General features: G+C 60.9%; 778 protein-coding genes, 18 tRNA genes, 30 pseudogenes, 5 riboswitches and 1 other annotated feature (2 of these 832 running past the window's edge). Of the genes and pseudogenes, 367 read left to right on the top strand and 459 right to left on the bottom strand.

All coding sequences use genetic code 11. The features are described from left to right. The 6 genes from QYQ99_RS21905 to QYQ99_RS21880 form a co-directional block, all read right to left on the bottom strand. A protein-coding gene (locus QYQ99_RS21905; protein ID WP_302093244.1) for an ABC transporter permease crosses the window boundary here: on the bottom strand, positions 1-445 show its 5' end (the start). 1514 nt of this gene lie to the left of the window's left edge; 445 of the gene's 1959 nt are visible here — the first part of the coding sequence; its start codon is at positions 443-445; its stop codon lies off the left edge, out of view. A 5-nt stretch (positions 446-450) separates the two neighbouring features. Then, complete coding sequence (locus tag QYQ99_RS21900; protein ID WP_302089995.1) at positions 451-1632, bottom strand: efflux RND transporter periplasmic adaptor subunit; 1182 nt, start codon at positions 1630-1632, stop codon at positions 451-453. 109 nt (positions 1633-1741) lie between these two features. Continuing rightward, positions 1742-2083: a DUF3325 domain-containing protein gene (locus QYQ99_RS21895; protein WP_302089994.1), complete on the bottom strand. Its 342-nt coding sequence runs from the start codon at positions 2081-2083 to the stop codon at positions 1742-1744. Next, a complete protein-coding gene (locus tag QYQ99_RS21890) occupies positions 2080-3792 on the bottom strand; it encodes a PepSY-associated TM helix domain-containing protein (RefSeq protein WP_302093243.1) in 1713 nt (570 codons plus the stop codon). The genes QYQ99_RS21895 and QYQ99_RS21890 overlap by 4 nt, the downstream gene beginning before the upstream one ends. A 305-nt stretch (positions 3793-4097) precedes the next feature. Continuing rightward, the gene (locus QYQ99_RS21885) at positions 4098-6284 is read right to left on the bottom strand and encodes a TonB-dependent siderophore receptor (RefSeq protein ID WP_302089993.1); all 2187 of its coding nucleotides are present in this window, start codon (positions 6282-6284) and stop codon (positions 4098-4100) included. Positions 6285-6676: 392 nt separating this feature from the next. Continuing rightward, entirely contained in the window at positions 6677-7066 is a 390-nt protein-coding gene (locus tag QYQ99_RS21880; RefSeq protein WP_302089992.1) for a MerR family transcriptional regulator, read from the bottom strand. Positions 7067-7139: 73 nt separating this feature from the next. Here QYQ99_RS21880 and QYQ99_RS21875 point away from each other — a divergent pair, with 73 nt between their 5' ends. Next, entirely contained in the window at positions 7140-8219 is a 1080-nt protein-coding gene (locus tag QYQ99_RS21875; protein WP_302089991.1) for an SDR family oxidoreductase, read from the top strand. 270 nt (positions 8220-8489) lie between these two features. Here QYQ99_RS21875 and QYQ99_RS21870 read toward each other — a convergent pair whose 3' ends face one another. After that, positions 8490-8882, bottom strand: coding sequence for a Fur family transcriptional regulator (locus tag QYQ99_RS21870; protein WP_003081454.1), 393 nt, complete (start codon positions 8880-8882; stop codon positions 8490-8492). Positions 8883-8951: 69 nt separating this feature from the next. Beyond that, on the bottom strand, positions 8952-10049 hold the full coding sequence (locus QYQ99_RS21865) for a DUF1624 domain-containing protein (RefSeq protein ID WP_302089990.1): 1098 nt from the start codon (positions 10047-10049) through the stop codon (positions 8952-8954). On the opposite strand from QYQ99_RS21865, the gene QYQ99_RS21860 reads away from it, so the two are divergent. After that, positions 10039-11604: an OprD family outer membrane porin gene (locus QYQ99_RS21860; protein WP_302089989.1), complete on the top strand. Its 1566-nt coding sequence runs from the start codon at positions 10039-10041 to the stop codon at positions 11602-11604. The genes QYQ99_RS21865 and QYQ99_RS21860 overlap by 11 nt on opposite strands. Positions 11605-11848: 244 nt before the next feature. Here QYQ99_RS21860 and QYQ99_RS21855 read toward each other — a convergent pair whose 3' ends face one another. The 7 genes from QYQ99_RS21855 to QYQ99_RS21825 form a co-directional block, all read right to left on the bottom strand. Continuing rightward, a complete protein-coding gene (locus tag QYQ99_RS21855) occupies positions 11849-12346 on the bottom strand; it encodes a hypothetical protein (RefSeq protein WP_302089988.1) in 498 nt (165 codons plus the stop codon). A 430-nt stretch (positions 12347-12776) separates the two neighbouring features. Next, positions 12777-18710: a pilus assembly protein gene (locus QYQ99_RS21850; protein WP_302089987.1), complete on the bottom strand. Its 5934-nt coding sequence runs from the start codon at positions 18708-18710 to the stop codon at positions 12777-12779. Between the two features lie 146 nt (positions 18711-18856). Next, positions 18857-19453, bottom strand: coding sequence for a pilus assembly PilX family protein (locus QYQ99_RS21845; protein ID WP_302089986.1), 597 nt, complete (start codon positions 19451-19453; stop codon positions 18857-18859). A 5-nt stretch (positions 19454-19458) separates the two neighbouring features. Further along, positions 19459-20544 carry a PilW family protein gene (locus QYQ99_RS21840; RefSeq protein WP_302089985.1) on the bottom strand — a complete coding sequence of 362 codons (1086 nt, stop codon included), beginning with the start codon at positions 20542-20544 and terminating at the stop codon, positions 19459-19461. Positions 20545-20592: 48 nt separating this feature from the next. Continuing rightward, the gene (locus QYQ99_RS21835) at positions 20593-21105 is read right to left on the bottom strand and encodes a hypothetical protein (RefSeq protein WP_302089984.1); all 513 of its coding nucleotides are present in this window, start codon (positions 21103-21105) and stop codon (positions 20593-20595) included. Further along, a complete protein-coding gene (locus QYQ99_RS21830) occupies positions 21099-21665 on the bottom strand; it encodes a GspH/FimT family pseudopilin (RefSeq protein ID WP_302093242.1) in 567 nt (188 codons plus the stop codon). Before QYQ99_RS21830 ends, QYQ99_RS21835 begins: the two co-directional genes overlap by 7 nt. Continuing rightward, a complete protein-coding gene (locus tag QYQ99_RS21825) occupies positions 21665-22081 on the bottom strand; it encodes a type IV pilin protein (protein WP_302089983.1) in 417 nt (138 codons plus the stop codon). The genes QYQ99_RS21830 and QYQ99_RS21825 overlap by 1 nt, the downstream gene beginning before the upstream one ends. Before the next feature lie 1076 nt (positions 22082-23157). Here QYQ99_RS21825 and QYQ99_RS21820 point away from each other — a divergent pair. Further along, complete coding sequence (locus QYQ99_RS21820; RefSeq protein ID WP_302089982.1) at positions 23158-24138, top strand: AraC family transcriptional regulator; 981 nt, start codon at positions 23158-23160, stop codon at positions 24136-24138. 431 nt (positions 24139-24569) lie between these two features. Here QYQ99_RS21820 and QYQ99_RS21815 read toward each other — a convergent pair whose 3' ends face one another. After that, complete coding sequence (locus QYQ99_RS21815) at positions 24570-25052, bottom strand: GreA/GreB family elongation factor (protein ID WP_302089981.1); 483 nt, start codon at positions 25050-25052, stop codon at positions 24570-24572. Between the two features lie 283 nt (positions 25053-25335). Here QYQ99_RS21815 and QYQ99_RS21810 point away from each other — a divergent pair, with 283 nt between their 5' ends. From QYQ99_RS21810 to QYQ99_RS21800, 3 genes and pseudogenes are all read left to right on the top strand, one after another. Further along, positions 25336-26310 (top strand): Bug family tripartite tricarboxylate transporter substrate binding protein, encoded by a 975-nt coding sequence (locus QYQ99_RS21810; protein WP_302089980.1) that lies wholly within the window; start codon positions 25336-25338, stop codon positions 26308-26310. A gap of 669 nt (positions 26311-26979) precedes the next feature. Then, positions 26980-27941 (top strand): annotated as a pseudogene (locus tag QYQ99_RS21805) (transposase); the annotation flags it as partial. Positions 27942-28413: 472 nt separating this feature from the next. After that, entirely contained in the window at positions 28414-29388 is a 975-nt protein-coding gene (locus tag QYQ99_RS21800) for a magnesium and cobalt transport protein CorA (RefSeq protein WP_302093241.1), read from the top strand. Between the two features lie 422 nt (positions 29389-29810). Here QYQ99_RS21800 and QYQ99_RS21795 read toward each other — a convergent pair whose 3' ends face one another. Together QYQ99_RS21795 and QYQ99_RS21790 are read right to left on the bottom strand one after the other, a co-directional pair. Next, the gene (locus tag QYQ99_RS21795; protein WP_302089979.1) at positions 29811-30392 is read right to left on the bottom strand and encodes an HD domain-containing protein; all 582 of its coding nucleotides are present in this window, start codon (positions 30390-30392) and stop codon (positions 29811-29813) included. Positions 30393-30938: 546 nt separating this feature from the next. Beyond that, positions 30939-31709: an AraC family transcriptional regulator gene (locus tag QYQ99_RS21790; RefSeq protein ID WP_302089978.1), complete on the bottom strand. Its 771-nt coding sequence runs from the start codon at positions 31707-31709 to the stop codon at positions 30939-30941. A 20-nt stretch (positions 31710-31729) separates the two neighbouring features. Here QYQ99_RS21790 and QYQ99_RS21785 point away from each other — a divergent pair, with 20 nt between their 5' ends. Beyond that, on the top strand, positions 31730-32638 hold the full coding sequence (locus tag QYQ99_RS21785; protein ID WP_302089977.1) for a sulfite exporter TauE/SafE family protein: 909 nt from the start codon (positions 31730-31732) through the stop codon (positions 32636-32638). Between the two features lie 237 nt (positions 32639-32875). On the opposite strand, the gene fabF is transcribed toward QYQ99_RS21785, so the two are convergent. Then, positions 32876-34147 carry a beta-ketoacyl-ACP synthase II gene (gene fabF / locus QYQ99_RS21780; protein WP_302089976.1) on the bottom strand — a complete coding sequence of 424 codons (1272 nt, stop codon included), beginning with the start codon at positions 34145-34147 and terminating at the stop codon, positions 32876-32878. Between the two features lie 97 nt (positions 34148-34244). On the opposite strand from fabF, the gene QYQ99_RS21775 reads away from it, so the two are divergent. Continuing rightward, positions 34245-34826: a TetR/AcrR family transcriptional regulator gene (locus tag QYQ99_RS21775; RefSeq protein ID WP_302089975.1), complete on the top strand. Its 582-nt coding sequence runs from the start codon at positions 34245-34247 to the stop codon at positions 34824-34826. 222 nt (positions 34827-35048) lie between these two features. On the opposite strand, the gene QYQ99_RS21770 is transcribed toward QYQ99_RS21775, so the two are convergent. The 3 genes and pseudogenes from QYQ99_RS21770 to QYQ99_RS21760 all read right to left on the bottom strand — a co-directional run bounded on the left by QYQ99_RS21770 (position 35049) and on the right by QYQ99_RS21760 (position 39503). Continuing rightward, positions 35049-36629: an esterase-like activity of phytase family protein gene (locus QYQ99_RS21770; protein WP_302089974.1), complete on the bottom strand. Its 1581-nt coding sequence runs from the start codon at positions 36627-36629 to the stop codon at positions 35049-35051. Positions 36630-36737: 108 nt separating this feature from the next. Continuing rightward, positions 36738-37880 (bottom strand): porin, encoded by a 1143-nt coding sequence (locus QYQ99_RS21765; protein ID WP_326999253.1) that lies wholly within the window; start codon positions 37878-37880, stop codon positions 36738-36740. A 397-nt stretch (positions 37881-38277) separates the two neighbouring features. Beyond that, positions 38278-39503, bottom strand: a pseudogene (locus QYQ99_RS21760) (FAD-dependent monooxygenase). 140 nt (positions 39504-39643) lie between these two features. On the opposite strand from QYQ99_RS21760, the gene QYQ99_RS21755 reads away from it, so the two are divergent. Then, entirely contained in the window at positions 39644-40585 is a 942-nt protein-coding gene (locus QYQ99_RS21755; protein WP_302089972.1) for a LysR family transcriptional regulator, read from the top strand. 200 nt (positions 40586-40785) lie between these two features. On the opposite strand, the gene QYQ99_RS21750 is transcribed toward QYQ99_RS21755, so the two are convergent. From QYQ99_RS21750 to QYQ99_RS21700, 11 genes are all read right to left on the bottom strand, one after another. Then, positions 40786-42732: a bifunctional diguanylate cyclase/phosphodiesterase gene (locus QYQ99_RS21750; RefSeq protein WP_302089971.1), complete on the bottom strand. Its 1947-nt coding sequence runs from the start codon at positions 42730-42732 to the stop codon at positions 40786-40788. A gap of 368 nt (positions 42733-43100) precedes the next feature. Next, the gene (locus tag QYQ99_RS21745; protein WP_302089970.1) at positions 43101-43511 is read right to left on the bottom strand and encodes a VOC family protein; all 411 of its coding nucleotides are present in this window, start codon (positions 43509-43511) and stop codon (positions 43101-43103) included. Positions 43512-44025: 514 nt separating this feature from the next. Further along, positions 44026-44976 carry an ABC transporter substrate-binding protein gene (locus QYQ99_RS21740; protein ID WP_302089969.1) on the bottom strand — a complete coding sequence of 317 codons (951 nt, stop codon included), beginning with the start codon at positions 44974-44976 and terminating at the stop codon, positions 44026-44028. A 105-nt stretch (positions 44977-45081) separates the two neighbouring features. Next, positions 45082-46074, bottom strand: coding sequence for a D-isomer specific 2-hydroxyacid dehydrogenase family protein (locus QYQ99_RS21735; RefSeq protein WP_302089968.1), 993 nt, complete (start codon positions 46072-46074; stop codon positions 45082-45084). Beyond that, entirely contained in the window at positions 46071-47231 is a 1161-nt protein-coding gene (locus QYQ99_RS21730) for an acyl-CoA dehydrogenase family protein (protein WP_302089967.1), read from the bottom strand. Before QYQ99_RS21730 ends, QYQ99_RS21735 begins: the two co-directional genes overlap by 4 nt. After that, the gene (locus QYQ99_RS21725) at positions 47228-48055 is read right to left on the bottom strand and encodes a class II aldolase/adducin family protein (protein ID WP_302089966.1); all 828 of its coding nucleotides are present in this window, start codon (positions 48053-48055) and stop codon (positions 47228-47230) included. Before QYQ99_RS21725 ends, QYQ99_RS21730 begins: the two co-directional genes overlap by 4 nt. A 28-nt stretch (positions 48056-48083) precedes the next feature. Then, complete coding sequence (locus QYQ99_RS21720; protein WP_302089965.1) at positions 48084-49205, bottom strand: LLM class flavin-dependent oxidoreductase; 1122 nt, start codon at positions 49203-49205, stop codon at positions 48084-48086. Between the two features lie 116 nt (positions 49206-49321). Then, positions 49322-50449 carry a c-type cytochrome gene (locus QYQ99_RS21715; RefSeq protein ID WP_302089964.1) on the bottom strand — a complete coding sequence of 376 codons (1128 nt, stop codon included), beginning with the start codon at positions 50447-50449 and terminating at the stop codon, positions 49322-49324. 43 nt (positions 50450-50492) lie between these two features. Then, a complete protein-coding gene (locus QYQ99_RS21710; protein WP_302089963.1) occupies positions 50493-51299 on the bottom strand; it encodes an ABC transporter ATP-binding protein in 807 nt (268 codons plus the stop codon). Continuing rightward, positions 51293-52336 carry an ABC transporter permease gene (locus tag QYQ99_RS21705; protein WP_302089962.1) on the bottom strand — a complete coding sequence of 348 codons (1044 nt, stop codon included), beginning with the start codon at positions 52334-52336 and terminating at the stop codon, positions 51293-51295. Before QYQ99_RS21705 ends, QYQ99_RS21710 begins: the two co-directional genes overlap by 7 nt. A 10-nt stretch (positions 52337-52346) precedes the next feature. Continuing rightward, positions 52347-53375 carry an ABC transporter substrate-binding protein gene (locus tag QYQ99_RS21700; RefSeq protein ID WP_302089961.1) on the bottom strand — a complete coding sequence of 343 codons (1029 nt, stop codon included), beginning with the start codon at positions 53373-53375 and terminating at the stop codon, positions 52347-52349. A gap of 156 nt (positions 53376-53531) precedes the next feature. On the opposite strand from QYQ99_RS21700, the gene QYQ99_RS21695 reads away from it, so the two are divergent. Continuing rightward, positions 53532-54155, top strand: coding sequence for a cysteine dioxygenase (locus QYQ99_RS21695; RefSeq protein ID WP_302089960.1), 624 nt, complete (start codon positions 53532-53534; stop codon positions 54153-54155). 28 nt (positions 54156-54183) lie between these two features. Then, positions 54184-55785: a rhodanese homology domain-containing protein gene (locus QYQ99_RS21690; protein WP_302089959.1), complete on the top strand. Its 1602-nt coding sequence runs from the start codon at positions 54184-54186 to the stop codon at positions 55783-55785. A 66-nt stretch (positions 55786-55851) separates the two neighbouring features. Here QYQ99_RS21690 and QYQ99_RS21685 read toward each other — a convergent pair whose 3' ends face one another. From QYQ99_RS21685 to QYQ99_RS21675, 3 genes are all read right to left on the bottom strand, one after another. After that, complete coding sequence (locus QYQ99_RS21685) at positions 55852-57231, bottom strand: LLM class flavin-dependent oxidoreductase (RefSeq protein ID WP_302089958.1); 1380 nt, start codon at positions 57229-57231, stop codon at positions 55852-55854. A gap of 15 nt (positions 57232-57246) precedes the next feature. Continuing rightward, positions 57247-58206, bottom strand: coding sequence for an ABC transporter substrate-binding protein (locus tag QYQ99_RS21680; protein ID WP_302089957.1), 960 nt, complete (start codon positions 58204-58206; stop codon positions 57247-57249). Between the two features lie 282 nt (positions 58207-58488). Continuing rightward, positions 58489-59649 carry an IS30 family transposase gene (locus QYQ99_RS21675; RefSeq protein ID WP_302089956.1) on the bottom strand — a complete coding sequence of 387 codons (1161 nt, stop codon included), beginning with the start codon at positions 59647-59649 and terminating at the stop codon, positions 58489-58491. Positions 59650-60619: 970 nt separating this feature from the next. Between QYQ99_RS21675 and QYQ99_RS21670 the strand changes: the two genes are divergently transcribed. The 6 genes from QYQ99_RS21670 to mnmC all read left to right on the top strand — a co-directional run bounded on the left by QYQ99_RS21670 (position 60620) and on the right by mnmC (position 70052). Continuing rightward, positions 60620-61687 carry an efflux RND transporter periplasmic adaptor subunit gene (locus QYQ99_RS21670; protein WP_302089955.1) on the top strand — a complete coding sequence of 356 codons (1068 nt, stop codon included), beginning with the start codon at positions 60620-60622 and terminating at the stop codon, positions 61685-61687. Beyond that, positions 61687-64785 (top strand): efflux RND transporter permease subunit, encoded by a 3099-nt coding sequence (locus QYQ99_RS21665; RefSeq protein WP_302089954.1) that lies wholly within the window; start codon positions 61687-61689, stop codon positions 64783-64785. The genes QYQ99_RS21670 and QYQ99_RS21665 overlap by 1 nt, the downstream gene beginning before the upstream one ends. Before the next feature lie 65 nt (positions 64786-64850). Beyond that, the gene (locus tag QYQ99_RS21660; protein ID WP_302089953.1) at positions 64851-66095 is read left to right on the top strand and encodes a TolC family protein; all 1245 of its coding nucleotides are present in this window, start codon (positions 64851-64853) and stop codon (positions 66093-66095) included. Between the two features lie 118 nt (positions 66096-66213). After that, on the top strand, positions 66214-66738 hold the full coding sequence (locus tag QYQ99_RS21655; RefSeq protein ID WP_302089952.1) for a cytochrome b: 525 nt from the start codon (positions 66214-66216) through the stop codon (positions 66736-66738). A gap of 260 nt (positions 66739-66998) precedes the next feature. After that, a riboswitch (glycine riboswitch) is annotated at positions 66999-67091 on the top strand. Positions 67092-67104: 13 nt separating this feature from the next. Continuing rightward, positions 67105-67224, top strand: a riboswitch (glycine riboswitch). A 52-nt stretch (positions 67225-67276) separates the two neighbouring features. Then, positions 67277-67942, top strand: a complete 666-nt coding sequence (locus QYQ99_RS21650; protein ID WP_302089951.1) for a trimeric intracellular cation channel family protein — start codon at positions 67277-67279, stop codon at positions 67940-67942. 163 nt (positions 67943-68105) lie between these two features. Further along, positions 68106-70052 carry an FAD-dependent 5-carboxymethylaminomethyl-2-thiouridine(34) oxidoreductase MnmC gene (gene mnmC, locus QYQ99_RS21645; protein ID WP_302093240.1) on the top strand — a complete coding sequence of 649 codons (1947 nt, stop codon included), beginning with the start codon at positions 68106-68108 and terminating at the stop codon, positions 70050-70052. Positions 70053-70128: 76 nt separating this feature from the next. Here the strand turns inward: mnmC and QYQ99_RS21640 are convergent, their stop codons facing one another. Next, positions 70129-71448: a hemolysin family protein gene (locus QYQ99_RS21640; RefSeq protein WP_302089950.1), complete on the bottom strand. Its 1320-nt coding sequence runs from the start codon at positions 71446-71448 to the stop codon at positions 70129-70131. 284 nt (positions 71449-71732) lie between these two features. Here QYQ99_RS21640 and QYQ99_RS21635 point away from each other — a divergent pair, with 284 nt between their 5' ends. From QYQ99_RS21635 to QYQ99_RS21605, 7 genes are all read left to right on the top strand, one after another. Further along, complete coding sequence (locus tag QYQ99_RS21635; RefSeq protein WP_302089949.1) at positions 71733-73517, top strand: nitrite/sulfite reductase; 1785 nt, start codon at positions 71733-71735, stop codon at positions 73515-73517. 24 nt (positions 73518-73541) lie between these two features. Further along, complete coding sequence (locus QYQ99_RS21630) at positions 73542-73928, top strand: DUF934 domain-containing protein (protein WP_302089948.1); 387 nt, start codon at positions 73542-73544, stop codon at positions 73926-73928. Next, a complete protein-coding gene (locus QYQ99_RS21625; RefSeq protein WP_302089947.1) occupies positions 73925-74572 on the top strand; it encodes a phosphoadenosine phosphosulfate reductase domain-containing protein in 648 nt (215 codons plus the stop codon). The genes QYQ99_RS21630 and QYQ99_RS21625 overlap by 4 nt, the downstream gene beginning before the upstream one ends. 121 nt (positions 74573-74693) lie before the next feature. Beyond that, complete coding sequence (cysD, locus tag QYQ99_RS21620; protein ID WP_302089946.1) at positions 74694-75626, top strand: sulfate adenylyltransferase subunit CysD; 933 nt, start codon at positions 74694-74696, stop codon at positions 75624-75626. Between the two features lie 138 nt (positions 75627-75764). Further along, positions 75765-77138, top strand: a complete 1374-nt coding sequence (locus tag QYQ99_RS21615) for a sulfate adenylyltransferase subunit 1 (protein ID WP_302089945.1) — start codon at positions 75765-75767, stop codon at positions 77136-77138. A gap of 145 nt (positions 77139-77283) precedes the next feature. Next, positions 77284-77613, top strand: a complete 330-nt coding sequence (fdxA, locus tag QYQ99_RS21610) for a ferredoxin FdxA (protein ID WP_003053491.1) — start codon at positions 77284-77286, stop codon at positions 77611-77613. Positions 77614-77649: 36 nt separating this feature from the next. After that, positions 77650-78717 carry an NAD(P)/FAD-dependent oxidoreductase gene (locus tag QYQ99_RS21605; protein ID WP_302089944.1) on the top strand — a complete coding sequence of 356 codons (1068 nt, stop codon included), beginning with the start codon at positions 77650-77652 and terminating at the stop codon, positions 78715-78717. Positions 78718-78853: 136 nt separating this feature from the next. Here the strand turns inward: QYQ99_RS21605 and QYQ99_RS21600 are convergent, their stop codons facing one another. Further along, entirely contained in the window at positions 78854-80344 is a 1491-nt protein-coding gene (locus QYQ99_RS21600) for a nucleobase:cation symporter-2 family protein (RefSeq protein WP_302089943.1), read from the bottom strand. A gap of 531 nt (positions 80345-80875) precedes the next feature. Beyond that, positions 80876-81415, bottom strand: coding sequence for a peptide deformylase (gene def, locus QYQ99_RS21595; RefSeq protein ID WP_003080185.1), 540 nt, complete (start codon positions 81413-81415; stop codon positions 80876-80878). 181 nt (positions 81416-81596) lie between these two features. On the opposite strand from def, the gene QYQ99_RS21590 reads away from it, so the two are divergent. The 5 genes from QYQ99_RS21590 (at position 81597) to QYQ99_RS21570 (ending at position 82162) form a co-directional block, all read left to right on the top strand. After that, positions 81597-81672 (top strand) — tRNA-Asn (locus QYQ99_RS21590). A gap of 45 nt (positions 81673-81717) precedes the next feature. Then, positions 81718-81793: transfer RNA gene (locus QYQ99_RS21585), tRNA-Asn, on the top strand. Positions 81794-81840: 47 nt separating this feature from the next. After that, positions 81841-81916, top strand: a tRNA-Asn gene (locus QYQ99_RS21580). A gap of 47 nt (positions 81917-81963) precedes the next feature. Beyond that, positions 81964-82039: transfer RNA gene (locus QYQ99_RS21575), tRNA-Asn, on the top strand. Between the two features lie 47 nt (positions 82040-82086). After that, a tRNA-Asn gene (locus tag QYQ99_RS21570) sits at positions 82087-82162 on the top strand. A gap of 46 nt (positions 82163-82208) precedes the next feature. Here the strand turns inward: QYQ99_RS21570 and QYQ99_RS21565 are convergent. Together QYQ99_RS21565 and QYQ99_RS21560 are read right to left on the bottom strand one after the other, a co-directional pair. Continuing rightward, on the bottom strand, positions 82209-82523 hold the full coding sequence (locus QYQ99_RS21565) for a hypothetical protein (RefSeq protein WP_003080190.1): 315 nt from the start codon (positions 82521-82523) through the stop codon (positions 82209-82211). A gap of 468 nt (positions 82524-82991) precedes the next feature. After that, positions 82992-84284, bottom strand: a complete 1293-nt coding sequence (locus QYQ99_RS21560) for a TIGR03862 family flavoprotein (RefSeq protein ID WP_302089942.1) — start codon at positions 84282-84284, stop codon at positions 82992-82994. A gap of 213 nt (positions 84285-84497) precedes the next feature. Between QYQ99_RS21560 and trxA the strand changes: the two genes are divergently transcribed. The 6 genes from trxA to QYQ99_RS21530 all read left to right on the top strand — a co-directional run bounded on the left by trxA (position 84498) and on the right by QYQ99_RS21530 (position 93274). Further along, positions 84498-84827, top strand: a complete 330-nt coding sequence (trxA, locus tag QYQ99_RS21555) for a thioredoxin TrxA (protein ID WP_003053480.1) — start codon at positions 84498-84500, stop codon at positions 84825-84827. Between the two features lie 285 nt (positions 84828-85112). Then, positions 85113-86375, top strand: a complete 1263-nt coding sequence (rho, locus tag QYQ99_RS21550) for a transcription termination factor Rho (RefSeq protein WP_302089941.1) — start codon at positions 85113-85115, stop codon at positions 86373-86375. A 232-nt stretch (positions 86376-86607) separates the two neighbouring features. Beyond that, positions 86608-88050 (top strand): efflux transporter outer membrane subunit, encoded by a 1443-nt coding sequence (locus QYQ99_RS21545; protein ID WP_302093239.1) that lies wholly within the window; start codon positions 86608-86610, stop codon positions 88048-88050. 11 nt (positions 88051-88061) lie between these two features. Next, a complete protein-coding gene (locus QYQ99_RS21540) occupies positions 88062-89147 on the top strand; it encodes an HlyD family secretion protein (RefSeq protein WP_302089940.1) in 1086 nt (361 codons plus the stop codon). Positions 89148-89167: 20 nt separating this feature from the next. Continuing rightward, entirely contained in the window at positions 89168-91957 is a 2790-nt protein-coding gene (gene rbbA, locus QYQ99_RS21535) for a ribosome-associated ATPase/putative transporter RbbA (protein WP_302089939.1), read from the top strand. A gap of 189 nt (positions 91958-92146) precedes the next feature. Then, the gene (locus QYQ99_RS21530) at positions 92147-93274 is read left to right on the top strand and encodes an ABC transporter permease (protein ID WP_302089938.1); all 1128 of its coding nucleotides are present in this window, start codon (positions 92147-92149) and stop codon (positions 93272-93274) included. Between the two features lie 239 nt (positions 93275-93513). Here QYQ99_RS21530 and QYQ99_RS21525 read toward each other — a convergent pair whose 3' ends face one another. From QYQ99_RS21525 to QYQ99_RS21505, 5 genes are all read right to left on the bottom strand, one after another. Further along, positions 93514-94719 (bottom strand): acetate/propionate family kinase, encoded by a 1206-nt coding sequence (locus QYQ99_RS21525; protein ID WP_302089937.1) that lies wholly within the window; start codon positions 94717-94719, stop codon positions 93514-93516. 71 nt (positions 94720-94790) lie between these two features. Next, a complete protein-coding gene (locus QYQ99_RS21520) occupies positions 94791-95912 on the bottom strand; it encodes a bifunctional enoyl-CoA hydratase/phosphate acetyltransferase (protein ID WP_302089936.1) in 1122 nt (373 codons plus the stop codon). Next, entirely contained in the window at positions 95909-98227 is a 2319-nt protein-coding gene (locus QYQ99_RS21515) for a DUF3141 domain-containing protein (protein WP_302089935.1), read from the bottom strand. Before QYQ99_RS21515 ends, QYQ99_RS21520 begins: the two co-directional genes overlap by 4 nt. A gap of 183 nt (positions 98228-98410) precedes the next feature. Next, positions 98411-98884, bottom strand: a complete 474-nt coding sequence (locus QYQ99_RS21510) for a phasin family protein (protein WP_302089934.1) — start codon at positions 98882-98884, stop codon at positions 98411-98413. A gap of 87 nt (positions 98885-98971) precedes the next feature. Next, entirely contained in the window at positions 98972-100675 is a 1704-nt protein-coding gene (locus QYQ99_RS21505; protein ID WP_302089933.1) for a PHA/PHB synthase family protein, read from the bottom strand. A 356-nt stretch (positions 100676-101031) separates the two neighbouring features. Here QYQ99_RS21505 and QYQ99_RS21500 point away from each other — a divergent pair, with 356 nt between their 5' ends. The 3 genes from QYQ99_RS21500 to QYQ99_RS21490 all read left to right on the top strand — a co-directional run bounded on the left by QYQ99_RS21500 (position 101032) and on the right by QYQ99_RS21490 (position 104547). Then, positions 101032-101277 (top strand): type B 50S ribosomal protein L31, encoded by a 246-nt coding sequence (locus QYQ99_RS21500; protein WP_003053459.1) that lies wholly within the window; start codon positions 101032-101034, stop codon positions 101275-101277. A 175-nt stretch (positions 101278-101452) separates the two neighbouring features. Then, positions 101453-103177 (top strand): hypothetical protein, encoded by a 1725-nt coding sequence (locus tag QYQ99_RS21495; RefSeq protein ID WP_302089932.1) that lies wholly within the window; start codon positions 101453-101455, stop codon positions 103175-103177. Beyond that, a complete protein-coding gene (locus tag QYQ99_RS21490) occupies positions 103174-104547 on the top strand; it encodes an MATE family efflux transporter (RefSeq protein ID WP_302089931.1) in 1374 nt (457 codons plus the stop codon). The genes QYQ99_RS21495 and QYQ99_RS21490 overlap by 4 nt, the downstream gene beginning before the upstream one ends. On the opposite strand, the gene phoR is transcribed toward QYQ99_RS21490, so the two are convergent. The 7 genes from phoR to pstS form a co-directional block, all read right to left on the bottom strand. Further along, positions 104544-105920, bottom strand: a complete 1377-nt coding sequence (phoR, locus tag QYQ99_RS21485) for a phosphate regulon sensor histidine kinase PhoR (RefSeq protein WP_302089930.1) — start codon at positions 105918-105920, stop codon at positions 104544-104546. The genes QYQ99_RS21490 and phoR overlap by 4 nt on opposite strands. 87 nt (positions 105921-106007) lie before the next feature. After that, complete coding sequence (gene phoB / locus QYQ99_RS21480; RefSeq protein WP_003053455.1) at positions 106008-106703, bottom strand: phosphate regulon transcriptional regulator PhoB; 696 nt, start codon at positions 106701-106703, stop codon at positions 106008-106010. An 18-nt stretch (positions 106704-106721) separates the two neighbouring features. Next, a complete protein-coding gene (gene phoU, locus QYQ99_RS21475; protein ID WP_003053453.1) occupies positions 106722-107423 on the bottom strand; it encodes a phosphate signaling complex protein PhoU in 702 nt (233 codons plus the stop codon). 10 nt (positions 107424-107433) lie between these two features. After that, positions 107434-108210 (bottom strand): phosphate ABC transporter ATP-binding protein PstB, encoded by a 777-nt coding sequence (pstB, locus tag QYQ99_RS21470; RefSeq protein ID WP_302089929.1) that lies wholly within the window; start codon positions 108208-108210, stop codon positions 107434-107436. A 17-nt stretch (positions 108211-108227) separates the two neighbouring features. Beyond that, complete coding sequence (gene pstA, locus QYQ99_RS21465; protein ID WP_302089928.1) at positions 108228-109118, bottom strand: phosphate ABC transporter permease PstA; 891 nt, start codon at positions 109116-109118, stop codon at positions 108228-108230. Further along, positions 109115-110053, bottom strand: coding sequence for a phosphate ABC transporter permease PstC (gene pstC / locus QYQ99_RS21460; RefSeq protein WP_179627128.1), 939 nt, complete (start codon positions 110051-110053; stop codon positions 109115-109117). Before pstC ends, pstA begins: the two co-directional genes overlap by 4 nt. Before the next feature lie 173 nt (positions 110054-110226). Next, on the bottom strand, positions 110227-111258 hold the full coding sequence (pstS, locus tag QYQ99_RS21455; protein ID WP_003080259.1) for a phosphate ABC transporter substrate-binding protein PstS: 1032 nt from the start codon (positions 111256-111258) through the stop codon (positions 110227-110229). A 454-nt stretch (positions 111259-111712) separates the two neighbouring features. On the opposite strand from pstS, the gene QYQ99_RS21450 reads away from it, so the two are divergent. Next, positions 111713-113194, top strand: a complete 1482-nt coding sequence (locus tag QYQ99_RS21450; RefSeq protein WP_302089927.1) for a Ppx/GppA phosphatase family protein — start codon at positions 111713-111715, stop codon at positions 113192-113194. 174 nt (positions 113195-113368) lie between these two features. Here the strand turns inward: QYQ99_RS21450 and ppk1 are convergent, their stop codons facing one another. From ppk1 to QYQ99_RS21425, 5 genes are all read right to left on the bottom strand, one after another. Then, positions 113369-115435, bottom strand: a complete 2067-nt coding sequence (ppk1, locus tag QYQ99_RS21445; protein ID WP_302093237.1) for a polyphosphate kinase 1 — start codon at positions 115433-115435, stop codon at positions 113369-113371. Between the two features lie 471 nt (positions 115436-115906). Then, a complete protein-coding gene (gene glmM, locus QYQ99_RS21440) occupies positions 115907-117241 on the bottom strand; it encodes a phosphoglucosamine mutase (protein ID WP_302089926.1) in 1335 nt (444 codons plus the stop codon). A 37-nt stretch (positions 117242-117278) separates the two neighbouring features. Beyond that, complete coding sequence (gene folP, locus QYQ99_RS21435; RefSeq protein ID WP_302089925.1) at positions 117279-118127, bottom strand: dihydropteroate synthase; 849 nt, start codon at positions 118125-118127, stop codon at positions 117279-117281. A 71-nt stretch (positions 118128-118198) separates the two neighbouring features. Beyond that, entirely contained in the window at positions 118199-120121 is a 1923-nt protein-coding gene (gene ftsH / locus QYQ99_RS21430; protein WP_034367419.1) for an ATP-dependent zinc metalloprotease FtsH, read from the bottom strand. Positions 120122-120367: 246 nt separating this feature from the next. Next, positions 120368-121030, bottom strand: coding sequence for an RlmE family RNA methyltransferase (locus tag QYQ99_RS21425; RefSeq protein WP_302089924.1), 663 nt, complete (start codon positions 121028-121030; stop codon positions 120368-120370). A gap of 32 nt (positions 121031-121062) precedes the next feature. On the opposite strand from QYQ99_RS21425, the gene QYQ99_RS21420 reads away from it, so the two are divergent. Then, complete coding sequence (locus QYQ99_RS21420) at positions 121063-121533, top strand: YhbY family RNA-binding protein (RefSeq protein ID WP_003067342.1); 471 nt, start codon at positions 121063-121065, stop codon at positions 121531-121533. Positions 121534-121595: 62 nt separating this feature from the next. After that, the gene (locus QYQ99_RS21415; RefSeq protein ID WP_302089923.1) at positions 121596-122354 is read left to right on the top strand and encodes a glycosyltransferase; all 759 of its coding nucleotides are present in this window, start codon (positions 121596-121598) and stop codon (positions 122352-122354) included. 107 nt (positions 122355-122461) lie between these two features. Here QYQ99_RS21415 and QYQ99_RS21410 read toward each other — a convergent pair whose 3' ends face one another. From QYQ99_RS21410 to rpsB, 22 genes are all read right to left on the bottom strand, one after another. Then, on the bottom strand, positions 122462-123346 hold the full coding sequence (locus tag QYQ99_RS21410; protein ID WP_302089922.1) for a Kdo hydroxylase family protein: 885 nt from the start codon (positions 123344-123346) through the stop codon (positions 122462-122464). Positions 123347-123392: 46 nt separating this feature from the next. Then, the gene (locus tag QYQ99_RS21405) at positions 123393-123812 is read right to left on the bottom strand and encodes a DUF4149 domain-containing protein (protein WP_302093236.1); all 420 of its coding nucleotides are present in this window, start codon (positions 123810-123812) and stop codon (positions 123393-123395) included. 149 nt (positions 123813-123961) lie between these two features. Continuing rightward, positions 123962-124438, bottom strand: coding sequence for a transcription elongation factor GreA (gene greA / locus QYQ99_RS21400; protein WP_302089921.1), 477 nt, complete (start codon positions 124436-124438; stop codon positions 123962-123964). A 220-nt stretch (positions 124439-124658) separates the two neighbouring features. Further along, on the bottom strand, positions 124659-127910 hold the full coding sequence (carB, locus tag QYQ99_RS21395; RefSeq protein ID WP_302089920.1) for a carbamoyl-phosphate synthase large subunit: 3252 nt from the start codon (positions 127908-127910) through the stop codon (positions 124659-124661). Beyond that, the gene (gene carA / locus QYQ99_RS21390) at positions 127903-129075 is read right to left on the bottom strand and encodes a glutamine-hydrolyzing carbamoyl-phosphate synthase small subunit (protein ID WP_302089919.1); all 1173 of its coding nucleotides are present in this window, start codon (positions 129073-129075) and stop codon (positions 127903-127905) included. Before carA ends, carB begins: the two co-directional genes overlap by 8 nt. 273 nt (positions 129076-129348) lie before the next feature. Beyond that, a complete protein-coding gene (ltrA, locus tag QYQ99_RS21385; RefSeq protein ID WP_302089918.1) occupies positions 129349-131040 on the bottom strand; it encodes a group II intron reverse transcriptase/maturase in 1692 nt (563 codons plus the stop codon). 1068 nt (positions 131041-132108) lie between these two features. Then, positions 132109-132900, bottom strand: coding sequence for a TrmH family RNA methyltransferase (locus tag QYQ99_RS21380; protein ID WP_302089917.1), 792 nt, complete (start codon positions 132898-132900; stop codon positions 132109-132111). A gap of 216 nt (positions 132901-133116) precedes the next feature. After that, a complete protein-coding gene (rnhB, locus tag QYQ99_RS21375) occupies positions 133117-133848 on the bottom strand; it encodes a ribonuclease HII (protein ID WP_302089916.1) in 732 nt (243 codons plus the stop codon). Continuing rightward, positions 133811-135007: a lipid-A-disaccharide synthase gene (gene lpxB / locus QYQ99_RS21370; RefSeq protein ID WP_302089915.1), complete on the bottom strand. Its 1197-nt coding sequence runs from the start codon at positions 135005-135007 to the stop codon at positions 133811-133813. The genes rnhB and lpxB overlap by 38 nt, the downstream gene beginning before the upstream one ends. A gap of 50 nt (positions 135008-135057) precedes the next feature. Beyond that, a complete protein-coding gene (gene lpxA / locus QYQ99_RS21365) occupies positions 135058-135846 on the bottom strand; it encodes an acyl-ACP--UDP-N-acetylglucosamine O-acyltransferase (protein ID WP_302089914.1) in 789 nt (262 codons plus the stop codon). 15 nt (positions 135847-135861) lie between these two features. Further along, positions 135862-136302, bottom strand: a complete 441-nt coding sequence (gene fabZ / locus QYQ99_RS21360) for a 3-hydroxyacyl-ACP dehydratase FabZ (RefSeq protein WP_003053425.1) — start codon at positions 136300-136302, stop codon at positions 135862-135864. After that, complete coding sequence (gene lpxD / locus QYQ99_RS21355) at positions 136302-137303, bottom strand: UDP-3-O-(3-hydroxymyristoyl)glucosamine N-acyltransferase (RefSeq protein WP_302089913.1); 1002 nt, start codon at positions 137301-137303, stop codon at positions 136302-136304. The genes fabZ and lpxD overlap by 1 nt, the downstream gene beginning before the upstream one ends. A gap of 16 nt (positions 137304-137319) precedes the next feature. Further along, on the bottom strand, positions 137320-137826 hold the full coding sequence (locus QYQ99_RS21350; RefSeq protein WP_034367360.1) for an OmpH family outer membrane protein: 507 nt from the start codon (positions 137824-137826) through the stop codon (positions 137320-137322). Next, the gene (bamA, locus tag QYQ99_RS21345) at positions 137826-140141 is read right to left on the bottom strand and encodes an outer membrane protein assembly factor BamA (RefSeq protein WP_302089912.1); all 2316 of its coding nucleotides are present in this window, start codon (positions 140139-140141) and stop codon (positions 137826-137828) included. The genes QYQ99_RS21350 and bamA overlap by 1 nt, the downstream gene beginning before the upstream one ends. 43 nt (positions 140142-140184) lie before the next feature. After that, positions 140185-141555, bottom strand: a complete 1371-nt coding sequence (gene rseP, locus QYQ99_RS21340) for an RIP metalloprotease RseP (protein WP_302089911.1) — start codon at positions 141553-141555, stop codon at positions 140185-140187. A gap of 92 nt (positions 141556-141647) precedes the next feature. Beyond that, on the bottom strand, positions 141648-142826 hold the full coding sequence (gene ispC / locus QYQ99_RS21335) for a 1-deoxy-D-xylulose-5-phosphate reductoisomerase (protein ID WP_302089910.1): 1179 nt from the start codon (positions 142824-142826) through the stop codon (positions 141648-141650). After that, positions 142823-143680: a phosphatidate cytidylyltransferase gene (locus QYQ99_RS21330; RefSeq protein ID WP_302089909.1), complete on the bottom strand. Its 858-nt coding sequence runs from the start codon at positions 143678-143680 to the stop codon at positions 142823-142825. Before QYQ99_RS21330 ends, ispC begins: the two co-directional genes overlap by 4 nt. A gap of 14 nt (positions 143681-143694) precedes the next feature. Beyond that, complete coding sequence (gene uppS / locus QYQ99_RS21325; protein WP_437439082.1) at positions 143695-144384, bottom strand: polyprenyl diphosphate synthase; 690 nt, start codon at positions 144382-144384, stop codon at positions 143695-143697. Positions 144385-144455: 71 nt separating this feature from the next. After that, positions 144456-145016 (bottom strand): ribosome recycling factor, encoded by a 561-nt coding sequence (frr, locus tag QYQ99_RS21320; RefSeq protein WP_302089907.1) that lies wholly within the window; start codon positions 145014-145016, stop codon positions 144456-144458. Positions 145017-145053: 37 nt separating this feature from the next. Beyond that, entirely contained in the window at positions 145054-145776 is a 723-nt protein-coding gene (pyrH, locus tag QYQ99_RS21315; protein WP_302089906.1) for a UMP kinase, read from the bottom strand. A gap of 93 nt (positions 145777-145869) precedes the next feature. Further along, positions 145870-146763, bottom strand: coding sequence for a translation elongation factor Ts (gene tsf, locus QYQ99_RS21310; protein WP_302089905.1), 894 nt, complete (start codon positions 146761-146763; stop codon positions 145870-145872). A gap of 109 nt (positions 146764-146872) precedes the next feature. Next, positions 146873-147625, bottom strand: a complete 753-nt coding sequence (gene rpsB / locus QYQ99_RS21305) for a 30S ribosomal protein S2 (protein WP_034367375.1) — start codon at positions 147623-147625, stop codon at positions 146873-146875. A gap of 226 nt (positions 147626-147851) precedes the next feature. Between rpsB and QYQ99_RS21300 the strand changes: the two genes are divergently transcribed. Together QYQ99_RS21300 and QYQ99_RS21295 are read left to right on the top strand one after the other, a co-directional pair. Then, a complete protein-coding gene (locus QYQ99_RS21300; protein WP_302089904.1) occupies positions 147852-149240 on the top strand; it encodes an amidase in 1389 nt (462 codons plus the stop codon). Between the two features lie 97 nt (positions 149241-149337). Then, positions 149338-150936, top strand: a complete 1599-nt coding sequence (locus QYQ99_RS21295; protein ID WP_302089903.1) for an NAD(P)H-hydrate dehydratase — start codon at positions 149338-149340, stop codon at positions 150934-150936. Between the two features lie 64 nt (positions 150937-151000). Here QYQ99_RS21295 and rnr read toward each other — a convergent pair whose 3' ends face one another. Then, positions 151001-153646, bottom strand: coding sequence for a ribonuclease R (gene rnr / locus QYQ99_RS21290; protein WP_302089902.1), 2646 nt, complete (start codon positions 153644-153646; stop codon positions 151001-151003). Between the two features lie 34 nt (positions 153647-153680). On the opposite strand from rnr, the gene QYQ99_RS21285 reads away from it, so the two are divergent. The 6 genes from QYQ99_RS21285 to QYQ99_RS21260 all read left to right on the top strand — a co-directional run bounded on the left by QYQ99_RS21285 (position 153681) and on the right by QYQ99_RS21260 (position 154988). Further along, positions 153681-153765 (top strand) — tRNA-Leu (locus tag QYQ99_RS21285). Between the two features lie 145 nt (positions 153766-153910). After that, positions 153911-153995 (top strand) — tRNA-Leu (locus tag QYQ99_RS21280). A 143-nt stretch (positions 153996-154138) separates the two neighbouring features. Next, positions 154139-154223 (top strand) — tRNA-Leu (locus tag QYQ99_RS21275). 143 nt (positions 154224-154366) lie between these two features. Then, positions 154367-154451: transfer RNA gene (locus QYQ99_RS21270), tRNA-Leu, on the top strand. Positions 154452-154594: 143 nt separating this feature from the next. Beyond that, a tRNA-Leu gene (locus QYQ99_RS21265) sits at positions 154595-154679 on the top strand. A 224-nt stretch (positions 154680-154903) separates the two neighbouring features. Continuing rightward, a tRNA-Leu gene (locus tag QYQ99_RS21260) sits at positions 154904-154988 on the top strand. Here the strand turns inward: QYQ99_RS21260 and QYQ99_RS28510 are convergent. Beyond that, positions 154944-155300 (bottom strand): annotated as a pseudogene (locus tag QYQ99_RS28510) (hypothetical protein); the annotation flags it as partial. The gene QYQ99_RS21260 and the pseudogene QYQ99_RS28510 overlap by 45 nt on opposite strands. 12 nt (positions 155301-155312) lie before the next feature. Between QYQ99_RS28510 and QYQ99_RS28505 the strand changes: the two are divergent. Further along, complete coding sequence (locus QYQ99_RS28505) at positions 155313-155684, top strand: hypothetical protein (RefSeq protein WP_437439050.1); 372 nt, start codon at positions 155313-155315, stop codon at positions 155682-155684. Between the two features lie 432 nt (positions 155685-156116). Here the strand turns inward: QYQ99_RS28505 and QYQ99_RS21250 are convergent, their stop codons facing one another. Continuing rightward, on the bottom strand, positions 156117-158771 hold the full coding sequence (locus QYQ99_RS21250) for a DUF349 domain-containing protein (protein ID WP_302089901.1): 2655 nt from the start codon (positions 158769-158771) through the stop codon (positions 156117-156119). 215 nt (positions 158772-158986) lie between these two features. Next, on the bottom strand, positions 158987-162895 hold the full coding sequence (locus QYQ99_RS21245; RefSeq protein WP_302089900.1) for a DUF748 domain-containing protein: 3909 nt from the start codon (positions 162893-162895) through the stop codon (positions 158987-158989). Between the two features lie 869 nt (positions 162896-163764). Here QYQ99_RS21245 and QYQ99_RS21240 point away from each other — a divergent pair. The 3 genes from QYQ99_RS21240 to nrdR all read left to right on the top strand — a co-directional run bounded on the left by QYQ99_RS21240 (position 163765) and on the right by nrdR (position 166655). Further along, positions 163765-164598 carry a lytic transglycosylase domain-containing protein gene (locus tag QYQ99_RS21240; RefSeq protein WP_034348900.1) on the top strand — a complete coding sequence of 278 codons (834 nt, stop codon included), beginning with the start codon at positions 163765-163767 and terminating at the stop codon, positions 164596-164598. A gap of 115 nt (positions 164599-164713) precedes the next feature. Continuing rightward, a riboswitch (ZMP/ZTP riboswitch) is annotated at positions 164714-164868 on the top strand. A 35-nt stretch (positions 164869-164903) separates the two neighbouring features. After that, the gene (gene glyA, locus QYQ99_RS21235) at positions 164904-166151 is read left to right on the top strand and encodes a serine hydroxymethyltransferase (protein ID WP_302089899.1); all 1248 of its coding nucleotides are present in this window, start codon (positions 164904-164906) and stop codon (positions 166149-166151) included. A 21-nt stretch (positions 166152-166172) separates the two neighbouring features. Beyond that, positions 166173-166655, top strand: a complete 483-nt coding sequence (nrdR, locus tag QYQ99_RS21230) for a transcriptional regulator NrdR (RefSeq protein ID WP_087081895.1) — start codon at positions 166173-166175, stop codon at positions 166653-166655. 131 nt (positions 166656-166786) lie between these two features. On the opposite strand, the gene QYQ99_RS21225 is transcribed toward nrdR, so the two are convergent. From QYQ99_RS21225 to QYQ99_RS21215, 3 genes are all read right to left on the bottom strand, one after another. After that, on the bottom strand, positions 166787-168622 hold the full coding sequence (locus QYQ99_RS21225; RefSeq protein ID WP_302089898.1) for a bifunctional metallophosphatase/5'-nucleotidase: 1836 nt from the start codon (positions 168620-168622) through the stop codon (positions 166787-166789). Positions 168623-168672: 50 nt separating this feature from the next. Continuing rightward, positions 168673-169770, bottom strand: coding sequence for a chorismate synthase (gene aroC, locus QYQ99_RS21220; RefSeq protein ID WP_302089897.1), 1098 nt, complete (start codon positions 169768-169770; stop codon positions 168673-168675). Between the two features lie 143 nt (positions 169771-169913). Continuing rightward, complete coding sequence (locus QYQ99_RS21215) at positions 169914-170366, bottom strand: CBS domain-containing protein (RefSeq protein ID WP_302089896.1); 453 nt, start codon at positions 170364-170366, stop codon at positions 169914-169916. Between the two features lie 254 nt (positions 170367-170620). On the opposite strand from QYQ99_RS21215, the gene QYQ99_RS21210 reads away from it, so the two are divergent. The 4 genes from QYQ99_RS21210 to QYQ99_RS21195 are packed head-to-tail and all read left to right on the top strand — an operon-like array spanning position 170621 to position 175177. Then, positions 170621-171919 carry an O-acetylhomoserine aminocarboxypropyltransferase gene (locus QYQ99_RS21210; protein ID WP_003076227.1) on the top strand — a complete coding sequence of 433 codons (1299 nt, stop codon included), beginning with the start codon at positions 170621-170623 and terminating at the stop codon, positions 171917-171919. Between the two features lie 15 nt (positions 171920-171934). Beyond that, a complete protein-coding gene (locus QYQ99_RS21205; RefSeq protein ID WP_302089895.1) occupies positions 171935-173434 on the top strand; it encodes a DUF4303 domain-containing protein in 1500 nt (499 codons plus the stop codon). 28 nt (positions 173435-173462) lie between these two features. Next, positions 173463-174272, top strand: a complete 810-nt coding sequence (locus tag QYQ99_RS21200) for an alpha/beta fold hydrolase (RefSeq protein ID WP_302089894.1) — start codon at positions 173463-173465, stop codon at positions 174270-174272. Positions 174273-174289: 17 nt separating this feature from the next. Beyond that, a complete protein-coding gene (locus QYQ99_RS21195) occupies positions 174290-175177 on the top strand; it encodes a PoNe immunity protein domain-containing protein (protein WP_302089893.1) in 888 nt (295 codons plus the stop codon). Here QYQ99_RS21195 and QYQ99_RS21190 read toward each other — a convergent pair. Further along, on the bottom strand, positions 175163-175975 hold the full coding sequence (locus tag QYQ99_RS21190) for an alpha/beta fold hydrolase (RefSeq protein WP_302089892.1): 813 nt from the start codon (positions 175973-175975) through the stop codon (positions 175163-175165). The genes QYQ99_RS21195 and QYQ99_RS21190 overlap by 15 nt on opposite strands. Positions 175976-176227: 252 nt before the next feature. Here QYQ99_RS21190 and QYQ99_RS21185 point away from each other — a divergent pair, with 252 nt between their 5' ends. Further along, on the top strand, positions 176228-176584 hold the full coding sequence (locus QYQ99_RS21185; protein WP_302089891.1) for a DUF962 domain-containing protein: 357 nt from the start codon (positions 176228-176230) through the stop codon (positions 176582-176584). A gap of 134 nt (positions 176585-176718) precedes the next feature. On the opposite strand, the gene QYQ99_RS21180 is transcribed toward QYQ99_RS21185, so the two are convergent. Next, positions 176719-178002 (bottom strand): YihY family inner membrane protein, encoded by a 1284-nt coding sequence (locus QYQ99_RS21180; RefSeq protein WP_302093235.1) that lies wholly within the window; start codon positions 178000-178002, stop codon positions 176719-176721. A 539-nt stretch (positions 178003-178541) separates the two neighbouring features. On the opposite strand from QYQ99_RS21180, the gene QYQ99_RS21175 reads away from it, so the two are divergent. Then, a complete protein-coding gene (locus QYQ99_RS21175) occupies positions 178542-179057 on the top strand; it encodes a DUF2069 domain-containing protein (RefSeq protein WP_326999258.1) in 516 nt (171 codons plus the stop codon). On the opposite strand, the gene QYQ99_RS21170 is transcribed toward QYQ99_RS21175, so the two are convergent. Then, complete coding sequence (locus tag QYQ99_RS21170; RefSeq protein ID WP_302089890.1) at positions 179044-179997, bottom strand: LysR family transcriptional regulator; 954 nt, start codon at positions 179995-179997, stop codon at positions 179044-179046. The genes QYQ99_RS21175 and QYQ99_RS21170 overlap by 14 nt on opposite strands. Before the next feature lie 143 nt (positions 179998-180140). Here QYQ99_RS21170 and QYQ99_RS21165 point away from each other — a divergent pair, with 143 nt between their 5' ends. Further along, complete coding sequence (locus QYQ99_RS21165) at positions 180141-181583, top strand: FAD-binding oxidoreductase (protein WP_302089889.1); 1443 nt, start codon at positions 180141-180143, stop codon at positions 181581-181583. A 69-nt stretch (positions 181584-181652) separates the two neighbouring features. On the opposite strand, the gene QYQ99_RS21160 is transcribed toward QYQ99_RS21165, so the two are convergent. Continuing rightward, complete coding sequence (locus tag QYQ99_RS21160) at positions 181653-182234, bottom strand: hypothetical protein (protein WP_302089888.1); 582 nt, start codon at positions 182232-182234, stop codon at positions 181653-181655. Between the two features lie 243 nt (positions 182235-182477). Here QYQ99_RS21160 and QYQ99_RS21155 point away from each other — a divergent pair, with 243 nt between their 5' ends. The 3 genes from QYQ99_RS21155 to QYQ99_RS21145 all read left to right on the top strand — a co-directional run bounded on the left by QYQ99_RS21155 (position 182478) and on the right by QYQ99_RS21145 (position 185218). Next, entirely contained in the window at positions 182478-183308 is an 831-nt protein-coding gene (locus tag QYQ99_RS21155; protein WP_302089887.1) for a thymidylate synthase, read from the top strand. Between the two features lie 123 nt (positions 183309-183431). After that, positions 183432-183935 (top strand): dihydrofolate reductase, encoded by a 504-nt coding sequence (locus QYQ99_RS21150; RefSeq protein ID WP_302089886.1) that lies wholly within the window; start codon positions 183432-183434, stop codon positions 183933-183935. Positions 183936-184135: 200 nt separating this feature from the next. Further along, positions 184136-185218 carry a metallophosphoesterase gene (locus QYQ99_RS21145; RefSeq protein ID WP_302089885.1) on the top strand — a complete coding sequence of 361 codons (1083 nt, stop codon included), beginning with the start codon at positions 184136-184138 and terminating at the stop codon, positions 185216-185218. Between the two features lie 95 nt (positions 185219-185313). On the opposite strand, the gene QYQ99_RS21140 is transcribed toward QYQ99_RS21145, so the two are convergent. After that, positions 185314-185520, bottom strand: a complete 207-nt coding sequence (locus QYQ99_RS21140) for a putative hemolysin (protein ID WP_034359314.1) — start codon at positions 185518-185520, stop codon at positions 185314-185316. A 284-nt stretch (positions 185521-185804) separates the two neighbouring features. On the opposite strand from QYQ99_RS21140, the gene xth reads away from it, so the two are divergent. Next, a complete protein-coding gene (gene xth / locus QYQ99_RS21135) occupies positions 185805-186581 on the top strand; it encodes an exodeoxyribonuclease III (protein WP_302089884.1) in 777 nt (258 codons plus the stop codon). Between the two features lie 13 nt (positions 186582-186594). Here the strand turns inward: xth and QYQ99_RS21130 are convergent, their stop codons facing one another. The 33 genes from QYQ99_RS21130 to surE all read right to left on the bottom strand — a co-directional run bounded on the left by QYQ99_RS21130 (position 186595) and on the right by surE (position 223463). Then, positions 186595-187422, bottom strand: a complete 828-nt coding sequence (locus tag QYQ99_RS21130) for a hypothetical protein (RefSeq protein WP_302089883.1) — start codon at positions 187420-187422, stop codon at positions 186595-186597. 139 nt (positions 187423-187561) lie between these two features. Further along, entirely contained in the window at positions 187562-189112 is a 1551-nt protein-coding gene (gene ntrC / locus QYQ99_RS21125) for a nitrogen regulation protein NR(I) (protein WP_302089882.1), read from the bottom strand. A gap of 46 nt (positions 189113-189158) precedes the next feature. Next, positions 189159-190268 carry a nitrogen regulation protein NR(II) gene (gene glnL / locus QYQ99_RS21120; protein WP_034376604.1) on the bottom strand — a complete coding sequence of 370 codons (1110 nt, stop codon included), beginning with the start codon at positions 190266-190268 and terminating at the stop codon, positions 189159-189161. Positions 190269-190304: 36 nt separating this feature from the next. Beyond that, on the bottom strand, positions 190305-190820 hold the full coding sequence (locus tag QYQ99_RS21115) for a hypothetical protein (RefSeq protein ID WP_302089881.1): 516 nt from the start codon (positions 190818-190820) through the stop codon (positions 190305-190307). Positions 190821-190999: 179 nt separating this feature from the next. Beyond that, entirely contained in the window at positions 191000-192415 is a 1416-nt protein-coding gene (gene glnA / locus QYQ99_RS21110) for a type I glutamate--ammonia ligase (protein WP_302089880.1), read from the bottom strand. 322 nt (positions 192416-192737) lie between these two features. After that, a complete protein-coding gene (locus tag QYQ99_RS21105; RefSeq protein ID WP_302093234.1) occupies positions 192738-193625 on the bottom strand; it encodes an EI24 domain-containing protein in 888 nt (295 codons plus the stop codon). 14 nt (positions 193626-193639) lie between these two features. Then, positions 193640-194620, bottom strand: a complete 981-nt coding sequence (locus tag QYQ99_RS21100; RefSeq protein ID WP_302089879.1) for a sterol desaturase family protein — start codon at positions 194618-194620, stop codon at positions 193640-193642. Between the two features lie 21 nt (positions 194621-194641). Continuing rightward, the gene (locus QYQ99_RS21095; RefSeq protein ID WP_302089878.1) at positions 194642-195469 is read right to left on the bottom strand and encodes a polysaccharide deacetylase family protein; all 828 of its coding nucleotides are present in this window, start codon (positions 195467-195469) and stop codon (positions 194642-194644) included. 72 nt (positions 195470-195541) lie between these two features. Beyond that, on the bottom strand, positions 195542-196711 hold the full coding sequence (locus QYQ99_RS21090; protein WP_302089877.1) for a beta-propeller fold lactonase family protein: 1170 nt from the start codon (positions 196709-196711) through the stop codon (positions 195542-195544). 280 nt (positions 196712-196991) lie between these two features. Next, positions 196992-197516 carry a phosphoribosyltransferase gene (locus QYQ99_RS21085; RefSeq protein ID WP_302089876.1) on the bottom strand — a complete coding sequence of 175 codons (525 nt, stop codon included), beginning with the start codon at positions 197514-197516 and terminating at the stop codon, positions 196992-196994. A 40-nt stretch (positions 197517-197556) separates the two neighbouring features. Continuing rightward, entirely contained in the window at positions 197557-198933 is a 1377-nt protein-coding gene (locus tag QYQ99_RS21080; protein ID WP_302089875.1) for an adenylosuccinate synthase, read from the bottom strand. Between the two features lie 37 nt (positions 198934-198970). Further along, positions 198971-200119, bottom strand: coding sequence for an ATP phosphoribosyltransferase regulatory subunit (locus QYQ99_RS21075; RefSeq protein ID WP_302089874.1), 1149 nt, complete (start codon positions 200117-200119; stop codon positions 198971-198973). Between the two features lie 93 nt (positions 200120-200212). Continuing rightward, a complete protein-coding gene (locus QYQ99_RS21070) occupies positions 200213-200401 on the bottom strand; it encodes a DUF2065 family protein (protein ID WP_302089873.1) in 189 nt (62 codons plus the stop codon). Between the two features lie 146 nt (positions 200402-200547). Continuing rightward, positions 200548-201438, bottom strand: a complete 891-nt coding sequence (hflC, locus tag QYQ99_RS21065; protein WP_003077535.1) for a protease modulator HflC — start codon at positions 201436-201438, stop codon at positions 200548-200550. Between the two features lie 11 nt (positions 201439-201449). Further along, a complete protein-coding gene (hflK, locus tag QYQ99_RS21060) occupies positions 201450-202841 on the bottom strand; it encodes an FtsH protease activity modulator HflK (protein ID WP_087864539.1) in 1392 nt (463 codons plus the stop codon). Between the two features lie 71 nt (positions 202842-202912). After that, positions 202913-204076 carry a GTPase HflX gene (gene hflX / locus QYQ99_RS21055; protein ID WP_409816731.1) on the bottom strand — a complete coding sequence of 388 codons (1164 nt, stop codon included), beginning with the start codon at positions 204074-204076 and terminating at the stop codon, positions 202913-202915. A gap of 101 nt (positions 204077-204177) precedes the next feature. Beyond that, entirely contained in the window at positions 204178-204432 is a 255-nt protein-coding gene (gene hfq, locus QYQ99_RS21050; RefSeq protein ID WP_012839170.1) for an RNA chaperone Hfq, read from the bottom strand. A 104-nt stretch (positions 204433-204536) separates the two neighbouring features. Next, on the bottom strand, positions 204537-205877 hold the full coding sequence (gene der / locus QYQ99_RS21045) for a ribosome biogenesis GTPase Der (RefSeq protein ID WP_302089871.1): 1341 nt from the start codon (positions 205875-205877) through the stop codon (positions 204537-204539). A gap of 15 nt (positions 205878-205892) precedes the next feature. Further along, a complete protein-coding gene (bamB, locus tag QYQ99_RS21040; RefSeq protein WP_302089870.1) occupies positions 205893-207068 on the bottom strand; it encodes an outer membrane protein assembly factor BamB in 1176 nt (391 codons plus the stop codon). 2 nt (positions 207069-207070) lie between these two features. Beyond that, positions 207071-207748, bottom strand: coding sequence for a YfgM family protein (locus QYQ99_RS21035; protein ID WP_302089869.1), 678 nt, complete (start codon positions 207746-207748; stop codon positions 207071-207073). Positions 207749-207797: 49 nt separating this feature from the next. Next, positions 207798-209066 carry a histidine--tRNA ligase gene (gene hisS, locus QYQ99_RS21030; protein ID WP_302093233.1) on the bottom strand — a complete coding sequence of 423 codons (1269 nt, stop codon included), beginning with the start codon at positions 209064-209066 and terminating at the stop codon, positions 207798-207800. 235 nt (positions 209067-209301) lie between these two features. Further along, on the bottom strand, positions 209302-210582 hold the full coding sequence (ispG, locus tag QYQ99_RS21025) for a flavodoxin-dependent (E)-4-hydroxy-3-methylbut-2-enyl-diphosphate synthase (protein ID WP_302089868.1): 1281 nt from the start codon (positions 210580-210582) through the stop codon (positions 209302-209304). 19 nt (positions 210583-210601) lie between these two features. Continuing rightward, positions 210602-211588 carry a helix-turn-helix domain-containing protein gene (locus tag QYQ99_RS21020; RefSeq protein ID WP_302089867.1) on the bottom strand — a complete coding sequence of 329 codons (987 nt, stop codon included), beginning with the start codon at positions 211586-211588 and terminating at the stop codon, positions 210602-210604. Further along, the gene (gene pilW, locus QYQ99_RS21015; protein ID WP_304349564.1) at positions 211581-212432 is read right to left on the bottom strand and encodes a type IV pilus biogenesis/stability protein PilW; all 852 of its coding nucleotides are present in this window, start codon (positions 212430-212432) and stop codon (positions 211581-211583) included. The genes QYQ99_RS21020 and pilW overlap by 8 nt, the downstream gene beginning before the upstream one ends. A 25-nt stretch (positions 212433-212457) precedes the next feature. Next, on the bottom strand, positions 212458-213579 hold the full coding sequence (gene rlmN / locus QYQ99_RS21010) for a 23S rRNA (adenine(2503)-C(2))-methyltransferase RlmN (RefSeq protein ID WP_302089865.1): 1122 nt from the start codon (positions 213577-213579) through the stop codon (positions 212458-212460). A 132-nt stretch (positions 213580-213711) separates the two neighbouring features. Beyond that, entirely contained in the window at positions 213712-214137 is a 426-nt protein-coding gene (gene ndk, locus QYQ99_RS21005; RefSeq protein WP_003053316.1) for a nucleoside-diphosphate kinase, read from the bottom strand. 122 nt (positions 214138-214259) lie between these two features. After that, positions 214260-215849 (bottom strand): pseudouridine synthase, encoded by a 1590-nt coding sequence (locus tag QYQ99_RS21000; RefSeq protein ID WP_302089864.1) that lies wholly within the window; start codon positions 215847-215849, stop codon positions 214260-214262. Next, entirely contained in the window at positions 215846-217000 is a 1155-nt protein-coding gene (scpB, locus tag QYQ99_RS20995; RefSeq protein WP_302089863.1) for an SMC-Scp complex subunit ScpB, read from the bottom strand. The genes QYQ99_RS21000 and scpB overlap by 4 nt, the downstream gene beginning before the upstream one ends. Before the next feature lie 244 nt (positions 217001-217244). After that, positions 217245-218948, bottom strand: a complete 1704-nt coding sequence (gene ltrA / locus QYQ99_RS20990; protein WP_003053311.1) for a group II intron reverse transcriptase/maturase — start codon at positions 218946-218948, stop codon at positions 217245-217247. Positions 218949-219942: 994 nt separating this feature from the next. Continuing rightward, the gene (locus tag QYQ99_RS20985) at positions 219943-221019 is read right to left on the bottom strand and encodes an RluA family pseudouridine synthase (RefSeq protein ID WP_302089862.1); all 1077 of its coding nucleotides are present in this window, start codon (positions 221017-221019) and stop codon (positions 219943-219945) included. A gap of 2 nt (positions 221020-221021) precedes the next feature. Then, complete coding sequence (locus QYQ99_RS20980) at positions 221022-221882, bottom strand: peptidoglycan DD-metalloendopeptidase family protein (protein ID WP_302089861.1); 861 nt, start codon at positions 221880-221882, stop codon at positions 221022-221024. 13 nt (positions 221883-221895) lie between these two features. After that, positions 221896-222681, bottom strand: a complete 786-nt coding sequence (locus QYQ99_RS20975) for a protein-L-isoaspartate(D-aspartate) O-methyltransferase (protein WP_302089860.1) — start codon at positions 222679-222681, stop codon at positions 221896-221898. Then, positions 222678-223463 (bottom strand): 5'/3'-nucleotidase SurE, encoded by a 786-nt coding sequence (gene surE, locus QYQ99_RS20970; protein ID WP_302089859.1) that lies wholly within the window; start codon positions 223461-223463, stop codon positions 222678-222680. Before surE ends, QYQ99_RS20975 begins: the two co-directional genes overlap by 4 nt. A 124-nt stretch (positions 223464-223587) precedes the next feature. Here surE and QYQ99_RS20965 point away from each other — a divergent pair, with 124 nt between their 5' ends. From QYQ99_RS20965 to QYQ99_RS20955, 3 genes are all read left to right on the top strand, one after another. Then, a complete protein-coding gene (locus QYQ99_RS20965; RefSeq protein ID WP_302089858.1) occupies positions 223588-224565 on the top strand; it encodes an NADPH:quinone oxidoreductase family protein in 978 nt (325 codons plus the stop codon). An 86-nt stretch (positions 224566-224651) separates the two neighbouring features. Beyond that, positions 224652-226259, top strand: a complete 1608-nt coding sequence (locus tag QYQ99_RS20960; protein ID WP_302089857.1) for an alkaline phosphatase D family protein — start codon at positions 224652-224654, stop codon at positions 226257-226259. Between the two features lie 22 nt (positions 226260-226281). Further along, on the top strand, positions 226282-227952 hold the full coding sequence (locus QYQ99_RS20955) for a phospholipase D family protein (protein WP_302089856.1): 1671 nt from the start codon (positions 226282-226284) through the stop codon (positions 227950-227952). A 1-nt stretch (position 227953) separates the two neighbouring features. On the opposite strand, the gene QYQ99_RS20950 is transcribed toward QYQ99_RS20955, so the two are convergent. Beyond that, positions 227954-229333, bottom strand: a complete 1380-nt coding sequence (locus QYQ99_RS20950) for an NAD(P)/FAD-dependent oxidoreductase (protein ID WP_302089855.1) — start codon at positions 229331-229333, stop codon at positions 227954-227956. Between the two features lie 388 nt (positions 229334-229721). Between QYQ99_RS20950 and QYQ99_RS20945 the strand changes: the two genes are divergently transcribed. The 3 genes from QYQ99_RS20945 (at position 229722) to QYQ99_RS20935 (ending at position 231261) form a co-directional block, all read left to right on the top strand. Beyond that, positions 229722-229985 carry a ParD-like family protein gene (locus tag QYQ99_RS20945; protein WP_302089854.1) on the top strand — a complete coding sequence of 88 codons (264 nt, stop codon included), beginning with the start codon at positions 229722-229724 and terminating at the stop codon, positions 229983-229985. Next, a complete protein-coding gene (gene map / locus QYQ99_RS20940; protein ID WP_302089853.1) occupies positions 229982-230788 on the top strand; it encodes a type I methionyl aminopeptidase in 807 nt (268 codons plus the stop codon). The genes QYQ99_RS20945 and map overlap by 4 nt, the downstream gene beginning before the upstream one ends. A 140-nt stretch (positions 230789-230928) precedes the next feature. Continuing rightward, positions 230929-231261: an SMR family transporter gene (locus QYQ99_RS20935; protein WP_034359382.1), complete on the top strand. Its 333-nt coding sequence runs from the start codon at positions 230929-230931 to the stop codon at positions 231259-231261. Here QYQ99_RS20935 and QYQ99_RS20930 read toward each other — a convergent pair. The 5 genes from QYQ99_RS20930 to QYQ99_RS20910 all read right to left on the bottom strand — a co-directional run bounded on the left by QYQ99_RS20930 (position 231255) and on the right by QYQ99_RS20910 (position 234391). Then, positions 231255-231947, bottom strand: coding sequence for an alpha/beta hydrolase (locus tag QYQ99_RS20930; RefSeq protein WP_302089852.1), 693 nt, complete (start codon positions 231945-231947; stop codon positions 231255-231257). The two genes, QYQ99_RS20935 and QYQ99_RS20930, sit on opposite strands and share 7 nt — an antisense overlap. 195 nt (positions 231948-232142) lie before the next feature. Further along, entirely contained in the window at positions 232143-232553 is a 411-nt protein-coding gene (gene arfB / locus QYQ99_RS20925) for an alternative ribosome rescue aminoacyl-tRNA hydrolase ArfB (RefSeq protein WP_302089851.1), read from the bottom strand. After that, complete coding sequence (locus QYQ99_RS20920; protein ID WP_302089850.1) at positions 232550-233488, bottom strand: alpha/beta fold hydrolase; 939 nt, start codon at positions 233486-233488, stop codon at positions 232550-232552. The genes arfB and QYQ99_RS20920 overlap by 4 nt, the downstream gene beginning before the upstream one ends. Beyond that, positions 233482-233877, bottom strand: a complete 396-nt coding sequence (locus QYQ99_RS20915) for a type II 3-dehydroquinate dehydratase (protein WP_302093232.1) — start codon at positions 233875-233877, stop codon at positions 233482-233484. The genes QYQ99_RS20920 and QYQ99_RS20915 overlap by 7 nt, the downstream gene beginning before the upstream one ends. A gap of 181 nt (positions 233878-234058) precedes the next feature. Then, the gene (locus QYQ99_RS20910; protein ID WP_302093231.1) at positions 234059-234391 is read right to left on the bottom strand and encodes a hypothetical protein; all 333 of its coding nucleotides are present in this window, start codon (positions 234389-234391) and stop codon (positions 234059-234061) included. 226 nt (positions 234392-234617) lie between these two features. On the opposite strand from QYQ99_RS20910, the gene QYQ99_RS20905 reads away from it, so the two are divergent. The 5 genes from QYQ99_RS20905 to QYQ99_RS20885 all read left to right on the top strand — a co-directional run bounded on the left by QYQ99_RS20905 (position 234618) and on the right by QYQ99_RS20885 (position 242088). Beyond that, positions 234618-236435 (top strand): glutamine--tRNA ligase/YqeY domain fusion protein, encoded by a 1818-nt coding sequence (locus tag QYQ99_RS20905; protein WP_302089849.1) that lies wholly within the window; start codon positions 234618-234620, stop codon positions 236433-236435. Positions 236436-236743: 308 nt separating this feature from the next. Continuing rightward, a complete protein-coding gene (locus QYQ99_RS20900; RefSeq protein WP_302089848.1) occupies positions 236744-238165 on the top strand; it encodes a YdgA family protein in 1422 nt (473 codons plus the stop codon). A gap of 388 nt (positions 238166-238553) precedes the next feature. After that, on the top strand, positions 238554-240347 hold the full coding sequence (locus QYQ99_RS20895) for a DUF3300 domain-containing protein (protein ID WP_302089847.1): 1794 nt from the start codon (positions 238554-238556) through the stop codon (positions 240345-240347). Between the two features lie 118 nt (positions 240348-240465). Then, positions 240466-241092 (top strand): FMN-binding negative transcriptional regulator, encoded by a 627-nt coding sequence (locus QYQ99_RS20890; protein WP_302089846.1) that lies wholly within the window; start codon positions 240466-240468, stop codon positions 241090-241092. A 114-nt stretch (positions 241093-241206) separates the two neighbouring features. Then, positions 241207-242088, top strand: a complete 882-nt coding sequence (locus QYQ99_RS20885) for a M23 family metallopeptidase (protein ID WP_302089845.1) — start codon at positions 241207-241209, stop codon at positions 242086-242088. A 112-nt stretch (positions 242089-242200) separates the two neighbouring features. On the opposite strand, the gene QYQ99_RS20880 is transcribed toward QYQ99_RS20885, so the two are convergent. Next, positions 242201-242659, bottom strand: coding sequence for a DUF2242 domain-containing protein (locus QYQ99_RS20880; protein WP_302089844.1), 459 nt, complete (start codon positions 242657-242659; stop codon positions 242201-242203). A 436-nt stretch (positions 242660-243095) separates the two neighbouring features. On the opposite strand from QYQ99_RS20880, the gene QYQ99_RS20875 reads away from it, so the two are divergent. Then, entirely contained in the window at positions 243096-243917 is an 822-nt protein-coding gene (locus QYQ99_RS20875) for an META and DUF4377 domain-containing protein (RefSeq protein WP_302089843.1), read from the top strand. A 438-nt stretch (positions 243918-244355) separates the two neighbouring features. On the opposite strand, the gene QYQ99_RS20870 is transcribed toward QYQ99_RS20875, so the two are convergent. Next, positions 244356-244703, bottom strand: a complete 348-nt coding sequence (locus QYQ99_RS20870; protein WP_003053278.1) for a MoaF-related domain-containing protein — start codon at positions 244701-244703, stop codon at positions 244356-244358. A 344-nt stretch (positions 244704-245047) separates the two neighbouring features. Between QYQ99_RS20870 and QYQ99_RS20865 the strand changes: the two genes are divergently transcribed. Continuing rightward, a complete protein-coding gene (locus QYQ99_RS20865; RefSeq protein ID WP_302089842.1) occupies positions 245048-246352 on the top strand; it encodes an MFS transporter in 1305 nt (434 codons plus the stop codon). 95 nt (positions 246353-246447) lie between these two features. On the opposite strand, the gene QYQ99_RS20860 is transcribed toward QYQ99_RS20865, so the two are convergent. Both QYQ99_RS20860 and rarD read right to left on the bottom strand, forming a co-directional pair. Then, a complete protein-coding gene (locus tag QYQ99_RS20860) occupies positions 246448-247443 on the bottom strand; it encodes a diaminopimelate dehydrogenase (protein ID WP_302089841.1) in 996 nt (331 codons plus the stop codon). Between the two features lie 81 nt (positions 247444-247524). Beyond that, positions 247525-248415: an EamA family transporter RarD gene (gene rarD, locus QYQ99_RS20855; protein WP_302093230.1), complete on the bottom strand. Its 891-nt coding sequence runs from the start codon at positions 248413-248415 to the stop codon at positions 247525-247527. Positions 248416-248616: 201 nt separating this feature from the next. Here rarD and QYQ99_RS20850 point away from each other — a divergent pair, with 201 nt between their 5' ends. Next, positions 248617-249384 (top strand): pseudouridine synthase, encoded by a 768-nt coding sequence (locus tag QYQ99_RS20850; RefSeq protein WP_302089840.1) that lies wholly within the window; start codon positions 248617-248619, stop codon positions 249382-249384. A gap of 52 nt (positions 249385-249436) precedes the next feature. Here QYQ99_RS20850 and QYQ99_RS20845 read toward each other — a convergent pair whose 3' ends face one another. Continuing rightward, positions 249437-250456, bottom strand: a complete 1020-nt coding sequence (locus QYQ99_RS20845) for a DHH family phosphoesterase (RefSeq protein ID WP_302089839.1) — start codon at positions 250454-250456, stop codon at positions 249437-249439. Between the two features lie 337 nt (positions 250457-250793). On the opposite strand from QYQ99_RS20845, the gene QYQ99_RS20840 reads away from it, so the two are divergent. Next, positions 250794-251990, top strand: coding sequence for a M20 aminoacylase family protein (locus QYQ99_RS20840; RefSeq protein ID WP_302089838.1), 1197 nt, complete (start codon positions 250794-250796; stop codon positions 251988-251990). Between the two features lie 64 nt (positions 251991-252054). Here QYQ99_RS20840 and QYQ99_RS20835 read toward each other — a convergent pair whose 3' ends face one another. Further along, positions 252055-254340 (bottom strand): GGDEF domain-containing phosphodiesterase, encoded by a 2286-nt coding sequence (locus QYQ99_RS20835; protein WP_302089837.1) that lies wholly within the window; start codon positions 254338-254340, stop codon positions 252055-252057. A gap of 156 nt (positions 254341-254496) precedes the next feature. Beyond that, positions 254497-255447, bottom strand: a complete 951-nt coding sequence (gene ylqF / locus QYQ99_RS20830; protein WP_302089836.1) for a ribosome biogenesis GTPase YlqF — start codon at positions 255445-255447, stop codon at positions 254497-254499. A gap of 123 nt (positions 255448-255570) precedes the next feature. Here ylqF and QYQ99_RS20825 point away from each other — a divergent pair, with 123 nt between their 5' ends. Together QYQ99_RS20825 and QYQ99_RS20820 are read left to right on the top strand one after the other, a co-directional pair. Further along, positions 255571-255795 (top strand): hypothetical protein, encoded by a 225-nt coding sequence (locus QYQ99_RS20825; protein WP_182283576.1) that lies wholly within the window; start codon positions 255571-255573, stop codon positions 255793-255795. Further along, entirely contained in the window at positions 255792-256010 is a 219-nt protein-coding gene (locus QYQ99_RS20820; protein ID WP_302089835.1) for an oxidoreductase-like domain-containing protein, read from the top strand. Before QYQ99_RS20825 ends, QYQ99_RS20820 begins: the two co-directional genes overlap by 4 nt. Positions 256011-256038: 28 nt before the next feature. Here the strand turns inward: QYQ99_RS20820 and QYQ99_RS20815 are convergent, their stop codons facing one another. The 5 genes from QYQ99_RS20815 to QYQ99_RS20795 all read right to left on the bottom strand — a co-directional run bounded on the left by QYQ99_RS20815 (position 256039) and on the right by QYQ99_RS20795 (position 262967). Continuing rightward, positions 256039-257703, bottom strand: coding sequence for a methyl-accepting chemotaxis protein (locus QYQ99_RS20815; RefSeq protein WP_302089834.1), 1665 nt, complete (start codon positions 257701-257703; stop codon positions 256039-256041). A gap of 155 nt (positions 257704-257858) precedes the next feature. Beyond that, positions 257859-259385 carry a glutamate--cysteine ligase gene (gene gshA, locus QYQ99_RS20810; protein WP_302089833.1) on the bottom strand — a complete coding sequence of 509 codons (1527 nt, stop codon included), beginning with the start codon at positions 259383-259385 and terminating at the stop codon, positions 257859-257861. Between the two features lie 317 nt (positions 259386-259702). Next, a complete protein-coding gene (locus tag QYQ99_RS20805; protein WP_302089832.1) occupies positions 259703-260614 on the bottom strand; it encodes an SDR family NAD(P)-dependent oxidoreductase in 912 nt (303 codons plus the stop codon). A gap of 792 nt (positions 260615-261406) precedes the next feature. Next, on the bottom strand, positions 261407-262387 hold the full coding sequence (locus QYQ99_RS20800; RefSeq protein ID WP_302089831.1) for a LysR family transcriptional regulator: 981 nt from the start codon (positions 262385-262387) through the stop codon (positions 261407-261409). 178 nt (positions 262388-262565) lie between these two features. After that, on the bottom strand, positions 262566-262967 hold the full coding sequence (locus QYQ99_RS20795) for a TIGR02444 family protein (protein ID WP_302089830.1): 402 nt from the start codon (positions 262965-262967) through the stop codon (positions 262566-262568). A gap of 26 nt (positions 262968-262993) precedes the next feature. Here QYQ99_RS20795 and QYQ99_RS20790 point away from each other — a divergent pair, with 26 nt between their 5' ends. From QYQ99_RS20790 to prfH, 25 genes are all read left to right on the top strand, one after another. Next, positions 262994-263602 carry a UbiX family flavin prenyltransferase gene (locus tag QYQ99_RS20790; RefSeq protein WP_302089829.1) on the top strand — a complete coding sequence of 203 codons (609 nt, stop codon included), beginning with the start codon at positions 262994-262996 and terminating at the stop codon, positions 263600-263602. Positions 263603-263618: 16 nt separating this feature from the next. Continuing rightward, positions 263619-264488, top strand: a complete 870-nt coding sequence (locus QYQ99_RS20785; protein ID WP_302089828.1) for an FAD binding domain-containing protein — start codon at positions 263619-263621, stop codon at positions 264486-264488. Next, positions 264485-264973, top strand: a complete 489-nt coding sequence (locus QYQ99_RS20780; RefSeq protein ID WP_302089827.1) for a (2Fe-2S)-binding protein — start codon at positions 264485-264487, stop codon at positions 264971-264973. The genes QYQ99_RS20785 and QYQ99_RS20780 overlap by 4 nt, the downstream gene beginning before the upstream one ends. Continuing rightward, positions 264970-267264 carry a xanthine dehydrogenase family protein molybdopterin-binding subunit gene (locus QYQ99_RS20775; protein ID WP_302089826.1) on the top strand — a complete coding sequence of 765 codons (2295 nt, stop codon included), beginning with the start codon at positions 264970-264972 and terminating at the stop codon, positions 267262-267264. Before QYQ99_RS20780 ends, QYQ99_RS20775 begins: the two co-directional genes overlap by 4 nt. Continuing rightward, positions 267261-268373, top strand: a complete 1113-nt coding sequence (locus tag QYQ99_RS20770) for a CobW family GTP-binding protein (RefSeq protein WP_302089825.1) — start codon at positions 267261-267263, stop codon at positions 268371-268373. The genes QYQ99_RS20775 and QYQ99_RS20770 overlap by 4 nt, the downstream gene beginning before the upstream one ends. Positions 268374-268407: 34 nt before the next feature. Further along, a complete protein-coding gene (locus QYQ99_RS20765; protein WP_003077653.1) occupies positions 268408-269343 on the top strand; it encodes an amidohydrolase family protein in 936 nt (311 codons plus the stop codon). A 20-nt stretch (positions 269344-269363) separates the two neighbouring features. Further along, positions 269364-270311: an amidohydrolase family protein gene (locus tag QYQ99_RS20760; protein WP_003077654.1), complete on the top strand. Its 948-nt coding sequence runs from the start codon at positions 269364-269366 to the stop codon at positions 270309-270311. Between the two features lie 99 nt (positions 270312-270410). Continuing rightward, a complete protein-coding gene (locus QYQ99_RS20755) occupies positions 270411-271808 on the top strand; it encodes a UbiD family decarboxylase (RefSeq protein ID WP_437439049.1) in 1398 nt (465 codons plus the stop codon). Between the two features lie 84 nt (positions 271809-271892). Beyond that, the gene (locus tag QYQ99_RS20750; RefSeq protein WP_302089824.1) at positions 271893-273284 is read left to right on the top strand and encodes a nucleobase:cation symporter-2 family protein; all 1392 of its coding nucleotides are present in this window, start codon (positions 271893-271895) and stop codon (positions 273282-273284) included. 1 nt (position 273285) lies between these two features. Continuing rightward, on the top strand, positions 273286-274899 hold the full coding sequence (locus tag QYQ99_RS20745; protein ID WP_302089823.1) for an ABC transporter ATP-binding protein: 1614 nt from the start codon (positions 273286-273288) through the stop codon (positions 274897-274899). Positions 274900-274924: 25 nt separating this feature from the next. After that, positions 274925-275956, top strand: coding sequence for an ABC transporter permease (locus QYQ99_RS20740; protein ID WP_302093228.1), 1032 nt, complete (start codon positions 274925-274927; stop codon positions 275954-275956). 2 nt (positions 275957-275958) lie between these two features. Further along, the gene (locus tag QYQ99_RS20735; protein WP_302089822.1) at positions 275959-276891 is read left to right on the top strand and encodes an ABC transporter permease; all 933 of its coding nucleotides are present in this window, start codon (positions 275959-275961) and stop codon (positions 276889-276891) included. 49 nt (positions 276892-276940) lie between these two features. After that, positions 276941-278056, top strand: a complete 1116-nt coding sequence (locus QYQ99_RS20730; protein WP_302089821.1) for a BMP family ABC transporter substrate-binding protein — start codon at positions 276941-276943, stop codon at positions 278054-278056. A 7-nt stretch (positions 278057-278063) separates the two neighbouring features. After that, a complete protein-coding gene (locus QYQ99_RS20725; RefSeq protein WP_302089820.1) occupies positions 278064-279485 on the top strand; it encodes an amidohydrolase family protein in 1422 nt (473 codons plus the stop codon). A gap of 578 nt (positions 279486-280063) precedes the next feature. Further along, positions 280064-280366, top strand: coding sequence for a 2Fe-2S iron-sulfur cluster-binding protein (locus QYQ99_RS20720; RefSeq protein WP_302089819.1), 303 nt, complete (start codon positions 280064-280066; stop codon positions 280364-280366). A 362-nt stretch (positions 280367-280728) separates the two neighbouring features. Beyond that, positions 280729-281850 carry a bifunctional 3,4-dihydroxy-2-butanone-4-phosphate synthase/GTP cyclohydrolase II gene (gene ribBA / locus QYQ99_RS20715; protein ID WP_302089818.1) on the top strand — a complete coding sequence of 374 codons (1122 nt, stop codon included), beginning with the start codon at positions 280729-280731 and terminating at the stop codon, positions 281848-281850. Between the two features lie 15 nt (positions 281851-281865). Continuing rightward, on the top strand, positions 281866-282339 hold the full coding sequence (gene ribH, locus QYQ99_RS20710; protein WP_034376468.1) for a 6,7-dimethyl-8-ribityllumazine synthase: 474 nt from the start codon (positions 281866-281868) through the stop codon (positions 282337-282339). Further along, positions 282332-282868 carry a transcription antitermination factor NusB gene (nusB, locus tag QYQ99_RS20705; protein ID WP_302089817.1) on the top strand — a complete coding sequence of 179 codons (537 nt, stop codon included), beginning with the start codon at positions 282332-282334 and terminating at the stop codon, positions 282866-282868. The genes ribH and nusB overlap by 8 nt, the downstream gene beginning before the upstream one ends. Before the next feature lie 207 nt (positions 282869-283075). Next, positions 283076-284269: a pyridoxal phosphate-dependent aminotransferase gene (locus QYQ99_RS20700; protein ID WP_302089816.1), complete on the top strand. Its 1194-nt coding sequence runs from the start codon at positions 283076-283078 to the stop codon at positions 284267-284269. A gap of 181 nt (positions 284270-284450) precedes the next feature. After that, positions 284451-284849: a tol-pal system-associated acyl-CoA thioesterase gene (gene ybgC, locus QYQ99_RS20695; protein WP_034376618.1), complete on the top strand. Its 399-nt coding sequence runs from the start codon at positions 284451-284453 to the stop codon at positions 284847-284849. After that, a complete protein-coding gene (gene tolQ, locus QYQ99_RS20690; protein WP_302089815.1) occupies positions 284846-285550 on the top strand; it encodes a protein TolQ in 705 nt (234 codons plus the stop codon). Before ybgC ends, tolQ begins: the two co-directional genes overlap by 4 nt. Positions 285551-285704: 154 nt before the next feature. Next, on the top strand, positions 285705-286136 hold the full coding sequence (locus tag QYQ99_RS20685) for a biopolymer transporter ExbD (RefSeq protein ID WP_302089814.1): 432 nt from the start codon (positions 285705-285707) through the stop codon (positions 286134-286136). A gap of 77 nt (positions 286137-286213) precedes the next feature. Then, positions 286214-287395: a cell envelope integrity protein TolA gene (gene tolA / locus QYQ99_RS20680; protein WP_302089813.1), complete on the top strand. Its 1182-nt coding sequence runs from the start codon at positions 286214-286216 to the stop codon at positions 287393-287395. Positions 287396-287788: 393 nt separating this feature from the next. Then, positions 287789-288943 carry an RNA ligase RtcB family protein gene (locus QYQ99_RS20675; RefSeq protein WP_302089812.1) on the top strand — a complete coding sequence of 385 codons (1155 nt, stop codon included), beginning with the start codon at positions 287789-287791 and terminating at the stop codon, positions 288941-288943. Continuing rightward, positions 288934-289521, top strand: a complete 588-nt coding sequence (prfH, locus tag QYQ99_RS20670) for a peptide chain release factor H (RefSeq protein ID WP_326999263.1) — start codon at positions 288934-288936, stop codon at positions 289519-289521. The genes QYQ99_RS20675 and prfH overlap by 10 nt, the downstream gene beginning before the upstream one ends. Before the next feature lie 129 nt (positions 289522-289650). Here prfH and QYQ99_RS20665 read toward each other — a convergent pair whose 3' ends face one another. Continuing rightward, entirely contained in the window at positions 289651-290421 is a 771-nt protein-coding gene (locus QYQ99_RS20665; protein ID WP_302093227.1) for a sulfite exporter TauE/SafE family protein, read from the bottom strand. A 146-nt stretch (positions 290422-290567) separates the two neighbouring features. Here QYQ99_RS20665 and QYQ99_RS20660 point away from each other — a divergent pair, with 146 nt between their 5' ends. The 6 genes from QYQ99_RS20660 (at position 290568) to QYQ99_RS20635 (ending at position 298088) form a co-directional block, all read left to right on the top strand. Beyond that, complete coding sequence (locus QYQ99_RS20660) at positions 290568-291473, top strand: LysR substrate-binding domain-containing protein (protein WP_302089810.1); 906 nt, start codon at positions 290568-290570, stop codon at positions 291471-291473. 27 nt (positions 291474-291500) lie between these two features. Then, the gene (gene trhP, locus QYQ99_RS20655; RefSeq protein ID WP_302089809.1) at positions 291501-292889 is read left to right on the top strand and encodes a prephenate-dependent tRNA uridine(34) hydroxylase TrhP; all 1389 of its coding nucleotides are present in this window, start codon (positions 291501-291503) and stop codon (positions 292887-292889) included. A 155-nt stretch (positions 292890-293044) separates the two neighbouring features. After that, a complete protein-coding gene (locus QYQ99_RS20650) occupies positions 293045-293905 on the top strand; it encodes a plasmid replication/partition related protein (protein ID WP_302089808.1) in 861 nt (286 codons plus the stop codon). A gap of 256 nt (positions 293906-294161) precedes the next feature. Then, on the top strand, positions 294162-296384 hold the full coding sequence (locus QYQ99_RS20645) for a TonB-dependent receptor family protein (protein ID WP_302089807.1): 2223 nt from the start codon (positions 294162-294164) through the stop codon (positions 296382-296384). A gap of 62 nt (positions 296385-296446) precedes the next feature. After that, positions 296447-297562, top strand: coding sequence for a PepSY-associated TM helix domain-containing protein (locus tag QYQ99_RS20640; protein ID WP_302089806.1), 1116 nt, complete (start codon positions 296447-296449; stop codon positions 297560-297562). Positions 297563-297698: 136 nt separating this feature from the next. Beyond that, a complete protein-coding gene (locus tag QYQ99_RS20635; RefSeq protein WP_302089805.1) occupies positions 297699-298088 on the top strand; it encodes a VOC family protein in 390 nt (129 codons plus the stop codon). 72 nt (positions 298089-298160) lie between these two features. Here QYQ99_RS20635 and QYQ99_RS20630 read toward each other — a convergent pair whose 3' ends face one another. The 7 genes from QYQ99_RS20630 to QYQ99_RS20600 form a co-directional block, all read right to left on the bottom strand. Continuing rightward, entirely contained in the window at positions 298161-301064 is a 2904-nt protein-coding gene (locus tag QYQ99_RS20630; RefSeq protein WP_302089804.1) for an aconitate hydratase, read from the bottom strand. Positions 301065-301237: 173 nt separating this feature from the next. Further along, the gene (locus tag QYQ99_RS20625; protein ID WP_302089803.1) at positions 301238-302377 is read right to left on the bottom strand and encodes a CaiB/BaiF CoA transferase family protein; all 1140 of its coding nucleotides are present in this window, start codon (positions 302375-302377) and stop codon (positions 301238-301240) included. A gap of 90 nt (positions 302378-302467) precedes the next feature. Beyond that, a complete protein-coding gene (locus QYQ99_RS20620; protein ID WP_302089802.1) occupies positions 302468-303475 on the bottom strand; it encodes a tripartite tricarboxylate transporter substrate binding protein in 1008 nt (335 codons plus the stop codon). 30 nt (positions 303476-303505) lie between these two features. Then, the gene (locus QYQ99_RS20615; RefSeq protein ID WP_302089801.1) at positions 303506-304684 is read right to left on the bottom strand and encodes a M20 aminoacylase family protein; all 1179 of its coding nucleotides are present in this window, start codon (positions 304682-304684) and stop codon (positions 303506-303508) included. A 168-nt stretch (positions 304685-304852) separates the two neighbouring features. Then, positions 304853-305836 (bottom strand): Bug family tripartite tricarboxylate transporter substrate binding protein, encoded by a 984-nt coding sequence (locus tag QYQ99_RS20610; protein WP_302089800.1) that lies wholly within the window; start codon positions 305834-305836, stop codon positions 304853-304855. Between the two features lie 41 nt (positions 305837-305877). Next, complete coding sequence (locus QYQ99_RS20605) at positions 305878-306873, bottom strand: tripartite tricarboxylate transporter substrate binding protein (RefSeq protein ID WP_302089799.1); 996 nt, start codon at positions 306871-306873, stop codon at positions 305878-305880. Positions 306874-306968: 95 nt separating this feature from the next. After that, complete coding sequence (locus QYQ99_RS20600) at positions 306969-308678, bottom strand: acyl-CoA dehydrogenase family protein (RefSeq protein WP_302089798.1); 1710 nt, start codon at positions 308676-308678, stop codon at positions 306969-306971. A gap of 251 nt (positions 308679-308929) precedes the next feature. Here QYQ99_RS20600 and QYQ99_RS20595 point away from each other — a divergent pair, with 251 nt between their 5' ends. After that, positions 308930-309817 carry a LysR family transcriptional regulator gene (locus QYQ99_RS20595; protein WP_302089797.1) on the top strand — a complete coding sequence of 296 codons (888 nt, stop codon included), beginning with the start codon at positions 308930-308932 and terminating at the stop codon, positions 309815-309817. Between the two features lie 157 nt (positions 309818-309974). Here QYQ99_RS20595 and QYQ99_RS20590 read toward each other — a convergent pair whose 3' ends face one another. From QYQ99_RS20590 to QYQ99_RS20580, 3 genes are all read right to left on the bottom strand, one after another. Continuing rightward, a complete protein-coding gene (locus QYQ99_RS20590) occupies positions 309975-310709 on the bottom strand; it encodes an aspartate/glutamate racemase family protein (protein ID WP_302089796.1) in 735 nt (244 codons plus the stop codon). Between the two features lie 18 nt (positions 310710-310727). Then, positions 310728-312263, bottom strand: coding sequence for an NCS1 family nucleobase:cation symporter-1 (locus tag QYQ99_RS20585; protein ID WP_053283398.1), 1536 nt, complete (start codon positions 312261-312263; stop codon positions 310728-310730). 1127 nt (positions 312264-313390) lie between these two features. Next, positions 313391-314092, bottom strand: a complete 702-nt coding sequence (locus QYQ99_RS20580) for a GntR family transcriptional regulator (protein WP_053283396.1) — start codon at positions 314090-314092, stop codon at positions 313391-313393. A gap of 281 nt (positions 314093-314373) precedes the next feature. On the opposite strand from QYQ99_RS20580, the gene QYQ99_RS20575 reads away from it, so the two are divergent. From QYQ99_RS20575 to bfr, 3 genes are all read left to right on the top strand, one after another. Beyond that, on the top strand, positions 314374-315051 hold the full coding sequence (locus QYQ99_RS20575; RefSeq protein ID WP_302089795.1) for a GntR family transcriptional regulator: 678 nt from the start codon (positions 314374-314376) through the stop codon (positions 315049-315051). After that, the gene (gene puuE / locus QYQ99_RS20570; protein ID WP_302089794.1) at positions 315048-316016 is read left to right on the top strand and encodes an allantoinase PuuE; all 969 of its coding nucleotides are present in this window, start codon (positions 315048-315050) and stop codon (positions 316014-316016) included. The genes QYQ99_RS20575 and puuE (QYQ99_RS20570) overlap by 4 nt, the downstream gene beginning before the upstream one ends. Positions 316017-316434: 418 nt before the next feature. Next, complete coding sequence (gene bfr, locus QYQ99_RS20565; RefSeq protein WP_302089793.1) at positions 316435-316899, top strand: bacterioferritin; 465 nt, start codon at positions 316435-316437, stop codon at positions 316897-316899. Between the two features lie 406 nt (positions 316900-317305). Here bfr and QYQ99_RS20560 read toward each other — a convergent pair whose 3' ends face one another. Both QYQ99_RS20560 and QYQ99_RS20555 read right to left on the bottom strand, forming a co-directional pair. Beyond that, positions 317306-317986 carry a 7-cyano-7-deazaguanine/7-aminomethyl-7-deazaguanine transporter gene (locus tag QYQ99_RS20560; protein ID WP_302089792.1) on the bottom strand — a complete coding sequence of 227 codons (681 nt, stop codon included), beginning with the start codon at positions 317984-317986 and terminating at the stop codon, positions 317306-317308. A gap of 247 nt (positions 317987-318233) precedes the next feature. Beyond that, the gene (locus QYQ99_RS20555; protein WP_302089791.1) at positions 318234-318656 is read right to left on the bottom strand and encodes a hypothetical protein; all 423 of its coding nucleotides are present in this window, start codon (positions 318654-318656) and stop codon (positions 318234-318236) included. Positions 318657-318796: 140 nt separating this feature from the next. Here QYQ99_RS20555 and QYQ99_RS20550 point away from each other — a divergent pair, with 140 nt between their 5' ends. Further along, on the top strand, positions 318797-319639 hold the full coding sequence (locus QYQ99_RS20550) for a helix-turn-helix domain-containing protein (RefSeq protein ID WP_302089790.1): 843 nt from the start codon (positions 318797-318799) through the stop codon (positions 319637-319639). Positions 319640-319720: 81 nt separating this feature from the next. Here the strand turns inward: QYQ99_RS20550 and acnB are convergent, their stop codons facing one another. The 5 genes from acnB to QYQ99_RS20525 all read right to left on the bottom strand — a co-directional run bounded on the left by acnB (position 319721) and on the right by QYQ99_RS20525 (position 325837). Further along, on the bottom strand, positions 319721-322306 hold the full coding sequence (gene acnB, locus QYQ99_RS20545; protein WP_034376518.1) for a bifunctional aconitate hydratase 2/2-methylisocitrate dehydratase: 2586 nt from the start codon (positions 322304-322306) through the stop codon (positions 319721-319723). Between the two features lie 97 nt (positions 322307-322403). Continuing rightward, entirely contained in the window at positions 322404-322976 is a 573-nt protein-coding gene (locus QYQ99_RS20540; protein ID WP_302089789.1) for a hypothetical protein, read from the bottom strand. Positions 322977-323007: 31 nt separating this feature from the next. Beyond that, on the bottom strand, positions 323008-324012 hold the full coding sequence (locus QYQ99_RS20535) for an HpcH/HpaI aldolase/citrate lyase family protein (RefSeq protein WP_302089788.1): 1005 nt from the start codon (positions 324010-324012) through the stop codon (positions 323008-323010). Further along, the gene (tam, locus tag QYQ99_RS20530) at positions 324009-324833 is read right to left on the bottom strand and encodes a trans-aconitate 2-methyltransferase (protein ID WP_302089787.1); all 825 of its coding nucleotides are present in this window, start codon (positions 324831-324833) and stop codon (positions 324009-324011) included. Before tam ends, QYQ99_RS20535 begins: the two co-directional genes overlap by 4 nt. A gap of 14 nt (positions 324834-324847) precedes the next feature. After that, positions 324848-325837: a malate dehydrogenase gene (locus QYQ99_RS20525; RefSeq protein WP_003053219.1), complete on the bottom strand. Its 990-nt coding sequence runs from the start codon at positions 325835-325837 to the stop codon at positions 324848-324850. Positions 325838-326067: 230 nt separating this feature from the next. Here QYQ99_RS20525 and QYQ99_RS20520 point away from each other — a divergent pair, with 230 nt between their 5' ends. The 8 genes from QYQ99_RS20520 (at position 326068) to QYQ99_RS20485 (ending at position 332711) form a co-directional block, all read left to right on the top strand. Then, the gene (locus tag QYQ99_RS20520; protein WP_302089786.1) at positions 326068-326859 is read left to right on the top strand and encodes a GntR family transcriptional regulator; all 792 of its coding nucleotides are present in this window, start codon (positions 326068-326070) and stop codon (positions 326857-326859) included. A gap of 146 nt (positions 326860-327005) precedes the next feature. Next, the gene (gene sdhC, locus QYQ99_RS20515) at positions 327006-327431 is read left to right on the top strand and encodes a succinate dehydrogenase, cytochrome b556 subunit (RefSeq protein WP_003063573.1); all 426 of its coding nucleotides are present in this window, start codon (positions 327006-327008) and stop codon (positions 327429-327431) included. A 41-nt stretch (positions 327432-327472) separates the two neighbouring features. Next, on the top strand, positions 327473-327838 hold the full coding sequence (gene sdhD, locus QYQ99_RS20510; RefSeq protein ID WP_003063575.1) for a succinate dehydrogenase, hydrophobic membrane anchor protein: 366 nt from the start codon (positions 327473-327475) through the stop codon (positions 327836-327838). Positions 327839-327871: 33 nt separating this feature from the next. Further along, positions 327872-329677: a succinate dehydrogenase flavoprotein subunit gene (gene sdhA, locus QYQ99_RS20505; protein WP_302089785.1), complete on the top strand. Its 1806-nt coding sequence runs from the start codon at positions 327872-327874 to the stop codon at positions 329675-329677. 27 nt (positions 329678-329704) lie between these two features. Continuing rightward, a complete protein-coding gene (locus tag QYQ99_RS20500) occupies positions 329705-330409 on the top strand; it encodes a succinate dehydrogenase iron-sulfur subunit (protein WP_003053210.1) in 705 nt (234 codons plus the stop codon). Beyond that, entirely contained in the window at positions 330409-330702 is a 294-nt protein-coding gene (locus QYQ99_RS20495) for a succinate dehydrogenase assembly factor 2 (RefSeq protein ID WP_302089784.1), read from the top strand. Before QYQ99_RS20500 ends, QYQ99_RS20495 begins: the two co-directional genes overlap by 1 nt. A 30-nt stretch (positions 330703-330732) precedes the next feature. After that, the gene (locus QYQ99_RS20490; protein ID WP_003063579.1) at positions 330733-332043 is read left to right on the top strand and encodes a citrate synthase; all 1311 of its coding nucleotides are present in this window, start codon (positions 330733-330735) and stop codon (positions 332041-332043) included. Positions 332044-332306: 263 nt separating this feature from the next. Next, positions 332307-332711 (top strand): nuclear transport factor 2 family protein, encoded by a 405-nt coding sequence (locus QYQ99_RS20485; protein WP_302089783.1) that lies wholly within the window; start codon positions 332307-332309, stop codon positions 332709-332711. Between the two features lie 24 nt (positions 332712-332735). On the opposite strand, the gene QYQ99_RS20480 is transcribed toward QYQ99_RS20485, so the two are convergent. Next, on the bottom strand, positions 332736-333731 hold the full coding sequence (locus QYQ99_RS20480; RefSeq protein WP_302089782.1) for a quinone oxidoreductase family protein: 996 nt from the start codon (positions 333729-333731) through the stop codon (positions 332736-332738). A gap of 125 nt (positions 333732-333856) precedes the next feature. Here QYQ99_RS20480 and QYQ99_RS20475 point away from each other — a divergent pair, with 125 nt between their 5' ends. The 3 genes from QYQ99_RS20475 (at position 333857) to QYQ99_RS20465 (ending at position 340923) form a co-directional block, all read left to right on the top strand. Next, positions 333857-335152, top strand: a complete 1296-nt coding sequence (locus QYQ99_RS20475; RefSeq protein WP_302089781.1) for a DEAD/DEAH box helicase — start codon at positions 333857-333859, stop codon at positions 335150-335152. 363 nt (positions 335153-335515) lie between these two features. Beyond that, positions 335516-336019, top strand: a complete 504-nt coding sequence (locus tag QYQ99_RS20470; RefSeq protein WP_302089780.1) for a hypothetical protein — start codon at positions 335516-335518, stop codon at positions 336017-336019. Between the two features lie 107 nt (positions 336020-336126). Next, a complete protein-coding gene (locus QYQ99_RS20465) occupies positions 336127-340923 on the top strand; it encodes a DUF3320 domain-containing protein (RefSeq protein WP_302089779.1) in 4797 nt (1598 codons plus the stop codon). A 91-nt stretch (positions 340924-341014) separates the two neighbouring features. Here the strand turns inward: QYQ99_RS20465 and QYQ99_RS20460 are convergent, their stop codons facing one another. Then, a complete protein-coding gene (locus QYQ99_RS20460) occupies positions 341015-341524 on the bottom strand; it encodes a hypothetical protein (protein WP_302089778.1) in 510 nt (169 codons plus the stop codon). A 153-nt stretch (positions 341525-341677) separates the two neighbouring features. On the opposite strand from QYQ99_RS20460, the gene QYQ99_RS20455 reads away from it, so the two are divergent. Continuing rightward, the gene (locus tag QYQ99_RS20455) at positions 341678-342133 is read left to right on the top strand and encodes a helix-turn-helix domain-containing protein (protein WP_302089777.1); all 456 of its coding nucleotides are present in this window, start codon (positions 341678-341680) and stop codon (positions 342131-342133) included. 64 nt (positions 342134-342197) lie between these two features. Here the strand turns inward: QYQ99_RS20455 and QYQ99_RS20450 are convergent. The 3 genes and pseudogenes from QYQ99_RS20450 to QYQ99_RS20435 form a co-directional block, all read right to left on the bottom strand. Beyond that, positions 342198-343316, bottom strand: a pseudogene (locus QYQ99_RS20450) (glycerate kinase). 18 nt (positions 343317-343334) lie between these two features. After that, positions 343335-344666: a GntP family permease gene (locus tag QYQ99_RS20440; protein WP_302089775.1), complete on the bottom strand. Its 1332-nt coding sequence runs from the start codon at positions 344664-344666 to the stop codon at positions 343335-343337. Between the two features lie 195 nt (positions 344667-344861). Then, positions 344862-345770, bottom strand: a complete 909-nt coding sequence (locus QYQ99_RS20435) for a LysR family transcriptional regulator (protein WP_302089774.1) — start codon at positions 345768-345770, stop codon at positions 344862-344864. Between the two features lie 95 nt (positions 345771-345865). Here QYQ99_RS20435 and QYQ99_RS20430 point away from each other — a divergent pair, with 95 nt between their 5' ends. Next, on the top strand, positions 345866-346849 hold the full coding sequence (locus QYQ99_RS20430; RefSeq protein WP_302089773.1) for an aldo/keto reductase: 984 nt from the start codon (positions 345866-345868) through the stop codon (positions 346847-346849). A 19-nt stretch (positions 346850-346868) separates the two neighbouring features. Here the strand turns inward: QYQ99_RS20430 and QYQ99_RS20425 are convergent, their stop codons facing one another. Then, positions 346869-347891: a GlxA family transcriptional regulator gene (locus QYQ99_RS20425; RefSeq protein WP_302089772.1), complete on the bottom strand. Its 1023-nt coding sequence runs from the start codon at positions 347889-347891 to the stop codon at positions 346869-346871. A 179-nt stretch (positions 347892-348070) separates the two neighbouring features. Here QYQ99_RS20425 and QYQ99_RS20420 point away from each other — a divergent pair, with 179 nt between their 5' ends. Next, complete coding sequence (locus QYQ99_RS20420) at positions 348071-348859, top strand: hypothetical protein (RefSeq protein ID WP_302089771.1); 789 nt, start codon at positions 348071-348073, stop codon at positions 348857-348859. 216 nt (positions 348860-349075) lie between these two features. On the opposite strand, the gene QYQ99_RS20415 is transcribed toward QYQ99_RS20420, so the two are convergent. After that, positions 349076-349876 carry an AraC family transcriptional regulator gene (locus tag QYQ99_RS20415; protein ID WP_302089770.1) on the bottom strand — a complete coding sequence of 267 codons (801 nt, stop codon included), beginning with the start codon at positions 349874-349876 and terminating at the stop codon, positions 349076-349078. Between QYQ99_RS20415 and QYQ99_RS20410 the strand changes: the two genes are divergently transcribed. Then, positions 349875-350063: a hypothetical protein gene (locus QYQ99_RS20410; RefSeq protein WP_302089769.1), complete on the top strand. Its 189-nt coding sequence runs from the start codon at positions 349875-349877 to the stop codon at positions 350061-350063. The two genes, QYQ99_RS20415 and QYQ99_RS20410, sit on opposite strands and share 2 nt — an antisense overlap. On the opposite strand, the gene QYQ99_RS20405 is transcribed toward QYQ99_RS20410, so the two are convergent. The 3 genes from QYQ99_RS20405 to QYQ99_RS20395 form a co-directional block, all read right to left on the bottom strand. Continuing rightward, a complete protein-coding gene (locus tag QYQ99_RS20405) occupies positions 350018-350665 on the bottom strand; it encodes a YbhB/YbcL family Raf kinase inhibitor-like protein (RefSeq protein ID WP_302089768.1) in 648 nt (215 codons plus the stop codon). The two genes, QYQ99_RS20410 and QYQ99_RS20405, sit on opposite strands and share 46 nt — an antisense overlap. Before the next feature lie 349 nt (positions 350666-351014). Further along, positions 351015-352310, bottom strand: coding sequence for a GGDEF domain-containing protein (locus QYQ99_RS20400; protein WP_302089767.1), 1296 nt, complete (start codon positions 352308-352310; stop codon positions 351015-351017). 195 nt (positions 352311-352505) lie between these two features. Then, positions 352506-352718, bottom strand: coding sequence for a hypothetical protein (locus QYQ99_RS20395; protein ID WP_302089766.1), 213 nt, complete (start codon positions 352716-352718; stop codon positions 352506-352508). Between the two features lie 194 nt (positions 352719-352912). Here QYQ99_RS20395 and QYQ99_RS20390 point away from each other — a divergent pair, with 194 nt between their 5' ends. Both QYQ99_RS20390 and fghA read left to right on the top strand, forming a co-directional pair. Beyond that, a complete protein-coding gene (locus tag QYQ99_RS20390; RefSeq protein WP_003074826.1) occupies positions 352913-354034 on the top strand; it encodes an S-(hydroxymethyl)glutathione dehydrogenase/class III alcohol dehydrogenase in 1122 nt (373 codons plus the stop codon). A gap of 238 nt (positions 354035-354272) precedes the next feature. Continuing rightward, positions 354273-355124: an S-formylglutathione hydrolase gene (fghA, locus tag QYQ99_RS20385; protein ID WP_302089765.1), complete on the top strand. Its 852-nt coding sequence runs from the start codon at positions 354273-354275 to the stop codon at positions 355122-355124. Between the two features lie 63 nt (positions 355125-355187). Here the strand turns inward: fghA and QYQ99_RS20380 are convergent, their stop codons facing one another. Further along, the gene (locus tag QYQ99_RS20380; RefSeq protein WP_302089764.1) at positions 355188-356135 is read right to left on the bottom strand and encodes a GGDEF domain-containing protein; all 948 of its coding nucleotides are present in this window, start codon (positions 356133-356135) and stop codon (positions 355188-355190) included. A gap of 150 nt (positions 356136-356285) precedes the next feature. Then, a complete protein-coding gene (locus QYQ99_RS20375) occupies positions 356286-356561 on the bottom strand; it encodes a VF530 family protein (RefSeq protein WP_302089763.1) in 276 nt (91 codons plus the stop codon). 240 nt (positions 356562-356801) lie between these two features. On the opposite strand from QYQ99_RS20375, the gene QYQ99_RS20370 reads away from it, so the two are divergent. Further along, positions 356802-357158, top strand: a complete 357-nt coding sequence (locus QYQ99_RS20370; protein WP_302089762.1) for a cupin domain-containing protein — start codon at positions 356802-356804, stop codon at positions 357156-357158. A 39-nt stretch (positions 357159-357197) separates the two neighbouring features. Here QYQ99_RS20370 and QYQ99_RS20365 read toward each other — a convergent pair whose 3' ends face one another. Both QYQ99_RS20365 and QYQ99_RS20360 read right to left on the bottom strand, forming a co-directional pair. Then, positions 357198-357497 (bottom strand): putative quinol monooxygenase, encoded by a 300-nt coding sequence (locus tag QYQ99_RS20365; RefSeq protein WP_302089761.1) that lies wholly within the window; start codon positions 357495-357497, stop codon positions 357198-357200. Positions 357498-357658: 161 nt separating this feature from the next. Next, positions 357659-359578: an FAD-binding monooxygenase gene (locus tag QYQ99_RS20360; RefSeq protein WP_302089760.1), complete on the bottom strand. Its 1920-nt coding sequence runs from the start codon at positions 359576-359578 to the stop codon at positions 357659-357661. A 136-nt stretch (positions 359579-359714) separates the two neighbouring features. Here QYQ99_RS20360 and QYQ99_RS20355 point away from each other — a divergent pair, with 136 nt between their 5' ends. Further along, positions 359715-360233 carry a MarR family winged helix-turn-helix transcriptional regulator gene (locus QYQ99_RS20355; RefSeq protein ID WP_409815775.1) on the top strand — a complete coding sequence of 173 codons (519 nt, stop codon included), beginning with the start codon at positions 359715-359717 and terminating at the stop codon, positions 360231-360233. A gap of 98 nt (positions 360234-360331) precedes the next feature. On the opposite strand, the gene phnX is transcribed toward QYQ99_RS20355, so the two are convergent. From phnX to phnD, 5 genes are all read right to left on the bottom strand, one after another. After that, entirely contained in the window at positions 360332-361195 is an 864-nt protein-coding gene (phnX, locus tag QYQ99_RS20350) for a phosphonoacetaldehyde hydrolase (protein ID WP_302089758.1), read from the bottom strand. A gap of 58 nt (positions 361196-361253) precedes the next feature. Beyond that, positions 361254-362342 carry an iron-containing alcohol dehydrogenase PsrA gene (psrA, locus tag QYQ99_RS20345; RefSeq protein WP_302089757.1) on the bottom strand — a complete coding sequence of 363 codons (1089 nt, stop codon included), beginning with the start codon at positions 362340-362342 and terminating at the stop codon, positions 361254-361256. 120 nt (positions 362343-362462) lie between these two features. Beyond that, positions 362463-363299, bottom strand: a complete 837-nt coding sequence (gene phnE, locus QYQ99_RS20340; protein WP_302089756.1) for a phosphonate ABC transporter, permease protein PhnE — start codon at positions 363297-363299, stop codon at positions 362463-362465. Then, positions 363296-364141, bottom strand: coding sequence for a phosphonate ABC transporter ATP-binding protein (gene phnC, locus QYQ99_RS20335; protein WP_302089755.1), 846 nt, complete (start codon positions 364139-364141; stop codon positions 363296-363298). Before phnC ends, phnE begins: the two co-directional genes overlap by 4 nt. Then, the gene (phnD, locus tag QYQ99_RS20330; RefSeq protein ID WP_437439081.1) at positions 364138-365022 is read right to left on the bottom strand and encodes a phosphonate ABC transporter substrate-binding protein; all 885 of its coding nucleotides are present in this window, start codon (positions 365020-365022) and stop codon (positions 364138-364140) included. The genes phnC and phnD overlap by 4 nt, the downstream gene beginning before the upstream one ends. Before the next feature lie 160 nt (positions 365023-365182). On the opposite strand from phnD, the gene QYQ99_RS20325 reads away from it, so the two are divergent. Both QYQ99_RS20325 and QYQ99_RS20320 read left to right on the top strand, forming a co-directional pair. Further along, positions 365183-366118, top strand: coding sequence for a LysR substrate-binding domain-containing protein (locus QYQ99_RS20325; protein ID WP_302089754.1), 936 nt, complete (start codon positions 365183-365185; stop codon positions 366116-366118). Positions 366119-366290: 172 nt separating this feature from the next. Further along, positions 366291-367286 carry a Bug family tripartite tricarboxylate transporter substrate binding protein gene (locus tag QYQ99_RS20320; RefSeq protein ID WP_302089753.1) on the top strand — a complete coding sequence of 332 codons (996 nt, stop codon included), beginning with the start codon at positions 366291-366293 and terminating at the stop codon, positions 367284-367286. A 121-nt stretch (positions 367287-367407) separates the two neighbouring features. Here the strand turns inward: QYQ99_RS20320 and QYQ99_RS20315 are convergent, their stop codons facing one another. Next, positions 367408-368574 (bottom strand): PA0069 family radical SAM protein, encoded by a 1167-nt coding sequence (locus tag QYQ99_RS20315; protein WP_302089752.1) that lies wholly within the window; start codon positions 368572-368574, stop codon positions 367408-367410. 353 nt (positions 368575-368927) lie between these two features. Here QYQ99_RS20315 and rnk point away from each other — a divergent pair, with 353 nt between their 5' ends. Then, on the top strand, positions 368928-369335 hold the full coding sequence (gene rnk, locus QYQ99_RS20310; protein ID WP_003063629.1) for a nucleoside diphosphate kinase regulator: 408 nt from the start codon (positions 368928-368930) through the stop codon (positions 369333-369335). Between the two features lie 61 nt (positions 369336-369396). On the opposite strand, the gene QYQ99_RS20305 is transcribed toward rnk, so the two are convergent. Further along, positions 369397-370569 (bottom strand): acyltransferase family protein, encoded by a 1173-nt coding sequence (locus QYQ99_RS20305; protein ID WP_302089751.1) that lies wholly within the window; start codon positions 370567-370569, stop codon positions 369397-369399. A gap of 250 nt (positions 370570-370819) precedes the next feature. Here QYQ99_RS20305 and QYQ99_RS20300 point away from each other — a divergent pair, with 250 nt between their 5' ends. Then, positions 370820-371404: a GbsR/MarR family transcriptional regulator gene (locus tag QYQ99_RS20300; protein ID WP_034376636.1), complete on the top strand. Its 585-nt coding sequence runs from the start codon at positions 370820-370822 to the stop codon at positions 371402-371404. A 10-nt stretch (positions 371405-371414) separates the two neighbouring features. Here QYQ99_RS20300 and QYQ99_RS20295 read toward each other — a convergent pair whose 3' ends face one another. Further along, entirely contained in the window at positions 371415-372488 is a 1074-nt protein-coding gene (locus tag QYQ99_RS20295) for a LacI family DNA-binding transcriptional regulator (protein ID WP_302089750.1), read from the bottom strand. Positions 372489-372670: 182 nt separating this feature from the next. Here QYQ99_RS20295 and QYQ99_RS20290 point away from each other — a divergent pair, with 182 nt between their 5' ends. From QYQ99_RS20290 to eda, 6 genes are all read left to right on the top strand, one after another. Next, positions 372671-373207, top strand: coding sequence for a gluconokinase (locus tag QYQ99_RS20290; RefSeq protein ID WP_302089749.1), 537 nt, complete (start codon positions 372671-372673; stop codon positions 373205-373207). Between the two features lie 20 nt (positions 373208-373227). Further along, on the top strand, positions 373228-373734 hold the full coding sequence (locus QYQ99_RS20285) for a TRAP transporter small permease (protein WP_302089748.1): 507 nt from the start codon (positions 373228-373230) through the stop codon (positions 373732-373734). A gap of 6 nt (positions 373735-373740) precedes the next feature. Continuing rightward, positions 373741-375021, top strand: coding sequence for a TRAP transporter large permease (locus tag QYQ99_RS20280; protein ID WP_302089747.1), 1281 nt, complete (start codon positions 373741-373743; stop codon positions 375019-375021). Positions 375022-375142: 121 nt separating this feature from the next. After that, entirely contained in the window at positions 375143-376150 is a 1008-nt protein-coding gene (locus tag QYQ99_RS20275) for a TRAP transporter substrate-binding protein (protein WP_302089746.1), read from the top strand. A gap of 99 nt (positions 376151-376249) precedes the next feature. After that, positions 376250-378097 carry a phosphogluconate dehydratase gene (gene edd / locus QYQ99_RS20270; protein ID WP_302089745.1) on the top strand — a complete coding sequence of 616 codons (1848 nt, stop codon included), beginning with the start codon at positions 376250-376252 and terminating at the stop codon, positions 378095-378097. Then, entirely contained in the window at positions 378082-378729 is a 648-nt protein-coding gene (gene eda / locus QYQ99_RS20265; protein WP_302089744.1) for a bifunctional 4-hydroxy-2-oxoglutarate aldolase/2-dehydro-3-deoxy-phosphogluconate aldolase, read from the top strand. Before edd ends, eda begins: the two co-directional genes overlap by 16 nt. Before the next feature lie 72 nt (positions 378730-378801). Here eda and cydX read toward each other — a convergent pair whose 3' ends face one another. The 11 genes from cydX to QYQ99_RS20210 all read right to left on the bottom strand — a co-directional run bounded on the left by cydX (position 378802) and on the right by QYQ99_RS20210 (position 392018). After that, a complete protein-coding gene (gene cydX, locus QYQ99_RS20260) occupies positions 378802-378942 on the bottom strand; it encodes a cytochrome bd-I oxidase subunit CydX (RefSeq protein WP_003053063.1) in 141 nt (46 codons plus the stop codon). A 104-nt stretch (positions 378943-379046) separates the two neighbouring features. Further along, entirely contained in the window at positions 379047-380201 is a 1155-nt protein-coding gene (gene cydB / locus QYQ99_RS20255; RefSeq protein WP_302089743.1) for a cytochrome d ubiquinol oxidase subunit II, read from the bottom strand. Between the two features lie 13 nt (positions 380202-380214). Next, positions 380215-381804, bottom strand: a complete 1590-nt coding sequence (locus QYQ99_RS20250) for a cytochrome ubiquinol oxidase subunit I (protein WP_302089742.1) — start codon at positions 381802-381804, stop codon at positions 380215-380217. A 31-nt stretch (positions 381805-381835) separates the two neighbouring features. After that, complete coding sequence (locus QYQ99_RS20245; RefSeq protein WP_302089741.1) at positions 381836-383560, bottom strand: amino acid ABC transporter ATP-binding/permease protein; 1725 nt, start codon at positions 383558-383560, stop codon at positions 381836-381838. After that, positions 383557-385290, bottom strand: a complete 1734-nt coding sequence (gene cydD / locus QYQ99_RS20240; RefSeq protein ID WP_302089740.1) for a thiol reductant ABC exporter subunit CydD — start codon at positions 385288-385290, stop codon at positions 383557-383559. The genes QYQ99_RS20245 and cydD overlap by 4 nt, the downstream gene beginning before the upstream one ends. Positions 385291-385530: 240 nt before the next feature. Further along, positions 385531-386487 (bottom strand): NAD(P)H-dependent flavin oxidoreductase, encoded by a 957-nt coding sequence (locus tag QYQ99_RS20235; RefSeq protein ID WP_302089739.1) that lies wholly within the window; start codon positions 386485-386487, stop codon positions 385531-385533. 282 nt (positions 386488-386769) lie between these two features. Next, a complete protein-coding gene (locus QYQ99_RS20230) occupies positions 386770-387900 on the bottom strand; it encodes an ABC transporter substrate-binding protein (RefSeq protein ID WP_302089738.1) in 1131 nt (376 codons plus the stop codon). A gap of 140 nt (positions 387901-388040) precedes the next feature. Then, entirely contained in the window at positions 388041-388973 is a 933-nt protein-coding gene (locus tag QYQ99_RS20225) for an electron transfer flavoprotein subunit alpha/FixB family protein (protein WP_302089737.1), read from the bottom strand. 152 nt (positions 388974-389125) lie between these two features. After that, entirely contained in the window at positions 389126-389875 is a 750-nt protein-coding gene (locus tag QYQ99_RS20220; protein ID WP_012839288.1) for an electron transfer flavoprotein subunit beta/FixA family protein, read from the bottom strand. Positions 389876-390260: 385 nt separating this feature from the next. Further along, positions 390261-391037 carry an enoyl-CoA hydratase gene (locus QYQ99_RS20215; protein ID WP_302089736.1) on the bottom strand — a complete coding sequence of 259 codons (777 nt, stop codon included), beginning with the start codon at positions 391035-391037 and terminating at the stop codon, positions 390261-390263. Between the two features lie 21 nt (positions 391038-391058). Continuing rightward, entirely contained in the window at positions 391059-392018 is a 960-nt protein-coding gene (locus QYQ99_RS20210; protein ID WP_302089735.1) for a histone deacetylase family protein, read from the bottom strand. Positions 392019-392055: 37 nt separating this feature from the next. On the opposite strand from QYQ99_RS20210, the gene QYQ99_RS20205 reads away from it, so the two are divergent. Genes QYQ99_RS20205 through mltB form a run of 4 tightly spaced genes read left to right on the top strand, consistent with a single transcriptional unit; the run spans position 392056 to position 397327 of the window. Then, complete coding sequence (locus QYQ99_RS20205; protein ID WP_302089734.1) at positions 392056-392976, top strand: AAA family ATPase; 921 nt, start codon at positions 392056-392058, stop codon at positions 392974-392976. A gap of 31 nt (positions 392977-393007) precedes the next feature. Beyond that, entirely contained in the window at positions 393008-394069 is a 1062-nt protein-coding gene (locus QYQ99_RS20200) for a DUF58 domain-containing protein (protein WP_302089733.1), read from the top strand. Further along, positions 394066-396180 carry a DUF3488 and transglutaminase-like domain-containing protein gene (locus QYQ99_RS20195; protein ID WP_302089732.1) on the top strand — a complete coding sequence of 705 codons (2115 nt, stop codon included), beginning with the start codon at positions 394066-394068 and terminating at the stop codon, positions 396178-396180. The genes QYQ99_RS20200 and QYQ99_RS20195 overlap by 4 nt, the downstream gene beginning before the upstream one ends. 4 nt (positions 396181-396184) lie before the next feature. Then, positions 396185-397327, top strand: coding sequence for a lytic murein transglycosylase B (mltB, locus tag QYQ99_RS20190; RefSeq protein WP_302089731.1), 1143 nt, complete (start codon positions 396185-396187; stop codon positions 397325-397327). Positions 397328-397396: 69 nt separating this feature from the next. On the opposite strand, the gene QYQ99_RS20185 is transcribed toward mltB, so the two are convergent. Further along, positions 397397-398689: a branched-chain amino acid ABC transporter substrate-binding protein gene (locus QYQ99_RS20185; RefSeq protein ID WP_302089730.1), complete on the bottom strand. Its 1293-nt coding sequence runs from the start codon at positions 398687-398689 to the stop codon at positions 397397-397399. A 91-nt stretch (positions 398690-398780) separates the two neighbouring features. On the opposite strand from QYQ99_RS20185, the gene QYQ99_RS20180 reads away from it, so the two are divergent. Together QYQ99_RS20180 and wrbA are read left to right on the top strand one after the other, a co-directional pair. Further along, the gene (locus tag QYQ99_RS20180; RefSeq protein ID WP_302089729.1) at positions 398781-399164 is read left to right on the top strand and encodes an Hsp20/alpha crystallin family protein; all 384 of its coding nucleotides are present in this window, start codon (positions 398781-398783) and stop codon (positions 399162-399164) included. Positions 399165-399440: 276 nt separating this feature from the next. Then, a complete protein-coding gene (gene wrbA, locus QYQ99_RS20175; protein WP_302089728.1) occupies positions 399441-400043 on the top strand; it encodes an NAD(P)H:quinone oxidoreductase in 603 nt (200 codons plus the stop codon). 55 nt (positions 400044-400098) lie between these two features. On the opposite strand, the gene tsaD is transcribed toward wrbA, so the two are convergent. The 7 genes from tsaD to QYQ99_RS20140 form a co-directional block, all read right to left on the bottom strand. Further along, positions 400099-401139, bottom strand: a complete 1041-nt coding sequence (tsaD, locus tag QYQ99_RS20170; RefSeq protein ID WP_302089727.1) for a tRNA (adenosine(37)-N6)-threonylcarbamoyltransferase complex transferase subunit TsaD — start codon at positions 401137-401139, stop codon at positions 400099-400101. 174 nt (positions 401140-401313) lie between these two features. Continuing rightward, a complete protein-coding gene (locus tag QYQ99_RS20165; protein ID WP_003079039.1) occupies positions 401314-401769 on the bottom strand; it encodes a CBS domain-containing protein in 456 nt (151 codons plus the stop codon). Between the two features lie 153 nt (positions 401770-401922). After that, positions 401923-402633 (bottom strand): DUF937 domain-containing protein, encoded by a 711-nt coding sequence (locus tag QYQ99_RS20160; protein WP_302089726.1) that lies wholly within the window; start codon positions 402631-402633, stop codon positions 401923-401925. A gap of 165 nt (positions 402634-402798) precedes the next feature. After that, positions 402799-403845 carry a porin gene (locus QYQ99_RS20155; RefSeq protein ID WP_302089725.1) on the bottom strand — a complete coding sequence of 349 codons (1047 nt, stop codon included), beginning with the start codon at positions 403843-403845 and terminating at the stop codon, positions 402799-402801. A gap of 134 nt (positions 403846-403979) precedes the next feature. Next, positions 403980-404948 (bottom strand): Bug family tripartite tricarboxylate transporter substrate binding protein, encoded by a 969-nt coding sequence (locus QYQ99_RS20150; RefSeq protein ID WP_302093225.1) that lies wholly within the window; start codon positions 404946-404948, stop codon positions 403980-403982. 38 nt (positions 404949-404986) lie between these two features. Then, the gene (locus tag QYQ99_RS20145) at positions 404987-405706 is read right to left on the bottom strand and encodes a hypothetical protein (protein WP_302089724.1); all 720 of its coding nucleotides are present in this window, start codon (positions 405704-405706) and stop codon (positions 404987-404989) included. Continuing rightward, positions 405703-406752: a zinc-dependent alcohol dehydrogenase gene (locus QYQ99_RS20140; RefSeq protein WP_302089723.1), complete on the bottom strand. Its 1050-nt coding sequence runs from the start codon at positions 406750-406752 to the stop codon at positions 405703-405705. The genes QYQ99_RS20145 and QYQ99_RS20140 overlap by 4 nt, the downstream gene beginning before the upstream one ends. Before the next feature lie 131 nt (positions 406753-406883). On the opposite strand from QYQ99_RS20140, the gene QYQ99_RS20135 reads away from it, so the two are divergent. From QYQ99_RS20135 to cobA, 3 genes are read left to right on the top strand one after another with little or no spacing between them, the layout of a single operon-like run. Further along, positions 406884-407831, top strand: coding sequence for a LysR substrate-binding domain-containing protein (locus QYQ99_RS20135; RefSeq protein ID WP_302089722.1), 948 nt, complete (start codon positions 406884-406886; stop codon positions 407829-407831). Between the two features lie 58 nt (positions 407832-407889). Beyond that, positions 407890-408903 carry a DNA-binding protein YbiB gene (ybiB, locus tag QYQ99_RS20130; RefSeq protein ID WP_302089721.1) on the top strand — a complete coding sequence of 338 codons (1014 nt, stop codon included), beginning with the start codon at positions 407890-407892 and terminating at the stop codon, positions 408901-408903. 9 nt (positions 408904-408912) lie between these two features. Continuing rightward, complete coding sequence (cobA, locus tag QYQ99_RS20125; protein ID WP_302089720.1) at positions 408913-409713, top strand: uroporphyrinogen-III C-methyltransferase; 801 nt, start codon at positions 408913-408915, stop codon at positions 409711-409713. A gap of 35 nt (positions 409714-409748) precedes the next feature. Here the strand turns inward: cobA and QYQ99_RS20120 are convergent, their stop codons facing one another. Further along, a complete protein-coding gene (locus QYQ99_RS20120; protein WP_302089719.1) occupies positions 409749-410228 on the bottom strand; it encodes an acyl-CoA thioesterase in 480 nt (159 codons plus the stop codon). A 193-nt stretch (positions 410229-410421) separates the two neighbouring features. Between QYQ99_RS20120 and QYQ99_RS20115 the strand changes: the two genes are divergently transcribed. Further along, a complete protein-coding gene (locus tag QYQ99_RS20115; RefSeq protein WP_302089718.1) occupies positions 410422-411696 on the top strand; it encodes an NAD(P)/FAD-dependent oxidoreductase in 1275 nt (424 codons plus the stop codon). A gap of 89 nt (positions 411697-411785) precedes the next feature. Here QYQ99_RS20115 and QYQ99_RS20110 read toward each other — a convergent pair whose 3' ends face one another. Further along, positions 411786-412835, bottom strand: a complete 1050-nt coding sequence (locus tag QYQ99_RS20110) for a BMP family protein (RefSeq protein ID WP_302089717.1) — start codon at positions 412833-412835, stop codon at positions 411786-411788. A gap of 108 nt (positions 412836-412943) precedes the next feature. Between QYQ99_RS20110 and QYQ99_RS20105 the strand changes: the two genes are divergently transcribed. From QYQ99_RS20105 to QYQ99_RS20095, 3 genes are all read left to right on the top strand, one after another. Continuing rightward, positions 412944-413129 carry a hypothetical protein gene (locus QYQ99_RS20105; protein WP_302089716.1) on the top strand — a complete coding sequence of 62 codons (186 nt, stop codon included), beginning with the start codon at positions 412944-412946 and terminating at the stop codon, positions 413127-413129. 246 nt (positions 413130-413375) lie between these two features. Beyond that, positions 413376-413588 (top strand): 30S ribosomal protein S21, encoded by a 213-nt coding sequence (gene rpsU, locus QYQ99_RS20100; RefSeq protein ID WP_003052999.1) that lies wholly within the window; start codon positions 413376-413378, stop codon positions 413586-413588. Positions 413589-413770: 182 nt separating this feature from the next. Then, positions 413771-414217: a GatB/YqeY domain-containing protein gene (locus QYQ99_RS20095; protein WP_302089715.1), complete on the top strand. Its 447-nt coding sequence runs from the start codon at positions 413771-413773 to the stop codon at positions 414215-414217. 107 nt (positions 414218-414324) lie between these two features. On the opposite strand, the gene QYQ99_RS20090 is transcribed toward QYQ99_RS20095, so the two are convergent. After that, the gene (locus QYQ99_RS20090) at positions 414325-415260 is read right to left on the bottom strand and encodes a LysR substrate-binding domain-containing protein (protein ID WP_302089714.1); all 936 of its coding nucleotides are present in this window, start codon (positions 415258-415260) and stop codon (positions 414325-414327) included. 128 nt (positions 415261-415388) lie between these two features. On the opposite strand from QYQ99_RS20090, the gene QYQ99_RS20085 reads away from it, so the two are divergent. Continuing rightward, complete coding sequence (locus QYQ99_RS20085; RefSeq protein ID WP_302089713.1) at positions 415389-416477, top strand: tartrate dehydrogenase; 1089 nt, start codon at positions 415389-415391, stop codon at positions 416475-416477. Between the two features lie 279 nt (positions 416478-416756). Here QYQ99_RS20085 and QYQ99_RS20080 read toward each other — a convergent pair whose 3' ends face one another. Continuing rightward, entirely contained in the window at positions 416757-417692 is a 936-nt protein-coding gene (locus tag QYQ99_RS20080; RefSeq protein WP_302089712.1) for a LysR substrate-binding domain-containing protein, read from the bottom strand. A 111-nt stretch (positions 417693-417803) separates the two neighbouring features. On the opposite strand from QYQ99_RS20080, the gene QYQ99_RS20075 reads away from it, so the two are divergent. The 4 genes from QYQ99_RS20075 to hpaI all read left to right on the top strand — a co-directional run bounded on the left by QYQ99_RS20075 (position 417804) and on the right by hpaI (position 422924). Beyond that, on the top strand, positions 417804-418787 hold the full coding sequence (locus QYQ99_RS20075) for a Bug family tripartite tricarboxylate transporter substrate binding protein (RefSeq protein WP_302089711.1): 984 nt from the start codon (positions 417804-417806) through the stop codon (positions 418785-418787). 58 nt (positions 418788-418845) lie between these two features. Continuing rightward, a complete protein-coding gene (locus QYQ99_RS20070) occupies positions 418846-420375 on the top strand; it encodes a UxaA family hydrolase (protein WP_302089710.1) in 1530 nt (509 codons plus the stop codon). A 63-nt stretch (positions 420376-420438) separates the two neighbouring features. After that, positions 420439-421920, top strand: coding sequence for an NAD-dependent succinate-semialdehyde dehydrogenase (locus QYQ99_RS20065; RefSeq protein ID WP_302089709.1), 1482 nt, complete (start codon positions 420439-420441; stop codon positions 421918-421920). 200 nt (positions 421921-422120) lie between these two features. Beyond that, entirely contained in the window at positions 422121-422924 is an 804-nt protein-coding gene (hpaI, locus tag QYQ99_RS20060; protein ID WP_302089708.1) for a 4-hydroxy-2-oxoheptanedioate aldolase, read from the top strand. A 172-nt stretch (positions 422925-423096) separates the two neighbouring features. On the opposite strand, the pseudogene QYQ99_RS20055 reads toward hpaI, so the two are convergent. The 3 genes and pseudogenes from QYQ99_RS20055 to QYQ99_RS20045 all read right to left on the bottom strand — a co-directional run bounded on the left by QYQ99_RS20055 (position 423097) and on the right by QYQ99_RS20045 (position 427533). Then, a pseudogene (locus tag QYQ99_RS20055) lies at positions 423097-425701 on the bottom strand (sensor domain-containing protein). Between the two features lie 260 nt (positions 425702-425961). Then, positions 425962-426846 (bottom strand): EamA family transporter, encoded by an 885-nt coding sequence (locus QYQ99_RS20050; protein WP_419145849.1) that lies wholly within the window; start codon positions 426844-426846, stop codon positions 425962-425964. A gap of 132 nt (positions 426847-426978) precedes the next feature. Next, complete coding sequence (locus QYQ99_RS20045) at positions 426979-427533, bottom strand: hypothetical protein (protein ID WP_302089706.1); 555 nt, start codon at positions 427531-427533, stop codon at positions 426979-426981. Positions 427534-427627: 94 nt separating this feature from the next. Between QYQ99_RS20045 and QYQ99_RS20040 the strand changes: the two genes are divergently transcribed. Next, positions 427628-427981, top strand: a complete 354-nt coding sequence (locus QYQ99_RS20040) for a hypothetical protein (RefSeq protein WP_003078963.1) — start codon at positions 427628-427630, stop codon at positions 427979-427981. Between the two features lie 63 nt (positions 427982-428044). Here QYQ99_RS20040 and pmbA read toward each other — a convergent pair whose 3' ends face one another. Next, complete coding sequence (pmbA, locus tag QYQ99_RS20035; protein ID WP_302089705.1) at positions 428045-429466, bottom strand: metalloprotease PmbA; 1422 nt, start codon at positions 429464-429466, stop codon at positions 428045-428047. A gap of 65 nt (positions 429467-429531) precedes the next feature. Between pmbA and yjgA the strand changes: the two genes are divergently transcribed. The 6 genes from yjgA to QYQ99_RS20005 all read left to right on the top strand — a co-directional run bounded on the left by yjgA (position 429532) and on the right by QYQ99_RS20005 (position 442556). Next, positions 429532-430215, top strand: coding sequence for a ribosome biogenesis factor YjgA (yjgA, locus tag QYQ99_RS20030; RefSeq protein WP_302089704.1), 684 nt, complete (start codon positions 429532-429534; stop codon positions 430213-430215). Further along, a complete protein-coding gene (gene mog, locus QYQ99_RS20025) occupies positions 430208-430819 on the top strand; it encodes a molybdopterin adenylyltransferase (protein ID WP_302089703.1) in 612 nt (203 codons plus the stop codon). Before yjgA ends, mog begins: the two co-directional genes overlap by 8 nt. Before the next feature lie 364 nt (positions 430820-431183). After that, positions 431184-432392 carry an ABC transporter substrate-binding protein gene (locus QYQ99_RS20020; protein ID WP_302089702.1) on the top strand — a complete coding sequence of 403 codons (1209 nt, stop codon included), beginning with the start codon at positions 431184-431186 and terminating at the stop codon, positions 432390-432392. Positions 432393-432656: 264 nt separating this feature from the next. After that, the gene (locus QYQ99_RS20015) at positions 432657-434483 is read left to right on the top strand and encodes a ShlB/FhaC/HecB family hemolysin secretion/activation protein (protein WP_302089701.1); all 1827 of its coding nucleotides are present in this window, start codon (positions 432657-432659) and stop codon (positions 434481-434483) included. Positions 434484-434597: 114 nt separating this feature from the next. Then, positions 434598-435485: a two-partner secretion domain-containing protein gene (locus tag QYQ99_RS20010; RefSeq protein ID WP_302089700.1), complete on the top strand. Its 888-nt coding sequence runs from the start codon at positions 434598-434600 to the stop codon at positions 435483-435485. A 12-nt stretch (positions 435486-435497) separates the two neighbouring features. After that, a complete protein-coding gene (locus QYQ99_RS20005) occupies positions 435498-442556 on the top strand; it encodes an MBG domain-containing protein (protein WP_302089699.1) in 7059 nt (2352 codons plus the stop codon). A 241-nt stretch (positions 442557-442797) separates the two neighbouring features. On the opposite strand, the gene thiC is transcribed toward QYQ99_RS20005, so the two are convergent. Next, a complete protein-coding gene (thiC, locus tag QYQ99_RS20000) occupies positions 442798-444741 on the bottom strand; it encodes a phosphomethylpyrimidine synthase ThiC (RefSeq protein ID WP_302089698.1) in 1944 nt (647 codons plus the stop codon). A 258-nt stretch (positions 444742-444999) separates the two neighbouring features. Continuing rightward, positions 445000-445117, bottom strand: a riboswitch (TPP riboswitch). A gap of 81 nt (positions 445118-445198) precedes the next feature. Beyond that, complete coding sequence (locus QYQ99_RS19995) at positions 445199-445858, bottom strand: nitroreductase (RefSeq protein ID WP_302089697.1); 660 nt, start codon at positions 445856-445858, stop codon at positions 445199-445201. Between the two features lie 184 nt (positions 445859-446042). Here QYQ99_RS19995 and QYQ99_RS19990 point away from each other — a divergent pair, with 184 nt between their 5' ends. Further along, positions 446043-447263 carry an ABC transporter substrate-binding protein gene (locus tag QYQ99_RS19990; RefSeq protein ID WP_302089696.1) on the top strand — a complete coding sequence of 407 codons (1221 nt, stop codon included), beginning with the start codon at positions 446043-446045 and terminating at the stop codon, positions 447261-447263. A gap of 137 nt (positions 447264-447400) precedes the next feature. Here the strand turns inward: QYQ99_RS19990 and QYQ99_RS19985 are convergent, their stop codons facing one another. The 3 genes from QYQ99_RS19985 to QYQ99_RS19975 all read right to left on the bottom strand — a co-directional run bounded on the left by QYQ99_RS19985 (position 447401) and on the right by QYQ99_RS19975 (position 449902). Beyond that, positions 447401-448060 carry a nitroreductase gene (locus tag QYQ99_RS19985; protein WP_302093224.1) on the bottom strand — a complete coding sequence of 220 codons (660 nt, stop codon included), beginning with the start codon at positions 448058-448060 and terminating at the stop codon, positions 447401-447403. Between the two features lie 167 nt (positions 448061-448227). After that, a complete protein-coding gene (gene cysE / locus QYQ99_RS19980) occupies positions 448228-449064 on the bottom strand; it encodes a serine O-acetyltransferase (protein ID WP_302089695.1) in 837 nt (278 codons plus the stop codon). A 37-nt stretch (positions 449065-449101) separates the two neighbouring features. Further along, positions 449102-449902, bottom strand: a complete 801-nt coding sequence (locus tag QYQ99_RS19975; protein ID WP_302089694.1) for an RNA methyltransferase — start codon at positions 449900-449902, stop codon at positions 449102-449104. 257 nt (positions 449903-450159) lie between these two features. Between QYQ99_RS19975 and QYQ99_RS19970 the strand changes: the two genes are divergently transcribed. The 3 genes from QYQ99_RS19970 (at position 450160) to mutS (ending at position 455131) form a co-directional block, all read left to right on the top strand. Continuing rightward, positions 450160-451080 carry an inositol monophosphatase family protein gene (locus QYQ99_RS19970; RefSeq protein WP_302089693.1) on the top strand — a complete coding sequence of 307 codons (921 nt, stop codon included), beginning with the start codon at positions 450160-450162 and terminating at the stop codon, positions 451078-451080. Positions 451081-451284: 204 nt separating this feature from the next. After that, entirely contained in the window at positions 451285-452358 is a 1074-nt protein-coding gene (locus QYQ99_RS19965) for a sterol desaturase family protein (RefSeq protein ID WP_302089692.1), read from the top strand. Between the two features lie 154 nt (positions 452359-452512). Beyond that, entirely contained in the window at positions 452513-455131 is a 2619-nt protein-coding gene (gene mutS, locus QYQ99_RS19960; protein ID WP_419145817.1) for a DNA mismatch repair protein MutS, read from the top strand. Between the two features lie 85 nt (positions 455132-455216). Here the strand turns inward: mutS and QYQ99_RS19955 are convergent, their stop codons facing one another. Beyond that, positions 455217-457142, bottom strand: a complete 1926-nt coding sequence (locus tag QYQ99_RS19955) for a methyl-accepting chemotaxis protein (RefSeq protein ID WP_302089691.1) — start codon at positions 457140-457142, stop codon at positions 455217-455219. A gap of 273 nt (positions 457143-457415) precedes the next feature. On the opposite strand from QYQ99_RS19955, the gene QYQ99_RS19950 reads away from it, so the two are divergent. Together QYQ99_RS19950 and QYQ99_RS19945 are read left to right on the top strand one after the other, a co-directional pair. Further along, complete coding sequence (locus QYQ99_RS19950; protein WP_302089690.1) at positions 457416-458399, top strand: proteasome-type protease; 984 nt, start codon at positions 457416-457418, stop codon at positions 458397-458399. A gap of 60 nt (positions 458400-458459) precedes the next feature. After that, a complete protein-coding gene (locus QYQ99_RS19945; protein ID WP_302089689.1) occupies positions 458460-459335 on the top strand; it encodes an alpha/beta hydrolase in 876 nt (291 codons plus the stop codon). Positions 459336-459471: 136 nt separating this feature from the next. On the opposite strand, the gene QYQ99_RS19940 is transcribed toward QYQ99_RS19945, so the two are convergent. Next, positions 459472-460296 carry an undecaprenyl-diphosphate phosphatase gene (locus tag QYQ99_RS19940; RefSeq protein WP_302089688.1) on the bottom strand — a complete coding sequence of 275 codons (825 nt, stop codon included), beginning with the start codon at positions 460294-460296 and terminating at the stop codon, positions 459472-459474. A gap of 213 nt (positions 460297-460509) precedes the next feature. Between QYQ99_RS19940 and QYQ99_RS19935 the strand changes: the two genes are divergently transcribed. After that, positions 460510-460788, top strand: a complete 279-nt coding sequence (locus tag QYQ99_RS19935; protein ID WP_034369070.1) for a PsiF family protein — start codon at positions 460510-460512, stop codon at positions 460786-460788. Between the two features lie 176 nt (positions 460789-460964). Here the strand turns inward: QYQ99_RS19935 and QYQ99_RS19930 are convergent. Then, positions 460965-461605: pseudogene (locus tag QYQ99_RS19930) on the bottom strand (PepSY-associated TM helix domain-containing protein); the annotation flags it as partial. Between the two features lie 173 nt (positions 461606-461778). Here QYQ99_RS19930 and QYQ99_RS19925 point away from each other — a divergent pair. The 4 genes from QYQ99_RS19925 to QYQ99_RS19910 are packed head-to-tail and all read left to right on the top strand — an operon-like array spanning position 461779 to position 464414. Further along, the gene (locus tag QYQ99_RS19925) at positions 461779-462183 is read left to right on the top strand and encodes a DUF2306 domain-containing protein (RefSeq protein WP_302089687.1); all 405 of its coding nucleotides are present in this window, start codon (positions 461779-461781) and stop codon (positions 462181-462183) included. Between the two features lie 36 nt (positions 462184-462219). Next, positions 462220-462504 (top strand): 2TM domain-containing protein, encoded by a 285-nt coding sequence (locus tag QYQ99_RS19920; RefSeq protein ID WP_302089686.1) that lies wholly within the window; start codon positions 462220-462222, stop codon positions 462502-462504. Positions 462505-462528: 24 nt separating this feature from the next. Further along, on the top strand, positions 462529-463602 hold the full coding sequence (locus QYQ99_RS19915) for a sensor histidine kinase (RefSeq protein WP_302089685.1): 1074 nt from the start codon (positions 462529-462531) through the stop codon (positions 463600-463602). Further along, entirely contained in the window at positions 463599-464414 is an 816-nt protein-coding gene (locus QYQ99_RS19910) for a LytR/AlgR family response regulator transcription factor (RefSeq protein WP_302089684.1), read from the top strand. Before QYQ99_RS19915 ends, QYQ99_RS19910 begins: the two co-directional genes overlap by 4 nt. Here QYQ99_RS19910 and QYQ99_RS19905 read toward each other — a convergent pair. Next, positions 464401-465072 (bottom strand): ABC transporter ATP-binding protein, encoded by a 672-nt coding sequence (locus QYQ99_RS19905; protein ID WP_302089683.1) that lies wholly within the window; start codon positions 465070-465072, stop codon positions 464401-464403. The two genes, QYQ99_RS19910 and QYQ99_RS19905, sit on opposite strands and share 14 nt — an antisense overlap. Positions 465073-465189: 117 nt before the next feature. On the opposite strand from QYQ99_RS19905, the gene QYQ99_RS19900 reads away from it, so the two are divergent. Both QYQ99_RS19900 and QYQ99_RS19895 read left to right on the top strand, forming a co-directional pair. Then, positions 465190-465555 carry a hypothetical protein gene (locus QYQ99_RS19900; protein ID WP_302089682.1) on the top strand — a complete coding sequence of 122 codons (366 nt, stop codon included), beginning with the start codon at positions 465190-465192 and terminating at the stop codon, positions 465553-465555. A gap of 77 nt (positions 465556-465632) precedes the next feature. Further along, positions 465633-466151 carry an SRPBCC family protein gene (locus tag QYQ99_RS19895; RefSeq protein ID WP_302089681.1) on the top strand — a complete coding sequence of 173 codons (519 nt, stop codon included), beginning with the start codon at positions 465633-465635 and terminating at the stop codon, positions 466149-466151. Here the strand turns inward: QYQ99_RS19895 and QYQ99_RS19890 are convergent. The 5 genes from QYQ99_RS19890 to QYQ99_RS19870 form a co-directional block, all read right to left on the bottom strand. Next, positions 466148-466471, bottom strand: a complete 324-nt coding sequence (locus QYQ99_RS19890; RefSeq protein ID WP_302089680.1) for a hypothetical protein — start codon at positions 466469-466471, stop codon at positions 466148-466150. The two genes, QYQ99_RS19895 and QYQ99_RS19890, sit on opposite strands and share 4 nt — an antisense overlap. A 63-nt stretch (positions 466472-466534) precedes the next feature. Then, on the bottom strand, positions 466535-468124 hold the full coding sequence (locus QYQ99_RS19885; protein ID WP_302089679.1) for an efflux transporter outer membrane subunit: 1590 nt from the start codon (positions 468122-468124) through the stop codon (positions 466535-466537). Position 468125: 1 nt separating this feature from the next. Next, the gene (locus tag QYQ99_RS19880) at positions 468126-471308 is read right to left on the bottom strand and encodes an efflux RND transporter permease subunit (RefSeq protein WP_302089678.1); all 3183 of its coding nucleotides are present in this window, start codon (positions 471306-471308) and stop codon (positions 468126-468128) included. Beyond that, positions 471305-474505: an MdtB/MuxB family multidrug efflux RND transporter permease subunit gene (locus QYQ99_RS19875; protein WP_302089677.1), complete on the bottom strand. Its 3201-nt coding sequence runs from the start codon at positions 474503-474505 to the stop codon at positions 471305-471307. The genes QYQ99_RS19880 and QYQ99_RS19875 overlap by 4 nt, the downstream gene beginning before the upstream one ends. Before the next feature lie 26 nt (positions 474506-474531). Further along, positions 474532-476304, bottom strand: coding sequence for an MdtA/MuxA family multidrug efflux RND transporter periplasmic adaptor subunit (locus QYQ99_RS19870; protein ID WP_302089676.1), 1773 nt, complete (start codon positions 476302-476304; stop codon positions 474532-474534). 267 nt (positions 476305-476571) lie between these two features. On the opposite strand from QYQ99_RS19870, the gene QYQ99_RS19865 reads away from it, so the two are divergent. Further along, positions 476572-476955 (top strand): nuclear transport factor 2 family protein, encoded by a 384-nt coding sequence (locus QYQ99_RS19865; protein WP_003069196.1) that lies wholly within the window; start codon positions 476572-476574, stop codon positions 476953-476955. Between the two features lie 62 nt (positions 476956-477017). On the opposite strand, the gene QYQ99_RS19860 is transcribed toward QYQ99_RS19865, so the two are convergent. From QYQ99_RS19860 to QYQ99_RS19835, 6 genes are all read right to left on the bottom strand, one after another. Next, positions 477018-477665, bottom strand: a complete 648-nt coding sequence (locus QYQ99_RS19860; RefSeq protein WP_302089675.1) for a CoxG family protein — start codon at positions 477663-477665, stop codon at positions 477018-477020. A 13-nt stretch (positions 477666-477678) separates the two neighbouring features. Next, the gene (locus QYQ99_RS19855) at positions 477679-478920 is read right to left on the bottom strand and encodes a vWA domain-containing protein (protein WP_302089674.1); all 1242 of its coding nucleotides are present in this window, start codon (positions 478918-478920) and stop codon (positions 477679-477681) included. Beyond that, positions 478907-479827, bottom strand: coding sequence for an AAA family ATPase (locus QYQ99_RS19850; RefSeq protein ID WP_302089673.1), 921 nt, complete (start codon positions 479825-479827; stop codon positions 478907-478909). Before QYQ99_RS19850 ends, QYQ99_RS19855 begins: the two co-directional genes overlap by 14 nt. 290 nt (positions 479828-480117) lie before the next feature. Continuing rightward, entirely contained in the window at positions 480118-480903 is a 786-nt protein-coding gene (locus QYQ99_RS19845) for an FAD binding domain-containing protein (RefSeq protein WP_302089672.1), read from the bottom strand. 46 nt (positions 480904-480949) lie between these two features. Next, positions 480950-483337, bottom strand: a complete 2388-nt coding sequence (locus QYQ99_RS19840) for a xanthine dehydrogenase family protein molybdopterin-binding subunit (RefSeq protein WP_302089671.1) — start codon at positions 483335-483337, stop codon at positions 480950-480952. Positions 483338-483370: 33 nt separating this feature from the next. Beyond that, positions 483371-483841, bottom strand: a complete 471-nt coding sequence (locus QYQ99_RS19835) for a (2Fe-2S)-binding protein (RefSeq protein ID WP_302089670.1) — start codon at positions 483839-483841, stop codon at positions 483371-483373. Between the two features lie 158 nt (positions 483842-483999). On the opposite strand from QYQ99_RS19835, the gene QYQ99_RS19830 reads away from it, so the two are divergent. From QYQ99_RS19830 to QYQ99_RS19815, 4 genes are all read left to right on the top strand, one after another. After that, the gene (locus tag QYQ99_RS19830; protein ID WP_302089669.1) at positions 484000-485169 is read left to right on the top strand and encodes a helix-turn-helix domain-containing protein; all 1170 of its coding nucleotides are present in this window, start codon (positions 484000-484002) and stop codon (positions 485167-485169) included. 346 nt (positions 485170-485515) lie between these two features. After that, positions 485516-486136 (top strand): TRAP transporter small permease subunit, encoded by a 621-nt coding sequence (locus QYQ99_RS19825; RefSeq protein ID WP_302089668.1) that lies wholly within the window; start codon positions 485516-485518, stop codon positions 486134-486136. A gap of 19 nt (positions 486137-486155) precedes the next feature. Continuing rightward, entirely contained in the window at positions 486156-487997 is a 1842-nt protein-coding gene (locus tag QYQ99_RS19820; RefSeq protein ID WP_302089667.1) for a TRAP transporter large permease, read from the top strand. A 103-nt stretch (positions 487998-488100) separates the two neighbouring features. Further along, a complete protein-coding gene (locus QYQ99_RS19815; protein WP_302089666.1) occupies positions 488101-488652 on the top strand; it encodes a hypothetical protein in 552 nt (183 codons plus the stop codon). 83 nt (positions 488653-488735) lie between these two features. Here QYQ99_RS19815 and QYQ99_RS19810 read toward each other — a convergent pair whose 3' ends face one another. The 5 genes from QYQ99_RS19810 to xseB all read right to left on the bottom strand — a co-directional run bounded on the left by QYQ99_RS19810 (position 488736) and on the right by xseB (position 494493). Then, the gene (locus QYQ99_RS19810; protein WP_182283731.1) at positions 488736-489818 is read right to left on the bottom strand and encodes a TRAP transporter substrate-binding protein; all 1083 of its coding nucleotides are present in this window, start codon (positions 489816-489818) and stop codon (positions 488736-488738) included. Positions 489819-490004: 186 nt separating this feature from the next. Then, on the bottom strand, positions 490005-491087 hold the full coding sequence (gene dctP, locus QYQ99_RS19805; RefSeq protein ID WP_302089665.1) for a TRAP transporter substrate-binding protein DctP: 1083 nt from the start codon (positions 491085-491087) through the stop codon (positions 490005-490007). A 252-nt stretch (positions 491088-491339) separates the two neighbouring features. Continuing rightward, positions 491340-493208: a 1-deoxy-D-xylulose-5-phosphate synthase gene (gene dxs, locus QYQ99_RS19800; protein WP_302089664.1), complete on the bottom strand. Its 1869-nt coding sequence runs from the start codon at positions 493206-493208 to the stop codon at positions 491340-491342. A gap of 65 nt (positions 493209-493273) precedes the next feature. Beyond that, complete coding sequence (locus QYQ99_RS19795; protein WP_003069162.1) at positions 493274-494215, bottom strand: polyprenyl synthetase family protein; 942 nt, start codon at positions 494213-494215, stop codon at positions 493274-493276. 38 nt (positions 494216-494253) lie between these two features. Continuing rightward, positions 494254-494493, bottom strand: coding sequence for an exodeoxyribonuclease VII small subunit (gene xseB, locus QYQ99_RS19790; protein WP_003069159.1), 240 nt, complete (start codon positions 494491-494493; stop codon positions 494254-494256). A 431-nt stretch (positions 494494-494924) separates the two neighbouring features. On the opposite strand from xseB, the gene QYQ99_RS19785 reads away from it, so the two are divergent. The 5 genes from QYQ99_RS19785 (at position 494925) to flhC (ending at position 499766) form a co-directional block, all read left to right on the top strand. Beyond that, positions 494925-496064 carry an aromatic ring-hydroxylating oxygenase subunit alpha gene (locus QYQ99_RS19785; protein ID WP_302089663.1) on the top strand — a complete coding sequence of 380 codons (1140 nt, stop codon included), beginning with the start codon at positions 494925-494927 and terminating at the stop codon, positions 496062-496064. A 79-nt stretch (positions 496065-496143) separates the two neighbouring features. Continuing rightward, complete coding sequence (locus QYQ99_RS19780) at positions 496144-497058, top strand: DMT family transporter (protein ID WP_302089662.1); 915 nt, start codon at positions 496144-496146, stop codon at positions 497056-497058. Between the two features lie 208 nt (positions 497059-497266). After that, a complete protein-coding gene (locus QYQ99_RS19775; RefSeq protein WP_302089661.1) occupies positions 497267-498178 on the top strand; it encodes a sulfurtransferase in 912 nt (303 codons plus the stop codon). 671 nt (positions 498179-498849) lie between these two features. After that, the gene (flhD, locus tag QYQ99_RS19770) at positions 498850-499176 is read left to right on the top strand and encodes a flagellar transcriptional regulator FlhD (protein ID WP_302089660.1); all 327 of its coding nucleotides are present in this window, start codon (positions 498850-498852) and stop codon (positions 499174-499176) included. Between the two features lie 38 nt (positions 499177-499214). After that, positions 499215-499766, top strand: a complete 552-nt coding sequence (gene flhC / locus QYQ99_RS19765; RefSeq protein ID WP_003052834.1) for a flagellar transcriptional regulator FlhC — start codon at positions 499215-499217, stop codon at positions 499764-499766. A gap of 460 nt (positions 499767-500226) precedes the next feature. Here the strand turns inward: flhC and ppc are convergent, their stop codons facing one another. After that, on the bottom strand, positions 500227-503076 hold the full coding sequence (ppc, locus tag QYQ99_RS19760; protein ID WP_302089659.1) for a phosphoenolpyruvate carboxylase: 2850 nt from the start codon (positions 503074-503076) through the stop codon (positions 500227-500229). Positions 503077-503154: 78 nt separating this feature from the next. Between ppc and hemC the strand changes: the two genes are divergently transcribed. The 4 genes from hemC to QYQ99_RS19740 are packed head-to-tail and all read left to right on the top strand — an operon-like array spanning position 503155 to position 507398. After that, positions 503155-504099 carry a hydroxymethylbilane synthase gene (gene hemC, locus QYQ99_RS19755; protein ID WP_302089658.1) on the top strand — a complete coding sequence of 315 codons (945 nt, stop codon included), beginning with the start codon at positions 503155-503157 and terminating at the stop codon, positions 504097-504099. Positions 504100-504112: 13 nt separating this feature from the next. Next, positions 504113-504958, top strand: coding sequence for a uroporphyrinogen-III synthase (locus QYQ99_RS19750; RefSeq protein ID WP_302089657.1), 846 nt, complete (start codon positions 504113-504115; stop codon positions 504956-504958). Further along, positions 504955-506070 carry a uroporphyrinogen-III C-methyltransferase gene (locus QYQ99_RS19745; protein WP_302089656.1) on the top strand — a complete coding sequence of 372 codons (1116 nt, stop codon included), beginning with the start codon at positions 504955-504957 and terminating at the stop codon, positions 506068-506070. Before QYQ99_RS19750 ends, QYQ99_RS19745 begins: the two co-directional genes overlap by 4 nt. 17 nt (positions 506071-506087) lie before the next feature. Then, entirely contained in the window at positions 506088-507398 is a 1311-nt protein-coding gene (locus QYQ99_RS19740; protein ID WP_302089655.1) for a heme biosynthesis protein HemY, read from the top strand. 136 nt (positions 507399-507534) lie between these two features. On the opposite strand, the gene QYQ99_RS19735 is transcribed toward QYQ99_RS19740, so the two are convergent. Genes QYQ99_RS19735 through QYQ99_RS19725 form a run of 3 tightly spaced genes read right to left on the bottom strand, consistent with a single transcriptional unit; the run spans position 507535 to position 512190 of the window. Next, the gene (locus tag QYQ99_RS19735) at positions 507535-508821 is read right to left on the bottom strand and encodes a cytochrome c (RefSeq protein ID WP_302089654.1); all 1287 of its coding nucleotides are present in this window, start codon (positions 508819-508821) and stop codon (positions 507535-507537) included. Then, complete coding sequence (locus QYQ99_RS19730) at positions 508814-509383, bottom strand: (2Fe-2S)-binding protein (protein ID WP_003052822.1); 570 nt, start codon at positions 509381-509383, stop codon at positions 508814-508816. The genes QYQ99_RS19735 and QYQ99_RS19730 overlap by 8 nt, the downstream gene beginning before the upstream one ends. After that, positions 509383-512190: a xanthine dehydrogenase family protein molybdopterin-binding subunit gene (locus tag QYQ99_RS19725; protein WP_302089653.1), complete on the bottom strand. Its 2808-nt coding sequence runs from the start codon at positions 512188-512190 to the stop codon at positions 509383-509385. The genes QYQ99_RS19730 and QYQ99_RS19725 overlap by 1 nt, the downstream gene beginning before the upstream one ends. Positions 512191-512712: 522 nt before the next feature. Between QYQ99_RS19725 and QYQ99_RS19720 the strand changes: the two genes are divergently transcribed. The 6 genes from QYQ99_RS19720 (at position 512713) to galU (ending at position 519711) form a co-directional block, all read left to right on the top strand. Beyond that, positions 512713-513261 (top strand): cytochrome b, encoded by a 549-nt coding sequence (locus QYQ99_RS19720; RefSeq protein ID WP_302089652.1) that lies wholly within the window; start codon positions 512713-512715, stop codon positions 513259-513261. 147 nt (positions 513262-513408) lie between these two features. Then, entirely contained in the window at positions 513409-513972 is a 564-nt protein-coding gene (locus QYQ99_RS19715) for a YceI family protein (RefSeq protein WP_302089651.1), read from the top strand. A gap of 82 nt (positions 513973-514054) precedes the next feature. Beyond that, entirely contained in the window at positions 514055-514630 is a 576-nt protein-coding gene (locus QYQ99_RS19710; RefSeq protein WP_302089650.1) for a YceI family protein, read from the top strand. Between the two features lie 195 nt (positions 514631-514825). Then, positions 514826-515476: a VOC family protein gene (locus QYQ99_RS19705; protein WP_302089649.1), complete on the top strand. Its 651-nt coding sequence runs from the start codon at positions 514826-514828 to the stop codon at positions 515474-515476. A 292-nt stretch (positions 515477-515768) separates the two neighbouring features. Next, positions 515769-518681 (top strand): valine--tRNA ligase, encoded by a 2913-nt coding sequence (locus QYQ99_RS19700; protein ID WP_302089648.1) that lies wholly within the window; start codon positions 515769-515771, stop codon positions 518679-518681. A 142-nt stretch (positions 518682-518823) separates the two neighbouring features. Beyond that, positions 518824-519711: a UTP--glucose-1-phosphate uridylyltransferase GalU gene (gene galU, locus QYQ99_RS19695; RefSeq protein ID WP_302089647.1), complete on the top strand. Its 888-nt coding sequence runs from the start codon at positions 518824-518826 to the stop codon at positions 519709-519711. Between the two features lie 71 nt (positions 519712-519782). Here galU and QYQ99_RS19690 read toward each other — a convergent pair whose 3' ends face one another. From QYQ99_RS19690 to cysM, 3 genes are all read right to left on the bottom strand, one after another. Next, complete coding sequence (locus QYQ99_RS19690) at positions 519783-520010, bottom strand: sulfurtransferase TusA family protein (RefSeq protein ID WP_003052800.1); 228 nt, start codon at positions 520008-520010, stop codon at positions 519783-519785. A 68-nt stretch (positions 520011-520078) separates the two neighbouring features. Further along, positions 520079-520702, bottom strand: a complete 624-nt coding sequence (locus tag QYQ99_RS19685) for an NUDIX domain-containing protein (protein WP_302089646.1) — start codon at positions 520700-520702, stop codon at positions 520079-520081. A 197-nt stretch (positions 520703-520899) separates the two neighbouring features. Continuing rightward, positions 520900-521805, bottom strand: coding sequence for a cysteine synthase CysM (gene cysM, locus QYQ99_RS19680; protein ID WP_003069113.1), 906 nt, complete (start codon positions 521803-521805; stop codon positions 520900-520902). A gap of 40 nt (positions 521806-521845) precedes the next feature. On the opposite strand from cysM, the gene QYQ99_RS19675 reads away from it, so the two are divergent. Both QYQ99_RS19675 and QYQ99_RS19670 read left to right on the top strand, forming a co-directional pair. Continuing rightward, positions 521846-521930 (top strand) — tRNA-Leu (locus QYQ99_RS19675). 207 nt (positions 521931-522137) lie between these two features. After that, positions 522138-522281, top strand: a complete 144-nt coding sequence (locus QYQ99_RS19670) for a hypothetical protein (RefSeq protein ID WP_302089645.1) — start codon at positions 522138-522140, stop codon at positions 522279-522281. Positions 522282-522510: 229 nt separating this feature from the next. Here the strand turns inward: QYQ99_RS19670 and QYQ99_RS19665 are convergent, their stop codons facing one another. Beyond that, the gene (locus tag QYQ99_RS19665) at positions 522511-523278 is read right to left on the bottom strand and encodes a LuxR C-terminal-related transcriptional regulator (protein WP_302089644.1); all 768 of its coding nucleotides are present in this window, start codon (positions 523276-523278) and stop codon (positions 522511-522513) included. A gap of 578 nt (positions 523279-523856) precedes the next feature. Here QYQ99_RS19665 and QYQ99_RS19660 point away from each other — a divergent pair. From QYQ99_RS19660 to QYQ99_RS19650, 3 genes are all read left to right on the top strand, one after another. Continuing rightward, positions 523857-524480, top strand: coding sequence for a hypothetical protein (locus QYQ99_RS19660; protein WP_302089643.1), 624 nt, complete (start codon positions 523857-523859; stop codon positions 524478-524480). Between the two features lie 379 nt (positions 524481-524859). Then, positions 524860-525297, top strand: a complete 438-nt coding sequence (locus QYQ99_RS19655) for a hypothetical protein (RefSeq protein ID WP_302089642.1) — start codon at positions 524860-524862, stop codon at positions 525295-525297. Between the two features lie 30 nt (positions 525298-525327). After that, positions 525328-525660, top strand: a complete 333-nt coding sequence (locus tag QYQ99_RS19650; protein ID WP_302089641.1) for a hypothetical protein — start codon at positions 525328-525330, stop codon at positions 525658-525660. An 888-nt stretch (positions 525661-526548) separates the two neighbouring features. On the opposite strand, the gene QYQ99_RS19645 is transcribed toward QYQ99_RS19650, so the two are convergent. Then, positions 526549-526767: a hypothetical protein gene (locus QYQ99_RS19645; protein ID WP_302089640.1), complete on the bottom strand. Its 219-nt coding sequence runs from the start codon at positions 526765-526767 to the stop codon at positions 526549-526551. Between the two features lie 199 nt (positions 526768-526966). Between QYQ99_RS19645 and QYQ99_RS19640 the strand changes: the two genes are divergently transcribed. After that, complete coding sequence (locus QYQ99_RS19640; RefSeq protein WP_302089639.1) at positions 526967-527356, top strand: CidA/LrgA family protein; 390 nt, start codon at positions 526967-526969, stop codon at positions 527354-527356. Further along, positions 527353-528093 carry an LrgB family protein gene (locus tag QYQ99_RS19635; RefSeq protein ID WP_302089638.1) on the top strand — a complete coding sequence of 247 codons (741 nt, stop codon included), beginning with the start codon at positions 527353-527355 and terminating at the stop codon, positions 528091-528093. Before QYQ99_RS19640 ends, QYQ99_RS19635 begins: the two co-directional genes overlap by 4 nt. A 49-nt stretch (positions 528094-528142) precedes the next feature. Here the strand turns inward: QYQ99_RS19635 and QYQ99_RS19630 are convergent, their stop codons facing one another. After that, complete coding sequence (locus QYQ99_RS19630; protein WP_302089637.1) at positions 528143-529087, bottom strand: DMT family transporter; 945 nt, start codon at positions 529085-529087, stop codon at positions 528143-528145. 87 nt (positions 529088-529174) lie between these two features. Between QYQ99_RS19630 and QYQ99_RS19625 the strand changes: the two genes are divergently transcribed. Further along, positions 529175-530119 carry a LysR family transcriptional regulator gene (locus QYQ99_RS19625; RefSeq protein WP_302089636.1) on the top strand — a complete coding sequence of 315 codons (945 nt, stop codon included), beginning with the start codon at positions 529175-529177 and terminating at the stop codon, positions 530117-530119. 582 nt (positions 530120-530701) lie between these two features. Here the strand turns inward: QYQ99_RS19625 and tenA are convergent. After that, a complete protein-coding gene (gene tenA, locus QYQ99_RS19620) occupies positions 530702-531373 on the bottom strand; it encodes a thiaminase II (RefSeq protein WP_302089635.1) in 672 nt (223 codons plus the stop codon). A gap of 316 nt (positions 531374-531689) precedes the next feature. Between tenA and QYQ99_RS19615 the strand changes: the two genes are divergently transcribed. Together QYQ99_RS19615 and QYQ99_RS19610 are read left to right on the top strand one after the other, a co-directional pair. Further along, positions 531690-532877 (top strand): aromatic ring-hydroxylating oxygenase subunit alpha, encoded by a 1188-nt coding sequence (locus QYQ99_RS19615; RefSeq protein WP_302089634.1) that lies wholly within the window; start codon positions 531690-531692, stop codon positions 532875-532877. A 177-nt stretch (positions 532878-533054) separates the two neighbouring features. Continuing rightward, on the top strand, positions 533055-533708 hold the full coding sequence (locus QYQ99_RS19610) for a TetR/AcrR family transcriptional regulator (protein ID WP_302089633.1): 654 nt from the start codon (positions 533055-533057) through the stop codon (positions 533706-533708). 14 nt (positions 533709-533722) lie between these two features. Here the strand turns inward: QYQ99_RS19610 and QYQ99_RS19605 are convergent, their stop codons facing one another. Then, the gene (locus QYQ99_RS19605) at positions 533723-534679 is read right to left on the bottom strand and encodes a LysR family transcriptional regulator (protein WP_302089632.1); all 957 of its coding nucleotides are present in this window, start codon (positions 534677-534679) and stop codon (positions 533723-533725) included. 197 nt (positions 534680-534876) lie between these two features. On the opposite strand from QYQ99_RS19605, the gene QYQ99_RS19600 reads away from it, so the two are divergent. From QYQ99_RS19600 to QYQ99_RS19590, 3 genes are all read left to right on the top strand, one after another. Then, positions 534877-536070, top strand: coding sequence for an acyl-CoA dehydrogenase (locus tag QYQ99_RS19600; RefSeq protein WP_302089631.1), 1194 nt, complete (start codon positions 534877-534879; stop codon positions 536068-536070). 295 nt (positions 536071-536365) lie between these two features. After that, complete coding sequence (locus QYQ99_RS19595) at positions 536366-537616, top strand: CaiB/BaiF CoA transferase family protein (RefSeq protein ID WP_302089630.1); 1251 nt, start codon at positions 536366-536368, stop codon at positions 537614-537616. A 127-nt stretch (positions 537617-537743) separates the two neighbouring features. Next, complete coding sequence (locus QYQ99_RS19590) at positions 537744-538712, top strand: tripartite tricarboxylate transporter substrate binding protein BugE (RefSeq protein WP_302089629.1); 969 nt, start codon at positions 537744-537746, stop codon at positions 538710-538712. Between the two features lie 108 nt (positions 538713-538820). On the opposite strand, the gene QYQ99_RS19585 is transcribed toward QYQ99_RS19590, so the two are convergent. From QYQ99_RS19585 to QYQ99_RS19575, 3 genes are all read right to left on the bottom strand, one after another. Further along, complete coding sequence (locus QYQ99_RS19585) at positions 538821-539870, bottom strand: porin (RefSeq protein WP_302089628.1); 1050 nt, start codon at positions 539868-539870, stop codon at positions 538821-538823. A gap of 71 nt (positions 539871-539941) precedes the next feature. After that, entirely contained in the window at positions 539942-541150 is a 1209-nt protein-coding gene (locus tag QYQ99_RS19580; protein ID WP_302089627.1) for a sugar transporter, read from the bottom strand. A gap of 131 nt (positions 541151-541281) precedes the next feature. Further along, positions 541282-541941: an NAD(P)-dependent oxidoreductase gene (locus tag QYQ99_RS19575; protein ID WP_302089626.1), complete on the bottom strand. Its 660-nt coding sequence runs from the start codon at positions 541939-541941 to the stop codon at positions 541282-541284. A 108-nt stretch (positions 541942-542049) separates the two neighbouring features. On the opposite strand from QYQ99_RS19575, the gene QYQ99_RS19570 reads away from it, so the two are divergent. Further along, positions 542050-542961 (top strand): LysR family transcriptional regulator, encoded by a 912-nt coding sequence (locus tag QYQ99_RS19570; protein ID WP_302089625.1) that lies wholly within the window; start codon positions 542050-542052, stop codon positions 542959-542961. 143 nt (positions 542962-543104) lie between these two features. Here the strand turns inward: QYQ99_RS19570 and QYQ99_RS19565 are convergent, their stop codons facing one another. Both QYQ99_RS19565 and QYQ99_RS19560 read right to left on the bottom strand, forming a co-directional pair. Continuing rightward, entirely contained in the window at positions 543105-544241 is a 1137-nt protein-coding gene (locus QYQ99_RS19565; RefSeq protein ID WP_302089624.1) for a branched-chain amino acid ABC transporter substrate-binding protein, read from the bottom strand. 240 nt (positions 544242-544481) lie between these two features. Further along, complete coding sequence (locus QYQ99_RS19560) at positions 544482-545024, bottom strand: 6,7-dimethyl-8-ribityllumazine synthase (protein ID WP_302089623.1); 543 nt, start codon at positions 545022-545024, stop codon at positions 544482-544484. 90 nt (positions 545025-545114) lie between these two features. After that, positions 545115-545283: riboswitch (FMN riboswitch) on the bottom strand. 258 nt (positions 545284-545541) lie between these two features. Here QYQ99_RS19560 and QYQ99_RS19555 point away from each other — a divergent pair. Next, positions 545542-546168 carry a hypothetical protein gene (locus tag QYQ99_RS19555; RefSeq protein ID WP_302089622.1) on the top strand — a complete coding sequence of 209 codons (627 nt, stop codon included), beginning with the start codon at positions 545542-545544 and terminating at the stop codon, positions 546166-546168. Positions 546169-546275: 107 nt separating this feature from the next. Further along, positions 546276-546962 (top strand): DUF4124 domain-containing protein, encoded by a 687-nt coding sequence (locus QYQ99_RS19550; protein WP_302089621.1) that lies wholly within the window; start codon positions 546276-546278, stop codon positions 546960-546962. Between the two features lie 120 nt (positions 546963-547082). Here the strand turns inward: QYQ99_RS19550 and QYQ99_RS19545 are convergent, their stop codons facing one another. After that, positions 547083-548030: an SDR family oxidoreductase gene (locus QYQ99_RS19545; RefSeq protein ID WP_302089620.1), complete on the bottom strand. Its 948-nt coding sequence runs from the start codon at positions 548028-548030 to the stop codon at positions 547083-547085. Between the two features lie 108 nt (positions 548031-548138). Here QYQ99_RS19545 and QYQ99_RS19540 point away from each other — a divergent pair, with 108 nt between their 5' ends. After that, positions 548139-549185: a CDP-6-deoxy-delta-3,4-glucoseen reductase gene (locus QYQ99_RS19540; protein ID WP_302089619.1), complete on the top strand. Its 1047-nt coding sequence runs from the start codon at positions 548139-548141 to the stop codon at positions 549183-549185. Positions 549186-549305: 120 nt separating this feature from the next. Further along, positions 549306-550274 carry a Bug family tripartite tricarboxylate transporter substrate binding protein gene (locus QYQ99_RS19535; RefSeq protein WP_302089618.1) on the top strand — a complete coding sequence of 323 codons (969 nt, stop codon included), beginning with the start codon at positions 549306-549308 and terminating at the stop codon, positions 550272-550274. Between the two features lie 115 nt (positions 550275-550389). On the opposite strand, the gene folK is transcribed toward QYQ99_RS19535, so the two are convergent. The 4 genes from folK to hda are packed head-to-tail and all read right to left on the bottom strand — an operon-like array spanning position 550390 to position 553914. Then, positions 550390-550902 (bottom strand): 2-amino-4-hydroxy-6-hydroxymethyldihydropteridine diphosphokinase, encoded by a 513-nt coding sequence (gene folK / locus QYQ99_RS19530; RefSeq protein WP_302089617.1) that lies wholly within the window; start codon positions 550900-550902, stop codon positions 550390-550392. Continuing rightward, the gene (pcnB, locus tag QYQ99_RS19525; RefSeq protein WP_302089616.1) at positions 550895-552460 is read right to left on the bottom strand and encodes a polynucleotide adenylyltransferase PcnB; all 1566 of its coding nucleotides are present in this window, start codon (positions 552458-552460) and stop codon (positions 550895-550897) included. The genes folK and pcnB overlap by 8 nt, the downstream gene beginning before the upstream one ends. Further along, positions 552457-553158 (bottom strand): HAD family hydrolase, encoded by a 702-nt coding sequence (locus QYQ99_RS19520; protein WP_302089615.1) that lies wholly within the window; start codon positions 553156-553158, stop codon positions 552457-552459. Before QYQ99_RS19520 ends, pcnB begins: the two co-directional genes overlap by 4 nt. A gap of 57 nt (positions 553159-553215) precedes the next feature. Continuing rightward, on the bottom strand, positions 553216-553914 hold the full coding sequence (hda, locus tag QYQ99_RS19515) for a DnaA regulatory inactivator Hda (RefSeq protein WP_003070849.1): 699 nt from the start codon (positions 553912-553914) through the stop codon (positions 553216-553218). A 357-nt stretch (positions 553915-554271) separates the two neighbouring features. On the opposite strand from hda, the gene purM reads away from it, so the two are divergent. Beyond that, on the top strand, positions 554272-555324 hold the full coding sequence (gene purM, locus QYQ99_RS19510; RefSeq protein WP_302089614.1) for a phosphoribosylformylglycinamidine cyclo-ligase: 1053 nt from the start codon (positions 554272-554274) through the stop codon (positions 555322-555324). A 37-nt stretch (positions 555325-555361) separates the two neighbouring features. Next, the gene (locus QYQ99_RS19505; RefSeq protein ID WP_302089613.1) at positions 555362-556420 is read left to right on the top strand and encodes an AI-2E family transporter; all 1059 of its coding nucleotides are present in this window, start codon (positions 555362-555364) and stop codon (positions 556418-556420) included. 24 nt (positions 556421-556444) lie between these two features. Here the strand turns inward: QYQ99_RS19505 and QYQ99_RS19500 are convergent, their stop codons facing one another. Together QYQ99_RS19500 and murJ are read right to left on the bottom strand one after the other, a co-directional pair. Continuing rightward, positions 556445-557293, bottom strand: coding sequence for a SirB1 family protein (locus tag QYQ99_RS19500; protein ID WP_302089612.1), 849 nt, complete (start codon positions 557291-557293; stop codon positions 556445-556447). Positions 557294-557397: 104 nt separating this feature from the next. Then, positions 557398-558963: a murein biosynthesis integral membrane protein MurJ gene (gene murJ, locus QYQ99_RS19495; protein ID WP_302089611.1), complete on the bottom strand. Its 1566-nt coding sequence runs from the start codon at positions 558961-558963 to the stop codon at positions 557398-557400. A gap of 233 nt (positions 558964-559196) precedes the next feature. Between murJ and rpsT the strand changes: the two genes are divergently transcribed. The 3 genes from rpsT (at position 559197) to QYQ99_RS19480 (ending at position 562997) form a co-directional block, all read left to right on the top strand. Continuing rightward, on the top strand, positions 559197-559490 hold the full coding sequence (gene rpsT / locus QYQ99_RS19490; protein WP_003052598.1) for a 30S ribosomal protein S20: 294 nt from the start codon (positions 559197-559199) through the stop codon (positions 559488-559490). Between the two features lie 324 nt (positions 559491-559814). Further along, complete coding sequence (mqo, locus tag QYQ99_RS19485; protein ID WP_302089610.1) at positions 559815-561509, top strand: malate dehydrogenase (quinone); 1695 nt, start codon at positions 559815-559817, stop codon at positions 561507-561509. Positions 561510-561620: 111 nt separating this feature from the next. Further along, entirely contained in the window at positions 561621-562997 is a 1377-nt protein-coding gene (locus QYQ99_RS19480; RefSeq protein ID WP_302089609.1) for an MATE family efflux transporter, read from the top strand. Between the two features lie 79 nt (positions 562998-563076). On the opposite strand, the gene QYQ99_RS19475 is transcribed toward QYQ99_RS19480, so the two are convergent. Further along, the gene (locus QYQ99_RS19475) at positions 563077-563403 is read right to left on the bottom strand and encodes a DUF3579 domain-containing protein (protein ID WP_003052588.1); all 327 of its coding nucleotides are present in this window, start codon (positions 563401-563403) and stop codon (positions 563077-563079) included. Positions 563404-563639: 236 nt separating this feature from the next. Between QYQ99_RS19475 and QYQ99_RS19470 the strand changes: the two genes are divergently transcribed. From QYQ99_RS19470 to QYQ99_RS19455, 4 genes are all read left to right on the top strand, one after another. Then, positions 563640-564836, top strand: coding sequence for an aspartate aminotransferase family protein (locus QYQ99_RS19470; RefSeq protein WP_302089608.1), 1197 nt, complete (start codon positions 563640-563642; stop codon positions 564834-564836). Positions 564837-564853: 17 nt separating this feature from the next. After that, a complete protein-coding gene (argF, locus tag QYQ99_RS19465; RefSeq protein WP_302089607.1) occupies positions 564854-565774 on the top strand; it encodes an ornithine carbamoyltransferase in 921 nt (306 codons plus the stop codon). Positions 565775-566161: 387 nt separating this feature from the next. Further along, the gene (locus QYQ99_RS19460) at positions 566162-566425 is read left to right on the top strand and encodes a hypothetical protein (protein WP_003078629.1); all 264 of its coding nucleotides are present in this window, start codon (positions 566162-566164) and stop codon (positions 566423-566425) included. A 120-nt stretch (positions 566426-566545) separates the two neighbouring features. Then, positions 566546-566911 carry a YkgJ family cysteine cluster protein gene (locus QYQ99_RS19455; RefSeq protein WP_302089606.1) on the top strand — a complete coding sequence of 122 codons (366 nt, stop codon included), beginning with the start codon at positions 566546-566548 and terminating at the stop codon, positions 566909-566911. Positions 566912-567077: 166 nt separating this feature from the next. On the opposite strand, the gene QYQ99_RS19450 is transcribed toward QYQ99_RS19455, so the two are convergent. From QYQ99_RS19450 to QYQ99_RS19440, 3 genes are read right to left on the bottom strand one after another with little or no spacing between them, the layout of a single operon-like run. After that, positions 567078-567272: a hypothetical protein gene (locus QYQ99_RS19450; RefSeq protein WP_302089605.1), complete on the bottom strand. Its 195-nt coding sequence runs from the start codon at positions 567270-567272 to the stop codon at positions 567078-567080. Positions 567273-567294: 22 nt separating this feature from the next. After that, positions 567295-569229, bottom strand: a complete 1935-nt coding sequence (gene feoB, locus QYQ99_RS19445; protein WP_302089604.1) for a ferrous iron transporter B — start codon at positions 569227-569229, stop codon at positions 567295-567297. Then, positions 569226-569558, bottom strand: a complete 333-nt coding sequence (locus tag QYQ99_RS19440; RefSeq protein WP_302089603.1) for a FeoA family protein — start codon at positions 569556-569558, stop codon at positions 569226-569228. The genes feoB and QYQ99_RS19440 overlap by 4 nt, the downstream gene beginning before the upstream one ends. 257 nt (positions 569559-569815) lie before the next feature. Between QYQ99_RS19440 and QYQ99_RS19435 the strand changes: the two genes are divergently transcribed. Continuing rightward, complete coding sequence (locus QYQ99_RS19435; RefSeq protein WP_302089602.1) at positions 569816-570136, top strand: YkgJ family cysteine cluster protein; 321 nt, start codon at positions 569816-569818, stop codon at positions 570134-570136. A gap of 35 nt (positions 570137-570171) precedes the next feature. On the opposite strand, the gene QYQ99_RS19430 is transcribed toward QYQ99_RS19435, so the two are convergent. Next, entirely contained in the window at positions 570172-570903 is a 732-nt protein-coding gene (locus tag QYQ99_RS19430) for a Stp1/IreP family PP2C-type Ser/Thr phosphatase (RefSeq protein WP_302089601.1), read from the bottom strand. 228 nt (positions 570904-571131) lie between these two features. Between QYQ99_RS19430 and QYQ99_RS19425 the strand changes: the two genes are divergently transcribed. The 5 genes from QYQ99_RS19425 (at position 571132) to kynU (ending at position 576305) form a co-directional block, all read left to right on the top strand. Further along, the gene (locus QYQ99_RS19425) at positions 571132-571758 is read left to right on the top strand and encodes a LysE family translocator (RefSeq protein ID WP_302089600.1); all 627 of its coding nucleotides are present in this window, start codon (positions 571132-571134) and stop codon (positions 571756-571758) included. Positions 571759-571768: 10 nt separating this feature from the next. After that, entirely contained in the window at positions 571769-572569 is an 801-nt protein-coding gene (locus QYQ99_RS19420; protein WP_302089599.1) for an AraC family transcriptional regulator, read from the top strand. Between the two features lie 101 nt (positions 572570-572670). Continuing rightward, the gene (locus QYQ99_RS19415) at positions 572671-574047 is read left to right on the top strand and encodes an amino acid permease (protein WP_302089598.1); all 1377 of its coding nucleotides are present in this window, start codon (positions 572671-572673) and stop codon (positions 574045-574047) included. Between the two features lie 152 nt (positions 574048-574199). Next, the gene (gene kynB / locus QYQ99_RS19410; protein ID WP_302089597.1) at positions 574200-574832 is read left to right on the top strand and encodes an arylformamidase; all 633 of its coding nucleotides are present in this window, start codon (positions 574200-574202) and stop codon (positions 574830-574832) included. Positions 574833-574997: 165 nt separating this feature from the next. Further along, positions 574998-576305, top strand: a complete 1308-nt coding sequence (gene kynU, locus QYQ99_RS19405; RefSeq protein WP_302089596.1) for a kynureninase — start codon at positions 574998-575000, stop codon at positions 576303-576305. 36 nt (positions 576306-576341) lie between these two features. Here kynU and QYQ99_RS19400 read toward each other — a convergent pair whose 3' ends face one another. Beyond that, entirely contained in the window at positions 576342-577751 is a 1410-nt protein-coding gene (locus QYQ99_RS19400; protein WP_302089595.1) for an SLC13 family permease, read from the bottom strand. A 97-nt stretch (positions 577752-577848) separates the two neighbouring features. Between QYQ99_RS19400 and QYQ99_RS19395 the strand changes: the two genes are divergently transcribed. Beyond that, a complete protein-coding gene (locus QYQ99_RS19395; RefSeq protein ID WP_302089594.1) occupies positions 577849-578424 on the top strand; it encodes a helix-turn-helix domain-containing protein in 576 nt (191 codons plus the stop codon). Between the two features lie 63 nt (positions 578425-578487). On the opposite strand, the gene QYQ99_RS19390 is transcribed toward QYQ99_RS19395, so the two are convergent. Together QYQ99_RS19390 and ada are read right to left on the bottom strand one after the other, a co-directional pair. Then, positions 578488-579429 carry a DNA-3-methyladenine glycosylase 2 gene (locus QYQ99_RS19390; protein WP_302089593.1) on the bottom strand — a complete coding sequence of 314 codons (942 nt, stop codon included), beginning with the start codon at positions 579427-579429 and terminating at the stop codon, positions 578488-578490. A 141-nt stretch (positions 579430-579570) separates the two neighbouring features. Continuing rightward, a complete protein-coding gene (gene ada, locus QYQ99_RS19385; RefSeq protein WP_302089592.1) occupies positions 579571-580449 on the bottom strand; it encodes a bifunctional DNA-binding transcriptional regulator/O6-methylguanine-DNA methyltransferase Ada in 879 nt (292 codons plus the stop codon). Positions 580450-580604: 155 nt separating this feature from the next. Here ada and kynA point away from each other — a divergent pair, with 155 nt between their 5' ends. Beyond that, positions 580605-581480 (top strand): tryptophan 2,3-dioxygenase, encoded by an 876-nt coding sequence (gene kynA, locus QYQ99_RS19380; protein ID WP_302089591.1) that lies wholly within the window; start codon positions 580605-580607, stop codon positions 581478-581480. A gap of 114 nt (positions 581481-581594) precedes the next feature. Next, on the top strand, positions 581595-582860 hold the full coding sequence (locus tag QYQ99_RS19375; RefSeq protein ID WP_302089590.1) for an MFS transporter: 1266 nt from the start codon (positions 581595-581597) through the stop codon (positions 582858-582860). Positions 582861-582921: 61 nt separating this feature from the next. On the opposite strand, the gene QYQ99_RS19370 is transcribed toward QYQ99_RS19375, so the two are convergent. From QYQ99_RS19370 to QYQ99_RS19360, 3 genes are all read right to left on the bottom strand, one after another. Further along, positions 582922-584112, bottom strand: coding sequence for an FAD-dependent monooxygenase (locus tag QYQ99_RS19370; RefSeq protein ID WP_302089589.1), 1191 nt, complete (start codon positions 584110-584112; stop codon positions 582922-582924). 123 nt (positions 584113-584235) lie between these two features. Then, positions 584236-584526, bottom strand: a complete 291-nt coding sequence (locus QYQ99_RS19365) for an H-NS histone family protein (RefSeq protein ID WP_003078576.1) — start codon at positions 584524-584526, stop codon at positions 584236-584238. 838 nt (positions 584527-585364) lie between these two features. Continuing rightward, positions 585365-585715 (bottom strand): hypothetical protein, encoded by a 351-nt coding sequence (locus QYQ99_RS19360; protein WP_302089588.1) that lies wholly within the window; start codon positions 585713-585715, stop codon positions 585365-585367. A gap of 273 nt (positions 585716-585988) precedes the next feature. Between QYQ99_RS19360 and QYQ99_RS19355 the strand changes: the two genes are divergently transcribed. Beyond that, positions 585989-586843 (top strand): symmetrical bis(5'-nucleosyl)-tetraphosphatase, encoded by an 855-nt coding sequence (locus tag QYQ99_RS19355; protein ID WP_302089587.1) that lies wholly within the window; start codon positions 585989-585991, stop codon positions 586841-586843. A 57-nt stretch (positions 586844-586900) separates the two neighbouring features. On the opposite strand, the gene QYQ99_RS19350 is transcribed toward QYQ99_RS19355, so the two are convergent. From QYQ99_RS19350 to QYQ99_RS19340, 3 genes are all read right to left on the bottom strand, one after another. Continuing rightward, on the bottom strand, positions 586901-588322 hold the full coding sequence (locus QYQ99_RS19350; RefSeq protein WP_302089586.1) for a DEAD/DEAH box helicase: 1422 nt from the start codon (positions 588320-588322) through the stop codon (positions 586901-586903). Between the two features lie 211 nt (positions 588323-588533). After that, a complete protein-coding gene (ypfJ, locus tag QYQ99_RS19345; RefSeq protein ID WP_302089585.1) occupies positions 588534-589406 on the bottom strand; it encodes a KPN_02809 family neutral zinc metallopeptidase in 873 nt (290 codons plus the stop codon). Between the two features lie 143 nt (positions 589407-589549). After that, positions 589550-589879: a hypothetical protein gene (locus QYQ99_RS19340; RefSeq protein WP_302089584.1), complete on the bottom strand. Its 330-nt coding sequence runs from the start codon at positions 589877-589879 to the stop codon at positions 589550-589552. Between the two features lie 161 nt (positions 589880-590040). Here QYQ99_RS19340 and QYQ99_RS19335 point away from each other — a divergent pair, with 161 nt between their 5' ends. The 3 genes from QYQ99_RS19335 (at position 590041) to nadB (ending at position 593889) form a co-directional block, all read left to right on the top strand. Continuing rightward, complete coding sequence (locus tag QYQ99_RS19335; RefSeq protein WP_302089583.1) at positions 590041-591000, top strand: delta(1)-pyrroline-2-carboxylate reductase family protein; 960 nt, start codon at positions 590041-590043, stop codon at positions 590998-591000. A 204-nt stretch (positions 591001-591204) separates the two neighbouring features. Continuing rightward, positions 591205-592347, top strand: a complete 1143-nt coding sequence (gene nadA / locus QYQ99_RS19330; protein ID WP_409815928.1) for a quinolinate synthase NadA — start codon at positions 591205-591207, stop codon at positions 592345-592347. 15 nt (positions 592348-592362) lie between these two features. Beyond that, positions 592363-593889, top strand: a complete 1527-nt coding sequence (gene nadB / locus QYQ99_RS19325; protein WP_302089581.1) for an L-aspartate oxidase — start codon at positions 592363-592365, stop codon at positions 593887-593889. A 76-nt stretch (positions 593890-593965) separates the two neighbouring features. Here the strand turns inward: nadB and dcd are convergent, their stop codons facing one another. From dcd to QYQ99_RS19310, 3 genes are all read right to left on the bottom strand, one after another. Beyond that, positions 593966-594532 carry a dCTP deaminase gene (dcd, locus tag QYQ99_RS19320; RefSeq protein ID WP_003052512.1) on the bottom strand — a complete coding sequence of 189 codons (567 nt, stop codon included), beginning with the start codon at positions 594530-594532 and terminating at the stop codon, positions 593966-593968. Between the two features lie 63 nt (positions 594533-594595). After that, positions 594596-595888 (bottom strand): guanine deaminase, encoded by a 1293-nt coding sequence (guaD, locus tag QYQ99_RS19315; protein ID WP_302089580.1) that lies wholly within the window; start codon positions 595886-595888, stop codon positions 594596-594598. Between the two features lie 239 nt (positions 595889-596127). Next, complete coding sequence (locus QYQ99_RS19310) at positions 596128-597024, bottom strand: LysR family transcriptional regulator (RefSeq protein WP_003073359.1); 897 nt, start codon at positions 597022-597024, stop codon at positions 596128-596130. Positions 597025-597129: 105 nt separating this feature from the next. Between QYQ99_RS19310 and glaH the strand changes: the two genes are divergently transcribed. The 3 genes from glaH to QYQ99_RS19295 all read left to right on the top strand — a co-directional run bounded on the left by glaH (position 597130) and on the right by QYQ99_RS19295 (position 599888). Next, complete coding sequence (gene glaH, locus QYQ99_RS19305; protein WP_302089579.1) at positions 597130-598053, top strand: glutarate dioxygenase GlaH; 924 nt, start codon at positions 597130-597132, stop codon at positions 598051-598053. A gap of 100 nt (positions 598054-598153) precedes the next feature. Then, positions 598154-599395, top strand: a complete 1242-nt coding sequence (locus QYQ99_RS19300) for an alpha-hydroxy acid oxidase (protein ID WP_302089578.1) — start codon at positions 598154-598156, stop codon at positions 599393-599395. A gap of 52 nt (positions 599396-599447) precedes the next feature. Further along, positions 599448-599888 carry an HIT family protein gene (locus tag QYQ99_RS19295; protein WP_302089577.1) on the top strand — a complete coding sequence of 147 codons (441 nt, stop codon included), beginning with the start codon at positions 599448-599450 and terminating at the stop codon, positions 599886-599888. A 70-nt stretch (positions 599889-599958) separates the two neighbouring features. On the opposite strand, the gene QYQ99_RS19290 is transcribed toward QYQ99_RS19295, so the two are convergent. Genes QYQ99_RS19290 through QYQ99_RS19280 form a run of 3 tightly spaced genes read right to left on the bottom strand, consistent with a single transcriptional unit; the run spans position 599959 to position 604626 of the window. Then, positions 599959-601254, bottom strand: coding sequence for a cytochrome c (locus QYQ99_RS19290; RefSeq protein ID WP_302089576.1), 1296 nt, complete (start codon positions 601252-601254; stop codon positions 599959-599961). After that, positions 601247-601816, bottom strand: a complete 570-nt coding sequence (locus tag QYQ99_RS19285) for a (2Fe-2S)-binding protein (RefSeq protein WP_302089575.1) — start codon at positions 601814-601816, stop codon at positions 601247-601249. The genes QYQ99_RS19290 and QYQ99_RS19285 overlap by 8 nt, the downstream gene beginning before the upstream one ends. Beyond that, a complete protein-coding gene (locus QYQ99_RS19280) occupies positions 601816-604626 on the bottom strand; it encodes a xanthine dehydrogenase family protein molybdopterin-binding subunit (protein ID WP_302089574.1) in 2811 nt (936 codons plus the stop codon). Before QYQ99_RS19280 ends, QYQ99_RS19285 begins: the two co-directional genes overlap by 1 nt. 306 nt (positions 604627-604932) lie before the next feature. On the opposite strand from QYQ99_RS19280, the gene QYQ99_RS19275 reads away from it, so the two are divergent. Beyond that, positions 604933-605964, top strand: coding sequence for a LacI family DNA-binding transcriptional regulator (locus QYQ99_RS19275; RefSeq protein WP_302089573.1), 1032 nt, complete (start codon positions 604933-604935; stop codon positions 605962-605964). Between the two features lie 86 nt (positions 605965-606050). Here QYQ99_RS19275 and QYQ99_RS19270 read toward each other — a convergent pair whose 3' ends face one another. The 18 genes and pseudogenes from QYQ99_RS19270 to QYQ99_RS19185 form a co-directional block, all read right to left on the bottom strand. Next, positions 606051-607097: an adenosine deaminase gene (locus QYQ99_RS19270; RefSeq protein WP_302089572.1), complete on the bottom strand. Its 1047-nt coding sequence runs from the start codon at positions 607095-607097 to the stop codon at positions 606051-606053. Positions 607098-607283: 186 nt separating this feature from the next. Beyond that, a complete protein-coding gene (locus QYQ99_RS19265) occupies positions 607284-608258 on the bottom strand; it encodes an aromatic ring-hydroxylating dioxygenase subunit alpha (protein ID WP_302089571.1) in 975 nt (324 codons plus the stop codon). A 182-nt stretch (positions 608259-608440) separates the two neighbouring features. Further along, positions 608441-609598 carry a BMP family ABC transporter substrate-binding protein gene (locus tag QYQ99_RS19260; protein ID WP_302089570.1) on the bottom strand — a complete coding sequence of 386 codons (1158 nt, stop codon included), beginning with the start codon at positions 609596-609598 and terminating at the stop codon, positions 608441-608443. A 194-nt stretch (positions 609599-609792) separates the two neighbouring features. Beyond that, complete coding sequence (locus tag QYQ99_RS19255) at positions 609793-610938, bottom strand: BMP family ABC transporter substrate-binding protein (RefSeq protein WP_302089569.1); 1146 nt, start codon at positions 610936-610938, stop codon at positions 609793-609795. Positions 610939-610990: 52 nt separating this feature from the next. Continuing rightward, complete coding sequence (locus tag QYQ99_RS19250) at positions 610991-611911, bottom strand: ABC transporter permease (RefSeq protein ID WP_003073332.1); 921 nt, start codon at positions 611909-611911, stop codon at positions 610991-610993. 3 nt (positions 611912-611914) lie between these two features. After that, a complete protein-coding gene (locus QYQ99_RS19245; protein ID WP_302089568.1) occupies positions 611915-613009 on the bottom strand; it encodes an ABC transporter permease in 1095 nt (364 codons plus the stop codon). Then, entirely contained in the window at positions 613002-614561 is a 1560-nt protein-coding gene (locus tag QYQ99_RS19240; protein WP_302089567.1) for an ABC transporter ATP-binding protein, read from the bottom strand. Before QYQ99_RS19240 ends, QYQ99_RS19245 begins: the two co-directional genes overlap by 8 nt. A gap of 76 nt (positions 614562-614637) precedes the next feature. Continuing rightward, positions 614638-615570: a LysR family transcriptional regulator gene (locus QYQ99_RS19235; RefSeq protein WP_302089566.1), complete on the bottom strand. Its 933-nt coding sequence runs from the start codon at positions 615568-615570 to the stop codon at positions 614638-614640. Positions 615571-615726: 156 nt separating this feature from the next. Then, positions 615727-617802 carry a sensor domain-containing diguanylate cyclase gene (locus QYQ99_RS19230; RefSeq protein WP_302089565.1) on the bottom strand — a complete coding sequence of 692 codons (2076 nt, stop codon included), beginning with the start codon at positions 617800-617802 and terminating at the stop codon, positions 615727-615729. A 248-nt stretch (positions 617803-618050) separates the two neighbouring features. Beyond that, a complete protein-coding gene (locus QYQ99_RS19225) occupies positions 618051-618689 on the bottom strand; it encodes a Crp/Fnr family transcriptional regulator (RefSeq protein ID WP_302089564.1) in 639 nt (212 codons plus the stop codon). A 400-nt stretch (positions 618690-619089) separates the two neighbouring features. Continuing rightward, a complete protein-coding gene (locus QYQ99_RS19220) occupies positions 619090-621630 on the bottom strand; it encodes a TonB-dependent siderophore receptor (RefSeq protein WP_302089563.1) in 2541 nt (846 codons plus the stop codon). A 143-nt stretch (positions 621631-621773) separates the two neighbouring features. Beyond that, positions 621774-622727, bottom strand: coding sequence for a FecR domain-containing protein (locus QYQ99_RS19215; protein ID WP_302089562.1), 954 nt, complete (start codon positions 622725-622727; stop codon positions 621774-621776). 1 nt (position 622728) lies between these two features. Continuing rightward, complete coding sequence (locus QYQ99_RS19210) at positions 622729-623208, bottom strand: sigma-70 family RNA polymerase sigma factor (RefSeq protein WP_302093222.1); 480 nt, start codon at positions 623206-623208, stop codon at positions 622729-622731. A gap of 626 nt (positions 623209-623834) precedes the next feature. Then, positions 623835-624848: a fimbrial protein gene (locus QYQ99_RS19205; protein WP_302089561.1), complete on the bottom strand. Its 1014-nt coding sequence runs from the start codon at positions 624846-624848 to the stop codon at positions 623835-623837. Between the two features lie 21 nt (positions 624849-624869). Then, positions 624870-627275 (bottom strand): fimbria/pilus outer membrane usher protein, encoded by a 2406-nt coding sequence (locus QYQ99_RS19200; protein WP_302089560.1) that lies wholly within the window; start codon positions 627273-627275, stop codon positions 624870-624872. 208 nt (positions 627276-627483) lie between these two features. Beyond that, the gene (locus tag QYQ99_RS19195; RefSeq protein WP_302089559.1) at positions 627484-628221 is read right to left on the bottom strand and encodes a fimbrial biogenesis chaperone; all 738 of its coding nucleotides are present in this window, start codon (positions 628219-628221) and stop codon (positions 627484-627486) included. Between the two features lie 48 nt (positions 628222-628269). Further along, entirely contained in the window at positions 628270-628818 is a 549-nt protein-coding gene (locus QYQ99_RS19190) for a fimbrial protein (protein ID WP_302089558.1), read from the bottom strand. A 564-nt stretch (positions 628819-629382) separates the two neighbouring features. Then, positions 629383-630062 (bottom strand): annotated as a pseudogene (locus QYQ99_RS19185) (IS5 family transposase); the annotation flags it as partial. 650 nt (positions 630063-630712) lie between these two features. On the opposite strand from QYQ99_RS19185, the gene QYQ99_RS19180 reads away from it, so the two are divergent. From QYQ99_RS19180 to QYQ99_RS19150, 7 genes are all read left to right on the top strand, one after another. After that, positions 630713-631168 carry a lipocalin family protein gene (locus QYQ99_RS19180; protein ID WP_367882859.1) on the top strand — a complete coding sequence of 152 codons (456 nt, stop codon included), beginning with the start codon at positions 630713-630715 and terminating at the stop codon, positions 631166-631168. Between the two features lie 73 nt (positions 631169-631241). Next, complete coding sequence (locus QYQ99_RS19175) at positions 631242-632306, top strand: NAD(P)/FAD-dependent oxidoreductase (RefSeq protein WP_302089556.1); 1065 nt, start codon at positions 631242-631244, stop codon at positions 632304-632306. 18 nt (positions 632307-632324) lie between these two features. Beyond that, positions 632325-632486, top strand: coding sequence for a DUF2256 domain-containing protein (locus QYQ99_RS19170; RefSeq protein ID WP_080692921.1), 162 nt, complete (start codon positions 632325-632327; stop codon positions 632484-632486). Continuing rightward, complete coding sequence (locus tag QYQ99_RS19165; RefSeq protein WP_302089555.1) at positions 632483-633778, top strand: DASH family cryptochrome; 1296 nt, start codon at positions 632483-632485, stop codon at positions 633776-633778. Before QYQ99_RS19170 ends, QYQ99_RS19165 begins: the two co-directional genes overlap by 4 nt. Then, complete coding sequence (locus QYQ99_RS19160; RefSeq protein ID WP_302089554.1) at positions 633775-635334, top strand: cryptochrome/photolyase family protein; 1560 nt, start codon at positions 633775-633777, stop codon at positions 635332-635334. Before QYQ99_RS19165 ends, QYQ99_RS19160 begins: the two co-directional genes overlap by 4 nt. A 23-nt stretch (positions 635335-635357) precedes the next feature. Continuing rightward, entirely contained in the window at positions 635358-636056 is a 699-nt protein-coding gene (locus tag QYQ99_RS19155; protein WP_302089553.1) for an SDR family NAD(P)-dependent oxidoreductase, read from the top strand. A 33-nt stretch (positions 636057-636089) separates the two neighbouring features. Next, positions 636090-636992, top strand: coding sequence for a TIGR01777 family oxidoreductase (locus QYQ99_RS19150; protein WP_302089552.1), 903 nt, complete (start codon positions 636090-636092; stop codon positions 636990-636992). A gap of 1059 nt (positions 636993-638051) precedes the next feature. Here QYQ99_RS19150 and QYQ99_RS19145 read toward each other — a convergent pair. Next, positions 638052-639308 carry an MFS transporter gene (locus QYQ99_RS19145; protein ID WP_302089551.1) on the bottom strand — a complete coding sequence of 419 codons (1257 nt, stop codon included), beginning with the start codon at positions 639306-639308 and terminating at the stop codon, positions 638052-638054. Between the two features lie 90 nt (positions 639309-639398). On the opposite strand from QYQ99_RS19145, the gene QYQ99_RS19140 reads away from it, so the two are divergent. After that, complete coding sequence (locus tag QYQ99_RS19140; RefSeq protein ID WP_302089550.1) at positions 639399-640400, top strand: LysR substrate-binding domain-containing protein; 1002 nt, start codon at positions 639399-639401, stop codon at positions 640398-640400. Positions 640401-640561: 161 nt separating this feature from the next. Here the strand turns inward: QYQ99_RS19140 and QYQ99_RS19135 are convergent. Both QYQ99_RS19135 and QYQ99_RS19130 read right to left on the bottom strand, forming a co-directional pair. Further along, positions 640562-640777 (bottom strand): annotated as a pseudogene (locus QYQ99_RS19135) (transposase); the annotation flags it as partial. Between the two features lie 15 nt (positions 640778-640792). Next, positions 640793-641362, bottom strand: a complete 570-nt coding sequence (locus tag QYQ99_RS19130) for a TetR/AcrR family transcriptional regulator (protein ID WP_302089549.1) — start codon at positions 641360-641362, stop codon at positions 640793-640795. 85 nt (positions 641363-641447) lie between these two features. Here QYQ99_RS19130 and QYQ99_RS19125 point away from each other — a divergent pair, with 85 nt between their 5' ends. Then, positions 641448-641915 (top strand): nuclear transport factor 2 family protein, encoded by a 468-nt coding sequence (locus tag QYQ99_RS19125; RefSeq protein WP_302089548.1) that lies wholly within the window; start codon positions 641448-641450, stop codon positions 641913-641915. Positions 641916-642142: 227 nt separating this feature from the next. Here the strand turns inward: QYQ99_RS19125 and QYQ99_RS19120 are convergent, their stop codons facing one another. Then, entirely contained in the window at positions 642143-642559 is a 417-nt protein-coding gene (locus tag QYQ99_RS19120) for a hypothetical protein (protein WP_302089547.1), read from the bottom strand. Between the two features lie 368 nt (positions 642560-642927). On the opposite strand from QYQ99_RS19120, the gene QYQ99_RS19115 reads away from it, so the two are divergent. After that, the gene (locus QYQ99_RS19115; RefSeq protein WP_302089546.1) at positions 642928-643368 is read left to right on the top strand and encodes a hypothetical protein; all 441 of its coding nucleotides are present in this window, start codon (positions 642928-642930) and stop codon (positions 643366-643368) included. Positions 643369-643638: 270 nt separating this feature from the next. On the opposite strand, the gene QYQ99_RS19110 is transcribed toward QYQ99_RS19115, so the two are convergent. Then, positions 643639-644256, bottom strand: coding sequence for a TetR/AcrR family transcriptional regulator (locus tag QYQ99_RS19110; RefSeq protein WP_302089545.1), 618 nt, complete (start codon positions 644254-644256; stop codon positions 643639-643641). Positions 644257-644403: 147 nt separating this feature from the next. Here QYQ99_RS19110 and QYQ99_RS19105 point away from each other — a divergent pair, with 147 nt between their 5' ends. From QYQ99_RS19105 to QYQ99_RS19090, 4 genes are all read left to right on the top strand, one after another. Continuing rightward, positions 644404-645453 carry an SDR family oxidoreductase gene (locus QYQ99_RS19105; protein WP_302089544.1) on the top strand — a complete coding sequence of 350 codons (1050 nt, stop codon included), beginning with the start codon at positions 644404-644406 and terminating at the stop codon, positions 645451-645453. An 83-nt stretch (positions 645454-645536) separates the two neighbouring features. Further along, positions 645537-646775: an alpha/beta hydrolase family protein gene (locus QYQ99_RS19100; RefSeq protein WP_302089543.1), complete on the top strand. Its 1239-nt coding sequence runs from the start codon at positions 645537-645539 to the stop codon at positions 646773-646775. Between the two features lie 42 nt (positions 646776-646817). Next, on the top strand, positions 646818-647390 hold the full coding sequence (locus QYQ99_RS19095; protein WP_302089542.1) for a hypothetical protein: 573 nt from the start codon (positions 646818-646820) through the stop codon (positions 647388-647390). A 1662-nt stretch (positions 647391-649052) separates the two neighbouring features. After that, positions 649053-649574, top strand: coding sequence for an AAA family ATPase (locus tag QYQ99_RS19090; protein WP_302089541.1), 522 nt, complete (start codon positions 649053-649055; stop codon positions 649572-649574). A 195-nt stretch (positions 649575-649769) separates the two neighbouring features. Here the strand turns inward: QYQ99_RS19090 and QYQ99_RS19085 are convergent, their stop codons facing one another. Further along, on the bottom strand, positions 649770-650084 hold the full coding sequence (locus QYQ99_RS19085; RefSeq protein WP_302089540.1) for a MerR family transcriptional regulator: 315 nt from the start codon (positions 650082-650084) through the stop codon (positions 649770-649772). Positions 650085-650221: 137 nt separating this feature from the next. On the opposite strand from QYQ99_RS19085, the gene QYQ99_RS19080 reads away from it, so the two are divergent. From QYQ99_RS19080 to QYQ99_RS19070, 3 genes and pseudogenes are all read left to right on the top strand, one after another. Then, the gene (locus QYQ99_RS19080; RefSeq protein WP_302093221.1) at positions 650222-651043 is read left to right on the top strand and encodes an aminotransferase class IV family protein; all 822 of its coding nucleotides are present in this window, start codon (positions 650222-650224) and stop codon (positions 651041-651043) included. 333 nt (positions 651044-651376) lie between these two features. Beyond that, positions 651377-652001: pseudogene (locus tag QYQ99_RS19075) on the top strand (tyrosine-type recombinase/integrase). 381 nt (positions 652002-652382) lie between these two features. Continuing rightward, positions 652383-654323 (top strand): methyl-accepting chemotaxis protein, encoded by a 1941-nt coding sequence (locus QYQ99_RS19070; RefSeq protein WP_302089539.1) that lies wholly within the window; start codon positions 652383-652385, stop codon positions 654321-654323. A 191-nt stretch (positions 654324-654514) separates the two neighbouring features. Here the strand turns inward: QYQ99_RS19070 and QYQ99_RS19065 are convergent, their stop codons facing one another. The 3 genes from QYQ99_RS19065 to xdhC form a co-directional block, all read right to left on the bottom strand. Continuing rightward, positions 654515-654682 (bottom strand): hypothetical protein, encoded by a 168-nt coding sequence (locus QYQ99_RS19065; RefSeq protein WP_302089538.1) that lies wholly within the window; start codon positions 654680-654682, stop codon positions 654515-654517. A 376-nt stretch (positions 654683-655058) separates the two neighbouring features. Further along, positions 655059-656375, bottom strand: coding sequence for a urate hydroxylase PuuD (locus QYQ99_RS19060; protein ID WP_302089537.1), 1317 nt, complete (start codon positions 656373-656375; stop codon positions 655059-655061). Between the two features lie 292 nt (positions 656376-656667). Continuing rightward, positions 656668-657498 (bottom strand): xanthine dehydrogenase accessory protein XdhC, encoded by an 831-nt coding sequence (xdhC, locus tag QYQ99_RS19055; RefSeq protein WP_302089536.1) that lies wholly within the window; start codon positions 657496-657498, stop codon positions 656668-656670. Positions 657499-657694: 196 nt separating this feature from the next. Here xdhC and QYQ99_RS19050 point away from each other — a divergent pair, with 196 nt between their 5' ends. Then, positions 657695-658174, top strand: a complete 480-nt coding sequence (locus QYQ99_RS19050) for a hypothetical protein (RefSeq protein WP_437439048.1) — start codon at positions 657695-657697, stop codon at positions 658172-658174. A gap of 84 nt (positions 658175-658258) precedes the next feature. Here QYQ99_RS19050 and QYQ99_RS19045 read toward each other — a convergent pair whose 3' ends face one another. After that, positions 658259-658843, bottom strand: a complete 585-nt coding sequence (locus QYQ99_RS19045) for a BPSL1445 family SYLF domain-containing lipoprotein (RefSeq protein WP_302089535.1) — start codon at positions 658841-658843, stop codon at positions 658259-658261. A gap of 326 nt (positions 658844-659169) precedes the next feature. Between QYQ99_RS19045 and QYQ99_RS19040 the strand changes: the two genes are divergently transcribed. Next, on the top strand, positions 659170-659559 hold the full coding sequence (locus tag QYQ99_RS19040) for a DoxX family protein (RefSeq protein ID WP_302089534.1): 390 nt from the start codon (positions 659170-659172) through the stop codon (positions 659557-659559). Positions 659560-659695: 136 nt separating this feature from the next. Here QYQ99_RS19040 and uraH read toward each other — a convergent pair whose 3' ends face one another. Beyond that, positions 659696-660046 carry a hydroxyisourate hydrolase gene (gene uraH / locus QYQ99_RS19035; RefSeq protein ID WP_302089533.1) on the bottom strand — a complete coding sequence of 117 codons (351 nt, stop codon included), beginning with the start codon at positions 660044-660046 and terminating at the stop codon, positions 659696-659698. 337 nt (positions 660047-660383) lie between these two features. Here uraH and ggt point away from each other — a divergent pair, with 337 nt between their 5' ends. Next, positions 660384-662213, top strand: a complete 1830-nt coding sequence (gene ggt, locus QYQ99_RS19030) for a gamma-glutamyltransferase (protein WP_302089532.1) — start codon at positions 660384-660386, stop codon at positions 662211-662213. A gap of 224 nt (positions 662214-662437) precedes the next feature. Here the strand turns inward: ggt and glxR are convergent, their stop codons facing one another. The 3 genes from glxR to gcl all read right to left on the bottom strand — a co-directional run bounded on the left by glxR (position 662438) and on the right by gcl (position 666266). Further along, positions 662438-663349, bottom strand: a complete 912-nt coding sequence (glxR, locus tag QYQ99_RS19025) for a 2-hydroxy-3-oxopropionate reductase (RefSeq protein ID WP_302089531.1) — start codon at positions 663347-663349, stop codon at positions 662438-662440. 174 nt (positions 663350-663523) lie between these two features. Then, positions 663524-664327, bottom strand: coding sequence for a hydroxypyruvate isomerase (hyi, locus tag QYQ99_RS19020; RefSeq protein ID WP_302089530.1), 804 nt, complete (start codon positions 664325-664327; stop codon positions 663524-663526). Positions 664328-664475: 148 nt separating this feature from the next. Next, positions 664476-666266: a glyoxylate carboligase gene (gene gcl / locus QYQ99_RS19015; RefSeq protein ID WP_302089529.1), complete on the bottom strand. Its 1791-nt coding sequence runs from the start codon at positions 666264-666266 to the stop codon at positions 664476-664478. A 109-nt stretch (positions 666267-666375) separates the two neighbouring features. Between gcl and QYQ99_RS19010 the strand changes: the two genes are divergently transcribed. Next, positions 666376-667293, top strand: coding sequence for a LysR family transcriptional regulator (locus QYQ99_RS19010; RefSeq protein ID WP_003052436.1), 918 nt, complete (start codon positions 666376-666378; stop codon positions 667291-667293). 237 nt (positions 667294-667530) lie between these two features. Here QYQ99_RS19010 and QYQ99_RS19005 read toward each other — a convergent pair whose 3' ends face one another. Next, positions 667531-668883, bottom strand: a complete 1353-nt coding sequence (locus tag QYQ99_RS19005) for a glycerate kinase type-2 family protein (protein WP_302089528.1) — start codon at positions 668881-668883, stop codon at positions 667531-667533. A gap of 212 nt (positions 668884-669095) precedes the next feature. On the opposite strand from QYQ99_RS19005, the gene QYQ99_RS19000 reads away from it, so the two are divergent. The 4 genes from QYQ99_RS19000 to QYQ99_RS18985 are packed head-to-tail and all read left to right on the top strand — an operon-like array spanning position 669096 to position 673804. Then, a complete protein-coding gene (locus tag QYQ99_RS19000; protein ID WP_302089527.1) occupies positions 669096-669773 on the top strand; it encodes a GntR family transcriptional regulator in 678 nt (225 codons plus the stop codon). Then, positions 669770-670726: an allantoinase PuuE gene (gene puuE, locus QYQ99_RS18995; protein WP_302089526.1), complete on the top strand. Its 957-nt coding sequence runs from the start codon at positions 669770-669772 to the stop codon at positions 670724-670726. The genes QYQ99_RS19000 and puuE (QYQ99_RS18995) overlap by 4 nt, the downstream gene beginning before the upstream one ends. A 7-nt stretch (positions 670727-670733) precedes the next feature. Then, a complete protein-coding gene (uraD, locus tag QYQ99_RS18990) occupies positions 670734-672521 on the top strand; it encodes a 2-oxo-4-hydroxy-4-carboxy-5-ureidoimidazoline decarboxylase (protein ID WP_302089525.1) in 1788 nt (595 codons plus the stop codon). Beyond that, positions 672518-673804, top strand: coding sequence for a M20 family metallopeptidase (locus QYQ99_RS18985; RefSeq protein WP_302089524.1), 1287 nt, complete (start codon positions 672518-672520; stop codon positions 673802-673804). The genes uraD and QYQ99_RS18985 overlap by 4 nt, the downstream gene beginning before the upstream one ends. An 83-nt stretch (positions 673805-673887) precedes the next feature. Here QYQ99_RS18985 and QYQ99_RS18980 read toward each other — a convergent pair whose 3' ends face one another. Beyond that, positions 673888-674862, bottom strand: coding sequence for a LysR family transcriptional regulator (locus QYQ99_RS18980; protein ID WP_437439047.1), 975 nt, complete (start codon positions 674860-674862; stop codon positions 673888-673890). A 127-nt stretch (positions 674863-674989) separates the two neighbouring features. On the opposite strand from QYQ99_RS18980, the gene QYQ99_RS18975 reads away from it, so the two are divergent. The 4 genes from QYQ99_RS18975 (at position 674990) to QYQ99_RS18960 (ending at position 681167) form a co-directional block, all read left to right on the top strand. After that, positions 674990-676174, top strand: coding sequence for an MFS transporter (locus QYQ99_RS18975; protein WP_302089523.1), 1185 nt, complete (start codon positions 674990-674992; stop codon positions 676172-676174). A 682-nt stretch (positions 676175-676856) separates the two neighbouring features. Next, positions 676857-678344, top strand: coding sequence for a nucleobase:cation symporter-2 family protein (locus tag QYQ99_RS18970; protein ID WP_291604602.1), 1488 nt, complete (start codon positions 676857-676859; stop codon positions 678342-678344). A 170-nt stretch (positions 678345-678514) separates the two neighbouring features. Further along, positions 678515-680812: an NADP-dependent malic enzyme gene (locus QYQ99_RS18965; RefSeq protein WP_291604604.1), complete on the top strand. Its 2298-nt coding sequence runs from the start codon at positions 678515-678517 to the stop codon at positions 680810-680812. A 265-nt stretch (positions 680813-681077) separates the two neighbouring features. Beyond that, positions 681078-681167: transfer RNA gene (locus QYQ99_RS18960), tRNA-Ser, on the top strand. A gap of 343 nt (positions 681168-681510) precedes the next feature. Here the strand turns inward: QYQ99_RS18960 and QYQ99_RS18955 are convergent. Beyond that, positions 681511-682155: pseudogene (locus QYQ99_RS18955) on the bottom strand (transposase); the annotation flags it as partial. A gap of 55 nt (positions 682156-682210) precedes the next feature. On the opposite strand from QYQ99_RS18955, the pseudogene QYQ99_RS18950 reads away from it, so the two are divergent. Both QYQ99_RS18950 and QYQ99_RS18945 read left to right on the top strand, forming a co-directional pair. Next, positions 682211-682450: pseudogene (locus QYQ99_RS18950) on the top strand (transposase); the annotation flags it as partial. A gap of 44 nt (positions 682451-682494) precedes the next feature. Then, positions 682495-683133 carry a hypothetical protein gene (locus QYQ99_RS18945; RefSeq protein WP_302089522.1) on the top strand — a complete coding sequence of 213 codons (639 nt, stop codon included), beginning with the start codon at positions 682495-682497 and terminating at the stop codon, positions 683131-683133. Between the two features lie 45 nt (positions 683134-683178). Here QYQ99_RS18945 and QYQ99_RS18940 read toward each other — a convergent pair whose 3' ends face one another. From QYQ99_RS18940 to QYQ99_RS18930, 3 genes are all read right to left on the bottom strand, one after another. Further along, positions 683179-684516 (bottom strand): DUF3987 domain-containing protein, encoded by a 1338-nt coding sequence (locus QYQ99_RS18940; protein WP_302089521.1) that lies wholly within the window; start codon positions 684514-684516, stop codon positions 683179-683181. Positions 684517-684519: 3 nt separating this feature from the next. After that, complete coding sequence (locus tag QYQ99_RS18935) at positions 684520-685683, bottom strand: YagK/YfjJ domain-containing protein (RefSeq protein WP_302089520.1); 1164 nt, start codon at positions 685681-685683, stop codon at positions 684520-684522. Positions 685684-685836: 153 nt separating this feature from the next. Further along, entirely contained in the window at positions 685837-686109 is a 273-nt protein-coding gene (locus QYQ99_RS18930) for a helix-turn-helix transcriptional regulator (protein ID WP_302089519.1), read from the bottom strand. A 484-nt stretch (positions 686110-686593) separates the two neighbouring features. On the opposite strand from QYQ99_RS18930, the gene QYQ99_RS18925 reads away from it, so the two are divergent. From QYQ99_RS18925 to QYQ99_RS18900, 6 genes and pseudogenes are all read left to right on the top strand, one after another. Beyond that, positions 686594-686932, top strand: a complete 339-nt coding sequence (locus tag QYQ99_RS18925; RefSeq protein ID WP_080944541.1) for a hypothetical protein — start codon at positions 686594-686596, stop codon at positions 686930-686932. Between the two features lie 30 nt (positions 686933-686962). Continuing rightward, positions 686963-687946, top strand: coding sequence for a DUF932 domain-containing protein (locus QYQ99_RS18920; RefSeq protein ID WP_302089518.1), 984 nt, complete (start codon positions 686963-686965; stop codon positions 687944-687946). 151 nt (positions 687947-688097) lie between these two features. Then, the gene (locus tag QYQ99_RS18915) at positions 688098-689159 is read left to right on the top strand and encodes a YqaJ viral recombinase family protein (RefSeq protein WP_302089517.1); all 1062 of its coding nucleotides are present in this window, start codon (positions 688098-688100) and stop codon (positions 689157-689159) included. An 86-nt stretch (positions 689160-689245) separates the two neighbouring features. Then, a pseudogene (locus QYQ99_RS18910) lies at positions 689246-690199 on the top strand (recombination directionality factor); the annotation flags it as partial. A gap of 648 nt (positions 690200-690847) precedes the next feature. Further along, positions 690848-691429: a cytochrome b gene (locus QYQ99_RS18905; RefSeq protein WP_302089515.1), complete on the top strand. Its 582-nt coding sequence runs from the start codon at positions 690848-690850 to the stop codon at positions 691427-691429. Then, positions 691429-692136 (top strand): VIT1/CCC1 transporter family protein, encoded by a 708-nt coding sequence (locus QYQ99_RS18900; RefSeq protein ID WP_302089514.1) that lies wholly within the window; start codon positions 691429-691431, stop codon positions 692134-692136. The genes QYQ99_RS18905 and QYQ99_RS18900 overlap by 1 nt, the downstream gene beginning before the upstream one ends. Before the next feature lie 86 nt (positions 692137-692222). On the opposite strand, the gene QYQ99_RS18895 is transcribed toward QYQ99_RS18900, so the two are convergent. The 6 genes from QYQ99_RS18895 to QYQ99_RS18870 all read right to left on the bottom strand — a co-directional run bounded on the left by QYQ99_RS18895 (position 692223) and on the right by QYQ99_RS18870 (position 699278). Beyond that, positions 692223-692651, bottom strand: coding sequence for a universal stress protein (locus QYQ99_RS18895; RefSeq protein WP_302089513.1), 429 nt, complete (start codon positions 692649-692651; stop codon positions 692223-692225). Positions 692652-692782: 131 nt separating this feature from the next. After that, entirely contained in the window at positions 692783-694075 is a 1293-nt protein-coding gene (locus QYQ99_RS18890) for a PQQ-dependent sugar dehydrogenase (protein WP_302093218.1), read from the bottom strand. A 517-nt stretch (positions 694076-694592) separates the two neighbouring features. Further along, positions 694593-695054, bottom strand: a complete 462-nt coding sequence (locus tag QYQ99_RS18885) for a universal stress protein (protein WP_302089512.1) — start codon at positions 695052-695054, stop codon at positions 694593-694595. 237 nt (positions 695055-695291) lie between these two features. Beyond that, complete coding sequence (locus QYQ99_RS18880) at positions 695292-696707, bottom strand: MBL fold metallo-hydrolase RNA specificity domain-containing protein (protein WP_302089511.1); 1416 nt, start codon at positions 696705-696707, stop codon at positions 695292-695294. Between the two features lie 193 nt (positions 696708-696900). After that, a complete protein-coding gene (locus tag QYQ99_RS18875) occupies positions 696901-697998 on the bottom strand; it encodes an NAD(P)-dependent alcohol dehydrogenase (protein ID WP_302089510.1) in 1098 nt (365 codons plus the stop codon). 146 nt (positions 697999-698144) lie between these two features. After that, positions 698145-699278: an MgtC/SapB family protein gene (locus QYQ99_RS18870; protein WP_302089509.1), complete on the bottom strand. Its 1134-nt coding sequence runs from the start codon at positions 699276-699278 to the stop codon at positions 698145-698147. Positions 699279-700086: 808 nt separating this feature from the next. Here QYQ99_RS18870 and QYQ99_RS18865 point away from each other — a divergent pair. The 3 genes from QYQ99_RS18865 to QYQ99_RS18855 all read left to right on the top strand — a co-directional run bounded on the left by QYQ99_RS18865 (position 700087) and on the right by QYQ99_RS18855 (position 706071). Next, on the top strand, positions 700087-701643 hold the full coding sequence (locus QYQ99_RS18865; protein WP_302089508.1) for a type I restriction-modification system subunit M: 1557 nt from the start codon (positions 700087-700089) through the stop codon (positions 701641-701643). Further along, on the top strand, positions 701640-702836 hold the full coding sequence (locus tag QYQ99_RS18860; protein ID WP_302089507.1) for a restriction endonuclease subunit S: 1197 nt from the start codon (positions 701640-701642) through the stop codon (positions 702834-702836). The genes QYQ99_RS18865 and QYQ99_RS18860 overlap by 4 nt, the downstream gene beginning before the upstream one ends. Positions 702837-702972: 136 nt before the next feature. Beyond that, entirely contained in the window at positions 702973-706071 is a 3099-nt protein-coding gene (locus QYQ99_RS18855) for a type I restriction endonuclease subunit R (protein ID WP_302089506.1), read from the top strand. A 124-nt stretch (positions 706072-706195) separates the two neighbouring features. Here the strand turns inward: QYQ99_RS18855 and QYQ99_RS18850 are convergent, their stop codons facing one another. Continuing rightward, on the bottom strand, positions 706196-706498 hold the full coding sequence (locus QYQ99_RS18850) for a putative quinol monooxygenase (protein WP_007182542.1): 303 nt from the start codon (positions 706496-706498) through the stop codon (positions 706196-706198). Between the two features lie 66 nt (positions 706499-706564). Between QYQ99_RS18850 and QYQ99_RS18845 the strand changes: the two genes are divergently transcribed. The 4 genes from QYQ99_RS18845 to QYQ99_RS18830 all read left to right on the top strand — a co-directional run bounded on the left by QYQ99_RS18845 (position 706565) and on the right by QYQ99_RS18830 (position 710731). Further along, positions 706565-707578: a GlxA family transcriptional regulator gene (locus QYQ99_RS18845; protein ID WP_034395405.1), complete on the top strand. Its 1014-nt coding sequence runs from the start codon at positions 706565-706567 to the stop codon at positions 707576-707578. Positions 707579-707806: 228 nt separating this feature from the next. Further along, positions 707807-708871: an alkene reductase gene (locus QYQ99_RS18840; RefSeq protein WP_302089505.1), complete on the top strand. Its 1065-nt coding sequence runs from the start codon at positions 707807-707809 to the stop codon at positions 708869-708871. A 32-nt stretch (positions 708872-708903) separates the two neighbouring features. Then, positions 708904-709893 carry a zinc-dependent alcohol dehydrogenase family protein gene (locus QYQ99_RS18835; protein ID WP_250196084.1) on the top strand — a complete coding sequence of 330 codons (990 nt, stop codon included), beginning with the start codon at positions 708904-708906 and terminating at the stop codon, positions 709891-709893. Positions 709894-709921: 28 nt separating this feature from the next. Then, positions 709922-710731, top strand: a complete 810-nt coding sequence (locus QYQ99_RS18830; RefSeq protein ID WP_302089504.1) for an LLM class oxidoreductase — start codon at positions 709922-709924, stop codon at positions 710729-710731. A gap of 130 nt (positions 710732-710861) precedes the next feature. Here the strand turns inward: QYQ99_RS18830 and QYQ99_RS18825 are convergent. From QYQ99_RS18825 to QYQ99_RS18805, 4 genes and pseudogenes are all read right to left on the bottom strand, one after another. Further along, a pseudogene (locus QYQ99_RS18825) lies at positions 710862-711047 on the bottom strand (IS3 family transposase); the annotation flags it as partial. A gap of 12 nt (positions 711048-711059) precedes the next feature. Continuing rightward, positions 711060-712180, bottom strand: a pseudogene (locus QYQ99_RS28500) (IS3 family transposase). Between the two features lie 217 nt (positions 712181-712397). Next, positions 712398-712538: pseudogene (locus QYQ99_RS18810) on the bottom strand (LysR family transcriptional regulator); the annotation flags it as partial. 44 nt (positions 712539-712582) lie between these two features. Beyond that, positions 712583-714217 (bottom strand): FAD-dependent monooxygenase, encoded by a 1635-nt coding sequence (locus QYQ99_RS18805; protein ID WP_302089503.1) that lies wholly within the window; start codon positions 714215-714217, stop codon positions 712583-712585. An 82-nt stretch (positions 714218-714299) separates the two neighbouring features. Here QYQ99_RS18805 and QYQ99_RS18800 point away from each other — a divergent pair, with 82 nt between their 5' ends. Next, entirely contained in the window at positions 714300-715301 is a 1002-nt protein-coding gene (locus QYQ99_RS18800; protein ID WP_302089502.1) for a LysR family transcriptional regulator, read from the top strand. A 241-nt stretch (positions 715302-715542) separates the two neighbouring features. On the opposite strand, the pseudogene QYQ99_RS18795 reads toward QYQ99_RS18800, so the two are convergent. After that, positions 715543-716409, bottom strand: a pseudogene (locus QYQ99_RS18795) (SphA family protein). 67 nt (positions 716410-716476) lie between these two features. Next, positions 716477-717836, bottom strand: a pseudogene (locus QYQ99_RS18790) (aldehyde dehydrogenase family protein); the annotation flags it as partial. 389 nt (positions 717837-718225) lie between these two features. Here QYQ99_RS18790 and QYQ99_RS18785 point away from each other — a divergent pair. Then, complete coding sequence (locus tag QYQ99_RS18785; protein WP_367882819.1) at positions 718226-718984, top strand: helix-turn-helix domain-containing protein; 759 nt, start codon at positions 718226-718228, stop codon at positions 718982-718984. 236 nt (positions 718985-719220) lie between these two features. Here QYQ99_RS18785 and QYQ99_RS18780 read toward each other — a convergent pair whose 3' ends face one another. The 6 genes from QYQ99_RS18780 to QYQ99_RS18755 all read right to left on the bottom strand — a co-directional run bounded on the left by QYQ99_RS18780 (position 719221) and on the right by QYQ99_RS18755 (position 725282). Continuing rightward, positions 719221-720198, bottom strand: coding sequence for a Bug family tripartite tricarboxylate transporter substrate binding protein (locus tag QYQ99_RS18780; RefSeq protein WP_302089501.1), 978 nt, complete (start codon positions 720196-720198; stop codon positions 719221-719223). A 30-nt stretch (positions 720199-720228) separates the two neighbouring features. Next, positions 720229-721002 (bottom strand): SDR family NAD(P)-dependent oxidoreductase, encoded by a 774-nt coding sequence (locus tag QYQ99_RS18775; protein WP_302089500.1) that lies wholly within the window; start codon positions 721000-721002, stop codon positions 720229-720231. Between the two features lie 11 nt (positions 721003-721013). Next, complete coding sequence (locus tag QYQ99_RS18770) at positions 721014-722453, bottom strand: aldehyde dehydrogenase family protein (protein ID WP_302089499.1); 1440 nt, start codon at positions 722451-722453, stop codon at positions 721014-721016. A 150-nt stretch (positions 722454-722603) separates the two neighbouring features. Beyond that, entirely contained in the window at positions 722604-723788 is a 1185-nt protein-coding gene (locus tag QYQ99_RS18765; RefSeq protein ID WP_302089498.1) for an NAD(P)/FAD-dependent oxidoreductase, read from the bottom strand. Then, positions 723785-724108, bottom strand: coding sequence for a 2Fe-2S iron-sulfur cluster-binding protein (locus QYQ99_RS18760; protein WP_302089497.1), 324 nt, complete (start codon positions 724106-724108; stop codon positions 723785-723787). The genes QYQ99_RS18765 and QYQ99_RS18760 overlap by 4 nt, the downstream gene beginning before the upstream one ends. 10 nt (positions 724109-724118) lie before the next feature. Then, positions 724119-725282, bottom strand: a complete 1164-nt coding sequence (locus tag QYQ99_RS18755; protein ID WP_302089496.1) for a cytochrome P450 — start codon at positions 725280-725282, stop codon at positions 724119-724121. A gap of 150 nt (positions 725283-725432) precedes the next feature. Here QYQ99_RS18755 and QYQ99_RS18750 point away from each other — a divergent pair, with 150 nt between their 5' ends. The 4 genes and pseudogenes from QYQ99_RS18750 to tnpC all read left to right on the top strand — a co-directional run. Next, positions 725433-726341, top strand: a complete 909-nt coding sequence (locus QYQ99_RS18750; protein WP_087747890.1) for a helix-turn-helix domain-containing protein — start codon at positions 725433-725435, stop codon at positions 726339-726341. Positions 726342-726684: 343 nt separating this feature from the next. Further along, a complete protein-coding gene (locus QYQ99_RS18745) occupies positions 726685-727059 on the top strand; it encodes a transposase (protein ID WP_302089495.1) in 375 nt (124 codons plus the stop codon). After that, positions 727056-727388 carry an IS66 family insertion sequence element accessory protein TnpB gene (tnpB, locus tag QYQ99_RS18740; protein WP_054073380.1) on the top strand — a complete coding sequence of 111 codons (333 nt, stop codon included), beginning with the start codon at positions 727056-727058 and terminating at the stop codon, positions 727386-727388. The genes QYQ99_RS18745 and tnpB overlap by 4 nt, the downstream gene beginning before the upstream one ends. 84 nt (positions 727389-727472) lie before the next feature. Then, positions 727473-728332, top strand: a pseudogene (gene tnpC, locus QYQ99_RS18735) (IS66 family transposase); the annotation flags it as partial. A 3-nt stretch (positions 728333-728335) separates the two neighbouring features. On the opposite strand, the pseudogene QYQ99_RS18730 reads toward tnpC, so the two are convergent. The 5 genes and pseudogenes from QYQ99_RS18730 to QYQ99_RS18710 all read right to left on the bottom strand — a co-directional run. Beyond that, a pseudogene (locus tag QYQ99_RS18730) lies at positions 728336-729379 on the bottom strand (IS30 family transposase); the annotation flags it as partial. A gap of 80 nt (positions 729380-729459) precedes the next feature. Further along, entirely contained in the window at positions 729460-730134 is a 675-nt protein-coding gene (gene gmtX, locus QYQ99_RS18725) for a gamma-mobile-trio protein GmtX (protein ID WP_054073377.1), read from the bottom strand. A gap of 1 nt (position 730135) precedes the next feature. Further along, positions 730136-730321: a hypothetical protein gene (locus tag QYQ99_RS18720; RefSeq protein ID WP_302089494.1), complete on the bottom strand. Its 186-nt coding sequence runs from the start codon at positions 730319-730321 to the stop codon at positions 730136-730138. 161 nt (positions 730322-730482) lie between these two features. Next, a complete protein-coding gene (locus QYQ99_RS18715) occupies positions 730483-730791 on the bottom strand; it encodes a putative quinol monooxygenase (RefSeq protein WP_046462163.1) in 309 nt (102 codons plus the stop codon). 84 nt (positions 730792-730875) lie between these two features. Next, positions 730876-731883: a zinc-binding alcohol dehydrogenase family protein gene (locus tag QYQ99_RS18710; RefSeq protein WP_302089493.1), complete on the bottom strand. Its 1008-nt coding sequence runs from the start codon at positions 731881-731883 to the stop codon at positions 730876-730878. 109 nt (positions 731884-731992) lie between these two features. Between QYQ99_RS18710 and QYQ99_RS18705 the strand changes: the two genes are divergently transcribed. Further along, on the top strand, positions 731993-732883 hold the full coding sequence (locus QYQ99_RS18705; RefSeq protein WP_302093217.1) for a LysR family transcriptional regulator: 891 nt from the start codon (positions 731993-731995) through the stop codon (positions 732881-732883). Positions 732884-733136: 253 nt separating this feature from the next. On the opposite strand, the gene QYQ99_RS18700 is transcribed toward QYQ99_RS18705, so the two are convergent. Genes QYQ99_RS18700 through QYQ99_RS18690 form a run of 3 tightly spaced genes read right to left on the bottom strand, consistent with a single transcriptional unit; the run spans position 733137 to position 735421 of the window. Beyond that, positions 733137-734291 carry a S1C family serine protease gene (locus QYQ99_RS18700; protein ID WP_302089492.1) on the bottom strand — a complete coding sequence of 385 codons (1155 nt, stop codon included), beginning with the start codon at positions 734289-734291 and terminating at the stop codon, positions 733137-733139. A gap of 22 nt (positions 734292-734313) precedes the next feature. Further along, positions 734314-734610, bottom strand: coding sequence for a hypothetical protein (locus QYQ99_RS18695; protein ID WP_437439046.1), 297 nt, complete (start codon positions 734608-734610; stop codon positions 734314-734316). A gap of 43 nt (positions 734611-734653) precedes the next feature. Further along, positions 734654-735421 carry an IclR family transcriptional regulator domain-containing protein gene (locus tag QYQ99_RS18690; RefSeq protein ID WP_302089491.1) on the bottom strand — a complete coding sequence of 256 codons (768 nt, stop codon included), beginning with the start codon at positions 735419-735421 and terminating at the stop codon, positions 734654-734656. Between the two features lie 109 nt (positions 735422-735530). On the opposite strand from QYQ99_RS18690, the gene QYQ99_RS18685 reads away from it, so the two are divergent. The 5 genes from QYQ99_RS18685 to tphA1I are packed head-to-tail and all read left to right on the top strand — an operon-like array spanning position 735531 to position 740181. Next, a complete protein-coding gene (locus tag QYQ99_RS18685; protein ID WP_242881899.1) occupies positions 735531-736499 on the top strand; it encodes a Bug family tripartite tricarboxylate transporter substrate binding protein in 969 nt (322 codons plus the stop codon). A gap of 15 nt (positions 736500-736514) precedes the next feature. Then, positions 736515-737756, top strand: a complete 1242-nt coding sequence (tphA2I, locus tag QYQ99_RS18680; protein ID WP_280008166.1) for a terephthalate 1,2-dioxygenase terminal oxygenase subunit alpha TphA2I — start codon at positions 736515-736517, stop codon at positions 737754-737756. After that, positions 737753-738217 carry a terephthalate 1,2-dioxygenase terminal oxygenase subunit beta TphA3I gene (gene tphA3I / locus QYQ99_RS18675; RefSeq protein WP_034369201.1) on the top strand — a complete coding sequence of 155 codons (465 nt, stop codon included), beginning with the start codon at positions 737753-737755 and terminating at the stop codon, positions 738215-738217. The genes tphA2I and tphA3I overlap by 4 nt, the downstream gene beginning before the upstream one ends. Continuing rightward, positions 738214-739161 (top strand): 1,2-dihydroxy-3,5-cyclohexadiene-1,4-dicarboxylate dehydrogenase, encoded by a 948-nt coding sequence (gene tphBI / locus QYQ99_RS18670; RefSeq protein WP_302093216.1) that lies wholly within the window; start codon positions 738214-738216, stop codon positions 739159-739161. The genes tphA3I and tphBI overlap by 4 nt, the downstream gene beginning before the upstream one ends. 9 nt (positions 739162-739170) lie before the next feature. Then, the gene (gene tphA1I / locus QYQ99_RS18665; protein WP_302089490.1) at positions 739171-740181 is read left to right on the top strand and encodes a terephthalate 1,2-dioxygenase reductase TphA1I; all 1011 of its coding nucleotides are present in this window, start codon (positions 739171-739173) and stop codon (positions 740179-740181) included. Between the two features lie 347 nt (positions 740182-740528). Here tphA1I and QYQ99_RS18660 read toward each other — a convergent pair whose 3' ends face one another. The 11 genes from QYQ99_RS18660 to QYQ99_RS18610 form a co-directional block, all read right to left on the bottom strand. Next, positions 740529-740945, bottom strand: coding sequence for a MarR family winged helix-turn-helix transcriptional regulator (locus tag QYQ99_RS18660; protein ID WP_302089489.1), 417 nt, complete (start codon positions 740943-740945; stop codon positions 740529-740531). Positions 740946-741110: 165 nt separating this feature from the next. Continuing rightward, positions 741111-741868 (bottom strand): IS5 family transposase gene (locus QYQ99_RS18655; protein ID WP_302089488.1). Its coding sequence is split into 2 segments (ribosomal slippage): positions 741111-741529 and positions 741529-741868, totalling 759 coding nucleotides; the frame shifts between segments, so codons are not numbered across the junction. A gap of 106 nt (positions 741869-741974) precedes the next feature. After that, positions 741975-743206, bottom strand: a protein-coding gene (locus QYQ99_RS18650; protein WP_437439045.1) for an IS3 family transposase whose coding sequence is annotated in 2 segments (ribosomal slippage) — positions 741975-742915 and positions 742915-743206 — 1233 coding nt in all. Because the reading frame shifts where the segments join, the coding sequence is not laid out codon by codon here. Then, positions 742812-742928 (bottom strand) — a sequence feature (AL1L pseudoknot). It overlaps the preceding gene by 117 nt. A gap of 109 nt (positions 743207-743315) precedes the next feature. Continuing rightward, positions 743316-743585, bottom strand: coding sequence for a hypothetical protein (locus QYQ99_RS18645; RefSeq protein ID WP_302089486.1), 270 nt, complete (start codon positions 743583-743585; stop codon positions 743316-743318). A 77-nt stretch (positions 743586-743662) separates the two neighbouring features. Next, positions 743663-744415, bottom strand: a complete 753-nt coding sequence (locus tag QYQ99_RS18640; RefSeq protein WP_302089485.1) for a sulfite exporter TauE/SafE family protein — start codon at positions 744413-744415, stop codon at positions 743663-743665. 20 nt (positions 744416-744435) lie between these two features. Continuing rightward, complete coding sequence (locus tag QYQ99_RS18635) at positions 744436-745425, bottom strand: ABC transporter substrate-binding protein (RefSeq protein WP_302089484.1); 990 nt, start codon at positions 745423-745425, stop codon at positions 744436-744438. Positions 745426-745437: 12 nt separating this feature from the next. Further along, positions 745438-746388 carry a PDR/VanB family oxidoreductase gene (locus QYQ99_RS18630; RefSeq protein ID WP_367882818.1) on the bottom strand — a complete coding sequence of 317 codons (951 nt, stop codon included), beginning with the start codon at positions 746386-746388 and terminating at the stop codon, positions 745438-745440. After that, a complete protein-coding gene (locus tag QYQ99_RS18625; RefSeq protein WP_302089483.1) occupies positions 746385-747566 on the bottom strand; it encodes a Gfo/Idh/MocA family oxidoreductase in 1182 nt (393 codons plus the stop codon). Before QYQ99_RS18625 ends, QYQ99_RS18630 begins: the two co-directional genes overlap by 4 nt. After that, complete coding sequence (locus QYQ99_RS18620; protein ID WP_302089482.1) at positions 747563-748129, bottom strand: MarR family winged helix-turn-helix transcriptional regulator; 567 nt, start codon at positions 748127-748129, stop codon at positions 747563-747565. Before QYQ99_RS18620 ends, QYQ99_RS18625 begins: the two co-directional genes overlap by 4 nt. 71 nt (positions 748130-748200) lie before the next feature. After that, the gene (locus QYQ99_RS18615; protein WP_302089481.1) at positions 748201-748899 is read right to left on the bottom strand and encodes a class II aldolase/adducin family protein; all 699 of its coding nucleotides are present in this window, start codon (positions 748897-748899) and stop codon (positions 748201-748203) included. Continuing rightward, positions 748896-750173: an aromatic ring-hydroxylating dioxygenase subunit alpha gene (locus tag QYQ99_RS18610; protein WP_302089480.1), complete on the bottom strand. Its 1278-nt coding sequence runs from the start codon at positions 750171-750173 to the stop codon at positions 748896-748898. Before QYQ99_RS18610 ends, QYQ99_RS18615 begins: the two co-directional genes overlap by 4 nt. A gap of 507 nt (positions 750174-750680) precedes the next feature. Here QYQ99_RS18610 and QYQ99_RS18605 point away from each other — a divergent pair. From QYQ99_RS18605 to QYQ99_RS18585, 5 genes are all read left to right on the top strand, one after another. Beyond that, entirely contained in the window at positions 750681-751649 is a 969-nt protein-coding gene (locus QYQ99_RS18605; RefSeq protein WP_302089479.1) for a Bug family tripartite tricarboxylate transporter substrate binding protein, read from the top strand. A gap of 124 nt (positions 751650-751773) precedes the next feature. Beyond that, positions 751774-752898: a porin gene (locus tag QYQ99_RS18600; RefSeq protein ID WP_302089478.1), complete on the top strand. Its 1125-nt coding sequence runs from the start codon at positions 751774-751776 to the stop codon at positions 752896-752898. A gap of 666 nt (positions 752899-753564) precedes the next feature. After that, positions 753565-753924 carry a hypothetical protein gene (locus QYQ99_RS18595; RefSeq protein WP_046462172.1) on the top strand — a complete coding sequence of 120 codons (360 nt, stop codon included), beginning with the start codon at positions 753565-753567 and terminating at the stop codon, positions 753922-753924. 91 nt (positions 753925-754015) lie between these two features. Further along, positions 754016-755347, top strand: coding sequence for a Rieske 2Fe-2S domain-containing protein (locus QYQ99_RS18590; protein ID WP_046462173.1), 1332 nt, complete (start codon positions 754016-754018; stop codon positions 755345-755347). A 19-nt stretch (positions 755348-755366) separates the two neighbouring features. Next, positions 755367-756542 (top strand): Gfo/Idh/MocA family protein, encoded by a 1176-nt coding sequence (locus QYQ99_RS18585; RefSeq protein ID WP_046462176.1) that lies wholly within the window; start codon positions 755367-755369, stop codon positions 756540-756542. A 61-nt stretch (positions 756543-756603) separates the two neighbouring features. Here the strand turns inward: QYQ99_RS18585 and QYQ99_RS18580 are convergent, their stop codons facing one another. The 3 genes and pseudogenes from QYQ99_RS18580 to QYQ99_RS18570 all read right to left on the bottom strand — a co-directional run. Continuing rightward, positions 756604-757197, bottom strand: coding sequence for a MarR family winged helix-turn-helix transcriptional regulator (locus QYQ99_RS18580; protein WP_046462883.1), 594 nt, complete (start codon positions 757195-757197; stop codon positions 756604-756606). A 290-nt stretch (positions 757198-757487) separates the two neighbouring features. Continuing rightward, positions 757488-758480 carry an ABC transporter substrate-binding protein gene (locus QYQ99_RS18575; RefSeq protein WP_046462882.1) on the bottom strand — a complete coding sequence of 331 codons (993 nt, stop codon included), beginning with the start codon at positions 758478-758480 and terminating at the stop codon, positions 757488-757490. Positions 758481-758553: 73 nt separating this feature from the next. Beyond that, positions 758554-758811, bottom strand: a pseudogene (locus QYQ99_RS18570) (MFS transporter); the annotation flags it as partial. A gap of 279 nt (positions 758812-759090) precedes the next feature. Between QYQ99_RS18570 and QYQ99_RS18565 the strand changes: the two are divergent. The 3 genes from QYQ99_RS18565 (at position 759091) to QYQ99_RS18555 (ending at position 762035) form a co-directional block, all read left to right on the top strand. After that, a complete protein-coding gene (locus tag QYQ99_RS18565; protein ID WP_302089477.1) occupies positions 759091-760053 on the top strand; it encodes a PDR/VanB family oxidoreductase in 963 nt (320 codons plus the stop codon). 103 nt (positions 760054-760156) lie between these two features. Continuing rightward, positions 760157-760651 carry a bacteriohemerythrin gene (locus QYQ99_RS18560; RefSeq protein WP_302089476.1) on the top strand — a complete coding sequence of 165 codons (495 nt, stop codon included), beginning with the start codon at positions 760157-760159 and terminating at the stop codon, positions 760649-760651. 409 nt (positions 760652-761060) lie between these two features. After that, positions 761061-762035, top strand: coding sequence for a Bug family tripartite tricarboxylate transporter substrate binding protein (locus QYQ99_RS18555; RefSeq protein ID WP_302089475.1), 975 nt, complete (start codon positions 761061-761063; stop codon positions 762033-762035). A 64-nt stretch (positions 762036-762099) separates the two neighbouring features. Here the strand turns inward: QYQ99_RS18555 and QYQ99_RS18550 are convergent. After that, positions 762100-762753, bottom strand: a pseudogene (locus tag QYQ99_RS18550) (IS5 family transposase); the annotation flags it as partial. Between the two features lie 186 nt (positions 762754-762939). On the opposite strand from QYQ99_RS18550, the gene QYQ99_RS28365 reads away from it, so the two are divergent. Both QYQ99_RS28365 and QYQ99_RS18545 read left to right on the top strand, forming a co-directional pair. Beyond that, entirely contained in the window at positions 762940-763182 is a 243-nt protein-coding gene (locus tag QYQ99_RS28365; RefSeq protein WP_367882817.1) for a transposase, read from the top strand. 159 nt (positions 763183-763341) lie between these two features. Further along, positions 763342-764352: pseudogene (locus QYQ99_RS18545) on the top strand (IS481 family transposase). On the opposite strand, the pseudogene QYQ99_RS18540 reads toward QYQ99_RS18545, so the two are convergent. Continuing rightward, positions 764309-764605: pseudogene (locus QYQ99_RS18540) on the bottom strand (integrase core domain-containing protein); the annotation flags it as partial. The pseudogenes QYQ99_RS18545 and QYQ99_RS18540 sit on opposite strands and share 44 nt — an antisense overlap. 81 nt (positions 764606-764686) lie before the next feature. Between QYQ99_RS18540 and QYQ99_RS18535 the strand changes: the two are divergent. Further along, complete coding sequence (locus QYQ99_RS18535; RefSeq protein WP_302089474.1) at positions 764687-765655, top strand: IS110 family transposase; 969 nt, start codon at positions 764687-764689, stop codon at positions 765653-765655. 35 nt (positions 765656-765690) lie between these two features. On the opposite strand, the pseudogene QYQ99_RS18530 reads toward QYQ99_RS18535, so the two are convergent. From QYQ99_RS18530 to QYQ99_RS18510, 5 genes and pseudogenes are all read right to left on the bottom strand, one after another. Further along, a pseudogene (locus QYQ99_RS18530) lies at positions 765691-765813 on the bottom strand (IS3 family transposase); the annotation flags it as partial. 75 nt (positions 765814-765888) lie between these two features. Further along, complete coding sequence (locus tag QYQ99_RS18525) at positions 765889-766857, bottom strand: tripartite tricarboxylate transporter substrate binding protein (RefSeq protein ID WP_302089473.1); 969 nt, start codon at positions 766855-766857, stop codon at positions 765889-765891. A 41-nt stretch (positions 766858-766898) separates the two neighbouring features. Next, positions 766899-767402: a 2,4'-dihydroxyacetophenone dioxygenase family protein gene (locus QYQ99_RS18520; RefSeq protein WP_046462716.1), complete on the bottom strand. Its 504-nt coding sequence runs from the start codon at positions 767400-767402 to the stop codon at positions 766899-766901. 82 nt (positions 767403-767484) lie between these two features. Then, complete coding sequence (locus QYQ99_RS18515) at positions 767485-768195, bottom strand: SDR family NAD(P)-dependent oxidoreductase (RefSeq protein WP_046462717.1); 711 nt, start codon at positions 768193-768195, stop codon at positions 767485-767487. Between the two features lie 10 nt (positions 768196-768205). After that, the gene (locus tag QYQ99_RS18510) at positions 768206-769141 is read right to left on the bottom strand and encodes a TauD/TfdA dioxygenase family protein (RefSeq protein ID WP_046462718.1); all 936 of its coding nucleotides are present in this window, start codon (positions 769139-769141) and stop codon (positions 768206-768208) included. Positions 769142-769371: 230 nt separating this feature from the next. Between QYQ99_RS18510 and QYQ99_RS18505 the strand changes: the two genes are divergently transcribed. Then, on the top strand, positions 769372-770304 hold the full coding sequence (locus tag QYQ99_RS18505) for an IS5 family transposase (protein ID WP_234686361.1): 933 nt from the start codon (positions 769372-769374) through the stop codon (positions 770302-770304). 191 nt (positions 770305-770495) lie between these two features. Here the strand turns inward: QYQ99_RS18505 and QYQ99_RS18500 are convergent, their stop codons facing one another. The 4 genes and pseudogenes from QYQ99_RS18500 to QYQ99_RS18485 form a co-directional block, all read right to left on the bottom strand. Further along, positions 770496-771044 (bottom strand): tyrosine-type recombinase/integrase, encoded by a 549-nt coding sequence (locus QYQ99_RS18500; protein ID WP_302089472.1) that lies wholly within the window; start codon positions 771042-771044, stop codon positions 770496-770498. Positions 771045-771399: 355 nt separating this feature from the next. Continuing rightward, positions 771400-772113, bottom strand: a complete 714-nt coding sequence (locus QYQ99_RS18495) for a GntR family transcriptional regulator (protein ID WP_046462721.1) — start codon at positions 772111-772113, stop codon at positions 771400-771402. A 56-nt stretch (positions 772114-772169) separates the two neighbouring features. Further along, positions 772170-772673 (bottom strand): annotated as a pseudogene (locus tag QYQ99_RS18490) (IS3 family transposase); the annotation flags it as partial. Between the two features lie 62 nt (positions 772674-772735). Further along, positions 772736-774256, bottom strand: a complete 1521-nt coding sequence (locus QYQ99_RS18485) for an IS3 family transposase (RefSeq protein ID WP_302089471.1) — start codon at positions 774254-774256, stop codon at positions 772736-772738. 66 nt (positions 774257-774322) lie between these two features. Between QYQ99_RS18485 and QYQ99_RS18480 the strand changes: the two genes are divergently transcribed. Together QYQ99_RS18480 and QYQ99_RS18475 are read left to right on the top strand one after the other, a co-directional pair. Beyond that, the gene (locus tag QYQ99_RS18480; protein WP_302089470.1) at positions 774323-774568 is read left to right on the top strand and encodes a HepT-like ribonuclease domain-containing protein; all 246 of its coding nucleotides are present in this window, start codon (positions 774323-774325) and stop codon (positions 774566-774568) included. Between the two features lie 230 nt (positions 774569-774798). Further along, positions 774799-775869: an IS110 family transposase gene (locus QYQ99_RS18475; RefSeq protein WP_302093214.1), complete on the top strand. Its 1071-nt coding sequence runs from the start codon at positions 774799-774801 to the stop codon at positions 775867-775869. Positions 775870-776277: 408 nt separating this feature from the next. On the opposite strand, the gene QYQ99_RS18470 is transcribed toward QYQ99_RS18475, so the two are convergent. From QYQ99_RS18470 to QYQ99_RS18435, 8 genes and pseudogenes are all read right to left on the bottom strand, one after another. Continuing rightward, a protein-coding gene (locus QYQ99_RS18470) for an IS3 family transposase (RefSeq protein ID WP_437439080.1) occupies positions 776278-777368 on the bottom strand; the annotation gives its coding sequence in 2 pieces (ribosomal slippage) (positions 776278-777110 and positions 777110-777368; 1092 coding nt in all). Positions 777369-777539: 171 nt separating this feature from the next. Then, positions 777540-777956 (bottom strand): type VII toxin-antitoxin system HepT family RNase toxin, encoded by a 417-nt coding sequence (gene hepT, locus QYQ99_RS18465; protein ID WP_034359850.1) that lies wholly within the window; start codon positions 777954-777956, stop codon positions 777540-777542. Beyond that, the gene (gene mntA / locus QYQ99_RS18460; protein ID WP_302089469.1) at positions 777946-778341 is read right to left on the bottom strand and encodes a type VII toxin-antitoxin system MntA family adenylyltransferase antitoxin; all 396 of its coding nucleotides are present in this window, start codon (positions 778339-778341) and stop codon (positions 777946-777948) included. Before mntA ends, hepT begins: the two co-directional genes overlap by 11 nt. Then, positions 778338-779675 (bottom strand): tyrosine-type recombinase/integrase, encoded by a 1338-nt coding sequence (locus tag QYQ99_RS18455; RefSeq protein WP_302089468.1) that lies wholly within the window; start codon positions 779673-779675, stop codon positions 778338-778340. The genes mntA and QYQ99_RS18455 overlap by 4 nt, the downstream gene beginning before the upstream one ends. A gap of 382 nt (positions 779676-780057) precedes the next feature. Then, a pseudogene (locus tag QYQ99_RS18450) lies at positions 780058-780670 on the bottom strand (IS5 family transposase); the annotation flags it as partial. Positions 780671-780731: 61 nt separating this feature from the next. Continuing rightward, positions 780732-781157 (bottom strand): nuclear transport factor 2 family protein, encoded by a 426-nt coding sequence (locus QYQ99_RS18445; protein WP_302089467.1) that lies wholly within the window; start codon positions 781155-781157, stop codon positions 780732-780734. A 36-nt stretch (positions 781158-781193) separates the two neighbouring features. Further along, entirely contained in the window at positions 781194-782630 is a 1437-nt protein-coding gene (locus tag QYQ99_RS18440) for an aldehyde dehydrogenase family protein (protein ID WP_302089466.1), read from the bottom strand. Positions 782631-783123: 493 nt separating this feature from the next. Continuing rightward, positions 783124-783708 (bottom strand): NADPH-dependent FMN reductase, encoded by a 585-nt coding sequence (locus QYQ99_RS18435; protein ID WP_291603115.1) that lies wholly within the window; start codon positions 783706-783708, stop codon positions 783124-783126. Positions 783709-783742: 34 nt separating this feature from the next. Here QYQ99_RS18435 and QYQ99_RS18430 point away from each other — a divergent pair, with 34 nt between their 5' ends. From QYQ99_RS18430 to QYQ99_RS18400, 7 genes are all read left to right on the top strand, one after another. Then, positions 783743-784459, top strand: coding sequence for a GntR family transcriptional regulator (locus QYQ99_RS18430; protein WP_291603156.1), 717 nt, complete (start codon positions 783743-783745; stop codon positions 784457-784459). A 322-nt stretch (positions 784460-784781) separates the two neighbouring features. Next, positions 784782-786002, top strand: coding sequence for an ISL3 family transposase (locus tag QYQ99_RS18425; RefSeq protein WP_302089465.1), 1221 nt, complete (start codon positions 784782-784784; stop codon positions 786000-786002). 157 nt (positions 786003-786159) lie between these two features. Continuing rightward, a complete protein-coding gene (locus QYQ99_RS18420; RefSeq protein ID WP_302089464.1) occupies positions 786160-787020 on the top strand; it encodes a fumarylacetoacetate hydrolase family protein in 861 nt (286 codons plus the stop codon). Positions 787021-787096: 76 nt separating this feature from the next. Next, positions 787097-788068, top strand: a complete 972-nt coding sequence (locus QYQ99_RS18415; protein ID WP_302089463.1) for a Bug family tripartite tricarboxylate transporter substrate binding protein — start codon at positions 787097-787099, stop codon at positions 788066-788068. Between the two features lie 23 nt (positions 788069-788091). Beyond that, the gene (locus tag QYQ99_RS18410) at positions 788092-788670 is read left to right on the top strand and encodes an amino acid synthesis family protein (protein ID WP_291603109.1); all 579 of its coding nucleotides are present in this window, start codon (positions 788092-788094) and stop codon (positions 788668-788670) included. Between the two features lie 17 nt (positions 788671-788687). Next, on the top strand, positions 788688-789683 hold the full coding sequence (locus QYQ99_RS18405) for a zinc-dependent alcohol dehydrogenase family protein (RefSeq protein WP_291603107.1): 996 nt from the start codon (positions 788688-788690) through the stop codon (positions 789681-789683). Between the two features lie 19 nt (positions 789684-789702). After that, positions 789703-790257, top strand: coding sequence for a VOC family protein (locus QYQ99_RS18400; RefSeq protein ID WP_302089462.1), 555 nt, complete (start codon positions 789703-789705; stop codon positions 790255-790257). A 211-nt stretch (positions 790258-790468) separates the two neighbouring features. Here the strand turns inward: QYQ99_RS18400 and QYQ99_RS18395 are convergent, their stop codons facing one another. The 5 genes from QYQ99_RS18395 to QYQ99_RS18375 all read right to left on the bottom strand — a co-directional run bounded on the left by QYQ99_RS18395 (position 790469) and on the right by QYQ99_RS18375 (position 794589). Beyond that, entirely contained in the window at positions 790469-791446 is a 978-nt protein-coding gene (locus QYQ99_RS18395; protein WP_302089461.1) for a zinc-binding dehydrogenase, read from the bottom strand. Positions 791447-791449: 3 nt separating this feature from the next. Further along, positions 791450-792139, bottom strand: a complete 690-nt coding sequence (locus tag QYQ99_RS18390) for a type 1 glutamine amidotransferase domain-containing protein (protein WP_291603101.1) — start codon at positions 792137-792139, stop codon at positions 791450-791452. 49 nt (positions 792140-792188) lie between these two features. Further along, positions 792189-792797, bottom strand: coding sequence for a TetR/AcrR family transcriptional regulator (locus QYQ99_RS18385; protein ID WP_291603099.1), 609 nt, complete (start codon positions 792795-792797; stop codon positions 792189-792191). A 1189-nt stretch (positions 792798-793986) separates the two neighbouring features. Next, the gene (locus tag QYQ99_RS18380; RefSeq protein ID WP_291603097.1) at positions 793987-794238 is read right to left on the bottom strand and encodes an RNA recognition motif domain-containing protein; all 252 of its coding nucleotides are present in this window, start codon (positions 794236-794238) and stop codon (positions 793987-793989) included. A gap of 132 nt (positions 794239-794370) precedes the next feature. After that, a complete protein-coding gene (locus QYQ99_RS18375; protein ID WP_302089460.1) occupies positions 794371-794589 on the bottom strand; it encodes a hypothetical protein in 219 nt (72 codons plus the stop codon). Positions 794590-794978: 389 nt separating this feature from the next. Between QYQ99_RS18375 and QYQ99_RS18370 the strand changes: the two genes are divergently transcribed. The 3 genes and pseudogenes from QYQ99_RS18370 (at position 794979) to QYQ99_RS28495 (ending at position 795998) form a co-directional block, all read left to right on the top strand. Further along, positions 794979-795161: a hypothetical protein gene (locus QYQ99_RS18370; RefSeq protein ID WP_291603094.1), complete on the top strand. Its 183-nt coding sequence runs from the start codon at positions 794979-794981 to the stop codon at positions 795159-795161. 232 nt (positions 795162-795393) lie between these two features. Continuing rightward, positions 795394-795855 (top strand): annotated as a pseudogene (locus QYQ99_RS18365) (recombination-associated protein RdgC); the annotation flags it as partial. A gap of 20 nt (positions 795856-795875) precedes the next feature. Then, positions 795876-795998: a hypothetical protein gene (locus QYQ99_RS28495; RefSeq protein WP_302089458.1), complete on the top strand. Its 123-nt coding sequence runs from the start codon at positions 795876-795878 to the stop codon at positions 795996-795998. A 236-nt stretch (positions 795999-796234) separates the two neighbouring features. Here the strand turns inward: QYQ99_RS28495 and QYQ99_RS18355 are convergent. Both QYQ99_RS18355 and QYQ99_RS18350 read right to left on the bottom strand, forming a co-directional pair. Next, positions 796235-796311: transfer RNA gene (locus tag QYQ99_RS18355), tRNA-Gln, on the bottom strand. 421 nt (positions 796312-796732) lie between these two features. Beyond that, complete coding sequence (locus tag QYQ99_RS18350; RefSeq protein ID WP_302089457.1) at positions 796733-798109, bottom strand: amidohydrolase; 1377 nt, start codon at positions 798107-798109, stop codon at positions 796733-796735. Positions 798110-798205: 96 nt separating this feature from the next. Here QYQ99_RS18350 and QYQ99_RS18345 point away from each other — a divergent pair, with 96 nt between their 5' ends. After that, positions 798206-799240 carry a GlxA family transcriptional regulator gene (locus tag QYQ99_RS18345; RefSeq protein WP_302089456.1) on the top strand — a complete coding sequence of 345 codons (1035 nt, stop codon included), beginning with the start codon at positions 798206-798208 and terminating at the stop codon, positions 799238-799240. Positions 799241-799463: 223 nt separating this feature from the next. Here QYQ99_RS18345 and QYQ99_RS18340 read toward each other — a convergent pair whose 3' ends face one another. From QYQ99_RS18340 to QYQ99_RS18265, 16 genes are all read right to left on the bottom strand, one after another. Next, positions 799464-800450 carry a tripartite tricarboxylate transporter substrate binding protein gene (locus QYQ99_RS18340; RefSeq protein ID WP_302089455.1) on the bottom strand — a complete coding sequence of 329 codons (987 nt, stop codon included), beginning with the start codon at positions 800448-800450 and terminating at the stop codon, positions 799464-799466. 76 nt (positions 800451-800526) lie between these two features. After that, a complete protein-coding gene (locus tag QYQ99_RS18335) occupies positions 800527-801456 on the bottom strand; it encodes a 2-hydroxyacid dehydrogenase (RefSeq protein WP_302089454.1) in 930 nt (309 codons plus the stop codon). A 185-nt stretch (positions 801457-801641) separates the two neighbouring features. Beyond that, positions 801642-802412 carry a class II aldolase/adducin family protein gene (locus tag QYQ99_RS18330; RefSeq protein ID WP_302089453.1) on the bottom strand — a complete coding sequence of 257 codons (771 nt, stop codon included), beginning with the start codon at positions 802410-802412 and terminating at the stop codon, positions 801642-801644. A 42-nt stretch (positions 802413-802454) separates the two neighbouring features. Further along, positions 802455-803999, bottom strand: coding sequence for a class I adenylate-forming enzyme family protein (locus tag QYQ99_RS18325; RefSeq protein ID WP_302089452.1), 1545 nt, complete (start codon positions 803997-803999; stop codon positions 802455-802457). A gap of 87 nt (positions 804000-804086) precedes the next feature. Further along, complete coding sequence (locus QYQ99_RS18320) at positions 804087-805073, bottom strand: tripartite tricarboxylate transporter substrate binding protein (RefSeq protein ID WP_291603079.1); 987 nt, start codon at positions 805071-805073, stop codon at positions 804087-804089. 111 nt (positions 805074-805184) lie between these two features. Next, on the bottom strand, positions 805185-806117 hold the full coding sequence (locus tag QYQ99_RS18315) for an electron transfer flavoprotein subunit alpha/FixB family protein (RefSeq protein WP_302089451.1): 933 nt from the start codon (positions 806115-806117) through the stop codon (positions 805185-805187). A 152-nt stretch (positions 806118-806269) separates the two neighbouring features. After that, positions 806270-807019 carry an electron transfer flavoprotein subunit beta/FixA family protein gene (locus QYQ99_RS18310; RefSeq protein WP_003052181.1) on the bottom strand — a complete coding sequence of 250 codons (750 nt, stop codon included), beginning with the start codon at positions 807017-807019 and terminating at the stop codon, positions 806270-806272. Positions 807020-807055: 36 nt separating this feature from the next. Beyond that, complete coding sequence (locus QYQ99_RS18305) at positions 807056-808030, bottom strand: NAD(P)H-dependent flavin oxidoreductase (RefSeq protein WP_302089450.1); 975 nt, start codon at positions 808028-808030, stop codon at positions 807056-807058. A gap of 7 nt (positions 808031-808037) precedes the next feature. After that, on the bottom strand, positions 808038-809051 hold the full coding sequence (locus QYQ99_RS18300) for a Bug family tripartite tricarboxylate transporter substrate binding protein (protein ID WP_302089449.1): 1014 nt from the start codon (positions 809049-809051) through the stop codon (positions 808038-808040). Positions 809052-809263: 212 nt separating this feature from the next. Then, entirely contained in the window at positions 809264-810280 is a 1017-nt protein-coding gene (locus QYQ99_RS18295) for a Bug family tripartite tricarboxylate transporter substrate binding protein (RefSeq protein ID WP_302089448.1), read from the bottom strand. Positions 810281-810405: 125 nt separating this feature from the next. After that, the gene (locus tag QYQ99_RS18290) at positions 810406-811656 is read right to left on the bottom strand and encodes a CaiB/BaiF CoA transferase family protein (RefSeq protein WP_302089447.1); all 1251 of its coding nucleotides are present in this window, start codon (positions 811654-811656) and stop codon (positions 810406-810408) included. Positions 811657-811695: 39 nt separating this feature from the next. Further along, positions 811696-812487, bottom strand: coding sequence for an oxepin-CoA hydrolase, alternative type (locus QYQ99_RS18285; RefSeq protein ID WP_302089446.1), 792 nt, complete (start codon positions 812485-812487; stop codon positions 811696-811698). 49 nt (positions 812488-812536) lie between these two features. Then, a complete protein-coding gene (locus QYQ99_RS18280) occupies positions 812537-813670 on the bottom strand; it encodes an acyl-CoA dehydrogenase family protein (RefSeq protein WP_302089445.1) in 1134 nt (377 codons plus the stop codon). 187 nt (positions 813671-813857) lie between these two features. Next, positions 813858-815057, bottom strand: coding sequence for an acyl-CoA dehydrogenase family protein (locus QYQ99_RS18275; RefSeq protein WP_302089444.1), 1200 nt, complete (start codon positions 815055-815057; stop codon positions 813858-813860). A 141-nt stretch (positions 815058-815198) separates the two neighbouring features. Beyond that, positions 815199-816395, bottom strand: coding sequence for an acetyl-CoA C-acyltransferase (locus tag QYQ99_RS18270; protein ID WP_302089443.1), 1197 nt, complete (start codon positions 816393-816395; stop codon positions 815199-815201). A gap of 267 nt (positions 816396-816662) precedes the next feature. Continuing rightward, a complete protein-coding gene (locus QYQ99_RS18265; protein ID WP_302089442.1) occupies positions 816663-818780 on the bottom strand; it encodes a 3-hydroxyacyl-CoA dehydrogenase NAD-binding domain-containing protein in 2118 nt (705 codons plus the stop codon). 112 nt (positions 818781-818892) lie between these two features. On the opposite strand from QYQ99_RS18265, the gene QYQ99_RS18260 reads away from it, so the two are divergent. After that, entirely contained in the window at positions 818893-819810 is a 918-nt protein-coding gene (locus QYQ99_RS18260) for a LysR family transcriptional regulator (RefSeq protein WP_291603281.1), read from the top strand. Between the two features lie 92 nt (positions 819811-819902). Here QYQ99_RS18260 and QYQ99_RS18255 read toward each other — a convergent pair whose 3' ends face one another. Beyond that, the gene (locus QYQ99_RS18255) at positions 819903-820943 is read right to left on the bottom strand and encodes an AraC family transcriptional regulator (protein WP_302089441.1); all 1041 of its coding nucleotides are present in this window, start codon (positions 820941-820943) and stop codon (positions 819903-819905) included. A gap of 324 nt (positions 820944-821267) precedes the next feature. On the opposite strand from QYQ99_RS18255, the gene QYQ99_RS18250 reads away from it, so the two are divergent. Then, a complete protein-coding gene (locus QYQ99_RS18250) occupies positions 821268-822110 on the top strand; it encodes a TauD/TfdA dioxygenase family protein (protein ID WP_302089440.1) in 843 nt (280 codons plus the stop codon). A 534-nt stretch (positions 822111-822644) separates the two neighbouring features. Here QYQ99_RS18250 and QYQ99_RS18245 read toward each other — a convergent pair. Beyond that, positions 822645-823703: a 3-keto-5-aminohexanoate cleavage protein gene (locus QYQ99_RS18245; RefSeq protein ID WP_302089439.1), complete on the bottom strand. Its 1059-nt coding sequence runs from the start codon at positions 823701-823703 to the stop codon at positions 822645-822647. Positions 823704-823993: 290 nt separating this feature from the next. After that, a complete protein-coding gene (locus QYQ99_RS18240) occupies positions 823994-824473 on the bottom strand; it encodes a VOC family protein (RefSeq protein ID WP_302089438.1) in 480 nt (159 codons plus the stop codon). 460 nt (positions 824474-824933) lie between these two features. Here QYQ99_RS18240 and QYQ99_RS18235 point away from each other — a divergent pair, with 460 nt between their 5' ends. From QYQ99_RS18235 to QYQ99_RS18220, 4 genes are all read left to right on the top strand, one after another. Then, the gene (locus QYQ99_RS18235; RefSeq protein ID WP_302089437.1) at positions 824934-825542 is read left to right on the top strand and encodes a (2Fe-2S)-binding protein; all 609 of its coding nucleotides are present in this window, start codon (positions 824934-824936) and stop codon (positions 825540-825542) included. Between the two features lie 2 nt (positions 825543-825544). Further along, positions 825545-827839, top strand: a complete 2295-nt coding sequence (locus QYQ99_RS18230) for a xanthine dehydrogenase family protein molybdopterin-binding subunit (RefSeq protein WP_291603301.1) — start codon at positions 825545-825547, stop codon at positions 827837-827839. A gap of 23 nt (positions 827840-827862) precedes the next feature. Then, on the top strand, positions 827863-829158 hold the full coding sequence (locus QYQ99_RS18225) for a c-type cytochrome (protein WP_302089436.1): 1296 nt from the start codon (positions 827863-827865) through the stop codon (positions 829156-829158). A gap of 169 nt (positions 829159-829327) precedes the next feature. Next, complete coding sequence (locus QYQ99_RS18220; RefSeq protein ID WP_302089435.1) at positions 829328-830401, top strand: XdhC family protein; 1074 nt, start codon at positions 829328-829330, stop codon at positions 830399-830401. Between the two features lie 11 nt (positions 830402-830412). On the opposite strand, the gene QYQ99_RS18215 is transcribed toward QYQ99_RS18220, so the two are convergent. Beyond that, a complete protein-coding gene (locus QYQ99_RS18215) occupies positions 830413-831141 on the bottom strand; it encodes an aspartate/glutamate racemase family protein (RefSeq protein WP_302089434.1) in 729 nt (242 codons plus the stop codon). A gap of 57 nt (positions 831142-831198) precedes the next feature. Between QYQ99_RS18215 and QYQ99_RS18210 the strand changes: the two genes are divergently transcribed. Further along, on the top strand, positions 831199-831999 hold the full coding sequence (locus QYQ99_RS18210) for an AraC family transcriptional regulator (protein ID WP_367882857.1): 801 nt from the start codon (positions 831199-831201) through the stop codon (positions 831997-831999). Positions 832000-832117: 118 nt separating this feature from the next. Then, positions 832118-833143 (top strand): DNA/RNA non-specific endonuclease, encoded by a 1026-nt coding sequence (locus tag QYQ99_RS18205; RefSeq protein ID WP_291603509.1) that lies wholly within the window; start codon positions 832118-832120, stop codon positions 833141-833143. Between the two features lie 124 nt (positions 833144-833267). Here QYQ99_RS18205 and QYQ99_RS18200 read toward each other — a convergent pair whose 3' ends face one another. Then, a complete protein-coding gene (locus QYQ99_RS18200; RefSeq protein ID WP_291603312.1) occupies positions 833268-833567 on the bottom strand; it encodes a hypothetical protein in 300 nt (99 codons plus the stop codon). Positions 833568-833789: 222 nt separating this feature from the next. Further along, on the bottom strand, positions 833790-836000 hold the full coding sequence (locus QYQ99_RS18195; RefSeq protein WP_302089432.1) for a hypothetical protein: 2211 nt from the start codon (positions 835998-836000) through the stop codon (positions 833790-833792). Positions 836001-836267: 267 nt separating this feature from the next. Here QYQ99_RS18195 and QYQ99_RS18190 point away from each other — a divergent pair, with 267 nt between their 5' ends. The 5 genes from QYQ99_RS18190 to QYQ99_RS18170 all read left to right on the top strand — a co-directional run bounded on the left by QYQ99_RS18190 (position 836268) and on the right by QYQ99_RS18170 (position 841183). Beyond that, on the top strand, positions 836268-837002 hold the full coding sequence (locus tag QYQ99_RS18190; RefSeq protein WP_302089431.1) for a GntR family transcriptional regulator: 735 nt from the start codon (positions 836268-836270) through the stop codon (positions 837000-837002). Continuing rightward, positions 836999-837820 (top strand): 3-hydroxybutyrate dehydrogenase, encoded by an 822-nt coding sequence (locus QYQ99_RS18185; RefSeq protein ID WP_302089430.1) that lies wholly within the window; start codon positions 836999-837001, stop codon positions 837818-837820. The genes QYQ99_RS18190 and QYQ99_RS18185 overlap by 4 nt, the downstream gene beginning before the upstream one ends. Before the next feature lie 141 nt (positions 837821-837961). After that, entirely contained in the window at positions 837962-839275 is a 1314-nt protein-coding gene (gene fahA, locus QYQ99_RS18180) for a fumarylacetoacetase (protein WP_291603319.1), read from the top strand. A gap of 98 nt (positions 839276-839373) precedes the next feature. Continuing rightward, positions 839374-840678 carry an SPOR domain-containing protein gene (locus tag QYQ99_RS18175; protein WP_302089429.1) on the top strand — a complete coding sequence of 435 codons (1305 nt, stop codon included), beginning with the start codon at positions 839374-839376 and terminating at the stop codon, positions 840676-840678. 145 nt (positions 840679-840823) lie between these two features. Beyond that, the gene (locus tag QYQ99_RS18170) at positions 840824-841183 is read left to right on the top strand and encodes an I78 family peptidase inhibitor (protein WP_409815021.1); all 360 of its coding nucleotides are present in this window, start codon (positions 840824-840826) and stop codon (positions 841181-841183) included. A gap of 14 nt (positions 841184-841197) precedes the next feature. Here the strand turns inward: QYQ99_RS18170 and hemW are convergent, their stop codons facing one another. From hemW to QYQ99_RS18150, 4 genes are all read right to left on the bottom strand, one after another. After that, positions 841198-842427 carry a radical SAM family heme chaperone HemW gene (gene hemW / locus QYQ99_RS18165; RefSeq protein ID WP_302089428.1) on the bottom strand — a complete coding sequence of 410 codons (1230 nt, stop codon included), beginning with the start codon at positions 842425-842427 and terminating at the stop codon, positions 841198-841200. A 111-nt stretch (positions 842428-842538) separates the two neighbouring features. Continuing rightward, positions 842539-843138 carry a non-canonical purine NTP pyrophosphatase gene (locus QYQ99_RS18160; RefSeq protein ID WP_302093212.1) on the bottom strand — a complete coding sequence of 200 codons (600 nt, stop codon included), beginning with the start codon at positions 843136-843138 and terminating at the stop codon, positions 842539-842541. A 93-nt stretch (positions 843139-843231) separates the two neighbouring features. After that, complete coding sequence (locus QYQ99_RS18155) at positions 843232-844137, bottom strand: PP2C family protein-serine/threonine phosphatase (RefSeq protein ID WP_302089427.1); 906 nt, start codon at positions 844135-844137, stop codon at positions 843232-843234. Continuing rightward, positions 844134-845165 carry a serine/threonine protein kinase gene (locus QYQ99_RS18150; RefSeq protein WP_302089426.1) on the bottom strand — a complete coding sequence of 344 codons (1032 nt, stop codon included), beginning with the start codon at positions 845163-845165 and terminating at the stop codon, positions 844134-844136. Before QYQ99_RS18150 ends, QYQ99_RS18155 begins: the two co-directional genes overlap by 4 nt. Positions 845166-845254: 89 nt before the next feature. Between QYQ99_RS18150 and QYQ99_RS18145 the strand changes: the two genes are divergently transcribed. The 5 genes from QYQ99_RS18145 to QYQ99_RS18125 all read left to right on the top strand — a co-directional run bounded on the left by QYQ99_RS18145 (position 845255) and on the right by QYQ99_RS18125 (position 850877). Beyond that, complete coding sequence (locus QYQ99_RS18145) at positions 845255-846148, top strand: YicC/YloC family endoribonuclease (protein WP_302093211.1); 894 nt, start codon at positions 845255-845257, stop codon at positions 846146-846148. Between the two features lie 63 nt (positions 846149-846211). Next, complete coding sequence (gmk, locus tag QYQ99_RS18140) at positions 846212-846841, top strand: guanylate kinase (protein WP_302093210.1); 630 nt, start codon at positions 846212-846214, stop codon at positions 846839-846841. An 18-nt stretch (positions 846842-846859) separates the two neighbouring features. After that, positions 846860-847063: a DNA-directed RNA polymerase subunit omega gene (gene rpoZ, locus QYQ99_RS18135; RefSeq protein WP_003052081.1), complete on the top strand. Its 204-nt coding sequence runs from the start codon at positions 846860-846862 to the stop codon at positions 847061-847063. Between the two features lie 104 nt (positions 847064-847167). Then, the gene (locus tag QYQ99_RS18130) at positions 847168-849423 is read left to right on the top strand and encodes a RelA/SpoT family protein (protein WP_302089425.1); all 2256 of its coding nucleotides are present in this window, start codon (positions 847168-847170) and stop codon (positions 849421-849423) included. A gap of 122 nt (positions 849424-849545) precedes the next feature. Beyond that, positions 849546-850877, top strand: coding sequence for a lytic murein transglycosylase (locus tag QYQ99_RS18125; protein WP_302089424.1), 1332 nt, complete (start codon positions 849546-849548; stop codon positions 850875-850877). A gap of 135 nt (positions 850878-851012) precedes the next feature. Here QYQ99_RS18125 and greB read toward each other — a convergent pair whose 3' ends face one another. The 3 genes from greB to QYQ99_RS18110 all read right to left on the bottom strand — a co-directional run bounded on the left by greB (position 851013) and on the right by QYQ99_RS18110 (position 851981). Then, a complete protein-coding gene (gene greB / locus QYQ99_RS18120) occupies positions 851013-851579 on the bottom strand; it encodes a transcription elongation factor GreB (RefSeq protein WP_302089423.1) in 567 nt (188 codons plus the stop codon). Positions 851580-851680: 101 nt separating this feature from the next. Continuing rightward, positions 851681-851757, bottom strand: a tRNA-Arg gene (locus QYQ99_RS18115). Positions 851758-851904: 147 nt separating this feature from the next. Further along, a tRNA-Arg gene (locus QYQ99_RS18110) sits at positions 851905-851981 on the bottom strand. Between the two features lie 276 nt (positions 851982-852257). On the opposite strand from QYQ99_RS18110, the gene QYQ99_RS18105 reads away from it, so the two are divergent. Beyond that, positions 852258-853781 (top strand): PLP-dependent aminotransferase family protein, encoded by a 1524-nt coding sequence (locus QYQ99_RS18105; RefSeq protein WP_302089422.1) that lies wholly within the window; start codon positions 852258-852260, stop codon positions 853779-853781. Positions 853782-853834: 53 nt separating this feature from the next. Here the strand turns inward: QYQ99_RS18105 and QYQ99_RS18100 are convergent, their stop codons facing one another. Further along, on the bottom strand, positions 853835-855271 hold the full coding sequence (locus QYQ99_RS18100) for an amino acid permease (protein WP_302089421.1): 1437 nt from the start codon (positions 855269-855271) through the stop codon (positions 853835-853837). Positions 855272-855460: 189 nt separating this feature from the next. Further along, complete coding sequence (locus tag QYQ99_RS18095) at positions 855461-855859, bottom strand: nuclear transport factor 2 family protein (protein ID WP_034368828.1); 399 nt, start codon at positions 855857-855859, stop codon at positions 855461-855463. Between the two features lie 753 nt (positions 855860-856612). Between QYQ99_RS18095 and QYQ99_RS18090 the strand changes: the two genes are divergently transcribed. From QYQ99_RS18090 to QYQ99_RS18075, 4 genes are all read left to right on the top strand, one after another. Further along, entirely contained in the window at positions 856613-858034 is a 1422-nt protein-coding gene (locus QYQ99_RS18090) for an NAD(P)/FAD-dependent oxidoreductase (RefSeq protein ID WP_302089420.1), read from the top strand. Between the two features lie 564 nt (positions 858035-858598). Beyond that, positions 858599-859606: a taurine ABC transporter substrate-binding protein gene (gene tauA / locus QYQ99_RS18085; protein WP_302089419.1), complete on the top strand. Its 1008-nt coding sequence runs from the start codon at positions 858599-858601 to the stop codon at positions 859604-859606. Positions 859607-859675: 69 nt separating this feature from the next. Beyond that, a complete protein-coding gene (locus tag QYQ99_RS18080; RefSeq protein ID WP_302089418.1) occupies positions 859676-860464 on the top strand; it encodes a taurine ABC transporter ATP-binding protein in 789 nt (262 codons plus the stop codon). Further along, a complete protein-coding gene (locus tag QYQ99_RS18075) occupies positions 860457-861338 on the top strand; it encodes an ABC transporter permease subunit (RefSeq protein WP_302089417.1) in 882 nt (293 codons plus the stop codon). Before QYQ99_RS18080 ends, QYQ99_RS18075 begins: the two co-directional genes overlap by 8 nt. Positions 861339-861493: 155 nt before the next feature. On the opposite strand, the gene QYQ99_RS18070 is transcribed toward QYQ99_RS18075, so the two are convergent. The 3 genes from QYQ99_RS18070 to QYQ99_RS18060 are packed head-to-tail and all read right to left on the bottom strand — an operon-like array spanning position 861494 to position 864991. Further along, positions 861494-863194 carry a cobaltochelatase CobT-related protein gene (locus tag QYQ99_RS18070; RefSeq protein ID WP_302089416.1) on the bottom strand — a complete coding sequence of 567 codons (1701 nt, stop codon included), beginning with the start codon at positions 863192-863194 and terminating at the stop codon, positions 861494-861496. Then, positions 863191-864174 (bottom strand): AAA family ATPase, encoded by a 984-nt coding sequence (locus QYQ99_RS18065; protein WP_302093209.1) that lies wholly within the window; start codon positions 864172-864174, stop codon positions 863191-863193. The genes QYQ99_RS18070 and QYQ99_RS18065 overlap by 4 nt, the downstream gene beginning before the upstream one ends. Next, positions 864167-864991: an IclR family transcriptional regulator gene (locus QYQ99_RS18060; RefSeq protein WP_302089415.1), complete on the bottom strand. Its 825-nt coding sequence runs from the start codon at positions 864989-864991 to the stop codon at positions 864167-864169. The genes QYQ99_RS18065 and QYQ99_RS18060 overlap by 8 nt, the downstream gene beginning before the upstream one ends. Positions 864992-865125: 134 nt before the next feature. Here QYQ99_RS18060 and xsc point away from each other — a divergent pair, with 134 nt between their 5' ends. Further along, entirely contained in the window at positions 865126-866937 is a 1812-nt protein-coding gene (xsc, locus tag QYQ99_RS18055; RefSeq protein ID WP_302089414.1) for a sulfoacetaldehyde acetyltransferase, read from the top strand. Positions 866938-867188: 251 nt separating this feature from the next. Beyond that, complete coding sequence (locus QYQ99_RS18050; RefSeq protein WP_302089413.1) at positions 867189-868154, top strand: bifunctional enoyl-CoA hydratase/phosphate acetyltransferase; 966 nt, start codon at positions 867189-867191, stop codon at positions 868152-868154. 124 nt (positions 868155-868278) lie between these two features. Here the strand turns inward: QYQ99_RS18050 and QYQ99_RS18045 are convergent. The 5 genes from QYQ99_RS18045 to QYQ99_RS18025 all read right to left on the bottom strand — a co-directional run bounded on the left by QYQ99_RS18045 (position 868279) and on the right by QYQ99_RS18025 (position 872578). Then, a tRNA-Arg gene (locus QYQ99_RS18045) sits at positions 868279-868355 on the bottom strand. Between the two features lie 164 nt (positions 868356-868519). Then, on the bottom strand, positions 868520-871609 hold the full coding sequence (gene mobF, locus QYQ99_RS18040; RefSeq protein WP_302089412.1) for a MobF family relaxase: 3090 nt from the start codon (positions 871607-871609) through the stop codon (positions 868520-868522). 9 nt (positions 871610-871618) lie between these two features. Further along, positions 871619-871948, bottom strand: a complete 330-nt coding sequence (locus tag QYQ99_RS18035; RefSeq protein ID WP_302089411.1) for a hypothetical protein — start codon at positions 871946-871948, stop codon at positions 871619-871621. 2 nt (positions 871949-871950) lie between these two features. Next, positions 871951-872286 carry a hypothetical protein gene (locus tag QYQ99_RS18030; RefSeq protein ID WP_302089410.1) on the bottom strand — a complete coding sequence of 112 codons (336 nt, stop codon included), beginning with the start codon at positions 872284-872286 and terminating at the stop codon, positions 871951-871953. Beyond that, positions 872276-872578 (bottom strand): hypothetical protein, encoded by a 303-nt coding sequence (locus tag QYQ99_RS18025; protein WP_302089409.1) that lies wholly within the window; start codon positions 872576-872578, stop codon positions 872276-872278. The genes QYQ99_RS18030 and QYQ99_RS18025 overlap by 11 nt, the downstream gene beginning before the upstream one ends. A 381-nt stretch (positions 872579-872959) precedes the next feature. Here QYQ99_RS18025 and QYQ99_RS18020 point away from each other — a divergent pair, with 381 nt between their 5' ends. Then, entirely contained in the window at positions 872960-873553 is a 594-nt protein-coding gene (locus QYQ99_RS18020) for a hypothetical protein (protein WP_302089408.1), read from the top strand. A gap of 352 nt (positions 873554-873905) precedes the next feature. Here the strand turns inward: QYQ99_RS18020 and QYQ99_RS18015 are convergent, their stop codons facing one another. Together QYQ99_RS18015 and QYQ99_RS18010 are read right to left on the bottom strand one after the other, a co-directional pair. Next, a complete protein-coding gene (locus QYQ99_RS18015) occupies positions 873906-875180 on the bottom strand; it encodes a protein rep (RefSeq protein WP_302089407.1) in 1275 nt (424 codons plus the stop codon). Further along, on the bottom strand, positions 875180-875317 hold the full coding sequence (locus tag QYQ99_RS18010) for a hypothetical protein (protein ID WP_302089406.1): 138 nt from the start codon (positions 875315-875317) through the stop codon (positions 875180-875182). Before QYQ99_RS18010 ends, QYQ99_RS18015 begins: the two co-directional genes overlap by 1 nt. A 480-nt stretch (positions 875318-875797) precedes the next feature. Here QYQ99_RS18010 and QYQ99_RS18005 point away from each other — a divergent pair, with 480 nt between their 5' ends. Then, positions 875798-876853, top strand: coding sequence for a DNA cytosine methyltransferase (locus tag QYQ99_RS18005; protein WP_302089405.1), 1056 nt, complete (start codon positions 875798-875800; stop codon positions 876851-876853). Here QYQ99_RS18005 and QYQ99_RS18000 read toward each other — a convergent pair. From QYQ99_RS18000 to QYQ99_RS17975, 6 genes are all read right to left on the bottom strand, one after another. Next, positions 876850-877656 (bottom strand): hypothetical protein, encoded by an 807-nt coding sequence (locus QYQ99_RS18000; protein ID WP_302089404.1) that lies wholly within the window; start codon positions 877654-877656, stop codon positions 876850-876852. The genes QYQ99_RS18005 and QYQ99_RS18000 overlap by 4 nt on opposite strands. Before the next feature lie 128 nt (positions 877657-877784). After that, positions 877785-879110 carry a phage integrase SAM-like domain-containing protein gene (locus QYQ99_RS17995; protein WP_302089403.1) on the bottom strand — a complete coding sequence of 442 codons (1326 nt, stop codon included), beginning with the start codon at positions 879108-879110 and terminating at the stop codon, positions 877785-877787. Between the two features lie 77 nt (positions 879111-879187). Continuing rightward, a tRNA-Ser gene (locus tag QYQ99_RS17990) sits at positions 879188-879277 on the bottom strand. 31 nt (positions 879278-879308) lie between these two features. Further along, entirely contained in the window at positions 879309-880625 is a 1317-nt protein-coding gene (serS, locus tag QYQ99_RS17985) for a serine--tRNA ligase (RefSeq protein WP_302089402.1), read from the bottom strand. Between the two features lie 182 nt (positions 880626-880807). Further along, a complete protein-coding gene (gene ispH, locus QYQ99_RS17980; protein WP_302093208.1) occupies positions 880808-881797 on the bottom strand; it encodes a 4-hydroxy-3-methylbut-2-enyl diphosphate reductase in 990 nt (329 codons plus the stop codon). Positions 881798-881961: 164 nt separating this feature from the next. After that, complete coding sequence (locus QYQ99_RS17975; RefSeq protein WP_302089401.1) at positions 881962-882432, bottom strand: FKBP-type peptidyl-prolyl cis-trans isomerase; 471 nt, start codon at positions 882430-882432, stop codon at positions 881962-881964. A 114-nt stretch (positions 882433-882546) separates the two neighbouring features. Between QYQ99_RS17975 and radC the strand changes: the two genes are divergently transcribed. The 5 genes from radC (at position 882547) to QYQ99_RS17950 (ending at position 888359) form a co-directional block, all read left to right on the top strand. Beyond that, positions 882547-883227 (top strand): RadC family protein, encoded by a 681-nt coding sequence (radC, locus tag QYQ99_RS17970; protein ID WP_302089400.1) that lies wholly within the window; start codon positions 882547-882549, stop codon positions 883225-883227. Positions 883228-883381: 154 nt separating this feature from the next. Next, positions 883382-883894 carry a sigma-70 family RNA polymerase sigma factor gene (locus QYQ99_RS17965; RefSeq protein WP_302089399.1) on the top strand — a complete coding sequence of 171 codons (513 nt, stop codon included), beginning with the start codon at positions 883382-883384 and terminating at the stop codon, positions 883892-883894. Positions 883895-883901: 7 nt separating this feature from the next. Beyond that, complete coding sequence (locus QYQ99_RS17960) at positions 883902-884894, top strand: FecR family protein (protein ID WP_302089398.1); 993 nt, start codon at positions 883902-883904, stop codon at positions 884892-884894. A gap of 127 nt (positions 884895-885021) precedes the next feature. Next, positions 885022-887610 (top strand): TonB-dependent siderophore receptor, encoded by a 2589-nt coding sequence (locus QYQ99_RS17955; RefSeq protein ID WP_302089397.1) that lies wholly within the window; start codon positions 885022-885024, stop codon positions 887608-887610. Positions 887611-887699: 89 nt separating this feature from the next. Then, positions 887700-888359, top strand: coding sequence for a Smr/MutS family protein (locus QYQ99_RS17950; RefSeq protein WP_302089396.1), 660 nt, complete (start codon positions 887700-887702; stop codon positions 888357-888359). 104 nt (positions 888360-888463) lie between these two features. Here QYQ99_RS17950 and QYQ99_RS17945 read toward each other — a convergent pair whose 3' ends face one another. The 3 genes and pseudogenes from QYQ99_RS17945 to QYQ99_RS17935 all read right to left on the bottom strand — a co-directional run. Continuing rightward, positions 888464-889492 (bottom strand): M48 family metalloprotease, encoded by a 1029-nt coding sequence (locus QYQ99_RS17945; protein WP_302089395.1) that lies wholly within the window; start codon positions 889490-889492, stop codon positions 888464-888466. 4 nt (positions 889493-889496) lie between these two features. Then, positions 889497-890084 (bottom strand): LemA family protein, encoded by a 588-nt coding sequence (locus tag QYQ99_RS17940; RefSeq protein ID WP_302089394.1) that lies wholly within the window; start codon positions 890082-890084, stop codon positions 889497-889499. A gap of 97 nt (positions 890085-890181) precedes the next feature. Then, a pseudogene (locus QYQ99_RS17935) lies at positions 890182-890364 on the bottom strand (hypothetical protein); the annotation flags it as partial. Between the two features lie 335 nt (positions 890365-890699). Between QYQ99_RS17935 and QYQ99_RS17930 the strand changes: the two are divergent. Beyond that, a pseudogene (locus QYQ99_RS17930) lies at positions 890700-891445 on the top strand (IS5/IS1182 family transposase). A gap of 5 nt (positions 891446-891450) precedes the next feature. Here QYQ99_RS17930 and QYQ99_RS17925 read toward each other — a convergent pair. The 6 genes and pseudogenes from QYQ99_RS17925 to QYQ99_RS17900 form a co-directional block, all read right to left on the bottom strand. Then, positions 891451-891606, bottom strand: a pseudogene (locus QYQ99_RS17925) (AMP-binding enzyme); the annotation flags it as partial. Between the two features lie 130 nt (positions 891607-891736). Continuing rightward, positions 891737-892846: an IS5 family transposase gene (locus QYQ99_RS17920; protein WP_302089391.1), complete on the bottom strand. Its 1110-nt coding sequence runs from the start codon at positions 892844-892846 to the stop codon at positions 891737-891739. Further along, a complete protein-coding gene (locus QYQ99_RS17915; RefSeq protein ID WP_302089390.1) occupies positions 892843-894315 on the bottom strand; it encodes an AMP-binding protein in 1473 nt (490 codons plus the stop codon). Before QYQ99_RS17915 ends, QYQ99_RS17920 begins: the two co-directional genes overlap by 4 nt. Before the next feature lie 296 nt (positions 894316-894611). Then, positions 894612-896702 (bottom strand): bifunctional 2',3'-cyclic-nucleotide 2'-phosphodiesterase/3'-nucleotidase, encoded by a 2091-nt coding sequence (locus QYQ99_RS17910; RefSeq protein ID WP_302089389.1) that lies wholly within the window; start codon positions 896700-896702, stop codon positions 894612-894614. A 94-nt stretch (positions 896703-896796) separates the two neighbouring features. Continuing rightward, positions 896797-897201, bottom strand: a complete 405-nt coding sequence (locus QYQ99_RS17905; RefSeq protein WP_003052030.1) for a group II truncated hemoglobin — start codon at positions 897199-897201, stop codon at positions 896797-896799. Next, the gene (locus QYQ99_RS17900; protein ID WP_302093207.1) at positions 897191-898675 is read right to left on the bottom strand and encodes an MFS transporter; all 1485 of its coding nucleotides are present in this window, start codon (positions 898673-898675) and stop codon (positions 897191-897193) included. Before QYQ99_RS17900 ends, QYQ99_RS17905 begins: the two co-directional genes overlap by 11 nt. 216 nt (positions 898676-898891) lie before the next feature. Between QYQ99_RS17900 and QYQ99_RS17895 the strand changes: the two genes are divergently transcribed. Continuing rightward, positions 898892-899767 carry a LysR family transcriptional regulator gene (locus QYQ99_RS17895; protein WP_302089388.1) on the top strand — a complete coding sequence of 292 codons (876 nt, stop codon included), beginning with the start codon at positions 898892-898894 and terminating at the stop codon, positions 899765-899767. Between the two features lie 286 nt (positions 899768-900053). Here QYQ99_RS17895 and QYQ99_RS17890 read toward each other — a convergent pair whose 3' ends face one another. Next, positions 900054-902624, bottom strand: coding sequence for an ABC transporter permease (locus tag QYQ99_RS17890; protein WP_302089387.1), 2571 nt, complete (start codon positions 902622-902624; stop codon positions 900054-900056). A gap of 45 nt (positions 902625-902669) precedes the next feature. On the opposite strand from QYQ99_RS17890, the gene QYQ99_RS17885 reads away from it, so the two are divergent. The 4 genes from QYQ99_RS17885 (at position 902670) to QYQ99_RS17870 (ending at position 905558) form a co-directional block, all read left to right on the top strand. Further along, positions 902670-903455, top strand: a complete 786-nt coding sequence (locus QYQ99_RS17885) for a sulfite exporter TauE/SafE family protein (RefSeq protein WP_302089386.1) — start codon at positions 902670-902672, stop codon at positions 903453-903455. Positions 903456-903505: 50 nt separating this feature from the next. Then, a complete protein-coding gene (locus QYQ99_RS17880; RefSeq protein ID WP_302089385.1) occupies positions 903506-904576 on the top strand; it encodes an adenosine deaminase family protein in 1071 nt (356 codons plus the stop codon). A 101-nt stretch (positions 904577-904677) separates the two neighbouring features. Next, positions 904678-905046, top strand: a complete 369-nt coding sequence (locus tag QYQ99_RS17875) for a hypothetical protein (RefSeq protein WP_302089384.1) — start codon at positions 904678-904680, stop codon at positions 905044-905046. Positions 905047-905318: 272 nt separating this feature from the next. After that, entirely contained in the window at positions 905319-905558 is a 240-nt protein-coding gene (locus QYQ99_RS17870; RefSeq protein WP_302089383.1) for a hypothetical protein, read from the top strand. A gap of 278 nt (positions 905559-905836) precedes the next feature. Here the strand turns inward: QYQ99_RS17870 and QYQ99_RS17865 are convergent, their stop codons facing one another. The 18 genes from QYQ99_RS17865 to gp17 all read right to left on the bottom strand — a co-directional run. Next, on the bottom strand, positions 905837-906388 hold the full coding sequence (locus QYQ99_RS17865) for a hypothetical protein (RefSeq protein ID WP_302089382.1): 552 nt from the start codon (positions 906386-906388) through the stop codon (positions 905837-905839). Next, positions 906385-906684 (bottom strand): hypothetical protein, encoded by a 300-nt coding sequence (locus QYQ99_RS17860; RefSeq protein ID WP_302089381.1) that lies wholly within the window; start codon positions 906682-906684, stop codon positions 906385-906387. Before QYQ99_RS17860 ends, QYQ99_RS17865 begins: the two co-directional genes overlap by 4 nt. After that, the gene (locus tag QYQ99_RS17855; RefSeq protein WP_034371744.1) at positions 906681-907058 is read right to left on the bottom strand and encodes a hypothetical protein; all 378 of its coding nucleotides are present in this window, start codon (positions 907056-907058) and stop codon (positions 906681-906683) included. The genes QYQ99_RS17860 and QYQ99_RS17855 overlap by 4 nt, the downstream gene beginning before the upstream one ends. Beyond that, on the bottom strand, positions 907055-907360 hold the full coding sequence (locus QYQ99_RS17850; RefSeq protein ID WP_302089380.1) for a hypothetical protein: 306 nt from the start codon (positions 907358-907360) through the stop codon (positions 907055-907057). Before QYQ99_RS17850 ends, QYQ99_RS17855 begins: the two co-directional genes overlap by 4 nt. Before the next feature lies 1 nt (position 907361). Further along, positions 907362-907682: a hypothetical protein gene (locus QYQ99_RS17845; RefSeq protein WP_302089379.1), complete on the bottom strand. Its 321-nt coding sequence runs from the start codon at positions 907680-907682 to the stop codon at positions 907362-907364. Position 907683: 1 nt separating this feature from the next. Next, positions 907684-909015, bottom strand: a complete 1332-nt coding sequence (locus tag QYQ99_RS17840; RefSeq protein WP_302089378.1) for a hypothetical protein — start codon at positions 909013-909015, stop codon at positions 907684-907686. Continuing rightward, entirely contained in the window at positions 909016-909444 is a 429-nt protein-coding gene (locus tag QYQ99_RS17835) for a tail fiber assembly protein (RefSeq protein ID WP_302089377.1), read from the bottom strand. It abuts the gene before it with no gap. Positions 909445-909458: 14 nt separating this feature from the next. Next, on the bottom strand, positions 909459-914477 hold the full coding sequence (gpJ, locus tag QYQ99_RS17830; protein WP_302089376.1) for a TipJ family phage tail tip protein: 5019 nt from the start codon (positions 914475-914477) through the stop codon (positions 909459-909461). Then, positions 914474-915118, bottom strand: coding sequence for a tail assembly protein (locus QYQ99_RS17825; RefSeq protein WP_302089375.1), 645 nt, complete (start codon positions 915116-915118; stop codon positions 914474-914476). The genes gpJ and QYQ99_RS17825 overlap by 4 nt, the downstream gene beginning before the upstream one ends. After that, positions 915115-915879 (bottom strand): C40 family peptidase, encoded by a 765-nt coding sequence (locus QYQ99_RS17820; RefSeq protein WP_302089374.1) that lies wholly within the window; start codon positions 915877-915879, stop codon positions 915115-915117. The genes QYQ99_RS17825 and QYQ99_RS17820 overlap by 4 nt, the downstream gene beginning before the upstream one ends. Positions 915880-915881: 2 nt before the next feature. Then, entirely contained in the window at positions 915882-916610 is a 729-nt protein-coding gene (locus QYQ99_RS17815) for a phage minor tail protein L (RefSeq protein WP_302089373.1), read from the bottom strand. 60 nt (positions 916611-916670) lie between these two features. After that, positions 916671-916988, bottom strand: a complete 318-nt coding sequence (locus QYQ99_RS17810) for a phage tail protein (protein ID WP_302089372.1) — start codon at positions 916986-916988, stop codon at positions 916671-916673. Then, positions 916988-920167: a phage tail tape measure protein gene (locus QYQ99_RS17805; protein WP_302089371.1), complete on the bottom strand. Its 3180-nt coding sequence runs from the start codon at positions 920165-920167 to the stop codon at positions 916988-916990. The genes QYQ99_RS17810 and QYQ99_RS17805 overlap by 1 nt, the downstream gene beginning before the upstream one ends. Before the next feature lie 89 nt (positions 920168-920256). Next, positions 920257-920871, bottom strand: a complete 615-nt coding sequence (locus tag QYQ99_RS17800; RefSeq protein ID WP_302089370.1) for a hypothetical protein — start codon at positions 920869-920871, stop codon at positions 920257-920259. A gap of 71 nt (positions 920872-920942) precedes the next feature. Further along, positions 920943-921212: a DUF1799 domain-containing protein gene (locus QYQ99_RS17795; protein ID WP_302089369.1), complete on the bottom strand. Its 270-nt coding sequence runs from the start codon at positions 921210-921212 to the stop codon at positions 920943-920945. 38 nt (positions 921213-921250) lie between these two features. Beyond that, on the bottom strand, positions 921251-921655 hold the full coding sequence (locus QYQ99_RS17790) for a phage tail assembly chaperone (protein WP_302089368.1): 405 nt from the start codon (positions 921653-921655) through the stop codon (positions 921251-921253). 99 nt (positions 921656-921754) lie between these two features. Continuing rightward, the gene (locus QYQ99_RS17785) at positions 921755-922420 is read right to left on the bottom strand and encodes a phage tail tube protein (RefSeq protein WP_302089367.1); all 666 of its coding nucleotides are present in this window, start codon (positions 922418-922420) and stop codon (positions 921755-921757) included. Between the two features lie 97 nt (positions 922421-922517). Beyond that, positions 922518-922746: the 3' portion of a tail completion protein gp17 gene (gp17, locus tag QYQ99_RS17780; RefSeq protein WP_302089366.1), read on the bottom strand. It continues 125 nt past the right edge of the window; only the last 229 of its 354 coding nucleotides appear in the window; its start codon lies off the right edge, out of view; its stop codon occupies positions 922518-922520.

Below are 922746 nucleotides of genomic sequence, written 5' to 3'. Positions count from 1 at the left end.
GCTGATTGGGGCGATTGCCCAGGCGCGATCCCAGCCCCAGGCGCTCAAGCAGAAGCTGGGCCCTGTGCATCCGCTGCGCCTTGGGCAAACCTGCGTAGATGGCAGGCATCTGCACATTCTCCGAAGCGCTTTCACTGGGAATCAGGTGGTAGCCCTGAAACACGAAACCGAAGGCTTCACGACGCAGCCAGGCCAGGGCATCCGAGTCCAGCAAGGACACGTCCTGACCTTGAAACCGATAGCAACCCTCGCTTGGCTTATCAAGGCAGCCCAGGATATTCATCAAGGTGGACTTGCCCGAGCCAGAGCTGCCGACGACGGCAACATACTCGCCCGCGCGAATGTCCAGATCGATGCCACGCAATACGGTCACCGACGGCTGCTCGCCCACACCGCCATAGTGCTTGCGAATGCCACGCAGCGAAATCAGCGCCGCCTGCTCCATCGCACTCACCATTGCAGCCACCGCAGGCCGCCTGGAATCAAGGTTTCGCCGACGATGACACGCTCGCCTTCGGCCACACCGTCGAGCACCTGCACCTGGTGGCGGCTTCTGACGCCCAGCTTCACACTTCGCAGCTCAGGCTGGCGTTCGGCCGTCAGCACCCGGACGCTCTGCGATTGCGGCTCCTTCTCAGACTGGAGCGCTGTCAATGGAAGCGTCAGGGCCTGCGGCGCGCTGCCGGTCACAAAGACCACCTGGGCCGTCATCTGCGGCAACAGTTCCGCATCCTTGTTGTCCACGTCAAACAACGCCGTATAGGTCACGGCCTTGGTGGCCGCAGCAGGTGTCGCAGCATTGCCTGCCACGGGGGCAACACTGGCCGGCGGCGCAGGCAGTACCTGCCTCACCCTGCCGTTCCAGCGGCGCGCCTGTTCCTGACCGGCACTGCCCAGAGTCGTGAAATACACGGGCATGTCCGCTCTCACGCGCCGCACGTCGGCTTCCGACACATCGGTCCAGACCGTCATGGCCGTCAGATCGGCAATGCGCAAGATATTGGGCGTCTGATAGGTCGCATTCAGGGTCTGGCCTTCACGGGCATCGACAGACACCACCGTGCCGGACATGGGGGCATAGATGCGGGTGTAGCCCAGCCGGGCTTCATCCGCCTTGAGGCTGGCCTGCGTTTGCTGCATCTGTGCCTTGAGATGGTCGATACGCGCCGCTGCACCGGCAACCTGGGCCTCGGCAATCTGCACGTCTTCCTGCCTAGTGGCTTCCTCGGCGGCCAGCTGCTGCTGTCGCTTCAACTGCTGACTGGCGAGCTTCAGCTGCGCCTGCTGCTCGGCGATCTGGGCACGCAGGCTCGCCAGCGATGCTCTTCCCGCATCCACGGTGGCACGCTGCACGCTGGGGTCAATCTCCACCAGCAATGCGCCCTTCTCGACCCTGGCCCCGGCACTGACCAGCAAACGGGTGATCTGCCCCGAAACCTGTGCCCCTACATCCACATAGGTTCTGGGTTGCAGGGTGCCGATGGCGGTGACCGTGGACTCCACATCGCCGCGCTGCACCGCAACACTCTGATACTCTATCCTTGGTCGACTGGCCCACCACAGAGCAGTACCTGCAGCACAGACCAGAAGCAGGCCGAGGCCACTCCAGCGTTTGACTTTCCCCACCGTCATGAACGTCGCACTTTCCAGAAAACAATTCGCAGCCGCTGCTCAAACGCATGCTCAGGGCATGGGTTGGAGCGATTGAAGATCCAAAGCCACACAGGCGTCGAGGCGGCCGTCACCAGAGGCAACTGACTGCGCCCAGCAGCGCCATCACGGCAGCAGCTACCGCAAAACGCCGAGCCGACCAGGACAGCCCTGCGACTGTCGCGAGCGCTCCCAGACTCCAAAAACCCGGCACCAGCGCAGTACTAACCGTTGCGCTCCAACTGCGAATGGCCGGTAGCCAGACTGCCAATAAAAGTAGACCGCCCAGCACACGTAGCGCCATGCGATGTGCAGCAGGCACCTCGTCCCGAGGCTTCAGTTGCGCGTAATGACGGTCCATGGCAAGGGCCAAAGCCGTCATTCCACCCATTGAAAGAGCAAGAGCCTGCAAAGATGATTGCCACAGCGTCATGAGAGGCTCCCTTGCTTGACGGCGTTTGCGTCCACCACCGCAGACAAGTCTTTCGACACTTCACGAGGCATCTGTTTTCGCACAGGCTTTGGCCTTCGCATCCAGAACAAGGCTGCGACAGCCGCCACCCCGACAGCAATGGAAAAAAGCTCGACTCCCGCGCTTTCCCAATCCCCCTCCAGAAGGTATGCAGCAAGGTGATCTCCAGTGCTCAGGAAGTTCAGCACAGGCAGCAAAAGACACAGAACAGCCAGCGCCGTCATCTGATCACGCCATGCCATTGGCGGCGATCTCAATAGCGCATGCAGAAGAGCCAGAATCCAGAGTGCGAAAAATGCCGCCAGCTCCCATCTGGAGCGTTGTGAAAGCTCGATGGGGAGCAAACGATTGGCCCACAGGAAGCCCACACAGGCGATGCCCAGTCCCACGATGGCCGCCACATTCACGGCTTCAATCATCCGGTAGACCGTGGAGGTGCTGGAGCCAAACTCTCCCTGATGCTTGCCCCGCCGTTTGACCATGAAGAGAATAGCCCCCGTGGCCATCATGGCGCTTCCTGCTAGCCCGCAAATGAAGTACAGCCACTTAAGCGGCAGCCCGCCATAAGTTGCCATATGCAGCCCGCCGATCACCGATTGCGTAAGTGATGCCACACCGCCATCCACACCTCCAGGCAGACGCAACTGCTGCAGCTCTCCAGTGGCAGCCGAGAACATGGCCATGCCACTGGTAGAACTGAGACGCTGGTTCAGATCATCGGCGGCATTCCACCCATAAACGCCAACACGTGCCGCAGCATCTCCGGGGTAGTCAATCACCACCGCGCGCACCGGTTGCCCGATCGAGGCCTGACCGCGCAGCACGAAGGACTCCAGATCCGGCACGGGCATGGACTGACCCGAACGCTGTGGCTTGCCAGGTTCATTCAGCGCCACCTGAAAAGACTTGACGGCTTCGGCACTGCTGCCGAAGTAGGCTGCAATGCCTGCAGGCATGAAGGTCGAGCAAGAGATGGCAATGCCTGTGTAGGCGATCATGAACTGGAAAGGCAGCGTCAGCACCGCCACGGCGTTGTGCATGTCCAGCCAGCTTCTCTGCCCCTTGTGGGAACGAAAGGTGAAGAAGTCCTTGAAGATTCGTCTGTGGGTGATCACCCCGCTGACCAGGGCCACCAGCATGGCAAGCGCGGCGATTCCGACAATCCAGAGGCCCACCTGGCCCGCATGAAGCTGGTAATGGAAATCCACAAAATGATGACCACCCAAGGTCTCGCGCACCTTGGGTGCATCAGCAGCGTCCACGGCATTGCCAGACTCGGGATCGAGCCGCGCCGCAGCGTACTGCCCGTTGGCATCAAACCAGTAGACGCGTAAATCGCCTCCTCCTTGGGCATCTGCAGGCCAAAGCTCCCACATATCCGCACCTGGGTGCTGCCGCTTCATATACGCCAGGCCCCACTGCAGACGCCGACTCAGAGAAGACTCGGCTTCTTGCGCAGTGCCGACAGACCGCGCCTGGGCTTGCTCATGTGCATGATGCTCCGGGGTCATCCAATGGGTGATCGGCTCCTCGAATACGGCCAGAGTCCCAGTCAGGAAAACGGCATACAGCAGCCAGGAAAACCATAAGCCACACCAGGTATGCAACCAAGCCTGGGCTTGACGGAAACTTCCTTTTCCGGCACCAAACTCATTCTTTGACTGCGCCATCACAGCCCCCTCAAGTACAGCAAAGCAATGGTTGCCGCGAGCATTAGAAGTATCAGAATGCTCAGCACAAACCATATCCTTCGAGGTGAGGCCGGGGAGAATGCCCAAACCACAGCAGCGACATACCACAGCCAGCTGGACTGCATGCCTCCCACAATCGCTTCAACACGCGATTGACTCATGGCGCCACATAAAACGACCCAGGCGCTTGAGATGGCATAGCCTCCCAGCACCGCTGCAGCTACGCGCGCGCCCACTCCCCAGCCAGAATGCGATGCATCAGTTTGCGACATTGCTACGCCTCTTCAAAACCGGCCCTTGAGGGACAAAGTCACCGAGCGCTTTTCACCGTAGAAGTTGCCATAGCCCGCATAGCCGACCGTGCTGTAGTAAGTCTTGTCAAACAAGTTCCCCACATTCATCGCAAGGCTCCAATCCTTGTTGAAGGCATAGGCCACACGAGCCGACCAGACTGCGTAACCCGGGGAAGTGAAGTTGTACGGTGTCCAGGCTCCGTCATAACGGCCCGTTGCCGGGTTGTAAGCGCTGATCCCTGAAGCCCGGTAATTTGAGCTTTGCGCCACCACGCCACCACCAACGCTCCAGCCACGCATGGCACCACTCATGCGGTAGTCCGCCCAGGCCTTGAACAGATGGCGCGGCGTGACCGTGCTGAACTGGGCGCTGTCCTTGCGTCTGTCTTCGTTGCTGTTGTAGGTATAGCCCACCGCCAGCTGGAGATTGGGAGTGATTCGCCCCGTCATCTCCAGATCAATGCCCTGGCTCAGCTTGAAGCCGTCGCGGAAGTAGCAGCAACCGCCGCGCCAATCGGTCTGGGGATAAGCGGGGTCGTAAACGGCCTCGCCTTTTTTATCGGTACGAAACAAGGCCGCACTGGCAATCAGATCGGGGGTCAGCTCGCTTTTGACACCCAGCTCGTAGGTACGACCACGCACCGGATCCAGCGGCGTCCCCGGCAGTGGTGCCGAGAACTTTCCGGCCTGAGACTGATAGATCTCGGCGGTGCTGAAATACAGATTGGTCGACTTGGTCAGCTCATGCATCAGTCCCATATAGGGGACAAAGACATTCGATTCCCGACTCTTTGCCGTGAGCGCACCGTTCATGTCGTGCTGGGTATTGCGATCCTGCAGCACATAGCGTCCGCCCAAAACCACGGACCAGCGCTCAACGGGACGCAGGCGAATAGAGCCATAGAGGCCGCTCTTTTGCGTTTTTGTCTGCGAGCCGCTGGTCCAGTCACCCAGCGGATAACCGGGGTCCTCCGGTGGAATCCGGTTGAAGACGTCAGCCGGGCCCACCCTCGGCCACAGGCTCCGATTGTTATTGCTGTTACGGTGCTGATCAAAACCCAGGATCACATCGTGCCGTTGACCAAAGGCATCGAAGCCGCCCTGCAAGTTGACGTCGAAGCTGGTTTCACGTTCGCGTGACTTGGCTTGATGGATCCACCAGTCCGCCCCCTGCAGCGTGACGGGATCCGGCGAACTTTCGATCTCCGCGCCGTTCACACCTTCATTGAAGCGGGTGTGTCTGAGCTGGGTCTTGAGCAGCCAGTCGTTGCCTAGCTGCTGCTCGAGCTTGGCAAAGACCGTGGTGTTCTCGCGATTGATCCAGTTCCAGGGCGCGCCAAAGTTGGTATTGCGCGCAAAGCCGATATCGCTGCCGTCCGCATAGCGCGGCAGGCTGGCATTGAAGCCCGTATTTCTGTCCTTCTGATAGCTGGCACCCAGCGTGGCGACTGTGCTGGACGTCAGATCCAGCTCCAGCGCTCCATACAGCATCTGCCGCTTGAGCTTGGATGGTGCTGCCATTTCCTTGCGGTCATGGTTCACAGCCACGAAACGGCCACGCAGAGTTCCGCTTTCATTCAACGCGCCCGTCGTGTCGAGCTCGGCGCGATAGTTGCTCATGGTTCCGCCGGAAAGCATCACCTGGGTCTGACGTTTGGCCTGTGGCCTTTTGTAGGTGAAGTTCAGAACCCCACCCGCCTCACCTGCACCGAACAGGCCGTCGGCCCCGCGCAGCACACTGACGCTGTCGAACTGCGCCATGTCCAGACTGCGGCTGCCCGAGCGAGAGGAGCTGGCAGCACCGCCATCGAACCGGAAATTGGTGATGTTCATGCCGCGGGACATATAGGTCGTATCCAGCCAGGTCTCTTCGCGCGTGATCCCGGTGGTGTAATTCATCACATCATCGAGCGTGCGCATGGCCTGATCGTCCATACGCTGCCGGGTCACCACTGTCACAGACTGCGGAACCTCCTTCAAAGACTGAGCAGTCTTTCCTACCTCCACCCCATTGGCCACATAGGAATCGCTAGACTCCCCGTAAACATTGGGAATTGCTTTTTCCTGCACTGTCACTTCCGACAGCGTGGACTCGCCACCCTCTTGTGCATGGCTGAGCTGCGGCAGCAAGCTGGCAACACCTGCGGCCAAGGCCATCGCATGAAGACGAAAAGGCAAAGCCCCTCTTAAGGGGCACAACGAGCGTTCTAGCATGAGCGTTTCAAAGCAAACGAAGTGTTCTCTTCGAGCTGGAAGTTATCAACAGCCGAAGAACCAATGACGCTGTGGCTAGAACGGATACACCGTATATGGGCTACCAGCAAATATAAATGAGAATGATTCCTCACATCATTTCCGCGCATTGTAAATATTGCGTCAAAAAAATCAACTGATTTGTAAACTCGCTAAGTTCTAGCTCAGCGCTGCCTGCGCACCAACCAGATACGAGATGATGTGCAGCATGGATAGCCATGGACTCCGTGGGTTGCGCGCGTCATGCCAGGCACGGATGAGTGTTAGCGCCTTGTGCTAGAAAGTTGCGGCAGCTTCCGCTCCTGGATACCGACAGCTCAGCTCGACGCCTTGGCCAGTTGCTGCAGCTCAAGTTGCCTGGCAGCGCTGGCTTCGAGGCTTGCACGCTCTGCATCCAGATAGCGATGAATGCTTTGGAGGTCGGCGATTTTCTGTCTGATCTCCGCCATCTTCTTTTCAATGAGCTTGGCGCCGTCAGCACAATCGATCGTCTTGTTCCGCTGCGCATCCAGAATCTGACCTATTTCCCCCAGCGAAAAACCCATGCTTTGTGCGCGCTGGATAAAGGTCAGCTCCTGCAGAGTTTGCGCAGTGTAGACGCGATAGTTGTTAGATCGCCGCGTCGGCGAGATCAGGCCGATTTGCTCGTAGTAACGCAAGGTATGGCGGCTGGCGCCGCTGCGGGTCTCAAGTTCGCCGATTCTCATGAAAATACCGCTTGACTATAGAGTTAGGTCGACACTCTACATTTGATCTCTCACCCAACCAAGGAGCAGGAGAATGAGCGTGGAGTGCTTTGTCACGGGAGGGACCGGCTTTATCGGTCAACATTTGCTGGCGAACCTGAGTGCCAAAGGTCACCCCGTTCAGGTGTTGATGCGCCGCCCAGAGCGACTAGCTGCACTGCGAGAGCAAGTCGACAACCTGGGAGGGATTGGCACCCGGATATTTGCCGTTGCGGGCGACCTGGAGCAGGACAACCTCGGGCTGAGCCCTTCCGACCAGGCAGAGCTAAGGCAGTCCAGAGTCGTATTCCACCTGGGTGCCCACTTCGCTTGGGGGCTTTCATTGGAGCATTCTCGTGCGGTCAATGTAGAAGGGGCAAAGCGCGTGGCGCTGTTGGCGGCTGGGCAAAAGAGCCGCTTGGTGATGATCGGCGGCTACATGCTGAAAAATCATGAACACCTGCTGCGCATCGGAATTGATCCTCGCCATCCGGAGCTGACGAATTGGCCTGCCGTCTACCGGCGCGTCGGTGCCTACGAGGCGAGCAAGCTGGAGGCGCACTTTGCGACTCTGGATCTCATGTCCGCCAAGGGCGGGGAAGTGACCGTTGTCCACCCCGCGACGGTCTGTGGCCACAGCCGCACGGGGCATATCCTTGACGGTCAGCCGCTGGTGGCGCTGATCCGCAATCTTGCGCAGGGAAAGCTGGCTGCAGTGCCCGGTACCGCCGAGCATTGGCTGCCACTGGTCACCGTGGATTACCTGGTTGAGTTGGTGGCAGCTTGTGCTTTCGACCCTGCCATGGCGGGCAAGGAACTACTGGCGCTTGATGACCAAAGTCCCAACTTGCGGGAGCTCCTCGGACAGGTGGCACGCCCCATGGGCCTGAAGCCTCCCAGGCATCACATTTCACTGCGATTGCTGAAATTGCTCCTGAGTATTGCGCCCGTCGCTCGGTTCATGAATACAAACGCTGAAGCCTTGGACTTTATTCAGACCACTCGCTTTGATACGGCGGCAGTCGAGCAATTTGCCAATAGGCATGGCATAGCCAAACCGGATATCCGCCAGTCTTTGCAGCACACTGCAATGTTCCTCAACTCATATTGGGCAGCCGGGCGCAGGGCTGCCTGACTGATTGCTTGGGACACGAAACAACATCAAGATCCAAGGTGGTCGTACGAGGCAGGACAGCGCGGTCTCGGGCATGCCGCAGATATGCGCTAGCAAATGTCTGCCAGTGTCTGCTGCACCGTTTCGACACACGCGAGAGCAGTCATCCAGATGCCGTCGGACATGGCAACCAATCGCATGGCCGCTCTGGGATGGAATCGGTATTCAAGGCCGGCCGACAAGACGGCTACCGGCAAGAGAGGTCATCGCCGCGGCAAACTGGACGCACACTCACGACAAGGTGGATGCGCATTCACGACAGCGGCCATACAGCGTAATTTCATGGCTATCGACCAGAAAACCAGGTGGCGCCAAGCCCGCCAGGTCGCCGGGACAAGCATGTACATCGAAAACCCGCTGACAGACGGTGCACTGGAAATGGTGGTGGTGACCGTGGTGAGCTACCTCATACATGGGCGTGCGCTCAGGCAAATGGACCTCATGAAGAAAACCCTCTTCAGCCATCGCTTTGAGAGCCCGGTACACGGTCGCAATCCCCAGCCCAGGTAGCGTTGCCTGCGCCAGCTCCAGCACCTCCTGTGGCGCAAGCGGCCTGCCGGCCTTCGTCATGGCCTGCTCAATAGCCGCGCGCTGCTTCGTGGATCGTTGCTTGGAGGGGGTCATTGTGGCGAGGCTATGTCATGGAAGCGGGGGGAGGCAATATTGTGCCCTGGCTCGCCCCTTGACCGGCCCCTATAGGTACTTGAGCCAAGTGATGTCGCGTCGACGCTGCTTGAGTGCAGCAAACCAGCGAACGGCGGGATACAAGGCCACGGCCAGCAGCGCCGAGATCGCCCATAGCCAAAGAAAACTGCTCAGCCCGAACAGTTGTCCCTGGTTGGCCCCCCAGACCGCCATTGCGCCCAGGTACATGAACTTGAGCACATACAGATGCAACACATAAAAGAACATGGGCGCGGCGCCCAGCGTGGCCAGAAGCTGCAGCCAGCGGCGGCCTGTGGCTTTCTCGAACGCTCTGAGCAGCAGCAATCCGATGCCAAGCGTCAATAGCAGGAACAACAGTGAAGGCGGATACTTGGTGACGTTGAACCAGGACATGACCGTCCGCAGCGCATCCGCACCGGCCAGCCAAGGTGCATCGCCATACACGTTCAGCGTGCGCAGCAGAGCAAAGCCCAGCAGGCAGCTCACGCCAGCAACGAGCAGATGGTGCCTGCGCTGCGTCGCGTCACAGGTTTTGCCAAACCACGGTCCAATGCCGTAGCCCAGGGCGATCACACCAATCCAGGGCAGCACAGGATAGGACGTGCGCAGTTGCAAGCCCGCCTGCTCCAGCCAACCACGGTCATGCAAGATTGCCCAGGGGATGTGCATCACGTGATCCGGCGGGAAATGCAGGCTATCGAACAGGTTGTGCCCCGCTACCAGCACCAGGCCCAACAGCAGCAAAGCCTTGCGTGGCAGCCACACCAGCACCGACAGTGCCAGCATGGAAAGACCAATGGCCCAGATCACTTGCAGGAAGATCTTGGCGGGGGGAAATTGAAAAGTCCAGGCGAAGTTGACTACCGTCACTTCCAGCAGCACCAAGAACAGGCCGCGCCGCCACAAGAAGCCTGACGCTGCACTCGCCTGACCCGCCTCGGCATGACGGCTGGCATACAGATATGCCCCCAAGCCTGTCAGAAACACAAACACTGGCGCACACAGATGGGCCAGCATGCGCGCAAAGAAAAGGCCGGGCGGAGTGTCTGCCACCACCATCGGGTCCGGTACTTGCAGATGCAGGTAAAAGGTTTCACGGACATGGTCAAGCAGCATGAACAGCATGACAAGACCACGCAGCGCATCGATCGATTGCAGACGGCCAGCACTCGCTGGCGAAGACGGAGAAGGTGACAAGCTGTTTGCTCTATTGATATTGAATTATCACTATCATATCAACTCTATGCTTACCCGCACGTGGTTCCAGCTCTTGTCTTCAAGCAAGCAAACCATGTGTCCAAGAACGCAGGAGCACATGCACGCTGTCTTCCCTGAAAAATCTACCGTGACCTCCCGCCCCACCCTCTGCTGCCCTGCAATCGTCGCTGCCCTCCTCCTGGCCGGTGGCAAAGCCTTCGCTATTGGACAGGAAGAGGCCAAAGGCTTTGCCGAGGGCAGTTCTCTCATCATGCAAAACCGCATGCTTTCAGAGCAACTCGACTATCAAAATGGCAGCAGCTTTCGCGCCGCAAGCGGGCAAAGAGGCCAAACCCTTGCTCGCGAATCGGCCTACGGGCTCATGCTCAATTACGAATCAGGCTACACACGGGGCCTTGTTGGAGTGGGGCTTGATGCGCATGCCTATGGTGCCCTCAATCTAGGCACCGAAGCGAACCATGCCCGCGCAACACCTCGCTACGTGGCCAGAGATGGACAAGAGATTGCCGATCGTTTTGGGCGCTCCGGCGCTGCGCTGAAAATTCGAATCTCAGCCACCGAACTGAAGGTGGGCGAGATGCGGACCAGGTCCCCGCTCTTCAGTTCGTCCGATACTCGATTGCTGCCTGAAAGCAATCGAGGCTGGCAAGTCATCAGCACAGACATCCCTGCGCTCACACTGCAAGCCGGACGCTTTACCGGCTGGGCTGACCGCAACGCCCGCAAGAACGGCGCCGATCTGCAGGCCAACTACTCGGGCGTGACCGGCAGCTCCTTCAGCTTTATAGGCGGTACATGGGTCACGCCCATCACCAACCTGACGCTCAGCAGCTACTACGGGCAATACGCGGACAACTGGAACACCGCGTATTTGGGAAGCTTCTACAAGCTTGCTCTGCCAGATAAGCGTTCACTGTCGTTCAATCTGAATATCTATCGCAGCACCGACACCGGCAGGGCAAAGTCCGGCGTCATCGACACCACCACCTCGAGCTTGATGAGCAGCTACGCCATAGGTGCTCACAAATTCGGTCTCGGCTACCAGAAGGTCAGCGGGAACAACCCGTTTGACTATGTGAATCGCGGCTCCATCTGGCTGGAAAACGCGATGCAGCTGTCCGACTTCAACGGTCCGCGCGAAGCCTCGTGGCAGCTCAGGTACGACGTGGACCTAAGCTCCATTGCAACCCCTGGATTGAGCGCGAGCGTGGCCTACACCAGAGGCTCCGGTATCGACAACAGCCGTCTCAACGCGGTGTATGCCAGCTACCTCGGCTATTCGGCAGCCAACGGCAAACACTGGGAGCGAGACATTCAGGTTCGATACACGGTGCAACATGGGGCGGCAAAGAACCTGAGCTTGCAGCTGCGCTACGGAGTGCATCGAACGAATAAAACGCAAGGTGAAGCCAATATGAATCAACTTCGACTGCAAGCGGAGCTTCCGTTCAAGATCCTGTAAACCTGAACGAACTGCCTGATGGGCTGCAATCAGTGATTCATCGCGGCCCCGTCTTCTTCCGATACCGGGCATGACGCGGCCGATGGGGAAAGTTCAAGGCCGGCCGCTTTCGAGGGCACGGGTGAAATGGAGGTCTCGGCCACAGGCCGTCGCCGAAGGCATGCGAAACGGACGCTCAGCGCAGGTGTCGAATATCGGATGGCGGTGAGGAGGGACATGCAACCGAAGGGGCCGCGAGCGATCTTCATCCGAAATGAGAGAAGATGATCCACCCACGCTTGGGAATGACGATCAGGCCAGACTCATGCCCCGTTGCATAAAAGGAGCCGGGCTCTCTCAACGCCTCATTGATACCGCGCTCCATTTCGGAGGGAATATCCGAGCACCCCTCGTTCATACCGGTCAGCCAGCCGTTTCGAACCATTTCGTCCTTCGGCTCGATGTAGGGAGTTTCCTTCCAGTCACTGTATTCGCGGGCTTTATGCCGCCTGGCCTGCTTGGCGTCTCTTAAAGCATCAAGCCCATTCGTGCGAATGCGCTCCAGCGATGGCCCATCCATTTTGTAGATAGCTGCTCCGCAACCTTCTCTCAATCCGCCACTGTCTTCGATAAACAGTAATTCTTCAACCTCAATCGCCTGAGGCAGGTAGCCTTCGTACCAGTAGCTGTTGAGGCCTGCACAGCCTCGGGCTGCAAGGAAGAGCGCAGCCACAATGGAAAGTGCCATCAAACTGAGCTTCATTGCGCCTCTCATATCGCCCTAGGGTAACCCTTCAGTCAAGCCGACCCGCATTCTGCAGTTGGCTTAGCCGCCCACCATGCCGTTGACGAACAGGCCATGAGCGCTCCGGCCCGAAGCATGGCCACGGAATCCGACAGCTGAGAGTAGAGCACCGCCATGATGACCGAGCCCGGCGGGAAAATCAGGAAGCTTGCGGCCTATGCGGTGCACATCGAAGACTTGCTCAGGCTCAAGCCCAGTCATCTGTGCGCATTTACCTGTGCGCATTTACCTGTGCGCATTTATCTGTGCGCATTTCGTGAATCGGTGGTGTCAGCCACTCCAAGGAGGGTCTGCAAACCCCAGTTTTCATGCACCAATCCATCACAACCTATTGATTGGATTGGGTTGAGTGTCCAGAAAACGAGGTTTTGCAGAGGCTCCCTCATGCTTATTTCACCAGTTCACGCCAGCTAATGCGTCTACCCAGCGGCTTGGGCGCAGCATAGGGAATGTCAATGTCCAAAGGCTTGTCCCCGACGCCCGTCGTCGATATGTGATCGGTTGCCTTGCCATCGCCGGTGATAGTGGAGGCATGTCCCGAGATCGTTGAGCCATCCACAATGGTCGATACATCGCCCTTGCCATCGGGCCCTTGAATCACGGCCTGACCAGTGTTGAAGTTCAGGTAATTGATCCAGCCATAGCCGCCTGCCAGGCATACATCGGGTGAAGGCACGTTGCTGGCGATGACCAGGGTTGAGTTGGCCAACCGCATGTCGATATTCACGCGCTCACCTGAGTCAGGCAAATCTACGTACCAACCCTTGGCCTCATCCTTGCAGTCCGTCGAACTGCCCAGACACTCTATCGTGCGCGTGCGCTGGCCGCCCGCTCCGGTACTGGACTCCAGCAGCATCTGATTGAGCCGGCTGCGCAGCGACTCCCCCGACATGCCATCCATGTTGTCATCAAAGCCATAGACGCTTTGCGTACTCTTGTCTGCAAGATCGGATGAACCATACAGCCTGCCGGTTCCCACCAGGATGCGCGGCCTCTCGGACGCCGCAGAAGTGGGCACCAGTTCCATACGCGTGGTGATGGGCTGAGGCTTGCTGCCTTCGTCCACCAGTTGAACGACCTTCTTCGCGCTCTTGGCTGAGCCGTCCTTATTGAACTCGAAGCGCCAGACATTGCCCTCCAGATCGCCGCCATACAGCAGCTGCGTAGTGTTGTCGATGGCCGGGTTGCGTACGAAGTTGTTGATCTCCCTCAGGCCGCTGCCTGCTGTGGCAATCGTGTGGATGATGCTGCCGTCGTTGGCATCAAGCACATAGAGATACCCCTTGTTATCCGTATTGTTGTAGCCCGAGGTCAGGAACACGGCCCAGCGCCCGTCAGGCAACTTGGACACCAGTGGCCGCCCAAAGCTATGGCCCATGGTGGAGATGCTCGTGCTGTTGACTTCCCATAGCGGCTTGGGGTCCTGCGGGTCGGTGATATCCAGCGCATAGTAGCCCTTGCCGCCCTTGTTGAATCCGCCCACCAGGATGGTTTTCCAGGTGCCGCCGGCCTGGATGTCGGCCGTCACAGGAGAGCCGTCCACGAAGTAGCGGTGACCGCCTTCATAGCTGACGCTGGCCAGTCTGGGCAGCTCTGGCATCACGGTCGTCGGCACAAAGGCCCAGGCCTCGCGTGCAGCCGTCTGCACCTGCTTGCGGCCTTCGGTGGCAGAAGCACGCGGGTCTACCTCCGCATAGAAGGCATGCAGCATGCCATCGTTGCCCCCCACATACACCATCGGCGTGCGGCCACGCTGGGCCAGTCGAAAGGCGCTATGACCTGCATCCCGGTACTTGTGCGGTGGCGCTCCCACATACAGCGGCTGGGAGCCGATGATGTCGCCCAGCCTGCTCTCGCGCGTACGGTACAGCCTGCCATTCTGGTCCTGGGTGAAGCCCTCCTTGCTCTGGTCGCCGCGAATGAAGTCCACCAGATTCTGGCCCAGGGCGGCCTGCTTTTGCGCGGTCGACATCTGGTCGTACTGTGCCAGACGGCTTGAGGCATGGGTGCCGCTAAAGTTGCTTTGCAGGCTGCTGCCCAGCCCGCTCCATGTGAATGGCTTTCGCGTCCTGTTGCCGTCCATGAAGTAAATCCTGCGTGGGTCGCTGGCCTGATCACGGGCATCGAGCCTGGCCCGTGCCGACCAACCCTCAATCTGTGTGCGCTGGCCCGATTGCGGATCGATCTTGTAGGCCAGCAGGTCGCCAGACCATCGGCCGGTCTTGTAAGTGGCGCCGTAGGCGTATTGGCTGTCGGCACTTACCAGCGCGGAGGACACCGCCACGCCAGCCCCCGAACCCATGGCGGCGCGAATGTCTGTGAACACCTCGCTCAGGCCGGCCTCGATGGCCTTGGGATCATTGGCGCTGAAGTACAGGCCCCGGCCATTCACGGCGGTATGCCAGAAATCATCGATGGATTGCCGTTGCTCGTAGTTCGTCGTGCCCTCAGTGGGCCAGACCGGCCAGGTCTTCTTGCCCGTGCGCAGGTCGGCGAAATCGCCCGCACCATTCTTGTAGTTCTTGTCGTACTTGAGCGTCCCCGAAACGCCCATGCCAATCACATAGGTGCTCATGTGCTGCCATGTCGCCTTGTCATCCTCCGCTGCGTTACCTGCGGGCTTTACCACATTGTCGCTGTCAGGGCGAAGGTCGGTCGCATAGTAGTACTGGGCCACGTCGGCCAGCGAGTTGGTGCTTCCTCCTGTGGCGGTTTGCGCACCCAATTCTTCGCAGGGCAGCTTGCCACAGGCCGTGTGGGTCGCGGGAAGCTGTGTCCATGGCTGCGTTCCTGGCTGCGGCCGCCCTCCCGGGGGGACTTTGAGTTCAGGCGGAAGCGGCCATTGTGCATTCCATTCCTCACGTGAATAGCATCTTGCAGGGGACTCCAAGTAACCGCTGAAGCCAATTTTCCTACCCTTCGACGTTTCCGTCTCGATCGTGCCGGTCATCGTCTCGATCGTCGTCTTCTTGTCGGACCAATAGTCGCCGTTGTAGGTCCACTTCCTGCCGTCCCACAATTCCACGCAGGTCGGCGCAGTGCAATTGGCGGGTTTATCGGCCACGATCTCGCTTGTGGGCTGGCCCACGCCTGAGCAGTCCGTCACCTTTTTCGTGCTCGCGTTGTAGCCTGGGATACAGGCTTCACCCTGGAGCACTGTGACGGTGTGGGGGCCGTCCTTGATGCACTGGATTTCGACACCATTGGCAGCCGTGCCCTTGCTGGCCTCGCAAGCCGCAAAGTCCGCTTCGGACTGCAAGTAGGTCAGTCCGCCCGCCCCTTCGTCGACCTTGAGACAACTGCTGCTCATCCAGCCATTGGCTTGCGTTGGCTTCCCGCCCCCATCCAGCGAGGATTCGCAGGTGCCGTAGGCCATGTCCGTGGCTTTGGAATCGTTACGACAGCTGGAAATTGTCTTGAAGCCGTCTAGCCATCCCTGCTGCGAGCAGGAAGGCACGCGTGAATGGTATTCGTCGACACGGGTGCATGTGGTCTGCGCCCAATCATTGATCGCCGAAGCGGCGTTGGGAGTGCAGTAATTTATTGGAACGTCAGTCGGATCGAGGCCATCAACAGTGCACCTGCTGTAGATACAGCCATTTTCTGGCGTGGCGGCCTGTGGTGTGCAAGTGCCTGGAGCCCTGGGACCGCTCTCCGGCAGCGCAATGCCCTCCTTGCCTGGCGCTGGCTTGCACGATGGCGGGTCTGTGACATCGCCATCGCCTCTGTTTGCGCACTCGCGGCCGACCCAGCCATTGCTCGCCGAGGGAGCCTCAGCCGAACAGGTCTCCGCAGGCCACCAGCTACTGCTTTGTTTCTCACAGGTCTTCTCCCCATCAGAACTGTTCCAGCAGGCGGAGGAGCCTTGCTGAACCGGACCGCTCCAAGTGCTCGGCAAGGGCGTGCATTCATAGAAGTATCCATTCTTCTGGATGCCGGGGGTGCAACTCTTCGGACCAGTATAAAAGTCGTACCCAGGGTCAGGGTCCCCACGGCTCCCGCACTGGGTATTCATGCGCCCCGATGCATCGTCCATGGGCCCCGCGGTACATTCTGCAGTCCACTCATAGTCAGATTTTTTTTTGCATTCCGAATACAGGTTGTTGTTGGATGCATCCAGCACGGGGGTCGTCGTGATCTGGCAGCTATTGTCCGTGTGCGATCCGAAATCCTCTTTTATGCAACGGGTCGTCTTGAATCCATTGTCCTTAGTGGGCGGAACCGATTTGCATTCGTCGGCTGTGACGAATTTCTCTTCCCAGTGCCGACTGTCGCAATTGGAGAACTGCACCATGGAAAGCGGACTGCCGCCATGGCCTTGCGATGCAGCAATGATTTTGTCCCGCAGGTCCGGGTGAAGGGTCCCGCAAGCGGCAACAGGCCCGGAATAAGGTGCGACCGAGGTAGTACCTTCACATTGGATGAGCCCCAGTCCCGCCACATACTGGCCATTTCTGTCACAAAAATCCTTTGCGCTGACGGATACCTTCTGGGTCTCGCACTCGACCTTGAAGAATCCATCCATACCGGCAGAGCAGGACTGCACCACGCTCCACTGGTCGCTGCCCTCTACCCTGCAGCCGCCTGGAAATGGATCGCATACCGCCTTGTCCGTGGTCTTGAGGTCCCGTTCGCCCACGGCAGGGTTTTTGTACCAGTAAAAATAGCGCTTTTGCCGGGTCTGTATGGCCAGGGCCGAAGCCCAGGGCGTCTGTGTTTCCGTACTCCAGGTGCTTGTCGACTTCCAGCGGTATTGCGTCTTGGTGACATAGTCCCAGGTAATCCTTTGCCTGTAGCCCTTGACGTTGACCTGGTCTGTCCTTTGCGAATACCAGTAGGAGCGGACGCGCTTGGGCCATTCCAGTTGCTCCTCTATGTCGCTGATTTTTCCGAAGTACTCTCGCAGCGTCCTCGTGCTTTTCTTCATCCAGCTAAGAGTGGCAGTGCTCCACGCTTGCTTGAGAACGTCTTTCTTGACGATCTTTTTGTAGGTGGTCTCGGTTTTGGTGCCCCCGCCTGGCGTCGTCAGCTGCCACTGACTGCACCACTCCGCACCATAGCGGACCTCGGCATCGTGTACGTCTTTGGTGCCGCTGACCGAGCCATCGAAAATAGGCCGCGGGCGCAGCCCATCGGCATCGGTCAGCGATTCTGGCGGGCCGTCCTGCTGGCCGACCAGGGTTTTGCCATCAATCTTCACAGGCCCTGCGCTCTCTTGCCCGACGTTCCAGTACCCGTCAGTGGTCACAATGGCGTAATGGCGCTGACAGGCCGACACCACAGGGTCGACGAAGGGCGTCATGCTGGCATTGATGCTGTCGCTTTGGCCTGCATAGTAGCGACCGACGCGAGCCAGCGCCTCACGGGCTGGCGAGGTGCCGCCGGTCTTGACCGTCTGTATGGCCTCAAGCCACTGCTGCTTGCCATCTGTGTTGAAGTCAGCGACCGGTAGAAACTTGCTGTGGGGCCCGGCACCGGGATTGGCCACGGTCAGAAAGCCGATGCGAAAATTGTCGTTCAGTGTGGAAAAAGCCAGGCTGACCGACGACTTGGCCATATTGATGCGCGTGCGGTAATAGCTATACCAGTTGGCGAAATTTTGCTTCTTGTCGGCTGGTATGGCTCGGCGTGTCCAGTATCCGTCTGGGCCGCCGCCATAGATGTTGGGGCTCTGCTCGTTGACGCGCAGTGTGCCGTCGTCCACGCGCACTGGTTTCCAGTCCAAATACGGCGTGATCTTGTTGCAAACACCGAGATTTTCGGACGGCCCCTCAAAATGAGGCATCTGCACGAATGCAGCGGAGTATTTACGCCATTCAAAGAAATAGGCTGGCTGGGCGGGATCTTCATAAAACGCCCTGCGGCGGGTGTCGTTGTCGTAGGCCTGAAAGTTCTTGGACAGGTCCACCGTGCCCAGAGACTGGTCGTAGCCATCCTTCCAGGCGTTCTCAAACGCAGGCGCGTCCATATCCCGGCCATCAGGCCTCTTGGGCAGCGCATAAGTGGTTTGCGGGTTGTAGTACAGCGTATTGCACAGCGCGCTTTTGTAGCCGACGGGAAAGTAGGTGGTGGCGTCCTGTTCCCAGTCGTCGGGCATGTGGGTCCACTTCATGGAGTCAGAGGTGTCCAGAAGCAGCATCACGTTCGGCTTGTTCTGATCGGCCATGACGCCCAGCGGCGTGTCCGATATCTGCACGGCATCCTGGGCCGGAGCGTTGGCCACGGCCATGCGGCCAGCGAAGACCAGCAGGCCCAAACTGATGACCCCTGCCAGCGATGCCGTGATGAATGGCCGCAGCCTATATGTCAGTTTCTGGTGCATCTCGAACCTCCCTTTTCCAACCTCGGGCAATCCGAGTGCCCGTCTGTCTGTCTATCTGCCTGTCTATCTGCCTGTCTGTTGGTCTGCATGCATGCCGACCTTGTCCGCGGCTTCCGTTTTCCCGCCAGCCATGCCCACCCACGCGGTCAATACACGGTCATCTGCACCAGGCTCAGGGTGCTGCGCGGGCCCGTGGCTCGTGCCGTGATGCGGTACATGGGGCGGGCGTTGCAAGAGGAAACACTGCCTGCCGTCTCTGAGGAGCCTGGGCACTCCAGCTCCTGCGGCAGCACGCAGCTTTGGCCAGCGGCATCCCAGCGGCCGGCATCCCTGCACAGCCGGTGAATGAGAAATTCCACCTTGTTGCCCAGGCCATCGTCTTCGGTGACCAGATTGGCCTGGCTCCAGTCCAGCGGCGCCCTGGGGTCATGGCTGGCGAAGTAGCCACCGTCAGCGTCGGCCTCCAGCGTCGCACCGCCAGCGGAATACAGCGCATCGAGCTGGGCCATGCCTCTCTCCAGCCCCAAGTCGGCACCCGATGTGGCCCCTTGCTTGAGTGCAAGGCTGCCTGCCATGCCGGCGCCCTGAGTGGAGGTGCGCACCAAGGCCAGGCCGGTGAGCGTCATCACCAGCAGCACGACCAGTGCGACCAGTGCGACCAGTGCGACCAGTGCGACCAGAAGGATGACGCCGCGTTGCGGGGCCTGCCTGCGGGGCCTGGGGCGATGTGTGAGTGAATGCACGGCTTTCATAACTGCTGACCCCATAGCGTGTTACGCAGCGGGACAATGCTTTCGTATACCCGGTAGCGGTAGTGCTTCCATTCATCCCCCGCTTCCATGCTGAATTCCTTGGTGCCGTTGGCCCAGCGGGGTGCGGAGTTGGTGACTTTGTCTTTTTCGTAGTGCGGAATACGCATCAGTACGGCGATACGCACAGCAAGAATCTGCTCCCACCTGGTTGCACCGGGGGTAAGCGAAGCGGTCCATTCGGCTTCTTCATCGATCGCGCCATTGGCGTTGGCGTCATAGCCGTATTCGGCCTGAAGTTGCAATATGTCATGGGCCACGGCGACCTTGCCCGTCTCGGTTTCATCGAGATGGTTGTAGCGGGTCAGTTGCTTCTTGTCGTCCACGCTCCAGACGGTGAGGGTGGGCTCCGGCCCCAGGCTGTAGAGCATGCCTTCGCCCAGACTGCTTTTGCTCGAATCCAGGAGGCTGATGTGAGCGCCATCATTGCGCGTGGCATCGACCTCCTTGCCTTGGTAATAATCCTGGTAGGTGCCGGTCTTTCGATGGACCTTGTTTTTGTTGGCGGCTGCTGTTGGGGATGTCGGCTCGGCCCCGGCGGTCACTTCCATCAGCAGGCAATTGTTGGTGAAGCTGTCGCTGGTGCCCAGGATCACATCGCCGGCCTGAAAGCCCGCATTCGATCTCTCCATCTTGAATTCACCGCCGCTGCTGTCCACATAGCGGGCGCCAGCAAACATATTGCTGGAAGAGCCAGTCAGCACCCAGATCCTCCCGTCTGCGATGCGCACAGGTAGCAGCGGGAAGTCGAAAGCGGCCGTGCTGCGTCCGCTGTTGTACGCTTTCACTGAGCAGTTGAGATAGCGGGGGTCGATGCTTGCAAACCCCAGCCCTGCCGAGCGAATGTCGCGTTCAATGGCGAACAATGCCATGGAGCCTGCCGTCTGCGCTTCACTGATCGAGACGATGGTGCGCCGCCGCCCTTCGGACGTTGCATACAACTGGTAGATGGCCAGCATGCTGGCCAGACCTATGGCCAGCCCCACCATGATTTCGATCAGGGAAAAACCAAGGGACCGACCCATTGCCAACGGTGTTGCGCATGGGAGCTTGCGTTTTTTCATTGGCATGCCCTAGTGCACGAAAGCCTGGATCTGGTAGTTGCGCACGGCCGGGTCATTGGGCCCTTGCCAGCACAGCGTGACCGTGATCCGATTGTCATCCGCTGCATCAACCCTGACTTGCTGCATGGCAGCCGTGGTGCCAGGCAGGCCATGTACGTTGGTTTGCTCGCCCCGTGCGGCTTTGAGCACGCTTTGGAACGTGGCGTCTCCTGCACTATCGCCGCTGAAGTTACACATCTCGCCATCGGGCTGGTGCTGGAACGCTGTCAGCGAGTTCGCCAGATTGTCTGGCGAGCTGCGGCTCACTTTGAGCTCGATCAGCCGCACGATCTGCGAAGCGAACATGCCCGCCTCCGTGCGGTACTGCGCATGACCGGCCCAGGTCGCGGACTTCATGGTCAGCCCGGCAATTCCGAGGATGCCAGTCATGACGATGATGATGGATACAAGTGACTCGATCAGTGCAATGCCGTGCTGGTTGCGGCCCTGTCTTGCGCCTGTCCTGGCGGGGGAGGTCAGCATTTGCGGTTATCTCCGTTGTTTGAAATGCCTGGATCGCACAAACGAACCTGTCCGCCAAGCGATATGACGACATGCAGGCAACGGCGGGGACCCTGCGGATAGCAGGCGTCCGCTGCGGGGCCCAGGAATTTGACGATCTGCTTGACGGAGGCCGCCCCCTGGCCATTGAACTGCACGACGGCCTCGTTGGCCTCCACGCGCAGTCCCGTTGTTGCTTCCTTCGGATCTTTGCTGTCAACCCATTCCGTTCCCTCGAGCGTGCTCCAGTCGACTCCCTGCAAACCACCTGCCAGCGTGACCCAGCCGAGGGCATTCACGCTGGTCGTGGGCGGCGAAGCGCTCGGATCATCGGTCAGCAGGAGCCGTACCTCGGCATTGCGACGTACGGCCTCGGCGCGCGCAAGTTGTGCGCTGCTGTAATAGGTCTGTGCCGCTGCGCGGATGCGAGCGTCGCTCAGGTAGGCGCTGGCGCTGGGTAGCGTCATCAGCATGAAGAAGACTGTGAGACCCAGGCCAACGAGCATCTCGACAAGGGTGAAACCCTGTACAGCGCGGCGCATCAGCAACTTCCGTCCTTGCGTGAAGACCAGCAATTGGCTTCAGGCGTCGTCCAGCCAGTAGGCGTTGAGACAGTCTTGCGCACGCCCTTGGTGTCAAGGGTGAAGACAAAACCACTCATGCTGCCCTTGCCTGTGGCGGTGACCTTCGGGGGTGTTTCGTCCAGGGCGCAGGTGTACTTGAAGTGGCTGGTTTCCGCAGGCAAAGGCGCAATCGAGTCCGCCGCGCAGGCACCGGTGTACTGGCGGTAATCCTGGAAATACTGCTCCAGCTTGGCCCCCATGTCCGCAAGAGGCACCAGGCCATCGACGATGCGGCCGCGCTTGAGGTAGTCGCTATAGCTAGGCACGGCGATTGCCGCCAGGACGCCCATCATGGCTATGACGATCAGAAGCTCGATCAGTGTGAAGCCTCTCACACACTCACTCTTATGCATTGGTACTCAGTTTTTATTGAATTCAGGGCGCGAATTTAGGCAGAAGCCCAGAAAAACCCCGCAGAAAAATCTCAAAATAAGCAAATTCTTATAGAAATCAAGGAGTCCTGTACGTAAAGTACATTCTTCAATCCGAGTTTCATGGATTAATCACGGGGAATATTATTGGCACCGAAATTAACAACCCCATCATTATCATGATTCTTATTGTCTATTCCTTTCCCATTCATGAATATCCTCCCAAGCTCCTACTTCTGGTTGCGCCGGGCGATCTGAGTTGATATCGTTTTCGTTGGCATTCTGCTCTATTTTTTTCCGGTTTTTGCGAATACTCGCCAAAACCGACCACAGCAAAAAAAAAATACAAAAACCATGCTTATTGAGTACCACGACCAATCCAAAACTGGCTCAAACCGCATCAACTTCAATATCGAAACAACTGCACCCAATAGAATCAAGAAATACATACCACCCCCCTGCTGAACATGTGAATATGCAGATTTCAGTCAAGCGACATTCACTTCAATGCAATTTCTTGATCAGCGGCACGCCATTACGTTAGCTGCGCATGCAAGCCAAAACACAAAAGAGAACAGCAACTCCCAAAGACAAGAAGATCATTCCCATTCAGTCCTCACAAGCACCTAATAAATCGCCTCTCCTGCAAGGATGAACAACCATATAAATCAATGTCCTGGCAGCAATATTCAGCATCTGAAAAACCAGGCAGGAGTGCCTGCCTTGTACTGAAATGGCAAATCCTGCCACTCATGAATAATAGTGATCTGACTTTTTACATCAATCACCTGCTTAGCACCTGCACTACACCTCAGATCCCTGCCAGGAATTATTGATGATGAATTTCAGGAAAAAAGTATATCCGTCCTGATTATTGATTTATCGTACATATTTCTGCTGACCTCCCTGAAGATGAAACCGATGCGCTCTATTGGACAGATCATTCTTGAGCAATAGGAAATTGTCTCAGCGCCCTATATCTCCACGAGATCCACGCAACAGCCTCTCTAGGAAATCAACAAGCAATCATCAGAAAAATTATGGAAAAATGCAGTAAGGAAAACAGTTATTCAGGCGTTTGGGATCCTCCGCAGCAATCGACTTCTGCCTCACACCTGCGTACGCAGTCATGGTCCGCGCTTGAATATAGACTGGAGGAAACTTCACTTCCGCTGATTGATAGCATCAAGATCCTTCATTCCAGTGAGGGACGCGGATGGGGCGATTTAGCGGCAGTGATCACTCAGGAGTCCCCGCACACCATTGAGCACCGGCCTATCTCCGGCATATGGATTGCGATGGTGCTGACTCCAGCAGACATTCAGCGGAATGCACAGGGGGGAGATTTTGCAGGCTTGCTTGAGCCTCAGGCGCTTGTCATCACTCCGCCCGGTGAGGCCGTTGTAGATACGATAGGCAACCATACTCGCACGTTGCATTTCTTCCTGAAAGATAGTGTGCTTAGAGAGGTCGCTGAAGACATATTCGACTTAGGAAAGGTGGAATTTCACTACAAGGCTTCGTTCGGTGCCACCGACCCCATATTGTCGCAACTGATGCGCGCGACCAAACAGATGCTTTTGGAGGGTCTATATCAGGACTGGCGCAGCGAGTACCTCGCACGCGCAATTGGCAGCCACATCCTTCAGCGACATTGTGTGCTTGGCGGCAAGGAGTCCCCTCATGCCGACGTACAGCTATCAGCGTCTCAACTCAGAAAAGTGGATGAATATATGCGCGCCCACTTGGACCAGCCTTTCACATTCGGAGAATTGGCCGCATATGTTGGCTTGAGCCGTACCGTACTTTTCCAGCGATTCACCCGAACCTTGCATCTAACGCCCCACCAATATCGACAGAATCTGCGGGTTGCACAGGCCAAGTCGCTCATTAAAAATGGCGAAATGACGCTCTCCGAGGTTGCCAGGGCTTGTGGGTTTTCTGACCAAACCCACATGAATCGCATCTTCCGACAGCAACTGGGGGTGACACCTGGTCAGTATCGCAGGGACATCGAATAGGGCTCCTCGACAGTAAAGAGTCCGCCATGAACCATCCAGTTTTCAGACTCGGGTTCGGCGGTGCTCTCCCAGCCTGAGTGAAACCATCAGCGAGAGCACATGAGAGTCTTGTGCCCCCGTAATGAAGGTTGCATTTGGCAGTGAGGAGGACATAGGACGCATGGGGGAAGGTCAACACCGGGCAGAAGAATGCCGGGAAGACATTGGCCCTGCGGTCGCCGAATGACCGCCACCATGCTCGATTTGGCTACAGACAGCTGCTCTTTCGTCCATTCACTTGTGACCCCGAAATCAGGCGCAGGACGATCTGGCGCTCACATCGAATGTCTGCTCCAGGAATTCATGACGCCGGCAGCCTTTCGGCCATGAGCCAGCCTGAAGGGTCTGAAACGAATGATTTCCGGTCAATCCAGTGTGAACTTGCTCGGGGCTTAATGAACCCACAGCACCTCGAACTGCTGTTGGAGCGGAGCGATCTGTACCGACACCTCATCGCCTTCACACTTACCCAGCACAGCCCTGCCCAAGGGGGCTTTGCTGCTGATGACCTGGATGATTTCCGCACCGTTGAGCAACTTCATGTTCCCCCCATCCGGGCCGAGAAAGATCTGTTGTTGCTGGCCGTCTGAATCCACCAGGCAGATCAGTGCGCCGAGCTGTATACCTTGGCTGGCGTTATAGGGCTGCGGGCGGAACTGGCGCCAATGGGCCATCGCTTGGCGGATGGCTTGCGCACGGCGAGTTTGGCCAGCAGCCAGGTAGGCAGCTTCGAGACCCAATGTGTCGTATTTGTTTTCGGCGATATTTTCCTCATGAGTCGCCGCTTCATGGGCAACCCTCGCTGCCTGCTCGACTTGCACAAGGTCCTCGGCGAGCCGTTTCAGCACCTGCTGCTGCAACAACAATTTATCCATAACGAAAGGTAGGCATCTCGAACAAGTTGGAGGTCTTGATTATGAAGGCCCCTCCCCCTTTCAACGGTTCTATTGACTACAGGTCAATGGGTTGCCAGCACCTGTTCCACATCTGTACCTGGCACTTGGCCAGCAGTTGCCAGACTGAGCCCCACGGACTGCATTGAACCAATACACTGCTTGCCACCCTGCTTCGGGCGATAACGGCCTCCAAGGCCTTGCTTCAAGCAGATTCCGGATATCGACTTCAAATGCTACCCAATAGAACTACCAAGGAGACCCCGTGAACCGTCGACAGATACTTGCTTCCATCGCCGCCGTAGGCACGCTCACCACCATGGCAACCGTCCACGCGGAAGCCGCTTTTCCGCAAAAGCCAATTACTTTTGTCGTTCCGTATCTGGCTGGAGGAACAACCGATCTCGTGGCACGAGTCGTGGGCGAGCACATGGCACGCACGCTCGGCCAGGCTGTGGTGATCGAGAACAAGCCTGGCGCCGGGGGCAATATCGGCATGGATGCAGTAGCCAAGTCCAAGCCTGACGGCTACACGATCGGTTTCGGAGCCATCTCCACCAATGCGCTGAACCCGCACATCTACAAATCGATGGCGTTTGATCCCCGCAAGGACTTCACTGCAGTTTCCATGCTGGGCTACTCGACCATCGTGCTGGAAGTGGGCAAGAGCTTCCCGGCAAACAACGTGCAGGAGCTCATCGCCTACATCAAAGCGAACCCCGGCTTTCAGTACGGTACGGCCGGCGCCGGAACCAGCATGCACCTGGCTGGCGTGATGTTTGCGCAAATGACAGGCCTGGATACTGTCCATGTGCCCTATAAAGGTAGCGTGCCGGGTATTACCGACATGCTTGGCGGCCACCTGCCCGCCATGTTTGATAACCTGCCCGCTTCCCTGCCACACATTCAGGCAGGCAAGCTCAAAGCACTGGCCGTGGCAGGTAGCGAGCGCAGCCCATCGCTGCCCAATGTGCCGACAATCGCGGAGAGCGGACTCAAAGGCTACGCAGTCGACCCGTGGTTCGGCGTCTATGGCCCAGCCAAGCTCGATCCCGCTATCACAGCCAAACTCAATACTGCCATCAACCAGGCGCTGAGCGATCCGGCCGTCAAGGACAAGCTGGTGCAGGCCGGATTCACCCCCAAGGGGTCTGCGGCACAAGCCTTCGAAGCGCTGACACAGTCCGAATACAAACGGCTGGGTGACGTGGCACGCAAGGCCCAGATGCAGGTCAACTGACGACGCAGCCTCCAGACGCCTGGCAATAGAGAGTCGAAGCCAGGCCTCTTCGCACCTCGACACGCCCCAATGCAAAAGGCTTTTCCGCAAAGTAGCCGAAACAACCGCCGGACGAATGCGCAGACCGTCCAGGCAGGTTTGCCTTGCGCGAGGAAAGCGCACATGAACAAGCTGTTGACACTGGTCTGCCCCTCTTCCGAGCGCACACCCGAGGTGCAGCGCAAGGCGTCAAAGAGGGTCTGAATGCCTTGCTCGTCCATTGGGTCGCGAGTGACACGAATACCGGCTGCGGGGCCTTGCGCAGGTCGGTGTCGGTCTGGTGCCGATAGCCGTCCGCTTGGCAGTCCCGTCCACGACGAGACTGATGACGGCTTCACGCTCGGCTTGCGCCGTCACCCGCACCTCGCCCAAGGTGGCATCGAGCCCTGTTGCAGCGCCTGATGTCACTACGGGCGTGCCACCTGTCATTGCAGGCAGAAGCGATTGCCAGAGAGGAGACGCGTCGAGCCAAGCAGCCGACCCCGAGGACGAAGTTGCCGCTCAAGGCAGGCGACGCTCCAAAAACTGGTGTGGCCGGCGAAAGCCGCTCAAGCAGTGGTCCGTGATCGGCTGCGTATTCCGGTCAAACTGACTCTGGCTGTATGAGCGGTCTATCGCCGGATGGCAGGCAAGATCGACAAGCGGCAACAGCAGATCGAAGAAAGCATCCAACGCTATCTGACGGCTTTGGATACAGCGAACCGTACGCAGCCTGTGGAACTGGAAGCCAAGACCAACAGGCTCCAAGACAAGATCACAATGCTGCGCAAACAAATGCAGGCTCTCGATGAAGTGAAAGAACAGCTCAAAGAGCAACCAGACAAGCAACTTTCAACGACAGACCCTGATGCCAGATCCATGGCCACCAGTGGCCGAGGCTCAGGCATGGTGGCCCGTTCAGGTGGCAGTGGATGCTAAACATCACTTGATCGTTGCCCATGAAGTGATCAACCAAAGGGCATGACAGAAGTGCTTTGGCCTCCATAGCGCTGGCTGCACGCAGGGCCATGGGCAAACGCAAGCTGTAAGCCATTGCTGATCGAGGCTACTACAGCGGCGAGCAGATCAAAGCATGTGAAGACACTGGCGTCGCAGCCATTCTTCCCAAGCCCAATACCTCCAACGCTCGCTTCCAAGGACGCTTCGATCGTTCAGACTTCATCTACATCCAGAAAGATGACGAGTACCAATGCCCTGCAGGGCAGCGTGCCATTTACCGCTTTACCCGCGAGGAAGGTGGTTTGCAAATGCGGCGCTACTGGAGCAGCGCGTGTACGCAATGTGCGATCAAATCCAAGTGCACGCCCAGCGATTACCGACGTATTAGCCGATGGGAGCATGAAGGTGTTGTGGAACGTGCGCAGCAGCGTTTAATTCAAATGCCAGACGCCATGATGGTGAGAAGGCGAACGGTGGAGCATGTGTTTGGCACGCTCAAGCACTGGATGGGGTCCACGCACTTCTTGACCAAGCGGCTGCCCAATGTCAGCACCGAGATGAGCTTGAATGTACTGGCCTACAACCTCAAGCGAGTGCTTTGCATTCTTGGGTTTGAGAGAACAATGGCCGCGATGCGTCTGGTGGGCAGATGAGCCCTTTTTACGCGGTGAAATTAGCGTAAAAAAGACCTTGAATGCCCGATTGGGCGGGTTCAGATCGTTCTTGGCTGGAAAAATCTTCGACACCAGGAAAGGCGGGAAATCTATCGATTCGTTGGCTGAGATGCTGATGAAGTTTTTAGTTTCCACACAACCTCGGCCGAGAGCAGCATTTCGTCGTTGCCTCCGACAGCAGTCCTTCAAGCAATTGCTGCCCAGCTGAATCCACAGCCGACAACGGCCTGCCGGGCGCCTGCGCTAAGCGTAAATTCACCTGGCTCTGGTGATCCGACCTAGCTCCCGGCAAGCAGCCAGTTTTGCTGTCACAACAGCACCAGTGGAAAAAAGGACGTTGAACAACACTTGCCCATCTTTCCCAAGCCCTAGCATTGTCTGTCTATCGGTGGACTCTGCCGGGTTGCGGCATGGCACCATTGAGCCTTTCGATTGTGGAAAGAGGATCTCGATGCTGATCAATTGCGTGGCCTACGAAAAGGGATCCAAGCTGGCAGATATTGCTGTCGCCGATATCAGCGAGTACATCGCAAGGCCCGACTGCTTTGTCTGGGTGGCCTTGTCCGATGCAACGTCGGCTGAGCTGGACGAAATGCGTGCAGAGTTCAACCTGCACGAACTCGCCGTGGAGGATGCCAGCCACGGACACCAAAGGCCGAAGATCGAGGAATACGGCCAGTCCCTATTCGCAGTCATGCATCTTCTGGAGCCTGATACCGCTCAACCCGGCCAGTTCAACCTGGGCGAGGTGGATGTGTTCATCGGCTCCAACTACGTTCTGTCGGTCCGCAATCGCAGCAAACAAGGTTTCCTGGGAGTGCGGGATCGCTGCGAGAAAGAGCCCGAACTACTTAAGCACGGCTCAGGCTTTGTCTTGTATGCGCTGATGGATGCAGTGGTTGACCGCTACTTCCCCATCATTGAAGCCCTGGAAGCCGAGCTGGAGTCGGTCGAGCTACAGATTTTCACGCAGCGAGCTGCACGCGAGAGCATCAAGCAGCTGTATGGGCTGAAGCAACGTGTCATGATCCTCAAGCACGCGGTTGCTCCATTGCTGGAGGCCGTGAGCAAGCTCCACGGCGGACGTGTCCCCCAGGTCTGCGCGGGATCACAGGACTACTTCCGCGATGTAGCTGACCACCTGGTCCGTATCAACGGTCTCATCGAGGGAATGCGCGACACCATAGCGACGGCGATGCAGGTCAACCTCGCACTGGTCACAATCGATGAAAGCGAAGTCACCAAACGACTGGCAGCCTGGGCAAGCATCTTTGCAATCTGCACCGCCTTTGTGGGCATCTGGGGAATGAATTTCGAGCATATGCCAGAGTTGAAGTGGCAGTATGGCTACCCCGGTTCACTGCTGCTGATTGTCTGCGTGTGCAGCTATGTCTACTATCGCTTTCGCCGGGCCGGCTGGCTATGACACCAGCTTGGATCGGTACCGGGTACATCCTTTTGGATGCAGTCATCAGCAAGAAACCATGACCGAGCCGCAGCAGCGCCAAACGCCCCGCCCAGGCATTTCGAGCAATTCCCGTCGCACAAGCCGCACAGCTAAAGCCCGTTGTCCCCGTTCTGCCATCGCGGCTTGAGGAAGTTGGCCATGGGCGAAATGGCTTGGGACAGCCTTTCTGGATATTTCCGGTGCTGACTGCTTTAGGCTGGTTGCAGCCGCTGAGCTTTGGCAAGCTTGTGACCGCTGCTGCCGAGACCAGACGTTGACCCGCTATCTGATCAAACGACCGCTACGAGCCTCAAACCGGAAACTTGCTGGGTCTCAGTACCCCAGACAACCTGAGCGGCAGCTCTCGCAAGCTACGAACAGGTGCTGACGACCCGTTGCAGTCACACAGCACTGATTTTTTCGGCCAACCTCTGGCGTGTGGCTTCATCAATGATGCTACGCATCAATGCGAACAGTGGATCGGCGCTCGTGTGTTTCTGACCGTAGGTCAGATTGAACTCGTAGTCGAAATCAGGCGGGTTGAGCCCCTGGTTGTGCTGAAGGATTGTTTCAAGCTTATCCAGCGCTTTGACAGCTTTTGCTTCGGGTGTTGATGCATCCTCATACTCCTGCCAAAGCGCAAGGATGGCACTCCGGTGAGTCTCTTCGAGCGAGCGAGTCAAGTGCAGGAGGTCGGTCTTTTCCTGCGCACTCTTGTCGGGATGCTGGTTTTTCTCGATAGCGGGAATGTCCCCGTGAATAGCTTCGCCCAAATCATGAACGAGGCACATCTTGAGAATTTTGAGCATGTCCATGCCGGCCAACTCGTCCGCGAAGGTCATGGCCATCAGGCACAAGCGCCACGTATGTTCGGCGGTGCTTTCCGCTCTGCCCGTCGAAGTGTGTGAGCTCCGGAGCACGCTCTTGAGCTTTTCAGCCTCTTGGAGAAAGGCCAAGCGGCCCTTGATATCGTCGATATTCATGCCCAATTCTACAAAGCGCCATATGCTCTGGGTCGCTGCATGTCGAAAGCTCAGCTGCACCGCTAGGTGTTTAGTCCAGGCAAGGTAGTGCCCAGTGCTGATCTGCGCTTGTCGAGTGGAGAGCGACGCCCGCACGTGCCTATATTTGGCTTTAAACGGTAAATGCTGACCGACTGCTCATGGCCGATAGCTGCCAGCCGACAGAGACCCGGAGCTAGGCTGGTGCCGCTTCAACTACTCCCAAGGTGCCAATGTCGGCAGCTGCTCCGCCTCTTTCATTTACCCAGCCTGCCACTGGTCGATACACAGCTTTCAGCTTCTGCACACCCCACGTTTCTATTGCATGGACGATCGAAGAAAAGGTCGTTGCATACCCCGATCCAAACAGAGCACATCCAGGCTGGAGGCGTGTACAGAGCGCAGCGGTTTGATGGCAGTGCCTCCAAAGGGGACGAAGCACGAAGTTGGACTGATCTGAAAAACTGGTTCCTGAAGGCAGACGTTCACGAGCCGGTAGTGAATCAACAACGCGGCCGTCGGTTCGGATTACCGCCCTGTCGCCATGAAGTTTGACGGCTTGCTCCCGAGCCTCTTGCGAAACATCGTGGAGAAGGCACCCGGACTGTCATAGCCCAGTTGAAGCGCCACGGTTGTCACCGAATCGCCGGTCCCCAGCTTGGACATCGCAAAAAGAAGACACGCCTGGCTTCTCCATTCTGAAAACGATATTCCGGTTTGCGAGCGAAAGAACCGGCTGAAGGTGCGTTCACTCTGGTGCAGCTGCTGCGCCCAGGCCAGTGGCGACAAGCGCACGTCGGGCTGGTGAAGAAAAGCAATGCACAGAGTCGCCAGCCGTTCATCTCGCGGTAGCGGCGCAAAGAACGGCAGTGCTTCAGCGCGGCCGACCTCCAGCAGCAAAAGCGACATCAGCACGCCATCGCGACCGCGCTCGTCGTACAGCGCCGGCAAGTCGATGGCTTCGATGAGCAGTTGCCGTAGCAGCGGGGACACGGCCAGTACCTCGCAATGCGATTGGCTCCGTGGTACCTCATCAGGCTCAACGTACAGGCTTCGAGTGTTGACTCCCACCATCTTCACCCTGTGCGGCTTGCCTGCTGGAATCCACACACCACAGTGGGGAGGTATCACCCAGGCGCCATCGTCAGTACCGACCTCCATCAATCCGGTCGCGCCATAGAGGAACTGTGCTCGGCGATGGCTATGGGTATCCAGAACGGTGCCAGGCGCGTAGTCGGTGCCAATGGCCACAACGGCGCGAGGCGTGGCATCGAGGGAGTTCAGTGATTGATTGCGCACAGCAAGACTGCAAGAAGCGAATGGCCGAAATGCAAATATTGTTGACCAAACATCGAAAGCGCGCCACTCCAGAGCCATCTACTGTGAGGGCTCCTGCATCAATGGAGTTTTTCGTGTCGTTGTATTTGTTGTTGGCGGTCTGCGGATGTGTGACGGGCGTCACTACCGTTCTCTTTGGTTTTGGTGGCGGATTCGTGGTAGTCCCTCTGCTGTACCGCTTGTTGTCTACACCGAATGCCTCAGACAGCGCAGTGGGGCAGTCGGCCATGCAGATTGCCGTTGCAACATCCACCTGCGTGATGGTCTTCGGTGCGCTCCTCGCTACTTGGCGTCACCAACGCGCAGGAACCGTGGATTGGAGGGATGTCAGGCCTTTGCTGGGCCCCATTGGCGCGGGGGCCGTACTTGGCGCACTTGCGGCAACCGTTGTTCAAAGCGAATGGCTGCGCTGGGCCTTTGCGGCCTATCTGGCACTGACCATTCTGGACTGCTGGTTGAGGCCTGGATTTCTTGCTCAGCCCGCAGCAAAGCAGCACCGCCCTGGGCCGCTGGCGAATGCACTGTCCGGACTGGTTATCGGCTGGGTTGCTGCATTGCTAGGGGTCGGCGGCAGCGTGATGACCGTTCCCCTGATGCGCCGCCGTGGAATCGAAATGACACGAGCTACCGCCATGGCGAATCCGCTATCACTGCCCGTCGCGCTGGCAGGAACAGGGACTTACATCGTCCTGTCCACTCAATCTCCCCTACCTCTTGGAGAGTGGCACCTCGGCTATATCGACATACGAGCTGCTGCGGTGCTCGTGGCCGGCTCCTGGATTGGTATCCGTGCAGCATCGCTTTGGATCGGGCGTATTCCAGACCGAGTTCACGCGAAGGTTTATTTAGGGCTGTTGATCGCCGTCTTCTTGGCTATGGTGACCACATGACTGTGCACTACTCTGCCTTCATCCCGAACGTCGGCTTGTGAACAAAAGCTCTATTTCGCCAGCGCCCCTGAAGCAGTCGTCAGCCGACTGGCTGCTTGCATCGAACGTCTGCTGACGCAGGCTTCTATAGGTCCCGCACTAGCGGCCATTGGCATTCGTTCGGGTGAGAAGCCTGCGCGATCGACCAAGAGCCGCATGTGCGATATGACCTGATGAGGTCTCAGATAGAGGTATGGCTCAGGCAGTAAATCGCTTCAGAATCAACGATGCATTTACACCGCCGAAACCAAATCCGTTGAGCATGGCGTGCTCCATTGCATGAGCACGCGCGCTCCCGGCGATCAGGTCCAGGCCGTCCGCCAAAGGGTCTGGATGCTCCAGGTTGAGCACGGGTGGTGCGATCTGGTCGCGCAAGGCCAATACGGTGAAGATCGCAGCAGCTCCGCCTGCAGCACCCAGCATGTGACCCACGGCTGATTTGGTGGCCGTGATGGAGGGGCCGGGGCCTGCTCCAAACACTTGACGAATGGCTGCCAGCTCACCTCGGTCACCAACGGGAGTGGAGGTTGCGTGAGCATTCAGGTGTTGAATATCACGAGCTTGCAACTGTGCCTGTCGCAACGCGGCGCGCATCGATCGCGCGGCGCCTGATCCATCCTCGGGCCCGGAGGTGACATGGTATGCATCGGCAGAGGTGCCATAGCCCACGACCTCGGCCAGCGGCTCGGCGCCCCGCGCCAACGCATGATCCAGTGCCTCCAGCACCAGCAGGCCCGCACCTTCGGCCATGACAAAACCGTCCCGTGCCTGGTCGAAAGGTCGGGAGGCCTTCGCTGGATCGCCGCCGCAGAAGGCAGTCACTGCTTTTGCCGCAGCAAAGCTGCCGAGCGCAACTCGGTCAATCGTGGCTTCGCTACCGCCGCAAAGCGCCATGTCAGCTTCGTCATTGCGAATCAGACGTGCCGCATCGCCAATGGCCTGGATGCTGGCTGCACAAGCCGTCACCGGAGCACCCAACGGCCCCTTGAGCTGGTGCCTGATCGACACCTGTCCCGAAGCCAGATTGGCCAGGAACGCCGGCACGGTGAAAGGCGACAAGCGCTGCGGCCCTTTGCCATCCGTGGTTCGCACCGCTTCAACAATGGTACTGAAGCCGCCCACGCCGGAGCCGATGACGGTAGCCGCGCGCTCCTGTTGCTCGACGCTTGGATTCGCCCATTGCGCGTGCGCCAGCGCCTGGTCTGCCGCCCCCAATGCAAATGCGATGAAGCGATCCATGCGGCGTAGCTCCTTGGCCGAGATCACGGCTTCGGGGCTCCAGCCGGCTTGCGAATCCTCCTCCAGGCCTGGCACCCGCCCGGCGATGGAGACGCCTGTGCCTTCACCCACACCGGCGCTCAAGGCGCGTACCCCGGACTGGCCGGCCAGCAGGCGTTGCCAGGACAGCTCCACATTGCACCCTAGAGGAGAGACCAAGCCCAAACCGGTGATGACTACCCGACGACCCATGCTGCACCTTCCGCTATTGAACCCAGGAGCTGAGCCCAACTTTATTGATGATGGCCGCAATCATAAATGAGTTTTGATGATGAGTATCATCTAACGTATGAAAGTGAGCAAAGCACAGGCCGCCGAGAACCGCGAAGGAATCGTGGATGCCGCTGCGCGCCTTTATCGAGAAAAGGGCCTGGATGGCGTGGGCGTGGCAGAGATCACACGCGATGCGGGCTTGACACATGGCGGGCTGTACCGGCACTTCGAGTCCAAGGATGCTCTCGCACGCGAGGCCTGCCTGCGTGCATTTGAATGGACCATCACGCCGCTAGACGGACTGGAGTCCTCGGAGGCGGATGGCGCGCCTGCGACCAGACTCCGTGCGCTGGTGCATGGCTATCTTTCTGCGACGCATCGCGATCACCCCGGAGAGGGCTGCCCCGCTGCGGCATTGGCAGCAGATGCCGCAAGAGCGGGGCCGGAGATGTCGGAGGTTTTTGCCCAGGGAGTGGAACGCAATATCCAGCGCTTTATGAGCGTGCTCCCAGGTGATGACGCAGCCAAACGTACTCAGACTATCGTGACCCTCAGCAGCATGGTTGGTGCCTTGGTTCTCGCTCGCGCCACGGCAGCGGGCAACCCGGCGCTTTCTGAAGAAATATTGGCAACCTTGCGAGAGCAGTTAGCCCCATAGTCGCCCGAATTAGGCATGCGCTCGCACATTTGATGCGCATCTCAATTTTGGGCCTGGCGGCTGTCACGGTCTGGCCCGGGTCGCACTGGATATCCAGACCGTTGGAGCGCGAGCGCAAGTCGCTGTGCGCCGCGTCAACACAGCCTTCGTGCGAGCGGGCCTACTGGCTCCGGTACGGCGCCCAAGGCTATAGCACAGAGCGGCTTGTGCAGCCGCTGCCCTTCAGAGAGCGCCGTATTCGCTCAACTTCTTGCTGAACCTGAAGGTCCACAGTCGCTGCGCGCGATCGTTGACGTCATTGGTGGTGAAGCGCAGGCTCGCCGCGCCCTTGGCGCACTTGCCATCGTTCACGATCTTGCCGTCGGCATCCACCATGCACTTGGTGACATCCGAACCTTCGATCTCCTTGCCGCTGGCGTCCAGCACGGCCAGCGAGACACCGAAGTCGGTGTCGTTGGTCAGCGCCAATGTGTACTCATCGACCAGTGCCAGACCCTCGGCCTTCTCGGCCACCCAGCCGGTGGTGTTCAAGTTGAAGAGCCGGGTCTTCTTGAGCGCCACTACCTTGGAATAGTCCGAGCCATTGACTGGCTTGCCGGTCAGACTGCTCTTTTCCAGGTCGGAGCCCTGCGCGGTGATGTCGGTAGCGTTGGCAGGAAACTCGATCAGCACCAGATCGTTAAAGACTTTTTTGTCCTTGCCTGTGCCTTGCTCGATGGCGATGAACTTCCCATTGCCCAGCGAGACCACATCACCTAGCTTGGCATTGCCGGTCTTGCCCTGGCTGTACCAGCTGCTGTCCACGGGCAATGCAAACAAGCGGGTTTTCTCGGTAGTCGGGTCAAACTCCACCCAGCGCACAAAGCGGGCGTAGTCGCGCACGTTTTCCGACTTGCCGGTCGCATCAGGAACGGCAGCAGTGGTGTAGTCGGCCTTGCCGTCGTTCAGCGGGCTTTGCAGGAAACCGTGCAGCTTGCCGCTGGCCACATCGATGCTCAGCCCTTCCATGCCACGGTTGGCGCGGCGTTTGGCGAGGATGGCAGGCAGATCGGCCGTGCCAGTGCCGGGCTTGTATTTCTTCAGGATGATGCCGGTGGCCGGGTCGATCTTCACGATGAAGGGGCCGTATTCGTCGGAAACCCACAGCACATTGCGTGCGGCATCCACCACCACGGATTCGGTGTCCAGACCGAACTCACTGTAGCCCTTGGCCTTGCCGGGATAGGTGAAGGAGTCGTCCAGAACTTGCTCGCCCGTGTTGCCTGTGATGCCCCGTGGCTGCACACGACCATTAGCGTTCTGCGCGGCGCTGAACTTGAGCGGCAAGGTCGAGACGAGCCTGGCTCCGTCCTTGCCGAGGGTGATCACGCCAATGGACGGCGTGAAGTTGGGCGAAGGAAACACCGTGGAACTGGCGAAGCCCGTGGGGTTGGAGCCGTCGGTGATCTGCGTGACCGGACCAGTAGTGGCGTTCGGGCCGCGATCGGTGATGGCGTAGAACTCCAGCGTGCCGTCGGCGCGCCTGCCCTTCAAGGCCAGGCCCGAGCCATAGGCAGGCAGAAAGCCCTTGGGGAAATCGGCCTTGGTGCCGGGATGCTGGCCTTCGTAGGGGAAATAGAACTTGTCGTCGAACTGGACGTCCTGACGGGTGACGACGGCGCTGATGCTGCCAACGCCGGTGGTCTGCATGACCGGCTCGGGGTTGTCGACCTGGAGCTGGCGGGTGTCGGCGCAGGCGCTGAGCAAGGCAGTCGCGGCGGCAGTCGCTGCTATCAGGCAGGAGGAAGAAGTGAGATGGCGCATGGCGGGTATGGCTTGAGAGGAAGATGGAAGTCCCCAAAAAGCAAGCCCGGCGGGGCAAAGGCCTGCCCGGCCTTGGAGACTTCTTTGCTCAAAGAGGCGTTGTGCCGCTCAGAACGAGTGGCTGATGCCGATATCCACACCAGTCGACCCGGTATTGGCGACACCTGCAGGGCCGCCAATCAGACCAATGCTGGCGCCATTCTTGTTGTTGACACGCGCAATCCCGGCGTACACAGAGGTGCGCTTGGAGAAGTCGTAGACATATCCGATCGAATACTTGTCGCTCTTGCCGCCGCTGCGCGTGAGGGCTGTCGCGTTGCCGCTGAACTTGGCGCTGGCGTACTTGACGCGGAAGCTGCCTGGCCCGACGGGGATGGTAGCGCCCAGGTAGAAGCCGTCCACCTTCCCGGAGGTTGCGCCGCTGGCGGGTTTCCACTTCAGGCTGTTGTATCCGCCATTGAGCAAGAAACTACCGAAGTTGTAGGAAGCGCCCAGCGCCAAGTCTTCCAGGTCGCTGGTTGCGGCGATGGCGCTGGGCGATGTCACGGCTGCAGTGCCGTCGATCTTGCCGTAGCCGATACCCACGTTCAGCGGGCCGGAGCGATAGCCCAGGTTACCGCCTACGTATCTGCGGGCCTTGCTGGCACCAGAGTTGGAGGCGTTTTCATCACCAAAGGAAACCGAGAACTGGCCGTAGACACCGCCCAGGTTGCGCGGCAGGAAGTAGCCCACGGAGTTGCTGATGCGCGTGCGATCCACCGTGCCGCTTTGGCTGGCGGCGTTATACGCAGTCTGACGGATCGTCTGGAACAGGTTGGCCTGCACGCCGGTGGTGGTGTCGGGCCCCCCGAAGGCGGTGAAGATGTTGTAGCTGGGGGTGTAGTCGCGACCCAGGCGGATTTCACCCCAGGAATTGTTGACCAGTCCGATTGTGGAACGGCGCTCGAAACCCAGAGAGCCGCTGCTGCCGCCGCTCCCGGTGTCAGGGCTGAGGCCACCTTCGAGCCAGAACTGAGCCTGGTTGCCGCCGCCGAGGTCTTCCGTGCCGCGAAAGCCGATCAGGCTGGTCTTGCCTTGGCTGGAGTTCAGAGCATTGAGCCTGTTGTCGCCGGACTTGGCACTGGTGATGCCGACGTCCACTACGCCAAAAATGGTGATGGAAGACTGTGCCAGGGCCAGGCTTGAAGAAGAGGCCAGGAATGAGCCAACCACGACTGCCAGAGTACGCGAGCACGTTTTATGATTTTTCATTGACGAGATACGAACGGAACTTATCAGAGGGAATGGCGGCAGCTTTGCTGCAACCGCTGCCGGAACTCTAAGCAACACATAAGTACTTTTTGTGACGTTTGTACTGTGTGACATGAAAGTAACAGCAGCGGTGCATGCGGAGCGTTAGCTACCGGCAGCTCCTGGCCGGACTGCGACAGTCGCAGCTCAACCCGTTGCGGTCGTTCGAGTGTCAAGGACCATGCCTGCCATGCAGCGCTTACCGGCTGGTGCCCACATGCACGCTATCCGGATGCATAGAAAGAGGCGCTTGAATAAAAACCGACGAAGCGCATCCTGCATCCAGAAAAGCTCAGCCGGACGCGCGACTCTCGTCACTGGAGACATGGCTTTGTATCCGCGTGGAATCCTGCGCACGTCATTCAATACGGTACAGGCTGCCCACCCCCCCCCTTGCGCCGGCGTGCCGTTGGTACAGCCTGGCATTGGCAGGCCCTGCCCCCATCCGGCAGCCAAGAGCTGCACGTCATGCATAGGATCGGACGCCTTGGCACGCTCATTGCGGATGCGACAGGTTTCAGGATCAGTGGCGAACAGCCCGCGCGCGAACACCCGGCCCTGTTCCGCCAGCCTTGCGGTTTTCGAGGTACGGATATTCGCAAACGCCTGGAAGACGCCGTCCAAGCCTCCGTGTGCGCCATCCAGGCACCGGGCCAAATGCCACGCATCCTCCAGTGCCTGGCAGGCACCTTGCCCCGAAGTCGGCAACGGCGCATGCGCGGCATCCCCAACCAGCAGTACATTCGCCCTGCTCCATGTATGCAGCGGCTCCAGGTCATGCACCGCAATCAGCCGGATGGCATCTGCGGGCGTGGCCCGGATGAGATGCGCGACTGGTTCGGGCCATCCCGCAAACAGGTCCTCGACCTCCTTGCGCATATCTGCGGCGGGCGTGGCCTCATTGAGGGGCCGTGCCTGCGCTGCGGCCCAATACACCAGTTGAGGTCGAATCGCCACGCAGCCAAAGCGCTCGCCCGTCCCCCAGAAATCCTGAATCGCAATATCGTCCACCAGCGCATGCTGCCCCTGCGCCACGCCGATCCAGTTCACGAAGCCCTGATAGACAGGCGTGTTGTCACCCGCAACAAACTTGCGCGCCACTGACCCCATGCGACCGTCGGCGCCAATGAGCAGATCCGGGCGGATGCTCGCACCGTTCTCGAAATGGGCCACGGCTTTGCCATTGGCATCCAGCTCGATGGCCACCGCCCGGTGTCCGAACTCCACCGGTATCCCGGCCCGGGCTGCGTGATCGAGCAATACCTCCTGCAAGTGCTTGCGTAGCACCGTGTAGGTCGGGTATCCCATCGTCCGGTCCAGCAAGGCGATATCGAGGCCTCCCAATGCATTGCCCATGGCATCCTGGCGGCGCATTGTCAGCGGCTGACCGCCAACGGCCTCGATGTCTTGCAGCAGCCCCAGCTCTTCCAGCACAAAGCTCGCATTGGGCCAAAGCGTCACGCCTGCCCCCATGGTTGCCGGCTCCGTTCGGCGCTCATAGACGCGAGGGTTGCAGCCCTGTTTGCGCAAAGCCAGCGCCACGCTCAAGCCCGCAATGCCACCGCCAAGTATTCCAATTTCCACGCTAGATCTCTCCTGTCCATACGATTCCCAATGCACGGCCCGCTGCGTTGCATCGAGCAAAATGGGCATCTTAGATTTCGCCGCTAAAGAGAACTAGCATGCAAAATTGGGACGTTTTCATACCTCAAACGGGATAATCAATGCGCGATGCACTCGATCTGAATACCGTACGCGTCTTTACGGCGGTTGTTGATGAGCAGAGCTTTGCTGGTGCATCGCGTCTTTTGGCCATGCCCTCGTCCAACGTCAGCCGCCACGTCGCGTCACTGGAGCGCAGACTCGGCACACTGCTGCTGGAGCGAAGCACCCGCCACCTGCGCATGACTGAAGCCGGTCGATTGCTCTACGAACGCGCAAAGCCCTTGCTCGAAGCCCTGCTCTCCACGCAGGAGGAGCTTGGCGCGGTGCAGCGCGAACTGCGTGGCTCTCTGAAGATGTGCATGCCTGGCGAGGCACCAAGGTTGCTGGCCCCCATCCTCGCCGAATTCTGCAGCCTCCATCCGGGGGTCGAGCTCGAATGCGATACCCGGATGACCGGACTGGAAGCGCTTCGAGAGGACGTTGACCTTTCTATCGTCTTCCACCGGGGCCATCAGGAGGACAGTGCTTTCATCACCCGCGAGCTCGCCACCCTGCCCAGCATTGTGGTTGCCGCCCCCTCCTTGCTGGCCAGGACCGGTATGCCACGCCATGTGCGTGAGCTGAAATCTCTGCCCTGCATCACCACCCTCAGCGCGCTGAAGGGCCAGCCCTGGCAATTTCAGGACGCTGCGGGGCAAATCGTCAAGGTGCCGGTCCGCAGCCGCTACCGCGTCAACAGCGGAGAGCTTGCCGTGGCAGGTGCACGGCAAGGCATCGGCTTCGCGATTGTGGCGGCCTATCCCTGCCAGGAAGACCTTGCAACGGGTCGATTGCAGGAAGTGCCACTGGACCTTTGCCCTGCCCCCCTGCAATTGCTGGGGGCATACAGCCATCGACATTCCGTGACTGCGCGTGTCCGGGCACTGCTGGAATTGATACAGCTACGGTTGGCCGAATCGGGAAGCCCTCTCACGGACCCCAGAGCACATGGGAAGGTCTAGGAGCAAAGTGATGCACCGCGCTCAAAGTCGAGTCTTTTCCGAGTGCAAGCAATCTCTTGGCATGATTTTTTCAATGCCCGCTTCTGACCGGACTGCGCCTGTCGCAGATCGACCCGGATCAGCCACCGAAACATTCACACAAAGCAGAGGTAGAGTTCACCCGCATAAAGAGGTACTTTTCATATTGCATCGCTCACGGGTCAAGCTGCGACTGGCGAATGCTCGAATGTGGGTCCACTCGCCTGCGTCCGAACAGACTCGAAGATGCGGCCTTTGCCAGCGTGCTTTGCCATGTACATGGCCACATCGGCACGCTCCAATAATGAGTCGCAGGACTCGTTGTCGCCCACATAGTAGGCAATGCCGATGCTGCACCCCACCATGGCGGCATGTCCATCTTCTACCGCGATGGGAATCTGCACCATGTCCAAACAGCGCTGCATGATGCCTACCGCGTTCTCGCGATTGTTTTTTCCTGTCAACACCACCACGAACTCGTCGCCACCAAGCCTCGCTACACAGTCATGCGAACGAACTGCACTGTTCAACCTCTCGGCAACTGTCTGCAGCACAATGTCGCCTGCGTCGTGTCCGTAGGTGTCGTTCACGCTCTTGAAACCATCCAGATCGACAAAACACGCGGCAACAGTGCCTTGGTCTCGATCAGCAAGCGCGATGGACTGTTTTATTTGCGCGATGACGAGACGGCGGTTAGGCAACCCCGTCAGAGCATCATGAGTGGCTTGATATTCAATCTCTTTCTGGCGCTTTTTATGAGCTTCCACATCCACGAAAATCCACACTGAATCGGTGTCGGTGATCTGTGCAGCATTGGCATCGACCCAGAAAATTTGACCACTGCTGTTTTGCAGCTGCACCTCGGTGCGAAAACGCCTATTGTGGTTGAGTGCCTCACCAGAAAGTCTCCCCATCCGCTCATATGTTTCATCGTCGGGATAAATGCAGCGCTTGGATTGCTGGAGTAACTCGGAAACACGCTTGCCCACCATGCGCGCCATGGCTTTGTTGGCCCAGAGTATTTTGCGGTCGCGTACCTTGATCATGCCGATCAGGTCATTTTCCACAAAGAAGTTTTGCTCTTTAAGCAGCTGTGCGTTCTGGAGTTTGGCAGCGAGTTCCCGCTGCTGATGCCAGAACAAGCTCCCAGCACCAAACGCCATAAGCAGCACGCAAAACGCGGTCAAGCTCCACACGGCCACCGCTTCACTGCGCCAGGGTTGAAGGTAGCTTGCAGTGCCCAGACCTGTATACACCGTCAATGGATAGAGGGCTGAAAGGCGTTGATAGGCAGTAATGCGCTCGATGCCGTCCAATGCAGTCGGCGTGATGTACCAGCCATGCTCTGGGTTGAGCCGCCGAGTTTCTTTGAGCGCCGAGGATGTCAAGGTTCCGCCGATACCTTCCGTCGACGTCGGTTCAGCAGCGGAGTAACGAGCCACTAACCGGCCCTCGGCAGAGCGCAAGGTGGTGGCGCTGTCTTCACCTGGTGTCAACGTCTCAAACAATTTGCGGAAATGCTCCACCTCCAAAACCACAAAGACGGCCCCCTTGAAAGCCCCATCACGGGACTCCAGCTTGCGACCCAAAACAAGACTCCACTGTCTAAAAGAATGGCTGATCAGTGGCTCGGAGATCACCATCTGGTTCGAGTGCTTCAAAGCGTCGAAGTAGCCCCGCTCCTTGATTGAGAAGGGGCGTTCGCCAGATGAAAGGCCAAGGCGAACCACGCCGGATTCATCAGCCACGCGCACGGCCTTGGAAAAAGGCAGCAAGGCCCGCTGATTGATAACGGCATTCTCAAACTCAGGTGCGGTTGATCCAGCCTCCTGGAATTCTTGAGCAATCGTCGCTAGAGCGTTATCGATAAGCCGCATCTCGGTGTTTAGCTCATAACTCAACAGGCGAGCTTGGTTAACCGATGCATCCACTCCCCGCTGAACGTGATAGTCATACGACTCATGCAGATTGTGCCAAGTAATTGCTATCAATATAGAAGCAATAAAGACAACTCCTGCAATGGTTTTCAGCAAAAGATATCTAGACTGGATAAGACTTTTAACTAGACCATCTATCAGCTGATCAATGAAGCTGACTTTCTTCTTGTGCGGGGCTCGAATGCTCAACATGAATTCCGTTGTCTCAGGAGAAGCTCACTCAAAGAGTAGAGCACAGGCCCCAGCAACCGTCGCAGCCGATCCAAGCAACTTTCTGCTCCACATCAATGCTCTGACAAGTGAGTTTGTTGCGAAGAAACGTAGAGTTTTGATGGATGTCTGCTTTTTGCAAGAGCCACCGGCAGCTTCTGGCCGATAGTGTGAATACACGAATATGCCAGGAAACGGAAACCCCGATAGGCGGCCCCTGCCGGAGAAGTCGGCTGTCAGCGAAGTCCAAAAAACGGAGCTACCGGCCTGAGCAGGCGGTCTGCACCCTTGCCGCGCGGGCAGCGCTAGAAGACGTCCATAGGCAGGCGTTGCCAATGGACGAGGTTGCTTCAGCCTTGAGGCATCTGGCTCATGTCCATGAACATGACTTCCCAGATGTGGCCGTCTACGTCCTCGAAGCTGCGGCCATACATGAAGCCGTGGTCTTGCAAGGGGTTCACGTCCGCCTTGCCTCCGTGAGCGGAAACGGCCTCAAGCATGCTGTCGACGGCCGCGCGGTCGTCGGCGCTCAGGCACAACATGACTTCGCTGGCAGCATGGGCGTCGACGATAGGCTTATGGGTGAACGTGGCCCACTTCGGGTGGGTGAGCAGCATCACGTAGATGCTGTCGGAGACGACCATGCAGGCAGCGGTGTTGTCGCTGAACTGCGGGTTGTTGACGGCGCCGATCGCTTCATAGAAGGACTTGGCCTTCGGCAGGTCAGCGACGGGCAGGTTGACGAAGATTTTCTTGGACATTGGAGGCTTTCAAGGTCTGTGCAGAGAGGCAATCTTCAGGCGTTGGCGAGCGACGTCAACAGTTCGTCCAGGAGCTGCATGCTGGATATGAGGCCGTCTTCCTGCCCGGGTAACCACAGCTTCCCTGTTTCGGAGCGGGTGGGTATTGATACATCATATCCAGCTGCACCAGTGTCAGCCAACCGAGTTAGCTCTCGTTCAGGTCGCAGGCTGACAATGGCCGCAACCGAGAGTCGTCGGTGATCCAAGGCAGCTATCGACCGGTTGCCGCACTTCAAGATTTGACGATCGAGGACCGCCAAGCAGCGATTACGGCTGCTCGCACTCACATTACGAATTTTCGCCAGCCACCATATAGCGGTCATCCGAGCTATAAGGCTGGGAGCTTCTCAATGGCAGGTTTCCTTGAGTAGTTGGCAGCAACCTTCGATAAAAGCTGGAAGTCCGTAGTCACCCTCCATGAGGGTGATGCGATCCAGCTGGCATCAGAATTTTTGATCAATCCCAGCCCGATTCAAAGAAGCCTGAAGCTCTTATCAAAGGTCGCCTCAACCTCCAGCTTTTGCTTGAGCAACCGTGCTTTCACATAAAAATCTGCGGTGCGCTGCTGGTCAGCAATGACTGCGGCATCAATATCTTGCCAACGCATGGCTCTGCGCTCAAATTGCAGAGTCGCGGCTGCCACGGGAATGCCAATGATTTTGGCCAGCGATTGGCCATAAGCATCAGCATTTTTGTAAGACCAGATTTGTGCTCTGGCGACACGCTGTTTGAAGTCCTGCAGGGCTTCACGCTTTTCTTTGAGAGCTACATCGGTTGCAGCCAAAAAGCTCAGGCCACTCCACAACCCTCGTCCATTCACCAGTACGCGTGCATGCTGGCTAGTTTCCGCCAAAGCTGTATATGGCTCCCAAGTTGCCCACGCATCCACCGAGCCTTGTGTCAGCGCCAGCTTGGCATCGGCTGGCGGAATGAATTTGAACTGCACGGAGTCCAGTGGCAGCCCTGCAGTATCCAAGGCTTTGAGCGCCACAAAATGCCCGATCGAGCCGCGATTCGTGGCAATGCTTTTGCCTTTAAGGTCGTTGACGGATTTGAATGCTGAATCTGGGCGTATCAAAATGGCGGTGCCGTAGGCATCAGAGCGCTGTGCGGCAAATGCCTTGGCAGCGCTGCCCGCCGCCAGACTAAACAACAAGGGTGCATCGCCAATAATGCCGAAATCAATGGCCCGGGCATTTAACGCCTCCGCCAGAGGTGCGGCTGCCGGGAACTCACTCCACTTGATGTCATAGGGCAAATCCTTGGTCTCACCTGCCGCATCCAGCAAGGCCTTCAACCCACCTTTTTGATCGCCTGCGCGCAGTTGCACGCGATTGCCTTGCGCCCTCACACTTGAAGCGCCCAACAAGCTGGAACCCGCAAAAACAGCGCCCAGCACTTGATGGAATTGTCTTCTTTGCATAACCGTCCTTGTGATGTCTGAAATACAAGGACCATTGCAGCAGTCAAGTTGCTTTAGGTGAAGCGAGTAATTCGCAGATGCTTATGCGAAAAACGGTGAGACAACTCAGTAGCCTTTGCTTAGATCCACCACATCAAATAGAGCTTGGGAGTGCCGATAACGCTGAAGATTCTCGGCAAACTTGTCCCGGGTCGCAGCTTGCACATCGCCTGCGGCCCAAGAAATATGCGGGGTGAGCCTGACCTTCTCGTGGCTGTAGAGCCAATGATCTTCTGGCAGGGGTTCAGGCTCGGTCACATCCAGGCTGGCTGCGCCGAGCAGACCTGAATCCAGCGCAACTTTGAGTGCATCTTGGTCTATCAAGCCCCCACGAGCCACATTGATCAGATGCAGGCCCGGCTTGCAATACGCCAATGCATCGGCATTGATCAATCCCCTGCTCGCGGCTGTTAACGGCAAAGCCAACACCACATGGTCACTGCTAGCAAGCAATTGAGACAGGTCTTTGGCATGGGATGCTCCATCCTCAGTCAATTGCGCAGATCCTTTTCCATTGCGCAAAACCTGCACCGTCATGCCAAATGCTTTTGCACGTTGGGCTACCGCCTTACCTATGGCACCGTAACCCACGATACCCAGTGTTTGCTCTGCAAGCAGCCCCATGGGTTGGGAGATCACCAAAGTCGATTCCCGCTCCCAATCCGCAGCGTTTTTCGCACGGCGCGCATTCAACGCCAAAGACTGCTCCAGCAGCACAGAAAGCACGTAGTCGGCAATAGGCTCAGCCGCCACACCACGCGCACAACTGACTTGAACTCCCTCAAACAACCAAGCGGGAAAATAATCGATGCCAACCGAAGCCAGATGCACCCAACGCAGCCGCCCAGGCCAGCCTGCCGGCTTTTCTTTGGGAGCATCGCGCCAGCCATTACGTGGAGCAGTCAGCAACACATCGGCCTCGTGACAACGCTCCCAGGCCAGATCTTGGCTCGCATCCAGAACCTGCACACCGGTAGATGCAGACAAGACCGCACCTCCCAACTGATTAAGCACGATGGCCTGGCGCAGCGAAGGCGCAAAGGCGGGTGCGTCTGTCATTGAGCCCATGATCCAATCCCCAGGGCCTTGCTCCCCGCAGCAATCCACACGCTATCGTCTTGAGGCGTGTGGATACGACCGCACAGCACATCACGCCAATGGCGCTCCAAGGGGTTATGCCGTGTCAGCCCATGGTTGCTGGTCAGCGACTGGGCCAGCTCCACTGCCTGCACTGCATTATTGGTAGCCACGCTCTTGATCAGCCCTGCTTCGTTCGCGGATGCAAACACACCATCGTCCAGACCTCGGGCCAGTCCAGCGATCAAGCGCTGATTTGTCAGCAACAGACTTTCTATACGGCCAACGACTTCTTGGACACGTGGCAAGGTCGCCAAAGAAGCCCCTAACGAAGACGGTTTGCGCGCATGCAAGAAACCCAGCAACCAATCACGTGCGGCCTCGGCCACACCCGTATAAAGCGCAGAGATCAGCACGGCAATCTCTGCCTGCGCCTGGGGATCTGCACCAAGCCATTCGGCCGGAAGACGCAAATCCACTGCATTCTCGAAAGGCACCAGCACATCTTCAAACACGACATCATGACTACCACTGGCGCGCAAGCCCAGGTGGTCCCAGGTCTCTTCAATACGTGTACCGGCCAGCCCCGCAGGAACCAGCAAATAGCCTACTCTAGGCTCGGCCTCATCGGTACGCACCCATAGTGCATACCAGCTCAAAATCGGCGCGCCTGTTGAGTACAGCTTGCGCCCCGAGACTCGCCACCCCTGGGGCGTTTGGCGTGCAATGGTCGCAGGCAGACCTCCACGCACAGGAGACCCCAACTCAGGCTCCACACGCAAGGCGTTGATCAACGCCCCTTTCTCAGCGGCTTCACGCACTACTTTTTGTGCCAAAGCCTTGGGCCAACGATTACCCGCGCGCCCCAAACTGCGGTGCTGAGTGAACTGCATGATCAGCACCAGTGCTGTAGCGGGATCGCCCTTACCAATCGCTCCAATCACATCACTGAGCTGCGCCAATGTGGCCCCCTGCCCACCAAGCGAGCTGGGCGCGGCCAAGGTCAGCAAGCCCGCTTGATGCAGATCCGAGAAATTCTCAAAAGGAAAGCTCGCATCCCTATCATGCGCAGCCGCACGCTGCGCAAAATCAGCGGACAGACTGCGCACCAGCTCCGGTAATTTCAACGGCGCGTTCATTGCAGCACCTCCGGCTGCTCACGCACAATAACGGCTGCCAAATCGCGGAAGGTGTGATGAGCACCACCAGGGCCACCAATTTGCGAATGCGTCAATGCAGCAATCTCGTGCGGTATGGGTTGCGGTGTGCCTGCCGCTTCTGCAAGCAACTGTGTGTGGCAGACATTCTCTAGTGCGATATACCACCAAGCCGCAGCTTCGATCGATGGACCCGCTGTCAAGATCCCGTGATTCTTGAGAATCACCGCCTTGCGCTCTCCCAGCACCTTGGCAATGCGTTCGCCCTCATCGGTCTCAAGCACCACCCCGGAGTAGTCGTCAAACAGCGCATGATCCTGGTAGAACGCGCATGAATCCTGCGTCAACGGGTCTAGCAAGCGCCCCAAGGTGGACCATGCCTTGCCATAGGTGGAATGGGTGTGCGCCGCAGCCACGATATTGGGGCGCGCCTCATGCAGGGCTGCATGAATCGCAAATGCTGCACGATTGAGCGGCCCTTTGCCCACCACAATTTCTCCGGCAGAGTTGACCAGCAATAGATCCGACACACGAATTTGCGAGAAGTTGATGCCTAATGGATTGACCCAGAAATGGTCACTCCACTCAGGGTCACGGGCCGTAATATGGCCGGCCAGGCCTATATGCAAGCCGTGGCGTGCGAACAATCGAAAAGCAATCGCCAGCTGCTCGCGACGATATTGGCGTTCTTGCAGGATGCTGCGTTGCGGCGCAGGCTCTTCAAACCAATCTTGACGACGGGGGCGGGCGTTAATCTCCAGTCGGTGGCTGAGCACTTGCTCGGACAAGGCAATAGCAGTAGGCATAGACAATCCGATTTCTTCAAAAAGAGTTTCAAGCCGCCAGAGCTTGCAAGGCCGGCGATGAATGGGTGACCGCAACGCTCACCCGTTTGCTGCTTGCAAGTTTGTCCTTCACCAGAGGCAGCAGCTCACGCCCATAGACCAAGGTATCTGGCAAAGGATCAAAGCCTCGAATCAAGAAGGTGTGAATACCCAGGTCGTAGTACTTGATCAGCGCGTCGGCCACTTGCTCGGCCGTGCCCACCAGCGATGTGGTGTTGGAGCGCCCACCTGTTTCGCGGGCAACCGCCGTCCATAGGCGCTCATCCACGCGGTCGCCGTTGGCGGCATCGGCCAACAAACGACGTGCACCCTCGCTTTGCTGTGGGCCACCACGGGCATAGCTTTGTTCGGAACGCAGGTGCCTTGTAGTTTCAAGAATATGCTGTGCACGATCCCAGGCTTCGGCTTCCGTCGCACCCAGAATAGGTCGGAACGAAATGCTGAAATCGATCTCTCGATTGTGGAGCGCTGCAGCGGCTCTTACACGCTGCACCAGATCACCCGCCTGAGCCAAAGACTCGCCCCACAATGCATAGAGATTGGCATGGCGACCGGCAACCTCCAGCGCGGGTGCTGAAGCTCCGCCAAAGTAGATCGGAATATGAGGTTGCTGCAAAGGCTTGACTTCAGACCACACCCCCTTGGCGCGGTAGTAGCGCCCTTCGTGATCAAACGGTTTGTCTTCGCCCCAAACACGGCGCAGCAAACCTAGGTACTCATCGGTTCGCGCATAGCGCTCGTCATGACTCAAGAAGTCGCCATCACGCTGCTGGTCTTCATCGGAGCCGCCCGAGATGATGTGCACCGCAACCCGACCACCGGTGTAGTGATCCAGAGTCGCCAACTGGCGAGCCGCCAACGTAGGTGCGACAAAGCCTGGGCGATGTGCCAGCAGAAAGTTAATATTTTTTGTTGCAGCCGCAGCATAGTTGACCGTCAGCAACGTATCTGGACTGCTGCCGCTGGCTGGCACCAGAATGCGGTCAAAGCCCGCGTACTCGTGGGCCTGAGCAAATGCACGAACATAAGCGGGATCTATGGCAGGGCCGCGTCTGGCAATGATTTCCGATACTTCATGGGGCTGAATCATGCCGATGAACTGGGCGCTCATGTGTATTCCTTGTGAGTTGATCATTGACCTCCACCATAGGTCGAACGCCTGAATCAACCAACGAAGAAAAACGAGTTTTCACATCCGCTTTTCGCATGTAAAACCTGAGAAACAACTCAGTGAGCGAAACCCGCAACTACCGTGCGCACGGGCTCGGCATCCATACGGCGTATCAGAGCCTGCAAGCCGTCAGCCTCGCTAGCAGGCTTGCTGATGTTGGGGGCATCCGCCGTGCGGCACACCAAATCATCTTCACTCCAGCCGGAACTACCAGGCTTGGATTGCGCGCGCAGCCAACCCTGTCTATCCACCAGTATCTGATACCCGCCCAACTGGCCCTCCTCCGCCCCCAGCAAGACGCTCAAAACGCGGCGCATCTCTGCACTATCGCTTGTGCAATCTATGCCTTGCGTCTCACCCACCGACACTGTCACCATCCGCGGGTCTTCTCTGACCGTAGTGTCCCCAGCAAAGACCAGACGCACGGTCTGCCCGCGCAAGGCATCCAAGCGTTGAGTGCTTGGGCCACGCCCTGCGCATCTCACGGCCTCATCTGGCAAAGCCACAGGAAACTCCCAGACGCCTTCACGCTTAAGAGACTGCCCCGCCGCTTGCGCACGAATAAAGCCCAAGACCGTCCAGATCTGCTCATCCGTCATTAACGCATCGGCAGCAGGCATGGTTGCGGCGCCATGCCTATCTGTCATGCCATGGCGAACACTCCAGAAAAGCTCACCCTCAAATCGTCGCCACAAGATGGATCGATTCAAAGTAGGTGGCCATATCACTTGCTTCTCGGCATCGACTCCATCGCCGTCACCCAACGCGCCGTGGCAACGCAGGCAATGTGCTTGATAAAGCTGCTGCCCTTGCATCACTGCACTGGCGGTAAAAGGCACGGCGCTGGCGTGAAACGCGGTGGGGACGGTGGGCGTCAACAGCAAACGCCATATAGGCCATGGCGTGAACAGAGCGATCAAGATCGCCAAGGCCCCGAGCCCCAGCAGCCTGCGTAGCCTCTTTCGCCACCACAGCGCCACAGCCAAAATCAGCAGCAATGCAGCGATGACCAGTGCAGCCCACACCACGCGCGCAGCCTGGCCACGATCAAAAAGCAGCTGCTCTGCCGCCAACCTATGGCTAAAAGGCCAAGAGCTGAACCCCCATATTTCCAGGAAAGCAGCCAGGCCAAGTTGGGCCTGGTGCAAGACCCATAAAAGGGTCTTGACTCCATCATCCGTCATACCGACCTATTCAAGCTCTGCTCGCCATTACCAACTTCTCAAGTTACCAACTTGCATCCAGACCCAGCAGCTTGAGGGCTTCGTGACGCAGCTCTGTGAGTTTTGGATGGCTGCGGTGGCGCGGATATGGCAGATCGTTGTGCAAAACGGCTTTGACCCGTGCTGGTCGATCTGAAAGCACCACGATGCGCTGCGCAAGGAATAGCGCTTCTTCCACATCATGGGTTACCAGCAGCGCAGAGAAGCCTTTGCGCTGCCACAGCTGCACAATTTCCGTCTGCATACCGAGCCGCGTCAAGGAGTCAAGCTTGCCCAGCGGTTCATCGAGTATCAACAACTCAGGATCATTGACCAAGGCCCGTGCCAAAGCCGCACGCTGCGCCATACCACCAGACAACTGATGCGGGAAAGCCTGCGCAAAATCTTGCAACCCCACCAAAGACAAAGCCTGATCAACCCTTGCAGCATGGGTCTTCTGCAAACCTCGGGCCTGCAAACCTAGCAATACGTTGTCACGCACGGTGCGCCAGGGAAACAGCGTGGGATCTTGAAACACCAACAAGCGTGAAGGATCTGGATCTTCGATCTGCTGGCTGTTGTGACGTATCTCTCCCGTCGTAGGCGTATCCAGGCCAGCCACCAGACGCAGCAGGCTCGATTTGCCGCAGCCGCTAGGTCCCAAGAGGGCAACAAACTCGCCAGGAGCGATATCTAAAGAAAAGTCATCCAGCACCTGCAAGTGCTTGTTGCCGTCACCAAACCAGTGGTTAACCGCCTCAATTTGCACATGCGCGCCCGCTTGCACCGTGGACGCATCGGCCCGCGTGACTTCTGCAACTCGCCCTACCATTTCACCACTCCTTTTTGCCAGCGCAGCACACGGTCACGAACCAAAAATAGCAAGCTAATCAGGCCCGAGAACAGCAGTGCCATCACAATCAGCGCCCCATACATGTTGGGATAGGCTGCCCAGCCCTGCGCCCAGGTCAGATACCACCCCAAGCCTGACTTCACTCCCAGCATCTCGGCTGCAACCAAGGTGGAGAACGCTGCGCCCAAACCCATGAACAGGCCCACAAACACCTGAGGCAAGGCAGCAGGTACAGCCACACGCAGGATCAAAAACCACTGCGATGCCCCCATGGTTCGTGCCACGTCATAAAAGTTCTTGTTCACGCTGGCAATGCCAGACCATGTCAGCACAGCCACAGGGAAACCTGTTCCCAAAGCGATCAAAAACACCGCAGTGGACCAACTGGATGGAAAGAAGAAAAACGAGACAGGAAGCAAAGCCGTGGTGGGGATGGGTCCCAGAACCCGCAGCACAGGGTGAATCCAGTAGCTGGCCTGACGCGACCAGCCAATCCATACCCCAACCAGAAAGCCCGTCCACGCACCGCACACAATTCCTGCGGACAGCAGCACCAAAGAGTTGCCGGTGCTGTCCAGCAGCTTGGCTGCGTCCGTTGTGAAAACTTCGATCAGGCTTTGAGGCGGTGCAAAAAATGGCGTTGGCAAGCTGGCCAATTTGGCCGTCACAATTTCCCACACGGTCAAACCTGCGCCCAACGCCACCAACCAAGGCCCCAGTGCTTTGACCCGCTTTGTGACGGGAATACCAATCAAAGGACTCATCGCTTGCAGTAACGCAACCAGCGCCACAACTGCAGCAGCACATCCAAACTCAGTGGTGTAGGCCCAATCGCTAAAGCCGACCTCTGCGTTGGACCAGAGCAAGGTCACTGCAGATAGAACTCCCCAGGACACCGCAGCGGACAACCCAACCAACCACAAAGCCTGGATCGATTGACGTGTCTGGGGCACTGACAACGGAGACTTAACCTCGAGAGAGTGCTCCAGCGTTGCAGAAATATTCACCGCACTCATAGCCTTCTCCTCAGGTCAGTACATCCACGTGAACATGGGTGGCAAAGCGAGCTGGATCCGTTGTGGACTTCAGCACCCCCACGGTTTTGAAATCACGTGCGTAGAATTCAATTTCTTGGCGCAAAGCCTGGCCCTGCGGATGATGCTTGTGCGTCAATGTAGCCAGCACCGCCCGCAAGTCAGCCTCAGACACCTTCGAATAGGCGCTGTAGATACGAGCCGTTTCTGCAGGGTAATTGGCCACAAAATCAGACGCTTCGTTGATTGCTCTGACCAAAGAAGCGACCACTGGTTTTTCGTTTCGCACCAGCTTGCCCGTCACACCCACCACGCAGCAAGTCTTGGTCGCATATTCACCGCTCAAATTGGTCGCCAGCTCCACCAGGCCCTTGGTGCGGCGCTCAATGATGGCCAGATTCGGGTCACCGTCAGCGATTGCGTGGGCTTCACCTTTTTCCACCGCCACACCCAGCATGTCGCCGGGGAACTGCCGCCAGTTCACGTCCTTTTCAGGATCCAACCCAGCCTTGAGAAGCAGAATCGAGAAGAAATTCTTACCGGGACTATTCAGGTCTGAAACAGCAATCGTTTTGCCCTTGAGCGCTTTGAGCGTGGTGACACCGGCAGGTTGAAAGCCCACCAAGCGCACGCAGCCGCCATGGCTACTGCCGACCAGCTTGACATCAAAGCCGGACTCCAAAGGCTTGAGCCAGCGATGAATCATGCCCAGGCCACCATCGGCCTTGCCTGTGGCAATGGATTCCAACAGCTGATCGGTAGATCCGCTGAAGTTAATCAGCTCAACATTCAGGCCATGCTTTTCAAAAATGCCGCGTTCTATGGCCACCGGCGCTGGCGAAAGACAAACCGCACCCATATTCCAGGCCAGTTTGAGCTTACGCGCGGGTGGAGCAGCCAGAACCTGGTTTGCGCCCACCCCCACCAAGCCCAAAGTGCCCGCTGCAGACGCTGTGCGCAAAAATGCACGACGCCCTAAGCCATTACCCTCGCCCAGCTCTGCTGGATCCAATGCCGCCATGACCAATCCCCTTATGTTGCCAAGCTTGCATTGAACCCAAGAGAACCCCGGTACACCAACGAAGAAAAACAAAGATCCTTATGCGAAAGTATTCGGCCAGCAGGGCCACGCTTCTGCTGCAATCGGCTCAGACTTCACTTTTCGTAAACGGAAGCCATGACGACAAGCCACAACCCTGCAAGACTGCGCCGCTTTCTCGCGCAACTCACACAGCTAGTCCACGAAGCTCCTGAAGAAACCTTGTTACTGGAGCGCGGCAAGGTGCTGCTGCACAACCTAGTGCAACACGATGACTGGCTACCAGATGCCTACGCCCAGCCATCACCAGAGCGTTACCAGCAGTACCTGCTGTATGCAGATCCGCTTGAGCGCTTTTCCGTTGTGAGCTTTGTCTGGGGACCCGGTCAAAAAACGCCGGTGCACAACCATACGGTATGGGGTTTGATTGGCTTGCTGCGCGGCGGGGAAAAGTCCCAAGGCTTTGCGCAAGACACTGAAAAGCAATGGCAGCCTCAGGGTGCCGCCCATGTGCTTTCACCGGGCGATGTGGAAGCCGTTTCTCCCACCATCGGTGATGTGCACCAGGTCAGCAATCTCTTTGAAAACCAAACCTCCATCAGCATCCATGTCTATGGAGCCAATATCGGCGCAGTCCACCGTTCTGTCTTCACAGAAGACGGCAAGGAGAAAGCCTTTATCTCTGGCTACAGCAACACCTCGCTGCCCAACATCTGGGACAGATCGCGCGAAACCGAATCGCGCGCTGCCACCTCTCATTGATTTCACTGACTTTTCTGTCTCGCGCTCCATGACTCAACCTATTTCCTACACCACGACCGCTCAAGTCCGTGAAGCTTTGCTTGCCAAGCGCGAAATCGCCTTGCTTGATGTGCGCGAAGAAGATCCGTTTGCGCAAGGCCACCCGCTGTTTGCCGCCAACCTTCCACTGGGCCGACTAGAGTTGGATGCGCGCTGGCGCATTCCCCGCCCCAATACCCAGATCGTGGTCTATGACAACGGTGAAGGGCTTGCTGAAATTGCTGCACAACGTCTGCAAGCCCAAGGCTTTACCCAGGTCAGTCTGCTACAAGGCGGCCTGCAAGGTTGGCGCGATGCGGGCGGCGAAATCTTTATCGACGTCAACGTCCCCAGCAAGTCTTTTGGCGAACTGGTGGAGTCCGAGCGTCACACGCCCTCTTTGCCCGCCCCCGAAGTCAAGGCCTTGCTGGATCAAAAAGCCGATGTCGTGGTGCTGGATGCTCGCCGCTTTGACGAGTACCAAACCATGAACATCCCCGGCAGCAGCAGCGTGCCGGGTGCCGAACTGGTCTTGCGCGCCCGTGAACTGGCGCCTAGCCCGACAACACGCATCATCGTGAACTGCGCGGGCCGCACACGCAGCATTATTGGCACCCAGTCGCTCGTCAACGCAGGTCTGCCAAATCCTATTTCCGCTTTGCGCAATGGCACGATTGGCTGGACGCTCGCAGGCCAGACCCTGGAGCATGGTGCAGACCGCCGCGCTCCAGCCACAGTCTCTGCAGAGCACAAAGCTGCTGCTGCCCAACAAGCCCGCGACGTGGCAGACAAAGCCGGCGTACAACGCGCTGTGCGCAGCGATATTGCCAACTGGCAACAAGAAGTGGATCGCACCACTTATCTGCTCGATGTCAGAACCCCCGAGGAATTTACGGCAGGCCATCTCTCTGGCTTTCGCAGCGCGCCCGGTGGTCAACTGGTGCAAGAAACCGATGTCTCTGCACCGGTACGTGGCGCTCGCATCGTGCTGGCTGACGATGATGGCGTGCGAGCCAATATGACGGCCTCCTGGCTGGCCCAGATGGGCTGGAATGTGTATGTGCTTGACGGTCTGAGCAGTGCTGACTTTTCAGACAGCCGCCCGGTGGCGCAAAACCTGCCAGAGCCCACAGCGCCCGTGACCTGGATCAAGCCCCAAGCATTGGCGGATGCAATTGCCAAAGCACCTAAAGACAGCATTGCCGTGGTGGACCTGACCACCAGCGCCAACCATGTACGCCGCCATATCCCCGGTGCCTGGTTTGCGCTGCGAACCGACCTCCAACAGGCACTGAGCCGCATTCCCAAGGCCGATCGCTATGTGCTGACCTGCGGCAGCAGCTTGTTGGCCAAATACGCGGTGCAAGAGTTTGCCGAGGCCACCGGCGCAACCGTTGAGGTACTGGAGGGAGGCAATCAGGCTTGGGCCGATACAGGACTGCCCGTTGAAGCCGGTGAGCAACGCCTTGCCAGCCCCCGCGTCGATCGCTATCGCCGCCCCTATGAAGGCACAGATAACGCCCATGAAGCCATGCAGGCCTATTTGGACTGGGAGTTTGGTCTAGTGGAACAACTGGGCCGAGATGCTACCCATGGTTTCAAAGTGATCTGAACGGTCTTGCGTTCGCCCACAAAAAAGGCAGCTCGCAAGCTGCCTTTTTTAATCTGTACCGAACACTCAAACCACTGCTGTTGCTGGCTGACTCTGCGTTGTTTGAGTCTCTTTCGCCTCTTGAGCCAAGCGCTTGACCGTATTGCGGTTCACGGGCACATCCAGCCCCAGGTTGCCGCGGAAGGTATCGGCCTCATAAGCTTCGCGCCAAATGCCGCGCTGCTTGAGCAAAGGCACAACCAGTTCAACAAAGTCTTTCAGCGACGTATTAGGCAAAGCTTCAAAGAAGTTAAAGCCGTCTGCGCCTTCGTTGTTGAACCAGCGCTCGATTTCATTGGCCACATGCTCGGCCGTGCCGACAAACACCGTCTTTGGCGTAGCGAACCACTGCGCCACATCACGCAAAGTCCAGTCATTCTCACGCGCAGTCTGTTTGATGTGATCGCTGGCGGCCTGCTGACTGTTGCGTCCAATGTCGCCCAGATCTGGGAAGGGTTCATCCAGCGGATAGACCGAGAAGTCATGGTCATTGAAAGGCCGGGCCAAAGCAGCCAAGGCATTCTCAATAGGCACGAGGCTCGCCGCAATGCGGTACTTCTCTTGCGCCTCTTGCTCGGTGCGTCCTACGATGGGTCGAATGCCAGGTAAGAGCAGCACCTTGCTCGGGTCTCGCCCAAACTTTGCCACCTTGGCTTTTACGTCGCGGTAATAGGCTTGGGCTTGCTCCAGCGAGTCGGCGTGAAAAAAGATCGCATCAGAGCGTGAAGCTGCAAAATTTTTACCGTCTTCAGAGGCTCCAGCCTGAAAAATCACCGGCTGGCCTTGCCGTGAACGTGCAATATTGAGAGGCCCTTCCACCGAGAAAAACTCACCCTTGTGATCCAAACGGTGTAGCTTCTTCTTGTCAAAGAATTGGCCCGTGGCCTTGTTGCGCACCAGTGCATCGTCTTCCCATGAGTCCCACAGACCTTGCACCACATCCAGATGTTCGCCCGCCAGACGGTAGCGCACATCATGGGCATAGTGCTCATTGCGGCTGTAGTTGCGCGCACTGCCATCCAGCCAAGAAGTCACCACATTCCAGCCCGCACGGCCACCGCTGATATGGTCTAGCGAAGCCAGTTGGCGCGCCACCGTAAACGGCTCGCTATAGCAGGCTGTAATGGTGGCAACCAAACCGATATGAGAGGTGGCCCCCGCCAGTGCAGAAAGAATCGTCAGCGGCTCAAAGCGGTTGAGATAGTGTGGACTGGAGCGCTCAGTGATATGCACGCTATCGGCCACAAACAGAAATTCGAAACCTGCTTTTTCTGCCAGCTGTGCCTGCTCTCGATAGAAACCGAAATTCACGCTGCCATCGGTCAGCGCCGCCTCATGGCGCCAGTCTCCCCAACCCGCCCCCACGCCATGCAGCACAAAACCTGCCTTAAGTTGTCGTTTGCTCATCTTGCTTCCCCTCCTTCAGGCTGCACCGCCTAAATATCGATTGAATGTTTTGTCCCACAGCGGCCGCACATCGGCCGAGCCCTCCAGCACCCCCATGGACTGAAAGGCTTCGGCTACACGCTGGTGACTTAGAACGGCTTTGTCGCTTACCGCCTGAACACTGCTGTTCTGGCTGCGGTTGTTATAGATTTCGACCAAGTCACCCACCGGCACGCGCGTTTGTGCGGACTGGGCCTTGGCGTAGTCCAGAAAGTTGGCATTGCTCCAGACATAGGCTTTTTGCAGGCGCTGCAGCAAATCAGCCAGGGCCGCTTGGCGTTGCACGTCTTGCACCGCCTTTGGATTGGCATAAATCAGAAAATTGCCCGACAGATAACCCACCGCCGTTTTGAGAATGCGTGCACCATGACGTGTGCGGGCCAGTTGGCCGTTGTAGCCATAGATAGCCCAGGCATCGATATCGCTGCGCGCAAAAGCCGACAGTCCATCTGCGGGCGAGAGATTGACGGGCTTGATATCGTCAAAGCTCAGCCCAGCTTCCTTGAGCTGTTGATACAGATACAGATGCGAGGTGGTGCCGCGCACATAACCCACGCGCTTGCCACGCAGATCTGCCACCTTGTAAATGGCCGAGTCTTTTTGCGCCAGCGTGGCCTGGTTGTTCAAGTCTTCGTGATAGACCGCAACCACTTTGACCGAGGCCTTGGCCTTGGCGGCAAACACAGCGGGTATCTCGCTGCCAGAGCCAAAATCCAGCGCATCAGCATTGATGCTTTCAATGTGCTGCACACCAGAGTTGAACTCTTTCCAGTCAATCTGATACGGCGTTTGCGCCAGGCCTGCGGCCTCCAGCAAAGTTTTGTGACCGCCTTTATAGGTGGCCGCACGCAAAGTCACACCACGCAAACTGCTTTGCGCATTGCCGATGGATGGCAAAGCCGCAGCCAGCGATAAGACTCCAGCGCTTTGCAGCATGCGTCTTCTTGAGAGCGACAACGAGGAAGGGGAATATGGTTCCATAAGGCAGTTCACGATGGGGAATCGGCGCTGCCTGAAGTTCAAGGCCAGCGAAATCGTGTCCTGACTCTAGAAGCTGTTTCGTGGTGCGTTAAGGAAGAAAAACAGATATGGATATACCTCGTGCAATACCTGATTAGCATGCGGCCTCTTGAAAGAGCCCCCTCCTCGACAACTTTGAAGTGTTAGGCAGGCCTGCATTGAAGGCCCTGATGCAATGACGGCTGTGGGCCGGCGGATTCAACCGGTCAATGCAACACATGCGCTGAACATCTCAGCGGGTGTATGGAAGCCAAGCGTCTTGCGCGGCCTCTCGTTTAATTGTCTCGCTATCGCGTTGAGTTGATGCTGGGACAGCCCCGATAGGTTCATGCCCTTGGGCATGTACTGCCTGAGCAACCCATTCGTGTTCTCGTTACTTCCCCGCTGCCATGGGCTTTGTGGGTCGCAGAAGTAGACTTGGATGTCCGTGGCCAAGGTGAATTGCTTATGGGCATGCATCTCGGTGCCCCTGTCCCAGGTTAGCGATTTGTAGAGTTCCTGCGGCAGTTCGCGAGCATGCTTGATGAGCGCGTTGACCACTGTCTGCGAGTCTTTGCCATCAAGCTTTATCAACATCACGTAGCGCGTTTGACGCTCGACCAAGGTTGCAATCTGGCTGTTGCCACTGCCAAAGACCAGATCGCCTTCCCACTGCCCAGGCACAGCTCGGTCTTCAACGCACGCCGGACGCTCACGGATCGTGACGGCATCGGCGATCTGGCCATGGATGGCCGTCTTCTGCGTGTAGAGCCGTGAGCGGCGCATCCCGCGAGTGCGTCTGAGGTGCTCCAACAGCTCCTTCTTCAAGGCGCCACGCGCTTGAATGAACAGACTGCGGTAGATGGTTTCGTGTGACACGTGGTGGCTCTCGTCGCAAGGATAAGTCTGCTTGAGCCAGCCAGCAATCTGCGGCGGCGACCACAGCACCCGTAACTTGTGTGCCACGGTTTGGACCAATGCGCGACTCGCAACGAGTTTGCAGCACTTGGGGCGCCTCGCTCGGTCCCAGGCAGCTGCATCTGCCTGGTTCGCACGATAGCTGTCGTGCCCACCATTGCGCTTGATCTCCCGGCTGATTGTTGCTGGTGCTCGTCCCAGTCGTGCAGCGATGGCCCGAATCGATGCCCCCGCCACGATGGCTCGCGAGATCTCTTCTCGTTCGGCCAGCGTCAATGCGGTTGTGGCCCGTGCTCGTTGAGCGGGACGGATTCGGCCTGTCTCGGCCAGGATTCGATGGATCGAAGAGTGGGCGCGATCAAAGAGCTTGCCGATCTCCTGCAACGTCCAGCCTTGCTTCCAGCGCTCCCACATCAGCGCCTTCTGGCTGTCCGAATAGTAGATTCTGGGTCGCCGCGTCATTTGCAACACTCCTGCCGCCTATCCGGTAGTTAATGCGTTGCAACGACCGGTTGAATCCATCCTGCAAAGCCGACCCAGGTGCCAGTAGTCGGCCTCAGACTGAGATCCATTATCAGGTTCTGGCCGCTTGATATTGATTTCCATCCAGAAGTAGCCCACTAGCCACCAGCGCTCTCAGTCGCGTTGGACTTTAGATGGTCTAGCTCTCGTCCTGGTGACGGGAATGTGCGCGGGTAGCAGTGCACACAGATGACCACGCTTCGACAATCGGAGAAATTTAGTAGCTGCCTATGGCATAGCAAACATTTGAGCGGGGTCAAGTGGGAGGCAATCATTTCAAAACCGCAGGACGCCTTTTCCTTTGCTTTATTGAATATGGAGCCTCTTCAATAGAATTACTCTGTTGCACTGCAAATCAAATCGAAGCTGTACAATTAATGATATGTCGCGTGCAATCCAGAGACTTTCTCTGCGGAGCGCATTGCTGCTGCTGATCATGGCGGCGCAACTGCTGATACCGCTTCTGCACGGCCACTTCGGGACTCCGAATCAATCTGGCCTGCATGTGCACACGACACCTTCCAGAATTGCTGATTCTCATTTCCATCTGTTCACTGGGCACGACGCTCTCAGTGACCACGATGTCCATCAAGCTCAATCCGAGCCTTTTGAAGTTGACGTGCAAAATGCACTGCAACCACTAGATCTGCTCCCTGTCGCACTGTTGGCCGTTATTGGCCTAACTCTGCTGACTTGGGGTCTGCGTGCCTCGCTCATGCGTTGCACTGCCGCAAGGCCCACATCCCCCCCCGAGCCGGCGCACAGACTTTCACGCTGGCAAGGTCGCGTCATACGACCATCTCCGGCCCAAGCTCCGCCTCAATTTTCCTGACCTCCCAGGCCCCTCGCAGGCTTGCCAGCCTCCATGCAAGCGCATGGATGCATGTCTTTTCTTTTTCCGGAGTCAGGAATGTTCTTCCACCAATGGCTGTTGGCCGGCGCACTTGCGCTGCCAGTCGCAGGCATGGCCGCCGAGGCCGTGTCTCTATCCCCTGAGCAGGCGCGTACCTTGGGCGTGCGCTTCCAATCCATCCAGAGTTCTGACGAGCTCAATATTTCGGCTCATGCACGTGTGGTTCTGAGACCCGATGCTCAGGTTGTTGTGGCTGCGCCTTATGCGGGGGCGCTGCCACGTGTGCTGGTAGCTGTAGGCCAGTCCGTGCGAGCGGGTCAGCCCGTGGTGACTTTCACCAGCCCTCAGCTTTATGAAGCGCGTCGCGCACTGGCGGAAGCCGAGTCACAGTCGCGGCTGGCACAGCAATCCCTGGCACGCGACCGATTGCTCCATGAAGACGGCATCATCGCTGCCAGTCGATGGCAGTCAACACAGGCACGCGCCACAGAGGCTGCGGCCATGGCACAAGCCCGACGCGCCGAGCTGGCTTCCAGCGGTGTAAAGCTGGCTGGGAATGAGGCGCAGTTGCTGACAACACGAGCAGGCATTGTGACTGAAGTAATGGTCCAGCCAGGCGCACGTGTCGATGCATCGGCACCCTTGGTGAGAGTGGCTGATCCCAAGGCGTTGGAACTTGATTTGCTACTGGGTCGAGAGGTTCCACTGCCCGCTGTAGGCGACAGTGTGCAAGTCATCACTCGCGGCGCCGCAGGCCGTGTCGAGGGTATTGCACCAGTTGGCGACGGTAGCGCAGGGATGCGTGTGCGTGTTGCGCTAATCAAGAACGGGGATCTGCGCTTGGGAGAAAGTGTTACAGCCATATTGACGTTGAAAGATTCAGACACGGAAAAGGCGCAGTCGAAAGCAGGAAACCGTCTGCGCATCCCCGCCTCAGCACTGGTGTACTGGCAAGGCCAGACCGGTGTGTTCATTCGCACGGGCAAGGGCGTGCGCTTCGCACCCTTGTCGGTGGAAACCAGAGACGAAGCTACAGCCGTGGTGCGCGGAGTGCTCCCAGTAAATGCGGAGGTTGCGATTGCAGGTATCGCTGCGCTCAAGAACCTGCTGTCCGGAGGTCAGTGATGCTGGCTAGGCTGATCGATTTTTCGCTGCGTCAGCGCGCTCTAGTGCTACTCGCAGCCCTGGCACTGGCACTGGCAGGCGCCTGGGCCTATGTGCATCTACCCATAGATGCGTTCCCCGACATCTCACCAACCCAGGTCAAAGTGATCCTGAAGGTGCCGGGCATGACGCCTGAAGAGGTGGAGCAGCGCGTGTCCACGCCCGTCGAGCAGGAGCTACTGGGTCTGCCGCACAAGACCATCGTGCGCTCGGTTTCCAAGTACGGCATCAGCGACGTGACTGTGGATTTTGCCGAGGGTACGGACGTCTACTGGGCTCGCCAGCAGGTCTCCGAAAGGCTGGCCGGCATACAGCGCGACCTGCCTGCTACCGCAGAAGGAGGGCTGGCCCCCATCACCACGCCGTTGGGCGAGATGTTCATGTTTACGGTTGATGGCGACACCTACTCTCTGGCCGAACGCCGACGTGTGCTGGACTGGGTGATACGGCCGGCCTTGCGCACTGTCGCCGGCGTTGCCGACGTGAATGCCTTGGGTGGCGTGGTACGGGGCTACGAGGTGATTCCCGACCCTGCGAGGCTGCGTGCGCGTGGCGTGACCTTGGACCAGTTGCGTCAGGCACTCGAAGCCAACAATCGCAACGATGGAGCAGGCCGACTGGACCGAGGTGAGGAGCATTGGGTGGTGCGCGTGGAAGGTGGCGTGCGCGGGCTCGACGATTTGCGGGCCGTCGTGATCGTTCCGGCCAGAAACGGACAGGTTGCAGCCACGGTAGGTGATGTGGCAACGGTGCGCCTGGGCGAGGCCACTCGCAATGGCGCTGTGAGTCGCGACGGACATGGGGAAGCCGTCCAAGGACTGGTTCTAGGACTGCGCGGCGTGGATGCTCGCAGCCTGGTCGATGCAGTGCAGGCCAGACTGGACGAACTGGTACCGCGCCTGCCCAAAGGGATGAGCATCCAGGTGTTCTATAACCGAGGCGAACTGGTTTCGCGTGCCGCTGGCACTGTGGTGCGCGCATTGGTCGAAGCCAGCGTGCTCGTAGTCGTCATCCTTTATCTGTTCCTTGGCGGCGTGCGCGCTGCATTGGTAGTGGCGGCCACACTCCCTCTGTCCATGCTGGTCACATTCCTACTCATGCGCTACGTGGGCCTGACGGCCAATCTGATGAGCCTGGGGGGTCTGGCCATCGCTTTGGGCATGTTGGTGGATGCCTCGGTGGTGGTGGTGGAGAACATCGAGACAGCACTGGCTCACAGTCAAGAAGATGCGTCTTCGGCAAAGTCCGTGGACCGTTTCGGCCTGATCCGGGATGCCGTATCGGCAGTGTCTGCCCCCATGCTGGCAGGCGTTTCCATCATCGCCATTGTGTTCCTGCCGCTGCTGACGCTGCAAGGCCTGGAAGGCAAGCTGTTCGCGCCAGTCGCCCTGACCATCGTTCTGGCCCTTGGCGCGTCTGTACTCATCGCATTTACCGTTGTTCCAGCGCTGGCTTCACTACTGTTGCGCTCGCATGCCAGTGATGCGCCCTGGCTGATGCGAAAACTGGCGGGCAGCTTTGCCTGGATGCAGGCCTGGAGTCTCGCGCACCGACGCGCAGTATTCGGCATCGCCGTGGCAACACTCGCTGGTGCGGCGGCCCTGTATCTGTCCGTCGGCAAGACCTTTATGCCGACCATGGACGAAGGCGATCTTATCGTTCAGTTGCAGAAGGCTCCGTCGATATCGTTACCCGCTTCTTTGGATATGGACCAGCGCGTGCAGCAAGCGCTGCTTAAAGAAGTTCCAGAAATCCGCTCCATCGTAGCCCGCACGGGCTCAGACGACCTAGGGCTGGATCCAATGGGCCTCAACGAGACCGACACCTTTCTTGTGCTCAAGCCACGTGCTCAGTGGCGTGGCAGCAAGGAAGATATTGCAGATGCCATCCGCCGCGTGATGGAAGGCTTTCCGGGCCTTATCTACGGCTTTACGCAACCCATCGAGATGCGCGTGTCCGAGATGCTGACGGGCTCGCGAGGCGACGTGGCCATCAAAATCTTCGGCTCCGACTTAGCCAAGATCGATGCTGCAGCCCAGGCGATTGCTGCACGCATGCGCACCGTCTCCGGTGCCGCCGAAGTCATTGCACCCAGCAACAGCGGCGTGCAATACCTGCAAGTCGTGCTCAATCGTGCTGCACTTGGTCAATCCGGTTTTTCGGGTGATGCCTTGCAGGCCCAGTTACGCGCATTGATTGAGGGCGATCGTATAGGAATCGTGCCCGAAGGCATGGTACGTACACCGCTACTGCTTCGTGGTGGAACGGCGCTGCGGCACTCACCCGAAGGCCTGGCAAGCCTTCTTGTGACCGCCCCCGACGGGACCACCTGGCCACTCACTTCGCTAGCGACACTTTCCCCTCAGGACGGACCGGTACGTATCGACCATGAGGACGGAGCGCGCTTCGCCGTGGTTCAGGTCAATGTCGAAGGACGCGATCTCGCGAGCTTCGTCAACGAGGCCCAGGCATCTGTGACTGCCGACCCTGCACTCAAGGATCTGCGCATTGTCTGGGGCGGCCAGTTCGAAAACCAGCAGCGAGCGGCCGCCCGCCTTGCGTTGGTCGTTCCTGTGGCGCTCTCGGCGATCTTCGTGTTGCTGGTTCTCACCTTCCGCTCAATGCGACAGGCCTTGCTGGTCATTGCCAACATTCCGTTCGCACTAGTGGGAGGCATGGCTGCATTGCGCATCAGTGGCGAATACCTGTCGGTGCCCGCCTCTGTGGGCTTTATTGCACTGCTGGGCATTGCCGTGCTCAACGGCGTGGTGCTGGTTTCGCACTTCAACGCACTGCTGGCGTCAGGGATGGAGCTGACCCAGGCTGTACGCCAAGGCGTGCGCGACCGCCTCAGGCCTGTGCTTATGACGGCCTGCATCACGGCCCTGGGCATGGTGCCGCTGCTGCTGGCTACTGGCCCTGGCTCGGAAATTCAGCGTCCGTTGGCCGTCGTCGTGGCAGGGGGATTGATTAGCTCCACGGCTCTGACCTTGCTGTTGTTACCACTGCTGTTTGAGCGCTTTGGCGTAGCACGCAGTGCTGAGGAAGTACAAAAATGAAAGCTGCAAACGCTTTTTGCAATAGAGCCCTGGGTAACTCCAAATCGTATTTTCTGAGTTTGCCTATGAAAAATCGTCTGCTTCATGCCTGCGTCGTAGTTCTACTTTTTACGAGTGCAGCCCAGGCTCAGAGCTACCTGCCTTCGGAGGCGGCAGTGCGCATGGCAGTAGAACAGTCGCCTACCGTGCAAGCGGCTGACGCAGCACGAAGGGGCGCTCAGGCTCGAGCCGACGGTCTGCGCGTTGGCCCTCATGAAACGGTAGTCAGAGCTAGTGGTCAGCGCCGTTGGACCCATGATGGCTCCGGTCAGCGCTTTACTGAAGGCCAGATCGCGATAGAGCGACCACTGCGACTTTGGGGAAAGGCCGCAGTTGATGCAGAGCTAGCCGAGGCAACTAGAGCCACAGGCCGTTTGGCAGCGCAAGACGCCCGGCACGAAACGGCACGTCAGTTGCTGGCTTTGTGGTTCGCGGCTCTACGCGCTGGTCAGGCCCGCCAGGCGGCGCAGGGCAATGCCGATGCCGCTGCGGAATTGGCCCACATCACCGAGCGTCGCCTGCGTGTTGGCGACGCGGCCAGACTTGAAGCCGAGTTGGCTGCCGCCGAGCAGGCCCGCATGCAAGCAGCACTGGCAGGGGCGGAGGCCGCACAGACCTCGGCAAGGGCCGATCTCTGTGCGCGGTTTCCCGATCTGTGTCCCATGGCCAGCACTTCCACTGATGCGGCCACCTTGCCCACACCCCCGAGCGGATCAGAGACTCAGCTACGTTTGCGCTACATAGAGCACAGCCATGAGTATCTACTAGCACAGTCCGAGGAGGCCTTGGCACTGCACCAGGCCCGCCGCACGGATCTCGAGCGCCGCCCCGACCCCACAGTCGGAGTGTTTGCGACTAGCGAGCGTGGTGGCTCCGAACGTATTGCGGGCATCAGCATCAGTTTGCCAATAGGTTCGGTACATCGACAATCGCAGGCAGCGGCTGCGCTGGCAGATGCCGACGCGGCACTGTCACGCCGTTTGGCGGTGGAAAGGCGACTGGGCGCTGAGTTCGATGTGCTCTGGAGTCAGTTGAAAGGAAAGCGTGCGGCAGTCACGGCACAGGCTCAAACAGTGACGCTTCAGCGCAGTGCGACCGACCGAGCAATGCGAGCCTATCGTGCCGGTGAATCTGGATTAGCCGATCTGCTGGCGGCACGCCGGGTGCTCGCTGAGGCAGTGCTGGCTGAGCGCATGTCACACATCGACACGCTGGAAAGCGACAGTCGTCTGCGGCTGGACTTGCATGAGATGTGGGATTTTGATGATTAATGCAGCCTGGATCTACCCTCGACGTTTGCTGCCCTGCAATCTGAATCAAACCAATTCGACGCAACGTGATGAATGACGGATATCAACACGTTCTTCGCCGAAAGATAAGGAATCAACAATGACCCGTTCAGACTCATATCCTCGCTCGCTGGTGCTGTTGCACTGGCTGGTTTTCGTTGCAGCAGCGCTCGCAGTCGCTGCCATCGAGCTCAAGGGCTTTTTCCCAAAGGGGTCAGCTGATCGCGCGCAGATGACTCTATGGCATGAAAGCTTTGGCCTCGCCGTATTGCTGCTCATGACAATCCGCCTTGTGGTGCGCGCCAGCGTCCAAGTGCCGCCGCTGCCTCCAGGTCCTCGTTGGATGGAGATTTCTGCTCACGCCATGCACTGGTTGCTGTACCTGTTGATGCTGGGTATGCCGGTGCTGGGCGTATTGGCCTTGGCTTGGTCTGGTAAGCCCATTGCTTTTTTCGGGGCCTCTTGGACATTACCGTTGACTGTCGATGTGCCACTGGGCCGCAGCATTAAGGAGATTCACGAGGCAGGAGCGAACTTGGTATTCGCTGCCGTGGGTCTTCATGCAGCCGCCGCTCTATGGCACCAGTTCATAGTCAAGGATGACCTTCTGCTGCGTATGCGTTGAGCTTTGACTACGTCAATATTCGATGGGGGCCAACGCCTGGCAGCTCACGCATCGTAGTGACGGGCAGGCTCCTATCGCCATTGCGGCCAAGCCCAGGCTGATACTTGTCCCATACTTAGAGCCGCTTGTATGTATACAGGTGTCGGGGTAAGGGAGCAGAGCCGCTAGGGGCGGCCTTTGGCGCCCTGAGTCGGCAGCCGCAGAACCACACCCGCACAGGTATTAACCCGAATAAAGTCGCTAAAACTGGCTAAAATCGCGCCCATCCCGCGGGAGAGCGGAGCCTTTCAAGGGTTCCCGCCGAAGGCGCAAACTCCCATAATCGCTCAGGCAACAAGTACCGCAGGTGGGTCTGACAGGACCCGGATATCGCCAACTGGAGAGCAGCCCGCAACCACAAGTCTGCAGGGCTCACCGAAGGGGCAAGCATGCGCACCACGAAGGTGTTCGTGCGCAACTCTCAGGTAAAAGGACAGCGGGAGAGGCAAGCCGGACACTCCCGCCGATGTGAGTGGCTGGTCTATTTTCAAGTGCCTTCATGCTTCCTTCCGTCTCATTGCTGGACTCGTTCCAGGCCTCCAACTTCACCGTCATGCTGGTCATCTATCTGGTGGCCATTACCGCCGAAGCCATGTCCGGCGCACTCGCCGCAGGCCGGCGCAATATGGATATCTTTGGCGTCGTCGTCATCGCTTTCGTCACCGCCCTGGGCGGCGGCACCATCCGCGACATGGTGCTGGGCCACTACCCCATCGGCTGGACCCAGCACCCTGAATATGTGTATCTGGTCATCAGCTTCGGTCTGCTGACCACCGTGATTGCACGCCATATGCACCGACTCAAGCAGGTGTTTTTGCTGCTGGATGCCATGGGGCTGATCGCCTTTTCGCTGATCGGCTGCAATACCGCGCTGGAGCTGGGCTACCCCACCATCGTCATCATCATGGCCGGCATGATTACCGGCATCAGCGGCGGCATCTTGCGCGATGTGCTCTGCAACCAGGTTCCCGTGGTGTTCCGCCGCGAGCTGTATGCCAGTGTGTCGCTGTGCGTATGCCTGATGTTCCTGGGCCTGCGCTACCTGGATGTCAGCCCCAATATCAGCACCATCGTGTGTTTTGCCGGCGGTCTGGCCTTCCGCCTGGCCGCCATTCGTTTTAAATGGCGCCTGCCGGTTTTTTCGTACCAGCAGCGCTGGGAGTGATCGAGACTCCCCCTGTGGCGCTGCGCGCCTTCCCCCTCTCTTGCTACGCAGGAGGGGGACGCAGCCATCGCTGCGGGGCGGCCCTTGCTTGGCTGCTCTGAACTAGACTGCGCCATGCATTACCCATGTAGTTTCACTTTCCATGTCTGAACCGATCACATGGATGCCGGATGGCACCCCCTATAGCTCCAGATTCGGCGATCGCTATCACAGCGAGTTCGGCGGCCTCGACCAGGCTCGCCAGGTTTTTCTCGGTGGCTGCGATCTTCCAGCTGCCTGGGCCGATGCAGCGCAGTGGCGCATTCTGGAAACCGGCTTTGGCTTCGGCTTGAATTTCCTGGTCACCTGGGCGGCATGGAAAGCCGACCCCAGACGCCCGCGCATTCTGCATTTTGTCTCGGTGGAGGCCTACCCTGTCTCGAGCGAGGATCTGCTCGCGTTTTTGCCAGCCGATGAGGAGCTGCGCCCGCTTGGCGAACAACTGGCCGAGCAATGGTGGGGACTGCTGCCCGGCGTGCATCGCCTGTCGTTTGACGACGGCCAGGTGCTGCTGACGCTCCATATAGGCGATGCCAGGACCATGCTGCGCAAGCAGCAGATGACGGCGGACAGCGTGTATCTGGATGGCTTCTCTCCCCAGCTCAACCCCGAGATGTGGGATGAAGATGCCATGAAGAACATTGCCCGCCATTGCCGCCGGGGCACGCAGCTTGCCACCTGGTGCGTGGCCGGCCATGTGCGCCAGGCGCTCAAGGCTCAGGGTTTCGAAGTCAAGAAGCACGCTGGCGTGCCGCCCAAGCGCCATAACCTGCATGCAGCCTACAACCCGTCATGGGAGCCGCGCCATCGCCCGGACGGCCTGCCTGCGCCCGTAGAGCATGCCGGCCGCTGCCTAGTGCTGGGTGCGGGCCTGGCTGGTGCCGCCACCGCCGCCAGTCTGGCCAGACGCGGCTGGGAGGTGACGGTGCTGGATGCGGCAGCCGAGCCCGCGGCAGGAGCATCAGGCCTGCCAGCCGGCTTGTTTTGCCCGCATATTTCGCCTGATGACAGTGTTCTATCGCGCTTGTCCAGAAGCGGCGTACGCACAACGCTACAGAATCTGCAGCAACTGAGCCAGGCGCAAAAGTTGCATCCGGCCCAGGATTGGGCCCATGGCGGCGTGCTGGAGCATGACCTGAACGAGCCCTCCCATCTGCCCAGGTCATGGCTGCAACCCGGCAGCGAGACCCACCCCTGGGGCCAGCACTGGAGTGCGCCTGCGCTGCCGGCTCAGCTGGCAGCGGCACAGCTGCCTGCAGACAGCCACGCCGTCTGGCATGAGCAGGCTGGCTGGGTACGCCCTGCACAACTGGTGCGCGCGCTGCTGCAAGCCCCCGGGATTCATTGGCAGGGCCATGCCCGCGCTTCGCGTCTGGTGCGCGATGAAGTGGGCAATATCTGGCGAGTGCTGGATGCGCAGGGCCAGACCCTGGCCGAAGCCCCCATGCTGGTGCTGGCCCTTGGCCCGGACACCAAGCCCTTGTTGCAAGCCAGCGGCCTGGCCGCAGGGGAATGGGAGCTGCAAGCCATACGCGGCCAGGTCAGCGTGGCCGAGCACGATGCCGGGACGCTGGCGGCCATGCCGCCCTTCCCCGTCAACGGTCATGGCAATCTGGTGCCGGACTTCCCCTCGGCCGATCAGGCCGGCACGCACCTGTGGATCATGGGATCGACCTTCGAGCGCGATGTGACCGAGCTGCCGCCCACCGACGCCGACCAGCAGTCAGCCCATGCCAGCAATGGCGAAAAGCTGGCCGCTTTGCTGCCCGGGTGCAGGCAGGCGCTGCGCTCCTTCTTCGATGCTGACCAGCGACCCGCCACCTGGGCACGGCTGCGTTGCGCGGCCTATGACCGTCTGCCGCTGGCAGGCCCCGCCGGGCAGTCGGCAGCCGATCTACCGGGCCTGTGGGTGCTGACGGGGCTGGGCTCACGCGGGCTGACGCTGTCCATGCTGTGCGGCGAGCTGCTGGCGGCACGCCTGCATGGCGAGCCACTGCCGCTGGATGCCAGGCTGGCTCAGGCCCTGGGTACGCAGCGCCTGTGGAGCCGCTGCCTGCAGCAACCCAGGTAAGCCAATCGCAAAAAAAGCACGCAGCGCTTACGGAGAAGTGCTGCGTGCCGTTTCGGGCCTTATTCTGAAGCCGGGTTTATTCGCTGCTTAACGACGCCACGGTGACCAGGGGCTCCAGCTTGCTCGCCAGCACCTTGTCCAGCGTCTTGCCGTCCATGTCCACGACTTCAAAGCGCCAGTCTTCCCACTCCACCACATCGGCCTCGGTGGGCACGCGGCCCAGCAGCAGCATGATCATGCCGCTCAGGGTGTGATAGCGGCCTCGCTCTTCCTCGGGCACGGTATGCAGGCTCAGGCGGTCCTTGAGTTCGGGCACGGGAATATGGCCGTCCAGGAGCCAGCTGCCGTCTTCGCGCTGCACGGCCCAGCTGGTTTCTGGATCACGCGGCTGGAATTCACCGGTAATTGCCTCGATCAGATCCTGCAGCGTGACAATGCCCTGCACCTCGCCGTACTCGTCGATCACAAAGGCCATATGCAGATCGGAGGTGCGGAAATTGTCCAGCAACTCCATGCCGGTAATGGTCTCGGGCACATAGAGGGCAGCCTGCAGAGGCTGGTCCTTGAGCGCCTGCTGGCTCTTGTTGAGCAAGGCCTGCGTCAGCCACTGGCGGGCATTGAGCACGCCCACGATATTGTTCATATCGCCGCGCACGACGGGGAAGCGCGCATGGTCGGCCTGTTCGACACGGGCCAGAGTCTCCTCCAGGCTCGCGTCAATATCGAGACAGATGACATCGCTGCGCGGCACCATCAGCGAGCCGATCTGGCGATCGTCCAGACGGAACACATTGCGCACCATGGTGTGCTCCTGTGACTCGATCACGCCGGCCGTGTGGCCTTCCACCAAAATGGCCTGGATTTCCTCTTCGGTCACCACACTGCCATTGCTCTCCTTGACGCCCAGGACCTTGAGCAGGCCGCGTGTCGATGCCGACAGCAACCAGACAAAGGGTTTGGTAGCCAGGGCCAGGAAGTTGATGGGACGCGAGATCAGGCGCGCCAGGGCCTCGGGATGGGTCTGGCCCAGGCGCTTGGGAACCAGCTCGCCCACGACGATGGAGAAGTAGGTGATCAGCAACACCACCAGGCCGGTGGAGACATAGCCTGCGGTCTTGGCCTGCATGCCGGATTCGGTCATCCAGACGGCCAGAGGGCCGGCCAGGGCGGCTTCGCCCACGATACCGTTGAGCACGCCGATGGAGGTGATACCGATCTGGATGGTGGAGAGGAAGCGCGTCGGGTCCTCACCCAATTTGATAGCAGCTGCAGCGCCGCTGTCGCCCTCATCCACCAGTTTCTGCATGCGGCTCTTGCGGGCGGTGACCAGCGCAATTTCCGACATGGCGAAGACGCCGTTCAGACAGATGAGAGCGAAAAGTATGGCTATTTCCATAGTCAGGCACCCGCTTTCAATCCAGGCGCCTCAATCATTGAACAAGCCTTGATTCTAGAGAATGCCCGGCGCAGGGCCGCTCACAAAATGCAAGCGCGCAGAAAGGAAATTGGTTAAAGCGCTGCGTACGAGCGTTCCGGCAGCCCTTCACATATTCATTCAGATATATATGAAGCACTAAATAATCGTTTGTTTTTATATAAAGCATCTCTACAGTTCTGACCAACGATCTAAGTGCAATGCCACCCGAGGCAAGGCATCCGCTCCACGGAAGAACTGAAGACATGTATCAATACACCGATTTCGACAAAGCGTTCGTCAAGCAACGCGCCGACCAGTTCCGTGACCAGCTCCAACGCTGGCAGGCAGGCAAGCTCACGGAAGACGACTTCCGCCCGCTGCGCCTGCAAAACGGCTGGTATGTGCAGCGCTATGCCCCAATGCTGCGCGTGGCCGTGCCCTACGGCGAAATCAACTCGGCCCAGATCCGCGTGCTGGCCAAGGTGGCCCGTGAGTACGACGAGCCCGAGGCCGAAGTCTTCAAACAGGCTCTGGAAGGCCAGGGCAAGCTGGGCACGACCTATCTGCCCAAGAACTGCGCCCACTTCACCACCCGCACCAATGTGCAGTTCAACTGGATTCCGCTGAGCAAGTCCGCCGACGTGATGGATCTGCTCGCATCCGTGAACCTGCACGGCATCCAGACCAGCGGCAACTGCATCCGCAACACCACCACCGATGCGCTGGCCGGTATCGCCCCCGACGAGATCATCGACCCCCGTCCCTACGCAGAAATTCTGCGTCAGTGGACCACGCTGCACCCCGAGTTCGCGTTTCTGCCACGCAAGTTCAAGATCGCCATCACCGGCGCCAGCGAAGACCGCGCCGCCACGGGCTGGCATGACGTGGGCCTGCACATGGTCAAGAACGAGGCCGGCGAAATCGGCTTCAAGGTCTTCGTGGGCGGCGGCATGGGCCGCACGCCCGTGATCGGCACCGTGATACGCGAGTTCCTGCCCTGGAACCAGATCATGAATTACATCGAGGCCATCGTCCGCGTCTACAACGAGCTGGGCCGCCGCGACAACAAGTACAAGGCCCGTATCAAGATTCTGGTCAAAGCCGAAGGCAAAGCCTATATCGACGCCGTGGAAGAGGAATTCCGCCAGATCGTCGAAGTGGACGGAGGCCCCCACACCGTGCCCCAGGCCGAGTTCGATCGCGTGTCTGCCATGTTCACCACGCCCACCCTGCCCGTGGTGGCCGATGCCGCAGGCGATGAGCAGGCCCTGATTGCCCAGACCGCCAAGGAACCCGCCTTTGCACGCTGGATTGCCCGCAACGTCCACGCCCATCGCGTGGCCGGTCTGCGCGCCGTGACCCTGTCCTTCAAGCGTGTGGGCCAGGCCCCCGGCGATGCACAAAGCGAACAGCTCGACGCACTGGCTCATCTGGTGGACAAGTTCTCTGCCGGCGAAGCCCGCGTGACGCACGACCAGAACGTGATGCTGCCCTGGGTGCAGGTCGGCCAGCTGCATGCGCTGTGGACCGAGGCCAAGGCCCTGGGTCTGGCCAGCACCAATGTGGCGCTGCTCACCGACATGATTGCCTGCCCCGGCGGTGACTTCTGCGCGCTGGCCAATGCCCGCAGCCTGCCGATTGCCGACGCCATCACGGCCCGCTACCAGGATCTGGACGAGCTGGACGACATCGGCGAGATCGATCTGCATATCAGCGGTTGCATCAACAGCTGCGGCCACCACCACAGCGGCCATATCGGCATCCTGGGCGTGGATAAGGACGGCAAGGAGTGGTATCAGGTCACGCTGGGCGGCTCCGACGGCTCCACCCTGTCCGGCCAGGCCGTGGCCGGCAAGGTCATCGGCCCCTCGTTCAGCGCAGCCGAAGTGCCCGATGTGATCGAAGCCGTGCTCAGCACCTATCGCGACCTGCGCCAGCCCGGCGAGCACTTCATCGACGCCGTGCGCCGCATCGGCCTGGATCCCTTCAAGGAGGCCGCCAAGGCAGCCCGCCACCCTGTGGAAGCCGAAGAAGAAGCGCTGGCCTGAAGCCATAAGAACAAGGATAGAGTCATGAAAATTCTGGCAAGCAACGAATACCAGGCCCCCAGCGAGAGCACCGGCAATGTGCTGGTGCTGGCCAACGATGTGAACGCCCTCGAAGTCAATCTCGACGGCATCACGCAGGTGGATCTGCATTTCCCCAACTTCACCGACGGCCGCGCCTTCAGCCAGGCCTATCTGCTGCGCCGCCGTCTGAAGTTTGCGGGTGACATACGTGCCACCGGCGATGTGCTGATCGACCAGTTGGTTCAGATGGAGCGCACGGGCTTCAGCAGCGCCGTGCTGCGCGAAGGCGTGGACGCTGCCGATGCCAAGCGTCAGTTCGAGCGCTTTGGCGGTTTCTACCAGGCCGATGCCGTGCACACACAGCCCCATTTCGTAGGGGTGCAAGCATGAGCCAGCTCGCCCCCGTAAGCGCCCTCGACCTGGATCTGGCACAAATCAATGCCGAACTGGGCCGCGATGCCCAGGCACTGGTGAACTGGGCCGTGGGCCTGGGTCAGCCCACCATAGTCACCACCAACTTCCGCCCCTTCGAGGCTGTGATCCTGCACATGGTGACGCGTGCCAACCCCGACGTGCCCGTGGTCTGGATGGACAACGGCTACAACACCGAAGCCACCTATCAGTTTGCCGATGCGGTGACCAGGCAACTTGGGCTCAATCTCAAGATCTACCTGCCGCTGCGCTCACGCGCCCACCGCGAGGCCGTGGAAGGCGCCACGCCGGCGCTGGACGATCCGCGCCATGCGGCCTTCACCGAAGAAGTGAAGCTGGAGCCTTTTGCCCGCGCCCTGCGCGAAACCGCACCCAAGGTCTGGTTCACTGCTCTGCGCGCCACCGACACCGCCGTGCGAGCACAGATGGAGCCCGTGAGCATCAATCCCGACGGTCTGATCAAGGTTGCACCTCTGCTGCACTGGTCGTCCAAGGATCTGTACGAATACTGCGAAAAGCACGGCCTGCCCAACAATTTTGACTATGTGGACCCGACCAAGGGTGAAGACAACCGCGAGTGCGGCCTGCATTTATCGCACTAACCCCCTGAGCCGCTTTGCGGCTTCCCCTTCTCTCGCTGCACGTCTAGGTCTTGATTAATAAAAAAGATAGCTGCTAGCCCAATATCTATAAGTGCTACAGCATTATTTGATTGGATAAAAAATGAACGCTCGTGTGGATACTTCCGTGTTGAGCCATCTCAGCAACCGCCACCTTGATGCACTGGAAGAAGAAACCATTTTCATCCTGCGCGAAGTGGCCGCCACCTTTGAACGCCCCACGCTGCTGTTTTCGGGCGGCAAGGATTCGCTGGTCATGCTGCGCTGCGCCGAAAAGGCCTTTGGCGCGGGCCGCATTCCCTATCCCTTGCTGATGATCGACACCGGCCACAACTTCCCCGAAGTGACCGATTTCCGCGACCAGCGAGCCAAGGAACTGGGTGCCGAGCTGATCGTGCGCAGCGTGGAAGACTCCATGGCGCGCGGCACCGTGCGTCTGGCACACCCTGGCGAATCGCGCAATGTGCACCAGTCGGTGACGCTGCTGGAGGCGATTGACGAGTTCCGCTTCGATGCCCTGATCGGCGGCGCGCGCCGCGACGAGGAAAAGGCCCGCGCCAAGGAGCGTATCTTCAGCCACCGCGACAGCTTCGGCCAGTGGCAGCCCAAGGCGCAGCGCCCCGAACTGTGGACGCTGTTCAACACCCGCATTGCACAGGGCGAGCATTTCCGCGTCTTCCCCATCAGCAACTGGACCGAGCTGGATGTGTGGCAGTACATCGCCCGTGAAAACATCGCCCTGCCATCGATCTACTACACCCACAAGCGCGATGTGGTGGAGCGCAAGGGCCTGCTGGTGCCCGTGACCGAACTGACCCCGCCGCGTGACGGCGAGGAAGTCGTGCAGCGCGATGTGCGTTTCCGTACCGTGGGCGATATCACCTGCACCTGCCCCGTGGAAAGCACCGCAGCAACGGCCGAAGATATCGTGATCGAAACCCTGAGCGCCGAGGTCAGCGAACGTGGCGCGACGCGCATGGACGACAAGACCAGCGAAGCGTCCATGGAAAAGCGCAAGAAAGACGGTTACTTCTGAGGCTCCCCCTGAGCGGCTGCGCCGCTTCCCCCTCTCTCGCTTCGCTGCGCTTGCGGGAGGGGGACGACGCCATCGCCGCGAGGCGGCTCTTGCTTGGCGTCTTTGAGTTGGGACATGCCTGTTTGAGGAAAGAACGCGATGACTGAAACTATTAATTCCGTAGCTGCTAGCGCAAACCAATCAAGCGCTTCAGGCCAATTTGATGCTCATAACAGCAGCGCGCTGCGCTTTATCACCTGCGGCTCGGTCGATGACGGCAAGAGCACCCTGATCGGTCGCCTGCTGGTGGATACCCGCGCCGTGCTGCAGGATCAGCTGGCCGGCGTCACCAAGTCCGGCGAGACGGATCTGGCCCTGCTGACCGACGGGCTGGCCGCCGAGCGCGAGCAAGGCATCACGATCGATGTGGCCTACCGCTACTTCGCGACCGAGTCGCGCAAGTTCATCATCGGCGACGCACCCGGTCACGAGCAGTACACCCGCAATATGGTGACGGCCGCATCAAGCGCCGATGCCGCCGTGGTGCTGGTCGATGCCACCAAGCTGGACTGGAAGAATGCCGATCTTGAGCTGCTGCCCCAGACCCGCCGCCACAGCCTGCTGGCCCATCTGCTGCGCGTGAATTCGCTGGTGTTTGCCGTCAACAAGCTCGACGCCGTGCAGGACCCGGCCCTGGCCTTTGCCCATATCAACGCGGCGCTGCAGAAGTTCACTGCTTCCGCAGACATCAAGATCACAGCCACCGTGCCCGTGTCCGCGCTCAAGGGCTACAACGTGGTCAACAGCACTGACGGCTGGGCCGGCTACCACGGCCCCAGCCTGCTGCAACTGCTGGAGCAACTGCCCAACACACCGACCGACAGCGATCTGGCACTGGCCTTCCCCGTGCAGTGGGTGGAGAAGTTCTCTTCTTCGTCCGACACCAGCCAGGGCCGCCGCGTGTTCTGGGGCCGTGTCGCCACGGGCGTTGCCCGGGTCGGCACCCGGGTGCAGATTCTGCCCAGCGGCCAACTCGCGACCGTGGCCCAGGTCATAGACCATGCCCGCGCGCCCAAGGACGTGACTGCGGGCCTGTCCGCCGGCATCACGCTGGACCGCGAGGTCGATGTCTCACGCGGCGACTGGATCATTGCCGCCCCCGTGCAAGCCGACGTTGCCGAGGATGACTTTGATGCCCCTGCTGCCGCAAGCCCCTGGCCCAGCAGCCGCGAGATCACCGTCACCGTGGCCTGGATGGACACCGAACCCCTGGTGCCCGGTCGCGTTTACTGGGCGCTGCATGGCCACCGCTGGGTCAAGGCCAAGGCGCGCCGCCTGGTGCACCGCCTCAATATCAATACACTGGACAAGGAAGACGCCCAACAGCTAGAGGCCAATGCCATCGGCCAGGTGGAGCTGGTGCTGCAGGAAGCCATTCCGGCCGCCCCCTTCACCCAGGCCCGCCAGCTGGGCTCGCTGATTCTGGTGGACACTGCCAGCAATGCAACAGCCGGTGCCGCGCTGGTGAACTGAAGCCAATGAAGACAAGGCCGCAACAGCGATCTGGCCGCCAAACCAGATCTCCATACGGCCTTATCCAGCCGGGCACTGGCGCTGCGCGGGAAAAAACCTAAAATCACGGGGTTTTACCAATCCCCACCCAAGAAGAAGATTCTCAATGACTCACGTCGTTACCGAAAACTGCATCAAGTGCAAGTACACCGATTGCGTGGACGTTTGCCCCGTGGACTGCTTCCGTGAAGGCCCCAACTTTCTGGTGATCGATCCCGATGAATGTATTGACTGCGCCGTCTGCATTCCCGAGTGCCCGGCCAATGCCATCTTTGCCGAAGAAGATGTGCCTGCCGATCAACTGGCCTTCATCAAGCTGAACGTGGATCTGTCCCAGCTCAAGAGCTGGAAGAGCATCACCAAGCGCAAGGCTTCGCTGCCCGACGCCGACGAGTGGAATGGCAAGCCGAACAAAGTGGATTTGCTGGAGCGCTAAGCCAGTCAGGGCGCGGACTGCGCTACGCTTGCCCGCATGAGCCTGTCCAACGCAACGACCAACGCTTCCCTCTCACTACAACCCGCCGTGGAAACCGACGCCATCATCATTGGCGCAGGTCCGGCGGGTTTGTTTCAGGCCTTTCAGCTTGGCCTGCAGGGCATTCAAGCCCATTTGATCGATGCCCTGCCCCATGTGGGCGGCCAGTGCAGCCAGCTCTACGCGCACAAGCCCATCTACGATATTCCCGGCATTCCCGTGTGCACCGGCCTGGAGCTGGTGCAACTGCTGGAAAAACAGATCGCGCCCATGCAGGTGAGCCGCCATCTGTCCCAGCAAGTACAGACTCTGCAGGCCCTTGAGGACGGGCGCTGGCAGCTCGGCACCACGGCAGGAGCGCTGTTCCACACCCGCACCGTCTTCATCGCCGCAGGTGTCGGCGCGTTCGTGCCCAAGGCCCTCAAGGCACCGGGTGTGGATGCACTCGGCACGGGCCAGTTGCACTATCACCCGCAGCAGCTGGATATGGCCGCAGGCCGCCAGGTGCTGGTCTATGGCGGCGATGAGGAAGCCGTAGCAGCTGCCATTGCCTGCAGTTCAAGCGCGGCCAGAACCGTTCTCATGCATCGCCGTGACAGCTTCAATGCCGAGCCTGCGCAACTGAGCGAGCTGCAGCAACTGCGCGAATCCGGCACCCTTGAAGTGCTGATCGGCCAGATCACCGAAGTGCGGCACGGCGACGGCCGACTAGAGGCCGTGCAATGGATGGACGGCGAAGGCGACGAACATACGCGGCCTGTCGAACAGTTGCTGGTATACCAGGGCATTTCACCCAAGCTGGGCCCTTTGACGGACTGGGGCCTGGCACTGGAGCGCAAGCAACTGGCGGTGGATCCGGCAACGCTTGCCACCAGCGCCCCGGGGATTTATGCCATTGGCGACATCGTCAGCTACAGCGGCAAGAAGCGGTTGATCCTCTGCGCCTTCCACGAAGCCACCATGGCCGCGTTTGCAGCCGCCGAATACCTGCAAGGCAGCAAGCCTTTGCTGGAATACACGACGACCAGTGCGCGCCTGCATGCCATCCTGGGCGTGTCTCACTGAAGGGCGGCCGGCGTCCTGCCTCGGACTCCTTGGAGTCCGCAGCTTCTGAGGCAGGCATAAAAAAACCGCTATCCCTCGGGATAGCGGTGTAAATCACGACGGGGTCAGACCCCACCGCGCGCACTTTGATCTCGGCTCAATGGCCATGTGCCGGCTTGACCGGAAGGATGGGCACTTCCTTGCCTTCCTTGTCGTAGACCTTGCCACCTTCGACGCGGTCGCCATCGGCCAGGGCTTCCAGCACATGCTGGCTCAGGGCGCGGCCATAACCGGCTTCAAAGACGGAAGGCTGATCGGAATTGCCTTGCTTGAAGTGGTTGTAGAGCAGGTTCAGGGTCACGGCAACCAGAGCGGTTGCGCTGATGCCCGAGTGAAAGATCGTGGCAAACCATGCAGGGAACTGGTCATAGAACTTGGGAGCCACCACCGGCAGCAGACCCGCGCTCACCGAAGTGGCAACAATGATCAGATTCATGTTGTTGTTGTATTCCACCTTGGCCAGGGTACGGATGCCGCTGGCAGCCACGGTACCGAACAGCACCAGGCCGGCACCGCCCAGCACCGAGGGAGGCACGCAGGCAACGATGCGGCCCATCACCGGCAGCACGCCAAACACGATCAGGATCAGGCCGGAGAAAGCCACCACGAAACGGCTCTTGATTCCGGTCACGGCCACCAGGCCCACGTTCTGTGCAAAAGCGCTTTGTGTGAAGCCGCCGAAGATGGGAGCCACGATGCTGGAGAGCATGTCGGCGCGCAGACCGTCACCGAGACGGCGACCGTCCACGGGGCTGTCCACGATTTCACCCACGGCCAGCACGTCGGCCGAGGTTTCCACCAGGATCACGAGAATCACGATGAACATGGAGATGGTGGCCGCCATGTCGAAAGTGGGCCAGCCGAAGTGCAAAGGTGTGGGCACCGCAAAAATGGGACCGTTGAACACCTGCGAGAAATCGGCCTTGCCGATGAAGACGGCCGTAATGGTGCCCACCACGATCGCCACCAGAATCGACAGGCGCGACAGCATGGCATTGCCCAGCTTGCTGAACAGCAGCACCATGAACAGCGACAGACCGGCCAGACCGATATTGCCCATGCTGCCGTAATCAGCAGACTTGGCATTGCCGCCCATGGCCCAATGCGCAGCCACAGGCATTAGCGACATGCCGATTACCGTGATCACGCAGCCATTGACCAAGGGCGGGAAAAATTTGGTGATGCGCGAAAAAACCGGCGCAATGATCAGACCCAGTACCGAGGCGTACATGACGGCCCCCAGCACGCCCTGCATGCCACCACCGGTGTGCAGGATGCTGACCATGGTGGCCACGCCTGCAAACGAAACGCCTTGAACCAGAGGTAGACGGCAGCCGAAGAAAGGAATGCCCAGCGTCTGCAGCAAGGTTGCCACACCCCCCATGAACAGGCAGGCGGTCACCAGCAGACCGGCATCAGCAGCGGACATACCAGCCGCTTCAGCCACGATCAGAGGCACCGCCACGATACCGCCGTACATGGTCAACACATGTTGCAAGCCATACATGAGGTTGGCGGTGACGCCAAGATTCTCATCTTCGGGGCGCTTGACGGCCGCATTCTTGGATGCTCCGGTCTGATCGTTCATCTTTGTCTCCTAAATTACCTACTCACCAAGGCTCTAGAGGCCTTTCGCTCTGTCCGGTCGACTTGCAGCAACTCTTTTCGGCAGCGATCTTTTCCGATCGCCCCAGCGAGGCCTTGTGCTGCAGCCAGTCGCTCTTCTGCGAGAGCGATCCGACCTATGGAAAAGAGCAAACCACTCTTTCATTCACCCAAGTCAGTCTTTCAATCTCCTTTGATTGCATGGCATCCGCAGGCCGGACTATTCCATTACGCAATCAAAGCCATACCCAGAAGGGCATGAGTCGAGACTGTACGTTGCCAGGACACCAAAATTGTCTACAGTTTTGTATACAAAGTGCTGACCAGAACCTTTCCAAAGCAAAAAGGCACACTCATTGGCTGCGATCGGGCACTGGAAATTGACACAGATCAGGCCCATCGATGCTTCCATGCCCTCTATAAAGAACAAAAGGATGCAAGACACATTCCCCGTTGTGTCTTGCATCCGGTAGAGAAGAGAAAAGCGAATCTGGAGCCGCTTGTCAGTGGCCGATCAGTCTTCCTCGGCCTGAGCGATGCCGGGAAACAGCACGTCGGTAAAGCCGAAACGACTGAAATCGCGCACCCTCATCGGATAGAGCTTGCCCCAGAGGTGGTCGCACTCATGCTGGACCACGCGCGCGTGAAAGCCCTCGACCGTGCGGTCGATCGGGTCGCCGTAGATATCGAAGCCTGTGTAGCGCACCTTGTTCCAGCGTGGCACCATGGCTCGCAGACCGGGTACAGACAGGCAACCCTCCCAATCCAGCTGCTCCTCTTCACCGATGGGTGTGATGACTGGATTGATCAGCACGGTACGAGGCACTATGGGGGCATCCGGATAGCGAGGGTTGGGCTCACCCGAGCCAAACACCACCATCTGCAAATCCTCGCCGATCTGCGGCGCCGCCAGACCGGCGCCGTTGGCAGCATGCATGGTGTCCAGCAAATCCTTGAGAAGCAGATGCAATGCATCCGTATCAAATTCAGTCACCGGCTTGGCAAGCTTGAGCAGACGGGGATCACCCATCTTCAAAATGGTACGTACAGTCATATATCGATACGGCGTGCAGCAACCACCGGGCCACCACACTGTTCAATCATCAAAAGCATAGCGTCGCCACCAATCCACGTGAACGGTGCGGCCTGTTCTGGGTATCAGGCACAGAGAATTTGATGAAATTGTGATGAACTTCCTGCGAGCCCTTTTTTACACCCTATAATCTAGGTCTTCTTCCTCAATAGCTCAGTCGGTAGAGCGCCGGACTGTTAATCCGTAGGTCCCTGGTTCGAGCCCAGGTTGAGGAGCCAAGAATTTCGATGCTTTGCGGATATCAAAGCATCACACCAACATATTCCTCAATAGCTCAGTTGGTAGAGCGCCGGACTGTTAATCCGTAGGTCCCTGGTTCGAGCCCAGGTTGAGGAGCCAAAATTTAGTTGCCTTGCAATCGCTCAAGGCATGTCACACCGACACATTCCTCAATAGCTCAGTCGGTAGAGCGCCGGACTGTTAATCCGTAGGTCCCTGGTTCGAGCCCAGGTTGAGGAGCCAAAATTTAATCGCCTTGCAATCGCTCAAGGCATGTCACACCGACACATTCCTCAATAGCTCAGTCGGTAGAGCGCCGGACTGTTAATCCGTAGGTCCCTGGTTCGAGCCCAGGTTGAGGAGCCAAAATTTAGTCGCCTTGCAATCGCTCAAGGCTTGTCACACCGACATATTCCTCAATAGCTCAGTCGGTAGAGCGCCGGACTGTTAATCCGTAGGTCCCTGGTTCGAGCCCAGGTTGAGGAGCCATTCAAAAGCCTGTATGCAAGCCATACAGGCTTTTTCTTTTATCTGCTCAGGCAGCTCTCACCACACCCACCGAAGCACCCACGGGTGGCGCATCTACAGCGACGGCCTTGTGTGCAGAGTGAGGGACATAGGGATAGTGATGCGGCACCACGGGAACATGCTGCTCGCCCTGCTCCCAGGCTCGCAATTCATCTTCCAGTCGTGCAGCACGTTCGGCATACATCTGAGCGGAGGACTGGTAGTACTCCGCCGCGATAGTGTGCTCCAGAACAGCCATGCGCGCCTCTTGCAGATAGGCACGCGTACGGCGGATATAGCGCGGTTCGGAACGTCCAAAACCGAAGATCTTGCCGAAAAACATGACCAACCTCCTTTTCCGGTAACAACGCAAATCCGTCACGACTCATCAACCGATGGAGCAATGTTGCCAGCGTAATGTCTCCGGTTCAAGACATCTGTCCCACAGCAAGAGTTCGCCTCGTAGGAGGGGCACCCGCCGCTTGCAGCCGCCCGCCCCAAGCCGGCTCCAGGCAGGGCTTGAGACACTACCCTCCTGTCACAAAGCCCCACTCAGGAATCAATCAGACACATTGCTCGGGTATTTCCCCCACTCCGCCCGGCGAGCAAGGGCTTGCTCGGCGATTCAAGCGAGGGCCAGCGCGGATGACTCCCTCGCCGCGGAGCCACAAACCTCGAACCACTGCCAACCCGGGCCTGCCTACGCGCTACGGCAGGCAAGAGCACCCGCCGTCAAGACGGGATCGCTCCAGAGTTCAATGCCGCCCTCCCGCCGCACAGACAAGCACAAGCACAAGCACAAGCTCGCGCGTCAGTTGTCCTGCAGGAAGCTCTTCACCCCTTCGGCCACACGAACGCCAGAGGACATACAGGCCGTGAGCAGATAACCGCCCGTGGGGGCCTCCCAGTCCAGCATTTCTCCCGCACAGAAGACACCAGGCAGGGCGGCACACATCCCCCGCGCATCCAGAGCCTCCAGACGAACTCCGCCTGCAGTGCTGATGGCCTCATCGATGGGGCGCGGTGCAATCACCGTCAAAGGCACCGCCTTGATCGTGGATGCCAGGCGTTTCATGTCCGCCACCGCCATGCCATTCTTGCCGAGCACCTCATACAGCAAACCCGCCTTGATGCCATCAAGTCCCAGGCGTCCTTTGAGATGACTGCTGAGGCTGCGCGAGCCGCGCGGCCGCATCACCTCCTGCTGCACACGCTGCGCACTCCACTGCGGCAGCAGATCCAGCTCGAAGTGCGCAGCGCCCTGACGGGCAATGCAGTCCCGCAACAGGGAGGAGACCGCATAGATCAGGCTGCCCTCCACCCCGGTCTGCGTCGCCACAAATTCACCTTGACGTTCAAAGCCGGCGCCTTGCTCATCCACAAACTTCAAAACCACCGACTTGAATGGCTGCCCGGCAAAGCGCTGCGCAAAGACCTCACTCCAGCCGGCCTCACGCCCTTGCGGCCAGCCCACATCAAAGCCGCAGTTGGCCGCCTGCAACGGGGCAATGCCCACCCCCTTGCCCTGCAGCAACGAAACCCAAGCACCGTCCGAGCCCAGACGCGCCCAACTGCCTCCGCCCGTCGCGAGCACCAAAGCCTTGCAGCCGATCTTGACCCTGGCACTTTCTGTCTGAAGAACCGGCTTGCCATCCTCTGCCCAGCCGATCCAGCGGTGACGCATATGAAACTGCACGCCCTGCGACTTCATACGCACCAGCCAGGCACGCAGCAGCGGCGCTGCCTTCATATCCGCAGGAAACACTCTTCCCGATGTCCCCACGAAGGTATCAAAGCCCAGCTCTTTGACCCAGGCCTGAAGCTCGCTCGCACCCCACTTTTCGAGCCAGGGGGTCAAATCTGCAGAGCGGCAGCCATAGCGAGTCACAAAGCTCGAAAACTCCTCGGAGTGCGTAAGATTGAGACCGCCTTTGCCCGCCATGAGGAATTTGCGAGCCGCCGAGGCTTTCGCCTCGAACACTCTGACCGACAAGCCGGCCTTCGCCAATTGCTCGGCCGCCATCAAGCCTGCAGGCCCGGCACCGATCACAGCCACATCACAGATCCATTCGGAATCGGCCATCAAGGGCTCCGAGACACTCATACTTCTACCACCTCAATCTGCTGGCAGCCACCGGCCGCCAAAGGGTGCGCAGAATACCACTGACAGCATTTCTGCAATATTGCGGGCACTATTAGCGCGATAGCTGCAAACAACCAGCCACACACCGTGGCAGGAGATGAGTTTCTGTCACAATCAAGTCACTAGGCGAATAGACCGCCTACCTTTTTGATTCAAGAAAATCCAGGACTACAAATGGCCAGCGAATTGATCAAGCACATCACGGATGCAAGCTTTGAGTCTGACGTACTGCAACCCGGCACGACCGTGCTGGTGGATTACTGGGCTGAATGGTGCGGCCCTTGCAAGATGATCGCCCCCATCTTGGACGATGTGGCCGAAGGCTACAAAGGCAAGGTGCAGATCGCCAAGATGAATGTGGACGAAAACCGTGAGATCCCTGCCAAGTTCGGCATTCGCGGCATTCCCACGCTGATGTTGTTCAAGGACGGTCAACTGGCCGCCACCAAGGTTGGCGCGCTGAACAAGACACAACTGTCCGCCTTCCTCGACCAGCACATCTAATGCATTCCACAAACAGAGCTCCCAATGGAGCTCTGTTTGCTTGCGGGCACCCTCTCCCCCCCCTCATTTGTATCTGCTACAGTCCCGGCACAGGCTGCAGATGACAAGTGCGCAATAAATTGCTTGCAAGCTGCGCCAGTTTTCCTGTCATAATGTATGAACCGCCGGCAACCGCATGGGACCGCGCTGGATTTTCTTCAGGCAAGCCTGCCCACTTTCACAGTGTTTCGTTAGGCTCTACGCCTCCCCCCCTGGTTATTCTCACTCCACGCTTGGAGTCTTTTCATGCACCTTAATGAACTCAAGGCACTGCACGTGTCTGAAGTCTTGAAGCAGGCCGAAGCGCTTGAGATCGAAAACGTCGGTCGCATGCGCAAGCAGGAACTGATGTTCGCCATCATCAAAAAGCGCGCCAAGGCCGGTGAACAGGTCTTCGCCGACGGCGTGCTGGAAATCCTGCCCGATGGCTTCGGCTTCCTGCGTAGCCCCGATACCAGCTACACCGCCAGCACCGACGACATCTATATCTCGCCCAGCCAGGTGCGCCGCTTCAACCTGCACACCGGCGACATGATCGAAGGCGAAGTGCGCATCCCCAAGGATGGCGAGCGCTACTTTGCCCTGACCAAGCTCGACAAGGTCAACGGCGGCCCACCTGAGCAAAACAAGCACAAGGTGATGTTCGAGAATCTGACCCCTCTGTTCCCCAAGGAGCAGATGCGCCTTGAGCGCGACATCAAGGGCGAAGAAAACATCACCGGCCGCATCATCGACATCATCGCCCCCATTGGCCGCGGCCAGCGCGCGCTGATCGTGGCACCGCCCAAGAGCGGCAAGACCATGATGATGCAAAGCATTGCGCACGCCATCACCGCCAACCATCCCGATGTGCACCTGATGGTGCTGCTGGTGGACGAGCGCCCTGAAGAAGTGACGGAAATGCAGCGCTCGGTGAAGGGCGAAATCATTGCCTCCACCTTTGACGAGCCAGCTACCCGTCACGTGCACGTGGCCGAAATGGTGATCGAGCGCGCCAAGCGCCTGGTGGAACTGGGCAAGGATGTGGTCATCCTGCTGGACTCCATCACCCGTCTGGCCCGCGCCTACAACAACGTCGTGCCCTCATCGGGCAAGGTGCTGTCGGGCGGTGTGGACTCCAACGCACTGCAGCGCCCCAAGCGCTTCTTCGGCGCGGCCCGCAAGGTGGAAGAAGGCGGCTCGCTGACCATCATCGCCACGGCACTGGTCGACACCGGCAGCCGCATGGACGAAGTGATCTTTGAAGAATTCAAGGGCACCGGCAACAGCGAACTGCACCTGAACCGTCGCCTGTACGAAAAGCGCGTGTTCCCGGCCATCGAACTCACCAAGAGCGGTACACGCCGCGAAGAGCTGCTGCTGGCTCCCGAGATTCTGCAAAAGACTCGCATCCTGCGCCAGTTCATGTACAACATGGACGAGATCGAGTCCATGGAGCTGATGATCAAGAACATGAAGGCGACCAAGAACAATGTCGAATTCTTCGACATGATGCGTCGCGGCGGCTAAGGCCTCTTCGTGCATCGAAACAACAAAGCCCCGCCTTGCGGGGCTTTGTTGTTTCTGGCGCTTGACCCCATTGATTGACATAGCTCAAACTGACTTGCAAGCCGCCCCTCAATACTAGGGATACACATCTATACAAATCTTGCGATAACCGGAGGCCAAAAGCTTTCAAGTCGCGGGTTCTGCATTCATGCCCCCTTCAGCACATCGCACACCACCCTACAAAACCACACCGATGCGCCTGCTGGCAACAGCTGCATTGCTGACAGCGCTGGCAGCCTGCAGCCCGACGGTGCCGATTCTTCAGCCACAGGCCCAGGCCAAGCTACCGGACAAGTGGCCTCAGGAGTGGACAAAAAAACAAGAGCGCGCTGCGCCAGCCAATACGGCATCGATTGCCTGGCAGGACTTCTACCTGGACCCCAACCTGCAGGAGCTGATTCGCGCAGCTCTTGCCCACAATCAGGACCAGCGCCTCGCCTTGCTGCGTGTGCAGGAAGCCCAGGCCGCCTATGACATACAGAGTGCTGCTCGACTGCCGACGATCGGCCTGGGCAGCAGTCATGGCAGAGCACGTGTTCCCGCCGACCTCAACGCCAGTGGCCGCTCCGTCGTCGCCGGCGATCAGCAGGTCTTTGTCGGCCTCAACAGCTGGGAGCTCGATCTCTGGGGCCGTGTCAAAAGCCTCAGCGATGCCGCTTTAGGCAATTATCTGGCGCTGGATGCCACGCAGCATGCGGTTCAATCCAGTCTCGTCAAGCAGGTAGCGCTGAATTATCTGGCCCTGCGCAGTCTGGATGAGCGCCTGGCCCTGACCCAGCGCACGATTGCCAGCCGCGAGGAATCGCTGCGCATCTTCAAGCGCCGCACCGAGGTGGGCTCCACTTCACGCTATGCGCTCACGCAGGTACAGACTCTGGTTCACCAGGCCAAGGCCATAGGCACCCAGCTGGCACAGCAGCGCGCGCTGCAGGCCAATGCACTGCAGCAGCTCACCGGAGTGGATGCAGACCGCTTGCCACAAAGCAGCTCCACCGCCGTGGTCCTGAAGCCCATTCCCGAAGGCCTGCCGTCCGATCTGCTGACACAGCGCCCCGACATCATTGCGGCCGAGTACGGCCTGCAGGCCGCCAAGGCCAATGTGTCTGCCGCACGCGCTGCGTTTTTGCCTCGCATCGCCCTGACCGGCAGCTGGGGCACCGCCAGCGCGGAGCTTGACGGCCTGTTCAGAAGCGGCAGCCGTGCCTGGCAGTTTGCTCCCACGGTGTCGCTGCCGATCTTTGACGGCGGCCAGCGCCAGGCCAACCTGAATCTGCAGGCCGTGCGACAGAGCATGGCGGTCGTCCAGTACGAAAAAACCATAGAGACCGCGATGCGCGAAGTGCTGGACGCACTGTCCAGCCGTACCCTGCTCGAGCAGCAACTCGTGGTGCTGAGCGATCAGCGCGCTGCACTCAAGGAACGCGCCCGACTGGCCCGGCTGCGCTATGACCAGGGCGCCTCGCCCTATCTCGATGTGCTGGATGCCGAACGCGACCTGCTGAGCGCCGAGCAGCAACTGGTTCAGGGCCGCGAAGCCCTGCTGTCCACCCAGGTCGCGCTCTATGCCGCTTTGGGTGGAGGCTACTACGCTCAAGGCCAGAGCAGCGCCCCCACCTCTGCCGCCCTCCAACCTTGACCAGCGAATCCATGTCCATGAACAAGAAATTGACCATCGCCGCGCTCATCGTTGCCGCCGCCGCCCTGGGCGCTTATGGCTGGCAACAATGGCGCAGCGCACAGGCATCCGAAGGGCTGATCAGCGGCAACGGCCGCATCGAAGCCACCGAAATCGACGTCGCCACCAAATACGCCGGCCGCATCGCTGAAATCCTGGTGCAGGAAGGCGAATTCGTGAAAGCCGGTCAGCCACTGGCGCGCATGCAGATCGAGAGCCTGCAGGCTCAGCAGCGCGAAGCCATAGCCGGCCGTGAGCGTGCCTCTCATGCGGTGACTTCGGCGCGCGCCGAAATCGCGCTGCGCGAAAGCCAGTACGCGGCCACCATGGCCACTGTGGCCCAGCGCGAAGCCGAACTGGATGCGGCGCTGCGCCGCGTCAAGCGCTCCGAGACACTGGCGCGCGAAGGTGCTTCATCGGAGCAGGAGCTGGACGACGACCGGGCACGCGTGCGTGGCGCCCAGGCCGCGCTCAAGGCCGCCGAGGCACAGGCCACGGCCGCCAAGGCGGCCATCGACGCGGCCAAGGCCCAGACCATTGGTGCGGAATCGGCGGTGACGGCCGCTGCCGCCACCGTCCAGCGCATCGATGCCGATGTCAAGGACAGCGAGCTCACCGCCCCGCGCGACGGCCGCGTGCAATACCGGCTGGCCCAGCCCGGCGAGGTGATCGGCGCCGGCGGCAAGGTGCTGAATATGGTGGATGTCTCGGACGTCTACATGAGCTTCTTCCTGCCCGAGACCGTGGCAGGCCGGGTGGCCCTTGGCACCGAGGTGCGCATCGTGCTGGATGCGGCTGCCCAATATGTGATCCCGGCTCAGGTGTCCTTTGTCGCCAGCACCGCCCAGTTCACGCCCAAGACCGTGGAGACGGCCAGCGAAAGACAGAAGCTGATGTTCCGCGTCAAGGCACGTATTGCTCCGGATCTGCTGCAAAAGCACCTGACCCAAGTCAAGACAGGCCTGCCCGGCGTGGCCTGGATCAAGCTCGATAAAGAGCGCGAATGGCCGGCCAAGCTGGAGCTGCGCACCGGCGACGCCGACGCGTCGGCCTCGTGAACGCTGCGATCCCATTTGCCATGACCCAGCATGTAGCCACCTTGCGCGATGTGACGCTCGCCTACGGCAAGACGCAGGCGCTGCGCGGACTGAGCCTGGAGATTCCCGCAGGCATCATGGTCGGCCTGATAGGCCCTGACGGCGTGGGCAAATCCAGCCTTCTGTCGCTGATTGCAGGAGCGCGCGCCCTGCAGGGCGGCGAGATACAGGTGCTGGGCGGCGACATGCGCAGCAAAAAGCACCGCGATGCCGTCTGCCCCCGCATTGCCTACATGCCTCAGGGCCTGGGCAAGAATCTCTACCCCACGCTGTCGGTGGAGGAGAATCTGCAGTTCTTCGGGCGTCTTTTCGGCCATGACGCGGCCGAACGCCGGGCGCGCATCGACGACCTGACCCAGAGCACGGGGCTGCAGAAATTCCTCTCCCGCCCTGCCGGCAAGCTCTCGGGCGGCATGAAGCAGAAGCTGGCGCTGTGCTGCGCCCTCATCCACGACCCCGACCTGCTGATTCTCGATGAGCCCACGACCGGCGTGGATCCGCTGGCGCGCGCGCAATTCTGGGATCTGATCAACCGCATTCGCGGCCAGCGCCCGCAGATGAGCGTGATCGTGGCCACGGCCTATATGGACGAGGCCCAGCGCTTTGACTGGCTGGCGGCCATGGATGACGGCCTGATTCTGGCCACCGGCACCCCCGCCGAGCTGCTGGCGCGCACCGGCATGCCGGCGCTGGAGGCCGCGTTCATCGCCCTGCTGCCCGAGGAAAAAAAGCGCGGCCATGCCGCCGTGGTGATCCCGCCGCTGCAGACCAGCGATGACGACATCGCCATCGAGGCGCGCGATCTCACCATGCGCTTTGGCGACTTTGTGGCCGTGGACCATGTGAATTTCCGCATTCGTCGCGGCGAGATCTTCGGTTTTCTGGGCTCCAACGGCTGCGGCAAATCGACCACCATGAAGATGCTGACCGGGCTGCTGCCCGCCAGCGAGGGCGATGCCTGGCTGTTTGGCAAGAAGATCGATCCGCATGACGTGGCCACGCGCCGGCGCGTGGGCTATATGTCGCAGGCCTTCTCGCTCTACGGCGAGCTGACCGTGCTGCAGAACCTGGTGCTGCACGCCGAGCTCTTCCACGTGGATCCGGCCGAGATCCCTGCGCGGGTCGAGGAAATGCTCACCCGCTTCGGGCTTGCCGAAGTGCGCGAGACGCTGCCCGGCAATATCCCGCTGGGCATGCGCCAGCGCCTGTCTCTGGCCGTGGCCATGGTGCACAAGCCGGAGCTGCTGATTCTCGACGAACCCACTTCGGGCGTGGACCCTGTGGCGCGCGATCAGTTCTGGCGCTTGCTGATCGAGCTCTCGCGCCGCGACCGGGTGACGATCTTCATCTCCACGCACTTCATGAACGAAGCCGAGCGCTGCGACCGCATGTCCATGATGCATGCGGGCAAGGTGCTGGACAGCGACCGGCCGGCAGCCCTGACCGCCAAGCGCGGCGCAGCCACGCTGGAGGAGGCCTTCATCGGCTATCTGGTGGAGGCCTCGGGCGAGGCAGCGCCCGTGCTCGATATCAAAAAAGAAGCTACTACCGCTTGTCCTGAATCATCTTCAGCATCAAAACACCCTGATTTCAATGCTGATAAAGCGCAGCAAGCTACTGTTTCTGCAGCACACTCCAGCGGCACCGGCTTCAGCCTGCAGCGCCTGTGGAGCTATCTGTGGCGCGAGTCGCTGGAGCTGCAACGCGATCCCGTGCGGGCCACGCTGGCCCTGGTGGGCTCGCTGGTGCTGATGGTGGTGATCGGCTTCGGCATCAGCATGGATGTCGAAGATCTGAAGTTTGCCGTGCTCGACCGCGACCAGAGCACCATCAGCCAGAACTATGTGAACAATCTCGCGGGCTCGCGCTATTTCATTGAAATGCCTCCCATCCAGGACTATGCGGACCTGGACCGGCGCATGAAAAGCGGCGAGCTGGCACTGGCCATCGAGATACCGCCCGGCTTTGGCCGTGACGTGCTGCGCGGCTCGAAGGCGGCCGTGGGTGCCTGGTTCGACGGTGCCATGCCTCAGCGCGGCGAGACCGTCAAAGGCTATGTCCAGGCGATGCACCAGCTCTGGCTGGCGCAGCAGGCGCGCGAGCGACTGGGCATACAGCTCACCAGCCAGGTCAGCCTGGAGACCCGCTTTCGCTACAACCCCGATGTGAAAAGCCTTCCCGCCATGGTGCCGGCCGTGATTCCGCTGCTGCTGATGATGCTGCCCGCCATGCTCACGGCCCTGGCCGTGGTGCGCGAAAAAGAGCTGGGCTCCATCGTGAATCTGTACGTCACTCCCGTGACCCGCATCGAGTTTCTGCTGGGCAAGCAGCTGCCCTATGTGGTGCTGGCCATGCTGAACTTCTTTCTGATGTGTGCCATGGCGGTATTCGTGTTCGGCGTGCCCATGACCGGCAGCTTCCCGCTGCTCGTCATGGCCGCCCTGCTCTTCAGCGTCATTGCCACGGGCATGGGACTGCTGGCCTCTGCCGTTACCAGCAGCCAGATTGCCGCCATGTTCTTTGCCATGCTGGGCACGTTGATTCCGGCCACGCAGTTCTCGGGGCTGACCGATCCGGTGTCCTCGCTCGAAGGCGCCGGTCGCTGGATTGGCGAGATCTACCCGGCAACCTATATGTTCGCCATCAGCCGCGGTGTCTTCAACAAGGCGCTGGGCCTGCACGACCTGGCACCTACCTTGCTGCCGCTGCTGATTGCCGTTCCCGTGATCATGGGCGTGGCCATCTGGGCCCTGCCCAAGCAGGAGAAGTGATGAAGCTCCCCCTGAGTCGCTGCGCGCCTTCCCCCTCTCTCGCTGCGCGGGAGGGGGACATGCGGGCAACCGACGACAGCCTCGCTGCGGGGCGGTGCGGCCGGCCCAGGCCCTTGCTCGGTGTCCCTGCGTTGGGCCTGCGCTTGTTCAGAGCGTCTTCTGCTTCACGGCACACCTTGGACTTTTACGATGTTGCATAGCCTCAAGAATATCTGGCGCCTGGGCGTCAAGGAGCTGTGGAGCCTGTGGCGCGACCCGGTGATGCTGGTGCTCATCGTCTACACCTTCACGGCCTCGGTGTACACCGCAGCCACGGCCATGCCCGATACGCTGCACAAGGCGCCGATTGCCATCGTCGACGAAGACCAGTCGCCGCTGTCCGCACGCATCACCTCGGCCTTCTACCCGCCTCAGTTCATGCCGCCGCAGATGGTGGATTTCAGCCATGTGGATCCCGGGCTGGATGCAGGCGACTTCACCTTCTCGCTGACCATTCCTCCCAACTTCCAGCGCGATGTGCTGTCCGGCAAAAAGGCCGAGCTGCAGCTGAACGTGGACGCCACACGGATGAGCCAGGCGTTCTCCGGCAGCGGATATGTGCAGCAGATCGTGCTGGCCGAAGTCAACGAGTTTGTGCAGCGCCACCGGGGAGCGAGCGCACTGCCCGTGGCCCTGGAGCTGCGCGCCCGCTTCAACCCCGGACTGAACAAGATCTGGTTCGGCGGGCTGATGCAGATCATCAACAACGTCACCATGCTCTCCATCATCCTCACGGGCGCGGCGCTGATCCGCGAGCGCGAGCATGGCACCATCGAGCATCTGCTGGTCATGCCTGTGACGCCTACCGAGATCATGCTGGCCAAGGTCTGGTCCATGGGCGCCGTGGTGCTGCTGGCGGCAGGTGTCTCGCTCAATCTGGTCGTGCGCGGCGCGCTCAAGGTGCCCATCGAAGGCAGTCTGCTGCTGTTCATGGCAGGCTCGGCCCTGTGCCTGTTTGCAACGACGGCCATGGGCATCTTTCTGGCCACGGTGGCGCGCAGCATGCCGCAGTTCGGCCTGCTGATGGTGTTGACGCTGCTGCCGCTGCAATTGCTGTCCGGCGGCATGACGCCCCGCGAATCCATGCCCCAACTGGTGCAGAACGTGATGCTGTTCGCCCCCACCACGCATTTTGTGGAGCTGGGTCAGGCGATTCTGTATCGCGGCGCCGGCATAGAAACCGTATGGAAGCCCTTTCTGTGGCTGGCGGGAATCGGCGCCGTGCTGTTCTGGCTGTCGCTGATGCGGTTCAGAAAAACCTTGTCGAGCATGGCCTGAGAGTTGCGTCAGGCCAACGCCCTGGACATTGCCTCCAAGGCCTCGGCCCTCACAGGCTGCTGCTGCAAGAGCAGCCCTCAGGCTCACGCGGCCATCCAGGCGGGCACCGATGCGGCCAGGCTGCATCCGGCGCAAGAGAGCGAAGCCATTCGGCAAAGCGCGCAACCGCCCAGCCTCTGCTCTGGGCCGCCATGAATATCTGCATGGCGCCTTCAAGCCCGGCCGCCACTCGATGCGCGTCAAAAAGACGATGAATGCGCGAGAAGCCGCTCCGTATCGCGGGCGGCCACCCACTCCTCATTGGTGGGCTCAACCCCCACCAGTACCCGGCTGTCTGCAGATGAAATGACCGGTGCATGGGCTGCATTGGCCTGGCCATCCAGCCCCAGACCCAGCCACGCCAGAGCGGCGCAGACGCGGGCGCGAATCTCCTCGCTGTGCTCGCCAATGCCCGCCGTGAACACCAGCATGTCCAGCCCGCCCAGCGCAGCGGCCAGAGAACCGATCTCGCGCACGATGCGGCGCACAAAGAGGTCCAGCGCGATGCGCGCGCGCTCGCCGGACTCACCTGAATCCTGGACATGGCGCAGGATCACGCGCGGCTCGGACGAGATGCCCGAGACGCCAAGCAGCCCCGAGTCGTGATAGAGCAGACTCCCCACCTCCTGAAGCGTCAGTTTCTCGATCTCCATCAGATAGAGCACGGCCCCCGGGTCCAGCGCCCCGCTACGGGTGCCCATCATCAATCCGTCCAGGGCCGAGAAGCCCATGGTGGTCGCCACGCTTTGCAGCTGCTGCATGCCGCACAGACTGGCGCCGCTGCCCAGATGGGCGACGATGGTGCGCCCCCTGGCCCGGTCGCCATGACGCTCGGCCAGCGCGGTCGCCATATAGGCATACGAGAGCCCGTGAAAGCCATAGCGGCGCACACCGCGCTGCCACCATTCGTAGGGCAGTGGAAGGATCTGCTCCACCTTGGGCAAGCTGTGATGAAAGCCTGTATCGAAGCAGGCAATCTGCACGATGTCGGGCCGCTCGCGCAACAGGATCTCGATGGCCTCCAGCGCAAACGGCTGATGCAGCGGTGCCAGCGGCACATAGCTGCGCAAGTCTCGCAACACGCCTGCATCGATGCGGGTGGAATCGAAATACTTGCTGCCGCCATGCACCACCCGATGGGCGATCGCCGCCACGGGCCGGTCCTGGAGCCTGGCCGTGATGCGCTCGCGGATGATGCGCAGCGCATCGCGATACGGGTGCTCTGCGCCCAGTTCGATGGCAAAGGGCGGGACGCCGGTTTCGCCGAAGTCGGGAGCGGGCCCGCCAATGCCCTGCACCTTGCCGTTCCACAGGGGATTGCGCGGCAGGGGACTAGCGGCCTCGAAGACGGCGAACTTGATGCTCGACGAGCCGCAGTTCAGGACGATGATGACGGAATTGCTCATGTCAGTGCCTTTGTCTGCCGAGAGAGCACAGGCCGCAGCAACTGCCGGCCTGGCACCATCGGCCCTGCTTTTCAGGGCGGCGTCTGCCGGTAGTGATGTGCGAGCAACAGCGCAATCGCACAGGATGCAATGCGGGATTCGCGCGAATCCGCGCGGCTGGTGAGCACGATGGGCACCTTGGCGCCAAGCACGATGCCTGCGCTGGCGGCACCGCCCAGGTACATGAGCTGCTTGGCCAGCATGTTGCCGCTTTCCAGATCGGGCACCAGCAGGATGTCGGCCTGACCGGCCACCGGCGAAGTGATGCCCTTGGTGCGCGCTGCCTCGATGGAGACGGCATTGTCGAAAGCCAGCGGTCCGTCCAGCACGCCTCCGGTGATCTGGCCCCGGTCGGCCATCTTGCACAGTGCGGCAGCATCCAGTGTCGCGGGCATGTTGGGGTTGACCGTCTCGACGGCGGCGAGGATGGCGAGCTTGGGCTTGGCCACCCCCAGAACCTGTGCCAGCTCGATGGCATTGCGTGCGATATCGGCCTTCTGCAACAGATCGGGGGCCAGATTGATGGCCGCATCGGTGACGATGAAGGGGCGTGGATAGCTGGCAGTCTGCAACACAAAGCAATGGCTTACACGCCTCTTGGTGCGCAACCCGGCACTGCCGGCAACGACAGCCGCCATCAGCTCGTCGGTATGCAGGCTGCCTTTCATCAGTGCCTCGACTTCGCCGCTGGCGGCAAGTCTGGCACCACACTCGGCTGCTGCATGGCTGTGCGGCACGTCCTCGAAGCGCAGGCCCTGCAGCTCAAGCCCCTGCGCAAGAGCGATCGCCTCCAGCCTCGCGCGCGGAGCGATCAGTACCGGCTCGATCAGCCCCAGCCGATGCGCATCAAGCGCGGCGGACAGGCTGGTGGCATCGCAGGGATGGACGACCCCCACACGAACCGGCGGCAACTCCTTGACAGCCGCCAGCAGCCGGGCCAGACCGTGATGGGAGGCAACGTCAAGTGGCTGCGCTGCGCCGCCTGATGACAGGGAGACCGCCTGCTGCGGGGATGGCTGCCGAGGCGGTGCATCGTGGACGCAGAGCAGCGTCAGCGTGCTCGCGTCACGGGAGGCAACGGTGAGGCGCAGACTGTCGCCGACGGCTATGCCCTCAAACGGCTGCTGCGTCATGTCTGGGCTCCGTTGACTCATCGCGCTCCTCTCTTGCCGCGTTGTGCGGCAGGTTTACGTCGCTCAGCAGCCGCAGCCCGCAGGGGAGTTGCAGGAGCCTGTGCCAAAGCCGGCGCCAGCTCCAGAGGCTCCTGGATACGAGGCTGCTGCGCCAGCGCGGCCTGCTCGAACAAGGCCTGTACCTGCTGCAAGGCATGTCTCACGGCGTCATCCTCCGCGCCTGGCTCCTTATCGATGGCTGCCATCTGGGTGATGGCTTCAGCGGCCTTGCGGATGGTGTCGGCAGGCGTGTTCTTCAGCAGGCCGGGAATGGCTTCGATGGCGGCGCTGCCGCATTGCCTCATCACCAGGGTCTGCTCGCGGATGGCGGCTCGCAGCTCGGCCAGAGTCCAGCGCCCAGGCGCTTGCTGCTCCAGCAATTGCGCAGCCAGGTGGTAGTAGCGCTCGTCCACAGCGCGACGCTGGGACAGCACGCTCAGCAAGCCGCGCAGCGTGGCTTCGAGCACGCCCCCCTGATCCACACTGCTCTCGATCTGGCGCTGCCTGTCCGCCATCAGCGCCAGATGCTCGGGGGTGGAGCCTGGATGCTGGCGCACCGCGGCGCTCTCGCCATAAGCATGCCCAGCCAGCGCCTGCATGAGCGGCGAGCCATAGAGCATGTCGAACCACAAGGCGTAGATATGGTCTCGCCGGTCGCGGAAATCATCGAGAGCGCGATCCAGTGCGCCCGAGCACCGCTGCTGCATCTCCAGCCAGGGATTGGCTTCGTCCACGGGCTGGCGATGTTCACGTATGTATGCGGCGCTGCTGCGTATCAGCGACGCCAGCGGGTGCTGGCTGCTCCAGGCCTCGAATTGCAGGCGCATGGGATGCAAGGTCTGCAACCAGTGTGCCGATTGGGAAGTGCTCAACGCACGCACCCAGGGTTGCCATAGGCTGCGATACAGGGCCAGGTTGATATCGGATACCCGGGCCGCCGCGTCGAAACGGCGATCGGACTCGGGATCGGGCTTGACGATATCGCGCACTTCATCAATGCCGCTGGCACGGATGCTCAACAGATAAGGATCATGGAGCAGCTTTTGCTCCTGCTTGGTGGCATCGTCCACGCTGGCGCGATAGATGCCTGCCGGCAGCAGATTGATCTGCTCGATGGCGCTGGCGAACTTGCGGTGCTGCTTGCTGCCGACGGCGCCCGAAACAAAGATGCCCAGATGACCGATGCTGTCGTGCGTGCTGAAGATGATGGTCTGGTCATGCGCGCGCACGTCGTCATCGCTGGCGTACAAATCGGTGATCCAGCCCAGAGCCTGGGGCGGCGGCGTGATGTTGTCGCCATAGGAGCAGAACACCAGGATGGGCGAGCGGATATTGCGCAGATCGATGCGCACACCGTCCGAGGTCAGCAACTGGGCCGTCGACAGCCTGTTGCCTATGAACAGATTGTCGACGATGTACTGCATCTCCACATCGTTGAGAAAGACATAGCCGCCCCAGTATTTCTCGAAGTCGATATAGCGCTCGGCTTCGGTGTCGACGTTCGCATAGACCTTGTACTGCTTGCTCCACAGCGTGTTGGCCGGATCGAGCTGCTCGAAGTTCTGCACCAGATGGGCGCCGTCGAAGCGGCCATTACCGAGATCGCTGGCCAGAGCCGTCATCCAGCTGCCCCCGAGAAGCCCGCCCGAATAACGCATGGGATTGTCACCGGCCCAGTACGACAGGGGCGCTCCGGCAACGATGATGGGCCCGAACAGCTCGGGCCAGACAGCGGCCGTCATCAGGATCTGCCAGCCCGCCTGGCAGTTGCCGATGACCGCAGGCTTGCCCTCACTCTCGAGGTGAAGCTCGGCCACGCGACGCATGAACGCGGCCTCGGCACGCATCACATCCTCCACCGTCTGACCAGGTACGGGATCAGGCAGAAAACCGACGAAGTAGCAAGGGTGGCCGGCCTCCAGCGCCGCACCGATCTCGCTATGGGGCTTGAAGCCACCTATGCCCGGGCCATGCCCGGCGCGTGGATCTATCACGACGAATGGTCGCTTGGCAGGGTCGGCAGGCCGGTCTTCGGACGCCTGAATGCGCACCAGGCCGTAGTTGACCGGTCTTGGGAGGTCCAGCCCCGACATCACGAGTTCTGCGGGGAAATGCAGCACATTCGGCGTCCTGGCCTCACGCTGGGTCCGGTACTGGTCACCCACCTGCCGCTCGATGTCGGCATACAGCACGGCACGTTGAGCGGCATCCACCGCATAGGCCCCGACGGCCCGCCACCATGCAAAAGGATCAACAGACCCGCTGGTAGACGGACCGACCCCGCTGGGTTTGCTCATGTCGTGCTCCCGAAGTCACAATCTTCTCACTCAAGAAGATTCAAAAACAATAGCCTCCAGCGCTTTATGGATCGCCACAAAACGCCGAAAACATCGGATTTTTTGCAATGGAGGGCCAGCTGACCAGCCGGCCCGCAGGCGGCAGCGCCGCCATCTTTAGCTGAAGCTACGCCAGCCTGCTGCCTACTTCCGCGCCGCTTCGCCGCTCTTGGCCTGAGCGGGGTCCTGAGCTGCCGGCGTCCAGGCAGACAGCCATTGCTTGAAGATGTCCTGCAGTGGCAAAGCGGGCAGATTGGGCGCGCTGTCTGCACGCAGGGCCTCGGCCACCGATTTTTGCCAGGCCTCCAGGGCCTGCTGCAGACCGCTGGCAAAAGCCTGCTGGTTCTTGATCGCGATATCGCTGGCGCTCTTGGCATCACTCATGCGGTCCTCGAGCCTGCGCATGAACGCCTCGGCGGGCAGGCTGGCCAGTGATTGCCAGTCTTCGGCACGCAACACGCTTTGCAGCTCCGCCGTGGTTTCACTGATGCCGGCAGCACTGCTCTGCTGCGCGGCTGCCAGCCAGCGATGGCCACTTTCACGCATCAGCTGAGCGATGCGCAGTTGCAGCTCGGCATTGGCCTTGAACAGATTCAGGGGGGTCGCTTGAATACTCATATCGTTCTCCCTATGGTGATGGTGGTGCCTATCGAGAGGCTGGCGGACCGTCCGGCATATCACCGTGACCAAACGGCTTTTGAAAACTCAATGCCCGAGCACGTACTGGCCCGGAGCGTCATACAAGGGCCCGCCGCCAGTGCCGCCCATGCGCGGCGGAGCTATCGGTGTGCCGGATCTGTTTTTGAGCCACTCGTGCCATGCCGGCCACCAGGAGCCTTGGCGCTGCTCGGCCTCTTGCTGCCACTGCTGGGCAACAATGTCCTGAGCGCCGACAGAGCGCGTGAGCAACTGGTAGCGGCGTCGCGGATGGCCGGGCTCGCTGACAATACCGGCGTTGTGGCCGCCACTGGTCAGCACAAAGGTGATTTCAGCCGCAGTGTGGTGGTGCAGCTTGAATACCGATTGCCAAGGCGCTACATGATCGGTGAGCGTTCCCACACAGAAGATGGGCACTTGCAGATTGAGGAGCGAGACCGGCTTGCCATCGACCGGATAGCGGCTTTCACTGAGGTCGTTATTCAGAAACAGACGGCGCAGGTATTGCGAGTGCATCCTGGCTGGCATGCGCGTGGCGTCGGCATTCCAGGCCATGAGATCGCTCATCGGCGCCCGCTCGCCCAGCAGGTATTGATTGACCATGCGCGACCACAGCAGATCATGGGAGCGCAGCATCAGAAACGCGCCCGCCATCTGATCGGCGCGCAGATAGCCTTGCTGGGCCATCTGGGCCTCAAGCAGGCTGATCTGCGCTTCGTCGATGAACAGCGCCAGCTCGCCAGGTTCGGTGAAATCGGTCTGCGCGGCCAGCAAGGTCATCGATGCCAGACGCTCGTCTCCATCGCGCGCCATCGCTGCTGCCGCAATGGCCAGCAAGGTTCCGCCCAGACAATAGCCTGCAGCATGCACCTTCTGCCCCGGGACGATGGCCGTGACGGCATCCAGTGCAGCACGCCAGCCCAGCTCGACATAGTCGTCCATGCCCAGATCTCGATCTCCGGCATCGGGGTTCTTCCAGGAGACGCAGAACACCGTATGACCCTGATCGACCAGATACCTGATCAGCGAATTGTGTGGCGAAAGATCCAGGATGTAGTACTTCATGATCCAGGCCGGCATGATCAAGACCGGCTCGGGATGGACCTTGTCGGTGGTCGGTGCGTACTGGATCAGCTCCATCAGCTGGTTGCGCAGCACCACCTTGCCAGCGGTGACGGCCACATCGCGCCCCACCTGAAACTCCTCGCAGCCAGCAGGCGGCTTGTTGGTGAGCTGCGCGTGCACATCTTCCATCAGGTACTGGAAGCCACGCACCAGATTCGCACCGCCCTCTTTGGCGGTACGCTCCAGAACGATCGGGTTGGTGGCAAAAAAGTTCGCGGGCGAAAGCATATCCAGCCACTGCCTGCCCCAGAACCCGACCAGATGCTCGTGATGCTTGTCAACACCTGCAACGCCTTGGCTGGCAGCCTGCCACCAGCGTTGCTGAGCGGCAAAGCCCGCACTCATGACCGTGAACGGCCATTGCTTCCATTCAGGAGCCTGAAAGAGACGCTCCGCCTCCTGCGTCTGCAGCCCGCCATAGCAAAGCCTGACCCATTCCTCCAGCGCCAGCCTTGCCAGATCCAGACGCTTTGCCGGGCTGATGGCAAGGTTGCCGGCCCAATCCATCCAGGCCTGCCATTGGGACTCGGGGGAAACCGACAGCCACTGCTGCGCCCACATCGCGCGCACAGCCTGATCAAGCTGCTGGCTGGAACTGAACTGAGCTTCGGCATTGCGGTCAACCATAGCGGCCCCTTTTTGCTGCATGGCAATAACGCAACATCTTATGCGCTGCAAAAGTTGTTGCATAGTCACGTCCTGCCGGGGGTTGAGCCACATCAAGCTCGCGCAGCCGCAAGCGCTTCGGAACGCGGCAGCCGGCCCCGAACACTAGGCTGCTGCAGCTAAAAGAACTCTGCTGCCTTGCCTGGATCAGGCCTGCCACCGGAACTATTGGCCATGATTTGCAAGCTGAACGCACGCCAACGCCCGCTGACGGGCGCGGCACAGTTTTCTCATTGTGTGCAATAATGGAGGGCTTTAATGCGGAAAGTACACCGGACAGGCTGGTGCGGCTCCCGCACTTGACCAAAGGAAAGATCATGAAAGAAGGCATTCACCCCAATTACCGCGAAGTTCTGTTCGTTGACATGTCCAACGGCTTCAAGTTCGTGACACGTTCTTGCGTTTCCACCAAGGAAACCGAAAACTTCGAAGGTAAAGAGTACCCTCTGTTCAAGCTGGATACCACTTCTGAATCGCACCCCTTCTACACTGGCACACAAAAGTCGGTGGACAACATGGGTGGTCGCGTGGAGAAGTTCCGCAACCGCTTCGGCAAGAAGTAATTCTTACTTTTTTGCTGAAAAGGCAGCCCGGGCAACCGTGCTGCCTTTTTCTTTTTTGGGTGCCGCCCCACGAAATTCCAATGCTCCTATCATCGGAGCACCAAGCGCTTTGACTCCAAGCGCTTTCGCCTGATCTGGCGGTGCAAATTCGCACAGCCGCTACTGGATTGATTGCGTGAACCAGCCCACACCTGCCATCGTTGCCCAAAGCGCTGTACGCCGCCTGCCGCGCTGGGCCCTGCTTTTGCTGTGCCTGGCCTATGTGATTCCCGGCTTTGTCATGCGCGGCCCCTGGCGCTCCAACGACATGGAGGCCTTTGGCTACATGCGCGAGCTGGCGCTGGGCAAGACCGACTGGCTGGCCCCCAAGCTCTCGGGTCTGGCTCCCAGCATGGACGGTCTGCTGCCCTACTGGCTGGGGGCCCTGTCCTTGCAGGGGTTCGAGTGGCTGCTCGGCGCCGAAATGGCGGCGCGCCTGCCCTTCATCGCCTTGCTGGTCGTGACCCTGGGCGCCGCCTGGTGGGCGGCCTATTACCTTGCACGCACGCCCGGTGCGCAGCCCGTGGCCTTTGCCTTTGGAGGGGAAGCCCAGCTCATCGACTATGCCCGCGCCATGGCCGATGCAGCCTTGCTGGCACTGGTTGCCTGCCTGGGCCTGGCCCAGCTCTCGCACGAAACCACCAGCTATGTCACACAGCTGGGCTGCACGGCGCTGCTGTTCTTTGCCGCTGCGGCAATGGCCTATCACCCGAGGAAGTCAGCCGCGGCACTGCTATTTGGCATGCTGGGATTGGCCCTGAGCGGCGCCCCCACTCTTTCCGTGCTGTTCGGACTTGGCGGCAGCGTGATCGCATTCACCCAGCGCAGCTGGGGCGACAATCCCGGCCGCGCCCACCGCCAGGCCCGCATCTGGGCCGCAGTCTGGCTGGGCGCCACGCTACTGGCAGCCAGCCTGACCACGGCCCTGGATCAGTGGGTCTGGCATCTGGTGGACTCGTTCAAGGACTGGGACACCCTGCTGCAACTGCTGCTGTGGTTCTGCTGGCCCGCCTGGCCCCTGGCCTTGTGGACGCTGTGGGTCTGGCGCCGGCAGATTGCACGCCCCGGCCACAACCCCCATCTGTCCATCGCCCTGCTGTTTGCCACTGTCCCTGTGGCGGCCTGCCTGAGCAGCACCCCGGCCGATCGGGCGCTGCTGCTGGGACTTCCCGCCATCGCCACCCTGGCCGCCTTCGCGCTGCCCACTTTCCGCCGCAGCATCAGCGCACTGATCGACTGGTTCACGCTGCTGTTCTTTACAGCATCCGCGATTGCCATCTGGGTGGTCTGGCTGGCGTTCCAGACCGGATTCCCACCCAAAATCGCTGCCAACATTGCGCGCCTCGCTCCTCAATTCGAAGCAAACATCTCCTGGCCCACGGTCATCGTGGCACTGATCGCCACGGCCGGCTGGTTTGTACTGGTGATCTGGCGCACCTCGCGCAATCGCGCAGCCATCTGGAAGAGCCTGGTGCTCCCGGCCGGCGGCGCCACACTGAGCTGGGTGCTGCTGTCCACTCTCTGGATGGAGCCGCTGGATCATGCTCGCAGCTATCAATTCCAGATGACACAGCTGAGCGGCGAACTCAAGCACAACGGCGCCACAAGCTGCGTGCTGACCTACGGCCTGGGCCGTTCGCAAATTGCTGCCGTGCGCTACTACACCCACGTGGATACGGCACTATTGCGCCGCAGCAGTCCCGACGACTGCAGCTGGGCACTGGTCGACGCAGACCGCTGGGCGGGCGATCACAATCGCAAGCTGCGCCAGGGCTGGAATGAAGTCAGCCGCATCACCCGTCTGGCGGGCCAAAAGGAAGTCCTGGTACTGCTCAAGTACACCGACCCCAAAGCTCCATGAAGGGGGAATTGCAGTACATAGGCCGGCATGCAGGCACCGTGCTGGCCGGACAGCTGGCCGTCATGGCCTTTGGCACCACCGATACCATCGTGGCCAGCCGCTATTCCAACGATGCCGTGGCCGCCCTCTCCGTAGGGTCGGCTATTTTCATCAGTGTCTATGCCTCGCTGATGGGCATTTTTCAGGCTCTCCTGCCCTTGTGGTCCGAGCAGCGAGGTGCCGGTCAGCCACAGGCCATCGGCCATTCGCTGCGCCAGTCCATGTATCTGTGTGCGCTGGCCTGCGTGCTGGGCATGGCGGTGCTGCTCATGCCCGGCGCACTGCTGCGCTGGACCGATGTGCCCGACGCGCTGCAGCTGGAAGTCAAGCGCTATCTGGCCGTACTGGCCTGGGGCTTGCCACCGGCGCTGCTGTTTCGCATCTACAGCGCGCTCAACCAGGCGCTCGGCCACCCCAAGCTGGTCACCGGGCTGCAACTCGTCTCGCTGCTGATCAAGATCCCCCTGTCCATCTGGTTCACCTTTGGCGGACTGGGCCTTGCACCCTTGGGAGCAGTGGGCTGCGCACTGGCCACGCTGCTGGTCAACTACACCATGTTTGCCGTGGCCCTGTGGCTGATGCGCACTCAGGATTTCTATGCTCCGCTGGCGCTTTGGCAAAGGCTGGAGCGCCCAGACTGGCTGCAGCTGGTCCGCTTCTGCCGCCTTGGCATCCCAGCAGGCCTGGCCATTCTGGTGGAAGTCACCTCCTTCACCCTCATGGCCCTGTATGTGGCAAGGCAGGGCTCGCTCTCGTCTGCCAGCCACCAGACGGCCGCCAATCTGGCCGCCATCTGCTATATGGTGCCGCTGTCTCTGGCCATTGCCACCAGCGCCCGCGTCAGCTACTGGCGCGGCGCCGGTGATGAAGCCCAGGCCAGGACGCTGATTCAACAGTGTTTCAAGCTTGCTCTGCTCATCGGTATTGCGACAGCAGCCACGCTTTTAATCGCCCGCACCTGGATTGCAGACATCTACACCGACTCCCCGCAGGTGCTGGCCATGACGTCCTGGCTGCTGATCTGCGTGGCCGCCTACCATGTGGCCGACTGCGTGCAGACCTATTGCATTTTCGTGCTGCGCTGCTATCGCGTGACCGTAGCGCCTCTGGTGATCTATTGCCTGCTGCTGTGGGGTGGCGGCCTGGGCCTTGGCTACTGGCTGACCTACCGATGGCAAGCAGCCGAAGGCTGGCGGCACTGGCAGGCCACGCCCATGCCCCTGTGGGTTTGCAGCGCGGCAGCCCTGTTTGTCACGGCCATCGCCTTCAGCAGCATTTTGCACAGAGCCATACGACCTCCAAAGCCGCAGGCCCGGCCTAGTGCCTCCTAATGAGAAAGTGCCTTGGCGGGTGGTTCAGCAGCCGCCCGCACTCGGCTGGGCGGGAAGGTGACGGCGAATTCCGAGCCCTTGCCCAGCTCACTCTGGATACTGAGCCTGGCGCCATGCCGCTGCAGCACATGCTTGACGATAGCCAGCCCCAGGCCGGTGCCGCCCGTGTCGCGTGAGCGGCTGCGATCCACGCGATAAAAGCGCTCCGTCAGACGCGAGACATGCTTTTCGTCGATGCCGGGTCCTGAGTCCTTGACGGCAAAGCGGGCCGATCCATCGGGCAGCAGTTGCCAGCGCACATCAATCTGCCCGCCGGCCGGCGTGTAGCGCATGGCATTGGCCAGCAGATTGGAAAACGCACTGTGCAGTTCTGCGCTCGCACCTGCCAGATCTCCGGCCTGCCGCAGCGCCTGCTCATCAGGAAAGTTCAGCACATGGGGTTTGGCCTGCTTGCGCGTCAAGGCATTGGACAGGCCGCGAGCCTCGTTCTCACAGCGATTGAGCAGTTGCGCCACCGACACCCAGTCATTGTTGCTGGGCAGCGGGCTGCCCTCCAGGCGCGACAAGGTCAGCAAGTCCTCGACCAGATGCTGCATGCGCTCGGCCTGCTGGGCCATCAGCTCCAGATAGCGCCTGCGCTCGTCTTCCTCAAGCGGCAGGTTCTGCAGGGTCTCGACAAAACCGGCCAGCACGGTCAAAGGCGTGCGGATTTCGTGGGAGACATTGGCCACGAAGTCACGGCGCATGGCTTCGGCCTGCTCCAGCGCAGTCACATCGCGCGCCAGCAGCAGCTTGCGCCCTTCACCATAGCCATAGAGCTGCACCGACAGCTTGACCGGCCGCGAAGGTGTGCTTTCGCGCCCCTGCATGACCAGATCATGGCTGAAGTCCTGCGCTGCAAAATAGGCACTGAACTGGGGATCTCGCACCAGATTACCGATGCTTTGCAGCACATCGCGCTCGGCGTCAAAGCCGAACTGCTTGGCGGAAATCTGATTGCACCATTCGATGCGGCCCTGTGCATCGAGCAGCACCACACCATTGGGACTGGCCTGCAAGGCAGACAGAATGTCATTGAGCCGCTGGTCGCCCTGCTGCACCTGCTGCACGCTCTGGCGAATCCAGCGGCGCATGCGCACGCTGGCCTCGCCCCAGATACCTGCCAGATTGGGCACCGCGCCCAGCTCCGACTGACGCAGCCAGTGCAGCAGACGCGCTCCATTCCAGCTGTCCACCAGCCACCATATCCAGCCGCCGATCAACGCTCCCGTCATGGCCGCCACACATTGCTGCAGCGCCGTCGCACCGGGTGCAACGAGATAGGCCCACAGCAGCCATACCGCCACGGCTGCCGCGAGCTGAGAAGCCAACAATCGAAAACCACGCCACCCCATATTTGCTTTCAGTTGTGATTTTTGACGACCCAGCCAGGCCGGGCCGAGGTTCGGGGGGAAGTGCTGTCAGGCCATGGCCTGGGCGCTGAAACGGTAGCCCGCACCGCGCACGGTCTCAATCAGAACACCCGCCACACCCAGCGATTCTCGCAAGCGCTTGACGTGCACGTCCACGGTGCGCTCTTCAATGAAGACGTGATCGCCCCAGACCTTGTCGAGCAACTGCGCACGGCTGTGCACACGCTCGGGGTGCTTCATCAGATAGTTGAGCAGCTTGAACTCGGTGGGACCGATCTTGAGCAGATCGCCCTGCCAGCTCACACGGTGGGCCGCGGCATCCAGCACCAGCTCGCCAATGCTGACCTTGTCCTGTACCTGCTCAGGCGCACGGCGGCGCAGCACGGCACGAATGCGGGCCAGCAGCTCCTGAGTGGAGAAAGGCTTGGTGATGTAGTCATCGGCCCCGGCATCCAGGCCCGCCACCTTGTCGGGCTCATCGCCACGGGCCGTCAGCATGAGAATGGGCACGGCCTTGGTACGGCTGTCGGCACGCCATTTGCGGGCCAGAGACAGACCGCTGGCCCCGGGCAGCATCCAGTCGAGCAAGATCACGTCGGGCAGCACGGCATCAAGCTCGCGCTGCGCCGAAACACCGTCTTCCGCCCAGACGGGCTGGAAGCCGTTATGCCTCAAATTGACCGCGATCAACTCTGCAATCGCAGGTTCGTCCTCCACGATGAGGACCATGGGCATCTTCTTCATCCCTGAGTAACCTCCGTCTTACAACACCGCAGATTCGATTTCAGCCATGGTCTGATGGCGCACATCCTTGCCCTCGACCAGGTAGATGATCAGCTCGGCCACGTTCTTGGAGTGGTCGCCGATACGCTCGATGGCCTTGGCCAGGAACAGCAGGTCCAGACTGGCGGAGATGGTGCGCGGATCTTCCATCATGTAGGTGATGAGCTTGCGCACAAAACCGTCGAACTCCTCGTCGATCAGATCGTCTTCACGCAAGATGGCAACCGCCGCCTTGGTGTCCAGTCGGGCAAAGGCATCCAGGGTCTTGCGCAGCAGCTCGGAAGCCATCTGGGCGGCCATGCGCAACTCGCCGCTGGGCAGCGAACGGGCCGCGCCGCTTTCGATGATGGACTTGACCATACGGGCCATCTTGCAGGCTTCGTCGCCCATGCGCTCCAGGTTGGCCGTGGCCTTGGAGAAGGCGATCAGCAGGCGCAGGTCGCGGGCCGTGGGCTGGCGGCGCGCAATGATGGACGACAGCTCATGGTCGATCTCGACCTCCATGGCGTTGACGCGCTGCTCGGTGCTGATGACCTGCTCAACCGCATCGGTGCTGAAACTGGTCAGTGCATAGACGGCATTGCTGATCTGCGACTCGACCAGACCGCCAAGCTCCATGACGCGGGCCGAGACACGATTGAGTTCGGAGTCGAACTGCGTGGACAAATGTTTTTCTGTCATTTTTAAGTCCTTAGCCGAAGCGGCCTGTGATGTAGTCTTCCGTTTCCTTGCGCTGGGGCTTGAAGAACATTTTTTCGGTGTCTCCAAACTCCACCAGATCCCCCAGATACATATAGGCCGTGTAATCGCTGCAACGGGCGGCCTGCTGCATGTTGTGTGTCACGATGACCACGGTGTAGTCGTTCTTCAGCTCCGCAATCAGCTCCTCGATCTTGGCCGTGGAGATGGGGTCCAGCGCCGAGCAGGGCTCGTCCAGCAGCAGCACCTCGGGCCTGATGGCAATGCCGCGCGCGATGCACAGACGCTGCTGCTGGCCGCCAGACAGGCCCGATCCGCTTTGCTGCAGCTTGTCCTTGACTTCATTCCACAGCGCAGCCTTGCGCAGTGCCCACTCCACGCGGTCATCCATGTCCGAGGCGTTGAGATTCTCGAACAGCTTCACGCCGAAAGCGATGTTGTCATAAATGGACATCGGGAACGGCGTGGGCTTCTGGAACACCATGCCGACCTTGGCACGAATCAGGGCCACATCCTGCTTGCTGGTCAGCAGGTTGTCGCCGTCCAGCATGATCTGACCTTCGGCACGCTGCTCGGGATAGAGCTCGAACATGCGGTTGAACGTGCGCAGCAGCGTGGACTTGCCGCAGCCCGAGGGGCCGATGAAGGCCGTGACCTTCTTCTCGGGAATATCGAGATTGATGTTTTTCAGCGCGTGAAACTTGCCGTAGTAGAAGTTCAGGTCGCGCACGGCCAGCTTGATGTTGGCGGGAGCAGTGGTTGCAGTCATGATCTTGAACTTTCGAATTACTTCTGGCGGGTGATGAAACGCGCCAGGATATTCAGACCCAGCACAGCCACAGTGATGAGGAAGACACCGGCCCAGGCCAGTTGCTGCCAGTTCTCATACGGGCTCATGGCAAATTTGAAGATGGTCACCGGCAGGCTGGCCATGGGCTTGCTCATGTCGGCATTCCAGAACTGGTTGTTCAACGCCGTGAACAGCAGCGGAGCGGTCTCACCAGCAATACGGGCCACGGCCAGCAGCACGCCGGTGATCACGCCGGCGCGGGCAGCGCGCAAGGTCACCATGAGGATGACCTTCCACTTGGGCGTACCCAGCGCATAAGCCGCTTCACGCAGGCTGGCGGGAACCAGCACCAGCATGTTTTCCGTGGTACGGATGACCACGGGAATCACGATCAGCGCCAGCGCGATCACGCCGGCCATGCCGGAGAAGCTCTTGAGGCGCACCACCACCACGGTATAGACAAACAGACCGATGACGATGGAGGGGGCCGACAGCAGAATGTCGTTGACGAAACGCGTGGTGGAAGCCAGCCAGCCTCTTTTGTCGTACTCGGCCAGATAGACCCCGGCCATCACGCCGATCGGCGTGCCCACGAAAGTGGCCATCGCCACCATCATCAGCGAGCCCCAGATGGCATTGGCAATACCGCCCTCCTCGTTGGGCGGAGGCGTCATCTGCGAGAACAGGGCGAAGTTCAAACCGCCCAGGCCCTGGCGAATGGTTTCCCAGAGAATCCAGACCAGCCAGAACACGCCAAACAGCATGGCTGCCATGGACAGGGTCAGCGCAAGCTGATTCAGGTGCTTGCGCTTGTTGTACCTGGCCTGGCGCACCGCAGCCAGATCGGCTGCGTCGAGCATTTTGGAGGAGGTGGAAGTCGGGCTCATGAGCGGGCTCCTTCGTTCTTCTGCAGACGGTTGAGCAGCAGCTTGGAGCAGGCCAGCACCACAAAGGTGATGAAGAACAGCACCAGACCCAGATAGATCAGCGACGCCTGATGCAGGCCCTCACCTGCCTCGGCAAACTCATTGGCCAGCGCCGAGGTGATGCTGTTCGCAGCCTCGAACACGGACAGGGAATTGAGCTGGTTCATGTTGCCGATCACAAAGGTCACGGCCATGGTCTCGCCCAGTGCGCGGCCCAGGCCCAGCATGACGCCGCCCAGCACGCCGGTCTTGGTGTAGGGCAGCACCACTTTCCAGACCACTTCCCAGGTCGTGGAGCCCAGACCGTAGGCCGACTCCTTGAGCAGCGCCGGCGTGACTTCGAACACATCGCGCATCACGGAGGCGATGAAGGGGATGATCATGATGGCCAGGATGATGCCGGCCGACAAAATGCCGATACCCACGGGAGGGCCGGAGACAAAAGCGCCCAGATAGGGCACACCGGTCAGCAGGTTCTGCAGAGGCTGCTGCACATAGGTGGCCAGCACGGGGCCGAACACCATCAGGCCCCACATGCCGTAAACAATGGAGGGAACTGCGGCCAGCAACTCGATGGCAGTGCCCAGAGGGCGCTTGAGCCAGGCGGGCGAGAGTTCCGTCAGAAACAGGGCAATACCGAAGCTCACGGGCACTGCAATGATGAGCGCGATGGCCGAAGTGGCCAGCGTGCCGTAAATCATGACCAGACCGCCGTATTGATCCTGCACGGGGTCCCAGACACTGCTGGTCAGAAAGCCCAGACCATATTCGGAGATGGCGGGCCAGGCACCGAAGATCAGCGAAACCATGATGGCCAGCAGCAGCACCAGCGTCAGAATCGCTGCGCTGCGTGCCAGACCACCAAACAAACGATCCGCCATACGTCCCGAGATCATCGGAGCACGTGGCGGAGAAGGAGAACGTCGCTTGGCGGCATCGGCGGGGGCTGCAGCCAGCGAACTGGAGGGCGACGTAGTGGACACGTGAGCGCCTTTATTCGCAAAGGGTTGAAACAAGCAGCGAACATACCGTCCGGCACGGCAGCCCGCTGCTCACTGATGGCACGAAATTACTTGGAAACGACCTTGCCCGAAGCGTCCTTGATGTCGTTCCAGGACTTGAAGATCACGTTCTTGACAGCGTCAGGCATGGGCACATAGTCCAGGTCGGCGGCAGTCTTGTCACCTTGCTTGTAAGCCCAGTCGAAGAACTTCAGCGAGGTGGCAGCCTGAGCAGGCTTTTCCTGAGTCTTGTGCATCAGGATGAAGGTGGCCGAGGTGATGGGCCAGGCGTTCTTGCCGGGCTGGTTGGTCAGGATCTGGTAGAAGCTCTTGGCCCAGTCAGCGCCGGCAGCAGCTGCCTTGAAGGTCTCGTCGTCAGGAGAGACGAAAGCGCCTTCCTTGTTCTGCAGCTGTGTGTAGGTCAGCTTGTTCTGCTTGACATAGGCGTACTCGACATAGCCGATGGAGTTGGGCAGGCGACCCACAAAGGCGGCAACGCCTTCGTTACCCTTGCCGCCGGCACCGGTGGGCCAGTTCACGGCCTTGCCCTCGCCCACTTTTTCCTTCCACTCGGCATTGACCTTGGAGAGGTAGTTGGTGAAGCCGAAGGTGGTGCCGGAGCCGTCAGCGCGGCGCACGGGAGCGATAGCGGCGTCAGGCAGCGCCACACCGGGGTTCAGTGCCGTGATGGCGGGGTCATTCCACTTGGAGATCTTGCCCAGGTAGATATCGCCCAGCACCTGGCCCGACAGCTTCAGCTGGCCGGGAGCCACACCCTTGATGTTGACCACGGGAACAATGCCGCCGATCACGGTGGGGAACTGAACCAGGCCCTTCTTGGCCAGCTCGTCATCCTTCAGGGGTTCATCGGAAGCACCGAAATCCACGGTCTTGGCTTCGATCTGCTTGACACCGGCGCTGGAGCCCACGGACTGATAGTTAATCTTGACACCAGTGGCCTTGTGATAGTCCGCAGCCCACTTGGAATACAGAGGAGCCGGGAAGCTCGCACCAGCACCTGTGGCTTCCTGGCTGGCGTTGGCAATACCCGCTGCAGACAGAGCACCAGCCACCAGTACGTGAATCAAGGACAACTTCATGAAACGACCTCTTAGGGTTGAAAGATTCGATGGAGTGAACTTTAAAAACCTTTTATGACAGCGTCGTGACATGAAAATTTCAAGGCGCAACCGAGTGAAAGACCGCCAGAGCGGTCATGCGAGTGTCATATTTCATTCGCAAACTGCTGAGCCTTGACCTACATACTCGGTCCCCGAGTAAAACCACAGGTAACAGCTTGTCGCAAGGCCGATGCCGGGCGCTGGCAATGTATGACATAGTCTGTCACACAGCGTGAGCACCCTCGGCGGCGGCCCGGGCCGGCAATACCTGCAAATACCTGACTTGGCAGAGGCTGAACTCTTCCACCTGATAGCCCGATGACGGCGCATATTGCATATTCCACTGCCCGATGCATGTGTCGTCAGCTCCCTCACGCTCATGCTCCACTCGTGCCCCAACCCGCATAACAACAACGCATTGATTGGCTCAGAAATGGCTCCTGAATCGCTGCTTGCCGCCGTAGACCTTGGCTCCAATAGTTTTCGCCTTGAAATAGGCCGCATCGGCTCGCATCAACGCATCGAGCGTGTGGAATATCTCAAGGAAACCGTGCGCCAGGGCAACGGCCTGAACTCGCGCCAGGAACTCTCGCGCGAAGCCATGGAACGCGGCTGGGACTGCCTGGCACGCTTTGGCGAGCGCCTCAGGGGCTTCGATGCCACGCATGTGCGCGCCGTCGCCACCCAGACCCTGCGCGAGGCCCTCAATGCCGACGACTTCGTGACGCGTGGCAGCCAGTTGCTGGGCTTTCCCATCGAAGTCATCCCCGGCGAGGAGGAAGCCCGGCTCATCTATCGCGGCGTGGCCAGCTCGCTGCCGCCCAGCCAGCAAAAGCGCCTGGTCATCGACATTGGCGGACGCTCCACCGAAATCATCATCGGCCAGCACAGCCAGCCCCAGCAAGTGGCGTCGTTCGCGCTGGGCAGCGTCTCCTGGAGCAGCCGCTTCTTCAGCGACGGCGCATTGAACAAGGCCAACTTCCAGGCCGCCGTTGCCGCGGCCAAGCAATGCCTGACCCAGGCCCAGTTCGCCTACCCGGGCACGGCCTGGGACTGCGCCTATGCCTCTTCGGGCACGGCCAATGCCGTGGCCGATGCCCTCACGGCACAGGGCCTGGATGGACAGGTGATCACGCCCGCCAAGCTGCGCCACCTCTACGAGATGCTGCTGGACATCGGCCATGTGGAGCGCCTGCGCATGCCGGGCCTCAAGGAAGATCGCCGCCCCGTGGTCGCAGGCGGCATCAGCGTGATGATGGCCGTGGTCGATCTGCTGGGCATTACCGAGCTGGAAGTCGCCCAGGGCGCACTGCGCCAGGGAGCTTTGCACGACCTGCTGGACCATGAGCCCCCTGCCGACAAGGAAGCGGCGGAAGTCGGCGCCCTGCAGCTGGACTTCGGCGTGGACGTCCCCCATGCCCAGCGCGTGCAGCGCATCGCCTGCGAGCTGTGCCGGCAAATCCTGCCCGGGGAAACCGCTGCGCAGAGCACCCAGGCCCTGGCCATTGCGGCGCAGCTGCACGAGGTGGGCATGCGCGTGGCACTGAGCGACTACCATCGCCACGGCGCCTATATCGTCGAGCATTGCGGTCTGGCCACCTGGGAGCCCGAGCTGCGCCAGCGCATCTGCCAGCTGGTGCTCGGTCACCAGGGCAAGCTGCGCAAGCTGGAAGACGCCATTGAGGAGCCGCAGCTGGCCCTGCCGCTGATGGCACTGCGCATTGCCGTGCAGTTGAGCCATACCCGCCGCGACCCCGACATGCAGGGCATACAGATCAAGCGCTCGGGCTCGGAATGCAAGCTCTCCACTCCTTCGGGCTGGATGCTGACCTACCCGCAGTCCGCCCGCCTGCTCGAAGAGGAAGCCATGGCCTGGAGCAAGACGCCCTGGAGCCTGAAGCTGCAGCTGCGTTGACGCGGCCGACCATGCGGGCGCCACATGGCAAAGACAAAGGGACTGCGAGGCAGTCCCTTTTTGGCATTCGGTCTTAAAAAGGAGAGCTGCAAGCGCTTGTCATATAAAGAACTCAGCATGAAAAGTATCTGAAGTCCTTTGCTAACAAGCGCAATCAGCTCCTTTTTTGATAACTCAGAGGCTATTGCCGCCGTAGCGCACCATCAGCGCCTGCTGGGCACCCTTGCCCTCCAGGGGACGCTCGGGTTTCTGGTAAGCACCCGAAGCGTCCAGCGTCCAGGCATCTCGGTCGTCGCCCAGATAGGCCACCAGGCACTCGTCGATCACGCGCTGGCGCAGCTTTTTGTCCAGCACCGGCCAGGCCAGCTCCACACGGCTGAGCATATTGCGATTCATCCAGTCGGCACTGGACAGCAGCAGCTCTTCTTCCTGGCCCCAGGCAAAGTAGAAGACGCGCGAATGCTCCAGGAAACGGCCGATGATGGAGCGCACGCGGATATTGTCCGTCACGCCCGGGCGCTGTGCCGGCAGCATGCAGGAGCCGCGCACGATGAGATCGATCTGCGCACCCTTGCGGCCGGCCTCGACCAGGGCGCGAATCAGGGGCTCATCGGTCAGCGCATTCATCTTGAGCACCATACGTGCCCTCTCGCCCCTCACCGCTGCGGCGGCCACCAGGCCGATCAGCTCCAGCATGCGGTTTTGCAAGTGGAACGGCGCCATGACCAGCTTTTGCAGCTTGGGCATGGTGTTGTGGCTGGAGAGGTGGCGAAATACCGCATCCATATCGGCCGTGATCTCGTCATCGCAGGTCAGCTGGCTGATGTCGGTGTACAGACGTGCGCTGCGGGCGTTGTAGTTGCCCGTGGAGAGATGGGCATAGCGCTTGAGCTGGTTGTTGCGCTTTTCACGGCGCGTGATGAGCAGCATCTTGGCATGGGTCTTGAGACCGACCACGCCGTACACCACCTGCACGCCCAGCGATTCCAGCTTTTCCGCCCAGTTGATATTGGCCTCTTCGTCAAAGCGCGCCTTGAGCTCCAGCACGGCCAGCACCTCCTTGCCGCGGCTAACGGCCTCGGCCAGCAGGCTCATGATCTCGGAGTCGATGCCCGTGCGGTAAATGGTCTGCTTGATGGCCAGCACCTGCGGATCGTTCACAGCCTCGCGCAGCAGCTCGAGCACGCCATCGAAACTCTCGAAGGGCTGGTGGATGATGATGTCGCTCTTGCGCATCTGCGCCAGGATGGAGCGGCCGGGCACGAGCTGCGTGGGCCAGGCCGGCTTCCACTTGGGAAACAGCAGGGCCGGGTCGTCGACCAGATCGATCAGCTGCATCTGGCGCACCAGATTGACCGGCCCCTTGACGCGGAACAGCGCCTCGGCAGGCAGGCCGTATTGCTCCAGCAGCAGGTCCGAAAGCACCACCGAGCATGAGGAAGACACTTCCAGGCGCACCGCCTGGCCGTAATGGCGGTGGTGCAGGCCCTGGCGCAGGGCCATGCGCAGATCCATCACATCGTCCTCGTCCACAGCCAGATCGGAGTGGCGGGTGACGCGGAACTGGGAGAACTCGGACACCTCGCGGCCCGGAAACAGCTCGGCCAGATGGGCGCGCACCACGCTGGAGATGCTGACAAACAGCTTTTGCTTGCCCGAGATCTTCTCGGGCAGGCGGATCAGGCGCGGCAAGACACGCGGCACCTTGACGATGGCCACTTCATTGGCCCTCCCAAAGGCATCCACGCCATTGAGACGCACGATGAAATTCAGGGCCTTGTTGGCGACCTGCGGAAAGGGGTGCGAGGGATCCAGCCCCACCGGCATCAGCAGGGGCTGCACCTCGCGCATAAAGTACTCGCGCACCCATTTGCGCTGCGCCACGGTGCGCTCGCCGTGCGAGACCAGGCGAATCGCATGCTTGTCGAACGCGGGAATGATGGCCTGGTTGTAGAGCTGGTACTGCTTGGCGACCAGGCCGTGGGCCGTGGTCATCAACCGCTCGAAGCTGGCGCGCGAGTAGGTGCCCTGCTCGTCGCCCACCTTGGCGGCCGAGACATGAGGGGCGCAGCGCACCTCGAACCACTCGTCGAGATTGGAGGACACGATGCACAGATAGCGCAAGCGCTCGAGCAGCGGCACATCTTCGCGCTCGGCCCAGCTCAGCACACGCTCATTGAAGACCAGAATGCTTTGATCGCGGTCCAGCAGCTCCAGAGTCGGCTCGATCACAGGCGGCATGACTTCCTCGTTCTTGGACGCCGCTCGGCGTCGGCGCGGCGCTTTAGCAGGGGCAGAAGAAACCGGTATCGCAGCGTCAGAAACGACACCGGGCACACCATGGTGCCCGGCCGCCCCGGCTTGCGCAACTGCAGCCGGTTCGCTCGCGCAGCTGACGAGCGCCGTCGTGCCTGGAGGCACCAGCGAGATGTGCGCCAGACCCAGGGACGCAGGTCCCGCTTCATGCGCCTGACTGTCGGTCTGCGAGGTCAATGGGGAAACTGCAGCCGGTTCCTGCCCTGAAGAAGAAGTGATGGAAGCGGAAAAAAAAGAGTCGGAACCAGGTACGGATTGGGACATGTGGCAGCAGCCTGCGAAAGCTTGAAGCGCCCCTGAGGGCATGTCCGCAGTCTGCCCATGGTTTGTGACAATTAGATGACCAAAAGATGACTGTCATCGTTGTTCATGACAGTCATCAGGGTTTACACAACTTCAGCTGGCCCTGACCACCTCGGCCAGACGCTCGGCACAGTTGCTGGCCATGTCTGCACTCCTGGCCTCGACCATGACGCGCACCAGGGGCTCGGTACCACTGGGACGGATCAGCACACGGCCGTCGCTGCCCAGCAGCTTCTCGACCGCTGCCTGCTCACCAGGCAGCTTGGCATTGCTCTTCCAGTCCTGACCAGGCTGCAAGCGCACATTGATCATGACCTGAGGGAACAGCTTGACCGACTCCAGCCACTGGGCAATGGTCTTCTTCGAGCGCACGCAGGCCTGCAGCACCTGCAGCGCGCTGACCAGGCCGTCACCGGTCGTATGCTTGTCCAGCGCCAGCAGGTGGCCCGAGCTTTCACCGCCCAGCTGCCAGCCCTTGGCGTTGAGCGCTTCCAGCACATAGCGGTCTCCCACCTTGGCACGGACAAAGCCCACGCCCTGCTCCTTGAGCGCTTGCTCCACCGCCATATTGGTCATCAGGGTTCCCGCCACCCCGCTGACCACGTCGCCGCGAGCCAGGCGATCGGCCGCCATGAGATAGAGCAGTTCGTCGCCGTTGTATAGGCGGCCTTGCGCATCGACCAGCTGCAGGCGGTCGGCATCGCCGTCCAGCGCCACGCCATAGTCGGCATTGTTGGCCCGCACGGCCCTGACCAGCGCTTCGGGATGGGTCGCGCCAACTCCCTCGTTGATGTTCAGGCCGTCCGGGGAGCAGCCGATTTCCACCACATTGGCGCCCAGCTCGTGAAAGACCTTGGGAGCAATCTGATAGGCCGCGCCATGGGCCGCATCCACGACGACCTTCAGGCCGCGCAACGAGAGGCTGTGATCGAAAGTGCTTTTGCAGAACTCGATATAACGGCCGGCGGCATCGGCCAGACGTCGCGCCTTGCCCAAAGAGGCTGAATCCACCCAGACGGGGTCCTCCTTGAGAGTGTCTTCCACATCCTCTTCCCAGGAATCAGACAGCTTGGTGCCCTCGGCACTGAAGAACTTGATGCCGTTGTCATAAAACGGGTTGTGGCTGGCACTGATGACCACCCCCAGGCTGGCGCGCTGGGCGCGCGTCAGATAGGCCACGCCCGGTGTCGGCAAGGGGCCAAGCAACATGACATCGACACCGGCAGAGTTGAAGCCCGACTCGAGCGCACTCTCCAGCATGTAGCCGGAGATGCGGGTGTCCTTGCCGATCAGCACCAGAGGACGCTCTTGCGTGCGGCGCAACACGCGTCCCACGGCATGCGCCAGGCGCAGGGCGAAGTCAGGCGTAATGGGCGACTTGCCCACCGTTCCGCGAATCCCGTCGGTGCCGAAGTACTGTCGTGCCATATTCTCGTTGTCCTTTTTCAGATTCAATACCCTGTCATCAGGCCTGCAGCGCTTGCGCATCTTGCATCGCCTGCCAGACTGCCAGCGCAGCCACCGTATCCTTCACATCGTGGACACGCACAATTTTGGCCCCACGTTCGACCGCCAGCAATGCCGCCGCGACGCTGGGCACCATGCGCTGATCCACAGGCAGGCCGCTCACCTGCCCCAGGGAGCCCTTGCGCGACCAGCCGGCCAGCAAAGGGAAGTCTAGGCCCAGCAGCTCACGCTGATGTGCAAGCAAGGCAAAATTTTGTACCACGCTCTTGCCGAAACCAATACCGTAATCCCAGGCAATGCGGGAGCGAGCAACGCCCGCATCGAGCAAAGGCTGCGTCACCTGCAGCAGAAAGTCCCGCACTTGAGCCACGGCATTGCCCTGCATATGCTCCAGGTGCATGTCTTGCGGAGTCTTGTGCATATGCATCAGGCACACGCCACAGTTGGCGTGCCTGCTCACCACCTCGAAGGCTCCGGGCTGGCGCAACGCCCAGATGTCGTTGATGATGTCGGCCCCCAGATCCAGCGACGCGGCCATGACTTCGGGCTTGTAGGTATCGATGGAGATGGGCACGTTGAGCTTGACGGCTTCGCGCAGCACGGGCAGAACGCGAGCCAGCTCGTCTTCGAGGCTCACAGCGGGCGAGCCCGGCCTGGTGGACTCGCCACCTATATCCAGAATATGCGCCCCTTGCTCCAGCAGCAGCTCCGCATGAGCCATGGCCTGAGATACACCGGCATGCCTGCCTCCGTCCGAAAAGGAATCAGGGGTCACATTCACAATGCCCATGACCTGAGGCTTGTCGAGCTGCAAGAGAAAACGCGAGGTCTGCCACTGTTGCGACATAAATCTTCCGATATCTGAGAGTGCAAAAACAAAAGGCCCCTGAGGGACCTTTTGTGTAGGAGGCTTGGCGCTCAAGCCGTGGTCGGCGAGGGCTCGGCATTCGATGCAGGATTGCCTCCCGAGGAATTGCCTCCATCCGATGAGGGGGGGTTGCGAGGCGTCCAGTCCTTGGGAGGACGAGGCTCCTTGCCGGCCATGATGTCGTTGAGCTGCTCGGAGTCGATCGTCTCCCAGTCCAGCATGGCCTTGGCCATGGCGTGCATCTTGTCGCTGTTGTCTTCGATCAGCTTGCGCGCCAGCGCATATTGCTCGTCGATGATGCGACGCACTTCGTCATCCACCTTCTGCATGGTGGATTCGGACAGATTGGAGCCTCGGCTGAAGGTACGGCCCAGGAAAGGCTCGCCCTCCTGCTCGGAGTAGACCATGGTGCCCAGCGCATCGCTCATGCCGTAGCGCGTCACCATGTCGCGGGCGATCTGGGTCGCACGCTCGAAGTCGTTCGACGCACCAGTTGTCATCTGGTTCATGAACACTTCTTCGGCGATACGTCCGCCAAACAGCATCGCGATCTGGTTGAGCATGTACTCCTTGTCGTAGGAGTAGCGGTCCTTCTCGGGCAGGCTCATGGTCACGCCCAGCGCACGACCGCGCGGGATGATGGTGACCTTGTGCACGGGATCGCACTTGGGCAGCAGCTTGCCGATGAGGGCGTGGCCCGCCTCATGGTAGGCCGTATTGCGGCGCTCCTCCTCTGGCATGACCATGGACTTGCGCTCGGGGCCCATGATGATCTTGTCCTTGGCCTTCTCGAAGTCCTGCATCTCCACGGTGCGTGCATTGCGGCGTGCCGCCATCAGCGCAGCTTCGTTGCAGAGATTGGCCAGATCGGCACCCGACATGCCGGGCGTGCCGCGCGCAATGATGGCGGGGTTCACGTCCTGGCCCACGGGAATCTTGCGCATGTGCACGTTCAGAATCTGCTCGCGGCCACGGATATCGGGCAGCGTCACATAGACCTGACGATCGAAGCGACCGGGGCGCAGCAAGGCAGCGTCAAGAATGTCGGGACGGTTGGTGGCCGCCACCACGATCACGCCGAGGTTGGTCTCGAAACCATCCATCTCGACCAGCATCTGGTTCAGAGTCTGCTCACGCTCGTCGTTGCCGCCGCCCATGCCGGCTCCGCGCTGACGACCGACGGCGTCGATTTCGTCGATGAAGATGATGCAGGGTGCGTTCTTCTTGGCGTTCTCGAACATGTCGCGCACGCGGGCTGCGCCCACGCCGACAAACATTTCAACGAAATCGGAACCCGAGATCGAGAAGAAAGGCACCTTGGCCTCGCCGGCGATGGACTTGGCCAGCAGCGTCTTGCCGGTACCGGGAGGGCCGACCAGCAGCAGACCACGGGGGATGCGGCCGCCGAGCTTCTGGAATTTGTTGGGGTCCTTGAGGAAGTCCACGACTTCCTTGACCTCTTCCTTGGCTTCATCGGCACCAGCCACGTCGGCAAAGGTGACGGTATTGCTGTTCTCGTCGAGCATGCGCGCCTTGGACTTGCCAAAGCTGAAGGCGCCGCCCTTGCCGCCACCCTGCATCTGGCGCATGAAGTACACCCATACGCCGATCAACAGCAGCATGGGGCCCCAGCTCACGAGCAGCGTCATGAGCAGCGAGCCTTCTTCACGCGGCTTGACGTCGAACTTGACGTTGTTGTTGATCAGGTCGCCCACCAGACCGCGATCGAGGTAGGTGGCTGTAGTGCGGATCTTGCGATCATCGGTGGTGGTGGCTACGACCTCGGTACCGCCGCCACCTTCCTGAATAGTGGCGCTCTTGATACGGTTGTTGCGCACCTGCTCCAGGAATTCCGAGTAGCCAACATGAGAGGCACCGCCAGCACCTCGGGTGTCAAACTGTTTGAACACCGTAAACAGCACCATGGCGATGACCAGCCAGACGGCGACTTTTGAAAACCACTGATTGTTCAAGCGGGGCTCCAATGGAATATTCAGACGTAAAGGCCCGGAGGGGACTCCAGACCTAGTTGAGGTTCATTTTAGGTGTTTCAAGCGCCAAGGACGCCTATTTCCCCCTATAGCGGCCATAGGCAAGGTATGGCCCTGCCGGCAATCGGCCCTAAGCCTGTGTTTTATCAAGGCTTTGCGCTATCAGTTTCACTGGTTTGGCGCAGCAAACCATGAGGTCAAATGCCCCTATGCAGGCCGGCGACTCCGTCAAGAGCCCTGCTTGAGACCCATTCCCACGAGAAAAATCTCGGAAGACCGGTCGCGCGATGCCTTGGGCTTGATAGGCTTGACCACCTTGAAGGTCTGCTTGAACAGATCCACCAGCTCGTCATAGCCGCTGCCGTGGAACAACTTGACCACCAGCGCGCCCTCGGGCTTCATGTTGTTGATCGCAAAATCGACCGCCATCTCGATGAGCACCGCAACCCGCGCCCCGTCAGTGGCGCCATGGCCCGACAGATTGGGCGCCATGTCCGAGACCACCACGTCGGCCTTGCCGCCTCCCATGGCCTCTTCAAGCTGCGCCAGCACCGACTCTTCCCGAAAGTCGCCCTGGATGTAGTGCACGCCCTCGATGGGCTCCATGGGCAGCAGGTCCAGCGAGATGATGCGGCCGTTGAGTTCGCCTGCCGCCGCACCGCTGGGCGAGAGACGACGGCGCACATACTGACTCCAGGCGCCGGGCGCGCAACCCAGGTCCACCACGGTGTGACCGGGCTGAATCAGCTTGAGCGACTCGTCAATTTCCTTGAGCTTGTAGGCCGCGCGGGCACGATAGCCATCCTTTTGGGCGGCTTTCACATACGGGTCATTGATGTGATCGTGCAGCCAATTCTTATTGACCTTCTTACTTTTGGTTTTCGTTTTCATGCCTGAATTCTCGCAGCCTTGATAATACGGGTATGCCCCAAATTGAATTAACTCCCGCGCAGCGCCGGGAACACCGCGCCGAAGCCCACCATCTGGACCCCGTCGTCCTCATCGGTGGCGATGGTCTGACCACTGCCGTTCAAAAGGAAGTGGACGCCGCACTCAATGCCCATGGACTGATCAAGGTCCGCGTTTTCGGCGACGACCGTGCAGCCCGCGAGCAGATCTATCAACAACTTTGCGACGAGCTGAACGCCGCTCCCATCCAGCACATCGGCAAGCTGCTGGTGCTGTGGCGCCCGATTCCCGAAAAGGAAAAGGCCTTTGACGAAGACCGCATGCCCGGTCCTCGCGACGTCAAGGTGCTCAAGTTCGGCCGCGCCGGCCAGAAGCCCGAAGTCAAGCAGCTGCGCGTGCTCGGCAACCAGCGCCTGACCGCCGGCGGCACCATCAAGCGCGCCAAGCCCAAGCAGAAGTCGGTCAAGAAAGGCCGTCAGGACTGATCTGCCGATCCGCCCTGTCTGCCCGCCCACCTGCCTTTTTTCTTCGCCTAGACCACCAAGCCATGGCTCAGACCACACAGCAGCAACGCCACATTCTTTGCATGAAATGGGGCACCAAATACGGCCCGGAGTACGTCAACCGACTCTACGCCATGGTGCGCCGCCATCTCAGCGGAGATTTTCGCTTTGTCTGCCTGACCGACAGCACAGAGGGGATTCGCTCCGAAGTGGAGTGCTTGCCCATCCCCGACCTGAACATTCATCTGGCTCCCGGCCAGCGTGACGGCGCCTGGAAGAAGCTCACCACCTTCGAGCGCGACCTGCACGGTCTCAAGGGTCAGGCGCTGTTCCTGGACCTGGATGTGGTGATTGTGGGCAGCCTCGACGAGTTCTTCACGCTGCCCGGCGACTTCCGCATCATTCACGACTATCCGCGTTTCTGGCGCTTTGGCGAGCGCATTGTCGGCAATTCTTCGGTCTACCGCTTCGAGCTGGGTGCCCATGCCGATGTACTGGAGCATTTCCGTGCGCACACCGAAGAGATGCGCGCCAAGTACCGCAACGAGCAGGAGTACCTGTCGCACTTTCTGCACAAGCAGGGCAAGCTTGACTACTGGCCTGCCGCCTGGTGCCCCAGCTTCAAGTACTACTGCATTCCGACCTGGCCCACCAACTACTGGAAGGAGCCGGTGCCGCCGACCGATGCTCGCATCGTGATCTTCCATGGCGAAGTGAACCCGCCCGATGCCCTGGAAGGCCGTCGCAACAAGCGCTTTCGCCATATCGAGCCCGCCAGGTGGATCGAGAAGGCCTGGGGCTGACTGGCTGCCGGTGCAGCCGCAAAAACAAAAGGCGTTGACCGCAAGGTTCAACGCCTTTTTTGTGGCCGCCTGATTGCATCAGCGCGCGGCTGACCTGCCGAACAGGCTCAGCGGTACCTGGCATCGACCAGCGGATGCCCCTTCATGCGAGAGAGAATGGACAGCGGGCTGGCTGCGGGGTTGTATTCGCTGCCAGGCGGCAGAAACAAGGTCTGCTCCAGCATGTACTGCCCCGACATGACGGCATGCACTGCCTGATCGGAGAAGCACACCCAGGTGGAGCCTGCCGCGAAAGGCACGGTCTCCTGAGGCGCATTTTTCTGATAGTCGGGATCGCCCTTCATGCCGTCATGCAGCTGCAGCATCAGATGGTCGTATTCGCTGCGATAGGACTTGGTCACATGCAGCAGCTCCAGCGCCTTGGCCTGCCAGGCGCTGTAGGGCTTGGCACGCGGCACAAAACGCTTGGCCACATCGGTGAACGGCTCACCCACTCGCCAGACCCGGGGCTGGCCATCCGGGTTGACATTGGTGAAGACGCGCAAAATGCGCTCGCCATAGTTGGGCCGCGAAGGAAAGGCATCCACATGCATGCGCTTGTCGTCCGCACGCCAGGACTGCGCCCGCGTTTCCACCTGCGAAGGGCGGTAGCTGGTGGGCGCCATGCGCACCACCGGCATATAGGCAGGAAACAGGCCTGCGATCAGCGCCGTGGCCTGCTCGCGAAAGCGTCCGACCATGGCCGACACCTGGGCCTGCACGGCCTCGTCGCCCGCCACGCCCTTGATCGAGCCATCCACATTGAGGCTGATATTGCGCGTCTTGGGATCGCGCACATCGGGGCGCAGCAGCGTTTTTTCCTGCTCGGAGAGCTGAAAGCTCAGCTGTGGGAAATACAGCACCTTGCCGGCTTCGACGGCAGCAGTCCATTCATCGCACCCCTGGACGTTGCTCCAGTCGGTCGCGTCGATTTTTACGATTTGAGATTCCATGGCTTCGGCAGTGTACTCCCCGCAACTGGCGCGGGCTTGCACTGGATCAAGCCGGCTTGCGAGCAGCCGCCACACGCCACAGCACGACGGCGGCGCACAGCCACTGCAGCGCATACATGCCGGTGCCCACGCTGTGCCAGAGCCTGAGGTTCTCACGCGCCACAATCTTGGGCGACACGCCATACTGCACCAGCAGCGCCAGCAACATGCCTGCGATCACAAAACCGATAGCTGCTTGCGCCCATTGCTCAAGCTTTTCAGCATGTTTTCGCTTTGAAAACACCAGCAAAAGAGCGCAACATGCTATGGAAATCCAGGTCTGCGCCGCAAACAGCTTGGCTGCCATGAAACCCGCCAGAGCCGGCGTGGGCAGATGAGCAAACAGCATGGGCACGGCCACAAAGCCGATGGCGCTCAGGCTGCCCCACCACAGAGCCGCAAAAAAAACAGGCAAGCGTTCAAACATCATGGTGAAATTTCAGCATGGCAGAGCGCAAACCAGAGATGCCGGGCAAGAGCTGCCTCGCGGCGGGGCCGCCCAGGCAAGGGCATCGTCCCCTCCTGCCGCGCGAAGCGCGTAGAGGGAGGGGAAGGCGCGCAGCGCCTCAGGGGTGATCAGATGTACTTTATGCCTACGATCTCGTAGCGACGCTCGCCGCCCGGTGCCTGCACCACGGCGGTATCGCCCTCTTCCTTGCCGATCAAGGCGCGCGCAATGGGGCTGGATACATTGATCAGGCCGTGCTTGAGGTCAGCCTCGTCCTCGCCCACGATCTGGTAGGTCACGGCCGAGCCGCTGTCTTCATCTTCCAGATCCACGGTCGCACCAAACACCACACGGCCGCCGGCGTCCAGCTCGGTCGGGTCAATGACCTGCGCTGCGGACAGCTTGCCTTCGACCTCGATGATGCGGCCTTCGATGAAGCCCTGCTGCTCCTTCGCAGATTCGTATTCGGCGTTTTCGCTCAAGTCACCCTGAGCACGGGCCTCTGCAATGGCTTGAATGACCGCGGGACGATCCACAGTCTTCAGGCGTTGCAGTTCCACCTTGAGCTTTTCTGCTCCGCGCTTGGTGATTGGGATGGTGGCCATGATCGAGTCTCCAAATTCAGCAAACGCCGCGCCCAGCGCGGCACCTCTCGCACAGTCCTGAGTGACAACGTCAAACAGGGGCCTGTGCCCCAAAAGCAAACCGCCGCACGTTGCCGCGCGGCGGTTCAAATACATTACCGCAGATTATGCCGTGTTTGCTGCGGCACAAATCCGGTAAAAACCCGCCAGCCTTTACGGGCTGCTTCGGGCGTCAGGCTTTTCAGGCCTTGGTCAGCATGGCATGCAGCTCTTGCACCGAGTGCACGTCCAGACTGCCGCGCATGGCCTTCATGCCTTCGACGGCCGCTTCAGCGCCGAAGATGGTGGTGAAGGTGGTCACGCGTGCCAGCAGCGCGCTGGTACGGATCTGGCGCGAGTCGGCGATGGCGTTGCGACGCTCTTCCACGGTGTTGATGACCAGGGCGATTTCGCCGTTCTTGATCGTGTCCACGATGTGGGGGCGGCCCTCGGTCACCTTGTTCACGGTCTGCACCTCGACACCGGCCTCGGCAATCGCCGCAGCCGTGCCGCGTGTGGCGCACAGGCTGTAGCCCATGGCAACCAGTTCCTTGGCCACGGCCACGGCACGGGTCTTGTCGTTGTTCTTCACCGACAGGAAGACCTTGCCTTCGGCAGGCAGGTGCACGCCGGCGCCCATCTGACTCTTCACAAAGGCTTCGCCAAAGGTCTTGCCCACACCCATGACTTCACCGGTGGACTTCATCTCGGGGCCGAGAATGGTGTCCACGCCAGGGAATTTCACGAACGGGAACACGGCTTCCTTGACGCTGAAGTAAGGCGGTGTGACTTCCTTGGTGATGCCCTGCTCGGCCAGAGTCTGGCCGGCCATGCAGCGCGCAGCCACCTTGGCCAGCTGCACGCCGGTGGCCTTGGAGACGAAAGGCACGGTGCGCGAGGCACGGGGGTTCACTTCCAGAACGTAGATCACGTCCTGGCCGTCCGCCTCCTTGATGGCGAACTGCACGTTCATCAGGCCCACCACATGCAGGCCTTCGGCCATGGCTGCGGTCTGGCGCTTGATTTCAGCGACGGTTTCGGCCTTCAGGTAGTAAGGAGGCAGCGAGCAGGCGGAGTCACCGGAGTGAACGCCGGCTTGCTCGATGTGCTCCATCACGCCGCCGATGTACACGGCGCCGGTCTTGTCACGCACGCAATCGACGTCGCACTCGATGGCGTTGGACAGGAAGTGGTCCAGCAGCACGGGAGAGTCGTTGGAGACCTTCACGGCTTCGCGCATGTAGCGCTCCAGATCACGCTGCTCGTGCACGATTTCCATGGCACGGCCGCCCAGCACATAGGAAGGACGCACTACCAGGGGATAACCCAGGCCGGCAGCCTTTTCCAGGGCTTCGGCTTCGGTACGCGCAGTGGCGTTGGGAGGCTGACGCAGACCCAGTTCGTTGAGCAGCTTCTGGAAGCGCTCGCGGTCCTCGGCGGCATCGATCATGTCGGGCGTGGTGCCGATGATCTTCACGCCTTCGCGCTCCAGACCCAAGGCCAGCTTCAGAGGCGTCTGGCCGCCGTACTGCACGATCACGCCTTCGGGCTGCTCCACGTCCACGATTTCCAGCACGTCTTCCAGCGTCAGGGGCTCGAAGTACAGACGATCGGAAGTGTCGTAGTCGGTGGACACGGTCTCGGGGTTGCAGTTGACCATGATGGTTTCGTAACCATCTTCGCGCATGGCCATGGCGGCGTGCACGCAGCAATAGTCGAACTCGATGCCCTGGCCGATCCGGTTGGGGCCACCGCCCAGCACCATGATCTTCTTCTTGTCCGTGGGAGCTGCTTCGCACTCTTCGTCATACGTGGAGTACATGTATGCGGTGTTGGAAGCGAACTCGGCAGCGCAGGTGTCCACGCGCTTGAACACAGGGCGCACCTTCAGCGCCTTGCGCGCTTCGCGCACGGCCTTGTCGCTGGTGTGCAGCAGCTTGGCCAGGCGGCGGTCCGAGAAGCCCTTTTGCTTGAGGGTGCGCAGGGTCTGCGCATCCAGAGCCGCCAGAGCGCCTTCGCCCTTGGCTTCGTAGAGCTCGTCCAGCTCGAGTTCGATCTTGACGATCTCTTCGATCTGCACCAGGAACCACTTGTCGATCTTGGTGATGTTGTGCACCTCGTCCAGCGACCAGCCGGCAGCGAAAGCGTCACCCACATACCAGATGCGGTCGGGACCGGGCTCGCCCAGTTCCTTTTCCAGGATTTCGCGATCCTGGGTCTTTTCGTTCATGCCGTCCACGCCCACTTCCAGGCCGCGCAAGGCCTTCTGGAAGGATTCCTGGAAGGTACGGCCGATGGCCATCACTTCACCCACGGACTTCATCTGCGTGGTCAGGCGGTTGTCGGCAGCGGGGAACTTCTCGAACGCGAAACGCGGGATCTTGGTGACCACGTAGTCGATCGAAGGCTCGAACGACGCGGGGGTTGCGCCACCGGTGATTTCGTTCTTGAGCTCGTCCAGCGTGAAGCCCACGGCCAGCTTGGCCGCGATCTTGGCGATGGGGAAGCCCGTGGCCTTGGAGGCCAGTGCCGAGGAACGCGAGACGCGCGGATTCATCTCGATGACGATCATGCGACCGTCCTTGGGATTCACCGAGAACTGCACGTTGGAGCCACCCGTGTCCACACCGATTTCGCGCAGGACGGCCAGAGATGCGTTACGCATGATCTGGTATTCCTTGTCGGTCAGTGTCTGGGCCGGCGCCACGGTGATGGAGTCACCGGTGTGCACGCCCATGGGGTCCAGGTTTTCGATGGAGCAGACGATGATGCAGTTGTCAGCGGTGTCGCGCACCACTTCCATCTCGTACTCTTTCCAGCCCAGCAGAGATTCCTCGATCAGCAGCTCGTTGGTAGGCGAAGCCTCCAGACCGCGCTTGCAGATGGTTTCGAATTCTTCGGGGTTGTAGGCAATGCCGCCGCCCGTGCCGCCCAGCGTGAAGCTGGGGCGAATGACGGTGGGAAAACCCATCTGCTTTTGCACGGCCCAGGCTTCGTCCATCGAGTGGGCAATGCCGGAGCGCGCGGAGCCCAGACCGATCTTGGTCATGGCGTCCTTGAACTTCAGACGGTCTTCGGCCTTGTCGATGGCTTCGGGCTTGGCGCCGATCAGCTCGACCTTGTACTTGTCCAGCACGCCGTTCTTCCACAGGTCCAGCGCGCAGTTCAGCGCGGTCTGGCCACCCATGGTGGGCAGGATGGCATCGGGACGCTCCTTGGCGATGATCTTCTCGACCGTCTGCCAGGTGATGGGCTCGATGTAGGTGACGTCGGCGGTGGCCGGGTCGGTCATGATCGTGGCAGGGTTGCTGTTGATCAGGATGACCTTGTAACCCTCTTCGCGCAGGGCCTTGCAGGCCTGCACGCCGGAGTAGTCAAACTCGCAGGCCTGACCGATCACGATGGGACCGGCGCCAATGATCAGAATGCTTTTAAGGTCGTTGCGCTTAGGCATTTTTGTGTTTCTCCATCAGCGCTGTGAAGCGGTCAAACAGATAGCCGATATCGTTGGGGCCGGGCGATGCTTCGGGGTGACCCTGGAAGCAGAAGGCAGGCACATCGGTGCGCTCCAGGCCTTGCAACGTGCCGTCGAACAGGCTGATGTGCGTGGCGCGGGCATTGGCGGGCAGCGACTCCAGCTCCACCGCAAAACCGTGGTTCTGGCTGGTGATGCTGACGCGGCCGGAGTCCAGGTCCTTGACGGGGTGGTTGGCGCCGTGGTGGCTGTTTTGCATCTTGAAGGTCTTGGCGCCGGAGGCCAGAGCCATGATCTGATGACCCAGGCAGATGCCGAACAGCGGCTTCTTGGCGGCCATGATCTCTTGCGCAGCGGCAATCGCGTAGTCGCAAGGCTCTGGATCGCCAGGGCCGTTGGACAGGAACACGCCGTCCGGATTCAGGGCCAGCACATCCTTGGCGGGCGTCTGGGCGGGCACCACGGTCACGTCGCAACCGCGCTCGGCCAGCATGCGCAGAATGTTCTTCTTCACGCCGAAGTCGTAGGCCACGACCTTGAACCTGGGCGATTCGAGCTTGCCGTAGCCTTGGCCCAGCGTCCACTCGGCCTCGGTCCATGGGTAGGACTTGTCGGTGGACACGACCTTGGCCAGATCCAGCCCCTTCATGCTGGGGGCGGCCTTGGCGGCGGCGATGGCCTCGTCGATCCTGGCCTGGGTGACTTCTTCACCAGCGGCCAGACCCACAATGGCGCCGTTCTGCGCGCCTTGATCACGCAGCAGTCGCGTGAGCTTGCGGGTGTCGATGTTGGCAATGGCGACGGTCTTACCTTCGCTCAGGTAATCGGACAGCGTCTGGGTGCTTCGGAAGTTGCTGGCCAGCAAAGGCAGGTTCTTGATGATGAGACCTGCGGCATGGATCTTGTCAGCTTCGACGTCTTCAGGATTGACACCGTAGTTGCCAATGTGCGGATACGTGAGCGTCACGATCTGCTGGCAATAGCTGGGGTCGGTGAGGATTTCCTGGTAGCCGGTCAGCGAAGTGTTGAAAACGACTTCGCCAACAGTGGTGCCTTGCGCACCAATCGAGTTGCCAATAAAGACCGTGCCGTCTGCGAGCGCCAGAATGGCGGATGGGAAATTTCCCTTGAGAGACAAAAGCACTGGGTTCTCCGGTTTTTTAATTACGGTTACGCCCAACGAAGCCCCGGCATGTGTGCGGGGACATTTGTGTCTGCAGGGAATGGCGAGGAAGCGTCGCTAGGCGTATGAAGGAATGCTTGGGAGGGTAGGGACAGTTCATTGCTGAACCATCCCCCCCTAAGAACCGGACTTGCGACTTTCACCGCATCCGGCTCAAGCACAACAAATTCAGCCCCGTTAAAAGCGCTCCATTCTACCTCAGCGCGGTTAATCCGGGGTGAACCCTAAGCCTATTCAGGCCGGTTTCGCTACCTGCAAACCCAAGGCATGCAGTCGTCTATGACAGACCGGATGCAGTAGCACCCGATTGGAGAGGTTGTCTGACCCGCCCATCACCTTGTAAACAATGTGGTGGTCGTGCCAGCGTTCACCATCCTCCAACGGCTCCGCACAAAGTGCGCAACGCCCATTTTGGCTGATATACAGCATCGACGTTTCATACTGGTACGCCATGTTTTTCAACATGCGTTTCGTTCGCAACGTCTCGCCATACACCTCCCAGGCCGGGTCAAAGGGGTTGTATTCCCCCTTGATCTTTTCATGCCTCACGATCTCTGTATCCGCAAGCTTCAGCAGCTTGATCATGAGTGGGCCATCCGCCTTTTTCACAGTTGCAGCAAACTCGTCCCGGTCCTTGATGCGCCGCCAGTAACGGCTTTTGCACCAAGGGTGGGACTTATTCGGATGTCGCCTTCTCGTCCAGCGCACCAGGCGCCAGTAGATCAAGCTGTCCATCCGACTGAAGGTTTCCTTCGCCACCACCGGTTGGTGGTACCGCGCCCAGCCCCGAAGGATTGGATTCAGTTTGGCAATGAGATCCTCCTGCTTCGTTGATAGGTGTGTTTTCACGATTTCGCTGACCTTGCGATAAAACGTTTGCACGTTCTTCTTGCTCGGCTTGATGAGGAGTTTTCCGTTGTATTTACGGAAATTCCACCCCAGGAAATCGAAACCCTCGTCTATGTGTACGACCTTGGTCTTCTCCGGCGACAGTTGCAGACCTCGTTGTGCGAGGAAGGCTTCTATCCACGGTTTGATTTCTGTTTCCAGCACCTCTCGCGAGATGCCGGTCACCACAAAATCGTCGGCGTACCGGATCACATGGACTTTGAGTCCTTTGGCTTTTGTCTTCCCGTATTTCGCAACCAAGTGCGCTTTCAGGTCGGTTTCCAGCCCGTTCAAACACATATTCGCCAAGGTTGGCGAGATGATGCCGCCTTGCGGCGTCCCTTCTTCAGTCGGCGAGAGGCGGCCCTTGTGGACTACCCCGGCTTTCAGCCACTTGCGCAAGATTGCCTTGTTCATGGGAACTTGACGCACCAGCCACTCATGGTTGATATGGTCGAAACAGCCTCGAATATCTGCCTCCAACACCCAAGCAGCCGCAGACCGCTGAGAGGTGGTGACAAATATCTGGCCCATGGCATCTGCCGTCGAACGATTTCTCCTGAAGCCGTAGCTATTCGGATTGCTCGTGGTTTCCGCCACCGGTTCCAGTCCAAGCAGGTGTAACGCCTGCATGGCCCGATCCAACATCGTGGGAATGCCCAGGGGGCGCGCCTTTCCGTTGGACTTGGGGATGTAGACCCGCCGCAATGGCTTGGGCTTGTATCCCCGCTGCTGCTTCAACCTTCCAATCGCCGCCCGTTTCAGGGCAGGAGAATCCCAAAGCTGACGATCGACTCCCGCCGTTCGCTTGCCTTGGTTTTCAGTTACACGTCTTACCGCCAGAGCCCTGGCGGAAAACGAGTGGTTTAAAGACCGTTGCAGAGCTTTCACCCTGCGCCAATCCTTGTCCAGCGTTGCCTTCGCTATGCGTTGCTGCGTCGTTCTCACAAACTGCTCGACACGGTGCCAATCGATGGCATGCCAGTCTTGCGGTTCGCGTGAGGACGCAGATTCGCCGTCGCCGGTGAGTTTTCTCATGCTTTCCTCCTACCGAGTTGAACCCTCAGAGGACGCACGTCTCCCCGAAGGGATACGCACAATCCCTTCGGGCTAGGTTTAAACAAATGCAGTCGCGAGCGACGGTTGCACCAAGTGGAAGTGGGCACGCTTTCGCGTAAGGGCTTGAGCCCCTATGCCACCCATTACAGGCAGCCATTCGCTTTTTCCACCATCCCATACCCCCTCATCCAACAGGTTGCCTTACGGCTTCCCTGCCAGCACGCTTGCGCGTGCTGGCGGATAGTGGGGCTTACCACGTTCCCTGACTTGCCGACACGGGCGATTCGCATCGCTGCATGTCTATCCGGTTAGGACTCATCTCTCCTGGGGCTGAATTAACGTCGACGTGTGTCTTAGCTCTACAAACACAGCCATCAGCACACTTTTTAGTTATGGCTTATCAGCAGATTTAGCCATTCAATGGTTACCCAGGTTCAAGCGATGATTCACTTTATGTTGCCCATGCGGAACTAGCCTGGCCCCTCTACCGCCCTTCTGCTGGCAGTGTCTACATCCGCCCTCACGGGTTAGGTGTACCGCTTGCGCGGGGGTACTTTGTCAGGTGAGCTTCACACAGACCCATTACTAGGTTTGCATGTCACCGTAGGCTACTTGTGGTCGCACACAAGGTCATGGCACTCCATTGCTAGAGAGCATGACAAGGCAGGTCAGAGTTGCACTCTGTGCTTCTTCCATCATTCAAAGCGTATGCACGTAAGAAGTCCTCCAATGAAGGATTTCTGTTTGAAATGTCCGCTTGTGGCGGTCAGTGTGATACGGCCGGGACGTGCATTGCACGCGACCACAGCTGAGCCGGACTATTGCAGGAATAGTCAAGCCGATGAGGCTGCCGAAGTTCGGAGCCAGAGACTGGACTGACCCCAGTGGGGCGTAGCCTGATGGGAAGAATGTGCCTCGTACCGGACCCTTGGGAGGTCTGGTTGTACGGTTTTCAGAGGCTCAACCGACTCTCAGAGCGACTAACGTGTCGCACAAAGCCGCCCATTATAGGCTCTGTCCGCTTCACCCCTTTGAAGCGCCCCGGGATTACCCTCTGCGGCGTAGCATGCTTACGCTGCTCGCATGCAGGCAGATCGCGGCTGCAGCAGCCACATTGAGTGACTCCTCACCTCCAGGCTGCGCAATGCTGATGCGGTGGCTCGCCATCTCCATCAGCGCATCGCCCACGCCCTGCCCCTCGTGGCCCATGGCCCAGGCACAGGGCCAGGGCAGATCGGCCTCATGAATCAATGTCCCCTGATGGGAGCTGGTCACGACCAGGGGCACTTGCAGGCCTTGCACATCCTCGACCGATGCCGCCTCGACCAGATGCAGCCCGAAGTGAGCACCCATTCCGGCGCGAAGCACCTTCTGGCTCCACAGCGCGGCCGTGCCCTTGAGCGCCACGATCTGGGTGAAACCGAAGGCCGACGCGCTGCGCAGGATGCTGCCCACATTGCCGGCATCCTGTACGCGGTCCAGCACCACGGTGGCAACGCCCGGCTGCACCTGCACACCCGCATCCCAGTCCATCACATAGCCCATGCGGGCGGGAGATTCCAGAGCGCTGATCTCGTCGAACAAGACATCTGCCAGCACCACGACCTTGCTGGCGACCTGCACCCACTCTTCGGGCGCCTGAGGCCAGAAAGACTGTGCAAAAACAGCAACCTTTGGTTTCAGGCCCCGCACCAGGGCCGCACGGCAAAGATGATCGCCTTCAAGCCAGACCTGCCCCTGCTTGCGATAGGCCGTGCTGTCCTGGGACAGACGGCGCAGTTCTTTGACGAAAGCGTTGTCGCGCGAATGAATGTCCGTGACCTGGGGGCGTGCAACCATGTCGACCTCTGAGAAAAAACAAAAACCCGGCATGCAAGCGCCTGGCCGAGCTTGAAACAAGAACACGACTTACGCAAAACGGGTTCAGGCCGGGCGACTGCCTCAGAAGGCAGACCGTTGTGGCGTTCTTGTTTGCGTAAGTCCCAAAGAAGATAGAACGCCCGAGGCGGCCCTGTGCCGCACTCGGGAATGCAGACAATATCGATCAGCCGCGCATCAGACGTAGAGCGATGCCTGCGACATCAGCAGGTTCGAGGTCACCCCCGAGAGTCCGGTCTCGCAGAGCACGGGCTGGGCCGTGCCGCCCGCGCACACCTGACCTGCCTGCAGCACCTGGGCCACGGGCGCAAAGGAGCGCCGATGCTCGGCCGTCGCCCCATGGGCGCGCAAGGCCTGCAGATGCGCGGCCGTGCCGTAGCCCTTGTGGCCCGCAAAGCCGTACTGCGGATACTGGGCGTCCAGGCGCTCACACCAGCGGTCGCGCGTGACCTTGGCCAAGATGGAAGCCGCCGAAATGGCCTGCACCAGCGAGTCTCCCTTGACGATGGCCTCGGCCTGCACATCGATCTGCGGCAGCTGGTTGCCGTCCACCAGCACCAGCACGGGCTTGAGACGCAAGCCCATCACCGCGCGGCGCATGGCCAGCAGCGTTGCCTTGAGGATGTTGATCTCGTCGATCTCCTGCACCGAGGCCTGCGCTATGCAAAAGCACAGCGCCTTGGCGCGGATCTCGTCGTAGAGCACCTCACGGCGATTGGCCGTGAGCTTTTTGGAGTCGTTCAGCCCGGCAATCGGCTTCATGTCATCCAGGATGACGGCAGCCGCCACCACCGGGCCGGCCAGCGGGCCGCGCCCTGCCTCATCCACCCCGGCGACCAGCCCGGGCGGATGCCAGGGCAGGCAGCCTTGCTCAAGCAGCGGGAGTGGCAATGATTTTTTGGATCGCATGGGCAGCCAGTTCGGCAGTGTCGCGGCGCAGTTCGTGATGTAGCGCGGTGAAGCGCTCAACCAGCGCTTCAATGGTGGCAGGAGAATCCTGGCTGGCCCTGAGCCAGCCCAGCGCGGCCTGAGCCAGTGCCTCGGGCGTAGCCGCATCCTGCAGCAGCTCGGGCACGACAAAATCGCCGCATAAAATATTGGGCAGCCCCACCCAGGGCTGGAGCTGCTTGCGCTTCATGAGGCGCCAGCTCCAGGGGTGCATGCTGTAGCTGATGACCATGGGACGCTTGTAGAGCGCGGCCTCCAGCGTGGCGGTGCCGCTGGCAATCAGTGTGCAGTCGCAGGCCGCCAGCACATCGTGGGACTGACCCTTGACGATCAGGCAGCGGTCCTGCATGCCGGCCTCGGCCGCAATGCGCTGCACTTCCTCGTAGAGCGAAGGCACGGCAGGCACGACGATGCGGGTCTGCGGCAATGCCTTGCGGACCAGCGCTGCCGCCTTGAAAAAGCCTGAGGCGATGTAGCGCACCTCGGAGCGGCGGCTGCCGGGCAGCAATGCCAGCACCAGGCCCTCTTCGGCCAGACCCAGGCGCGCACGCGCGGCAGCTTTATCGGGATGCAACGGAATCACCTGCGCCAGCGGATGACCGACGTAGGTGGCTTCGATGCCATGCTGGGCCAGCAGCTCGGGCTCGAAGGGGAAGATGCACAGCACATGGTCGGCCGCGCGGCGGATTTTCTCCACGCGATCGGCACGCCAGGCCCAGATCGAAGGGCAGACAAAGTGCACGGTCTTGATGCCGGCTTCGCGCAAGCTGGTTTCCAGCCCCAGGTTGAAGTCCGGCGCATCCACACCTACAAACACCGAGGGCGGATGCGCAATCAGGCGCTGACGCAGCTTTTTTCGAATACCGAGCAGCTCGGCCACGCGCGCCAGCACTTCCCAGCTGTAGCCGTGCACGGCAAGGCGCTCTGACTGCCACCAGGCGTCAAAGCCGCGCTCCTGCATTCTGTCGCCGCCGATCCCCATGGAGCTTGCATCGGGCCAGCGCTGACGAAGACCATCCAGCAACAGCGAAGCCAGCAGATCGCCCGAGGCCTCGCCGGCCACCATGGCGATGCTGGGTGCTATTGAATCTGCAGCTACTTGCGTTTGCTTATCGGGCATTTCAGAGCTATTAACGTCTCAAACTCAGATAGGGACAGCGCGAGCTGCTATCAACGTGTAATGCCGTTGCTTGCCGAAGCCAGAAAGGACTGCATGAAGTCCACGTCCTGCACGGCTTCAGGCGTTGCCGACTTGATCGCATTCATGGCAGCAATCGCATGCTCCAGCGTCAGACCCTGGCGGTACAGCAGCTTGTGCATCTCGCGCACGGCGGCAATGCGCGCGTCCGAGAAACCACGACGCTTGAGACCGATCAGATTCACGCTGCGCGCGGCCAGCGGATTGCCGTCCACCGTCATGAAGGGAGGCACATCCTTATTCACATGGGCCTGAAAGCCCACCATGGCATGTGCGCCTATACGCATGCGCTGCAGCACACCGGTCAGCCCGCCGATGGTCACCCAGTCGCCGACATGCACATGGCCTGCCAGCGTGGTGTTGTTGGCCAGCGTGGTCTGGTTGCCAATGATGCAGTCATGCGCGATATGCACATAGGCCATGATCCAGTTGTCATTGCCGATGGTCGTCTCGCCGCGATCCTGCGTGGTGCCCGTGTTGAAGGTACAGAACTCGCGCACCGTGTTGCGATCGCCGATCACCAGACGCGTGGGCTCGCCCGCGTACTTCTTGTCCTGGGGCTGCGCACCCAGCGACGCGAACTGGAAGATGTGGTTGTCTTCACCAATGGTGGTGTCGCCTTCGATCACGCAATGCGCGCCCACCTTGCTGCCGGCGCCAATGCGCACCCTGGGACCGATAACCGCATACGGCCCCACCGACACCGAGGTGTCAAGCTGGGCCGCAGGGTCCACCACGGCGGTGGGATGAATCAAGCTCACAGCCGCCATCAACGCTTATCCCACGTGACGCATGGTGCACATCAGCTGGGCTTCAGCGGCCACTTCGCCATCCACGCTGGCGACGGCGTTGAACTTCCAGATTCCGCCGCGCACGCGGTCGATGGTGATCTCCAGAGCCAGCTGATCTCCCGGCACCACGGGGCGCTTGAAGCGAGCCGAGTCGATGCCCACGAAATAGTAGATATTGTTTTCATCGGGCACCTGGCCCATGGCGTCGAAGGCCAGCAAGCCGGCTGCCTGAGCCAGAGCTTCAAGAATCAGCACGCCGGGCATGACGGGACGACCGGGGAAGTGACCGGTGAAGAACGGCTCGTTGAACGTGACGTTCTTGATCGCCTTGATGCGCGTGTTGCGCTCAAGCTCAAGCACCCGGTCCACCAGAAGAAAAGGATAGCGGTGAGGCAGTTGCTTGAGAATTTCTTGAATATCCATCATCAATTTCCGTTGTTGCTTTGCCGGCCCTCAGCCAGCGCTTGTTCAAGCTTCTTGACCCGCTCGCGGAGCGTGTACAACTGCCTGAAGGTTGCAGCGTTCTTTTCCCATTGCTCGTTCTCTTGCAACGGAAAGATGCCTGTATAAAAACCTGCCTTGGGCAAGGAACGAGTGACCATGGACGTTGGCGAAATCACCGTACCGTCCGCAATCGTCAAATGCCCCAGAATATTGGCGGCTCCGCCAATCTGGCAGCGCTTGCCGATGCGCGCACTGCCGGCAATGCCGGTATTGCCGGCAATCACCGTATGCGCACCAATGTGCACATTGTGGGCAATCTGCACCAGATTATCGATCTTGACGCCGTCTTCAATGACGGTGTCATCAAGTGCCCCACGATCCACGCAGGTGTTGGCGCCGATTTCCACATCGTTGCCGATGCGCACGCCCCCCAGTTGCTCGATCTTTTCCCATTGGCCCGCCGAGGGCGCGAAGCCGAAGCCGTCGGCACCGATGACCACACCGGGATGCAGAATGCAGCGCTCGCCCAGCGCACAGCCCTGGCCGATGGAGACACGCGATTTCAGCACCGTATCGGCACCGATGATCGCGCCAGCCTCCACCACGCATTGCGGCCCCACATAGGCGCTTTCATGCACCTGGGCCGTGGCATCCACCACCGCACTCGCATGGATGCCACGCGGCCTGCCGCCCTGCTGGTGCGCCTTCCACCACTGGGTGGCACGTGCGAAATAGGCATAAGGATCGCCCGTGACAATGCAGGCGCCACGCTGCGCGGCTTCATCACGCATCGTCGGCGCCACAATGACACAGGCCGCCTGTGAGGCGGCCAGTTGCTGGCGATAGCGGGGATTGCTTAAAAAGCTCAGATCACCGTGACCCGCAGAGTCCAGTGGAGCGATGCGCGAGATAGGCATCTCGCGCTCGCCACCGACCAGTTCTCCACCGAGCGCATCGAGAATCTGTCCCAATAGAACGCTCACAAAAGTATCCTTGGGATTACTTTGCGCCGTTCAGGGCCTTGATGACCTTGTCGGTGATATCAAACTTGGGATTGATATACACGGCTTCTTGCAGGATGACGTCGTACTTTTCGGTCTCGGCCACTTGCTTGACAACCTTGTTCGCACGATCCAGCACGGTGGCCAGCTCTTCATTCTTGCGAGCGTTCAGGTCTTCCTGAAATTCACGGCGCTTGCGCTGGAATTCACGATCCTGATCCACCAGCTGACGCTGGCGCGAAGCACGCTGGCTCTCGGACATGGTGGTAGCTTCACGCTCGAACTTGTCCGAGGCGGTCTTCAAGGAATTGCCCTGATCGACCAAATCCTTTTCACGCTTAGAAAACTCCTGCTCAAGCTTGGCTTGGGCAGCCTTGGCAGCGGATGCCTCACGGAAGATACGATCCGTGTTCACAAAACCGGCCTTGAATTCCTGTGCATGCGCAGAGACGGCCATGGCGCCAAGCAGCACAGCCAAAGAAAGATGGCTAGAGAGAGATTTCATTAGAAAGATGTTCCGATTTGGAATTGCAGTTTCTGGATTCTATCGCCGGTTTCCTTACGGATTGGCTGAGCATACGCCAAACGCAGAGGACCCAGCGGCGAAATCCAACTAATACCGATACCGGTGGAAGCACGCAAGGTTCCCAGATCCATGCTTTCACCTTCCGCCCACACATTACCCACGTCCACAAAGCCGAACAGACGCAGTGTTCTGTCATTACCGGCACCGGGGAACGGGACCATGAATTCGCCATTCAAGGTCAGCTTGCGCGTACCGCCCAAGGCCAGATTGGTATTGACCAAGTCACGACGTCCCAGAGAGCCTTGTTCAAAGCCACGCACCGAGCCCAGACCGCCCGAATAGAAATTCTTGAAAATAGGATAGGGATTACCGCCCAGGCCCTTGCCCCAGCCCAGTTCACCGTTCAGGGCAATCGTGTACTTCTTGTTCAGCGGAATATATTGCTGAATCTGGTAGTTGGCCTTCGCATAGCGCATATCGCTCATGAACGAAGCCTCCAGATTCACACGCTGATAGCGGCCGGAATTGGGAGCCAGCGCGCTGTCGCGATTATCGCGAGACCAACCCAGCGTCAGAGGAATGCCGGTCTTGGAGCAGCCGACATTCGCGCCCACAGCCCCGCCGCAATACTCGTTGTAGACCTCGGGCATATACGTGCCAGGCTTGATCTCATTGCCTTCGACACCGGCACCGAAGAAGATGGTGTCCACTTCGCTGAAGGGCACGCCGAAACGCACGCTGGCACCCTTGGTGATGATCTTGTAGGCGCCATCGTCATAGTAGGGACGCACAGTGCGGTAGTACAGGTCATAGGTGCGCGAGATACCGGTATCCGTGAAGTACGGATTGGTTGTCGACACCACCATGGTGCGGTTGTACTTGCTGGTGTTGACATCCAGACCCAGGTAGTTGCCCGAGCCGAACACGTTTTCCTGCTTGATGCCGAAGGACAGCGAGACCTTTTCAGCACTGGAAAAACCTGCGCCCAGCTGAATCGATCCTGTGGGCTTTTCGACCACATTGATCATCAGATCGACCTGATCGGGAGAGCCGGGCACTTCCTGGGTCTCAATGTCGACCTGGGTAAAGAAGCCCAAACGGTCCACACGGTCGCGCGACAGCTTGATCTTCTGGCCGTCATACCAGGAGGCCTCGAACTGACGGAACTCGCGGCGAATCACTTCGTCGCGGGTCTTGTTGTTGCCGCTGACGCTGATGCGACGGATATAGGCGCGACGCGAAGGCTGTGCTTGCAACACGATGGCCACACGATTGTTGGCGCGATCGATCTCGGGCACGGCCTCCACCTTGGCGAAGGCAAAACCGAAATTGCTGTAATAGTCGGTAAAAGCCTTGACGGTCTCGGAAACCTGGTCGGCGTTATAAGGCTCACCGGGCTTGATCTTGACCAGCGACTTGAACTCGTCGTCACGATCCAGGTAGTTGCCATCGAGCTTCACGCCGGAGACCACATACTGATTGCCTTCGTGAATATTCACGGTCAGGCCGATATTTTGCTTGTCCGGAGAAATGGCAACCTGTGTGGACTCCACACGGAACTCCAGATAGCCGCGCTGCAGATAGTAGGAGCGCAGCGACTCCAGGTCGGCATTGAGCTTGTTGCGCGCATAACGGTCAGACTTGGTGTACCAGCTCATCCAGTTGCCGGTGTCCTGATCGAACAAGTCCTTGAGCGTCGATTCCTTGAAGGCCTTGTTGCCCACAATGTGGATTTCGTTGATCTTGGCCGGCTCACCTTCGGAGACGGTGAAGGTCAGGTTCACTCGGTTGCGCTCGATAGGCGTCACCGTGGTCACCACTTCAGCGCCATACAGGCTGCGGTTGATGTACTGGCGCTTGAGCTCTTGCTCGGCGCGATCAGCCAGCGCCTTGTCGAAAGGACGGCCATCGGCCAGCCCCACGTCACGCATGGCCTTGAGCAGAGTGTCCTTGTCAAACTCCTTGGTGCCGGCGAAGTTCACCTCAGCAATGGTGGGGCGCTCTTCCACGACCACCACCAGCACATTGCCATTGGCTTCGAGGCGCACGTCCTTGAACAGACCCAGGGCAAACAGCGAACGAATGGCAGCAGCGCCCTTTTCGTCGTTGTAGTCATCACCCACGCGCAAAGGCATGGAAGCGAACACCGTACCGGCCTCCACTCGCTGCAAACCCTCGACGCGGATATCTTGAACTTTGAAGGGCTCCAATGCCCATGCCGCTTGCGCAGCTAAAACCATAGCAGCCAGGGCAGTTGCAGAGCGCATGCCCAAGCGATTGAAATGTTTTTTCATGAGTGGAAATCGCCGCGAATGCGGCCTACCGTAGCGGTAAAAATTAGCCCCAGAGCCGGTTGATATCGTTGAAAAAGGCGACTGACATCATCAGCAATATGACTGCGACGCCGGCACGCTGCATTCTTTCAGCCCAGACATCAGAGACACTGCGCCCCGTCAAACCTTCCCAAAGATAATACATCAGGTGCCCACCATCCAGAACGGGCAATGGTAGCAGGTTGAGAACGCCCAGGCTGATGCTGATAAGCGCGAGGAACGACAGGTATTGCACCAGCCCCATGCTGGCGGACTTGCCTGCATAGTCTGCGATCGTCAAAGGACCGCTGATATTCTTGAGCGAGGCCTGACCGATCAGCATGCGCCCCATCATGCGCAGTGTCATGGAGGACAGCTCCCAGGTCTTGCGCACACCGGCACTCAAGCCATCCAGAAAGCCATGGCGCACCAGCACCATCTCGGGCTGGCTGCCAATAAAGGCGTTCACACGTGCAGTTGCAGCTTGCCCATCCTTGCCAGGTACTATTTCCGGCTGCACCTGCAGATTCAGACGCTGGCCCGTACGCTCCACAACCCAGGCCTGCGGCTCGACTTGACCGGATGCACCCGAGGCACGAATCGCGGCACGCGCCTGAGCGCCATCCTGAGCGGCATGGCCATCGATGCTGAGCAACACATCGCCTTTTTGCAGACCCGCCTTTTCTGCCGGGCCACCTGCAACAACCTCTTCTATGACCGGACGACTCCAGGCTCCCTGCAGTCCGACCCTGTCAAAGAAAGCCGCATCTGGTTCCTTTTGTTGCAAAGAAGCAAGATCGAGCGGCACGACACGCCCCGCGCCGTGCTCCTGTGCCGCCACCTCCAACTGCAAGGTTTCACCCTCAATGGCAGCTGTCGTCACCAGCCAGCGCAAATCACCCAGGGCACGCACAGGCTGCCATTCCCGGCCACCCACAGAGACACGCTGCACCCAGTCGCCACTTTGAATACCGGCCTGATGCAGCAAAGTGCCTTCCGCAGGAGCCGCAAGTCGGGCTGCCGGCTCGTTGGTACCCACCCAGTTGACCACCGCCAGCAGCGCCACAGCCAGCACCAGATTGGCCACAGGTCCCGCGGCAACAATGGCTGCACGTGAGCGCAGGGGCTGATTGTTGAAGGCCAGATGTTTTTCCTCGGGCCTGACCTCGCCCTCACGTTCGTCAAGCATGCGCACATAGCCGCCCAGAGGCAGCGCCGCAATCACATACTCGGTGCCCGACTTCTTGCCGACCCAGCGCAACAGCGGCTTGCCAAAGCCCACGGAGTAACGCAGCACCTTGACACCGCAGGCCACGGCAACGCGATAGTGGCCCCACTCATGCACTGCAATCAGAACGCCGAGCGCCACGATGAAAGCCACAACCGTCAGCAACACCTGAAACTCCTTAATGCCAATCAATGCTTGGAGTGTGCCTCAGGCCGCAAGTTCAACCGGCAACTCCTCAAGCACCCGAAGTCGACGCCAGATCAGCGCGCCCACTGCCTCGCTATGTCTGCCGCACGCTCGCGCGCTCGCTCATCGAGCGCCATCAACTCTTGCAGACTGCCTACGGCACCAGGTTGAACGGATTCCAGCGTCTGCAGATTGAGGGCATGAATGCGGTCAAACGACAGGCGACGCTCCAGAAATGCGGCGACAGCCACTTCGTTCGCGGCATTGAGCACCGTGGTCGTGCCCTCGGGCGCGCGCAGCGCCTGCCAGGACAGATGCAGGCCCGGAAAGCGGTGCACATCCGCCTCCTCGAAGGTCAGCGCCGCCAGCTTGGCGAAATCCAGCACAGGTGCGCCGCTCTCGATGCGCTCGGGCCAGGCCAGACCGCAGGCAATCGGCACCCGCATATCGGGCGTACCCAGCTGAGCGAGTACGGAAGAATCCTTGAACTGCACCATGGAGTGCACGATCTGCTGCGGATGGATCACCACCTTGATCTTCTCGGGCGCCATATCGAACAGCCAGCGCGCCTCGATCACCTCCAGCGCCTTGTTCATCATGGTGGCCGAGTCCACCGAGATCTTGCGCCCCATGGAGAAGTTGGGGTGCGAGCAAGCCTGCTCGGGCGTGATTTCGGACAGTGTCGCCGGATCACGCTGGCGGAACGGACCACCCGATGCCGTCAACAGCAAGGAGTCGACGCGATCAGTCCATGTACTGCTGTCCTCGGGCAGGCACTGGAAGATGGCCGAGTGCTCGCTGTCGATGGGCAGCAAAGTGGCTCCATGGCGCTTGACAGTGTCCATGAACAGCGCGCCGCCCACCACCAGGGCCTCCTTGTTGGCCAGCAGCAGACGCTTGCCGGCCTTGGCAGCCGCCAGACAGGGAGCCAGACCGGCCGCTCCGACAATCGCACCCATGACGGCATCCACATCAGGATGCGACGCAATCACTTCAAGAGCATCCCGCTGCTGAAGAACCTGTGTCTGGAGTCCGTTTTGCTTGATTGCCTCAGCCAGTTGACGAGCATGAGGCGCACTGGCCATCACAGCGAACTGCGGCTTGAACTGCGCGCATTGCCTGAGCATCAGATCCACTTGCGTGGCCGCACTCAGCGCGAAGATTTCGTATTGTTCAGGGTGGCGCGCCACCACATCCAGGGTATTGGTTCCGATGGAACCGGTAGAACCCAGAACCGTGATTTTCTGCTTCATGGATGCACAAAGGATGAGAGCATCATCGCCAACGGCAGTGTGGGCAGGAGAGCATCAATGCGATCCAGGACACCACCATGGCCGGGCAGCAAGCCGCTGCTGTCCTTGACACCGACGCTGCGCTTGATGAGGGATTCGACCAGGTCGCCCACCACACTCATCGCAGCCATAAACACCGCAGCCAGCAGCAGGAACCAAAGTCCGCGCGACTGCAGCACCGAATAGAAACTGGGAACACCGGCGCCGTAATGGCGATCAGCCCAGCTCCAGACCAGAGCCAGAACAATCACCCCCAGCATGCCGCCCCAGACACCTTCCCAGCTCTTGCCGGGACTGATGGAAGGAGCGAGCTTGTTCCTGGTGAACTTCAGGCCGAAAGTGCGGCCTGCAAAATAGGCAAAGACATCAGCCACCCATACCAGCACCAGCACCGACAGCAGGAAGTTGATGCCGATATTGCGCGCCTGCACCACGGCCAGCCAGGCCAGCCACAATGCCAGCACGCCGCCGACCAGACGAACTGCTGCCGGAATATGCGGCCAGCCCGCCACGCCTGCGCGCAGCAGCAGCACGCCCCCCAGCACCCAGAGGGAGCCCGCAATCAGCCACACCGTGGCCAGAGGCTGATCAACCCAGCCGGCCCACCAGGAGCCGGCGCACAGCGCCGTACAGACAGCACCCAGGCCCAGCGAGCCTGCCTGCCCAAAACCATTGAGTCGCCCCCACTCCCAGGCACCAGCCGCCATGAACAACAGCATCAGTGCGGCAAAGGGCACGGTGCTGGCCGTATAAAACAGTGCCGGCAGCAAAATGGCCAGCAAGATCAAGGCGGTAATGACGCGCTGCTTGAGCATGGCACCTCTTATGGTTAAACCGTCAAGGTGACGGTAGATGATGGTTGGATCTGCTCGGAAGTCTGGCCGAAGCGGCGCTCACGACCGCCAAACACGGCAATGGCCTCGTCAAGGGCCGCCTCATCGAAGTCAGGCCACAGGGCATTGCTGAAAAACAGCTCTGTATAAGCAGCCTGCCAGAGCAGGAAATTGCTGATGCGAGTTTCACCGCCGGTGCGGATCATGAGATCAGGATCCGGCACATGGGCCAAGGCCATGGCCCTGTCCAGATTCTCGGGAGTCAGCTCCAGCCCCTGGGCCACCAGCCTCTGTGCAGCCTGGGCAATATCCCAGCGGCCACCGTAGTTGAAGCAGACGTTGAGAACCAGACGCGTGTTGTGGGCGGTGATGCGCTCGGCTTCTACCAAGCCCTCCCGAACCTTGTCGCTCAGCCCATGACGGTCGCCAACAAAGTACAGGCGCACGCCGTCGCGACTGAGTTGAGCGACTTCCTTGGCCAGGGCATTGGCCAGCAGGCTCATGAGGCCCGAGACCTCTTCCTGTGGTCGGTTCCAGTTCTCGGAGGAAAACGCAAACACCGTGAGCACCTGCACGCCACGCTCGACGCAGGCGCGGGCGCAGCGGCGCAGGGACTCTACACCCTGCTTGTGACCAGCAAGACGTGGAAGCAGACGGCGTTTGGCCCACCGTCCGTTGCCGTCCATGATGACGGCGATATGGCGCGGAACCGCGCCGTTTTTCTTGGATGTCAAAAGTACAAGTCCTTTGAAAAGACTCAGACCGCCATGATGTCCTGTTCCTTGGCCGCCACCAGCGTATCGATCTCGGCAATGTGCTTGTCGGTGATCTTCTGGATTTCGGCTTCGGAGCGCTTCTGATCGTCTTCAGAGGCTTCCTTGTCCTTGACCAGCTTCTTCACGCCTTCGTTGGCATCGCGGCGCAGGTTGCGAACGGCAATCTTGGCGTTCTCGCCTTCGTTGCGCGCCAGCTTGGTCATCTCCCTGCGACGCTCTTCGCTCATGGGAGGCATAGGCACGCGAATCAGATCGCCCATGGAGGCGGGATTCAGGCCCAGATCGCTCTCGCGAATGGCCTTTTCCACCTTGGCAGCCATGTTCTTTTCCCAAGGCTGCACGCTGATCGTGCGGGCATCCAGCAAAGACACATTGGCCACCTGGGACAGAGGCACCATGGAGCCGTAGTACTCGACATGAATGGCATCCAGCAGCGCGGGATTCGCACGTCCGGTACGCACGCGGGCCAGGTTGTTCTTCAGAGCCTCGATGGACTGACCCATCTTGGTTTCGGTGTTCTTTTTGATTTCAGCGATCGTCATGTTCTTGTTCCTTTGCGGGCATGTGGCGGCAAAACGCTCAAGCGTACACCAGAGTGCCTTCGTCTTCACCCATGACCACTCGCTTAAGTGCGCCGGGCTTGACGATGGAGAACACGCGAATCGGCAGCTTCTGGTCGCGGCACAGCGCGAAAGCCGTTGCATCCATGATGCCCAGATTGCGCGAAATGGCCTCATCGAAAGCCAGCTTGTCGTAACGCGTGGCCGAAGGATCCTTGAGCGGGTCAGCCGTGTACACGCCATCCACCTTGGTGGCCTTGAGCACGACTTCGGCACCGATTTCAGCACCACGCAGCGCAGCGGCCGTGTCGGTGGTGAAGAAGGGATTGCCCGTACCGGCAGCAAACACCACGACCTTGCCCTCTTCCAGGTACTGCAGCGCCTTGGGACGCACATAGGGCTCGACCACCTGCTCGATAGCAATGGCGGACATCACGCGAGCCGTCAAACCCTGCTTGTCCATGGCATCTGCCAGAGCCAGCGCGTTCATCACCGTGGCCAGCATGCCCATATAGTCGGCAGTCGCACGGTCCATGCCGACCGAGCCGCCTGCCACGCCGCGGAAGATGTTGCCGCCGCCGATCACCACGGCAACCTGCACACCCACCTTGGTCACTTCCACGATCTCAGCCACCATGCGCTCGATGGTTGCACGGTTGATGCCGAACTGGTCATCTCCCATTAACGCCTCCCCCGACAGCTTGAGCAAGATGCGCTTGTGGGCTGGAATGGCGTTGGACATGGTGTTTCTCCGATGGAAGTTGAATGAGTATGAAAACGGGAGGGGAATAAATCAATCGCGGCTCTAGGCCGCGATTGTTGCTAAGGCTTAGGTTTAAGCACCAGCCTTGGCTGCTGCCACCTGGGCAGCCACTTCAGCGGCGAAGTCGTCAGTCTTCTTCTCAATGCCTTCACCCACGACATACATCGTGAACGCCTTCACATTGGTGTTGGCAGCCTTGAGCATCTGAGCGACGGTTTGCTTGCCGTCAGCAGCCTTCACGAAGACCTGGTCAGCCAGGGACACTTCCTTCAGGTACTTCTGCACGGAGCCTTCAACCATCTTGGAAACGATGTCAGCAGGCTTGCCCGATTCGGCTGCCTTGCCTTCGGCCACAGCGCGTTCCTTGGCGATCAGGTCAGCAGGCACGTCAGCGGAAGTCAGAGCCACGGGCTTCATGGCAGCCACGTGCATTGCCACGTCCTTGGCAGCAGCAGCGTCGCCGTCGAACTCGACCACCACGCCAATGCGGGTGCCGTGCACGTAGGCAGCCAGGCCAGCGCCGCTGAAAGCCTTGAAGCGACGGAAAGACATGTTTTCGCCGATCTTGCCGATCAGGCCCTTGCGCACATCTTCCAGAGTGGGGCCGTAGCCGTCTTGTTCGTAGGCCAGAGCGCCCAGAGCGTCCAGGTCAGCGGGGTTGTGCTCAGCGACCAGCTTGGCAGCGGCGTTAGCCATGGCCATGAAGCTGTCGTTCTTGGACACGAAGTCGGTTTCGCTGTTCACTTCGATCAGGCCGCCCTTGCCGCCGTCGATGAAAGCAGCCACAACGCCTTCAGCAGTCACGCGGGAAGCGGCCTTGCCAGCCTTGGTACCCAGCTTGACGCGCAGCAGCTCTTCAGCCTTGGCCATATCGCCATCAGCTTCCGTCAGAGCCTTCTTGCATTCCATCATGGGGGCGTCGGTCTTGGCGCGCAGTTCAGCGACCATGCTTGCAGTAATTGCCATCGTATTTCTCCAGTATCAGTTCGATTCGTTACAGGATTCCGGCTAAAAAAACGGGGCTACCTAGAGCCCCGCTTTTTTTTCGCGATGCGGTCGCGCAGCCGGACTTCGCTTAGGCGGCGGACGCTTCCACTTCCACGAATTCGTCGCCGTTGTCACCAGCAGCAGCCTTCACCACGTCGTTCAGACGGGCTTCACGGCCTTCCAGGATCGCGTCAGCGATACCGCGGGCGTACAGCTCGACTGCCTTGGCGGAGTCGTCGTTACCGGGGATCACGTAGTCGATACCTTCGGGGTTGTGGTTGGTGTCAACCACGCCGACCAGAGGAATGCCCAGCTTCTTGGCTTCAGCGATAGCGATCTTGTGGAAGCCCACGTCGATCACGAAAATGGCGTCGGGCAGACCGTTCATATCCTGAATGCCGCCGATGTCCTTTTCCAGCTTTTCCAGTTCGCGAACGAACATCAGCTGTTCCTTCTTGGACATGGATTCCAGACCAGCTTCTTGCTGAGCCTTCATATCCTTCAGACGCTTGATGGAGGTCTTGACGGTCTTGAAGTTGGTCAGCATGCCGCCCAGCCAGCGCTGGTCAACGAAGGGCACGCCAGCGCGCTTGGCTTCTTCGGCCACCAGCTCACGGGCCTGACGCTTTGTACCCACCATCAGGATGGTGCCGCCGTTAGCAGTCAGCTGCTTGGCGAACTTCTGGGCTTCCTGGAACATCGGCAGGGACTTTTCCAGGTTGATGATGTGGATCTTGTTGCGGGCACCGAAGATGAACGGAGCCATCTTGGGATTCCAGAAACGAGTTTGGTGACCGAAGTGGACGCCGGCTTCCAGCATCTCGCGCATTGTTACTGCCATGTTAATTACCTCAAAGGTTGGGTCTAAAATCCGGCCCAACGATTGCAGCCGCCTTGAAAAAAGCGATCGCAACACCTTGAATAGGCCGGTTTGCTATTTGCCTTGCCGACTTAAAAGCAATTGCTGCAACACGCAAAACGCCATCGCATCAACCACCTTCAGAGCTTTTCAAGTCAATCCTCACGGACTAACCCTTAGCAAAGCCGCAAAATTTTAGCACACTGCCATGCAACTCGACCTCAGTCACGTCGCTCTTGAGATCCGCGAAGGCCGCCAAAGCGCCACAAACCTCATGCAAATGAGCATCGCTGCCGCGCGAAGCCCCTTGTGCGCCAACGTTTTCAGCCAGACTTTTTTTAACGAGGCACGCTGGGCTGCTGCAGAAACGCCGTCCACTACGCCCCTGGCCGGCCTGGCCATCTCGGTCAAGGATCTGTTCGACACGCAAGGCACGCGCAGCGCCGCCAGCTCCCTGGTGCTGCAGGATGCGCCCGTCGCCCAGGCAGACGCCACCGCCGTTGCCCGCCTGCGCGCGGCAGGCGCGGCCATCATCGGCCGCACCCATATGGTCGAGTTCGCTTTTTCCGGCGTGGGCGTGAACCCGCATTTCGGCACCCCGGCCGCACTGGATGCCCGCCACCCCGCCAACCCTCAGCTGGCGCCCACATGGCCGGCACGCATTCCCGGCGGCTCCTCGTCAGGAGCGGCCGTTTCCGTCGCCAGCGGCGCGGCCTGGGCAGCCCTGGGCTCGGACACCGGCGGCTCCATCCGCATTCCCGCTGCGCTCAACGGCCTGGTTGGCTTCAAAAGCACGGCCAGACTGGTCCCCACCGAAGGGACAGTGCCTCTATCGCCCACACTGGATACCGCTTGTGCCATCACCCGCAGCGTGCGCGATGCCGTGCTGCTGCACGAGATTCTGGCCGGGCGCGAAGTCGCCAAGGACGAACGCAGCCTGAGCCAGTGGCGCCTGGCAGTGCCGCGCCCCCTCTTCTTCGAGCAGATCGAACCTGCCGTGCGCAGCGCCTTCGAACGCAGCATCGCCAAGCTCCAGGCCGACGGCGCACAGATCGAGTGGATTGACTTGCCCGAGCTGGAGGAGCTGGACGGCATCAACATCATCGGCGGCTTCTCACCCACCGAAAGCTATGCCTGGCACCGGCGCCATCTGCAAGATCCCGCCAAAGCCGCGCTCTACGATCCCCGGGTGCGCTCGCGCATAGAGCGCGGCGCGAGCATGAGCGCTGCCGACTATCTGGACCTGCTGGCCGCGCGCAAGCACTGGATTGCCAGGATGGAGAGCGCCCTGGCCGGCTATGACGCCCTGCTCTCGCCCACCACACCGATCACTGCCCCCACGACTGCATCCGTCGCCCCGGCCAACGGGATCGACGCCGCAGCCGACATCAAGCGTGACGAAGAATTCTTCCGCGTCAACAGCCTGCTGCTGCGCAATACCAGCGTGGTCAATATGCTGGACGGCTGCGCCCTGTCACTGCCGTGCCACAACCCGAACGAACTCCCCATGGGTCTGATGATCTGGCATGCCGCCCTGCACGACGATGCCATCCTGAATATCAGCGCGGGCATCGAAGCCGTGCTCAATCGCAACTGACTCCCATTTTTGTAGCTATGACCGCTTATGGCTATTGGTCAACAAGGCAAAAATCATCAAAACCCACAAATACGCGGCCGGAGGCTATCCTCGGACCATGCTGCGCATTTCCCCCACCGACACCCCGCCCACCTCCATTTCCGCTGGTCAAGGCTGGCCGCTGTTCAGCACCGCCGCCACGCGGCAGATCGAGAAGGCTTGCGCCGACCGCCTGCCGCCTCACGCACTGATGGAGCGCGCAGGCCTTGCCATCGCCAAACTGGCAATGGCAATAGCCCCGCACGCACAACGCATCTGGATTGCCTGCGGCCCTGGCAACAACGGCGGCGACGGCTTCGAGGCGGCGGCGCAGCTCAGCGCCATGCTGCCCCATGCGCAAATCATGGTCAGCGAAGTGCGCGCACCTGCCGAACTTCCGTCCGATGCGCAGGTTTCCCGCAATACAGCCTTGCAGGCTGGCGTGCAATGGCTCAATGACGCCCCCGCCGATCTGGGACCACAAGACCTATGCGTCGACGCGCTGCTGGGCATAGGACTGAGCCCGCGCACTTCTGACAAGACCTCGACTGCCGATCAGCGCCTGCTGCAGTTGCTGGCCCAGGTTCGGCATTGCACCTGCAACGTACTCTGTGTAGACATTGCTTCAGGCCTCGATGCCGATACCGGTCAATATCTGAGGGAATTCGCGCCCGACCCCATCGCCGCCGACCAACGGCGCCACACGCTTGCCTTGCTGACCCTGCAGCCCGGCCTGTTCACCGGCCAGGGCCGCGATGCCTGCGGACAAATCTGGTGGGACGACCTGAGCTGCGGCATTGCCAGCGCTCCCGACGCACCAAACTCGCCCTGCCCGGCCGCTGCAGCACAGCCCAAAGCGCATCTGAGCAACCCAGCAGGCCTTACCTCCTCAAGAGCACGCCCGCACGCCAGCCACAAAGGCAGTTTTGGCGATGTGGCCGTGCTCGGTGGCGAAGGCCTGGGCTTGCGCGGCCTGTCGATGACGGGCGCAGCCTGGCTGGCGGCACTGGCTGCACTGCACGCCGGTGCCGGCCGCGTCATGCTGGCCTTGCTGGACGAGCAATCACCGCAAGGCGTTGCGCCCTGGCCGGAAATCATGTTGCGCCGGCCCGCCGCGCAGGACTGGAGCCAGGCCACCGTGGTCTGCGGCTGCGGTGGCGGCGAAGCCGTGCAGGCCTGGTTGCCTCACATACTGGCACAAGCACCACGACTGGTGCTGGATGCCGACGCACTCAACGCCGTTGCGGCCAGCCCGGTACTGGCACAGCAACTGAGCCAGCGCGCCGCACACCAGCAAACCACGGTGTTGACCCCCCACCCGCTGGAGGCCGCGCGCCTGCTGCAAACCAGTACTGCTCAAGTACAAGCCAACCGCCTTCAATCCTGCCTGCAGCTTGCCAGCAAATTTCAGTGCACGGTGCTGCTCAAGGGATCCGGCACGGTCACTGCCAATTCGCAGCAGCAAGCCTGGATCAATACCAGCGGCAATGCCCGACTGGCCACGGGCGGCACCGGCGACGTGCTTGCCGGATTGATAGCGGCGCTATGGGCACAGGGTCAAAGTGCCGATATGGCAGCGACTCAGGCCGCATTCCGCCATGGCCACATTGCAGATTGCTGGCCTGATGAACGCCCATTCAGCGCCAGTGCACTGGCTGTGCGTCTGGGCAATCAATAAACCACCAAAAACAAAGGCCTTGCCATTATCTGACAAGGCCTTTCAGCTCTTGATAGGAGAGCAATCAGCGCTCAGTCTTGCGCCTGCTGGTCTTGCTTGCTGGCGCAGCCTTGGCACCTGCCGCAGGCTGGGCCGCAGCCTTTACGACTTTGGAAGCCGACTTCGCCACAGGCTTCGCTGCGACCTTTGTTGCAGGCTTTGTTGCGGGCTTTGCGACCGACTTTGATTCGGGCTTGGCCGCAGCCTTGGCAACAGCGATGGCCGGAGCAGCAGGCGCAAGCAGGGCTGCAACCTTTTTCCTGCCTGCTGCCTTGCGCGGCTTGGCTTGCTGCACCGCTGTGACGGGCTCCATCACAGGCTCAGGCTTAGGCGCAGCTTGCTCTTGTGAGTACTCCGCCTCCAGTGCGGCCAGATTCACGCTTTTCAGCATGGCTTTCTTGGCTGCCTTTCGACCCTGCTTGGCGCGATCGGGCTCGGGAGCAGAAGCCGGACCTGCAGCGGCATTGCGCTGCGCACGATTTGCCTTGGCATCGCGGCGACTCCACTTGTCGGCATAGCCGCCCGCGCCGCGCTCGTCACGTGACTCGCGGCGACCACGCCCCTCATCCTTGGCTTGGCCACGTCCGCTGCGTGGTGTTTGCACCAAGCCATCCTCGCCATCACGAACCAGGCGGAAGTCGATGCGACGTCCGTCCAGATCCACGCGACTGACCTGCACCCGCACTCGCGCGCCAATGCCGTAGCGCACACCCGAGCGCTCACCACGCAACTCCTGGCGCGCCTCATCAAAGCGGAAATAGTCACCACCCAGCTCGGTGATATGCACCAAGCCTTCCACATACATGGCATCCAGCGTCACAAAGACTCCGAAAGTGGTCACCGAAGAAACCACGCCGGAATATTCTTCGCCCAGATGCTCGCGCATGTATTTGCACTTGAGCCAGGCCTCCACATCGCGGCTGGCCTCGTCGGCGCGGCGCTCGTTGGCACTGCAGTGCAGGCCGGCAGCCTCCCATGCCTGGAATTCCTTGGCCGCCGCGCGCTTGCGCGGCTTTTGCCCCGGCTCGACCACACGCGAGGCCAGGCGTTTGGCCATCTTCGCTTCGGCCTCACCCGGCGTCGGCAGGCTGGGCAGCTTGTAGTGCGTGCCGTTCAGCTCAGCCTTGATCACGCGGTGCACCAGCAAGTCGGGATAGCGACGAATCGGGCTGGTGAAGTGCGTATAGGCCTCAAAGGCCAAGCCGAAGTGACCCGAGCCCTCCGGCGTATAGAAGGCCTGCATCATGGAGCGCAGCAGCATGGTGTGAATCTGCTGCGAGTCCGGCCGGTCCTTGGTGGCATTGGCAATCTGCTGGAACTCCTTGGTCGAAGGGTTCTCGCTGATGCTCATGCTCAGGCCCATGGCCTTGAGGTAGTTGCGCAGGATCTCCTGCTTTTCCAGCGAAGGCTTGTCGTGGACGCGGAACAGGCCAAGCTGCCCGCTTTGGTCGATGAAATCTGCGCTGCAGACATTGGCCGCCAGCATGGCCTCTTCAATCAGCTTGTGCGCATCGTTACGGGTGCGCGGCACGATCTTTTCTATGCGACCGTTGTCGTCGCAGACGATCTGCGTCTCGGTCGTCTCAAAGTCCACGGCACCACGCGCCTCGCGGGCCTTCAGCAGAGACTGGAAGACACCATACAGATTCAGCAGGTCCTGCACGCGATCCTTGCGCTTGGCCGCTTCTGGGCCACGCGTATTGGCCAGGATTGCCGCCACCTCGGTATAGGTGAAGCGCGCATGGCTATGCATCACTGCCGGGTAGAACTGATAAGCGTGAATCTCGCCTTGCGCCGTGATCAGCATGTCACAGACCATGCACAGCCGATCGACGTCGGGGTTCAGCGAGCACAGTCCGTTGCTGAGCTTTTCCGGCAGCATGGGAATCACGCGACGCGGAAAGTACACGCTGGTGGCGCGGTCGTAGGCATCCACATCAATGGCGCTGCCCGTGGTCACATAGTGACTCACGTCGGCAATCGCCACCAGCAGGCGCCAACCCTTGCTGCGCCCCACCTTGGCAGGCTCGCAATACACGGCATCGTCAAAGTCGCGCGCATCTTCGCCATCAATGGTGACCAGCGGAATATCGGTCAGATCGATGCGGTGCTTGTAGTCTGCGGGTCGAACTTTTTCGGGCAGCACCTTGGCTTGCTCGAGACAGGCGTCGGAGAAGATATGCGGCACGCCATACTTGCGCACCGCAATCTCGATCTCCATGCCGGGGTCATCCACTTCGCCCAGCACTTCGATGATGCGGCCCACAGGCTGGCCGAACAGCGCCGGCGCCTCCGTCAGCTCCACCACCACCACCTGCCCCGGCTTGGCCGCGCCTGTGGCGTTGGAAGGAATCAAAACATCCTGACCGTAGCGTTTGTCTTCAGGGGCCACAAGCCAGACACCGCTTTCCTGCAAAAAGCGACCAATGATGGGCTGATCGGGACGCTCCACGATTTCCACCACACGCCCTTCGGGGCGACCGCGATGATCATGACGGGCAATGCGCACCTGGACCCTGTCCTTGTGCAGCACGGCACGCATTTCATTGGGGGGAAGGTAGATGTCACGCTCACCATCGTCGCGGACGACAAAGCCATGACCGTCGCGATGGCCCTGCACAGTGCCCAAAATTTCTTCGTTCATATCGGCAACTTTTGCGCGAGGGTTCATTTTTTTGATATACAATCTATGTCTTTCCTGAGATGCCCAGGTGGCGGAATTGGTAGACGCACTAGTTTCAGGTACTAGCGGGTAACTCCGTGGAGGTTCGAGTCCTCTCCTGGGCACCAAGTTTAACGACAACCTGCAAGGGTTGAAACAAACTTGGAAAACATTCCCCAAAAGGGATGCTTTCAAGCCAAGCGGCATCTTAGAGAATTTGAAGATTCGGATTGAACGCAAGAAAATGCATTACAATACGAAGCTTCCCTGAAAGCCCAGGTGGCGGAATTGGTAGACGCACTAGTTTCAGGTACTAGCGGGTAACTCCGTGGAGGTTCGAGTCCTCTCCTGGGCACCAAATACGACAAGCCGTTGCATGCAGATGCAGCGGCTTTTTCGTTTTCACCGCCACCTCAGTAGCCGCGAAAAGTTTTCTGAAAAATCCACGCAAACCGGCTTGAGCAGTGCTCAAGCTGCTATACAATTCACTCACTCTGAAATGCCCAGGTGGCGGAATTGGTAGACGCACTAGTTTCAGGTACTAGCGGGTAACTCCGTGGAGGTTCGAGTCCTCTCCTGGGCACCAAATACGACAAGCCGTTGCATGCAAATGCAGCGGCTTTTTCGTTTTCACCGCCACCTCAGCCGTCGCGAAAAGTTTTCTGAAAAATCCGCGCAAACCGGCTTGAGCAGTACTCAAGCTGCTATACAATTCACTCACTCTGAAATGCCCAGGTGGCGGAATTGGTAGACGCACTAGTTTCAGGTACTAGCGGGTAACTCCGTGGAGGTTCGAGTCCTCTCCTGGGCACCAAATACGACAAGCCGTTGCATGCAAATGCAGCGGCTTTTTCGTTTTTGCCGTCACCTCAGCAGCCGCGAAAAGTTTTCTGAAAAATCCACGCAAACCGGCATGAGCAGCCCTCCAGCCGCTCTATAATGCAACCACTCTGAAATGCCCAGGTGGCGGAATTGGTAGACGCACTAGTTTCAGGTACTAGCGGGTAACTCCGTGGAGGTTCGAGTCCTCTCCTGGGCACCAAACACGACAAGCCGTTGCATGCAAATGCAGCGGCTTTTTCGTTTTCATACTCCAACGCCGAAGGCAACTCCGGGCGAGCTGGCCTCTACCCCTCGCACTTCCGATCCCGCGAGTCGACAAGGATCGCCAAGCCCCAGAACGCCCCATCGACAACTCGCACAAAAAAGTACCTCAACCGGCCTGGCAGCGACTTTGAACGCTATATAATTCAAGCCATCCTGAAAGCCCAGGTGGCGGAATTGGTAGACGCACTAGTTTCAGGTACTAGCGGGTAACTCCGTGGAGGTTCGAGTCCTCTCCTGGGCACCAAACACGACAAGCCGTTGCATGCAAATGCAGCGGCTTTTTCGTTGACGCCCCCCCGCCAATAGTAAGCAGCACTGACCCGTGCGGCCGGTGCTCGTTGTACAGCCGGACCGATTCGCACACCATGGTACGTGCCAGCGGGAGATCTGCAGGTCGCTGCAGCAAGCATTCCATCACGTGCCAGCCAACGATCTTGCGCGAGCAGGCATCGGTCACCATCAAACAGGCAGCCTTCTCCTTAGTGGGCAGATACGTCATGTCAGCGACCCACAGCTGCGCACAGCCACTGGCCACTGTTTTAGCCCAACCCTCCTTGAATAGATTGGCATGCCGTCGGTAGTGATGGTGGCTATGGGTGGTCTTGTGGTACACGTGCAGCGGCCGCACCAGCATGCGCGCTTCGCACAGCACGCCGAACAGTGCATTGCGCCCGATCTGGATTCCCGCCTGATCAAGCGGCAGCTTGAGCAAGTGCAGCAGTTTGCGCATGCCAATGCGTGGCTGATGACACCGCTCTTCGCCGACCACCGCTTTGTCCTGTTCGCTGCGTGCATGCAGGCAGGCCAGGCGCTTGTAGTGCGCCTGACGGCTGACCCCCACGTAGCGGCAAGCCCTCGCCACGCTCAACCCTTGGACGAGCCGCTGCGCGAGGACTTGCCGAAGGCTTTTTTACGACGCGCACTCCATAGTCCTTCTTGAGAACATCCAGCATCGCTTCGAACAGCTGGGCCTTCTCATTGACCTCTTTGAGCTGCACTTGCAAGGCTTTGATCTGCTGCTCGGGCGTCAGTGCTGGGGGAGGTCTTGTCAGTGGGCATAGCTGCACATGATGCACCACGCCCCCCAACCTTGGCGACCGTGCTTGCGCAACCGTCGATCGACCCTGGATCCCGTAACGCGCCTGTGCTTGCCTGTACGTCAACTCGCTTTTTTCTACCTGCTCGACCACTGCCAGCTTAAAAGCCAGCGTGTAATCCCTCTGGGTTCGCTTGGAGCCTGATTCCATGAGACTTGCCTTTTCCTTCAAGAAAAGGTGTCAACCTCCGGCAGGACGGATCACACAAATGAAAAAGGGAGCCTAACGACTCCCTTTTTCTTTAGCAATCGCCTCCCATCGAGGCGATATGTCGCTTACTTGCGCAGCAATTGCTTGAGCGCGGTCTGCAGGCGACGGGCAGATGCCTCATCGCTGGCACTGCTCAGCACAGTCGCCACATCCTGACCCCAGGTCTGCTGAGGCGAAGGATCGTTGCGGCGGGTCAGCATCTGCAGCTGCAGCGCACGGCGTGCCGTCAGCTGATCGGCAGGAGTGTGCACATCGGCAGCCATTTCCAGGCGCAGCAGGGCCTCTGCAGCATTGCCCTTGGGCGCAGCAGCCACAGCGCCGGACCAGGAAGAGCGCACAGGCGCCGTCACCTTGCCGCCCAGTTGCTGAGCCGATGGCAGCTGCGCAGCATCACGAGCCTGCCAGGCACCGAGCAACTGAGTCAGCGCTTCGCCGTGTGCCTGAGCCGCCAGCTTGCGCAGAGCTTCCTGGGCATGCTCCACGGCATCACGCTGGGCACGGAAGGCTGGATCGGCCAGGCGCGGCCCGCGCTCCTCACGCGTGAACTCGCGACGACCACGACCGGCATCGCGGCTGTCGCGACCATCACGGCCACCGCGCTCGCCACGCGCTGCATCGCGGCCACGGCCGCCATCCTTGCGATCGCCAGGACGAGCACCTGCAGCAGCTGCAGCTTCCTTCCTCATGCCAGGGCGGTCATCGCCACGCACGGCCACCACGGGGCGTGCCGGCTTGGCCACTGCAGCGGCTTCGCTCGCTTGCGCCTCAACAGCTTCAGACGCTTGCTCCGTCTGGGCCTGGTTTTCATCAGACTTGGCGGGCTGAGCCTTGATGGCTGCTTCGAGCTCGGCCAGCGCTGCGTGAATCTTTTGGACATCGCCGCTGGCATTGGCCGCCTCGACCGCCTTGGACGCATCCAGCACACGACGGTCATGCTCGGACAACTCAACCGCCACCGGGCTGCGACCACCGCGCTCCACGCTCTTGCGATTGAAGGCATCGTCCAGCGGCTTGCGGAATGCATCCCAGAGCTTTTGCTCGTGCTTGCGATCCAGTGGCACCACCTGGGCTTCGGCCTGCCAGCGCTGCTGCAGCGCCTTCACGGCGTCGATGCGCAGACTGGGGGCGGCACCCAAGGCCGTGGCTTCGTCGATCATGGCATGGCGACGCTCCAGGCTAGCCTTTTGTGCAGCCTGCAGGGGCGCTTCGGCAGCAGCCATGGCCTGCTTGAACAGGGGCTGCAGCTCGGCAAACAGCTTTTCGCCGATATGGCCGCTTTCACGCCAGCGCTCACCAAACTGGCGCAGCGCGCGCAACATGTTCTTCCAGTCCTGGCTGGCCGCATTGGCTGCAGCCCAGGCCTTGATTTCTTCGATCAGAGCCAGACGCTGAGCCTTGGCCTGCGTGCTGTCCTGACGAATCTTGTCGTGCCAGGACTCGACCACCTTGTAGGCTGCGTTGCAGGCCTCGTCAAACTTCTTCCACAGCGCATGATTGGCCACGGCACCTTGGTCGGCCTGCTTCCACTGTTCACGCAGGCTGCGCAGGGTTTCCTGGATCTTGCGACCACCCAGTGCCTGACCTTCGGGACGGTTGAGCAAGGCTTCTGCCTTGGCCACCAGGTCTTCGCGCAGTTTCTCGGCCAGATGGCGCTGCCAACCCTCGGCTTCACCGGCGGCCAACAGGGCCTCATGCACTTCGCCCACCAGCGCTTCGTCCACAAAGCGGCCATGGGCCTTGATGGCTGCGCGCATGGCCTGGACGGCTTCGGAGCCGGCCTGGCTGTTGCCAGCTGCAGTTTCAGCCTTCAGCGCCTGCAGGGCCTGATCCAGGCCAGCCTTGGCGGCTTCCACCTGTTCGGGCGTGGGCTTGCCACGGCCAGCAGCAGCTGCGCGCGGTGCAGCGGGCTTGCCCACTTCCACAGCAGCGGCTTCGGGAGGCAGACCGCGAGCCACGCGGATTTCGTCGGCCCAGACAGGAACCGTGGGCAACGGCGCAGCCTCGTCGGCGGCAGCGGCCTCGGTCTGTGCCAGTGCAGACTGGAAAGCATCCCAAACCAGCGCCAGTTGTGCAGAAGCTGCCTCCAGCTGAGGAGGGAAACGGCCGTCCACGCTGCTCCAGCTGGCATCGCCGGTCAGCTCCTTGGCCTGCTCCTGCCAACGCGCGACATCGACCCCCAGGGCTTCCAGCACCGCCTTGGCATCCTTCCAGGACTTGATGGACAGTACTTCGATGCGCTGCGCCAGCAGCAGCGCCACTTCGCGCTGCACCTGGGTGCGATGCTGCAGGTCTTCCACAGCCTTCACGCGCTCGCCCAGTCGGGCCTTGAACTGCGACAGAGGCTCGCGCGACAGCGCGGCACCGGCCTTGGCTGCATCACGCTGCCAGGCAGCTGCAGCTGCGGCATCGAAGGGCTCTGCAGCCAGCAGGGCCTGAGCCTTCTCGGCCCATTCCACGGAAATTTTTTCCTGATTGGCGGTACGACGGATTTCGTCAAGGCGCTCGCGCACGGCACGGGCAGCACTCTTGTCGCCCTTGCTCAGTTCCTTGTGAACGTCCTGGAGTTGCTCGACCGTGGGCTGAGTCGCCAACCAGTCGCGAATGCGCGCGGCGCGATCACCCGACGTCTCGGCGGAGAAAGCACCACCCGTCAATGCATCCAGCGGATGTTGCTCAGTATTCTTGGCAGAGGCCGGGTTCACTTCAGATGCATCAGACATGGTGCTGCTAGGAGAAATAGATGTCATGTAAGGGTCAGGAAATGCTTGGCAGCCAGCGCAGTCAACGCTGCAACAGGCCAGTGCCAACCCACATGAGGGCAGACTTTCCAAGCGCAAGCCCAGGCACATGAGCACCTGGGCAAACCGGTATTTTCGCCTTTATTTAAAGGCAAGCCAAAAAATGCGAAATCGAGGGGTGTTTTGCAGCACTTTCATCACTGCGCAGACAGGCTCAACTGGGCTCGTGGCGTCCAGTCCTTGTCCTGTGCATCCAGCTTGGGAGCACCCAGGAACAGACGCTCCAGCGGCAGCTGTTGGGTGGCTAGATAGTCCCGCACAGCCACGCCACGCGCCAGCGCCAGCTCGCGCATGGCATCGTCGGGCACGTTGATGCTGGCCACCAGCAGCGCCGTCATCTGGTCGGCAGGCAGGTCCTTTGCCATTCCGACCATATTGCGGGGCTTTTTGATGTCGGCACGGCCGTAAACGGCCTTGAGCAGAGCCGGGCGCTCGGCTTCGCTGAACTCCATCACCTCGTCGCCGCTCTTGCCTTCGCGAATCACGTTGCGGCGCTTTTGGGCCAGCAGCAGACGGTCCAGCTCTTCAGTCTTCCAGGCCTCCTTGTCTTGGGCCTCACGCGACTCGCCCACCACCGTCATCTTGAGCGCGGGACGGTCGTTGAGTGCCTTGACGATCTTGGCCAACTGCTCCCTGGCCTTTCCATCGAGCTTGGCGCTGCCCGGCGCAAAGTTGACTGCGCCCGACTCGTCGCCACCCGAAAACGCTCCCGACAACAGCGCAAACGGCGCGGTCACGGCCTTCATGATGATGTTGCCGATCACCTTGAAGATGATGGGCGCCAGACGGAACTGCGGGTCGTTGAGCGAGCCGCTCAGAGGCACATCGAGATCGATCACACCGTTGCGGTCGGACAGCAGGGCCACGGCCAGCTTGACGGGCAGCGATGCGGGCGCGCCTTCCACCTTGTCGCCAAAGGTCAGTTGGCGCAGCACCAGCTTGTTCGATGCCGTGAGCTGCCCATCAGGCTGCACCTTGTAGTTCACATCCATATAGAGCTTGCCGCGCTCGATGCCATAGCCCGCATACTTGATGGAATATGGAGACAGCGGCGACAGCTCCAGGTCATTCATCTGGGCGCGCACATCCAGCGCCAGAGGCTTGGCCAGCGGGTTGACCTTGCCGCTGATATCGAGCATCGCCGTACCCTGGGCCTTGCCCTTGATTTCAAGATCGGCCATTTGCGGCTCTACCTGGCCTGCAGGAGCCTGCGAAGAGAAGGCGCTCAGACGGCCGTTCAGCTCACTCAGATCGGCCGAATAGTTGGGCTGAATGAAGTAGTCGGAGAACTGCACCTTTCCGCCCGTCAGCACAATGGGCCCGACCTTGATGATGGGCATGGGGCCGGCATCTTCGGGCTTCACGTGCTCGGCCACGGGCTTGCTGCGTTCGGGCTTCTCGCCAGCAGCCGCCTGTGCGTTCGCCTCTTCGTTCTGCGCGACGGACTGCTCGGACTTTTCGGTCTTCACGATGTCCTGCAGATTGATGCGGCCGTTGCGCTGCACGATGACGCGCGCAAAAAAGTCGCTCAGCGCGGTTTCGCGCACGCTCACCCGCAGGGGCTGGGCCGGTTGCATATTCAGATCCAGGCCGCGCACCACCAGTGTTTTCCAGGCCAGCAAATCATCGCCCAGACCCAGACCTGTGCGCGCAGCCAATGCCTTGGCACGGTCTGCCGTGGAGTCATTGAGCACCGCCGTCAGCGCCCCCTTGGCGGTACTGGGCTTGCCCACCAGCTCCTGCACCGGAGCTGCAAGCGTGGAGCGTACGCGCAGGTCGTTGAGCTCCACATCGCCCAACACAGACAACTGCGGCCCCTTGGCATGGGCCAGATAGTTAAGCTTGCCCCGGAAGTTGCCGTCGGCACGCACCAGATCCACATTGAGCTTGTGACCGAAGTACGGCTCCAGCGCATGCAACGGCACGGCACGGGCCTGCAACTGACCTTGCGCCGAAACAGGGGCCAGACCCAACTGCCCATTGAACTGAATATGACCTGCCTGCACACGGCGACTGGCAGCCAGCTGAGCCGAGACCTCCAGCGGAGTCGGCGCTGCCTTGGCCGCCAGAGGCTCGAAAGCCCCCAGGCGTACGCGCAAGGCGCTCACATCCAGCTGCACGGGCCGCGCATTCGCGCCTTGCACAGGTGCTGCATCGCGAAACTGCAACGCACCGCCATCCACGGCAATCGCTGCCAACTTGACCGACCAGGGCTTGCCCGGCTCCGCCTTGCCGCCCTGCGTTGCCGGCTTGGCCGCAGGCGCTGCCACGGGCGCTGCCACGGGCAACCAACGCTCGTACATCCAGTGCCCTTGTGCGTCACGCATTGCCGCGAGTTGCGGCTTCTGCACGGCAATGGCCTGCACCTGCACCTGCCGGGCAGCAAGATCGACCTGAACGCCGCTGACCTTGATCTGCTCGATATTGACAGGGGCCTGCTTGTCCTGCAGTTGCAGCTTGTCAGCGGTCAGCTCTGTCACCTCTGCCACAACGTTGCCCTCACCCCAGGAGATCCGGGCATCGGCGCCCAGCATGGCGCTTAGCTGCGGCTTGAAGTGCGCTTCTATATAGGGCTGCACCCATTGCAGCGGCATCTGCTCGAGCTTGAGATTGAGACTGCCCGCCTTGTCCGTGGCTTCTCCATCCACAGCCAGCCTGGCTGCCCCTTCCCCCCGGGCCTGCTCAGCCGTTTGCAGGCCTGCAGTGGCCGTCAGTTGCAAAGGCGCATTCATGGGCCAAGCCAGATTCTTGGCCTGCAGCACCAAAGGAGCCAGAGTCAGGGCTGCAGGTGCCGCGCCTGTAGCCGCATCCCTCCAATGGACCGTAGCGCTATCAATATCGAACTGCTTTACGCTCACTGCGAGGGGCTGGGCGGGCGTCTCGGCCTTGGTACCCGCTTGGACCGAAGCCTTGGTGTCGGAGGAGTCAGACGCAGGCCCTGCATTCTCGGCAGGCGCTGCTGCAGCGGCGGACGGCGCATGCAACCCCAGCCAGTTGATCACGCCCTGCGCATTGCGGCTGGCATGAATCTCGGGTTTGACCCAGCGCATAGTCTCCAGCGCAATCTGGCTCTGCAGAGGTTGAGCATTCTGGAGCTGCAACTCCAGCGCCTCAAAGTTCAGCAGCGGCGCACTCTGGCGGTCTTGCAATACGACATTGCTCAGGGCCAGCTTGCCGCTGATGCTGACTACAGGCTGATCTTTTTGCTCGAAGCTGATCTGCAGATCCGTATCGAGCACTCCCGAGAGGGGTTGCACGGGAACGCTGGCAGGCACATAGCCCAGATAAGGGGCCAGATCGATTCGATCCCATTTGAGGTGCATCGCCGTCTGACGGGTGTCGGTGAACGGCGTGCTCTCGCCCGACGTGTCGAACTTGCTGCCGTTGAGATCGAATGCCAGATGCGGCAGCACCTTGATCTCGCGCTTGGACGCCAGATTGCTGATGAAAGGAATGCTCAGCTGCAAATCCTTGAGTTCATGCTTGCGCTGCACAAACTCGTCATTCAGTTCGATACGGCCATCGCGCAACGCAATGTTGTAGAGCGCAAAGCTCACGGGCTTGGACGGCTCTTCGTCCTTTGGCTCGGAGAGCCTGGCAATCACATCGTCGATATCGAGCTTGCCCAGTGAATGCTGGGTCAGGCGCACCACCGGCGCATCGACCTCGATCGCATCCAGCACAGGAGCGAGCCTGAACAAGGACTGCGCGCTGGCATTGATGAAGATGCGCTTGATCTCCAGCTGAGGTTCCGCTGCGGACTTCAGATTGGTTTGGCCTGAAGGGCTTTGTGCATCAGAACCATCAGCTACCTTTTTTATAGCTTTATCAATCACCAGATCATGCAAGGTGATGGACATGGCCCAGGGAGCAAACTCGATCTTGCCTACATGCACGCCACGCCCCAGCTTCTCGGAAGCCTGTTTTTCCAGCTGGCTCTTGGCGACCCAAGGCACTACCGCCCAAAGCAGCAGCCACAACAGCAAAAGAGCAAGAACAGACCAGATCAGCCGACGAAGCCAGCGATTCGATGTGAGCAAGGACATGGGTAATTGTTATTGATGCAGAGAATGAAAGCCTTCCAAGACTCTCAGGGGCGGGACCCGCCACGCGCCCGGAACACCACTGTACCTTGAGCGCACCCTGGTGTATCTAGATTGCGCTCTATATATAGATAGAGGCAAGAGGCGTTTACAGGGAGAAGTTTGCGCTATCGGAATACCCGCCAGAGGCCGATGCGCGCGGAAAAATGCAAACAATGCGCTGCGGAAAAAGACTCGCCGGAAATGACAAAGCCCGGAAGTGGCGAAACCGACTTCCGGGCTTTACGGCCGGTACCAGACCGGACCGTTTTTCGCGGTTCAAGGAGGGTGTGGTCCTTGCCGCTGGAAGCAAAGATTGCTCCCTTTTGTGCCTCAAGCGAAGATAAAGAGCAAGTGCCAACAGCCCATGGAATCAAAGGCCTCGGCGGAGTTTGCTTTTCCTTTCCTTTGGCAAGCACCTGCAACTTGCAGGCAGATTCACTATATCTGTGCTCGCGTAGGGCTACCAGGCTTTTTGCACTTTATTTCGCCTTGATGACAAATAAAACGATGTGAGCGTATACACCTCTTGAATCCGTGATTTTTTGCTGTAATTTTTCGAGCAAGCTGTACATTCATACAGTTTTTATATAATTTAAAAATCTAAAAAGTATTTTTGTTAGTGTTGACTGAATATTTAGAGCGCTTCTAGAATCCGCCAGCGCTCGAAATGAGCGTTTTTTGTTTCCGCTGCCTCACGACTGAGCAGACCGATCGGCGCCCCAAGGGGCGCTTTTAATCGGCCCGCAGCAAACCTCATCGGCCAGTTGTCCTGGTTGCTCCGCGAGATTGATCCGGTGCGACCTCGGGCGATAGCCAAGAAAGGACAAGCTATGCCAGCGTCAGGAAAATTAATCGCCTCCGCGCGAACGTTGGGCCATAAGACGGCCCACGGTTTTCTTGCTCTTACTCACAACGGTTTCGCCCTGCTGGGCTTGGCCGTGGCCATTTCGGCCCTGATTTTGATCTCTCGTCCGGACCTGCGTCTGGCCGGCGCCACCGAACTGCGCGAGTGGCTCGACACACGTCTGCCCGCCAGCACCGTTGTAGCGGCCGCCGAAGTGGAGGAAGCCCCTGCTTCCGCCAACATCGTCGTCGCCAGCGACCGCGCCACGGCCGTCAACCCCAAGAACCTGCCCAAGGAGCAGGCGGCTGTCGCCTACTGGCTCAGCAAAAAATACCGGGTGGCGCCCGAACCGATTGCCGCCCTGGTCAGCGAAGCCTATGCCCAGGGCAAGGCCAACAAGCTGGACCCGACGCTGATTCTGGCCATCATGGCGATTGAGTCGAGCTTCAACCCGTTTGCCCAAAGCTCGGTCGGCGCCCAGGGCCTGATGCAGGTGATGACCTCCGTGCACACCGACAAGTACGAAAGCTTTGGCGGCCAGCACGCGGCCTTCGACCCCGTCACCAATCTCAAGGTCGGAGTCAAGGTGCTCAAGGAGTGCATTGCCCGCGCCGGCTCCATCGAGGGTGGGCTGCGCTATTACGTGGGCGCAGCCAATCTTCCTTCGGACGGCGGCTATGCGGCCAAGGTGCTTGCCGAACACCAGCGCCTGCGCCAAGGCGTGGGTCTGCAGGCCAGCCCGCTGATGACGGCCAAGTCCGACGAAGCCACCAAGGTCTCTCACGCTCAGCAAGTGGCACTGGCCAACTCCAACCTCTAAGCGGCAGATCCCTGCATTTCTCAAGCTGGCTGCGGCCAGCTTTTTTTATGCCCCGGCCAGGGCCAGCGGGAAAAACGGGCATAGGCTCTGCGGCCATGCCGGCTCAGCTACACTAGCGGGTGTACGCAACTGGCGATAGGCGCAGAATTTTCTGCCGCTGACGTGGAATCCGGCAGACTGCAAGGTCTGTGAACCACCGGGGAGCGTACCGCCCAGGGTCGCAGCGACTGCAGCCTGCAAGCGTTTCAGCCGTTCGCCTGGGCAGCCCTTGGCCTCAAGGGAATTTCTAAGTTCACAGGACTGCCATGTTTCAACGCACCGATACCGTCGCGAAAGTCGACCCCGAACTGTTTGCAGCTATTGAAGCTGAAGACCATCGCCAGCAAGAGCACATCGAGCTGATCGCCAGCGAGAACTACTGCTCGCCTGCCGTGATGGAAGCCCAGGGCTCCCAGCTGACCAACAAGTACGCCGAAGGCTACCCCGGCAAGCGCTACTACGGTGGCTGCGAGCATGTGGACGTGGTCGAGCAACTGGCCATTGACCGCATCAAGCAGATCTTTGGCGCCGAAGCTGCCAACGTGCAACCCAATTCCGGCTCTCAGGCCAACCAGGCAGTGCTGATGGCTTTCGCCAAGCCCGGCGACACCATTCTGGGCATGAGCCTGGCCGAAGGCGGTCACCTGACCCACGGCATGGCGCTGAACATGTCCGGCAAATGGTTCAAGGCCGTCTCCTATGGCCTGAACGCCGACGAAGCCATCGACTACGACAAGCTCGAAGAGCTGGCGCGCGAGCACAAGCCCCGCATCATCGTGGCCGGCGCTTCCGCCTATGCCCTTCGCATCGACTTCGAGCGCTTCGCAAAAATCGCCAAGGAAGTCGGAGCCATCTTCTGGGTGGACATGGCCCACTATGCCGGTCTGATCGCCGCAGGCGTGTACCCCAACCCCGTGCCCCACGCCGACGTGGTCACCACCACCACTCACAAGAGCCTGCGCGGCCCTCGTGGCGGCGTGATCCTGATGAAGGCCGAGCACGAGAAGGCCATCAACAGCGCCATCTTCCCCGGCCTGCAAGGCGGCCCCCTGATGCATGTCATCGCCGGCAAGGCCGTGGCCTTCAAGGAAGCCCTGACTCCCGAGTTCAAGGCCTACCAGGAACAGGTCGTGAAGAATGCCAAGGTGTTTGCCGAGACGCTGACCGAGCGCGGTCTGCGCATCGTCTCCGGCCGCACCGAAAGCCACGTGATGCTGGTGGACCTGCGTGCCAAGGGCATTACCGGCAAGGCTGCCGAAGCGGCCCTGGGTCTGGCTCACATCACCGTGAACAAGAACGCCATCCCCAACGACCCCGAGAAGCCCTTCGTGACCAGCGGCATCCGTATCGGCACTCCTGCCATGACCACCCGTGGTTTCGGCGAGGAAGAAACCCGCATCACCGCCAACCTGGTGGCTGACGTGCTGGACAAGCCCGAAGACGAAGCCAACCTGGCCGCCGTGCGCGCCAAGGTGGCCGAGCTGACTGCCAAGTTCCCTGTCTACAGCAAGTAAATCCTGCTGCGCTGAGCTGCCATGAAGTGCCCCTTCTGCAACCACCCGGACACGCAAGTTGTTGAAACCCGCGAGTCCGAGGACGGGGGCTTCATCCGCCGCCGCCGCCGCTGTGGCGGCTGCGACAAGCGCTTCACGACCTACGAGCGCCCCGAGGTCAGCTTTCCGACCGTGGTCAAGAGAGACGGCCGGCGCATCGAATACGAGCGCGCCAAGCTGCAAGGCTCTTTTCAGATCGCGCTGCGCAAGCGCCCCGTGAGCACCGAGCTCATCGATGCAGCCATAGAGCGCATCGAGGACAGGCTGCTCAATCTGGGTCAGCGTGAAATCGACTCCAGCCGCCTCGGCGAGCTGGTGATGGACGAGCTCAAGGGCCTGGACAAGGTCGGCTATATCCGCTTTGCCAGCGTCTACCGCAGCTTCGAGGATGTGGACGACTTCAAGAACATCATGGATGAGGTTCGCAGTCCCAAGGCCAAGGCCGCCAGAAAGCCCCAGGCCTGAGCGCCGCCATGACAAAAGCCACCCTCGGGTGGCTTTTGTTTTGTGTGCCTGGCGGCAGGCAAACGCTATGAAATAGTGAGCACAAATCGCATGATGTAAAATGATATCAGATATATTTTCATCTTAAATCCTTAATGGACAAGCGTAATACGCTCCTTTAAAGGTAGCGCCATCGGGCCGCTGCGGCTTTGCTCGCGCACATGCTCGGCCAGGGCATCCAGATCCAGCATGCCGCCCACCACATCGATGCCTTGCGTGAAGATGCTGAAGTTGTCGCCGCCGCTGCCCAGATAGCTTTGCAGTCCCACACGGTAGTGCTGCGACATCTCGAGCCGCCGGCCGTTCAGGCGCAGCTCGCTCACACGCCGGCCTGCGGGCTGGCTGCGGTCGAAGCGGTAGCTGAAGCCCTCGGACACCTGCAGGATGCGCGGCGCGCTCACGGTGTTGCTGCCGCTGTCGAATTGCTGCTCCAGCGCCTGGCGAATCTGCTCGCCCGTCAGGCTCATCACCATCAGCGTATTGCCGAACGGCTGAACGCTGAACAGCTGTCCATAGGTCACGCTGCCGTCGACCGCAGGCACCAGGTCGGCGCGCACGCCGCCGGGGTTCACAAAGGCCAGCTGCGCCCCGCCCGCAGCGGCATCGCGCGTGGCCGCGAGTATGGAGTCGGCCACGATGCGCCCCATCACGCTTTCGCCATTGACTTGAGGCATGCGGCTGGCAGCTGCGGCCAGCCGCCCTGCCTCGGCTTCGGCCAGCGGCCGGGCCGCAGCCTGGTAGCGCGCCACCAGCGCCGCAACCTGGGCGTCGGCATCAAAGACCGGAAATTCGGGCTGCAGGCCCACCAGACCGGCAGGGTTGCGATAGGCCTCGCCCTGCACAATATTCTGGCGCGCCGATTTGCGGCTCACGCGGCGTGTGCGCGCATCCACCGTGAGCCTGACCTCGGTCAGCAGCGTGCCGTACTGGCCGGCGCTGGTCAGTAAAAACGGCTTGCGGGCATCCACCCTGGCGTAATCGCAAATATAGGAGCGATGGGTATGACCGGAGATCACCACATCGACCTCGCCCGAGAGCAGCTCCAGAATCGGCACGATGGCGCCGGAGAGGCCTTTGCAGCTATCGTCCTGCAGGCCGGACGTGGTGGCCCCGCCCTCATGGATCAGCACCACGATCACATCGGCCCCCTGCGCACGCAACTGTGGAATCAGCGCATTGGCCGTCTGCGCCTCGTCGGCAAACGTCAGCCCCCTGACCCCGCTGGGGCGCACCATATGCGGCGTGTTCCTGAGCGTCATGCCGATAAAGCCCACGCCTATGCGCAGACCGTCCTGCTCGAAGAACTTCACCCCGGTTGCCGGCAGCAGCGGCCGGCCGTCGCCGCGCAGTGTATTGGCCGCAAGAAACGGGAACTGCGCCCCCTTGAAGGGCTTGCTGATCTGGCAGGGCTGCTTGTTCGTGAACTTCTCGCAGCCACCGCTTTGCATGCGCAGCAGCTCGGCCACACCCTGGTCGTATTCGTGATTGCCGGTGGCCGCGAAGTCCACCCGCATGAGGTTGAGCACTTCTATCGTCGGCTCATCGAGAAACAGCGCAGAGACCATGGGCGAAGCCCCGATCATGTCCCCGGCCGCGACCAGCGCCACATGGCGGCTGGCCTGGCGGCGCTGCGCGATGGCCCGGGCCATGTAGGCCACGCCGCCAGCGGGCACGGCGACGTTCCGCCCCTGCGCATTCTGGGCCGTCACCGCCAGCCCGGGCGGCTCCAGATGGCCGTGCAGGTCATTGAAGCCCAGCACGGTGATCTCCATGCTGGCCGGCCTGAGCGCACCGCCACCACAGGCACTCAAACACAGCGCGAGCAGCGCAGCGCACATGGGACGGGAGGCATTGCGAAAAGCGCAACGCCAGCCTGGCGACAAGGCGCGAGACTGGCGTTGATCCGGTTTTTTGTCAGCTGCAACCATCGGACTCTCCTGAGTCAGAGGTTGTAACGCACAAAAAGGTCTGGGCGATGTCAGCTGGCCGAGGCCGGAATCGGGGCCAAGCCGGAATCCACATCGGCATTCTGCGCGCGGTGGCGCAGCGCATGGTCCATCACCACCAGCGCCAGCAGCGCCTCGGCAATCGGCGCGGCACGAATGCCCACGCAAGGGTCGTGACGGCCCTTGGTGATGACTTCGGTGCTTTGACCTTGCATATCGATGGATTCACGCGGCGTGATGATGGAGCTGGTGGGCTTGATGCCGATGCGCACTTCCAGATCCTGGCCGGTGCTGATGCCGCCCACGATACCGCCCGCGTTATTGCTGCGGAAACCCTCGGGACTCAGCGAATCGCCATGCGTGGTGCCGCGCTGGGCCACGCTGTCAAAGCCTGCGCCGATCTCCACGGCCTTGACGGCATTCAGGCCCATCATGGCGTAGGCGATGTCGGCGTCCAGTCGGTCATACAGGGGCTGGCCCAGGCCGACCGGCATATTGCTGGCGTTCACACGCAGCGCCGCACCGCAGGAGTCGCCGCTCTTGCGCAGCTGCTCCATGTATTCCTCGAAGCGGCTCACATCGGCCACGGGCGCGAAAAAGGGGTTGTGCGGCACATGCTCCCAGCTCTCGAAACCGATGGGCAGCTCGCCGATCTGGGTCATGCAGGCGCGGAACTCGGTGCCGAACTTTTCCTTGAGCCACTTCTTGGCCACGGCACCTGCGGCCACGGTAGGCGCCGTCAGGCGTGCCGAGGAGCGGCCGCCGCCGCGCGGATCGCGGATGCCGTATTTCTGAAAGTAGGCGTAGTCGGCATGACCGGGACGAAAGCTCTGCGCAATATTGGAGTAATCCTTGCTGCGCTGATCGGTGTTGCGGATCAGCAGGGCGATCGGCGTGCCCGTGGTCTTGCCTTCGTACACGCCGGAGAGAATCTCCACCGCATCGGGCTCGTTGCGCTGCGTGACGAACTTGCTGGTGCCGGGGCGACGACGATCCAGATCATGCTGGATATCCGCCTCGCTCAAGGCCATGCCCGGGGGGCAGCCGTCAATCACACAGCCAATGGCCGGACCGTGGGACTCACCAAAATTGGTGACCGTGAAAATAGTGCCGAAGGTATTGCCGCTCATAGGCTGCCGATTATCGTTGAAGTGATGATTAACGGCTGCGCGCTGTCATGCCTAAAGTCTTTTCACCATGCTCAGACCAGGCTGGACATGAAAAACCCCGCCTCGGCGGGGTCTGCAGCAAAAGCCGGGCGTGAAAAGCGGGCTTATTCGGCACCCTGGCGCTCGCCTTCGGGCCAGTCGCGGATATAGGCCTTGAGCATGCGGTTCTCGAAGTTCTGGCTGTCCACCACGGCCTTGGCCACGTCATACAGCGAGATCACGCCCATCAGCATGCGCTTGTCCATCACGGGCATGTAGCGCGCATGGCGGTCCAGCATCATGCGGCGCACTTCGTCCATATCGGTTTCCATGGTGCAGGTCATGGGCGCGTCGTCCATGGCGCCGCGCACGGAGAGGTTCTCCACGCCGCCGGTCTTCACAAAGCCCTGGATCACTTCGCGGAAGGTGAGCATGCCCACCACATCGCCGTGATCCATCACGACCAGCGAGCCAATGTCCTTCTCCGACATCACCTGCACCGCCGCGGCCAGGCTTTCGTCGGGCGACACCGTGTACAGGGTATTGCCTTTGACGCGCAGGATGTCACTAACTTTCATTGCTGTTCTCCGAAATCTGTTTGGCACGCCGTGGCAGCTTTTGTCCTGCATGTGTCAGCACATGCGGCATCGCTTTACACAGAATGCAGGTGCGTGCACAAATATAGCCCACAATGGCTTGCATTGAGAAAAACTAAAGCAATGACGAAACATATGAATTTCTACATATTCATTCGTCTATCCGACCAAATCGATATTTGATTGCGTGCTTGATCACACATTGCGTCGATCAAAACCAGCCATGGAGACAAAACATGCCCGGCTACTCTGACCCCGGCTTTGACACACTGAGCCTGCATGCAGGCGCCCAGCCCGACCCCGCCACCGGCGCACGTGCCGTACCCATCCATCTGACCACGTCCTTTGTCTTCGAATCCAGCGACCACGCGGCAAGCCTGTTCAATCTGGAGCGACCCGGCCATGTCTACAGCCGCATCTCCAACCCCACCAATGCGGTGCTGGAGCAGCGCGTCTCGGCCCTGGAAGGCGGCGTGGGCGCCATTGCCGTGGCCAGCGGCCAGGCGGCGCTGCACCTGTCGATTGCCACGCTGATGGGCGCGGGCAGCCACATCGTGGCCAGCACGGCGCTGTATGGCGGCTCGCAGAACCTGCTGCACTACACGCTGGCGCGCTTCGGCATCGAGACCACGTTTGTGAAGCCCGGCGACATCGATGGCTGGAAGGCTGCGGTGCGCCCCAACACCAAGCTGTTCTTTGGCGAGACCGTGGGCAACCCCGGCCTGGATGTGCTGGACATTCCCACCGTGAGCCAGATCGCCCACGAAGCCGGCGTTCCGCTGCTGGTGGACTCCACCCTCACCTCGCCCTGGCTGATCAAGCCCTTCGAGCATGGCGCGGACATCGTCTACCACTCGGCCACCAAGTTTCTGTCCGGTCACGGCACGGTGATTGGCGGCATCGTCGTCGATGGCGGCAGCTTCGACTGGGAAAAGTCGGGGCGCTTTCCCGAGCTGACCCAGCCCTATGACGGCTTTCACAACATGGTGTTCAGCGAGGAGTCCACCACGGGTGCCTTTTTGCTGCGCGCCCGCCGCGAAGGCCTGCGTGACTTCGGCGCCTGCATGAGCCCGCACAGCGCCTGGCTGATCCTGCAGGGCATAGAGACGCTGCCGCTGCGCATGGAGCGCCATATGCGCAACACCGAAAAAGTGGTGCAGTTCCTCGCCAGCCACCCGCTGGTCAGTCGCGTGGGCCACCCCATGCTGGAGACCCACCCCTCGCACGCTCTGGCCCGCAAGCTGCTGCCGCGCGGCGCAGGCTCTGTGTTCAGCTTTGACATTGCGGGCAACCGCAACCAGGGCAAGAAGTTCATCGAGACACTGAAGGTCTTCAGCCATCTGGCCAATGTGGGCGACTGCCGCTCTCTCGTGATCCACCCCGCCAGCACCACGCATTTCCGCATGAGCGACGAGGCGCTGGCCCAGGCAGGCATCGGCCAGGGAACGATCCGGCTGTCTATCGGCCTGGAAGACGCCGACGATCTGATCGACGACCTCAAGCGCGCCCTCAAGGCGGCCGAGAAAGCGGCCTGAGAGACCTGAACAAACATGGTTGCCACAACTTCTGCATCGCTGGACTGGAAGCAGTTTGAACAGACTTTATTCAGCATCTACTGGCAAGATGCTCAGGCGTTCCTGGCCGCGAACCCTCAAGAAAGCATCTACGCACTGGCACTGAACGGCCTGTACCGTGAGCAGGACGGCCCCATTTACCTGCCCACGCTGTCTGCCAATAGCGAGCGGGCCTATTCACAAATGGTGAATGCCCCAAAGCCGCAGAGCCGCTTGTCCGAATTCGACCTGGATACCGGCCAGTTGGGCACTCTGCGCTGGAACCCGCCGGATTGGGAATGGGAAGCGCTGGATTCGGCCTCCGACTCTCAGGAGTTGGAGCAACTGGAGCAAGCCTTGCTGGCCGAAGCCAACAAAAGCACGCCTGCCCACTGGTTGCGTACCGAGGCGCACCTGATCAAGACGCTGATCCGCATCTGCAAGCAGCTGACCAAAGCCTGTCAAAAATCGCCCTGGGCCAGCCAGCTCACTCCTGAGTTTACGGTGCTGATCTATGTGCAAGACACTCAGGAATGCGAAGCCCTGGCGCGCCAGAGCATGGGGCAGGCGCGCTTTCTTGCCTTGTTTCCCAGCCATGACCTGGATGCGCAAAGACGCGCCAGAGTGGCTGCACTCTCCCCCGCTCAACAGCTGCAATACCATTTGAGCTGCCTGGAAGGTATCGGGTGCACGGAACTGGGACTGAGCCGCAAAGAGGCGCAATCGCTGGGCGAGGAGGCAGAAGCTGCACTGCTTGTCATGGATCACCGCCAGGTGGCTCATGCGCTGCTGCCCATGCTGACTCGGCCTGGCAAACAGTGGCGTGCGGCCATGCTGCTGGCCCAGATGGCCTACCGGGACGAACAGATACTGACTGTACTGCGCCAGCAGGTGCAGGCCCCCATCCACAGCCCAGGGCAAGAAAGCGAGCGAGGCTGGTGCGCCAGTGCCCTGGGGGCGTTAGGCGACCAGGAATGGCTGCAGCAGCAAATAGGTGGCCCGACCGTGCCTGCGGAGAGGATCGCGCAAGGCATTGCCCACCCCTACCGCTCCTGGAACAGCAAGCCGGGAACCACGCCCCTGCACCTTGACTACGCGCCACTGGAGCGTGCGCTCGACCTCAAGCACCCGGCCTTGACCCAGGCGCTGAATGAAGAACTATCACCTGGAGGTGGTTATTGCAGCCTTCGGGTTGCGGATTTGGAGCAAGCCCTGTGCGCTTTGCAGTCCGCTCACGCTCTGGTGCGCGTGCATGCTGCCTGCATCATGGGAGAGCGAAGCCTTGGTGCCGCTGCGGGCAGGCGCATCACCCCTGCACTGGCACAGGCCCTGAGTCACGACAGCAACGACGGCGTACGCTATCAGGCCATGCTGGGCCTGCGGTATTGGAAAAAAGCCAGCGCAGCGCAGCGAGCTGCGATTGAGCATGCCGCCGCACACGATGCCTGCGACAACATACGTGAGCTGGCTCAGCAATGGCTGGGTGAACACGGCTGAGCCACAAAGAACAGAACCGGAGACAAACATGCAAATCAATGTACAAGGCGCAGACATCTACGCCTACACCGGCGGCAAGGCTTTCGACGCGGCCAAGCCCACCGCCATTTTCATCCACGGCGTGCTCTGCGATCACAGCGTCTGGGCGCTGCAAAGCCGCTACATGGCCAATCACGGCTGGAACGTCCTGGCCATCGATTTGCCTGGCCATTGCAAAAGCGGCGGGCAAGCACCGGAATCCGTCGAGGAGGCTGCGGCCTTCATAGGCACGCTGATGGATGCGGCAAACCTGCAGCAAGCTGCGCTGGTCGGCCATAGTTGGGGCAGCCTGATTGCCATGGAAACTGCGGCCAGGCTAAAGAAGCGCATCAGCCATCTGGTGCTGGTGGGTACGGCCTTTCCCATGAAGGTCTCACCCGCACTGCTGGAGTCGGCGCTGAACACGCCCGAGAAAGCCATCCAGATGGTCAACACCTTCTCGCGCGCCACGCTGGCACCGCCCAATGGTGCAGGCAGCTGGGTGTTCGGCGCCGGCATGGCCCTGGGCCGCCGCGTGCTGGCCAGTAACACGGGCACGAATCTGCTGCATGCAGGCTTCAAGGCCTGTGACAGCTATGCAGGTGGCGAAGCGGCCATGACGCAGGTCAGCTGCCCGCTTCTGTTCGTGCTGGGCGAACAGGACCAGATGACACCACCCAAGGCCGCAAAAGGCTTGATAGAGGCGGCCAAAGGCGCGGGCAAGGCAGTGAAGGTGCAGGTGATTCCCAACGGCCACAACCAGATGACGGAGTCGCCCGACGCGACGCTGTTTGCGATTCGGGATTTCCTGGCTGCATGAGCGATTAAGCTTGCGCCATGAGCCAAACCTTCCAGCACCACGGCCAGCTGGCTGCCGCCTGCGCCGAATGGGCCAAGATTTCACTGACTGGTTTGCAGCCCCGGCGCAATCTCCATCTGAGCGATAAAAAAGCCGACTGGAAGGAGGCACTGAGCGCGCTCAAGCGCTTTGCCGACGGCGATAGCTATAAAGCTCCCCAGGATTTCAAGGCGCATGCCGCACTGGAGAACTACTGGAGATGGAAGGAAGCGGGCGAGCAAGCGCGCTGGCTGCTGATCTATGGCATTGACCTGGGTCTGAGCGGCGATGTGCTACGCCCCATCTACCAGGAAGTGGCCGCGCTGTGGATTGATGCTGCCTCGGTGGCCGAGCATGCGCGAGCCGGCATGGCGCAGGAAACTGGCGAGGACTATGGCGTAGGTGCGCCCATCAACACACGCACCGACGATTACGCTATTGCCGTGACCCTGCTGTCACTGGCCACACTGCTGGATGCACAGGACGACGTCCCGGCGATTGATGAGCATGTGCTGGCGTTCGATACGGACCAGTTGCTCGATTATCTGTGTGCAGGCGGTCTGCAGTTGCAGCAAGTCAGTGAGGAGCTTTTCCACAAACGCCCTTACGGCGCCATGAAGCCTTTTTTTGAGCAGCTCGAAGCCCTGCCTGACCCACTGCTGCCCTATCTGCAAACCCAGTACCAGGAGTTTCTCAAGCTCTCGCCCAAGCAGCAGAAAAAAGGCGGCCCGTGGCTGGGCACGGGCTACTGGGCGCTCGAGGTGGCCGCCCTGGCCGTGCTCTACGGCTGGGATGACAGTGCCTTGCGCACCAGCCCCCACTACCCGGCCGATCTGGTCGACTACGCACGCGGGCGACTGGCTCAAACAGAGTCAGGCGATTCTTGACAGAAAAGCGGCGATGCGGCGGCTGATGCGATCGGGCAGCTCGCGGTGCGGTACATGGCCGCCACCGGCAATGATTTCAGCCTCGCAAGGGCCTTGCGCCCAGGTGCAGATGTTCTCGGGATGCACCAGGGAGCCGAATTCATCGAGCTCGCCGTGAATCGCCAACACCGGGCAATGCACCTGCTTCAAGGCAGCATCCAGCCGGTAATGCGCAAAAGGCGGGCTCAGCCAGGTGTCCACCCAGGCCGACAGCACCCAGGCCGCCTTGTCGCCATGGTAGCGAGCGAGTCGCTCCAGCTGGCCGGGCTGGGCAAAGTCGTCGCGCGCCGCACTGATGCCCTGCAGCGTGCGGTCTTCGACAAAGCTTTGCGCCGATTCGGTGATCAGCGCCTGGCACTGCCTTCCATAGGCCGCCGCCACCATGGCCGCCATGCCGCCGCCCACGCTATGCCCCAGCATCACGAAAGCGTCCAGGCCCAGCGCCCGGTGAAGCGGCGTGAAACCGGCCTCGACCTCGCTCTCCACAAAACTGGGCTGAAGCCGATGCGGATTGGGGTCCGAATGGCCGAAGCCCAGGCGGTCATAGGCAATGACTTCGCGCCCGGTGGCCGCAGCCAGCTGGGCGGGAAATTCGCGCCACAGATCCACACTGCCCAGCGAGTCGTGCATCAGCACCAGCGGCGCCCTGGCCGCCTCGCCCTGGGCTTGCCAGCGCTTGACATGCAGCTGCCCGTCGGGCGTCTGAACACGGGTTTCACTGGAGCTGATCACAATGGGGGGCATGGTGTCGTCAAACATGGGCAGAGTCTGGGTTGAATGGCGATGAGATGTGCTGCCACCTTAGCAAGAGAGCGCTCATGGCCGCTCGGCCAGAAACTGGAGTGGCCGCAAAAATGGCGAAACTGGCCGATTTTGATCAGTCTTGGCCTCTACAGCCTGTCGTTCAGGTGACGAAGCGCGCTTGCGGCGACCTGGGAGCACTCGCTAACCCGCTGGCCCGCACAGGCGGTCGGCAGTATAAAAACAGCATCCACTTCAACGGGGTTCGCCATGTCACAGACCACGACCTCAGAACCGGACGGCGCTGTCAAGGCCAGCGTGGATCCGCGCCAGTTCAAGAGCTTTGCCGAGTTCTATCCCTTCTACCTGGGCGAGCACCGCAACGCCATCTGCAGGCGGCTGCACTTCATCGGCACCAGTCTGTCGCTGGTGTTTCTGCTGGCGCTGTTTTTGACAGGCGACTGGGGGTATTTGCTCGCAGGCCTGATCTGCGGCTACGCCTTTGCCTGGATCGGACATTTCGGCTTCGAGAAAAACAAGCCCGCCAGCTTCAAGCGACCGCTCTACAGCTTTCTGGGCGACTGGATGATGTGGCGCGACATCTTGCTGGGTCGCATCAAGATGTAGCGCCACACCGCCTCTGAAGCACTTGCGCCGGCCTGCTGTGCGGGCAGCGGATCGGCTGCCCATGGGCCATGCGACGCCTGCCTTCAACGGTCCGGTCCTCAGTGCAGATATTCATAGATATCTGCCCGCCGCCATCAAACTCTATGAATATCTCCACCCGGGGCGGCAATCAACTCGGCCACGGTCATGGCATCGAGCTGGGCGCGCTGCCACAGCGGCCGCACCGCCTCGGACGGCTCAAGCAACAGGCTCTGCACCAGAGGCTCAACCCGAGTGGCCTGAGGATCGACCAGCAACACATAGCGCGGCTCGGTGCTCTCAAGCGACACATAGGCATCGGGCGGCTGTACGGCCCCTACCCAGTCCAGCTTGGCCAGCGCCTGCAGCACGGGTTGAATCTGGGACGCCTCCACGCGCAGGCGGCGCGAGAGCTGGTGCACATACAGGCCCTTGTGCGGCAGCTCGCGCTCCCTGGCCAGGCATTGCAGCACCTCCACCGCCAGCTCGAACTGCCAGCCGCGATGCCCCGTCATCCGCTCCACGCCGGCCAGTACCGTGGGCAGATAGGCCGTGACCAGAGCCCCCAGCAGCACAATGCTCCAGGCCACATACATCCAGATCAGCAGGATCGGCAGTGTGGCAAACGCGCCGTAGATCACCGAGTAGGTCGGCACGGACGACAGATAGAGGCCCAGCACCTTCTTGGCCACTTCCATGAACACGGCCACGAACACGCCCCCCACCAGCGCATGGCGCCAGCGCACCGGCGTGTTGGGCACATAGTGGTAGAGCCCGGCCATGCCGGCGGCCAGCACCACGAACTCTATGGAATCAAAGACAAAGCGCAGGCTGCCGGGCAGCGCATTGACCAGGCCCTTGGACGCCGACATCACATAGGACGACAGCACCAGGCTCAGGCCCAGCAGCAGCGGCCCCAGCGTGATGGCGGCCCAGTAGATCAACACCCGCTGGCCCAGCGGCCTGAGCTGGCGCACGCGCCAGATGTTGTTGAGCGTGCGGTCGATGGTCAGGATCAGCGCAATGGCCGTGACCATCAGGATGGAAAAGCCGACCAGGCCCAGCTGGCTCGCCTTGGAAGCGAACTGCGTGAGATAGCCCAGCACCTGGCGCGCAATGGTCTCGGGAATCAGGCTGTCCATCAGCCAGCGCTCCAGCACCTTCTGCGCCTTGCCAAAAATCGGGAAGGCCGTGAACAGGGCCAGTGCCACGGTAAAGAACGGCACCAGCGCCAGCAGCGAGGTAAAGGTAAGACTGCTGGCCGTCACGCCCAGACGGTCTTCCTTGAAGCGCGCCAGCAGCACCTGGGCCGTGTTGTGCCAGGGGAAGGTACGCAGGCGCTGCTGCGCACGGCGGCTTCTGCGGCGCAAGGCAGCCTTGAGCTCCTGCTGGCTGGGCATCTGGGGCTTGGGGATACGCCCGGCCAGATCCTTGCAGCCCGCCGCCAGCGCCCTGGCCTTGTCGAGGCTGCGGCTGCGCGGGCGCTCTGCAACGCGCTGCGGGCGTAGGTCGGGACTGTCCGCGACTCCTGAAGCGTAAGCATGCGCCGCTTTTTGCTCCTGGGCTGGCGTCGCATTCGGCGTGGAATAGCTGCTCCAGCCCTGAGCTGCCGTGCTGAATGCTGCTGCAGGCGATACGGCAGGAGCTGGCACGGGTTCGGGCGGGCTCATGCTGCGGCCAGGTTCGGCCATGGGCTCGAACACCGGCTCCAGCGGTATGCCCGGACCATCGAGGCTGGGCTCCTGGCGCTGATCGAGCGGCCCTGCGCTCGCTACCTGCGCTGCCGCAGGCGCGTGCGCCGAAGCCGGTTGCGCCGGACTGTCCCTATCCTCCGTCACCGGCCTGGCTTGCTGAGCCTTGCCTTCCAGCGCCGCCCAGAAGCCGGCACGCTCGTTTTTCTTCATGACGGCACTCCTTTACGAACGCAAAAGGAGGACGGGTGCTGCGCAACGTCAAGCGCAGAACGCAAAACAAAACGACCGGATTCAAACAAAGCTGGCATGACCGATATGATGCCACTGCTATGACCGACGCCCTCTCGCCCCAAGCCGCCGAAAACACTTCTTCACCAATCCAGCAGCCCGGCTCCGATGTGGCCGCCACGCGCTGGTTGGCCGTGGGCAGCCTGCTGGCACTGATGCTGCTGTGCGTGGCCTGGGAGCTGTGGCTGGCCCCGCTGCGCGAAGGCGGCACCTGGCTGTTTCTCAAGGCCCTGCCGCTGGCCTTTGCCGTGATCGGCCTGCTCAAGCGCCGCATGTACACCTATCGCTGGCTCAGCCTGCTGGTGTGGCTCTACTTCACCGAGGGCGTGGTGCGTGCCTGGAGCGATGCCGCGCCCAGCCGCTGGCTGGCGCTGGCAGAGGTGGCGCTGTGCGTGTTGCTCTTCATCGCCTGCGCAGCCCATGTGCGCCTGCGCCAGCGAGCCGTCAAGGCGGCCCGGCTCAATCAGGCGTGATGCCTTCGAACTGCGCCAGCGTCTGCACCTGCGCCGCCAGCGCATCGAACAGCAGTTGCGCGGCCGGTGACAGCGCACGGCGCGGGCGCTGAATCAGCAGCGTGCGGCGCAGGATGCGCGGCTCGTCCAGCAGGCGAAAGCCCAGATCGCCCTGCAGGCCCAGCGAAGGGTGGCGCGCCGTCAGCGCCGGAACGATGCTCACGCCCAGGCCCAGGCTCACGGCCTCGAACAGCAATTGCGGATTGGACAGGCGCAGCGGTGTCTGCAGCAGGTTCTGCGGCATGCCCGGCTCCGAAGCCAGCAACTGGCTGATGGCAGTGTCGGTAGTCAGCCCCACAAATGCCAGATGAGGCAGTTGGGCCAGATCGGCCGCCATCAGCCGCCCGGCCTGCAGCAAAGGCTCATCGAGCCTGGCCACCAGCCCCATGGCATCGCTGATCAGCGGCTGGGTCAGCAAATCGCCGCCTGCCGGGTGCGCCGCTCCCACGCCGAAATCCACGCTGCCGGCCTGCACGCGCTGGGCAATGCCTTCGGCGCTGTCCTCGATCAGATCCACCTCGATGCCCGGATGCCGGGCCCGCAAGGCGGGCAGCACCGGCAGCAGCAACACCGCCAGCACCGACGGAGCGGCAGCAATGCGCACCTTGCCGCGGCGCAGCGCGGCCAGATCACCCAGGTTCTGAAAGCCCTGCTCCAGGCTCTCGAAGGCCTGGCGCACATCGAGCAAGAAGGCCTGGCCGGCGGCCGTCAGCCCCACGGTGCGCGTGGTGCGGTCAAACAGCCGCAGGCCCAGGGCCTCTTCCAGCTGCCGAATGGATTCGGACAGGGCCGACTGCGTCAGGCACAGCTCGCGGGCCGCAGGGGCAAACGCGCCCTGGCGCGCCACCTCGTCAAAGGCGCGCAGCTGGCGCAGACTGATATTGTTCGGAAAAACCGGCATAACCAAGCAATTTATTTCGATTGTCCCGTAGTCTGCCATGCTCTACGCTTGCGGCTTCATGGTTTTCCTGCCGCAGCGCTGTGCCTGGCTTAGGATTTCCGTCTGTTTTCCCTCTCTGCCGCCCCTGCTGCGGCCTGCTTGCCATGACTTCTACCGCTTTGCTTGAATCCCTGCGCCAGATTGTGGGCGCCCCCCATGTGCTGACCGAAGGCGATCTGACCGCCTACGAGCAGGACTGGCGCAAGCGCGTACACGGCAAGTCCCTGGCCGTGGTGCGCCCCGGCAACACGGCCGAAGTGGCCGGCGTGGTCAAGGCCTGCGCCGCAGCGGGCGTGCAGATCGTGCCCCAGGGCGGCAATACCGGGCTTTCCGTAGGCTCGACCCCCGACGACAGCGGCCAGCAGGTCGTGCTCAGCCTGACGCGCCTGAACGCCGTGCGCCATATCGACAAGGACAATCTGACCTTCACCGTCGAAGCCGGCTGCATTTTGCAGAACCTGCAGGATCTGGCGGACCAGCAGGGCCTGCTGTTCCCGCTGTCGCTGGCCGCCGAAGGCAGCTGCACGATCGGCGGCAATCTGGGCACCAACGCCGGCGGCACGCAGGTGGTGCGCTATGGCAACACCCGCGACCTATGCCTGGGCCTGGAAGTGGTGACGCCCCAGGGAGAGATCTGGGACGGACTCAAGGGCCTGCGCAAGGACAACACCGGCTATGACCTGCGCGACCTGTTCATCGGCAGCGAAGGCACGCTGGGCATCATCACCGCCGCGACCATGAAGCTGTTCCCGCAACCGGCCGCCCAGCTCACCGCCTTTGCCGCCGTGCCGTCCATGGAAGCTGCGGTGCGCCTGCTGGGCCTGGCGCACCAGCATCTGGGTGCGGGGCTGACGGGCTTTGAAGTCATGGGCCAGTTTGCGCTGAGCCTGGTCGTCAAGCACATGCCGCAGCTGCGCGTGCCCTTCACCGAAAAGGGGGCCGACATGGGCGACGAAGCGCCCTACTGCGTGCTGCTGGAGAACAGCGACAGCGAGTCCGAGCAGCATGCACGCCTGCGCTTCGAGCACCTGCTGGAGCTGGCCTTTGAAGACGGCTGCGTGGTCAACGCCGTGGTGGCGGAAAACCTGACCCAGGCCCATGACCTGTGGCATATCCGCGAGAGCATTCCCCTGGCCCAGGCCGAGGAAGGCCTGAACATCAAGCACGATATCTCGGTCGCCGCCTCGCGCATCCCCGCCTTTGTCGAGCATGCCGACGCCGTGCTCAAGCGCGAGATTCCCGGCGTGCGGCTGGTCAACTTCGGCCATCTGGGCGACGGCAATCTCCACTACAACGTGCAGGTGCCCGAAGGCGAGGACGGCAAGGCCTTTCTGCGCGACAAGGAGGCCCTGGTCAACCACCTGGTCTACGAGGCCGTGGACGCCTTCGGCGGCTCGTTCTCGGCCGAGCATGGCGTGGGCGCGCTCAAGACGGACAAGCTCGAAAAATACCAGTCCCCCGTTGCCCTGCAGATGATGCGCGCCATCAAGCAGGCTCTGGACCCGCAGGGCATCATGAACCCCGGCGTGGTGCTGACGCGCGGCTGATCCCGCCGCCGCCGATAAAAAAAGCCCTGCCAGGATCGGCAGGGCTTTTTTCTGGCCGCAGTCAGGGCTTCATTGGGTGGTCTCGATATTGCGCAGCATGCTTTGCACCGCACTGGGCCAGGGAATGTCTGCACCGTCCACATCGGTGAACACAGTCTGCCGGCCCTCGCTGAGCAGCCAGACGCGCAGGCCGTTGCGCACCGGGTCGATCACCACGGCGGCCATTTCCTCGCCGCCCTGATGCTGGCGATTGCCCATCACGTACAGCACAGCTGCGGAAGGCTCCAGCGGACCCAGGGCCTGCAGGTTCTTGAGCAGCGTGTCGTACTGAGGGCCCATCAGCGTCTTCAGCCGCTGGGCCAGCACGCCATCCTTCACATAGTCCACTCCATCCCAGCGGTACTTGCCCAGCAGCGGCTTGAGGCTGTCCAGGCCTGGCTCGCCGTCCGTGGCCACATGGGGGACGCGCACTTCCTCGACGGGGGCCGTGGCCGCCTCCTCGATCTGTGCCGTGGCAGCGGGCGGGGCAGCCGCTGCCCGGGCATCCGCTGCAGCGGCGGTGGGAGCCGGGGCCTTGGTCTTGTCGCAGGCGACCAGCAAGGCCGCAGCGGCCAGCGCAACCGCCGCAGTGCTCACAAAATTGCGTGACATGAGCTCACTCTCCTTGTTTCAGCTCGGTTGTTTTCCTTGCCATTGTGAAGCCAGCGACAGCGGCTTTGGGACAGACAGGGCCGCAGGCCGGGTCATTGACAGCCGGCAAGCCGGCACGCTCGCGCACGTGGCACACTTCGGCTGTCGCGGCCCCTGCGGGCCTACCCTCTTCAAGAGCAGCGCCACCTTGTGTACGCTGACGGCACAGCCAGTCTTTGCAAGTCTTTGACCGCTTTTTGCACCATGAACTCCACCACCTGCACCCTGCGCCCCGTGCGCTGCCAGTACGAAACCTTTATGCGCCATGTGTTCGAGCACGGCGCATCCAAGACCGACCGCACGGGCACGGGCACGCGCAGCGTGTTCGGCTACCAGATGCGCTTCAACCTCAATGAAGGCTTCCCGCTGGTCACCACCAAGAAGGTGCACCTGAAGTCCATCATCCTGGAGCTGCTGTGGTTTCTGCGCGGCGACAGCAATGTGAAATGGCTGCAGGAGCGCGGCTGCACCATCTGGGACGAATGGGCCGACAAGGAAACCGGCGACCTGGGCCCGGTCTACGGCGTGCAATGGCGCAGCTGGCCCAAGGCCGACGGCACACATGTCGACCAGATTGCAGAAGTCGTCAAGCAGCTCCAGAACAATCCCGACAGCCGCCGCATCATCGTCAGCGCCTGGAACGTGGCCGAGCTGGACCAGATGGCGCTCATGCCCTGCCACTCCTTCTTCCAGTTCTATGTGGCCGACGGCAAGCTCAGCTGCCAACTCTACCAGCGCAGCGCCGACATCTTCCTGGGCGTGCCCTTCAACATCGCCAGCTACGCGCTGCTGACCCATATGCTGGCCCAGCAATGCGGCCTGGAAGTGGGCGACTTCATCTGGACCGGCGGCGACTGCCACATTTACAACAACCACTTCGAACAGGTGCAGACCCAGCTGTCGCGACAGCCCTTCGCCTATCCGACGCTGAACATCAAGCGCAAGCCCGACTCCATCTTCGGCTACGAGTACGAGGACTTCGAAGTGCTGGACTATCAGCACCATGCCGGCATCAAGGCGCCCGTGGCGGTCTAAACTGCTGCTCTTCGAATCACTATAAAAATAGAAGCTGCTATCGCTTGATAGAAAACGATTTCAAGTACTTTCATATCTGAAATCAACAACTGACAAGCGCTAGCAGCTTCTTTATTGATAGCTATGGCCATTCAACTCATCTACGCCCGCGCAGCCAACGGCGTCATCGGCAAGGACAACACCATGCCCTGGCACCTGCCGGAAGACATGGCGCATTTCAAGGAACTGACCCGGGGCTGCGCCGTCATCATGGGCCGCAAGACCTGGGACTCGCTGCCTGCGCGCTTCCGCCCCCTGCCGGGCCGCAGCAATATCGTCGTCACCCGCCAGACCGACTGGCAAGCCGAGCCGGCATCCGACCAGGTCCTGCGCGCCGCCAGCCTGCCCGAAGCGCTGGCGCTGGGCTGCAAGCTCTCGCAAGACGTCTGGGTCATCGGCGGCGCGCAGATCTATGCCCAGGCCCTGCCGCTGGCCGATGCCGTGGAAGTGACCGAAATCTGCCGCGACTTCGAAGGCGATGCCTTTGCCCCCGAACTGGGCGAGCAGTGGCAGGCCGTGAGCCGCAGCGAGCATGTCTCTGCCAATGGCCTGCCCTACCGCTTTGTACGCTTCGAGCGGCAGGGCTGAGCCTTGTCGCGGGCTCGTGCCGTGCGGTATCGCATCGGCACCGGCCGGCCAGCAGTCCGGCACGAGACAAAACTCTCTTGCCCTCGCGGTGTTGCATTGCAACAATTGTCAGCTTCACTGCATGACTGTCGTATGACAATGGCAAGGCCGCCTGCTGCAGCCTGAGCCCTCCAACCCCGCAAGCCTATCGCCCTTTCATCATGAGCCTAGTCCAGCCCCTGCCTCCTGGCACCCTCGATATCGTTGGCGATATCCACGGCGAATATGCAGCGCTGGTGCAATTGCTGGGCCACCTGGGCTACGACCTCCAGGGCAATCACCCCGAAGGCCGGCGACTGGTGTTTGTCGGCGACTTCTGCGACCGCGGACCGGACAGCCCTTCGGTGCTCGCGCTGGTCGGCGCCATGCTGGCCTCGGGCACGGCCCATGCGGTGCTGGGCAACCACGAAATCAATCTGCTGCGCGAAGATGCCAAGGATGGCTCGGGCTGGTTCTTCGACAGTCGCATCGACGCCGATCAGCCCAAGTACGCGCCTTTCGCGCGCATGCCGGCCGAGCAGACTCCCGCCATGCTCGAGCAGCTCGGTCAGTTGCCGATCGCGCTGGAGCGCGAGGATCTGCGCATTGTTCATGCCGCCTGGCGGCCCGAGCAAATTGCCATGATTCGCCAGCTGCCCAGCGGCAGCGCACGCGCTGCCTACGACCACTTCGAGACGATTGCCGGCGAACAGGCCATCGCCCAATGCGTGGCCGAGCGTATGCGCCAGGAAGAACAGAGCTGGCCTTACAGCCTCGAAGACTATCGCCACGAGCCGCCGTTTCTGCCGGCCCATAGCGAGAACGAACTCAACAAGGCCATGGTCAACCCTCTGAAGGTGCTGACGGCCGGCGTGGAACGCGAATGCCGCAACCCCTTTTACGCGGGCGGCAAATGGCGCTTCGTCGAACGCGTGGGCTGGTGGAATGAATATGAAGAAGCGCCCGCCGTCATCGTCGGCCACTACTGGCGCCGCCTGCGCCCGGCCGATGCACCGGCGCATGGTTCGCAGTTTGAAAACCTGTTCGGCGCAACGCCGCCGCTGTCATGGCACGGCCTGCGCGGCAATGTGTTCTGCGTGGACTATTCGGTAGGAGCGCGCTGGCTGGACCGCCTGCGCGGCCACGACCCCGTTCAGCGCAGCAAGCTCGCCGCCATGCGCTGGCCCGAGCGCGTACTGGTCTTTGACGACGGCACACAGGCCATATCGGAGAATTTCGAGCACTCCGCGGTGCTGCGCGATTGAAGCCATCTTCCACGCCTGCCAGCCCCTGCGGCATCAAGGCAGCTCTGGCCTGAGCCGCGCCTGGCCGCTGCCTGAAGCCAGCTCTGGGCCTCGGCCTATTTCGCGGGCGGCTGCCGCGCGTGCTGCACCCACTCCTCAAAAGCAGAGCCGTCAGGCAGCACGCAGGTATTTCGATCAGCATCCGCCCCCTTCTCGGTGCGCAGCACGCCGCCCTGTTTCTTGCAGTTGGCTTCCGAGGGGTTGCCAAAATTGACCGAAACCGATTGCGCGCAGCCACCGGCCGCCGCCACGACGATCATCATCCCTGCCAGGCTTGGAACATGTTTCATGGGCTCAATGTAGCAAAAGCCTGCACGCCGGCCTATGCGCATTGGGCTTCAGAGCCGCAAATGCCAAGGTCCGCCACCCGAGGGATCGCGGCGGACAGCCTTGCCGGCTTCAGAGAGGGCCAGGCTTGCTATGCTGTCAGTCACCGTGAGAAAAATGCCCCCAAGGGCTCAGTTCGAGTAGCCAGGCTGGTAGCCAGAGGCCTCCTTCAAGAATCCGCCCCCTTGGAACCCGCATGAAATAAGGAAAGTTGAAGAAGATGAAAATTGCCACCTGGAATGTGAACTCCTTGTCCGTACGACTGCCGCAGGTGCTGGACTGGCTTGCCGCCAACCCCGTCGATGCGCTGGGTCTGCAGGAGCTCAAGCTCACCGACGACAAGTTCCCCCACATGGCGTTCGAGGAAGCTGGCTACAAGGCTGTCAGCCACGGCCAGAAGACCTATAACGGCGTAGCCTGGATCACGCGCGAGCCGGGGCGCGATGTGGTGCGCAACATCCCCGGGTTTGACGACGAACAGGCCCGCATCATTGCCACGACCATAGACTCGCCAAGCGGCGAGATTCGTCTGATCAATGGCTACTTCGTCAACGGCCAGGAACCTGGCTCGGAAAAATTTGCCTACAAGATGCGCTGGTTGCAGGCACTGCACGATTGGATCCAGAACCAGATGGCCCTGCATCCGCGTCTGGTGCTGGTGGGGGACTTCAACGTGGCTCCCGAAGATCGCGACTCCTACGACCCCGTCGGCCTCAAGGACACGATCCACCACACGGTGCAAGAGCGCGACCATTTCCAGCGCCTGTTGCAACTGGGCTTGAGCGATGCCTTCCGCATGTTCGAACAACCGGAGAAAAGCTACTCCTGGTGGGACTACCGCATGCTGGGCTTTCAGAAGAATCGCGGCCTGCGCATCGACCACATCCTGGTCAGCGAGGCTCTCAAGAGCAAGGTCAGCGCCTGCAGCGTGGATCGCGCTCCGCGCAAGAACAAGCAGCCCAGCGACCACGCCCCCGTGATTGTCACACTGGACTGAGGCAGGATGCGGCTCAGGCCGCGCCGTGGCTGAGCCACTGCAAGGCCTGTACCTGACCGCGCAGCAGCATCACATGGCGCTTGAGCAGCTTGGCGACTTTGACCGGCAAATCCAGCTGAACAGTGTGCTCGGTGCGCTCCAGCCAGGTCTGCAAGCGCCGTAGCACACCCAGCCAGGTTTCGGCCGCCGTCTCTCCCAGGTAGTCAAGCCAGGTCTTGCGCACTCGCTGCAGCAGACCGCCCTCATCCAAGGCCATGGATAGCGGGGCCGCCGCAGCACCATCCAGCAGTTGCTCCAGCTCGGAAACCAGCTTGTGTGAATCGAGCGAGAAGCGGCGCAGGGCATCGACAGCCATGCTGGAGTCTGCGGCCGTCAAAAACTCTCTGGAGCTTTGCGCAAAATGCAGTGCTGCCTGTAACGCCAGAGCAAGACTGTTCCTCGCCATCTGGCCCAGTACAACCTCCGCGCAAGGCTTGGACGCGGGTGGAGCAATCGCACGGCGCCAGGCGGCCTTGACGGCTGCTCTGACCTGAGACCAGTCCAGCAGGCTGCCCCCGCAATGCAGCGACCAATGCTGGCGCAACTCGGCCTCCAGGGATTCGAAACTCCTGGCTCCTGCCGAAGCCGTCCGCCGAGCCCGATATCTGCCCGCCTGCCAGCCCAGCAAATAGGCGGGGTAATACTGATCAAAACCACGCCCCGGGACGAAGTAAGGCTCGCACATATAGCGCTCGTGCCAGAAGGCCTCCTCGGCCTCCGGCATCTGCAGCAATGGCGACCAGGCGCTCGCATCCTGCGGGAAAGACCCCAGTGCAGGCGGGAAAGAGATGGATGAAGGCAAGGCAGACAACGCAAACAGTCCAATCAACAAAGGCCTGTTGATTGTTATCCCTGCGCCATCTGCCTCATGTCGTCAACCGTGATTGCACCATGTAGGACGGATAAAACCTACCGCGAGAGCAAGTGAGCACTGCGGCGCTTCAATCGAAGTTTTCGTTCTCCAGCCCCAACTCCTGCAGCTTTCGGGTAATGGTGTTGCGGCCAATCCCCAGTCGGCTGGCAGCCTCCACTCTGCGACCATGCGTGGCCGCCAGAGCCGTTCGCAGCAACTGTGCCTCGAACTGATGGGACAGCTGATCCCATACATCGTGGTGGCCTTGCGACAACAGTTCCTCGGCCTGCTTGCCCAACCCTTGCAGCCAGCCCTCGGTCGATGCCGAAGCTTCGGCCAAAGGCGTTGCCGCAGTGCCAGGCACGGACATGACTGCCGCCTCGGGCAGGTTTGCCTTGGAGTGGTCCAGGCCCACACCGCTGCTCAATGCGCCGGCAAAGACTGCCGTGTTCACCGATGCAGAGCTGCCCAGAACTTCGGGCGGCAAGTCCTTGAGCGCAATCTGCTGGGCCGGAGCCATGACGGTCAACCAGTGACAGATGTTTTCCAGCTGGCGCACATTGCCCGGAAAGTTGAAGGCCTGCAGGCGGCTCATGGCGGCAGTGCTCATGCGTTTGGGCTCCACCCCCAGTTGACGCGCGCTTTGCTGCAGGAAATGCTGGGTCAGCATGGGCACGTCTTCCTTGCGCTCGCGCAGCGCGGGCAGGCGCAGGCGGATCACATTCAGACGATGGAACAAGTCCTCGCGGAAAGCGCCGTCCTTGACTCGCAGCTCCAGATCCTGGTGCGTCGCCGCGATCACACGCACATGAGCCTTGACGGCCTGATGTCCGCCAACCCGGTAGAAATGACCGTCGGAGAGCACCCGCAGCAGACGCGTCTGCAGCTCGAACGGCATGTCGCCAATTTCATCGAGAAACAGCGTACCGCCTTCGGCCTGCTCGAAACGCCCCCTGCGCTGGGTCTGCGCGCCGGTAAAGGCGCCGCGCTCGTGACCGAACAGTTCGGACTCCAGCAGATCTTTCGGAATGGCGGCGGTATTGATGGCCACAAACGGTCCACCAGCAACCGGAGAATGCTTGTGCAGCGCTCGTGCAACCAACTCCTTGCCCGCGCCGGACTCCCCGGTGATCAGCACCGTGACATGACTCTGGCTCAGTCTGCCGATGGCACGAAACACGTCCTGCATGGCAGGTGCCTGACCCAGCATTTCCGCCTGCACCGGTGCCTGCACATCGGCCACCTCCTCGCGCTGGCTTTCCTCCACGGCGCGCCGGATCAACTCCACGGCCTTGGGTACATCAAATGGCTTGGGCAGATACTCGAAAGCCCCACGCTGGAATGCCGAGACGGCACTGTCCAGATCGGAATAGGCCGTCATGATGATCATCGGCAGCCCGGGCTGCTGCGCCCTGACCTGCTCCAGCAGCTCAAGGCCCGAGCCGCCAGGCATGCGTATATCGCTGACCAGCACCTGTGGAGCCTGACGCTCGGGATCGCTGTTGTCCACATCAGCCAGGGCCTTGAGCACATCGCGCGGCTGGGTAAAGCTGCGAATGGGCCAGCCTTCACGCCCCAATGCTTTTTCAAGCACAAAGCGGATGGAAGGGTCGTCGTCCACAATCCAGATTGGCTTCATTCGTGCAACATCCTTCCCTTCTTCTGCATATTGATAATGTCAGGCTTTACGGCAGCGGTATCAGGATTCGGAAATCCGTCCTCCCCGGCTGGCTCTCGCATTCGATCAGGCCATGGTGACGCTGCACAAAGGTCTGAGCCAGCGTTAGCCCCAGGCCGGATCCGCCGTCTCTGCCCGAGACCAAAGGATAGAAAATCCGTTCCTTGATGGCATCTGGCACGCCTGACCCGTTGTCGATTACATGCAATTCCAGTGCCAATCTGTAGCGCTCGCGCCCCAGAGTGACCTGTCTGGCCACACGCGTCCTCAGAATGATCTCGGCATCGCCCTCTGCAATGCGCCGCCCCAGCGCCTGGGCCGCGTTCTGAACGATATTGAGCAGGGCCTGTATCAGCTGTGCGCTGTCGCCTCTGAACTCGGGGATGGAGATGTCATAGTCACGCGTGATCTTGAGCCCCTGGGGGTGCTCGACCAGCACCAGTGAGCGCACGCGCTCGCAGACCTCGTGAATATTGACGTCGCCCACCTCATGCGGGTGGCGATGTGGGGCCAGCAACCTGTCCACCAGCGCCTGCAGGCGATCGGCCTCGTGAATGATGACCGTGGTGTATTCCAGCAACTCTGGCGTGACCAGATCCATCTGCAGCAGCTGGGCTGCGCCGCGAATGCCGCCCAGCGGATTCTTGATCTCGTGCGCCAGATTGCGAATCAGCTCCTTGTTCGCCAGCGCCTGCTCTCGGATGCGTTCCTCGCGATCCTGACGAGCCTGCTGTTCCAGCGGCCACATCTCCACCATGACATGGCCGGCCTTCTCGGCCAGCGAAACAGCCGCGTGAATCGGCAGGGGCTCCTGCCCCAGGCGCAGCAAGCTGGCCTCGAAGCGCAGCGCCGCAAAGTCGTTGGAACGCGCGCCACTGAGCGCCTTGTCCAGCAAGGCAGGCTCGGCAAAGCAGGTGGCGAAGTCGCTGCCCACCATGATGCGGCGCGACTGGCCCAGGGCGTTTTCCAGCGCCGCATTGACAAAGCGCACCATGCCGTACTCGTCAAGCACGGCAATCAAGGTGCAAAGCCAGTCCAGCGACTGGTAGCCGTTAGCATTGGCCTGATCCGGATCAGGCCTGGAGATATCGGGAAGCGGGGCTGCAGTGGAACTCATGCGATTGACCAAAAATGACCAGCCCCAAGGGGCGGATTAGTTGACCGCAGGCAGCCGGTCCAGCTCTCGCTTGATGCCTGCGATATCACTTTCCTGGCGGGTGATATCGGCCTTGAGCTTGGCCACCCGCTCCGGGTAGCCCTGAGGATTGCGCAACTCCAGCGCCGTGCGCACGGGGTTGCCATCGTTGTACTCTGCCTTCAGCTCGGCCAGTCTGGCCTGGGCCTTGTTCAGCTCGCCTTGCAGAATGGCGCGCGCATCGGAGTCACGTGCTTTCTGAGCGGCACTGTCGCTGCGGGCCGGGGCCGCCGGTGCGCTCGATGCAGAGCCGCTTGCCGGCTTGGGCTTGGCCGGCGCCGCAGCGGCATTGCTACCCGAGGGTCTGGTGCCGTGAATCACCGTCACACCACTGCCATCGACCGGCTTGCATCCCTTGGCCTTGGCCTGCGAAACATTGTTGGTGTACTCATTGCCGCAGCGGTAGATTGCATCCTGGGCAAAAACCAGCCCGGATGCAAGACACAGCAACGACAACACATAAAACTTCTTCATTCGGTCCTCTCAGGCAGACGGCGGCCGCAAGTCCGCAATACCCTGAGTATCGCTCCAAGCCTGCGGCTTTCATTGACTACTTGACCGCCACCAACCCGTTTGGTTCCTTTGCTGCCACGCGCGCTTCTGCGGGCGCTCAATAAAAAAGGCGGCTTGCGCCGCCTTTTTTGACCTCTGCTTTACAGCGAGAAGTACATATCGTATTCGACAGGGTGCACCGACTGGCGATAGCGAGTCACTTCGCCCATCTTCAGCTCGATGTAGGCATCCAGCATGCTGTCGGAGAACACACCGCCCTTGGTCAGGAACGCACGATCGGCGTCCAGGGCTTCCAGAGCCTGATCCAGGCTGTGGCAGACGGTAGGCACCAGCTTGTCTTCCTCGGGAGGCAGATGGTAGAGATCCTTGGTCGCGGCTTCGCCGGGATGGATCTTGTTTTCCACGCCGTCAAGGCCAGCCATCAGCAAAGCTGCGAAACCCAGGTAGGGGTTCATCAGAGGATCGGGGAAGCGGGCTTCCACGCGGCGACCCTTGGGGTTGCTGACGTAAGGAATACGGATGGAAGCCGAGCGGTTCTTGGCCGAGTACGCCAGCTTCACGGGCGCTTCGAAGCCGGGAACCAGACGCTTGTAGCTGTTGGTGCCGGGGTTGGTGATGGCGTTCAGGGCACGAGCGTGCTTGATGATGCCTCCGATGTAGTACAGGGCGAAGTCGGACAGGCCGGCATAGCCGTCGCCTGCAAACAGGTTCTTGCCATCCTTCCACACGGACTGGTGCACGTGCATGCCGGAGCCGTTATCGCCAGCGTAGGGCTTGGGCATGAAGGTTGCCGTCTTGCCGTAGGTGTTGGCCACGTTCCAGATGATGTATTTTTGCAGCTGCGTCCAGTCGGCACGCTCGACCAGGGTCGAGAAGCGTGTGCCGATTTCGTTCTGACCGGCACCAGCCACTTCATGGTGGAACACTTCGACAGGGATGCCGACCGCTTCCAGCAGCAGCGACATCTCTGCACGCATGTCCTGGGTGCTGTCAACGGGAGGAACGGGGAAGTAGCCACCCTTGTTGCGGGGGCGGTGACCACGGTTACCGGTTTCGAACTTGGTGCCAGTGTTCCAGGGAGCCTCGTATTCTTCGATTTCGAAGAAGGGGTTGTGAGGCTCGGTGCCCCAGCGCACGCCGTCGAAGATGAAGAATTCGGGTTCGGGACCGAAGTAAGCGGTATCGCCCAGGCCGGAGGCCTTCAGATAGGCTTCGGCACGCTTGGCGATGGAGCGGGGATCGCGGTCATAGGCCTTGCCATCACCGGGCTCGATCACATCACACTGCAAAATCAGCGTGGTTTCTTCAAAGAAGGGATCGATATTGGCAGTGTTGGGATCGGGAACCAGCTGCATGTCCGAGGCTTCGATACCCTTCCAGCCGGCAACGGAAGAGCCGTCGAAAGCATGGCCCGAGGTGAACTTGTCCTCGTCAAAGTGCGACACGGGCACGGTCACGTGCTGTTCCTTGCCGCGGGTATCGGTAAAGCGCAGGTCCACGAACTTGACCTCGTTATCCTGCACCATCTGCATCACGTCTGCAACGGTCTTCGCCATTAGATCTCTCCTGCCAACTTGGCTGATCAAATAAAGAATGAATAGTATCTAGCAGTTTGCGTGCCAACTCGACCTCGGTGCCTCACAACAACATCTGCGCACCGAAACCGAGCCTTGGTGTAAAGATATTCGGCACAAGACATAAGCACTTACCAGAGCCGCATCTGCAAACTGCACCAAACAGACGCGCATTGTCTCACTGCCAGAGCACACCTCATACATGCACCACCTTGGTGAATATATCTGCACCAATGTGGTGCAAATCAAAAATAAGATTGGTTTTGGTGCATGGCACCTGATTCATGCCTGCTGCAGATGCTTCTCAGCGAGCCACCGAAGCTGCACCACCCGAATCATCTGCACCAGGTGCAAGCGGAACCTGTGGATCAGCGGCACTCGGCATGGTCTGCGCCCTCATCTGCTCCAGCGCAGCCAGACAGAAGTGAGCAAACCACAGTGCAGAGAAGGCAAACACCAGCGCGTAGATCCAGATCGCAATCGGAACCAGAATCCAGAAAGCGGCCAGGAACAGCAGCCCGGAAATCCAGACCACACCGGGTGCTGTGCCCAGATAGCCGCAGATCACCCCCATCAGAATGAGTGACATGCGGTGACGGGCAAACAGGGCCCGGCGCTCATCCTTGCTGGCATGCTCGGACAAGGCATCAAATGCCATGACCCTGTAGGTGAGCCAGCCCCAGATCAGGGGAGCCACCACCAGCATCAGCGGCGGGAACACCCATAGCGGCAAAGTGACAAACAAGGCCAGCAGCGCAATCAGCGTGGAGCCACCCGACCAGACCAGGCTGGCCACGGTAGAGCCGCCATGCTTTTTCTCCAGCCCGACAAAGCGCTTCTCGGCCACCAGCTGCGTCAGCACTGGTGCCATGAACAGGCCCACCAGCAGCAAAACCAGCACCACGAGTACCGGCATTGCTCCCAACACCACAAAAATGGAGGCCACCACCTCCGAGGCATACCCAAGGCCCAGCCCTTGCAGCCATAGCCACAAGGAATGCAGCCAGCCCACCCCGTCCAGCAGGCTTTGCACCTTGAGGACCGCATCGGCCCAGAAGAAGTAACCAAGAAGCCAGGCCATCAAGGCCATGGCCAGCAGCGGCAAGAGTGACCAGACAATGACCCGCTTATGCAGGCAATACGCCAGGGCACGCCAAAAAGAGTCGAGTAGCAAGCTCATGCTGGCAAGCATACTCAAGGATTGACTTATGCGCGACCCATCAATCGCAGGACAGCCAGCCACTGCTGCGCCCAGAAGCCACGGCCATAGTCGCGCAATTGTCCTTTTGCATTCGCTTGCACCTGATCGCGAATGCCAGTGGGGTCATAGCGCAGATCGAAGTTGGCCGTGCCAAACAATATGTCCCACCAGGGCAGCAATACGCCGAAGTTGTTGCCGTGCACCTTCTTGTTGCGCACAGGCGCCATGGGTTCGTGGCCAATACCGATGGCGTGATGGCGGCGGTGAAAGCGCGGGCTGATCCACAGGCGCTCGCCCAGCTGGCCAAACCAGATGCGCACGTTGGCATGCTGGAAGCTCTCGCTGAGCTGGGTCAGGGCCACGATGGCTACGAACTGCCCCGGAGCCACTCCAATCAGCTGGGCCACCAGCACGATGATGGCGTCATGGATCACGTCGTCGAGCAGGTGATTGCGGTTGTCGCTCCACACCGTCATCTGGCGCTGCGAGTGGTGCACGGCATGCAGCTTCCACCACCAGGCAAAGCCGTGCTGGCCTCGATGAATCCAGTACTCGACCAGATCGAAGACCACCAGATACATCAACAGACTGACCCAGCCATTGTCCGTCACGCCCGGCCAGATATCGTCAAGGTGAAAGCCCGGCAAGCCCCAGACATGGAGCTGGCCCATGAGCGAATTCCACAGCGGCTCCGTCGTGAAGAACAAGGCCAGCCTGAACAGTCCCAGCCGATGAATCAGCGTATAGAGGATGTCCACACGAATCGCCTGGCGGTCCACCACGGGCTCGACCGGCCTCCAGCGCTGCAGCGGCACGATCACCGCGACCATGACTGCTATCTGCAGCAGCCCCACCAGCAGCCAGCCCGTGGCCGTGTAGCCATCTTCGAGCAGGTTCGCCATGCCGAAATGGAACAGAAACGGCTGCACCACGCCTTCGAACAGACGTTGCTGCGCCTCACCAAACATCTGAACCAACCAATCCACGACTCACTCCTCCTGCAGCACTCAGCGGTGCTGCGCAATCCAGCCCTGATACGCCGGATGCTCGGCCAGCGTACGAAAGCAAAAACCCTTATCCAGCAGACCGACGATCAGCGGCTCCAGCACCGCCGGGGCCCAGGGATCCTGGCGCGACCAGATCCCCAGGTGCGCCAGCAAGATATCGCCGTTACCTATGTTTTTGAGTGCCTGGGCCAGCAAGCGTTCATTCGGATATTTGTCGCTGGGCAGCTCGTCGCCCAGAAAGCCTGCCGGCGCCCAGCCCACATGCTGAAAGCCGCCCTGCTGCGCTGCGGCAATCAGCGCCGGCGATGTCTTGCCGCCCGGAGCACGATACAGCGGCAAGGTCTTGCGGCCCGTGATCTGGGTCAGCCGCTGGGCGGAGCGCGCAATCTCCTGCCGGTACTCATCGGCAGACACCACGAAGCTCTGGCCGGCCCTGGGCCCGGCCGAGGGCTTGACCTTGAAGTGCGTGACCTGGCCCGTGGCCTTGTCGCGAATATCGGCCAGCCAGTACATATGGTCGAAGGTATGGGATGCGAGCTGGTGACCTTCGTCGGCACGCGCCTTCCACCACGGGGCCCAGAAGTCACCCAGACTGCTGCCCCCCTCCTTCGTGGCCTCATTGGCGGCAAAGAATGTGACGGACACCTTGTGCTTTTGCAGAACCTGGGCGACCCACTGGGCAATGCCCATATGCCCTGTGTCAAAAGTCAGGTAAACCGCCTTGGAGCATGTGCCTGAAGCCATCTTCTTTGAAGCTTCGGCAGCGAAGGCTGGAACGGCAGGCAGGCTGCCGACCAGCGAGCCGAGCATGAAACAACGTCTTTGCATCCACCCTCCTTGAGGTGGTCAACACGAAAACCAGGCCGCCCCTGCCGCTCCGATGCGGCCGGGACAAGCGCTTTAGCGCGCGGCGTGGGACAGCGTCCAGACCCCGTGGGGCGACTTGCCCACATTGACCTGATTGACTACCTTCTTCTCCACCGTGTCGATCACCGACAGCTTGCGCGCCCAGCGCGAAGCCACAAAGATGTAGCGGCCGTCGGCCGAGACATCCATGCAGTCCGGGCCGCCCGGTGCCGGGTAGTTGGCCACGACCTGGCTGCTGAGCATATCGATCTTGCTGATGGTATTGGCCACGCGATTGCTCACGTACAGATGGCGATCATCGCCGGCAGCGCGGAAGGCATGCGCTCCGGCTGCCGTCTTGATCTGACCCAGGCTGCGTGGCTCAGGAGCCGTGATGTCAAACACCTCGACGCCTTCGCCGCCCGTCAGGCCGACAAACAGCTTCTTGCCGTCAGGGCTGCCGTAGACGTCCGCAGGCATGGGGCCCGTGGGCACACGAGCCTTGATGGTCTGGGTGGCGATATCGATGGCCACCAGGGCATCGCTGTCCTGCATGGTGGAGTAAAGCGTCTTGCTCTGCGCGTCGATGAACAGATGGCTGGGCGTCTTGCCCGTGGAGACCCGCTTGACCAGCGTCGGCGTCTGCGTGGCCGCATCCCAGCGGTAAAAATCGATGTGGTTGAGTCGGTTGGCAGCCGTGACGAACCATTTCATGTCCGGCGAAAAGCGCAGATGGTACGGGTCCACGATGTCGCGGATCACGCGCTGCACGGCACCCGTGCGCGGATCCACCAGAGTCAGCGAATCGCCCAGGGCATTGGCCACCACCAGCGACTTCTCATCTGGCGTCAGGTACAGGTGATGAGGCTCCTTGCCCGTGGGAATGCGCGACTGCTCTTTCCAGGTCTGTGGATCGATCACACTGATGGATGCATCCAGGGAGTTCAGCACAAAGATGGGCGTGGGGCCTTGAACGGCACGCGCTGCCTGTGCCGGCTTGACTGCGGCAGGCAGCGCAGGCGCTGCACCGGCCGGCACAGCAGCTGCGGGCGTGACTGCTGGCACTGCCGCGACCGCTGGTGCGGCTGCCTTGGCAGACTTGAAACCGGGCAAGGCCGAAGCCCCCAACCATGCCGCAGCGCCCACGCCCACGACCAATGCCACAGCAGCGCCAGTGCGCCCAATAGAAAGACGTCCCACAACCACCACCTTCTCAGAATCCATGCAGTGTAGCTGCGTCAATGCAGCCGCTGCCAACACAAGCCTTCTGGTTTACAAAGCTTGTTGAAATGCCGCGCCAACCTTGCCTGATCGGCGCAGGCCGCATCATGACAACAATTCAAAAACAGGAGCAGCTAGCTCCTGCTTTTATTACGGTACAGCTTTAAAAAAGCTTGAAACCGTTGAAATAAAGACACATGGCGCTCATTTATTGATGAACATCATTGCTCTATAAAAAAAGGAGCCCCAGAAGGGCTCCTTTGCCAACGTCGGTGACGGGTCCTCAGACCTTCCACTTCTCCGCCAGCTTTTCGGGACTCAGCGTGTCATAGCCTTCGAAAGGCTGGTGAATCCAGGGGTTGGTACCCAGATAGTCCACCGAGTAGTCAGGCTCGAAAGTCGACACGCCCTTGGTCCAGATCACGGCGCTGCGCAGCTCCGTAATGGGTGCGTAGTTGGTCTTGAGCATGGCGATCACGGCCTTGAGCGTGGCGCCCGAGTCCGCCAGATCGTCGACCAGCAGCACGCGGCCGGAAATGTCGCCCTTGGGCGTGGCAATGAAGCGACCGATGTCCAGATGGCCCTGCACCGTGCCGGCTTCGGCGCGGTAGGAGCTGGTGGACATGATGGCCAGAGGCTTGTCGAAAATGCGGCTCAGGATGTCGCCGGGACGCAGACCACCACGTGCCAGGCACAGGATGGTGTCGAATTCCCAGCCGGACTGGTGGATCTTGATGGCGAGCTTTTCGATGAGACCGTGGTACTCGTCGTAGCTCACATACAGGTGCTTACCGTCTTCTGTCAGCATGGGCACAGTTCCTTTGAAAGTTCAGTAAAACCCGGCCCGATCAGGCGGCGCTGTACGGGTTGTGCATCAGGATGGTGTGGTCGCGGTCGGGGCTGGTGGACACCATGGCAATGGGCACACCGGTCACTTCGGCGATACGGTCCAGATAACGGCGAGCATTCACGGGCAGCTTGTCGTAGTCGGTCACACCCACGGTGGAGTCTGTCCAGCCAGGAATGGATTCGTAGATGGGCTTGCAGCGCTCGATATCGTCCGCACCCAGAGGCAGCAGGTCGATCTTCTCGCCGTCGAGCTCATAGCCCACGCACAGTTGCAGCTCTTCGATGCCGTCCAGCACGTCCAGCTTGGTGATGCACAGACCGGACAGACCGTTGATCTGGGCCGAACGCTTGAGCAGCGCAGCATCGAACCAGCCGCAGCGGCGCGAGCGGCCGGTGGTCACCCCCTTCTCGGCGCCCACGGTGGACATCACCCAGCCCGGAGTGCCTTCCTTTTCCCATTCCAGCTCGGTGGGGAAGGGGCCGCCGCCCACGCGGGTGCAGTAAGCCTTGGTGATGCCCAGGATGTAGTGCAGCAGACCGGGGCCCACGCCAGCGCCTGCGGCAGCATTGCCTGCCACGCAGTTGGACGAGGTGACATAGGGGTAGGTGCCGTGATCCACGTCCAGCAGCGTGCCCTGCGCGCCTTCGAACAGCAGGTTGCCGCCTTCGGCGTGCACTGCGTTGAGCTCGCGCGAAACATCGGCAATCATGGGCTTGATCAGCTCGGCATGATGCATGGCCTCGTCGTACACGGCGTCGAACTGAACTTCGCCATCCTTCATGTAGGCAGCCAGGCCGGCGCCGAAGTCGAAGTTCTGGGAACCCAGCACATTCACCAGAATGTGGTTGTGCAGGCTCAGCAGCTCGCGCAGCTTGGTGGCGAAGCGCTCGGGGTGCTTCAGATCCTGCACGCGCAGGGCGCGGCGGGCGATCTTGTCTTCGTAGGAAGGGCCGATGCCCTTGCCGGTGGTGCCGATCTTCTGCACGCCACCCTTTTCACGGGCCGCTTCACGGGCCACGTCCAGAGCCTGGTGGAAAGGCAGGATCAGCGGGCAGGCTTCGGACACGCGCAGGCGCTCACGCACTTGCACGCCGGCCTTTTCCAGACCTTCGATTTCTTCAAACAGCTTGCCCACGGAGAGCACCACACCATTGCCGATGTAGCACTTCACGCCGGGACGCATGATGCCGCTGGGAATCAGGTGCAGAGCCGTCTTCACGCCATTGATGACCAGTGTGTGGCCGGCGTTGTGACCGCCCTGGAAACGCACGACGCCGTTGGCGCTCTCGGTCAGCCAGTCGACCAGCTTGCCCTTGCCCTCATCACCCCACTGGGTGCCGACGACGACCACATTGCGACCTTTGGATGTATTCATATTCCAATCCGATAAATCGAAGAATTAGTCAAATGCCTTAAATGGCTTGCACGACCCATTGCCCGCCAACATTGGCAAGCTCACGGTCGCAGTGGAACTCGTCCACTTCGCTTTCATGCCCTGGCAGCACGCAGACCACCGTCTCGCCCTGCTGGCGCAATGCGGCAATGGCGGCTGCCACTTGCGCGTCATCGCCCCAGGGAGCGCGAATGGCAGCCTTGAGCGGACGCTCGGGCACGACAGCCACCAGTTGTTTGATATCGAGACTGAAGCCGGCAGCGGGACGATTGCGCCCGAACACTGCACCGACTTCGTCGTAACGGCCCCCGCGCACCAGGGCATCGCTGCCGCCGGGCACATAGATCGCAAAGCGAGTACCGCTGTAGTAGGAGTAGCCACGCAGATCGGCCAGGTCGAAGCTGACCTTGACGCCATCCAGATGCTGCACCAGCCAGCGCAAATGTGACAGCACATTGCGCACGCCGGCAGTGCGCTCGAGCAGCTTTTCAGCTTGATCGAGCACTTCCATGCCGCCGTAAAGCTGCAGCAGCGCCATCAGGCCTTCACGCGAAGCTTCGGGGAAATCGCGACTCAGCTGGGCCAGCTCGGTTGCATCCTTGGAAGCCAGGGCTGCATGAACGCCTCGCAGCACTTGCTCGTCCACCATCACGCCGGCCAGCAGACTGCGCACGATGCGCACATCGGCCAGGTCCACGATGACGTCCTTGACGCCCGCGCCCTTGAGGCAGTCCAGAGCCAGGTGCAAGGCTTCGAGGTCGGCTTCCAGGCCTTCATGGCCGTAGATTTCAGCACCGAACTGGAACGGCTCACGCGTGGCACGCGGACGATCGGGGAGTGCATGAACGACAGGGCCGCAGTAGCACAGACGGGTTACGCCCTTGCGATTGAGCAAATGTGCATCAATGCGTGCCACCTGCTGCGTCATGTCTGCACGCAGGCCCATGGTGCGACCGGAGAGCTGGTCAATCAGTTTGGAGGTTTGAAGGGCAAGAGCTTCGCCTGTACCCGTCAGCAAGGACTCCAGATACTCCAGCATGGGTGGCATGACAAGCTCATAGCCATAGCTGCGCGCAGTATCGAGCAATCCTCGACGCAATTCTTCGATGTGCCGTGCCTCGGAGGGCAAAACATCGGCAATGTGATCCGGCAGGACCCAAGCAGACATGGAGAAATGGGGAGGCTGTTAAAAACGCGATTCTACCGGCTTTGCCAGCCCCGCCCAATTTGACCGCTAAGGCCTAGCCAGTATCGGCAGTATTCAAAGCAGCACCAGCATGATGGCGCCTGCTGCGATACAGAGCAATCCGCAAAAGCGCAGCTGCCCATCTCTGAGCTGCAGCAGTTGGGCAAACAGCTGGCGCCACAGCCCGGGCGCGAACAGGGGCAGCAGCCCTTCCAGCACCAGCAGCATGGCGATCGCCAGCCCCATACTCTCCCACCAGTCCATTGCAATCCCCCAATAAGCAATGGCCCTCAAGGGGCCATTGTTTGTATCGTTGTCAAAGCTCTCCGAACTTGCGCAAACCAGGATGCACCACAGGCATTGCTATCGGCAACACACCATGCCTGATCCGAATTTGCGCCAGCCAGGGCTTATTTGCCCGCAGAACCGCCACTGCGATAAGCCTTGAAGAAGTCGCTTTGCGAAGGGTCGAGCACCAGCACATCGCTCTTCTTGGAGAAGCTCTCCTTGTAAGCATCCAGACTGCGATAGAACTGCGCAAACTGCGGATCCTTGCCAAAGGATTCTGCGTAGACACGTGCGGCTTCAGCATCGCCCTCACCCTTGATCTTCTGGGCATCGCGGTAGGCATTGGCAATGGTGATGTCACGTTGACGGTCGGCCTCGGCGCGAATCTTTTCACCTTCAGCCGCGCCCGTGGAGCGCAGCTCGTTGGCCACGCGCTTGCGCTCGGCCTCCATACGGCGATAGACGGACTCGGTGATGGTCTCGGCATAGTCCACGCGAGTGATGCGCACATCGACGATGTCGACACCCCAGGGCTTGGAGCCGCGCACGGTTTCCAGCACTTCACGCTTGACGTCGGCCATCAGCGTTTCACGCTTGGAAGACAGCAGCTCACGCACGGTGCGACGGTTGATCTCTTCCTGAAAGGCATTGCGCACCACACGGTTGAGCTGCATGGCACCGGCAGATTCATCCAGACCCACGTTACGGATGTATTCCGAAGGCTCGGAGATGCGCCAGCGCACATACCAGTCGATGACCACGCGCTGCTTTTCAGCCGTGAGCATGGGCTCGGTATCGGTGCTGTCGAGCGTCAGCAGACGCTTGTCGATGTAGCGCACGTTCTGCAGCGGTGGCGGCAGCTTGAAGTTCAGCCCGGGCTCGGTGATCACTTCCTTGATCTGACCCAGCGCATAGACCACCCCGAACTGACGCTGATCCACGACAAACAGGGTCGAGCTCAGCAAGGCCAGCACCACGAGAATGCTGGTGACAAAAAATCCGATTCGATTCACTGCATTCTCTCCTAGCGTGCGTCACGGTCACGGCTGCGCGCATCGCGGCTACGCGCATCACCGGCGGGATTGGGTACTACACGTACGTTGGCTGGAGCCGAAGCTGCGCCGCCAGCAGCCGCATCACCCGACGCAGCGGGAGCAGCGGCGCTGCCACCCACGTTCTGCATGATCTTGTCCAGAGGCAGATACAGCAGATTGGAGCCCTGGCGCGACTCCACCAGAACCTTGGTCACGTTGGTGTAGACCTGCTGCATCGCATCGATGTAGAGACGGTCGCGTGTGACCTGAGGAGCCTTCTGGTACTCGGAATACAGCGAACTGAAGCGTCCGGCATCACCCTGAGCCTGGGCCACGATCTTGGACTTGTAGGCCGCAGCCTCCTCACCCAGACGCGCCGCGGCACCCGCAGCGCGGGGCACCACATCGTTGGCATAAGCCTGGGCCTCATTCTTGGCACGCTCACGCTCCTGACCAGCCTTGAGCACATCGTCAAAAGAGGCCTGCACCTGCTCGGGCGGCCGCACGCCGCCTTGCTGCATATTGATGCCCACCACTTCAACGCCCACCTTGTAACGATCCAGGATGGACTGCATCAGATCGCGTACTCGCGGTGCGATCTGGTCACGCTCCTCAGCCAAAGCCGCGTCCATCTTCATCTTGCCGACAACTTCACGCACGGCGGACTCTGCAACCTGGATCACGGCCTCGGAAGGACTGCGGCTTTCGAACAACCATGCTCGCGCATCGCTCAGGCGGTACTGCACGGCAAACTTGATCTCGACGATGTTCTCGTCCTCGGTAAGCATTGCCGATTCACGCAGCCCCGTGCTGCGCACGATGTTGTCGCTGCCCACCTCGGCCGAGCGAATCTGCGAAACGTAGACCAGCTCATGCTTTTGAACGGGATAAGGCAGGCGCCAGTTGAAGCCCGCTCCCACGGTGCTCTTGTACTTGCCGAACTGCGTGATGACGGCCTGCTGGCCTTCCTGCACGATGAAAAAGCCTGTACCCAGCCAGATCAGCACGGCCACGCCGGCAATCAGGAAAATTCCTTTACCGGGGTTGAACGGCTCGCCAGGCTGGCCGCCACTGCGGCTGGGCGGCACACCACGGCCATTGCCGGAGCCACCACCGAACAGACCGGAAAGCTTGCGATTGAGATCACGCCACACCTCCTCCAGATCAGGCGGCTGGCCTTGCTGGGAAGAGGAAGGACGAGGCCGCTGCTCGGGTGCGGGCGGCATCGGAGGACGCTCCCCTTCGGGTGCCGAGCTGTCCGGCTTGGAGCCATCTTCGTTGTTGTTGTCGCCACGACCCCAGCGCGGATCGTTCAAATTGAACATCCCGCGAATGCGTTGCGGCAGCACCGCCAGGCGATGGACGCGTTGTGAAAAATTCATGCGAGACGTCTCTGTGTTTTCAAAAAGACATGGACCATGGCAAGCATTGTGCCCAATAGGAACGCAAGCCCCTAGTATTGCGCGTCGTCATCAGGGGACATCCAGTACGTATCGTCCTGCCCCTCGACTTCTTCGCGTGCCGCCTCTTCACGTACCTGCAAAACCCGGTCAGCCAACATCTGCCGCAGCTGCGCCAGCCCCTGCCCCGAGCGAGCACTGACAAACACACGCGGCACCGGCGTGCCATCGAGCTCATACATATCCTGCAGCATGGCAGGCTGACGCTCGGGCTCAATGGCATCCAGCTTGTTGAAAACCAGAATCTGAGGCACATCATCGGCCCCGATTTCACCCAGAACTTTTTGGACTTGTTGTATTTGTTCCGGGAATCCGGGGTTCGATGCATCCACGACATGCAGCAGCAGATCGGCGTCAATCGCCTCCTGCAAGGTCGCCTGGAAAGCATCCACCAGACCGTGCGGCAAGTCACGAATAAAACCGACGGTATCCGACAGGGAAACCGATTCCTCGGCCTCCACCAGATACATCTGCCGGGTGGTGGTATCCAGCGTGGCAAACAGCTGATCTGCGGCATAGGCGCGAGCCTTCACCATGGCATTGAACAGCGTGGATTTGCCGGCATTGGTATAGCCAACCAGGGAAATATTGAAAACTTCGCGACGCGAGCGCTGGCGCCTCTGCGTAGAGCGCTGCTTCTTGACCTTTTTCAGGCGCTCCTTGGTGCGCTTGATGGCATCGTCAATCATGCGGCGGTCCAGCTCGATCTGCTTTTCACCGGGGCCGCCACGGCCGCCGATACCGCCGGCCTGACGCTCCAGGTGACTCCAGCGGCGCACCAGGCGCGTGCTGATGTATTGCAGGCGAGCCAGCTCCACCTGCAGCTTGCCTTCATGGCTGCGTGCACGCTGGGCGAAGATTTCCAGAATCAGCATGGTCCGGTCGTTGACCGGCATCTGGATATGGCGCTCCAGATTGCGCTGCTGCGCCGGACTCAGGGCCTGGTCGAACCAGACTTCCTTGGCGCCGTGCATCTGGGCCAGCATGCGGATTTCATCCGCCTTGCCACTGCCCACGAACAACGCGGGATCGGGGGCTTTGCGCTTGCAGGTCAAGCGCGCCACGGGTTGCAAGCCAGCGGTCTGTGCCAACAGGCCCAGCTCTTCCAGCTCGTCGTCAAAATGGGGAACACCAAAATCCACGCCCACCAGCAGCACTGGAGCAGACGCGGAACGTTCAAAGGATTCAGAACTCAAATACCTGTCCCGTAGGGTAAAAGCCGCGCCGGGCTAGCCGGCGGGCGTTGACGCAAGAAAGCTTAGGCAGCAGCGGCGTCGTTGTCAGCCGGAGTAGCGGCCGAGAAGTTCACGGCGCGACCGGGAACGATGGTGGAGATGGCGTGCTTGTAAACCATCTGGGTCACAGTGTTGCGCAGAAGCACCACATATTGGTCGAACGACTCGATTTGGCCTTGCAGCTTGATGCCGTTGACCAGATAGATGGAGACCGGCACGTGTTCACGACGCAGTGCGTTCAGGAACGGATCTTGGAGGAGTTGACCTTTATTGCTCACGATATTCTCCGTGTTCGAAGAGTGTTGTTGTAAACCGACACGTTACCACAGGGCCCGGGAAAAACAGTAAAAGGGGTTTTCCCGCAGGCTCCAGCAGGCAGATATTAATCCTTGTCGGCGTAAGGATTATGGGAGGTTTTCAAGTCGATGCGCAACGGGGTTCCGACCAAATTGAACTCCTTGCGGAAACGCCCCTCCAGAAAGCGCTTGTAGGCATCGGTGACCAGTTCCAGCGAGTTGCCATGGATCACGATGATGGGCGGGTTCATGCCGCCCTGGTGGGCATAGCGCATCTTGGGGCGATAGGCTCCCACCTTCTTGGGCGTCTGGAACTGGATCGACTCCATCAGAATGCGCGTCAACACCGGCGTAGGCATCTTGCAGGTGGCTGCACGATGGGCCTGGATGATGGACTTCCACAGCGGCTCGAGACCCTGGCGCTTCTGTGCCGAGATGAAGTGCAGCGGCGCAAACTTCAGGAAGGACAGGCGCGTCTCGATGGAGCGCTCCAGCATCTGGCGCTGGTAGTCATCCACGGCATCCCATTTGTTGATGGCCAACACGACCGAGCGACCGCTCTCCAGGATATAGCCCGCGATATGAGCGTCTTGGTCGGTCACGCCTTCCGTGGCATCGATCAGCAGCAGCACGACGTTGGCGCCTTCGATGGCCTGCAGCGTCTTGACCACCGAGAATTTCTCGATGGCTTCAAACACCTTGCCCTTGCGGCGCAGACCGGCTGTATCGATCAGCTCGAACTTCTGACCATTGCGCTCGAAAGGCACGGTGATCGCATCACGCGTGGTGCCGGGCATGTCGAAAGCTACCAGGCGCTCTTCACCCAGCCAGGTGTTGATCAGCGTGGACTTGCCGGCGTTGGGACGGCCAGCCACCGCCAGACGCACGGGCTTCTGGTCTTCCTCGCCAAAAGTTTCCTCTTCGGGCTCGGGCAAGTTCAGGAGACCCAGAGCCGCATCGACCAGGCTGCGCACACCCTGACCGTGGGCTGCAGACACGGGCACGACCTCGCCGAGACCCAGCTCATAGAACTCGGACAGATGCGCACCATCCTGCATGCCTTCGGCCTTGTTGGCCACCAGCATGGTGGGTTTGCCCAGACGGCGCAGGTAGTTGCCGATTTCATGATCCTGACCGGAAAGACCGGCACGCGCATCCAGCACGAAGATCACGACATCGGCTTCCGCCACGGCCTGCTGCGTCTGCTTGGCCATCTCCTTGAAGATGCCGCGCGATGCGTCCGGCTCGAAACCGCCCGTATCGATGACGATGTACTCATGCTTGCCCTGACGGCCCTGGCCGTAATGGCGGTCACGCGTCAGCCCTGCAAAGTCGGCGACGATGGCATCCCTCGACTTCGTGAGTCGATTGAACAGCGTCGACTTGCCCACATTGGGGCGCCCTACCAGGGCAATAACTGGCTTCATTCCAAAAACAACCTATCAATCCGGCTTGAAGCCATACACAGTTCCGCTTCGGCTGACGATCACCAGAGTATTGGCGGCGACAACCGGGGAAGTGGCAACTCCTGCCTTGTCAGTTTCCAAACGGGCCAGTGCAGAGCCGTCTTCACGCGAGAGCATATGCACTGTCCCCAAATCATCGGCCAGCACCACGGAGCGGCCCAGCACCAAAGGCGCAGTCAGCTTGCGGTACTGCAGCTTGTCGATGGACCACAGACGCTGACCGTCTGCACGATTCCAGGCCTGCACCGTGCCGTTGCCTTCCGCACCAAACACGGCCTGCTCGTCGCCCGCCACGCCGTCGCTGCCCTTGGAGGTCTGCGTCCAGCGCACATTGGCCGTGCTCACATCCACACACCCCACCGAGGCCTGGAACGCACGTGCACAGACACTGCTGCCCACACGGCTGACGGGACCGACCAGATCTACCAGTCGCTCCACATCGTTGGTTCCGCGCGGTGCGGCCAGAGGAGCCATCCAGCGCACCGAGCCATTGTCAGGATCAACGCCTGCCAGACGTCCGGACACGCCTACCACCAGATTATTACCAACGGCCTGCAAAACGCCTGGCTGTCGCAAAATAAGCGGTTCATTGCTGGGGCCTTCAACCGACCACAGCTCACGACCCGTATTGGCATCGAAAGCAGCTAAAGAACGATCAGCCGCCATCACGAACACGCGACCGCCAGCCACCAGAGGCGGCGTATAGACCGCTGCGGTCAGGTTGTTCTTCCACAGCTGCTTGCCTTCGGCAAACACCATGAGCTGGTTGCTGCGTGTAACCACCGCTGTGCGCTGGCCGTCGCTGCCCACGCCGGTGGTCAGCGGCTCGCCCGCACTGAACTTGCCCAGCTGGCTGCCGGTATTGCCATCAAGCGTGGTAACGCTGCCATCCTTGGTGACCACGGTGACAGTATTGCCCTGCACCAGCGCAGGCATGGCCAGAGGCACTTCGCTGCCGAGCTTGGCCGACCAGGCCTGGTGCACGGCGATCTTGCCGGGGTTGGGCCCCAGATCCTGTGGCTTGGGCTTGTCCTTGCCGCCGAACATGGAGCAGGCAGCCAGCGACGCGGCCACCGCAGTCAGCACCAGCACACGGGCTGCGGATTGCGCTGCAGGGGCAGCGGACTTCACTTGATGGGCAAAAGTCTTCAAGATTATTTCTCCGACGGCGTTGTCTTTACCAGGGTTGCGGCTTCAGGAGCCACGCCCAGCGCGTTCAGCTTGAATTCCACCAGATGGCGGTAGTCCAGATCCTTGTCCAGCGCCTTGTAGGCCGCCTGGTACTGGGCAACCGCCTCAGCCTGCTTGCCCAGCGCCACATACAGATCGCCACGGCGATCAGCCTGCAGACCGGCATAGGACTCGGGCATGGCCGCCTCAAGCACCTTCAGGCCTTCGTCATAGCTTTTTTGCTGCTCCAGCACGGAAGACAGACGAATGCGAGCGAGGGCCTTGAAGCCTTCATCACCCTTGTCGGCCACCCAGCTCAGCTGAGCCTTGGCGTCATCGAGCTTGCCGGCATCCACCGAGGCCTTGGCCATCAGCAAAGCCGTCTGGGCGGCCTGCGCCGTGCCCGCGTACTTGTCCCGCAGCTCGCTGAATGCCTGGTCGGCGCGCGCCGCATCCTTGGCCGTCAGTGCTTCGTCCACGGCAAACTCCAGGGCCGAGGCCTGGGTGGCCTGACGCTTTTGCCAGTACTGCCAGCCGTTCCAGCCGGCCAGCCCGAGAAAGACCACGACCAGAACGCTGGTGATCAGGGTTCCCCAGGAATTCCAGAAATGCTTGAGCTGCTCAATTTGCTCTTGTTCTTCAAGATCGAGATGATTTGCCATGGCTACTTAGATTGAGTGGAACGCTGGTCGGAAAACGGGAAGCGGAAAATCAAACCGCCGATTTTAGGCTGCCGGCCCACAAGGCCACATCCGCCAGAGCTTGCTGCACCTGCTGGCCTTCGCCGTCGCGCAGCGACTTCACAGTCACCTTGCCCTGGGCCAGCTCGTCGGCGCCGAAGATCAGGGCAAAGCGTGCACCCGAGCCATCGGCCTTCTTGAACTGGGATTTCATCGAGCCCATGCCTTCGGCAGAGCCGCCGGCCGCTGCATGCATCTGCACCGCCACACCGGCGGCGCGCAGCTGCTGCACAGTCTTGAAGACCTGGGGCAGCGCCGAGGCGTCGGGAATGATGGCGTAGACATCGGCTGCGGGCTGGGGAATCTCGGCACCCACCTCCTTGAGCACTTCGAGCACGCGCTCCACACCCATGCCCCAGCCTACGGCCGGTGCGGGCTTGCCGCCGATTTCCTCGATCAGATAGTCGTAACGACCGCCGCCGCAGATCGTGCCTTGCGAGCCCAGCTTGTCGGTAATGAACTCGAACACCGTGAGGTTGTAGTAGTCCATGCCGCGCACCAGACGCGGGTTCAGGCTCCAGGCCACATCGTTGGCATCCAGAATCTCCTGCACGGCCTTCAGATGCGCCTTGGAGGCATCACCCAGGTAGTCCATCAGCTTGGGCGCTGCGTTGACCATGTCCTGCATGGCCGGATTCTTGGTATCCAGCACGCGCAGCGGGTTGCTGTACATGCGGCGCTTGGCCTCCTCGTCCATCACCTCGGTGTGCTGCTCGAAGTAGGCGATCAGGGCCGCGCGATGCGCCTTGCGCTCCTCGGGCTGACCCAGGCTGTTGAGCTCCAGACGCACGCCTTCAATGCCCAGCTCTTTCCAAAGTTGAGCGGCCAGCAAAATCACTTCAGCATCCAGCTCGGGACCAGCAAAGCCCATGGCTTCCACACCGACCTGATGGAACTGGCGATAGCGGCCGCGCTGGGGACGCTCGTGGCGAAACATCTGGCCGATGTAGAACAGGCGCTTGCCGCCTTCGTAGAGCAGATTGTTTTCCACCACCGAACGCACCACGCCGGCCGTGCCTTCGGGGCGCAGGGTCAGGTGCTCGCCGTTGAGCTTGTCCTCGAAGGAGTACATCTCCTTTTCGACGATATCGGTCACCTCGCCCAGGCCGCGCACAAACAGGGCCGTGGGCTCGACGATGGGAGTGCGGATATTGCGATAGGCAAAGCGCCCCATCAGATCGCGCACCTTGGCTTCAAACCACTCCCAACGCGCCGAATCGGGTGGGAGAATGTCGTTCATGCCTTTGACGGCGGTCAGTTTTTCGTTCTTGGCCACGTGAAGTCTCACACTTGGGTTACTAGCAAAATAAGAGCATATTGCGCACGGCAATCATGCACTTCAACTAGAAACCTAATTCAAATCCATACAGATAGTGCGCAAGCAGCTATCAATTCCAAAGTCTTGGCTCGCTGGCATTGTGCCAGCAAGCGCAATCACCACCCGCATGCTGGGCCGCTGCAAGCGCTCGAGTCGCTCAGGCCTTCTGGCCGTAGCGGCGCTGCACATATTCCAGCACCAGGGTCTGGAACTCCTCGGCGATATGCTCGCCGCGCAGCGTCAAGGCCTTCTCACCGTCGATGAACACTGGCGCCGCAGGTGCCTCGCCATTGCCGGGCAGACTGATGCCGATATCGGCATGCTTGCTCTCGCCGGGACCATTGACGATGCAACCCATCACCGCCACCTTCATGGCTTCCACGCCGGGGAACTGGGTGCGCCAGACCGGCATTTCACCACGCAGGAAATCGTCGATCTTCTTGGCCAGCTCCTGGAACGTGGTGCTGGTGGTGCGGCCACAGCCCGGGCAGGCGGTGACGCTGGGCACGAACACGCGCAGCCCCAGGGCCTGCAGGATTTCGGAGGCTACAACGACCTCCTGCGTGCGAGCTTCACCGGGTTGGGGCGTGAGCGAGACGCGAATCGTGTCGCCGATGCCTTCTTGCAGCAGCACCGACAGTGCTGCGGTGGATGCCACCGTGCCCTTGGTGCCCATGCCGGCCTCGGTCAGGCCCAGGTGCAGCGCATAGTCGCAGCGGCGCGCCAGCTCGCGGTAGACCGCAATCAGATCCTGCACACCGCTGACCTTGCAGGACAGGATGATGTTGTCGGGGTTCAGACCAATATTCCTGGCCAGCTCGGCCGAGCTGATGGCCGAGGTGATCAGCGCCTCGTACATGACCTGGCGCGTCTCCCAGGGCTTGTCACGACGGCTGTTCTGGTCCATCAGATCGGCCATGATTTCCTGGTCCAGCGAGCCCCAGTTCACGCCGATGCGCACGGCCTTGTCGTATTTGGCCGCAATCTCGATCATCTGACCGAACTGCTTGTCCTTTTTGTCACCCTTGCCCACATTACCGGGGTTGATGCGGTACTTGGACAGCGCCTGGGCGCAGTCGGGGTAGTCGGTCAGCAGACGGTGGCCGTTGTAGTGGAAGTCGCCCACCAGCGGCACATACTCGCCCATGCGATCGAGCTGCTCGCGAATATAGGGCACGGCCGCCGCCGCCTCGGGCGTGTTCACCGTGATGCGCACCATCTCCGAGCCGGCCTGGGCCAGCTGACGCACCTGGATGGCAGTCTCCACCGCATCCACGGTGTCGGTATTGGTCATGGACTGCACGCGCACGGGCGCATCGCCCCCCACGGTGACCACGTTGTTGCGCCACACCACCCGGGCCTGGCGCGATTTGCGCGGCAGCGGGCTGGCGATGGCTATCGCCTGGCTGAGCTGCTGCGAGCTTTGAGAATCTTGCACTCTTGTTTACCTCGAACGGTTACTTCACCTCGAAGCGAGCCACATTGTCGCGTGTGCTCGAGATATCGAAGGGTTCGCCACGTACCGTCACCTGCGTGCCCTTGGCATTGCCCACAATCACCGACAGGGGCAACTGGCCTTCGGCAGTCGCAGATTCATCCTTGGACAGGGTCTTTTCCAGCACCACCTTGCCGCTTGCGTCCCTGACCTTGACCCAGGACTGGCCGGTATTCACCTTCAGCACCAGCAGGCCGCCAGCGCCGGCCGCAGGCGTGGCTGCCTCGGCTGCCGGGGCTGCGGTTTGGGCCGCTGCCACAGGTGCGGGAGCGCTTGCTGCAGCGCTGTCGCCAGGCATGCTGGCAGCAGCAGCTGCCGACACAGGCTCTGCCACCGGCGCTGCGGGTGTGGCAGAGCTGCCCTGTGCACTCCCCTCAGCCTGGGCAAGCGGTTCTGCAGCCGGAGCGCTCACCGCTGCCGTCTGGCCAGACTGGGCCTGAGCCGGCGCTGGCGCGCCTGCCCCATCGGCGCCGTCCACCATCTGCTGGAATGGCACAAAGTACACGGCAGCGGCCGCTGCCAGCAGAATCAGAACGCCTGCCGCAATCTTGCGAGAGCTGCTGTTGCCAGAGTCCAGCGATGTCCCTGTGACCTTGAAGCTGCTGCGCACCTTGACGGTCTCGTTGATGCCAGGACCTGTTTTGGCAAGGCTTTTGATCTCGGTGCGCGGCAGCTTGGCCAGCACCGATTCGGCATCGATATGCAAGGTCCGGCACATTCCCATGGCCAGAGCACGCATGAACACATGATCGGGAAAGGCCGCATAGTCATCGGCCTCCAGCGCTTGCAGCTTGTGCTGCGGCACCTTCAATGTCGCAGCCATCACGGGCAACTGCATCCTGGCTGCTTCCCGCGCCTGACGCAACAAGACCCCGGCCGTGGCCTGCCCCTGAGTGGGCACCTGCTCTTCGCTTTGCATAGTTTCCTCTTCCACCGCAGCCTCATTCATTGAAAGCTCCACGTTCATAGGCCAGCCACTGACGCGATTGAGGAAAACGCTCACGCAACTGATCGGCCTGTTGACGCACTCCAATGTCGTCGTGCAGTGCCCTGTCTATTTTGATTCCAAGCCAGAGGCTTTCCGCACTGGCCTGATTGCTATTGTTATTCAAGCGCCGGATGTAGAACTGCGCCTTTTTCAGATCACCTTTGAGCCAAAGCACATTTGCCAGGTTGTAGCCTGCGGCGGAGTTGCCCATATCCATCTCGTAGGCGCGAAACATGTTCTGGTAGGCCTGCTCCAACTGTCCCGCCTGCTGATAGCACATGCCCTTGGCCAGCAGGGTCCTGGGCTGCTCACGGTAGCCCGGGGCCTGCAAGGCTCTATCAAACCACTGCTGGGCCGCATCGAAATGCTTTTGCTGGCATTGCATCCAGCCGTAGTTGTGAATCTGGTTGCCGTCACGCGGATTGAGATCCACGGCCTTGCGCATGGCGACCTCGGCCTGCGTCCAGTCCTGGTTCTGCATGAGGATCAGGCCCAGCAGACCATATGCATCGGCGTAATCGGGCTTGGCAGCCAAGGCCTGCCCCACCTCATCCATGGCCACGTCCAGGCGCCCTGCCTGAAAGTAATTGGCAGCCAGCTCCAGGCGAATCTGTGCGCGGCGATTGGCATCGGCCACCTGGGTCCCGCCCGTGCCAACCACGGAAGACTGAGGCACGGACGTAGAGGAAGTGGTAGTGGTCGTTGTCGAAGTGCAACCCACAAGTGCCGCGACCGCAACCGGTACCCCCCACCGGGCCAACAAGCCCCAATGTTGCCAAACCGGTCGCTGTACCACTGCCCTCATTGACTGTCCTTTATTCAAAACTCCGTCAAGACACCTGCTTGAGCGGGATAGTTCGCTGCTTGGCCATACGCTCGGCAGCGCGAGTTCTGTCCTTCACATCGCCCGCGAGCTGACCACAGGCCGCATCGATATCGTCACCCCGGGTCTTACGCACCGTGGTCACGATGCCGGCATTGCTCAGCAACGTAGCGAACTCGGTCACACGAGCCGAAGGCGAGCGCAACAAACCCGAAGCGGGGAAGGGATTGAACGGGATCAGATTGAACTTGCACCAGCTCTTGCCATCGCCGCGCGCGCGCACCAACTCTATCAGCTGGCGTGCATGCTCAGGTTGATCGTTAACGCCGTCGAGCATGCAATATTCAAAGGTGATGAAGTCACGCGGCGCAAACTCCAGATAGCGCTCGCAGGCATCCAGCAGCTCGGCAATCGGGTACTTCTTGTTCAGCGGCACCAGGTTGTCACGCAACGGATCATTGGGCGCGTGCAGCGACACCGCAAGCGCCACCGCGCAATCCTGCGACAGTCGGTCCATCATGGGCACCACGCCCGAGGTGGACACCGTCACGCGGCGACGCGACAGGCCATAGCCATGGTCGTCCAGCATCACCTTGAGAGCTGGCACCAGCGCACTGTAGTTCTGCAGCGGCTCGCCCATGCCCATCATCACCACGTTGGAGATGATGCGATCTTCGGTACCGAAGCGCTTGCGCAGCGAATGCTCGGCGTACCAGAGCTGAGCAAGGATTTCGCCGGTATTGAGGTTGCGGCTGAAGCCCTGATGCCCCGTCGAGCAAAAGCGGCAGCCCACGGCGCAACCTGCCTGGGACGATACACACAGCGTGCCACGGTCGTCCTCAGGAATGAAAACGGATTCAACGGCATTGCCGTCACCCACATCGAACAGCCACTTCACGGTGCCGTCGGCAGAGACATGCTCCGTCACCACAGGCAAAGCGGTAATGTGGGCCCGGCTTTTGAGCTTTTCGCGCAAAGACTTGGCCAGATCTGTCATCTGGTCGAAATCGGATGCACCACGCTGGTGAATCCAGCGGAACAGCTGCGTCGCACGGAAACGCTTCTCCCCGAGCTGCTCGCAATAAGCGGTCAGTCCTTCGAGGTCAAAATCAAGCAAATTAGTAGTCATATCGGCATGTGGCGAGGCGTCTTGCGAACGGTGTTTGCCACGCCGTGGCCAGCATCTTCAAGTGCTGACACCCGCTTTGCACGAATGCAAAGCGCCGGCGTCAGCAAGAGCATGCTGTAAAGCTAGCGTGGATTAACGCGAGTACACGTTCATGCCGGGGAAGAAGAAGGCAACTTCCACAGCAGCAGTTTCAGCAGCGTCAGAGCCGTGCACGGCATTGGCGTCGATGCTGTCGGCGAAGTCGGCGCGGATGGTGCCCTTCTCTGCCTTCTTGGGATCGGTAGCGCCCATCAGCTCACGGTTCTTCAGGATGGCGTTCTCGCCTTCCAGAGCTTGAATCATCACGGGGCCGGAGACCATGAAGTCAACCAGATCCTTGAAGAAAGGACGGGCGGCGTGCACAGCATAGAACTGCTCGGCTTCGCCGCGCGACAGGTGCACCAGCTTGGCAGCCACGATCTTCAGGCCAGCAGCTTCGAAGCGGGCGTAGATTTGGCCGATCACGTTCTTGGCAACTGCGTCGGGCTTGATGATGGAGAGGGTACGTTCGATAGCCATGATGATTATTTCCTAATCAGGGTTACTATGGGTTTTTGCCGAAAAAGCAAAACAGTTGATTTTAGCGGTGCCGCCATAGACCTTTAAGTCCAGGCAGCACTCAAATCCTTACGGACGACTTTTTAGCGACCGCCGCGACGACCACCGCCGCCACCGCCAGCAGGGCGACGCTTGGCGTTCTGGCGGGCACGCGACAGGCTGTCGCTGCCGATATAGCCCACCGAAGTGCGCATGGGGTCGGGCTGACTATCCCCTTGCGAGCGACCCGAGCCACCGGAGCGGCCACCGGACTTGTTGCGCGGGCTGTCGCCCAGCATGCCGCTAGGTGCCGGACGATTGCCGTCCCACTCGCCACGGCGCTGACCACCGCCTTCACGGCGACCCTGAGGTGCGCGATCGGCATTCATGCCATTGCCGCGACCACCGCTGCGACTGTTGCGGCCGCCACGGTTGTTGGCACCACGGGCGCCAGCGTTGTTGCGCTCGACAGGAGCACGCTCCTTGACGCCGGCTGCCGACATCAGCGCCTGGATATCGGCCTGATCGAGCTCCACCCAGGCGCCGCGCTTGAGACCGCGCGGCAGCATCATGGCACCGTAGCGAATGCGGATCAGACGGCTGACGGCATGACCCACAGCCTCGAACATGCGACGCACTTCGCGGTTGCGACCTTCGGAGATGGTCACGCGATACCAGCAGTTGGCACCTTCGCCGCCGCCATCTTCCACGGCACCAAAGCTGGCTTCGCCGTCTTCGAGCTGCACGCCGTCCAGCAGACGCTGCTTTTCTTCCTTGCTCAGCGCGCCCAGCACACGGGCCGCGTATTCACGCTCCAGCCCGAAGCGGGGGTGCATCAGCGAGTTCGCCAGCTCGCCCGAGCTGGTGAACAGCAGCAGACCTTCGGTATTCAGGTCCAGACGACCCACCGACTGCCACTTGCCATGCTGCAGCTTGGGCAGCTTGCGGAACACCGTAGGGCGGTTTTGCGGATCGTCATGCGTCACCACTTCGCCCACGGGCTTGTGATAGGCAATCACGCGTGCGGGCGGCGGGTCGATACGAAAGCGAATGGGCTGGCCGTTGACCTTGACGATATCGCCGAACTGAATGCGCTGACCGACGTGGGCAGGCTCGTTGTTGACCGAGATGCGCCCTTCCAGGATCAGTTGCTCCATCTCCAGGCGCGAACCCATGCCGGCCTGGGCCAGCACCTTGTGCAGCTTGGGAGAATCGAGCTGGGGTGCAAGCACGCGCTTGGCAGGCATGGCGCTGCCGTTCTCTTCGTCGTCATCGAAGTCGCCCGAGATCACATCGGCAAAGTCGATGTTCTGCCCCTTGCGTCCCTTGTGCCCATGAGGAGCGGCAACGCTTCCCGCGGCCACCTCCGCGACGACGGCATCTGCTGCGTCATGGTCATTGCCCTGGGACTGCACCTCCACATCCTGCTCGGCCACGGGCTGAACCGGCTCCTCGACGGCCACGGGTTCTTCGGCCCGGGGCTTGGTCACGCGCTTGCGCGCAGGCTTGGCCTCGGCAGCAGCGTCCTTTTTGACGCCGGCACGCTTGCGCGGTGCGGCAGGCTTCTTGGCCTCGACAGTATCCTTGGCACCATCGGCCTTGGCTGCGCGGGGCTTGCGAGTCTTCTTGACCGGCTCGGCTTCGGGCGAAGCGGCTGCAGACTCGGGCATCGGGTTCGATGTCTCGTTGTTCATTCCAGTTTTCCTTCGGGGACGACGCCATCGTCATCCTCCACAATTCGTTGTTCTGCCGACTCGACGGCATCGTCGGCCCGCGCCTTCGTCTTTGCGTCCTCGGCCTCGTCGTCGCTGCCGTAGTCATCCTCGAGAAACGCCTTCAGTCCCACCCACTCGGTACGGCCTGCTTTCTTGGCCGCCGGCTTGGGCTGCGACTCTGCCGCCTTGGCAGTCCTGGCGGGCCTGGCCGCTTTGGGCTTGCTCACAGACGGCAGCTCCATAGCAGGCCCAGGCTCCGAGTCAGCCAGCGCGGTCTCTATTGTTTCCGTAGCAGCTTGCGCAATATCAGCCTGCGCCTGAACTGAATATGACTCCAGCTCCGGCACATCGGACTCAGGCTGAAGCTCCGCCTGAATCACCGCCTGCCCTTCCGCCACTTGATCAGCACCTAGAGCAGACTGCTCCTCGGCGCCATCTTCCTCATTCGAGGCACCCAGGACTTCACTCTCAGCCGCATCGGACTCAGCAGCGACATCCGTATTCGCTACGACGTCGGCCGGCTCTGCGGCTTCCACCCCCTCCAGAGGCAGGGCATCCTCCGCACCGGCCTGCTCGCCCTCCTCTCCATCCAGCGCCTTGAACAGACTTTGCTGGGCCTGGGTTTCCTCCAGCATGGGCAGCTGATCCAGCGACTGCAGACCCAGATCATCGAGAAACTGGCGCGTGGTGGCAAACAGCGCGGGCCGACCCACGGTTTCACGATGGCCGATGACCTCGATCCAGCCTCGGTCTTCCAACTGCTTGATGATCAGGCTGTTCACGGTCACACCGCGAATGTCCTCAATATCACCGCGCGTGACCGGCTGACGGTAGGCAATGATGGCCAGCGTCTCAAGCGTAGCCCGCGTGTACTTGGGCGGCTTCTCGGGGTGAAGCTTGTCCAGATAGACCCGCATCTCTGGCCGGCTCTGAAAACGCCAGCCAGAAGCCACCTGAACCAGTTCCACGCCCTTGAGGGCCCAGTCCTTTTGCAGATCCAGCAGCAAATCCTTAACCGTGTCCGAGCCCAGCACATCATCAAAAAGTGAGCGCAATTCCCGCAGCGTTACAGGCTGCGGGGCACAAATCAATGCTGTTTCAAGAACCCGCTTGGCATCTACCGTATTCATGGGCGCAGCGTTTCGGGAGCGGCCGTCGCACCGACTACGGTGGGACGCCTGATTCTAAGAAGAGAGGGAAGCGCCCCAAAGATGCCATGCGAGTGATGGTCAGAGGGTAGGGTAGGAACAGTTCATTGCTGAACCATCCCCCCCTAAGAACCGGACTTGCGACTTTCACCGCATCCGGCTCAAGCACAACACGTTCAGTTTCGCTAGGTTTCCATTTTAAGACGGAAAACCTTTTGAACTGAACTCAAAGCCTTTGAGAGGCCGGTTTCGCTACCTGCAAACCAAGAGCGTGCAGTCGTCTATGACAGACCGGATGCAATAGCACCCGATTGGAGAGCTTGTCCGACCCGCCCGCCACCTTGTGAACAATGTGGTGGTCGTGCCAGCGCTCGCCCTCTTCCAATGGTTCTGCGCAAAGAGCGCAACGCCCATTCTGATTGATGTAAAGCATCGACGTTTCGTACTGGTACGCCATGTTTTTCAACATGCGTTTCGTTCGCAATGTCTCGCCATACACTTCCCAGGCCGGGTCAAAGGGGTTGTAGTCCCCCTTGATCTTTTCGTGCCTCACGATCTCTGTATCCGCAAGCTTCAACAGTCTGGTCGTAAGCGGACCATCTGCCGTTTTCACGGTTGCAGCAAATTCCTCCCTATCCTTGATGCGCTGCCAGTAACGGCTTTTGCACCAGGGTCGGGATTTATTCGGATGTCGCCTTCTCGTCCAGCGCACTATGCGCCAGTAGATCAGGTTGTCCATCCGACTGAAGGTTTCTTTCGCCACCACCGGCTGGTGGTACCTTGCCCAACCCCGAAGGATTGGGTTTAGTTTGGCAATGAGATCCTCCTGCTTCATCGACAGGTGTGTTTTCACGGTTTCACTGACCTTGCGATAGAACGCTTGCACGTTCTTCTTGCTCGGCTTGATGAGCAACTTCCCTTTGTACTTGCGGAAGTTCCACCCCAGAAAATCGAAACCCTCGTCTATGTGAACGACCTTGGTCTTTTCCGGCGACAGTTGCAGACCTCGTTGTGCGAGAAATGCCTCTATCCACGGCCTGATTTCGGTTTCCAACAACTCTCGCGAGTTGCCAGTGATTACGAAATCGTCGGCGTACCGGATCACATTCACTTTCAGCTTCTGAGCTTTCCTAGCTCCGACATGCCCCCGAAGGTGCGCGATCAGACCTGTTTCCAGCCCGTTCAAACACATGTTCGCCAAAGTTGGCGAGATGATGCCGCCTTGCGGCGTCCCTTCCTCAGTCGGCGAGAGGCGTCCCTGGTGGACCACCCCGGCTTTCAACCATTTGCGCAGGATTGCCTTGTTCATGGGAACATGACGCGCCAGCCACTCGTGGTTGATATGGTCGAAACAGCCTCGAATATCCGCCTCCAGCACCCATTGAGCCGAAGCCTTTTTGGATGTACAAACGAATATCTGACCCATAGCGTCTGCCGTTGAACGATTCCTCCTGAAGCCGTAGCTATTCGGATCGCTCGTGGTTTCCGCCACCGGTTCCAGTCCAAGCAGGTGTAGCGCCTGCATGGCCCGATCCAACATGGTTGGAATGCCCAGAGGACGCTCCTTCCCGTTGGCTTTGGGGATGTAGACCCGCCGCAATGGCTTGGGTCTGTATCCCCTCTGCTGTTTCAACCTTCCAATCGCCGCCCGTTTCAAGGCAGGAGAATCCCAAAGCTGACGATCGACTCCCGCCGTTCGTTTGCCTTGGTTTTCAGTTACACGTCTTACCGCCAAAGCCCTGGCGGAAAACGAGTGGAATAAAGACCGTTGCAGAGCTTTCACCCTGCGCCAGTCCTTGTCCAGCGTTGCCTTCGCTATGCGTTGCTGCGTCGTTCTCACAAACTGCTCGACACGATGCCAATCGATGGCATGCCAGTCTTGCGGTTCGCGTGAGGACGCAGATTCGCCGTCGCCGGTGAGTTTTCTCATGCTTTCCTCCTACCGAGTTGAACCCTCAGAGGACGCACGTCTCCCCGAAGGGATACGCACAATCCCTTCGGGCTAGGTTTAAACAAATGCAGTCGCGAGCGACGGTTGCACCAAGTGGAAGTGGGCACGCTTTCGCGTCAGGGTATGAACCCCTATGCCACCCATTACAGGCAGCCATTCGCTTTTTCCACCATCCCATACCCCCTCATCCAACAGGTTGCCTTACGGCTTCCCTGCCGACACGCTTACGCATGCTGGCGGATAGTGGGGCTTACCACGTTCCCTGACTTGCCGACACGGGCGATTCGCATCGCTGCATGTCTATCCGGTTAGGACTCATCTCTCCTAGAACTGCACTTATGACAACGACTACCCCGGAAAGACGGTTAGTCCTGGCAGCACACCTTTTGGTTATGGCCTATCAGCAGATTTGGCCATTCAATCTTCATCTAGGTTCAAACGATGATTCACTTTACGTTGCCCATGCGGAACTAGCCTGGCCCCTCTACCGCCCTTCTGCTGGCAGTGTCTACATCCGCCCTCGCAGGTCGGATGTACCGCTTGCGCGGGGGTACTTTGTCAGGTGAGCTTCGCACAAACCCATTACTGGTCTTGCACGTCACCGTAGGCTACTTGTGGTTGCACACAAGGTCATGACACTCCATCGCTGGGGAGCATGACAAGGCAGGTCAGAGTTGCACTCTGTGCTTCTTCCATCAGTCAAAAACGTATGCACGTAAGAAGTCCTCCAATGAAGGATTTCTGTTTCTTAGAAATGTCCGCTTGTGGCGGTCAGTGTGATACGGCCGGGACGTGCATTGCACGCGACCACAGCTGAGCCGGACTATTGCAGGAATAGTCAAGCTGATGAGGCTGCCGAAGCTCGGAGCCAGAGACTGGACTGACCCCAGTGGGGTACAGCCTGATGGGAAGAATGTGCCTCGCACCGGACCCTTGGGAGGTCTGGTTGTACGGTTTTCAGAGGCTCAACCGACTACAGAGCGACAAACGTGTCGCACCTTTCCGGTAGATTGTAACGCAGACCCCATAAATCCAGTGCACCGGCCATGTCTTGTGGCAACGGCGCATAGTGGACCAGCGGCTTTTTCGTCACAGGGTGCTCAAAGGCCAGCCTGAAGGCATGCAGTGCCTGGCGCTCCAGTCCGCCCTCGGGCTGACCACCATAAAGCGTGTCGGCAACCAGCGGATGGCCGAGCGAAGCCATGTGCACCCGGATCTGGTGCGTGCGGCCGGTGTGCAGCGTGCAGCGCACCAGGCTGTGCGCTGCATCGCCATCGAGCAGATCGAAATCGGTACGCGCCTGCTTGCCAGGGTGCAGATTCAGATCCACCACCGCCATGCGCAGGCGGTTGCGCGGATCGCGACCGATCGGCGCATCGACCTCGCGGCGCTTGCGGCTGCCCCATTGCTTGTGGGCAAGCGCCAGATACTGACGGCTCACATCGCGCGCGGCAATCATCTTGATGAGCGCATCCATGGTGCTGCGATTGCGTGCCACCACCATCAAACCGCTGGTGTCCTTGTCCAGCCGGTGAACAATGCCGGCACGCGGCACCTGGCGCGCTTTTTCATCACGCGCCAGCAGGCCGTTGAGCAATGTGCCCGTCCAGTTGCCGGGCGCCGGATGCACCACCAGACCCGCAGGCTTGTTGATGACCAGCAGATCCTCATCCTCATAGACCACCTGCAGATCCATAGCCTCGGGCTTGAAGGCCATGCTTTGCTGGGTGGGCCGCATCTCCACACGCAGGCGGTCGCCCACGGCCACTTTGACCGAGGGCTTGATCAAGACCTTGCCGTTGAGCGTGACCGCACCGTCGGCCAGCAACTGCTGCAGATAGCTGCGCGAGAACTCGGACACCCCCAGCGCCAGCACCTTGTCCACACGCTGACCATGATGCTCGGTGGCGACCGTGAGTTCGCGACTCTCGACCTCGGCCGAGGCAATGCCGTCTTCGGCTGCTTCGTCCCAGCTCTGCTCGACCGCGTCAGAAGGCACAAGCCCCTGCTGGGCAGGGGCTTGTGCGGCTTGCTTGCGTTGCGAGGCCATGCTCAACGCGAGGGCAGATAGCGCGAAGGATCGACAGGCTTACCCTGGCGACGCACCTCGAAGTGCAGCTTGACGCGATCGGCATCGGTGCTGCCCATCTCTGCAATCTTCTGCCCCTTCTTCACGGCCTGATCTTCCTTGACCAGCAGAGACTGGTTGTGGGCGTAGGCAGTCAGATAGGTGTTGTTGTGCTTGAGGATGATGAGGTTGCCATAGCCACGCAGGCCGGCACCGGCATACACCACACGACCATCGGCCGCAGCCACCACGGGATCACCGGCCTTGCCGCTGATGTCGTAGCCCTTGTTGCGCTGCTCGTCGAAGCCGGCAATCAGCGAGCCGCTGGCAGGCCAGATGAAGTTCACATCATCGGCTCCCTTGGCAGCAGGCGCAGGGCTTGTTGCAGGCGTGGATGGCACTGCCGTTGCGGTTGCAGCCGGGGGCGTCACGGAGTTCGTCGTGGCTGCAGTGCTGCCACCGCCCACGACCACGGGCGCAACACCGCGACCCGAGCCGGACGATGCGACAGGCGCCTCGCGTCCGGGCGGCACCACACGCACCACCTGACCGACTTCAATCACATTGGGATTGTCCAGATTGCTCCAGCGAGCAATGTCCTTCCAGCTCTGGCCGTGCTCCAGACCAATCCTGATCAGAGTGTCGCCAGGCTTGATGGTGTAGTAACCCGGCTTGCCGGCATTTTCAGCGCCGGGCAGCGACTTGACGTCCACAGTTGAAGACGAGGAGGCCGACTGTCCGCGATCCTCCACAGGAGCCCTGTTTGCCTGGGCAGCACAACCGGCCAGGATGACACCTGCCAGCACGGCCGTTCCCCATGCACCAAGACTTCGCGATACCAACATAAGCTATTCCCTTCTAGGCGATCCCCGATTTTAGAGGGACAAAGTTGACTGCTTCCAAAACTGTCTGCGTAAAACCGTGTGAACTCTTGTCAATCACCAGCAGTGCCTGCTTACCCGCACCTACCACGACCGGAGCCACCAGACGCCCGCCCACCGCCAGTTGATCACACCACTCTTGCGGCACCACATCACCTCCGGCAGCGGAGATGATGCCCGCATAGGGCGCGCCACTGGCAAAACCCACCATGCCGTCTCCAAGAATCAGATGCACATTCGATAGGCGCATGGGGCGCAGATGGCTGCGTGCTTTCTCATGCAGGCCGCGCAGCCGCTCTATCGAATAAACCTCTTTGGTGAGCATGGACAGCACGGCGGCCTGATAGCCGCAGCCCGTGCCGATCTCCAGCACGCGCCCTTGCCCGTTCCGTGCCGCATCCGAATCGAGCAGCAGCTCGATCATGCGGGCCACGATGCTGGGCTTGGAGATGGTCTGACCCAGGCCGATAGGCAAACTGGTGTCTTCATAGGCCTGGTTGACCAGAGCACTGTCGACAAAGCGGTGACGCTCCACAGTGGCCATGGCCTGAAGCACGGCAGGGTTGCTGACGCCGGCCGCACCGATGCGCTGGGCCATGCGGGCACGCACCGTGGATGAGTCCAGCCCCACCCCCACAGGTGAAGCGGCCACACGCAGCGGATTGATGGACTTGGGAGCAACGGGCGGCCGCGCCGCGCTGGTGCCCGTCTGAACCGAGCGTGCAATCCAGCCCGGGACCTGAGGCGGACGACGCTCGCTCACGATGCTGCCGCCGATGTGGTGGATGGACCTGCAAGCTTGCTGGCCGTCTGCGCCCAATAGCCCAGGTTTTCATGATCGGTCAGATCGACCTTGAGCGGCGTCATCGAGACATGGCCATGGGCCGTGGCATGGAAGTCCGTGCCTTCGGAGTCGTCCTTTGCAGCGCCGGCGCTGCCGATCCAGTACATGGTCTCGCCACGTGGACTTTGCTGCTGAATGGCCTGCTCGGCCGCATGGCGGCGCCCCAGGCGACACAGCTTGACGCTTTTGAGTGCATGCAGCGGCATATTGGGAATATTCACGTTCAGCAGCCAGGGAGCAGTACCGATCAGTTGCTGGGCCTGCATCTGCTGAACCATCTGACGGGCGGTGGCAGCTGCCGCCTCCAGCTCAGCCCAGCCTTTGTCCACCTGCGAGAAGGCAATCGACGGAATACCGAACAGATAGCCTTCCATGGCCGCCCCCACGGTGCCCGAGTAAATCGTGTCGTCGCCCATATTGGCGCCGTTGTTGATGCCCGAGACCACCAGATCGGGCCGGTAGCCAAGCAGGCCGGTCAGCGCGATATGCACGCAGTCTGCGGGCGTGCCGTTCACGTAGCGAAAGCCGTTGTAGGCCTGATGCACATACAGCGGCGCGTTCAGCGTCAACGCGTTGGACTTGGCGCTGTTGTTGTGCTCGGGCGCCACCACTTCAACGTCTGCCACGGTGCGCAGCGCATCGTGCAAAGCCACGATGCCTGGGGCCTGGAAGCCGTCGTCATTGCAAATAAGAATCTTCATGGATGAGGCGGATTGTAGGCGGCTCCAAGGTCACGACAGAGACACGCGGCATTCGCACCACACTTCTATCATCTGCGAGCCGATTCCCCCCCAATCTCACCTCAAGAAGATCAGGAGACAAGATATGCACGCATGGCTTTGCACCACCCCCACCGGCGTCGAGACCCTGAAATGGACCGAGCAGCCCACACCGCAGCCAGGCCCCGGCCAGGTGCTGCTGGAAGTCAAGGCTGCCAGCCTGAACTTTCCCGATCTGCTGATCGTGCAGAACAAATACCAGATCAAGCCGCCCCTGCCCTTTGTGCCGGGCTCGGAATACGCCGGCGTGGTGCAGGCCGTGGGCGAAGGCGTCAAACACCTCAAGGTAGGCCAGCATGTGGCCTGTCTTTCGGGCACGGGCGGGTTCGCCACGCATACGCTGGCACCCGCCGCCATGTGCATGCCGCTTCCGACCGAGTTCCCCTTTGTCGATGCCGCCTCCTTCATCATGACCTATGCCACCTCCCACCATGCGCTGATCGACCGCGGTCAACTCAAGGCCGGCGAGACCGTGCTCGTGCTGGGCGCGGCGGGCGGCGTTGGCACGGCTGCCATACAGATTGCCAAGGCGGCCGGTGCACGGGTGATTGCAGCGGCCTCCACGGACGACAAATGTGCGCTGTGCAAGGCGCAAGGTGCGGACGTCACCATCAACTACAGCCAGGGCAATCTGCGCGAAGCCATCAAGGCTGCAACCGATGGCAAGGGCCCCGATGTGATCTACGATCCCGTGGGCGGCGAGTTCGCCGAGCCTGCCTTCCGCTCCATTGCCTGGCGAGGCCGCTATCTGATCATCGGCTTTGCCTCCGGCCCCATCCCCTCGCTGCCGCTGAACCTGCCGCTGCTCAAGGGAGCCTCTCTGGTCGGCGTGTTCTGGGGCGACTTCGCCAAGCGCGAGCCTCAGAACAATGCAGCCATGATGCAGGAGCTGTCGCAATGGTGGGCCCAGGGCAGGATCAAGCCCGTGATCGACCGCACCATGCCCATGAGTGAGCTGTTCGCCGCCTATGAGCGCATGGGCTCGCGCCAGGTACAGGGCAAGCTGGTGCTGGTCAACGCGTAAAGCTGCGGTAAATCGCGGCGATGCCTGCGGGGGCGGGGAGATACTTCCAGCCACTGGCTACAAAACCCCGACACCAGAGCATCGCCATGTTTTCTCCTGCCCACACGCCCGCGCCGGATCGCCGGCGCTTTCTGATTGCCTCCAGCCTTGCCACGGCCGTGGGCGCCCTTCCCGCCTGGGCCCGCGCCACGGAATCACTGACCCACAACCCGTTCACCCTGGGAGTGGCCAGCGGCGACCCGGAACCCGACAACATCCTGATCTGGACGCGGCTCACGGCGCCTCTAGACTATCTTGGTACAGCGGTCGCGCCCGACCTGGCAGCACAGACCGTGCATTGGGAGGTGGCCCACGATACCCAGTTCCGCCAGCCCGTGGCTCATGGACAGACTCAGGCCATGGCCGAATGGGGCCATGCCGTCCATGTGCAGGTCAACGGCCTGAGCCCGGACCGCTGGTATTTCTACCGCTTCCGCTGTGGCGATGCCTTCAGCACCACCGCACGCTGCCGCACCGCCCCAGCGGCCGGAGCCGATGTCCGCAGGCTGCGTCTGGCCGTTGCCTCCTGCCAACGCTGGGAGCACGGCTTCTACAGCGCCTGGGCCGATGCCGCGCAGGCCTCGCCCGATCTGGTGCTGTTTCTCGGCGACTACATCTATGAATATGCGCAACCGGCCAAGCCCGATGGACTGGCGCGTGCGCAGCCGCTGCGTACCGCCCAGACCTTGCAGGACTATCGCGACCGCTATGCGCTGCACAAAAGCGATGCTCATCTGCAGGCCGCACATGCCGTATGCAACTGGTCCGTCATCTGGGACGATCACGAGGTTGAAAACGACTATGTGGCGCAGTACGGACGGGGGGACAGCGCTCACTTTCTGGCTAGGCGCATGGCGGCCTGGCAGGCTTTTTATGAAAACATGCCACTGCGTGACAGCGCATTGCAGCGCAACTTTCAAGGCCTGGCGCTGTACCGCAGCCTGCAATGGGGCAAGCTGGCCAGACTGCACCTGCTGGACGGCCGCCAGTACCGCGATCTGCAGGCCTGCCGCCCCGAGGGCAAGGCCAGCACCGGCACCGTGGACCCGGCCGAATGCCCTGCCCTGCAAGATCCGGGACGCAGCTTTCTGGGCTGGGATCAGGAGCGCTGGATGGCCCGGCAGTTGCAGGACGATGCACGCCAGAGGGTCGAGGCCACCCGCTGGAGCACCGTGGTGCAGACCACCTTGTTCGCGGCCCGCAAGCACCCCAACGGCCGGCAGTCGACCGACAGCTGGGACGGCTACCCTCAGGCACGTCAGCGCCTGGTGAGCCAGATTGCCGAGAGCCAGCCACGCAACAGCGTGCTGCTTGGCGGAGACATTCACCAGAACTATGTCTGCGCCATTGCAGCCCGGGCCGATCAGGCCCCGGACAAGGCCAATCCGGTGATTGCCAGCGAATTCTGCGGAACCTCCATCAGCTCGCACAGCGGCACGACACAGGCCAGGGTCGATGCCATCGTGGCCCACAACCCCCAGGTAGTTTTCGCACGCTGCGAGGAGCGCGGCTACAGCCTCGTGGAGATCACGCCGCAGTCCATGACCACGGAGCTGCGCGCCGTGAGCAACCCGCTGCAGGCCGACAGCAGCCTCTATACGCTGGCACGCTTTGTGGTGGAAGATCGCCGCCCCGGCCCTGTGAAGATCGCGTGATGCGCTGCGGCATACTCGGGCCATGCAAAACACACAGGCTTCGAGATCCGAACTTCCTCTGTGGCGCGGTACGGCGGCAGCCCTGCTGATCGCAGGTCTGCTCGCAGGCTGCGGCCTGCCGCCCATGCCGGATCGCACTGCCACCGAGGCCCTGAGTGCCGAACAGGCCCTGCAAACCCGGCTCGGCCAGGCGCTGGAGCCGCTGCAGCAGGCGCATCCGGGGCAGAGCGGCATCCATATGCTGGCCGATGCCCATGACGCCTACGCCGCCCGCGCCCTGCTGGCCCGGGCCGCGCAGCGCACGCTTGATGTGCAGTACTACATCTGGCGTAACGACACCACAGGCCATTTGCTGCTTGATGAGCTGCTGCTCGCTGCAGACCGCGGCGTGCGCGTACGCCTGCTGCTGGACGATGGCGGCACCGGCGGCATGGACGCCATGCTGGCCGCCCTGGACCAGCATCCGCAGATCGAGGTACGGCTGTTCAACCCCTTCGCTTTGCGCACACCCAAGGTGATCGGCTATGTGACGGACTTCGCGCGCACCCAGCGGCGCATGCACAACAAGAGCTACACGGCCGACTCCGCCGCCACCATCGTGGGCGGGCGCAATATCGGCGACGAGTACTTTGCCGCCTCCGATGGTGTGCTGTTCGCCGACCTCGATGTGGTGGCCACAGGCTCGGTGGTGAGCGAGGTAGCAGCGGAATTCGACCGTTACTGGAACAGCCCCTCCGCATACCCGGCAGCCAGCCTGCTGCCGGCCATGCCGCAGCAGGCCGTGGACAAGGTCTACGCAAGCCTGCACGCCGATGTGAACCGCCCGGAGTCCCAGGCCTATGTGCAGGCCGTGGGCCGCAGCCGCTTCAGCACCGACTTGCTGGCGGGTCGACTGCCGCTGCAATGGGCCGAGACCACCCTGGTCAGCGACGACCCGGCCAAGGTCCTGCGCGAAGCTGCGCCCGAGGACTTGCTGCTGTCCCAGCTCCAGCCTGTGATTGGCCAGCCCCAGCAGTTGCTGGAAGTGGTGTCGCCCTATTTCGTGCCCACCCAGGCCGGAGTCGACGCCTTTGCTCATCTGCGCCGGCAAGGTGTGCGAGTACGCATTCTGACCAACAGCCTGGAGGCAACCGATGTGGCCGTGGTGCACGCGGGCTACGAGAAATACCGCAAGCCGCTGCTGAAGATGGGCGTGGAACTCTACGAGATGCGCCGCCAGATCGATCTGCGCAGTCAGCCCGCAGCCGACGAGCCGGACAAGACCCGAAAGAGCAAGCCAGCCGAAAAGACTCCCAAGCACGAAGCCCCGTCACCTGCAGCGCTGAGCGGCAGCTCCGCCACCACGGGCAGCTCGGGCGCCAGCCTGCATGCCAAGACCTTCGCGGTCGACGGCAAGCAGCTCTTTGTCGGCTCCTTCAACTTCGATCCGCGCTCGGCCATGCTCAATACCGAAATGGGCGTGGTCATCAAAGACCCGGCCTTGAGCCAGCAGGTCAGCATCAGCCTGGATCAGCATCTGCCGCGCATGGCCTACAAGGTGCAGCTGGACCCGCAGGGCAGGCTGAGCTGGACAGGCCAGAATCCGCAGCCGCCCCATGAAACCCAGACCTTCAGTGCCGACCCCAGCACCAGCTGGTGGCAGCGTTTCATGGTGCGGGTGCTGAGCTGGCTGCCCATCGAAGGGCTTTTGTAGTTCAGTCCAGACGGATGGAGGGACGCAGCCGCGCGTTCATCAGATCGATCAGCCACAGCAGGCCACCGCGCCAGAAGCCGTAAAGCCGCGCTTGGTGCGAGCGGTACAGCATGATGTGGCTGAGCATGGCCATGCGGCCACGGATCACACCGCCGTTGAACAGACCGAACTTTCCCAGCGAGCCATAGGCGTCGTAATGTGCAAGGGACACCAAGGCGCCAAAGTCGCGATAGGCAAAGCCTACGGGTTTGGCCCCAGGACGCTCCAGCACATGGGGCAGGGTCTCGATCAGATAGCGGGCCTGCTGGTGGGCCACCTGGGCCGTAGGAGGCAAAGCCTCCTGCTTGCCCGGCAAGGTATAGCTGGCGCAGTCGCCCAGGGCATAGATATCAGAGTCGCTGGTCTGCATCTCGTCATTGACCAGCAGCTGATTGCTGCGCGTGGTCTGCAAACCCAGCTGCATCAGAAATTCCGGTGCCTTGACCCCGGCAGCCCAGACACGCAGGCTGGCAGGAATCAGCTCACCATTGGCCAGCTCGAAACCTTGCTCCGTCGCACGGCTGACGCGGCCGCCGACGATCACGGAAACGCCCAGGGCCTGCAGCCGCACGCGCGTGGCCTCGGAGATTTCTTCGGGAAAGCTGGGTAGCAGGCGCGAGCCTGCCTCGATCAGCACGATGCGGAACTTGGCCGCCTCGCCCAATGCTCCGTAAGCCGTGGCACTTTCTGCAAGCTGAACAAGCTCTGCCGCCAGCTCAACCCCCGTGGCACCGCCGCCCACGATGGCGACCTGCAACTGCTCTCCACTGGTCATGCAGCGCACCATGCGCAGACGGATTTCCTGGTTGAAGGCATCGGCCTTGCGACGCGAGTCGATCATGAAGCAGTGCTCATGCACGCCGGGCGTGCCGAAGTCGTTGGCACCGCTACCCACCGCAATCACCAGCTTGTCATAGGCAAGACGCCGCTCCGCCACCAGCTCGCGACCATCGGGGGCATAAATAGGGGCAAGCAGAATCTCGCGTGCCTCACGGTCCAGGCCGCACATCTCGCCAGGCTGGTAGGCAAAGTCGGCATCGGTGGCCTGGGCGAGATAAGTGGTCTGCTGCTGCGCCAGATCGCGGGTGCCAGCCGCAATCGTGTGCAGCATGGGCTTCCAGACATGGGCGGAGTCGCTGTCCACCAGCGTCACCGTGTCAATGCTTTCGCTTTTGAGCTTGCCCAGGGCAGTGGCCACCTCCAGCCCCGCCACGCCACCGCCCACGACCACGATGCGGGCCGCATGCACATTGCGTGGAGGCTGTGGCTTTTGAGCTTGCCGCCCCTGAGATTCGATGATGGGCTGCTCGCCCTGCTCTGCCTGACTGACTGCGTTTTCCATGAACGACCCTGACTCTCTGCGTCTGTTGTAACCGGACGCCAAAACATCTCAAGATGTCTGGCACGCATTGATTGTTCTTCAATTTTTATAGCAGGAAACTCAATATGGGCAAGGCAAATACTGATGATATATATCTTTTATAAGACTTGAGCGACACGGATGCAAGGCCTGCTTTAGAAGCTTTCAGTTTTCTGAACAGCCCTAGCTGCAAGCAATACCAAGCAAGCGCAGAGTGCTATCAACTTCTTGGGCACTGTGTCATTCGGCAGTGGCGCAAAACCCTGCTCGACGAACTGCGCATGTCAAACGGTTGCAAAACCGCTGCTTCAACCATGCAATTTGCGTTTGTCAATATACGAAACGTATACAGCCCTTATGATGCTCGGCTATGGGAATCGTCAAAATTTCAGACCAGTTGCACGACCAGATTCGTGTCTCCAGTGCGGCCCTTGGCCGCTCCATCAATGCCCAGGCCGAGCACTGGCTGCGTGTAGGCCAGTTGGCCGAACATCACCCCCAGCTCAATTACGAAGGCATTTGTGCCCTGCTTCTGCAGCAAGCCGAGCGTGAGCTGCAGCCTGCCAGCGCTCATGAACCCGATACAGTCATGCGCCGCCCCCGTCCGGTGCGCCTGGTAGGAGGCATGCAATGAAGCGCGGCAAACAGAAAGTCGTGCCCATTCATGACGCCACAGACATCTTTCTCTCGCGTAAGGCCGGTAGCCTGGCCGCCAAGGTGCTGGCCATGCTCACGCCCCATGTGCAGCCTGGCGTGAGCACCGAGGAACTGGACAAGATCTGCCACGACTACATCGTCAACGAGCTGAAATGCACGCCCACCAATGTGGGCTATTACGGTTTTCCCAAGACCGTGTGCACCTCCGTCAACCATGTGGTCTGCCACGGCATCCCCAATGTCGAGCAGGTCCTCAAGGACGGCGACATCATCAATGTCGACGTCGCAGTAACCACGCCCGAAGGCTGGATCGGCGACACCAGCCGCATGTACTACGTGGGCCAGCCAAGCAATCTGGCCAGGCGCCTGGTCAACACCACCTATGAAGCCCTGGTGGCCGGCATCCGCGCCGTCAAGCCCGGGGCCACTCTGGGCGATGTAGGCCATGCCATCCAGACCGTGGCCCAGCGTGAGCGCTTTTCCATCGTGCGCGAGTACTGCGGTCATGGCATCGGGAAGGTCTATCACGACGAGCCTCAGGTGCTGCACTACGGCACGCCCGGCCAGGGACTGCTGCTGCAGCCCGGCATGATCTTCACCATCGAGCCCATGCTCAACGCCGGCAAGGCCGCCACACGCGAACTGTCTGACGGCTGGACCGTGATCACCAACGACAAATCGCTCTCTGCCCAGTGGGAGCATATGGTGCTGGTGACGGAGACCGGATTCGAGGTGCTGACGCCCTGGCCTGAGGGGACAGGTGACTACCCCGCCATCTGACCGAGTGGGGCAAACCGCGCATATTGCCCTCGGCGATGTGCGCACAGCTGCTGGATTTTGGCAATAACGGCCAGAAGCGGTCCGGGGTCTTGAAACCGGCCTGGAAACAGCCCGACCTCGGCCGCACTACAGTGCCCGGCATGACAAATTACCTGTATCTGGGCCTGGCCATCATCTGCGAGGTGATTGCCACCTCCTTCCTCGCCAGGTCGGAAGGCTTCTCCAGGCTCGGCCCTACCGCTGTTTCCCTGGTGGGCTATGCGATTTCGTTCTATCTGCTGTCGCTGACGCTGCGCACCGTCCCCACGGGCGTGGCCTATGCGATCTGGTCCGGCGTGGGCATCGTGCTGGTCTCGGCCGTCGCCTATTTCTGGCAGGGCCAGAAGCTCGATGCCCCCGCTCTGGCCGGCATGGCCATGATTGTCGGCGGCGTGCTGGTGATCAATCTGTTTTCAAAGACCGCCGGTCACTGATCGCCATCGCTTCCGAAGTCATCCGCCGACTGCGTCAGATCCTGCAGCCACTGCATGCTGGCACGCAGCTCCTCGGGCCGGATCTCATGGGCGCCCGGATACTCGTGATAGCTCAGCTGCAGGGGCAAGGAGGCCAGGCGGTCACGCACGGCATGGGCGCTGGTCAGCGGAATCACATTGTCATAAGTACCGTGGCTGACCCAGGCCGACTTGCCCTCGAATGCGGCAGCGGGCGCATGCAGCGAAGCGATCTCGGGCAGCAGTCGACTGTGCCAGACCAGTGCGGCACGCAAGGTCTGGGGCTGCGTCAGCAACTGGCTCAGACTCATGATGCCGCCCTGGCTGAAGCCTCCCAGCACCACCCGCTCGGGCGGGATGTCCAGTTGCTGCGCGGCCTGCTCCACCGTCTGCTGCAGCAAGATGCGCGCCTGCTGCTCCTGCGGCACATTGATATGGCGCGTGCCATCGGCATCCACAGTGAACTGAAACCAGGCATAAGCGCCCATGCCCATGGCAAAGGGCGCACGCAGACTGAGCACATGAAACTGCGGCGGCACATAGGGCACCAGGCCAAACAGGTCCTGCTCATTGCTGCCCACGCCATGCATGAGCACCAGCAGCCAGGCAGGCTGACCGGCGGCAAGCTGCGCGGGCCGCTCCAGATAAGTCAAAGGCAATGTGCTCATGGACAACTCCCGAAGGCAGCACGGAATTAGATGGAAAACAGGCTGTAGCGCTCTTGCATTCTGCGACTGCAGCTATCAAAACAATATAGCGCAGACCCGCAGCCGGCTGACCGATCCGCACCCGGCCCGACAGGGGACGCGCATGCCTTTTGATACAGTTGACTGACCTGAGCGTGGCTTTGCCGCTACAGAAGCTCAATCATGCACCCGGCCGCGCAAAGCCTTGATGCCGGAGCGCAGGCTTTTGCCCTGCAAGCGTCTTTGCTGCGAGCCCCATGTCGGCTTGGTGGGCTTGCGCGGGCGTGGCGGCCTGGCAACCGTGGCCACCAGCGCATTGAGGCGCTGCAACCCATCCCACAGGTTGTGCTCCTGAGTGCGGTATTTTTGCGCCTTGATGACCACCACTCCATCGGTGGTGATACGCGAATCACCCAAAGCCAGCAGGCGCTGCTGCACATCGGCAGGCAGACGCGAGGCTCGGATGTCAAAGCGCAGATGCACGGCGCTGGCCACCTTGTTCACATTCTGGCCGCCAGGGCCTTGCGAGCGCACGGCGCTCCATTGCACATCGGCTTCGGTCAGCTCGAAGACGGCAGCGTTGCTCACGACAGAGCCTCCTGCAGCGCGGCGCAGAAGGTGGCCGGGTCCTCGTGCTGCACCCAATGGCCGACGCCCGGCATCACCTGCCAGTCCAGCGCACCACCGTACTGGCGCTGCATCAACAGTTGCAGCTCTGCCAGGCAGCCCGCATACAGAGGGTCATGCTCACCATAGATCGCCGCCACCGGCACCTTGACACGGGTCAGGGCCCGGGCCAGCACATCGGTGCGCGACAGCCGCCTGCGCGGCAGCCGGTCACGAGCCACATTGAGCGCATGCAATGCCAGCGTCTCCTCGTCGATCAGTGTCGCGTCATGCAGCATGAGGGCCGCAATATTGTGGCGATGGGCCTGCATCTGCGCCTCCAGCCCCGGCAGGTGGCGCCAGCCCAGCAAACGCACGGTCCGCCCCTCGGTCATGCCCATGCCGGGTGCACCGACCACCACCAGCTTGCGGGCCAGTTCCGGATGCTCGGCGGCCAGCAGACCGGCGGTCATGCCACCAAAGGAAAAACCAACCAGATCGCAGACCGGACCCGCACCGGCATTGCCCAGCAGTTGCCGGATGCCATAGGCCAGAGGCTCCAGCATGGAGTCCACATCCATGCCGCCGGGCACGCCATCGGATTCGCCAAAACCCGGCAGATCGGCCAGCCACAGGCTGTAGCCCGCCTCGGTCAGCGGCTCAATCACGCGCAACCAATGCGTCCAGCTGCCGCTGCCGCCATGCAGCAGCACCAGCGGCAAGCCACGCTGCGCCACCCCTGCAGGGGGCTGCCAGCCATGCCAGATCATCACGCCGCTGCCGGCGGCTTCGCCAAACCTAGTCTGCACGCGCCGCGCCGTGGCCTGCAGCCGGGCAATCGCTGCCGGCACGTCGACACTCAGCTCCTGCGAAACCTGTTCCAGGGAACAGGCTGCTTCAACCGCCGATGTCACCACTGCGCCACCGCATCGATAGCCAGGCCGTAGCCGGCCACGCCAAAGCCGCACATCACGGCGCGCGCCGTGGCCGACAGATAGGAATGGTGGCGAAAGCTCTCGCGCGCATGGACATTGCTGATGTGCAACTCCACCAGCGGCACGGCCGTGCCCTTGACGGCATCGAGAATTGCCACACTAGTATGGGTATAGGCCGCGGCGTTCATGATCAGGGCCTGCAACTCCCCCTTGGCGTGCAGACGGCCTGCCTCGTGAATCCAGTCCACCAGCTCTCCCTCATGGTTGCTCTGGCGGAACTCCAGCTTCAGGCCATGGCGCACGCAAGCCTCCTCGCACAGCTTCTGGACATCGGCCAGCGTGGCCGAGCCATAGATGGCGGGTTCGCGCATGCCCAGCAGATTGAGATTCGGGCCATTGAGGACATAGACGGTTTTCACGGAAGCATTCTCCTTATTTTTGAGGACTGCCCCGGATTATGCGAGCGCGGCACCCAGCCTGCAGGCATCAAAAACGGCTGCCTAGGCAGCCGTCTTGGGTGCAGAGTCTTTCAGGGCTCTGCTATCGATGCCATCAACGATAGTGATGATGGTGATGACCACGCCAGCGTGGGCCGCCACCGTAGTACATCGGGCCGGGCACGACCATCACGGGTGCGGGACGGTACACAGGGGGTGGCGGAGCATAGTAGACCGGTGCCGGAGGCGCATAGTAGACGGGGCGCGGCGGCATATAGACCGGGGCTGGCACCACATAGGGCGCAGCGTAGACGGGAGCGCCGACACCCACGGCCACACCAGGCACGCCGATGCCGACCGACAGGCTGACGCCACCATGTGCCTGGGCGCCTGCGGCTGCCATCAGGCCGGCCACAACGATAGAGCCAGCGGCAAGCAGCCTGGCCATGCGGGGGGAAGTTGTTCTGGACATCACAATCTCTCCTCTGTTTATGAGTCACCGGGGGCAAGCTTGCAAATCTGTGCTGCGCCTTCGGCCCTTGGGGATATAACGTTTCAGAGTCCCGTCAGGATGGCATGATTCCTCAAAAACATTGTGTCCAAATGCACACGAGGCAAAGCTGCAGTGTCCGCAGCTCGACATGAGGTCATGGCAGCCGGCCTAAAATGGTGCGATGAGCTCTGCTGACGCCTCCAAATCCAACAACTCCGCCCCCGAAGCGGTCAAGCCCACCAACTTCCTGCGCCAGATTATCGAATCGGATCTGGACAAGGGCACCTATGCCACCCGTCACTGGGGCGGTGCGCCCGGCGATGCCCAGCATCACCAGAGCGGCCAGGTCGATGAAGCCAAGATCCGCACTCGCTTTCCGCCAGAGCCCAACGGCTATCTGCACGTGGGCCATGCCAAGTCCATCTGTCTAAACTTCGGTCTGGCACGCGACTTCGGCGGCGTCTGCCATCTGCGCTTCGACGACACCAATCCGGAAAAGGAAGATCAGGAATATGTGGACGGCATCATCGATGCCGTACGCTGGCTGGGCTTCGACTGGAAGGATGCCGACGGGCACGAGAACCTCTATTTCGCCAGCAATTACTTCGACTTCATGTACCGCTGTGCGGTCTACCTGATCGAGCAAGGTCTGGCCTATGTGGACGAGCAATCGGCCGACGAGATGAAGGCCAACCGCGGCGACTTCACCCGTCCCGGCGTGAACAGCCCCTTCCGCGACCGCTCCGTGGCCGAAAACCTGCAGCGCTTTGCCGACATGAAGGACGGCAAGCTCGCCGATGGCGCCGCCGTGCTGCGCGCCAAGATCGACATGGCCGCACCCAATATCAATCTGCGCGACCCGGCCATCTATCGCGTGCGCCATGCCGAGCACCACAACACCGGCAACCAGTGGTGCATCTACCCGATGTATACCTTTGCGCACCCCATCGAGGATGCCTACGAGCACATCACTCACTCCATCTGCACGCTGGAGTTCGAGGATCAGCGCCCCTTCTATGACTGGCTGCTGAACCACCTGCGCGAAGGCGGTCTGATCGACGCCCCCCAGCCCCGCCAGTACGAGTTCTCGCGCCTGAACCTGACCTATGTGATCACCAGCAAGCGCAAGCTCAAGCATCTGGTGGACAACCAGTTCGTCACGGGCTGGGACGACCCGCGCATGCCCACCGTGGTCGGCCTGCGCCGACGCGGCTACACGCCTGCGTCCATCCGCAACTTCTGCGAACGCATCGGTGTGACCAAGGACTACGCCTGGATCGACTACGGCACGCTGGACGGCTGCCTGCGTGAAGACCTGGAAAGCAAGGCCCACCGCGCCATGGTCGTACTGGACCCGGTCAAGCTCGAACTCAGCAACTGGGCCGAGGTGTTTGGCAGCGCCGAACATCTGGAGGACTGCCACCTGCCCGCCCTGCCCCACGCGGCAGAAGGTGAAAGCGTGCCGGAGCGCCGTTTCACCCTGGGCCGCGAAGTGTGGATCGAGCGCGAAGACTTTGCCGAAGTGCCGCCCAAGGGCTATAAGCGCCTTTTCTCCGGCAACAAGGTCCGCCTCAAGGGCGGCTATGTGATCGAATGCACGGGCGCCGAAAAGGATGCCGATGGCAATGTGACCAAGGTGCTGGCCACCGTGGTGCCCGACACCAAGAGCGGCACGCCGGGCGCAGACAGCGTCAAGGTCAAGGCCGCCATCACCTGGGTGGGCGTGGCCGACGGCCTGCAAGCCGAAGTGCGCATGTACGACCGCCTGTTCACCGATCCGCAACCCGATGCCGGCGGCAAGGATTTCCTGAGCCTGCTGAACCCCGACAGCCTGAAGGTTGTCACCGCCTATATGGAGCCTTCGCTCAAGGCGGCTCAGGCTGACGACAAGTTCCAGTTCGAGCGTTTTGGCTATTTTGTGGCCGACCGCAAGGATCACCGCAGCGACAAGCCCGTGTTCAACAAGATCACTGGACTCAAGGACAGTTGGGGCAAGTAAGCACTCCAGCCGATTCAGCAAGGCTGCCAGGATTCACTGGCAGCCTTTTTTATGCACAAACCGCCGCAGCATTTATCCCGAGACCGCTATTCGGTTCTCCCGATCGGGAAATGGATAGTGCCCCATGAATCGTGGTTACATATTGAAATAAATACCGCAGGTATTGATTTTTAATACTCGATAAGCATTTGCATAAAATGTTCTTAAATTCAGAGCATTTCATTATTTTCTTTCTAGAATCCTGCTCACCACAACATTACCAATCCGCAATTCATTCGCGGATTTTTTATTTTCATCAAAGGTCAAGAATGAACAGAAAAGCAGGAGCAGGCATTGCAGCGGCCATCGCCGTCATCGTGGCAGGAACACTGGGCACCAGCTATTACATGGGCGGCAAGCTGCAGCAGAGCTTCACCGAAGGCCTGGACAAGTGGAGCGAGCATGGCGTGAAGATTCAGGTCACCAGCTATGACCGTGGTGCTTTTTCTTCCACTGCCAAAACGGTCTGGACGCTGGACAGCGGCGACGAGCCCGTCCAGTTCACCGCCGAGCACAAGATCAGCCATGGTCCGCTGCCCCTGGGCCATGCCGCCGAAATTCACACCAGCTTCAATCTGCCCGAGGACGCGGACCCGGCGCTGAAAACCGCACTCAATGGTCGCTCTCCGCTGGAAGTCGACACCAAGGTCGGCTGGGGCCGCAGCAGCTCCAACGTCATGACATCGCCGGCCGTGAGCAGCAAGATCAAGGACAGCGAAATGAACTGGGGCGGCATGAAGATCGTTTGGGACATGCCCGCCGACATGAAGGCCGCCAAGGGTACAGGCAGCTTTGCCGGCCTGCAGTTCAAGGACGAGGAAGGCAGCGTGACTCTGGACAAGGCCGATATGCGCTTCGACATGAAGCAGCCTGCGGGTCAGCAGTTCTGGACCGGCCCGTTTGCCATGACGATTGCCAAGATCGCCGCCACCAAGCAGGAAGAGGAAGGCAAGAGCTCTGCCAGCCACTTCGAAGGCATCACCATGGATTCGGACACCATCCTCAAGGGAGAGGTGGTGGAAATGACGCTCAAGACCGGCATCAAGACCGCAAAACTTGAGGACAAACAGGCTGACGACCTGCTGCTGGAGATGGCGTTCAACAATGTCGATGCCAACTGGATCAACCAGGTTGTGGAAATGAGCAAGCGCAAGAACCCGCTGCTCGGTGCTGCTGGAGAAGCCGGGGACGGTGAAGACACTGACGATCAGCAAAGCGGTGATCTGCGCGAAAAAATGCTCAAGTCGCTGACACAGGCGCTGGCACGACAGCCCGTGATCGAACTCAAACGCCTGTCCATGCGCACCCCTGACGGCGTGAGCGAGTTCGCGGCAGCCGTTCAGTATCTGGGCGATGGCGAAAAGATGGGTACGCTGCTGCAGGACCTGAAAGTCAGCCTCAAGGCCGATATGCCCAAGCCCTTCATGGAGAACATGATGCTCTCGCGCAGGCGCTCCAGCCTGCTGGCCATGTTTGAAGGCGAGAGCGAGTACAAGCCCGAAGACATCGAGGAAACCGCCAAAGCCCAGACTCAAGCCAGCCTGGAAATGCTCAAGGAGCAAGGCATCTTCGAAGACAAGGATGGCAAGATGCGTACCGAGATCGTCTATGCCAAGGGTGAATTCCAGGTCAACGGAAAGCCGCTGGATGCCATGGGTACGAGCACACTCATGGGCACCATGGCCGAATGATGTGACCCAGTTCCGGGAAGCGGGTTGCTTCGCGGATACCTCCAAGGCCTGCCTCGCGCAGGCCTTTTTCATGGGGAAATAGCGCCCCAACCGCAGCGACGCGGACGAGAAGCCGCCCTTTGCATTTCTTGTCGTAAACTTTCACTATTCTTAGCATTAGCGCATTACTCACACTGCGATAACTGCTATCAAAATTTACAAGGCCCTCTTGGAGCATGGACTGCAGCCACATGCTTTATTTGCTTACAACACACTGTCAACAACGGCTCAACACTGGCGTTAAAACAGCATCCGCCAAAGCTCCGTGATTCGCACGGCGCGGCGCAAGGAGCGTCAGATGTCGCATTTCTCCCGGACCCGGCCTGAGCAGCCGGACCTGCAGCCAAACATGCTCTCCCACCACTGGCACCCGGGCATGATTGCCCTGGCTGCAGCCATGGCGTTGAGTGCCTGCAACGACAAGAATTCGCCGATCAAGGCGGACAGCACACTGCCAGCCTTGGCACCAGCCGCCACGCCCGATGCCGCCCGGTCTGAGCCCACAGCCTATGTGCCACCCGATGTAGACGCGCTCTACCGGATGGTGGCGCCGATTGCGCTTTACCCGGACAAGCTGGTGGCCCAGATCCTGGCCGGTGCCACCTATCCAGACCAGATCAGCGCCGCCGAAACCTGGCTGGGGCAAAACCCCGGCCTGCAGAGGACGGCGCTGAGCAATGCCGTCAACGCCCAGAACTGGGACCCGTCCGTCAAATCTTTGACCCAGTTTCCCAATGTGCTGGAACAGATGGCCTCCAACCTGCCCTGGACCACGGCGCTTGGCAAGGCCTATTACAACGATCCTTCGGATGTGATGAACGCCATACAGGTCATGCGCAACCGGGCCTACAAGGCCGGCACGCTCAAGACCTCGAGCCAGCTCAAGGTCAACCTGGCCTCCACGCCAGCCGCCGTGGCCTATATGCCTGGAGCCATAGTCACACCGCTGCCCGACCCGGTCATAGAGCCACCGGAGCAGTTCATTGAAATCAGCCCTTCCCAGGTGGATACGGTCTACGTTCCCCAGTACAACCCCGCTGCGGTCTACGGTCAGCCGCTACCCGTATATGGCGGCTATCGCTATGTGGAAGTGCCGCCTCCGGCTCCCGTGGCCGGCGTGCCCGTGATGGCCGGCCTGCTGGGCTTTGGTGCCGGCATCGTGCTGGCCGAGTCCATGGACAGGCATCCATCCTGGGGCTGGAATGCCTGGAATATGCACTGGGGCGATCCCGAAAGGCCCTGGCGCCACGGCGAGCGCCCCCCGCCCGAGCAGACCCGTCCGGCCGTGGTCTACAACAACACCACCTACATATCGCAGTCGCGAACCGTGGTGCAGAACATCCACCGCACGGACAACACCTACATCAACAACATCCATGAAAATGGCGCAGGCGAGCGCCGGGGGCCAAGCGGGCAGCCTCAGGCCGCAGGCATCTTTGCTGCGCCGGGCACGATGGCTGCGGGCGCTGCCGTCGGTGCCGCCGCCGTGGCAGCCGGTGGCCATGTCCTGAACCAGCGCCAGCCAGCACCGCGTCCCCTGGCGACACAGCCGCAGGGGCAGCCTGACTTTGCCCAGGGGACCACCCGGGCTCCAGGCCTGCCGCGCGCGCCCAATGGCCATGCCCTGCTGCAGCCGCAAGACCCGCGTGATCGCTCAGGCAGCCCCGGTGCCCATCCGCAGCAGACTGCGCAGATGCAGGCCGCCACGACGGAGAAGGCCTTGCAGCCACGCGCGCAGGAGCCAGCCCAGCGCCAGCAGCCAATCCAGAAAGCCCACGAACAGCAGGAACGCCAGCAGCAGGCCCAGATGCAGCAGATGCAGCAGATGCAGCAGCAGCGTGCCCAGGAGCAGGCCCAGCGCCAGCAGCCAATGCAGCAAGAGCGCCAGCAGCAAGCCCGGATGCAGCAGCAGCGTGCCCAGGAGCAGGCCCAGCGCCAGCAGCAAATGCAGCAAGAGCGCCAGCAGCAGGCCCAGATGCAGCAACAGCGCGCCCAGGAACAGGCCCAACGCCAGCAGCAAATGCAGCAAGAGCGCCAGCAGCAGGCCCAGATGCAAGCTCAACATCACCAGGCCGAGCAGCAGGCACGCATGCAGGCAGCGCGCGCCGAGGGCCGCACGCGCGGGGACCGCGAGCACCGCTGAAACGCCGCTGGTCCTCATGTCAGGCCGCCTGTCACACCGGCGGGTTGTGAGCGCGCGGCCTGCGCAGCTGTATAAACAAGGCCATGCTTTTTTGCGCCACTCACTGCAGCAGGTCTTCATGTACAACCCCAGCCATTTCAAGGTCGACGACCCCGCCACCCTGCATGCACTGATCCAGGCTCACCCGCTGGGTTGCCTGGTCACCCAGTCCGACGCGGGACTGGATGCCAATCACCTGCCTTTCGAGTTGCTGCAGGGCGAGGACGGTTTGCTGCGCCTGATCGCCCACGTGGCGCGCGCCAATCCTGTGTGGCAGCAGATCCGGGAAGACAACTCCGTGTTGGTGATCTTCCGTGCCGAGCATGCCTATATCTCCCCCAACTGGTATCCCAGCAAGCACGAGAACCATGAGCAGGTACCGACCTGGAACTACCGTGTGGTCCATGCGCTTGGCCGCATCAGCGTTCGCGACGATGAAAAGTTCGTGCGCGGCGTGGTGGGCCGGCTCACCCGCCGCCATGAGGCCAACAACAATGCCCAGGCCCCATGGAAGATGAGCGACGCTCCGCCCGACTATCTGCAGCGCATGCTCGGCGCCATCGTGGGCCTGGAAATTACCGTCGACCGCCTGGAAGCCAAGTTCAAGCTGAGCCAGAACAAGCAGCAGCGCGACCGGCTCGGTGCGGTCCAGGCCCTGGAGCAGCTGGGACAGCTGGATCTGGCCCGGAGCATGCGCCAGCCCTGATCACCGCAACCGGTCTTCAAGGCATAGCCAGCGCAAAGCTCCCATCCCTGTATCGCCATTAGCTCCGCTATCGATAGCAATACAGCACAATGCATGCACAACCCGATAAGCACCATGCCAACCGAAAAACTCACCAGCCCTTCTCTCCCGCCCGAACGCCGTCGTCTGCTGCAATGGATGGCGCAAACGGCGCTGTTTTCCGCTGCACCGGCCTGGGCTGCACGCAGCGCCAGCCCGGACAACGCGCTCTGGCCTCAGGACAGCAGGGTTCCTGGCGGCGTCGCACGCCTGTCGCTGGGCCCGGCTTCCGCACGTCCCCTGGTCACGGCCGCAGAGGCAGAGATTCTGGTGGTTGGAGACATGATCGAATGGACCGCACTCGTGGGCATACCGCTTGCCGCCACACCGGGTGAGCAAAGCGTTGGCGTGAAGGCCGACGGCCGTTTGCGCACCATGAGCTATACGGTGCGCGACAAACAGTATGTGGAGCAACGCCTCAAAGTCTCGCCCAAGACGGTGGATCTGTCTGCCGAAGACAATGCCCGCTATGAGCGCGAGGCCGCCCACCTGAAGACCGTGATGGCCACCTTCACCGAGCCGCCGCCTTCCGGCAGCCTGCACATGCGCGTGCCGGTGCCGGGTCGCCGCTCCAGCAGCTTCGGCCTGCGCCGTGTCTTCAACGGCCAGTCGCGCAATCCGCACAGCGGCATGGACATCGCCGCTCCTACGGGCACGCCGGTGCGTGCACCGCTGCCCGGCAAGGTGATTGATGTGGGCGACTATTTCTTCAATGGCGGCACGGTCTGGCTGGACCATGGCGGCGGCCTGCTCACCATGTACTGCCACCTGAGCCAGGTGGACTGCAAGCCAGGCGAGCAGTTGCAGACGGGCGATGCGTTTTGCAAGGTCGGAGCCACCGGCCGCGTGACCGGACCCCACCTGCACTGGAGCGTGATGCTGAACCGCGCCATGGTGGACCCGGCGCTGTTCATCTGAACGGATTTCGCCGACTAAAAAGCGGCTCCGCGAGCCGCTTTTTAGTTCCTGCTACCAGATCAGAATCACAAGCGCCCGACCTACCAAGCGCTACAGACCGGTTTGCTCGAAACTATGGTGAATCCTGATCCTGCTTCAGATAGTTTTCCACCAGCTCGAAAAAACTGTCGTAGAAGCTGCGTTTGGAAATGGTCTCGCTGCCCACCTTGACCAGCGAATCGTTGCTGGAAGAAAACGGCAGAGACAGCGACCCCAGAGCGCTCACGCCCACGCTGGCCGAGGTCGCGCTTTTCTTGAGCGAATAGCGATCCTGCAACGCTGTCGCAAAACCCAGACTGACCAGGCCATCGCTGGTCTGCGGAACGCAGACCACACGGAAATTGATTTCCAGATTGGTCTCCGTATTGGGCTGGAAGTTCTTGCGCCCTTCTATCAGCTCCTGCGTCCTGGCCGTTGCGATATAGCCTTGGCTCAACAAGGCGCGACGCGCGGCCTCGCAAGTCTGTGCCGGTGTCGCATCAAAGCCGCGGGAAAACGTGGAACTGGAGTCGAAGGTCTCCTGTACCGGCATATGCTGGGGTGCCGTTGCCGAGCATGCCCCCAGCAAACCTGCCAATATGCCCACAGAACCCAGCCGCCCCCAATTCAGCCCAAACAAAGCAACACCACCTAAGCGCACAGAAACTCCTTGATGCCTGGGCCATAGTTTCTTCATAGCCCGAACCTTTGAAGCGTAGCAGCTTGGCGAAGACTAATTTGACGAAGCGCTGTCTAGACGTACGGATTTTTTCGATCTTTACAGGGGCTTCACGCCCGAGCTGCACATCTGATTTCTCCGCCCGTCAGAGCGCAGCATTTGTTGACACTCTGAGGTTGTCGAAGCGCAAAACAACAGCAACGTTGAGTTAAGGTCAGATAAAACCGCAGGGAACTGATATGGTCAACAGAGACTCTGTTTGTGCTGACACGGTTTGCCGTATTCCTCTATTCCACCTTAAGGAAACCCTATGAAATTTCGCTGGACCTGGTGCCTTCCCCTTGTTGCTTCCATGACGCTTGCCGCCTGCGGTACGACAGGCGGCGGCGGTGCAAGCAAGCCCGGCCCTACAGGCCCCGCAGGCGATGCCGCGTCGCTGACCGCCTACCACTGGAAATTGCAAGAGGCCTTCACGCCAGCCGGCAATGAAGACCAGAGCTGGTTTCTGAGCTCCAGCCAGGCACCTATCGAGCTGGACTTCGTGGACCAGCGCGTCGTCGTCAAGAATCTGTGCAACGTCATCTCGTCGGCTTACACCGTTGAAGGCCAGCGCATCAATCTGCAGCGCGGCATGAGCACCCTGCGTGCCTGCAATGACAGCCAGCTGATGATGCTGGAGCAGAAGGTTGCGCGCATTCTGCCTACGGCCAAGCAGTGGAACGTGCAGCTCGGCGGCTCCACTACTGAACAGCCTCGCCTGACGCTGCAGTTCATTGATGGCACGCGCTGGCAGCTCAACGGCAAGCCCACCGCCCAGACCCAATACGGCAGCGCGCCCGAACGCATATTTCTCGAGGTCGGTCCCGAGCGCAAGGCCTGTAGTGCAGGTGCAGGCCGCCATCAGTGTCTGCAGGTGCGCGAGATCCGCTACGGCGACAACGGCGTCAAGACCTATACCGGCCAGTGGGAGAACTTCTACAGCGAGATTGAAGGCTACAAGCACGAAGCCGGTGTGAGCAATGTGCTGCGCATCAACCGCTTCAAGCGCCAGAATGTTCCCGCCGATGCTTCAAGCTATGTCTATGTGCTGGACATGGTGGTGTCCTCGGCCATCGCTGACAAGCGCAAGTAAATCAGCGCTCAGGCATTGAAAAAGCCGGCCCAGGTGCCGGCTTTTCTATTTTCATGCGCACATTCAACGCCGATGTTTCACGCTCCAGGCTTTATCAATCAGATTCATTGCCAAAGGACGATTTTCCTTTGGCAATAACTACTTAGGGAGTTTTTTCTGAACGCAGCAGTTCGGAAAACAGGATTGCAGGTTATGCCCAGCGTCTGTGGAGACGCCTGTGGACAAGCCTCGGGAAAACAGGGCGAGGCCGCACGGGCATTGACTTCGGGCCCTGCGATCAAAAAATACGCAGGGATGGTTGAGCCTGCGATGTTTCACGGAGAAAAAAGCCGGCACTATTCGGATGTCGGCAAGAGAGGAAAGTCACTGACCTCACACACGCAAATCATTGAGCTGGCTCTTACCCCCGCTCCATGCCCTGAGCAAGAACCGGCAGATTCAACGCAGACGGAAGCGGCCTTCCACAAACATGGAGGAGCGATGGCCGCTTTCACACTGGTTGTCAGCGTAGGACCAGAAAGCCTGAACCGTGCCCTTGGCCGAGTCTATGACTTGGCTGACCGTGAAGCCGGTTTTCTCGATCCAGTTCAAAAAATGCAGGTGGTCGCTCAGTTGCAGATAGCTGAGATTCTCGCAGCCCTCGGAAATATGCCCTTGCGAGTCCACCACGCGCCAGCGCATCTGACCGCTGGCGGTGTAGCGGACCTGGGCCTGACTGTCCGGGAATTCAATGACTGCTTCGCGGCCCAGAAGAGTTCCTGCGTATTGCATCGAAAGCATGGACATGATGTGACTCCTTGAGAGAAAGCTTCGCTATTCATAACGCAAAACCATTCGTGTGAAGCTATGATGAATCGCCACCGTTTCTTTGGGTGTGGGAAAGTGGCTCATGCATTCGTCGGTCAACATTTTTTGACACACAAGGCTTCTCTCCTGCATGGCGTGAAGGTCAAGCCGCAGCCTGCTTGCCGGATATGAACCACAACAGAAGTGAACGCTCATAACGGCCACAGGCACTGCAGAAAACAAGGCAATCGCGCATACTCGGCCCTCTGACATTTCCGGTCGCCAAGGCAGGAAGTCGGCCCAGGCCAACTCCCGCCTCACCAGCCGCACTCACGGATCTCACCTTGTCTACCCCCGTCACCTCTACAGCGCCTCAGGCCTCCACCACCCCACCATTGCGCGATCCCGCTTTTGTCAATTTCGTGCTGGCACGCATGCTTGCCATGTTTGCCCAGCAGATGCAGGCCGTTGTGGTGGCATGGCAGGTGTATGACATCACGCGTGAGCCGCTGTCTCTGGCCTATGTCGGGCTGGCGCAGTTCCTGCCCATGGCTGGTCTGCTGATTCCCGCTGGCGATCTCAGCGACCGCATGAGCCGCAAGCGGCTGCTCGGCATCAGCTGGCTGGTGGCCGCAGTTTGCTCAGGCCTGCTCTGGTTGCTGGCCGAGAGCGGCGCGCACAATGTGCACTGGATCTACGCCGTGCTGGTGCTGTTTGGCTGCAGCCGGGCCTTCAGCGGACCGGCGCTGCAAAGCCTGCTGCCGCAGATCGTAGCCCGCGAGCGACTGGCCCAGGCCCTTGCCACCAACAGCATGCTGATGCGTATCTCGGCGATTGCCGCTCCCGTGCTGGGCGGCCTGCTGTATGCGCTTGGCGGCGGCGTGCTGACCTATGCGGTCTGCGGCGTTGCTCTGCTTCTAGGCGCAGGCCTGCTCAGCCAGGTCCCCGTGCACTTTGCCAGCCCCAGGATCGTCACTGACGTGCCAACAACCATGTGGCAACGCTTTTCCGAAGGCCTGCATTTCATGCGTACCCGCCCCATCATCCTTGGCACCATCTCGCTCGATCTGTTTGCTGTGCTGCTGGGCGGCGTTGTGGCCCTGCTGCCCGTCTATGCGCATGAAGTGCTTCAGGTAGGTCCGCAAGGACTGGGCCTGCTGCGCTCCTCCATGGCTGCGGGTGAGGTCTGCATGGGCCTGTGGCTGGCATCGCGCCCCATCAACCGCCGCGTGGGCAAGGTGATGTTTGCCGCCGTAGCAGTGTTCGGACTGGCCAATCTGGTGTTTGCGCTCTCGCACTGGTTTGTACTGTCCATGCTGGCACTGGCCGTGGCCGGCGCGGCCGATATGGTCAGCGTCTATATTCGCGGCGCATTGGTGCAGTTTTCCACGCCCGACCATATGCGCGGCCGCGTGAATGCGGTGAACATGCTGTTCATCGGCTCCTCCAACGAGCTGGGCGAGTTCCGCGCAGGCAGCAGCGCGTCCTGGTTTGGCGCAGTTCCTGCCGCCATTCTGGGCAGCCTGTGCACCCTGGGCGTGGTGGGCGGCTGGATGACGCTGTTCAAACCTCTGCGCGATGTGGACAGGCTCGAAGATGCAGCGCGCGTGAGCGGCCTCGAGCCCCCGCAACCACTTGCAAATCAATAACTGCCAACCATCGGGCGATTAGCGCTGCAACCCGTTTCGACACAAAAAAGCCTCGCAGAGTCTGCGAGGCTTTTTTCCTGATCGCGGCGGCTAATTTACAGCAGCTCGGCACGCAGTTGTTCGGTGCTCTTGGGCGACAGCAGGCCGGGGGCCACGTCAAACACGGTCTTGCAGCCATGTTGGCCGGCCTGGGCCAGGCGATGCACGGCGCGGGCATAGGCAACAAGCACGCTGGAAGTGAACTCGGGGTTGCTGTCCAGCTGCAGACGGTATTCGATGACCTGCTTGTTCTCGGCACTGGTGTTGCCGCTGCGGATCACAAAGCCGCCATGGGGCATGGAAGAGTGATCGCGTGCCAGCTCTTCGGCACTGATGAAGTGGACCGTGGTGTCGTACTGGTCGAAGTAGTGAGGCATTTCCACAATGGTCTTGCGCACGGCTTCGGCGTCGGCGCCATCCTTGAGCACCACATGGCATTCACGCTGGTGCTTCTGGCGAGTGGACAGCTCGGGGCGCACGCCGCAGCGCACCTTGTTGATGGCCTCTTCCACAGGGATGGTGTACTGCACGCCGCCGGCCACGCCTTCGACGCGGCGGATGGCGTCGGAATGCCCCTGGCTCAGGCCCTTGCCCCAGAAGGTGTAGGTAGCGCCGTCAGGCAGCAGGGCTTCACCCAGCACGCGGTTGATGGAGAACATGCCCGGGTCCCAGCCGGCCGAGATCAGGGCCGTGCACTGCCCCCCCTGAGCGGCCTTGTCCACATTGGCAAAGTGTTCAGGGATGCGGGCATGGGTGTCAAAGCTGTCGACCAGATTGAAATGGGCCGCCAGCTCGGGCGCCTGCCTGGGCAAATCGTCCTTGGAGCCGCCGCAGAGAATCAGCACATCGACCTGGCCTTTGTGCGACAGCAAGGCGTCCATGGAGTGCACCCGTGTGCCTGCATTCAGGGGCTGGAGCTGGGAAGGGTCGCGACGGGTGTAAATCCCCTTGAGCAGCATATCGGGGTTCCTGGCGACAGCAGCTTCCACGCCGCGGCCCAGATTGCCGTAACCAACGATAGCAACGCGGATAGGGGATGGAGTCGATGCCATGACGAGCAATTCCTTCAAACAAAACAAAACTTCAATTATTGTCCTTTGATGCACCAAATTGGGGCTGAAACTGCAGCAATCTCAGTCCGATGTGTGTGAACGCCCACGCCATGAATGCCGCAAACCGTCGCCGATCAGCAGGCCCACGGCGGCAAAGATCAGCGCATAGCTCAGTTGCTGCTGTGGCTCCATGCTCTCGCCCAGCAGCCAGGCCACCACGACCAGCAAGACCGGCTCCACATAGGAAAGCAGTCCGAACAGCCCCAGTGGCAGCCAGCGACTGGCAATCATGTAAAGCGCCAGCGCCACGGCGCTGACGATGCCCAGCAAGGGCAGCAGGGCCCAAAGCGAGGGATGGCCCGCCAGCAGCGGCCAACTGCCGGGCACGCGCAGCGTAAAGCCGACGGCCACCGGTACCAGCAGGGCCATGTCGATCCAGTGACCTGCCAGGGTATCGGTCTGCAGCCACCGGCGCAGCAAGAAATACACCGTGTAACCCAGCGCCACCACCCAGGTCTCCCAGGACATACCGCCCGCCTGCCAGAACTCGTGTGCCACACCCGCCGCCGCCACCAGCGCGGCCAGGCCCTGGCCGGGCGTCAGGCGCTCGGCAAACAGCACACGCCCGGCCACGACCATCACCAGCGGCAGCAGAAAATAGCCCAGTGACACCGGCAACGCGCGCCCGTTCATCGGTGCCCACATGAAGATCCACAGCTGCACGCCCAGCAGCGCCGAGCTCAGCACCAGCAGCAGTCCAAACCGGGGCTGGGCCAGGGCTCGCGCCAGCAAGGCGCGTACCGCCGCCACCTCCTTGAGAGCGAACAGCAGGGCCGTGGTGAAGGGCAAGGTCACCAGCACGCGCCAGCCAAAGATCTGCTCGCCATCGAGCGGGGCGAGAAAAGGCGAGAGGTAATACAGCGAAGCGAACAGCACGGACGCCAGTACCGAAACCACCACGCCCTTGAACATCACAGACACAAGATCAAGCCTCCAAATGGCTGCCGGCATCGATCCATCATGCGCGGCACCTATTCCCCAAAAATGAGCCGACGTAGAGCGGCCCGCACCGATTCTCGGCCACGGCGCGGCCTGCCAGCAGGCAGGCCCTGGTCAGCAAAGCTTTGCACTGTGCGCTAGAGTGCGGCTCGCCCTGTATTGCCTGTCCTCCTCATGCCCGACACCGCCCCGACCGCCTGCTCTGCCAATCCCCTTTTGCATATCCTCTGGCAGGACGAGCACCTGGTCGCCGTCTACAAACCCGCCGGCTGGCTGGTGCATCGCACAGGGCTGGATGCGCACGAGACGCGCTTTGTCATGCAGACGCTGCGCGACCAGCTGGGTCGCCATGTCTGGCCGGTGCACCGGCTGGACAAGGGCACTTGCGGCGTGCTGCTCATGGCACTGAACAAGCAAGCGGCCCAGGCCCTGGCGGCGAGCTTTGCAGTCCATGAAACCCGCAAGGAATATCGGGCCCTGGTGCGCGGCTGGTTGCCCGAAATAGTGGAAGTCGATCACCCCCTCAAGCCCGACGATGCACCCGAGGATGCCCCGGTGCAGGAGGCGCACACGCGCTTGCGCTGCCTGGCACGCCTGTCCTGGCCCGAAAGCTATGACGGCCGGCACCCCGAGACCCGCATCAGCCTGGTCGAAGCCCTGCCCACCACGGGCCGCAGACACCAGATCCGCCGTCACCTCAAGCATGTGGCCCACCCCATCATCGGCGACGCCACCCACGGCAAAGGTCCGCTGAACCGCTGGTGGGCCGAGCGCCTGGGTCAGCAACGGCTGTGGCTGCATGCCAGGGCACTGGAGATCGCTCACCCCGTGAGCGGCCAGCCGCTGCGCTTCGAGGCCGACTGGTCCACCCTGCCCCAGGTACAGGAAGCACAGGACTGGCAAACGCTGCTGGCCCTGCCGGGCTGGCAGTCCACCCCATAAAAATAGCTGAAAGTCTTTTTATATAAAGAACTGACAGCTATTATTTTTGCTATTACGCAGACTTGGGCGTGGCGCGAATCCACTTGCCCTCTTCGTCGAACTGCAGGCTAGGTGCGGCCAGGAAATCGTACTGCGCTTCGGGGTCGGCCTTGAGCTCGCCCTGCAGCAACTCCACCAGACGCTCGTTGCCCATCTTGAAGCCACAGGCCTGGGCGTGACCGCCGCCTCCAAAGCTCTCGGCCAGAGGAATGCAGTTGAAGTCCGAGCGCGAGCGCAGGCCCACCTTGGTGCCCTTGTGATTGGCATGCCACATCAGGGCAAAGCTGCCGCTCTGGCGTGCCAGCAAGTCACCCACCTGGCTGTGGAACATGCCCGGGCAGTTGACCATCAGGCCCTGCCTGCCGTTGAAGACCAGCACCTGGGCGCCGTCGGCAATATCGGCACAAAGCTTCTGGAATTTCTCGTCCATGGCGCCGCCACGGGCCATGTAGACGGTTTCCTGCTCGGGCGTGAAGGCCGCAATCTCGGCCCAGCGCTCAAAGCTGCGCACGGGCTCCATATCCAGAGCCGCGAGAAACGCCGCGCTTTCGGGGAATTCCCATTTCCAGATATCGCGGTCCTCGATGTAGCGAATCAGACCGGGCACGGGCTTGTCGGCCTGGAAAAACTCCCAGGCCAGACGCGCGCCGGACTTGCTCATATCGAAATGCACCACGCCGCATTGGCATTGGTAGCCGCTGAGTTTCTCGGCCGCGCTCTTGTGATGGTCCAGCACCACGAGCTTGGCCACGCGCGACTCGATCTCGGCCATCAGCGTGGGCTCGAAGGCAAAGTCCAGCACATAGACGGCGCGACCAGCCAGCTCGCCCAAGTCATCGGCCGTCTGAATCTCGCCGTGATCCAGACCGCGAAACTCGGCCTGACCTTCATAGAACAGCCAGGCCGCCAGCGCCGCGCCGAAGCCGTCGGGGCAGCGACGGCCATGGTAGAGGATGAGGGGGTTGGGATCGTTGCGATCGGGGCGCACCAGCAACTGCTGGAACAGGGAAATTTTGGCGTTCTGTGCGGTCATAGCCCGGCATTTTCGCCGCTTGCGCCGAAACGAGGCGACGCACGGGGCATTGCGGGTTCACGGCTGGCTGCATCCAGCAGCTATTTCGCCCTGCCAGACACGGCCAGCGGGGCTCATCCGGCCGCCCGCAAGAGGCCTCATGCCTGGTAAGTCACCGCTTGCTTTTCCCTCGGTTACCACAAGCGCTGAAATCCCTGATTTCGGTATCTACCTAAGCCCCCACTCTTCGCATACGCCTATGATGGGGGTCTTGCTATTGAAATGCTGCGGTCACCGGCAGGCCCGCAACGCTTGCCTGCCAGGACAGTTACAGCGCTGGGTGCTCCGCGGCCCCTGTATGCGATCTACACCCGATATCACTCCTCACCTCGGTACGCTGCTCAGTTTTCGCCGCGACCTGCACGCCAATCCTGAGCTCAAATACGAAGAGCACCGCACCAGCGACAAGGTAGCCGCATATCTCACGGCCCTGGGCCTGACCGTGCATCGTGGCCTGGGCCAGACTGGCGTTGTCGCCAGCATCTATGGCAAGGGCCGCAGCAAGGACAACCCCGGCCGCAGCATCGGCATCCGCGCCGACATGGATGCCCTGCCGGTCACGGAAATCAACACCTTCGGGCACATCAGCCAAAACAAGGGCCGCATGCATGCCTGCGGCCACGACGGCCACACCACCATGCTGCTGGGCGCTGCCACCACCTTGGCTCAGCAGCCCGACTTTGACGGCACCGTACACCTGATCTTCCAGCCAGCCGAAGAAGGCGGCGCTGGCGCCAAGGCCATGATGGACGATGGCCTGTTCGACAAATTCCCCTGCGAAGCTGTGTTTGCGCTGCACAACTGGCCATCGCTGCCGGCAGGTCAAATGGCGGTGCGCGTAGGCCCCATCATGGCCTCCACCCTGCGCTTTCAGATCAGAGTCCACGGCAAGGGCGGCCATGCGGCCATGCCCCACACCACGCTGGACCCGATTCCCGTGGCCTGCGCCATCGTCAGCCAGTTGCAGACCCTGGTCTCGCGCAGCACCGATCCGCTGGACTCGGCAGTGCTCACAGTGGGCAAGATCACCAGCGGCACCGTGGAAAACATCATTCCCGATGACGCCATCATCGCCGGCACCGTGCGCACCCTGAAGAAGGAAACGCGCGAGATGTTTGTTGAAGGCCTCAAGCGCATCAGCAGCCATGTGGCAGCCGCCCATCTGTGCACGGCCGAGTTCACGCTGCGCCCCGGCTCCTACCCCAACACCACCAACCACGCCCGCGAAGCCAAGTTCATGGCCGCCGTGATGCGTGAAGTGGTCGGTAATGACAACGCCTTTGACGATGTGCTGCCCGCCATGACCTCCGAAGACTTCGGCTTCATGCTGGAGGCCGTCCCCGGCGCCTATGGCTGGATTGGCAATGCCAAGGGAGACCAGCCCGGCGTGAGCCTGCACAATCCGGCCTACGACTTCAACGATGACAACATCGGTCGCGGCTCCAGGTTCTGGGATCTGCTGGCACGTCGCTATTTTGAGCAGCCTGCCGCCTGACGACTACCACCCACTACGCCATTCATAGCTGACAGCCCTCAACCAGCAATGGTTGCGGGCTTTTTCATATCTTGGCGGCGGCATCGGGCTCGCCCAATACCTCGACCAGCCAACGCTGCTGCGGCATGGGCATGCCGAGCAGCATGCCCTGCAGCACGATATCCGGGTTCCACTGCGTCAACTGCAGCGCCTGCTCGGACAGCTCCACGCCTTCGGCCACCACGCGCAGTTGCAAGCGGCGCGCCACCAGCAGCATGGCCTCCACCAGAGCCGCATCTTTTTCGGAACGATGACTGCCGCTGACAAAGCTTCTGTCGATCTTGAGTTCCTGAATCGGCAGGTGCTGCAGGCTGTACATGCTGGAGTAGCCGGTTCCGAAGTCATCGAGAGAAATCTCTATGCCCAGGCCGCGCAGTGCCAGCATGCGCCGACGCGCCTGATCCAGATCCCGCAGCAAGGTGCCTTCGGTGATCTCCAGTGTCAGCTGGCGCGAATTGGCACCGGTTTCCCTCAAGACCTTGTCCAGCGTGGCCATGAAGTCGTCATGCGCAAATTGCTGGGCGCTGACGTTGACCGACAGGCGCAATCCGCGCTCTGCCATGGCCGGTCTGGCCAACAGCATGCAGCCCTGACGCAGCACCCAATCGCCCAGACGCACAATGAGCTCGGACTCCTCGGCCACCGGAATGAACTCTCCCGGGCTGAGCAGCCCCCATTCGGGGTGCTGCCATCGCACCAGTGCCTCGGCACCCACACAGCGACCGCGCGCATCGGTCTGGCTCTGCAGATACAGACGCAGCTCCCCGTCGGAGATGCCATGGTACAAATCCCTGGCAATGCGCACGCGCCGATACACATCCTGGGCCATGCGCGGCTCAAACAGCACCACACTGCCCGGACCGCCCTGCTTGGCCTCATGCAAGGCCACGCTGGCAAAGCGCAGCACGTCATGGCTGTTGCCGCCTCTGATGGCCGGCTCCAGCACCGCGCCACCGATGCAACAGCTGACAAACTCGGTTTCCACCCAGCTGTCGAGGGAAAACGGCTTTTGCAAGGCCTTCTTCAAGGTCAGCGCGTACTGCTGCAGCTGCTCCTCCACACCCTGGGCATGCTTGTGCAGGCTATCGAAGACGATAGCAAACTCCGCAGCCGCGATACGCGCAATCCAGGCATCGTCAGGCAGCACCTCGACCAGTCTGGCCCCTATGGCCTGCACCAACTCGTCGCTGTGCTGCATGCCATGCACATCGTTGAAGACGGAAAAGCGATCTACATCCAGCAGCAGCAAGCCATGGCTGGCATCCTGCCGAACCAGGGCCAGTTCGCGCAGATGCAAGGTCAGCGAATGGCGGTTGGGCAGCCCTGTGAGTGAGTCCAGGTAGACCAGATCGTGGATACGGCGCTCGGCCAGAACGCGCTCGGAGAGATCGCGCTTGAGCTCCACATAATTGACGACCTCTCCTTGAGGAGTGCGAATCGGTGTCACCAGCACAGACTCCCGCAAGGCCTCACCCTTGCTCGTGCGATTGGTCATCTCGCCACGCCATAGCCCTCCCTTGGCCAGTTGCTTGAGCGCGCGCTGGCGATGACTGCGGTCCATGCCCATGGTGGATACCAGTTCGGTAGACTGGCCGAGCACCTGCTCACGCGCATAGCCCGAGCGCAGCAGAAAGGCCTCGTTGACATAGATGACCTTCAGCTCGGGATCGGTGATGACGATGCTCTCGGGGTTCTGCTCGACCGCCCGATAGAACTTGCGCAACTCGTTCTGGCTGGCCTCCAGTGCGGCCAGCATCTCCTGGCTTTTCTGCACGCGCCGCCCCAGGCTGGCTCTTGCCTGCAAGCAAATGATGAGCACCAGCATCATCATGCCCAGCAAATGCATCATCGCCAGCAGATGCTCGGCTGCCGATAGAGTCGCAAACGGAGTGCCGATATGAGGAGCCAGCCACCATAGGGCGGCAACGACGATGGAGGACAGCCCCAGCATCGTCAGGGCGGCACGCGTGCCCTGCACCCAGAGCGCAACAGCCAACCAGGCAGGAAATGCCATCACGCCCGGCCCATAGAGCCCTCCCATGTGCCAGACCCAGAGCAAGCTCAACAGCCAGTTGCCCCAGACAAAGCAGGACACGGCCCAGACCCACTGCCTGGCCTTGGCCAGGCCCATGCACAGCAGCGAAAGCAGCATGACGCCGCCGGACAGCGCCAGATCCCAGTCGTCCATCGCCGGTGTCAGCAACCAGACCAGACTCATCGCGGCGCCCAGGAGCCACATCCAGAGACAGCCCAGCCACACCATGCGGCGCATGGGCAACCGGTATCTGGCCTCGACGAAATGACGCTGCATGCAAGCCCTTTGGCATTCAGACTGAATGATGAATGCTAGGGGCAGTTGCCAATTAGTTCAATCGTCCGGCGAGCCAGGTCTTGAAAGCCCAGAGGCACGGCCTGCAAGGCTTGAGCGCATGCCAGCCCTGGCTGCATCGGGCTTGTCGCCAGCAGCCTAACGCTGCTGCTGGCGCCGCGCGCTTCGGCGCGCTTTGGTCTGGGCGTCCTTCCTGGCCTGGCGCTCCGCATCCTTTTGCTGGCCCTCGGCAAGCCAGGCCTCGAATTCGGCCGGAGTCTCCAGCGTGATGCGGCCTATGCTCACATCACGGAAGTCGGTCAGCACCAGCTCGGCAGCCTTTTGCAGGTTCACGCGGCCGCCGCTCATCACGGCACCACGCTTTTTGCCGATCAGCGTCAGCAGCTCGTCATCGTGCAATGCTGCGATCTCCTCGGCCGAGATGCCCAGCTTGTAGCGCGCCTCCAGCATGGGAGCGTAGTGCTTTTGCAGATACAAAAGCAGCTCCAGCGCCACCAGGTCTTCGTCATAGGCATTGCGCCCCACGGCACCGCTGGCTGCCAGGTTGTAGCCGCTTTTCTCCACGATGATGCGCGGCCACAGCATGCCGGGCGTGTCCCAGAGATAGAAGTCATCAGCCAGCACGATGCGCTGCTCCAGCTTGGTCACACCGGCCTCATTACCGGTCTTGGCCTGGGTCTTGCCGCTCATGGAGTTGATCAGCGTGGACTTGCCCACATTGGGCACGCCGCAGATCAGCACGCGCATGGGCTTGGCCAGACCGCCGCGCGAGGGCGCCAGCAGCTTGCACTGCTCGATCAGGCGCTTGGTGGGAGCTGGCTCCGAGGCATCCAGCGCAATGGCGCGCGTCTCGCTCTGGGCGTTGTACCAGTCCATCCAGGCCTTGGTCTGTACCGGATCGGCCATATCCTGCTTGTTGAGTATCTTCAGGCGCGGCTTGTGGCCCGTCATCTCCTGCAGCAAGGGGTTGGCACTGGAGCCAGGCAAGCGCGCATCCAGAACCTCGATGACCACATCGATTTCCTTGACGCGCTCCGTGATGGCCTGACGCGTCAGATGCATGTGACCGGGAAACCATTGGATGGCCATAAGCGGAGATCTTTCTTTTTTGCAGGGTGTGAGCACGCAATGGGCGCAAACACCCTTTTATGTCAGTGAATTCAGGCGCGCAAGGATAATCTCCCTCTGCTTTTCTGACCTGTCCGCTCGCTTATGCCCTTGCCCTCCGCCCCCCAAAAGTCCAAAGCCCGCAACGAAGTTCTGATCAAGGGCCTGACGATTGCACTGATCGGCATCATCATCTTGCTGGCACCTGTGTTCAAGCCTGAAAGCGGAATTGCCCAGCTGTTTGCCCAGTCCCATATCGTGGGCTGGTTTGCTCTGGTTCTGGGTCTGGCATTCATCGCCCAGTTTCTCTGGGTTCGCTTCAAGAAATGAGCGACACAGCCCTGCTGCAGCCGCTGACCCAGGCGCGCAGCCAGATTGCGCTATGGCAGCAGCGCGCCGCAGCAGTGGCGGTGAAGCTGCGCCAGCCGCCGCCCGAGCCCACGAGTTGCTGCGGGCGCGGCTGCAACGGCTGCGTCTGGGAAGGTTATTACGGTGCGCTGACTTTTTGGCTGGAGGATGCGGCCCAAGTCCTGACCGAGGCCTGAGCGAGACCCGAGCCCCGCTACTCGGGATTCATGCCATTTCGGCTTCCAGCGCAGCCAGGCGAGGCACATGGACTTCTTTTTCCATGACATCTACCTCGATATCGGCGATCTCGGCGATCTCGTTATCCAGCGCTTGATAGTCGATACGGAAGCGCCCCGCCCCTGCCTCCAGCCTTTGCGCCTGATGAAATAGCTCGCGCGCTGCCGCGCTGGACTCAGCCACCAGACCAGCGTTCTGGCTGGTCATGTGGTCAAGCGCCTGCACCGCCTCACTGATCTGGGCGATACCCTGGTTCTGCGCCTGTGCAGCTTCGGTGATCGACGCGATCAGGCCGCTGACCGTGCGCACATCGCGCACGATATGCTCCATGCGCTGGCCGGCCTGCAGCGCCAATGTCTGTCCCGACTTCATCTGCTTGGTGGAATGCTCCATGAGCTGGCGGATCTGCTTGGCCGCTTCGGCGCTGCGCTGGGCCAGCTCGCGCACCTCGGCCGCCACCACGGCAAAGCCACGGCCCTGAGTGCCTGCCCGCGCCGCTTCCACGGCGGCATTCAGCGCCAGGATATTGGTCTGGAAGGCAATGCCGTCAATCACCCCCACAATGGCCGCCACCTGCTGGCTGCTTTGCGCCATGTGCTCCATATTGCGAACCACCTCCTGCACCACGCTGCCGCCGCTGGCCGCAGCCTCGGCGGCGCTGCGCGCGCTCTGGTCGGCATGGCGCGCACTGTCGGCCGAATGGGTGACCAGGGTGACCATGTTATCTATGCTGCTGACCGTGGCCTTGAGCTGCTCTGCCGCATGGGCCGTGCGATCGGAGAGATCGCTGTTGTCCTGCGCCATCTGGCTGGATGCGGCGGCCACGGCCTCCACTCCGCCCTGCACCTCACCCACCAGGCCGCGCAGCTGGCGCGTCATCAGCGCCAGCGACTGCATGAGCCGACCCAGCTCGTCGCTGCGCCCCGTCGCCAGCGGTGCATAGCTGAGATCGCCCGCCGCAATGGTCTGCGCAAGCTGCACGGCCTCGCTCAAGGGCGTGGTGATGGAGCGAATCGTCGCCAGCGACAGCAATGCCCCCACCAGACCCATGAACAGGCCCACACCCATGGCCATGCGCTTGGCGATGGCGGTTTGCTCGCGGCCATGCTGCTCGGCCTCCAGGCGCTGCTGCTGCTGGGCCTCGATAAAGGCATCCTGCGCCTGGACATAGCGCCTGGAAGCGGGGATCAGTTGTTCGTCTACCAGCTTCTGCGCCTCCCAGGCCTTGCCCAGATCACGGGCCTGATAGGCCTGCTCGTAGATATCGAGCACTGCCTTGCGTTCCTGCTCCACCCTGGCCAGGCCGCTGCGATCGACTTCGCTCTGCGCATCGGCCTGCACCTGTTGCTGCAGACCACCGGCCTGTTGCATCAGCCCACGCGCTTTCTGCGAGAGCTGAGCAATCAGATGCTCTTCCGAGGAGAGCACGCTGGCCAGCGCAGCCTCCACGCTCTGCAGCGTCAGCGCCTGCCAGCGCAGCGCAAGATTGATGCGCTTGTCCGTGGCCTGAACAGCAGCGCTGACCCGCTGCTCCACATTCTGCAGATAGCTGAACAAGCCGCCCGCCACCAGCACATTGCACAGCAACAGCCCCAGGAACAAGGCCCACATCTTGCGAGCCACTGAAAGATTCTGGAATTTCTTCAACAACATGAGCACACCGCCGATCAAGCGCGGAGCGCAGCACTCCGCTGATGGTTACGATATGAAACACAGATGACAAGGCCGTGACATCGCGACTTGCTCAAAAAGAAAAAGCGCTTGCAGCCCAAGGGCCACAAGCGCTTTCAGCTATCGAATTCAGAGAATCAGCGCAGGCTGGCCGGGTCCATATAGCGCTGGCGCCATTCTTCGAACGTCATGGTGTCGGCAGCCTCGATGGATTGCTGCGCGGTCACCGACTCCTGGCTCATCTGCTCGTAGCGCGCCTGCTGCTCGGCCGTCCAGGGCATGGCCAGCAAGGCATCGCGGGCCTTGGCGGACTGCATGGTCATGAAGTCGATGAAACGATTGTCATAGGCGTCGGTGAGTTCCTTGAGCACATGGGCCGAGGGCGTGGACTGCGCATCCTGCACGCGGGCCAGAGCCTGATCCAGCGCAGCGCCGTAGTCGCTTGTGCCGTGAGCGGCGTCCAATGCCTGGGCATACGGGCGGCACTGCTCCAGCACATCCTGCGCCCAGTCGGTCAGCAGCACCTGCTGGCCGTTGCGCACCAGCTTCAGGCCCGGCTCGCGGCCCTGCTCTGCGGCCAGATGCTGGTTGTGCTTGAGGTCGGCAATTTCCTGAGGCGTGTCATCGGGGCTATCGCTGTGCAGGCAGTGCAGCAGGAAGACGTCGATCATGCGCATGGTGGCTGCGGCAATGCCCACGGTTTCATAGGGATCGATGTCCATGAGCCGCACTTCCACATACTCCACACCGCGTTCGCGCAGCGCATGAAGCGGGCGCTCACCACTCTTGACGGTGCGCTTGGGGCGGATGGTGCCGTAGAACTCGTTCTCGATCTGCAGCAGGCCCGTGCCCAGCTGGTTGTAGTCGCCACCGGGGTTCCTCACGCCCAGTTGCTCGTAGGCCGGGTAAGGACGGGTCAGCGCCTCATGCAGCGAGTCCGCATAGCCGTCGAGTCCGTTGTAGCTGACATTGATGCTGGACTGCGCATCGCTCTGATAGCCCAGGCGTCCCATGCGCAACGATGTGGCATAGGGCAGGTACAGCGCATGCCTGCCCTCGCCCAGCGGTTGCAGGCGATGCTCACGCCCTTCCACAAAGCAGGGACACAGCGCGGGAGAAGCGCCATACAGATACAGCAGCACGAAGGCGTTGCGGCGGAAGTTACGGATCAGCGCAAAGTACTGGTCACTGCTCACTCGGGGCAGCGACCAGTTGTAATGAATCCCCGAGATGGTCTGCATGCGGCGGCCATAGCGGTGGCCCAGACCCATGCGGTACACACTCTTGGAACGGCCCGAGTGCGAACTGCCATAGCGGCCCAACGGAATCGTCTCGTCCGTGGGCAGGCGGCAGGGCATGCTGGAGTTCCACATCAGCTCGCCGCTTTCGCTGAGGTTGCGCAGCACGAACTGATGGACTTCGGTCAGCTCGTCCAGGCATTCCTCCACCCCCAGGCGCGCGCCGGTGATGAGTTCCAGCTGGGACTCGCTGTAATCGGTGGTGATGTGTGGGTGCGTGAGAGCCGAGCCCAGTTCCGCCGGGTGCGGCGTCAGGGCCAGCGAGCCTGTAGCCAATGCCCGCAGCCCCTCTTTCTCGATGCCGCGACGAATGCCCAGCAGCCTCTCGGCAGTGGGCATATTCACGGCGGCCTGCGATGTCTTCATTGTTCTTACCTTCTTAGTGAAGACGCTGACGACAAACTTCGTCTGCCCAATCGCGCCCAGACGGCGAATGATAGAGAAACAAGACGCAACGCGATGGCGGCTGGCCGCTTAACCACGTTTTTCGGCCTGTTGTGCTGCCAAGAGCCAGGACCTCTACCAGAAATTTGTCAGGTTAACCGCAACCCAGACATGAGCACATGCTCACTCCAGAACAGAAAAAGCCCTCGCAAGAGGGCTTTTTTCAGCTGTGCTAATCGCAACCGCTAGCAGCTCTTGCCGCTCGTACAGGGCAAAAAATGCGGCGACTTTGGCCTTGATCAATGTCCATGCGCTTTCATGGCCTTGCCCACTTCCACCTGTCCCTGGACGGAGCCGCTGGCCGGCACCTGCTGGCCCTCGCTGGCCGTGACTTCGGCCAGGCGCGCGGCCAGCTCCTCGGGGACGGTCTCGCCCATGCCCAGATAGATACCCTCGGTCATGGTGATGTGCGCCGCCTCGAAACCGCCGGCGCCGGCACAGACAATGGTGCGCGTGGGCGCGCTCTCGTGCGCCAGCACCAGCATGGCAGGCACCACGGCCTCCGGCTTCAGGGCCTCCAGCACCGGCTCGGGCAGCAGGCCCGCCGTCATGCGTGTGGCTGCCGTGGGGGCCAGCGCATTGACCCGGATATTGTGTTTGGCCCCTTCGATGGCCAGCGTCTGCATCAGGCCCACCTGGGCCAGCTTTGCCGCGCCATAGTTGGCCTGGCCGAAATTGCCATAGAGGCCCGTGGACGAGGTCGTCATCACGATGCGACCATAGTTTTGCTCCTGCATATAGGGCCAGACGGCCTTGCAGCAGTTGGCTGCGCCCATCAGGTGCACGTCGACGACCAGGCGGAAGTCCGCCATGTCCATCTTGGCAAAGCTCTTGTCGCGCAGAATACCGGCGTTGTTGACCAGAATGTCCACGCGCCCCCAGGCCGTGATGGCTTGCTTGACCATGGTCTGCACGGCGTCGAAGTCGGTCACGGAGGCCGCGTTGGCAATCGCCTCGCCGCCCGCCGCACGGATTTCATCCACCACCTGCTGCGCCGCCGTGGCCGAGCCGCCCGAGCCGTCCACCGCGCCGCCCAGATCGTTGACCACCACCTTGGCGCCGCGCCTGGCCAGCGCCAGTGCATGCAGACGCCCCAGACCGCCGCCCGCCCCCGTCACGATGGCCACACGACCTTGAAAATCCATTGCCATGATGTCTTGCTCCTTGCTTATGCATTGATGCGGCCACTTTAAGCGCCCATGCTGCAGCGCAACGTAGCGTTTGCGACTGCCTGCGGGTAAGTCAGTAGAATGCTACTAATATAGAAGCTATTACCGCAATCAAGCACTTACTTTCAATATTAAAAACATTCAAATTTCAATACTCACATACAATAATTGCTATCTTTTAAATAGCAAATCAACTATCCACAAACGATGTTCTGGGTCATTAAAGTCGTAAACACAGGCCGAGCATCCACGCGCCTTCCAGAGCATCACTTGCGCAGCCCTGTCGAACTAAAGGCGTAAACACCCTCCAGAGTCAATCAAAGCAATCACCGACAAGAAGCCACATTCGCGAATCTTTTTCATGTTGATGCCTTCCAGGTGGTTCGCTGTCAAGGATTTGATGGTGCCAACCTCCCGGTTAGCTGTCCGCAGTGTCAGCCGGTTGATTCGCTCTCTGCCAGAGACTGCGCCAAGCGCGATCGGCGTCTCGCAGATGGACGGTCCACTCAGGATGGAGTGAACGGAGGTGTGCTCAGCCCAACTGCTTGCCGATCTCATGCAAGCTATCGCCAGCTTTTCAGCAACACCACACCCGTACTTTCTGAACTTCTGTGTAGTGAACCCACCGCCCTTGCTTCATGCCTCAGTCGTTGCATTGCATTGATCAGTTGACCCCACACTCAACACCTTGAAGATGGAAGTACCTGATTGATTCGGCAGGAACGTGCGCAATCAGCAGGGCCCTGAAAACCATGTAGAAAACTCTGGTCAGAATCACATCTGATGCTTTAGTGCGCATCCAAATTGATAGCAAACATTGCAGAACCAATGGCCATCATTGTCATCTTCGTTAGAGCGCGATCTTTTAAGACTCGTCCAACTCACCAATGCGTCACTGAACTTCTTTGCTGCAGGAGACAGTGAACGCGCGGCATGAAGCACTAGCACGACTTCTCGCTCCATTCGAGGTTGGGAAATAGGCTTAAGCACTAACCCCATCGACTCCGAAAGGCGGCGTGTAGAGCCCGTCAGAACACCCACACCCAGTCCCCCTGCAACCATACCGACAATGGTCAACGGCAGTGCAACTTCATGCACGTATTTCAGCGACACGCCTTCACTAGCCAGAGAAAACTCCAGCGCCGTTCTCACCGGATTTCCCTTGCGAGATCCTATCAAGGGGTGTTTTTGCAACTCCTTCCAGGTCACGCTTCTTTTTTTCGCCAAAGCATGGTCGTGCGGCATCACGGCAAAAAAAGGTTCTGACCACAGTGTTTTCATAGACAAATCTCCATGGTCACCAAAGGCCGTACCCACGCCAAAATCCACAGCACCGCCTTTGACCATCTGGATGACATCGTCCTGGGTAACATCGAGCAGCTCAATCTTGATGCCCGGATGCATCTCGCTGAAGAACTTGACCATTCGGGGAAGCACCAGAGCCGCCTGCATGGAAGAAGCCGCAATCGAAACCCGCCCCCTCTCCAGCGTCTTGAGCTGCGCTGAGCCGTCGAGCATGGCCGCCAGATCCGCCAGTGTTTTGCGCGCCAGCGGCAGTATCTGCATGCCGCCCTCGGTCAGGCGCAGCATGCGCGTGTGACGATCGAAGAGCTTGAGGCCGAGCAACCCCTCCAGTTCCTTGAGTTGGGTGCTGATGCTGGACTGCGGCAAGCCCAGCGATTCACCGGCTCTGGTGAGACTACCCTCCTCAGAAACCGCGACAAACACTTCCAGCTGACGTAGGGTAATCGACATATATTTATCGCCAAATCATATGAATCAGCAATGAATATATAAGCCCTCGATAGTTTTACAAAGCTTCACCTTCTGCCAGCATTGACTCATCCCCGTGACGAAAGGGCTTCGTCGGGTCGGTTTTCCTAAGCAGGAGGCCAGGATGCTGTGCTCTACCCTCACGTTCTCAAGGGGAGCTTCAGATCTTGCAGCCAGCGGCACTCGCCGCAGCAGATCGAGCCAGGTATTTATCGAGCCACTCGCAGAGCATCGCCACTTGCACGCGTTCGGCTTGCAGCTCGGACGCTTGAATCTGGGCTCTGAGTTGCGCAGCATCGCTCACCCGCTCCATCATGGGCTTCAGCGCACGGCGAACCTGACGCAGTGGCTGCACCACCTGCGCACGCCAATCGCGCACGCAATCATCAGCCTCTTGCCTGTCCCGGGCATCGAGCCGGAATCCACGAGCCTGCGCGCATTCGCAGAAAAGCTCCAGAACCACATCCACCCCGCGCTCGTCCTGCTGCAGCAGCAGCTCAGCCGCACGACCGGGAACCGCATAGCGCTCACCGATTTCCTTCCAGGCCTGTTCCGGGGTCATGGCTTTCATATGTCTGGGAGAGTTTCATGAAGATGCAGCAGGTCAACCGTCAGCGTCTGATCGTGGCCATCTCCGGAGCATCCGGATTCATCTATGGCTACAGGCTACTACAGCTTTTGCAGGGTACGGACATTGATGCGCACCTGATCCTGAGCCGCGCCGCGCTGATCACCATGGGCGCGGAAACCGATCTCAAGCTGTCTCAGGTCACTGCATTGGCGGCACAGGTTCACAAGAACGAGGACATCGGCGCCTGCGTTGCCAGCGGCTCCTGCAAATCACTGGGCATGGTGATTGCACCTTGCTCGATGAAAACGCTGGCCGAGATTGCCAACGGCATTGGCTCCACGCTGATTTCTCGCGCTGCCGACGTGATGCTCAAGGAGCGCCGCCGCCTGGTGCTGATGGCAAGAGAGACGCCGCTGACACTCACCCACCTCAAAAACATGCTGGCCGTGACGGAAATGGGCGCCATCGTCACCCCGCCGGTGCCCGCCTTCTACACCCGCCCAGCCAATCTCGACGAGATGGTGGACCACTCGCTGGGCCGGGTCCTGGATCTTTTCGATATCGAAGTGAACACCGTTAAGCGCTGGCAAGGGCTTTCGGCCATCCGCCGCAGCGAAGTCTCATGAAACAGGAGTCACAAGCATGAAGTTCTTTGAGTATGCAGAACCCACCAGCCTGCAGGAGACCGCAGAACTGCTGCAAAGCTGCGCAGGCACTGCCAGCCTGATGGCCGGAGGTACGGATTTGCTGGTGATGATGAAAGAGCATGTGCGAGCACCTTCGCATGTGGTCAACATCAAGAAGATTCCGGGCCTGGATGACTTCAGTTTCACTTTGGAAGGCGGTCTGCGCCTGGGCGCACTGGTGACCACCCGACAGATCGAGACCTCGGACATCGCACTCAGGCACTACGCCAGTCTGGCCAAGGCCTGCACAGACTTCGCCTCCATCCAGGTCCGCAACCGCGCCACGCTGGTGGGCAATGTCTGCCGTGCCTCGCCTTCGGCAGACAGCCTGCCGCCGCTGATTGCCGACGGTGCCGTGCTGCACATCTACGGCACGCAAGGGCAGCGCCAATGCCGGGTAGAAGATTTTCTGCAAGGCAGGGGACGCACCACTTTGGCGACCGATGAAATCGTCACCCATATCCAACTTCCCGCACCTGCTCAGCGCACCGGCAAGGTCTACATCAAACATGGCCGGCGCAGCCAGATGGAGCTGGCCACCGTCGGCGTGGCGGTCAGCGTGACGCTCAACGCCGCAGGAAAAGTGGACTCCATATCCATCGTTCTTGCCGCAGTGGGGCCCACGCCTTTGCGGGCTGCGGCCGCAGAGGCTCTGCTCAAGGGGCGCATACCTGATGAACAGGATATCGCAGCAGCAAGTCTGGCGGCAGCTACTGCAGCGACACCCATCAGCGATGTGCGCGCCAGCGCTGGCTACCGCCGGGACATGGTGCGCGTGCTGACTGCTCGCTCACTGACACAAGCCATCAAGGAGGCACAACAATGAACAAGCTCAATGTTTCCTGCACGGTCAATGGCGACCTGCTGGACTTCGATGTCGCACCCAACCGCAGTCTGCTGGACGCGCTGCGCACCGAGATGGGTCTGACGGGCACCAAGAAAGGCTGCGATGTGGGCGAATGCGGCTCCTGCACCATCTTGTTCAATGGCCGCCCTGCCAACGCCTGCCTGATTCTGGCAGCAGAAGCCCAGGGAGCCGAAATCACCACCGTTGAAGGTCTGCAAGGTGCAGACGGCAAGCTTCATCCCTTGCAGGAATGCTTTATGCAATGCGGCGCGGCGCAATGCGGCTTCTGCACACCCGGCATTCTGGTCGCTGCCAAAGCCTTGCTGGACGAGAACCCCTGCCCGAGCACCGAAGACATCCGCTTTGCCATCGCCGGCAACATCTGTCGCTGCACGGGATACACCAAAATTCTGGACGCCATTGTTGCAGCCGCCCCCATCGCACAGGAGGCCAGCGCATCATGAGCCAAAAATCCATCATCGGAACCAGCGTCAGGCGCAACGACTTGCTGGCCAAGGTCACAGGCGACGCCAAATATGTGGCTGACATGCATCTGCCCGGCATGCTGTATGCCAGGACCAAGCGCAGCAATGTCGCCCATGCCCGCATCGTGAAGATCGACACCAGCCGGGCTCTGGCCCTGCCGGGAGTGAAAGCCGTTCTGACCCATGAGAACGTACCGCGCGTGCTGCACGCAGGCTCACCACACCCACGCTCTGCATCGGTCACCTGCGATCAGTACATTCTTGACAGCAAGGTCAGGTACTGGGGCGAAAGTGTTGCGGTGGTCGCGGCAACCAGCGAAGAAATTGCAGAGCAGGCTCTTGATCTCATTGATGTCGAATATGAGCTACTTCCGGCTTTTTTCACCACCGAAGAAGCTCTGGCCGCACCAGCCTCCCAACTCATTCACGACCGAGAGCCTGGTGGCAATCTGGTGCTGCCACCGGTTCGGGTACAGCGCGGGGACATCGTCAAAGGCTTTGAGGAAGCCGACTTTGTCCTCGAAGGCGAGTATGAAGGCGGCCGCCCTACTCCCGCCTATATGGAGCCCAACGCCTGCATGTGCCAGTGGGATGGCAACGGCAATCTCACGGTCTGGATCTCCACGCAGACGGCTTTCATGGTACGCGGCATCATGGCCGAAGTGCTGGGCCTGCCGCTGCATAAGGTGCGCGTGCTGGTTGACCATATGGGCGGAGGCTTTGGTGCCAAGCAGGACTTGTTCCAGAGCGAGTTTCTCTGCGCGCTGCTAGCCAAACAGACGCGCCGTCCTGTGCGCATGGAGTTTTCGCGGGAAGAAACCTTCCTCGGAGGCCGCACCCGACACCCCTTCAAGATCTGGCTCAAACAGGGTTTTCGCAAGGACGGCAGCATCACCGCGCGCCAGGCCCGCGTGGTCTTCAACTCAGGTGCCTACGGCTCACATGGCCCGGGCGTGACCAACGTGGGCACCGCATCCCTGACATCGCTGTACCGCTGCGAGAACGTGGACCTGGAAGGGCTATGCGTCTATACCAATAGCCCCATCGCTGGCGCGTTTCGCGGCTATGGCGTCGTTCAGACCTATTTTGCGCTGGACCTGCAGCTTGATGAAGCGGCGCAGGTCTTGGGCATGAACCCGGCAGAGCTCAAGCTGATGAATGCCGTCAGCCAGGGCGATCTGGCCCCTTCGGGCCACCCCATCGTAGGCCACGGCTTGCCCGACTGCATACGCCGCGGCATGCAAGAGGTGCACTGGCCGCGTGGCTCAAGCCCGAAAGAGGGCCCGGTACGCCGAGGCTGGGGCATGGGCTGCGAAATGCATGGCAGCAGCGCCTACCCCGGCATCAAGGAGCAAGGCAATGCCATCGTCAAGATGAATGAAGACGGCACGGTAGTACTGCTGACGGGCACTGCTGGTCTGGGCACAGGCGCCCATACGGCGCTGGCACAAATCGTGGCCCAGGAGCTGGGCCTGTGCTTTGAGGCCGTCAGCGTCATGCATGGAGACACCGACGTCGTTCCCTGGGACATTGGCGCATTTGCCAGCCACACAACCTATATGGGTGGGCGAGCGGCCCAGATGGCGGCAGCGAAGGTCAAAGAGCAACTGCTGGAGCGCGCTGCAGGCTATCTTGACACTGCTGCCTCCAACCTCCAGGTGTCACAGGGCGTGATATGTGGCCCCGATGGCAAAAGCATGAGCGTGCGTGATGCCGTCGCAGCGCGCAAAGGCATTCCGGCTGCGCAACTGGTGGGCACAGCCACCTATCACCCCACCAAGGCCTATTCCTTCGCGGCCCACTTTGCCGAGGTCAGCGTGGACACCGAAACCGGTCAGATCACGGTACTGCAGGTTGTACCCGTGCATGAAATCGGCAAGGTGATCCATCCGATTGCGGCTGCCGGCCAGATCGAAGGCGGCATACAGCAGGGCATAGGTCACACGCTTTACGAGGACTACCAGATCGACATGAGTACCGGGCGCTCACTGAATGCCAACTTTGTCGACTACAAGATGCCGCTGTCCATGGACATGCCTCAGATACGCACCGTGCTGCTGGAGACCGCGCCCGATCCAGGCGGTCCGTATGGCGCCAAAGGCGTGGGCGAGGACCCCATCATCGCCATCGGTCCGGCCATCGTGAACGCCGTGTATGACGCCATCGGCGTGCGCTTTCGTCACTACCCCATCCGTCCCGAGCAAGTGCTGCAAGCGCTCAAAGCCCGGACTGCGCAAGGCCACCGTGTCACAGAAGGAGCTTACACATGACCTCGACCTCTCAACGCCCCATTCCCGTCACCATACTCACTGGCTTTCTGGGGGCAGGCAAGACGACGCTGCTCAATCACATCCTCACGGAAAAGCATGGTCACCGCATCGCTGTGATCGAAAACGAGTTCGGCGAAATAGATGTGGACTCCGATCTGGTGATGGCCTCCGAAGAGGAAATCTTCCAGGTCGCCAATGGATGCATCTGCTGCGTAGTCGATGTGCGCAACGATCTGGTGCAGATTCTGCAGAAGCTGCTCGACCGCAAGGACCAGTTTGACCACATCCTGGTGGAGACCAGCGGACTGGCGGACCCCTCGCCCGTGGCCGCCACCTTCTTCATGGACAACGACGTGGCCAAGAAAGTGATGCTGGACGGCATCGTCACTCTGGTAGATGCCGTACACGTCCAGCCTCACCTGGACGATCCAGCCTTGGCCGAGTATGACAACCAGGCCGTCACGCAAATTGTGGTTGCAGACCGAATCCTGCTGAACAAGTCCGATCTGGTCGGCGAGTCCGAGCTCAAGGAGCTGGAGCGCCGCATCCGCACACTCAACAGCATTGCGCCTGTGATGCGCACTGTGCAGGCCCAAGTGGACCTATCCCAGATTCTGGGATTGCAGACATATGAGTCCGATGCACTGTCCATGACAGACCCCGACTTTCTGCACAAGCCAGCCATTGGCGGCCCCATCGGTGCCCATGTCTGCGACGAGCATTGCACGCACCAGGAACACGATCATCTGCCGGCCATTGGCCCGTCCGCTGAGCATGCTCACACGCACGACCCGTCCGTGAACTCTGTGTCGTTCACCTTTGACCGGCCCTTCGATATCGATGCCCTGATGCCCACGCTGAATGCACTGCTGAGCGAACACGGCGACGACATCTACCGCGTCAAAGGAATTTTGCATGTGCAAGGCGATGACCGCCGCCATGTGCTGCAAGGGGTTCACCGCCTGCTCGAACTCAAGCCCGCCCTGCCCTGGTGGGATGAAACACCCGGCAGCAAGCTGGTCTTCATTGGTCGCCATCTCAATGCCTCGCAGCTGCGAAGCGCACTCACTCGCCACCTGGTTTCCATCGAGGCTCAGGAAGCCGCCTGAAGCGCTTCAACCGTCATCACAGAAGGAGAGACACATGATCATCGACATCAGTTGCTACCCCACCGACCAGGTTGACCTGGCTTGGTGGCACGACGGCAAACCCTATACCGTGGACCGGCTGCTCAAAACCATGGATGGCCCCTACTACGTCAATGGCAAACCCCGCCGTATCGACAAGGCATTCATTCAGCCGCCCCAGGGCAACACCATCTACACATGGAGCGACGGTGAGAAGTCGGGCCGCGAGTCCATCGACGATTACATGGCTTACACCCTCAAATGCGTGCAGGAGCATCCCGACCGCTTCATTGGCTGCTTTGTCTACAACCCTCGCTGCGGCGTCAAGAACGGCGTCGAAGCCATAGAGCGCTATGTCAAGGAGCATGGCTTCAAGATGGTTCAGATGCAGGCCAATATGCATGCCTACCGGCCCGACCGCGCGCTGGACTGGGTGCGCCCGGCTTTCGAAAAATGCGCCGAGCTGGGTGTGCCGGTGAAGCTGCATACGGGCGACGGCCCCTACAGCATCCCCTCCGAATGGATTCCCATGATTCAGGAGTTCCCCAATGTGAACTTCATCATGGCCCACTTCGGCGTGCAGACCGGCGGCGTCTATTGCTTTGAGCCCTTTCAAGCCGCCATGGATCTGCCCAATGTCTATTGCGAATCCGGCTGGTGCCTGCAGTCGCGCATTGTGGAGTTTGCCAAGGTACTGCCCAAGCACAAGATCATTTTTGGCACCGACACCCCACCCAACGAGCCCGGCATGTGGCTGCGCCTGCTGGAAGTGCTGTGTACCAACCCCCCACAGGGCATGAACCTCGACGAGGAAACGTTAGAGGACTACCTGGGCAACAACATCGCCCGAATGATCGGCATCGAACCCACGCCAGCGCCTCGCACCTTTGAAGAGGCTGAGCAGATGTTGGGCCACAAGGCCGAGCGCCAGCCCGTGATCGAACTGTACTAATTCAAGCCCGGAGACACCAAATGATTATCGACACCCACCTGCACCCCACCAATCTGGTGGACGAGGCGTGGCGCCACACAGGTACGCCCTTCAATGGCGAGCGCATGCTCAAGCTCATGGATGGTCCCTACATGATCAACGGCAAGCCGCGCCGCATCGACATGGGCTTCATCCAGCCCCCACCCGGTAATACCGGCTACCGTGATGGCAACCGCCGCGGCCGTGACGGCATCCGTGACTATATGTCTTACATTGCCGAGCTCACTCAGAAGTACCCTGACCGTTTCATCGGCAACTTCACCTACAACCCGCGCTGGGGTCCCGAAAACGGTGCTGCCGAAATCGAGTACCACCATCTGGCCTATGGCTTCAAGATGATCAAGCTGCACGCCAATATGCATGGCTACCGGCCTGATCGCGCGCTGGAATGGCTGCGCCCGGCGATGAAGGTCTGCGCCAAGTACAACATCGTTGTGCTGATCCACACCGGTGACGGCCCGTTCACCATTCCCACGATGTTCTACCCGATCATTCGCGAGTTCCCCATGGTGAACTTCGTGATCGCGCACTTTGGCATTCAGACCGGTGGCAACTATTCGTTCGAGACCTTCTGGATGGCCATGGACACGCCCAATGTCTATGTCGAATCCGGCTGGTGCTTCCAGGCGCGCATTGCCGAGTTTGCCAAGGAACTACCGCGCAACAAGCTGGTGTTCGGCACGGACAGCCCTCCCAACGAGCCCGGCATGTGGCTTCGCGAGCTGGAAATGCTGTGCCGCCCCGCACCGCACGGAATCGACCTCGACGAGGACACGCTGGAAGACTACCTGGGCAACAACATTGCGCGACTAGTGGGCATTGAAACCACACCTCCGCCGAAAAGCCAGGAAGACGCAAAGGCCCGCCTGAAAGACACCTACGCAGGTGTCGAAAGAAAAGAAGCCATGACCTTCGCCGCAGCCAAATAGTGCGGCTCTCGCCCATCGCCCACGGGCGGTGGGCACCCCATACAGAGAAAGTGCCAGCAATCGCTGGCTCCCCGTTTCGCTTTGCCGAGGAGGCACTCGATGAATGCCAGAACAACAATGATGGACACCGGTCAGGATTTGCACGACTTCTATGCAGCCTATGCCGACAGCTGGCCGGAGGATGTTCTGTCCATCGACCACCCCGCCGGTCGCGACCAGGATGTCACTGCCATCGTCTGGTCCCTCGCCGCTCAAGGTCTTCACCCCTTGCTGCGCTTCAACCAGATTGAGGACCTGCAGCGCCCATTAATTACCAATCTGTTTGCCTCACGTGAACGCGTGGGCCGCATGCTGGGCGGAGTGGGTGCCGCGGGCCTACACGCCGAATACCAAGCTCGCAGCAGAAACCTGCTGCAGCCGCAGTTGATTCAGGACGGCAAAGTCCTGCAGCAAATCAAGAGCAGCCAGATCAATCTGCATACCGACATCCCGACCATCAAGCATTTCGCCAGTGATCGCGGCCCCTACATCACCAACTCCATTCTGATTTCCGAGTTCGATGGCATAAGCAATGTGAGCTATCACCGCTCCATGGTTCACTCAGACACGGAGATCGCCACCAGCCTGCACTCGCGCGGTCACCTGTGGCGCATGTTGCGGGCCGCCGAAACCCAAGGCAAACCCCTGCCAGTGGCCATGGTCATCGGTGCACATCCGCTGTTCATGCTGGCCGCGGCTGCACGCCTGCCCTATGGCATCGATGAGCGCCACGTGGCGGGTGGCCTGATCGGTGCTCCGCTGCAAGTCGTCAAAACTCCAAAGTACGGCATTTCCGTTCCTGCCCATGCGGAGTTCGTTCTTGAAGGCGTGATTGACCCCAGCATGCGCGCCGAAGAAGGGCCTTTCGGCGAATTCACCGGCTACTCCTCGGACCGATCCACCAACAACGTCTTCAAGGTCGAGGCCCTGATGCAGCGCAGCGATGCCTGGCTGCTCGATGTGGTGGGAGGCAATTCGGCCGAGCACCTGAATCTGGGCCGTATCCCCAGAGAGTCCGAGATGGTGGAAAAGCTCAAGGAGCGCTTTCCCGGCGTGACTGCAGTGCACTACCCCAATTCCGGAACGCACTTCCACGCCTATGTCGCGCTCAAGCAATCACGCCCCGGAGAAGCACGCCAGGTCATGCTGGGCCTGCTGGGCTGGGACCCATATCTGAAGACAGTGTTTGCCGTTGACGAGGATGTGGACATCACCCGCGATGAAGAAGTGCTCTGGGCCATGGCAACGCATTTCCAGCCGCACCAAGATCTGTTCATGGTGGACGGACTACCTGGCAGCCCGCTGGACCCGTCCTCTTCCGCCGATGGAACCACCTCACGCCTTGGCATTGATGCCACGCGGGGACCCAAGTTCGACGGCTTGCGGGCACGCATCAGTCCCGAAGCCATGCAGCGTGTTCAACCCTTGATTCTCTCCAGCCTGCGCAACGACACATGAGACAGCCATAAACCGTCTGGGACACACAGAGCTGAAAAAGCCAGGTGTTTCCAGACCGCTCGAAACCTGTTCAGGAGACAAACCATGACGACGAGCACCACGAACCATAGTCCGCCCGCAGTACATCCAGTCGATGAAAAACTGCCTTTGCCCAAACTAACAGCACTGGGACTGCAGCATGTGCTGGTTATGTATGCGGGGGCGATTGCCGTTCCCCTCATCATTGGCAACGCCCTCAAACTGACCAAAGAGGACACAGCATTCCTGATCGCAGCAGACCTGTTCTGCTGCGGGCTGGTGACTATCATCCAGAGCATGGGCATTGGCAAGGTGGGCATACGCCTGCCCATGATGATGGGAGTGACCTTCACCGCAGTCGCTCCTATTATTGCAGCAGGCAGCACACCAGGGCTAGGTCTTAGAGCGGTTTTTGGCGGAGTCATCATCGCGGGCATATTCACGCTGCTAGTTGCTCCTTATGTCAGCCGTCTACTGCGCTGGTTTCCACCCGTGGTCACCGGCTCCGTCGTTCTGATCATTGGCATTTCGCTGATGCGCGTGGGAATCAACTGGGCAGCGGGTGGAAACCCCACCATCCCCGGCCCCAACGGCCCCATCAACAACCCAGCCTATGGCATTCCCTCGCACATAGCCATCTCCGGCATCGTGCTGATGACGATTCTCTTCATCATCGCCTGGTGCAAGGGTTTTCTGTCAAACATCGCCGTCCTGATCGGCATCGCCGTTGGCTTTTTGATCACGCTGGCATCAGGCCAGGTCAACTTCGTGGGCATGCAATCCACACAGTGGATACGCATCATCACGCCGTTTCACTTTGGCATTCCCACCGTTGACGTGATGACCACGGTCACGCTGTGCGTGGTGATGGTTGTCATCATGATCGAGGGCGTGGGTCAGTTCCTGGCCCTTTCAGAAGTGGTGGAGCGTCCGTTGGAGAAAGACGATATCGCCCGCGGCCTCCGCGCCGATGGTGTTGGAGCCATCGTGGGTGGCATCTTCAACACGTTCACATACACCTCCTATGCGCAGAACATCGGACTGGTGCAGGTCACCGGGGTACGCAGCCGCTGGGTCTGCGTAACAGCCGGGGTAATGCTGATCGTGATCAGCAGCTTTCCCAAACTGTCTTTCATCGCCGCATCCATTCCCCAGTATGTGCTGGGCGGCGCAGCCATGGTGATGTTCGGCATGGTGGCAGCCACGGGCGTGCGCATCCTCAGCCATGTGGATTTTGTCGAAAACCGCAAGAACGCCTACATCGTGGCCATCAGCCTGGCCATGGGCATGATTCCTCTGGTCGCGGACCGCTTCTTCATGCGCCTGCCAGATCTGCTGGCCAAATTCTGCCAGAACGGGATTTTGCTGGGCACCTTCACCGCCGTGCTGCTGAACGTCCTGTTTAACGCCAGCACCAGCCAGGAGCCATCCCTTCACGCTCTAGAAAAGGCGGCCTGACATGCCAAGTCTCATCCCTTCTCAAGGCAAAACCCAGCTGGAGCTGCGAGGCATTCGCAAGGTCTATTCCTCCGTGGTTGCCAATGACGGCATCGACCTGGTCGTGGCACCCGGTGAAATTCAAGCCATCCTTGGCGAAAACGGCGCGGGAAAATCCACGCTGATGAAAATCATCTACGGGGTGACTACTCCAACCGACGGAGAGATCTACTGGCAAAGCGAGCGCGTGCAGATGGGCAGCCCCGGCCTGGCTCGCGCACTGGGCATTGGCATGGTGTTTCAGCATTTTCAGCTGTTCGAGACACTCACCGTCGTGCAGAACGTGGCCCTCGCCTTGCCGGGTCGCCCCGACCTGGCTGACCTGTGTCAGCGCATTCATGCGGTCGGCCAGCGCTATGGCTTGCCCACAGACCCGCTGCGGCTGGTGCACACCCTCTCCGTCGGCGAGCGCCAGCGCGTGGAAATCATCCGCTGCCTGCTTCAAAATCCAAAGCTACTCATCATGGATGAGCCGACCTCGGTTCTCACGCCGCAGGCCGTGCGCAAGCTATTTGAAACCCTGCGCCAGCTGGCCGATGAAGGCTGCAGCATTCTCTACATCAGCCACAAGCTGGATGAAGTTCAAGAGCTTTGCCACAGTGCTACTGTTTTGCGAAGCGGTCGCGTGACGAGCCATTGCATTCCGGCCCAGGAGACACCAGCTTCCATGGCCCGCATGATGATTGGCAAGGAGCTGGTACCCTGCCAGCGCCCCAAGCCCATGGCCAATACAGAAGACACTGCCAGGCTACAAGTCCATTCTCTGTCCCGCGCTGCCAGCCATCCTTTTGGCACGGCATTACAGGACATCAGCTTTACCCTCAAGCCCGGTGAAATCCTGGGCATTGCCGGAGTGTCCGGCAACGGCCAGCAGGAGCTGATGTTTGCCCTATCAGGGGAAGACCCGCTTCCGCCGCGCGATGCCGCCATGATTCATCTCAATGGCCGGCCAGTCGCGCACCTGAACAGCGCCAGTCGCCGCACACAAGGCTTGGGCTTTGTTCCAGAGGAACGTCTGGGACGTGGTGCGGTTCCAGCCATGAGCCTGGCCGAAAACACCTTGCTGACGGCCTATGACCAAGGCCTGCTGCAGCATGGTCTGATTCGCAGAGATGCGGTGACCCAGTTTGCGCAGAACTGCATAGCAGGCTTTCACGTCAAATGCTCAGGACCGCAAGCGCCTGCCAACTCGCTCTCGGGCGGCAATCTGCAAAAGTTCATCGTGGGAAGGGAGCTGATGCAAAAGCCTCAAGTACTCATCGCAGCCCAGCCCACCTGGGGCGTGGATGTGGGAGCGGCAGCTTTCATTCGCCAGTCGCTGATTGAGCTGAGAAACAGCGGCGCCAGCCTGCTTGTGGTCTCCGAAGAGCTGGACGAGCTATTCGAAATCTGCGACCGCATTGCCGTGATTGCTGATGGCTGCCTATCTCCCGTAGTTGCCATTGACGAGACCGATGTCGAGACCATAGGCCTGTGGATGAGCGGAATGTGGCCTCAAGAGAGTGCCCCCCTTCTCCATTCTGTACCGCCCACTCTTCATACAGAAAGAGAGGTCTGCCGTGTGGCTCAAGCTTGAAAAACGTCCCGAAGCCTCGCGCTCCATGCGCTGGCTGTCGCCACTGCTGGCCGTGCTGCTTACTGTGCTCAGCGGAGCACTGCTTTTTGCTGCGCTGGGTCAAAAACCGCTGCACGGCATTCATGCCTTCTTCATTCAGCCCATCAGTGACCTGTATGGCCTGAGCGAGTTGCTGCTCAAGGCCACACCGCTCATGCTGATCAGCATGGGGCTGGCCATCGGCTTTCGTGCTGGAGTCTGGAATATCGGCGCAGAAGGTCAGTTCATTCTTGGCGCCGTGTTTGCCACCGGCATTGCGCTGATGGTGGGAGACCGAAACGCTTTCTGGGCCATGCCCGCGATGGTGCTGGCCGGTGCCTGGGGCGGCGCGCTGTGGGCGGCCATCCCAGCCTGGTTGCGCACACGCTTTGGCACCAATGAGATCCTGGTGTCGCTGATGCTGGTCTATGTAGCCCAGTTGCTGGCATCTTGGCTGATCTATGGCCCATGGAAGGACCCTGACGGCTACAACTTTCCCCAAACCCGCAGCTTTGGCGACAGTGCGCTATTGCCCGTGCTGATCGAAGGTACACGCCTGCATGCTGGCTTCATTCTGGCGTTGTTTGTACTGCTGGCAGGCTATGTGTTTCTGCAATTGAGCATGCAGGGCTTTCGCATGCAGGTCGGTGGTCAGGCACCTGATGCCGCACGCTATGCCGGTTTTTCGGGAAAGCAGGCCATCTGGGTCGGGCTACTGGCGGGCGGCGCGCTGGCCGGCGTGGCCGGGATGACCGAGGTTTCAGGTCCCATGGGTCAGTTGACGGCGCAAATCTCCGCCGGCTATGGCTTTGCCGCCATCATCGTGGCCTTTGTCGGACGCCTGCACCCCGTGGGTATTCTGGCCAGCAGCCTGATCATGGCCTTGTTCTTCCTGGGCGGCGAGCAAGCCCAGCAGCAACTGAACCTGCCGTCCTCCATCTCCAAGGTTTTCCAGGGAATGCTGCTGTTTTTCCTGCTGGCCTCGGATCTGTTCATTGCTTACCGTCTGCGCTGGCAAGGCGGTCTCCGCAGGGCCTGACCATGGATACCTCTCTGATTTCCTCCATCCTGGCGGCCACCTTGGTCGCAGGCACACCACTGATCATCGTCGCACTGGGCGAGCTGATCGTCGAACGCTCTGGTGTGCTCAACCTTGGCGCAGAAGGCATTATGTCCGTGGGCGCGGTTGCTGCTTTTGCCGCTGCCTTTGCAGGAGCTGGCCCCTGGACCGCGGCCGCAGTGGGCATGCTCGCAGGTGCAGCGCTGGCGCTCATCTTCGGCTATCTGTGCCTGACCATGCAGGCCAACCAGGTCGCCAGCGGGCTGGCCCTGGCCATCTTCGGAGTGGGTCTGTCGGCCTTTTTGGGCAAGTCCTATGAATCCGCGCCACTGACGGCCGTGCCCGTCCCCACCATTCCCATACTTGGGGACATACCGTTTCTGGGCACCGCATTGTTTCACCAGCACTGGCTTGTCTACGGTTCGTGGGTACTGGTAGCCGCAACCGCCTGGTTTCTGGATCGCAGCCGTGGAGGTCTGGTGCTGCGCGCCGTCGGAGAGTCACCCACCGCAGCCCACGCCATTGGCTACCCGGTGATCGCCATCCGCTACATGGCAGTGCTCTATGGCGGAGCCATGGCCGGTCTGGGCGGAGCGTTTCTGTCCGTGTTCTACACGCCACTCTGGGCGGACGGCATGGTCGCAGGCCGGGGCTGGATTGCGCTGGCACTGGTGGTTTTTGCCACCTGGCGCCCCCTGCGCATTCTGGTCGGCGCCTATCTGTTCGGCGGCGTGCTGGTCTCCCAGCTGTTTGTCCAAGGCTCAGGCCTGGCACTGGAGCTCCCTTCGCAATGGCTGTCCGCCCTACCCTATATCGCCACCATCGTCGTGCTGGTGCTGATATCGCGCAACAAGACCACGATCAAGCTGAACTCTCCCGCCTCGCTGGGACAGAGCTACAAGCCGGAAAGTTGAAGTGTCAAAGCATCGCGTTCCCTACGACTAAAACCAAGGAGGCATGACCATGAACAGCAACAACGTGCGCCACACGCACCGATCGACCGCATTTCCCTGTCTTGCGGCATGGAGCGCAGCGTCGCTCTTTATGCTGGGCCTGAGCAGCGCCTCAGCCGCCGAGCCACTCAAAGTCTGTTTTCTCTATTCCAACCCGATCGGAGAGAGCGGCTGGACCTATCAGCATGAGCTGGCGCGCAAGGAACTGGTCGCTGCCCTCGGCGACAAAATCAGCACCCAATACGTAGAAAACATCGCAGAAGGCCCAGACGCAGAGCGCGTTGTACGCAATTTTGTGAAAGACGGCTGCAAACTGATCTTCACGCCCTCCTTTGGCTTCATGGAGCCCACGCTCAAGGTGGCGCGCACCGCTCCCAAAATCATCTTCATGAACGGCACCGGCTACAAGACAGCAAGCAATGTCGGCACCTACAACGCCCGCTGGTATGAGGGCCGTTATCTGGAAGGTGTGATCGCCGGTCATATGACCAAGAACAATGTGGTCGGCTACGTGGGCGCCTTCCCTATCCCCGAGGTGCTGCAAGGCGTGAACGCTTTCGCACTCGGCATGAAAAGCGCCAATCCAAAAGCTCAGTTGCGCCTGATCTGGGTAAATTCCTGGTATGACCCGGGCAAGGAGCGCGATGCCGCCAATGCCCTCATCAAGCTGGGTTCAGACACCCTTGCCTATGCCACCTCGGGCGTTTCCATCGTCACCACCGGCGAAGAGAAAAAGGTCTACACACTGGGCTACTACTCGAACATGTCCAAGTTCGGCCCCACGACCAATCTCACCACTATTACCCAAAACTGGGGCAACTTCTACATCAAGGTCGTCAACGAAGTACTAGCGGACAAATGGAAGCCTGAAAGCGTCATGGGCAGCCTCAGCGACGGCATCATCAAGCTGGCACCGCTGAACTCAGCCATTCCTGCCGAGGTGCGCAACCAGGTTGAAACCCTCACCAAGGAAATTGCTTCAGGTCAGCGCCAGATTTTCACCGGCCCTGTGGTCGATCAGCAAGGCACGACACGCGTTCCAGCGGGCCAGAATATCTCGCCCGATGATCTGGCCAATATGAACTATCTGGTCCAAGGCGTGGACGGCCTGATGCCCAAGAACTGAGAGCCCCATGAAAAATAATATTCTGATCCGCAATGCGGCAGCCATCATGACGGGGCTGCCGGGAAGCAAGGCCAGAAGCCCTGCCCGCGACATCCGCATCGAGAGCGGCGTCATCACCGAGATGGGCAACGGACTACCGCCCCTGCCCGACGAGGAGCAGCTCGATGCTAGCAACTGCGTCATCTACCCCGGCTGGGTCAATACCCACCACCACCTGTTCCAGTCTTTACTCAAAGGTGTGCCTGCGGGCATCAATCTGACGCTGAGCCCGTGGCTGCAGGCTGTGCCCTTCAGCTACCGGCGCAGCTTTGATGAAAAGCGTTTGCGCATAGCCGTGCGCATTGGTCTGGTGGAGCTGCTACGCTCAGGCTGCACCACCGTAGCCGACCATCACTACCTGTTCCAGCCCGGACAGGACTTTGATGCTGCCGCCATTCTTTTCGAGGAAGCCAGCGCGCTGGGCATGCGCTTCATGTTGCTGCGCGGCGGTGCCACCGTCACCCGCAAGCTGGAGGCCGATGAAAAGCTGTTACAGGCCACCGAAACACTGGATCAGATGCTGAGCTCGGTACAAGCCACGGCCAAGTATTTCCACCAGACCACCCCCATGGCCATGAGCAAAGTGGCCATGGCCCCCACCTCTGTCCATGTCTCGCTGCCAAAACAGGAGCTCAAGGAAGTGGCCAGAGCCGCGCGCTCCATGGGCTTGCGACTGCACAGCCACATGTCGGAGTCCGTGGCCTATATCGAGCATTGCCGTGAAAAATTCGGTTGTCTACCCATCGAATATCTTGCCCGCAATGAGTGGCTGGGGCCCGATGTATGGCTGGCCCACCTGGTACACCTGAGCCCCGAGGAAATCAGGATGCTGGGAGAAAGCCGTACCGGCATTGCCCACTGTCCGCAAAGCAATGCCCGCCTAGCCGATGGAATCGCGCCCGCACCTGCGCTAGCCAAAATGGGCTCCCCCGTTACGATGGGCGTTGATGGCGCGGCCTCCAACGAAGCCGCAGACATGATCAGCGAGCTGCATTTTGCGTGGATGCTCCACCGCGCCCAGGCTGGCGCGCTTTCCCGCGCCAGACCCGAAGGGCTAGGCGAAGAAGGCGGCGACGCCACCACCGTGGAACAAATCATCCACTGGGCCAGCCACAGCGGCGCGCAGATGCTCGGCTTTGAAGGTGTCGGCCATCTATCAGCCGGTATGGCTGCCGATCTGGCCGTATATGCACTCGATGACCCCCGATATTTTGGACTGCACGACCCGGCCATCGGCCCCATCGCCAGCGGCGGGCGCCCCCACCTCAAGTGGGTGCTGTGTGCAGGCAAGGTCATCCTCGAAGATGACTTACCAACAGGCCTTGATCTCGAGCGGCTCGGGATACAGGCCAAGGCGGAAGTCCAGGCATTGCTGGTACTGCAGAACTGAGCCCGGCTCGTGCTGGCTTAGGGGTGGCGTTCCTATGAAGAGCCGCAGCAGGGACGCCCGTTGAAGCATGCTCTACTTTTAGGGGGCACGGAGATTCGAGGAAGAATCAGGTACACAAAAGAAAAAGCGCTCCAACAGAGCAATTTCCATCGCATCGAAGCACACCACTGGAATGTGCTTCGCGTGAATTTCATCGACCAAAATCATCCAAACCAGCTTGGGTTTACGACTTTAACTACCCAAAATACAAGCGTCAGGCTTTTCCCCAATTTTTCTCAACAAGCCTGTGGACAAGCCTGAATAGCTTTTGCAGCAATGCTTCAAGCAGTTGATTTTTCAGATATTTTTCAAATTGCCTGTTTTTTGATCAGACCCCCTCCGACAGACAGCCACTTATCCCGTCCTACGCTGGACATCCTTGTGAACAACTGCACCCACCTCATGAATAAGTCGGACAAGTCATTGATTTCAAACGACTCATCTCCAGGCGCCTAAAAAACAGGCAACCCGCACCGACCCCACGGCCTTGGCAAACCGGCTACAACAACGGGTTTTGCAAAGAATCTCCACAGCGCCTCATGTCCAACGACTCCGCATTTGCCCCTCCCTTCTTCATCGCCAAGTGCGAGCCCAGCGGCCAGCAGGTCGATGCCTGGGCCGACCAGTCGCTGCTGGACTCGCTGGAGAGCGGCGGCGTGAACTGGCCCAGCTCCTGCCGCAACGGCACCTGCCGCACCTGCCTGGGACAGCTGGTATCGGGCAGCGTGCGCTACGACATTGAGTGGCCGGGCGTGACGAGCGAGGAACAGGCCGAAGGCTATGTGCTGCCCTGCTGCGCCTATCCCGACAGCGATGTGGTGCTCAAGGATCACGAGTATTAGTCCCCACTGAGCGGCCTTGCCGCTTCTCCCCCCAAAGGGGACGGCATCATGGCGGGGGCGGCCCATGCTGCGGGGCGGCTCTTGCTCGATGCCATGCCTTGGAGCTGCGTCCCGTTCTTGCACTGCATCATGGTTTCAGGGTCGGCTCGCGCGCTCAAAGCCCGCTCTGCAATAGAATGAGCGCTTTCCGCAAGGCCCTGCCCTGCAGAAAGCGGCTCCGCCCAGGCGGCCCCCGCCTCACACGTTCTTTGGAAGTCCTGCCTGCGCCCATGGCGGCGTCGGCAATGCCTCACTGGTGCGTGTCATGCGCCAGCCGCCGACTGCAGTGCATCGCCTCCAGTTCACGTCCAAGAAGGCATTCCATGAACAGCTCCCTCCAACCCGTGCCCATCTCGCCCGTCGAGGAAATCGTGGCGGAAATGCGTGCCGGCCGCATGGTCGTTCTCGTTGACGAAGAGGACCGCGAGAACGAAGGCGATCTGGTTCTGGCATCCGACCATGTCACAGCGGAGGCCATCAACTTCATGGCCCGCTTCGGCCGTGGCCTGATCTGTCTGACGCTGACCCGCGAGCGCTGCGAATTCCTCAAGCTGCCGCCCATGGCCGCGCGCAACGGCACCGTGTACAGCACGGCCTTCACGATCTCCATCGAAGCCGCCGAAGGCGTGACCACCGGCATCTCGGCCGCCGACCGCGCGCGCACCATCCAGGTGGCCGTGAACAAGAACAGCCAGCCCAGCGATCTGGTGCAGCCCGGCCATGTCTTTCCGCTGCAGGCCGTGGACGGCGGCGTGCTCATGCGCGCCGGCCATACCGAGGCCGGTTGCGATCTGGCCGCGCTGGCTGGCTGCACGCCCTCGGCCGTGATCTGCGAGATCATGAAGGACGACGGCACCATGGCTCGCCTGCCCGATCTGCAGCTGTTCTGCGCCGAGCATGGCATCAAGATCGGCACGATTGCCGACCTCATCGAATACCGCAGCCGCAACGAATCGCTGCTGCAGAAGGTGGGCAGCCGCCCCATGCAGACGGCCCATGGCGAATTCATCGCCCATGCCTTCCGCGACCTGCCCAGCGGCTCCGTGCACCTGGCACTGGTCAAGGGCGAATGGCAGCCCGACACCACCGTGCCCGTGCGCGTGCATGAGCCGCTGTCGGTGCTCGATGCGCTCGAAACCGGCCGCAACCAGCATTCCTGGTGCCTGGACGAGAGCCTCAAGTACATCAACGGCAATGGCCAGGGCGTGGCTGTGCTGCTCAACTGCAGCGAGTCCGGCGAGCAACTGCTGACGCAATTCGAAGGCAAGGCCCGCTCGGCCCAGGCGCCCGAGCGCGGCCGCATGGATCTGCGCACCTATGGCGTGGGCGCGCAAATCCTGCGCGAGCTGGGCGTGAGCAAGATGCACCTCATGGGCCAACCCCGCCGCATGCCCAGCATGGCTGGCTACGGCCTGGAAATCACGGGTTACATCCCCAAAGAATAAGAGACGGAACACCAGATGCAAAACGCAGAAAAAGGCCAAGGCCAGAACCTCAACGGCGCCGAGCTGAAGATCGGCATCGTGCAAGCACGCTTCAACGAAAGCATTACCAACACCCTGTTTGCCTCCTGCCGCGACGAGCTGCTGGCACTGGGTGTGAAGAGCGAGAACATCGACCATGTCACAGTCCCCGGCGCACTCGAAGTGCCCGTGGCGCTGCAGACACTGGCCGACACCGATCAGTACGACGCCCTGGTGGCGCTGGGCTGCATCATCCGTGGGGAGACATACCACTTCGAGCTGGTAGCCAACGAATCGGGCGCGGGCGTGACACGTCTGAGCCTGGACTACCGACTGCCGATCGCCAACGCGATCATCACCACTGAAAACATGGAGCAAGCCATTGCCCGCCAGGTCGAGAAGGGCCGCGACGCAGCCCGCGTCGCCGTGGAAATGGCCAACCTGCTCAACTCCTACGACGATCATGAGTGAAGAACAATCCAGCGAGTCCGGCTCGCGCCGCCCTCCCCAGAAGCGCACCGGTCTGACCAGCACCGGCGCACGCAAGGCGGGCTCCAAATCCAATCGCAGCCGCGCACGCGAGTTCGCACTGCAAGGCCTGTATCAGCACATCGTGGGCCGCAATGCAGTGCTCGACATCGACCGCTTCACGCGCGATCTGGCCGGCTTTCACAAGGCCGACGTGGTGCACTACGATGCACTGCTGCGCGGCTGCGTGGAAAACGAGGCTGCACTGGATGCACTGATCACGCCCAAGCTCGATCGCGGCCTGACCGAGATCTCGCCCATCGAACATGCCTGCATGTGGATTGGCGTATATGAATTCCAGAACTGCCAGGACGTGCCCTGGCGCGTGGTGCTCAACGAGTGCATCGAACTGGCCAAGGAATTTGGCGGCACCGACGGTCACAAGTATGTCAACGCCGTGCTCAACGGGCTGGCTCCCGAGCTGCGCAGCGCCGAAGTGGCGCATGACCGCGCGAGCAAGTCTGCCAGCTGAACCGCTTGAGCTGCAGCGCCGTGCCTGCGCGGCCCTGCTGGCGCCACATGCATAGTCAATGCAAATACTGCAACAGGGCCGCAGGTGCTATCGTGCACCGGCTGGCTGGTTGCAGTTTTTTTATGGGCGCGAGGCTGCTGCACCGGCGGCACCCACCGGCACCAGGCTGCACCCGAACGCTGATTGATTGAAAGAATAACGTCGTCCATGTCCGTCATCGAGCTTTCCCGCCGCGCCCAACGCATCGAGCCTTTTTACGTCATGGAAATGGCCAAGCACGCGCAGGAAGTGGCCCGCCAGTCCAGCGCCAGCGGCACGCCCATGATCTATCTGAACATTGGCGAGCCGGACTTCAGCGCCCCGCCCCTGGTGCAGCAAGCGGCCGAGCGCGCCATCCGCGGCGGCCGCACGCAATACACCCAGGCCCCGGGCCTGCCCGAGCTGCGCGAGCGCATCAGCGCCTGGTACGCCAGCCGCTTCGGCGTGGACGTGCCGGCGCGCCGCATCATCATCACGGCCGGCGCCTCGGCCGCGCTGCAGCTGGCCTGCCTGGCACTGATCGACGATGGCGACGAGGTGCTGATGCCAGACCCCAGCTACCCCTGCAACCGCCACTTTGTCTCGGCGGCCGAGGGCAAGCCGGTGCTGATCCCCTCCTCGGCGGCGGAGCGCTTTCAGCTCAGCGCCGCCAAGGTCGAAGCGGCCTGGGGCGAGCGCACGCGCGGCGTGATGCTGGCCTCGCCCTCCAACCCCACGGGCACCTCGATTGCGCCTGACGAGCTGCGTCGCATTCACGAAGTCGTGCGCGCCAAAGGCGGGCTGACCATCGTCGACGAAATCTATCTGGGCCTGTCCTACGACGAAGCCTATGGCCAATCGGCCCTGACTCTCGGCGACGACATCATCTCCATCAACAGCTTCAGCAAATACTTCAATATGACGGGCTGGCGCCTGGGCTGGATGGTGGTGCCCGAATCGCTGGTCGCGCCCATCGAGATGCTGGCCCAGCATCTGTTCATCTGCGCCAGCACCGTGTCGCAATATGCGGCCCTGGCCTGCTTCGAGCCCGAAAGCATTGCCGAATACGAACGCCGCCGCGCCGAGTTCAAGGCCCGCCGCGACTACTTCATCCCGGCTCTCGAATCGATCGGCATGCCCGTGCCCGTCAAGCCCGACGGCGCCTTCTACGCCTGGGCTGACTGCCGCGCCGCTGCCGAAAAGCTCGGCGTCAAGGGCAGCTGGGACTTTGCCTATGCGCTGATGAACCAGGCACACCTGGCCATCACCCCGGGCCGCGACTTTGGTCAGGCCGAGACGGCGAACTATGTGCGCTTTTCCACTGCCAACTCCATGGAGCAGTTGCAGGAAGCCATTGCACGCCTGAAGAAGCTTCTTGCCTAAAACAGTGATGACACAGAGCAAGCAAGAATCCCCGGCACCGCAAACTGACGCACCCCAAGCCCGTGATGCCAAGCAAGAGCCGCCTCGCCGCATGGGCGGCCCCAGCGAAGGCATTGCCCCCCTTGGGGGGGGCCTGGCGAGGGGAAGCAACGCAGTTGCTCAGGGGAGATTCGCTTTCCCGATGCGCGTTTACTGGGAAGACACCGATACCGGCGGCGTCGTGTTCTATGCCAACTATCTGAAGTTCTTCGAGCGTGCCCGCACCGAGTGGTTGCGCTCGCTGGGCATCGCCCAGCAAAAGCTGCGGGAACAAACCGGCGGCATCTTTGTCGTAACGTCTGCGCAGCTTGAATATCTGCATCCGGCGCGACTCGATGACCAACTCTTTGTTACCGCTAGCTTGAAAAGTGCCGGCCGTGCTTCGCTCACAATCGAGCAACAGGCGCTGCTGGTCCACTCCAACAGTCAAGCCCAAGAGCCCACGCCACTGTGCACGGGCTCCATCCGAATTGGGTGGGTGGATGGCACAACCATGCGCCCCGCGAGAATTCCAAACCATATCCTGGAGCAACTTTCATGAACTCCCAAGACATGTCCATCCTCAGCCTCGTCATGCAGGCCAGCTGGGTGGTACAGCTGGTCATGCTGATCCTGGTGATCGCATCCATAGCGAGCTGGGCCACCATTTTTCGCAAGGCCCAGACCTTGAAGCGCGTGCGCTCGCTCAACGACAACTTCGAGCAGGACTTCTGGTCGGGCACCAGTCTCAACGACCTCTACGCCTCTGCCGCGCAGAACGCCAAGACCGGCGGCCCCATGGAGCGCATCTTTGCCAGCGGCATGCGTGAGTACCAGAAGCTGCGCGAGCGCCGCATCGGCGATGTCGCCACGCTGATGGACGGCACGCGCCGCGCCATGCGCGCGAGCTTTCAGCGCGAACTCGACGAGATCGAATCCGGCCTGTCCTTTCTCGGCACCGTGGCCTCGGTCTCGCCCTACGTCGGCCTGTTCGGCACCGTGTGGGGCGTGATGCACGCCTTCACCGGCTTTGCCAACATGGAGCAGATCACGCTGGCCACCGTGGCCCCCGGCATTGCCGAAGCCCTGGTGGCCACCGCCATGGGTCTGTTTGCGGCCATCCCCGCCGTGACGGCCTATAACCGCTACGCCCACCATATCGACCGCATCGCCAGCCAGGAAGAAACCTTCATCGAAGAGTTCTCCAATATCTTGCAGCGCAATGTCGGCTCCACCGCCAGCGGCTCCGCCTCCGGCCATTGAGATGAAGCCCACCCTGAGTCGCTTCGCGCCTTCCCCCTCTCTCATCGGAAGGGGGACGACACCTTCGCCGGGGCAGTCCCTGCTGCGGGGCGGCCCTTGCTCGGTGTCTTCAGCCTGCGCTGTGCAGTCTCTATTTGTAAGGAGTGAGTGATCCATGCCAGCCATGAGTTCACGCGGTCGCAATCGCCGCACCGTCAACGAAATCAATATGGTGCCCTTCATCGACGTGATGCTGGTGCTGCTCATCATCTTCATGGTGACGGCCCCCATGCTCACGCCCGGCTCCATCAACGTCCCCAGCGCCGGCAAGTCCTCGCGCCCGCCGACCAAGAACATTGCCTATGTACTGCTCGACAAGGACGGCAGCATCCAGTTCAAGAGCGGCAGCAACACCCAGACCATCAAGCCGGGCGACCTCCAGGGTCTGGCCCAGTCCTGGCAGCAAGGCCAGGGCGAGGACAGCGCCATCCAGATCGTCGCCGACAAGGGCCTGCCCTTCGATGACGTCATGAAGGCGCATACCACGCTGTCCAAGGCTGGCGTCAAGCGCATAGCCTTCGGCGTTGTGTCCTCTTCCAGCAATTGACCCCATACATGAAGCTCTGCCGCCAGCCGCGACTTTGATGCCTCGAAGCCGTAGCCCGCGCAGACCACCAATTCACCATGCCTAACCAGCAAGATCGCGATCAGTTTGCCCCGCCCCGCCCCAAAGGCCGGGCGCGCTCATGGTCGCTCGCCCTGGCCGCGCACGGGCTGCTGATCGCGGCCCTGCTGTGGACGGTGCGCCCCCCCAAGGAAGCCGACGAAGCCATGGTCGAAGCCGAGGTCTGGAGCAGTTCCGCCCCGGCTTCCGCAGCCGCCGTGACACCGCCGCCTCCCGCTCCGGAGCCCACGCCGCAGCCCGCACCGGCTCCCGAGCCGCCGCCTCCTCCGCCAGAGCCCGTGGTGGTACCGCTGCCGCCTCCTGCGCCGGCCCCCAAGGCTCAGGCCCATGACGACGATCATGAGGCCGAGATTGCCCTGGCCAAAAAGAAAAAGCAGGAGCAGCTGAAGAAGGAAAAGGCCGAGCAGGAAGCCCGCGAGCAGCGGGAAAAAGAGCGCAAGGAAAAAGCCGAGAAGGACAAGGCCGAAAAGGAAAAGGCCGAAAAGACGCAGCAGGAAAAGCAAAAGGCTGAAAAGGCGGAAAAAGCGGAAAAGGAACGCAAGGAAAAGCTCGAGCACGAGAAAAAGGAAAAGGCCGAAAAGGCGGCCAAGGACAAGGCCGAGAAGGAAAAAGCGGAAAAAGCGGAAAAGGCTGAGAAGGAGAAAGCCGAAAAAGCTGCCAAGGACAAGGCGGCCAGGGAAAAGGCCGAGAAGGACAAGGCTGAAAAGGAAAAAGCGGCCAAGGAAGCCAAGGAGAAGGCGGCCAAGGACGCCCGGGATGCCAAGGCAGCCGATGAGCGCCGCAAGGCCGAGTTGGCACGCCTGCAAGGGCTGGCCGGAGGCTCTGGCAATGCCGGCGGCAGCGGTGGCAGCGATCACAGCGGCACTGGCGGCAGTCGCACCGGCGGTGCGGGCAGCAGCGCCAGCGGCGGCCCCTCTGCCGGCTACGGTGCCAAGGTGGCCGCACGCGTCAAGCCCAACATCGTCTACCCCGATACGGTCAGCGGCAATCCGCGCGCCGAAGTTCGCGTGCGCACGGCACCGGACGGCACCATCACCAGTGCCACGATCTCCAAGTCCAGCGGCAACGCGGCCTGGGATGAGGCCGTGGTCCGCGCATTGCACAAGACCGACAAACTGCCGCGCGATATCGACGGCAAGGTGCCCTCGGATCTGGTCATCGGCTTCAGACCCCAGGACTGACGCGGGACGGCTCCCCGCGCGCCCCTCCAAGCCCCGCAGGCATGGCCTGCGGGGCTTTTTCATATCTGTGGCCAATCCGCAACGCAGCGAGCTGCGCAGCTTGCGCCGCCGCCCGCCAGTCCATAGCATGACTTTCTTTGCCGCACTCCACGAAGGATTGCGCGCCTCACCCACTCACGCAAAGGAGAGAGCCATGTCCCAGACGACCAATCCCTTTGCAGTCGTGTACGCCTAAAGCCTTCTAGCGCTTCCCGCCACGCTGCAGACCCTGGCCGACCCATGGAACGACATGGAGTCAGGCTTTGCGCTGCGCGTGTATTTCCGGATGCCTCTTGGCCGAGCATGTCGCGACTGCCCCATCGCTGATTTCATGCATTCGACCAAGGGCCACTCATGGGCAATTCTTTTTCGGACACCTACATCAAGGTGTTCGCCAACCGCAGCGTCTGGATCGAGGACGCTGCCATCCAGCAACTTCACACCACCGCCGCCCATCTGGACGGCATCCGCGCCGCCGTGGGTCTTCCCGACCTGCATCCGGGCCGGGGCTATCCCGTGGGCGCGGCATTCTTCTCGACAGGACACTTCTACCCGGCCCTGGTCGGCGGCGACATAGGCTGCGGCATGTCCCTGTACGCGACCGATCTGGCCGTGCACAAGACTTCGGGCGTCAGGCTCGAAAAAGCCGTGGGCAATATCAACGGCCCTCTGCCCCAGGAGCTGCTGGAGACCGTGGACATGGAGCAGCTGCAACAGATCGCGCAGACCAGCGGCGTCGCCGATCTGGCCTATCTGCTGCAGAGTCTGGGCACCATCGGCGGCGGCAACCACTTTGCCGAACTGCAGCAGGTCGAGACCCTCTACGAGGAAGGCGCGCTCGACAAAAAGCGCGTGCACCTCATGGTGCACAGCGGCTCGCGGGGCCTTGGCAGCGCCATACTGCGCGAGCATGTGCAGCGCTTCAGCCACGACGGCCTGGCCGCCGGCAGCGAAGCCGCCAGGCAATACCTGCTGCAGCACGATGCCGCCATTGACTATGCGCAGCTCAACCGCCGCAGCATCGCCCAGCGCCTGCTGCGCGCGATCCGCACCCAGGGCGAGGCCGTGCTCGACATCACGCACAACCATGTGCTTGCCCACCACTGGCAGGGCCAGGACGGTTTTCTGCACCGCAAGGGTGCTACGCCGGCGGACCGGGGTCTGGTCGTCATTCCAGGCTCACGCGGCGACTACAGCTATCTGGTGCGGCCCGTCGCCGGGCGGCACGAGGCCCTGGATTCGCTGGCCCACGGCGCCGGCCGCAAATGGGCGCGCACGGACTGCATGGGCCGGCTGCGGCCCCGCTTCACGCTGGACGAGCTGCTGCGCACGCGCTTCGGCAGCGCCGTGGTCTGCGCGGACCGCGAGCTGGTCTACGAGGAGGCCCCCCAGGCCTACAAGGATGTGGACTCCGTGGTCGCCAGCCTGCAGCAAGCCGGACTGGTGGAGCTGGTCGCGCGTCTCAAGCCCTTGCTGACCTACAAGAAGGCAGGCATGCAATGCTGCTGATGCAACTGAGCTCCGCCCATGGCCCTGCCGAGTGCGAATACGCGCTGCAGCTGACGCTGCGCAAGCTGCTGCTGGCCTGCGCGGCCGAGGACCTGGCCGTCGAAGTGCTGGAGGAATTCCGCACCCCGGCCGGCTACAGGTCGGTGCTGCTGCGCTGCGAGCGCGAGACGCCCGCCCTGCGCGAATGGCTGGGCACCATCCAGTGGATCTTCGCCAGCCCCTTTCGGCCCCGGCATCCGCGCAGGAACTGGTTCGTCGCCGTGCAGCGCTGCGAGCCGCCGCGCCAACTGGCCATGGACGGCGAGATCCAGTTCCAGTCCTGCAAGGCGTCGGGCAAGGGCGGCCAGCATGTCAACACCACGGACTCGGCCGTCCATGCCCTGCATGTGCCCAGCGGGCTTGCCGTCAAGGTCATGAGCGAACGCAGCCAGCATGCCAACAAGCGGCTGGCGCGCGAGCTGCTGGCCATCAAGCTGGCGCAGCACAATGCGCGCAGCCAGGGGCAGGCGCAGCGCCTGCGCAGCCAGCAGCACTGGGAAGTCGAGCGCGGCCGGGCCGTCAAGGTCTTCCGCCTGTAAGCGCCCCTGGGCGGCTTTGCCGACTTCCTCCCGAAGCCAGGAGTGGCGGCCATGTCGCAGCGGCCTGCCGGGCTGCTGCCCGGCAGCCTGTGGCTGGGCCTGCATGCCTTGCAACTACGGCCCGGCCACTCAGAAGCACAGGTAGACACCCAGGGCCAGCAGACTGAGCATCAGCAGCTTCCGGAAGAGCTCGGGCGAGAGTTTTTCGCGCAGCAGCTCGCCCCAGTGCATGCCGGCCAGAGCCGGAATCAGCATCAGGGCCGAAACCAGCAGCCCCAGTTCTAGTCCCAGTCCCATCTCCTGGGCCTGAGCGCCCGTCCCTGGCGCTTGCCATAGCAACCCAGCCCCCAGGGCCAGCGTGGAGGTGGTAAAGCACAGGCCCATGGCCTGCATGAGTGCGGGACGGGACAGGCCCAGCGACTGCAAAAAGGCCACGGCTGGCACGACAAAGACACCAGTCACCGCCGTGATGGCGCCCGTCAGCAAGCCGCATACCGCCCCCAGCCAGGCCTGGTGCGGCGCCGGCGTCTGCCAGCGCAGGCCCGACAGCCCCCACAGGGCATACACCACCAGCGCCAGGCCCAGGGCCGGCCTGGCGGCAGGCAGGCTGCCGACTCCGCCCCAGAGGGCCACGCCTGCCAGCGTGCCCAGCACGATGCCCAGCTGCATCCAGCCCAGTCGCTGCAGCAAGGGCCGCAAACCCGCCACAGGCCGCATCTGCACCAGATTCGTCACCAGCGATGGCAACAGCAGCAGGGCCGCCGCCTGCGCAGGCGGCATGAACACCGCCAGCAAGGCCATGGAAACCGTGGGCAGGCCCAGACCCACCACCCCCTTGACACAACCCGCCAGTCCAAACACGGCAATGGCTGCCGCAGCCATCCAGCCTTCGTTCCACATCATCAATCCTTCGTATCATCCGAACCATAAAAGCCAAGCAGGAATCACCAACACCTTGCATGGCTCTGATAATCAGGCGATAAGACGCGCCTGACCAGCGGGATTTGCCAAAACCAGACTTCGTATAAACCTTAGGCTTGACCCCCATGCGCTTTGACCTGACCGACCTCCAGCTGTTTGTGCACATCCTCGACAGCGGCACGCTGACGGCAGCTGCACAGCGCAGCCATCTCACGCTGGCCTCGGCCAGCGAGCGCGTGCGCGGCATGGAGGCGCTTCTGGGCACGGCGCTGCTCATTCGCAAGGCACGCGGCGTGCAGCCCACGGCCGCAGGCCATACCCTGGGCCAGCATGCGCGCCAGGTGCTCAGCCAGATGCAGCTCCTGCGCGGAGCCATGGGCGAATTCGGTGCCGGCCTGGCCGGGCAGATCCGGCTGCGCGGCAATACTTCGGCCGTGCGCGAGCATCTGCCGCTGGCCGTCAGCGGCTTTCTGCGCCAGCACCCGCAGATGGCACTGGAGCTGCAGGAATGCCCCAGCAGCGAAGTGCTGGCCGGACTGCGCCAGGGCCTGTGCGATATCGGCGTGGCCGCCTGGGATGCCCAAGACAGCAGCGCCCTGGCTGGCCTGCACTGCCAGCCCTGGAGGCCGGACCCGCTGGCCGCCGCATTGCCGCTGGGACATGCGCTGGCCGGGCGCCGGCAACTGCCGCTGGCCGAGCTGCTGCACGAGAACTGGGTCGGCCTGCCACGCGACTCCGCCTTGCAGCAGCTGCTGCAAAAACAGGCCTTGCGGATCGGCGACAGGCTGCTGCGCATGCAGGTGCAGCTGCAGCATTTCGAGGGACTGTGCCAGCTCGTGGGCCAGGGCGTGGGCATTGCCGTGCTGCCGCTGGCCGCCGTGCAGCGCCACGGCGGTGCCACCGGCGTGGTGGCCGTGCCACTGTCCGATGCCTGGGCGCAGCGCCAGCTGCTGCTGTGCACACCCGCCGCCACGGCCGCCCTGTCATTGCCGGCGCAGCAACTGCACGCGCAACTGCTACAGACCGCGTAGCCTTAGCAAGCTATGGTGAAAAGCGCTATGCGGGACAATAGCGCCATCATGACCCTCAAAGCCCCCGAACTGCTGCTGCCTGCCGGCTCGCTCGACAAGATGCGTGCCGCCTACGACTTTGGTGCCGACGCGGTCTACGCCGGCCAACCGCGCTACAGCTTGCGCGCGCGCAACAACGAATTCCGCCTGGAGCAGATCGGCCAGGGCATTGCCGAGGCGCATGCACGCGGCAAGAAGTTCTTCCTGACCAGCAATCTGATTGCGCACAACGACAAGGTGCGCACCTATATCCGCGATATCGAACCCATCATCGCCATGAAGCCCGACGCCATGATCATGGCCGACCCGGGGCTCATCATGATGGTCAAGGAAAAGTGGCCCGAGCAGGAAATCCACCTGTCCGTGCAGGCCAACACCACCAACCACGCCACCGTGAAGTTCTGGCAGAAGATGGGCGTCTCGCGCATCATCCTGTCGCGCGAGCTGAGCCTGGACGAGATCGAGAAGATCCGCCAGGAATGCCCCGACATGGAGCTGGAAGTATTTGTGCACGGCGCGCTGTGCATCGCCTACTCGGGCCGCTGCCTGCTGTCGGGCTACTTCAACCGCCGCGACCCCAACCAGGGCACCTGCACCAACGCCTGCCGCTGGGACTACAAGACGCATGACGCGGTCGTGGACCCCAACACTGGCGAGGCCCTGGGCCAGACCATGGAAAACGGCTTCAGCTTCGAAGAAGCCAAGAACGATCTGGACAACCAGTTCACCAGCACCTGCGGCGACCAGCAGCGCCATCCCAAGGCCGATGCCATCTATCTGCTCGAGGAAAAGGGCCGCCCCGGCGAGATGATGCCCATCATGGAAGATGAGCACGGCACCTACATCATGAACTCCAAGGACCTGCGCGCCGTGGAGCATGTGGAGCGCCTGACCAAGATCGGCGTGGACTCGCTCAAGATCGAAGGCCGCACCAAGAGCCTGTACTACGTCGCCCGCACGGCCCAGACCTACCGCCGCGCCATCGACGACGCCGCGGCCGGACGCCCCTTCAACCCGCACCTGATCACCGAGCTCGAAGGCCTGGCCAACCGCGGCTATACCGGCGGCCTGCTGGAGCGCCGCCCTGCCAACGACTACCAGAACTACGAAACCGGCCACAGCGTGCTGCAGCGCAGCCACTTCGTGGGCGCGGTGCGCGGCTGGGCCGACGGCATGGCCGAGATTGAAACCATGAACCGTTTCGCCGTGGGCGACACCATCGAAGTGATTCATCCCCAGGGCAACCGCCAAGTCAAGCTGGAGAAGATGTTCAACCTCGAAGGCCAGCCCGTGGAAGTCGCTCAAGGCAACCCCGTGCGCGTGCGCATTCCGCTGGAAGGCCCTGTGGAAGGTGCGCTGATTTCGCGTCTGCTGTAAGCTCGACCGGCTTTGCTTTTCCAACGCCCCATTCGCTGGGGCGTTGCTCTTTTATCTATAGCTGCCATCGCACGTTATCTATTGAATTCAAATAGATTTCATGCTGAAAACGAATGCCAATAAGCGCAAGCAGCTCCTTAATTTGAAGAACACACATGGAACTGAAGATTGACGAAGGCCTGAAGGCCTATATCGACCCTCTGACCCCGGACGAGTACGAATCGCTGGAGCGCAGCATCCTCGCCGAAGGCTGCCGCGACTCCCTGGTGGTCTGGGGCGATCTGCTCATCGACGGCCACAACCGCTACGGCATCTGCCGCAAGCACGGCCTGCCCTTCAACACCGTGCAGGCCACCCAGTTCAAGAACATGGACGACGTGCATCTGTGGATGATCGACCAGCATCTGGGCCGCCGATCGGTCTCCGACTTCCAGCGCGGCGTGCTGGCGCTGCGCAAGCGCGAGATCATTGCCGAGCGACGCGCTGCAGCGGCCGCTGCCGTGAACGCCGCCAAGGCCGCGCAGCCGGCCAGCGAGCAAGCCCCCTGGGAAGGGGATACCGACCCCGTGGTGGCCGAGGCCCTGGCCAGTGTTGCCAAGGTGCCCGACGAAGCGCTGGACACACGTGAAGCCCTGGCACGCGCCGCCCGCCTGTCGGCCGGCCAGGTCAAGATGATCGAGACCATCCAGGAAAAGGCCGCCCCCGAAGTCGTGGCCGCGGTCAAGGCCGGCGAACTCTCGCTCAACGCCGCTGCCGTGGTCGCCACCCTGCCCGAGGAAGAGCAGCAGGCCGTGGCCGCCGAAGGCGCCGATGCGCTCAAGCAGGCCGCCAAGCGCGTGCGCGACGCCAAGAAAAAGCCCAAGGCCGCCAAGCCCGAAGCCGATGAATCGGCTGAAGCCGCGCCAGCCGCCAGCCCCGAAGAGCTGCAGGCCCGCGTCACCGAGCTGGAGGCCGAGAACGAGCGCCTGCGCCTGCAGGTCAAGACCTTGCAGGACCTGCTGGCAGAACAGGGTTAAGCCGCCCTCTCGCCCGGCTCCCACATGCAGCCTCCCCGCACGGCCAGATTGCCGGACGGGGAGGCTGTTTTTTTGTGTCTCAACATAACCACATACAGCCAAATGACAGCAATTCTCATTAATATTCGCGCCTGCCAATAAACGCCACATAGCCCCCTCCGGCCCCGACTGAAGACAAGAGATGCCGCCAGCGCAAGGCTGGGGCAGCGCGCTGTTCATGCCAGCCAGGTGCTGTGTGCCCTCCCCTACAACACCTATGGCTCACCTCCATTTTTCCGACACCCCTGCTTTTCGCCTGAGCAGCGCCGCCGCTGCCGTTGCCGCAGCCCTTGGCGTGCTCGCCAGCCCCGTCCATGCACAGACGACCAGCGCCACCGCAGCCGCTGCCGAAGCCGCCCTGGACTCGGTCACCGTCACCGGCAACTGGCTGGACGGCGACATGTCCAGTGCCGAAAAGGTGCTGGAGCATCCGGGTGCCCGCACCATCGTCGAGCGCGAGCGCATACAGGAAAGCGGCGCTGCCACCTTGCGCGAAGCGCTGCGCCTGGTGCCCGGTGTGCAGGTTCAGGACAGCAACGGCACGGGCGGCAGCGATATCTCGCTGAACCTGAGCGTGCGCGGTCTGACCGCGCGCCTGTCGCCACGCTCCTATGTGCTGCAGGATGGCGTGCCCGTCTCCTACGCTCCCTACGGTCAGCCCCAGCTGTCGCTGGCGCCCGTGGCGCTGGGCAATCTGGACTCCATCGACGTGGTGCGCGGCGCAGGCTCCGTGCGCTACGGCCCGCAGAACGTGGGCGGCATCATCAACTTCACGACGCGCGCCATTCCCAAGACCTTTGCGGCCGAAGCCTCCATCGGCACCGAGATCTACAGCCACGGCGGCAATGTGAAGACCACGCCCAGCTTCTTTGTGGGCGGCACCAACGAGTCGGGCCTGGGCCTGGCCGTGCTGTATTCGGGCACGCACGGCAAGGGCTGGCGCAGCAGCAACGACAAGACCGACATCGACGATCTGCTGCTCAAGGGCAGCTACAAGCTCAGCAACAACAGCAGCATCTCCGCTTCGCTGCACCACTTCGAGGGCAAGGGCCAGATGCCCGGCGGCCTGACCACGGCCCAGTACGCAGCCGATCCGTTCCAGAGCACGCGCAGCTATGACCAGTTCACGGGCCGCCGCACCGATGGCTCGCTCAAGTACAGCTACAAGGACGGGCGCAACAACTTCGAAGTGCTCAGCTACTACGTGGACTCCTTTCGCGGCAGCTATATCGAACGCGACGCCACCGGCGCCAATGCCGGCAAGCGCAGCCTCACGGCCGCACCGCGCGACTACAGCTACTACGGCGTGGAGCCACGCTACTCGCGCATTTTCGAGACCGGCTCCGTGGTGCAGGAAGTCAGCGTTGGCTATCGCTACCTGAAGGAAAAGAGCTCCGAAACGTCGCTGGCCACTTCCGGCTTCTATGTGCCCGGCCAGGTCGATGCCATGGCCCTGCCGCTGAACACCACCCAGACCAGCCAGGGCGGCACCACGGCCAATGCCTTCTATATCGACAACCGCATCGATGTGGGCAACTGGACCATCACGCCCGGCGTGCGCTACGAGCGCATCCGCTCCTTCAACAATGTGGTGGACTACAAGGGCGCGAGCGCAGCGGCCATCCACCCGACGGCGGCCGCCAACGAACTGCTGCCCACGCTGTCGGTGCTCTACCGCGTCGACAGCCACTGGTCGGTGTTCGCCAATGCCGGCAAGTCCTTCGGGCCCCAGCAGTACGCGCAGCTGGCCCAGTCGTCCAACAACCAGCTCTATCCCGAATCGGCCAAGACCTATGAGCTGGGCACGCACTACAAGAGCGACACCTGGAACGGCGAGCTGACGCTGTTCAACATCGACTTCAACAAGGAGCTGTTCCTGGACCGCCCGGGCGACGGCACCGGCAACGGCATCTGGACCGATCTGGGTGCCACGCGCCACCGTGGTCTGGAATCGGCGCTGCGCTATGACTTCGGCAAGAACTACCCGGCACTCAAGGGCCTGTCGCTGGGCGTGAGCTATACCTTCACCCAGGCCACCAGCCAGGCCGGCCCCTTCGCGGGCCGCGACCTGCCGCTTTATTCGCGCCATACGGCCGGCCTGTCGGCACGTTATGCGATGGAGCGCTGGACCTTCAATGCCGATCTGAACGCCCAGTCCAGGCAACGCTCGCCCGGCACGCCCGGCACCAGCGCCAAGCCCAACTCCTACATCACGCAGGAAGATGCCAACGGCAATCTGGGCGACATCCCCGGCTTTGCCATCCTGGGCCTGCGCACCAGCTACCAGGCGGGCAAGGAGCTGAACAATCTGCGCCTGACCGTGGGCATGAAGAACGTGCTTGACCGCCGCTACTTCACCCGCTCCACCGACAACAACGGCGGTGGCAAATACGTGGGCATGCCACGCACCCTGTACGTTCAGGCCACCCTGCCGTTCTAAGCGGCGGCCCCGCGAGTCCACCCTCAAGGCCGCTCTCTTGGGGCATCACACCATCACGCGCAATGACTTCGCTCCGTTCTCTGTGGCTACGGCTGCATCGCTGGTTCGCCCTGGGCCTGGGCTGGATCCTGATCCTGGCCGGGCTCACCGGCACCCTGCTCATCATCGGCCAGCCGCTGGACCGCATGGCACACCCCGAGCTGTTCCAGGCCCGCACTACGAATGCCCAGCAGGCCCAGCAGGGCGCAGCACTGGCACCGATACTGGCAAGAGCCCATGAGGAATTCGGCAGCAAAGCCACTTTGCGCTTCCGGCTGCCTCAGCAGCGGCAGGACAGCCTGTGGCTGCGCGTTCAGGCGACGGACTGGCGCGGCACCATCTACCTGGACCCTGTGACCGGACAGGAGCAGGGCCGGCGCGGCGAGACCGAGGGCTTTGTCAACACGCTGTTCAAGCTGCACAGCACCTTGCTGCTCGACGCCAATGGCAAGGCCATACTGGCCTGGACCACGCTGGCCTATGTGCTGCTGCTGCTGACGGGCGTCATTCTCTGGTGGCCCAAGCGCTGGCCGGGCAACTGGCGCATAGAGCTCAACAAATCCCTGGTGCGCGCCCTGTTCGACATGCACCGCATCGGCGGCGTGATCATGGGCCTGCTGATTGCGGTCTCGGTCGTCACCGGTGCCTATATGGCATGGCGGCCGCTGGGCGACTGGCTCAATGTGCTCGCCAGCAGCACGGCAGTCAAGCCGCCCAAGCTGCCCGCACTGGCTGAGGAAGGCGCCGCCCAACCGCTGCCCGCCGATGTGGACGCCATGCTGGCCGCAGCCCGCGCGGCCATGCCCGATGCCCAGGCCAGCTTCGTGCAGCTGCCGCCCAATGCCAAACAGGCCGTACGCATCCGCTTTCGCGCCCCCGGCGAGCCGCACCCCAACGGCATCAGCTCGGTATGGCTGGACCCGCGCAACGGGGCGGTGCTGGACGTCAGGCGCTGGAATGAGCTCGACCCCGGCGCTGCGGCGGTGGCCGTGGCCTATCCGCTGCACACGGGCGAGCTCGGTGGCGTGCTGATGGAAATCCTGGCCGGTCTCAACGGTCTGGTGCTGGGCGGCTTGGGCATCAGCGGAATCTGGCTCTGGTGGCACCGCCGCAAGGCCAGAAAGCTTGCGAAGCCCTGAGAGCGCGGACCGGAGCCCGGCCCTTGCTCCACGTTGCAGGCTAGGATACCCCTGTTCAGGGCCGGGCCTGCTTTTATCACAGCCTCTGCGGCCTCTGCATCTGGACTTCCACCGATAAGCAGACAAGGAGCTGAAGATGGCTATGAATCCCGTTGGCTGGTTCGAGATCTACGTGCAGGACATGTCGCGCGCCAGGAGCTTCTACGAAGCCGTGCTGGGCTGTCAGCTGCAAGCGCTGGCCATGCCGGAAGGCGGCGAGCACCCTGATATGGAAATGTGGACCTTCCCCGGACAGCCGGATCACGCCGGCGCCACCGGGGCGCTGGTCCGCATGCCGGAATGCCCCTCTGGCGGCGGCGGCACGCTGGTCTATTTCGTCTGTGAAGACTGCGCCGAGCAGGCCGCCCGCGTCGCACGCAACGGCGGCAGCCTGCACCGCGACAAAGTCTCCATAGGCCCTTATGGCTTTATTGCCCTGGCCATCGACACCGAAGGCAATATGTTTGGCCTGCACTCGATGAAATAGGGCTCGCACCAGTCCACGAAAAAGGCCTGCCTCCAAGGAGCGCAGGCCTTTTTGTCTGGCAAGCGGGCGCAATCAGGCCAGCAGCTGCCTCAGCACATAGGGCAGGATGCCGCCATGGCGGTAGTAGTCCACCTCGATGGGTGTATCGATGCGCAGCTTCACGGTCACGGTTTTCTTGCTGCCGTCGGGCCTGGTGATCACCAGCTGGGCATCGCTTTGCGGCGCAAGGTCAGCGGCAGGGATCACATCGACGAACTCCTCGCCCGTCAGGCCCAGGCTTTGCCAGCTGTCATTGCCCTTGAACTGCAGCGGCAACACGCCCATGCCCACCAGATTGGAGCGGTGAATGCGCTCGAAGCTGCGCGCCACCACGGCCTTGATGCCCAGCAGCTGTGTGCCCTTGGCCGCCCAGTCGCGGCTCGATCCCGTGCCGTACTCCTCGCCGGCCAGCACCACGGTGGCTCGGCCCGCTGCCTGGTACTTCATGGCCGCGTCGTAAATGGCCATTTTCTCGGCTTTGCCATTGTCGTCACGGTACAGCGTGATGCCGCCCTCCTCGCGCGAGCCGTCAGCTGCGGCGGGAATCATGAGATTCTTGATACGCACATTGGCAAAGGTGCCGCGCATCATCACCTCGTGGTTGCCCCGGCGCGAGCCATAGCTGTTGAAGTCGGCTTTTTGCACTCCATGCTCAAGCAGCCACTTGCCGGCCGGCGAAGACTCCTTGATGGAGCCGGCGGGCGAGATATGGTCGGTGGTGATGGAGTCTCCGAACAAGGCCATGATGCGGGCACCATGCACCGCGCTTGGGTTGGATGCCTTGTCTGTCGTGGCGGACGGCGCTTTCAGCTCCAGAGCAAAGTCTGCAAAGAACGGCGGCTCGGCGATATAGGTGCTCTCGGGCCAGGTGTAGGTGGAGCCCGTCACGCCCTGGATCTTTTCCCAGAGCTTGCCCGGCTCGCTCGCCACCTGCTCGTAATTGCTGCGGAAAGCCTTGCCATTCATGGCGAACTTGAGCAGCTCCTGGATCTCCTCGCTGCTGGGCCAGATATCGCCCAGATACACGTCCTTGCCGCCCTTGCCCTTGCCCACCGGCTCGGTCATCAGGTCCTTGCGCACCGTCCCGGCGATCGCATAGGCCACCACCAGCGGAGGGCTGGCCAGGAAGTTGGCCTTGATGTTGGGGTGAATGCGGGCTTCGAAATTGCGGTTGCCTGACAGAACGGCCGCGCAGACCAGCTCATTGCGGGTGATGACATCGTTGAGCTCGGGCGTCAGGTCGCCGGCATTGCCGATGCAGGTGGTGCAGCCATAGCCGGCCAGCGCAAAGCCCAGCTTCTCCAGATAGGGCAGCAAGCCCGCCTCGGTCAGATAACGGGTCACCAGGCGAGAGCCCGGCGCCAGCGAAGTCTTGATATGCGGCTGAACCTTGAGTCCCGCCTGCACCGCCTTCTTGGCCAGCAGGCCCGCCGCCAGCATGACGCTGGGGTTGGAGGTGTTGGTGCAGCTCGTGATGGCGGCAATCAGCACATCGCCATTGCCGACATGCAGCACCGGCTCGTTGATCCCCGGCAGATCGCATACGGACGTGGCCATCGCATCGTCGTGAGCGGTTTCCAAGGTGGGCCGGTTGCCGACCATTTCCACCACTGCCCGCTCCGCTCCTGCCTTGGGCGGCGGTGCATCGGTCGCCTGCTCACCTTCGCCGCAACCCACGCGATAGCGCTGATCGAGCTTGTGTGCCGGCTGATTGAAGCCGTTGACCGCTGCCGATGCCGTGAACAGCTCGGTGAACTTGCGCGCCACATCGCCGATTTCGATACGGTCCTGCGGACGCTTGGGGCCGGCCAGACTCGGGGCCACGGCACCGAGATCGAGCTTGACCACTTGCGAGTAATCGATATCGCCCGCCTTGGGCACGCCAAACAGCTGCTGCGCCTTGAAATAGGCTTCGAAAGCCTGGATCTCGCTCTTGGTGCGTCCGGTGCCCTTGAAGTACTCGATGGTTTTCTCATCGACAGGGAAGAAACCCATGGTTGCCCCATATTCAGGAGCCATATTGCCGATGGTGGCACGATCCGGCAGGGACAGGCTGCGCGTGCCTTCGCCAAAGAACTCGACGAACTTTCCGACCACTTTTTCCTTGCGCAGCAGCTCCGTGACGGTGAGCACCAGATCGGTGGCGGTCACCCCCTCGCGCAACTGGCCGGTCAGCTCGAAGCCCACCACATCAGGCGTGAGGAAGTACACGGGCTGGCCCAGCATGGCCGCCTCGGCCTCGATGCCGCCCACACCCCAGGCCACCACGCCTATGCCGTTGATCATGGTGGTGTGGCTGTCGGTGCCGACCAGGGTGTCGGGGTAGTACACCGCATCCCCCTTGCCGTTCCTGGCCTTGTGCACGCCGCGCGCCAGATATTCCAGATTGACCTGGTGCACGATGCCGAAGCCCGGCGGCACGACACCGAACGTGTCGAAGGCCTGCATGCCCCATTTCATGAACTGGTAGCGCTCCTGGTTGCGCTGGAACTCCAGCTTCATGTTCAGGTCCAGCGCCTTCTTGGTGCCGAAGTAGTCGACCATGATGGAGTGATCCACCACCAGATCCACGGGCACCAGCGGCTCGATGGACTTGGGCTTCTTGCCCAGCTTGGCAGCCGTGCTGCGCATGGCGGCCAGGTCGGCCAGCAAGGGCACGCCGGTGAAGTCCTGCAGCACCACGCGCGCGACGACAAACGGAATCTCGTCGACACGCTCGGCCTTGGGTTGCCAGCGCGCCAGCTGCGCCACATGCTCCTCGGTGATCTTGTTGCCATCGCAGTTGCGCAGCACCGATTCGAGCACGATACGGATCGAGACCGGCAGGCGCTTGATCTCCGGGAACTGCTTGGCCAGGGCCGGCAAGGAATAGAACTTGCCCTTCTTGCCTTCGGCCAGTTCAAAGGACTTCAGGGTTTTGGCAAAAGCATGCGACATCGTGAGACTCTCCATGGACAGAACACAGGGAAAACGCTTTTGCATTCCATTGTGCACACAACTCCCGGGAAAAGGGTGGGACAGGGCCCCGGCAACGCAAACCGGCTCACAGGGGCGCAAAAAAAGAAAGCCCGCGCTGGGCGGGCTGGAGGTACGGTGAAGCAGGTTCAGGCTCAGGTGCCGGCGTCCGGCAGAAACTCCTGTCCTTCGCTCAAGGGCGCAAGGCGGTAGCTGGCCGGCGTGCGGCTGAGCTTGACCGGAGCGCCCAGCCCCTGGTATTGGCCCATGGTCACCACCATCTCGCGGTGCACGGTATGCGGATGCTCGAGCGCCTGAGCTACATCGAGCACCGGCGCTGCTGGCACGCCGATGGCCATCAACTCATCGGCAAGCTGCACGCCGTCGAGCGGCGCAAACGCCTGCTGCAGCAAGGGCTTGAGCTGGTCACGATGGACGGAACGCTGGCCTGCGGTGGCAAAGCGCTCATCCTGCGCCAGCCCCGCCTGCCCGATATGGTTGCACAGCAACCGGAACTGCCGGTCGTTGCCCACGGCCAAAAAGATGGGGGCACCGCCCGTGCTGATCACGTCATAGGGATAGATATTGGGATGGGCATTGCCCGAGCGCTGCGGCACCTTGCGCCCCATGAACCAGTTGGCCGCATGAGGATGGAGCAGCGACAGCCCGGAGTCATAGAGCGAGGCGTCCACCAGTTGACCCTGTCCGCTGCGCCCCCGCTCGTGCAGGGCCAGCAACACGCCGATGGTGGCGTTCAGCCCCGTCACCATGTCCACCACCGGCAGTCCCACGCGCAACGGGTCGCCGTCGGCCTCGCCGTTGATGCTCATGATGCCGGCCATGGCCTGGATCGCGGCGTCATACCCGGGCAGGCTTCCCAGGGGGCCGTCGGCACCAAAGCCCGTGACGCGGCACCAGATCAGATGCGGCAGCTCTTCTCGCATCTGCTCATAGCCTATGCCCCATTTCTCCATGGTGCCGACCTTGAAGTTCTCCACCACCACATCGGCCTGGGCCATCAGCTCGCGCACGCGCTGCTGGCCTTCTGGCACGGACAGGTCGAGATACTGGAGGCGCTTGTTGCGGTTCAAGCCAAAGTAGTAGGAGGCCACACCGTCGCGAAACGGAGGCCCCCAGGTGCGGGTGTCGTCGCCCTGTGGCGGCTCCACCTTGAGCACATCGGCGCCATGGTCGCCCAGTATCTGGCCACAGAACGGGCCGCCCAGAATGCGTGACAGATCAAGCACCTTGACGCCCTGCAGGGCTCCGGCGCCAGCCGCGGCTGGATTGTGCATGTTTCACTTTCAGACAGAATGCGGGCCCATGGCCCGCGTGTTGATCAACGATTGCGTAGGCTTGCGCCGCCAGTCGCGGCAGCTCACGCCTCAGGCCAGAGGCTTTCGGCCCACGCCGTGCACCAGCGCACTCAGGCGCTGATGGATGGCATGGAAGCTCTGGTCCGCCTCTACCTGCGATGCAACGGGCTCGCGAAGGTGCTTGCCCTCCAGCTCCAGCTTGGCGCGGATTTCCGGATTCACCAGCGCCTGCCCTACGGCGCTGCGCAGCGCGGCCACGCGGTCGGCGGGTGTGCCTTTTTTCACGAAGTAGCCCGCACTGACCGTGTATTCGAAGTCGGGGCTGAGGCGGCTTTGCGATATCAGCGGCACATGGGCCAGTTCCTTGGGCAAGGCCTTGGAAAAGCTGGTCAGTATCTTCAGCCGTCCCTGCTTGGCCATACCTTCGAAGCTGGCCTGATAAGGCAGGATGGCGAAGTCCACCTGCCCGCCTGCCAGGTCCTGCAGGGCCGGCGCGCTGCCCTTGTAGGGCACATGCAAAAACGGCAGCTTCAGTCTGGCTGCCAACGCATCGCCCATCAGGTTGTACATGGAGTCCACGCCCACCGAGCCATAGGTCAGCGGGCCGCTTTTGCTGGCGCGTGCATATTCGATGAACTCGTCATAGCTTTCGACAGGCAGCCTGCTCTTGACCATGAGCACGATGGGCGACTCCGTCGTGGGAGCCGCCAGCGTGAAATCGCCCGGCTTGTAGCGCGCTGCCGTATTGAGCATGGGCGCCAGGAAGATCTCGTTGGCCGAGCCATGGAAGAACATATAGCCGTCTGCAGGCGCGTTGAGCACCTTGGCTGCGGCAATCAGGCCCGTGCCGCCGCCCAGGTTCTCCACCACCACCTGCTGCCTGATGCTGCGGCCTATGGAGTCGGCAAAGATGCGCGCCGCCACATCGCTGGCCCCGCCAGCGGGAAAAGGCACCATGAGAATCAGTGGCTTGGCCGGAAAGCTCTCGGCCGCGCGGGCCCCGCCCGCACCGGCGGCCAAGGCGGCCGCATGCCACAGTGTGTGCCGCACAAAGCCGCGGCGGTTCCATGTACCCATCTCCTGTCTCCCTCTTCGATATGCGGCCGCTCAGGCCAGGTAGCTTTGCACCAGTTGCGTCCAGAAGGCAGCGCCTATGTGCAAGGCCTTGTCGTTGAAGTCATACAGCGGGTTGTGCACCATGCAGCCTCCGTCCTCGCCCACGCCGTTGCCCAGCCGGATATAGGCACCGGGGCGCTTTTGCAGCATGTAGGCAAAGTCTTCGCTGCCCATGGTCGGCGTACGCTCGCCCACCTTGTCCTCGCCCAGCAGGCGTATGGCCACCTGCCGCGCGTATTCGGTCTGGTCTGCGCAATTCACGAGCACCGGGTACTTGTGCACGTAGTCGATGTCGCAGCTGAGCTGATAGCTCTCGGCCTGGGCCTGCACAAAGGCCTTGATGCGCGTCTCCACCCAGCTGCGCACGTCCGGGTTCAGGGCGCGCACGCCGATCTTGAGCACGGCGCTCTCGGGCACGATGTTGAAGACCTCGCCGGCCTGGATGGAGCCCACTGTGATCACGGCCGCCTGCTGGGCATCGATCTCGCGCGTGATGATGGACTGCAGGCCCAGCACGATGCTGGCCGCGCACTGCATGCTGTCTATGCCGTGGTGCGGCATGGCTCCATGGGCGCTGCGCCCGCGCAGCGTAACGGTCACGCGGTCGAACGAGGCCATGGCCGCTCCGGAGCTGATGGCCATCTGGCCCACGGGCAGGCCTGGCGCGTTGTGCAGCGCATAGATCTCGTCGCAGGGAAACAGCTCGAACAGGCCCTCGTCCACCATGCGCATGGCGCCGCCTTCATTCTCCTCGGCAGGCTGGAAGATCAGGTTCAGCGTACCGTCGAAATCGAGCTTTTCGGCGATGTACTTTGCCGCGCACAGCAAGATGGCGGTATGTCCGTCATGGCCGCAGGCGTGCATTTTCCCGGGCAGACGGCTGGCATAGTCCAGGCCTGTTCTTTCATGAATGGGCAAGGCATCCATGTCCGCGCGTATGCCCAGCGACTTGCTGCCCGAGCCTTTCTTGAGCACGCCAACCACGCCGGTCACGCCCAGGCCTCGGTGCACGGCATAGCCCCAGCGAGCCAGGGATGCGGCCACCAAATCGCTGGTGCGCCTCTCTTCGAAGGCCAGTTCGGGATGGGCATGGATGCTGCGGCGCACCTCGACGAACTCGGCAGCGACGCACTGCAGTTGAGCGAGCAGAAGGGAAGTTGAAGATGTCATGGCTATGGATAGGTGAAAGACCCCGGCTCATGCCTTGCATGGACTCTCGGGCGTGGCAGGCAGTGCGACACAGTGTCCTCCTCACGACCGAGGTGAGGAGTTTCGAAAAGTTCTAACACGTCCGACCTTCGATGGCATGCCTGCGCTTGCGCCCAAGCGACAGCGCCATCAGTCAAGCTTCACGCCGGCCTTTTGCACTACCTCGCTCCATTTGTCGAGTTCGCTCTTCACGAAGCCGGCCAGATAGGCGGGCTTGACGTCCACGCCGCGCTCAAGGCCCTGGGCCGCAAAGGCCTTCTTCACATTCTCGGAATCCAGCGCTTTGGCATAGGCCTGATTGAGCAGCTCCACCCGCTCTACCGGCATGCCCTTGGGGCCGACCACGCCGAAGAACACGCTCACGTCATAGCCAGCCAGACCCTGCTCGGCGATCGTGGGGACCAGAGGCAGGGCACTGGAGCGTTTGGACGTGGCCACGCCCAGGGCCTTGACCTTGCCGGCCTTGATATAGGGCATGGCCGTGAGGATGTCGGTGAAAGTCATGTCCACCTGACCGGCCAGCAGGTCGTTGAGTGCCGGCCCCGTACCCCTGTAGGGCACATGCTGCAGCTGGGTGCCAGCCAGGCCGTTGAACAGCACACCCGCCAGATGGGATGAAGCGCCATTGCCCGAAGACGCGAAATTGAGCTTGCCGGGCTTGCTCTTGTCCAGCGCGATCAGCTCCTTGACGTTGCCAACGCCCAAATCCGGCCGAACCACCAGCACATTGGGCAGATAGCCCACGTAGATGATGGGCGTGAAGCTGGTGCGCGGGTCGTAGCTGATGGACTTGTACAGCGGCTTGTTGATGGCCAGCGGACCCGAAGTCCCGAACATCAGCGTATAGCCGTCAGGCTTGGCACGGGCCACGAAGTCCGCTCCGATATTGCCGCCGGCGCCGGCCTTGTTCTCCACGATCACGCTCTGGCCCAGCTCCTTGGTCAGCTCGGTCGCCAGAATGCGCGCCATGGCGTCGGTAGGGCCGCCCGGCGGAAACGGCACGATGAACGTGATGGGGCGTGTCGGGTATTTCTCCTGGGCAAGCGCGGGCAGTGCCGCCGACAGGGCGGCGGATGCCATCAGGCCCAGCGCTGCGCGTCTGGCTTTATGCATGTCTGTCTCCTTGGAAGGGTGTTGCCGATGAACCAGCCAGATCACTGGGGGGTTCCGCCGGCAACGGCCTTGAACTGCTCCATGCGCGTCTTCTCGCGTGCGTAGGCGCTCCTGGCGTACTGCTCGAACTCTTGCGGGCTGCGGTAGTTCAGCGGCTGATTGAGTTGTTCGAGGATCTTGCGCCCCTGCGCCGACTCCAGAGCTGCCTTGAAGGCGTCATGAATGATGCGCAACCGCGCCGGCGCCAAGCCGGCAGGGGCGGCAATCCCATAAGGCGACTCGATCACCGCGTCCACGCCCAGCTCTGTCAAAGTGGGCACCTGGGGGAACTGCGGAACACGGCTGGACGTGAACATTGCCAGATAGCGCAATCGGCCCGACTGGATATGCTGGGAGGCTACGCCGGAGAGCACGCCCGCATCGATGTGACCGCCCAACAGGTCGACGGCCTGCTCCGAGTCACCCTTGTAGGGCACGCGATTGAACTGCAGGCCCGTGGACTGCACCAGCTCGCTGAGCACGATGCTGGGCGTTTGCACCGGGCCGGCCGCACCGACGGAGATCTGGCCGGGACGCCTGCTCGCATCCTCGGCAAACTCCTTCCAGCTCTTCCACGGCGCTTCCCGACGCACAGCCAGCCCGAAGGTGTAGTCGGTCATGCCGATCACATAGCTCAGCTTCAAGGGATCGAAGCTCACCCGGTTCAGATAAGGCTCGCGATAGACGCTGGCAGGCAGCACGGCCAGGGTATAGCCATCAGGCTGAGCCCGCGCCAGCTCCACCGCGCCAAACGTGCCGTTGACGCCTGGCTTGTTCTCTATGACCACCGGTTGCCCCAGCAACTGCGACGCTTGCTGTGCCACCACCCGCAAATGCGCGTCCGTCGGTCCGCCCGCGCCATAAGGCACAATCAGGCGTACCGGCCGAGCCGGATAGGAGTCGCCCTGAGCCTGCGCGGCAAAATGGGATGCCCCCAGCAGCACTGCTCCCGAGGCTGCGACCAGCAGCCTTCGGCGCTCACTTGTGTGATTGCGCATATTTGTCTCCTTGCAGAAATGATCCGAGAGTCGATAGCGCCTTTTTCACGAAGCGCTTCAGCCTTTTCTTCTACTTATCTCAATGCCGCCGGCAATCACTCCAGCCACTGCACCGGCACGGCAGCCGCATCGTCCAGCGGATCACGCGGCAGCACACGGTGCAGCAGCACCAGTTGCGACAGGCGCAGGCGCTCAGCCGAGCCGGTCTGTGCGGCTTCCCAGGCCATGGCGATGGCCGTGGTGCAGTTGTACAGAGCTGTGGCGGCCTGACGGGCCAGCACTTCGCCGCCGTCCTGAGCGGCCCTATCGGCCAGGGTGCTGGCGCGGGCCAATGCATCTTCCAGCGCCTGGCGGTAACCGGGCACCAGGCGGGCGCGGTCGAGCAAGCCATGCAGATACTGCTGCAGCACAGGCAACGAGCCTTCGCGCTTGATGGCGCGGATCACGTCCAACGCCACGATATTGCTTGTACCTTCCCAGATGGAGCCCAGGTGGGCATCGCGCACCAGACGCGGATCGCTCCACTCCTCGATATAGCCGCAGCCGCCGCGCACTTCCATCGCATCGCCAGTGACCTTGCGTGCATCGCGGCAGGCGCGGAACTTGATCAGCGGCGTCAGGATGCGCAGCAGCGCATAGGCATCCGGCTGGCCCGCGTCGGAGCGCATCAGCGTCTGCGCGGTCTGGAACACCATGGTGCGCGCCTGCTCGGCGGGCACGCGCAGCTTGTCGAGCTGGCGCTGCATCAGCGGCATCTGCTCCAGGCGCTTGCCAAAGGCAATGCGTTCATGGGCGATGAATTCGGCCTCGGCCACAGCGCGGCGCATCATGCCGGCGGAGCGCACACCGTTGGACAAACGCGAGTTGTTGACCATGTCGGCCATCTGCACAAAGCCCCGGCCCTGCTCGCCCACGAGATAGGCCACGGCGCCGTCCATGCGGATCTCGCCGCTGGCCATGGACTTGGTGCCCAGCTTGTCCTTGAGACGGATGATGCGCCAGCGGTTGGTGCTGCCATCGTCCAGGCAACGCGGCAGCAGAAACAGCGAGATGCCCTTCATGCCCGGCGAGCCGCCCTCCACACGGGCCAACACCATGGCAAGCTCGGCATCGGGGTTGGAACAGAACCACTTGTCGCCGGTGAGAAGCCAGGAGCCGTCGGCCTGCGGGGCGGCCATAGTCAGCGTGTTGGCGATGTCCGAGCCTGCGGCCTGCTCGGTCATGAACATCGCGCCCTGGGCCTGGCTTTCCCAATCCAGCGAGAGCAGCTGAGGCAAATACTTGTCCACCAGCTCGGGGGCGCCGTACTTCTTGAGCGTGCGCGTCAGCGAATCGGTCATGGACAACGGGCAGCACAGACCGAACTCGGACTGCACGAACAGAAAGGTCAGCGCGTACTTGACGATGGGCGGCATCTTGCCGCTCCAGCCCAGCATGTCGTCCCGGTGCGAGATGGCCTGCAGGCCGAACTCGCCGTAGGCGATGCGCTCAAGCTCTTCATAGGCGGGATGCTTGATGATGCGCTGGCTGTCCTGGCCCGCGCGGTTGCGGTGCTCGAGCGTGGGCGGATTCCTGTCGGCAATGCCGGCCAGCTCGTCGATGCGCCCACCGGCCAGCTCCCCCATGCGCTGCAGATAGGGCTGCAGATGGGCCAGCAGGTCGGCTGGCAGATACAGCGCCAGCAGCGACTGCAACTCAGGATCGGTGGCGTAGAAATTGGCACCGTGTCGATCAGGCACGGGATGTGCTGCGGCGCAGACAGCCTGGGCCAAGGCGTGCATCTGGCTCTTATCGTTGGCGGACATGAACGTCTCCTGCTGAATTCGAATATCCCCTGAAACGCTGCGCGCCCTCTCATCGGAAAGAGGACGACAACCTCGCTACAGGGCTTACCTTGCTTGCCGTCTCTGGTTTGGGCCGTGACGAATTCAGGCGATATGTACCGCACACAAAACCGGCAATGGAGGCAAGGACTGCCACGAATTTCAGCACCCGCATGTATTCACGTCAAATATTATTAAAATCTTTCTCAATACTTTTAAAATATCAAAACACCATGGAACTGAGGCTGCTGCACTACTTTGTCACCCTCGCCGAAGAGCTTCATTTCAGCCGTGCGGCCCAGCGGCTGTCGATCTCCCAGCCCCCGCTGTCCGTGGCCATCAAGCAGCTGGAGCAGGAACTGCAGGCCCAGCTGTTCGAGCGCAGCAGCAAGGGCGTACGGCTGACTGCGGCCGGTGAACATCTGCTGGGCAAGGCGCGCCAGCTATTGGCTCTGAGCCAGCAGGCCGCACAGGAAACGCGCGACGTGGCCCAGGGCACGCGCGGCCATCTGCGCCTGGGTTTCGTGGGATCGAGCCTGTACCGCGGCTTGCCGCAGGCACTGGAGCGGTTCCAGCACGACCACCCCCTGGTGCGCGTGGACATGCTTGAGGCCAACAGCGCGGAGCAAATCCTTGACCTGCAGCAGCTGCGGCTGGACATGGCCCTGGTCCACTCCATACAGCCGCCCGAAGGCATTGCCAGCCGGCTGCTGATGGAAGAGCCATTCGTGGTCTGCCTGCCCGACCGCCACCCGCTGCACGCCAGCGCCGCCATCGATCTGGCCGAACTCAAAAACGAGCGTCTGATCCTGTTCTCCAGCCTGGTCTCGCCCACCTATCACCAGCGCATCTACGAGATGTGCCTGGCCCATGGCTTTGCACCCGAAGTACGCCACGAGGTACGGCACTGGCTGTCGGTGATCTCGCTGGTTTCGCTGGGTCAGGGCGTGGCCCTGGTGCCCCAGGCGCTGACGCGCGTGGGCATGCCGCGCCTGGTGTTTCGTCCGCTCAAAGGCTCACACCCATCTTCGGAGATGCTGGCCATGTGGCGTCTTACGCCGGCCAATCCGCTGGTGCAGGCATTGCTGAGCTGCCTGCAGCAGGCGGTGACAGAACTATGACGCCAAGTCAGGGCCGATCATCGCTGACCGGCAGGCCTGCCCGGATCTACGTCAACGCTTCACTGCCGAATTCTTCGAGCTAGCAACGACCGCCCACAAGGCACTCTCGTCTGAATGGAAACAAGAGGCCAGGACGATTGACACAACGCCGGACAACTCATCCTGCGACCTGGCTAGCGAATGGGAAGCCGGTCACTCGCTTGGCTCGGGGGGGAGCGTAGGTACGGACCTTGGAGGTGCTCAGGCCCAGTCGAACCAGCGACTCGGCAATGGTCACCGCCGCAGCCACTCCATCAACCACTGGTACGCCGGTCAGTTCACGGATCTTGGCATCCAGCTCGGCCATGCCTCCACAGCCGAGGCAGATGACTTCGGCATGGTCTTCACTGACGGCAAGGCCCGCTTGACGAACAATCGCTTCAACCGCGCGCTCGGGTTGAGTCTCCAACTCCAGCACAGCCATGCCGCTGGCGCGAACCGATGCACAGCGTTCGTCAAGACCGGCGAGCTTGAGTCGGTCCTCGATCAATGGCACGGCGCGATCCAGTGTCGTGACCACCGAGTATTTGTGGCCCAGGAACATGGCCACAGTGGCCGCCGCCTCGGTGATGTCCACCACGGGAACGTCCAGCAACTCCTGCAGGCCCTCGCGGCCATGTTCACCGTAGCCGGCTTGAATGACTGCATCAAAGGGCTGTCCATAGCTCATCACTGCATCCATGACACCGACCGCGGCCAGGTAGCTCTCAAAATTTCCCTCGACCGACTCGGCACCAAAGCGCGGGGTCAGCGCGACTATCTCTGTTCCAGGCGCAGCAACTTTCCGAGCTTGCATGCCAATGGCATGGGTCATCGACTCAGTGGTGTTCACGTTCACGATCAGAATGCGCATGATGTTCAACTTTCTTTTTCAGTGTTTGGCGGAGGCTACGGAAATGGCTTCGCCATCCTGGTCTTCGTAGGTGAGCCCCTTCGGTGCAAGCATCCAATAGAACAGGGCACCAAGTCCGGCTGCGATGAACCAGGAGAACTGGGACAGCGATTGCAGCGTCGGCAGGAAGGCAAAGAGCAGCGAGATCAGGGATGAAGGAATCAGGGCCTGAATTGCCTTGGGGTTGATGCCATTGCGGTAGTGATAGGGGCCTTCGGGGTCCTGTGTATAGAGCGCCGGCACGTTCACGCGCTGTTTGCGGATCAGCCAGTAGTCGGCCATCACGATGCCGAACAGCGGCCCCAGAAATGAACCCAGCCCTCCCAGGAAGTAGACGATGACCAGTGGAGAGTTGTAGAGATTCCAGGGCAGGATCATGAAACCGAGAACTGCACTGACAAGAGCTGCTCGGCGGAAGTTCAGATGCCTGGGCATGAGGTTGGCCAACGCCAGGGCCGGAGCCACGAAATTTGCCATCAGGTTCACGGCAATGGTCAGGATCAGCAGTGACAGACTGGCCAGAATCAGCAGTGGCTTGTTGGGAATTTTCTGGACGATGTCGGTCGGGCTTTGAATCAGCGTGCCATCAATGGCAAGTTGTCCCCCCGTCAGAATGACGACGATCAAGCCGAAGATCAGCATATTGATCGGAATACCCCAAAAATTGCCTTTCACCACAGCGCTGCTTGAGGTAGCTGCCCGTGTGAAATCACAGAAGTTCAGCACGAAGGTACCGTAGATAGCGACCCACAGCGAGGCTGCGCCCAGGATCTGCAGCCACATGGCTTTGCCGCTGCTTTCAAAAGGGGCGGACCAGTGCAGAGTCCACTTGGCGCTGTAGAAGATCCAGCCAGCCAGGGCAATGAATGTCAGCAGAATTACAGGTCCGGCAAAGGCCTCGTACTTTCGGATGCTCTCCATGCCCCAGCAGGCAATGAGCACCTGCACAATCCACAAGATGGAAAAGCTAAGCCAGCCCAGCAATGGCAGGCCCAGTACGACTTGCTCTTTGAGCGACTGCAAGCCGGGAAACAGCGTGATCAGCATCACGTCGAGGACTATGGATGCCAGGTAGGTTTGAATGCCGAACCAGGCAATGGCGACTCCGCCACGGATCAATGCAGGAATCTGCGCACCGCGTGTACCAAAGCTGATGCGACTCATCACCGGAAATGGAATCCCTGTACGGGTCCCCATAAAGCCCGAGAGCGACAGCAGCACGAATAGAAATGCCGCCCCCAGCAAAAGCGCCATCAGGATCTGATGCCCTCCCAGCCCAAGTGTAAAAAGACCAATGGCAAACGCGTAGTTGCCGAGGCTGTGTACATCGTTGGCCCAAAGGGTGAACAGGCTGTAGCTCCCCCAGGTACGCCCCTCCTTTGAGGTTGGTGCCAGATCGTGGTTGTACAGCGCCGGAGAAACTCCGGCCGGCAAGCCCTTATCTCGCTTTGGGCTTGCGGTATTGGCCCCCGAGGTTAATGACTCACCATGGGTGTCCAGTACTAGGTTGTTCATATGCCGCCTTCCATCAGGGTGCACCGTGGAGCCCCTTTGCCATGGCCTCATTTCGGCTGAGCAGGCCATGTTTGTCTACCGTTATTAGCGGCTACGGGCGACGCAGGCCTGCAGCCATGTTTTCGCTGCTGAAGAGCTGTGATGCCTATGAAGCGAATCGAATCCGCCCCATGTCCATCTGCTTCAGCAAACTTGATCAGCAATGCTTTGAACACATCGCTGACATGCATGCAATGTATACAAGACATGAATTCAAGATGCTAGTAGGAACCCTGGTTCTATCGGCCAGAGATAGCGGTTCGATGGAGTCCTCAGACGGGCGGACAAACGGTCAATAGCAGGCGCAGCAAGCCCTGGCGTACATTTCTGCACTGGGCGAGGTGCAGGAACCTACACTTTGATCATGGCTGTTTTGCGCAGATATCCATCTATGAACTGCTCCACGATCCGCGCTGAGCAAAGCCAGCTCGCTGTGCGTATCACGGGCCATGGAAAATATTGCCGAGGTCACACACCGCAATGAGTACCAGTAGTCACCGGTCAGCTGTTGCAAAGCGGGCATTCAGCCCGCACCCATCGCAGCAATATCGCTCGCCAATGAGCAATCGGCGCTGGTGCGCCCATGGCGTTGAGATCAGTGGCGATGCCGGGCCGGGCTGTGACCGCGGCAGCCGTCGAGATAGATGGATCGTCCATTCGGCGGGTAATGCGAAGACGGGCGCTTTGTTGCGACCGGCGGCATTGGCAATTCTTGCTGGAAGACCATTCCAGGATGCCGATGGCTATCCATGCGGTTTCATGGCCCTCATGGAAACCGTGACGGCGTCTATCTGCAACGCGGGCCATTCCCAGTCTTGGTCGAGGAACTGGCGTAACGCCGGTGCCATGATCACCATGGACCGAGGCGGCTCCTTGATGAAGGCTGCCGGGCACGATCAGTGAACGCTCAAGTCATCACCGGCACAGATGGCGAGCTCAATCGCTCCCTGCCAGGGGCCAGCGCTTCAAGCTTCCATATCGGCTCGCCGGAGAAAGTGTTGGGAGCTCAAGATCAGCGATGCGGCCGCGCTGCCGAGCGGCTCAACCAGGCTTGATCCCGCCAAGGACTCCCGTCGACTTTCAAACGCCTATTTGGCTGAAGACGAATCTTCAGGAGCCAGAATGGAGCGGAGTCGGTTGCGTGCTCCGCGACGACCGATCAGGCTTTCATCAAGGCGCGATGCCAACGCATCAATGTGAGCAATCATTAATTGTTCAGCCCGCAAATTGTCTCCATCTGCCAGCGCCTCAACAATGGCGGCGTGATCGTCATTGAAGACTCTGGCCTCAGTCTTCGATTGGTACAGATCTGAGATCAGCGTTGTTCGCGCCGAGAGATCGACCATCATGGAAGTCAGGAACCGATTGCCGAGACACTCTGCCAAGCAAATATGAAAGTCGGCCAGCAGCCAGCTGCGGGCTTCTGCGTCCCCACCGGCAATGGCTTTGCGCTCTTCGGCGATGTGCTTGCGCAGGCGTTTCAGTGTTGCCTGCAAGGGTTGACCAGCGTCACGCAGCATGCCCGGCTCAACGACGCGCCTCGCTGCATAGGTTTCCTGAGCCTCCTCAAACGAAGGCTCCGCAACGTACCAGCCAACCCTGGAGCGGACCTCCACAAAACCCCGGGTCTGAAGGTGCATCAATGCCTCGCGGACCAGGGTTCGGCTGACCTGAAATAAGTCCGCAATGTCTTGTTCACCAAGTTTCTCTCCCGGACGGAGCTTGGCTGTCAGGATCGACTCTATGAGACGCTCGGCGATCTTGGTTTTGGTGATGACTGGAGTACTCATTAAATTGATTTTATGCGACCGAGCTGTTACGCAGTTGAGGATCGGAAGAGTCAATACATCGACCATGCCCGCAATGGCAGGTGATAAATATTGCGCTCCAAAGAGCATGTGGCAGCGCTGGCTGAAGGAGGAGCGTAAGTTAAATACGCCTGGCGGGCTATTCATCTTTCTTCTCCTGCGATTGCCTCAAGAAACGCCCGATACGCCTTAAGGGAGAACACCTACTTTTTCCTTAATCAACGTTGTATACAAGCGTTGAGTTCAAGATTTATGATGAAGCAATGGAAACCTCACTCACTTGGTCCATTGCAGAGAGTCTGACCAAAGCAATTGTTGAACATCGACTGATGCCCGGCACCAAGTTGCCGGAACAGAAGCTGGCCAATCATTTTGGTGTTTCCCGCACTCTGGTTCGCCAGGCTTTGTTTCAGGCATCCCAGAACCGGCTGATCAAGCTCGAGCCCACGCGCGGTGCCTTTGTGGCTACGCCCTCGGTTGAAGAAGCGCGCCAGGTCCTGGCTGTGCGTCGCATGCTCGAAGCTGGAATGGTGCGCAATTTTGCCGCCCAGCAGACACCCTCCCGCTTGTTGGCGCTCAAAGCGCATGTGGCTGCCGAGCAGAAGGTCATGGAAGTCAATGACGTGGGCCAGCGCACCGAGCTGCTGTGCAACTTCCACGTGCGCATGGCCGAGCTCATGGGCAACGAGGTGCTGGCGCAGCTGCTGGGCGAGCTGATTTCCCGCTGCGCATTGATCACGCTGATGTACCAGTCTGCATCGGCGGCCGAGCATTCGCACGAAGAACACGCCGACATCGTGACCGCACTGGCTGCGGGCGATGCCGAACATGCGGTGCAGCTGATGCAACTGCACCTCGATCATCTGGAAGAAGGTCTGTCCTTTAACCGTACTTTGCCAACGCACGATCTGTCGATGGCACTTTCATCCGTATCCCTATGACTTACGATTCCACCGCCTCCTATCCGCGCGACCTGATTGGCTACGGCCGCAACACGCCCCATCCCGAATGGCCCGGCAAAGCCCGCGTGGCCGTTCAGTTCGTGCTGAACTACGAAGAAGGCGGTGAGAACCATATCCTGCATGGCGACCCGGGCAGCGAGCAATTCCTGTCGGAGATGTTCAATCCCGCCAGCTACCCGGACCGTCACATGAGCATGGACGGCATCTATGAATACGGCTCGCGCGCCGGCGTGTGGCGCATTCTCAAGGAGTTCGAGAAACGCGCTCTGCCGCTGACCGTGTTCGGCGTGGCCACGGCGCTGCAAAAGCATCGCGAGCTGGCCCAGGCCTTTGACGAGCTCGGTCACGAAGTGGCCTGCCACGGTCTGAAGTGGATTCACTACCAGAACGTGCCCGAGGAGATCGAGCGCGCCCACATGCAGCAATGCGTGGACATCTTTGAACAGCTGTACGGCACGGGCGGCGACCACGGCCTGGGCTGGTACACCGGCCGCGACAGCCCCAACAGCCACCGCCTGGTGGCCGATGCCGGCCGCTTCAGCTACGACAGCGACTACTACGGCGACGACCTGCCCTTCTGGATGAAGGTTGCCAAGAGCGACGGAACAACGCACCAGCAGCTCATCGTTCCCTATACGCTGGACGTGAACGACATGCGCTTTGCCCTGCCCCAGGGTTACTCGCATGCCGATCCGTTCTTCCAGTACATGAAGGACACCTTCGATGTCCTGTATGCCGAAGGCAATGCCAGCGGCGACAACGCCCCCAAGATGATGAGCATCGGCATGCACTGCCGACTGCTGGGCCGCCCCGGCCGGATTACAGCGCTGCAGCGCTTTCTCGACCACATCCAGAAGCACGACAACGTGTGGGTGTGCCGCCGTATTGATTTGGCTCGTCACTGGGCCGAGCGTTTTCCTTTCAAGGAAGCCGTCTCGGCCTGACCTGTACGATCCGAGCCCCCGGAGATTGAGAAAGGCGAGCGGGGCACTCGATTTTTCGAGGCATCATCGCAGCCAGTTGCAAGCAGTGCAGCCCTGAAGAGCTGGAGGGAGCATCCCTGCCCACTGTGGGCAGGGGACATCTGCCAAGGACTTGCTAACTGCACCCAGTGCGGCCCCTGCTTTATCGCTGAGCGGTCCATGCCGACCCAAAGTGCTTGGTGCCATCCACCCCTTGCATCCATCCCTTTCGAGGAATCGGACGACCCCGATCAGCCTCGATACGCTCTGAGCAATGCGAATGCATCTGCTTACAGCCCGCATCCAGAGCACGTGTGCGCGGGAATTGATAGCGGCCTTTGATTCCCGAAGCCGGTCGCGGGATACTTCAGGCTTCGAAAACTCACCGAGAACAACAACTATGCAAGGCCATCCCGAAGTCGTCGACTACCTCAAGGACCTGCTTCGCGGCGAACTCGCGGCGCGCGACCAGTATTTCGCCCACTCGCGCATCTATGAAGACCAGGGGTTCAGCAAGCTCTTCACGCGCCTGGACCACGAGATGCAGGAAGAAACCCAGCACGCCGACGCACTGCTGCGCCGCATCCTGATGCTGGGCGGCCGCCCCGACATGCGCCCCAAGGAGTTCACGCCCGGCGAGACCGTGCCCGAGATGCTGCGCAAGGACCTGGACACCGAATACGAAGTCCGTGCCGCTTTGCAGCAAGGCGTGGCCCTGTGCGAGCAGCACCGCGACTATGTGAGCCGCGACATCCTGCTGGCCCAGTTGCACGATACCGAGGAAGATCACGCCTACTGGCTGGAAAAGCAGCTGGGGCTGATCGACAAGGTCGGACTGCAGAACTATCTGCAAAGCCAGACCTGAGCCCCGGCAGCGCAGTTGCGGAGCAATACTGAGGCCGTCCTTGAAAGACGGCCTTTTTCATGGACTTGAGACAAGCCCAGAAACCATAGTCACCACCAATGGCGGCGCAGCGGCCTTCTTCCGGGTTGCCGGTCTTGCAAGGCTCGCCCTGACCCATCTTCTGGAGCGAGGCTCCAACAAAATTCACGCCGTTGTGGCATCGCATTGACTCGTTGAAAAACGACAAGTCAGAGCCCTGCGGGCGGCTCGGCCGTCAGCGGATGTCATACGGGGCTGCCGCTGCTCGCCTCCAACCGGGCACGCGCTGCGGCTGCCAGCAGGAGCTGGCGACGCCAATGCCAATGCCAATGCCAATGCCTATGTCGGACAGGCCCCTGCACCCGGGCCTGCCCTGCACGCCCCATCCTCAGCGGATTGCCGCTGCGGGCGTGACCTGAACCTTCATGCTGCGCACGATGGCCGCCAGCACCACGCCATAGGCGGGAACAAACAGCAGCAGACTCACCCCCAGCTTGATGACATAGTCGACCATGGCGATTTCCACCCAGTTGGCCGCCATGAAGGCATCGGAGCTATGCCAGAAGGCGATCGAGAAAAAGGCTGCGGTGTCCAGCACCTGGCCGAACACCGACGCAGCCGCCGGAGCCAGCCACCAGGAATGGCTTTTCTGGCGGATGCGGTCGAAGACCTGAATGTCCAGCAACTGGCCCAGCACATAGGCGGCAAAGCTGGCCAGGGCAATGCGGAACACAAAGCCGTTGAAGCTTTGCAGCGCCTCCCAGCCATTGAAACGGCCCTCGTGGAACAGCACACCCACCACATAGGACACCACCAGCGCGGGCAGCATGGCACGCATGATGACGCGCCGCGCCGCAGTCTTGCCGATCAGGCGCACCGTCAGATCGGTGGCCAGAAAGATGAACGGAAAGCTGAAGGCGCCCCAGGTGCTGTGAAAGCCCAGCAGCGTAATGGGCAGTTGCACCAGGTAGTTGCTGGCGATGACCAGGGCGATATGGAACGCCACGAGTACGGAGAGGTAAAACGGCACGCGCGACGCTTGCGTCTGCACGGCATGAGCGGATGTCATGACAGTCCTTTTTGGTCGATGGGGGCGAGGGAACCCATGGTTGCGAAGAGTGCGCCAGCGCGGCGCAACCGTGAATTTTAAGCGGTACGGAATTATCTCTGCCTCACCCGGCCCGCTTATCCGCCCGGGCGCATGGCGGATATAACAAAAAGCATAGCTTGTAGCGCTTACCAATCATTGTTTTCAGCAATGAATCTTCCTGCTTTCAATGATTGGCAGGCGCTAGCCGCTATTCTTTTTGTATCACTCAAAGCACGAGCTGCGCCTCCTGCCGGGCCGCATGGCGCGAGGCACGCAGCCCTGCCCACTGCAGATCGGCCAGCACCAGCACCACGACGGCCTGCGCCGCCACCCAGGCCAGGCCCCAGGCACTGAGCGCCGGCCCGAAGGCAAACACCCATACCGCGCAGCCCATCGCCCAGCCCAGATTGCCAAGGGCCACCAGACCGATCAGCGTGCGCGGCAAGGGCTCGCGACGCGCCATCCAGGCGGCGGCCGATGCATAGGCCAGCAGGAAGAGACCCGTTCCCGTCAGCAGCAAGGCTGGCAGACCTGTCAGATCTGCCAGCGGCTGCGTGACAGCCAGTTGCAGCGCGCCCGTGGCGGCGCAGGAGGCCGTATCGGCCCACATCACATGGCGCAGAAACCGTGGAGAAGCAAAAATGGACATGGAAAACTCCTGTTCTGAGAGCAAGTTCTTGCGGCCGGCCCTGTGTCGGCTGCTGGGGTCCATGATTGCCATCCGCGCGCACAGCGTCGATAACCTCGCAGGTCATGGCTGCCTATGCGGCCTGCCACTACGATGCGGCCATGACCTCCAGCACCGCCCCCTCTTCTTTTCATGCCGCTCATGAGCCTCCCGGCGCACGCGCACCGTTCGGCGACCACCTGCGCCACTGGCGCCAGCACCGCCGGCTGAGCCAGCAAGGGCTGGCACTGGAGGCCGAGATCTCGACACGCCACCTGAGCTATGTGGAAACAGGCCGCGCCCAACCCAGCCGCGAGATGGTGCTGCGCCTGGCCGAGCGCCTGTCGGTGCCGCTGCGCGAGCGCAATGCACTACTGGTAGCGGCAGGTTTTGCCCCCATGTACCAGGCCCGCCCGCTGAACCACCCCGATCTGGCGGCCGCGCGCCAGGCCGTCGAGCTGGTGCTCAAGGGGCACGAGCCCAACCCGGCGCTGGCCGTGGACAGACACTGGAGCCTGGTGGCCGCCAATGCCGTCGTGCCGCTGCTGCTGGACGGCGTGGCCCCCTGGCTGCTGGAGCCGCCCGTGAATGTGCTGCGCCTGAGCCTGCACCCCGAGGGGCTGGGAGCGCGCCTGGTCAATGCCGGCCAATGGCGCGCCCATCTGCTGCATCGCCTGCAGCAGCAGATCGCCGCCACGGCAGACAGCGAGCTGCAGAGGCTTCATGACGAGCTCGCAGCCTACCCGTTCGCCGAGGACAAGGGCTCCCCGCCGCCCAGCCCCATCGCCGTCCCCTTTGAACTGCACACCGATCTGGGCACACTGAGCTTCATCAGCACCATCACCATCTTCGGCACGCCCGTGGACGTGACGCTGCAGGAGCTGGCCGTCGAATCCTTCTTCCCGGCGAATGCCGAGACCCAGGCGGCGCTGCTGCAGTTGCAGCAGCGCCGCCGAGCCGCCTGAAAAGCAAAAGCCCGCAAGACTTGCATCCTGCGGGCTTTTTTAGCAAGGCCCCTGAAGGCCTTGATTCTGGTGCCTAGACGCTTAGATCTTGGCGGCCACTTCAGCGTACTCGGCGATTTCGTTGAAGTTCATGTAGCGGTAGACGGAGGCCTTGTCGGCATCGATCACGCCCATTTCCTTCAGGTACTCTTCCTTGGAAGGCAGGTAACCCAGACGCGAAGCGATGGCTGCCAGCTCGGCCGAGCCCAGATACACATTGGTGTTCTTGCCCAGACGGTTGGGGAAGTTACGAGTGGAAGTCGAGATGACAGTCGCACCTTCACGCACTTGAGCCTGGTTACCCATGCACAGCGAGCAGCCGGGCATTTCGGTACGGGCACCGGCAGTACCAAAGGCAGAGTAGTGACCTTCCTTGATCAGCTCGTCCTGGTCCATCTTGGTGGGAGGAGCCACCCACAGCTTGACGGGGATGTCGCGCTGGCCGCCCAGCAGCTTGGCTGCGGCGCGGAAGTGACCGATATTGGTCATGCAGGAGCCGATGAAGGCTTCGTCGATCTTGGCACCGGCCACGTCCGACAAGGTCTTGGCGTCATCAGGATCGTTGGGGCAGCAGACGATGGGTTCCTTGATGTCGCTCATGTCGATCTCGATGACATGGGCGTACTCGGCGTTGGCGTCGGCTTCCAGCAGATCGGGCTTGGCCAGCCAGGCTTCGACCTTCTCGATGCGGCGCTGCAGCGTCTTGGCGTCGGCGTAACCGTCGGCGATCATGTTCTTCATCAGAACGACGTTCGAGGTCAGGTATTCCTTGACGGGCTCGGGGTTCAGCTTGATCGTGCAACCGGCAGCGGAACGTTCAGCGGACGCGTCGGACAACTCAAACGCTTGCTCGACCTTCAGGTTGGGCAGGCCTTCGATTTCCAGGATGCGACCCGAGAATTCGTTGATCTTGCCGGCCTTGGCCACGGTCAGCAGACCGGCCTTGATGGCGTACAGAGGAATCGCGTGCACCAGATCGCGCAGGGTCACGCCAGGCTGCATTTCACCCTTGAAGCGCACCAGGATCGATTCGGGCATGTCCAGAGGCATCACGCCGGTAGCGGCGCCGAAGGCCACCAGACCGGAGCCAGCGGGGAAGGAGATACCAATAGGGAAGCGGGTGTGCGAGTCACCGCCGGTACCGACGGTATCGGGCAGCAGCAGGCGGTTGAGCCAGCTGTGGATCACACCGTCGCCAGGACGCAGGGCCACGCCGCCGCGGTTGCTGATGAAGTTGGGCAGTTCGCGGTGAGTCTTCACGTCCACGGGCTTGGGGTAAGCCGCTGTGTGGCAGAAGGACTGCATCACCATGTCGGCGGAGAAGCCCAGGCAAGCCAGATCCTTGAGCTCGTCACGGGTCATGGGGCCGGTGGTGTCTTGCGAGCCAACGGTGGTCATGCGGGGTTCGCAGTAAGTACCGGGGCGCACGCCCTGGCCTTCTGGCAGACCCACGGCACGGCCAACCATCTTCTGAGCCAGCGTAAAGCCAGCGTTGGAAGCGGCAGGAGCCTGGGGCAGACGGAATTCGTTGGATGCGGGCAGACCCAGGGCTTCGCGAGCCTTGGCTGTCAGCGAGCGGCCGATGATCAGGTTGATACGGCCACCGGCTTGCACTTCATCCAGCAGCACATCGGACTTCAGTTGGAAGTCAGCGATCTTGGCGCCGTTCTTTTCGATCTTGCCAGCGTAGGGATAGACGTCGATCACGTCGCCCATTTCCAGCTTGGAGACATCGACTTCGATGGGCAGAGCGCCGGAGTCTTCTTGCGTGTTGAAGAAGATGGGAGCGATCTTGCCGCCCAGGGTCACACCACCAAAGCGCTTGTTAGGCACAAAGGGGATGTCCATGCCGGTAGCCCAGATGATGGAGTTGGTGGCGGACTTGCGGGATGACCCGGTACCGACCACGTCACCCACGTAGGCAACCAGGTGGCCCTTCTTCTTCAGGTCTTCGATGAACTGCATGGGGCCGCGCTTGCCGTCTTCTTCGGGCTTGAACGCCGCGTCGGGACGCGTGTTCTTGAGCATGGCCAGGTAGTGCAGAGGAATGTCGGGACGGCTCCAGGCGTCAGGAGCGGGCGACAGGTCGTCGGTGTTGGTCTCGCCAGGCACCTTGAAGACGGTGACGGTGATCTTTTCCTCGACCTTGGGACGCGAAGTGAACCACTCGGCATCGGCCCAGCTTTGCATCACTTCCTTGGCCTTGGCATTGCCGGCCTTGGCCTTGTCGGCCACGTCGTTGAAGAAGTCGAACATCAGCAATGTCTTCTTCAGCGCGTCGGCAGCCACGCCGGCCACTTCGGCATCGTCCAGCAGCTCGATCAGGGGGTGCACGTTGTAGCCACCCACCATGGTGCCCAGCAGCTCGGTGGCCTTGGCCTTGGAGATGAGACCCACCTTCAGGTCGCCGTGAGCCACGGCAGCCAGGAAGGAAGCCTTGACCTTGGCTGCATCATCCACACCCGGCGGCACGCGATGAGTCAGCAGATCCATCAGGAATGCGTCTTCACCGGCGGGTGGGTTCTTGATCAGCTCGATCAGGTCGGCGACCTGCTTGGCATCCAGAGGCAGCGGGGGGATGCCCAGTGCGGCGCGTTCTGCCACATGGTCACGGTAGGCTTTCAACATGGGTTCTCTCCAATGGTTTTTTGAAAAAGGCTGCGCGTGGAGCGCGAATTACAGGACTGGCGCATGTGCGATACGCCAGCCCTCAGCCTCGCCAGACTTATTTGCTGTCCAGCAGGCTGGGAGGTGGGTTCTTGCGGATGGCTTCGGCCACTTGCTGCTGCTCGGGGCTCATGCACTCATCCGCCAGACGCTGGCCGGCCTTCTGGTTCATCAGCATGGACTTGTTGGCGATCTGCAGCCACACGGCACCGGCAGCCTTGTCTTCCAGGCGCACGGTGCCCGTGGAAGTCTTGACCGGAGACATGTGGTACTTGAAGCCACGACCGTCCACGATGAAGTAGCCGGGGTTGGCAGCGTCGGCGTTCACGTTCACATAGGCACCCAGCTCACAGGCAATGCGGCCCTTGTGCACGCGTTCGGCCACGGCCAGCTCTTCCGTGCCCAGGGGGGAGGAAGCCGGGCCGGCCGCCACGACTGCGGCGGCACCCGCACCACCTGCAGCTACGGCAGCGGCAGCCTTGCCCTTCTTGGACGCAGTGGTTGCCTTCTTGGCAACGGGAGCCTTCTTGGCGGCATCAGCCTTGGCCTTGGGAGCGGTTTCTGCCACGGCAGAGTGGCTGATTGCGACCAGGGGGGCGGCAATCATCAAAGTGGCGATCAGGGTCTTCATAGGAATTAGCTCCTGCAGACTTGTTATGAGTTCAACGGATTGAGGCCGGGGCAAACCAGGGTTGAGCTTCAACCGGCAAGACCTGCCCCGTCTGGTGAGCGCGCTCCAGCAACTGCCAAAAATAGCGGTAGCTCGCGCGGTCGTGTAGTACACCACCAAAACTGATGGGCGCCCAATTCTGCACCTCTGCAGAGGTAAGTATTTGTGCCGCCTGCAGAACTTCGTCTTCGGCTGGCGCAAATGCACGCAAAATCGGGCGAATCTGGTCAGGATGAATGCTCCACATGCGTGTGTAGCCAAGCTCACGCGAGGCTTTTTGCGCACAAGCACCCAAAGCTTCAGGATTCTTGAATTCCGTAACCACGCAGTGCGAAGGCACCTTGCCGTGGGCATGGCAGGCTGCCGCGATCTCCAGCTTGGCGCGAACGACCAGCGGATGCTCGAACTGGCCCTGCGCCGTCATGGCGGACGCGGGGATGGCGCCGCCATGGGCCGAGACAAAATCCATCAGTCCGAAGGAGATGCTCTGCACGGCCGGATGTGCGGCGATGTCGAAGGCCTGCTGCACGGCAGCAGGAGACTCAATCAAGACATGCAGCGGCACACGCTTGTCTGTTGCGCGTTGCAGGGCTGCTTCGGCCTTGATGACGTCATCGACCGACTCCACCTTGGGAATCATGATGTGGCAGAGCTTGTCAGCAGCGCCGCCGGCAATGATGTCCATGTCTGCCTGGAAATGTGCATGCTCCACCGCATGCACCCGGGCCGCCACACGCGCGCCTTGAGCAGCGCCGTTCGCCAGCTCGACGACCAGACGCGCATGCCCGGCCTCCTGGCCGACAGGCGCTCCGTCCTCGCAGTCCAGCGTCACATCGAACACGCAGGTGCCGAACTCCTGCATCATCTCGGCCTGCAACTGCAGGCTTTTGCGCATGCGCGCTTCCACGCCGCTGTAGTGATCGCAGACGGGCAGACGCTGAGCGCCACCCTGGGCATCTAGCAGCACGGTGGCGGGGTGAACCAGTTCTTTCGTCATGACTTGCGCTGAGCCACCATGAAAAGTCGGGGGAAAGCCAGCAGACGCCTGCCGTCGGCTCGCTCCGGATAAGCCGCATCGATGCGGCTTTGATACTCGCTCAGATACTCGGCTTGCAGCTGCTGGGGCAAACCTTCCACGAAAGGCTTGAGGCCCGTGCTGCTGAGCCACTGCACAATCGCTGCGGCCGAGTCCATGGGGTGCTGGTAGATGGTGTGCCACACATCCACGCTCGCGGCCTCATTCATGGGAGCCGCCGGCTGGGGCGCTGCCAGCAGGTCGTAATAGACCCCTATGGGCAAAATCTCGGTACGCACCTTGCTCGCATCCCCGATGTGCGCGGCAAACCGGGGCAGCTGCGCGACTTCGCGCATGTTTCGGTGCGAGGGTTCCTGACGGTTGTCAGGCATCTGTATGGCCAGCACGCCACCGGGTGCCAGCAGCGAAAACAGACGGGGAATCAGGCTCTCATGCTCGCCCACCCACTGGATGGAGGCATTCGCATAGATCAAATCAGGTGCTGGCTCACCTTCAGCAGGTGCCCAGGAGGCAATATCACCGGCCTCGAACCTGGCCTGTGGCAACTGCTTTCGCGCAGTCTCCAGCATGGCTTCGGAATTGTCGACGCCGAGCACATCGGCGCCGGGAAAACGCTCCACCAGAAGTTCGGTGGAGTTGCCCGGCCCGCAGCCCAGATCCACGATGCGGAGGCTGCGAGCGGGTGAATGCAAGCTGGAAGGTACTCTTGCCAGCAGTTCTGCCGCAGGGCGCGTGCGCTCATTGGCAAAGCGCAGATACAGCGCAGGGTTCCAGTCTTGCATAGGTTTTGCGCTGATTACAGCAGGTGCTTGACGCCGTCTTGCTCGCCTTGCAGCTCAGCCAGAGTCTTGTTGATGCACTCTTGCGAGAAGGCATCGATTTCCAGACCTTCGACGATCTTGTATTCGCCGTCAGCCGTGGTGGTCACGGGGAAACCGAACACGATACCGGCGGGAATGCCGTACTCGCCGTTGGAAGGCACGCCCATGGTGACCCATTCGCCGTTGGAGCCCAGGGCCCAGTCACGCATGTGGTCGATGGCAGCGTTGGCAGCCGAAGCAGCCGACGACAGGCCGCGAGCAGCGATGATGGCGGCGCCGCGCTTGCCCACGGTGGGCAGGAACACGTTGGCATTCCATTCCTGGTCGTTGATGGCTTCCTTCACGGACTTGCCGTCCACGGTGGCGAAGCGGTAGTCGGCGTACATGGTGGGCGAGTGGTTGCCCCACACGGTCAGCTTGCGGATGTCGCCAACCTTGAAGCCGCCCTTGGCAGCCAACTGGGAAGCAGCGCGGTTGTGGTCCAGGCGCAGCATGGCGGTGAAGTTCTTGGCGGGCAGATCGGGAGCCGACTTCATGGCGATGTAGGCGTTGGTGTTGGCGGGGTTGCCTACCACCAGAACCTTGACATTGCGTGAAGCCACGGCGTTCAGAGCCTTGCCCTGGGCGGTGAAGATCTGGGCGTTGGCAGCCAGCAGGTCAGCACGTTCCATGCCGGGGCCACGGGGACGGGCGCCCACCAGCAAAGCGTAGTCGGTGTCCTTGAAGGCGGTCATGGGGTCTGCGTGGGCTTCGATGCCGGCCAGCAGGGGGAAGGCGCAGTCTTCCAGCTCCATGATCACGCCCTTCAGAGCGTTTTGAGCCTTTTCGTCGGGGATTTCCAGCAGTTGCAGAATAACGGGCTGATCTTTACCCAGCATTTCGCCGGAGGCGATGCGGAACAACAGGGCGTAACCGATTTGGCCAGCTGCGCCGGTAACGGCGACACGGACGGGCTTCTTGCTCATGGTGAAACTCCAAGATTGGAAAAAAGTGAGATGTTATGGGCGCCAAGTTGCACCAGCGTAACCACCAGTAGCGCAAGCTCCGCAAACATGCGGCAAGTGTACTGCTGAAATCAAAGCCCGGTCAATTTGTCTTATGTCTTATATAAGATATGATCTTCACTTAGCGACCATAGTCAAATCGACTGTTTTTTGTGCATCGCATCGCGGAGGCGATACCTTCAAAACCAACTATGCCCAGCCCCCAAAACACAGCCCCGGACAACAACGCCAGCCATAGCGGTGGTGCCGGCGTCTCCACCCCAGCCTTCAGCCCTCTGTACCAGCAGATCAAGGGCCTGATCCTGCAAAGCCTGGAAGCTGGCGAATGGCGCCCCGGAGAACTGATCCCCAGTGAAATGGAGCTGGCAGCCCGCTTCAAGGTCAGCCAGGGCACGGTGCGCAAGGCAATCGATGAACTGGCCGCCGAAAATCTGGTCATGCGCCGTCAGGGCAAGGGCACGTTTGTGGCCACTCACGCCGCCCAGCAGGTGCAGTACCGCTTCCTGAATCTGCGCCCCGATGCCGGCGACCTGCAGGGCGAAGGCCGCGCAGAGCGCCACATCCTCGAGTGCCGCCGCCTGCGCGCGCCCGCCGAAGTGGCCCGCGCCCTGGCCCTGCGCACCGGCGACGCCGTGATGCATGTGCGCCGCACCCTGTCCTTTGCCGCAATCCCGACCATTTTGGAGGACATCTGGCTGCCTGGCAACGCCTTCAAGGGGCTGACGGCCGAGCAGATGTCCAGCTACCAGGGCCCCACCTACGCCATGTTCGAGCTGGTCTATGGCGTGCGCATGGTGCGGGCCGACGAGAAAATTCGCGCCGTTCTGCCCGATGCCGAGCAAGCCCAGCTGCTGAACATCCCCAGCACCACGCCGCTGCTCAGCGTGGAGCGAACTGCTTACACCTACAACGATGTTCCCATGGAGTTACGGCGCGGCCTGTACCGCACCGACACCCATCATTACCGCAATGCTTTGAACTGAATCCCCCCGTAAAAGCGTTGATTGCAACAGAGCCCAATCATCTGCTATGCAAATTCGGCTAACGGATTCTGCTGCATTGCAATAGAATTTTGTGTCGCTTCGCACTAGCGATTACAACGCAGTTACATCCACGAAAGTACCCTGCCATGACAGAGCAAAAAGCAAAACAGCGGCCAGAGTTCCGCAATATCAACTTCTTCTCGGACCTACCGACCTATCGTCTGCCCCTGGCAGGCATCGTGTCCATCCTGCACCGCGTCAGCGGCCTGCTGATGGCGATCCTGCTGCCGTTCATCATCTGGATGTTCGACAACTCGATCTCGTCGGAAATTTCGTTTGATTCCTTCACGTCGGTATTCGCAGGTCCCTTTGGCTGGTTTGCCAAGCTCGTCTGCCTGGCACTGATCTGGGCCTATCTGCACCACTTCTGCGCAGGTGTCCGCCATCTGGTGATGGACGTGAACCACCATGCCGTGAACAAGCAGACCGGCAAGTCCACCGCCGCAGTCGTGCTGTGCATCAGCGTTGCCCTGACCGTGGTGCTTGGCGCCAAGCTGTTCGGCCTGTACTGATCAGCGTCCAGTCAATAACACCTCACGATAAGGAAACAACCATGTCCGTGAATTACGGCTCCAAGCGTACTGTTGTCGGTGCGCACTATGGCACCCGCGACTTTCTGGCCCAACGCTCTACTGCCGTCCTGATGGCTCTGTACACCGTTGTGCTGCTGGTGCGCTTTCTGACGGTCGGCGGCCCTGTGGGCTACGAGCAGTGGGCCGGCATTTTTGCTCCCCAGTGGATGAAGTTTCTGACCCTGGCCCTCTTCGTGGCTCTGGGCTGGCATGCCTGGATCGGCGTGCGTGACATCTGGATGGACTACGTCAAGCCTGTGGGCCTGCGCCTTGCACTGCAAGTGGTCACCATTGTCTGGCTGGTCGGCTGCATCGGCTGGGGCATCCAGGTTCTGTGGCGTCTCTGATTGAGACACAGTCTCCACGATTGAAGGTTAAGAATGAGCTACTCCAAAGCAAATATCACCAAGCGCAAGTTTGACGTCGTGATCGTCGGTGCCGGCGGCTCCGGCCTGCGCGCTGCGCTGGAACTGTCGCGCGCCGGTCTGTCCGTCGCCTCGCTGTCCAAGGTTTTCCCCACTCGCTCGCACACTGTGGCCGCCCAGGGCGGCGTGTCCGCTTCGCTGGGCAACATGAGCGAAGACAACTGGCACTATCACTTCTACGACACCATCAAGGGCTCCGACTGGCTGGGCGACCAGGACGCCATCGAGTTCATGTGCCGTGAAGCGCCGAACGTCGTGATCGAGCTCGAGCACTTCGGCATGCCTTTCGACCGCAATGCCGACGGCACCATCTACCAGCGTCCCTTCGGCGGCCACACCGCCAACTACGGCGAAAAGCCCGTGCAACGCGCCTGCGCAGCGGCCGACCGTACCGGTCACGCCATGCTGCACACGCTGTACCAGCAGAACGTCAAATCCAAGACCAACTTCTTCGTGGAGTGGATGGCGCTGGACCTGATCCGCAACACCCAGGGCGATGTGGTCGGCGTGACCGCACTGGAGCTGGAAACCGGCGATCTGTACGAGCTGCACGCCAAGGCCGTGCTGCTGGCTACCGGCGGTGCCGGCCGTATCTTCCAGGCGTCGACCAACGCCTTCATCAACACCGGTGACGGCCTGGGCATGGCTGCTCGCGCCGGCATTCCTCTGCAGGACATGGAGTTCTGGCAGTTCCACCCCACCGGCGTGGCCGGTGCCGGCGTGCTGCTGACCGAAGGCTGCCGCGGTGAAGGCGCCATTTTGCTCAACAGCGAAGGCGAGCGCTTCATGGAGCGTTACGCTCCCACGCTGAAGGATCTGGCACCACGTGACTTCGTGTCGCGTTCGATGGACCAGGAAATCAAGGAAGGTCGCGGCTGCGGTCCGAACAAGGACTACATCCTGATGAAGCTGGACCATCTGGGTGCCGAAACCATCCGCAAGCGTCTGCCTTCCGTGGAAGAAATCGGCCACAACTTCGCCAACGTGGACATCACCAAGGAACCCATCCCCGTGGTTCCCACCATCCACTACCAGATGGGCGGCATCCCGACCAACATCAACGGTCAGGTCGTGGTCTGGGACGGTCAGCAGAACAACGTGGTGGGCGGCCTCTACGCCGTGGGCGAATGCTCGTGCGTGTCCGTGCACGGCGCCAACCGCCTGGGCACCAACTCGCTGCTGGATCTGCTGGTCTTCGGCAAGTCTGCCGGCAAGCACATCGTGGAATTCGTCAACGGCTTCGGCGCTCACCACGAAGTGCCCGCCGACGGCGCCGAGCGCACCCTGGCGCGCCTCAACCAGCTGCAGGACTCCAAGGACGGCACCTACGCCCAGGACGTCGCCGGCGAGATCCGCCAATCCATGCAGACCCACGCTGGCGTGTTCCGCACGCAAAAGAGCATGGACGAAGGCGTGGAGAAGATCAACGCGATCCGCGACAAGGTCGGCTCCGTGACCCTGAAGGACAAGTCCATGGTGTGGAACACCGCCCGCATGGAAGCCCTGGAAGTGGACAACCTGATCGAAGTGGCGCAAGCCACCATGACCTCGGCCGCAGCCCGCAAGGAATGCCGTGGCGCACACACCGTGTACGACTACGAGCACCCTGCCGACCACGCCGAATTCCCGCTGGGCCGCAACGACAAGGAATGGCTCAAGCACACCCTGTGGGACAGCGCCACCAACAGCCTGTCCTACAAGCCTGTGAACCTCAAGCCCCTGACCGTTGCCAGCGTTCCTCCCAAGGTCCGCACGTTCTAATTCAGCAGCCCACGAGAGAAGATCAAAATGAAGCGCACATTCAAAATCTACCGCTACGATCCGGACAAAGACGCCAAGCCCTACATGCAAACCGTGCAAGTGGAGCTGGACGGTCACGAGCGCATGCTGCTGGACGCCCTGGTCAAGCTCAAGGCCATGGACCCCTCCATCGCCTTCCGTCGCTCCTGCCGTGAAGGCGTGTGCGGCTCCGACGCCATGAACATCAACGGCAAGAACGGTCTGGCCTGCCTGACGAACATGAACACCCTCAAGGGCGACATCGTTCTCAAGCCCCTGCCCGGCCTGCCCGTCATCCGCGATCTGATCGTGGACATGACCCAGTTCTTCAAGCAGTACCACTCGATCAAGCCCTACCTGCAAAGCGATGTCTACGCCTCGCCCAGCAAGGAGCGCCTGCAGTCGCCCGAAGAGCGCGAAGAGCTCAACGGCCTGTACGAGTGCATTCTGTGCGCCAGCTGCTCCACCAGCTGCCCCTCGTTCTGGTGGAACCCCGACAAGTTCGTGGGCCCGGCCGGTCTGCTGCAGGCTTACCGCTTCATCGCGGACAGCCGCGACACAGCCACGGGCGAGCGCCTTGACAATCTGGAAGATCCTTACCGCCTCTTCCGCTGCCACACCATCATGAACTGCGTGGACGTGTGCCCCAAGCACCTGAACCCCACCGCAGCCATTGGCAAGATCAAGGAGCTGATGGTTCGTCGAACCGTCTGATGCTGATGACGAATACTCTGCTCGACGAACGTGAGCGCGACCTGCTGAGGTGGCGCAGCCGCCGTGGCCTGGTTGAGAACGATCTGTTCATCGAGCAGTTCTTCGCCACCTACGGAAGCCAGCTCACGCGGAGACACGCGACTGGCCTGTCTGCCTTGATGGATCTGGCAGACAACGACCTGATGGATCTTTTCTTGCGTCGCAAGGAACCTGAAGGACAACTCGATACCCAAGAAGTCAGGGAAGTGCTGGAGATGGTGCGCAAGCGCCAGCCCGGTAGCTGTCCCCAGTAGGCTAGGCAAACTAGAGAAGGAAGTTTGGAAATGAAACTCGCTGACAACAAAGCAACGCTGTCTTTCAGCAATGGCGCTCCCAGTGTGGAAATGCCGGTGTACCAGGGCAATATCGGCCCGGATGTGATCGACATCCGCAAGCTCTACGCCCAGACTGGCATGTTCACGTATGACCCGGGCTTCCTCTCTACCGCCGCCTGCCAATCCGCCATCACCTACATCGATGGCGACAAGGGCGAGCTGCTGTACCGCGGCTACCCCATCGAACAACTGGCCAAGAACTGCAACTTCCTGGAAACCTGCTACCTGCTGCTGTACGGGGAGCTGCCCAACGAGAAGGAAAAGGCCAACTTCGAAGAGCTGGTGACCAAGCACACCATGGTCAACGAGCAGATGCAGTTCTTCCTGCGCGGCTTCCGTCGTGATGCTCACCCCATGGCCGTGCTGACCGGTCTGGTGGGCGGCATGTCGGCCTTCTACCACGACAGCACCGACATCACCAACCCAGAGCACCGCAACATTGCAGCGATCCGCCTGATCGCCAAGATGCCCACTCTGGTTGCCATGGCATACAAGTACGGTATGGGCCAGCCCTACATGTACCCCAAGAACGACCTGTCGTATGCCGGCAACTTCATGCGCATGATGTTCGGCAACCCCTGCGAAGAGTACAAGGTCAACCCCGTGGTTGAACGCGCTCTGGACCGCATCTTCATCCTGCACGCAGACCACGAGCAAAATGCCTCGACCTCCACCGTGCGTCTGTGCGGCTCGTCCGGCACCAACCCCTTTGCCGCCATCTCCGCTGGCGTGGCCTGCCTGTGGGGCCCTGCCCACGGCGGCGCCAACGAAGCCTGCCTGAACATGCTGGAAGGCATCCAGGCCAACGGCGGCATCGAGAAGGTCGGCGAGTTCATGGAACAGGTCAAGGACAAGACCAGCGGCGTGAAGCTGATGGGCTTTGGCCACCGCGTCTACAAGAACTACGACCCCCGCGCAAAGCTGATGCAGGAAACCTGCAACGAAATCCTGGCCGAACTGGGCCTGGAAAACGATCCCCTGTTCGCCCTGGCCAAGAAGCTGGAAAAGATTGCCCTGGAAGACGACTACTTCGTCCAGCGCAAGCTCTACCCCAACGTGGACTTCTACTCCGGCATCGTGCAGCGCGCCATCGGCATCCCCGTCAACCTGTTCACCGGCATCTTCGCTCTGGCCCGCACCGTGGGCTGGATCGCTCAGCTCAACGAACAAATGGCCGACCCCGAGTACAAGATCGGTCGTCCCCGCCAGCTGTTCACCGGCTCCGTGTCGCGCGACGTCAAGCCTATCGCTCAGCGTTGATCGGCACGCCCAGGCCCGGATTTCCGGGTCTCAGGGTGGCAAAAAGCCCGCAGACTGCAAAGTCCGCGGGCTTTTTTACGTGAACCGGCAATCTCGGCACCTGACAAAAACCATAGCTGCTTGCGCATTACCTATATCGATTTCAGATTGAAATCACCATGAAATCCTTTGATAGCATGCGCTATCTGCTATAAAAATTCATTAATCAATCCGAGTCAGAAATACCGATCAGACCCGGAATCGGCTCTTCTATACTGCTCTTCATGCATGCACAAAGACAACGCAATCTGGAGCTGGCCCACGCCGTGCTGGGCTGGAACCAACGCCACCTGAACCGCCACACCACGCTGAGCCGCGAGCAGGTCGCCGAGTGCTTTGCCGAGCAATTCGTGGTCGAGCCCAATGGCCGCCACTATGCGGCCAACCTCGAGAGCTATCGCGAGTTTCTCGAAGGCATGAAGCAGGACATGCAAGGCATTCGCTACACCATCCAGCACGCCACAGCCGACGAGGACTCGGTGGTCTTTTCCATGGAAGTCTGCATCACCAAGACCGATGACAGCACCCAGCACTTTGTCGCCATGCTGCTCATGCGCTTTGACGAACACGAAAAAGTCAGCCTGTGGCGCGAGGTCTATCTGCCCCGACCCCAAGCCGGCGCGCAGTAAGACCGCTAGCACGGGCAGCCCCCGTCAGGGCACAAGCAAGATGGGCTGCTGGGCGCCATGCGCCTCCAATTGCCGGTGGGCCTGCGCGGCATCGGCCAGTGCAAACTCCTGCGGCTCGCCCATGCGGAAATGCTTTTTGCGCAGCGCCTCGAACAGGCGCGCGGCCATGGCATCGCGCTCTTTGGGCTTTTTGACGAAGTGAAACACCATGGGCCGGCATACGCCGTTCGACTTCGCGGCCAGACGCGCAATCTCCAGCGGCGGCACCGGGCCGGAAGACTGCCCGTACATCACCAATTGGCCGCCGATGCCCAGACTGGCCAGCGAGGCGTCGAAGCTGTCCTTGCCCACGCCGTCATAAGCCACCTCCACGCCTTCGCCGCCGGTCAGCTGCTGCACACGCGCGGCCACATCCTGGGCGCCCGTGCCGCGATAGCGGATCACCTCCACACAACCGGCCTGATCGGCTTTCCTGGCCGTGGCATCGCTGCCTGCCGTGCCGATCACCATGGCCCCCAGCTGCGTGGCCCACTGGCTCAGAATCTGCCCCATGCCGCCACCGGCGGCCTGCACGAGAATCCGCGAGCCCTGGCTGACCCTGGCCACCCGGTGCAGCAGCACATCGGCCGTCAGCCCGCGCAGCAGGCTGGAGGCGACCAGCGCGTCGCTGAGGTCATCGGGCACGGCCATCAGTTCGTCGTGCGCAATCACGCGCTCGGCGGCGTAGATGGAATAGGCGCCAGAGACATAGCAGACCCGGTCTCCAGGCCTGAAGCGAGTCACGCCCTCCCCCACTTCAGCCACCACCCCCACGGCTTCGATGCCGGGCGTGCCCGGCAGCGCCAGCGTCTTGTAAAGACCCGAGCGCACATAGATATCGTGAAAGTTCACGCCAATGCGCGTGTGCCGCACGCGCACCTGAGCGGCCTCCAGTGGCTGCGAAGCGACCGAGGCGATCTTCAGGACCTCGGGGCCTCCGTACTCCGTCATGACAATGGCTTGATGCGTGGCCTGAATCATGGCTTGCGCTCCTCTAGGGTTGAAATCCTCCGAATGTAGCCTGCCGCCGTGCTTGTCCCTGCGCCCCGCTGCGACGCGGCAATTCCCGCACAATGCGCCTCCTGCACACCGCTATTGATTCTTCTATGTCTTTTGCCCCACTAGGCCTGCGCGCCGAGCTTCTGGATGCCACACTTGATCTGGGTCTGCGCGACGCAACGCCGATTCAGACCGAGGCCATCCCCGCCGTGCTGGCCGGGCGCGATCTCTGGGCCTGCGCGCCCACGGGCTCGGGCAAGACCATGGCCTATCTGCTGCCCCTGCTGCAGGCCTGGCTGGCGCAAAAGCGCGGCCACACCGGCTTTGTGCGGCCGCTGGCCACCTTGATTCTGGTGCCCACGCGCGAGCTGGCCCTGCAGGTTCATGAAAGCCTGAGCGACATCACACGCAAACTGCGTGAGCAACCACGCAGCCGCGTGGTCTATGGCGGTGTCTCCATCAACCCGCAGATGATGCAGCTGCGTGGCAGCGCCGACTTTCTGGTCGCCACGCCGGGCCGCCTGCTGGATCTGGTGGAAAACAACGCCGTGCGCCTGAATGCGGTGCAGCATCTGGTGCTGGACGAGGCCGATCGCCTGCTGGACCAGGGCTTTGCCGAGGAACTCAACCGCGTGCTGGCCCTGCTGCCCGCCAAGCGCCAGACCCTGCTGTTCTCGGCCACCTTCCCGCAGAACGTGGAGGCGCTGGCCGCCCGCCTGCTGCATGACCCCGTTCGCGTGCAGGTCGATGCCGACCAGGCCGCCGAGCATTCGGCCAGCCCCGAGAGCATCAGCCAGCGCGCCATTGCCGTGGACAGCACCCGCCGCACCCAGCTGCTGCGCCAGCTGGTCAAGGATGGCGAAGGCCAACCCGAGTGGGAGCGCGCGCTGGTCTTTGTCGCCAAGCGCCACACCGCCGAAATGATGGCCGACAAGCTCTACAAGGCAGGCATCTTCGCCACCACCTTCCACGGCGATATGAGCCAGGGTGCGCGCAAGGATGTGCTCGAACAGTTCAAGGCCAAGCGCTGGCAGCTGCTGATCACCACCGACCTGGCCTCACGCGGCATTGATATTGCGCAGCTGCCCACGGTCATCAACTACGACCTGCCACGCTCGCCCGCCGACTATATTCATAGAATTGGCCGCACGGGTCGCGCCGGGCATGCGGGAGCCGCCATCACTTTTGTTCCACCCGCAGAAACTGCGCACTGGGAGCTGATCTGCAAACGCAACCAGCTAGACATTGCACTGGAACAGATTGAAGGCTTCGAGCCCACCGAAGAAGTGCCGCCACCTCCCGTCGCACAGGATGGCAACGGCGGTATCAAGGGCCGCAGACCCAGCAAGAAAGACAAGCTGCGCGCTGCAGCTGCCGCTGCAAAGCAGCAGCCAGGCGATTGAGCTCTGCCAACAAGGCCGAGACTCCCTCGCCTAAGTTCATCAAAAGGCCGCCCATGCGGCCTTTTTGCGTCTGACAGAGAGCGCCTTCAACCAAGCCGGACGCAGCCGCGCCCCTCCTTCCACTTTTTCGACAGCGAAATCTCCGAATCTTCATCAATCAAATTGGAATTTAATCACCGATAGATAAGAGCTATTCCTACATCGCAAAACACGATAGTCAAAGACATTGAGAAACATGGTTTACATGAATTTCTTAAATAGAAATTGGTAAGCTTGGTCCCTTGCCCTCGCTGCGAATGCGAGCCAAGGATGTCACTGACCTGTCTGCATGCGCCTGTGAAGCGATGCAGGGGGGGAACGGCAATGAAATCGTTAAAAGCACTGGCAGGATTGACCATCGTCATTGCCTGCTCCGCAGCTCAGGCCGATGAAGCCAACCAGACTGCCGAGGTCAATCAACCTGCTCAGGCCAGCCAATCTGCAGGTGCCTGGCATATCAACCTGCACACCGTCAGCCATCATTTCAGCGAAAGGCAACATGGCAAGAAATGGAACGAGGAAAACCTGGGTCTTGGTATCAGACGAGAGTTTTCCAGCGATTTCTCCGTGCAGGCCGGCTTCTATCGCAACAGCATCGACCGCTGGAGCACCTACGCCATAGGCGAGTACACGCCGCTGACTTTTGGCAATCTGCACTCTGGCGTCTATGCCGGTTTGCGCACCAACTACACACGCCCCGTCATGGCGGCCGCAGGAGCCCTGGTGCGCTGGCAGGGGGAGCGCTACAGCGTTACGGTCCGCGCTGCACCGAAGACCTGCGGCCAATGCTCGGCTTTCATTGCGCTCGAGTTCGGCTGGAAACTGTGACCAATTTGTAAAACGGGTACAGAACCGCAGTGCGCACATTGCCAATCCGCATCATCAGCACCAGGGAGCACGCTAAAGTGCCAGCTCACTGTGCTTTTTGATGCCCCATGCACGCAGACTCGAATTTTGCCCTCATCACCCGCCAGCTCGAAAAAAGCCGCCAGGCGCTGCTGGACCTCTCCACACGCAACCGGCTGCTGAGCCTGCCTCAGGCCGCCACGGCACGCGTGCTGCATTTTGCGGATGAACGCACGGAAGAGGTCTATCGCCTGCTGGCGGGCGAAAGCAAGGCCATGAGCTTTGCGCCGGCAAAGGCCGAGGAGCAGCAAGCGGCCGCAGACCCATCAGAGGCCCAAGAGACACAGACCGCCCTCGCCCTGCCCCAGCCCGAAGAAAGCGTCGACGAGCAGCTCGATGCGCGCGGTGTGGCCCAGCGCCATCGCGACCTGAAACTGCAGACGCGCCTGTCCAGCGAGAAGCTGCAGCGCCGGCTGCTGGACATGTATTCCGATGCCCGTACCTTCATCGAGGAACAGGGTGTCAACATCCTGTTTCTGGCGCTGGGTCAGCTGCAGTGGTTCGACCGCAATGCCCCCGACAAGCCGCGTTTTGCGCCGCTGATTCTGCTGCCCGTGGCACTGGAGCGCAAAAGCGCGGCCGAGCGCTTCACCCTGTCATGGCTACAGGAGGATGCGGCGGAGAACCTGTCGCTGGCCGCCAAGCTCAAGGCCGACTTCGGCCTGGAGCTGCCCGAATTCAATGCTGGCGACGACTTCGCCCCCCGCGCCTACCTGGCCGCGGTCGCCACGATGGCAGCAGCCCAGCCCGGCTGGCAGGTGTTGCCCGACGCCATGACGCTGGGCTTTTTCAGCTTTGCCAAGTTCCTGATGTACCGCGATCTGGACACTGCGACCTGGCCGCCGGAAAAGCAGCTTGAGCGGCAGGCACTGATTGCCGCCGCACTGCAGGACGGCTTCGAGGCACGCGAACACCTGTTCCCCGAAGACGCCGATGTGGACCAGTTGATCCCCGTGGACAGCCAGCGCCACGTGGTCGATGCCGACAGCTCGCAGTCATTGGCCATCGAAGCCGTGCGCCGCGGCGAAAACCTGGTCATTCAGGGCCCGCCGGGCACGGGCAAGTCCCAGACCATCACGAACGTGATTGCGGCGGCGATTGCCGACGGCAAGAAAGTGCTGTTCATCTCGGAGAAGATGGCCGCGCTGGAGGTGGTCAATCGCCGCCTCAAAGCCGTGGGCCTTGGGCCCGCCTGTCTGGAACTGCACAGCCACCATGCCAACAAGCGCAAGGTGCTGGAGGAGCTCAAGGCCACGCGCGATCTGGGCAGGCCTCGAGTGGAGCACCGCGAGCAAATCATCCATGAGCTGAGCAACGTGCAGCAGCAGCTGAACTCGCACAGCCGGACCATGCATCAGGCGCTCGCGCCCTGCGCACTCACGCCCTACCAGATCCTGGGCCAGCTGGCGCGGCTGGATGCGGTGCAGATCGCGCATCTGCCCGATTTGCTGCAAGGCGCACAGAACTGGTCACCCGAGGACTTTCATTCACGCCAGCAGATTGCCGAAGCGCTGCGCCAGGCGGCGTCCAAGGTGAGCCCGGTGGCCGGGCACCCGTGGCGCGGCGTATGCCACCCGGCACTACTCAAGCTGGATGCACAACGATTCGCCCAGCAACTGCCGGCGCTGCAAGCAACGCTGGCCCGGTTGCAGCAGGATGCGGAGCTGCTGGCGCAATCCCTGAGCGCGCCGGCAGCGCCAACCATTCAGACCCTGCTGGAGCAGATCACGTTGGCGCAGCAGCTCGCCAGTGCCCCCGCCATAGACCGGCAGGCCGTCGCCGGCAGCATCTGGGATCAGGGCCTGGAGCAGTTGCGCAAACTGCTGGAATGCGGCGCACGGTTCAGCCTGCAGGCACAGAGCCTGCGCGGCAGCTTTGCCGAATCCGCCTGGACGGCGGACTGGAACGCCCCACGCCAGAGCATCGCGGCACATGGTGACTCGCTGTTTCGCATTTTCAACAGCGGCTACCGCGCAGCGATGGCCAGCCTCAAAGGCCAGCTCAAGACGACATTGCCGAGCTCGCGCGCACAACGACTGAGTCTGCTCGACAGCCTGATCGAAGCCCAGCAACTGCGCCAGAGCCTGAGCCAGCAGCAGGCCCAGGGAGCCGATGCCTTTGGCAGCCTGTGGCTGGGCGAGCAAAGCAACTGGACGCAATTGCAGGCCGTGCTGGGCTGGATGGCCGGCCCCGACGGACAGGGGCGCAGTGCCGCCTTTCGCCAGCTCTATGCCCAGTTGCCATCGCCCGCACATTGCGCGGACCTGGCCGCCAAGGCCAGTGCATCGCTGCAGGCATTCGAGGACTCTGCGCAGAGCTTGCTCAGCGGCTACCAGCTCGATACGCAGGAAGCCTTTGGCGCCCCCGACCTGGCCCGCATTGCGCTGACCGACTTTGGCGAACGCCTTGCGCAATGGCTCGCCGAGCCCAACGCCTTGCTGGACTGGACCTCCTACCATGCCACCCGGGAGCAGGCGCGCACAGCCGGCATGGCCCCCCTGGTGCAGCAGCTCGAGAATGAATCCATTGCGCTAGATACCCTGGCCGCCAGCCTCGAGCGCGCTTATTACGAAGCGCTGCTGCGTCAGGCCACTCAGGCTCACCCCGAGCTGGTCGCTTTCAACGGCGATCAGCACAGCCAGAAGGTGCGCCAGTTCCGGGCGCTGGATCTGGAGCGCATCGAACTCGCGCGCGCCCAGTCGGCACTCTCGCATTACGAGCAGGTTCCGCGCAGCGCATCCGGCATGGGCCCGCTTGGCGTGCTCAATGGCGAGATTGCGCGCAAGCGCGGCCATATGCCCCTGCGCAAGCTGTTCAAGCTCGCAGGCGAAGCCGTCCAGGCCATCAAGCCCGTGTTCATGATGAGCCCGCTGTCCGTGGCCCAGTTTCTGGAACCTGGTGCGGTCGAGTTCGATCTGCTGGTGATTGACGAGGCCAGCCAGATCGAGCCCGTGGACGCGCTGGGCGCCATCGCCCGCTGCAGGCAACTGGTGGTGGTGGGCGATGACCGGCAGTTGCCGCCCACGCGATTTTTCTCGCGCATGACCAGCGAGCAGGACGACTTCGACGACGAGGACGAGAATGGGGACGCCAGCCAGCTCATCGCCACAGCAGCCGATGTGGAGAGCATCCTGAGCCTGTGCCTGGCCAAGGGCATGCCCCAGCTCATGCTGCGCTGGCACTACCGCAGCCGCCACCAGTCGCTGATCGCGGTGTCCAACCAGCAGTTCTACAACAGCGGCCTTTACGTCGTGCCCAGCCCCTACACGGCCCGCTCGGGCATGGGGCTGCGCTTTCACCATCTGCCTGAAGGCCGTTTTGACAGCGGCGCCAGCCGCGTCAACCGCATCGAGGCCCAGACCATTGCTCGCGCCATCATGCAGCACGCACAGCAGTCGCCGCAGCTCAGCCTGGGCGTGGCCGCTTTCTCGCTGCAGCAAAAAGTCGCCATTCAGGACGAGCTGGAACTGCTGCGTCGCCAGCAGCCCGAGGCCGAGTCCTTTTTTGTCGCCCATCCCAACGAACCCTTCTTCATCAAGAACCTGGAAAACGTGCAGGGCGACGAGCGCGATGTGATCTTCATCTCGGTGGCCTATGCGCGCAACGCGCAGGGCTATCTGCCCATGCGCTTCGGCCCGGTGAGTGCCGACGGAGGCGAGCGCCGCCTGAACGTGCTGATCTCGCGCGCCAAGCAGCGCTGCGAGGTGTTTTCGTCCATCACCGCCGACGATATCGATCTGGAACGCGGCAAGGGCAAGGGCGTGGCTGCGCTCAAGGTATTCCTGCAATACGCGGCCACCGGTCAGCTGGCACTGGCCGGAGTCAGCGGACGCGATCTGGAGTCGCCGCTCGAAGAAGATGTTTATGAAGCGCTGACGGCCCAGGGTCTGCAGCTGCAGACGCAGATCGGCATTGCGGGCTTTTTCATCGATCTGGCCGTGGTCGACCCCGAGCAGCCGGGCCGCTATCTGCTCGGAATCGAGTGCGACGGCATGAGCTATCACCACAGCCGCAGCGCGCGCGACCGTGACCGCCTGCGCCAGTCGGTGCTGGAGAGCCAGGGCTGGACGCTGCTGCGCATCTGGGGCTGTGACTGGTTCCGCCAGCCGCGCGCCCAGACCGAGCGCGTGCTGGCAGCCGTCGAAGCGGCCAGGCAGCGCAAGGATGCCGAACCAGTTCAGCCGGCAATCGCCCCCCATCAATCACAGGCCGCCACAGAAGTCGTAGAACGGGCAGCGCTGTCCGATGCCGGCAGCGCCGACACGGAATCGGCCGCCGCCGCTGACAACAGCCTCTATCAGGAAGCCCGCTTTGCCGTTCCCGCCGGAGAGCTGCATCAGCAATCCACCGCGCAGCTGGCCCAGCTGATGCGCCGCGCAGTGGAGTTGGAAGGACCGATACATTTTGACGAGCTGGTCACCCGCATGCGTACGCTCTGGGGCCTGCAACGCGCCGGCAGCCGCGTGCGCGATGCGCTGGAGCAGGCGCGGCAATCCCTGCTGGCCGATGAGGCACTGGCCGCAGACGGGGAGTTTCTCGACCTGCCGGGGCGAGCAGTGCGGGTGCGCAATCGCGCAGAGGTAGGCTCGGCCAATCTGCGCCGCATCGACTGCCTGCCGCCAGCCGAGATCCGTGCAGCGATTGCCCAGGCCCTCAAAACCAGCCTGGGCGGCCAGCGCGAGGAACTGCCCACCGCTGTGGCCCGGCTGCTGGGCCTGAGCGCCGTCACCGCGCCGGTACGCGAGCTGGTGCTGACGCAGCTCGATGCGCTGCATGGCAGCGGTGCCGTGGCATTCAACGGGACGCTGTATCGACTGCCGACCTGAGCCCCGAGTCTTGAGTCACCAATGAAAACGCCCTGAAGAAATTCAGGGCGTTTTCATGGCACCAGGCCACATGCCTGCACCACGCTCTGCGTCAGTGGTCGTTGCTGACCTTGCGGTCCTCGCTCTTGGCCTCCTCCATGGCCTCGGGCTCCAACTCCTCCGCCGAACGATTCAGGTGAACAAACACCCCCCAGCCGACCATGAGCATGCCGACGGCAACTACCAGGGCAGCGGAATACAGCAGCTTCTCGGGCTGCTCCTGGGCCTTGAAAGTGGCAACCAGCCCCTCGATGGCCAGGGCGACCACCAGTACCACCATAAAGCGAGAGAGAAAGCGACGCACTCTTGTCGGGCCGCTGATATGGGCGTCGCGCACCACCTCTTCTTCAACCACGGTCTGGGAAATCTGCAGGGCCACCACGCCTGAGGCCAGAATACCAAGCGCCTCCACCACATGCAGCGTGGCCTCCGGCTCCAGGCCGGCAGCAATCACGGCCCAGGCCTTGGTGACGGCCATCCAGATCAGGCACAACGCGGCCAGGCCGAACAGCAGGGCAATCAGCGAATGGGTCAGGGTGTAGAGCCAGTGAACAAACTTCATGAGCAACTCCAGGACCGTGTTGACGATCCATCGCCGTCCATACTTGCAGACTTGATCTGCCCTCTTCGTAGGACAGTCAAGAAAACTGCTGACTCAATGCAAAGAGCGCCCTGTTTGCCCTGAGCACTCCCCAAATCTGCCTACCATTGGCATATGCCTCGCCAGAACACCAGCCCCGCCGAGTTTCCGCCCGCCATTCTTTTGCAGATAACGCAGCTGGCCCAGCACATCGTGGCCCAGCGCAAGAGCCGGGGCGAAACACAGACGCAGTGGGCACAGCGGCTGGGTATTTCCCAGCCCACCATGGCACGCATAGAGCGCGGCGACCCGGCCGTTGCCATGGCGACCTATGTGTCCTGCCTGTGGCAGCTCAATCCCGAGCTGGATCTGACCCGGCTGCTCGCCCCCAAGGCTCCAACGCTGGCACCCGCCTCCCGCTTGGATGCCCCCTGCCTCGACAGAAAAAGAGCTGCGGCGCCAAAGAGGGCCAAATCCGCCGCCGAGCCTGCCATCAAGACCGCGAACCACGATGAGCAACAGGCTCAGATCGAGCGCAATTTTGCGGCCGCCAAGGCCGCTCTGGATTTCTTCAAAAGCCCTCTGTTCTGAAGTTTCAAAAGCACAAACCCCGGCCATCACTGACCGGGGTTTTGTGTTTTGGAGCAAAGCCCCATCAGGCTAGGTTTCGCCCCATGGCCAGCACAGCGGCCACATTGCGGGCGGCGCTGCGCACATTGTGCTCGGCCTCTTTCAGCGCATCGTCGATGCTACAGATGCGGCTGAGCACGCTGAAGATGGCGTCAATGCCATGGTCATGGACCACATGGGCGTTGGTGCCCAGACCACCAGCGATGCCAATGACGGGCTTGCCATGCAGCTTGGCGACCGAGCCCACACCAAACGGGGTCTTGCCAAAAATGGTCTGCTGGTCGATATGGCCTTCGCCGGTAATGATCAGATCGGCGTCACGCACGGCGGCGTCCAGGTCCACGGCGCGGGCAATGATTTCGCAGCCGGGGCGCAACTGGCCTTTGAGGAAAGCCAGTATGGCCGCACCCATGCCGCCTGCTGCTCCTGCGCCCGCAACAGTATCGGGCCTGCACCCCCAAGTCGTGTTCGATGATTTGCGCAAAGTGCTTGAGCGCCGCGTCGAGCTGCTGCACGACTTCAGCGCTTGCACCTTTTGCGGACCAAAGATGGCCGATGCGCCGCGCGGGCCTGTCAGCGGATTGTCCACATCGCAGGCCACTTCAATCTGGCATTCGGCCAGTCGCGCATCCAGACGGTGGTGTCGATGCGTGCCAGTTGCGCCAGCGGCGCGCCGCCACAGGCGATGTCCTGGCCTTGTGCATCGAGCAGCCGCACGCCCAGGGCCTGCAGCATGCCGGCACCGCCATCGTTCGTGGCACTACCGCCAATGCCCAGAATCAAGTAGCGTGCACCGGCGTTGAGGGCTGCAGTAATGAGTTCACCCGTGCCAAAGCTGGTAGTCACACGCGGGTCGCGCTGGGCAGGCGGCACCAGGGCAAGACCACTGGCGGCGGCCATCGCCCGTCAGGCCGTAGAAACTGGTAATGCGTTCGCCCAGCGGGGCCGTCACTTCAACGTCCACACTGCGGCCTTGCGTGGCTTCAACCATGGCCTGCACCGTGCCTTCTCCGCCGTCGGCCATGGGTACTTTGAGGTACTGGGCGTCGGGAAAGATTTCCTTGAAGCTCAGCTCGATCTGAGTGGTCACTTCCAGTGCCGACAGACTTTCCTTATAGGAGTCAGGCGCAATCACTATTTTCATGATGCAGTCTGCTCCCGTTTACAGCAACACGGCGCTGGCAGCCCAGATACAGGCAAAGCTGACCAGACCCATGACCAGAGTGGACGAGGTAAAGACGCGCAGCGACTCTTCCATCTTGATGCCCGAGAACTTGGTCACCACCCATAAGTAGGAGTCATTGGCGTGCGAGGCCACAATGGAGCCTGCACCAATGGCCAGCACGGCAAAGATGCGGCCGGTTTCCGAGCCCAGACCAAAGGTGGCCAAGCTGGGGGCGACGATGGCAGCCGTTGTCAGCGCAGCCACGATGGACGAGCCCTGCGCCGTCTTGAGCAGCGCGGCAATGATGAATGGCACGAGCAGGCCGACCGAGGCAGTGCCCAGCACTTCGCCCAGTGCACCACCCACGCCGGTTTCCTTGATGATGGCGCCAAACATGCCGCCCACGCCGGTGATGATCAGTGTGGGGCCAGCCTTGACGATGGCATCTTCCAGCACGGCGCTGAAGTCCCCCCTCTTGCCGCCATTGCGTGCCAGCAACCACATGCCGCAAAGCATGCCCGCCAGCAGCGCGATCACGGGGTTGCCCAGAAAGTGGAAGACGGTGGCAAAACCATCCTTGTAGCCCAGCGTGGTCAGCAGCGTGGAAATCGAAATCAGCAGCAGCGGCAGCACCACGGGCAGCAGCGAAAAGCCGAACGAAGGCAGGTGGGCAGTGGATTGCTGCTCGGTCTCTTCAGGCTCGGAAGGCGCGTAGTCCTTGCCCTTGCACATCAAGTAGGCCCAGTAGTAAGCAGCCAGCAGACCGGGAATGGCAAACACCACGCCCGCTAGCACCAGCAGGCCCAGATTGGCATTGAGCTGGGTGGCCGCAGCCAGTGCACCAGGGTGTGTGGGCACCAGGCAGTGCACGACATACAGCGATGAGCCCAGGATGGAGGCAATCAGCGGCATGGGTACCTTGGAGCTGACGCTGATGCTGCGCGCGATGCCGCTCAGGATGATGTAGCCGGTATCGCAGAAGATGGTCAGACCGGGGATGAAACCCGTCCAGGCCATGGCAGGGCGAGCGTTTTGCTTGCCCGCAAGATTCATAATGTGGGTCGCAATGCTGAGCGCGCCGCCGCTTCTTTGCATGCACACAGCGATGGCCGCGCCAAAGATGATGACAAAGTAGATGCTGCCCAGCGTATTGCCAAAGCCGGTCTTGAGCGCATCAATCACCTTGGGCAGGGGCAGGTTGGTACCCAGCAGCGCCAGCGACACAGCAAACAGCGCGCCAAAGACGTTGGCCTTGAGTTTGGCCGTGAGATAAATGATGGCCACGATGCTGAGGACCACCAGAATGGATGAAATAGCAATACTGCTCATGATTTGGGGTCGCTGATGGGTTGCCAGTGCGCAGAAGATTGGCCTGACAAAAAAGCGGCGCTGGGTCGCGACGCCTGTTTACCGATCCGGTTGGCCACCTGTCATGCAGTTGATTAGCCATCCTCTCCAGCCATCAGCTCCGGGCCGCTTGCAACTTGATTTCACAAAGAGTAAGCAGGCACTCAAAATCAAACTTCAAGCGCTGGCCCGAGACAGCCTCAGGGCATGGCGTTCAAACAGCGCAATCAGATGATCGGCCACTGCGCGCACGCGCCGGGAATGCGCCATATCGCTGTGCATGACCAGCCATATGGTTTGATCCACGCCCAGTTCGGGTTGCAGGCAGACCAGGCCAGAGCGACTGGCCAGAAAATGCGGCAGCACCGCCAGCCCAAGGCCCGCCTCCACTGCAGCCAGCTGCACCGTCAAGGTATTGGCCAGCATGCGGCAAGGCTTGCCTCGCAAGACTTTGTGCATCCATTGCGCTGCGGGTAGATGGGCATGTGACTCGGGCCAGCCAATCATGAGGTCATGCTCCCAGACCTGACTGGTAGGCCCGCCTGCCCGGTTTGCCACATAGGACTGCGCACCATACAGGCCCATGCCCAGTGTGCCCAGACGCCGTAGCGTGACATTGCCCGCCTCGGGTTTGACCATGCGCACCGCCATATCCGCATCACGCCGGTGCAGATTGACCGCCTGCACGCCGCTGACAATTTCCAGTTCCAGCTGCGGGTACTGGGCCAGCAATTGGGGCAGCGAATCCATGATGAGAGAGTTGGCCAGATTTTCCGCTGTGGCCAGGCGCACAATGCCTGCCACCAGCGTCTGCTGGCGGGCCAGATCACCAAAGGCATGAGCCGCACTTTCCAGCGCCTGTGCGCGCTCCAGTAAAGCCTGACCGTCATCACTTAGACGGTAGCCGCTTTGGTGACGGCTGAACAAGGGCACGCCCAATGCTTCCTCCAGCCGTTGCAGGCGGCGCGAGACTGTCGCAATGCCCAGGCCCAGCACCGGGGCTGCAGCACTGAGTGAGCCACCACGAGCCACGGCAAGGAAGATGCGGGCGTCATCCCACTGCACAGCGGTATCAAAGTCAGTCATTTTTCAAAAATGGAAAATTACTTTTCAAGAAAGCCTCTATGAATATCAATTTTGAAAAATGATACTGCCAGCTCTCTGAAACCAGAAAGTCATCTATGCAATTGAAAACCTTGGGTCGCAGCTTGCAAGTCTCCGCATTGGGGCTGGGCTGCATGGGCATGAGTGAGTTCTATGGGCCCCGCGACGATGAACAGTCTTTGCAGACTCTGAACTGGGCCGTGGATCATGGCGTGAATTTTTTCGACACCGCTGACGGCTATGGCCATCACCACAACGAAGAGCTGCTGGCGCAATTTCTGCGTGGTCGCTCGCAACGCGTGAAAATCGCTACTAAATTTGGCATTGTGCGCAAGCAGGGCGACTACACGCGCAGCATTGATAGCAGTCCAGCCTATGCAAGGGCCAGTTGCGAGGCATCCCTGCAGCGTCTCGGTGTGGAGCAGATTGACCTCTTCTATGTGCACCGCATCAACTCTGAGCAGGCCATCGAAGACACCATGCAGGAGCTGGCCCGCCTTGTACAGGAAGGCAAGATCGCCCATATCGGCCTGAGCGAAGTCAGCGCCGCCACACTACGCCGCGCCCATGCAGTACACCCTGTCACTGCCGTGCAAACCGAATATTCGCTGTTCACCCGCGATGTGGAAGTCGAGGTGCTGCCCACCTGCCGTGAACTGGGCATCGGCCTAGTGCCCTACTCTCCGCTTGGACGGGGCTTTTTGACGGGTCGTTTCCAGCATCAGACACCACAGGCGGAAGGAGACTTTCGCCTCAACTTGCCGCGCTTTCAGGCTCAGAACATTGATGCCAACCGTGCGCTGGTGGATGCCGTCATCACCATCGCCCAGCGCAGACATTGCAGCCCCGCGCAGATTGCGCTCGCATGGTTGCTGGCACAGGGCGAGGATATCGTTCCCATTCCCGGAACCACACGTATTGCCCATCTGGCTGATAACCTGCAAGCGCTGCAGATCCATCTGGAAGCGCAGGAGCTGACCGCACTTGAGCAGTTGCAGCTAAAAACACCTGTGGCCGGTGCCCGCTACAGCGAAGAAGGCATGAAGGGCGTCAACGCCTGATCAGCTTCAGCACCGGCCCTCAATCACCGAACCGCTCCCGGTAAGCGACAGGTGTGATACCCAGCTTGCGCACGAACAGATGTCTCAGCGCCTGCTCCGAACCCAACCCGACCTTGGCGGCCACGGTCTTGAGGGGCACAGAGCCCAGGTTCTCCAGCAGCTGCTTGGCCCGCTCCAGGCGAGCGTTTTCCACAAAGCTGCTGGGACTGCAGCCGGTCTCCTGCTGAAAGACGCGGCGAAAGTTGCGCTCGCTCATCGCCGCCTTGCCCGCCAGCAGCGCCAGCGGCATGGGCTGGTCCAGATGCTCCAGCACCCACTGCTGGGCGGCCTGCACTGCGCTGTGCTGCGTAGCCTGCGCGGCCAGGGATACGCTGAACTGCGACTGACCGCCCGGGCGTTTGAGATACATGACCAGGTCGCGTGCCACCTGCAGCGCCAGCGCATGGCCGAAATCATGCTCCACCACCGCCAGCGCCAGATCAATGCCGGCCGTGACGCCGGCAGAAGTCCAGAGCTGACGCATGCCGTCGCTGTCCTTGATTTCGTCGCACACATAGATCGCATCGGCATCCACCTGCACCCGCGGATAACGCTGGGCCAGCGCCCCCGCCACGCTCCAGTGCGTGGCCGCGCGGCGATCATCGAGCAGACCGGCTGCCGCCAGAAAGAAACTGCCGCTGCACAGCGCGATCAGGCGCCCGACCCCGGGAGCCACTCGCGCCACCCAGTCCACCAGCTCAGGCGAAGCCGCCAGCACCTGCTCGATATGGCGTGCGCCCACCAGCAGCACCGTGCAGCCCGTGCCCTCGGCCTCGACCTGCGCCAGAGTATGGCTGGCCTGCAAGCCCATCAAGGTATCCGAAGGCACAAGACCGGCATGCGACGCCACCACCCGCACCGCATATCCGTCAGGCAGGCCTTTGTGCCGCAGATGCACATTGGCATAGTCAAAAACGGACATCGGACCTATGGCCTCCAGCGCCTTGAAGCCGGGGTAGACAACCAGATCGACGCGGTGGGCGCCAGCGTGATGGTGTTCCATACAAAAATCAGAGCAGTTCGAGCATATACAACCAGCGCTGCAGGCACTTGCAGCGCACAAGCCCCGACTATACGCAAGCCCTCTCGGCACCTGGTTCTGGCAGGTGCATCCACTGCTAAAGTCCGGGGCTTCTGCCCCTTTTTCTGCCCATGATTCCTGGACCTCTTTTCACCCTACCCATGTTGCTGCTGCTGCTCGCCCCCTGGGTGGCAGCCGGCCTGAGCCTGTGGCTGTTGCTGCGCGGGCTGTTGTGGTGGCTGCGCCATAGGCACACACCCGCCTCTGAACGCCCGCCGTTCTGGCACTGGTTCGTCGTGGTGATGGCGATATTGGCGCTGGCCGGCGATCTATGGGGCCTGGTGCTGGCGCGCAAGCTGGTGCAGATTGAAGAGGCCGTGACGCTGCGGGCCCACTATCGCGAGAGCCGGCAGCGCTTTGTGCTGCCCGAGGACTTCCGCTATGGAGAGCTGCTATTTCCCAAAGGCACCCTGATCAATCGCTACGACGCCTTTGACAACGGCGAGCGCCAGCGACCGCTGGGTCTGCGAGGACTGAGTGCGGCGCGCTTTACGCAGCCGGTCCAGATCGCTGGCGCCTGGGTCAGCGCCATCGGCAACGGCGCGTTGGAGCTGGCCCGCGACCAGCGCCTCGGCCCGGTATTCCACTTCGATCCCGACGCTCAGCCAGGTTATGGCGACTGGGTGGTCGACCCGAAGCGCCCCTATCTGGAATGCCGCAAGGGCGATATCGCCAGCCTGCATGTGCCCTTGATCGACTATGACATCCAGGCCGAGTTTCTGGTCGGAGCCCCTGACGGCCCCGAGGCGCGCTACCGTCCCAGTCAATGGGGGTTCATCGATTGCCAGGCGGGCAAGCCCGCGATTGAGGTGCAACCCGCCTATGACGGCCCGGCACCGCCAGGCGCACAGCTGCCGGTATGGGGAACACTGATACCGAACGAGGATTGAGCCGGCGACGCTCGCAGCGCCGGAACACGCCGTCCCGCCCGACAACATGCCGCCGCCACTGGCGGGCTTGCATCGAATCACGCCCTATCGACTCGCGCCACAGTGACGTGGGTGAATGCACCGACCTTTTGCAACGCCGCCCGCGCCACAGTTTCAGCGTCTGAAGCGGCGCAGCCGCCCCATCACGGGCTTCTAGGCAACGCTGCCGGCAGCAGATCAGCGGACTGCCGACGGCAGATATCCAAAGCGCGCGCGGAAACGTTCGGCAAAGCGGGCGCGTGACCTGTACCCACATGCCTGGGCAATCTCCAGGACACTCAGCGATGTGGTTTGCACCAGCATCATGGCGTGAAGCATGCGCACATCCCTGAGCACCTCCTCAAACCGCGCCTGTTCAACCGCCAGGCGGCGGCGCAGCGTGGCCTCGCTGACGGCAAGCGCCTTTCCTGCAGTCTGTGCAGTCCAATGCTGGCCGGGTGCTTCGCCAATCAGGGTGCGCAGCCGCCCGGACATACCCTGTGGCACGGGTGGCCTGAACGTGAAGCCGCGCTCGGCCAGTGCCGCCAGAAAGTCCATGGCCCGGTATCGAAGGCGCTCGTCGCTGACCGGCCGGGCTCCTGCACTCGCAAGCACATGCTGTAGCGAGGATCCGAGGTCGGCGTCCAAGGGAATCTTCCGAAAGGATGCAGACGCGTGCAAAGTCTCGGACTCCATGGCGCGTCCCCGGCGAAAAGCGGCAAGCAGTTCTGGCGACAGCGTCAGAAAGATCGAGCGAAAACGCTGCTCCATGCCTCCAGGTGTTTTGATCAGATCTGCGCAGGCATTGGCCTCGACGAGCAGCAAAGATGTACAGGCTTGCACTGCGATCCGGTCGATGCTGCTGTCAAGGTCCAGTCGCCCCGCCGCAATGAGCAGCACAGTCGCATCCTGAAACAGGAAGCGGGGCGTGTGCTGTGCCTGCGTCAGACAAGGCTGGGCCACGGTCCACAGGCCACGCCTCCATTGGGGCGCACCCATGGGAAGCAGCCATGGCAGCTCCCCCGACGGGTTTTCCGGTGTCGGAGAGGCTGCCCTCGCCATTGCCATTGCCATTGCCATTGCCATTGCCATTGCCATTGCCATTGCCATTGCCATTGCCATCGCCATTGCAGACTTTTCCTACCGGACGCCGGTCGGCAGCGAGACCGCAGGATTGAGACTGTAGACCCCGGTGAGGCGGGCCTGTCCAAGCACCTCGGCCGATGCGAGCGCCGCACGCACATTCGCACCCGTCAGGGCCCCGGACACCTCCAGCGTGGGCGTCGCCACGGCATAGATGGTGAACACGTAATGATGGATCCGTGTGTCGTTCCAGGGCGGGCAAGGGCCGTCATAGCCGAAGTAGTCCCCCTTCATCTGTTCGTCGGCGGCAAACCATCCCGTGTAGTCGTTCAGGCCGTGACGCCATCCTTCTGGCGCGGCGACTCCAGGCTTGCCCCTTGGCGTCACGCCGTCCGAATGAGCGCCTGCGGCGATGGACCTGACATGGGCCGGAATGTCGAGAAGCAGCCAGTGAAAGAAGTCCACACGGGGCAGGGAAAACGGAACCTCCCGGCCCTCCTGGTTCACATCATCGCCCTTGCTGGGCACGTCGGGGTCATGGCAGACGAGGACAAATGACCGGGTTCCATCCGGCACGTCACTCCAGGCCAGATGCGGGTTCCGGTTGGACGACAGGGCCACATGGGATGCGGCATCAGGCACTGCGAATGCGAATTCGCCAGGAATGCGCTGACCATCTTGAAAACTCTGGCTGATAAGTTGCATGGGGATCCGTCCTTGCGGGAGTTGAGCGGGTGTGACGTGCATCGACGTCCTGCACCAGTGTAGGAAATCAAGCGCACCCGAAAGCACCAAATCCGATCAATCGATTCACGCATCCTGTCAATTCGGATGCATCTGGATCAGAGCGTGCGCTGTCGCCGCATCGTCAGCCGCGTGGCCGGCATGCGCGAAGACTACTGTGCGGTGGCAGGCGCTTCACAAGACCCCCGGCATACCCTCGAAACGGAGCATGTGCCTTGCTGATGCACCGCGCGCGGCGAGCGGCGAGCGGCGCGCGGCGAGCGAAAGCAATGGCAGCCTGACAGCCCGGCAGCCCGGCAGCCCGGCAGCCCTATTGTCTGGCAAGGCACACTTGGTTGCGCCCTTTTTCCTTGGCGGCATACAGGGCCCTGTCCGCCCTGTCAATGAGCGCGGAGGCTGACGACTCAAGCTCAGATCCGCTTGCGCACGCAACCCCAATACTGATCGTGATTCGCACCAGTCTGGTTTTCTCGTTACCCAGGGACATCAGCTCAACCTGCTGCCTGATGAATTCAGCAAGCTGTGCTGCACCGGACAAGTCTGTACCGGATAGCAGCACGGCGAATTCTTCCCCTCCGTAGCGCGCAAGAAGGCTTCCGGAGCGTTGTACGCAGTGCGCCAGCAGAGAGGCAAAACACCTGAGCACCTCATCTCCAAACGGATGGCCAAAGGTATCGTTGAGATGTTTGAAGTGATCCACATCCAACATGAGCAGCGACAGGGTCGAGCCCGATCTGTGCGCCCTGCGCCACTCCGACTCCAGTTCTGCGTCAAAGCGTCTGCGGTTCACGAGGTTGATCAGGGGATCTTTTCCCGCCAAGGACTCCAGATGCGTCGTCAGCTGCCTCAGCTCCTCTTGCTGCCGTCGGGACACGGTGATGTCGACGTGCGAAAAAAAGCTGCAGCCATTGGCCTGAGTCCCACGCAGCTCCACAACCCGCACCCAGCGATCATGTGGCAGCGCCAGTACATAGGGAGCCCCGGAGAAGCGCTGCCGCTCTTTGAGAACGGACAGTCCGGCTTCATATTCAGGCGTGGGCTGCACATGGCGCCAGGCCTTTGCATAGATGGCTTCGAACCTGAGCGTGCGAAGACTCTCGGAGCCAGGAAAGCTGTAGAGCTGAAGAAAAGAGTGGTTGGCCCACACCGCCTTGTCTTGCGCATCCACCATCAAGATGCCGTCAGCCAGGCTCTCCAGGGCCATCGCAGTGTCTGTCGACATCTGGTGTGGCAGCGGCACCTGCTTCGGGCTCATTCTGTCCTGCATCCCCGTGAGCAAGGGAGCCGTCTTGCGCCACACCCTGATCCGCCCGAAGGCTCCCAGGGACACTGAAGCCACTCGAACACGGTAGTCATAGTGGTCGAATTCAAAGGCGCGATGCTGGTGGTGATGCCGCTGAAGACCTTCCTCGATGTAGCGACCCAAGTGCGGCAACTCGTCTTCGGGGAGCCTGCGCAGGTAAAAGCGCCGCAAATTCTCTCGGTAGTCTTCTCCCGCATAGACGAGGCCTGCATGCTCGGGGAAAAACTGCAAAAACGTATCGTTCCAAAGCAGGGTTCTGTCTTTGGCGTCAAAGATGCACACTGCCACCTCAAGTTGGTCCAAGGCAACTGCGATCAATCGGAGAATCGAAATCAAAGGCTGCTAGAAAAATGGTTAACCACACAAGTCTGCGTTGCCGACACTCGGCAAACATTGGTGCAAACCCTTTTGACGGTTGAGATAATTTGAAAGTGGAAACTCACATTGCAAGATGCCTCTCGGTTGCACGCGTGCGAGTGCAGAAGCATCCTCTGCATGTTAGCGGTTGGCCTTGCGCAGATCGCCTGGCAGCAACTCGTCGCCGTTGAATGAGCCCGCTTGCAGCCGCAGAGGGGCATCGACGCTTGCAATGGAGCGCCAGCCAACTCCATGCCCCATCTGTGACGAGGTGGCACGCACACCGGCGGGCCTGCCTGGCGGCCCCTGCCGGTATCGGCCGCCCCGCAGGCCGCCCAGAGCATTCGATGCCATGGCATCGCCAGCCAGCGCAAGACGCCCCGGCGAACCGTGTGACATTCGGCCAAAGAGCCGCCATCTGCGGCCACGAATTTCCACAGGGCTGCGGGATCGCCTACATTCACACTTCACAACCGGTACGCCCAGCCAGGCCTCGGCCCTGCCCCGGGCAGCCACCGCATCCTCAGCCTTCCAAGAAAGACCTGCCCATGAAATCCCGCGCCGCCGTAGCCTTCAAAGCCGGAGAACCCCTGCAAATCGTCGAGATCGACGTCGCGCCGCCCAAGGCTGGCGAGGTGCTGGTCAAGATCACCCATACCGGCGTCTGTCACACCGACGCCTTCACCCTGAGCGGTGATGACCCCGAAGGCATCTTCCCCGCCGTGCTGGGCCACGAAGGCGCAGGCATCGTGGTGGAAGTGGGCGAAGGTGTGACCAGCGTGAAGCCCGGCGACCATGTGATTCCGCTCTATACCGCCGAATGCGGCGAATGCCTGTTCTGCAAGAGCGGCAAGACCAATCTGTGCGTGGCCGTGCGCGCCACCCAGGGCAAGGGCGTGATGCCCGACGGCACGACGCGCTTCAGCTACAAGGGCGAGCCCATCTATCACTACATGGGCTGCTCCACCTTCAGCGAATACACCGTGGTTGCCGCCGTCTCGCTGGCCAAGGTCAACCCCGATGCCAACCCCGAGCAGGTCTGCCTGCTGGGCTGCGGCGTGACCACCGGTCTGGGCGCGGTCAAGAACACCGCCAAGGTGCAGGAAGGCGACACCGTGGCCGTATTCGGCCTGGGCGGCATCGGCCTGGCCGTGATCCAGGGCGCCAAGCTGGCCAAGGCCGGCCGCATCATCGCCGTCGACACCAACCCCGGCAAGTTCGAGCTGGCCAAGACCTTTGGCGCCACCGACTGCGTGAACCCCAAGGACTTCGACAAGCCCATCCAGCAAGTGATCGTCGAGATGACCGGCTGGGGTGTGGACCACAGCTTCGAATGCATCGGCAATGTGGACGTGATGCGTGCCGCGCTGGAATGCGCCCACCGCGGCTGGGGCCAGTCGGTCATCATCGGCGTGGCCGGAGCCGGCCAGGAGATCAAGACCCGCCCCTTCCAGCTGGTGACCGGCCGCAAGTGGCTGGGTACGGCCTTTGGCGGCGTCAAGGGCCGCAGCGAGCTGCCCGGCATGGTGGAAGATGCCATGGCCGGCAAGATTCAGCTCGAACCCTTCGTCACCCACACCATGGGCCTGAAGCACATCAACGAAGCCTTCGAGCTGATGCACGAGGGCAAGTCGATTCGCTCGGTGGTGAACTACGCTGACGCTTCGTAACCCCCTGAGGCGCTTCGCGCCTTCCCCCTTTCTCGCTTCGCGGAAGGGGGACGACACCCTCGGTGCGCGGCGGCGCTTCCTCGGTGTCTCATCGATGGGCCGCGCTAGTTTTGAAGAACCACCCAGCGCTTTTAATTTCATAGCTGCTCGCGCATGCTTTGATTCATATTTATATATAAAGCAGCTGTAAACGCTTTATTGACGAGCGCAAGCAGCTTTTCTTTTAGGAGTGACTGCCATGGAACTCAAGAACGCCCACGCCTGCTTTGGTGGCGCTCAGCGCTATTACGAACACCATAGTTCCGAGATCGGCCTCGCCATGAAGTTCTCGGTCTATCTGCCGCCCAAGGCCGTGATGGGCGAGAAGGTGCCGGCCCTGCTCTATCTGGCCGGCCTGACCTGTACCGAAGAGACCTTCTTCATCAAGGCCGGAGCCCAGCGCCTGGCCTCCGAACTCAATATCGCCCTGATCTGCCCCGATACCAGCCCGCGCGGCGCGGGTCTGGCGGGAGAGGCCGACAGCTGGGACTTTGGCGTGGGCGCCGGTTTTTACCTGGACGCGACCACCCGGCCCTGGGCGCTGCACTGGCGCATGGAGAGCTACATCCTCAACGATCTGCTGCCCCTGGTCGGCAGCAAGCTGCCCGTAGACCTGCAGCGTCTGGGCATCTTCGGCCACAGCATGGGCGGCCACGGCGCGCTGACCCTGGCGCTGCGCCACCCCGGCCGGTTCAAGTCGGTCTCGGCCTTTGCACCGATTGCCAACCCCATCAACTGCCCCTGGGGCCACAAGGCGCTCGGCGGCTATCTGGGCGACGACAAGGCCGAATGGGTCAGGCATGACGCCAGCGAGCTGATGAGCGCGCAGACCGCAGCGCCCTTCCCCGCAGGCATCCTCATCGACCAGGGCCTGGCCGACAAGTTCCTGATCGAAAAGCAATTGCTGCCCGAGGCCTTCGAAGCCGCCTGCGCCCAGGCCGCTCAGCCGCTCACGCTGCGCCGGCATGCGGGCTACGACCATGGCTACTATTTCATCCAGAGCTTTGTCGACGACCACCTGCGCCACCATGCGCAGCAACTGGGCGCCTGATCCTGCGGGCGTGGCCCGGCCAGTGCCCCGACCATTGGCGCTGCTGGGCCCTTCTGTCAGACCTCAGGCCAGGCCGTAGTTCGATTGGGTTCCATCCGCCACGACCGCCCGGTGCCCGGCCTGCCGCTTGGCGGCGTACAAGGCCTGATCCGCGCGGCGCATGATGTCCTCCAGGCTGCTGTCGGTCGGCATGAAATGTGCAATCCCGACACTGAGCGAGGGCGCGGGATCGGTCGTGGCATACAGTTGCAGCGCCTGTCGCCCCACCTCCAGCAGCCCTCGCGCCAGGGTGGTGATCTCGGCAATGCTGCGGCCGCCGCACAGCACGGCGAATTCATTGGCACCCAGGCGACCGAACACATGCTCTGGAGCCAGCAAGACACTCACGGCAGCCGCCAGATCGCGCAGCGCCTGATCGCCTGCGGTATGGCCCAACCCCTCATTGATGGCTCTGAAGTGGTCCACATCAAAGCTCAGGAGACAGGCCGACAGGCCTTGCTGCCTGTGGGCCGCGTAGGCCTGAGCCAGCTCGCGCATAAAGCCCCGGCGATTGCGCAGCCCCGTCAACTCGTCGGTCAGGGTCTGCTCCTGCAACTGCTGCTGCAGGCGCTTGTTGGCCGTGATATTGCCAGCCACCCAGACGACGGCCTGTTCCCCCCAGAACAGCCCCTCCAGGGCACTGATGCGACCTTCGAACCAGATCGTCTCGGCAGGCTCGCCATGGGGCACCCCCAACAGATCGGCTGCGCCAAGCTCGTACTCCACCACCAGCACCCGCTGGCTGCTCAGCGCCACCCGGATCTGCTGCAGAAACCAGAGCGCCTTGGCAGGAGCCAGCACATCGGCAATGAACTGGCCGACCAGCGCCGTGGAGTCATGGCTGCAGCGCTGGTGTTTGCCGCCAAGGACTGCCGCATAACGACCCGACTCCGTGAAGACCAAGGTGAGGTCCGGCAGGCCGTTGCAGAGGCTTTCGTACTGGCGGGCAATGAAAAATGGGTTGTCGGGCATGGGCGCAAGCAAAGCAGGATCGGGAAATTCGCGAAGAATCGTTTTTTCGACCGCCGGCAGTGACACGGGCGTACCTCGAATAAAGATAACCGCCTGATGGCGGCTGTTCTTTAATCTACATCAAACTATAAGTGACGTTCTCACTTTCACTCAGTCCTCAAAGCGCTCCGCTCTTTTCGCGCGCTGCTGCTGCTCGCGCTCATCGGCACGCTGGGTCTGTACATACAGCTGCTCCACCTGTTCGCGCGCCCAGGGAGTCTTGCGCAGAAACTTCAGGCTCGAGGAGATGCTTGGATCCTGATTGAAGCAGCGCACGGGCACGCGGCGCCCCAGCTCGCGCCAGCCGTAGTAATCCACCAGATCGGTAACGATGCGCTCAAGCGTCAGCCCATGCAGCGGGTTGCGCGGTTGTTCTTGGGAAGTCATGGGCGCATTGTCGGGGAATCGCTCCACAAGAGTCTGCTCCGGGGACAAGCGCCAGGCAGCACGGGCCACAGTGCCCCTGCGGGGACATATCAAGTGCGCCACGCCAATGACATGGATTTGGCTTTCCTGCGCAACGACAAGAGATCACACTTTTGACAACCGGCCTGAGAGACGGCCAGCCGCAGCGGGCGCGAACGCAGTTTGCCTCGATGGCCGTGACCAGGCGTGAAGGAGCATCGGATGTCCAACCAACAGCAAGTCCCCGAAACCCGGGGGGTGGCAGTGCAAATGCTGGCCACGCTCGACCTCGGCCCCGAGATCGAAGGCATGGCGGGACGCCAGCTTCGCATGCGCCTGGTGACCATGGCGCCAGGCGGCGTGTTCGGCCCGGTTCACGACCACAGGGACAGGCCCGGCATGGTCTATATCCTCGAAGGATGCATCACCGACCATCGAGATGGCGTGGCCACCGACTATGGCCCGGGCGTGGGCTGGCCCGAAGACCGAAACACCACGCACTGGCTGGAAAACCGTTGCGCCGTGACGGCGGTGGAAATATCGGTCGACATCATCAGGCTGCAGCCAGGCACGAACTAGGCGCTTCACGCCGGCTGGCACCGCCTTGCCGCAGCCAGCTCAGGTGGCGCGCGGTGTCTGCACCTCGTAGAGCTTCAGATCCCGCTGCCCGATTCCCAGCTCCGGCCAGACGGTGCGCCAGGCTTGGATATGCGCGGATGCGAAATGGGCATCCAGTGCCGCCTGATCCGCCCACAGCTCCTTCACATGGATCAGCCCCGGCACCAGCACATCCTCGGCATAGCCGTACTCAAGACAGCCCGGCTCGGCGCGCGAGGCGTCCACCATGGCACGCATGGCGGGCCGGGCAAGGGCCAGGTTCTCGGATGGCAAACGCACCGTACCCACGATCAGCAGCATGTCTTCTCCTTTTCAAACAGGCAAACATCGTAGCAAGCAGCGCTCACTCGCTCGGCCCCGGACGCAAAAAAGGGAGGGCCATGCCCTCCCTGAAACACCTTGGAACGTGTTCACGTTCTTGCAGGCGTTGATGCGGCTCGGCAGCCCTTGGCCTGGGGCCCTCAGGCCCGCATGAAAGACTCGAAATAGGCGCTCAGTGCAGCGTGGTCGCCCAAGGGCAGAACCTGGGCCACATACTGGTCGGGGCGCACCACCACCAGAGCGCCCTGCTCGCGGTCGATGCCGCGCAGCGCGAAGATGTCCTGGCCGGCATTCTTCAGATCGGGGCTGAACACCTTTTCATAGTCGATCATGCCCAGCTGCCCCTTGGGGGGCAGCAACAGGGATGGCAATGTCTCCAGCGCCACCTCGGTATAGGCCTGCGGGAAGATGGCACGCAAATCGAAGATGCTGTCGATATCCTGGCCGGCTGGCGTGAAGCGGCGCAGCGGCGATGCCGCGTCGCCCTCCAGGAAGCGGCACAGCGCCAGCAGGCCGGACTCGGGCTGCGCCAGGTCGTTCTGGCCTGCAAACGCATACAGGCGCCAGCGGCCATCGGCCTTGCCGCAGTGGCCCAGCTGCACGGGCTTGGCGTCGGAAACGCGCACCACCGGCGCAGAATGAAAGCGCATGCCCACGGTGAAGCCGCTGGCCAGCGCCTGATGCGTGGCCTGCCCCGTCAGCATCGAGGGCGCATAGTGCGTACCCACGCCGGCCGTGAAGCGGCCATGCTGCTCGAAGTACTTCTGGAACTCCTTGGGGTCCACACCGCCCTGGCCGCCTTCCTTGGCCGGGTCGCTGAACATCTTGGCCCATTCGCGGTCGAAGTCGATCAGTTGCTGGGCCACGACCTGGCGCTCGGACGAATAGGTATGCAGCAGCTCGGGCGCACATTGCTGGCGCAGCACGGCGGCCAGCTTCCAGCCCAGGTTGAAGCTGTCCTGCATGGAGAAATTCATGCCCTGTCCGGCCTTGGGGCTGTGGGTGTGGCAGGCATCGCCGGCGATGAAGACGCGTGGCAGCGGCGAGTCCGGCGCAGCCACGGCATCGGCCACATCGTCATATTTGGCGCAGATGCGCTGGCCGATCTCATACACCGACCACCAGGGCACATTCTTGACGTCAAGCTTGTAGGGATGGAGCACGCGCTGGGCGGTTGCTATCAGCTGCTCCACCGTGATGTTGCGGCTGGCCACGCGTTCGTCGGCATCCAGCTTGTCCATCTCCACATAAAAGCGCACCAGATGACCGCCTTCGCGCGGGATGATGAGCACATTACCCTGCTCGGACTGAATGGCCACCTTGTAGCGCACATCGGGGAAGTCCGTCACGGCCAGCACATCCATCACGCCCCAGGCCTGATTGGCCGAATCGCCGACCAGCTGGCGGCCGATGGCCCGGCGCACATTGCTGCGCGCGCCGTCGCAGCCCACTACATAGCGGGCCTGCACGGTTTCGATCTGACCCGCATGGGCGGCGTCGCAGCGCTCCAGCGTCACGGTGACCGGATAGTCCGCTGCGCCGTGGTCGATCTTCACATCCAACACGCGGCGAGCGTAGTGCGGCTCCAGGCGGCTGGGCGAGTTGCGCATGCGCTCCAGATAGTGGTCGTGCACGCGCGCCTGGTTCAGGATGACGTGGGGAAACTCGGACAGACCGTCTTCCGTGTCCTGCACCCGGCCATGGCGGGCGATGCGGCCGGGCTGGCCGGGGTCGGGCTTCCAGAAAGTGACGTCGTTGATCCAGCAGGCCTCCTTGAGGATGGAGTCGGCAAACTCGAAGGCCTCGAACATTTCCATGGTGCGGCAGGCAATGCCGTCGGCCTGGCCCAGCTCCATCGGGCCTTCCTTTTGTTCCACGATGCCGGTGCGGATATCGGGGAAGGCCGCCAGTTGCGCGGCCAGCGTCAGGCCGGCAGGGCCGCAGCCCACGATCAGCACGTCGACCTGCGAGGGCACGGCCTCGGTATGGGCATGGGCCAGCGGCGAAGCCGGAGCGATCAAGGGGTTGCCGGGACGAAAACCGTTCAAATGAAACTGCATGGAGGCCTCAAGTTCTTCAAGTGCGCAGACGCCAGTGTCTGCCCAATCGGTATGTACACAGATAGTATGTATGCATACCAAACGCATGCATCGTATTATCCGAGCCTTGAAATGCCAACCCCACCTAGGGAAAACCATGATTAATTCTTCACTGCCAAACGCTGCCTCAGACAGCGCCAGCAGCCCCTCCTTGTTTCCACGACTGGAGGTGGAAACCTTTCCCGGCCACGGCATACGCCGCCTGCAACAGGTGGCCGTGGCCGTGTTCAGCCAGGCCACCGAAGCCTGGGGCGTTACGCCGCTGCAATTTGCCGTGCTGCAAAAACTGGTGCATCTGCCGGGCATAGACCAGCGCACGCTGAGCATGGAAGTGGGCTTTGACAAATCCACCATCGGCGGCGTGATTGACCGCCTGGAAGCACGTGGTCTGCTGCAGCGCCAGCACACCGCCAAGGATCGCCGCGTGCGTCTGCTGTCCCTGACACCCGAGGGCCAGGCCCTGCTGGCCGACGCCGGCCCGTCCGTGCTGCAAGCCCAGCAGCAGATGCTGGAGCCGCTGAGCGAGACCGAACGCGAGCTATTCACCCAGTTGATGCGCAAGGTCATCGAGCATCACGAGCAGCTCGATCCCGTGGCGCAGACGCCTGAGGGCTGAGCCCCAACCGCCGAAAAAAAGCCCCGGGCCATCAGGCCTGGGGCTTGGCTGTTCGGGGCAGGACCTGCAACCAGGTCTGCCAGCTCCCGAACCGGGTCCTAGAACGGCATTTTTCCGGCACGCATTTCGGTGGCGATCTGCACCAGCACGGCCGGCAGATCGGCCACGCTGCGCACCACATAGTGGGCTCCGGCCTTTTTGAGCTTGGCTTCGGCCACGGCGACACGGGCCTCGACCTCCTCCTCGGGCGCCCTGGCAAACTCCTGCACGCTATAGCCGACCTCGTTGCCCGACAGGCTAAGGCCCACCGTCCACATGCCTGCGCGCAGACCTTCCTCGATGCCGGGCACGGTGTCGTCCACCTTCACGCAGGCACGCACATCGCCGATACCCAGCGCCAGCACATTGGCCAGTGCCATGAAGGGGCCAGGGCGACCGCCGGCTTCCAGCTCGTCGCCCGCCACCACATAGTCGGGCTTGAGGCCTGCGCCCTCGGCCTGCGGCAGCAACTGGTTGAGCACTTCGCGCGGGTAGCCCGAGCAGGATCCGATCTTCAGGCCCTGGGCGCGCAGCCATTGCAGCGTCTGCACCGCGCCCTCGATGGGTGCCGAGAACTCTCCCACCTTGGCAATCTGCAAAGGCATGAAGCGCGCGTAGATGGCATCCACATCCTCATCGGTCGGCGTCCGGCCAAAAGCGGTCTGCCACTGCGCAGCAATGCTTTCATCTTGCAGCAGCTGGTGGATATGGTCCCATTTGGACAGGCCCATGGGGCCGCGTGCCTGGGCCAGGGTGATGGTGATGCCGAAGCTGGCAAAGGCTTCGACAAAAATCTGCGTGGGTGCGAGCGAGCCAAAGTCCACCAGCGTGCCGGCCCAGTCAAAGATGACGGCTTGCAGCGGCGACAGATCGGCGGCGGGCTGGGAGAGCACCAGAGTTTCAGCTTGAGCGATGGAGTTCATGGTTTTCAGTGGTGGCTTCAAGGGGATGGAAAGCGGAGACCGGTTCGGGTTCCGCGACTCAGTTCAGGGAGCGAATGAAGTTGCGGCCGCGCGGGCCGCTGGCGGCTTTTTGCACCATGGCGCCCCAGTCCTCGGGCGGTACGCCATAGTGGGCCGGATCGGTGGCAACGCCCAGCCCTTGCAGAGCGCCGCGCAGATGCTCGATGGCCGCAGCAGGCGTGCCGGCATCGAAGATGGAGAGCAAGGCCGCATCGGCCGCAGCGTCTGCGCCCAGCGCCATCTCCAGCACCAGGGGCAGGCTGAACGAGCAGGCCAGACCGTGCGGCACGCCATGCTGCAGCGTGATGTCGTAGGACAGCGAATGCGCCAGAGCGGTCTTGGTGTTGGAAAACGCCAGGCCGGCCATCAGCGCTGCCTCGGCCATCTCGCTGCGCAGCTGCGCGCTGCCCAGATCCTGCATCAGCGCGGGCAGCGTGGCCAGGGTGCGGCGGGCCGACTGCACGGCCAGCGCCATGGAGACCGGGTTGCGGTTCACGTTCCAGATGGATTCCAGCGCATGCGACAGCGCATCCAGCCCCGAGGCCAGAGTGGCACCGGCGGGCAGGCTGGTCATCAGCTCGGCATCGATCACCGCAGCCTCGGGCCAGGTGCAGGACTGGTGCAGCGAATACTTCTGGCCTGCGGCCTGATCCCAGATCGTGGCCCAGGGCGTGACTTCACTGCCCGTGCCGGCCGTGGTGGGGATGGCGATCAAGGCCTTGTGCCCTTCCTGACCCAACTGGCCGCCCCGCTTGAGCAGCGCCAGCAGGTCGGCAAACCGGCCTCCGGGCGTACGGCAGATCAAGGCCTTGGCCGAGTCGATGGCGCTGCCGCCGCCCAGGGCCACGATCACGGGCACCTCGGCATGGTCACGCTGCACCTGCTCGTACAGCGGCGCCAGCCACTGCACATCGGGATTGGGGGCAATGCGGTCGATCACGCCGCGCAGTTGTGCTCCCAGCAGCTGGCGCATGCGCTGCACCAGGCCCAGGCTTTGGGCCTCGGGGAAAGTGACCAGCAGGCAGCTGCGCCCGGCCAGCAAGGCCGGCAGCTGATCGAGACTGTTGCGACCCACGCTGATGTGCACGGGGTTGTGATAGGTCCACACGAGAAAGCCCTTTGACGTTTTTTGAGCGAAATCAGCCCTTGACGCTTATGTAAAAAGCGCTGATAGCTCATATTTTTGATGTTTTCAAGCACTGCAGCGCACGCCGGCACCGCAGCGAAATCAGTGGCGAGCGCCCTGCTGTATGCGGCTGCGCAGCCAGTGGGATGCCATGTCTGCGGCAATCACCATCACCGTGATGACGATGATGCAGGTCGCGGTTTCCTGGTAGCGGAACAGCTTGAGGCTGCTGACCAGCTCGAAGCCCAGACCGCCCGCGCCCACCATGCCCAGCACGGTGGCCGAGCGCAGATTGACCTCGAAGCGATAGAGCACCACGGCAATCCAGGCGGTGATGACCTGGGGCACCACGCCGAAGGCAATGATCTGCAGCTGGCTGGCTCCGGCGCTGCGCAAGGCCTGCAGCGGCCCGTCGTCGATCTCCTCGATCGCCTCGGCAAAGAACTTGGCCAGCATGCCCATGCCATGCAGGGCCAGGGCCAGCACGCCGGGGAAAGGGCCCAGACCCACGGCCGAGACAAACACCAGCGCCAGAATCAGCTCGTTGATGCTGCGGATCACATTGAGAAACTGGCGCGTGATGCGGCGCAGCCAATGCCAGCCGTGCAGATTGCCGGCCGCGACAAAAGACAGCGGCAGCGCCAGGATCACGCTGAGCAAGGTGCCCCAGATGGCGATCTGTATGGTCTCCAGCGCCGGTGCCCACAGGCGCGGCAGCATGCTCCAGTCGGGCGGCACCGAGCGCGAGAGAAAGTCGCCAATCTGCGGCATGCCGCCCGCCAGCTCGCTCCAGCTCATCTGCGCGCCCGCTGCGCTCCACTGCAGCACCCAGGCGATGAACAGGGCCAGCGCGGCATAACCCAGCCAGCCGCTCTTGCCTTGCGGGCGTGCGGCCGTCCATTGCCAGCGGTCTGGCTGTTTCAGGCTCTGACTGTTCATTGCAGACCTCCTGCGACCGCCGCTGGCGACATCGCCCCGGGCAGCCAGTTGCCGGCTGCGGTGCTGCCGACATGCATCGCACCGCCCTGCTCTGCCGCATGTCCGGCGGGCTGCGGCTCGCCGCTGTAGATGGCGTTGAGCGCGGCCTCGTCCAGTTGCTCTGGCACGCCATCAAACACCATGCGCCCCTGGGACAGGCCGACAATGCGATCGCCAAACTCCCGCGCGTAATCGACCTGGTGCAGATTGCAGACCACGGCAATGCCCAGCTCGCGCGTGGCATCGCGCAGATACTGCAGCACGCTGCGCGCGGTCTTGGGGTCCAGGCTGGCCACGGGCTCGTCGGCCAGAATCACCTGCGGCTGCTGGGCCAGTGCACGGGCAATGCCCACGCGCTGCATCTGCCCGCCCGAGAGTGCCTCGGTGCGCTCATCGGCCTTGTGGGCCAGGCCCACGCGCTGCAGGCAGGCGTCGGCCAGCGCGATATCGCTTTGCCTGAACAGCTGCAGCACCGAGGCCAGCGTGCCGACCTGGCCCAGCCGCCCCGTGAGCACGTTCTTGCGCACCGACAGGCGCTGCACCAGGTTGTGGTGCTGGAAGACCATGGCCACATAGCGGGCCAGCTCGCGGCGCGAGTGCCTGCGCATCAGGTCGATACCGCCCACCTGCAGCTGGCCGCTGTCGGGCTGGTTGAGCCCGTTCATGCAGCGCAGCAAGGTGGACTTGCCCGCGCCCGACAGGCCCAGCATGACCACGAACTCGCCGGCCTTCACATCCATGTCGATGCCATGCAGCACATGGTTGCTGCCATAGCTTTTGCGCAGATTGCGGATGCTGATCATTTCATCTTCCCGAGGTCCAGGTTCAGCGCCTTGGCAGTCTGGCGCACCACGTCATAGGCCTGATCGTTGGTGGGCGCAAAGCCATTGAGCTCGCCACGGTCGCCCCAGGGCAGGCCCTTGATCTCGGCCAGAGCCGCAGCCACTTTCTTCTTGGTGGCTTCGTCCAGATTCCTGCGCCAGGCCATGGGCGACTCGGGGATGTCCTTGGAGCGCCAGATGATCTGGAAATCCTCGGCCTTCACATGGCCCTTGGCGACGGCCGTCTGGAAGATGGGATCGGCCACGGCCGCCGCATCCACCTTGCCGTTGGCCACGGCCATGATGCTGGCGTCGTGCGAGCCCGAGAAGATCACGCGGGAGAAATATTTGTCGGTATCGATGCCCTCGGCCTTGAGACCGGCCTTGGGAAACAGATGGCCCGATGCCGAGCTGGGATCGACAAAGGCAAAGGTCCTGCCCTGCAACTGGGGCACGGTGCCCAGGCCCTTGTCCTTTTTGCTGATGATGATGCTGTTGTACGAGCTCTTGCCCGATTTCTTGGCCACGGGAATGGCGAATGCCTCGGCATTCGCCAGCTGGCTGGCCAGCACATAGGAGAAGGGCCCGAAATAGGCCACGTCGATCTTGCCCGAGCGCATGGCCTCGATCACGCCGTTGTAGTCATTGGCCACAAAGGGCTTGATCTTCAGGCCGGTCTTGGCAGCCAGTTGGTCCATGACCTGCTGGCTGGCGCGCATCATGGCCTGGGCGTCTTCGGAGGGGATCAGGCCCACGCGAAGCTCGGTGGGCTGCTGCGCCATGACGGCAGTGGTGGCGGCAAGCGTCAGGCTGGCTGCTGCGGCTTTGAGCCAGGTTTTGCGGGTCATCGTCACGGAATTCATCCTTTGCATGTGCGTGTGAAGTGCAGCTTTTCCGGGCTGCCGTCGCACCGTCATTGCAGTGCGTTGACGCAAATATTAGGGACGACATATGACTGTCATGTGAAGGTTTCAGAATCAGTTTTGACAGATTCCATAGATCAAACCTTGAGATGAAACCTGCATGAGCACCGCCCGCTACAGAGCCTTTATCGCCGTGGCCCAGCAAGGCAGCCTGAGCGCTGCCGCCCGCGCCCTGGGCGTGAGCCAGCCCACGGTCTCCAGCCAGATCGCCACGCTGGAGCGGCAAAGCCAGATTGAGCTCTTCCACCGCCAGGGCTATCGCATGACGCTCACCGGTGCCGGCCACAAGCTCATGACGCTGGCGCAGAAGCTGCTCGTGCTGGAGGCTGAAACCGAGTTCTTTCTGCGCGACTCGGGCCAGCTCAACCAGGGCGAACTCAAGATCGGCGCCGTGGGGCCGTTTCATGTGATCGAGATGGTGGCGGCCTACAGCGCCCGCCATCCCGGCATGAAGCTGTCGATCCGCATGGGCAACTCGCAGCAGGTGCTGCACGATCTGGAGAACTACACCACCGATGTGGCGGTACTGGCCGGTCTGTATGACAGGCCCGAGCTGCTGGCGCGCGAATATGCGCGCCACGCCATCATCTTGTTTGCCCATGTCGACCATCCGCTGGCAAGGCGCGAGCAGGTCGAGCTGGCCGAGCTGCACGGCCTGCCGCTCTTGCTGCGCGAGCAAGGCTCGACCACGCGCACGGCCATAGAGGCAGCACTGCAGGCGGCCGGTGTGAAGCCCCGCACCCAGCTGGAGATCGGCAGCCGCGAGGCCATACGCGAGGCCGTGGCGCGCGGCCTGGGCATCGGTGCCGTGTCCGAGGCCGAATTCATTGCCGACCCGCGCTTCAGGCCCGTGCGTATTGCCGGCGACCCGGCCAGCACCACCACCTATGTCTATTGCATGAAGGAGCGCAGCGAAAGCCTGCTGGTGCGCTCTTTCTTCAAGGCCATTGAAAGTAACGGTGGCGCCGATCTGCCCACTGTCCGGCAGACCGCTCCAAAACCCTTGAAAGCCCCAACGGCCAAGAAGCTGGCGTAATTCGTCAAACCCTCTGCCCTCCTTGCACCGAGAATTTTTGACAGCGCTGCTCGGGCAGCCAGCTCCCGGCAGGCGACAGGGCTGCAGATTTGCCCTCGACAAAGCACTCTCCGCAGAGCGTTCATCGACGCAGCGGACAGGCTGCCGGGCAGTCAAAACAGAGGAGACAAAGATGAAGCAAACCATGCCCTGGAGGGCCATTGCACTGGCAAGCTGCCTGAGCCTGAGTGCTGCCACCATGCCGTTGACAGCCAATGCTCAGCAAGCGCTCTGGCCCGTCAAGCCCTTACGCCTGGTGGTCGGCGGCCCGGCCGGCGGCAATGCTGACTCGCTGGCTCGCCTGCTGGCCGACGGCATGCAAAAGCAGCTGGGCAAACCGGTGATTGTCGAATCCAAACCCGGCGCAGCCGGCGTGCTGGCCGTCAACGACCTGCTGGCCAACGGCAAGGATGCCCATACGTTCTTGCTGATCCAGGGCGGCATCGTCAGCGAGACGCCGCTGGCCTACAAGGTCAGCTACCAGCCGTTCAAGGATCTGAAGCCACTGGCCCAGCTCAGCCGCAACGGCCTGGTGCTGATTGCCAACAAGGACTTCCCGCCCAGCAATCTGCAGCAGCTGGCCGACTACGGCAAAAAGCAGTCCGACGGACTGGACTTTGCCTCGTATGCCACGGGTATGCGCGGCCATACCTCGGGCATGCTGCTGGGGCAGTTGCTCAATATCAAGATGAAGCACCTGGGCTACAAGGGCTCCCCCCCGGCGCTCAGCGACCTCATGGGCGGCCATGTGCCGCTGATGATGGACGGGCTCACCACCGCCCTGCCGCTGATCAAGGCCGGCAAGGTCAAGCCGCTGGCCGTGAACTACCCCACGCGCATGGTGCAACTGCCCGATGTACCCACCTTCAAGGAACTGGACTACCCGCAACTGTCCGAGGTGAGCTGGTTCGGCGTCTGGTCGCGCCCCGATATCCCTGCCGATGTGCAGGCCAGGGTCAGAGCGATCGCGCTGCAGTATTTCAAGCAGCCCCAGGTCGAAGCCAGGCTCAGGGACATGGGCATGGAACCCGGCACCGACGCGACCCCGGAAGCGCTGATGAGCGAACTGCAGAAGGCCTTTCAGCGCCAGCAGGCCTTGCTCAAGTCCATTGATTACCAGCCTCAGTAAACAGTTCAGGTGCCCAAAAGGCCGGAGTCACGCCAGATTCCGGCTTTTTTTGCGGCGGGCCAGCAGCAGCTCGCTGCGTAGACCCGTTCCGGATCGGCACGCAACGCAATGAGACCAGACATCAGAAAAGACTTTGCTGCGGCGACAGCAAAGAGTGATGGTACTGATCGCAGTCCAGTCGCACGCGCTCACGATTCAGCCCAAGCTTGCGGCAGGCCAGTGCAAAGCGTTGCGCCAGCATATCGGCCCAGGCGCCTGCTCCTTTCATGCGCTGGCCGAACCTGCTGTTGTAGACCTTGCCCTCGGCTCTGCCCGCTTCGCTGATCCCATGCAGATCTCGCACACGCTCCATCACGCGTTGGGCACGCTCGGGATAGTGCAGCATCAGCCATTCATTGAACAGCGGAGCCACTTCCCACGGCAGGCGCAGCACTGCATAAAAAGCCTGTCTTGCACCGGCCTCGCTGGCTGCGGCCAGCACCTGCTCCATATCGTCGTTCAGGAACGGAATCTGCGGTGCCAGGCTGACGCCTACGGGTATGCCTGCCTCGCTCAGGGTCCGAATCATGCGCAGCCGCCGATGCGGCGCAGCGGCGCGTGGCTCCAGCTTCCGGGCCAGCTCGGGCTGCAAGGTGGTCAACGTCACATAAACGGCCACCAGATGCTGCTGTGCCAGCGGCACCAGCAAATCAAGGTCTCGTTCAATGCCACTGCCCTTGGTGACGATGGAAAACGGGTGCCTGGCCTGCGCCAGAACCTCTATCACGCGGCGCGTCAACCCGACTTCGCGCTCCACAGGCTGGTAGCAGTCCGTGACCGAGCCGAGCATGATGGGCGCCGCCACATGGCTGGACCGGGATAACTCGACGCGCAGCACCTCGGGCAGGTTCTCCTTGGCAATCAGCCGGGTTTCGAAATCCAGCCCCGGTGAATAGCCCAGATAGCTGTGACTAGGGCGTGCATAGCAATAAATGCAGCCATGCTCACATCCTCTGTAGGGGTTTAGCCCCAGATGAAAAGGCAGATCGGGCGATTCGTGGCGGCTCAGTGCTGATTTAGCCCGCTCCCACTCCAGATGGGTGCACCAGGTCTTGACCTCCTCGCCCACTTCGCTTCCTTCATCCTGTTCGGACTTGCCCCAGCCGTCATCGAAGCCCTGGCGCAGCTCCCGCGCAAACCGGTGCGTGATCTGGCTGGCGGCCCCTCGCCCCTTGATGGGCCGCATCGGTCGCACCGGCACATCGACCTGAATGGAGTCCGGTGCGGGGGATGAAGAAAGTTTTTGCATAAAACAACTGTACATAAATACAGTTATTCATTGCAAGAAATCGGTACTGACCATGGCTGCATTCCGGTCAATACAGCGAGAGTTGATTGAGCCAGATTTGGATAAAAACGACTGCTTCCCTTGTTCCGTGCGCGTAGCACGCTCCATTAGCTAGAGCAAGTTCAAAGTCAATCCGCACTCAGTGGGTGCGAGATGGCTTGGCAGTTTGCGATTCAGCGCCGACAATTCCCTCAGCGCACCAAGTTGGTGCTTTTCACTGAATGCCTTGGCCCGGACAACACCGTTGCCCGGGCTTTTGTCCGTTTGCGCAACGCCAAAGCGCCAACCACACCATCTCGCAAGGGAGTTACTACATGGAGCGCAAGCCCAATATCACTCTGTCCTCCTTGGACCTGGATCGCATTGAATCGCTGCTGGAAAAGAACAACAGCCAGTTCCCCGGCCGTGATGCACTGGAGGCGGAGCTGGACCGTGCGGATGTGCTCGACCCCGCAGAAATACCCGCCAACGTGGTGACCATGAACTCCACCGTGCGCTTCACCATTCTCGAGATCGCCAAGACCAATACGCTGACACTGGTCTACCCCAAGGATATGGATGGCAGCGCCGACAAGGTTTCCATCTTTGCGCCTGTAGGCATCGCCCTGCTGGGCCTGTCAGTGGGTGATGAGTTCAAGATGCCCAGCCCTACCGGCCAGGTAACCGTGCGCGTGGATGCCATCGAGTTCCAGCCCGAAAGCGCGGGCGAGCTCCATCGCTGAACCGGCTCACCCAACCAAAAAGCAGCTCACTGGAGCTGCTTTTTGGTTGCCGGGCTCAGACTCAGCGCAAGCCCGCCACCATGGTGGTCAGCAGACCCGCGCCGATCAAGCCTGCCTGCCAGCGCAGGGCCTGACTCCATGACGAAACATGGCGCTCCACCAGTTGGTACAGCGCGTAGCCGGCGGTCAGTGAAAGCACAAAGGCAAACGGGATGCCCACCACCGCAGCAGTGACCGAGCCATGCCAGAAATGGTTGACCACCGCATTGACCAGCAGGCAGATCGAAAAGTGAATCAGGAACACCGAGTAGGAGATCTCTCCCAGGCGACGCAGCGGAGCTAGACCCTGCCAGCGGGCAATGGCCTCGGTACGCATGCAGACGATGAGCAGCATCGCAGTCACGCCGGCGAGAAAAATGCGGTCGCGCCACTCATAGACCAGCGCGCCGATGATCATTGCAGCAATCAGCAGGCCCCAGCTCCAGGCCGTCAGGCGCCTGTCTGCCGCCACTGCCCAGAAGGCCATCATGCCGACGCCATAGGCACCCATGAAATAAAACGCCCAGACATCCAGGTCAGCATCCAGATTGAAGCTCAGCAACGAAGCTGCCGTCCCCACAACCACCAGCCCCTGCATGCCAGTCACGGCCCAGGGCCACCAGCGCTTCATGGCCATATCACCCCAGCGCTTCAGCGCCCATTGCTGCAGCCAGCGTACGCCGGCCAGCAGCAACACGGTGCCCGCAAACAGCTGAAAGTCGATGGAAACATACCAGACGCCAGCCGACAGTGACTCCTCGCCCACAATGCCCTGCAGCAGCAAAGCATGGGCCATGAGCTGCCATAGACCGGGGTCGGCAGACACGGACTCGTGGTCGAACCAGGGACGAATCGCCGCAGACACCACAATCGTCACCACCAGAGCCACGGCATAAGGCACGACCAGGCGCACAAAGCGCTTGCCGATCTTGGACCAGGGCGAATCAAACCATGCCAGTCCTTGCGGAGCAAGGCTGGCAGCAGCCAGAAAGCCGCCGATCACCAGAAAGATCTGCACGGCCATGCGGGCGTACTCATAGAGCCAGTCCAGCAGGTCGGGCATGACGGGGTGAGCCACATCGGACATGGGACCGTAGAAAGCCAGGTGATGCCAGACGATGGCCGCACAAGCCAGGCCTTTGGTGCAGTCGATCAGGGCACTGCGGGAATGAGAGGAGTTATAACTTTGAGCCATCAGATCACGGCCGCCCGCAGCCCATGGGCTGCCCGGCGACAGGGTGAGTTTGCCCGGCAACAGGCAACGTAAAAAAGCCGACTTAAAACAGGATGGCGATTTTGCGCCGATTCCCAACAGTTTGCTGACAGCGTTGCAAGTTTTACGAAACATATCTGAGGGGGCTTCATGCGCCAAGCATGAAAAAAACAGAGCGATTGCACTCCGGCTTGATTTCCCTGCCCCACTGGAAACCCCGGGCAAAGGCACAATGGAGGCCATGACGCAAGCCAAACCACTGTCGGAGCTGAGCCGACAATTTGTTTCGCATTTCGGCGAGATGGGCAGCCGCTGGGGCATCAATCGCACCGTGGGGCAGATCTATGCCCTGCTGTTCATTTCGCCCGAACCGCTGAACGCAGACCAGATTGCCGACACACTGGAATTCTCTCGCTCCAATGTGAGCATGGGACTCAAGGAGCTGCAGGCCTGGCGGTTGGTTCAGCTGCGTCACCAGCCCGGCGACCGGCGCGAGTACTTCCAGGCACCCGAGGATGTCTGGGAAATCTTCAAGCGACTGGCCGAAGAGCGCCGCCGCCGAGAGATCGAACCCACGCAATCCATGCTGCGCGCTGCCATGATGGAAGAAGCCAGCACCGACGAAGAACGCTACGCCCAGCAGCGCATGCGCGATATGCACGAACTCATCGACAAGCTGATGAGCTGGTTTGACGATGTGCAGCGTCTGTCGCCCGAGACCGCCATGCAGCTCATGGGCATGGGCTCGGCCGTGACGCGACTGCTGGACCTGAAGGACAAGATTACCGGGCGAGGCAAGTCAGGCACGGAAGCCTGACACCGACCACTCAGGTGCTGGCCCTGGGCACCAGCCTGAAGCCCAGATCCACGCGGGCCTCTCTGACGGTGTCTCCTGCCAGCAATTGCAGCAGCATGCTGGCAGCTTTCCTGCCCACTTCATCTCTGGGTGTATGGATGGTAGTCAGAGGTGGCACCATCTGATCACTGCCAGGCAGGTCGTTGAACCCGGCGATCGCCACCTGCTGCGGCACCTTGACCCCCATTCGGTTGGCCTCCAGCAACGCGCCTTGTGCAATGTCGTCGTTGCAGAAAAAGATGGCATCAACCGTGTTGCGGGCCTTCAAAAGCATCTCGAACTGCCTTGCACCCAGCGCCAGCGATGAGCGCTCGGGGCTGAGAATCTCCAGACTCTGGTCATACAGACCAGCCTGTTTGAGTACCTGCCGATAGCCCTCCAGGCGCTGCATGACACGCGCATCTAGCTGGGCTCCGCAAAAAGCGATGCGTCTGTATCCCTTGTCCAGAAGATGACGGGTCATTTCAGCGCCAGCTGCAATCTGAGAAAAACCAACGCTGTAGCAATCGGAAGCGGTGCCGGGATCGCGCAACTCCATGAGATGCACACGCGGCACGGGATTGGCAGCCAATAATTTGCGCGACTCTTCGCTGTGGTCAAAGCCGGTCAGCAACAGGCCGGCAGGCCGCATGGGTAGATAGGCCCGCAACAGCTGCTCTTCTTCCACCGGGTCGTAGTGAGTCACGCCGATCAGCATGTGATAGCCCTGGGCAAACAGCACCTTGTGCACAGCCTCCAGGACCTCCACAAACAAGGTGTTGGAGAGCATCGGCACGAGCACCAGCACCTGGGTGCTTTTTTGCGAGGCCAGTGCACGCGCTGCCAGATCAGGCACATAACCCAGAGAAGCCGCAACCTCGCGCACTTTATCGACCAGGGCAGCAGCCACTCTGCGCTCTCCGCGCAAGGCTCTGGAGACCGTCATCGGGCTCACGCCTGCAGCCTGTGCCACATCGCTGAGGGTGACACGCCCGCTGGCACGAGATCGCCTTGAAGAAGCGCTGCCGGCCGGGGATTCACTCTTGGTATGGGTCTCGGGAGGCAAGGGAATCTCCTAATCAAATGCCTGAGGTCTTTTGGGTATGATAGCGCTATCCAGACTTGAAATGAAGTCTGCACAAGCAGCTTGATGAAAGCACTGACTTGCCTTCGACCAAGGTCTGAAGCCAATCGCAGAAAGCAGCAGGCTGCTCATTTTTTAACCATATCGGATAGCGCTATCCAAAAATGATTCAAAGCAAGATCCAGCCCCAGGGCACCCTGTCGGCACTGGTCGTCATGGGAGTTTCCGGCTGCGGCAAATCGAGCGCAGGAGAAGCCATCGCCCGTCAACTGGGGTGGGCCTTGGTGGAAGGAGACAGCTACCACTCCCCTCAGAGCGTGGCCAAGATGCAGGCCGGCATTGCCCTGACCGATGCCGACCGCGAAGGCTGGCTGGAACGCCTGGCACAGCGACTGGCTCAGGCAGATGCCGAACACGGGCTGGTGCTGACCTGCTCGGCGCTCAAGCGCAAGTACCGCGACCAGTTGCGCAGCGCCCAGCAGCTGGGTTTTGTGTTTCTCGATCTCGACTACGCCACGGCCCTGGAGCGCGTCCAGACCCGACCCGGGCATTTCTTCTCGCCCGACCTTGTGGCCAATCAGTTCACGACACTGGAAGACCCGCGTCAGGAGCCCGATGTTCTGACCGTCAGCGCCACCATGAACCTCAACGACATCGCGCTCAAGGCCCGGCAATGGGCAAGGCGCGAGTCCCAAGCATAAAAAACAGCAGGAGACAGCCAATGTCTGAAGATCACAAAGAGGCGCAGGGCCGCAAGCCATGGCTCAAGCGCCTGGCCGAAGGCCTGATGGTGCTGGCCCTGGCCGGCATGGTGGTGGCCGTTTTCGTCAACGTGGTGCTGCGCTACGTTTTCCACACCAGCATCGTCTCCTATGAGGAGATCTCGCGCCTGCTGTTTGTGTGGCTGGTGGCCATCGGTGCCATCGTGGCGGCCTTTGAAGGCGCCCATCTGGGCTTCGACATGGTGACATCGCGGGTCGACCCGATCACCCGCAAAGTTCTGTTCTGGGTCTCGCAGCTGCTGATCAGTACCTGCATGGCCTTGCTGCTGTGGGGCTCCTGGGAGCAGGTTATTGCCGGCTGGAGCAGCTACAGCACCGTGCTGGGATATCCCCTGGCTCTGGGCGCAGCGGCGACGCTGGTGCTTGCCGTAGGCATGCTGCTGGTCGTGGTGCGCGACATGCTGCGCGGCACCCCGACCGAGTCTTCTGAAACCAGCGTGGAGTAAGACGCCATGATCGTCACCCTGATTTTTCTCTCCGTGCTGATCGGCGGCATGGTGATCGGCATGCCGATTGCCCATGCACTGATACTCACCGGTGTCGCACTGATGTGGCACCTGGACTTTTTCGACACCCAGCTGCTCGCCCAGAATCTGCAAGCCGGGTTCGACAATTTCCCGCTGCTGGCCGTGCCCTTCTTTATCCTCGCGGGTGAGCTGATGAATGCCGGCGGCCTGTCGCGCCGAATCATCGATCTGGCCCGCGCCTTCGTCGGTCACATTCCGGGCGGCCTGGGTTATGTGGCCATCGGCGCAGCCGTGCTGCTGGCCTCGATGAGCGGATCGGCCATTGCCGACACGGCCGCGCTGGCCACCATTTTGCTGCCGATGATGCGCGACCAGAAGTATCCCGACAGCTACAGCGCCGGTCTGCTGGCTTCGGGCGGTATCATCGCTCCCATCATTCCGCCTTCGATGCCGTTCGTGATCTACGGCGTCACCACCAACACCTCCATCAGCAAGCTGTTTCTCTCGGGAGTGGTTCCCGGCCTGTTCATGGGCAGCTTTCTGATTGCCGCCTGGTGGTTCATCGCGCGTAAATACCAGCTGGCCTCGGGTGAACGCGTGAGCTGGGGTCTTCGCGTCAAGGCACTGGCCAAGAGCTTCTGGGCCATGATGATGCCGGTCATCATTCTGGGTGGCCTCAAGGGCGGAGTCTTCACACCGACCGAAGCCGCCGTGGTGGCTGCGGTCTACGCACTGTTCGTGTCCATGGTCGTCTATCGGGAGATGAGCTGGAGCAGGCTCTACGAAGTCTTTCTGGGCGCCTCCAAGACCACCGCCATGGTGATGTTCCTCTGCGGTGCGGCCACTGTGACCGCCTACATGATCACGCTCGCCGACCTGCCCAATATGCTGGCCGACAGCTTTTCGGGCCTGCTGGATCAGCCCATGCTCTTCATGGCCGTGATGATGCTCTTCCTGCTGGTGGTCGGCACCGCCATGGATCTGACCCCGACCATTCTGATCTTCGGTCCGGTCTGCGCGCCGCTGGCCGTCAAGGCCGGCATCGATCCGGTGTACTTCGGCTTCATGTTCATCTATGTGGGCTGTATCGGCCTGATCACCCCTCCGGTGGGCACGGTGCAGAACGTGGTGGCCGGGGTTGGCAGGCTGCGCATGGAGACCGTGATCAAGGGCACCAATCCCTTCCTGATGGTTTATGTGCTGCTGGCAGTGCTCTTCGTGATCTTCCCTCAGCTGATCACGGGCCCGCTCAAATGGATGCACTGAGAACGACATTCGATTCATGAAAGCTCTTAAATTCATAGCATGGTGCGCACTGCAATCAAGCGCATCACGGCAGTTCCAATTTCATCAAAGGGCCCAGGCCCAAACAAGCAAGGAGACGGGTATGCGTATCAAATTTGCAGTCGCAGGACTCACGGCAATGCTGCTGGCCGCAGGCGCCGTTCAGGCGCAGGACTTCAAACCCCGCCTGGTGCGGTTCGGCTATGGCCTGGTGGAAGACTCCAACCAGGGTCGTGCGGTGCGTATGTTCGCCAAGGAAGTGGAAAAGGCCAGCGGCGGCAAGATGAAGGTCCGCGCCATCGGCAACGCCTCACTGGGCTCGGACACCCAGATGCAGCAGGCCCTGATCGGCGGTGCCCAGGAAATGATGGTCGGCTCCACCGCCACGCTGGTGGGCCTGTCGCCCGAAATGGCGATCTGGGACACCCCTTTTCTGTTTGCCAACACCAAGGAGGCCGATGCCGTGCTGGATGGCCCCGTGGGAGAGAAGGTCAAGGCCAGCCTGGAGCCCAAAGGCATGGTGGGTCTGGTCTATTGGGAAAACGGCTTTCGCAATCTGACCAACAACAAGCGCCCCATCACCAAGCTGGAAGATCTGCAGGACGTGAAGCTGCGCGTGATGCAGAACAATGTCTTCCTGGACAGCTTCAAGACCCTGGGCGCCAATGCCGTTCCCCTGCCCTTCTCCGAGCTGTTCACGGCGCTGGAGACCAAGGCCGTGGACGGTCAGGAAAACCCCTTCAACACGGTCCTCTCCAGCAAGTTCTATGAAGTGCAGAAGTACCTGACCGTCTCCAACCATGTCTACAGCCCCTGGATCGTGACGGTCAGCAAGAAGTGGTGGGACACGCTGAGCCCTGCCGAGAAGAAGGTGCTGCAGGACGCTGCAATCAAGAGCCGTGAATTCGAGCGCAAGGACACGCGCGAAGAAGCCGCCAAGGCTCTGGCCGAGATCAAGACCAAAGGCATGCAGGTCAACGAACTGCCGGCCGCAGAAGCAAATCGCATGCGCGACAAGCTCGGCGCCGTCAATGCCGGCATTGCCAAATCCGTGGGTCAAGGCACCTGGGACTCTGTGCAGACCGCCGTCAAGCAAGCCCGCGCCAAATAAGCGCGCAACCATGGAGCCATGCCCCACGCATGGCTCTGACTCATTCCAAGACAATGCCTGCGCCCGAAGCACAGGCATTGCTGCCCAAGGACTTTCATCATGGCACTTCACCCCGTTCTGGACCAGGTGACGCGGCGCATCCAGGAGCGCAGCCGCGCCAGCCGCTCCGACTATCTGGCACAGGTCGATGCCATGGCCTCGCGCCCTCCCCAGGTACGCACCATGGGCTGCGCCAATGTGGCCCATGCCTTTGCGGCGCTGCCCGGCACGGACAAGATTCGCATCGTTGAGGAAAAAGGCCCCAATGTCGGCATCGTCACGGCCTATAACGATGTGCTCTCCGCCCATGCGCCGTTTGCGCATTACCCCGATATTCTGAAAGATGAAGCCAGACGCAACGGCGCAACGGCCCAGGTGGCCGGCGGTGTGCCCGCCATGTGCGACGGCGTGACCCAGGGCATGCCGGGCATGGAGCTGAGCCTGTTCAGCCGCGACACGATTGCGATGTCCACCGCCGTGGCTCTCACGCATGACACATTCGATGCGGCCCTGATGCTGGGCGTGTGCGACAAGATCGTTCCCGGCCTGCTCATCGGCGCTCTGCATTTCGGCCACCTGCCCATGGTGTTCGTGCCTGCCGGCCCCATGACTTCGGGCCTGTCCAACAGCGACAAGGCCAAGGTGCGCGAGCAGGCGGCGCAGGGCCTGGTCGGCCGGCAGGAGCTGCTGGCGGCAGAAAATGCGGCCTATCACGACCAGGGCACCTGCACCTTCTACGGCACGGCCAACAGCAATCAGATGCTGCTCGAAGCCATGGGGCTGCATGTTCCCGGCACAGCCTTCATCAACCCCGCCGACACCGAGCGCGAACTGCTCACGCGCGAAGCCATGCGCACCGTGCTGTCCATCACCCGGAGCCGCCGCTTTGCCCCCATAGGGCATGTCGTAGACGAGCGCTGCATCGTCAACGCCATGGTGGCCCTGCTGGCCACCGGCGGCTCCACCAACCACCTGATCCACTGGGTCGCCGTGGCCCGAGCTGCCGGCATCGTCATCGATTGGGATGATTTCGAGAAGCTGTCCGCGGTGGTTCCTCTGCTGGCCCGCGTCTACCCCAATGGCAGCGCCGATGTGAATCAGTTCCAGGCCGCAGGCGGCCCCGGCTATGTGATCGCCCAGCTGCTGCAGGCCGGACTCATGCATGGCGACGTGCTCACGGTGAGGCCCGAGGGGCTGGCTGCCTTCGGGCGCATTCCCCATGTCGAAAAGCATCAGCTGCACTGGCGGGATGCGGGCATGTCCGGCGACGAAGCCGTGCTGCGCCCTGCCAGCCGTCCATTCAGCCCTACGGGTGGGTTGAAACTGCTCAAAGGCAATCTGGGCCGCAGTGTCATCAAGATCAGCGCCGTACCGGAAGATCGCCACGCGCTGCGGGCACCTGCATGGGTCTTTGATTCCCAGGATGAGCTGCAGGCGGCCTTCCAATCCGGTGCGCTGGAGCAAGCCTGCCAGACCAATGGCTTCAATGGCGTCGTCTGCGTGGTGCGCTGGCAGGGTCCGCAGGCCAACGGCATGCCCGAGCTGCACAAGCTCACCCCTCCGCTGGCCGTTCTGCAGGGCAAGGGCTATGCCGTGGCCCTGGTCACCGACGGCCGCATGAGCGGCGCATCGGGCAAGGTTCCGGCAGCCATCCATGTCAGTCCCGAAGCACTGGCCGGCGGTCCGCTGGCCAAGGTGCAAAGCGGCGACATCATGGTGCTCGACGCCCCCGCCGGTCTGTTGCAGGTCGAGCTGACCGATGCCGAATGGGAGGCCAGACCGCTGGCCACCATACCCGCCGAGCTGCAGCACGCCAATCACCGCGGCCTGGGCCGTGAACTGTTTGCCGGATTCCGGCGCAATGCGCTGAGCGCAGAAGAAGGAGCTTGCACATGGCTGCTCAAATGACCGCATTGTCCATCATGCAGGATGCACCGGTGATTCCGGTCATCGTGCTGCACAGCACGGAACATGCAGTGCCCATGGCCGAAGCACTGCTGGCAGGCGGCATCAGGGTTCTGGAGGTCACGCTGCGCACGCCTCAGGGTCTGGCCTGCATAGAGGCCATCGCCAAACAACTGCCCGAAGCAATCGTTGGTGCGGGCACCGTGCGCAATGCGGCCGATGCCGCAGCGGCAGCTCGGGCCGGCGCAAAGTTTGCCGTCAGCCCTGGCTACACCGGCAAGCTGGGCCAGGCCTGCCGCGATCTGGACCTGCCGCTGCTGCCCGGTGTCGCAACCAGCAGCGAAATCATGATGGCTCAGGAAGACGGCTTTACCGAGCTCAAGTTCTTCCCCGCCGTGCAGTCCGGAGGCATCCAGATGCTGAAGGCCTGGCAAGGTCCGTTCGGTGAGCTGCGTTTCTGCCCCACGGGCGGCATTTCGCCCAGCAACGCGGCGGAGTTTCTGGCGCTGTCCAATGTGGTCTGCGTGGGCGGCTCCTGGCTGGTTCCCGCCAATGCCGTGGAGAGTGGCAACTGGTCGCTGATCACCGAGCTGGCTCAGGCTACGCAAGCGCTGAGAGGCTCCCGCACGGCCTGAGCAGGACAAGGCCTGGTCCATAAAAAAGCCCGGTCAGCGCAAGCCGACCGGGCTTTTCCTCGTCTTGGCGACTCAGGCGTCCGGCAGCGACTTGGTTCGCTCCAGAAGCTTGCGACGCGTTGCCTCGTCATCCATCAGCTCGAACCAGATCGCATTGAGCACAGCAAAGGCTGCTGCCAGCGGCAGACCCAGCAACCAGGCGAAATACCACATAAGTTTCCTTTCATTCGGCCCATCCAATGCATGGGCCAACAATATTCGAACCGCCCCTCACACAGACTGAAGAACGCAGCAGAGCGTCTGAGGGGCATCCCATCTCAATACGAGTGACCCTGGCCGGTCACGATGGCTTTCACGTCCACCTTGCCTCGCAGCACCGAGTACACCCAGCTGGTATAGGCCAGGATCAACGGCAGGAAGATCAGCACGCAAACCAGCATGATGAACAGCACGACATGGCTGGAGGACGAGTCCCAGACCGTCAGACTGAAGCGCGGATCAATGCTGGAGGGCAGGATCATGGGGAACATGGCTGCGCCCACAGTCAGGATGATTGCGGCAATCGCCAGGCCGCTTGCCATCAGCGCCAGCCACTCGCGACGGCTGCGCAAGCCGATGGCCACGATCAGCGGCATGAGCAGACCGATACCGGGCACCAGCCAGAGCAAGGGATAGGACTTGAAGTTGGCCATCCATGCACCGGCCGCCACGGCTGCGGTCTTGTTCAAGGGGTTGGAGGGACCGACGGGGTTGATCTCGCTGGTAATCACATAGCCGTTGATGCCCGTAGCCAGCCACAGGCCGGCAGCCGCAAACAACACGGTGGTCAACACGGCAAACCATGTGCCGTACCTGGCAGCGCGGCTGGCGACTTCACCTTCGGTCTTGAACATCAGCCAGGCCGCACCATGCATGAGCAGCATGGACAGCGAGACCAGACCGCACAGCAGTGCGAAAGGCGTGAGCAGACCAAAGAAGCTGCCATCGTAGTAAATGCGCATATCGTCACCCAGACGAAATGGCACGCCGAGAATCACGTTGCCCACGGCCACGCCGAACAGCAGTGCAGGCACCAGGCCCGTGATGCACAGCACCCAGTCCCAGCGGTTGCGCCAGGCCGCATCTTCATGTTTGCTGCGGAACTTGAACGCCACGGGACGCAGGATCAGCGGCACCAGCACAGCAAACATGGCCAGGTAAAAGCCCGAAAAGGACACGGCGTAAAGCTGAGGCCAGGCTGCAAAGATGGCACCGCCACCCAGAATCAGCCACACCTGATTGCCTTCCCACACGGGGCCGACGGAGTTGATGGCCGTGCGGCGCTCGACATCGGTCTTGGCCGTGGCCCGCAGCAGGCCCATGGCGCCAAGATCGAAGCCGTCGGTGACGGCAAAGCCCACCAGCAGCACGCCGAGCAGCAGCCACCAGATGAGGCGCAGCACGTCATATGAAATCAGTTCATGCAAGATCATTTGATTGCTCCTCTCAGCTTTGGCCGCGTGCCAGCTTCTTGATCATGGGTTCGTAGAGGCTGAGGTGGGGTTCGCTCTCATGCTCGGGGCCCTTCTTGATGGCCTTGACCATCAGCTTGAGCTCGATAACCAGCAGCACGGTGTAGATCAGCACGAAACCGGCAATGGTCAGCAACAGCGTCTTCGCACCCAGATTGGAAACCGCCATGGCCGTGGGCAGCACGCCTTCGATGATCCAGGGCTGGCGACCCAGCTCGGCCACCACCCAGCCGCATTCGGCGGCAATCCAGGGCAGCGGAATCGAGAACACGGCAACCTTGAGCAGCCAGGGGTAGGCATCAAGCCTGTGGCGGGCAGCCAGCCAGAAGAAGGTGCCGGTCAGCACGATGAAGAACATGCCCAGGGCCACCATGATGCGGAATGTCCAGAACAGCGGCCCCACCGGTGGCACGGTATCCATTGCCGCCTGGTGGATCTGCGCTTCGGTCGCCGTGCGGGGATCATCCACATAGCGCATCAGCAGCAGGGCGTAGCCCAGATTGGCACCATTGTTCTCAAACCGCAGGCGTGCCTCGGCGGGAATCTCGGCATCGGTCCTGGCCTTGCGAATGGTCTGCAACGCGTCGTAGGCGTCGATACCGTTGCGGATATTGCCTTCGGCGCTCTTGACCAATTCGTTGATGCCGGGAATTTGGGTGTCCAGCGAACGCGTACCGATCAGGCCCATGACCCACGGGATGTGGACGGCAAAGTGGGTCTCGCGAGCCTCGCGGTCGGGGAAGCCAAAGGCCGTGAAAGAGGCAGGTGCGGGCTCGGTCTCCCACATGGCTTCGATCGACGCCAGCTTCATCTTCTGGTGTTCGGATGACAGATAGCCGGATTCGTCACCCAGCACCACCACCGACAGCGAAGCAGCCAGACCAAAGGATGCGGCCACCGTCATCGAGCGCTTGGCCAGATGGATGTGACGCCCCTTGAGCAGATACCAGGCCGAAATGCCCAGCACGAACAGCGAGGCCATGACGTAGCCCGCCGACACCGTGTGCACGAACTTGGCCTGCGCCACGGGATTGGTGAGCACGGCAAAGAAGTCATTCACTTCCATGCGCATGGTCTGGGGGTTGAAAGTCGCCCCCACAGGGTTCTGCATCCAGCCGTTGGCGACCAGAATCCACAGCGCCGAGAAGTTGGTGCCTACGGCCATCAGGCAGGTGACGATCAGGTGCTTGACCTTGGAGAGGCGATCCCAGCCAAAGAAGAACAGGCCGACAAAGGTCGCCTCCATGAAGAAGGCCATCAAACCCTCGATCGCCAGCGGCGCACCAAAGATGTCGCCCACATAGTGGCTGTAGTAGCTCCAGTTCATGCCGAACTGGAACTCCATCACCACGCCGGTTGCCACACCCATGGCGAAGTTGATGCCGAACAGCACGCCCCAGAACTTGGTCATGTCGCGCCAGATGGCACGTCCGGTCATCACATACACCGTCTCCATGATGGCGACGAGTATGGACAGCCCCAGTGTCAGCGGCACAAACAGAAAGTGGTAGAGCGCCGTTATCGCAAACTGCAGTCGCGATAAATCGACGATATCGAGGTCCATGGTCAGGTCCTTTCTCTCGGTACTTCAAAAATCAATCGGAATAACATATGTACTGCGGTGCAACAGCACCCAGCGCATCGGGTCGCAGCCTTGCCATCAGCTGCTCAAACTCTGGGGTGCCACGCAGGGCTTGCACCCTCACCCGTCCTGCCTGCAGATACACAATGCGGTCGGCGAGGCTCGCCTCACGCTGCCAATGCGTGGCAAAAATAAGCGTTCGCGCGCCACACTCAGCCGCCTGCAACAACCGCTTCAGCACATCGGCAGCAGTGACGGCATCCAGTCCTTCGGTCACCTCATCGAGCAGCCAACAGCGGTCTGGGCTCAGCAGCAGTCTGGCCAGTGCCAGCCGGCGCGACTGGCCTCCGGACAGACCCATGCCACCTTCACCCAGCATGGTGTCCAGCCCCTGTGGCAGGGCCATGACGTCGCTTCTAAGACCAGCAGCCTGCAGGACACCCCACAGTTGCTCGTCGTCGGCATCGGCATCTGCAAGCCTCAGGTTGTTGCGCAGGCTGTCCTGAAAAAGCTCGGTTCGCTGTGTCATCCAGCTGCAGCTGCAGGCCTGAACCACGCCTTCGTCCGGCTGCAGCTCACCCGCCATCAAATGCAGCAAGCTGGTCTTGCCTGCACCGCTGCTGCCGATCAGCGCCACGCGCTCGCCCTGGCGCACATTCAGGTCTATCGGCCCCAATTGACGAAGCCGGACAGCCTGCAGGCTGACGGCCAGCTTCTGCATGGGCTGCTGCGGGTTCTCTGCCGCTTCGACCTTGGCCGCCAGCGGCGGAGCCAGCCTGCGCAGCGCCAGCCAGGTACGCCCGGCCTGCTCTGCCCCTCTGCGCAGAGCTGCAAACGGCTCCATTGCCGACAGTGCCAGCAAAATACCCAGCGCAGCAACCGGCGCGTTGATGCGCCCCTGCTCCATCAACCAGGCCATCAGCAGCACGGATGCGCTCAAGGTAATCGCAGACACCGCACCATAAGCCTGGGCGGCAGCAGCTTCGGATTGATAAAGCCGCTCATCGGCCTGGGCGCAGCGCGCATCGCTGTGCAGCACTTGCTGCACCTGGGCAGGCAACTGGCCTGCCATCAGCAGCTCGGTCTGACCGGCAACCAGATCCACGGTCTGGGCGCGCATGGCTTCCAGCGCCATGGCACGGCGTACGGCGGCTTTGCGGCTGCGCAAACCATGCCACAGGGCAATGCCCCAGCCAGTCAGCAGCAGCCACGCCAGGGTCAACAGACCCAGCCACCAGCGCATGAATCCGTAGGCCAGAGCCGCCAGCAAGGCCGCGCCCAGCGCCGCTACGGCAGGCACCAGCAGGCGCAGATAAAGATTGTCCAAGGCATCTACATCGGCGGTCAGACGCTGCAACAGCCTTGCCGGGCGCTGCAGCAGCAGGCGGGCGCCCTGCGGGCGAGCCCAGCTCAGAAACAGTCTCTGGCGCAAAGAGGCCAGCACGGCCAGCGTGGCATCGTGGGTTACCAGGCGCTCGGCATAGCGGGCACCGGTGCGGCCCACGGCGAGCAGGCGAATGCCGGCCGACGGCATGAACACATCGAACACCAGGGCTGTGGCTGGCACCAGCCCGGCCAGGGCCGTGGCCGTGATGAACCAGCCCGACAAGCCTAGCAAAGCCATGCCCATCAGCACAGTGAGCGCTGCCAGGGCGGCTCCACCCAGCCAGAGCTTGCGCTGCGCCATCTGGCCCAGCGTGGCCAGCATCTCGCGCATTGAAATGGCTTGCTGCTTCATGCGCTCTGCTCCTGCACTCGTCGCAGCAGCGGCAGCTCGATCACGCGATCCATGGCCGCGGCTAGCTGCGCATCGTGGGTGGCGACCAACATGGTGCGCCCCCTGGCCAGATGGCGCAGAGACTGCGTGATCTGGGCGGCTGTCTCGGGATCGAGATGAGCAGTAGGTTCATCGACCAGCAGCAGTCCGGCCTGCGTCTGCGCGGCCATGCGCGCCAGAGCCAGCCTCACCACCTCGCCACCGGAAAGACCTGCACCGCCCTCACCCAGGCTTGCGCCTGGGCGATGCGCCAGGGTCTCATCGAGTGCCGCCTGCTGCGTGGCTTGGGCAACCTGCTCGGGTCCTACAGAGCTGCGCCCCAGCGCGATATTGCGCGCGGCCGAGCCAGCAAAGACATGGGGCAGCTGACCCAGCCAGGCCATGCGCTGGCGCAGCTGCGTTGCACTGTGGGCATCGAGCACTCGCCGATCGACCTCGATACGGCCTTGCTGCACCGGCAAAAGGCCGGCAATCTGCGCCAGCAACACGGACTTGCCGCTGCCGCTGGGACTCCACAGCGCCACATGCTCTCCAGCCTCTATCTGCAAAGACAGGGGGGCGAGCCGGGAGTCGCTGCCCGGCGCCTGAACCTCAAGATCGGTAATGCAGACGGACACCGGCCGGACGGGCGATAAGGCTGCCTTTACCGGAAGCACCGGATCGACGAGATGCTGTGCACCGACAATCTGCACGGACTGAGTCTGCATGCTCTGCAAGGTCTGCAGTGCTGCCTCGCCGGCGGCCCTGTCATGCCAGACGGCCGAGAGATCGCGCAGCGGCTCGAAGAATGCCGGTGCCAGCAGCAACACGAACATGGCCTGACCCAGACCGAGCTTGCCGCCCCAGGCGCCGAAATTCAGCGTGCCCAGCAGGTGAAAGCCTATGTAGACGGCCACCATGGCCACGCCCAGCGCCGAGAAAAGCTCCAGCACCGCAGAAGACAGAAAGGCAATGCGCAGCACGCGCATGGTGCGGGTGCGCAGGTCTTCGGCATGGTCACGCAGCCGCTGGCCCGTCAGCTCCACGGCATGCAGAGCACGCAGCGTGCTCAGGCCGCGCAGGCGATCCAGCAAGAAAGCATTCATATGGCCCAGTTGCAGCATCTGCTCTTCGCTGGCCGCCTTGGCACGCCAGCCCACGATCGCCATGAAGAGCGGAATCAGCGGCGCGGCCACCATCAGAATCAGAGCCGCTACCCATGACTGCAAGGCCACGGCAGCCAGAATCACCAATGGCAGCAGACGCACACGCCACATCGCGCTCTGGTAACGCGCCAGCCACGGAACAATGGCCTCGGCCTGCTCTGCCATGGCGCTGGCGGCCTGGCCCGAGGCGGGTCGGCTTTTGTCCAGCGGCGATGTCTGAGCCAGCGACTGCGCCACCCGAGCGCGCAAGCTGCTGAGCTGAGCGCGCGCTGCACGGTTGGCCAGCATGCCGCCATGACCTTCTGCCCAAGCTCGCAGCAAGCCCAGCAACAACACGCCCGCCGCCATGGGCCAGACGGCCGCCATGCCCTGACCATTGGCCATGAGTTGCACAGCCCAGGCCAGCAAGGCTGCCTGCGGCAGCCATATCAGCCCGGCGAACACCTGCCACACAGCACCCGCGCTGGGGCGACGGATGACGCTCGCCAACTGGGCATGTGCTGTATCGGTCCGATTGTCGGAGGAGGAAGAAGGGGTGTGCTGCATTTCTCAATTTTCAGTATTTACTGAAATTAACGGAATACTACTCTTCTTTTGACAATCATCATGACTTGATATGCAAAAGCCAATTGCAGGACCATGCCTACATTGATGCGCATCAACTCCGATGTGATTTAACAAGGGTTAACCCTTGATAAAGTCGTTCTTGAGCAACATCAAGCGAGCAAGCCGCCCATAAAAAACGGCGTCCGAAGACGCCGTTGGCACAAAAGATAGTGAACTGCCTCAGGCAACCAGCAGGCTTGCCTTGGCGTCGGCGTACTCACGCTTGAGGCGAGCCACCAGCTCCGCCGTGGACTGCACCTTGTCAATGACACCGATACCCTGGCCGCAGCCCCAGATATCCTTCCAGGCCTTTTGCGCACCGCCGCCAAAGTTCATCTTGCTGGGGTCGGATTCAGGCAGGTTTTCCGGATCCAGACCGGCCGCACGAATCGAAGGCGCCAGATAGTTGCCATGCACGCCTGTGAACAGATTGCTGTAGACCACGTCGTCGGAGTTGCCCTCGACGATCGCCTGCTTGTAGGCTTCGACGGCGCGCGCCTCGTCCGTGGCAATGAAGGCCGATCCGATATAGGCAAAGTCCGCACCCATAGCCTGGGCCGCCAGAATCGAGCCACCCGTGGCAATCGAGCCGGACAGCGCCAGAGGGCCGTCAAACCATTGGCGAATTTCCTGCACCAGGGCAAATGGACTCTTCACACCCGCATGGCCGCCAGCACCGGCTGCCACGGCGATCAGGCCATCGGCACCTTTCTCAATGGCCTTGCGCGCAAACTTGTTGTTGATGATGTCGTGCAGCACCACACCGCCCCAGCTATGCACGGCCTGATTCACATCTTCACGCGCGCCCAGGCTGGTGATGATGATGGGCACCTTGTACTTGGCGCAGACCTGCATGTCGTGCTCAAGACGGTCATTGCTCTTGTGCACGATCTGATTGATGGCGAATGGTGCCGAAGGACGATCGGGATGGGCTTTGTCCCAGGCCGCCAGAGTCTCGGTGATCTCTGCCAGCCAGTCCTCCAGCTGCTCGGCCGGACGGGCATTGAGAGAAGGCATGGAGCCGACGATACCGGCCTTGCACTGCTCGATGACAAGCTTGGGATTGCTGATGATGAAAAGCGGCGAGCCGATGACAGGCAAAGCCAGCTTTTTGAGGGCGGGTGGCAGCTTGGACATGTGTTGTCTCCTTCTTCGTTTTATCAATAAAAAGGGCTGTAGCGTTTGTTCCAAATACGCAGGCAGCTCTTATTTCAGAAGCAGTTCGAAGGGCGGCTCACTGTTTGCACCCCTGTGCCGACGGTGAAGCCGTCCGACTGGCCTTGGCCAGTTTCGCCTGCCATGGCTCCACTCCCTGTCCCCAGGGCAACAGTTTTTGCCTTCTCTGTGCACGCAGGAGCATCGTGATGGGAGCGGCCGCAAAAAAGGCCTGAACGCGGTGCGGCGTCAGGCCTTGGTTTCTTACTGCGTCACACGCCCGGCGGCATTGACGATGGACAGGTCCACATATTTGGAGCCCACTTGCCCGGGCTTGAAGTTCACCCAGTAGCCGCCCAGGTCATAAGACTCCAGTCCGCGCAAGGCAGCACTCATTTTTTCCGGCGTCACCGGCTGGCTGCGACGCATGGCCTCCACGATGACCTTGGCATTCACATAGCCTTCCATCATGGCGAAACTCACCGGAACGTCCAGGGACTTGCCTGCAGCAATCGTCGCGTCGCGAAACTCCTTGTTGAGCTTGCCCGATACCTTGTAGGGACTGGGCACCACCTGGGCAATCGACAGACCGCTCATGTACTCCACAGGAAGACGCTTAGCCAACTGCTCGATATCGGCCTCGGCCGTGGCATAGACCTGAGCGGTACCGCCCTCCATGCGATATGCCTCGACAAATGCCGCCGTGGCAGGACTGGAAGCCACCAACAGAATGGCCTGAGGCGAAGTCTTCGCGGCCTGCAGCTCCTGCACAGCCTTGTCCGTTCCGCCTCGGCTCTTGAGCATGGCCGATGTCACCAGCTTGGCCCCGCTGGGGTTCACGGCCTTGGTCACCAAAGCTGTCAGCTCCTGCGCATCGGGACGCTCCTCGAACACCAACGCCAGCCGCGTGATGCCTACGGTGGCCAGGTGGGTGGAAATCTTTGCGACCTGCTCGGCAAGCCCTGCACGCGTGGAGAACATCTGGGGTGATGCCAGCACACGGGTGTCCGTGCTCTGATAGCCCACCAGCGGAATCTGCGAGCCATCCAGAGCCTTGCTCTGCAGCAAGGCCGAGAGATTGCGATTGCCGAAATAGCCTGCCAGTACCACGGGCTTGGATTCGCTCAGCAGCTTGCGCGTCTTGGTCACGGTCTCCTCGGGATGGCCCACATCATCGAGCACGGCCAGCTCCACAGGCTGGCCCTGCACACCACCTGCCTTGTTGATCTGGTCAAAGTACAGACGCATGCCCTGCGCATAGGCCCGCCCCTGACTGGCTTCGGCCCCGGACATCGGAGCTACCTGCCCTACCGTCCAGGCCTGCGCCACCAAAGCAGCACCTGCACACATGGCGACCAAACCGGCTCGCGCCAACACCCAATGCTTGCGATTCATTCAGAGTCTCCCTCTCCATCAATGCAGTGGGTATGAAGCGCCCATGCAACTGCCGAATTATTGTTGATGACCTGCCCTGTACGAGCCAGGCGCCCACGGAAAAAGAGGGGCTTGAAGCCCCTCTTTTGATGTGCGCCAAATTACAGCGCGTTGACCAGTTCGGGGACGGCCGTGAACAGATCGGCTTCCAGACCGTAATCGGCCACCGAGAAGATCGGTGCCTCCGGGTCCTTGTTGATCGCCACGATCACCTTCGAGTCCTTCATGCCCGCCAGATGCTGGATCGCACCCGAGATGCCGCAGGCAATGTACAGCTGGGGCGCCACGATCTTGCCCGTCTGGCCCACCTGCAGGTCGTTGGGCGCATAGCCCGCGTCCACCGCAGCGCGCGACGCGCCGATGGCGGCTCCCAGCTTGTCGGCCAGCGGCGACATGACTTCCTGGAACTTCTCGGCCGAGCCCAGCGCGCGACCGCCGGAAACGATGATCTTGGCGGCCGTCAGCTCGGGACGCTCGCTCTTGGTCACTTCACGGCCCACAAAGGCGCTCTTGCCGTTGTCGGCCACGGCTGCCGCCGTTTCCACCGCCGCCGAGCCGCCAGTGGCAGCTGCTGCGTCAAAGCCCGTGGTACGCACGGTGATGACCTTGACGGCATCGGCGGACTGCACGGTAGCAATGGCGTTGCCCGCGTAGATGGGACGCTCGAAGGTGTCGGCCGAGTCGACCTTGGTGATGTCGCTGATCTGGGCCACGTCCAGCTTGGCGGCCACGCGGGGTGCCACGTTCTTGCCCGAGGCGGTCGAGGGGAACAGGATGTGGCTGTAGTTGCCCGCAATGCTCAGCACCTGGGCGGCGACGTTCTCGGCCAGGCCGTCCTTGAGGCTGGCGCCGTCGGCATGGATGACCTTGGAGACTCCGGCGATCTGGGCGGCAGCGGCTGCTGCAGCGGCTGCACCTTCGCCAACGACCAGCACATGCACATCACCGCCGCAGGCCTTGGCAGCCGTCACGGTGTTCAGGGTCGCGGTCTTGATCGACGCGTTGTCGTGTTCTGCAATAACGAGAGAGGTCATTTCAGTCGTCTTTCTCTAGAATTTTTCATGGTGCCTGCATCACCCGCAGTCGGCCAATCTGGCGCGGCTCAAGCGCGGGACACCGAGGAAGGGCCGCCCCGCACCGAGGGGTGTCCCCCTGCGGGGGATGACGCGAAGCGGCTCAGGGGGCCTTAGATGACTTTCGCTTCGTTCTTGAGCTTGTCGACCAGGGCGGCCACATCAGCCACCTTGACGCCGGCGCCGCGCTTGGCAGGCTCGGAGACCTTCACGGTCTTCAGGCGAGGCGTCACGTCCACACCCAGGTCTTCGGGCTTGAAGGTGTCCAGCTGCTTTTTCTTGGCCTTCATGATGTTGGGCAAGGTGACGTAGCGGGGCTCGTTCAGGCGCAGGTCGGTGGTGATGACGGCGGGCGTGGACAGGGCCACGGTTTCCAGGCCGCCGTCGACTTCACGGGTCACATTCACCTTGTCGCCAGCGACTTCGACCTTGGAGGCGAAAGTGGCCTGGGGCAGGTCGGCCAGGGCCGCCAGCATCTGGCCGGTCTGGTTGGCATCGTCGTCGATGGCCTGCTTGCCGCAGATGACCAGACCCGGTTGCTCCTTGTCCACCAGGGCCTTGAGCAGCTTGGCCACGGCCAGGGGCTGCAGCTCGACATCGGTCTCGACCAGGATGCCGCGATCGGCACCGATGGCCATGGCCGTGCGCAGGGTTTCCTGGCACTGGGCCACGCCGCAGGAGACGGCGATGACTTCAGTCACCACGCCTTTTTCCTTCAGGCGCACGGCTTCTTCGACGGCGATTTCGTCAAAGGGGTTCATGCTCATCTTGACGTTGGCGATGTCCACACCCGTGCCGTCCGACTTCACGCGGACCTTGACGTTGTAGTCCACCACGCGCTTGACAGGGACCAATACCTTCATTGCTGCGGCTCCTTAATGATTACTGCATTGACGTTTACGTAAACTGGATTCATTTTATGCGGCACTGCAACACTCTCTGCACAATTTTCCAGACAATCTGTCCGAAGAACTCTGCAGCAGCCTTCGCAAGCGGACTGGCATAAAAAGAACGACCGTTCTATTTTATGCACAAGCCATGCGAAATCACAGGTATGAAATGAGCCCAATCAGGGTAATACCTAGGAAGTGAGCTCATCAACGCCATGCCTGCATTCAGACAAGTCTCACGGTAACACTGCCTGAAAGCAGCCTCGTCGTTCAAATGGACGGGCTTGAAGCACAAAACCACGATGCAGGCTGCACCATCCGCGCAGATCGGCCTGCCCGGCGGACGATGGCCGAGGCATCAAGACCAGCCAGGCTTGCGCTTCTCAAGAAAAGCCTGAGCACCCTCCTGTGCATCGGCATCCAGCATATTGATGGCCATGGTCTGGCCCGCCAGCTGATATGCCGACTCCAGTCCCATCTCCCGCTGGCGATAGACCAGCTCCTTGCCCATTCTGATGGCCGTGCGAGGCTTGCTCACAATAGCCGCCACCAGTTCCTCCACGGCGGCATCGAGTCGCTCTGGCTCGACCACACGATTGAGCAGGCCATAGTGCAGCGCCGTCTGCGCATCGATGAACTCGCCCGTCAGCAGCATCTCCATGGACTGTTTGATGGGCATGTTGCGCACCAGGGGCACACTGGGCGTGGAGCAGAACAAGCCATACTGAATACCGCTGGTGGCGAAGCGGGCCTCGCTGCTGGCCACGGCCAGATCGCATTGCGCCACCAGTTGGCAGCCTGCAGCCGTTGCAATACCCTGCACTCTTGCAATGACGGGCACTGGCAGCTTTTGAAGCGACAGCATCATGCGGCTGCATTGGGCAAACAGTTGCTGGTAGTAAGCCAGCTCCGTGTGCTTGGCCATATCCTTGAGGTTATGCCCTGCGCAAAAAGCCCGGCCCTCGGCCTCCAGCACCACCACACGCACCTGCTCGTCCCTGGCCACGGCATCCAGCGCCGACTGCAAGGCCGTGAGCATTTCGCTGCTCAAGGCGTTGAAACGCTGCGCGTCGCTCAGCGTGATGCGTGCCACCCCGCGCTCGTCCTGGCTCAGCTGCACTAAGGAATCGCTCATCCCTGTCTCCCTGCTTTCGGACTAGATATCGGCCAATACGCGCAGATGTGCCTCCACGCTGCGCGCCAGCGGATCCATCACATAACCGCCTTCGAGGCTGGAAACAATGCGGCCCTTGGAAAAGCGCCGTGCGATGTCCTTGATGCGTGAGGTGATCCAGGCAAAGTCGTTTTCCGTCATGCCAAGCTGACCCATATCGTCTTCGCGATGTGCATCAAAGCCGGCGCTGATGAAGATCATCTCGGGCTTGAATGCTTCAAGGCGTGGAATCCACATCATCTCGATGATCTCGCGAATGTCCATGCCTTTGGTGTACGCGGCCACAGGCACGTTCAGCATGTTCGGTGCCGGATCCTTGTCACCGCTGAACGGATAGAACGGGTGCTGGAAGATACCGCACATCAACACGCGCGGATCACCGGCCAGGATGTCTTCCGTGCCATTGCCGTGATGTACATCAAAGTCGATCACTGCCACGCGCTTGAGATGGTGACGCTCCAGCGCATACTTGACGCCCACGGCCACATTGTTGAAAAAGCAAAAGCCCATGGCCTGGTTGCGCGTGGCATGGTGCCCGGGCGGACGCACGCTGCAAAAGGCGTTTTCCAGCTCGCCGGCCAGCACCGCATCGGTAGCCGCCAGTGTGGCCCCCGCAGCGCGCAGTGCGGCCTTGAAGGTGTGGCGGTTGATGGAGGTATCGGTGTCCAGCTGCCTGTGCTCAGGCCCGCCTGCGGCCAGCTCCTGCTCCAGCCTGTCGGTCAGTCCCTGCAGGGCGGCAATATGCATGGGATCGTGCGCCAGCTCGATCTCGGCCAATGATGCCAGCGGCACATTGCAGCGCTCCAGCGCATCGCCCACGCCGCTGACCAGCAGTCTGTCTTCTATCGCGTCCAGCCGTGCCGGGCATTCAGGGTGGCCCGGCCCCATCTCGTGCAACCAGCAATCCCGGTGGCTGAAATAACCTGTCTTGCCCACAGTCATGTCTCCGCTATCGCTTATTTAGGATATGGTTTCTGCCATGCATGCACAGAACACAATTAATGCGCTTTTGAGTCAGCTTAACACGGTGATGGAGGGCAAGCCGGATCAGGTCAGAGACGGTGTGGCCTGCTTGCTGGCAGGCGGTCACTTGCTGATTGAAGACGTTCCCGGTGTAGGCAAGACCACCCTGGCCCATGCACTGGCACGCAGTTTCGGCCTGCAGTTCTCGCGTGTGCAGTTCACTGCCGACCTCATGCCCAGCGACCTCACGGGGGTCTCCATCTACGATCGCGGACAAGAGGCTTTTGTGTTCCACCCCGGGCCGGTGTTTGCCCAAGTATTGCTGGCCGACGAAATCAACCGCGCCAGCCCCAAGACCCAGAGTGCGCTGCTCGAAGCCATGGAGGAGCACCAGGTCACGACCGAAGGCAAGACCCACAGCCTGCCTGCCCCTTTCTTTGTGATTGCCACCCAGAACCCTCTGGAGCAGTTGGGCACCTTTGCGTTGCCCGAAAGCCAGCTTGACCGATTTCTCATGCGCATCAGCCTGGGCTATCCCTCGCGCGATGCCGAGCGCAAGCTGCTCGCGGGCAATGGCCGCCGCGCCGCTGCCGATGCACTGCTGCCCGTCATCTCCCAGCAGGAGCTGCAGCAGTTGCAGGCCGCTGCACTGGCCGTGCATGCCAGCGACGCCCTGCTCGACTATGTACAGGATCTGATTGCCGCTACACGCAACGGCCAGTGGTTTGCCCAGGGCCTGTCGCCACGCGCAGGCATCGCGCTGCTGCGTGCGGCCAAGACCATCGCACTGATGGAAGGCCGCGACTATGTGGCGCCCGACGATGTACAGGCCATATTGCCCCAGGTGGCTGCCCACCGTCTGGTTCCCGTGGGCCATGCCGGCCGTGGTGCCGTGGAGCAGGTGCGCGCCATGATGCAAGCCGTTGCGCTGTCTTGATGTCGATGGACTTCGACATGAATTTCATAGCATGAAGCGCCCGTTATCAAAGGGCGGGCAGCCAGAAAAATCCAATATCTTCCAGCGGCTCTCACCCCGCGCCAGGGTGCGCGAGTGGATGTTTGCTCGTCTGCCGCGCAGCGACCAGCTCACGCTGACCCAGGGCAATGTCTACATCCTGCCCTCGCGCGCGGGCTGGGCCATGCTGGCCACGCTGATCGTGCTGTTGATCGCTGCCATCAACTACCAGCTCAATCTGGGCTATCTGCTCACGTTTTTGCTAGCAGGAAGCGCGGCCGCCAGCATGGTTGTGGGCCATGGCAATCTGCGCGGTCTGCAGTTGAGCCTCGGCGGCGCAGGTTCGCAAGGCAGCACCTCGGGCGGCTGCTTTGCCCATGCGCCCTGCCCCATGCATGTCAGCCTGCACAATGCCCGCCGCTCACGCCGCTGGGGCATCGGCCTCGCATTGCACCAGACGCGGCACAACACCGATCACTCTGATGCCTGGACCTGGGTCGATATCCCCGAGCAGGGCAGCACCGCCGTGCAGTTGAGCTTCATGCCCACGCGCCGCGGCCGGCAGGAGCTGCCCGCCATCTCCATACTCACACGCTACCCGCTGGGTGCATTTCGCGTCTGGGCTCTGTGGCGGCCCCAAACCCTGGTCTGGGTCTATCCCGCACCTGAAGCCCATGCCCCGCCTCTGCCAGCCGCCAGCCCCGAAGCTGGCGGCCGCAGCAGCGCCCAGGTACGCAGCGGTGAGGAATTTGACGGCGTACGTGCCTATCAGAATGGCGACCCGCTCAAGCTGGTGGTGTGGAAGAAAGCGGCCCAAGCCTTTGCCGCAGGCAGCCACCAGCTCGTCAGCCGCGACCGGCCCATAGCTCACCATCACAGGCTCTGGCTCGATGTGCGCCAGACCGGACTTGCCGACCATGAAGCGCGCCTGTCACGCCTTGCCGCCTGGGTGCTGATGGCTCAGCAACAAGGCCGCACCTGGGGCCTGCGCCTGCCCGGCGGGCAGGAAATCGCGCCCGCCAGCGGCGCACAGCATGCCACGCGCTGCCTCGAAGCATTGGCAGCCTGCCCATGAAAGCAACCGCCTCTTCCCTCGAAAGCAACTGGCTGCAACGCCTGACGGCCCTTCCGCGCGATGCACGGGACACGCTGTTTTTGCTCGCCGTCATCGCCTGGATCATGCTGCCGCAGATTCAGCACACACCGTGGTGGACCAGCGCCTTTGCCGCAGCTCTGCTGCTGTGGCGTGCACGCCTGGCACTGACCAGCGCCCCCCTGCCCGGCCGCTGGGTGCTGGCGGGCGCACTAGCCATCGCCATTGGAGCGACCTGGGCCACGCACAAAACGATTGTGGGCCGCGATGCCGGCGTGACCCTGGTCGTCATGCTGCTGGCGCTCAAGACGCTGGAACTGCGCGCCCGGCGCGATGCCATGGTGGTGTTCTTTCTGGGCTTCTTCGTGCTGCTCAGCAACTTTTTCTATTCGCAGTCCCTGCCCACAGCCATGGCCATGGTGCTCGGGCTGATGGGCCTGCTCACGGCCCTGGTCAACGCCCATATGACGGCTGGCAAGCCTCCATTGACGCAGGCTCTGCGCACTGCGGGCTGGCTCGCGCTGTGGGGCGCACCGGTCATGGTGGCGCTGTTTCTGTTCTTTCCGCGCATGGCGCCGCTGTGGGGCGTACCGTCCGACGATATGGCCGCTCGCTCGGGCTTGTCCGAGAACATGCGTGTGGGCGAAGTCGCCGCGCTGGCTCTGGACGATAGCGTAGCCCTGCGCATTCGCTTCGATACGCCGGGCGGCAAGGAGCCACCGGCCAACACCCTGTACTTTCGCGGCCCCGTGCTCAGCCAATTCGATGGCCGCAACTGGCAGGCCGACCCTGTGCTCGACGCCATGGCCATGCCTCAGCTACGTGTGAGCGATGAACCCGTTCGCTACCAGATGCTGATCGAGCCCAGCAAGCGCCGCTGGCTGACGCTGCTGGATGCCGTCAAGACCGAGCCGCAGATTCCGCCCGGAGCCTCGGTAGGCAGGCTGCGCATGAGCTCCAGCCTTCAGTGGCTGAGCTCGCGTCCGATCACCGATGTGCTGCGTGTCGATGCCCAAAGCTATCTCGACTTCAGCCATGGACCGCTGCAACTCACGCCCGAGCTCAAACGCTATCTGCAACTGCCGGCCGGCAGCAACCCGCGCACACAGGCCCTGGGCGAGCAACTGCGGGCCGAATTGCGCGCCCAACGGGGCGCCGACACGGATACGGATACCGATACGGACAGGCTGATCGCCGCCGCCCTGCAGCGCCTGAAAGCCGGCGGCTACACCTACACACTGGAGCCCGGCGTGGTGGACAGCGTCCACACCGCCGATGACTTCTGGTTTGACAGCAGGCAAGGCTTTTGCGAGCACATCGCCTCGGCCTTTGCCGTACTCATGCGCGGCATGGGAGTGCCCGCGCGCATCGTGACCGGCTACCAGGGCGGCGATCGCAACAGCGTGGACAATTACTGGACCGTGCGCAACAGCGACGCCCATGCCTGGACCGAGGTCTGGATTGCCGGCCGGGGCTGGGTCCGTGTGGACCCCACGGGCGCTGTCGCACCCAGCCGGGTCGGCCAGTTCCAGCGCCTGAGCGCTCCCCCCGGAGCCTTTGCCAGCGCCGTTGGAAACTTCGTCGATACGGGCTCGCTGGAGAAGCTGCGTGCCGTCTGGGAGGCCGTCAACAACCGCTGGAACCAGTGGGTGATCAACTACACGCAAAGCCGTCAGCTCAATCTGTTGCAGAGCCTGGGCTTCGAGTCGCCGAGCTGGACGGATCTGCTGCGCCTGCTGGCGGGCAGCTTGAGCGCTATGGCGCTGCTGTGGCTGATCTGGGCCCGCGCCACACGGCCGCAGCGCGACGGCTGGGGCCAGCTCATGCACGGCGCCAAGCTGAGGCTGCAGCGCGCAGGCATGGCGAGCGACGCCAGCGAATCCGCGCGCAGCCTCTCGCGCCGCGTGCAGGAGCGCTGGGCCGAGGAATCTGCATCCGCGCCTCTGGCTGCGGCCTTATCCGACTGGCTGCTGGACATGGAAAGGCTACGCTATGCGCCATCCTCCAATACCGAAGCCACCGAACTGAAGACCTTGCGCCGACGCTGGCTGTCCCTCCGGAAGCAGCGCTGGCCCCGAACCATCAAGAATTAAAAACATGAGCATCCACCCTCATCAAAGCAATCGTTTCAGGACTAGAACACTGAGCACTCTGGCCTTGTGCCTGCTGACCGCCTGCGCCATCGCCGCACCGGCCAAAAAAGCCGTCCGCAAGGCGGCACCGGCAGCAGCAGCCACGGCTGCCGCCGCTACGGCCGTGGCCTATGCCAGCCGCAGCGACGCCATGCAACTGGCCGATGAAATCGCTGCCCGCCGCGATCTGCCTGTCGACTGGGTGCGCGCGCAGCTGAGCGAAGCGCGCAATCTGCCCGTGGTCACACGCCTGATGACGCCGGCCGGCAAGACCTTTGTGAAGAACTGGACGGTGTACCGCAGCCGCTTCATCGACCCCGTGCGCATACGCGCCGGCGTGCAGTTCTGGCGGGCCAACCACCAGGCGCTCGCGCGTGCCGAGCAGCAATTCGGCGTGCCCGCAGAGATCATCGTCGGCATCATCGGTGTGGAAACCATTTACGGCCGCAACATGGGCAACTTTCGCGTGATGGATGCGCTGGCCACGCTGGCGCTGGATTTCCCGCAGGCCCACCCCCGAGCACAGGCCCGCAGCGACTACTTCCGTGGCGAACTCGAGCAGGTGCTGGTCACGGCCAGCCGCACGGGCAGCGACCCGTTTGCGCTACGCGGCAGCTACGCCGGCGCCATGGGCCTGGGCCAGTTCATGCCCACCAGCTGGGACAAATACGCGGTCGACTTTGACGGTGACGGTCGCATAGACCTGTTCAACAGCGCCACTGACGCCATCGGCTCGGTCGCCAACTACTTCGTCGGCCATGGCTGGAAGCCGGGCCTGCCCACGGCCTTTACCGTGGACATGCGCGCCCAGGGCGAGAATCTGGCAACCCTGCTGGCACCCGATATCAACCCCACGTTCACGACCAAGCAGATGGCGGAACGCGAAGTGCGTGTACTGGGCGCCGACAACTATGAGCGTCCGCTGGCACTGATCGAGCTGAAAAACGGCAGCTCCGGCCCCACGGAGTACATCGCGGGTACCGAGAACTTCTACGCCATCACGCGCTATAACTGGTCGGCGTTCTATGCGCTGTCGGTGATCGAGCTGGGGCGCGAGGTACATGAAGCCTATCTGGCCAGCCAGACCGCCTCTGCTACGCGCAACTAGATTAATTCGGGCTGCAGCGCTTTTTCCAATAAGCGCTGACCGCTATTGATTCGATAGTTCTCCAGCCACTCAAAAGCGCTTCATCCGGCACTGACTAGGCAACTCTGCCCTGGCTGCAAAGATCTCGCGCACTACCTTGAAGCCGTAGCCCGAGCCTTCCACATCGAAGTCCACGCCTGCGCTGCCTCTCTTTTCCATCATGCCTACCACCAGCGATTGCTGAAACTGGTGGTCTACCGCCCGCATGCTGCCCGAGCGGCCCGCCAGTCGGACCCTGGCATGCTCCAAGGCATGGGCCACGGCGACGGTATCCGTGCTGCCGGCTTTTTCGAGGCTCTGTGCAAGAGCATCGATCATGAGCTGCATGCGCATATGCACATAGTCGTCCTGCGGATTGGGAAAGCGCTGGCGAAAGGACTGGTAGAAGGCCCGGCTCTCTGCCGTGGGCACATTGGGCAGCCAGTCGGCCACGGCCAGCACCTTGCCCACGCCGGCATCGCCCAAGGCAGCCGGGGCTCCCAGGGCATTGCCGTAGAAGGTGTAGAAGCGCCCTTCGTAGCCGGCCTCGCGCGCAGCCTTGACAAGCAGCATCAGATCATTGCCCCAGTTGCCGGTGATCACGGCCTGGGCACCGCTTTGCTGGATCTTGACCGCATAAGGCGCAAAGTCCTTGACGCGGCCCACGGGGTGCAGCTCGTCGCCCACAATGCGCACATCGGGCCGTTGCATGCCAAGCTGACGCCTTGCTTCGCGCAGCACGGCCTGGCCAAAGCTGTAGTCCTGCCCGATCAGATAGGCACTGTGTACGGCCTTGTCATCCTTGATGACCTCCATCAGCGCAGCCATGCGCATATCGGCATGGGCATCGAAGCGAAAATGCCAAAAGCTGCAGCGCTCGTTGGTCAGCGCCGGGTCCACGGCCGAATAGTTCAGATACAGCACACGGCGCGAAGGGTCTCGGCTGTTGTGCTTGTCGATGGCGTCCAGAAGCGCCGCTGCCGTGGCCGACGAGTTGCCCTGCATGATGATGCGCGCACCGCCGTCTATGGCCGCACGCAGCGCCGACAGTGCCTCCTCGTTCTGGCCCTTGCTGTCATAGCGCTCTATCACCAGCTCATGCAGACCGTCGGCCAGGCGCACGCCGCCGCGCGCGTTCACTCGCTCGGTCGCCCACAGCAAATTGCGGAACACTGCCTCGCCCGTGTTTGCAAACGGGCCCGAAAGACTCTCCACCAGTGCCAGCTTGATGGGTTGCGCAAGCTTGGCCTTGGCTGCAGCCACAGCAGCGCCAGCAATGCCGAACGGGGCGCATAGTAGTGGCAACTGCAGGTATTTCAAGGCATCACGGCGCAATTTATTCATCAAAAAAACCTCTTGAAATGCGCTTGCCACCACCTACCTATGAACCAAGCGGCAACAACGCAAGCCGCGCAGTTTAAAGGAGTTAAACACCATGTTCTTCGCCCCTGTAATGAGCCGCAATACCTTTGTATCCCCTCGCGCCGCCGACCTGGCCCTGCAACGCTTTCTGCAGGAAACCCTGGGCGCTGCAAGCCCCGTACAACGCCAGGTTCAAGTCAGTCGCGATGACCAGTTCACGACCCTGACCCTGGATGTGCCAGGCTTGGCACGCGAGCAACTCAAACTCTCGCTGGAAGGCTCTGTCGCCAAGCTCGAAAGCGTGGAAGGCGCAGCCCGCCAGGTCAAATACAGCTGGGATCTGGGCCATGAAATCGATGCTTCCAAAAGCAAAGCCAAGCTTGAGCATGGAGTGCTGACGCTGACCCTGGCCAAGCTCGAGCCCCAGAGCAAAGCCGTGACGCTGAGCATCGAATAAGCGCTGTTTACGCTGACCGGCCAGCCTCATCCTTTCTTCCATCTTCTCTTAGCAAGAGGTCGGCCGGAAAGCACAAAGCCCGCAATGCCAAGGTGTTGCGGGCTTTTTTCATGTCAATGGCATTGCCGATTCCGGGACTTGAGCCGATTCGGCGCCTTGGCCTACAGGCGCCGGCTGCCGGTGCGTGTCGCGCTGCCATCTTCGATTCCTACACTGTGGATTCAGTCGGGTGCGCCACTGCCGCACCGCTTTCCAACCCGTTTGAGGAATTCACCCATGGCAAAAGTGCTGGTTCTCTACTACTCCATGTACGGTCATATCGAAACCATGGCGCAGGCCGTGGCCGAAGGCGCGCGCAGCGTCAGCGGTGTCGAGGTCACCGTCAAGCGCGTGCCCGAAACCATGCCCGAGGATGTCTTCAAGAACGCAGGCGGCAAGGCCAATCAGACCGCAGAGGTCGCCAGCCCCGCCGAACTGGCCGACTACGATGCCATCCTGTTTGGCGTGCCCACGCGCTTTGGCAATATGCCGGGCCAGATGCGCAGCTTTCTCGACCAGACCGGCGGTCTCTGGGTCAAAGGGGCTTTGATCAACAAGATCGGCAGTGTCTTCACCTCGACCGGCACTGGCGGCGGCCAGGAAATGACGGCCACGACCACCTGGGCGACGCTGGCCCATCACGGCATGATCATCGTGCCGCTGGGCTATCCGCTGCCCGAACAGACCAATCTGAGCGCGGTCAAGGGCGGCAATTCGCCCTATGGGGCCTCGACGATTGCGGGTGCCGATGGTTCGCGCCAGCCTCATCCCGACGAGCTGAGTATTGCCCGCTACCAGGGCCAGAACGTAGCGAAACTGGCCGTAAAGCTTGCCGGATAAGCGCAGGCAGCCATGAAAAAAGCAGCCACCTGGGCTGCTTTCTTTCTGCACGAACTCACCTGAGCGAATCCAGCGGCCAGCGTGGCCTCACATCGAACGCATATTCATGCAGTGCCTGCTCGCGTCCTGCCTGTATGCGCATGGCGGCAGCCATGGCAATCATGGCGCCGTTGTCGGTACACAGATGCAGCTCGGGGTAATGCACGCGAATCTTGTGCTTGGCGCAGGCTTCATTGAGCTGCTCGCGCAGCTGCTTGTTGGCCCCCACGCCTCCCGCCACCACCACGCGCTTCATGCCGGTCTGCTTGAGTGCGGCCATGGTTTTCTTGACCAGCACATCCACAATCGCGGCCTGCGTGCTGGCGGCCAGATCGGCCTTGCGTGCTTCGAGCTCCTCACCCAGCTTCTTGGCCTGGGTCAGTACGGCCGTCTTGAGACCGGCAAACGAAAAGTCCAGATCGCCCGAATGCAGCAGGGGGCGAGGCAGCTTGAAGGCTTGGGGATCGCCGCCCTCTGCCAGCTTCGAGAGCACGGGGCCGCCCGGATAGGGCAAGCCCATGAGCTTGGCTGATTTGTCGAAAGCCTCGCCCGCCGCATCGTCGATGGTTTCACCCAGGATTTCGTATTCGCCCACGCCGTCCACACGCATGAGCTGGGTATGCCCCCCCGAGACCAGCAGGGCCACAAACGGAAACTCCGGCGGGTCGGCACTGAGAAAGGGCGAGAGCAGATGACCTTCGAGGTGATGCACGCCCAGCACGGGCTTGTCCAGCGCGGCGGCCATGGCGCAGGCGGCACCGGAGCCGACCAGCAAAGCCCCGGCAAGGCCAGGACCGCGCGTAAAGGCAATCACATCGACGTTTTCGAGCTGCTCCCCGGATTCGGCCAGCACCTTTTCGGTCAGCGGCAGCACGCGGCGAATATGGTCACGGCTGGCCAGCTCGGGCACCACGCCGCCATAGGCGCGGTGCATTTCAATCTGGCTGTGCAACGCATGACTCAGCAAGGTGGGCACACCTTGTCCGTCCGGGGTGCGCACCAGGGCCACACCGGTTTCATCGCAAGAGGATTCGATTCCCAGGATCAGCAAACTCATGGCCGCAAGTGTAGAACTTGCGACCTCCAGATGCAGAGAAGGCGGACATTAGCCCTGCCCGCCTTCTCTATTCCACGACTTACGCAAAACGGGTTCAGGCCGAGCGACTGCCTCAGAAGGCAGGCCGTTGTTACATTCTTGTTTGCGTAAGTCCCATATTCAATTCATAGCAGCCTACGGCTGATTCACATTGGGTGTCCCGGAAATATAGTGTTCCAGCTGATGAATCGTGAACTGCTGGGCCGAGATGATTTCCTTGACGATGTCGCCAATCGAAATCAGCCCCTGCAGCTCGCGGGTCTCGCTGATCACGGGCAGATGGCGCATGCGATTGCTGGTCATCAGCGACATGCACTCCTCGCTGGTCTGGCGCGGCAGCACGCAATGCACCTTGCGCGTCATGACCTCGTCCACGCGTGTGCTGGCCGAGCTTCGGCCCTGCAGAGCGATCTTGCGCGCGTAGTCGCGCTCGGTCACGATGCCTGCGATCTCGCCACCTTCCAGCACCAGCAGCGCGCCAATGCTTTTTTCCGCCATGAGCTGCAGCGCAGCCAGCATGGTGTCGGAGGGAGAAACGCTGTAGATAGTGCTGTTGCCCTTGGCACGCAGAATTTCGGCGACGGTCGTCATCTGGTTCTCCTTTCTGGATCGGCCTGTCATGCAAAACGCATGACGACATGACCAGTGTGAGAATCCTGCTGCATTGCGGCAATCAGGCTATGCCCGTATACAAAAACAAAAAAGGCAGCCAAGGCTGCCTTGATACTGTCATCCAATCAGGGCTCAGCGCCGACCGCCCAGCAGACCCGCGCCCAGCTTGAACAGATCTCCGGCATCGAGCTTGCCGTCGCCATTCTGGTCGAGCAGGCTGCCGAGGATGCCTCCCGCAGCGCCGCCTTGCGACTGAATCTGGCCTCGCTCCTGATCCAGAGCACTGCCCAGGTCGCCAGCCCCCATGCCCTGCGCCTGGACCCGGTTGGCCAGGAAAGACATCACCAGCGGAGCCAGCAGGGCCAGCAACTGACCCGCATTGCCACCCAGGCCCGTGGACTGCCCCAGTTGGGACTCGGCCTGCTGCTGCTGACCGCCAAAGATATTGCCCAGGATGGCGCCTGCATCCAGCTGCGAGTTGCCGGCACCGGAGCCGCCTCCCAGCACCGAGCCCAGAATGCTGCCCAAACCACCCAGGCCGCCAGCCGCACCGGCGCCACCGCCCGCTCCACCCAGCAGGCCACCGAGCCCGCCCAGCAGACCTCCCAGATCCATCGCTCCATTGGCACTGCTGTGATCGCGCTGCAGCGCACCGAACAGATCGGCAGCTCCCTGAGGCTGGGCCGTGTTCTGGCCCAGCGCACCAAACAGCATGGGCAGCGCCACGCCCACGGCCTGCTCGGCCTGCACGGAGTCAATGCCCAGTTGCTGGGCCAGGCCCTGCATGGGAGCGCCCTGCAGCTGGCCCATGAGTTCGTCGGTCAAAGATGCGTTAGCGGTCATTTCAACACTCCTCAAAAACAGCGCACATGGTACGCGCGCTCTGTGTCCCGAAATGTGATCAATGTTCATCCACTGCGCAAGCCCCTGCCGAGCTATAGACCATTGAGGCGGCCTGCTCACTGGACTGGGCCTCCTGCAGGCCGCAGCGTCCGGTGACGGCTTGGCTCAGAAGGAGTGCGAGATGCCGACCAGCAGCGAGCGCGGCTTGCTGCCCTTGGGAACCGAAGGCCCGGCATTGCTGGCGCTGTTGATGGTGAAAGCTGCATCCGCCTCGTTGCGGATCGCGGAGACGCCCGCATACAGCTTGGTGCGCTTGGACAGCGCATGGTCGTAGCGCACGCTCAGGGCGCGGGCATCGCTGTTTGCGCGCGCACGCCCCTGGAACTGTCCATAGGACAGCAGCACCTGCCCTGCCGCGCTGACCGGTATGGTCATGCTGGCTTCAAAGAAACGCCCGCGCTTGCTGGCGGCATCCGGCAGATCATCTTCGCGGGTGGACAGCAGCAAGGCCGCTCGCGCCAGCTTGAAGTCATAGGAGCCGCCCAGCAAGCGATAGCGGTCGGTGTTCTGGGCTGTGGTGCGACGCTCCCACAGCGAGGCCCCCAGACTCCAGGGGCCGCGCGTGTAGTCCAGCGAGCCGCCGAACTGGCGCCCGACATTGGTGTCGGCGTTTTCCCCGAACGAGTACATGCCTCGCACCACCAGCCCCGCGATGGAAGCCGACTGAAAGCGCAGCGAGTTGTCAGCGCGCAGCACCGTGCCGTCACGGAAATAGTTGGCGGCATTGCCCCAGATCAGGCCCGTCAGGGCGTAAGAAGCCAGCGAGGTATGAAACGTGGTGTAGTGGCGGCCCACCGTCAGCTGGCCCCAGTCGCCCCCCATGCCGACAAAAATCTGGCGACCGAAGGCAAGGCCCCCCTGACCGCGCTCACCGGTATCGGCATTCAGTCCGGCCTCCATCACGTACAGCGCACGCAGGCCGCCGCCCAGATCCTCGGAGCCGCGAACGCCCCAACGCGAGCCCGCCAGGACACCGCTTTCCGCGCGCAGGGTGCGGCCCGCACCGGTGGACACCGACTCGGCGGCCATGTCCACCACGCCGTACAGCGTGAGCTGGGATGTGGCGGGCGCAGCGGTCTGGGCCTGAGCCAGCGAGCATGTGGAGATGAAGGCTGCGGCCACGGCCAAGCCTCCCGATTGCCAGGATGTCATGAAGTCTCTCTTTTTAATAATGGATGGGGCTCCCGGCAGGGTCCTGCCGCTGTCGAGCCGCTGACAGCAGCATCCGCCGCAGTTGCGGCGGATGCCGTGTGGGATTCCGGCGCCTCAGATGGCGCCGGCCGCACTCATTCGAGGCGGATGTTCTTTTGCGTGATCAGGCTGCCGTAGATGCGGGCATCGTTTTCGATGCGCCTGGACAGCGAGGCGGCGCTGGTATCGTCGATGCGCCAGCCCTGGGCCAGCAGCTTGCTGCGGATATCGGGAGCATGAAGAATCTTTTCCAGGGCCGCAGCCAGCTTGGCGCGGTGCTCGGCGGGCATGGAGGCCGGCGCCATGACCGCATTCCAGACTTCGATGTCCACATTGCCAGCGCCGATCTCGGGCATGGCCGGGACGCCGGGCGCCAGCGGACTGCGCTTGCTGGAGCTCACGGCCAGGGCGGCCAGCTTGCCGGACTGGACCAGCGGCATGACGGTGGAGGCCGGCAGCAAGGCCATCTGCACCTGATCGCCCATCAAGGCGTTGACCACAGCCGGGCCGCCGTTATAGGGCACATGCTGCAGATTCAGGCCCATGGCCTCCTTGATCAGCTCCACGCCCAGGTGGCCGCCGGACCCCGTGCCCACCGAGCCGTAGTTGCCCTGGGCTCCGGTCTTGAGCGCCTTGAAATAAGCCCCTGCATTCGCGGCCATGGACTTGGGAGCCACCAGCACCAGAGGTGCCGATCCGATCATGGCCAAAGGTGCGAGATCCTTGATCGGATCGTAGGGCAGCTTGCTGTAGAGAAACTTGGAGCTGGTCAGCGGGCCGTTGCCGATCACGCCTATGGTGTGGCCGTCGCCGGCCTTGGCCACGGCGTCAGCGCCGATATTGCCGCTGGCACCACCTTTGTTCTCCACCACCACGGGCTGGCCCAGGGCCTTGGTCAGGGGCTCGGCCAGCAGACGGGCCTGCACATCGGGCGAAGAGCCGCTGGCATAGCCGACGATCAGACGTATGGGGCGGGTGGGCCAGTCAGCCTTGCCCTGGGCCTGAGCCGCCAAGGGCAGGCAGGCTGCGGCGCACAGCAGCAAGGCGGCCCGGCGCACGGGCATCGATTTTTTTGTCATCTTTATGTCTCCAGAATCTCGGATCAACAATCGGCGTATCCAGCCATCAGTTCCATCAATGGCGGCGGGCGTCCGCTGGCGGGCAGGGCCAGTTGCGAACGGCACACCCGGGTTTGCAGGCCAAAAGCCTGCTGTGCAGGCGTTTCGAGGTGATGCGCCTGCATTCGTTCGGCCCACCATTGGGTGCCTTGGGTGCATGCCGGCCCATCCAAATGCTCGGCCAGCATGACCACCGTGACTTCCCCTTGGGCCTGCTCGGCAATGCGCTCCCCGCCAACGGGGTAGTGCAAGGAACGCTCCACCGGCACCACACCCGTCATGACCCGCAGCAGACGCCCTTGCTGCACCGCCTGCTCCGCCCAGCGGGCTGCCTGCGCGGCCCAGGCCTGCACATCGGTGGTAACGGCCTTGAGCGTCGTCAGCGCCGCACCGCTGGATGCTCCAGCCTGGGCCTGCAAGATGCAGGGCCTGCGCATGAAAGCACTCAGGCGCGGCCTCATGCGTGCCGACCAGGGCGTGGGATTGGCGATCACATCCGCATACTCGGCCGAGTCCAGGGCCGCCAGAGACTCCAGACCGTAGAGCGTGAAATACCCGGAAGCGCCGACATAGCGATGGCCGTAGACAAAGCCCGGCAAACCCACGCGCTCGGGAACATGCTCGAGGGCATGCCAAGCCTCGTATTCTGCGCGAGCCTCGGGCCGGTCGATGTCGTTCCACAAGGCCAGAAAGGCGGTGCTCATGATGTCCGGCCCGCCCCGGGCTGAATCAGCACCTTGCTCGCCAGCCGCGCCCGCGCCAGCTCAAACCCCTGCCCGGCCTGCGCAAGCGGCACGCGATGGGTGATCATGAGGCGCAGCTGATCCTGATGGGTTTGCATGAATGCAACGACCTCCAGCCAGCAGCGCTCCGGCGTGCGATAGGAGCCGCGCAGCTGCTGATGACGTCGCACCAGAGCCGTCAGGTCCAGCGGCACGGGCGCGGAATGAATGCCGGCAATCACCAGCACGCCGTGGGTCTTGAGCGCACGCAGGGCCGGCGCCAGCACGGCCGCCGCCCCGGTGGCTTCAATCACTACGTCAAAGTGAGCTTCTTGCGTATACACGGCAAGGGCTTCGTCGATGTCCTGCCCCTCGAAGTCCAGCAAATCGTCGAACCCCATGGAGCGCAGGACCTCCAGCCGCGCGGCGTCGCCATGGCCGGCAACCACCACCTGGGCCGCCCCTGCGGCACGCGCAAACAGCGCAATGCCCTGGCCGATATTGCCGGGCCCCAGGATCAGCACGCGATCGCCGGGCTGGACATTGCCCGTGCGCACGGCCTCGAAGCTCACCGACAGCGGCTCGGCCAATGCAGCAACCTCGGGGTCCACGCCCTGCGGAATCGCCACGCAATTGCGCAGGGGCACGGCCACATACTCGGCAAAGCCGCCATGGCGCATGACACCGATGCCGCGACGGGTGGTGCAGGCATCGAAGTCGCCGGCACTGCAGCTGGGGCATCTGCCGCAGGTGACCGAAGGCCGCACGGCCACCAACTGTCCCAGGGGCAGATGCTCGGCCCCCTCGCCTCTGGCCACGACCACGCCGCTGAACTCGTGGCCCACAGTCACCGGCAGCGCGGCCTGCAAAAAGTGATAGCTCGCCGTCCAGGCATCGATATGCAGATCCGTGCCACAGACACCTGTGGAATGAACCCGCAGCAGTACCTCACCTGCGGCAGGCGACGGCATGTCGACCTCGTTGAGCTTCAGTCCCTTGGCGGACTCGGTTTTTTGCAAGGCTTGCATGAGACAGGCAATGCATGCGTGGACATGCATCTCAGAACGAACAGGATCGGCAGTGTTGCCGCCCTTCATTCATATGTCCAACACTGATTTAATATAAAAATCATACTTTTGAAATATGGATTGATTCAGGCATGGAACTGAGACATCTGCGCTACTTCGTGGCAGTTGCCGAGCAGGGCAACGTCAGCAGGGCCGCTCGCAAGCTATTCATCGCCCAGCCGCCGCTGTCGCAGCAGCTCAAGCAACTCGAGGACGAGGTCGGCACGCAGCTCTTCACCCGCCTGCCGCGCGGCATGCAGCTCACCGCAGCGGGCGAGTCGCTGCTGGAAGATGCACGCGTCATATTGGCGCGTGCCGAGCAAGCCCCCTTGCGCGCGCGCGACCGAGAGCGCAGCAGCCAGACCGTGCTGCGCCTGGGGCTGGTGCCCTCGGCCATGCAGTCGCTGCTGCCCGGCTTGCTGCAGGCCGTGGCACAGGCCGGCTGTGAGGTGCAGATCGAAGCCCGCGAAATGATTTCCTCCCAGCAACAGCGGGCCTTGCGCCAGGGCGAGCTGGAGCTCGGCTTTGCCCGCCCCGGGCACAGGGAGGCCGACGAGCTTGAGCTGGCCAGCATTGACGACCCCTATTGCCTGGCGGTTCCGGCCTCCCACCCTCTGGCCGGAGGCAGCGCAACGCTGGATCTTCAAGCCGCCGTGCATCAGCCCTTTGTGGGCTTCACCCGCTATCAGGACACCGACTACTTCGACCGCACAGTCGCGCTGTGCGCCGAGGCCGGCTTCACTCCGCTGATACGCCACGAAGCCGGTCAGCTGGTGAATGTGCTGGCGCTCGTGGCCTGCGGTCTGGGCGTGGCCATCGTGCCGGCGTCTTTCGCGATGTTCCACCGCGAGCAGATCGTGTTCCGACCGCTTCGCGCTTCGCGCCAGGTCAGCCGGCTCGCCGTCCTGGCGTCTGCCCAAGCGCTCAAGAGCAACCCCATGCTGGAGCTTGTCGCCCAGCTCGCGCAATCCCAGCTGCAGGCCCTGGCTGCACAGCTGGCGCAACGGGGAGCGACGGCTTCTCAACCACGGCCGGTTTGATTTATATAACCAAATCGTCTGACAACTCATGGTTTTTATAGCGACAATTACGTTAATCATGAGCATCAGCCACTACATCAAGGAAATCGGTCGCGGCACCAAGGGCGCACGTTCTCTTTCGCGGGCTCAGGCCTGCGATCTGATGGGGCAGGTGCTGGACGGCAAGGTCAGCGATCTGGAGCTGGGCGGCTTTTGCATCGCCATGCGCTTCAAGGGCGAAAGCGCCGAAGAGCTGGCAGGTTTTCTCGACGCCACCCAGCAGCGCCTGCCCGTGTGGCCGCAGGCCCATAATGCCCGGCCCGTGGTCGTCATCCCCAGCTACAACGGCTCGCGCAAGCTGGCCAACCTCACACCGCTGCTGGCAGGCCTGCTGGCACAGCAAGGCCTGCCCGTGCTGGTGCACGGCAGCCATACCGAGGACAAGCGCCTGGGCACGGCCGAGGTGTGGCAGCAACTGGGCTGGACGGCCATCGAGCGCCCCGTCGCCCTGGAGCCTGGCGACAAGGTCTGGATGCAGACCCGTCACCTGCTGGCACCGCTGGATCGGCTGCTGCAGATTCGCCGCCAGATGGGCCTGCGCAACCCCGCGCACAGCATCGTCAAGCTGCTGGACCCTATCCATGGCAGCAGCACCGCGCAATCCGGGCTGGTGCTGGCCAGCTATACCCACCCGGCCTATGCCCAGCCCATGCTCCAGACGCTGGCCATGCGCGCGAGCAGTGCGCTGCTGGTGCGCGGCACGGAAGGCGAGGCCGTGGCCGCCCCCCACCGCGAACCCGTGAGCACGGGAGTGATTGCCGGAGAAATCTGCTTTGAGCGCTCTTCCCTGCACAGCAGCCAACTTGCCTCGGGCACTGAGAGCAGCGCCCCGCAGCAAGATCTGAATGCCGAGCAGACAGCCCGGCTGACGCTGGACATATTGAGCGGCCGGCTTGCTGTGCCGGCACCCATTGCGCAACAGCTGGAACAGATACAAGCCCTGCACCAGGCCATGCAGGCCACAGATGCCGCCGCCAGCCGCGCCGCACTGCAAGCCTATAACCGCAGCCCCGACTGCCGCAGCCCCGACTGAGACCCCACAATGACTGCCATCTCTCACAACCCCAATCACCGCGGCTCATGCACCCTGGTGGGTGCCGGCCCTGGCGACCCCGAGCTGCTGACCATCAAGGCCGCCAAGGCCATTGCCTCGGCCAGCGTGTTGTTTGTCGACGATCTGGTCAGCGATGGCGTGATGAGCCATGCCTCGCCCAGCGCCCGCGTGGTCTATGTGGGCAAGCGCGGCGGCTGCAAGAGCACCCCCCAGGCCTTTATCGAAAAGCTCATGATTGCCGCCGTGCAGGACGGCGAACGCGTGGTGCGCCTCAAGGGCGGAGACCCCTTCATCTTTGGCCGTGGCGGCGAAGAGGTCGAACATCTGCGTGAGGCCGGCATCGAGGTGGATGTCATCAACGGCATCACCTCCGGTCTCGCGGGCCTGACCAGCCTGGGCGCCCCGCTGACCCACCGCGACCGCGCGCATGGCGTGCTTTTCATGACCGGCCATGCCAAGCCCGGCGACAGCGGCCCCGACTGGCGCCAGATCGCCGCCACGGCCCATGCCGCCAAGCTGACGCTGGTGATCTATATGGGAGTGAGCAGCGTCGAGCGCATCAGCGACGAGCTGCTCAGCAGCCTGCCCGGCAGCACGCCCGTGGCCGTGATCCAGCATGCCAGCCTGCCGCAGCAGCGTCATGCGCTGACTTTCCTGAAGGATTTGCCGCAGAGCATTGCCGATCATCAGCTGGGCAGCCCCAGCATCATCATCGTCGGCGATGTGGTCCAGGGCATTGCCGCCTGGCAGAGCCAGCCCCAAGACTTGCCGCAATCAGCAGTGGCCTGAGCGAGGCCGCGCCCACGCAGAAGCGGCGACGCGACTCAGGGAGTACGGGTCTCGGCAAAGCGCTCGGCCAGCTCCTTGCGCAGTTCCTTGCGGATGATGGCAGCGCCCCAGCGGCGCTTTTCCTCGTCGGTTTCGAGCTGCAGCGGGGGCACGGGGGCAGGCTTTTTGTCATCGTCCACGGCCACCATGGTGAAGAAGCAACTGTTCACGTGGCGCACCACCTGGCTGCGAATCTCCTCGGCAATCACCTTGATGCCGATTTCCATGGAAGACTTGCCGGTGTGGTTCACGCTGGCCAGAAAAGTCACCAGCTCGCCCACATGAATGGGCTGCAGAAACATCACCTGATCCACGCTCAGCGTCACGACATAGCGGCCCGCATAGCGGCTGGCGCAGGCATAGGCGACCTGATCCAGCAGTTTCAAGATGGCGCCGCCGTGCACATTGCCGGAGAAGTTGGCCATGTCAGGCGACATGAGCACGGTCATGCTCAGCTGGTGGGATGGTGTAGTCATGGGGCGCGATTCTAGAAGTGATCCATGGCACATGCAGACGCTTGCCGCATATCCCAACAGGACAACGGGCTGACGGCTGCACAGACATCACGATCCACGCATTTCGGGACTTTGTCAGCCCTTCAAGCCCCGGTGACCGGCCATCTGGGACAATGACCGGCTTTGTTGTTCGTGCTTCAGCGCCCTGCCCGCCGTGTCCTCCACCCCACAGGTCCCCTTCCAGATTTTTGACGCCATCATCATCGGCGCCGGTGCCGCCGGCCTGTTCTGCGCGGCCCAGGCCGGCCAGCAGGGCCTGAGAGTGCTGCTGATCGATCATGCGCCCAAGGTGGCCGAGAAGATCCGCATCTCGGGCGGCGGGCGCTGCAACTTCACCAACCGAGATCTGGACGTGCGTGCGCCGCAAAAGCATTTTGTGGGGCAAAACCCTCAGTTCTGCCGCTCGGCCCTCTCGCGCTTCACGCCTGCCGACTTCATCACGCTGATGGACAGGCATGGCATTGCCCACCATGAAAAGCACAAGGGCCAGTTGTTTGCCGACCATTCGGCCGAGGACATCATCGCCATGCTGCTGGCCGAGTGCGCGGCAGGCGGCGTGCAGCGCTGGCAGCCTTGCCAGGTCAAGAAAGTCGTGTTTTCGCAGTCAAGCCAAGGCACAGAAAGCGATTGCAGCTATCAGATTGAAACCGATCGCGGCATGGTGCAGGCCGCCAATCTGGTCATTGCCACCGGCGGTCTGAGCATTCCCAAGATAGGCGCCACCGACTTCGGCTACCGGCTGGCCCAGCAGTTCGATCTGCCGCTGATCGAGCGCACGCCCGGCCTGGTGCCCATGACCTTCGACGGCGAAGGCTGGCAGCCCTACGCAGGCCTGGCCGGTCTGGCCCTGCCCGTGGAAATCAGCACCGGCAGCAAAAAGGAGCGCATGAGCTTTCACGAGGATTTGCTGTTCACCCATCGCGGCCTCTCGGGTCCTGCGGTGCTGCAGATCTCCAGCTACTGGAAGCCCGGCACCCCGCTGCAGATCAATCTGCTGCCTGGCGTGGATCTGGCCGAGGTGCTGGCCCAGGCCAAGCTCCACTCGCGCAAGCTGGTGGCCAACGAGCTGGCCGCCCACCTGCCCGCACGCCTGGCCGATGCCTGGGTCGGCCGCATGCCCGAGCTGCAGCGCCCCATCAACGAGGCCAGCGACAAGGCCCTGGCCAGACTGGCCGAACAGCTGTCGCGCTGGGAGATCACGCCCACGGGCACTGAAGGCTATAAAAAGGCCGAAGTCACGCTCGGCGGCGTGGACACCAAGGTGCTGTCCCAGCAAACCATGGAGTGCAAGAGCCGCCCGGGCCTGTACTTTATCGGCGAGGTGGTGGACATCACCGGCTGGCTGGGGGGCTACAACTTCCAGTGGGCCTGGGCCAGCGCCGCCGCCTGCGCCCAGGCCATGGCGGAAAAACAGTCAGTCCCAGCTTGAGCGACTGGAGCCAAAGCGGCAGCCGCCATGAAAAAAAGGATGGGTGAACCATCCTTTTGGGCGGTCTGCGCCTGCGGCGCACCATCCGCTCAGGCAGAAAACTCCTTGCCTTCATAGTGCTCGGGCACCTTGAGCTGCCCCGAGGCGATGGCAGCCGACGCCCTGGCCACGCGCTCGCGCACAGCGGCTGCCACGCCCTGGCCCATGGTCAGGCGTACGGCCGCCGGGTCGCTCAGGCCAATCTTGCGAATACCCGGGCCGGGCGCACCGCGCTGCTGCATGTCCTTGACGGCCAAAAACGCGCCAATGCCCACATCGGCCCAGGCGGAAGCGACAAACACCTGCGGCTCCACCGTGGTCCAGTCGATCACATTGCCGATCTGACGCGTGCCCGCCTCGCGGCAGGCCTGGGTCACGCCATCGCGGCCGGAGTTGAGCATGGTGAAGATCACATCGGCACCGGCAGCCATCTGGGCCTTGGCGATGCGGTGCGACAAGGCGTTGTCGTCCTGATCGCCCGAAAAGTTCGTCAGCAATTGGACCCTGGGATCGGTATCGCGCACACCGGCCGCATAGGCGGCACGGCCCTTGAGCCCCGGTGGCACGCGAATGCCCGACATATGGCCGACCACCCCGGTTTTGGTGGTCAGGGCCGCCAGCACGCCGGCCAGATAGGCCGACTCCTCCTGCAGCACGTCATAGCTGCAGAGATTGCTCCCCTGCACCGCGCCCTGGGTCACGACGAAATGGGTCCTGGGAAAGCGCGCCGCGACTTCGGCTGCGGCCTGATTGTTCTGCCCGCCATGGGCAATCACCAGCTGCGCCCCCTGCTCCGCGAGCTGCGCGAGAGCCGGCACCAGCAACTCCTTGCTGGGTGCCATGCCGTCCAGAAAACGGATCTGCACGCCCAGCTCCTGACGCGCCTTCTCCAGACCGCGCCAGCCCGCCTCCATAAAACCCTTGTCGCTGCGCGAGCCCGCAAACAGACCGCCCACCACCAGGGAACCGCCGGACGCAGCAGACCCGGAAACACCGGCCCTGCCGGCACAGGCCGTCAATGCCAGCAAGCCCGGCACGGCGATGGCCGAAGCCATCCATTGACGACGCGAAATAAATGAGCGATGAGAAGCGCTGGACAAGATGGAAGCTCCTTGGACACGGAAAAAACAGCGACGCGCACTGGCACCAAACCACTTGCCTCCTGACTTGAGTCAAGAAACAGAGTCTTCAAACTGTATGCAATTTCCGTGCACAAGATGCTCCACACAAACCCCAGCGCCCAGTTGCACCGGCACAGGCTTGAGGCCCCGCCTGCCGAAGGCCTATGTATTGCACGCGTCAAAGGCATCAAGACAGGCATCAAGACAGGCATCAAGACAGGCATCAAGACAGGCATGAAGACGGGCACAAAGACAGGCATAGAGGCGCAGTAGCGGCGCCTGAACCAGGCCTTAGACTGCGCGAGCCGGTAGCGGCAAAGCCTGCCATCCTGACGAGCGCAGACTTGCTTGGCAGCGCAATGCAGACGCAGCCCAAGTCTTGGTCTATAATGCTCGACTTTGCTGGCATTACCCCGTCGGCCATACTAGTTAAAAAGTGGCGGGGAAACCGCTGTTCACGGCTCTCAGGCCCGATCTTCCCGAGAACCCTCTGTCAGCACAGATATATCTGGAAATTAAATGACTACCATCCGCGTCAAAGAAAACGAGCCCTATGAAGTTGCCCTGCGCCGCTTCAAGCGCACCATCGAAAAGCTGGGTCTGCTGACCGATCTGCGTGCTCGCGAGTTCTACGAAAAGCCCACAGCCGAGCGCAAGCGCAAGAAGGCTGCTGCCGTGAAGCGTCACTACAAGCGCGTTCGCAGCATGCAACTGCCTAAGAAGCTGTACTAATCGTTGATTAGGACCAGTCGGCCTTAAAACAGCCGCAAACCCGCGCTCGGGACGCCAGGCGCGGGTTTTTTGTTTTCTGGCCACTGCCAGGCCTGCCCGGCCGCGCAGTGACCTCCCAGCGCATGGATAGTCAACGCCGTTCACACGGCGCACCACCATTCGCCCACCCCAAGGAGAAAGCCATGAGCCTGAAAGCCCAGATTACCGAAGACATGAAGACCGCCATGCGTGCCAAGGACAGCACACGCCTGGGCACCATCCGCCTGCTGCAGGCTGCGATGAAGCAAAAGGAAGTGGACGAGCGCATCGAGCTCGATGACGCAGCCGTCATCGCCATCGTGGACAAGCTGATCAAGCAGCGCAAGGACTCCATCGCCGCCTTCGAAGCCGCCAACCGCACCGATCTGGCCGATGTGGAAAAGGCCGAAATGGAAGTGCTCAAGGTCTATCTGCCCGAGCGCATGGGCGAAGCCGAGATCACCGCAGCCGTGCAGGCCATCGTGGCCGAGCTGGGCGCCTCCGGCCCCGGCGACATGGGCAAGGTGATGGGCGCCGTCAAGGCCCAGCTGGCCGGCAAGGCCGATATGGGCCTGGTGTCCGCCGCCGTCAAGGCCGCGCTGACAAAGTAATTGGCAACCGGCCTGAGCCGTCACGCGGCATCAGGCTCAAAAAGAGAAGCTGCTTGCGCTTGCTGTACATACATTTCAGATAATAAACACTCTGAAATTCATGTATATCAATCGATAGCAGCTTCTTTTTTAATAGCAATCCTGAATCCTTCTGGAGCTTGCCTGCCGAAGAACTCCTGCAGGAACTCGACGCAGACCCGCACCTTGGCCGAGCGCTCCAGCCGCGTCGGATAGACAGCCCAGATATTCGCCTGCTGCTGCCACTCAGGCAGCAGCTGCACCAGGCTGCCGGCCTGCAGATCGGCCGCCACATCCCAGAGCGAGCGCAGCACGATGCCATGGCCGTCGCGCGCCCATTGCACGGCCATCTCTCCATGATTGGTGGACAGCGGCCCGGTCACTTTGACGCTGCGCTCCTGACTGCCCGAGCGCAGCTTCCAGACACCAAAGGGATGATCGCGCTCCTTGATGACCAGGCAGTCATGCGCGGCCAGCTCGTCCAGCGTGCGCGGGCTGCCGCGCCGCTGCACATAGGCCGGGGCCGCGCACAGCACGCGATGGTTGTCGGCCAGATGCCGGGCAATCAGATGCGGCGCGATCTCGTCGCCCACGCGCACATCGAGATCGAAGCCCTCGGCCGCGACATCGACGATGCGGTCAAACACTTCCAGGCGCAGCTGCAGAGCCGGATATTGCGCAATCAGCTGCGACAGCGCGGGCGCCACCACATTGCGGCCAAAGCCGAAGCTGGTGGACACCCGCAGCAGCCCGCGCGGCTGGCGGCGCGTCACATCCACCTCCTGCAGCAGATGCTCGACCTCGTCCAGAATGCGCTGCGCCCAGTGGTAGACGCGCTCGCCCTGCTCCGTGACAGCGACCCGCCGTGTGGTGCGATGCAGCAGCTTCACACCCAACTCCTGCTCCAGCAGACGGATGCGCTTGCTGACAAAGGCCGGCGACGCATGGTGCGCGGCCGCAGCCTCAGCAAAGCTGGCTTTGCGCACCACGGTGGTGAAGACACGCAGGTCTTCGGGAGAGGGCATTTTCTGCACGATCTGTAAACAATCAGGCCACGATCGGTCAATTGTATTCAGTTAAGTACGATGCAGAATACCGTCAGGCACAGGCCGAGCCGCTGCCTCGCCACCCAATACATTCACGAGAAAGCACCATGTCCACTCCCAAAAAGATTGCAGTCATCGCCGGCGACGGCATCGGCAAGGAAGTCATGCCCGAAGGCCTGCGCGCGCTGCAAGCCGCAGCCAGGCGCTTCGAGCTGCCGCTGGAATTCCACCATTTCGACTGGGCCCACTGCGACTACTACGCCGAACACGGCCAGATGATGCCCGATGACTGGAAGGAGCAGCTTTCGGGCATGGACGCCATCTTCTTCGGCGCCGTGGGCTGGCCTGCCACCGTGCCCGACCATGTCTCGCTGTGGGGCTCGCTGCTCAAGTTCCGCCGCGAGTTCGACCAGTACATCAATCTGCGCCCGGTACGCCTGTTCGAAGGCGTGCCCTGCCCCCTGGCAGGCCGCAAGCCCGGCGACATCGACTACTACGTGGTGCGCGAGAACACCGAGGGCGAGTACACCGCCCTGGGCGGCATCATGTTTGAAGGCACGGACCGCGAGATCTGCATCCAGGAATCGGTCTATAGCAAGCATGGCGCCGATCGCCTGCTCAAGTACGCCTTCGATCTGGCGCAGAGCCGCGCCAAGAAGCACGTGACCCTGGCCACCAAGAGCAACGGCATCGCCATCAGCATGCCCTGGTGGGACAAGCGTGCTGACGATGTGGCCAAGGCCTATCCCGAAGTCACGCTGGACAAGCAGCACATCGACATCCTGACGGCACGCTTCGTGCTGCAGCCCGGCCGCTTCGACGTGGTGGCCGCCACCAATCTGTTTGGCGACATCCTGTCCGACCTGGGCCCCGCCACCACGGGCACCATCGGCCTGGCACCCTCGGCCAACCTCAACCCCGAGCGCAGCTTCCCCTCGCTGTTCGAGCCCGTGCATGGCTCGGCACCCGACATCTACGGCAAGAACATCGCCAACCCCATCGCCATGGTCTGGTCGGGCGCGCTGATGCTGGACTTCCTGGGCCGCAGCGAAGGTGCCTGGCGTCAGGCCCACGACACCATCGTGGCCGCCATCGAGCACACGATCAAGGCCGGTCCGCTGACGCCCGATCTGGGCGGCAAGGCCAACACCACCGAGGTGGGCGAAGCCATCGCGGCTGCCATCGCCAAGGCCTGATGGCTCCAGGCTGGCTGCGACCGGCCTGATTCAAAATCAGAAGCACCCGTGCAGGCAGCACCTGCACCAGGGTGCTTTTAGCGTGTGAACGCCCAAGGCCGACTGCGGCGGGGGCGCGGGTGTCAGAGCGGAGATTTGGCTTTGGCTTGCGAAGCCGGTTTTCTGGCCGACCGCTCAAGACAGGGGGCCAAGGATTGCACCACAGCAGCACGCCCGCGCAGAGCGCCCCCAGAGGGCCTGCCCGCCCTACACCAGACCCATCCCAGGCTCATACCAGACTCAGCCCAGCTCCCCCGCGACCTCGCGCAGGCATTGCAGCAGCAAGCCCGTGGTCGGCGTCAGCGGCTGACCGCGCAAGGTGATCAGCCCCACGGGCGGCAGATCTATGGGCACAACCAGATCCAGTATGGCCAGCGTACCCAGTGCGGCATGACAGCGGGCCACACCGCGCGCCATGAAGGCCACGGCGCCGCGCTGGTGCACAAAGGTCAGCTGCGAGAGAAAGGACGCAGTCTCCACGATGTCGACCGGCGGGTGCAGGCCGTGGGCATAGAACTGCTGCTCCAGCTTCACGCGCAGCGAGGCCCAGGGTGGAGGAAGCACACAAGGTGCTTCGGCCAGGGCCTGCCAGCTGGCCGCACCCGGCGCCAGCAGCGCATGACCGGGCCGCACCACGGCCACCATGGGATCGTCGTACAGTGCCTCGGTCTCCAGGTCGGGCGCGGCATAGCCGGGCTCCAGCCGTCCCACGAACAGATCCAGCTCGCCCAGGCGCAGCTTGGGCAGCAGGCGCGTCAGATCGCCCTCCTCCACCATCACCGTGGTCTGCTCGGACCGCGCTTTTAACCGCTCCACAGCGCGCGCCAGCAAGACGGGCGTGGCCACCACCATGGCACCCACACTGGTGCGCCCGCGGGCACCGCTGGCCTCGGCAGCCATCTCGTCGCGCGTGCGCTCGAAACCAGCCAGCACCGAGCGCGCAAACCGCACCATGCTGACACCGGCTGCCGTGGGCTCGGTGCCGCGCGTGGAGCGCTCGAACAGCGCCATGCCCAGCATGCGCTCGATCTCGGCCAGGGTTTTGGAGACGGCGGGCTGGGTCACGGCCAGAAACTCGGCCGCACGGCCCAGGTGACGGAACTGGTCCAGCGCCACCAGCAGCTGCAGATGGCGCAGCTTGAGGTTGGAGCGCAGCACACGATCGATCTTGCTCATGGGGCTTCATTACCTTTTGGTTATGAAGAGAGTCTATCTTTTCATTGGATTGTCATGGAGCAGTTTTGAACAATCGGGGCTGGCAGTTCAAATAACGACAGGAGACAAGCGATGACCCCCTCACGCAGCAGCCGGCGCAGTTTTGTGCTCGGCGCCCTCGGCGCAGCCACGCTCGGCAGTTCCACCCGCCTGCTGGCCCAGACCTGGCCCGAGCGCCCCATCACCTTCATCTGCCCCTGGCCTGCCGGCGGCACGGCCGACCAGTCCATGCGCGCGCTGTGCACCGTGGCCAGCCGCATCCTGGGCCAGGCGATTGCGGTGGAAAACCGCGCCGGAGCCTCCGGCATGATCGGCTCCAAGGCCCTGGCCTCGGCCAAGCCCGACGGCTACACCATCGGCCAGATCCCGATCTCGGTCACGCGCTTCTCCCAACTGGGCACGCTGCAGGCCGATCCGCGCAAGGACTACACCTATATCGCGCGCACCTCGGGCCAGACCTTCGGTATCGCCGTGCCGGCCAACTCGCGCTTCAAGACCCTGCAGGACCTGGTCGCCGCCGCCAAGGCCAAGCCCGGCAGCATCACCTACGCCCACGCCGGCGTGGGCGGCGCCACGCATGTGGGCATGGAGGAATTTGCGGCCGCAGCAGGCATACAGCTCAGCCATGTGCCCTACAAGGGCGGCGCCGAGGCGCTGCAGGGCGTGCTGGGCGGCCATGTGGACGCGCTGGCCGACTCCAGCTCCTGGGCTCCGCATGTGGAAGCCGGCAAGCTGCGCCTGCTGGCCACCTGGGGCGAGCAGCGCACGCCGCGCTTCAAGGACGTGCCCACACTCAAGGACCTGGGCTACAACGTGGTCGTCGATGCACCCAACGGCATCGGCGCGCCCAAGGGCCTGCCGCCCGCCGTCGAAGCCAAGCTGCGCGATGCCTTCCGCCAGGCCGTGGCCAGCCCCGAGTTCAAGTCCGTGGCCGACAGGCTGGACGCGCCATTGCTCTACCTGGACGGCCCCGACTACGCCAGGTATGTGAACACGGTCTACCAGAAGGAAGCCGTGCTCATCGACAAACTCAAACTGCGCGACCTGATGCGCTGACGCGCCGCGACCCCACCGCGTCCCAACTGCCTCAGGCCCGCCATCCCCGGACTCCAAGATGCTCTCCTCCTCCTCTTCCCTGCTGCACCTGCACCCCAACGACAACGTGCTGGTGGCCAAGACCGCCCTGGCCCTGGGCCAGGACATTCCCGAGCTGGGCGTGCGCACGCGCGCCCAGGTGCCGGCCGGCCACAAGATCGCGGCACGCCGCATCGCCGAGGGCGAGCAGGTCAAGAAGTACGACACGGTGATCGGCGTCGCCACACGCGACCTGGAGCCTGGCGACTATGTGCACAGCCACAACCTCAAGCTGGTGGACTACTACCGCGACCCGTCGTTCGGTGCCGACGTGCGGCCCGTCCAGTACGTGCCCGAGGAGCAGCGCGCCACCTTCCAGGGGTTTGTGCGAGCGGGCGGCGGCGTGGGCACGCGCAACTTCATCGGCATCCTGTCCTCGGTCAACTGCTCGGCCACCGTGATCAAGCGCATCGCCGCCCACTTCACGCCCGAGCGGCTGGCCGCCTTTCCCAATGTGGACGGCGTGGCCGCCTTTGCCCAGAGCAGCGGCTGCGGCATGTCCTCGCCCAGCGAGCACTTCGATGTGCTGCGCCGCACCCTGGCCGGCTATGCGCGCCACCCCAACCTGGCGGGCGTGCTCATCGTGGGTCTGGGCTGCGAACGCAACCAGGTCGATGCGCTGGTGGATTCGCAGGGCCTCAAGGAAGGCCCGTTGTTGCGCACCCTGGTGATGCAGGAGGTGGGCGGTACACGCGCCACCATCGAGGCCGGCATTGCCGCCATCGAGGACATGCTACCCATCGCCAACCAGGCGCAGCGCAGCACCGTCAGTGCCGCCCACCTCAAGATCGGCCTGGAATGCGGCGGCTCGGACGGCTTTTCGGGCATCACGGCCAACCCCGGCCTGGGCGCGGCCATGGACATTCTGGTGCGCCATGGCGGCACGGCGATTCTGTCCGAGACGCCCGAGATCCACGGCGTGGAGTTCATGCTCACGCGCCGTGCCATCAGCCCCGAAGTCGGCCAGAAGCTGCTGGACCGCCTGGCCTGGTGGGAGCGCTATGCAGCCGGCCAGAACGCCCAGTTCAACGGCGTGGTCGGTCATGGCAACCAGGCCGGCGGTCTGGCCAACATCTTTGAAAAATCCCTGGGCAGCGCCATGAAGGGCGGTACCACGCCACTGCGTGCCGTCTATGAATACGCCGAGCCCATCACCGAGCACGGCTTTGTCTTCATGGACTCGCCGGGCTATGACCCCGTGGCCTCCACGGGCCAGATCGCCAGCGGCGCCCAGCTGATCTGCTTCACCACGGGTCGCGGCTCCATGTTCGGCAGCAAGCCCGCCCCCACCATCAAGCTGGCCAGCAACACCCCCATGTACCAGCGCCTGCAGGAGGACATGGACATCAATTGCGGCGTGGTCGTCGACGGAGAGCTGACCGTGCCCGAGCTGGGCCAGCAGATCTTCGAGCAGATCCTGCGCCATGCCAGCGGCGAGCAGACCAAGAGCGAAGCCCTGGGACTGGGCGACCATGAATTCGTGCCCTGGCACCTGGGTATTGTGAGCTGAAGAAAGCGCATCTTCCAGATGCTTTGCGCCCTTATCCGACCTTCACTTTCTGCAATTTTCACCATGAACGCCACACCACTCAGACTGCAACGCACCGAACTGCAGCGCAGCGCCAACTTCATCGCCGGCGCCTGGACGCCCGCTGCCAGCGGCGCCAGCTTTGCCGTGACCGATCCGGCCACGGGCAGCACCATTACCGACGTACCCGATTCAGGTGCGGCCGATGCGCGCGCCGCCGTGGACGCCGCCCAGGCGGCCCTGCCGGCCTGGCGCAAGCTGCCGGCCAAGCAGCGCGCAGCCATCATCAAGCGCTGGAACGATCTGGTGCTGGCCCATCAGGACGATCTGGGCACACTGATCTCGCTGGAGCAGGGCAAGCCCCTGGCCGAAGGAAAGGGCGAAGTCGCCTATGCCGCCAGCTATATCGAATGGTTCGGCGAGGCTGCCACGCGCATGAATGGCGAAGTCATCCCCGCGCCCGTGCCGGGCCGGCGCATGTTCGCCCTGCGCGAGCCCGTGGGCGTGGTCGCCGCCATCACGCCCTGGAACTTCCCGGCCGCCATGATCGCACGCAAGATCGCACCCGCCCTGGCTGCGGGCTGCACCGTGGTCTGCAAGCCGGCCGAGGACACGCCGCTGACCTCGCTGGCCCTGGTGCTGCTGGCACATGAAGCCGGCGTGCCGGCCGGCGTGCTCAACATCGTCACGGCCTCGCGCGAGCGCACGCCCGAAGTGGTCGATCAATGGCTGGATGACGGCCGCGTGCGCAAGATCACCTTCACCGGCTCCACGCCCGTGGGCAAGCATCTGGCGCGCCGCAGCGCCGACACGCTCAAAAAGCTCTCGCTGGAGCTGGGCGGCAATGCGCCCTTCATCGTTTTCGAGGATGCCGATGTGGCAGCCGCCGTGGACGGCTTCATGGCCGCCAAGTTCCGCAACGGCGGCCAGACCTGCGTCTGCCCCAATCGCGTCTTTGTGCACCGCTCGGTGCATGAGGCCTTTGCGAGTCAGCTCAGCGCCCGTGTGGCTGCCCTGCACGTGGGCCCGGCCAGCGAAGCGGCCTCGCAGATCGGGCCCATGATCAATGACCGCGCGGTCGAGAAGATCGCCCGCCATGTGGAGGACGCCGTGGCCAAGGGCGCCAGGGTGCTCACGGGCGGCAGGCGCCTGACGGATCTGGGCCCCACCTACTACGCCCCCACCGTGCTCTCGGGCGCCACTGCCTCCATGGCCTGCGCCTGCGAAGAAACCTTCGGCCCCGTGGCGCCGCTGACCATGTTCGATGACGAGGCCGAGGTCATCGCCGCCGCCAACGACACGCCGTTCGGTCTGGCCGCCTATTTCTACAGCCAGGACATACGCCGCATCTGGCGCGTCGCCGATGCGCTGGAGTCGGGCATCGTGGGCATCAACGAAGGCGCGCTGGCCGCCGAGGCCGCCCCCTTTGGCGGCGTCAAGGAGTCGGGCTACGGCCGCGAAGGCTCCACCCACGGGCTCGACGATTACCTGCATATCAAATACGTCTGCCAGGGTGGGTTGGACTGACAGCCCCCCTGAGCGGCTTTGCCGGGGCGGCCCCGCCGCTTCCCCCGTGGCACGGCGCCCTCTCTCGCTGCGCGGGAGGGGGACGACGCCCTCGCTGCGGGGCGGCGCGGCCAGCCCAGGCCCTTGCTCGGCGTCTCTGGCCTGGGTCGCGCCAGTTGTAGGCGCCACGCCCCCAACCCCCCTATGAAAGCGTACATCCCATGCCCGCACTGAATCCCTTCAAGACCGCCATCGCCGCACGCCAGCCCCAGATCGGGCTGTGGCTGTCCATGGCCGATCCCTACCTGGCCGAAGCGGCCGCCACCACGGGCTATGACTGGCTGCTGATCGACGGCGAGCATGCGCCCAACGATCTGCGCAGCACCCTGGGCGCCCTGCAGGCCGTGGCCTCGCACCCGGCTCAGCCGGTGGTGCGAGTCGTGGAAGGCAGCACGGCCCTGATCAAGCAGATGCTGGACATAGGCGTCAAGACACTGCTCGTGCCCATGGTGGACACGGCAGAGCAGGCCCGGGCCATCGTGGCCGCCACGCAATACCCGCCCCTGGGCGTGCGCGGCGTCGGCAGTGCCGTGGGACGCGCCTCTCAATGGAGCAGCCGCGCCGACTATCTGAATGTGGCCGACGACGAGGTCTGCCTGCTGGTGCAGGCCGAGACCACCACGGCCCTGAAAAATCTCGAAGCCATCTGCGCCGTGGACGGCGTGCACGGCGTCTTCATAGGCCCGGCCGACCTGGCAGCCTCCATGGGCCATCGCGGCAACCCCGGCCACCCCGATGTGCAGGCGGCCATCGAAGCAGCGATGCGCACCATTGTTGCCAGTGGCAAAGCGGCAGGTACGCTGACCTCGGACCCCGCGCTGGCACAGCGCTACCTTCAGCTCGGCTGCAGCTTTGTGGCCGTGGGCGTGGATGTGTTGATGTTCGTGAATGCAGCGCGCAAGCTGCGCAGCCAGTTTGCCGGCTCCACGGTGGCGGCCCCGGCACTGCCGGCAGCCGCCTACTGAAGCCTTGAGGCACGACGTCGAAGTTGCCACCATGCCCGCATAACCTGAGGGCAATGCCGCACCGCCGCCAAAGCCTCGGCCGCGTCACCATACGCGCGGCCTCTCAGCCGCATCTGCACATCACTTCATCGCTGCCGGAGCGATCTGTGCCGAGAACCTCTGCACCGCAAGTTCATGCGGCGACGGCGCCGTGCACGGTCGGCACCGGGGAGGCCGGGTTGGCCGCCAGCCAGTGCTCAAACTCTTTTGGAGCCAGCGGCCGGGCGAACAGAAAACCTTGCGCCACCGGGTAGCCCTGCTCGCACAGCATCACGCTCTGCGTAGGCGTCTCCACGCCTTCCGCCACCACGGTCAGGTGCAGACTCTTGCCAATGCCCAAAATAGCACGGCTCAACGCCCGAGCCGCCTCGTCATGCTCAAGATCGGCCACGAAGCTGCGATCCAGCTTGAGCTCGCTGACCGGCAGGCGGCGCAGATAGCTGAGGCTGGAGTAGCCGGTGCCGAAATCATCCATCGACAGGCGCACGCCATGCGCATGCACCTCGTCTATGGTCTTCATGGTGCTGGGATTGGTGTCCAGCAAAATGCTTTCCGTCAGCTCCAGGGTCAGGTCCTGCGGCGCCAGGTCATTGCGGTCCAGCGTATCGGCGATCATCCGTGGCAGATCCAGGTTGTGAAAGCTCGATGGCGACAGATTGACCGACACTGCGGGGACTTCCATTCCTTTGGCTCGCCACTGCGACAGCTGGCGACAGGCCTCCTCCAATGCCCAGCTTCCAAGATCGGCGATCAGCCCGCACTCTTCGGCCAGCGGGATAAAGCGGGCAGGCGAAATCTCGCCAAGCTCTGCATGGGTCCAGCGCGCCAGGGCCTCCACGCCATACAGGCGGCCGGTGGCCATTTCGATCTGAGGCTGATAGTGCAGGCGCAGGCCGCCGCTTTTGAGCGCCTTGCGCAGTGCCGTCTCCAGTGCCAGACGCTCCTGGGCCAAGCGGTTCATTTCGCTGCTGAAGAAGCAGAAACGGCCGCGCCCCTTGCTCTTGGCCTGGTACATGGCCATGTCGGCGCGGTGCACCAGGGTCTCCATATCCCTGCCGTCCATGGGAAACATTGCAATGCCCACGCTGGCGGATATGGCCAGCGAGGTGTCCGCAATAATCAGGGGCTCCGCCAGCAGCTCCTGCAGGCGCTCGATGGTATTGGCCACATGCTCCGCATCGCATTGCGGCAGCACGGCAACAAACTCGTCACCCGACAAACGCCCGGCAATATCACAGCTGCGCAGCACGCGCTGCAATCGCGTCGCGACATTGCGCAGCAACTCATCCCCCACAGGATGGCCCAGAGAGTCATTGACCTGCTTGAACCGGTCCAGGTCGATGAACAGCACCGCCAGCTGTTCGTCATTGCCGGCAGCTGACGCAATCGCCTGATCGGCCTTGGCCTGCAGCAGACTTCGGTTGGGCAATCCGGTCAGGCCGTCGTAGAAGGCCAGCTGGCGAATGCGCGCGCGACAGCTCGCGCTCCAGCGCCAGGGCGCACAGATGGATGCAGGCATCCACCAGTTGCTGGTGAAAAGTCGAGCCCTCCCCGCTCAGCTGCTCCCGGTAATAGAACGCGAAAGTGCCGATCGGCTTGCCGCCGCTGTTGCAGATGGGAGTGGACCAGCAGGCTCTGAACCCCAGCGGCAGGATCAGGTGCTTGAAATCCGTCCACAACGGATCATGTGCAATATCGTCCACCAGCACCGGCGCGTTGCGCCAGGCCGCCGTTCCGCAGGAGCCCACATTCGGCCCTATGGCCACCCCGTCTAGCTGTGCTGAATAAGATTGCGGCAGGCTTGGTCCGGCCAGCGGATGGAGCAGCCCCTGGGCATCCACCTCGAGAATCGATGCCGTCACCTCAGGAGCAATCCTCTCGACCTCCAGGCACACCATCTCCAGCACCTCCACCAGCGGCCGCTCGCGCGCCATGGCCTCCAGCACGCGGTGCTGCAAGGCCTCATGCATCTTGGAACGCGTGATATCGGTCAGCATCGAAACCGTGTATTGCCAGCGCCCGTCCGCGTCGAGGATGGGGTTGCTGATAACCTTGGCCCAGTAGCGCTGCCCATGCTTGCCGACCACGATTTCCTCACGCCCCACAGGCTGGCCAGCGCGCAATTCCGAGCGATAGCGGTCCACAAAGGTCTCGGACAATTGAGGAGCCAGCAAGGTAATCGGCGTGTGCCCCGCGACCTCCTCGGTGCGCCAGCCGAACATGCGCGTAAAGCCACCGTTGACATGCACGATGCGTGAGCTTCCATCACTGATGACGACTGCCGTGTCGGAGGCATCGGCCACCAGGGACAGGCGACGCAGATGCTCCTGCTGCACCTGCTCCCGGGCTCGCCGCTGTGTGACGTCGGTAGCGATCTTCAGGATATGCACCACCCTGCCCTGGGCATCCATCACCGGTGAATAGGTAGCTTCCAGCCAGCAACTGCTGCCATCGCTGCGTAGTCGCTCCACCACTCCGGAGTAGGCATTGCCTGCGCACAGATGCGTCCAGATTTCCCGGTACCTGGCACTTTCGGCCAGACGCGCAGAGCAAAAGCTGCGATGTGGGCGACCCAGAGACTGCTCACGCGTAAACCCCATGAGCTGCAGATAGTTGTCATTGGCACGGTGCAACGTCCCGTCCAGGCCAAATTCAGCCATGGCCATGACCCTGTCCAAGGCCTGCAGCTGGGCCAGCTGCAGCTCAGGAGGCATCGCGCCAATATCTCCCTCACACATCATTATTCCTTTGCATATTCGCATCCCGGGTCGGATCGAATCCGGAATGGGAAAGTCATGCTTTTATATGGATGCCGGTAATAATAATGACGAAAACGAGCTTCAATATTCGTGATTCAGGCCGAGTGCTCAAAAAAACTTCAATTGGCAACAGCTATTGACTTGCGAGCCTGTGCTGCGCTGGCAAAGTGCTCTGCCAGGCCGTCACAGGCCGCCCCGGCAGAGCAGCGGATGTGCCCTGCTATCAGCCAGCCGGTATCTCAGCGCCGCCATTTGCCGCCAAACTGGTTGACCACCATTCCCAGCAAAACGCCCAGCGTCCCCAGCCACTGCAGGCCATTGGGGGCCTCTCCCAGCAGCAGCATGGCCGACAGCAGGCCGATCACCGGCACCAGCAGCGACAAAGGGGCCACGGTGCTGGCCGCATAGCGCTGCAGCAACCGCGTCCACAGACCATAGCCCAGCAAGGTGGACAAAAAGGCCAGATAGGCGATCACTCCAAGCTCGCTCCAGCCTATGGACTGCAACTGCGAAGTCACCGAGTCCACGCCATCCACCCACAGGGACAGCAACAGCAGCGGCAGCATGGGAAAGACGCTGGTCCAGACGATGAAGGACACCGGTTCATACGAGCCTTGCTTGGCCGCCATCCGCGTCAGCAGGTTCGAGCCGGCCCACATGGCTGCGGCACCCACGGTCAGCACAAAACCGATCAGCGTCATATCCGATGTCCCCTCACCATGGGCGGCACCGATCAGCAGCAGCCCGGCAAGAGCAATAAGCAAGCCCATCCATTGCCAGCGCTGCGGCTTCTCGTGCAAGAACGCCGCCGCCAGCAGCATGGTGATGAAGGCCTGGGTCTGAAGCACCACGGATGCCATACCGGCAGGCATGCCCAGCTTCATGCCGGTGAACAGCAGGCCGAATTGCCCAACCCCCTGCACCAGACCATAGGCGGCCAGCAGCCCCCAGGAAAGATTTTTGGGCGCACGCACAAACAGCAGAAATGGCAGCGATGCCGCGGCAAAGCGCAGCGCGCACAGCAGCAGGGGCGAGATCTTGGCCAGCCCCCACTTCATGACCACGAAATTGAGACCCCAGACCACGATGACGATGATGGCGCTGAGCCAGTCCGGACGACTCATGCCGGAGGCGGGCGAGGATGCAGAACTCATGAACTGATATTGGATTTTCTAGAGCAAGCCCTAGTATGACTTGCCATCCGTCATGGCTGGCGGCGAAAGCGGTCAAATCGAGCGCCGGGACGGCAAACGGTATTACTTGAGCTGATACCGGTCCGTTTTGATCGGCAGCATCAGCAAGGCCTTGAATACATACAGGACGATCAAAGTGCCGCTGAAGTCGCCCAGAATCATCACCAGAAGCTGGTCCAGCTGAAAACCATCCCCTATGACGACGGACCAGGCCTGGTGCAGCAAGGCATTGCTCAGTCCGTAAATGACACTGAGCCACAGCAGGCGACGCGGGGTGAGATCACTGAGTGATCGCCCGAGCCCCATCCATTTGCGGGCTGCGCAATAGGTGACATAGGGGGCCAGCGTGGCCATGATGCCGCCCGCAAACGCACGCAAGCCGTCATCCGGGAAGAAGTAAAAGTTGCAGACCAGCCATGACACGACAAAAAGCCCCACCACGCCCGCCTCCGCAAAAAGCAGCGTACAAAGCAAACGCACACCTGCAGGCAGGTAAATCCAGTTGACGCCTCTGACAAATTCCAGTTCGGAGAAAATCCACTGATTCAGAGCCAGCGTCGCCAGGAACAGCAAAGCCGTGATAACCGCCACCGAAAATTGCGTCCAAATGTTCTTCATGCGCTACCGCCGAGCTTGTTCACTGTCTGCGCAGTATTATGAGCGCCGTTTATTCAATCCTCGTTAGCGGCGCGTCGTCTGTTTTTGCCTTCCCATGCCAAAGTCCCTGTCTGCCGATATCTATTTACGCTTTCTGCACCTGGCAGCGACCATTCGCAACCTGCCCATGCTGCCGGCACTGGATCCCCTGGAGGAGCGCCTGCTGGAGCAAATTGCCAATGCCGGCACGCGTCAGGAGCGTCTTTGCGTCAGAGACCTGATGGCCCAACGTGAGCTGGGGTCTCCGGCCACGATTCACACCCGTCTGAAGTCCATGCGCCAAAAAGGCTGGATCCTGCTGGCCGATACCGAGGATGCCAGACGCAAGCAAATCGAGCTCAGTGCCGATGCCCACAAGCATTTCGAGAAACTCTCGCACTGCATTGTTCAGGCCGCCGCCGAGAGCTGATGCAGACACAAAAAAAGCAGCCATCGGCTGCTTTTTTCATGGAGCGTCGGCGCTCTACGGCGATCAGCTGCCCGCCACCTTCATGCGATTGACAAGAATGGAGCCCACGGTCTTGGCACCGTAGTTATAGGCATCGGCTCCGATGGCCTCGATGCCCTTGAACATGTCCTTCATATTGCCGGCAATCGTGATTTCGTCCACGGGGAAGGCGATCTCGCCGTTCTCCACCCAGAAGCCGCTGGCGCCGCGCGAATAGTCGCCGGTCACATAGTTCACGCCCTGGCCCATCAGCTCGACCACGAACAGCCCCGTGCCCAGCTTCTTGAGCATGGCATCCAGATCGTCGCCCGCCTTGGTGCGTCGCGAAGTCATGACCAGATTGTGCGAGCCGCCGGCATTGCCCGTGGTCTTCATGCCCAGCTTGCGCGCCGAGTAGCTGGACAGGAAATAGCCTCCCACGCGGCCGGCATCGACCACCTTGCGCGCCTGCACGCGCACGCCCTCTTCGTCAAAGGGCGAGCTGCCCTTGCCGCCCAGGACGAAGGGGTCTTCCTCGATATCGATGTGCTTGGGGAAGATGGGCTTGCCCAAGGAGTCCAGCAAAAAGGTGCTTTTGCGGTACAGCGCGCTGCCGCTGACGGCCTGCACAAAGCTGCCCAGCAAGCCTGCGGCCAGGGGCGACTCGAACAGCACCGGGCACTCGGTGGTCGGAATCTTGCGGCTGCCCAGACGGCTCAGCGTTCGCTCTGCCGCGTAGCGACCCACGGCCTCTGGCGAGGCCAGATCGGCCGCATTGCGCATGGAGCTGTACCAGTAATCGCGCTGCATCTCGCCATTCTTGCCGGGCAGCTTGGCGATGGGCGCCACCGACATGCTGTGGCGCGAGCTGGCGTAGCCGCCACGAAAACCATTGGTATGGGCCGTGAAGAAATGGCTTTGCTGGGCCGACACGCCCGCGCCTTCGCTGTTGCTCACGCGGCGGTGAGTCTTGAAGGCGGCCTCCTCGCAGCGCAGCGCCATCTCTGCAGCGGCTTCGCTGGTGATATCCCAGGGATGGAACAGATCCAGATCGCGGTGCGTTCCAGGCAGCGCGATATCTGCGCTGTCGGGCAGGCGGGCAAACGGGTCTTCTGCCGTGAAGCGCGCGATGTCATAGGCGGCCTGCACGGTCTGCTTGATGGCGGCTTCGGAGAAGTCCGAGGTGCTGGCATTGCCCCGACGCTGGCCCAGATAGACGGTCACGCCCAGCGACTTGTCGCGGTTGCGCTCCACGGTCTCCAGCTGGCCCTTGCGCACGCTGACCGACAGGCCGCAGCCTTCGGAAGCCTCGGCGCCGGCATCCGTCGCACCCAGCTTCTTGGCATGCTGCAGAGCCTGGTCCACCAGCCCCTCGAAAAAGGCTTGGCTGAAGCTGAAACCGGCTTGCGGTGCGGATTGGGCCTGTGCACTGGAAGTGCTTGTATTGCTGGAGCGAGGTTTTTTCATAGCGGCGGATATGATAGCCGCCACTGCAGCGCGCTCTGCGCTGCCACCGATATTGCCCCCTTACCATGTCACGCAAACTCACCAAAGGCTATTTTGTTCGTGGAAAGTTCGTTGCCGAAGGCAGCGAGCTGGACCTTGAACTCAAGGCCGAACTCAAAGGCACGTACGACTCCACCAAGACCGACCTCAAGCGCGAAAGTGATGCGCTGCAGGATCTGGGCAAGGAGCTGATGACGCTGCGCAGCGACCTCTTCAAGCGCCTGCAGCTGTCCGATCAGCTGATCGACGCGCTGGCCGAGGCCAAGCGCATCACCAACTTCGAAGGCAAGCGCCGCCAGATGCAATATGTCGGCAAGCTCATGCGCAAGCTGACGCCTGAGCAGGTCGCGGCCGTCAAGCAGGCGCTGGACGAGCAGCGCAATGGCTCGGCCAGCGAAAAAATGTCGCTGCAGGTGGCAGAGCAATGGCGCGACCGCCTGGTCGTGGAGGAAGCGGCCCTGTCCATCTGGCTGGAGCATTTCCCCGGCACCGATGTGCAACAGCTGCGCTCGCTGATCCGCCAGTCGCGCAAGGACATCGAGAAAGCCAAGGAACAAGCCGCAGCGGCCGCTGCCGCCGCCAGCCCCGATGCCGAGCCCAAGGAAGTCAGCAAGGGCCGCGCCTACCGCGACCTGTTCCAGCTGGTGCGCGAGCAACTGGCCAGCGCCGGCAAGGCCGGTGCGGCTGCCCAGGACGACGGCGATGAGTGATGCGCCCGCATATCTTCACGATGCCGTGAAGATCGGCATCGTCTCCATCAGCGACCGCGCCAGCAGCGGCGTCTATGAAGACAAGGGCCTGCCCGCGCTGCAGCAATGGCTGAGCCGCGCGCTCAAGAACCCCATCGAGTTCGAGCCACGCCTGATTCCCGACGAGCAGGCCGGCATCAGCGCGGCGCTGATCGAGCTGGTCGATGCGGGCTGCAGCCTGGTGCTGACCACCGGCGGCACCGGCCCCGCGCTGCGCGATGTGACACCCGAGGCCACTTTGGCCGTGGCCCACAAGGAGATGCCGGGCTTTGGCGAGCAGATGCGCCAGATCAGCCTGGCCTTTGTGCCCACGGCCATCCTCTCGCGCCAGGTGGCGGTGATACGCGGCAGCAGCCTGATCATCAATCTGCCGGGCCAGCCCAAGGCGATCGCCGAGACGCTGGAAGGCCTCAAGGACGCGGACGGCAAATCGAGGGTCAACGGCATTTTTGCCGCCGTGCCCTATTGCATCGACCTGATCGGCGGCCCCTATCTCGAAACCCATGACGAGATCTGCAAGGCCTTCCGCCCCAAGACCGCGATTCGCGCGCCCCGCACGGCGTAGCCTGCAGCGCCAGGTGCAATCCCTGCCAGAACATCCACAAAAGCAGCCTGAGGGCTGCTTTTTTCATGGTGCTGGCGTGGTATCTGAGCCGCCGGTATCTCGCTGCAACCGCTATCAGAATAAAAGCGCATTGCGCCTTTCCTTCATGGATTTCAGCAATAAAACTATCTGAAATCGATTAAAGGCAAGCGATAGCAGCTATCAGATTAGCCATACCCCTTGGGATTTCCCGCAAGTGCTTGCCCCGATGCCAGACGCAATCACCGCCCCTAGCATGTTTGCTGCGATGCAGCGACAGCGGCCACCCGCCGACCGGACGCTGCACGCGCTCTCTCCACATTTCTCATAATTTTCAGGAGACTCCATGCATCGTTTGTCCCAGTCTGCACCCACTGCTTCCCTGCTGGCTCTCGCCCTGACGGCGGCCTTTGCGGCCCCCGTCATGGCGCAGGAAAAAGTCAAGATCGGCTTCATCACCGACATGTCCAGCCTTTATGCCGATGTGGAAGGCAAGAACGGTGCCGTTGCCATACAGATGGCGATTGACGACTTTGGCGGCAAGGTACTGGGCAAGCCCATCGAGCTGCTGACGGCCGACCACCAGAACAAGGCCGACATCGCGGCCAGCAAGGCCCGCGAATGGATAGACACCCAGGGCATCAGCCTGGTGTTTGGTGGCACCAACTCCGCCACGGCCCTGGCCATGGCCAAGGTCGCCCAGGAGAAAAAGCGCGTCTTCATCGACAACGGTGCGGGCAGCTCGGCGCTGACCAATGAACAGTGCAGCCCCTATACCGTGCACTATGCGTTCGATACCGTGGCCCTGGCCAAGGGCACGGGCGGCGCGGTGGTGGACACGGGCGGCAAGAGCTGGTTCTTCGTGACGGCCGACTATGCCTTCGGCCACGCCCTGGAAGCCGACACCAGCAAGATCATCGAAGCGCGCGGCGGCAAGGTGCTGGGCTCGGTCAAGACGCCGCTCAACGCCAGCGACTTCTCCAGCTTCATGCTGCAGGCACAGAACAGCAAGGCGCAGATTCTGGGCCTGGCCAATGCCGGCGGAGACACCATCAACTCCATCAAGGCAGCCAAGGAGTTCGGCGTCACCAAGAACATGAAGCTGGCCGGCCTGCTGGTCTTCTTCAGCGACATCCACAGCCTGGGCCTGAAGAACACCGAAGGCATGCAGTTCACCGCCCCCTGGTACTGGGACATGAACGACGGCTCGCGCAAGTTTGCCGACGCCTTCATGGCCAAGACCCAGCGCCGCCCCAGCGAGATCCAGGCTGCCGACTACTCGGCCACCATGAACTACCTCAAGGCCGTGGAAAAAGCCGGCACGCTCGATGCCGACAAGGTCATGGCCACCTTGAAAAGCACCAAGATCGACGACTTCTTCGGCCAGGGCTACATCCGTGAAGACGGCCGCTATGTGCACGATATGTACCTGATGCAGGTCAAGTCGCCGGCCGAATCCAAGGGCACCTGGGACTACTACAAGATCATCAAGAAGCTGCCTGCCGAGCAGATCTGGACCACCAAGGCGGAAAGCAAATGCCAGTACTGGCGTTGAGCCGGATCGCGCTTGTATCAGCGAAAAGGCTTTGCATTTTGCAAAGCCTTTTCTTATGTCGGTGAACCGTCCTGCCAGAAGCAGCCACTCCCCGCCTCCTTCCTGACTGCTTGCCTGTTTACACAGCAGCCCTTTCCTCGGGTTTCCACCCCCTCCTGCTTTTGCATGCTTTGACCTGGAACAACATACCAGGCTTCAATGATTGCCCCGTGCGCGGGCTTGCGCCCACACTTGACTTTTTTTGAAAGTAAGAAGTCACTAGCTGTGCGCATACAAATCCCAGTCGCCTCCCAGGCCCTCACCCTGGCCACCTGCCAGACTGCTGCTCCCAGCTCCTTCACACGCACCAGCTCCGCCGGGCTGCTGGGCCTGCTGTGTCTGGGCTGGCTCTCGCCGGTGCTGGCCCAGCCGGTCTCTATTCCCGATGCGGGCAGCCTGCAGCGTGAAACCGAGCGCAGCCTTCAAGCGCCGGGGGCCGCCCCCCAGTTGCGCCCCAAGCCGGTGCAGGAGCAAGCCGCAGACCCCGATGCCCCTCGCGTCACGGTGCGGCGCTTTGTCATCGAAGGCGCCCAACTGCTGCCAGAGCCCGAGCTGCAGGCCTTGCTAGCCGATTTGCAGGGCCAGTCGCTGAGCATGCAGGAGTTGGAGCAGGCCGTGTCCCGCCTAGAGCGGGCCTACCGCGATGCCGGCTGGTATGCCCGGGTCTGGCCGCCGCCGCAGGATGTCACCCAGGGCGTGGTGCACATCCAGGTGCTGGAGGGCCGCTTTGGCCAAGCCAGCGTGCAGCCTGCAGCATCGTCCGCCGGTGCTCCGCTGCGCGCCGATGCCCAGCGTGTTTTGCGCACCGTCACAGCAGGGCTGCAAACAGGCCAGCCCCTGTCGGCCGTCAAGCTGGAGCGCGGCCTGCTGCTGGCCGACGACCTGCCCGGCATGGCGGTCACGGCCGTGCTGCAAGCCGGACAGGCCACGGGCAGCAGCGACCTGGCCATCGAGGTCGCAGACCAGCCCCTGCTCACCAGCGATATGGCCCTCAGCAACTACGGCCTGCGCACCACGGGAAAGGGCCAGCTCTCGGGCGGGCTGGCCGTCAATAATCTCTCGGGCCGGGGCGACCAGCTCAGCCTGCGCATGCTGGGCTCGGCCCACCTGGGCAGCGTGCAGGCCCGCTACAGCCTGCCCCTGGGCTACGACGGCCTGCGCCTGGCGGTCTGGAGCTCGGCCATGGGTTACAAGCTGGCCGGCAGCTACAGCAGCCTGGACGCCAAGGGCCAGGCCTATAGTGCCGGCATGGGTCTGAGCTATCCGCTGCTGCGTCAGCAGGCCCGCAATCTGCAGCTGCATGTGGGCCTGCAGCACCGCCGCTACGACGACGACATGCTGGACACGGCCGTGCGCCGCCAGCGCAACGAGGTCTTGAACTTAGGGCTCAGCGGCGACCTCAGCGACAGCCTGGGCGGCGGCGGCATCAACTGGGGTAGCGTGCAGCTGCTGCATGGTCGGCTGCGCATGCAGGCCCGCACCGGAGAAGTCACACAAGACGCGGCAGGCCCCAACACCCGGGGTGATTACACCAAGCTGGCCTGGCAGGCCAACCGCCTGCAAAACCTGGCGGGCTGGCTGGGCCAGGGCTGGCAGCTGCAAGCCAGTGCCAGCGGGCAATGGGCCCATCAAAACCTGGGCAGCGCCGAGCGCATGAGCCTGGGCGGACCCGACCAAATCCGCGCCTACCCCGTCAACGAGGCCATGGGTGACCAAGGCCTGCTGCTCAAGCTGCAGCTGCAGCGCGAGCTGGGCAGTGCCCTGGGCGGGGGCTGGCAGGCCCAGCTGTTCTACGACTGGGGCCAGATTCGCCAGCACAAAAAGCCATGGCAGGGCTGGGATGGGGGCAGCGGCATGGCCAACAGCTACCACCTGGCCGGCTGGGGCCTGGGCCTGCGCTGGAGCGGCCAGGGCGACTGGCGTGGCTGGCAGGTGCAAGCCAGCGTGGCCACCCCGGTGGGCAACAACCCTGCTGCCAGCCAGGGGCGCAACAGCGACGGCAGCAGCCAGCGCAGCAGCCGGGGCTGGTTGGTACTCAGCCGCAGCTTCTAAGAGGTAAGGGGCGGCCCAGCCCCCATCGCTTGAACTCACAAAACCATCGCTGTCAGCGCAATAAGGATAGGTGCGCACAGCGTTTTTAAACCCATTTTTTTGCAGGTGCATCGCATGAACCACTACTACCGCCTTGTACGCAGCGCCGACGGCACGCGCTATATGCCCGCCCCCGAAACCGCCAAGAGCCAGGGCAAGGCCAGCAAGGCCGTGGCCTCGGTCAGCGTGCTGCTGGGCCTGGTGGCGGCAGGGGGCAATGCCTGGGCCCAGGCGCCACCGGCCAATGCATTGCCTACCGGCGGCCAGGTCGCGGCTGGCCAGGCCGGCATCGGCCAAAACGGCAAGCAGATGACCATCAACCAGGGCAGCGACCGTGCCGTCATTCACTGGCAGGGCTTTGACATCGGCAGCCAGGCTGCCGTGCGCTTTAACCAGCCCGGCACCAGCTCCGTGGCCCTGAACCGCGTGGTGGCAGGCGATGCCAGCCAGATCCACGGCCAGCTCAGCGCCAATGGCCAGCTCTGGGTGCTCAACCCCAACGGCGTGGTCTTTGGTGCCGGCAGCCGGGTGGATGTGGGCGGCCTGGTGGCCAGCACCATGCACAGCAGCGACGCCGACTTCATGGCCGGCAAGGCCGTGTTCCAACGCAACGGCAGCACAGGTAGCGTCCTCAATCAAGGGGAGATCACCGCCCATGGCGATGGCGGCCAGGGCGGCCTGGTGGCCCTGCTGGCCTCCACCGTGAAAAACGAGGGCATCATCCGCGCCCAGCTGGGCAGCGTGGTGCTGGCCGCGGGCGATCGCATCACGCTCAGCACCGGCGTGGGCGGCAGGCTGCAGGTGGCGCCAGACCCGGCCACCGTGAAGACGCTGATCGAGAACAAGCAACTCATCGTGGCCGATGGCGGCCAGGTGCTGATGACCAGCCGCGCCGCCGATGCGCTGTCGGCCGGCGTGGTCTCCAACAGCGGCACCGTGCAGGCCCGCACCCTGGCCCACTAGGAAGGCCGCATTGTGTTGCTGGCCGATATGCAGCATGGCAGCACCCAAGTGGCAGGCCTGCTGGACGCCAGCGCCCCCGATGGCGGCAATGGTGGCTTTGTGGACACCAGCGCCGCCCAGGTGCAGATCCAGGCCGGCACCCGCGTGACCACCCAGGCCGCCAGTGGCAAGACTGGGCAGTGGCTGATTGACCCCACGGACTTCACCATCAGCGCCGGCGCAGCTACCCAGAAAGACAGCGGCATAGGCGCAGACACCCTGGTTGCCAACCTGGCCAGCACCGATGTCACACTGCAAACCGTGGCCGCCGGCAGCGACAAGGGCAGCATCCATGTGAATGCCGATGTGCGCTACGACGCCAACCAGCTCACGCTCAATGCTCACCACGACATCAACATCAACGCCACCATGGATGTGGGCGGCACGGGCAGCCTGGCGCTGAACTATGGCAACACCCTGGGCAACGCCGCGACTGCTCCGGCAGCAGACAGCCAGCTGAGCATCAATGGCCGCGTGAACTTTGCGCAAGCCGGTGCGGGCCTGCTCAGCATCAACGGCCATGGCTATACCGTGATCAACGATGTGGCCGCCCTGCAAGGCATGGACAGCAATCTGAGCGGCAAATACGCCCTGGGTGCCGACATCGACGCCAGCGCCACAGCCGGCTGGAACTGGGATGGCAGTGTCTACAACGGCTTTGTGCCCATTGGCAGCAACAGCGACAACACCGACGCCACGCGCTTTACCGGCAGCTTCGATGGCCTGGGCCACAGCATCCGCGATTTGACGGTCAACGTGAATCAGCCGCTGGGCAGCTATGGCTACAGCAACGCGGGCCTGTTTGGTGCTACCGGCAGTGCTGCGCGCATTGCCCATGTGGGCCTGGACAATGCCAGCATCAAGGCATCGGGGGGGAGCTCTAACTCAGCGGGCGCGTTGGTGGGCTGGAACAACGGCGCTATCGTCCAAAGCTATGCCACAGGCAACGCCACGGCAGAGGGGGCGGAGAAAAACTCCGCGGGCGCGCTGGTGGGGGAAAACTACGGCAGCATCAGCCAAAGCTATGCCACGGGCAGCGCCACGGCAGAGGGGGGGGGGATGAGCTACAGCAACTCCGCGGGCGCGCTGGTGGGGGAGAACATCCGCGGCAACATCAGCCAAAGCTATGCCACGGGCAGCGCCACGGCAGTGGGGGCGGGAGGCTACAGCAAAAACTCCGCGGGCGCGCTGGTGGGGGAGAATCTCGACGGCAACATCAGCCAAAGCTATGCCACGGGCAGCGCCACGGCAGAGGGAGGGGGAAGCAACTCCGCGGGCGCGCTGGTGGAGGCGAACGTCTACGGCAACATCAGCCAAAGCTATGCCACGGGCAGCGCCACGGCATCGGGAGGGAGCTACGACAACTACGCGGGTGTGCTGGTGGGGATGAACAACGGCAGCATCAGCCAAAGCTACTGGAACAAAGACCTGGCCACCAGTGCGGTGGGCGACGGCAGCGCCGATGACGCTATGGGGTTGACCACGGAGCAAATGTTCGATGCCAGCCACTTTGCGGGTTTTGCATGGGGCACGGTCTGGGGCAATGCAGGCAACCAAAGCACGCCTTATCTGCTGGGGATGGCAGGCAATCAGGTATTTATCAAGACCGATGTGCCCAGCAGCGTCAGCCATGCCAGCCGCCCGCAGCTGTACACCGCCATTCAGGATGTGCAGCAATTGCAGGCCATGCAAAACGATCTGGCAGGCCGCTATGCACTGGTCAACCATATCGATGCCAGCGCCACCGCCGGCTGGAACCTGAATGCCGGCATCTACAACGGCTTTGCGCCCATTGGCAGCAACAGCGACAACACCGACGCCACGCGCTTTACCGGCAGCTTCGATGGCCTGGACCACAGCATCCGCGATCTGACGGTCAATGTGACTCAGCCGCAGTACCCCGGCAACTCTGGCTACGACAGCACCAGCTACGCGGGCCTGTTTGGCACTACCGGCAGCGCTGCGCGCATTGCCCATGTGGGCCTGGACAATGCCAGCATCAAGGCATCGGGGGGGCGGGGGAACTACGCGGGCGCGCTGGTGGGGGAAAACAACGGCGCTATCGTCCAAAGCTATGCCACGGGCAACGCCACGGCATCGGGGTGGGGCTCGAACTCCGCGGGCGCGCTGGTGGGTGAAAACAACGGCAACATCAGCCAAAGTTATGCCACGGGCAGCGCCACGGCATCGGGGGGGAGCTACCACTACGCGGGCGCGCTGGTGGGTGAAAACAACGGCAGCATCCGCCAAAGCTATGCCACGGGCAGTGCCACGGCATCGGGGGGGTACTGGGGGAACTACGCGGGCGCGCTGGTGGGGATGAACCGCTACGGCAGCAGCATCAGCCAAAGCTATGCCACGGGCAGCGCCACGGCATCAGGCGGAAGCGACAACTCCGCAGGCGCGCTGGTGGGGAGAAACTACTACGGCAGCATCAGCCAAAGCTACTGGAACAAAGACCTGGCCACCAGTGCGGTGGGCGACGGCAGCGCCGATGACGCTATGGGGTTGACCACGGAGCAAATGTTCGATGCCAGCCACCTTGCGGGTTTTGCATGGGGCACGGTCTGGGGCAATGCAGGCAACCAAAGCACGCCTTATCTGCTGGGGATGGCAGGCAATCAGGTATTTATCAAGACCGATGTGCCCAGCAGCGTCAGCCATGCCAGCCGCCCGCAGCTGTACACCGCCATTCAGGATGTGCAGCAATTGCAGGCCATGCAAAACGATCTGGCAGGCCGCTATGCACTGGTCAACCATATCGATGCCAGCGCCACCGCCGGCTGGAACCTGAATGCCGGCATCTACAACGGCTTTGCGCCCATTGGCAGCAACAGCGACAACACCGACGCCACACGCTTTACCGGCAGCTTCGATGGCCTGGGCCACAGCATCCGCGATCTGACGGTCAATGTGACCCAGCCACAGGACTCCATCGATGGCACCAGCTACGCGGGCCTGTTTGGGTATACCGGCAGCGCTGCACGCATTGCCCATGTGGGCCTGGAAAATGCCAGCATCAAGGCATCGGGGGGGAACACCAACTCCGTGGGCGCGTTGGTGGGGTGGAACAACGGCGCTATCGTCCAAAGCCATGCCACGGGCAACGCCACGGCAGAAGGGCAAAGCGACAGCACCAACTTCGCGGGCGCGCTGGTGGGGGCGAACATGGACGGCAGCATCAGCCAAAGCTATGCCACGGGCAGCGCCACGGCAGAGGGGGGCTTAGGCAACTCCGCGGGTGCGCTGGTGGGGTGGAACCAAGGCGCTATCCTCCAAAGCTATGCCACGGGCAACGCCACGGCAGAGGGCTACGACAACTACGCGGGCGCGCTGGTGGGGTACAACACCGGCAGCGGCAGCATCAGCCAAAGCTATGCCACGGGCAGCGCCACAGCCAAAGATGGCAACTCCAACTACGCGGGCGCGCTGGCGGGGGAGAACTACGGCAGCATCAGCCAAAGCTATGCCACAGGCAGCGCCACGGCATCGGGGGGGCTCTACGGCAACTCCGCGGGCGCGCTGGTGGGGGAAAACTACGGCAGCATCAACCAAAGCTATGCCACGGGCAGCGCTACGGCCAAAGATGGCGACTCCAACTTCGCGGGCGCGCTGGCGGGGGAGAACTACGGCAGCATCAGCCAAAGCTATGCCACAGGCAGCGCCACGGCATCGGGGGGGATCTACGACAACTCCGCGGGTGCGCTGGTGGGGGAAAACTACGGCAGCATCAGCCAAAGCTACTGGAGCGCGGACCGCAATCCCGGGCAGCCAGGGGTGGGAAATAACAGCGGTTTAGATGCCGAATCCCAGGGGCTCACGGATGCCGAGTTCCAAAAAGCCAGCAGCTTTGCGGCCTGGGGCAGCGATATTGATGACCAGGGCGGCACGGGCGCAGCCTGGCGCATTTACGAAGGTCACAGCACGCCGTTGCTGCGCACGTTTTTAAAGCAGGTCACGGTGGACGTGGGAGCATTAGCGAGCAAGACCTACGATGGCACCACAGGCAGCGGCGCAATCGGCGGCTCGGATTACAGCATTGCACCAGGTGTTGTTCTAGGCGGTGCAGGCAGCGACCTCAGCTACCAAAGCAACAACAAGAACGCCGGCAACTACAGCACCAAAGATGGCGGACTCTTGGTAAGTGGGCTGTATTCAAACCAACAAGGCTACGACATCAGCTACCAAGGCAGCTTAGAAATCACCCAAGCCCCACTGACCGTGACGGCCGATGAGGCCAGCAAGGTCTATGGCGATGCCGATGACCTGAAGTACACCAGCAGCGGCCTGATCCACGGCGACAGCCTGGGCGGAAGCCTGGGCCGTGCCGCTGGCGAAAACGTGGGCAGCTATGCCATTAACCAGGGCAGCCTGGCCCACAGCAACTACAGCATCAGCTTCACGGGTAACCAGCTGCAGATCACACCCAGGGCCCTGAGCGTCACCGCCGATGCGGCCAGCAAGGTCTATGGCGATGTCGATGACCTGAAGTACACCAGCAGCGGCCTGATCCACGGCGACAGCCTGGGCGGAAGCCTGGGCCGTGCCGCGGGCGAAAACGTGGGCAGCTATGCCATTAACCAGGGCAGCCTGGCCCACAGCAACTACAGCATCACGTTCACGGGCAACCAGCTGCAGATCACACCCAAGGCCCTGAGCGTCACCGCCGATGCGGCCAGCAAGGTCTATGGCGATGTCGATGACCTGAAGTACACCAGCAGCGGCCTGATCCACGGCGACAGCCTGGGCGGAAGCCTGGGCCGTGCCGCTGGCGAAAACGTGGGCAGCTATGCCATTAACCAGGGCAGCCTGGCCAACAGCAACTACAGCATCACGTTCACGGGCAACCAGCTGCAGATCACACCCAAGGCCCTGAGCGTCACCGCCGATGCGGCCAGCAAGGTCTATGGCGATGTCGATGACCTGAAGTACACCAGCAGCGGCCTGATCCACGGCGACAGCCTGGGCGGAAGCCTGGGCCGTGCCGCTGGCGAAAACGTGGGCAGCTATGCCATTAACCAGGGCAGCCTGGCCAACAGCAACTACAGCATCAGCTTCACGGGCAACCAGCTGCAGATCACACCCAAGGCCCTGAGCGTCACCGCCGATGCGGCCAGCAAGGTCTATGGCGATGCCGATGACCTGAAGTACACCAGCAGCGGCCTGATCCACGGCGACCGCCTGGGCGGAAGCCTGGGCCGTGCCGCTGGCGAAAACGTGGGCAGCTATGCCATTAACCAGGGCAGCCTGGCCAACAGCAACTACAGCATCACGTTCACGGGTAACCAGCTGCAGATCACGCCCAAGGCCCTGAGCGTCACCGCCGATGCGGCCAGCAAGGTCTATGGCGATGTCGATGACCTGAAGTACACCAGCAGCGGCCTGATCCACGGCGACCGCCTGGGCGGCAGCCTGGGCCGTGCTACTGGTGAAAACGTGGGCAGCTATGCCATTAACCAGGGCAGCCTGGCCCACAGCAACTACAGCATCACGTTCACGGGCAACCAGCTGCAGATCACGCCCAAGGCCCTGAGCGTCACGGCCGATGCGGCCAGCAAGGTCTATGGCGATGTCGATGACCTGAAGTACACCAGCAGCGGCCTGATCCACGGCGACCGCCTGGGCGGAAGCCTGGGCCGTGCTACTGGCGAAAACGTGGGCAGCTATGCCATTAACCAGGGCAGCCTGGCCCACAGCAACTACAGCATCAGCTTCACGGGTAACCAGCTGCAGATCACACCCAGGGCCCTGAGCGTCACCGCCGATGCGGCCAGCAAGGTCTATGGCGATGTCGATGACCTGAAGTACACCAGCAGCGGCCTGATCCACGGCGACAGCCTGGGCGGAAGCCTGGGCCGTGCCGCTGGTGAAAACGTGGGCAGCTATGCCATTAACCAGGGCAGCCTGGCCAACAGCAACTACAGCATCACGTTCACGGGCAACCAGCTTCAGATCACACCCAAGGCCCTGAGCGTCACCGCCGATGCGGCCAGCAAGGTCTATGGCGATGTCGATGACCTGAAGTACACCAGCAGCGGCCTGATCCACGGCGACAGCCTGGGCGGAAGCCTGGGCCGTGCCGCTGGCGAAAACGTGGGCAGCTATGCCATTAACCAGGGCAGCCTGGCCAACAGCAACTACAGCATCAGCTTCACGGGCAACCAGCTGCAGATCACACCCAAGGCCCTGAGCGTCACCGCCGATGCGGCCAGCAAGGTCTATGGCGATGTCGATGACCTGAAGTACACCAGCAGCGGCCTGATCCACGGCGACAGCCTGGGCGGAAGCCTGGGCCGTGCCGCTGGCGAAAACGTGGGCAGCTATGCCATTAACCAGGGCAGCCTGGCCAACAGCAACTACAGCATCAGCTTCACGGGCAACCAGCTGCAGATCACACCCAAGGCCCTGAGCGTCACCGCCGATGCGGCCAGCAAGGTCTATGGCGATGTCGATGACCTGAAGTACACCAGCAGCGGCCTGATCCACGGCGACAGCCTGGGCGGCAGCCTGGGCCGTGCCGCTGGCGAAAACGTGGGCAGCTATGCCATTAACCAGGGCAGCCTGGCCAACAGCAACTACAGCATCACGTTCACGGGCAACCAGCTTCAGATCACACCCAAGGCACTGACGATTACCGCCGGCAATGCACAGAAAACGGCAGGTCAGAGCCTGGTGTTTCAGGGCCATGAGTTCACGACCCAAGGCTTGGTGGGTGCAGAGCAGATTCAGAGCGTGCAGTTGGACAGCGCAGGGGCCACGGCCAGCGCTGCTGCCGGCAGCTACGCCATCGTGGCCAGCCATCTGCGCGCAGGCGCGGGCTTTGATGCACGCAACTACGACATTCGCTATGTGGATGGGCAGCTGCAAGTGCAGGCGCAGGCACAGGCACAGCGCACCACCCTGGGCGTGGGTGATCTCTGGCGCCTCTACAGCCCGCACCTGATGCAGCAGCCAGGCCCACAAGTCCCTCCGACACAAAAGAAACCGCTGCTGACCATAGAGCCGGAGCACATTCAGATGGCGGCCATATAAGGTCTGACTGCCCCGCCAGAGCCGCCCTGTAGCCCCGATTCACCCCGGTGCTGTATGGCGGCTGTGCGTCAGGAAGCAGCCATTGGGGGACTTATTCCCGAACTTCTGCTTGGGGTCAGCAGCCCTCCGACATTCAACTTCACTGTTTCCAAAATATGAAAGCGCAGGCTTTGCCTGCGCTTTCATATTAATAGCTGTCAGCGCTTGATGGTCAAGCGCCGCAGCCCTGTTTTATCCGTGATCAACGTGCCGTGGTGTCGGTCGATGCATTGACGATGGGAATGTAGAAATCGCCGCCCGCCTGGTTGAACTCCGCCGCCTTGGCCTGCATGCCCACGGCAATGCTGTTTTCGGCGCTCACGCCTTGCTGCTTGGCAAAGTCGCGCACTTCCTGGGTGATCTTCATGGAGCAGAACTTGGGTCCGCACATGGAGCAGAAATGGGCCACCTTGGCGCTGTCCTTGGGCAGGGTTTCGTCGTGGTAGGCCTGGGCCGTGTCGGGGTCCAGGCCCAGGTTGAACTGGTCCTGCCAGCGGAAGTCGAAACGCGCCTGGGAAAGCGCATCGTCGCGCGAGCGCGCGCCCGGGTGGCCCTTGGCGACGTCGGCGGCATGGGCCGCAATCTTGTAGGCGATGATGCCCTGCTTGACGTCGTCGCGGTCGGGCAGGCCCAGATGCTCCTTGGGCGTGACATAGCACAGCATGGCGGTGCCGAACCAGCCGATCATGGCCGCGCCGATGGCCGAAGCGATATGGTCGTAGCCGGGGGCGATGTCGATGGTCAGCGGGCCCAGGGTATAGAACGGAGCCTCGTGGCAGTGCTTGAGCTGCTCGGTCATGTTGGCCTGGATCATGTGCATGGGCACATGGCCCGGGCCTTCGATCATGGTCTGCACATCGTGCTTCCAGGCGATCTGCGTCAGCTCGCCCAGCGTGGCCAGTTCGGCAAACTGGGCTTCGTCATTGGCATCCGATGCGCAGCCGGGACGCAGGCCGTCGCCCAGCGAGAAGCTCACGTCATACTGCTTCATGATGTCGCAGATGTCCTCGAAGTGCTCGTAGAGGAAGCTCTCGCGGTGGTGAGCCATGCACCACTTGGCCATGATGGAGCCGCCGCGCGAGACGATGCCGGTGCGGCGCTGCGCCGTGAGGTGGATATAGGCCAGGCGCACGCCGGCGTGGATGGTGAAGTAGTCCACGCCCTGCTCGGCCTGCTCGACCAGCGTGTCGCGGAAGATCTCCCAGGTCAGGTCCTCGGCAATGCCGCCGACCTTCTCCAGCGCCTGATAGATGGGAACGGTGCCGATGGGCACAGGCGAGTTGCGCACGATCCAGTCGCGCGTGGTGTGGATGTTCTTGCCGGTGGACAGATCCATGACATTGTCCGCGCCCCAGCGAATGGCCCAGACCAGCTTTTCCACCTCTTCCTCGATGCTGGAAGTCACGGCCGAGTTGCCGATGTTGGCGTTGATCTTGACCTTGAAATTGCGCCCGATGGCCATGGGCTCGATTTCAGGGTGGTTGATATTGGCCGGAATGATGGCACGGCCGCGCGCCACCTCATCGCGCACGAATTCGGGCGTGATGATCTTCGGGATCGCTGCGCCCAGGCCGTTGCCGGCCAGGCGCAGCTCGCGCGCCGCGTCCTGTTGGTACTGCGCCATCCATTCACGGCGACCGTTTTCGCGCAGAGCCACATACTCCATCTCGGGCGTGATGATGCCGCGCTTGGCATAGTGCATCTGGGTCACGTTCTGGCCTGATTTGGCTCGGCGCGGCTGGCGTTGCAGCGCGGCCGCCTCGGCGCGCAGCTGGGCCACGCGCGCATCCTCCTCGCCGCGCTTGCCACCGTCGTCCAGCGCCACACGCAGGCGACCCACATAGAACTCGCTGTCGCCGCGCTCTTCGATCCAGCCTGCGCGCAGACTGGGCAGGCCCTGGCGCACGTCGATCTGCACGGCGGGGTCGGTGTAGGGACCGGAGGTGTCGTAGACGCTGACCTGCTCTCCATTGGTGAGCGCAATATCGCGCACCGGCACCCGCAGCTGAGGGTGCAGCGCGCCGCTCAGATAGCTCTTGGTCGATGCGGGAAACGGCTGGCGCGACTGGGCCAGCAGCTCGGCAAAACGGGCGGCGTCGGGGGCATGACCTGCAGCAGGCGTAAAAATGGAATCAGGGGCGTTCATCGCAGTCTCCTCAAAGCGGTTGAAATGCATCAAACGCTCCGTGGAGTGCGGCCCTGCTCTGATCTTGCCCCGCACTGGCCCGGTCCCGAATGGGTGTCCGGCCTATGCCGCTGAGTTCTGCAACTTCAGCCTTGACCTGCACGCACCGGGCTGCCCAGAAAAGACAAAACCCCAGTGCGCGAGGCGCCTGGGGTTTGCTGTGCCTGTGGCTTTCAGGGTTGGCACTGATGCCCGTTGTCCTGTCAATCCACCGGCCCTGCGTCAGGGTCCCGCTCTTCTTCCGCCGGTATGAACCGGATCAAGTTCGTCGGGTTCGCCTGCACTGTTTTCACAGTGACTGGCATCTCAGCGCTTTCGCACACCCCGGAGCTGCACGCAGTATAGGCTGGTTTTGCCACCATTTGCGCACCATTGAAGCTGTTTAACTATCCTGACCCTCAAGCGCCTAATCCGCCCTTCAATCCAGGCCCTGCAGCACCAGCCATTCATGGCTGTCGGCACGGCTTGCGCGCCACTGGTTGATGGGCGCGCTGGCATCTTCGTAGCCCAGGGCAATGCCAAAGGCAATCTGGTAGCCCTGCGGCAACGCCAGCTGCTCGATCAGCATGTCGTTGTACATGCGCCAAAAGCCCTGAGCACAGGTGGCCAGACCTTTTTCCACGGCCAGCAGCATGAAGGACTGCAGATAGATGCCCAGATCCACCCATTGCGCATAACCCATGCGCTCTTCCACCGCCACAAAAATGCCCACGGGCGCACCGAACATCTGGCCGTTCTTGGCCAGCTGGGCCAGTCGTGCGGCCTTGTCCTCGCGGCCGATATTGAGTGAGCGATACAGATCCTCGCCGTTTTCAAAACGGCGGCTGCGATAGGGCTCCCACAGTCCGGGCGGATAGGACAGGCCGGGGCGCGACACGGCCTCGCTCTGTTCGGCCTTGGCACACAAGTCCTTGAGCGCCTGGCCACCCACGGCGCTCACACGCCAGGGCTGCATATTGCCGCCGGACGCGGCCAGCGCAGCGGTCTCCAGCAAGTCCCGCACGGTGGCTGCGGCCACGGTCTGGGGCAGAAAAGCGCGTACCGAGCGGCGCTGCTGCAACGCTTGACGAATATCCATCTCTTGTTCTTTCCAAATTTGCTGCACTGCAGTGTAGAAGCTTGCGGCATTTTCCCGAGTCGCGCCGGATACCTTGCGCGAGCCGCCCCGGTGCTTGCCCTGATGGCGCGGCCTGCGCCAGCTGCGACCATGCTGGCTGCCCGTCGCCGTGACCGGGTACCCACCATCTCAGGAGATGACTCTGATGAAGCCTCGCTCTGTTTGCACCGCTACCGCTTTCTCCCCCAGAACATTGACGCTGGCATTGGGCTGCCTGCTGGCCGCTGCAGGCGCTCAGGCGCAGGACAAGATTCGCATCGGCTTCATCACCGATATGTCGGGCCTGTACTCCGATGTGGACGGCAAGGGGGGCGCTCTGGCCGTGCAGATGGCCGTGGACGACTTTGGCGGCAAGCTGCTGGGCAAGCCCGTCGAGGTGCTGACGGCCGACCACCAGAACAAGGCCGATATCGCAGCCAGCAAGGCGCGCGAGTGGTTCGACACCCAGGGCATGAACATGCTGATCGGCGGCACCACTTCCAGCGCCGGCCTGGCCATGGGCAAGGTGGCCGACGAGAAGAAAAAGGTCTACATCATCAACGGCGCGGGCACCTCGGCACTGACCAACGAGCAGTGCAGTCCCTATTTTGTGCACTATGCCTATGACACCGTGGCACTGGCCAAGGGCACGGGCAAGGCCGTGGTGGAGCTGGGCGGCAAGAACTGGTTCTTTCTGACGGCCGACTATGCCTTTGGTCAGGCCCTGGAGGCCGACACCACCCGCGTCATCAATGCCTCCGGCGGCAAGGTGCTGGGCAATGTCAAGCACCCACTGAACACGGCTGACTTCTCCTCCTTTTTGCTGCAGGCCCAGAACTCCAAGGCCCAGATCCTGGGTCTGGCCAACGCCGGCGGCGACACCATCAATGCCATCAAGTCGGCTCGTGAGTTCGGCCTGACCAAGACCATGAAGCTGGCCGGCCTGCTGCTGTTCAGCTCCGACATCCACAGCCTGGGCCTCAAGGCCACGGAAGGCCTGATGTTCACCGACAGCTGGCATTGGGACCTGAATCCCGAAAGCCGCAAGTTCTCGGATCGTTTCTTTGCCAAGTTCAAGAAGATGCCTACCTCGCTGCAGGCCGCCAACTACTCGGCCGCCATGCAGTATCTGAAGCTGGCAGAGAAGCTGGGCACGACGGATGCCGAAAAGATCATGGCCGGCTTCAAGGCCACGCCGCTGTCGGACTTCTATGCCAAGGGCGTGGTTCGCCCCGATGGCCGCTATGCCCACGACATGTATCTGCTGCAGGTCAAGGCGCCGGCCGAATCGAAGAAGGCCTGGGATTACTTCAAGGTGCTCAAGACCCTGCCCGGCGACCAGGTCTTCACCACCAAGGAAGAGAGCAAATGCGCTCTGTGGAAATAGGCAGCCGCCGTTGAAGAAGTAGCCGGGCTGCCTGCATGGCGCCCGGCCTCATGCCTTGCGCTTCGTCGTCGGCCCCGCCTTCTTGCCATGCAAGAAGAAGCGTCAAGCGACTGCCCACACCGGCATCAAGGCAGGGCTCATTCGAACCCGCGCATCTCGCACCAGTCTCCCAGCTCGGCCCGGCTGGAGCGCCACTGGTTGACGGGTGCCGCGCTGTCCTCATAGCCCAGTGCCATGCCAAAGGCGATCTGGTAGCCCTGCGGCAGCGCCAGATGCCGGCTCACAAAATCGCTGTAACTGCGCCAGAAGCCCTGGGCGCAGGTGGCCAGCCCCTTTCCGGTCGCCAGCAGCATCAGCGATTGCAGATAGATTCCCAGATCCACCCACTGCGCATGCAGCATGCGGCTGTCGACGGCGATGAATACGCCCACCGGCGCGCCGAACATATGGGTATTGCGGGCTAGCTGCTGCTGCCGCCCACTCCGGTCCTCACGCCCTATGCCCAGGGAGCGGTAGAGATCCTCGCCATTGTCAAAGCGGCGGCTGCGATAGGGCTCCCAGAGCTGCGCCGGATAGACCAGGGCCGCATCGGAGTCGGGTGTCGCCTCAGGCATGGCCTGGCGCAAGGCTTGAAGGCTGTCCCCCGTCAGCGCTATCACTCGCCAGGGCTGGAGGTTGCCGCCGGAAGCCGCCTGCCCGGCCTGCGCCAGCAAATCCCTGACCAGCACCGCATCCACCGTCCTTGGCAAAAAAGCGCGCACCGAATGGCGCTGCTGCATGGCCTGTTCCACATTCATCATTGCTTGCCTCGGGTTTGAGTTGGCAGGCAGTCTCGGCCGGACGGGCAGGGCTTTCGCCCCTCAAATCGACTACGGGCAATCACCATGAAAAAAGCCAGCGACAGGCGCTGGCTTTCACGATCAAGACAGAAGCATCAATCGCTTTACAGGAAAGCGCTTGAGGCCTATTTCCCTAGAATCTGATCGATCTTGTCCTTCTGGAAGGCCTCGGGGCGCTCGGACTCGCAGGGCATGCAGTCCTTGACATGGCCCTGAATCGAGAGCTTCTCGATGGCGGCCCACAGCTGCGCGATCTGCTTTTCGTGACCGGCAGCGCCTTCGGACAGCGAACGCATGGCCTGGGCCACGGGGTCGACTTCGGCCGTCACGCCATAGGCGGTGAAGCCGCTCTTGCCGCAATCCTCATCGACCACGACAGCCGCTTGCGCCTTGGCCTCGACCTTGGGAGCCAGCTCATGCTCGGTCACATCGGCGCTCTGCCCGGTCTTGCTGGGAATGATGCGCGCCGGAATGCCGACGGCCGTGGCACCTGCTGGCACGGGCTTGATGACCACGGCATTGCTGCCGATCTTGGCGCCATCGCCCACCTCAAAGCCGCCCAGCACCTTGGCGCCGGCACTGACCACCACGTTCTTGCCCAGGGTCGGATGGCGCTTGGCGCCCTTGTACAGCGAGGTTCCGCCCAGGGTCACACCGTGATAGATGGTGCAGCCATCGCCCACCACGGCGGTTTCGCCGATCACGACACCCATGCCGTGATCGATGAAGACCTCGCGACCGATGACGGCGCCGGGGTGGATTTCAATGCCGGTGAACCAGCGTCCCATGTGCGAGATGAAGCGGCCCAGCCATTTGAAGCCATGCGTCCAGCACCAGTGCGCAGGGCGCTGCAGCCAGATGGCGTGCAGCCCCGGATAACAGGTGATGACCTCCCAGGTGCTGCGGGCCGCAGGGTCGCGGTCAAGAATGCACTGGATGTCGGAGCGCAGGCGATCAAGCATCAAATAACAACGTGAGGAAGTGTTTAGCTTGTGAAGTCTAGCGGGTTGGTGGCTGGCTCTGCAGCATGGCTTTGGCAACACCGCGAAGAATATGGATTTCTTCCTGGGTCAGCTGCGCACGGTTGAAAAGCTGGTTAAGCCTGGGCATGAGCTTCTTGGGCGCTGCCGGGTCCAGAAAGCCGATATGGGCCAGGGCCTGCTCCCAGTGGCCCAGCATGCCCTGCACCTGGGCCATGTCGGCGCGATGCGCCTCGGGCGTGTGCTCGACCACGGGAAAACCACCCAGCGCCACGCGCCAGTCATAGGCAACGACCTGAATGGCCGAACCCAGATTGAGCGAGCCGAACTGCGGATTGGACGGAATCGACAGCGCCACATCGCAGCGGTAGACATCGTCGTTGCTCATGCCAAAGCGTTCGCAACCGAACAGAAAGGCCACGCCCTTCTGGTTGCAGACAGCGTCTGGCGTGGGCTGGTTGTCGGTCAGACCGGTGTCCTCCGAGGGTACAGAGCGTGCATCAAGCTCTCCTTTCAGGAGCAACTCGAAATGCTCGCGCGGAGTGCGTGTGGGCGGGCCGAAGTCGCGTGGCGTCATCGCCGTCGCGCACATGTGGCTGATGCCGTCCAGGGCTTGCTCCAGGGTGTCGACCACGCGAGCCTTGTCCAGCACATCCAATGCTCCGCTGGCACGCTGAATGGTCTCTTCCTTGCGCAGCACGTTGCTGTAGCGCGGGCGCACCAGCACCAGGTCGTCGAAGCCCATGGTCTTGAGCGCTCGGGCGGCCGCGCCCACATTGCCGGCATGGCTGGTTTCAATCAGTACGAATCGGGTTTTCATCAACGCAGAACAATGCAAAAGGCCCCACTTGTGGCCTTGATAAGACGGCAGACTACGCCACCTGCTCTCTCTCGCATCCGCAAGAGCTGCCAAGAAGACCCTTGGGTCGCCGGGACGAACAAGCAAAAAAAGCGCAGCCTGGGTAGAATTGCGCCCATTGTCGCCGCCCCGCATCGCCGGTCGCGGCTTTTACGTTCTTACCCGCGTAGTTCAGCCCAGTTTTGCTCCGGGCTGCATCGCCAACGCACTCACAATTTATGTCGAACTCCCTGCACCCCATGCTCAACGTGGCCATCAAGGCTGCTCGCGCCGCTGGCGCCCTCATCAACCGTGCCGCACTGGATGTGGAATCGGTGCGCGTTGCGCAAAAGCAGGTAAACGACTTTGTGACCGAGGTAGACCAGGCCGCCGAGCGCGTCATCATTGAGACGCTGCTCAACGCCTACCCCCAGCACTCCATCCTGGCCGAAGAGTCGGGCAACGAACATGGCGCCAAGAACTCCGACCATGTCTGGATCATCGACCCCCTGGACGGCACCACCAACTTCATCCACGGCTTCCCCGTGTACTGCGTCAGCATCGCCCTGGCCTACAAGGGCAAGATCGAGCACGCCGTGGTCTATGACCCCAGCCGCAACGACCTGTTCACGGCTACCAAGGGCCGCGGTGCCTATCTGAACGAGCGCCGCATCCGCGTCTCCAAGCGCACCCAGCTGCGTGACTGCCTGATCTCCACCGGCTTCCCCTTCCGCCGTGGCGACAACTTCAAGCAATACATGCTGATGCTGGGCGAAGTCATGCAGCGCACGGCCGGCGTGCGTCGCCCCGGCTCTGCCGCGCTGGATCTGGCCTATGTGGCTGCCGGCTTTGCCGATGGTTTCTTTGAGTCCGGCCTGTCCATCTGGGACGTGGCTGCCGGTTCGCTGCTGGTGAGCGAAGCCGGTGGTCTGGTCGGCAACTTCACGGGCGAAGCCGACTTCCTGGAGCAAAAGGAAATTCTGGCCGCAGCGCCCCGCATCTATGGCGCACTGATCCCCGTGATCGGCAAGTTCAGCAAGTTCGCCACTGCCGGTGAAAAGGCTGCCGTGCGCCAGGCCGTGAAGTCTGACGAATTCGAAGTTCCCGCCGAAGAAGGTGCCGAGGCGGTGGCCGAAGAAGGTCAGAAGAGCGCAGAATAAAAAGGCGGTCGCCCCACGACTGCGCAAAGGGCCTGGTCCGGTGGACCGGGCCCTTTTTTATGCCGTCAGGCCGAGCCCAGGCAGTCCACACTCCCTGGGGGGCGCGTCCACCAACAGTGGACAAGTGTTGAGGGTGTACGTCTCTCCACAGAATCCACAAACTCCCGGTCCAGAATCTGCCCGACGATAAATGGGCACAACAATATGATGGACTTCTTCAGCCAGCACTGGACGCTGGCCATTGACTGGGTATCCGTGCATGCGGTGACTCCCGTGGTCAACGCACTCCATATTGCCGAGGCAGCGGGCGATCCGCGCGAGATTGCCGCCGGCATCCTGATCGCGCTGCTGCAACTGTTCCTCATTGGTGGCGTGATGCGGCCACTGGAGAGCCTGATCCCCGCCGAACGCTGGGCCGACCGCCGCCACACGTCGGTGGATCGCAACTACACCCTGCTGATGCTGCTGGGCCTGTTTCCGCTGTTCAGCTTTTTGATCCTCATGCCGGTCGCCCATATGCTGGGCGGCGGCCCGTCCACCTCGGAAGCCAGCGGCCTCAAGGCCTGGATGCCCTGGTTTGAAGACCACCCCTATGTATTGTTTGCCGTGTACTACGTGGTCTACGACCTCACGTATTACTGGATGCACCGCGCCCAGCACGTCATTCCCTGGTGGTGGGCCATGCACAGCATGCACCACAGCCAGCGCCAGATGAGCTGCTGGAGCAACGACCGCAGCAACTATCTGGACGGCATGCTGCAAAGCTTTGTGCTGGCCAGCGTAGGTCTGGCCATGGGGGTGGAGCCGTCGGAGTTCGCCATGCTGGGTCTGCTCAGCGAGCTGGTGCAGAACTTCTCCCATGCCAATGTAGCGCTGCGTCTGGGCTGGCTGGGCAAAATGGGCGAGCGCCTGCTGGTCGGCCCACGCTTTCACCGCAACCACCATATGCTGCGCGATGCCGAGCGCCCCGAGCGCCACAATTGCAACTTCGGCCAGGTTCTGCCCTGGTGGGATCAGTTGTTCGGCACAGCCCTCTATCACGACGAGGAGCTGCGCCCCACGGGCGTGAGTGACCCCGAGGTCGATGCCGACAACGAGCGCGGCCTGATCGCCATGCAGTGGTTCACCTTGAAGCGCTTCTGGGGAGCCTTCAGCTGCCGCGCGGGCTGGAGGCTGGGAGATGTGTCCTTCGGCCCGGGCTACCGCCCCATTCATGACGGCGATCAAGGCTCCGGCTCTCAATCCGGGCAGGGCGTGCAGACCGCCTCTGCCAAATAGCCAAAAAACAGCCATGCCCCCTGCTATTGGGCATCACGGATAATGCAGCATTCGGCGCCCGCCCAGCACCGGCGCGGCGCCCCCTGTATTGCATACCGCTGAAGCGATGACCCAGAAAAGCACAGAATCCCCGTCGCTGCCCTACTCCCCAGACATGACTGACCTCTCGGCACATACGCCGATGATGCAGCAGTACTTCAAGCTCAAAGCCGACTACCCAGACACGCTGGTGTTCTACCGCATGGGTGACTTTTACGAGCTGTTCTTTGGCGATGCCGAAAAAGTCACGCGCCTGCTGGACATCACGCTGACCTCGCGCGGTCAGACCGCCGGCCAGCCCATTCCCATGGCGGGCGTGCCTTTCCACGCCCTGGAAAACTATCTGGGCCGCCTGATCAAGATGGGCGAGTCGGTGGCGATCTGCGAGCAGGTCGGCGAGATCGGCGTGGGCAAGGGTCCGGTGGAGCGCAAGGTGGTGCGCGTGGTCACGCCCGGCACGCTGACGGACAGCGAACTGCTGTCCGACAAGAGCGAAGCCATTCTGGTGGCCGTGCACACCGCCGGTCGCCAGCGCGTGGGCCTGGCCTGGATGGCCGTGACCCAGGGCCGCATCCATATGGCCGAATGCGCGGCCGATGAACTCGGTGCCTGGCTGTCGCGCATTGCGCCCAGCGAGGTGATCTACAGCGCAGGCGTGACCGAGCGCTTCGAGCAGGCCTTGTTTGCCGTCAAGCACAGCAGCGCCATCAGCTGCCCTCTGTCCCCCCGCCCTGACTGGCAGTTTGACTCGGGTCTGGGCGAGCGCAAGCTGCTGGAGCTGCTGGGCGCGGCCAGCCTCAAGGCCTGGGAGGCCGAAGACCTGCCGCTGGCCCATGGAGCCAGTGCTGCCCTGCTGTCCTATGCCGAGCATACCCAGGGCCGCAACCTGACCCATATCCACGCCATCCAGGTGCAGCGCGACGACGAGCTGATTGCACTGCCGCTGGCTACGCGCCGCAATCTGGAGCTGGTCAAGACGCTGCGCGGCGAAGATTCGCCCACGCTGTTCTCTTTGCTGGACAGCTGCATGACCGGCATGGGCAGCCGCTTGCTCAAGACCTGGCTGCTGGAGCCCGAGCGCAATCGCAAGGCAGCCATGCAACGCCTGGAAGCGATTGGCGTGCTGCGCGGCACAGGTGCTGGCATGGCTCCCTGGCAGGCCCTGCGTGCCGAGCTCAAGGGCGTGAGCGATGTGGAGCGCATCACCGCCCGCATCGCCCTGCGCCAGGTGCGCCCGCGCGAGCTGGTGGGCCTGTCCAAAACGCTGGAAAAAGCGAAGCTGCTGGCGCAGTCCGGACAGACTCCATCGGCCTATCTGACGCAGATCTTCAGCGACCTGATGCCACCCGAAGGCTGCGCCGAGCTGCTGGCGCGTGCCATCATGGAAGAGCCCGCAGCCCTGGTGCGTGACGGCGGCGTGATCGCCACGGGCTTTGATGCCGAACTCGACGAGCTGCGCGCCATCCAGAACAACTGCGACGAGTTTCTGCTGGAGCTGGAGGCCAAGGAAAAGCTGCTCACCGGCATTCCCAACCTGCGCGTGCAGTTCAACAAGGTGCATGGCTTCTATATCGAGGTCACCAACAGCTACAAGGACGCGGTGCCCGAGCGTTTTCGCCGCCGCCAGACGCTCAAGAACGCCGAGCGCTACATCACGCCCGAACTCAAGGCCTTCGAGGACAAGGCCTTGTCGGCCCAGGAGCGAGCGCTGCAGCGCGAGAAGTTCCTGTTCGAGCAGATGCTCGACCAGCTTCAGCCCCATGTGCCACAGCTCACGCGCGTGGCCCAGGCCATTGCCGCACTGGACGTTCTGTGCACGCTGGCCGAGCGCTCTCTGACACTGAACTGGGCCGAGCCGCAGTTCGTCAGCCAGCCCTGCATAGAGATCGAGGCCGGCCGCCACCCCGTGGTGGAAGCACGCATGGCCGAGACCTCCAGCGGCAGCTTCATCGCCAACCACACGCGCATGAATCTCAACACGCGCATGCAGATCATTACCGGCCCGAACATGGGCGGTAAATCGACCTATATGCGCCAGGTGGCCTTGATCGTGCTGCTGGCCAGCATGGGCAGCTATGTGCCCGCCAGCGCTTGCCGCCTGGGGCCCATCGATGCCATCCACACGCGCATCGGCGCCGCCGACGACCTGGCCAACGCCCAGTCCACCTTCATGATGGAGATGACCGAGGCCGCGCAGATTCTGCATTCGGCCACGCCCCACTCCCTGGTGCTGATGGACGAGATCGGTCGCGGCACCAGCACCTTCGACGGACTGGCCCTGGCCAGCGGCATTGCCAGCCAGCTGCATGACAAGACCAAGGCGTTCACGCTGTTTGCCACGCACTACTTCGAGCTGACCGAGCTGCCCGCCAAGGCCAAGGCCGCCGTCAACGTGCATGTCAGTGCCGCAGAGTCGGGCAGCGACATCGTGTTTCTGCACGAGATCCAGGCCGGCCCCGCCAGCCGCAGCTACGGCATCCAGGTCGCCAAGCTCGCTGGCATGCCCGCAGGCGTTCTCAACCATGCGCGCCATGCGCTGGAAGCCCTCGAATCCCAGGCCGGCGAGAACGAGCTGCAGGTCAATCTGTTCGATGCACCGGAGCTTGTGGACGCCAGCGCCGCCCTCAGCCCGCTGGAGCAGGCCATGGCCGACGTCAACCCCGATGCGCTGAGCCCGCGCGAAGCGCTGGAAGTGCTCTACCAGCTCAAGAAACTGAGCACCAGCGCCACCTGAGAGCGTGTCTGCGCTCTAAGCCTTGCGCACTCACGCCCGGGCCTGATCTCTTCAGGCCCGGCTTGCGTTCAGGCCCGGCTTGCGCTCAGGCCTCCAGCAGCTGCGGCTGCCGCTCCTGCACGCACGGGCGGCTCTGGGGCTGCTCACCCAGCTTGAAGGCAGACACCTCGCCCATCAGACGTGCGGCCTGCTCGCGCAGGCTGACCGCCGCAGCGGCCGACTGCTCGACCAGAGCGGAGTTCTGCTGCGTGGCATCGTCCAGCCCGGCCACGGACTGATTGATCTCGGCGATGCCGCGCCCCTGGGTCTGCGAAGCATTGCTGATCTCCTCGATGATCCGCGTCACCCTGGCCACGGCGTCCAGCAGCTCCTGCATGGTGGCGCCCGCATGCGCCACCTGCTGCGATCCGCTGCCCACCTGGGTCACCGAGTCCGTGATGAGCTGGCGCACTTCCTTGGCAGCTTCGGCCGAGCGCTGAGCCAGGCTGCGCACCTCGGCCGCCACCACGGAAAAGCCCCGGCCCTGCTCGCCGGCACGCGCGGCCTCCACGGCTGCGTTCAGCGCCAGGATATTGGTCTGGAAGGCGATGGAGTCGATCACTGCGATGATGTCGGCAATCTTGCGCGACGCGTGGTTGATGCCCTCCATGGTCATCACCACCTGCTGGAAGGCCGCGCCGCCACGCTCGGCCACGCCGCGCGCCGACTGCGCCAGCTCGCCCGCGCTGCGCGTGGCCTCGGTATTGGACTGCACGCTGTCCGTGAGCACCGACAGCGATGCCGCCGTCTGCTGCAAGGCACTGGCCGCCTGCTCGGTGCGCTGGCTCAGGTCCTGGTTGCCCTGGGCTACCTCGGAGCTGGCCACGGAAATCGAATCGGCAGCCTGGCGTACGGCCCCGACCATGCGCTCCAGCGACGAGACAAAGCGGTTGAAGGCCGAGGCCAGCGCCCCCACCTCGTCATTGCTCTCCACCGGCATGCGACGGCTCAGGTCGCCATGACCGTCGGCAATCTCCTCCAGCATGCGCGCCGCGCGGCCAACGGGCGCCGCAATCGCCCGGCTCACCAGCCAGATCACCAGCAGGCCGATGCCGCCGCCCACCAGGCCGGCCACGGCCGAGGTCAGCGCAATGGTGCGCCGCACGCCGCCCAGCACCTGGGCCTCGGGCAGCTCGGCAATCACGTACAGGTCCAGCTCGGGCACGTAGGAGGAGGCAATCAGTTGGCGGCCCGAGGGCGCCTCGTACATGGCATGGGCAAAGCGCTCGCGGTTCAGCAACGCAGCGCTGAGATCGGCGCTGAAGCCGGGCCGGTCCTTGAGCCAGTGCTTGCCGTCCACCAGCGCCGGGTCGCGGTGCACGAGAATGCTGCCGTTGCCGCGCACCAGGGACACCGAGCCCGACTCGCCCACCTGGTAGGCGCGCACGGCCTGGGCCAGCTCATCCACCGACAGGCCCAGGCCCGCAATGCCCTGCCTGCCCTGGCCCGCATCGAAGCGGACATTGATGAACAGCATGTAGGCGTTGGAGCGGACGTCCTTGTCGATCTCCAGCACCTGCGACTTGTCGCCGGCCAGCAGCTCGTAGAACCATTGGTCGCCCTGGCCCTTGGGCGCGAGCTTGCGCACCGGCCCCTGCTCGCCGAAATACTGGCCCGTGGTGCCCGACACCCAGAACACCGATGAGGCCCCGGCCTGCTGCTTGACGGCCTGGGCGTATCTGGCCCAAGCGGCATTGCCGTCCTCGGGCTCGCCTGCGGCCTCCCAGTCCAGCACAAAGCTGTTGCCGGCCACTGATCTGGCCATGGCCAGCGGCGTGCCGATCTGGCGCAGTATGTCGTTGCGGATCTCCCCCACCACAGCCGGAAGCTCCTGCCCCACCACACGCTCGCGCAGGCTGGCGCCCGTCAGCACAAAACCCAGCGCCGTGGAAATCGCCACGAACAGCAGCAGGCAGGCCAGCATGCTGGACATGAGCTTGGTGCGTATCGACAGGTTGCGGAATGCGTGCATGGGAGTCCCTCTTCTGACCAGCTGTAAGCAAGTGTTCCATCAAGGGGCGGCATCTTCTCACGCATCCTGGGCGTGCAGCTCAGGGACTTCCTCAGCCAGGCCCCGCAGCCGTGCCTGGGCAGGGCATTGGCAACAGTTACAGGGCCGCCAACGGCACTATTAAAACCCTTCTAAAATCGCGTTGCAGCCTGCGTTTACAGCTATACATTCAGAAGCACTCGACGCTTGCTGCATCTGGTGTTCATACGTTTTTCATTATTGTCTCTATCACCCATGACATACTGCGTCGCCCTCAAGCTCAACGCCGGCCTGGTGTTTCTGTCCGACTCCCGCACCAATGCCGGACTCGACCAGATCAGCACCTTCCGCAAGGTCATGCTGTATGAGCAACCGGGCGAGCGCTTCATGGTGCTGCAGTCGGCCGGCAATCTGTCCATCACCCAGTCGGTGCGCGAGCTGCTGGAGAGCTTTCAGCTGCACGACACGACCACGGACGAGATGCTGACCATCTGGAATGTGCGCAGCATGTTCGATGCCGCGCGCGTGCTGGGCGCTGCCGTGCGCCATGTGCATGAGCGCGAGGCCACGGCGCTGCAGCGCGCCGGGGTGGACTTCAATGTCTCCATGATTTTTGGCGGCCAGATCCAGGGCGAGCGCATGCGCCTGTTCCAGGTCTATTCGGCGGGCAACTTCATCGAGGCCACGGGCGAGACGCCCTACTTCCAGATCGGCGAATCCAAGTACGGCAAGCCCGTGCTGGACCGCGTCATCACCTCCGAGACCCCGCTGGACGAAGCCGCCAAGTGCGCGCTGGTGTCCATGGACAGCACGCTCAAGTCCAACCTCTCGGTGGGCCTGCCGCTGGATCTGATCGTCTACGAGAACAACCGCTTCGCCACCGACCGCATTGTCTGCCTGGACGCCGACAACCCCTATCTGCGCATGCTGCACGACAGCTGGGGCGAGCGCCTGCGCCATGTCTTCGACAGCATCGACGATCCGGCCTGGGACGGCGGCCAGACCGATACGCCGATCCGCATTCACAGCCCGCGCGCCCATCCGCTGATCAAAGTGGGGGCACCCGTTGCAGAGCGCTCGGCCCACGGCCTGGGTGCAGGCAATATTCCGCCCGCCGCGCTGCGCCAGCCCGTGGTGCCGGCTCAGGCCGGCCTGAGCATGGCCGATGAATACCAGCGCCTGCAGACGGCAGAAGAGCAGGCGCGCATGCAAAGACAGGCAGGCCTGTCCAGGCGCTAAACTGATCGACACATCCAACGCCCCTTCGGGGCGTTTTTCCTGTCCAGCCCGTCCCGCGCCATGTCCCAGCCCACAGCCACCACCAGCACGACGAACACCCTGCCCGTGGTCTTCGCGCATGCCAACAGCTTTCCCATAGGCACCTATCGCCTGCTGTTTTCGCTGCTGCGCCAGCGCGGCATCGACGCCGGCGGCGTGCAGCGCTTCGGCCATGACCCCCGGCGCCCGGTCACCAACCACTGGCCGCATCTGGTGGACGAGCTGATCGAATACATCGAGCAGCAGGTCGAGCGGCACGGCCGGCCGGTCTATCTGGCGGGCCACTCGCTGGGCGGCATTCTGAGTTTTCAGGCCGCTTCCAAACGCCCCGATCTGGCGCGCGGCGTGCTGCTCATCGACTCGCCCCTGCTGGGCGGCTGGAAGGCGAACGCCGTGGGCCTGGCCAAGCAGACGCAGATCGTGGCCTCGGTCTCCCCCGGCAAGATCAGCCAGCGCCGGCGCACCACCTGGGCCAGCAACGAAGAGGCGCTGGAGTATTTCCGCGGCAAGAAGGCATTTGCCCAGTGGCACCCGCAGGTGCTGCAGGACTATGTGCAGCACGGTCTGGAGGACGACCAGGGCAAGCGCAGCCTGCTGTTCAGGCGCGAGGTGGAGACCGCCATCTACAACACCCTGCCCAGCAATCTCAACAACCAGCTCAGGCGTCACCCCGTGCGCTGCCCGGTGGCCTTCATCGGCGGTCGCTCGTCGGTGGAGATGCGCCAGGTGGGCATGGAGATGACGCAGCGCATCACCCGCGGGCGCATCACGATGCTGGACGGCGGCCATCTGTTTCCCATGGAGCGGCCCGAGGCCACAGCCGCCGCCATCGAGGCTTCGCTGCTCAATATGGAGCAGACCATTCTGCAGAAATCTACGCAAAGCACTCACAAATAAATAGCTTATTGCGCTTTACAGATAACGATTTCAGCATCAAAACAATCTGAAATTCAATCAGAACAAGCGCTGTTAGCTATTAAAAAAGCCGCTTGCAATCACGCAAGCGGCTTTTTTGCGGGCAGCGCCAAGGCACTCAATGGTGCCAGTCCACGATGCCGGTATAGGCCGTCACCAGCACGATGACGCCGAAAACGATGCGGTACCAGGCAAACGGCACAAAGCTGTTGGTGGAGATAAAGCGCAGCAGCCAGCGCACGCACAGCCAGGCGCTGATGAACGAGAAGATCAGGCCCACGGCAAACAGCGGCACATCCGCCATGGACAGCAGCGCACGCTCCTTGTAGAGGCTGTAGACGCCCGCGCCGATCAGCGTGGGCATGGCCAGGAAGAACGAGAAGTCGGTGGCCGCCTTGCGCGACAGGCCCATGAGCATGCCGCCGATGATGGTGGAGCCGCTGCGGCTGGTGCCGGGCACCAGGGCAAAGCACTGCACCAGGCCGACCTTGAGCGCATCGAGAGCCGTCATATCGTCCACCGACTGCACGCGGGTGGCGGCGGCGGGCCGCTTCTCGGCCCAGAGAATCACGAAGCCGCCAAGGATGAAGGTGGTCGCCACGATGACCGGCGTGAACAGATGCTCCTGCACATATTTGCCGAACAGCAGCGCCAGCACCACGGCAGGCAAGAAGCCGATGAGGACGTTGAGCGCGAACTTCTGCGCCTGGCGGCTGCTGGGCAGCTGCACCAGCGTGTCCCGGATCTTCTGCCAGTACACCAGCATCACGGCAAAGATGGCCCCGGTCTGGATCGCAATCTCAAACACCTTGGCCTTGCCACCGACAAAACCCATCAGCGAACCGGCCAGGATCAGGTGGCCGGTGGAGGAAATCGGCAAGAACTCGGTCAGCCCCTCCACAATGCCCATGATGGCGGCCTTGACCAGCAATAAAGTATCCACGCGAATCGTCCTTTGGATGCAGGGTTGAAGCAAAGCCGTCCATTATCCGCTCGCCATTTTCCCGATCGCGCTCACAAGACCTTTTCCGCCCGCCAATCGACAGACAATCGCAAACTTTTACAAGACATGGCTTGTGATGATGGGCAAAGTCACGCGCTTGTGCTGCAATAGCTACGCGCCGGTTGTCGGCGTTTTTTCAAAAATCACACCATCATGAAAAAATTTGTGGTCCTGGCTGTCGTGTCCCTGGCCTGCAGCATGAGCATGGCTGCCGGTGACAAACCCAAAACCGCCCAGCAGCAGTTGATGGGCACCTGCAACACCGAAGCCACCGGCAAGAAGGGCGATGAGCGCAAGGAGTTCATGAAGTCCTGCCTGTCCGACGGCAAAAAGCGCCAGCAGGAACGCATGAAGAGCTGCAACGCCGATGCGACCGGCAAAAAGGGCGACGAGCGCAAGGCCTTCATGAGCGAGTGCCTGAAGAAGGACTGAGCGGCCCGAGCCGCTTTGCCGACCTTCTCCTGCGCGGAGGCCAGGCCCGGCGTCATCGAGCCGGGTAGCGCCATTTTCGGCGCAATGCACAAAGCCACCGCAAGGTGGCTTTGTGGTTTCAGGCGGAGGCAGCCGCCGATGCCGTTCGCCGGGCACGGCGTTTTTTCCACCAGATTGGCCGTGGCAAAGCCGATCTTCGGTTCGATGAAGCTGCCCAAAGGTGCCGGCCTGAGCGTCTCGTAGGGGCCGGGCGTGGTGGTCGAGACCTTGCTCATCACGGGATAGAACACCTCGCGGTAGAGATTGATCGAGAACGAGGTAAAGGCCACGATGACGATCACGCCCCAGATCCACAGCGGTTGCTGCCCGCAATGGTGGGGCTGAGCAGGCTTTCATGCAGATGGCGCAGCCAGGGCATGAGATTGCGCCAGCTCAGGGCCAGGCTCCTGGAGTCGCGGTGGCCGGTGATGAGACCCGTCACCGGGTCCACAAACACCGCGTTGTAGCCCAGCACATGGGGCTTGCCCGTGCCCTGGTCCAGCAGCGGGCGCACCAGAAAGGAAGCCGCCTCGCCCTCGCGCAGGCCCAGGCTCATATAGGAGATCTCGACGCGCGCATCGGCTGCCTGCACGGCCTGGGCCAGTTGCAGCGGCGTCTGCAGCGGGCCGCGTCCCGGCGTGTGCCGCATGTCGGCGTTGAGCCAGTCGTCGATTTCATGATCCCACGAGAGCACTGCTCCCGTCAGACCGGTCATGACCAGGAAGGCCGCGAGAAACAGGCCGACCCAGCGATGAACCACGATCCACAGAGCTCGCATCAGAAGTCCACGCTGGCGGTCAGCGACTCCAAGCATTGAGCACAGTTTCAACCAGTACCCCACTCACACCTGTGAAGATGCAACTGGCTCCCGTGTTTGTTCACTTCGTCGCAAAGCGCTGGTCGGCAGCAGGTCCGGCTTGCACAGTCATGTGCAACCACCTGGAGCCAGCCATGCAACTCACGCCCTTGATTGCCTTTCACATGAGTTCCGCCATCGCGGCCACTCTTGCCGGAGCCATCGCCCTGTGGGCCAGGCGCCCGGCCGGAGCGCTGCCCTGGCTGCACACAATCGCAGGCTATGGCTTTGTGCTGCTCATGCTGGCCACCGCCATCTCCGCCTTGTTCATACGCGACTTCAAGCTGCCCAACTGGGCAGGCTTCACGCCCGTTCATCTGCTGATCCCCGTGACGCTGGGAGGCCTGGCGCTGTCTTTGTGGCATCTGGCCCATCGACGCATCGGCCAGCATCGCAGCGTCATGCGCAAGCTGTACTTCGGCAGCTGCGTCGTCGCGGGACTGTTCACGCTGCTTCCGGGCCGGCTGCTGGGCAATCTGCTGTGGCAGCAATTGGCCTGAAACCCGCCCTCATCCCAAGCACTACAAGGAAAAGACATGAACCCGATCTCTGAAGACGCTCTGCACCGGCAGGCACGCCGCCGCGCCGGCATGAAGCTGGGCTGGTATATCCACGCTGCGGTCTATGCCGCCGTGAATCTGGGCCTGATGGCCCTGGCTCTGAGCCAGGGACGGCACTGGGCCGTCTACCCGGCTCTGGGCTGGGGTCTGGGCCTGCTGATGCATGGCGCCGTGGTCTGGCTGCTGGCCCCCGGCAGTCCGCTTTTTCAGCGACTGCTGGAGCGCGAGCTGAAAACGCTGCAGCGCAGCGAAAAGCGCTAGATGCCAAGGCCCCCATCACCTACCATGCCCGTCATGTCCATGTTTGCGCTCGCGCCCCTCTTTCGCCATGCCGGCATCACCGTGGCGGCCTGTCTGCTGATCGCGGCAGCCCTGACGGCACTCGGCCAGGGCCTGTGGGATGTCAACCTTGCCTATTCGCTGGCCATCGGCCTGATCAGCTGGCTGAGCATCGATCTGCTCAGACTGCGCTGGCGCGAGTCCGACGACATTCCCTGGCCACGCGGCATGCGCGGCATGGCCCTGGTGCCGCTGGGGATTGCAGCAGGCATGGTTCTGGGCAATCCGCTGGGGCTCCTCTACGTTCAGCAGTTCCATCCCGAGCTGCCGGCCGCAGCCCGGCCCTCGCTATGGCTGCCGTTTGCCATCACCCTGGCGACCAGCATTGCCATGTCCTGGGGCTTTTATGTGGTGGGCAAATCGCGCCATCTGCAAATGCTGGCAGAGCAGGCCCAGCGCCAGGCCGCCCAAGCGCGGCTCAGCCTGCTGCAGGCCCAGCTGGAGCCGCATATGCTGTTCAACACCCTGGCCAATCTGCGCGTGCTGATCGCCACCGATGCACCGCGTGCCGAACAGATGCTCGACCATCTGATTGCCTACCTGCGCGCCACGCTTGCCGGCTCGCGCAGCGGCACCCACAGTCTTGCCAGCGAATTTGCCTTGCTAGCCGACTATCTGGCCCTGATGCAGATCCGCATGGGCGACAGGCTCACCTACTCCTTGACGCTGCCCGCTGATCTGGCCGAACTGCCCGTGCCGCCGCTTCTGCTGCAGCCGCTGGTGGAGAACAGCATTCGCCATGGGCTCGAACCCCAGCTGGCCGGCGGCCATATTGCCGTGCAGGCCGTCATGCAGGATGCGAGCCAGCTCCTGCTCAGTGTGCAGGACAATGGCCAGGGCCTGTCAGCGCCTTCAGGCCTGCCTCCTTCGGGCTCCGGCTCCGGCTCCGGCTTTGGCTTGGCGCAGATCCGGGAGCGCCTGGCCAGCCGCTACGGCAGCGCTGCCAGCCTGGAGTTGAGAGCCGATAGCGCAGGCGCAACCCGGGCCTGCATCGTATTACCCCTGAAGCCCCAGCCATGAACACCCGCCCACCGCGCGCCCTGATTGCCGAAGACGAACCGCTGCTGGCCTTGGCCTTGCAGCAGTTGCTGGGCCAGCTCTGGCCCCAGCTGCAGATCGAAGCCAGGGTGGCCGACGGCATCAGCGCCGTGCAGCAGGCGCTGGAGCGGCTGCCCGATCTGCTGTTCCTGGACATTCGCATGCCGGGCCAGACGGGGCTGGAAGCCGCCGCCGAAATCGCCGATGCCTGGCCTGAGGAGCAAGCGCTGCCGGCGATTGTCTTTGTCACCGCCTACGACCAGTACGCCCTGGCGGCCTTCGAGGCCTGCGCCATGGACTATGTGCTCAAGCCGGTGCAGGCAGCGCGCCTCGGCCAGACCGTGCAGCGCCTGCAGCAGTGGTGGCAGCAACGCCAGCCGGCGCAGGACACGGACCTTGCCATGCACAATCACCGTCAGCTCGAGCAGCTGCTCGGGCTGCAGCAGCAACTGCTGGGGCAGGGCCCCGCCGCGCTGCAGATCATTCAGGCCAGCGTCGGCAACCAGATCCATATGGTGAGGGTGCAGGACATCGTCTACCTCGAAGCCGCCGACAAATACCTGCGCGTGCTGACAGCCAGCCAGGAGTATCTGATCCGCACCCCGCTCAAGGATCTGCTGCCGCAACTGGACGCCCAGCAGTTCTGGCAAATCCATCGCGGCACCGTGGTGCGGGCGCAAGCCATTGCCAGCGCCCAGCGTGACGAGTCCGGGCGCCTGAGCCTGCTGCTGCGCGAGCGTCCCGAAAAGCTGGCCGTCAGCCGTCTCTACGCCACGCGCTTCAGGGCGATGTAGCCAGCTCCATCACATCCTCCCAGTCCACACCCTGCATCGCATCCCAATGCGCGACGATGACGCTGCGGGGCCGCGCCGGGTTCTTGAGCTCGGCCGCCATGGCAGCCAGCGCATGCTGCACATAACGCTCGGAGGGCTTGTCCAGCGCCGCCAGCGGCTCGTCGATCAGTACCAGCTCGGCGGCGCTGGCCCAGCCGGCTGCCATCCACAGCTTGCGCTGGGTGCCCGACGACAGGGCCAGCAGCGGCTTGTGCAAATGCGGCTCCAGCCCGAAGCCCTGCACATGCTGCTCGAACTGCTGCTGTGACCAATGCGGATACAGCGTGCGCTGCAGCGCCACCCAGCTTTGGACCGGCATATGGCTGTAGACATCGTTGAGCGGCTGGCGCGGGTCCTGCCAGAAGCAGGAGCTGGCAGCCAGACGGCCGTTGTCGGCGAACGGATAGTGCAGCAAGCCCATGCGCAGCGGCAACTGCCCGGCCAATGCCTTGAGCCAGCTGGTCTTGCCCGTGCCCTCATCGCCTTGCAGCAGGCACAGCCCGGCATGCCAGCAATGCGAGGCCTCCTGGGCCACAACGCGGCCGGGGTAGCCAAAGCTCACCTGCAGGGCCTGCACCATGCAGGGAGATTCGCAATCTTCATCGATATCAGAACTCATAGCTGACAACGCCTTGTAAATATAGGTTTACGGCTGTTTACTGCCCAAAAAGCCCACAGCCCTGCGCACGGCAAGGCCCAGGCACAATGGCGTCCCCTCAATAGCGCGCAATATGCCATGGCTCTGGATTATCTGGAATTCGATTACAGCGAAGATGAAGAAGGCACGGGCACCTGGGACGCCATGGCCAGCGTCAGGGCCGAGCGCGTGCCCGCTCTGGCAGGCGAAATCGAAGCCCTGCTGCTCTGGGCCAGCCGCAAGTTTGCGGGCCGCCAGGGCGCCGTGGAGGACGGCCATGACTGGGACTACGATCTACAGGCACAGGACGACGAGGGCCAGCCCCTGAACGCGCGCTTCGACAAGACCGCGGGCCGGCTGGAGCTGCAGGCCTCGGCCACGGGCCGCACCACGGTCAGCCTGTCTCTTTCGGGCTCCTCGCAGTTTGGCGCTGCACTGCGCCAGGCCTTCGATATCGAGGCCTGACGTCGGGGCCTGCAAGCGCTGCGCCTGATGCATCCAGTACACAATGAAAGCCCAGACGCGACTTGCAAAGGCATTTCATGACCGAGCGACTCTCTGCACCATTTGTCATCGAGCAATTCATCAAGGCTCCGCGCGAGCTGGTCTACGCGGCCTTCACGAAAGGCGAGCACCTGAGCCAGTGGATGCGCCCGCCCGGCATGGTGATGACGCAATGCGAAGTGGATGCACGCGAAGGCGGCAGCTTTCATTACGGCATGCGTGCCGAGGCCATGCCCCAGGCGGCTGCCATGTGGGGCAAATGGAGCTTCAGGGAGCTGAAAGCGCCCGAGCGCATGGTCGTCGTGGTGCAATTCAGCGATGCCGCCGGCGGCGTCACGCGCCACCCGATGGCGCCGCAATGGCCGCTCTATACCTTGTCGACCACCACACTCAGCGAGGAAGCCGGCGGCACGCGCATTCATCTGGAGTGGCGCGCCCTCAACGCCAGTGCCGTGGAAGAAGCAGTGTTCGACAGCTCGCACGCCAGCATGAACCTGGGCTGGAGCGGCAGCATGCAGCTGCTGGCCGGCTATCTGGCCAAGGTACAGGCCGCCTAGCGATCCATATCCTGGCGCTGCCTGGGCGGCTCGGCCGCATTCCTGCGACTGGCCCCGGCACGCCCGGCCTTGCTCCACTGATAGTCCACGCCGTCGGGCGTCTTGCCGTCCTCGACCGCAGACACGCCCACAGGCCCGACCATATCGCGCAGCTCCGACGAAATCACCACATGGGCATGGCGCTCGTCCTTGCGCAGCTGCTGGCACAGGGCCAGCGCCTCGCTCATCTGCGCATCGCAGAAGGCCCGGCATTGCGGCTGCCAGACCGGTGTCTGGCCCTCGGGCTCGGAATTGCGCAGGTAGAAAACAGCAATGCTCATGGTTTGATCTTCACAACAACAGAGCCACGGTTGTAACCCAGACCACAAGCCTGCACGGCGCGCTCACTCTTTGCGCAGCCCCGCATCCAGCGGCTCCCAGCGCCCTGCCACATTCTTGAGCAAGGTGTTCACGGCCGTCAGCCTGCGGTTTCTGACGCTGTTGAGGCTGTTCTGGGCGCTGAGCACCGTCGTCTGGGCCGAGAGCACGTTCAGATAGGCCACGATGCCGGCCTGGTACTGGTTGTTGGCCACGGTCAGCGACTTCTGCGCTGCGGCCAGGGCCTCGGTCTGCACCTGCTCCTCCTGAGCCAGATTGACGGCGGCAACCAGGTTGTCCTCCACCTCCTGCAGCGCCGTCAGCACGGTCTGCTTGTAGGTGGCGGCATTCAGGTCCAGCGTGGCACGGGCCGACTCCACGGCCGCCGAACGCGCGCCGCCGTCAAACAGACTCATGGCCAGCGCCGGGCCCAGCGACCAGAACAGGTTCGGCGCATTGAGCAGATCGGAGAGCACGGAGTTGCGGTAGCCGGCCGATGCCGACAGCGTCAGCGACGGGAAATAGGCCGCACGCGCCACGCCGATCTGCGCATTGGCCATGGCCACGCGGCGCTCGGCGGCAGCGATGTCGGGGCGCCTCTCCAGCAAGGTGGATGCCAGCATCTCGGGCACCGCAGGCGGCGTCGGCAGGCGGCCGGTCACCGGTAGGCTGAAATTGGCCGGAGCCTTGCCCAGCAAGGCCGCCAGCGCATGCTCGTACTGAGCGCGCGTGATCCTGGCATCCAGCAGGCTGGCCTGTGTGCTCTTGTACTGGGACTGGGCCTGTGCCACATCGGCCGAAGACACCACGCCCGCCTGGTAGCGATTCTGCGTGAGCTTGAGGCTTTGCTCGTAGGCCTGGAGGCTCTCCTGCAGATACGTCATCTGCGCCTCGGCGGCACGCAGCGAGAAATAGGTCTGGGCCACCGATGCCTGGGCCGAGAGGCGGGCCGCAGCCAGATCGTCGGCACTGGCCTGGGCCGAAGCGCGGCTGGCGTCCACCGCGCCCGAGAGCTTGCCCCAGAGATCCAGCTCCCAGCTGGCGTTCAGGCCCAGCGAGAAGGTGTTGTTGATGCTGCCGCTGCGCGCCACGTTCTCGCCGTTGGTGTTGCTGTAGGTGCCGCCGCCGGTCAAGGCACGCGAGCCGCTGCCCGTGGTGCCGAGCGTGGGCAATTGCGCGGCGCGGCTGCTGGCAACGGCGGCCTGGGCCGAGCGCAGACGGGCCACGGCCTGCTCCACGCTGGGATTGCCTGCGGCTGCCGCTTGCTGCAGCTGATCCAGCGTGCTGTCGCCATATACCGTCCACCACTGCTCGGGCACTGCGGTGCCCGGGCTGGCCGCCGAACTCTGCGCCGGCTGCCAGACGCCGAACTGCGCGGCCTCGGGCGTGGCCTCCTTGAACCGGGCCGGCACATCGAGCCGGGGCGGCTGATAGACGGGCTGGGTGGAACAGGCCACCAGCGCCAGCGCCGTAAAAAGCGTCACTGTCGGCGGCATTAGACGCGGCATCCAGCGGGGCAGCGCCCCGGGAGAATTCTTCATAAAAGTGAGCTTCTTACGCTTACCCTGATTGGGGTTGAAGCCGATTTGATTCAAAAACTGTGCGGGCATATTCATCTCACTTCGCCTCAGCCATGGCAGAGGCCTGGCCGCCGCGCCTTCTGGCCGGACGGCGTGCCCACAGGCGCAGCACGCTGCGGCGCACGCGGTCCAGCAGCACATAGACCACGGGCGTGGTGTAGAGCGTGAGCAACTGGCTCAGCAGCAGGCCGCCCACGATCGCAATGCCCAGGGGCTGGCGCAGCTCGGCACCGTCGCCCCGGCCCAGGGCCAGGGGCAGCGCGCCGAACAGGGCCGCCATGGTGGTCATCAGAATGGGGCGCAGGCGCAGGTGGCAGGCCCGATAGATGGCCTGGGCCGCCGTGGCATGGCCGCCTTTCTCGCGCTCCAGCGCGAAGTCGATCATCATGATGGCGTTCTTCTTGACCAGTCCGATCAGCAGGATCACGCCGATGAAGGCGATCAGCGAGAACTCCGTCTTGAACCACATCAGCGCCAGCAGCGCTCCCACGCCGGCCGAGGGCAGCGTGGACAGAATCGTCAGCGGATGGACCAGGTTCTCGTAGAGGATGCCCAGCACCAGATAGATGGTGATGATGGCTGCGAGGATCAGCAGGGGCTGGCCCGCCAGCGCCTGCTGGAAGGCACCGGCCGAGCCGCTGAAGCTGCCGCGAATGGATACGGGCACGCCCAGCTCCAGCATGGCATTGCGGATCGCGTCATTGGCCTGTGACAGCGAGACATTGGGCGCCAGGTTGTAGCTCACGGTGCTGGCCGGCGTGCCGCTCTGGTGCTGCACGGACAGCGGCGTGGTCGAGGTGGTGATCTTGGCAAAGGCGGTCAGCGGAATCTGCTGGCCCGCACTGTTGACGAAGAAGAAGCCATGCAGCGTCTGCGGGCTCTGCAGATACTGGGGCGAGGCCGTCATCACCACGCGGTACTGGTTGAGCGGGTTGTAGATCACGCCCACCTGACGCTGACCGAAGGCATCGTTGAGCGTGTTGTCGATCTGCGCCACGGTCAGGCCCAGGCGCGTGGCCTGGTCGCGGTCTATGACCAGCTTGGTCTGCATGCCGTTGTCCTGCACATCGCTGTTGACATCGGTCAACTCCGGCAGGGTGGACAGCACCTGACGGATGCGCGGCTCCCACAGGCGCAGCTCGGCCGTATCGTCGGCCTGCAGCGTGTACTGATAGGAGGACATGCTCTGGCGCCCGCCGATGCGCACATCGCTCTGGGTCATCATGAACAGCCGCGCGCCAGGTTCGTCCTTGAGCTTTTCTCGCAGGCGGTTGATGACCTCGTCGCTGGACACCTTGCGCTCGGCCATGGGCTTGAGCGACATGAACATATTGGCCGCATTGGCCTGGCCGCCGCCGGTGAAGCCGGTCACATACTCCACGGCCGGGTCCTGTTGCACCACATCGAGAAAACGCTTGATGCGGCGCTCCATGGCCTGAAAGGACGTGGACTGGTCGGCACGGATGAAGCCCATGACGCGGCCTGTGTCCTCGCTGGGCATGAAGCCCTTGTCGATGGTCTGGTAGAGATGGATGTTGAGACCGATGACCGCTGCCAGACTCAGCAGCACCACGGGCTGGTGGCGCAACCCCCAGGCCAGGGTGCGGCGGTACAGCGCTGTCACGCGCACCTCGAAGCGATCCATGGCCAGCGAGACGCGCTGCCAGAACGCATCCCAGCGGCGCATGAACGGATGCTGCGGGCGGCGGGCGCGCTCAATGCGGCGGCGCTCCTCTTGGGCAGGCGTGCGCAGCAAGGCCGCACACATCATGGGCGTGGTGGTCAGCGAGATGATCATGGAGACCAGAATCGCCGCCGACATGACCACGGCAAATTCACGAAAGAACCGCCCCACGATGCCGGCCATGAACAAAATGGGCACGAACACCGCAATCAGCGACAGGCTCATGGAGACGACGGTGAAGCCGATCTCGCGCGCGCCTTCTATGGCAGCCTGCATGGCGGTCTTGCCGCGCTCCATGTGGCGCATCACGTTCTCCAGCACCACGACGGCATCGTCCACCACAAAGCCTGCAGCCACCGTCAGCGCCATCAGCGACAGATTGTCCAGCGTGTAGCCGCACAGATACATGACGCCGAAGGTGCCCATCAGCGAGGCAGGCACGGCCACGGCCGGGATCAGCGTGGCGCGCACCCGGCGCAAAAAGACGAACACCACCATGATGACCAGCGCTATCGAGATCAAGAGCGAGTTCTGCACCTCCTTGACTGAGGCGCGCAGCGTGGGCGTGCGGTCCGAGATCACCGTGACATCGATGGCCGGATTGATGGAGGCCCTGAGCTGGGGCAACATGGCGCGCACCTTGTCCACGGCCTGCAGGATGTTGGCGTCGGGCTGCTTGAACACCTGCAGCAGCACGGCGGGCTTGCCGTTCATGACGCCATAGTTGCGTATGTCCTGCACGGAGTCGGTGACATCGGCCACATCGGACAGACGCACCGCGTTGCCGTTGTTCCAGCGCAGCACCAGGGGCGCGTATTCGGCAGCGGTGCGGGCCTGGTCGTTGGTCGCCACCTGCCAGTAGTGGTCTTCGCGTTCCACGGCGCCAAGGGGGCGGTTGGCATTGGTGGCGGTGATGGCCGTGCGCACCGCATCCAGCGATACGCCGTTGGCAGCCAGCCGCACCGGGTCCAGCTCCACGCGCACGGCCGGCAGCGCGCCGCCGTTGATCGATGCCTGGCCCACGCCTTCCACCTGGGCCAGCTTCTGCGCCAGCACCGTGGAGGCCGCGTCATACATCTGGCCGCGTGTGAGCGAATCCGATGTCAGCGCCAGAATCATGATGGGCGCGTCGGCCGGGTTGACCTTGCGATAGGTCGGATTGCCCGGCATGCCCGAAGGCAGCAGCGTGCGCGCCGCATTGATGGCGGCCTGCACATCGTGGGCGGCGCTGTCCACCGTGCGCGTCAGATCGAACTGCAGCGTGATGCGCGTGCTGCCCATGCTGGAGCTGGAGGTCATCTCGTTGACGCCCGCAATCGCGCCCAGGGCGCGCTCCAGCGGCGTGGCCACGGTGGCCGCCATGGTGTCCGGTGCCGCGCCGGGCAGGCTGGCAGTCACCGAAATCGTCGGATAGTCCACCTGCGGCAGCGGCGCCACCGGCAGCTGGAAATAGGCCACGGCGCCCACCAGGGCCATGCCGATGGTCAGCAGCATGGTCGCAATGGGCCGGAAGATGAAGGGCGTGGAGATGCTCATGGACGCGCCCCGTCCTGGCCGCCATCGCCTGCCTCGCCCATGACTTCGGCCTCGGAGTGCGGCACATGCTTGACGGCCGACAGGCCACGCCTGGTGCGCCAGCCCTCGGCCCAGTTTTCAAAGGTCAGATAGATCACCGGCGTGGTGAACAGGGTCAGCAGCTGGCTCAGCAGCAGACCGCCCACCAGGGTCACACCCAGCGGCTGGCGCAGCTCGCTGCCCACGCCCGTTCCCAGCATCATGGGCAGCGCGCTCAGCAAGGCCGCCAGCGTGGTCATGAGAATCGGCCTGAAGCGCAGCAGACAGGCCTGGTAGATCGCGTCGCGCGCATTCATGCCCTCCTCGCGCTGGGCGTCCAGCGCGAAGTCGATCATCATGATGGCGTTCTTCTTGACAATGCCGATCAGCAAGATGATGCCGATGATGGCGATGATGTCCAGATCCAGCCCCGACACCAGCAGCGCCAGCAGCGCCCCCACGCCCGCCGACGGCAGGGTGGAGAGAATCGTGATCGGATGAATCGTGCTCTCGTAGAGCACGCCCAGCACGATGTACATGGTGATGATGGCGGCCAGCACCAGCAGCAGGGTGTTGGAGAGCGAGGCCTGGAAAGCCAGCGCCGCGCCCTGGAACTGCGTGTCCACGGACAGCGGGATCTGCCCCTCGTCGCGCAGCTGCGCAATGATGGTTTGCGCTGCCTGCACCGCATGACCCAGCGACACGCCGGATGCGGTGTTGAACGAAATGGTGGCCGCCGGCAACTGCCCCACATGGTTGACGGCCAGCGCCATCGGGCGCTCGCTCACCGTGGCAATCGATGACAGCGGCACCGGCGCACCGTTGCTCGAAGCGGCATAGATGTTCTGCAGGGCCTCGGGACCGATCTTGAACTGCGGCGCCACCTCCAGCACCACGCGGTACTGGTTGGACTGCGTGAAGATGGTGGAGATCAGACGCTGGCCGAACGCATTGTAGAGGGCCGAGTCTACCGACGAGACCGTCACGCCCAGGCGGCTGGCCTGGGCTCGGTCGATCTGCACATAGGCCTGGCGGCCCTGGTTCTGCAGATCGCTGCTCACATCAAGCAGCTGGGGCAGTTGCTGCAGACGCTCCACCAGAGTCCTGGTGCTGGCCGTGAGCTGGTTCATGTCCGGCGAGGAAAGCAGCAGCTGGTACTGGGTGCGGGCCTGGCGGTCCTCTATCGTCAGATCCTGCACGGGCTGGGCATAGAGGCGGATGCCGGGCACGGCGCGGGAGTCTTCGGCCAGTCGTTTGAGCACCACGGGCAGGCGCTCGCGCTGGGCATGGGGCTTGAGGTCGATCTGGATGCGGCCGGTATTGAGCGTGGTATTGGTTCCATCCACACCGATGAACGAGGAGATGGAGGCCACGGCCGGGTCCTTGAGCAAATGCTCGGCCAGTGCCTGCTGGCGCTCGGCCATGGCGGCAAAGGAGATGGACTGGTCGGCCTCGGTGGTCGCGGCAATCGTGCCCGTATCCTGCTCTGGGAAAAAGCCCTTGGGCACGACGAAGTACAGCAGCACCGTGACCACCAGCGTGGCGATGAACACCAGCCAGGTCAGCTTGCTGTGATCCAGCACCCAGGTCAGCATGCGGCCGTATTCGCCAATCACCTTGTCGAAAAAGCGTGCGACGGCTGCGCCCAAGCCCCGGGACTGCGCCGGGCTCTTCTCGCCCTCGGGCTGGTGGCGCAGCAGGCGCGCGCACAGCATGGGCGTGAGCGTAAGCGAAACCACGGCCGAGATCAGAATCGCCACCGTCATGGTGATGGCGAATTCGTGGAACAGACGCCCCACCACATCCCCCATGAACAGCAGCGGAATCAGCACCGCGACCAGGGAGATGGTCAGCGAGATGATGGTGAAGCCGATCTGCTTGGCACCCTTGAGTGCGGCCTGCATGGGCGGCTCGCCCTTTTCCACGTAGCGGGCGATGTTCTCGATCATCACGATGGCATCGTCCACCACAAAGCCCGTGGCAATGGTCAGGGCCATCAGCGTGAGGTTGTTGATGGAAAAGCCCGCCAGATACATGACGCCGAAGGTGCCTACCAGCGACAGCGGCACCGCCACGCTGGGAATCAGCGTGGCCGATGCGCTGCGCAGGAACAGGAAGATCACCATCACCACCAGGGCGATGGCCAGGGCCAGCTCGAACTGCATGTCCTTGACCGAGGCGCGAATGGTCACGGTGCGGTCGGTCAGCACCTGCACGTCGATGGAGGCGGGCAGAGTCTCCTTGAGCTGGGGCAGCAGGTTCTTGATGGCATCGACGGTGTCGATCACGTTCGCGCCGGGCTGGCGGCGGATATTGAGGATCACGGCCGACTTGGAGCCGGTCTCGAGCGTGCCCGACCAGGCGGCCAGGCGCGTGTTCTCGGCGTCGTCCACGGTCTGCGCCACATCGGAAAGGCGCACGGGGTTGCCGTTCTTGAAGGCGATGATCAGGTTGCGGTACTCGGCCGCCGACTGCATCTGGTCGTTGGCATCGATGGTCGATGCGCGGTTGGGGCCGTCAAAGCTGCCCTTGGCGGTCTTGACGTTGGCCGCAGAGATGGCGGTGCGCACATCATCCAGGGTCATGCCGAAGCTGGCCAGCGCTGCCGGGTTGGCCTGGATGCGCACGGCCGGACGGCGCGCACCGGCAATGGCCACCAGGCCCACGCCCTTGACCTGGGAGAGCTTGGGCGCGAGGCGGTTCTCCACCAGGTCGTTGATCCTGATGACGGGCAACGAAGGCGAGCTGACGGCCAGCGTCAGCACCGGCGCATCGGCCGGGTTGACCTTGCTGTAGAGCGGGGGCATGGGCAGGTCGCTGGGCAGCAGATTGGTGCCCGCGTTGATGGCGGCCTGCACCTGCTGCTCGGCCACGTCCATGGACATATCGAGCGCAAAGCGCAGGCTGATCACCGATGCGCCGCCCGAACTGGTCGAGGACATCTGGTCCAGCCCTGGCATCTGGCCGAACTGGCGCTCCAGCGGTGCCGTGACGTTGGAGGTCATCACATCGGGGCTGGCCCCGGGGTAGAGGGTGGTGACCTGAATCGTGGGGTAATCCACCTCGGGCAGGGCCGAGATGGGCAGCAGGCGGTAGGCAAGAATGCCCGAGATCAGCACCGCCACCATCAGCAAGCTGGTGGCGATGGGCCTGAGAATGAAGAGGCGCGAGAGATTCATGATGGCCGCAGGCTCTGGCTATGTGCTCAGCGACCCGTGCCGCCGGCTGCCGTACCGGCCTGGCCATTGGCTTCGCGCTCGGCGCGCAGCTTCTGGAAGAAAGCGCGGCGCTCTTCGGGCGACAGGGCCTCCAGCTTGGCGCGCTGCTCGGGAGTCAGCTGGGGACGGTCACCCCGGCCCTCGGCTCTTTCCGTGCGCGCCTCACCGCCTTCACCACGCTCTGCGCCGGTCTGGGGCCTGCCCTCGTTCGCAGCAGCAGGCTTGGCGTCCGGCTTGGCGTCGGCCTTGGGCTCCGGCTTGGAGGGACTGCCCTGCGCCTCGCGCGGCTGATCGCCACGGGCGTCCGTGCCACGCGGTCCCTGGCCGGGACCCGCATTGCCGCCATTGGCACCGCGCTCGGCGCGCAGCTTCTGAAAGAACGCCTTGCGTTCCTCGGGCGTCATCTTGGCGACTTTTTCACGCTGCTCGGGACTGAGGTTACGCATCATGCCGCGCGGCTGGTTGGCCGCATCCTGCACGGCCTGGTCGACCTTATTGACCTTTTCGGAGTCCACCACCGTCACCTGGGCGCCTTCGCGCAGGCGGTCGATGCCATCGGTCACCACCTTGTCGCCGGGCTCCAGCTCGCCGCGCACGCTGACATAGTCACCGTCCGTCACGCCCACGGTGATCTTGCGCTGGGTGACCGTGTTGTCGGGCTTGACCAGATAGACAAAATTGTTCTGCACCGCATTCGCGGGCACGACCAGCGCCTGATCGATCTGGCGCAGCTGCAGCTTGACGTTGACGAACTGATTCGCGAACAGCTTGCGCTCGGCATTCTCGAACGAAGCCTTGGCTTTGACGGTGCCTGTGGTCGTGTCGATGGTGTTGTCCAGCGCATTGAGCTGGCCCTTGGCCAGCATCTGCTTTTGCTCGCGGTCCCAGAGCTCCACGGGCATGACCTTGCCCTCGCGCAGCTGCTGGGCCAGCGTGCCGACATGGGTTTCGGGAATGGAGAAGACGGCATCGATGGGGCGAATCTGAGAGATCGTCACCAGCCCGTTGGCGTCGGAAGGATTGACCACGTTACCGAGGTCGGCCTGGCGCAGACCGAGGCGGCCCGAGATGGGGGCCGTGATCCTGGTATAGCTCAGCTGCAGCTTGGCCGCATCGACCTGGCCCTGATCGGCCGCCACCGTGCCCTGCAGCTGGCGCACCAGCGCGGCCTGGGTATCGACCTGCTGGCGGGCAATCGAGTCCTGGGCCTGCAGCTCCTTGTAGCGCTGCAGATCGAGCTGCGCATTCTTGAGCTGGGCCTGGTCGCGCGCCAGAGAGCCCTGCACCTGCGCCAGCGAGGCCGCAAAACTGCGCGGATCGATCTCGGCCAGCAACTGGCCGGCCTTGACCTCGTCACCTTCCTTGAAGTTCAGCTTGATCAGCTCGCCCGAAACCTTGGCGCGCACCACGGCCGTGGCACGTGCATTCATGGTGCCGATGGCGCTGACGAGCACGCGCATGTCGCGCTGCTCCACCACACCTACGCTCACCGGCTGAGCCTGACTCATGCCGCCGGGGCCGCCGGGACCGCCCGGCCCTGCGCGGCCATTGCGCCCTGCGCGTGCACCGGGCCCGCCCGCTGCCTGTGTGGGAGCTGCAGATGCAGACGTATCGCCGCTTGCACCCTGTTTTTGCGCATACCACCAATAGCCACCGCCAGCGGCTGCCAGCGCGAGCGCCACACTGGCAAGCAAGGCGGGCCGGACCTTGCCCTGCTGTAAAGAATGACGATTGGGGTGCAATTGGGATGAGCTGGACATGGTTGAGCGCAGGAATTTCGAGCCTGAATTGGAGCCAATGGTATCCAGTTGCAATCAAGCCCCGGGTCAGGCAGCGCCGGCTTTGCCAGCATTTACCCCCCCTTTACCTTGGGTTTACCTGCTGAAGTTCCCCACTCGGAGACTTAAACAGTGCTGACTTTCATCGCAGCAATGACGGCGTTTTCAGGCCTCATGCTTGGCGGCTGACACTGCCATTGCTGCGTCCGCCATGCGGCGCAAGGAATCCGGCTCCAAGGAGAAACCCATATGACCACCGAACGCCTGACCAATCACCCCGAAGAAGCCGCCGTGCGCGTGCCGCTGGAGCTGTATATGCGCGGCCATGCCGAAGACAATGCCGAGCATATGCGCGCAGCCTTCATGCCCACGGCCCGGCTGGAGTCCGTGCGCGAAGGCCCGCTGACATCCTGGGACCTGGACTTCTACTGCCAGCGCTTCAAGAACACGCCCGCTGCCGACGAAGCTACGCGTCGCCGCGTCATCGACTCCCTGGACATCGTGGGCACGGCCGCCATGGCCAAGGTCACGCTCTACCACGGTGCCGTGACCTTCACCGACTACTTTGTGCTGCTCAAGACCGAGCAGGGCTGGAAGATAGCCAACAAGGCTTTCCACGCCCAGCCTCAATAAGGTTGAGCCACCTCCACCAAGCCCCTGGCCTTCGGCTCAGGGGCTTTTTATTCATGCGCTGGTCAGCGACTCAGCAGCCAGAGCGCGCCCAGCACGATGACAGCCCCCAGGCCCCAGGCCCAGACCGGGATGCCAGACGATTCGCGCGGCGGCGCCGAGGGTGTGGCGTCCAGCGGGGCGTAGCTGGTGGAGGCCGCGTCGTGTTCCCAGGAGCGTGTATCCGGCTCCTGCGCACTGCATTCGTCTTCGGACTGCTCGCTCGGGTGGCGCTGCTGCATCAAGGCTTCGAAGCGCGCAAAGAAATCCTCGGCCATGCTCTTGGCAGCGCCGTCGATCAGGCGCTGGCCCAGCTGGGCAATCTTGCCGCCGACCTGGGCCTGCACCTCGTAGTGAAGCTCGCAGTGCCGTACATCGACGGGAATCAGATCCACCTTGGCCTGGCCCTTGCCAAAGCCGGCCACACCGCCCTGCCCTTCAAAGGCAATCGTGTAGCTCTTGGGCGGCTGCACGTCTGACAGCGTGACCCGGCCATTGAACTTGGCCGATACCGGACCGATCTTCACGGACATGGTCACCGCATAGGAGCCATCGCCCGCATCCTCGAACTTCTCGCAGCCGGCCAGGCATTGCTGCAAGGTTTGCGGATCGTTGAGCGCCTCCCAGGCTTGCTGCTGGCTCACGGCAAGAGGACGGCTGGCATGCATTTCCATGGTGTTCTCCTTTTCAATCTCGGTGCGGTAGCTGCAGCAGCTTTGCCAGATGCGCAGCCAGTTGCTGCAATGACTGCAGGTTGTGCACGGCCAGCATGGCATGGCTGTGACGATGCAGCACGGCCGCGCCTTTGGCCAGCGGGGCATACCCGTCAAAGCGCAGCAAGGGGTTGAGCCAGAGAATGCGCGCGCTGTGCCGAGCCAGCCATTGCAGCTCTCGCTCCAGCAGCGCGCTGTCGCCGGTATCCAGCCCGTCGCTGACAAGTAGCACCAGGGTACGCCTGCCCACCAGATGGCGCGCCTGCTGCCGGCGCAGCTGCGCCAGGCATTCCCCCAGGCAGGTACCGCCGCCGAAATCGTCAATGTCGCGATTGAGCTGGGCCAGCATGGCATCGGGGTCGCTATGGGAAAAAGCCCGGTTCAGCTCCTGCAGGCTGGTTCCCATGCTGAAGATATGGCGGCGCAGCTGCGGATAGCGCCGGGGGCTGGTGGCCTGGTGCAGAAATGCCAGCAGCAGACGCACATAGCGCTCCATGGAGCCCGAGACATCGACCAGCGCCAGCCAGGGCATGGGCAGCCGCTTGCGCCTGCGCCATTTGAGACTTGCCAGCTCGCCGCCCGTGGCTGCCGCAGCTTTCAGGCTGGCGGGCCAGTGCACGCGCAGTCCCGAGGCGCGCAACTCGCTTCTGCGACTGCGATAGCTGGGCAGCGGCAAGCGGATATCACGCGCCAGTTGCTGGACCAGGCGGTACTCGCTGGCACTGAGCTGATTGAAATCCGCATGCTGCAGCCTGTGCCGGTCGCTGGCCGACATGGCGGCATCCAGCGTCGACTCCTCGCTCGCGGGTGTTTGCCGTGCGGCATGAATCGCCGACAAGGCCTCCTGCACACGCGGCCGGTGACGCGGCTTGGCCGCCTCCGGCGCGCCCGGCAGCAGCTGACTCAAAAGCTGCTGAGCCACCTCGGGGTTGCGAAAGTAGGCCGCAAACAGCTCGCGAAAGACCGCCAGGTCCTGTTCGCGCGAAACCAGCACGGCCTCCAGCGCGGCGGCCACGTCCTCGCGCCTCATGTCCACCAGCAGCAGGCCTTGCTGGGCCAGCGCCAGGCGCTCGGCATCCACGGCCAGCCCCGCACGGCGCAGGGCTCGGCCAAACCCCAGCAAATTGATGGGTAGCTTGCCGCTGCGCGCGTCCCCCCACCAGCTCACACTTGCGGGCTGCTGTGGCGACTGCGCTTGCCGCTCAGGCTGTGGCATCGGGCTCCAGCAATTGCTGCAGACGCTCTGGCGTGAGCGCGGCCACGTCTTCGCGCTGCTTGAACAAAATGCCCGCCGTCTCGTGCACCAGTTCGGGGTCTATGACCAGGGTGTCGAGCGCCACCAGCGCCTTGGCCCACTCCACGCTTTCGGCAATGCCGGGCGTGCGCTCGAAGGCATCGGCAAACGGGCGACTGCGCAGCCGGTCCACAAAGCGGGCGATCTGCTCGGTCAGGGCCGCGGCGGCCTCGGGCACCTTGGCCTGAACAATGGCCAACTCGCGCTCGCGTTCGGGGTAGTCCAGCCAGTGATAGAGGCAGCGGCGCTTGACCGCATCATGCAGATCGCGCGTGCGGTTGCTCGTGAGAATGGTGACGGGCGGCACCTGAGCCCGGACGACCCCGAGCTCGGGAATGCTGACCTGGTACTCACCCAGATATTCGAGCAAAAAGGCCTCGAAAGGCTCATCGGCCCGGTCCACCTCGTCAATCAGCAGCACCGCGCCAGGCGCGGGCGCCTGCAGGGCCTGCAGCAAAGGGCGGCGCACCAGATAGCGCGGCTGATAGACCTCCTGCTCGACCGCCTCCAGTTCCGCCGCGCCACGCAGCTCGGCCGCGCGCAGATGCAGCAGCTGCGCCGCGTAATTCCACTCATACAGCGCCTCGCGCTGCTCCAGGCCGTCATAGCACTGCAGCCGAATCAGCGGCCGCTCCAGCACCTGGGACAGCGCCTGGGCCAGCGAGGTCTTGCCAACGCCCGGCTCGCCCTCCAGCAGCAAAGGCCGCTGCAGCCTGAGCGCCAGAAACACCGACGTAGCCAGACGCCGGTCCGCAAAATAGCCCACCTTCTGCAAGGCGGCCAGCAGCCCGTCCACAGACTGCAGAGCGCTTTTCACTTCAGTATTCATAGCTTCTTGCGCTTTACTGATAAGGGATCGAGCCACTTTTCATTCAAAAACGTTCCCTCAACGAAGGCACACTGCCACACAGAGACCGCAAGCAGGCGTCTATGCCGTTCGCCCCTCCGCACCCGCCCGTCGCGAGGCTGCCTCCCTCGTCCTTGGCACGCAGTGCCCGGCCAGGGAGGCGAGGCCACCCAGGCGGGGCCGCCCAGGTGAGGGCCGCCCAGGTGGGGGGCGCCCAGGTGGGGGGCGCCAAGGTGGGGCCCACCAAGGCGTAGCCTCTCAGACCAAGCCGCTCAGGCACAGAGCATCTGATCCACCGCTCGCTGCGTCAGGACGCTGATCAGCTGCGCCCGGTAGCGCGCGCTCGCGTGCAGATCGCTGTTGAGTTCGCTGTCGTCGATCGGCACCGAAGCGGCGGCTGCGGAAGTGAAGCTCTGATTGAGCGCGGCTTCCAGCTGCGCATGCCGGAAGACCGACAGCCCCGCGCCGGTCACGGCCACGCGCACGCCCTGCGCCGTCTGCGCCACAAACACGCCCACCAGCGCAAAGCGCGACGCGGGCTGCTTGAACTTGATATAGGCCGCCTTACTGGGCACCGGAAAGCGCACGGCCTTGATCAGCTCGCCCTCTTCCAGTGCCGTGGTGTACATGCCCTGGAAGAAGTCGTCTGCAGCTATCTCGCGCCAGGTCGTGACCACGGCGGCGCCCAACCCCAGCACCGCACTGGGATAGCAGGCCGCGGGGTCGTTGTTGGCCAGCGATCCGCCAATCGTGCCGCGCGCGCGCACCTGCCGATCGCCAATGCCGCCTGCCAGCTCGGCCAGCGCCGGAATGGCGTGCTGCACCTCGCGGCTGGCGGCGACATCGGCATGACGGGTCATGGCGCCGATCTCGACCTGATCACCGCTGACGCGGATTCCCGCCAGACCATCGACCTGGTTGAGATCCACAATCGCACCAGGCTGGGCCAGGCGCAGCTTCATGGAAGGAATCAGGCTCTGGCCACCGGCCAGAAACTGCCCGCTGGCAGCGCTCACCTCATCCAGCGTCCGGGGATTGGAGTAACTGAAGGCATACATATGTGTTGTCCTCTCTTCCTCTCAGTCGGGTGTGTTCAGGCAGCGGTCAGGGGCGTGCAGCATCGATGGCCTCCCAGACGCGGTGCGGACTGGCAGGCATGTCCAGATCCTTGACACCCAGCCAATGCAGGGCATCGAGCACGGCATTGATGACCGCAGGCGGCGAGCCTATGGCCCCAGCCTCGCCACAGCCCTTGGTGCCCAACGGGTTGTGGGTGCAGGGGGTGCAGACCGTGCCCAGCTTGAAATCGGGCAGATCGTCGGCGCGGGGCATGGCGTAGTCCATGAAGCTGCCGGTCAGCAACTGCCCCGAGTCCCGGTCGTAGACGCAGTTCTCCAGCAACGCCTGTCCTATGCCCTGGGCCAGTCCGCCATGGACCTGACCCTCCACGATCATGGGGTTGATGATGGTGCCGAAGTCGTCCACGGCACTGAAGCGGTCGACGCGCACCACGCCCGTGGCCGGGTCGACCTCGACCTCGCAGATATAGGTGCCGGCCGGGAAGGTGAAGTTGGTGGGATCGTAGAAAGCGGTCTCGTCCAGCCCCGGCTCCAACTTGTCCAGCGGATAGTTGTGAGGCACATAGGCCGTCAGCGCAATCTGGGCAAAAGGCAGCTTCCTGTCCGTGCCACGCACCGTGAACTCGCCTCCCGCGAAATCGATGTCGGCATCGCTGGCCTCCATCAGGTGCGCGGCAATCTTCTTGGCCTTGGCCTCGATCTTGTCCAGTGCCTTCATGATGGCCGCGCCACCCACGCTGATGGAGCGCGAGCCATAGGTTCCCATGCCAAAGGGCACGCGGCCCGTATCGCCATGGACGATCTCGACATGCTCGACGGGAATGCCCAGCCGCGCCGCCACCACCTGGGCAAAAGTCGTCTCATGCCCCTGTCCGTGACTGTGCGAGCCCGTGAACACCGTCACGCTGCCCGTGGGGTGGACGCGCACCTCGCCGCACTCGAACAGACCGGCACGCGCGCCCAGCGCCCCGGCGATATTGCTGGGCGCCAGGCCACAGGCCTCGATGTAGCTGCTGTAGCCCAGGCCGCGCTTGAGTCCTCTGGCCTCGCTGGCGGCGCGCCGCGCCGCAAATCCCGCCACATCGGCCAGCTGCTCGGCCTGATCCATGCAGGCCTGGTAGTCGCCGATGTCGTACTGAAGCGCCACGGGCGTCTGATACGGAAAGCGGGTGATGAAGTTGCGGCGGCGGATCTCGGCCTGAGACAGATTCATCTCCCAGGCACAGCGGCTGACCAGACGCTCGAGCAGGTACGTGGCCTCGGGGCGGCCTGCGCCCCGGTAGGCATCCACGGGCGAGGTGTTGGTGAACCAGGCATCGACCTCGATATGGATTTGCGGCGTGGTGTACTGCCCCGCCAGCAGCGTTGCGTAAAGAATCGTCGGAACGGCGCTGGCGAAGGTGGACAGGTAGGCACCCAGATTCGCATCGGTGTGCACACGCATGGCGAGGAACTTGCCGTTGGCATCCATGGCCATCTCGGCATGGCTGACATGGTCGCGGCCATGGGCATCGGTCAGGAAGGATTCGCTGCGATCGGCCGTCCACTTGATATTGCGGTTGAGCTTTTTGGCGGCCCAGGTCAGGCAGACATCCTCGGCATACAGAAAGATCTTGGAGCCGAAGCCGCCACCCACATCGGGAGCAATCACGCGCACCTTACTCTCTGGCAGACCCATGACAAAAGCCGTCATCAGCAGCCGCTCCACATGCGGGTTCTGGTTGGCCACGTACAGCGTGTACTCGTCCATGGCGCGGTTGTAGCTGCCTATGGCCACGCGCGGCTCCATGGCATTGGGGATCAGGCGGTTGTTGACCAGGTCCAGCCGGGTCACATGGGCGGCGCCCGCAAACACGGCATCCACGGCCGCCTTGTCGCCAATCGCCCATTGGTAGCAATGGTTGTCCGGGGCAATGTCGTGAACCACCGCCCCGGGCTTTTTGCCGCCCGCTGCATCGGCCACATTCACCACCGCAGGCAGCACCTCGTAGTCAACCTCCACCAGCTCTGCGGCATCGCGTGCCTGCTGCAGGGTCTCGGCAACCACCATGGCCACCTGATCGCCCACATAGCGCACGGTATCGAGGGCCAGAATCGGGTGCGGCGGCTCCTTCATGGGCTCGCCATTGGTGCTGGTGATCAGCCAGCCGCAGGGCAGGCCGTTGATACCGGCGGCCGCCACGTCGACGCCCGTGAGCACGCCGATCACCCCCTCGGCCGCCTTGGCCGCATCGATGTTGACGCTGCGCAGCCTGGCGTGCGCATGGGGTGAGCGCACAAACACCGCATAGGTCTGTGCGCCCAGCGTGATGTCGTCCGTGTACTGGCCGGCTCCGGTCAGAAAGCGCTCGTCCTCGCGGCGCAATAGGGGCTCGCCGATATGCGGCAGCTTGGAAAAGTCAGATGCACCCATGGTGTGTCTCCTCTTCTAGTTGTGATGCGCTGCTCAAGCGGCGTTCATTCCGTCGCGACCCGCTTTGACGGCGGCGACGATGTTCTGATAACCCGTGCAGCGGCAGATATTGCCTTCGAGCATTTCGCGGATCTCGGCATCGGTGGCCTGAGGTTTTTGGCGACACAGGTCCACCGCACTCATGACCATGCCCGGCGTACAGAAGCCGCACTGCAGGCCATGGCACTGCTTGAAGGCCGCCTGCATGGGGTGCATGGTGCCGTCGCCAGCGGCCATGCCCTCTATGGTCTGCACCTCGGCGCCCTGGGCCTGCACCGCCAGCATGGTGCAGGACTTGATGGCCTTGCCATTGACCAGCACCGTGCAGGCTCCGCACTGGCTGGTATCGCAGCCCACATGGGTGCCCGTCAGGCGCAGCTGTTCACGCAGCGCCTGCACCAGCAAGGTATTGGGGGGAACGTCAATGCTGGCCGCCCGACCATTGACCGTGAACTGAACATTCATCGTGATGCCTCCTGCCTGAGTCCGGAGAATTGGGTAACAAAGCACAACCGCACTCTCTATGGTGGGCAGGCAGCGCGATGCAGGGCGCTAGGGTTGACCCCCAAGCCAGGCGAAACACGCACAGATATTCTCAAAATGAAACACTGTCCGGAGTCCGCATGCCGCCCGCCAGCCCCGCTTCTTCCGCACAAGCCGCAACCCATGCTGGCGCACGCCATGCACTGCTTGTCCAGGCCAGGCAGCTGCTGCTGGAGGCGGACTCCTCCCATGCTCTGATACCGTCCGGCCTTGCCCCCTGGCTGTGGCGCTCATGGCAGCGCTGCGTGGCCCAGGGACGCCATCCCGCGCAAAGAGTGGAGTTCGAGGCTGTAGGTCCTCATGCGCTGCGCCACGCCCAGGAACAGCATCAGCTGCTGCTGCAGGCTGCACGCCCGGTCATGACGCAACTGGTGGCGGCCGTGGGTGCCATGCGCTACTTCTGCCTGCTGACCGATGCTCAGGGCCTGACGCTGGAAGTGCAAGGCCCCGTCGATCACCGCGATCTGCGCGCGCTGGCCGTGGGCCGGGTCGGCGTGGACCTGTCCGAGCGCGGCGTGGGCACCTCGGCCATCGGCGCGACGCTGGCCGAGCTCAGCCCGGTATGGCTGCACAGGCAGGAACATTTTTTTGACGATCTGCGCGACTACAGCTGCGCGGGCGCCCCGGTATTCGGGCCGCAGGGCGAATGCCTGGGCATGCTGGACATCACCGGCATCGATGTACCCGAGCGCCCCGAGCTGCTGCTGCTGGCACTGCGCTGCGCACGCGCCATCGAAGATCGATTGCTGCGGGCCCTGCCCCATGCCCTCTTGCTGCGCGTGAACTGGCCCGGCGGCCCGCTGGGCCAGGAGGGCGAAGGCCTGATGATCTTTGATGCCGAAGGCCGATTGCTGGGCAGCAACACCGTGGCCAGGCAACTGGTACCGCGTCCGCTGCAAGCACCTGGGGATGAATCGCTGATGCAAAGCCATGGGCTGCTGGCCCTGCCCTGGAGTCATCTGATCGAGCATGCGCGCCAGCGGCCTGAGGCCCCGCTGCAGCTGCCGCTGTGGTCCGGCATGCGCCTGCTGGCTCTCGCGCAGGCCGGCCCCCTGCTGGGCGCGCCTGTCATGACGGGGGCCGACACCAGCCGCTGCGCACCGGCCAACACCATGGCCACGCCGCTGCGCACCAGCGAGCTGCTGCTGATTCAGCAGGCCATGCAGGAAGCCCGTGGCAATGTAAGCCTGGCCGCCCGCAACCTGGGACTGAGCCGGGCCACCCTGTACCGCCGGCTGGCCAGCAAGTAAGAGGTCTCGAGCCCGATCTGATGCAGTTTGGCCCTCTACGGATTTGCCCTAGTTTCCGTGCGGAGCCCCCCTCCAAGACAGCAGGCACACACTACCAAGCAAGCCCATGAGAAACCAAAAATACCTCAATAAAACAATCACCTAAGCTGCACCAGTCATGCACTTCAAGCTATCGTACGCATAGCAAGCACCACTGACGCTCGGGCGCCACATTTACGTGCGTATTTGTAAAAAACACCATACCTGCGTCCGTAGAATCTCCAGTTCGGTTCAAAAACTCAGATCGCCCTGAGGCTTACCAGCCGCAATAGCGCGACGCATACACAGCCTACTTTTTGGAGACACCATGCAGGCTTTACTCGCCCTGTCCAGGGCTATCGACAGGCTCAACGCCTTTGTCGGCAAATATTCCATCTGGCTGATATTTGCCGCCACCTTCATCAGCGCCGCCAACGCCATTGTTCGCAAGACCTTTGACACCAGCTCCAACGCCTTTCTGGAAGTCCAGTGGTATCTGTTCGCATGGTCCTTTCTGATTGCGGCGGGCTACACCTTGCTGCACCGAGAGCATGTGCGCATCGACGTGATCAACAGCCGTCTGTCCAAAAAGGCCCAGGTCTGGATCGACATCATCGGCTTTGCCTTCTTTCTCACCCCGCTATGCCTGACCATTCTGTGGCTGAGCATGCCGGTGGTGATCCAGATGTACCAGTCCGGAGAAATGTCGGGCAACCCCGGCGGGCTGATCCGCTGGCCCGTATGGACGGCGATTCCTGTAGGCATCACCTTGCTGCTGGCGCAGGGCATCTCCGAGCTGATCAAGCGCATTGCCTTCCTGACCGGTGACGGCCCCGACCCCATGGGCAAGCTCAGCGACAAGAGCGCCGAGGAAGAGCTGGCCGACGCCCTGCGTGCCGAAGCCGATCGCAAGCAGGCTGAGGCGCTGGCCGCCCAGGCCAAGGCCTAACGGTAGCGGGAGACAATCAATGGAATTCATCGCTACCAACTACGCCCCCATCATGTTTGCGGGGCTGATCTGCTTTTTGCTGCTGGGCTTTCCCGTGGCCTTCAGCCTGGGTGCAGCAGGCCTGGCCTTTGGCTTTCTGGGCATCGAACTGGGGGTCTTTCCCTCCTCCGTGATGGCCTGGCTGCCTCAGCGACTGATCGGCATCATGGCCAACGACACCTTGCTGGCCGTGCCCTTCTTCACCTTGATGGGCCTGATTCTCGAACGCTCCGGCATGGCGGAGGACCTGCTCGACACCGTCGGTCAGGTGTTCGGACCGATCCGCGGCGGTCTGGCGCTGGCCGTGATCTTTGTGGGCGCGCTGCTGGCTGCCACCACCGGCGTGGTTGCTGCTTCGGTGATTTCCATGGGCCTGATCTCTTTGCCCATCATGCTCCGTTACGGCTATGACCGCCGCCTTGCATCGGGCGTGATTGCGGCCTCGGGCACACTGGCCCAGATCATCCCGCCTTCGCTGGTGCTGATTCTGATGGCCGACCAGCTGGGCAAGAGCGTGGGCGATATGTACAAGGGTGCCTTCATCCCCGGCTTCATGCTCATGGGCATGTATGTGCTGTGGGTGGTGATTCTGGCCATATTCAAACCCAAGATGGTGCCTGCTCTCCCCGTTGAGGCACGTATCTATCGCGAAGCCAATGGCAACTCCGGCTATACCTCGCTGGCCGTGGTCATGGGCATCTCGACCATCGTGGCCATCTTCCTGGCCAGCCACATGGCCGACCTGCACACCTGGTGGCAGGGCAAGGAAATCACCGAAGTCGCCACCGACGAGAAGATCGTCACCGCCATGTGCGGCGGCACCTTCATTGCCTTCGTGATCGCCTCACTCAACCGGGTCCTCAAGCTGGGCCTGCTGTCCAAGCTGGCCGAGCGCGTGACCTTTGTGCTGATCCCTCCGCTGCTGCTGATCTTCCTGGTGCTGGGCACCATTTTCCTGGGCATTGCAACACCTACCGAAGGCGGCGCCATGGGAGCCATGGCGGCACTGCTCATGGGTTTTGCACGCCGACGCCTGAACATGGATCTGCTCAAGCAGGCCCTGGCCTCGACCACCAAGCTGGCCAGCTTCGTGATGTTCATCATGATCGGCGCCACCACCTTCAGCCTGGTGTTCCAGGCCGCCGACGGCCCCAAGTGGGTGGAGCATCTGCTGACCAGCCTGCCCGGCGGCCAGGTGGGCTTCCTGATCGTGGTCAACATCATGATCTTCTTCCTGGCCTTCTTCCTGGACTACTTTGAGCTCTCGTTCATCGTGGTGCCGCTGCTGGGCCCCGTGGCCGAGAAGATGGGCATCGACCTGATCTGGTTCGGCGTGCTGCTGGCCGTGAACATGCAGACCTCGTTCATGCATCCGCCCTTCGGTTTTGCACTGTTCTTCCTGCGCTCGGTCGCTCCGGACAAGCAATACGTCGACAAGGTCACGCACAAGGTCATCGATCCCGTCACCACCATGCAGATCTACAAGGGTGCAGTGCCCTTTGTGCTGATCCAGCTGGTGATGGTGGGTGTACTCATCGCCTTCCCCGGCATCGTGACCGGCGCGCTCGACAAACCGGTGGTCGTGGACATGAACAAGGTGGGCGACGAGATGCTCAACCAGCTCAACGACGCTGGCGGTGGCTATGGTGCAGACAACCCCTTCGGGGCCCCTGAGGGCGGCGAAGAAGGCTCTGCAGTGCCAGCGGCCCCTGCCGAGGGCAGCCAGCCTGCCCCGGCCGCACCCGATGCGGGCGGCTATGGCTCGGATGATCCGGCCAAGGCCTTGCAGGATTCACTGAACGCAGCGCCTGCCGCCAAGTAAATCGGCTCCCTTGCGCTGATACAGCCCCGGCTCGCCAGAGCCGGGGCTTTTTCATGGCTCAATGATTGATGGGGATAGATTCACTACCCTTCAGGAAATCACCATGACCATCACCGAACTGCTGACGGCCATCCGTCAACCCTACGCAGACCTGCTGTCTCAGGCAGCCCATGCCCAGGGGTCTTATGTGGAGCCGGCCTATCGCAATAGCGATGGAATGCTGGCAACCGAAGGAATATGGGACCTGCCCTGCCGGGCCGATGTCATCCGCATGTCGGAAGACTCCACCGAAATGGTGCAGGTGGATTCACAGACACGGCTCAAGTTCGAGCCCGTTCATTTTCACCTTGCCGACTGCGCGATGGAGCTGCACCCCTTTGTCTGGGACTGGCTGTCCTTGGAAGTGCAAGGGCTGCCACAAGAGCAGGCTGCCAAGGCGCTTACCGACTGGTTCATGGACTGGTTTGATGGGGATGATGAAAACGAGCCGGATGAGGCAGGGCTGCAGCAAGTCGTTCACTTCATGTCGGCCCCGCAAGTCCTGGCAGAAGGAGTGAAAGCGACCATAGATCTTGGCTCTGCACCTGTCGAAGCCCTGGAGGACTTGCTGTTTGCGCTGTCCGATGCGGGCGCTGACAGGGTCAGACTGGCATGATCTGCTGACATGAAAAAACCGCAGCAAGCTGCGGTTTTTTTGCAGCCAGCGCATGGCGCTGGAAGTCTTGAGTCTGAGCGAAATCAGATCTTGGCAGTCGCCATGTACTGATTGAAGGGGTACTCGGAGAAGCGGTTCCACAGAATCTGGTCGCGCTGGAAGGCACGCATGTCCTGGTGGATCTTCTTGAATTCGGGCGACTTGGCTTCGTGCTCGGCAAACACCTCCATGGAGGCCTTGAAACCGGCATCCATCAAAGGCTTGGGGAACATCTTGAGCTGAGTCTTGTTGGCCACCAGGCGCTTGATGGCCTGAGGATTCAGCACCTGGTACTTGCTGGTCATGTCGGCGGCAGCCACGCGGGTTGCAGCGTCCAGGATCGCCTTGTTCTCGGGCGACAGCGCGTTGTACTTCTTGATGTTGATGAAGAACTCCAGCTCGGCGGAGCCTTCCCACCAGCCGGGGTAGTAGTAGTAAGGCGCAACCTTGTTGAAGCCCAGCTTTTCATCGTCGTAGGGACCGACGAATTCCACGGCGTCCAGCGTACCCTTTTCCAGGGCCTGGTAGACATCGCCAGCAGGCATGTTCTGCGCAACCACGCCCAGCTTGGCCATGGCCTCGCCGAACACGCCGCCGCCCAGACGCATCTTCAGACCCTTGAGGTCTTCCACGGTCTTGATTTCCTTGCGGTACCAGCCGCCCATCTGGGTCGTGGTGTTGCCGGCCGATGCGGTCTTGAAGTTGTACTTGGCAAAGAAGGCATCAAGGAGCTTGCGGCCGTTGCCATGGTCCTTCCAGCCGTTCATCTGCAGTGCGGTCAGGCCAAAGGGCACGGCGCAGCTGAAGGCGAAGACGGGATCCTTGCCGGTGAAGTAGTAGGCAGCGGTCTGTGCCATGTCAATGGTATCGCCCTGCAGCGCATCCACCACACCGAAAGCAGGCATCAGCTCGCCAGCGGGGTGCACCGAAATCTCGAACTTGCCACCCGACATGGCCTTGACCAGTTGCGACAGCTTTTCAGCACTGCCGAAGATGGTGTCCAGCGACTTGGGGAAGCTGGAGGCCAGGCGCCAGCGCACAGCGGCCTGGGCGTGAACAGCAGGTGCAGCACCCGCGGCCAGCACGCCGGCGATACCGGCATTTTTCAGAATGGAACGACGATCCACTTTAGTCTCCTTGAGGAACGAATTGAGCTGATACAGACCACTGATCTATGCCAGCTTGTTTTATGCAACAGGCACAAAATGTACACGAGCCAACCGTTTCACAAGCGCTAAAAAGTGACCGTTCGCTTAAGAAGTTCTACCTAGTGAGGTGCATCAAGTCAGGCCTCGGCAGGCAGCGACCGATGCTTACAGCCGTACCGCGCTCATATAGCTGGCATAGCGGAACTCGGAGAAACGATCCCAGAGCAACTGGTCGTGCTGAAATCCGCGCAGGCTTCTGTGAATTTTCTTGAACGGTGCCGACTTGGCCTCATGCTCGGCCATGGTGGCCATCACGGCCTTGAAGCCCGCATCCATGAGCTCGCGCGGAAAGGCGCGCAGCTGCACGCGTTCGCTCAGCAGCTTCTTGAGCGCTGCGGGGTTGTACGCCAGGTACTTGGCAGTCAGATCCTTGGCGGCCAGCGCTGCGGCAGCCTCCACCATGGCGCGCAGCTCGGGGCTCAGGGCTGCAAAGGCCTTGGCATTGATGAAATAGGCCAGCTCGGCGCCGCCCTCCCACCAGCCCGGATAGTAGTAGTAAGGCGCGATCTTGCCGAAGCCCAGCTTCTGGTCGTCGTAGGGGCCGACAAACTCCACCGCATCGAGACGACCTTTTTCCAGCGCCTGCTGCGCATCAGCGATGGGCATGTTGACGGCCTGCACGCCCAGCTTTTGCAGCGCATCACCGAGCAAGCCGCCGCCAGCGCGCATGCGCAGACCATGCAGATCCTGCACGGTCTTGATTTCCTTGCGGTACCAGCCCCCCATCTGCGTGCCGGTATTGCCGGCGCTCAGACTCTTGATGCCGTACTGGGCGTAGAAATCATCCATGAGCTTGCGCCCGCCGCCCCACTCCATCCAGGCATCCATCTGCCGCGCCGTCAGACCAAAGGGCACAGCGCAACCCAGTGCAAAGCAGTAGTCCTTGTCGGTGAAGTAGTAGGGAGCGGTCAAAGCCATTTCGACCACGCCGTTCTGCACCCCCTCCATCACGCCAAAGGCGGGCATCAGCTCGCCTGCGGAGTGCACGCTGACCTCGATCTGGCCGCCCGACATGAGACGCAGCGACTGGGCAAATTTCTCGGCCCCGCCAGAGATGGCGTCGAGGACTTTGGGAAAACTCGTCACCAGGCGCCAGCGCAGCACCTCCTGGCCGCGCACCACAGGAGCCACGCCCGCTGCCAGCACACCGGCCATGCCCACATGTTTGACGAGTGAGCGACGATCCATGAATATTTCTCCGCTAGTAGTTGTCGATTGCCAAGCCGGCTGCAACGGCCTGATCACAGGCCGGCAGCCACAGGCATTCTAGGAACGCAGACGCCGCCCGTGTGGCGATTCGCGGTTGCCGTCAGTTTTCTTGATGACAAGCAAAGAAAAAGGCCCTTCGATGAAGGGCCTGGTTTCAGTCCATCAGGACTGGCGCAAACAGGGATTCAGCGACCGCCTGAGCCCGTTTGCGCAAACGATGTCCCTGTCGCCTCAGCACGCAGCCAGACGCTTTCGGATGGAGGCCTCAATGCCTGCCGCATCCAGCCCCTGCAGCGCAAGCAGCTTGGCGGGATCGCCATGCTCGATGAACGCGTCGGGCAGGCCCAGCTGCAGCACGCTCTTGCTCAGGCCATGGGCGGCAAGGCTCTCCATGACGGCACTGCCAGCGCCGCCCATGACGCAGCCTTCTTCCAGCGTGACGATGAGCTCGTGATCTGCCGCGATCTGGAGCAGCAGCTCTTCATCGAGAGGCTTGGCCCAGCGCATATTGGCCACGCTGGCATCCAAGGCTTCGGCGGCCTGCAAGGCAGGGTACAGCAAGGTCCCGAAAGCCAGGATCGCCACCTTTTTGGAAGCTGACTCACGACGCATCTCGCCCTTGCCGAAGGGCAGGCCTTCCAGGCTTTCCAGCGGAGTCACGCCCACACCGGCGCCGCGCGGGTAGCGCACGCAGACAGGGTGATCCTGCTCATAGGCCGTTGTCAGCAACTGGCGCGTTTCGCGCTCGTCCGCCGGGCAGGCCATGCTCATATTGGGAATGCAGCGCACAAAGGCGATGTCATAAGCACCGGCGTGCGTGGCACCGTCGGCGCCCACCAGACCAGCGCGGTCCAGAGCAAACACCACGGGCAGGTTCTGCAGCGCCACATCATGGATCAGTTGGTCATAGGCACGCTGCAAAAAGGTGGAATAGATGGCCACCACGGGCTTGACGCCTTCGCAGGCCATGCCACCGGCGAAAGTGACTGCATGCTGCTCGGCAATGCCCACGTCGTAGTAGCGGCCGGGAAAGCGCTTGTGGAATTCCACCATGCCCGAGCCTTCACGCATGGCAGGCGTGATGCCGACCAGGCGCTGGTCCTTGGCCGCCATATCGCAGAGCCAGTGGCCGAACACCTGGGTGAAGGTCTGCTTGGCAGGCGTGACCGGCTTGACCAGACCGACGGCCGGGTCGAACTTCCCGGGGCCGTGATAGGCCACGGGGTCGGCCTCGGCCAGCTTGTAGCCCTGACCCTTCTTGGTGACCACATGCAGAAACTGCGGGCCCTTGAGACCCTTGATGTTCTCCAGCGTGGGAATCAGCGAGTCCAGGTCATGGCCGTCGATGGGGCCGATGTAGTTGAAGCCGAACTGCTCGAACATGGTGGCAGGCACGACCATGCCCTTGGCCTGCTGCTCCAGACGCTTGGCCAGCTCCAGCAAGGGCGGCACCTGCTTGAGGACGCTCTTGCCCACATCGCGGGCCTTGGCATAGAACTGGCCGCTCATCAGTTGCGCCAGATAGCGATTGAGCGCGCCCACGGGCGGGCTGATGCTCATATCGTTGTCATTGAGAATGACCAGCAGGTTGGCATCGTGCACGCCGCCGTTGTTCAGTGCCTCGAACGCCATGCCGGCCGTCATCGCGCCGTCGCCGATCACGGCTATTGCACGGCGATCCTCACCTTTTTGCTTGGCGGCCAGCGCCATGCCCAGCGCCGCAGAGATGCTGGTGGACGAGTGCGCCGTGCCAAAGGTGTCGTACTCGCTCTCGGCCCGCTGTGGAAAGCCGGACAGGCCGCCGAACTGGCGCAGCGTGTCCATGCGATCGCGGCGGCCGGTCAATATCTTGTGCGGATAAGTCTGGTGGCCCACATCCCAGACGATGCGGTCATAGGGCGTGTTGAACACCGAGTGCAGCGCCACGGTCAGCTCCACCGTCCCCAGGTTGGAGCTGAGGTGCCCGCCGGTCCTTGAGACGCTGTCGATCACATAGTTGCGCAGCTCTGCGGCCAGGCTCTTGAGCTGGGAGCGCGAGAGACCGCGCATATCTGCGGGATCGTTGATCTTGTGCAGCAGGGAAGAGGTATTCGTGGACATGTTCTATATTTTTAATAGCTGCTAGTGTTTACCAGTACTGGATTACAGGGCTTCTCTATTAAATCTCAGTGGGTACGCTGCACGACCATATCGGCCAGTGCACCCAAGGCCTGCGTGTCGGCCAGACCGCTGCGCGTCAAGGCGGCATGGGCCTGCTGGCGCAGCTGCTCGGCATGGGCTCTCGCAGCCTCCAGCCCCAGCAGCGACACAAAAGTGGGCTTGTCATTGGCCGCGTCCTTGCCGGCCGTCTTGCCCAGCGTTGCGGAGTCGGCCACCACATCCAGAATGTCGTCCACCACCTGGAAAGCCACGCCCAGTGCCTGACCATAGTCGGTCAGCGCAGCCAGTGCCCTGGCATCGGTCTGCGCATTGCAGGCTGCCCCCATGAGCACGCTGCCCAGCAGCAGCGCACCGGTCTTGAGGCGGTGCATTTCGCGCAGTTGCGCCTCGCTCAGTTGCTTGCCCACGCTGGCCAGGTCGATGGCCTGGCCGCCGGCCATGCCCTGGCTGCCCGCCGCCGCGCCCAGCAGGCGGCACAGCTTGGCCTGCATGGAGCAGGGAATGCCGTCGTCTTCAGGCAGCAGCAGCTCGAACGCCAGGGCCTGCAGAGCATCGCCGGCCAGCAGGGCCGAGGCTTCGCCAAACTGCACATGCACGGTGGGCTTGCCACGGCGCATGGTGTCGTTGTCCATGCAGGGCATGTCGTCATGCACCAGGGAATAAGCGTGAATCAGCTCAACGGCGCAACCTGCGCGCAGCGTGGCCGCAGCCAGACCGCCCACCGCCTCGGCAGCCGCCCAGACCAGCAGCGGCCGCAAGCGCTTGCCGCCATCGAGCACGGCGTAGCGCATGGCTTCGCCCAGGCCAGCAGGTGCATTGATGCCCACCCAGCGCGACAGCGCATCTTCGGTGCGCGCCAGTCGCTCCTGCATCCAGACGGAAAAATCCAGGGCAGGCTTGCCCTCGTTCAAAGGCGTCGATGGTTCGGCAATCATTGATTCATTCATGGGCTGCATCTTCAAGGCAAAAAGCGCGGACGCCGGAATCAGTCCTGGGTCCAGGCGGACAGCTTGCCTTCATCCAGTACCTTGACCTGCTCCTGCACGGCTTCGAGCTGGCTGCGGCAAAAGCCCAGCAGCTCGGCCGCACGCTGGTAGCCGCTGAGCATCTGCTCCAGCGGCAGCTGACCCGATTCGATCTGCGCAATCAGTTGTTCCAGCTCCTGCAAAGCAGCTTCATAGCTGACAGGCTGTTCGGATTTTTTGGCGGCAGCGGCCTTGGGCATGGAGGGTGTGGCTTATGTTGGACGGAAACGACGATTTTAGGCGTCCCCGCACCATTGGCGTGCAATGCCCGCAAAGCCGGCCGGCGCGAGATGTCTTGGCTGTGACTTGCGGCCAGGTCGGCGCCGTTCACGCCGGCTTTTTTGGTGCCCTGCCAAGGTTTGCGCACGGCTGGCAGCTTGCTGACAGGATTTTTCGCCACACCGCCCCAATAACGTCAATACACGTACCAGACAAACGGAAATAACCCCACAGCCTATAATCCCATTCCCGTCAAACCGGCCCCGTGCCTGGTCATCCGGTCGGGCAAACCAGTCGGCTGGCCAAGCCACCGCCTATTGCCTCAAGCCCGTGTCCAGACAAGGCCGGTTTCGTTTTTTACCGTGTGCGCACGTGCACCCTCCCTGTGGGGAGTCTTTAGGTCAGGTCATCCATGACTGATTTAAGTCTTCAACTGCAGCAGGCCGCAAGCCAACTACCAGTTTCAAGTTATTTCGACGAGGCGCTGTTCCAGCGCGAGTTGGAAACGATTTTCAAGCGCGGCCCGCGCTACGTAGGCCACCAGCTGGCCGTTCCCGAGATAGGCGACTACTACGCCCTGCCTCAGGAAAAAGAGGGGCGGGCGCTGGTACGCAATGCCAAAGGCGAGATCGAGCTGATCTCCAATGTCTGCCGCCACCGCCAGGCCGTGATGCTCAAGGGGCGCGGCAATCTGCTGTCCGAGGGCAAGGGCCATGCCGGTGGCAACATTGTCTGCCCGCTGCACCGCTGGACCTACAGCACCAGCGGCGAGCTGCTGGGCGCGCCCCATTTCAGCCACGACCCCTGCCTGAACCTCAACAACTACCGTCTGCGCGAGTGGAACGGACTGCTGTTCGAGGACAACGGCCGCGACATCGAGGCCGACCTGGCCGGCATGAAGTTGCGCGAGCAGCTCCAGTTCGACGGCTTTGTGCTCGACCATGTCGAGATGCACGAGTGCAACTACAACTGGAAGACCTTCATCGAGGTCTATCTGGAGGACTATCACGTCGGCCCCTTCCACCCCGGTCTGGGCAACTTCGTCACCTGCGACGATCTGAAGTGGGAATTCGCCAGCGAGTACTCGGTGCAGACCGTGGGCGTGGCCCCCAGCTTCGGCAACCCCGGCTCGGACATCTACAAGAAGTGGCACGAGGTGCTGCTGGCCTACCGCAATGGCGACCTGCCCGAGCGCGGTGCCATCTGGCTGACCTACTACCCCCACATCATGGTGGAGTGGTATCCGCATGTGCTCACGGTCTCGACCCTGCACCCGCTGGCCGTGGACAGGACGCTGAACGTGGTGGAGTTCTTCTACCCCGAGGAAATCGCCGCCTTCGAGCCCGAGTTCGTGAAGGCCCAGAAGGCCGCCTACATGGAAACCTGCATCGAGGACGACGAGATCGCCGAGCGCATGGACGGCGGCCGCAAGGCCCTGTATGAACGCGGCGACAACGAGGTCGGCCCCTATCAGAGCCCCATGGAAGACGGCATGCAACATTTCCATGAGTGGTATCGCCGCATCATGGGCGACAGCGTTCCCCAACGCTGAATGAGGTAAGCCTCAAGACTGATAGCTGCTATCGCTCCATGAGCGCAGCAGCTATTTTTTATGCTGAATTGAGTGAGATATGCAAGCCCTGTGGATGGTGTTGGCCGCGTTGATTTTTGCGGTCATGAGTGTGTGTGTGAAGTTTGCCTCCCAGGACTTCAATGCGGCAGAGATCGTGTTCTACCGCGGCCTGGTCAGCATGGCGCTGCTGGTCTGGCTGGCCAGGCGCAGCGGCGTGACGCTGACCACCCAGTACTCGCGCGAGCATGCCTGGCGCAGCTTTGTCGGCGTGATCTCCATGGGTGCCTGGTTCTACGCCATCGGCCATCTGCCGCTGGCCACGGCCACCACGCTCAACTCCATGAGCAGCATCTGGATGGCGGTGTTTCTCATCGCCCAGGGCCTGTGGATGCGCCACACCCTGCGCAAATCCTATGCAGCCGAACCCGAAACCCGCCGCGCCATTCCGCCCTTCCCCTGGGGCCTGGTGTCCACGGTGGTAGCAGGCTTTGTCGGCGTGTTGCTGGTATTGCGCCCGACCAGCGCCCCGGCCAGTGAATGGGTGGCCGCGCTCGGCGGCCTGTTTGGCGGCATGTTTGCGGCCATGGCCTATATGCAGGTGACCACCCTGTCGCGCCTGGGCGAGCCCGAGACACGCGTGGTGTTCTATTTCTCGGTGGGCTCGGCCGTTGCCGGCGGCATCACCATGCTGTTCACCGGCATCTCGCCCTTCCCCGGCTGGAGCGCGCTGTGGCTGGTGCCCGTGGGCGTGCTCGCGGCCGTGGCCCAGGTCTGCATGACCAAGGCCTATGCCTCGGCGGGCAGCAAGACCAACACTCTGGTCGTCGCCAATCTGCAGTACTCGGGCATTGTGTTTGCCGCCCTGCTCAGCCTGGTGCTGTTCGGCGAGAGCATCCCCCTGATCGGCTGGGGGGGCATTGTGCTCATCGTCGCCAGCGGAGCCGCCGCCACCACCTTGCGCTCCAGGGGCTAGCCATGCCAGGGGCGCGCCCGGCGCCTTCTCCATGCACGTCAGCAGCCCCAGCCTGCCGCGCAGTCCACGCCGGATCTGCGCGGCTTGCCATATCCAAACAATGAAGCTGCGGGGCTGCGGCGCTACGGCCCGATCGCATAATGGTTTGTATGCCGCAAGACTGCACCCCATGCCGTCTTCAGCCGTTCAATCTTTGGAGCAGCAAGCCATGAACCACTCGACGCCCGAGCACTACAACACCCTGATTTCCGTCGAAGAGCTGGCCCGGCTCAAGGCCAGCGGCAAGCCCTTGATGGTGTTTGACTGCAGCTTTGACCTCATGAACCCGCCTGCCGGTCGCGAGCAATATCTGCAGGTCCATATCGAGGGAGCCCTGTTCGTCGATCTGGACAAAGACCTCAGTGCACCGCACGGAGTACCCGGCGAAGACGGCCTGGTCGCCACCAGCGTGCAGTCGGCATCCGGTGGCCGCCACCCCTTGCCCACGCGCGAGCGCTTTTCCGCCTGGCTGTCCTCCATAGGCTTTGCCAACGATATGCAGGCCGTGGTCTATGACCGCAACGCCGCCAATTACTGCGGCCGCCTGTGGTGGATGCTGCGCTGGGCCGGCCACGATGCCGTGGCCGTGCTCGATGGCGGGCTGCAGGCCTGGCAGGCGGCCGGCCAAGCCTTGAGCAGCGGGGAAGAGCCCGGCCATTTCCAGTCCAACTTTGAACTGGGCCAGCCGCTGGAGACGCTCAAGACCGTCGCTCAGGTCGAGGCCGATCTGGGTCAGGCCACCCAGACCCTCATCGATGCCCGGGCCCCGGCTCGCTACCGCGGCGAGGTGGAGCCCCTGGACCCCGTGGCAGGCCATATTCCGGGCGCGCTGAATCGCCCGTTCGGCAGCAATATCGCCGCCGACGGACGCTTCAAGCCCGCAGCGCTGCTCAAGGCAGAGTTTGACCAGTTGCTGGCCGGACGCGATCCCGCCAGCGTGGTGCACCAGTGCGGCAGCGGCGTCAGCGCCACCCCCAATGTGCTGGCCATGCGCATTGCCGGCTTTGCGCCCACGGCCCTGTTTGCCGGCAGCTGGAGCGAGTGGTGCAGCCAGCCCTCCCGCCCGGCCGAAAAGGGCTGAGCCTGCCGCATGCCAGTGCCGGTGCCGGGCCAGTGCCGGTGCCGCGCCAGACCCCGGCCTCGAACAGACATGCCCGCCCCCCCCCGCGCTTGCCGGCTTCGCTCCCTGGGCCACGGACAGAGCGCACCGCGATCACGGCAGAGCGGCGCAAACTCGGTGGGGTGGGGTGGGGTGCGGTGCGGCGCGGCGCGCTTGATCAACGCCAAGCCAGGCCAGACCAAGCCCGCTCCTTCGCGGTGCTCCGGGCCTTGGCGGCATGGCCCACGCCCATGTCCGCGCTCCCGTGTCGATGCAGCCTGGCAACCCGGATTCGGGCCGCTACCACAGGACATCCGGGCCGCCCTGCTTCATAGGCCATCAGATACCGAATAAAAAGCCGCTTATTTGCTCGTTTGTCATCTTTCGGACAGATTCACAATACATGCACCAGCGGAATCCGGCCTGATGCAATGTCAGCCCCCACCCGGCACTCCGAGTCATCCCGAAGGATGGCAAGGCAGTAAGGGAAATCCTACATGCCTGCCTGTAAAACCAGACCGGCGATACCGACACTCCCCGACTTCAGTTCGATCAAGGCTTGAAACACAATTCACTTCAACAGATCGAAACACTTTTAACGTCTTGTTTATGTGTGCCGTGACGGTCTGTCGAGATTGAAAGGACTGGACCCCATGAACAACGAACAACTGCTTGCCGAGATCCGCGAAGCCAACCTCACCTATCTGATGCTGGCCCAGACCATGATCCGCCAGGACAAGGCAGAGGCTGTGTTCCGTCTGGGTCTGAACGAAGAGTCCTGCGAACTGCTGGGCTCGCTGTCTTCGGCCCAGGTGCTCAAGCTGGCATCGCGCAACACCTTGCTGGCCAGCTTCCGCGCCGATGACGAAATGGTCTGGAGCCTGCTGACCAATCACAGCAGCAACAAGATCGGCAACGCCGCCACCAATACGCTGCACGCCAACATCCTGATGGCCAGCCGTGTCTCCGAAGTGCTCTGAGCACCCGCTAGCGACTACCTGGTTTTTAGGAGAGATTGATGCCCGCTGCCAAGACTGCCACCAAAAGCGTTCTGAACGAATCCAAGCAAATCGAGCGCGCCGCCATGCTCATCGAGATGGGCGCCCGCATGCAGGTGCTGGAGTCCGAGACCACGCTGTCTTATGAACGCCTGATCCGGCTGTACAAGGAAATCTCGGGCAAGTCTCCCTCCAAGGGCCAGCTGCCGTTTTCCACGGACTGGTTTCTGACCTGGCAGGAAAACATCCACAGCTCGCTGTTCCTCAATATCTACGAATACCTGTCCAAGGGCGTGGAGCTGGACTCGGCCGAGCAGCTGACCAAGGCCTACCGCCTCTATACCGAACAGATTCAGGCAGCCGAACTCGAGGTGCTGCTGTCCTTTACCCGCGCCTGGCGCCTGGTGAAGTTTGTCGATGCACAGATGCTGACGCGCACCCAGTGCTCGGTCTGCAAGGGCCAGTTCGTGACCGAGCCTTACGAGAATGCGCGCCACTACCAGTGCGGCCTGTGCAATCCTCCCGCTCGCGCCGGCAAGAGCAAGGCGGCCGGCTCCTTGATGCTTCACTGAGGGGTTGACTCCCTCTGAGCCGCTGTGCGGCTTCCCCCTGAGGGGAACGGCAGCCTCGCTGCGCGGCGGCGCTTGTTCGCTGCCTCTGGCCTGGAGCACGCCATTTTTCAGAGCTCAACTTTCATAGCTATCAGTGCCATATGTGAAAGGGTTTGAAGCATTAATATGCCTCAAACCCTTTATGTATTGGCGCAGGCAGCTCCTAAAGTTGCTGCCTCTGCCTCTGCCTCTGCCTCTGCCTCTGCCTCTGCCTCTGCCTCTGCCTCTGCTTCCGTGATCTGCTGCGAAGCTGCGACAGCGTTTGCTCGATGGCTCAACGTGCAAGCGTTCTGGCTTGACGCCACTTCAACTTTCATAGCTGTTAGCGCCATACAACAAAGGGTTTGAAGTACTTATATACCTCAAACCCTTTATTCATTAGCGATAATAGCTCCTTATTCAGGAGCATCCGCCAGCGCTCTCAACCCGTGTTGCGCACTCCGGCAGCAATGCCGTTGATGGACAGATGGATGCCGTTCTTGACCCTGTCGTCGGTCTGCCCCGCACGCCAGCGGCGCACCAGCTCCACCTGCAGGTGGTTCAGCGGGTCGATATAGGGGAAGCGATGGCGGATGGAGCGCGCCAGTGCGGAGTTGTGCTCCAGGCGCTGCTTGTCGCCCGTGATCTGGTTGAGCGCCTCCACCGTGCTGTGCCACTCGGCCTCGATCGCACCGAAGATGCGGCGGCGCAAGCGCGTGTCGGTCACCAGCTCGCTGTAACGCGAGGCCAGGTTCAGGTCGCTCTTGGCCAGCACCATGTCCATATTCGACAGCAGGGTGCGGAAGAACGGCCACTGGCGGTACATCTTCTGCAGCAGCGCCAGTTGCGCCTTGGCATCCTTGCCCGGACGGTGGATGAAGGCCTGGATCGCCGAGCCGAAGCCATACCAACCCGGCAGCGTCAGGCGGCACTGGCCCCAGCTGAAGCCCCAGGGAATGGCGCGCAGGTCTTCGATGGCCTGGGTCGCCTTGCGCGATGCGGGACGCGAGCCGATATTGAGTTCGGCGATCTCGCGAATCGGCGTGCTGCTGAAGAAGTAATTGGTAAAGCCCGGAGTCTCGTAGACCAGCGCGCGGTAGGCCGCCATGCTGGTTTCGGACAGAAACGCCGCAGCCTCCAGAAAGGCCTTGGTCGCCGGCTTGGTCGGCTGCAGCAGCGTGGCCTCCAGCGTGGCGGCCACCAGGGTTTCCAGATTGCGGCGCCCGATCTCGGGGTTGGCGTATTTGGAGGCGATGACCTCGCCCTGCTCGGTCAGGCGGATCTGACCGCGCACCGTGCCCGGCGGCTGCGCCAGGATGGCCTGGTAGCTGGGGCCGCCGCCACGCCCCACGGTGCCGCCACGGCCATGGAACATGCGCAGCCGGATGCCGTAGTGATCGGCCAGATCGTCAAACAGTTCGACCAGCGCAATCTCGGCCCGGTACAGCTCCCAGTTGCTGGTGAAGATGCCGCCGTCCTTGTTGCTGTCGCTGTAGCCCAGCATGATGTCCTGCTCGCCGCCGCTTTTTCGGACCAGCTCGGCAATGCCGGGCAGCTGGTAGTAGCGGCGCATGATGGGCGCGGCATTGCGCAGATCCTCGATGGTCTCGAACAGCGGCACCACGATCAGGTCGCATTGCGCACCGTCCTGCAAGGTGCCGCGCAGCAGGCCCACTTCCTTTTGCAGCAGCAGCACTTCGAGCAGATCGCTGACGGTCTCGGTGTGGCTGATGATGCAATGGCGAATCGCCTCGCCGCCCAGGCGCTCGCGCAGGCGCTTGGCGGTCTCGAAGATGGCCAGTTCGCTGCGCGTGTGATCGCCGTAGTCGCCGCCCATCACCCGCAAGGGGCGTGCGTCTTCGAGCAGGCGCACCAGCAGCGCGCATTTGGCGTCTTCTTCAAGCAGGCTGTAATCGAGCTCGACCTTGGCGACCGAGAGCAGCTCGCGCACCACTTCTTCGTGCTTGTCCGAGCTTTGGCGCAGGTCCACCGTGGACAGGTAAAAGCCGAAGACCCGCACGGCACGCATCAGCGGGCGCAGGCGCTGCGGCGCCAGGGCATTGCCGTGGTAGCGCGACAGCGAGTCGTCGATGATCTGCAGATCGGCCAGAAACGCGTCGGCCGATGCATAGGCATTTTGCGGCGCCACGGCGTGGCGTGCCGCCTCGCCGCCCGTCAGCTGCCTGAGCGTCGCGGCCAGCCGCGCATAGATGCCCGTCAGCGCCCGGCGATAAGGCTCGTCGCTGCGGTGCACATTGTGGTCGGGCGAGGCATCGGCCAGCGCCTGCATCTCGGGCGTGATGTCCACCAGATTGGCCGACAGCGACAGCTCGCCGCCCAGATAGTGCACCTCGCGCAGATAGTGGCGCAGCGCCACGTCGGCCTGGCGCGTCAGGGCCAGCTCCAGGCTCTCGGCCGTCACAAAAGGGTTGCCGTCGCGGTCGCCGCCAATCCATTGGCCCATGCGCAAAAAGCTCTGCTCGGGCAGCTTCTCGCCCAGCTCCTGCTCCAGCTGCTCGTAGATCTTGGGGATCTCCTGCAGGAACGTCGCCTCGTAATAGGACAGGGCGTTCTCGATCTCGTCGGCCACCGTGAGCTTGGAATGGCGCAGCAGCCGCGTCTGCCAGAGCTGGGCCACACAGGCACGCAGCTGCGCCTGCACCCGCGTCAGCTCGCGCGGGGTCAGCGCATCCTTGGCACTGTTGTAGAGCTGGGCGCGCATCAGGATATCGTCGCGCTCGGCCAGCAACTGGGCAATGCGGCGCTCGGCCGCCAGAATGCTCTGGCGCTGCACCTCGGTGGGGTGGGCCGTCAGCACGGGGGAGATGAAACTCTTGGCCAGCGTGTCGACCACGGTGGCAGGCGAGATGCCCGCCCAGCGCAGGCGCGCCAGTGCCACCTCGATGCTGCCCTCCTGCGTGTTGCCGGCACGCTCGTGCACGGCACGGCGGCGGATGTGGTGGCGGTCTTCGGCCAGATTGGCCAGGTGCGAGAAATAGGTGAAGGCGCGAATCACGCTCACCGTCTGGTCGCTGGACAGCCCCTTGAGCAGCTTCTTGAGCGCCTTGTCGGCCGCTTCGTCGGCATCGCGCCGGAAGGCCACCGAGAGCTGGCGCACCTGCTCGACCAGCTCGTACGCCGGCCCGCCCTCCTGCTCGCGAATCACATCGCCCAGAATGCGCCCCAGCAGCCGTATGTCCTCGATCAGCGGCAAATCCTTGTCGGTCTTGCGTGCCGGCTTGTCGCCATGTTTGTCTGCATGTGCGGCGCTCTTGGGGCGGGCGGAAGGCATGAACTATTCTCCTTGGGCACGGTGTATGGCAACTTGCCATGCTAGCATTCCCTGTTACCCGCTTGAGACCGCGCCGTCATGAAATTTTCTGCATCCTCACCCACAGTAATCGTCATTGCCACACGTGAGAGCCAGCTGGCCATGTGGCAGGCCGAGCATGTGCAGGCGATCTTGCGCGGTCGCGGCCACAGCGTCGATCTGCTGGGGATGACGACCAAGGGCGACCAGATTCTGGACCGAGCCCTGTCCAAGGTGGGCGGCAAGGGCCTGTTCGTCAAGGAGCTGGAAGTGGCTCTCGAAGAAGGCCGGGCCGATCTGGCCGTGCACTCCCTGAAGGATGTGCCCATGGAGCTGCCCGAAGGCTTTGTGCTGGCCTGCGTGATGACGCGCGAGGACCCGCGCGACGCCTTTGTCTCCAACCGCTATGCGTCGCTGGACGAGCTGCCCCAGGGCGCGGTGGTGGGCACCTCCAGCCTGCGCCGTCAGGCCCTGCTGCAGGCGCTGCGCCCCGATCTCAAGATCGAGGCCCTGCGCGGCAATGTCAACACCCGCCTGCGCAAGCTCGACGAAGGCCAGTACGACGCCATCGTGCTGGCAGCCGCCGGCCTGATGCGCCTGGAGATGAGCGAGCGCATCCGCGCCAGGTTCGAGCCGGCCCAGATGCTGCCCGCCGCCGGTCAGGGCGCGTTGGGCATCGAGGTGCGCGCCGACCGTCAGGACATCATTGACGCCCTGGCTCCGCTGGCCCATATGCCCACCTGGCTGACCGTGACTGCCGAGCGCGCCGTCAGCCGCTGCATGGGCGGCAGCTGCTCCATGCCGCTGGCCGCATACGGCCGCTTTGAAGGCGACACCCTGCACATGGATGCGGCCTGGGGCGATATGGAAGGCAGCAAGGGTCTGGTGCGCGTACAGGCCAGCGCCCAAGTCACGGACTTTGCCAGCGCCAACGCCCTGGGCGAGCAACTGGCCGCGCAGTTGCAAGCTGCAGGTGCCGTGCCTGCGGCACCCAAGCAGGACTGAGCCGCGCCTGCCCATGCGCCGCATTCTGGTCACCCGCCCCTTGCATGATGCAAAACCATGGGTTGATGCGCTTCGCGCCCACGGTCTGCAGGCCCAGGCCTTGCCGCTGCTGGCCATAGGCTCCTGCACGGACCCGGCTGCGCACCAGGCTCTGCTGAGGGCGCGCGAGCTGGCACTGAAGTCAGGCCACTACCGCGCCGTGATGTTCGTCAGCGGCAATGCGGCGCAGTATTTCTTTACGCCAGACTCATCCCAAACACATACCGGTCAGGCGTTACTGGCTCCTGATACAAGAGCGTGGACTCCGGGGCCGGGTACGGAGCGTGCCTTGCTGGAGCTCGGCTTGAGCTGCCGCCAGATCGACGGCCCCAGCCCCGATGCCGCCCAGTTCGAGTCCGAAGCGCTGTGGCAGAACGTGCAGGGCCAGGTTCGAGCCGGCGACCGCGTGCTGATCGTGCGCGGCACCAGCCCGGCGACCGCCCCCGTCGCCGGCAATGCCGACACACCCATGCCGTCCACACAAGGCGCAGGCCGTGACTGGCTGGCAGCCCGGCTGCGCGAAGCCGGAGCCGAGGTGGAACTGCTGGCCGTTTATGAGCGCCAGCTTCCTGCATGGACGGCGCAACAGCTGGATCTGGCCCGGCAAGCCGCCAGCGACGGCAGCCTGTGGCTGTTCAGCAGCTCGGAAGCTGTTGCCAACCTGCAACAGTTGCTGCCCCAGCAGCAATGGCACTCCGGGTTAGCGCTCACCACCCATGAGCGCATTGCCAGCAAAGCACTTTCAGCAGGTTTCGGTCGGGTTTTGCACAGTCGCCCAAGTCTGGACGATGTGGTGGCGTCTATAGAATCGGCGCTATGAGCTCCGATGCCATCCCCACCTCCGACAAGCAACCTATAGCCCCCCCCCCCAACCAGGACCATTCCGTGCCCGCTCAGACCGGGCGTGGTGCTCCCACGGCTGTGGTGCTGACGCTGGCAGCGGTGGCTGCCGCAGCCCTGGTCGCCTGCGGCATGCTGTGGCAGCGCGTGGGCAATATGCAGGAGCAACTGGCGCGTCAGTCGGCGCAGTCCGGCGCGCAGTCGGTGGAGGCTCGCACCCTGGCCAAGGACGCGCAGGATCTGGCTCGCGACAGCGCAGCGCGTGTCTCCGTGATGGAGGCGCGTGTGGCCGAACTCAGCCTGCAACGCAACCAGCTCGAAGAGCTGATGCAAAGCATGTCGCGCTCGCGCGATGAAAACCTGGTGGCCGATATCGAATCCTCGGTACGCATGGCCCAGCAGCAGGCTGAACTCTCGGGCAGCCTGCAGCCGCTGGTAGCGAGCCTCAAATCAGCCAGAAAGCGCGTGGAAAGCACGGCCCAGCCGCGTCTGGCTCCCGTTGTGCGAGCCATTGATCTGGATCTGGACAAGCTCGCACGCATGAGCGTGACGGACACCACGGGAGTGCTCAGTCGTATCGAAGACCTGATTCGCCAGGTGGACGACCTGGCCCTGATCAACGATGTGGGCCGCCCGCGTGCGCGCGATGCCCAGCCCCGCAAGACGGCGGCCGCTCATGACACGCCCGAGGACGCCAGCCTCTCCCTCACTCAATGGGCCTGGTGGCAGGGCCAGGGTCAGCGGGTCTGGGACTCCTTCAAGGATGGCGCGGCCGATCTGGTGCGCGTGCGCCGCATCGATCACCCCGAGGTGGCCCTGCTGGCCCCCGAGCAGGGCTATTTCCTGCGCGAGAACCTCAAGCTGCAACTGCTCAACGCCCGTCTGGCCCTGCTGTCGCGCCAGTGGGAATCGGCGCGCGCCGACCTCAGCGCTGCGGGCACCCTGCTCAACAAATACTTTGATGCACGCTCACGGCGCACCCAGATCGCCCAGGCGCAGTTGCAGCAGATTCAGGCCAATCTGCATACGGGCGGACGCGTAGAGCTTGAAGACACGCTGAACGCTTTGACCACAGCGGCCGCCGGCCGCTAATCGAGGAGGACACAGAGATGCGCGCCGCCTTGTGGTTGATGGGTCTGTTTGCCGTGGCCGTGGCCATGGCACTGTTTGCCGGCAATAACCAGAGCTCGGTCACCTGGTTCTTGTCGCCCTACCGGGTGGACATGTCGCTGAACCTGGCACTGGCTCTGCTCTTTCTGGCCTTCGTGCTGCTTTATGCCGCGCTGCGTGCCCTGGCAGTGCTGCTGCAGATGCCGCACCAGGCACGCCGCTGGCGCATGCAGCAAAAAGAGCGTGGCATGAACCAGAGCCTGCTCGAAGCACTCTCGCACCTGCAAGCCGGCCGCTTTTTGCGCGCCCGCAAATCGGCCCTGGCCGCCTTGTCCACCGAGCAATCGCTGCGCGAAGCAAAGGCCGGCCTGCCGTATGGCGAGCGCCTGAACGCCACGGCCCATCTGATCGCCGCCGATGCCTCCCACGCCCTGCAGGATGCCGCCTTGCGCGACAAGCACTGGCAGCAGGCCCTGGACGTACTGCCCATACCCGGCAACACCCAGGACATGGAAATTCGCGAAGGCGCCCAGATGCGCGCCGCGCGCTGGGCACTGGACGACCGCGATGCCGCCGAATCGATTCGCCGCCTGGGCGAGTTGCCCCTGGGCGCCGGCCGTCGCACGATTGCCCTGCGCATCAAGCTCAAGGCCGCACGCCTATCCGGCGACACGCAGGCGGCGCTGGACACCGCCCGCCTGCTGGCCAAGCACCGCGCCTTCTCTCCCGCAGCCTCGGCCAGCGTGGTTCGCGGCCTGCTGCTGGCCAGCATCCGCGACGCACGCGACACCTCGTCGCTGCAGCAGTTCTGGCTGTCGCTGGACGAAGACGAGCGCGCCATGCCCGAAGTGGCCATCCCTGCCACGGAACGCCTGATCGAGTTGGGTGGCGAAGCCCTGCAGGCACGCGCCTGGCTGCTGCCCGTGTGGGAGCATTTGCTGACCCAGCCCGGACCGCGCACGGAAACCCATCTGCCCAAGCTGGTGGAAGTGTTGCAGTCAAGCCTGGGCAAGCTGGATGGAGCCTGGCTCGCTCGCATGGAAGCTGCAGCCAATGCCAACCCGCGCGAGCCGCGCCTGCAATACCTGGCCGGCATGGCCTGCGTGCAGCGCGAGCTCTGGGGCAAGGCCCAGCAGTTGCTGACCCGCGCCGCACCGCTGCTGCAAGACTGCCAACTGCGTACCCGCGCCTGGCAGCGCCTGGCGCTGATGGCCGAGCACCGTGGCGACATGGAGGCCTCGGCCATCGCCTGGAAGCTCGCAGCCCAGGCCATGGTGGTGCTACCGGACAATCCGGCGCAGGACGAATAGGCGCAGCCTCGCAAGGAAACACGGCGTCGCGCGGACGCTGTGAGGCCAACGCCCCTGCTGCCCTCTGGCGCAAAGCAAAAGGCCACGGCCGCCGCGGAAATCCGCGAGCGACCGTGGCCTCTAGCCAGGTCCGCAGTTACTTGCTGTGCTCTATGGTCTTCACATGCTCCGCCACCTCAGCGGCGGTCACGTCGCCAGGGCGGCCGCCCCAGGTCTGACGCATGTAGTTGACCAGATCGGCCATCTCCTCGTTGCTGAGCTTGTCGGCATAGCCCGGCATGGTCTGCATGCGTTCGCCATGGGCCAGATCACGCTCGTGCACACCCTCGCGGATCACGCGAATCAGGTTGATGGGCGTGGGGAACATGGCCGTGGTGTTGGTGCTCATGGGCACCGACGAATGCGGCTGGCCCTGGCCCTGCGCACCGTGGCAGCCTGCGCACAGGCCCAGGTACAGGTTCTCGCCCTTGACGCTGGTCTGCCCCTCGGCCGCCTTGACCTTGGGCCCGGGCATCTCGCGGTTCTGGGTCAGATAAGCGGCCATGGCGCGCACATCGGCCTCCGCCATGCGCGAGGTGGAATGCTCAAGCACTGATGACATGCGAAAAGTCATCACCCCTTGCGGCGACAGCCCGGTTCGGAAGAATCTGACCAGATCGTCCTTGGTCCAGCCGCGCTCGCTCAGGGCATCGGGGGTCAGCGCCGGAGCGTAGGAGCCTTCGATGGTGTTGCCCTCGAGATAGCGCGAGCCATCCATGGCAAAGGTGGCCTTGGTGCGCGGGCTGTGGCATTCGGCGCAGTGGCCCAGCACATCCACCAGATACTTGCCGCGCACCAGCTCGTCCACCGACATGTCGAACTCCTTGGCAGCGGGGCGATTGAGCGCATTCCACATGGCCACGGCAGGACGGATGTTGAACGGGAAGTTCATCTCGCTGGGCTTGTTGGCGACCTCCACGGCCGGCTGCTTCATCAGCCACACCCACAGCGCATCGACATCGGCACGCGTGATCTGGTGGTAGCTGGCGTACGGCATGGCCGGATACAGGTTCTTGCGCCCTGGCGCCATGCCGGCAGCCACTGCGCGGTACAGATCGTCGGCCGTCCAGCCGCCGATGCCGTGCGCCTTGGAAGGCGAGATATTGCTGCCGTAAAGCGTTCCCATGGGCGTGACCATGGGCACGCCGCCTGCCAGCTCCGCGCCCGTGGCGGGCGAACTGTGGCAGGCCGCGCAGTCCCCGCCGCGAAACACCTGCTCGCCGCGCTTGTACAGCGCATCGAACTCCTGCGGGCCCAGCTTGGCAAAGTCCACCGTGGCCGGCGGGACGTCGCCGCTTGCGCTGCCGTACAGATACATGCCTCCAGCCACGAGCACGCCCACAACGGCGGCTGCGCCCAGGCCCTTGATCCAGGTCTTAGCCATTGTTCACGACCTCCTTGCTGCGCTTGCCCGTGGTCAGGCCCGGCGTCTTCAGGATCACGTCGCGCACGGCGTTGTAGTAGCGCACATAGCCGGTGCAGCGGCAGATATGGGGCTCCAGCTGCTCCTCGATGGCTTTTTCCACCTCATCGGCAGGCACGGGGTGCTTCTGCAACTTTTCCACCAGCACGGTGGCCGAGTTCACGAAACCGGGCGTGCAGTAGCCGCACTGAAAGGAGTAGTGCTCGAGAAAGGCCTTTTGCACCGGCGAGGGATGGACCACGCCCTTGTCGTCCACCGAGGCAATGCCCTCCACGGTACGAATGGTCTTGCCGTTGAGCCAGGTCACGCCGGTCACGCAGGCGGGCACGGTGATCGAGCCTTTTTCAGGGTCGTCGACGATGATGGTGCAGGCGCGACACACACCCTGGCCGCAGCCCAGGCGCGTGCCGTTCATGCCCGCGTATTCCTGCAGGAACTCGATCATCATCAAATCCTTGGGAACGTCGACGGGGCCCACCTGTTTGCGATTGATGGTGGCGGAGAATTGAATACGGTCCTGCATCACAGTGCCTCTTTGATTTTGTCGGGGGTCACGGGGGTCGCATGGAAGCGCTTGCCCGTGGCATGGGCGATGGCGTTGACGCAGGCGGCGACCACCGGAATCATCACCACCTCGGCCATGCCCTTGGGCGGATCAGTGCGCGACAGCGGCGGCAGCACCACGCCCTCGGCCTTCCACACGGCCACTTCGCTGGCGCGCGGCACGTGGTAGCGACTCAGACTCCACTGGCCGTTGCCGGGGCCGGTCTCATGGAGCGGCAGCTCTTCGTACAGCGCATGGCCAATGCCCATGGCCACACCGCCCTGGATCTGGCCGGAGACCAGCTCGGGCACGATCTGCGTGCCGCATTCCAGCCAGGTCTTGTGCGAGAGGATGTTCACCTTGCCCGTGCCCGGGGAGACGGACAGCTCCACCATGGTGGCGCAGGGCGCGTAGTACACCGTGCCCGCATTGGTGCGCTGCACCGGCGGGTAATAGACCTTGTCGCGTGCGATGAAGGCATAGCCGCCGGATTTCATCGAGGCCTTCTTGGCCTCGCCTGCACCCTTGCCGTACTGCACGGAAAGGGCGTCGATCATGGCCTGGAACTTCTGGCCCTCGACCGTGAAGTCAGCCTTGGCCCAGGCCCAGCGGTTGAAGGCATGCACGCAGACGCCGGTCACGACGCCCAGCTCGTGCGCGCGCTCGGCCAGGCGCTCCAGGCTCAGCGGCTCCAGGCCTTCGGCAACGAGCATGCGCTCGCGCCACTCCAGCATGTCTTCCGTGACGGTGCTGGGCAGCAACTGGCCTCCGCCCTCCTTGCCGGACCAGATCGACTGGGCCGCAGGCCACAGGCAGAGCTTGAGCAGCAACTGCGCCGCCTGCTGCGTGGCGTGGCGGAAGTAGTAGGCCGAGTTCGAGGCCGATACCGGAGACACCAGACGCGGCGTCCAGGTCGGGTCTCTGGCCAGCTCGTCCTCCTTGGCCTGGGGCGTGGTGTAGGGCTCGTCCTTGGTATGCAGCGGCAGGTTGTCCCAGTGGTTGACTGCGAAGTCCACATCGTCCGCCGGGCGCCCCAGGAAGGGCTCCACCGCCACCAGCTGCGCCGTGGTGCTGCCGGTTCCGATCTCGGTGGCGATATGGCGCATCTTGATGCGGCCCTCGGGCGTGATCTCCAGCTGCGCGATCGAGGCTTCCGCCCCCGTGCCGAAGTCCTTTTGCACCGCACCGAAGCCTATGCCGTAGCGCAGGCCGGGGTTGGCCGCCTCGAAGTCGGCCTTGCGCTTGGCGCGCTCGGTCCACATCGCATCCTTGGCAGCCATGTCCAGGATCTCGCCAATGCGCAGATGCCCCGAGGGCGAGGCGCCCTGCGTGTTCTTCATGCTGCTCTTGAGCACATTGCGTCGGCGCAGCTCGATGGCGTCCAGGCCGATCTCCTGGGCGATCTCGTCGACCAGCATCTCGGTATAGGCCATGGACTGCACCGTGCCGTAGCCGCGCATGGAGCCGGCCGTGACGCCGATGGAGGGGTACACCTCGGTCGACAGGTCGCTCTCGGGGAAGTAGTAAATGGATTGCGCCGCCGTCACCGCCACCGTGCCCACCGAGGGGCTGAAGTTGGTCACGCCGCCGCCGTCGCCCACCATGTGGCAGGTCAGCGCGTGGAACTTGCCGTCCTTGTCCACCGAGATCGCGGTCTCCACATCGAAGGGATGGCGCTTGAGCGCGAACTGGAAATGCTTCCAGCGGTCCAGCGCCAGCCGCACCGGGCGGCCCTGGGCGTACAGCGACGCCAGTGCCACATAGAACGGGAAGGGATGGTGCTCCTTCTGGCCGTAGCCCACAGTGTAGGAGCTGATGTAGTCGAGCTGGTTCAGCGCCAGCTTGCTGTCCTTGAGCATGTGCATCACATGCTCGGCCGTGCCGTACGGGGCCTGGCTCGCGGCGACCATATGCAGCGCACCGCTGCCCTGCTCATACCAGGCCAGGCCGTTTTCCATTTCCATGGCCACATGCGCGATGGACTGGCTGTAGTACTTGCGTGCAAAAGCGCGCAAGCCGTCCTTGGGCTGCTTCATCTCGGCCTGAATGCGGGCCGACTCGCCCATCAGCGCGCCGAAGGCAGGGTGGCTGCTGTCGGGCCAGTGCACGCCTTTTTCATCGAGCTGCGGCCAGATGACGGTGTTCTTCATGGGCGAGAACCTGTCCTCGCCATAGCCGTCCTCGCCCTGCACGCGTACATAGCGCGCAGCCACATAGGGCGCGCGCGGCGGCTGGGCAGCCTCGGCACCGAAGCGGAAGATCGCGTCATTGAAGCGCAGACGCTGGTTGGCCACGCGGAACTTCTCGTAGTCGTGCCAGATGGCCACGGCCACCGGGTGACCCAGCATGGGCGAGACCTGGCCCTTCTTGACGAAGAATTCGCCGTAGAAGCCCGGCTCGGGCATTCCCACGCCGTCGGCGGCAATGGACTCGGCATCGATCAGCACATCGGGCTGGTAGTCGCTGCCCAGCACCGACAGATCCAGGCCTTCGTAGATGCGGTCGGCGCGCGGGATATGGATGGTCAGCGCATGCGACTGCTGCGCAGGCCAGCCCTGCATGTCCCTGGCGCGCAGATCGATGGCAAAGACCTTCTGCCCCGTGACCTTGGCCAGGCCGTCGCGGCGGTAGTTGAGGGTGTTGCCACTGATCCAGTGGGTCTCCTGACCGCTGGCGGGCGTGATCAATTCCGCAAGCGCGTCTTTGACCGGGCGCACACTTGCGATCACGCCCATGGCGGCGGCAGTCTTCAGAAAACTGCGCCGATTCAAGTCCAGTTTGGACACGGTTCCAACTCCTTGCTGCAATGCGCACAGCTACAGCAAGGACTGGCGTGGGCACATCGCTAGATGACTATGTATTCCTGAACGTTGTATGCGTCCAAGAGTCAAAAAGCAGGTGATAACGGCTGCAGTTGTTGTCGGCATTTCTACCCACCTATCGCCAGCCTTGGCCGTCCGCCACGCTTTGGTCTTTTAAAAGACTAAGAGGCGCGAAGTATAGAAACAGCGGCCAGCATGATTTCTCGCCACTCAAATTCACAAGTCAAATACTCGGAAAATTGATACGCATCAATGCCGACCTCCTTCATTGGTGCTTGTCGCACAAAACGGCATGCGCCCACTTCGCTCTGCATCGAAGGCTCGATGACCTTGCAAAAGCCAAAGTTTCTTGGCTCGGACATTCAGCGTTTTTGAATCAAGCCCTCAATCCTGTTGAACCTTTTTGCATTCGCCGCTTCATACACTGCATATCAATTTCAGCAGGCCCCCAGCGCCCGCAACCCGCACTTTCTGATTGCAGTTTCCATGAACTCAAGCCCCCGCTACAACGGTACCGCCATCGCCCTGCACTGGGTTCTGGCCTTGGCACTGATCGGCATCTTCGCCTTTGGCCTCTATATGACAGGGCTGCCTTTCTCGCCCACACGCCTCAAGTACTTCAACTGGCACAAATGGGCCGGCATGACGATTCTGGTCCTGTCCGTGCTGCGCCTGGTCTGGCGCATCACCCACCGACCGCCGGAGCTGCCCGAAGCCGTCACCCGCACCATGCCCGCCTGGCAGCGCATGGCCCACCATGGCGTGCACCACCTGATGTATGCGCTGTTCTTTGCCATCCCGCTCGTGGGCTGGATGTACAGCTCGGCAGCAGGATTTCCCATCGTGCTGTTCGGTCAATTGCCGCTGCCTGACCTGGTGAGCAAGAGCCCTGAACTGGCCGAAACGCTCAAGCCCTGGCATGGCTATCTGGCCTATGCGCTGGCAGCCCTGGTGGTGATGCATATCGCTGCCGTCATCAAGCACCAGATCATTGACCGCGACGGACTGCTGTCACGAATGATTCCGGGGAAATAACACCCCCTGAGCGGCTTTGCCGGGGCGGCCCCCGCCGCTTCCCCCAGAAGGGGACAACGCCATCGCTGCGCGGCGGCGCTTGCTAGGCGTTCCTGACCTGGATCACGCCAGTTTTTAATTTTCTCTGTTCATCACAAGGAGTTTTTGATGAAAGTCCTTTTTTCCTCCGCACTGATCGCCACCGCCTTCATGGGCACTGCTGCGCAGGCGGCCCAAGCCCTGGTGCCTGCACAGAGCGCCGTCAACTTTGAAGCCAAGCAGATGGGCGTGCCGCTCAAGGGCCACTTCAAGAAGTTCGACGCCCAGATTGCCTTCGACGCAGCCAAACCCGAGAGCAGCAAGATCCATTTCACGGTCGATACCGGCAGCGCCACCATGGGCGCCAAGGAAACCGATGCCGAACTGCCCAAGGCAGACTGGTTCAACGTTGCCAAATTCCCTCAGGCCACCTTTGACTCCAGCGCCGTCAAGGCTCTGGGCGGTGGCAAGTTCCAGGTGGACGGCACGCTGACCATCAAGGGCAATGCACAGAAAGTGAGCCTGCCCGTGACGCTGACCCAGTCCGGCGCCACCACCACGGCCGCCGGAACGCTGGCGCTCAAGCGCCTGAACTTCAAGATCGGCGATGGCGACTGGAAGGACACCTCCATGGTGGCCGACGAGGTCAACGTGCAATTCAAGCTGGCTCTGACCGGCGTCGGCAAGCTCTAAGCGTTTTTTGGCTCCAGCCCTTGATAGTCAATCGCTGGCAGCTCATGTTTTGATAGTTCCAATCCCTGAAGGAGTATTCACCATGCGTTCCACTCTGTTCGCCCTGGCCGCTGCGTCCCTGTTTGCCACCGCTGCCCAGGCGGCACCAGCCACTTACGCCATCGACCCCACACACACGTTTGCCACTTTCGAGATCGATCACTTTGGTGCCTCCACCAACCGTGCCCGCTTCGACAAGAAGAGCGGCAACGTGCAATTCGACAAGGCAGGCAAGACCGGCAAGGTCGATGTCGAGCTGGACATGACATCGGTGAACTCCGGCACCGCCGCTTTCAACAAGCATCTGCAAAGCGCCGACATCTTTGACGCCGAGAAATTCCCCAGCGCCAAGTTTGTCTCCGACAAATTTGTCTTCGACGGCGACAAGCTCAAGGAAGTGACCGGCCATCTGACGCTCAAGGGCAAGACCGCCCCCATCACCCTCAAGGCCAACAAGTTCACCTGCTACGAAAGCCCCATGCTGCAAAAGCGTGAAGTCTGCGGCGGCGACTTTGAAGCCTCCATCGACCGCACCCAGTGGGGCGTGGACTACGGCATCCCCTATGGCTTCTCCAAGCAAGTGCGCCTGGTCATGCAGATCGAAGCCGTGAAGCAGTAATCCAGGGTCCGCAAAGACTCTCGAGTGAAGCCCTTTGCGGGCTCTCTCTTTGGCCTGGCCCGTGCAAGCGGTCCAGGCTTTTTTGCGCCTGCGACCTGCTTCAGACACAAATCCCCTTCATCAAAAAATTTACTTTAGGTTAATCAATTACGAATAGTAGAATAAAACCACTCACACAATCGAAGGAGACATCGCATGAGCCAAGCCGCCCCTACTCCGGTTTACTCCCAGCCTCGGCGCGCGGACATGAGTCAGCTGCCCGCACCTGCCGCCGTGCAGCAGCTGCACCACTACGCCTACAAGGCCAAGGATGCGGAAGAGACTCGTCACTTCTACGAGGACATTCTGGGCCTGCCGCTCTATCACATCATCCAGAGCGACTACGTCCCCTCCACGGGCGAATACTGCCCTTACACCCATTTCTTCTTCCGCCTCAAGGACGGCTCCTTCATCGCCTTCTTCGACATTGGCGACGACGAAGCGGCCCTGCCCTCACCCAACACCCCGATCTGGATCAACCACATCTCCTTCCGTGTGGACTCCGTGCAGGAGCTGGAAAACACCAAGGCCCGCCTGCAGGCCTGCGGCGTGGAAGTACTGGGCGTGACAGATCACCACATCTTCAAGAGCATTTACTTCTTCGACCCCAACGGCATCCGCCTGGAGCTGACGGCCCAACTGGCCGACGAGCTGCAGATGCTCAAGGAAAGCAAGACCGCCCATGCACGCCTGGACGAATGGACGGCCCGCAAGGAGCAGTGGCGCAAGGAACGTGCCGAGGGCAAGTCCAGCGCTCCGCTCAAGCCGCAAAGCAACGACCGGCCGGAATTCGTCCCTGCCCCCTGAGGCGCTTTGCGCCTTCCCCCCCAGGGGGACGACGCCCTCGCGGCGGGGCGGTTGGGGCCGCCCGGGCCTTGCTCGACGTCTCTGGCGTGGTACATACCTATTCAAGCGGTGTCTCGCTCATTTAATAGCTACAAGCGCTTGATAAATAAGCCCAGAAGGGCGAAATAAGACCTACCGCGCCCATCACTGGATCGGATCGCTAAAATCATTGGCAATCCGTCCTTATCTTTCATGCAGACGGCATCCCTTTTCAGGATGCCGTTTTCATTTCCAGAGTTCTTGTAACGCAGCCATGAGCGACACCATTCAACAGCCCGGCCTCGACAGCCTCTCCAAGTCTTTTGAACCTGCCTCCATCGAAGCCCATTGGGGCCCTGAGTGGGAAAAGCGCGGCTACGGCAATGCCGGCTATCGCGGCACAGGCAAGCCCGGTACCGAAGCCACGGCGGCAGGCAACAACTTCTCCATCCAGCTGCCCCCACCCAATGTGACAGGTACGCTGCACATGGGACACGCGTTCAACCAGACCATCATGGACTCGCTGACGCGCTACCACCGCATGAAGGGCTACAACACGGCCTGGATTCCCGGAACCGACCACGCAGGCATCGCCACCCAGATCGTGGTGGAGCGCCAGTTGCAGACCCAGGGCGTGAGCCGCTATGACCTGGGCCGTGACGAGTTCACCAAGAAGGTCTGGGAGTGGAAGGAAAAGTCCGGCGACACCATCACCACACAGATGCGCCGCATGGGCGACACCGTGGACTGGAGCCGCGAATACTTCACCATGGACGACAAGCTGTCCAAGGTGGTGACCGAGACCTTCGTGAAGCTGTACCAGCAAGGCCTGATCTACCGGGGCAAGCGCCTGGTGAACTGGGACCCGGTGCTGCAATCTGCGGTGTCTGATCTGGAAGTCGAGAACCAGGAAAAAGACGGCTCGCTCTGGCACATCGCCTACCCATTGAGCAGCGGTGAAGGTCAGTTGGTGGTGGCCACCACCCGCCCCGAAACCATGCTGGGCGACGTGGCCGTGATGGTGCACCCGGAAGATGAGCGTTACAAGCACCTGATCGGCCAGACCGTGACCCTGCCTCTGGTGGGACGCCAGATCCCCATCATCGCCGACGAGTATGTGGATCGCGAGTTCGGCACCGGCGTGGTGAAGGTCACGCCTGCGCACGATCAGAACGACTATCAGGTGGGCCAGCGTCACAAGTTGCCCATGATCTGCGTGCTGACGCTGACCGCCAAGATCAACGACGAAGCGCCTGAGAAATACCGCGGCATGGACCGCTTCGTGGCCCGCAAGGCCATCGTGGCCGACCTGGAAGAGCTGGGCCTGATGGTCGAGATCAAGAAGCACAAGCTGATGGTGCCGATCTGCGACCGTACCGGCCAGGTGATCGAGCCCATGCTGACCGACCAGTGGTTCATCGCCATGAGCAAGGTGGCCAACGAAGGCACGGGTGACGCCACCGGCAAATCCATCGCACAAAAGGCCATCGATGCAGTGGCCTCGGGCGAAGTGAAGTTTGTGCCCGAGAACTGGGTCAACACCTACAACCAGTGGATGAACAACATCCAGGACTGGTGCATCTCGCGCCAGCTGTGGTGGGGCCACCAGATTCCGGCCTGGTACGACGAAGAAGGCAATATCTACGTTGCCAAGAACGAAGCAGAAGCCCAGGCACAAGCCCCGGGCAAAACATTGCGCCGCGACGCCGACGTGCTGGACACCTGGTACTCCTCCGCCATGGTGCCGTTTTCCACCATGGGCTGGCCCGAGCAGGGCAATGCAGCCGATGATGACTACAACCTCTACCTGCCCTCCTCGGTGCTGGTGACGGGCTACGACATCATCTTCTTCTGGGTGGCGCGCATGATCATGATGACCACGCACTTCACGGGTCGCGTGCCGTTCAAGCATGTCTACATCCACGGTCTGGTGCGTGATGCGCAAGGCAAGAAGATGTCCAAGTCCGAAGGCAATGTGCTGGACCCGGTCGACCTGATCGACGGCATCTCGCTGGAGCCGCTGCTGGAAAAGCGCACCACCGGCCTGCGCAAGCCCGAGACCGCTCCTCAGGTGCGCAAGAACACGCAAAAGGAATTCCCCGAAGGCATTCCCGCCTATGGCGCGGATGCACTGCGCTTCACCTTTGCCGCGCTGGCGTCGCTGGGCCGCTCTATCAACTTCGACAGCAAGCGCTGCGAGGGCTACCGCAACTTCTGCAACAAGCTCTGGAATGCGTCGCGCTTTGTGCTGATGAACTGCGAAGGCCATGACTGCGGCCTGGCTCCTCACACCAAGGAACAATGCCAGCCTGGCGGCGAATTCGCAGGCTATATGCACTTCAGCCAGCCCGACCGCTGGATTGCTTCGCAGCTGCAAAAGGTCGAGGCCGAAGTGGCCAAGGGCTTTGCCGAGTTCCGCCTCGACAACGTGGCCAACACCATCTACGACTTCGTCTGGAACGAGTTCTGCGACTGGTATCTGGAAATCGCCAAGGTGCAGATCCAGACCGGCAACGAAGCCCAGCAACGCGCCACGCGCCGCACGCTGATCCGCACGCTGGAGGCGATTCTGCGTCTGGCACACCCCATCATTCCGTTCGTGACGGAAGAGCTGTGGCAGCAGGTCGCTCCCGTGGCCGGCCTCAAGGGCGAGTCCATCGCGGTGGCACGCTACCCCGAAGCACAGCCGGAGAAGATCGACGAAGCCGCTATCACCTACGTGGGCCGCATCAAGCAGATGGTCGATGCCTGCCGCGCGCTGCGCGGCGAGATGGGCGTGTCGCCCGCCCAGCGCCTGCCGCTGCTCACCGTGGCCGGCAATGCCGAGGACTCGGCATTTCTGCGCGCCAATGCCGATGTGCTCAAGAACCTGGCCAAGCTCAGCGAAGTCAAGGTGTTCGATGACGAAGCCGAATGGGCTACCGCCGCACAGTCCGCTCCGGTCAACGTCCTGGGCGACATCCGCATGGCTTTGTTTGTCGAAATCGACGTGGCAGCCGAGAAGGCCCGCCTGTCCAAGGAGGCCAAGCGCCTCGAAGGCGAGATCGTCAAGGCCAACGGCAAGCTGAGCAACGAGGCCTTCTGCGCCAAGGCTCCTGCTGCGGTGCTGGAGCAAGAGCGCAAGCGTCTTGCCGACTTCGGCTCGACACTGACACGCATCAACGAGCAACTCGCTCGCCTGGGCTGAAACGAGAACCCCCTGAGCCGCTACGCGGCGTGCCCCTGAAAAGGGGGATGTCACCCTCGCGGCGGGGCGGCCCTTGCTTGGCGCCACCAGCTTGGGCTGCACCAAATGCAAGCCTCAGGGAAATGGAATGGAGAGAGTTTCTATGAGCAATCAAACCCGCGTTCGCAAAGCCGTGTTCCCTGTTGCAGGCCTGGGCACCCGTTTTCTGCCAGCCACCAAGGCTTCACCCAAGGAAATGCTGCCTGTGGTGGACAAGCCGCTGATCCAGTACGCCGTAGAAGAGGCGTACGAGGCAGGCATCCGCGACATGGTCTTTGTCACCGGCCGCAGCAAGCGAGCCATCGAAGACCATTTCGACACCTCCTACGAACTCGAAAACGAGCTGGAGAATGCCGGCAAGCAAGCCATGCTGGACCTGGTGCGCAGCGTCAGCCCTGCCGATATGAACTGCCTGTTCGTGCGCCAGCCCCGCTCGCTGGGCCTGGGCCATGCCGTGCTGTGCGCAGAGCCGCTGGTGGGCAACGAACCCTTCGCCGTGATTCTGGCCGACGACCTGATGACCGGAGAGAACGGCGGCCCCGGCGTGATGGCACAGATGACGGCCGCCTTCCAGAAGCAAGGCCGCTCGCTGCTAGCCGTGCAGGAAGTGCCGCTGGAGCACACCAAGCGCTACGGCATCGTCAAGGGCGAGCCCGCTGGCGGACCGCTGATGCGCATCGACGAGATCGTGGAAAAGCCCGCTCCCGAAAAAGCCCCGTCGCGCATGGGCGTGGCCGGCCGCTATGTGCTGACCCCGGCCATCTTCGACCAGATCCGCAACCAGCCCCAGGGCGTGGGCGGAGAGATACAGCTGACTGACGCCATAGAGCGTCTGATGCAGCACGAGGCCGTCTACGCCTTCCAGTACGCCGGCAAGCGCTATGACTGCGGCAGCAAGGAAGGCTTTTTGCAGGCCACGGTAGAGCTGGCGCTGCAGCACCCCGAAGTAGGAGACAGCTTTCGCGAATACCTCAAAAGCTTGAGTATCTAAGCCCGACGGCCCAAGCCCCTGAGGACAAAAGGCCTGCAAATGCAGGCCTTTGTTGCGTCAACCAATGGTTTTCAACGTCGGCGCAGGATATGGATGAATTCATCACCCACCGTCTGCTGCTCGACCAGCTCATTGCCGGTCTGCTTGGCAAAGGCCTGGAAGTCCCGGATGGAGCCGGTATCCGTGGCCACGACCTTGAGCAACTGGCCACTTTGCATGGCAGCCAGCGCTTTCTTGGCCTTGAGAATGGGCAGCGGACAGTTCAGGCCGCGGGTGTCAACTTCTTGGTCTACGTGCATGGGTTGGATTCCTCGTCAGCGCCGATTGTAGAAAAACCGTGCGCTGGCAGCACCAGCGCGGTCTTTGCTCAAACCAGAGCCGGGGCCACCGTAAAGCGAGGGTCATCGGCCCAGCGTCGCACGGGCCATTTTGCGGGGTCAGGCTCGGAGTTCTGACCGGGACGGAAAGCGCCAAAGCGTGGCTCAAAGCCCTTTTGCTTGATCCACTCTGCCAAAGCGTAGCCCGTGCCCGCAGGCCAGCACAGCGACTCCTCGGCCGTCTGCCAGCGGTATTCCAGCAGCTCAGGCGAGAGCCTCACATCCTCTGGCCGGCCCTGCACGCGCACATGATAGGCAATCAACACCTGATTCATGCGCAGAAACTCCGAGCAACACAGCAGACGCAGCGCCTTCACGCGCAGCCCCGTCTCTTCGAGAACCTCGCGACAGATACCGGCTTCTGGCGATTCACCGGCTTCCATGAAGCCCGTAATCAGGCCGAAAACGCCCTCTTGCCACAGTGCATTGCGCGCCAGCAGCACCCGGCCGTCATCACCCTCCACCACAGCCGCCAGCACCGGCGTGGGATTGCCCCAATGCGTGAACCCGCAACTGGGGCAGCGCAGACGCTGTACCTCGCCGCTGTCCTCGCTGGCCACAATCCATTGCAGCTCGGTCGCGCAGTTGGAACAAAAGCGGACTTCATAAGCCATGAGGCTCTCCGTATTCTTCACGACTTACGCAAAACGGGTTCAGGCGAAGCGACTGTCTCAGAAGGCAGGCCGCTGTTGCGTTCTTGTTTGCGTAAGTCCTATGCTTGATATTGATAGCAGTCAGCGCTTGATGGACAAGCGCTGGCTGTCATTTGGAGCTTTGACTCGCTTTTGCGCTCTCACGCAAAAGACATAGCTCATGCCGGGAACACGCCCGTAGAAAGGTAGCGATCACCACGGTCGCACACCACAAACACGATGGTGGCGTTCTGCTCGCGCTTGGCAATCTCTTGGGCCACCCACAGTGCACCGGCTGCCGAGATGCCCGCAAAGATGCCCTCTTCGCGCGCCATGCGGCGGGCCATGTCTTCGGCATCGTCCTGGGTCACATAGACCAGTTCGTCGACCAGCGAAGCGTCATAGATCTTGGGCAGATACTCCTCGGGCCACTTGCGGATGCCAGGAATGCGCGATCCCTCGGAAGGCTGAGCGCCGATGATCTTGATGTTCGGGTTCTTTTCCTTGAGGAACCTGGCCACGCCGGTAATGGTTCCGGTGGTGCCCATGGCACTCACAAAGTGGGTGATCTCGCCACCGGTCTGCTCCCACAGCTCCGGCCCTGTCGTTTCATAGTGAGCCCTGGGATTGTCGGGGTTGGCAAACTGATCCAGCAGCACACCCTTGCCCTGGGCCACCATCTGGTCAGCCAGATCGCGCGCATATTCCATGCCGCCGCTCTTGGGCGTCAGAATCAGCTCGGCACCGTAGGCCTTCATGGTCTGTGCGCGCTCAATGGACAGGTCCTCGGGCATGATCAGAATCATGCGATAGCCCTTGATGGCTGCAGCCATGGCCAAGGCAATGCCGGTGTTGCCCGACGTTGCCTCGATCAGTGCGTCGCCGGGCTTGATCTCGCCACGCTCTTCAGCACGCTGGATCATGGACAGTGCAGGCCGGTCCTTGACGGAGCCAGCCGGGTTGTTGCCTTCGAGTTTGCCCAGCACTACGTTTGCACGCTCACGGTTTGCATCCGCGCCGATGCGTTGCAATGCCACCAGCGGCGTGTGACCGATAGCATGTTCGATGGTCGAATAAGTTTTCATGTCCAATACTGTGCCATAATTCGCGTCTGCGCTAAGCGAAGCCCGGGTGGTGAAATTGGTAGACGCAGGGGACTCAAAATCCCCCGCCGCAAGGCGTGCCGGTTCGATTCCGGCCCCGGGCACCACATGCAAAAAAGCCGTTAAGTTCCAAAGACTTAACGGCTTTTTCATTGGCCGCAATGCTCCCCCCGCAAATTGCGATTTCGCGCATCTCAAAAAAACGATTGGCGCAAAAACCATTTCGCAATTGGGTCGAAGCCCCTCTATTTCATTGGCCGGGGCTCCGCGTCATTCCCCAAGTGGCGTTGTTGCATTGACGGGAAGTCCCTGTAATGCAACCACACCCCCTGGTGCTGGAAGCTGGCTTCGACGCCAAGGTTTCCAAGTCGATGACGATCGGGACGTCCTATGTGGGGCAGATCTCTGGCTCCCAGAAGGCGCACGGCTTCAAGGCCAGTCTCAGCTGGAAGTTCTAGAAACACGAAGCCGGGGCATTGCCCCGGCTTTTCATCCTGCTGCATCGAACTCAGCAGCCCGCCACTACCGTACTTTTCATATTTCCCGGCATATTTCCCGGGCCTTGTTAGTCGAAGACTCATCCTGACTTCCTGTCCGTACGTCCCCACTGTTAAACATCATTTCAATACTCGATGTCAGACAGAGTATTTTTTCATGTAAGACCTTGGACACAGCCAACAGCATTATTCAAATAACTCCTATCAGGATTGCACATCTGACGGCTTGCGCTCTGGTTCTTACTTGCATTTTTCCGTAAATATTTTTTATATGCGTTGACACAGTCAAGGGGCTTATTTGCAAGTAGGACGCAACCTCGAGAGAGCTTTTTCCTTGAGCTATCAATTTCAATATTTCCACTTCTCTTTCGGTCAGCGAATCAAAGCTCTTGTTTTTGAAGATACTTTCCTCAGGCAAGTTGGCCTTGAATATTTTTGGAATGATTTTCTTCGCCACTACTGGAGATATAGCCGCTCCGCCATTGGCCACTTCCAGCACGGCTTGCGAGTAACTTCCAAACCATGAGTTTTTTACCAGATACCCAACAGCGCCTTTTTTAAGAGCATTCATTGCCGCATCGTCGTTTTCACTTGCAGAAATTGCAATGCTCAACACGTCAGGTCTCTTTATTTGGATCGATTCCAGCAACTCGGCCCCTTGGCCTTCACCAATAGACAGGTCGATGAGGAGCACATCGAACTCTTCCAAAAAGACGTTCTTACGAGCCTCTCTGTAGCTGCAGGCCTGCCCGACCAGAAGAGTGCGCGGGTCACGCATGAGTTCCCGCGAAATCACATTCCTGACATGGCTGTCTTCGTCAACCAGGAAGACTCTCACCGGCTGGTTCTGCTGCCCCTTCATGTCGGACGGCCACATGCGCCCAAAGACTGTAGATGTGACTTCTGCACTGCCTGCATCACCAAACCGTGAGCTCATAAATGCGTCGGATAGATACATGGGGCACTCCATTTGATGAGTCGATTGCTTGCGAACCCCGCGAAAAATAGAACTCATCCCATTGAAAATCTACAAAAAACAAACAAAGAAAAATTAGGTTTAACTTTTTACAAATTAATACTGGAATATAAGGTATTAACTTCTTTTCATCATAAAAATAGATGTAAACCCTTTATTTTTGAAACAATGGATATGAAAAATAAAATGAAATACAGATTACATTTTTTAGCATTGTAAGAATTTTTCAACAATCGCTATTTTTTCAATAGCACGCCATTCACAAACCACAACAAATAAATCATTTTTTTCATCCTTTTAAACTCTTCAAGAATATCTTTGAATTGGGTATTACTGTTTCTCCGTCGTTTTCTGAAACTGCCTTCACCGAAAGCAGTTTTGGAACGTAACAAAGCACTCCAGAACTTGTTGACGGTTAACACTGGCCTTTGCGAAATTGCATCGGTCTTTCGCTCACACACTCTCAGTTGTCTGAGAACTCGCTATTCAAAGGAATGATCATGAAAAAGTCTCTGATTGCCATGGCGGTTATTGCGTTGGCTGGTGTTGCATCTGCTGCTGTGAGCAGCTCAAGCATTGCAGCCACAAACACGACGTCAAGCGCATCGTCTGCCACGCTGTCGGGAGCTGCCAGCTCGGGCAACGGAAGTGCGCTGAGCATGAATAGCGCCACCTCCGGTGCCACGTCCAATGCAAACGCTGCCGGTGGTGCGATCGGCGCAGGCGGTTTTGGCATCGGTGGGGCAGCTGTTGGCGGTAGCGCAACTACTTTCGGTAATGTGAAGAGCCTTTCCGCAACCACCGGCAATGGTGTTGCGGGCGGCGTAGCGGCTACCAATGCCAATGCGGGCTCGGCTGCTGCTGCCGGCTATAACGCAGGACCCGTCAGTGGCACGGCCTTCGGCGGCGCCTCTTCTCAGACCGCGAATGTTGCGGCAACTGGCGCCGGCCCTGGCGGCGGCCTGGCCTACGTCAACAACAATGCGGGCACCACCTCTGGCTACAACGCCACATCGGGAGCCATTTCCTCACCTTGGGGCTCGTTGACCAACACCACATCCAACGCAGGCTCTGTGGGTACCGTTCACCAAAATGCCGGCTCCTGGGGTAACGCTGGCTACTTCTCCAACGGTGGCGGCACCTCCGGTACTGCTGGTGCAGGCTCTACTGCCAATGCCAACTAAGGCAGCTGTCCCAAGATAGTTGTGTTTGTCCCGGGTCTGGCCGCCTGGCCGGGCTCGGGCAACGTAGGAGCAAAGCATGAAATTCTCACTAGCTCTGTTAACTCTTTGCGCTCCTTTGTGCAGTTATGCGCAAAGTGCCGACAGCAGCGCGCAAAGCTCCTCTAGCTCCTCTTCCGTGGGGGCGCAACAGAATCAGTCGGTCACCATTGTCAATCCGGTCGTTGCCCCGGCGGAAAGTCGATCTGCATCCACGATGGACAGCAGATCCACTTCAACTTCCGACCAAAAAATAACAACAACCGGAACGACCACGCAGAACCTAAACAGCACTGTGTCCGGCACATCCAAGAACATTGTGGAGTACACAGGCACTTACACGATGAAGAACGTTCCCAGCGTGAACGGCCCCAACCTCACGACCAGCAATGACACCTGCATGGGCAGCAGCAGCGGCAGTGCCAACGGCCCTGGCTTTGGCGTGAGCTTCGGCACCACCTGGACGGACGAGCATTGCAAGCGCCTGAAAATGAGCCGTGAGCTCTGGAACAAGGGCATGAAGGCCGCCTCGCTGGCAATGGACTGCATGGATCCCGCCGCTCGCGTGGCACTGGAGATCACGGGCTCGAAATGCCCGCAATCCATGACTGCAGACGAGCGCCGTAACAACTACGGCCCGGATGCGTCGGCACAAGGCAGCCCGAATCCTGCTGCGCCTCCCTCAGAGGCTCAGTCAAGCTTTGCACCTGAAGTCACTCGCCCCACGGCTATCACCTCTGTGATGGAAGATCCACGTACAGCACAGCTGTACGACAATTAGTGGGCGTGATTCCTAATCTAGGAGGCCGCTATGGGCAAGACTCTAGCTCTTTTAGCGATTGCACTATGCTGCGCTTCGTCTTTGGCTGCACCCGACTCCAGGGCCGTCAATGAACCGTTGAGCATTCAACGCCAGATCTTCGGAAGTGGCGAGCAAGGTGCAGCAGGCTCGCAGCAAGCCGAACCAGTAGGCGACTATGGCGTCTGGCATGTGCCGCAGTACCTGCCTGGCTACCCGACTGCGGCAACTATCTGGCCCCGCGCTATCCCTGTGAAATGCAAGGACAGGCAGTGCGAAGGCTATGTGATTACCCCGCAGATGGGGCCGGGTGAGTACCTGTTTTTCGTGCCTACAAGTGAGTAGGCTGGTCAAAAGCGAACAGGGCTAAAGCACTTCATTGGCGCTGACAGCAACTCACCTAACAAGGGCGGGCTTCAACCCACCCTTGTTGATTTTCGCGCTTCAAATACGCAGCCACTCCGCACTGATAGGCACCAAGCACAGTACCTTCTGACAAAGCGGCTCAGCTTGGCCCCTCCCATATCGACATCATGAGCGCAACGCGTTTTTTGTCCAAAGGAACGCCACGACAATTTTTTGCGCCTAAATATCGAATACAATCCGCATCCCTCCAGGGCGAGCGCAGGGAATTGAAATTCCCACAGCAGGGCATTCCGGTCCGATCCGGCACCGCATACCCAAGCCGAGAAGGCAGCTTCGCTCCATCCAGCCTTCCGTTCTCCACGCGAAAAGCCGGCGCATCAATCACGCCACAGCTGCATGCCTTTGCCTTGCCGGGATAAGGCAGGATCTCTCTTGCTCGCTCATTTTTTCGAAGTTGCACAGTCACTGTGCATAACTTTGCACAATCTGGTGCGGCCCCATATCTTGCGATGCCAGACTTGGCACCGGCAGCATCGCCCCATCTGGCAAACATCCATTCGCTTCAGCCCTTAGTACATAGCAGGTCACCAGGGTCATTTCTCTCTGAAAAATGCCTTTTGAGCATCGCTGTGCTTGTACTGTCAACGAGATCCTTTGCTGTCAATCCGAGCAAGCCAGGCTTGAGTCAAGGCACAAAAAAAGCGCTGTCCATGACAGCGCCTTTTTCCACAGATCATGTGGACATTATTGTGGATATCCGGTGAAATCCTGGTGATAACAGCCCACAAGCCCTTGTACTTGCGGGTTGAAAGGTAGGTTGCCTCCAAATCAGGCAATTACAACCAAAGGGTTAACCCTTGATGATTTTCAGAGCTGCCGCCGGATCACCAGACGCCCCGAATCGGTGATATGCCAGTGCTTTTCTGCGTCCTGCTCCACCAGCCCCCGCTCCAGCAGACGCCTGGAGAGATACTCCTTGGCAGCAGACCACAGGGAGACATCCTCGCCCAGCTCCAGCTTCTTGAGCGTTTCCAATTCATCGACCGTAGGTTCATACACAGGTGCGCGATAGACTGCGGTTTGCATGGTGACTTCTCCTAAGCTCGTGCGATGACTGGCCGCTTCGGCTCCGAAGCGCCTGAGATCCAAGATAAACCTGTCATCAGCGACGCGCAATAGTTACCCACCGGCTTTACCTTTATTCACCCGAGCTATACACCACCCTCACAGAGTTGGCAGCCTGACAACAGGCTGCCAACTCATTATTCAGGAGCTGACCACCTTTATGCTGTATGCGCTTGCTGTACTTTTCGCCTTTCAGCTACTGGGTGAGTTCCTGGCCCGCTTTACGGGCTTGCCTCTGCCCGGCGCGCTGATCGGCACCCTGCTTTTGCTGCTGGGCCTGCTGTTTTACAAACGTCTACCCAAGTCACTGGAAGACACGGCTCAGGTGCTGTTGCAAAACATGATGCTGCTTTTCATACCCGTCATTGCGGGCGTGATGCTGGAATTCGACCATCTGCGCCGCGAATGGCTGCCGTTTGTGCTGGCCTGCATTGCCGGCGCGGCCATCACATTCACCGCTACCGCCCTCACCTTCCGCTTGTGCCTGCAGCGCCAGCGCACTCGCCAGCCGGATGAGGAGTCCGCTGCCAAACAGGAGCACAACGTATGAGCCCCTCACTGCTTGAGCGTCTGCACACCACCTGGCTGAGTCTGGCCGAAGGCTCGCCCCTGCCCTGGCTGGTGCTGACCATGCTGGTCTATATGGCGGCCATGGCCGTCTACAAAAAAAGCGGTAACCGCCCCCTGCTGATACCGGTGTTCACGGGCGTGGTGGTCATCGTCGCCATTTTGATGATCACAGGCACGCCTTATGCGACCTACCGCAGCGGCGTATCCCTGCTGGGCCTGATGATAGGGCCGGCCACCGTGGCACTGGCCATCCCGCTGTACGCCCAGCGCGAACGCATCAGCCAGCTGTGGCTGCCCATCAGCGTGGCGCTGCTGGTGGGCTGTCTCGTCGCACTGTTTTCAGCCCTGGGCATTGCCAGGGCTTTCGGCGGCTCGCACGCCACGCTGATCGCCGTGGCCCCCAAGTCGGCCACCATTCCCATCGCCCTGCCCATGGCAGAGCGTTTTGGCGGAACGCCCTCGCTGGCCGCAGTGGCCGTGGCCATCACCGGCATCAGCGGCACCATGATGGCACCGCTGCTGTGTCGCGTACTGCGTCTCAAGGATCCGGCGGTGCAGGGCTTTGCCATCGGACTCACGGCCCATGCGATTGGCACAGCGCGCGCCATTCAGCTCAACCCCACAGCCGGTGCGTTCTCCGCACTGGCCATGGGCTTGAACGGCGTGGCCACGGCTGTGCTGATGCCACTAGTGCTGGCGCTTACTCCCTGGATTTAAAACAATAGCTGCCAGCATTTGACTCATAGACGCTCGCAGCTATTTTTGACTAACTTTTACGCTCGCTACGTCTGTAGGCTGCAAGCGCCCCCAGAACCAGTGCCATCCCCAGCCACTGCACCGGCTGCGGCTTGGCACCAAACCAGAGCAAATCCACCAGCAAAGCCATGACGGGGTAAATAAAGGACAGACCGGCGATCGCCTGTGCCTTCAGTCTTTGAAATGCCGTGTACATCAGCGTGTACATCCAGGCCGTATGCACCAGACCCAGCACCAGCACCGCTCCCCAGGCCTTGGGACTGAAGAGTGCCTGGGCGCGCAGCTCCCACACCCAGGGCAGCAAGCTCAGCGCCCCCACCAGCATCTGCAGCATCGCGATCTGTGCCGGCGCAAGCCGCCTGAGCCGCTGGGTGGCCAGGGTGGCCATGGCATAAAGACCGGCTGCCAGCAGCGCCAGCACAATGCCCAAGGATTGCCCTTGCCACGCCTGCTGGTCAGCCATCCCGACCAGGCCGCTGCTCAAGCCCACGCCGATCAGCGCCAGTACCAGCCAGGGCAGCCGGCTGAGCGGCAGAGGCTCGCCCTGCAACAGAGCGGCCAGCAGCAACAGCAAGAAGGGCTGCACGTGATAGACCACCGTGGCGATGGCAATGCCGCTGTATTCATAGGCACGAAACAGGCACAACCAATTGACGATGAGCGCCACCGCCCCCAGCAGAAGCCAGCCGCTCTCGCGCCAGCTCGGCCTGGACCACTGGCCCGACCAAAGCACCCAGGCTGCCAGCCCGAGGCCGCCGAGCAGACAACGCAACCACACCACCCACAGCACGGGCAGGCCGCTCTCCAACACCAGCAGGCCGATGGTTCCGGAAAGCGCCATAGCCAGCACCATGCGCCAGTTGCCGCCAGTGGCTGCATTGGGCGGCGAGGTGGCGGCCACAACCGGCGTGGCAACCAACGCTTGCAAAGAAGAAGAAGAGGTCTGAGAAGTCATGATGGCATCGTCCATCAATCACATTCATGCATCAATATGGCTTTATTCCACTTACTATTACCTATAGATCAACAATCAAACTGAGCCATGAGCACAGAGTCCGGCCTGCTTCCTGAAATGCTGGTTTTCGCCAAGGTGGTGGAGCTGCGCAGCTTTGCCGCCGCCGCGCGGCAACTGGATCTGACCACCTCGGCCGTCAGCCGCAGCGTGGGCCGACTGGAAGCCCATTGGGGCGTGCAGCTGCTGCATCGAACGACCCGCTCCCTGTCCCTGACCGAGCTGGGTGCCGAGATCTATGCCGCCTGCACCCAGCTGGCTCAGACCGCCAGCGATATCCACGCCATTGCCGGTCATTACAGCGGCGTGCCGCGCGGCACGGTGCGTCTGACGGCACCGACCATCTTTGGAGAAATCTGGCTCAGCGCACAGTTGCCCGCCCTGCGCCGCCAATGGCCCGAGCTTGAGGTCGCCGTCAGCCTCAGCGACCAGATGCAGGACCTGGCTCAGCAAGGCCTGGATCTGGCCATTCGCCTGACCCGGCCCGAACAGCTGCCGCCGCATATGGTGGCGCGCGAGCTGCGCCAAGTGCGCTACATCGCCGTGGCCTCGCCGGCCTACCTCAAGGGACTGATCAAGCCCCCCAAGCATCCGCAGGAGCTGGGCCGCGAGCATGGCGTGGCATGCATCACGCTGGGCTATGGCGACTTCCAGAACCGGCTGCAATGGGTGCACGGCCAAGATCGGAGCCCGGTGCCTGCCGTGACCGAAGTCGCCGTTCACTCTCCCTTGTCCATGGACAGCAGCACGGGCATCATCAATCTGGCGCTGCAGCACCAGGGCATAGGCCTGGTGGCAGACTTTGCCGCCCAGGCGGTATTGCACAGTGGCGCGCTGGTACAGGTTCTGCCCGACTGGCAACTGACGAGCAATTACGCGCCGCGCACCGCTTATGCACTGTATATGCCCTCGCGCCACCTGCCACTCAAGGTGAGGGCGCTGATTGATCACCTGGTCGAAGCAGGCAAGCATTGAACCCTTGACTCAAACTGGCCCAGCCGCAGCGGCCCGACGGCCAGCCGTATCGACAGTCGCTGCGCCGGCTTCCGGCCAGAAGTGCGCCACGCTGCCATGAACCGACTTCAGATTCGCCGGGAGCAGCGTGAAATAGGAATCCAGGCACGGGCCGCCGCAGGAATAGCCATGGAGGCAAGAGCTATGGCCCGGTATGTCGGCTTTTCCAATTCCCGACCCTTCGCTGGTTGCGCAGCACATCGTTTCGGGATATCCCCATTCAACCACGACAAGCTTGTGGACAAAGTCAAGCACTCAGCGGGATAAGCCAGTCAAGCCGTTGTTCTCAAACGTTTTTTGAAAGCATGATTAAATTTTAAGCAAATCACGCTCCGGGTCGCTCAAAACCTGCGAAATCTGCATTTCATAGCAGCTCAGGCAGGTCTGAATTGGGCTGCAGAGCAGTTCTCCCCAGTAAATCGCTACAAGCTTGTGGACAAACCCCGGCAACGCCTTGAATAAGCGAGCTAAGTCCTTGTCGGCGCAGGACAATCGGGGAGCTGATTATTTTTTAATCAACACCCCATCGGGGCCACCCAGCTCTCAGCGCAGTGGCCCTTGCCAATCGGCCAGGCGATAGGCACTGTCCCAGAACTGCCATTCCAGCCGGGCCGCATCTTTGTAGGCGGCATGCATGGCCGTGCGCGTGGTCTCGGTGGCCTCCTCGGCCAGGCGATCCACAGTGGCGCAGACGCCGCGCACCGCCGCATGAAACTCCTCGCTGGCATAGGTGTCCACCCAGGCCTGATAAGGATTGTCTTTGGCCGAGCGCGCATGGATGTCGCGCCCCACCTCGGCATAGATCCAGAAGCAGGGCAGCAGCGCGGCCACGGCCACCGGGTAAGTGGCGCTCCAGGCCGTGGCCAGCAGATAGCTGGTGTAGTGGTGGCAGGCCGGCGTCAGCGGCGTGGCTGCAAACTGCTCGGGCGTCACGCCGAAGTCACGCATGAAGCCGCCATGCAAGGCGCGCTCCACCACCACGGCCTCATTGGCGGCATTGGCAAACTGCACCACGCCTTCGGCGTTATCGGATTTGGCCGCCGTCACGGCCAGCGCGCGGCCATAGGCGACGAGGTAGTGCGCATCCTGAATCATGTAGTGGCAAAAGCGCTCCCGGCTCAGCGTGCCGGCCGCCAGTTCCTGGTTGAAGGGCAGCTCCAAGGTGCTTTGAAACAGCGCCTGGTTGGCATTCCACAGACTTTGGCTGAATGACATGATTCGACTCTCCACTGCAAAAATTCATAGCAGCCAGCGCTTTACTGGCTGGTCTAGAAGCTGTTTTTACCTGAAATAAGCCATTGGCCATTCATACCGCTACGGCTTTGAGGTCAAAGCTGTATTGCAGCTGATGCGCGCCATTCGCCCCCGAACTTGTCCGTTGATTCATGCAAGCGCCAAACCATTCGACGCGACTGAGGAGGCCATAGGCTCCAAAGGCCACATTAGCCCCATTGACCGACTGATCAGTCAGTTCATAGACTTGCATCCAGGAATCACTCAAACATCACAGGTACTGGAAAGAGCCAGGGGAATGAATACCAGTTTTGCAATCGAGCTTCACCGCCGCGCCACACATGCCTTGCAGACCGGACTGGCCGACGCCGACACACAGGACGGGCAGGTCGCAGTCTCCCAATACACCAGCGACGAGCAGACCACGCAGGAGCTGCGCCTGTTGCGCCAGTTTCCCCAGCCCGTGGCCGGTAGCTCATCCATTCCCACGCCCGGCGCCTGGCTGTCGCTGACTCCATTTGATGTTCCGCTGTTGTTGGTCAGGCAATCCGACGGAGCCGTCCACGCTTTCTTGAATGTCTGTCGACACCGCGGCGCACGCGTTGTGGCCGAGGGCAGCGGCACCGAAGCACGAGCCTTCACCTGCCCCTACCACGCATGGACTTACCAGCCCGATGGCGACTTGCGAGCTGTTCCCGACGCCTTCGGCTTCCCCCGCCTGAAGAAAGACAAGTCCGGTCTCAAAAGGCTGGCCGCCGTGGAGCGAGGCGGTTTCATCTGGGTGGTGCTGGACCCCGCATCCCCCCTCAGAGATATCGACACACACCTGGGCCCGCTCATGGAGAACCTGGAGTCGCTGGACGGGCTCCACGCCCCCGTGTCCTATGCGCAGCGCTCGCTCGAAGTCAACGCCAACTGGAAGCTGCTGACAGATGGCATCTTTGAAGCCTATCACTTCAAGGTTGCGCACCGCCAGACCATTGCCCACATGTTCATGAACAACCTGCAACTGGTGGACGAATTTGACCTGCACCGACGCTTGTACCTCATCAAGTCCCGCTTTCAAAAAGAGCAACCCGAGGCAGACGGCTTCGACCCGCGCAAGTATGGCAACCTGACTTATTACTTCTTTCCCAACACGATGATCCTGGTCCAGCCCGACCACGGGCAGCTCAGCTACCTGGAGCCGCTCAGCGCCTCTCGCACACGGATTCATGAGATCACACTGATTCCGTCCAAGCCCGCTACGGACAAGGCCGCTGCGTACTGGAACGCCAACGTGGACCTGTACCGCCGGACTCTGGCCGAGGACTACGCTCTCGCAGAGTCCATACAGGCCGGCCTGGCCTCGGGCGCCAATGACCGTCTCACATTTGGCTCTTTCGAGTACAGCGCGCCCCGCTTTCACACACAGCTCCAACAGCAGCTGGACTCGCTCCAGCCCAGCCCGCAGTCCCACAAGCCTGCGAAGACCGCCACTAGCTGACCCTCCTACCTCTACATTTGCTGCTGCATTTGTATCTGCATTGGCTGCTGCATTGGCTGCTGCTTTAGGTTGAGCCACGACCACCTGCCAAGACCCACACCGCATTTCAGGAGACAAGCCGGGACCAGAGCGGCCATCAACTCAACGAGCCACAGCACACGCGCCGCCCACCGGCCTGTGCCCTCCCATTTCTATAATCACTGGATGCCCAGCCAACCGCTCTCTCGTAAAGAACTGATTCTGGATCGTGCCGAACAGCATTTCGCAGACCACGGATTTCAGGGCGCATCACTATCGGCCATTGCGCGGGACTGCCAGATTGGCAACTCCGGCCTGCTACACCACTTTCCCAGCAAGGAGGTGCTGTATCGCACCGTGCTTGAGGCTCAGGCACACGAGTTGATGCAGCGCATGGAGCAAGGCGTGCAGTCCGAGGATCTGCTGCAGCAGCGCCTGCAGGCCTTCATCTCGCTGCAGATCGAATGGATGCAGGCCCGCCCTGCGGGCTTCAAACTCATTACTCGCGAGCTGCTGGATAACTCCGAGCGCATTGAACAGGCTCATACCCGGCCGCTAGAGATCTTTTTGCTTCAGAGTGTGGCCTTGATTGAGGAAGGTCAGGCCGCCGGATTGCTGCGTCAAGACATCGCTGCCGTTGCTTTGCTGACCATTATTCTGGGCAGCCTCAATTACGCACAGATTGTGCGCCCCACCTTCAGCAAAGCCTTTACCGAGCCGACCCTCAAGAGCAACAGCCACTGGATGCAGCGCATCGCTGCCGATGTACTGCTGCTCATCAGCGCTTCAAGCTTCGCCTTGAAAAAGGCATAACGCAGCCAGTTCACTCACTCTGTTTTTCCACCACGAATTTCCTGTGCGTGGCCCTGCAACCACTGGCTGAACACCCGCAGCGCCGGCGACGGTTGTGCATCGGCCGCCAGCGCAGGCGTGACCAGATAGTAGGCACGGTTGCCGCGCAGCGGCTGGGGACAGGCGACGATGAGGTCGCCGCGCGCCAGCTCCTGCTCGATCAGCATGGGCGGCACCAGGGCCACGCCCAGCCCCTGGCTGGCGGCCACGGCCAGCATGGAAAACAGCTCCAGCCGCATGCCGTCGAGCGCCCGCGGCGCATCGACATGCATCGCATCGAACCACTGGCGCCAGCCCTGGGGGCGCGTGCTTTGCTGCAGCAGCGGCAGGCGCGCAATCACCTCCGGGCCCACCGGCAGCCAGGCGCGGCCCAGGTCGCGCTGCTGGGCCGTGGCCAGCAGTTGCGGGCTGCACACGGGCACCACCTCTTCGTCCATCAGCCACTGCGCCTGCACGCCGGGCCAGCGGGTCACCTGCTCGGGCGTGCCCGCATAAAGGGCCGCGTCAAACACGGTGTCGGCAAACAGAAACGGCCGGGTCTGCACATCGATGTGCACGGTGATGTCGGGGTGCTGCTGCGCCAGTTGCGGCAGGCGCGGCAGCAACCAGCGTGTGGCAAAGGTGGGGACGGCCGCCAGATTGATGGGCCCTCCCTCGCCCTGATGGCTCATCAGATCCAGCGTGTCACGCTCCAGCCCCTGCAGCCAGCGTCCAACCTGCTTGGCGTAATGCAGGCCCGCATCGGTGAGCAGCACGCCGTGGCGCGTGCGCTTGAACAGGGCCACGCCCACAAACTCCTCCAGCGCAATGATCTGGCGCGAGACGGCACTTTGCGTCAGCGACAACTCCTGTGCAGCCTTGGTGTAGCTGATATGGCGGGCGGCCGATTCAAAGCAGGCCAGAGCCTGAGTGGAGGGCAGAACTCTGCGCATCTCTCTTATTCCTTGCTCGCATACATAGGAAACAAACAAAAGGGAAAACCCTTGATAATTAATTTATACATGCATTTTTCTCATCCATAGATGATTATTCATCGTTTGCCAGCCCCTGTTCTGCAAACCTAATATGTGTGCAAGCACTCAGGCGGAAATGCGCCTGCAACCCGACACCTTGCATTCAGGAGATGAACATGGCCAATGGCTACCAGTGGGACGACTGCTTCCAGCTCGACCAGCAACTGACCGAAGACGAGCGCATGATCCGCGACGCAGCGCGCGAGTACTGCCAGGACAAGCTCAAGCCTCGCGTGCAAGCCATGTTCCGCAACGAGTCCGTGGACATCAGCATCTTCCGCGAGATGGGCGAGTTGGGCCTGCTGGGCCCCACTATCCCCACGCAGTACGGCGGCGCGGGCCTGAACTACGTGAGCTACGGCCTGGTGGCGCGCGAGATCGAGCGTGTGGATTCGGGCTATCGTTCCATGGCCTCCGTGCAATCGTCCCTGGTGATGGTGCCCATCAACGAGTTCGGCACCGAAGCGCAGAAGATGAAATACCTGCCCAAGCTGGCTTCGGGCGAGTTCATCGGCTGCTTCGGCCTGACCGAGCCCGACCACGGCTCCGACCCCGGCTCCATGGCCACGCGCGCCTACAAGGTGGACGGCGGCTATCGCCTCAAGGGCAACAAGATGTGGATCACCAACAGCCCTGTGGCCGACGTGTTCGTGGTCTGGGCCAAGGAAGTGACCGAAGACGGCACCGTGGGCCAGATCCGCGGCTTTGTACTGGAAAAGGGCATGAAGGGCCTGTCCGCCCCGGCCATCCACGGCAAGGTGGGCCTGCGCGCCTCCATCACCGGTGAAATCGTCATGGACGATGTGTTCTGCCCCGAAGAGAACGCCTTCCCCGAGGTGCGCGGCCTCAAGGGCCCGTTCACCTGCCTGAACAGCGCCCGCTTCGGCATTGCCTGGGGCGCACTGGGTGCGGCTGAAGACTGCTGGCACACTGCCCGCCAGTACACGCTGGACCGCAAGCAGTTCGGCCGCCCTCTGGCCGCCAACCAGCTGATCCAGAAGAAGCTGGCCGATATGCAGACCGAAATCACGCTGGGCCTGCAAGCCGCGCTGCGCGTGGGCCGCATGAAGGACGAGCACCAGAACGTGATCGAGATCACCTCGCTGGTCAAGCGCAACAACTGCGGCAAGTCGCTGGACATTGCCCGCATGGCCCGCGACATGCTGGGCGGCAACGGCATCAGCGACGAGTTCGGTGTGGCCCGCCATCTGGTGAACCTGGAAGTGGTCAACACCTACGAAGGCACCCATGACGTGCACGCGCTGATTCTGGGTCGTGCCCAGACCGGCATTGCGGCGTTTGCGAACTGATCGCACTCTCTGAGCGGCTGGCCTAGGCGGCCCCGCCTGGGCGGACGCCCCCTCTGTGTGCGCGCTTTGCGCCATGCAAGGGGGCGGCAGCTTCGCCGCGAGGCGGCGCTTGCTTGCTGCCCTTGCCGTGGGGCAATGGCAGAGATTCGAGCCTCCTTTTTGCTATATATTTGTTAGCAACTACCGCTTGATTAGTATGATTTTTGAATAGTTTTCATATAAAAATTCATACCAATAAAGCGCAAGCAGCTACTGTTTTCATAGTTTCTCCACCCGGTTTCTGGACTCCTCCGACATGAACGCATCGACAAGCACTCCCACCGGCGCACTGGCAGGCATCAAGGTGCTGGATCTGTCTCGCGTGCTGGCAGGACCCTGGGCCACGCAGATGCTGGCCGATCTGGGCGCCGATGTGGTCAAGGTTGAGCGCCCGGTTGCTGGCGACGATACGCGCCACTGGGGCCCTCCGTTCCTCAAGGACGATGCGGGCAACGACACGCGCGAGGCCAGTTACTTCACGGCCTGCAACCGCAACAAGCGCTCCATCACCGTGGACATGGCCCACCCCGAAGGCCGCGCCCTGCTGCAGCGCATGGCGCAAGAGGCCGATGTGGTGGTGGAGAACTTCAAGACCAGGGGACTCGCGCAATACGCTCTGGACTATGCCAGTCTGAAGGCTCTGAACCCGCGCCTGGTGTACTGCTCCATCACCGGCTTTGGCCAGGACGGCCCTTATGCAGAGCGCGCCGGCTACGACCTGATGGTGCAGGCAATGACCGGCCTGATGAGCATCACCGGCCATGCCGATGGCGAGCCCGGCGGCGGCCCGCTGAAGGTGGGCGTGGCGGTGATCGACGTGTTCACGGGGCTGTATGCCAGTAACGCAATTCTCGCGGCCCTCAATGCGCGCCACACCACAGGCCAGGGCCAGTACATCGACATGGCGCTGCTGGATGTGGGCATGGCCGTGCTGGCCAATCAGGCCGCAGGTTTTCTGGCCACCGGCCAGGCACCGGGCCGCGCCGGCAACACCCACCCCAGCCTCGCGCCCTACCAGGACTTTCCAACGCTGGACGGCAATGTGCTCTTGGCCATTGGCAACGACGGGCAGTTCGCCCGCTTCTGCGCCGCCATCGAATATGCCGAATGGGCACAGGACGAGCGCTTTGCCACCAACACCGCCCGCGTGCAAAACCGAAGCGCGCTGCTGGCGTTGATGAAGCCCGTGATGCTGACACGCAGCACTACAGACTGGATTGCGCTGCTGGAAGACAAGGCCGTGCCCTGTGGCCCCATCAACACCATTGCCCAGGCATTTGAAGACCCCCAGGTCAAGGCGCGCGGTATTCAGCAAAGCTTGCCGCGCAATGCAGGCGACGGCATTGGCCACATTGCCACGGTTGCCAATCCCATGCGCCTTTCGGCCACACCGGTTACCTACCGCCTCGCACCGCCCGCCCTGGGTCAGCACACCGATGAGGTGCTGCGTGAGTTCGGGCTGGATGAGCAAACCATCGCTGATCTGCATGCACAAAACGTGGTTTGAGCCATGGTTTGAAAGCCTGCCGATCTGAACGTTCCACCCAACAAAAAACAGAGGGCAAAAGCCCCAAAAAACTGCAGCCATCTTTCACAAGAAGCGCACTGCACATCACACTTCCAAGGAGACAGATATGTTCAAGTTCACAGCCACCGTTTTGGCAACCCTCGCGCTCTGCGGCGCAGCACAGGCTCAAGGTTCCTACCCCAACAAGCCAATCCGCCTGCTAGTGCCTTTTGCGGCTGGCGGCACAACGGACCTGATTGCCCGCGTCATCGCCGAGCCTCTGAGCCGTGAGCTGGGCCAGTCCGTTGTGGTGGAAAACAAGGGCGGCGGCGGCGGCACCATTGGCGCAGCTGAAACGGCACGCGCCAAGCCCGATGGCTACAACCTGGGCATTGCCACCGTGTCCACCACGGCCACCAACCCGGCCATCAACCCCAAGATCACCTACAACGTCGCCACCGATTTCACGCCCATCGTGAACATCGCCGCCACGCCCAACATCATTGCCGCCAACCCCAAATTTGCGGGCAAGGATTACAAGAGCTTCCTGGCCGAGGTCAAGAGCAACCCCGGCAAGTACTCTTACGCATCGCCCGGTCAAGGCTCCATCACCCATCTGATGATGGAAATGTTCAAGCTGGAAACCAAGACCGACGTAGCCCACGTGCCTTACCGTGGATCGGGCCCTGCGCTGAACGACGCGGTTGCCGGCCAGGTGCCGCTGATTTTTGACAACCTGCCCTCCACCCTGCCCTTCGTCAAGGAAAAGCGCCTGACGGCTCTCGTCGTCGCCGCTCCCCAGCGTCTGGCTGCACTGCCTGATGTGCCCACCTTCAAGGAAATGGGTCTGCCCCAGGTCAACCGCATGGCGTACTACGGCATCGTTGGCCCCAAGAACCTGCCAAAGGAAGTGGTGGACAAGATCAACGCCGCCGTGCGCAAGGCGGTGCAAGATCCTGCGGTGAAAAAGCGCATTGAAGAAAGCGGCTCCATCATCATGGCCGACACCCCCGAAGCCTTTGCCAAGCAGATGGCCGAAGAGCTGGCCGTCTACAAGAACGTGGTGCAAAAGCAGAACCTGAAGATGGAAGACTAAGCGTCTTCATCCCAAAAAAAGTCCTCGCAGGTGTGAATGCCTGCGAGGACTTTTTGCTTTGTACCGCTCATGCACAAGCAAGGTGCTGGTGCATGAAACTGGTGCAGCTTAGAAACGATGGCGAATACCCACCACCGCGCTGGTGCCGGATTTGTTGGGAATGTCCATGCTCACGCGGTCATACATGGCCACGGCGTAGACATCGGTGCGCTTGGACAGGAAGTGGTCGTAGCCCAGGCTGACGGTGGTGCGTGTGCCGCTGACGTTGCCCACTTCCGACTTGGTGCGTGCAGCAGCAGCCTTGATGGTGCCTGCCGTGCCGCTGACGGGTACATCCAGACCCAGCGAGTAGGTGGTGTTCTCGCGATCCTGGGCGTTGATCTTGGCCTGGCCGTAGGTGGCATAGAGCTTGGCCACGCTGAAGTCATAGCTGCCGCCCACCATCCAGTTGCTCTTGGTCGGCATCACCGCCAGAGAGACCGGGTTGTTGATCTGCGCGCGCTCGTAGAACGCGGTCAGGCTCAGCGGGCCGCCGAAGTACATCAGGTTCAGGCCCACATTCTTCTTGCCCTTGTTGCCGCTGCTGGTCTGCTCGCCGAACTGGTAATGCACATTGGCCTTGAGGCCGCCAAAGCTGGGCGTGGTGTACAGAACCTGATTGCTCCAACCCGTGTTGGAGGCTGTGGTCAGGCTGTCATTGCCCCATGCCGCTGTCGTCATATTGGCATGCAGCACCAGAGGGGAGACCGTGAAGGAGTCGCCGAACGGATTGGTCAGCACCGTGGGCAGGAAATTCGGTGCCAGGCCACGACCCAGGCTCACACGACCCAAACTGCCGGCCAGACCCACATTGGCATCACGCGAGAAAAAGGGATCGGCATCGAAACGGCCAGGGGTACCTGTATCGGCACGGAAAAAGCCGGTGATATTGAAGTCGGCCTTGAGACCGCCGCCCAGATCTTCCACGCCCTTCACGCCCCACCACGAAGTGGTCAGGCCGCCAGAGCCGACGGAGGCCACGCGCTCCTGCCCTGCCATCTTCATGGAGCCCACGTAGGTATCGACGGTACCGGTGAGCTGCACCGAGCTTTGGGCCTGAGCCGACAGACTGGCTGCTGCCAGGGCAATAGTGGTAAAGGTTGCGGCAAACGCTTTCATGGATGATTTCCTCTCTTAAAAATTTGAGACAAACCACCCATGCAAGAGTCAGGCCAGTTTTGTATACAAAACTAGGACCTCAAACGAAAGCTGTCGGCCAGCTTCAGCATCATGAACAACCAGAGCGCGCCGCCCATGGCGATCAGCAGACCGCCCACCAGGCCGATATGCGTCATGCCCCATTGCTGGCTGACGATGCTGCCCAGCAGTGCGCCGCCGCCGATGCCGATATTGAAAATGCCCGAGAACATGGACATGGCCACATCGGTGGCATCGGGCGCCAGATTCAGCACCTTGGACTGCATGGACAGCGCAAAGCAGATCATGGCAATGCCCCAGACCGAGCTTTGCAGATACAGGCTCCAGGCATGCGTGCTGCTCATGACCAGCAGCAACAGGCTCAGCGCCAGCACGCCGATGGACGCCAGCAGGAAACCGCGCGGAAAGCGCATGCCGAACCAGCCAAACAGCACGCTGCCCACAATGCCCATGCCGCCATACAGCAGCAGCACGGCCGTGGTCACCTCGCCGGCATGGCCGGCGGTGTCCTGCACAAAGGGCTCGATATAGCTATAGGCCGTGAACTGGCCGGTAATCACCAGCACCAGCAGCACATAGATGCCGACCAGGGCCGGGCGCCTGAACAGCATGGGCACACTGGACAGGGAGCCTGCGTTCTCGCTGGGCAGCCTAGGCAGCAACTTGCCCAGCACCAGCATCACCACCGCAGCCACCGCGCCAATGGCCAGAAACGTCATGCGCCAGCCCAGCCATTCGCCCACGATGCGACCCAGCGGAATGCCCAGCACCATGGCCACGGAAGTGCCCGTGGCCAGCAGGCTCAATGCCATGGCCTTCTTGCCCGCAGGTGCCACCCGCACGGCCAGCGAGGCCGTGATGGACCAGAACACCGCGTGCGACAGCGCAATGCCGATACGGCTGATGACCAGGGACGCATAGCTCCATGCCACACCCGAGAGCAGATGACTGAGTACGAACACCGCGAATACGCCCATCAGCAGCTTGCGCCGCTCCACCTTGCGTGTGAGCAGCATGAAGGGCAGCGAGGCCAGCGCCACCACCCAGGCATAGATGGTGAGCATCAGCCCCACTTGCTCGACTTGCATGTCAAAACTGGCGCCGATGCTGCTGAGCAGGCCGACGGGCACAAACTCGCTGGTATTGAAAACAAAAGCGCCCAGCGCCAGCGCAATCACGCTGAGCCAGGCCTGGGTGGGAGATCGGGTCGATTCGACAGGGGCAGTCAAGGTTTGTGTCATGCAATCAAGGCGTGCCGGCGTCTGGCGCCGCAAAACCCGAAATTGTGCGCTTGCAGCATGGCAGCAGACAGGCAGCCCGGCCTTGCCCCATCAATCAATGGGGTCGGACTGGGCTGCGGCAGATCCCGAGCTCAATAGGCGACGGTGAAACGGGCCTTGAGGTGTTCGTTCCTGTCCAGGGCATCGATCAACGCAACGGCCAGGTCCTGCACCGAAATATCGCCAGGCTGACCGTCAGCCTGCACCAAAGGCTCATCCTTGCCCGTGCGGTACTGACCGGTTCGGCCCCTGGATTGCGCATCGGAGCCGCCATGAAAGCCCACGGCCGGGCTCAGCATGGTCCAGTCCAGAGCGGCTTCCTTTTGCAGCTCGGCAAACATGTCGCGCGCCGCCGAGGCACCGGGCTTGATGAACGCAGGAAAGTCCGGCGAATCCACCAGCTGCTGGCCATTGACATACAGGCTGCCGGCTCCGCCCACGACCAGATAGCGCTTGATGCCCGCAGCCTTGACGCCTTGAACGATGGCACGCGAGCCCTGCATGAAATCGTCATAGATATTGGGATTGCTCCAGCCTGCGTTATAGGCGCTGACCACCGCATCGCAGCCAGTCACGGCGCGCTGCACCTCGTCGGCGTTGAGCACATCGGCCTTGACGAACTGCACATGCTCGCGCACGGCAGCGGCCTCGGGCTTGCGTACCAGGGCCACGACTTCATGGCCGCGACGCAGCAACTCATCCAGCAATCCGGCACCGACAAAACCCGTGGCGCCAATCAATGCAACTTTCATGGAAAAACTCCTTGTATCTTCAACAGGGCTAAAGATTAATCGGCATCAATCGCGAGAAAAACCCCTTTCAGCCACCATGACCTTGAAGGAGAACTTCAAAATAGCCTCATGGAAGATTTCAGACGCATGGCCATTTTTGCCGCCGTGGTGGAGCGCGGCAGCATGAGCGCGGCCGCCCGCCAGCTCGACATGACGCCCTCGGCCGTCAGCCAGCATATCCGTCAGCTGGAGCACGATGCCGGCCTGACGCTGCTGCACCGCTCCACGCGCCAACTGACGCTGACCGATGCCGGCCAGCGCTTCTACATCCAGTGCGCCGCCATGTGCGAAGCGGCCAGCCGGGCGCGCGCCGAGCTGGCCGCCGAGCATCAGCGGCCCAGCGGCGAGCTGCGCCTGGCGGCCCCGGCAGGTTTCACCCAGCATGCGGCCCCGGCGCTTGGCCAATGGCTGGCCATGCACCCTGAGCTGCGGCTGCGCCTGCTGATGGATGACGCTCCCATAGACCTGATCCAGGCGCGCGTGGATCTGGCGCTGCGCTTCGGCAATCTGCAGGATTCCAGTTGGGTGGCCCGCCACCTGGGGCGCAGCGCCACCGTGCTCTGCGCCTCGCCGCATTGGATCAAGGCCCACGGCAGCAAACCCCAACACCCTGGCGAGCTGGCACAGCTGCCCTGGCTGGAGATGAGCCGCAGCGACGACGCCCATGCCGATTTTTTGTGGCGACAGCAGGGCACGGCGCAGGAATACCGGCTGCAGGTGCGGCCGCTCATGGTCAGCAACCACCGCAGCGCGGTGCAGCAGTTCTGCGAAGCGGGTCTGGGGCTTGCCCTGCTTTCGGCCCATGACGTGGCGGCAAGTCTGGAGACGGGCAGCCTGGTACGCCTGCTGCCTGACTGGAACATGGGCATGCTGGATATCTGGGCCGTCACCGCCAGCCGCGACAGCCTGCCCGCCAAGGTACGCGAGGCCATCGAGGTGCTGCGTGAGTATTTCGCGCAGCTAGAGGGCATGCAGAACTAGCGCAATCCTTTCGCATGCAAGGATCCGAGCGGCAGCCATCCACGCCGGCCACCCAAGGCCGAAAGCAAAAAAGCCTGCAAATGCGAGGCATCTGCAGGCTTTGCAAAGCAGGCCACACCACATGGCCCGACGCACTCAAACCATCATTTCAGATCGATAGGCGTCTTGTTGCCGCCCACATAGCGGCTCAGCGTATAGCTGGGGTTCTTCATTTCGCCGTTCTTCTCGAACTGGATCTTGGAGGTCACACCCGAATAGTCGGACTTCTGCAGGAAGGGGATATAGACCTTGGGGTCCCATGAATTGGCACGCTTCATGGCGTCGGCCAGCAGCATGGTGCCGTCATAGAAATAGGGGCTGTAGACCTGGAACTGGCCCGGATACTTGGCGTCATAGCGCTTCTTCCATTCCATGCCGCCAGGCATCTTGGCGATGGAGGCACCGCCGTCGGCGCAGACCACGTTCTCCAGCGGCTTGGCGCCGGCAGCCACCTTGGCCAGCTCGGTCACGCAAATGCCGTCACCGCCGAACATCTTGACGTCGTTCATGCCCAGCTGGGCCATCTGGCGCAGCATGGGGCCGGCCTGACCATACATGCCGCCGTAGAAGATGGCATCGGGTTTCTTGGCCTTGATGGAGGTCAGAATGGCCATGAAGTCCGTGGCCTTGTCGTTGGTGAACTCGTTGGCAACGATCTTGATGCCCTGCTTTTCGGCATCCTTCTTGAACACATTGGCCAGACCCTGACCATAGGCCGTGCGGTCGTCGATCACGGCCACGTTCTTGAGCTTGAGATTCTTGGCCGCATAGGTGGCAAGGGCCGCGCCCAGGGCGTTGTCGTTGGCAATCACGCGGTAGGTGGTGTTCCAGCCGGGCTTGGTCAGATCGGGATTGGTCGCCGCACCCGTGATCATGGGAATGCCGCAGTCCTGGAACACCTTGGAAGAAGGAATCGCCACACCGGAGTTCACAAAGGCCACGGCCCCGGCGACCTTGTCATCGCACAGTTTTTGCGAAGCCGCCGTACCTTGCTTGGGATCGGCCACATCGTCCTCGGCCACCAGCACGAACTTGACCTTCTTGCCGCCGATTTCCATGCCTTTGGCGTTGAGGTCCTCGATGGCCATGCGCACGCCGTTTTCATCGTCCTTGCCGAAGTGAGCCTGAGGGCCGGAGGTCGGGCCGATATGGCCGATCTTGATGATCTGCTCCTGGGCCATCACGCCCCCTGCCATACCTGCTACGACTGTCGCGATACACAACTTGCCAAAATTCTTCATTGCGCACTCCACTCGGTTGAGACAAGACGCAACCTTATGCCTCGCGACAGGCAATTGGCAATGAGGCAATCACATAGGTGCAGCGAGTGCTACACCGGCACAACAATCAGTGTTTTCAGGGATCGGCAAGCGCGCCGGGCTGTGATGGAAAAACCCGCCGCAAGCCCTCGCTCGCGAAATGGCAGCAGGGCCCCAAAAAAACGCCCCAGACTGGGGCGTTCTTGCATCAACACATTCCGCTCAGGCTGCCTTGGCATGCAAGAATGCATCCACCTTGGCATGCTGGTCCAGCGTGCTCAGGCAGGCATGGGCCACTTCCACGCCCTTCTTCACAAAGTGCTGGCGGAAGAACTCCACATGATCGCCATGCTCGTGGAAGTCGCGCGGTGTCAGCACGGCGGAGAACACGGGTACTTCGGTATCCATCTGCACGCGCATCAGGCCGTCGATCACGGCCGTGGTCACGAATTCATGGCGATAGATGCCGCCGTTGACGATCAGCGCCGTGGCGATCACGGCGTCGAAACGGCCGCTTTGCGCCAGCTTCTTGGCCAGCAGCGGGATTTCAAAGGCACCGGGTACGCTGAAATGCGTGATGTTGGCGGCTTGCATGCCCTGCGCCTGGAGTTCGGCCTGGGCAGCATCGCGGGCCTGGTAGACCACTTCGGTGTGCCAGCTGGCGCTGATGATTGCAATGCGGCTGCGGCCGGCCACGGCCTTCCAGGGCGTGCCTTCGGAAGTCGCGTGAGTGGCGAAGTTCATGGAGATAGGGGTCTGATTCATGGTGGTATTTCCAGAAAATTCCAATGAATCAGGGCGTGCGCATGAACACCTGCCCATGCGGCAGCGACAGCTGCATCACGGACCGATGCTGCGCGATCTCTTTCATCCGGACTATGACCGTCGGCTCTGGCATCTCACCAGATCTGCTGACCCTGCAGTCTCTGGCGAGACTGCAGGCGCTCGCGGGCTGCTGCAGTCAATGCAAGGCATTGCCGCAGATACCGCCGGTGGGGAATTGCACCCCGCCCTGAGAACGCTGCTTTACGGTGAACCTGGAGGCACCGCAAGACGAGGTCATTCTAGCGACGCTTTGGCAGCGCTCCAGGCAAAAGGGTCACCATGGCGTCAACCTGGGCGTCAACCTGAAAATTCAATAAAAACTGCCTTGATCGCTCAGCAGCCAATCGCAAGTAGCTCTCATTGAATGAGCAGACAGCCCAATGAGGTCAACCCGGAGCAGCCGCCAAACGTTAAGAGCACAAGGCATTGCGCCCACCCACACTTCACCAGACAAGCCATGAAACCAATCTTGCAGGCCTTGATGTCCACCTCCATACGCTTGGCCAGCATGGGGGGGTTGGCGGTGCTGTGCACTGCCTGCGCGGTTCCCGGCGAGTTCGAATCCGGCTATGGCGGTGGTTACGGTGGCAGCTATGGCTCCACCACCATTTACAGCCCGCAGCCCGCTTATCCCGCCTACCCGGTCTATCAGGGTCAGGAGCGCAATGACTGGGCCTGGCGCGAGCGTGAGCGCCGTCAGTGGGAACGCCAGCGCGAACTGGAACGTGATCGCGCCCAGAACATGCGCGATCGCGAACAATGGCAACGCCAGATGGAGCGCGACCGCGATCAGCAACAGCGCGAGCAGCAGCGCATGCAGGATCAGCAACGCCGCGAATGGGATCGCCAGCAATCCCAGAATCGTCGTGATCAGGACCAGATGCGCCGCCAGCAGGAGCGTGAACAACAGCAGCAGTCGCAGCAACGCGAGCGTGAGCGCATGCAGGCCGAACGTGATCGCCAGCAACAGTCCCGCGACCGCCAACCACCAGACCGCCAACAGCAAGACCGCGAACGTGAGCATGATCAGCGCCAGCGCGAAGGCCAGCAACAGCGCTTTCCTCTTCGCGGTGACTGGCGGTGACTGGCGGTGACTGGCGCTGACCGGACGCTGCGGCGCGGCACCGCTTCTACTTTTCCTGCCGCCACTTCATAATTTGCAGGCACTCAAACGCCTTTGAAGGAGCGGTCATGCCAGAGCCCCTATCTCCCGCCGTCACCATGCGCAGGCTGCCGCTGGGCTTGCTCGTGGGCTGGGTGCTGATCGCAGGCACGGCCCAGGCTCAGGTCATGCGCTGTGTCGATGCCAAGACCGGCGAGGTGACCTATACCAATGGCCGCTGCATTTCGGGCGAAATGAGCACGCAGATTCAGGCGGCAAAGAGCGCCGAGGAAATTGCGGCCGAGCGTGCCAATGCCAGCCAGGCGCGGGAGCGCAGCAAGGCTCAGATGGAGCGCGACGATGCCCAGCGCCGCCAGCGTGAAGAGCAGGAGCGCAAGGAACGCGAGGCCGCCGAGAGAGCCCGGGCCCGGGCCGGAGTCAATCTGGAAAACACGCCCGCCTGCCGCCAGGCCCGCGAGCGCTACAACGCCATCCTGGCCGAAGCCAGCCCCGACCCAGCCACCTGGGGTGAGCGCAGCCAGGCGGCCCAGGCCCAGATGGAGATGAGCTGCCTGGGCGCTGCCGCCTACCAACAGTTGCAGCAAAGCCGGGCCCTGCATCCCAATGCCATCAACCGCCCGCAGTGGGGCTATGGCCATCCTCCCAACCGCTACCCGCCGGCACGTCCCACGCCATCGCAGCCGCCCGCCAAGATCGTCAACTGCAATGTCTTCCGCTGCTATGACAACCGCGGCGGCGTTCATCCGATACCGTAATCCCCCTGAAGCGCTTTGCGCCTTCCTCCAGGGGAGGACAGCTTCGCCGCGAGGCGGCGCTTGCTTGGTCACCCCTTGCTTGGCCGAGCCCATGTTTGAAGCTCGTGCTCTTGGCTCTGCCTAGCTTTGCAGGCCCTCGGTCACCGTGGGATAGCGCAGCCTGAGTCGCAACTCACGCTTGAGCCGCTGATTCGACAGCCGCCGCGACTCGCTCATGAAACTCAGCAGACTCGTCGGCAGTTCTGTCTGCGCCTGCTCGCGCGAAATGCGCGGCGGCCGGGCCAGGCCGTAGAGATCGGCCGCCAGATCGAAGTAATCCCCCATCTTCAGCTGCGTGTCGTCGCTGGCGTGATAGATGCGCTGCGGCTTGCCGCGCCACAGCGCAAGCAGGCAGGCACGTGCCAGATCGTCGGCATGAATATGGTTGGTATAGACGTCGTCGCCGGCCTGCAGCACGGCGGTGCCTCGCTGCAGCCGGGCGCGGGGCGTACCGCCCTCACGATCCGGGGCGTAGATGCCGGGAATGCGCAAGATGCTGGCCCGCAGACCCAAGCGACCAGCAAAGCGCACGGCGAGCTCGGCATTCACACGGCGCTGAGCTCTGGCGGTCGTCGGCGCGACGGACCGGGTCTCGCTCACCCACTGCCCCTCGCAGTCGCCATAAACGCCCGAGGTCGATGCATAGACCAGGCTGCGCGCCAGACTGCGCAGGCGCAGTGCCCGCATCAGCGCCGTGCTGCGGGTGTCCTGCCAACTGTTGACATCCCCGACGGTCGGTGTCGCAGGCGGCGCCAGATGCAGCACCCGCGTCGCAATACCTGCCAGCCTGCGCAGGCTGGCAGGCTCATCCAGATCCCCCCACAAGGGCTTCACGGCCTGGGCATGCAGTTGCTCGAACCGAGCTGAGCTGCGGCTCAGGGCCAGCACCTGAATGCCGTGCCTGCCACGGCCTGAAGCGACCAGCAATCGGGCCACGCGCTGACCCACATCGCCGTAGCCGACGATCAATAAACGTTCACGACGAAAGCGCGCTGGCAGCGCGCCCAATGGGCTTTGGTTTGAAGGCAAAATCGGGACCTGCTGCGTACAAGTTCTAAGGAGCCAGCGCCGTTGCGGCAACTGCTGCAACGTGGACAAAAGGCTGCCGGATACGCCTTCAAGGATAACCAAAACGTCATGACCGAGATTGCCCACGCTTCGTTTGAAATTACCGTCCAGCCCAGCGGACGTGCTTTTGCCACTCAGGGCGCTGAAACCATTCTGGCCGCAGCCATTCGCACCGGCGTCGGCCTCCCGTATGGCTGCAAGGACGGTGCTTGCGGCTCCTGCAAGTGCAAGAAGCTCAGCGGCGAAGTCAGCCACGGCACGCACTCGGACAAGGCTCTGACAGCCGAAGAGGAAGCCGGCGGCTATGTGCTGACCTGCTGCGCCACGCCCCACAGCGATGTGGTGCTGGAGTCGCGCCAGGTCACGGACGCCAGCTCCTTTCCCATCAAGAAGATGCCCGTGCGCGTGGCCGCTCTCGAGAAGAAATCGCATGACGTGATGCAGGTGCGCCTGCAGCTGCCGGCCAGCGAGAAGTTCCGCTACCACGCCGGCCAGTATGTGGAGTTCATCCTGCGCGACGGTGCCCGCCGAGCCTACTCCATGGCCACCGCGCCCCATGTGCAGGAGACGGCGCCCGGCATCGAGCTGCATATCCGTCACATGGAAGGCGGCAAGTTCACCGATCATGTCTTCGGCGGCATGAAGGAAAAAGAAATCCTGCGTGTGGAGGGCCCGTTCGGCAGCTTCTTCCTGCGCGAGGACTCGGACAAGCCCATCATCTTGCTGGCCTCGGGCACGGGCTTTGCCCCCATCAAGGCACTGATCGAGCATATGCGCCACAAGGGCATCAACCGCCCCGTCACACTGTACTGGGGTGGCCGCCGTCCCGCCGACCTGTATGACGCCAGCTGGATTGCCGAGCACACGGCCGCCATGCCCCAATTCAAGTATGTCCCCGTGATCTCCGACGCCCTGCCCGAAGATGCCTGGACGGGCCGCACCGGCTTTGTCCACCAGGCCGTGCTGGACGACTTTGCCGATCTGTCCGGCTACCAGGTCTATGCCTGCGGTGCCCCCATCGTCGTGGATTCGGCCCGCGCCGCTTATACCAGCGAACGCGCGCTGCCTGCCGAAGAGTTCTACGCCGACGCCTTCACCTCCGAAGCGGACAAGTAAGAACGCTGTTTTGCGCAAACCCCGATGCATTCCATGATGCATCAGGGTTTACGCGCAGTTTTCTTGCACAAGTAACCACCAGTTTCAGAGCTGCTGCAATTTTTTGCACAATAGCGCTCTATGAACCGTAGAAACAGCCTTCTCTCGGTCATGGCGGCCGTTGCTGCCTTGGCCTCGCCCCTCTCTCAGGCCCAAGAACCCATCCGTCTGATCGTGCCCTATGCGCCCGGTGGTCCGCTGGACATCACCTCGCGCGCACTGGCAGAGCGGGTGCGCGATTCCCTGGGCGTCGTCATCATCGACAACAAGGCGGGTGCCGGTGGCAATATCGGAGCCGACGCCATTGCCAAGGCCCAGCCCGACGGCCTGACCATCGGCCTGGCCGCCACGGCCACCCATGCCGTCAACCCCTGGCTCTACACCAAGATGCCCTATGACGCAGGCAAGGACTTTGCGGGCATCACCCAGATGGTGCGCGTGCCCAATGTGCTGGTGATGAATGCCGCCAAGGCCGAGCAGCTCAAGATCCATAGCGTGGCCGATCTGATCGCCTACGCCAAGAGCCATCCCGGCAAGCTCAACTACGGCAGCGGCGGCAATGGCTCCGCAGGCCATCTGGCAGGCGAGATGCTCAAGCAAAAGGCCGGCATCTTTGCACTGCACGTGCCCTACCGTGGCGCCAACCCCGCCCAGTTGGCCTTGCTGTCTGGCGAGGTGGACTTCAATATCGACAACCTGGCTGCGGCCGCGCCCAATATCAAGAGCGGCAAGCTCGTGGCTCTGGCGGTGACTTCGCTCAATGCCTCGCCGCTGCTGCCCGGCGTGCCCGCGCTGTCCAAGAGCTACCCCGGTTTTGCCATCGACACCTGGTGGGGACTGGTAGCCCCGGCCAGCACCCCAAAGCCCGTGCTGGACAAGCTGAGCAAGGCCTTCAATGATGCCCTGCAAGCGCCGGAAACCAAGACCCGCTTCAACGCCCTGATGGCCGAACCCGTGGGCTCCACGCCCGCCGAATTCGACAAGTTCATGGCCGCCGAGCGCGCCAAATACCAGCCCATCGTCAAGGCCTCCGGCGCCAAGGTCGACTGACAGGCCCCGACGCTGATTGAAAAAGCCCCGGCAGCCTTGCGGCCCCGGGGCTTTTTATAGGTGATTTCAGTCTCTATCGCCTGCCAGGCAAGCGCGACAAGCTCTCCACTCAGAACTACGCTGACTGCGCTGTCCACCAACCCTGAGCCAGACTGCGCTCTATGCCCTGGTCTGCCACGGCCTGCAGTTGATCGGCACTCACGCTGCCAGGCGCGATTTCGGCCAGCGGCAGCAGCACAAAGGCTCGCTGCCACATGCGCGGGTGGGGAAGAATCAGCTCGGGATCGTCCGACTGACGGTCGCCCCATAGCTCGATATCCAGGTCCAGCGTACGCGGTGCATTGCGGTAGGGACGCTCACGCCCGGCCTGCAGCTCGATCGCCTGAAGCGCGTGCAGCAGATCCAGCGGTTCCTGTCCGGTGCGCAGCAGCGCCACCGCATTCAGATAGTCAGGCCCGGAAGAATCAATGGGTTGGCTGCTGTAGAGCGAGGACACGGCCAGCAGCTCGGTCCGGGCCAGCCCGGCCATCGCCGCCACGGCCCAGGACAGGGTCTGGCGTGCATCACCGAGGTTGGCCCCGAGACCGACTGCCACCGTGTCGGCCGCCAGGACGGCTGGTCTATTCATTACCACCATCAACAGGAGCAGCACCTGCGGATGGTTTGCGGCGACGGCGGCGACGCTTTTTGGGAGCAGCGGCATCGCCTTCTGCGGCCACCAGATCCAGCGGATTGTCCTGCTCGCCTTCGGCTTTTTTCTTGGCCACGCGATGCACCTTGGGCACGGTCTGCTGCTGGGCACGCTGACGGGCGCGCTGTTCATCGCGGGCCTGGGCGATCAGGTCGTCGCGCTGGGCATCGTCGGCCTGCTGGAACTCCTGCCACCAGCTGGCCAGACTTTCCTCGACCTCGCCGATATCGGCGCGCAGGCGCATGAAGTCAAAACCGGCACGGAAGCGCGGCTGCGCCACCATGGAGTGCGGGGTGGCTCCGGTGCGCTTGTCAAAGCGCGGCTGCATGACCCAGATTTCGCGCATATCGGCAGCCAGCTTGCCCCGGCCCGAGACATCGCCGATGCGCTGATCGAACACTTCGTCGATCGACTCCTGCAGCGCAGGGAAAGGGTGATAGCTCTTGGCCAGACGCTTTTCCCAGCCTTGCTTGACATCCTGCCAAAGCACGCAGGCCAGCAGGAAGCTGGGCGCCACGGGCTTGCCTTCGGCCACACGGCGATCGGTATCCATCAGTGCGGCCTGCACGAAGGGATGGTCGGCGCGCTCCATCACCACGTCCAGCAGCGGATAGATGCCGCGCGACAGACCCAGCTCCTTGAGCTGAGCCACCGAGGCCAGCGCATGACCGGTCTGCAGCAGTTTGAGCATTTCGTCGAACAAGCGGCTTTGCGGCACTTCCTGCAGCAGCGGCTCGCACTCGACCAGGGGTTTGGCCGTCTTGGCTTCGAGCTTGAAGCCCTTGCCACTGAGCTTGGCGGCAAAGCGCACGGCACGAATGATGCGCACCGGGTCTTCGCGGTAGCGCGTGGCCGGATCGCCGATCATGCGCAGCACCTTCTTCTTGGCGTCCGCTATGCCGCCGTGATAGTCGACCACGATCTGTGTCTCGGGGTCGTAGTACATGGCGTTGATGGTGAAGTCGCGGCGTGTGGCGTCCTGATCCTGCGGGCCCCAGACGTTGTCGCGCAGCACGCGGCCGCTGGCATCCACGGCATGTTTCAGCCCTGCCAGCTGATTCTTGCTGGTGCGTTCGTTGCCGCTGACCTGCTCGGCCGCGCTGTTGTCCAGAAAGGCGCGGAAGGTGGAGACCTCGATGACTTCGTTTTCCCGGCCACGGCCGTAGACCACGTGCACGATGCGAAAACGCTTGCCGATGATGAAGGCGCGGCGAAACAGGTTCTTGACCTGCTCGGGCGTGGCATCGGTGGCCACGTCGAAGTCCTTGGGACGCAGGCCCAGCAGCAGGTCGCGCACGGCGCCGCCGACGATATAGGCCTCGTAGCCCGAGCTCTTGAGGGTCTGCACCACGTCGATGGCGCGTCGGTCAACCAGATTCGGGTCTATGCCATGCACCTGAACCGGCACTTCCTCACGCTTGCCGAACTTGGGCTTGCGCGAGCGGGGGGCTGCGGGCGCCTTGCCCAGCAGCTTGTCAATAATGGTCTTGATCATGGTGCTTCGCTAAATAGGTCCACGATGCGCCAGCCGCGTTCCTCGGCCAGGGCACGCAAGCGCGCATCGGGGTTGGTGGCCACTGGGTGATCCACTTTTTCAAGCAGGGGCACATCGTTCATGGAGTCGCTGTAGAAGGTCGCCTCGACGTCCTCCCAGCGCAATCCGCGCTGGGTCAGCCATTCGGTCATGCGCACGACCTTGCCTTCGCGCATATTGGGAATACCGTCAATCTCGCCCGTGAACCAGCCGCTGCCATCACGCACCAACTCGGTTGCCAGCAGATGCTGCACGCCGAAGGCCTGGGCGATGGGGCGCGTCACAAACTCGTTGGTGGCAGAGGTGATGACCACGGTGTCTCCCGCATCCAGGTGCTGCTGCACCAAGGCCAGAGCGGCAGGCTTCATTGCAGGGCGAATCACCTCGTCCATGAAGCGCTGATGCGCGGCCGTGGCTTCAGCCTCGCCACGCTGCACCACGGCAGCCGTGGCAAAGCGCACATAGTCGGGGATGTTGAGACGACCGGCCAGATAGTCGTCAAAAAAGGCATCGTTCTGGCGCCCGAACTCCTCGCGGTCGCACCAGCCGATGGCAATGGAGAACTCGCCCCAGCCATGGTCGGAGTCCAGCGGCAGCAGCGTATGGTCCAGGTCAAACAGGGCCAGCCTGGGCTTGATAGCCAATTCAGAAGTCGACATGCAAATCCAACAAAAAGTGCTGTGGCATGGCCAAAGCGGGGAGCGTGAGCAAAGGCCTCACTCGGTTTCCAGCATGGTCTTGAGCAGCGGGATGGTGATGGCGCGCTTGTTGCGCAGGGCAAAACCGTCCAGCATGTCCAGCAGCTGCATCAGCGAGCCCAGGTCACGCGAAAAGCGCCTGAGCATGTAATCCATCACTTCGTCGCTCAGGAACACGCCACGTGCATCGGCTTCCTGACGCAGCACGGCACGCCGTGCCGACTCGTCGAGCAGATGCAGCTGATAGACATGACCCCAGCCAAGACGGGTGCGCAGGTCCTCGCGCATCTTGAGATCGGCCACCGGCAACTGGCCCGCCGCCAGCACCCAGCGCGGCAGGCCGGTGGCTGGACTGGTGGCGTTGACAAACCAGTTGAAGGCACGCGCCTGCTGGAACGGGGTGTAGATGTCCACGTCGTCCATCAGCACGGCGGCCCAGCGCTCGTCGAACTCGGGCGGGAACGGAGTGGATGCATCCATCCAGCCCACCATGGCTCCTTGCTCGCGCAAAGCTTCACGTACCGCCTTGAGCAAATGACTCTTGCCGGACCCTGCCTCGCCCCAGAGATAAGTAGGCACTGGCGTGCGCGACTGCTGTAACTGGCCATCGCCCACCCAGTGACGCAGGTGATCGATCAACGCAGCATTGGGGCCGACAAAGAAACGCGCGAGCGTCGGGCCGGGCGCCATGCTGATATCCAGAGCCAGTTGCTTCATCTGCGACATACGCGCAGCGCCCCCTTTCCTGGGCACTCAAAAGCCCATGCGGCGAAATCTGGCAGGAGATTCATCAGCATCAATGGTGGAAGAAACAAAGGCCCGGACGCGCATTCAGATCAGGCCCTGCAATATGCCCTAGCGTGATCACTCGGTAACAAAAGCCCCAATTTTAGTCTGCACTCGCAGCCCCCGAGCGGCTTCGGGCTGATTTTGCCTACTGCCGTTGTTGTAGTCAGGCCATGAATGCTCCAGCAAAACCCTTTGACGCATGTCCGGGCGCCCCCGCTGAATGGGCAAGCGCCGTAGAATCCCGGGGTTTCCGCCCAGCTGGGCGCCCCCGCACCGGATCCATCGATGAGCTCTTCCGCATCTTCCTCTACCCCCATTTCCTACAAAGACGCCGGTGTTGACATCGACGCAGGCGACGCCCTGGTCGAACGCATCAAGCCCCTGGCCAAGAAAACCATGCGCGAAGGCGTGATGGCCGGCATCGGCGGCTTCGGCGCCCTGTTCGAAGTGCCCAAGCGCTACAAGGAACCCGTGCTGGTGTCCGGCACCGATGGCGTGGGCACCAAGCTCAAGCTGGCCTTCGAGTGGAATATGCACGACACCGTGGGCATCGACCTGGTGGCCATGAGCGTGAACGATGTGCTGGTGCAGGGTGCCGAGCCCCTGTTCTTCCTCGACTATTTCGCCTGCGGCAAGCTGCATGTGGACACCGCTGCTGCCGTGGTGGGCGGTATTGCCAAGGGTTGCGAGCTGTCCGGCTGCGCGCTGATCGGCGGTGAAACCGCTGAAATGCCCGGCATGTACCCCGATGGCGAATACGATCTGGCCGGCTTTGCCGTCGGTGCCGTCGAAAAGTCCAAGATCCTCAGCGGCCAGAACGTCAAGCCCGGCGATGTGGTGCTGGGTCTGGCCTCGCACGGCGTGCACTCCAACGGTTTCTCGCTGGTGCGCAAATGCATCGAGCGCGCAGAAGCCCAAGGCACCGTGCCCGAAACTCTGGACGGCAAGCCCTTCAAGGCCGCCATCATGGAGCCCACCCGTCTGTATGTGAAGAACGTGCTGGCAGCGCTGGACAAGCACCCCATCAAGGCCCTGGCCCACATCACCGGCGGCGGCCTGCTGGAGAACATTCCCCGCGTGCTGCCAGAAGGCACCGCAGCCCATCTCAAGGCTGGCAGCTGGCCTCAGACCGAGCTGTTCGCCTGGCTGCAAAAGACCGCCGGCATTGACGACATCGAGATGAACCGCACGTTCAACAACGGTATCGGCATGGTGGTTGTGGTGGCCGCTGAAGACGCACAAGACACGGCAGCCACGCTGGCCGAGCTGGGTGAGAAGGTCTACAGCATTGGAGCCATCACGGAAATCGGCTCCGGCAAGCCCGTTGAAGTTCGCTAAGCAAATCTTCATCACAGCCCCTCTACTCCGAGCCTGAATGACGCAGCATTTGCCCGCCCCCATCACTACGCAACCGGGCCCTTCGCCCAAGGTCATATTGGCCAGTTACATATTGATGGGAGCAGCATTGCTGCTCGTCATGCATCAGGGAATACTCCCCGGCCTGCTGTGTGTGTGCGTAGGCTTCATGCTTACCCGCTCGCTGTCGCGCCTGCTGTCACGCGCCAATCCTCGCGCCTTTGCCAGCAACCGGCTGCCACACTGGGCCCAGGTGGTGGCCACCACCATCGTGATTCTGGCGCCACTGGCCCTGCTCAGCGGTGCCCTCTCCCAGACCCGGACCTATATCACCGAAGCCCCTGCCCAGTACAAGGAACTGCTGGACTATCTTGCGGCCACGGTGCTGGAGCTGCGAGAAAAACTGCCTTCGGACATTGCCGATCAGCTGCCTGACGGCGCCCAGGAAATTCAAAGCAAGCTGGCCGGCTATCTGGCCGCCAAGGCCGGCGTGCTGGCCACTGCGGGCCGCGCCTGGCTTACCGGCCTGCTCTATGCCTATGTGGGCCTGATCATCGGCGCTCTGGCCGCCGTGCGCCCCATCGCCACGCGCCACCCGCCCCTGGTGCAGGCACTGCAGCAGCGCATCGGGCACTTTGCCCTGGCCTTCAAGCAGATCGTGGCGGCCCAGTTCTGGATCGCTGCCTTCAACACCTTGCTGACGTCCATCTTCCTGCTGGCCATATTGCCGATCTGGAAGCTGCAGCTGCCCTACACCCCCGCGCTGATCACGCTGACTTTCATCGCCGGACTGATCCCCATCGTCGGCAACCTGCTGTGCAACGCCGTGCTGACGCTGGTCGGCCTGTCGGTGTCGCCCGTGGCCGCCGCCGCCTGCCTGGGCTTTCTGATCCTGATCCACAAGGCCGAATACGTGATCAACGCCAAGGTCGTGGGCACACGCACGCATATGGGCGTGTGGGAGCTGCTGGCCGTGATGTTTGTGGCCGAGTCCGTCTTCGGCCCCGCAGGTCTGGTGGCGGCGCCGCTGTTCTACGCCTATCTCAAGAAAGAGCTGGAAGCCGCACAGCTGGTGTAGGCAGGCTGCTTGCCACCAAGGCGTTCAGCCCGTGCGGCGCAGCCTGGCGATGGTCTTGACGATGTAATCGACCTCCTGCCCTTGCGCAGCGGGCGCATAACGCTCCAAGTCCAATAGCGCTCTTTCAATCACTCCCCATTGGGCATACGCCATACCGCGGTCCCGGAACAGCTCCTCGCGACCGGGCTGCAGCAAGATCAGGCGATTGAGCACGGCCACCAGCATGGGCCAGTCTTTCTGGACCTGATGAATCTCCTGCAGATTGCGCAGCATGCGCGCCACGACATCGCGCGGATGAGCGGCCTGCAGATACAGCCCCAGCGGCGGTGCATCGTCGGGCGTGATGCCGGCCTGATCGAGAAACGGCTGCAGGCGCTCTGCCAAGGCGCTGGCGGAGTAGGAGTCGCCTGTCAACGGGTCCTGCACCACCTGCCCCTGAGGCAGCATGACCTTGACCAGAAAATGTCCTGGAAAGCCGATGCCCTCCACCGTCAAACCGATGCCGGCAGCCAGCTCCAGCCAGATCAGCGCCACGCTGATGGGAATGCCGCGTCTTGTCTGCAGCACATGGTGGATATAGCTGTTGGCGGGGTCGTAATAGTTGTTGAGGTTGCCGGCAAAGCCCAGTTCGCCATAGAAGAACTTGTTGAGCGCACCGAGCTTGCGCAAACCGTCCTCCTCGCCTGCCAGACGCTGCACCAGGCGCACTTGCAGCCTGTCCAGCTCGGCCAGCACGGCTTGCAGGTCAAGATCAGGCTCGGCATCCTGAGCAATGCTGATGGCGGCTTCCATCAAGGCAAAGTTTTCATCACTCTGCACCAGGGACGCAAAATACTGCAGGGCCGTGGGGTACTCGTCTATCGTCCAGCTCATAGGCTGATTTGTAAGCCGCCTTGGCAGGTCATGCAAGCGAAATCCCCTTGATACGCCTGTAAAACCTGCGCTGTCCGCTCACTTTTCCATGAGCAGCCCAGGCTTTAACGGCGCAGCAACTGACGCAGATTCAGGCCTGACAGCTTCAGCGCGCCGAAGTAGAGCGCAGCGGCCCCGGCCATCATGGCGGCCAGCAGCGCTGCACGCAGCAGGCCATTGCTGCGCAGGCCCACCCAGTCGAAGTGCTGACTGCCCCAGAGCAGCAGCACCGCCAGCAAGGCGCTGGCCGCGATCACCTGCAGGATGAACTTCAGCCACCCCGGTCCGGGCTTGTAGGTGCCGCGACGCAGCAGGCCGATGAGCAGCCAGGTCGCATTGACCAGCGCAGCCAGACCGATGGACAAGGCCAGCCCCGTGTGCTTGAGCCAGGGCACCAGCACCAGATTGAGCAGTTGCGTAATGACCAGCACCACGATCGCGATCTTCACGGGTGTGCGGATGTCCTGGCTGGCGTAGTAGCCGGGCGCCAGCACCTTGATGGCCACCAGACCCAGCAGGCCGGCGCCATAGCCCATCAGTGCCAGGGCAATCTGTCCCACATCGCTGTCGTGCAAGGCACCGCGATGGAACAGCGTGGCCACCAGCGGCGTGGCAAAAGTCAGCAGTCCCACGGCGCAGGGCACGGCCAGCAGCACCACCAGTCGCAGCCCCCAGTCCAGCATATTGGAGTAGCGCTCGCCATCCCCGGCCGCCTTGGCGGACGCCAGCTGCGGCGTCAGCACCACCCCCAGGGCCACGCCCAGCAAGGCCGTGGGAAACTCCATCAGACGGTCGGCATAGAACAGCCAGGTCACGCTGCCGGGCGCCATATAGGAGGCGATCTGGGTGTTGATCATCAATGAGACCTGGGCCACGCCAACCCCCAGCAGCGCCGGCCCCATCAGCGCCAGGATACGGCGCACGCCTGCCTCGTCCCAGGCTGCGCGAATGGCTGCGGGCGAGAAGCCGATGCGCGGCATCAGCCCCATGGAGCGCAGCGCAGGAATCTGCACCGCCAGCTGCAGCACGCCGCCCAGCATCACGCCGCCGGCCATGGCATAGATAGGTTCTATGCCCTGCTTCTCGAACCAGGGCGCTCCCAGCAAAGCGGCCACGATCATGCTGAGATTGAGCAGCACGGGCGTGGCTGCCGACACAGCGAACTTCTTCCAGGTATTGAGAATGCCTGCCGACAGAGCCACCAGCGACATGAAGCCGATATAGGGGAACATCCAGCGCGTCATCACCACGGCGGCGTGATAGCCGTCGGGCGACTGGCGCATGCCGCTGGCCAGCAGCCAGACCAGCAGCGGAGCGCCGATCACGCCCAGCACGCAGACCACCAGCAAAGCCCAGAACAGCATGGTCGCGACATGGCCTATCAAATGTCGCGTGGCCTCCTCACCATCCCGGGTCTTGCTGGCGGCCAGCACCGGCACAAAGGCCTGACTGAAAGCCCCTTCGGCAAACAGACGGCGAAAGAGATTGGGAATTCTGAAGGCGACATTGAAGGCATCGGTCAGCGCATTGGCGCCGAACATGGAGGCCATGAGCAGATCGCGTACCAGCCCCGAAACACGGGAGGCCAGCGTCAGAAGAGATACGGTGGAGGCGGCTTTGAACAGTGACACGCAGCGAAGTGTATGCGTTCAGGCCAGCCGCTGCTTGCCCAGATCGCGGTGCCTTGCACTCTGTAGCAAACCACACTCTTCGACCAGGCACACCCTCACACCAGGACAGCGAGCAAGAGCCGCCTCGCAGCGCAGCTGTCGTCCCCCCTTGGGGGAAGCAGCAAAGCTGCACAGGGGGTGATACAATCCACGGTTTTGCTGACATCATCCTCAGACACACAAGGAAATAAATCATGGCAACTAAAGCCAAAAAGAACCCCCGCCTGGCTTCTGGCCGCAAGCGCGCCCGCCAGAACGTCAAGCTGAACGCTGCGAACACTTCGCTGCGTTCCAAGTACCGTACTGCTGTCAAGAATGTCGAGAAGGCTGTTGTGGCCGGCGACAAGACCAAGGCAGCTGAACTGTTTGCCAAGGCTCAGTCCGTGATCGACGCGATCGCTGACAAGGGCATCTTCCACAAGAACAAGGCAGCTCGTGACAAGAGCCGCCTGTCCGCCAAGGTCAAGACCCTGGCTCTGGCTGCTTAATACCAGCCTCCCTCAAGCACGGATGACTTCGGTCATCTGCCGTTTGTAACGGGTGCGCTGTCAGCAAAAACATCAAAACCGCCCTAGGGCGGTTTTTTTGTTGTCCGCGCTCGACAGTTGCCTGCCTCATCAGCGCATGCGCAAACCGCACCCCCTCTATCACAAAGCACCCTAATACGAATTGATTAGCGTCAGATTTTGACTTCCCTAGGACAATCCCCAAGTCGGGGAGTCTCATGTCTTTTATAGGACTTGCCCCGTATCTTCGCAAAAAGCCTGCTGCCTGCCCGCAGGCTTTTTTGATAGTCAAGTCTAGAAAAAGTCATGAAAAAGTCGATCAAAGCAGGACTGGGAGCCGTCGCGGCCCTGGTCCTGGCCGCGCTGTTATTTTTATTTTGGCCAATATTTCCTCGATCCGTGCCCAAGGCCGAGAACGAGCAGCCCGTCGATGTAGTGATGGTAGGCGCCGGTGTGATGAGCACGACGCTGGCCACCTACCTGCAGGAGCTGCAGCCCGACTGGAAGATCGAGGTCTTCGAACGCCTGGACGGCGTGGCCCTGGAAAGCTCCAACGGCTGGAACAACGCCGGCACCGGCCACTCGGGCTTTGCCGAACTCAACTACACGCCCCAGCTGCCCGATGGCAGCGTGGAAACCAAGCGTGCCGTGGGTATTGCCGAGCAGTTCGAGGTGACGCGCCAGTTCTGGGCCCACCAGGTCGGCCGCGGCCACCTGCAGTCGCCCGAGACTTTCGTGAACGCCACGCCCCATATGAGCTTCGTCTGGGGTGACGACAACATCGCCTTCCTCAAGAAGCGCCAGCAGGCCCTGGTCCAGAACCCCCTGTTCTACGGCATGGAGTACTCCGAAGACCAGGCACAGATCAAGAAGTGGGCCCCGCTGATGATCGAAGGCCGTGACCCGGCCCAGAAGATCGCCGCCACCTACATGCCCCTGGGCACCGACGTGAACCATGGCGTCTGGACCGAGCAGCTGATGGCCTCGCTGCAGAAGAGCCCCAACTTCCAGCTGCACCTGCAAAGCGAAGTCACGGCCCTGCGCCAGAACGCCGACAAGACCTGGAACGTGACCGTGGCCGATCTGGCCAAGGGCGGCCAGGAAAAGACCGTCAAGGCCAAGTTCGTCTTCGTCGGTGCCGGCGGTGCCGCACTCAAGCTGCTGCAGGCCTCGGGCATCCCCGAATCCAAGAACTACGCCGGCTTCCCCGTGGGCGGCCAGTTCCTGGCCATCGAGAACCCCGAGCTGGCCAAGCGCCACGACGTCAAGGCCTACGGCATTGCCTCCACCGGCTCGCCCCCCATGTCCGTGCCCCATCTGGACGCCCGCCAGCTCGACGGCAAGCCCGTGGTGCTGTTCGGCCCCTTTGCTCTGGCCACCACCAAGTTCCTCAAGAACGGCTCCTGGTGGGACCTGTTCTCCTCGGTCACCCATGACAACCTGATGGGCATGCTGCGCGTGGGCATCCACAACCTGGACCTGGTCCAGTACCTGATGCAGCAGGCCGAGCTGACCGACGCCGACCGTCAGGCCGTGCTGGCCCAGTACTTCCCCGAAGCCAAGCGCGAGGACTGGAAGCTGGTCACCGCCGGCCAGCGTGTGCAGATCATCAAGCGCGACCCTGAAAAAGGTGCCGTGCTGCAGTTCGGCACCGAAATCGTGGGCTCGGAAGACGGCAGCATCGCCGCCTTGCTGGGTGCCTCGCCCGGTGCCTCGACCGCTCCCCACATCATGCTGAACCTGCTCAAGAAGTCCTTCCCCGAGCAGATGGCCAGCACCGAGTGGAAGGCCCACATCCAGCAGATCGTGCCCTCCTACGGCCGCAAGATCAACGAGGATGCTGCCTATACCAACGAGATCCGCCGCATGACCAGCTCGGCCCTGAAGCTGCCCTATGTGGATGTCCCTGCCAATCTGGGCAAGAAGGCCGAAGCGGCTCCCGCGCCTGCCGCAGCTCCCCACAACCCCACCCAGCTGAACAAGGAAATGCAGGCCCTCTAAGCCCAGCTCTCCCCGCACCGGCGCGCCGGTGCCCGCCCCGCCGGCCTGTGCCGCGCGGGGCTTTTTCTTGCAGCGCTCGCTGCCCGGGGTCTTCGGGCCTTGTTTTCCTCCATGCACCTGCCCCTGACCCATGCACCGATAGGCCGCGCCCTGCTGCGTTTTTCCCTGCCTCTGTGGGGCGGCTATGTGCTGCAGTCGCTCAACACCTCGGTCAATGCCTTCTGGATCGGACGCCATCTGGGCGAGAGCGCACTGTCTGCGGCCGTGCACGCCAACAATCTGCTGTTTGCGCTGATTGCCCTGGTCTTCGGCATCAGCCAGGCCGCCAATCTGCTGGTAGCCCAGGCCGTGGGCGCGGGCCGCTGGGCTCTGGCGCGGCGCATCACGGGCAGCAGCGCCAGCCTGTTCCTGGGCATGTCCCTGCTGATGGTCGCTGTGGGCTGGCCGCTGGCCGCCCCCTTGCTGGGCGCCATGGGCGCAGCGCCCGCCACCGCCGCGCTGGCCGTTGACTATCTGAGGGTGCTCTTTCTCGCGCTGCCACCCATGCTGCTGCTGATCTTCGTGGCCGCCGTGCTGCGCGGCACGGGCGACAGCCGCACGCCTTTCGTGGCCCTGTTGGCCGTGGCACTGGGCGATGCCCTGCTCAACCCCTTGTTCATCTTCGGCGCCGCCCCCCTGCCAGGCCTTGGCATGGCAGGCTCGGCGCTGGCCACCCTGGTGGCCAACAGCCTGGGCCTTGCAGGCCTGCTGGCCTGGATACGCTGGCAGCGCCTGCCGCTATGGATAGGCTGGTGCCAGCGCCGCCATCTACGGCCCGAGCCGGCGCTGGTGCGCTGCCTCGTCACCAAGGGCCTGCCCATGGGTCTGCAGATGCTGGTGGTCTCGCTCTCCCTGGTGCTGATGCTGGCCCTGATCAACACCCATGGCGCCCAGGTTTCAGCCGCCTACGGCGCGGCCCTGCAACTGTGGGCCTATGTGCAGATGCCGGCCATTGCCGTGGCCTCCGCCTGCACCACCATCGCCGCCCAGAACGTGGGGGCCGGCCACTGGCTGCGTGTGGCGCGCACGGCGCGTGCCGGCGTGGCCTGCCACCTGTTGCTGACCGGCGCCTGCGTGACCCTGATCCTGGCCTGCGACCGCAGCGTGCTGGCCCTGTTCCTGCCCGAGGGCAGCACGGCCCTGGAGCCCGCGCGCCACCTCAATCGAATCGTGCTGGGCTCGTTCATGCTACTGGGCGTGAGCAGCGTGCTGGCCGGCGTGGTGCGCTCCACGGGCGCGGTGCTGGCCCCTCTGGCCATTCTGACCGTGACGCTGTGGGGCCTGCGCCTGCCCCTGGCCTGGGGGCTGCAGCCGCTGTGGGGGCAGGATGCGCTGTGGTGGAGCTTTCCGCTCAGCGCGCTGGCATCCATGCTGCTGTCCGTCGCCCACTACCACTGGGGCTCCTGGCGCCGGTCACGGCTGCTGGACAGCACGACAGCGCAGAGCTAGACCTGCAGCACGCAGAGACAAAAAAAGCTTCCCGTGGAAGCCTTTGTCGTTTGCGCGGCACCTCTGGGCACCTGAAAAATCACTTCTTGCCGGCTGGCAGCTTGTCAGGCAGCAGGCAGGCCTCGGCCACTTGCAGATCGTTGTCCTTGGCGAAATTCAGGCAGAAGTCCCAGGCCATGGGTTCGTAGTCGCGCAGATCCCGGTTGATGACCACGCATTTGGTGCCGTTCATCACCGTGGGCACGCACCAGGGAGAGTAGCTCAGATGGCTTCCGGCGCAGGCACCGCCAGGGCGAAACTGACTCATGACCCCGGCCAAGCGCTCGGCCCAGTCGCTGGGTCGAAAGGTTTTTCCGGCATGGGTCATACCCATGATGAACAGTTCTTTGCTGGAAGGGGTAACCATCAAATATTCGCCAAAAAGATCCGGCAACCAGGCGGGATCCCCGCCAACATGCCTAAACGAGCATTCTAACTCTTGTATAAGAGCCATGCTGTCAACCCCACAATGGCGTAGGTTGATTGCATGGCAGCGATGCGCAATCCGCAATGTTGGGGTTATCCGGGCACTCTAGAATCAAAGCTCGCATTTTTCAGGTGCCGCAGTGCACCGTTGACCTTCCTTCTCAGGAGATTCTTGCAATGACCGCTTTCATCGAGGCAGCTTCGCCCCACGTTATGCCCACTTACGGCCGCGTACCCATCGCGCTGGAGCGCGGCCAGGGCTGCCGCGTTTGGGACGTGAACGGCAAGGAATATCTGGACGCGCTGGGCGGCATCGCCGTCAACACCCTGGGCCACAACCACCCCAAGCTGGTGCCCGCGCTGCAAGATCAGCTGACCAAGCTGATCCACACCTCCAACTACTACCATGTGCCCGGCCAGGAAACCCTGGCCAAGCTGCTGACCGAGCGCTCGGGCATGACCAATGTGTTCTTCTGCAACACCGGCCTGGAAGCCAACGAGGCGGCCATCAAGATCGCCCGCAAGTACGGCGTGGACAAGGGCATTGCCAAACCCGAGATCGTGGTCTATGACCATGCTTTCCACGGCCGCTCCATCGCCACCATGAGCGCCACGGCCAACCCCAAGGTACGTAACGGCTTTGGCGATCTGCTCGCAGGCTTCACGCGCGTGCCCCCCAATGACTACGAAGCCCTGATCGACGCGACCGAAGGCAATCCCAACATCGTTGCCATCATGATGGAGCCCATCCAGGGCGAAGGCGGCCTGCACCCCATGCGTGCCGACTACCTCAAGAAGGTGCGCGAGCTGTGCGATGCCAATGGCTGGCTGCTGATGATGGACGAGGTGCAGGCCGGCATGGGCCGCACCGGCAAATGGTTTGCCCACCAGTGGGCCGGTATCACCCCCGATGTGATGACCCTGGCCAAGGGCCTGGGCTCTGGCGTGCCCGTGGGTGCCGTGGTGGCGCACAAGGCCGCTGCCGAAGTGCTCAAGGCCGGCAACCATGGCTCCACCTTTGGTGGCAACCCGCTGTCCATGCGTGCCGGCGTGGAAACCATCCGCATCATGGAAGAGGACGAGCTGCTGTCCCATACCACGGAAGTGGGCGAATATCTGAAAGCTAAACTGCAGGCTGAACTGGGCGGCCTCGAAGGTTTTGTCGAAGTGCGCGGCCAGGGCCTGATGATTGGCGTGGAGCTGACCAAGCCCTGCGGCCAGCTGATTGCGCAAGCTGCCGAAGCCGGACTGCTGCTGAGCGTGACCGCCGACACGGTGATTCGCCTCGTGCCGCCGCTGATCCTGAGCAAGCCCGAAGCCGATGAAATCGTCGCCAGGCTCAAGCCCCTGGTTCAAGCCATTCTGGCAGCCTGATCCTCAAGGAATACTGCATGAAGCATTACCTGCAATTTAGCGACTTCACCGCCGACGAATACGACTACCTGCTGGAACGTGCAGCCCTGATCAAGAAAAAATTCAAGGGCTACGAAAAGCACCACACGCTGACCGACCGCACCATGGCCATGATCTTCGAGAAGGCCAGCACGCGCACGCGTGTGAGCTTCGAGGCCGGCATGTACCAGCTCGGCGGCTCCGTGGTGCATCTGACCACCGGCGACAGCCAGCTGGGTCGCTCCGAGCCCATCGAGGACAGCGCTCGCGTCATCAGCCGCATGACCGACCTGGTCATGATCCGCACCTTCGGTCAGGACAAGATCGAGCGCTTTGCCGAGTTCTCGCGCGTGCCCGTCATCAACGGCCTGACCAACGAGTTCCACCCCTGCCAGATCCTGGCCGACATCTTCACCTTCATCGAGCACCGCGGCTCGATCAAGGGCAAGGTCGTCGCCTGGGTGGGCGACGGCAACAACATGGCCAACACCTGGCTGCAGGCCGCCGATCTGCTGGGCTTCACGGTCCATGTCAGCACGCCCGGCGGCTACGAGGTGGACGAACAGCTGGCCTTCAACGGCAAGCCCGTCAACCCCGGCTGCTACAAGGTGTTCAAGGACCCCCTCGAAGCCTGCAAGGGCGCCGATCTGGTCACCACCGATGTGTGGACCAGCATGGGCTACGAGGCCGAGAACGAAGCGCGCAAGAAGGCTTTTGCCGACTGGTGCGTGGATGCCGAGATGATGGCATCTGCCAAGGCCGACGCCTTGTTCATGCACTGCCTGCCCGCTCACCGCGGCGAGGAAGTGGAGGCCGAAGTCATCGACGGCCCCCAATCCGTGGTCTGGGACGAGGCAGAGAACCGCATGCATGTGCAAAAGGCACTCATGGAGTACCTTTTGCTCGGTCGCGTGGACTGATGGCGCAGACATCGGTGCACGCGGCGGCTCGCCAGAGCAAGCATGCGTTCCGGGCGCAGGCTCATACCCGCTTGGCGGGTGTGAAGCGGCAGCATGCCGCGTGCCAAAGCCAAAATCGCATGCATGTGCAAAAGGCACTCATGGAGTACCTTTTGCTGGGTCGCGTGGACTGATGGCGCAGACATCGGTGCACGCGACGGCTCGCCAGAGCAAGCATGCGGTTCGGGCGCAGGCTCATACCCGCTTGGCGGGTGTGAAGCGGCAGCATGCCGCGTGCCAAAGCCAAAATCGCATGCATGTGCAAAAGGCACTCATGGAGTACCTGCTGCTGGGTCGCCAGCCAGGCTGATTCGCCGCGTCCGGGCTCATCTGCATACCTTCACCTCCATGCACCTGAGCCACATCACATCCCCACACCGCCAGAGGGCCCTGCGCCAGCTGGCGGTGTTTCTGTTTCCGCTGCGCCCCGCCCAGGGCGATGCCCGCTACGGCCAGCGCGGCGGGCTGCTGGCGCTGCGCCAGCCGCATATGGCACGCCACACGCGCGTGCCCTCCTTCTTCGGCCCGCGCAAATCCTTTGCCGCGCGCGTGCGGGCGCTTTATGTGCGCATTCACACCTTCTATCTGAAGTTTCTTCAAGGCCACACCTAGTGGCCCGGCACCGCAGCCGCAGGCAGCCCTGCGCGCTGGCTTCTCCCCTCGACCTCGAACAGCCGTCCTTGCCCAAGGAGGACGGCGCGAACCCGATGCCTGAACCCTTGAAGAAACACGATGTCCGAATCCGTCCACCCCTGCCTGAACTGTGGCGCCTGCTGCCAGAACTATCGCGTGGAGTTTTCCATTTACGAGCTGCAATCCATGGGCGGCACCGTCCCCGATGAGCTGGCCCACGAAGTGCCCGGCAAGGGCAACCGCGCGCGCATGAACGGCACGGAGCGCCACCCGGTGCGCTGCGTGGCGCTGCGCGAGCTGCCAGAGGTCGGTGCGGGCTGCATAGGCTGCGGCATCTACGAGCAGCGCTCGCGCCCCTGCCGCGACTTTCCGTTTGCCTCCTATGGCTGCCACGACACGCGCGCGAAGTTCGGCCTGTCGGCGCTGAGCGAGGAAGAAGTCCAGCCCTGGCTGGAGGCTGCCTGAGCTTTCGGCAAGCCGCCAAGCGCCAGCACCAGCGCTAGTGCTATCAAATAAAAAGCTGCCTGCGCTTGTCAATCAAGCACTTCAGATACAAAAACATCTGAAATGCATAGATGACAAGCGCAGGCAGCTATGTTTTTAGCTGATGCGCTCAGGTCTCGCCAGTGTTTCAGGCCTTGCGGGTGTCCGAGCAGCTGTCGCCGCCACAGGCGCTGCAACCGCCGCAGCTGCCGCTCTTGCCCGCCGGCGCCAGCGAAGGATGAACCCGCGTCAGCTTGCTGCGCAGACCGACCGGCATGAAACGCCAGGCCAGCGATACGGCGGCCACCAGCACGATGGCGCCCACTATCAGTTCCTGCCACATAGACAATCCTTTCTCAGCTTTCTCAGCCCCAGCCCAGGGCCACGGCGACGCGATAGGTCACGAAGCTGGCCAGATAGGCCAGAGCAAACAGATAGCCGGCCATCAGCAGCGGATAGCGCCAGCCATTGGTCTCGCGCTTGACCATGGCCAGCGTGGAGATGCACTGGGGCGCAAACACGAACCAGACCAGCAGCGACAGCGCGGTCGCCAGCGACCAGCTGCTGGCGATCAGCGGGCTCAGCTGCTGGGCCATGGCATCGTCGCCCACGGCCGACAGCGCATACACCGTACCGAGCGCCCCCACCGCCACCTCGCGAGCGGCCATGCCGGGCACCAGCGCAATGGCGATCTGCCAGTTGAAGCCGATGGGCGCCAGCACCACTTCCAGCGCACGGCCGATCTGGCCCGCGAAGCTGTAGCGAATCGCGCCTTCGGTCACGCCCTCGGGAGCGCCGGGGTAGCTGGAGAGGAACCACAGCACGATGCTGACGGTCAGGATGATGCCGCCGACGCGGCGCAGGAAGATCATGGCCCGCTCGTACAGGCCCAGCACCAGGCTGCGCAGGCTGGGGATGCGGTAGGAAGGCAGCTCCATCAGCAGCGGCGTGCGGGTCTTGACCCTGGTGGCCAGCTTGCCCACCCAGGCCACGGCCATGGCGCTGGCGATGCCGCCCACATAGAGGGCAAACAGCACCAGACCCTGCAGATTGAAGAAGCCGGCCACGGTCTGCTCGGGGATGAAGGCACCGATCAGCAGCGTGTACACGGGCAGGCGTGCCGAGCAGGTCATCAGCGGCGCGATCATGATGGTCAGCAGACGGTCGCGCCAGCTGGAGATCGAACGCGTGGCCATGATGCCGGGCACGGCACAGGCAAAGCTGGACAGCAGCGGAATGAAGGAGCGTCCGGACAGGCCCACGCTGCCCATGATGCGGTCCAGCAAAAAGGCGGCGCGCGGCAGATAGCCCGAGTCCTCCAGCACCAGGATGAAGAAGAACAGAATCAGGATCTGCGGCAGAAAGACCACCACCGAGCCGGTACCGGCGATCACGCCGTCGACCAGCAGGCTGCGCAGCACGCCATCGGGCATCACCCCATGCACCCACTTGCCGAAGTCGCCGACCAGCCCTTCGATGCCGTCCATCAGGGGCTGGGCCCAGCTGAACACGGCCTGGAACATCAGGAACAGCGTCACCACCAGCACCAGCGTGCCCCACAGCGGGTGCAGCACCACGGAGTCGATGCGATCGTCACGCTGGGTGGGAGCCGCGGGCTCCTGCACGGTCAGGCGCATGATCTCGGCCACCTGCTGGTGCAGGGCCAGCAGCTGGGCGCGCGAGTTGCTGCCCGTCACGGGCTTGAACTGGCCTTCGAGCGTCGGAGCCTTGAGCTGCCTGGCCTGATCGCTGTCCAGCCATGCCAGCAGATCCTTGGCGCCGGACAGATGCACGCCCACGCTCTCCACCACGGGCACGCCCAGCAGCTCGCTGAGCCGGGCCTTGTTGATGACCAGTCCCTGGCGGCGCGCCATATCGCTCATATTGAGCACCACCACCATGGGCAGCCCCAGGGCGCGCGCCTCCAGCACCAGACGCAGGTTCAGGCGCAGATGGGTGGCATCGGTCACGCAGACCAGCAGCTCGGGCGGCGCTTCGCGCGGATGCATGCCCTTGACGATGTCGCGCGTGATGCGCTCGTCCTCGCTGTGCGCATCCAGGCTGTAGGTGCCGGGCAGGTCCAGCACGCGCACGCGGCGCTTGCCGGGCGTGCTCAGCCAGCCTTCCTTGCGCTCCACGGTCACGCCCGCGTAGTTGGCCACCTTCTGGCGGGCACCGGTCAGCAGATTGAACAGCGCCGTCTTGCCGCAGTTCGGGTTGCCCAGCAGCGCGGCGCGCAGGGGTGCCTGCTCCGCAGCCTGAGGGCTCATCATGGTGATCTGGGATTCGCGCGCGTTCATGCTGCGGCCTCCAGTTTCACCAGCACCTGGGCCGCCTCGTGGCGGCGCAGGGCAAATGTCGCCTGACCTATGCGCACGGCCAGCGGGTCCGGGCCGGGAAAGCCGGTGGCGACGACGCGCACGGACTCGCCGGGCAGAAAGCCGATTTCCATGAGTCTGAGCAGCAGGCTTTCATCCTCGCCTTCGCAGGAGGCCAGATCCACCACCTGGGCCGGCTGGTTCACCGCCAACTGGTCCAGGCCCATGACCGGCCCGGACGCGGCTGCAGTCGCTGCAGCGCTGGGAGATGGCACGCAGGATTCAGACGCTTGAACAGAAAAAGCATTCATGGACGAAGTAACTGACACCGGCTCAGAGATCGCCGAGGGGGACTGCAAAGAACTCATAGCGCATTATTAATTGATTTTGATTCTCATTTTCCATTTACTGTAGGCGATTGGTGCACAAGGGTGGCGAATTGGCACCAGCAGCATGGACTTTTGAGCGGGTATTGAGCAGCGCGGTTGACAAATCTGCGGCCCGGCACAACCAAAGGGTTTGCACAGCTGCGAAAATTACCGCCCCACGGAAAAATTCCGCCTCTCCCATGACCCATCCCTGCCTTAGCTGCGGCGCCTGCTGCGCGTCCTTTCGTGTCGATTTTTCCGTACACGAGTCCCAGGAGCATGGGGGCAGCGTCCCCGCAGGGCTGGTCGAGGAGGTCACCGACTACACCTGCCGCATGCGCGGCACGGACTGGGCCAGGCCGCGCTGCGCAGCCCTGGTGGGCAAGGTGGGAGAGAAGGCGTGTTGCGGCATCTATGAATGGCGCCCCTCGCCTTGCCGCGAGTTTGCTGCGGGCTCGGATGCCTGCAACCGCGTGCGCCAGCGCCACCAGCTGCCTTTGCTGGAAAGCGGTCTGATCTAGAAAACCGGGCGGCCGTCGTCCGCCATATCGGCAGATCAGGCGTCCTGCTCGATCAGTACCACGCCGATGTTGTCCTTGCCGCCCGCAGCATTGGCCGCCTCGATCAGGGCCTCCTGCAATTGCGCCAGCGGCAGGTTTTCCTCGAACAGGGTTTCAAGACTGGCGTCGCTGAGCATGTCGGTCAGGCCGTCGGAGCACAGCAAAATGCGATCTCCCTGCTGCAGCAGCCAGTGACTGAGCTCGGGCTCCACCTGGGGCATCACACCAAGCGCTCTTGTCACCAGATGACCGTAGCGCGAGGTCCTGGCATCTGCCTCGGTGATCCGGCCTGCATCGATATCTTGCTGTACCAGGGAGTGATCGCGCGTCAACCGCTGCAGCCGGCCAGCGCGCCAGGCATAGGCCCTGGAGTCGCCCAGATGGGCAATCAGCACCTCGCTTGCCAGCACCAGGGCGGCCACCACCGTGGTGCCCATGCCGCTGCAGCCGGGCGTGGTCTGCGCGGCGGCATAGATGGCCGTATTGGCCATGTGCAGGGCGTCCGTCAGCTCGCACTGCGCAGCCAGCATGGACTCATCGGCGGCCAGGCCGTGCTGCACGCTGGTCGTGATCAGCTCCACGGCCATGACGCTGGCCACCTCGCCCGCGTTGTAGCCGCCCATGCCGTCGGCCAGCACGGCAACCGGCCAGGGTCTGGCCTGCGGCTCCAGGCCCACCGAGTCTTCGTTATTGCTGCGCTGGCGACCCATGTCGGCACGCCCCACCATGCGTACGGCTGGCCAGACTCGGGATGGGCTAGAAGCTGCTGCGGATGACATGGACGATGGGACGGGGGTCAGGTTCGCGAAAGCATCCAAGCGTAACGCAAGTCAGCTTCGCTCCTTGTCCGAAAAAGACACTGTTTTGCACTTGTTAACCAAGCAAAGGCGCAATTTTGTTCAATACCTGGAAACGCCCAAAGCTCAGACTGGCGGCCTCTTGTTTCAGGTTTGCCCATGCTTTCTTCTGTTCTGGCCATGGCCGGATTTGCACTGGCCGGTGCCATCACGCCAGGACCGGTGAACGTGCTGGCCCTGCGCCATGGCAACGGCCGCGCCGGGGCCGCCTTCTGCTATGTGCTGGGAGCCAGCCTCAGCTATGCCCTCATCGTCTGGCTGATGGGCCAGAGCGGGCAATGGCTGCTCAAGCAGCCAGAGCTGCTGCGCTGGGCGCCGCGCATCTGTGCTCTCTATCTGCTGTGGCTGGCCTGGCAGCTGGCCAAGGCCCCCGGGGACCATGGCGGCGCGGCCAGGCAGAGCGCCCCCGCATCACTGCCGGCCGGCCCAGGCGGAGCGTTCGTGCAAGGCATTGCCATTCAAAGCCTCAACCCCAAGGCCTGGCTGGTGGCGCTTTCGGGCATCGGCATGTTCGTGGCCCCGCTGGCCGCGCAGCAGGTCTCGCTGCCAAGCGCATTGCTGCTGTTTTGCACCGTCTCCTTGCTGGCCTGCCTGCTCGGCGTCGGCTGCTGGGCCGCCCTGGGCCATGCACTGACCCGGTGGCTGAATACGCCACTGCGCCGCCAGCGGCTGAACCAGGCCCTGGCCATGGTGCTGGTGGCAAGCGTGGTCAGCATGCTGGCATGATGAGGCCGTCATGCCAGCCCCCAGCCACCATTTCCACCGCCACCCGGCCCTGCCCTGGGCCGAGCTGCGCATCAGCCGCCAGTCCTGCTACAGCTACCGGCTGCATGCGCATGCCCAGTACTCCATCGGCATCGTGGATGAAGGCGAGACCCTGTTTCTGCACGACGATGGCCCGGAAACATTGGGCGCGGGCAGCGTGGTGCTGATCGAGCCGGGCCACTGGCATGCCTGCAACCCCGAGACATTGCAGCCATGGTCCTACCGCATGCTGTTCGTGCAGGCCGACTGGGTTCATGAGCGGCTCGGCGTCGGCGCCCTGCGCTTTGCCCGGCGTGCCCTGAACGAGCCGGGCATCTCGCGCCGGGCCGACAGTCTCTGCCAGCCGCTTGCCAGCAGCGCCACGGACACGCAGCTGCAGCTGCATGCGCAATCGCTGGCGGATTTTCTGCAGCTGCTGGGCAGTGCCGCCCACACTCATGCCGCAAAGCCCCAGCTGCCCGATGCCGTCCTGCCTGCGCTGCAGCACATGCACCGCAGCCCCGAAGACGAGACCAGCGTCCAGGCCCTGGCCCTGCGCTGCGGCATGAGCCCCAGCCGTTTCATCCGCCGCTTCAGGGCCGTCACCGGCGTCACGCCCGGGGCCTACCGACTCAATCTGCGGCTCAATGGCGTGCGCCACCTGCTGGCCCAGGGCGAGCCCCTGGCCTCGGTCGCGCAACAGATGGGTTTTGCCGACCAGGCCCATATGCAGCGCGCCTTCAAGGCCCATCATGCGCTGACGCCCGGCAACTACGCCGCAATGCCGCGCTGAGCCGGCTGGGCCTGCGTCAAGGACATTCGCCGCCACGCCGCTGCAGCCGGTCATTCGCGGGATACTTGCCGCTTCGACTTTTTCGCATGCGCAAGTCAGCAATGGCCAACTTTGACAGTATTCAGCAACGCGAGACAGGCTTGCAGCAGCACCTGAACTCCGCCCAGATGACCATGATCGCCATCGGTGGCGCCATCGGTACCGGCCTCTTCATGGGCAGCGCCTTCGCCATCGGCTTTGCCGGCCCCAGCGTGCTCATCAGCTACGCCATCGGCGCCTTCATCGGCCTGCTGCTCATGGGATGCCTGGCCGAGATGACCGTGGCCCACCCCACCTCGGGCTCCTTCGGCGCCTACGCCGAGCACTACATCAGCCCGCTGGCCGGCTTTGTGGTGCGCTATGCCTACTGGGGAGCCGTGGTGCTGGCCGTGGGCATGGAGGTCACGGCCGTGGGCAAGTACATGGCCTACTGGTTCCCCACGGTGGACCCATGGATCTGGGTGGCGCTGTTCTCGGTCCTGCTGGCCGCCGTCAATGCCACCAGCGTCAAGGCCTTCGGCCAGGTCGAGTACTGGTTCTCCATGGTCAAGGTGATTGCCATCGTGGCCTTTATCCTGGTTGCGGCCTATGTGGTCTTCGGCACCCGACCCGAGGGCGTGGGGTTCGACAACTATGTCGTCGATGGCGGCTTCTTCCCCAACGGCTGGTGGGGGACCTGGGTGGGCGTGATCGTGGCCATCTTCAGCTATCTGAGCCTGGAATCCATTGCCATCGCTGCCGGCGAGGCCCAGAACCCCAAGCAGGCCGTGACCCGCGCCTTCCGCACCACGGTGCTACGCCTGGTGCTGTTCTATCTGCTGTCGCTGGCACTGATGCTGGCCATCGTTCCCTGGAGCCATGCGGGCACGGACAAGAGCCCGTTTGTCAAGGTGATGGAGATTTTGCAGATCCCGGGCGCGGCTGCGGCCCTGAACTTCGTGGTGCTGCTGGCCTCGCTGTCGGCCATGAACAGCCAGCTCTATGTCACCTCGCGCATGATGTTCAGCCTCTCGCGCGGCGGCTATGCCCCCAAGGGCCTGAGCAAGCTCAGCAAAAGCGGCGTGCCGCTGGGCGCGATTGCCGTCTCCTGCCTGGGCATGGCCGTGGCCATGGTGCTCAACGTGCTCAAGCCCACGCAGTCGCTGGAGCTGATGATGTCGATCGCCATGTTTGGCGCGATGTTTGCCTGGTTCATGGTGTTCGTGACCCATCTGTTCTTCCGCCCGCGCTGGCAGCGCGAGCATCCTGGCCAGAAGCTGGAGTTCCGCATGTGGGGCTTTCCCGTGCTGACGCTGGTCGGGGCGCTGCTGATGGCGGGCGTGATCGTCACCACGCTGTTTACCAAGGAGTTCCACACCACCGTGCTGGTGGGAGTGCCGTTTCTGATCGTGCTGGTGCTGGTCTATGCTCTTTGGTACCGCAAGAAAATCGCCCCCTGAGCGGCCCCGCCGCTTCCCCCTCTCTCGCCTTGCTTCGCAATCCGGGAGGGGGACGACACCTTCGCTGCGGGGCGGCCCTTGCTCGGCGTCACTGGCTGGAACTGAGCCAGTTGCCAACCCACTGCTCAAACATAGACATCGCGAGCCACACCATGACACGCCAGATCTGGGATATTTCTCCTGCCATCCATCCTGCCGCACCGGTGTTTCCGGGCGACACGCCCTATAGCCAGGAATGGGTGGCCAGCATTGGCCCGGGCTGCCCGGTCAATGTCAGCGCCATTCATCTCTCGCCCCATGTGGGCGCGCATGCCGATGCGCCGCTGCACTACGATGCGCAGGGCGCGGCCATTGGCGCCGTCGATCTGGATGCCTTTCTGGGCCCCTGCCGCGTGATCCACGCCATAGGCTGCGGGCCGCTGATCGAGTGGCGCCACATAGCGCACGCCATCGATGCCGGCCTGCCCGGGCGCGTGCTGGTGCGCACCTACGAGAAAGCGCCCACCGGCTGGGATGCCGACCTTGCCGCCTATGCCCCCGAGACCGTGCAAAAGCTCGCCGATCTGGGCGTCAGGCTGATCGGCATAGACACTGCCAGCATAGACCCCGCCAGCAGCAAGAGCCTGGACAGCCATATGGTGATCCGCCAGCGCGGCCTGCGCGTGCTGGAGAACCTGGTGCTCGACGAGGTCGGCGAAGGCGACTATGAGCTGATCGCTCTGCCGCTCAAGCTCACCGAGGCCGATGCCTCGCCGGTGCGTGCCGTGTTGCGCAGCCTGCTCTGAAGCGCTTGGTGCAAATAAACCGATGTCCTCGCTGCGAGGCGGCTGGGCTGCCCCGGTCTCGGACACAATGGGCGAACCCGAATCCAGCCATATTTGAATCAGAACCGGCTCTGGCGTAGACACAATCAGCGTCAGCAGCTATCAAAAATGAGAAAAGGAAGACAAATGACCACTTTGCAAGACTGCCAGGCGCTGGACGCCCAGGACCCGCTGCGCGCGCTGCGCGAGCGCTTTGCCCTGCCCCAGGGCGTGATCTACCTGGACGGCAACTCCCTGGGCGCCCAGCCCAAAGCCGCCGCCGCGCGCGTGGCCGAAGTGGTGACGCAGGAATGGGGCCAGGACCTCATCACCTCCTGGAACAAGGCCGGCTGGATCACGCTGCCCGAGCGCCTGGGCAACCAGTTCGCCCCCTGGCTGGGCGCGGGCCAGGGCGAGCTGGTGTTCACCGACACCACCTCCATCAACCTCTACAAGGTGCTGAGCGCCGCCGCCCGCATCGCCCGCGAAGATGCGCCCGGCCGCAAAAAGCTGATCAGCGAGCGCAGCAACTTCCCCACCGATCTCTACATCGCCCAGTCCGTGTGTCAGGAATACGGCCTGGAGCTGGTGCTGCTCGAGCCCGAGGAAATCGCCGGCGCGCTGCAGACCGACGTGGCGATCTCCATGCTCACCCATGTCAACTACCGCACGGGTGCCATGCACGATATGGCAGCCGTCACGGCCGCCGCCCATGCCCAAGGCATTCTCTGCGTCTGGGATCTGTGCCACAGCGCAGGCGCCGTGCCCGTGGACCTCAAGGGCGCCGATGCCGACTTTGCCGTGGGCTGCGGCTACAAATACCTCAACGGCGGCCCCGGCGCGCCGGCCTTTGTCTGGGCGCATCCGCGCCTGATCAACCGCTTCTGGCAGCCGCTGTCGGGCTGGTTCGGCCACGCCGAGCCTTTCAAGTTCGTGCCCGACTACCACCCCGCCCAGGGCATACAGCGCTATCTCTGCGGCACCCAGCCCATGATCAGCATGAGCGTGCTGCAGTGCGGTATCGATATCTACACCGAGGCCGAGGCTTTTGGCGGCATGGCCGCGCTGCGCAAGAAGTCGCTGGCGCTGACCGATCTGTTCATCCAGCTCGTGCAAGAGCGCTGCCAGGGCTACGGCCTGGGTCTGGCGACACCGCGCGAGCATGCGGCACGCGGCTCCCAGGTCTGCCTGACCCGGGAAGAAGGCATGGGCCTGAACGGCCAGGGCAGTGGCGCTTACGCCATTGTCCAGGCGCTGATTGCACGCGGCGTGATCGGTGATTTCCGCAAGGGCGACGGCGGCACGGGCAAGCACAAGGACATTCTGCGCTTCGGCTTCACACCGCTGTATGTGGGCTTTGTCGATGTCTGGAACGCCGTCGAGCACCTGCGCCAGGTGCTGGAATCGGGTGAGTGGCAACAGCCCGAGTTCAATACCGTGCACGCGGTAACCTGAGGGCTTCGGCCCGGGCACGGGCCGGCCGGCATCCGGTCAGGCCCGCGCCCAGCTCCAATTGAGTACGCCCATCAGTGCCACGGCAACCAGGTCCAGCATCAGCACGCTTTGCTGCACCCAGCGCCGCTGGGCAGTGCCTTGCGCCAGCAGTTGCACCGCCATCTCCACCTTGCCGGGCGAAGCCATGAGCAGCAGCGAGGCACTGACGTTGTGCACGGCCATGAATGGCAGCAGCGGCGCGCCCAGCGCCTGGGCGATCTCGGCCTGCGTGGCCGCGAACATGGCATTGGCCCCGGTATTGGAGCCGGTCACGAAGCCGCCCAGCGCTCCCACAAAGGGCGCGCCCAGCAGATACAGCGGGCCGCTGCGGGCCAGCGCCTGCGCCAGCTGCGCAGCCATGCCCGAAACCGCCATCAGCACGCCCAGCACAATGAACAGCGCCGTGACCGGAGCCACCTGCAGCCAGGCGCGCCAGACCTTTGCCAGCGATGGGCGCGCCGGCCGGCCTCGTGTGAAAAAAATCGCCGCCACCAAAAGCCACAGCCCCGGCGAAGCCAGCCCATGCCAGGCAGCGGGCAGATCCAGGATGCGCAGCAGCGCAGCGGCCGCCAGCACGCCGCCCAGCAGCAGCGCATAGGCCGCCAGCGCACGCCGCCCCGGCGCGCTCAGGGGCGGCTTGTCCGCGTCCGCCCGCGACACGCGCAGGCGCAGCAGATGCCAGCCCACCACCAGCAAGGCTCCGAGCGCCCCTGCGGGCGCCGTGCCGGCCAGGGTATTCATCAAGGCCACGGCCGCCGTCAGCGACAGACCCGACAACAGCCCCTGCAGCAGCGCCGGCCCACGACGCCCCGGCCCACTCGCCAAAGCCGCCGCCGCCATGCCGGTGATGACAAACGGGATCACGCTGACCAGCGCCGAGGCCTGACCCAGCTCCTTGAAGGGCAGGCCGGCCATGGTGGCCGCCACCAGCGTCCCCGGCCCCATGGAGCCCCAGGGCACGGCGCACAGGCCCAGCAGGCCGATGAGCACCACCTTGCGCGGCGGCAGACCGAAGTGCGCGAGCAGCGGTATGCCTATGGTCACGCCCACGCCGAAGCCGGTGACCGACTCGGCAAACGGCGTGATGCCATGCACCACCAGCAGCACGGCGCCCGTGCCGCTGCCGGCCCTGGCCAGCAGCCAGTCGGCCAGGGCCTTCTGCGCTCCCGACGCGCGCAACACCTCGGACAGCAGCAGCCCGCCGGCCACGATCAGCAGCACTTCCAGCAGCACCGGCGTCCAGTGCGAGCCTGCGGCCAGCCACTGAGATGCGGGCTGGGCAAACGCCAGGGCAATCACCGGCAGCGCCACCGCCACGCCGAGCGCCGCAGCATGCAGCGAGCGCCAGCCCGCCAGCAAGGCGGCAATGACGGTGGCCACGGGCAAGGCGCTCAGAAGCATGTACATTGCATTCATCCTTGAAAAATAATTTCCTATACGCAAAATTATTTTCTCATAGGAAAATTTTCAGCACAAGAACAGACGCCATGACAAGGAGCCGGACTTGAACTCCACCACCGCATCGCAGGCATCGGAGCAGGATGCGCTTTTCGGCGCCGCCGTCCGCGCACGCCGCGCCCAGTTGGGCATCACACTGGATCAGCTGGCCCAGGCCAGCGGCGTCTCACCGGGCGCGCTGTCGCGCGTGGAGCGCGGCCTGCTGGCCACCAGCCTGCGCAATGCCATGGCGATTGCGCAAGGCCTGGGCTGCGAGCTGGGCGAGCTGGTGCAAAGCGCGCCCAGCGCGCAGATCACGCGCGCCGGCGAGAACCTGCGCTTTGTCGACGAGGCCAGCGGCGTCGAGCGCCTGGCCCTGGCCAGCCCCAGCGCGGGCGTGAGCCTGGTGCACTACCACTTTCCGCCGCATGCCGCCTCCAGCCATTTCGCGGCCCACCGCGCAGGCACGCGCGAGGTCTTTCACGTGCTCGAAGGCAGCATCCAAGTCTTCACCGCCCAGGAGCAGGTGCTGCTGCATGCGGGCGACACGGCCACGCTGGTGGTGGACAGCGAGCATCGGCTGGCCAATGCCTCGGGCCAGCCCGCACGCCTGCTGCTGCTGGTGCTGTCGCCCCCGCTCTGAAGCGCTGCGGCCTGTCGCCTCTCAATAGGCACCTCTCAATAGGCGCCTCTCAGTAGTCGCTTTTCAATAGGCGCTGTCGGCCAGCGAGGCCCACAGGTGGGCGGCCACCAGCGCGCGCCAGGGCCTGAACTGCTCCAGCCAGTCGCTGGCGGCACGCGCATCGGGCTTGTCGCTGCCCGTGAGCAGACCGATGGCCCGGCGCACCGCCACATCCCCGTGCAGGCTGCCGTCGGGCCAGCCATAGCCACGCAGCAAGGTGTAGTTCACCGTCCACGGCCCTATGCCCTTGAGCGCCAGCAATTGCGCCGAGGCAGCTGCCACATCCTCCTCATCCCAGCGGCCGGCGGCGCTGCGGGCGGCCCAGTCTTCCAGCGGCAGGCGATCCTCGGCAACGGCCTGGGCCACGGCCAGCAGGGTCTGGGCCTTGGCCTGGGAAAAGCCCGCGCCGCGCAGCGCGTCCAGCCCCAAGGCCGCCACGCGCTGTGCATCGGGATAGGCGTGCAGCGCCGGCATGTCCCCGCCTTGCGCCAGCGGCTCGCCTGCCAGCGCGATCAGCTTGCGCCGCAGCGAAACGGCCACGGCCACCGTGATCTGCTGGCCGGTGATGGCCCAGGTCAGCGCCTCGAAGGGCGTGGGCGAGCCGGGCACATGCAGGCCGGCCTGGCGCGAAAGCAGCGCGCCCAGCTCAGGGTGATCGCCATGCGCCAGCTCCAGCTGGCCGGGCGCGTAGACCAGCCCCAGCATGCGTTTGACCATCGCTTGCAGCGCAGCCCGGTCTGCCGCAGCCGGCTCTGCCTGCGGCGCATGCAAGCTGACCTGCACCTGTCCGCTCTGCCATTGCAGCTGCAGCAAGGCGGGGCTACGCTGCCACATGATGGCCTTGTGCAGGCTGCGCGCACCGGCATCGACCCGCTCGGCCAGCTGCTGCTCGTCGCGATCATGGAAATGCACGAATTCGTCGAAGCGGTAGCGCGCGGGCAGGGCAATGGAGACTTCAAGCAGCATGCGGTTTTCTATCACAGGGGGCAGCGCCGTAGCGAGCCTGTGCTTCATTCGTAATATTGATAGCTTCTATCGCTCATCAGACAATGATTTCAGATAGATTTCTATTCGAAATCCTTGATTAGCATGCGATAGCAGCTCTCTTTAAGAGAGCTTGAGCTGGGCCTGCTGGGCCTCGCGCAGCAGCAGCGCACGCTTGCGCTCCACGCCCCAGCGATAGCCCGAGATGCTTCCGTCATTGCGCAGCACACGGTGACAGGGCACGGCCACTGCAATCGGGTTGGCAGCCACCGCGCTGGCCACGGCCCGCGTGGCGCTCGGCTGGCCCAACTGCCGGGCCAGCTCACTGTAGCTGACAGTCTTGCCGGCCGGAATGCTCTGCAGCGCCTGCCACACGCGCTGCTGGAACGCCGTGCCCTGAATATCCAGCGGCAGGGCCAGCCCCAGCCTGGGCTGCTCCATCAGGGCCACCACCTGGGCCACGGTCTGTTCATACTGGGCGTCGGCCCCGATCAGCTGCGCCGCCGCAAAACGCTGCTGCAGATCGTCCACCAGCGCATGGGGATCATCGCCCAGCAGCACGCAGCACACGCCCTTGTCGGTGCTGGCCACCAGCAGGCTGCCCAGCGAGCATTCGGCCAGGGCAAAGCGGATGCGCTGGTCCTGGCCGCGCCTGCGATAGGACTGCGGTGCCATGCCCAGCATGGCCGGCGCGTCCTTGTAGAAGCTGCTGCTGGCTTCATAGCCGCTCAGATAGGCCGCATCGGTGACCGACTCGCTGGCCTCCTGCGCCAGCGCGGCACGCACATGCCTGCCGCGATAGGCCTTGGCATAGGCCTTGGGCGTGAGCCCCGTGGCGCGCTTGAAGTTGCGGTGCAACTGCCAGGGGCTGAGACCGAGGCGCTGCGCCAGCTCCTCCAGAGCGGGCATGGGCTCTTCGCTCTCCAGCCAGCGGCAGCACTGGATCATGCGCTCATCTGTTTGCGAATTTGCAGCGGCGGTGGAAGGCAGAGGACTGGGCATGGCGTGAATCTCGGCGGAGTGCGTTTTCTGTCATCGGTCTGTGACTGGCCCGACTTTACGCAAAGCTATGGCAGCTTGCATCCACGTTCTTGCAGGCTTTGTGTGCCCGGATTCGGTTACGCTGCGCGCACCTGTCCATCAACAATGACTTCACCATGACGAATGAATCCTCCGGCTGCCCTATGCATGGCGGCGCCGCCATCGTCCACGACGAGAAAGCCCAGCTCGACTTCAGCCGTGACATGAGCTATGGCGACTATCTACATCTGGACCAGATTCTCACGGCCCAACATCCGCTGTCGCCCGCGCATGACGAGATGCTGTTCATCGTGCAGCACCAGACCAGCGAGCTGTGGATGAAGCTGATGCTGCACGAGGTGCGCGCGGCTACGGCAGCCATTGCCAATGCCTCAGGCGCGACCAAGCCCGATGCCTTCAAGATGCTGGCGCGCGTCTCGCGCATCATGGAGCAGCTGGTCAGCGCCTGGACCGTGCTGTCCACCATGACGCCGCCCGAATATTCGGCCATGCGCCCCTATCTGGCCAACTCCAGCGGCTTCCAGAGCTACCAGTACCGCTGCATCGAGTTTGCGCTGGGCAACAAGAACGCGGCCATGCTCCAGCCCCACGCCCACCGCTCCGATCTGCTGGCCCAGGTGCAGGCCGCCTACGAATCGCCATCGCTGTACGACGTGGCCCTGCAGTTGCTGGCCCGCGAAGGCATCGCTGTGCCTGCCGACCGCCTGCAGCGCGACTGGACCCAGCCCTATGAGGCCAGCGAGGGCGTGAAACAGGCCTGGATCACCGTCTACCGTGACCCGCACAAGCACTGGGATCTGTACCAGCTGGGAGAAAAGCTGGCCGATATCGAGGACGCCTTCCGTCTCTGGCGCTTCCGCCACCTGACCACGGTGGAGCGAGTCATCGGCTTCAAGCGCGGCACCGGCGGCACCGGCGGCGTGAGCTATCTCAAGAAGATGCTGGACGTGGTGCTGTTCCCCGAGATCTGGAGCCTGCGCACCGAGCTGTAGGCCGGCCACCAAGGCCATCGCCATTCAGGCTGCCCCTGCTGCTCCTTAGTGACAGCGCGGGCAGCCTGAATTATTTAGTCTTCGTGCAAAACCTAACATCGCAACAAACTGCCCATGTCTTCCGATCACAGCGCCGCCGAGGCTGCGCCGAACGCCGGCCCCAGGCCCGACTCTTCCGCCTGGGCCATGCTGGTCTGCCTGCTCACGGGCTTTGCACTGAGCCAGGCCTTCAGAACCGTCACGTCCATCATCGCCGACGGTCTGCGCACCGACTTCGGCCTGTCCGCGCAATCGCTGGGCTCGTTTGCCGGGCTATTTGCACTGTCCTTCGGCGTGGCCCAGTTGCTCATGGGCATAGGCATGGATATCTACGGCCTGCGCCGCACCGTGCTGCTGGCCTTTCCCCTGTCCATTGCGGGGGCTGCGCTGTCCGCACTGGCACCCAGCTACTCCTGGCTGATGCTGGGCCAGTTGCTGATCGGCGTGGGCTGCTCGCCCGCCTTTCTGGCCAGCACCATGTTCATCGCGCGCCACTTTCCGGCCGATAAATTTGCCTATCTCTCGGGCATCGGCCTTGGCCTGGGCGGGTTGGGCCTGCTGTTTACCGGCACGCCCATGGCCTGGCTGGTGCAGCACATGGGCTGGCGTGCCGGCTTTGCGCTGCTGGCGGTGCTGAGTGTGCTGTCCTGGCTGCTGATTTTCTTCAAGGTGCACGAGCCCGCGCTTGCCGGGGACTCCCAGCCCAAGCCTGGCTTCATGCAGGCACTGCAAGGTTTTGGCAGCCTGCTGCTGCTGCCCCATACCTGGGGCATTGTGCTGCTGGGCATGGTCAGCTATGCCTCGTTTCTCACCGTGCGCGGCCTATGGCTCAGTCCCATGCTGATGGATCGCTACCAGTTCTCATTGGTCACGACCGGCAATGTGGCACTGGCCTGCTCCGTCATTTCGCTGTTTGTGCCTTCCATGTTCGGCCGGCTGGACCCCGGTCCGGCCAGACGCCGCCAGCGCATTGCACGCTTTGCGCTGTTCATGGCCGCCGTTTTCGTAGCACTGGCCCTGGTCCATCAATCCGCAGGCAGCGTGCTGCTGCTGCTGGTCATGAGTGTGCTTTCAGGCTACGGCACGCTGATCTATGCCGATGTGCGCTCCTCCTACCCACCGGCCACGACGGGACGCGCGCTGTCCATCTTCACCATGGCCATGTTTCTCGGAGCCGCGCTCATGCAGTGGCTGTCCGGTCTGGTTGCCGGCGTTGCGGAACGCCAGAATGCCGACATCTATCAGGCAGTGATGCTGATGATTGCCGCCATGCTGGGCAGCGGTGTGCTGGCCTACCGGCTCATCAAGCCTTCGCCGCTGCTGCTCAAGGCCAGCCACTGAAGCTGTCTATCTGCGAGGCCGGCACCGGTGCGAAAGCCATCCCGGTCATGGTGAGCTGTCGCTAAAGTGCGCCCTCATAGAGCCAGGGCACATCCATGATGCGCCCGCCCAGAGCGCGCAACGACAGGTCGCGCCCCCAGCGCACAGGCCCTGTCGCATGGAAGATCCGGCCATTGCGCAGCGAGCGCTCCTGCACCTTGGCATTGCGCTGCCAGCGATTGAGCGCATAGCGGCGCAGCCGCAGACTGACATCCAGATCATGCATGGACAAAGCACTTTGCAGCTCGGCCGCATCCTCGATGGCCATGCCCGCACCCTGCGCCAGATAGGGGCGCATGGGATGGGCTGCATCACCCAGCAGGGCCACAAGGCCTTGCGCCATCTGAGTCTCTGAGGACACCGGCTGCCGGTCAGCCACCGGCCACAAACGCCATTCACCGCCCACATCGGGAACGTGTTGAACCAGATCCTGCAGGTAACCGCATGCGCCCTGAAGATGCTGGAGCAGGTCGGGCAGATTGGCAGAATGGTCCCAGTGGTCGAGATCCTCTGGCGCCGGCCCCTGCACGATGACCACCAGATTCTGCAACTCGCCCCGGCGCACGGGATACTGAATGGCATGCAATTGCGGCCCCATCCAGGCCGTAACCTCGCTGGTGCGCAAGCGCTTGGGCAGATTTGCCTGATGCACCATGGCCCGATAGGCCAGGTGCCCGGTCACACGCGGCGGGCCATCGCCCAGCATCTGTGCACGCACGGCGCTGCGCACGCCATCGGCGCCGATCAGGGCATCGCCCTCGATGAGCTTGCCGGTACTGGTGCGAATGGTGACCACACCGTCCTGCTGGCTATAGCTGCTGACGAACTGGTTGAGGTTGAGGTGAGCCTGCGGCAGAACCTGCAATGCCTCCAGCAGAATCTGGTGCAGGTCGGCGCGATGAATGGTGAGGTAGCTGGCTCCATAGCGCTGCACCATATCTGCGCCCAAGGTCAGTCGCCCCAGCTCTTTCCCCGACACGGCACTGCAGGCTCGCAAGGCCGAAGGGCAGGCCACGACCTGCTGCAACGATCGCTGCAGCCCCCATGCCTGAAGGCGGCGCACCACATTGGGTCCCAGTTGAATGCCGGCTCCGACTTCCGAAAACTGCGCGGCACGCTCGAACAGACGCACATCCCAATCGGCCCGCACCGCCGCAATAGCTGCTGCCAGACCACCAATACCACCACCCGCAATCAACACCTGCTTGTTCATGGACTCTTATTGTGCCGCTTAGTCAGCTGCATCGAAGAGAACTCTGGTTTGCGCTGCCGCAAACCTTGTCGCCATGAAAAAAGCCCGCCAAGGCGGGCTCTTTCAACGTGCGCAAACAGCAGATCAAATGGCGAACTTTTCGCGGTCCTGATCTGCAATCCACTTTGGCGGCTTGCCACGGCCGGTCCAAGTCTGACCCGTAGCAGGATCACGATACTTGGGGGCCACCTTGGCGCCCGCATTGGCGGAAGAGCGCGCGCGAGCGGGAGGGAAGACATCTTCAGCAGTCAAGCCGTACTCGGCAATCAGGCCACGAACCTTGCTCACAGCGTCGGCCAGTTCACGCGAACGGGCTTCGTTGATTTGCTGTTCCAGCTCTTCTCTCTGCTTCAGGAGTTCCTTGTAAGTGCTCATGATTTGCGCTTCTTGGTTGATTAAAGAGACTTCATTATAAATGCCGGAATTTCAAATTCATGATTTTCCGAGTAAGCAAAAACCACAATTCAAAATATTTATAAAATGCTACTACGTGTTAATAAATAGCTATTCCGCCTCCGAAGCAAGCAATATTTTTTCGATACGCGCTCATCCCAATCAATCGCCTCAAATATCCAGCCGCTACACATGAGCATCTGGCCCGCAACGGGCCAATGACTGCTTTGACGAGGAATAAACCGGTCGGCGTGTTATGACGCTCCCCAGCCTTCGTCTGGCAATACTCAAATAGTCAGCCCAGCCTTCAATCCTGTTCAATTCTGAATAGGCAGCAGACCCTTGAGCAGTCAGAGTCCATCTTCTTTGCGAGTTGACCAAGCCTCAGCCTCCTACACCTTCTCCAAGAAGCCAAGCGCTTGGGCACTGACTCAGAGCCCATCATGCGGCGTCGTGATGCTCTGCTCCGCCCCATATTCCTCGCCGACAAACACCCCCTACTTTGGCACGCAGCTTATCCAGCCACCTCATCTCGCACGAAGTTTCTGGAAAAAATTTCAAAGCCAGCGCTTGCTCTCACAGCAGGTCTGGTGATTTTTCACCGACTACCTGCCTCTTGGGCGCGCCGATGATGCCCTGCATCTCGTCCAGCGAGCCGCAGCATGCAGGAGCCAGGAATGTCTTCCCATCTCTCCATCCGGACAACCGCCAGGAAAAGGCCCGCAGGACCCGATGCATCGCCATTTCGCCTTCCGGTCAATACATATCGGCGTAAAAGCTATCAAATATGTCAAATAAATATCGTCTAAATGAAATACATTTATGCCGCCCGATGTTCATGTACCTCCATCAAGCCCGCCTGACGCCCCTGCTCCAAACCAGCTGCGGCTTCTTCCTTGGTCATTGCAGCACAGGCAAATTCACTAATTCGCAGCAAAGTCAATATGACATGCGTTGAAAATAACAACAAACGCACAAAGGACTTTGCGATAGACGCAACCCAGGCCATGAAGCGCCTTGCCATGCCGAAACCAGCTCTGGATAGGGCTGCCCGATACGCTTTTGAGCGAGCTCTCCAAAGATAATCGTTATAAATGCAATAGCAGTTACGGTGATAGTCGTTGCCGAAATGGTTGCTATCTTTTCCGATACTCCCGTAGATATCGAGCAAACGGACAATCCATCGCTGTTTGCGACCCCGCCCAAATACAGCTGAGCGCCCGCCGGAGGTAATCCAAGCTGCACGGAAGACAGAAACTGCGCGCACTCACAAGCGGCTCCAGCACCGCCTGCGCGTCCTTGCTCACAAGCTTTGCCAAAGCCGGCAGTCTTGCCCTGAAACCGCCAGGCCAATGCCAATTTCGACATGGCAAACACCCCCTTTGAGCAGTGTCGGCAATGCAAAAAGCAGAAAATCCCTGACTTGTCCATCAGAAAGAAGACCATGGCACTTTACTGTATCGGAGACATCCAGGGCTGCGATGACGCCTTCGAGCGCTTATTGCAAACCGTGGATTTTTCCGCAAGTCGGGACACACTTTACGTGCTCGGCGACCTTGTCAATCGCGGCCCCCAATCCGCCGAGGTATTGCGCCGCTGCATGCAGGCCGCTGATGCCATTCGCCCTTTGCTCGGCAATCACGACCTGCACCTGCTGGCTGCAGCCCGGGGCCTTCGCCGACAAAGCAAGCGCGACACTCTGGCCCAGGTTCTGAGCGCACCCGATTGCGATGCCCTGCTGCACTGGCTGCGCCAGCAGCCTCTGGCCCGGCTTCACACCAATGCATCGGGTGAGAACCTTCTCATGGTGCATGCAGGCGTGCTTCCTCAATGGAGCTTGCACGATGCGATCGCCTTGAGCGCCGAAGTTCAGGCCGTGCTCCAGCATGCCGACCATGCGCGCTTTTTGCACAATATGTACGGCAACCAGCCCGATCGCTGGTCCGCCGACCTGCAAGGCGATGACCGGCTGCGCTGCGTTGTCAACGCCTTTACCCGTCTGCGTTTTTGCAGTGCCGACGGCGTCATGGATTTTGAGAGTGCGGAATCCGCCGATCAGGCGCCCGAAGGGCTGATGCCCTGGTTCGATGTGCCGGGCCGACTCACTGCCGATACGCCCATGGCTTTTGGTCACTGGTCCACGCTGGGCCATATCAACCGGCCCGATCTGATGGCCATGGACACCGGCTGCGTCTGGGGCGGCTGCCTCAGCATGATGAGAATCGGAGAGCGCATGAACGAGCGAGAGCTGATACAGCAGCAATGCCCGCAGGCTCAGGTGCCTGGTGCCAAGGGATAGGGCAAAGAAAAAACGCCTGCATCCGGCAGGCGTTTTCCTGGGGCGATCACCCAGTGCTCAGGAGGCCACGACAGGCGCTCTGAACAAGGCAGCGACCTTGCGCTTGGGCTTGCTGCTCGCGCTCTTGACCGGGGCAACATGCGTGCTGTCCCAGGATGCAGTCTCGGCGGCGCTGCTAGCCTCATAGGGCCGCTCGAAGAACGGGTCCACATTGGCAGGACGCGGGGCCATGCGCGAAGGACGGTGCGCATAGCTACCACGGGGCGCGGCATCAAACTCGCGCTCACGCCGTGGACGGTACTCCTCCTCGCTGCGGCTGCGGCGTGGGGGACGCAAGTCCAGCATGGGCGCGGGTTCGACGTCGATCTTCTTCTTGATCAGCTTTTCAATATCGGCCACATTGCGGCTGTCATGATCGGTCACCAAGGTCACGGCCAGACCCGATGCGCCGGCGCGACCGGTACGGCCGATGCGGTGCACATAGTCTTCCGCATTGAAAGGCACGTCGTAGTTGAAGACTGCGGGCACATCCTTGATGTCCAGACCGCGCGCGGCCACATCGGTACAGACCAGCAGATCCACCTCACCGGCCTTGAAGGCTTCCAGTGCCTTCAGGCGCTCGTCCTGGCTCTTGTCGCCATGCAGTGCGGCGGCACGCAGACCGTCACGCTCCAGGGCACGCGTCAGTCGCGCACAGCCCAGCTTGCTGTTGGAGAAGATGAAGGCCTGGCGAATGTCGCGCTCCTTGAGCACGGAACGAATCGCGTAACGCTTGTCGTCATCCGTGACCTTGTAGAAGCGCTGCTCCACCGTGGAGGCCGTTTCGTTGGGGCGGGCCACCTCGATGGTCACCGGATCCTGCAGATAGCTGCCGGCCAGACGCTTGATCTCGGGCGAGAACGTGGCCGAGAACAGCAGCGTGGTGCGGCTCTTGGGCAGATGGGAGAGGATGCGCTGCAGATCGGGCAGAAAGCCGATATCCAGCATGCGGTCGGCCTCGTCCAGCACCACATATTCCACCTGATTGAGCACCACATTCTTGGCTTCGATGTGGTCCAGCAGACGGCCGGGCGTAGCCACCAGCACCTCGACGCCTTTTTTCAGCTCGAGGGTCTGGGGCTTCATGTCCATGCCGCCAAACACCACGGTGCTGCGCAGCTTGGTGTGCTTGGCGTACAGGGCAATCTGTTGTGCCACCTGATCGGCCAGCTCACGGGTTGGCAGCAGCACCAGGGCGCGCACCGGATGGCGGGCAGGCGATGCCGAAGCGTTTTCATGGCGCATCAGGCGTTGCAGCAGGGGCAGAGAGAAAGCCGCCGTCTTGCCAGTGCCGGTCTGGGCTGCGCCCATGACGTCCTTGCCGGTCAATACCACCGGAATGGCCTGCGCCTGAATCGGAGTCATGGACTCATAGCCCATGTCGGCCACTGCGCGTGCCAGGGGCTCAGCCAAGTGAAGATTGGAAAAAGAGCTTGTCATTGAGGACGTTATTGTCGCACCGAGTGGGTTTTTCGCGTTGGCTTTGTGATTTTCTTCAGACGCAAAGCCTTCGCCCCCTCTGTTTGCGGGCAAAAAAAGCCTTGCCAATATCCCGTGCAATCTATCGGGATAACCCGGATTTTCACATTCTGCAGCCCCAAAAACAAAGGCGTGTGACAGTGCACACGCCTGGTTCAGATCAGCTTGTGGCTCAAAGCGACTGAGCTGCGAAGGTGTCGCAGGCCTTGACGCTGCCGCTCTTGTAGCCCTGGGTGAACCAGCGCACACGCTGGGCGCTGGAGCCGTGGGTAAAGCTGTCGGGACGCACCGTGCCCGTGGCTTCACGCTGCAGCTTGTCGTCGCCGATCTGCTGCGCGGCATTCATCGCCGACTCGATATCGCCCTGCTCCAGCCAGCTCTTGGCCTGCTGCGACTTGTTGGCCCAAATGCCGGCCAGGCAGTCGGCCTGCAGCTCCAGGCGCACGGACATGGCATTTTGCTCGCGCTCGCTGACACGGCCCCGCATGCGGTCCACCTTGCCCGAGATGCCGAGCAGGTTCTGCACATGGTGGCCGACCTCGTGGGCCACCACATAGGCGCGAGCGAACTCACCGGGAGCGCCCAACTGGCGACTCATGGTGTTGAAGAAGTCCATGTCCAGATAGACCTTGTAGTCACCCGGGCAGTAGAACGGCCCCATGGCCGACTGTCCCGTGCCGCAGGCCGTGCGCGTCACGCCGGTGAACAGCACCAGCTTGGGGTTCTGATACTGAGCACCGCCTTCACGGAAGATCTGGGTCCAGACATCCTCGGTCGACGCCAGCACCGTGGAGACAAACTTGGCCCCCTGGTCATCGCCGGCCGGGCGATGCGCTGGAGCCTGCTGCACCTGGGGCGAGCCACCACCGGAGAGCACGCCAATCGTGGTCAGCGGGTTGATGCCGAACACGCCCCAGCCTATCAGCGCCAGCACCACGGTGCCTATGCCGATGCTGCGACCACCAATGGGGAAACCACCGCCACCACCACCGTCTCCACGGCGATCCTCGACGTTGTCCGACTCGCGGTTACCTTCCCATCTCATGGTGCTTACTCCTTTGCTGTATTGCACGCGGCCTGCGCCGGGTGGCGATATTAAGGGCTGCGGCTACGAGTGGAGGTATCAAGCTGTGCTTTTGCCACCTCTGTCAAGCTGCAACGCAGCATTGTTGACGTTTGGCCTGGTGTTCAGCGGCCGGCAGGCGTGGAGATCTGGCTCACGCCCGGCGTGCCAGGCGTGGACTGAGGCTGGTTGCGGGCCACCTGCTTCTCCACCACATCGACCATGCTCAGAAACAGAAAGGCCACTGCCAGCAGGCCCATCACCGCCAGGACGGCCGATGCCCAGAGCCTGGCCGAAGAGGATTTGCGCGGTGCTGCCGCCTGCTGCTGGGTCGGCTCATAACTCGCAGCCGAGCCGCCATCCCGCCAGACAGGCTCGACGTGACCACGGCTGGAAGGCGCTTGTGTCCAGGTAGGGTCCTTGCGTTGCCCGGAGCGGGGAGAAAAACCAAACATGTGTGCGACAGAATCGGTGAATAAGACAGTGGCTATTGTGCGCGCTGCCAGCCTTCGCCAAAAGCGTTCGTGCTGCGACACTCTGTCGGTCAACATCGCGCTGGGCTTGCAATTCTGTAAGCTCAGAGGCCTGTCCCCCGCCCCCCATACGACTACTGCCCATGAATGCCCAGACCCCGCCTTCGACAGCGTCTCTGAACGCCCGCGCCACTGCCGCACTGCTGCCATGGACCGACCTGGCCGATGAGATCGAAGCACTTTTGCGCCAGCTGCAAAACAGTGGCAGTGTCTCGGTTCCGCCACGCATCGTCATGCCCACCGCTTCCGGCAATTGCCTGTTCTGCATGCCGGCCACCGATGGCCAGGTAGTCATGACCAAGCTCATCAGCTTCACGCCAGGCAATGCCCAGGTGGGCAGACCTACCATTCAGGGCGATATCGTGGTTTTTGATGCATCAACAGGAGTGCGTCAGCTGATTCTGGACGGCCCCACCGTCACGGCCAGACGCACCGCAGCCGTATCGCTGCTGGCAGCGCGCCGCCTGGCCCCCAAGCCCCAAGGCCCGCTGCTCATCGTCGGTGCCGGCGTGCAGGGCAGCGCCCATCTGCAGGCTTTTGCCCAGGGGCTTGGCACGCAGGAGGTCTGGATTCACTCGCGCAGCGCCAGCAGCGCGCAGCGGCTTGCAGACCAGGCCCGCGACCTGGGTCTGCATGCGCGCATCGCCGACGACTTGGAGGAAGCCGCCCGGCACTGCCCGCTGATTGTGACCTGCACGCCCGCGCAGGCCGTGGTGCTGCATGAGGCGGCAAGACCCGATGCCTTTGTCTGCGCGGTCGGTGCCTTCACGCCGCAAATGGTGGAGCTGGCTCCCGAGTTGTGCCGGCGCTTTCTGCACCAGGGCCAGATCGTCGTGGACACCGCCGATGCCGCACACGAGGCCGGCGACCTGTTGCAGGCCGGCATCGAGGTCAACACCCTGCCCACGCTGGCCACCGCGGTGCAACAGGACTGGTCTCGCTCCACGAAGCCTGTGCTCTTCAAATCCTGTGGCTGGGGCGGCTGGGATCTGGCCGCCACCCGCCTGGCACTGCGCCAGCACCTGCTCAGGCAGCCCGCCTGAACATCCTCCATTTGCTCATTTTTCAGAAGCATCAAGTCATTGATGAATAAGCGATCCATCCATTTCCTGGATTGCTTTACCGAGCACCGACTGCGCTGAAAAGCGACGCCATCCGACCTAATTTGTCTCCCTGGTGACAAATTCAGAAAAAACGGCTTTAATAATACTCAGATTGAGTATAAGTATTTAACAGCACAACTCAGGATGGAGACGATGACGATCAGAACCGTGGAATTCGACCAGCCCGCACCGGGCATCAGCACCCAGTGCAGCACAGGCCAGGCCTGGGCCAGGGTGCTGCCGCAGCAGGACAGACAGCAGCAACGCGAGACGGCACAGCGCATCAAGGCTCTACTCAAGGAGCGCAATGCCGTCATGGTTGCCCACTACTATGTGGACGGTGCGCTGCAGGATCTGGCACGCGATACCGGCGGCTGCGTGGGCGACTCGCTGGAGATGGCGCGCTTTGGTGCCAACCATCCCGCCAAGACCCTGATCGTGGCCGGCGTACGCTTCATGGGCGAGACCGCCAAGATCCTGAGCCCCGACAAGACCGTGCTCATGCCCGACGGCGATGCCACCTGCTCGCTGGACCTGGGCTGCCCGGCCGATGAATTCAGCCAGTTCTGCGATGCTCACCCCGACCGCACCGTGGTCGTCTATGCCAACACCAGCGCCGCCGTGAAAGCCCGGGCCGACTGGGTGGTCACCTCTTCGGTAGGGCAGGACATCGTGGCCGCCCTGCACGCACGCGGCGAGAAAATCCTTTGGGCGCCCGACCGCCATCTGGGCAGCCATATCCAGCAGCAGACCGGCGCCGACATGCTGCTGTGGCAGGGCAGTTGCGTGGTACACGACGAATTCAAGGCCGACGAGCTGCAAGCCCTGGCCAACGCCCACCCCGGGGCCGCGATTCTGGTTCACCCCGAATCGCCGGCCGCAGTCACGGCACTGGCGGATGTGGTGGGCTCCACCACCCAGCTCATTGCCGCTGTGGGCAAGCTGCCCACGGACACCTTTATCGTCGCCACCGACCAGGGCATTCTTCACGACATGCGCCAGCGCTATCCGGGCAAGCACTTTCTGGCTGCCCCGACGGCTGGCACGGGCGGCAGCTGCAAAAGCTGTGCCTTCTGCCCCTGGATGGCCATGAACAGCCTGCCGGGCGTGGAGCGCGCCCTGCTGCAACGCAGCGGTGCCATCGAGCTTGATGCGACGCTGGGCCTGGCCGCCCGCAGGCCCATACAGCGCATGCTGGATTTTGCCGCTGCCCAGCGCCAGCCGGTACGCGCAAGCGGCGAGCTGGAACGCGACGCGGCTCTGTTCCAGAACTTCGGTCCGGCCTGAGCGAGGACAAGCACCATGCCCCAATCCCCGACTGACTGCGATGTGCTCATCATCGGCTGCGGACTGGCCGGCCTGACGCTGGCGCTCAGCCTGCCCAGCAGGCTGCGCATCACCGTGCTCAGCAAAAGCAGTGCCGACGAATGCGCCAGCGCCTGGGCCCAAGGCGGCGTTGCCGCCGTGCTGGATCCCGGCGACAGCCTGCAAGCCCATGTGCAGGACACGCTGATCGCCGGTGCCAGCCTCTGCGACGAAGCTGCCGTGCGCCGCATCCTGGAGCAAGGCCCCCAGGCGATCGCCTGGCTGCAGGCCCAGGGCGTTCCCTTCAGCACCCATGCCGACGGCAGCCTGCACCTGACGCGCGAAGGCGGCCACAGCGCGCGGCGCATTGTGCATGCGGCCGACCGCACCGGGCAGGCCGTGCACCAGACCTTGCTGCAGGCCTGCCGGCGTCTGAAGCACATCACCTTGCTGCAGCATTGCACCGCCATGGAGCTGCTGCAGGACGTGCAGCAGCGCTGCGTGGGCGCCAGCGTGCGCAATGCCGATGGCCAGCAGCAAAATATGCTGGCCAGTCATACCGTGCTGGCCACAGGCGGCATGGGCCAGATCTACCCCAGCACCACCAATCCGGCCACGGCAACCGGCGACGGCATTGCCATGGCCTGGCGTGCGGGCTGTGTCGTGCGCGACCTGGAGTTCATGCAGTTCCACCCCACGGCCTTGCAGGTGGGCGGCCGGTCCGTGGGCCTGGTCTCGGAAGCGCTGCGCGGCGAAGGAGCCCTGCTGTGCCTGCCGGACCGGCAAGGCCGGCCCGGCGAGCGCTTCATGCTGCGCCACGACCCGCGAGCCGAGCTGGCACCGCGCGACATCGTGGCCCGCGCCATCGATGGCGAGATGCGGGCCCACCAGCTGCCCCATGTGCTGCTGGACATCACACACCGCAGCCGCGACTGGCTGGAGCAGCATTTCCCCGGCGTCATGGCACTGTGCGCAGCGCACGGCATAGACATTGCCACCCAGCCCATTCCTGTCGCGCCCTGCGCCCACTATGCCTGCGGCGGCGTGCAGGCCCATGTGGACGGTCGCACCGCCGTGGCCGGGCTGTGGGCGATTGGCGAGGTGGCCCGCACCGGCCTGCATGGTGCCAACCGCCTGGCCAGCAATTCGCTGCTGGAGTGCGTGGTCATGGCCAGGTCTGCCGCGCTGCGCATGGCCGAGCAGCCCCTGCACAAGCCCGCGGCCATTCAAGGCAGGCAGCGCAAGCCCGGCAAGAGCCTGAGCGCTGAGAGCCAGCAGGAGATGCGGCAGTCGCTGCAGCAGCTCATGCTGCACAACGTGGGCATTGTGCGCAGCAACCACAGCCTGATTGCGGCGGCCAAGCAACTGGTGCTGTGGCGTGCTCAATGGCGCGGGGCCGACCCCGCCTTGCGCAACCAGCTGGCGCTGTGCAGCCTGATGGTGGACGCGGCGCTGCAGCGCCATGTCAGCGTGGGCGCGCACTGCAATCTGGACTGCCCGGCGCTTGAGGCGGCAGCGGCCTGATCGCGTCCGGCAGCCTCCCAGGAAAGCAAAAAGCCCGCTGTATCCGCAGCGGGCTTTTTTGGCGAGGCAACAGGCTTCAGGCCTTGGGCAGCGTCACGCCATGCTGGCCCTGGTACTTGCCGTTGCGGTCCTTGTAGCTGACTTCGCATTGCTCGTCGCCCTGGAAGAACAGCACCTGGGCACAGCCTTCGCCCGCATAGATCTTGGCCGGCAACGGCGTGGTGTTGGAGAACTCCAGCGTCACATAGCCCTCCCACTCGGGCTCGAAGGGCGTCACGTTGACGATGATGCCGCAGCGCGCATAAGTACTCTTGCCCAGGCAGACGGTCAGCACGTCGCGGGGAATGCGGAAGTACTCCACCGTGCGGGCCAGTGCAAAGCTGTTGGGCGGGATGATGCAGTAGTCGCCCTCGAAGTCGACAAAGCTCTTCTCGTCAAAATTCTTGGGGTCCACCACCGTGCTGTGGATATTTGTGAAGACCTTGAATTCGCGGGCGCAACGGATGTCGTAGCCATAGCTCGAAGTGCCGTAGCTGATGATCTTCTTGCCGTCGACCTGGCGCACCTGGCCAGGCTCGAAAGGCTCGATCATGCCGTGCTGCTCCGCCATCTGACGGATCCATTTGTCGCTCTTGATGCTCATTAGAAGTCCTGTATCGCTTGATTTTTCATAGCGTTGTGCGCTCACAAATCAAGCGCAAGACCGCTATTTTGCTTGAGAAACAATGGTTTGCTCAATCAGGCGGTCATCCCCGAGGATGATCATGGCAAACAGCAGCTCGTCCAGATTGCGCGCCTGGGCCGTCTTGCGCGCCAGCAGTGGCGTGCAGCCGGGGTTGATGACGACCAGGTCGGCCTCGCAGCCAGGCTGCAGATTGCCGATCACGCCCTGCAGGCCCAGCGCCCGTGCAGCGCCTGCCGTGTGCTGCCACCACAGGTTTTGCGGCGACAGGCTCTGGCCCTGCTTGGCATGGCTCTCGCGCCCCACCACATAGGCGGCCTGCATGGTGCGAAACGGCGAAAAGCTCATACCGCCGCCCACATCGCTGGCCAGGCCGTAGAGCATGCCGGCCTGGTCGGCCTTGAGGTAGTCGAAATAGCCACTGGCCAGAAACTGGTTGCTGGTCGGGCTGATGGCCGCCGCCGAGCGTGTGTCATGCATGAGCTGGCGGTCGGTTTCATCGAGCCAGATGCTGTGCGCATAGACGGCGCGCTCGCGCATCAGACCGAAGTCGTCGTAGACGGCCAGATAGCTGCGCGCGGCGGGGAACAGCTCCTTGACCCAGGCAATCTCGTCCAGGTTCTCGGCCACATGGGACTGAATCCAGACATCGCCGTACCTGGCCGCCAGCTCGCCCGCACCGCGCAGCTGCGCTTCGGTGCTGGTGGGCGCAAAGCGCGGTGTGATCGCATAGCCCAGGCGGTCCACGCCATGCCAGCGCTGGATCAGCGTTTCGGTGTCGATCAGGCTTTGCTCGGTCTCGTCGCGCACGCCGTCGGGGCTGTTGCGGTCCTGCAGCACCTTGCCGGCAATCATGCGCATGCTGCGCTTTTGCGCGGCCGTCATGATGGCATCCACTGATGTCGGATGCGAGGTTGCAAAGGCCAGCGCCGTGGTCACGCCGTTGCGCAGCAGCTCGTTCATGAAGAAATCGGCCACGCCATCGGCATATTCGCGATCGTGGAAGCACGACTCGTGCGGGAAAGTGTAGTTCTCCAGCCAGGGCAGCAGACCAGGGGCCGGCGCGCCGATCACATCGGTCTGCGGGTAGTGGATGTGCAGGTCGACAAAGCCCGGCGCCAGCAGCTTGCCGGGCAGGTGAATGACTTGCACGCCTTCGCGCTCAAGATACTGCTGGGCCAGCGCCTGCCAACTGCCCGCAGCCACCACGCGCTGCACGCCCGCAGCATCGGGAGCAATCGCCAGCAAGGCGTCGGAGTCATAAACCGCTTGGCCGTCATCGGCGAAGCGCAGCAGGGCACTACGATAGATTTTCATGGACCAGAGCTTACGCGCCCGATCTTGCATGCGGAACACGGCAGCGCTTATAGAGGCTATATGGCTGCGCACAGGCCAGCGCTCGCGCTATCAATAACAAAGCTGTTTACGCTTACCACGCCTCAATTTCAATGCCTTTTATATCTGAAATCCAATATAAATAAGCGCTATAAGCTATTATTTTAGATAACTCAAAAAGTCTGAACCCGAAGCTTCCCCCCTTGCCCGCAGCCGCGTGGCTACGCGGCGCAGCTTCTGGCCACGGCCAGAAAGGCGCGCACCGCAGGCGAGTTCTCGCGCTCGCGGTAGGCCAGCGCCATGTGCACGCTTTCCTTGAAGTCGCGCAGCGGCCTGAAGGCCACGCCCGGCTGATTGAGCAGCCGATTCGACTCGGGCAGCACCACAATGCCGTAGCCAGCAGCAGCCAGGCTGGTCGCCGTGACGAAGTCGTTGACGCGATAGGCCTCGCGTGCCGAAAACCCGGCCGTCTCGGCCAGCCGCGCCAGCACCTCGGCAAAGCCTTCGCTTTCGTTGATGAACTGCGGCGCAATAAAGGTCTGGCCGCGCAGATCGGCCACGCTGATGGATTCATGGCGTGCCAGCGGGTGGTTCTCGGCCAGCGCCACCATGAAGGGCTCGCTGTGCACGATGACCGCCTTGACCCCCTCGGGGTAGCGACGGCGCGGGCGCAGCAGACCGGCATCGATCTCGCCCTGCTGCAGCGCCTGCAACTGGCGCGGCGTCTCCATGGCCAGCACCTGCATGTGCACCTGCTCATGGCCGGGGCGGAACTGCGTGAGCATGCGCGCCAGCACACCCGAAGTCACGGACGAGGAGATATAGCCCAGCTTGACATGGCCGCTCATGCCCTGGGCCGCCAGCTGCCCGATCTGCTGGGCCCGCTCCATATGGCGCAGCACGGCCACGGCTTCGTCATAAAGCAGCTCCCCCGCATCGGTCAGCGTGATGGGCTTGCGCTTGTTGCGCTGCAACAGGCGCACGCCCAGTTGCTGCTCCAGCTGCTGCACCTGCACGCTGACGGCGGACTGGGCCACGCCCAGCTTGTCGGCGGCGCGAGAGAAATGCAGCTCCTGGGCCACGGTGACAAAGTGCTCGAGTTGGCGGTAGCTGAGCATGGTTTTTAATCTGAAATTCTTATCAAAAAATGCATTTAACCCCGTAGATCGTATCAAACAAGAAGTGTTCAATCACACCATTCCTGATTGAAGTACCCACCCACCATGAACGCTACGACCCCCCAGCAACTGATTCAGCCTGCCGCCTACGAGATCAGCACCCATCCCGAGCATCCTCGTTTGCTGAAACTGACGCTGAACCCCGAAGCCCTGAACGCCTTCCTGGCCGATGTGCACGATATCGACGTGCAAAACCTCGAATACGTGCCCTTCATGCGCTTTCACCTGGCGCGCCGCCTGAAGGCCCATCTGGGAGCCGACTTTGGCCAGACGCTGGTGAACATCATCAAGGACCGCAGGCATGGCGGCTTTGTGCTGGGTCTGGAAGGCGTGAGCCAGGACAGCGATGACTACGTGAAGTTCGGCACCGCCATCGGCCACATCCTGGGCCCGGCCAACCACGACTCCATGTCCAACAAGTACTACGCACGTTTCCTGGTCAAGCACACCGATGCCAGCGACTCCTATCTGCGCCAGGCTTACCGTCTGTTCACCATGCACACCGACGGCACCTTCGTGACCGAGGCCACCGACTGGCTGCTGATGATGAAGTTCGACGAGCAAAACGCCGTGGGCGGCGAGTCGCGCTTCCTGCACCTGGACGACTGGAGCGAGCTGGACCGCTTCGTGCAAGACCCGCTGGGCGCCAGGCCCCTGCTGTACAAGGCTCCGGGCTCCAAGAACGTGAACGAGCGCGTCGAGCGCCCCGTGTTCTTCCACGGCGAGTTCGGCCTGTCGATCTCCTTCATCGACCAGTTCGTGCAGCCTGCCAACGACGCCGAAGCCGAATATCTGCAGAACCTGTCGGAATCGATGGAGAATTCGTCCGGCACCCGCACCGTCAGCCTGCCCGCCGGCGACCTGGTGGTTCTGAACAACTACTTCTATGTGCACGGCCGCGCACCGTTCGAGCGCAACGAGCAACTGCACCGCGAGCTGATGCGTCAGCGCGGTACATTCGCTCAGTAAACCTTGAACACCTGATGTTTCTGTCACGCCCCCGTGCACCGCAAGTGTGTGGGGGCGTAGCCAGTCAAACCCCTGAATTTCGCCCCCGAGGCGCCCTACCATGGCATCGTCACAAGCCCCTGCTGCAAACGCAGCCTCCGCCCCCAAGGCGCAAGCCGCCTACGGCCAACGCGCGGGGCTTCCCCGTCATCTTCAGAACATCTTGTCGCTGCATGACTTCGAGGCCGCAGCGCGCAAGCACCTGCCCCGCCCGCTTTACGGCTATGTCTCCGGCGCGGCCGAAGACTGCGTCTCGCTGCAGGCCAACCGTGACAGCTTCCAGCAATACGGCTTCAGCTCCAGGGTCATGGTGGACGTGTCCAAGCGCAACCAGAAGGTCGAGCTGTTCGGCCAGACCTGGGACTCGCCGTTTGGCGTGGCCCCGGTGGGCATCAGCGCCATCTCGGCCTATCGCGGCGATCTGGTGCTGGCGCAGACGGCGGCTGCCAACCGCATTCCCGCCATCATGAGCGGCACCTCCCTGATCCCCATGGAAGAAGTGGCCAAGGCGGCACCGTCGACCTGGTTCCAGGCCTATCTGCCCGGGGACACCACGCGCATCGACGGCCTGATCGAGCGCATCGAAGCCGCAGGCTTCGGCACCCTTGTCATCACCGTGGACATCCCCGTCTGGGCCAACCGCGAGAACAATGTGCGCACCGGTTTCTCGATGCCTCTGCGCCCCTCGCTGCGTCTGGCTTATGACGGCATCACCCGTCCGCGCTGGATGGTGGGCACCATGCTGCGCACCCTGATCAACCACGGCATGCCGCACTTCGAGAACTCGTTTGCCACGCGCGGCGCGCCTTTGCTGTCGGGCACCGCCATCCGCGACACCACGGGCCGCGACCACCTGAACTGGAAGAACATCGAACGCATTCGCCAGCGCTGGAAGGGCAACCTCATCATCAAGGGCATCCTCAACGAAGACGATGCCGTGATGGCCGCCGATATCGGCGCGCAAGGCATCGTGGTCTCCAACCACGGCGGCCGCCAGCTCGATGGCGTGGTTGCGCCGCTGCAGATGCTGCCCCATGTGGTGGACCGCGTGGGCCACCGCACGGCCGTGATGATGGACAGCGGCATACGCCGCGGCAGCGATGTGCTCAAGGCCGTGGCGCTGGGCGCGCGCATGGTGTTTCTGGGCCGCCCCTTCATGTACGCCGCCGCAGTCGGCGGTGCGCAGGGCGTTCATCACGCCATCACCTTGCTGCGTGACGAGGTGGACCGCAATATGGCCATGCTGGGCGCGACCTCCATGGCCGAGATCACCAAGGACTGCCTGCGTGCGACAAGGACCTGAAACCGCTGTGCCTCTAAGATAGGACGCTTGAACCATAAAAAAGGAGAGCGTCATGCCCATGTTTGTAGACCACTCGCCCCCTGGCGAGTGCATTTTCTGCAAGCTCGTCAAAGGGGAGATTCCATCGGCCAAGGTCTATGAGGACGATCTGACCATTGCCTTCATGGACATCGGTCAGGCCACGCGAGGCCATGTGCTGGTTGCCAGCAAGCGCCATGCCGTCAATCTGCTGGAGCTGACGCCCGAGGAAGCCGGCGCTGTGATGCAGACGGCCCAGCGCGTGGCGGCGGCGGTGAACAAGGCCTTCGATCCCGACGGCATCAACATCTTCCAGGCCAACGGCGCGCCGGCAGGGCAGACGGTGTTTCACTTTCACCTGCATGTGCTGCCGCGCTTCGAGGACGACGGCCTGTCCGTGGTCTGGCAGCGCGCGGAGCCGGGCTTTGCCGTGCTGGGCGAGCTGGCCGAGAAGATCAGGGCCGAGCTGTCCTAAGCCGTATGGCTATATAAAAAGAGCTGGCAGAGCTTGTCGCGCTGCCAGCTCTTTTTATTGAAACCCCTGCTCAATGGGTTCCGGCGGTCTTGATGGCATCGGCGACTTGCGCCGGCGTCACATCGCCCTTCTGGCGACCCCAGCGCAGGCGCATGTAGTTCACCAGATCGGCCATGTCTTCGTGGCTGAGCTGATCGGCAAAACCGGGCATGGCCTGCATGCGCTCGCCATGGCCAAGATCACGCTCGGGCAGGCCTTCGCGAATCACGCGCACCAGATTCAGCGGCGTGGGGAACATGGCCGTGGTGTTGGTATCGAGGCGCAGCGAGGAATGCGGCTGGCCCTGGCCATCGACGCCATGGCAGCCTGCGCACAGACCGATGTAGACACGCTCGCCATTGGCCGAGATCCGGGTTTCGGGCGCTTCGGTGGCTGGCCTGGGCTCGGGCTTTTCACCCTGCATCAGATAGGCGGCCATGGCCTTGAGGTCGGCCTCCTCCATATGCGCACTCGAATGCTGCAGCACGGGGAACATGCCCATGGTCATCACGCCCTGGGGCGAGAGGCCGGTGCGCAGAAACTGCAGCAGATCCCGCTCGCTCCAGCCGCGCTCGGCCATGGCCTTGGGGCGCAGGTCGGGGGCGTAGGCGCCTTCGATCACATTGCCCGCCAGCGACTGCTTGAGATCCATGGCAAAGCTGCTGGTGCGCGGCGTATGGCATTCGCCGCAGTGGCCCAGAGTGTTGACCAGATAGGCACCACGCTCCAGATCGTTGTTCGCCGCCGGGGCGGGTTCACCGGCGGGACGCTCCAGCGCATTCCACAGCGCCAGACCCGGGCGAATGCTGAACGGGAAGTGCATCTCAGGCTGGCGATTGGCGACTTCCACGGCCGGTTGGGCCTGCAGCCAGACCCACAGCGCATCGACATCGGCGCGCGTGATGTCGTGGTAGCTGGCGTAAGGCATGGCGGGATAGAGATTCTTGCGCCCCGGTGCCATGCCGCGCGCCACGGCGCGGTACAGATCGTCGGCCGACCACCGGCCTATGCCATGCTCCTTGGAGGGCGAAATGTTCGTCCCGTACAGCGTGCCCATGGGCGTGACCATGGCCATGCCTCCGGCCAGCTCGGCGCCCGTGGTGGGCGAGCTGTGGCAGGCCGCGCAGTCGGCCGCGCGAAACACCTGCAGGCCGCGATCGAACAGCTTCTGCTTTTGCTCGGCACTGATATTGGCAAAGTCCACCGTGGCAGGCGGCACGCTGCCGCTTGCGCTGCCCGCGATATACATGCCGCCCAGCACCACCACGGCTGCGGCGGCAATGCCTGCGGCGATCTTGGTGAACTTGCTGCGTTGGGATTTATCCATGACGGCTGACCTCCCGCGTGCGCTGGCCCGTGGTCAGGCCCGGCGTGGCCAGAATCAGGTCGCGCACGGCGTGGTAGTAGCGCACATAGCCGGTGCAGCGGCAGATATGCTTGTCCAGTGCAGCTTCCACGGCTTCTTCGACGGCGTTGGCATCCACGGGCCTGGCATGCAGCTGCTCCATCAGCACCGTGGCCGAGTTCACAAAGCCCGGCGTGCAATAGCCGCACTGGAACGAGAAATGCTCCAGAAACGCCTTTTGCACGGCAGAAGCCGTGGTCTGGCCTTGCTCATCAACGCGGGCCGCGCCTTCGATGGTGCGCATGCTTTTGCCGTTGAGCCAGGCCACGCCGGTCACGCAGGCGGGCACGGTGTGCGGGCCCTTGCCGGGCTCGTCCACGATGATGGTGCAGGCGCGGCACACGCCCTGGCCGCAGCCAAGGCGGGTGCCGTTCATGCCCGCATATTCCTGCAGGAACTCGATCATCATCAGGTCCTTGGGCAGCGCATGCGGGCCGGTCTTTTGACCGTTGATGGTGGCGGAAAACTGGATACGTTGCTGCATCACAATGCCTTCTTGATTCGCTCCGCGCTCAGCGGCAGTTGATAGAAGCGCTTGCCGGTGGCGTGCGCCACGGCATTGGCGCAGGCAGCGACGACGGGAATCATCACCACTTCGGCCATGCCCTTGGGCGGGTCGGTGCGCGAGACCGGAGGCAGCACATGGCCCTCGGCCGTCCACACGGCCAGCTCGCTGGCGCGCGGCAGGTGGTAGCGGTTGAAGTTCCAGCTGCCGTTGCCGGGGCCGCTCGGCCCCAGAGGCAGCTCTTCATACAGCGCGTGACCGATACCCATGGCCACGCCGCCCTGCAACTGGCCAGAGACCAGCTCCGGCACGATTTGCGAGCCGCATTCCAGCCAGGTCTTGTGCCCCAGCAAGCTCACCTTGCCGCTACCCGTGGATACGGCCAGCTCCACCAGCGTGGCGCAAGGCGCGTAGTACACGGCGCCCGCCGCCAGGCGGTGCACCGGCGGATAGCTGACCTTGACGCGCGGCTGAAAAGCATAGCCGGCGCTGTCCATCGCGGCCTTTTGGGCGGCATCGGCACCATGGCCAAAGCGAACGGACAGCGCATCGATCTCGGCAGCAAAGTGCTTGCCGCCCAGCTCGAACTCGGCACTGGCCCAGGAGCGGCGATTGAAGGTGTGGACGCAGACACCGGTGACCAGACCCAGCTCATGGGCGCGTGCGGCCAGACGCTCCAGCGTCAAGGGCTCCATGGCGCCTGCCACCAGCTTGCCGTCCTTCCACTCGGCCTCATCGAGCGAGACCGGCATGCCCTGCAGCGGCCCGCCAAACGGATTGCCCCAGATGGACAGGGCGGCCGGCCACAGACCATGGGCCAGCAGCAGCTTGGCCGCCTGGCGCGTGGTGTGGGTGAAGTAGTAGGCCGAGTTGGAAGCCGACTGCGGCGAGGTGAAGCTGGGCACCCAATAAGGGTCCTGCGACTGGCGATCCTCATCGGCCTGGGGTGTGGAGTTGGGCTGCTCCTGCGTGTGCACGGGCATCTCGGGCCATTTCTGCGCCGCGAACTCCACCTCGTCCACGGGGCGGCCGAGAAAAGGCTCTGCCGCCAGCATCTGCGCCGTGGTGGTGCCGGTGCCGATTTCTGCCGTGATGTGCTTCATCTTGAGCTTGCCCTCGGGCGATAGCTCGATCAATGCCAGCGCGGCTTCGCCGGCCGTACCAAAGCTTTTTTGCACCGAGGCAAAACCCACGCCGTAGCGCATGCCGGGGTTGGCGGCCTCGTACTCGGCCTTGCGTTGGGCACGGTTCACCCACACCGGCTCCTTGGCGGCCAGGGCCAGAATCTCGCCGATGCGCAGCTGGCCCGCCGGCACAGCGCCCTGGGTATTGCGCATGCCCGTGCGCAGCATATTCTTCTGACGCAGGGCGATGGCGTCCATGCCGATCTGCTCGGCAATTTCATCGACCAGCATCTCGGTCGGGGCCATGGACTGCAGCGTGCCGTAGCCGCGCACCGATCCCGCCGTGACCTCGCTGCTGGGGAAGACGGCCACCGACAGATCGCTCTTGGGAAAGTAGTACACCGATTGCGAAGACGCGACACCGAGCGTGCCCACCGAAGGGCTGAAGTTCATGGTGCCGCCGCCGTCGCCGCGCATGTCCACCGAAAAGGCCTGGAACTGTCCCTCGGCATCCACGGCAATCGTGGTCTTGAGATCGAAGGGGTGACGCTTGAGCGCAAACTGGAAATGCTGCCAGCGGTCCAGCGCCAGCCGCACCGCTCGACCTTGCGCATACAGCGCCGCCAGACCCACGTAGAACGGGAAGGAGTGGTGCTCCTTCTGCCCGTAGCCCACGGTGTAGGCGCTCAGATAATCCATTTCCTTGAGCGCAAAACGGCTGGCCTTGACCATGCCGACCACATGGCCCGCCGTGGCGTAAGGCGCCTGGGTGGCGCCCACCATATGCATCACGCCCCTGCCCTCCTCATACCAGGCCAGGCCGTTTTCAGGCTCCAGCGCGGCAGGCTCCATGGACTGGCTGCGGTAGTCACGCGAAAAGACCCTGGTGCCCTCGGGCGGCTGCTTGAGCCCTTGCTGGATCTGGGCCGAGTACTGCATGGCCTTGCCATGCTTGGCATCGTCCACCGAGGGCCATTGCAGCTCGGGGCCGCTCAGCTGCGGGCGCACGATGCCGTGGTACAGCGGCGCGTACAGATCGGGCTCGTCATGCCTGTCGGCTCCCATGCGCACATAGCGCGCGGCCACATAGGGCTTGCGCCCTGGCGGCGTGGCGGCTGCGCCCCACTGGAAGATGCCCTCGTTGAAGCGCAGCAGGCGCACGGCTTCGCGGTAGCGCTCGTAGTCGTGCCAGATGCCCAGGGCCACGGGCTGGCCCAGCATGTGCGAGACCTGGCCCTTGGGCAAGAAGTAGCTGCCGTAAAAACCGGGCTCGGGCATGTGCACGCCGTCGGCAGCGGCACGCTCGGCATCCACCAGCACGTCGGGGGCAAAGTCCTTGCCCAGCACGGACAGGTCCAGACCTTCGTAGATACGGTCGGCACGCGGAACCATGATCAACAGTGCATGGGACTGCTTGTCGGGCCAGCCCGCCATGTCGCGCGCGCGCAGATCGATGGCAAACAGCTTCTGGCCCGTGACCTTGGCCATGCCGTCGCGGCGGTAGCGCAGCCGGCCGCCGTCCATCCAGCCAGCGTCCTGAGCGCTTGCCGGCTCGACCATCTGCGCCAGCGCCTGCTCCAGCGGGCGCACTGCGGCAAGCACCCCCAGGGCGGCTGCGGCCTTCAAAAAGCTGCGCCGGCTCAAATCCGATTTGGGCACATTCATTCTCCAGTGAGCAAACCGAAGCCGCGGCAGGCCAGCACCCCGGTCGCAATTGACTCGCAGCGCTACCCGACAACCGGGGCAGCGCTCGGATATCTGCACGTCGGCCGGCACTGCGGCCAGCCGGCAAGGCGATATCGTTTCCAAAAAGAAAATCGATTTGGTACTTGTGTTACATCAATCTCATTTACGAATAATTGATGCAATTCCAAATTAACCAAATCGATTTGGGCAAAGTAAAGTATACAAAAACTTCTGCAATGCCTGACGTGCGCTCTGCAATGACCGCCCGCACTCTTGAGGAATTCCATGGCCGACACGCCCAGCCAACGCATCACCATCTCCGACGTGGCCCGCGAGGCCGGTGTCTCGCGCACCACGGTCTCGCACGCGCTCAATGGTCGCGGTCAGGTCGACCCGGCCACACGCCTGAAGGTGGAGGAAGCTGCGCGCAGCCTTGGCTACCGGCCCAATCGCCATGCGCAGCGCCTGCGCACCGGCGGCGCCAGCATGATTGCGCTGATGTCGTCCATGCCGTTCACGGTCTCGGGCGGACCGTCGCGATTGGGTTTTTTCATGGAAGTGGCGGCTGTTGCGGCCTCATCGGCACTTGAGCGCGGTCTGGTCATGGCGCTGGTTCCGCCCCACAAGCCCGGCCAGACTTCGCTGAACCTGCTCGATATCGACGGAGCACTGGTCATAGAGCCGCAGGCCGGCGACCCCCAGCTGGCAGAGCTGCTTCAGCAGGGCCTGCCCGTGGTGTCAATCGGCCGCCCGGGCGGCGACCATGTCAACGTGCCCTATGTCGATCTGCTGTCGGGTCCCGCCACGCAGATGCTGCTCACGCATATGCTGGCGGCCGGAGCCCGGCAGATTGGGCTGGTGGTCGGAGCTTCAGAGCGCACTTCCTACAGTCAGGCCGAGCAGGCTTATGCAGCCATGGCAGCCGGACATGGCATGCGGCCTGTGGTGTTGCGCATGGACGAGGCCGAAGGCGAGGACGGCGGCCATGCCGCAGCCCAGCAGTTGCTCAGCGAGCACCCCAAGCTCGATGCCCTGCTGGTCATGGTCGATGCCTTTGCCGTGGGCGCGGCCCGCTACGCCCAGCAGGCAGGCCTGCGCATTCCCGAAGATCTGATGCTGGCCACGCGCTACGATGGCCTGCGTGCGCGCAGCTGCGAGCCGCCGCTGACGGCACTGGACCTGCATCTGGAAGACATCGCCCAGCAGGCGGTCGACCTGCTGTTCGAGCATCTGCGCGGCGACACCAGGCGGCGCGTGGCCACCGGACCTTTGCCGGCCCTGGCACTGCGCCGTTCCACACAAAGAAAGCCCGGCTGAATCGCTTCAACCGGGCTTTCAATCGCTGGCCCCCAGGCTATAGGCGCTTGTGAAGACGGCCGCTGCGCCGCTCCGAACTCACTTCGTCAAGCGGCGCCATATTCCCGAAACACTTCATCGAGGCGCGCAATCCATTCCTGCTTCTGCACCTCGCTGGCAAAGCTCGCTTCCAGGCTGTTGCGCGCCAGCTGGTAGGCCTCGGGCGCGCCCATGCCCGTGGCGGCAAAGAGCTGGGTGTAGTTCTCGTTGACATAGCCGCCGAAATAGGCCGGGTCGTCCGAGTTGATCATGACCTTGAGTCCGGCCGCCAGAAGGCGCGGCAAATTGTGATCGGCCAGGTCCTTGATCACGCAGAGCTTGAGATTGGACAGCGGGCAGACCGTCAGCGGTATCTGTTCCTTGACCAGCCTGTGCATCAGTTGCGCATCCTGCTCGGACTGCACGCCATGGTCGATGCGCTCCACGTTCAGCACATCCAGTGCGCCCCAGATATAGGCGGGCGGCCCCTCCTCCCCGGCGTGGGCCACCAGGCGCAGGCCCAGCTGCTTGCAACGGGCAAACACGCGGGCGAACTTCTCGGGCGGATTGCCCAGCTCGCTGCTGTCCAGCCCCACGCCGATAAAGCGATCACGCAGCGGCAGCGCGGCCTCCAGCGTCTGCAAGGCGCTTTCCTCGCTCAGGTGGCGCAGAAAGCTCAGGATCAGCGAGGAGGAAATGCCCTGCTCGATCTGTGCGTCGCGGCAGGCCCGGTACAGACCGTTGATGACGGTCTCCATCGCCACGCCCCGTTCGGTGTGGGTCTGCGGGTCAAAGAAGATTTCCGTGTGCACCACATTGTCGGCCACGGCACGATCCAGATAGGCGCGCGCCATGTCGTAGAAATCCTGCTCATGCAGCAGCACGCTGGCGCCCGCGTAATAGATGTCCAGAAAGCTCTGCAGATCTGTAAAGGCATAGGCCGCGCGCAGCGCCTCGACGCTGTCATAGGCCAGGGGTATCTGGTTGCGCTGCGCCAGCGCAAAAATCAGTTCGGGCTCCAGCGAACCCTCGATATGCATATGCAGCTCGGCCTTGGGCATCGCGCGCAGCAGCTGTGGCAGACGGGAAACATCTACGGCAGGCACGTTGTTCATCTTTATTCTCCTTGGCGCTACGCGCCGATCAATCTCTAGCCTATCAAACCGGCACCGCTCAAGCCATATGGCCAGCCCCGACAGGTCTGCGACTTCGGCCTTGCCGCCGCAAGCCCGTGGCTCAGCCTCCCGGCGAGCCGCATGGACGCCCGGCCGGGGCAGGCAGCAAAGCCTCTCAGGCCTGTCTCAGCAGGTTCCGAAGGCGATCGCCTGAGCCTTCAGGAAACGGCGATAGGCCGAGGACATGCGGTCGGCCCCCGAGTGCATTTCTGCGCGCGGATCCAGCGGCAGGGCCTTGGGCAGCTGCGACTCCAGCACCGGCTGGTCCTGCACAAAGATGGTGTGCTGGAAGGTCTGCAACTGCTCATCGGTCGACTCGAAGTCCGCGACCGCCAGACGGAACCAGACGCGGCTGGTTTCGGGAGTGACAGGGCAGATGAACAGGCCGATCTGCTCGCGCCAGCCCTGTTTGGAAGTGCCCTCTTCGGGAATCTTGGTCAGCACGGCAGTGTAGGCAGCGGTCACCTCGTAGGTGTACTCCACCTCGGCCGCCTGGGTGGAGTGCAGATTGGACTGGGGCTGCACGGCCTTGCAGCCTGTCGCCAGCACGCCGGTGGAGGTGCTCTCCACCTTGTAGGTGGCAATGGCCGTGGCGTCACGGCTGCCCAGCCAGCCTTCGTGCACAAAGCCGAAGTGGGACATGTCGAGGAAGTTCTCGATGATGCGCGGCGCACTGGCCGCCACATCGTAAGGCCCGCAGTTCACCTTGCGCAGATGCTCGTCCGTCTCTGCCGCGAACACCGGCAACTGGCTGTCGGAAGACTCCAGGCGCACCCAGATCAGTCCAAAGGCTTCCTGCACCTCGAAAGCCTGTACGCGCTGCGATGCGGGGGGAGTGAAATCGGGCACGGCTGGCACTTTCACGCATTGGCCACCCGAGGAGAATTGCCAGCCGTGATAGGGGCATTCCAGATGCCCGTTCTCCACACGTCCCATGGAAAGGCGTGCACCGCGATGCGGGCAGCGATCCACAAAGGACTGAACCAGTCCCTCGGCATTGCGCCACAGCACCAGCGGCTGTTCCAGCAGCAGCACGGAAAACGGCGCGCTCACCACATCGCAGGATTGGGCAACAGGATGCCAGAGGGTACGTTCAGTCATGGGGATACTCGTCATTATCGAAATACAAAGGGCCGCTCAACGGCGGCCCTGTCGCTGCAAGTCGTGTCTTCACGACTGCTAACAGCCAACACTACCCGGCAAACCCCGGGGTCTGCCTTGAAGACATGCGCCACAGGCCGCAACCGATGCGGCGAGGCGGCGCAATGCCCGAGCAGCAGTGCTTACTTGGCGTCGCCACCTGGCACTTTGCCTTCCACGCCCTTGACGTAGAAATTGATGCCTCTGAGGAAGCCGTCATCGGCAACCTTGTCGGCAGCGATCAGCTCCTTGCCGTCCTGGCCGGTGATAGGGCCCTTCCAGATGGTGAATGTACCTTCCTTCAGTCCCTTTTTCACGTCCTCAACCTTTGCCTTGAGATCTGCAGGAATGTCGTCAGCCAGTGACACGATGTCGATCACGCCCTCCTTGACGCCCCACCAGGTCTGACGGCTGCTCCACTTTCCTTCCAGCGCGCTGCGGGTGGAATCGATGTAGTAAGGCGCCCAGTTGATGATGGATGAGCCCAGGTGAGCCTTGGGACCGTAGGCCGTCATGTCCGAATCCCAGCCGAAGGCACGCTTGCCCTTTTCCTCGGCCGTCTTCAGCACCGCAGGCGAATCGGTGTTCTGGAACAGGATGTCGGCGCCGCCATTGATCAGGCTGGTCGCAGCTTCAGTCTCCTTGGGAGGGCTGAACCATTCGTTGACCCAGACCACCTTGGTCTTGATCTTGGGATTCACGGACTGGGCGCCCAGGGTGAAGCTGTTGATATTGCGAATCACTTCGGGAATCGGCACAGAGCCCACCACGCCCAGGGTGTTGGACTTGGTCATGCCGCCGGCAATGATGCCGGCCAGATAGGCACCTTCATAAGTGCGGCTGTCATAGGTGCTGACATTGGCAGCGGTCTTGTAGCCGGTGGCGTGCTCCCACTTCACGTCGGCGAATTCGGGGGCCAGTTTCTGGATCACGTCCATATAGCCGAAGGTGGTGCCGAACACCAGCTTGTTGCCCTGCGAAGCCATGTCGCGCAGCACGCGCTCGGCATCGGCGCCTTCGGGCACGCTCTCCACATAGCTGGTCTTGATCTTGTCACCGAACTCTTTTTCCAGGGCTTTGCGGGCCTGGTCGTGGGCAAAGGACCAGCCACCGTCGCCCACCGGGCCGACATAAGCAAAAGCAATCTTCAGGGGCTCCGGAGCAGCGGCGGCAGGAGCAGCAGCGGGGGCTGCTGCCGGCGCAGCTGCTTCTTCCTTCTTGCCGCAGCCCACGAGAGCGGCCGAGGCAATAGCCGTCAGTGCGGCGACCTTGATCAATGAACGCTTGTGCAAATCAGTCATTAAGTTTTCCTTGGAACAAAGAGTGAGGTTTGAAACCGATAGGAGCGCAATCCCATGGATACCGGTTACACCTTGGGCAATATATGCATAAACTGCGCCAAATTGCAGAGAGGTATCCTGAAAACGACAGCGCAAAAAGAAAGGCCCCTCGGGGCCTTTGATCGGACGCTGGTCAGGCGCCCCGCAAACAGTGCTTATTTGGCACCGGGCACCTTGCCCTCGATACCGTTCACATAGAAGTTGATGCTGCGCAGCCAGGCGTCATCCGCCACCTTGCCCGCTTCCAGCAATTCCTTGCCGGTGTTGTCCTTGATGGGACCTGTCCAGACGGCAAAGGAGCCGTCCTTCAGGCCGGCGCGAGCCTTCTCAACCTTGTCCTTGATTTCCTGGGGTACGTCATCAGCGATCTTCTTCAGATCGATGGCGCCTTCCTTCACACCCCACCAGAAGTTGCCGGTCTGCCACTTGCCGGCCAGCGTGTCCTCCACCACCTTGCTGTAGTAAGGGGTCCAGTCGATCACGGCCGAGCCCAGATGCGCCTTGGGCGCAAAGCCGCTCATGTCGCCATCCTTGCCGAAGGCACGAGCGCCGCGCTCTTCAGCCGTCTTCAGCACGGCGGGAGAGTTGGTGTTCTGGTACATCACATCCACGCCGCCGTTGATCAGGCTGTTGGCGGCTTCGGATTCCTTGGGAGGAGCAAACCACTCGTTCACCCAGACCACCTTGGCCTTGATGGAGGGGTCGATGCTCTGAGCGCCCAGCACAAAGCTGTTGATGTTGCGCACCACTTCGGGGATTGGCACCGAAGCCACCACGCCCACGGTCTTGGTCTTGGTCATGGCACCCGCCACGATGCCGGCCAGATAAGCACCTTCAAAGGTCTTGGTGTCGTACACGGCTGCGTTGTCGGCCGTCTTGTAGCCGGTGGCGTGCTCGAACTTCACATCCTTGACGTCAGCGGCGACCTTTTGCACAAAGTCCTGATAGCCGAAGCTGGTGGCGAAGACCAGCTTGTTGCCCTGACCGATCATGTCGCGCATCACGCGCTCGGCGTCTGCAGACTCTGGCACGCTCTCGACCATGGAAGTCTCGATCTTGTCGCCGAACTTCTCCTGGATGGCCTTGCGGCCCAGCTCGTGCTGGTAGGTCCAGCCGCCGTCGCCGATGGGGCTCACATACATGAAGCCGATCTTGAGCTTGTCGGCAGCAGGAGCTGCCGCAGGCGCGGCGGCAGGAGCTACAGGTGCTTCTTCCTTCTTGCCGCAAGCAGTCAGCACAGCCATGGAAACAGCCGACAGGCCGATCATCTTGATCAGAGCGCGTTTGCCCAGAGTTGTCATTGAAGTTGTCCTCTCATTATTTTTGAAAAACGGATTGCACCACATTTGGGCATCACGCTCCAGGGTAGAAGGGTTTTCCCAGGGAAGCCGGCATATTGGCTCGAATCCAGGTCGGATTCCGCGAGATCAGCACCAGCACCACGATGGTGGCCAGGTACGGCAGCATGGACAGAATCTGGCTGGGCACCTGAACCCCGGTGGCCTGCAGATGGAACTGCAACATGGTCACGCCGCCAAACAGATAGGCGCCCAGCAGAACACGGGCCGGCCGCCAGGTCGCGAAAGTCGTCAGCGCCAGAGCGATCCAGCCTCGACCCGAAACCATGTTCTCCACCCACAGCGGCGTGTAGACCACCGAGATGAAGGCCCCCGCCAGACCGCACATGGCACCGCCAAACATCACGGCCATCAGACGGATGCGGCGCACGGGGTAGCCCAGGGCATGGGCTGACGAAGGCGACTCGCCGACCGAGCGCAGCACCAGGCCCGCACGCGTGCGGTACAGAAACCAGACCATCAAGGCGGCCAGCACGATGGCGCCGTAAACCAGCGGGTGCAGCGTGAACAAGGCCGGGCCCACGAGCGGCAGATCTGCCAGGCCCGGGATGGAATACTTGGGCAGCTCTGGCAGCTTGGCCTGCACATAGCCCAGGCCCACGAAAGCCGAGAAGCCCGCGCCGAACAGCGAAAGCGCAAGACCGGTTGCGTACTGGTTGGTGTTGAACCAGATCACCAGTCCCCCGAAGATGGCGGCGAGCAAGGCCCCTGCCAGCATGCCCGCGCCAAAGCCCATCCAGGTATTGCCGGTGTGCACGGTAGCGGCAAAACCCGCAATGGCGGCGCAGAGCATCATGCCCTCGGCACCGAGATTGACGATGCCCGATTTTTCATTGATCAGCAGGCCCAGGGCCGCCAGCGCCAGAACGGTGCCAGCGCTGAGGGTGGAGCCCAGCAGCAGTGCATAGGATTCCATGGATCAGGCTCCCTTCACTGCAGAAATGGCGCTGCCGGCTTTTTTCGCCACCCAGCGGATGCGATAGGCCACCAGCGTGTCGCAGGCCAGCAGCGCGAACAACAACAGACCCTGGAAGACGCCGGTCAGCGCCTTGGGCAGGCCCAGACGCGACTGCGCCAGCTCGCCACCGATATAAAACATGCTCATGAGAATGGCTGAGAAAATCATGCCCACAGGATGCAGGCGCCCCACAAAGGCCACGATGATGGCCGCAAAGCCGTAGCCGGCGGGCACATAGGGCGTGAGCTGACCCAGAGGGCCAGCGACTTCCAGCGCTCCCGCCAGACCGGCTGTGGCGCCGGAGATCAGCAGCGCCGTCCACAGCGCCTTGCGCGAGGAAAAGCCGGCATAGCGTGCCGCCGACGGCGCCAGGCCACCGACTTGCAAGGCGAAACCCGCACGCGTGCGAAACAGAAATGCCCACAGCAGACCGGCTCCCACCAACGAGATGATGACGCCGATATTCATGCGCATGCCCTGCACCAGCCGAGGAATCTGGGTAACACGCTCAAAGCTCTTGGTCTGCGGGAAGTTGTATCCCATGGGGTCCTTCCAGGGACCATAGACCAGATAGCCCAGCACCAGCGTGCCCACATAGACCAGCATCAGGCTGACCAGAATTTCGTTGGCGTTGAAGCGGTCGCGCAGCAAGGCCACGATGCCCGCCCAGAGCATGCCGCCCAGCATGCCGGCGATCAGGATGGCCGGCACGATCCAGGGCCCTGTGGTCTTGTCTGCCAGCAAGGCCATGCCTCCTGCAGCCACCGCCCCGATGACGAACTGGCCTTCGGCACCGATATTCCAGACATTGGAGCGAAAGCACACGGCCAGCCCCAGCGCAATCAGCAGCAACGGCGTGGCCTTGACAGCCAGCTCGCCCAGGGCGTAGCCCGATCTGATGGGTTCCCAGAAAAAGGCCTGCAAGCCCTTGACCGGATCCTTGCCCAGCAGGGCGAACAGGCAGACCCCTACCAGCACGGTGATCAGCAACGCCAGAATTGGCGAGCCATAGGTCCAGAACTTGGACGCCTGGGGACGTTGTTCCAGCTTAAGCATGGGCACCTCCCTGCGCCGCCGCCGCATCCCACAGGCCGCTCATCCATTCACCAATCTGCTGCACAGTGGCAGCTACTCTATCAACCGAGGGGCTCAGGCGGCCCTTGGCCACCACATGCAGGCGGTCACAAATCTCAAACAACTCGTCCAACTCCTCACTGACCACCAGCACGGCGCAACCCTGGTCGCGCAGCTTGAGAATCTCACCCCGAATCTGCGCCGCAGCCCCCACATCCACCCCCCAGGTGGGCTGAGAGATGATGAGCAGACGCGGCTTGGCATCAATTTCGCGGCCCACGATGAACTTCTGCAGATTGCCGCCCGACAGCGACTGCGCAGCCGAGTTCGGGCCGCCGGCTTTGACGTTGAAGCGGCCGATGATGTCCCGCGCCTGCGCCTGCAGTGCCGCCATGCGAATCCAGCCGCCCTTGCCGAGCGCGGTCTTGCGCGTCAGCAACAGGTTGTGGGCCAGGCCCATGCTGGGCACGGCCCCGCGCCCCAGGCGCTCTTCAGGCACGAAATGCAGGCCCATGCCACGGCGCCGGCTCGGCCCCATGCGTCCCACGCCCTTGCCCAGCAACTGCACGGCCTCTGCTTCGGCGCGTGTGTCCTCGCCGGACAGCGCATACATCAGCTCTTTCTGACCGTTGCCGGAGACGCCTGCAATACCGACGACTTCGCCCGCACGCACCTGCAGCGCAATGCTCTGCAGATCGACACCAAAAGGATCCTGGCTTCTGAGCGACAGCCCCTGCACACGCAGCACGGTATCGCCGGTATTCGCCGTGCGGTGCTCCAGCTGCGGCGGCTCCGAGCCGATCATCATGCGCGACAGCGAAGCATTGGTCTCGTTGGCCGGGTTGCACTCCCCCGTCACCACGCCGCCGCGCAGCACCGTACAGGCCGTGCACAGCGAGCGGATTTCATGCAGCTTGTGGCTGATATAGAGGATGGAGCAGCCTTCTGCGGCCAGGCGGCGCAGCACCACAAACAGCATCTCCACCGCCTGGGGCGTGAGCACCGAGGTGGGTTCGTCCAGAATCAGCACCCGGGGATTGGTCAGCAGGGCACGGATGATTTCCACACGCTGCATTTCGCCGACGGAAAGCGTGTGCACGGGGCGATGCGGGTCCACCTCCAGCCCGTAATCGCGAGCCGTGGCCTGAATGTTCTCGATCACCTTGGCCAGTGCAATGCTCTTGTCCAGGCCCAGCCAGACGTTCTCGGCCACGGTCAGCGTGTCGAACAGGCTGAAATGCTGGAACACCATGGCAATGCCCAGTGCCCGGGCTTCCTGCGGATTGCGGATCTGCACCGGCTTGCCGTCGACCAGGATGGCTCCCTCGTCAGGCTTGACCGCACCGTAGATGATCTTCATCAGCGTGGACTTGCCAGCGCCGTTTTCGCCCAAAATGGCGTGGATCTCGCCGGGCTTAACTTTCAGCGATACCTTGCTGTTTGCAACTACAGCCGGGTACCGCTTGGTAATACCCTCCAGCTGCAAACGCGCAGGCGCACTCGCAGATGGGGAATGTGTCGGGGGGGGATTCATCGCTGGATTGTCTCTCAATTCAAATAACAAATTGACTCAAACAGGCTCTATGCGCTGAACAGGAATACGATACAAGCTATTGATTTCGCAGCGTTAGTGCAACATTGCGAACCACCTCTCGCAGCCAGCGTGTGGCGGCTCCGGCATGCGAACGCGCATGCCAGAGCTGGTAATAGACCAGCGGAGGGAATTCCACAGGGCAAGGCAGTATGGCCAGGGACAGACGTTCGCTGAAACGCTCACAGAACAATCTGCCCGAGGTCATGACAAGCAAGCTTGATGCCACCATGTCGGGAATCAGACTGAAATGCGCGCAGCGTGCCACCACCTGGCGGCTCAAGCCCATGCCTGCCAACTGCTCGTCTATCACGCCCAGGGAACCGGGATAGGCCGGGGTTGGTGCAATGTGCTCAGCCTGCAGCCATTGCTGCACGTCCCAGCCCCTGCGCACTGCCGGATGCTTGGGACTGACCAGACAGACCACCTCGTCCTCGAACAGCTTGGCCATGTGCAGGCCTTCCGGTGGTTGCGGCCAGTTGCCGATGACGACGTCGATCTCGCCGTCGGCCAGTTGTCCCTCGTAATGCGCCTCGGCGCTCAGCGGCAGGAAGTCCACCGGACAATGCGGGGCCTGGGCCTTCATGGCCGACATCAGCCGCGGCAGAAACTGGGGATCCAGATAGTCGCTGGCCGCAATGCGGAAAGTACGAGTCGAGGTGCGCGGGTCAAACTGCCGCGCATCGCTGAACAGCCCCTCGGCCGCACGCAGAATGTCCGCCGAGGGTTGCACCATGCGCAGCCCCACATCGGTAGGCTGCATCTGTGCCCCAGAACGCACCAGCAAAGGGTCGCCAGCGAGCTCGCGCAGACGCCGCAGCGCAGCAGACACTGCTGGCTGGTGCATGCCCAGCCGCAGCGCCGCCTTGGAGACGCTACGCTCCGTCAGCACCGTGTGCAGCACCCTGATCAGGTGCAAATCTATCTTGTCGAACAAGGTCTGGTCACGCATAGGTCATGGCCATCCGGGCGCTGTGGCACGGCCAGCCTCATCCATTTTTGTATACAAAGCAGCCGCAGAGCGTAACTCAGTCAGCCCCTTTGAGCAGCCAAGGGATTGCCCTCTAGGCTGTCATATCTGCCTTGAATTCAGCATGCGCAATCCGACTCAGACCGCTGCAGTCATCACTTCCACACGGTTGCGCCCTTTGCGCTTGGCGGCGTAGCAGGCCATATCGGCCCCCTTGAAGGCGCTGGCCGCCGTGTGGTAGCTGGCATCCAGCAGCAACATGCCGATGCTGGCACTCAACATATAGCGCTGCCCCTGGTAGGAACCCTCCCAGTCCTGGATGGCCATGCACAGCAGTTGTGCATGACGCATTCCCTCCTCACGGCTGATTCCGGCCATGAGAATGGCAAATTCATCGCCTCCAACCCTGGCCACCCAGCCATGGGGCCGCACCGTGGACTCGATCAGTCGCGCAATATGGGCGAGCACCTCGTCACCCACTTCACGCCCGCCCTGGCGATTGACCTGAGAGAAGTGGTCCAGGTCTACATACAGCACGATGCCATGCGCCTTGGGCTCGCTCTGCGAACGGGCGACCACGTTCGCGCCTCCCAAGCTCTCCAGATAGTCGGGAGTCGTGTATTCGCGCAGCCATTCCTTGAGCCGCAGAGCAAAGGCCGTTCGGTTGGGCAGGCGGGTCAAGGGATCGTGCATGGCTTTCCAGCTCGATTGCTCGCGCAACTGCCGCTGCGTGGTCACATCCTCAAGTTCCCAGACCAGGTATTGACCATCCTGCGCCTTGCCCGACTGCTCCCAGGCCCTGTGCATGCGCTGCATGCTCTGACCGTGAATGCGCACCCATATCGGCCTTGCATCCTTGCGCACCAAGCAGACTTCGCTATCAAATTGTCCATAAGTATCCAGCGCCCGCCGAACCCGCCCCATCAGATCCTCATAGTCGGCATCGCTGGCACACAGATCACGCACAGCCAGGCCCTGCATCTCCTGAGGCTGATAGCCAAGTACTCTGGCGGCCTGCATGCCCACACGCTGCACCTTTGAGCCATGCGTCACGATCAAACCTACGGGGGCATAGTCCATCAACGTCTGCAACTGCATCTGCAAATCACGCTCAAGCTCGCCATGCGCCTCATATCCACCGCCCAGGGCCTGCAATGCAGTGCGCAGGGTCTGGGCCTCTCCCCAGTCATGATCGGACAGGCCATGCCACCAGTTGCCCCTGCGGCTGGCCAAGTCCACTTCCAGCATCAGCCCGCGTCGAGAAGCCTGCTCTGCCGAGCGGAACAAGGCCGTCAGCGGATAGGCGATCAGGCAAAGCACCGCTGCAAGCAGTCCAGCCAGCGCCAGCAGGGCCGTGGCCAGCCAGCCCATCATCTTGACCGAGACCCCCGGCACCCATTCCTGAACGTTGCTGACTTTCAGCAAAGTCCATTGCGCCCAAGGCAGCGGCATGGCGCTCCAGAGCTGGTTATTTCTCTGCTCACTGAGCGCACCGGTCTGAGCCGTCTTGAGCCAGGCTTGATCCAGCCCGCGAGGCAGCGCAGCATCGGCCAAGGCAGGGGGCAATTGCCACTGCCCTTTGCTGCTGAGAGCCAGCGGACGCAGGTCACGGTCGATCAGCAGCAGCTGGCTACCCGCTTCGGCAGAGGCAACTTCCAGCGAAAACAGCACCGACAAAGGCGTCCGGTAGCTGCCGCCAAGAACGCCCTCCAGCTTGCCTTGCAGATCACGCACCGGCACGACATTCTGAAACTCCAGCTGCAGGCCCGCATCACCGGAACGCACCCAGGCTTGAGTGATCGGCTTGCCCTCTGCCAATGACCGCTTGAGCACTTCACGCAGCGGCTCTTCAAGCTGTTCTGCGGCCAGCGCCTGCTCCTGATGCAAATTGACCAGCAACTGCCCTTTTCCATCAGCCAGTTGAAGTTGCTCATACTGCTGTGCCATGGAGGTGGGCTGCTTGAGCATGGCCTCCAGTGACTCCTGGGAATCATGCATATGGCCCGCCAGCACAGAGGACAGACTATGCAGGGGTTTTTGCTGCTGCTCGACTCTGAAGGCCAGCGAACGAACCGCGTATTCCAACGCTTTGGTCTGCGCCGGCAGCGCTCCGTCCATGACCGCCCGGCGCAGGGAATAAGCCACCCAGCCCGCAGCGCCAGCACCAGCCAGCAGCACGGCAATCATGGCAACAAGCACCATGCTGCGCAGCATGGGGCCCGGGCCTCTGCGTATCCGCCCAGACTGTGGCGCGGCAGCAACCTCCTCTGGCTGCGACGGTGCAACCCATGGCGGCTCTGCTTGCAGGGAGAAGACAGCTTCTGACATGGGCCTCAATATAGAGAGCCGATGTCTGCAACCCAACGAGAGGAAACCCCGGAGATTGTCGACAAATGCTACGCCGTAAGCTCCTGCTCAGAGCACAAGCCAAGCGCTGCATGGCCTGCAACCCGGCCCGGTATTTACCCCAGCGCCAGCACCTCCAGTGCGCCGGGCTTGGGTAATTCAATGACATTGCCTCGCCCGGCAATCAGCCCATGCTCTCGCAACTGCCTGAGCACGCGCGAGAATGTTTCAGGAGCAATACCCAGTTGCGCTGCAATCAGGCGTTTGCGTGCCTTGAGGATGACATGCAGGGCATTGCCATTTCCCCCCGGGATCGCATGGTTCAGCAGCCACTGGGCGCATCGAGCTTCGGCGTCCTGAGCCAGGCGACTGACCGCCAGCTCAGCCTGCGAGCAATAGGCCTTGGCCACATCTTTGAGCAAGTGCTGCACGGCAGGTGCAAGCTCCGCCACAGAGCTTAGAAAGCGCCCCAGCGGAATGATGTAGATGCGCCCAGCCGTCTGTGCCTGCATATCGAGGCACGAAGGACGCTCTTGCAGCGCAAAAGCAGCATCCAGCCAGGTCGGCCCTTCCACCTGCCCCAGCTGATGGCGCATGGCCGACTCCTGGCCGACCCCGAGCATCACGCTGCCGCTTTCCAGATACAGCACCGAATCGAGGGGTTGGCGACGTTGCCTGAGCCAAGAGCCTGGGGCAAAGCTCTCAGGCTGCCCAAACGTGGAAGCGATTTGCGACATGGAGGGCATGGTGAACATATGTGCCACTGTGCCGGGCTTTGCCCCGGCTCATATTGAGCCAAGTCAACAAGCCGGGCCGACCAGGAAAAAGGGCCGCTGTCGACACTGCGGCCCTTTGGAACTGGCAAGTCGATATTCCAGATCGACGACGTCGTAAACACCATTCAGCCCCCCGGAAACAGACACGTCCAGGCGCCTCATATCGCTGCATCTTTTTGCCCCTCGACCATGGGTTGCCGATAGCTGTCATTCCTTACCGGACGCGGGAAGTCCGCTCAAGGCAGCAGACTCTCAGGGAACGCTGTCATGAATACGGCAAGCAGCAGACGCAGTGCCTCGACGTCAAAACAGCTCAAGCAGATCAGGCGCTGCTGCCGCAAATCATCGCCATTCGTCGATCGACGTGTATGACGCGCATCTACCAAGTGTGTGCATAGCTGACGCGCAACACCGTGCCCGCTGCTGGGAGGCGGCTGGTGTTGTTGTTATTGCGAAGCAGCTGGCTGTATAGCGGGAAGTAGTTGCGGTTGAGCAGGTTTTCCACACCGAGCGATACGCGGTTCTTGGAATCGATTTTCCATTGGCTGATCAAGTCCACGGTGGTGTAGCCTCTGGTGTCGTGGCGCCCAAAGCTGGTCTTGCCATCCAGTCGGTAATCCTTGGAGGCATACGCGCTTGCCTGGATGCGGTGGCTCCAGCTGGCACTGGGACGGTATTCCACATATGCAGTCAGTTTGAGGGGAGCAATACGATAGCCCGTCATGTCCTGATAAAGGCTTGAGCCCTGCGGGAGTTCACGCCCTCTCATCCAGGTAAAGCTCCCACCACTGCTCCAGCGGTCATCGTCGCTGAAGTAGTCGAGGCCACCTTCGATCCCCCGGATTTTTTCTTTGGTTCGCAGCAGCGTGAGTCCGTTGTTGAAGCTCTGCACGGCACCGAGATCGGAGCGCGATTGAAAGGCTCCCAGGTTGGCAATGACATTGGAAAACTTCCCGCGCCAACCGACCTCTACGGTATCTGTTTTGACAGCCTGCAGGTTGGAGTTTCCAATATTGAAGCCCGCTGTGGCATTGCGCACCACGACCCCGATATCCGGTAGCTCAAAGCCCTGGCTGTAGGACGCATAGAACTCGTGTCCCTTGGTAGGCGCAAAAACCGTGCCCAGGTTGTAAGTCCATGAGCCATATTTAACGGTACCACCAGCCACGGACTGGGGACTGGGCAATTTCGATTGCGACAAAGGGGTGAAATCGTTGAAGCTGGCCTGAGCTCGGTCGTAGCGCGCTCCGCCTTCCACAGACCACTGATCGTTGAATTTGTGTTGCAACTGGGCAAAGGCACCAATGCTTCGGGTCGTGACCTGAGGCATATAGATCAAGCGGCCAATCTTGTTGAACACCAGACCTCCACTGGCGTCATAGGCCTTGGGATCAAAGATATCAATCGGCATGTCGGTGCGCTCGTGATTGAAGTCCGCCCCCCAGATCAGCAAGGTGTTCTTCTCTTGTCCGAGAGGTGTTTTGATGGTCAGGCGACCACCGAACACATCGGAGTTCTGCATGGACTGATCGACGTTGGCCCCTCGCACAGGAACGGCGCGTGCATCGAACGGCGCAAAGCGCGTATAAAAATCCCGGTAATAGAGTTGAGCCGCCACGGCGCTGCCTGCGAGATTGCGGTTCTCGTAGTCAAGACCCAGCATGGTGTTCTTGATCTGGTTTTGATCTGCAAGTACCAAGCCCTTGATAGGCCTGGCTGCAGCCGAACCTGCCGGCAAGCGAGCCACTGACGCATCCGATGCATAGTCGGAGTCCTGGCTGGCGTTGTAGTGGCTCGCGGAGAATTGAAGCCGTTGATTGGCGTCCAGCTTGAAGCCGATCTTGGCGGACGCGTTGTAGATAGCGGAGTCGAACAAGTCTCCCTGGCTGGGCTCGGGTGCAATGCGAGCGCCCTTGGCGTCGAACGAGCCTCCGACATGCTTGGCGCCAAGGCTGACGGAATAGTCGACCACATCGCCGCCGCCAGAAAGATAGTGCTGGACTTCGGCTCCAAGCCCGGCGCCTCTGAGTGTGGACAGCGGTGCAGATCCCGTCACGATGGTCTCTGCTTTGGTCTCGCCCGAGGGGCGTTTGGTGCGCACAGAGATGATGCCGCCTGCTGCGCCGCTGCCATAGATGGCGCTGCTGCCGCGAAGCACCTCGATCTGCTCGATGTCCGCAGGGTTGATGTTGGCGAGGTTTCTGGAGGAGTCGCGATTGGTGTTCAGTGGAATCCCGTCCACAAGAATAAGCATGTTCCGGCCACGCAGAGTCTGCCCATAGTCGGTGATTGTGTGACTGGAATCTGCCATTCCAGGGACGACTTTGCTGAGCATGGTTGCCAGACTGTCGGAGCCTTGCCGAAGCTGCTGAACTTCTTCACCTTCGAGAATACTGACCTGCCGAGACGGCGCAACGAGATTATTCTGGGTACGTGCCGTCACCGTAACGGCTGCAAGCTCGGCCGAGCCTTGTCCGCTGGCAGGCAAGGAAGCACTGCTCTCTTGCTCGATGGACGCCTTGGTGGTCCCCGGGACTTCCAGTGCATAGTTGCCTTCACTTAGGCGACGTGCACTCAATCCCGAGCTTTCCAGCAAATGTGCAAAACCGCCATCGACGGTGTGGAAACCAGACAGGCCGGGGGTACGCTTGTCGTTGAGCTTGCTCAGATCCATGCTGAGATTGATGCCCGCCTGAGCTGCAAAGTTCATCAGTGCGGGACCGAGCGGGCCAGCGGATACCTGATAGGACTTCTGCGCAGGACTGGTAGACGGATCTGCCGCATAGGCCTCTGGCATGTGCAAGCCGATAGCGGCTGTGCCGACGATGGCAACAAAAATTCCTCTGACTGCCGCTGCGACGGGGCGCAGTCGCGTTGCTTTGGCGTTCCTGTTGAGTTTCCGGACGTACTTTTCGGGCATCTGCTCAATCCTCCTGGCTGTCAATAAACGGGTCTTGATGCACTTGACAGGCGAGATTGAAAAACAGGACAGCGATTGAACAGAGTCATCGCTGCGGCCTGAATTTCGGAGGGCAGCATGCGAGAACCTGATCGTGAGAAACGTCAGGAACGCGTGACGGTTATCCAGTAAGGGGTGCGTTGCTGCCTGCGGATCGGCATGGTCCGAGCCAGCAGCTCGAGAATACGATCTGTATCGTGCAAATGGAATGTGCCGGAGACGAGCAGCTCAGCAGCACCTGGATCGCAGCGCAGAACTCCTTCGCGATAGCGCTGCAGCTCCTCCAGAAAGTCAGCCAAGCGCATGTTCTCGGCATACAACACACCCTGAGTCCAGGCATCGGCGCGGGATGGCAGCGAGGTGAAGGCCCCCGCCTTGTGAGCATCAAAGCTCACTTGCTCGCCAGCCTGCACGACAAGAGATTGCCTGGAATGCGCAGGCATTACCTGCACCGCGCCTTGCAGCACCGACAGCGTCGTGCTCCGTGCATGCTTTCGAACGATGAATTTCGTGCCCAGCGCCTGCAGCCGCCCATCGGCAGTCTGGATAACAAAGGGCAAAGTCTTGTATTCGCTCAGGTGTGCGGTTTCCACCAGAATCTCACCGGCAAGATGCTGGATCAGACGTTCTTTGCCATCGAACTGAACGCTTATTGCGGAAGCCGTATTCAACAGCACCTGACTGTTGTCAGCCAATGTCAGTTCGCGTCTTTCGCCTGTTGCTGTTCGGAAGTCCGCACTCCAGATGTGCCATGGCAGATAGCGGTATGAGAACCAGCCAAGCATTGGCGTTGCCAGAGCAAGCGCCGATGCACGCAGAATCTGCCGGCGATTTGCTGCAGCACGTGGACGATCCAGAACGGCCATGCCCACTGCCGAGGGAACACTATCCATTCGGAATTTCAGTTGCTCTATGCGTTGCCAGATTTCCTCGTGAGTTGCACTGAGACTGCGCCATCGAACCAGCGCGTCTTGCTCTGCTTCGCTGAAGTCCGACGCATGCCGGCGAGCCAGCCATTGAGCGGCCTCATCGATAATGCTTGCATCGATTGCATCCATTTCAGGCATCCAGCATCACGCGCAGGCATTGCCGAAAACCTTGCGCCATATAACGGGTGACCGTACGCACGCTTACTTGCATTTGCGTGGCAATCTCCTCGTAAGCGAGCCCTTCGAGCTGTGAAAGCAGGAATGCAGTGCGAACTTTCGCTGGAAGCTCTCCCAGCAATGCGTCCAGCTCCTCCAGGGTCTGCAGCAAGATGGCTCGAGCCTCTGCGGAGAGCGCGGTGGCTTCAGGCAATAGCTGCAAGGAGGCAAGATATGCCTGTTCGAGCGAGCGGCGTTCCAGGTGATTGATCATCAATCGCCTGGCAACCGTTGTCAGATAAGCCCTGGGCTCTCTGATGTCTTCAATTGCTTGCGTTCTGGCAGTTGTCCATATGCGCGCGAATGTGTCCTGCGCAATGTCTGCCGCGTCATAGCGGTCGCCGAGCTTGCGCTGTAGCCAGGAGATCAGCCAGCGGTTGTGCAGTGTGTACATGCTGCCAAGTGCTTCACTGGCGATGCTGTTGGCGTGGGTAGGCACCGAAGTCTCTCGTGCATTGGAAATGCAACGATTCTACATAAATGATACCCATTCTCAATTGTTGAGAAGCCCCACCGCCCAGCGGGCACAGCCCTCTTCCCCAAGCCAGAGCTTGCGTGCGCCACCTTTGATGGAAAAGACGTGAAGGCTGGGGTCAGGGACTGCAGTTGTCGTCACAGTTCCTTGCAGACGGGTTGTCTTGCCTTGAGGGCCAGACGCATCAATGCTTCAGGCTGATTTCAAAGGGAAGTGGCGTCAGCGGCTCTTAGAAGGTCGGCTCTTTTTGTCTGCTAAGGATGGTGTTGCGACTGCCGCAGTCCGGCCAGCAGCAGTCGACCAGCGCGTAGCCGCAAGCGGCCGGTCAAGCTGTGGATTCAACAGCTCAATGCAACACAATGGCCGCCACTGCCAGCTTTGACGTGCTTGATAAGTTCTACGCAGCGTCATCACACTCCAAAGTGGCGGTATGGAATGCAAATCGCTGGTGGGTTGGGTTTAGCAGCGAATCGGTGATGGTTTTGCCGTGCGAGCGCTTGGCGGACTTGAGGCAAATACTCACCGCACGACCCCTACAGAAAAATTCACTCGTAGAACAGGGTGAAGAATGCTGTGGTCGACACGAGGCCCGAGCCCATCGCCGAAGGGCTTGCAGCCGTACGAACATAACGTGCCGTCAACGGAATCTTGACCCGTGTGGAGCTGAGAGATGCTGTGCCATGGACCAATTTCGAGCCCAGTTGCAGTTGGGTGGTGCTGCTCAGATCGCCCTCGAAAAGCATGACACCTACCCCGCTTGCCATGCCCTCGTCACTGCTATTGGCGAGAATGCTACTGCCAGCAGAGGTCTGCGTGCCGTCAACCTGGTAGCTGACCTTCACACCACTGTCGCAGAGCAGGTTGATATTGAAGGTTTTCGCCTTGTCGTTGGACCGTGGGATTGGGGCATCAAAATCAGTCTTGGCAATCGTCGGCAGGCGCACATCGATAGAGCGACTGTCAGCATTCATCTCACAACCGAGGCCGGTGATTTGCGAGCTACTGGTGATGGAGAGCTTCGTTACAGCCAAATTGTTGTAGCGCACTTCGGAAGACCCTCCAATAGTGACCACTCCCGCAGAAACATCGATGTCATCGGTCTTGATCAGGAGCACTCGCCAGTTGGTACTCAACGGGTATCTCGTTGGCGCGTCCACCGGCCAGTTCAGACTAGGCAGCGGGGTAATTTGGGTTGGGTTGGGGTTGCAAAGCATCTGATTGCACCAGAACACCGAAACACCGATACCCGGCACATTGGTGGCGAATACATAGGGCAAGCCGTTGTGGTTTGCAAGCCCAGGAACTTCCGCACCGATAGCGCCCGCATGGATGCCTGTCACCATACCCCGAACGTCACACTCGATGGTGGCGTCAGAAAATCTCTTCCAGCCACTGTCCCACAGCGGGGTGCCGTTGGAGGCGTTACGCGGGATGCTCAAGGATGACGGCAGGGCCACCGTTGCCTGCGCGATTTGACTGCCCGGTCGGAAAGTACACCCCTCAGCCGCCAGCGCTGAAGGCCCCCACAATAGGGCAATGAGTAGAAGAAAAATTCTCATGATGACACCTCGTGGACTTAGTTAGCGCGGCTTGGGCGCACCGGATGGTTTGCTGCACAGCGCCTGCGCCTTGATGAAGGGAGACTCGCGCTTGTGCTCCAGCGATGGCAAGCTGTAATGCACCAGGCACTGGCGATCACTGCTTTGCCCCCAACGCACGGTCAGTTGGCCCTGTTGCTCGGTGGCGCGGAAGAACACTCGACTGCCTTGCCCCACTAGCGTCAAGCTGTTGCCCTGTGCATCGAGCACCTCAGCGCCCATCGGCAGCGCTTGGCGCTGCTCGTTGTGCAGAGTCAGCAGCACGGGCTCGCCCGTCACGGTGGGGTAGTTCAGCATCACCACCGCGCCATAACGCGGGGCGATGCTCTGCGAAGTAAGTTGCAGCTCGACGTCGTCGGCGATGCCCTTGGGGTCGAGCGCCACTTCGTTTTGCCGGTACGGCATCAGGCTGGCCACTACGCCGTAGCCACTACCGCTCAATTGGTCTCCGTTGTTGTTGAGCATCCGCGCGCCCTTGGCGTCTTTTGCTTGGACGATGGCACGCGTTTCGCCCTGGCTCTGACTGAAGGTGATGCCCTCAGGATGCGCCACCACACTTCCCGACAGCCCCAGGCCAACCTGGCGATAGCCGTCGCCCTGGCTGTAGCTGCCCGACAGATTGGTGCTGGCCGCGCGGTATTGCACATTAACGCCGCCCGAGTTGCTGGCATCGCCTTCTGCGCGTGAGCGCGAACCATAGACGCCGTAGTTGAACTGGTTGAATTCGCCGAGCACGCCGGAAACGTTCAGTTGGTTATTCAAGTCGCCCTTGTCCGAATAGGTGCTCGAGCTGCTCAGGTAAGGTGCGCGGCTGGATCGGCCCAGCGGAAATGACAGCATGAGCATGTACTGCGTGATTTTTCGGCCGCGATTGGACTCAACGCGACTGGCTGACAAGCTCATGCTGCCCCAGCGATAACTGTTGGAGTAGCCAGCCTGGTAATTCGTGTCTCTGGACTGGCCAGCCTGCCAGTAGCTTTGCGAGGAACCGCTTAGAAAGAGGCTCCCGTAGCCTTTGGCCAAGGGCTGATTGATGTTCATCTGGAAGCGGTTACGCTGACGACGTGCAGGCGCAGCGCTGGGATCGCGGGCTCGGGCAAAGTCGCCAAAACTCAGGTAGCCCTCGCTGGAGAACCGATACGCCGACACCACAAAGTTAGTGCGCGTGCTCTCCAGCAACTTGCTGTAACTGAGGCGAGAACTCTGGCCTCTTGCCGAACTGTTCAAGCCACCACGCTCTTGCAACCCCGAGGCACGGGAATGGGTGGTATCAAAGGCGAACGCTCCCAGCGATGTACTCAGCGCAATGCCGCCCTGCACAGCCAAGTATTGGTCTGCAATGATGCTGCCGATGTAGCCGGTCCACCTGTTGGAGATGCCGCGTTGGTAAGTGCCCTGGGCGAAGCGTGGCTTGCTCTTGAGCCAGTCATCGCGGTACTTGCCTGCGGTGAGGCTGTAGCGTGAAGTGCCCGGTCGCAGCAACTGGGCCACCGAAGCGAAAGGCACAGTGAAGCTGCGTACGCGGCCATCGGCCTCGGTCACTGTCACTTTCAGGTCGCCTGAGTAGCCGGTGTTGTACAAATCGTTGATGACAAAGGGGCCGGGCGCCACGCTGGTTTCGTAGAGCACAGTGCCGCCCTGGCGTACAGTCACCCGCGCGTTACTCTCGGCGGTTCCGTGAATGGTTGGAGCGAAGCCGCGCTGCGAATCGGGCAGCATGCGATCATCCGAGGACAGTTGTACGCCGGTGTACGGCACACTGTCGAAGAGGCCCGATGGCGTGTAGTACTCACCCAGCGTCAGCTGCGACTTAAGGCCGGTCAGGTCCCGCTGCGCATAGCTGCTTACCGCGTCATAGTGGCTGGTCGTTGGGCCGCTGCCACTGCTTTGGCTGTAACTGCCGTTGTGGCGCAGTCGCCAGTTGCCGATGTTCAGTCCGACATTGAGGCCGGTGTAGAGCTGGGTACTTTCCTGGCCGCGCCCATCGTTGCGATAGGCGTTGGCGTTGTAGTCGATGAACCCGGCTGTGACACCACGATCCCACTCACGCGGATCGACATAACCGCGGCTGGGGAGCTTGAGGAACGCCTGCGGAATGGTCAGATCCAGACGCAGGGTGGCCAGGTCCAGCTCGGCTTGGGCACCCGGCAGTTGCTGGGTGATATCTACACAGTCTGTATCCAGCGCCGCAGCATCCGACACCCGCGCCGCATCCAGCCCCAGGCTTGCCAGCTGATTGCGCTTGAAGCAGTAGCGTGATGCCCGACCATCCTGCGCATCCTGCACGAGCACGTCCTGCTGCCCGATCCCGTTCTGATTCACGTAAACATCCAGCTGATAGCTACCTGGCGCCACCGGGTTGCCGCGTTCGAAACGCGAGATATCCACCCTGTGGCTCGCTGGCCCCTGGAGAAAAGCTGGATTGAAGGACGCCTGCTGGGCTCCCGTTTTCGCGAGCACCTGACTGATACCTCCAGTCAAGGCAGCGCTAACGATAGCGGCCCGCAATGCGTCACGAAGCGACAAGCGAGCATCGACGAACATGCACCAACGGGGAAATATACAAATGAGCAGACGCACCCCAGCTCCTTGAGGCTCAGTGCAGACTGGCGGACTGCTCGGGGGCAGCACCGAAGTCGCTCATCCAGCGGAAACGCACCTTTCCCCCATTGCTCTCACCGCTGTAACCCGGCAGCGGGAAATCATGGCTGCTGAACGGCACGATCATGCCGCCGCCGGTATCCGTGGTACTGCCACCCTGATCCAGTGACAACGCACTGAACGACAGGTGATACGGGCTGGAGTTTTCGCCACGCAGTACATAGCCATCGCCATCGCCTTGATGCTCTACCCGCCAGACCACCTGCTCGATAGCCTTGTGCAGATCACCCGACAGGCCACTGGGGCGATAGAACAGTTTCAGGCGTGACCGCACAGCGATCTGCATCATGTTTCCACTGGAGTCCTGCGGCAGCGGCGGGATCTCCAGCGCATTGAACCAGAACAGGCTCTCGCGATCCTGCGGCAGTGTTTCGCCGGTAAATGCCAGGCGCACGCTCTGACCTTTCAGCGGGTCGAGCCTGAAGATGGGTGGCGTTGCCAGGAAGGGCGCGTCTGCATCCTGCGGTTTGCTTTGGGTATCACCACGATCAACCCAAATCTGCATCAAAGCGGGGTCTGATCCCTGGTTGGTGAGTTTGACGGTGACTTCGCGTTCCTTGGCGGGGTAGACAATTCGCGTTCCATCGATCGATACGCCGGCGTGGGCGACGGATAGGGTGGACAGGCAAAGCAGTACGCTGCTGAACACGTCCCGTAACCAATAAGCGGACATTGCTGGTTTCTCTTGACTACCCGGGACTTGCGCCCCGGGCTATGCGGATTACTCGTAGGTCAGTTGGAAGTTCGCCGTGGCTGCGACAGCACCGGCGCCAGCGCCACCCGCTTGCGAGTAATACTGCACGTAGTACTGCAGATTGGCCGGCGTCGTGCCGCTCACAGTTTCCGCACGAGCCAACTGCGTGGTGGCGTCGTCGGTATTGATGTTGATCACCCTGTGGTTTTTATCGAGCACTTGCACCTGTACGCTGCTAGCCGGATCGGTAGCAGCGTTGTTTTTGAGGTTGCCATGGGGATCGACGTTGGTGCCTGGAACGAAACCAGCAGAGACTTTCACCCCATCGCCGCAGCCGGTCACCTTCAAGGAAAAGCCACCACGACCGGCACTGCTCTGCGCGGCAGAGAGCAAATCCTTGTTGACGGGAGGCAGATTCACACTGACAGTTGTGGCAGTGGAATCGAGTACACAACTTTTCTCAGTGACCTTGCCAGTAATGTTGACTACACCGTTCTGAGGGGTGGCCGCATAAGCTTGGGCACCAAGACCGACGCCCGCTATACAGATCAATATAGTGCGCAGTTTAGATTGCATATCGCTCTTTCGATTAATTGAAAACACCAACGATTAATCTGCCGATCAGAAACATTCTTGGCGCCTAGCCCGCAAAACTATTTTTCTTACGGAATAAGCAACTTTGACAGAGAAAGTTATGATCAACAGGAGGTTGATATGATTAAATCCACCCGTATAAAACTCAATAAGAATAGTCTTAAAAATTAAAAACAATTGAAGTCAGTCACATGATTGGCACAGCCTTGGAGATGAAGGACAAGGGGATTGCAGGCGGCTTTTTTGACGCCGCAAATATGGCATTCACCTTGGGTGGCAGGGGGCACTGAGCAGTCATCGAGCCGACGCGCACAGGCCCACACCACGCTGGGGGCGCTTTACGATTGGGTCAGTTTGAGCCTGAGGCGCGCCATGGCGGTTGAAGGCTCCAGCAGCTGCAAGGTGGCTGTAGCACCTTTGGCGGTGCCTGCAGGCTCAGGCTGAGATGGTGCCGAACCATTAGTCGGCCTTGGTGGTGGACTACAACGGCGAGTCTGGCAGTGGCAGCCGTGATCACTACGCCAGCGTGAAGGTGCGCTGGGCTTCTCAGAGCGGCAAACACCACCGACCCACGAAGCGTGCACAGATGATCGCAGCGGCCAGTTTCAGCAATGCCCCGTGGATATCCAGCCGCCTTGCAAAGCGGATGCGCAGCTTGCCAAAGCCTGCAAACCAGCCATGTAATCAGCCGTGTGTGCGCTCTACAACCCAGCGATGCTTGCCTGGCTTTTCGCTGCTCTCGACACCTCGCCTGGCAACCCGGCTGGCAATGCCTCGCCGCCTGAGATAGGCACGGCAGCGCTTGTAGTCGTAGCCTTTGTTCGCATGCAGCTTCGCCGCCCGCTTGCGTGCCCGCCCCGGCAAGCCCGCAATGGCTGGAATCGCATCCATGCACTTCTCGAACATCATGGAGTCGTGCCTGTTGGCACCACTGACGAGGATCACCAGCGGTGATGCCTCTGGCATCTACAACGAGGTGGTGCTTGCTGCCAAGCTTGCCTCTGTCCGTGGGGTTGGAGCCCGTTTCCTGGCCCCCGGGGCTTAGCACCGAGGAGCCATCTATGCTGGCGCGGCTCCCATCAATCTGGTCATGCTCGCGCAGACGCACCAGCATGGCTTGGTGCAAACGCTGCCAGACGCTGCCAGACGCTGCCAGACGCTGCCAGACGCTGCCAGACGCCATCAGCATTCCAGTCACGCAAGCGCCGCCAGCAGGTCATATATGAATTTTTAATACCAAATAGTGCAAATCTGCCACGTTCAGTTTATAGTTTGAACTGATGAGTTCAAGTTTTGTACTTTTTGGTTTTCATCGATACGTAGCCAACGCACCAGGGAGCGTCCATGTCTCGTTTTATTTTCTGAGGCGGTGTGCCCCTGCTTCCAAGCACACAGAACTAGACACCGAACGCCGAATGCAAATCGCTTTCTCACCGGGACCGCCTATGAGTGGTGAGCAGGCCGCGATCTCAATCGGCAACAGGTCTTCAGGAGGTAAGTGCGCAGCGGGGCATTCGTCCAGTGTTCCGTCGCGTGTCACACGCAGGGGTGTTTCAAGGCTTGCTTGAGCGCTAGTCAGGCAGCTAGGTTGCAAGTCGTTTGACGAGTAAGACTACAGACGGATTGGCTTGCTTTTAGGCTTGCTTTTAGGCTCGCATGACGGAGCATTTTTGCAACTTGGCCTCAATCAAAAACGATCCGCCATGCCTGCTTGAGCACCGCAATTGGGCACAACGTTGGCCTGGTATTACGCACAAGCAAAAGGACCTATATGCATATTTCAAGAAGCTCATTCATGCGCACGACAGCGCTTGCGGTGATCCTTGTGGGGGCCAATGTTGTCCTATCGGGTTGTGCCGTTGATGTACCCAATGGGGTGAAGCCGGTCACCGGTTTTGATGCCAAGCGCTACATGGGGACGTGGTACGAGTTGGCACGAATCGATCACAGCTTCGAGAAAGACCTGAGCCAGGTCTCAGCTAGCTACAGCCTCAGAAACGACGGAAGCGTTACGGTGCTGAACCGTGGATTTGACTCAGTCAAGCAGCAATGGCGCGAAGCCGAGGGCAAGGCCCGGTTCCTGGGGTTGGCAGATGTGGCGGCTCTGAAGGTATCTTTCTTCGGCCCTTTCTATGGCGGCTACAACGTGGTGAGCCTTGATGAGGACTATCAAACCTCTTTGGTGATTGGCAGCAGCTTGGATTACTTCTGGCTTCTGTCACGCAATAAGACCATTCCCGAGCAACAGTTCAATCTGTTGCTACAGAAGGCCAAAGCCCTGGGCGTAGACCTGAGTCGTGTCACGAAGGTCCCTCAATCGAACCAGCCTTGAGTTCAGAGAAGTCATTTCCCCGCGACTTTGCATTCGCGCGGATGGATCTTGTACTTACAGACTTTTAATTCCCATGAGCACCCACAACCCTGCACAGAGCAGCAGAAAAAAAACCATCGCAATCATTGGCGCAGGCATATCTGGGCTGGCCTGCGCCCAGGCATTGGTCGAAGTAGGCCACTGCGTCCATGTATTCGACAAGAGTCGGGGCGCCTCTGGCCGCATGAGCACGCGCCGCAGCAGCGATGGGAACATTGATTGGCAGTGTGACCACGGTGCCCAGTATTTCACGGCACATCATGCCGAGTTTCGACAACAGGTCTCCGATTGGCAGCAGGCAGGCGCTGCGCAGGTTTGGCAGGGCCGTATCGGCAAACACGATGGTCATGACTTCGCCTTGCAAGACAGCTTTTTGGAGCGCTTTGTCGGCACCCCACGCATGACCTCTCCGGCTGCACATATGGTGCGCGGCATGCATGCCATATCGCAATCTGTGCGTTTTCAGTGGCAAGCCACCGTCCAGCCTTTGCAACCGCGTTCGGCGTTTGGCTGGATTCTGCAAAGCCAGGAGCATGGCACCGAGCCACACCGCTACGAAGCGGTTGTGCTTGCCGTTCCGGCACCGCAGGCCGAGGCGCTGCTGGCAGGTGTTGCACCGCAAGCGTCTGCCCTTGCACGCAATGCCAGGATGCTGCCCTGCTGGGCACTCATGGTGCGCTGCCATCAACCGTTGTCATTGCCGGTAGACGGCTGCTTTGTCGAGCACAGCCCATTGCGTTGGATCGCACGCGACAGCAGCAAACCTAGCCGAGGCGGCACCGAAACCTGGCTGCTACATGCCGCACACAGTTGGAGCGAGGCACATTTGGAAGACGATGCCGCAACTGTCACGGCCGCACTGCTGCATGCATTTGCGCAACTGGGAGGCCCCGATCCCGCCAGTGTTCAGGCTACCGCTCATCGCTGGCGCTATGCCGACACCGCCAACCCATTGAACGCGGGCGCATGGTGGGACGCTGCAGCAGGTTTGGGAATGTGCGGAGACTGGATGCACAGCGGCAGCGTGGAAGGTGCCTGGCTGAGCGGACGGAGCCTGGCCCGGCATGTCCACACCGCGCTGCACGTACACGCGGGCTGAGACCGAAGGAGGCATGCCGTGCACCGCAAACCGCATCTGCCTGAAAAGTCATGCCTTTGCTGCGGGCGCCCATTTGCCTGGCGCAAAAAGTGGGCTCAGGTATGGGACGAGGTCAAATACTGCTCCGAACGCTGCCGACGGCAGCGCAAGCAGTTACCTCCATCTGGGGAGCAGACATGAGCACGGTGCTGCTCTGGTTACGCAACGACCTGCGCCTGCACGACCAACCCGTCCTTCACGCCGCGTGCAGGATGGGGGCGCAGTACCTGCTGCCGGTGCTGTGCCTGCCGGACATTCAGGCTAGAACCCGTTGGGGCTTTGCCCGCATCGGCCAGCACCGTCGCACCTGGCTAGCCAAGACGATACAGAACCTGGCCGAGAATTTTCATGAACTGCGCTCTCAACTATTGATTTTGAATGCGCCAGCCGCCATGGCCCTGCCTGCGCTGGCACAGGCCTTAGGGGCCTGCACCATTGTCTGTGAAGACGTCGCAGCGCCCGAGGAGCAAGCCGAGGTCGACGCTCTGCGAGCCGCAGGCCTGCAGGTGCACACCGTGTGGCACAGCAGCCTGCTGCACCCGGACCAATTGCCTTGGCCGGTGGGGCAGTTGCCCGCAGTGTTCACCCCGTTTCGTCAGGCTGTTGAGCACGCCAAGCTACAACCTTACCCGCCTCTGCCAGTGCCGGAGGCTCTGCCCAGAGTTCCGCCGAATATACCCAGCAAGTACCTTCAAGAGCAGGCACTTGCTCTGGATGCATTGACCGATGCCTCTAATTCGCTTGATGCCCGAAGCGCCATCGCCTTCCTGCAAGGCGGCGAGTCTGCGGCCCTTGCCCACCTCCGTCAGTACCTCGCACGCGGGCTTCCCCACCGCTACAAGCGTACGCGTAACGGTCTTGTGGGATTGGACTACTCAAGCAAATGGTCGCCCTGGCTTGCCACGGGGGCATTGTCGCCCCGGCAAGCCCACGCTCAACTTCGACAATTCGAAGCCATGTACGGCGCGACCGAAAGCAGCTACTGGCTCTGGTTCGAGCTGCTATGGCGCGACTATTTTCGTTTTCTGCACCTGCAGCAGGGTCGCACGCTCTACCGTGCACGAGGTCTGGGCCCGGTGCTTGCCACGCCGCATGATGATCAGAGCTTTGCAGCCTGGTGCGCCGGGCAGACCGGCCAGCCTCTGGTGGATGCAGCCATGCGCGAGTTGGCTGCAACGGGCTACCTCGGCAACCGTGTGCGCCAGGTGGCGGCCAGCTTTCTGATCCATGATCTTGGCTGTGACTGGCGCGCCGGCGCTGCCTGGTTTGAGTCACAGTTGCTTGACTACGACGTCTACAGCAACCAGGGCAACTGGCTGTACATTGCCGGTCGGGGTACGGATCCACGCGGGGGGCGCCGCTTTGATCCTGTCAAACAAGCTGCGACCTACGACGCTGATGGCGCCTACCAGCGCCTGTGGGGTAAAGCATGAGCGATAGTACGACCGCCACCCACAGCGCACATACACTGCGTCTGGTACTGGGAGATCAGCTCAACCCGGAACACAGTTGGTTTCGGCAGGTGGATCTGCAGGTGGTCTATGTGCTGATGGAGGTGCGTCAGGAAACCGACTACGTGCTGCACCATGCACAGAAAATTCTGGCCATTTTTGCTGCCATGCGCGACTTTGCGCGCCAACTGCGCGCTGACGGTCACCGGGTTCGTTATGTGTCGATCGACGATGCCAGTAACCGCCAGTCCATACCCGAAAACCTGGCGGCGCTTGCTGTGCACTACGGTGCCCGCACGGTGCAATGGCAGCAGCCCGATGAGTGGCGGCTGGACGCCCAACTACAGGCCTGGGCGAGCGGCCAGCAGCTGAGCTGCACTGCCGTAGACAGCGAACACTTCCTGACGGCACGCGATGACCTGGCGACCCAGATGCGTGGGCGCCGCCAGTGGTTGATGGAGCATTTCTACCGTAGCATGCGCCGCCGTTACGGACTGCTGCTGGACGAGCATGAACAGCCCGTTGGCGGACAGTGGAACTTTGACCACGACAACCGCAAACCCTGGCCAGGAACCCCTGTCGAGCCTGAGGACTGGCGCCCCCTCCACGACCACAGCGCGCTCTGGGGGATCGTGCAGCGCAGCGATGTGCAAAGCTTTGGTGACGCGCAGGCGGACGCCCTGCGTTGGCCGTTGAACCGGCAAGAGGCAATGCGCTGCCTGGAGGCATTTGTCACCCATGCACTGCCGCACTTTGGCGACTATGAAGACGCCATGTCCAGCCAAGCGCCGCGCTTATTCCACTCTTTGCTTTCGTTCGCGTTGAACGTGAAGATGCTGCGACCTATGGAGGTGCTGCAGTCTGCCGAAGCCGCATGGCGCTCCGGCCGCGCGCCGCTCGCTGCTGTGGAGGGCTTTGTGCGCCAGATCCTCGGCTGGCGTGAGTACATACGCGGCATCTATTGGGCACATATGCCGGGCTACGAAAGTCGCAATGCGCTGGACCACCACTTGCCGCTTCCGCACTGGTTCTGGACCGGGGACACGCATATGCGCTGTTTGCAGCAGTCCATCAAGCAGTCGCTGCAAACCGCCCATGCCCACCATATCCAGCGGCTGATGGTGATCGGCAACTTTGCCTTGCTGGCGGGGCTGGATCCGGTGGAGCTGCACCGCTGGTACCTGGGCATCTACATCGACGCTTTTGAGTGGGTAGAGCTGCCCAACACCCTGGGGATGAGCCAGCGCGCCGATGGCGGCCTGATTGCCACCAAACCCTATGTCAGTAGCGCGGCATACCTGCAGCGCATGGGCGACTACTGTCAGGGCTGTACGTACAACCCCAAGCAGAAGACTGGCCCGAGCGCCTGCCCTTTCAACGCTCTCTACTGGGACTTTTTTGCGCGTCATGTCGAAGAACTTGGCAGCAACCACCGGTTGGCGTTGGTCTATCGACAATGGCAGAAATTCCCGCCTGAGCAGCAATCAGCGTTGCGCGCACATGCTCAGCAACTGCGCGAGCAGCTCGGCAACCTGTAGCAACGACATCACCGAGGCCCACCATGCAATCCCTGCCCAGTGGTTACCGTGCTCTCATTCTTGGGGCCTCCGGCGCTATAGGCGCAGCCATTGCATCGCAGCTCGAGGCAGATCCGCGCTGTGCTGCGGTCGCTGCCCTGAGCCGTAGCAGCAGTCCCGCCGTCGACTTTGGAGCCCTGGACTCCATCGCAGTTGCCGCCGACTCGATGCGTCAGCAAGGTCCCTGGCACCTGATTGTGGTTGCCACGGGAATGCTCAGCGGCCCAACCGGCGCTCCCGAAAAGCGACTGGCTGACCTGAACGCCGCACACATGACAGCCAGTTTTACCATCAACACCATCGGCCCGGCCTTGGCCTTGGCACACTTCTCACAGTTGCTTCCAAAGAACGAGCCCGGCGTGCTTGCGGTTCTGTCGGCCAAGGTTGGCAGTATCGGCGACAACCGTCTTGGTGGCTGGTATAGCTACCGAGCCTCGAAGGCTGCACTGAACATGCTGCTCAAGACCGCCTCTATTGAAATGGCTCGCACCCATCCCAAAGCTGTCCTGGCAGCCCTGCATCCCGGCACCGTTGACTCGGCTTTGTCGGCTCCGTTTCGCGGTGCTCAGATCGGCCGCCGCCCCACCGATGCTGCGCGGGATTTGTTGGCGGTATTAGACGGCCTGCAGCCAAAGGACAGCGGCGGCTTCTGGGCATACGATGGACAACGCCTGCCCTGGTGAGTCTTTTGTTCACTTCCCCAAAAGGAAAACCCCATGCGCATCCTGTTAACCGGAGGCACCGGACTCATCGGACAGGCCCTCTGTCGGCTCTGGCGGCGCCAAGGTCATGACCTTTGGGTGTGGAGCCGAACTCCTCAGCAGGTAGAGAAATTGTGCCCGGGCTCCAAGGGTATAGCGCAACTTGAATCACTCGATGGTAGTGCTCCATTCGATGCTGTCGTCAACTTAGCAGGAGCACCCATCGCAACTCACCGATGGACCGCAAAGCGCTGCGGGCTTTTGTGGAACAGTCGAATTGACCTCACGCGAACCTTGGTGGATTGGATGGGAAGGCAGGTTTCGATACCACCAGTGTTGATCTCGGGATCTGCTGTCGGCTGGTACGGTGACGGCGAAGAACAGCGGTTATCAGAGGACGCTTCACCAGGCAACATTGATTTCGGAAGCCGCCTTTGTGTGGCCTGGGAGCAGGAGGCTATGCGCGCGCGCCAAATGGGAGTGCGGGTTGTACTACTACGCACTGCCCCCGTGTTAGCGTCAACTGGTGGAATGCTGGCACGGCTGCTGCCAACATTCCAACGAGGGCTTGGAGGCAAGCTGGGCAGCGGCCAACAGTGGATGCCATGGATACACATTGATGACCAAGTCGCTCTCATCGACTACCTTTTGAATAATGAGAGCTGTAGCGGGCCCTACAACACTTGTTCACCTGAGGTGGTGCGCAACACTGACTTCACGCAATTCCTCGCACAAGAGTTGGGCAAACCGGCCATATTTCACATTCCGGCCTGGGCGTTGCGACTGGCACTTGGGGAGATGTCCGTTCTGTTGCTGGGAGGCCAACGCTTGGTTCCGCAGCGCGCACAGGAAGCAGGGTTTTCTTGGCGATACCCTGAGCTTTCCGGAGCCTTGAGGCAACTGCTTCGCGAGCACTGAACTGGCTGCCCCTTGATTTCTCATCAGATGCTCTCCATTCGAGGATGAGCTACCCCATATAGCCCAAAGCTGAGCCTGGAAAATCTAGGGGGTCGTCGTGATACACAAGTCTTGGCTCTCGGGCAGCGCCAATTTAGTTGGTACATGCCTTTAAACGAGCCGTTGAATGCAGCCTGTCCTGAACGGCCGCTTCACCCTCAGGACTGGCTGCTCGATTGCGAGGTTTGCCACGCACTGTCTCCAAGGACCGCTTCTGCATGCCCGATGGGCTCGGGGCGATCCAGTCTGTCAACGACGCCGCCGGAATCCTACCCTTGCGGTTAGCGAGGAGCAGGTTTCTTGCTATAGGGAAGCAACAACGCAACCAATATCATTGTTAAACCAATGGCTACAGCGACGTATCGACCTCCCCATCCCTCAAACTGAATCACAAACCAGTATGCGAAGTAAGCCAGTGCTGATTTGGCGCTACCACTATGAGCGGCTAGTCCCTCTGGCGCACCAAATGTGATGGCAATCAAGGACGCGCCAATAGTAAATAGGATGCCTCTCATTTTTGATCGCATAGCGTCACGATGATTTAGCTGGGCAGATGCTCTTTGCACCTAGGTATTCGGCACCTCTGGTGCTCGGACTGTCTAGCAACGACTAATAGGATCGTAGTCATTTAGGCAGCGACAAACCAGATGCGGTTTCGGCGACGCTCAGCTCGATGACCGCCTATGGCCGTTAGTGTGAGTCCACGGATGCGCCAATATGCGGTCACTCAGATACACGAGTCAGACCCGAGAAGTCAGCTGTCAGCGAGGTGGTGCTATCGGCCAGAAGCAGTCGTCCACCGTTCTCCTGCCTGTGACGGCTTCAGGCTGCCTGCCGTACTCGATCTTGCGCCGGATGACAGCTTCTGGCCGGTAGTGTGAGTGCACGGATAAGCGTCGAACACCTCTTCGCATCCGCTGGGCAGCCCATCTAATTCCGAAGGACCGCCGTGTGTTGATTTCCACGCAGACCGACCTGTGGGGGCGGTCTGCGTGGAAATCAATGCTGAAAAGGCCCTCGTTACTCACGGACACGCGCCGCAGACTGCTGCGACGCAACCAGCAAGGGGCGGGCGAAGACCGCGCAAAGCGCACAGGCCAACCAGACCAATACCCAGCCCTGCAGCGATAGCAGATGCGGAATCAGCATAGGGACGGCAAAGCACACGATGAACACGCTGGTGTTGGCCATGCCCAAGGCCGTGCCGGCACGACCGGCTCCGGCCAAGCTTGCCAGCTCGGTATAGGCCACACCATGCCAGGCAGAAACACAGATACCGGCAGAGGCCGTCAAGAACAGCAGCAAGAGCGGGCCCGGAGCAAGCAAGCACGCTGTCGCAAGCGCCGCAAAAAGCAGCATACTCAGCCAGCTGCAAGCGCTCAAATAGCTCTGGCGGTTGCGATGGCGGTCCGTCCAGCGACCACTCCATACGCGCATCGCCATGGCTGCGCACTGGACGAATGCCATGACGGCGGAGACTCTTGCAAGCTCGGCCTGGGCGAAGTCGTGCAGAAAGACCGTGCCGAAAGACAGCACTGCGAATTGCGGCGCGCACAGCATGCCGATGCCGGCCACGGAGCGCCAGGCGCGAACATCGCGCAGTGGGCTCGGGCCGGTGGCGAGCTGGCGCTGTGCATGCTGCGCAGTATGCGGCGGCTCGTGCACCCATGCGACGACGAGCAACGCAGAGAGCAGACAGAGGCTCGCCAGCACGGCGAACACGGCAAGAAAGCCGCCATGCAAGGCCAGCGCCGGCAGCAGCAGCGCACCGATGGCGCCGCCTAGCGGCACTGCAGTCTGGCGTATGCTCATCGCCAGGCCTCGCTCGCCATCCGCAAACCAGGTCATCACGGCCCGCCCGCTCGCGCCGTTGAGGCTGCCGCCCAGCAAACCGACCAGTACCAGGCCGCCAGCCAGCCACTGCAAACCGGGCACGTTCCCAGCCTCAGGCGTTGCCCAGATGGCCATCGCAGCCAACGCGAGCGCCGTGCCGATCAGACCGGTGAGCAGCACGGGGCGGTCCCCCCAGCGATCGGTAAGCAAACCCCAGGGCAGCTCGCTCAATGCGATGCCCAGGCCCATGAGGCCCAGCATCAGCCCGAGTGTGCTGGTATCGAGCTGGTACGAGGAGCGCATCACCACCGCCGTCATCGGGATTCCGCTGAAGGCAGTCGAAAAAGCGGCATTGGCGAGAACGCCTGCGGCCAATACCTTCCAGCGGTGGCTTGGAAGGTTGACGGGCAGCGCAGGCCGCGAGAAACAGTCGGAAGAGTTCATGCCGCGCAGTGTGCTGGCGCCCAATCATTTTGAAAATCAAATAATATTGAACCAACCATCCTGATTTTTGGGATGATTGGAAGGGCTTGTGTGTCTCGTGTGCTCTACGACTTGGATGTGCTGCGCAGTTTTTCGACAGGGGTCGCGCTTGGCAGCTTTGCGCGTGCCGCGGACAAGCTGGGGCGCTCGACTTCGGCGATCAGTGCCCAGTTGAAGAAGCTGGAGGCCCAATGCGGCATGCCGCTGCTGCGCAAGGCTGGGCGTGGTCTCGAGCTCACAGAGGCCGGCGAGACCCTGCTGGCCTATGCGCATCGCCTGCTGGAGCTCAATGACGAGGCCGTGACGGCGGTCAGCGGCAGCCAGCTGCGAGGACTGGTCCGGCTCGGACTTCAGGAGGACCTCGGCGAAGCACTGTTGCCGGCCGTGCTTGGCCGCTTTGCAAGGGCGCATCCCCTGGTGCGCATCGAGGCCTGCGTAGCGCGCAGCGACGAGTTGCGTGAACGCTTTGCTCAGGGACAGCTGGACCTGGCAATGCTCTGGGATATCGGCGCGGATCTGTCTGGCATCCATGCCGAAACCGTGATGCGTCTGCCTCTGCATTGGATAGGGCCTGCCGCACCCGAGGTGCTGGACAGCCTTGGCTGCTTGCAGCCGGATCAAGAGGGCAAGCTGAAAACACTGGCTCTGGTGATGCTGGAAGAGCCTTGCTCGCTGCGCGAGCTGGTCACAGCCGTGCTGGAGCGAGCCGGGATTGCCTGGCGGCACGCCTTCAGCAGTGCCAGTCTCGGGCCGATCTGGGCTGCGACCTCAGCGGGCCTGGGGCTGTCGGTGCGTACGCCCTTCGGCCTGCCGCCGCATGTGCGCAGCTACGCGCCAGAGGAAATCGGCCTGCCACATCTGCCCACCATGGACCTAGTGCTTGGGCGTTCCCACTCTCTTTTGGAACCATCCGCAGAGCGCTTGGCTACTTTACTGGTCGAGGCCGTACGTGCGCACACAAACTTTCCGGCCACTGAGGCTGTGCCGTCGTCCTTCAACAAGCTGAGACTCAAACCTAGCCGCCCTGATCTAGCGGCGGTCCAACACGGTTGACAATGAGTTTGCAGCATCCGGTGCTTCGTGCTCGATCCTCTGCGGTTGGATCTGCCTAATTCGCTCCGTGTGCTCGGATGTCCGCTATGTTGCTGAACCGGTAGGTCACGATGCAAGCATGAACAGCAGCTTTCGCTGCGCAGCAGACATTTGCCGCCGAGGCCGTAGATGTAGACCTTGAGTAGCACCGCAGGGTGGTAGGCCGGGCGGCCTGTGGCTGCGGGTCTTGACCCATCAAAGCCCAGTGAGAGCAGGTCCAGTTCTTCAACGAACGCATCGACAATACGCACCGGATTGTCTACACCCACAAAGTCATCGAGACACTCGGGCAGCAAGGTCACTTGCTCGCGGGACTGGCTTTCAATGAATCGCTTCATGGGTCACACGCAGTCTTACCTGGCGACGATTCTTTCAACGACGGCTTTGAGGTTTTCAAGCACTTCCTCAAGTGGCTGGCCCATCTGCACGTGCACGATAGCGCCATCTACGGGCAGCGAAAGCGACTGGCCTGCAGAGACAGCGTGGTCGCCGAACAGCTCATCCAAAACGCATGCCATCTCTTTTTTGTGCTGTCGCACAATTTCCAGAATCCTGGGGTCGGTAGATCCCAGCTCTGCAGCAGCATTCAGGAAAGCGCAGCCTCGAAAGTGGGTCTGACTAAACCAGCCACGGAGAGTACGAAGCAGTGCCTCAGTCGCGCTTGCTCCGTCATGGGACTCTTGCGCCAAGCTGCTCTTGAACCAAGAAATCCACCCTTGGTGTCGGTAATCGAGGTAAGCCCGAATCAACTCGTCTTTGCTCGCATATTGCCTATAGAACGTGACCTTGCTGACGGACGAGCGATCAATGATCCGGTCAACACCCGTCGCTCTGATTCCTTCGCTGTAAAAAAGATCATGGGCAGCTACCAAGATTCGCTCACGTGGAGGCAGTGCGGCAAAAGATTGTTTGTCAGAGTTCATGCAGACATTGTAGACAGATCGTTCTACATCGAATAGTATTGAGCATGTAGACAGATCGTTCTACATACCTACATAGAGGTCAATCATGGAATCACGCCCACCCCTGCCCCCATTCACACACGAAACTGCCTTACAGAAAGTTCGCTTGGCGGAAGACGGCTGGAACACACGCGACGCAGCCAAGGTTGCCTTGGCCTACACGCCGGACACGAAGTGGCGCAACCGCGCTGAGTTCGCCAACAACCGGGCCGAAGCGCAGGCTTTCCTTGAGAGAAAGTGGAAGAAGGAACTTGACTACCGACTCATCAAGGAGCTCTGGCTACATGAGGGGAATCGAATAGCAGTTCGCTACGCCTATGAGTGGCATGACGACGCGGGCAACTGGTTCCGGTCGTACGGAAACGAAAATTGGGAGTTTGAGGCCAATGGCCTGATGCGTCGTCGCTACGCTTGTATCAACGACATGCCCATCAAGGAATCGGATCGTAAATTCCACTGGCCACTTGGACGTCGTCCCGACGACCACCCAGGGCTCACCGAACTGGGGCTATAACCAGCACAGACGACCTAAAGCAGCTTTGTCCGCTTTGGGTGGCGATAGCCCCAGATCGGCCAGAAGCAGCCCTTGGAGACATTTCTACAAGCAGCTGCTTCAAGGCTGTGAGCGGTCCGTCGCCGAGCGGCAAACTTGATGGGACAGCGCCACAAACCTGAGGTGCCCATTAGCGGTCGTTCGTGTTGGCCAGCAATCGATCCCAAGCGGCCACAGACCTCAGTCGCTTAATAGGAGCGAAGAGATATACCCCAAGTGTCATTTTGCTTGACCACAATCCAGAGGTTGGTGTGACGACTCAGTTCTTCATCCGTGTCCGAGCGTCGCGTGTAAGTGACGAGGAAATGGACCTTGTTCTGGCTGCTCAGAACCGGCACTTTCGATTCGTATCGAGTAGATGACCAGCCAGTGCTTTTTAGCCGCTGGAAAAAATCGGAAGGATGCTGATTAGGAACATCCCAAATCAGGGTGTCAGCTCCCGAAATCATCACATGCGGGAAATGAAGTTGTGCATCCATACCTGCCAAATCCAGTGCATTGAATGCAGCGGTAAATTGGTCAAGGCAGCCCGATGCTTCTTCAACTGCATCGGGGTCAATGGAACTGTCGCCCGTTTTGCTAACAAAGGAAAGAAAGCTGCGCATAACCTGTCTCGGGCCACTGTTTAAAGTAGGTCATGTTAAGGGCAGCAATCCTCCGTGCATATGGCCTGCTCCGAAAGGCCGCTCCTGCCCGTCTGTCGATGGCCTGCACCCGGTTGAATCCACAGCTGAGAGCTTACGCAGGGACTTCAACATCGAATGTCGGCGGCGATCAACAGCTGAACTTGATGGACTCTGGCTGCAATCTCCAAGAATCGGCATTCAAGGATTTCCGCAGCCCTTGTCGCAGACCACCCCGACCCGGACCCTTGACGACGATTCACCGTGCCTTGAGGCAAAATCCAGATGATCGAGGCAAGCCTGGCGTCAGGTCTGCCGGGAAGCCCACCTTGAAGAATGGAACAGCATCAATGGCACTGACGAAGAAGGGCGAGTTCTGGTACGGGACGACGTCCGGCGACACCCAAGCCGAGCTGCGCAGCTACAGCATTGCGAATCGCTATGAGGCCGTCCGGTTTGCCTCGTCCAAATGCAATTGCGGGTGCCGGACTTTTGCGCTGCAGACCGATGAAGAAGCCGGCGTGGCAATCCGCATCTGCACCGACTGCGGGCAGAAACACCTGATGGGCGACAGCGCGGACTACGTTGATGAGGCCGCCCCCGAGGCGCACGAGTGCGTGTGCGAGAACGAGGTGTTCGAGCTGATGTCCGGCGTCTCCGTGTACGAGGGCACACATGACGTGCGCTGGTACTACATCGCCTGCCACTGCGTGGAGTGCAATCTGGTTGGGGTCTTCGCAGACTGGAAGTGTGAAGCGGGTGATGCGGCGGCCTTCCTCGCCAAGGTATGAGCGCGCGCCCCCGCTGAGATCACGCTCGCAGGTTCGAGCGGCCGAGGCGTGTCTGTCATGAGGTGGTTGGTGGACTTGGCTGTCTCAATGACGGCAATCGCCGATTCTGGTGGATCGTGACTCAGCGCCTAAACAGCAGCAATCGCCAACACCAGTCGTGGAACGTCAGGTGTCTTGAACGGCCACATCACCCTCGTAACTGGCCACTCGCTTGCGTGGTTCACCACGCACCGGCCTGAATGCCCGCTTCTTCGCACCATCGAGTCGTGGCTACGTCGAACTTGCGATCAATCCACGTAGAAACACCATGATCAAGCGTCCAGTCAGCTCCTGGCGGTCGGCGGTCTTTTGCAGTGCAAGCCCATGTGAAAGAGCCATGAAAGCAGCAGCTAGTTCGTGAGGCTCGGCAGGAGTGGAGCGACCAAGCTTTTCAAACAATAGGTTGATCACGCCGCCGATCTCGGCTTGGTGTCTGTCCCAAACCTTTTGGTACTCCGTCGCGAAAGATGGGCTACGCCTCGCATGCAACTGCAGTTCTATGGAAAGCATGCACCAGTCGGCATCGTGATTGAGGGTAGAAGCCCAGGCCTCCAGTCGGGCCAGCATTTGCTCGGGCAACTGTGCGTTGTCGCCCATGAGCGTAGTAAGTTGCATCGCTTCTGCATCCATGTGCCGTCGCAGCAGCTCTAGCAAGACATCCTCTTTGCTTGAGAAGTTTGAATAAAAAGCGCCTTGGGAATAGCCAGCGTTGTTCGCGATGTCACGGATCGATGCGCCTCCATACCCGTTTGTCACAAACAAGTGCCGTGCAGCGTCGATCAGGTGCTCGCGAGTCTGTGCCCGGCTTTCGTCTCGGGTCAGGCGTCTTCTTGCAGTCGTGGTGCTCATGACTTTAAAGATATCACATGAGATTCAGATATCGAGCGTTGTGTGATCGCGTGTGCACGCACACCGAAAAATTTTCAGATATCACTTGAGATTTCAAAGTTCCAGCGGTACATTTAAATTTCAAATGATATTTGAAGATCAATCGAAATGAAAAAGTACAGCAGTCCACGGTCCGCTTTTGTCACTGGCGCCACAGGCCTTCTCGGCAACAACCTTGTGCGTGAGCTAGTCGCGCGCGGCGTCTTCGTCAAGGCTCTCGTCCGTTCGGAAACCAAAGGTATGCAACAGTTCGCAGGAGTGAAAGGCGTGGAGCTGGTGCAGGGTGACATGGCAGATGTGCCCGCTTTCTCCAGGGCGCTGCAAGGATGTGACGTGGTGTTCCATACCGCAGCCTTCTTTCGAGACAACTTCAAAGGCGGCAGCCACTGGGAAGAGCTCAAACGCATCAATGTAGACGGCACACAGCAGCTTATCGAGCAGGCATACGACGCCGGCATCCGGCGCTTCGTTCAGACTTCATCCATCGCAGTGCTGAATGGCGAGCCGGGTGCGCCCATCGATGAGACTTGCCTGCGTGACCTAGCAGATGCTGACGACGACTATTACCGAAGCAAGATACTGGCCGATCAAGTCGTATCGACCTTTCTTGACACACATCCGGACATGCATGCGAGCTTTGTCTTGCCTGGCTGGATGTGGGGTCCTGCCGATATCGGCCCAACCTCGTCAGGACAATTTGTCAACGATGTGGTGCTTGGCAAATTGCCTGGGTTGCTGCCAGGGAGCTTCTCGGTTGTCGATGCTCGCGATGTAGCGAAGGCGCAAATTTCAGCTGCAGAGCGCGGCCAGCGCGGTGAGCGCTATCTGGCCGCTGGCCGCCACATGACGATGCAGGAATTGGTTCCCTTGGTGGGGCAGATCGCGGGCATCAAGACGCCGACACGCAACTTGCCTTTCCTGCTTCTGTATTTGCTGGCGGCGGCGCAGGAACTCTACGCGAAGATCAGCGGCCAACCCATCTTGCTCAGTTTGGCGACGGTGCGGCTCATGCGCAAGGAGGCAGGACGAAGTCATTTCATTCACACAAAGAGCGAGCAGCAGCTTCAATTGAAATTTCGCCCCATCGAGCAAACCGTTGCCGATACGGTCGCTTGGTATCGCCGCCATGGTTGGCTACCCAATGCGTCACCGCAATAACGCCAGGTAAACCTCTTCATCGCCCTAGTTCTGGGGAATCTGCCGAAGCCAAACAAGGAACGACTGTGACGGACCCATTGATCTTGAAACGCTTGATGCTCCTTGGAGCCGTCGTTCTTTCGGCGGTTGCTCCGCGCGAATCCGCTGCGCAGAGCAACTCCTCAGTCAGGGCAGCGGACAGCATGGCCGAGTTCTGCAGGAAAGGACAGGCGCAGTACCCGGAAGGCATCGCTCGCATGCATCCTTCGTTCAAGTTCAACATCTGTTGGTGGCTTGAGGATGCAGGCATCGAAGCGAGCACGTTCGATAACATCGTTGGAAGGTTGCCGGAGAACGCGGGGCCGTCGCAGGCGGCTTGGCAAGCGACTTTTAGCAAGCCTGCCCAGGTGCATCTGGCACGAGCGCATGCGGCCGAAGAGCGCGGCGAGAGCGAGAGTGCATCGGCCGAATACAAAAAGGCCGCGTTCTATCTGCGAATGAATCGACTGCCCAAGCAGGTCCCCGCTGCGGATCTGCAGGCAACCGAACGAGCTTACGCAGTCCTGGGAAAGCCGCTCCAGCGGATCAAATTCAGGACCGGCGAAAAGGATTTCATTGGCTACTTCCGAACACTGTCGACACTCGGCAGCAGCAATAAGAAGCCTCCGGTGCTGGTCATTCTCGGTGGCCTTGACAACCTGAAGACGGAGATGATCCGGCACAGCGACTACTTCATGGGCCGCGGGTTTGCGACCCTCATTGTGGAAAATCCAGACACCGGGGAGAACCCGCTGGGATTCCGTCCAGAGTCCTCTGCAATGCTGGACACGGTTGCGGACTACATCAAGACGCGCCACGACCTAGACACAAGCCGAGTGGCCGTGTACGGCTGGAGTATGGGGGGCTATTTGGGAACTCTTGGCGGGCTGCGAAACGACTTCTACCAAGCGATTGTCAATGTAGGCGGCCCTAGCGATTCGAGCTTCGGACAAGAGCATTGCGAGAAAGCGCCTGCATGGATCGTCGCTCCCTACACCGTGTTTGCCAACATGAATCCGCTGACGACACCTCATCAGGCGATGTGCGAATACTACGAAGCATTCCAACTCTCTTATCAATTGAAGATGCCCACCGCGGCGCAGTTGCGCAAACCCATCCTCATGGTGAACGGCGCCCGCGAAGATCTCGTATCCAGAAATGAGCCTGCCTCTCTTGCCGCTCTCGGCTTCAACGTGACGCAACTGGTCTTTGGAGATGACGGCCACACGGCGGAGTCGAACATGCGAGAGCACTTCGAGTTCACCGCGAACTGGCTCATGCGACGGCTAAAAGTCGGCGATTGATTGGACCGCTGACAAGCAATCGATGAACTCTGCTCCCACTCAATGAACCAAGAAATTATTTTGATGCGCCACGGTCGGCCGAACTTGGCTCCAGGCGGCAAGGTTTCAGCACTTGACATGAAGTACTGGATTGAGCGTTACGAGCTATCCGAAATCGTGGAGCATCCCGTCCCTGTGGCCAGCATGGACCTGGCCGCCACAGCCAAAGTGATCATTTCGAGCAATGCACCTCGAGCACTGGCGTCTGTTCGAGCATTGGGCCTTCGACCTCATCTCATAGATGAGATTTTCTGCGAGGCGAAGTTGCCTCACGGAAGATGGAGACGACCTCGCTTTTCCCCATTTACGTGGGCATTTTTTCTTCGGATTGCATGGCTGTGCGGCTTTTCTGGAGGAGTCGAGTCTGCCCGAGAAGCTAAAGCAAGAGCTAATACAGCGGCTCAGCGACTTCAATTGATCGCAAATGAAGGCCCCGTTCTGCTGCTTGGCCATGGCTTCATGAATCGATTGATCGCGAAGCAGTTGGAGTCTGCGGGGTGGATTTGCCGAGAAAGCAGCGGTACGCGGTACTGGAGCGCAGCGGTCTATCAAATGAGGCTGGGGGAAAGGAAATAGGTTGTCACTGGCACGAGCCGTCATGTGACCTACCGGGTTTCTCTCAGAAGTCCATATCCAGGAATATTTCCCCCTAAAGGGCACTCATTTAACCGAGTCGATTCATGGCTGACTTGCGGCCTTGGGCAGTCACTTATGTGAATGCGTGAGCCAATGAACTTTCGCCATCACGCAGGAGTGTTGCTGTCTCGCGCAAACAGAGTCGGTCTACATCATGTTAGGAAGTTGGGGAATTCTGATGCAATCACCAGGCACGATAGTCGAGCAGGCGCATCAATTAATCGATCGCATCAGCACGCCGCCACAGTCTGCGGTCGATTTCGAGGCTATTGCAGACAGCCTTCTACACCTTGCGAACTCCCCTATGTGGCAAGTAGCCCCTTATCCTGTAGCTCGAGTTGGCGAGGAGGCTCTCTATGAACTCGCTGTCGCTGGGGATCGGCCGGCACTGTATCTTGTCTCGGATGGAGTTGGCGTCACAAGTCCTCCTCACTGCCACGAAACTTGGGCCGTCGTGGCGGGCATTCGGGGCTTGGACTTGAACCACTTCTACACGAAGTCCGCTAAGTCCGGAATCGTTGTCGAAACCACCCACGTTGCAGTGGGCCCGGGCGAGGTTTTGCTCCTAGGGACCGACGATATCCACTCCACCGAAGTAGTTGGCCAAGCTGCTACGTATCACCTCCACCTCTATGGGAGGCCATTGAGTGCTCTTTCAAGTTTTCAAGCCCGTTGCTTCAGCCTTGGTAGCCCATGACATCCGACGCCAAGCTTGAAGGCCGGCTCGGCAAAACCGAAGTCCTCTAGATCGAAATGGTCTAGAACTCAACACGTCGCCAGGCTGCGTTCGGCAACATTTCGCCGATAGAGTTCGAGCGGCTACATTCACAAAGCTGCGAGGTTGTCGAGTGAATCCGCATCGATTCAGTGCGATTGCGAATGCGATTGCTCATATCAGCCCAGATCACACAATACCGCGTTACGCGGCTTCAGCTAACAGATGCAGGCCGACAATTACCGGCGATTGCAGGCGATCGCCGGCAATAAGCATCGTTGGTTGAGGGACTACTTTGGGCCGGCAGCGCCTATTTGCGAGCCGAGATAGCTTACTTCCCGCATTCCCGGGGGCAGCCTATTAGCGAGGGTCTGCTGCTGACCTGAAAACAGTCAGTGGAGAAGTGACTGTCTTGGCGCGCTGAATAAGCGACATGACGAGGTGAGCGGTATCTCACCCAGCTCCGATGAGCAGCAGTAACCGCTGCGGAGCAGTCATCGACTCAGCTTCATGGATGGCGGCTCAGGGTCGAGGCTGTGTGAAAACTCGGAAAAGTCACGTTTTCAGGAGTAGCAAAACCATTCCCGACAGCGTGATCGTCGATCCTGGGTCGATCTGAGAGGTCGAGTCTTCAACTTGCCTGCACACGCTGGAGTTTTCACACAGCCGCGGTCGCATGCCGCCGCTCAAATTGGCCAAGAGTAGCTGCTTCAGATCGAGCATTGCGCGCGTACTCTGCTAGCATGCTTCTATGGCTCGAAATGTTACCCAGCGAATTATTGCCGTCTTCACATTGAAGGTGGGATAGCTCGCGACCATGTAGCCATGCAACCCACCCAGGAGGTGGGTTTTCTGTCTCCAGGGCACCGTTAAAAGGAGATGGAAGAATGGACTTCACTCATGCTGGACAAGCTTTGGCCATCCAGTCCAGGATCGGCTCGCTTCACCTCATCTGCGGAAAGATTGCTGCGGGCAAATCCACACTTGCCAGACAACTCGCATCCAATCCACAGACCGTTCTCATTAGCGAGGATGGCTGGTTGTCCCAGCTCTATCCCGATGAGCTTCAAACGATCTCGGACTACGTAAGACTCTCGAGCCGACTGCGAGTAGCCATGGAGGCGCATATCGTTGACCTTCTTAGGTCAGGAACCTCCGTAGTGCTGGACTTCCCTTTCAATACTCTCAACGCAAGGGCATGGGGACGCAGTATTTTTGAAAAGGCAGGAGCGTTTCATTACCTGCACTTTCTCGATGTACCGGACGAAGAATGCAAGCAGCGTTTACGACTTCGGAATTTATCTGGCGATCATCCATTTCAGACAACGGATGAGCAGTTTGAACAGATCACAAGGCACTTTGTTGAGCCATCGTCGCGAGAAGGCTTCAACGTGGTATTTCACTGCTAGCCCATCCCTGCGAGCGTTCGCCATGGGTCGCCCAGCGACAGACAGAGACCGACCAACTGCCGTCGCTGTATTTACCCAACTCAACGTCACCTCTCGCAGATGAAGATGACCGGATCGTACTATCTGCAGACGCCTGGCGCAGCCGATCAACAGGAAATCGCGTCGTTCCCACTTGCACCATCCGAGGCCCACACTTTAGCGTTCAGCTCGTTCCAACGATGCCAAGTAGCCGACCACAATATCCCTACTCTCTTTCAAATCATGGAGCTTTCTCTCAAGCTGAGCCAGTTCGTCGGTGAGAACGGAACGGATTTCGTCGCAAGGCTGGAAGGTCGCAGGACCATCAACCATGCAGGGCAACAGAATGCGGATTGCATTCAATTTCAGCCCTGATTCATTGAGCTGGCGAATACGCATCGCCGCCAAAAGCTCTGCCTCTCCATAGTCACGATAGTGTGCTTCGGTGCGGGCAGGTCGCAGTAGCCCTTGCTGCTCGTAGTAGCGCAACATGCGTTCACTGACGCCGCTGCGTCGAGCCAGCTCTCCAATCCGCATTTGCTCATCCTTTCAAAAACAACTTGACCTTGACAGTGCTGTCAAAGTTTAACCTCCGAGCTTCACCAGTAACGGAGTTCAAGATGACAGATATGAGCAACCGACCTTCCAATGCAGCGACCGTGCAGCGCAATGGGCGTCCTGCAACGGCAGAAGCATTAGGGCCGCTGGCTTTCGCAGGATATGCCCATTTCACCGCCCTGCAGGTGAGGGACGGCAAAGTGCGGGGCTTGGATTTGCATCTTCAGCGCTTGCATGCGGCTTCACTGACCATGTTCGGATGTGCCTTGACCGATGAGGCGATCAAAAGCTATCTGGCGTCTGCACTGAAGACGAGAAATGGCGGTGACTTCTCCTTAACCGCAACCCTCTATTCGTCTGCGGGCGAGTTCACGCCTCCCGGCAATGATGCACCGCTACACATGCTCGTGCGAACGTCGCCGCCATCCGATGGCCCGCAGGGACCGTTGGTGCTGGATATCGTGAACTACGAGAGAGTCGTTCCCGAAATCAAGCATGTTGGGGAGATTGCAAAAACATGGTTTCAGCGCAAGGCCGTTGAACATGGTTTTGATGATGCCGCGTTCATCGATAAACAAGGGAGACTGAGTGAGGGCAGCATCTGGAATCTGGTTTTCTGGGATGGTAAGAGCGTTGTATGGCCAAAGGCAAAAATGCTGCGAGGAACGACGATGGCCATCGTGATGCGCCAGTTGAAGCGCCTGGGAGTTCCGCAGCGTTTTGAGGAGATCACCATCGATTCGCTGACCGCGCTTCAAGGGGCCGCAGTCATGAACTCGTGGACTCCAGCTGTCGAAGTGCGCCGCCTTGGCTCTGCCAACCTTCCATCAGTGCCCGATTTCCTGGAATTGTTGCATCGCGCTTTTGAATCAGAGCCGTTGACAGCTGTTTGACTCTTGAAGCAGTAATTGGCAAGCGGTAAGTGAGCGACCGCTCAAGATCGATCGCTTGCCGACACAAAGGACCACTGATGGGTACCCTCGGTTTATCGCGCTGCCCCATCAAGTCGCCCATCCAGCGACAGACCGCTCACACAGCCAGAAGCAGTCCCTTGCAGGAACAGCTCCAAGGACTGCTACTGGCCGAGATGATGAATTCATGGCTACGCCATGAAGCTGACAGTCATAAGACTGAGGAAGCCGACCGTCGCTAGTCGACCAGGCGAGTTGAAATCCGCCCGCTATAGAGCGCATCCTGTGTGGCCCTCAATTCGATGGGAGACCATCATGGGAAACACAGCTAATACCGTTCATCGCGAGCCGTGGAACAAGGGCAAAATCGTCGGGCAGAAGACCCCGTTCAAGCTCAAGGAAACATGGGCGCTGCGCGTAAGGCCTCAGCTGGAAGGCCGGGTGCGCGAACTTGCTCTCTTCAACTTGGGCATCGATAGCAAGCTGCGGGGATGCGATCTCGTCGCCCTAAAGGGTCGGGACGTATGCCACGGTGATCTGGTGGCGACGCGCGCTGTCGTCATGCAACACAAGACTCAGCGTCCAGTGCAGTTCGAGATCACGCAGGCTGCCCGTGATGCCTTGCGGGCCCGGATCGAGCAGGCCGTGCTGAAGCCAGAGGACTTCCTGTTTCCAAGCCGACTAAACGAATCGCCACATCTGGGGGACAAGGCAGTACGCCCGAATCCTCGGTCACTGGGTTGACGAGCTAGGCCTGGACCGCATGGAGCGCGAGACGCACTCGATGCGCAGGACAAAGGCCACACTGATTTACCGCCGCACCAAGAACCTGCGCGCTGTGCAGTTGCTGCTCGGCCGCTCTAAGCTGGAGTCGACAGTGAGGTACCTGGGCATCAAGGTCGACGATGCCCTCGAAACCCCTGAACAGACGGGGATTTGAAGCTGCCGCTGACGGCCACTCCGAGAACAACGGCAAGGTGGCCGTCTTCAACGGCTGCAATGCGGCGCTGGGCCAAACTGGCGCTCCCGGCCAGTATCTGTCGCACCGGTCATTGAACGCTGCCTGTCCTGAACAGCCGCTTCACAATGCTCTTGTGGGTTTCATCCAGTTCGACTTGCTACAACTCAATTCTGGCGGTCTGCTCCTTGTCTGCTCCTTGTAGTCAGTGCATGTCCATGAGTCACTTGACTGATAACGCAGCTGTCATCAGATCAGTTGAAAATTCCTAGGGAAACTGCCTCCCTCACGAGGAATTTTCCATGAGCCGAATCAAGGTACATTGCCTTCCAACAAATTATTACGCTTTGTGGAATTGTTCTCATGTTCAACAGCCTGCGCGCTCGCCTGATCGGTATCTGTGTCGCCATCACCACGCTCTCCCTGCTTGCCCTGGCGCTCTCCACCTTTTTCTCGGTGCGCAGCGGTACCGAGCGCTCGCTCGACGAGCGCATAAGCCAGCTCACGAAGCTGCATGCCAATGATCTGGCCGAGTGGGTGCGAGACAAGCAGCGCATCACCAGCTCGCTGCAGCAGGCGGTGGGTAAGCAAGAGCCCGTGCCCTTTCTGTTGGCGGCCAAGCAGGCCGGTGGTTTCGACGACACTTATTTCGTCTATGCCAGCGGCGCCCATGTGTTCGCCCACCCCATGCCCGAGAACTATGTCGGTACGGAGCGCCCCTGGTACAAGCAGGCCGTGCAGGCCGGCAAGCCCGGTGTGACACCTCCCTACATCGATGCCAGCACCGGCAAGCTGACGATTAGCTTCGTCGAGCCCGTGGGGCCGGCCGGCCAGTACACGGCCGTGGTTGGCACGGACATGCATCTGGATACCGTGACGCGCAAGGTGAATTCCATCCACGCCACGGACAAGAGCTTTGCCTTCCTGCTGGACGGGCAGTCCAACATCCTGGCCTATACCAAGGCGGAACTGGTCATGAAGCCCTCCTCCGGCATCGCGCCGCAGCTTGATGCCGGGCTGCTGCAGAAACTGGCGCAGGACGGCGGCAGCGCCGAAGTGGACGTGAATGGCGCAACGCAGCTGGTCTATGCGTCCCGGGTAGACGGCACGCCCTGGCTGCTGGGCGTGGCCGTGGACAAAGCCGAGGCTACGGCAGCCGCACGCCAGCTGCTGCAGATGGAGATGCTGATCGCGGCGCTGTGCGTGGCGGTGGCCGTGGCGCTGCTGTCGGTCAGCGTGAACCGTCTACTGCGCCGCCTCTTCGTCGTGCGCGATGCGTTGGAGGATATCGCCTCGGGTGAGGGCGATCTGACGCGTCGCCTGGATACCGCGGGCAAGGACGAACTGGCCCAGATCGCCACGGCCTTCAACCGTTTCACCGACAAGATCGCTGCCGTGTTGCTGCGCATCCGCCAGTCCTCGGAGTCGGTGCGCATTGCCACCAGCGAGATCGCCAGCGGCAACCAAGACCTGTCCTCGCGCACTGAGCAGCAGGCCAGCTCGCTTGAAGAGACCGCTGCCGCTATGGAGCAGCTCACTGCCACTGTTCAGCAGAACGCGGCCAGCGCGCGCCAAGCCAGCGAGCTGGCGAGCAATGCCTCCGAAGTGGCCACACAAGGCGGCGCCGTGGTGGGCCAGGTGGTGCAGACCATGGGCGGCATCGAGTCCTCGGCGCGCCGTATCGTGGACATCATCCAGGTCATCGACTCCATTGCCTTCCAGACCAACATCCTGGCGCTGAATGCGGCCGTGGAGGCCGCGCGCGCCGGCGAGCAGGGCCGCGGCTTTGCCGTGGTGGCGTCCGAGGTGCGCCAGCTGGCTCAGCGTTCGGCCGAGGCTGCCAAGGAAATCAAGGTGTTGATCGACGATTCGGTGAGCCAAGTCAGCACGGGCAGCCGCCTCGTGCATAAGGCGGGCACCACCATGCAGGACGTGGTGGACAGTGTCAACCGCGTCACGGCCATCGTGGCCGAGATCAGCAATGCCAGCCAGGAACAAAGCCGGGGCATTGCCGAGGTCGGCAGCGCCGTTACCCAGATGGACCAGAGCACGCAGCAGAACGCCGCACTGGTGGAACAGGCCACGGCAGCGGCGCAGTCGCTGCAGCAGCAGGCGCACCAGTTGGCCGAAGTGGTAGCCGGCTTCAAGCTGCAGGCCCACGATGCGAGCGACGGCACCGAGCGGCTGGCCGATCTGCGGTTGGCTCGCACCTCGTCACCCCGCAAAACCTCGACAGGTCAAATTAGAAACACGCTTGCTTCCCAAGGCCTCGAGAAGGATGAGGAGATACTCTCTCAAACCTGAGTGCTGATACGACCGTCATCCGCCTCTCGGGTGCATCTCATGGACGCCAGGGAGCGTGCTGGAGAACGCTTGATCAGTTGGGCCCGTGAGTCGTCGTTACGGCCCAGTCAGTAACCTCGATCCCAAGGCCATCCCTGCCAAGTAAGCAAAAAAGAAGCGATGCACCCTCGGGGGCATCGCTTTTTTATGGCCTAGCGTATGACGGGCGTGGCTTCGTCACGCTCATGGCCTTTACTGCCGATGGCCAACCGATAGGTCACGATGCAGCCATGAGCCGCAGCAATCGCTGCATACCAGGCATCGGTCGTCAAAGCTCGGATGACGGCGACGGGTCGAAAGCACCAGTTCGGTGCTGGCAAAAACGGGCACCTGGAATTCGTGACAGTCCGGGGACCGCCTTGAGTTTCAAAGCAGACCTGCATGGCAGTCGCGCTCAAATAACTGCTTTGGGCACTGGCAGTCATAGGCATCTTTGAGTTGAACGACTGCAGACTTAGGAGCGCTCTCAGATCTATTCACGGAGGCTCCCATGCTTGCGCTGCGCTCACGAGTTCAGTCCGTTGAATTTTCAATCGAAAAAGCGCTCACAACGAGCGCTTTTTCGATTAGGGAAAGGGAGTTCACGACTTTGATGCCGCAACCTCCCTCCCCTGAAAGCCGCATGGATGTCAGGCCGCTGTTGACGGCTTCAATTTCCAGCTAACGACTTTGACTACCCAGAACAACCGCTGATGATCAGTTCACGGCAGCGCCGGACTCGTACCAGGTCTTGATCAGGTTGCGTTCGTCATCCGACAGAGCCGCAGGGTTGCCGAAAGGCATCTTCTTCAGCTGAACCACCTGCTGGTAGATCTGCTGGGCGTGCGACTTCACCGCATCGGGGGAGTCCAGACGAACCGCCTTTTGCTGGATGGCCGTGCCGTGGCACACCACACAATGCTGCTGGAAGATGGCATTGACCTTGGCAAAGCCTTCGCCGCCAGCGGCTGCGGGAGCAGCAGCAGGTGATGCGCCTTCGACGGCAGGAGTTGCCACTTCAGCTGCAGGGGCTGCGGGAGTTGCAGCCTGCCCGGCTGCGGGTGCCGCGGGAGCAGCCGCCACTGGAGCAGTTGCAGCCACAGGAGCGGGCTTGAGCCAGACGAACACGGCCAGCAGAGCAGCTACGCCGACAGCAGCGTAAGGCCAGGGGTGGCTGTTGCGACCCAGCTTGTAGCCGTGGCGCATCACGAAGAACTGGCGAATGGCAGCACCGGCAAACATCATGCCGATCAGCACCAGCCAGTTCATCTTGTGGCTGTACAACCAGCCATAGTGATTGGACAGCATGGCGAACAGCACGGGCAGCGTGAAATAGGTGTTGTGCACGCTGCGCTGCTTGGCACGTTGACCGTGACGTGGGTCCACAGGCTCACCAGCCTTGAGCGAAGCCACCACCTTGCGCTGGCCAGGGATGATCCAGAAGAACACGTTGGCGCTCATGGACGTCGCGATCATCGCGCCCATCAGCAGGAAGGCCGCCTGACCGGGGAAGATGTGGCAGGCCAGGTAGGCTGCGATACACACCAGAACCAGAACCATGGCACCGACGGTGGCGTCGCCATTCTTCTTCTGGCCGAAGGTGCGGCAGATGAAGTCATACAGCAGCCAGAAAACCACCAGGAAGCCCAGAGCCGAAGCCACGGCAGCGCCGGTGCTCATGGCATTGGGGTCGCCGGGAGTGACCAGATAGATATTGGCGTTCCAGAGGTAGGAGACCGTCAGCAGGGCAAAGCCGGACAGCCACGTGGTGTAGCTTTCCCAGTAGAACCAGTGCAGGTGATCCGGCATCTTGGGAGGAGACACATTGAACTTGACGGGGTGGTAGAAACCACCACCGTGCACAGCCCAGAGTTCGCCGTTAACGCCCTGCTTCTTCAGGTCGTCATCCACGGGCGGCGTCAAGCTGCTGTCCAGGAACACAAAGTAGAAGGATGAACCGACCCAGGCGATCGCGGTAATGACGTGGAGCCACCGCAACAGCAGGCCGGCCCAGTCGAGAATGTAGCTTTCCATAGCTCTCAACCTTGGCAGCGTGAGGCTGCCGAACAACCTGCTCACCACTGCGGGCGCTCTGAGCAGAAGAAAAGGCCGCGCTCCCGGACGTTACACACGGGGCACCGCTGCGACCATTCTGTCGACCGAAAGTGTATGCAATTTTTGCTGCCGCAACTCTCGAATCAGGGATAAACCATCCTAGAGATTTCCCTAATACAAGATCGATATGCAAGGATCGGGCCTGATTTTCAGGGCGAGTGACAGCATGTTTGCGGCAACATGCACCAGATCAGGTGCATTCGTTGCACCATCAGCTCGCAGACAAGCGCTGCAGAAGCTGTGCTGCCACCGCCACAGCGATCACCTCAGGCTCCTTGCCGGTAATGCCCGGCACGCCGATCGGGCAGGTGATGTGGACCAACTCTGCATCGCTGAACCCTCGACTGCGCAAGCGGCTGCTGAAGCTGGCCCATTTGGTCTTGCTGCCAATCAACCCCACAAAAGGCAGATCTCCGCGCTCGCGCTGACGCAGCAGGCATTGGGCCACTACCTCCAGGTCTTCGGCATGGCTGAAGCTCATGATGAGCACCTGCGACTGCGGCGGCAGCTGTGCCACGGCAGCCTGCACCGGATCGGAATGCTCGCACTGCACCCCTATCTGCTCCTCCACGGGAAAGACTGCATCACGGCTGTCCACCCAGATCACGCGGTACGGCAAGCTGCGCAAAATGCGCACCAGCGCATGCCCCACATGGCCCGCCCCGAACAGGGCCACACATTGCGACGGCTCGGGCATCAAGGCCCGCAGACGTTGGACCTCGCTGGCGTCAAACCATGCAAAGTGCAACTCCAGCGCACCGCCGCAACATTGGCCCAGACTGGGGCCAAGCGCATACCGCTGGATATGCTCGCGCAAGGCTGCGGGGTCTGCACCCCACTGCGCCAGCAACTGGCGAGCCTTGGCAATGGCCTGCCACTCCAGATGACCACCGCCGATCGTCCCCATCACCTCATCGGCAAACACAGCCATCCAGGCCCCCTCCTCACGGGGCACGGAGCCACGAGTGGCCTGTACCTGCACCCAGCACAGCGGCTGCTGCGCCAGACGATTCAAGATTCCTTGCTGTGTTTCACTCCACATGACTGAACGCCGATTGCTTTGATGACCGATGTTCATGCATTTTGCGAGTCGCAATAGACAGACAAGCGTATGAGCACATTAATCGGATGCATATCCGAACCGGATTTGACGAGTCGTTGCAGATTTTTCACGAGAAGGCGTGAGAATTGCGCCCCCAGGCAGCTGCCTCCATTCATTTGCGGCTACGCTTGGCGGCATGCCTGAAACCCACGACTCCACCCGCGCCACACCAGCCCGCCGCCCCCTGAAGTGGTTGCGGACCGGGATGATGGCTGCCGTTGCAGCGGTGCTGACCGCCTGCCAGATCGCGCCCCAAAGCCCATCCATCGGCACGACGCCTGCCGACAAAGCCAGCCCCGGCTATCGCAAGCAGGCTGCCCAGCATCTGTATGAACGCAACTCCGGCCGCATCTACCAGGGCATGCTGCCGCCTATGCTGTATGCGATCGGCGTGCTCCAAGTTCAACTCGACGGCCAGGGCCGCGTGAATAACCTGCACTGGATGCGCAAGCCAAGCCATGCCCCCGAAGTGGTGGCCGAGATCGAGCGAGCCGTGCGCTCCGCTGCCCCCTTCCCTGCCCTGGGTCGCAGCGTGACCTATACCGACACCTGGCTGTGGGACAAGTCGGGACGCTTCCAGCTCGACACCTTGACCGAAGGTCAGCTGGGCCAGTGAAAGTGCACAGCGATGCAGCCCGCTGCATCGGACAACAAAAAACCGGCCAAGGCCGGTTTTTTGTTGCGACAAGCCAGGCGAGGCTTATTCGACCACTTTGGTGATCTTCGTGCCCTGCAGAGACACGCCCGCTTCCAGGCCCGCATTGGTCAGCACATAGCTGGTGACGGGAGCCTGGGCAGTCGTGGTGTCCACGCTGCCGTTGGCACCGATCCGGCCGGCAGCCACGGTGGCATCAGCCCCCACGGACCAGCCGTCGCTCTTGAGGAACTTGTCCAGCGCTTCCTGCGTGTTGAACACATAGATCACAGCCTTGGACTGGCCACCAGCTTGCCATCCGATAGAGGCCGCTGTCGTGCTGTAGAAACCACGGTTGGAGCCGCCCACGCGCAGCACGCCACGACCATGCTCGACCCCGACCACAAAGCTGCCGCCAATCACCGACGGGAAGATCAGCACCCCCTTGGCACGTTGCACCATTTCCTTGGATCCTGGTGCGGTCTGGTACAGGCGCTCCAGAGCGGCATTGGCACGGGTATTGACCGTTGTGGAATCGGAGCGGGGAGCCGATGCCGTATCAGGCTTGGTCGTGGTGCAGGCCGTCATGGTCAAGGCACCGGCAGCCAGTGCGGCAGCCATCGCAACAGAACGCAGAGAAATTTGACGCATACCTATATCCTTTCATGGGATGAATGTGTAGACACATTTCAGAGGTAGAAGGTCCTGAAGTCCGACATGGAGTCGCTTTTGCACATCCCCCCGATGCAAAGCTGTCAGAAACAGGGTTGGCACGATGCTAGTGCGCAGCGTTGCCGATAAAACTCAGCGGTTACAGCTTGCGCCATTGGCCTACAGAAGGCAAGAGCAGTTGTCGAAAAAGACCTACAGCATGAACATAAAACAAGACTTGGCCCCATCTATGGGCAAGCAGGCGAATTGTCTGAAACAGGCGCTAGCATTGTTGGTATAAGCATAGCGCTGACGACAGGATGCTCATGAAGTTCTGGAATTACTTTCACCACCCCAAGGCAGCTCTGGTCGTGCTGCGTGTCACCCTGGCTTTGCTCATGCTGCTGCACGGCTGGGCCAAGATTCGTTATGGCATAGGCAGCATCGAGGCCAAGATCGAGAGCCTGGGCGCGCCGGGATTTCTGGCCTATGCGGTCTATCTGGGCGAAGTGATCGCGCCCTTGCTGTTGCTGGTGGGCCTGTGGGTGGTACCGGCCGCACTGGTGATTGCCATCAATATGGTGGTGGCATTTGCGCTGATGCACACCCGGCAGATTCTGATGCTCAACAACACCGGCGGCTGGGCGCTGGAGCTGCAGGCCTTTTATTTGGTGAGCGCCCTGGTGGTGGCCATGGCCTATTCCAAGGGGAAATAAAAGCCATAAAAACAGGAGCAGCTTGCGCCTGTCACCTCTAGGTTTCAATGCCTTTTAATGCCGAAACCTTTAAGGGACGTGCGCAAGCCGCTCCTATTTTTGCCATGTCTCCCTGATCGAGAGACCCGCGACCCGGTCAGGAGCCGCGATAGGTGGAGTAGCTCCAGGGGCTGACCAGCAGAGGCACATGGTAGTGCTGCTCCACATTGGCCACGCCGAAGTCCAGGCTCACCTTGTTCAGAAAGCTGGGCTCGGGCAGTTGCACGTCACGGGCCTTGAAGTAGGCCGCAACATCAAAGGTAAGGCGGTAAGTGCCGACCTTGAGCGTGTTGTTGTCGAACAGCGGCGCATCGGTGCGGCCGTCATGATTGAGCACCAGGCTCTTGATCAGCGTGGCCTTGTCGCCTTCGGTGGAAAACAGCTCGACGGCCATGCCTGCGGCGGGGCAGCCATTCATGGTGTCGAGAACGTGGGTGCTCAGGCCCATGGAAATCTCCTCACAGGCAGTTTGCCACTGCCCTTGGTTGTACCAAACACACGACTTACGCAAAACGGGCTCAGGCCAAGCGGCTGCCTCGGAAGGCAGGCCGTTGTTGCGTTCCTGTTTGCGCAAATCCTAAAACATCTAAGCCATCACAAAGCCTGCCCGCGCTTGAGCGCAGCGCTTTGATCACCAAAGTGTATACAGTTTCTGTACTCCATCAAAGGCTTTTCTGCCTTGACTTTCAGGCACATAGCCAGCTCTGCCCGGTTGGCCTCTTTATCGGCCTCTTTATCGGCCTCGATACACTGGCCCGACCCATCAAGCGAACAGGAGACAACGCATGCAATTGCGCACCACCGCCCTGGCAGCCAGCCTGCTCATCGCTCTGGCCGGCCTGAGCGCCTGCAGCAGCACGGCCACGCTGGAGCCCGCCAGCAACGAACGCGCGGCCAGCCGTAGCGATGCCAATGCTCAGGCGCCAGCGCCTGCCGTCACCCAGAGCGCCGCCGCCCAGGCAGCCGCTGCCGCCTATGACTTCGAGCTGGATGTCTTTCACCCCGTTATCGCCAAGAACGGCATGGTGGCCTCGGAGCAGGAGCTGGCCACGCAGATCGGCGTGGATATTCTCAAGGCGGGCGGCAATGCCGTCGATGCCGCCGTGGCCGTGGGCTTTGCACTGGCAGTGGCCTTGCCCAACGCCGGCAATATCGGCGGCGGCGGCTTCATGATGGTGCACGACGCCAGGAGCGGCAAGGACATTGCACTGGACTTCCGCGAAGTGGCCCCCCGGGGCGCGTCACGCAATATGTATCTGGATGCCGGCGGCAAGGTCATCGACGGAAAATCGCTCTACACCCACTACGCCGTGGGTGTGCCCGGCACCGTGGCAGGCATGACGCACGCGCTCTCGCGCTGGGGCAGCATGCCGCTGGCCAGGGTCATGGCTCCGGCGATTGCGCTGGCGGACAAGGGCTACCCTGTCAGCGTCACCCTGGCCAAGACTCTGGATCAGGAAAAAAAGAACATGGGCCGCTGGCCTGCCACCCAGGCCGTTTTCTGGAGAAACGGCGCTCCGCTGCAAACTGGCGAGAGGCTGGTGCAAAAGGACCTGGCGCAGTCTCTGCGCCTGATCAGCCAGCAAGGTGCCAAGGCCTTCTACGAGGGCGCGATCGCGCAGAAGATCGTGGCCGAGATGGCGCCGCACGCCCATGCCCTCAGCTTGCTGGACCTGCGCGACTACAAGGTGGCCGAGCGCGAACCCGTGCGCGGCAGCTATCGCGGCTACCAGATCGTGACCATGCCCCCGCCCTCTTCGGGCGGTGCGCACCTGATTCAGATCCTGAACATGATGGAGCGCTGGCCCATGAATCAATGGGGTGCCGACAGCGCGCAAAGCGTGCACTACATGACCGAGGCCATGAAGCTCGCCTATGCCGACCGCTCGGAGTACCTGGGCGACCCGGACTTCGTGAAGATTCCGCTCAAGGGGCTGATCTCCAAGAGCTATGCCAGCGAGCTGGCCGCAAGCATCAAGCCCCAGCAGGCCAGGTCCGGCAAGGACATCCGGCCCGGCAGGCCCCAACCTTATGAAAGCGACCAGACCACCCATTACTCCGTGGTGGACAAGGCCGGCAACGCGGTGGCCGTAACCTACACGCTGAACACCAATTTCGGCAGCGGCATCGTCGCCAAGGGCACGGGGATTTTGCTCAACAACGAGATGGACGATTTCTCGGCCAAGCCCGGTGTGGCCAATGCCTATGGTCTGGTGGGGGGCGATGCGAATGCCGTGCAGGCTGGCAAGCGGCCGCTGTCCTCCATGACACCGACCCTGGTGCTCAAGGACGGCAAGCCGGTTCTGGTCACCGGCAGCCCGGGCGGAGCGCGCATCATCACCACGGTGCTCCAGCAAATCGTCAATCACATCGACTTCGGCATGAACCCGGCCGAGGCTGCGGCCACGCCGCGCTTTCACCACCAGTGGACGCCTGACGAGTTGCGCGTTGAAAAAGGCTTCAGCCCCGATACGCTGGCCCTGCTCAGGCAATGGGGCCACAAGGTGGCACTGAAGGCATCCATGGGCCGCACGCAGACCATCGAGATCCGCGACGGCCTGCTGCGCGGCGCTTCGGACCCGCGCAACCCCGATGGAAAAACCATGGGGTTCTGACGCCCAAAAAGAAAGCCGCGCTCCCCCGAGCGCGGCTTTCACTTGAGGCGGCCGCTGGCCGTACGCGTGGCCAGTGGCCGCCCTCCCCACCTTCGTTCTCAGAGCCGCCCACACAACCCTTGATGCGTCGTGGCGAAGCCTTGCCGTACTTCTCTGTACTGCCTGCGGCCTCGCGCCTCGCCTCAACCGCAAACCTTGGGTTTGCCGGGTCGTGTTCGCCGCTCTTATTCAGCCTTCTGACCGATTTCGAAGTTGGCCTGGATTTCCAGGGCGCGCACCATGCCGGAATGGTCCCAGCCCGCACCGCCGTGGGCCACGCAGCTGTTGAACAGTTCCTGGGCCTGAGCGGTGTTGGGCAGCGACACGCCCAGCTGACGCGCGCTGGACAGGGCCAGGTTCAGGTCCTTCTGGTGCAAGGCGATGCGGAAGCCGGGATCGAAGGTGCGCTTGATCATGCGTTCGGCATGCACTTCCAGGATCTTGGAAGAGGCAAAGCCGCCCAGCAGGGCTTCACGCACGCGGGCCGGGTCGGCACCGGCGCGCGATGCGAACAGCAGGGCTTCGGCCACGGCTTCGATGTTCAGCGCCACGATGATCTGGTTGGCCACCTTGGCTGTCTGGCCGTCGCCATTGCCGCCCACCAGGGTGATGTTCTTGCCCATCTTGTCGAACAGGGGCTTGACGCGCTCGAAGGCTGCGTCAGGGCCGCCGACCATGATGGACAGGGTGCCGTTCTTGGCACCGACTTCACCACCGGAGACGGGAGCATCCAGGTACTGAGCACCAGCGGCTTCGATGCGCTTGGCAAAGTCCTTGGTGGCCACGGGCGAGATGGAGGACATGTCGACCACGATCTTGCCGGAGCTGCCCTTGAGGCCAGCGGCCACGCCGTCTTCACCGAACAGCACCTTCTCCACGTCGGGAGTGTCGGGCACCATGATGAAGATGATGTCGGCACGCTCGGCCACACCGCGAGCGGTGGTGCACTGGGTGGCGCTGGTATCGGCGATGTTGGCAGGCACCTTGCCCACGGTGTTGACGAACAGTTGGTGGCCGGCCGCAATCAGGTGGCCGCACATGGGCGCGCCCATGATGCCCAGACCGATAAAGCCCAGCTTGAGAGACGATGCGTTCATGGTTGTACTCCTCAGTTTTCTTGAAACTCAACACGACTCACGCAAGAACCGGTTCGGGCAAGGCGACTGCCTCAGGCAGGCTCGCCGTTGCTGCATTCCTGTTTGCGAAAATCCTACTCAAATTCGATGGCCGAAGGCGCTTTGCCAGCAGGCGCCACAGGCCTTGTCATCCATTCAGGCAGCCACTGCCGCCTTGCTCCAGCCGCCGATCTTCTGCAGCCAGCCCAGGCCGGACTCGGTGCCGTTGGCGGGCTTGTATTCGCAGCCGATCCAGCCGTCGTAGCCGATGCGATCCAGGTGTGCGAACAGGAAGGGGTAGTTGATCTCGCCCGTGCCCGGTTCGTTCCGACCGGGGTTGTCAGCCAGCTGGATATGGCCGATACGGCCCAGCTGCTTTTGCATGGTGGCGGCCAGCTCGCCCTCCACGCGCTGGGCGTGGTAGATGTCGTACTGCACATAGGCGTTGGGCGCACCCACTTCGTCCAGGATGGACAGCGCATCGTCAGTGCGGTTCAGGTAGAAGCCGGGAATGTCGAAGGGGTTGATCGGCTCGATCAGCAGGCGGATGTTGGCGGCGCTCAGGGCGGCGGCAGCAAAGCGCAGGTTTTCCACGAAAGTGCGGCGCACCACGGCAGCGTCGACACCGGCAGGAACCTTGCCGGCCAGGCAGTTGAGCTGGGGCACACCCAGGGCGTGGGCATAGGTCACTGCCTTGGCCACGCCGGCGCGGAACTCGTCCACGCGCTTGGGGTCGCAGGCAATGCCGCGCTCGCCTGCATCCCAGTCGCCTGCGGGCAGGTTGTGCAGAACAATCTTCAGGCCGGTGGCGTCCAGGCGCTCCTTGATCTCTTCCACGGTATGAGCGTAGGGAAAGAGAAACTCCACGGCTTCAAAGCCTGCGTTTGCGGCACGCTCAAAACGCTCGAGGAAAGGCACCTCGGTGAACAACATGCTCAGGTTGGCTGCAAAACGGGGCATGATAAAAGTCTCCGGTAATCGTTAATGGTGGGGCTGGCGGACGCCAGGCAAGGGCCTGATCCGGCCGCGCCGCCCCGCAGCGAAAGCGTCGCCCCCCTCCTGCAAAGACAGGGGGGAGCGGCGCAGCCGCTCAGGGGGAGTTTTCCTATCAGTCCAGCAGGGCCAGTGCGCTGGGCGCGTCGGCCTTTTCGGTCGCCAGGTCTTCGAACTCGACCACGTTGTCGATTTCGGCGCCCATGGAGATGTTGGTCACACGCTCCAGGATGCACTCGATCACCACAGGGGTCTGGTGCTCGGCCATCCAGGCTTCGGCCTGCTGCATGGCGGGGGCAAAGTCTTCGGCGCGATGAACGCGAATCGCCTTGCAACCCAGACCCTCAACGACCTTAACATGGTCAACACCGTAGCCACGGGTGGCATCACCCTCATCCATGTTGATATTGTCGAACGCCAATTGCACGCAATAGTCGATCGAGAAAGCTCGCTGTGCCTGACGGATCAGACCCAGGTAGCTGTTGTTGACCAGCACGTGAACATAGGGCAGCTTGAACTGCGCGCCCACGGCCAGCTCTTCGATCATGAACTGGAAGTCGTAGTCGCCGGACAGCGCCACGATCTTGCGCTGGGGGTCGGCCACGCGCACGCCCAAGGCGGCTGGAGTGGTCCAGCCCAGAGGACCGGCCTGGCCGCAGTTGATCCAGTTGCGGGGCTTGTACACGTGCAGGAACTGGGCACCGGCGATCTGCGACAGACCGATGGTGGACACATAGGTGGTGTCGCGATCCAGAGTGCGGTTCATGCACTGGTAGACGCGCTGGGGCTTCATCGGCACGCTGTCGAAGTTGGTCTTGCGCAGGTACTCGACGCTGTTCTTGCGACCCTGGCACTCGGCCACCCAGGCCTTGCGGCACTTGAGCTTGCCGGCAGCCTTCCACTCCTTGGCGACGGCAACGAATTGCTCCAGAGCCGCCTTGGCATCGGAGACGATGCCGTAGTCGGGCGCGAACACGCGGCCGATCTGCGTGGGCTCGATGTCCACGTGGATGAACTTGCGGCCCTTGGTGTAGACCTCGACCGAGCCGGTGTGGCGGTTGGCCCAGCGGTTGCCGATGCCGAACACGAAGTCCGAAGCCAGCATGTTGGCGTTGCCGTAGCGGTGGCTGGTCTGCAGACCGCACATGCCGACCATCAGGGGGTGATCGTCAGGGATGGTGCCCCAGCCCATCAGGGTGGGGATCACGGGCACGTTCAGGATCTCGGCCAGCTCGACCATCAGGTCGGAAGCATCGGCGTTGATCACACCGCCGCCGGAGACCAGCAAGGGACGCTCGGATTCGTTGAGCATCTCGATGGCCTTCTCGGCCTGCTTGCGCGAAGCGGTGGGCTTGTAGGCGGCCAGGGGCTCGTAGGTGTCGATATCGAATTCGATCTCGGCCAGCTGCACGTCGATGGGCAGGTCGATCAGCACGGGGCCGGGGCGGCCGGAGCGCATCAGGTGGAAGGCCTGCTGGAAGGCGCGTGGCACCTGGGCGGGCTCCAGCACGGTGGTCGCCCACTTGGTCACGGGCTTGGCGATGGAGGCGATGTCCACGGCCTGAAAGTCTTCCTTGTGCAGACGCGAGCGGGGAGCCTGGCCGGTAATGCACAGGATGGGGATGGAGTCGGCGCTGGCCGAGTACAGACCGGTGATCATGTCGGTGCCGGCAGGGCCGCTGGTGCCGATGCACACGCCGATATTGCCGGCTACAGCACGGGTGTAGCCTTCGGCCATGTGGCTGGCGCCTTCGACGTGACGGGCCAGAATGTGACCGATGCCGCCGTGGTTCTTCATTGCAGCGTACAGCGGGTTGATGGCCGCGCCGGGCACACCAAACGTCACGGTTACACCTTCTTTTTCGAGCACCAGGACTGCGGCGTCGATTGCTTTCATTTTGGCCATGAGGGTCTCCTAAAAACTTGGTTGAACTTTAGTCAAGACCTTTGCTTGCTGGAAGCCGCTCTCAGACCATAAAATTTATTCCACCCAAGAATAAATAGGAGACAAATCCATGGACAGACTCGACGCGATGCACATGTTTGTGCGCGTGGTGGAGACCGGCAGTTTCACCAAAGTCGCACAGGAATTCGCCACCACCCAGCCCACCGTGACCAAGCAGGTCGCGGCCATGGAGGCGCGCCTCAAGGTGCGGCTGCTCAACCGCAACACGCGCGGCGTGAGCCTGACCGAAGCCGGCGCGCTGTACTACGAAAAGTGCAAGATCATCGTCAGCGATGTGGCCGAGGCGGAGAACGTGGTCAAGGTGCGCCAGACCCAGGTCCAGGGTCAGCTGCGCATCGGCAGCTCGGTGGCCTTCGGGCGCCGGGTACTCATTCCGCTGGCCATGGATTTCATGAAGCACAACCCGCAGGTGCAGGTCGATCTGAGCTTCGAGGACCGCTACACCGATCTGGTGGCCAACGGCATCGACGTGGCGCTGCGCCTGGGCAAGCTGGCCGACTCCTCGCTGGGCGCACGCATGCTGGGCGTCAACCCCTGGGTGCTGGTGGCCTCCAACACCTATCTGCGCAAGCACGGCACGCCGCGCCGCCCCTCGGACCTCAAGGAGCATTCCACGCTGATCTACAGCAGCGTGCAGGGCAACGATATCTGGCGACTGCGCAATGCCAGCGGCGAGCCGGTGTCGATTCCCGTCACCGGGCGGCTGCGCTCCAACAATCTTTCGGCCCTGCTGGCCGCGGCCCGCTCGCACATGGGCATTGCGGCCCTGCCGCGCTATGTGGCCCAGGATTCGCTCAAGGACGGCCGCGTGGTGGAAGTGCTCAAGACCTGCCGCCTGCCCGAGCAGGAAATCCACGCCGTCTACCCCTCGCCGCGCCTGGTGCCGCAGAAGGTGCAGTCCTTCATCGCCTTTTTGCAGGGCAAGTTCGACGATGCCTGGTGGGAGGATCTGCCAAGAGGGGGCTAGTTCCCCCTGAGGCGCTTCGCGCCTTCCCCCTCTGTGTACGCGCTGCGCGCTAACGGAGGGGAACTGCTCCTTCGCCGCGAGGCGGCTCTTGCTCGGAGCACTGGGATGGGTAGCGCCAGTTTTACACTGCAGCTATATAAAAAATAGCAGCTACCGCTTGATGAACGCTAACTTCAGATATTTTTCTATTTAAAACCGTTGAATAGCCTGCGCAATCAGCTATTCAATTTGATGGCTTCAAAGAATCAGAATTGCGCGGAAGTCGTTCACATTGGTGTGGGTTGGGCCGGTGATGACCAGATCGCCCAGCGCCGAAAAATAGCCATAGGCATCGTTGCGATCCAGGTGATCGCTGATGCGCAGACTCAGCTCTGCCGCGCGCTTGAGCGTGCAGGGCGAGACACGCGCTCCCGCGTTGTCCTCGACACCGTCGATACCGTCGGTGTCCGCGGCCAGCGCCCAGACCTTTTCCTGCCCCTGCAGGGCCTGGGCCAGACCCAGGCAGAACTCGCCGGCACGCCCGCCGCGCCCCTTGGCGGCACCGGGTTGGCGCGGGCGGATGGTCACCGTGGTCTCGCCACCCGAGAGAATCACGCAGGGCCTGGCAAAAGGCTGCTCATGCCGGGCCACAGCGCGCGCCAGCGCCGCATGGACCTTGCCCACCTCGCGCGACTCGCCTTCCATCTCGTCGGACAGCACATGCACTGCAATGCCGGCCGCGCGGGCGGAAGCCGCCGCGGCCTCCAGCGACTGCTGGGGCGTGGCGATCAGATGCACCTCATGGCCTTCAAAGCGGGCATCGCCGGGCTTGGGAGTCTCCAGCTCGCCGGCTTGCAGCGCAGCGCGCACGGACTCGGGAATGCCGATCTGGTAGCGGTCCAGGATGGCCAGTGCGTCGGCACAGGTCGACGCGTCCGGCACCGTCGGTCCGCTGGCGATCACCGAAGGATCGTCGCCGGGCACATCGCTGATGGTCAGCGTCACCACCTTGGCGGGATGGCAGGCAGCGGCCAGACGCCCGCCCTTGATGCGCGAGAGATGCTTGCGCACGCAGTTCATCTCGCCAATTGCCGCGCCGCTCTCCAGCAGCGCCTTGTTGATGCGCTGCTTCTCGGCCAGGTCGATGCCCTCGGCGGGCAGCGTCAGCAGGGAAGAGCCGCCGCCGGAGATCAGGCAGATCACCAGATCGTCGGCCGTCAGCCCCTCGGTCAGCGCCAGAATGCGCTCGGCCGCAGCCAGACCGGCCGCGTCCGGCACGGGGTGGGCGGCTTCCACCACTTCCAGGCGCTGGGCCAGCCCTTCGGGGCGTGGGGGAATGTGCGCGTAGCGCGTCACCACCAGGCCCGACAGCGGGGCATCCTGCGGCCACAGAGCCTCCAGCGCCTGCGCCATGGAGCCGCCGGCCTTGCCGGCGCCCAGCACCAGCGTGCGGCCCCTGGGCGGCTTGGGCAGATGACGCGCCAGACCCTCGATGGGCAGGGCGTTGCGCACCGCCACGTCATACAGATGACGCAGAAAGCCAGCCGGGTCTTGCTGGGGAACAGGCGTTGCCGCAGCCTGCGCGCGCGAGGATGTATTCTGTGCTTGCATAGCTGCGCATTGTGCATTCGGGCTTTTTTCCCTTACAGAGGGCCCCCAGTCACAACACTGCTGATCTTTGCAATACCAATGTTGCAAGCCCTTGCTCCCATTGGGTTTGCGCGCTTGCGCACAGCTTTCTGCACCTGAACATCGATACAAACACCATGTTTGGTGAACAGAAACTGTATACAAAACTTGTCTTCAACCGCTATGATGGATTTATGGAAACTTCCACCACCAGTTTCATTGTCGAAAGCCTGACCAAGGCCATCGTCGAGCATCGCCTGATGCCCGGCACCAAGCTGGCCGAGCAAAAGCTGGCCGACCACTTTGGAGTTTCCCGCACCCTGGTGCGCCAGGCCCTGTTCCAGCTTTCGCAGAACCGTCTCATCCGGCTAGAGCCCGCTCGCGGCGCCTTTGTGGCCACGCCTTCGGTGGACGAGGCGCGCCAGGTGTTTGCCGTGCGCCGCATGCTCGAAGCCGAGATGGTGCGCAGCTTTGTCAAGCAAAGCAGCGCCGCCAAGATTCGCGCCCTCAAGCAGCATGTGGCTGCCGAGAAAAAGGCCATGGAAGCCAATGACGTGGGCCAGCGCACCGAGCTACTGGGCGACTTCCACGTGCGCATGGCCGAGCTCATGGGCAACGAGGTGCTGGCTCAGCTGCTGGGCGAGCTGATTTCCCGCTGCGCATTGATCACCCTGATGTACCAGTCTGCATCGGCGGCCGAGCATTCGCACGAAGAACATGCCGACATCGTGACCGCACTGGCTGCGGGCGAGGCCGAACATGCGGTGCAGCTGATGCAGCTGCACCTGGACCACGTGGAAGCAGGCCTGACCTTCGACCGCGATTTGCCAACGAACGACCTGTCGATGGCACTTTCATCCGTATCCCTATGACTTACGATTCCACCGCCTCCTATCCACGCGACCTGATTGGCTACGGCCGCAACACGCCCCATCCCGAATGGCCCGGCAAAGCCCGCGTGGCCGTTCAGTTCGTGCTGAACTACGAAGAAGGCGGTGAGAACCATGTCCTGCATGGCGACCCGGGCAGCGAGCAATTCCTGTCGGAGATGTTCAATCCCGCCAGCTACCCGGACCGTCACATGAGCATGGACGGCATCTATGAATACGGCTCGCGCGCCGGCGTGTGGCGCATTCTCAAGGAGTTCGAGAAACGCGCTCTGCCACTGACCGTGTTCGGCGTGGCCACGGCGCTGCAAAAGCATCGCGAGCTGGCCCAGGCCTTTGACGAGCTCGGTCACGAAGTGGCCTGCCACGGCCTGAAGTGGATTCACTACCAGAACGTGCCCGAGGAGATCGAGCGCGCGCACATGCAGCAATGCGTGGACATCTTTGAAGAGCTGTACGGCGCGGGCGGCGACCACGGCCTGGGCTGGTACACCGGCCGCGACAGCCCCAACAGCCACCGCCTGGTGGCCGATGCCGGCCGCTTCAGCTACGACAGCGATTACTACGGCGACGACCTGCCCTTCTGGATGAAGGTTGCCAAGAGCGACGGCACGACGCACAACCAGCTCATCGTTCCCTACACGCTGGACGTGAACGACATGCGCTTTGCCCTGCCCCAGGGTTACTCGCATGCCGATCCGTTCTTCCAGTACATGAAGGACACCTTCGATGTCCTGTATGCCGAAGGCAATGCCAGCGGCGACAACGCCCCCAAGATGATGAGCATCGGCATGCACTGCCGACTGCTAGGCCGCCCCGGCCGGATTACAGCGCTGCAGCGCTTCCTCGACCACATCCAGAAGCACGACAACGTGTGGGTGTGCCGCCGTATTGATTTGGCTCGTCACTGGGCCGAGCGTTTTCCCTGCAAGGATTGATTGCGACATGGCTTTGACCCTGGAACAACTGAATGCCGCCGATGCGGCAACCGCCACCGACCTGCTCGATGGCCTGTACGAGCACTCGCCCTGGATTGCCGCCAAGGCACTGGAGCAGCGTCCCTTCAAGTCCATGGCGCATATCAAGCACGCCATGGCCAAGGTGCTGGCCGAGTCCAGCGAGCAGGCCCAGCTCGATCTGATCCGCGCTCACCCGGAGCTGGCCGGCAAGCAGATGGAGACCAACACGCTCACCGCCGAATCGACGAATGAGCAAAAGAAGGCAGGCCTGACCAACTGCACGCCCGAAGAGCTGGAGCACATCCGCAAGCTCAACGCCGAATACGGCAAGCGCTTCGGCTTCCCCTTCATCCTGGCCGTGCGCGGCGCGCGCGGTCTGGGTCTGAGCAAGGCCGAGATCATTGCGACCTTCGAGCGTCGCATGTTCAACCACCCTGCCTACGAGCAGGCCGAGGCACTGCGCAACATCCACCGCATCGCCGAGATCCGCCTGAACGACAAGTTCGGCTACGAGCCCGTCGAAGGCAACGAAGTCTGGGACTGGCAAGAGCGCCTGTCCACCAACAGCGACCCCGGCTACGCCGAAAAAGGCCAGCTGACGGTGACTTACCTGACCGACGCCCACCGCGCCTGCGCCCAGCGCATCAGCCACTGGATGCGCGAAATCGGCTTCGACGAAGTCGAGATCGATGCCGTGGGCAATGTGGTGGGCCGCTACAAGGCCGCCCCAGAATTTGCGGACAAGGGCGCCAAGACCCTGCTGACCGGCAGCCACTACGACACCGTGCGCAACGGCGGCAAGTACGACGGCCGCCTGGGCATCTTTGTGCCCATGGCCTGCGTCAAGCAACTGGTCCAGCAAGGCAAGCGTCTGCCCTTCAACATCGAAGTGGTGGGCTTCTCGGAAGAGGAAGGCCAGCGCTACAAGGCAACCTTCCTGGGCTCTGGCGCACTAGTGGGCGACTTCAAGCAGGAATGGCTGGAGCAAAAGGACGCCGACGGCATCACGCTGCGCGAGGCCATGCTGCATGCCGGCCTGTGCATCGACGACATCCCCAAGCTGGAGCGCGACCCCGCCAAGTACCTGGGCTTTGTGGAAGTGCACATCGAGCAGGGCCCCGTGCTCAACGAGCTGGACATCCCTCTGGGCATCGTCACCTCCATCAACGGCAGCGCCCGCTATGTCTGTGAATTCATCGGCATGGCCAGCCACGCCGGCACCACGCCCATGAACCGCCGCCGCGACGCCGCAGCCGGCGTGGCCGAGCTGTCGCTGTACATCGAAAAGCGCGCCGGCCAGGATGGCGACAGCGTGGCCACCATCGGCCAGCTGAACGTGCCCTCGGGCTCGGTCAACGTGGTGCCCGGCCGCTGCCAGTTCTCGCTGGATCTGCGCGCCCCCACCAACGAGCAGCGCGACGCCATGATCAACGACATCATGGCCGAGATGGCAGCGATCGCCGAACGCCGCGGCCTGCGCTACACCACCGATCTGTCCATGAAGGCAGCGGCGGCACCCAGCGCTCCCGAATGGCAGAAACGCTGGGAAAACGCTGTCGATGCGCTGGGCGTGCCCCTGTTCCGCATGCCCAGCGGTGCCGGTCACGACGCCATGAAACTGCACGAAATCATGCCCCAGGCCATGTTGTTCGTGCGCGGCATGAACGCCGGCATCAGCCACAACCCGCTGGAAGCCTCCACCTCCGACGACATGCAACTGTCCGTGGATGCCTTCACCCACCTCCTCCACCAACTGGCTCAAGAACAGCAATGACCAATATGAATCAAGACAAGCAAGCCACCTACGCCGCCATCGATGCCTGGATTGACGAGCACTTCGACGAAGAAGTGAAGTTTCTGCAGGCCATGGTGCAAGTGCCCACGGACACGCCTCCCGGCAACAACGCGCCCCACGCCGAACGCACTGCCGAGCTGATCAAGGGCTTTGGCTTCGACGCCGAGAAGCACGTCGTGCCCGAAGCGGACGTCAAGGCCTACGGCATGGAATCCATCACCAACCTGATCGTGCGCCGCCAATACGGCACTCAGGGTGACGGTGGCAAAACCATCGCCCTGAACGCCCACGGCGACGTGGTGCCTCCGGGCGAAGGCTGGAGCAAGGACCCCTACGGCGCCGAGATCGAAGACGGCAAGCTGTATGGCCGCGCCGCTGCCGTGAGCAAGAGCGACTTCGCCTCGTTCACCTTCGCCGTGCGTGCTCTGGAAGCCGTGGCCAAGCCGGCCAAGGGCTCGGTGGAGCTGCACTACACCTATGACGAAGAGTTCGGCGGCATCATGGGCCCGGGCTGGCTGCTGGAAAAGGGCCTGACCAAGCCCGACCTGATGATCGCAGCGGGCTTCAGCTACGAAGTAGTTACCGCTCACAACGGCTGCCTGCAGATGGAAATCACCGTGCAGGGCAAGATGGCTCACGCCGCCGTGCCCCACACCGGTGTGGACGCGCTGCAAGCCGCAGTGGTGCTGATGAATGCGCTGTACGCCGAAAACGTGAAGTACAAGCAAATCACGTCCAAGGTGCCCGGCATCAAGCACCCCTACCTGAACATCGGCCGCATCGACGGCGGCACCAACACCAATGTGGTGCCCGGCAAGGTCATGCTCAAGATCGACCGCCGCATGATTCCTGAAGAGAATCCCGTGGAAGTCGAAGCCAGCATCCGTGCCGTGATCGCCAACGCCATCGCCGACTTCAACACCCAGGGCGGCTACACCGGTGAAGACGCCGTGCGCGTGGACATCAAGCGCCTGCTGCTGGCCAATGCCATGACGCCCCTGGACGGCAACAAGCCCCTGGTCGACGCCATCCAGGCCCACGGCGAAGCTGTCTTCGGCGAGAAGCCTCCCGCAGTGGGCACGCCTTTGTACACCGACGTGCGCCTGTACGTCGAGCGCGGCATCCCCGGCGTGATCTACGGCGCCGGCCCCCGCACCGTGCTGGAATCGCACGCCAAGCGCTCCGACGAGCGCCTGGTGCTGGAAGACCTGCGCCGTGCCACCAAGGTGGTGGCCCGCTCGCTGGTGGACCTGACTGCCTGAGCACCAAACACCGTTTGAACGCCTAGCCTTCTCCAGACTGGATGAAGGTTTTCAAAGAGCCTGGATTCGTCCAGGCTCTTTTTTTATGTGCCCCCAGGCAGCAGGCCGGCGGGCATTTGCTCGGCATGGCTCAGGTCCACATGGCTGGCCAGAAAATCCAGCACCGCCCGCGTTCTCACCGGCAACTGGCCGGGCTTGCCCACATACACGGCATGGATGGGCTGCAGATCCCCGGGATTGAAGTCCTCCAGCAGCGCCTGCAGCCTGCCCGCATGCAAATCGTCCCAGGCGTGATAGAGCGACAGCCGCGCCAGGCCCGCCCCGGCCTTGGCCAGATTGGCCATGGCTTCACCATCGTTGACGCGCAGCACCTCGCCCATGCTCACCGTCACCGCCTTGCCAGCCACTACAAACGGCCAGTGCGGTATGGCCCGTGGGTAGTTCCAGCCAATGCGCACATGGCCTGCCAGCTCATCGGGATGCTGCGGTCTGCCAAAGCGCTGCAGATAGTCCGGCGAGGCCACGATCACCTGGCGCGTATGTCCCAGCTTTCGCGCCACCATGTCCGAAGACGGCAGCTCCCCCCAGCGCAGAGCGATATCGGCGCGAGCCGCTATCAGGTCCACGACATGATCGGTAAAGCTGAGGTCCAGCTGCAGGCCCGGCCAGGTCTGCATGAGCGGGCCGACCAGCGGCACCAGCAGGCGATTGCCCGTGGACGAGCTGGCATTGATGCGCACCACGCCGGTGGGCTGGCCCTGCCGGGTGACCGAGGATTCCAGCGCCAGCCAGTCCGCCAGCAGCTGCCGGCCCTGCTCCAGCAACTGATCTCCCTCGGCCGTCAACTCCAGACGCCGGGTGCTGCGGCGCAGCAGTTGCACGCCCAGCCGGGTTTCGAGCCGGGCCACGATCTTGCTGACGGCCGAGGGCGAGACCTCGCGCAGACGCGCCGCCGCCGAGAAGCTGCCCTGCTGGGCCACCTGCACAAAGGTCTGCAGCTCCACAAAGCGGTCCGCACTGTGCTCCGGCAGCAACGGCATAGCCATGGATTTGTTCATGAATCACATCATAAAGATGCGATTTATTCCCCACAGGAACAAATGCATGTCCGCTTCAAGGGCTAGTGCGCCTTCGGTCGCAGGTTCACAGTTCAGCCCTTCGCGCAATTTTCACAAGGACGTTTTCATGCCTGCAGCATTGCTTGCTCTGGCCGCCGGTGCCTTCGGCATCGGCTCCACGGAATTCATCATCATGGGCTTGCTGACCCAGGTCAGCCAGGATCTTCATATCTCCATCCCCACGGCGGGCACGCTGATCTCGGGCTATGCCGTGGGCGTCGCCGTGGGCGCTCCCGTACTCACGCTGGCCTCGCGCCACTGGCCGCGCAAGTTGCTGCTGCTGAGCCTGATGCTGCTGTTCATCGCCGGCAATGCCGCCGCCGCGCTGGCCCCCAGCTATGGCTGGCTGCTGGCGGCACGCGTGCTGACTTCGCTGACCCACGGCACCTTCTTCGGCGTGGGCGCAGTCGTCGCCACGCAACTGGTGGCACCCGAGAAGAAGGCCTCGGCCATTGCACTGATGTTTTCCGGTCTGACCCTGGCCACGCTGCTGGGCGTGCCCTTTGGCACCTGGATCGGCCAGCACTGGGGCTGGCGCATGGCATTTGCCAGCGTCAGCGGCATCGGCGTGATCGCACTGCTGATCCTGCTGCGCCATGTGCCACGCGAGCTGAGCATGCCCAGCCCTCAGGGCCTGACACAGGAGCTGGCCGTGCTGCGCAATGGCACCATGTGGCGTGGCCTGCTGCTGACGGTGATCGGCTTTGCCGGCGTCTTCACCCTCTATACCTATATAGAGCCGCTGCTGACCCAGATCACGGGCATGGACAACCGCATGATTGCGTTCACCCTGCTGCTGTTCGGGGCGGGCCTGGCCCTGGGCAACCATGCCGGCGGCAAGCTGGCCGACCGCTTTGGCGTGCAGCGCGCACTGTGGGTGTCGCTGGCGGCCCTGATGCTGGTGCTGATCGCGGGCCGCTGGATGTTTTCCAGCACGCCCCTGGCCATTGCCTTTGTGCTGCTGCTGGGCATTGCCGCCTTTGCCACCGTCGCGCCGCTGCAGATGGGTGTACTGCAATCTGCGGGCGAAGCAGGCATGAATCTGGCATCCAGCCTCAATATCGCGGCCTTCAATCTGGGCAATGCCCTGGGAGCCTGGCTGGGCGGAGCCGTGATTGCACAGGGCCTGGGCCTGACTTGGCTGGCCTGGGCTGCTGCCATGCCGGCAGCAGCGGCGCTGCTCATGGCCAGCTTCGCGCCGCGTCAGACCAGTCCCGTTCAGACTTCAGCCATGGCGGCGGGCAGGCACTGAAGCCCAGACGCCGCTCCAAGGCGGCACAAGACAACACAAGGCAATACAAGGCGGCAGCCTGCCCTCTAGCAGCGCAGACCAATTCCACTTCCAAGGCGACCGCAAGGTCGCCTTTTTTGCATGCGCAGCAGCTCGGCATGGTTTTTGCACCAATTTAGGTCCTATGGGAAGGCATGAGCTCTTTGCAGGCCCCCATGCACGTTTTTGCACAGCGGTGCACCAATTCCGACCTTGATGCCCTTTTTTTGCACCTTCTTCAACGCTAATGCATGCAACCGGTCTCAAGGTGACAACGCACTTTCTTTCACTAGATGTTTCAAGACCCGAAACCTGCGCACGCATAACCGGAGCCAGATCCCTTCCGATTGCATATCGCGCAATTTTTGCTATGAAAAACAAAGCATCCTTCGCTTGATACAAAAAGGTTTCAATATGTTTTATTCCAAAAATTAGAAAAACAAAGGATCTTTAGCTACATATTTAATAGCAATCAGTAATTACCTTAGATGGTTATGCGCGAAAAACATAATCATTGACACCCCATCCAGAAACTGGATTTTGAGCAGGGTTTACCGCTAGATGTCGCGCGTTATGAGCTGTATACACTTTTTGTATGGATTGCATGCCGTTCGCAAATCGCATGCAAACCTGAAGCCAATATAGAGTGAGGAGACATGTTTTTATGACATCCCAAGTGCATCCCGTGGATGAGGTTCTGCCATTTGGCAAGCTCACCGCCTTAGGTCTGCAGCACGTTCTGGTCATGTATGCCGGCGCCGTCGCCGTGCCGCTGATCGTGGGCCGTGCCCTGAACCTGCCCCCTGAGCAGGTCGCGCACCTGATCTCTGCCGACTTGTTCGTCTGCGGCCTGGTCACCCTGATCCAGGCCATGGGCGCAACCCAGTGGTTCGGCATCAAGCTGCCCGTGATGATGGGCGTGACCTTTGCCAGCGTGGCCCCCATGGTGTCCATGGCACAGAGCACCGGCGGCAATGCCGGCGCAGGCCTGATCTTTGGCTCGGTGATAGGCGCGGGGGTGATCTCCATCCTCATTGCGCCCCTCATCAGCCGCATGCTGCGCTTCTTCCCCCCGGTCGTGACGGGCACCATCATCGCCGTCATCGGCATCAGCCTGATGCGTGTGGGCATCAACTGGATCTTCGGCAACCCCGTAGGCCCGACCGCCCCTTCCGTACCCAACCCCGAGCACCTGAAGTGGCTGGCAGAAGCCCAGGCCATGGCCGGTGCCCCCGGCTCCTCGCTGCCCGCCATCCCCAAGGGCTTCTCGGTGCTGCCCACCATGCCCAACCCCAAGTACGCCGATCTGCAAGGCGCTGCGGTCTCGGGCATCGTGCTGCTGTCCATCTTGCTGATCGCTCGCTTTGCCAAGGGCTTCCTGGCCAATGTCTCGGTGCTGATGGGCATCTTGATCGGCGGAGTGATCTCCGTGGCCATGGGTCTGATGAACTTCGAGAAGGTCGCCAAGGCCGAGTGGTTCACCCTGGTACTGCCCTTCCAGATCGCCATGCCCGTCTTCGACCCCATCCTGATCCTGACCATGAGCCTGGTGATGGTGGTGGTGATGATCGAATCCACCGGCATGTTCCTGGCCCTGGGCGACATGGCCAAGCGCGACATCACCCAGGACGAGCTGACCCGCGGTCTGCGCACCGACGGTCTGGGCACGCTGATCGGCGGCATCTTCAACACCTTCCCCTACACCAGCTTCTCCCAGAACGTGGGTCTGGTGGCCGTGACCGGCGTGCTCAGCCGCTGGGTCTGCGTGGCCGGTGGCGTGATCCTCATCGTCCTGGGCGTGCTGCCCAAGATGGGGGCCCTGATCGAATCCCTGCCCACCGTGGTTCTGGGCGGTGCGGGTCTGGTGATGTTCGGCATGGTGGCCTCCACCGGCATTCGCATCCTGGCCAATGTGGATTTCCGCAACAACAAGAACAACGCCATGATCGTGGCAGTGTCCATCGGCGTGGGCATGATTCCTCTGGTTGCCCCTAATTTCCGTCAGTGGATGCCCCATTCCATTCATCCGCTAATTGAATCCGGTATCCTGCTGTCCTCGATTACCGCCGTGGCATTGAATCTTTTCTTTAACGGAGCCGCCAAAGACAACAGCGCTGCCATCAACGCAGCACGTGAGGCTGACGCTCACTAAACGCCAGTCCTGAAGCAAACGCTGGCTTACCAGCCAGCCCAAGCCCCCTGCCGCCCCACAGTGCGCCAGGGGGTTTGTTGTCGATACAGTTGAAGCAAAACAGACCTGACTCAAAATGCTTCTTGCCATCCGGTAAGCTCCGAGAAGCAACTTGCTGATAAATATTTCGTATGACACAAAACCTGTCCTCCGCCGAACAAGCCCTGCGCGATGCGGCCCGCGAATACCACCGCAGCCCCGTCAAAGGCAAGATTTCCGTCACTCCTACCAAGCCCCTGTCCAACCAGCGTGACCTGTCCCTGGCCTATTCGCCGGGCGTGGCCTATCCCTGCCTGGACATCGAGGCGGACCCGTCCACTGCGGCCGAATACACCTCGCGCGGCAATCTGGTCGGCGTGATCACCAACGGCACTGCGGTGCTGGGTCTGGGCGATATCGGCCCGCTGGCTTCCAAGCCAGTGATGGAAGGCAAGGGTTGCCTGTTCAAGAAGTTTGCCGGCGTGGACGTGTTCGACATCGAACTGGCCGAGCGCGATCCCGACAAGCTGATCGACATCATTGCGTCGATGGAGCCCACCCTGGGCGGCATCAACCTGGAAGACATCAAGGCTCCCGAGTGCTTCTACATCGAGCAGGAGCTGTCCAAGCGCATGAACATTCCGGTGTTCCATGACGACCAGCACGGCACGGCCATCATCTCCAGCGCCGCTTTGCTCAATGGCCTGGAACTGGTTGGCAAGGACATCGGCGCCGTCAAGGTCGCCGTCTCCGGCGCCGGCGCGGCAGCCATTGCCTGCGTGGACGTGATGGTGGGCCTGGGCATCAAGCGCTCCAACGTCTACATGGTGGACTCCAAGGGCGTGATCTATGAAGGCCGCCCCGGCGGTCTGGACGCCTCCAAGCAGCGCTACGCACAGAGCACCGAAGCCCGCACCCTGGCCGACGTGGTCGACGGCGCCGACGTGTTCCTGGGCTGCTCCGCTCCCGGCGTGCTGACTGCCGACATGGTCAAGACCATGGCCGACAAGCCCATCATCCTGGCCCTGGCCAACCCCGAGCCCGAAATCCGCCCCGAACTGGCCAAGGCCATCCGCCCGGATTGCATCGTGGCCACCGGCCGCTCCGACTATCCCAATCAGGTCAACAACGTCCTGTGCTTCCCCTACATCTTCCGTGGCGCGCTGGACTGCGGCGCCACCAAGATCACCGAAGCCATGAAGCTGGCCTGCGTGCGTGAAATCGCCGCTCTGGCCAAGCAGGACGTCAGCGACGAAGTCGCCGCCGCCTACCAGGGCAAGGAGCTGACCTTCGGCCCCGACTACCTGATCCCCACGCCCTTCGATACGCGCCTGATCCTGCGCATCGCTCCCGCTGTGGCCCAGGCTGCCGCCGAATCCGGTGTCGCCACCCGCCCCATCGAGGACATCGCCGCCTACCGCGAAAGCCTGACGCGCTTCGTCTACCAGACCAGCATGTTCATGCGCCCCGTGTTTGCAGCCGCCAAGGCCAATCTGCAACGCGTGGCCTATGCCGAAGGTGAAGACGAGCGCGTGCTGCGTGCCGTGCAGGTTGCCGTGGACGACGGCCTGGCCAAGCCCATCCTGATCGGTCGCCCTGCTGTGATCGAAGCCCGCATTGCCAAGGCCGGCCTGCGCATCCAGCTGGGCAAGGATGTGGAAATCTGCAATCCCGAAGACGACCCCCGCTTCCGCCAGTACTGGGAGACCTATCACAAGCTGATGGGCCGCAACGGCGTCACTCCCGAAGCCGCCAAGGCTGCGGTGCGCCGCTCCAACACCCTGATCGCCGCCCTGATGGTGCACCTGGGTGATGCCGACGCCATGCTGTGCGGCCTGGTCGGTCGCTTCGACAGCCACCTGGCCCATCTGGAAGATGTGCTGGGCCTGAAGAAGGGCGCCAACGAGTTCGCCACCGTGAACGCCGTCATGCTGGAATCCGGCACGCTGTTTGTGGCCGATACCTACATCAATGACGCACCCAGCGCCGAAGAACTGGCCGAGATCGCCAAGATGGCTGCCGACGAAGTGGCCCGCTTCGGCCTGCCTCCCAAGGTGGCCTTCCTCTCGCACAGCAACTACGGTTCGTCCACACGCGGCTCGGCCCGCAAGATGCGCGCTGCACGCGACCTGTTCGCCGCCGCCAACCCCGGCATCGAATGCGATGGCGAAATGCACGGCGACGCGGCACTGGACGCCAGCGTACGCAGCCATTCCCTGCTGGAGTCCTCGCTGACCGGCGCAGCCAACGTGCTGATCTGCCCCAACCTCGACGCCGCGAACATTCTGTTCAACGTGCTCAAGACCACAGGCGGCCATGGCACCACCATCGGCCCCATCCTGATGGGCTGCTCGGCGTCCGCCCATGTGCTGACCCCCTCCTCCACCGTGCGCCGCGTGGTCAACATGACCGCTCTGGCAGCAGCTCAGGCCATCGCACTGCGCAGCTGATCCGGCGGAATCTCTCGGGCGTCCCACCCGAGGCAATCACAAAAACGCCCTTCGGGGCGTTTTTTTGCTCCCGGTCCTTGAGCATCAGGCATCGGGTTCGCCAGCCGTGACCATTGCCAGCGTCGCTGACCCTAGCGCAACAGCAAGATGAAAACCAACTAGCACTCCTTATCCAGCAAGCGCAGCACGCTATGGTTTTCATGAACAAGACAAAATACGCGCAATGCCGGATAGCGCACAATCCTTGTGTAGAATCCTCGCATCCGGAGGTTTGGGTGAGTGGTTTAAACCAGCAGTCTTGAAAACTGCCGAAGGAGTGATCCTTCCGTGAGTTCGAATCTCACAGCCTCCGCCAAATACAAAAGCCAAGTGATTGATTTCACTTGGCTTTTTTGTTTTTCAACCTCATCGGTATGCCATCTGGTATGCCATCAAACATTGGCTGTAGCTGGATGTTGTGAGATGGAATTGGATGCAAAACGTCACACATGCGAGATGAGCGGCTCAGCAGCACACAGCCTACCTATAGATGTTTCGACTTCAAGCTTTAGCTCAACGACTGCGCCGAACGATCATTTGCTCCAACTCTGCTCACTACGTCCAGTGCGATAGATCCTTCTTACAGTTGCACTGAAGCTTGGGACTACGACGGCAGCAGCACAACCCAAGCAACACCTCAGACATTCGACAACAACACCACGGATAAAGCCATGCTTGTGATCGACGCTGACGCTGAGCTTGTAGCCAAAGTAACATCTCCCATGCTTTTTGGTGTGTGTGGCATCAATGTCTTTTTGCCTGCGTTGGGCATCACTCCAATCGGGCTGCTGGCCTGCCTCGAGCTGACTGCGATCAGTTTTCCTGATGCGCTACACGGGCGCTGGCACCAGCGTGGTATCAATCGCTTGCCCACCTCTGGCAATGAAGCCATGGCGATGCAACTGGGCATCCACACCATGCAGTAAGACCGTGGCTCCATCTACGCCAATACGCTCTCCAAAGCGCCAAATTGTGTTGCGGTCCGGCACATTCATTGCGTCTTGCAGCAAGCAAAAGCGCTGGTAGCTCATGCGGTCCAGCAACTGAAACTCCATTTGCTCATCCGACAAGTTGTACAGGCGTTTGAGCACCAAGATACGCACCATCACCTCTGCCGGATAGGCCGGGCGACCTCCTTTGCGGCCATCGCTGCGTTCTATCAAGGCATCCGCTAAGCCTGCCAGCTCGCCAAAATCAATGTGGCGGGCAATGACTTGCAAGGGATCGCCTAGCTCATCAAGCGTTCCTTTACGGCTGCTATCTGCAAACAGGTCGAACTTGAGGGCGCTGCGTGGGCTGGGCATGCGCTGAATCTACCGCATGCCAGCCTTGAACAGGCTTCGAGGGAGGTTTTGAGAGGTGCCCTTCTGTGACCTGTACAGCCCCTAGCAAAGAGGCTCCAACGAAAACATGAAGGGCTTGGTGCGGCAGTACCGACCGAAGGGCTCGAACTTGAGCGTCTACAGCCAAGAACAGCTAGATGCCATTGCCGCTGAAATCAACTACCGCCCTCGCAAAGGTCTTGGAGTACGATCACCGCTATCGGTTTACCGAGAACTGCTGATCTACAGCCCCCAGAACTCCACCCTCATCCATTAAATTCAAGGGTGTTGCACTTTGGGTTTGAATCTGCTAAACAAAAAATGAAATTTAGAATTATCAATAAAGATCCAGATCAACTAGAAGATATCCTGATTGCCTTTGAAAAATCATGTTCTAAAAATGATCTTGAACAGGTATTCAAAAACATGGATGCATACGCCCTTGAAGGATTCAATGGAGAAGATTCAATAAACTATCATTATCACACAGATCTAAACAACGGAATTAATAATACGTATCAAACCTATTTAATCTTTATGGGTCTTTGTTTTTATTATGCCCAAAAAAAATTAACAAATTTTGCTTGGTACTATTACTCTAGGGCTGAATATTTTAAAGGAATTCATGACTCTTGGAATTATGTTAAAAAACATGAAGAAGCCACTGAATACATTAAAAATGAAAAACAGAATCCAGAAAAGGAACTAAGTGATCTAGATCTAGAGATATCTGATTTTCTACAAAAGAAAATATTAATTCATAAAAGCAAAGTTCCATTAACCTTAATTCATAGATCATCTTTTATTAAAGATGTAACACAAGATGTTTTTCTTATAATGAAAAAATATAAAAACACAAAATCCAGGCCAATCACCGATGGTGCAATTAAAAAAATTATTCACAGATTAATCAGAGATGATGACAAGCTTAATAAATTAATAATTCAAATTTTAAAATAATACTCATCAAGCATCTCTTTATTAGAATTTCTCAATAATTAATTCTTACCAATTAACTTCTATTTTATTATTTAAATAATTCTCAGCTCCTCCATGATAATTTTCATTGATATAAATCACTTCTTTTCTTCCATACTTTAATATTTGTAACTTACCCATACTTAAAAGATATCTTATTGCAATATCTAAAACATCTGACTTCCTCAAAGATTTAGGCCCATACCTAAGCAGTTCACCTTTATTAATATATTTATCTCCAGTTCTTTGATAACGTCCAAGAATATATTTAAATAGCAAATCAACATCTTTTTTTATTTTAACTTCCAATGCCTCTTCACCAAATATTCTTTTAGCCCCATGAAGATGCCATCTAACCATTTCAATAGATGATTGAACAGCCCATGGCTGGATTTTATCTCCAGGATCAGTGAAATATTGAAGAACAGCTGCGATGCGTATCACCAATTCACCACTTCTACGCATAAATGCTCTAATTTCTTCCCACTCTCCATGATGATTTAAAACAAAATCAACATTTTGAATATATTGCTCCCACAATTCACACGCACTTTGATCAAAATAAACAACCTCTCTACTGATTTCAGTATTCTCTAACTCTCTTGCATATTTTTGCATTAATTCTCTTACACGTTGATGGAAACCATGCCTTTCAAAATTTTCCTCATTCGCAGGCAGTGGATTCCATCTATAAATTCCAGTGTGTGCAGAGGCGTGCGAAATCAGCATCCGGGGCATCAGTCCAGACTCAACAAGTAAATCACCTTTCTTGCTAAAAAAACGCTCAAAAGTAACATCCTGAGTCAGCATGCATAAAGCAACTCGCCTATCGAGCAATCTTGTGGTTCCTTGAGTTCTGCTCACTTCATTAATGGCAGATCCATCAAAGCGTTTACAAAAGTATGGCATGTCTAATTTATTAAAAATCAGAGCAGCTTCATCCAATGCATAAAACAAAGAAGATGCACCCTCTTTAAATATATCAATGACCCCCTTACTTGTTGCATCCTCTATCAAAAATTGATGGTGTATCAATTCCTGATTCTCCCAGCCGGGAAAAACATGCTCGCTTATTTTTCCTCGCTCAAAGTCTTCAAATCCTTTCATCACCTTTTTAAGGATGCTGGATTTTCTATCTCCAGACTTTGCAATCACAAAAGAAAATAGGCTAGTTGGCATAATTTCACCATAAGGTGTTTTTACATCAGCTACGCCTTGAACAGCTGCAGACATACCTGCAAGCATTACCGGCACAACCATTTCATAGGACGACTGAGTAGCTGCAACTACACGGTCTGCAAAATCTCGCAACATTGCTGGCAGCACATGGACTGGGTAAGGTGAATTCTGAATAAGATAGTTCATTTTTTAATATCCATTATTAAAACTGATGGACGATGATCTCTTTGGACCTGGTTTGTTTTTGTTGAGATTTTTCATTTTTGAGCAGCCGAAGGTTCTAAAACTCTCAGGAGCTCTCAATTTCATCGTGACATCAATTTTTGTAAGATAGCTAGCGTATGTACTTAAAATTGTGATCAGCTCTTCATCTCTGTAATCAATGTTTCGCAAATATTCACTACCAGGTTTGCACATGCCCAAAACATTCCATATGTAGCTCTCCTCACCACAGACGTGCTGCGTCCAATCTTCAGTAATTGCTCTTGAGTGATAATAAGGATTTTGATACTTTGAGCCATTGAGCGCGATGAGCCAATGGATATGCAGCCCTTTATGGTATCCACACTCAATCTTCCAGGCGTAAAAAGATAAATCCTTACCGAACATCTTTTTCAGTCTTTTCAGCATGAGATTTCTTTTAATATCAACAACTACAAATTCTTCATTAATCTCTTGCTCGGTTTTTAGCCGAAATGGCATACGTGGTCTCTCTATATAGAAGCCCCAATCTATTCGAAGCAAAACGTTTTTACAGTTGATCTCCCAAGACTGAAGTGCCACCTTCATCAACTGGTGATAACGCTCATTTGCATTTCTATAAAAGCTTTTTACTTCTTCACGCAACTCATCTTTATTCAAAGCATCTTTTAGCTGTACAACAAAATTATTTAATCCATCAATAATTTCATCTGTACGCTTACCACAAGCCATTTTGAAGCCACGCTCTCCATAAATTACAGGCTCTATGAATCCGATACTTTCAACACTCCCACCATTAGGAGAGGTTGCGGCAACGAAAGCGCTGTAGGTCAATTTCATTAAAGGACTGTAGTTAATGATAGACGCGTACTCCTCATCCCACCCCAGCACTCTAGACTGACTGGCATGATTGAGAATATTTAATATCTGATGTCCTAAACCTGAAGCACGAGCCCTATAAGTTATACCGCTCTTCTTCTTAAAGAATGGCATTCTTTGTATATCTAATGAAGCTATATTAGCTCCAATGCTGTAATACATTAATTTCTCATGATAGCTTCTTCTATCGTCATAGCTAATAGTAAAACAAGAATCTTGTTTATTCTTAATTACAAATCTTTGCAGATCAATGAACTTATCTCTTACGGACATAAGCACTCTCTTATTTCATTGAAAATTAATGATAGATACATATATGTATCTAGAATACCTAATTTAATTTATTTCTTATCCTGAGGGAATACGGTATAAAACCTTGGTATTTATCCAATATTCCTCACAATAAGATTAAATTTTTGTGAAAAATTAATTCAACGATTTAGTACCCAGTTTTATCAACTCGATGTAGTTGAAGACATCCTGAAGCACCCAGCCCACAGCCTTCTCTCCGAGCTTGATGGGCTGGGGAAAGTCCTTGTCGTAGTACTTCGAGGACTTGTTGATCTTCAAGTACACCGTCGAGCGCGAGATACCCAAAATTTGCAGCAACTTGGGCAAGCGGATCACGCTCATGTTCAGGTTGAAAGTGTCTGCTGCAGGTGTGCAGGCTTGGTTGTCATACGTTGTGAGTTCGCTCATTTTTCACCTCTGTTTTCAATGAGGTGAATTTCATCGTCTATCCCGGCATCTGAACATCTGCGTGATGCAGTAATTTTTTACTGTAACAGTGGATTGACTCCCCCAAAAAGCAAAATTTCACCACAAGCCATTGTTTTTATTGATTTTTCTTGGTTACACGCGTGGCATTTTTTAGAACTATCGAGATCAGGCGAATTGCGCTGATATTTAGTTCCCCTCCTCTGAGAGTGCCAGGCGAAGGACATCATTCGCCCATCCATGAATTTTTTTATTGTCAGAAGACCTGTAGGGGTTTTATAAAAAATATTCATTCCTTCGTCTGGCTGGAATTTGCTTCAAAAAACGTTCTGAGAAATAGCAAAACTGAACTCAAAAATTCCTCAATCACATATGACTAAGGCGAGCACATCCATAGTGAGCTCTACCGGACTAAGGCAATGAAATCATTGACTTATCTACTTAAATACAGTCTCAGAGGAAATCTATGAATCACGATGCAAGCTGCCCTGCCTGCGGAAGTCGCAAGGTCGCTCAACGCAATTGGGCTAAGAAGCTTTTTGGTGTCTTGGGCACTGCGGCGGGTGCCACCGGAGGCTTTGCCGGAACGATCAGAGGCGCCCAAATTGGTATGACCGCAGGAGCCGCAGCGGGCCCTGCAGGAGCTACTGCTGGTGGTCTGGCCGGTGCTGTTTTAGGCGGAATAGCAGGTAGTGCCATTGGCTGCGAGTTGGGCTCCAGCGTCGGCAAGAAAATCGACCAGCACATGCTTGACAACTTGGTTTGCACATCCTGCGGAAATTCGTTTCCTGAAAAATCCGCCTAATTCATCCCCTATTTATCGAAAGTAATCAACATGGCACATCTCGTAGAAACAATGGCCTATACCGGCCAAACCCCTTGGCATGAACTGGGTCACGCCCTGCCTGCTAAGCAAAGCATCGATGTCTGGGCGCAGGCTGCCGGCATGGATTGGCGTATTCAGGAAACGCCAGTACGTTACCTCGCCTCTGATGGTCATTCTGGCCTTTCAGGTCTTTATGCCGAACCCAAGGAGTTTCCCGAGCAGAAGGTGCTATATCGCAGTGATACGCAAGCTCCTTTATCTGTTGTGGGGAGTCGCTACCAGGTGGTGCAACCTCGTGAGGTGCTGGAGTTCTACCGGGACCTGACCGAAGTCGCTGGCTATGAATTGGAGACCGCTGGCGTGCTTAAGGCTGGACGCAAGTTCTGGGCTTTGGCCCGTACTGGCAAGTCGGCGGCGCTCAAAGGCAATGATGTGGTCAATGGCTATTTGCTGCTGGCTACGTCCTGTGATGGAACGCTGGCTACGGTGGCCATGCCCACGACGGTGCGGGTGGTCTGCAACAACACGCTGACGATTGCTTTGCGTGATGGTGTGGGAGCTGTCAAGGTACCTCACAGCACGGCTTTCGATGCCCAGGCGGTCAAACGCCAGTTGGGTGTAGCAGTCGGTCAGTGGGACAGCTTTATGTACCGCATGAAGACGCTGGCCGAGCGTAAGGTCAAGACCCATGAGGCTATGAACTATTTCCTCAAGGTGATCTGCAACACCGATCAGCATTCCGATATGTCTGTGGGATTGACTAATGAGCGTGCTCTCAAGAAGGTGCAGATGCTCTATGAGGGCCATGGCCGTGGTGCTGAGATGCATGCGTCCAAGGACACGGCCTGGGGCCTGCTGTGCTCTGTGACCGAGTTCATTGACCATGAGAAGCAAGCCCGCAGCCAGGACAACTGCTTGGACAGCGCCTGGTTTGGCCAAGGTGCCGTCATCAAGCAACGCGCTCTGGATCATGCGCTGCAGCTGGTGGCCTGATGGGTTGACGCCATAGCAATGACTGACTGCAGATCTAGTTGTCCGTGTTTGGACGCATCACACCGTTTTTACGCTTTCTGTTTTCCACCCAACCAAGCCACCTTTTGAGGTGGCTTTTTTATGCCCGCAATTGGCGGGCCAGGAGATTTCGATGTCTGTGCATGTTCTCAAGAATGGCAATCTGGATGCTGGCTCTACCGCTCCCCACAACGCCCCAAACAACGCTCCACGCACGCCCCGCAAGGGCGCTGCTTTGCGCCTGGTCTCCACCAAAGACCTGGAGCGAGATGATTGGCTGGAGGTGCGCCGTACCGGCATTGGCAGCTCCGATGCCGCTGCAGCGATTGGCCTGAACCCCTACCAGTCCCAACTGGAGTTGTGGATGCAAAAGACGGGCAAGGGTGATCTGCTGCCAGTCTTCGATCCGAATGATGACACCAGCCCCATGTTCTGGGGAACGATGCTGGAGCCCATTGTGGCGGCGCATTACACCAAGCGCACAGGTAATAAGGTGCGCAGAGTGAATGCGGTTTTGCAGCATCCTGAGCATCCTTGGATGCTGGCCAATGTGGATCGTGAAGTGGTCAGTTCTTCGGAGGTGCAGCTTCTGGAATGCAAAACTGCAGGTATCCATAGCGCCCGCCTGTGGCGTGACGGTGTTCCCGAGTATGTGCAACTGCAGGTGATGCACCAGTTGGCCGTGACTGGTCATCGTGCTGCTGACGTAGCTGTGCTAATCGGCGGTCAGGAGCTTCGTATTTTTAGGGTTGAGCGTGATGAAGCCTTGATTGCCCGACTGATCGAAATGGAGCACGCATTCTGGCAAATGGTGGAGAGTAAAACACCGCCTGCTGGCGATGGATCGGAGAGTGCAGAAAAGGCCTTGCGTAGCCTCTATCCACACAGTGCAGGCGATGACGTAGACATGAGTGATGACCCAGAGCTCAATGCCACGTTTGAAGCCTTGCTGGTAGCACGCGAGCAACTCGATGCTGCACAGAAGCAGGAAGCACGCCTGCGCCAAGCCATTCAGATCCATATGGGAGAAGCTGGCAAAGCAACGTTTGCCTGCGGCGGCAGCGTGACATGGCGGCGCAGCAAGGATGGTCAAGTGTTCAATACGGCGCAGTTCAACAAAGACCATCCAGAGCTGGCCAAGGCCTACCTGTCCACGCGGGCTGGCGCTCGGCGGTTTTGCGTCAATGAAACGTGAGCGGTGACTCACGGCCCTCTTTTACCCCTCCCCCTCTGCTCTCTGCGGTTCACAGCCCCAGAGAGCTTTCTTTTTTGGAGCAAGACATGATCAAAGGTTTGATGATCACCCCGCCTGTGATTGGTAGGATTTCGATTGGCAAGGTGGTGGAGAAGAACGGCAAGCGTCTGCCAGAAAAGGACGATGAGTTCACCATCACCACGCAGGTGCAGCAGCGAGGCCAGTGGGTGCTACACCCTTTGGATGAGGCTTTGCGCCAGAGCCAAGCACCTGGTCAAGTTTCCAGCGGCATAAAAGAAGGCACAGAGCCTTCCGATGTACAAAGTGAAACGTCCGCAAGCGTTACCCAAACTCGCACAGGCAAACGCTCACTCAAAGACAAGATGGGTGTGGCGGATACGCCAACGGCTGCACCGAGCACGGCAAGGCGCAAGCTGCGCAGCATCCCAGTGCGGGTGCTGTTCAATGATCCAGATTTGAACCTACGAGCTGATTACTGCATGTTCGATCGCAGTACCGCTCGCCCGCTGTGCGTCGGCAATGGCGAGAGCTGCAAGCGTGTGACAGACAAAGGTCTGGAAGAGTTGGCCTGCCCTGGACCGGATACATGCCGGTTTGGCATGGGCCATTGCAAGCCCTATGGCCGCTTGAACGTGAGTATTGGCGACAGCGATGAGTTGGGCAGCTTTGTATTTCGCACCACAGGCTTTAACAGCATTCGCACTCTGGCAGCGCGGTTGCAGTACTTCGCTGCTGTCTCTAGCGGGCACCTAGCCTGCATGCCGCTGGAGCTCAAGCTGCGTGGCAAGTCCACCACGCAGTCGCATCGATCGGCCATCTATTACGCGGACTTGGTGGTGCGTTCGGGGATTTGTTTGAATGAAGCTATCGCTCAAGCACGCATGATCGCAAATGAGCGCTTGGCTGCTGGATTTGATCAGTCGGCTTTGGACTCGGCAGCGCAGCTTGGGTTTGCTAATGGCAGTTTTGAAGATGCGCCCGATGAGACATCTGAGATCATGGAAGAGTTTTATCCCGAAATTCCAAGAACTGCATCTAGCGAATAGCTGCATGAAAGTCATAAACCAAGCCCCACTAATGTGGGGCTTGGTTTATATGTCTTTTTTTCCCAAAAGTCTCATTTAGCCTTTCCACTGACGCCTTTGCAGCGTGTCCGGTCCTTCGTCTGCCACGGTCGAACTCACGCTTTCTGGTAACAAGCCGTCATCGACTTGCTCGGCCCCAGATCGGTCGAGCGGCTGGTCTGAAGATCGCAGCAGGCGTTTGCGACGTTCTGCCCCGTTGCTAGGGTACGCAGCCTTCTGATGACCGCTTCTATCGAAAATCGGCTCACGCTCCCGATCCGAAGCAGACAATTGGGATTCGGGTAAAAGAAGGCATTAGCTGTGGTCACAGAAACTCTACTCTGCCAAGAATCCGCTTAAAGCGAATGCTGCGGGCCATATCGACTTGTGGACGCGGACTATGAACCTCGTTATCGTCTAGAGCATATAGCCTCAGGCGGACATGCTCGCCCCATTTAGGTGCCAAGTGAATTAGACCAAGAGATACAGCAATGATCACTGCGCGATGATTGGCTTTGATCATCAGCATTCAGGACACCGAACTGACAGCCAAGGCCAGGCTGACAGAGTTCCTCGATGTAAGAATTTTTTAAGGCGTACACCATGGCCAGTAAAAACTCAATGTCGCACTATGGGGCAGCTGTTATCGGCCTGCATTGGCTGATGCTTTTGCTGCTAGCCGCTGTTTACGCCAGCATGGAGTTACGCGGGTTGGCCCCCAAAGGTAGTGATCTGCGCAATGCCTTGAAGCCCCTGCATTTTTTACTTGGATTGAGTGTGCTCGCGTTCGTTATTGTTCGGCTCGCTGTGCGCTGGAGAGCTGGTGCCGCACCCGACATTCATCCTCCTCTGCCACCTTGGCAAGACAGGTTAGCACGACTGATGCACTGGGCGCTTTACGCTTTCATGCTGGCAACACCTGTTCTAGGCTGGATGACGCTGAGTGCGGAAGGAAAACCCATTGTCTTGTTAGGCCTCCATGTGCCCTTGCTCATCGGCGCGAACGAAAGACTAGCCGACCAGTTGAAGGACGTGCACGAAGCCTTGGCCACTGCCGGTTACTTTCTTATAGGGCTGCATGCTGCGGCTGCGCTGTTCCATCACTACATCACCCACGACAACACGCTTGTGCGCATGCTTCCAAAGATGGCTCAAGACAGGAAGTCAACACGCAACAACAGCTGATGAAAACATTTCAATACCGGGCACACCCAGAACGTCATCGTACCGAGCACATCGGCTGGCTACGCGCCGCCGTTCTCGGTGCAAACGATGGCATTATTTCCACTGCCAGCTTGATCGTTGGCGTAGCGGCTGCTCATGCAAGCCACAGCAACATCTTGACAACGGCGGTGGCAGGCTTGGTGGCAGGATCCATGTCGATGGCGGCCGGAGAGTTCGTCTCTGTCTATGCCCAGGCCGACACAGAGACAGCAGACCTTGAGCGCGAGCGAAACGAGCTAGCCTCTGACCATGAGGCTGAGTTACGAGAGCTGACAGCAATCTATGTGCGCCGTGGGCTCGAATACAAGCTGGCCAGCCAAGTTGCAGCGCAACTGATGACGCACGATGCACTGGGCGCGCATGCGCGAGATGAACTGGGTATATCCGATGCGTTCAGTGCGCGACCACTGCAAGCGGCGCTTGCTTCTGCCAGTAGCTTTGCTGGAGGGGGCGTTATGCCGCTTGCCGTTGTGATACTAGCCCCGCAGGCGGATTTGCTTGCGTGGACGATTTTGACCGCTATTGCGTTTCTTGCATTACTTGGCGCCATCGCTGCCAAGATTGGTGGTACACCAGTAATGCGGAGTGTCTGGCGCGTGACCTTTTGGGGTGCGCTCGCCATGGGCATTACTGCCGGTGCAGGAGCAGTGTTCAACGCGTCAGCGTAATTATCATTGCTTCAACTGGTTATATGCCTTTCGCTTTCACGCAAATCCGTGAAACCGTCCTGGGAGGTGATCAACACAAAGTGACCTTACTTGATCAGTACGACAGGTTGCTGAGCCGCAGCCAGCACACGCTGGGCAACTGATCCAATTAGCATATCTGCAATGGCGCTACGTCCTTTGGAGCCCAAGACAACCAAGTCAAATTTACCCGTCTTGGCGAACTTGACAATCTCTTGTGCGACGTGCCCTGTACGAATCACCGTGCGATGTTTAATTTCCTTCGCCTTGAGAAAGGTTAAGGCTTCATCAAGCTCCTTGGTGCTGCGCTCATGCAGGTAGGCTTTTACATCCTTTGAGCCTAGGAACGAGCTTGCGAGGCGAAGACCGGTGGTGTCGTGCACGCTGATGAGCGTAATTGAATGCTTGGCTGGGCGCAGTAATCCAATCAGTTTAGCGGCGTACTTGACTGACCGCATCGCGTACTTCGAGCCATCTGTCGCTACAAGGATTTTCATTTGTATGCTCCTTCGTGCGTACTGAGGCAGCAAAAGCTGGAGCTTTGACGCGATACTGACTATCTCATGCGTCTAGAACTATCGCAAGTCAGCCAAAGGTCATTCAGCCACCTCGTGGCACCAAGCGTGTGTCAGCGTTCAGCTGTCACCCGCCACACCACGTTGCCGACATCATCGGCCACCAGCAACGCCCCCTGTTTGTCGAGCGTCACGCCGACCGGTCGGCCATAGGCCTTGCCCTCGGGGCTGAGGAATCCGGTCAGGACATCCACCGGTCCTCCGACTGGCTTGCCGCCTTCAAAGGGTACGAAAATTACTTTGTAACCACTATGGGGGCGGCGATTCCACGACCCATGCTGGCCAATGAACATGCCGTTGGCAAATGGCGCAGGTAACTGTGTACCCGCTGAGGAAGCCAGTCCCAGCGAGGCAGTGTGGGGTCCCAATGCATAGTCAGGCTCGATGGCCTGAGCAACCAAGTCGATGCGCTGCGGTTGCACACGCGCATCGATATGCTGGCCAAAGTAGCTATACGGCCAGCCGTAAAACCCGCCATCTCGCACCGAGGTCATATAGTCGGGAACCAAGTCGCTACCGATCTCGTCACGCTCATTCACCGCAGTCCACAATGCTCTACTGGAAGGCTCCCATGCAAGACCCACCGGGTTGCGCAGTCCGGAGGCAAAAATGCGGTGAGCGCCACTTGGGATGTCAACTTCCCAGATCGCCGCACGCTGCACCTCAACCTCCATACCGCGTTCGGCCACGTTGCTGTTAGAGCCAACTGTCACGTAGAGCGTTTTGCCGTCCGAGGCCGCAATCAGGTTTTTGGTCCAGTGGTGGTTGATGGGGCCGGCCGGCAGTTTCACCACCTCAGTGCCTGGTGCCGTGATACGTGTGTCGCCCGTGGCATAGGGGAATCGGAGCACGGCATCCGAGGTAGCTACATAGAGATCGTTGCCTACTAATGCCATGCCGAAAGGTGAATTCAAACCTTCCAGCAGCACCGAACGCATATCCGCGACTCCGTTGCCATGGATGTCGCGCAGCAATGTAATGCGATTGGCACTCGGGACACCTGCGCCCGCATGTTTCATAAACAGCCTCATCACCCAGCCCTTGAAGCCTGTCGCGTCGTCTGGCTTGGGTGGGGCATTGGTCTCTGCTACCAACACGTCACCGTTTGGTAGCACGTAAAGCCAGCGTGGATGGTCAAGGCCGCGAGCAAATGCAGCCACACGCGTACTAGGTGCACCCTGTGGCATCGCATCTTTAGGCCAGCCGACGGCGGGTGCAATGTGTACGGTTGGAATCAGAGTATGTTGCGGCGCGGGCAACGTGGGCATGGGCCCCATGCCTGCTAACACGGGTTGCCTGGCCATATCGCCGCAGGCGGCGAGTGCCAGCATAGTGACAACTAGCATCACGGCTGCTACGTGGCCTGTCAAATCAACTAAATGGCATCCGCATACCGGCGTCAGCGCACCGACAGCAGCTTCTCTTCGGGGAATACCTACATCGGCGACCATCGGTGCGCCAGCATCTGTCGTGTTAAGAGAATCGGTTGTAATCATTGGACGGCCCTTTCGCATATGGACGTATCCAGAAAAGAGAATGGGATCGAACACACTCTATTCGACATCTGCAACTTGGACTAGCGTGTGATACGCCCATGCTTGGCTCGTACGTCTTGCGAACCAATGCCGCCTTCTCAGCGGCCGACCAGCGTCGCCTGTGCTGGTCTCGAGTAATGATCTCTATCGTCTCTGTATGTCTAGTCATTCGCACAGCCCTATGCCTATCTGGAAGATAAGCGATAGAGCGTGTCCGGAGATTCCGATGGCTATCTCAAATATTTGCAGGTATTAACAGCAGGCAGATTCAATTTAATATGTCGCTCACTCACCAAAAAAAGCCACCTGCTGCGAATCTCAATTTACTTCATGCAGAAAGACTCTGCGGAGAGCGAACTAACAAAACGGGAATCGGTGAATGTCGAAGAATGCTCTCCGCGCTACTACCTAGAACGACACGCCCGAATCCACGCCTTCCGTGTGTACCCAGGACGATCAAATCAGCTCGCCATTCCTGCGCTTCGGCGAGAACAAGCTCATATACGGCACCTTTAAATTCCTCTTTTAATTTTGTGTCGGCCATAACACCAGCTTTAAGTGCCACATCAGCTGCTTCCTGAAGAATTCGTGCACCGTCCATACGCAGTTCATTTAACCAGTCTCCAGCGTGACCTGAATAGGCATCCATCGCAAGGGCGAGAGAAAGATCGTCAATAACATGAATCAATCGTAATCTTCCCCCCGTCGACTTTGCGAGCCGAACTGACTCTTCCAATCCCAATTTAGATGTGTCGCTTCCATCAATAGGAACAAGAATTCTCTGATACATAGGATCTCCTTTTTGAAGCCAATGGATGCTTATGGCAACATTCGTTAGTGCACACTGAGCTCGCTGCATATGGCGCCAACCAAAGTCTCTATCACTTCTCTAGAGCATATGAGCAGCTCTACAGATACCATTGAGTGCTCCTGCCGAGAGCCGTTCAGAAAAAATACTTGTAGGTAGCCGAGAGGTAACTTTTACGCGCAAAACCCATGAGCGATAAACCATTACCCAACATTGCTTTCAAAATTTATAGGTTGCCCCCTCTTGAGGCACAATAACGTCACACTGCTCCCAAGCTTGCTGCTGACGCAAAAGCACCGCTAAGGCTTGGGATGCAGGATTCTCTCCATGCACCACAAAAACCTTGCGAGGATGGCGCTTGAAAGCATGTGCCCAGTCGATAAGCGCTTTCTGATCGGCATGTGCCGAAAATGCGCCAAGGGTATGTATAGAAGCCTGAACTTCGATATCGTCACCCAAAAGGCGAACATGCTTTTCACCATCGACTAAGCGTCTACCCAGCGTTCCCTCAGCCTGGAACCCTGCAATAACTACAGCGCAATCTCGGCGTCCCAGATTTTCGTGCAGATGGCGGATCACCCGGCCCGCGTCGCACATGCCGCTAGCAGAGATGATCACCGCACCAGATCTAATTAGAAGAAGCTCTATGGAGTCCTTAACATCACTTACGAAGTGAAGGCGAAACTGCAGCCGCAACTGCTTGGCTTGCGAGAGCAGTTCGCGTGCATCGTCATCAAACAGCGCGAAATGTTTGAGGGTGATCTCTGTGGCAGCAACGGCCATGGGCGAATCTATATATACATCTAAAGGACCTAGCCTACCCTGCGTTGAAAGAAGCAGAAGGTGATAGAGCAGTTCTTGCGTGCGGCCAACAGCAAACGCTGGAATAACAACATTTCCTTTGACTAAAGTGTTTTTGATCACCCCAACCAGTTCATCAAGCGTGGAAGGCATGTCTTTGTGCATGCGATCTCCGTATGTGGACTCTATCAGCAGCACATCGGCCTCTTCAATGAAGGTGGGGTCACGCAGGATGACGCGTCCTGGCTGGCCCAGATCACCGCTGGCGACGAGCTTGCATATTTTCCCCAACGAGTCCGTTAACCAAATTTCAATAATTGCTGAACCCAGGATATGTCCTGCATCGCGAAAGCAAGCCTTTACAGAAGCATGCGGAGAAAATTCAATATCGTAGGAGATGGTCCGTAACTGGCGCATGCAATGGTTTACATCTCGCAGCGTATAAAGCGGCGGGTGCACTTCGCGACGATGCACCTGGCTTTTACCTTTGGCCGCCCGTTTTTCGTTGCGCTCAGATTCCATCTCTTGGATGTGCGCACTGTCTTTTAACAAGACGTCCAGAAGATCAAAGGTGGCTGGAGTCGTAAATATCGGCCCGACAAAGCCCTGCATGCTCAGCCGAGGTAGCAGGCCACTGTGGTCTATGTGCGCATGTGTAAGCAACACGAAGTCGATTAGCTTGGGGTCAAATGCAAATGGCTTGTAATTGCGCTCCTTGGCCATGCGACTGCCTTGAACCATGCCGCAATCCACGAGGAAGCGGCAGCCTTCGGCTTCTATAAGAAAACAGGATCCTGTCACTTGTTGCGCTGCGCCATGAAAGGTAATTTGCATAGACTAAAGCCAATAGAAGTTTCAGGAATTAATGATGGTGCCAAGGCAGATCACAACATGTCACTTGTAGTCGATCCAGCGTGGATCAAAAGAAAATGCTTTAAATCCGCTCTTGATCCATTCTTTTATCTTGGGCCTTGCTCATGCGTATTTCAAGTTGACTGGGGTGATTGAATTGCACATGATCGATAGATCAATTCTTAATGGCAACTTTTAGCACTCCATCGCGTTGATGACTAAAGAGGTCATATGCAGCAACGATGTCTTCCAGCTTGTACTTATGGGTAACTAGCGGGCTGAGATCAATCCGGCCACTTTCAATCACGGACATAAGACGACGCATGCGCTCTTTGCCACCTGGGCATAAGGCTGTATTGATGCGGTGGTCACCCAATCCAGCCCCAAAAGCATTCAACGGAATCTTTAAATCTTCCGAGTAAACACCTAAGCTCGATACAGTGCCTCCAGGGCGGATGCATCTCAATGCGCTCTCGAATGTGCCTTGTGTGCCAAGTGCTTCAATTGCGCTGTCAGCCCCTTTGCCACCCGTAATTTTTAGCACCTCAGCGACTACATCCTGAGTTTTGAAGTTCAAGGTTACATTGGCACCAAGCTTTTTAGCTACAGCAAGTCGATCTTCATTGCCATCCACACCGATGATGATGCTTGCCCCACGGAGCTTGGCGCCAGCAGTGGCACACAAGCCGATTGGCCCTTGCGCGAACACGACAACGACATCACCTATCTTGATGTTCGCATTCTCCGCACCGGCGAATCCGGTAGACATGATGTCCGGGCACATCAGGACTTGTTCATCGGTCAATCCATCTGGGACCGGTGCCAAGTTACCCTGAGCATCAGGTACAAGAATGTACTCAGCCTGTGCCCCGTCGATTAGGTTACCAAAGCGCCATCCGGCAGTTAGCTTGTATCCATGGCACCCGCAGTGCCCACTGGCTGCCAGATAGCTACCATCCTGCGAGGACGCACCGTCCTGGGCTGCGTAGCTATTGAAGTTAGGGCAAATGGCGCCCGCAATCACACGCTGTCCTTCTTTGTAACCCTGAACAGCATTGCCAAGCTTAACGATGATGCCAACGGGCTCATGCCCAATCGTCAACCCCTTGGCGACAGGGTATTCACCTTTGAGAATGTGAATGTCGGTCCCGCAGATCGTCGTTGTTGTGATCTTGATCAGAGCATCATTAGGGCCCACATCTGGAATCGGTTTTTCCACAACGTCAATGCGACCTGGCTCTACAAAAACAGCCGCTTTCATCATCTGAGTCATGACGCCTCCTTGCAAAAGGTTCAGGCCAGAAATCTGCAGTACGCAGATTCGCATTCTGTGCTTTATTGCCCTGCAAGACTCTAACGAATGACATCTATTACGTAATGAATCAGATTTAGGCATCGATAGCAGATGGGCAGTCCACGTCAGCCCAGCCATAGCAGTGACAGGCCTGCTCCCGTCACCATTGAGGCTAGTCCCAAGCTGATTCGTGCCCCATATTTGATTCCCCCAATGGAGAACGCCAGTACCGATTTGGCCATTGCGCTGGAAGCAAGAATTACAACCACCCCCCATTGAGCGGTTGACAATGGCAAACTACCCGAGGCAAAAAGCTGCCCTAAACTAGCAGCAGCGGCATGCAGCTCGGCTAAAGCGGCGAATGCCGCTGCGACCAGAACACCAGTGTTACCAAAGACATGCTGTAGCCAAGCGGCTAGAAATAACATCAGCGCGATGATGCCCGCAATCAGCAATGCACTTGAAAGCTTAAATACCCGTTCCGATTCAAATTCCGTTTTTGGGGCTGTTTTTTGTCGATTCAACAATCCTGAGGCTGCAGCCAGCACAAGGCAAAGTGCCGCAATGAGTAGAGGAATCGCCATAGAAAGCATCAGAGCTATGGATGTTGTCGAGAGAATTGCTATGAACAGGCATAGTGAGGCCAACTGAGCCAACATGGCGCAGCCAAATGCTTGCGCCAGCTGATGTTCGTCTGACTTGGCTAGGTGACCAAGGCTCGCTATAGCAGCGGTAGATGACACAAATCCAGAAAAAAATCCGGTAACGGGCAACCCCCAGTGCGGGCCGAGCACTCTAGTAAGTATGTGGCCAAGCATACCTATGGTCATGAACAGCACAACAACTTTCCAAAGGGCGGCGAGGCTCAATACGCCCCATGGATCCACAGGCGCTTGTGGCAGAAGTGGCATCACGATCAACGCTGCGGCGCCTAGCAAAAGGCCATTCCTCAACTCATTCTCTCTTAGCAACTCACGACTCCAGCGCTGTATGGGACCTTTGGAATACACAAGCAAAGCGCAAAGGATGCCCAGAGCTGCAGTCAAGGTGGCACTCTTATGCGATATCCCTCCCAGGGTTACCGAGAAAAGTAGGGTCACTTCACTTGTCAAACCTGGGTCTTTGGGGGCTGACTGCCAGTAGGCCGCGACGGTCAGTGCACCGACTAGCAGCAGCACCACAACAAAAGGCAACACACCTAACGACCAAGCCGTGCAGCCAAGCAGCGCTGCTATGGCATGTGTACGAGTTCCAGCCATGCTTTCTCGTTCACTTTCGCGACGCTCGCTCACGACACCAATAAGCAGACCGCAGCCCAACGAGACTACCCAAGGATCGACACCGGCCCAACTCAGCTGCATAAGTCTCAATTCCTCGATCTGAGTCAGGCTCTCAAATTCGATAGGGCCTCCACTACTAATCAGCAGAGTCGAGCATGAGAAGCTGGAGGCTACCTATGGTGCCTACCTGATGACGCATTGCTGAACTGGTCAGGCCTCAGCGAAGGGCCTCCATCCAGTCTGGCATTAGCGACGATGAGCACATGGTGCTATGCATGTGCCAACTTCGTCAATCAAGTCTTGAGCTATTTTTAATCATGCTTAACTACCCAAGTTATTTCAGGCGCACTTGCTCCGGATCTCGGGCGAATAACGGGTGTCTGGTGAAGAATCCAAACAGCTAATTACCGATATGAGTGGCGCGAAAATTCGAGGAGGCTTCAGGTCGTCACCACCAGTTCACAGCTGACGAGAGTTGCCGTTCAGATTGTCTGGCACGCTGCGATCCAGCAAGTTTCCGGATTGAGACGTACAGCGGACGTCTGGCCAGATAGCGGGTCAACGTCTGGTATCAGCGGCAGCGGTCACAGGCTTGCCAAAGCTCAGGGGCCGCAGTCAGCCTAAACCCGTCTTCTGCACCCACACAATCCTTGCAGTCGCCGAATCAACACCGAGACGAATTTCGCAGCGACCTCATGCACAATCCCCGTTGCACTTTTTACAGGTAGGCATGAGCTAAGCGACTCTTTGCCATGCCTGCACTTTCCAAGAAACCAACAACAACGACATGACCAGCCAACAACAACGCGCAGAACTGCAACGCCGCATTTGGGCCATTGCCAACGAAGTACGGGGTGCCGTCGATGGATGGGACTTCAAGCAATACGTGTTGGGCACTTTGTTCTATCGCTTCATCAGCGAGAACTTTGCCAATTACATCGAGGGTGGTGATGACAGCGTGGACTACGCTGCGTTGAACGATGCGGTGGTCACGCCTGACATTCGTGAAGATGCCATCAAGACCAAGGGCTACTTCATTTACCCCAGCCAGTTGTTTGTGAACGTGGCCCAAAACGCCCATAACAACGACAGCCTGAACACCGACCTGGCCGCCATCTTTTCGGCCATCGAAAGCTCTGCCAATGGCTACCCCTCAGAGCGCGACATCAAGGGGCTGTTTGCGGACTTTGACACTACCAGCAACCGCCTGGGCAACACCGTGGCCGACAAAAACAAGCGCCTGGCTGCGGTGCTCAAGGGCGTGGCTGAGCTGAACTTTGGCGAGTTTGGTGACAACCAAATTGACCTGTTTGGCGATGCGTATGAGTTCCTGATCTCCAACTACGCGGCCAATGCAGGCAAGTCGGGTGGTGAGTTCTTTACGCCCCAGCACGTCTCCAAGCTGATTGCCCGGTTGGCTATGCACAAGCAAACCAGCGTCAACAAGATTTACGACCCGGCTTGTGGGTCTGGATCGCTGCTGCTGCAGGCCAAAAAGCACTTTGACGCGCACATCATTGAAGATGGCTTTTTTGGGCAGGAGCTGAACCACACCACGTACAACTTGGCGCGAATGAACATGTTCTTGCACAACGTGAACTACGACAAGTTCAACATCCAGTTGGGTGACACGTTGGAAGAGCCGCACTTTGCCTATGACAAGCCGTTTGATGCCATCGTCTCCAACCCTCCGTACTCCGTGAAGTGGATTGGCAGCGACGACCCTACGCTGATCAATGATGACCGCTTTGCCCCTGCCGGTGTGCTGGCCCCCAAGTCCAAGGCGGACATGGCTTTTGTGATGCACGCGCTGAGCTATCTGTCCAGCAAGGGCCGCGCTGCGATTGTGTGCTTCCCTGGCATCTTCTACCGTGGGGGTGCAGAGCAAAAGATTCGCAAGTATCTGGTTGATAACAACTTTGTGGAAACCGTGATTGCGCTGGCACCCAATCTGTTCTTTGGCACCACGATTGCCGTGAACATTCTGGTGCTGTCCAAGAGCAAGAAGGACACCACCACCCAGTTCATTGACGCCAGCGGCCTGTTCAAAAAAGAAACTAATAACAACGTGCTGCTGGATGAACACATCGACCAAATCATGGCCGTGTTTGACAGCAAGGCGAATGTGGATCACTTTGCCCAGTCTGTGCCTTTTGAGAAGGTAGCTGGCAATGACTACAACCTCTCTGTCAGCAGCTATGTAGAGGCCGAGGACACTCGTGAAGTGGTGGACATTGCCCAACTGAATGCCGAGCTAAAAACCACCGTGGCCAAGATCACCCAGCTACGTGCAGAGATTGATGCCATCGTGGCAGAGATTGAAGGCGAGGAGTTGGAAGCATGAGCAGCGTGAATTTTTTGGAGAAGCTGCTGGGTGGGGTGGCGGTTGAGTGGCTGCCTTTAGGCAAGGTTGCAAAATATTCAGACTCGCGCATTGATTCCACGTATGTTAATCAAGGTAATTATGTTGGTGTAGATAACCTTGTGCAAAATAGAGCGGGGAAACAGAATTCGAGCTACGTTCCTACGGATGGACGCCTTATTGAGTATCGTAAAGGCGATATTTTAATAGGCAACATCCGTCCTTACTTGAAGAAAATCTGGCTAGCCAATAATTCTGGAGGAGCTAGTGGCGATGTCTTGGTTATTCGATCAACTCATAAATCTCTGAGTTCTGAATATCTACATCAGGTGCTAACTGATGATAAATTCTTTGCTTACAACATGCAGCATGCCAAGGGCGCAAAAATGCCTCGCGGCGATAAAGCAAAGATCCTTGAATACAGTATTCCCATCCCCTGCCCAGACAACCCCAAAAAATCCCTTGAAATCCAGGCTGAAATCGTCCGTATTCTGGACGCAATGACCGCCCATACCGCTGAGCTTACCGCTGAGCTTACCGCTCGCAAAAAACAATACAACTACTACCGTGATAAGTTGTTGAGTTTTGAGGATGGGGAGGTGGAGTGGAAAACAATTGAAGATATTTTTGATATTTTTGCAGGTGGCGATGTACCAAAAGAAGCTTTTTCTGAGTCGCAAAATGATGAATACAACATTCCTATTCTTTCAAATGGAATAGATGAAAAATCTTTATACGGGTGGACAAATAAAGCAAAAATAGATAAACCCAGTCTAACCGTATCAGCACGCGGAACTATCGGATGGACGAGTTACAGAGACAAGCCCTTCTTCCCTATTGTGCGATTAATTGTTTTGACTCCAAAAACAAAAATCAGTTTGAAGTATGCATATTACTTCATGAAGACTATCGAGAAAAATTATAAGGTTCCAGAAGCTGGTATCCCACAGCTTACAAAACCGATGATTAAAGATATAAAAATACCTATTCCCTACCCTGCCGATGAGGATAAATCTCTTGAGGCACAAAATCAGATTGTCGCAATTCTCGATAAATTTGATGCACTCACGACCTCCATCACCGAAGGCTTGCCGCGCGAAATCGAGCTGCGCCAAAAGCAGTACGCCTATTACCGTGACCTGCTGCTGAGCTTTCCAAAACCGCCAACGATTTGAAAAAAGCATAGCTGCTTGCGCTTGAATAGATTGGGTTTCAGCTATAAAAATACCTGAAACCCAATAAACTAAAGCGGTAGCAGCTCTTATTTTTAACTATTGTTGGCCGTTTGCTGCTTTTTCTACCGGAGTACGGATGAGCGACTACAAAACCATTGCCGAATCGAAAAACTTTATCGTTCTTGATAAGTACACCCCAGAGTGGAAGGCGGCAGAGGGCTACCAGACCGAAGATGCGCTGGAGCGCGAGTTGATTCAGGACTTGGTGAACCAAGGCTATGAGTTTGTGCCCAGTATCAACACACCAGAGAAGCTGCTGGCCAATGTGCGTGTAGCTTTGCAGGCACTGAATAACGTGCAGTTTGCAGATGCGGAGTGGCAACGCTTTGTGAGCGACTGGCTGGACAAGCCCAGCGAAGGCATTGTGGACAAGACACGCAAGGTGCATGACGACTATGTGCTGGACTTTGTGTTTGACGATGGCCGCATTCAGAACATCTACCTGTTCGACAAAAAGCACATTGCCCGTAACAAGCTGCAGGTGATCAAGCAGTTTGAGCAAAAAGGCAGCCATGCCAACCGCTATGACGTGACGATCTTGGTCAATGGCTTGCCGCTGGTGCAGGTGGAGCTGAAGAAGCGCGGCGTGGCCATTCGGGAAGCCTTCAACCAGGTACACCGCTACAGCAAGGAGAGCTTTAACAGCGACAACTCCCTGTTCAAGTACCTGCAGCTGTTTGTGATCTCTAACGGCACAGACAGCCGCTACTTTGCCAACACCACCCAGCGCAACAAGAACAGCTTTGACTTCACCATGAACTGGGCGAAGTCAGACAACACGCTGATCAAGGACTTGAAGGACTTCACGGCCACGTTCTTCCAAAAGCACACGCTGTTGAATGTGCTGTTGAACTACTCGGTGTTTGACGTGAGCGATACGCTGCTGGTGATGCGCCCCTACCAGATTGCCGCGACGGAGCGCATTCTGTGGAAGATCAAGAGCAGCTATGAAGCCAAGAACTGGAGCACAGTGGAAAGCGGTGGCTTTATCTGGCACACCACAGGCTCGGGCAAGACCTTGACCAGCTTCAAGGCAGCGCGGCTGGCGACCGAGCTGGATTTCATCGACAAGGTGTTCTTTGTGGTGGACCGCAAGGATCTGGACTACCAGACCATGAAGGAGTACCAGCGGTTCTCGCCCGACAGCGTCAATGGCTCAGACAGCACAGCGGGGCTGAAGCGCAATTTGGACAAGGATGACAACAAGATCATTGTCACCACCATCCAGAAGCTCAACAACTTGATGAAGAGCGAGGCCGACCTGCCCATCTACCACAAGCAGGTGGTGTTTATCTTTGACGAATGCCACCGCAGCCAGTTTGGTGAGGCGCAAAAGAACCTGAAGAAGAAGTTCAAAAAGTTCTGCCAGTTTGGCTTTACCGGCACGCCCATCTTCCCCCAGAACGCATTGGGGGCAGAAACCACAGCCAGCGTGTTTGGACGTGAGCTGCACTCGTATGTGATCACCGATGCGATCCGTGATGAAAAGGTGCTGAAGTTCAAGGTGGACTACAACGATGTGCGCCCCAAGTTCAAGGCCATTGAGAGTGAGCAGGACGAGAAAAAGCTCAGTGCAGCTGAGAACAAGCAAGCCCTGCTGCACCCAGACCGTATTCGCGAGATTACGCAGTACATCCTGAACAACTTCCACCAGAAAACCCACCGCTTGCACCCAGGAGCCAAGGGCTTTAACGCCATGTTTGCAGTCAGCAGCGTGGATGCTGCCAAGGCGTACTACGAGAGCTTCAAGGAGCAGCAAAAGGGCCGTGATAAGCCGCTAAAGGTGGCCACCATCTTCTCGTTTGCTGCCAACGAGGAGCAGGATGCGATTGGCGATATTCAGGACGAAAGCCTGGATACCTCTGCCATGAATAGCAGTGCCAAGGAGTTCTTGAATGCTGCCATCAAAGACTACAACGCGCTGTTTGGCACCAGCTTTAGCGTGGATGGCGAGGGCTTTCAGAACTACTACCGTGATCTGGCCAAGCAAGTCAAAGCCAAAGAGATTGACTTGCTGATTGTGGTGGGCATGTTCCTGACTGGCTTTGATGCGCCCACACTGAACACCTTGTTTGTGGACAAGAACCTGCGCTTTCACGGTCTGATGCAGGCGTACTCCCGCACCAACCGCATTTATGACGCCACCAAGACCTTTGGCAACATCGTGACCTTCCGCGATCTGGAGCAGGCCACGGTGGATGCCATCACCCTGTTTGGTGACAAGAACACCAAAAACGTTGTCCTGGAGAAAAGCTACAAGGAGTACATGGAAGGCTTTACCGATATCGCCACGGGCGCTGCAAAGCGCGGCTTTATGGAGGTGGTCAAAGAGCTGCAGGAAAAATTCCCAGACCCAGCCGCCATCGAAAAAGAGTCGGACAAGCAAGCCTTTGCCAAGCTGTTTGGCGAGTATTTGCGCCTGGAGAACGTGCTGCAGAACTACGATGAGTTTGCCAGCCTGAAAGACTTGCAGAACATCGACGTGAACGATGCGCAGGCGGTAGAGGCGTTCAAGGCCCAGCATTACCTGAGCGACGAGGATTTTGAGCAGTTGCAAGGCGTCACCATCCCCAACGAGCGTGAGGTGCAGGATTACCGCTCCACCTACAACGACGTGCGTGACTGGTTGCGCCGCCAAAGGGAGGGGGATGAGAAAGATATCTCCACTATCGACTGGAACGACGTGGTGTTTGAGGTGGATTTGCTCAAGTCGCAGGAAATCAATCTGGACTACATCCTCGAATTGATTTTTGAGAACAACAAAAAACTCAAGGACAAAGCCACGTTGGTGGAGGATGTGCGCCGTGTCATCCGCTCCAGCATTGGCAACCGTGCCAAAGAGGATTTGGTGGTGGACTTTATCAACCAGACCGACTTAGACCAGATTGGTGACAAGGCCAGCGTGATTGATGCCTTCTTCCAGTTTGCCCAAGTTGAGCAGCAGCGAGAAGTGCAAGCGCTCATCGACGAGGAAAAGCTCAATACTGATGCTGCCAAGCGCTACATCACCAACTCCCTGAAGCGCGAATTTGCCAGCGACAGCGGAACCGAGTTGAATAGCGTGCTGCCCAAGATGAGCCCGCTGAACCCTCAATATCTGACCAAGAAGCAGACGGTGTTTCAAAAGATCGCTGCGTTTGTGGAGAAGTTCAAGGGTGTGGGTGGGCAGGTTTGAATCTGCCCTTTTCTCGCCGGAAAATCCATAGACTGCAAGAATGACAGCAAGGAGGTTGGGATCGCACGTAGGGCTGTTTGACCCCCATCCTGCAGCGTGACCTGATTGGGTCAAGGCCGAGTTGTCATGCAGGCAGTTTGGCTGCAAGCAGTTCGACCTTCTCGATATTGGGCGGAGAACTGAGCAAGGTCGCTGCGTTGGCCATCAAGGCCGCGGCGATCTGGCCGTTCAGATGTGCCTGGCGACCTGCCTCATCAGCAAAGGCATCGAACACACCAAACGTCGAAGGGCCAAACTTCAATGCGAACCAGGCCGTGGTGCCGGACTCGGCGTTGGCGAGCGGCAGTGCGCTGGCCAGGAAGTCGGCAAGCGCAGCCTCCTGGCCGGGTTTAGCTTCGAGGCGAACAAACAGGGCGAGCTTGGTCATGCTGTATTCCTTTGGGTAAATGGAAAAGTGGGTGAAGGGATCGAAGAGACTGCAGTCTAAGTCTTCATGACAGACATCTCTATAGGCAATAATGACAACATTGATATCATTGTTGCCATGAAACTCCACCTCCTTGTTTGTGATGGCGTGTTTGATCTGGGGCTTGCGGCGCTCACTGACACAGTGGGCTTAGCCAATGCGATGGCGGGCTCGCTGCCACAGGCTCCCGCGCACATAGAGCTCACGCTGGTGGGAGTGCGGCGTCGCATCCGAACTGCGCAAGGCTTGACGGTCCCCGTGGTCACTGCGCATGGTGTGCCCGAACCAGACGTCGTGCTCGTGCCAGCGTTTGGCGACAAGATGCCTGACACGCTCTCGGCTCGACTCACACGCCCCGATGTGCCCGACGCGGTCGCGGCGCTACAGCAGTGGTCCACCGCTGGCGCGCACCTTGGTGCCGCTTGCTCCGGTAGTTTCTTGCTTGCAGAGAGTGGCCTGCTTGATGGGCATCGTGCGACGACGTCATGGTGGCTGGGGCCGATGTTTCGGCAGCGCTATCCGAACGTCGCGCTGGACGAGTCACGCATGATCGTGAACTCGACACGCTTCACCACCGCGGGTGCCGCTTTGGCCCACGTCGACTTGGCCTTGCGCATCATCCGAGGGCGCAGTCCGGCGCTGGCGGCCCTGGTGGCACGCTATCTGCTGGTCGAGACACGCAGTTCGCAAGCCGAGTTCGTGATTCCCGACCACCTTGCGCATGCCGACCCGATGGTAGAGCGCTTCGAGTGCTGGGCCAGACGTCGGCTCGCGCAGGGGTTCTCGCTGGCCGAGGCGGCCAGCGCCGTGGGCACAAGCGAGCGCACCTTGGCGCGGCGGCTGCAAAGCGTTTTGGGAAAGACACCGCTGTCGTATTTCCAGGACCTGCGCGTGGAGCATGCCGTCCATCTCTTGCGCACCGGGAACGCCAGCGTCGACCAGGTCGCCGCACAGGTCGGGTACTCGGATGGGGTGACCCTGCGGGCCCTGTTGCGCCGCAAGCTGGGCCGGGGTGTCAGGGAGTTGCGACGCGGTGGATGACCAAAGGCGTTTGGTGCATGTACGGCTGGAGACCGCCGCGAAACTGTCGGAAGCAAAGGCTTACCCACTTGTGTCTAATACATCGTGCGTTGGGTGCAAAAGCACCAGCCGTTCCAAAGCAGTCTTCAGTGACCTTTCAAAGTTCAGTGACCTTTCAAAGGTCTGAGTATTGGGAATACTGTTAGCTTTAACACTGTTTTCTGTTCACTAATCTGGGTTTTCATCCACATGCTATTCAATCCACTTCAAGTAGGTTCTCTCACCCTGCCCAACCGCGTCCTTCTGGCACCACTGACACGCGCCCGTGCCGACGCTGGCCACATGCCCAACGCGCTGATGGCCGAGTACTACAGCCAGCGAGCCACCGGCGGCCTGCTGATTTCCGAATGCACCATGGTGGCGCCCGGTACATCGGCCTTCGTCAATGAGCCTGGCATCTACAACGACGCGCAGATTGCAGCCTGGAGGCAGGTGACCGACGCGGTGCACGCCAAGGGCGGACGCATCTTCATGCAGATCTGGCACGCTGGCCGCGCAGCCTACCCTGGCGCTGCCGATGGCGCCCCCATTGTCTCCAGCAGCGCCACCGCTATTGAGGGTGAGATCCACACGCCCCAAGGCAAGGTGCCGCACGCGGTGCCCCGCCCCCTGACCGTCGAAGAGATTCCCGGCATCGTGGCTGCGTTTGCTCAAGGCGCACGCAACGCCATCGCCGCCGGCTTTGATGGTGTGGAAGTACACGGCGCCAACGGCTACCTGATTGACCAGTTTCTGCGCGACACGCCCAACCAGCGCACCGATGCTTACGGCGGATCGCTGGAAAACCGTGCACGTTTGCTGTTCGAGGTACTCACTGCCGTGACCCAGGCGATCGGTTCCGAACGTGTGGGTCTGCGCCTGTCGCCCCTCAACAGCTTCAACAGCATGAAAGACAGCGACCCGCTGGCCCTCATCGGCTTCCTGGCCGATAGGCTCAATGCCTTCAAGCTAGCCTACCTGCACGTGATGCGCGCCGATTTCTTCGGCGTGCAGAAGGCCGATGTCATGCCCGTAGCGCGTGAAAAGTACAAGGGTGTGTTGGTGGGCAATATGGGTTACAGCGCTGATGAGGCAGAGGCAGCTATTGCCGAAGGTAAGCTTGACGCTGTGGCCTTTGGCACCGCCTTCCTGGCTAACCCGGACCTGCCCACACGCATCAGGGCCAAGGCACCGCTGAACGCGCCTGACTCCAACACGTTCTACGCAGGTGGCGCCAAGGGCTATACAGACTATCCGACACTGCAGGTCGCGTAAATCAAAGCCCATTCAAAAGCGAGGTATCCGTAATGGCACGCATTGTCAGAATTCATGAATACGGTGACGCCAGCGTTCTGAAGCTGGAAGATCTGGACGTACCGGCGCCGGCAGCAACCGAGGTGCAGATTTGCGTCAAAGCTATTGGCCTGAACCGTGCCGAAGTGATGTTTCGCAACCATGCGTATCTACAGGAGGCCGAGTTCCCGAGCCGCTTGGGCTATGAGGCCGCTGGCATCGTGGTCGCAGTCGGTAGCGACGTAACCGAGACAAAGGTTGGCGATGCCGTCGCTCTAATCCCTCCATTGGATATCGCTCGCTGGGGCACCTACGGCGAGCTGGCCAATGTACCGGCTCATCTGGTGGTAAAGAGCCCTGAGGGCCTGTCCTTCGAAGAGGCTGCTGCGTCCTGGATGCAGTACGTCACCGCCTGGGGGGCGCTAATCGATCAAGCAACGTTGAAACAAGGTGACTTTGTGATTATCACTGCAGCATCAAGCAGTGTCGGTCTGGCAGCCTTCCAAATAGCTCGCATGGTCGGTGCCACATCGATTGCGATCACACGAACCCGCGCGAAAAAACAGGCCCTGCTGGATGCCGGTGCGGCGCATGTAATCGTGAGCGACGAAGAGGACATCGTAGAGCGAGTGATGGCCATCACTGCCGGGCAAGGTGCTCGTGTTGTATTCGACCCAGTTGGCGGCCCCTCCTTCGAGCCCCTAACGCAAAGCATGGCCCGTGGAGGTATTTTGTTGGAGTACGGTGCACTCAGCCCAGAGCCAACGCCTTTCCCGCTGTTTACCGTGCTGGCCAAAAGCCTAACCCTGAAGGGCTATCTCTATGCAGAAATCGTGGCCGACCCAGAAGCCCTGGAGCGTGCCAAGGCTTTTATTCTCCAAGGACTGAAGTCTGGTGCACTGCGCCCGATCATCGCCAAGACATTTGCCCTTAGCGACATCCAGGAAGCCCACCGTTTCCTTGAGGCCAATCAGCAGATCGGCAAGATCGTAGTTACTGTCTGATCGGTTTCTCCCACTGAGGAAGATTAAAATGTATCTGCCGAGCACGATTCCTTATCAGCAGCATCGAAGGTTCAGCCGAACCTTCACTCCGGGTCATTTGAGCCTGGGATTGTTCTTCCCTTTGGAGGCCTTCGGTGGGGACATTCCGAGCATGCTCAACCAGGTCGCATTGGCCAAACGAGCAGAGGAGCTGGGCTTCTCCGCGCTCTGGTTTCGCGACGTGCCTCTTCGGGACCCTAATTTCGGCGATGTCGGCCAAGCCTTCGATCCCTGGGTATACATGGGCTATATGGCGGCTCATACGTCAGAGATAGCGCTTGGCAGCGCATCCATTGCCATCCCTTTACACCATCCTCTGCACACGGCCAAGGCGTCAGCCAGCGTCGATCAGTTGAGCGCAGGTCGCTTGATTCTGGGCGTAGCCTCCGGCGATCGCCCAGTGGAGTTTTCAGCCTTTGACGTCGATCCCGAAAGGCGCGGAGAAGTCTTTCGAGAGCACTACGAGGTGATTCGCCGAGCCTACAGCACCAGCTTCGAACCCATCCGCTGGAGCGGTGGTGAGCTGCGCGGCGCAGACCTCATTCCCAAACCCACAACCCAAGTGATTCCGATGCTCGTGACCGGTCATAGCCGCCAGTCACTGGATTGGATCGCGCGCGAAAGCGCCGGATGGATCAACTATCCACGCGCGCCGAAAATACAGCGACTGATCGTGGAAGATTGGCGGATGGAGGTCATGAAGCAATGTGGTGCCGTCTATAAGCCCTTCACTCAGTCGCTTTACATCGACCTCAGTGAGAACCCGTCCTCCCCGTCTTATGGGAATATATACATATAAACAACAATGTAAGGTCTCATATCGCCGTCAATATTGGCGATAATCTAGAAAATTAAAACTATGTATGTATACATAGTTAAAGGACTAAGAAAAAGTGGACTGCCCCCGCTGCAGTAGACAAATCCCTGCCTCACGCCCAGGCGCGTTCAAACGCCTCGGGACTGATATCGCCCAGGTGGCTGTGGCGACGTGATCGGTTGTAGAACACCTCGATGTAATCGAATACATCGGCCCGGGCCATATCTCGGGTCTTGTAGACCCGCTTGCGGATACGTTCTTTTTTAAGACTGCTAAAGAACGATTCCTTGACCGCATTGACGCTCCTATGTCAAGGGCCTCGTGAAGACTCCGTCAAATCAGCCATGATGAGCGGGTACAGCTCGCGCACGATGTAACGTTTGAGGCAACGGTGGATCTCCTTGCTTGACAGGCCCTCCTTGGTGCGACGCTCAACGTATGCTCGAGTGCGTGGGTCACTGCGCATTCGCACCATAGCAATTGTCCACAGGGCATTGTTTGCGCAGCGGTCGCCCCCTCTGTTGAGCCGATGCCGAACGGTCTTTCCAGAGGACGCTTGTAAGGGCGTGACGCCACACAGGGCTGCAAGTGAAGACTCATTTTTCAACCGTTCGGGGTTGTCTCCAGCGACTGCAACCAGAACTGCAGCGGTTTGCGGTCCCACGCCAAATCGCTCGGTCAACCGTTTTGCGTGCTGTTGGGTAGCCTTCATGGACCAGCCCACCACCTTGCGTGAGTACAGGTCCACCACGGCAGCCAGGTAGAGCCATCCCTGCCAAGTGCGGATGTAGATACCGTCTTGAAAGTCAAGTGCTTGCAGTGTTTCGCTCCTCGGGCGGCACATAGTCTTTGCCAGACTTGAGTACCCCGAAACACAAATGAACCAGCTTTCGCATGCAGGCGCCAAGTGCTGACATCTTGGACTTTCCCTGTGCTCTTGCATGATGCGTGCAACGCGGTGCTTGCCGCAGACTTCACCCGCCTCTCGCAAATCGGCAAACACTCAGCGAGCGCCATATACGCCGTAGCTGGCGGAGTAAGAGTGGCGGATCAACTCCAACAAGCGCCGGTCTTCCTGCTCATGCTCAGATATGGGGTCATGTATCCAAGCGTAGAACCCTGCACGAGCTACCCGTCGCACTCGGCACATCAGACTGACTGCGTGCTGGCTGCGGTGCTCGTTGATAAAGCGGTACTTCACTCGGGCTCCCTGGCCAAGTACCGCACGGCTTTTTTTAAGATATCCCGTTCTTCTTCGATGCGTCGCATCTGACTGCGCAAGCGCAGTATCTCGCTCTTGGCTTCAAGCAGTTCTTGGGATTGCTGCTCATTGCGGTCAGGTGACACAGCTTTGACCCATTTGTAGAGGCTGTGCGTTGAGACCCCTAGACGGGCTGCGACCTCAGCCACCGAATAACCGCGCTCGGTTATTTGTTTGACGGCTTCGTCTTTGAATTCCGGCGTAAACCTCTATGCGCTCATGGACTGCCTCCTATCCTCAAAAGATAGGCCAGGGATGTCTACCTGCCTAGGGGCAGTCCAGTCGTGGATCACCGCGGAACCGGGCCAGGACAGCAGTGTGAGCACCACCAGCCCCAAGCGCGTCGGCGCGAAGGCCAGTACATGCTCGGGACCGTCATGCCGCAAGTAGCTGCACGCCCAGTTCGTCCTCCAGATCGCGCACGGCACGCGAGAGCGGCGTCTGATCGATGTGGATGCGCTCGGCCGCCCGCGTAAAGTTCAGCTCTTCCGCTACTGCGATGAAATAGCGCAACTGGCGTCGCTCAATTATCCCGGCTACCGGCCGGCGTTAGCTGCATTTCGTTGCGGTCCTCATGCCAAGGCCTCCATATCGGTCACGGATTTCGAGACGGCGCGCGCCAAGACCTGCATAGCGGTTCGTGTCGACACAATTTCCTCCTGACTGGTCCACGCAACGAACCCGTCCGGCCTAACCAGTACCCACCTGGAGGCATACCGCTCTGCACCCGCGCCCGGTGCCAACACTATCAGCTTCAACGACACCGCCAGTGCAGCAGCAGCTTCGCTGAATGCACGCGCATCCGCCCCCGATGGCCCAACGCACAGCACAGTGAAGTCCGCGCCCAACTTCTCGAAAACGTTGCCGCCGTCGGCCAACGGCGCTGGCGGCAGGTGATGCCCCGCCCGCGCTTCGAACCGATGCTCCCCGACGGCGCTGCAGATGCCGTGCGGCCCACCCCAAACGATCGGAGAGCCCTCGTAGTTCGGCTCGAACGCATGGACCTCGCCGATCGCTCCGCGCGCCCGCGCTTGCCATGCTGACTCGAAGCCAGTGCGATCTGCCTCAGGATCGAAAGCATCAAGGAACTGACGATCTCTTTCGATCGACTTCGCAATAAAATCGTGCACAGTTGACGCGAATACTGGCCTGCGCTCGGCATCGTAGGAATCAAGCAGTGCATCGCCATCTCGTTTCTGAACCACGGCTGCAAGCTTCCAGGCCAGATTGCGGGCATCCTCGAATCCGGAATTGACACCGTAGCCACCATAGGGCGGATGGCTGTGAGCAGCATCGCCCGCGATGAAAACCCGGCCCGCGCGATAGCTGTCGGCAACGGCGAATCGCAGATCCCAAAAACCGATGTGCTCGAACTCCACTTCAAACTTGGCACCAACGGCTTCGTGCAAAAAAGCACGGAAGTCGAAGTTGTTCTCGGTCGTCCCAAGGGGAACTGGCGCGTGGAAAAACCAAGTCTGCCCGAGATCGACGCGACCCAGAAATTTCCAGTAGCCCTTGAGCTCCGGTTGAAGAACGTTGTAGTAGGATTTTCCAGGAAAGCGCTCCAGCAATGCATGCAACTCGGGTGAGCGGAACACCAACAGAACCATGAGCCGATCATGGTCTGTGCGCGTCTGCGTGAGCCCGACCTGCTCTCGGACAAGCGATCGGCTGCCATCACAACCAACCGCATACGCCGCCCGCAAAGTCTTTCGTTCCGTTCCGTCGCGCTCCGCAAGTTCGACCGTCACGCCTTCAGCGTCCTGCGACACTGCTTCCGCGCTCCATCCATACATGGTCCGCACCTTTGGCAGTTCCGCTGCACGGCTGCGCAACACCGCCTCGGTAGCGTACTGAGGCAGCCGCTCGTTGGCTGCGTAGTAGTAGGGCTGGACGAGATCGCGCTGGAGCCAGTCGTAAGAGTACGGTCCAAGCAACGTCCCGTAGGCAGTCAAGCCACCGATGCCGTACTCAGGCGGGATCGTGCGAGCAGCCCGCAACTGCCGCTCCGCACCCCAGGCATGGAAATGCTCCATCGTCCTTTGGGTCAGGTTCTGGCCTTTTGGAATGGGCTGGGGCTGCAAATACCGCTCTACCACGACGCAGCGCACGCCGCGCTGACCAAGATCGATGGCCAGGCCCATGCCGACGGGTCCTCCGCCAACGATCACAACCTCGGTCTCGTCCACGCACTGAATGCTGTTCATTTCACCTTCTCCGATTTAGCGATAAAGCGCTGACTCAGCGCCGCTCTCGCAACACACACCCCGCTTGCGCGGGCCATATTCCATGCAGACTTCACTCTTTGTCTCCTTGGCGTTTTGGATTAGAGTTGATGGTCAACAATCAATCAAACGGAACATACTGATGCATCCATCGGAAAAACTGATGCATGTGAGCAGCCGCCAACTGCAGGCCTTTCTCGAGGTCGCTCGACTCCGGAGCTTCTCCAAGGCAGCCGAGCAAATCCCCATGTCCCAATCAGGCATGAGCATGCTGATAAAGGATCTGGAAGACCAGATGGGCGCTCGTTTGTTCGACCGCAGCCCGAGATCCGTTATGCTCACGGACGCTGGCCGTCAGCTCCTCCCTGTGGCCCAACGGATCGTCCAGGACCTGAGAGGTCTGGGATCGACGATCGAAGGATCTGAAGCGGCTACTCGGTCGCGCCTGGACGTAGCGGCGACTCCCATGGTGACGATGAGCCTTTTGCCAGACGTCGTGAGGGAGTTCACCGATTCGCACCCTCATGTCAGCACCACTATCGCGGATGTCGACGTCAATACCGTCAGGCAGCGTGTTCTGGACGGTGAAGCGGATATCGGCCTGGGTTTCTTCGTCAAACCGGCAGTTGGTCTGTTGCGTCAGCCTCTGTGCCGATTTCGTCTGATGTGCATCAGTCCACCAGCACCCACCAACAGCCGCCGCCGATCATCACGAGGCTGGTCCAGTCTGCGTGATCTCCCGTTGATCGGTCTACCGCCGGATAATCCGATCCAATCGCTGGTGGAAACCCATCTCACCCGGATCGGGCATGTCCATGGAAAGTGCCAAACGGCTCACTTCATTGGCACACTGATCGCCATGACGCGTGCGGGTCTGGGTCATGCCGTTATCCCCTCATTCGCCATCGAGGAATGCAAGCGGCACGGTCTGCAGATCAGCATGCTGATAGATCCGGTGGTGTACCTGGACCTCTATCTGGTTTCACGCCGAGGAATTCAACCTAAGCCCACCACACTGGATTTTTCTGCTCGCCTGAAGACAGCGGCAACGAAACTAGCCAAGTAGAAAGATCATTCGAAGCTCGGCCAGCTTCTGATGGTCGCTCCTGCCTTTCGAGAACGCACAAGCGACACCTCTGCCGCGGCATTGGAACATCCAGCAATGTCAGTGCTTCGCTTGCTCCGCAAGCCGTCGATGAATTCACCGGCAGCTGCCGAGCAAGCTCTTATCGCTCAGGCAGACACCTGCATGGTTCCATGTGGGAAAAGGAACGGCTCAACAGGATTTTGAGCAATGGTTGCACAGGTCAGAAAGGCTTGACCACAGTGACTCGAAATAGGTTGCCAGCCGGTTCAGCCCCAGACCCACCGCGGACGCTGAACTCCTTGTAGAACGCACCCTTCAGAAAGACTCCTGCCGCCGCAACGGGGTAGTTCACCTCCAAGCCGACAGCATGGCGTTGGGAATTGCCTTGACTCACCTGCGCGCCTGAGTCGTTGCCCAATTGCCATTGGCTGTAACCCACCACGCCCAGCGAATACTGCCCGAAGTTTTTTCCAACGCCCCATTCCATCGACAATTGATCGCCAGGACGTACACCAGAAGCTTTTCGGCCATGACGCTCGTATCGAAAGAGTACGGATCCGGTCACCGATTTCTCTTGATCGAAATAGTAAGTTCCTCCCCCGGTAAGCATGGCAGACTTTTATCCCTTGCCAGGTGCTCCGGGGCTACTTGTGCTTGCCGTGTCCAGCCAGACCCCGACGGCAGCTACGCTGTCCCAGCGGGTGCCGTGCCAAGCAAGCACCAACGGTCCAAGGTAGACATCCCCGATGCCGGTACCGCTGTCCCTCAATCCAACTGCATGTATATCAAGCGACGTCCTGATCACTGGAACAATGGCTTCAAAGCCATAGTCCGCACCGAAAACTTTGACGTTCGTGATCTTGATGAATCGGTTTGCGAGCGCGGTAACACTCCCGGTATTGCTACCCGGCAACTTCGCATCCGATCCGGGGACTCGAAAGTTGTCGATGTCGTAGTGCACCAGATACGCAAGATAGTAGTCCCCGGGCGGGGGCGCGGATGCGGCCTGAATGCCTTCAACCCCGGCGACGTAATGCCCTTCCGCGTAAGCGCTCGCACCGGCAAGTAATCCGACCAGAGTGGTCATGACGGGCAAGACATGGAAAGGTGGCTTGAGTTTTTTCATGATGCGACGCCTCTCCTCAGATGCGGATGCCGAACTTGCCGTATCCAGACGCCTTGACGCCTCCGAAGGGCATTTGCGCTTCGTCGTGCACGGTGGACCCGTTGATGTGGCAGATGCCCGACTCGATTCGGGATGCGACCTGCCAGGCACGCGCGACATCGCGGCCGAATACCGCGGCAGCCAACCCGAACTCGTTGTCATTTGCGCAGGCCACGGCCTCCTCCACACCTTTGACTCGAACGATCGCTTTGACTGGTGCAAAGGTCTCATCCTGGAAGACACGCATCTGCGGCGTGACACCATCCAGCAGCGTGGCCGGCATCAGCGTGCTGGAGACTTTGCCGCCACACACAAGTCGAGCTCCCTTTGTCAACGCGTCATCAATCAGAGCGTTGCAGCGGTCCACGGTCGGCATGTCTACCACCGAGCCCAGCATCACCGGCCCTTGGCGGGGATCACCCAGCGGCAGGCTCGCGGCCCGAGTGGCCAGCCTCTCTATGAAGGCATCCGCGATGGACTCGTCCACGATGATCCGCTCGGTCGACATGCAGATTTGCCCGGAGTTGGAAAACGCGCCGAAGGTTGCTGCATTCACGGCGGCCTCGATATCCGCGTCCGCCAGAACCACAAAGGGCGCCTTGCCGCCCAGTTCCAAGACAGCGGATTTCAGGTACGTGGCGCAGGTCTGCGCAACCAGCTTTCCCACCTTTGTCGAGCCAGTGAAATTCACGCGCCGCAGCGCAGGGTGGGCGACCATGGCTTCCACCACGGCCGCAGCATCGGCGGGTGCGTTGGTCACGAAGTTCACGACGCCTGCGGGCAGGCCTGCCTCCTGCATGGCATCGATGATCAGGCCATGCGTAGCCGGGCAGATGTCGGACCCCTTGAGGATGACCGTGTTGCCACAGGCCAGTGGGGTCGCTATCGCGCGAACGTCGAGGACGACCGGCGCATTCCACGGCGCGATGCCAAGCACCACGCCAACAGGCTGACGCACCGCCATCGCCACGCTGCCAGGAACGTTGGAAGGGATGAGTTGCCCATCGATTTGTGTGGTCAGAGATGCGGCCTCGACCAACATGTCAGCAGCCAGCGATACATTGAAGCCCGCCCAGATCGCCGAAGCACCTATCTCGGAAGCCATTGCTTCGGTGATCGCTTCGGCCTTGGCCCTGAGTGCATCGGATGCCTTCAGAAGGAGGCTGCGGCGCTCGCCGGGCCCAATGGAGGCCCATGCGGGAAGCATCGACGGCAGCGACCGCATCGGCGGTGCTGGCAGCGGGTGCGCGCGTTGCGACGTTGTGGTCCAGCGGGTTTCTCCGCTCAAAAGCAGCCCCGCTGGAGGTGCTTCTGCGCTCACCACCGACGAGCATCTGGATCTCAATCATTTGACTTCCTTCTGAAAACTTGAACTCCAGTTGCCAATGTATTTGCCGCTCCCAGTTCAGTCTTGTCGAAGAGAGAACTTTTCATTCAACTCAAAGTGCACAAGCCTCAGGACTAAACCTGGTAGCCAAAGTGATCTGGATCAACACAGAATGTTGAGATGCGAAGAAACCAATTACTTGATACCAGCCAGTTGCCCGCTGCTGAGCGCGGCAAGGCATGGTGCGAGTGGGTGAACATCGCTTTTGGAGGACTGAAAAGCGACCTCTACAACGACACCACGTTTGACGGAAGCCTCTATACATCGCGCGCCGGCCAACTGGTCCTGACCAGGACCGATGCCAGCAGGCACCGTGTAGCACGGTCACCCAATTAAGGCCGTCGCAGTGATGTGAGCTATCTCAAGATCATTGCTCCTTTGGAAGGTACGGCCACCATCCATCAATTTGGGCGCGAAGCGGTCGTGGCGCCGGGGGGATGGGCCATCTATGACACCACCGATGGCTACGAGGTGGCGAATCCTCAGCACACACAACACCTGATCGTGATGCTGCCGAAGGAAAATTTGACTGAACGCGGCTTGAAGCTCTACCCTCTCATGGGGCGCTGTATGGGCGGCAGCGTTGGAATCTCGCGTATAGCACTCGAGACCATACGGCTCACATTTCACGAGCTTCCGAGGATGACAAGTGAAGCCGCTCGCGGCGCTGGCGACCTGATTTCTGAACTGGTATCGCTTTCCTTGCTGGAAACTTCGGGCCGTGGCACCGCCGTGACCCACATGGAGGCGTTTAGAGACCGTATCCGGTACTACGTCGGCCAACATCTTCGCGACCCTCACCTGAACGTTGCACGAATTGCCCAAGCACTCAATTGCAGCAAGCGCCATTTGCACAACGCATTCCAGGATCAGGATGAAACTCTGGCTCAGCACATCATGCGCCGCAGATTGCAGGCCTGCATGGTCGACCTGCGTGAACCAGGTCAAGCAGCCCTCACCATCGCCGAGATTGCCGACTCATGGGGTTTCAGCAGCAGCACACACTTTGGCCGAAGATTCCGGGAACTCACCAGCATGTCGCCCAGCGAGTTCCGAGCGATCTCGGCTGAAGAAGGCGGTTGCTCGGCCGCCACAACAGAGCACGCGTGAGATGGTGGCCTCTCACGCTTCGCGTCAAGTGAGACGCACTTCTTCCGATCCAGCACCCAAGCAACCGGCATCTTTGCCTCGGACTCCCCCGACTGACTGTTGGGTGGCACGGGTGCCCAGGCACCTGCACCGCCACGGGGATTCTTGCCGGCCTCGGCCGCCGTCTTATGGCTCCTGTAGCCAGTGCAACGTCCTAGGAAGAAGAGCCGACGACTTGCGCTCCAGCGCGCAGCAATTCAATCGAGCGTGACCGCACTGCGCGTCACGACTACCTTGAACTCCTTGGACTGGTTGGCCACCAACGCCCTCGTTTCAGCAGGCTTTCTAGGCATTGGTTCGTAGCCAAGCTCGGTCATTTTTGCCTTCAGTTCCGGCTCGTTCACAACACGTGCCAGATCCGCCGAAATCTTCTCTGCAATGGGCATGGGAACCCCCTTGGGGGCAAAAAGACCGACCCACCCTCTGGCCTCAAAACCAGCTGGGCCACCCGCCTCCGCCACAGTCGGAACTTGAAGATATGCGCTTTCACGGGCAGGCCCGGCGATGGCCAAGAATTTGAGTCGACCGGCCTTCACAAGGGGGCCTGCGCTCGCAATCGATCCAAATGTCCAATTAACCTCTTGCCGGGCAACACCCGTGTAGAGCTGCGAGTTTTCCTTGTACGGCACATGCATCATTTTGGTTCCGGTTCCAGCCTCCAAAGCTGCGGAAAAAAGATGAGCAACACTGCCAATCTGCCAAGAACCGTAACTAATGGCACCCGGGGCGGACTTGGCGGCCCTGATAAGGTCGGTCATGCTGTTCCAGGGGGAGTCAGCTGAGACAGTTACAAAGAAGTAGCTGCCGTGGATGGGACTGATAGGTTCAATGTCTGTCTCCGCGTTATAGGGGAGCTTCTTGTACATATGTGGAATAGCCGTCAAATTCAGGCCATCCATATGCAGGAGCGTGTAGCCATCAACACCACTACGGCGCGCCTCTGAGATTGCAATAAAACCACTCGCACCCGGCCTATTGTCGATAATGACGGGTTGCCCCCAAAGCTTTGCCAGCTTGTCGGAGACCATGCGCAGCATGGCGTCGGGACCGGAGCCGGCAGAGAACGACGTCACGATCCGCACAGATCTGGACGGGTATATCTGTGCATGGACAGCTTCCAGCATGAAGCCCTGCACGGCAAAGAGGCAAAGAATCTTAAAGAATAGTTTTTTCATAGAAATGTCTCCTGGTAACGACTAAGAAATTCAGCCGAAATGCGCACCGCCATCGACGATGACTGTCTGGCCCGTGATGAAAGATGCATCTCGATTGATGAGAAAACTGACAGCTCCCTGCAAATCCTCTGGCAGCTGGTCGCGTTTCAGAGCCCGGCCGTTCTTGCCCAGATCGCGAAACTTTTCGACGTGCTCCTTGTTTTGAAGAATGCCCTCGCTCAAAGTGAACCCCGGCGCCACCGCATTCACGGTGATGGATCGGTCGCCAAGCTCACGGGCAAGGCTGCGGGTCATCGAAATGACGGCGCCTTTGCTGCAAACGTAGTGCAACATGCCGGTCACGCCTTTGAGCGGCGATGTCGAAGCCACATTCACGATCGCGCCACCACCACCCTGGGTCAGAATCGGCGCGACCTTCTGGATCGCGAGAAACGGACCGAACGTGTTCACTTCCATGACACGCATCCATTCCTGCTTCTCCACCTTCTCGAAAGGCTGCATTTCCAGACTAGCAAACAAGGCAGCGTTGTTTACCAGCCCGTGCAACCGCTTGCCTGATATGCCGACCTGCTCAAGAACACGGTCCCAGTCTGCGGCATCAACGACATTGGCGTTGTAGCCATCCGCGAGCCCGCCCTCGCGTCGAATCTGTTCCGCGGCCTCTTGTGCGCCCTGCAGATCCATGATGGCAACGTGGTAGCCATCCTCTGCGAGTCGTCGCGCGAACGCGTTTCCGATGCCTCTTGCTCCGCCAGTGACAATGACCACCGCTTGGCTCTTATCCGTTTGAATATCAACTGCCATTCTTCTTTTCCTCAGGCACACGGCATGTAGACGTGCTTGGTTTCCAAAAAATCGCTCAGGCCATCGACGCCATGCAGACGCCCAAGACCACTCTCGCGGTAACCTCCGGTTTCGACTTCGGCAAAAAGTCGGTTGTGCGCATTGATCCAGACATTGCCGAACTTTAGGCGCCGAGCGATTTGCCGGGCTCGCTTGAAGTCATTCGTCCAGATCGACGACGCAAGGCCATAACGGGTCGCGTTGGCGCGGGTCAGGGCATTCTCGTCATCGCTGAACGTCTCCAGCGTGATCACCGGTCCAAAGATTTCGTCCTGCACAAAATGGCTCTGCAGATCCTGCGTGGCGATCAGTGAGGGCGTGATAAACGCACCCGCACGTGGCAGGTCCTGGGGAACAGTCCCAGCCAGCAACACTTCGCAGGTCTCGCGCGCAGACTGCACCTCGTCCAGCAAGCGTTGCTGATTACGCCTGTCGATCAATGCACCCATCGAGGAAGTGGGGAGTTGTCCCGGGCCGACACGGATCTGCCTGAGACCCTCCACGAGTGCCGCCTTGAAACCCTCGGCGATCGATTCATGGACCAGCACCCGGCTGATGGCCGTGCACATCTGCCCCGCCATTACGCAGGCGCCTGGCACGATGCCCCGCACCGCATCGGCAATGCTGGCATCCGGGAGCACAATGGCTGGAGCCTTGCCACCGAGTTCCAGCGATAACCGGGTCAGATTCTTGGAAGTCGAACCGGCGATCAGTTTGCCTACCTGGGTCGATCCGGTGAAACTGATCACGTCGACTTCGACATGGGCGCACAGCAGCTTGGCACCGTCTGCACCGTCTTCGACAAAGGATTGAACGAGTCCACAAGGCAGTCTCGTATCCTGCACCAAGCACTCCACCATCATGGCGTGCACCAGAGCTGTCTGGTGCGCGGCCTTGATCACCACGGCGCACCCTGCGGCAAGCGCAGGCGCCAGGGATCTCACGAGGAGCGTTACGGGTGCGTTCCAGGGAACGATGATCGCCGCCACACCGATCGCCTCGCGTTCGATCATCGAATAGATCTGTGGCTCAATTTCGAGCACCCGACCGAAAAGATTGCGCGCCAAGCCCGCGTAGTAGCGCAGTTCGGAGATGCCGGCCAATACCTCACCTTCAGCCTCGCGTCGCAGTTTTCCGTTCAGCTCAACGAGCGCATCCACAATCTCGTCTTTGCGTGCCTCAAGGCGATCGGCAAAGAGCCGCAGTACGTCCGAGCGAAGCTTAGGCTGGCTGGACCAGGTGCTGGACTCAAAGCAGTATCGCGCGCCCGCAATGGCCGCCTCGATCTCCGGCAACGTCGCATTGACGTACTGCGCAGCGGGCTCACCGGTCGCGGGATTGATACAAACACCGGTGCGCTCGGCCGAAGCCGGACACCATATGCCGTCGATGTAGTTCAGGGCAGTTTTCATATTGCGTTTCCCTCTTATGCTGGATTTCCGATCGGAGCCTTGCAATGCATGCCCCCGGTATGGCGATTCGCTTTTCCATGCGGCGGAACAGCGGCGTGTGAATTTCTCTATGCCTTTACAGGCTCAACGCGACGACGCGGTTGCGCGTACTTATGTGCATTCCCCATCAAGTCGCTTGCGTGCCTGAAGGTGCTCCCTGGCATTGTTGATGCTGTCTACCGCGAGCAGCCTGTCACCGCAGTAGTGATAGACGTTGAAGCTGCAACTGTCCGGCTCCCCCCGGGTCTCCCATCGATCCGCCCCCGTGGATAGGCCCGCGATTTGCAGCTTGATGTCGTACTGGTCACTCCAGAACCACGGTGCGGCAGCAAATGGGCGCTCTTGCCCCATCACGGCAGCGGCCGCGCTCTTGCCTTGCTCGACAGCGTTCTGGACTGACTCCAGGCGCAGCAGAGTCCCATCGCTGGTCGTTCGCGCCGTGCAATCGCCTGCGGCGAAGATATAGGGATCGCTCGTCCTTGCGCAGGCATCGACAACGATGCCTCGGTCGCAAGCCAAGCCAGCAGCGCGAGCAAGACCATCGTTGGCCTGTACGCCAACACCCACAATCACCAGTCCTGCCGGAAAGAGCGTGCCGTCGTTCATGTGAACGCCACACACGTGCCCATCGGCGCCAGTTTCGAAGGCGGCGATGCGCGCATTCAGAACCAGGTTCACACCGTGCCAGCGGTGCAACTGCGCGTACCACTCTGACAGCATTGGGGCCAAAACGCGACCAAGCAAACGAGGCGCGACTTCCAAGACCGTGACCGCAACTCCCTTCTTGCGCGCTGTGGACGCCACCTCTAGTCCGATGAAGCCTCCGCCCACAATCACCATCGGCCGATTGCTTTGTGCACAGAGCGCCAAGCGCTGCGCGATCGCCTGCGCATCTTCCATGCTGCGCAGCGCCAACACCCCCTTTGCATCTCTGCCCGGTAAATCGAGCATCCGGGGTGAGGCACCAGTGGCAAGAACGAGGGCGTCATAGCTCAATGCACCTCCGTCAGCCAAACGCACGAGGCGCTTTCCAATGTCTATCCCAATCGCTTGCGCATCGGTACGTAAAGCAATGCCTTTTCGTGCCAGCGCATCGGGTGAACGCATCGTGAGCTGCTCAGCCGCTATCTCGCCGGCCAGCCAGGCCTTGGACAGCGGTGGACGGTGGTAAGGACCGCAGCGCTCGGCCCCCAGCAGAGTGATCGAGCCCGCGTAGCCCATGGCTCGAAGCGCCTCGGCCGTCTGTAATCCAGCCTGGCCCGCGCCAACAATCACAACCTTGTCAGGGCTCGTCATTGCTGTCGATCAGGTAGGTGAACGATCAAGCCAGCCATGGCGGAGTGCACCTTGACCTGACATGCCAGACGGCTGTTCGACCGCCGAGGCGCAGCTGCATCTTCCAGCATGTCGAGCTCGTTATCCGCAGGTGGTGACAGTTCGCATATCCGTGCTTCATCCACGTAGCAGTGACAGGTGGCGCATGCGCACGAACCGCCGCATTCGCCCAAGATTCCTTCGATGCCGTTGGCCACCGCGCCCTGCATCAAGCTCCATCCGTCCGGAACATCCACGGTAACGGCCTGTCCATGGGTTTCTACATAAGTAATGGTTGTCATCTGTAAATCCTCACTCCAGGACCAGTTCAAGCCGAGTGGGGCTTCGGAAGTTGGTGGACGGCATCCAAGGTAAATCGACCTCAGCGCGTCGATACCGAGGGAAGACTTTGTGAAACTCTTCAAATGCGACACGAAGCACCTGCCTGGCCATCATTGATCCCAAGCAGGCATGAACACCGCTGCCAAAACCCAGGTGCCCACGAGGCTTCCGATTGAGGTCGTATCGATCAGGATCGGGAAATTGACGCTCGTCCCTGTTGGCAGACCCGTAGGCCAGGCACACCGCATCGCCTGCTTTCATGCGCTGGCCATGCAACTCGACATCCCGCGTCAGCGTTCTCTTGAATCGTTGGGCAGAGGTGTTGAAGCGCAGCGACTCCTCGATCGCATCAGGCAACAGATCAGGGTTTTGCACGCAGCCCGCTAAGGCTTCGGGATGGTCGGCCAAGTTCATTGCCATCAGGCTCATGAACGCTCCCATCGACTCGGCGCCAGCCACGATGAGCATCGTGGTGGTCATGATCACCTCGCGTTCGTCCAATCGATCGCCGTCAATCTCGGCCACGCTGAACTGCGAAATCAGATCGTCCGTTGGACGCGCGCGCCTCTCTTCGATGACGGAGACAGCAAACTCGTTGATCCACTTGAACGCGCGCTCATGTTCCTCCGTCTTGCCTTTGACCATGGGATCGGTCTGAACGCACAGCATCGCTTGTCGGCGAAGATGGTTCTCATCGGTTGGGGGCAGACCGATGATCAGCGACAACGTCTTCATCGTCATTGCGGTCGAAAACTCACGGTTGAAATCAAACCGCTTTCGGCCTTCGAACGACCTGACCGCCGTGCGTGCAATCTCCCGCAAATACTCATCCAAACCAGCAAGATTGCGCCTTGTGAACGCATGCTGAACGAGAGCTCGCAAGCGGTCATGACGTGGTGGATCGGTGGTGCCCAGCGTCGCGCCAGTGCGACTGGGCAGCTCGGCCAAGAGGTTGCCCTTGAGGGAAGAATAGGTCTGCCAATCGCTGGCTGCGGCGACCACGTCCGCATACCTGGACAGCACCCAGACCTTCCCAGCTTCGCTCCAATAGCAGGGGTAGTGGTCCCTGAGTTCCTTGTACAGGGGAAACGGGTTCGAATCGACAATGGGGTCGTAGGGATCAAACACAAACATGCAATGCCTCCAGATGAGCAAGCCATAGACGGCTGCCTAGATTGCACTTTATAGACACTGGATGCCCTACAGCTGTACTATTCAGGGTTATTTATTGCACTTTATTGATAATCACCAATACTTGACTTGGCCGCATTTGGGAGACAGAGCATGAACATGCAAAATGGCTTGGCGGTACAGAGTGTTCCCCGCTATGGCTTGTACGGCGAACCCTTGCAGAGCAGCCCTGTCCTCATGCACGTCGAGCCTATCGAAACTCGCACTCGTGCGTTGAACGGGGAAATCAGCATCCACATCCATCAGAACCTGCACCAGATAACTTGGCTCGCGAGTGGGCAGCTCGAAGTCCAAGTCAATGGTCACCGGCGGACACTGTCAGGACCAGCTGCCGTGATAGTCCCGGCACTCACAGTGCATTCCTCTAAAGCTGCGACAAATGCCGACGGCTACGTATTGACGGCCCGGCTGGAGTTCTTCCATTGCTCGGAGAGCAAGGTGGCCAGCGAAGTGTTCAAGCGCCTGTGCTCAGCACCATCGGTGTTCATGCTGGCGCAGCAGCCCGATGGCACGGCAGACATCAATGCGATGTTCGCTCTGCTAAACCGCGAATATCAGACGAGACATGAGCGCAGCGACTTGGTGATGGACCGTGTGGCGAAGGCCATCTGCCTGCTGCTCGCACGGCAAAACATGGTGCCTCTTGGGGATGGATACTCAGTGAGGGGCAACTCGGAAATTGCGCAGTTTCTGACTCTCGTCGATCGCTACTTCTCTGCGGATTTTTCCCTATCAGAGTACGCCAAGCATCTCAACTGCCAAGTAGAGAAGCTGATCAGAATCGTCCGTAAGGGAACAGGAAAGAGCCCGATGCAACTGGTACAGGAGCGTCGCCTCAGAGAGGCATGCCATCGCCTCACACACATGCAGACTCCTGTATCCCAGATCTCTGTCGAAGTTGGCTTCAACGATGTCGCATATTTCTGCCGATTCTTCAAGAAGCGCATTGGATTAACGCCAAGCCAGTATCGTGCGAACCATGCCAGCGGCCGCAAGCTTTGAAGGTCGTATCGGTTGACTGCGCACCCTGCCGCCGTACTCGCGCATCTAGCTAGCGATGCCGTCAAGCTCTTTGAGCACGCCGCGCGCCAGATTGAGCAGCACAAACGCGGCGGCCGTGGGTTCGGTTCCCAAAGAGCACGCCGGCATCGCCGATTCCACTTCGTAGTAGTCGAGGAGTAAGCGCGTAAACGCTTCAGCACTCGAAGGCGTTGATTTCCACCATGAAGTGATCCACTAGCCCCCGGTGGGGGGCAGTAAGCGCACGGTAATCCCATCTTGAAGGCAGCGCTTGAAGCGGGCATCGTCCCCCCGATGGAGTCTCGTGGAGACGATGGAGCAATCTTTGAACCAAGACCGCCCACGGCGGCGTGAGTACAGCAAGCAATTCAAGGCAGAGGTACTGACCCGCTGCGCCCAGCCCGGTGCCAGCGTCGGCGGCGTGGCCCTGGCGCAGGGACTGCACTCGAACATGGTGCACCGCTGGATCCGCGAGCAGCGAGAGCGGCAAGCATTGGCACCGCCTTCCTTCGTGTCTTTGCCACTGCAAAATGCCCCATGCGCTCCCGCACTCGAAGCCTGCTCTGCCAAACTGGCCGCACCTGCTGACGAGCCACTGTCACCGGAGGTTCATTTACAGATTCAGCGCGGCGAATTGCTGGTGCGCTTGCAATGCCCGCTGCCACAATGCGGCGCACTCCTTCGCGAGCTCTTGCGATGATCCGCATCGAAGCAGCTTGGCTTGCCACTGCCCCGCTGGACATGCGTGCAGGCACCGACACGGCGCTGGCCCGGGTGGTCGCCGTGTTCGGCAGCGCCCATCCCCACCATGCCTATTTGTTCGCCAACAAACGCGCCAATCGTATCAAGGTGCTGGTGCACGACGGCATCGGCATCTGGCTGGCTGCTCGGCGTCTGCACCAGGGCAAGTTCGTCTGGCCGGCACCCGGCAATGAGCAGTGGCCGTTGGAGTCCGATCAGCTCCAAGCCCTGGTGCTCGGTCTGCCCTGGCAACGCATAGGAAACGCCGGCATCATCACCGTGGTCTGAAGCCTGTGCGGCTGGATCGCCAGAATGCAATTCGTGGTTTGCGCATGATGGCGCAGTGCCATCCTTGGCACACTGTCTGTGATGTTGATGTCGTCGCAATCCCTTGATGATCTGAGTGCAGAACAACTGCGCGAGATGACCACGCGGTTGCTTGCCGAGCTTCGCCATAGCCAGGCCCTGAACGCCAAGCTCACGCACGAGAACGCGCTATTGAAGCGCATGAAGTTCGCAGCTCAATCTGAGCGCTTCAGCGCCGAGCAGCGCAGCCTACTCGAAGACGAGATCGAGGCCGATCTGGCGGCGGTGGCCCATGAGATCGAGCAACTGTAGCCATCGGCTGCTAGCCTCCAGTCCAAGCAACAACCCAAACGCCAGCCGCTGCCGGCCTATCTGCCACGTAGAGAGATCAGGCACGAGCCCGAGTCGAGCACCTGCCAGTGCGGTTGCCGGATGCAGCGCATCGGTGAAGACGTGGCCGAGAAGCTGGACTATGTGCCGGGCGTGTTCACCGTTGAGCGCCACATCCGCGGCAAGTGGGCCTGCGTCCAATGCGAAACCATCACCCAGACACCCGTCCAGGCGCATGTGATCGACAAAGGCATCCCCACCACCGGCCTGCTGGCCCAGGTGCTGGTAGCCAAGTACGCCGACCACCTTCCCTTGTACCGCCAGGAAGGCATCTATGCGCGTGCCGGTCTGGCCATCCCTCGCTCCACCCTGGCGCAGTGGGTCGGTACCTGCGGCGTGCGACTGCAACCGCTGGTCGATGCGCTCAAGGCCGAGATACTCAGCCACCGCGTACTGCACGCCGACGAAACGCCAGTGCAAATGCTCAAGCCCGGCAAGGGGCGACACACCGAGCCTACCTATGGGCCTATGCACCAGGGGCCTTCGAAGACATGAAAGCAGTGGTATACGACTTCTGTGAGTCCAGAGCAGGCGAGCAGCCCTGACAGGTTCATGCCCTTGGGCATGTACTGCCTGAGCAACCCATTCGTGTTCTCATTGCTCCCCCGCTGCCATGGGCTTTGCGGGTCGCAGAAGTAAACTTGGATGTCCGTAGCCAGGGTGAATTGTTTGTGCGCATGCATCTCGGTGCCCCGGTCTCAGGTCAGAGATTGGTAGAGCTCCTGTGGCAGCTTGCGGGCATTCTTTATGAGCGCGTTGACGACCGTCTGCGTGTCTTTGCCATTGAGCTTCACCAACATCACGTAGCGCGTTTGACGCTCGACCAGCGTCGCGATCTGACTGTTGCCACTGCCAAAGACCAGATCGCCCTCCCAATGCCCAGGCACAGCTCGGTCTTCAACGCACGCCGGACGCTCACGGATCGTGACTGCATCGGCGATCTGGCCATGGATAGCCGTCTTCTGCGTGTAGTGCCGTGAGCGGCGCATTCCGCGAGTACGTCTGAGGTGTTCCAGCAGCTCCTTTTTCAAGGCACCACGCGCTTGAATGAATAGACTGCGGTAGATGGTCTCGTGTGACACGTGGTGGCTCTCGTCGCAAGGATAAGTCAGCTTGAGCCAACCAGCAATCTGCTCCGGCGACCACAGCATCCGTAACTTGTAGGCCACGGTTTGGGCCAATGCGTGGTTCGCAACGAGTTTGCAGCACTTGGGGCGCCTCCCTCGGCCCCACGCAGCTGCATCTGCCTGGTTCGCCCGGTAGCTATTGCAGCCCCCATTGCGCTTGATCTCCCGGCTGATTGTCGATGGTGCTCATCCCAGTCGTGCAGCGATGGCCCGAATCGACGCTCCCGCCACGATGGCTCGCGAGATCTCTTCTCGTTCGGGCAGTGTCAATGCGGTTGCGGCCCGCGATCGTTGGGCGGGACGGATTCCACCTGTCTCGGCCAGGATTCGATGGATCGAAGAGTGGGCGCGGTCAAAGAGCTTGCCGATCTCATGCAACGTCCAGCCTTGCTTCCAGCGCTCCCACATCAGCGCCTTCTGGCTATCCGAATAGTAGATTCTGGGTCGCTGCTTCATTTGCAACACTCCTGCCGCCTATGCGGTGGTTAGTGTGTTGCAACGACCGGTTGAATCCGCCATGCACTACGGACAGTCGATCACCCTGCTACAACCTTTTTTATCGCAGAGGCGTAGCCGGGATCGTAAATGACTCGATTTCGGTCATTCACGATTTCACCGTCTGGCTGGACTGACCAGCCTTGGTCGGCGAGAAATCCCTTCGAGATCGCACGTCGTAGGGCATCACGCTCGGATTCGGTCAATTGCGCCCCGATCTCAAGGATCGGCACGCCACTATCTCCCGGCGCGATAGTAGCCCCCAACGGCCGCTGGTTCACGACAATTTGCGACTTCGATTTCAGTAACGCTAATTGCGCCTTCAGCTTGTCGCGTTCAACGATCACTGATTGCATGATGCTCCGGACCGCTGGGTCGTCAATCCGCAGTAGGTACGCGTGCCCTGCCGGTGGTGGGACATCTTTCTTTGGTGGTTTGATACTTGGCGTCCCGCTGAAGGTGGCCCAAGACTTGATCAGTTCCACATAGTCCTGGCTCGCAGCGTTGTAGAGCACGCGCCCCTTGAATATGCCATTTTCTTCGCAGATTCGACCGATCGCTGGCAGGCTAAAATCCCGCATGGCCTGATTCTTGATCGCGTACTGGGCTGCGCAGACGCTGTGCAGAGCATTGAGGTTCGTCGCCTTCTGGCTGCGGGGGCCCTTATCCAGCAGAGCTCGCAGCACCTCATCGGGATGAACGCTTGTCTGTTCCATTTCACTCTCCTATCGTGAGGCGCAGCGGCGGCACCTTCTCTAGTAGTTTGCCGCCGGCAGGCAGGAAGTCGGGCAATCGAACTCCGAGAATCGTCTGCAAGCTCTCACCGCTATCCATGATCGACACGACCTCGCGCAGCCCGAGCAACGGGTTCGCGGCGTTGGCTTGGCGGGCCAACGAACGCATGAAGGCGTTGCCATACCTTAAGCGCCCTGCGGCGGACGTCATTGAGGAGCTGGGCACTCACATCGTTGCGCAATTCGGAGTAAAGGCGCGTCCTGGAGCAAATTGATCCGCCGGCCGCGTCCACACCCGGCCGAGGTGGTGCGGCTCAACAGGCTGAATGATCAGGCCGATACCTGTTCAAGGAATATCAGTTGCAACGGCTTTTGCAGCAGATCATCTGCCGTGGCGGCAAAGCGCTGAAAGTAAGGCATCGAAATATGCGCATCCAGCGCCGCCTGATCCCTGAAAGCCTCGCGCATGTAGAAAGTGCCCTGCTCGTCACGCTGCTCGAACAACACATAATCGAGATTGCCCGGCTCTGCGCGGGTCGGCTCTATCAGCGTCAGCAATTCTTCTTTCAATGCCTGTTCTTTGCCTGCCTTGGCCTTGAGTACGGCAATTGATACCAACACGTTACTGGACGTATTCATCGTCAACTCTCCAACATTAAAAACCGCAAGTGATGCCGCAGGCGGTTAAACGGGCCCGCAGGCGAGCCCGTCTGATGAGTGAAATCAGAAACCTTCGAGAACGATCTTGCCCCGGGCCTTGCCGCTCTCGATCAGCGCATGGGCACGACGCATGTTTGCCGCATTGATCGCACCAAAGTGCTCGCCCACGGTAGTTTGCAGAACACCTTGGTCAATCAGAGCGCTGACCCGATTGAGCAGGTGATGCTGATTAATCATGTCCGGGGTTTCGTACAGCGAGCGGGTGAACATCAGCTCCCAATGCAATGACAGCGACTTGCGCTTGAGCGGCATCACATCGAGGGTTTCGGGATCGTCTATCACACACAGACGCCCCTGTGGCTTGAGCACGTCGATCAGTTGTGCAAAGTGTTGTTCGGTGTGGGTTAGGCTGGCGACATAGTCGGTCTCCGGCACACCGAGCGCTTGCAACTGTGCGAGCAGTGGCTGGCTGTGATCGATCACGTGATGCGCGCCCAACTGCCGCACCCAATCAGCGGTTTCCTGGCGTGAGGCGGTACCAATGACGGTAAGGCGGGTCAACTTTCGGGCCAGTTGCACCAGCATCGAACCGACGCCGCCAGCCGCTCCAGTGATCAACAGGCACTTGCCCTCCCCCGTACCCTCGACGACACCGAGCCGGTCAAACAACAATTCCCAGGCCGTGATCGAGGTCAATGGCAATGCTGCCGCATCGGCGGCACTCAATGAATGAGGCTTGTGCCCAACGATCCGCTCATCGACCAAATGGAATTCGCTGTAGCTGCCGGGGCGGGCAATCGAGCCGGCATAGAACACTTCATCGCCCGGCTGAAACAGCGTCACTTCAGCGCCGACCTCGCGGACAATGCCTGTGGCGTCCCAGCCGAGGATTATCGGTTCTTTTGTGATAGTTCCGGCACGCACCTTGGTATCCACCGGATTCACTGATACCGCGCGAACTTCGACCAGCAGATCCCGAGGGCCAGGCGTGGGCCGCGGGAGACTGATGTCGATCAATGCTTGTGGATTGTCGATGGGTAACGCGTGCTGGGTAAAGCTGATGGCTTTCATGGAAACTCGCTGTCGAAGGGTTGATGCATTCACTTGCGGCAATTTTCGACTTCCCATGGGCAAAGAAAAACAAGCAGAATGCGTCAACACTTTCACTTCAGGAGTGAAAATGATCCGCATCGATGATCTTGGTTTATTCATCCGCAGCGCCGCGCTGGGCAGTTTCACCGCAGCGGCGCTGGAGGCTGATCTGCTGCCTGGTCAGGTCGCTGCCGCCATCAAACGTCTGGAGCGCGAACTGGACGTGCGCCTATTCGCCCGTACGACGCGCAGCCTGCGATTGACTGCCGAGGGCGAGCAATATCTGCCCACCGCCCACTCAGTGCTAGAGACCCTGCAGCAAGGCAAGGAAAACCTGCGGGGTGAGAACGCCACGCTACGGGGCGTGCTGCAAGTGACAGCGCCGTCCGATCTGGGGCGCAACATACTGCTGCCGTGGCTGACGCAGTTCCGCCGTCAGCATCCTGAATTGACGTTGCGTTTTTTCCTGTCGGACCAGATGGCCAATCTGTTTCGCGACCCGGTGGACGTGGCGATTCGCTACGGTCCGAATGAAGACGCCAACTACGTGGCACTGCCGCTTGCACCTTGGAACCAGCGGGTGCTGGTTGCCTCGCCGGAGTATGTGCAACGCTGCGGTTCTCCCCAAACACCGGATGACTTGAGCAAGCATGCCTGCCTGCTCTATCTGCAAAATGGCCGGGTCTACGACAAGTGGAACCTGGGCGGGCAAACCGTGCAGGTTTCGGGACCGTTGTTCAGCGATGACGCCGATGTCGTGCGGCGCTGGTCATTGGAGAGTGAAGGTATCGCCTACAAATCCTGGCTGGATGTCAGTGCAGATGTCGCCGCAGAGCGTCTGCTTGTGCTGCTGCCGGATTATCCTGGCGAAGCGTCACCGTTGAGTCTGGTGTGTCCGCATCGCAAGCAGATCAGCCCTGCGGTTTCTCAGCTTCACACGTGGCTGAGTAGCCAGTTTTCTGCTCTGGAGCGCGGGTGAACCGATCCTGTGATTGATGCTCACTGAGCATCCCGCGCTTCATGGTTCGGCGGATCAATGCGTTCACTTCTGCTGTGCGTCGAGAACTGAGCTGCTGGCTGCTGCCGATATAAGGACTAGCGCAAGAAGAGGTCCGAGCCCAAAAGCAAAAAGCCTTGGCAACCAAAGTGTAGGGCATCAAGTTTCTGCGGCTCGAATACTTGATGCATCCATCGTTATTTTTTACCGATCCCCAGAAGTTCTCTACTTCAGATCAGGCGCCAGGCTGCAACTCCACGCGCACCTCCCTTGGCTTACCGGCCCGCTCAACTGACAAGACAACCACATCCCCTACCTTTTGGTCGTCAAGCCGTGCGAGCAGCTTGGCGACATCGTCGACGGGAGCACCACCTATGCCTGTGATACGGTCTCCCGGCACGATGCCTTCGGGGCCAACGGTGATACCGCTCAGGCCCGCCTTTTGCGCCGCTGAGCCAGGGGCGACACGGAGCACGAACACGCCTTGGGTACTGGTCAGTGCCTGCAATCGGAGGTTGAGCTGCTCGTCTACCTCGATCCCAAGCGCCGGGCGGATGTATTTTCCTGTCTTGATGAGTTGTGGCACCACACGCATGACCGTGTCCACCGGTACGGCGAAGCCAATCCCAGCCGATGCACCGGAAGGGCTGTAGATCGCTGTGTTGATGCCAATCAGGCGGCCGGCGGAATCGAGCAACGGCCCACCCGAGTTGCCGGGGTTGATAGCGGCATCGGTTTGAATCAGGTGTTCGATGGTCACTCCGCCGGATTCTCCGGGCAGCGATCGATCTAGCGCGGACACGATGCCGTTGGTGAGTGTCCAATCCAGGCCGAAGGGGTTGCCGATTGCGAACACCTTTTGTCCCACCTTGAGGTCTGCGCTGGTGCCGACCGGAACGGCGGGCGGGCGCTGGAAGCCGACGCCGATTTTGAGCACCGCGATATCGTGTGCCGGACTCACTCCGACCAGCGCGGCTTGGTAATCGCGGCCGTCGGCCAGTTTGACCGTGGCCTCCGACGCCCCCTGAATCACATGAAAGTTGGTAACAACATGACCGGCGTCATCCCAGATAAAACCCGAACCCGTGCCGCGCGGCACAGAAAAGACGTTGCGCGTCCAGACATCTCGTACCAGTTGGGACGTCGTGATGTAGACCACCGATGCCCGGGATTTCTCGAACAGCTCGATGGTGGCCTGTTCGTCAGCGGCCAGATCGCCACGCGGCGTGACGGTGCGCTCAGCGGCTTGGCGCGGGCTGAACCAGGCTTCGATGGCGGGCAGGAACTGCCAGAACAGCATGAGTGCTGCAACGCACGCAGTGATGACGAGCCACCGCCGGACGAAATGATCCGGAGCTGGGCGTTGTGGGTAAGGACCGGGGGAAGACATGACGGAGGCTCCTTCGAGTGATTTAGCGCCAAAGGCCGCTCAGGCCCCGGCATGGTGGGCACATCGGTGCGAACGACCTTGGCACGAGATAATCCGTTTGGAACAGCAGGGTCTGCGATGGCTGAGGCGCCAGCTCCATCAGGCGCGCGATACGAGCATCTGCCGCCGTATGCGTGCGCAACCAAGACGGCTCGGGATTTCCCCAGCCGGGCAGGCCATCCGTGAGGGCAATGGAGGCAAGGCGCCTGGAGCCGGTGGCAAAGGCATTGACATTGACGATGCCGCTGGGCACATAGTACGGAACCGGCGTGTTCGGCAACCCGAGCCTCAGCCGCTGCGCTAGGCAAAGACATGGTGGCGCATTACATCCCTTGCGGATACAACTTTTTTTCCAACTCATTGCGAGCGCGCTTCAGCGGCATCAAAAAAGTCTCTTTGAACTCACTCATGCTGAGTCTCTCTGCCCTAACAGCAATGCTCATGGCAGCAATTGTGTTGCCTTGAGGGTCGCGCACTGGCGCCGCCATGGAGCGCACACCCAGCTCCAACTCTCCATCGCTGCATGACCATCCGGATTGCCTGCAAGTTTCAAGCAGACCTAGCAGCTCCTCCAAGTCAGTCATCGTCTGAGGGGTCAGAGCCACCCGCTCGATCATCTCCAGCCTTGCACGCGCTTCCTGCTGGGGGAGTCCTGACAACAGCACCCGACCAATTGCAGAACAGTACACCGGCAACCTGGATCCTATTCCTAGGCCCGTGCTCAAGCTGCGCCGTGCGGTCGAACGGCCAATGATGATGGCATCGTCTTCCAACAAAGTACCAAGCGAAGCGGACTCTCTGGTCCGCTCCGACAGTGCATCCAGTAGCGGCTGGACCAACGCAGGCATGGGGCGCGATGACAGAAATGAATAGGCGATCAGCAGTGACTTAGGCTGCATCCAAAACAGCTTTCCGTCACTCTCTAAATAGCCGAGCTGTACTAGTGTGCTGAGCGAACGTCTGGCTGATGCTGGCGTGGACTGCGTGAGCCTGGCCACTTCCGACAGCGTGAGCCGGGTATGCCGACGGTCAAAGCAAGTCAGTACGCCCAATCCCTTGCGCAGCGATTCCACAAAGTTCTTGTCCTGCATAGCGATCAAATCAAGGTGTTTTCAACATTTTTGCGCATAGCGCAAAAACAGGTTTAACACAAAGTACGACATCCCCATACTGCAGTTCCCCACACAAGAAGGAGACAAGATGCGCAACGAATCCATTCGCAGACGCGAAGCATTGATCGGCATTGCCACCGCGGTTGCTTCAACAGGTAGCCTGGCTCAGTCAAATCAACCTCTCAAGATCGTCGTGCCCTTCTCGGCCGGTGGTACCGCCGATGTACTGCCGCGCCTAGTAGTCGAAAAAATCCGCGCGGACTACGCAGGTGGCGTGATCATTGAAAACAAGCCCGGGGCTGGTGGAAACATCGGTGCCGATCTAGTGTTCCGGGCACCGCCAGACGGAATGACTGTGCTGGCCTCCCCTCCGGGGCCCATCGCCATCAACCACAACCTCTATCAAAAGCTCAGCTTTGACCCGACTCGCTGGGTACCGGTGACGATTTTGGCCACAGTGCCCAACGTCCTGGTCATCAACCCGAAGCTGCCTGTTAAGTCACTTGGCGAGTTCATTGCATACGCCAAAGCCAATCCCAAAAAAGTGACTGTGGCGACGCAAGGCGACGGCTCGACATCCCACTTGACTGCGGCCATGTTTATGCAGCTAACGGGTGCTGAGCTAACCGTCGTTCCCTACAAGGGAACGGCCCCGGCTCTGATTGACCTGATCGGTGGCAATGTGGATGTGTTTTTCGACAACATCAGCTCATCGGCAACCTATCACCATGCCGGCAAGGTGCGCATTCTGGCCGTTGCCGACGAGCAGCGTTCCCAAATATTGCCCCAGGTCCCCACATTCGCCGAGCAGCAATGGCCAGCCATGCAGGCCGTGACTTTCTTTTCTGTCGTCGCCCCCCCAGGCACGAGTGCAGAAATCGCACAGAAGCTTCAGAGGCAGATGGCCCAGGCTCTGTCATCAAACGACATCCGCAAGCACTTTCAGGAACAGGGCGCCGTGCCCTGCGGCTGGGATCCCACCAAGACTGCTCAGTTCATCCGTCAGGAAACCGAGAAGTGGAAGAAGGTGCTGAAGGCCGCCAACGTCAAGCTCTAACCCTTAGGAACCAACATGCAAGAATCCATCATCCAGTGGCGTGGGGCCACTAATACGCGCGTGCCTTTTGGTATCTATACCGACACAGCCAATGCGGATCAGGAACAGCAACGTATCTATCGCGGCGAGGTCTGGAACTACCTGTGCCTGGAATCTGAAATCCCTGAGGCGGGTGATTTCCGCACCACCTTTGTCGGTGAAACACCAATAGTTGTCGTGCGGGATGCCGACCAGGAAATCTACGCCTTCGAGAACCGCTGCGCGCATCGCGGCGCTCTCATCGCTCTGGAGAAATCGGGCCGTACGGATAGTTTCCAGTGCGTCTATCACGCCTGGAGCTACAACCGACAGGGAGATCTGACCGGCGTTGCCTTCGAGAAAGGTGTCAAGGGCCAGGGTGGCATGCCAGCCTCGTTCTGCAAAGAAGAGCATGGCCCGCGCAAGCTCCGCGTGGCTGTCTTTTGCGGTTTGGTCTTTGGCAGTTTTTCCGAGGACGTGCCCAGCATTGAGGATTACCTTGGCCCTGAGATTTGCGAGCGCATAGAGCGCGTGCTGCACAAGCCCGTAGAAGTCATCGGTCGCTTCACGCAAAAGCTGCCTAACAACTGGAAGCTCTACTTCGAGAACGTGAAGGACAGCTATCACGCCAGCCTCCTGCATATGTTCTTCACCACCTTCGAGCTGAATCGCCTCTCACAAAAAGGCGGTGTCATCGTCGACGAGTCGGGTGGTCACCATGTGAGCTATTCCATGATCGATCGTAGCGCCAAAGACGACTCTTACAAGGACCAGGCCATCCGCTCCGACAACGAGCGTTACCGGCTCAAAGATCCCAGCCTTCTAGAGGGCTTCGAGGAGTTCGAGGACGGCGTGACCCTGCAGATCCTTTCTGTGTTCCCTGGTTTTGTGCTGCAGCAGATTCAGAACAGCATCGCCGTGCGTCAGCTGTTGCCCAAGAGCATCTCCAGCTCGGAACTCAACTGGACCTATCTTGGCTATGCAGATGACAGTACAGAGCAGCGCAAGGTCAGACTCAAACAGGCCAACCTCATCGGCCCTGCAGGATTTATTTCCATGGAAGACGGAGCTGTTGGTGGATTCGTGCAGCGTGGCATCGCAGGCGCCGCCAACCTTGATGCGGTCATCGAGATGGGCGGAGACCACGAAGGCTCTAGCGAGGGCCGCGCCACAGAAACCTCGGTACGCGGCTTTTGGAAGGCCTACCGCAAGCATATGGGACAGGAGATGCAAGCATGATCAATGAAATTCAAATCGCGGCCTTCAATGCCGCTTACGCGAAGACCATAGACAGTGACGCCATGGAGCAATGGCCAACCTTCTTCACGAAGGATTGCCACTATCGCGTCACCAATGTCGACAATCATGCTGAAGGGCTTGCTGCTGGCATTGTCTGGGCGGATTCACAGGACATGCTCACCGACCGAATTTCTGCGCTGCGCGAAGCCAATATCTACGAGCGCCACCGCTATCGCCATATTCTGGGTCTGCCTTCGATCCAGTCAGGCGATGCAACACAGGCCAGTGCTTCCACGCCGTTCATGGTGCTGCGCATCATGCATACCGGGGAAACCGAGGTCTTTGCCAGCGGTGAGTACCTCGACAAATTCACCACGATCGATGGCAAGTTGCGTCTGCAAGAGCGCATCGCGGTTTGCGACAGCACGGTGACGGACACGTTGATGGCATTGCCGCTATGACATTAGTGCACCGTAAATTGGCTTTGGCCATCGGCGATCCCCACGGTATTGGCCCTGAAATCGCACTGAAAGCTCTTCAGCAGTTGTCTGCCACCGAAAGATCCCTGATCAAGGTCTATGGACCGTGGAGCGCTCTTGAACAAGCAGCGCAGATCTGCCAAATGGAGTCCCTTCTTCAAGACCTCATTCATGCGGAAGCCGGCTCACTTGCACAACCAGTGCAATGGGGAGAGATCACCCCGCAGGCAGGCCTATCCACGGTGCAATCTGCAACAGCAGCCATCCGAGCGTGCGAAAACGGCGAAGTCGATGCCGTCATTGCCTGCCCCCACCATGAAACGGCCATTCACCGCGCAGGCATAGCGTTCAGCGGCTACCCATCTTTGCTCGCCAATGTTCTTGGCATGAACGAAGACCAGGTATTCCTGATGCTGGTGGGTGCTGGCCTGCGCATCGTGCATGTTACTTTGCATAAAAGCGTGCGCAGCGCATTGGAGCGGCTCTCTCCTCAGTTGGTGGTCAACGCGGTGCAGGCTGCCGTGCAGACATGCACCTTACTCGGGGTGCCTAAACCACAAGTCGCTGTATTCGGGATCAACCCTCATGCATCTGAAGGACAGTTGTTCGGCCTGGAGGACTCCCAGATCACCGTTCCCGCTGTCGAGACACTGCGCAAGTGCGGCCTGGCGGTAGATGGTCCCATGGGGGCCGACATGGTTCTGGCACAGCGCAAGCACGACCTGTATGTAGCCATGCTGCACGATCAGGGCCACATTCCCATCAAGCTGCTGGCACCTAACGGAGCCAGCGCGCTCTCCATCGGCGGCAGGGTGGTGCTTTCCAGCGTGGGCCATGGCAGCGCCATGGACATTGCCGGCCGTGGCGTGGCCGACTCCACGGCCCTCCTGCGCACGATCGCCCTGCTCGGCGCCCAACCGGGCTGAGGACCCTCCATGAACCACCAGATCCATATCCACGACTCTGATATCGCGTTCCCCTGCGCGCCCGGGCAATCCGTGCTGGATGCCGCCCTGCAGGCCGGCATCGAACTACCTTATTCCTGCCGCAAAGGTAGCTGTGGCAATTGTGCGAGCGTCCTGCTCAAAGGAAATATTACTTCCTTCAATGGCATGGCCGTGCGCAGCGAACTCTGCACCTCGGAGCAGGTATTGCTGTGCGGCTGCACCGCCGCCAGCGATATACGTATCCAGCCGAGCTCCTTTCGCCGCATCGACCCAGAAGCCCGCAAACGTTTTACGGCCAAGGTGTACAGCAATACACTGGCGGCTCCCGATGTCTCGCTGCTGCGCCTGCGCCTGCCTGCGGGCAAGCGCGCCAAATTTGAAGCCGGCCAATACCTGCTGATTCACCTCGACGACGGGGAAAGCCGCAGCTACTCTATGGCCAATCCACCCCATGAGAGCGATGGCATCACATTGCATATCAGGCATGTACCGGGTGGTCGCTTCAGCACTATCGTCCAGCAGTTGAAGTCTGGTGACACATTGGAGATCGAACTGCCATTCGGCAGTATCGCACTGAAGCCTGACGACACCAGGCCCCTGATTTGCGTTGCAGGTGGCACGGGATTTGCGCCCATTAAATCCGTTCTTGATGACTTAGCCAAACGCAAGGTTCAGCGCGACATCACGCTGCTATGGGGGGCTCGCAACCCCTCTGGCCTGTATCTCCCTAGTGCCATCGACAAGTGGCGCAAAACTTGGCCGCAGTTTCGCTACATTGCAGCTATCACCGACCTAGGCGATATGCCTGCGGATGCTCACGCAGGTCGGGTGGATGACGCACTACGCACACACTTTGGCAACCTGCACGATCATGTGGTGCACTGCTGTGGCTCACCCTCCCTGGTTCAATCAGTGCGCACAGCAGCTTCCGATATGGGCCTGTTAGCACAGGACTTCCACGCGGATGTTTTTGCGACGAGCCCGACTGGTAGCCACTAGAAGTAGCTATCCATGCGATATCAACACGGCGGGCTTGAGGCGGGTATAAAAGCATTCACGCCATTGACGACGAACTTGCTTCCTTGACGCCTGTGTTGATATTGACGCCAACGGTCAGGCCTTTCTAGCTAGCCCAGCTTACAGGTTTTCCCGCAGCAAACTGTAGCCGGTCTAGAAGCGGCTGCAGTACTGTTCGACGACGTTTGCATGCTGACGCCCCCTCTCTTGAAATTCGTGTTGCCCTTGACTTGCTACGTCGCCTCCGTCATCGCCAGCTTGAATGCCACTTTGCTTGCCAGCGCTGGATTTGCCGGCACATACACATCGCCACAGAGAGTTGCAACTTACTACCGCATGAGTTGACGAGAAAGTTGAAGAAAACATAGACGTTCTGCATCACTCAGGGGCTGAAGTATTTCATCCTGCAGACCCCGAACTAGCGGCAGCAACACTGAACGAACACGCTCGCCTTCGGTTGTCAACGAAAGCTCGCGCGCCCTACGATCCCGTTCATTGACAACTCGACGAATCCAGCCCTTCTGCTCCAGTCGATCGATGACGCCACCGATGGTGGCCCGATCGTAGGCAATCATTTCCGCGACACGCGCCTGATCCGTGGCAGGCTGAGCATCAATGGCATCAAGAGCTGCAAATTGAACAGGTGTCAGATCAAAGCCCGCAGCCTGGGTGCGCTGGACGAAAACCTGAGTTGCTTGCTGATGTAAGCGGCGTATCAACTGCCCCGCCATGTCGAGTGAGTCCATCACTACGCTCCGTTTTTATGGTCAAGTCTGTAATAGATACGTCAACTGCGCCATCTTTTGATAAGTACACATTCAATATTGACACATATAGTATGTATAAATATTATTAGTAAACACTTCAATAGATCATCTTTGCTTTCAATCTAAGGAGACTAGGGCGTGTCATCAAATGAGCCAAACGACAGCGGCCGCCAGATGAATCGCACCCAGGAAAGCAAAGGCGGTTTTGTCATAGCGCGTGGCGATGGCCCGATACTGCTTCAGGCGTGCGAAGAAGTTCTCGATCAGATGACGTGCCTTGTACAGATGCCTGTCATATTCGCGCTGCACGGTACGCGTGCGAATACTGGGGATGACCACGCCCTTGTCCGCTTTCAGTAGGGGTTGGACCACTCGCTGCTGTGCGTCATAGGCCTTGTCGGCGATGACCATCTGCGCATCGATGTCCTTGAGCAGGACATCGGCGCCCTGCAGGTCCGAGGCTTGGCCGGCCGTGAGCACGAAGCCTGTGGGATTACCCAACGCATCCACGGTGGCGTGGATCTTGGTGCTCAGGCCTCCCCGGCTGCGTCCGATAGCTTGCGCCCCAGCCCCCCTTTACCGCCTGCGCTGTGCTGGTGCGCCCGCACGATGGTGGCATCGATCATGGCGTATTCGTTGTCTGCGTTCTGGGCCAGGGCTTCAAAGAGGCGTTGCCACACACCGCGTCGGCTCCAGCGCATATGGCGCAGGTGCACCACGCGGAAATCTCCGAATCGTTCAGGCAGGTCGCGCCAGGCAATGCCCGCGCGATAGCGGTAGAGCACAGCGTCGACGAACAGGCGGTTGTTCTTGGCAGGCGCTCCAACGTGCCCGGCCCTGCCGGGTAACAGGTCTTGGATCTGAGCCCACTGCCTATCTGTCAGAGCGTATCTGCGATTCATGCTCCTGATAACGAAGCAGCACTCCAATTTGATGACACGCCCTAGAGCCAGCACGGTATCGCCAGTTTGAATCGCCCCGGGATTCGCGGAGGCTGTTTGGTTTAAGTCAGGCCACCACCTCGGTGTTATGACTGGCGAGTTGCCGGTAGTAGTTTGCCTCGGCTTCTGCTGGCGGGATATACCCGATGGGTTCGAGCAGGCGATGGTGGTTGAACCACGACACCCATTCGAGCGTTGCGAACTCCACGGTCTCCTTGGTTTTCCAGGGTGCTCGGCGATGAATGAGTTCGGCCTTGTAGAGTCCGTTTATGGTCTCGGCCAAGGCGTTGTCATAGCTGTCGCCCTTGCTTCCCACTGACGGTTCGATGCCCGCTTCTGCCAGTCGTTCGGTGTAGCGAATGCTGACGTACTGCGAGCCCCTGTCGGAGTGACAGACCAGGCTTCCATCGCGTTCAGGCTGCCGGGCGTAGAGAGCTTGCTCCAGCGCATCAAGTACGAAGTCCGTTCGCATTGAGCTGCTCACCCGCCAGCCGACGATGCGCCTGGCAAACACATCGATGACGAAGGCCACGTACAGCCAGCCCTGCCAGGTCGAGACGTACGTGAAGTCGCTGACCCACAACTGGTTGGGCCGCTCGGCACGGAACTGCCGGTTCACCCGGTCCAACGGGCATGGCGCCTTCGCATCGCCGACCGTGGTGCGCACGACCTTGCCGCGCATCACGCCACGCAGTCCGAGCCTGCGCATCAATCGCTCGACCGTACAGCGGGCCACGACAACACCTTCGCGTGCCAGTTGCCGCCACACCTTGTCGGCGCCGTAGACCTGCATGTTGGCCTGCCAGACACGTTCAATCTGTGGCATCAGCATCTCGTCGCGATGAGCCCGGGCACAGCGCTTGTGGGGCTCGCGCAGCAGCGCCGCATGCCTTCGATATGCCGACGGGGCGACCTGCAAGACCTTGCAGAGCGGCTCGACCCCGAAGGCATCGCGATGTTTGTCGATGAAGTCCTTCAGGACTTGAGCCGGCGGTCGAGCTCCGCCTGGGCGAAAAACGCGCTGGCCAGCTTCAATATCTCATTGGCCCGGCGCAGTTCCTTGACCTCTCGCTCCAGTTCCTTCATCCGCTGGGCCTCACTGGTCGTGACGCCTTCGCGCACGCCGGTGTCGACTTCGGCACGCTTGACCCATTCGTTCAAGGTCTGCGGCACACATCCAATCTTCGGTGCGATGGACTCGATGGCCGCCCACAGCGACGGGTACTCCCCTCGGTGCTCCTGCACCATCCTCACCGCACGCTCACGCACCTCGGGTGAGAACTTGTTCGACTTGCTCATGGCTCAATCCTCTCAGAGTGTTGAGCCTCCTCAAAACCCTGGGCGATTCATTACACAGCCCGTGCGCCAAGGTGCAATCGAGGTGGGTCGCATGGGTGGGAAACCAGTCTTACAGCGCATCCGCAAAGCGCCGACAGGGCAGCATGTCACCTTGCTGCAACCGGAACCGCTCCTCGGCGGTCGACTGGAGCACGGCCCCGTGCTCGTCCATGTGGCACTGGCGGGGTAGAAAGCCAGCTTCCTCCCTCCAGCGGTCCTCGTCGCCAAAGTGCACGCTCAGGTGCTCGATCATGGCATCCAGCACCCCCGGCAAGATTTCGTCGGGAGCTAGCGGCAGGTCGCCCAGACAGACCACGAAGTCCTCGTGCAGGTGATCCATGGTCGCATGGCCGAGGAGAAGGATCTCGTCGCCCCAGACCAAGGGCCCTGCTCGGCCACAAGGATAGGGGGCGTGATTCATTTGAACAATAGTACTGTTGCCAGCACAGTCAGAAAGGCCAGCAACAGCGCGCGAAAGCGTGCCTCGCTGAGTCGGTAACGGATTTTCTTGCCCAGTGCCAGGCCAAGCAACATGGGAAGGACGGTGGCACAAGACATCAGCAGCTCGTAGGTGCCGAAGCGGCCATACCAGACCATGGCCGAATACATGAACACTGAACCGAAAAGGTAGATGATGCTAATGCTGCCGATAAACTCCTCGCGGCGGAGGTTCAGCGCCATCAAGTAGGTGATGAGCACCGGGCTGGTGAGCGAGGACACGCCGCCCATCACACCGGCCGTGATGCCGGCCAGCACGCTGGCCGCGGTCTCGTAACGTGGCGCGATCCGCACGTTCGGCCGCGTGGCCATCAGCAGCACCGAGACCAGGATTGCGCAGGCGAACATCACGTTCATCTGCTCAGCGGAAAGGCTGGAGGTCAGGCGCACCGTGAGCACGACGGACAGTAGCTGCGACACAATCAGCCAGCGGAAGCGCTTGACGCTGTAGAGCGGCGACCCAGACTCGACCGTCTGAGCCATATTGGACCACAGCACCGGCACCACCATCAGGCCGATGGCCTGGGCCGGAGGCACGAAGAGGGACAACATGGGCACAGCCAGCATACCCATGCCCACTCCCATCGCGCCCTTGACAATCCCCGCCAACAGCACGATGCCAGAGCCTGCCAGCAGAAAAAGTGCCCAGGCCTCGGGCTGGAACTCGCTCATGGGGTGGACCATACTGCGCCTCAGATGCTGTAGCTCTCGTAGGTCGACGGATGGAACAGCTCGGACAGCTCGACCTTGCGTGCCGACAGACCCTGCGCATGATGGTGACGCAGGAAGGCCTCGATGGTCCGGGTATTAGGTGCCACCCCGTAGGACCAGAAGTCCTCGCCCAGCAGTTCGCGCGCGGCCTTGAGCTGTTCTTCGACGAAAGGCAGCGTAACCTTGGTGGCCGAGGTGTCGGCCAGTAATTCGAGCGCCCGGGCCTTGGACTCGCCGAAGGCCTTGAACAGGGCTGCGGGCAGCCAGGGGTGCTGCTGCACCAGCTCCTTGCGCACGCCGACCACGTGCATGATGGGGAAGATGCCGGTGCGTGCGTAGTAGTTCTTCGCAATGACGATGGGATCGTCGAACAGCCAGCCCACCTGAGGGTTTGCGAGGGCGGGCCCGCTTGGTGGACGCGGCGCGATGAAAGCATCGATCTCGCCCTGGTCGAGCAGGTCAGAGATGGTGCGCCCCTCGGGTGCGTTCGTCACGTTGACGCCGGGCGGCAAGTTCAGCTTGATCTTCTCGGGACGACCCGGCGTGTCGATACCACCGCGCACCCAGGTCACGTCTTCCGGCCGGATGCCGTAATCGTCCTGCAGGATCGAACGTGCCCAGACAATGGCTGTGAGCTGGTACTCGGGGATGCCGATGCTGCAGCCTTTGAGGTCCTCGGGACGTCGGATGCGGTCTTTGCGCACGTAGATCGAGGTGTGGCGGAACGCGCGCGAGAGGAAGACCGGGATGGCTATGTAGGGGCTGTCGCCGGCCGCGTGCTTGACGACGTAGCTGGAGAAGGACAACTCAGTGACGTCGAAATCACGGTTGCGCATGGCGCGGAAGAACATCTCCTCCGGGCTGAGCAGCATGTAGACAGGGTCGCAGCCATCGATCTGGACCCGGCCGTCGAACAGCGCTCGATTGCGGTCGTAGTCGCCCATGGCGACCGAGATTTGCAGTTGGGACATGGTGGTGTTTTCTCAGAGGTCGATTTCGATCACGGAACTCTTGGCGCGGGAAACGCAAATCATGATCTCGCTGTCATACTCGGACTCGTCCAGCACAAAATCGCGGTGGTCGGCGCAACCGCTCAGCAGCGTGGTACGGCAGGAGCCGCAGGTGCCGCTTTCGCAGGAGGCCGGAGCAGGGATGCCTGCGTCGCGCAGCACCGTGAGGATGCTGGTGCCGCAGGGTACCTCGAAGCTGCGGCCGCTGCGCGCCAGCCGAACTGTGAAGGGCTGGTCGGCCTGCTCCTGTGGCTGCTCGCTGGTACCGAAGTCCTCGAAATGCACGCTGCCGGCAATCCAATGCGCACTGTGCTCGCGCACCGCCTGCATCAGCCGGCGCGGGCCACAGCAGTAGACATGCTGACCCGGCGCCTGCTCCTTCAGCAGCGCCTGCAGATCCAAGCGACTGCCTGCATCACCCTCGGTGCAGTGCAAGGTGACACGCCCGGCCAGCGGGCCTTCCAGCAATTCCTGCACAAACGGTGCAGTGGCGCGGCTGCTGGCCAAATAGACGATGCGGAATTCGGCACCGCGCGCCAGCAGTTCCTGCGCCATCGCCAGGATGGGCGTGATGCCTATGCCCCCGGCAATCAGCAGGTGTCTCTGGGCGCCTTCGGCCAGCGGGAAGTAGTTCAGCGGCAGCGAGGTCGGCAGTGTGTCGCCGGGCTCTACGGTGTCGCACAGGCTCATCGAGCCGCCGCCTCCCGCTGCCTCGCGCTTGATCGCGATGCTAAAACGGTCAGTTTCACGCGGACTGTTGCACAGAGAATAACGGCGAGTCAGGCCAGCCGGAGCGAGCACGGTCACGTGGGAGCCAGCATCAAAGGCGGGCAGCGGGGCGCCGTCGGCGCGCGCCAACTCGAACAGAAAGACATCGGGTGCGATGCAGCGTTTGCTCGCAACCCGCAGAGGCATCATCGTCATGGCTGAACTTTGTGATCGGAAACATGGGGGGCGACCTGCTCGTGCAACAGCACCTCGGCTCCATTAACGGACGAGGCAATCGCAGCTAGGCAGATCTCGAGATTGGCCAAGCCCCAGCGACCATCATGGGTCGCCGGCACCTTGCCACGGATGGCGTCGTGCAGCTCTTCTAGCACGAGGTCGCGTGGGCTGCGGTCGGTCGGCAAAATGATTTCGCGGCGCTCACCTTCGGTGTAGACCAACAAGCCCTGCGGCGACTGGCGGATGTCGCCGCGCTCACAGCTCACCAGAGTGAGGCCGAAGGTGGGCTGAAACGGTGCCTGAGCCGGAATGGCCGTGAGCGCGCGCTCCTTCTTAGCCCGCAGTTCCTCCTCGGGGCTACGCGCCGTCTGTGCACGCCTGCCGTGGCTACCCGGCACTTCCTCGAAGCCCCATTCGGAAATATGACCGGTCAGTTCACTGCTGGCCAAACCTCCGTAGCCGTTATAGATCGCAGTGGCGGCGGCGCCATCTTCAAAATCGATCCAGACCGAGTGGGCGCCTATCGAGCGACGTTCGGGATGCCAGTCAAAGGTGCGCGCACGCACGCTGCGTGCGCGCCCGCCACACAGCAAGCGCAACACATCGAACTGGTGCGAGCCCTGGCGGAAGGTCACACCGCCGCCTTGTGCCACGTCGAATTCGCTGGCCCGGCGTGGCCGGTGCATCCAGTCGCTGTAGCACCAAGTATTGACCATGCGCACACGGCCTAGTTCACCGGAGGCGATCAATTCGTGCATGCGCCGCACCGGCAGATCATGGCTGTGTGAATGACCGACCAGCAGGATGATGCCAGCGCTCTCTGCGGCCTGCGCCATCGTGCGAGCGTCCTCCAAGCAGACCGCCATCGGCTTCTCGACCAGCACATGCTTGCCGGCTGCGGCCGCTTCGAGCACCTGCGCCGCATGCAGATCGGTCGGCGTCGCGACCAGCACCGCGTCCAGACCCGGGTGCTTGAGCATCTCGGTCAACGAGGCATAAGCGCGCACGCCGTACAGCTCGCTGAACTTATGGCGCACCTCGTCGGCGGGGTCAGCGCATGCCACCCAGTCAAAGCCGAGGTTCTTGCGTAAAGCGGGAATAAAGGCAATGCCAGCGGCCCCCAGCCCTGCCACACCGATGCGAATGGTGGGCGTCATACGGGCTCCTCCTGCGCAGTCGCACGCAGGCGTTCAGCAAACGCCTGGGCGTCGACCCCGAGGTTGCTGATCAGCGACAGCAGCGTGCGACGCGTGACCGCTAAGTCCTCAGCGGGAATGCCCTCGGTGGCGACCTGGTTCACCTCCTCGGCGCAAGCGACGATGCGCGAGCGCAGTGCAGCACCCTGGCGGGTGAGGAAAACGCGGATCTCCTTGCGATTTTGCGGCAGTTTCTTGCGCAGAATCCAGCCAGCCTGCTCTATGCTCTTGAGCGCACCCACTGCAGCCGGCTCGCTCACGCCAGCCTGTTCGCACAACTGACGCTGCGTTAGGCCATCGGTCTGCCACAAGATGCGCAGAAAGGTCCAATGGCCATAGGACACGCCGTGCTCGCGCAGCCGCCGCTGCAGCGCGCTCGAAGTGCCGCGGTAGGCATCTTTGATCAGGTGCGCCACTCGCTCATCGTGTAGCGCCTCGCGCCAGTCGCGCACGGACTCAGGCTCACGGTGGGCCGTGGCCGGAGCTGCTGCGCGCTTTTTGGCAGCGGCCGGGGAATCAATCATGGGTGCTGTGTTCATGTACACGAGTCTGACATATGGAAGAACCGGCCGACCGGCCGCCTAAGTGCGTCGACTCAGACGCTGCTGCGCAGCGTACGCCGCGCAAGGTAGTCAAAGTTGATGCTGTACTGCTCGGCCGTGGTGGTATTGCGATGCAAGCGCTGGATATCGTCGTCCGGGAACTCAAAAGTCGAGGAGCCCGCAGCATCGGCCAGCAGTTGGATCTGGCAGGCGTTCTCCAGCAGGATGGTCAGAATAGTCGCCTCGTCCACCGTCGCACCCACCACGGCAACGCCATGGCTGCGCATCAACACGGCCTTGTGCGAGCCGAGTGACTTGGCCACGCCAGCGCCCATGGGCTGGCTGCGGATCAAGTCCACCGTCTCATCGAAGACCGGCAGGCCATCGCAGAAAGCGATGCTGGGCTGGCTGATCGGGCGCAGAGGACGGCCGCTCGAAGACAGCGCCACCGCATGCGTGGGGTGCACGTGGATCACGCTGTTGACGTCGGGCCGTGCCTTGTAGATCTCCGAGTGGATGTAGACCTCGCTGTGCTTGCGACCGCCGCCGCCCACCTTTTCCCCCTCCAAGTTGCAAATCACGATGTTCTCCAGCGTCACCTCGTCGAAGCCACGGCTGTGCGGCTTCATGTAGAAATGTGTGGGGTCACCAGGCATGCGTATCGACACATGACCCCGGGTTAGGTCGCCCAGGCCCTCGGAGTCGAGGATGCGGCAGGCGTCGATCAGACGCTGACGGATGTCCTGGGTCATGCTGCGACCCCTTCTGCCTTGGCGCGCTCAACGCCCTCGAATATCTCGACCACGGCGTGGATGATTGGCGAGTATCTGGCGTGGGTGCGCAGCGCGAAGGAGGCGAAACCATCGCTGTTGTGGTGCTTTTTGCGCTCGTTGGGCAGGTCGATGCGGCGGTTGCGTGCCGGATCGCGGATGATGCCCATGGGGTCTTGCCCCTCCTGCACCTTCTTGATCTCGCGCCTGAGCATGCGACGGTACATCATGATGCCCTTGTCGGTGGCGCCCAGGTTCTCGGCGCTGCGGTCAGCGATGCGGCCCTGGGTGATCCAGGCCATCATGTCCTGGCCGTCGACGTTGTCGACGATGAACTCACCGGTCTTCTCGTCCTTGAAGGGCACGTTGTAGACATGCACGGTGTTGAGCAAATGCGGGGCCACCTCGGAGCCGGCCGGTGGCACGTAGGCGTTGTACCAGAGATGAAGCGTGTTCTCGTCATCCACCGGCACGCGGATCTGAAAGGAGAAGTAGCGACTCTTCTCGTCGCCGTTGCCCACCGCCAGCATATTGGGGAACACGATCGGGTGGCCGATGCGCCAGTCGTCGCCGTCTTCCGAGTGGCCAGCCAGCAAACGGTGCTTGGTCATGCCGAACTCGAACTCCTTGAAGTCGATCTTCTCGTGCTTGGTGCTGATGGCAACCTTGATGCCATCTTTTTCGTTCATGAACTCGTGGTGGTGTCCGTGCAGCCATTCGGTGTGGATCGGGTCCAGCGAGTTCTCCATGCACTGCAGCCAGTTGATAGGCAACACCACCTTGCCCATCTGACGGATGGTGCCTGGATGCACAAAGCCGTCGAAGCGAGGCAGTTCAGGCGCCGGCAGCGGGCCCAAATAGGCGAAATGCAGGCCGCCCAGCTCCTGGACTGGGTAGGCGCTGGTGCCAACCTTCTCACGGAAGTTCGGGTTGTCAATTTCGTTGGGCTGGTTCAAGCACTTGCCCTCGGCGCTGAACTCCCAGCCGTGGTAGGGGCAGCGAATACCGTTCTCCGTAGGGATTCCATGCAGCAAGGAGGCGCGGCGGTGTGTGCACTGCTCGCCGACCAGACCCACACGGCCCTGGCGATCGCGAAACAGCACCAGGTCCTCTCCGAGCAGGCGCACCTTGCGCGTCCACTTGCCGTCCAGTTCGGACACAGCGCCGATCGGCTGCCAGTAGCGGCGCATCAGCTCACCCATAGGCGTGCCGGGGCCCACGCGGGTCAGAAGTTCATTGATCTCTGGGGTTTCCATGGTAGAGGCTCCTTTTTAATTAACTTAAGTGGTTAATGAAATTTGATCGAAATTTACTTCACCATGTGCCGAATTGCAAGCCAATGGAGCAATAAATATTCGGTGCTTACCCTTATGCCTATGTCATCGACAGCTGGATGATGGCTGTGGTCCGCTCTTTTTTCTTCCGTAAGAAGCAAGGAAACGCGCCCCCCCACCCCTCGAAGAAATCCCCTCAGAAAGCGCATGAATGCTGGATTTATATGTAGATCATCAGCGAAAGATCACATCAGGTCCGCTGCCTCGAACGCGAAAGGCATCCCGATCTTGAGTCATGAATGACATCTCCTTGTCATCAGTGAATATCCTCTAAAACAGAGTGTTGACTTGCATCAGGTCGTTGCCGAATAATTAAAAATATCGTTAACCACTTAATTATATATGGATAAACACCCATCTCACCTAAATCACGAGCCCCACACTGCGGGCACTCAAGTCAGCCCTCCACCTGCCCCACATTCAACGAACATGCCGTCCCATCGTCGCCTCTTTGCGCTCACGCTTGCGCTGGTCTGCACCCTGCCCACTCTGTCTCACGCCGCCGAGCGCCCGGTCCGCGTGATCGTCCCCTACGCCACCGGGGGAGACCTCGACACCCTCGCGCGCATCTTCTCGGAGAAGATGGGCGCGGAACTCAAGGAAAACTGGATCGTCGAGAACATCGCTGGCGGCAACGGCCGCATCGGAACAAGTCGAATGCTGCAAGCTAAGCCTGACGGCAGCACCCTGCTCTTCAGCTCTAGCATTCACTACCTTGCGCCGCTCGTTACTAAGGGAACGCCTTACGACCCGATCGCCGACTTCGTCCCGGTCGGCCCCGTCGTGCGTACGCCTATGGTCCTGGTGGCTAGCCCAGCGCTAGTCAAGGCCGACCGACTGGGCGAGGTCATTGCCGACATGAAGACAGCCCCCGGCAAATACACCTTTGCCCACCCCGGCCGCGGGGCATCCGGTCATATCGCCTCGGAAATCTTCATGGATGCGGCCAAGGTGCGCGGCACGATCGTGCCCTATAACGGCACCGGCAAAGCGATCCTCGATGTGATGGGCGGCTCGGTGAGCTTCGTCTTCATGACGCCGTTGCTGGCATCTCACCACCTGGACTCCGGGAAGCTCAAGCCTATTGCGACGACATCGCAAACGCGGCTGTCGGGCCCGCTCAAGCACATTCCGACCACCGCCGAGGCGGGGTTGCCGAGCGTGGCGACCAAAAACGTCTACGGCTTCTGGGCCGCCAAGGGCTTGCCTGCGGCGGAACTCACCCGCCTAAGCGATGCCCTGCGCAAGGTCACCGAAATGCCCGATATAAAGCAGCGCCTGGAAACGCTGGGGATGCAGCCGACCTGGGAGTCCCCTGCCACCTTTGCCCAGAACATCGAAGAGGAGCTCAAGCAAACTCGTGCGGTACTGACGCGGGCAGGAGTCCAACCGGAATGACGAGCCAACAGCCACTCATGCGGACGCTGGAAGGCTGTGCTTAGGGCAGCCCGTGAAGAATCAAGCGCATTGTGAAGAAGAGGAATTAGGGCAAAGGCCCGAAAACAAAATGAAGGAGACACCAATGATCCAACTAGCCAAGCATGCTGTGATATGCGCAGTGTTGCTCAACGTTTGCGGAGCAGCTAACGCACAAGGAAGCGTCACCATTTATGGACGCCTAGACTCCGGCGTCGACTCACCCCACTCGGGCGGCTCCAGCATCAGTCGCGTGTATTCGGGCGGCAGCGCTGGTAGTAACCTAGGTTTCCGAGGTGTAGAGAACCTGGGAGGAGGGCTCTCCGCCGTCTTTCGCCTAGAGCAAGGCTTCTACCTCGACGCAGGTACGTTGGCCCAAGGCGGCCGTGCGTTCGGGCGCGAAGCATCGGTTGGCCTCAGCGATACAAGGCTCGGTACCGTGCAGATGGGGCGCATTCCTACGCCCTACTATTCAGTACAGGGTAATGTGGATGCCTTCATCCGGGAGGGGGCGGGCGGGCTGCTGGCGCTCACCCGAAATATTAATGCAACCACGCAGCGTCAGGTGTTGCCGATGGGGGTAGCGGCGCGCCAAGACAACGCCATCAGTTATGTATCCCCGCGCTGGGATGGCCTTGAGGTGCGCGGGCAGTATTCCTTTGGTGAGAAGTCCGTGACGATCGGTCGCGGTTACGGCGTATCTGCGCGCTATCAGATTGGCGGCTTCGACCTCAATGCTGGCTTCCAGCGACAGGAGGGCGCGGACAACATTGCCTCGGGCAAGGTCTCGGCATTGGTGCTTGGAGGATCCTATGATGCCCGCTTCGCCAAGTTTTTCCTCGGCACGACGGTTGAGAAGAACTCCTGCAGCACCTGCACCGGCGGCATCGCCCGACTGCCAGGAACTTCCACGAGCGAGTTTAGGTTGATCAACGTCGGCGTGCGCGTGCCATTCGGGCCGTTCACCGCCATTGCCCAGTTCACCCGAGTTAACGACCGCACCGACTACACGGCCACGACTGGCAATCGCGATGCCAATTGGATTGCCCTTGGTGGTGACTATGACCTGTCTAAGCGAACGCGTCTCTACTTTGGCGCCGCACGGATTACCAACAAGAACGGATCGCAGTACGTACTGGGCACCGGAACTGCTCAAGCTCCAGCAACGTTAGTCGGCTCGGCGAACGGAAGCTCGCACAATATCTACATGGGGGTCCGGCACAACTTCTGAGGGCTGCTCATGGCGTAACTTAGCGTCCTTTCAATGCTTTGTTGCGTCTAACAAAAAGTATCGGTGGAGTAGCTATTCCCAAGGTTTGGTGCCGGAGAAATTCGGCACTTTTTTATGGCGTTGCCAACAGACAAAGCCCTGGGCCAAGCCAGCATCGTCACCAACAAGCCTGGTGCAGCCAGCAACATCGGAGCAGCGCCGTGGCTCGCACCAAACCGGAAGGCTACACCATGCCGACATGCCGACATGCCGACATGCCGACATGGCGAACCAGCACGCTGGCCGCCAATCCTCACATCGACTCCAAGCTAACTTACATCGCCGAAAAAGACTTTGCCCCAGTAGGTCCTGCTGGTGCGCTTTCGCGTACTGCTGGTGGTCAACAGCCAGCAGCCCATCAAGAGCTACGACGAATTTCAAGCCTGGGGCAAGGATGCTATTCCACTGCAGGCCAGCGCAGGCAGCCCCACCACTTGGCGACCGAGCTGCAGCGCATGCGCTGCGGGTTGAACTTCGTGCACGCGCCCTACCGCAGTGCAGCACCGGCCGTTCAGGACGCGCAGCTCGACAGATCCCCTTCATGTTCGTAGATACGGCATGAGTCTGCAGCATGTGTAGGGCGGCAAGATCCAGGCGACCGGCGTCGCCAGCCCGAAGCTCCTGAGCATGCTCAAGGATGTGGCCACGCCGGACGATCAAGACCTCAAAGGGCTCGAAGCCTATGCCGGCCGGGCGTGGTCGTACTCGCAGCCACGCCCAAATCTCGAAACCCTGGCCAGCGCTTTGGCAACGCCCGAAGCCAAGAAGGCTGAGGCTAGAGATCTCCTCAGCACACCAGAAGCCGTAGCCGACTATGCCCGCGCCGAGCGCGCTAAGTGGATCAAGTCGAGCAACATCAAGCTGGATTGCCTACCTCTGACACAGCATCCAAAGCCCTCCCGGAAAATTCCGGGAGGGCTTTGTTTCATGTCTCTCGATCAAAGGTTTGCGATTGTCCGCAGGCCGCCACCTATCGACGCCACATAGTCTTGGCAAACAAACTTGCCAATATAAGTAGATCTCTAATATAATTTAATAAACTTCACTGCTGAAGGCGAGTAATCGCCAGGAGACAACGATGCTGACTCATGAAGAAAACGAATTGCTGTGCCGCGTAGAAGGCGAAGCCCCCATGGGCAAGCTGATGCGCCAACACTGGACCCCGATCTGCCTGATTGAAGAGGTCAGCGAACCGGACGGCGCACCGGTCAAGGCGCGCATCCTCGGCGAAGACCTTGTCGTGTTCCGCGACAGCGAAGGCCGCGTCGGCGTGGTCGGCGAGTACTGCCCGCACCGCCGCGCCTCGCTGGTCTACGGCCGCAACGAAGACGGCGGCCTGCGCTGCCTGTACCACGGCTGGAAGTTCGACGTGCAAGGCAACGTACTCGAAATGGTCTCCGAGCCCGCCTCCAGCGGCATGGCCGAAAAAGTCAAGCACACAGCCTATCCGACCAAGGAATGGGGCGGCATGGTCTGGGCCTACATGGGTGCTCAGGACGCCGTCCCCGAATTCGTCGCTCCCGCCTGGGCACCGACGGCTGATACCCGTGTGAGCATCGGCAAGGTGCTGCTGCCCTGCAACTGGGCACAGATCCTCGAAGGCGCCATCGATTCCGCACACAGCTCCAGCCTGCACTCGTCGGATTTCGTGCCGGCACGCGTGACCGGCGCCGAAGCCACGGACAAGAACTGGCTGCGCCCCTCCACCGACAAGGCTCCCCGCCTGCAGGTCCAGCGCACCGAATATGGTTTCCGCTACGCCGCCCTGCGCCGCCCGATCTTCAATGCCACCACGCACGACTATGTTCGCTCGACCGTGTTCGTCGCACCCGGCACCGTGCTGATTCCGCCGAACAACCTGTACAACGTCGCCAACGTCAACGTGCCGATGGACGACACCAATACGGTGTTCTACTTTATCGCCTGGGGTGATGCAGCCGCCACACCAGAAACCGAAACCTGGCGCAAGTTCCTGCACACGCAGATCGGCCCGGATCTGGACGAGCGCTTCCGTCCGCTGCGCAACCACGAGAACCGCTTCTGGCAAGACCGCCAGGCCATGAAGGCCGGCAACTTCACCGGCATCACGGGCTTCCCGAACCAGGACATCGCCATGTGGGTCACGATGGGCCCCATCGCCGACCGTTCAGACGAACGTCTGGGCGCCAGTGACCTCGCCATTGTCGAGTTCCGTCGTCGCATGCTCGATGCCATCGCCGAATACAAGCAGGACGGCAAGGCCATCGGTACCGGTGCCAAGGCAATCCCTGGCACGGTCTGCTCGTACCAGGCCGTGGTGCCGAAGGAAACCGATTGGCGTGAATACCAGGTCCGCTACGTGAGCGCCAAGCATGCCGTGTCGGACGAACAATCCGCCGTGGCCGCGACCGACTACCAGGTCAAGCAGTAATCAACGGATGGAAGTGGCCATGGAACAGCGCCGTTTGCGCATCGGGGTTGCAGGACTGGGGCGGGCATTCTCGCTGATGCTGCCCACCTTCCTGCAGGACCCCAGGGTTCAGCTCGTTGCCGCGTGCGACCCTCGCGAAGAGGCCCGGCAGCAGTTCGCTGCCGACTTCAACGCAAGGACTTACACAGACGTGCAGGACCTGGCCGAAGACCCGGATGTGGAGGCCATCTACGTGGCCAGCCCGCACCAATTCCACGCCCAGCACACCGAGATTGCTGCAGCCAGGGGCAAGCATGTGCTGGTCGAGAAACCGATGGCGCTCAACGCGGCCGACTGTGATCGCATGATCGCGGCCTGCCGCGCCGCGAACGTGCATCTGATCGTCGGGCACTGCCACAGTTTCGATACACCGTACCGGCGCACGCGCGAACTGATCCGCTCGGGCGATTTCGGTGCGGTGAGGATGATCCAGGCTTTCAACTACACCGATTACCTGTACCGTCCGCGCCGACCCGAAGAACTGATGACGGCCGAAGGCGGTGGTGCCGTCTTCAGCCAGGCTGCACACCAGGTCGATATCGTGCGAATGCTCGCAGGCTCACGTGCCACGCGCTTGCGCGCAAGCGTTGGCCGCTGGGATCCACTGCGCCCGACCGAAGGCGCCTATTCCGCCCTGATCTGGTTCGAGAACGGCGCATATGCCTCACTCTCGTACAACGGCTACGGTCACTTCAACAGTGACGAGTGGACCGGCTGGATCGGCGAAATGGGCGATCACCTGAATCCGGATGCCTACGGCAGTGCGCGCAAGCGCCTGGCCACCATTGCCTCGGCAGAGGACGAAGCCAAGCTCAAGGCTGCCGGTACGTACGGTGGTGCCGACTACAAGCCCCCCTCGCTGGCAGCAGAAGAACCGACACGCAGTCATCAGCACTTCGGCCCGGTGATCGTGTCCTGCGAACGCGCCGACTTGCGCCCCCTGCCCGATTCCGTCGTCGTGTACGGCGACCAGCAGCGCGAAACGCTTGCTCTCTCGCGCCCGACCGTGCCGCGCGCCGAAGTGATCGACGAACTGTGCGATGCCGTAATCCTGGGCCAGGCCCCCCTGCATGATGGGGAGTGGGCAAAAGGCACGCTGGAAATCTGCATCGCGATTCTGAAGTCGAGCGAAATGGGTACGGACGTACTGCTCTGACGACAGGCTCCAGGAAAGAAAAAACCTCGCAGTGCGAGGTTTTTTCTTTCCTGGAGCCTGTTCAACAGTTTTCGCACTCCTCGCCGCGAGCGGCAATCAGGTGCCCCATTTCCCGAGTAGAAGGAATCCGCAGCAGCGAGTCATGTGCCTTCTCGGCTTCGTCGCATGCCATGTTCTCGATGATCGTGAGCAGCACCTTGCGCGCGATGTCGATCTCCGAGCCTTTCAGGCCCTTGACGCTGATCTCATTCACTTCTTCGGCCAATGGAACCAGCTTGCTTTCCAGGCTGCGACCGCGAGGCGTGAGATACACATGAGTATTCTTGCGGTTGCCGGGCGCATAGCGGCGTTCGACGTATCCCAGCTTCTCCATCGCCGACACCGCACTGAAAGTGGTCGGCGTGGTGGTACCAGCCTCGTCGCTGAGTTCCTTCTGCGTCAGTCCATCGGTGACCCACAGAATGCGCAGAAACGCCCAGTGACCGAAAGAAACTTCATACTGAGCCAGGCGCATCTGCAGCCCCCGAACCATCGCCCGGCCTGCATCCTTCACCAGGTGAGCGAGACGATCATCCGGTACGGCCTCGCGCCAATGCCGCAAGATAGGGTTCTCTTTGGAATCCGGTGCCTTGCTGGGAGAGGGTCTGGCTGTCATGCTTTCTCCTTCGCGGCCATCGTCAGAATGCTTGAAATCATAGTGCCTTCACAAGTGCACGAACCGCTTCCTCGGTTCTGAACTCATGCTTTGTCAATTCAAAAGGTATGCCAACCACACCGATACGAACAAGCCGGGCATCAAGGTATCGGTACGGATACCTTGCGCCATCACAGGGCGAGTGCATTGTAGACGTGATACCGCGGCGAACGGAAAAGCAGACTGTACATACAAAACGCCGCGCACCTGGTCAACCAGGTGCGCGGCAATATCCGCAGCAGCTGATGAGATCAGATCTTGAAGCTCTCCAGGCTGGCCGGGTGGAACAGCTCGGCAGGCTGGAGGCGGCGGCTCGATAGGCCTTCTGCATGGTGCTGCGCGAGGAAACGGTCAACCACATGGGCATTCTCGGCAAAACCATACGACCAGAAATCCTGGCCCATTAGGCGGCGCGCATTGCGCAACTGGTCCTCGATGAACGGCAGCGTGACCTTGGTGGCCGATGTGTCGCTCAGGCGCGTCAGTGCTACCGCCTTGGAATGCTCGAAGGCCTTGACCAGTGCGCCGGGCAGCCAGGGATGCTGCTCTGCCAGGGTCTTGCGCACGCCGAGCGTGTGCATGATCGGGAACAGCTTGCGACGCTCATACCATTCGGCCGCAGCCTTCTGCGGATCCTCGAACAGGTACTTGACCTGCGGGTGACCATGGTCGAAGCACGATGGGGCACGCGGCCCGATCACGCCATCAATTTCGCCATCGGCCAGCAGGTTCGAGATGGTGCGGCCTTCCGGCGCGTTCACCAGCGACACACCTTCAGGCAGCTTCAGCGAGATCTTCTCAATGCGGGTCGGATCTTCGTAGCCGCCACGCACCCATTGGATGTCGGAGGCCTTCACGCCGTATTCCTCTTCCAGGAACATGCGCACCCACACATTGGCGGTCAGTTGGTATTCGGGCACGCCGATGCGCTTGCCCTTGAGGTCGGCCGGGCTGTTGATGCCGCGATCGGCACGCACGTAGACCGAGCTGTGGCGGAATGCCCGCGAAGGGAACACCGGCACGGCAATGTACGGCGAGGTGCCAGCTGCGGTCTTCACCGAATAGCTGCTGAGCGACAGCTCGCAGATGTCGTAGTCTGCGGTGCGGAACGCACGGAAGAAGATCTCTTCCGGATCCTGCAGCATGAACACAGGGTCCACACCGTCGATCTGGACGTCGCCGTCGATCAGCGGACGCATCCGGTCGTAATTGCCCACCGCGATGGACAGTTGAAGCTTGCTCATGTTGATTCCTTTGTGACGATCAAAAGCGATTCAGAGCGCATTGTCATGCGCCGGTTTGTGGTGCCTGCTGGCGTGGCACCTCCAGCAGGATGTAGCCAATGAAGAACAGACTCATGCCCAGACCGTAAGCGCCATCGCTCAGACCAAGATCGTGCTTCAGGTGCAACTGCGCAAAGCTGATGTTGACGCGCTCAAGATAGTTGAGCACCCAGCAGAAGAACAGGAAGCTCATCAGCCTGAGAGTGATCTTGCGATAGGTTGTCTCGACGATTGCCGGACCGGAAGCTTGATGCGGAAGCGCACCCACGTAGTTCAACGTGGAATCTGTCATTTCGGAGTCTCTTGGAGGCGTTTTGTCTGCTGCCGACTTGACCTGGCGGAGCAGCGAACACGTCTGAGTTCGCTTTACCAGCCGACGCAACCAAGCCTTAAATTACTAGATACCTATTAATTAGATGTCTATTCATTAGGTTACAAGGCTTTGTGAGCGCCGACAAGCAGGGGTTTACCCCTGGCGCAGAACCGTGCGCAAGTCAACTACTTCACTTGCATTACTAGATCTCTAGCAATACAATTGCAAATATTGTCGAGCAAGTAAAGGAAGACAGGCATGACCACCCAGGAAAGCGGTTTTCTGCGTCTGAAGATCGCGGAGAAGGAAAAGATTGCACGCGACATCTGGCGCTTTGAACTTACTCACCCAGAGGGCGCGCCGCTGCCACCATTCGAGGCTGGCTCGAATCTGACGCTGGTGGCCCCCAACGGCATGCGCCGCAGCTATTCGCTCTGCAACGACTCGCAAGAGTGCAATCGCTATGTCATCGCCGTGAAGCGCGACAGCAATGGCCGTGGCGGCTCGATGAGCCTGGTCGACGACACATCCGCAGGGGATTCGATCGAAGCCTCTCTGCCGCGCAACGAATTTCCGCTTGATGAACGCGCCAAGTCATTCATTCTCGTGGCTGGCGGCATCGGCATCACGCCCATGCTGTCCATGGCACGCCAACTAAAGGCTGAAGGCCTGCGGGACTTCAAATTGTATTATCTGGCCCGGGATCCAGAGGGCACGGCCTTCCTCGACGAGCTCAGCAGCAACGAATGGCGCTCGTTAGTGAAGATCCACCACAGCTTCGGCGACCCGGCGAAAGCCTTCGACTTCTGGGCCCTGTTCGAGCGTCCCAAAGCCGCACACGTCTATTGCTGCGGACCGCAGTCGCTGATGGATACCGTCCAGGACATGACAGGCCACTGGCCGTCCGGCACCGTTCACTTTGAAAGCTTCGGCGCCGGCAATGCCAACACAAAGGAAAACAGGCCATTCACGGTGCAGCTTAAGCGCACCGGCACCTCATTGCAAGTTCCGACCGACCGCTCGATTCTGGACGTTCTGCGTGCCTCGAACGTGCGCGTGGCAAGCTCCTGCGAAAGCGGTACCTGCGGCTCCTGCCGGGTAGGATTATGCTCAGGCGAAGCGGACCACCGGGATCTCGTGCTGCGAGACGATGAGAAGGATGCACAGATTATGGTCTGCGTATCCCGTGCAAAATCTGCGGAATTGGTGCTGGACCTCTGAGCCGGCATCGCTGATGACGGTCCTACCCGCACCGTTGCCGGAACAGACACTCCGGTTGGCACGGCCAAGCATTGGCATACCAACATAACAAGGGACATTGAACATGAATGAGCAGACTTCTACCTCAGCCCCCAGGGCTCGGGATGCCAGTGCGCCCACACCGGTCGACGACAACAGTCTCGCCTGGACCGATGCTCGCTTGCTGGGATTTACGCCCATGGATAATGTGCATGAGGAGTTCTACGCGACTGCGCTGAAACTGGTGACCTGCACGGAGAAGAATGCAGCCCAGGCCATCGAAGAGTTCGAGCAGCATGCCATCAGCCATTTCGAGCAGGAAGATGAATGGATGCGCACCACGAACTTCCCTCCTCGGGACTGCCATCTCGACGAGCATGCGGCAGTGCTGAAGTCGGTCCGCGAGGTCAAGGAAGCTGTTGCACAAGGACAAGCCGGCGCCGACGTAGTCCAGGATATCGGCATGGCCCTCTTCCAGTGGTTCCCAGGTCATGCAGACTATCTGGACTCCGCACTGGCCGCCTGGATGACCAAGCTGAATATGGGCGGCAAGCCCATCGTGCTGCGACGTAAGCTTTGACAGTGCTCCAGGGGACATCCGAGACATCCCTCCCCAAGCCAAGACCCAGACATCCCCACCCAAACGCGGGATCCATGCTCCCAGAGGCTAGGGATACTCCCGACCAAAAATCATGCTAGCCCTCTAATAATAATTTTAGACGTCTAATAAAATATAGGTGAGGCATGCTAATGAAGAGAAGCAGTTGCCTCCACTATCTAAAAAAGGTGGCCAAGCCTGACTTCGCATCAATCTGCCTCGCCCGCATGCGTTGCTGCTGGACAGCAAATGTGCATGTCATTTTTAAACAGGATGCCGCCCATCACGGAGCTTTCGCCCCAGCCACATGTATTGTGCGGACATCTTAATGCCGGTACATGAGCAGATGGCGTCGGTGCCGCGAGAAATCATAAAAAGCAGGAGACATGTCATGACAAGAGGAATTTTCTTGAAAATATCGGCGGCAATTGCCCTCCAGGCGTTGTCAATCTTTGCATATGCTGATAGCGATTTCCCGAACAAGCCCGTAAAGCTGGTCGTACCCTACGCTCCCGGGGGGCTACCGGACACCGTGGCCCGGGTTCTGGCCGAGAAAATGCAGGCAGACCTCAAGCAACCGGTCATTGTCGAAAACAAGCCCGGCGGCGGCGGCGGAGTTGCCGTCACGGCAATCAAGCAATACCCTGCTGATGGTCATACCCTCCTGATGACGGACGGCCCCCTACTGGCAGTTTCTCCGATCATCATCAAGAACCTCAAGTACGATGCCCAGAAAGATCTGGATCCCGTTTCCCTGGTCGGTGTGGCCCCTCTGCTGCTGGTAACGAACTCTTCCGCCCCGTTCAAGAACATGAAGGATTTCATTCAATATGCGAAAGAGCATCCCGGCGAGTTGAATTACGGGTCTTCCGGAATCGGCTCCATCCACCACCTGACGGCAGAGGCCATGGCCTATTCGCTGGGTATCGATGTCAGGCATGTCCCGTTCAAGGGTAGCTCCGCCTCCATTCCGGCACTGATCGGCAACCAGGTCGACATCACATTCGCCTCTCCCCCGACCCTGATGGGCTTCGTCCAAAGCGGCAAGGCCAGGATACTGGCGACCAACACCTTGGCTCGCAGCAAGGCCAATCCGGACATCCCTGCCATTTCCGAGTACGCCAAGAACTTTGACTTTGGCTTTACCGTGGTCATGCTGGCCAAGAAAGGAACGCCCGAGGCCTATAGGAACAGGATCAGCGATTCGGTCAAGAAAGCTGTCAACGATCCCGAGGTCAAGAGCAAGCTGGAAAAAGCAGGAGTCGACTCCATTGCTGGAGGTCCTGTCGAGTTGGCGGCAAAGCTCGCATCTGAAAATAGCCGGGTCATCGCAGCGGCCAAGCTGGCTAACCTAAAACCGGAATAAAACCGGAACCGGCCCACACCCGATGCCAGTCAGCCAAGAGCTCACTGGCATTTTTCGTTGGTGGACCCGCATCTCCCGCATCGATGGAAATCCTCCAAACGCTATTGGCTTCGACAATGTCGTTCACGTTGCCACTGGTGCCTCGTACCGTATGCACCAGGCCCGAGTCCGCATCCACTGCAATGTGGGCCTTCATGCCGAAGTACCACTGGTTGCCCTTCTTGCTCTGGTGCATCTCGGGGTCGCGCTCGCCGCTCTTGTTCTTGGTCGAACTCGGCGCCGCAATCAGCGTGGCATCCACCACGGTGCCCGCCTTCAATTGCAATCCCTTGGCTTGCAGCAGCGCATTCACGGTGGCCAGGATTTGTTCGGCCAGCTTGTGGCGCTCCAGCAGGTGCCTGAAGCGCAGGATGCGCGATTCGCTGGGGATGAGCCCATCCCAGTGGGACAGACCCGCGAAGTCACGGAAGGCTGGTTCATCATGCAGGGCTTCCTCCATGGCCGGGTCGCTGAGCTTGGACCACTGTTGCATAAAGTGGATGCGCAGCAGCGTCTGCACCGTAAAGGGCTGCTCGCCCCGCCGTCCGCTCTCGGGGGCGTAGGGTTCTATCAACGCGACCAGTTCAGCCCAGGGAACCACCAGTTCCACCGCATCGAGGAATTCCCGCTTGCGCGTGCGCTTGACGGTGTTGCTCAGGCCCAGGCTGCTTTGCTTCATGTTTGTATTGTCTGGGCTTCAGGCCCTTGCAAGCACATCAGGCGTGGATTCGTGCAGTGCATCCCTAAGCGAGATCTCTTCCCGTAAAAATGGCCTCGCAGCAGACCGCACCTGAAGAGGTCTATAAGCATCAAATCGAGACGCAAGCACAGCGCCGCCTTCAAAGCCAAGGTAGTCTTGGAGGCTGTGTGCGGAGAGCGCACTGTTGCTGAGCGAGCTCCGCAGTATGAAGTCCATCCCAGCCGGATAGCGGACTGGAAACGACTGCTGTTGACGCGAGCTGCAGACGTGTTTGGCCCAGCGCTGGCACCTACAGCACCTGTGATGAACCTCAAAGAGCTGTATGCCAAGATAGGGCAACTCACCTTGGAGAAGGATTTTTTGCACGGTGCGCGGAGCAAAGCTGGATTGCTCAGCGACAGTCGATGATTGACCGCAGCCATGACCTGTCGCTCACCCGTCAAGCGCAGTTGATGTGCATCAGCCAAGGCTCTGTGTATTACCAGCGCAAATCGCCATGCCATGCCTAAGATGTACGGTCCCAGGAAGTCATGGTGCATTCTTCAGCCTGGAACAGGAGAAAGCACTATGGCAATCCGCCTGCATGGCAGCGCCCGCACAACGCCGCGTATCCGCGCAGAGCTCCAGCTAGCGACCGGCTCCCATCGGTCCTTGGCGAAGCTCTACGGCATCAACCCCAAGACCGTGGCCAAGTGGCGTGCGCGCACCTCGGTGCTCGATGAGCCCATGGGTCCTCGGGGCAGAGCAAGCCAGCATCTTTCTCAAGAGCAAGAACACCTGGCAATTGCGTTACGAAAGCAAGGGCATCTATCGCTTGACGATCTCATGGGGCAACTCTTGGAGACGGCGCCCAAGCTCAGCCGCAGCGCCTTGCATCGATGCCTGCAGCGTCATGGAGTCAGCCGACAGCCCGCAACACACCTGCAACGAAGGCACGGAACGACGCTCGGCTTCGTTCACATCGACAGCGCCGAAATGAAGATCTCCAGCGGAAAACAGCACATGTTTGTCGCCATAGACCGCGTCACAAAATTCACGCATGTCGCGTTCTTTGACAGGGCCACGAAAGCCAACGCAGCGCAGTTCCTCCGGGAGGTGCTCGTGGCCTTCCCGTACCGCATACATACCGTTCTGACGGACAACGGCATGGCCTTCACAGGGCAAGAACGCTTCAGAGGCGGCGTCACCGACACATGCATCGGTCACATCTTCGAGCGCATCTGCAAGTTCAATGGAATCGAGAAACGACATACCAAGCCGTACCACCCTTGGACTAATGGCATGGTCGAGCGCATGAACCGGACCATCAAGGAATCCACGATCAAGGCGTATGAGTACGAGGGCCTGGAGCAGCTACGGAAGCATGTCCAGGCATTTGTTCAAAGCTACAACTTCGGCAAACACTTGAGAGCGCTCAGGTAGAAGACACCATTCCGTGCGATGTGCGAGGCGTGGGAAAAAGATCCAAGCCGCTTTAGACTTCATCCGCACCATCTCACTGTGGGACTGAACATCTTAGTCGAGACAGTTTTTCCTAGAAGACGGCGGGTTGCAGTTTCTGGCGGAGTTCGCGTTTGAACTCTACCGGGGTTAAGTATTGCAGGCTACTGTGCGGACGCACCTCGTTGTAGTGATTGCGTCAGGCTTCTATCAGGACGACGGCCTCACGACGCGAGCGGAACCACTCGACGGATAGACATTCATCACGGAATTTGCCATTGAAGCTTTCATCGGTGCCGTTCTGCCACGGCTTGCCAGGATCGTTGAGTACGGTGGCGATGCCAGCCTGCGCGATCCACTCCAAGATGGCTTGGCTGACGAACTCCGGTCCGTAGTAAATGCATAGTAGTTGTCAGCCACTTTCGGCAGCAAGCATCCTTTGGACTGCTAACTGCCGAAGGAGCCCCATGCCATGGCTGACACGAACCTACTTATCTCCCCAATGCACTGGGTTGCAATCGATGTAGCCCGCTACTGCAATGCCGTTCTTATCGAGACTTCATCGGCTCAGCGGTACCGTTTTCGCATGACCAACAGTGCCGCAGACATGCAGCGCCTGGTTGACTTCCTGCATAGCCTTGGCGGTCGCTGTCGCGTGGCCCTGGAGCCCACGGGGGACTATCACCGCCCGATCGCACATCGGTTGCTCACAGCGGGCTTCGACGTTGTCTCGATCTCTTCCGTGGCCCAGTCCCGGTTCCGCGAAGCCATGTACAACTCCTGGGACAAGAATGATCCGAAGGATGCCGCCGTCATTCTGGAGATGCTCAAGCAGGGACGGGTTCAGCAGTATGTCGACCCCATGCTGGCCGGTCATCACGACATCCAGGAGCTATCGAAGACCTACTACCAGATCAGCCGCGCTAGAACCAAGGTGCAGCACGCAATCATCAATCACCACGTTCCTCTGTACTTCCCTGAGATGCATAAATACTGGAGCAGCACCCGCAACGAGTGGTGGGTGAAGTTCATGATCGAGTTCCCCACTCCAGTGCATGTGCGGCAGCACACGTGCCAGGAATTCATCGAGCGGGCCTCTGCCTTGGTGGGGCGCCGCGTGCATCGCGTAGCTAAGCTCACTGAGATCTGGGAGGCATGTGCAGACTCGGGAGCACTACCGCATGATCCACAAAGCGTTGCCGTACAGATGTTCCGATTCACGCTGCGTCACTACCAGCAGCTCAATGAGCTACGCCGTCAGCTCGAACAGCAGGTGCAGGACCTTCTCGCGAACGAGGCCGACTACAACCATCTGATGTCCTTGCCAGGCGTTGGGCCCATCAATGCATTGACCATCCTTGCCGAGGCAGGGAATCTGCGTCGATTTGGGCATCACCGTCAGTTCCTGAAGTTTTGCGTGTTGATTTCCACCCAGAAGTGACCCACTGGGGGTGCGGATAAAAACTTAGACTGGTTTTACGCTGCAAGCCCAAGGCTCTCCCGATACTCGATGGGACTGAGGCCACCCAGGGAGATCTTGATTCGTTTTTCGTTATACCAACGAATATATGAATCAACTGTCTCGATGAACTCTTCAATGGCGGCAAGTTGCCAATACCGTGCAGGCTAACGCCTGCACTTCAACAAACTAGCCTCCACCAAACCCGGTGCGATTCAGTTGGTAGCGATCTTGAGTCGCGGAATTAGTTTTCTGAAGATTTCATTGTCACGCTCCATCACCGTCTTGAAGCCTTCATCGTCGGCATAGACGAAGCCAAGATTGAGCTTCTTCAAAGTCGTCTGGAACTCCGGATCCTTGACGATCTCGGCAACCGAAGTCTTGAGCATCCGAACAACATGCGGAGGAAGTCCCTTTGGACCCATGATGCCCCTCCAAGTCCCAATGACAACGTCGATGTTCTTCTCCTTCATGGTCGGAACGTCCTTGAACTCACTGAGGCGCTTCTCCGCCATCACGCCAAGAATTCGAAGCTTACCAGCAGCAACATAAGTCGCCACTTCTCCCGGACTGGCTGTGACTGCATCGATTTGACTGCTCAGAAGCGAAAGGATCGAGGGCGCTGCGCCCTGGTAGGGAATGCGATTGAACTGAAGGCCAGTCTTTTCTTCAAAGGCCGCAGCAGCAATGTCATAGATCGATCCATTCCCTGCAGTGCCCATAGAAAACTTTCCGGGCTCCTTGCGCGCAGCCGCAATGAAGTCGTCGAGTGTTTTGTATGGCGAATCAGTTCGAACAACAATCGAAGCAGGATCAGCATTTAGCTGAGCTATGGGGGTTACGTCCGAATAGTTGCGGTTGAAGAGGTTCAGGTGAGGCAGGATCACCATTTCGACCGTCACTACCCCAAGCGTATAACCGTCTGGCTTGGCGTTCATCATGTAATTCCATCCGATCCCTCCGCTGGCCCCTGCTTTGTTGATAACAACAATGCCCTTGGGAAAACTCCTCTGGGCTGCAACGGAGAATGAACGAGCTACCGCGTCAGTGCCTCCTCCAGCTTGAAATGGAACTACCAGTTCGATGGTCCGACCCGGGTATTCAGATGCGGCTGCGGTCGTAGCAAATGAAGACGATGAAAGAGCCAATGCCGCAAGGAAGGAGCGACGTTGGAGTTGGTTCATGATTTGTCTCCTTTTTTGAATAATCAGTGAGGTAAAAAGCCTCAGCAAATGAACTGGTCGACGTAGTCGCCGCCAAGCCCGGTTTTGGTGTAGTGCGCTCGGCACATCTCGATCTTCGTGAACACGTCCTCGTAGCCTGTCTGTCGGCCGTAAGGATCGACATAGATCATTGCGCCGGTAATGTGGAACATTGTGATCATCTCGGGCACGTTCTCAGGCACCACCAGCGTATGGGTCTCGCCTGGAGGCTCAAAGACGTAGGAGCCTTCGGTGGCTTTCCAGTCGTGCTCAAGGTAGTGCCAGGAACCGCGTAGAACCACCCCATGCACAGGAGCTGGATGGCGATGTCGGCTAAGCACGCCCGACTTGCGAACTCGTAAGAGATTCACCCAGTAGCCCTGCACGGTGTTGAGGCAAAGCGGGCGAAACCAGACGTTCTCCATTTGCGGAACCCAGACTCGCTCGTCGTCAGGAATCACAGGGCTAACAACGATGTCTTGGGAAACCTCCTTCGGGAGGGGCAGCTGATATGGCATGCGCGACATGTCTAGACCTCCAGCTCGCGACGGACGATCGCCTTCTGTTTTCAAAGTGTTCTCATTCATCTTGATCTTTCGTTGGTACCGCTCAGGCGACCAGATAGCCGCCATCTACAGGCAGCACAGCACCCGTGACGAACGAAGCTGCACTCGAACAAAGGAACATCACAGGACCAGTGATGTCATTGGGTTCCCCCCAGCGTCCTAAAGGAGTGCGCTGAAGGAGTGATGCACTTCGCTGGGGATCCTCCTGCAGACCTTTGGTCAAAGGCGTCGCAATCCAGCCCGGAGCTACTGCGTTCACGCGCACGCCGTCACTGGCCCATGCAATAGCCAGGCTCTTAGTTAACTGTGCAACCCCACCTTTGCTTGCGCTATACGCCGGAACCAGCCCGCCACCAAAGAAGCTAAGCATCGACGCGATGTTGACAAGGCACCCACCGCTTTGAGAAAGGTGATACCGCGCCGAGGCAGCCACCCGCATCGATCCGTTTAGGTTGATGTCGATGACCCGCTGGAACACTGTCGGATCATGCTCTTCCCCTCGGCGAATGACGCCAGCAGCGTTGATCACAATGTCGAGCTTTCGGCAGGTACTCACCACCCGATCGATGGAGCCGCTATTTGTGACATCCATCTCCACAAACTTGAGATCTTCGTTGCTGTCAGGAACATCACTTAGTAGACCTGCGCTGGTGACAGTGCATCCGGCACTACATAGTGCCTGTGCGATGGCCAGACCGATCCCGCTCGTTCCTCCAGAAACGAGCGCATGCTTTCCGCTGAAATCAAACAGCATGTTATGAGCCTCACTTGGAATTAATCGAGCGAGCGCGCACCGCGTTCGAGAACGGGCCTAGAACAGGGCCTTTTCCTGCAAGCGTTGTGCGCCGGAAGACACGGCGGTAGCGCGTCATGTCATACACCTCCGCCTTGTGCAGCGTGGTCCGGTTGTCCCAAACCACCAGATCGCCCTTCTGCCACTTGTGGAAGTAGCAGAACTCTGGGCGTGACACATGCTCGATCAGCTCTCGATGCAGTGCTTGTCCTTCTTCAAGTGAAAGTCCGCTGACCTCGTTACCAGCGTTGGCGGTGATGAAGAGGGATCGTCGCCCATCTTCGTGAACACGCACCAGAGGGTGGGACACAGGAGGGACCGTGTTCTTCTCGAAGTTAGACAGCGGAGGCAGTGAGGCATACATACGGCGGCCATGCTCGTACGAGTGGACCATGTGCAGCGGCTCGATCTTGTCTTTCAGATCTTGCGGCAGCGCCTCATAGGCCAGCACCATATTCGAGAAGCCAGTGCGCCCACCCTGCGCTTCGTCCGGCATCACCTCGATCCCATAGAGCAAGGACGCATAGGCTGGCACGTAGCGGTAAGAGCTATCCGTGTGCCACAGGGCGTTTACCTTTTGAAAGATAACCCGATGATCGGTCTCTGGCAGATGCTCGCCTAGCGCCGACACGTTTGCAACGTTGTAAACGGTGGAGGCAGCCACCGTTTTGTTTTCCTCAGGAAAGTCTTCCAGGGCGCCCCACTGCTCGGAGAAGTCAATTTGCTGCTGCTCATTCAGGATCTGAGCACGGAAGCAAAGCACTCCGTACTTGTCGAGAGCAGTGCGAAAGATCTGGATCTGGTCCGTAGTCTGCGGGCGGGAAAGGTCAGCGCCGGTAATGACCGCACCAAGCGGCCCTTCGAGCGGGGTGATCGTGGCATTGTCGACGATGTCAGCTTGCTCCATTGAATCCTCTTAACGTATGAAAGATGGGGTGGACGACGCAGCGCAGCTAGCGCTTCAGTTCTGGCTCATGTCTGGTATATGTGTGGCATGCCAGACATGTTCCAATAGTATTGGCTTTGGTTTCGAACCATATATGGTGTAAACACTTAGATTGCGCCGGACGGTGAAACAAGAGGCGGTGAGCGGCGTTGTTGCATAAATGCCGGTCGCAGGTGAGGTAGGCTCGGGAGATGAGTGAGACGAGCTGGGGTCGGGTTAAGTACCGCACAACGAACTGGAAGGCGTACAACGCAGCGTTGAAAGCGCGAGGAGACCTGACCATCTGGCTGGATAAGGACATGCAGTGGCTGGCCCAGCCCAGGGGCAAGCGTGGTCGTTGCCAGAAGTTCTCAGATGCGGCCATCCAGTTTTGCCTGACCATCAAGGGCTTGTTTGGGCAGCCCTTGCGCCAGACACTGGGCCTGGTGCAATCGCTATTGCGTATGGCAGGCCTGCCTTGGTCAGTGCCCGACTACAGCACGGTGTGTCGCAGACAAAAGAGCTTGAATGTGCAGGTGCACTACCGAGCAAGCGAGAAAGGCTTGCACCTGCTGGTCGACTCCACGGGCATCAAGTTCTTGGGCGAAGGTGAGTGGAAAACCAAAAAGCACGGTGCCGAGCGCCGCCGCCAGTGGCGCAAGGTGCATCTGGGTATTGATGCCCAGACACTGCAGATTCGGGCTATCGCAGTCACAACCAATGAAGTAGGTGACTCGCCCATGGCCGCTGTCTTACTGGGCCAGATCCCCAGCCATGAACAGGTAGCTAGCTTGACTGGTGATGGGGCCTATGACACCAAGGATGTGCATGAGGCCTGCTACCTGCGGGGAGCCATTCCAATCATCCCGCCACGCAAGGGAGCGAAGCTACGCAAGGGGCTGGCATTTGCTCACCGCAATGAAGCGGTCAAGGCGTGTAGGCAGTTGGGGCGGGCTATCTGGAAACGCTGGAGCGGCTACCACCGAAGGTCTTTGGTGGAGACCAAGATGAATTGCTTCAAGCGCCTGGGCGAGAAGGTGATGGCCAGGACGTTTGAACGCCAGGTGGCCGAGCTCAATATTCGAGCGTCAATCCTCAATCAATTTACCGCTCTGGGCACACCCCAGACGGTCGCTGCTGCGTAAATCCGTCTGAGGTTTGGGGTAGATCGGCCTCAGGGTGATTTATGCAACAACGCCGACTGGTGCCAATCGCCCCAGCGGTATGGCGCTGAAGTTGCTGAACATCGTGCAAAAGCACGGCCTCAAAGTCCTAGCCTGATCAATTCAGACATCGAAGCATCTGAACGTCTACACCTGAGCCCAGCAGCCCACGGTCACCGCCACAGCTTCTCAAACCGAGCCGGATTAGTCGCCGTATAGCGCACCGTATGTTGAATATTGCGGTGCCCCAGATAGTCCTGGATCAACCGCGTATCAGCCCCCCGATCCGCCAGCGCATACCCACAGGCATGGCGAAGCATATGCGGATGCGCCTCAACCAGTAGCCCCGCCTTCTCCCCATAGCCACGCAGAGCTACCCAGACCGTGCGCCGATTAATCGGCATCCTGCGGTTGGACACAAACAGCGCATCACAACCAGGCGCCATTCGGCCTCGCACCGCGAGCCACGCCCGTAAAGCCTTCATCTCATCCGAGCGAAGAGGGTGGGTCGTGGACAACCCACCTTTGAGCCGCTGCACATGCAGCACCCCATCATCCAGATCCACCTGAGACAGCTTCAAACCGCAAGCCTCCGACACCCGCAGGCCATGACGGTACATCAAAAGCACTAAACAGCGATCCCGCACCTCATGGGTCGCACCCTTGATAGCGTCCATCAGCTTGGCCACCTCACTCTGGGTTAAATGCTTGCGCTCACTCATCTACCGCTCCTGGTCTGAACCACCCAAACAAAGCCTAAAACAGGCTCGAATCCGTGTTCTCACACACGGCGATCATTTTGTCCAATTTGAGCACGGTTGATGGCAGCTCGCTCAGAGGGGAGGGCGTCTGGGTTTTGGGTCTAAATTAGACAAAAAGACTCTTTTGTCTAATTTTTGTCTTTATGGGGTTGAGATCCAAGTTCAAGTGCTACTCAAATACGAGAGGACGTCGCTGTTTGACCGCCTCCTCTTTAAATTCTGGCGGAAATCTCTGTGCACTCATAACTACCTCCTATGCTCAAAAGATAGGCGGTGTTTGTCTACCTGCCTAGGGGCAGTCCAAAGCCGGGGCGATTCAGTCCTGAGGCAAGGTCTGCCTTGAAAAATCGACCAGGTAGTCGAGCAAACGGTCAGAGGCTTCGCCAGCTTCTACGCCCTTACCTGCCGCGACAGCGCGGATCACATCGAGATGGCGACGTGCCGTCTCAGGAAGATGCACCTTGGGGTCAGCATGAAAGCACCAGAATCGACGGGAAACCGCGTGCAGTGTGGAGACTGTTGATGCCGCCACAGAGTTCCTGGCCGCACGAGCGAGTAGCGTGTTGAGTTGGACATCTAATCGAAGGAATTCCCTGACATTGTGCGCGGAAGCTGCCTTCTGAGTGGGATTAAGTAGTTCGTGAAAAGCCGCTTTGTCGACGTGAGTCGCGCGGCGGGCGGCGGCACTGGCCAACAACCTGTCCAACTCACGGCGAGTCTCGAGTACCTCGAGCTGAAGGCGCACATCAAGTGTGGTGACAACGACCCCGCGCCTGGGGATGATCTGAACCAGGTACTCGCGGGACAAGCGATGCAAAGCCTCGCGAATTGGAGTGGTCCCAATGCCAATTTGGTTGCTGAGGATGGCTTCAGATACGACTTCACCTGGAGCCAGCTCCAGTGTGACGATCATTTCTTCTAGGCGGGCATACGCCTCCGCCATGAGCGTCGCGTGCCCGTCCTTGCTCTTCAGTTCAGCTGCCTCCCGTCTGGTTGAGCGGGGGGAGGTTGGGATGGCCGTCTTCTTCATTTCGATTTTTTGATAGCTGATGTTGCCCCTGTTTTGTGGAGTTCTTAGCTCCCTGCTTACGCGGCCTTTTTGCGCTGTACCTCGTTCCAGCGTTTATCGTATTGCATGGGGCTGAGGTAGCCCAAGCTCGAATGCAATCTGCGGTGATTGTAGAAGGCCATCCAGTTCATGATGACCTGCCTAGCTTGCTCACGGGTAGCGAAGCGCTGGCCATGCACGCAAGCTGCCTTGAGCCTGCCACAGAAGCTTTCGATGGGCGAGTTGTCCCAGTAATTGCCTTTGCGCCTCATGGATGAGCGCATCCCCCACTTTGCTAAAGCAGCTTGGAAATCATAGCTGCAATATTGGCTCACCCTGTCGCTGTGGAAGATAGCGCCCGGCTCAGGGCGTCTTCGCCACCAAGCCATAGCCAGCGCATACTTGACCAAACTGGTTTGCATGTGGGACTGCAAGCTCCAGCCCACAGTCTGACGACTGAACATATCAATCACAGCAGCCAGGTACAGCCAGCCTTCATCGGTGGCGTTATAGGTGATGTTACCGCAAAGAAGTTGGTTGGGTGTTAATTTCCACCCAGAAGTGACCCACTAGCCGGTGGGAATGCGGCATAAATCTTGGACGGTTATGCAGCAATCCCGAGGGCCCTGCGGTACTCAACAGGGCTCCGTGCCCCTAACGAGATCTTGATCCGTTGCTCGTTGTACCAACGGATGTACGCGTCCAGAGCTTGCGTGAACTGCTCAATGCTCGTGGTTTGCCAGTCGCGGGCATAAAACAATTCGTTTTTGAGCCGCCCGAAGAAGCCTTCACAGGCCGCATTGTCCGGTGAGTACCCCTTACGTGACATCGAGCGCACTAACTTGGCATCAGCGATTCGTGACAACCATCCTGGCCAGCGATAGTGGGCACCACGGTCTGAGTGAACCACAGGTTGCACTTCGCTGTCATTGAGCTTGGCGATCGCGGCATCCAGCATCGTGTTGACCAGTTCAGCGTCGGGGCGTGTTCCGATAGACCAGCTCACCACCATTCCATCGAAGCAATCGATCATGGGCGACAGGTAGACTTTGCCGGCGGGTAGTTGGAACTCCGAGATGTCGGTCAGCCACTTCTGGTTAGGCGCAGTGGCATTGAAGTCGCGATTCAGCAAGTTCTCAGGTGCAGGGCTAATCTCTCCCAAGTAGGAGCCGTAGCGGCGTCGTTTGGGCGCAGCGGCCACCAGCCCTTCCTGCTTCATCAGGCGCCGGACCACCTTCTCCGAGATCCACACGCATTGCCTGACCAGTGAGGCCTGGATGCGACGGTAGCCATAGCAGCCATGGTTGCGCTCGAAGATGTCCGTGATCGTTCGGCGCACCGCGACATACTTTTCGTCAGCGTTGAGCCGAGCTCGATGGTAGAAGTACGAGCTGCGAGCCAGAACTAGCGAGGCGAGCAACTCGGCAAGTGAGTATTCATGGCGCAGGGCATCAACCAGAAGTGTCTTCTCACGATTGCTCAGGAGATGAAGGTCGATGCCTTGGTCCTTTTTTAGGAGCTCGTCCGCCTTCTTCAATAACTCCTGTTCCAACTGCAACCGCCTCACTTGACGACGTAGCGTCTGGAGTTGCTGCTCCAACTGGGACAGCTCCGAACCCGTTGAAGAATCATTGAAGCGCTTCATCGATGCGAGAGCCTCTGGCCCCAATAGTTGATTGCGCCAGTTGTACAGCGTCTCTCGACACACGCCAATGTCGTCAGCAATGGCTTGGACGCGTCCTTGACGTGTGCACAGTGCAAGCACCGCAGCGTGCTTCTGCTCGTTCGACGATGCTCCAAGCAGGCGTGGCCGAGCCCGGGGATTGAGCTCTTGAACCCAAGCGTGAAGTGAGGCCCTCCCGGGATAGCCAAGAGCCTTGATTGTGAAAGCCACGCAGCGCCCGTGCGTCAGATAGTGTTCGACGGCCCGAGCCTTTTGCTCAGCGGTGAACTTCGGTGGGCGAACAACCGCTGTCTTCAAGGCTCGACCCTGCTCGTACTCGCGGTGCCAGCTCTTGAGCGAATTCTTGGTGGGATAGCCCAACTGCTGAATGGTTGCCGCGACTCGTTTGCCTAGCTGGATGTAGAGCGTCACCGCGCGGATTCGATCTTCGTATGAATACATGAACTACCTCTCAGTAGTCCAAGATTTCATCCGCATCCCCACTAGCCCCCGGCGGGTCAGTTATGCGTGGAAATTAACAGCGACTCCTTGGTACGCTGCATTGAAGTTGTGGGACAGTGTCTTCATAACGCACAAACTGCTGATCCTGACTTTGAAGCGCGCCATACGTTGAATGCTTCAGGATGGTGGGGCATGCGCTCCAAAATCAGCCACGGTTATGACGGCGTTCAATATGACATCGTCTTGACTGTGATCAAGCAAGACATGCCAGCACTCAGAGGCAAGCTCGTGACAGCGCTTGCTGAGTTGTAGAAGTTCAGACTTGATCTGCGCTGCACATCCGAGCAGCCATATTAAACCGATTCACTGATCTGGGCCGTCCTCAGACGGCAGCCGTGGCATAGCCACGGCCGGGGTTGAGGGTCACTCGCCTCGAACTGGATTTGAATACGAAGGACTTCCCGCCATCTTGGCCTGCTGGATACGCAGTGCCACGATGGATCGGCAAGCCAATTTCTTCGTCATTCATCAGGAGTAGTGCCATGCAAACCATTGTCCGTGTTGGGGTAGATCTCGCAAAGAATGTGCTGCAGGTCCATGCAGTCGATGCTCAAGGGAGGATGGTCACTAACCGGGCCATCCAGCGCAGCAAGTTCTTGGCATGGTGTGCGCAATTACCTGCAGGGTGTCTGGTGGCCATGGAGGCTTGTGGTGGTGCGCACCACTGGTGTCGGCAGTTGCTGCGCATGGGCTTGGATGCACGCATGATGGCAGCGGCACTGGTCGCACCCTATCGCATGCAGGGCAAGAGCGGTAAAAACGATGCCAATGATGCGGCTGCCATTTGTGAGGCAGCCAGTCGCCCTCAGATGCGCTTTGTCCCCGTTAAGACTCCAGAGCAGCAGGGCATACTATGTGTGCATCGGCTGCGCGAAGGGTTCAAAGAGGAACGCACAGCATGCATTAACCGTATTCGAGGATTGCTCGCCGAGTTTGGCATTGTTCTGCCGCAAAGCCCCAAAGTCTTGCGCACCTATTTGCACGATATCTTGGAAGATGCGACCAATGACATCGCAGGCGCAGCCCGCATTGCGCTGCAGCGTGCACTCATGCATTGGCAAGAGCTCGATGAACATCTTCACTGGTGCGAGCAGCGTATTGCCGCTCACTGTAAAGAAGATGCACAGGTGCAGCGAGCTGCCGCCATCAAGGGCTTGGGGCCACTCACTGCATCAGCGATGGTGGCCACTGTGGGCGACTTCAGGCAGTTCAAGAACGGTGCACAGTTTTCCGCCTGGCTTGGGTTGACGCCCAGACAGAATTCCAGCGGAGGCAAATCCAATCTGGGTGCCATCACCAAGCGAGGCGATAGTTACCTGCGCACTTTGCTGGTCCAAGGGGCCAAGGCCGCAGTGCTGACCGGCAAACACAACCTCGACCCTATCTCCCAATGGGTGATGGCCTTGAGGCAGCGCAGTGGCTGGCAAAAGGCCGCCGTGGCGTTAGCCAACAAAAATGCACGCATCCTGTGGGCGCTCATGACACAGGAGCGTACCTACGAAGCAGCCCATATCAGCGAACGCCCCAGGCCACCCGTCTCTGCCGTTGCCTGAGACAGGCACTTCAACATGCCAGACGTGAAATCAAAGATGCAATGAACAGGTCAGACCAGCAGCAGGCAAGCTCGGTTGTTGCATTGTGAGTCGCAAGACGTCACGAGATTTGAATGGAGCCCTGCTGCGCGGTTTGTTTCTGGGGGCGCACACCTCGTGCCTAACCCCGTCTGTAGATGTGCAGTCTGTTCCTCGTTTCAAGCACCTGGATCGTCTTGGCAGACAGGTCAGTCAAAAAGCGCTTGCATTGACGGGAAGTCCCTGTAATGTAACAACGCCGAGCGCGAGGACATCTCCCCCACCCATTGCATAGCGTGCATGCAGAAACTGCTGTGTATCCTTGCTTGAGGAGTACAGATCTTTCGACGTCCCCGCGTTTTCAGTAGCACAAGGCTTTGGAGTCCGAGGTTAATTTAACTGCTTTTGCATCAGCCTCTGGGCATAGGCTGTGGGCGTGAGTCCACCAAGCGATCTCTTGGGCCGCTCTTCGTTGTATTCCCGGCGCCAAGCTTCAACGATTACCCGGGCATGTGCCAGACTGGTGAACCAATGTTCGTTCAAGCATTCATCCCTAAAGCGCCCGTTGAATGATTCGATGTAGGCGTTCTGGTTGGGCTTGCCCAGTTCGATCAGAAACAGCTGAACGCCCCTGGCGTGGGCCCAGTTCAGCATGGCTCGACCGCAGAACTCCTTGCCGTTGTCAGTTCGGATCGCCTTGGGTAGCCCCCTTGTCCTGGCGAGTTGCTCCAGGATGCGCACCAGTTGGTTGCCACCCAGGGCCCGCTCCGGCACGATGGCCACAGCCTCATGGGTTGCGTCATCCACTACCGTGAGGTTTTTGATGCTGCGTCCTTCCGCTGTGCGGTCAAAGACAAAGTCCATGGACCGCACCTGGTTGGCAATTGTCGGGCGTAACAAAGGGGGGCGCTCCGATATCGGGATCTTCTTGCGCCTGCGCTTTTTGATCTGAAGACCGGCTTGGGCATACAGACGATCCACCCGCTTGTGATTCACGATCTCTCCGGCTTGGCGCAGCTTCAGATAGATCATGCCGGCCCCGTAGCGACGATGACGCTGTGCCAGAGCGATGATCTTCTCCTTCAAGGCACAGTTGTGGTCGCAGGCTGGTTTGTAGCGCAGGGCACTGGCGCTCATGCCGATGACACGCAGCGAACGACGCTCGCTCAGTCCACGGCTGACCATGTGACGCACCAACTCGCGCCGTGCGGGTGCGCTCACCACTTTTTTCTCAAGGCTTCTTTCGTCACCTCGTTCTCAAGCAGGGCTTCGGCCAGCAGCCGTTTGAGCCGTCCGTTTTCGGCTTCCAGCTCCTTCAGACGTTTGGCATCGGACACGCTCATACCGCCAAACTTGCTGCGCCAGAGGTAATAGCTGGCCTCGGAGAAGCCGTGCCGCCGGCACAGCTCGGCCACCGGTAAGCCCGATTCGGCTTCCCGCAGGAAGCCAATGATCTGTTCTTCCGTAAATCTCTTCTTCACGTCCAATCTCCTGTTGCATGGGATTGGACTCCAAGCTCAACTGCTACTCAATTCCGGGGAGACGTCGCTTTGATCAACTGCAGTAGCTCAGTTTTTTCTAGGCCAACGAGCTGAGCCTTTAGGTCACTCCAGCTCGTTTTTTTCTTTGTCGTCATTTCTTTTTGAAGAAGGTTACTTAGAGTTCTTCAACAAGATCGCTTTGCTGTAAGCCGTAAAGTCGCCTAAATGCTTGGTGATCACGGCCTCCACAATTGGTAGCTGCAGCGCTTGGTAGTCATGCACAGCGATATTGCGAAAGCCCACCATTTTTTGCATGCGTGTGGCTAAGTCGCTCTCAATCCAACCCGCTTGAGCCAGCAAGGTGAATACGTCACGCGAGCTCTGTGGGATGCCAAGCCTTTCGCGGCGAATCAAGTGCTGCCCCATGTCCAGCGCGGCTTCACACGCCCGCTGCACGTTCAAGATGGCGGCATCCTGGCGTGTGTGGTCCGACGCAAACGTGGTTGGTGATTTCTCGTACTCTTCTTTGGCACGTATCACGCAGCGCTCAATGGTCGCAGCCTTGTTAATCAGTACGTCATCGACCATAGACTGTTCCTGTTGTTTGAATGTCTTTCAACAAATCTGCGCGCGCCTCATCCAACGCAGTTTTTTGACTAAGGATGAAGCTTTCATAGAGTGCTGCTTGGCTGTCTTTTGACCATAAACGCGTACCGGTGGTGATGATGCGGTATTGCATGACCGTGGATGCTGCTCTTAGGTCTAACAAGTCAACATCACACTTCACCAAGTTAGCCAAAGTGCTAGATAACTCCCACAGTGCCTCTGCCGGTAGACCCTCATCCATCAAGAGCGCAATATCTAAATCACTATCTGCCGTTGCATGACCTGTGACCTGACTGCCAAAAACATACACAGCAGACAAGCTAGAAATTGCTTCTCGAAGATGATCGACGATGCCTTGATAGTTCATGAGGGATTTTGATTTATACGCATTGGTCTTGATTTTTTCACCGAATACACCGTACTTCCCCTTGAGGCATCAGCTCTTGGCCGCAAGAAGCTTGAGAGCGTACGTTGAGGGACCTTCTTGAGATCGTCTTCCGTTGAAGCCACGCCCACTACAAATGTTGCCCAAGCATTCATCAACTCACGGCGCTGCTCCAACAAGTCAGTACGGTGGTAAGCCGCTTCAACCTTGTCTTTGATCGTGTGCGCTAACGAACGCTCAGCCAGATCTCTAGAGTAACCGTGCTCACTGCACCAGTCACGGAAGCTCGAACGAAAGCCATGGGCAGTTGCCACGCGCCCAGGCACATCGCTTTCAACATTCAACCTGCGCAACAGCGAGGTGATAGCCATATCTGAAAGCTCTCCCCGCACTCTTACCGAAGGGAAAACCAAGCTTTCATGTTGACCCCGTTGCTGCTGAAGAATTTCCATAGTTCTTGGAGACAGCGGCACACGATGGGTCAGCTTGGCCTTCATACGCTCAGCTGGCACGGTCCAAACTGCATTTTTCCAGTCTACCTCGGACCACGTCATGCCCCGTGCTTCGCCTGAACGGCAGGCCGTCAAAATTACAAACTCAAGCAACTGCCGGGTTACATCGACACGCCCTTTTGTACGTAAGTTCTTCTGTACGAAAGCAGGGATCAGCCCCCAAGGCATTGCTGGGTGATGCTGCGTACGTACAGCTTTTCCTGGCTGCTGTGGCAGAAGATGGGTAACTACGTCCACAGGGTTCGATTGACAGTGCCCATGCGCCCACCCCCAAGCCATCACCGTATGGATTCTTTGCTTGACGCGACTCGCCGTCTCCGCCTTTTCAAGCCAAATGGGCTTGAGCGCATCCGCCACATCTGCAGGCTGAATCTCAGCCAGTAGCTTTGCACCCAACTTGGGAAAAACGTATTCAGTCAGGGTATTGATCCATTGCTGCCCATGCTTTGGATTTTTCCAGCCTGGTAGCAAGTCTTTGTGCAAGATCTCGGCGGCTTCTTGAAATGTTGGAGCCTTTACAGCTTCTTCTTCCAACGCTTTCTCAGCTAGAGGATCTTTCCCTTCTGCCAGCGTCACCCTCATGGCAGTAGCGCGCTTCGCGACCTCTGCGATACCAATTTCTGGATACGAGCCCAAGCCTGCATTTCTACGCTTGCCGTTCACCGGGCTAACGTAGCGCAGCACCCATTTACCCCTGCCTTTGGTTTTAGTTGGATGCAGTGCCAATCCCGTCACTCCGCCGTGTGGAATTGCTGCACTATCAGGTTTGATGTTTCGAGCTTTTGCGTCTGTGATGACAGCCATTTGAGACCTCTATCGGTATGCCATTCAGTATGCCATCGGTATGCCATCTGGTATGCCATTTCGCATTAGATAGAGTTGGACAACTTAAGTCAAAACAAAACAAATATCTTTTACTATCAATGACTTAGAAATGAAAAATAAGAAGAAAAAAGATCTAGTTGGACGGATATTTGGCGGACACAGCCTCCGCCAGGACATCGACGCACACAACGTCAAATCGCTTCAAAACCCGCTTCTCTCATAGGGAAGCGGGTTTTTTCTTTGTCGCAAGTAATCGCACCACGCCGCAGGACAACCCAGCTTTTTGTTGGTACTTTCGTTGGTAGCTCAATGGCGCTGTTGCATAAATCAGCCTCAGACCAGACTTCCCCCCAGACGGTGGCTATGCCACAGCCACCGTCTGGGGGCAGCCCAGTCCAGTAAATCGATTGAGGATGGCAGCTCGGATGTGCAGCTCGTCAACCTGCCTCTCAAACGTGCGTGACATCACCCGTTCGACCAACCGTTTGATGCGGTGCATCTTGGCCTCCACTAGGCTGCGTCGGTGGTAACAACTCCAGTTTTTCCAGAGCTTGCGCCCGAAGCGCCTGCATGCGGCATCGCCTTTGCGTAGCCTGGCATTCTTTCTCGGAGGAATGATGGGCGCGGCATTGCGCTGCATGACCGCCGCATGCACGGGCTGGGTGTCGTAGGCCTCATCGCGGGTTACGGTCAGCAGCTGTTTTTGAGCAGAAACCTGTGCGAGGAACTCAGGCATCACGGCAGCGTCACCAACATTGTTGGATGTGACACAAATAGCTCGGACCGGCAGCGTTTGTGCATCAATGCAGCTTGCGCCATTGGCGCCGGCGCTCCGCCCCATGCTTTATGCACTTCCACTCGCCTTCGCGCAGGAACTTGATGCCCGTGGAGGCAACCCGCAGATGTAGGCCATCCAAGCTGGTGCGGTATGCCGCTTGGATATCCAGACTGCGCTGGCGGCGACAGTCGGGGACTGAACAACCCCCTTCTGACGGCGTCCAGTTAACTTACAGCCCTACAGTTGAGACGAATTGCTCAGGAAATGCTCATTTCAGTGGGCGCGGTCTGAAAGGCGATCTGACGCCACTGGCCCTCGTGTTGGGTCCAGACTTGAAGAACTTGAGAGTCAATCCGAACGGTGCCGCTTCCATCTTTTCTGACTGCGACCAGCAACTGTCGGCCAGTCATCACGGCAGTTTCTCCCAGCACCTGGACGCGAAGATTGGAACGATCGATCTGCTCGTAGTTGACATGCGTCCCGCCAGAGCGGAAATAGCTTTCGTAGCTATCCACTTGCCCTTTTGCGTGGACATGTGTGAGAGCTGGGTGCAACAGCTCTTTGAGCCGGTCGAAATCGCCCCTTTTCATGGCATCGCATCGTTGCTTTTCGCGCTCCAGAATCTGGGCTTCGACTTGGGGTAATTCGGCTTGGGTATCAGTCATATCTTGGATTGGGTACATGGGAGTCTCAGACTCGACGGCAGTCGAGTTGCCTGTTCAGGCACAGGTGTAGGAGGTTTTGACAACAGTGAAAAACTCCTGGGAGTAGCGACCTTGTTCGCGCGGTCCGTAGCTCGAACCCTTGCGTCCCCCGAAAGGAACGTGGTAGTCAACTCCTGCGGTGGGCAGATTGACCATCACCATCCCGGCCTGGCTATGGCGCTTGAAATGTGTCGCGTACTTCAAGGAAGTTGTGGCGATTCCCGCTGACAGACCAAAAACCGTATCGTTGGCAGTGGCCAGTGCCTCCTCATAGTTCTTCACGCGGATCACGCTGGCCACCGGGCCAAAAATTTCCTCGTTGTTGATGCGCATTTCGGAGGATGACACGCTGAACAAGGCTGGCGACATGTAGTAGCCATCGTTGCCGAGCTTCAATCGCTCGCCTCCTGTTGCCAGAGTGGCGCCTTCGCTCTTGCCGATCTCGACATAAGCGAGGTTCTGCTCCAACTGCGACAGAGAGGAAACTGGTCCGATGTCAGTACCTGGGTCAAGTGCATCACCAATCCTGATATGCGCCATGCGGGCCTTCATCGCCTCGATGAACCGTGGGTAGATACCATCCGTCACGATCAAACGGCTCGAAGCGGTACAACGCTGGCCGGTCGAGTAAAAGGAACTTTGTACGCATAGTTCAACGGCCTGGCTGAGGTCGGCATCGTCGAGCACAACTTGCGGATTCTTGCCTCCCAGCTCCAACTGCACTTTCTTGTGAGTTGCAACGCATCGAGCCGCGATATGACGGCCGACACCCGCCGAGCCCGTGAAGCTGATGGCATGAATGCCTGGGTGCTCAACCAATGCGCTGCCAATCACGCTGCCGCGGCCCATGACAAGATTGAACACGCCCGCCGGTACGCCAGAGCGGTGGATGATGTCCGCCAGGGCCCAGGCGCTGGCAGGTACCAGTTCGGCTGGCTTGAGAACCACACAGTTCCCGAAGGCCAATGCAGGTGCAATCTTCCATGCAGGAATCGCCATCGGAAAGTTCCAGGGGGTGATGAGGCCGACCACGCCCACTGGTTCGCGTGTGATCTCTATCCCGACACCCGGACGCACCGAAGGCAGCACCTGCCCAGAAAGCCGAAGGCACTCGCCGGCAAAGAACTTGAAGATCTGGCCCGCCCGGGTTACTTCGCCCACGCCTTCGGCCTTGGTTTTGCCTTCTTCACGTGAAAGCAGCGTTCCAAGCTCCTCCTTGCGTGCAAGAAGTTCATTGCCGATCTTGTCCAGTGCATCCGAGCGCACTTGGATGTTGCTGGCTGCCCAGGCAGGAAAGGCTTGCATAGCAGCAGCGACGGCGGCGTCGACATCCGCTGCACCACCTTGCGCATATTCAGCGATGGCGTCCTCCAGGTTGGAGGGGTTGATGTCCAGTGAATAGCTCGCCCCTCTTGTCCATTCGCCGTTGATCAATAAATCGTGCTGATTCACAAATAGCTCCGTTCGGGTTGTGAAAGACCAAGACGCCGATGCGCGAAGTCTGAATACCGCTGCTCGACTGCCGAGACAGGGCGGAAAACAAGCCATTGCGTCACACGCGGCCACCCTTCTCAGGGATCAAGAGGTTGGCGTGCGGACTCAATATTTTGTGCGTAAATAGCATTTTATGCACAAAATAATTTTCAGTAAAAGCTCTTTCCAGGTTGGCAAACCTGCATGGCGTCTTTTGGCTTCGGGGGGAGAGAATCAGCGGTGAGTTGGCAGGTCGAGCGATCTGACCTCTGCGGGCCTCACGGGCTTGGGAGCATCAAGCCTCTGGGCTGCAACAGACTTTCACCGCGAGGATGGCGAGAATCCGATGTCTGGGTGTTCTGCAACGCCGTGCGCCAGGAGTGCCTGACACCGGCGATGCATGGATACGAGGGGGCCGCCCTTTGATCAATGCGAAACAGCTTTCAATAGAGCCCTCGTCGCCGAGGCTGGATCAGTCCTGCTTTGTCCGTGCAGCTTGCCAGCGGATCTCATTGATCAGATCGTCCAAGCCTGCCTTGATGAAGTTCAGGGTCGGCTCGTCCACCAGCTTTCCATCCTGAATACGGGCTGCGACACTGGCAATGGCGATGTGCTGGCGCACCAATGGACGAGCAAGCGTCGCGGATAAAGCGTCTCGGATCTGGGCCTGGGCTCGAACGCCTCCAGCCGTGCCAGGTGATGCGGTCATGATGAGTGCCAGCTTATCCTTGAGCGGCGATGCAAACCCAGGGCGCGAGGCCCAATCGATTGCATTCTTGAGCACACCAGGGATGCCGTAGTTGTACTCGGGCGAGCAGATCACCAGGCCATCCGCTTCTGCAATCGCAGTCTTGAGCCGTTTCACTGCTGGCGGTGGCATCTCCCCGTCGAGGTCACCGTTGTATAGCGGGACGTCATCCAGGGGCAACAGCTCCATGGTGACCGTTGGTGGAAGCAGTGGGGTGAGGCTGCGAAGTACTGCTGTGCAGTGGGATGCCCTGCGAATACTGCCTGAAATCGCAACGAGGCGAACGGGGGTGTTGATGTCTACTTTCACTGAGGTTTACTCCTTCTTTCAATCTCCCAAGTTTATGCATAAAATTAAAAACATGTATAAAAAAGACGCCCCCACCAAAGCCCCGACATTGATCGATCAGGCATTTGCGCAACTGCGTCAGGATGTGCTCAACGGCACATACGGTGCCGGAGTGAAGCTCAAGCTCGATGAGCTGCAGACAGCCTACGGCTTTTCAAGCAGTCCGCTGCGCGAGGCTCTGAGCCGTTTGGCTCAAGAGGGATTGATACGCGCCGATGAGCGCCGAGGCTTTCGAGTTACCGCCATTTCTGCCGACGATCTGGCCGATATCACGCGCATGCGCATCATGTTGGATTCGCAAGCGCTTCGTGAATCCATTGCCTATGGCGATGACGCATGGGAGGCGTCGGTTGTGGGTGCTTTTCACCGCTTGGAAAAAGTGGAAAGCCGGCTTAGCGACGGCCCCGTGGTGCTGGACCAGGGATGGACCGACATGCACACGGCGTTCCACATGGCGCTGCTTTCGGCCACTCCTTCCGAGCGGCTGCGCACATTGAGTGCCAGCCTGTTCGATCAGGCTGAACGATATCGCCGCTATTCAGCTCGCTTTCGCAAGACCTTCAAGCACAAATCAAATGAGCACCGCAAGCTGATGGATGCCACGCTGCGAAGGGACGCAGACACAGCGTGCGCGCTACTGGAGGAACATATTCTCAGTACGCAACGGAATGTGTTGGAGGTTCTGGAAAAGGTGGAGAAGCAGCCAAGCTGATTCCATACTTCAGCGAAATGCCCGCCAAGTTATCACCTGGCGTATAGACCGCTCTCTTTGCCAGCCGGCGCCAGGCGAGGGCTGTTGAATGCATCCTCATGCGGACCATGACGGCATGTCAGGCCCCTCAGGCAGCTCCGTGCTGTTCTCCCAATGCGGAGGCCTGGCTGCTAGCGGCTGCATCTTAAAAATTCTTCCTCGAATCAATGCTCACGCTCACGGGTCGTGAGCATTTTTTTGGTTCATCGAGGAATTTCGTGGAGATAAGCCCGTTCGTTTTGTAATCTGATGGCAACGACACTGACATCGGAGAACAAATCAAATGCTGGACTCGAAGTTATTGCAGGCTCTTGGCGGCTGGGAGGGCTACGTGGTTGAACGTGTGCAGTGGCCCCAGGGCGATAGCCGCACCGTGTCGATTTATCTGAAGCCGCAGGCCAGCGTCATGCATTGCGAGCGCTGCGGTGCGCAGTGCAGCCAAGTCCATGAGACCACGACACGGCGCGTGCGCGATCTGGCATTGTTCGAGTACAGAGTGGTGCTACATGTGCCGCGTCGGCGTCTGTGGTGCGATAGCTGTGGTGGCCCGCACCTGGAGAAACTCAGCTGGCTCGGTCGCTACCAGCGCGTCACAGACCGTCTGGCGCAGGCGTGCAGCCAGTTGCTTCGCAGCAGCAGCATCAAGGCGGTAGCGGCCTTCTTCGATCTGGGCTGGCACACCGTCAAGTCCATCGACAAAGCCTTGCTGCTGGCCAACACTGCGCAGCCGCAATGGGATCAGATCGAGTACCTGGCGATGGACGAGTTTGCGCTGCACAAGGGCCATCGCTACGCCACAGTCGTCGTCGACCCCATCAGCCGGCAGGTGCTGTGGGTGGGGCAAGGGCGCTCACGCGAGACGGCCCGCCAGTTCTTCGAGCAGTTGCCCGCTGGCGTTGCCCAGCGCATTCGCGCAGTTGCTATCGACATGACTACGGCTTACGAGCTGGAGATTAAGGCCCACTGCCCTAACGCCGAGATCGTCTATGACCTGTTCCATGTCGTGGCCAAGTACGGCCGGGAGGTCATCGACCGAGTGCGTGTCGATCAGGCCAACTTGCTGCGCCAACAGCCCTCAGCACGTAAGGTGCTCAAATCCAGCCGCTGGTTGCTGCTGCGCAATCGCAACAAGCTGCAGCCTCAACAAGCAGTGCAACTCAAGGAACTGCTGGCGGCCAATCAACCATTGATGACGGTATACGTCTTGCGCGACGAGCTCAAACAGTTGTGGTTCTACCGTCGTGCGACTTGGGCGCATCGCGCCTGGCGGCACTGGTGTGATCAAGCCCATCAAAGCGGCATTGCCGCACTGAGCACCTTCGCTCAGCGCTTGCAAAGCTACCTGCACGGGATCATCGCCCGATGCAGGCATCCGTTGAACACAAGTGTTGTGGAGGGCATCAACAACACCATCAAGGTCATCAAGCGCCGGGCCTATGGCTACCGCGATCAGGACTACTTCTTTCTGAAGATTCGGGCAGCATTCCCCGGTAATGCGCGATGAACCATTTTTTTTGCGCATTTTTTGACACCTGGGGCAAACCCTATGCATTAAAACTATTTTTATGCACAAAAATAAGTTCATGCATAAAGTGGCTTTAACGCAAAACTGCACGCAAGCCACATCCTTTTCACCACTCCTTATCGCTTGAAGGAACCCCATGAAACTGATGTCTTATTCGCTCGCCGGCCGTGAAACCTGGGGCGTCGTGATTGCCGACGGTGTCGCTGAGCTGGCTGCTCGTACGGGCTATGCCACGCTTGCCGATTTCATCGCCAGCCCTGACTTCGCGCGCCGCGATGCACTGACAGAGGGTCTGGTTGCAGATGCAAAGTTGGCCGACGTGACGTTCCTGCCGGTCATTCCTCGTCCGGAGAAGATCGTTTGCGCAGTGCGCAACTACATGGATCACCACCAGGAAGTGCTGGCCGCAGGAATGCAGCGAGAACTCTCCGAGGAGCCCCCGATTTTTCTGCGTGTGTGGCGTTCTCAGACTGCACACCAAGGACCGATCGTGCGTCCCCATGTTTCCGACTCGTTGGACTGGGAGGGTGAACTCGCCGTCATCATTGGCCATGGCGGCCGCGACATCGCCGAGGCGGATGCCTGGGAGCACATTGCCGGCTACAGCTGCTACAACGATGCGAGCGTGCGGGAATGGCAGTTCCATGCCAAGCAGATCGCATCGGGCAAAAATTTCGAGTCCACCGGAGCCTTTGGCCCCTGGATGGTGACAGCCGATGAAATCTCGCCAGGCCGTGAATTGAAGCTCGAGACACGCCTGAATGGTGCCGTGGTGCAGTCTAGCCACACAGGACACATGATCTTCTCGATCCCACGCTTGATCGCCTATGCCTCCACCATCTTCACGCTGGTCCCGGGCGATGTAATCATCACAGGCACTCCGGCTGGCGTGGGCTGGAGCAAAAAGCCTCAGCAGTTCATGAAAGCAGGCGACGTCGTGGAAGTGGAGATCGAAGCCATTGGTCTGCTGCGCAACCCAGTGATAGCGCAGTCCTAATCCATCCCCTCAAGACTTCATCCACTTCACACGGGTAGAGCCAGGCCCAAAGAGGCCGCCGCCCATGGAGACAAACATGCATAGAAGACACTTCCTTGCCGCCAGCAGTGCGACGGCCTTGTCCTGGTCAACACTTCCGGCTATGGCTCAGACCTATCCGGATCGGGCGATCAAGCTGTATCAAGGCTTTGCAGCTGGCGGAAATGCTGATTCCATCGCCCGCGCCGTGGGTACGGAGATTGGAAAGGCCCTGGGACAACCCGTGATAGTGGAGGCCCAGACCGGGGCCGGCGGGACCATTGCGGCAACCACGGTGGCTCGTGCCAAGCCCGACGGCTATACCTTGTTGATGGCGACTGGCGGTCATGCGGTGGCCGGTGCTTTGTACAACAAGCTCCCTTACAGCTCGGTAAGTGATTTTGAGATGATCTCAACGGTCACTTTCTTTCCGTTCCTGTTGGTGGTCAATACAAAGTCCAAGTTTCAAGGCTTGCGCGAAGTGCTTGCCAAGGCCCAGGCTGAACCGGGTACCGTCGCCTATGGCACAGCTGGAGTGGGCTCCACCCATCATTTGGCTGGAGAGCTGCTGGCCAAGATGGGACGCGTGAGCTTGATGCATGTGCCTTACCGTGGCGACGCCGCATCCGTCACCGCCCTGCTGGGGGATGAAGTGCCCTTCATCATCGCTCCGCCGACAGCCGTTCTTTCCAACATCCAGGCTGGCAAGCTGCGTGCGATTGCAACCAGCGGTGCACAGCGCTGGCCAGGTTTGCCCAATGTCCCCACAGTGTCTGAGCAAGGTGTGGCTGGGTATGACGTGCGCTCCTGGGCAGGACTGATGGCGCCTGCCGGCACTGCGCGCGCGGTGATCGAGCGCCTGAATACCGAGACGCAGCGGGCACTTGAACTGGCCTCTGTGCGCAAACGTCTGGAAGACATCGGCGGTGAGGCGCGAGGCAGCACGCCTGAAGAGATGAAAGCCATGGTTGGCCATGAGCTAGAGAAATGGCGCCAGGTTGTCGCCGACGCCAAGATTCCTAAACAATAAATGCACTCACTGAAAGTTCAGTCATGACTTTGATAGCAATTCGCAAACGCAGCCTCAATATCGAGACCATCTACCATGAAGGCGGCCCACCGGCAGAGCAACCTTTGCGCGTAGCATCGGCCTGTGCTGTGATTCGCAACCCCTATGCAGGCCGCTACGAACCTGACCTGTTGCCTTTCATGGCAGAGCTGCGCAGCCTGGGCACCTTGCTCGCAGAGGAACTGGTGGACACTTTGGGCAAAGAAAATGTCCAAGCCTACAGCAAGGCAGCCATTGTGGGCGTTAACGGAGAGCTGGAGCACGGTGCAGTTTGGCATGAGGCCGGTGGTTGGGCGATGCGCCATGTACTGGGTGAGCCCAAAGCCATCGTTCCATCGGCAAAAGCGGTGGCAGCCACGGGCTACCGGCTGATGGTTCCTCTGCACTACATCCATGCCGCTTACGTGCGCAGCCACTTCAACAGCGCGGAAGTCGGAATTCAAGACGCTCCGCGCCCTGACGAAATCCTCTTTGCTCTGGTGATGGCCGACGGTGGCCGCATTCATTCGCGCCTGGGTGGACTGACTCGCGAGCAAGTCTCGGTGCATGACGGGCAGCGCTGATCATGGAGGCAAGCACTATGACGATGAAAGCCGTGCAGCTGCAGACCACTGGCGGCCCCGAAGTGTTGTCTCTGGTCGACTTGCCTGTGCCCCAGCCAAGTGCTGGTCAGGTGCGCGTGAAGGCTCATGCCATCGGAGCAGGCGGCCCCGATGTGTTGATTCGCAATGGCACCTATAAGTGGATGCCGCCGTTGCCCGCTATTCCCGGCAACGAACTGGCAGGTATTGTGGATGCAGTCGGTCCGGGCGTAGGTCGCCTCTCTATCGGTGATCGGGTACTGGTCAGTGCGCGGGAGCTGCCTCAGCGCGGGGGCTGCTATGCGCAGGCCATCTGCGTTGCGGAGTCGGTTCCGTTCGTACTTCCAGACACCATTGCCTTCGATGATGCAGTGAGCCTTGGCAATTTCCAGCTCGCATTGGCTTTGCTGGCCAGCAATGGCAATTTGCCAGCGCAATCCATTCTGGTGCCTGGCGCAGCAGGTGGCGTGGCGACGGCTCTGGCACAGGTGGCCAGATCTCGTGGCTTACGTGTCATTGGCACAGCCTCCACCGCTGAAAAACAGGCGTTTGCGATAGAAAACGGTGTCACAGATTTGGTGAACGGCGATGTGAAGACGCTGCCTCAGCAGGTGATGGAACTCACTGGTGGACGAGGCGTTGATTTGGCCTTTGACCATGTGGGTGCCGATCTCTTTATCGCCTGTCTGCGCTCTCTGGCTCCGTCAGGTATGGCGGTGTCGTACAACATTCTGGCAGGCCCCCCGTCTGCTGATGTGTTCGACGAGCTGCGCAAATTGCTAGCCAGAAGCTTGGCCATTCGCACCTTCTCTATCCATGCGGTAGATGCAGACATCACGCAACGCCGAGGATTGATGGAGGAAGCCATCAGGCTCATGGCGAGCGGCTCTGTGCGTGCACCACGTGCCATGCGTATGCAGCTGGCACAAGCTCGACAGGCTCACGAGCTGCTCGATAGCGGTGGCACTCTGGGCAAGCTCGTCCTCATTCCCTGATTCCGTGGAGCTCGCTAGCATGAACCAACCCTATACCGCCAACCTGTCCCACTTCGGTATCTTTTGCCGCGATCTGGAAGTGATGAAGTCCTTCTACACGGGCGTATTCGATATGCAGGAAACCGACCGTGGTGTGGGCGTGACCTTTCGCTTCGAGATCGTGTTTCTGAGCGGACGCAATGATCAACACCATCAATTGGTGTTGGCCGGAGGACGCGGTGCCGATTCACCGAGCACCGTGATGCAACTGTCTTTCAAGGTCCAGTCCATCGACCAGCTGCGCGAAGCGCGGCGTCGGGCACTGGCTTTGGGGGCAACGAAAATGCGCGGTCTCAACCATGGCAATGCGCTTTCGATCTACTGCATGGACCCTGAGGACAACACCGTGGAGGTCTACCTGGACACGCCTTGGTATGTGAGTCAGCCCCATGGAGACCCGTTAGATCTGGAGCAGAGCGATGAAGCTATTTGGGCGCAGACTGAACAGGTCGTGCGCACAGACCCGAGCTTTATGCCTGTTACAGAGTGGGCAGCCCAGTTTGAGCTGCGTCGTCAGGCCGCCAGGAACGCCTAGCAAGCAAGGCTCCAATACAAGTTGCGCCCCCCAAAGCTCAGGTCGGCCGGCACTTGGAGACGCGGCAAGCCATCGGCATTGAGCAATGTCCTCAATGCTTTATTGGCTTTCCCCTTCCAATGGCAGGAAGTTGTGCCGCTGCAGTCGACAAGCAGTTGCATGTTTTGCTTGCTCCTTGGCGTCAGACGTCGGGAGCCAGCAGCACAAGCACTTAGGCTCTTAGCAGAACCTTCCCTTTGCGGCCCGGCTGTAAGCTTGCGGCTGCGGCCTGAGCAGCATCATTGAGATCAAAAATGGCCTCGGCCGTCAGTTTGAGCTCACCCGACAACACCCGCTGCAGCAACTCGCCAATCAAGCGCCGCTTGTTGTCAGGCGTCATGGCTTGACTGACCTTGCTGCCCCAGAAGCCCTTTACCGTCGCTTGCTTGAAGATCAGAGATCCGGAGTCGATCTGCATGGGCTCTCCGGCCATGGTGCCAAAGGAAACCAAGGTGCCCTCCTCACCCAATAGACCGAGCAGGGATGCACTGGCGGAGCCTCCGATGGAGTCCACGGCCGCACGAGCCAGCGGGCCTCCAAGAATAGCGCGGGCGCGTTCCTGCCAGTCTGGTTGTGCCGTGGACAAGGCATTGCCGATGCCCAGGGCGGCAAGCTCCTGTACACCTGCATCGCGCCGGACCAGGTTCAAGACATGCACGCCGCGTGCTTTCGCCAGCATTGCCACAGTCTTTCCGACCGCGCCATTCGCCGTGTTCTGCACGATCCATTGTCCCGGCTCGACATTGAGAAACTCCAGCAACATCAATGCGCTCAGTGGCATCGCAATGATTTGCGCTGCGGCTTCATCGGGAATAGCTGGCGGCATAGGCACCAGCACATTGGCGGGCGCAAGAAAGTATTCCGCCCAGGTGTTGTGGACTCCCGCGACGGCGATCCGCTGTCCCACTGTCAGGCCTGAGACCCCTTCACCCAGCGCATCGACGATGCCCACGGCCTCGCTGCCGCCAATCGCGGGAAGTTCAGGCTTGTAACCATAGCTGCCACGGATCGTCCAGAGGTCATGGTTGTGGATTGGCGCCAGCAAGGTCTTGATGCGCACCTCACCAGCACCTGGTTGCGGGACGGGTCGATCTATCAGTTCAAGAACCTCGGAAGGTTCGCCAAAAGTGGTGTGGATAGCACTGCGCATGACTTATTTCTCCTGATGAGCAAGCATGGACAACAAGGCATGGGCCACGCCCTCCGAGCTGGCCGGATTCTGTCCTGTGATCAACCGGCCATCCGTGACGACATGCGCCTGCCAGTCCGGAGCTTTTTCGTAGTGAGCACCCAAACGCAAGAACTCGTCTTCGATCAGAAAGGGTACGACGGCGGTTAGGCCTACCGCCGCTTCTTCGCTGTTGGTGAAGCCTGTGACATGGCGACCGGCAACCAATGGTTGTCCATCAGCGGCCCGGACATTGATCAGAGCACCTGGCGCATGGCAGACAAGGGCGAGTGGCTTGTTCGAACGCTCGAAAGCTTCGAGCAGTGCAATGGAGTTGGGATCGTTGGCCAAGTCCCACAAGGGACCATGGCCGCCCGGGTAGAACACGGCATCGAAATCGGTGGCGCTGACCTGATTCAGCGGTACTGTCGAAGCCAGAGCGGCCTGTGCGTCGGTGTCCCGGCGAAACCGCTCGGTCGCGGAAGTCTGGGCTGCAGGCTCATCGCTTTTCGGGTCCAGTGGCGGTTGACCTCCGGCAGGCGAAGCCAGCGTGATCATGGCTCCCGCATCTTTCAATGCGTAGTAGGGGGCCGCGAATTCCTCCAACCAGAACCCCGTCTTGTGACCGGTGCTGCCCAGCTTGTCGTGGGACGTGAGTACAAACAGAACTTTCATCAATGACTCCTCAGGTGTCGGAAATACAGTGGCTCTTTGCTTCCATGATTCAGGATGCAGAGGTGCAAGTGAGCAACCGCTCGGTGGTGTCGCGTGCCTCCAGCAACGGCAATTTGTCTTGACTCAACTTGGCCAGAAGCGCCGCCCCCAACCACATTTGATACAGCGCGCGGGCAAGCGCAGGTGACGGCTTGCCGGCGGGCAGGGACCCATCTTCACGGGCTTCGTCGATCAGCGAGGCGATTCTCGCCAGCAGACGCTGCACACCGGCGTCGAGCACCAGGCGCATGTCTTCGGAGAGGTCGGCCACTTCGGCAGCGAGCTTCACCACAAGACATTCCTCGGCCCATCCAAGCGTGGGATTGTCGGGTGCTGAAATCCAGGCATCCCAGTACCGCATCAGACGCTCACGGCCATTGCCTGCTTCGCCGAGCAAGTCATTGAGCTTTTGTCCGTAGCCTTCCACATACTGCTGTAGCAGCGCGCAGCCAAAGGCTTCCTTTGACGAGAAGTAGTGGTAGAACGAACCCTTGGGCACGTTGCAGGCTTTGAGAATTTCGAGCAGGCCCAGACCTGCAAAGCCCTTGTGCAGCACCAGTTGATACCCGGTATCGAGAATGTGCTGACGTGTCGCTTCGGCTTTTTTGCTGAGGATCATGGGCCTTATTATAAAAATAGACCGGTCGTCTATTTGTTTGGTGAGCGTAACCCATGTCGGCGAAATAGCTATGTCCAGAACTCTACCGGCAGCTGATCCAAGCTTGAAAGGTCCTGAGACTGGAGCGTAGACGTTCTCGCCACAGGGGCGGCCTTGATCACGATCTGGTAGCAAGAGCGCCCGGCTTCCTGCCGTACTGCGGATGTCATGTTCAACAGCCACCTCCATAGGTGGCTTTTTTACTCCTTGAGGGAGCGAATAAGAACGCAGAGCCGGATGCCGGATGCCGGATGACAGCACTTCCCCACAGAGCTATAGCGAGCCATCTGGCGTGAATACTCGAGCAGGTACTGCCGTTCAGGAATTCGCCTGGGCCGCCGTCAATTGTGAGCGCGGCGCGGCTTTCGCGTCGTGAGCGACGGTGGTCACGCCAGATGACATAGAGCCCGTTTATGAACCCGCGTAGATCTTGATTCCGTGACTCCCTTTGGGCAAAATTTACGCCACAAACCTGTTTTGCCGGGCCTGGGATCACAGACTCCTTTCACTTCCTCAACTTGCCCGGGCATGACCAAATAGGTCACCGGCTTTGTATTCGCGCCCGCAGCAACTGCTTGCGGGCTTTTTCTTTTGCCGCAGCCAGCTCAAGGTAGCTCAGCGCACAAGTCAGGTGCGAAGAGTCACGCAATGTGCGCTCACCGGCTTCGGCCTCTTCTGCCTGGTCGGCGCGGCCGTGGTGATCGCGCTCACGCCCGAAGCATGGCCGGTCTGATCATTCAATTTTGATAGCGGATCGCGCTTTCTTCATAAGCGCCAAGGCGTGAAGCGACGAAAAAGCTACTTGAAGCCCTGACCTTGATCGCCGCCATCTGCATGGGCCTAGCGGCTGGCAGTGCCGGATGCACAAGCAAAGGAGCCGCAGACCATCGTCCGAAGCCTGCTCGATGAGTTCGCCTGCCCGGGCATGCATGTCCAGTGGCCGGATGAAAAGACCGTGCAGTACCTGAAAGAGCAACCATAGGCAGCTCATTACATGACTTTTTCGATGACTGTCTTTCGTTCTTTTTTCGTGGAAGGATGAAAAATAGGCGTAGCAAATTTCATTGAAATAGCTTGTTTTCAGACCACGCATTAGAAATGCAAAAAGCCCACACCTATGCAGATGTGGGCTTTTTACGCCAAGTAAAAATTACTTGCGTGCGTTGGCTAGCGAGACAGAGATCACTCGGCCACCCAATGACTGATCATTGAGCGATTCGATCGCTGATTTTGCCTGGGCAGCCGTTCCCATTTCAACAAAACCGAAGCCGCGCGATTGGCCTGTATTACGGTCCGTTATGACTTCGGAGGACAGGACATCCCCGCAGCTTGAGAAATGAGATTTCAGCGTTTCACGATCGACGCCATAGCCAAGATTAGATACGTAGAGATTGCTTTGCATAGGGTACCTTCTAAGTGAATTCCGCTGCGTTTTTTCGGAGCGAAAGATGATTCCCAAGAGAACCACCAGAGTGCTTTGGTGAAGATTAGTCAGTAGCCAAAGCTTCTACTGAGGGATAGAAACTGATGCAGCTCAATTCAACTGGTGACCAAGCACCATGCTCCGGCCTTCATCCAAAGCATATTTAGAGGCAAGCGACTCATCAGAAAAATGCGGGATAAACCGAAAGATTCGGTCATAAGTACCACGACGAATAGAGACAGCAGCAGTGAATTGACCACTTGCATCAGTCTGGGTGAGAGGTGTGACCACGTAGCGGCCAATCTGCTCTGTAGTATTTTTTTGCAGCATGAAAGCGGACGATCGCACACACGATTGCGCAGACCGTCAAATGAGATAGGGAAGGCCCGTGCTAAGGGCAGGGGCAACGCAGATCCACGAGGATGTTCAGGATCTGGTGAGTTCGCCTAGAGGGGTGTGACCACCGCGTGCTTTGCTAGAAGAGCGGCTACCTGCGGCCAAGGGGCGGCAATGGTGTCAGACAGGCACTGTTGGGGCGAACGGCCTAAACAGCGAGTGAAACCAGTATAGGTGAACCGAACGACCTTTGGTGGGAAATCTTCAGCACCCCCTGTTTGATGCCGCTCACATCAAAACCTTCAAAAAATATAGTGGTAGACCATTAAGGATTAACCATGTACTGTGGGACTAGCGTCCGGATAGTTACAGAGAGTCTCGCAATGATCAAAACGAAAAAATCAACCGTTCACCATGTCGTGGAGGGCAAGCGATGGGAGCTCAGCCGGGAAAAAGAGCGCATCACCTATCCGCCAGAGCATACCGGCCCAGTTCAAATGAATTGGCGCACACGAGAAAACTACTCCGCCACCGACCTCGACTACCGAGGCCGCAGCAAGATTTAGAGAGCCTCCACAGAATTTGCCATTGCCCGCCGTCGTGCGGGCTTTTTTATGAGTACCACCAACATGACAAATATCACCAACAACAAGCGTTGCGGAAGCTGCGGCGCCCCTCTGCCGGAGGACTTTAAGGAGGAGCAAGGCCAGCCGCTTCCTTGCGGCCACTAACGATCTCACCATTCTTGACATCGGAGCCCGCCAACGTGAGCGGGCTTTTTCTATTTCAGGAGCCCAAATGTTCAAGGACATGATCATTTACCGCACTGCGAAGAGCTGGCAGAGCGACCTGCTGGCGCTGGAGAATGCCCTGCAAAAGACAGTCTTTGCCGAATGCAGCGCCACACAGGAGCGTTCCGTCGGTTGGGTGCCGCCGCGCAGCGAGCAGCACGGTCCGATGGTTGAATCCGTGGCCGATCAATGGGTCATGCGCTTCATGACCGAGGCCAAGGCGCTGCCGGCCAGCGTGCTCAATCGCAAGGTCAACGAGAAGGCCGAGAAGGCCGAGCACATCGAAAAGACCGAGGGCCGCAAGCCCGGCAAGAAGGAAAGGCGCGAACTCAAGGACGAGGCCAAGCTTGATCTGCCGCCCATGGCCTTCACCAAGCAGGGCAGCATGTGGGTCTGGATCGATCCGCAGGCGCGCACCATGGTGCTCGATACCAGCGCCCAGGGCCGCGCCGACGAGGTGGTGACGCTGACAGCGGCTTTGACACCAATGTGACCATTGCTACCGGTGAGCTCTCAAGCCTGATCCGCGACCTGGTCGAAGCCCTGGACGGAGAAGGTCGCACCGGCATGGGTGACCTGTGCGCCTCGTTGGCTGGCAGCACCAGCAACTGATCGCCTATTCATAGATTTCCATGAACCGGGCCGCGCGCCCACATCAATGAATCCTCTGCTCGCCGACAAGCGGACTTTTTCGGGCTTTGTGGCGCACTCATTGCACACTCATTGCATAGGCGTCGATCAATGGCTGCAGAACACCCAATCTGCCGGCCTCTCCTGGGAGCCAGGAGCAGTATTGAAGACAAAGAAAAAGCCCCGGCTGCATAAACAGTCGGGGCTTTTGTATATCTTGGCAGGGGAAGAAGGATTCGAACCTTCGCATGCTGGAATCAAAATCCAGTGCCTTAACCAGCTTGGCGACTCCCCTACAGAGATAGCAATTATAGCTCGGTTTTTCCCAGGTTTCAAAGAACACCCATAGCCATACAAAACCACGGTCAGCGAATCCATGCTTTCACTGCACCGAATCGACTTGTTTCTGAGCTCCCACGTTTTCTGAGTCATGTGCCTGAGGTCCGAGCCTCTGGCCATGCTGCGCAACAGCTCGTCCCTCTCTTTGCCGTCTCTTCCTGCTGACTTCCATGCACTCTTGAATCGGGCGCGGTGCACGATGATCTTCCAATGAACAAGGCCACCGAAGTGGCCTTGTTCATTCCTCAGCATGTTGACAATGACTCTCCCATGCAGAGCCCTTGCCGTAGCAAAGGTGCTGCCTCCTTCCCACAAAGCGAGAGAGAAGGCACCGAACAGAGGGCAGCGACGTCAGCCGCTCGGGGGGGGAACAATGGCTAGGGGTTGCGCTGCAGATAGTCCACGGCCAGCGCAGCCAGTGAACGTGCACCCGTGGGCAGCTGCTTCTCGTCGATGTCGAACAGCGGCGAGTGGTTGGGTGGTGCCTTGGTGAAGTCCTGGCCTGCCGGCGGCGCACCCAGGAAGTAGAAGAATCCCGGCACCACTTTCTGGAACTCCGAAAAATCCTCGGAGCCGCTGACCTTGGGAATCACCATGGCCTTGCCGCCCAGGGCCAGCTTGAGCGCGGGCAGCGAGGCCTCGGTCAGCGCGGCCGGATTGGTGGTGACCGGATAGGCCACGGGGCCGAAGCGCACCTTGGCCTTGGCGCCGCTGGAGGCCGCGATCTGCTCGGCCGTGGCGGTGATGCGCTTGTGCGCTTCCTGACGCATGTCTTCGTCAAAGGTGCGCAGCGTGCCCTGCATCTCGACATTGTCGGGAATGATGTTGTAGCGCGTGCCGCCCTGGATGGAACCAATGGTCAGCACGGCCGGCTCCAGGCTGATGTTGAGCTGGCGGCTGACAACGGTCTGCAGGCCCAGCACCACCTGGCTGGCCGCGACGATGGGATCGACCGCACTCCACGGCGACGAGCCATGGCCGCCCCGGCCCTCGACCTGGATGCTCAGGCTGTCCGAGCCTGCCATCAGCGGCCCGCTGCGGTAGCCCACCATGCCCGAGGGCAGGTTCGCCGTGATGTGCAGGCCGTAGATGGCCTGCACATCCTTGAGCACGCCAGCCTCCACCATGGCCTTGGCGCCGAAACTGGGTACATGGCCATGGGCATCGGCCTCCACCGGAGCACCCTCCTCGGCCGGCTGGAAGATGAATTTCACCGTCCCTGGCAGCCTCGCGCGCATGCCGGCCAGCGCCTCGGCCGCGCCCATGAGCATGGCCACGTGGGCATCGTGCCCGCAGGCATGCATGACCAGCACCTGCTTGCCCATGTACTGTGCCTTGGCCTTGGAGGCAAAGGGCAGGCCCGTCTTCTCGGCCACGGGCAGTGCATCCATGTCGGCGCGCAGGGCCACGGTCTTGCCCGGCTGGCCGCCGCGCAGCACGCCCACCACGCCCGTGCCGCCCACGCCGGTCTGCACTTCCATGCCCAGGCGGCGCAGGTGATCGGCCACCAGCTTGGCCGTGCGTTCTTCCTGGCCCGACAGTTCGGGATGCTGGTGAATGTCACGACGCCACTCCAGCATCTTGGGCGCCAGCGGCTGAATGGCGGCATCCAGCGCCGCCAGACCCTGGGCATCGAGCCCCTGGGCGCTGGCTGCCAGCGGCAGGCCGCAGGCCAGCAAGCCGGCCAGTGCGATGCGCCGCAGGCCTGTGCGGGGCGGTGTGGAAAGCTTTGTCTCGGACTGTTTGTGAAGCATCTTCGTGACCCTGAAAAATGGCACAAGCAGTCATGCTAAAAGTGAAGCACCTGTGACAGACACGGCGAAATCGCCATTCGAGGAGCCAAAACCGCCATGCCCCGGACCTTCGTCATCGAGCTGCCCTGCCTGGAGCACAGCGCCACAGGCCATGCAGCGCATCTCGTGGAGATGCTGCGCAGCGCCAACCTCGTTGCCGGCCTGCGCCTGGGCCGACGCGCACCGCGCTTTGGCTGGCGTTGGGTCGATGGTAGGGGACAGCCCCTGCCGGCCATGCCGCACGCGGCCGAAGGCGCCCTGGCCGAGGGGCCCGCGCATGCCGTCTTCGCAAGCGCGCTGCATTGCCCGGACATTCCATCCATCCGCGACATCGTCGCCGCGCATCCGGTCCTCACGCAGCGCATCGCCACAGCCTTCGACCAGGGCCTGACCGTGTGCACGCTGGGCAGCGCCGCCTGGTTCGCGGCCGCCAGCGGGCGCTGCGAGGGCCGCCGTGTGGCCCTGCCCTGGTATTTCATGGGCGGATTCGGACTGGACTTTGCCGGCATCGAACTTGCCGAGGGCCAGCCCTTCGTGGACGACAGGCCCTGGCTCAGCGCCTCCCACCCCGAAGCCCTGGCCCCCATGGCCATCGCACTCACGCGCCATGCCTTCGGCGACGACCTGGCCGCAGCGCTGGCCGCCGTGCTGCAGCCCGATCCCCAGCGCGAACGCGCCACGCACGCTGCCCTGCAGGACCGCCGCATTCCTGCCACGCGGACCAGCGTGCTGGCCCATGCCATAGCCTGGCTGGAGGCGCGCGTGGAGCAGCCCTATGACCTGCGGACGCTGGCGGACGCGGTATCGGCCAGCCCGCGCACCCTGCTGCGCCACTTCCAGCAGGAGTTGGGGCACAGCCCGCTGGACCACCTGCACCGCCTGCGCTGCGCGCGGGCTCGGGTGTTGCTGGAGATCACGCTGGAGAGCGTGCCCTCCGTGGCGCTGGCCTGCGGGTATGAGGATGCCTCGGCGTTCCGGCGGGTGTTCGTCCGGTATGTGGGAATGACGCCCGCAGCCTATCGGGAAAGGCATGCCTTGAGGGCGCCGAGGCGGCGGTGGCGCGTCGCCGCCAGCGAGGTTCCCCGGCCTTGACGGCACTGACAAGCTGACAAGCTGACAAGCTGACGGAGATCTCATCGCACTGCCCCGGGCTTGTTCGGCAGGAGTTCCCATGCTGCAGCCATCTCCACTTCGCCCCAGAGGCCAATGAGGAAACCCCTCTACATTCACCTGAGCATTCACCTCACCCTGCAGCCGCGCCCTCTCCCTTGAGGCCTGTTTCGCGCCCTGCCGGGGACAAACCAGGCCAGGAAGCCTAGTCCACCGTCACCTTGGCTTCACGGATCACTTTTCCCCATTTGGCAGTTTCAGCGGCAATGAAACGATCGCATTCCTCCGGCGTCGAGCCTTCGGCAAACGTGCCCATGGTCTGCTGCATGCGCTGCGAAATCTCAGGACTGCGAATGATGCGAGCGACTTCGGCGGACATGCGCTGCACGATCTCCTTGGGCACTCCTGCCGGGGCAATCATGGCTGCCCAGGTGCTGCCCATCAGATCGGGAATGCCTTGCTCGGCAAATGTCGGTACATCGGGCAACACCGCCAGTCGCTTGTCGCTGGCCACGCCAATCAGTCGAATGCGACCGGCCTTGGCAGGCTGGATCAGATTGGGCGGAGGATCGAGGAACAAGGGGATCTGACCGCCCATGAGGTCGGTCAGTGCCGGTGCGGCCCCCTTGTAGGGCACATGAATCATGTCCGTCTTGGTCAGCAGCTTCATCAACTCGGTCGTCAGATGCGCGCTGGAGCCGCTTCCCGAGGAGCCAAAGCTGACCTTGCCAGGATGCGCCTTGGCATAGGCAATCAGCTCCTGCGTGGTCTTGAACGGCGCATTGGTGGACACGGCTGCAACCAGAGGCGAGACTCCCATCAGAGACACGCCGACCAGATCCTTGCCTGGGTTGTAGGGCAGCTTGGGATACAGCGTGGTGTTGGCCGCATAAGCGGCAATCACCACTCCGAACGTGTAGCCATCAGGTGCGGACTTTGCCACCTGATCCACACCGATGAGACTGTTCGCACCCGGCTTGTTGTCGATGACGATGGGCTGGCCCAGCGCTTTCTGCAAGCCCACTTGCAGCAGACGTGCCATCTGGTCGGTGAAGCCGCCTGCCGTGTAGGGAACGACGATGCGTATGGGCTTGGAGGGCCAGGGGCTCTGGGCCCAGGCCGAGGGAGCCAGCATGGCAGCGCCGGCTGCGGCGCTTGATTGCAGAAAGCTGCGGCGGGATGTCGAAGGCATGAGTGTCTCTTGATTCTTGCAGGGAGTAAGCGCCGCGCAGCAGCACGCCAGCGCGACAGGTAAAAGGAAAGAGGTCTCAGTATCCGCGGGCCACGTCCACCAGGTTGAGCAAGGGCTCGCCCGCGCGCAGGCGGCGCAGGTTCTCCAGGCACTGGCGGGCCACGGTGTCGGCCGAGGCCTGGGCCGCGATATGCGGAGTGACAAAGGCCTTGGGGTGCCCCCACACCTTGTTGCCGGGCTGGGGGGGCTCCTCGCGCAGCACATCCAGCGCGGCACCGGCCAGATGGCCTTCGTCGAGCAAAGCCAGCAGATCGTCTTCCACCACCTGCTCGCCACGGCCCACGTTGATGAAGTAGGCGCCGCGCGGCAGCAGGGAGAGGGTGCGCCGGTTCAGCAGATCGCGCGTCTCGGGCGTGAGCGGCAAGGCGCAGACCAGAATGTCGCTGGTGGACAGAAGCTGCTGCAGACCTTCGGCACCGCTGTGCGTGGCAAGGCCCGCAATGCTCTTGGCGCTGCGGCTCCAGCCCGCGACAGGATAGCCCACGGCCTGCATGGCAGCAGCCACGAAGCGGCCGACCTCGCCCAGACCCAGAATGCCCACCCGGCAGTCGGCGCTGGCGCGCACGGGGCGGCGCAGCCAGTCGCCTGCCTGCTGCTGGCGCGCGAACAGATCCAGCTCGCGCGTGTGGCGCAGCACGGTGCCGACCACATACTGGGCGATCTCCACATGCTGCTGCGGATCGACGGTGCGCGCCACGGGCAGTCCAACCGGCAGGTCGGGCACGGCCAGCAACTTGTCCACGCCCGCACTGGGGGCGCACAGCAGCTTGAGTTGCGGATAGGCCGCCAGCACGCCGGGCTTGAGGCTCCAGGCGAGCATGGCTTCGACCTCGGCGGCCGGTGCCTCTTCGCGATGGGCCCAGACCTGCACATCGGGCGCCAGCGCACGCAGCGCATCGACGATGGGCGCGCCCATGCTGGGGTGGATGTTGACCAGAATTCCCATTGATCTCTCCATGAATCTGAGCATTGTTCGCTGCCTGCGAAACGGCAGCAGCCCAAGCGCGGGACACCGAGCAAGGGCCTATGCCGGCCGCGCCGCCCCGCCGCGAGGGTGCCGTCCCCCTCCCTCGCGCAGCGAGTAGAGAGGCGCCGTGCAACGGGGGAAGGCGCGCAGCGACTCAGGGGGTGCTATTGCTTGTAAGAAGGATCGATGCGATCCAGGCGGCGCAGCAGGCCCGGCCAGGCCAGGCCCGCGCCCTTGCCCTTGGTGACCTGGCGCGACTGGTTGACCGCGTCGGCAATGATGGCCTGCGGGATGCGCGTGAGCTCGCCGCCGCCCGACTGGGCCAGGATCTGGATACGGCAGGCCGACTCCAGCGTGTACATGGCCAGCACGGCCTCGGCCACGCTGCGCCCGCAGGTCAGCAGGCCGTGGTTGCGCAGGATGAGGAAGTTGCTGGCACCCAGATCGTCCACAAGGCGCGGCTTCTCGTCATCGCGCAGGGCCACGCCTTCGTAGTCGTGGTAGGCCAGGCGCACCAGCGGGAAGATGGACTGCTGCGAGATGGGCAGCAGGCCCTCCTTTTGTGCCGACACGGCCACGCCGTAGCGGGTGTGCGTGTGCAGCACGCACTGCACTTCGGGGCGGCCGTCGTGGATGGCGCTGTGAATGACGAAGCCTGCGGGGTTGACGTCGTACTCGGTCTCCATCATCGGCTGGCCCTCGTGATCGACCTTGACCAGGCTGGATGCGGTGATCTCGTCGAACAGCATGCCGTAGGGGTTGATCAGGAACTGGCCGGGCTGGCCCGGCACGCGCGCCGAAATGTGAGTGAAGATCAAGTCGTCCCAGCCGAAGTGGGCGACCAGCCGGTAGGCGGCAGCCAGCTCGACGCGGGTCTGCCACTCCTCGGGCGTCACCTGACGGCGGACTTCGGACATCGTGGTGTCATGGCTCATGGGATTTGTCTCGTGATGGACATCGTGAAATGGAAGACAGGCTCAGCGCCCCGCCGCATACTGATCGCGCAGCTCGCGCTTGAGCACCTTGCCGATGGCACTGCGCGGCAGCTCGGCGATGAAGCGCAGGTCGGCCAGGCGCTGGGTCTTGCCGGCTTGCTGGTTGTACCAGCCCATGATTTCCTCGGGCCGGGCTGGCTGGCCCGTGCGCGACACCACATAGGCCACGGGCGTCTCGCCCCATTGATCGGAGGGAACGCCGACAACGGCCACGTCGTCCACGGCAGGGTGGGCACGCAGTTGGGCCTCCAGGTCGCTGGGATAGACGTTGAAGCCGCCGCTGATGATCATGTCCTTGCGGCGATCGAACAGGGTCAGGAAGCCGTCGGCATCAAAGCGGCCCACATCGCCCGTGCGGATGAAGCGCTTTCCCGTGGCATCGAACCATTCGGCCTCGCGCGTCTTGGCGGGCTGGCCGTGGTAGCCGCTCATCATGCTGGGCGAGTGGCCCACGACCTCGCCGTCCGCGCCGGGAGCGACCTCGCTGCCCTCCTCGTCGATGAGCCGGATGTCATGGCCTTCGGCGGGCTTGCCCACGGTGTGCAGCTTGTCCGGGTGCAGATGGGCTTCGAGAATGCAGGTGCCCCCGCCCTCGGTCATGCCGTAGAACTCGGTCAGGCTGCCGGGCCAGCGCGCCACCACATCGGCCTTGAGCTCGGCACGAAACGGTGCGCTGGTGCAGAACTTGGCCTGAAAGCTCGACAGGTCATGCTCGCCGAACTGAGGCAGCGCCATGATGCGCTGGTACTGCACGGGCACCAGCATGGTGTGGGTGACGCGGTGCTGCTGGGCCAGTTGCAGGTAGCGGGCCGCATCGAATTTGGGCATGAGCACCACGCAACCGCCGCTGCCCAGCGTGGGAAAGAACACCACCAGCGTGGTGTTGGAGTACAGCGGCGTGGCCAGCAGCGTCGTTCCCTCGGGGCCGTAGCCGTAGACTCCTCCCCGGTTGATATGGGTCCAGCGCATGCCGTGCGACTGCACGATGCCCTTGGGCGTGCCCGTGGTGCCAGAGGAATAGATGATGTTGAACGGTGCCTCGGGCTCCACGCTCACGGGCGCGGGCTGCGAACCCTCGGGCGCGAGCCAGTCCTCGAAGGCTCTGCCCGCAGCCACGCCGTCGAGCGAAATGCATTGCAGTCCGGTGTCGGCGGGCACCAGGTCCTGGGCCACCTTGTCGAGGAACAGATGGCGCGCCTGGGCATCGCGCAACATGCAAGCCAGGCTCTCGGCCGTGGAGGATGGCGCCAGTGGCGCGACCACCACGCCCGCGCGCAAGGCTCCGAGAAACAGCACGGCATAGCGCACGGAATTCAGCGCGCAGATGGCGATGGCCTGACCGGGCTGCACGCCGCCCTGCTGCAAGGCTGCGGCCACGCGGTCCATGAGGGCGTCAAGCTGGGCATAGCTCAGGGTCTGCTGGTCGTCGCGCAGCGCGACATGGTCGGGCTGCTGGCGCGCGTGGCTGCGGATCAGCTCGGCCAGCGTGGTGAAGGGGGTATCGGGAGAAGGCAGGCAGACAGTCATGAAGGCTCCGATTCAGGAATTTCAGGAAATGCAAGCGGGCTGCGCCTGTGAGCACCCGGCCCTGCAGGCGCTTGGGCAGACGGTGGCTTATTTGGCAGCCAGACCCAGGCGGTCTATCAATATCTTGTCCTTGGCAAACGCATCCCGGGCCCATTGTGCATAGTCGGCGCCCGAGCGGTACCAGGCGTCCTGGTTGAGCTGCCTGAGCACCTCGACATGGCGCGGATCGTCCATGGCCTTCTTGAAAGCATCGTGCAGCTTGCGCACCACGGCCGGGTCCATGCCCTTGGGGCCGGCCAGACCGTAGGGCGAAGTGGAGACCACGCCATAGCCCAGCTCCTTGGCCGTGGGCACGTCCGGCCAGCGCTGGGTGCGCTTTTCACCGAAGGTCATGAGCAGGCGCATCTGACCGCCATTCACATAGGTGTCCCAGCCCGAAGCATCGCTTTGCGCGGCCACATGACCGCCCAGCAGGGCCTGCTGCAGGTCGGCGTTGCCCTTGAAAGGCACATGATTGAGAGTGACCTTGGCGTTCTCGGCCAGCTCCTCCATCAGCAGATGCGGCGAGGAACCGATGCCGGTGGAGCCGTATTCGATCTTGCCGGGGCTCTTGCGTGCGGCGGCGATGTACTCGTTGAAGCTCTTGTAGGGAGAGTCCGAGCGCACCGTGAAACCGAAGGTATAGCCCGAGACGCCGATGATGTAGGTAAAGTCCGTGATCGGGTTCCAGGCGGTCTTTTGCATATGCGCCATGCGCAGCATGGACATGGGGAACTGGGTGATGGTGTAGCCGTCGGGCTTGGCGGTGCGCGCCATGGCGCCAGGGCCCAGCGTGCCGCCCGCGCCGGGCTTGTTCTCGACGATGATGGGCTGGCCCAGCTGCTTGCCCGCAATATCGGCCAGCGTGCGCATATGGCGATCTGTGGGGCCGCCGGCCGGGAACGGCACGATCAGCGTGATCGGCCGCGCAGGATAGTCGCCGGACTGTGCCCAGGCTGATGCGCCGGTGCCAGCGGCAGTCACAAAGGCGGCCGTGGCAAGTACCAGGCTGCGGCGGTCAAGGGAAATCTGCATGTCTTGTCTCCTGAATCTCTGAACCTGGTGGGGCCGGGGCACATACCTTGTGTGCCGCTCTGGCCAGGGCCCGGACACCGTGGTCCGGGCCGCGCATTGCGATGGCAACGCTTAGCTCGTCTTCACCAGCTCCGGCACTGCCTGGAACAGATCGGCTTCCAGACCGTAATCGGCCACCGAGAAGATCGGTGCCTCCGGGTCCTTGTTGATCGCCACGATCACCTTCGAGTCCTTCATGCCCGCCAGATGCTGGATCGCACCCGAGATGCCGCAGGCAATGTACAGCTGGGGCGCCACGATCTTGCCCGTCTGGCCCACCTGCAGGTCGTTGGGCGCATAGCCCGCGTCCACCGCAGCGCGCGACGCGCCGATGGCGGCTCCCAGCTTGTCGGCCAGCGGCGACATGACTTCCTGGAACTTCTCGGCCGAGCCCAGCGCGCGACCGCCGGAAACGATGATCTTGGCGGCCGTCAGCTCGGGACGCTCGCTCTTGGTCACTTCACGGCCCACAAAGGCGCTCTTGCCGTTGTCGGCCACGGCTGCCGCCGTTTCCACCGCCGCCGAGCCGCCAGTGGCAGCTGCTGCGTCAAAGCCCGTGGTACGCACGGTGATGACCTTGACGGCATCGGCGGACTGCACGGTAGCAATGGCGTTGCCCGCGTAGATGGGACGCTCGAAGGTGTCGGCCGAGTCGACCTTGGTGATGTCGCTGATCTGGGCCACGTCCAGCTTGGCGGCCACGCGGGGTGCCACGTTCTTGCCCGAGGCGGTCGAGGGGAACAGGATGTGGCTGTAGTTGCCCGCAATGCTCAGCACCTGGGCGGCGACGTTCTCGGCCAGGCCGTCCTTGAGGCTGGCGCCGTCGGCATGGATGACCTTGGAGACTCCGGCGATCTGGGCGGCAGCGGCTGCTGCAGCGGCTGCACCTTCGCCAACGACCAGCACATGCACATCACCGCCGCAGGCCTTGGCAGCCGTCACGGTGTTCAGGGTCGCGGTCTTGATCGACGCGTTGTCGTGTTCTGCAATAACGAGAGAGGTCATTTCAGTCGTCTTTCTCTAGAATTTTTCATGGTGCCTGCATCACCCGCAGTCGGCCAATCTGGCGCGGCTCAAGCGCGGGACACCGAGGAAGGGCCGCCCCGCACCGAGGGGTGTCCCCCTGCGGGGGATGACGCGAAGCGGCTCAGGGGGCCTTAGATGACTTTCGCTTCGTTCTTGAGCTTGTCGACCAGGGCGGCCACATCAGCCACCTTGACGCCGGCGCCGCGCTTGGCAGGCTCGGAGACCTTCACGGTCTTCAGGCGAGGCGTCACGTCCACACCCAGGTCTTCGGGCTTGAAGGTGTCCAGCTGCTTTTTCTTGGCCTTCATGATGTTGGGCAAGGTGACGTAGCGGGGCTCGTTCAGGCGCAGGTCGGTGGTGATGACGGCGGGCGTGGACAGGGCCACGGTTTCCAGGCCGCCGTCGACTTCACGGGTCACATTCACCTTGTCGCCAGCGACTTCGACCTTGGAGGCGAAAGTGGCCTGGGGCAGGTCGGCCAGGGCCGCCAGCATCTGGCCGGTCTGGTTGGCATCGTCGTCGATGGCCTGCTTGCCGCAGATGACCAGACCCGGTTGCTCCTTGTCCACCAGGGCCTTGAGCAGCTTGGCCACGGCCAGGGGCTGCAGCTCGACATCGGTCTCGACCAGGATGCCGCGATCGGCACCGATGGCCATGGCCGTGCGCAGGGTTTCCTGGCACTGGGCCACGCCGCAGGAGACGGCGATGACTTCAGTCACCACGCCTTTTTCCTTCAGGCGCACGGCTTCTTCGACGGCGATTTCGTCAAAGGGGTTCATGCTCATCTTGACGTTGGCGATGTCCACACCCGTGCCGTCCGACTTCACGCGGACCTTGACGTTGTAGTCCACGACACGTTTGACGGGTACAAGGATTTTCATGAGAAAGCTCTTTCCTGGTTTTGAAGAGTGAAAGGCTTAGCGGGCCAGGCCCGCGAGCCGCTCGTTGATCAGTGCATGGGCCTGGTCCATGATGCCGGCGATCAGCTGCGCAACCGTGGGCACGTCGTGGATCAGGCCCGCGACCATGCCGCAGGACCAGACGCCTGCGTCCATGTCGCCGTCGTGCATGATGCGCGGATAGACGCCGGCCACTTCGGGGGCGATGTCGGCAAAGGTGATGGCCGCGCCCAGCTCGCGCTCCTTTTGCAGCAGGCGCTCGGTGGCGGAGTTGATCAGCACGCGCTCGGTGTTGCGCAGCGGGCGCATGACCAGGCGCGTGTCCAGCTCGCTGGCCGCCACGATGGCCTGCTTGACCTTGTCGTGCACGGGCGCTTCCTGGGTGGCAATGAAGCGCGTGCCCATGTTGATGCCTTCGGCACCCAGCGCCAGCGCGGCCACCAGGGAGCGGCCGTCGGCCATGCCGCCCGAGGCGACAAAAGGAATCTTCAGCTCTTCGGCCGCGCGCGGCAGCAGGATGAAGTTGGGGATGTCGTCCTCGCCCGGATGGCCGCCGCATTCGAAGCCGTCCACGCTGATGGCATCGCAGCCGATGGCCTCGGCCTTGAGCGCATGGCGCACCGAGGTGCACTTGTGGATCACCTTGATGCCGGCTTCCTTGAGCGCGGGCAGCCATTTCTGCGGGTTGTTGCCGGCCGTCTCCACCACCTTGACGCCGCCTTCGATGATGGCCTTGACATAGCCCGGGTAGTCGGGCGGGTTGACCGAGGGCAGAAACGTCAGGTTCACGCCAAAGGGCTTGTCCGTCATCTCGCGGCAGCGCGCGATCTCGCGCGCCAGCAGCTCGGGCGTGCGCTGGGTCAGGCCCGTGATCAGCCCCAGGCCGCCCGCGTTGGAGACGGCTGCGGCCAGCTCGGCCAGGCCCACATGGTGCATGCCGCCCTGGATGATGGGGTGCGCTATGCCAAAGAGTTCGGTGATGCGTGTCTTCATGTCGTTGTCACTCCGCTGCAATGCCCTTGTCGCGGATCAGCTGGCCCCAGCGCGTGTAGTCCTGCTGAATGCGCTGACCCAGCTGGGCGGGATTCTGGAAGTTGGCGATGGCGCCCGCGTGAAGCAGCTTGCTCTGGATGTCCTTGTCAGCCAGTATCTGCTGGACTTCCGAGGCGATGCGCTCGACCACGGCCTTGGGCGTTCCCTTGGGCGCGAGCAGGCCGCCCCAGGAGACGGCGTCATAGCCCTTGATGCCTTGTTCGGCGATCGTCTTCGTGTCGGGAAGCATGCTCACGCGCTGGGGCGATCCCACGGCGATGGCGCGCAGCTTGCCGACCTGGATATGGGGCAGCGCAGCCACGAGGTCGGCATACATGATGGGCACCTGGCCGCCGATGGTGTCGGTGATGGCGGGCACGCCGCCCTTGTAGGGCACGTGCTGCATGTCGAAGCCGGCCATCTGCTTGAGCATCTCCATGCTCAGATGGCCGAAGCTGCCGGCACCCGAGCTGGTGTAGTTGAGCGGGGACTTCTGGGCCTTGGCGTGGGCGATCAGGCTCTTGAGGTCGGTGACATCGGGCAGCAGCGCAGGGTTGACCACGATGACGATGGGCAGGTCATAGACCGTGGCCACGGGCGCGAAATCCTTGACGGTGTCATAGCCGGCCTTCTTGTACAGGTGCGGCGCCAGCAGCGTGGGCGTGGCCAGCATCATCAGCGTGTAGCCGTCGGCCGGACTCTTGGCGACCTGCACGGCCGCGATGGAGCCCGATGCGCCGGGGCGGTTTTCCACGACCACGGTCTGCTTGAGACGCTCGCCCAGTTTCTGGCCCACGATGCGCGATGCCGTGTCGGTCGGGCCGCCCGCAGGGAAGGGAACGACCAGGCGCAGCATCTTGGCTGGCCAGTCGGTCTCGGCCAGCGCGCCGCCGGCCATGCCGGCCAGCAGCGGCGCTGCGGCCAGTGCCAGAACGCTGCGCCGCGTAGGGCGTGCCGGGGATGCGGGATTGCGCGTGTGCATGAAGTCTCCTCTCAAAGCTGTCTCAGCAGTCGTCGGTGGCGGCCCGCTACCGCGGGCCGGAAAAATAGGTCATCTCAGTGATCCATGGCGCTGCGCGCCACCCGCAACCTATGAAACTGTCGCGGCGCAAGCGCGGGACACCGAGCAAGAGCCGCCTCGCAGCGAGGGTGTCGTCCCCCTCAAGGGGGAAGGCGCGAAGCGTCTCAGGGGGTTCAATCCAGTTTCGCGCCAGCTTGCTCGACCAGCGCCTTCCAGACCGGCATATCGCGCTGATAGTTGTCGCGAAAGGCCTGGGGGCTGTTCATCATGGGAATGAAGCCGGCGCCCGTGATGCGCTCCAGCACCTTGGGGTCCTTGATGATCTCGCGCAGGTGGCCGTAGAGCTGGTCCACGACCTCCTTGGGCACGCCTGCGGGCGCGCCCATGGCCACCCAGCCGTAGATCGAATAGGCATCGTCGGTGACGCCCTGCTCGAAGATGGTCGGCAGCTTGGGCAGGATTTCCATGCGTTCCTTGCCCGTGACGCCGATGGCCTTGAGGCGGCCCGAGTCGATGAAGGGCTTGGTGTTGAGCGCGCTGGAAAAGCACAGCTGCAACTGGCCGCCGATCAGCTCCTGGATCATGGGAGCCTCGCCCTTGTAGGCCGCATGGTTCATGTCGGCGTCCATGGTCTTGCTCATGTAGGCACCGGCCAGATGCGCGTACGAGCCCACGCCCCAGGAGCCATAGGACAGCTTGCCCTTGTGCGCCTTCACATAGGCCAGCAGCTCCTTCATGTTGTTGGCCGGCACCGAGGGATGGACGACCAGCGTGACGGGCGCCGCCGCGACCTGGGTGATCAGCGCGATGTCCTTTTGCGGGTTGTAGGGCAGCTTGGTGTAGAGGAACTGGTTGATCAGCATCGAGGTGCTGAGCGACAGCAGCAGCGTATGGCCGTCGGGCGCTGCCTTGGCCACGGCCTCGGTGCCGAGGATGCCGGCGGCGCCGGCCTTGTTGTCCACCACCACGGGCTGGCCCAGGCGCTTGGCCAGCACCTCGCCGATGGTGCGCGCCATGATGTCGGTGGCGCCCCCTGCGTTGAAGGGAACGACCACGCGGATGGGCTTGCTGGGCCATGCCGGCTTGCCGGCCTGCGCCAAGGCGCTGCCCGCGCCCGTGGTCAGCAGACTGCCGCCGCCGATGGCGGCCAGCCCTTGAAGAATGTCGCGGCGTGTGACTTGATTGCTCATGGTTTTGTCTCCTGGGTATTGCTGTCTATGGGTGCCGTCTTGGTGCGGCATGCAAACCTGGCGGGGCTGGGGGCCGGGCATCAATGGCCCCCGTGGAATCAGTCGCGTGATCGGTCCTCTTATCCCTATTGCGCGGGGGGCTCGGGCAGGGTCAGCACGCCCTTGGACTGCAGCTGCTGCAACTGCTCGTCGCTCATGCTGAGCAGCCGGTGCAGCACCTCGCGCGTGCCCTCGCCCAGCGTGGGCGGCGCATGGCGGATGGGCAGACGCTGGCCGTCCAGGCGGTAGGGCGGCGCGAACACGGGCGTGGTGCCGGCCACGGGATGGGGCATGTCGCGCAGCAGGCCGCTGCGGCGCGTGCGCTCGCTGGTCAGGGCCTCGTGCAGACCGGCCACGCGGCCGCAGGGAATGCCGGCGGCCGTCAGGCGCTCGAGCAGCAGATCGCGCGGGAAGCTGCCAATCAGCTCCTTAAGCATGGGACTGAGCTCCTGGCGGTTCCTGGCACGGTTGACGTTGGTGGAGAAGCGCTGGTCCTCGACGATGTCGGGACGCAGGATGACCTGGCGGCAGAACTTGTCGAACTGGCTGTTGTTGCCCACGGCAATGATCAGCGGGCCGTCGGCGGCCTCGTACATGCCGTAGGGCACGATGGAGGGGTGGGCGTTGCCGTAGCGCTCGGGGTCGTGGCCCAGCTGCATGGCGTCCAGCCCGTAGTAGCCGGTGACCATGATGCCGCTGTCGTACAGCGCCATCTCGATGAGCCGGCCCTTGCCCGTGCGCTCGCGGCGGAACAAGGCGGCCAGCACGGCCTGGGCCGCATACATGCCAGTCACCAGATCCACCACGGCCACGCCGAATTTGAGCGGCGGCATGCCTGCCTCGCCGTTGAGCGCCATCAGGCCCGCCTCGCCCTGGATCACCAGATCGTAGCCGGGGCGCTTGGCCTCGGGGCCGCTGCTGTCGTAGCCAGCCACGGCGCAATAGATCAGATCGGGCTTGATGGCCTTGAGCTGCTCGTAGCCCAGGCCCAGCTTCTCGGCGCCGCCGGTCTTGAAGTTGTGGATGAGCACATCGAACTGGGGCAGCAGTTCATGGAGGATCTTCACGCCCTCGGGCGTTTGCAGATCCAGCGTGATGGACCGCTTGTTGCGGTTCATGCTGTTGTAGTAGGTGGTCTCGGTCTTGCCGATGCGCATGCCCCAGTCACGCGTGTCGTCGCCGCGGCCCGGGTGCTCGACCTTGACCACCTCGGCACCGAAGTCGGCCAGCACCATGCCGCACAACGGCCCGGCGAAGACGCGGGACAGATCGAGTACCTTCACCCCCTCCAGCGGGAAGTCGATGTCCGGGTTCTGTTCGGTATTGCTGTCGGCCATGAGCCTTGTCTCCTTGAAAATCTTGGTTTTGTCGGGTGCTCAGGCACGCAATCGGGTGAAATCGGCGCTGCGCTTTTCGAGAAAGGCGGCAATGCCTTCACGGGACTCTTCGCTGCCCTGAGAGCGCACCATGTACTGCGCCTCCAGCTCCAGCTGCTGCTCCAGCGTGGTGCGCGGTGCCTGCCGGCACAGGTCCTTGATCAAGGCCATGGCCTGGTCCGGGCCGGTCGCGACCTGGGCGGCCAGCGCTACGGCATCGGCCAGCGCCTGGCCGGGCTCGGCCAGCCGGTTGACGGGACCCAGAGCGTGCATGCGTTCGCCGCTGATGCGCTCGCCAGTCAGGCACAGCTCGGTCAGCACCTGGCGCGAGACGAACTCGGCCAGAAAGGCCATGGCACCGCCGTCGGGCGTCAGCCCCACCTTCACATAGGCCACGGAGAACAGGCTGTCGCGGGCGGCCACCAGCATATCGCAGGCCAGGGCCAGCGACAGGCCAGCGCCCGCCGCTGCGCCTTCGACGGCGGCGATGACGGGTTTGGGGCAGTCGCGCACGGCGCGAATCAGGTCGTGCAGGCCTTCCAGCTTTTCTCGGCGCTGCTCCACGGGCAGTTCGCGGCGCCCGGCCAGTTGGCGCAGATCGCCACCGGCGCAGAAATGACCGCCCTCGCCCGTGAGCACCACCGCGCCCACACTGGAGTCGGCCGCAGCATCTGCCAGCGCGGTCGTGACGGCCGCGTAGAAGGCGGGCGACAGCGCATTGCGCGCAGTCGGGTTGTTGTTGCTCAGCACCAGCACGGCACCTTCGCGGCGGATCAGCAAAGCGTCACTCATTGATGTTCTCTCCATGTCTAGCGAAACCGCAGCCTCCCAGCCTCGGGGCTCAGGCCTGCGTCAAGGCCATGAAACGCGCCAGGTGATGGTCCTCGTCGCCAAACTGGTGGTCGATCATGATCAGTCGCTTGGCGTAATGCGCCAGCGGCAGCTCCCAGGTCATGCCGATGCCGCCATGCATCTGTATGCTTTCCTCGGCCACCAGGGTCCCCACGGAGCCCACGGTGTACTTGGCGGCAGACAGCATCCTCTCGCGCTCGGCGCCCTGGGCATTGTCGATGGCATCGGCCGCATTGATGACGGTGGAGCGCACCTGCTCCACCTCCAGCAGCAGATCGGCCATGCGGTGCTGCAGCGCCTGGAAGCTACCGATGGCCACGCCGAACTGCTTGCGCGTCTGCAGATACTCCAGCGTGTTCTGCTTGGCCACATCCATGGCGCCCAGCGCCTCGGCAGCCAGCGCCAGCAGGGCAAATCCCTGCACATGCTCAAGCACGGCATGACCCTGGCCCTCGGCGCCCAGCAGAGCATCCTCGGCCAGCTGCACATTCTCGAACGTCAGCTCGGCAGCGCGGCCGCCTTCCATGCGGCTATAGCCCCGCTTGGCAATGCCGGCGGCGTTGCCGTCGACCAGGAACAGGCTGATGCCGGCAGCATCGAACATGCTCCCTGCGGTGCGCGCCGACACCAGCAGCAGGCCGGCCTTTTCGCCAAAGGCCACCACGCTCTTGGCGCCGTTGAGCACCCAGCCCGTGGCGCTCCTGGCTGCCGTGGCGGTGACCTTGTTGAGCTCGTAGTGGCTGCCCGGTTCGTCGTGCGCCAGGGCGGCGATCACGCCGCCGGCGATGATCTCCTCCAGCTGGCGCTTTTGCGCATCGCTGCCAGCGGCAATCAGGGCCTGGCCCACGACCAGCGCCCCCAGCAGCGGCTCGGCCACCAGGCCACGGCCCAGTGCCTCGAACACCACGCTGATGTCAAAGCCTGAGCCGCCAAAACCGCCCACCGCTTCGGGGAACAGCGCGCCGATCGCGCCCAGCTCGGCAAATTGCGCATACAGCGCGGGGCTGTGACCTTCTGCGCCATAGGCCAGCAGGTTGCGATGCTCGATGCCGTACTGCTCGGAGACAAAACGATTCAGGCTATCCGCCAGCATGCGGCGGTCTTCGGTGTGTGTGAAGTTCATGACAAATTCTTTCTACCCAACAGGTCATCTATCCAGATCGCTCGGCATCACCGCTTTCGAGGGAGACACCGAGCAAGAGCCGCCTCGCAGCAAGGGTGTCGTCCCCCTTGGGGGCGCCCGGCTAGGGGCGCCCGGCGAGGGGAAGGTGCGGGGCCGCCCAGGCGAAGCGACTCAGGGGGTTACAGATTCACAAGCCCAGAATCATCTTGGAGATGATGTTCTTCTGGATTTCGTTGGAGCCACCGAAGATCGACAGCTTGCGGTAGTTGAAGTAGTTGGCCGAGGCCGTGGCGGCCTCGTCGATGCCGCCGATGGGCGCCTGGTCATAGCCTTCGTACTGTGCCTCGTCGATATAGGGCACGGCATACACGCCCATGGCGCGGCGGATCAGCGACAGGATTTCCTGACGGATCTCGGTGCCGCGGATTTTCAGCATGGAGCTTTCCGCACCGGGCACGCCGCCACCGGCCACGGCGGCGATCACGCGCAGATTGGTGGTCTTCATGTTCTCCAGGTCGATCTCGACGCGCGCCATGCGGGCGGCGAACAGCGGGTCCTGGCTCAAAGGCTGGCCGTTCTTGTGCACCTTGGCGGCGATGACCTTGAGCTTGGCCAGGGCCGAGATGCAGAAACCCACACCCGCAATGCCGGTGCGCTCGTAGGTCAGCAGATACTTGGCATAGGTCCAGCCCCGGTTTTCCTCTCCCACCAGATTCTCGACAGGCACCTTCACATCGGTGAAGAAGACTTCGTTGACTTCCTTGTCGCCGTCCAGCGTGCGGATGGGACGCAGCTCCACGCCGGGGCTGTTCATGTCCACCAGCAAAAAGCTGATGCCGGCCTGGGCCTTGGCCTCGCGGTTGGTGCGCACCAGGCAGAAGATCATATTGGCGTGCTGGCCCTGGGTGGTCCAGGTCTTCTGGCCGTTGACGATGTAGAAGTCTCCATCGCGCACCGCCGTGGTCTTCACCGATGCCAGATCGGAGCCCGCGCCGGGCTCGGAGTAGCCCTGGCACCACCAGTCCTGCCCGCTCAGAATGCGCGGCAGCCAGTACTTCTTTTGCTGCTCGTTGCCGTACTTGATCAGCACAGGCCCCAGCATGTTCACGCCAAAGGGCACGATACGCGGGCCGCCGGCCAGGGCGCATTCGGTGTCGAAGATGAACTTCTCGACTGCTCCCCAGCCCGGACCGCCATGCTCCTGGGGCCAATGATTCGCATACCAGCCGCGCTCGTTGAGGATGGCATGCCACTCGTCCTGATCGGCCTTGCTCAGACGCTGGCCGGCCTTGATCTTGAGCGAAATATGCTTGGGCAGCTTCTCCTTGAGAAAAGTCTGCACCTCGGCGCGAAACGCCTCTTCCTGGGGGGTGAATTGCAAATCCATTGCTATTTCCTGGTAATCCATGGCGCAGCGCACTCCGCCTTGCAAACCGCGCGGCCCACGCCAGAGACAGCGAGCAAGGGCCGCCCCGCAGCGAGGCTGTCGTCCCCCTTTGGGGGAAGGCGCGCAGCGCCTCAGGGGGTCTTAGTAAATCTCGAACAGGCCCGCAGCGCCCATGCCGCCGGCAATGCACATGGTCACCACGCCCCACTTGACCTGGGGGTTGCGGGCCTTGCGGCGCTGGCCTTCAAGCAGGATGTGGCCGGTCAGGCGTGCGCCCGTCATGCCGAAAGGGTGGCCGATGGCAATCGCGCCGCCGTTGACATTCAGGCGCTCGTTGGGAATGCCCAGCTGACGCTGGCAATACAGCGCCTGCGAGGCAAAGGCTTCGTTCAGCTCCCACAGGTCGATATCCTGAACCGTCAGGCCGTGGCGCTTGAGCAGCTTGGGCACGGCAAACACGGGGCCGATGCCCATCTCGTCAGGCTCGCAGCCGGCCACGGCAAAGCCGCGGAAAGCGCCCAGGGGCTTGAGGCCCAGACGCTCTGCCAGCCTGGCCTCCATCACCACGCAGGCGCTGGAGCCGTCAGACAGCTGCGAGGCATTGCCGGCCGTGATGAAGTTGCCCGGGCCCTTCACAGGCTCCAGCTTGGCCAGCCCCTCCAGCGTGGTGCTGGCGCGGTTGCAGTTGTCCTGCGTGGCCACCACCTCGCGGTAGGTGACTTCGCCGGTTTCCTTGTTCTTCTCCATCATGCGTGTGGAGCAGGCGATGATCTCGTCCTTGAACAGATCGGCGGCCTGGGCCGCTGCCGTGCGCTGCTGGCTTTGCAGCGAGAACGCATCCTGGTCTTCACGCGTGATGCCGTAGCGCTTGGCCACCACATCGGCGGTGTCGATCATGGCCATGTACAGCTCGGGCTTGTGCTCCACCAGCCAGGGGTCCATGTCGGTGGGCAGATTGTTGCCGGCCCGGATGCCGGAGATGGTCTCGATACCGCCGGCCAGCATCACGTCCACGCCCTCGGCCACGACGCGGCCTGCCGCGATGGCGATGGACTGCAGACCCGAAGCGCAAAAACGCGTGATGGTGGTGCCGGCGATCGACAGCGGCAGCCCGGCGCGCAACACGGTCTGGCGGCCCAGATTGCGGCCCTGGAAACCGTCGGGGTTGCCGCAGCCCAGAATCAGGTCCTCGATCATTTCGGGATCGACCCCCGAGCGCTCCACCGCCGCCTTGACGGAGAAAGCAGCCAGTTGGGCGGCGGGAGTGACGTTGAACTCGCCACGATGCGACTTTGTCAGCGGTGTGCGGGCGGTGGAAACGATAACGGCTTCACGCATGGTGCTTGTCTCTGTGAATGTTGAAAATTATTTTTGATAGCTACAAGCGCTTTCCATTCCTTGTTTTCATATACTTTTCATACTGAAATCAATACAAATAAAGCGCTAGCAGCTCCTTTTTTTGACTACGCGATCAAAAACCGACACGCCCTATCGGCGGACTGCCGAGCAAGGGCCTAGGCGGCCCCGCCGCCCCGCAGCGAGGGCAGTGTCCCCCTCCCGCGAAGCGAGAGAGGGGGAAGGCGCGGCGACGCGCCTCAGGGGGTGTTACTTATTCAGGCTCTCGAAGTTCTTGCCTTCGGCCACCAGCTTTTGCAGCAGCGGCGCAGGCTTCCAGAACAGCGCGTCTTCCTTGGCAAAGGCTTCGATATCGGCCAGCACCTTGGCCAGGCCCTGCATATCGGCCCACTTCATGGGGCCGCCGCGGTGGCGCGGAAAGCCGTAGCCGGAGATAAAGGTCACGTCCACATCCAGCGGGCGCAGCGCAATGCCCTCGCCCACCACCTTGGCGCCTTCGTTGACCATGGCGGCCATGTAGCGGCGCATGATTTCCTCGGCCGTGAACGGGCGCGGCGTCACGCCCTTCTTGGCGCGCTCGGCGTCCACGATGGCCAGCACCTCGGGGTCGGACTGACCGATGCGCGCACCTTGCGGATAGAGATAAAAGCCCCGGCCCGTCTTCTGGCCGAACCAGCCCTGCTCGCAGATGCGGTCGGCAATCTCCACATAACGGGCCTTGGGGTCGCGCGTGGCAGCGCGGCGCTTGCGCGTGGCCCAGCCGATATCGCCGCCGGCCAGGTCGGTGACCTGGAAGGGCCCCATGGCAAAGCCGAAGCCGCGCACGGCCTCGTCGATCTCGTAGGGGCTGGCACCGTCTTCCATGATGTAGTCGGCGGCCTGCTTGTAGGTGGCCAGAATGCGGTTGCCGATGAAACCGTCGCAGACGCCGGCGCGCACGGGCACCTTCTTCATCTTCTTGGCCAGCTCGAAGGCCGTGGTCACCACATCGGGGGCCACCTTGGCGGGCACGACGATCTCCAGCAGCTTCATGATGTTGGCCGGGCTGAAGAAGTGCAGACCGATCACGTCCTGCGGGCGGCTGGTGACATCGGCAATCGCGTCGATATCCAGATACGAGGTGTTGGTGGCCAGCACGGCACCACTCTTGCAGACGCGGTCCAGCTCCTTGAACACGGCCTTCTTGACCTCCAGGTCTTCAAAGACCGCCTCGATCACCAGGTCCACATCGGCAATGTCGTCATAGCGGGTCGAGGGCGTGTAGCGCGCCATGATGGCGGCCTTGGCTTCCTCGCTCATGCGGCCCTTGGCAATCAGGCCGTTATAGACCTTCTCCACATTGGCCTGGCCGCGTGCGATGGACTCGGCGTCGCGCTCGATCATGGTCACGACCAGGCCGGCATCCAGCGCCGAGACGGTGATGCCCGCGCCCATGGTGCCGCCGCCGATGATGGCGATCTTGCTGAAGGCGCGCGGCTGCGCGGCGCGGGCTTCGGGAATCTTGGCCGTCTCGCGCTCGGCAAAGAAGGCGTGGATCAGGCCGGCGCGCTGCGGGCTGTCGATGCAGGCCAGAAACTGGGCACGCTCGAACTTCAGGCCTTCGGCAAAAGGCAGATCCAGCGCGGCCTGCACGCAGTCGATGATCTTCAGCGGCGAGAACAGGCCGCGCGACTTCTTGGCCGTGTCGGCACGCAGCGCATCGAGCTCCGCCTGGGCGGCAGCCTTGTCGGCCAGACGGCCCGGCGTGGCGCTGACGGGACGCAGTGGCGCGCCCTGCGCCAGCAACTCACGCGCATAGGCCAGGCCCGCAGACACGGGGTCCGTGCCCTCTTCCAGTTGGTCCACCAGACCGGCAGCCAGTCCGGCCTTGGCACCGATCTGCTGGCCGCTGAGCATCAGCTCGGTCGCGGCCTTCACGCCCATCAGGCGCGGTGCACGCTGCGTGCCGCCGGCGCCGGGCACCAGACCCAGCAAGACTTCGGGCAGACCCAGCTTCGCGCCCGGCAGGGCCAGGCGGTAATGCGCCGACATGGCGATCTCCAGGCCGCCGCCCAGCGCCGCGCCGTGGATCACGGCCACCACGGGCTTGCTGCAGGCCTCGATACGGTTGCAGACATCGGGCAGGAAAGGCAGGACCGGGGGCTTGCCGAATTCGCGGATATCGGCACCGGCGATGAAAGCCTTGCCCTCGCCCACGATCACAACGGCCTTGACTGCGGCGCTGGCATCGGCCTGCTCCATGGCCGCCATCAGACCCTGGCGCACGGCAGCGCCCAGTGCATTGACGGGCGGATTGTTGACGCTGACGAGCAGGACGTCACCGTCTTGCCTGAGTTCGACGACAGAGGTGCTGGCTTGGGCGGTCATGCGTGTCTCCTGAATCTCTTTATGGAATGGGCTTTATTCTTACGACGACAATGTTTTCTAACAATCCCATGAATCATTGACAGACTGTCAAAGGAAATTGGACAAACACGCCATGGACTCCCAATCGCTGACCCTGCTGGTCGAAATCATCGATAGCGGCAATCTCAGTCAGGCGGCGCGCAAGCTCAAGATGACGCGCGCCAATGTGAGCTATCACCTGACCCAGCTGGAAAAATCCGTGGGCGTGCAACTGGTCAAGCGCACCACGCGCCGCGTGGAGCCCACGGAGATCGGCATGCGCCTGTACGAGCACGGGCGCAACATCCACAACGAAATGCTGGCCGCACGCGAGGCCATCACGGCGCTGGGCCAGAGCCTGCAGGGGCGCGTTGGCATCAGCGTGCCCAGCGGCTACGGCCAGATCGTGATGAGCGAATGGCTGATCGAGTTCAAGCGCCTGTACCCGGGCATCGTGCTCGACGTGCTGTTCGAGAACCGGGCCGACAATCTGCGCGACGATGTGGACATCATCGTGCGCGTGATCCAGGAGCCGCCCCTGTCCCTGGTGGCGCGCAGCATGGGCACGGTGCGCTACCTGGCCTGTGCCTCACGCGAATATGCGCAGACCCACGGCCTGCCCAGAACCCTGCATGCCCTGCGCGCCAGCCCGCTGATCACCGCCGGGGTCACGGGGCGGCAATTGCGCCTGGCCGCCTATCTGGGCACCGAGCGCCACGAGGTGATGCTGGAGCCCACCATGATCTCCGAGCATTTCCCGTTTCTGCGTGACGGCATCCTGGCCGGCCTGGGCGTGGGCCTGGTGCCCGACTATGTGGTGCAGGACAAGCTGGCCACGGGTGAGGTGCTGAGCACGCTGGACGAGTACCGGCTCAGCATTTTCGGCACCCATATGTATCTCCTGTACCTGCCCAACCGGCACCAGACCAAGGCCGTGCGCACCTGCATCGATTTTCTGCTGGCCAAGGCCCAGCCCGAAGCAACCCGTCTGGCCGCAATGCCCCAGCCCTGACGCAATGCCCCGGCCCTGAGCCGCAACGCACAACGCCAGCGCGCAGGCTGGCGTTGTCATTCGGCAAGAAGTCTTGGAACGTGTTGGCGTTCTCAGGACAGCCTGCGGCTCAGATTCTGCTGTCGCCAGCTGCTGGGGCTTTGCTGAAAATGCTTGCTGAACCAGCGCGTGAAGGAGCTGTTCTCGGCAAAGCCGGCCTGGGCGGCCGCTTCGCTCACCGACAGTTGCGGATTCTGCAGCGCACGCAGCGCGGCCTGGCTGCGCACGGCGTCCAGCGTTTCCTGAAAGCTGGTGTTCTGGGTTTCCAGGTGCCGCTGCAGCGAGCGGGCCGTATAGCCAAGCGCGCCGGCCACATGGGCAATGCTGTGGCGCCCGTGGGGCAGCAGCGACTGCAAGGTGCTGCGCACCTGCTGCTCCAGCGACCTGGCCATGGGCCGCGGCGCGTGGCGCTCCATCAGGCTGCGGGCGTGGCTCTCCATCAGGCTGTCGTGATCGGCATCGACGGCCTCCAGATCCTCGTTGCTCACCACGATGCCATCGAAGTCCGAGCCGAACACGATCTCGCTGCCCAGCACGCGGCGATGGCTCATGGTGCTGCCCGGCGCGCTGTGCGAGAAGTGGATGCCGGCCGGGCTCCAGTGCTTGCCCAGCTGATAGCGGCACAGGCTCATCAGCGCCGTGATACCCAGCTCCACCGGGTGACGCCCCGGACTCTCGCGCTCGGTATCCAGGTTCAGCTGGATGATGGAATAGCGCCCCTGGGTCACCACCTCCGTGCCCACGGTGGTGCTGATCATATGGTCATAGTCCTTGAAGGTCTTGAGCAGGCTTGCGAGGCTGGCCTGGTGCTGCAGCAGCAGGCTGATCGGCCCGAAGTCGGACAGACGCCAATGCGATCCCATGAGCAGGCCCAGCGAAGCCTGCCCGGCCTGCGCCGACGAAGCCTCCAGCAACTGCGCAAACGCCGCTTCGGGAACCATGAGGTCGGGAGAGCTCAGACAGCTGTGATCCAGCCCCACCTGGCGGAACATGCGCAGCGGATCGATGCCGAGCTCATTGGCCACCTTGGCGTATTTGCACAGGCTCACACTTCGGATACGGGGCTTCATCGTGACCAGGAAAACGGTTGACACGGGTACTGCGCAGCAGGCCCGGATTTCATGGATGCAAACAGGGCTCAAGGGCAAGCTGCATTTCGGATGTTGATGTTTATCAATATCACCACCAGCGGTCAATCAATGGATACCAGTAGATCGCGACAGATATGACGATTCGGCGCGCAGATGCGTCCACTTCAAGACGCCCCGGCCCGGCCCCAGGGTTTTCCTTGCCCCCACCCAAGAGGGCAACAAGCTGACGCGATCGGTCAAGCCCTGCGGCTGCGGCTGCGCCGAAAATTTTTCCATCAGACGGCGGCGCACTGCATCAAGGCCTTGCCGGCAACTTAGGAGAAGACCATGAAAGTCGAACAACTGACCTGCAGCATCGGCGCTGAGGTTTCCGACATCCACCTCGGCGATGCGTCCCGCGACAAGGGCCTGGCCGAGGAAATTCGCGCCCTGCTGCTGCAGCACAAGGTGCTGTTCTTCCGCGATCAGGACATCACACGCGCCGAGCATGTGGGCTTTGCCCGCCACTTCGGCGACCTGGAGGACCACCCCGTGGCCGGCAGCGACCCCGAGCACCCCGGTCTGGTGCAGATCTACCGCAGCGAAAAGCGCGAAAACTACGAGAACACCTATCACAGCGACGGCCAGTGGCGCGAGAACCCGACCATGGGCTGCGTGCTGCGCTGCATCGAAGGCCCGGCCGTCGGTGGCGACACCATCTGGGTCAACATGGCCGAGGCCTACCGCAACCTGCCCGAAGACATCAGGAAAAAGATTGACGGTCTCAAGGCCAAGTCCAGCATCGAGCATGGCTTCGGTGCCGTCATGCCCGAAGAAAAGCGTCTGGAGCTGGGCCGCCAGCATCCTCCGGTCGAGCATCCCGTGGTGCGAACCCACCCCGAAACCGGCGAGAAGATTCTCTACGTCTGCAGCTTCACCACCCACTTTGCCAACTACCACACGCCCGAGAACGTGCGCTATGGCCAGGACAAGACGCCCGGCGCCAGCATGCTGCTGAACTATCTGATCAGTCAGGCGGCCATCCCCGAGTACCAGGTGCGCTTTCGCTGGAAGCCCGGCAGCGTCGCCATGTGGGACAACCGCTGCACCCAGCACTACGCCGTGCAGGACTACTGGCCCGCCGCGCGCAAGATGGAGCGCGCTGCCATCATCGGCGACAAGCCTTTTTGAGCGAGCTATCTGGCCTGCTTTTTTGCGCCCCTTTTTCCGACCCGCTATTGCCAGCCACCAGCGCCGCCGCATGCCGGCACCGACACACGGTGCATCACACCGGCGCTGCACACAAACAATAGCTGGCATCGCTTGACTGCCATCGAAAGTAAAGCCATAGCTGCCTGAAAAGCTTTTAAATAAAGCGCAGGCAGCTATTATTTTTTTCCTCATCGCCCCCTGCATGAATGTGCGCCCGACCCGACCAGGCCCTGCCTTGCGCCAATCGCGCCCTGAAGCCGAAGACAGCGCCCAGGCCCGCGAGGGCGGCAGCGCCGCCAGGTACAGCCTGCCATTGCGGTGAGCCATGGCGTGCGCAGACTATGTCAGGCCCGGGCCCCTGTCTTGCCAGAGCCATTTTTCCGGGTCTTACAGACATCATCCAGGCATGAAAAAGGCCTCCATCGCGGAGGCCGTTTTTGCGCATGTCGGTTCAGCACAGACCGCTTGCAGGCGAGGCCGTGATCGCCTTGCCTGCAAGCCTGTCCCCGGAGATCAGGAAGTCTTTCTGAGGAAACCCTGGTTGGCGCCGGGCCGGTTGGGCGCAAAGCCGTTGGCGGCCAGGCTCTCCTCCACGCTGTCGTAGAACACTCCGATCTTGCTGATCTCGCGCGCCTGCCTGGCGGTGGCGACAGGACGACCGAACTCGCGCGAGATGCGCACCAGCTGCTCGATCTGCGAGACGGTGCTGGCCTTCTCGGTGCGTGTCTGGTTCCACAGACAGTCCTCGGTGCCGCAGCGCACATGCAGACCGGCGGCGATGCCCCACATGTTCACGGGCAGCACGTTGCGCACATTGCTTTCCACGGTCAGCACGGCACCATCGGGCACGGCGCGCACAAAGTTGGCCAGGCTGTACAGGCTGGGCGTGTCCATGCCGCCGGCAATCGCCACCCAGTTCATGACCAGTGGGCCCCTGTAGAAGCCGCGGCGCATCAGGCGCTCCACCGACTCGAAGCTGTTGAGGTTGTAGCACTGGAAAGCGCTCTGGATGCCGGCCTTGGTCAGGCGGCGCACATGCTCCTCCACCCAGCCCGGCTGCGCGGGCACGGTCATTTCCTTGTAGGCATTGAACAGCGTGGGATTGGCGCGCGAGGTACCGGCAAAGTCCGCGTCTTCGGCCTGATCGGTCACGTTCATCTGCGAGGTGTTCACCGTCACGGTCACCTGATCGGGCACCGGCTCCAGATCGGCCAGCATGTGCCGGGTGTCGTCGGACAGCCATTTGGCCGCCTGACCTTCGTCCTCGGGCGCAAAGCTGATGGAGCCGCCGACCTGGATGATCATCTCGGGCACGGCCTTGCGCACGCCGGCAATCAGCTCGTTGAACTGGGACAGGCGCTTGCTGCCCTTGCCGTCCAGCTCGCGCACATGCAGGTGCAGCACCGTGGCGCCCGCGTTATAGCAGTCCACGGCTTTCTGGATCTGCGCCTGCATGGTGACGGGAATGTCTTCGGGAAAATCCGAAGGCAGCCAGCCCGGGGCATAGGGTGCCGCCGTGATGATCAGGGGTTGCTGGTTTTCAGGGAATAGATGGCCGTCAAGAAAGTTCATGGCATGTCTCCAAGTGAATGCAGGCTTCGACGCACAGCCACGGCCGCGGCTTGCCCGACCTGCGCAATGCCGCCTGGCATTCAAAAGGCATGGGCAACACCGGCCATCAGGCACCGGATCGTCGAAATTGAAAGCAATTTCACTGTAGGAGAGCTGTCTGCAAAGCGTTTGCCCCAGGACGCTCAAAGCTTGGCAAAGTGCGCCAGCACCTGCGCGCGCCCCGATGCGCCCTTGGGCCGGGCCGGGCCGACCCGCCGGCCTGTTGCCGCCTTGCTATCGCAGCGGGCCGCCTAGCCGCGCCATGCGGCCTCGATGGCGGCGATATCGATCTTCCTCATCTCCATCATGGCTTCAAAAGCCCGTCTGGCCGCCGCGCGATCCGGGTCGGCAATGGCCGTGGTCAGTGCACGGGGCGTGATCTGCCATGACAGACCCCAGCGGTCCTTGCACCAGCCGCACTGACTCTCCTGGCCACCGTTGCCGACGATGGCGTTCCACAGGCGATCCGTTTCCTCCTGATCGTCCGTCGCGACCTGAAACGAAAACGCCTCGCTGTGCTTGAAGACAGGGCCGCCGTTCAGGCCCAGGCAGGGAATGCCCATGACCGTGAATTCGACCGTCAACACATCGCCCTGCTTGCCGCACGGGTAGTCGCCCGGCGCATGGTGGACCGCGCCCACGGCGCTGTCGGGGAAAGTCTGGGCGTAGAACCTGGCGGCTTCCAGTGCCTCGCTTTCGTACCAGAGACAAATCGTGTTTTTGCTGACCATCTTGACTCTCCTGAACAGGGACTGATGAATGTCTGCCAACCCGCAGACCGCGACCCCCTCTCTCTATCGATGCGCCGATGCATTGCCGGCTTTCGGTGTCTGTGCATTCAAGCCCGATTTCTGCGCCGCTTCAACCCCCAAGTCGGCAGGCGAGGCCCATCTCCACGCAAACAGCCTAGCTCCCCGGCTCTGGGCAGGGCCCCGGATCGGATCAGTGCATAGCGGCGCAGACGGCTTGCGGGGCGGGCCTTCTCCCGGGGCGGGCCTTCACCGGAGTCGCGCCTGCCCCTGCCGCCGTATCTCGGGCCGGCAAGTCGCCGCCCGGCGCAGGCCGAGCTTGCCTCGGCTAGCGCACACCAGAGCAACAGCGTCTGCTTTATATCAAGTTAACTTCTTTCATTTTTGTCTAGTCATATAATTGACTACACATATATAAGACTCCATTCTTGAAACCTACGTCATGAAATTCACTCTGAACGGCCAGGAAGTGGACGCGCAAAGCGCCACTGCCGACACACCTCTTTTGTATGTGCTGCGCAATGACATGCAGCTCAACGGCCCCAAGTTCGGTTGCGGCCTGGGCGAGTGCGGTGCCTGCGCCGTGCTGATCGACGGCAAGGTGGCGCGCTCCTGCTCCGTGCCCCTGAAGGCGGTGGACGGCAAGAAGGTCACCACGCTGGAAGGCCTGTCGCCCGACGCCAGCAAGGCCGCCAACGCGCAGGCCCTGCAGGACCGCGCCGTGCTGGATGTCAGCGCCGCCAAGCAAGAGGCTCCCGCCCCATCGCGCACGTACACCCTGCATGTGGTGCAGCAAGCCTTTGTCGATGCACAGGCTGCCCAGTGCGGCTACTGCACCAACGGAATGATCATGGCGCTGGTCGCCCTGTTCAACCAGCAGCCCAAGGCCAGCGACGAAGAAATCAGGCACGCACTGTCCGGCCATCTGTGCCGCTGCGGCACCCATGTGGAAATCATGCAGGCCGCCGCCCGCGCCCGTGAGCTGATTGCCATGGGCCACAGCCCGGCCCTCCCCTCCGCCGGCGCATCCACCACCGCAAAGGCTGCCTGATCATGAAATTCTTCACCAAAGACAATCACGCCCAGCTCACCCGTCGCCAGCTGCTCAAGGCCGGCGGCATGCTGATGGTCGGCTCCGTTGCAGGCGGCCATCTGCTGATGGCCCAGACCGCCCCTGAAGCGGCTGCCAAGGGCGCTTTCCCCATTCCTTCGGCCAAGCTGGTGGACAGCTTCATCGCGATTGGCGCCGACGGCTCCGTCACGGCCTACAACGGCCACGTGGACCTGGGCACGGGCGTGCGCACGGCTCTGGGCCAACTGGTGGCCGACGAGCTGTATGTGGACTTTGCCGCCGTGACCATGGTGCTGGGCCACTCTGCCCGCACCCCGGACCTGGGCCCCACCATTGCCAGCAACACCATCCAGGTGTCGTCCCTGCCCATGCGCCATGCCGCAGCGCAGGTGCGCCAGTTGCTGATCAAGCTGGCGAGCGAAAAATCCGGTGTTCCCGCCGAGCGCATCACCACCCACAAAGGCTTTGTCATCGCCGGCGGCAAGCGCTACGGCTATGGCGAGCTGGTCCAGGGCCAGGATCTGCAGATCGAGGTCGACGACAAGATCGAGCTGCGCAAGTCCGGCTTCGAGTACATCGGCAAGTCGGTGCAGCGCGTGGACATCCCCAACAAGGTGCTGGGCGCGCTGACCTATATCCATGACCTGCGCGTGCCCGGCATGCTGCACGGCCGCGTGATCCGTCCTCCCTACACCGGCGCCGATGCCACGGCTCCCCTGGGCTCTAGCCTCGTGTCCGTGGACGAAAAGTCCATCGCCCATCTGCCTGGCATCGTCAAGGTCGTGGTCAAGGGCGACTTCGTGGGCGTGGTGGCCGAGCGTGAAGAGCAGGCCATCGCTGCCATGCGCCAGCTCAAGGTCACCTGGAAGGAGTGGAGCGGTCTGCCCGATATGTCGCTGAGCGGTCTGCACCAGACCCTGGTGGACCACGCCAAGACCGACCGCGTGCTGCAGGAAGACGAAGGCGCGCTGCAGGCCGTCGAGCAGGTCAAGACTGCGCTGACCCGCGACTATGTCTGGCCCTATCACGCTCACGGCTCCATCGGCCCGTCCTGCGCGATTGCCGAAGTGGGCAACGGCCAGATCCAGGTCTGGACCGGCTCGCAAAACCCTCACGACGTGTGCAAGGACATTGCCAAGCTCATGGACGTGAATGCCGACAACATCAACGTCACCCGCCTCGAAGCCTCTGGCTGCTACGGCCGCAACTGCGCGGACGACGTCTGCTCGGACGCCGTGCTGATGTCTGCCGCCGTGGGCAAGCCCGTGCGCGTGCAGCTGATGCGCGAGCAGGAAGCCGGCTGGGAGCCCAAGGGCACGGGCCAGCTGATTCGCGTGCGCGGCGGCCTGGACGAGCACAACAATGTGGCCGCCTACGAGCTGCGCACCTGCTACCCCTCGAACAACGCCTCGGCGCTGGCCCTGATCCTCACCGGCAAGGTGTCCGCCAAGATCGATGCCCAGCAAATGGGCGACCGCACTGCCATTCCGCAGTACGAGTACCCCAAGATGCGCGTGATCTCCCAGGACGCGGTGCCCATCGTGCGCGCCTCGTGGATGCGCGGCGTCTCCGCCCTGCCCAATGTGTTCGCCCATGAGTCCTGGATCGACGAATGCGCCTATCTGGCCAAGGCCGACCCCATCGAGTACCGCCTGCGCTATCTCAAGGATCCGCGCGCCGTGGCGCTGATTGCCGAGGCCAAGAAGCAGTGCAACTGGCAGGAAGGTCCGGCGCGCCGCAATGCGGCTGCTGACGATCAGCGCCTGGTCAAGGGTCGCGGCTTTGCCTATGCCCGCTACTTCCACAGCAAGTTCCCCGGCTACGGTGCGGCCTGGGCGACCTGGGTGGTCGACGTGACCGTGGACCGCGAAACCGGCGAAGTCAAGGTCGACAAGGTCTTTGTCGCCCAGGACACCGGCGCCATGGTCAACCCCGCAGGCGTGCGTCATCAGGTGCACGGCAACGTGGTGCAGTCCACCAGCCGCGTGCTCAAGGAGTTCGTCACCTTCGACAAGAGCGGCGTCACCTCCGTGGAATGGGGCGGCTACCCCATCCTGCGCTTTGACGAGCTGCCCGAGATCGACTCGCTGCTGGTCGAGCGCCCCGACGAGGCGCCCATGGGCGCCGGCGAATCGGCCTCCGTGCCCAGCGCCGCCGCCGTGGCCAACGCCATCTTCGACGCCACCGGCGTGCGCCTGCTGGAAGTACCGTTCACGCCCAGCCGCGTGCTGGCCGCGCTCAAGGCCGCCAAGAGCGGCGCCGCCTCGTCCAAGTGACTCCACCGATAAAGAACATAGATATGCGAACGTTCCAAAAGATTCTGGCGGGCGGTGCGGCTGTAGTGGTCGTGCTGGCTGCCGCCGGCCTGGCGCTCACCCATCAGGGCGAGATTGCGCCCCAGTCAGCCATTGCCGCTGCCGACTTCACACCCCAGCAGATTGCCAAGGGCAAGCTGCTGGCCGCCATGGGCGACTGCGCCGTTTGCCACACTGCTCCCAGCGGCAAGACCAACGCGGGCGGTCTGGCCATGCCCAGCCCCTTCGGCACCATCTACACCAGCAACATCACGCCCGATCTGCAGACCGGCATCGGCAGCTGGAGCTATGAAGCCTTCGAGCGCGCCATGCGCCACGGCGTGGACCGCGAAGGCCAGTACCTCTACCCCGCCTTCCCCTACACGGCCTTCAGCCGCGTGACGGATGAGGACATGAAGGCCTTGTACGCCTTTTTGATGAGCGAGCCTGCCGTGGAGAGTCAGCCGCCCAAGACGGCGCTGAACTTCCCCTACAACGTGCGCCGCGGCATTGCAGCCTGGAACTGGCTCTACCTCAAACCCGGCGTCGTCAAGGACGATGAAAAGCAGGCTCCCGAGTGGAATCGCGGTGCCTATCTGGTCGAAGGCCTGGGGCACTGCAGTGCCTGCCACACACCGCGCAACGGCCTGGCCGCTGAAAAAACGGGTGAATTCCATCTCACCGGCGGCAGCGCCGAAGGCTGGGATGCTCCTGCTCTGACGGACAAGACGGCCTCGCCCCTGCCCTGGACCAAGCAGGATCTGGTCGACTACATGAAGACCGGCTTCTCGGCCCGTCACAGCGTGGCAGCCGGCCCCATGGCTCCCGTGGCCCACGGCCTGTCGCAGCAAAGCGATGCCGACCTCGACGCCATTGCCACCTATCTGATGAGCTACCGCAAGGCCGACGCCGCGCCCGGCGATGCCAAGGCACTCATCGAAGAGAAGACCGCCAAGCCCAAGCTGGCGCTTGATGCCGAAGGCTACCGCCTGTACCAGGGCGCCTGCATGGCCTGCCACAAGGCAGACCCCTCGGGCAGCAGCTTCGGCGTGCGTCCCCAGCTGGCGCTGAGCACCAGCCTGCACTCCGCATCGCCCGACAACGCCATCATGGCCGTGCTCGAAGGCGTGCAACATCCGGCCCATGCCGACCTGGGCACCATGCCCGCCTTCCGCCATGCACTCAGCGATGCACAGATCGCCACCCTGCTCAACACCATGCGTGCCCAGTACGGTGTGGACGAGTGGAAGGACCTGGCTGCCAAGGTAGGCCAGTTGCGCAAGCAGACCCAGGCGCATTGACAGCAGGCGCTGCCAAAGCGCTGCACAGCTCTGCACAAGCCGGCCTTCCCTGTCCCATCGGGCCTCGGAAGGCCTTTTTGCGCGTGATCATTTACGGGTAGCGCCGCTACCCAGCGCCCGCCTGATGCTTCAAAATTGCAGCGAGCGAGAGAAACAGAGAAAGCAAGCAATGGACAATATCGACGTCTTGGTACTCAAGGCACTGCGTGACTGGCGCTCGGCCGGTCAGCACGCCTTGCTCGCCACCGTGGTGCGCACCTGGGGCTCGTCCCCGCGGCCCGTGGGCTCCATGATGGCCTTGCGCGAGGACGGTCGCGCCATTGGCTCGGTATCGGGCGGCTGCATCGAAGACGATCTGATCGCCCGCCACACCAAGGCCCTGAACCAGAATCTGGGCATCCCGGACGGCCCGCCGCAGCTGGTGCGCTATGGCGTGAGCGCCGACGAGGCCCACCGCTTCGGCCTGCCCTGCGGCGGCACGCTGGAGCTGCTGCTGGAATTCAACCCCGATGCGGCCAGCCTGCAGCAACTGGTGGCCGAGCTTGAAGCAGGATCACTGGTGAAACGCAGCGTCGACTGCGGCAGCGGCGAAGTCAGCCTGCAGACGGCCGAGCACCCCGATGTGCTGGAGTTTGACGGCCAGCAACTCGTCAACCACCTCGGCCCCGGCTACCGCATGCTGCTGATCGGTGCGGGGGCCCTGGCGGAATACCTGGCCACCATGGCCTTGTTCAACGGCTTCACGGTCACCGTCTGCGACCCGCGCGAGGAATACATGGGCAGCTGGTCCGTGGCCCAGGTCAGCACCGTCACCGACATGCCCGACGATGCCGTCACGGCCTTCAAGCCCGATGCGCGCAGCTGCATCGTCGCCCTCACCCACGACCCCAAGCTCGACGACCTGGCCCTGCTCGAAGCCCTGCACAGCCCGGCCTTCTATGTGGGCGCCATCGGCTCGCGCCGCAACAACCACGCCAGGCGCGAGCGCATGATGGAGCACTTTGGCGAGACCGAAGCGTCGCTGGCCAAGCTGCGCGGCCCCATCGGCCTCTATATCGGCAGCAAGACTCCGGCAGAGATCGCGGTGAGCGTGATGGCCGAGATTCTGGCCGTGAAGAACGCCGTGCCGCTGCCGCAGGCCATGTCGGTGGAGGTGGCCAAGCACGAGCATGACATTGCCATGAACGAGGCCAGCACGCATTGCGCCATTCCGGAGATCCGCCAGCCGGGCTCGGCGCACTGATCTCCGTCAGCTCAGGCCCGCAGCGCAAAGTCCACGGCCGCTGCAGCATGCAAGGCCGTGGTGTCCAGCACCGGCAGCACGCTGTCTTCGCTCTTGATGAGCAAGCCGATTTCCGTGCACCCCAGCACCACGGCCTGCGCCCCACGGGCCGCCAATGACTCGATGGCACGCTGATAGAGCTTGCGTGACACATCGCTGATCTGCCCCGCGCAAAGCTCCTCATAGATGATGCGATGCACCTGCGCGCGCTCGGCCTCGCCCGGCACCAGCACCTTCAGGCCGAACTGCTGCTCCAGCCTCTCGCGCATGAACGGCTGCTCCATGGTGAAGCGCGTTCCCAGCAGCCCCAGCACCTGCACGCCGGCTGCACGCGCGGCCGCACCGACCGGGTCGGCTATGTGCACAAAAGGAATCGACACGGCTGCCGCCACCTGATCCGCCACCTTGTGCATGGTGTTGGTGCAAAGCAGCACGCAGTCGGCGCCGCCGGCTTGCAGACGCCGGGCGGCATCGGCCAGCAGCGCTGCCGCGTCATGCCAGCGGCCTTCATGCTGGGCCTGCTCGACAGGGCCGAAGTCCACGCTGTACATCAGCAGCCTGGCCGAGCGCAGCGCCCCCAGACGGTCCCGGACACCCTGGTTGATCAGGCGGTAGTACTCGGCGCTGGACTCCCAGCTCATGCCGCCGATCAGGCCGATGACGCGCTGCGGCCCGGCGCTTGTTTGCAGGTCTTGATTCATGAGCGCCAGTGTGAGGCCGGCCGGCCGCCATCGTCTATCATGAAATTTCAGCAAGCCATGAAGACCCACCTGATTCAGCCTTTGGCAACCGATGCGCCAGCCGTGCAGATCCATTTGCTCGATCGCGCCGCCTACAGCAGCCGCGACCCGGTGCGCATGCATACGCTGGGCATTGCGCTGCAAAGGCAGCAAGGCGTGCACGCGATTGCCTCCGACAGGCGCGTGGACTTCGACACCTGGCCCGGCACCCTGAGCTATACACCGCCGGGCGTGGAGGTATTTTCCGAATCGGCCACCGGCGGCGAATATCTGGTGCTGCGCTATGCCGCCCATGAGGCTGACGCGCCGAGGCCGCCACAGCGCATCTCGCGACATGGCGAGCGTGCGGCCTTGCAGATGGCGCAGCATCTGCGCCGGCTGCTGCTCAGCCCGCAGCCGGACGCTCTGGCCATCGAGCAGGCTGCGCTGCGCTTTCTGGCCTGCCAGGAAGGCAGCGCCTGCGGGGGCGACGCGCGCCCCGGCGCCGGCTATGCGCGCGTGCTGGAGCGCATTGCCGCCGAGCTCGATCGGCCGCTGAGCATTGCCGAGCTGTCCGCCATGGTGGGCACCAGCCCCTTGCGCTTTCTGCGCGAGTTCACACGGCTCACGGGCATGACGCCGCATGCCTGGATCACGGAGACCCGGCTGCAGGCGGCCCGCGCCATGATGCGTGGCCCCGATCTGTCCCTCACGCAGATCGCGCTGGACTGCGGCTTCAACCACCAGTCGCATATGGGCCATCTATTTCGCCAACACCTGGGCCTGACGCCAGGCCAGTATCGGCAACATCACGGCTTGAAACAAACACCCGGCCCTTGAATTGCGCGCCTGCAGGCAGGCGATTCACATACGGTTTCATTGCCGGACACACAAAGTGCGGCCTGCGGGGCGCGCCATGCCTCAAGCCGCATTCAAGCGGCGTACCATTGCCGCCTCAATGACGACCGCCAAGAAAAAGAAAACGCCTGCGCGCAAGCGCGGCAATGCCTCCAAGACTGCTCGCTACAGTCTCTCCCGCATCAAGCGCTTTGCCCTGTCTGCAGGTGCGGCGGCGCTGGCCAGCTTCCAGATTGCCAGCTGCAGCTTCAATCCCGGTGCCTCTGCCGAAAAACTGCTGGGCCAGGCGCTGGCGAGCCTGCATATTCCCGCACTGGATGCGCTGGGCCAGCGCCTGCAGGCCTTTCGCAAGAACGGCTGGCCGGATCTGGATGGTCTGCATTCCGGCTCCGGCTCCCACACGCCCAGCGTGGGCGGCAAGGTGGCCAAGGCCGATGTCACGGCAACTGCCCAGCCCACGCACTTTGCCGGCTGCCCCCAGTTCTTTCCCGGCGGCAAGGCTCCGGCCCTGCAACTGCACTCCCATGAGCGCGAGCTGTGCTTTTCGGGTTTTGCCGTTCTGCACAACGGCAGCACCAAGACCCCGGTGTTTGTGGCCGAGCGTCTGAACCGCCAGACGCTGCAGCAGGCCCAGGGCTTGCAGCGCAGCGACAAGTTCTATGCCGACGCCCGCCTGCCGAGCGCCGAGCGCTCCGAGCTTGATGACTACAAGCGCTCCGGCTTTTCGCGCGGCCATATGGCCCCGGCAGCAGACATGAGCACGCCCGAGGCCATGGCCCAGAGTTTCAGCCTCGCCAATATGGTTCCGCAAAACCAGGTGCACAACGCGGGAGCCTGGAGCCAGGTGGAACAGGCCACGCGCAAATACGCGCTGCGTGCCCGGGGCGACGTCTATGTCTTCACCGGCCCGGTGTTCAGCAAAAATGCCTCGACCATCGGTGCGGGCAAGGTGGCGGTGCCCGACTACCTCTTCAAGCTGGTCTATGACGCCAGCACCGGCAAGAGCTGGGTGTACTGGCAGGCCAATAGTGCCGACACCCGCATGGGCCCGCCCATCAGCTACGAGGAGTTCACCCGCCGCACCGGCATGCCGCTGCTGTCGGCAGTGAATCTGCCGACAGCATAAAAAAGGAGCTTGCAGCGCAATCCGCTCAACGATTTCAATATGTTTTCATATTGAAATCTATGAATAGCCTGCGTAACAAGCTCACTTTTTAATATCCATACAGATCCACCGAGACGACGCGGATTCAAGTCGGCTCGCCCGCCAGCCTGCGCACCACCTCGGACAGCACCTGGGCCTTCTGGCGAGTGCGCTCGTTGGCCATGCCCGTGAAGCCACGCTTGGTGGCCGTGTGGTGCAGCGTATGGCCGACCTGCTTGCGGTACAGCGCACGCGCCCGGTCGCGCATGGCACGGGCGCGCTGCAGTTGCAGGCGGCGCTGGGCCGGGCTCAGCCTGACCAGGGCCGCATCGGACTGGGAAAGGTCGTAGAGCTCACACTCATCGGTGGCGAGAAGTTCATGTGCGCTATGGATGGCACGTCCCATGGCTTGCTCCTGTCATCAAATGCAATGAAAAAACACCTTGGAAGCATGCACATCCAAGGTGTTTCGGTGAGTACAGAACTGCACTCTAGGACAGATTCCGGCTGAGCCGCCCAATACCGCACCCATGCCAGCGGTATTGGGGACGCAGCGAACTGCCAGCCAAAGAGGCGATGAGCCTGCCGCCAGCCTGTGCAGACGGCACGTGCTCCTGGCTTGCCTGGCTTACCTGACTGCGGCTCCTGCTGCGGCCGCTGCCGGCGCACTGGCCGCTGGCACGCTAGCGACTGCAGGGCCGTGCTGCCAGCTGACGGGCAGCACGGTGTCCAGCCAGTGCATGCGCCAGGCCAGCAGCGCGGCGGCTGCCATCAGTGCCAGCACACACAGGCTGTTGCGCAGGCCATGACTGTCCGCATAAGGGTCGGCAATATTGCGCTTGGCGTTGACCGGCACCTTGGCCGTCTGCGACAGGCTGCGACCCAGGCCCAGATTGATGTTCATGCGGCCATTGATGGCCCAGCCGCTGGCATCCAGAATCGGTCCCAGGCTGCGCTGACGCAGCTTGAGCCAGGCAATCAGCATGCTGGGGCCGGAGATGGCCAGGATAAGGCCCAGTATGGCCACCGGAATCCACGGCCCCAGTTCGATGAACTTGCCGAAGATGCCAACGATCACGGCACTGAGCGAGCCCAGTGCCACGCCGATGGCGGCCACCGTCCCCACATCGGTCTTGCGCGCTGCGGCAGGTGCCTGGGCCAGCTCCTTGGGCGCTGTCACCAGCTTGGCCGCGTTGTCGCCGAGGCTGGTATTGACCACATCGTTCTTGGCTGCGGCATGCTTGGCGACCTGCTCCTCGATCATGCGCAGGAACTTCTTGTAGGGCGAAAAAAAGGCCTGGCCGATGCTGGTCGGGTTGTCGATGAGCTTGACGATGGTCGCATCCCAGTCCTGGCCCGCACGGTCGTAGAACACGCCGTTGCGCCCCACGAACAGAAAGTCCACATCGCCTGCCGTGAAGGCCGCAACGATCGTCTTCTTCTGCCCCTCGCGCTTGCACTCGCAATAGGCCAGATAGGTCTTGGCCATGGCGGCCAGCACCGAGTGGGCGGCGGCATCGGCCACCTCCACGGTCAGATCGCAGCTGCGGCCGTCCAGGAACAAGGTCCCGGCCTGGAAGGCCGCGCCTTCGCGGCGATAGAAGCGGGAGAAGGAGACAAAGTTGTTGAGCAGCTCCAGCAGATCGCGCTGCAGGCGGATCAGCTTTTCCAGGGCCATGGCCTGCACGGCATGCTCTTTTTCGGCATCGTCATGGTCCAGCAACTGCATTACGGCGTCTTTCAGTCCGCTGGACAGCAACTGCTGAATCTCGGCCTCGCTCACTGCGCCCAGCGGCGTGGCAGGGCACTCTGACAACCATTGCTGGCAATGAGCCAGCATGGTCTTGAGCTGATCCCACTGCACCTCGGTCAGCGCCGTCAGCGCTTGGCCGAACACGGGCTGCACGGCCTGCTCGCGCAAGGTCTGCAAGGCCGCAGCCCAGGCGGGATTGACGCCATTGACCAGCGGCAGGCTGCGCTCGCCGGTAACGGCAGCCAGCGGCAGCGCGGCCACAGACTCCGATGCATTGCTGAGCACCAGCGCCCCCAAAGCGGCATAGCCCTCTTCCGTGGGGTTGAGCGGTGCCCGTGCATTGGCATCGAACTCCACCAGTCGCGTGCGGGCAAAAAAGTCATCGACTTTGGCCTGCACCGCGTTCACGGCCTGCGCAGCCGCCAGCGCCTGTGCGCGCGGCTGCAGATTGCAACCCAGCCCTTGCGCCCGGGCAAACCAGTCCTGCAGGCTTTGCACGTCTTCCCAGAAGGCCTCGGCCTTGCTGCGGTTGATGCCGGGCACTCCATCGCTGCCGTCCACCGCACCGTAAAGCTCCTGAATGCGCGCAATCAGACCGGCCAGCGCCTCATCGCCTTCGGCCGTGGCTGCACTGACGACGCCGTCGCCATTGAAGCGCAGGGCCTGCAGCGAGGCCATGCGCTCCTGCACCTGGGCCAGCGTGATGGCCTGGGCATCGGGCAGGCCCGCGAGTTCCAGCACGCGCCTGGCCTCCGCCAGCAGCAGCGCGCCTTCCTGCGTCGCATCGTTGATGCTGCCCAGTTGCAGCACATCGCCGCCATCGGCCAGAACTTGCGGGTCACGCACTCTTGCCACGGCCCATTCACAGGCGGCCACCAGCTCCGGGGGACGAATACGTCCGTCCTTGCTTTCGTCAATCAAATCCAGCGTTGCGCTGTCGAACTCGATACCTCTGGTGGGACAGGCCAGAGCCACCCACAGCTTCTGATCGAGCTCACCAATATGGGCAATGTCCTGGCCCGTGCGGATCACCACCTGGTCCACCTCGCCGGCGCGGAAAAACTGCCACTCGTACTGCTTGTGCATGAAACTACCAACTCCCAGGCAAGGATTGCCCTTGTCAAAGCACATGGCAACCAATGGCTGCCTGCACTATCCGCTATCAAAAGCGAGGAGTTTAAAAGTCATTTGCACTGCCCGAATGGTGACATTTGTGAACTCTTGCGCTTCCTGGGGCTGGCTGGCACTGCCTGCTGCGGCCTTGTTGCGCCATCTTGAGTGGCTGCTTGCTTGGCTTAATAAAGTACTTTTTTAGATACTTTATTTGCTACACTGCCCCGCAAAACTGTGCCTATGACTGCTACGTCCACCGCCTCCCAATCTCGCGACAAGCTGCACCTGCAGCTGGCCCGGCTGTTTCGCAACAAGATAGCGACGGGCGAGTGGCCGGTCGGACAAAGCATTCCCACTGTCGATGAGCTCGAGGCACTGCACGGCGTCTCGCGCACCACGGTGCGCATGGCTGTACATGCGCTGGTCGACGAAGGCCTGCTGGAGACCCGCAAGCGCGGCGGCACCAAGGTCGTGGGCCAGCCCTACAAGCCCCCATCCTTTTTGCTGCCCACGACATGGCAGGAGCTGGTGGCCTTTGGCGAGCAGATTCAGCAGACCACGCTGCAGCAAGCGAATGACTGCGTGCCGCCCATTACTGCCGGCTTCCCCTCCCCTGGCGAACTGGCCCCGGCCTATACCTATTTTTTGCGCGTGCACAAGCACGGCGATGCACGCTTTTGCCTCTCCGAGCTGTACCTGGAACAGAACCTCTACCCCAGGCTGCAGCAACAGCTGGAGCGCACCACGCTGGCTCAGGCGCTGGGAAATGATCCAGCGCAGATCGCCACGGCCCGCCAGTACCTGAGCGTAGCCCCGGCCGACGAGCTGATTGCCGAGCAGCTGGGCGTGCCGCTGGGCACGCCGTTGATGCAGGCGCTGCGCTGGGCCTGCAATCCACAGGGCTTGATCGTCTACTGGGCCAAGGTACGCTTCATCAGCGAATACGTGCATATCGAAATGGACCTGCTCAAATGACCACCGTCCTGCCCCAAGTCCAGCAGCTCTCCAAGCCCCATAGCGGCCGCGTCGCCTGGATCACCGGCTCCACCAGCGGCATAGGCTGGGCCGTTGCCAGGCAACTGGCTGGCGAAGGTGCCGCCATTGCCCTGCATGGCAGCGCCGCCCCCAGCGCTCGCACCGATGCCCAGCTGGCCGAGCTGCAGGCACTGGGTGTGGCAGCCCGCTATTACGCGCTCGACCTGGCTGACGGCGAAGCCATTGCCCCCCTGGCACGGCGTATTGCCGCCGATCTGGGGGAAGTGGACATTCTGGTCAACAACGCAGGCATGCAGCATGTGGAATCGGTGCTCAGCTTCCCTGCGGCCCAGTGGAACACCATGCTGGCCGTCAACCTGAGCGCACCGTTTCACACCATACAGGCCTGCACGCCGGCCATGCTGGAGCGCGGCTGGGGGCGCATCATCAATATGGCATCCGTCAGCGGCCTGGTCGGCGTGGCCCACAAGCCCGCCTATGTGGCCAGCAAGCACGGCCTGCTGGGCCTGAGCAAATCCGTGGCACTGGAGCTGGCCACCACGCCCGTGACCTGCAACGCCATCTGCCCCGGCTGGGTGCTCACGCCGCTGGTACAGGCCCAGATCCAGGCCCTGGCGCTGCGCGAAAACCTGGACGAGCCCGCAGCCCGCACCAAGTTGCTGGGAGCCAAGCAACCCTCGCAGGCTTTTGTAACGGTGGAACAGGTTGCGGCGCTGGTCAGCTTTGTGGCCAGCGACAACGCCGCCCAGGTGCGTGGTGCACAGTGGAATATGGATGGAGGCTTCACTGCGGCATGAAAGGTCGACAAGCCAGATCCCATAGATCGGTCATAGATCGGTCATAGCTCGGTCATCGATCGCTCATAGATCAATGGCTGACAGCGCACAGCAGATCAGCGCTGCAGCCTGTTTTTATTCAAATCGTTTAAGGAGACGAACATGACATTGAACGAAACCCACGACGCCGGCCTGCAAAGCTGGGTCACCAGCGCCAACACAGGCAGCAGCGACTTCCCCATCCAGAACCTGCCGTTTGCAGTGTTTCGTCGCAAGAGCAGCAGCGAGGCTTTTCGCGGCGGCGTGGCGATTGGCGACCAGGTGCTGGATATGGCGGCCGTTCGCGATGCCCAGGCACTGAGCAGCGATGTGCAGGCCCAGGTCGAAGCAGCGGCGCAGGGTCAGCTCAACAGCTTGATGGCCATGGGCCCGGCATCATGGTCGGCCCTGCGCCTGGCGCTGTCGCGCGCCCTGCGTGCCGGCGCTGCCGAAGAAGCCGCGCTCAAGGCCTGCCTCGTGGCCCAGGCCGATGTGGAGTACGGCGTACCCGCACAGGTGGGCGACTACACGGACTTCTACACCTCCGTGCATCACGCCACCAATGTGGGCAAGCTGTTTCGCCCCACCAACCCGTTGATGGAAAACTACAAGTGGGTGCCCATCGGCTACCACGGCCGTGCCTCCAGCATCCGCATCTCCGGCGTGGACTTCAAGCGCCCCAACGGCCAGCTCAAGGCCCCCGATGCCGACCCCGTGCTCAAGCCCTGCAACCGCCTCGACTATGAGCTGGAGATGGGCATTTACGCAGGCTCGGCCAATGCCTGGGGCGAGGCCATCGGCATCGAGGACGCCGAACACCACATCTTCGGCCTGTGCCTGCTCAACGACTGGTCGGCACGCGACATTCAGGCCTGGGAATACCAGCCGCTGGGCCCCTTCCTGTCCAAGAACTTCGCCACCAGCATCTCGCCCTGGATTGTGACGCTGGAAGCACTGGAGCCCTATCGCACGGCCTTTGTCCGCCCGTCCGAGGACCCACAGCCCCTGCCCTACCTCAGCTGCGAAGCCAACTCGCAGCGCGGTGCGCTCGATGTACAGCTCACGGTCGCCATCCAGACCGAGAAGATGCGCGCCGAAGGCAAGGCTGCCGAGCAGATCACCCGCACCAGCTACCGCCACGCCTACTGGACCATGGCCCAGCTGATTGCCCACCACACCGTCAACGGCTGTGATCTGCAACCCGGCGACCTGCTGGGCACGGGCACACTGTCCGGCCCCACCATGGCCGAAGCCGGTGCCCTGCTGGAAATCACCGAAGGCGGCAAAAAGCCCTTGAGCCTGAGCAACGGCGAAACCCGCACCTTCTTGCTCGACGGCGACGCCGTGGTCTTTACCGGCTGGTGCGAAAAGCCTGGAGCCGCGCGCATCGGCTTTGGCGAATGCCGCGCCACCGTGCTGCCTGCACACCAGGCCTGAGCGCGCCTCGGCCATCTCCCAAAGAACCGGCCTGGCGCCGGTTTTTTGTTGGGAATCTGCCTTGGGCCTGCTCGTAACGCCATGACACAATTGCAGCCATGCCTTCTGCTTCGGACACCCCCACCCCTGCGCTCGCCCCTGCTGGCCGAAACCAGCGCCAGGAGCCCGTGCTGGACCAGCCTACGCGCTCGGATGCCAGCCCCTTGCCTGCCTCCATTGCAGGAGCCTTTGCAGCCGCGGCCTATTCCATGCAGCACAGTCTGCAACACGAGGACGAGCAGACCGCTGCGCCCGAAGAGGAAGACAGCGGCCTGCTGCCCCAACTCTATGCCAGCCGTCTGAGCCCACGTTCACGCGACTTTTACCTGGCCCAGTTCAAGCGCTTCGATGCCCTGGACCGCAGCCTGCCCAGCTGGAATATGGCGGCCGCCTTGCTGACCCTGGCCTGGTGCAGCCTGCACGGTCTATGGCGCGAGGCTGCGAAATACCTGGCAGCCGTCACGGCAACCGCGCTGATCTGGTGGTTTGGCCTGCGCCCGGCTCTGCCCGAGGCCATGGCTCTAGGCCTGGGCGTTGCCCTGTGGCTGCTCGCCGTGGCCGTGCCCGGCCTGCTGGGCAATGGCTGGTACTGGCGCAAGATCAAGGCCCAGACGCTGCAGGCGATTACGGACGCGCCCAATATGGCCGCCGCCCATGCCGCCTTGCAGGCGCAGGTCGGCTCTGCTCGCAACAGAACCGCAGCCATGCTGGTGCTGGCCCTGCCTGTGGCAGCGGCCGCAGGCGCGGGCCTGGCCTTGCTGCCCGCCGACAACCCTGCCCCCCCCAAGAGCGTGCAGCCTGCAGCCACCGCCGCAGCCACCGCTGCAGCCAATCGTCCGGCTGCCAGCCCGGACCCGGCAAAGCCCGCCCCCGAAGCAGCCTCCGCTGCCGTCCAGCCAGAAAGCCGCTTGGCAGAGCCAACGCCTACGGCTGCCACCGAGACAGACACAAGCGCAGAGCCAGCAGCGCCCGATGCCGTTGCCTCAGTGCCGAGCAAGACGGCGGTCAAGGCCGAGCCGAGCGAAAACCAGACAGCCAGGCCGGCGACAGATACCAAGGAGCAGCCCGTCAAAGATGCCCCCTCGACACCCCATGCCGGCTCGGATCTGGTTCCCGGCAAGTTCTATCTGAATCTGGGCGTCTATTCCGAGGCCGGCAATGCAGACAAGGTACTGGCGCAGCTGCAAAAGTCCAGACTGCCCGCGCTGACGCAGAAGATGGCCAGCAACAAAGGGGAGGTCACCCGAGTACGCAGCGGCCCCTTCGAGAGCCGAAAGCGCGCTGAAAAGGCTGCGCGCAAGCTGCAGGCTGCGAATATCGATGCCGGCATCTTTCAAAGTGCAGAAGGCGCCCACAGCCCATAGACTCGGGCGCTAAACACCGAGAGTCCAGATGCAAGCATTGCCCTGATGGCCTTGCGCATGAAGCCATCAAATTTGCGCATTGCCTTGTTGCACCCGCTTGCACATCAAGGCCTGGTCTGGCATGCGCGGGCACCTGGGTGGCGCTATGGTGTGGGGCATGAAGCATCGAACACCCACTTGGCCTATTTCCACCCGCCCTTTGCTGGGCATGGCTGCTGCCAGCATGGCAGTGCTGATGGCTGGCTGCGCCAGCAACGGCATGGTCGCAGGCGGCACAGCCGCCCCGGCTGCGCGTCAGCTGCAGGTATGCCACGCTGAGCCAGTACAGATCTATATCGGCCACAACACGGTGGCGTCGACGCTGGAGACCATCCGCCAGAAATCCGGCTCGTATCTGCTGCGCGTGCTGCGCGAGGGTCAGCCCACAACCATGGAATACAACCAGGAGCGCCTGAACGTCATCACCAATGACGCAGGCAAGATCACGGCGCTGCGCTGCGGCTGAGCATCCACCAGGACCTACAGGAACATTTCCTGCAGGTCGCTGAGAAAGTCGAAGCCGCGCTCGGTGGGCACCACGCGGCCCAGATCGCGGCTGATCAGGCCCTTGGCCTGCGCCTGATCGAGCCCCTTGGCGATGGCCGACATGGGCAGGCCCGTGCGCTCCATGAACTCCTGCAAGGCAAAGCCGCCGCGCAGGCGCAGCGCGTTGAGCATGTATTCGAACGGCAGCTCGGCACGCTTGACCTCGTTGTCCTGTGCCAGCGGCGTGCCGGCCAGCGCCATGTCCATATAGCGGGCCGGATCGCGAAAACGCACCTGGCGCACGATGCGGTGCGCAAAGCTCAGCTTGCTGTGCGCACCGGCGCCAATGCCCAGATAGTCCCCGAACTGCCAGTAGTTGCTGTTGTGAAAGCACTGATGGCCGTCCTTGGCATAGGCCGAGACTTCATAGCGCTGCATGCCGACTCTCCGGGTACTGGCCGTGATCAGGTCCAGCATCTCATAGGCCGTATCGTCTTCCGGCACCACAGGCGGGTATTTGGCGAAATAGGTGTTGGGCTCGATGGTGAGGTGATAAATCGACAGATGCGGCGGTGCAAACGACAGTGCCGTGTCTACATCGCGCTGCAGATCGACCAGGCTCTGGCCGGGCAGCGCATACATGAGATCGATATTGAAGGTCTCGAAATTGTCCGCCGCCTCGCGCACTGCCGCCCGGGCCTGCGCCGCATCATGCACACGGCCCACAGCCTGCAGATAGCGGTCATCAAAGCTCTGCACCCCGATTGACAGGCGGTTCACGCCGGCCGCACGGAAGGCCTTGAAACGGTCCTTCTCGAAGGTGCCGGGGTTGGCTTCCATGGTGATTTCGCAATCGGGCTCCATGCGCAGACGCGCGCGCAGACCGGCAATCAGCTTGTCTATGGATTCGGGCGAAAACAGGCTGGGCGTTCCGCCGCCCATGAAGACGCTGTGCACCGTGCGCCCCCAGATCAGCGGCAGCGCAGACTCCAGATCGGCCATCAAAGCATCGATGTAGCGATCCTCGGGCAGCGCATCCCCCTTGGCCCAGGCATGCGAGTTGAAGTCGCAATACGGGCATTTCTTCAGGCACCAGGGCAGGTGCACATACAGCGACAGCGGCGGCAAGCTGCCCAGCTGCAGCGTGCCGGGGCGCATGTAGTGCTGAATATCGCGCTGCACCGCCGCTTCGGCAGTCTCTGTTTGAGGCTGAATGGGGATCATGGAGGGGGGACTTACTTTTCTCTGGCTCAGCAAAAAACCGATGCTGCTAAAACTAGCACAGCCCCTGCTAAGAGATGCCTAGCAAGGGCCTAGGCAAAGCGCCTCAGGGGGTTACAGCCATCTCTCTTTCACCATCGCGATCATCTTCCGAGAAGAAAGTCCACGATGGCTATGTGCATGCTTGAGCTCGGGCTCCATCTCGGCAAAGGTCAGGCCCAGCTCGGGGATCAGCAGTACCGGGTCGAAGCCGAAGCCATTGCTGCCACGGCGCTCGGTCGTGAGCAGCGCCTGCACGCGACCTACGGCAATCAGCGGCTCGGGGTCCTTGGGCGAACGCACGCCCACCAGGGTGCTGACCATGGCGGCACGGCGGTTGGCCACGCCCTGCATCTGCTCGAGCAGCGCGCGCACATTGTTGTCGTCGCTTTTTTCGTAGCCGAACTGGGTGCAATAGTAGGCCGTGTCCACACCGGGCAGACCGCCGAAATGATCCACACACATGCCGGCATCATCGGCAATGGCAGGCAAGCCGCTCTTCTCGGCCGCAAAGCGCGCCTTGGACAGAGCATTCTCTACAAAGGTGCCATAAGGCTCGGGAGCTTCTCCCTCGAACAGATCGCCCTGGCGGATCAGCTCCACGCCCAGCGGGGCAAACATGGCCTGCAACTCGACGAGCTTTCCGCGGTTGTTGGATGCCAGCACAATTTTCATCATAAAAATCCATGGAAGCGCTTATGGCGCTTGCGCAATCAGCTATTGATTCAGTAGTTTCAAGCCAGCGCCTATTGCAGCGTGCAACCGTGTTCAGTTCTTGGCTTTCTGGCGCTGCGCCGAGCGGCGTATGGCCTCGTTGATTTCTGCAATCGATCGCTCGATGGCCTCGTCGTCGAGTTCATCCTCGCATTCATCGATCGGTCCCACCTGTATCGTGGACTCGAAGCCCTCATCCTCGATCTCCTGTGTGGAGATGGAAGACGGTTCAAAATTATTAGGTGTTTCCCATACCAGTGCCAGCACGGTGACATTGTCGCTGCCGTCTCCGGCTCGCTTGAGTGCCGTATCGACCAGCATGGGCACGAAATGGGCCACGGCCTTGCCATTCATGATCTGGAGAATTTCCGGCGTCGGCACCGCCCCCCAGAGGCCATCGGAGCACAGCATCAGCTGATCGCCCTCTTCAAGCCGCCTTATCTCGCTCACATCGAAGATGGGCTTGGAAGGCGAGCCCAGGCAGGTGAACAGCACATTGCGGTTGGCAGGCGTCAGCGCACCGGAGACCTTGCGCATCTCGCTGTAGGAATGATCCCGTGTTCGCTCCACGAGCTGACCGTCGCGCACCCAGTACAGACGTGAGTCGCCGCAGTGAATCCAGGTCACCTTGCCGTCCTGCAGCACGGCCGCAACCAACGTGGTGCGCGGCGTGTCCATCATGCCCTTGGTGCTGGCATAACGCAGGATCTGGCGATGGGCCTGCAGCAGCGCCTCTTCCAGAAACAGGGCAGGCTCTTCCAGCATGGGCTTGGCCTTTTGCTGAAAAAGCGTGGAAACCACCTGCAATGCTATCTGTGCGGCCACTTCGCCGTCCGGATGCCCGCCCATGCCGTCTGCCAGCACGAACAACGCCGCCTCTCGCGTATAGCAGTAGCCCATGCGATCTTCGTTGAGGGCACGGCCTCCGCGGCGGCTGAGCTGGAAGACGGAAAATTTCATGGTTTGCGATTGCTGTCGGTCACCGCTCCACGTTCGGAGCTGCCGAGTTTCTGAAGATTCTTCCTGGCGTCCTGCACCATGTTGTCAAACTGCATGCGCATGCGCTCCTGCATGCTGAGCTTGGTATAGCGACGCTCGCCTTCGCGGCTCAGCTCTTTTTGCAGAGCAAACACCGACTGCGGGCGCGAGAGCGGATCCATGGCCATGCACCACTCCACCACCTCGATCAGATTGTCCGAATACACGCCGCGCAGCTTGTTCAAGGCCAGGGCCAGTCGGTCCTTGTCCTGACGCTGCGGAGCTTCATTGGGAGGTATGCCCTGCATGCAGGCATAGATACAGGCGCCAATGGCGTAAATATCGGTCCAGGGACCCAGCTGGGAATCGCGCCGGTACATCTCAGGGGCAGCAAAGCCCGGCGTGTACATGGGACGAATGAAGTTACCCTCCTTGGACAGCACTTCACGCGCCGCGCCGAAATCGATCAGCACGGCCTTGTCGTCATTGGTGATGAAGATATTGGCGGGCTTGATGTCCAGATGCAGCATCTTGTGCTGATGCACGATGCGCAGGCCGCGCAGCACCTCGTCAAACAGGGCGCGGATGGTCGACTCCCTGAACACCTTGTCGGCCTTGAGCTCGCGCGCCGTGACGATGAACTCCTGCAGGGTCGCCCCTTCCAGGTAGTTCATCACCATGTAGACGGTTTCGTTTTCGCGAAAGAAGTTCAGCACGCTCACCACGGAGGCGTGGGAAATCTGCGCCAGCGAGCGACCTTCCTCGAAGAAGCTCTTGAGCCCGAGGCGATAGAGGGACAGTTTCTCTGGTGCCACCACGGGCTGCAGCTCGGCAGGTGCGCGAGTGGCAAGCGAAGCCGGCAGGTACTCCTTGATCGCTACCTGCTGGCCATCGGCGTCCAGAGCCAGGTAGACAATCCCGAACCCCCCCGAGGAAATCCTGCGCACCACCCGGTATCCGCCTATTGTGCTGCCCGACGGTAGGGGGGCTGGCTTGGTTTTTGTAGACATTTTTTACCGGTAAACCTCAAGGATGATACGAAACCCGGATAATCGGGCAATTGCAAGCATCCATCAAAAGTCCAATGCCAGTTTACAGCATGACCGGATACGCCAGTGCCCAGCACAGCGCATCCGTTGAGGGTGGTCAAGAGTCCCAGTCCAACAGCCGTCTGGGCCTTGAGATCCGCGCGGTCAATAGCCGCTTTCTGGATTTGTCCTTCCGCCTTCCCGACGAACTGCGCGCCCTTGAACCGGCCCTGCGCACCTTGCTCACCGCGCGCCTCAAGCGCGGCAAGGTGGAAGTACGAGCCGCCATCGACGTCTCCAGCAACCAATACCTGCCCATTCCCGCAGCCAGCCAACTACAACGCCTTGTGACCTTGCAGGACTCGGTTCAGGCCTGGCTGCCCAAGGCACGCGACCTGTCCGTGGCCGATGTGCTGCGCCTGTGCAGCGGCACCGCCACCACCACCACGGACTGGAGCGAGATCGCTCCGGCCCTGGCCGAACAGGCCGTCACCGAGCTGCTCGCGGCTCGTGCCCGCGAAGGTGAGCGCCTGGCTGACATGCTGCTCGACCGCATCAAGCAACTGCGCGCGCTGGCCAAGACCGCCGCGCCGCTGGTGCCGCAGTTGGTGGAGCAGCAGCGCCAGAAGTTCCTCGAGCGCTGGAAGGAGGCCATGGCCCTCGGTGAAGGCTCGGTGGCCCCCGAGGCCGCCCAGGATCGAGCCCTGGCCGAAGCCACGGCCTTTGCCATCCGCATCGACGTGGCTGAAGAAGTCACGCGTCTGGGCTCTCACCTCGACGAAATCGAGCGTCTGCTCAAAAAGGGTGGCGACATCGGCAAGCGTCTGGACTTCCTGATTCAGGAACTGCACCGTGAAGCCAATACACTGGGCTCCAAATCTGCCACGCTAGAGCTGACCCGCATCAGCGTGGACATGAAGGTGCTGATCGAGCAAATGCGCGAACAAGTGCAGAACATCGAGTAAGCAAACCCCGAGCGTATCCAACCCCATACGCCAAAATTCATGCTCAAAGTCATGCCCAAAGTCATGGACCATCCCGGAAATCTATTTGTCGTGTCGGCCCCCAGCGGTGCCGGCAAATCTTCTCTGGTACGCGCCCTGCGTGAGCTCGATGCGCGTGTCTACCCCTCCGTCTCTCACACCACGCGTGCACCACGCGGCCAGGAAAAGCACGGCCGTGAGTACTACTTCGTCTCGGATGCCGAATTCGATGCCATGGTCGCTAACAACGGCTTTGTCGAATGGGCCAATGTGCATAGCCGCCGCTATGGCACGGCCAAGAAGTCCCTAGAAGAGCGCATTCAGAGCGGCACCGATGTGCTGCTCGAAATCGACTATCAGGGTGCCCTGCAGGTCAAGCAGGCCTTTCCCAACGCGATTTTGATCTTCATCCTGCCGCCCAGCTGGGACGAGCTGCGCGCGCGCCTGGAAAACCGTGGCGAGGACACCGCTGAAGTGATCGAACTGCGCCTGAAAAATGCCTCTGAAGAAATGGCACAGGTAGCCAAATTCGACTTCGTTATAATCAACGAACTGTTTGAGAGTGCGCTCTTTGATCTCAAGGCGATCATTCACGCGCAACGCCTCAAATATGCGGCCCAGCGGCGCCTTCGCGCCGACACCTTCGAGTCGCTCAATATCCCTGAATCCAACTGACCGTTCCCGGAGTTCCTGATGGCACGCATTACTGTTGAAGATAGCCTGGAGCAGATCCCCAACCGCTTCCAGCTCGTTTTGGCCGCGACTTACCGCGCCCGCATGCTCAATCAAGGCCATACCCCCAAGATTGAAACCAAAAACAAGGCCAGCGTCACTGCCCTGCGTGAAATCGCAGACGGCAAGGTAGGCCTGGAAATGCTGAAGAAGGTGCCGGGTTAAGCTGTTGCATCGCAGCACCAAAACAGACAATTAAGCACCGCTCGTCGGTGCTTTTTTGTACCTATCACCGTGCGCTCGGTACTTGCAGGCTACATTTAAGGAATATGACAGCGGCCCAGAACTCGACGATTGCACCTTCTTCTACGGCACCGGCCAAGCCTCAGCGCATGCCCGCTGAACAGGCTGCACGTGTGTCGGCTGCTGCTTTTGACGGATTGATGGAGCATCTGGGCTATCTGGATGCCGACAGCGCCGAGCGCGTGCGCCAAGCGTATGTCTACGCAGATCAAGCACATGCCAATCAGTGGCGCAGCAGTGGAGACCCCTATATCACCCACCCCATCGCGGTCACGGGGATATGCGCCAACTGGAAGCTCGATGCCCCCGCCCTGATGGCGGCCCTGCTGCATGACTCCATGGAGGATTGCGGCATCACCAAGCTGGATCTGAAGGAGCGCTTTGGCGAGGATGTGGCCGAGCTGGTGGACGGGCTGACCAAGCTGGACAAGCTGCAGTTCAATACCCGCGAGGAAAACCAGGCCGAGTCCTTTCGCAAGATGCTGCTGGCCATGGCGCGCGATGTGCGCGTCATCCTGATCAAGCTGGCCGACCGCACCCACAATATGCGCACCATGAGCGACATGCCGCGCAGCAAGTGGGGCCGCATCTCGTCCGAGACACTGGAAATCTACGCGCCCATCGCGCACCGCCTGGGCCTGAACCAGACCTATCGCGAGCTGCAGGATCTGTCGTTCAAGCATCTGCATCCCTGGCGCTATGCCACGCTGGAAAAAGCCATAGACCGCTCGCGCACGCGCCGCCGTGATCTGGTGCAACGCGTGCAGGACGAAGTCAGCACCGCTTTTGCCACGCACAGTCTGCCGGTGCGGCTGCTGGGCCGCGAGAGCACGCTGTACTCGCTGTACCAGCGCATGCAGAAGAACCAGCTGAGCTTTGCCAAGGTCACCGACATCTACGGCTTTCGCATCATCGTGCCCAAGACGCTGGACTGCTACACGGCCCTCGGCGTGCTGCACCAGAAGTACAAGCCCATGCCGGGCCGCTTCAAGGACTACATCGCCATTGCCAAGAGCAATGGCTACCAGTCGCTGCACACCACGCTGGTCGGCCCCTCCAGCGTCAGCATCGAATTCCAGATTCGAACGGAAGAGATGAACATCGTGGCCGAGGCCGGCGTCGCGGCGCACTGGCTGTACAAGGCGCAGCAAGGTCATGACTCCGAGCACCTGTCCACCCAGTGGCTGCAGTCCCTGCTCGATATCCAGAACGAGACCCGCGACGCGGCGGAGTTCTGGGATCACGTCAAGGTGGACCTCTTTCCCGATGCCGTGTACGTGTTCACGCCCAAGAGCGAGATCATGGCCATGCCGCGCGGCGCCACGGTGGTGGACTTTGCCTACGCCATCCACAGCAAGATCGGGCATCGCACCACGGCGGCCAAGATCAATGACGAGGAAGTGCCGCTGCGCACCGAGCTCAAGAGCGGCGATGTGGTGCAGATCATCACCTCCGAAACCTCCACGCCCAACCCGGCCTGGCTGAGCTTTGTGAAAACCGGACGCGCCCGCTCCAAGATTCGCTCCTACCTCAAGAATGCGGCCCAGACCGAAGCCGGCCAGCTCGGAGAAACGCTGCTGGCTCAGGCTCTGCGTGCCGAAGGCATTGACAGCGTACCGTCGCAGGACGATGCCAACAAGGGCGTCTGGGACGAGATTTTGCGCATCACGGGCAACCGCACGCCCGCCGACCTCATGGTCGATATCGGCATGGGTCGCCGCATCGCCTCCCTGGTGGCCGCGCGCATGACCAGCTTCATGACCAAGCAGGGTGTGCGCCCGGATGCCCTGCTCATCACGCAGGAGCGCTTCAACACACACAACCGCCCCTTCCAGGGCGCGGTCACGCTCAACGGCGACGAGAGCAGCTCGGTCTATTACTCGCACTGCTGCCGCCCCGTGCCGGGAGACCCGATTCTGGGCTACCTGGGCGGTCAGGGCCTGGTCGTGCACCACGCCCATTGCAACAATGCCATCAAGCTGCGCGAAAAGGATGCCGACCGTTTCATCACCGTGGACTGGTCCGACGACATCACGCGGCTGTTCGAGGCCGGCATCGTGGTCACGGTGCAGAACAACAAGGGCGTGCTGGCCCGTGTGGCGGCCGAGCTATCGAACGCCGAAGCCGATATCGTGCGCGTCGAGATGACTGACGAAGCCGCGATCGGCACCACCGACCTGCGCTTTGTCATCTCCGTGCAGAACAGCGTGCAGCTGGAGAATGCGCTGCGCAATCTGCGCCGCCTGCATTCGGTGATTCGCGCCAGCCGCGTCATGGCCTGATCTCTTGCATGTGCTCCACAAGGCCGCCTCGGGCGGCCTTTTTCATGGGCGAAAGATTTTGTTGCATTCTGCGGGCACCATCCCGCCCAGCAAGGGCCTGCCGGCCACGGCAGCAAGCGACAATGGCATTCATGCTCCAAACCGCACCTTCGCTTGTGAATGTCCGTCAGCCGTTGCTGATCACCGCCATCGCAGCAGCCCTGCTCGCAGGCTGCGCCACCCGGTCCGAACCTCCAGCAGCGGCGGTGTCCGAGCCGGCACAGCCGGCCAAAACAGAGCAAGGCACTGACGAGGCAGCGATGGAAAGCCCCATACAGGCCAGCAACTTCGCACACTGGAAGCAGGAATTTGCCCCGCGTGCGCGCGCCGCAGGCATTTCGGAGCGCACGCTGCGCAGCGCATTGGCCGGCGCCAAGCTGCAGCCCAGCATCGTCAAGCTCGACCGCTCACAGCCCGAGTTCACGCGCACGCCCTGGCAGTATCTCGATAGCGCCGTCTCCGCACAGCGCATCAAGACCGGCAAGCTCAAGATGCAGGAATACGCAGCCAGTCTGCAAGCGGCCAGCCAGCGTTATGGCGTGCCGGCACCCGTGATTGCAGCCATCTGGGGCATGGAGAGCAACTACGGCAGCAACTTCGGCAGCTTCTCGGCCGTGGATGCACTGGCCACTCTCGCCTTTGACGGCCGCCGCGCCGAATGGGCTCAGAAGGAGCTGATTGCCGCGCTGCGCATCATCGACAACGGCGACATCGACGCCGCCCATATGATCAGCTCGTGGGCCGGTGCCATGGGCAACACCCAGTTTCTGCCCTCGGTCTTCCTGCAATATGCCGTCGATGCCGATGGAGACGGCCGCCGCGACATCTGGGGCTCCATGGCCGATGTGGCCGCCTCCACTGCCAACTATCTTGCAAGCTCGGGCTGGAACCCCGACGAGCCCTGGGGCGTTGAAGTGCGCCTGCCAGCCAGTTTCGATTACGCACGCACCGAGCTTTCCACGCGCCAGAACAGCAGCGCCTGGGCTGCAGAAGGCGTGCAAAGCGTCAACGGCCAGGCTTTGCCCGCGATGGCCGGAGCCAGCATCATTGCACCGGCCGGTGCCCGTGGTCCGGCCTTCATGGTGGGCAGCAACTTCCGCGCCATCCTGCGCTACAACAACTCCACCAACTATGCGCTCGCCGTGGGCCTGCTTGCATCGCAGCTGGCCGGCAATGGAGGTGTCAGCGCCGAATGGCCGCGCGATCTCGGCGCACTCACGCGTGAGCAGACACGGGCGCTGCAGACCGCCTTGGCCCAGCGCGGCTTTGCCACCGGAGCGGCCGACGGCGTGATGGGTCCGGCCACCCGTGCCGGGCTTCGTCAGTACCAGCAGAGCCAGGGTCTGGCGGCAGACGGTTACCCCACGCTGGAGCTGCTGCAACGCCTGCAGACTGGCAATCAGCCTCAAAAATAATAGCTATTAGCGCTTTATACCAAACGATTTCAATACTAAAATCATCTGAAATCGTTGTAGATCAAGCGATTGAAGCTCACAAAATGAAAGCGCAGCGTCCGATACGGAAGCCGCGCTTTTTGGTTGCCGCTGGACTCAGGATCGAGTGCTGGGCTGAGGATAGCTGACGTCCAGAATTTCCAGCATGCGCACGCCGGCCGGCGTCGGCAAGGCCACCTCGTCGCCCACGCGCGCCTTGAGCAGCGCGCGCGAAACCGGGGCAATCCAGCTGACCTGGTTCTGCGCGCTGTCCGCCTCGTCAATGCCCATGATGGTGATGGTGCGCTCCACGCCCTCGTCATCCACGTAGCTGACCGTGGCGCCAAAGAAGACCTGATCGCTGCCTGCGTGCACGCCAGGGTCGACCACCTCGGCGATTTCCAGTCTCTTGGTGAGAAAGCGAATGCGCCGGTCAATCTCGCGCAGGCGCTTCTTGCCGTAGAGATAGTCGCCGTTTTCGGAGCGATCGCCGTTGCTGGCCGCCCAGTGCACGATCTCCACGACCTTGGGGCGCTCGTTGTCGATCAGATCCAGCAGCTCGTCCTTGATGCGCTGGTAGCCCTGTGGCGTGATGTAGTTCTTGCCGCCGGCGGGCAATGGCGGCAGAGCTGCGACGTCTTCATCGTCGTCGCCATCCGATTCTTTGGTGAAAGCCTTGCTCATGAGGCCGATCTTCACACAGATCGGGGCCCGATCAGGCCAGGGCTCGTCAAAGCCCGGAAACGAAAAAGCCTCAGAACTTTTCAGTTCTGAGGCTTGTCGTTTGGTGCGGCTGGCAGGAATCGAACCCACGACCCCTTGGTTCGTAGCCAAGTACTCTATCCAGCTGAGCTACAGCCGCTAAGCCTCAAATTATATACAGTTTTTGAAGCCGCTCGGTGAAAACCCGAATTTTTCTTCAAAGGCACTCAAGCGCCATCAGTGCGGCGAAGCAGACATGGCAGAAACGAAAAAGCCTCAGAACTTTGCAGTTCTGAGGCTTGTCGTTTGGTGCGGCTGGCAGGAATCGAACCCACGACCCCTTGGTTCGTAGCCAAGTACTCTATCCAGCTGAGCTACAGCCGCTAAGCCTCAAATTATATACTTATTTTCGAGGCTACAGAGAAGTCTCCCAGATTTTTCAAATTACAGGTGCCGCTGCACGCGTGCAACCACATGAAAAGCCTGATTCCAAGCACATGCATATGCGCTAATCTTGAGCGCTGAAACCGGTGCGCCAGCAAGCTGCTGGCGGCCTCTGCGATGTCGCGTTAATGGCCCCTAAAGAACCAGACCCCGCGCGTCGGGGCCGCCGGTCGCTCCAGGCCACCACGGGCTGCGGCAGTGCATTCAGAACCATCAATGACGACAGACAGAAAACCGGCCTCGCCTTCGATTCCTCCATCCGTGGCCATGTGGGAGCAGTTGTTTCGCCGCAGCGCCAGGCCCTCGCTGAGCCTTCAGGGGCAGATTCGCGAAATGCTGGTCGATGCCATCCTCACCGGCATTCTCGCGCCCGGTGATGCCGTCCCCTCAAGTCGAGAACTGGCCAAGCTGCTGGGCGTGGGCCGCATCACCGTGGTCATGGCCTACCAGCAGTTGACCGAAGAGGCCTTTTTGCTGAGCCGCGAGAGAAAAGGCCATTTCATCCACCCCGATGTGCTGCAGGGCCGCACCACAGAGCGCACCCCCAGCAACGCCAGGAATGCGGACACCGAGGCGCACACGGATTGGTCGCGCCGCCTGTGGCTGCGCCCCAGCCTGCAGCGCAGCATCGTGAAGGAAGACGACTGGCAGCAGTTCCCCTATCCGTTTCTCTACGGCCAGTTCGACAAGGAGCTGTTTCCCACGGCCGCCTGGCGCGAATGCTGCCTCAAGTCCCTGGGCGTGGTGGACATCCGCATGTGGGCGCCCGATCACATCACCCGCGACGACGACAGCCTCATCCAGCAGGTGCAGACCAAGATCCTGCCGCGCCGCGGCGTCTGGGCATCCCCCGACGAAATCATCATCACCGTCGGCGCCCAGCATGCGCTGTACATGGTGGCCGATTTGCTGATGCGCGAGGGCACCTCCATCGGCATCGAAAACCCCTGCTATCCCGATGCGCGCAATATCTTCAGCAGCCGCACCTCGCAGGTCATCCCGATTGGCGTGGATGGCGATGGACTGCCTATCGTCAATGCCATGCGCAAGCTCGAGTACCTCTACGTCACGCCCAGCCATCAGTGCCCCACCGGCGTCACCATGCCGCTGGAGCGGCGCGAGGCCTTGCTCGAGGCCGCACAAAAGCACGACCTCATCATCATCGAGGACGACTACGAAAGCGAAAGCAGCTTCGACGAACAACCCATCCCGGCGCTCAAAAGCCTGGACCGCAACAACCGCGTGATCTATATCGGCAGCCTCTCCAAGAGTCTGGCACCCGGCCTTCGCGTGGGCTATATCGTGGCCCCGCCCGAGCTGATCAAGGAGCTGCGCGCCCTGCGCCGTCTGATGATCCGCCATCCGTCCACCTTCATCCAGCGCACATTGGCCATGTTCATCTCGCTGGGCCACTACGAGGCCCAGCTGCGCCGCCTGGGTCAGGCCCAGAAAGAGCGTCATGCCGAGCTGACGGCAGCCATGGCTCGCTACCTGCCCCAATGCCGCATCACGCCGGTACGCGGCGGCGGCTCGTGCTGGGTGCAACTGCCCGACCATGTGCCCGCGCAGGCACTGGCACGCCAGGCCGCCGAGCATGGAGTGCTGATCGAGCCCGGCGATGTGTTCTTCACTTCCCCTCGCAACACGGGCAACTTCATACGCCTGGGCTATCAGTCCATTCCCGCAGGACAAATCGCCCAGGGCATCAAGGCCCTGGCAGAAGCCATGCACTGCATGTAGAGGCGCAAAGCAAAAAGCCCCGGACTCAGGGTCCGGGGCTTTTGTTGGTCTCCTCAATTCTTGCGCAGCTTGGGCGGAGCCAGCTCGTCGAGCAGCCCCTCGGGACTGATTCCGCGCCGCAACGCCTGGCGCACGCGATAGGCAATCAGCAAGATGCACAGGCTGGCCACACCCAGGGCCAGCGGCGTGCGCTGCTCGGGAATGAAGCCCATGGCCACCACGATGGACAGCATGCCCGCAATCGCCAGCCAGGTCAGATAAGGGAAGCACCACATGCGCACCTTGAGCAGGTGCGGCGCTTCGCGCTCCAATCGATAGCGCAGGCGCAGCTGGGAAATCGCAATCAGGATATAGACAAAGATGGCAACCGTTCCGTAGGAGTTCACGAGGAAGGCGAACACCTTGTCGGGAGACAGATAGGACATGACGATGGCACCGTAGCCAAACAATGTGGCCACCAAAATCGCGTACACGGGCACGCCATTGCGGCTGACCTGTGCCAGCACCTTGGGCGCATCGCCGCGTCGCGTCAGCGCAAACAGCATGCGCGACGAAGCATAAAGCCCGGAGTTGAGCGCCGACAGCACGGCAGTCAGCACCACTGCATTCATGATCTGGGCAGCGGCCGGCACGCCCATGGCATCGAGAGCGCTGACATAGGGCATGGACATGCCGGTGGAGTTCCATGGCACCAGGCAGGCCACCAGCAGCACCGATCCCACGTAGAACACCAGCACGCGCAGGATGACCGAATTCGTGGCCTTGGCCACGGCCTTCTGGGGCTCAGCGGTTTCGGCCGCTGCAATCGTCACGATCTCCGCGCCGAAATAGAAGCCGGTGGCGGCCACGGCGCCCGTGAGCACCGGAACAATGCCGTTGGGCATGAAGCCGCCGTTCTGGCTCAGATTGGCGACATGCATTCCGCCGCCTCCTGGTGTCAGGCCCAGCACATAGACGCCGGCGATGAACAGAAACACCACGATGGCGGCTACCTTCACGGAAGCCAGCCAGAACTCGCATTCGCCAAAGGATTTGACCGAGACCAGATTGGTCAGCGTCATCATGATCAGCAAGACCAGGCTGATGCTCCAGGCCGGCACGTCAGGCAGCCAGTAGCGCACCAGCTCGGCCCCTGCCACCGCTTCGATGGCCACGACGATGACCCAGAAGTACCAGTACATCCAGCCCGTCAGAAATCCCGCCAGCTGACCCACGGCGGGCTTGTCACGCCAGGCTTCGCGGGCGTACTCGTAAAAGGAGCCCCCTGTCATGGAGCAGGCCATCTCGCCCAGCATGCGCATGACCAGCACCACCAGCAGGCCGGTGATCAGAAAAGAGATGACGGCCGCCGGTCCGGCCGACTTGATGACCACGCCACTGCCGACGAAAAGCCCGGCTCCGATGACGCCGCCCAGGGCAATCATGGTCATGTGCCGCTGCTTGAGACTGTGCGACAGCCCGTCCGGCGACGAATGCGGATTTCCAATCATTTTTGTCTCCTGTCTTGCCGGCCTGGAAATGCCGGTCGCCACGGCTTTATGTATCGGATCGCGCCTTGCTGCTCGTGCAGGCCGTTGCCGTGGTCGTTCAGTTATCTGCTTGAAAATTGTCGTGAGAAGCCCTGCGTGCAACGCCTCCTACCGTAAGGCAGGAAGGTGTGCCCGCAGGCCCGGCGTATGTCAGGAAAGCGCCACTGGAGGACGATCCTTGCGGTAGGCGTTCTTGACGGCGATCTTGCCGTCGCGGAAGGTGAACACATCGACCATGCGAGCTTCCACACGCAGGCCGTCGGCCTTGGTGCCTTTGAAGGTGCTTTCCGAAACGCCGCGCGAGCCTTGCACAAAATGCTCTCCATCCACCCAGGCGGCATCGGGGAATGCCTGCCAGGCCAGCTGAAAGCCCTCACGCACGGCTTCACGCCCCACAAAGCTGCGCCCCATCAGATCAGGGCCGGCAACGGCGTGAAACTCGCATTCGTCGGCCATGAAGTCCATCAATGCGTCTATGTCATGCCGATTCCACGCGTCGGAGAAACGCGCCAGAAACTGGACATCGGGTTGGGATTCTTGCTTGTTCATATGCTCTCCAGATTGCTGTCATGTCATGGGGGCCGACCATTGCAAAAGCGCCCCCTTTCGATCGAAAAATGCCTGAAATTCCGATGGCTCATGGTAGGTAGCACTGGCTCCATTTCGTAGGACCAGTTGCCGGCTATCGTTAAGTCCAAGACCTTGCCGCGCAGGGCTCGGATCCCTCGCGAAATGACGGCGGCGCGCACCGAGAAAATGCCTTGAAAAAGTCCGCATCTCCTCTGAGCGCGACGCTCTGGCGCAGCGCTTGCAGAGGCAGACCGACGCCCGTCGGCAAACGCCTCTTGTGCTGCTTCATTTAGGTGAAAACGATAGGAGAGCATCACCACGCTCAATGCGGTCATCGCCGCCACAAGCGCAGGGAAAGTGCACGGCAACGCCCGCTGGCTGCACAGGTTGTGGTGGACTCCAATGCATCCCGCTGAGGTGGCGAGTGACACCGCCTGGTCATGCCGGCCTGAAGCAGGCCAGCGCGCAGCCCCGCCCGACGGGCGCGACTCGATGGGCGCCCGGTTTGCAAGAGACTCGCCGCAGCCCCTCTGCGGCAATCCCGAGGTTCGGATGGCCAGGCTTGCACGCTGGCTCCATCAAAACCTGTGCCGTGGCCCTAACCGGCGACACAGGGGGCTGGCTATGCTGCTCTGGACATCGCAAGCAGTGCATCTGCATTGACTTTGCGCACATCAATTCCATAGCAATAGAGCGCCGCTTCAAACGCAGCCACACCAGGAGACGACCGCCATGAAAGCCGAGGACATCCGCCCCAGCCATCTGAATCCATACGACCCGCAGTACGACCCCCTGGTTGCCAGAAACCCCGGGCATGGCGCCGGCTACGCTCCGACCTACTGGGTAGGGACGGCGGGCCGCCCCCCCGAGGACGATGGTCCGGTCTGCGGCGACATGGAAGCCGATGTGGTCATCGTGGGATCGGGCTTCACGGGCCTGTCCACTGCCCTGTTTCTGGCCCGCGAGCACGGCATTCGCGCCGTGGTTCTCGAAGCCAACCAGAGCGCCTGGGGCTGCACCAGCCGCAACGGCGGCCAGGGCCAGAATGCCAGCGGCCGCCTCTATCGCTCGCAGTGGATAGAGCGCTGGGGCAAGGACACAGCCCTGAAGCTGGACGCGGAAATCCGCGAAGGATTCGACACGTTCAAAAAACTGGTCGCGGAGTTTCCAGAATGCGAGCCGCAACCGGGAGGGCATTTGTATATTGCCCACCGCGACAGAAAAATGGATTTTCTGCGCAACGAGACCCGCGTCATGCGAGAAGTCTTCGGCTACGACGCCCGCATATTCAGCGTCGACGAAGTGCGCCGCGACTATGTCGACGACGCCGACTGCCGTGGCGCGATGCACGAGCCCGACGGCATTGGCGTGCATCCGCTCAAGCTGGCATTCGGCTATCTGCGCAAGGCCCGCGAGCTGGGAGTGAAGGTGCATCCCGCCAGTCCCGTGCTGGGCATGGAAACGCGAAACGGCGTGCATTACCTTCAGACCCCGGGCGGCACGGTCAAGGCACGCGCCGTCGGCTTTGCCACCGGCGGCTATACCAGCAACGGCCTGCACCGCAGTCTGCGCTCCAAGATCATGCCGATTCTCTCGAACTCGCTGGTCACCAGGCCATTGACGCAAGAAGAGCTGGCCGCCACCAATTTCAAGACCACGCAAGTCATCACCGACACCCGCACCCTGCGCTTTTACTACCGCAAGCTGCCCGACAACCGCGTGCAGATCGGCAGCCGCAGCTCGATCACCGGTGCCGATGCGCCCAATCCGGTCCATATGGCCAAGCTGGTCGAGGGCCTGCACCACAAGTTCCCTGCCCTCAAGGGCATCCAGGTGGACTACTCCTGGTGGGGCTGGGTCGATGTAAGCCACGACATGATGCCGCGCATCACCCAGCCCGATCCAAGGGAAAGCGTCTTCTATGCAGTCGGCTATGGCGGCAATGGTGTGTCGTTCTCTGCGCATGCAGGCCGGCGCATGGCCCAGCGCATCGCAGGCCAGAACCTCAAGGCTTTCGAGTTGCCAATCTACAACTCATCGCTCGAATATCCGAATGTGTTCAATATGGTGCGCTCGGAGGCATTTGCACCATTTCGCCGCATGGGACAGCGCTTTCTCTACCACTGGTATCACATGAACGACGAGAAGAACTGACCCTGCCAGCCGCCACTCGGGCTTCACGCAACGCAAAGCACCTTCCGCGAGGAAGGTGCTTTTTTTCATCCTATCGACGGATGCGCTGCAGCGCATACCTCAGCGCCCAGGCCGCAGGAAAAACCGCCTCTCTGGCACGCATATTGCGCAAGCGCTCGTGCCTCTCGGACAGCCCAATCCTCCCGCATCTGTCTGCGATCAGTGAAACCACCTAAGCCCATGCAGACGTCGCAAAAACGCCTTCCACCAGAACCGAGATATCCCGCGCAAGCCGCGCCATGCATGGCTTTGCAATGCACGGTCGCGGTGCACGCCAACCCATGCTGCACGCACCATCCGGGGCCGTGCGCGACTGGACCTAACGATTCACATCAACTGGCCCTACTGGCTTCACAAGGTTGCTCACTACGATCCGCTGAGAAAGCTCTTTGAGCCTCGCGATGCGGCTTTCAACCGGTTCAGCCAGAAGCGGGAATGGGAAAACAGTCAGCAAGAGTGAGCACAGCAAGGGTTCTCTGGTCTAAGTCTTCAACCGATATCGCTCTAACCATGGAGAAATTGGCAATGAAAATGCAAAAACGATGGATGCTGAAAGCGGGTGTTGCGACGGCAGCACTGGCCATGACAGGCTTCGCGCTGGCGCAGCAGAAAACCGTGACCTTCGCCAACCAGGACATGCTGGTGCCTCTGCGCCTGGTCATGGAATCGGGTGAAGTGGAAAAGGAGACGGGCTACAAGATCAACTGGCGCATGTTCTCGGGCGGCGGCGACGTGATACGGGCGATGGCCTCGGGCGACGTGCAGATGGGAGAGGTGGGCTCCAGCCCGCTGACCGCAGCAGCCAGCCAGGGGCAGGACATCAAGCTGCTCTGGATCTCTGCAGACATCGCCAGTGCCGAAGCCCTGGTGGCACGCGATGGCGGCGGCATCAGCAGTTTCAAGAGCATGGAGGGCAAGCGCATAGGCGTGCCGTTCGTCTCCACCGCGCACTACCAGCTGGTCGCGGCCCTGGGCAAGGAAGGCGTTGATGCACGCAAGGTCAACATCATGAACATGCGCCCGCCAGAGATTGCCGCAGCCTGGGAGCGCGGCGATATCGACGGCACTTTTGTCTGGGATCCGGTACTGGCCAAGGTCAAGCAAAAGGGCAAGGTGATTGCCACCTCCGGCTCCATTGCGCAGATGGGCTATCCCACCTTCGAGGGCATTGCCGTGAGCAGCAAGTTCGCCCAGGAAAATCCCCAGTTCATGGTGGCCTTCATCAAGGCCCTGAATCGGGCCAGCGCCCAGGTGCGCGACAACCTGGCCACGTGGACTCCCGATTCGCCCGAGATCAAGGCCATTGCCAAATGGAGCAAGGCCGACCCCAAGGACGTGCCCGCCGCCATGGCGCTCTACCGCTTTCCCAGCGCTGAGGAGCAACTCGGCGTTCAGTGGCTGGAAGGCGGTGCGGCCAAGGCCATGACCAATACCGCAACGTTTCTGAAGTCACAAGGCCGGATTCAGGAGGTCAAGCCCGACTACGCCGCGTACGTCACCAACAGCTATGTCAAGCAGGCTCTCGGCCGCTGACGGCTCCTGCCCACGACAGGAGTTTCCCGTCGTGGCTCCCAGCTTTGTTTCACATAGGAGGGCAATGTCATGCCGACTCTGGATATACGTGACCTGACCGTCAACTACGAGGTCAAGGGCGGACACTTGCAAGCCCTGGCGCCCGTCAATCTGACCATGAATGAAGGCGACTTCGTGGTCGCTCTGGGTGCATCGGGCTGCGGCAAGACAACACTGCTCAACTGCATGGCAGGCTTTCTGGCGCCTTCCAGCGGCCAGATCCTGCTGGACGGCAAACCCATTCAGGGCCCCGGTGCCAATCAAGGGGTGGTGTTTCAAAAGCATGCGCTGATGCCATGGCTCAATGTGATCGACAACGTCGCACTGGGACTGCGCATGCGCGGCATGGATCTGAAGACGCGCACGAAGATCGCCGAAGAGAAACTGGGCCTCGTGGGCTTGGAGAGCTACGCCAGGCGTGCCGTCTATGAACTGTCTGGCGGCATGCAGCAGCGTGTCGGCATTGCCCGTGCACTGGCCAACGATCCCGCACTGCTGCTGATGGACGAGCCCATGGGTGCGCTGGATGCCTTCACGCGCGAGCAGGTTCAGGAAATCCTGCTGCGCGTATGGCATGCCACCCACAAGATGGTGTTCTTCATCACCCACTCGGTCGAGGAGGCGCTGTTTCTGGCCAGCCGGCTGATCGTCATGAGCCCCAGCCCGGGCCGCATCTCCCATGTCTACGACGACATGCCGTTCTGCCACGAGTTTCTGCGCACCGGCGATGCGCGTGCCGTCAAGTCGCGCCCCGACTTCATCAGGATGCGCGAAGAAGTTCTGAGTCTGATTCACCAACGGGAGCCTGCCAATGTCTGAAGCAGTCCACATCAACCATCTGCCCGCCGCAACAGCGCGCGTGCAGCCCAAGGCCACTGCCCCGCAGGCGTCAGGACCGGTGAAGACCAGTCGCTTCAAGACCCCTGGCGAAGGCTCCAGCCTCGCCATCAGCATCGTCACCGTGGCCGTGCTGCTGGCACTGTGGTTCGCCACCACCAATCTCGGCTGGATCAAGCCCTTGTTCCTGCCCAGCCCGCAGGCGGTGTTCCAGCAGTTCTATGAATACCTGACCGGGCAGGCCAACGACAAACCGCTGTGGCAGCATTTCTCGGCAAGTCTGCTGCGCGTGAGCGTGGCGTTCTGGCTGGCCTTCCTGATTGCCGTTCCGCTGGGCATCGCGATGGGGATGTCACGCATCGCACGCGGCATCTTCGACCCACCCATCGAGTTCTACCGCCCCCTGCCGCCACTGGCCTATCTGCCGCTGATCATCATCTGGTTCGGCATCGATGAAACGCCGAAGATTCTGCTGATCTTCCTGAGCTGCTTTGCGCCCTTGGCCCTGGCGGCCCGCTCGGGCATGCGCAGCGCAGCGCAGGAGCAGATCAATGCCGCCTACTCGATGGGTGCGAGCTACTTCCAGGTGATCCGCCATGTAATCTTGCCGGCAGCCCTGCCCGACATTCTGGTGGGCATGCGCATTGCCATCGGCTTTGGCTGGACGACTCTGGTTGCCGCCGAAATGGTGGCTGCGAACGTGGGTCTGGGTCAGATGGTGCTCAACGCCTCGAACTTCCTGCGCACCGACATCGTGATCATGGGCATCATCGTCATCGGTGTGATCGCCTATGTGTTCGATCTGTTCATGCGCTGGGTCGAAAAGCGTCTGGTTCCATGGAAGGGACGCATGTAAGTCCGGCCCCCTCCCCTACGGGGATGGCTCCGGCAAGCAGACAGCGGGCAGGCATTGCGCCTTCCCGCTTTTCTGTTTTCCGTTTTTTCGGCTTTTCGGTTTGTTGCCTGGGCTTGCTCGGCCTTGTGCAATGCCTGTCGCACGCTCCATCCCGGTCATCGCCGGCACAGCATCTCGGCCACCGAAAACAGCAAGGCCTCGTCGATATCGTGCTGCAGATCGACGGCAAGCCTTTGACGGTAGAAGACCCCCAGATCCAGCCCGACGCCCAGGGCGCAGACCTTCACGCCGCCCATGCGCTCCTGGGTGGCAAGAACCTGCCGCAGATGCTGATCCAGATAATGCTCGTCATTGGCCTGATGGGTTGCCGTGTCCATGGGACAGCCATCGGAGACCACGAGCAGGATGCGACGCTGCGCGGTCTTGGCGCGCAGCCTCTGGCACGCCCATTCCACGGCCTCGCCATCGATGCCTTCTCGAAAGATGTCGGGCTTGCGCAGTGCCGCAATGCCATGCCGGGCGTGACGCCAGGGCTTGGCCCCGTCCTTGAAGACAATGTGCAGGCGCTCATTGAGACGCCCCGGAAACTGGGGCTGGCCGGCGCGCTGCCAGCGGCGGCGCGTTCTGCCGCCATTCCAGGCCTGCGTGGAAAAACCCAGTATCTCCACGCTCGCACCGGCCATCTCCAGCGCCCGCCCCAACACGTCGAGCAACAGCGACAGGGGCTTGGCAAAGGTTTTCATGGAGCCCGAGCAGTCCATGAGAATAGTGACTGCGGTCTCGTTGACGGGGCGCTGCATCTCGTCCTTGAAGATCGCGCGCTGCTGCGGGTCCGTCACCAGCTGGGACAGGCGGCTGCCGTCCAGATGGCCTTCCTCCAGCCCGAAGTTCCAGCCATTGCGCTGCGTGCTGGCCAGGCGCTGTTGCAGATAGCGCGCCAGCCGCCCGGCCTGCTGCAATCCCGAGCGCGCCAGCTCCTCGTCCATCTGTTCCCGGAACTGGGCCAGCTGCAGCGCGCGGATCAGCTCACCGGCCTGCACCTCCCTATCGAACTCGCGCGTGAAAACCCGGTAGCTTTGGGCGGTGCCGGCCCAGGCCCGGCTGTCGCCGCTTTGCGCCACCGGCATGCCGTCCTGACTCTGGGACTCAACATGCAGAGGCAGGGCAAAACTGCTGCGCCGCCTGGGGCCGCCGGCACCGCGCGGCGCATCGTCCTGCGCCGCACGCACCGCCATGCCGACCCAGCGGCTGACGGCCAGGGCAGGCTCGACAAACTGCTGCTGCCGGTCTCTGAAGCGCCGCAGCCCATCCCAGTGCCGGCCAAGCGGGGAGGCCATGGACATCCGCGTGGACTCCACCAGATCGGCCATGCGCTCAGGCGTTTCATGCCCGGTCAGCCGGCTCCAGGCCGTGATGGCCACCGCAAACAGCAAGATGCCCAGGCTGCTTTCCGTGAGGCCGGAATCCACGAATGCCTGGCACCAGTTCACAAAGCGCTGGCGCATGTTCTCGCGCGCTCCGGGCCAGGCCTCGGGCACCAGGCTCTCCACACGCAACTGCTCCAGCAGCTCGAACACCATGCGCTCGACCGGGTCCTGGGGCAGATGCGACTGAAACAGGGCCTGGTCGCTCCACTGCAGACGCAGCCCCATGCTGTCAAGCAGGCCGCGCTGATCCGTCTGCTGCACCGGCACCTGGCTATGGTGGGCCGCCGCCTGGGGTATGGGCGTGGTGCCGCGGTACAGCGTCTGGCCGCTCCATTGCAGGCTGGCGTCGCCGGTGATCGCGCGCAGCATGGCGCCGCCCCAGGCCTCCATGCGCGACAGCGAGGCTGGGCCGGAGGTCTCGGTGCTCATGCCAGCAACGCCAGTGCTGGTTCTTCGGGCTGCGCCAGCTCCTGGGCGAAGCAGCGCTGGAAATACTCGCTCACGATGGCGCGCTCGGCAGGCTCGCATTTGTTGAGGAACGACAGCTCGAAAGCCAGCTTCAGGTCATGGAAGATGGAAATGTTTTCAGCCCAGGTGATCACCGTACGCGGAGACATCAGCAAGGACAGATCCCCCACGGCAAAGCCCTTGCGGGTCAGCGCGGCCAGCGCCACCATGGCGTCCACCTTGCGGCGCCCATCGGCTGTGGCCAGCTCCGGCACACGCGCCAGCACGATGGCCGCCTCCTCCTGCGGGGGCAGATAGTTCAGGCTGGTGACCAGATTCCAGCGATCGAGCTGGGCATGGTTGAGCTGCTGCGTGCCGTGATAGAGCCCGTTGAGATTGCCCTGCCCCAGGGTGTTCATGGTGGCAAACAGCCGAAAGCAGGGATGCGGCTGGATCACCCGCTTTTGGTCGAGCAGGGTGAAGCTGCCCTCACGCTCCAGAACCCGCTGGATGACGAACATCACATCGGGGCGTCCGGCGTCGTACTCGTCAAACACCATGGCCACGGGCCGCTGCAGCGCCCAGGGCAGAATGCCCTCCTGAAACTGGGTCACCTGCTTGCCTTCCTGCAGCACGATGCTGTCCTTGCCCACCAGATCCAGACGGCTGATATGACCGTCCAGATTCACGCGCACGCAGGGCCAGTTCAATCTGGCGGCCACCTGCTCTATATGCGTGGATTTACCCGTGCCGTGCAGTCCCTGAACGACCACGCGCCGGTTGTGCGCAAAGCCCGCCAGGATGGCTTGCGTCACCCGCGGATTGAGGCGGTAGGCCTTGTCAATGGCGGGAACATGCTCGCCCGGCTCGGCAAACGCCGGCACGCTCATGTCCGTGTCGATGCCAAATACATCGCGCACGCTGACGGTGCGGGTGGGCTGCAGCTGGCTCAGGTCAGTCATCATCGGCTTCCGGTGGAACGTCATCGTTAATGCGGGCGATCGCCTCGACGGCCGCCTGCAGCTTGGGAAGAAAGGACAAGGCCTTCTCCTTGGAAAAACGCATGATCGGCGCCTGCACGGCCAGCCCCATATTGGAGTTGCCCTGGGGCGCGGGCACCAGCACGCCAAGGCACAGCAGACCGGGCAGGAACTCCTCGTTGTCGAAGGCATAGCCCTGGGCGCGCACCTGATCGAGCTCCTGCTCCAGCGCCTCGAAGGTCGTCAGCGTATTGCCGGTGAACGCCTCCAGCGGCACATTGGCCAGCAGCCGGCGGCGTTGAGCGGGCGACATCTGGCTCAGGAACAGCTTGCCCGTGGCCGAACAGTGCGCGGGCACGCGCGAGCCGGGATGCAGATAAAAGCGCAGCGGGGCTGGCGTCTCCACGCGGTCCAGATACAGGACCTCGCTGCCCGAGAAAGCCGTGATGTTGCAGCTCTCGCCGAGCTCGCGCACGAGTTGGGTCAGCACCGCATGCCGCGCGCCATGCGTGGTGTTGTTGAGCAGCACGTTCTGCGCCAGTCGCATCAGCCGCTGGCCCGTGCCGTAGTGGCGACCGTTGCCATCTCTTTGCAGGATTCCGGCGCTTTCCAGCTGCGCAAGCATGCGGTGCATGGTCGGCTTGGGCAGCCCTGTCTCTTCCACCATGGTTTGCAAGGTAAAGGGCTGGCTCTTCTGCGCCACGGCTTCCAGCAGCGCGAACAAACGCAGATTGGGCGTGTCTCCGTCCAGGCGGGCCGAGGGTGTGTCTTCGCTGTGCTTCATATCGTTGTCGATCATATTAATTTCCATTTTTCGAGTCAATTTATTCCATAAAAAGAAATTTATTTGCACGAAAACAAAAAAATGCCATAGACTGACATCGTTATTTCTTTTTTCGGAACCATAGGTTTCAAATTTTCAAGGAGACAGAGATGGCTGCAACGGACAATCGTAAAGTGGTTGAAGGCGTTCACAAGATGACCCCTTCGGAAGCATTCGTCGAAACCTGCGTCGCCAATGGCGTCAGCGAGATGTTCGGCATCATGGGTTCCGCCTTCATGGATGCCATGGACATCTTCGCCCCCGCAGGCATTCGCCTGATCCCGGTGGTGCATGAGCAAGGTGCGGCCCACATGGCCGACGGCTATGCCCGCGTCTCGGGCCGCCACGGCGTGGTGATCGGCCAGAACGGCCCCGGCATCAGCAACTGCGTGACCGGGATTGCCGCAGCCTACTGGGCGCACAGCCCGGTGGTGATCGTGACCCCCGAGACCGGCACCATGGGCATGGGCCTGGGCGGCTTCCAGGAAGCCAACCAGTTGCCCATGTTCCAGGAGTTCACCAAGTACCAGGGCCATGTCTGCAACCCCAAGCGCATGGCCGAGTTCACGGGCCGCGTCTTCGACCGCGCCATGTCCGAGATGGGCCCGACCCAGCTCAATATTCCGCGTGACTACTTCTACGGCGAGATCGAGTGCGAGATTCCCAAGCCCATGCGCGTGGACCGCGGTCACGGCGGCGAGGCCAGCCTGCAAGCCGCCGTGGACCTGCTCAAGACCGCCAAGTTCCCGGTGATCCTGGCCGGCGGCGGCGTGGTCATGGGCGATGCCGTGGAAGAAGCCAGGCAGCTGGCCGAGCGTCTGGGCGCGCCCGTGGCCACCGGCTATCTGCGCAACGACGCCTTCCCCGCCAAGCACCCGCTGTGGGCCGGCCCTCTGGGCTACCAGGGCTCCAAGGCCGCCATGAAGCTGATCGCCCAGGCCGACGTGGTGATTGCGCTGGGCTCGCGCATGGGTCCCTTCGGCACCCTGCCCCAGCATGGCATGGACTACTGGCCCAAGACCGCCAAGATCATCCAGATCGAGGCCGATCACACCAACCTGGGCCTGGTCAAGAAGATCGCCGTGGGCATCAACGGCGATGCCAAGGCCGTAGCGGCCGAACTGAGCAGGCGCCTGGCCGATGTGACGCTGGGCTGTGACGCCACCAAGGCAGCGCGCGCCGACACCATCGCCACGGAAAAGGCCGCCTGGGAAAAAGAGCTCGACGGCTGGACCCACGAGCGCGACCCCTACAGCCTGGACATGATCGAAGAGGCCAAGGGCGAACGCACGCCAACTGGCGGCAGCTATCTGCATCCCCGCCAGGTGCTGCGAGAACTCGAAAAAGCCATGCCGGCGCGCGCCATGGTGTCCACCGACATCGGCAATATCAACTCGGTGGCCAACAGCTATCTGCGCTTCGACGAGCCGCGCAGCTTCTTCGCCCCCATGAGCTTCGGCAACTGCGGCTACGCCCTGCCCACCATCATCGGTGCCAAGTGCGCCGCCCCCGATCGCCCGGCCATCGCTTATGCAGGTGACGGTGCCTGGGGCATGAGCATGATGGAAATCATGACCGCCGTGCGCCACGACATCCCCGTGACCGCCGTGGTGTTCCACAACCGCCAGTGGGGCGCGGAAAAGAAGAACCAGGTGGACTTCTACAACCGCCGCTTCGTGGCAGGCGAGCTGGAAAGCGAAAGCTTCTCCGACATCGCCAAGGCCATGGGAGCCGAAGGCATCGTGGTGGACCACATCGAGGACGTGGGCCCGGCACTGCAAAAAGCCATCGACATGCAGATGAAGGAAGGCAAGACCTGCGTGATCGAGATCATGTGCACGCGCGAGCTCGGCGATCCCTTCCGCCGCGACGCCTTGTCCAAGCCCGTGCGCATGCTGGACAAGTACAAAGATTTTGTGTGACGCCGTCTGACACCCCCTGAGGCGCTGCGCGCCTTCCCCCTCGTTGCACGGCGCCTCTCTACCCGCTGCGCGGGGGAGGGGGACGACACCCTCGGTGCGGGGCGGCGCGGCCAGCCCAGGCCTTTCCTCGGTGTCCCTTGGTCGGGCCGCGCCGGTTTCATGCGCCTGGGTAAAGCGCAAGGCCCTCGAAAGCCGACTCCCCGCCCCCCGCGCTATTCGCGCCGGGCCCTGTACTTCCCGCAGGAGCTTTCATGACTCCCCCACTCTCCCTTGCCGTGGCCGCCGACGATGCGCCCGCCACGCCTCGCCCCCATCTCCAGCACCTGCTGGACCAGGCCAAGGCCCAGGGCCCCATTCCCGTGGCCGTGGCCTATCCCTGCGATGCCGGCTCTGTGCAGGCGGCCATGCAGGCGGCGGAGGCCGGCCTGATCAAGCCCCTGCTGGTAGGGCCGCAGCAGCGCATCGAGGCTGCGGCTCGCTCTGCCGGTCTGGAGCTGTCTGCCGCCGAGATCCACTCCACGGCGGACGACTCCCGCGTCGCTGCGGCCCAGGCCGCAGCCCTGTGCCGCGATGGCCGGGCCCGGGCCCTGATGAAAGGCAGCCTGCACAGCGACGATCTGCTGGGGGCGGCCGTGGCGCGCGAAGCCGGCCTGCGCGGCAGCCGCCGGGCCAGCCATGTCTTCATCATGGACGTCCCGGGCTACGACCGCCCGCTGCTGATGACCGACTGCGTGGTCAACATCTTCCCCAGCCTGATGGAAAAGCGCGATATCGCCCAGAACGCGGTTGATCTGGCCCATGCCATCGGCATAGCCCGGCCGCGCGTGGCCCTGCTGTCGGCGGTGGAGACCGTCAACCCAGCCATTCCCGGCACCATCGATGCGGCAGCCCTGTGCAAGATGGCCGACCGGGGCCAGATCACAGGCGGCATTTTTGACGGTCCGCTGGCTTATGACAACGCCATCTCCCTGCACTCGGCGCACAACAAGGGCATAGTCTCCGATGTCGCCGGTCGCCCCGATATCTTGCTGGCCCCCAACCTGGAAGCCGGCAACATGATCTACAAGCAGCTGGTCTACATGGCCAACGCCGAATGCGCGGGCCTGGTGCTGGGCATGCGCGTGCCCATCGTGCTGACCAGCCGCTCCGACTCGGTGGCCAGCCGCATCGCTTCCTGCGCCCTGGCCGTGCTGGCCAGCGCAGGGATGCAGGCATAGAGCAAGACCTCACCAAGGCCTGGCCGGACACCACGGCGTCCGGGCCTTTGTGCCAAACGCATATCTCCCGCAGACGCCAGAAACGAAAAAGCCTCAGAGTATTTCTACTCTGAGGCTTAACGTTTGGTGCGGCTGGCAGGAATCGAACCCACGACCCCTTGGTTCGTAGCCAAGTACTCTATCCAGCTGAGCTACAGCCGCATTGGCGGAGAGGGTGGGACTATCCACCAAATCCGAAAAAACTTTTTTTACATCAAAGACTTATGCAGTTTTTGTGTTCAAAAATTCGATACCGCGAATGATACCAGCGATTTAGACATAGTAAAAAACTCAACTATTATTGAGTTCCCTATGAGAGTGATGAGTTACCTACCAAGCCCCCTATTTCTGTTTTGCTTGCTTGCTACCTCTGCGGCCTTCTGCCTGGCTGCTATCGCCTCATCTATCTGTCTCAATGTCTCAATTCTCTTCATCTCTTCTACAACGCTGGTTTTACTCATTGCCATAGACATTGCAAGACTTGCGGCTTGAACTGATGCTGGCGCTCCTTGAACGATACCGACCCCCTTGGGCAGCCTTGGTGCCTGTGCCTCTGCAACTCTTTGCGCCTCTTTTTCTATTTCATTTATTATATTTTCATTATTTATCTTAATTTCATTCAATAAATTATTATTTAAAACAGAAATGTTTTTATTGTTATTCTCATTAACAATGAAACCTGATTTCACTAATTTTAAATATTTTTCATAGGCATTTTTTGCTGCATTACTATCAACAGTAGTTGATTTAACTTCACTTCTTGCAGCACTTTTCTTGAATGCTTCTATCTTATTTTTTTCAATGTATAACTTGTATTGCTTCTTATGTCTTGAACCATCAACATAAGATTTATTGCTTGAAGTATTAGCACTACCTAGATGATAAGTATTATCGAAAGTTTTACCTTGGCTTTTATGACTACTTATAGCATGTGAATGATTAAAGTAAGAATAATCAACAGTATTGAAAACAACTTCTTTATTTTCAATATTTACAGAAATTTCAAAGCCCCCTTTAACCTCTTTCATTGATTTAATTTTTCCAATATTTCCATTTTTGATAGTTTTCTTGTGATTTTTTAGGAAAATTATTTCTTCACCAATGCAGAATTGTTTTTTAATTTTTTGCGTTACTCCACCGGGCAAATATCTTTGTGTTTTTATTTCTTTCTGATTTTTAAAATCTAAATGTGATACATATTTTTTGTTCAATTTAGATTTATTAATTTCTTCTTGAATTATTGCTTCTCTACATTTTTCATTCACAAAATCAATTTCTTTATTAGTTCCACAAATTATTTTTTTTGAGTTAGAACTATCATTCAAATAGTCTTTAACAATTTCTTTTAATACTTCTTCTTGACTATTTTTAGAAACCAAAAAATTATTTTTTGTTAATTCATCAAATACAACTTCAATTTTTTTATCTCTATATGCCTCAGCAATAATTTTTGCAGAACCTTCGCTTTGTCTCATATTCTCTTCAAGTCTAGCAATACTTTTAACATCAATTTGTTCTTGTATTTGCTGAAATGTGCTTCCGTATGAGACTGCCGATAGTTGTTTCTGGTCGCCAACTATAATTAATTTTGAGTTTGTCTCTAATGCTATTTGCGTGATTTTTCTATAATCTTCCGCACCAACCATACCTGCTTCATCAATAATTAAAACAGAATTTCTTACTTCTTTTATGAACTCAGTTTTTATTTTATTTCCGTTAAATGCTTTTGATATAAAACTTTTGGTGTTTAAGCACTTATCTTTTTCAATACCTGCTTCATTTAAAGCGTCTGCTGTTGTTGTTTGCGTTGATAAACCATAGATTTTTCTTTTATTATTTTGGTTTTGTTCAACTGCAAACTTAATAACACTTGATGTCTTACCTGAGCCAGCATCACCAATAACAATAGTTAATTGATTATCTTCTGCAACTAATTTACAAGCATTCAATTGACCATCATTTAATTTTTTATTTAATGGCAATTTTTTAGAAAAATAATCTAAATATTGATTATTAAAATTATTATTCTCTTTATTTGAAATTTTCGATAATTCTTTTAAATTATCTAATGCTTTTCTTTCATTCTCAATAGTAGATAGTTTTGTAATTTTTCCATCTTCTAGTTTTACTAATTTATCCAAACACAATTTATCACTAAATAATTTTAAATACTCTTGATTTACTGCATTTTCTAAATCTTCATATTTAGAAAAATTTGATTTTGAAAATCTCAATTCAATTGCAATTTCTTTTTTTATTTCTGTTTCTTTAACTATTGCAGATGTTTCAAATATACTGCTATTTAATACTTGGTTTATATCGTATTCTTTTATTTCTTGTTTTTTTGCTGATTGTTTAAATTCTTTATTAAATATATCAACAGGAGACATTACTTTTTTTGTCTCTTCTTTAATTTTTTCCCAAATTTCTTGTGTTGTTAGTTCTTCTTTATTATTTCTAGTATTCACTCTCACTTGTTTTTTATATTCTGCTTCTGCCATTGTTAAAGAAGCAAAATGAATACCTTTTTCTTTTTGTTCATCAATGAATTTTTTTATTTCTTTACTTCTTTTTGATACTCCATTCTCTTGTTCTTCTGTGTAGCCTGAAAGACGGAATGTTTTATGGCCTGCCTCTGTGGTTGCTCCCTCTGTGACATAGCCCTTCTCTCTCATTTTTGCGTTAAGTATCGTGTCATACATTGATGACATTTCTAGTTGTTTTTTAAAAACCTCATCTGTATCTATTGCCAATAGTTTTTTGGTTTCAACTAACTTACCATCTACTATTTCTTCAAAAGTAAATTCAGCAAAATTAAATAGAAGTCCGTGATTGTGAAGATGGGGATCTATTTCTCTATCTTCATAGTGAGTAAAACTAGCAAACATTATTTTTGTTTTAGCAGGATTAAAATTCTCATACTCATCTTTTCTGCACGATGGTTTTATATTTTTTGCTAAAAATTTATTTATCTCGTCGTCTGTCTCTCTTAATGCACTAACGATTTTTTGTTTTCCTTCATAATTTGATAGCGCAAATTCCATGGAAACAGATTTCGGTGGAGCAGATACAAAATCAGTTCCTAACTGTTGATTCTCTGTTTTATTTATAAATTGATTGCCATTTCTAAAATTTGTTTTATCACCTATATAATTTTTTATGAATTTTTCTGGGCATTCGCCAGCCATTAAAGATTGGAAATTTTCTGTGCTGTAATCAATCTTTAACTCCTCTGCTAATCCACCTTTAAACACTGCTTTAAAGTGTTCTTCTTTATTTCCTCCATCTAAATATTTAGCAAAAACAGCATTTTTAATCTTAGCATCTGTTAATTCATCTTTTATAGTATTATGCTTTTCTTCTTCATTTTTTAGGTAGTCAAAAACTCCTTTTCCTGATTTCTCTATTAATAACATATTTTCACCTTATCTTAATTCTCTTAATTCTGTTGTATGCCTGTTTATTACTTCTACTGCTTTTGATAATTTCTCTTTTAATCTATTAATCTCATCTTCAAGAATTTTATTTTTTAAATCATAACTTTTTAATTTTTCATCAAAAACTTGCAATACATTTTCTATATCTTTTGTATTTGAAAAACTTAAATCAGCGTTCATCTGTTTGTGCGCGTGTTTTATTATTTGATTTATTGTTGTTCCTAAATTTCCGCCGTGGAATTTAACTAAATCATTAAGCATATCAACTGCTTCAACATCTATCTGAAATGTTTTTTTGATTTTATTTTGCTTTTTCATTTTTATTCTCCTTTTGCTTCACAATCTATTACATAATCAATTGCATCAATATTTGCTATAAATTTTTTATTTTCATATTTATTCACTGATGCTGAAAATGTAGTTTTAAATAATTTTGAACAATAGCATTCAATCGTATTGTAGTAGTAAGATGCAAATTCATTGTTATTCGACAAATGTTTTTCTAAGTAGAAACTATCTACTTGTATATCTATATTATTTTTTTTAACTGCATTTACATTTTTCATAAGTCGCCATACCGCCAATGGACAATCTCTGCACTCTAAATCTTCTGGTGGTTTTATTTCATCTATTATTTTTTTATTTTCAAAATTCATTCTTTTCCCCGTTATTTGCTTTTATATCTATTTTTTTAATTCTGCTACTTCCACAATGTTTGCAACAAACGTCACTGCTACCACTACCACCACTTCCACTATTAAAGCCACTTGCTACGTTATCTAACACCATTAAAAATGCAACAAAAATAACTAATGCTAATTGAGTAAAAATAAAATATCCGACAACTGCAAAGCCTCCCATTCTTACCGCTAAATCAAAAAAACTTTTAGGGTCGCTTTTTGATTTAATATCAAAATGATTTCTACAATCTAAACATCTAACTCTCATTTTCTGCCTCCTTTTTTATATCTTTATATAAATAAAGTTAGCAAATAATCTTTAAATGTCAACTGCATTTTTCTGGCTCATCAATATTTAGATAAAACTCTTTATTTGCAACGGTTTTAAAATAAATGCTTTTCTACTATTTTTAATAGGAAGTGCCCTGGTTGGCTGTTCTTTTGAGATAAAGATGAAGAAAAAATGAAAGGAATTTCATTTTTCTTTGTTATGCTTTTTATTAAAAAATAAAAAGGAATTTTTATTTTTTTGATGATTCTTGATTAAATTACAAATACAAAGATATTTTATTTTTCTTATTTAAAACTTTATTATTGATACTTATTTTTTGTTGTTATACAATTCCAAACATCTTTTTTCGGAGGTTGTATGACGTTCAATCGTGCTCGTTTTGATGAACTTATTTCTAAGTTGCAGCGTTCCTCTATGAGCGCTGATGAACTGAAAGAACTTGGAACTCTGCAAGGCCAATTGAGCAAGTTGAATGAGGGTCGTGAGGCTCTTATCAAAGATGTTCAAAAGTCTATTGATGACCATAAATTTACGGTTCTGGAAGTCTTTGGAACTGCTCGCAAACTTGGTAAGTTGCTCACTGAGCAAGGTGTGAAGGCTGAGAACCTGTGGCCTTCTGTGAAGCCTGCGAGTGAAGGTGGAGAGGCCAAGCCTGCTACTACTGCAACAACGATTGAGCGCCCCTCTAATGCCAATGAAGAGGTCATCAACCACAAGGGCCACGGCAAGCCCTTTATTTACAAGCGTGGGCGTGTTTTTGAAGATGTGAAGGGTCAGCCCACTACTGACCTGAAAAAGGTCTATGGGCCATCGCTGGGCAAGTTCTTCACCACTCACAAGACAGCCGCTGCTATCACTGCTGCTGCTACTCCGGAGGGTAAAACTTACTTTGCTACTTCTGAGGGTAAAAAAGAACTTGATAAATTGGTTGAGTTGGCAAAGTTGGCTTAACTCTTCTGCACAAATGAAGAAGGCTCCTAATGGAGCCTTTTTTTCGACCAATTTTATTTATCAATAAAAAAGGCTCCTAATGGAACCTTTTTAAACTACCGACTACCCACAGGGTAGATAAATCCCCACGTATGGGGCAATAAATACAAACACTTTAAAAGTGTTAAAGCGCTTAACGTTTCACGCTTAAAAATACCATATAAAATTATTTCTTATTTGTCAAGTTAATTTAATAATATTCTTCTTTTATTTATTTACGCTGCCGCTATGGGTGCTATCGCACTGTCCGGCGTGCTAAGGCATACCGCCTATTCGTCTTCAAAACAGGTTGTATTTTTACTTGTGCCACCATTCAATTAAACTCTGGTATCTCATCAAATTGAGATGTTTCTAATAAATAATAACTATCAGGAACCGGGTTAGGAGAAAGTATCTTTTTTCTTTCATCTTCAATTATTTTATCATTTTCAATATTTGTTTTTATTAAATCAATAATTTTTTCATAGCATTCATCAATTTTTTCTCCTGCATTTTCAAAATAGTTTAATATCTTTGCTCTATATTCTTTTTTAGCAATTATCTCCCATTCTTCTTCTGTGAAATATATTTCTCTGTCAAACAATGGATTTTCATTATCGCTATCTTTTTCGTTGCAAATATCTTCATCTGTCATATCATCTACACCCAATTTTTCTTTTAATCCTGGCGTCCAGAATAATTGACTTTTTCCCTTCATCGCTTTTGAATATTCTATAAATAATTTTGAGTTAACTTCTGTTATTTCTTCTAAAAACTCAAATGGATGATAACCTTTTGATTTACCCTTATTTACTGCTTTCGCAATTTCTCTATCAATACCCCAATTCAAATTATCATTTTTTGATAAATAATCACTAGATTTACAGTTCATTTTTATATCTACTGACCTTGTTTTTAAAGCACTATGAGTAGCCATTGTGTTTTTTACACTCACTAAACCTGCTTTTTTTAAACATTTTATCCAGCGATTTACAATAAAAGTTTTAATATCTTTTTCTTTCAATCCTTTATCAACAAACCATAGTTCGTGTGTGTGTGGGTGCCAACCATTGGCACCGTATGTTAGTTCTAATGCTCTTATTAAACCTTGAAAATCAATTCTTTTCTTAAAACAAGTCCAAGTGTTTCCCTCTCTTAAATATTTCAACGCCAAAGATTGTTTTTTAATTAGTTCATCTAAGGCTATTGTTTTATCGTGAGGAAAAGTCAATGTAACCATTACAGATTGAAAACCTTCTTCATAGATTTTTTCCATTGCATGACAAACTTCTTTTCTTCTTGTCTCGCTTATTCTTGCTGCACATACTGGACAAGTCCAAATGCTTCCGCAAGTCTGTAAACCAACGTAGTAGGCTGTTTTGCTATCACAATGAACTTCAACTTTTTCGAAGCCACCTGACAAAGCGTATTTACAATTTATTGTTCTAGAAACTTTATGCAAATCATTAGTAAAAACATTTGTCTTTTTTGCGTATTCTAAAAATATTCTTCTACTATTTCTTAATAAAGCAAATCTTTTAATTCTATTTTTATGAAGTAATTGTTTTAAATCATTCTTTGTTATTTTATTATTTTTAATATTAGACATTACAGACCTCCTAAAACAGCCGGAACATCTGTAATATCAATAGTTTTTATCTCTCTACATCCTCTCCAAGTGGTAGAGGATTTCGCATACCTTCCAAGATAGGTTTTATACTTTTTATTTAATATATTTTTAGCCATAGAAAAATCTCCAAATATTTTGTGTGGAGATTTAAACTTGACTTTTTAATTATTTTTTGATAAATTAATTTTAGGTAGCAATTTAAAGTCTCTTACACTTTAAGTTTATTAATAAGAACAGTTAGTCGCTGTTCTTATTATTTTAAATATACTAAAAATCTTTTTAATGTCAAATACAAACAAAGGCTCCCAATGTGGAGCCTTTTTTAATCTAGTCCAAAATATGAAAGCAGAAAAGTTATTTAAACTTGGGTTGATTTTTTTTAAACAACTCAGATGATTTGACATCTGTTACTTACACAGTCATTCATTGTTAAGCGATAAAAAATGCTCCACTCAGGAGCCTTTATAATTAAAAGTTATAAATAACATATTTTAAATTTCAATTAAGAATATCGTTGGCCAAAAGCGACACTTCACTGGCCAAGACAACTGAATTTCCATAAAATTCGAGAACTCTCCTACTGGATATAACTACATATGAGTTCGCGGATTGTTTCCCTCTTCTCGGGTGCAGGCGGTATGGACTTTGGAGCACACGCAGAAGGCTTCCAAACGGTTCTAGCACTCGACAAATTTGCAGCATCAACTGCGACCTTTGCCAAGCATTTCAAAGAGACAGACGTTAAGACTACGGGTATCTTTGAGTTCAACGAAAGCAAGAAAAACCCTTATCCCAAAGCAGACATTGTGATGGGTGGCTACCCTTGCCAGTCCTTCTCTATGGGCGGGTTAAGAACCCCTGAAAAAGATGAACGCTCTAACCTTTTTTTAGGGTTCGCAGAGGCAGTCAATAGAATTAAGCCAAAAGTCTTTATTGCTGAGAATGTTTCTGGCTTAACAAAACTTCAAAATGGCGAGTGGTTCAAGAAGCAAATTGATGTTTATGAGAACCAACTTTCTGTTAAATATCACGTTTTCTCGATGCTTTTGAATGCTGCTGACTACGGTGTTCCACAGCAAAGAAAAAGAGTGATTATTGTTGGTGTTCGTCACGATGTTGGCAATGAGTTCATCTTTCCTGAACCAACTCACTGCAAGCCTTCTCTTGTGAAGAAAACTGGGCTTCTTCCTTGGGCTTCTCACGGTGAGGCTATTCGTCACTTACCAGCAAACCCAGTAGGCGAATACTACGAACGTCCTCACGACCCAGAAGGCAACTTCTCTTGGTATTTTGTATCTCGTAATCGCCGTCACCGTTGGGATGAAACAGCATTCACAGTGGTTGCTAACTTCCGCCACGTAACACTCCATCCAGCCTCTCCTATGATGGAACTTGAATGGAGCGACCTTGCGAATGGTTGGAAGCAAAAATGGCGTTTCACAGACACATATGACCACTTGGAATTTGCACCAGAATTTCCAAAGTTATCCCCCCCAAGAAGACTCTCTTGGAGGGAGTGTGCTGCTATCCAAACCTTCCCTTCTCACTTTGAGCCTGAGGGAGATTTGGCTGAAAAATTTGAGCAAATTGGCAACGCAGTTCCGCCATTACTAATGCAGCAAATTATGAAAAAGGTAAAGGAAATCCTTTAAGCCCCGAAAAGTCTTGATGACTTTGCCTGCAAGGTTTCTACGGTTGGTCTTGGTAGCGTGAAAAGTTCTGTTCCATACATTTTTGAACTTATCTTCGGGTAGTATTTGAATTGACTTCCTGACAAGGCATACCATTCATAAACACACTCGTTGTTCTCGTCCAGACCAACCAACCTTTTCCCTTCAAATTTCCATTCTTTTGGTGCTGGCAAATTTATATTAAATGTAGCAACCAACCAACTTCTTTCACCTTTAATTTCTGGTGAATAAAGAACTGATATAAAAATACTTTCTTTTGCCACAAAGAAAATATTATTTTTTGTGGAATTTTCTTCCTTATAATTTTTTTCTGAAAGTTCTCTTTCTTGAACTTGTCTATCAAGAATTACTTTTCCAAAATCTTCTGGATTTCTTTTTTGCAGAAAATCTTCTTCTGTTAAATTTCTTTCTCTGCAAAGTTTCCAATCTTTTGCACTTGAATTAGAAATTTCAAGATGTGCTCTCAAACCTAATTTTTTATAATCTTTTAATTTTTGAATTTGCTTCGATTTAACAGAGGCTCCACGAACTGCTATGCCTCCACTCTCATTGAATTCAATGATGAAATCGTAGAACATCTTGCTTTCAGTTGTTCTCCCGTGTAGCAACTCTGCAAAGCACCTCTCAATTTGCCTAGGGTCTGCACGAGAACTACCATCAGTCTCTCGGTATCCTCCCGTTCCATCACGATAGGTTCCAAGATATTTAGCCAACACTATCAATTCGGCTGGTGATGGGTTCCTGGTGAAAAATGCTCTTTCCATCTCACTCTTCTTGTTACAAGTTGTCAACCTGAAGAGTGTACGAGATAGTTGCATAGGTAGAAACACTGTCGCTTATAAGCGTCACAAGCAAAAAGGCTCCCTCGTGGAGCCTTTCTATTTAATTCTTCTTAAAAATGTATTCTTCTAACTTCACCATCAATTGTTGCGGTTATGTGATTTCCAATCAAATTTGATATGTAATCACAAGGCTTTTTAGTTAACTCATTTAATTTATCAATAGTTAATTTATTTCTATAAAACTCACTATTAACATCGCTTGTAGATACTTCGTGTCCCAAAAGTTGGTGCATTGCTTTTTCTGGAACATCATTGATACCTAATGTATTGTTGTAGAACTTTCTCAGACTGTGAAAAACAAGTTTTTTTCTTGTTACTTTCACCAACTCCATATGTCTTGCAAACTTCTTACCGACGGCGTTCCCTGAACCTTTCCCATCCCGTTCTAGATACTTAAAAACTTTATCAGTCTTCTTGTTAAAAAATGGTTTGAAGTAGTGCCAAAGCGGTTCATAAATTGGTATTTCTCTAATACCAGCAATAGTCTTACTATCTCTAACGTGAAAATAATTGACGCCTGTTGCTGTTGTTTTAAAATCTTCTTTTTTTAAGGTTGTTAGTTCATCAACTCTGCAACCTGTGAAGACAGTTAACAACAACATAAAATAATAGTCTTCATCTTTTTCTTTTTGTTCAAAAAGATATTTACTATCAAAAATAAGTTTTATTTCATCTTCTTCAAAAATTGCCCATTGCTCTTTGATTTTTTGTTTCTTTGTCATCAAAGGCTTGCCAACAATGGGATTAGAAGAAATGTATTGTCTATCAACTCCAAAATTAAATATGGCTTTCAAGTTAGCCATCTTGTTATCTATGGTTCTTGGAGAGTTACCTTTTTCTGCAAGATAGTTTATATACCTATTAATATCACTTACTTTTAAGCGATTTACATATTTAATTTTTGTATATTTTTCAAGTTCATCAACTGTATTTCTATACGCAATTGATGTTGCTTGCGATAGTTGAGAACGCAACTTAAAGAACTGTTCAACAAGGTCTTTTAGAGTGATACCTTTTTCCTCTACACCCATCAAAGCGCCCTCTGTGGCGTTTTCTTGTGTGGGTTGAGGGGCAACCCTAGGCTGGGTCATTTGAAGCATTTGAAGGGCTTCTATGGCCCTTTGATGGTCTTCGGGTGTTCCATCAGTTTTCAATAGACCCCTGTTTAGGTCAATCTCATAGGCTCTGACGTTTGAGAGGTCGAAGTCGGAAAACTTTGGCTTGTTCATCTGTGAGAGGCTATTGAGCAATGAGATTGCTCTAAGTATTGCCTCTTTTTTGTAGCCTGTGCCTAGGCTGCGCTTGAACTGTTTGCCTGCTATGCGTGTATGCAGGTAGTAGGTTCCTGCACGCAAATAGATGGGTAACGAGAGCATTGATTGCTACCAATTCTGTTACCACCCAAAATGAAAAAAGCCCTGTAACTCATTGAATTACAAGGCTTTTTCGTATATGGCGGAGAGGGTGGGATTCGAACCCACGGTACGTTTGCACGTACGCCTGATTTCGAGTCAGGTACATTCGACCACTCTGCCACCTCTCCTGTGTCGAAGCGTCTATTGTAGCCTAAAAAATCAGGCCTTCAGCAAAGTTTTGCCGCCCATGTACGAAACCAGTGCTTCGGGCACGGTGATCGAGCCGTCGGCGTTCTGATAGTTCTCCAGCACGGCGACCAGCGTGCGACCCACAGCCAGGCCGGAGCCGTTGAGCGTGTGCACCAGTTCGTTCTTGCCCTGGGCATTCTTGAAGCGGGCCTGCATGCGACGCGCCTGGAAGGCTTCGCAGTTGGAGACCGAGCTGATTTCGCGGTAAGTGCCCTGTGCCGGCACCCAGACTTCCAGGTCGTAGGTCTTGGCGGAGCCAAAGCCCATGTCACCCGTGCACAGGCTCATCACGCGGTACGGCAGGCCCAGCTTCTGCAGCACGGCTTCGGCATGGCCGGTCATTTCTTCCAGCGCTTCATAGCTCTTTTCGGGATGCACGATCTGCACCATCTCGACCTTGTCGAACTGGTGCTGACGGATCAGACCGCGCGTGTCGCGGCCGCCGGAGCCGGCTTCCGAGCGGAAGCAGGGGCTGTGTGCAGTGAGCTTGATGGGCAGGCGGTCTTCGGCCAGCACTTCGTCGCGCACCAGATTCGTCAGCGGCACTTCAGCCGTGGGAATCAGGTACAGAGCCGCAGTGTCGGGCAGGGGTTCGGCATCCTGGCCGCCCTTCTGGGCTGCAAACAGATCGCCTTCGAACTTGGGCAGCTGGCCCGTGCCCTTGAGCGAATCGCTGTTGACGATGTAAGGCACATAGCATTCGGTGTAGCCATGCTGCTCGGTCTGCAGGTCCAGCATGAACTGGGCCAGTGCACGGTGCAGGCGCGCGATCTGGCCCTGCATCACGGTAAAGCGGGCACCGGAGAGCTTGACGCCGGCTTCGAAGTCCAGGCCGATGGGCGCGCCCAGATCCACGTGATCCTTGATCTCGAAGTCGAAATTCCTTGGCGTGCCGAAGCGGCGCACTTCCACATTGCCTTCTTCGTCGGCACCCACTGGCACGGACTCATGAGGCAGATTGGGCACGGCCACCAGCATGGCCTGCAGCTCGGTCTGGATCTGGTCCAGGCGCGTGGCCGATTGTTCCAGCTCGGTCTTCATGGCAGCCACTTCGCCCTTGGCGGCTTCGGCGGCGTCCTTTTCGCCCTTGCCCATCAACATGCCGATCTGCTTGGACAGCTGATTGCGCTTGGACTGCAGCTCCTCCGTGCGCGTCTGGATGGACTTGCGTTCGGATTCCAGCGCCTTGAAGGCTTCCACGTTCAGGAAGGCTTGGGGGTTCTTGCGGGTTTGCAGTCGGGCGACGACTGAATCCAGGTCTTTGCGGAGAAGTTGAATGTCGAGCATAGGTGGGGATTTTAGAGCGACTGGCCGCACCCGGCCGATACACAGGGGATGGCGGCAGTCAGCTATCAAAAGCGAAGCGCCTTGCGCATGCCAATCATAGATTTTCAGATAAAAACCATCTGAAGTCTTTGAATACCATGCGCAAGGCGCTATGAAGTTACAAGCAGTCAGCTTGTCAGAACTCAGTGTCCGGTCTCGGGCGCCTTGCGCACTTCGATCTCCAGGCCCGTGTCCGCGTCGATCTTCAGACCCTTGGGCAGCGGGAACTTGATGGTTTCCTCGATACCGTTCATCTTGCGCACGGCGACTGCGCCCAGTTGCCGGATGCGGGCGATGACCTCGTCGACCAGCACCTCGGGCGCCGAAGCCCCGGCCGTCAGCCCCACGCGGGCCGCATCGGCAAACCACTCCTGCTTGAGCTCGAGCGCGTTGTCCACCATATAGGCGGGCGTGCCCAGGCGATCGGCCAGCTCGCGCAGGCGGTTGCTGTTGGAGCTTGTCGGGCTGCCGACGACGATGACCAGATCCACCTGGGGTGCCAGCACCTTCACGGCATCCTGGCGATTCTGCGTGGCATAGCAGATGTCCTGCTGCTTGGGTTCGCGCACCAGCGGAAAGCGTGCCTTGATGGCGGCCTTGATGCCTGCGGCGTCGTCGACCGACAGAGTGGTCTGCGTCACCACAGCCAGCTTTTCGGTCTGGCGCGGCGCCACCCTGGCCACATCGCCCTCGTCCTCGACCAGGTGAATGCCTTCGGAGAGCTGGCCCATGGTGCCTTCGACTTCCGGATGGCCCTTGTGGCCGATCATGAGGAACTCGTAGCCTTCCTTGGCCAGCTTGGCGACTTCCACATGCACCTTGGTGACCAGTGGACAGGTCGCATCGAAGATGGCAAAGCCGCGGCGCTCGGCCTCCTGCTGCACGGCCTTGGAGACGCCATGGGCCGAGAAGATCAGCGTGGCGCCGGGCGGCACTTCGTCCAGCTCCTCGATGAAGATCGCGCCCTTGGCCTTGAGGTCGTTGACCACAAAGGTGTTGTGCACGATCTCGTGGCGCACATAGATGGGCGCGCCGAACTTGGCCAGCGCCCGCTCCACGATTTCGATGGCGCGATCCACCCCGGCGCAAAAGCCGCGCGGCTCGGCCAGCAGGACTTCCTTGGCTCCCACCATTTCAATCCCCCCTGGCGCTACGCACCACTCGAACGGCATGACACTGGCGCGCTTGAAGCGCGGGACGGCGGCACGGGCCGACCGCAGCAAGGGCCGCCCCGCAGCAAAGGCCGTCGTCCCCCTTGAAGGGGGAAGCTGCGCAGCAGCTCAGGGGGTGTGTCATTTCAGAGCACCCCGATCAGCTTCACTTCAAACGTCACGGGCTGGCCGGCCAGCGGGTGGTTGAAGTCGAACAGCACGGCGCCGTCCTCGCGCACCTGAACCACAGCACCGGCATAGCTGCCCAGGCCGTCGGGTGTGGGGAACTGCACCACATCGCCAGCGGTGTATTGCTCATGCGGGTCGCCGAGCTCGTTCATCAGCTTGCGGGCCACCCATTGCATCATGTCGGCATTGCGCTCGCCAAAAGCCTCGCCTGCGGGCAGCTCGAAAGTGGTGTGCGTGCCCTCGGCCAGGCCGATCAGCTTGTCTTCCATGGCCGGCGACAGCTCGCCCGCACCCAGCGACAGCGTCGCCGGCTTTTCGTTGAAGGTATTGATCACATCGCCAGCCGGGCCGGCCAGGCGGTAATGCAGCGTGAGAAAAGAGCCTGCCTGCACGACGGGCAGATCCGAAGGGGTTGCGCTTGTGGTCATGAAAGTCCCGATAAACTGGGCTGCATTGTAAGAGCGAGCCTATAACCTCTTCGTGGCTGCGTTGAGATGGCCGGCCCGCCCCTCCCCGCCTTGTGCAAGCGAGCACTGACGCCCATGTCCATCAAAGACCTGCCCCTGGATTCCCAGCCGCGCGAAAAGCTCGCGCAGCGGGGTGCGGCCGCACTGTCAGATGCGGAGCTGCTGGCCATTGTTTTGCGCACCGGCATGGCCGGCAAGACGGTGTTGCAGATGGCCGATGAGCTGCTCAATCTGCCGGGCACCGGGGGACTGGCCGGGCTGCTGGCCGCCAGCTACCAGGATTTGCGTGCCGTCAAAGGACTGGGCCCCGCCAAGCGCGCCGAGCTGCTGGCCGTGCTGGAGCTGGCCCGCCGTGCCACCGCACAGCAGCTGCGCGAGCGCGACGTGTTCGGCTCGCCCGAGGAAGTGACTCATTTTCTGCAACTACACCTGGCCGCCAAGCACCATGAGGTGTTTGCAGTGCTGTTTCTGGACAGTCAGAACCGGTTGATCGCGATGGAAGAGCTGTTTCGCGGAACGCTCACACAAACCTCGGTGTACCCCAGAGAAGTGGCTTTGCGCGCGCTGCAACATCATGCGGCGGCCGTTATTTTGGCGCACAACCACCCCAGCGGGCAGGTACAGCCCAGCAGCGCAGACAAATCGCTGACCGCCACCCTCCAATCGGCTCTGGCGCTGATTGATGTCAGGGTGCTGGACCATGTGATCGTGGCGCCTGGCGCTGCGCTTTCCATGGCCACGCAGGGCCTCATGTAATCCACTGTTGACGATGGATGGGCTTGCAAGCCTGGTTGCCGCAGGCGGCTTGGCGCCCCAAGAGTAAGTGACGGAACGGGTGACACAGTGTTTTGCAGGCATTCTCACAAAAATATAGAATGCGAAGAGTTCTCATTTGCAACTCTATTAACCCATGTCTTCACAGCCTGCAGCGGACCCGGTGCACACGCTCTATGTCGATCACCATGCCTGGCTGCAGAGCTGGCTGCTGCGCAGACTGGGTAATACGCATCAGGCTGCAGATCTGACCCAAGACACGTTTGTCAGAGTGATCGCAGCGCAGCAGGTGCATGCCATTCGTGAACCCAAGGCCTATCTGACCACCTTGGCCCAGCGGGTGCTCTACCACTTCTGGCGCAGGCGGGAACTCGAGCAAGCCTGGCTGGATGCACTGGCCACGCTGCCCGAGGAAGTCGCGCCCTCGCCCGAAGACTATGCGCTGGTTCGCGAAGCCATAGAAGCGGTGGATCAGTGGATGGAGGGCCTGTCGCCCAAGGTTCGCCAAGTGTTTCTGCTGCGCCGCCTCGAAGATCTGAAACATGCAGAAATTGCCGAGCTCATGTGCCTGTCTGTCGCCACCGTGGAGCGCTACATGAAGCAGGCATTGATGCAGCTCATGCAGATGCCGCAGTCCCCTGCGCATTGATTGATCCATGGACCGCAACACAGAGCAAGCCATTGACTGGCTGATCACGCTGGATTCCGGCCGCGTCAGCGAGACGCAGAGGCAGGCCTTCGAACTGTGGCTGCACCAGTCGCCACTCCATGCACAGGCCTGGGCCTTGTTGCAGCAACGCCTGTCCAGCAGCATGGGCACGGCATCAACCCAGATGCGCCACGATGGCAGCGGCCATACCGCACTGGGTATTCAGGCACTGCTGGCCCCGATCCCTACGGCCGCTCGCAGACGAAAATTACTCGGTGGCGGCCTTGCCGCCCTGGTAGCCAGCGCCACAGCGGGCTGGATGGTGCATCGCCAGACACCGCTGACCACGTTGGCCGCCGACCTGCGCACGGGAACGGCGCAGCGCCTCAAGCATTGCCTGCCCGATGGCAGCGAGATTGTGCTGGATGCCCGCTCCGCCATAGACATTGCCTTCAATGACGCTCAGCGCCTGGTGCACCTGAGAGAAGGCGCCCTCATGGTGCATGTGCAGGCCGAGGCTGCTGCTGCGCCCTTTCGCCCCTTTGTCGTACAAAGCGCGCAAGGGCATGCACAGGCGCTTGGTACGCGCTTCATGGTGCGCCAGACACAAGGCGGAACGCTGGTGCATGTCAGCGAACACAGCGTTCGCCTGAGCCTCCCAAACGGCCAGCTGCACACACTGCATGAAGGTCAAAGCGCCTGGATGGACGCCAATCAGATCACTCCCATAGAAACAGAACCTATGGATCCCGCGGCATGGGTCGACGGGGTCATCAGTGTTCGCGATCAATCTCTGGGCGAAGTGATAGAGGCGCTGCGCCCCTACCAGACCGGAATCATCCGCATCAGCCCACAAGCCGCTCGGGTGCGCATCTTCGGTGTCTTCTCCCTGGCTCAACCCCAGCAGATGCTGCAAGACCTGGTCAACACCCACCCGATACAGATTCGCCAATGGGGCTCTTGGCTTACGGTGATTGAAATGAGCGAAAGTGGCTCGTAAAAAATCCCGCACCGCCGCCTGCGTCCATATTCCGAAAAAAATTCAATGCCTGAGGGGTTTTCAGGTGCTCGTTGCACATAGCTAGTGAAACCAGACATTTCACAGCAACGACCGGACACCTGACACCATGGCCCTCCTTGACGATCTCACCCATTCCCCTGCGCCGGCGCACCGCGAAAACGGCCTGCAACGCCCTCCTTCCATGCTCTTGCCCATCGCCATGGTCTGCTCGCTGGCCACGTTTTCCAGCGCCCATGCGCAATCTGCCGAGCCTGCACCAGGCAGCGCCAAGACCGCTCAGGCATCCGCTCAGTCCACCAAGGCCATCAGCTGGAACCTGCCAGCCGCTGCGCTGGACGAGACCTTGTCGCGTATCGCCCGCCTGGGCCTGCGCAGCATCAGCGCCAGCCCCGCCTTGCTCGCAGGCAAGCGCGCGCCGGCCGTTCAAGGCAGCTACAGCGTGGAACATGCAGCACAGATTGCGCTGGCAGGCAGCGGCTTGCGACTGGTCAGCACCCCGAACGGCACCCTCACCGTTTTGCAAGACAGCGTGGCAACGCCCGCCTCCGGCACCGCCGCTGCAGGGGCGAGCTCGGCCGAGCATGCCTTGGCAGAAGTGCGGGTCACCGCCCATGCCGACCACTCGGGCACCACCGAAGGTACGGGCTCCTACACCGCCCAAGGCCCTAGCAGCCTGTCCACAGGACTTGCCTTGAGCCTGCGCGACACGCCCCAGTCGGTCAGCGTGATCACCAAGCAACGCATGGAGGATGAGAACCTCACCACCATCAACGAGGTGCTGATGCGCACCCCCGGCATCAGCACCTCGGTGCTGGGCACCGAACGTACCAATGCCAACGCACGCGGCTATGCCATCAGCAACTACCAGATCGATGGGGTCAGCACCCATTCCGAGTTTCTGGGCCTGGACGCGCTGCCCACCCAGAGCATTGCCGACATGGCCCTGTATGACCGTGTGGAAGTGCTGCGCGGCGCATCCGGCCTGACCACGGGCGCTGGCGACCCCTCGGGCATCGTCAACCTGGTGCGCAAAAAGCCTACCGAGCAGTTTCAGGCCTCAGCCGAAGCCAGCGTGGGCTCCTTTGGCAACCGCCGGGCCATGGTCGACATCTCCTCCCCGCTGAACGAAGCAGGCACAGTGCGCGGGCGCTTTGTGGGCGTGCACCAGGATGCCGACAGCCATATCGACTTCTACAGCAAGAAAAAAGACGTGCTGTATGGCGTGATACAGGCCGATCTGACATCGACCTTGAAGCTCACCGCCGGACTGGATCACCAGCGCAACCGCGCACAGGGCTCCATGTCCTATCTGGGTTTTCCGCTATTCAACAGCGAGGGCCTGCAAAACCAGTTCCCCACCTCGTTCAACAGCGCCAGCCGCCATAACCGCTTCAACACCAACTCGACCACCGCCTTTGCGGCGCTGGAGCAGTCGCTGACGGAACACTGGAAGCTCAAGTTCTCGGTCAACCATCTGCGCTCCTCTCAGCGGGAAGACGCCGTATACCTGGCCGTCAATGCAGCTCCATTTGACCCTGTCACCGGCGATGGTCTGAAACTGAATGCCGAACGACGCGACTACCGCTTGCGCAACAAGACCTTTGACATCCATGTGCGCGGCCCCATCATGCTGGCCGGCCGCGAGCATGAACTGGTTTTTGGCATGGACCACACCAGCTTCCAAAGCTACACCGACGGCAGCCTGGATGTGAGCGGGCTGCGCGGCAAGCCCGTCAACATCTACCAATGGGACAACAACGGCAAGCCCGTATTTAACAACCCCACCGTGGTCTATGACAGCACCCGCAGCCAGAGCAGCGTCTATGGTGCCGGCCGCTTTGCGCTCGCCGACAGCCTCAAGCTGATCGTCGGCGGCAAGTTGATGAACTATCGCAGTGACTACGTCACCACCAACACCAGCGGCTACTACTCCAACTCGCCGGCGTCGGAAAACCGCATATTCACCCCCTATGCCGGTCTGGTCTACACCCTGAACCCGCAGCACACCCTGTACGCCAGCTACTCCACGATTTACAACCCCCAGACCGCACGGGATCGCAATGGTGCCTTTCTTGACCCGCAGGAAGGCAATACCTATGAGGCCGGCATCAAAAGCGACTGGCTGGGCGGACGCATGAACAGCAGCGCGGCCATCTACCAGATCCGCCAGGACAATCTGGCCGCCGACGACCCTGGGCAGTTCATTCCAGGCACCACCGATACCGCCTCTCGCCCCATCAAGGGTGCCAAAACCCACGGTATCGACCTGGAGGTCAATGGTGCCATCACAGCCGACTGGGCCATCACAGCGTCCTACAACTTCAGCGCCTCAAAAGATGACAAGGGTGTTCGCATCAACACCACCTTTCCCCGCCACATGGCCCGCTTGTGGACCACGTACCGCATGCCAGGCGAATGGCGCAGGCTCACGGTGGGTGGCGGTGTGAACTGGAACAGCGGCATCTCCTACACCGGCGAAATCTGGCAAATCGGCAAAGAAGCCACCGCTCGCCAGGGCGCTTATGCCGTGGTCGGCCTGATGGCGCGCTACCAGGTCAATGACCAGCTCGCGCTGAGCCTGAACGTGAACAACCTGTTTGACCGCAAGTACATTGCGGCCATGTCGGGCTGGTGGTATTCGGGCATGTACGGCACGCCACGCAGCGTACAAGTCAGTGCGCGCTACGACTTCTGATCCAACGCACAAGCGGGGGCCTGCAAAGCCCCTGCGCTGCCATCACTTGCTCCGGGGACAGGCAAATATGCGGTACAACCGGCGTCACCATGACGCTGAAAGCCACCCGTTTCCAAGACCTTGCCCCTCTTCGCCGCTCGCTGGCCGAAGCGGCTGCGCGCGAGGCCTTGCGCCAGCAACAACGGGCCGAGGCCGTGCGGCGTGCGCTGGAAGAGCAAAACCTGTTTGAAAACACGGTGGGGGCGGTCACGCCGCTGCGCAGCGCCAGCACCCGGCGCTGGCAACCGAGCGAGCTGCCGGCACCCGAGCCGCGGCAGTTTCTGCTCGATGAGCAGCGTGTGCTGCGCGAAGCCATGAGCGACGAGTTCGATGTCAGCACCCTGCTGGACGTGGACGATCAGCTGAGCTTTCGCCGACCCGGCATTGGTCTGGATGTGACTCGCAAGCTGCGTGGCGGCCACTGGAGCATTCAGCGCCAGCTGGACCTGCACGGCCTGCGCTCGGACGAAGCCCGCGAGGCGCTGGGCCAGTTCATCCGGCTGTCGCACCGCACGGGCGTGCGCTGCGTGCGCATCGTGCACGGCAAGGGCCTGGGCTCGCCGGGCCGTACCCCCGTGCTCAAGGGCAAGGTGCAGCGCTGGTTGGTGCAGAAAAAAGAGGTGCTGGCCTTTGTCCAGGCCCGCCCGGCCGAAGGTGGCGCGGGCGCACTGGTGGTGCTGCTGCAACCGGGCAAGCGCAAGCTGTTCTGAGAAGGTGTTGACGATCTCTACGCAGCCGCGCTGGAGCGCCATCGGGATGCGTTCGAAGTGATGGCTGCTCGCGCTTATCTCCATTGGGCTTGAGCCCAGAAGACTTATCTTCCCTGCGGCACGGTGTTGAGCGGCAAGGGCAGTGGCCGCATATCGCGGCCGTAAATGCGGCGTATGCGCTCGGGCACCGTGGGGTGGGATTCCAGCCAGTCTTCGAGGCGGCTGGCATGGGGAGTTTCGGCCAGCAGCATGTGCTGCACGATGCGCTTGTCCAGCCCCTGGTGGCTGCGCTCATCCTGCTGCCAGCTGCCGTACTGCTGCTCGGCCAGTTCACGCTGCGTGAGCACCTTGCGCAGCACACCGCCCAGGCCGTCCTTGCTGCGCGTCCACTGCACGGCGCGGGCATCTGCCAGATACTCGCGCTGGCGCGATACGGCGGCCTTGAGCAACTGCCCGCCGAGCCAGCCGACAAAGCCCGCCGCCTGGATGAAGAGGCCGAACCATTGCGTAAGGATGCTGTCGCGCTCGCGCAGGCTCTGGCCAAAGTTGTGAATCAGCTCCAGCCCGTAGACCATGCCGGCCAGCTGCATGTTCAGCCGCGTGTCGCCCTCACGCAGATGGGACAGCTCATGCGCCACCAGACCCTGCATTTCCTCGCGGCTGAGCTGGTCCAGCGCACCCTGGGTCACGGCAATGACGGCGTCCTGCGCATCCCAGCCCGCCGCAAAGGCATTGATGGCCTCGGTCCTCGCCAGCACCGCGACCTGGGGTGCAGGCCAGTGTGCCGCAATGCACATTTCATGAACGATATTGCACAGTTGCTGCTCGGCCAGCGAGCTGCCGGGTCTGGCCTCGCGTGCCCCTAAGCGCTGGGCCAGTTTGCGCCCGCCGTGGCGCAGCTGGTCCAGCTCTATCCAGCAGCCGCCCAGCACCAGCAGCAAGGTCACGCCGATATTCACCGTCGCAAAGCCCGTGGGGTAGTCCCAGCCGCCGAATGCCAGAGTGCCCAGCCACCAGGCCAGCATCAGGCCCAGATGCACCGACGCCACCACAGCCAGCACACACAGGCCGAACACCAGCAGCAACCAGCGCGTGCTGCGCCTGGCTTCGCGCTGTCGCTCCCAGAAACGCATGCGCTCAGAACCTGACCTGAGGGACGGCGCGCTCCTGCTCGCTCTGGGTCGAAGCCAGCATGTCCATATGCACAAAACCCACCAGCCGCGCCACGATCAGATCCGGGAACTGTCCGGCCTGGTTGTTGAATTCCAGCACCTCGTCGTTGTAGGACTGACGCGCAAAACCGATGCGGTTCTCGGTGCTGGTGATCTCTTCGCTGAGCTGCTGCATGCGGGCATCGGCCTTGAGCGTGGGATAGGCCTCGGCCAGCGCCATCAGACGGCCTACCTGACCTCCCAGCACCTGCTCCGCAGCCATCAAAGCCCCCATGGCCTGCGCCTGGCCCGGCGACTGACGGGCCTTGTCGGCAGCGCTGACGGCCTCGCCTCGTGCGCGAATCACGGCCTCCAGCGTCTGGGCCTCGTGCTGCAAATAGCCTCGGGCGACTTCCACCAGATTGGGGATCAGGTCATGACGGCGCTTGAGCTGCACATCGATCTGCGCAAACGCGTTCTCCACCTGGTTCTTGTGCGTGCGCAAGCGGTTGTAGAGGGCAATTGCCCAGATCACGATCACCACAACCACTGCCAGCGCGATATATGCCGTCATACCCTCTCCCTGAAAATTTTCTCGCATCATAGCCAGTCCCAGAAAAAAACCGCCGTGGCCTCTGGAGCCACGGCGGCAGCAATTGCGGCAACGCCGCCTACTTGGACAGATCGAGCTGATATTTGCTCATGCCCTTGCCTGAGCCGTCATCGGCCGCGAGCACAGACACGCCCGACAGGCCTGCGTCCTGGGCCACGCTCAAGGCATTGGTGCCGGAGCTGAACACCACCGGGCCGGCCGTCGTCACCTTGGCAAAGCGCCAGCTCTTGGCTGCGCCATTGCGGCTCAAGCACCTAAGCGCAGACGCACCACGCGGAAGCTCCTGAATCGCTCGTACAGGTTGCAGCGTTAGAGCACCGTATCAGCGAACGAGCACCTGTCTTTGGCAGGGATTCCAACGTACCCGGCTCTACCAGGCAACAGGTTTGGGATTTGAGTCCACTGCGTATCGTTCAGGGCGCATCTACGACTCATGCTTCTGACTGCGGAGCAACTTCAGAATTTGATGCCACGCCCTAGTCCCGCCCCTCAACCTGCAAACATACAAACGCCTTTAGAGTCGCCAACACCACTTCCCATTGAGCCCGACACGAAGCATTTGTGCTTCGTACCCTCATGCCAAGACGACCTGTTTGCAAAGAACTGTGGCTACGACTACAGCCACACGACTTACATTCACACCATCGGCCAAAGGTGGCGCACCCAAGCTTGGCATCAGCGATGAGACCGCCCTCAACAGCATCCTGTTTGTGCTGCACATCGGCATTCCATGGCAAGACCTTCCCCCAGTCCTTGGGCTATGGCAGCGGCATGACTTGCTGATGTCTATGTAACGGGAACGCCAGCAACGTCTGGCAGAAGTTGCATCACGCCATGCTGATTCGACTGCGTAAACATGACCAGATTGATTGGAGCCAGCAAGCATTGATGGCTCCTCGGTGCTAATCCCCCGGGGGCAACGGGCCCCAACCCCGAACGCCACATCGTCGTAGATGCCAGAGGTATTCCATTGGTCATCCTCGTCAGCGACACCAATGGGCACGACTTCATGTTGTTTGAGAAGTGTATGGATGCAATCCCATTCATTCGAGGCTTGCCGGGTCAACCACGCAAACGACCGGCGAAGCTACATGCCGCTCAAGGTTATGACTACCGACGCTTCCATGTCTATCTCAGGTGACGAGGCATCGAGAGCAGCAAAAGGCTGAGCAGGCACTGCTGGATCATCGATGGAACACACAGATGGTCGCAGGCTTGGCAAGCTGCGTATTCGGTTTGAAAAGCGCTTTGACATCCACGAAGTGCTACTGAAATTGGCTGCCGCAATCATCTGCGCGCGCTTCGTGGATCGGTGGTGTTAGCCGTTCTAAGTATGCACTAACGCGTTCTTCCAATAGGGCTCACGCAATTGGGTCTTGAGCACCTTGCCGAACCCAGACAGCGGCAAAGCATCAACGAACTCGATGCTTTGTGGGCATTTGTAGCTCGCAATCATCGATTTGCAGTGATTTATCAACTCTTCTAGGGTTATATCGGGAGCCTCTAAAAACCGCTGTTTTCAGCCAGTCACAGGCGCATGCGGCTTGAGCGCTTCGGATGAGCTCATTTTTTGAGCAATTTCCCCCTTTTTTGGGCATTTCTTGCCCCATTTCTCACCCATTGGCCCCTTGCAGGCGCACCTCGGTCTTTGAGGGCATTCCCTTGTCTTTGTAGAACGCATCCACCCCGTCGTCCACGAACTTGGCCAGACGCTTGAGGTTGTAGCAAACCGCCATCATGGTCATGGCCACCGTGGCGCGTGCCCGGCCAATGGTGCGGATGAGCTTGCCGCCCATGTGGCGCATCTGGGCAAAGGGGTGCTCCACCCGGGCTCGGGTTGTGGCAATGCGCTTGTTGCGCCCCTTCTGGCATTCGCTCAGGGGTTTGCCCGGCTTGGCCTTGCGCTGGATGTGCTCGCGATAGCCCAAGACCTTGAGCATCTCGCTGCGCTGTTCGCTGGGGTAGCCACGGTCGGCATAGACATCGCAGCTGGTGTTGTGCTCATCGAGCACTTCATCAAAGTGCGTGCTGTCGTGCTCGCTGGCTGTGCCGGTGGTGATCTTGCGAATGAACTTGTGGCGCACATCCACGCTGATGCTCAGCTTGTAGCCGTGGTAGCCCTTGCCGTGCTTCTTGGTATGGGTGGCGTCCAGGTCTTTTTGCCTGCGCTTGGCCTCGTTCCAGTCGCTGGGGATCTTGCCCTGATCCAACTGCTCTTTGTCTTGTTTTGTGAAGTGCTGGATGGGTGCAGGCACCAGGGTGGCATCGATGATCTGCCCGCACCGCGCCAGGTAGCCGCGCTGCAGCAGTTGGCCGTCCACTGCCTGGAACAGGGCCGTCACGCCATCAACGCCCAGGCGCTGCTGGTAATGCCAGATGGTGTTGCGATCTGGGACGTTGGCGCTATCGGCCAGCAAGCAAAAGCGCTGGTAGCTCATGCGGTCAAGCAGTTGGTATTCCATCTGCTCGTCGCTGAGCTTGTAGAGATACTTCAGGATCAGGATGCGCACCATGACCGCGGTGGGATACGGCGGACGTCCACCCTTGGCGGCATCCCCTCGGGGCAGCAGTTGATCAATGACCCGCGTCAGCTCGTCAAAGTCAATGTGCCGGGCAATGACCTGCAGGGGATCGCCCAAGGTCTCGATCTTGTGCTTGCGCGCGGCATCGGCGAAGAGGTCCAGCTTGATGGCGCTGCGCGCTTGCGCTTTGGGTTTGCTCATGCGGTGATTGTCGCGTTGGCTGCGGTGCCATCAGGCGGGGAGGTTTTTAGAGGTTCCCTATCGTATCCGTGCTTGCACACAATTACAGCATGAACTGCCTCACCCCAATGAGTGCTAGGTATACCGATTACTGCGCACGACGCAACGCCGGGATGTTGCGTGATGGCATTTTCAACCTCTGCGGAATAGACATTTTCTCCCCCAGTGATGATCATATCCTTGAAGCGATCAGCAACAAATATAAATCCGTCCTCATCCATATACCCACCATCCCCTGTATGCATCCAGCCTTTTCGGATTGCCACGGCAGTGGCCTCGGGATTATTCCAGTATCCCTGCATGACATGAGGTCCCCGTACAACAATTTCACCGAGGGTACCACGCGCCACTTCCCCCCCCTCTTCATTCACAATTTTCACTTCGGCATGAAAACTCGCACGCCCCGCCGATCTCAGTTTCTTATGTTTTCGCCCCACCGCTGTGGAAAAGTATGAGGGCTTTATTGTCGCCACCGGCGAGAGCTCAGTCATTCCATAAGCCTCAACAAAATTTACGCCAGGTAAAGCGACCATAGCTCTTTCTAGCGTTATATCCGAAATGGAAGATGCCCCATAAAGAATAGTATTCAAGGTACTCAGATCAGGCGCTCTATCAAATTCCCGTACATCAATCAGCATTTCGATCATGGTTGGAACCATAAATGTATGGGTCACGCGATCCCGAGCGATCGTAGCGAGTGTTTGTATTGGATCAAAAATACGATCTGGATCATAAGGTGGAGAAATGGAATGACAGTTACCTTCAAACCAATGAGGCATAGCCAGACCCATATCAGCCAAATGGAACATAGGTGCGGCATGAAGGTAAGTACCACCCGGAGTCGCAGCACCTTCTGCATGAAGGCCCATCGCAGATACGCATATGTTGTTGTGGCTTAACATCACGCCCTTTGGAAATCCAGTCGATCCGCCTGTATAGAAAATACCAGCCAAATCACTTCCCCTACGAATGGAATCCTCCACAGGATTTGCGTTTGAAATCAAGTCTTCATAGTTGAGCATACCAGATGGGGTATTACGCTCTCCGCAGTATATTATCTGAGTCAGGCATTTCACCTCACTTCTAAATTCGGAGGCCATTTCCTGATATCTGTCGTCAACAAAAAGTATTGACGATCCGGAATCATTCAAAGAATAAACGATTTCCGCACTAGACCAGCGTGTGTTACAAGGATTCAAGACACCCCCAGCCCATGGCACAGCCATCTGATACTCGAGATATCGGTCTGAATTCAAAGATAGTATCGCAATACGATCCCCCTCTTTAACACCTAAATTTTTCAGAGCTCCAGCGAGTTTTCCGACTCGACTCGCAAACTCGACATATGTAAATTTCCTATCTTGAAATTTTGTCGCAATTCGCTGGGGATGCTGTTGCACAGCACGGTGCAAGGACTGTGTTAAATACATGATATTTTTTGCGCATCGCGCATCTCAATAATTAAAAATACCCACTGTATGTTGGTTAACATTAACTTAAATAGGTATTAACCCCTTAAAAAATCATGAAACTTATCCATCCAAAAATGCACCAAGATTGAATAAAAAATATTTCCATGGAAATATTTTTCTGCATAAATTGCCTACTGGCACTCCAAATAAAATCTGGCGTATTACAGAAAAAAAAATACCGGACTGGAGTCAGCATTGAATAAAAAAAACCGCCATGGCAACCAGTTGCCATGGCGGTGGAAAAGCTGTGCTTTTTATTTAGAGAGGTCGATCTGGTACTTAGCCATGCCCTTGCCCGAACCATCATCTGTCGCGCTCAGCGACACGCCTGTCAACGCAGCAGCCTGAGCCACACTCATGGCGTCAATGCCGGAGCTGAACACCACCGGGCCGGCCGTCGTCACCTTGGCAAAGCGCCAGCTCTTGGCTGCGCCATTGGCCGCTCTGGTGATCTGCGGGTTCTTGCGCACGTACTCGATCACCACATCGCGGTTCGCATCGGGCGAAGCCCAGATGGCCGACGAGCCGTCGAGCTTGGGGATGAAGCTGGCACCGCTGGTGGCACGGTAGTTGTTGGTGGCGATCACAAACTCCTGCGCCGTATCCATGGGCTTGCCCAGATAGCTCAGGTTCTTGATGCGGCTGCCCTGCGGCTGGGTCACATCGATCTCGTACTGCACATCGGCGGTGGTGAACATGTCGAAGTTGTAGCCCGGGAAGCTGCTGATCAAGGGCTGCTCGGTCGTCTTGTTCACATCGATCTGGTTGAAGCGCTTGGCTGCCGCTTCCAGCCAGCTCTTGATGTCGGCGCCGTTGACCTTCACCGCATACACGGTGTTCGGATACAGGTACAGGTCGGCCGCGTTGTAGATGGCCAGCGGGCCGGCTGCCACGTCGGTGAAGTCCTTGCCGCCCTGAAAACCGGATTTGAACGGTGCGCTCACCGACAACACGGGCAGGCTGGCGTACTGCGGCAGATTGGTTTTGATGTAGTTGGCCACATAGGCCTGCTGGGCCTGGTTGACGATCTGGATGGCACCGGGGTCGCCCACATCGGCAAACAGCGTGCTCATGCGGAAGTCAGTGCTGCCAATGGGCGTCTTCACGTAGCTGATGGCTGCCTGATGCTGTGCCTCGATCAGCGGCGCGACGGCCGGGTCGGCATCCACAAACACCGTGGCACCTGCGGCATCCTTGTTCTGGATGTTGCGCAGCTCGCTCTTGCTGCCGGTCTTGGCCACACTCCACTTCTTTCCATCCCATTGCAGCGGCAGCTGGATCACGCCCAGCGCCTTGCCCCAGGAGCTGGCCATGACCGCAGGCACGCCGTTGATGGTGCCAGCCTGGTTGTCCACACCGCTTTGGCTGTAGGCAGGCTTGGCCGACAGATCGGGGAAAACGCTGTGCTGATGGCCCATGACCATGGCATCGATACCCGCCACCTTGGACAGATACAGGCCGGGGTTCTCCATCGTGGCCGAATAGGCCGAGCCGTCCAGACCGCCATGCAGCAGCGCCACCACCACATCTGCGCCCTTGGCGCGCAACTCTGGCACGTATTTGCCGGCAGCCTCCACCGCGCCCTCGGTGTAGACCTTGCCTTCAAGATAGCGCTTGTCCCAGTTCATGATGCCCGGCGTGGTGAAGCCGATCACGCCGATCTTGATGGGCAGCTTGACTTCCTTGCCATCGCTGCCCTTGGCCACCATGGTGCGCTCCAGCACGGCATAGGGCTGCACCAGCGGCTTCTTGGTCTTGCTGCTGTAGACGTTGGCCAGTACGGCCGGATAGCCGCTGCCCGCGCATTTCTGGCTGGCATCCACGCCGTCCACATCCATGCCTCCGCCCAGCACCTGGTTGAGAAAGGGCAGGCCGTAGTTGAATTCGTGATTGCCCAGCGTGCCTGCGTCAAAGCTCAACGCGCCCATGGCCTTGTACATGGACAGCTGCTGCGTGCAGGGTATGGGCTTTACCTCGGCCTCGTAGTCAGCCAGGGCCGTGCCCTGGATGGTGTCGCCGTTGTCCACCAGCAGCGTGTTGGCAAATTCCTTGCGAGCCGCACGGATCAGCGTGGCCGTGCGCTCGAAGCCATAGGTCTTGTCTTCGGCCAGCTTGAAATAGTCATAGCTGCGCACATTGAAGTGCAGATCTGTGGTCTCCAGAACGGCCAGCGTCGCCGTGGCAGGCTGCGCGCTGACAGGCGTTGTGCTGCTGTCGTTGCTGCCGCCGCAGGCAGCCAGCAATGCTGCACAGCCCACTGCCGTCAGCACATGGCGGCGTGGCTGCAATGCCGAGAAGAAACCGCCCGAGCGCAGCTTTGCGCCAGGCAAATCGAAATCCTGCATGGTTGACCCTGCTTGTTGAAAAACAGGCAGTGTCTACAGGGCTTTTTACAGCGTCATGAAGGAAATTTGACGCTTTGAAGCCGGACGCAGGAACTCAGGCGCCGCGATTGCGCATCCAGTCCGCCGTGTTCATGAAGCTGGCCTTGAGGCGCGTGCGCAAGGCCTCGGGTACTTCGGTCTCGCCCATGGCCTGATCCATGCAGGCCACCCACTGGTCGCGCTCCTGGATGCCAATGGAAAACGGCATATGACGCATGCGCAGACGCGGATGACCGAAACGATCCTGGTAATAGTCGGGGCCGCCCAGCCAGCCGCAGAGAAACCAGAACAGCTTCTGGCGCGCGTCGTCGAGCGTGCTGCCATGGGCGGCGCGCAGCTCCTTGTAGCCAGGCTCCAGATCCATGAGGTCATAGAAACGGGCAACCAGCTGCTGGACTTTGTCTTCGCCACCTATCCATTCGTAGGGGGTGTCAAACGGGGGCTTTTCTTCAATCTGCATGTGTAGCGGCTTTGCGAGTCAGTCCCGATTGTCGGACATGCGGCATGTCCGTACCCGAGCGCAGGAATGCGAAAACGCCAACGGCCGTCAGCACGGTCACGCCGGCCAACACATCGAGCAAGCTGGAAAAGGCCAGGCCATAGGCCTTGAGCAGCTCTGCGGCTGATGCGCCTTGCATCAGCGCCAGTGCTGCCTGCATATTGCCGGTGACCAGCATCTGGGCCACGGCCGAGCCATGCTGCATGGACGGCCAGATGGCCGTCAGCTCCCGCGCCAGCAGCGCTGCCAGCACCGCCCCGACCACGGCCAGGGCAATGCCTTCGCCAGCCACACGCACGGTGCTGAAGATGCCCGTGGCCATGCCGGCACGCTCGCGCGGCACCATCGCCACGGCCAGCCCGTCCATCAGCCCCCAGGGCAATCCTATGCCCAGACCGATCAGCAGCAGTGGTGCGGCCATCTGCGCCAGGTCCGAGCCGGGCGCGCAGCGGCCCAGCCACAGCAAGCCCATGGCACAGACCAGCAGCCCTGCCCCACAGAGCAAGGCTGCCGACAGCCAGCGCGAGAGCCAGCCCGCCAGCAGTGGTACGAACAGCATGGGCAGCGACAGCACGAACATGCGCTGCCCGGCCGCAAGCGGCGCCAGACCTTCCACGCCGATAAAGCGCAGCGGCAGCAGCACCAGCAGCACCACGAAGGCATAGGCAGGTGCTGCAGCCAGCAGCTGCACGCCGACAAAGCGCGGATAGCGGAACAGCGACAGGTCCAGCATGGGATGGGAGCTGCGTCGCTCGATCTGCACAAAGGCCGCTGCCGCCAGCAGGGCTGCCGCCAGGGGCAGCCATGTGCGGCCATGCAACCAGCCTGTTTCCGGGACTTGCAGCATGCCCCAGGTCAACAGCGCCAGCGCCAACGTGAACGACAGTGCACCTGGCAGGTCCAGCCGCTGCGCCTGCGGATTACGGGACTCCGGCATATGGCGCAGGCCCAGCAGCAGCGCAGCGAATGCCGCAGCGGCTGCGCTGAGCAGCACGCTGCGCCAGCCCCAGCGCTGCAGCAACCAGCCCGACAGCAAGGGTCCGAAGGCCAGCCCAACACCAAAGGAGGCACCTACGAAACTGAAGGCCCGGGTACGCCTGGCACCATCGTAGGCCTGGGCCAGGCCTGCTGTGCCTGCCGCCAGTGCCGCGGCCGCACCCAGCCCCTGCAGCGCCCGCAGCAGGTTGAAGCCGATGATGGCCTCCTTGCCTTGCAGGCAGACCTGCAGCAGCACGCTGCCAACCACTACGGCCAGCCCCGCCAGAAACACACGCCGCCGCCCGTAGATGTCTGCCAGTGCGCCTGCCGCCATCAGCGTGGCACCGAAACTCAGCATGAAGGCATTGGTGACCCAGTTCAGCGCCAGAGGGCTGCCGCCCAGCGCCTCGCGCAGCGCCGGCAGCGCCACGGCCGGCCCGGTAAAGCTCAGCGGCATGGCCAAAGCGGCCAGGCAGACCGACAGCAGCACCCAGGCAGGCGATGCGCGGCGGGCGTAAACAGGAAGATCCGCCTGCGGGCGGGATGGGGAAGTGGAGCAAGACATGGAGGGCTGGCGTCGTGAATCAATCAGACATGAACGATAAAAGCGCTCCAATGAAACGAAAATAGCTTCAGCACTCCCCACAATCCCAACCAAAGGTTGCCAATCACCATGGACAGCTTCAGCGGACTTGAGTCCTTTGTGCGTGCCGCCGATCTCCTGAGCTTTGCCGAGGCCGGCCGCGCGCTCGGCATCTCGGCCTCGGCCGTTGGCAAGAACGTGGCGCGCCTGGAGCAGCAACTCGGCCTGCGCCTGTTCCATCGCACCACACGCCAGGTGCGCCTGACGCAGGAAGGCACTCTGTTTCACGAGCGCTGCCGACGCATCCTCGACGAGCTGCACGATGCACGTGCTGCCATGCAGGCCGCCGCCCAAGCGCCGCGTGGCCGGCTGCGCGTGAGCCTGCCCACCATCGGCTACCGTTTTCTGCTGCCCGTGCTGCCCGAATTCCAGGCCCGCTATCCCGAGGTCGAGCTGGATCTGGACTTCAACGACCATCTGGTCGACGTCGTAGAGGCCGGCCTCGATGTGGTCATCCGCAGCGGCGAGCTGGCCGACTCGCGGCTGGTGGCACGCCGACTGGGGCCGTTTCGCTTCATTCTGGCGGCCTCGCCGGCCTATCTGAGCGAGCGCGGCGTGCCGCTGACGCCGGCCGACCTTGCCAGACACCCCAGCCTGCGCTATCGATTTCTTAACAGCGGCAAGCTCGAGGAATGGACGCTGCCCGGGCTGCCGGCCATGCCCATCGCACTGGTCTGCAACAATATGGAAGCCATGCTGGGCGCGGCCGTCTCAGGCCTGGGCCTGGCCTATATGCCCGACTTCCTGGCCCGCGACGCACTGGCGCGCGGCGAGCTCCAGCAGGTCCTGGCGCAGCAACTCACCCATAGCGGGCAGTTCTCGGCACTCTGGCCCTCCAGCCGCCAGCTCTCGCCCAAGGTCCGGGCTTTTGTGGACTTTGCAAGCGAGCGGCTGTTCAAGGGCTAGCCTTAGAACGTGCTTACGATCTCTACGCAGCCGCGTTGGAGCGCAATCGGGATGAGTTCGAAGTGATGGTTCGCCGCTTGCACCGGGGTGCAAGCAAGAGACAGCACGCAGAAATCGCCCGATTTCGCTCCAACCCTGCGGGACAGTGTCTTTGCGGGCGGTCTGCGGCGTTGCGAATCCTCGCAATAGCACGGCTATTGCTGCGGTATCGCGCGCGGGGGGCCGCCCCCTTGCACCCCATCCCGCAAAGCCTCTGTCGCGGCGCGAGGAGATCGTAGGCACGTTCTTATTCCGCCGCCTGGCGCAGCGTGATCATCACCGGGCGGCTGACCACCTCGCGCAACGCCCACCAGCCGGCCAGCCAGGCCAGCAATGCGCCCGCCAGCGCACCCACCAGCGGTACCCACCAGAGCACATTCCACTCAAAATCGAACACCCAGCGCGCCAGCGCCCAGCCCACGGCCAGGGCCACGCAACTGGCCAGAAAGCCGGCCATCAGGCCCACTCCGGCCAGCTCGGCGCTTTGCACCTGCTGCAGCAGGCCCGATCTGGCACCCACGGCACGCATGATGGCGTACTCGCGCGCTCTTTCCTCGCGCGTGCCGGTGACGGAGGCAAACAGCACGACCAGCCCTGCCACCAGCGTGAAGCCGAACAGAAACTCCACGGCACGTATGACCTGGTCCATCACCTGCTGCACCTGGGCCAGCGTGCTGCTCAGATCGACATTGGTGATGTTGGGAAATTCATTGACCAGCGCATTGTCAAAGCCCTTGACGTCGGGCGCGCGATAGGCCGCCAGGTAGGTCACGGCCACGTTCTCCAGATGCTGCACGGGGTAGATCACAAAGAAGTTGGCGCGCATGGAACTCCAGTCCACCTTGCGCAGGCTGGTGATGCGGGCCTCGCTCTCCTCGCCGCCGATATCGAAGCGCAGCGTGTCGCCCAGCTTCAGATCCAGGGTCTTGGCAATGCCTTCTTCCATGCTGATCGCGCCCTGCTCGCCCGCCTGCCAGCGGCCGCCCACGATCTGGTTGTGATCCGGCATGGTTTCGGCAGTGGAGATATTGAACTCCCGGTCCACCAGGCGCTTGGCACGGTCTTCCTCATAGTCATCGGGGCTGACGGCCTTGCCGTTGACGGCGATCAGCCGGCCGCGAATCATGGGATACCAGTCATAGCTGTGCACGCCGGCCTTTTTCAGCGCGGCCTGAAAGTCCTGCGCCTGATCGGGCTGGACATTGATGACAAAGCGATCGGGCGCATTGGCCGGCGTGGCCTTGCGCCAGCTGGCAATCAGATCGGTGCGCAGCAGCACCAGCAACACCAAAGCCAGCAGCCCCACGGCCAGCGAGCTGACCTGTACCACGGCATACACGGGTTTGGCCGAGACCTGGCGCGTGGCCATGACCAGCCAGCGCGGCGCCGTGCTCTCATTGACCACCTGCCGCAGCAGCTTGACGGCCAGCCAGGCCAGGCCCGCGAACAACAGCACGGCGACGGCAAAGCCGCCCACGGCAATCAGGCCCAGCTTGATGTCGCGGCTGGCGACCATCAACAAGGCCGCAAAACCCGTAACACCCACACCCAGCACCAGCCACGATGCTGGCTTGAGCGCCCCCAGATCGCGCCGCATCACGCGCAGCGGCGGCACCTGCGCCAGTTGCAGCACGGGCGGCAGGCCAAAAGCCAGCAACAGGGTCAGCCCCATGCCCATGCCGAACAATGCGGGCCACAGGCTGGCCGCAGGCAGGGCGGACTCGACCAGTCCGGCCAGCAGCCAGACAAACACATGGTGCACCGCCCAGCCCAGCAGCACGCCGGCCGCGCTGGCGGCCAGGGCAATGCTCACGAACTCCACGACATAGGCCAGGGCAATACGACGCTGGCTCTGGCCAAGCACGCGCAGCATGGCCGAGGCATCGAGATGGCTGTTGGCAAAGGCGCGCGCGGCCAGTGCCACGGCCACGGCCGAGAGCAGTGCCGAGAGCAGCGCCACCAGACTCAGGAATTTCTCGGCCCTGTCCAGGGTCTGGCGCATTTCGGGGCGGCCGCTTTCCAGCGATTCCACACGCACGCCATGCAGGCTCTTGGCCAGCTCCTGCGCCCAGCCCAGATAGTCTTGCGCGGCCCGTTCTGCACCGCGCCCTGCGTCTGCCTGCGCGGCCACGGCCAATCGATAGGTGATGCGGCTGGCCGGCTGCACCAGGCGCGTGGCGGGCAGGTCGGCGCTGTTGATCATCACGCGCGGGGCAAAGCTCATGAAACCCGCGCCACGATCGGGCTCGATGGCAATGATGTGCGAGATACGAAAGCTTGCATCGCCCAGCAGCAATCGGTCGCCGAGCTTCAGGCCCAGTGCCTCCAGCAGGGGCGCATCGACCCAGGCATGGCCGCTTTCAGGAATTGCGCGTACCTCCAGATCCGGTTGCCCCGGTCCCTGATTCAGATGCAGCACGCCGCGCAGCGGGTAGCCGGGCTCCACGCTTTTGAGCGCCACCAGACGGCTGGCACCGCCCTGCTCCTGAGCGGCCCGCGCCATGGTCGGAAAGCTGGCCGTGGCCACGCTCTGCAGCCCCTGCTGCCTGGCCTGCTGCACAAAAACCGTGGGGGCGGGATTGTCGCTGACCACCACCACATCGCCGCCCAGCAGCTGACGGGCGTCGCGCTGCAGGCCGGCCTGCAGGCGGTCGGCAAAAAAGCCCACCGAGCTCAGTGCCGCCACGGCCAGCAGCACAGCCACGATGATCAGGCGCAGCTCGCCAGCGCGCAGATCGCGCCAGAGATTGCGCAGACCCAGAATCCAGACAGATGATGCTTGCATGGTCTGCACGATAGCGCAGCGGCCTGCTGCCATGCCAAAACTGCATGGCAATGCCCTGCTTGAGCGGGACGATAATCGGTGCCTTCAGACGGAGACCAGAACGTGGAAGTGATCTTGGTGGTGGCCCTGGGGGCTGCAGTGGCAGGCTTTGTGCAGGGGCTGTCGGGCTTTGCCTTCGGCATGGTGGCCATGTCGTTCTGGGCCTGGGTGCTGGAGCCGCAGCTGGCCGCCGTGCTCTCGGTGTTCGGCTCGCTGACGGGGCAGATCATTGCGGCCTTCACCGTGCGCCGCGAATTTCACTGGAAGTCGCTGCTGCCGTTTATCGCCGGCGGTCTGGCCGGCATTCCCATGGGCGTGGCCGTGATGCCGCATCTCAATATGGACTGGTTCAAGTTCGGCCTGGGCTGTCTGCTGGTGCTGTGGTGCCCCACCATGCTGCTCAGCGCTCACCTGCCCCGGCTGACGCTGGGCGGTGGCCTGCTGGCCCGCCTGAGCGATGCGGTCGCGGGCCTGATCGGCGGCGCCATGGGTGGGCTGGGCGGCTTCAGCGGCACCGTGCCCACGCTGTGGTGCACGCTGCGCGGCTTTGAGCGCCATGTGCAGCGCACGGTGATCCAGAACTTCAACCTCTCGGTGCTGGCCGTCACCATGGCCAGCTATCTGGCAACTGGCCTGGTCAAGTCCGCCATGTGGCCGTCGTTTGCCGTGGTGCTGCCCGCAGTGCTGGTGCCCGTGATCTTCGGCACCCGCGTCTACAAAGGCGTGAGCGATGCCCGCTTTCGCCAAATCGTGCTGAGCCTGCTGACTTGCTCGGGCATCGCCATGCTGGCCGCGTCCGTGCCGCGGCTGTTCCTTGCACCGTAACGTAAAACTGCCTACGACAAGGCTGATCGCAAGCCACTACCATCTGCGGCATGAATGCCGCGCCTACCGCCCCCACACCTGAACTGACCGCCTTTGCCCACGCCATCCCCAAGATGGAGTTGCACTGTCACCTGCTGGGCACGGTCAGAAAAAACACCTTCATCGAACTGGTGCAGCGCGCCAAGGCGCCGCTGGCTGCCGAAGAGATCGAGGCTTTCTACACGCGCGGCGAAAAGCCCGTGGGCGTGCTGCGCGTGCTGCGAGCACTCGATGAGTGGCTGCTGCAGACGCCGGCCGACCTGGAGCGCATTACCTATGAATATCTGCAGGATGCCGCTGCCCACCATGTCCGCTATGCCGAATTCTTCTGGAACCCCACGGGCACGGTGCAGTGTTCGGGCATGAGCTATGCCGCCGCCCAGCAAGCCATCCTGGCCGGCGCCGCAGCGGCGCAAAAGGATTGCGGCATACGCGGCCGCCTGGTGCCGTCCATCGACCGCGAAGCCCCGGCCGAGGCCGCCGTGCAGATGGTGCAATGGATGCTGGACAACCGCCATGACGATGTGCCCGGCATCGGCATCGACTACCGCGAAAACGAGCGCCCGCCCGAGCTGTTCGCCGAGGCCTATGCGCTGGCGCGTCGCAACGGACTCAAGACCACGGCCCATGCCAGCGAATTCGGCCTGCCCTGGAACAATCTGCAAACGGCCATCGAGACTCTCAAGGTGGACCGCGTCGACCATGGCTACACCGTCATCGACAACCCGGAGCTGGCGCGGCGCTGTGCCGATCTGGGCATTGTGTTCACCGTGGTGCCGACCAATTCCTACTATCTGCGCACGCTGGCACCCGAGCGCTGGGCGCTGGACCACCCGATCCGCAAAATGCCATCCATGGGCATTCGCATCCACCCCAACACCGACGACCCCACGCTTCACCATGTGAACCCTACAGGGGCCTGGACCAAGATGGTCAGCGACTTTGGTTTTTCGATGGCCGACCTCAAGGACTTCATGCTCAACGGCATCGATGCGGCCTGGATAGACGAGAGCGAAAAGCGCAGCCTGCGCCAGCAGTGGAGCGACGAGTTCGATGCATTGAGCGGCACACAGCACTTCTGATCAAGCATCGCCGCATCACTTGTCCATCAAGCGCTCTCAGCTATCAAAATCAATTCAGGCAGGCACAACACCCGCCTTCTCACTTACCGACCATCTGCCCTATGCCGTCAGACAAGCCCGCCAGCCTTGAAGAGATTCAGGCCTCCATTGCCAAACTCAGAGTCACCGAACAGCAGCTCGAAGCCACTGCGCAGAAGTACGAAAGCAAGATGCAAAGTTCGAGGAAATGGAACTATCTTGCCGTCGCCATGGCCGTGGTGGTATGCGCCGTGGCCTGGATCAACCAGGCCTCGCCCTGGCTGCGCTGGGGCGTGCTGCCCGTGGTGCTCTTCATGGTGCTGTTCTTTGAAGGCATGCGCCGCCTGCTGGGCGTGACCATGCAAAGCAGCATGCGCCAGCTCAAGACCCAGATCCGCACACTGGAAACCAGGATGGCCGAGGTACAAGCCACGGCGAAAGATCAGCCATGACTGCAGCCAGACCCGTTCGCGTTCTGATGGTCTGCACCGGCAGCGGACACACGACAACGACTTAATCACAGGCATTTGTTTTTTAGAATCAGTCACTTACAAGCGAAATCACACAGTGCTTGCAGCCTGTGAATAGCGTGTTTTTCACGCGAATAAAATCAATCACTTAACCATCAGTTAGGTGACACGTTGACGGTCTTTTCGGTTCCCCGCAAAATTTCAGCTGGGCCAAACAAAAAACGCCCCGATACCAATTACGGTATCGGGGCGTTTTGTCTTTATTGGATCTGCTCAAGCAGAGTTCGGTCGGCCGCGATCTGGCCGCTCAGGAGATTCACTTGGGCGTCTCGGCGCTCGACCAGTCCGACAAGCTGGCCAACCACGCCCGCGCCTCCCGCAGCAAGGGCTGCGAGTCGCTGGTGCTGATCTGCGAGACCTCGGCAGGCAGCGGCGTCACTGGCAAGCTGGGCGTTGCGGGTAGCTGCGCTCCTGATGTCGTGCTGCAGGCCTGAAATGCGGGCAGCGTCAGCAGCGCGGCCAGCCTCCAGGCGGGCCATTTCTTGCGTGTAGTCATGGGTGTTTTCCTGTTGGGCGCTGCCGTGCTCAAGCACGGCGGTCGCTTTGGTTTCTGTAGCAGCCTGTGATTGCTTAGCCTGAGCCTCGCCCTGGCTTGCCTGATTTGCCATCAGGCGGGACGCCGCAGCGTCCGCCCGCCAGCCCTGCACCACCCAGCCTGCAGCAAAGGCCAGCAACAGCAGCAGCCCCATAGTGATGGATTGGGCACGGCTGATCATGCTGCGACACCCGCCAGTGCCTCACGGGCTTGCGCATAGTTTCGAGCCCACTTCGCGCGCAAGTCTGCACGCTGCTGAGCGCTGCCACGCGCCCAAGCCCCAGGCCGCCAGGTGCGCAGGTACAGCTGCCAAGCCCCCTCCTCATCACCCACCGCTGGCAAGCGCTGCGCATCGGTGAACATCAGCAGCCGCGCCACCGCAGCAGCGAGAACATCATCTGTCTCCATTCGCTCCCAGATGGCACGGGGCTCGAATGCCACGCCTCGCGCTGCGCATACGGTGCTCAGCCAGTAGCGGCTTGCATCGTGCAAGTACACACCCCACACGCCGCCACGGCTCGACTGAGTGCCTTGCTCAAACTGCCAGAAGCCCCGCGCCGGTCCCTTGGCACCAGGCCGCCCCTGTACGATCTGATAGCGATCCTTGAAACGACTCTCCTGTAGGCCCGATGCGAGCAGATAGACGCGGGCCTGCAGCGTATCCATGGCCGCAGGCAGCAGGGCCATAGCTGGGCGGACAACATTGGAAATAATAGTTTCGAGCGTCATTCGTCGTCACTCCTTCGCATAGGGTGCGAGCTGACCCACCAGCGCACCACGTTGAGGCCAAGGCCTGCCAGCACAGCAAGCCCGAAGATCACACTGGCTACCGACGGCCAGGAATTGAAAAGCAGCGGCTGCATACCGGAAGCCAGGGCACCGACCAGCAGCAGCGTGTAGCGCGCACGAGCCAGCAAGTACGTGCGGCAGATATGAGAGTTGAGCCGGCAGATGCAGGCCCAGCCGATGCCCAAGCAAATGGCCAAGTTGACCCCGGCGAGCAATTGATGGGTTTGCCACGTCATTGAGCACCTCCACGCTTGAAAGAAAGAAACTGGCCCCAGACCCACTTGCCCAGGCGAATCCAGTCCTGGCCAACCCCGCCGATGAACAGCGCCACCGGAGACAGAAGCCAGCGCGTGTCCTCCTTTCCCAGCCACATGCCGATCATGTCGGCCACATTCACAGTCACCATCAGCGCGGTACCGCAAATGAGCGCGAAGAAGTTGACGGCGTTGAACCGGGTCGAAGGTTCGCGCCTACCCAGCGCCCAGGCAGCCCCAATGGCCGAGGACAGCACGATTACGGCGTAAGGCCCAACCACGGCCGCAAGTGCTGGCGAGAAGACCACGCCCACCACCGTCACAGAGACCGCCACCGGATCGAGATTGCTAGTCACATAACCCCCCTCTCATTTGTGTAAATCAACCAAACCGCGACACACGCAAGGATCGGCACCACGGCATCCAGAACTGAGCCAGCGCCCCAGGCGCGCGGATCAAACCCACCCCACCAGGGCATGCCCGTGCGATGCCCTCCAGCAAATGCCTGAATCCATCGGTACTCGGCCTGGGTGTGCTCGCGCGCCAGCCACCAGCTGCAGGCCAGCGCGCCCCCCAACCACCAGTTACCCACCGCCAGGCCGACTAGGGCCTGTGCCAGAAGGGCGATCAGGGCGTGAATCAGTGGCGTCCAGTCCATATCAGCCACCCTGGTTTTGTAGTTGCAGCTTCAGTGCGGTTACTTGCGCCTCGAGATGAGCAATGAGCTGAGTGGCAGTAATAGCCTCATCTCTCAGCACCGAGTTTTCCTGGACGGCAGCGAGATAATCGGCAGAGACGACGCTGCTGATTTCAGGTATCACCTCCGCAGAATTCTCTGCACTGAACGCTGTGCGGTGAATGCTGGGACCAGAAATCACCAATCCATCTTCCACAATAGAGGTGTGCCAAGACACATTAATGGAGCGAGAAGGAAATACGATTTCCACCGAATTGAGAACAGTTACTTTTTCGAGCGACATATCAGACCTCATAGTGACCAGAAAGATAGATTTGCGATGTGTTGCCAACTTCAGAAGCCGGGAATGCACCGCTCGTGGTGACACCAACTGCCCGCTTCAGAAAATCGACAGTTGCTGCAGCCACGTTATGAAAAGCGCGGAAGTCGTAGGCTGCTGTATCAGACAAATTGCTGTAGTACCCGATAGTCACCGCGCCCCGCGCCACCCTGGCGTTTGCCACGGAAAAAGGCAAACCATTAAGGCGAAGCTGTCCAGTCATTCCAGATGTCGAAGAGAGCTCAATAACGGCCGTCCAGAAAACGACGCCCCCAATCCTGGTATAGCGACCCGCATTGATCGCGTAGGTATTGGTGCCGGCCGCAGTGGTTCCGACAAGCGTCGGGGTAAATGCTCCCTCTTCGTAATAATCGAGCGTGTTGGCGTTGGAGCTGAGCGAATTGGTGAGGCGCAGATTGGGGGCGGAGGGTGCTCCCGTGAACGCCGGCGAGTTAAGGTCTGCCAGACGCTTCCAGTCTGCGAGCACTGGCCCTGCAGTTGAATAGCCCCGATACCATGCAGATGCTCCCGCACCAGCTCCGCTGACACCCAGCTGCACTGGGCGCAAGCCGCGCGAGACACTGACTCCCGAGAACGCTTCGCCACTCACCGGCGCATTACCAGAAGCCTGGCTGTCGGCAGCTTCCGCCGTAATGAATGTGGTCGGAGAGCCATTGCTGATACTGCTGGGCAACACCTTCGGATATCCGCTGGCTACTTCACCAAATCGCTCCTGCCCCAGCCCGTACTGCTTCATCTGTAAAAGCGATCCGGCGGTGGTTTGTATGGCCGTATTGTTCGCCCCTGCCGCTGGCGTCGGTGCAGTTGGCGACACAGAAAAATTCATCACACCTGCGGAATTAAGTGTCGCCCGGACCGTACCGCCGGTGATGAATTCGAGCACATTGCTGCCCGGAAGATTGACCCCTGTGTCTTCATCTGCAGTCCCGCGCAGGCTAGGTGCAGCCACGGTCCCAGCTGCAAACTTCCCTTTACCCGCCGTATCGCGCACCGTCGCGTAGCTATTGACCAGCTCTGCCGCCTGAGCGGCCAGGTCACGGATATAGCTTTGCGTGGGCATCACCGCATAGCTCTGGTTCGCGGCCGTCGGCCCCTTGTAGTTGGGGCTGACGCGCAGGCTGGTGCCGCTCACGATGGACGTGATTTCATAAGCCTGCGAATCCGGGCCCAGGAAGGTCTCACCAATAGACACAGCATCCACCCATGCGGTGCCTGTGCCGGTGATAACGTTACTGTTGTTGGTCACCGTGACGGTGCCAGTTCGATACCAAGGCATTTATGCATCCTCCTCTGGAGCTGTCGGCCATTGAATGTTGTTGGGATCAGGTTGCTCGGTGATATCGCGCAGCGCCTGGCGATAGGCTTTCCACCGTGCATCGATTGCGTGCCCCTTCTCGGTTGCACGCGCTATGCGCCAATCAGAGGCGGCAATCAAGTGCTCCCTCTGAAAACGAACGGCGCTCCACGCTCGCGCCTCATCGAAAACCCACTCGGCAACCTCGTAATCGAAAAAATGATTCGCGCTCGGTCTTTCTGGAAGCCGCGTCAAAACACCTTTATGCAAAAACCAGTCGTGCACAGAGATAAGCTCATCCGTAATAAGCGACATGTGTTGATCACCACCCTGGATACTTTCTTGGCCATTCAAGCAGTAGCCGGAAGTAACACACCGCCCCACCCCATCAAACAGAGCAAAAAATCCCATACTTAAACCTCCGTTTAACGCATTGAAGCCGTCGCGCTCGCAAAAATTGAAACCGCGCTTGGACTGGAAACAGAAATAGAGATGTAGCCCGGGCTGACATAGCCAGACCAGCCCGCCGCCGCCGTACTGTCGCCAGACGAGCTATACGCAGCCATGGCGCTATGAACCCACCCCCCATTGACATAGAGGTTTACCGTCCGCGCGGCTGACGACGTTTGCCCTTGTGGAATCTGGCCCCCGAATACCACCGACAACCAACCGCCGTAAGGGATGTAAATCTGGCCACTCGCAGAATTCGATCCAGTCACCATTAATGGGACGGTTACGGAATTTCCTGCGATGTTCAGCGTAGATACCGCATTGACGGCTTGCGCCGTTAACACGCCAGAAAACGTTCCCGATGCGCCACTCAATTGCCCCGAGAAACGCGCGCCATTTCCATCAATTGATAAACCCGGCGCATAGACCGCGCCGTCTGTCGTCAACTGGAAATAGCGGCCTACGTTGGGATTGCCGATCAGCAAGCCATTCGGCCCCAGATGAAACCCCGTCCCATTGCCTGCTGGCCACTGGTACCCGGTGTACGCCCCCGCATTAAGACCATTGGCATTGATAGTGATGCCGCCAATATTGCCGGCGGTGCTGTAGATCGTTCCGCGCACGATGACGCCAGAGAACTCGGCCATGCCATCCGGGCGTAGCGTCCAGCCGCTGGAGCCGGCCACGTAGTTGCTGGATTTCAGGGTGCCGCCAATCACACCGTTGCCGGCAGTGAGCTGGCTGGCACTGATGGCCGTAGCCTGGATCTTGTCGGCCAGCAAAGTGCCGAAGCGCCCGAAGAGCACCGTCACGTTGTTGATGTAGGCAGCATCCATATAGACGCCGGCCGGAACCACCACCCCATTGATGGTCTGCGCCGTGGTCTGCACCGAGAAAGGCTTGACATTGCTCACCCCCGCTGGCGAGCCGCTGGGCGCCGCGATCCAGAACGAATCCGCCATCACGCCATAGTCGATGCGTGGACCGGACTCCTCAGAAGAGGTGCCCGAGATGGCAACGCCACCCACCACCAGCTGGCCGCCCTGCGAAAGCTGCATGCGCAGCGAGTACAGCGCGCCCAGGTATCCAGTCTGGTCCGTGCGAACGGACTTTTCTTCGGCAATAGCTGCTGACACTTCACCCAGATCTCCATCGATCCGCGCAGCCAACTGCTCCCGCGCAGAGGCTTCAGCAGCGATATCTGTAGCCCGCACCTTCGACTCTTGCGACAACGCCGCAGCTTGCTCATCCACCGTGGCCGCAAGCTCGGTGCGGGCCGTGGCTTCAGCAGACAGCCCTTCCTCCACCTTGGCAGTGATCTCTGTACGGGCAAACGCCAGCGCAGTGTCAGCCGCATTGCGCGTCTGCTCACCACTCAGGATGTCGCGCAGCAAGGCCTCAGCGGACTTCTGCGCATCGCGCTCGGCCTTCTTGACGGCAATCACTGTCGCCGTGATGGCCGGCGCATCGATGGCGCTCAGCTGAATCTCAGCGCTGTTCATGCGCTCATTGAGCAAGCCCTGATCCGCTTCATACTCAGCCCGCGTGACACGCAGCGCGATCTGACCATTGAGCGCATCCAGATTGCTCTCGGCGGAAGTGAGGCGCACCATGGCGCCCTGCAACTCCAAGGCGCTGGCCTTCTGAGATAACTGGCCGTTGATGCTGTCGAGCTGTTGAGTGACTTCGACAATGCGGGCATCCAGGCCCTCATAGAGAATCAAGTCTGCAGGCGACAGGGTGGCATTGGCGATTGCACCATCCACATAGGCAGTGGTGGCCTTGAGCACCAACTGCCCCTGCACCGCATCGAGCAGCACCTGAAGCGTGGTCACATGCTCATTCGTCTGCTCAAGACCATAGATCTTGACCTGGCCCGTGGCCGGATCGACATAGACGCCGGCATCAATGATGCGCTCGAGCGCCTTGTCGGCGGCCAGTGCCGCCTCCAGCAATCCCTCGGCCATCTGGTTGATGTTGCCGCGCACGGACTGATTGAGCGCGTCCTGCTGCTGGGCCGCTGAAACCAGGCTGCGCCCCAGGGGGCCACCTTCTTTGTCCAGCAGGTCGATGCGCTGGCCCAGGCTGTTGGCCAACCACGATTCAGAAATGCGGCCGCCCAGCGCCTCTTGCACCTTTTCCAGATCCTGGCCGGTTTCCACGACTACAGGACCGGCAGGCAGATCGGACAGCACGCCATCAACGGACTGGTGCTTTGCCCAGATGCTCCAGGTGGTGGCCGGGTCGCTGGAAAAGGAAGCAGGACCGCCAAAGGCCTCTGCCACCTGGCGCGCTGTAGAGAACTGCGCCCCTGCTCCCTCGGCCGCATAGATGATAGTTCGGGCGTGGCCGTGGCCCTGCTCGTAGTTGGCCACATCCCAGGTGACCTGCACGCTGGTGAACATGCCCACGGCAGCAAGCCCGGTCACCTGTGGTGGTGGCGTCAGGTCCGGCACCACATCGGCCACGTTGTGCAGAAGCTGGCCGCGCCAGATGAGCATGCCCTCAGAAAGCACTCCGGAGCGACTGCGGGCACGGAGCGCAAATGTCCACAGACCGGCTTCGGGCTTGGTACTCTCGAAACTATTGGTGTAGTAGCCGCCATCGTCCAGCGGACGCATCTGCTGCCAGTCAATGTTGACGGGAGAACCGAGGATGTAGCGGATCTCGGCGCCGGCCAAGTCCGCCGGCGGGCGCTGTGTGGTGAAGGTGAAACTGTATTGGCGCATGCCGCTGGGCAGCTCGGCCACCAGGAAGGTGTCGTAGTTGCGAGGCGGCAAGGCCTTCGCGGCCACGGGCGTGGCTGCGCTGTAGCCCCAGGCGCTCACGGTATCGATGGCGGAAATCGCCCGCACGCGCACCAGGTAGTCACCGGTATATGCGTTCGGGATGTCAACCACGGTCAGCGCCGTGCGCGGCATGCGCACCCAGTCTGACTGCGAGCGGGACCACTCCACATCATAGAAAGCAGCGCCAGCAACTGCCTTCCATGCGGCCGTGACGGTTGTGCTGACCGTGCCGTCCGCCGCTGTGACACTGTGTGCGCCCACGGTCACGCCGATGGGCGTTGGCAGCACTTGGGCAGGTACTACGGACACAGGGCGCTCGGGCAGCAACGCGCCCTGGTCGATGGAGGCAAACTTGCCGGGCTCGTGCTGAATGGCCGACACATCGAATGTCAGGCCAGGCCCAGAACCCTCCGTGACCGACAGAACGGTAAATAGCTGCGTGGCCACATCGGCAGTGCTGATGGCCCAGCTGCTCTCTGCCACAGGCGCTGCATCAAACGCGGGATTGACGCTCACATGCTGGGTGCCGCCAATCATTTCCAGAAAGGCGATGCGGCGAGACTGAGCCACCCCCGAGGGCAGCATCACAGTGATGGAGTCACCCGCCTGGGCCGTCACAGGGGCGTCCAGCGCTACCTTGGCAGCCGTTGCACTCTTGACCAAACCGCCCATGCGGCGGCCAGCAAATGCACTATCGGCAATCTCGATGACCTGGCCAGGCGAGCACAGATTTCCCTTGAGCCCCAGCGAGAAAGACACCGAGCGGGTCTCGCGCTGGGCGGTCAGCACTGCCCACTGGCCCACACGCAATGCCTGTGCTTCGCTGGTGCAGCCAAAGGCGGAGATCTCCACCTTGCGGATGCCGTAGCGGGCCACGGCTGCATCGTCCTGGTAGTAGACGACCTTCTGACGGCCAAAGTCCGTCATATCGTTGTACGACACCAGGGCCACCGTGTGGCGGTCCTTCAAGCGGCTACCACTGTACGAGAAGCGGCCATCGACCACATCACCCTGGTTGTAGGTGACAGCAGGATCGCGCGGCATGTCCGCCACGGGCACAGCAGCGCCAGCAGCCCAATACACCATGCCCCTAAAAATGCTGCACAGGTCTTGTAGCACGCGCGTGGCATCACCTCGACTCTGCAGATAGGCATTGCAGGTAAAACGTGGCTCCACCCCGCCACGGCCGTTGGAGACCATGCCGTCGCAGTAGACGCCGATCTGATACAGGGACCATTTGTTGATCCAGCCGGCCGGGATGCGCTTACCCAGGCCATAGCGGTCATTGGTGGCCAGGTCGTAGAACACCCAGGCAGGGTTGTTGCTGTAGGCGCTCTTGAATGTGCCGTCCCAGATCCCCGCATAGGCACGCAGAACCGGGTCATAGTTGCTCGGCACGCGGATGATCCGGCCACGGCAGTGATAGGCGCGCGTGGGCACGCTGCCGCGAAACTGGCTCGCATCCACCTGCAGGCCGACCAGGGCCGACATGGGATAACGCAGCTTGGCGTCGATCACCTCTGTGATGCTCTCAATCACCGTAGTGTCAGCAACAGTGTTGCTATTCGCATTGGGCGTGATGCGGCGCACGCGCAGCGTCCAGCTGCTCAGCGCTGCCGGAAGGTCGATGCGATGCGTGCGGCGATATTGCTGCGTGGTCTTGCCGGTGAAGGCTGCAGCCAGCACCTGCACCCAGGCGCCGCCATCGGTCTGCAGGTCAATGGCGTATTCAACGGTGTGGCCGCTGATGTCGCCGTTTTCGGTGTTGGCCTTGGACAGGCCATCCACGCCCAGCGTGACACGCACAGCCGACAAGTTGCGATTGAGAATGGAGCGCACCCAGGGCGTAGCGGCTTTGAGTTCCACGCCCACGGCCGCCGGGGCCTCCGCAGAGGGGAAGCCGGGGATTGGGTCTTGCGTCTGCGTGCCAGAGCGGAAATCCGCCGTCACGCCCGCGAAGTTGAAACTACCGTCTGCGTTCTGCAGTGGAGTGTTGTTCAGGTAGACGGACTGCAGGCCATTGACCAGACCGGCAATCTCACCTTCGCTCAGCAGATCAAGCACACGGGCGTAGCTGGTGCTGTGCAGGCTGTCAGCTGCCTCCACAGGCTGACGCGCACCACCGCCACCGCCCTTGCCCTTATAGCCGCGCAGGGACCAGCCGCCGCGCACAGGGCGAGGCTGCACTACTTCAAAAGCGTTCATTGTTGGTCTTGGGAGTAAATGCCCGCGCTGACAGTCGCCGAGCCAATAATCAATTCGCCGTACAGCAGCGGCACGGGGTTGCCCTGGGCGGTGGTGTTCACCGGCCCATTGAAGTTGTAGGAAGCGCCGTTTTCCGGGCCGTCCTTGGCGCTCAGGCCACGTTGTTGCGGGCTCAGCAGCTGGGCCACGCCGCCCAGCATCATTGCGGCGCCCATACCCGACAGCGCGCTGCTGGTGGCCACCAGTGCATTGATGGCATCAAAGCCCAAAGCGCCGGCCATATTGCCCACCACGGGGGCGATGTACGGCGCCGCGAAAAACAGGGCTGCGCCTAGCACCACCTGAAACAGACCACCGCGCTTGGCACCCTGCACCACAGGAGCGATGCGAATGTCATCGCCGCCGGCGGGATCGCACAGCCGGTCTTCGGACAAATTGCGCTTTCCCAGAAAGCAGGCATAGCCCACGCCACGGCTCTGGCTGGTCATCATTTCGCGCTCGAAGCCGGGCAGCAGCACGGCCAGGGCCTGCACGGCCTCGGCGCAGCTGGCCACGGCCAAGCGGTGCATGCGCCCGTACTGAGCGCCCAGGCGGCCATAGAGCCGCACTGTGCGCAGCGGTTGGTTGTCGGTGTAGGTCATGCCTTGAAGTCCTTGTGTCGAATCACGGCGCGCGTGATCTCTTGCCAGTAACCGCCGTACACCACACGCTCAGACAAGCGCCCATAGAGGTGATGCAGCATGGCGTTCGGTACCGGGTGCAGGTCGGGCACCTCGACTAGGGGGCGCTGGTCCAGATAGATGCCGGCATGGTTGGCCACCGGTGAGCGCACCGCCATCAGCACCACATCACCGCCCTGGATGGCGTCGCCCTCGGGAATACGCTCGAAACCGGCCAGGCCGAATTGCTGCATGTACAAGTCGTGGCCGTTGTTCCACCAGTCATCGGCGCGCTCGAAATCAGGCAATTCGATGCCAGCCTCCCGGCCGTACCAATCACGGATCAGCGTGTAGCAGTCAAGCACGCCATGGAAAAACTGGCGGCCCAGAAGCGGCGCACGCCAGCCGCAGGGAGCGAGCTGATGCACATCGGCCACAGCGCCCTCGCGCACGCTCACGATCACCCAGGGCACGCCCGATGCCTCGCATGCGGCCATGTCGGCCTCGCTGGGCGTTGCCGGGGCGTCGGGGTGGCTATGCACCACTGCCAGCACCTGACCGGCATCCTCGGCTTCGGTCCAGGCCTCGGCGCTCATGCGGAACTGCCCTGTACTGGCTTCGAGGTTCGTGCATGGCCAGTATTCCTCGCGCCGGCCCACTGCCACGATCAGGCCGCAGCATTCGCGCGGGTACTCGGCCAGGGCATGGGCCTGAATGGCCGACATGGTTTTCTTGTGCAGCATGGTCAATACCCCCGCAGTGCATCGGCGCCAGGAAAGGCGCCGAAATTGATGGGCTGCCACTCGCCAAAGCGCTTTTTGCAGTCGCTCACACGGCCGCCGCATTTGTCCTGCGTGGGATCTGCGACAGGATTGCCGTCACGGTCAAACATGGCCGAGCCGGTGTAAGCGCAGTACGGGCCTCGGTAGCCACCAATGGAAAGCCAGCCGCAGATGCTGGCCTGGATCTGGCGTGCTGGCAGTTGCTCGCCGTCAAAGTCGAGAGCCGAGCGCAACTCGAATTCGACGGTTTCCTTGTCCTCTGCCGTTTTGGCTTCAATCAGCCAGATCTCCGGAGGCAGCTCCTCGAGCGGGTCGGCTGTCGGGTTGCCGCCTGGAAAGTTGGCTGCGTCCAGGTACTTACTCAGGGTGCTGCGCCGGATGACGCGCGCGCCCACCAGGTCGCCCAGCGCCAGGCACAGCGCCGAGATGACTCCCGGCAGCGGGTTGCCCTGCTCGTCCTGGCCAATGTTGCCAACGCGCAAGGTCGGTGCCGGCTGGGTACCAACCCCAGTACGCGCAAAGCCTTCGGCCTCGATGGCCCAGGGGCCGTACTCGTTGCCCTGCCACCAGATGGGGCCGGCCTGGGGGTAGCCATGGAAGCGCAGATGCTCGCCGCCAATCTGTGTGGCGTCCAGCTCGAACAGGTAGACTCGGTCGCCTGGGGCCAGGCCTTGGATGTCAGCTGTAATCATGAGGAACCCTGAAAAGACAAAGCCCGCACGGGGCGGGCTGGTGGTGGGTGGCAATTGCCGTTAGGGCCTGGGTTCTTCTTCGATGGTCACTTTCAGCGTCCACACGAATGCGCCTTCGCGCAGTGTGTAGCCCTGCGGGGCCACAAAGGTCTTTCCGCGCCAGCGGAAGGCCTTGTAGCCTGCGTGCTCATCAAAGAAATCCGCGATGGCCTTGATCTCGGCCTTGCTGCCGATGAAGGTCAGCGGCCAAACTTCCTTGCGGGTGTTGATGCCGTCGCCCGCGCGCTGGGCATATCCGTCACCGAATTGCGCCTTGAGTGTGCGGTGCGTCACCTGCGGCTCTGCGCTGCCCTGTGGGCGCCATATGAGCTCCTTCACTATGCCCTCCCGTTCCGTTGAGACCAGAGCAAGCCACCCGGTCTCATTTCGCGCGTCAGCTGCTCCTTGACTGCATTGCCCAACAACTTGCCAAGCTGCGCCATGGACTCATTTCCGGATCCGGATGCAGACGCTTGAACTTGACCAGAGCCAGAATTTGCATCGACGTATACCTGCACCTGCACAGCGGATGCTCCGCCAGAAGCCTGAGCCGCCAGTGCGCGTGCCGGCATGGCTGTGGTGGCCTGCGCGAGCGGCGTGACGCTGCCCGGCTGGTCCGCCGTCATCAAGTACTGTTTGCCGCCGAAGCTCGCCACCTCAGGCACATCGCGCTCATTCACCTCATAAATGGAGCGTGGCAACACACCACCGCCGGTGGCGCGACCGCCAGCCAGGGAGCCGAAACCAATGCCGCTATTCAGGATGCTGGTGGCGGACGCGCCAGCACTGCTAGGCGAGCCACCGAACAGGCCCGTAATTCCATTCACCAGAGAGCCAAACAACCCAGACGCCTGTGCTCGTACTTGCGTTCGCACGATGTCAGCGATGATCGAGTTGGCCAAGCTCTTGAAGTCAGCCTTACCTGTCATGACAAAGCTGGTCAGTGCATCCTCCATACCCTTGAAGGCATTGCCGAACATATCGGCCGACTGCTGGGCCACATTGGCAGCCGAGCTGCTGTAGTCCTGAAATGCACGACTGACGCCGTTGAGCCAGTTGCCCTCTGCCTCAAGGCGGCGCCGCACCCCGCTGCCATAGGAGTCCAGCGCCAGCGCCTCATACTTGTCGATGATTGCCTGGCGGCCCTCGTAATACTTCACCTGCTCGGCATTCAACTCCCCGCCAGCCTTGAACTCTGCATCTGCGCGCTGGTTATCGAGATCCATGCGCTGCTGACCGTAGCGGTCCTCAATCTGCTGGCGTCCACCTTCCACGTTGCGGCGCTCGCTACCCCAGCCCACGGCATCCACACTGCGATCGAAGCCGCGCTGCAGTGTCATCAGGTAAGCGGCAGCAGAACGCTCAGCAACGGCTAGAGCAGCGTCCTGTGCAGTGATGGCGGTCGTCTCTTGCTTACCCAGCAGTTCCAGCGCCACCGCACGATCCAGGCGGGACTTATCGAGCTTGGCCTGGGTGTCGGCAATGCCTTTCTCGACCTGCAGGCGGTTGTCCTTGGTCACCTTCTCCTGCTTGTAACGCTCGAGCTCCTTATTCAGAAGCATGTCTTGCGCATCGGCCTCGAGATTGATAAAGCCGCGGCGCGCCTCAAAATACTCGCGCTCATCGATAAGCCCGGCCGCGCGCTGAGCCTCAAGGATCTTTTGCGAGCCGGCATAGATGCTGGTCATGCCGTCCAGTTGCCGCTTGAAAGCATTCACATCGATGGACAGATCATCGCGCGCAGGCTTGGAGGAGCCCTTGGGCCCCTTGTCCTCGTACTTCTTACTGATGGCCGCCATGTCGGCCTCGAAGGTGGCCTTCTCCTTGGCCAACTGCTCCGGCGTGTACCTGTAGCCGTTTTTTTCGATCAGATCTTCATAAACACGCTTTCGGGCGGCCTGCTCATCTTCCTTTTTCTCGGGCTTGGACTTGTATTTCTCATGGGCCTTATCAGATGCAACACGCGCAGCCAGTGCCAGGCGGTCGGCCTGCTGCTGAACACCACCAAGAACCTCATCATTGATCGCATTGAGTAGCGCCCATTCCTGCTGTCGATGGCCCTCAATCTCTTGACGCACCATTCGGCCCCAAGAGGTGTTCTCGTTACCCTTTAGCCCAATTTCCTTGTTTGAAATCTGCGTGCGAACCCGCTGCAGTTCATCCTCCTTTGTGGGTGGACGACCCGCGCTGGCCATCGTGTCCGCAGCGCCAGCAGCTGCATCCTTGATGCCACGCCATGCCTTTTCGATCCAGCCCAAGCTCTCCACAATGCGCTTGGAGCGATCGCGCATAGCCGTGTCCAGGGCATCCATGGCCACCTCTGCGGCCGCTGTCTCGTCCCCTTGGTCCTGCAGCGACTTGATCTGCTCATAGACCGCTGCAGTCAGAAAGTTCGTGCCCTCATTGAGCTTCTGCACGGCAGCCAGCGGATCCTCCTGCAGGCTGGCGAACTTGGCAGCAGTCTTGTCCACACCTTCGCCCGTGGCGCGCTCCCACTCAATGGCGGTCTGCGTGTACTTGCGCAACTCAGACTGACCTTTGACGCCGGCGTCCACAAAAGCCACCAGTGCCTCGGTCGCCTTGGCCTGGGTACCGACAGAATCGGAGATCTGCCGCGACATGATGACCAGGCCGTCTGTGGACACTCCGGCTGCATCGCCCGTCATCACCAGCGAGCGCAGGAAGGCGTCTCGCTCCTTGGAGCCGTAGTAATACGCTGCCGTCAGCGCCAGAACACCAGCTCCCGCCACTGTCAGTGGATTGACCATCCCTATGACGGCCGAACCAACACCACGAGCAGCCGCGCCAAAGGAACCGAACATGTCCCGAAGCTGAAAGCCCTGCTGCATGAACACCGTCATGAGCGGCATGCCGCCCTGGATGCTGACCGCAATATCACTGAGCTGGGCGGGCACGCCGCGCAAAGCCCATTGCAGCTCCCCGGCCGTCTTACCCAAGCGCCCTTGAGCATTTTCGGCGTTGCGTAGCTGGGCGATGTAAGGGGTCGCCTGCGCTGTGAGGCCAAGTTGAGCGGCCTTGAGCTCAAGCAATTCCAGCCGGGTTTTGCCGATCGTTTCCGCCTGAGAGCGCAGAGAGTCGATAAATGCCGTTTGGCTAGCTGCCTGGGCCTGCTGGGCCTTGTAGTCGACAAGGGCCTGCTCTGCCTTTCGCAACTCAGCAGCCAGCGGAGTAATGCGCGACATATCCATGCCACGCATATCAGCCTTGAGCTCGAAAGCCTTGGCCATGCTGGTGCCCGCCTGGGCAGCTATGCGTGCCTGCTCAGTCGCACGAATCAGCGCAGAGGTAATGCGCCCTTCTTCACGGGTCAGCTTTTGCGCCGCAATTTCAGCCCCATCACCAATGCCCTTGACGCCACGGGCTGCACGCTCCCCAGACTGCTCAACCGAGCCCGCCATCTCGGCAGCATTAGCCTTGATTTCCTGAAAGGTGCTTTTTGTATCGTCCTCAGCAGAAACGATAAAACTAGCTTTCCGGTCCTGACTGTTTTCTGCCATGCCGCCTCACCAATAAAAGAAGGACCGCCGAAGCGAGCCTTGAAAGAAGAAAGCCACCCGAATGTGGCTGGCAAAATTACAGATTAAATTCAGAATTTCGAGGCGGCATCCTTACTCTTTTGAGTTTGGGATTCAATTTCAGCGGCCATAACCGACTCATCGGTGAAAGTCACGTATGTGCTATCAACCGTTACGGCCCTTTCGAGTAGCAATAAGGTAATTCTTTTCCCTGTCCATGTAAGTGTGTCGCTATTAAGCACTGCGCCTGCACCCGATGTCACAGTGCCACGCTCCACTTGAGTAGGTGCTCCATATCGCTCTTCGAGAATGCTTCTTAATTTCAGATAATCCCGGTGATCAAGCTTAAGCGTCAGAGATCTAACTAGCCCATTATGGAGATTGAGGGTTGTAGAGTAATCCACCCCAATATTCGGCATGCCAATGAGATTTTCAAATCGCCCTTTTTGAAGGTTGTATTTGTCTTTAACTGTGCAAGGTGCATCCTGTGGCGGTATTGATGAGTACGACTCGCATTCCGCCAGCGCCAAATCCACCAATGGAACACCCAACTTAATTCCCAAGACGGATGTTGGCTCCTGCGCCCATACCTTTGGAGGCTTTTTTGATTTCTGCGCGAAGACAGGATTAAACAAAATGGCTGCAAAGATTGCAGTCAGGCCAATGGCTCTAGATAGCTTTGACATCACCCCTCCTATTAGAAAAGTGAAATGCTAACAAACCGCAGGAGCGTTAAACCCCGCTGAAGCGAGCCTAGTCACTTCATCGGAATCATCAACACTGCCAGCTCCATGTGCTGCAGGTCGCTGAAAAGCTGCGACCATTTTTCACGGTCATCACCAGCGAAGCGGTCCAGCAGCGGATAAACCGCCTCATACCGCAAGCCCGAACGTATGCCGCCGCCGAAGCCGCCCACGATGTGCCATTGCGTCTGCAGCGACACGAACAACTCCAGGGAGGCCCGGCAGTCTGGCCACACCTCCACCGGATCCTCCCAATAGTCCTCGGGGGCGAAGCCCTCGGCCACCTCAGGCTCCGGACGAAAGAAGGCTACGGCGGCGGCGCTTATTTTCCCAGTGGGCCCTCGATACAGACGCGGCGATATGCCTCCCAGAAGGCGCCAGCAGCACGGGGCTCCTCGGTGAACATCTGTTCCAGGCTTTGCTTGTTAAACGGCAATTCCAGCGGCCAGCCAGAGAGATACTCCAGCGCCTGCTCTGCGTGAGTCTTGATGTCTCGGTCTGCCAGTGCCTCGAATGTGGCTTCCTCGGGCCGTGGCGGTACCGGAGCCGCCTTGAGTCCCATCAGCGAATCCCACAGGGCAGCAAACTCCTTGCGATCGCGGTACTTGAATTGACAAGTAATGTCCACGTCAATGCCTGTCACGGACTTGAATTTGACATCCGATTCCACAGTCACGGGACGGGCGCCAAAGATGAATGCGGGCGGCTTTTGTGCGTTATCGCTCATGGTGTATTTCTTTCAGCGGGAAATAAAGCCCGTGCGCGGCCGCCCGCCCCCGCTGAAAGGAGCGAGGCGGCCGCGTCGGTGCATGGGGTGGCGTGGCTATCAGGCGATGGCCACGGACTTGGCGAAGCGCGTAGAGCGCGACTTGCCGGAAACATCCGCACTCACGCGGTTGACCTGGCCGTCCTGCATCAGCACTTCCTCGTTCATGGCGACAGTGCAGAACAGGTAGGAAACCGCGCCCTTCTTGGTGGTGGTACGCAGCACGGTATCGGCGCCTGTGTCCGTCAGAAGGGCCAGGGCCTTATAGCCTGCCGTCTCCAGAGCGTCGGCATCGATTTCCAGCGTGCGCGCCACAGCGGCAAAGCCGTCATTGAGCTCGCGCTCGTTATCGTCTTCGAGATAGCGGTAGGTGACTTTCTTGGCCGCGCCGCCGGAGGCGTCATTGCGCAGCACCTTGAGCACATCCACCCATGTCACCACCTTCTGGAAGGCGCCCACGCCAGCTCCGGCAGGGAACAGGTTGAGGTTCGAGGTGTTGAACGCTTCCAGCGTGAAGCTATCGGGCGCTGTCACCGCTTTGACGCGGCACACACGCTCGTTCAGCCGGGACCAGCCGCTGGTGAGCACAACGATGTCGCCCACAACCAGGCCATTGGCGGGCGAGTTGCAAACCGCCTCGACAGCATTGGTAATGGCTGACACAGCTTTGGGTTCGGTGAGCTCCGTTGCGACGGCAATGCGCGAGCCAGATGGTAGAGATGCCATGTGATGGGCCTCCAATAAAAAAGCCCGCGGCAAGCGGGTCAAGAGTTGCGCCCTCTCGGGCCGAGAACCCGCCGGAGCGGCGGTAGGGATAGACGGCCTATCGGTCGCCCAGAATGGAAAAGGTCAGCAGGTAGCCGGTGGCTATGTCTGCATCGTCGTAAGCCAGGATGGGCTCTCCCAGCGGTTCGGCCTGGAAGGCTTCGGCAAGGCATAGGCGCTCAACGATGCGCTGGATCAGCGCGAACGCAGAAAGGGCCGGCGTGTCCCAGACATTGAGCTGGATCAGCGGCTTGCGCTTGTCGGCAGCCGTGTTGTCTGCGTATCGC

Origin of the sequence: Comamonas testosteroni (assembly GCF_030505195.1) — a bacterium.
GTDB lineage: Bacteria > Pseudomonadota > Gammaproteobacteria > Burkholderiales > Burkholderiaceae_C > Comamonas > Comamonas testosteroni_G.
This window is presented reverse-complemented; position numbering and strand designations above follow the sequence as displayed.

Coding starts and splice junctions, on each gene's coding strand:
- QYQ99_RS20020 (WP_302089702.1), top strand. CDS start 431,184: ATGCATCGTTTGTCCCAGTCTGCACCCACTGCTTCCCTGCTGGCTCTC.
- hda (WP_003070849.1), bottom strand. CDS start 553,914: ATGAAGCAACTGGCTCTGGATATCAGCATGGCGCCCGGCCCGACGCTC.
- QYQ99_RS20900 (WP_302089848.1), top strand. CDS start 236,744: ATGAACAGAAAAGCAGGAGCAGGCATTGCAGCGGCCATCGCCGTCATC.
- QYQ99_RS17785 (WP_302089367.1), bottom strand. CDS start 922,420: ATGGCATCTCTACCATCTGGCTCGCGCATTGCCGTCGCAACGGAGCTC.
- aroC (WP_302089897.1), bottom strand. CDS start 169,770: ATGAGCGGCAATACCTTCGGCACTATTTTCACGGTCACCAATTTTGGT.
- QYQ99_RS20475 (WP_302089781.1), top strand. CDS start 333,857: ATGTCTTTTGCCCCACTAGGCCTGCGCGCCGAGCTTCTGGATGCCACA.
- QYQ99_RS20230 (WP_302089738.1), bottom strand. CDS start 387,900: ATGAATCGCAAGCATTGGGTGTTGGCGCGAGCCGGTTTGGTCGCCATG.
- QYQ99_RS20300 (WP_034376636.1), top strand. CDS start 370,820: ATGGAGGCCATGACGCAAGCCAAACCACTGTCGGAGCTGAGCCGACAA.
- QYQ99_RS18715 (WP_046462163.1), bottom strand. CDS start 730,791: ATGAATACGTCCAGTAACGTGTTGGTATCAATTGCCGTACTCAAGGCC.
- frr (WP_302089907.1), bottom strand. CDS start 145,016: ATGACGATCGCTGAAATCAAAAAGAACACCGAAACCAAGATGGGTCAG.
- QYQ99_RS21615 (WP_302089945.1), top strand. CDS start 75,765: ATGACTGAAACTATTAATTCCGTAGCTGCTAGCGCAAACCAATCAAGC.
- QYQ99_RS18510 (WP_046462718.1), bottom strand. CDS start 769,141: ATGGAGCAAGCTGACATCGTCGACAATGCCACGATCACCCCGCTCGAA.
- QYQ99_RS21830 (WP_302093242.1), bottom strand. CDS start 21,665: ATGCGCCGCGCTGTACAGGGTTTCACCCTTGTCGAGATGCTCGTTGGC.
- QYQ99_RS20770 (WP_302089825.1), top strand. CDS start 267,261: ATGACCTCGACCTCTCAACGCCCCATTCCCGTCACCATACTCACTGGC.
- rbbA (WP_302089939.1), top strand. CDS start 89,168: ATGACCCAGCATGTAGCCACCTTGCGCGATGTGACGCTCGCCTACGGC.
- QYQ99_RS20785 (WP_302089828.1), top strand. CDS start 263,619: ATGAAGTTCTTTGAGTATGCAGAACCCACCAGCCTGCAGGAGACCGCA.
- QYQ99_RS19880 (WP_302089678.1), bottom strand. CDS start 471,308: ATGAGCATCTCCACGCCCTTCATCTTCCGGCCCATTGCGACCATGCTG.
- QYQ99_RS20575 (WP_302089795.1), top strand. CDS start 314,374: ATGGAAACCTCACTCACTTGGTCCATTGCAGAGAGTCTGACCAAAGCA.
- QYQ99_RS19665 (WP_302089644.1), bottom strand. CDS start 523,278: ATGTATCTATCCGACGCATTTATGAGCTCACGGTTTGGTGATGCAGGC.
- QYQ99_RS20250 (WP_302089742.1), bottom strand. CDS start 381,804: ATGGACCTCGATATCGTCGATTTATCGCGACTGCAGTTTGCGATAACG.
- QYQ99_RS21165 (WP_302089889.1), top strand. CDS start 180,141: ATGACTTCTACCGCTTTGCTTGAATCCCTGCGCCAGATTGTGGGCGCC.
- QYQ99_RS19835 (WP_302089670.1), bottom strand. CDS start 483,841: ATGAATGTTCAGTTCACGGTCAATGGTCGGGCGGCCAGCATTGACGTT.
- QYQ99_RS20160 (WP_302089726.1), bottom strand. CDS start 402,633: ATGACCGCTAACGCATCTTTGACCGACGAACTCATGGGCCAGCTGCAG.
- QYQ99_RS18535 (WP_302089474.1), top strand. CDS start 764,687: ATGGCTGACACGAACCTACTTATCTCCCCAATGCACTGGGTTGCAATC.
- QYQ99_RS20700 (WP_302089816.1), top strand. CDS start 283,076: ATGTCCGTCATCGAGCTTTCCCGCCGCGCCCAACGCATCGAGCCTTTT.
- QYQ99_RS21525 (WP_302089937.1), bottom strand. CDS start 94,719: ATGAGCAATTCCGTCATCATCGTCCTGAACTGCGGCTCGTCGAGCATC.
- QYQ99_RS20625 (WP_302089803.1), bottom strand. CDS start 302,377: ATGCACAATCCAGCCGCGGCTGGCGCCGGAGCCCTGCAGGGCGTCAAG.
- gcl (WP_302089529.1), bottom strand. CDS start 666,266: ATGGCCAAAATGAAAGCAATCGACGCCGCAGTCCTGGTGCTCGAAAAA.
- QYQ99_RS18630 (WP_367882818.1), bottom strand. CDS start 746,388: ATGACGATGATGCCTCTGCGGGTTGCGAGCAAACGCTGCATCGCACCC.
- nusB (WP_302089817.1), top strand. CDS start 282,332: ATGAGTGAAGAACAATCCAGCGAGTCCGGCTCGCGCCGCCCTCCCCAG.
- QYQ99_RS20875 (WP_302089843.1), top strand. CDS start 243,096: ATGAAATTTCGCTGGACCTGGTGCCTTCCCCTTGTTGCTTCCATGACG.
- QYQ99_RS20665 (WP_302093227.1), bottom strand. CDS start 290,421: ATGTGGAACGAAGGCTGGATGGCTGCGGCAGCCATTGCCGTGTTTGGA.
- glnL (WP_034376604.1), bottom strand. CDS start 190,268: ATGAGTTCCACTGCAGCCCCGCTTCCCGATATCTCCAGGCCTGATCCG.
- QYQ99_RS19920 (WP_302089686.1), top strand. CDS start 462,220: ATGAACCCGATCTCTGAAGACGCTCTGCACCGGCAGGCACGCCGCCGC.
- QYQ99_RS19235 (WP_302089566.1), bottom strand. CDS start 615,570: ATGCGTGACCAGACCTTGTTCGACAAGATAGATTTGCACCTGATCAGG.
- QYQ99_RS18025 (WP_302089409.1), bottom strand. CDS start 872,578: ATGAGAGTTAGATGTTTAGATTGTAGAAATCATTTTGATATTAAATCA.
- QYQ99_RS19600 (WP_302089631.1), top strand. CDS start 534,877: ATGGCCAATGGCTACCAGTGGGACGACTGCTTCCAGCTCGACCAGCAA.
- QYQ99_RS21890 (WP_302093243.1), bottom strand. CDS start 3,792: ATGGCGCAGTCAAAGAATGAGTTTGGTGCCGGAAAAGGAAGTTTCCGT.
- hemW (WP_302089428.1), bottom strand. CDS start 842,427: ATGATCCCCATTCAGCCTCAAACAGAGACTGCCGAAGCGGCGGTGCAG.
- QYQ99_RS17815 (WP_302089373.1), bottom strand. CDS start 916,610: ATGATTACAGCTGACATCCAAGGCCTGGCCCCAGGCGACCGAGTCTAC.
- QYQ99_RS21500 (WP_003053459.1), top strand. CDS start 101,032: ATGAAAGAAGGCATTCACCCCAATTACCGCGAAGTTCTGTTCGTTGAC.
- QYQ99_RS21840 (WP_302089985.1), bottom strand. CDS start 20,544: ATGGGTCGGTCCCTTGGTTTTTCCCTGATCGAAATCATGGTGGGGCTG.
- QYQ99_RS19780 (WP_302089662.1), top strand. CDS start 496,144: ATGCAAGCCCTGTGGATGGTGTTGGCCGCGTTGATTTTTGCGGTCATG.
- QYQ99_RS18940 (WP_302089521.1), bottom strand. CDS start 684,516: ATGAACTATCTTATTCAGAATTCACCTTACCCAGTCCATGTGCTGCCA.
- QYQ99_RS20720 (WP_302089819.1), top strand. CDS start 280,064: ATGTCCAACGACTCCGCATTTGCCCCTCCCTTCTTCATCGCCAAGTGC.
- QYQ99_RS21870 (WP_003081454.1), bottom strand. CDS start 8,882: ATGACCCCCTCCAAGCAACGATCCACGAAGCAGCGCGCGGCTATTGAG.
- QYQ99_RS21705 (WP_302089962.1), bottom strand. CDS start 52,336: ATGAGTGCGGTGAATATTTCTGCAACGCTGGAGCACTCTCTCGAGGTT.
- QYQ99_RS19310 (WP_003073359.1), bottom strand. CDS start 597,024: ATGCTCAGCTACCGCCAACTCGAGCACTTTGTCACCGTGGCCCAGGAG.
- QYQ99_RS19635 (WP_302089638.1), top strand. CDS start 527,353: ATGAGCCCCTCACTGCTTGAGCGTCTGCACACCACCTGGCTGAGTCTG.
- QYQ99_RS20325 (WP_302089754.1), top strand. CDS start 365,183: ATGAGCACCGCCCGCTACAGAGCCTTTATCGCCGTGGCCCAGCAAGGC.
- QYQ99_RS19215 (WP_302089562.1), bottom strand. CDS start 622,727: ATGGATGCAATCGATGCAAGCATTATCGATGAGGCCGCTCAATGGCTG.
- kynB (WP_302089597.1), top strand. CDS start 574,200: ATGACACGCCAGATCTGGGATATTTCTCCTGCCATCCATCCTGCCGCA.
- QYQ99_RS19935 (WP_034369070.1), top strand. CDS start 460,510: ATGAAAAAATTTGTGGTCCTGGCTGTCGTGTCCCTGGCCTGCAGCATG.
- fghA (WP_302089765.1), top strand. CDS start 354,273: ATGGAACTCAAGAACGCCCACGCCTGCTTTGGTGGCGCTCAGCGCTAT.
- QYQ99_RS20455 (WP_302089777.1), top strand. CDS start 341,678: ATGCCTCGCCAGAACACCAGCCCCGCCGAGTTTCCGCCCGCCATTCTT.
- QYQ99_RS21170 (WP_302089890.1), bottom strand. CDS start 179,997: ATGCCGGTTTTTCCGAACAATATCAGTCTGCGCCAGCTGCGCGCCTTT.
- QYQ99_RS20850 (WP_302089840.1), top strand. CDS start 248,617: ATGCCCGACACCGCCCCGACCGCCTGCTCTGCCAATCCCCTTTTGCAT.
- gpJ (WP_302089376.1), bottom strand. CDS start 914,477: ATGAACGCTTTTGAAGTAGTGCAGCCTCGCCCTGTGCGCGGCGGCTGG.
- QYQ99_RS21545 (WP_302093239.1), top strand. CDS start 86,608: ATGCGCCTGCTGGCAACAGCTGCATTGCTGACAGCGCTGGCAGCCTGC.
- QYQ99_RS21510 (WP_302089934.1), bottom strand. CDS start 98,884: ATGAGTATTCAAGCGACCCCCCTGAATCTGTTCAAGGCCAATGCCGAG.
- QYQ99_RS18555 (WP_302089475.1), top strand. CDS start 761,061: ATGACAAGAGGAATTTTCTTGAAAATATCGGCGGCAATTGCCCTCCAG.
- gshA (WP_302089833.1), bottom strand. CDS start 259,385: ATGAAGACATCGCAGGCCGCCGTGAATATGCCCACTGCCGAGAGGCTG.
- QYQ99_RS19160 (WP_302089554.1), top strand. CDS start 633,775: ATGAGCGATAGTACGACCGCCACCCACAGCGCACATACACTGCGTCTG.
- QYQ99_RS21300 (WP_302089904.1), top strand. CDS start 147,852: ATGCAACTCGACCTCAGTCACGTCGCTCTTGAGATCCGCGAAGGCCGC.
- ispH (WP_302093208.1), bottom strand. CDS start 881,797: ATGGTGGGAGCCAAGGAAGTCCTGCTGGCCGAGCCGCGCGGCTTTTGC.
- QYQ99_RS21245 (WP_302089900.1), bottom strand. CDS start 162,895: ATGTCCTTGCTCACATCGAATCGCTGGCTTCGTCGGCTGATCTGGTCT.
- QYQ99_RS20585 (WP_053283398.1), bottom strand. CDS start 312,263: ATGAACAACCTAGTACTGGACACCCATGGTGAGTCATTAACCTCGGGG.
- QYQ99_RS21785 (WP_302089977.1), top strand. CDS start 31,730: ATGGCCGAAATGCAAATATTGTTGACCAAACATCGAAAGCGCGCCACT.
- QYQ99_RS19475 (WP_003052588.1), bottom strand. CDS start 563,403: ATGGTTACCCCTTCCAGCAAAGAACTGTTCATCATGGGTATGACCCAT.
- QYQ99_RS18235 (WP_302089437.1), top strand. CDS start 824,934: ATGAAATTCACTCTGAACGGCCAGGAAGTGGACGCGCAAAGCGCCACT.
- QYQ99_RS18625 (WP_302089483.1), bottom strand. CDS start 747,566: ATGACGCCCACCATTCGCATCGGTGTGGCAGGGCTGGGGGCCGCTGGC.
- QYQ99_RS21410 (WP_302089922.1), bottom strand. CDS start 123,346: ATGGAATCTCAAATCGTAAAAATCGACGCGACCGACTGGAGCAACGTC.
- QYQ99_RS20360 (WP_302089760.1), bottom strand. CDS start 359,578: ATGCAGTTTCATTTGAACGGTTTTCGTCCCGGCAACCCCTTGATCGCT.
- nrdR (WP_087081895.1), top strand. CDS start 166,173: ATGAAGTGCCCCTTCTGCAACCACCCGGACACGCAAGTTGTTGAAACC.
- mobF (WP_302089412.1), bottom strand. CDS start 871,609: ATGTTATTAATAGAGAAATCAGGAAAAGGAGTTTTTGACTACCTAAAA.
- QYQ99_RS20215 (WP_302089736.1), bottom strand. CDS start 391,037: ATGAGCGATTCCTTAGTGCAGCTGAGCCAGGACGAGCGCGGGGTGGCA.
- QYQ99_RS19580 (WP_302089627.1), bottom strand. CDS start 541,150: ATGACACAAACCTTGACTGCCCCTGTCGAATCGACCCGATCTCCCACC.
- QYQ99_RS20490 (WP_003063579.1), top strand. CDS start 330,733: ATGAAACTCGCTGACAACAAAGCAACGCTGTCTTTCAGCAATGGCGCT.
- QYQ99_RS19825 (WP_302089668.1), top strand. CDS start 485,516: ATGCAGGCTTTACTCGCCCTGTCCAGGGCTATCGACAGGCTCAACGCC.
- QYQ99_RS19900 (WP_302089682.1), top strand. CDS start 465,190: ATGGCTCTGGATTATCTGGAATTCGATTACAGCGAAGATGAAGAAGGC.
- QYQ99_RS20745 (WP_302089823.1), top strand. CDS start 273,286: ATGCCAAGTCTCATCCCTTCTCAAGGCAAAACCCAGCTGGAGCTGCGA.
- QYQ99_RS18080 (WP_302089418.1), top strand. CDS start 859,676: ATGCCGACTCTGGATATACGTGACCTGACCGTCAACTACGAGGTCAAG.
- QYQ99_RS18430 (WP_291603156.1), top strand. CDS start 783,743: ATGCATAAAATTAAAAACATGTATAAAAAAGACGCCCCCACCAAAGCC.
- QYQ99_RS18185 (WP_302089430.1), top strand. CDS start 836,999: ATGACCACCGTCCTGCCCCAAGTCCAGCAGCTCTCCAAGCCCCATAGC.
- QYQ99_RS17995 (WP_302089403.1), bottom strand. CDS start 879,110: ATGCTCTCGTTACCCATCTATTTGCGTGCAGGAACCTACTACCTGCAT.
- QYQ99_RS19925 (WP_302089687.1), top strand. CDS start 461,779: ATGCAACTCACGCCCTTGATTGCCTTTCACATGAGTTCCGCCATCGCG.
- QYQ99_RS19340 (WP_302089584.1), bottom strand. CDS start 589,879: ATGTTTGGTTTTTCTCCCCGCTCCGGGCAACGCAAGGACCCTACCTGG.
- kynA (WP_302089591.1), top strand. CDS start 580,605: ATGACGAATGAATCCTCCGGCTGCCCTATGCATGGCGGCGCCGCCATC.
- carB (WP_302089920.1), bottom strand. CDS start 127,910: ATGCCTAAGCGCAACGACCTTAAAAGCATTCTGATCATTGGCGCCGGT.
- QYQ99_RS19080 (WP_302093221.1), top strand. CDS start 650,222: ATGAGCAACCGACCTTCCAATGCAGCGACCGTGCAGCGCAATGGGCGT.
- QYQ99_RS19850 (WP_302089673.1), bottom strand. CDS start 479,827: ATGAATACTGAAGTGAAAAGCGCTCTGCAGTCTGTGGACGGGCTGCTG.
- QYQ99_RS20440 (WP_302089775.1), bottom strand. CDS start 344,666: ATGAGCAGTATTGCTATTTCATCCATTCTGGTGGTCCTCAGCATCGTG.
- QYQ99_RS18935 (WP_302089520.1), bottom strand. CDS start 685,683: ATGTCCGTAAGAGATAAGTTCATTGATCTGCAAAGATTTGTAATTAAG.
- QYQ99_RS19945 (WP_302089689.1), top strand. CDS start 458,460: ATGTCCCAGCCCACAGCCACCACCAGCACGACGAACACCCTGCCCGTG.
- QYQ99_RS18150 (WP_302089426.1), bottom strand. CDS start 845,165: ATGTCTACAAAAACCAAGCCAGCCCCCCTACCGTCGGGCAGCACAATA.
- QYQ99_RS19845 (WP_302089672.1), bottom strand. CDS start 480,903: ATGTATGCCTTCAGTTACTCCAATCCCCGGACGCTGGATGAGGTGAGC.
- QYQ99_RS21755 (WP_302089972.1), top strand. CDS start 39,644: ATGCGCGATGCACTCGATCTGAATACCGTACGCGTCTTTACGGCGGTT.
- QYQ99_RS18325 (WP_302089452.1), bottom strand. CDS start 803,999: ATGACTGTCTGCCTGCCTTCTCCCGATACCCCCTTCACCACGCTGGCC.
- QYQ99_RS21670 (WP_302089955.1), top strand. CDS start 60,620: ATGTTCTTCCACCAATGGCTGTTGGCCGGCGCACTTGCGCTGCCAGTC.
- QYQ99_RS18375 (WP_302089460.1), bottom strand. CDS start 794,589: ATGCTGCAAAAAAATACTACAGAGCAGATTGGCCGCTACGTGGTCACA.
- QYQ99_RS19830 (WP_302089669.1), top strand. CDS start 484,000: ATGCCGCCCGCCAGCCCCGCTTCTTCCGCACAAGCCGCAACCCATGCT.
- tauA (WP_302089419.1), top strand. CDS start 858,599: ATGAAAATGCAAAAACGATGGATGCTGAAAGCGGGTGTTGCGACGGCA.
- QYQ99_RS20910 (WP_302093231.1), bottom strand. CDS start 234,391: ATGGCCAGGCTGCTTGCCGCTGGCTCTATCGTTGTGGCCGGCCTGATG.
- QYQ99_RS18195 (WP_302089432.1), bottom strand. CDS start 836,000: ATGCACAAGCAGTACGAGTGGCAGTTTTTCCGCGCCGGCGAGGTGGAC.
- QYQ99_RS20985 (WP_302089862.1), bottom strand. CDS start 221,019: ATGGCCTCGCAACGCAAGCAAGCCGCACAAGCCCCTGCCCAGCAGGGG.
- QYQ99_RS18765 (WP_302089498.1), bottom strand. CDS start 723,788: ATGACGAGCCCTGACAAGGTTGTGATTGTTGGCGCGGGCCAGGCTGGA.
- QYQ99_RS17880 (WP_302089385.1), top strand. CDS start 903,506: ATGAATGCCGCGCCTACCGCCCCCACACCTGAACTGACCGCCTTTGCC.
- mutS (WP_419145817.1), top strand. CDS start 452,513: ATGACTGACCTCTCGGCACATACGCCGATGATGCAGCAGTACTTCAAG.
- QYQ99_RS20315 (WP_302089752.1), bottom strand. CDS start 368,574: ATGCAAAAACTTTCTTCATCCCCCGCACCGGACTCCATTCAGGTCGAT.
- QYQ99_RS20595 (WP_302089797.1), top strand. CDS start 308,930: ATGGAACTGAGGCTGCTGCACTACTTTGTCACCCTCGCCGAAGAGCTT.
- QYQ99_RS20550 (WP_302089790.1), top strand. CDS start 318,797: ATGACCTCCAGCACCGCCCCCTCTTCTTTTCATGCCGCTCATGAGCCT.
- QYQ99_RS19125 (WP_302089548.1), top strand. CDS start 641,448: ATGGAATCACGCCCACCCCTGCCCCCATTCACACACGAAACTGCCTTA.
- QYQ99_RS18830 (WP_302089504.1), top strand. CDS start 709,922: ATGTATCTGCCGAGCACGATTCCTTATCAGCAGCATCGAAGGTTCAGC.
- QYQ99_RS18845 (WP_034395405.1), top strand. CDS start 706,565: ATGACAGACATCTCTATAGGCAATAATGACAACATTGATATCATTGTT.
- QYQ99_RS18645 (WP_302089486.1), bottom strand. CDS start 743,585: ATGGATCACCTGCACGAGGACTTCGTGGTCTGTCTGGGCGACCTGCCG.
- QYQ99_RS18595 (WP_046462172.1), top strand. CDS start 753,565: ATGCTCAAGGATGTGGCCACGCCGGACGATCAAGACCTCAAAGGGCTC.
- uppS (WP_437439082.1), bottom strand. CDS start 144,384: ATGGACGGCAACGGACGGTGGGCCAAACGCCGTCTGCTTCCACGTCTT.
- QYQ99_RS21865 (WP_302089990.1), bottom strand. CDS start 10,049: ATGCTGTTCATGCTGCTTGACCATGTCCGTGAAACCTTTTACCTGCAT.
- folK (WP_302089617.1), bottom strand. CDS start 550,902: ATGAATAGACCAGCCGTCCTGGCGGCCGACACGGTGGCAGTCGGTCTC.
- radC (WP_302089400.1), top strand. CDS start 882,547: ATGTCCATCAAAGACCTGCCCCTGGATTCCCAGCCGCGCGAAAAGCTC.
- cydB (WP_302089743.1), bottom strand. CDS start 380,201: ATGATCTTGCATGAACTGATTTCATATGACGTGCTGCGCCTCATCTGG.
- QYQ99_RS17850 (WP_302089380.1), bottom strand. CDS start 907,360: ATGGACTGGACGCCACTGATTCACGCCCTGATCGCCCTTCTGGCACAG.
- QYQ99_RS17820 (WP_302089374.1), bottom strand. CDS start 915,879: ATGCTGCACAAGAAAACCATGTCGGCCATTCAGGCCCATGCCCTGGCC.
- QYQ99_RS17905 (WP_003052030.1), bottom strand. CDS start 897,201: ATGCAGATTGAAGAAAAGCCCCCGTTTGACACCCCCTACGAATGGATA.
- ybgC (WP_034376618.1), top strand. CDS start 284,451: ATGCGCGTTTACTGGGAAGACACCGATACCGGCGGCGTCGTGTTCTAT.
- QYQ99_RS20210 (WP_302089735.1), bottom strand. CDS start 392,018: ATGACTGTGGGCAAGACAGGTTATTTCAGCCACCGGGATTGCTGGTTG.
- QYQ99_RS19210 (WP_302093222.1), bottom strand. CDS start 623,208: ATGTACACACTGCACAACCGCTGGCTGATCTCCTGGCTACAGCGCAAG.
- QYQ99_RS19505 (WP_302089613.1), top strand. CDS start 555,362: ATGACGCAGCATTTGCCCGCCCCCATCACTACGCAACCGGGCCCTTCG.
- QYQ99_RS21080 (WP_302089875.1), bottom strand. CDS start 198,933: ATGAATACATCCAAAGGTCGCAATGTGGTCGTCGTCGGCACCCAGTGG.
- QYQ99_RS19575 (WP_302089626.1), bottom strand. CDS start 541,941: ATGAAAGTTGCATTGATTGGCGCCACGGGTTTTGTCGGTGCCGGATTG.
- QYQ99_RS18965 (WP_291604604.1), top strand. CDS start 678,515: ATGACACAAAACCTGTCCTCCGCCGAACAAGCCCTGCGCGATGCGGCC.
- QYQ99_RS18500 (WP_302089472.1), bottom strand. CDS start 771,044: ATGAGTGAGCGCAAGCATTTAACCCAGAGTGAGGTGGCCAAGCTGATG.
- QYQ99_RS20140 (WP_302089723.1), bottom strand. CDS start 406,752: ATGCAAGCCTTGCAAAAAACCGAGTCCGCCAAGGGACTGAAGCTCAAC.
- QYQ99_RS20795 (WP_302089830.1), bottom strand. CDS start 262,967: ATGACCCCGGAACAGGCCTGGAAGGAAATCGGTGAGCGCTATGCGGTT.
- QYQ99_RS19840 (WP_302089671.1), bottom strand. CDS start 483,337: ATGGGTGCATCTGACTTTTCCAAGCTGCCGCATATCGGCGAGCCCCTA.
- QYQ99_RS19915 (WP_302089685.1), top strand. CDS start 462,529: ATGCCCGTCATGTCCATGTTTGCGCTCGCGCCCCTCTTTCGCCATGCC.
- QYQ99_RS20960 (WP_302089857.1), top strand. CDS start 224,652: ATGTTTTCTCCTGCCCACACGCCCGCGCCGGATCGCCGGCGCTTTCTG.
- fahA (WP_291603319.1), top strand. CDS start 837,962: ATGACATTGAACGAAACCCACGACGCCGGCCTGCAAAGCTGGGTCACC.
- QYQ99_RS21730 (WP_302089967.1), bottom strand. CDS start 47,231: ATGAACGCGCCGTTGAAATTACCGGAGCTGGTGCGCAGTCTGTCCGCT.
- QYQ99_RS17790 (WP_302089368.1), bottom strand. CDS start 921,655: ATGAGCGATAACGCACAAAAGCCGCCCGCATTCATCTTTGGCGCCCGT.
- QYQ99_RS20755 (WP_437439049.1), top strand. CDS start 270,411: ATGAATGCCAGAACAACAATGATGGACACCGGTCAGGATTTGCACGAC.
- QYQ99_RS20735 (WP_302089822.1), top strand. CDS start 275,959: ATGGATACCTCTCTGATTTCCTCCATCCTGGCGGCCACCTTGGTCGCA.
- QYQ99_RS18275 (WP_302089444.1), bottom strand. CDS start 815,057: ATGGATTTGCAATTCACCCCCCAGGAAGAGGCGTTTCGCGCCGAGGTG.
- QYQ99_RS21070 (WP_302089873.1), bottom strand. CDS start 200,401: ATGGACTGGTGGGAGAGTATGGGGCTGGCGATCGCCATGCTGCTGGTG.
- QYQ99_RS19875 (WP_302089677.1), bottom strand. CDS start 474,505: ATGAATCTCTCGCGCCTCTTCATTCTCAGGCCCATCGCCACCAGCTTG.
- QYQ99_RS20405 (WP_302089768.1), bottom strand. CDS start 350,665: ATGCAACTTATCAGCCAGAGTTTTCAAGATGGTCAGCGCATTCCTGGC.
- QYQ99_RS20610 (WP_302089800.1), bottom strand. CDS start 305,836: ATGCATAAAGCCAGACGCGCAGCGCTGGGCCTGATGGCATCCGCCGCC.
- QYQ99_RS20435 (WP_302089774.1), bottom strand. CDS start 345,770: ATGACTGACTTTGATACCGCTGTGCAGTGGGATGACGCCCGCATCTTC.
- QYQ99_RS21205 (WP_302089895.1), top strand. CDS start 171,935: ATGGTTGCCACAACTTCTGCATCGCTGGACTGGAAGCAGTTTGAACAG.
- QYQ99_RS20725 (WP_302089820.1), top strand. CDS start 278,064: ATGAAAAATAATATTCTGATCCGCAATGCGGCAGCCATCATGACGGGG.
- QYQ99_RS18835 (WP_250196084.1), top strand. CDS start 708,904: ATGGCACGCATTGTCAGAATTCATGAATACGGTGACGCCAGCGTTCTG.
- QYQ99_RS21715 (WP_302089964.1), bottom strand. CDS start 50,449: ATGACGGATGATGGAGTCAAGACCCTTTTATGGGTCTTGCACCAGGCC.
- QYQ99_RS18945 (WP_302089522.1), top strand. CDS start 682,495: ATGAAATTTAGAATTATCAATAAAGATCCAGATCAACTAGAAGATATC.
- QYQ99_RS20245 (WP_302089741.1), bottom strand. CDS start 383,560: ATGAAGCAGCAAGCCATTTCAATGCGCGAGATGCTGGCCACGCTGGGC.
- QYQ99_RS21200 (WP_302089894.1), top strand. CDS start 173,463: ATGCAAATCAATGTACAAGGCGCAGACATCTACGCCTACACCGGCGGC.
- QYQ99_RS21180 (WP_302093235.1), bottom strand. CDS start 178,002: ATGCCCAGCCAGCAGGAGCTCAAGGCTGCCTTGCGCCGCAGAAGCCGC.
- QYQ99_RS19590 (WP_302089629.1), top strand. CDS start 537,744: ATGTTCAAGTTCACAGCCACCGTTTTGGCAACCCTCGCGCTCTGCGGC.
- QYQ99_RS21710 (WP_302089963.1), bottom strand. CDS start 51,299: ATGGTAGGGCGAGTTGCAGAAGTCACGCGGGCCGATGCGTCCACGGTG.
- QYQ99_RS19260 (WP_302089570.1), bottom strand. CDS start 609,598: ATGACTGATTTGCACAAGCGTTCATTGATCAAGGTCGCCGCACTGACG.
- prfH (WP_326999263.1), top strand. CDS start 288,934: ATGCTGCTGATGCAACTGAGCTCCGCCCATGGCCCTGCCGAGTGCGAA.
- QYQ99_RS20520 (WP_302089786.1), top strand. CDS start 326,068: ATGCCCAGCCCCCAAAACACAGCCCCGGACAACAACGCCAGCCATAGC.
- QYQ99_RS19550 (WP_302089621.1), top strand. CDS start 546,276: ATGCCAGAGCCCCTATCTCCCGCCGTCACCATGCGCAGGCTGCCGCTG.
- QYQ99_RS19890 (WP_302089680.1), bottom strand. CDS start 466,471: ATGAGCATTGCTGTTTTCTACCTGCGCAATTCCGAGCCCGAGGGCCAG.
- QYQ99_RS21505 (WP_302089933.1), bottom strand. CDS start 100,675: ATGGTTGACCGCAATGCCGAAGCTCAGTTCAGTTCCAGCCAGCAGCTT.
- galU (WP_302089647.1), top strand. CDS start 518,824: ATGAGCAATCAAACCCGCGTTCGCAAAGCCGTGTTCCCTGTTGCAGGC.
- QYQ99_RS18240 (WP_302089438.1), bottom strand. CDS start 824,473: ATGGTCAGCAAAAACACGATTTGTCTCTGGTACGAAAGCGAGGCACTG.
- QYQ99_RS20380 (WP_302089764.1), bottom strand. CDS start 356,135: ATGCCCGACAACCCATTTTTCATTGCCCGCCAGTACGAAAGCCTCTGC.
- QYQ99_RS21090 (WP_302089877.1), bottom strand. CDS start 196,711: ATGGATTCTGAGAAGGTGGTGGTTGTGGGACGTCTTTCTATTGGGCGC.
- der (WP_302089871.1), bottom strand. CDS start 205,877: ATGAAGCCAGTTATTGCCCTGGTAGGGCGCCCCAATGTGGGCAAGTCG.
- QYQ99_RS18780 (WP_302089501.1), bottom strand. CDS start 720,198: ATGAAAAAACTATTCTTTAAGATTCTTTGCCTCTTTGCCGTGCAGGGC.
- QYQ99_RS18970 (WP_291604602.1), top strand. CDS start 676,857: ATGACATCCCAAGTGCATCCCGTGGATGAGGTTCTGCCATTTGGCAAG.
- QYQ99_RS18160 (WP_302093212.1), bottom strand. CDS start 843,138: ATGAAAATTGTGCTGGCATCCAACAACCGCGGAAAGCTCGTCGAGTTG.
- ndk (WP_003053316.1), bottom strand. CDS start 214,137: ATGGCTATCGAACGTACCCTCTCCATCATCAAGCCCGACGCAGTTGCC.
- QYQ99_RS20415 (WP_302089770.1), bottom strand. CDS start 349,876: ATGGGTGCGCCCCAATGGAGGCGTGGCCTGTGGACCGTGGCCCAGCCT.
- hyi (WP_302089530.1), bottom strand. CDS start 664,327: ATGCCCCGTTTTGCAGCCAACCTGAGCATGTTGTTCACCGAGGTGCCT.
- def (WP_003080185.1), bottom strand. CDS start 81,415: ATGACTGTACGTACCATTTTGAAGATGGGTGATCCCCGTCTGCTCAAG.
- QYQ99_RS20275 (WP_302089746.1), top strand. CDS start 375,143: ATGCGTATCAAATTTGCAGTCGCAGGACTCACGGCAATGCTGCTGGCC.
- QYQ99_RS20010 (WP_302089700.1), top strand. CDS start 434,598: ATGAACCACTACTACCGCCTTGTACGCAGCGCCGACGGCACGCGCTAT.
- edd (WP_302089745.1), top strand. CDS start 376,250: ATGGCACTTCACCCCGTTCTGGACCAGGTGACGCGGCGCATCCAGGAG.
- QYQ99_RS21900 (WP_302089995.1), bottom strand. CDS start 1,632: ATGACGGTGGGGAAAGTCAAACGCTGGAGTGGCCTCGGCCTGCTTCTG.
- QYQ99_RS19450 (WP_302089605.1), bottom strand. CDS start 567,272: ATGTGGCAGGAACTGATAGTGGGCGCCATCGTGCTGGTGGCCGCCGTA.
- QYQ99_RS20195 (WP_302089732.1), top strand. CDS start 394,066: ATGAAAGCAACCGCCTCTTCCCTCGAAAGCAACTGGCTGCAACGCCTG.
- QYQ99_RS19735 (WP_302089654.1), bottom strand. CDS start 508,821: ATGGCTAAGACCTGGATCAAGGGCCTGGGCGCAGCCGCCGTTGTGGGC.
- QYQ99_RS20805 (WP_302089832.1), bottom strand. CDS start 260,614: ATGGCAATGGATTTTCAAGGTCGTGTGGCCATCGTGACGGGGGCGGGC.
- QYQ99_RS19250 (WP_003073332.1), bottom strand. CDS start 611,911: ATGGAATCCTATGCACTGCTGCTGGGCTCCACCCTCAGCGCTGGCACC.
- mnmC (WP_302093240.1), top strand. CDS start 68,106: ATGCCGGATGGCACCCCCTATAGCTCCAGATTCGGCGATCGCTATCAC.
- greB (WP_302089423.1), bottom strand. CDS start 851,579: ATGAGCAAGGCTTTCACCAAAGAATCGGATGGCGACGACGATGAAGAC.
- QYQ99_RS19115 (WP_302089546.1), top strand. CDS start 642,928: ATGGCACTGACGAAGAAGGGCGAGTTCTGGTACGGGACGACGTCCGGC.
- QYQ99_RS18145 (WP_302093211.1), top strand. CDS start 845,255: ATGACCGGATACGCCAGTGCCCAGCACAGCGCATCCGTTGAGGGTGGT.
- rlmN (WP_302089865.1), bottom strand. CDS start 213,579: ATGACTACTAATTTGCTTGATTTTGACCTCGAAGGACTGACCGCTTAT.
- QYQ99_RS18315 (WP_302089451.1), bottom strand. CDS start 806,117: ATGACCTCTCTCGTTATTGCAGAACACGACAACGCGTCGATCAAGACC.
- QYQ99_RS18215 (WP_302089434.1), bottom strand. CDS start 831,141: ATGAATCAAGACCTGCAAACAAGCGCCGGGCCGCAGCGCGTCATCGGC.
- QYQ99_RS21860 (WP_302089989.1), top strand. CDS start 10,039: ATGAACAGCATGACAAGACCACGCAGCGCATCGATCGATTGCAGACGG.
- QYQ99_RS18885 (WP_302089512.1), bottom strand. CDS start 695,054: ATGTATCAGAGAATTCTTGTTCCTATTGATGGAAGCGACACATCTAAA.
- QYQ99_RS19155 (WP_302089553.1), top strand. CDS start 635,358: ATGCAATCCCTGCCCAGTGGTTACCGTGCTCTCATTCTTGGGGCCTCC.
- QYQ99_RS20835 (WP_302089837.1), bottom strand. CDS start 254,340: ATGCAGCGTCATTTCGTCGAGGCCAGATACCGGTTGCCCATGCGCCGC.
- QYQ99_RS19335 (WP_302089583.1), top strand. CDS start 590,041: ATGAATGCCCAGACCCCGCCTTCGACAGCGTCTCTGAACGCCCGCGCC.
- QYQ99_RS19690 (WP_003052800.1), bottom strand. CDS start 520,010: ATGCACGTAGACCAAGAAGTTGACACCCGCGGCCTGAACTGTCCGCTG.
- phnC (WP_302089755.1), bottom strand. CDS start 364,141: ATGATCAGCATCCGCAATCTGCGCAAAAGCTATGGCAGCAACCATGTG.
- QYQ99_RS20155 (WP_302089725.1), bottom strand. CDS start 403,845: ATGACATCCTGGCAATCGGGAGGCTTGGCCGTGGCCGCAGCCTTCATC.
- QYQ99_RS19520 (WP_302089615.1), bottom strand. CDS start 553,158: ATGTCGACTTCTGAATTGGCTATCAAGCCCAGGCTGGCCCTGTTTGAC.
- QYQ99_RS19645 (WP_302089640.1), bottom strand. CDS start 526,767: ATGCAAACCGCAGTCTATCGCGCACCTGTGTATGAACCTACGGTCGAT.
- QYQ99_RS18035 (WP_302089411.1), bottom strand. CDS start 871,948: ATGAAAAAGCAAAATAAAATCAAAAAAACATTTCAGATAGATGTTGAA.
- QYQ99_RS18200 (WP_291603312.1), bottom strand. CDS start 833,567: ATGGGACGTGCCATCCATAGCGCACATGAACTTCTCGCCACCGATGAG.
- QYQ99_RS21720 (WP_302089965.1), bottom strand. CDS start 49,205: ATGAGCGCCCAGTTCATCGGCATGATTCAGCCCCATGAAGTATCGGAA.
- QYQ99_RS20150 (WP_302093225.1), bottom strand. CDS start 404,948: ATGCCCGTGCGCCGGGCCGCCTTGCTGCTGTGCGCCGCAGCCTGCCTG.
- QYQ99_RS21740 (WP_302089969.1), bottom strand. CDS start 44,976: ATGCAAAGAAGACAATTCCATCAAGTGCTGGGCGCTGTTTTTGCGGGT.
- ada (WP_302089592.1), bottom strand. CDS start 580,449: ATGCCCAGTCCTCTGCCTTCCACCGCCGCTGCAAATTCGCAAACAGAT.
- QYQ99_RS19975 (WP_302089694.1), bottom strand. CDS start 449,902: ATGAAAACCCGATTCGTACTGATTGAAACCAGCCATGCCGGCAATGTG.
- QYQ99_RS19205 (WP_302089561.1), bottom strand. CDS start 624,848: ATGAGAATTTTTCTTCTACTCATTGCCCTATTGTGGGGGCCTTCAGCG.
- hflK (WP_087864539.1), bottom strand. CDS start 202,841: ATGAATTTTTCACAACGCGTCCATCGCCTGGCGGTGCTGCCGCAACGC.
- QYQ99_RS18710 (WP_302089493.1), bottom strand. CDS start 731,883: ATGAAAGCCATCAGCTTTACCCAGCACGCGTTACCCATCGACAATCCA.
- QYQ99_RS21075 (WP_302089874.1), bottom strand. CDS start 200,119: ATGTCTGCTTGGGTCCTGCCGGATCACATTGCCGATGTTTTGCCCTCC.
- QYQ99_RS18880 (WP_302089511.1), bottom strand. CDS start 696,707: ATGCAAATTACCTTTCATGGCGCAGCGCAACAAGTGACAGGATCCTGT.
- QYQ99_RS18060 (WP_302089415.1), bottom strand. CDS start 864,991: ATGATCGACAACGATATGAAGCACAGCGAAGACACACCCTCGGCCCGC.
- QYQ99_RS21625 (WP_302089947.1), top strand. CDS start 73,925: ATGAGCCAGCTCGCCCCCGTAAGCGCCCTCGACCTGGATCTGGCACAA.
- QYQ99_RS19480 (WP_302089609.1), top strand. CDS start 561,621: ATGCACCTGCCCCTGACCCATGCACCGATAGGCCGCGCCCTGCTGCGT.
- QYQ99_RS20220 (WP_012839288.1), bottom strand. CDS start 389,875: ATGAAGGTATTGGTCCCTGTCAAGCGCGTGGTGGACTACAACGTCAAG.
- QYQ99_RS21820 (WP_302089982.1), top strand. CDS start 23,158: ATGGAAAAATGCAGTAAGGAAAACAGTTATTCAGGCGTTTGGGATCCT.
- QYQ99_RS19230 (WP_302089565.1), bottom strand. CDS start 617,802: ATGCTGCGCAGCATGGTGCTTGTTGCCATGATTGCCGTGCTGCTGGCT.
- QYQ99_RS18010 (WP_302089406.1), bottom strand. CDS start 875,317: ATGGCTAAAAATATATTAAATAAAAAGTATAAAACCTATCTTGGAAGG.
- glaH (WP_302089579.1), top strand. CDS start 597,130: ATGAACGCTACGACCCCCCAGCAACTGATTCAGCCTGCCGCCTACGAG.
- QYQ99_RS17955 (WP_302089397.1), top strand. CDS start 885,022: ATGGCCCTCCTTGACGATCTCACCCATTCCCCTGCGCCGGCGCACCGC.
- puuE (WP_302089526.1), top strand. CDS start 669,770: ATGACTTACGATTCCACCGCCTCCTATCCACGCGACCTGATTGGCTAC.
- QYQ99_RS17960 (WP_302089398.1), top strand. CDS start 883,902: ATGGACCGCAACACAGAGCAAGCCATTGACTGGCTGATCACGCTGGAT.
- QYQ99_RS19820 (WP_302089667.1), top strand. CDS start 486,156: ATGGAATTCATCGCTACCAACTACGCCCCCATCATGTTTGCGGGGCTG.
- QYQ99_RS19950 (WP_302089690.1), top strand. CDS start 457,416: ATGACATACTGCGTCGCCCTCAAGCTCAACGCCGGCCTGGTGTTTCTG.
- QYQ99_RS18310 (WP_003052181.1), bottom strand. CDS start 807,019: ATGAAAATCCTTGTACCCGTCAAACGTGTCGTGGACTACAACGTCAAG.
- QYQ99_RS20430 (WP_302089773.1), top strand. CDS start 345,866: ATGCAATTGAAAACCTTGGGTCGCAGCTTGCAAGTCTCCGCATTGGGG.
- QYQ99_RS18690 (WP_302089491.1), bottom strand. CDS start 735,421: ATGCAGGACAAGAACTTTGTGGAATCGCTGCGCAAGGGATTGGGCGTA.
- pstC (WP_179627128.1), bottom strand. CDS start 110,053: ATGATCTCGGGACGTATGGCGGATCGTTTGTTTGGTGGTCTGGCACGC.
- QYQ99_RS18295 (WP_302089448.1), bottom strand. CDS start 810,280: ATGAGCAATCAAGTCACACGCCGCGACATTCTTCAAGGGCTGGCCGCC.
- dcd (WP_003052512.1), bottom strand. CDS start 594,532: ATGAGCATCAAGAGCGACAAATGGATCCGTCAGATGGCGGAGCAGCAC.
- QYQ99_RS20825 (WP_182283576.1), top strand. CDS start 255,571: ATGCCCTTGCCCTCCGCCCCCCAAAAGTCCAAAGCCCGCAACGAAGTT.
- QYQ99_RS20235 (WP_302089739.1), bottom strand. CDS start 386,487: ATGTCCAAGCTGCCACCCGCCCTCAAAAAGCTGGCTTTGCCTGTCATC.
- QYQ99_RS18590 (WP_046462173.1), top strand. CDS start 754,016: ATGCTGACTCATGAAGAAAACGAATTGCTGTGCCGCGTAGAAGGCGAA.
- QYQ99_RS20730 (WP_302089821.1), top strand. CDS start 276,941: ATGAACAGCAACAACGTGCGCCACACGCACCGATCGACCGCATTTCCC.
- QYQ99_RS18925 (WP_080944541.1), top strand. CDS start 686,594: ATGAATCACGATGCAAGCTGCCCTGCCTGCGGAAGTCGCAAGGTCGCT.
- QYQ99_RS21405 (WP_302093236.1), bottom strand. CDS start 123,812: ATGTTTGAACGCTTGCCTGTTTTTTTTGCGGCTCTGTGGTGGGGCAGC.
- QYQ99_RS18495 (WP_046462721.1), bottom strand. CDS start 772,113: ATGAAGAAGACGGCCATCCCAACCTCCCCCCGCTCAACCAGACGGGAG.
- QYQ99_RS19195 (WP_302089559.1), bottom strand. CDS start 628,221: ATGTCCGCTTATTGGTTACGGGACGTGTTCAGCAGCGTACTGCTTTGC.
- ispC (WP_302089910.1), bottom strand. CDS start 142,826: ATGAAGCAGAAAATCACGGTTCTGGGTTCTACCGGTTCCATCGGAACC.
- QYQ99_RS21850 (WP_302089987.1), bottom strand. CDS start 18,710: ATGCACCAGAAACTGACATATAGGCTGCGGCCATTCATCACGGCATCG.
- QYQ99_RS21565 (WP_003080190.1), bottom strand. CDS start 82,523: ATGTTTTTCGGCAAGATCTTCGGTTTTGGACGTTCCGAACCGCGCTAT.
- QYQ99_RS20205 (WP_302089734.1), top strand. CDS start 392,056: ATGCATGCACAGAACACAATTAATGCGCTTTTGAGTCAGCTTAACACG.
- QYQ99_RS19910 (WP_302089684.1), top strand. CDS start 463,599: ATGAACACCCGCCCACCGCGCGCCCTGATTGCCGAAGACGAACCGCTG.
- QYQ99_RS20890 (WP_302089846.1), top strand. CDS start 240,466: ATGTACAACCCCAGCCATTTCAAGGTCGACGACCCCGCCACCCTGCAT.
- QYQ99_RS20635 (WP_302089805.1), top strand. CDS start 297,699: ATGGCTATGAATCCCGTTGGCTGGTTCGAGATCTACGTGCAGGACATG.
- QYQ99_RS17915 (WP_302089390.1), bottom strand. CDS start 894,315: ATGTATTTAACACAGTCCTTGCACCGTGCTGTGCAACAGCATCCCCAG.
- QYQ99_RS20495 (WP_302089784.1), top strand. CDS start 330,409: ATGCTGATGACGAATACTCTGCTCGACGAACGTGAGCGCGACCTGCTG.
- QYQ99_RS18915 (WP_302089517.1), top strand. CDS start 688,098: ATGTCTGTGCATGTTCTCAAGAATGGCAATCTGGATGCTGGCTCTACC.
- QYQ99_RS18250 (WP_302089440.1), top strand. CDS start 821,268: ATGAAAGTCGAACAACTGACCTGCAGCATCGGCGCTGAGGTTTCCGAC.
- pcnB (WP_302089616.1), bottom strand. CDS start 552,460: ATGATCAAGACCATTATTGACAAGCTGCTGGGCAAGGCGCCCGCAGCC.
- QYQ99_RS18390 (WP_291603101.1), bottom strand. CDS start 792,139: ATGAAAGTTCTGTTTGTACTCACGTCCCACGACAAGCTGGGCAGCACC.
- QYQ99_RS19280 (WP_302089574.1), bottom strand. CDS start 604,626: ATGAATGTGCCCAAATCGGATTTGAGCCGGCGCAGCTTTTTGAAGGCC.
- QYQ99_RS19145 (WP_302089551.1), bottom strand. CDS start 639,308: ATGAACTCTTCCGACTGTTTCTCGCGGCCTGCGCTGCCCGTCAACCTT.
- QYQ99_RS18220 (WP_302089435.1), top strand. CDS start 829,328: ATGGACAATATCGACGTCTTGGTACTCAAGGCACTGCGTGACTGGCGC.
- QYQ99_RS21085 (WP_302089876.1), bottom strand. CDS start 197,516: ATGCTGACAGAAGACGGTAAGCACCTGTATGTGAGCTACGACGAGTAC.
- QYQ99_RS18155 (WP_302089427.1), bottom strand. CDS start 844,137: ATGAAATTTTCCGTCTTCCAGCTCAGCCGCCGCGGAGGCCGTGCCCTC.
- mltB (WP_302089731.1), top strand. CDS start 396,185: ATGAGCATCCACCCTCATCAAAGCAATCGTTTCAGGACTAGAACACTG.
- QYQ99_RS21350 (WP_034367360.1), bottom strand. CDS start 137,826: ATGAAATCTCTCTCTAGCCATCTTTCTTTGGCTGTGCTGCTTGGCGCC.
- trxA (WP_003053480.1), top strand. CDS start 84,498: ATGGCCAGCGAATTGATCAAGCACATCACGGATGCAAGCTTTGAGTCT.
- glxR (WP_302089531.1), bottom strand. CDS start 663,349: ATGAACGCATCGTCTCTCAAGCTGGGCTTTATCGGTCTGGGCATCATG.
- QYQ99_RS18660 (WP_302089489.1), bottom strand. CDS start 740,945: ATGGACTCACTCGACATGGCGGGGCAGTTGATACGCCGCTTACATCAG.
- serS (WP_302089402.1), bottom strand. CDS start 880,625: ATGCTCGACATTCAACTTCTCCGCAAAGACCTGGATTCAGTCGTCGCC.
- QYQ99_RS19370 (WP_302089589.1), bottom strand. CDS start 584,112: ATGAACAAGCAGGTGTTGATTGCGGGTGGTGGTATTGGTGGTCTGGCA.
- QYQ99_RS19245 (WP_302089568.1), bottom strand. CDS start 613,009: ATGCTTAAGCTGGAACAACGTCCCCAGGCGTCCAAGTTCTGGACCTAT.
- QYQ99_RS20420 (WP_302089771.1), top strand. CDS start 348,071: ATGTTGCTGCTGCTGCTCGCCCCCTGGGTGGCAGCCGGCCTGAGCCTG.
- QYQ99_RS21425 (WP_302089924.1), bottom strand. CDS start 121,030: ATGAAAACGAAAACCAAAAGTAAGAAGGTCAATAAGAATTGGCTGCAC.
- QYQ99_RS20620 (WP_302089802.1), bottom strand. CDS start 303,475: ATGGGTACATGGAACCGCCGCGGCTTTGTGCGGCACACACTGTGGCAT.
- QYQ99_RS19470 (WP_302089608.1), top strand. CDS start 563,640: ATGACCGCTTTCATCGAGGCAGCTTCGCCCCACGTTATGCCCACTTAC.
- QYQ99_RS19435 (WP_302089602.1), top strand. CDS start 569,816: ATGACCCATCCCTGCCTTAGCTGCGGCGCCTGCTGCGCGTCCTTTCGT.
- QYQ99_RS17910 (WP_302089389.1), bottom strand. CDS start 896,702: ATGCAGGATTTCGATTTGCCTGGCGCAAAGCTGCGCTCGGGCGGTTTC.
- flhD (WP_302089660.1), top strand. CDS start 498,850: ATGAACAACGAACAACTGCTTGCCGAGATCCGCGAAGCCAACCTCACC.
- QYQ99_RS20675 (WP_302089812.1), top strand. CDS start 287,789: ATGGGCAATTCTTTTTCGGACACCTACATCAAGGTGTTCGCCAACCGC.
- xth (WP_302089884.1), top strand. CDS start 185,805: ATGAAAATTGCCACCTGGAATGTGAACTCCTTGTCCGTACGACTGCCG.
- QYQ99_RS18015 (WP_302089407.1), bottom strand. CDS start 875,180: ATGTCTAATATTAAAAATAATAAAATAACAAAGAATGATTTAAAACAA.
- nadA (WP_409815928.1), top strand. CDS start 591,205: ATGGAGACGATGACGATCAGAACCGTGGAATTCGACCAGCCCGCACCG.
- QYQ99_RS19570 (WP_302089625.1), top strand. CDS start 542,050: ATGGAAGATTTCAGACGCATGGCCATTTTTGCCGCCGTGGTGGAGCGC.
- QYQ99_RS20050 (WP_419145849.1), bottom strand. CDS start 426,846: ATGAGTCGTCCGGACTGGCTCAGCGCCATCATCGTCATCGTGGTCTGG.
- QYQ99_RS18775 (WP_302089500.1), bottom strand. CDS start 721,002: ATGGCAGTTGATATTCAAACGGATAAGAGCCAAGCGGTGGTCATTGTC.
- QYQ99_RS21725 (WP_302089966.1), bottom strand. CDS start 48,055: ATGCCTACTGCTATTGCCTTGTCCGAGCAAGTGCTCAGCCACCGACTG.
- QYQ99_RS19670 (WP_302089645.1), top strand. CDS start 522,138: ATGCAACCACACCCCCTGGTGCTGGAAGCTGGCTTCGACGCCAAGGTT.
- hpaI (WP_302089708.1), top strand. CDS start 422,121: ATGCCCGCACTGAATCCCTTCAAGACCGCCATCGCCGCACGCCAGCCC.
- QYQ99_RS21215 (WP_302089896.1), bottom strand. CDS start 170,366: ATGAAAGTTAGTGACATCCTGCGCGTCAAAGGCAATACCCTGTACACG.
- QYQ99_RS18930 (WP_302089519.1), bottom strand. CDS start 686,109: ATGAGCGAACTCACAACGTATGACAACCAAGCCTGCACACCTGCAGCA.
- QYQ99_RS20950 (WP_302089855.1), bottom strand. CDS start 229,333: ATGGAAAACGCAGTCAGTCAGGCAGAGCAGGGCGAGCAGCCCATCATC.
- phnE (WP_302089756.1), bottom strand. CDS start 363,299: ATGAACAGTCAGAGCCTGAAACAGCCAGACCGCTGGCAATGGACGGCC.
- QYQ99_RS20290 (WP_302089749.1), top strand. CDS start 372,671: ATGATTCAAAGCAAGATCCAGCCCCAGGGCACCCTGTCGGCACTGGTC.
- QYQ99_RS21095 (WP_302089878.1), bottom strand. CDS start 195,469: ATGCAAAGACGTTGTTTCATGCTCGGCTCGCTGGTCGGCAGCCTGCCT.
- QYQ99_RS18090 (WP_302089420.1), top strand. CDS start 856,613: ATGAAAGCCGAGGACATCCGCCCCAGCCATCTGAATCCATACGACCCG.
- QYQ99_RS18610 (WP_302089480.1), bottom strand. CDS start 750,173: ATGGAAACCCCAGAGATCAATGAACTTCTGACCCGCGTGGGCCCCGGC.
- QYQ99_RS19965 (WP_302089692.1), top strand. CDS start 451,285: ATGATGGACTTCTTCAGCCAGCACTGGACGCTGGCCATTGACTGGGTA.
- QYQ99_RS18260 (WP_291603281.1), top strand. CDS start 818,893: ATGGACTCCCAATCGCTGACCCTGCTGGTCGAAATCATCGATAGCGGC.
- QYQ99_RS18565 (WP_302089477.1), top strand. CDS start 759,091: ATGACCACCCAGGAAAGCGGTTTTCTGCGTCTGAAGATCGCGGAGAAG.
- map (WP_302089853.1), top strand. CDS start 229,982: ATGAAGCGCGGCAAACAGAAAGTCGTGCCCATTCATGACGCCACAGAC.
- QYQ99_RS20065 (WP_302089709.1), top strand. CDS start 420,439: ATGAACGCCACACCACTCAGACTGCAACGCACCGAACTGCAGCGCAGC.
- QYQ99_RS18005 (WP_302089405.1), top strand. CDS start 875,798: ATGAGTTCGCGGATTGTTTCCCTCTTCTCGGGTGCAGGCGGTATGGAC.
- cydD (WP_302089740.1), bottom strand. CDS start 385,290: ATGCAGCACACCCCTTCTTCCTCCTCCGACAATCGGACCGATACAGCA.
- QYQ99_RS20485 (WP_302089783.1), top strand. CDS start 332,307: ATGCATGCACAAAGACAACGCAATCTGGAGCTGGCCCACGCCGTGCTG.
- QYQ99_RS20165 (WP_003079039.1), bottom strand. CDS start 401,769: ATGACGACCGTCGCCGAAATTCTGCGTGCCAAGGGCAACAGCACTATC.
- QYQ99_RS18685 (WP_242881899.1), top strand. CDS start 735,531: ATGCGCAACGAATCCATTCGCAGACGCGAAGCATTGATCGGCATTGCC.
- QYQ99_RS19785 (WP_302089663.1), top strand. CDS start 494,925: ATGACTGATTTAAGTCTTCAACTGCAGCAGGCCGCAAGCCAACTACCA.
- QYQ99_RS19650 (WP_302089641.1), top strand. CDS start 525,328: ATGGGCAAGACTCTAGCTCTTTTAGCGATTGCACTATGCTGCGCTTCG.
- QYQ99_RS19240 (WP_302089567.1), bottom strand. CDS start 614,561: ATGAATCCCCCCCCGACACATTCCCCATCTGCGAGTGCGCCTGCGCGT.
- QYQ99_RS21185 (WP_302089891.1), top strand. CDS start 176,228: ATGTCACAGACCACGACCTCAGAACCGGACGGCGCTGTCAAGGCCAGC.
- QYQ99_RS18130 (WP_302089425.1), top strand. CDS start 847,168: ATGACAGCGGCCCAGAACTCGACGATTGCACCTTCTTCTACGGCACCG.
- QYQ99_RS20135 (WP_302089722.1), top strand. CDS start 406,884: ATGGAACTGAGACATCTGCGCTACTTCGTGGCAGTTGCCGAGCAGGGC.
- QYQ99_RS19990 (WP_302089696.1), top strand. CDS start 446,043: ATGAAGCCTCGCTCTGTTTGCACCGCTACCGCTTTCTCCCCCAGAACA.
- mqo (WP_302089610.1), top strand. CDS start 559,815: ATGAAAAAGTCGATCAAAGCAGGACTGGGAGCCGTCGCGGCCCTGGTC.
- QYQ99_RS18615 (WP_302089481.1), bottom strand. CDS start 748,899: ATGACCCAGGACATCCGTCAGCGTCTGATCGACGCCTGCCGCATCCTC.
- QYQ99_RS20775 (WP_302089826.1), top strand. CDS start 264,970: ATGAGCCAAAAATCCATCATCGGAACCAGCGTCAGGCGCAACGACTTG.
- QYQ99_RS18225 (WP_302089436.1), top strand. CDS start 827,863: ATGCGAACGTTCCAAAAGATTCTGGCGGGCGGTGCGGCTGTAGTGGTC.
- phnD (WP_437439081.1), bottom strand. CDS start 365,022: ATGAATTCCGTGACGATGACCCGCAAAACCTGGCTCAAAGCCGCAGCA.
- QYQ99_RS21700 (WP_302089961.1), bottom strand. CDS start 53,375: ATGGCGGCATTGGATCCAGCAGAGCTGGGCGAGGGTAATGGCTTAGGG.
- QYQ99_RS21145 (WP_302089885.1), top strand. CDS start 184,136: ATGAGCCTAGTCCAGCCCCTGCCTCCTGGCACCCTCGATATCGTTGGC.
- QYQ99_RS19060 (WP_302089537.1), bottom strand. CDS start 656,375: ATGGAAAGCTACATTCTCGACTGGGCCGGCCTGCTGTTGCGGTGGCTC.
- QYQ99_RS21380 (WP_302089917.1), bottom strand. CDS start 132,900: ATGGTTGCACGCCCCCAGGTCACGGACATTCATTCGCGCGACAACGCT.
- QYQ99_RS20650 (WP_302089808.1), top strand. CDS start 293,045: ATGGAACTGAAGATTGACGAAGGCCTGAAGGCCTATATCGACCCTCTG.
- QYQ99_RS19225 (WP_302089564.1), bottom strand. CDS start 618,689: ATGTTCACCATGCCCTCCATGTCGCAAATCGCTTCCACGTTTGGGCAG.
- QYQ99_RS19555 (WP_302089622.1), top strand. CDS start 545,542: ATGAAACCAATCTTGCAGGCCTTGATGTCCACCTCCATACGCTTGGCC.
- QYQ99_RS20820 (WP_302089835.1), top strand. CDS start 255,792: ATGAGCGACACAGCCCTGCTGCAGCCGCTGACCCAGGCGCGCAGCCAG.
- QYQ99_RS20425 (WP_302089772.1), bottom strand. CDS start 347,891: ATGGAACACCATCACGCTGGCGCCCACCGCGTCGATCTGGTTGTCTAC.
- xsc (WP_302089414.1), top strand. CDS start 865,126: ATGGCTGCAACGGACAATCGTAAAGTGGTTGAAGGCGTTCACAAGATG.
- QYQ99_RS20660 (WP_302089810.1), top strand. CDS start 290,568: ATGCGCTTTGACCTGACCGACCTCCAGCTGTTTGTGCACATCCTCGAC.
- QYQ99_RS18405 (WP_291603107.1), top strand. CDS start 788,688: ATGACGATGAAAGCCGTGCAGCTGCAGACCACTGGCGGCCCCGAAGTG.
- QYQ99_RS20305 (WP_302089751.1), bottom strand. CDS start 370,569: ATGGCTCAAAGTTATAACTCCTCTCATTCCCGCAGTGCCCTGATCGAC.
- QYQ99_RS18895 (WP_302089513.1), bottom strand. CDS start 692,651: ATGAAAATCCTTGTAGCGACAGATGGCTCGAAGTACGCGATGCGGTCA.
- uraD (WP_302089525.1), top strand. CDS start 670,734: ATGGCTTTGACCCTGGAACAACTGAATGCCGCCGATGCGGCAACCGCC.
- QYQ99_RS18475 (WP_302093214.1), top strand. CDS start 774,799: ATGCAAACCATTGTCCGTGTTGGGGTAGATCTCGCAAAGAATGTGCTG.
- QYQ99_RS18800 (WP_302089502.1), top strand. CDS start 714,300: ATGCAGACTTCACTCTTTGTCTCCTTGGCGTTTTGGATTAGAGTTGAT.
- QYQ99_RS17835 (WP_302089377.1), bottom strand. CDS start 909,444: ATGGGATTTTTTGCTCTGTTTGATGGGGTGGGGCGGTGTGTTACTTCC.
- QYQ99_RS20840 (WP_302089838.1), top strand. CDS start 250,794: ATGCGATCTACACCCGATATCACTCCTCACCTCGGTACGCTGCTCAGT.
- QYQ99_RS19740 (WP_302089655.1), top strand. CDS start 506,088: ATGCGCGCCGCCTTGTGGTTGATGGGTCTGTTTGCCGTGGCCGTGGCC.
- ltrA (WP_302089918.1), bottom strand. CDS start 131,040: ATGAGAAAACTCACCGGCGACGGCGAATCTGCGTCCTCACGCGAACCG.
- QYQ99_RS21115 (WP_302089881.1), bottom strand. CDS start 190,820: ATGAAGAAGTTTTATGTGTTGTCGTTGCTGTGTCTTGCATCCGGGCTG.
- QYQ99_RS18230 (WP_291603301.1), top strand. CDS start 825,545: ATGAAATTCTTCACCAAAGACAATCACGCCCAGCTCACCCGTCGCCAG.
- QYQ99_RS18840 (WP_302089505.1), top strand. CDS start 707,807: ATGCTATTCAATCCACTTCAAGTAGGTTCTCTCACCCTGCCCAACCGC.
- QYQ99_RS18720 (WP_302089494.1), bottom strand. CDS start 730,321: ATGCGTTCGTTGGCCCGCCAAGCCAACGCCGCGAACCCGTTGCTCGGG.
- glnA (WP_302089880.1), bottom strand. CDS start 192,415: ATGGCGAAGACCGTTGCAGACGTGATGCAGATGGTGCAGGATAACGAG.
- QYQ99_RS21775 (WP_302089975.1), top strand. CDS start 34,245: ATGAAAGTGAGCAAAGCACAGGCCGCCGAGAACCGCGAAGGAATCGTG.
- QYQ99_RS17975 (WP_302089401.1), bottom strand. CDS start 882,432: ATGACCACAAGCGCAACCCCTTCGGATCTGCCCGTCGTGCAGGCAGGC.
- QYQ99_RS20180 (WP_302089729.1), top strand. CDS start 398,781: ATGTTCTTCGCCCCTGTAATGAGCCGCAATACCTTTGTATCCCCTCGC.
- QYQ99_RS18705 (WP_302093217.1), top strand. CDS start 731,993: ATGATCCGCATCGATGATCTTGGTTTATTCATCCGCAGCGCCGCGCTG.
- QYQ99_RS19955 (WP_302089691.1), bottom strand. CDS start 457,142: ATGCACGCATTCCGCAACCTGTCGATACGCACCAAGCTCATGTCCAGC.
- ltrA (WP_003053311.1), bottom strand. CDS start 218,948: ATGAGAAAACTCACCGGCGACGGCGAATCTGCGTCCTCACGCGAACCG.
- QYQ99_RS18505 (WP_234686361.1), top strand. CDS start 769,372: ATGAGTGAGACGAGCTGGGGTCGGGTTAAGTACCGCACAACGAACTGG.
- QYQ99_RS21650 (WP_302089951.1), top strand. CDS start 67,277: ATGCTTCCTTCCGTCTCATTGCTGGACTCGTTCCAGGCCTCCAACTTC.
- QYQ99_RS19715 (WP_302089651.1), top strand. CDS start 513,409: ATGAAAGTCCTTTTTTCCTCCGCACTGATCGCCACCGCCTTCATGGGC.
- tphA3I (WP_034369201.1), top strand. CDS start 737,753: ATGATCAATGAAATTCAAATCGCGGCCTTCAATGCCGCTTACGCGAAG.
- QYQ99_RS17845 (WP_302089379.1), bottom strand. CDS start 907,682: ATGTCGCTCGAAAAAGTAACTGTTCTCAATTCGGTGGAAATCGTATTT.
- QYQ99_RS18410 (WP_291603109.1), top strand. CDS start 788,092: ATGACTTTGATAGCAATTCGCAAACGCAGCCTCAATATCGAGACCATC.
- QYQ99_RS18000 (WP_302089404.1), bottom strand. CDS start 877,656: ATGGAAAGAGCATTTTTCACCAGGAACCCATCACCAGCCGAATTGATA.
- uraH (WP_302089533.1), bottom strand. CDS start 660,046: ATGGGCCTGAGCACCCACGTTCTCGACACCATGAATGGCTGCCCCGCC.
- QYQ99_RS20765 (WP_003077653.1), top strand. CDS start 268,408: ATGATCATCGACATCAGTTGCTACCCCACCGACCAGGTTGACCTGGCT.
- QYQ99_RS19365 (WP_003078576.1), bottom strand. CDS start 584,526: ATGAGCACTTACAAGGAACTCCTGAAGCAGAGAGAAGAGCTGGAACAG.
- QYQ99_RS19085 (WP_302089540.1), bottom strand. CDS start 650,084: ATGTTGCGCTACTACGAGCAGCAAGGGCTACTGCGACCTGCCCGCACC.
- QYQ99_RS19000 (WP_302089527.1), top strand. CDS start 669,096: ATGGAAACTTCCACCACCAGTTTCATTGTCGAAAGCCTGACCAAGGCC.
- QYQ99_RS19090 (WP_302089541.1), top strand. CDS start 649,053: ATGGACTTCACTCATGCTGGACAAGCTTTGGCCATCCAGTCCAGGATC.
- dctP (WP_302089665.1), bottom strand. CDS start 491,087: ATGGATCGTCGCTCACTCGTCAAACATGTGGGCATGGCCGGTGTGCTG.
- QYQ99_RS19460 (WP_003078629.1), top strand. CDS start 566,162: ATGCACCTGAGCCACATCACATCCCCACACCGCCAGAGGGCCCTGCGC.
- QYQ99_RS18585 (WP_046462176.1), top strand. CDS start 755,367: ATGGAACAGCGCCGTTTGCGCATCGGGGTTGCAGGACTGGGGCGGGCA.
- sdhC (WP_003063573.1), top strand. CDS start 327,006: ATGACAGAGCAAAAAGCAAAACAGCGGCCAGAGTTCCGCAATATCAAC.
- QYQ99_RS19655 (WP_302089642.1), top strand. CDS start 524,860: ATGAAGAACGTTCCCAGCGTGAACGGCCCCAACCTCACGACCAGCAAT.
- QYQ99_RS21420 (WP_003067342.1), top strand. CDS start 121,063: ATGCCCCAAATTGAATTAACTCCCGCGCAGCGCCGGGAACACCGCGCC.
- rpsU (WP_003052999.1), top strand. CDS start 413,376: ATGACTACCATCCGCGTCAAAGAAAACGAGCCCTATGAAGTTGCCCTG.
- glyA (WP_302089899.1), top strand. CDS start 164,904: ATGTTTCAACGCACCGATACCGTCGCGAAAGTCGACCCCGAACTGTTT.
- QYQ99_RS20630 (WP_302089804.1), bottom strand. CDS start 301,064: ATGTCGCATGCTTTTGCCAAAACCCTGAAGTCCTTTGAACTGGCCGAA.
- QYQ99_RS20355 (WP_409815775.1), top strand. CDS start 359,715: ATGATTAATTCTTCACTGCCAAACGCTGCCTCAGACAGCGCCAGCAGC.
- guaD (WP_302089580.1), bottom strand. CDS start 595,888: ATGAAAATCTATCGTAGTGCCCTGCTGCGCTTCGCCGATGACGGCCAA.
- QYQ99_RS21690 (WP_302089959.1), top strand. CDS start 54,184: ATGACTCAACCTATTTCCTACACCACGACCGCTCAAGTCCGTGAAGCT.
- QYQ99_RS18100 (WP_302089421.1), bottom strand. CDS start 855,271: ATGATTGGAAATCCGCATTCGTCGCCGGACGGGCTGTCGCACAGTCTC.
- QYQ99_RS20465 (WP_302089779.1), top strand. CDS start 336,127: ATGCACGCAGACTCGAATTTTGCCCTCATCACCCGCCAGCTCGAAAAA.
- QYQ99_RS18975 (WP_302089523.1), top strand. CDS start 674,990: ATGCCTGCAGCATTGCTTGCTCTGGCCGCCGGTGCCTTCGGCATCGGC.
- QYQ99_RS19625 (WP_302089636.1), top strand. CDS start 529,175: ATGAGCACAGAGTCCGGCCTGCTTCCTGAAATGCTGGTTTTCGCCAAG.
- QYQ99_RS19640 (WP_302089639.1), top strand. CDS start 526,967: ATGCTGTATGCGCTTGCTGTACTTTTCGCCTTTCAGCTACTGGGTGAG.
- QYQ99_RS17800 (WP_302089370.1), bottom strand. CDS start 920,871: ATGTCAAAGCTATCTAGAGCCATTGGCCTGACTGCAATCTTTGCAGCC.
- QYQ99_RS21795 (WP_302089979.1), bottom strand. CDS start 30,392: ATGAATATCGACGATATCAAGGGCCGCTTGGCCTTTCTCCAAGAGGCT.
- pmbA (WP_302089705.1), bottom strand. CDS start 429,466: ATGAAAAAACCTCGCTCCAGCAATACAAGCACTTCCAGTGCACAGGCC.
- QYQ99_RS19295 (WP_302089577.1), top strand. CDS start 599,448: ATGCCCATGTTTGTAGACCACTCGCCCCCTGGCGAGTGCATTTTCTGC.
- QYQ99_RS20760 (WP_003077654.1), top strand. CDS start 269,364: ATGATTATCGACACCCACCTGCACCCCACCAATCTGGTGGACGAGGCG.
- QYQ99_RS17940 (WP_302089394.1), bottom strand. CDS start 890,084: ATGACGGCATATATCGCGCTGGCAGTGGTTGTGGTGATCGTGATCTGG.
- QYQ99_RS19720 (WP_302089652.1), top strand. CDS start 512,713: ATGAACTCAAGCCCCCGCTACAACGGTACCGCCATCGCCCTGCACTGG.
- scpB (WP_302089863.1), bottom strand. CDS start 217,000: ATGAATACGGTAGATGCCAAGCGGGTTCTTGAAACAGCATTGATTTGT.
- rarD (WP_302093230.1), bottom strand. CDS start 248,415: ATGTTCAAGGGCGTGGTGGTTTCGGTACTGGCGTCCGTGCTGTTCGCT.
- tam (WP_302089787.1), bottom strand. CDS start 324,833: ATGCAAGACTGGAACCCTGCGCTGTATCTGCGCTTTGCCAATGAGCGC.
- QYQ99_RS18380 (WP_291603097.1), bottom strand. CDS start 794,238: ATGCAAAGCAATCTCTACGTATCTAATCTTGGCTATGGCGTCGATCGT.
- QYQ99_RS19860 (WP_302089675.1), bottom strand. CDS start 477,665: ATGGAAATGCATGCCAGCCGTCCTCTTGCCGTGAGCCAGCAGCAAGCC.
- ppk1 (WP_302093237.1), bottom strand. CDS start 115,435: ATGCCGCCTGTGATCGAGCCGACTCTGGAGCTGCTGGACCGCGATCAA.
- QYQ99_RS21835 (WP_302089984.1), bottom strand. CDS start 21,105: ATGCTGACCTCCCCCGCCAGGACAGGCGCAAGACAGGGCCGCAACCAG.
- purM (WP_302089614.1), top strand. CDS start 554,272: ATGAGCTCTTCCGCATCTTCCTCTACCCCCATTTCCTACAAAGACGCC.
- QYQ99_RS20080 (WP_302089712.1), bottom strand. CDS start 417,692: ATGAGCAAGATCGATCGTGTGCTGCGCTCCAACCTCAAGCTGCGCCAT.
- QYQ99_RS20790 (WP_302089829.1), top strand. CDS start 262,994: ATGAAGATGCAGCAGGTCAACCGTCAGCGTCTGATCGTGGCCATCTCC.
- QYQ99_RS21210 (WP_003076227.1), top strand. CDS start 170,621: ATGCCCGGCTACTCTGACCCCGGCTTTGACACACTGAGCCTGCATGCA.
- QYQ99_RS20935 (WP_034359382.1), top strand. CDS start 230,929: ATGACAAATTACCTGTATCTGGGCCTGGCCATCATCTGCGAGGTGATT.
- QYQ99_RS21880 (WP_302089992.1), bottom strand. CDS start 7,066: ATGAGAATCGGCGAACTTGAGACCCGCAGCGGCGCCAGCCGCCATACC.
- pilW (WP_304349564.1), bottom strand. CDS start 212,432: ATGAGGGCAGTGGTACAGCGACCGGTTTGGCAACATTGGGGCTTGTTG.
- tolA (WP_302089813.1), top strand. CDS start 286,214: ATGCCTAACCAGCAAGATCGCGATCAGTTTGCCCCGCCCCGCCCCAAA.
- flhC (WP_003052834.1), top strand. CDS start 499,215: ATGCCCGCTGCCAAGACTGCCACCAAAAGCGTTCTGAACGAATCCAAG.
- QYQ99_RS21640 (WP_302089950.1), bottom strand. CDS start 71,448: ATGGAAATAGCCATACTTTTCGCTCTCATCTGTCTGAACGGCGTCTTC.
- QYQ99_RS19265 (WP_302089571.1), bottom strand. CDS start 608,258: ATGACTGAACGTACCCTCTGGCATCCTGTTGCCCAATCCTGCGATGTG.
- QYQ99_RS20780 (WP_302089827.1), top strand. CDS start 264,485: ATGAACAAGCTCAATGTTTCCTGCACGGTCAATGGCGACCTGCTGGAC.
- QYQ99_RS21000 (WP_302089864.1), bottom strand. CDS start 215,849: ATGAACAACGAGACATCGAACCCGATGCCCGAGTCTGCAGCCGCTTCG.
- kynU (WP_302089596.1), top strand. CDS start 574,998: ATGACCACTTTGCAAGACTGCCAGGCGCTGGACGCCCAGGACCCGCTG.
- QYQ99_RS21415 (WP_302089923.1), top strand. CDS start 121,596: ATGGCTCAGACCACACAGCAGCAACGCCACATTCTTTGCATGAAATGG.
- QYQ99_RS17860 (WP_302089381.1), bottom strand. CDS start 906,684: ATGACGTGGCAAACCCATCAATTGCTCGCCGGGGTCAACTTGGCCATT.
- QYQ99_RS20590 (WP_302089796.1), bottom strand. CDS start 310,709: ATGCGCATTCTGATCGTGAACGTGAACACCACTGAGTCGATGACCCAT.
- QYQ99_RS21660 (WP_302089953.1), top strand. CDS start 64,851: ATGAAAAATCGTCTGCTTCATGCCTGCGTCGTAGTTCTACTTTTTACG.
- QYQ99_RS19355 (WP_302089587.1), top strand. CDS start 585,989: ATGGCACTTTACTGTATCGGAGACATCCAGGGCTGCGATGACGCCTTC.
- xdhC (WP_302089536.1), bottom strand. CDS start 657,498: ATGTGGAGTGAAACACAGCAAGGAATCTTGAATCGTCTGGCGCAGCAG.
- QYQ99_RS18805 (WP_302089503.1), bottom strand. CDS start 714,217: ATGAACAGCATTCAGTGCGTGGACGAGACCGAGGTTGTGATCGTTGGC.
- QYQ99_RS21150 (WP_302089886.1), top strand. CDS start 183,432: ATGGCCATTCAACTCATCTACGCCCGCGCAGCCAACGGCGTCATCGGC.
- QYQ99_RS21295 (WP_302089903.1), top strand. CDS start 149,338: ATGCTGCGCATTTCCCCCACCGACACCCCGCCCACCTCCATTTCCGCT.
- QYQ99_RS17920 (WP_302089391.1), bottom strand. CDS start 892,846: ATGAGCAAACCCAAAGCGCAAGCGCGCAGCGCCATCAAGCTGGACCTC.
- QYQ99_RS20370 (WP_302089762.1), top strand. CDS start 356,802: ATGTCCAACCAACAGCAAGTCCCCGAAACCCGGGGGGTGGCAGTGCAA.
- cydX (WP_003053063.1), bottom strand. CDS start 378,942: ATGTGGTATTTCGCCTGGTTGCTGGGTCTGCCGCTGGCAGCAGCCTTT.
- QYQ99_RS18425 (WP_302089465.1), top strand. CDS start 784,782: ATGCTGGACTCGAAGTTATTGCAGGCTCTTGGCGGCTGGGAGGGCTAC.
- QYQ99_RS18900 (WP_302089514.1), top strand. CDS start 691,429: ATGAAAACATTTCAATACCGGGCACACCCAGAACGTCATCGTACCGAG.
- rnhB (WP_302089916.1), bottom strand. CDS start 133,848: ATGCGATCCAAAAAATCATTGCCACTCCCGCTGCTTGAGCAAGGCTGC.
- QYQ99_RS18305 (WP_302089450.1), bottom strand. CDS start 808,030: ATGAAGACACGCATCACCGAACTCTTTGGCATAGCGCACCCCATCATC.
- QYQ99_RS17900 (WP_302093207.1), bottom strand. CDS start 898,675: ATGCCGCTGAGCTTTACCGGGCCGGCCGTGGCGCTGCCGGCGCTGCGC.
- QYQ99_RS20095 (WP_302089715.1), top strand. CDS start 413,771: ATGAGCCTGAAAGCCCAGATTACCGAAGACATGAAGACCGCCATGCGT.
- QYQ99_RS18890 (WP_302093218.1), bottom strand. CDS start 694,075: ATGCTAGTTGTCACTATGCTGGCACTCGCCGCCTGCGGCGATATGGCC.
- QYQ99_RS19390 (WP_302089593.1), bottom strand. CDS start 579,429: ATGCTGCTTGAAGTCTCCATTGCCCTGCCCGCGCGCTACCGCTTCGAC.
- QYQ99_RS18755 (WP_302089496.1), bottom strand. CDS start 725,282: ATGTTTGTGTTTGATCCCTACGACCCCATTGTCGATTCGAACCCGTTT.
- ylqF (WP_302089836.1), bottom strand. CDS start 255,447: ATGGCCATCCAATGGTTTCCCGGTCACATGCATCTGACGCGTCAGGCC.
- QYQ99_RS18020 (WP_302089408.1), top strand. CDS start 872,960: ATGACGTTCAATCGTGCTCGTTTTGATGAACTTATTTCTAAGTTGCAG.
- QYQ99_RS20860 (WP_302089841.1), bottom strand. CDS start 247,443: ATGGCATCGACTCCATCCCCTATCCGCGTTGCTATCGTTGGTTACGGC.
- QYQ99_RS20645 (WP_302089807.1), top strand. CDS start 294,162: ATGGCTCACCTCCATTTTTCCGACACCCCTGCTTTTCGCCTGAGCAGC.
- QYQ99_RS21750 (WP_302089971.1), bottom strand. CDS start 42,732: ATGTTGAGCATTCGAGCCCCGCACAAGAAGAAAGTCAGCTTCATTGAT.
- QYQ99_RS18070 (WP_302089416.1), bottom strand. CDS start 863,194: ATGAGCACCGAGACCTCCGGCCCAGCCTCGCTGTCGCGCATGGAGGCC.
- tsaD (WP_302089727.1), bottom strand. CDS start 401,139: ATGAGTTTGCTGATCCTGGGAATCGAATCCTCTTGCGATGAAACCGGT.
- QYQ99_RS21675 (WP_302089956.1), bottom strand. CDS start 59,649: ATGACGCGGCGACCCAGAATCTACTATTCGGACAGCCAGAAGGCGCTG.
- QYQ99_RS21600 (WP_302089943.1), bottom strand. CDS start 80,344: ATGAACGATCAGACCGGAGCATCCAAGAATGCGGCCGTCAAGCGCCCC.
- QYQ99_RS21665 (WP_302089954.1), top strand. CDS start 61,687: ATGCTGGCTAGGCTGATCGATTTTTCGCTGCGTCAGCGCGCTCTAGTG.
- QYQ99_RS20800 (WP_302089831.1), bottom strand. CDS start 262,387: ATGTCGATTACCCTACGTCAGCTGGAAGTGTTTGTCGCGGTTTCTGAG.
- QYQ99_RS20075 (WP_302089711.1), top strand. CDS start 417,804: ATGACCCCCTCACGCAGCAGCCGGCGCAGTTTTGTGCTCGGCGCCCTC.
- QYQ99_RS19375 (WP_302089590.1), top strand. CDS start 581,595: ATGTCTTCCGATCACAGCGCCGCCGAGGCTGCGCCGAACGCCGGCCCC.
- QYQ99_RS21530 (WP_302089938.1), top strand. CDS start 92,147: ATGTTGCATAGCCTCAAGAATATCTGGCGCCTGGGCGTCAAGGAGCTG.
- trhP (WP_302089809.1), top strand. CDS start 291,501: ATGCGGGACAATAGCGCCATCATGACCCTCAAAGCCCCCGAACTGCTG.
- rpoZ (WP_003052081.1), top strand. CDS start 846,860: ATGGCACGCATTACTGTTGAAGATAGCCTGGAGCAGATCCCCAACCGC.
- QYQ99_RS18860 (WP_302089507.1), top strand. CDS start 701,640: ATGAGCAGCGTGAATTTTTTGGAGAAGCTGCTGGGTGGGGTGGCGGTT.
- QYQ99_RS19615 (WP_302089634.1), top strand. CDS start 531,690: ATGAATACCAGTTTTGCAATCGAGCTTCACCGCCGCGCCACACATGCC.
- QYQ99_RS18265 (WP_302089442.1), bottom strand. CDS start 818,780: ATGACCGCCCAAGCCAGCACCTCTGTCGTCGAACTCAGGCAAGACGGT.
- QYQ99_RS19220 (WP_302089563.1), bottom strand. CDS start 621,630: ATGCCCGAAAAGTACGTCCGGAAACTCAACAGGAACGCCAAAGCAACG.
- QYQ99_RS18635 (WP_302089484.1), bottom strand. CDS start 745,425: ATGTCCCAACTGCAAATCTCGGTCGCCATGGGCGACTACGACCGCAAT.
- QYQ99_RS18770 (WP_302089499.1), bottom strand. CDS start 722,453: ATGAAAACTGCCCTGAACTACATCGACGGCATATGGTGTCCGGCTTCG.
- QYQ99_RS17895 (WP_302089388.1), top strand. CDS start 898,892: ATGGACAGCTTCAGCGGACTTGAGTCCTTTGTGCGTGCCGCCGATCTC.
- QYQ99_RS18580 (WP_046462883.1), bottom strand. CDS start 757,197: ATGACAGCCAGACCCTCTCCCAGCAAGGCACCGGATTCCAAAGAGAAC.
- QYQ99_RS18350 (WP_302089457.1), bottom strand. CDS start 798,109: ATGCTTCACAAACAGTCCGAGACAAAGCTTTCCACACCGCCCCGCACA.
- QYQ99_RS17840 (WP_302089378.1), bottom strand. CDS start 909,015: ATGCCTTGGTATCGAACTGGCACCGTCACGGTGACCAACAACAGTAAC.
- argF (WP_302089607.1), top strand. CDS start 564,854: ATGAAGCATTACCTGCAATTTAGCGACTTCACCGCCGACGAATACGAC.
- QYQ99_RS20885 (WP_302089845.1), top strand. CDS start 241,207: ATGCCAACCGAAAAACTCACCAGCCCTTCTCTCCCGCCCGAACGCCGT.
- QYQ99_RS19750 (WP_302089657.1), top strand. CDS start 504,113: ATGCGCCGCATTCTGGTCACCCGCCCCTTGCATGATGCAAAACCATGG.
- QYQ99_RS21605 (WP_302089944.1), top strand. CDS start 77,650: ATGAGCCTGTCCAACGCAACGACCAACGCTTCCCTCTCACTACAACCC.
- QYQ99_RS20470 (WP_302089780.1), top strand. CDS start 335,516: ATGAAATCGTTAAAAGCACTGGCAGGATTGACCATCGTCATTGCCTGC.
- QYQ99_RS18105 (WP_302089422.1), top strand. CDS start 852,258: ATGACGACAGACAGAAAACCGGCCTCGCCTTCGATTCCTCCATCCGTG.
- QYQ99_RS21105 (WP_302093234.1), bottom strand. CDS start 193,625: ATGCTTGCCAGCATGAGCTTGCTACTCGACTCTTTTTGGCGTGCCCTG.
- gmk (WP_302093210.1), top strand. CDS start 846,212: ATGGACCATCCCGGAAATCTATTTGTCGTGTCGGCCCCCAGCGGTGCC.
- QYQ99_RS19420 (WP_302089599.1), top strand. CDS start 571,769: ATGCCAGCCCCCAGCCACCATTTCCACCGCCACCCGGCCCTGCCCTGG.
- QYQ99_RS19010 (WP_003052436.1), top strand. CDS start 666,376: ATGGACAGACTCGACGCGATGCACATGTTTGTGCGCGTGGTGGAGACC.
- QYQ99_RS28505 (WP_437439050.1), top strand. CDS start 155,313: ATGCCGTCGGTAGTGATGGTGGCTATGGGTGGTCTTGTGGTACACGTG.
- yjgA (WP_302089704.1), top strand. CDS start 429,532: ATGTCACGCAAACTCACCAAAGGCTATTTTGTTCGTGGAAAGTTCGTT.
- QYQ99_RS20365 (WP_302089761.1), bottom strand. CDS start 357,497: ATGCTGCTGATCGTGGGTACGGTGCGTTTGCCATCCGAGAACCTGGCC.
- ribBA (WP_302089818.1), top strand. CDS start 280,729: ATGAACAGCTCCCTCCAACCCGTGCCCATCTCGCCCGTCGAGGAAATC.
- QYQ99_RS20605 (WP_302089799.1), bottom strand. CDS start 306,873: ATGCGCAATCACACAAGTGAGCGCCGAAGGCTGCTGGTCGCAGCCTCG.
- QYQ99_RS18290 (WP_302089447.1), bottom strand. CDS start 811,656: ATGGCCGACAGCAATACCGAACAGAACCCGGACATCGACTTCCCGCTG.
- QYQ99_RS18370 (WP_291603094.1), top strand. CDS start 794,979: ATGATCAAAACGAAAAAATCAACCGTTCACCATGTCGTGGAGGGCAAG.
- QYQ99_RS18210 (WP_367882857.1), top strand. CDS start 831,199: ATGAAGACCCACCTGATTCAGCCTTTGGCAACCGATGCGCCAGCCGTG.
- QYQ99_RS20200 (WP_302089733.1), top strand. CDS start 393,008: ATGAAGCGCCCGTTATCAAAGGGCGGGCAGCCAGAAAAATCCAATATC.
- pstA (WP_302089928.1), bottom strand. CDS start 109,118: ATGAGCCCGACTTCCACCTCCTCCAAAATGCTCGACGCAGCCGATCTG.
- QYQ99_RS17890 (WP_302089387.1), bottom strand. CDS start 902,624: ATGGCAGCAGGCCGCTGCGCTATCGTGCAGACCATGCAAGCATCATCT.
- QYQ99_RS20750 (WP_302089824.1), top strand. CDS start 271,893: ATGACGACGAGCACCACGAACCATAGTCCGCCCGCAGTACATCCAGTC.
- puuE (WP_302089794.1), top strand. CDS start 315,048: ATGACTTACGATTCCACCGCCTCCTATCCGCGCGACCTGATTGGCTAC.
- QYQ99_RS19775 (WP_302089661.1), top strand. CDS start 497,267: ATGAACCACTCGACGCCCGAGCACTACAACACCCTGATTTCCGTCGAA.
- QYQ99_RS19895 (WP_302089681.1), top strand. CDS start 465,633: ATGACCGAGCGACTCTCTGCACCATTTGTCATCGAGCAATTCATCAAG.
- QYQ99_RS18270 (WP_302089443.1), bottom strand. CDS start 816,395: ATGCGTGAAGCCGTTATCGTTTCCACCGCCCGCACACCGCTGACAAAG.
- QYQ99_RS19300 (WP_302089578.1), top strand. CDS start 598,154: ATGGCATCGTCACAAGCCCCTGCTGCAAACGCAGCCTCCGCCCCCAAG.
- QYQ99_RS19110 (WP_302089545.1), bottom strand. CDS start 644,256: ATGAGCACCACGACTGCAAGAAGACGCCTGACCCGAGACGAAAGCCGG.
- QYQ99_RS20880 (WP_302089844.1), bottom strand. CDS start 242,659: ATGCCGGTACAGGAGACCTTCGACTCCAGTTCCACGTTTTCCCGCGGC.
- QYQ99_RS21225 (WP_302089898.1), bottom strand. CDS start 168,622: ATGGTTGCAGCTGACAAAAAACCGGATCAACGCCAGTCTCGCGCCTTG.
- QYQ99_RS19855 (WP_302089674.1), bottom strand. CDS start 478,920: ATGCCACAGCCTGAGCGGCAAGCGCAGTCGCCACAGCAGCCCGCAAGT.
- QYQ99_RS18320 (WP_291603079.1), bottom strand. CDS start 805,073: ATGCAGATTTCCCTTGACCGCCGCAGCCTGGTACTTGCCACGGCCGCC.
- QYQ99_RS20390 (WP_003074826.1), top strand. CDS start 352,913: ATGAAATCCCGCGCCGCCGTAGCCTTCAAAGCCGGAGAACCCCTGCAA.
- ppc (WP_302089659.1), bottom strand. CDS start 503,076: ATGCCTTCCGCCCGCCCCAAGAGCGCCGCACATGCAGACAAACATGGC.
- QYQ99_RS19745 (WP_302089656.1), top strand. CDS start 504,955: ATGAGCTCCGATGCCATCCCCACCTCCGACAAGCAACCTATAGCCCCC.
- folP (WP_302089925.1), bottom strand. CDS start 118,127: ATGTCGCAACAGTGGCAGACCTCGCGTTTTCTCTTGCAGCTCGACAAG.
- QYQ99_RS19290 (WP_302089576.1), bottom strand. CDS start 601,254: ATGGATAAATCCCAACGCAGCAAGTTCACCAAGATCGCCGCAGGCATT.
- QYQ99_RS18600 (WP_302089478.1), top strand. CDS start 751,774: ATGATCCAACTAGCCAAGCATGCTGTGATATGCGCAGTGTTGCTCAAC.
- QYQ99_RS21035 (WP_302089869.1), bottom strand. CDS start 207,748: ATGGCAAATCATCTCGATCTTGAAGAACAAGAGCAAATTGAGCAGCTC.
- QYQ99_RS20740 (WP_302093228.1), top strand. CDS start 274,925: ATGCGCTGGCTGTCGCCACTGCTGGCCGTGCTGCTTACTGTGCTCAGC.
- QYQ99_RS21765 (WP_326999253.1), bottom strand. CDS start 37,880: ATGAAAAATCATAAAACGTGCTCGCGTACTCTGGCAGTCGTGGTTGGC.
- QYQ99_RS18620 (WP_302089482.1), bottom strand. CDS start 748,129: ATGATTGATTCCCCGGCCGCTGCCAAAAAGCGCGCAGCAGCTCCGGCC.
- fabF (WP_302089976.1), bottom strand. CDS start 34,147: ATGGGTCGTCGGGTAGTCATCACCGGTTTGGGCTTGGTCTCTCCTCTA.
- QYQ99_RS19285 (WP_302089575.1), bottom strand. CDS start 601,816: ATGCAGCAACGTATCCAGTTTTCCGCCACCATCAACGGTCAAAAGACC.
- QYQ99_RS18515 (WP_046462717.1), bottom strand. CDS start 768,195: ATGCTGTTTGATTTCAGCGGAAAGCATGCGCTCGTTTCTGGAGGAACG.
- QYQ99_RS20685 (WP_302089814.1), top strand. CDS start 285,705: ATGCCAGCCATGAGTTCACGCGGTCGCAATCGCCGCACCGTCAACGAA.
- QYQ99_RS20815 (WP_302089834.1), bottom strand. CDS start 257,703: ATGTTGTTGAAGAAATTCCAGAATCTTTCAGTGGCTCGCAAGATGTGG.
- phoB (WP_003053455.1), bottom strand. CDS start 106,703: ATGAAGAAGATGCCCATGGTCCTCATCGTGGAGGACGAACCTGCGATT.
- feoB (WP_302089604.1), bottom strand. CDS start 569,229: ATGAACGCGCGCGAATCCCAGATCACCATGATGAGCCCTCAGGCTGCG.
- QYQ99_RS19500 (WP_302089612.1), bottom strand. CDS start 557,293: ATGAGCTGGACGATAGACGAGTACCCCACGGCCCTGCAGTATTTTGCG.
- QYQ99_RS18525 (WP_302089473.1), bottom strand. CDS start 766,857: ATGAACCAACTCCAACGTCGCTCCTTCCTTGCGGCATTGGCTCTTTCA.
- bamA (WP_302089912.1), bottom strand. CDS start 140,141: ATGAAAAAACATTTCAATCGCTTGGGCATGCGCTCTGCAACTGCCCTG.
- QYQ99_RS19585 (WP_302089628.1), bottom strand. CDS start 539,870: ATGAAAGCGTTTGCCGCAACCTTTACCACTATTGCCCTGGCAGCAGCC.
- QYQ99_RS19120 (WP_302089547.1), bottom strand. CDS start 642,559: ATGCGCAGCTTTCTTTCCTTTGTTAGCAAAACGGGCGACAGTTCCATT.
- QYQ99_RS18395 (WP_302089461.1), bottom strand. CDS start 791,446: ATGCGCAGTGCTATCCACACCACTTTTGGCGAACCTTCCGAGGTTCTT.
- QYQ99_RS20525 (WP_003053219.1), bottom strand. CDS start 325,837: ATGAGCAAGAAGCCCGTCCGTGTCGCCGTTACCGGCGCAGCTGGCCAA.
- QYQ99_RS20945 (WP_302089854.1), top strand. CDS start 229,722: ATGGGAATCGTCAAAATTTCAGACCAGTTGCACGACCAGATTCGTGTC.
- QYQ99_RS17825 (WP_302089375.1), bottom strand. CDS start 915,118: ATGACCTACACCGACAACCAACCGCTGCGCACAGTGCGGCTCTATGGC.
- QYQ99_RS20410 (WP_302089769.1), top strand. CDS start 349,875: ATGGGAAGCAGCCATGGCAGCTCCCCCGACGGGTTTTCCGGTGTCGGA.
- QYQ99_RS19440 (WP_302089603.1), bottom strand. CDS start 569,558: ATGAATGCTTTTTCTGTTCAAGCGTCTGAATCCTGCGTGCCATCTCCC.
- QYQ99_RS18400 (WP_302089462.1), top strand. CDS start 789,703: ATGAACCAACCCTATACCGCCAACCTGTCCCACTTCGGTATCTTTTGC.
- QYQ99_RS21140 (WP_034359314.1), bottom strand. CDS start 185,520: ATGATGATCGTCGTGGCGGCGGCCGGTGGCTGCGCGCAATCGGTTTCG.
- rpsB (WP_034367375.1), bottom strand. CDS start 147,625: ATGGCAGTAACAATGCGCGAGATGCTGGAAGCCGGCGTCCACTTCGGT.
- QYQ99_RS19970 (WP_302089693.1), top strand. CDS start 450,160: ATGTCGAACTCCCTGCACCCCATGCTCAACGTGGCCATCAAGGCTGCT.
- hepT (WP_034359850.1), bottom strand. CDS start 777,956: ATGGTCGATGACGTACTGATTAACAAGGCTGCGACCATTGAGCGCTGC.
- QYQ99_RS19105 (WP_302089544.1), top strand. CDS start 644,404: ATGAAAAAGTACAGCAGTCCACGGTCCGCTTTTGTCACTGGCGCCACA.
- pyrH (WP_302089906.1), bottom strand. CDS start 145,776: ATGTCCAACGCCATTCCAGCCCACAAGCGCATCTTGCTCAAGCTGTCG.
- QYQ99_RS20870 (WP_003053278.1), bottom strand. CDS start 244,703: ATGTCCATGCTTTCGATGCAATACGCAGGAACTCTTCTGGGCCGCGAA.
- QYQ99_RS19255 (WP_302089569.1), bottom strand. CDS start 610,938: ATGACAACTCTGGGCAAACGCGCTCTGATCAAGATGATCGGCCTGTCG.
- ribH (WP_034376468.1), top strand. CDS start 281,866: ATGCAAAACGCAGAAAAAGGCCAAGGCCAGAACCTCAACGGCGCCGAG.
- QYQ99_RS20965 (WP_302089858.1), top strand. CDS start 223,588: ATGCACGCATGGCTTTGCACCACCCCCACCGGCGTCGAGACCCTGAAA.
- QYQ99_RS20480 (WP_302089782.1), bottom strand. CDS start 333,731: ATGATTCAGGCCACGCATCAAGCCATTGTCATGACGGAGTACGGAGGC.
- wrbA (WP_302089728.1), top strand. CDS start 399,441: ATGGCAAAAGTGCTGGTTCTCTACTACTCCATGTACGGTCATATCGAA.
- QYQ99_RS20980 (WP_302089861.1), bottom strand. CDS start 221,882: ATGTTGGTATCGCGAAGTCTTGGTGCATGGGGAACGGCCGTGCTGGCA.
- xseB (WP_003069159.1), bottom strand. CDS start 494,493: ATGCCCAAGGCCGCTGCCGCCAAAAAATCCGAACAGCCTGTCAGCTAT.
- QYQ99_RS20085 (WP_302089713.1), top strand. CDS start 415,389: ATGTCCACTCCCAAAAAGATTGCAGTCATCGCCGGCGACGGCATCGGC.
- QYQ99_RS20070 (WP_302089710.1), top strand. CDS start 418,846: ATGCTCTCCTCCTCCTCTTCCCTGCTGCACCTGCACCCCAACGACAAC.
- QYQ99_RS19630 (WP_302089637.1), bottom strand. CDS start 529,087: ATGACTTCTCAGACCTCTTCTTCTTCTTTGCAAGCGTTGGTTGCCACG.
- QYQ99_RS19070 (WP_302089539.1), top strand. CDS start 652,383: ATGTTCAACAGCCTGCGCGCTCGCCTGATCGGTATCTGTGTCGCCATC.
- QYQ99_RS19905 (WP_302089683.1), bottom strand. CDS start 465,072: ATGAGTTCTGATATCGATGAAGATTGCGAATCTCCCTGCATGGTGCAG.
- QYQ99_RS18920 (WP_302089518.1), top strand. CDS start 686,963: ATGGCACATCTCGTAGAAACAATGGCCTATACCGGCCAAACCCCTTGG.
- QYQ99_RS21680 (WP_302089957.1), bottom strand. CDS start 58,206: ATGCTGCAAAGCGCTGGAGTCTTATCGCTGGCTGCGGCTTTGCCATCC.
- rho (WP_302089941.1), top strand. CDS start 85,113: ATGCACCTTAATGAACTCAAGGCACTGCACGTGTCTGAAGTCTTGAAG.
- QYQ99_RS20915 (WP_302093232.1), bottom strand. CDS start 233,877: ATGCGCGAACCCGCCATCTATGGCTCGGCCACGCTGGCCGATGTCCAG.
- QYQ99_RS20225 (WP_302089737.1), bottom strand. CDS start 388,973: ATGACCTCTCTCGTTATTGCAGAACACGACAACGCGTCGATCAAGACC.
- QYQ99_RS19130 (WP_302089549.1), bottom strand. CDS start 641,362: ATGAACTCTGACAAACAATCTTTTGCCGCACTGCCTCCACGTGAGCGA.
- thiC (WP_302089698.1), bottom strand. CDS start 444,741: ATGAACGCCCCTGATTCCATTTTTACGCCTGCTGCAGGTCATGCCCCC.
- cysE (WP_302089695.1), bottom strand. CDS start 449,064: ATGCTTGATCGCCTGCGCTCCGACATCCAGTGCATTCTTGACCGCGAC.
- QYQ99_RS19685 (WP_302089646.1), bottom strand. CDS start 520,702: ATGGCTTATGAAGTCCGCTTTTGTTCCAACTGCGCGACCGAGCTGCAA.
- QYQ99_RS21020 (WP_302089867.1), bottom strand. CDS start 211,588: ATGAATGAGGCTGCGGTGGAAGAGGAAACTATGCAAAGCGAAGAGCAG.
- QYQ99_RS19700 (WP_302089648.1), top strand. CDS start 515,769: ATGAGCGACACCATTCAACAGCCCGGCCTCGACAGCCTCTCCAAGTCT.
- QYQ99_RS19795 (WP_003069162.1), bottom strand. CDS start 494,215: ATGAATGAATCAATGATTGCCGAACCATCGACGCCTTTGAACGAGGGC.
- QYQ99_RS18065 (WP_302093209.1), bottom strand. CDS start 864,174: ATGACTGACCTGAGCCAGCTGCAGCCCACCCGCACCGTCAGCGTGCGC.
- QYQ99_RS18420 (WP_302089464.1), top strand. CDS start 786,160: ATGAAACTGATGTCTTATTCGCTCGCCGGCCGTGAAACCTGGGGCGTC.
- QYQ99_RS20280 (WP_302089747.1), top strand. CDS start 373,741: ATGATCGTCACCCTGATTTTTCTCTCCGTGCTGATCGGCGGCATGGTG.
- mntA (WP_302089469.1), bottom strand. CDS start 778,341: ATGAACTATCAAGGCATCGTCGATCATCTTCGAGAAGCAATTTCTAGC.
- QYQ99_RS18750 (WP_087747890.1), top strand. CDS start 725,433: ATGAACATGCAAAATGGCTTGGCGGTACAGAGTGTTCCCCGCTATGGC.
- QYQ99_RS19095 (WP_302089542.1), top strand. CDS start 646,818: ATGAACCAAGAAATTATTTTGATGCGCCACGGTCGGCCGAACTTGGCT.
- QYQ99_RS21240 (WP_034348900.1), top strand. CDS start 163,765: ATGCCAGCGTCAGGAAAATTAATCGCCTCCGCGCGAACGTTGGGCCAT.
- QYQ99_RS18905 (WP_302089515.1), top strand. CDS start 690,848: ATGGCCAGTAAAAACTCAATGTCGCACTATGGGGCAGCTGTTATCGGC.
- QYQ99_RS19870 (WP_302089676.1), bottom strand. CDS start 476,304: ATGTCCAGCTCATCCCAATTGCACCCCAATCGTCATTCTTTACAGCAG.
- acnB (WP_034376518.1), bottom strand. CDS start 322,306: ATGTTGAAAGCCTACCGTGACCATGTGGCAGAACGCGCCGCACTGGGC.
- QYQ99_RS21770 (WP_302089974.1), bottom strand. CDS start 36,629: ATGCGCCATCTCACTTCTTCCTCCTGCCTGATAGCAGCGACTGCCGCC.
- QYQ99_RS21875 (WP_302089991.1), top strand. CDS start 7,140: ATGAGCGTGGAGTGCTTTGTCACGGGAGGGACCGGCTTTATCGGTCAA.
- QYQ99_RS21655 (WP_302089952.1), top strand. CDS start 66,214: ATGACCCGTTCAGACTCATATCCTCGCTCGCTGGTGCTGTTGCACTGG.
- surE (WP_302089859.1), bottom strand. CDS start 223,463: ATGAAGATTCTTATTTGCAATGACGACGGCTTCCAGGCCCCAGGCATC.
- QYQ99_RS20615 (WP_302089801.1), bottom strand. CDS start 304,684: ATGACATCTTCAACTTCCCTTCTGCTCGCTCAACTGCAGTGCGTCGCT.
- QYQ99_RS20560 (WP_302089792.1), bottom strand. CDS start 317,986: ATGACATCCGCTCATGCCGTGCAGACGCAAGCGTCGCGCGTGCCGTTT.
- QYQ99_RS19150 (WP_302089552.1), top strand. CDS start 636,090: ATGCGCATCCTGTTAACCGGAGGCACCGGACTCATCGGACAGGCCCTC.
- QYQ99_RS19430 (WP_302089601.1), bottom strand. CDS start 570,903: ATGGTGGGGCGTGCCGACATGGGTCGCCAGCGCAGCAATAACGAAGAC.
- QYQ99_RS19815 (WP_302089666.1), top strand. CDS start 488,101: ATGACCATCACCGAACTGCTGACGGCCATCCGTCAACCCTACGCAGAC.
- QYQ99_RS21330 (WP_302089909.1), bottom strand. CDS start 143,680: ATGCTCAAGCAGCGCGTCATTACCGCCTTGATCTTGCTGGCCATTTTG.
- QYQ99_RS21490 (WP_302089931.1), top strand. CDS start 103,174: ATGAAGGGGGAATTGCAGTACATAGGCCGGCATGCAGGCACCGTGCTG.
- QYQ99_RS21630 (WP_302089948.1), top strand. CDS start 73,542: ATGAAAATTCTGGCAAGCAACGAATACCAGGCCCCCAGCGAGAGCACC.
- QYQ99_RS18485 (WP_302089471.1), bottom strand. CDS start 774,256: ATGTATTCATACGAAGATCGAATCCGCGCGGTGACGCTCTACATCCAG.
- QYQ99_RS18175 (WP_302089429.1), top strand. CDS start 839,374: ATGCCTTCTGCTTCGGACACCCCCACCCCTGCGCTCGCCCCTGCTGGC.
- QYQ99_RS20555 (WP_302089791.1), bottom strand. CDS start 318,656: ATGTCCATTTTTGCTTCTCCACGGTTTCTGCGCCATGTGATGTGGGCC.
- QYQ99_RS19565 (WP_302089624.1), bottom strand. CDS start 544,241: ATGAAGAATTTTGGCAAGTTGTGTATCGCGACAGTCGTAGCAGGTATG.
- ybiB (WP_302089721.1), top strand. CDS start 407,890: ATGAGCATCAGCCACTACATCAAGGAAATCGGTCGCGGCACCAAGGGC.
- QYQ99_RS19995 (WP_302089697.1), bottom strand. CDS start 445,858: ATGGATATTCGTCAAGCGTTGCAGCAGCGCCGCTCGGTACGCGCTTTT.
- sdhA (WP_302089785.1), top strand. CDS start 327,872: ATGAGCTACTCCAAAGCAAATATCACCAAGCGCAAGTTTGACGTCGTG.
- QYQ99_RS20600 (WP_302089798.1), bottom strand. CDS start 308,678: ATGTCCGCCAACGATAAGAGCCAGATGCACGCCTTGGCCCAGGCTGTC.
- QYQ99_RS17875 (WP_302089384.1), top strand. CDS start 904,678: ATGCCGTCAGACAAGCCCGCCAGCCTTGAAGAGATTCAGGCCTCCATT.
- QYQ99_RS20285 (WP_302089748.1), top strand. CDS start 373,228: ATGTCTGAAGATCACAAAGAGGCGCAGGGCCGCAAGCCATGGCTCAAG.
- QYQ99_RS19560 (WP_302089623.1), bottom strand. CDS start 545,024: ATGAATCAGACCCCTATCTCCATGAACTTCGCCACTCACGCGACTTCC.
- QYQ99_RS20580 (WP_053283396.1), bottom strand. CDS start 314,092: ATGAGTACTCCAGTCATCACCAAAACCAAGATCGCCGAGCGTCTCATA.
- cysD (WP_302089946.1), top strand. CDS start 74,694: ATGAACGCTCGTGTGGATACTTCCGTGTTGAGCCATCTCAGCAACCGC.
- QYQ99_RS18520 (WP_046462716.1), bottom strand. CDS start 767,402: ATGTCGCGCATGCCATATCAGCTGCCCCTCCCGAAGGAGGTTTCCCAA.
- QYQ99_RS19040 (WP_302089534.1), top strand. CDS start 659,170: ATGAAGTTCTGGAATTACTTTCACCACCCCAAGGCAGCTCTGGTCGTG.
- QYQ99_RS20540 (WP_302089789.1), bottom strand. CDS start 322,976: ATGAAGACCCTGATCGCCACTTTGATGATTGCCGCCCCCCTGGTCGCA.
- tsf (WP_302089905.1), bottom strand. CDS start 146,763: ATGGCAATTACTGCAAGCATGGTCGCTGAACTGCGCGCCAAGACCGAC.
- QYQ99_RS18985 (WP_302089524.1), top strand. CDS start 672,518: ATGACCAATATGAATCAAGACAAGCAAGCCACCTACGCCGCCATCGAT.
- phnX (WP_302089758.1), bottom strand. CDS start 361,195: ATGAACTCCATCGCTCAAGCTGAAACTCTGGTGCTCTCCCAGCCCGCC.
- QYQ99_RS20395 (WP_302089766.1), bottom strand. CDS start 352,718: ATGGCATCGAATGCTCTGGGCGGCCTGCGGGGCGGCCGATACCGGCAG.
- tphA2I (WP_280008166.1), top strand. CDS start 736,515: ATGCAAGAATCCATCATCCAGTGGCGTGGGGCCACTAATACGCGCGTG.
- QYQ99_RS19710 (WP_302089650.1), top strand. CDS start 514,055: ATGCGTTCCACTCTGTTCGCCCTGGCCGCTGCGTCCCTGTTTGCCACC.
- QYQ99_RS18980 (WP_437439047.1), bottom strand. CDS start 674,862: ATGAACAAATCCATGGCTATGCCGTTGCTGCCGGAGCACAGTGCGGAC.
- QYQ99_RS20500 (WP_003053210.1), top strand. CDS start 329,705: ATGAAGCGCACATTCAAAATCTACCGCTACGATCCGGACAAAGACGCC.
- QYQ99_RS19425 (WP_302089600.1), top strand. CDS start 571,132: ATGCTTTCTTCTGTTCTGGCCATGGCCGGATTTGCACTGGCCGGTGCC.
- QYQ99_RS19730 (WP_003052822.1), bottom strand. CDS start 509,383: ATGCAGGACCGTATTCAATTCTCCGCCACCATCAATCGCAAACAGGTG.
- QYQ99_RS19190 (WP_302089558.1), bottom strand. CDS start 628,818: ATGCAATCTAAACTGCGCACTATATTGATCTGTATAGCGGGCGTCGGT.
- QYQ99_RS21815 (WP_302089981.1), bottom strand. CDS start 25,052: ATGGATAAATTGTTGTTGCAGCAGCAGGTGCTGAAACGGCTCGCCGAG.
- bfr (WP_302089793.1), top strand. CDS start 316,435: ATGCAAGGCCATCCCGAAGTCGTCGACTACCTCAAGGACCTGCTTCGC.
- QYQ99_RS18445 (WP_302089467.1), bottom strand. CDS start 781,157: ATGTACCCAATCCAAGATATGACTGATACCCAAGCCGAATTACCCCAA.
- QYQ99_RS21155 (WP_302089887.1), top strand. CDS start 182,478: ATGAACTCCACCACCTGCACCCTGCGCCCCGTGCGCTGCCAGTACGAA.
- QYQ99_RS19175 (WP_302089556.1), top strand. CDS start 631,242: ATGAGCACCCACAACCCTGCACAGAGCAGCAGAAAAAAAACCATCGCA.
- QYQ99_RS21515 (WP_302089935.1), bottom strand. CDS start 98,227: ATGAGCAAACCCAGCGGGGTCGGTCCGTCTACCAGCGGGTCTGTTGAT.
- QYQ99_RS17805 (WP_302089371.1), bottom strand. CDS start 920,167: ATGGCAGAAAACAGTCAGGACCGGAAAGCTAGTTTTATCGTTTCTGCT.
- QYQ99_RS18280 (WP_302089445.1), bottom strand. CDS start 813,670: ATGAACTTCACACACACCGAAGACCGCCGCATGCTGGCGGATAGCCTG.
- QYQ99_RS20460 (WP_302089778.1), bottom strand. CDS start 341,524: ATGAAGTTTGTTCACTGGCTCTACACCCTGACCCATTCGCTGATTGCC.
- phoU (WP_003053453.1), bottom strand. CDS start 107,423: ATGACAGAAAAACATTTGTCCACGCAGTTCGACTCCGAACTCAATCGT.
- QYQ99_RS19535 (WP_302089618.1), top strand. CDS start 549,306: ATGAACCGTAGAAACAGCCTTCTCTCGGTCATGGCGGCCGTTGCTGCC.
- tphBI (WP_302093216.1), top strand. CDS start 738,214: ATGACATTAGTGCACCGTAAATTGGCTTTGGCCATCGGCGATCCCCAC.
- QYQ99_RS17950 (WP_302089396.1), top strand. CDS start 887,700: ATGACGCTGAAAGCCACCCGTTTCCAAGACCTTGCCCCTCTTCGCCGC.
- ntrC (WP_302089882.1), bottom strand. CDS start 189,112: ATGAAGCCAATCTGGATTGTGGACGACGACCCTTCCATCCGCTTTGTG.
- QYQ99_RS18300 (WP_302089449.1), bottom strand. CDS start 809,051: ATGCACACGCGCAATCCCGCATCCCCGGCACGCCCTACGCGGCGCAGC.
- QYQ99_RS17865 (WP_302089382.1), bottom strand. CDS start 906,388: ATGACGCTCGAAACTATTATTTCCAATGTTGTCCGCCCAGCTATGGCC.
- QYQ99_RS18345 (WP_302089456.1), top strand. CDS start 798,206: ATGCCCCGGACCTTCGTCATCGAGCTGCCCTGCCTGGAGCACAGCGCC.
- QYQ99_RS19540 (WP_302089619.1), top strand. CDS start 548,139: ATGACCGAGATTGCCCACGCTTCGTTTGAAATTACCGTCCAGCCCAGC.
- cysM (WP_003069113.1), bottom strand. CDS start 521,805: ATGAAAACTTATTCGACCATCGAACATGCTATCGGTCACACGCCGCTG.
- QYQ99_RS19400 (WP_302089595.1), bottom strand. CDS start 577,751: ATGTACATGCTTCTGAGCGCCTTGCCCGTGGCCACCGTCATTGCCGCC.
- QYQ99_RS18575 (WP_046462882.1), bottom strand. CDS start 758,480: ATGAGCAAGCTTCAACTGTCCATCGCGGTGGGCAATTACGACCGGATG.
- tolQ (WP_302089815.1), top strand. CDS start 284,846: ATGAACTCCCAAGACATGTCCATCCTCAGCCTCGTCATGCAGGCCAGC.
- QYQ99_RS21540 (WP_302089940.1), top strand. CDS start 88,062: ATGTCCATGAACAAGAAATTGACCATCGCCGCGCTCATCGTTGCCGCC.
- hemC (WP_302089658.1), top strand. CDS start 503,155: ATGAAATTTTCTGCATCCTCACCCACAGTAATCGTCATTGCCACACGT.
- QYQ99_RS19165 (WP_302089555.1), top strand. CDS start 632,483: ATGAGCACGGTGCTGCTCTGGTTACGCAACGACCTGCGCCTGCACGAC.
- QYQ99_RS18205 (WP_291603509.1), top strand. CDS start 832,118: ATGACGACCGCCAAGAAAAAGAAAACGCCTGCGCGCAAGCGCGGCAAT.
- tphA1I (WP_302089490.1), top strand. CDS start 739,171: ATGAACCACCAGATCCATATCCACGACTCTGATATCGCGTTCCCCTGC.
- QYQ99_RS20905 (WP_302089849.1), top strand. CDS start 234,618: ATGAGCTCTGCTGACGCCTCCAAATCCAACAACTCCGCCCCCGAAGCG.
- fabZ (WP_003053425.1), bottom strand. CDS start 136,302: ATGATGGATATTCAAGAAATTCTCAAGCAACTGCCTCACCGCTATCCT.
- pstB (WP_302089929.1), bottom strand. CDS start 108,210: ATGACTGCAACCACTGCTCCCGCCAACATCAAGCTGGCCGTGCGCGAC.
- nadB (WP_302089581.1), top strand. CDS start 592,363: ATGCCCCAATCCCCGACTGACTGCGATGTGCTCATCATCGGCTGCGGA.
- QYQ99_RS18850 (WP_007182542.1), bottom strand. CDS start 706,498: ATGACCAAGCTCGCCCTGTTTGTTCGCCTCGAAGCTAAACCCGGCCAG.
- rnr (WP_302089902.1), bottom strand. CDS start 153,646: ATGAACCCTCGCGCAAAAGTTGCCGATATGAACGAAGAAATTTTGGGC.
- QYQ99_RS18640 (WP_302089485.1), bottom strand. CDS start 744,415: ATGAGCGAGTTCCAGCCCGAGGCCTGGGCACTTTTTCTGCTGGCAGGC.
- QYQ99_RS20535 (WP_302089788.1), bottom strand. CDS start 324,012: ATGACGAAAGAACTGGTTCACCCCGCCACCGTGCTGCTAGATGCCCAG.
- QYQ99_RS18700 (WP_302089492.1), bottom strand. CDS start 734,291: ATGTCTTCCCCCGGTCCTTACCCACAACGCCCAGCTCCGGATCATTTC.
- cobA (WP_302089720.1), top strand. CDS start 408,913: ATGACTGCCATCTCTCACAACCCCAATCACCGCGGCTCATGCACCCTG.
- QYQ99_RS18865 (WP_302089508.1), top strand. CDS start 700,087: ATGACCAGCCAACAACAACGCGCAGAACTGCAACGCCGCATTTGGGCC.
- glmM (WP_302089926.1), bottom strand. CDS start 117,241: ATGGCACGACAGTACTTCGGCACCGACGGGATTCGCGGAACGGTGGGC.
- QYQ99_RS17965 (WP_302089399.1), top strand. CDS start 883,382: ATGTCTTCACAGCCTGCAGCGGACCCGGTGCACACGCTCTATGTCGAT.
- mog (WP_302089703.1), top strand. CDS start 430,208: ATGAGTGATGCGCCCGCATATCTTCACGATGCCGTGAAGATCGGCATC.
- QYQ99_RS21745 (WP_302089970.1), bottom strand. CDS start 43,511: ATGTCCAAGAAAATCTTCGTCAACCTGCCCGTCGCTGACCTGCCGAAG.
- QYQ99_RS20640 (WP_302089806.1), top strand. CDS start 296,447: ATGACTTCGCTCCGTTCTCTGTGGCTACGGCTGCATCGCTGGTTCGCC.
- hisS (WP_302093233.1), bottom strand. CDS start 209,066: ATGAACGACATTCTCCCACCCGATTCGGCGCGTTGGGAGTGGTTTGAA.
- QYQ99_RS18050 (WP_302089413.1), top strand. CDS start 867,189: ATGACTCCCCCACTCTCCCTTGCCGTGGCCGCCGACGATGCGCCCGCC.
- QYQ99_RS21635 (WP_302089949.1), top strand. CDS start 71,733: ATGTATCAATACACCGATTTCGACAAAGCGTTCGTCAAGCAACGCGCC.
- QYQ99_RS21250 (WP_302089901.1), bottom strand. CDS start 158,771: ATGTCTGATGCATCTGAAGTGAACCCGGCCTCTGCCAAGAATACTGAG.
- QYQ99_RS18605 (WP_302089479.1), top strand. CDS start 750,681: ATGCCGTCCCATCGTCGCCTCTTTGCGCTCACGCTTGCGCTGGTCTGC.
- QYQ99_RS18455 (WP_302089468.1), bottom strand. CDS start 779,675: ATGGCTGTCATCACAGACGCAAAAGCTCGAAACATCAAACCTGATAGT.
- QYQ99_RS18385 (WP_291603099.1), bottom strand. CDS start 792,797: ATGATCCTCAGCAAAAAAGCCGAAGCGACACGTCAGCACATTCTCGAT.
- QYQ99_RS19985 (WP_302093224.1), bottom strand. CDS start 448,060: ATGAATGTGGAACAGGCCATGCAGCAGCGCCATTCGGTGCGCGCTTTT.
- QYQ99_RS19885 (WP_302089679.1), bottom strand. CDS start 468,124: ATGAATATGCCCGCACAGTTTTTGAATCAAATCGGCTTCAACCCCAAT.
- QYQ99_RS20845 (WP_302089839.1), bottom strand. CDS start 250,456: ATGACCGCACAGAACGCCAAAATTTCCCTGTTCCAGCAGTTGCTGGTG.
- QYQ99_RS21735 (WP_302089968.1), bottom strand. CDS start 46,074: ATGACAGACGCACCCGCCTTTGCGCCTTCGCTGCGCCAGGCCATCGTG.
- QYQ99_RS18125 (WP_302089424.1), top strand. CDS start 849,546: ATGGCATTCATGCTCCAAACCGCACCTTCGCTTGTGAATGTCCGTCAG.
- QYQ99_RS20375 (WP_302089763.1), bottom strand. CDS start 356,561: ATGACTTCCCAAGAACAACCGCGCAACCCGCTGCATGGGCTGACGCTT.
- QYQ99_RS19050 (WP_437439048.1), top strand. CDS start 657,695: ATGCCTGAAACCCACGACTCCACCCGCGCCACACCAGCCCGCCGCCCC.
- QYQ99_RS19350 (WP_302089586.1), bottom strand. CDS start 588,322: ATGACAAGCTCTTTTTCCAATCTTCACTTGGCTGAGCCCCTGGCACGC.
- QYQ99_RS18870 (WP_302089509.1), bottom strand. CDS start 699,278: ATGGCTGGAACTCGTACACATGCCATAGCAGCGCTGCTTGGCTGCACG.
- lpxB (WP_302089915.1), bottom strand. CDS start 135,007: ATGCCCGATAAGCAAACGCAAGTAGCTGCAGATTCAATAGCACCCAGC.
- QYQ99_RS21895 (WP_302089994.1), bottom strand. CDS start 2,083: ATGACGCTGTGGCAATCATCTTTGCAGGCTCTTGCTCTTTCAATGGGT.
- QYQ99_RS18855 (WP_302089506.1), top strand. CDS start 702,973: ATGAGCGACTACAAAACCATTGCCGAATCGAAAAACTTTATCGTTCTT.
- QYQ99_RS19045 (WP_302089535.1), bottom strand. CDS start 658,843: ATGCGTCAAATTTCTCTGCGTTCTGTTGCGATGGCTGCCGCACTGGCT.
- QYQ99_RS18075 (WP_302089417.1), top strand. CDS start 860,457: ATGTCTGAAGCAGTCCACATCAACCATCTGCCCGCCGCAACAGCGCGC.
- eda (WP_302089744.1), top strand. CDS start 378,082: ATGGCTGCTCAAATGACCGCATTGTCCATCATGCAGGATGCACCGGTG.
- QYQ99_RS20145 (WP_302089724.1), bottom strand. CDS start 405,706: ATGAGCACCGCCTTTCTGGCCTTGTGGAACGACATCGACCGGCCCGAG.
- QYQ99_RS18415 (WP_302089463.1), top strand. CDS start 787,097: ATGCATAGAAGACACTTCCTTGCCGCCAGCAGTGCGACGGCCTTGTCC.
- QYQ99_RS21685 (WP_302089958.1), bottom strand. CDS start 57,231: ATGAGCAAACGACAACTTAAGGCAGGTTTTGTGCTGCATGGCGTGGGG.
- QYQ99_RS19605 (WP_302089632.1), bottom strand. CDS start 534,679: ATGCGCAGAGTTCTGCCCTCCACTCAGGCTCTGGCCTGCTTTGAATCG.
- QYQ99_RS21855 (WP_302089988.1), bottom strand. CDS start 12,346: ATGAAGCTCAGTTTGATGGCACTTTCCATTGTGGCTGCGCTCTTCCTT.
- QYQ99_RS18760 (WP_302089497.1), bottom strand. CDS start 724,108: ATGACAACCATTACTTATGTAGAAACCCATGGACAGGCCGTTACCGTG.
- QYQ99_RS18245 (WP_302089439.1), bottom strand. CDS start 823,703: ATGAACTTTCTTGACGGCCATCTATTCCCTGAAAACCAGCAACCCCTG.
- QYQ99_RS20120 (WP_302089719.1), bottom strand. CDS start 410,228: ATGACTACACCATCCCACCAGCTGAGCATGACCGTGCTCATGTCGCCT.
- QYQ99_RS21520 (WP_302089936.1), bottom strand. CDS start 95,912: ATGAGTCAACGGAGCCCAGACATGACGCAGCAGCCGTTTGAGGGCATA.
- QYQ99_RS19705 (WP_302089649.1), top strand. CDS start 514,826: ATGAGCCAAGCCGCCCCTACTCCGGTTTACTCCCAGCCTCGGCGCGCG.
- QYQ99_RS21560 (WP_302089942.1), bottom strand. CDS start 84,284: ATGAGTGTCTCGGAGCCCTTGATGGCCGATTCCGAATGGATCTGTGAT.
- fdxA (WP_003053491.1), top strand. CDS start 77,284: ATGACTCACGTCGTTACCGAAAACTGCATCAAGTGCAAGTACACCGAT.
- rnk (WP_003063629.1), top strand. CDS start 368,928: ATGGAGCGCAAGCCCAATATCACTCTGTCCTCCTTGGACCTGGATCGC.
- QYQ99_RS17945 (WP_302089395.1), bottom strand. CDS start 889,492: ATGCGTTTCTGGGAGCGACAGCGCGAAGCCAGGCGCAGCACGCGCTGG.
- QYQ99_RS19865 (WP_003069196.1), top strand. CDS start 476,572: ATGACCACCGAACGCCTGACCAATCACCCCGAAGAAGCCGCCGTGCGC.
- QYQ99_RS21160 (WP_302089888.1), bottom strand. CDS start 182,234: ATGTCACGCAATTTTGTGAGCACTGCGGCGGTTGCGCTGGCCGCTGCG.
- QYQ99_RS21800 (WP_302093241.1), top strand. CDS start 28,414: ATGCTGATCAATTGCGTGGCCTACGAAAAGGGATCCAAGCTGGCAGAT.
- sdhD (WP_003063575.1), top strand. CDS start 327,473: ATGTCCGTGAATTACGGCTCCAAGCGTACTGTTGTCGGTGCGCACTAT.
- ggt (WP_302089532.1), top strand. CDS start 660,384: ATGCAATTGCGCACCACCGCCCTGGCAGCCAGCCTGCTCATCGCTCTG.
- QYQ99_RS18030 (WP_302089410.1), bottom strand. CDS start 872,286: ATGAATTTTGAAAATAAAAAAATAATAGATGAAATAAAACCACCAGAA.
- QYQ99_RS20320 (WP_302089753.1), top strand. CDS start 366,291: ATGAAGCAAACCATGCCCTGGAGGGCCATTGCACTGGCAAGCTGCCTG.
- QYQ99_RS18170 (WP_409815021.1), top strand. CDS start 840,824: ATGGTGTGGGGCATGAAGCATCGAACACCCACTTGGCCTATTTCCACC.
- ypfJ (WP_302089585.1), bottom strand. CDS start 589,406: ATGAGATGGGAAGGTAACCGCGAGTCGGACAACGTCGAGGATCGCCGT.
- tnpB (WP_054073380.1), top strand. CDS start 727,056: ATGATCCGCATCGAAGCAGCTTGGCTTGCCACTGCCCCGCTGGACATG.
- QYQ99_RS20895 (WP_302089847.1), top strand. CDS start 238,554: ATGCTCTCCCACCACTGGCACCCGGGCATGATTGCCCTGGCTGCAGCC.
- QYQ99_RS20045 (WP_302089706.1), bottom strand. CDS start 427,533: ATGAAGAACATTTGGACGCAATTTTCGGTGGCGGTTATCACGGCTTTG.
- greA (WP_302089921.1), bottom strand. CDS start 124,438: ATGGCCACCATCCCAATCACCAAGCGCGGAGCAGAAAAGCTCAAGGTG.
- QYQ99_RS18285 (WP_302089446.1), bottom strand. CDS start 812,487: ATGAGTGACGCTTTGCTGATCCGCCGCGAAGGTGCCGTGCTGGTGCTG.
- QYQ99_RS18330 (WP_302089453.1), bottom strand. CDS start 802,412: ATGAGCCATGACACCACGATGTCCGAAGTCCGCCGTCAGGTGACGCCC.
- QYQ99_RS19270 (WP_302089572.1), bottom strand. CDS start 607,097: ATGAACAACGTGCCTGCCGTAGATGTTTCCCGTCTGCCACAGCTGCTG.
- QYQ99_RS18190 (WP_302089431.1), top strand. CDS start 836,268: ATGACTGCTACGTCCACCGCCTCCCAATCTCGCGACAAGCTGCACCTG.
- QYQ99_RS19595 (WP_302089630.1), top strand. CDS start 536,366: ATGAACGCATCGACAAGCACTCCCACCGGCGCACTGGCAGGCATCAAG.
- QYQ99_RS19455 (WP_302089606.1), top strand. CDS start 566,546: ATGTCCGAATCCGTCCACCCCTGCCTGAACTGTGGCGCCTGCTGCCAG.
- QYQ99_RS21190 (WP_302089892.1), bottom strand. CDS start 175,975: ATGTTTGACGACACCATGCCCCCCATTGTGATCAGCTCCAGTGAAACC.
- QYQ99_RS20090 (WP_302089714.1), bottom strand. CDS start 415,260: ATGCCCTCTCCCGAAGACCTGCGTGTCTTCACCACCGTGGTGCGCAAA.
- QYQ99_RS18340 (WP_302089455.1), bottom strand. CDS start 800,450: ATGCCTTCGACATCCCGCCGCAGCTTTCTGCAATCAAGCGCCGCAGCC.
- QYQ99_RS18335 (WP_302089454.1), bottom strand. CDS start 801,456: ATGGGAATTCTGGTCAACATCCACCCCAGCATGGGCGCGCCCATCGTC.
- dxs (WP_302089664.1), bottom strand. CDS start 493,208: ATGTCCACGAATACCTCTTCCCTGCTGCACAAGATCAACGATCCCGCA.
- QYQ99_RS20955 (WP_302089856.1), top strand. CDS start 226,282: ATGCAAAACACACAGGCTTCGAGATCCGAACTTCCTCTGTGGCGCGGT.
- tenA (WP_302089635.1), bottom strand. CDS start 531,373: ATGTCATTCAGCCAAAGTCTGTGGAATGCCAACCAGGCGCTGTTTCAA.
- QYQ99_RS20930 (WP_302089852.1), bottom strand. CDS start 231,947: ATGAGCACATTGCCTTTGACTTATCTGGAGCGGCCCGCGCAGCTTGCC.
- gmtX (WP_054073377.1), bottom strand. CDS start 730,134: ATGGAACAGACAAGCGTTCATCCCGATGAGGTGCTGCGAGCTCTGCTG.
- QYQ99_RS18875 (WP_302089510.1), bottom strand. CDS start 697,998: ATGACTCAGATGATGAAAGCGGCTGTTTTTGTAGAGCCAGGTCGCATT.
- QYQ99_RS18560 (WP_302089476.1), top strand. CDS start 760,157: ATGAATGAGCAGACTTCTACCTCAGCCCCCAGGGCTCGGGATGCCAGT.
- QYQ99_RS21695 (WP_302089960.1), top strand. CDS start 53,532: ATGACGACAAGCCACAACCCTGCAAGACTGCGCCGCTTTCTCGCGCAA.
- pstS (WP_003080259.1), bottom strand. CDS start 111,258: ATGAAGTTGTCCTTGATTCACGTACTGGTGGCTGGTGCTCTGTCTGCA.
- QYQ99_RS18095 (WP_034368828.1), bottom strand. CDS start 855,859: ATGAACAAGCAAGAATCCCAACCCGATGTCCAGTTTCTGGCGCGTTTC.
- QYQ99_RS19005 (WP_302089528.1), bottom strand. CDS start 668,883: ATGCAAGCACAGAATACATCCTCGCGCGCGCAGGCTGCGGCAACGCCT.
- QYQ99_RS20040 (WP_003078963.1), top strand. CDS start 427,628: ATGCCAAAGTCCCTGTCTGCCGATATCTATTTACGCTTTCTGCACCTG.
- QYQ99_RS20185 (WP_302089730.1), bottom strand. CDS start 398,689: ATGAATAAATTGCGCCGTGATGCCTTGAAATACCTGCAGTTGCCACTA.
- QYQ99_RS19275 (WP_302089573.1), top strand. CDS start 604,933: ATGGCCGACACGCCCAGCCAACGCATCACCATCTCCGACGTGGCCCGC.
- rpsT (WP_003052598.1), top strand. CDS start 559,197: ATGGCAACTAAAGCCAAAAAGAACCCCCGCCTGGCTTCTGGCCGCAAG.
- QYQ99_RS21450 (WP_302089927.1), top strand. CDS start 111,713: ATGGCTCCTGAATCGCTGCTTGCCGCCGTAGACCTTGGCTCCAATAGT.
- QYQ99_RS19415 (WP_302089598.1), top strand. CDS start 572,671: ATGGCCAACTTTGACAGTATTCAGCAACGCGAGACAGGCTTGCAGCAG.
- QYQ99_RS21195 (WP_302089893.1), top strand. CDS start 174,290: ATGAGCCAAACCTTCCAGCACCACGGCCAGCTGGCTGCCGCCTGCGCC.